This window comes from Serratia sp. K1WW1 (assembly GCF_055790865.1).
Genome location: NZ_CM147697.1, coordinates 2,418,900 through 3,341,645, shown reverse-complemented (window position 1 = coordinate 3,341,645; position 922,746 = coordinate 2,418,900). Strand labels below are relative to the sequence as shown.

General features: G+C 52.6%; 821 protein-coding genes, 6 tRNA genes, 1 other RNA gene, 8 pseudogenes, 2 riboswitches and 1 other annotated feature (2 of these 839 running past the window's edge). Of the genes and pseudogenes, 377 read left to right on the top strand and 459 right to left on the bottom strand.

The features are described 5' to 3' along the window. The 7 genes from ACX9GU_RS15095 to ppsR form a co-directional block, all read right to left on the bottom strand. Positions 1 to 813, bottom strand: partial view of a heme/hemin ABC transporter substrate-binding protein gene (locus tag ACX9GU_RS15095; RefSeq protein ID WP_473192080.1) — the 5' portion only. 18 nt of this gene lie to the left of the window's left edge; the window shows 813 of its 831 coding nt (coding positions 1–813); the start codon lies at positions 811 to 813; the stop codon falls past the left edge of the window. Beyond that, complete coding sequence (locus tag ACX9GU_RS15090; RefSeq protein ID WP_473192079.1) at positions 810 to 1,844, bottom strand: hemin-degrading factor; 1,035 nt, start codon at positions 1,842 to 1,844, stop codon at positions 810 to 812. The genes ACX9GU_RS15095 and ACX9GU_RS15090 overlap by 4 nt, the downstream gene beginning before the upstream one ends. A gap of 67 nt (positions 1,845 to 1,911) precedes the next feature. After that, entirely contained in the window at positions 1,912 to 3,984 is a 2,073-nt protein-coding gene (locus ACX9GU_RS15085) for a TonB-dependent hemoglobin/transferrin/lactoferrin family receptor (RefSeq protein WP_473192078.1), read from the bottom strand. A gap of 94 nt (positions 3,985 to 4,078) precedes the next feature. After that, on the bottom strand, positions 4,079 to 4,273 hold the full coding sequence (gene hemP, locus ACX9GU_RS15080) for a hemin uptake protein HemP (protein ID WP_473192077.1): 195 nt from the start codon (positions 4,271 to 4,273) through the stop codon (positions 4,079 to 4,081). Between the two features lie 155 nt (positions 4,274 to 4,428). Then, positions 4,429 to 4,914 (bottom strand): glutathione peroxidase, encoded by a 486-nt coding sequence (locus ACX9GU_RS15075; protein ID WP_473192076.1) that lies wholly within the window; start codon positions 4,912 to 4,914, stop codon positions 4,429 to 4,431. Positions 4,915 to 5,657: 743 nt separating this feature from the next. Further along, positions 5,658 to 6,704 carry a 3-deoxy-7-phosphoheptulonate synthase gene (locus tag ACX9GU_RS15070; protein ID WP_473192075.1) on the bottom strand — a complete coding sequence of 349 codons (1,047 nt, stop codon included), beginning with the start codon at positions 6,702 to 6,704 and terminating at the stop codon, positions 5,658 to 5,660. 169 nt (positions 6,705 to 6,873) lie between these two features. Further along, positions 6,874 to 7,695, bottom strand: coding sequence for a posphoenolpyruvate synthetase regulatory kinase/phosphorylase PpsR (gene ppsR, locus ACX9GU_RS15065; protein ID WP_021804571.1), 822 nt, complete (start codon positions 7,693 to 7,695; stop codon positions 6,874 to 6,876). Positions 7,696 to 8,168: 473 nt separating this feature from the next. On the opposite strand from ppsR, the gene ppsA reads away from it, so the two are divergent. After that, positions 8,169 to 10,547, top strand: a complete 2,379-nt coding sequence (gene ppsA, locus ACX9GU_RS15060) for a phosphoenolpyruvate synthase (protein ID WP_447870764.1) — start codon at positions 8,169 to 8,171, stop codon at positions 10,545 to 10,547. A 418-nt stretch (positions 10,548 to 10,965) separates the two neighbouring features. Here ppsA and ydiK read toward each other — a convergent pair whose 3' ends face one another. Next, positions 10,966 to 12,066 (bottom strand): AI-2E family transporter YdiK, encoded by a 1,101-nt coding sequence (gene ydiK, locus ACX9GU_RS15055; RefSeq protein WP_473192074.1) that lies wholly within the window; start codon positions 12,064 to 12,066, stop codon positions 10,966 to 10,968. A gap of 376 nt (positions 12,067 to 12,442) precedes the next feature. Between ydiK and ydiJ the strand changes: the two genes are divergently transcribed. Together ydiJ and menI are read left to right on the top strand one after the other, a co-directional pair. Next, positions 12,443 to 15,499, top strand: a complete 3,057-nt coding sequence (gene ydiJ / locus ACX9GU_RS15050; RefSeq protein WP_473192073.1) for a D-2-hydroxyglutarate dehydrogenase YdiJ — start codon at positions 12,443 to 12,445, stop codon at positions 15,497 to 15,499. After that, entirely contained in the window at positions 15,496 to 15,912 is a 417-nt protein-coding gene (gene menI / locus ACX9GU_RS15045; protein ID WP_021178115.1) for a 1,4-dihydroxy-2-naphthoyl-CoA hydrolase, read from the top strand. Before ydiJ ends, menI begins: the two co-directional genes overlap by 4 nt. Positions 15,913 to 15,948: 36 nt before the next feature. Here the strand turns inward: menI and ACX9GU_RS15040 are convergent, their stop codons facing one another. After that, positions 15,949 to 16,353 carry a hypothetical protein gene (locus tag ACX9GU_RS15040; RefSeq protein WP_473192072.1) on the bottom strand — a complete coding sequence of 135 codons (405 nt, stop codon included), beginning with the start codon at positions 16,351 to 16,353 and terminating at the stop codon, positions 15,949 to 15,951. 475 nt (positions 16,354 to 16,828) lie between these two features. On the opposite strand from ACX9GU_RS15040, the gene sufA reads away from it, so the two are divergent. From sufA to ACX9GU_RS15005, 7 genes are all read left to right on the top strand, one after another. Then, a complete protein-coding gene (sufA, locus tag ACX9GU_RS15035) occupies positions 16,829 to 17,200 on the top strand; it encodes a Fe-S cluster assembly scaffold SufA (protein WP_473192071.1) in 372 nt (123 codons plus the stop codon). Positions 17,201 to 17,214: 14 nt separating this feature from the next. After that, positions 17,215 to 18,714 (top strand): Fe-S cluster assembly protein SufB, encoded by a 1,500-nt coding sequence (gene sufB, locus ACX9GU_RS15030; protein ID WP_473192070.1) that lies wholly within the window; start codon positions 17,215 to 17,217, stop codon positions 18,712 to 18,714. A gap of 43 nt (positions 18,715 to 18,757) precedes the next feature. Continuing rightward, positions 18,758 to 19,504, top strand: a complete 747-nt coding sequence (sufC, locus tag ACX9GU_RS15025; protein WP_473192069.1) for a Fe-S cluster assembly ATPase SufC — start codon at positions 18,758 to 18,760, stop codon at positions 19,502 to 19,504. Beyond that, positions 19,479 to 20,765, top strand: coding sequence for a Fe-S cluster assembly protein SufD (sufD, locus tag ACX9GU_RS15020; protein WP_473192068.1), 1,287 nt, complete (start codon positions 19,479 to 19,481; stop codon positions 20,763 to 20,765). The genes sufC and sufD overlap by 26 nt, the downstream gene beginning before the upstream one ends. Then, the gene (gene sufS / locus ACX9GU_RS15015) at positions 20,762 to 21,982 is read left to right on the top strand and encodes a cysteine desulfurase SufS (RefSeq protein WP_473192067.1); all 1,221 of its coding nucleotides are present in this window, start codon (positions 20,762 to 20,764) and stop codon (positions 21,980 to 21,982) included. The genes sufD and sufS overlap by 4 nt, the downstream gene beginning before the upstream one ends. 17 nt (positions 21,983 to 21,999) lie before the next feature. Further along, a complete protein-coding gene (gene sufE / locus ACX9GU_RS15010; protein WP_179244788.1) occupies positions 22,000 to 22,416 on the top strand; it encodes a cysteine desulfuration protein SufE in 417 nt (138 codons plus the stop codon). A gap of 281 nt (positions 22,417 to 22,697) precedes the next feature. Next, the gene (locus ACX9GU_RS15005; RefSeq protein WP_473192066.1) at positions 22,698 to 23,717 is read left to right on the top strand and encodes a L,D-transpeptidase family protein; all 1,020 of its coding nucleotides are present in this window, start codon (positions 22,698 to 22,700) and stop codon (positions 23,715 to 23,717) included. A 152-nt stretch (positions 23,718 to 23,869) separates the two neighbouring features. On the opposite strand, the gene ACX9GU_RS15000 is transcribed toward ACX9GU_RS15005, so the two are convergent. From ACX9GU_RS15000 to ACX9GU_RS14975, 6 genes are all read right to left on the bottom strand, one after another. Continuing rightward, complete coding sequence (locus tag ACX9GU_RS15000; protein WP_005165631.1) at positions 23,870 to 24,106, bottom strand: major outer membrane lipoprotein; 237 nt, start codon at positions 24,104 to 24,106, stop codon at positions 23,870 to 23,872. Between the two features lie 307 nt (positions 24,107 to 24,413). After that, positions 24,414 to 25,826, bottom strand: a complete 1,413-nt coding sequence (gene pykF / locus ACX9GU_RS14995) for a pyruvate kinase PykF (RefSeq protein WP_065686104.1) — start codon at positions 25,824 to 25,826, stop codon at positions 24,414 to 24,416. Positions 25,827 to 26,254: 428 nt separating this feature from the next. Next, positions 26,255 to 26,560, bottom strand: coding sequence for a cupin domain-containing protein (locus ACX9GU_RS14990; RefSeq protein ID WP_473192065.1), 306 nt, complete (start codon positions 26,558 to 26,560; stop codon positions 26,255 to 26,257). Positions 26,561 to 26,682: 122 nt separating this feature from the next. Beyond that, positions 26,683 to 26,759, bottom strand: a tRNA-Val gene (locus tag ACX9GU_RS14985). A gap of 21 nt (positions 26,760 to 26,780) precedes the next feature. After that, positions 26,781 to 26,857: transfer RNA gene (locus ACX9GU_RS14980), tRNA-Val, on the bottom strand. Between the two features lie 192 nt (positions 26,858 to 27,049). After that, positions 27,050 to 28,426, bottom strand: a complete 1,377-nt coding sequence (locus ACX9GU_RS14975) for an MATE family efflux transporter (protein ID WP_473192064.1) — start codon at positions 28,424 to 28,426, stop codon at positions 27,050 to 27,052. Between the two features lie 277 nt (positions 28,427 to 28,703). On the opposite strand from ACX9GU_RS14975, the gene ACX9GU_RS14970 reads away from it, so the two are divergent. Together ACX9GU_RS14970 and ACX9GU_RS14965 are read left to right on the top strand one after the other, a co-directional pair. Further along, a complete protein-coding gene (locus tag ACX9GU_RS14970) occupies positions 28,704 to 29,354 on the top strand; it encodes a riboflavin synthase subunit alpha (protein WP_473192063.1) in 651 nt (216 codons plus the stop codon). A 36-nt stretch (positions 29,355 to 29,390) separates the two neighbouring features. Then, entirely contained in the window at positions 29,391 to 29,684 is a 294-nt protein-coding gene (locus ACX9GU_RS14965) for an I78 family peptidase inhibitor (RefSeq protein ID WP_473192062.1), read from the top strand. A gap of 317 nt (positions 29,685 to 30,001) precedes the next feature. On the opposite strand, the gene cfa is transcribed toward ACX9GU_RS14965, so the two are convergent. Both cfa and punC read right to left on the bottom strand, forming a co-directional pair. Next, entirely contained in the window at positions 30,002 to 31,153 is a 1,152-nt protein-coding gene (gene cfa / locus ACX9GU_RS14960) for a cyclopropane fatty acyl phospholipid synthase (RefSeq protein WP_059200714.1), read from the bottom strand. A 340-nt stretch (positions 31,154 to 31,493) separates the two neighbouring features. Then, positions 31,494 to 32,699 (bottom strand): purine nucleoside transporter PunC, encoded by a 1,206-nt coding sequence (punC, locus tag ACX9GU_RS14955; RefSeq protein ID WP_218519407.1) that lies wholly within the window; start codon positions 32,697 to 32,699, stop codon positions 31,494 to 31,496. 125 nt (positions 32,700 to 32,824) lie between these two features. On the opposite strand from punC, the gene punR reads away from it, so the two are divergent. Then, positions 32,825 to 33,745: a DNA-binding transcriptional activator PunR gene (gene punR, locus ACX9GU_RS14950; protein WP_179251493.1), complete on the top strand. Its 921-nt coding sequence runs from the start codon at positions 32,825 to 32,827 to the stop codon at positions 33,743 to 33,745. 32 nt (positions 33,746 to 33,777) lie between these two features. Here punR and purR read toward each other — a convergent pair whose 3' ends face one another. Next, complete coding sequence (purR, locus tag ACX9GU_RS14945; protein WP_021804552.1) at positions 33,778 to 34,803, bottom strand: HTH-type transcriptional repressor PurR; 1,026 nt, start codon at positions 34,801 to 34,803, stop codon at positions 33,778 to 33,780. A gap of 324 nt (positions 34,804 to 35,127) precedes the next feature. On the opposite strand from purR, the gene cydH reads away from it, so the two are divergent. Continuing rightward, a complete protein-coding gene (cydH, locus tag ACX9GU_RS14940; protein WP_158645289.1) occupies positions 35,128 to 35,217 on the top strand; it encodes a cytochrome bd-I oxidase subunit CydH in 90 nt (29 codons plus the stop codon). Positions 35,218 to 35,281: 64 nt separating this feature from the next. On the opposite strand, the gene sodB is transcribed toward cydH, so the two are convergent. After that, entirely contained in the window at positions 35,282 to 35,860 is a 579-nt protein-coding gene (gene sodB / locus ACX9GU_RS14935; RefSeq protein ID WP_021178097.1) for a superoxide dismutase [Fe], read from the bottom strand. Between the two features lie 229 nt (positions 35,861 to 36,089). Continuing rightward, positions 36,090 to 36,905, bottom strand: a complete 816-nt coding sequence (locus ACX9GU_RS14930) for a C40 family peptidase (protein WP_473192061.1) — start codon at positions 36,903 to 36,905, stop codon at positions 36,090 to 36,092. 409 nt (positions 36,906 to 37,314) lie between these two features. Between ACX9GU_RS14930 and ACX9GU_RS14925 the strand changes: the two genes are divergently transcribed. Next, positions 37,315 to 37,662 carry a Grx4 family monothiol glutaredoxin gene (locus ACX9GU_RS14925; protein ID WP_172413932.1) on the top strand — a complete coding sequence of 116 codons (348 nt, stop codon included), beginning with the start codon at positions 37,315 to 37,317 and terminating at the stop codon, positions 37,660 to 37,662. Between the two features lie 197 nt (positions 37,663 to 37,859). On the opposite strand, the gene rnt is transcribed toward ACX9GU_RS14925, so the two are convergent. The 6 genes from rnt to ACX9GU_RS14895 form a co-directional block, all read right to left on the bottom strand. After that, positions 37,860 to 38,549, bottom strand: a complete 690-nt coding sequence (gene rnt / locus ACX9GU_RS14920; RefSeq protein ID WP_473192060.1) for a ribonuclease T — start codon at positions 38,547 to 38,549, stop codon at positions 37,860 to 37,862. Between the two features lie 69 nt (positions 38,550 to 38,618). Further along, positions 38,619 to 39,026: a lactoylglutathione lyase gene (gene gloA, locus ACX9GU_RS14915; RefSeq protein WP_071683647.1), complete on the bottom strand. Its 408-nt coding sequence runs from the start codon at positions 39,024 to 39,026 to the stop codon at positions 38,619 to 38,621. Between the two features lie 331 nt (positions 39,027 to 39,357). After that, entirely contained in the window at positions 39,358 to 40,455 is a 1,098-nt protein-coding gene (gene nemA / locus ACX9GU_RS14910) for an N-ethylmaleimide reductase (protein WP_473192059.1), read from the bottom strand. Positions 40,456 to 40,536: 81 nt separating this feature from the next. After that, positions 40,537 to 41,142, bottom strand: a complete 606-nt coding sequence (locus ACX9GU_RS14905; protein WP_037413224.1) for a TetR/AcrR family transcriptional regulator — start codon at positions 41,140 to 41,142, stop codon at positions 40,537 to 40,539. Between the two features lie 160 nt (positions 41,143 to 41,302). Further along, a complete protein-coding gene (eptA, locus tag ACX9GU_RS14900; protein ID WP_473192058.1) occupies positions 41,303 to 42,934 on the bottom strand; it encodes a phosphoethanolamine transferase EptA in 1,632 nt (543 codons plus the stop codon). Positions 42,935 to 43,055: 121 nt separating this feature from the next. After that, positions 43,056 to 43,697 carry an NAD(P)-dependent oxidoreductase gene (locus ACX9GU_RS14895; protein WP_473192057.1) on the bottom strand — a complete coding sequence of 214 codons (642 nt, stop codon included), beginning with the start codon at positions 43,695 to 43,697 and terminating at the stop codon, positions 43,056 to 43,058. 138 nt (positions 43,698 to 43,835) lie between these two features. On the opposite strand from ACX9GU_RS14895, the gene ACX9GU_RS14890 reads away from it, so the two are divergent. The 4 genes from ACX9GU_RS14890 (at position 43,836) to sodC (ending at position 46,859) form a co-directional block, all read left to right on the top strand. Continuing rightward, the gene (locus ACX9GU_RS14890; protein WP_473192056.1) at positions 43,836 to 44,765 is read left to right on the top strand and encodes a LysR substrate-binding domain-containing protein; all 930 of its coding nucleotides are present in this window, start codon (positions 43,836 to 43,838) and stop codon (positions 44,763 to 44,765) included. 21 nt (positions 44,766 to 44,786) lie between these two features. Then, complete coding sequence (locus ACX9GU_RS14885; RefSeq protein ID WP_021804547.1) at positions 44,787 to 45,026, top strand: DUF1289 domain-containing protein; 240 nt, start codon at positions 44,787 to 44,789, stop codon at positions 45,024 to 45,026. A gap of 108 nt (positions 45,027 to 45,134) precedes the next feature. Then, complete coding sequence (locus ACX9GU_RS14880) at positions 45,135 to 46,031, top strand: aldo/keto reductase (protein WP_473192055.1); 897 nt, start codon at positions 45,135 to 45,137, stop codon at positions 46,029 to 46,031. A gap of 303 nt (positions 46,032 to 46,334) precedes the next feature. Next, positions 46,335 to 46,859, top strand: coding sequence for a superoxide dismutase family protein (sodC, locus tag ACX9GU_RS14875; RefSeq protein ID WP_121606733.1), 525 nt, complete (start codon positions 46,335 to 46,337; stop codon positions 46,857 to 46,859). Between the two features lie 14 nt (positions 46,860 to 46,873). On the opposite strand, the gene ACX9GU_RS14870 is transcribed toward sodC, so the two are convergent. Genes ACX9GU_RS14870 through ACX9GU_RS14860 form a run of 3 tightly spaced genes read right to left on the bottom strand, consistent with a single transcriptional unit; the run spans position 46,874 to position 50,008 of the window. Further along, positions 46,874 to 48,901 (bottom strand): FUSC family protein, encoded by a 2,028-nt coding sequence (locus tag ACX9GU_RS14870; protein WP_473192054.1) that lies wholly within the window; start codon positions 48,899 to 48,901, stop codon positions 46,874 to 46,876. A 3-nt stretch (positions 48,902 to 48,904) separates the two neighbouring features. Beyond that, positions 48,905 to 49,768 (bottom strand): efflux RND transporter periplasmic adaptor subunit, encoded by an 864-nt coding sequence (locus ACX9GU_RS14865; protein WP_473192053.1) that lies wholly within the window; start codon positions 49,766 to 49,768, stop codon positions 48,905 to 48,907. Positions 49,769 to 49,771: 3 nt separating this feature from the next. After that, on the bottom strand, positions 49,772 to 50,008 hold the full coding sequence (locus ACX9GU_RS14860) for a DUF1656 domain-containing protein (RefSeq protein ID WP_024486868.1): 237 nt from the start codon (positions 50,006 to 50,008) through the stop codon (positions 49,772 to 49,774). Between the two features lie 179 nt (positions 50,009 to 50,187). Here ACX9GU_RS14860 and slyA point away from each other — a divergent pair, with 179 nt between their 5' ends. Next, the gene (slyA, locus tag ACX9GU_RS14855; protein WP_473192052.1) at positions 50,188 to 50,622 is read left to right on the top strand and encodes a transcriptional regulator SlyA; all 435 of its coding nucleotides are present in this window, start codon (positions 50,188 to 50,190) and stop codon (positions 50,620 to 50,622) included. Between the two features lie 88 nt (positions 50,623 to 50,710). Here the strand turns inward: slyA and ACX9GU_RS14850 are convergent, their stop codons facing one another. Beyond that, positions 50,711 to 51,175, bottom strand: coding sequence for an outer membrane lipoprotein (locus tag ACX9GU_RS14850; protein ID WP_021178081.1), 465 nt, complete (start codon positions 51,173 to 51,175; stop codon positions 50,711 to 50,713). A gap of 367 nt (positions 51,176 to 51,542) precedes the next feature. On the opposite strand from ACX9GU_RS14850, the gene anmK reads away from it, so the two are divergent. The 4 genes from anmK (at position 51,543) to tyrS (ending at position 55,326) form a co-directional block, all read left to right on the top strand. Further along, on the top strand, positions 51,543 to 52,664 hold the full coding sequence (gene anmK, locus ACX9GU_RS14845) for an anhydro-N-acetylmuramic acid kinase (RefSeq protein WP_473192051.1): 1,122 nt from the start codon (positions 51,543 to 51,545) through the stop codon (positions 52,662 to 52,664). A gap of 44 nt (positions 52,665 to 52,708) precedes the next feature. Beyond that, on the top strand, positions 52,709 to 53,026 hold the full coding sequence (locus tag ACX9GU_RS14840) for an MliC family protein (RefSeq protein ID WP_473192050.1): 318 nt from the start codon (positions 52,709 to 52,711) through the stop codon (positions 53,024 to 53,026). A 230-nt stretch (positions 53,027 to 53,256) separates the two neighbouring features. Beyond that, a complete protein-coding gene (gene pdxH, locus ACX9GU_RS14835; RefSeq protein WP_021804541.1) occupies positions 53,257 to 53,910 on the top strand; it encodes a pyridoxamine 5'-phosphate oxidase in 654 nt (217 codons plus the stop codon). Between the two features lie 141 nt (positions 53,911 to 54,051). Beyond that, entirely contained in the window at positions 54,052 to 55,326 is a 1,275-nt protein-coding gene (gene tyrS / locus ACX9GU_RS14830) for a tyrosine--tRNA ligase (RefSeq protein WP_024529915.1), read from the top strand. Between the two features lie 55 nt (positions 55,327 to 55,381). Here tyrS and gstA read toward each other — a convergent pair whose 3' ends face one another. The 4 genes from gstA to ACX9GU_RS14810 form a co-directional block, all read right to left on the bottom strand. Next, the gene (gene gstA, locus ACX9GU_RS14825; RefSeq protein ID WP_021178076.1) at positions 55,382 to 55,984 is read right to left on the bottom strand and encodes a glutathione transferase GstA; all 603 of its coding nucleotides are present in this window, start codon (positions 55,982 to 55,984) and stop codon (positions 55,382 to 55,384) included. A 97-nt stretch (positions 55,985 to 56,081) separates the two neighbouring features. After that, positions 56,082 to 56,963 carry a 4-hydroxy-tetrahydrodipicolinate synthase gene (dapA, locus tag ACX9GU_RS14820; protein WP_473192049.1) on the bottom strand — a complete coding sequence of 294 codons (882 nt, stop codon included), beginning with the start codon at positions 56,961 to 56,963 and terminating at the stop codon, positions 56,082 to 56,084. Positions 56,964 to 57,320: 357 nt separating this feature from the next. Further along, positions 57,321 to 57,584, bottom strand: coding sequence for a YjbD family protein (locus ACX9GU_RS14815; RefSeq protein WP_021178074.1), 264 nt, complete (start codon positions 57,582 to 57,584; stop codon positions 57,321 to 57,323). 143 nt (positions 57,585 to 57,727) lie between these two features. Then, entirely contained in the window at positions 57,728 to 57,997 is a 270-nt protein-coding gene (locus tag ACX9GU_RS14810) for a hypothetical protein (protein ID WP_473192048.1), read from the bottom strand. 187 nt (positions 57,998 to 58,184) lie between these two features. Between ACX9GU_RS14810 and ACX9GU_RS14805 the strand changes: the two genes are divergently transcribed. Then, on the top strand, positions 58,185 to 58,496 hold the full coding sequence (locus tag ACX9GU_RS14805) for a hypothetical protein (protein WP_065686127.1): 312 nt from the start codon (positions 58,185 to 58,187) through the stop codon (positions 58,494 to 58,496). Between the two features lie 31 nt (positions 58,497 to 58,527). Next, positions 58,528 to 58,908, top strand: a complete 381-nt coding sequence (locus ACX9GU_RS14800; protein ID WP_473192047.1) for a nuclear transport factor 2 family protein — start codon at positions 58,528 to 58,530, stop codon at positions 58,906 to 58,908. An 11-nt stretch (positions 58,909 to 58,919) separates the two neighbouring features. On the opposite strand, the gene ACX9GU_RS14795 is transcribed toward ACX9GU_RS14800, so the two are convergent. Next, positions 58,920 to 59,297 (bottom strand): RidA family protein, encoded by a 378-nt coding sequence (locus tag ACX9GU_RS14795; RefSeq protein WP_098931222.1) that lies wholly within the window; start codon positions 59,295 to 59,297, stop codon positions 58,920 to 58,922. Positions 59,298 to 59,423: 126 nt separating this feature from the next. Here ACX9GU_RS14795 and ACX9GU_RS14790 point away from each other — a divergent pair, with 126 nt between their 5' ends. Then, positions 59,424 to 60,278 carry an aminoglycoside phosphotransferase family protein gene (locus ACX9GU_RS14790; protein WP_473195192.1) on the top strand — a complete coding sequence of 285 codons (855 nt, stop codon included), beginning with the start codon at positions 59,424 to 59,426 and terminating at the stop codon, positions 60,276 to 60,278. Positions 60,279 to 60,284: 6 nt separating this feature from the next. On the opposite strand, the gene ACX9GU_RS14785 is transcribed toward ACX9GU_RS14790, so the two are convergent. Further along, a complete protein-coding gene (locus ACX9GU_RS14785; RefSeq protein ID WP_473192046.1) occupies positions 60,285 to 61,469 on the bottom strand; it encodes a benzoate/H(+) symporter BenE family transporter in 1,185 nt (394 codons plus the stop codon). Between the two features lie 111 nt (positions 61,470 to 61,580). Here ACX9GU_RS14785 and ACX9GU_RS14780 point away from each other — a divergent pair, with 111 nt between their 5' ends. Next, the gene (locus ACX9GU_RS14780; protein WP_473192045.1) at positions 61,581 to 62,144 is read left to right on the top strand and encodes a helix-turn-helix domain-containing protein; all 564 of its coding nucleotides are present in this window, start codon (positions 61,581 to 61,583) and stop codon (positions 62,142 to 62,144) included. A gap of 93 nt (positions 62,145 to 62,237) precedes the next feature. Here ACX9GU_RS14780 and ACX9GU_RS14775 read toward each other — a convergent pair whose 3' ends face one another. The 7 genes from ACX9GU_RS14775 to rsxD all read right to left on the bottom strand — a co-directional run bounded on the left by ACX9GU_RS14775 (position 62,238) and on the right by rsxD (position 68,391). Then, a complete protein-coding gene (locus ACX9GU_RS14775; RefSeq protein WP_059200725.1) occupies positions 62,238 to 62,390 on the bottom strand; it encodes a Hok/Gef family protein in 153 nt (50 codons plus the stop codon). 391 nt (positions 62,391 to 62,781) lie between these two features. Further along, positions 62,782 to 62,934 (bottom strand): Hok/Gef family protein, encoded by a 153-nt coding sequence (locus tag ACX9GU_RS14770; protein ID WP_059200725.1) that lies wholly within the window; start codon positions 62,932 to 62,934, stop codon positions 62,782 to 62,784. Positions 62,935 to 63,227: 293 nt separating this feature from the next. Further along, positions 63,228 to 64,736, bottom strand: a complete 1,509-nt coding sequence (gene dtpA, locus ACX9GU_RS14765) for a dipeptide/tripeptide permease DtpA (RefSeq protein ID WP_074031407.1) — start codon at positions 64,734 to 64,736, stop codon at positions 63,228 to 63,230. 594 nt (positions 64,737 to 65,330) lie between these two features. Beyond that, a complete protein-coding gene (gene nth, locus ACX9GU_RS14760) occupies positions 65,331 to 65,972 on the bottom strand; it encodes an endonuclease III (protein ID WP_473192044.1) in 642 nt (213 codons plus the stop codon). Further along, complete coding sequence (locus tag ACX9GU_RS14755; protein WP_141132149.1) at positions 65,969 to 66,670, bottom strand: electron transport complex subunit E; 702 nt, start codon at positions 66,668 to 66,670, stop codon at positions 65,969 to 65,971. Before ACX9GU_RS14755 ends, nth begins: the two co-directional genes overlap by 4 nt. Next, the gene (rsxG, locus tag ACX9GU_RS14750) at positions 66,667 to 67,296 is read right to left on the bottom strand and encodes an electron transport complex subunit RsxG (RefSeq protein WP_473192043.1); all 630 of its coding nucleotides are present in this window, start codon (positions 67,294 to 67,296) and stop codon (positions 66,667 to 66,669) included. The genes ACX9GU_RS14755 and rsxG overlap by 4 nt, the downstream gene beginning before the upstream one ends. A 9-nt stretch (positions 67,297 to 67,305) precedes the next feature. Further along, positions 67,306 to 68,391: an electron transport complex subunit RsxD gene (gene rsxD / locus ACX9GU_RS14745; RefSeq protein ID WP_473192042.1), complete on the bottom strand. Its 1,086-nt coding sequence runs from the start codon at positions 68,389 to 68,391 to the stop codon at positions 67,306 to 67,308. A gap of 295 nt (positions 68,392 to 68,686) precedes the next feature. On the opposite strand from rsxD, the gene ACX9GU_RS14740 reads away from it, so the two are divergent. Further along, the gene (locus ACX9GU_RS14740; RefSeq protein WP_024486622.1) at positions 68,687 to 69,580 is read left to right on the top strand and encodes a helix-turn-helix domain-containing protein; all 894 of its coding nucleotides are present in this window, start codon (positions 68,687 to 68,689) and stop codon (positions 69,578 to 69,580) included. Between the two features lie 34 nt (positions 69,581 to 69,614). Here ACX9GU_RS14740 and rsxC read toward each other — a convergent pair whose 3' ends face one another. From rsxC to ACX9GU_RS14705, 7 genes are all read right to left on the bottom strand, one after another. Then, positions 69,615 to 71,714, bottom strand: a complete 2,100-nt coding sequence (gene rsxC / locus ACX9GU_RS14735; protein WP_473192041.1) for an electron transport complex subunit RsxC — start codon at positions 71,712 to 71,714, stop codon at positions 69,615 to 69,617. Next, positions 71,707 to 72,282 (bottom strand): electron transport complex subunit RsxB, encoded by a 576-nt coding sequence (gene rsxB, locus ACX9GU_RS14730; protein ID WP_021804523.1) that lies wholly within the window; start codon positions 72,280 to 72,282, stop codon positions 71,707 to 71,709. The genes rsxC and rsxB overlap by 8 nt, the downstream gene beginning before the upstream one ends. Then, complete coding sequence (gene rsxA / locus ACX9GU_RS14725) at positions 72,282 to 72,863, bottom strand: electron transport complex subunit RsxA (protein WP_021178056.1); 582 nt, start codon at positions 72,861 to 72,863, stop codon at positions 72,282 to 72,284. The genes rsxB and rsxA overlap by 1 nt, the downstream gene beginning before the upstream one ends. Positions 72,864 to 73,007: 144 nt before the next feature. Further along, complete coding sequence (locus tag ACX9GU_RS14720) at positions 73,008 to 73,448, bottom strand: DUF2569 domain-containing protein (RefSeq protein ID WP_021178055.1); 441 nt, start codon at positions 73,446 to 73,448, stop codon at positions 73,008 to 73,010. 295 nt (positions 73,449 to 73,743) lie between these two features. Beyond that, a complete protein-coding gene (locus ACX9GU_RS14715) occupies positions 73,744 to 75,156 on the bottom strand; it encodes a glycoside hydrolase family 1 protein (RefSeq protein WP_473192040.1) in 1,413 nt (470 codons plus the stop codon). Positions 75,157 to 75,257: 101 nt separating this feature from the next. Further along, positions 75,258 to 76,763, bottom strand: coding sequence for an L-arabinose isomerase (araA, locus tag ACX9GU_RS14710; protein WP_473192039.1), 1,506 nt, complete (start codon positions 76,761 to 76,763; stop codon positions 75,258 to 75,260). Positions 76,764 to 76,818: 55 nt separating this feature from the next. Beyond that, positions 76,819 to 78,498, bottom strand: coding sequence for a ribulokinase (locus ACX9GU_RS14705; protein WP_473192038.1), 1,680 nt, complete (start codon positions 78,496 to 78,498; stop codon positions 76,819 to 76,821). A 359-nt stretch (positions 78,499 to 78,857) separates the two neighbouring features. Here ACX9GU_RS14705 and ACX9GU_RS14700 point away from each other — a divergent pair, with 359 nt between their 5' ends. The 9 genes from ACX9GU_RS14700 to ACX9GU_RS14660 all read left to right on the top strand — a co-directional run bounded on the left by ACX9GU_RS14700 (position 78,858) and on the right by ACX9GU_RS14660 (position 88,841). Further along, the gene (locus ACX9GU_RS14700) at positions 78,858 to 79,841 is read left to right on the top strand and encodes an arabinose ABC transporter substrate-binding protein (RefSeq protein WP_473192037.1); all 984 of its coding nucleotides are present in this window, start codon (positions 78,858 to 78,860) and stop codon (positions 79,839 to 79,841) included. 60 nt (positions 79,842 to 79,901) lie between these two features. After that, positions 79,902 to 81,425 carry an L-arabinose ABC transporter ATP-binding protein AraG gene (gene araG, locus ACX9GU_RS14695; protein ID WP_065686138.1) on the top strand — a complete coding sequence of 508 codons (1,524 nt, stop codon included), beginning with the start codon at positions 79,902 to 79,904 and terminating at the stop codon, positions 81,423 to 81,425. A gap of 17 nt (positions 81,426 to 81,442) precedes the next feature. After that, positions 81,443 to 82,426, top strand: a complete 984-nt coding sequence (gene araH / locus ACX9GU_RS14690) for an L-arabinose ABC transporter permease AraH (protein ID WP_021178049.1) — start codon at positions 81,443 to 81,445, stop codon at positions 82,424 to 82,426. A gap of 219 nt (positions 82,427 to 82,645) precedes the next feature. Further along, a complete protein-coding gene (gene araC, locus ACX9GU_RS14685) occupies positions 82,646 to 83,563 on the top strand; it encodes an arabinose operon transcriptional regulator AraC (RefSeq protein WP_473192036.1) in 918 nt (305 codons plus the stop codon). 248 nt (positions 83,564 to 83,811) lie between these two features. Further along, on the top strand, positions 83,812 to 84,852 hold the full coding sequence (locus ACX9GU_RS14680; protein ID WP_065686140.1) for an oxidoreductase: 1,041 nt from the start codon (positions 83,812 to 83,814) through the stop codon (positions 84,850 to 84,852). Positions 84,853 to 84,926: 74 nt separating this feature from the next. Next, on the top strand, positions 84,927 to 85,922 hold the full coding sequence (locus ACX9GU_RS14675) for a bile acid:sodium symporter family protein (RefSeq protein WP_059200737.1): 996 nt from the start codon (positions 84,927 to 84,929) through the stop codon (positions 85,920 to 85,922). Positions 85,923 to 85,934: 12 nt separating this feature from the next. Continuing rightward, positions 85,935 to 86,240, top strand: coding sequence for an NIPSNAP family protein (locus ACX9GU_RS14670; protein ID WP_473192035.1), 306 nt, complete (start codon positions 85,935 to 85,937; stop codon positions 86,238 to 86,240). Between the two features lie 233 nt (positions 86,241 to 86,473). Next, complete coding sequence (locus ACX9GU_RS14665) at positions 86,474 to 87,607, top strand: thioester reductase domain-containing protein (RefSeq protein WP_473192034.1); 1,134 nt, start codon at positions 86,474 to 86,476, stop codon at positions 87,605 to 87,607. 100 nt (positions 87,608 to 87,707) lie between these two features. After that, entirely contained in the window at positions 87,708 to 88,841 is a 1,134-nt protein-coding gene (locus tag ACX9GU_RS14660; protein WP_473192033.1) for an MFS transporter, read from the top strand. Positions 88,842 to 88,855: 14 nt separating this feature from the next. On the opposite strand, the gene ACX9GU_RS14655 is transcribed toward ACX9GU_RS14660, so the two are convergent. The 4 genes from ACX9GU_RS14655 to malX all read right to left on the bottom strand — a co-directional run bounded on the left by ACX9GU_RS14655 (position 88,856) and on the right by malX (position 94,094). Then, positions 88,856 to 89,758, bottom strand: a complete 903-nt coding sequence (locus tag ACX9GU_RS14655) for a LysR family transcriptional regulator (RefSeq protein WP_473192032.1) — start codon at positions 89,756 to 89,758, stop codon at positions 88,856 to 88,858. 230 nt (positions 89,759 to 89,988) lie between these two features. Continuing rightward, positions 89,989 to 90,987, bottom strand: coding sequence for an adenosine deaminase (gene add, locus ACX9GU_RS14650; RefSeq protein WP_021804509.1), 999 nt, complete (start codon positions 90,985 to 90,987; stop codon positions 89,989 to 89,991). Between the two features lie 294 nt (positions 90,988 to 91,281). Continuing rightward, complete coding sequence (locus ACX9GU_RS14645; protein WP_021804506.1) at positions 91,282 to 92,463, bottom strand: MalY/PatB family protein; 1,182 nt, start codon at positions 92,461 to 92,463, stop codon at positions 91,282 to 91,284. A gap of 47 nt (positions 92,464 to 92,510) precedes the next feature. Then, the gene (gene malX, locus ACX9GU_RS14640) at positions 92,511 to 94,094 is read right to left on the bottom strand and encodes a maltose/glucose-specific PTS transporter subunit IIBC (protein WP_021178042.1); all 1,584 of its coding nucleotides are present in this window, start codon (positions 94,092 to 94,094) and stop codon (positions 92,511 to 92,513) included. A gap of 225 nt (positions 94,095 to 94,319) precedes the next feature. Between malX and ACX9GU_RS14635 the strand changes: the two genes are divergently transcribed. Continuing rightward, complete coding sequence (locus ACX9GU_RS14635) at positions 94,320 to 95,351, top strand: Mal regulon transcriptional regulator MalI (protein ID WP_037374777.1); 1,032 nt, start codon at positions 94,320 to 94,322, stop codon at positions 95,349 to 95,351. Here the strand turns inward: ACX9GU_RS14635 and ACX9GU_RS14630 are convergent. Then, a complete protein-coding gene (locus tag ACX9GU_RS14630) occupies positions 95,332 to 96,249 on the bottom strand; it encodes a LysR family transcriptional regulator (protein WP_473192031.1) in 918 nt (305 codons plus the stop codon). The genes ACX9GU_RS14635 and ACX9GU_RS14630 overlap by 20 nt on opposite strands. A gap of 100 nt (positions 96,250 to 96,349) precedes the next feature. On the opposite strand from ACX9GU_RS14630, the gene ACX9GU_RS14625 reads away from it, so the two are divergent. Next, the gene (locus ACX9GU_RS14625; protein WP_473192030.1) at positions 96,350 to 97,489 is read left to right on the top strand and encodes a serine hydrolase domain-containing protein; all 1,140 of its coding nucleotides are present in this window, start codon (positions 96,350 to 96,352) and stop codon (positions 97,487 to 97,489) included. 55 nt (positions 97,490 to 97,544) lie between these two features. Here ACX9GU_RS14625 and ACX9GU_RS14620 read toward each other — a convergent pair whose 3' ends face one another. The 3 genes from ACX9GU_RS14620 to manA form a co-directional block, all read right to left on the bottom strand. Further along, positions 97,545 to 99,011 (bottom strand): YdgA family protein, encoded by a 1,467-nt coding sequence (locus ACX9GU_RS14620; RefSeq protein WP_473192029.1) that lies wholly within the window; start codon positions 99,009 to 99,011, stop codon positions 97,545 to 97,547. Positions 99,012 to 99,194: 183 nt separating this feature from the next. After that, positions 99,195 to 100,754, bottom strand: coding sequence for a YdgA family protein (locus tag ACX9GU_RS14615; RefSeq protein WP_473192028.1), 1,560 nt, complete (start codon positions 100,752 to 100,754; stop codon positions 99,195 to 99,197). A gap of 135 nt (positions 100,755 to 100,889) precedes the next feature. Beyond that, a complete protein-coding gene (gene manA / locus ACX9GU_RS14610) occupies positions 100,890 to 102,068 on the bottom strand; it encodes a mannose-6-phosphate isomerase (protein ID WP_473192027.1) in 1,179 nt (392 codons plus the stop codon). A 205-nt stretch (positions 102,069 to 102,273) separates the two neighbouring features. Between manA and fumC the strand changes: the two genes are divergently transcribed. The 3 genes from fumC (at position 102,274) to ACX9GU_RS14595 (ending at position 104,936) form a co-directional block, all read left to right on the top strand. After that, positions 102,274 to 103,671 (top strand): class II fumarate hydratase, encoded by a 1,398-nt coding sequence (fumC, locus tag ACX9GU_RS14605; RefSeq protein WP_473192026.1) that lies wholly within the window; start codon positions 102,274 to 102,276, stop codon positions 103,669 to 103,671. 124 nt (positions 103,672 to 103,795) lie between these two features. Then, a complete protein-coding gene (locus ACX9GU_RS14600; protein WP_473192025.1) occupies positions 103,796 to 104,482 on the top strand; it encodes a helix-turn-helix transcriptional regulator in 687 nt (228 codons plus the stop codon). An 82-nt stretch (positions 104,483 to 104,564) separates the two neighbouring features. Continuing rightward, positions 104,565 to 104,936 carry a VOC family protein gene (locus ACX9GU_RS14595; protein ID WP_202673139.1) on the top strand — a complete coding sequence of 124 codons (372 nt, stop codon included), beginning with the start codon at positions 104,565 to 104,567 and terminating at the stop codon, positions 104,934 to 104,936. An 88-nt stretch (positions 104,937 to 105,024) separates the two neighbouring features. Here the strand turns inward: ACX9GU_RS14595 and tus are convergent, their stop codons facing one another. Together tus and ACX9GU_RS14585 are read right to left on the bottom strand one after the other, a co-directional pair. Continuing rightward, positions 105,025 to 105,960 (bottom strand): DNA replication terminus site-binding protein, encoded by a 936-nt coding sequence (gene tus, locus ACX9GU_RS14590; protein WP_473195191.1) that lies wholly within the window; start codon positions 105,958 to 105,960, stop codon positions 105,025 to 105,027. Positions 105,961 to 106,109: 149 nt separating this feature from the next. Beyond that, the gene (locus ACX9GU_RS14585) at positions 106,110 to 107,396 is read right to left on the bottom strand and encodes an MFS transporter (protein WP_071683602.1); all 1,287 of its coding nucleotides are present in this window, start codon (positions 107,394 to 107,396) and stop codon (positions 106,110 to 106,112) included. Positions 107,397 to 107,510: 114 nt separating this feature from the next. Here ACX9GU_RS14585 and ACX9GU_RS14580 point away from each other — a divergent pair, with 114 nt between their 5' ends. From ACX9GU_RS14580 to bioD, 3 genes are all read left to right on the top strand, one after another. Further along, a complete protein-coding gene (locus ACX9GU_RS14580; RefSeq protein ID WP_473192024.1) occupies positions 107,511 to 108,413 on the top strand; it encodes a LysR family transcriptional regulator in 903 nt (300 codons plus the stop codon). Between the two features lie 143 nt (positions 108,414 to 108,556). Further along, on the top strand, positions 108,557 to 109,774 hold the full coding sequence (mlc, locus tag ACX9GU_RS14575; RefSeq protein ID WP_473192023.1) for a sugar metabolism global transcriptional regulator Mlc: 1,218 nt from the start codon (positions 108,557 to 108,559) through the stop codon (positions 109,772 to 109,774). Positions 109,775 to 109,937: 163 nt separating this feature from the next. After that, a complete protein-coding gene (bioD, locus tag ACX9GU_RS14570) occupies positions 109,938 to 110,618 on the top strand; it encodes a dethiobiotin synthase (RefSeq protein WP_179245720.1) in 681 nt (226 codons plus the stop codon). On the opposite strand, the gene clcB is transcribed toward bioD, so the two are convergent. Continuing rightward, the gene (gene clcB / locus ACX9GU_RS14565; RefSeq protein WP_473192022.1) at positions 110,606 to 111,886 is read right to left on the bottom strand and encodes a voltage-gated ClC-type chloride channel ClcB; all 1,281 of its coding nucleotides are present in this window, start codon (positions 111,884 to 111,886) and stop codon (positions 110,606 to 110,608) included. The two genes, bioD and clcB, sit on opposite strands and share 13 nt — an antisense overlap. Before the next feature lie 107 nt (positions 111,887 to 111,993). Next, positions 111,994 to 113,364: a cytochrome-c peroxidase gene (locus ACX9GU_RS14560; RefSeq protein ID WP_473195190.1), complete on the bottom strand. Its 1,371-nt coding sequence runs from the start codon at positions 113,362 to 113,364 to the stop codon at positions 111,994 to 111,996. 368 nt (positions 113,365 to 113,732) lie between these two features. Here ACX9GU_RS14560 and ACX9GU_RS14555 point away from each other — a divergent pair, with 368 nt between their 5' ends. Continuing rightward, positions 113,733 to 115,226, top strand: coding sequence for an MDR family MFS transporter (locus tag ACX9GU_RS14555; RefSeq protein ID WP_473192021.1), 1,494 nt, complete (start codon positions 113,733 to 113,735; stop codon positions 115,224 to 115,226). A 42-nt stretch (positions 115,227 to 115,268) separates the two neighbouring features. Here ACX9GU_RS14555 and ACX9GU_RS14550 read toward each other — a convergent pair whose 3' ends face one another. Next, positions 115,269 to 115,568: a DUF1161 domain-containing protein gene (locus ACX9GU_RS14550; RefSeq protein WP_473195189.1), complete on the bottom strand. Its 300-nt coding sequence runs from the start codon at positions 115,566 to 115,568 to the stop codon at positions 115,269 to 115,271. A gap of 77 nt (positions 115,569 to 115,645) precedes the next feature. Beyond that, positions 115,646 to 115,978, bottom strand: coding sequence for a DUF1283 family protein (locus ACX9GU_RS14545; protein ID WP_223665655.1), 333 nt, complete (start codon positions 115,976 to 115,978; stop codon positions 115,646 to 115,648). A 160-nt stretch (positions 115,979 to 116,138) separates the two neighbouring features. Between ACX9GU_RS14545 and ACX9GU_RS14540 the strand changes: the two genes are divergently transcribed. Further along, entirely contained in the window at positions 116,139 to 116,465 is a 327-nt protein-coding gene (locus tag ACX9GU_RS14540) for a YnfA family protein (RefSeq protein ID WP_021804473.1), read from the top strand. A gap of 43 nt (positions 116,466 to 116,508) precedes the next feature. Here ACX9GU_RS14540 and ydfG read toward each other — a convergent pair whose 3' ends face one another. From ydfG to ACX9GU_RS14515, 5 genes are all read right to left on the bottom strand, one after another. Continuing rightward, positions 116,509 to 117,255: a bifunctional NADP-dependent 3-hydroxy acid dehydrogenase/3-hydroxypropionate dehydrogenase YdfG gene (gene ydfG, locus ACX9GU_RS14535; protein ID WP_021178016.1), complete on the bottom strand. Its 747-nt coding sequence runs from the start codon at positions 117,253 to 117,255 to the stop codon at positions 116,509 to 116,511. Positions 117,256 to 117,320: 65 nt separating this feature from the next. Continuing rightward, complete coding sequence (locus ACX9GU_RS14530) at positions 117,321 to 117,845, bottom strand: GNAT family N-acetyltransferase (protein ID WP_473192020.1); 525 nt, start codon at positions 117,843 to 117,845, stop codon at positions 117,321 to 117,323. Positions 117,846 to 117,943: 98 nt separating this feature from the next. Further along, entirely contained in the window at positions 117,944 to 119,002 is a 1,059-nt protein-coding gene (locus ACX9GU_RS14525) for an aldo/keto reductase (protein WP_473192019.1), read from the bottom strand. Between the two features lie 3 nt (positions 119,003 to 119,005). After that, the gene (locus ACX9GU_RS14520) at positions 119,006 to 120,448 is read right to left on the bottom strand and encodes an MFS transporter (RefSeq protein ID WP_473192018.1); all 1,443 of its coding nucleotides are present in this window, start codon (positions 120,446 to 120,448) and stop codon (positions 119,006 to 119,008) included. Positions 120,449 to 120,635: 187 nt separating this feature from the next. Continuing rightward, positions 120,636 to 121,277, bottom strand: coding sequence for an HAD-IA family hydrolase (locus tag ACX9GU_RS14515; RefSeq protein WP_473192017.1), 642 nt, complete (start codon positions 121,275 to 121,277; stop codon positions 120,636 to 120,638). Positions 121,278 to 122,022: 745 nt separating this feature from the next. Between ACX9GU_RS14515 and ompC the strand changes: the two genes are divergently transcribed. The 5 genes from ompC to ACX9GU_RS14490 all read left to right on the top strand — a co-directional run bounded on the left by ompC (position 122,023) and on the right by ACX9GU_RS14490 (position 129,332). Beyond that, entirely contained in the window at positions 122,023 to 123,150 is a 1,128-nt protein-coding gene (ompC, locus tag ACX9GU_RS14510) for a porin OmpC (RefSeq protein WP_473192016.1), read from the top strand. Between the two features lie 207 nt (positions 123,151 to 123,357). Further along, positions 123,358 to 125,520 (top strand): peptidyl-dipeptidase Dcp, encoded by a 2,163-nt coding sequence (gene dcp / locus ACX9GU_RS14505; protein WP_473192015.1) that lies wholly within the window; start codon positions 123,358 to 123,360, stop codon positions 125,518 to 125,520. 410 nt (positions 125,521 to 125,930) lie between these two features. Further along, on the top strand, positions 125,931 to 127,034 hold the full coding sequence (locus tag ACX9GU_RS14500) for a PfkB family carbohydrate kinase (protein ID WP_473192014.1): 1,104 nt from the start codon (positions 125,931 to 125,933) through the stop codon (positions 127,032 to 127,034). Beyond that, entirely contained in the window at positions 127,019 to 127,957 is a 939-nt protein-coding gene (locus tag ACX9GU_RS14495; protein ID WP_473192013.1) for a pseudouridine-5'-phosphate glycosidase, read from the top strand. Before ACX9GU_RS14500 ends, ACX9GU_RS14495 begins: the two co-directional genes overlap by 16 nt. 115 nt (positions 127,958 to 128,072) lie before the next feature. Further along, positions 128,073 to 129,332 carry a NupC/NupG family nucleoside CNT transporter gene (locus ACX9GU_RS14490; protein ID WP_218519384.1) on the top strand — a complete coding sequence of 420 codons (1,260 nt, stop codon included), beginning with the start codon at positions 128,073 to 128,075 and terminating at the stop codon, positions 129,330 to 129,332. Between the two features lie 311 nt (positions 129,333 to 129,643). Here ACX9GU_RS14490 and nudI read toward each other — a convergent pair whose 3' ends face one another. The 4 genes from nudI to ACX9GU_RS14470 form a co-directional block, all read right to left on the bottom strand. Beyond that, positions 129,644 to 130,072, bottom strand: a complete 429-nt coding sequence (gene nudI / locus ACX9GU_RS14485) for a nucleoside triphosphatase NudI (protein ID WP_473192012.1) — start codon at positions 130,070 to 130,072, stop codon at positions 129,644 to 129,646. A gap of 124 nt (positions 130,073 to 130,196) precedes the next feature. After that, on the bottom strand, positions 130,197 to 130,730 hold the full coding sequence (locus ACX9GU_RS14480) for an SRPBCC family protein (RefSeq protein ID WP_166734900.1): 534 nt from the start codon (positions 130,728 to 130,730) through the stop codon (positions 130,197 to 130,199). A gap of 4 nt (positions 130,731 to 130,734) precedes the next feature. Further along, entirely contained in the window at positions 130,735 to 131,082 is a 348-nt protein-coding gene (locus ACX9GU_RS14475; protein ID WP_021178010.1) for an ArsR/SmtB family transcription factor, read from the bottom strand. Positions 131,083 to 131,170: 88 nt separating this feature from the next. After that, positions 131,171 to 131,767, bottom strand: coding sequence for a TetR/AcrR family transcriptional regulator (locus ACX9GU_RS14470; RefSeq protein ID WP_473192011.1), 597 nt, complete (start codon positions 131,765 to 131,767; stop codon positions 131,171 to 131,173). A 138-nt stretch (positions 131,768 to 131,905) separates the two neighbouring features. On the opposite strand from ACX9GU_RS14470, the gene ACX9GU_RS14465 reads away from it, so the two are divergent. The 5 genes from ACX9GU_RS14465 (at position 131,906) to ACX9GU_RS14445 (ending at position 136,796) form a co-directional block, all read left to right on the top strand. Beyond that, complete coding sequence (locus tag ACX9GU_RS14465; RefSeq protein WP_473192010.1) at positions 131,906 to 132,961, top strand: sugar phosphate isomerase/epimerase family protein; 1,056 nt, start codon at positions 131,906 to 131,908, stop codon at positions 132,959 to 132,961. A 15-nt stretch (positions 132,962 to 132,976) separates the two neighbouring features. After that, on the top strand, positions 132,977 to 133,876 hold the full coding sequence (locus ACX9GU_RS14460; RefSeq protein ID WP_473192009.1) for an alpha/beta fold hydrolase: 900 nt from the start codon (positions 132,977 to 132,979) through the stop codon (positions 133,874 to 133,876). Then, entirely contained in the window at positions 133,863 to 134,780 is a 918-nt protein-coding gene (locus ACX9GU_RS14455) for an alpha/beta hydrolase (protein ID WP_473192008.1), read from the top strand. The genes ACX9GU_RS14460 and ACX9GU_RS14455 overlap by 14 nt, the downstream gene beginning before the upstream one ends. A gap of 118 nt (positions 134,781 to 134,898) precedes the next feature. After that, a complete protein-coding gene (locus ACX9GU_RS14450; RefSeq protein ID WP_473192007.1) occupies positions 134,899 to 135,723 on the top strand; it encodes an AraC family transcriptional regulator in 825 nt (274 codons plus the stop codon). A 107-nt stretch (positions 135,724 to 135,830) separates the two neighbouring features. After that, positions 135,831 to 136,796: a DMT family transporter gene (locus ACX9GU_RS14445; protein WP_473192006.1), complete on the top strand. Its 966-nt coding sequence runs from the start codon at positions 135,831 to 135,833 to the stop codon at positions 136,794 to 136,796. 51 nt (positions 136,797 to 136,847) lie between these two features. Here the strand turns inward: ACX9GU_RS14445 and fusA are convergent, their stop codons facing one another. After that, positions 136,848 to 138,953, bottom strand: a complete 2,106-nt coding sequence (gene fusA / locus ACX9GU_RS14440) for an elongation factor G (protein ID WP_473192005.1) — start codon at positions 138,951 to 138,953, stop codon at positions 136,848 to 136,850. A gap of 467 nt (positions 138,954 to 139,420) precedes the next feature. On the opposite strand from fusA, the gene ACX9GU_RS14435 reads away from it, so the two are divergent. Beyond that, positions 139,421 to 139,966, top strand: coding sequence for an Ail/Lom family outer membrane beta-barrel protein (locus ACX9GU_RS14435; protein ID WP_473192004.1), 546 nt, complete (start codon positions 139,421 to 139,423; stop codon positions 139,964 to 139,966). A gap of 261 nt (positions 139,967 to 140,227) precedes the next feature. Beyond that, a complete protein-coding gene (locus tag ACX9GU_RS14430) occupies positions 140,228 to 141,703 on the top strand; it encodes an alpha/beta hydrolase (RefSeq protein WP_473192003.1) in 1,476 nt (491 codons plus the stop codon). A gap of 949 nt (positions 141,704 to 142,652) precedes the next feature. On the opposite strand, the gene ACX9GU_RS14425 is transcribed toward ACX9GU_RS14430, so the two are convergent. The 3 genes from ACX9GU_RS14425 to ACX9GU_RS14415 form a co-directional block, all read right to left on the bottom strand. Then, positions 142,653 to 144,380 carry an ABC-F family ATP-binding cassette domain-containing protein gene (locus tag ACX9GU_RS14425; RefSeq protein ID WP_473192002.1) on the bottom strand — a complete coding sequence of 576 codons (1,728 nt, stop codon included), beginning with the start codon at positions 144,378 to 144,380 and terminating at the stop codon, positions 142,653 to 142,655. A 385-nt stretch (positions 144,381 to 144,765) separates the two neighbouring features. Then, entirely contained in the window at positions 144,766 to 144,996 is a 231-nt protein-coding gene (locus ACX9GU_RS14420; RefSeq protein ID WP_021804454.1) for a helix-turn-helix domain-containing protein, read from the bottom strand. 12 nt (positions 144,997 to 145,008) lie between these two features. Further along, positions 145,009 to 145,569, bottom strand: a complete 561-nt coding sequence (locus ACX9GU_RS14415) for a DUF2975 domain-containing protein (RefSeq protein ID WP_473192001.1) — start codon at positions 145,567 to 145,569, stop codon at positions 145,009 to 145,011. Between the two features lie 348 nt (positions 145,570 to 145,917). Here ACX9GU_RS14415 and ACX9GU_RS14410 point away from each other — a divergent pair, with 348 nt between their 5' ends. The 10 genes from ACX9GU_RS14410 to ACX9GU_RS14365 all read left to right on the top strand — a co-directional run bounded on the left by ACX9GU_RS14410 (position 145,918) and on the right by ACX9GU_RS14365 (position 160,512). Then, on the top strand, positions 145,918 to 148,344 hold the full coding sequence (locus tag ACX9GU_RS14410; protein ID WP_473192000.1) for a DUF3772 domain-containing protein: 2,427 nt from the start codon (positions 145,918 to 145,920) through the stop codon (positions 148,342 to 148,344). Between the two features lie 13 nt (positions 148,345 to 148,357). Continuing rightward, positions 148,358 to 148,963 (top strand): class I SAM-dependent DNA methyltransferase, encoded by a 606-nt coding sequence (locus ACX9GU_RS14405; RefSeq protein WP_473195188.1) that lies wholly within the window; start codon positions 148,358 to 148,360, stop codon positions 148,961 to 148,963. A 46-nt stretch (positions 148,964 to 149,009) separates the two neighbouring features. Next, on the top strand, positions 149,010 to 149,531 hold the full coding sequence (locus tag ACX9GU_RS14400; protein WP_473191999.1) for a hypothetical protein: 522 nt from the start codon (positions 149,010 to 149,012) through the stop codon (positions 149,529 to 149,531). A gap of 52 nt (positions 149,532 to 149,583) precedes the next feature. Beyond that, on the top strand, positions 149,584 to 150,756 hold the full coding sequence (gene kch / locus ACX9GU_RS14395; protein ID WP_473195187.1) for a voltage-gated potassium channel protein: 1,173 nt from the start codon (positions 149,584 to 149,586) through the stop codon (positions 150,754 to 150,756). 601 nt (positions 150,757 to 151,357) lie between these two features. Beyond that, on the top strand, positions 151,358 to 151,885 hold the full coding sequence (locus ACX9GU_RS14390; protein WP_473191998.1) for a fimbrial protein: 528 nt from the start codon (positions 151,358 to 151,360) through the stop codon (positions 151,883 to 151,885). 133 nt (positions 151,886 to 152,018) lie between these two features. Then, positions 152,019 to 154,628 carry a fimbria/pilus outer membrane usher protein gene (locus ACX9GU_RS14385; protein WP_473191997.1) on the top strand — a complete coding sequence of 870 codons (2,610 nt, stop codon included), beginning with the start codon at positions 152,019 to 152,021 and terminating at the stop codon, positions 154,626 to 154,628. A gap of 138 nt (positions 154,629 to 154,766) precedes the next feature. Continuing rightward, on the top strand, positions 154,767 to 155,504 hold the full coding sequence (locus tag ACX9GU_RS14380) for a fimbrial biogenesis chaperone (protein ID WP_473191996.1): 738 nt from the start codon (positions 154,767 to 154,769) through the stop codon (positions 155,502 to 155,504). Positions 155,505 to 155,574: 70 nt separating this feature from the next. Beyond that, entirely contained in the window at positions 155,575 to 156,693 is a 1,119-nt protein-coding gene (locus ACX9GU_RS14375; protein WP_473191995.1) for a fimbrial protein, read from the top strand. A gap of 547 nt (positions 156,694 to 157,240) precedes the next feature. Continuing rightward, positions 157,241 to 157,771, top strand: coding sequence for a fimbrial protein (locus ACX9GU_RS14370; protein ID WP_473191994.1), 531 nt, complete (start codon positions 157,241 to 157,243; stop codon positions 157,769 to 157,771). Between the two features lie 131 nt (positions 157,772 to 157,902). Next, positions 157,903 to 160,512 carry a fimbria/pilus outer membrane usher protein gene (locus ACX9GU_RS14365; protein WP_473191993.1) on the top strand — a complete coding sequence of 870 codons (2,610 nt, stop codon included), beginning with the start codon at positions 157,903 to 157,905 and terminating at the stop codon, positions 160,510 to 160,512. A gap of 56 nt (positions 160,513 to 160,568) precedes the next feature. Here ACX9GU_RS14365 and ACX9GU_RS14360 read toward each other — a convergent pair whose 3' ends face one another. From ACX9GU_RS14360 to ACX9GU_RS14330, 7 genes are all read right to left on the bottom strand, one after another. Then, positions 160,569 to 162,215 carry a UbiD family decarboxylase domain-containing protein gene (locus ACX9GU_RS14360; protein WP_473191992.1) on the bottom strand — a complete coding sequence of 549 codons (1,647 nt, stop codon included), beginning with the start codon at positions 162,213 to 162,215 and terminating at the stop codon, positions 160,569 to 160,571. Next, a complete protein-coding gene (locus ACX9GU_RS14355) occupies positions 162,212 to 163,786 on the bottom strand; it encodes a GMC oxidoreductase (RefSeq protein WP_473191991.1) in 1,575 nt (524 codons plus the stop codon). The genes ACX9GU_RS14360 and ACX9GU_RS14355 overlap by 4 nt, the downstream gene beginning before the upstream one ends. Before the next feature lie 66 nt (positions 163,787 to 163,852). Beyond that, a complete protein-coding gene (locus ACX9GU_RS14350) occupies positions 163,853 to 164,731 on the bottom strand; it encodes a hypothetical protein (RefSeq protein WP_473191990.1) in 879 nt (292 codons plus the stop codon). Positions 164,732 to 164,742: 11 nt separating this feature from the next. Then, positions 164,743 to 166,383 (bottom strand): ferritin-like domain-containing protein, encoded by a 1,641-nt coding sequence (locus ACX9GU_RS14345; RefSeq protein WP_473191989.1) that lies wholly within the window; start codon positions 166,381 to 166,383, stop codon positions 164,743 to 164,745. 1 nt (position 166,384) lies between these two features. Next, positions 166,385 to 168,169 (bottom strand): GMC family oxidoreductase, encoded by a 1,785-nt coding sequence (locus tag ACX9GU_RS14340; protein ID WP_473191988.1) that lies wholly within the window; start codon positions 168,167 to 168,169, stop codon positions 166,385 to 166,387. After that, positions 168,156 to 169,994: a GMC family oxidoreductase gene (locus tag ACX9GU_RS14335; RefSeq protein ID WP_473191987.1), complete on the bottom strand. Its 1,839-nt coding sequence runs from the start codon at positions 169,992 to 169,994 to the stop codon at positions 168,156 to 168,158. Before ACX9GU_RS14335 ends, ACX9GU_RS14340 begins: the two co-directional genes overlap by 14 nt. Then, complete coding sequence (locus ACX9GU_RS14330) at positions 169,991 to 170,449, bottom strand: sugar dehydrogenase complex small subunit (RefSeq protein WP_473191986.1); 459 nt, start codon at positions 170,447 to 170,449, stop codon at positions 169,991 to 169,993. Before ACX9GU_RS14330 ends, ACX9GU_RS14335 begins: the two co-directional genes overlap by 4 nt. A 1,293-nt stretch (positions 170,450 to 171,742) precedes the next feature. Here ACX9GU_RS14330 and ACX9GU_RS14325 point away from each other — a divergent pair. From ACX9GU_RS14325 to ACX9GU_RS14285, 9 genes are all read left to right on the top strand, one after another. Next, complete coding sequence (locus ACX9GU_RS14325; RefSeq protein WP_473191985.1) at positions 171,743 to 172,249, top strand: fimbrial protein; 507 nt, start codon at positions 171,743 to 171,745, stop codon at positions 172,247 to 172,249. A gap of 89 nt (positions 172,250 to 172,338) precedes the next feature. After that, a complete protein-coding gene (locus tag ACX9GU_RS14320; RefSeq protein WP_473191984.1) occupies positions 172,339 to 173,055 on the top strand; it encodes a fimbrial biogenesis chaperone in 717 nt (238 codons plus the stop codon). After that, positions 173,039 to 173,575 (top strand): fimbrial protein, encoded by a 537-nt coding sequence (locus ACX9GU_RS14315; RefSeq protein ID WP_473191983.1) that lies wholly within the window; start codon positions 173,039 to 173,041, stop codon positions 173,573 to 173,575. The genes ACX9GU_RS14320 and ACX9GU_RS14315 overlap by 17 nt, the downstream gene beginning before the upstream one ends. 22 nt (positions 173,576 to 173,597) lie before the next feature. Next, positions 173,598 to 174,161 carry a fimbrial protein gene (locus tag ACX9GU_RS14310; protein WP_473191982.1) on the top strand — a complete coding sequence of 188 codons (564 nt, stop codon included), beginning with the start codon at positions 173,598 to 173,600 and terminating at the stop codon, positions 174,159 to 174,161. Between the two features lie 10 nt (positions 174,162 to 174,171). Next, complete coding sequence (locus tag ACX9GU_RS14305) at positions 174,172 to 174,918, top strand: fimbrial biogenesis chaperone (RefSeq protein WP_473191981.1); 747 nt, start codon at positions 174,172 to 174,174, stop codon at positions 174,916 to 174,918. Further along, complete coding sequence (locus ACX9GU_RS14300; RefSeq protein ID WP_473191980.1) at positions 174,915 to 175,670, top strand: fimbrial biogenesis chaperone; 756 nt, start codon at positions 174,915 to 174,917, stop codon at positions 175,668 to 175,670. The genes ACX9GU_RS14305 and ACX9GU_RS14300 overlap by 4 nt, the downstream gene beginning before the upstream one ends. An 89-nt stretch (positions 175,671 to 175,759) precedes the next feature. Beyond that, entirely contained in the window at positions 175,760 to 178,309 is a 2,550-nt protein-coding gene (locus tag ACX9GU_RS14295) for a fimbria/pilus outer membrane usher protein (RefSeq protein WP_473191979.1), read from the top strand. 300 nt (positions 178,310 to 178,609) lie between these two features. Then, positions 178,610 to 179,584: a hypothetical protein gene (locus tag ACX9GU_RS14290; RefSeq protein WP_473191978.1), complete on the top strand. Its 975-nt coding sequence runs from the start codon at positions 178,610 to 178,612 to the stop codon at positions 179,582 to 179,584. 262 nt (positions 179,585 to 179,846) lie between these two features. After that, positions 179,847 to 181,163, top strand: a complete 1,317-nt coding sequence (locus ACX9GU_RS14285; RefSeq protein WP_473191977.1) for a ferredoxin reductase family protein — start codon at positions 179,847 to 179,849, stop codon at positions 181,161 to 181,163. A 153-nt stretch (positions 181,164 to 181,316) separates the two neighbouring features. Here the strand turns inward: ACX9GU_RS14285 and ACX9GU_RS14280 are convergent, their stop codons facing one another. Then, positions 181,317 to 182,393, bottom strand: a complete 1,077-nt coding sequence (locus ACX9GU_RS14280) for a multidrug export protein EmrA (RefSeq protein ID WP_473191976.1) — start codon at positions 182,391 to 182,393, stop codon at positions 181,317 to 181,319. A 477-nt stretch (positions 182,394 to 182,870) separates the two neighbouring features. Between ACX9GU_RS14280 and evgA (ACX9GU_RS14275) the strand changes: the two genes are divergently transcribed. The 8 genes from evgA (ACX9GU_RS14275) to ACX9GU_RS14240 all read left to right on the top strand — a co-directional run bounded on the left by evgA (ACX9GU_RS14275) (position 182,871) and on the right by ACX9GU_RS14240 (position 194,028). Continuing rightward, a complete protein-coding gene (evgA, locus tag ACX9GU_RS14275) occupies positions 182,871 to 183,503 on the top strand; it encodes an acid-sensing system DNA-binding response regulator EvgA (protein ID WP_473191975.1) in 633 nt (210 codons plus the stop codon). 4 nt (positions 183,504 to 183,507) lie between these two features. Next, the gene (locus tag ACX9GU_RS14270; protein ID WP_473191974.1) at positions 183,508 to 187,095 is read left to right on the top strand and encodes a response regulator; all 3,588 of its coding nucleotides are present in this window, start codon (positions 183,508 to 183,510) and stop codon (positions 187,093 to 187,095) included. A 937-nt stretch (positions 187,096 to 188,032) separates the two neighbouring features. Continuing rightward, on the top strand, positions 188,033 to 188,602 hold the full coding sequence (locus ACX9GU_RS14265; RefSeq protein WP_473191973.1) for a fimbrial protein: 570 nt from the start codon (positions 188,033 to 188,035) through the stop codon (positions 188,600 to 188,602). A 179-nt stretch (positions 188,603 to 188,781) separates the two neighbouring features. Then, positions 188,782 to 191,241 carry a fimbria/pilus outer membrane usher protein gene (locus ACX9GU_RS14260; RefSeq protein WP_473191972.1) on the top strand — a complete coding sequence of 820 codons (2,460 nt, stop codon included), beginning with the start codon at positions 188,782 to 188,784 and terminating at the stop codon, positions 191,239 to 191,241. Between the two features lie 24 nt (positions 191,242 to 191,265). Next, positions 191,266 to 192,006 carry a fimbrial biogenesis chaperone gene (locus ACX9GU_RS14255; RefSeq protein WP_473191971.1) on the top strand — a complete coding sequence of 247 codons (741 nt, stop codon included), beginning with the start codon at positions 191,266 to 191,268 and terminating at the stop codon, positions 192,004 to 192,006. Next, positions 192,003 to 192,986 carry a fimbrial protein gene (locus tag ACX9GU_RS14250; RefSeq protein WP_473191970.1) on the top strand — a complete coding sequence of 328 codons (984 nt, stop codon included), beginning with the start codon at positions 192,003 to 192,005 and terminating at the stop codon, positions 192,984 to 192,986. Before ACX9GU_RS14255 ends, ACX9GU_RS14250 begins: the two co-directional genes overlap by 4 nt. 14 nt (positions 192,987 to 193,000) lie before the next feature. Beyond that, positions 193,001 to 193,753, top strand: coding sequence for a helix-turn-helix transcriptional regulator (locus ACX9GU_RS14245; RefSeq protein WP_473191969.1), 753 nt, complete (start codon positions 193,001 to 193,003; stop codon positions 193,751 to 193,753). Then, on the top strand, positions 193,753 to 194,028 hold the full coding sequence (locus ACX9GU_RS14240) for a helix-turn-helix domain-containing protein (RefSeq protein ID WP_473191968.1): 276 nt from the start codon (positions 193,753 to 193,755) through the stop codon (positions 194,026 to 194,028). Before ACX9GU_RS14245 ends, ACX9GU_RS14240 begins: the two co-directional genes overlap by 1 nt. A 415-nt stretch (positions 194,029 to 194,443) precedes the next feature. On the opposite strand, the gene ACX9GU_RS14235 is transcribed toward ACX9GU_RS14240, so the two are convergent. Continuing rightward, positions 194,444 to 194,800 (bottom strand): winged helix-turn-helix transcriptional regulator, encoded by a 357-nt coding sequence (locus ACX9GU_RS14235; RefSeq protein WP_473191967.1) that lies wholly within the window; start codon positions 194,798 to 194,800, stop codon positions 194,444 to 194,446. A gap of 129 nt (positions 194,801 to 194,929) precedes the next feature. Between ACX9GU_RS14235 and ACX9GU_RS14230 the strand changes: the two genes are divergently transcribed. Further along, complete coding sequence (locus ACX9GU_RS14230) at positions 194,930 to 195,928, top strand: NADPH:quinone reductase (RefSeq protein ID WP_473191966.1); 999 nt, start codon at positions 194,930 to 194,932, stop codon at positions 195,926 to 195,928. A 444-nt stretch (positions 195,929 to 196,372) separates the two neighbouring features. Then, complete coding sequence (locus tag ACX9GU_RS14225; RefSeq protein WP_473191965.1) at positions 196,373 to 198,151, top strand: glycosyl hydrolase family 28 protein; 1,779 nt, start codon at positions 196,373 to 196,375, stop codon at positions 198,149 to 198,151. A 143-nt stretch (positions 198,152 to 198,294) separates the two neighbouring features. On the opposite strand, the gene ACX9GU_RS14220 is transcribed toward ACX9GU_RS14225, so the two are convergent. Next, complete coding sequence (locus ACX9GU_RS14220; RefSeq protein WP_473191964.1) at positions 198,295 to 198,516, bottom strand: GyrI-like domain-containing protein; 222 nt, start codon at positions 198,514 to 198,516, stop codon at positions 198,295 to 198,297. A 23-nt stretch (positions 198,517 to 198,539) separates the two neighbouring features. Here ACX9GU_RS14220 and ACX9GU_RS14215 point away from each other — a divergent pair. Beyond that, positions 198,540 to 199,381, top strand: a protein-coding gene (locus ACX9GU_RS14215) for an IS5 family transposase (RefSeq protein WP_473191963.1) whose coding sequence is annotated in 2 segments (ribosomal slippage) — positions 198,540 to 198,882 and positions 198,882 to 199,381 — 843 coding nt in all. Because the reading frame shifts where the segments join, the coding sequence is not laid out codon by codon here. A gap of 361 nt (positions 199,382 to 199,742) precedes the next feature. Here ACX9GU_RS14215 and ACX9GU_RS14210 read toward each other — a convergent pair. Both ACX9GU_RS14210 and ACX9GU_RS14205 read right to left on the bottom strand, forming a co-directional pair. Next, positions 199,743 to 200,285 carry a response regulator transcription factor gene (locus tag ACX9GU_RS14210; protein WP_473191962.1) on the bottom strand — a complete coding sequence of 181 codons (543 nt, stop codon included), beginning with the start codon at positions 200,283 to 200,285 and terminating at the stop codon, positions 199,743 to 199,745. 59 nt (positions 200,286 to 200,344) lie between these two features. Continuing rightward, entirely contained in the window at positions 200,345 to 200,659 is a 315-nt protein-coding gene (locus ACX9GU_RS14205) for a FaeA/PapI family transcriptional regulator (RefSeq protein WP_473191961.1), read from the bottom strand. A 515-nt stretch (positions 200,660 to 201,174) separates the two neighbouring features. Here ACX9GU_RS14205 and ACX9GU_RS14200 point away from each other — a divergent pair. The 13 genes and pseudogenes from ACX9GU_RS14200 to ACX9GU_RS14140 all read left to right on the top strand — a co-directional run. Further along, positions 201,175 to 201,708, top strand: coding sequence for a fimbrial protein (locus tag ACX9GU_RS14200; RefSeq protein ID WP_473191960.1), 534 nt, complete (start codon positions 201,175 to 201,177; stop codon positions 201,706 to 201,708). A 65-nt stretch (positions 201,709 to 201,773) separates the two neighbouring features. Beyond that, positions 201,774 to 202,301, top strand: a complete 528-nt coding sequence (locus ACX9GU_RS14195) for a fimbrial protein (RefSeq protein WP_473191959.1) — start codon at positions 201,774 to 201,776, stop codon at positions 202,299 to 202,301. Between the two features lie 85 nt (positions 202,302 to 202,386). Beyond that, positions 202,387 to 204,903: an outer membrane usher protein gene (locus tag ACX9GU_RS14190; RefSeq protein WP_473191958.1), complete on the top strand. Its 2,517-nt coding sequence runs from the start codon at positions 202,387 to 202,389 to the stop codon at positions 204,901 to 204,903. Between the two features lie 113 nt (positions 204,904 to 205,016). After that, complete coding sequence (locus tag ACX9GU_RS14185) at positions 205,017 to 205,802, top strand: fimbria/pilus periplasmic chaperone (RefSeq protein ID WP_437343662.1); 786 nt, start codon at positions 205,017 to 205,019, stop codon at positions 205,800 to 205,802. Positions 205,803 to 205,849: 47 nt separating this feature from the next. Continuing rightward, positions 205,850 to 206,431, top strand: coding sequence for a fimbrial protein (locus tag ACX9GU_RS14180; RefSeq protein ID WP_254612003.1), 582 nt, complete (start codon positions 205,850 to 205,852; stop codon positions 206,429 to 206,431). An 8-nt stretch (positions 206,432 to 206,439) separates the two neighbouring features. Then, the gene (locus ACX9GU_RS14175) at positions 206,440 to 206,952 is read left to right on the top strand and encodes a fimbrial protein (RefSeq protein WP_473191957.1); all 513 of its coding nucleotides are present in this window, start codon (positions 206,440 to 206,442) and stop codon (positions 206,950 to 206,952) included. 11 nt (positions 206,953 to 206,963) lie between these two features. Continuing rightward, positions 206,964 to 207,461 carry a fimbrial protein gene (locus ACX9GU_RS14170; RefSeq protein ID WP_473191956.1) on the top strand — a complete coding sequence of 166 codons (498 nt, stop codon included), beginning with the start codon at positions 206,964 to 206,966 and terminating at the stop codon, positions 207,459 to 207,461. Between the two features lie 13 nt (positions 207,462 to 207,474). Further along, positions 207,475 to 207,972 (top strand): fimbrial protein, encoded by a 498-nt coding sequence (locus ACX9GU_RS14165; protein ID WP_473191955.1) that lies wholly within the window; start codon positions 207,475 to 207,477, stop codon positions 207,970 to 207,972. Further along, the gene (locus tag ACX9GU_RS14160) at positions 207,969 to 208,487 is read left to right on the top strand and encodes a fimbrial protein (protein WP_473191954.1); all 519 of its coding nucleotides are present in this window, start codon (positions 207,969 to 207,971) and stop codon (positions 208,485 to 208,487) included. The genes ACX9GU_RS14165 and ACX9GU_RS14160 overlap by 4 nt, the downstream gene beginning before the upstream one ends. Positions 208,488 to 208,502: 15 nt before the next feature. Further along, positions 208,503 to 209,036, top strand: a complete 534-nt coding sequence (locus ACX9GU_RS14155; protein WP_473191953.1) for a fimbrial protein — start codon at positions 208,503 to 208,505, stop codon at positions 209,034 to 209,036. Between the two features lie 76 nt (positions 209,037 to 209,112). Then, a complete protein-coding gene (locus tag ACX9GU_RS14150) occupies positions 209,113 to 210,000 on the top strand; it encodes a reverse transcriptase domain-containing protein (RefSeq protein WP_473191952.1) in 888 nt (295 codons plus the stop codon). A gap of 103 nt (positions 210,001 to 210,103) precedes the next feature. Continuing rightward, positions 210,104 to 211,000: a hypothetical protein gene (locus ACX9GU_RS14145; protein ID WP_473191951.1), complete on the top strand. Its 897-nt coding sequence runs from the start codon at positions 210,104 to 210,106 to the stop codon at positions 210,998 to 211,000. 108 nt (positions 211,001 to 211,108) lie between these two features. Beyond that, positions 211,109 to 211,530, top strand: a pseudogene (locus ACX9GU_RS14140) (IS6 family transposase); the annotation flags it as partial. Positions 211,531 to 211,735: 205 nt separating this feature from the next. Here ACX9GU_RS14140 and ACX9GU_RS14135 read toward each other — a convergent pair. From ACX9GU_RS14135 to ACX9GU_RS14110, 6 genes and pseudogenes are all read right to left on the bottom strand, one after another. Next, positions 211,736 to 211,957: pseudogene (locus tag ACX9GU_RS14135) on the bottom strand (IS66 family transposase); the annotation flags it as partial. 19 nt (positions 211,958 to 211,976) lie between these two features. Beyond that, positions 211,977 to 212,323, bottom strand: a pseudogene (gene tnpB, locus ACX9GU_RS14130) (IS66 family insertion sequence element accessory protein TnpB). Beyond that, positions 212,320 to 212,964 (bottom strand): IS66-like element accessory protein TnpA, encoded by a 645-nt coding sequence (gene tnpA, locus ACX9GU_RS14125; protein ID WP_473195186.1) that lies wholly within the window; start codon positions 212,962 to 212,964, stop codon positions 212,320 to 212,322. Before tnpA ends, tnpB begins: the two are co-directional and overlap by 4 nt. Positions 212,965 to 213,066: 102 nt before the next feature. Beyond that, on the bottom strand, positions 213,067 to 213,903 hold the full coding sequence (locus tag ACX9GU_RS14120; RefSeq protein WP_024531423.1) for an IS3 family transposase: 837 nt from the start codon (positions 213,901 to 213,903) through the stop codon (positions 213,067 to 213,069). A gap of 2 nt (positions 213,904 to 213,905) precedes the next feature. Next, a complete protein-coding gene (locus ACX9GU_RS14115; protein WP_025384143.1) occupies positions 213,906 to 214,214 on the bottom strand; it encodes a transposase in 309 nt (102 codons plus the stop codon). Positions 214,215 to 214,585: 371 nt separating this feature from the next. Next, on the bottom strand, positions 214,586 to 214,723 hold the full coding sequence (locus ACX9GU_RS14110) for a hypothetical protein (RefSeq protein WP_473191950.1): 138 nt from the start codon (positions 214,721 to 214,723) through the stop codon (positions 214,586 to 214,588). Between the two features lie 446 nt (positions 214,724 to 215,169). Between ACX9GU_RS14110 and ACX9GU_RS14105 the strand changes: the two genes are divergently transcribed. From ACX9GU_RS14105 to ACX9GU_RS14085, 5 genes are all read left to right on the top strand, one after another. After that, a complete protein-coding gene (locus ACX9GU_RS14105) occupies positions 215,170 to 215,688 on the top strand; it encodes a fimbrial protein (RefSeq protein WP_473191949.1) in 519 nt (172 codons plus the stop codon). A gap of 73 nt (positions 215,689 to 215,761) precedes the next feature. Beyond that, positions 215,762 to 216,466, top strand: coding sequence for a fimbria/pilus periplasmic chaperone (locus ACX9GU_RS14100; RefSeq protein ID WP_473191948.1), 705 nt, complete (start codon positions 215,762 to 215,764; stop codon positions 216,464 to 216,466). Positions 216,467 to 216,554: 88 nt separating this feature from the next. After that, the gene (locus ACX9GU_RS14095) at positions 216,555 to 219,143 is read left to right on the top strand and encodes a fimbria/pilus outer membrane usher protein (RefSeq protein ID WP_473191947.1); all 2,589 of its coding nucleotides are present in this window, start codon (positions 216,555 to 216,557) and stop codon (positions 219,141 to 219,143) included. A gap of 31 nt (positions 219,144 to 219,174) precedes the next feature. Beyond that, the gene (locus ACX9GU_RS14090; RefSeq protein WP_473191946.1) at positions 219,175 to 219,696 is read left to right on the top strand and encodes a fimbrial protein; all 522 of its coding nucleotides are present in this window, start codon (positions 219,175 to 219,177) and stop codon (positions 219,694 to 219,696) included. 1,416 nt (positions 219,697 to 221,112) lie between these two features. Further along, positions 221,113 to 221,859, top strand: coding sequence for a reverse transcriptase domain-containing protein (locus tag ACX9GU_RS14085; protein ID WP_473191945.1), 747 nt, complete (start codon positions 221,113 to 221,115; stop codon positions 221,857 to 221,859). A gap of 1 nt (position 221,860) precedes the next feature. Here ACX9GU_RS14085 and ACX9GU_RS14080 read toward each other — a convergent pair whose 3' ends face one another. The 4 genes from ACX9GU_RS14080 to ACX9GU_RS14065 form a co-directional block, all read right to left on the bottom strand. Continuing rightward, a complete protein-coding gene (locus tag ACX9GU_RS14080) occupies positions 221,861 to 225,445 on the bottom strand; it encodes a response regulator (protein WP_473191944.1) in 3,585 nt (1,194 codons plus the stop codon). Positions 225,446 to 225,449: 4 nt separating this feature from the next. Then, positions 225,450 to 226,082, bottom strand: coding sequence for an acid-sensing system DNA-binding response regulator EvgA (evgA, locus tag ACX9GU_RS14075; RefSeq protein ID WP_473191943.1), 633 nt, complete (start codon positions 226,080 to 226,082; stop codon positions 225,450 to 225,452). A 426-nt stretch (positions 226,083 to 226,508) separates the two neighbouring features. Continuing rightward, positions 226,509 to 227,048: a helix-turn-helix transcriptional regulator gene (locus ACX9GU_RS14070; RefSeq protein ID WP_473191942.1), complete on the bottom strand. Its 540-nt coding sequence runs from the start codon at positions 227,046 to 227,048 to the stop codon at positions 226,509 to 226,511. Positions 227,049 to 227,152: 104 nt separating this feature from the next. After that, a complete protein-coding gene (locus ACX9GU_RS14065; protein WP_473191941.1) occupies positions 227,153 to 228,253 on the bottom strand; it encodes a tetratricopeptide repeat protein in 1,101 nt (366 codons plus the stop codon). Positions 228,254 to 229,161: 908 nt separating this feature from the next. On the opposite strand from ACX9GU_RS14065, the gene ACX9GU_RS14060 reads away from it, so the two are divergent. After that, entirely contained in the window at positions 229,162 to 229,794 is a 633-nt protein-coding gene (locus ACX9GU_RS14060; protein WP_473195185.1) for a DUF6904 family protein, read from the top strand. A gap of 32 nt (positions 229,795 to 229,826) precedes the next feature. On the opposite strand, the gene ACX9GU_RS14055 is transcribed toward ACX9GU_RS14060, so the two are convergent. The 4 genes from ACX9GU_RS14055 to ACX9GU_RS14040 form a co-directional block, all read right to left on the bottom strand. Then, complete coding sequence (locus ACX9GU_RS14055) at positions 229,827 to 231,230, bottom strand: ISNCY family transposase (RefSeq protein ID WP_473191940.1); 1,404 nt, start codon at positions 231,228 to 231,230, stop codon at positions 229,827 to 229,829. 602 nt (positions 231,231 to 231,832) lie between these two features. After that, positions 231,833 to 232,210: an Ltp family lipoprotein gene (locus tag ACX9GU_RS14050; RefSeq protein WP_473191939.1), complete on the bottom strand. Its 378-nt coding sequence runs from the start codon at positions 232,208 to 232,210 to the stop codon at positions 231,833 to 231,835. A 365-nt stretch (positions 232,211 to 232,575) separates the two neighbouring features. Beyond that, positions 232,576 to 234,039 (bottom strand): pyridoxal phosphate-dependent decarboxylase family protein, encoded by a 1,464-nt coding sequence (locus tag ACX9GU_RS14045; RefSeq protein ID WP_473191938.1) that lies wholly within the window; start codon positions 234,037 to 234,039, stop codon positions 232,576 to 232,578. 15 nt (positions 234,040 to 234,054) lie between these two features. Beyond that, complete coding sequence (locus tag ACX9GU_RS14040; RefSeq protein ID WP_473191937.1) at positions 234,055 to 235,440, bottom strand: diaminobutyrate--2-oxoglutarate transaminase; 1,386 nt, start codon at positions 235,438 to 235,440, stop codon at positions 234,055 to 234,057. Between the two features lie 602 nt (positions 235,441 to 236,042). Here ACX9GU_RS14040 and lysC (ACX9GU_RS14035) point away from each other — a divergent pair. Then, positions 236,043 to 237,404 carry a lysine-sensitive aspartokinase 3 gene (gene lysC / locus ACX9GU_RS14035; RefSeq protein WP_473191936.1) on the top strand — a complete coding sequence of 454 codons (1,362 nt, stop codon included), beginning with the start codon at positions 236,043 to 236,045 and terminating at the stop codon, positions 237,402 to 237,404. Between the two features lie 172 nt (positions 237,405 to 237,576). Here lysC (ACX9GU_RS14035) and ACX9GU_RS14030 read toward each other — a convergent pair whose 3' ends face one another. The 5 genes from ACX9GU_RS14030 to ACX9GU_RS14010 all read right to left on the bottom strand — a co-directional run bounded on the left by ACX9GU_RS14030 (position 237,577) and on the right by ACX9GU_RS14010 (position 245,369). After that, positions 237,577 to 240,243, bottom strand: a complete 2,667-nt coding sequence (locus ACX9GU_RS14030; protein ID WP_473191935.1) for a DEAD/DEAH box helicase — start codon at positions 240,241 to 240,243, stop codon at positions 237,577 to 237,579. Then, positions 240,233 to 242,131: a hypothetical protein gene (locus ACX9GU_RS14025; RefSeq protein ID WP_473191934.1), complete on the bottom strand. Its 1,899-nt coding sequence runs from the start codon at positions 242,129 to 242,131 to the stop codon at positions 240,233 to 240,235. Before ACX9GU_RS14025 ends, ACX9GU_RS14030 begins: the two co-directional genes overlap by 11 nt. Beyond that, positions 242,128 to 243,516, bottom strand: coding sequence for a hypothetical protein (locus tag ACX9GU_RS14020; RefSeq protein WP_473191933.1), 1,389 nt, complete (start codon positions 243,514 to 243,516; stop codon positions 242,128 to 242,130). The genes ACX9GU_RS14025 and ACX9GU_RS14020 overlap by 4 nt, the downstream gene beginning before the upstream one ends. Before the next feature lie 9 nt (positions 243,517 to 243,525). Beyond that, entirely contained in the window at positions 243,526 to 244,242 is a 717-nt protein-coding gene (locus tag ACX9GU_RS14015) for an alpha/beta hydrolase family protein (protein WP_473191932.1), read from the bottom strand. A 167-nt stretch (positions 244,243 to 244,409) separates the two neighbouring features. After that, positions 244,410 to 245,369 carry a LysR family transcriptional regulator gene (locus tag ACX9GU_RS14010; RefSeq protein ID WP_473195184.1) on the bottom strand — a complete coding sequence of 320 codons (960 nt, stop codon included), beginning with the start codon at positions 245,367 to 245,369 and terminating at the stop codon, positions 244,410 to 244,412. A gap of 363 nt (positions 245,370 to 245,732) precedes the next feature. Here ACX9GU_RS14010 and ACX9GU_RS14005 point away from each other — a divergent pair, with 363 nt between their 5' ends. Together ACX9GU_RS14005 and metC are read left to right on the top strand one after the other, a co-directional pair. After that, positions 245,733 to 247,019 (top strand): amino acid permease, encoded by a 1,287-nt coding sequence (locus tag ACX9GU_RS14005; RefSeq protein ID WP_473195183.1) that lies wholly within the window; start codon positions 245,733 to 245,735, stop codon positions 247,017 to 247,019. 15 nt (positions 247,020 to 247,034) lie between these two features. After that, entirely contained in the window at positions 247,035 to 248,216 is a 1,182-nt protein-coding gene (gene metC, locus ACX9GU_RS14000; protein ID WP_473191931.1) for a cystathionine beta-lyase, read from the top strand. Positions 248,217 to 248,271: 55 nt separating this feature from the next. Here metC and ACX9GU_RS13995 read toward each other — a convergent pair whose 3' ends face one another. The 6 genes from ACX9GU_RS13995 to ACX9GU_RS13970 all read right to left on the bottom strand — a co-directional run bounded on the left by ACX9GU_RS13995 (position 248,272) and on the right by ACX9GU_RS13970 (position 255,959). Further along, positions 248,272 to 249,507, bottom strand: a complete 1,236-nt coding sequence (locus ACX9GU_RS13995; protein WP_473191930.1) for an MFS transporter — start codon at positions 249,505 to 249,507, stop codon at positions 248,272 to 248,274. A 193-nt stretch (positions 249,508 to 249,700) separates the two neighbouring features. Continuing rightward, positions 249,701 to 250,714 carry an Ldh family oxidoreductase gene (locus ACX9GU_RS13990; RefSeq protein WP_473195182.1) on the bottom strand — a complete coding sequence of 338 codons (1,014 nt, stop codon included), beginning with the start codon at positions 250,712 to 250,714 and terminating at the stop codon, positions 249,701 to 249,703. A gap of 20 nt (positions 250,715 to 250,734) precedes the next feature. After that, positions 250,735 to 252,300 (bottom strand): APC family permease, encoded by a 1,566-nt coding sequence (locus tag ACX9GU_RS13985; RefSeq protein WP_021806383.1) that lies wholly within the window; start codon positions 252,298 to 252,300, stop codon positions 250,735 to 250,737. A gap of 16 nt (positions 252,301 to 252,316) precedes the next feature. After that, positions 252,317 to 253,936, bottom strand: coding sequence for an aldehyde dehydrogenase (NADP(+)) (locus ACX9GU_RS13980; RefSeq protein WP_473191929.1), 1,620 nt, complete (start codon positions 253,934 to 253,936; stop codon positions 252,317 to 252,319). 60 nt (positions 253,937 to 253,996) lie between these two features. Next, entirely contained in the window at positions 253,997 to 254,917 is a 921-nt protein-coding gene (locus tag ACX9GU_RS13975) for a dihydrodipicolinate synthase family protein (protein ID WP_473191928.1), read from the bottom strand. A gap of 196 nt (positions 254,918 to 255,113) precedes the next feature. Further along, complete coding sequence (locus tag ACX9GU_RS13970; RefSeq protein WP_473191927.1) at positions 255,114 to 255,959, bottom strand: helix-turn-helix domain-containing protein; 846 nt, start codon at positions 255,957 to 255,959, stop codon at positions 255,114 to 255,116. A gap of 342 nt (positions 255,960 to 256,301) precedes the next feature. Here ACX9GU_RS13970 and ACX9GU_RS13965 point away from each other — a divergent pair, with 342 nt between their 5' ends. Genes ACX9GU_RS13965 through ACX9GU_RS13950 form a run of 4 tightly spaced genes read left to right on the top strand, consistent with a single transcriptional unit; the run spans position 256,302 to position 259,958 of the window. Then, positions 256,302 to 257,252 carry a 4-hydroxyproline epimerase gene (locus ACX9GU_RS13965; RefSeq protein WP_473191926.1) on the top strand — a complete coding sequence of 317 codons (951 nt, stop codon included), beginning with the start codon at positions 256,302 to 256,304 and terminating at the stop codon, positions 257,250 to 257,252. Next, entirely contained in the window at positions 257,252 to 258,367 is a 1,116-nt protein-coding gene (locus ACX9GU_RS13960) for an NAD(P)/FAD-dependent oxidoreductase (protein ID WP_473191925.1), read from the top strand. The genes ACX9GU_RS13965 and ACX9GU_RS13960 overlap by 1 nt, the downstream gene beginning before the upstream one ends. Further along, positions 258,364 to 258,612, top strand: a complete 249-nt coding sequence (locus tag ACX9GU_RS13955; RefSeq protein WP_473191924.1) for a (2Fe-2S)-binding protein — start codon at positions 258,364 to 258,366, stop codon at positions 258,610 to 258,612. The genes ACX9GU_RS13960 and ACX9GU_RS13955 overlap by 4 nt, the downstream gene beginning before the upstream one ends. After that, entirely contained in the window at positions 258,609 to 259,958 is a 1,350-nt protein-coding gene (locus tag ACX9GU_RS13950; protein WP_473191923.1) for an FAD-dependent oxidoreductase, read from the top strand. Before ACX9GU_RS13955 ends, ACX9GU_RS13950 begins: the two co-directional genes overlap by 4 nt. Before the next feature lie 132 nt (positions 259,959 to 260,090). Here the strand turns inward: ACX9GU_RS13950 and ACX9GU_RS13945 are convergent, their stop codons facing one another. Both ACX9GU_RS13945 and ACX9GU_RS13940 read right to left on the bottom strand, forming a co-directional pair. Beyond that, positions 260,091 to 260,441 (bottom strand): hypothetical protein, encoded by a 351-nt coding sequence (locus ACX9GU_RS13945; RefSeq protein WP_039995080.1) that lies wholly within the window; start codon positions 260,439 to 260,441, stop codon positions 260,091 to 260,093. A 68-nt stretch (positions 260,442 to 260,509) separates the two neighbouring features. Continuing rightward, entirely contained in the window at positions 260,510 to 260,890 is a 381-nt protein-coding gene (locus tag ACX9GU_RS13940) for a DUF4354 family protein (RefSeq protein WP_473191922.1), read from the bottom strand. Positions 260,891 to 261,225: 335 nt separating this feature from the next. Between ACX9GU_RS13940 and ACX9GU_RS13935 the strand changes: the two genes are divergently transcribed. Next, positions 261,226 to 262,551: a glycoside hydrolase family 10-like protein gene (locus ACX9GU_RS13935; RefSeq protein ID WP_473195181.1), complete on the top strand. Its 1,326-nt coding sequence runs from the start codon at positions 261,226 to 261,228 to the stop codon at positions 262,549 to 262,551. A 46-nt stretch (positions 262,552 to 262,597) separates the two neighbouring features. Here the strand turns inward: ACX9GU_RS13935 and blaSFDC are convergent, their stop codons facing one another. Further along, positions 262,598 to 263,746 (bottom strand): SFDC family class C beta-lactamase, encoded by a 1,149-nt coding sequence (gene blaSFDC / locus ACX9GU_RS13930; RefSeq protein WP_473191921.1) that lies wholly within the window; start codon positions 263,744 to 263,746, stop codon positions 262,598 to 262,600. A gap of 236 nt (positions 263,747 to 263,982) precedes the next feature. Between blaSFDC and ACX9GU_RS13925 the strand changes: the two genes are divergently transcribed. Beyond that, on the top strand, positions 263,983 to 264,879 hold the full coding sequence (locus ACX9GU_RS13925; RefSeq protein WP_473191920.1) for a PhzF family phenazine biosynthesis protein: 897 nt from the start codon (positions 263,983 to 263,985) through the stop codon (positions 264,877 to 264,879). A 181-nt stretch (positions 264,880 to 265,060) separates the two neighbouring features. Next, complete coding sequence (locus ACX9GU_RS13920; protein ID WP_473191919.1) at positions 265,061 to 265,759, top strand: RluA family pseudouridine synthase; 699 nt, start codon at positions 265,061 to 265,063, stop codon at positions 265,757 to 265,759. A gap of 274 nt (positions 265,760 to 266,033) precedes the next feature. Here the strand turns inward: ACX9GU_RS13920 and ACX9GU_RS13915 are convergent, their stop codons facing one another. The 4 genes from ACX9GU_RS13915 to ACX9GU_RS13900 form a co-directional block, all read right to left on the bottom strand. After that, complete coding sequence (locus ACX9GU_RS13915; RefSeq protein WP_473191918.1) at positions 266,034 to 267,842, bottom strand: AAA family ATPase; 1,809 nt, start codon at positions 267,840 to 267,842, stop codon at positions 266,034 to 266,036. Further along, positions 267,839 to 268,315, bottom strand: a complete 477-nt coding sequence (locus ACX9GU_RS13910) for an ABC-three component system middle component 2 (RefSeq protein WP_473191917.1) — start codon at positions 268,313 to 268,315, stop codon at positions 267,839 to 267,841. Before ACX9GU_RS13910 ends, ACX9GU_RS13915 begins: the two co-directional genes overlap by 4 nt. Next, positions 268,308 to 269,357, bottom strand: coding sequence for an ABC-three component system protein (locus ACX9GU_RS13905; protein ID WP_473191916.1), 1,050 nt, complete (start codon positions 269,355 to 269,357; stop codon positions 268,308 to 268,310). The genes ACX9GU_RS13910 and ACX9GU_RS13905 overlap by 8 nt, the downstream gene beginning before the upstream one ends. A 319-nt stretch (positions 269,358 to 269,676) precedes the next feature. Continuing rightward, positions 269,677 to 270,060: a VOC family protein gene (locus tag ACX9GU_RS13900; protein WP_473191915.1), complete on the bottom strand. Its 384-nt coding sequence runs from the start codon at positions 270,058 to 270,060 to the stop codon at positions 269,677 to 269,679. A gap of 148 nt (positions 270,061 to 270,208) precedes the next feature. Between ACX9GU_RS13900 and ACX9GU_RS13895 the strand changes: the two genes are divergently transcribed. Beyond that, on the top strand, positions 270,209 to 270,613 hold the full coding sequence (locus tag ACX9GU_RS13895; RefSeq protein ID WP_473191914.1) for an NUDIX hydrolase: 405 nt from the start codon (positions 270,209 to 270,211) through the stop codon (positions 270,611 to 270,613). Positions 270,614 to 270,672: 59 nt separating this feature from the next. Continuing rightward, the gene (locus tag ACX9GU_RS13890; RefSeq protein ID WP_473191913.1) at positions 270,673 to 271,227 is read left to right on the top strand and encodes a GNAT family N-acetyltransferase; all 555 of its coding nucleotides are present in this window, start codon (positions 270,673 to 270,675) and stop codon (positions 271,225 to 271,227) included. A 93-nt stretch (positions 271,228 to 271,320) separates the two neighbouring features. Here ACX9GU_RS13890 and ACX9GU_RS13885 read toward each other — a convergent pair whose 3' ends face one another. Together ACX9GU_RS13885 and ACX9GU_RS13880 are read right to left on the bottom strand one after the other, a co-directional pair. After that, complete coding sequence (locus ACX9GU_RS13885; protein WP_473191912.1) at positions 271,321 to 272,148, bottom strand: HAD family hydrolase; 828 nt, start codon at positions 272,146 to 272,148, stop codon at positions 271,321 to 271,323. Positions 272,149 to 272,245: 97 nt separating this feature from the next. After that, positions 272,246 to 272,857: a DUF6630 family protein gene (locus ACX9GU_RS13880; protein WP_473191911.1), complete on the bottom strand. Its 612-nt coding sequence runs from the start codon at positions 272,855 to 272,857 to the stop codon at positions 272,246 to 272,248. 444 nt (positions 272,858 to 273,301) lie between these two features. On the opposite strand from ACX9GU_RS13880, the gene ACX9GU_RS13875 reads away from it, so the two are divergent. Beyond that, a complete protein-coding gene (locus ACX9GU_RS13875; protein ID WP_473191910.1) occupies positions 273,302 to 273,583 on the top strand; it encodes a DUF4240 domain-containing protein in 282 nt (93 codons plus the stop codon). Next, positions 273,555 to 273,812 (top strand): hypothetical protein, encoded by a 258-nt coding sequence (locus ACX9GU_RS13870; protein ID WP_473191909.1) that lies wholly within the window; start codon positions 273,555 to 273,557, stop codon positions 273,810 to 273,812. The genes ACX9GU_RS13875 and ACX9GU_RS13870 overlap by 29 nt, the downstream gene beginning before the upstream one ends. A gap of 71 nt (positions 273,813 to 273,883) precedes the next feature. Here the strand turns inward: ACX9GU_RS13870 and ACX9GU_RS13865 are convergent, their stop codons facing one another. Both ACX9GU_RS13865 and ACX9GU_RS13860 read right to left on the bottom strand, forming a co-directional pair. Continuing rightward, entirely contained in the window at positions 273,884 to 274,774 is an 891-nt protein-coding gene (locus ACX9GU_RS13865) for a hypothetical protein (RefSeq protein ID WP_473195180.1), read from the bottom strand. Between the two features lie 438 nt (positions 274,775 to 275,212). After that, the gene (locus ACX9GU_RS13860) at positions 275,213 to 277,822 is read right to left on the bottom strand and encodes an autotransporter outer membrane beta-barrel domain-containing protein (RefSeq protein WP_473191908.1); all 2,610 of its coding nucleotides are present in this window, start codon (positions 277,820 to 277,822) and stop codon (positions 275,213 to 275,215) included. Positions 277,823 to 278,421: 599 nt separating this feature from the next. Between ACX9GU_RS13860 and ACX9GU_RS13855 the strand changes: the two genes are divergently transcribed. From ACX9GU_RS13855 to ACX9GU_RS13845, 3 genes are all read left to right on the top strand, one after another. Further along, positions 278,422 to 279,330, top strand: a complete 909-nt coding sequence (locus ACX9GU_RS13855; RefSeq protein WP_473191907.1) for a LysR substrate-binding domain-containing protein — start codon at positions 278,422 to 278,424, stop codon at positions 279,328 to 279,330. A 152-nt stretch (positions 279,331 to 279,482) separates the two neighbouring features. Next, positions 279,483 to 280,661 (top strand): hypothetical protein, encoded by a 1,179-nt coding sequence (locus ACX9GU_RS13850; protein ID WP_473191906.1) that lies wholly within the window; start codon positions 279,483 to 279,485, stop codon positions 280,659 to 280,661. Positions 280,662 to 280,822: 161 nt separating this feature from the next. Continuing rightward, complete coding sequence (locus ACX9GU_RS13845) at positions 280,823 to 281,359, top strand: dihydrofolate reductase family protein (protein WP_473191905.1); 537 nt, start codon at positions 280,823 to 280,825, stop codon at positions 281,357 to 281,359. A gap of 32 nt (positions 281,360 to 281,391) precedes the next feature. Here the strand turns inward: ACX9GU_RS13845 and ACX9GU_RS13840 are convergent, their stop codons facing one another. The 10 genes from ACX9GU_RS13840 to ACX9GU_RS13795 form a co-directional block, all read right to left on the bottom strand. Beyond that, a complete protein-coding gene (locus tag ACX9GU_RS13840; RefSeq protein ID WP_473191904.1) occupies positions 281,392 to 281,613 on the bottom strand; it encodes a heavy-metal-associated domain-containing protein in 222 nt (73 codons plus the stop codon). Between the two features lie 56 nt (positions 281,614 to 281,669). Beyond that, on the bottom strand, positions 281,670 to 282,179 hold the full coding sequence (cueR, locus tag ACX9GU_RS13835; RefSeq protein ID WP_473195179.1) for a Cu(I)-responsive transcriptional regulator: 510 nt from the start codon (positions 282,177 to 282,179) through the stop codon (positions 281,670 to 281,672). A 301-nt stretch (positions 282,180 to 282,480) separates the two neighbouring features. Then, positions 282,481 to 285,036, bottom strand: coding sequence for a heavy metal translocating P-type ATPase (locus tag ACX9GU_RS13830; protein ID WP_473191903.1), 2,556 nt, complete (start codon positions 285,034 to 285,036; stop codon positions 282,481 to 282,483). Positions 285,037 to 285,179: 143 nt separating this feature from the next. Next, positions 285,180 to 286,196: a sodium:calcium antiporter gene (locus ACX9GU_RS13825; protein WP_473191902.1), complete on the bottom strand. Its 1,017-nt coding sequence runs from the start codon at positions 286,194 to 286,196 to the stop codon at positions 285,180 to 285,182. A 162-nt stretch (positions 286,197 to 286,358) separates the two neighbouring features. After that, positions 286,359 to 286,455: riboswitch (yybP-ykoY riboswitch) on the bottom strand. A gap of 33 nt (positions 286,456 to 286,488) precedes the next feature. Beyond that, positions 286,489 to 288,543: an SWIM zinc finger family protein gene (locus ACX9GU_RS13820; protein WP_473191901.1), complete on the bottom strand. Its 2,055-nt coding sequence runs from the start codon at positions 288,541 to 288,543 to the stop codon at positions 286,489 to 286,491. Next, positions 288,540 to 289,664, bottom strand: a complete 1,125-nt coding sequence (locus ACX9GU_RS13815) for a VWA domain-containing protein (protein WP_473191900.1) — start codon at positions 289,662 to 289,664, stop codon at positions 288,540 to 288,542. Before ACX9GU_RS13815 ends, ACX9GU_RS13820 begins: the two co-directional genes overlap by 4 nt. Next, positions 289,664 to 292,048 (bottom strand): DUF5682 family protein, encoded by a 2,385-nt coding sequence (locus ACX9GU_RS13810; RefSeq protein ID WP_473191899.1) that lies wholly within the window; start codon positions 292,046 to 292,048, stop codon positions 289,664 to 289,666. Before ACX9GU_RS13810 ends, ACX9GU_RS13815 begins: the two co-directional genes overlap by 1 nt. Positions 292,049 to 292,060: 12 nt before the next feature. Continuing rightward, positions 292,061 to 293,161, bottom strand: a complete 1,101-nt coding sequence (locus ACX9GU_RS13805) for an ATP-binding protein (protein ID WP_473191898.1) — start codon at positions 293,159 to 293,161, stop codon at positions 292,061 to 292,063. A 59-nt stretch (positions 293,162 to 293,220) separates the two neighbouring features. Beyond that, positions 293,221 to 297,096: a DUF4132 domain-containing protein gene (locus ACX9GU_RS13800; RefSeq protein WP_473191897.1), complete on the bottom strand. Its 3,876-nt coding sequence runs from the start codon at positions 297,094 to 297,096 to the stop codon at positions 293,221 to 293,223. Positions 297,097 to 297,253: 157 nt separating this feature from the next. Beyond that, complete coding sequence (locus ACX9GU_RS13795) at positions 297,254 to 298,267, bottom strand: zinc-dependent alcohol dehydrogenase family protein (protein WP_473191896.1); 1,014 nt, start codon at positions 298,265 to 298,267, stop codon at positions 297,254 to 297,256. Positions 298,268 to 298,431: 164 nt separating this feature from the next. Between ACX9GU_RS13795 and ACX9GU_RS13790 the strand changes: the two genes are divergently transcribed. After that, a complete protein-coding gene (locus tag ACX9GU_RS13790; RefSeq protein WP_473191895.1) occupies positions 298,432 to 299,337 on the top strand; it encodes a LysR family transcriptional regulator in 906 nt (301 codons plus the stop codon). A 13-nt stretch (positions 299,338 to 299,350) separates the two neighbouring features. Here the strand turns inward: ACX9GU_RS13790 and ACX9GU_RS13785 are convergent, their stop codons facing one another. Beyond that, a complete protein-coding gene (locus ACX9GU_RS13785) occupies positions 299,351 to 300,688 on the bottom strand; it encodes an aminotransferase-like domain-containing protein (protein ID WP_473191894.1) in 1,338 nt (445 codons plus the stop codon). A gap of 95 nt (positions 300,689 to 300,783) precedes the next feature. Here ACX9GU_RS13785 and ACX9GU_RS13780 point away from each other — a divergent pair, with 95 nt between their 5' ends. Next, positions 300,784 to 301,662 carry a DMT family transporter gene (locus ACX9GU_RS13780; RefSeq protein WP_473191893.1) on the top strand — a complete coding sequence of 293 codons (879 nt, stop codon included), beginning with the start codon at positions 300,784 to 300,786 and terminating at the stop codon, positions 301,660 to 301,662. Positions 301,663 to 301,667: 5 nt separating this feature from the next. Here ACX9GU_RS13780 and ACX9GU_RS13775 read toward each other — a convergent pair whose 3' ends face one another. Next, a complete protein-coding gene (locus ACX9GU_RS13775; RefSeq protein WP_473195178.1) occupies positions 301,668 to 302,246 on the bottom strand; it encodes a flavin reductase family protein in 579 nt (192 codons plus the stop codon). 100 nt (positions 302,247 to 302,346) lie between these two features. Further along, positions 302,347 to 303,756, bottom strand: a complete 1,410-nt coding sequence (locus tag ACX9GU_RS13770) for an MFS transporter (RefSeq protein WP_473191892.1) — start codon at positions 303,754 to 303,756, stop codon at positions 302,347 to 302,349. Positions 303,757 to 304,042: 286 nt separating this feature from the next. On the opposite strand from ACX9GU_RS13770, the gene ACX9GU_RS13765 reads away from it, so the two are divergent. The 4 genes and pseudogenes from ACX9GU_RS13765 to ACX9GU_RS13750 all read left to right on the top strand — a co-directional run bounded on the left by ACX9GU_RS13765 (position 304,043) and on the right by ACX9GU_RS13750 (position 310,563). Continuing rightward, positions 304,043 to 305,404 carry an MFS transporter gene (locus tag ACX9GU_RS13765; protein ID WP_473191891.1) on the top strand — a complete coding sequence of 454 codons (1,362 nt, stop codon included), beginning with the start codon at positions 304,043 to 304,045 and terminating at the stop codon, positions 305,402 to 305,404. 15 nt (positions 305,405 to 305,419) lie between these two features. Further along, positions 305,420 to 307,774 (top strand): annotated as a pseudogene (locus ACX9GU_RS13760) (beta-glucosidase). 197 nt (positions 307,775 to 307,971) lie between these two features. Beyond that, positions 307,972 to 308,946 carry a helix-turn-helix transcriptional regulator gene (locus ACX9GU_RS13755; RefSeq protein ID WP_473191890.1) on the top strand — a complete coding sequence of 325 codons (975 nt, stop codon included), beginning with the start codon at positions 307,972 to 307,974 and terminating at the stop codon, positions 308,944 to 308,946. 111 nt (positions 308,947 to 309,057) lie between these two features. Further along, positions 309,058 to 310,563, top strand: a complete 1,506-nt coding sequence (locus ACX9GU_RS13750; protein ID WP_473191889.1) for a Na+/H+ antiporter NhaC family protein — start codon at positions 309,058 to 309,060, stop codon at positions 310,561 to 310,563. Here the strand turns inward: ACX9GU_RS13750 and ACX9GU_RS13745 are convergent. Beyond that, complete coding sequence (locus ACX9GU_RS13745) at positions 310,525 to 311,493, bottom strand: acyltransferase family protein (RefSeq protein WP_473191888.1); 969 nt, start codon at positions 311,491 to 311,493, stop codon at positions 310,525 to 310,527. The two genes, ACX9GU_RS13750 and ACX9GU_RS13745, sit on opposite strands and share 39 nt — an antisense overlap. 562 nt (positions 311,494 to 312,055) lie before the next feature. Here ACX9GU_RS13745 and ACX9GU_RS13740 point away from each other — a divergent pair. After that, positions 312,056 to 313,576, top strand: a complete 1,521-nt coding sequence (locus ACX9GU_RS13740; RefSeq protein ID WP_473191887.1) for an amino acid permease — start codon at positions 312,056 to 312,058, stop codon at positions 313,574 to 313,576. A gap of 15 nt (positions 313,577 to 313,591) precedes the next feature. Continuing rightward, positions 313,592 to 314,866: an arginine deiminase gene (gene arcA, locus ACX9GU_RS13735; RefSeq protein WP_021177942.1), complete on the top strand. Its 1,275-nt coding sequence runs from the start codon at positions 313,592 to 313,594 to the stop codon at positions 314,864 to 314,866. An 89-nt stretch (positions 314,867 to 314,955) separates the two neighbouring features. Here arcA and blaFONA read toward each other — a convergent pair whose 3' ends face one another. Beyond that, positions 314,956 to 315,843, bottom strand: a complete 888-nt coding sequence (gene blaFONA / locus ACX9GU_RS13730) for an FONA family class A beta-lactamase (protein ID WP_473191886.1) — start codon at positions 315,841 to 315,843, stop codon at positions 314,956 to 314,958. Positions 315,844 to 315,975: 132 nt separating this feature from the next. Between blaFONA and ACX9GU_RS13725 the strand changes: the two genes are divergently transcribed. The 3 genes from ACX9GU_RS13725 (at position 315,976) to ACX9GU_RS13715 (ending at position 320,102) form a co-directional block, all read left to right on the top strand. Further along, positions 315,976 to 316,845, top strand: a complete 870-nt coding sequence (locus ACX9GU_RS13725) for a LysR family transcriptional regulator (protein ID WP_473191885.1) — start codon at positions 315,976 to 315,978, stop codon at positions 316,843 to 316,845. Between the two features lie 1,119 nt (positions 316,846 to 317,964). Further along, positions 317,965 to 318,588, top strand: coding sequence for a carbonic anhydrase (locus ACX9GU_RS13720; protein ID WP_473191884.1), 624 nt, complete (start codon positions 317,965 to 317,967; stop codon positions 318,586 to 318,588). Further along, on the top strand, positions 318,585 to 320,102 hold the full coding sequence (locus ACX9GU_RS13715) for a SulP family inorganic anion transporter (RefSeq protein WP_473191883.1): 1,518 nt from the start codon (positions 318,585 to 318,587) through the stop codon (positions 320,100 to 320,102). Before ACX9GU_RS13720 ends, ACX9GU_RS13715 begins: the two co-directional genes overlap by 4 nt. 229 nt (positions 320,103 to 320,331) lie before the next feature. Here ACX9GU_RS13715 and ACX9GU_RS13710 read toward each other — a convergent pair whose 3' ends face one another. Together ACX9GU_RS13710 and ACX9GU_RS13705 are read right to left on the bottom strand one after the other, a co-directional pair. Beyond that, positions 320,332 to 321,945 (bottom strand): FGGY-family carbohydrate kinase, encoded by a 1,614-nt coding sequence (locus tag ACX9GU_RS13710; RefSeq protein ID WP_473195177.1) that lies wholly within the window; start codon positions 321,943 to 321,945, stop codon positions 320,332 to 320,334. Positions 321,946 to 321,957: 12 nt separating this feature from the next. Further along, on the bottom strand, positions 321,958 to 322,704 hold the full coding sequence (locus ACX9GU_RS13705) for an SDR family oxidoreductase (RefSeq protein ID WP_473191882.1): 747 nt from the start codon (positions 322,702 to 322,704) through the stop codon (positions 321,958 to 321,960). Between the two features lie 462 nt (positions 322,705 to 323,166). On the opposite strand from ACX9GU_RS13705, the gene ACX9GU_RS13700 reads away from it, so the two are divergent. Continuing rightward, on the top strand, positions 323,167 to 324,183 hold the full coding sequence (locus ACX9GU_RS13700; protein WP_473191881.1) for a LacI family DNA-binding transcriptional regulator: 1,017 nt from the start codon (positions 323,167 to 323,169) through the stop codon (positions 324,181 to 324,183). A gap of 287 nt (positions 324,184 to 324,470) precedes the next feature. Continuing rightward, entirely contained in the window at positions 324,471 to 325,085 is a 615-nt protein-coding gene (locus ACX9GU_RS13695) for a dTMP kinase (protein ID WP_473191880.1), read from the top strand. Positions 325,086 to 325,242: 157 nt separating this feature from the next. Here ACX9GU_RS13695 and ACX9GU_RS13690 read toward each other — a convergent pair whose 3' ends face one another. Continuing rightward, a complete protein-coding gene (locus ACX9GU_RS13690; protein ID WP_473191879.1) occupies positions 325,243 to 326,241 on the bottom strand; it encodes a GGDEF domain-containing protein in 999 nt (332 codons plus the stop codon). Between the two features lie 164 nt (positions 326,242 to 326,405). Here ACX9GU_RS13690 and ACX9GU_RS13685 point away from each other — a divergent pair, with 164 nt between their 5' ends. The 3 genes from ACX9GU_RS13685 to ACX9GU_RS13675 are packed head-to-tail and all read left to right on the top strand — an operon-like array spanning position 326,406 to position 332,736. Then, the gene (locus ACX9GU_RS13685) at positions 326,406 to 327,587 is read left to right on the top strand and encodes an SrfA family protein (RefSeq protein WP_473191878.1); all 1,182 of its coding nucleotides are present in this window, start codon (positions 326,406 to 326,408) and stop codon (positions 327,585 to 327,587) included. After that, positions 327,587 to 330,517, top strand: coding sequence for a virulence factor SrfB (locus ACX9GU_RS13680; protein ID WP_473191877.1), 2,931 nt, complete (start codon positions 327,587 to 327,589; stop codon positions 330,515 to 330,517). Before ACX9GU_RS13685 ends, ACX9GU_RS13680 begins: the two co-directional genes overlap by 1 nt. Continuing rightward, the gene (locus ACX9GU_RS13675) at positions 330,514 to 332,736 is read left to right on the top strand and encodes a virulence factor SrfC family protein (protein ID WP_473191876.1); all 2,223 of its coding nucleotides are present in this window, start codon (positions 330,514 to 330,516) and stop codon (positions 332,734 to 332,736) included. The genes ACX9GU_RS13680 and ACX9GU_RS13675 overlap by 4 nt, the downstream gene beginning before the upstream one ends. A 40-nt stretch (positions 332,737 to 332,776) precedes the next feature. Here ACX9GU_RS13675 and ACX9GU_RS13670 read toward each other — a convergent pair whose 3' ends face one another. Then, positions 332,777 to 333,382: a nitroreductase family protein gene (locus tag ACX9GU_RS13670; RefSeq protein ID WP_024530294.1), complete on the bottom strand. Its 606-nt coding sequence runs from the start codon at positions 333,380 to 333,382 to the stop codon at positions 332,777 to 332,779. 308 nt (positions 333,383 to 333,690) lie between these two features. Between ACX9GU_RS13670 and ACX9GU_RS13665 the strand changes: the two genes are divergently transcribed. The 3 genes from ACX9GU_RS13665 to ACX9GU_RS13655 are packed head-to-tail and all read left to right on the top strand — an operon-like array spanning position 333,691 to position 334,755. Beyond that, on the top strand, positions 333,691 to 333,930 hold the full coding sequence (locus ACX9GU_RS13665) for a hypothetical protein (protein WP_473191875.1): 240 nt from the start codon (positions 333,691 to 333,693) through the stop codon (positions 333,928 to 333,930). Positions 333,931 to 333,967: 37 nt separating this feature from the next. Beyond that, positions 333,968 to 334,222: a hypothetical protein gene (locus tag ACX9GU_RS13660; protein ID WP_473191874.1), complete on the top strand. Its 255-nt coding sequence runs from the start codon at positions 333,968 to 333,970 to the stop codon at positions 334,220 to 334,222. Between the two features lie 53 nt (positions 334,223 to 334,275). Beyond that, a complete protein-coding gene (locus ACX9GU_RS13655; RefSeq protein WP_094981255.1) occupies positions 334,276 to 334,755 on the top strand; it encodes an Hcp family type VI secretion system effector in 480 nt (159 codons plus the stop codon). A gap of 44 nt (positions 334,756 to 334,799) precedes the next feature. On the opposite strand, the gene ACX9GU_RS13650 is transcribed toward ACX9GU_RS13655, so the two are convergent. The 3 genes from ACX9GU_RS13650 to ACX9GU_RS13640 form a co-directional block, all read right to left on the bottom strand. Continuing rightward, positions 334,800 to 335,198 carry a DUF1240 domain-containing protein gene (locus ACX9GU_RS13650; protein WP_473191873.1) on the bottom strand — a complete coding sequence of 133 codons (399 nt, stop codon included), beginning with the start codon at positions 335,196 to 335,198 and terminating at the stop codon, positions 334,800 to 334,802. A gap of 71 nt (positions 335,199 to 335,269) precedes the next feature. Next, complete coding sequence (locus tag ACX9GU_RS13645; RefSeq protein ID WP_473191872.1) at positions 335,270 to 335,671, bottom strand: DUF1240 domain-containing protein; 402 nt, start codon at positions 335,669 to 335,671, stop codon at positions 335,270 to 335,272. After that, on the bottom strand, positions 335,664 to 336,521 hold the full coding sequence (locus tag ACX9GU_RS13640) for a hypothetical protein (RefSeq protein WP_473191871.1): 858 nt from the start codon (positions 336,519 to 336,521) through the stop codon (positions 335,664 to 335,666). The genes ACX9GU_RS13645 and ACX9GU_RS13640 overlap by 8 nt, the downstream gene beginning before the upstream one ends. A 465-nt stretch (positions 336,522 to 336,986) precedes the next feature. On the opposite strand from ACX9GU_RS13640, the gene ACX9GU_RS13635 reads away from it, so the two are divergent. Genes ACX9GU_RS13635 through ACX9GU_RS13625 form a run of 3 tightly spaced genes read left to right on the top strand, consistent with a single transcriptional unit; the run spans position 336,987 to position 340,836 of the window. Continuing rightward, positions 336,987 to 339,368, top strand: coding sequence for a DMSO/selenate family reductase complex A subunit (locus ACX9GU_RS13635; RefSeq protein ID WP_473191870.1), 2,382 nt, complete (start codon positions 336,987 to 336,989; stop codon positions 339,366 to 339,368). Continuing rightward, positions 339,365 to 339,985 carry a DMSO/selenate family reductase complex B subunit gene (locus ACX9GU_RS13630; RefSeq protein WP_065685822.1) on the top strand — a complete coding sequence of 207 codons (621 nt, stop codon included), beginning with the start codon at positions 339,365 to 339,367 and terminating at the stop codon, positions 339,983 to 339,985. Before ACX9GU_RS13635 ends, ACX9GU_RS13630 begins: the two co-directional genes overlap by 4 nt. Positions 339,986 to 339,987: 2 nt before the next feature. After that, positions 339,988 to 340,836, top strand: a complete 849-nt coding sequence (locus ACX9GU_RS13625) for a dimethyl sulfoxide reductase anchor subunit family protein (protein ID WP_473191869.1) — start codon at positions 339,988 to 339,990, stop codon at positions 340,834 to 340,836. 48 nt (positions 340,837 to 340,884) lie between these two features. Here the strand turns inward: ACX9GU_RS13625 and ACX9GU_RS13620 are convergent, their stop codons facing one another. The 16 genes from ACX9GU_RS13620 to acpS all read right to left on the bottom strand — a co-directional run bounded on the left by ACX9GU_RS13620 (position 340,885) and on the right by acpS (position 356,827). After that, the gene (locus tag ACX9GU_RS13620; protein ID WP_473191868.1) at positions 340,885 to 341,931 is read right to left on the bottom strand and encodes a hypothetical protein; all 1,047 of its coding nucleotides are present in this window, start codon (positions 341,929 to 341,931) and stop codon (positions 340,885 to 340,887) included. Positions 341,932 to 341,938: 7 nt separating this feature from the next. Beyond that, entirely contained in the window at positions 341,939 to 342,922 is a 984-nt protein-coding gene (locus ACX9GU_RS13615; protein ID WP_473191867.1) for an ACP S-malonyltransferase, read from the bottom strand. Next, positions 342,897 to 344,303, bottom strand: coding sequence for a hypothetical protein (locus ACX9GU_RS13610; protein WP_473191866.1), 1,407 nt, complete (start codon positions 344,301 to 344,303; stop codon positions 342,897 to 342,899). The genes ACX9GU_RS13615 and ACX9GU_RS13610 overlap by 26 nt, the downstream gene beginning before the upstream one ends. Then, complete coding sequence (locus tag ACX9GU_RS13605) at positions 344,303 to 345,121, bottom strand: outer membrane lipoprotein-sorting protein (protein WP_473191865.1); 819 nt, start codon at positions 345,119 to 345,121, stop codon at positions 344,303 to 344,305. Before ACX9GU_RS13605 ends, ACX9GU_RS13610 begins: the two co-directional genes overlap by 1 nt. Before the next feature lie 23 nt (positions 345,122 to 345,144). Next, complete coding sequence (locus ACX9GU_RS13600; protein ID WP_473191864.1) at positions 345,145 to 345,897, bottom strand: SDR family oxidoreductase; 753 nt, start codon at positions 345,895 to 345,897, stop codon at positions 345,145 to 345,147. Positions 345,898 to 345,918: 21 nt separating this feature from the next. Next, entirely contained in the window at positions 345,919 to 347,244 is a 1,326-nt protein-coding gene (locus tag ACX9GU_RS13595) for an ABC transporter permease (RefSeq protein WP_473191863.1), read from the bottom strand. Next, positions 347,241 to 347,903 carry a hypothetical protein gene (locus ACX9GU_RS13590; RefSeq protein ID WP_473191862.1) on the bottom strand — a complete coding sequence of 221 codons (663 nt, stop codon included), beginning with the start codon at positions 347,901 to 347,903 and terminating at the stop codon, positions 347,241 to 347,243. The genes ACX9GU_RS13595 and ACX9GU_RS13590 overlap by 4 nt, the downstream gene beginning before the upstream one ends. Next, positions 347,884 to 348,597, bottom strand: a complete 714-nt coding sequence (locus ACX9GU_RS13585) for an ABC transporter ATP-binding protein (RefSeq protein WP_473191861.1) — start codon at positions 348,595 to 348,597, stop codon at positions 347,884 to 347,886. The genes ACX9GU_RS13590 and ACX9GU_RS13585 overlap by 20 nt, the downstream gene beginning before the upstream one ends. Next, positions 348,594 to 349,673: an ATP-binding protein gene (locus ACX9GU_RS13580; protein WP_473191860.1), complete on the bottom strand. Its 1,080-nt coding sequence runs from the start codon at positions 349,671 to 349,673 to the stop codon at positions 348,594 to 348,596. The genes ACX9GU_RS13585 and ACX9GU_RS13580 overlap by 4 nt, the downstream gene beginning before the upstream one ends. Next, a complete protein-coding gene (locus tag ACX9GU_RS13575) occupies positions 349,660 to 350,895 on the bottom strand; it encodes a beta-ketoacyl synthase N-terminal-like domain-containing protein (RefSeq protein ID WP_473191859.1) in 1,236 nt (411 codons plus the stop codon). Before ACX9GU_RS13575 ends, ACX9GU_RS13580 begins: the two co-directional genes overlap by 14 nt. Then, positions 350,892 to 353,450 (bottom strand): beta-ketoacyl synthase N-terminal-like domain-containing protein, encoded by a 2,559-nt coding sequence (locus ACX9GU_RS13570; RefSeq protein WP_473191858.1) that lies wholly within the window; start codon positions 353,448 to 353,450, stop codon positions 350,892 to 350,894. Before ACX9GU_RS13570 ends, ACX9GU_RS13575 begins: the two co-directional genes overlap by 4 nt. A gap of 92 nt (positions 353,451 to 353,542) precedes the next feature. Then, entirely contained in the window at positions 353,543 to 354,736 is a 1,194-nt protein-coding gene (locus ACX9GU_RS13565; RefSeq protein ID WP_473195099.1) for an aminomethyl transferase family protein, read from the bottom strand. After that, positions 354,733 to 355,056 carry an acyl carrier protein gene (locus ACX9GU_RS13560; protein WP_473195098.1) on the bottom strand — a complete coding sequence of 108 codons (324 nt, stop codon included), beginning with the start codon at positions 355,054 to 355,056 and terminating at the stop codon, positions 354,733 to 354,735. Before ACX9GU_RS13560 ends, ACX9GU_RS13565 begins: the two co-directional genes overlap by 4 nt. 21 nt (positions 355,057 to 355,077) lie before the next feature. Then, a complete protein-coding gene (locus tag ACX9GU_RS13555) occupies positions 355,078 to 355,665 on the bottom strand; it encodes a 3-hydroxyacyl-ACP dehydratase FabZ family protein (RefSeq protein ID WP_473195097.1) in 588 nt (195 codons plus the stop codon). A gap of 16 nt (positions 355,666 to 355,681) precedes the next feature. Next, the gene (locus ACX9GU_RS13550) at positions 355,682 to 356,437 is read right to left on the bottom strand and encodes an SDR family oxidoreductase (RefSeq protein WP_473195096.1); all 756 of its coding nucleotides are present in this window, start codon (positions 356,435 to 356,437) and stop codon (positions 355,682 to 355,684) included. Between the two features lie 21 nt (positions 356,438 to 356,458). After that, positions 356,459 to 356,827 carry a holo-ACP synthase gene (acpS, locus tag ACX9GU_RS13545; protein WP_473195095.1) on the bottom strand — a complete coding sequence of 123 codons (369 nt, stop codon included), beginning with the start codon at positions 356,825 to 356,827 and terminating at the stop codon, positions 356,459 to 356,461. A gap of 880 nt (positions 356,828 to 357,707) precedes the next feature. Here acpS and ACX9GU_RS13540 point away from each other — a divergent pair. Continuing rightward, the gene (locus ACX9GU_RS13540) at positions 357,708 to 358,826 is read left to right on the top strand and encodes an OmpA family protein (protein WP_473195094.1); all 1,119 of its coding nucleotides are present in this window, start codon (positions 357,708 to 357,710) and stop codon (positions 358,824 to 358,826) included. A 197-nt stretch (positions 358,827 to 359,023) separates the two neighbouring features. Here ACX9GU_RS13540 and ACX9GU_RS13535 read toward each other — a convergent pair whose 3' ends face one another. Both ACX9GU_RS13535 and mrdA read right to left on the bottom strand, forming a co-directional pair. Further along, positions 359,024 to 360,775 carry a penicillin-binding transpeptidase domain-containing protein gene (locus ACX9GU_RS13535; protein ID WP_473195093.1) on the bottom strand — a complete coding sequence of 584 codons (1,752 nt, stop codon included), beginning with the start codon at positions 360,773 to 360,775 and terminating at the stop codon, positions 359,024 to 359,026. A gap of 101 nt (positions 360,776 to 360,876) precedes the next feature. Next, positions 360,877 to 362,802 carry a penicillin-binding protein 2 gene (gene mrdA, locus ACX9GU_RS13530; protein WP_473195092.1) on the bottom strand — a complete coding sequence of 642 codons (1,926 nt, stop codon included), beginning with the start codon at positions 362,800 to 362,802 and terminating at the stop codon, positions 360,877 to 360,879. 292 nt (positions 362,803 to 363,094) lie between these two features. Here mrdA and ACX9GU_RS13525 point away from each other — a divergent pair, with 292 nt between their 5' ends. Then, the gene (locus ACX9GU_RS13525; RefSeq protein ID WP_473195091.1) at positions 363,095 to 363,376 is read left to right on the top strand and encodes a YjcB family protein; all 282 of its coding nucleotides are present in this window, start codon (positions 363,095 to 363,097) and stop codon (positions 363,374 to 363,376) included. Between the two features lie 151 nt (positions 363,377 to 363,527). On the opposite strand, the pseudogene ACX9GU_RS13520 reads toward ACX9GU_RS13525, so the two are convergent. After that, positions 363,528 to 363,721: pseudogene (locus ACX9GU_RS13520) on the bottom strand (Tn3 family transposase); the annotation flags it as partial. 704 nt (positions 363,722 to 364,425) lie between these two features. On the opposite strand from ACX9GU_RS13520, the gene ACX9GU_RS13515 reads away from it, so the two are divergent. Next, positions 364,426 to 374,481, top strand: a complete 10,056-nt coding sequence (locus ACX9GU_RS13515; RefSeq protein ID WP_473195090.1) for a non-ribosomal peptide synthetase — start codon at positions 364,426 to 364,428, stop codon at positions 374,479 to 374,481. Between the two features lie 164 nt (positions 374,482 to 374,645). On the opposite strand, the gene ACX9GU_RS13510 is transcribed toward ACX9GU_RS13515, so the two are convergent. Together ACX9GU_RS13510 and ACX9GU_RS13505 are read right to left on the bottom strand one after the other, a co-directional pair. Beyond that, positions 374,646 to 375,083 carry a VOC family protein gene (locus ACX9GU_RS13510; protein ID WP_473195089.1) on the bottom strand — a complete coding sequence of 146 codons (438 nt, stop codon included), beginning with the start codon at positions 375,081 to 375,083 and terminating at the stop codon, positions 374,646 to 374,648. Positions 375,084 to 375,101: 18 nt separating this feature from the next. Continuing rightward, positions 375,102 to 375,971 (bottom strand): helix-turn-helix domain-containing protein, encoded by an 870-nt coding sequence (locus tag ACX9GU_RS13505; RefSeq protein WP_161711576.1) that lies wholly within the window; start codon positions 375,969 to 375,971, stop codon positions 375,102 to 375,104. A 178-nt stretch (positions 375,972 to 376,149) separates the two neighbouring features. Here ACX9GU_RS13505 and ACX9GU_RS13500 point away from each other — a divergent pair, with 178 nt between their 5' ends. Beyond that, the gene (locus ACX9GU_RS13500) at positions 376,150 to 377,055 is read left to right on the top strand and encodes a DMT family transporter (protein WP_473195088.1); all 906 of its coding nucleotides are present in this window, start codon (positions 376,150 to 376,152) and stop codon (positions 377,053 to 377,055) included. A 118-nt stretch (positions 377,056 to 377,173) separates the two neighbouring features. On the opposite strand, the gene ACX9GU_RS13495 is transcribed toward ACX9GU_RS13500, so the two are convergent. Then, positions 377,174 to 377,494 carry a colicin V family bacteriocin gene (locus ACX9GU_RS13495; RefSeq protein WP_473195087.1) on the bottom strand — a complete coding sequence of 107 codons (321 nt, stop codon included), beginning with the start codon at positions 377,492 to 377,494 and terminating at the stop codon, positions 377,174 to 377,176. 528 nt (positions 377,495 to 378,022) lie between these two features. Between ACX9GU_RS13495 and ACX9GU_RS13490 the strand changes: the two genes are divergently transcribed. Beyond that, the gene (locus ACX9GU_RS13490) at positions 378,023 to 378,205 is read left to right on the top strand and encodes a hypothetical protein (RefSeq protein WP_473195086.1); all 183 of its coding nucleotides are present in this window, start codon (positions 378,023 to 378,025) and stop codon (positions 378,203 to 378,205) included. Positions 378,206 to 378,322: 117 nt separating this feature from the next. Further along, complete coding sequence (gene fdhF, locus ACX9GU_RS13485; RefSeq protein WP_473195085.1) at positions 378,323 to 380,494, top strand: formate dehydrogenase subunit alpha; 2,172 nt, start codon at positions 378,323 to 378,325, stop codon at positions 380,492 to 380,494. 201 nt (positions 380,495 to 380,695) lie between these two features. Here the strand turns inward: fdhF and ACX9GU_RS13480 are convergent, their stop codons facing one another. Continuing rightward, positions 380,696 to 381,292 carry a histidine phosphatase family protein gene (locus ACX9GU_RS13480; protein WP_473195084.1) on the bottom strand — a complete coding sequence of 199 codons (597 nt, stop codon included), beginning with the start codon at positions 381,290 to 381,292 and terminating at the stop codon, positions 380,696 to 380,698. Between the two features lie 222 nt (positions 381,293 to 381,514). Here ACX9GU_RS13480 and ACX9GU_RS13475 point away from each other — a divergent pair, with 222 nt between their 5' ends. After that, positions 381,515 to 381,922, top strand: coding sequence for a cupin domain-containing protein (locus ACX9GU_RS13475; RefSeq protein WP_024486661.1), 408 nt, complete (start codon positions 381,515 to 381,517; stop codon positions 381,920 to 381,922). Between the two features lie 83 nt (positions 381,923 to 382,005). Here ACX9GU_RS13475 and ACX9GU_RS13470 read toward each other — a convergent pair whose 3' ends face one another. Both ACX9GU_RS13470 and ACX9GU_RS13465 read right to left on the bottom strand, forming a co-directional pair. Then, positions 382,006 to 382,527, bottom strand: a complete 522-nt coding sequence (locus ACX9GU_RS13470; RefSeq protein ID WP_473195083.1) for a chromate transporter — start codon at positions 382,525 to 382,527, stop codon at positions 382,006 to 382,008. Beyond that, a complete protein-coding gene (locus tag ACX9GU_RS13465; RefSeq protein ID WP_473195082.1) occupies positions 382,524 to 383,093 on the bottom strand; it encodes a chromate transporter in 570 nt (189 codons plus the stop codon). Before ACX9GU_RS13465 ends, ACX9GU_RS13470 begins: the two co-directional genes overlap by 4 nt. 99 nt (positions 383,094 to 383,192) lie before the next feature. On the opposite strand from ACX9GU_RS13465, the gene ACX9GU_RS13460 reads away from it, so the two are divergent. Beyond that, positions 383,193 to 384,104, top strand: a complete 912-nt coding sequence (locus ACX9GU_RS13460; RefSeq protein WP_473195081.1) for a LysR family transcriptional regulator — start codon at positions 383,193 to 383,195, stop codon at positions 384,102 to 384,104. Between the two features lie 7 nt (positions 384,105 to 384,111). On the opposite strand, the gene licT is transcribed toward ACX9GU_RS13460, so the two are convergent. The 3 genes from licT to ACX9GU_RS13445 are packed head-to-tail and all read right to left on the bottom strand — an operon-like array spanning position 384,112 to position 388,244. After that, positions 384,112 to 384,951 carry a BglG family transcription antiterminator LicT gene (licT, locus tag ACX9GU_RS13455; protein WP_473195176.1) on the bottom strand — a complete coding sequence of 280 codons (840 nt, stop codon included), beginning with the start codon at positions 384,949 to 384,951 and terminating at the stop codon, positions 384,112 to 384,114. Between the two features lie 12 nt (positions 384,952 to 384,963). Further along, positions 384,964 to 386,379: a glycoside hydrolase family 1 protein gene (locus ACX9GU_RS13450; protein ID WP_473195080.1), complete on the bottom strand. Its 1,416-nt coding sequence runs from the start codon at positions 386,377 to 386,379 to the stop codon at positions 384,964 to 384,966. After that, entirely contained in the window at positions 386,376 to 388,244 is a 1,869-nt protein-coding gene (locus tag ACX9GU_RS13445; RefSeq protein ID WP_473195079.1) for a beta-glucoside-specific PTS transporter subunit IIABC, read from the bottom strand. Before ACX9GU_RS13445 ends, ACX9GU_RS13450 begins: the two co-directional genes overlap by 4 nt. A gap of 373 nt (positions 388,245 to 388,617) precedes the next feature. Here ACX9GU_RS13445 and ACX9GU_RS13440 point away from each other — a divergent pair, with 373 nt between their 5' ends. After that, positions 388,618 to 389,457: a PfkB family carbohydrate kinase gene (locus ACX9GU_RS13440; RefSeq protein ID WP_473195078.1), complete on the top strand. Its 840-nt coding sequence runs from the start codon at positions 388,618 to 388,620 to the stop codon at positions 389,455 to 389,457. Positions 389,458 to 390,458: 1,001 nt separating this feature from the next. Here ACX9GU_RS13440 and ACX9GU_RS13435 read toward each other — a convergent pair. From ACX9GU_RS13435 to ACX9GU_RS13420, 4 genes are all read right to left on the bottom strand, one after another. Continuing rightward, positions 390,459 to 391,169, bottom strand: coding sequence for a flagellar brake protein (locus ACX9GU_RS13435; protein ID WP_473195077.1), 711 nt, complete (start codon positions 391,167 to 391,169; stop codon positions 390,459 to 390,461). Between the two features lie 72 nt (positions 391,170 to 391,241). Then, positions 391,242 to 392,024 (bottom strand): N-formylglutamate amidohydrolase, encoded by a 783-nt coding sequence (locus ACX9GU_RS13430; RefSeq protein ID WP_473195076.1) that lies wholly within the window; start codon positions 392,022 to 392,024, stop codon positions 391,242 to 391,244. 161 nt (positions 392,025 to 392,185) lie between these two features. Continuing rightward, complete coding sequence (gene olsF / locus ACX9GU_RS13425; protein ID WP_473195075.1) at positions 392,186 to 393,886, bottom strand: bifunctional ornithine lipid synthase OlsF; 1,701 nt, start codon at positions 393,884 to 393,886, stop codon at positions 392,186 to 392,188. Between the two features lie 126 nt (positions 393,887 to 394,012). Beyond that, entirely contained in the window at positions 394,013 to 395,674 is a 1,662-nt protein-coding gene (locus ACX9GU_RS13420) for a DUF4091 domain-containing protein (protein WP_473195074.1), read from the bottom strand. Positions 395,675 to 395,826: 152 nt separating this feature from the next. Here ACX9GU_RS13420 and ACX9GU_RS13415 point away from each other — a divergent pair, with 152 nt between their 5' ends. From ACX9GU_RS13415 to ogt, 12 genes are all read left to right on the top strand, one after another. Beyond that, on the top strand, positions 395,827 to 396,084 hold the full coding sequence (locus tag ACX9GU_RS13415) for a hypothetical protein (protein WP_473195073.1): 258 nt from the start codon (positions 395,827 to 395,829) through the stop codon (positions 396,082 to 396,084). Positions 396,085 to 396,135: 51 nt separating this feature from the next. Then, complete coding sequence (locus tag ACX9GU_RS13410; RefSeq protein WP_473195072.1) at positions 396,136 to 397,389, top strand: ABC transporter substrate-binding protein; 1,254 nt, start codon at positions 396,136 to 396,138, stop codon at positions 397,387 to 397,389. A 78-nt stretch (positions 397,390 to 397,467) separates the two neighbouring features. Next, positions 397,468 to 398,409 (top strand): carbohydrate ABC transporter permease, encoded by a 942-nt coding sequence (locus tag ACX9GU_RS13405; RefSeq protein WP_115158918.1) that lies wholly within the window; start codon positions 397,468 to 397,470, stop codon positions 398,407 to 398,409. Positions 398,410 to 398,419: 10 nt separating this feature from the next. Further along, positions 398,420 to 399,238, top strand: a complete 819-nt coding sequence (locus ACX9GU_RS13400; protein WP_021806473.1) for a carbohydrate ABC transporter permease — start codon at positions 398,420 to 398,422, stop codon at positions 399,236 to 399,238. 24 nt (positions 399,239 to 399,262) lie between these two features. Then, on the top strand, positions 399,263 to 400,399 hold the full coding sequence (locus ACX9GU_RS13395; RefSeq protein ID WP_473195071.1) for an ABC transporter ATP-binding protein: 1,137 nt from the start codon (positions 399,263 to 399,265) through the stop codon (positions 400,397 to 400,399). Between the two features lie 17 nt (positions 400,400 to 400,416). Further along, entirely contained in the window at positions 400,417 to 401,688 is a 1,272-nt protein-coding gene (locus ACX9GU_RS13390; protein ID WP_473195070.1) for a Gfo/Idh/MocA family protein, read from the top strand. Between the two features lie 19 nt (positions 401,689 to 401,707). Further along, positions 401,708 to 402,616 carry an ROK family protein gene (locus ACX9GU_RS13385; protein ID WP_021806476.1) on the top strand — a complete coding sequence of 303 codons (909 nt, stop codon included), beginning with the start codon at positions 401,708 to 401,710 and terminating at the stop codon, positions 402,614 to 402,616. Between the two features lie 331 nt (positions 402,617 to 402,947). Then, positions 402,948 to 403,718, top strand: a complete 771-nt coding sequence (gene agaR, locus ACX9GU_RS13380; RefSeq protein WP_473195069.1) for a transcriptional repressor AgaR — start codon at positions 402,948 to 402,950, stop codon at positions 403,716 to 403,718. A gap of 551 nt (positions 403,719 to 404,269) precedes the next feature. Beyond that, positions 404,270 to 405,433, top strand: coding sequence for an SIS domain-containing protein (locus ACX9GU_RS13375; RefSeq protein ID WP_368436267.1), 1,164 nt, complete (start codon positions 404,270 to 404,272; stop codon positions 405,431 to 405,433). 9 nt (positions 405,434 to 405,442) lie between these two features. Next, on the top strand, positions 405,443 to 406,297 hold the full coding sequence (locus ACX9GU_RS13370) for a tagatose bisphosphate family class II aldolase (RefSeq protein ID WP_473195068.1): 855 nt from the start codon (positions 405,443 to 405,445) through the stop codon (positions 406,295 to 406,297). Positions 406,298 to 406,639: 342 nt separating this feature from the next. After that, positions 406,640 to 406,951, top strand: a complete 312-nt coding sequence (locus tag ACX9GU_RS13365; RefSeq protein WP_473195067.1) for a hypothetical protein — start codon at positions 406,640 to 406,642, stop codon at positions 406,949 to 406,951. A 212-nt stretch (positions 406,952 to 407,163) separates the two neighbouring features. Then, positions 407,164 to 407,688: a methylated-DNA--[protein]-cysteine S-methyltransferase gene (gene ogt / locus ACX9GU_RS13360; RefSeq protein WP_179245829.1), complete on the top strand. Its 525-nt coding sequence runs from the start codon at positions 407,164 to 407,166 to the stop codon at positions 407,686 to 407,688. Here ogt and ACX9GU_RS13355 read toward each other — a convergent pair. After that, on the bottom strand, positions 407,685 to 408,632 hold the full coding sequence (locus ACX9GU_RS13355) for a sugar-binding transcriptional regulator (RefSeq protein WP_473195066.1): 948 nt from the start codon (positions 408,630 to 408,632) through the stop codon (positions 407,685 to 407,687). The two genes, ogt and ACX9GU_RS13355, sit on opposite strands and share 4 nt — an antisense overlap. 187 nt (positions 408,633 to 408,819) lie before the next feature. Here ACX9GU_RS13355 and dalD point away from each other — a divergent pair, with 187 nt between their 5' ends. The 5 genes from dalD to uspE all read left to right on the top strand — a co-directional run bounded on the left by dalD (position 408,820) and on the right by uspE (position 415,289). Continuing rightward, the gene (dalD, locus tag ACX9GU_RS13350) at positions 408,820 to 410,205 is read left to right on the top strand and encodes a D-arabinitol 4-dehydrogenase (RefSeq protein ID WP_473195065.1); all 1,386 of its coding nucleotides are present in this window, start codon (positions 408,820 to 408,822) and stop codon (positions 410,203 to 410,205) included. A 12-nt stretch (positions 410,206 to 410,217) separates the two neighbouring features. Beyond that, positions 410,218 to 411,681 carry a xylulokinase gene (gene xylB / locus ACX9GU_RS13345; RefSeq protein WP_473195064.1) on the top strand — a complete coding sequence of 488 codons (1,464 nt, stop codon included), beginning with the start codon at positions 410,218 to 410,220 and terminating at the stop codon, positions 411,679 to 411,681. Positions 411,682 to 411,737: 56 nt separating this feature from the next. Further along, on the top strand, positions 411,738 to 413,027 hold the full coding sequence (locus tag ACX9GU_RS13340) for an MFS transporter (protein WP_473195063.1): 1,290 nt from the start codon (positions 411,738 to 411,740) through the stop codon (positions 413,025 to 413,027). A gap of 409 nt (positions 413,028 to 413,436) precedes the next feature. Next, on the top strand, positions 413,437 to 414,201 hold the full coding sequence (locus tag ACX9GU_RS13335) for an FNR family transcription factor (protein ID WP_473195062.1): 765 nt from the start codon (positions 413,437 to 413,439) through the stop codon (positions 414,199 to 414,201). A 125-nt stretch (positions 414,202 to 414,326) separates the two neighbouring features. Continuing rightward, positions 414,327 to 415,289, top strand: coding sequence for a universal stress protein UspE (uspE, locus tag ACX9GU_RS13330; protein WP_024486035.1), 963 nt, complete (start codon positions 414,327 to 414,329; stop codon positions 415,287 to 415,289). Between the two features lie 64 nt (positions 415,290 to 415,353). Here the strand turns inward: uspE and fabV are convergent, their stop codons facing one another. Together fabV and ACX9GU_RS13320 are read right to left on the bottom strand one after the other, a co-directional pair. Next, the gene (gene fabV, locus ACX9GU_RS13325) at positions 415,354 to 416,547 is read right to left on the bottom strand and encodes an enoyl-ACP reductase FabV (RefSeq protein ID WP_021177880.1); all 1,194 of its coding nucleotides are present in this window, start codon (positions 416,545 to 416,547) and stop codon (positions 415,354 to 415,356) included. A 156-nt stretch (positions 416,548 to 416,703) separates the two neighbouring features. Next, a complete protein-coding gene (locus ACX9GU_RS13320; protein WP_473195061.1) occupies positions 416,704 to 417,522 on the bottom strand; it encodes an IclR family transcriptional regulator in 819 nt (272 codons plus the stop codon). Positions 417,523 to 417,895: 373 nt separating this feature from the next. Here ACX9GU_RS13320 and ACX9GU_RS13315 point away from each other — a divergent pair, with 373 nt between their 5' ends. From ACX9GU_RS13315 to araD (ACX9GU_RS13260), 12 genes are all read left to right on the top strand, one after another. After that, the gene (locus ACX9GU_RS13315) at positions 417,896 to 419,437 is read left to right on the top strand and encodes a sugar ABC transporter ATP-binding protein (protein WP_418337510.1); all 1,542 of its coding nucleotides are present in this window, start codon (positions 417,896 to 417,898) and stop codon (positions 419,435 to 419,437) included. Further along, the gene (locus ACX9GU_RS13310) at positions 419,427 to 420,512 is read left to right on the top strand and encodes an ABC transporter permease (RefSeq protein WP_059200894.1); all 1,086 of its coding nucleotides are present in this window, start codon (positions 419,427 to 419,429) and stop codon (positions 420,510 to 420,512) included. The genes ACX9GU_RS13315 and ACX9GU_RS13310 overlap by 11 nt, the downstream gene beginning before the upstream one ends. 14 nt (positions 420,513 to 420,526) lie before the next feature. Beyond that, a complete protein-coding gene (locus ACX9GU_RS13305) occupies positions 420,527 to 421,627 on the top strand; it encodes an ABC transporter substrate-binding protein (protein ID WP_021806488.1) in 1,101 nt (366 codons plus the stop codon). A 13-nt stretch (positions 421,628 to 421,640) separates the two neighbouring features. Next, a complete protein-coding gene (locus tag ACX9GU_RS13300) occupies positions 421,641 to 422,489 on the top strand; it encodes an SMP-30/gluconolactonase/LRE family protein (protein WP_473195060.1) in 849 nt (282 codons plus the stop codon). Between the two features lie 256 nt (positions 422,490 to 422,745). Then, positions 422,746 to 423,744, top strand: a complete 999-nt coding sequence (gene yiaK / locus ACX9GU_RS13295) for a 3-dehydro-L-gulonate 2-dehydrogenase (RefSeq protein WP_473195059.1) — start codon at positions 422,746 to 422,748, stop codon at positions 423,742 to 423,744. 10 nt (positions 423,745 to 423,754) lie between these two features. After that, the gene (locus tag ACX9GU_RS13290; protein WP_473195058.1) at positions 423,755 to 424,234 is read left to right on the top strand and encodes a NanQ anomerase/TabA/YiaL family protein; all 480 of its coding nucleotides are present in this window, start codon (positions 423,755 to 423,757) and stop codon (positions 424,232 to 424,234) included. A 61-nt stretch (positions 424,235 to 424,295) separates the two neighbouring features. Then, on the top strand, positions 424,296 to 425,288 hold the full coding sequence (locus ACX9GU_RS13285) for a DUF4862 family protein (RefSeq protein WP_473195057.1): 993 nt from the start codon (positions 424,296 to 424,298) through the stop codon (positions 425,286 to 425,288). A gap of 82 nt (positions 425,289 to 425,370) precedes the next feature. Then, positions 425,371 to 426,669 (top strand): MFS transporter, encoded by a 1,299-nt coding sequence (locus ACX9GU_RS13280; RefSeq protein ID WP_218519305.1) that lies wholly within the window; start codon positions 425,371 to 425,373, stop codon positions 426,667 to 426,669. Next, entirely contained in the window at positions 426,666 to 428,159 is a 1,494-nt protein-coding gene (locus ACX9GU_RS13275) for an FGGY-family carbohydrate kinase (protein ID WP_473195056.1), read from the top strand. The genes ACX9GU_RS13280 and ACX9GU_RS13275 overlap by 4 nt, the downstream gene beginning before the upstream one ends. Then, complete coding sequence (gene ulaD / locus ACX9GU_RS13270) at positions 428,156 to 428,812, top strand: 3-keto-L-gulonate-6-phosphate decarboxylase UlaD (protein ID WP_473195055.1); 657 nt, start codon at positions 428,156 to 428,158, stop codon at positions 428,810 to 428,812. The genes ACX9GU_RS13275 and ulaD overlap by 4 nt, the downstream gene beginning before the upstream one ends. A 1-nt stretch (position 428,813) precedes the next feature. Next, positions 428,814 to 429,674, top strand: a complete 861-nt coding sequence (locus tag ACX9GU_RS13265) for an L-ribulose-5-phosphate 3-epimerase (RefSeq protein ID WP_414822331.1) — start codon at positions 428,814 to 428,816, stop codon at positions 429,672 to 429,674. Beyond that, the gene (gene araD, locus ACX9GU_RS13260; protein WP_074029148.1) at positions 429,668 to 430,369 is read left to right on the top strand and encodes an L-ribulose-5-phosphate 4-epimerase; all 702 of its coding nucleotides are present in this window, start codon (positions 429,668 to 429,670) and stop codon (positions 430,367 to 430,369) included. The genes ACX9GU_RS13265 and araD (ACX9GU_RS13260) overlap by 7 nt, the downstream gene beginning before the upstream one ends. 544 nt (positions 430,370 to 430,913) lie before the next feature. On the opposite strand, the gene ACX9GU_RS13255 is transcribed toward araD (ACX9GU_RS13260), so the two are convergent. The 3 genes from ACX9GU_RS13255 to pntA form a co-directional block, all read right to left on the bottom strand. Then, positions 430,914 to 431,873 (bottom strand): IS110 family RNA-guided transposase, encoded by a 960-nt coding sequence (locus ACX9GU_RS13255; RefSeq protein ID WP_473192326.1) that lies wholly within the window; start codon positions 431,871 to 431,873, stop codon positions 430,914 to 430,916. A 309-nt stretch (positions 431,874 to 432,182) separates the two neighbouring features. Further along, entirely contained in the window at positions 432,183 to 433,574 is a 1,392-nt protein-coding gene (pntB, locus tag ACX9GU_RS13250) for a Re/Si-specific NAD(P)(+) transhydrogenase subunit beta (RefSeq protein WP_021177867.1), read from the bottom strand. A gap of 12 nt (positions 433,575 to 433,586) precedes the next feature. Continuing rightward, positions 433,587 to 435,113: a Re/Si-specific NAD(P)(+) transhydrogenase subunit alpha gene (pntA, locus tag ACX9GU_RS13245; RefSeq protein WP_121606935.1), complete on the bottom strand. Its 1,527-nt coding sequence runs from the start codon at positions 435,111 to 435,113 to the stop codon at positions 433,587 to 433,589. 538 nt (positions 435,114 to 435,651) lie between these two features. On the opposite strand from pntA, the gene ydgH reads away from it, so the two are divergent. Both ydgH and ACX9GU_RS13235 read left to right on the top strand, forming a co-directional pair. Beyond that, positions 435,652 to 436,602 (top strand): DUF1471 family protein YdgH, encoded by a 951-nt coding sequence (gene ydgH / locus ACX9GU_RS13240; protein WP_473195054.1) that lies wholly within the window; start codon positions 435,652 to 435,654, stop codon positions 436,600 to 436,602. Positions 436,603 to 436,831: 229 nt separating this feature from the next. Then, positions 436,832 to 438,223 (top strand): amino acid permease, encoded by a 1,392-nt coding sequence (locus ACX9GU_RS13235; RefSeq protein ID WP_473195053.1) that lies wholly within the window; start codon positions 436,832 to 436,834, stop codon positions 438,221 to 438,223. A 31-nt stretch (positions 438,224 to 438,254) separates the two neighbouring features. Here ACX9GU_RS13235 and ACX9GU_RS13230 read toward each other — a convergent pair whose 3' ends face one another. Next, positions 438,255 to 438,671 carry a hypothetical protein gene (locus tag ACX9GU_RS13230; RefSeq protein WP_473195052.1) on the bottom strand — a complete coding sequence of 139 codons (417 nt, stop codon included), beginning with the start codon at positions 438,669 to 438,671 and terminating at the stop codon, positions 438,255 to 438,257. Between the two features lie 120 nt (positions 438,672 to 438,791). Here ACX9GU_RS13230 and folM point away from each other — a divergent pair, with 120 nt between their 5' ends. The 5 genes from folM to ACX9GU_RS13205 all read left to right on the top strand — a co-directional run bounded on the left by folM (position 438,792) and on the right by ACX9GU_RS13205 (position 444,029). Beyond that, on the top strand, positions 438,792 to 439,514 hold the full coding sequence (gene folM, locus ACX9GU_RS13225; RefSeq protein WP_473195051.1) for a dihydromonapterin reductase: 723 nt from the start codon (positions 438,792 to 438,794) through the stop codon (positions 439,512 to 439,514). 71 nt (positions 439,515 to 439,585) lie between these two features. Beyond that, complete coding sequence (gene rstA / locus ACX9GU_RS13220) at positions 439,586 to 440,314, top strand: two-component system response regulator RstA (RefSeq protein WP_473195050.1); 729 nt, start codon at positions 439,586 to 439,588, stop codon at positions 440,312 to 440,314. After that, on the top strand, positions 440,311 to 441,615 hold the full coding sequence (rstB, locus tag ACX9GU_RS13215) for a two-component system sensor histidine kinase RstB (RefSeq protein ID WP_473195049.1): 1,305 nt from the start codon (positions 440,311 to 440,313) through the stop codon (positions 441,613 to 441,615). Before rstA ends, rstB begins: the two co-directional genes overlap by 4 nt. Before the next feature lie 45 nt (positions 441,616 to 441,660). Continuing rightward, positions 441,661 to 443,157 carry a carboxypeptidase M32 gene (locus ACX9GU_RS13210; RefSeq protein ID WP_473195048.1) on the top strand — a complete coding sequence of 499 codons (1,497 nt, stop codon included), beginning with the start codon at positions 441,661 to 441,663 and terminating at the stop codon, positions 443,155 to 443,157. Between the two features lie 71 nt (positions 443,158 to 443,228). After that, on the top strand, positions 443,229 to 444,029 hold the full coding sequence (locus ACX9GU_RS13205) for an MBL fold metallo-hydrolase (protein ID WP_473195047.1): 801 nt from the start codon (positions 443,229 to 443,231) through the stop codon (positions 444,027 to 444,029). Positions 444,030 to 444,287: 258 nt separating this feature from the next. On the opposite strand, the gene ACX9GU_RS13200 is transcribed toward ACX9GU_RS13205, so the two are convergent. The 6 genes from ACX9GU_RS13200 to ACX9GU_RS13175 all read right to left on the bottom strand — a co-directional run bounded on the left by ACX9GU_RS13200 (position 444,288) and on the right by ACX9GU_RS13175 (position 455,784). Next, entirely contained in the window at positions 444,288 to 446,384 is a 2,097-nt protein-coding gene (locus ACX9GU_RS13200) for a peptidase domain-containing ABC transporter (protein ID WP_473195046.1), read from the bottom strand. Next, positions 446,377 to 447,651 carry an HlyD family secretion protein gene (locus ACX9GU_RS13195; RefSeq protein WP_473195045.1) on the bottom strand — a complete coding sequence of 425 codons (1,275 nt, stop codon included), beginning with the start codon at positions 447,649 to 447,651 and terminating at the stop codon, positions 446,377 to 446,379. The genes ACX9GU_RS13200 and ACX9GU_RS13195 overlap by 8 nt, the downstream gene beginning before the upstream one ends. Before the next feature lie 133 nt (positions 447,652 to 447,784). Beyond that, positions 447,785 to 448,216, bottom strand: a complete 432-nt coding sequence (locus ACX9GU_RS13190; protein ID WP_473195044.1) for a toxin-activating lysine-acyltransferase — start codon at positions 448,214 to 448,216, stop codon at positions 447,785 to 447,787. Positions 448,217 to 448,252: 36 nt separating this feature from the next. Further along, positions 448,253 to 449,782: an MchC protein gene (locus tag ACX9GU_RS13185; RefSeq protein ID WP_473195043.1), complete on the bottom strand. Its 1,530-nt coding sequence runs from the start codon at positions 449,780 to 449,782 to the stop codon at positions 448,253 to 448,255. 16 nt (positions 449,783 to 449,798) lie between these two features. Next, a complete protein-coding gene (locus tag ACX9GU_RS13180; protein ID WP_473195042.1) occupies positions 449,799 to 453,791 on the bottom strand; it encodes an amino acid adenylation domain-containing protein in 3,993 nt (1,330 codons plus the stop codon). A gap of 1,651 nt (positions 453,792 to 455,442) precedes the next feature. After that, positions 455,443 to 455,784 carry a hypothetical protein gene (locus ACX9GU_RS13175; RefSeq protein ID WP_473195041.1) on the bottom strand — a complete coding sequence of 114 codons (342 nt, stop codon included), beginning with the start codon at positions 455,782 to 455,784 and terminating at the stop codon, positions 455,443 to 455,445. Positions 455,785 to 456,601: 817 nt separating this feature from the next. Between ACX9GU_RS13175 and asr the strand changes: the two genes are divergently transcribed. The 3 genes from asr to ACX9GU_RS13160 all read left to right on the top strand — a co-directional run bounded on the left by asr (position 456,602) and on the right by ACX9GU_RS13160 (position 458,010). Next, positions 456,602 to 456,892, top strand: a complete 291-nt coding sequence (asr, locus tag ACX9GU_RS13170) for an acid resistance repetitive basic protein Asr (RefSeq protein ID WP_473195040.1) — start codon at positions 456,602 to 456,604, stop codon at positions 456,890 to 456,892. Between the two features lie 90 nt (positions 456,893 to 456,982). Further along, complete coding sequence (gene ydgU / locus ACX9GU_RS13165; protein ID WP_455567118.1) at positions 456,983 to 457,063, top strand: small membrane protein YdgU; 81 nt, start codon at positions 456,983 to 456,985, stop codon at positions 457,061 to 457,063. Positions 457,064 to 457,188: 125 nt separating this feature from the next. After that, positions 457,189 to 458,010, top strand: coding sequence for a trypsin-like serine peptidase (locus tag ACX9GU_RS13160; RefSeq protein WP_473195039.1), 822 nt, complete (start codon positions 457,189 to 457,191; stop codon positions 458,008 to 458,010). Positions 458,011 to 458,274: 264 nt separating this feature from the next. On the opposite strand, the gene hxsA is transcribed toward ACX9GU_RS13160, so the two are convergent. The 5 genes from hxsA to ACX9GU_RS13135 all read right to left on the bottom strand — a co-directional run bounded on the left by hxsA (position 458,275) and on the right by ACX9GU_RS13135 (position 462,685). Then, positions 458,275 to 458,868, bottom strand: a complete 594-nt coding sequence (gene hxsA / locus ACX9GU_RS13155; RefSeq protein WP_473195038.1) for a His-Xaa-Ser repeat protein HxsA — start codon at positions 458,866 to 458,868, stop codon at positions 458,275 to 458,277. Continuing rightward, on the bottom strand, positions 458,868 to 459,977 hold the full coding sequence (hxsC, locus tag ACX9GU_RS13150; RefSeq protein ID WP_473195037.1) for a His-Xaa-Ser system radical SAM maturase HxsC: 1,110 nt from the start codon (positions 459,975 to 459,977) through the stop codon (positions 458,868 to 458,870). The genes hxsA and hxsC overlap by 1 nt, the downstream gene beginning before the upstream one ends. Next, positions 459,970 to 461,364: a His-Xaa-Ser system radical SAM maturase HxsB gene (hxsB, locus tag ACX9GU_RS13145; protein WP_473195036.1), complete on the bottom strand. Its 1,395-nt coding sequence runs from the start codon at positions 461,362 to 461,364 to the stop codon at positions 459,970 to 459,972. Before hxsB ends, hxsC begins: the two co-directional genes overlap by 8 nt. Continuing rightward, entirely contained in the window at positions 461,361 to 461,612 is a 252-nt protein-coding gene (hxsD, locus tag ACX9GU_RS13140; RefSeq protein WP_473195035.1) for a His-Xaa-Ser system protein HxsD, read from the bottom strand. The genes hxsB and hxsD overlap by 4 nt, the downstream gene beginning before the upstream one ends. A 287-nt stretch (positions 461,613 to 461,899) precedes the next feature. Continuing rightward, positions 461,900 to 462,685 (bottom strand): AraC family transcriptional regulator, encoded by a 786-nt coding sequence (locus ACX9GU_RS13135; protein ID WP_473195034.1) that lies wholly within the window; start codon positions 462,683 to 462,685, stop codon positions 461,900 to 461,902. Positions 462,686 to 462,779: 94 nt separating this feature from the next. On the opposite strand from ACX9GU_RS13135, the gene ACX9GU_RS13130 reads away from it, so the two are divergent. Next, positions 462,780 to 463,916, top strand: coding sequence for an MFS transporter (locus ACX9GU_RS13130; protein ID WP_473195033.1), 1,137 nt, complete (start codon positions 462,780 to 462,782; stop codon positions 463,914 to 463,916). On the opposite strand, the gene hrpA is transcribed toward ACX9GU_RS13130, so the two are convergent. Next, complete coding sequence (gene hrpA, locus ACX9GU_RS13125) at positions 463,901 to 467,788, bottom strand: ATP-dependent RNA helicase HrpA (RefSeq protein WP_473195032.1); 3,888 nt, start codon at positions 467,786 to 467,788, stop codon at positions 463,901 to 463,903. The two genes, ACX9GU_RS13130 and hrpA, sit on opposite strands and share 16 nt — an antisense overlap. A 313-nt stretch (positions 467,789 to 468,101) precedes the next feature. On the opposite strand from hrpA, the gene ACX9GU_RS13120 reads away from it, so the two are divergent. Then, positions 468,102 to 468,707, top strand: a complete 606-nt coding sequence (locus tag ACX9GU_RS13120; RefSeq protein WP_037375971.1) for an FMN-dependent NADH-azoreductase — start codon at positions 468,102 to 468,104, stop codon at positions 468,705 to 468,707. Positions 468,708 to 468,827: 120 nt separating this feature from the next. Here ACX9GU_RS13120 and ACX9GU_RS13115 read toward each other — a convergent pair whose 3' ends face one another. Genes ACX9GU_RS13115 through ACX9GU_RS13105 form a run of 3 tightly spaced genes read right to left on the bottom strand, consistent with a single transcriptional unit; the run spans position 468,828 to position 471,966 of the window. After that, on the bottom strand, positions 468,828 to 469,151 hold the full coding sequence (locus ACX9GU_RS13115; RefSeq protein WP_473195031.1) for a YdbL family probable chaperone protein: 324 nt from the start codon (positions 469,149 to 469,151) through the stop codon (positions 468,828 to 468,830). 8 nt (positions 469,152 to 469,159) lie between these two features. Then, a complete protein-coding gene (locus tag ACX9GU_RS13110; protein ID WP_021177849.1) occupies positions 469,160 to 469,357 on the bottom strand; it encodes a YnbE family lipoprotein in 198 nt (65 codons plus the stop codon). Beyond that, positions 469,354 to 471,966 carry a YdbH family protein gene (locus ACX9GU_RS13105; RefSeq protein WP_473195030.1) on the bottom strand — a complete coding sequence of 871 codons (2,613 nt, stop codon included), beginning with the start codon at positions 471,964 to 471,966 and terminating at the stop codon, positions 469,354 to 469,356. Before ACX9GU_RS13105 ends, ACX9GU_RS13110 begins: the two co-directional genes overlap by 4 nt. A 267-nt stretch (positions 471,967 to 472,233) precedes the next feature. On the opposite strand from ACX9GU_RS13105, the gene ACX9GU_RS13100 reads away from it, so the two are divergent. Both ACX9GU_RS13100 and hslJ read left to right on the top strand, forming a co-directional pair. Next, on the top strand, positions 472,234 to 473,226 hold the full coding sequence (locus ACX9GU_RS13100; protein ID WP_473195029.1) for a 2-hydroxyacid dehydrogenase: 993 nt from the start codon (positions 472,234 to 472,236) through the stop codon (positions 473,224 to 473,226). Between the two features lie 61 nt (positions 473,227 to 473,287). Next, positions 473,288 to 473,719, top strand: coding sequence for a heat shock protein HslJ (gene hslJ, locus ACX9GU_RS13095; protein WP_473195028.1), 432 nt, complete (start codon positions 473,288 to 473,290; stop codon positions 473,717 to 473,719). Between the two features lie 108 nt (positions 473,720 to 473,827). Here the strand turns inward: hslJ and ACX9GU_RS13090 are convergent, their stop codons facing one another. Together ACX9GU_RS13090 and ACX9GU_RS13085 are read right to left on the bottom strand one after the other, a co-directional pair. Beyond that, on the bottom strand, positions 473,828 to 474,085 hold the full coding sequence (locus ACX9GU_RS13090) for a putative hemolysin (protein WP_021177845.1): 258 nt from the start codon (positions 474,083 to 474,085) through the stop codon (positions 473,828 to 473,830). A gap of 243 nt (positions 474,086 to 474,328) precedes the next feature. Then, entirely contained in the window at positions 474,329 to 474,661 is a 333-nt protein-coding gene (locus ACX9GU_RS13085) for an SMR family transporter (protein ID WP_024531198.1), read from the bottom strand. Between the two features lie 251 nt (positions 474,662 to 474,912). On the opposite strand from ACX9GU_RS13085, the gene nifJ reads away from it, so the two are divergent. Beyond that, a complete protein-coding gene (gene nifJ / locus ACX9GU_RS13080) occupies positions 474,913 to 478,446 on the top strand; it encodes a pyruvate:ferredoxin (flavodoxin) oxidoreductase (RefSeq protein WP_473195027.1) in 3,534 nt (1,177 codons plus the stop codon). 33 nt (positions 478,447 to 478,479) lie between these two features. Here the strand turns inward: nifJ and ACX9GU_RS13075 are convergent, their stop codons facing one another. Next, positions 478,480 to 478,863, bottom strand: a complete 384-nt coding sequence (locus tag ACX9GU_RS13075; RefSeq protein WP_059200916.1) for a hypothetical protein — start codon at positions 478,861 to 478,863, stop codon at positions 478,480 to 478,482. A gap of 326 nt (positions 478,864 to 479,189) precedes the next feature. On the opposite strand from ACX9GU_RS13075, the gene ttcA reads away from it, so the two are divergent. Both ttcA and ACX9GU_RS13065 read left to right on the top strand, forming a co-directional pair. Next, on the top strand, positions 479,190 to 480,131 hold the full coding sequence (ttcA, locus tag ACX9GU_RS13070) for a tRNA 2-thiocytidine(32) synthetase TtcA (RefSeq protein WP_473195026.1): 942 nt from the start codon (positions 479,190 to 479,192) through the stop codon (positions 480,129 to 480,131). A 140-nt stretch (positions 480,132 to 480,271) separates the two neighbouring features. After that, the gene (locus ACX9GU_RS13065; protein WP_411751637.1) at positions 480,272 to 480,670 is read left to right on the top strand and encodes a VOC family protein; all 399 of its coding nucleotides are present in this window, start codon (positions 480,272 to 480,274) and stop codon (positions 480,668 to 480,670) included. Positions 480,671 to 481,103: 433 nt separating this feature from the next. Here ACX9GU_RS13065 and zntB read toward each other — a convergent pair whose 3' ends face one another. The 3 genes from zntB to ACX9GU_RS13050 all read right to left on the bottom strand — a co-directional run bounded on the left by zntB (position 481,104) and on the right by ACX9GU_RS13050 (position 484,374). After that, positions 481,104 to 482,087, bottom strand: coding sequence for a zinc transporter ZntB (gene zntB / locus ACX9GU_RS13060; RefSeq protein ID WP_473195025.1), 984 nt, complete (start codon positions 482,085 to 482,087; stop codon positions 481,104 to 481,106). Positions 482,088 to 482,228: 141 nt separating this feature from the next. Further along, on the bottom strand, positions 482,229 to 483,863 hold the full coding sequence (locus ACX9GU_RS13055) for a peptide ABC transporter substrate-binding protein (RefSeq protein ID WP_473195024.1): 1,635 nt from the start codon (positions 483,861 to 483,863) through the stop codon (positions 482,229 to 482,231). A gap of 160 nt (positions 483,864 to 484,023) precedes the next feature. After that, positions 484,024 to 484,374: a hypothetical protein gene (locus ACX9GU_RS13050; RefSeq protein ID WP_021182239.1), complete on the bottom strand. Its 351-nt coding sequence runs from the start codon at positions 484,372 to 484,374 to the stop codon at positions 484,024 to 484,026. 147 nt (positions 484,375 to 484,521) lie between these two features. On the opposite strand from ACX9GU_RS13050, the gene mpaA reads away from it, so the two are divergent. Continuing rightward, the gene (gene mpaA, locus ACX9GU_RS13045) at positions 484,522 to 485,229 is read left to right on the top strand and encodes a murein tripeptide amidase MpaA (protein ID WP_473195023.1); all 708 of its coding nucleotides are present in this window, start codon (positions 484,522 to 484,524) and stop codon (positions 485,227 to 485,229) included. On the opposite strand, the gene ycjG is transcribed toward mpaA, so the two are convergent. Beyond that, complete coding sequence (ycjG, locus tag ACX9GU_RS13040; protein WP_473195022.1) at positions 485,226 to 486,197, bottom strand: L-Ala-D/L-Glu epimerase; 972 nt, start codon at positions 486,195 to 486,197, stop codon at positions 485,226 to 485,228. The two genes, mpaA and ycjG, sit on opposite strands and share 4 nt — an antisense overlap. 167 nt (positions 486,198 to 486,364) lie before the next feature. On the opposite strand from ycjG, the gene tpx reads away from it, so the two are divergent. Next, positions 486,365 to 486,868, top strand: coding sequence for a thiol peroxidase (tpx, locus tag ACX9GU_RS13035; protein ID WP_021182242.1), 504 nt, complete (start codon positions 486,365 to 486,367; stop codon positions 486,866 to 486,868). 64 nt (positions 486,869 to 486,932) lie between these two features. Here tpx and tyrR read toward each other — a convergent pair whose 3' ends face one another. Beyond that, positions 486,933 to 488,504 (bottom strand): transcriptional regulator TyrR, encoded by a 1,572-nt coding sequence (gene tyrR / locus ACX9GU_RS13030; RefSeq protein ID WP_024486019.1) that lies wholly within the window; start codon positions 488,502 to 488,504, stop codon positions 486,933 to 486,935. A gap of 354 nt (positions 488,505 to 488,858) precedes the next feature. Between tyrR and ACX9GU_RS13025 the strand changes: the two genes are divergently transcribed. Continuing rightward, positions 488,859 to 489,224: a hypothetical protein gene (locus tag ACX9GU_RS13025; protein ID WP_473195021.1), complete on the top strand. Its 366-nt coding sequence runs from the start codon at positions 488,859 to 488,861 to the stop codon at positions 489,222 to 489,224. Between the two features lie 122 nt (positions 489,225 to 489,346). Here ACX9GU_RS13025 and ACX9GU_RS13020 read toward each other — a convergent pair whose 3' ends face one another. From ACX9GU_RS13020 to pspA, 8 genes are all read right to left on the bottom strand, one after another. Continuing rightward, positions 489,347 to 490,621, bottom strand: coding sequence for an MFS transporter (locus tag ACX9GU_RS13020; RefSeq protein WP_473195020.1), 1,275 nt, complete (start codon positions 490,619 to 490,621; stop codon positions 489,347 to 489,349). A gap of 124 nt (positions 490,622 to 490,745) precedes the next feature. Next, positions 490,746 to 491,939, bottom strand: coding sequence for a M20 aminoacylase family protein (locus ACX9GU_RS13015; RefSeq protein ID WP_473195019.1), 1,194 nt, complete (start codon positions 491,937 to 491,939; stop codon positions 490,746 to 490,748). 277 nt (positions 491,940 to 492,216) lie between these two features. After that, complete coding sequence (locus tag ACX9GU_RS13010; protein ID WP_473195018.1) at positions 492,217 to 493,275, bottom strand: TIGR01620 family protein; 1,059 nt, start codon at positions 493,273 to 493,275, stop codon at positions 492,217 to 492,219. Beyond that, positions 493,272 to 494,669 (bottom strand): YcjX family GTP-binding protein, encoded by a 1,398-nt coding sequence (locus ACX9GU_RS13005; protein ID WP_473195017.1) that lies wholly within the window; start codon positions 494,667 to 494,669, stop codon positions 493,272 to 493,274. The genes ACX9GU_RS13010 and ACX9GU_RS13005 overlap by 4 nt, the downstream gene beginning before the upstream one ends. Continuing rightward, on the bottom strand, positions 494,650 to 494,916 hold the full coding sequence (pspD, locus tag ACX9GU_RS13000) for a phage shock protein PspD (RefSeq protein WP_021182062.1): 267 nt from the start codon (positions 494,914 to 494,916) through the stop codon (positions 494,650 to 494,652). Before pspD ends, ACX9GU_RS13005 begins: the two co-directional genes overlap by 20 nt. Before the next feature lie 88 nt (positions 494,917 to 495,004). After that, complete coding sequence (pspC, locus tag ACX9GU_RS12995; protein WP_473195175.1) at positions 495,005 to 495,313, bottom strand: envelope stress response membrane protein PspC; 309 nt, start codon at positions 495,311 to 495,313, stop codon at positions 495,005 to 495,007. A 128-nt stretch (positions 495,314 to 495,441) separates the two neighbouring features. Next, positions 495,442 to 495,669: an envelope stress response membrane protein PspB gene (gene pspB / locus ACX9GU_RS12990; RefSeq protein WP_021182064.1), complete on the bottom strand. Its 228-nt coding sequence runs from the start codon at positions 495,667 to 495,669 to the stop codon at positions 495,442 to 495,444. A 57-nt stretch (positions 495,670 to 495,726) separates the two neighbouring features. Further along, the gene (pspA, locus tag ACX9GU_RS12985) at positions 495,727 to 496,392 is read right to left on the bottom strand and encodes a phage shock protein PspA (RefSeq protein ID WP_021182065.1); all 666 of its coding nucleotides are present in this window, start codon (positions 496,390 to 496,392) and stop codon (positions 495,727 to 495,729) included. A 184-nt stretch (positions 496,393 to 496,576) separates the two neighbouring features. Here pspA and pspF point away from each other — a divergent pair, with 184 nt between their 5' ends. Then, complete coding sequence (gene pspF, locus ACX9GU_RS12980) at positions 496,577 to 497,584, top strand: phage shock protein operon transcriptional activator (RefSeq protein WP_473195016.1); 1,008 nt, start codon at positions 496,577 to 496,579, stop codon at positions 497,582 to 497,584. Here pspF and ACX9GU_RS12975 read toward each other — a convergent pair. Further along, positions 497,581 to 498,474 carry a LysR family transcriptional regulator gene (locus ACX9GU_RS12975; RefSeq protein ID WP_473195015.1) on the bottom strand — a complete coding sequence of 298 codons (894 nt, stop codon included), beginning with the start codon at positions 498,472 to 498,474 and terminating at the stop codon, positions 497,581 to 497,583. The genes pspF and ACX9GU_RS12975 overlap by 4 nt on opposite strands. An 88-nt stretch (positions 498,475 to 498,562) precedes the next feature. Between ACX9GU_RS12975 and ACX9GU_RS12970 the strand changes: the two genes are divergently transcribed. The 6 genes from ACX9GU_RS12970 (at position 498,563) to sapF (ending at position 504,987) form a co-directional block, all read left to right on the top strand. Then, positions 498,563 to 499,339, top strand: coding sequence for an NAD(P)H-dependent oxidoreductase (locus ACX9GU_RS12970; protein ID WP_473195174.1), 777 nt, complete (start codon positions 498,563 to 498,565; stop codon positions 499,337 to 499,339). Between the two features lie 350 nt (positions 499,340 to 499,689). Beyond that, positions 499,690 to 501,342 (top strand): ABC transporter substrate-binding protein SapA, encoded by a 1,653-nt coding sequence (sapA, locus tag ACX9GU_RS12965; RefSeq protein WP_473195014.1) that lies wholly within the window; start codon positions 499,690 to 499,692, stop codon positions 501,340 to 501,342. Further along, a complete protein-coding gene (gene sapB / locus ACX9GU_RS12960) occupies positions 501,339 to 502,304 on the top strand; it encodes a putrescine export ABC transporter permease SapB (protein WP_473195013.1) in 966 nt (321 codons plus the stop codon). Before sapA ends, sapB begins: the two co-directional genes overlap by 4 nt. Then, a complete protein-coding gene (sapC, locus tag ACX9GU_RS12955; RefSeq protein WP_473195012.1) occupies positions 502,291 to 503,181 on the top strand; it encodes a putrescine export ABC transporter permease SapC in 891 nt (296 codons plus the stop codon). Before sapB ends, sapC begins: the two co-directional genes overlap by 14 nt. Then, positions 503,181 to 504,173 carry a putrescine export ABC transporter ATP-binding protein SapD gene (gene sapD, locus ACX9GU_RS12950; RefSeq protein ID WP_021806551.1) on the top strand — a complete coding sequence of 331 codons (993 nt, stop codon included), beginning with the start codon at positions 503,181 to 503,183 and terminating at the stop codon, positions 504,171 to 504,173. The genes sapC and sapD overlap by 1 nt, the downstream gene beginning before the upstream one ends. Position 504,174: 1 nt before the next feature. Continuing rightward, positions 504,175 to 504,987, top strand: a complete 813-nt coding sequence (gene sapF, locus ACX9GU_RS12945) for a putrescine export ABC transporter ATP-binding protein SapF (protein WP_021182072.1) — start codon at positions 504,175 to 504,177, stop codon at positions 504,985 to 504,987. A 147-nt stretch (positions 504,988 to 505,134) separates the two neighbouring features. Here the strand turns inward: sapF and ACX9GU_RS12940 are convergent, their stop codons facing one another. Beyond that, positions 505,135 to 505,284, bottom strand: coding sequence for a hypothetical protein (locus ACX9GU_RS12940; protein ID WP_473195011.1), 150 nt, complete (start codon positions 505,282 to 505,284; stop codon positions 505,135 to 505,137). 101 nt (positions 505,285 to 505,385) lie between these two features. Between ACX9GU_RS12940 and ACX9GU_RS12935 the strand changes: the two genes are divergently transcribed. Beyond that, positions 505,386 to 506,564: a CMD domain-containing protein gene (locus ACX9GU_RS12935; protein WP_473195010.1), complete on the top strand. Its 1,179-nt coding sequence runs from the start codon at positions 505,386 to 505,388 to the stop codon at positions 506,562 to 506,564. On the opposite strand, the gene ACX9GU_RS12930 is transcribed toward ACX9GU_RS12935, so the two are convergent. Then, the gene (locus ACX9GU_RS12930; protein WP_473195009.1) at positions 506,553 to 507,449 is read right to left on the bottom strand and encodes a LysR family transcriptional regulator; all 897 of its coding nucleotides are present in this window, start codon (positions 507,447 to 507,449) and stop codon (positions 506,553 to 506,555) included. The two genes, ACX9GU_RS12935 and ACX9GU_RS12930, sit on opposite strands and share 12 nt — an antisense overlap. A gap of 204 nt (positions 507,450 to 507,653) precedes the next feature. Between ACX9GU_RS12930 and ACX9GU_RS12925 the strand changes: the two genes are divergently transcribed. The 3 genes from ACX9GU_RS12925 to ACX9GU_RS12915 all read left to right on the top strand — a co-directional run bounded on the left by ACX9GU_RS12925 (position 507,654) and on the right by ACX9GU_RS12915 (position 514,374). Continuing rightward, entirely contained in the window at positions 507,654 to 509,960 is a 2,307-nt protein-coding gene (locus ACX9GU_RS12925; protein ID WP_473195008.1) for an FdhF/YdeP family oxidoreductase, read from the top strand. Positions 509,961 to 510,131: 171 nt separating this feature from the next. Beyond that, complete coding sequence (locus ACX9GU_RS12920) at positions 510,132 to 512,066, top strand: exoribonuclease II (protein ID WP_473195007.1); 1,935 nt, start codon at positions 510,132 to 510,134, stop codon at positions 512,064 to 512,066. Positions 512,067 to 512,307: 241 nt separating this feature from the next. Beyond that, positions 512,308 to 514,374, top strand: a complete 2,067-nt coding sequence (locus ACX9GU_RS12915) for a carbon starvation CstA family protein (RefSeq protein ID WP_473195006.1) — start codon at positions 512,308 to 512,310, stop codon at positions 514,372 to 514,374. A gap of 89 nt (positions 514,375 to 514,463) precedes the next feature. Here ACX9GU_RS12915 and fsa read toward each other — a convergent pair whose 3' ends face one another. Beyond that, entirely contained in the window at positions 514,464 to 515,129 is a 666-nt protein-coding gene (gene fsa / locus ACX9GU_RS12910) for a fructose-6-phosphate aldolase (protein WP_021806558.1), read from the bottom strand. Positions 515,130 to 515,276: 147 nt separating this feature from the next. On the opposite strand from fsa, the gene ACX9GU_RS12905 reads away from it, so the two are divergent. Genes ACX9GU_RS12905 through ACX9GU_RS12895 form a run of 3 tightly spaced genes read left to right on the top strand, consistent with a single transcriptional unit; the run spans position 515,277 to position 519,411 of the window. Next, complete coding sequence (locus ACX9GU_RS12905) at positions 515,277 to 516,179, top strand: glycyl-radical enzyme activating protein (RefSeq protein ID WP_418348332.1); 903 nt, start codon at positions 515,277 to 515,279, stop codon at positions 516,177 to 516,179. 4 nt (positions 516,180 to 516,183) lie between these two features. Then, positions 516,184 to 518,616 carry a formate C-acetyltransferase/glycerol dehydratase family glycyl radical enzyme gene (locus tag ACX9GU_RS12900; RefSeq protein WP_473195005.1) on the top strand — a complete coding sequence of 811 codons (2,433 nt, stop codon included), beginning with the start codon at positions 516,184 to 516,186 and terminating at the stop codon, positions 518,614 to 518,616. A gap of 48 nt (positions 518,617 to 518,664) precedes the next feature. Continuing rightward, positions 518,665 to 519,411: a DeoR/GlpR family DNA-binding transcription regulator gene (locus tag ACX9GU_RS12895; RefSeq protein ID WP_037376111.1), complete on the top strand. Its 747-nt coding sequence runs from the start codon at positions 518,665 to 518,667 to the stop codon at positions 519,409 to 519,411. A gap of 32 nt (positions 519,412 to 519,443) precedes the next feature. Here ACX9GU_RS12895 and araD (ACX9GU_RS12890) read toward each other — a convergent pair whose 3' ends face one another. Continuing rightward, the gene (araD, locus tag ACX9GU_RS12890) at positions 519,444 to 520,139 is read right to left on the bottom strand and encodes an L-ribulose-5-phosphate 4-epimerase (RefSeq protein ID WP_473195004.1); all 696 of its coding nucleotides are present in this window, start codon (positions 520,137 to 520,139) and stop codon (positions 519,444 to 519,446) included. Positions 520,140 to 520,515: 376 nt separating this feature from the next. Here araD (ACX9GU_RS12890) and osmB (ACX9GU_RS12885) point away from each other — a divergent pair, with 376 nt between their 5' ends. Then, entirely contained in the window at positions 520,516 to 520,734 is a 219-nt protein-coding gene (gene osmB, locus ACX9GU_RS12885) for an osmotically-inducible lipoprotein OsmB (protein WP_037375983.1), read from the top strand. Positions 520,735 to 520,886: 152 nt separating this feature from the next. Here osmB (ACX9GU_RS12885) and yciH read toward each other — a convergent pair whose 3' ends face one another. Beyond that, on the bottom strand, positions 520,887 to 521,213 hold the full coding sequence (gene yciH / locus ACX9GU_RS12880; RefSeq protein ID WP_021806564.1) for a stress response translation initiation inhibitor YciH: 327 nt from the start codon (positions 521,211 to 521,213) through the stop codon (positions 520,887 to 520,889). A gap of 10 nt (positions 521,214 to 521,223) precedes the next feature. Continuing rightward, a complete protein-coding gene (gene pyrF, locus ACX9GU_RS12875) occupies positions 521,224 to 521,952 on the bottom strand; it encodes an orotidine-5'-phosphate decarboxylase (RefSeq protein WP_473195003.1) in 729 nt (242 codons plus the stop codon). 327 nt (positions 521,953 to 522,279) lie between these two features. On the opposite strand from pyrF, the gene bhsA reads away from it, so the two are divergent. After that, positions 522,280 to 522,540, top strand: coding sequence for a multiple stress resistance protein BhsA (bhsA, locus tag ACX9GU_RS12870; protein ID WP_473195002.1), 261 nt, complete (start codon positions 522,280 to 522,282; stop codon positions 522,538 to 522,540). A gap of 79 nt (positions 522,541 to 522,619) precedes the next feature. Here the strand turns inward: bhsA and ACX9GU_RS12865 are convergent, their stop codons facing one another. Beyond that, positions 522,620 to 523,549, bottom strand: coding sequence for a LysR family transcriptional regulator (locus tag ACX9GU_RS12865; protein WP_473195001.1), 930 nt, complete (start codon positions 523,547 to 523,549; stop codon positions 522,620 to 522,622). Positions 523,550 to 523,702: 153 nt separating this feature from the next. Between ACX9GU_RS12865 and ACX9GU_RS12860 the strand changes: the two genes are divergently transcribed. Further along, on the top strand, positions 523,703 to 523,990 hold the full coding sequence (locus ACX9GU_RS12860) for an Arc family DNA-binding protein (RefSeq protein WP_411751716.1): 288 nt from the start codon (positions 523,703 to 523,705) through the stop codon (positions 523,988 to 523,990). 367 nt (positions 523,991 to 524,357) lie between these two features. Here the strand turns inward: ACX9GU_RS12860 and lapB are convergent, their stop codons facing one another. From lapB to ACX9GU_RS12805, 11 genes are all read right to left on the bottom strand, one after another. After that, positions 524,358 to 525,530 (bottom strand): lipopolysaccharide assembly protein LapB, encoded by a 1,173-nt coding sequence (lapB, locus tag ACX9GU_RS12855; protein ID WP_121606975.1) that lies wholly within the window; start codon positions 525,528 to 525,530, stop codon positions 524,358 to 524,360. A 6-nt stretch (positions 525,531 to 525,536) separates the two neighbouring features. Further along, on the bottom strand, positions 525,537 to 525,839 hold the full coding sequence (locus ACX9GU_RS12850; protein ID WP_024486501.1) for a LapA family protein: 303 nt from the start codon (positions 525,837 to 525,839) through the stop codon (positions 525,537 to 525,539). Between the two features lie 345 nt (positions 525,840 to 526,184). Continuing rightward, positions 526,185 to 526,982, bottom strand: a complete 798-nt coding sequence (locus ACX9GU_RS12845) for a glucose 1-dehydrogenase (protein WP_098930965.1) — start codon at positions 526,980 to 526,982, stop codon at positions 526,185 to 526,187. Then, positions 526,979 to 528,502 (bottom strand): FGGY family carbohydrate kinase, encoded by a 1,524-nt coding sequence (locus tag ACX9GU_RS12840; protein ID WP_473195000.1) that lies wholly within the window; start codon positions 528,500 to 528,502, stop codon positions 526,979 to 526,981. The genes ACX9GU_RS12845 and ACX9GU_RS12840 overlap by 4 nt, the downstream gene beginning before the upstream one ends. Further along, entirely contained in the window at positions 528,495 to 529,559 is a 1,065-nt protein-coding gene (locus tag ACX9GU_RS12835) for an ABC transporter permease (protein ID WP_473194999.1), read from the bottom strand. Before ACX9GU_RS12835 ends, ACX9GU_RS12840 begins: the two co-directional genes overlap by 8 nt. Positions 529,560 to 529,569: 10 nt before the next feature. Then, positions 529,570 to 531,069: a sugar ABC transporter ATP-binding protein gene (locus ACX9GU_RS12830; RefSeq protein WP_473194998.1), complete on the bottom strand. Its 1,500-nt coding sequence runs from the start codon at positions 531,067 to 531,069 to the stop codon at positions 529,570 to 529,572. A 9-nt stretch (positions 531,070 to 531,078) separates the two neighbouring features. Then, positions 531,079 to 531,696 carry a DUF2291 family protein gene (locus ACX9GU_RS12825; RefSeq protein WP_473194997.1) on the bottom strand — a complete coding sequence of 206 codons (618 nt, stop codon included), beginning with the start codon at positions 531,694 to 531,696 and terminating at the stop codon, positions 531,079 to 531,081. A gap of 59 nt (positions 531,697 to 531,755) precedes the next feature. Beyond that, on the bottom strand, positions 531,756 to 532,688 hold the full coding sequence (locus tag ACX9GU_RS12820) for a substrate-binding domain-containing protein (protein WP_473194996.1): 933 nt from the start codon (positions 532,686 to 532,688) through the stop codon (positions 531,756 to 531,758). 62 nt (positions 532,689 to 532,750) lie between these two features. After that, on the bottom strand, positions 532,751 to 533,551 hold the full coding sequence (locus tag ACX9GU_RS12815; RefSeq protein WP_368438057.1) for a GolD/DthD family dehydrogenase: 801 nt from the start codon (positions 533,549 to 533,551) through the stop codon (positions 532,751 to 532,753). Between the two features lie 12 nt (positions 533,552 to 533,563). Further along, positions 533,564 to 534,472, bottom strand: a complete 909-nt coding sequence (locus ACX9GU_RS12810) for a transketolase family protein (RefSeq protein ID WP_473194995.1) — start codon at positions 534,470 to 534,472, stop codon at positions 533,564 to 533,566. A 2-nt stretch (positions 534,473 to 534,474) separates the two neighbouring features. Further along, complete coding sequence (locus tag ACX9GU_RS12805; protein ID WP_473195173.1) at positions 534,475 to 535,278, bottom strand: transketolase; 804 nt, start codon at positions 535,276 to 535,278, stop codon at positions 534,475 to 534,477. 379 nt (positions 535,279 to 535,657) lie between these two features. On the opposite strand from ACX9GU_RS12805, the gene ACX9GU_RS12800 reads away from it, so the two are divergent. Beyond that, the gene (locus ACX9GU_RS12800) at positions 535,658 to 536,452 is read left to right on the top strand and encodes a DeoR/GlpR family DNA-binding transcription regulator (protein WP_059200948.1); all 795 of its coding nucleotides are present in this window, start codon (positions 535,658 to 535,660) and stop codon (positions 536,450 to 536,452) included. A gap of 15 nt (positions 536,453 to 536,467) precedes the next feature. On the opposite strand, the gene pgpB is transcribed toward ACX9GU_RS12800, so the two are convergent. Then, positions 536,468 to 537,232, bottom strand: a complete 765-nt coding sequence (pgpB, locus tag ACX9GU_RS12795) for a phosphatidylglycerophosphatase B (RefSeq protein WP_473194994.1) — start codon at positions 537,230 to 537,232, stop codon at positions 536,468 to 536,470. A gap of 836 nt (positions 537,233 to 538,068) precedes the next feature. Between pgpB and ACX9GU_RS12790 the strand changes: the two genes are divergently transcribed. Further along, positions 538,069 to 538,596: a hypothetical protein gene (locus ACX9GU_RS12790; protein ID WP_473194993.1), complete on the top strand. Its 528-nt coding sequence runs from the start codon at positions 538,069 to 538,071 to the stop codon at positions 538,594 to 538,596. A gap of 53 nt (positions 538,597 to 538,649) precedes the next feature. On the opposite strand, the gene ACX9GU_RS12785 is transcribed toward ACX9GU_RS12790, so the two are convergent. From ACX9GU_RS12785 to ACX9GU_RS12775, 3 genes are all read right to left on the bottom strand, one after another. Further along, on the bottom strand, positions 538,650 to 539,420 hold the full coding sequence (locus ACX9GU_RS12785) for a hypothetical protein (RefSeq protein ID WP_473194992.1): 771 nt from the start codon (positions 539,418 to 539,420) through the stop codon (positions 538,650 to 538,652). A gap of 7 nt (positions 539,421 to 539,427) precedes the next feature. Continuing rightward, positions 539,428 to 541,662 carry a hypothetical protein gene (locus tag ACX9GU_RS12780; protein ID WP_473194991.1) on the bottom strand — a complete coding sequence of 745 codons (2,235 nt, stop codon included), beginning with the start codon at positions 541,660 to 541,662 and terminating at the stop codon, positions 539,428 to 539,430. Positions 541,663 to 541,835: 173 nt separating this feature from the next. Then, the gene (locus ACX9GU_RS12775) at positions 541,836 to 542,219 is read right to left on the bottom strand and encodes a hypothetical protein (protein WP_473194990.1); all 384 of its coding nucleotides are present in this window, start codon (positions 542,217 to 542,219) and stop codon (positions 541,836 to 541,838) included. A gap of 247 nt (positions 542,220 to 542,466) precedes the next feature. Between ACX9GU_RS12775 and ACX9GU_RS12770 the strand changes: the two genes are divergently transcribed. After that, positions 542,467 to 543,483: an acyltransferase family protein gene (locus ACX9GU_RS12770; protein WP_473194989.1), complete on the top strand. Its 1,017-nt coding sequence runs from the start codon at positions 542,467 to 542,469 to the stop codon at positions 543,481 to 543,483. A 25-nt stretch (positions 543,484 to 543,508) separates the two neighbouring features. Here ACX9GU_RS12770 and ACX9GU_RS12765 read toward each other — a convergent pair whose 3' ends face one another. The 23 genes from ACX9GU_RS12765 to ACX9GU_RS12655 form a co-directional block, all read right to left on the bottom strand. After that, positions 543,509 to 544,573 (bottom strand): glycine-rich domain-containing protein, encoded by a 1,065-nt coding sequence (locus ACX9GU_RS12765; protein ID WP_473194988.1) that lies wholly within the window; start codon positions 544,571 to 544,573, stop codon positions 543,509 to 543,511. After that, entirely contained in the window at positions 544,563 to 545,228 is a 666-nt protein-coding gene (locus tag ACX9GU_RS12760; protein ID WP_473194987.1) for a DUF2612 domain-containing protein, read from the bottom strand. Before ACX9GU_RS12760 ends, ACX9GU_RS12765 begins: the two co-directional genes overlap by 11 nt. Before the next feature lie 2 nt (positions 545,229 to 545,230). Further along, the gene (locus ACX9GU_RS12755; protein ID WP_473194986.1) at positions 545,231 to 546,445 is read right to left on the bottom strand and encodes a baseplate J/gp47 family protein; all 1,215 of its coding nucleotides are present in this window, start codon (positions 546,443 to 546,445) and stop codon (positions 545,231 to 545,233) included. Between the two features lie 9 nt (positions 546,446 to 546,454). Beyond that, entirely contained in the window at positions 546,455 to 546,805 is a 351-nt protein-coding gene (locus tag ACX9GU_RS12750) for a contractile injection system sheath initiator (protein WP_473194985.1), read from the bottom strand. A gap of 49 nt (positions 546,806 to 546,854) precedes the next feature. Then, positions 546,855 to 547,550: a hypothetical protein gene (locus tag ACX9GU_RS12745; RefSeq protein ID WP_473194984.1), complete on the bottom strand. Its 696-nt coding sequence runs from the start codon at positions 547,548 to 547,550 to the stop codon at positions 546,855 to 546,857. Next, positions 547,550 to 548,422, bottom strand: a complete 873-nt coding sequence (locus ACX9GU_RS12740; RefSeq protein ID WP_473194983.1) for a baseplate hub protein — start codon at positions 548,420 to 548,422, stop codon at positions 547,550 to 547,552. The genes ACX9GU_RS12745 and ACX9GU_RS12740 overlap by 1 nt, the downstream gene beginning before the upstream one ends. Then, on the bottom strand, positions 548,419 to 548,718 hold the full coding sequence (locus ACX9GU_RS12735) for a phage baseplate plug family protein (protein WP_447876941.1): 300 nt from the start codon (positions 548,716 to 548,718) through the stop codon (positions 548,419 to 548,421). Before ACX9GU_RS12735 ends, ACX9GU_RS12740 begins: the two co-directional genes overlap by 4 nt. Before the next feature lies 1 nt (position 548,719). Beyond that, positions 548,720 to 549,373: a phage baseplate protein gene (locus ACX9GU_RS12730; protein ID WP_473194982.1), complete on the bottom strand. Its 654-nt coding sequence runs from the start codon at positions 549,371 to 549,373 to the stop codon at positions 548,720 to 548,722. Then, positions 549,373 to 551,238 carry a lytic transglycosylase domain-containing protein gene (locus ACX9GU_RS12725; RefSeq protein ID WP_473194981.1) on the bottom strand — a complete coding sequence of 622 codons (1,866 nt, stop codon included), beginning with the start codon at positions 551,236 to 551,238 and terminating at the stop codon, positions 549,373 to 549,375. Before ACX9GU_RS12725 ends, ACX9GU_RS12730 begins: the two co-directional genes overlap by 1 nt. Positions 551,239 to 551,410: 172 nt before the next feature. Continuing rightward, the gene (locus ACX9GU_RS12720) at positions 551,411 to 551,857 is read right to left on the bottom strand and encodes a hypothetical protein (protein WP_473194980.1); all 447 of its coding nucleotides are present in this window, start codon (positions 551,855 to 551,857) and stop codon (positions 551,411 to 551,413) included. Further along, complete coding sequence (locus ACX9GU_RS12715) at positions 551,857 to 552,288, bottom strand: phage tail fiber protein (RefSeq protein WP_473194979.1); 432 nt, start codon at positions 552,286 to 552,288, stop codon at positions 551,857 to 551,859. The genes ACX9GU_RS12720 and ACX9GU_RS12715 overlap by 1 nt, the downstream gene beginning before the upstream one ends. A gap of 11 nt (positions 552,289 to 552,299) precedes the next feature. Beyond that, positions 552,300 to 553,769, bottom strand: a complete 1,470-nt coding sequence (locus ACX9GU_RS12710) for a DUF3383 domain-containing protein (RefSeq protein WP_473194978.1) — start codon at positions 553,767 to 553,769, stop codon at positions 552,300 to 552,302. After that, complete coding sequence (locus ACX9GU_RS12705) at positions 553,766 to 554,296, bottom strand: phage neck terminator protein (protein WP_473194977.1); 531 nt, start codon at positions 554,294 to 554,296, stop codon at positions 553,766 to 553,768. Before ACX9GU_RS12705 ends, ACX9GU_RS12710 begins: the two co-directional genes overlap by 4 nt. After that, positions 554,293 to 554,664, bottom strand: coding sequence for a hypothetical protein (locus tag ACX9GU_RS12700; RefSeq protein WP_473194976.1), 372 nt, complete (start codon positions 554,662 to 554,664; stop codon positions 554,293 to 554,295). Before ACX9GU_RS12700 ends, ACX9GU_RS12705 begins: the two co-directional genes overlap by 4 nt. Next, on the bottom strand, positions 554,661 to 555,119 hold the full coding sequence (locus tag ACX9GU_RS12695; protein ID WP_473194975.1) for a hypothetical protein: 459 nt from the start codon (positions 555,117 to 555,119) through the stop codon (positions 554,661 to 554,663). Before ACX9GU_RS12695 ends, ACX9GU_RS12700 begins: the two co-directional genes overlap by 4 nt. 2 nt (positions 555,120 to 555,121) lie before the next feature. Then, positions 555,122 to 555,559 (bottom strand): DUF4054 domain-containing protein, encoded by a 438-nt coding sequence (locus tag ACX9GU_RS12690; RefSeq protein ID WP_473194974.1) that lies wholly within the window; start codon positions 555,557 to 555,559, stop codon positions 555,122 to 555,124. A gap of 3 nt (positions 555,560 to 555,562) precedes the next feature. Continuing rightward, complete coding sequence (locus ACX9GU_RS12685) at positions 555,563 to 555,910, bottom strand: hypothetical protein (RefSeq protein WP_473194973.1); 348 nt, start codon at positions 555,908 to 555,910, stop codon at positions 555,563 to 555,565. 3 nt (positions 555,911 to 555,913) lie between these two features. After that, positions 555,914 to 556,948 (bottom strand): DUF2184 domain-containing protein, encoded by a 1,035-nt coding sequence (locus ACX9GU_RS12680; RefSeq protein WP_473194972.1) that lies wholly within the window; start codon positions 556,946 to 556,948, stop codon positions 555,914 to 555,916. Beyond that, entirely contained in the window at positions 556,948 to 557,427 is a 480-nt protein-coding gene (locus tag ACX9GU_RS12675) for a structural cement protein Gp24 (protein WP_473194971.1), read from the bottom strand. The genes ACX9GU_RS12680 and ACX9GU_RS12675 overlap by 1 nt, the downstream gene beginning before the upstream one ends. Positions 557,428 to 557,431: 4 nt before the next feature. Continuing rightward, the gene (locus ACX9GU_RS12670; RefSeq protein ID WP_473194970.1) at positions 557,432 to 558,745 is read right to left on the bottom strand and encodes a DUF2213 domain-containing protein; all 1,314 of its coding nucleotides are present in this window, start codon (positions 558,743 to 558,745) and stop codon (positions 557,432 to 557,434) included. A gap of 2 nt (positions 558,746 to 558,747) precedes the next feature. Continuing rightward, positions 558,748 to 559,452, bottom strand: coding sequence for a phage head morphogenesis protein (locus ACX9GU_RS12665; RefSeq protein WP_473195172.1), 705 nt, complete (start codon positions 559,450 to 559,452; stop codon positions 558,748 to 558,750). Positions 559,453 to 559,516: 64 nt separating this feature from the next. Then, on the bottom strand, positions 559,517 to 561,037 hold the full coding sequence (locus ACX9GU_RS12660) for a DUF1073 domain-containing protein (RefSeq protein WP_473194969.1): 1,521 nt from the start codon (positions 561,035 to 561,037) through the stop codon (positions 559,517 to 559,519). Continuing rightward, positions 561,037 to 562,656 (bottom strand): TerL protein, encoded by a 1,620-nt coding sequence (locus ACX9GU_RS12655; protein WP_473194968.1) that lies wholly within the window; start codon positions 562,654 to 562,656, stop codon positions 561,037 to 561,039. The genes ACX9GU_RS12660 and ACX9GU_RS12655 overlap by 1 nt, the downstream gene beginning before the upstream one ends. A 75-nt stretch (positions 562,657 to 562,731) precedes the next feature. On the opposite strand from ACX9GU_RS12655, the gene ACX9GU_RS12650 reads away from it, so the two are divergent. Then, positions 562,732 to 562,944, top strand: coding sequence for a HEAT repeat domain-containing protein (locus tag ACX9GU_RS12650; protein ID WP_473194967.1), 213 nt, complete (start codon positions 562,732 to 562,734; stop codon positions 562,942 to 562,944). 34 nt (positions 562,945 to 562,978) lie between these two features. Here the strand turns inward: ACX9GU_RS12650 and ACX9GU_RS12645 are convergent, their stop codons facing one another. The 22 genes from ACX9GU_RS12645 to ACX9GU_RS12540 all read right to left on the bottom strand — a co-directional run bounded on the left by ACX9GU_RS12645 (position 562,979) and on the right by ACX9GU_RS12540 (position 573,820). Then, positions 562,979 to 564,001: a terminase small subunit gene (locus ACX9GU_RS12645; RefSeq protein WP_473194966.1), complete on the bottom strand. Its 1,023-nt coding sequence runs from the start codon at positions 563,999 to 564,001 to the stop codon at positions 562,979 to 562,981. 159 nt (positions 564,002 to 564,160) lie between these two features. Then, positions 564,161 to 564,355 (bottom strand): hypothetical protein, encoded by a 195-nt coding sequence (locus tag ACX9GU_RS12640; RefSeq protein ID WP_473194965.1) that lies wholly within the window; start codon positions 564,353 to 564,355, stop codon positions 564,161 to 564,163. A 229-nt stretch (positions 564,356 to 564,584) separates the two neighbouring features. Beyond that, positions 564,585 to 564,854 carry a hypothetical protein gene (locus ACX9GU_RS12635; RefSeq protein ID WP_473194964.1) on the bottom strand — a complete coding sequence of 90 codons (270 nt, stop codon included), beginning with the start codon at positions 564,852 to 564,854 and terminating at the stop codon, positions 564,585 to 564,587. A gap of 109 nt (positions 564,855 to 564,963) precedes the next feature. Next, the gene (gene lysC, locus ACX9GU_RS12630) at positions 564,964 to 565,191 is read right to left on the bottom strand and encodes an Rz1-like lysis system protein LysC (RefSeq protein WP_473195171.1); all 228 of its coding nucleotides are present in this window, start codon (positions 565,189 to 565,191) and stop codon (positions 564,964 to 564,966) included. Beyond that, positions 565,139 to 565,498 (bottom strand): DUF2570 family protein, encoded by a 360-nt coding sequence (locus ACX9GU_RS12625; protein ID WP_473194963.1) that lies wholly within the window; start codon positions 565,496 to 565,498, stop codon positions 565,139 to 565,141. Before ACX9GU_RS12625 ends, lysC (ACX9GU_RS12630) begins: the two co-directional genes overlap by 53 nt. Next, positions 565,495 to 566,118 carry a glycoside hydrolase family 19 protein gene (locus ACX9GU_RS12620; protein WP_473194962.1) on the bottom strand — a complete coding sequence of 208 codons (624 nt, stop codon included), beginning with the start codon at positions 566,116 to 566,118 and terminating at the stop codon, positions 565,495 to 565,497. Before ACX9GU_RS12620 ends, ACX9GU_RS12625 begins: the two co-directional genes overlap by 4 nt. 4 nt (positions 566,119 to 566,122) lie before the next feature. After that, positions 566,123 to 566,398 carry a phage holin family protein gene (locus ACX9GU_RS12615; protein ID WP_473194961.1) on the bottom strand — a complete coding sequence of 92 codons (276 nt, stop codon included), beginning with the start codon at positions 566,396 to 566,398 and terminating at the stop codon, positions 566,123 to 566,125. Continuing rightward, complete coding sequence (locus ACX9GU_RS12610) at positions 566,395 to 566,787, bottom strand: putative holin (protein ID WP_473194960.1); 393 nt, start codon at positions 566,785 to 566,787, stop codon at positions 566,395 to 566,397. The genes ACX9GU_RS12615 and ACX9GU_RS12610 overlap by 4 nt, the downstream gene beginning before the upstream one ends. A 99-nt stretch (positions 566,788 to 566,886) precedes the next feature. Next, positions 566,887 to 567,225, bottom strand: a complete 339-nt coding sequence (locus ACX9GU_RS12605) for a hypothetical protein (RefSeq protein ID WP_473194959.1) — start codon at positions 567,223 to 567,225, stop codon at positions 566,887 to 566,889. Positions 567,226 to 567,455: 230 nt separating this feature from the next. Next, positions 567,456 to 568,016, bottom strand: a complete 561-nt coding sequence (locus ACX9GU_RS12600; protein WP_473194958.1) for a DUF1133 family protein — start codon at positions 568,014 to 568,016, stop codon at positions 567,456 to 567,458. Then, entirely contained in the window at positions 568,013 to 568,300 is a 288-nt protein-coding gene (locus tag ACX9GU_RS12595; RefSeq protein WP_473194957.1) for a DUF1364 domain-containing protein, read from the bottom strand. The genes ACX9GU_RS12600 and ACX9GU_RS12595 overlap by 4 nt, the downstream gene beginning before the upstream one ends. After that, positions 568,300 to 568,893: a DUF1367 family protein gene (locus ACX9GU_RS12590; protein WP_473194956.1), complete on the bottom strand. Its 594-nt coding sequence runs from the start codon at positions 568,891 to 568,893 to the stop codon at positions 568,300 to 568,302. The genes ACX9GU_RS12595 and ACX9GU_RS12590 overlap by 1 nt, the downstream gene beginning before the upstream one ends. A gap of 60 nt (positions 568,894 to 568,953) precedes the next feature. Further along, positions 568,954 to 569,130 carry a hypothetical protein gene (locus ACX9GU_RS12585; protein WP_473194955.1) on the bottom strand — a complete coding sequence of 59 codons (177 nt, stop codon included), beginning with the start codon at positions 569,128 to 569,130 and terminating at the stop codon, positions 568,954 to 568,956. Between the two features lie 234 nt (positions 569,131 to 569,364). Beyond that, positions 569,365 to 569,667, bottom strand: coding sequence for a hypothetical protein (locus tag ACX9GU_RS12580; RefSeq protein WP_473194954.1), 303 nt, complete (start codon positions 569,665 to 569,667; stop codon positions 569,365 to 569,367). Continuing rightward, a complete protein-coding gene (locus ACX9GU_RS12575; RefSeq protein ID WP_473194953.1) occupies positions 569,667 to 570,221 on the bottom strand; it encodes an ead/Ea22-like family protein in 555 nt (184 codons plus the stop codon). The genes ACX9GU_RS12580 and ACX9GU_RS12575 overlap by 1 nt, the downstream gene beginning before the upstream one ends. Then, entirely contained in the window at positions 570,218 to 570,841 is a 624-nt protein-coding gene (locus ACX9GU_RS12570; RefSeq protein ID WP_473194952.1) for an ASCH domain-containing protein, read from the bottom strand. The genes ACX9GU_RS12575 and ACX9GU_RS12570 overlap by 4 nt, the downstream gene beginning before the upstream one ends. Then, entirely contained in the window at positions 570,838 to 571,242 is a 405-nt protein-coding gene (locus ACX9GU_RS12565) for a hypothetical protein (RefSeq protein ID WP_473194951.1), read from the bottom strand. The genes ACX9GU_RS12570 and ACX9GU_RS12565 overlap by 4 nt, the downstream gene beginning before the upstream one ends. Positions 571,243 to 571,257: 15 nt before the next feature. Then, positions 571,258 to 571,701, bottom strand: coding sequence for a replication protein P (locus ACX9GU_RS12560; protein WP_473194950.1), 444 nt, complete (start codon positions 571,699 to 571,701; stop codon positions 571,258 to 571,260). 43 nt (positions 571,702 to 571,744) lie between these two features. Further along, complete coding sequence (locus ACX9GU_RS12555) at positions 571,745 to 572,854, bottom strand: DnaT-like ssDNA-binding domain-containing protein (protein WP_473194949.1); 1,110 nt, start codon at positions 572,852 to 572,854, stop codon at positions 571,745 to 571,747. Between the two features lie 5 nt (positions 572,855 to 572,859). Further along, positions 572,860 to 573,099: a hypothetical protein gene (locus ACX9GU_RS12550; protein WP_473194948.1), complete on the bottom strand. Its 240-nt coding sequence runs from the start codon at positions 573,097 to 573,099 to the stop codon at positions 572,860 to 572,862. 15 nt (positions 573,100 to 573,114) lie between these two features. After that, a complete protein-coding gene (locus ACX9GU_RS12545) occupies positions 573,115 to 573,576 on the bottom strand; it encodes a toxin YdaT family protein (protein WP_473194947.1) in 462 nt (153 codons plus the stop codon). 10 nt (positions 573,577 to 573,586) lie between these two features. Continuing rightward, positions 573,587 to 573,820, bottom strand: coding sequence for a transcriptional regulator (locus ACX9GU_RS12540; protein WP_253083479.1), 234 nt, complete (start codon positions 573,818 to 573,820; stop codon positions 573,587 to 573,589). Between the two features lie 92 nt (positions 573,821 to 573,912). Here ACX9GU_RS12540 and ACX9GU_RS12535 point away from each other — a divergent pair, with 92 nt between their 5' ends. The 9 genes from ACX9GU_RS12535 to ribA all read left to right on the top strand — a co-directional run bounded on the left by ACX9GU_RS12535 (position 573,913) and on the right by ribA (position 582,089). Further along, the gene (locus ACX9GU_RS12535) at positions 573,913 to 574,302 is read left to right on the top strand and encodes a helix-turn-helix domain-containing protein (protein WP_414825442.1); all 390 of its coding nucleotides are present in this window, start codon (positions 573,913 to 573,915) and stop codon (positions 574,300 to 574,302) included. Between the two features lie 223 nt (positions 574,303 to 574,525). Continuing rightward, complete coding sequence (locus ACX9GU_RS12530) at positions 574,526 to 575,017, top strand: hypothetical protein (RefSeq protein WP_473194946.1); 492 nt, start codon at positions 574,526 to 574,528, stop codon at positions 575,015 to 575,017. Between the two features lie 18 nt (positions 575,018 to 575,035). Continuing rightward, positions 575,036 to 575,230: a hypothetical protein gene (locus tag ACX9GU_RS12525; RefSeq protein ID WP_253083478.1), complete on the top strand. Its 195-nt coding sequence runs from the start codon at positions 575,036 to 575,038 to the stop codon at positions 575,228 to 575,230. Between the two features lie 199 nt (positions 575,231 to 575,429). Next, complete coding sequence (locus ACX9GU_RS12520) at positions 575,430 to 575,654, top strand: hypothetical protein (protein ID WP_173409103.1); 225 nt, start codon at positions 575,430 to 575,432, stop codon at positions 575,652 to 575,654. Between the two features lie 156 nt (positions 575,655 to 575,810). Further along, positions 575,811 to 578,807, top strand: coding sequence for a RecE family exodeoxyribonuclease (locus ACX9GU_RS12515; protein WP_473194945.1), 2,997 nt, complete (start codon positions 575,811 to 575,813; stop codon positions 578,805 to 578,807). Between the two features lie 13 nt (positions 578,808 to 578,820). Beyond that, positions 578,821 to 579,888, top strand: coding sequence for a RecT family recombinase (locus ACX9GU_RS12510; RefSeq protein ID WP_473194944.1), 1,068 nt, complete (start codon positions 578,821 to 578,823; stop codon positions 579,886 to 579,888). Between the two features lie 71 nt (positions 579,889 to 579,959). Then, positions 579,960 to 580,226: an excisionase gene (locus tag ACX9GU_RS12505; RefSeq protein ID WP_473194943.1), complete on the top strand. Its 267-nt coding sequence runs from the start codon at positions 579,960 to 579,962 to the stop codon at positions 580,224 to 580,226. Further along, positions 580,168 to 581,226, top strand: coding sequence for a tyrosine-type recombinase/integrase (locus ACX9GU_RS12500; RefSeq protein WP_473194942.1), 1,059 nt, complete (start codon positions 580,168 to 580,170; stop codon positions 581,224 to 581,226). Before ACX9GU_RS12505 ends, ACX9GU_RS12500 begins: the two co-directional genes overlap by 59 nt. Positions 581,227 to 581,498: 272 nt before the next feature. Continuing rightward, a complete protein-coding gene (gene ribA / locus ACX9GU_RS12495) occupies positions 581,499 to 582,089 on the top strand; it encodes a GTP cyclohydrolase II (protein WP_473194941.1) in 591 nt (196 codons plus the stop codon). Positions 582,090 to 582,147: 58 nt separating this feature from the next. Here the strand turns inward: ribA and acnA are convergent, their stop codons facing one another. From acnA to topA, 3 genes are all read right to left on the bottom strand, one after another. Next, entirely contained in the window at positions 582,148 to 584,820 is a 2,673-nt protein-coding gene (gene acnA / locus ACX9GU_RS12490; RefSeq protein ID WP_473194940.1) for an aconitate hydratase AcnA, read from the bottom strand. Between the two features lie 228 nt (positions 584,821 to 585,048). Beyond that, entirely contained in the window at positions 585,049 to 586,023 is a 975-nt protein-coding gene (cysB, locus tag ACX9GU_RS12485) for an HTH-type transcriptional regulator CysB (protein WP_021181263.1), read from the bottom strand. Between the two features lie 363 nt (positions 586,024 to 586,386). After that, positions 586,387 to 588,996: a type I DNA topoisomerase gene (gene topA, locus ACX9GU_RS12480; protein WP_021181262.1), complete on the bottom strand. Its 2,610-nt coding sequence runs from the start codon at positions 588,994 to 588,996 to the stop codon at positions 586,387 to 586,389. 426 nt (positions 588,997 to 589,422) lie between these two features. Between topA and ACX9GU_RS12475 the strand changes: the two genes are divergently transcribed. Continuing rightward, positions 589,423 to 589,674 (top strand): YciN family protein, encoded by a 252-nt coding sequence (locus tag ACX9GU_RS12475; RefSeq protein ID WP_021181261.1) that lies wholly within the window; start codon positions 589,423 to 589,425, stop codon positions 589,672 to 589,674. A 49-nt stretch (positions 589,675 to 589,723) separates the two neighbouring features. On the opposite strand, the gene sohB is transcribed toward ACX9GU_RS12475, so the two are convergent. After that, positions 589,724 to 590,770: a protease SohB gene (sohB, locus tag ACX9GU_RS12470; RefSeq protein ID WP_021806573.1), complete on the bottom strand. Its 1,047-nt coding sequence runs from the start codon at positions 590,768 to 590,770 to the stop codon at positions 589,724 to 589,726. 394 nt (positions 590,771 to 591,164) lie between these two features. Here sohB and ACX9GU_RS12465 point away from each other — a divergent pair, with 394 nt between their 5' ends. Together ACX9GU_RS12465 and cobO are read left to right on the top strand one after the other, a co-directional pair. Next, complete coding sequence (locus tag ACX9GU_RS12465; protein ID WP_473195170.1) at positions 591,165 to 591,926, top strand: YciK family oxidoreductase; 762 nt, start codon at positions 591,165 to 591,167, stop codon at positions 591,924 to 591,926. 13 nt (positions 591,927 to 591,939) lie between these two features. Next, positions 591,940 to 592,530: a cob(I)yrinic acid a,c-diamide adenosyltransferase gene (gene cobO / locus ACX9GU_RS12460; RefSeq protein ID WP_021806577.1), complete on the top strand. Its 591-nt coding sequence runs from the start codon at positions 591,940 to 591,942 to the stop codon at positions 592,528 to 592,530. Positions 592,531 to 592,577: 47 nt separating this feature from the next. Here cobO and rluB read toward each other — a convergent pair whose 3' ends face one another. From rluB to rnm, 3 genes are all read right to left on the bottom strand, one after another. Beyond that, entirely contained in the window at positions 592,578 to 593,486 is a 909-nt protein-coding gene (rluB, locus tag ACX9GU_RS12455) for a 23S rRNA pseudouridine(2605) synthase RluB (protein WP_473194939.1), read from the bottom strand. 153 nt (positions 593,487 to 593,639) lie between these two features. Then, the gene (locus ACX9GU_RS12450) at positions 593,640 to 594,260 is read right to left on the bottom strand and encodes an L-threonylcarbamoyladenylate synthase (protein WP_021181255.1); all 621 of its coding nucleotides are present in this window, start codon (positions 594,258 to 594,260) and stop codon (positions 593,640 to 593,642) included. A gap of 48 nt (positions 594,261 to 594,308) precedes the next feature. Next, positions 594,309 to 595,196 (bottom strand): RNase RNM, encoded by an 888-nt coding sequence (rnm, locus tag ACX9GU_RS12445; RefSeq protein WP_473194938.1) that lies wholly within the window; start codon positions 595,194 to 595,196, stop codon positions 594,309 to 594,311. A gap of 240 nt (positions 595,197 to 595,436) precedes the next feature. Next, positions 595,437 to 595,541 (top strand) — a sequence feature (Trp leader region). Between the two features lie 28 nt (positions 595,542 to 595,569). On the opposite strand from rnm, the gene ACX9GU_RS12440 reads away from it, so the two are divergent. From ACX9GU_RS12440 to ACX9GU_RS12410, 7 genes are all read left to right on the top strand, one after another. Continuing rightward, the gene (locus tag ACX9GU_RS12440) at positions 595,570 to 597,129 is read left to right on the top strand and encodes an anthranilate synthase component 1 (protein WP_473194937.1); all 1,560 of its coding nucleotides are present in this window, start codon (positions 595,570 to 595,572) and stop codon (positions 597,127 to 597,129) included. Beyond that, entirely contained in the window at positions 597,129 to 597,710 is a 582-nt protein-coding gene (locus tag ACX9GU_RS12435; RefSeq protein ID WP_021806581.1) for a glutamine amidotransferase-related protein, read from the top strand. Before ACX9GU_RS12440 ends, ACX9GU_RS12435 begins: the two co-directional genes overlap by 1 nt. 16 nt (positions 597,711 to 597,726) lie before the next feature. After that, on the top strand, positions 597,727 to 598,725 hold the full coding sequence (trpD, locus tag ACX9GU_RS12430) for an anthranilate phosphoribosyltransferase (RefSeq protein ID WP_473194936.1): 999 nt from the start codon (positions 597,727 to 597,729) through the stop codon (positions 598,723 to 598,725). 3 nt (positions 598,726 to 598,728) lie between these two features. Continuing rightward, the gene (gene trpCF, locus ACX9GU_RS12425; RefSeq protein ID WP_473195169.1) at positions 598,729 to 600,090 is read left to right on the top strand and encodes a bifunctional indole-3-glycerol-phosphate synthase TrpC/phosphoribosylanthranilate isomerase TrpF; all 1,362 of its coding nucleotides are present in this window, start codon (positions 598,729 to 598,731) and stop codon (positions 600,088 to 600,090) included. Between the two features lie 38 nt (positions 600,091 to 600,128). After that, on the top strand, positions 600,129 to 601,319 hold the full coding sequence (gene trpB / locus ACX9GU_RS12420; protein ID WP_021181249.1) for a tryptophan synthase subunit beta: 1,191 nt from the start codon (positions 600,129 to 600,131) through the stop codon (positions 601,317 to 601,319). After that, the gene (gene trpA / locus ACX9GU_RS12415; protein WP_021806584.1) at positions 601,319 to 602,125 is read left to right on the top strand and encodes a tryptophan synthase subunit alpha; all 807 of its coding nucleotides are present in this window, start codon (positions 601,319 to 601,321) and stop codon (positions 602,123 to 602,125) included. The genes trpB and trpA overlap by 1 nt, the downstream gene beginning before the upstream one ends. A 224-nt stretch (positions 602,126 to 602,349) precedes the next feature. Next, complete coding sequence (locus ACX9GU_RS12410) at positions 602,350 to 602,664, top strand: BON domain-containing protein (RefSeq protein ID WP_021806585.1); 315 nt, start codon at positions 602,350 to 602,352, stop codon at positions 602,662 to 602,664. A 45-nt stretch (positions 602,665 to 602,709) separates the two neighbouring features. Here ACX9GU_RS12410 and ompW read toward each other — a convergent pair whose 3' ends face one another. Next, entirely contained in the window at positions 602,710 to 603,342 is a 633-nt protein-coding gene (ompW, locus tag ACX9GU_RS12405) for an outer membrane protein OmpW (protein WP_024486833.1), read from the bottom strand. Between the two features lie 295 nt (positions 603,343 to 603,637). Here ompW and ACX9GU_RS12400 point away from each other — a divergent pair, with 295 nt between their 5' ends. Continuing rightward, positions 603,638 to 604,078: a YkgJ family cysteine cluster protein gene (locus ACX9GU_RS12400; RefSeq protein WP_473195168.1), complete on the top strand. Its 441-nt coding sequence runs from the start codon at positions 603,638 to 603,640 to the stop codon at positions 604,076 to 604,078. Between the two features lie 41 nt (positions 604,079 to 604,119). After that, positions 604,120 to 604,914 carry a YciC family protein gene (locus tag ACX9GU_RS12395; protein ID WP_024529248.1) on the top strand — a complete coding sequence of 265 codons (795 nt, stop codon included), beginning with the start codon at positions 604,120 to 604,122 and terminating at the stop codon, positions 604,912 to 604,914. 49 nt (positions 604,915 to 604,963) lie between these two features. On the opposite strand, the gene ACX9GU_RS12390 is transcribed toward ACX9GU_RS12395, so the two are convergent. Continuing rightward, positions 604,964 to 606,667 carry a SulP family inorganic anion transporter gene (locus tag ACX9GU_RS12390; RefSeq protein WP_473194935.1) on the bottom strand — a complete coding sequence of 568 codons (1,704 nt, stop codon included), beginning with the start codon at positions 606,665 to 606,667 and terminating at the stop codon, positions 604,964 to 604,966. Positions 606,668 to 606,889: 222 nt separating this feature from the next. On the opposite strand from ACX9GU_RS12390, the gene ACX9GU_RS12385 reads away from it, so the two are divergent. Together ACX9GU_RS12385 and yciA are read left to right on the top strand one after the other, a co-directional pair. After that, positions 606,890 to 607,429: a septation protein A gene (locus tag ACX9GU_RS12385; protein ID WP_021181242.1), complete on the top strand. Its 540-nt coding sequence runs from the start codon at positions 606,890 to 606,892 to the stop codon at positions 607,427 to 607,429. After that, positions 607,429 to 607,851 carry an acyl-CoA thioester hydrolase YciA gene (gene yciA / locus ACX9GU_RS12380; protein WP_473194934.1) on the top strand — a complete coding sequence of 141 codons (423 nt, stop codon included), beginning with the start codon at positions 607,429 to 607,431 and terminating at the stop codon, positions 607,849 to 607,851. The genes ACX9GU_RS12385 and yciA overlap by 1 nt, the downstream gene beginning before the upstream one ends. Before the next feature lie 48 nt (positions 607,852 to 607,899). Here the strand turns inward: yciA and tonB are convergent, their stop codons facing one another. After that, positions 607,900 to 608,646, bottom strand: a complete 747-nt coding sequence (tonB, locus tag ACX9GU_RS12375; RefSeq protein WP_024529245.1) for a TonB system transport protein TonB — start codon at positions 608,644 to 608,646, stop codon at positions 607,900 to 607,902. Between the two features lie 319 nt (positions 608,647 to 608,965). On the opposite strand from tonB, the gene ACX9GU_RS12370 reads away from it, so the two are divergent. Then, the gene (locus ACX9GU_RS12370) at positions 608,966 to 609,262 is read left to right on the top strand and encodes a YciI family protein (RefSeq protein ID WP_021806591.1); all 297 of its coding nucleotides are present in this window, start codon (positions 608,966 to 608,968) and stop codon (positions 609,260 to 609,262) included. 115 nt (positions 609,263 to 609,377) lie between these two features. Here the strand turns inward: ACX9GU_RS12370 and ACX9GU_RS12365 are convergent, their stop codons facing one another. Then, positions 609,378 to 609,935, bottom strand: a complete 558-nt coding sequence (locus ACX9GU_RS12365; RefSeq protein ID WP_065685693.1) for a TetR/AcrR family transcriptional regulator — start codon at positions 609,933 to 609,935, stop codon at positions 609,378 to 609,380. 121 nt (positions 609,936 to 610,056) lie between these two features. Between ACX9GU_RS12365 and ACX9GU_RS12360 the strand changes: the two genes are divergently transcribed. Then, positions 610,057 to 611,541: an MFS transporter gene (locus ACX9GU_RS12360; protein ID WP_368438070.1), complete on the top strand. Its 1,485-nt coding sequence runs from the start codon at positions 610,057 to 610,059 to the stop codon at positions 611,539 to 611,541. A gap of 215 nt (positions 611,542 to 611,756) precedes the next feature. Further along, positions 611,757 to 612,248 carry a Dps family protein gene (locus tag ACX9GU_RS12355; RefSeq protein WP_021181236.1) on the top strand — a complete coding sequence of 164 codons (492 nt, stop codon included), beginning with the start codon at positions 611,757 to 611,759 and terminating at the stop codon, positions 612,246 to 612,248. A gap of 48 nt (positions 612,249 to 612,296) precedes the next feature. Here the strand turns inward: ACX9GU_RS12355 and ACX9GU_RS12350 are convergent, their stop codons facing one another. Next, on the bottom strand, positions 612,297 to 612,473 hold the full coding sequence (locus ACX9GU_RS12350; protein WP_004945296.1) for a YciY family protein: 177 nt from the start codon (positions 612,471 to 612,473) through the stop codon (positions 612,297 to 612,299). A gap of 235 nt (positions 612,474 to 612,708) precedes the next feature. On the opposite strand from ACX9GU_RS12350, the gene cls reads away from it, so the two are divergent. Together cls and ACX9GU_RS12340 are read left to right on the top strand one after the other, a co-directional pair. Further along, a complete protein-coding gene (gene cls / locus ACX9GU_RS12345; protein ID WP_473194933.1) occupies positions 612,709 to 614,169 on the top strand; it encodes a cardiolipin synthase in 1,461 nt (486 codons plus the stop codon). A gap of 56 nt (positions 614,170 to 614,225) precedes the next feature. Continuing rightward, positions 614,226 to 614,549, top strand: a complete 324-nt coding sequence (locus tag ACX9GU_RS12340) for an HI1450 family dsDNA-mimic protein (protein WP_021181235.1) — start codon at positions 614,226 to 614,228, stop codon at positions 614,547 to 614,549. Between the two features lie 60 nt (positions 614,550 to 614,609). On the opposite strand, the gene oppF is transcribed toward ACX9GU_RS12340, so the two are convergent. From oppF to ACX9GU_RS12305, 7 genes are all read right to left on the bottom strand, one after another. After that, positions 614,610 to 615,608, bottom strand: a complete 999-nt coding sequence (gene oppF, locus ACX9GU_RS12335) for a murein tripeptide/oligopeptide ABC transporter ATP binding protein OppF (protein ID WP_473194932.1) — start codon at positions 615,606 to 615,608, stop codon at positions 614,610 to 614,612. Next, positions 615,605 to 616,597: an ABC transporter ATP-binding protein gene (gene oppD, locus ACX9GU_RS12330; protein WP_021806595.1), complete on the bottom strand. Its 993-nt coding sequence runs from the start codon at positions 616,595 to 616,597 to the stop codon at positions 615,605 to 615,607. The genes oppF and oppD overlap by 4 nt, the downstream gene beginning before the upstream one ends. 11 nt (positions 616,598 to 616,608) lie before the next feature. After that, the gene (oppC, locus tag ACX9GU_RS12325; RefSeq protein WP_021181232.1) at positions 616,609 to 617,514 is read right to left on the bottom strand and encodes an oligopeptide ABC transporter permease OppC; all 906 of its coding nucleotides are present in this window, start codon (positions 617,512 to 617,514) and stop codon (positions 616,609 to 616,611) included. A gap of 15 nt (positions 617,515 to 617,529) precedes the next feature. Next, positions 617,530 to 618,450, bottom strand: coding sequence for an oligopeptide ABC transporter permease OppB (oppB, locus tag ACX9GU_RS12320; protein WP_021181231.1), 921 nt, complete (start codon positions 618,448 to 618,450; stop codon positions 617,530 to 617,532). Between the two features lie 82 nt (positions 618,451 to 618,532). Then, entirely contained in the window at positions 618,533 to 620,170 is a 1,638-nt protein-coding gene (gene oppA / locus ACX9GU_RS12315) for an oligopeptide ABC transporter substrate-binding protein OppA (protein ID WP_473194931.1), read from the bottom strand. 152 nt (positions 620,171 to 620,322) lie between these two features. Next, on the bottom strand, positions 620,323 to 621,960 hold the full coding sequence (locus tag ACX9GU_RS12310; protein WP_473194930.1) for an ABC transporter substrate-binding protein: 1,638 nt from the start codon (positions 621,958 to 621,960) through the stop codon (positions 620,323 to 620,325). Positions 621,961 to 622,640: 680 nt separating this feature from the next. Next, positions 622,641 to 623,285 (bottom strand): YchE family NAAT transporter, encoded by a 645-nt coding sequence (locus ACX9GU_RS12305; RefSeq protein ID WP_021181228.1) that lies wholly within the window; start codon positions 623,283 to 623,285, stop codon positions 622,641 to 622,643. Positions 623,286 to 623,803: 518 nt separating this feature from the next. Here ACX9GU_RS12305 and adhE point away from each other — a divergent pair. Then, complete coding sequence (gene adhE, locus ACX9GU_RS12300) at positions 623,804 to 626,479, top strand: bifunctional acetaldehyde-CoA/alcohol dehydrogenase (protein WP_021806599.1); 2,676 nt, start codon at positions 623,804 to 623,806, stop codon at positions 626,477 to 626,479. Positions 626,480 to 626,643: 164 nt separating this feature from the next. On the opposite strand, the gene ACX9GU_RS12295 is transcribed toward adhE, so the two are convergent. Beyond that, on the bottom strand, positions 626,644 to 627,228 hold the full coding sequence (locus tag ACX9GU_RS12295; RefSeq protein ID WP_473194929.1) for a thymidine kinase: 585 nt from the start codon (positions 627,226 to 627,228) through the stop codon (positions 626,644 to 626,646). Between the two features lie 878 nt (positions 627,229 to 628,106). Here ACX9GU_RS12295 and hns point away from each other — a divergent pair. After that, positions 628,107 to 628,514, top strand: a complete 408-nt coding sequence (gene hns / locus ACX9GU_RS12290) for a histone-like nucleoid-structuring protein H-NS (RefSeq protein ID WP_024486694.1) — start codon at positions 628,107 to 628,109, stop codon at positions 628,512 to 628,514. Between the two features lie 169 nt (positions 628,515 to 628,683). Here hns and ACX9GU_RS12285 read toward each other — a convergent pair whose 3' ends face one another. From ACX9GU_RS12285 to rssA, 4 genes are all read right to left on the bottom strand, one after another. After that, on the bottom strand, positions 628,684 to 629,694 hold the full coding sequence (locus ACX9GU_RS12285) for an NAD-dependent epimerase (RefSeq protein ID WP_473194928.1): 1,011 nt from the start codon (positions 629,692 to 629,694) through the stop codon (positions 628,684 to 628,686). A 9-nt stretch (positions 629,695 to 629,703) separates the two neighbouring features. Beyond that, entirely contained in the window at positions 629,704 to 631,047 is a 1,344-nt protein-coding gene (locus ACX9GU_RS12280; RefSeq protein WP_473194927.1) for a UDP-glucose dehydrogenase family protein, read from the bottom strand. Positions 631,048 to 631,428: 381 nt separating this feature from the next. After that, the gene (rssB, locus tag ACX9GU_RS12275) at positions 631,429 to 632,442 is read right to left on the bottom strand and encodes a two-component system response regulator RssB (protein ID WP_473194926.1); all 1,014 of its coding nucleotides are present in this window, start codon (positions 632,440 to 632,442) and stop codon (positions 631,429 to 631,431) included. Between the two features lie 104 nt (positions 632,443 to 632,546). Next, complete coding sequence (gene rssA, locus ACX9GU_RS12270; RefSeq protein WP_473194925.1) at positions 632,547 to 633,458, bottom strand: patatin-like phospholipase RssA; 912 nt, start codon at positions 633,456 to 633,458, stop codon at positions 632,547 to 632,549. Positions 633,459 to 633,604: 146 nt separating this feature from the next. Between rssA and ACX9GU_RS12265 the strand changes: the two genes are divergently transcribed. From ACX9GU_RS12265 to ACX9GU_RS12235, 7 genes are all read left to right on the top strand, one after another. Next, a complete protein-coding gene (locus tag ACX9GU_RS12265; RefSeq protein WP_473194924.1) occupies positions 633,605 to 634,063 on the top strand; it encodes a YchJ family protein in 459 nt (152 codons plus the stop codon). Positions 634,064 to 634,100: 37 nt separating this feature from the next. Continuing rightward, positions 634,101 to 634,949, top strand: coding sequence for a formyltetrahydrofolate deformylase (gene purU, locus ACX9GU_RS12260; RefSeq protein WP_021181219.1), 849 nt, complete (start codon positions 634,101 to 634,103; stop codon positions 634,947 to 634,949). A gap of 223 nt (positions 634,950 to 635,172) precedes the next feature. Beyond that, positions 635,173 to 635,257: transfer RNA gene (locus ACX9GU_RS12255), tRNA-Tyr, on the top strand. A gap of 127 nt (positions 635,258 to 635,384) precedes the next feature. Then, positions 635,385 to 635,469 (top strand) — tRNA-Tyr (locus ACX9GU_RS12250). 482 nt (positions 635,470 to 635,951) lie between these two features. Then, complete coding sequence (locus ACX9GU_RS12245; RefSeq protein ID WP_473194923.1) at positions 635,952 to 636,524, top strand: LOG family protein; 573 nt, start codon at positions 635,952 to 635,954, stop codon at positions 636,522 to 636,524. Positions 636,525 to 636,626: 102 nt separating this feature from the next. Beyond that, positions 636,627 to 637,430 carry an exodeoxyribonuclease III gene (gene xthA, locus ACX9GU_RS12240; protein WP_473194922.1) on the top strand — a complete coding sequence of 268 codons (804 nt, stop codon included), beginning with the start codon at positions 636,627 to 636,629 and terminating at the stop codon, positions 637,428 to 637,430. 46 nt (positions 637,431 to 637,476) lie between these two features. Continuing rightward, positions 637,477 to 637,929, top strand: coding sequence for a pyrimidine (deoxy)nucleoside triphosphate diphosphatase (locus tag ACX9GU_RS12235; protein ID WP_473194921.1), 453 nt, complete (start codon positions 637,477 to 637,479; stop codon positions 637,927 to 637,929). 442 nt (positions 637,930 to 638,371) lie between these two features. Here the strand turns inward: ACX9GU_RS12235 and ACX9GU_RS12230 are convergent, their stop codons facing one another. The 5 genes from ACX9GU_RS12230 to ACX9GU_RS12210 all read right to left on the bottom strand — a co-directional run bounded on the left by ACX9GU_RS12230 (position 638,372) and on the right by ACX9GU_RS12210 (position 643,459). Further along, positions 638,372 to 638,653: a DUF1496 domain-containing protein gene (locus ACX9GU_RS12230; protein WP_024528782.1), complete on the bottom strand. Its 282-nt coding sequence runs from the start codon at positions 638,651 to 638,653 to the stop codon at positions 638,372 to 638,374. Further along, entirely contained in the window at positions 638,650 to 640,575 is a 1,926-nt protein-coding gene (locus tag ACX9GU_RS12225; protein ID WP_473194920.1) for a DNA topoisomerase III, read from the bottom strand. The genes ACX9GU_RS12230 and ACX9GU_RS12225 overlap by 4 nt, the downstream gene beginning before the upstream one ends. Beyond that, entirely contained in the window at positions 640,575 to 641,693 is a 1,119-nt protein-coding gene (gene mnmH / locus ACX9GU_RS12220; protein WP_115158853.1) for a tRNA 2-selenouridine(34) synthase MnmH, read from the bottom strand. The genes ACX9GU_RS12225 and mnmH overlap by 1 nt, the downstream gene beginning before the upstream one ends. Continuing rightward, on the bottom strand, positions 641,693 to 642,736 hold the full coding sequence (selD, locus tag ACX9GU_RS12215) for a selenide, water dikinase SelD (RefSeq protein ID WP_021806611.1): 1,044 nt from the start codon (positions 642,734 to 642,736) through the stop codon (positions 641,693 to 641,695). The genes mnmH and selD overlap by 1 nt, the downstream gene beginning before the upstream one ends. A gap of 171 nt (positions 642,737 to 642,907) precedes the next feature. After that, complete coding sequence (locus tag ACX9GU_RS12210; RefSeq protein WP_094981335.1) at positions 642,908 to 643,459, bottom strand: NAD(P)H nitroreductase; 552 nt, start codon at positions 643,457 to 643,459, stop codon at positions 642,908 to 642,910. Positions 643,460 to 643,652: 193 nt separating this feature from the next. Here ACX9GU_RS12210 and sppA point away from each other — a divergent pair, with 193 nt between their 5' ends. The 4 genes from sppA (at position 643,653) to chiD (ending at position 648,790) form a co-directional block, all read left to right on the top strand. After that, positions 643,653 to 645,506 (top strand): signal peptide peptidase SppA, encoded by a 1,854-nt coding sequence (gene sppA, locus ACX9GU_RS12205; protein ID WP_473194919.1) that lies wholly within the window; start codon positions 643,653 to 643,655, stop codon positions 645,504 to 645,506. A gap of 92 nt (positions 645,507 to 645,598) precedes the next feature. Then, positions 645,599 to 646,615, top strand: a complete 1,017-nt coding sequence (gene ansA, locus ACX9GU_RS12200; protein WP_021806614.1) for an asparaginase — start codon at positions 645,599 to 645,601, stop codon at positions 646,613 to 646,615. Positions 646,616 to 646,633: 18 nt separating this feature from the next. Then, positions 646,634 to 647,266 (top strand): bifunctional nicotinamidase/pyrazinamidase, encoded by a 633-nt coding sequence (gene pncA / locus ACX9GU_RS12195; RefSeq protein ID WP_473194918.1) that lies wholly within the window; start codon positions 646,634 to 646,636, stop codon positions 647,264 to 647,266. Between the two features lie 243 nt (positions 647,267 to 647,509). Then, complete coding sequence (chiD, locus tag ACX9GU_RS12190) at positions 647,510 to 648,790, top strand: chitinase ChiD (RefSeq protein WP_473194917.1); 1,281 nt, start codon at positions 647,510 to 647,512, stop codon at positions 648,788 to 648,790. 41 nt (positions 648,791 to 648,831) lie between these two features. On the opposite strand, the gene ACX9GU_RS12185 is transcribed toward chiD, so the two are convergent. Further along, on the bottom strand, positions 648,832 to 649,104 hold the full coding sequence (locus tag ACX9GU_RS12185) for a YeaC family protein (RefSeq protein ID WP_021181206.1): 273 nt from the start codon (positions 649,102 to 649,104) through the stop codon (positions 648,832 to 648,834). A 64-nt stretch (positions 649,105 to 649,168) separates the two neighbouring features. Beyond that, positions 649,169 to 649,582 carry a peptide-methionine (R)-S-oxide reductase MsrB gene (gene msrB, locus ACX9GU_RS12180; RefSeq protein ID WP_021181205.1) on the bottom strand — a complete coding sequence of 138 codons (414 nt, stop codon included), beginning with the start codon at positions 649,580 to 649,582 and terminating at the stop codon, positions 649,169 to 649,171. A 347-nt stretch (positions 649,583 to 649,929) separates the two neighbouring features. On the opposite strand from msrB, the gene gapA reads away from it, so the two are divergent. Both gapA and ACX9GU_RS12170 read left to right on the top strand, forming a co-directional pair. Beyond that, entirely contained in the window at positions 649,930 to 650,925 is a 996-nt protein-coding gene (gapA, locus tag ACX9GU_RS12175) for a glyceraldehyde-3-phosphate dehydrogenase (protein ID WP_021181204.1), read from the top strand. Between the two features lie 83 nt (positions 650,926 to 651,008). After that, positions 651,009 to 651,884 (top strand): D-hexose-6-phosphate mutarotase, encoded by an 876-nt coding sequence (locus tag ACX9GU_RS12170; protein ID WP_166732684.1) that lies wholly within the window; start codon positions 651,009 to 651,011, stop codon positions 651,882 to 651,884. Between the two features lie 120 nt (positions 651,885 to 652,004). On the opposite strand, the gene ACX9GU_RS12165 is transcribed toward ACX9GU_RS12170, so the two are convergent. Further along, a complete protein-coding gene (locus ACX9GU_RS12165; RefSeq protein WP_473195167.1) occupies positions 652,005 to 652,709 on the bottom strand; it encodes a MipA/OmpV family protein in 705 nt (234 codons plus the stop codon). Between the two features lie 493 nt (positions 652,710 to 653,202). Here ACX9GU_RS12165 and yeaG point away from each other — a divergent pair, with 493 nt between their 5' ends. Next, positions 653,203 to 655,137, top strand: coding sequence for a protein kinase YeaG (yeaG, locus tag ACX9GU_RS12160; protein ID WP_021806619.1), 1,935 nt, complete (start codon positions 653,203 to 653,205; stop codon positions 655,135 to 655,137). A gap of 117 nt (positions 655,138 to 655,254) precedes the next feature. After that, positions 655,255 to 656,523: a YeaH/YhbH family protein gene (locus ACX9GU_RS12155; RefSeq protein ID WP_473194916.1), complete on the top strand. Its 1,269-nt coding sequence runs from the start codon at positions 655,255 to 655,257 to the stop codon at positions 656,521 to 656,523. Between the two features lie 155 nt (positions 656,524 to 656,678). On the opposite strand, the gene ACX9GU_RS12150 is transcribed toward ACX9GU_RS12155, so the two are convergent. From ACX9GU_RS12150 to cspE (ACX9GU_RS12115), 8 genes are all read right to left on the bottom strand, one after another. Continuing rightward, entirely contained in the window at positions 656,679 to 656,966 is a 288-nt protein-coding gene (locus ACX9GU_RS12150; protein ID WP_094981339.1) for a hypothetical protein, read from the bottom strand. Between the two features lie 379 nt (positions 656,967 to 657,345). Continuing rightward, positions 657,346 to 657,582 carry an Rz1-like lysis system protein LysC gene (gene lysC, locus ACX9GU_RS12145; protein ID WP_473194915.1) on the bottom strand — a complete coding sequence of 79 codons (237 nt, stop codon included), beginning with the start codon at positions 657,580 to 657,582 and terminating at the stop codon, positions 657,346 to 657,348. Further along, positions 657,485 to 657,919: a DUF2570 family protein gene (locus ACX9GU_RS12140; protein ID WP_473194914.1), complete on the bottom strand. Its 435-nt coding sequence runs from the start codon at positions 657,917 to 657,919 to the stop codon at positions 657,485 to 657,487. The genes lysC (ACX9GU_RS12145) and ACX9GU_RS12140 overlap by 98 nt, the downstream gene beginning before the upstream one ends. Before the next feature lie 247 nt (positions 657,920 to 658,166). Next, positions 658,167 to 658,418 carry a hypothetical protein gene (locus ACX9GU_RS12135; protein ID WP_473194913.1) on the bottom strand — a complete coding sequence of 84 codons (252 nt, stop codon included), beginning with the start codon at positions 658,416 to 658,418 and terminating at the stop codon, positions 658,167 to 658,169. 97 nt (positions 658,419 to 658,515) lie between these two features. Then, positions 658,516 to 659,178 (bottom strand): anti-sigma factor, encoded by a 663-nt coding sequence (locus tag ACX9GU_RS12130; RefSeq protein ID WP_473194912.1) that lies wholly within the window; start codon positions 659,176 to 659,178, stop codon positions 658,516 to 658,518. Further along, positions 659,175 to 659,729, bottom strand: a complete 555-nt coding sequence (locus ACX9GU_RS12125; protein WP_166732687.1) for a sigma-70 family RNA polymerase sigma factor — start codon at positions 659,727 to 659,729, stop codon at positions 659,175 to 659,177. Before ACX9GU_RS12125 ends, ACX9GU_RS12130 begins: the two co-directional genes overlap by 4 nt. A 60-nt stretch (positions 659,730 to 659,789) precedes the next feature. Continuing rightward, on the bottom strand, positions 659,790 to 660,350 hold the full coding sequence (locus ACX9GU_RS12120) for a fasciclin domain-containing protein (protein ID WP_021181194.1): 561 nt from the start codon (positions 660,348 to 660,350) through the stop codon (positions 659,790 to 659,792). A 412-nt stretch (positions 660,351 to 660,762) separates the two neighbouring features. Next, on the bottom strand, positions 660,763 to 660,975 hold the full coding sequence (gene cspE / locus ACX9GU_RS12115) for a transcription antiterminator/RNA stability regulator CspE (RefSeq protein ID WP_024485401.1): 213 nt from the start codon (positions 660,973 to 660,975) through the stop codon (positions 660,763 to 660,765). A 358-nt stretch (positions 660,976 to 661,333) separates the two neighbouring features. On the opposite strand from cspE (ACX9GU_RS12115), the gene ACX9GU_RS12110 reads away from it, so the two are divergent. Then, a complete protein-coding gene (locus ACX9GU_RS12110) occupies positions 661,334 to 661,510 on the top strand; it encodes a GhoT/OrtT family toxin (protein WP_021181193.1) in 177 nt (58 codons plus the stop codon). Positions 661,511 to 661,555: 45 nt separating this feature from the next. Here ACX9GU_RS12110 and ACX9GU_RS12105 read toward each other — a convergent pair whose 3' ends face one another. Then, a complete protein-coding gene (locus ACX9GU_RS12105; RefSeq protein WP_473194911.1) occupies positions 661,556 to 663,673 on the bottom strand; it encodes a TonB-dependent siderophore receptor in 2,118 nt (705 codons plus the stop codon). Positions 663,674 to 663,997: 324 nt separating this feature from the next. Here ACX9GU_RS12105 and ACX9GU_RS12100 point away from each other — a divergent pair, with 324 nt between their 5' ends. The 3 genes from ACX9GU_RS12100 (at position 663,998) to ACX9GU_RS12090 (ending at position 666,652) form a co-directional block, all read left to right on the top strand. Next, positions 663,998 to 664,480: a hypothetical protein gene (locus ACX9GU_RS12100; RefSeq protein ID WP_473194910.1), complete on the top strand. Its 483-nt coding sequence runs from the start codon at positions 663,998 to 664,000 to the stop codon at positions 664,478 to 664,480. Between the two features lie 295 nt (positions 664,481 to 664,775). After that, positions 664,776 to 665,336 (top strand): 3'-5' exonuclease, encoded by a 561-nt coding sequence (locus ACX9GU_RS12095; RefSeq protein ID WP_473194909.1) that lies wholly within the window; start codon positions 664,776 to 664,778, stop codon positions 665,334 to 665,336. 122 nt (positions 665,337 to 665,458) lie between these two features. Then, positions 665,459 to 666,652: a multidrug effflux MFS transporter gene (locus tag ACX9GU_RS12090; RefSeq protein ID WP_473194908.1), complete on the top strand. Its 1,194-nt coding sequence runs from the start codon at positions 665,459 to 665,461 to the stop codon at positions 666,650 to 666,652. A gap of 2 nt (positions 666,653 to 666,654) precedes the next feature. Here the strand turns inward: ACX9GU_RS12090 and dadX are convergent, their stop codons facing one another. The 3 genes from dadX to ACX9GU_RS12075 form a co-directional block, all read right to left on the bottom strand. After that, positions 666,655 to 667,731, bottom strand: coding sequence for a catabolic alanine racemase DadX (dadX, locus tag ACX9GU_RS12085; protein WP_473194907.1), 1,077 nt, complete (start codon positions 667,729 to 667,731; stop codon positions 666,655 to 666,657). 22 nt (positions 667,732 to 667,753) lie between these two features. Next, positions 667,754 to 669,058, bottom strand: a complete 1,305-nt coding sequence (locus ACX9GU_RS12080; protein ID WP_473194906.1) for a D-amino acid dehydrogenase — start codon at positions 669,056 to 669,058, stop codon at positions 667,754 to 667,756. A 70-nt stretch (positions 669,059 to 669,128) separates the two neighbouring features. Further along, positions 669,129 to 669,383 (bottom strand): hypothetical protein, encoded by a 255-nt coding sequence (locus ACX9GU_RS12075; protein WP_473194905.1) that lies wholly within the window; start codon positions 669,381 to 669,383, stop codon positions 669,129 to 669,131. Positions 669,384 to 669,584: 201 nt separating this feature from the next. Here ACX9GU_RS12075 and ACX9GU_RS12070 point away from each other — a divergent pair, with 201 nt between their 5' ends. Beyond that, positions 669,585 to 671,120 carry a SpoVR family protein gene (locus ACX9GU_RS12070; RefSeq protein ID WP_065685847.1) on the top strand — a complete coding sequence of 512 codons (1,536 nt, stop codon included), beginning with the start codon at positions 669,585 to 669,587 and terminating at the stop codon, positions 671,118 to 671,120. 67 nt (positions 671,121 to 671,187) lie between these two features. Here the strand turns inward: ACX9GU_RS12070 and fadR are convergent, their stop codons facing one another. Next, positions 671,188 to 671,907, bottom strand: coding sequence for a fatty acid metabolism transcriptional regulator FadR (gene fadR / locus ACX9GU_RS12065; protein WP_021181184.1), 720 nt, complete (start codon positions 671,905 to 671,907; stop codon positions 671,188 to 671,190). 243 nt (positions 671,908 to 672,150) lie between these two features. On the opposite strand from fadR, the gene nhaB reads away from it, so the two are divergent. From nhaB to ACX9GU_RS12045, 4 genes are all read left to right on the top strand, one after another. Then, positions 672,151 to 673,725 carry a sodium/proton antiporter NhaB gene (gene nhaB / locus ACX9GU_RS12060; protein ID WP_473194904.1) on the top strand — a complete coding sequence of 525 codons (1,575 nt, stop codon included), beginning with the start codon at positions 672,151 to 672,153 and terminating at the stop codon, positions 673,723 to 673,725. 122 nt (positions 673,726 to 673,847) lie between these two features. After that, complete coding sequence (dsbB, locus tag ACX9GU_RS12055) at positions 673,848 to 674,378, top strand: disulfide bond formation protein DsbB (RefSeq protein ID WP_021181182.1); 531 nt, start codon at positions 673,848 to 673,850, stop codon at positions 674,376 to 674,378. A gap of 671 nt (positions 674,379 to 675,049) precedes the next feature. Next, positions 675,050 to 675,949, top strand: coding sequence for a Kdo hydroxylase family protein (locus tag ACX9GU_RS12050; protein WP_473194903.1), 900 nt, complete (start codon positions 675,050 to 675,052; stop codon positions 675,947 to 675,949). A gap of 140 nt (positions 675,950 to 676,089) precedes the next feature. Next, positions 676,090 to 676,527, top strand: a complete 438-nt coding sequence (locus tag ACX9GU_RS12045) for a universal stress protein (protein ID WP_473194902.1) — start codon at positions 676,090 to 676,092, stop codon at positions 676,525 to 676,527. A 232-nt stretch (positions 676,528 to 676,759) separates the two neighbouring features. Here the strand turns inward: ACX9GU_RS12045 and ACX9GU_RS12040 are convergent, their stop codons facing one another. From ACX9GU_RS12040 to ACX9GU_RS12025, 4 genes are all read right to left on the bottom strand, one after another. Beyond that, a complete protein-coding gene (locus tag ACX9GU_RS12040; RefSeq protein ID WP_021181179.1) occupies positions 676,760 to 677,206 on the bottom strand; it encodes a YcgN family cysteine cluster protein in 447 nt (148 codons plus the stop codon). A gap of 203 nt (positions 677,207 to 677,409) precedes the next feature. Beyond that, positions 677,410 to 678,066: a fumarylacetoacetate hydrolase family protein gene (locus ACX9GU_RS12035; protein WP_024486626.1), complete on the bottom strand. Its 657-nt coding sequence runs from the start codon at positions 678,064 to 678,066 to the stop codon at positions 677,410 to 677,412. A 90-nt stretch (positions 678,067 to 678,156) separates the two neighbouring features. Then, positions 678,157 to 679,176: a lytic murein transglycosylase gene (locus tag ACX9GU_RS12030; RefSeq protein ID WP_473195166.1), complete on the bottom strand. Its 1,020-nt coding sequence runs from the start codon at positions 679,174 to 679,176 to the stop codon at positions 678,157 to 678,159. A 96-nt stretch (positions 679,177 to 679,272) separates the two neighbouring features. After that, positions 679,273 to 679,545 (bottom strand): YcgL domain-containing protein, encoded by a 273-nt coding sequence (locus tag ACX9GU_RS12025; RefSeq protein WP_021181176.1) that lies wholly within the window; start codon positions 679,543 to 679,545, stop codon positions 679,273 to 679,275. 135 nt (positions 679,546 to 679,680) lie between these two features. On the opposite strand from ACX9GU_RS12025, the gene minC reads away from it, so the two are divergent. The 3 genes from minC to minE are packed head-to-tail and all read left to right on the top strand — an operon-like array spanning position 679,681 to position 681,484. Next, the gene (minC, locus tag ACX9GU_RS12020; protein ID WP_021806639.1) at positions 679,681 to 680,373 is read left to right on the top strand and encodes a septum site-determining protein MinC; all 693 of its coding nucleotides are present in this window, start codon (positions 679,681 to 679,683) and stop codon (positions 680,371 to 680,373) included. Between the two features lie 25 nt (positions 680,374 to 680,398). Further along, positions 680,399 to 681,211, top strand: coding sequence for a septum site-determining protein MinD (minD, locus tag ACX9GU_RS12015; protein WP_021806640.1), 813 nt, complete (start codon positions 680,399 to 680,401; stop codon positions 681,209 to 681,211). 3 nt (positions 681,212 to 681,214) lie between these two features. After that, a complete protein-coding gene (gene minE / locus ACX9GU_RS12010; protein WP_021181173.1) occupies positions 681,215 to 681,484 on the top strand; it encodes a cell division topological specificity factor MinE in 270 nt (89 codons plus the stop codon). Positions 681,485 to 681,718: 234 nt separating this feature from the next. Here minE and rnd read toward each other — a convergent pair whose 3' ends face one another. From rnd to ACX9GU_RS11985, 5 genes are all read right to left on the bottom strand, one after another. Next, positions 681,719 to 682,840: a ribonuclease D gene (gene rnd / locus ACX9GU_RS12005; RefSeq protein WP_473194901.1), complete on the bottom strand. Its 1,122-nt coding sequence runs from the start codon at positions 682,838 to 682,840 to the stop codon at positions 681,719 to 681,721. An 89-nt stretch (positions 682,841 to 682,929) separates the two neighbouring features. Further along, positions 682,930 to 684,618 (bottom strand): long-chain-fatty-acid--CoA ligase FadD, encoded by a 1,689-nt coding sequence (gene fadD, locus ACX9GU_RS12000; RefSeq protein ID WP_473194900.1) that lies wholly within the window; start codon positions 684,616 to 684,618, stop codon positions 682,930 to 682,932. Positions 684,619 to 684,848: 230 nt separating this feature from the next. After that, on the bottom strand, positions 684,849 to 685,439 hold the full coding sequence (locus ACX9GU_RS11995; RefSeq protein ID WP_473195165.1) for a Slp family lipoprotein: 591 nt from the start codon (positions 685,437 to 685,439) through the stop codon (positions 684,849 to 684,851). A 105-nt stretch (positions 685,440 to 685,544) separates the two neighbouring features. Continuing rightward, positions 685,545 to 686,246 carry a tRNA (adenosine(37)-N6)-threonylcarbamoyltransferase complex dimerization subunit type 1 TsaB gene (gene tsaB, locus ACX9GU_RS11990; RefSeq protein ID WP_473194899.1) on the bottom strand — a complete coding sequence of 234 codons (702 nt, stop codon included), beginning with the start codon at positions 686,244 to 686,246 and terminating at the stop codon, positions 685,545 to 685,547. A 72-nt stretch (positions 686,247 to 686,318) separates the two neighbouring features. Further along, the gene (locus ACX9GU_RS11985) at positions 686,319 to 688,220 is read right to left on the bottom strand and encodes an ATP-dependent DNA helicase (protein WP_473194898.1); all 1,902 of its coding nucleotides are present in this window, start codon (positions 688,218 to 688,220) and stop codon (positions 686,319 to 686,321) included. A 133-nt stretch (positions 688,221 to 688,353) separates the two neighbouring features. Between ACX9GU_RS11985 and ACX9GU_RS11980 the strand changes: the two genes are divergently transcribed. After that, positions 688,354 to 688,698 carry a RidA family protein gene (locus tag ACX9GU_RS11980; protein WP_021181167.1) on the top strand — a complete coding sequence of 115 codons (345 nt, stop codon included), beginning with the start codon at positions 688,354 to 688,356 and terminating at the stop codon, positions 688,696 to 688,698. Between the two features lie 768 nt (positions 688,699 to 689,466). Here the strand turns inward: ACX9GU_RS11980 and mdtI are convergent. The 11 genes from mdtI to zwf all read right to left on the bottom strand — a co-directional run bounded on the left by mdtI (position 689,467) and on the right by zwf (position 700,719). Beyond that, positions 689,467 to 689,796 (bottom strand): multidrug/spermidine efflux SMR transporter subunit MdtI, encoded by a 330-nt coding sequence (mdtI, locus tag ACX9GU_RS11975; protein ID WP_021181166.1) that lies wholly within the window; start codon positions 689,794 to 689,796, stop codon positions 689,467 to 689,469. Further along, positions 689,783 to 690,151, bottom strand: coding sequence for a multidrug/spermidine efflux SMR transporter subunit MdtJ (gene mdtJ / locus ACX9GU_RS11970; RefSeq protein ID WP_021181165.1), 369 nt, complete (start codon positions 690,149 to 690,151; stop codon positions 689,783 to 689,785). Before mdtJ ends, mdtI begins: the two co-directional genes overlap by 14 nt. A 553-nt stretch (positions 690,152 to 690,704) precedes the next feature. Further along, positions 690,705 to 691,451, bottom strand: coding sequence for a 2-dehydro-3-deoxy-phosphogluconate aldolase (gene dagF, locus ACX9GU_RS11965; protein ID WP_473194897.1), 747 nt, complete (start codon positions 691,449 to 691,451; stop codon positions 690,705 to 690,707). Continuing rightward, positions 691,438 to 692,562: a D-glucosaminate-6-phosphate ammonia lyase gene (gene dgaE, locus ACX9GU_RS11960; protein WP_473194896.1), complete on the bottom strand. Its 1,125-nt coding sequence runs from the start codon at positions 692,560 to 692,562 to the stop codon at positions 691,438 to 691,440. Before dgaE ends, dagF begins: the two co-directional genes overlap by 14 nt. Positions 692,563 to 692,572: 10 nt before the next feature. Further along, on the bottom strand, positions 692,573 to 693,433 hold the full coding sequence (locus ACX9GU_RS11955; RefSeq protein ID WP_161629439.1) for a PTS system mannose/fructose/sorbose family transporter subunit IID: 861 nt from the start codon (positions 693,431 to 693,433) through the stop codon (positions 692,573 to 692,575). Continuing rightward, positions 693,433 to 694,179: a PTS mannose/fructose/sorbose/N-acetylgalactosamine transporter subunit IIC gene (locus tag ACX9GU_RS11950; RefSeq protein ID WP_021806649.1), complete on the bottom strand. Its 747-nt coding sequence runs from the start codon at positions 694,177 to 694,179 to the stop codon at positions 693,433 to 693,435. The genes ACX9GU_RS11955 and ACX9GU_RS11950 overlap by 1 nt, the downstream gene beginning before the upstream one ends. 32 nt (positions 694,180 to 694,211) lie before the next feature. Then, the gene (locus tag ACX9GU_RS11945; RefSeq protein ID WP_473194895.1) at positions 694,212 to 694,697 is read right to left on the bottom strand and encodes a PTS sugar transporter subunit IIB; all 486 of its coding nucleotides are present in this window, start codon (positions 694,695 to 694,697) and stop codon (positions 694,212 to 694,214) included. Positions 694,698 to 694,702: 5 nt separating this feature from the next. Further along, on the bottom strand, positions 694,703 to 695,119 hold the full coding sequence (locus tag ACX9GU_RS11940) for a PTS sugar transporter subunit IIA (RefSeq protein ID WP_473194894.1): 417 nt from the start codon (positions 695,117 to 695,119) through the stop codon (positions 694,703 to 694,705). A 137-nt stretch (positions 695,120 to 695,256) separates the two neighbouring features. Then, positions 695,257 to 698,067, bottom strand: a complete 2,811-nt coding sequence (gene dagR, locus ACX9GU_RS11935) for a transcriptional regulator DagR (protein ID WP_473194893.1) — start codon at positions 698,065 to 698,067, stop codon at positions 695,257 to 695,259. 191 nt (positions 698,068 to 698,258) lie between these two features. Beyond that, the gene (locus ACX9GU_RS11930) at positions 698,259 to 698,900 is read right to left on the bottom strand and encodes a bifunctional 4-hydroxy-2-oxoglutarate aldolase/2-dehydro-3-deoxy-phosphogluconate aldolase (protein ID WP_021181159.1); all 642 of its coding nucleotides are present in this window, start codon (positions 698,898 to 698,900) and stop codon (positions 698,259 to 698,261) included. A gap of 343 nt (positions 698,901 to 699,243) precedes the next feature. Next, positions 699,244 to 700,719: a glucose-6-phosphate dehydrogenase gene (gene zwf / locus ACX9GU_RS11925; protein WP_021181158.1), complete on the bottom strand. Its 1,476-nt coding sequence runs from the start codon at positions 700,717 to 700,719 to the stop codon at positions 699,244 to 699,246. Positions 700,720 to 701,111: 392 nt separating this feature from the next. Between zwf and ACX9GU_RS11920 the strand changes: the two genes are divergently transcribed. The 4 genes from ACX9GU_RS11920 (at position 701,112) to ACX9GU_RS11905 (ending at position 705,013) form a co-directional block, all read left to right on the top strand. Next, positions 701,112 to 701,978: a MurR/RpiR family transcriptional regulator gene (locus tag ACX9GU_RS11920; protein ID WP_024486465.1), complete on the top strand. Its 867-nt coding sequence runs from the start codon at positions 701,112 to 701,114 to the stop codon at positions 701,976 to 701,978. 190 nt (positions 701,979 to 702,168) lie between these two features. After that, positions 702,169 to 703,611 carry a pyruvate kinase gene (gene pyk / locus ACX9GU_RS11915; protein WP_021181157.1) on the top strand — a complete coding sequence of 481 codons (1,443 nt, stop codon included), beginning with the start codon at positions 702,169 to 702,171 and terminating at the stop codon, positions 703,609 to 703,611. 75 nt (positions 703,612 to 703,686) lie between these two features. Then, positions 703,687 to 704,568 (top strand): leucine-rich repeat domain-containing protein, encoded by an 882-nt coding sequence (locus ACX9GU_RS11910; protein WP_473194892.1) that lies wholly within the window; start codon positions 703,687 to 703,689, stop codon positions 704,566 to 704,568. A gap of 292 nt (positions 704,569 to 704,860) precedes the next feature. Beyond that, positions 704,861 to 705,013 (top strand): Hok/Gef family protein, encoded by a 153-nt coding sequence (locus ACX9GU_RS11905; RefSeq protein WP_473194891.1) that lies wholly within the window; start codon positions 704,861 to 704,863, stop codon positions 705,011 to 705,013. Positions 705,014 to 705,234: 221 nt separating this feature from the next. Here the strand turns inward: ACX9GU_RS11905 and lpxM are convergent, their stop codons facing one another. The 3 genes from lpxM to znuA form a co-directional block, all read right to left on the bottom strand. Continuing rightward, the gene (lpxM, locus tag ACX9GU_RS11900) at positions 705,235 to 706,203 is read right to left on the bottom strand and encodes a lauroyl-Kdo(2)-lipid IV(A) myristoyltransferase (protein ID WP_039996032.1); all 969 of its coding nucleotides are present in this window, start codon (positions 706,201 to 706,203) and stop codon (positions 705,235 to 705,237) included. A 304-nt stretch (positions 706,204 to 706,507) separates the two neighbouring features. Further along, entirely contained in the window at positions 706,508 to 707,830 is a 1,323-nt protein-coding gene (gene mepM, locus ACX9GU_RS11895; protein WP_037376005.1) for a murein DD-endopeptidase MepM, read from the bottom strand. A 21-nt stretch (positions 707,831 to 707,851) separates the two neighbouring features. Then, the gene (gene znuA / locus ACX9GU_RS11890) at positions 707,852 to 708,799 is read right to left on the bottom strand and encodes a zinc ABC transporter substrate-binding protein ZnuA (protein WP_473195164.1); all 948 of its coding nucleotides are present in this window, start codon (positions 708,797 to 708,799) and stop codon (positions 707,852 to 707,854) included. Positions 708,800 to 708,877: 78 nt separating this feature from the next. Between znuA and znuC the strand changes: the two genes are divergently transcribed. Beyond that, positions 708,878 to 709,636 (top strand): zinc ABC transporter ATP-binding protein ZnuC, encoded by a 759-nt coding sequence (gene znuC / locus ACX9GU_RS11885; RefSeq protein ID WP_179246663.1) that lies wholly within the window; start codon positions 708,878 to 708,880, stop codon positions 709,634 to 709,636. Further along, positions 709,633 to 710,418 (top strand): zinc ABC transporter permease subunit ZnuB, encoded by a 786-nt coding sequence (gene znuB, locus ACX9GU_RS11880; protein ID WP_473194890.1) that lies wholly within the window; start codon positions 709,633 to 709,635, stop codon positions 710,416 to 710,418. Before znuC ends, znuB begins: the two co-directional genes overlap by 4 nt. A 42-nt stretch (positions 710,419 to 710,460) precedes the next feature. On the opposite strand, the gene ruvB is transcribed toward znuB, so the two are convergent. From ruvB to ACX9GU_RS11845, 7 genes are all read right to left on the bottom strand, one after another. Continuing rightward, positions 710,461 to 711,468, bottom strand: coding sequence for a Holliday junction branch migration DNA helicase RuvB (gene ruvB, locus ACX9GU_RS11875; RefSeq protein ID WP_024486543.1), 1,008 nt, complete (start codon positions 711,466 to 711,468; stop codon positions 710,461 to 710,463). 18 nt (positions 711,469 to 711,486) lie between these two features. After that, the gene (gene ruvA / locus ACX9GU_RS11870) at positions 711,487 to 712,101 is read right to left on the bottom strand and encodes a Holliday junction branch migration protein RuvA (RefSeq protein ID WP_025121073.1); all 615 of its coding nucleotides are present in this window, start codon (positions 712,099 to 712,101) and stop codon (positions 711,487 to 711,489) included. A gap of 157 nt (positions 712,102 to 712,258) precedes the next feature. After that, positions 712,259 to 712,780 (bottom strand): crossover junction endodeoxyribonuclease RuvC, encoded by a 522-nt coding sequence (gene ruvC, locus ACX9GU_RS11865; RefSeq protein WP_021181146.1) that lies wholly within the window; start codon positions 712,778 to 712,780, stop codon positions 712,259 to 712,261. A 67-nt stretch (positions 712,781 to 712,847) separates the two neighbouring features. Continuing rightward, positions 712,848 to 713,591 carry a YebC/PmpR family DNA-binding transcriptional regulator gene (locus ACX9GU_RS11860; protein ID WP_071683364.1) on the bottom strand — a complete coding sequence of 248 codons (744 nt, stop codon included), beginning with the start codon at positions 713,589 to 713,591 and terminating at the stop codon, positions 712,848 to 712,850. 21 nt (positions 713,592 to 713,612) lie between these two features. Then, the gene (gene nudB / locus ACX9GU_RS11855; protein ID WP_473194889.1) at positions 713,613 to 714,059 is read right to left on the bottom strand and encodes a dihydroneopterin triphosphate diphosphatase; all 447 of its coding nucleotides are present in this window, start codon (positions 714,057 to 714,059) and stop codon (positions 713,613 to 713,615) included. Next, positions 714,059 to 715,843 (bottom strand): aspartate--tRNA ligase, encoded by a 1,785-nt coding sequence (gene aspS / locus ACX9GU_RS11850; RefSeq protein ID WP_368438156.1) that lies wholly within the window; start codon positions 715,841 to 715,843, stop codon positions 714,059 to 714,061. Before aspS ends, nudB begins: the two co-directional genes overlap by 1 nt. A gap of 82 nt (positions 715,844 to 715,925) precedes the next feature. Beyond that, the gene (locus ACX9GU_RS11845) at positions 715,926 to 716,117 is read right to left on the bottom strand and encodes an FmdB family zinc ribbon protein (RefSeq protein ID WP_071683691.1); all 192 of its coding nucleotides are present in this window, start codon (positions 716,115 to 716,117) and stop codon (positions 715,926 to 715,928) included. Positions 716,118 to 716,355: 238 nt separating this feature from the next. Between ACX9GU_RS11845 and ACX9GU_RS11840 the strand changes: the two genes are divergently transcribed. The 5 genes from ACX9GU_RS11840 to cmoB all read left to right on the top strand — a co-directional run bounded on the left by ACX9GU_RS11840 (position 716,356) and on the right by cmoB (position 720,294). Then, on the top strand, positions 716,356 to 716,928 hold the full coding sequence (locus ACX9GU_RS11840; protein ID WP_411752617.1) for a hydrolase: 573 nt from the start codon (positions 716,356 to 716,358) through the stop codon (positions 716,926 to 716,928). A 246-nt stretch (positions 716,929 to 717,174) separates the two neighbouring features. Further along, the gene (locus tag ACX9GU_RS11835; RefSeq protein WP_473194888.1) at positions 717,175 to 717,990 is read left to right on the top strand and encodes a DUF72 domain-containing protein; all 816 of its coding nucleotides are present in this window, start codon (positions 717,175 to 717,177) and stop codon (positions 717,988 to 717,990) included. Positions 717,991 to 718,091: 101 nt separating this feature from the next. Then, a complete protein-coding gene (locus tag ACX9GU_RS11830) occupies positions 718,092 to 718,487 on the top strand; it encodes an MAPEG family protein (RefSeq protein WP_024486445.1) in 396 nt (131 codons plus the stop codon). Positions 718,488 to 718,582: 95 nt separating this feature from the next. Beyond that, complete coding sequence (gene cmoA, locus ACX9GU_RS11825; protein WP_021806664.1) at positions 718,583 to 719,326, top strand: carboxy-S-adenosyl-L-methionine synthase CmoA; 744 nt, start codon at positions 718,583 to 718,585, stop codon at positions 719,324 to 719,326. Next, entirely contained in the window at positions 719,323 to 720,294 is a 972-nt protein-coding gene (gene cmoB, locus ACX9GU_RS11820) for a tRNA 5-methoxyuridine(34)/uridine 5-oxyacetic acid(34) synthase CmoB (protein ID WP_021181137.1), read from the top strand. Before cmoA ends, cmoB begins: the two co-directional genes overlap by 4 nt. A gap of 59 nt (positions 720,295 to 720,353) precedes the next feature. Here cmoB and ACX9GU_RS11815 read toward each other — a convergent pair whose 3' ends face one another. The 3 genes from ACX9GU_RS11815 to ACX9GU_RS11805 form a co-directional block, all read right to left on the bottom strand. Further along, on the bottom strand, positions 720,354 to 720,848 hold the full coding sequence (locus ACX9GU_RS11815; RefSeq protein ID WP_473194887.1) for a hypothetical protein: 495 nt from the start codon (positions 720,846 to 720,848) through the stop codon (positions 720,354 to 720,356). A gap of 750 nt (positions 720,849 to 721,598) precedes the next feature. After that, positions 721,599 to 722,348, bottom strand: a complete 750-nt coding sequence (gene cutC, locus ACX9GU_RS11810; RefSeq protein ID WP_473195163.1) for a copper homeostasis protein CutC — start codon at positions 722,346 to 722,348, stop codon at positions 721,599 to 721,601. 233 nt (positions 722,349 to 722,581) lie between these two features. Continuing rightward, the gene (locus tag ACX9GU_RS11805) at positions 722,582 to 723,151 is read right to left on the bottom strand and encodes a VOC family protein (RefSeq protein ID WP_473194886.1); all 570 of its coding nucleotides are present in this window, start codon (positions 723,149 to 723,151) and stop codon (positions 722,582 to 722,584) included. Positions 723,152 to 724,008: 857 nt separating this feature from the next. Here ACX9GU_RS11805 and argS point away from each other — a divergent pair. After that, positions 724,009 to 725,739, top strand: a complete 1,731-nt coding sequence (argS, locus tag ACX9GU_RS11800) for an arginine--tRNA ligase (protein WP_473194885.1) — start codon at positions 724,009 to 724,011, stop codon at positions 725,737 to 725,739. A 65-nt stretch (positions 725,740 to 725,804) separates the two neighbouring features. On the opposite strand, the gene murJ is transcribed toward argS, so the two are convergent. From murJ to rimJ, 4 genes are all read right to left on the bottom strand, one after another. Then, the gene (murJ, locus tag ACX9GU_RS11795; protein WP_473194884.1) at positions 725,805 to 727,340 is read right to left on the bottom strand and encodes a murein biosynthesis integral membrane protein MurJ; all 1,536 of its coding nucleotides are present in this window, start codon (positions 727,338 to 727,340) and stop codon (positions 725,805 to 725,807) included. 119 nt (positions 727,341 to 727,459) lie between these two features. Further along, entirely contained in the window at positions 727,460 to 728,377 is a 918-nt protein-coding gene (locus ACX9GU_RS11790; RefSeq protein ID WP_473194883.1) for a Gfo/Idh/MocA family protein, read from the bottom strand. After that, positions 728,370 to 729,014 (bottom strand): YceH family protein, encoded by a 645-nt coding sequence (locus ACX9GU_RS11785; RefSeq protein WP_024530482.1) that lies wholly within the window; start codon positions 729,012 to 729,014, stop codon positions 728,370 to 728,372. The genes ACX9GU_RS11790 and ACX9GU_RS11785 overlap by 8 nt, the downstream gene beginning before the upstream one ends. 10 nt (positions 729,015 to 729,024) lie before the next feature. Beyond that, positions 729,025 to 729,609: a ribosomal protein S5-alanine N-acetyltransferase gene (gene rimJ / locus ACX9GU_RS11780; protein WP_024486700.1), complete on the bottom strand. Its 585-nt coding sequence runs from the start codon at positions 729,607 to 729,609 to the stop codon at positions 729,025 to 729,027. Between the two features lie 334 nt (positions 729,610 to 729,943). On the opposite strand from rimJ, the gene mdtH reads away from it, so the two are divergent. From mdtH to ACX9GU_RS11760, 4 genes are all read left to right on the top strand, one after another. Continuing rightward, positions 729,944 to 731,149 (top strand): multidrug efflux MFS transporter MdtH, encoded by a 1,206-nt coding sequence (mdtH, locus tag ACX9GU_RS11775; RefSeq protein WP_071683356.1) that lies wholly within the window; start codon positions 729,944 to 729,946, stop codon positions 731,147 to 731,149. Positions 731,150 to 731,318: 169 nt separating this feature from the next. Continuing rightward, positions 731,319 to 731,966: a glutaredoxin 2 gene (grxB, locus tag ACX9GU_RS11770; RefSeq protein WP_473194882.1), complete on the top strand. Its 648-nt coding sequence runs from the start codon at positions 731,319 to 731,321 to the stop codon at positions 731,964 to 731,966. Between the two features lie 31 nt (positions 731,967 to 731,997). After that, positions 731,998 to 733,638, top strand: coding sequence for an ABC1 kinase family protein (locus tag ACX9GU_RS11765; protein ID WP_473194881.1), 1,641 nt, complete (start codon positions 731,998 to 732,000; stop codon positions 733,636 to 733,638). A gap of 144 nt (positions 733,639 to 733,782) precedes the next feature. Beyond that, positions 733,783 to 734,346 (top strand): lipoprotein, encoded by a 564-nt coding sequence (locus ACX9GU_RS11760; RefSeq protein ID WP_024486936.1) that lies wholly within the window; start codon positions 733,783 to 733,785, stop codon positions 734,344 to 734,346. Between the two features lie 40 nt (positions 734,347 to 734,386). Here ACX9GU_RS11760 and ACX9GU_RS11755 read toward each other — a convergent pair whose 3' ends face one another. The 3 genes from ACX9GU_RS11755 to ghrA form a co-directional block, all read right to left on the bottom strand. Next, positions 734,387 to 734,965, bottom strand: coding sequence for a TorD/DmsD family molecular chaperone (locus tag ACX9GU_RS11755; RefSeq protein WP_024486937.1), 579 nt, complete (start codon positions 734,963 to 734,965; stop codon positions 734,387 to 734,389). A gap of 38 nt (positions 734,966 to 735,003) precedes the next feature. After that, entirely contained in the window at positions 735,004 to 735,741 is a 738-nt protein-coding gene (locus ACX9GU_RS11750; RefSeq protein WP_473194880.1) for a PHP domain-containing protein, read from the bottom strand. 106 nt (positions 735,742 to 735,847) lie between these two features. Beyond that, positions 735,848 to 736,789, bottom strand: a complete 942-nt coding sequence (ghrA, locus tag ACX9GU_RS11745) for a glyoxylate/hydroxypyruvate reductase GhrA (RefSeq protein ID WP_473194879.1) — start codon at positions 736,787 to 736,789, stop codon at positions 735,848 to 735,850. Positions 736,790 to 737,013: 224 nt separating this feature from the next. Between ghrA and ACX9GU_RS11740 the strand changes: the two genes are divergently transcribed. After that, a tRNA-Ser gene (locus ACX9GU_RS11740) sits at positions 737,014 to 737,103 on the top strand. A gap of 256 nt (positions 737,104 to 737,359) precedes the next feature. On the opposite strand, the gene ACX9GU_RS11735 is transcribed toward ACX9GU_RS11740, so the two are convergent. The 9 genes from ACX9GU_RS11735 to ACX9GU_RS11695 form a co-directional block, all read right to left on the bottom strand. After that, entirely contained in the window at positions 737,360 to 738,217 is an 858-nt protein-coding gene (locus tag ACX9GU_RS11735; protein ID WP_473194878.1) for a DUF4942 domain-containing protein, read from the bottom strand. Positions 738,218 to 738,294: 77 nt separating this feature from the next. Then, on the bottom strand, positions 738,295 to 738,654 hold the full coding sequence (locus ACX9GU_RS11730) for a type IV toxin-antitoxin system YeeU family antitoxin (RefSeq protein ID WP_473194877.1): 360 nt from the start codon (positions 738,652 to 738,654) through the stop codon (positions 738,295 to 738,297). A 69-nt stretch (positions 738,655 to 738,723) separates the two neighbouring features. Next, positions 738,724 to 739,059: a TA system toxin CbtA family protein gene (locus ACX9GU_RS11725; protein WP_473194876.1), complete on the bottom strand. Its 336-nt coding sequence runs from the start codon at positions 739,057 to 739,059 to the stop codon at positions 738,724 to 738,726. Between the two features lie 12 nt (positions 739,060 to 739,071). Next, positions 739,072 to 739,554, bottom strand: coding sequence for a hypothetical protein (locus ACX9GU_RS11720; protein ID WP_473194875.1), 483 nt, complete (start codon positions 739,552 to 739,554; stop codon positions 739,072 to 739,074). Positions 739,555 to 739,610: 56 nt separating this feature from the next. Further along, positions 739,611 to 739,931, bottom strand: coding sequence for a DUF5983 family protein (locus ACX9GU_RS11715; protein ID WP_473194874.1), 321 nt, complete (start codon positions 739,929 to 739,931; stop codon positions 739,611 to 739,613). Next, complete coding sequence (locus tag ACX9GU_RS11710; protein WP_473194873.1) at positions 739,928 to 740,305, bottom strand: hypothetical protein; 378 nt, start codon at positions 740,303 to 740,305, stop codon at positions 739,928 to 739,930. Before ACX9GU_RS11710 ends, ACX9GU_RS11715 begins: the two co-directional genes overlap by 4 nt. Positions 740,306 to 740,354: 49 nt before the next feature. Then, a complete protein-coding gene (radC, locus tag ACX9GU_RS11705; protein WP_473194872.1) occupies positions 740,355 to 740,843 on the bottom strand; it encodes a RadC family protein in 489 nt (162 codons plus the stop codon). A gap of 14 nt (positions 740,844 to 740,857) precedes the next feature. Then, complete coding sequence (locus ACX9GU_RS11700; protein WP_473195162.1) at positions 740,858 to 741,331, bottom strand: antirestriction protein; 474 nt, start codon at positions 741,329 to 741,331, stop codon at positions 740,858 to 740,860. Between the two features lie 490 nt (positions 741,332 to 741,821). Beyond that, entirely contained in the window at positions 741,822 to 742,640 is an 819-nt protein-coding gene (locus ACX9GU_RS11695) for a DUF932 domain-containing protein (protein ID WP_473195161.1), read from the bottom strand. Positions 742,641 to 743,348: 708 nt separating this feature from the next. Between ACX9GU_RS11695 and ACX9GU_RS11690 the strand changes: the two genes are divergently transcribed. The 3 genes and pseudogenes from ACX9GU_RS11690 (at position 743,349) to ACX9GU_RS11680 (ending at position 746,142) form a co-directional block, all read left to right on the top strand. Then, positions 743,349 to 743,984 carry an inovirus Gp2 family protein gene (locus ACX9GU_RS11690; protein WP_473194871.1) on the top strand — a complete coding sequence of 212 codons (636 nt, stop codon included), beginning with the start codon at positions 743,349 to 743,351 and terminating at the stop codon, positions 743,982 to 743,984. 105 nt (positions 743,985 to 744,089) lie between these two features. Beyond that, positions 744,090 to 744,320: pseudogene (locus tag ACX9GU_RS11685) on the top strand (helix-turn-helix transcriptional regulator). A gap of 397 nt (positions 744,321 to 744,717) precedes the next feature. Continuing rightward, positions 744,718 to 746,142: a YfjI family protein gene (locus tag ACX9GU_RS11680; RefSeq protein ID WP_473194870.1), complete on the top strand. Its 1,425-nt coding sequence runs from the start codon at positions 744,718 to 744,720 to the stop codon at positions 746,140 to 746,142. A gap of 242 nt (positions 746,143 to 746,384) precedes the next feature. Here ACX9GU_RS11680 and ACX9GU_RS11675 read toward each other — a convergent pair whose 3' ends face one another. Together ACX9GU_RS11675 and ACX9GU_RS11670 are read right to left on the bottom strand one after the other, a co-directional pair. Then, positions 746,385 to 747,299, bottom strand: coding sequence for an SIR2 family protein (locus tag ACX9GU_RS11675; RefSeq protein WP_368462863.1), 915 nt, complete (start codon positions 747,297 to 747,299; stop codon positions 746,385 to 746,387). A gap of 265 nt (positions 747,300 to 747,564) precedes the next feature. Next, complete coding sequence (locus ACX9GU_RS11670; RefSeq protein WP_473194869.1) at positions 747,565 to 751,413, bottom strand: hypothetical protein; 3,849 nt, start codon at positions 751,411 to 751,413, stop codon at positions 747,565 to 747,567. A 672-nt stretch (positions 751,414 to 752,085) separates the two neighbouring features. Here ACX9GU_RS11670 and ACX9GU_RS11665 point away from each other — a divergent pair. The 3 genes from ACX9GU_RS11665 to ACX9GU_RS11655 all read left to right on the top strand — a co-directional run bounded on the left by ACX9GU_RS11665 (position 752,086) and on the right by ACX9GU_RS11655 (position 758,411). Next, positions 752,086 to 752,373, top strand: coding sequence for a hypothetical protein (locus ACX9GU_RS11665; RefSeq protein ID WP_368462860.1), 288 nt, complete (start codon positions 752,086 to 752,088; stop codon positions 752,371 to 752,373). A 174-nt stretch (positions 752,374 to 752,547) separates the two neighbouring features. Continuing rightward, the gene (locus tag ACX9GU_RS11660; protein ID WP_473194868.1) at positions 752,548 to 756,972 is read left to right on the top strand and encodes an ATP-binding protein; all 4,425 of its coding nucleotides are present in this window, start codon (positions 752,548 to 752,550) and stop codon (positions 756,970 to 756,972) included. Beyond that, a complete protein-coding gene (locus ACX9GU_RS11655) occupies positions 756,969 to 758,411 on the top strand; it encodes a multidrug DMT transporter permease (protein ID WP_473194867.1) in 1,443 nt (480 codons plus the stop codon). Before ACX9GU_RS11660 ends, ACX9GU_RS11655 begins: the two co-directional genes overlap by 4 nt. A 288-nt stretch (positions 758,412 to 758,699) precedes the next feature. On the opposite strand, the gene ACX9GU_RS11650 is transcribed toward ACX9GU_RS11655, so the two are convergent. Both ACX9GU_RS11650 and ACX9GU_RS11645 read right to left on the bottom strand, forming a co-directional pair. Next, positions 758,700 to 759,623 carry a hypothetical protein gene (locus ACX9GU_RS11650; RefSeq protein ID WP_473194866.1) on the bottom strand — a complete coding sequence of 308 codons (924 nt, stop codon included), beginning with the start codon at positions 759,621 to 759,623 and terminating at the stop codon, positions 758,700 to 758,702. A 470-nt stretch (positions 759,624 to 760,093) separates the two neighbouring features. Further along, positions 760,094 to 760,543 carry a CI repressor protein gene (locus ACX9GU_RS11645; RefSeq protein ID WP_473194865.1) on the bottom strand — a complete coding sequence of 150 codons (450 nt, stop codon included), beginning with the start codon at positions 760,541 to 760,543 and terminating at the stop codon, positions 760,094 to 760,096. A gap of 370 nt (positions 760,544 to 760,913) precedes the next feature. Between ACX9GU_RS11645 and ACX9GU_RS11640 the strand changes: the two genes are divergently transcribed. From ACX9GU_RS11640 to ACX9GU_RS11610, 7 genes are all read left to right on the top strand, one after another. Continuing rightward, entirely contained in the window at positions 760,914 to 761,594 is a 681-nt protein-coding gene (locus tag ACX9GU_RS11640) for a DotU family type IV/VI secretion system protein (protein WP_473194864.1), read from the top strand. Positions 761,595 to 761,737: 143 nt separating this feature from the next. Next, positions 761,738 to 762,547, top strand: a complete 810-nt coding sequence (locus ACX9GU_RS11635) for a Hachiman antiphage defense system protein HamA (protein ID WP_473194863.1) — start codon at positions 761,738 to 761,740, stop codon at positions 762,545 to 762,547. A 53-nt stretch (positions 762,548 to 762,600) separates the two neighbouring features. Further along, positions 762,601 to 765,684, top strand: coding sequence for a DEAD/DEAH box helicase (locus ACX9GU_RS11630; protein WP_473194862.1), 3,084 nt, complete (start codon positions 762,601 to 762,603; stop codon positions 765,682 to 765,684). Positions 765,685 to 766,268: 584 nt separating this feature from the next. Next, a complete protein-coding gene (locus ACX9GU_RS11625; RefSeq protein ID WP_473194861.1) occupies positions 766,269 to 769,214 on the top strand; it encodes a DEAD/DEAH box helicase in 2,946 nt (981 codons plus the stop codon). 217 nt (positions 769,215 to 769,431) lie between these two features. Beyond that, complete coding sequence (locus tag ACX9GU_RS11620; protein WP_473194860.1) at positions 769,432 to 770,229, top strand: hypothetical protein; 798 nt, start codon at positions 769,432 to 769,434, stop codon at positions 770,227 to 770,229. Then, positions 770,220 to 771,197 (top strand): hypothetical protein, encoded by a 978-nt coding sequence (locus ACX9GU_RS11615; protein WP_473194859.1) that lies wholly within the window; start codon positions 770,220 to 770,222, stop codon positions 771,195 to 771,197. The genes ACX9GU_RS11620 and ACX9GU_RS11615 overlap by 10 nt, the downstream gene beginning before the upstream one ends. 489 nt (positions 771,198 to 771,686) lie before the next feature. Next, positions 771,687 to 772,772 (top strand): YecA family protein, encoded by a 1,086-nt coding sequence (locus ACX9GU_RS11610; protein ID WP_473194858.1) that lies wholly within the window; start codon positions 771,687 to 771,689, stop codon positions 772,770 to 772,772. A 298-nt stretch (positions 772,773 to 773,070) separates the two neighbouring features. Here the strand turns inward: ACX9GU_RS11610 and ACX9GU_RS11605 are convergent, their stop codons facing one another. The 6 genes from ACX9GU_RS11605 to ACX9GU_RS11580 form a co-directional block, all read right to left on the bottom strand. Continuing rightward, the gene (locus ACX9GU_RS11605; protein WP_473194857.1) at positions 773,071 to 773,808 is read right to left on the bottom strand and encodes a hypothetical protein; all 738 of its coding nucleotides are present in this window, start codon (positions 773,806 to 773,808) and stop codon (positions 773,071 to 773,073) included. 170 nt (positions 773,809 to 773,978) lie between these two features. Beyond that, on the bottom strand, positions 773,979 to 774,329 hold the full coding sequence (locus ACX9GU_RS11600; RefSeq protein ID WP_473194856.1) for a CI repressor protein: 351 nt from the start codon (positions 774,327 to 774,329) through the stop codon (positions 773,979 to 773,981). Between the two features lie 319 nt (positions 774,330 to 774,648). Then, positions 774,649 to 775,131 (bottom strand): hypothetical protein, encoded by a 483-nt coding sequence (locus tag ACX9GU_RS11595; protein WP_473194855.1) that lies wholly within the window; start codon positions 775,129 to 775,131, stop codon positions 774,649 to 774,651. A gap of 24 nt (positions 775,132 to 775,155) precedes the next feature. Then, a complete protein-coding gene (locus tag ACX9GU_RS11590; protein ID WP_473194854.1) occupies positions 775,156 to 776,046 on the bottom strand; it encodes a hypothetical protein in 891 nt (296 codons plus the stop codon). 53 nt (positions 776,047 to 776,099) lie between these two features. After that, a complete protein-coding gene (locus ACX9GU_RS11585) occupies positions 776,100 to 776,990 on the bottom strand; it encodes a GTPase family protein (RefSeq protein WP_473194853.1) in 891 nt (296 codons plus the stop codon). Positions 776,991 to 777,944: 954 nt separating this feature from the next. After that, entirely contained in the window at positions 777,945 to 778,157 is a 213-nt protein-coding gene (locus ACX9GU_RS11580; protein ID WP_473194852.1) for a helix-turn-helix transcriptional regulator, read from the bottom strand. A gap of 126 nt (positions 778,158 to 778,283) precedes the next feature. On the opposite strand from ACX9GU_RS11580, the gene ACX9GU_RS11575 reads away from it, so the two are divergent. After that, on the top strand, positions 778,284 to 779,042 hold the full coding sequence (locus tag ACX9GU_RS11575) for a hypothetical protein (RefSeq protein WP_473194851.1): 759 nt from the start codon (positions 778,284 to 778,286) through the stop codon (positions 779,040 to 779,042). Positions 779,043 to 779,068: 26 nt separating this feature from the next. Here the strand turns inward: ACX9GU_RS11575 and ACX9GU_RS11570 are convergent, their stop codons facing one another. Further along, positions 779,069 to 780,271 carry a tyrosine-type recombinase/integrase gene (locus ACX9GU_RS11570; protein WP_473194850.1) on the bottom strand — a complete coding sequence of 401 codons (1,203 nt, stop codon included), beginning with the start codon at positions 780,269 to 780,271 and terminating at the stop codon, positions 779,069 to 779,071. A 220-nt stretch (positions 780,272 to 780,491) separates the two neighbouring features. On the opposite strand from ACX9GU_RS11570, the gene ACX9GU_RS11565 reads away from it, so the two are divergent. Continuing rightward, a non-coding RNA gene (locus tag ACX9GU_RS11565) (RtT sRNA) lies at positions 780,492 to 780,624 on the top strand. A gap of 725 nt (positions 780,625 to 781,349) precedes the next feature. Continuing rightward, complete coding sequence (locus ACX9GU_RS11560; RefSeq protein WP_473194849.1) at positions 781,350 to 782,105, top strand: Crp/Fnr family transcriptional regulator; 756 nt, start codon at positions 781,350 to 781,352, stop codon at positions 782,103 to 782,105. Here the strand turns inward: ACX9GU_RS11560 and ACX9GU_RS11555 are convergent. Then, the gene (locus ACX9GU_RS11555) at positions 782,095 to 782,646 is read right to left on the bottom strand and encodes a lipid-binding SYLF domain-containing protein (protein WP_473194848.1); all 552 of its coding nucleotides are present in this window, start codon (positions 782,644 to 782,646) and stop codon (positions 782,095 to 782,097) included. The two genes, ACX9GU_RS11560 and ACX9GU_RS11555, sit on opposite strands and share 11 nt — an antisense overlap. Positions 782,647 to 782,929: 283 nt before the next feature. Between ACX9GU_RS11555 and osmB (ACX9GU_RS11550) the strand changes: the two genes are divergently transcribed. Continuing rightward, the gene (gene osmB / locus ACX9GU_RS11550; protein ID WP_473194847.1) at positions 782,930 to 783,148 is read left to right on the top strand and encodes an osmotically-inducible lipoprotein OsmB; all 219 of its coding nucleotides are present in this window, start codon (positions 782,930 to 782,932) and stop codon (positions 783,146 to 783,148) included. 742 nt (positions 783,149 to 783,890) lie between these two features. Here osmB (ACX9GU_RS11550) and ACX9GU_RS11545 read toward each other — a convergent pair. The 4 genes from ACX9GU_RS11545 to lsrR all read right to left on the bottom strand — a co-directional run bounded on the left by ACX9GU_RS11545 (position 783,891) and on the right by lsrR (position 788,006). Further along, positions 783,891 to 784,901 carry an AI-2E family transporter gene (locus ACX9GU_RS11545; protein ID WP_473194846.1) on the bottom strand — a complete coding sequence of 337 codons (1,011 nt, stop codon included), beginning with the start codon at positions 784,899 to 784,901 and terminating at the stop codon, positions 783,891 to 783,893. Between the two features lie 131 nt (positions 784,902 to 785,032). Then, positions 785,033 to 785,383 carry a cupin domain-containing protein gene (locus ACX9GU_RS11540; RefSeq protein ID WP_473194845.1) on the bottom strand — a complete coding sequence of 117 codons (351 nt, stop codon included), beginning with the start codon at positions 785,381 to 785,383 and terminating at the stop codon, positions 785,033 to 785,035. Positions 785,384 to 785,395: 12 nt separating this feature from the next. Beyond that, entirely contained in the window at positions 785,396 to 786,988 is a 1,593-nt protein-coding gene (lsrK, locus tag ACX9GU_RS11535) for an autoinducer-2 kinase (RefSeq protein WP_473194844.1), read from the bottom strand. Positions 786,989 to 787,040: 52 nt separating this feature from the next. Further along, a complete protein-coding gene (lsrR, locus tag ACX9GU_RS11530) occupies positions 787,041 to 788,006 on the bottom strand; it encodes a transcriptional regulator LsrR (protein ID WP_473194843.1) in 966 nt (321 codons plus the stop codon). Between the two features lie 249 nt (positions 788,007 to 788,255). Here lsrR and lsrA point away from each other — a divergent pair, with 249 nt between their 5' ends. The 6 genes from lsrA to lsrG are packed head-to-tail and all read left to right on the top strand — an operon-like array spanning position 788,256 to position 794,221. Beyond that, a complete protein-coding gene (gene lsrA / locus ACX9GU_RS11525; protein WP_473194842.1) occupies positions 788,256 to 789,824 on the top strand; it encodes an autoinducer 2 ABC transporter ATP-binding protein LsrA in 1,569 nt (522 codons plus the stop codon). After that, positions 789,818 to 790,867: an autoinducer 2 ABC transporter permease LsrC gene (lsrC, locus tag ACX9GU_RS11520; RefSeq protein ID WP_473194841.1), complete on the top strand. Its 1,050-nt coding sequence runs from the start codon at positions 789,818 to 789,820 to the stop codon at positions 790,865 to 790,867. The genes lsrA and lsrC overlap by 7 nt, the downstream gene beginning before the upstream one ends. Beyond that, entirely contained in the window at positions 790,864 to 791,865 is a 1,002-nt protein-coding gene (gene lsrD, locus ACX9GU_RS11515) for an autoinducer 2 ABC transporter permease LsrD (protein WP_473194840.1), read from the top strand. Before lsrC ends, lsrD begins: the two co-directional genes overlap by 4 nt. 44 nt (positions 791,866 to 791,909) lie before the next feature. Next, positions 791,910 to 792,932: an autoinducer 2 ABC transporter substrate-binding protein LsrB gene (lsrB, locus tag ACX9GU_RS11510; RefSeq protein ID WP_473194839.1), complete on the top strand. Its 1,023-nt coding sequence runs from the start codon at positions 791,910 to 791,912 to the stop codon at positions 792,930 to 792,932. Between the two features lie 34 nt (positions 792,933 to 792,966). Next, positions 792,967 to 793,842: a 3-hydroxy-5-phosphonooxypentane-2,4-dione thiolase gene (gene lsrF, locus ACX9GU_RS11505; protein WP_473194838.1), complete on the top strand. Its 876-nt coding sequence runs from the start codon at positions 792,967 to 792,969 to the stop codon at positions 793,840 to 793,842. 55 nt (positions 793,843 to 793,897) lie between these two features. Beyond that, positions 793,898 to 794,221 (top strand): (4S)-4-hydroxy-5-phosphonooxypentane-2,3-dione isomerase, encoded by a 324-nt coding sequence (gene lsrG, locus ACX9GU_RS11500; protein WP_473194837.1) that lies wholly within the window; start codon positions 793,898 to 793,900, stop codon positions 794,219 to 794,221. Positions 794,222 to 794,466: 245 nt separating this feature from the next. Here the strand turns inward: lsrG and bglB are convergent, their stop codons facing one another. From bglB to ttdR, 3 genes are all read right to left on the bottom strand, one after another. Continuing rightward, positions 794,467 to 795,606 carry a beta-galactosidase BglB gene (bglB, locus tag ACX9GU_RS11495; protein WP_473194836.1) on the bottom strand — a complete coding sequence of 380 codons (1,140 nt, stop codon included), beginning with the start codon at positions 795,604 to 795,606 and terminating at the stop codon, positions 794,467 to 794,469. 25 nt (positions 795,607 to 795,631) lie between these two features. Further along, entirely contained in the window at positions 795,632 to 797,215 is a 1,584-nt protein-coding gene (locus ACX9GU_RS11490; protein WP_473194835.1) for an MFS transporter, read from the bottom strand. A gap of 249 nt (positions 797,216 to 797,464) precedes the next feature. Beyond that, complete coding sequence (gene ttdR, locus ACX9GU_RS11485; RefSeq protein ID WP_141132396.1) at positions 797,465 to 798,373, bottom strand: L-tartrate utilization transcriptional activator TtdR; 909 nt, start codon at positions 798,371 to 798,373, stop codon at positions 797,465 to 797,467. Positions 798,374 to 798,672: 299 nt separating this feature from the next. Here ttdR and ttdA point away from each other — a divergent pair, with 299 nt between their 5' ends. The 4 genes from ttdA (at position 798,673) to ACX9GU_RS11465 (ending at position 801,933) form a co-directional block, all read left to right on the top strand. After that, entirely contained in the window at positions 798,673 to 799,581 is a 909-nt protein-coding gene (gene ttdA, locus ACX9GU_RS11480) for a L(+)-tartrate dehydratase subunit alpha (protein WP_071683341.1), read from the top strand. Beyond that, entirely contained in the window at positions 799,578 to 800,183 is a 606-nt protein-coding gene (ttdB, locus tag ACX9GU_RS11475) for a L(+)-tartrate dehydratase subunit beta (protein WP_473194834.1), read from the top strand. Before ttdA ends, ttdB begins: the two co-directional genes overlap by 4 nt. Before the next feature lie 56 nt (positions 800,184 to 800,239). Further along, positions 800,240 to 801,703: an anion permease gene (locus tag ACX9GU_RS11470; protein WP_174333536.1), complete on the top strand. Its 1,464-nt coding sequence runs from the start codon at positions 800,240 to 800,242 to the stop codon at positions 801,701 to 801,703. A 140-nt stretch (positions 801,704 to 801,843) separates the two neighbouring features. Next, positions 801,844 to 801,933 (top strand) — tRNA-Ser (locus ACX9GU_RS11465). Positions 801,934 to 802,502: 569 nt separating this feature from the next. Here the strand turns inward: ACX9GU_RS11465 and pcaF are convergent. Both pcaF and ACX9GU_RS11455 read right to left on the bottom strand, forming a co-directional pair. Then, complete coding sequence (pcaF, locus tag ACX9GU_RS11460) at positions 802,503 to 803,708, bottom strand: 3-oxoadipyl-CoA thiolase (protein WP_473194833.1); 1,206 nt, start codon at positions 803,706 to 803,708, stop codon at positions 802,503 to 802,505. Positions 803,709 to 804,076: 368 nt separating this feature from the next. After that, entirely contained in the window at positions 804,077 to 804,355 is a 279-nt protein-coding gene (locus tag ACX9GU_RS11455) for a hypothetical protein (protein ID WP_473194832.1), read from the bottom strand. On the opposite strand from ACX9GU_RS11455, the gene ACX9GU_RS11450 reads away from it, so the two are divergent. Genes ACX9GU_RS11450 through ACX9GU_RS11430 form a run of 5 tightly spaced genes read left to right on the top strand, consistent with a single transcriptional unit; the run spans position 804,282 to position 808,738 of the window. Next, complete coding sequence (locus ACX9GU_RS11450) at positions 804,282 to 805,454, top strand: ABC transporter substrate-binding protein (RefSeq protein WP_473194831.1); 1,173 nt, start codon at positions 804,282 to 804,284, stop codon at positions 805,452 to 805,454. The genes ACX9GU_RS11455 and ACX9GU_RS11450 overlap by 74 nt on opposite strands. Before the next feature lie 47 nt (positions 805,455 to 805,501). After that, entirely contained in the window at positions 805,502 to 806,374 is an 873-nt protein-coding gene (locus tag ACX9GU_RS11445) for a branched-chain amino acid ABC transporter permease (RefSeq protein WP_473194830.1), read from the top strand. Between the two features lie 7 nt (positions 806,375 to 806,381). After that, entirely contained in the window at positions 806,382 to 807,341 is a 960-nt protein-coding gene (locus tag ACX9GU_RS11440; RefSeq protein ID WP_473194829.1) for a branched-chain amino acid ABC transporter permease, read from the top strand. Continuing rightward, entirely contained in the window at positions 807,328 to 808,044 is a 717-nt protein-coding gene (locus ACX9GU_RS11435; RefSeq protein WP_473194828.1) for an ABC transporter ATP-binding protein, read from the top strand. The genes ACX9GU_RS11440 and ACX9GU_RS11435 overlap by 14 nt, the downstream gene beginning before the upstream one ends. After that, the gene (locus ACX9GU_RS11430; RefSeq protein ID WP_473194827.1) at positions 808,037 to 808,738 is read left to right on the top strand and encodes an ABC transporter ATP-binding protein; all 702 of its coding nucleotides are present in this window, start codon (positions 808,037 to 808,039) and stop codon (positions 808,736 to 808,738) included. Before ACX9GU_RS11435 ends, ACX9GU_RS11430 begins: the two co-directional genes overlap by 8 nt. 41 nt (positions 808,739 to 808,779) lie before the next feature. Here ACX9GU_RS11430 and ACX9GU_RS11425 read toward each other — a convergent pair whose 3' ends face one another. From ACX9GU_RS11425 to ACX9GU_RS11415, 3 genes are all read right to left on the bottom strand, one after another. After that, on the bottom strand, positions 808,780 to 810,894 hold the full coding sequence (locus tag ACX9GU_RS11425; protein WP_473194826.1) for a 3-hydroxyacyl-CoA dehydrogenase NAD-binding domain-containing protein: 2,115 nt from the start codon (positions 810,892 to 810,894) through the stop codon (positions 808,780 to 808,782). A 10-nt stretch (positions 810,895 to 810,904) separates the two neighbouring features. Beyond that, entirely contained in the window at positions 810,905 to 812,035 is a 1,131-nt protein-coding gene (locus tag ACX9GU_RS11420) for a CaiB/BaiF CoA transferase family protein (RefSeq protein ID WP_473194825.1), read from the bottom strand. An 87-nt stretch (positions 812,036 to 812,122) separates the two neighbouring features. Continuing rightward, positions 812,123 to 813,817 carry an acyl-CoA dehydrogenase family protein gene (locus ACX9GU_RS11415; RefSeq protein WP_473194824.1) on the bottom strand — a complete coding sequence of 565 codons (1,695 nt, stop codon included), beginning with the start codon at positions 813,815 to 813,817 and terminating at the stop codon, positions 812,123 to 812,125. Between the two features lie 237 nt (positions 813,818 to 814,054). Here ACX9GU_RS11415 and ACX9GU_RS11410 point away from each other — a divergent pair, with 237 nt between their 5' ends. Continuing rightward, positions 814,055 to 814,963 (top strand): LysR family transcriptional regulator, encoded by a 909-nt coding sequence (locus tag ACX9GU_RS11410; RefSeq protein ID WP_473194823.1) that lies wholly within the window; start codon positions 814,055 to 814,057, stop codon positions 814,961 to 814,963. A gap of 36 nt (positions 814,964 to 814,999) precedes the next feature. Here the strand turns inward: ACX9GU_RS11410 and csiR are convergent, their stop codons facing one another. The 3 genes from csiR to glaH all read right to left on the bottom strand — a co-directional run bounded on the left by csiR (position 815,000) and on the right by glaH (position 818,077). Beyond that, on the bottom strand, positions 815,000 to 815,695 hold the full coding sequence (gene csiR / locus ACX9GU_RS11405; protein WP_473194822.1) for a DNA-binding transcriptional regulator CsiR: 696 nt from the start codon (positions 815,693 to 815,695) through the stop codon (positions 815,000 to 815,002). Positions 815,696 to 815,812: 117 nt separating this feature from the next. Beyond that, a complete protein-coding gene (gene lhgO / locus ACX9GU_RS11400; protein ID WP_473194821.1) occupies positions 815,813 to 817,057 on the bottom strand; it encodes an L-2-hydroxyglutarate oxidase in 1,245 nt (414 codons plus the stop codon). Between the two features lie 48 nt (positions 817,058 to 817,105). Next, entirely contained in the window at positions 817,106 to 818,077 is a 972-nt protein-coding gene (gene glaH / locus ACX9GU_RS11395) for a glutarate dioxygenase GlaH (protein ID WP_473194820.1), read from the bottom strand. Between the two features lie 577 nt (positions 818,078 to 818,654). Here glaH and ACX9GU_RS11390 point away from each other — a divergent pair. Both ACX9GU_RS11390 and ACX9GU_RS11385 read left to right on the top strand, forming a co-directional pair. Next, positions 818,655 to 818,864, top strand: coding sequence for a hypothetical protein (locus ACX9GU_RS11390; RefSeq protein WP_473194819.1), 210 nt, complete (start codon positions 818,655 to 818,657; stop codon positions 818,862 to 818,864). Between the two features lie 101 nt (positions 818,865 to 818,965). Continuing rightward, the gene (locus tag ACX9GU_RS11385) at positions 818,966 to 819,346 is read left to right on the top strand and encodes a DUF1622 domain-containing protein (protein WP_473194818.1); all 381 of its coding nucleotides are present in this window, start codon (positions 818,966 to 818,968) and stop codon (positions 819,344 to 819,346) included. Between the two features lie 19 nt (positions 819,347 to 819,365). Here ACX9GU_RS11385 and ACX9GU_RS11380 read toward each other — a convergent pair whose 3' ends face one another. Then, positions 819,366 to 820,481 (bottom strand): GGDEF domain-containing protein, encoded by a 1,116-nt coding sequence (locus tag ACX9GU_RS11380; RefSeq protein ID WP_473194817.1) that lies wholly within the window; start codon positions 820,479 to 820,481, stop codon positions 819,366 to 819,368. Between the two features lie 195 nt (positions 820,482 to 820,676). Between ACX9GU_RS11380 and ACX9GU_RS11375 the strand changes: the two genes are divergently transcribed. Both ACX9GU_RS11375 and dauA read left to right on the top strand, forming a co-directional pair. Next, on the top strand, positions 820,677 to 821,162 hold the full coding sequence (locus tag ACX9GU_RS11375) for a heme-degrading domain-containing protein (protein ID WP_473194816.1): 486 nt from the start codon (positions 820,677 to 820,679) through the stop codon (positions 821,160 to 821,162). Between the two features lie 228 nt (positions 821,163 to 821,390). After that, positions 821,391 to 823,082, top strand: a complete 1,692-nt coding sequence (gene dauA, locus ACX9GU_RS11370) for a C4-dicarboxylic acid transporter DauA (protein ID WP_473194815.1) — start codon at positions 821,391 to 821,393, stop codon at positions 823,080 to 823,082. Positions 823,083 to 823,168: 86 nt separating this feature from the next. Here the strand turns inward: dauA and kdsA are convergent, their stop codons facing one another. Genes kdsA through hemA form a run of 6 tightly spaced genes read right to left on the bottom strand, consistent with a single transcriptional unit; the run spans position 823,169 to position 828,498 of the window. Then, positions 823,169 to 824,023, bottom strand: coding sequence for a 3-deoxy-8-phosphooctulonate synthase (gene kdsA, locus ACX9GU_RS11365; protein ID WP_021181107.1), 855 nt, complete (start codon positions 824,021 to 824,023; stop codon positions 823,169 to 823,171). A gap of 38 nt (positions 824,024 to 824,061) precedes the next feature. Continuing rightward, complete coding sequence (gene sirB1 / locus ACX9GU_RS11360) at positions 824,062 to 824,871, bottom strand: invasion regulator SirB1 (RefSeq protein WP_473194814.1); 810 nt, start codon at positions 824,869 to 824,871, stop codon at positions 824,062 to 824,064. Then, complete coding sequence (locus ACX9GU_RS11355) at positions 824,868 to 825,266, bottom strand: SirB2 family protein (protein ID WP_021181105.1); 399 nt, start codon at positions 825,264 to 825,266, stop codon at positions 824,868 to 824,870. The genes sirB1 and ACX9GU_RS11355 overlap by 4 nt, the downstream gene beginning before the upstream one ends. Before the next feature lie 18 nt (positions 825,267 to 825,284). Next, on the bottom strand, positions 825,285 to 826,118 hold the full coding sequence (prmC, locus tag ACX9GU_RS11350) for a peptide chain release factor N(5)-glutamine methyltransferase (protein WP_473194813.1): 834 nt from the start codon (positions 826,116 to 826,118) through the stop codon (positions 825,285 to 825,287). Then, complete coding sequence (gene prfA, locus ACX9GU_RS11345) at positions 826,118 to 827,203, bottom strand: peptide chain release factor 1 (RefSeq protein ID WP_473194812.1); 1,086 nt, start codon at positions 827,201 to 827,203, stop codon at positions 826,118 to 826,120. The genes prmC and prfA overlap by 1 nt, the downstream gene beginning before the upstream one ends. A gap of 32 nt (positions 827,204 to 827,235) precedes the next feature. After that, complete coding sequence (gene hemA / locus ACX9GU_RS11340; protein WP_024528845.1) at positions 827,236 to 828,498, bottom strand: glutamyl-tRNA reductase; 1,263 nt, start codon at positions 828,496 to 828,498, stop codon at positions 827,236 to 827,238. A gap of 522 nt (positions 828,499 to 829,020) precedes the next feature. Here hemA and ACX9GU_RS11335 point away from each other — a divergent pair. From ACX9GU_RS11335 to prs, 4 genes are all read left to right on the top strand, one after another. After that, positions 829,021 to 830,166: a porin gene (locus ACX9GU_RS11335; RefSeq protein ID WP_473194811.1), complete on the top strand. Its 1,146-nt coding sequence runs from the start codon at positions 829,021 to 829,023 to the stop codon at positions 830,164 to 830,166. A 251-nt stretch (positions 830,167 to 830,417) separates the two neighbouring features. Then, positions 830,418 to 831,038 (top strand): lipoprotein insertase outer membrane protein LolB, encoded by a 621-nt coding sequence (gene lolB, locus ACX9GU_RS11330; protein ID WP_021181100.1) that lies wholly within the window; start codon positions 830,418 to 830,420, stop codon positions 831,036 to 831,038. Next, positions 831,038 to 831,904, top strand: a complete 867-nt coding sequence (gene ispE / locus ACX9GU_RS11325; RefSeq protein WP_473195160.1) for a 4-(cytidine 5'-diphospho)-2-C-methyl-D-erythritol kinase — start codon at positions 831,038 to 831,040, stop codon at positions 831,902 to 831,904. The genes lolB and ispE overlap by 1 nt, the downstream gene beginning before the upstream one ends. 171 nt (positions 831,905 to 832,075) lie before the next feature. Next, positions 832,076 to 833,023, top strand: coding sequence for a ribose-phosphate diphosphokinase (gene prs, locus ACX9GU_RS11320; protein WP_002211240.1), 948 nt, complete (start codon positions 832,076 to 832,078; stop codon positions 833,021 to 833,023). A gap of 181 nt (positions 833,024 to 833,204) precedes the next feature. Here prs and ychH read toward each other — a convergent pair whose 3' ends face one another. After that, positions 833,205 to 833,483: a stress-induced protein YchH gene (ychH, locus tag ACX9GU_RS11315; protein WP_065685600.1), complete on the bottom strand. Its 279-nt coding sequence runs from the start codon at positions 833,481 to 833,483 to the stop codon at positions 833,205 to 833,207. Positions 833,484 to 833,848: 365 nt separating this feature from the next. On the opposite strand from ychH, the gene pth reads away from it, so the two are divergent. Beyond that, positions 833,849 to 834,439, top strand: a complete 591-nt coding sequence (pth, locus tag ACX9GU_RS11310) for an aminoacyl-tRNA hydrolase (protein ID WP_065685599.1) — start codon at positions 833,849 to 833,851, stop codon at positions 834,437 to 834,439. Positions 834,440 to 834,464: 25 nt separating this feature from the next. Here the strand turns inward: pth and ACX9GU_RS11305 are convergent, their stop codons facing one another. After that, positions 834,465 to 834,710 carry a hypothetical protein gene (locus tag ACX9GU_RS11305; protein WP_473194810.1) on the bottom strand — a complete coding sequence of 82 codons (246 nt, stop codon included), beginning with the start codon at positions 834,708 to 834,710 and terminating at the stop codon, positions 834,465 to 834,467. A 915-nt stretch (positions 834,711 to 835,625) separates the two neighbouring features. Between ACX9GU_RS11305 and ychF the strand changes: the two genes are divergently transcribed. Further along, positions 835,626 to 836,717: a redox-regulated ATPase YchF gene (gene ychF, locus ACX9GU_RS11300; RefSeq protein ID WP_473194809.1), complete on the top strand. Its 1,092-nt coding sequence runs from the start codon at positions 835,626 to 835,628 to the stop codon at positions 836,715 to 836,717. Positions 836,718 to 836,820: 103 nt separating this feature from the next. Here the strand turns inward: ychF and ACX9GU_RS11295 are convergent, their stop codons facing one another. Continuing rightward, a complete protein-coding gene (locus ACX9GU_RS11295) occupies positions 836,821 to 840,195 on the bottom strand; it encodes an autotransporter outer membrane beta-barrel domain-containing protein (RefSeq protein WP_473194808.1) in 3,375 nt (1,124 codons plus the stop codon). Between the two features lie 493 nt (positions 840,196 to 840,688). On the opposite strand from ACX9GU_RS11295, the gene ACX9GU_RS11290 reads away from it, so the two are divergent. Next, positions 840,689 to 841,321, top strand: a complete 633-nt coding sequence (locus ACX9GU_RS11290; RefSeq protein ID WP_473194807.1) for a LuxR C-terminal-related transcriptional regulator — start codon at positions 840,689 to 840,691, stop codon at positions 841,319 to 841,321. Beyond that, positions 841,318 to 843,099 carry a hybrid sensor histidine kinase/response regulator gene (locus ACX9GU_RS11285; protein ID WP_473194806.1) on the top strand — a complete coding sequence of 594 codons (1,782 nt, stop codon included), beginning with the start codon at positions 841,318 to 841,320 and terminating at the stop codon, positions 843,097 to 843,099. Before ACX9GU_RS11290 ends, ACX9GU_RS11285 begins: the two co-directional genes overlap by 4 nt. Positions 843,100 to 843,102: 3 nt before the next feature. Here the strand turns inward: ACX9GU_RS11285 and ACX9GU_RS11280 are convergent, their stop codons facing one another. From ACX9GU_RS11280 to ACX9GU_RS11265, 4 genes are all read right to left on the bottom strand, one after another. Then, positions 843,103 to 843,393: a heavy-metal-associated domain-containing protein gene (locus ACX9GU_RS11280; protein ID WP_202671369.1), complete on the bottom strand. Its 291-nt coding sequence runs from the start codon at positions 843,391 to 843,393 to the stop codon at positions 843,103 to 843,105. After that, entirely contained in the window at positions 843,390 to 843,752 is a 363-nt protein-coding gene (locus ACX9GU_RS11275; RefSeq protein ID WP_211135987.1) for a mercuric transporter MerT family protein, read from the bottom strand. The genes ACX9GU_RS11280 and ACX9GU_RS11275 overlap by 4 nt, the downstream gene beginning before the upstream one ends. Beyond that, entirely contained in the window at positions 843,724 to 844,869 is a 1,146-nt protein-coding gene (locus ACX9GU_RS11270) for a transglutaminase domain-containing protein (RefSeq protein WP_473194805.1), read from the bottom strand. The genes ACX9GU_RS11275 and ACX9GU_RS11270 overlap by 29 nt, the downstream gene beginning before the upstream one ends. Before the next feature lie 239 nt (positions 844,870 to 845,108). After that, the gene (locus ACX9GU_RS11265; protein ID WP_473194804.1) at positions 845,109 to 847,013 is read right to left on the bottom strand and encodes a methyl-accepting chemotaxis protein; all 1,905 of its coding nucleotides are present in this window, start codon (positions 847,011 to 847,013) and stop codon (positions 845,109 to 845,111) included. Between the two features lie 277 nt (positions 847,014 to 847,290). Between ACX9GU_RS11265 and ACX9GU_RS11260 the strand changes: the two genes are divergently transcribed. Then, entirely contained in the window at positions 847,291 to 847,869 is a 579-nt protein-coding gene (locus tag ACX9GU_RS11260; RefSeq protein ID WP_473195159.1) for a YiiX family permuted papain-like enzyme, read from the top strand. Positions 847,870 to 847,950: 81 nt separating this feature from the next. On the opposite strand, the gene ACX9GU_RS11255 is transcribed toward ACX9GU_RS11260, so the two are convergent. Genes ACX9GU_RS11255 through ACX9GU_RS11240 form a run of 4 tightly spaced genes read right to left on the bottom strand, consistent with a single transcriptional unit; the run spans position 847,951 to position 851,547 of the window. Beyond that, positions 847,951 to 849,066, bottom strand: coding sequence for an AAA family ATPase (locus ACX9GU_RS11255; protein ID WP_473194803.1), 1,116 nt, complete (start codon positions 849,064 to 849,066; stop codon positions 847,951 to 847,953). Beyond that, positions 849,054 to 849,767, bottom strand: a complete 714-nt coding sequence (locus ACX9GU_RS11250; RefSeq protein WP_473194802.1) for an RNA ligase family protein — start codon at positions 849,765 to 849,767, stop codon at positions 849,054 to 849,056. Before ACX9GU_RS11250 ends, ACX9GU_RS11255 begins: the two co-directional genes overlap by 13 nt. A 50-nt stretch (positions 849,768 to 849,817) precedes the next feature. Next, a complete protein-coding gene (gene prfH / locus ACX9GU_RS11245; RefSeq protein ID WP_473194801.1) occupies positions 849,818 to 850,435 on the bottom strand; it encodes a peptide chain release factor H in 618 nt (205 codons plus the stop codon). Further along, complete coding sequence (locus ACX9GU_RS11240) at positions 850,435 to 851,547, bottom strand: RNA ligase RtcB family protein (protein ID WP_473194800.1); 1,113 nt, start codon at positions 851,545 to 851,547, stop codon at positions 850,435 to 850,437. Before ACX9GU_RS11240 ends, prfH begins: the two co-directional genes overlap by 1 nt. Before the next feature lie 426 nt (positions 851,548 to 851,973). Between ACX9GU_RS11240 and hutW the strand changes: the two genes are divergently transcribed. From hutW to ACX9GU_RS11215, 5 genes are all read left to right on the top strand, one after another. Then, complete coding sequence (gene hutW / locus ACX9GU_RS11235) at positions 851,974 to 853,311, top strand: heme anaerobic degradation radical SAM methyltransferase ChuW/HutW (RefSeq protein WP_473194799.1); 1,338 nt, start codon at positions 851,974 to 851,976, stop codon at positions 853,309 to 853,311. 12 nt (positions 853,312 to 853,323) lie between these two features. Next, a complete protein-coding gene (chuY, locus tag ACX9GU_RS11230; protein WP_473194798.1) occupies positions 853,324 to 853,947 on the top strand; it encodes an anaerobilin reductase in 624 nt (207 codons plus the stop codon). 386 nt (positions 853,948 to 854,333) lie between these two features. Further along, positions 854,334 to 855,407 (top strand): HlyD family secretion protein, encoded by a 1,074-nt coding sequence (locus ACX9GU_RS11225; protein ID WP_473194797.1) that lies wholly within the window; start codon positions 854,334 to 854,336, stop codon positions 855,405 to 855,407. Further along, positions 855,404 to 858,145 carry a ribosome-associated ATPase/putative transporter RbbA gene (gene rbbA, locus ACX9GU_RS11220; RefSeq protein ID WP_473194796.1) on the top strand — a complete coding sequence of 914 codons (2,742 nt, stop codon included), beginning with the start codon at positions 855,404 to 855,406 and terminating at the stop codon, positions 858,143 to 858,145. The genes ACX9GU_RS11225 and rbbA overlap by 4 nt, the downstream gene beginning before the upstream one ends. Continuing rightward, entirely contained in the window at positions 858,145 to 859,269 is a 1,125-nt protein-coding gene (locus ACX9GU_RS11215; RefSeq protein ID WP_473194795.1) for an ABC transporter permease, read from the top strand. Before rbbA ends, ACX9GU_RS11215 begins: the two co-directional genes overlap by 1 nt. 43 nt (positions 859,270 to 859,312) lie before the next feature. Here ACX9GU_RS11215 and ACX9GU_RS11210 read toward each other — a convergent pair whose 3' ends face one another. Next, on the bottom strand, positions 859,313 to 860,476 hold the full coding sequence (locus ACX9GU_RS11210) for a mandelate racemase/muconate lactonizing enzyme family protein (RefSeq protein ID WP_473194794.1): 1,164 nt from the start codon (positions 860,474 to 860,476) through the stop codon (positions 859,313 to 859,315). A gap of 145 nt (positions 860,477 to 860,621) precedes the next feature. On the opposite strand from ACX9GU_RS11210, the gene ACX9GU_RS11205 reads away from it, so the two are divergent. Beyond that, complete coding sequence (locus ACX9GU_RS11205; protein WP_473194793.1) at positions 860,622 to 861,599, top strand: LysR family transcriptional regulator; 978 nt, start codon at positions 860,622 to 860,624, stop codon at positions 861,597 to 861,599. A 335-nt stretch (positions 861,600 to 861,934) separates the two neighbouring features. Here the strand turns inward: ACX9GU_RS11205 and ACX9GU_RS11200 are convergent, their stop codons facing one another. The 3 genes from ACX9GU_RS11200 to aegA all read right to left on the bottom strand — a co-directional run bounded on the left by ACX9GU_RS11200 (position 861,935) and on the right by aegA (position 866,331). After that, on the bottom strand, positions 861,935 to 863,572 hold the full coding sequence (locus tag ACX9GU_RS11200) for a DUF4139 domain-containing protein (protein WP_473194792.1): 1,638 nt from the start codon (positions 863,570 to 863,572) through the stop codon (positions 861,935 to 861,937). A gap of 200 nt (positions 863,573 to 863,772) precedes the next feature. Then, on the bottom strand, positions 863,773 to 864,300 hold the full coding sequence (locus ACX9GU_RS11195) for a 4Fe-4S dicluster domain-containing protein (RefSeq protein ID WP_473194791.1): 528 nt from the start codon (positions 864,298 to 864,300) through the stop codon (positions 863,773 to 863,775). A gap of 21 nt (positions 864,301 to 864,321) precedes the next feature. Continuing rightward, entirely contained in the window at positions 864,322 to 866,331 is a 2,010-nt protein-coding gene (gene aegA, locus ACX9GU_RS11190; RefSeq protein WP_473194790.1) for a formate-dependent uric acid utilization protein AegA, read from the bottom strand. A gap of 357 nt (positions 866,332 to 866,688) precedes the next feature. On the opposite strand from aegA, the gene ACX9GU_RS11185 reads away from it, so the two are divergent. The 6 genes from ACX9GU_RS11185 (at position 866,689) to ACX9GU_RS11160 (ending at position 874,272) form a co-directional block, all read left to right on the top strand. Next, the gene (locus ACX9GU_RS11185) at positions 866,689 to 868,713 is read left to right on the top strand and encodes a type VI secretion system Vgr family protein (protein ID WP_473194789.1); all 2,025 of its coding nucleotides are present in this window, start codon (positions 866,689 to 866,691) and stop codon (positions 868,711 to 868,713) included. Positions 868,714 to 868,743: 30 nt separating this feature from the next. After that, positions 868,744 to 868,947, top strand: a complete 204-nt coding sequence (locus tag ACX9GU_RS11180) for a DUF4123 domain-containing protein (protein WP_473194788.1) — start codon at positions 868,744 to 868,746, stop codon at positions 868,945 to 868,947. A gap of 19 nt (positions 868,948 to 868,966) precedes the next feature. Continuing rightward, entirely contained in the window at positions 868,967 to 870,010 is a 1,044-nt protein-coding gene (locus ACX9GU_RS11175; RefSeq protein ID WP_473194787.1) for a DUF4123 domain-containing protein, read from the top strand. Then, on the top strand, positions 870,010 to 870,696 hold the full coding sequence (locus ACX9GU_RS11170; protein WP_473194786.1) for a hypothetical protein: 687 nt from the start codon (positions 870,010 to 870,012) through the stop codon (positions 870,694 to 870,696). The genes ACX9GU_RS11175 and ACX9GU_RS11170 overlap by 1 nt, the downstream gene beginning before the upstream one ends. Further along, entirely contained in the window at positions 870,683 to 871,135 is a 453-nt protein-coding gene (locus ACX9GU_RS11165; protein ID WP_473194785.1) for a hypothetical protein, read from the top strand. Before ACX9GU_RS11170 ends, ACX9GU_RS11165 begins: the two co-directional genes overlap by 14 nt. 224 nt (positions 871,136 to 871,359) lie before the next feature. After that, the gene (locus ACX9GU_RS11160) at positions 871,360 to 874,272 is read left to right on the top strand and encodes an HD domain-containing phosphohydrolase (RefSeq protein ID WP_473194784.1); all 2,913 of its coding nucleotides are present in this window, start codon (positions 871,360 to 871,362) and stop codon (positions 874,270 to 874,272) included. Positions 874,273 to 874,498: 226 nt separating this feature from the next. Here the strand turns inward: ACX9GU_RS11160 and ACX9GU_RS11155 are convergent, their stop codons facing one another. The 8 genes and pseudogenes from ACX9GU_RS11155 to ACX9GU_RS11120 all read right to left on the bottom strand — a co-directional run bounded on the left by ACX9GU_RS11155 (position 874,499) and on the right by ACX9GU_RS11120 (position 883,607). Beyond that, a complete protein-coding gene (locus ACX9GU_RS11155) occupies positions 874,499 to 875,020 on the bottom strand; it encodes a hypothetical protein (protein WP_473194783.1) in 522 nt (173 codons plus the stop codon). Between the two features lie 93 nt (positions 875,021 to 875,113). Further along, positions 875,114 to 875,941, bottom strand: a complete 828-nt coding sequence (locus ACX9GU_RS11150) for a carbon-nitrogen hydrolase family protein (protein WP_473194782.1) — start codon at positions 875,939 to 875,941, stop codon at positions 875,114 to 875,116. A gap of 109 nt (positions 875,942 to 876,050) precedes the next feature. After that, positions 876,051 to 877,391 (bottom strand): annotated as a pseudogene (locus ACX9GU_RS11145) (nucleobase:cation symporter-2 family protein); the annotation flags it as partial. A gap of 405 nt (positions 877,392 to 877,796) precedes the next feature. Next, complete coding sequence (locus ACX9GU_RS11140; RefSeq protein WP_166732752.1) at positions 877,797 to 878,822, bottom strand: ABC transporter permease; 1,026 nt, start codon at positions 878,820 to 878,822, stop codon at positions 877,797 to 877,799. A gap of 17 nt (positions 878,823 to 878,839) precedes the next feature. Continuing rightward, positions 878,840 to 880,324, bottom strand: coding sequence for a sugar ABC transporter ATP-binding protein (locus ACX9GU_RS11135; protein ID WP_473194781.1), 1,485 nt, complete (start codon positions 880,322 to 880,324; stop codon positions 878,840 to 878,842). A 77-nt stretch (positions 880,325 to 880,401) separates the two neighbouring features. Further along, positions 880,402 to 881,331, bottom strand: a complete 930-nt coding sequence (locus ACX9GU_RS11130; RefSeq protein WP_021181075.1) for a sugar ABC transporter substrate-binding protein — start codon at positions 881,329 to 881,331, stop codon at positions 880,402 to 880,404. A gap of 519 nt (positions 881,332 to 881,850) precedes the next feature. Then, entirely contained in the window at positions 881,851 to 882,810 is a 960-nt protein-coding gene (locus ACX9GU_RS11125) for an IS110 family RNA-guided transposase (protein ID WP_473192326.1), read from the bottom strand. A gap of 248 nt (positions 882,811 to 883,058) precedes the next feature. Beyond that, on the bottom strand, positions 883,059 to 883,607 hold the full coding sequence (locus tag ACX9GU_RS11120) for a helix-turn-helix domain-containing protein (RefSeq protein ID WP_021181074.1): 549 nt from the start codon (positions 883,605 to 883,607) through the stop codon (positions 883,059 to 883,061). Between the two features lie 113 nt (positions 883,608 to 883,720). Here ACX9GU_RS11120 and ACX9GU_RS11115 point away from each other — a divergent pair, with 113 nt between their 5' ends. The 3 genes from ACX9GU_RS11115 to ACX9GU_RS11105 all read left to right on the top strand — a co-directional run bounded on the left by ACX9GU_RS11115 (position 883,721) and on the right by ACX9GU_RS11105 (position 885,757). Further along, a complete protein-coding gene (locus ACX9GU_RS11115) occupies positions 883,721 to 884,389 on the top strand; it encodes an AzlC family ABC transporter permease (protein ID WP_473194780.1) in 669 nt (222 codons plus the stop codon). Continuing rightward, positions 884,389 to 884,709: an AzlD domain-containing protein gene (locus tag ACX9GU_RS11110; protein ID WP_021806744.1), complete on the top strand. Its 321-nt coding sequence runs from the start codon at positions 884,389 to 884,391 to the stop codon at positions 884,707 to 884,709. Before ACX9GU_RS11115 ends, ACX9GU_RS11110 begins: the two co-directional genes overlap by 1 nt. Before the next feature lie 64 nt (positions 884,710 to 884,773). After that, a complete protein-coding gene (locus tag ACX9GU_RS11105; RefSeq protein ID WP_473194779.1) occupies positions 884,774 to 885,757 on the top strand; it encodes a hypothetical protein in 984 nt (327 codons plus the stop codon). A gap of 97 nt (positions 885,758 to 885,854) precedes the next feature. On the opposite strand, the gene ACX9GU_RS11100 is transcribed toward ACX9GU_RS11105, so the two are convergent. The 9 genes from ACX9GU_RS11100 to ftnA form a co-directional block, all read right to left on the bottom strand. Next, on the bottom strand, positions 885,855 to 886,397 hold the full coding sequence (locus tag ACX9GU_RS11100; protein ID WP_473194778.1) for a fimbrial protein: 543 nt from the start codon (positions 886,395 to 886,397) through the stop codon (positions 885,855 to 885,857). A gap of 426 nt (positions 886,398 to 886,823) precedes the next feature. After that, complete coding sequence (gene umuC / locus ACX9GU_RS11095; protein WP_473194777.1) at positions 886,824 to 888,095, bottom strand: translesion error-prone DNA polymerase V subunit UmuC; 1,272 nt, start codon at positions 888,093 to 888,095, stop codon at positions 886,824 to 886,826. Then, a complete protein-coding gene (umuD, locus tag ACX9GU_RS11090) occupies positions 888,095 to 888,517 on the bottom strand; it encodes a translesion error-prone DNA polymerase V autoproteolytic subunit (RefSeq protein ID WP_024528804.1) in 423 nt (140 codons plus the stop codon). The genes umuC and umuD overlap by 1 nt, the downstream gene beginning before the upstream one ends. 221 nt (positions 888,518 to 888,738) lie before the next feature. Continuing rightward, on the bottom strand, positions 888,739 to 889,218 hold the full coding sequence (locus tag ACX9GU_RS11085; protein ID WP_473194776.1) for an anti-virulence regulator CigR family protein: 480 nt from the start codon (positions 889,216 to 889,218) through the stop codon (positions 888,739 to 888,741). Positions 889,219 to 889,526: 308 nt separating this feature from the next. Then, entirely contained in the window at positions 889,527 to 890,399 is an 873-nt protein-coding gene (gene cho / locus ACX9GU_RS11080; protein WP_473194775.1) for an excinuclease Cho, read from the bottom strand. 521 nt (positions 890,400 to 890,920) lie between these two features. Then, complete coding sequence (locus tag ACX9GU_RS11075) at positions 890,921 to 891,262, bottom strand: YebY family protein (RefSeq protein WP_021806756.1); 342 nt, start codon at positions 891,260 to 891,262, stop codon at positions 890,921 to 890,923. A 69-nt stretch (positions 891,263 to 891,331) separates the two neighbouring features. Next, positions 891,332 to 892,213 (bottom strand): copper homeostasis membrane protein CopD, encoded by an 882-nt coding sequence (copD, locus tag ACX9GU_RS11070; protein WP_473194774.1) that lies wholly within the window; start codon positions 892,211 to 892,213, stop codon positions 891,332 to 891,334. Between the two features lie 3 nt (positions 892,214 to 892,216). Beyond that, a complete protein-coding gene (yobA, locus tag ACX9GU_RS11065; RefSeq protein WP_021181056.1) occupies positions 892,217 to 892,600 on the bottom strand; it encodes a CopC domain-containing protein YobA in 384 nt (127 codons plus the stop codon). Positions 892,601 to 892,922: 322 nt separating this feature from the next. Continuing rightward, entirely contained in the window at positions 892,923 to 893,441 is a 519-nt protein-coding gene (gene ftnA, locus ACX9GU_RS11060) for a non-heme ferritin (RefSeq protein ID WP_473194773.1), read from the bottom strand. Positions 893,442 to 893,828: 387 nt separating this feature from the next. Between ftnA and ACX9GU_RS11055 the strand changes: the two genes are divergently transcribed. Further along, a complete protein-coding gene (locus ACX9GU_RS11055) occupies positions 893,829 to 894,059 on the top strand; it encodes a DNA polymerase III subunit theta (RefSeq protein WP_021181054.1) in 231 nt (76 codons plus the stop codon). A 233-nt stretch (positions 894,060 to 894,292) separates the two neighbouring features. Here the strand turns inward: ACX9GU_RS11055 and pip are convergent, their stop codons facing one another. Together pip and ACX9GU_RS11045 are read right to left on the bottom strand one after the other, a co-directional pair. After that, the gene (gene pip, locus ACX9GU_RS11050) at positions 894,293 to 895,282 is read right to left on the bottom strand and encodes a prolyl aminopeptidase (RefSeq protein ID WP_071682956.1); all 990 of its coding nucleotides are present in this window, start codon (positions 895,280 to 895,282) and stop codon (positions 894,293 to 894,295) included. Positions 895,283 to 895,394: 112 nt separating this feature from the next. Next, the gene (locus tag ACX9GU_RS11045) at positions 895,395 to 895,832 is read right to left on the bottom strand and encodes a TraR/DksA C4-type zinc finger protein (protein WP_025120147.1); all 438 of its coding nucleotides are present in this window, start codon (positions 895,830 to 895,832) and stop codon (positions 895,395 to 895,397) included. Between the two features lie 423 nt (positions 895,833 to 896,255). Between ACX9GU_RS11045 and exoX the strand changes: the two are divergent. Further along, positions 896,256 to 896,924: pseudogene (gene exoX / locus ACX9GU_RS11040) on the top strand (exodeoxyribonuclease X). Between the two features lie 30 nt (positions 896,925 to 896,954). Here the strand turns inward: exoX and ACX9GU_RS11035 are convergent. From ACX9GU_RS11035 to dbpA, 4 genes are all read right to left on the bottom strand, one after another. Further along, on the bottom strand, positions 896,955 to 898,988 hold the full coding sequence (locus ACX9GU_RS11035) for a S9 family peptidase (RefSeq protein ID WP_473194772.1): 2,034 nt from the start codon (positions 898,986 to 898,988) through the stop codon (positions 896,955 to 896,957). A gap of 155 nt (positions 898,989 to 899,143) precedes the next feature. Further along, complete coding sequence (gene yqfB, locus ACX9GU_RS11030; RefSeq protein ID WP_021181048.1) at positions 899,144 to 899,452, bottom strand: N(4)-acetylcytidine aminohydrolase; 309 nt, start codon at positions 899,450 to 899,452, stop codon at positions 899,144 to 899,146. A 39-nt stretch (positions 899,453 to 899,491) separates the two neighbouring features. After that, positions 899,492 to 899,818, bottom strand: a complete 327-nt coding sequence (locus tag ACX9GU_RS11025) for a YebG family protein (RefSeq protein WP_021181047.1) — start codon at positions 899,816 to 899,818, stop codon at positions 899,492 to 899,494. Between the two features lie 85 nt (positions 899,819 to 899,903). Then, complete coding sequence (dbpA, locus tag ACX9GU_RS11020; RefSeq protein ID WP_473194771.1) at positions 899,904 to 901,286, bottom strand: ATP-dependent RNA helicase DbpA; 1,383 nt, start codon at positions 901,284 to 901,286, stop codon at positions 899,904 to 899,906. Positions 901,287 to 901,497: 211 nt separating this feature from the next. On the opposite strand from dbpA, the gene purT reads away from it, so the two are divergent. Continuing rightward, positions 901,498 to 902,676: a formate-dependent phosphoribosylglycinamide formyltransferase gene (purT, locus tag ACX9GU_RS11015; RefSeq protein ID WP_447876902.1), complete on the top strand. Its 1,179-nt coding sequence runs from the start codon at positions 901,498 to 901,500 to the stop codon at positions 902,674 to 902,676. Between the two features lie 37 nt (positions 902,677 to 902,713). On the opposite strand, the gene ACX9GU_RS11010 is transcribed toward purT, so the two are convergent. Beyond that, entirely contained in the window at positions 902,714 to 902,956 is a 243-nt protein-coding gene (locus tag ACX9GU_RS11010; RefSeq protein ID WP_021806766.1) for a YoaH family protein, read from the bottom strand. A 63-nt stretch (positions 902,957 to 903,019) separates the two neighbouring features. Then, positions 903,020 to 904,027 carry a glycosyltransferase gene (locus ACX9GU_RS11005; RefSeq protein WP_473194770.1) on the bottom strand — a complete coding sequence of 336 codons (1,008 nt, stop codon included), beginning with the start codon at positions 904,025 to 904,027 and terminating at the stop codon, positions 903,020 to 903,022. A 265-nt stretch (positions 904,028 to 904,292) separates the two neighbouring features. On the opposite strand from ACX9GU_RS11005, the gene pabB reads away from it, so the two are divergent. From pabB to ACX9GU_RS10985, 4 genes are all read left to right on the top strand, one after another. After that, positions 904,293 to 905,666, top strand: coding sequence for an aminodeoxychorismate synthase component 1 (gene pabB / locus ACX9GU_RS11000; protein WP_473194769.1), 1,374 nt, complete (start codon positions 904,293 to 904,295; stop codon positions 905,664 to 905,666). After that, a complete protein-coding gene (locus tag ACX9GU_RS10995; RefSeq protein ID WP_059201062.1) occupies positions 905,663 to 906,241 on the top strand; it encodes a CoA pyrophosphatase in 579 nt (192 codons plus the stop codon). Before pabB ends, ACX9GU_RS10995 begins: the two co-directional genes overlap by 4 nt. Positions 906,242 to 906,613: 372 nt before the next feature. Continuing rightward, on the top strand, positions 906,614 to 907,978 hold the full coding sequence (gene sdaA / locus ACX9GU_RS10990) for an L-serine ammonia-lyase (protein ID WP_166732767.1): 1,365 nt from the start codon (positions 906,614 to 906,616) through the stop codon (positions 907,976 to 907,978). 349 nt (positions 907,979 to 908,327) lie between these two features. Then, entirely contained in the window at positions 908,328 to 909,929 is a 1,602-nt protein-coding gene (locus ACX9GU_RS10985; protein ID WP_473194768.1) for an EAL domain-containing protein, read from the top strand. A 422-nt stretch (positions 909,930 to 910,351) separates the two neighbouring features. Here the strand turns inward: ACX9GU_RS10985 and ACX9GU_RS10980 are convergent, their stop codons facing one another. Next, positions 910,352 to 911,899: a TerC family protein gene (locus tag ACX9GU_RS10980; protein WP_473194767.1), complete on the bottom strand. Its 1,548-nt coding sequence runs from the start codon at positions 911,897 to 911,899 to the stop codon at positions 910,352 to 910,354. A gap of 586 nt (positions 911,900 to 912,485) precedes the next feature. On the opposite strand from ACX9GU_RS10980, the gene manX reads away from it, so the two are divergent. The 5 genes from manX (at position 912,486) to mntP (ending at position 916,661) form a co-directional block, all read left to right on the top strand. Then, complete coding sequence (gene manX / locus ACX9GU_RS10975; protein ID WP_024486722.1) at positions 912,486 to 913,457, top strand: PTS mannose transporter subunit IIAB; 972 nt, start codon at positions 912,486 to 912,488, stop codon at positions 913,455 to 913,457. A 55-nt stretch (positions 913,458 to 913,512) separates the two neighbouring features. Continuing rightward, the gene (locus ACX9GU_RS10970) at positions 913,513 to 914,313 is read left to right on the top strand and encodes a PTS mannose/fructose/sorbose transporter subunit IIC (protein WP_021181036.1); all 801 of its coding nucleotides are present in this window, start codon (positions 913,513 to 913,515) and stop codon (positions 914,311 to 914,313) included. A gap of 15 nt (positions 914,314 to 914,328) precedes the next feature. Continuing rightward, positions 914,329 to 915,171: a PTS mannose transporter subunit IID gene (locus tag ACX9GU_RS10965; protein WP_071682965.1), complete on the top strand. Its 843-nt coding sequence runs from the start codon at positions 914,329 to 914,331 to the stop codon at positions 915,169 to 915,171. A 55-nt stretch (positions 915,172 to 915,226) separates the two neighbouring features. Continuing rightward, positions 915,227 to 915,685: a DUF986 family protein gene (locus tag ACX9GU_RS10960; protein ID WP_021181034.1), complete on the top strand. Its 459-nt coding sequence runs from the start codon at positions 915,227 to 915,229 to the stop codon at positions 915,683 to 915,685. A gap of 218 nt (positions 915,686 to 915,903) precedes the next feature. Continuing rightward, positions 915,904 to 916,084: riboswitch (yybP-ykoY riboswitch) on the top strand. A gap of 10 nt (positions 916,085 to 916,094) precedes the next feature. Continuing rightward, on the top strand, positions 916,095 to 916,661 hold the full coding sequence (mntP, locus tag ACX9GU_RS10955) for a manganese efflux pump MntP (RefSeq protein WP_024487163.1): 567 nt from the start codon (positions 916,095 to 916,097) through the stop codon (positions 916,659 to 916,661). A gap of 387 nt (positions 916,662 to 917,048) precedes the next feature. Here the strand turns inward: mntP and rlmA are convergent, their stop codons facing one another. Next, on the bottom strand, positions 917,049 to 917,864 hold the full coding sequence (rlmA, locus tag ACX9GU_RS10950) for a 23S rRNA (guanine(745)-N(1))-methyltransferase (protein WP_473194766.1): 816 nt from the start codon (positions 917,862 to 917,864) through the stop codon (positions 917,049 to 917,051). A gap of 145 nt (positions 917,865 to 918,009) precedes the next feature. Between rlmA and pgeF the strand changes: the two genes are divergently transcribed. Beyond that, positions 918,010 to 918,723: a peptidoglycan editing factor PgeF gene (gene pgeF, locus ACX9GU_RS10945; RefSeq protein ID WP_473194765.1), complete on the top strand. Its 714-nt coding sequence runs from the start codon at positions 918,010 to 918,012 to the stop codon at positions 918,721 to 918,723. A 65-nt stretch (positions 918,724 to 918,788) separates the two neighbouring features. On the opposite strand, the gene cspE (ACX9GU_RS10940) is transcribed toward pgeF, so the two are convergent. The 3 genes from cspE (ACX9GU_RS10940) to ACX9GU_RS10930 form a co-directional block, all read right to left on the bottom strand. Continuing rightward, positions 918,789 to 918,998 carry a transcription antiterminator/RNA stability regulator CspE gene (cspE, locus tag ACX9GU_RS10940; protein WP_002221949.1) on the bottom strand — a complete coding sequence of 70 codons (210 nt, stop codon included), beginning with the start codon at positions 918,996 to 918,998 and terminating at the stop codon, positions 918,789 to 918,791. A 41-nt stretch (positions 918,999 to 919,039) separates the two neighbouring features. After that, a complete protein-coding gene (locus ACX9GU_RS10935) occupies positions 919,040 to 919,156 on the bottom strand; it encodes a DUF2627 domain-containing protein (protein WP_002211058.1) in 117 nt (38 codons plus the stop codon). Between the two features lie 748 nt (positions 919,157 to 919,904). Beyond that, entirely contained in the window at positions 919,905 to 920,903 is a 999-nt protein-coding gene (locus ACX9GU_RS10930) for an MBL fold metallo-hydrolase (protein WP_473194764.1), read from the bottom strand. Between the two features lie 213 nt (positions 920,904 to 921,116). On the opposite strand from ACX9GU_RS10930, the gene ACX9GU_RS10925 reads away from it, so the two are divergent. Beyond that, a complete protein-coding gene (locus tag ACX9GU_RS10925) occupies positions 921,117 to 921,401 on the top strand; it encodes a hypothetical protein (protein ID WP_021806780.1) in 285 nt (94 codons plus the stop codon). A 36-nt stretch (positions 921,402 to 921,437) separates the two neighbouring features. Here the strand turns inward: ACX9GU_RS10925 and ACX9GU_RS10920 are convergent, their stop codons facing one another. Beyond that, on the bottom strand, positions 921,438 to 922,746 hold the 3' portion of the coding sequence (locus ACX9GU_RS10920; protein WP_473194763.1) for an amino acid permease. Its footprint extends 62 nt past the window's final position; the window shows 1,309 of its 1,371 coding nt (coding positions 63–1,371); its start codon lies beyond the right edge, outside the window; it ends in the stop codon at positions 921,438 to 921,440.

Genomic DNA, 922,746 nt, shown 5'->3' with positions numbered 1-922,746 from the left:
TTTGCGCAACAGGCCCAGCGCCTGCGGCGTTTCCAGACCAAAACCGAGCAGCGCCATATCATCAACGATCAGCACGCGGCGATTTTTCCCCGCCGGTGTCAGAGCCATGCCGGGCAACAGCCACAGGTTTTCCTGGCCACCGATGGAGCGAACGCCATCGGTAGTCACCAACAGCAAGTCTGGTGCGCTGGCAATCACGCCCTCTTGCGAGAGCGGGCGGTAACGGTTGAAACCTTGCATTGCGTTTTTCAACCCAGCCGCTCTGATAATGGCATCTGCCGCGGTTTGCTGGCCCGCGGCCATGGGGGTGATACCTCCGTGACTCATCACGAACAGCACTTTCACCGATAGTGGCGTATTGGCTACCGCTGCCAACTGTTGCTGATAGCGTTCGGCCAACTGCTTGCCTTGGCTACTGCGATTGATGGCATCGGCTATCACGCTGATTTTTTCGGGCACCGCCTGCACGGTGGTATCTCCAGGGATACGAACCACCTTCACGCCACTGTCTTCCAATTGCTTGAGCACCAATGCTGGCTCAGCCAACTCGGTAGTCAGGATCAGGGTGGGTTTCAGCGCCAGAATACCTTCGGCATTCAGCTGGCGCATATAGCCTACGTCGGGCAATTTCTGCACCGCAGCAGGGTGCAAACTGGTACTGTCTCGTGCCACAACTTCATCGCCCGCGCCCAGCGCGAAGGCAATTTCGGTCACGTCACCACCTATCGAAACAATCCTCTCGGCCGCCACGGCGGCTAATGGAAACGCCAGCGCAATGCACAGCGCCAGGCGACGGGGCAATGAAGCTATCATGCGGCAACTTCCTTCGATTCAAGGGCTGCAACCTGCTCACGCCACTGGAGCTGCTCCGGTTGTCCTTCGGTACGCTGCCCGTAGAGTTGCGCGATCTGGGTGCCATCGGCGGCAAACAGCTCCAGGCTGGTAACCATGCCATCTTTGGTTGGCTTGCGTGTGATCCAGCTTTCGGCGATCGCCCCTTCAATCAGGTGCAGGGTAAAGTGGCGGTTGAAGATGTTGACCCAGCCGTCCTGCGGCATCAGGCGTTCGATCTGGCCGGTAAAAATTTGCACACAGCCCCGGTTGCCGACGAAGATCATGATTTCGTTCTGCGCAGACTTGGCGGCTTCCAGGATCTCCGTCAGCGCGCTGTTGTCCACGCGATAGGCCAGATCGTTACCCACGGCGCGGAAGGCCTGTTGGCGGGTCAGATTATTGCGGCTCAGCAGTTGGAAGAACTGGTGGACGTCGGTCATGGCCCGCCAGTCGGCATCGATTTTGGCGGCATCTGGCGCGCTGTTGCTCTCTTTAATTTCGGCCGGTTGCAGCTCCAGTGTCGGGTTTTCCGCACTTTGATGGCGTTCGACCAGGGCGAACCAGGCGGCGAGATCGGTTTCGTCTGTGGTGTAGACCTTATGCAGCGCGTCGCCTTGATGATCAAAGAACTGAATGCTGTGGCGCACGCCACGCTTGTTGGTTTCACTCAGGGCAAAAACGCTGGCCCATTGGTTGAGGAACAGGCGCAGATCCAGCTCGCGCGGATTGAGGATCAGCCCGGCATGGCCATTGAGGTGCTGATTCTGATAACACCCAACCTGCTCGTGTACCGCATAACTGTTACGCGTGATGGATTTGGTGACGCCAACCTGTTCCAGTTCGGTCAGCAGCGTACGGGCATCGGCCTGTAGGCGACGAGCATCGTGGCCGACGCGGGCGTGGGTCAGTTCGCCTTCGCTGATACCCAACAGCTCGGCCAGATCGCGGGCATATTTACCTGGGTGATCAATTTTCGCCTGCTCATAACGTTGGTATAGGGTCTCGCTCATTAATTTGTTTCCTGTGCTGGTGGGTGAGGAGCGGGCAAAAACGGTCTGCCCGCTGTGGTTCAAAGGGTTACCACTGATAGCTGACCAGCAGTTTGGCGTTACGACCATCCTGCGGAATGCCCTGTGGTGAGTAATATTCTTTATCGAAGGCGTTCCCCAGTACCACGGTAGTGGTGACGCCCTGCAGGTCTTCGCGGCCTTTATAGCTGAGGTAGAAATCGTTCACACCATACCCGGCTTGCTTGCTGTAGCCGGTTGCCACGTGGTGCGCACTCTGGGCAAAGGTTCCCACCCAGCCGGTGGATAAGCCGGTCTCGGCAATAGGAATATCCAACACGCTGGTGACCGTATCCGGATTGATACTGGAGAGCCAGTCACCCGTCGCTTCATCTTTACCACGTGTGCGGTTGTAGGACAGATCCAAACCGAACCACTGGGTTTTATAGTTCAGCGAGGCATCCCATCCCCAAATCTTGGCGCGATCGATGTTGGTTGAGAAGGTGGTACAGCTTATGCAGTACATACCGCGTGGGCCACGGCCTAACTCCATGGTGACACCGGTAGTAATATAATCTCTGGCTTTGGTATCGAAGTAGCTGGCCTTGAATTGCAGGGTGTCATCGGCCATTAACAGATCGTCAAAGCGCAAGCCGAAGCCGTATTCCTGCGTAGCGTTGGTTTCTGGCTTCAGATTCGGGTTAGGCACCCAATAGTTAGTGATGGTGGTTGGCCCCATCGGGATCGAGAAGTGCTTGGAGTCGTTGTACATCTCACCCATGGTCGGTGCGCGGAATGCCTGAGCATAAGAGGCGAACATCATCAACCAATCGGTAGGGGTGACGCTCATCGCACCACGGGATGACCACTTGTTGGCGTTGACGTCGTCATAACCGTCGCTAGAGCCTTTGTAGTTGTCATAACGCGTCCCGGCCAGGAAAGAGACCGGCAGGTCACGTAGAGTGATCTCATCCTGCAACCAGCCCGAAGCGAAGTTGATTTTGGCCTGCGGGAAGCTCTCTGTTGCGCCCCCCGGCGTCTGTTCCTGCCGGTAGGCTTCGCTACCATAGGTAAACAGGTGCGAAGCGAAGCTGTCGGCAAACAGGCGGGTACGGTTTTCCAGCTTGCCACCTTTGGTGGTTTGCTTGCGAGCTTCATCCGTGCTGCCATCGGTATGAGCATTGATCTCTACTTCGGAGTAATAGAGCTTGGCATCGGCATCCAGCCAATCCTGGCCTGTGGGCTTGAGCTTGTAGCCGAGCTGTGCGTCACGCTGAATGGTGGAACGGTCAGTTAACAAATTGCTGCTGGAAACATCAGGCGTTTGCGGATTCTTAGGTTCTTGCGCCCGGTTGTTGTAATAGCGCAGATTACCGCTCAGGGACTGGTTGTCATCGATGGCCCAGGTGCCTTTGGCCAGAACGTTGCCGATGGTCTCGTCGTTCGGTGCATTAAAGCCATCGCCCTGGCGAATATCGCCAATATCGCGGGTGCCGAAAGAGATCAGACCATCGAGAACGTCAGTTTTACCGTAAGCGCTGGCGCCCATGCCCAGGCTATGATCGCCGGTAGCCGCCGTGCCGAACACGCGGTAGCCGGTGTTATGGCCGGGCAACAGCAGATCGGCGGCATCCACCGTTTCATAGGAGATAACCCCACCTAATGCGCCACTGCCGTATAACAGTGCCGATGGGCCACGCACTACTTCAATACGTTTTACCAAGCCAGGATCCAGGAAGGTGCCATTGATATGGCCGGTATCGGTTCCCTGACGAATACCATCAACCAGGATCAGTACGCCACGGCGATCGTAACCCCGCATCATAATGTCTTGCCCATTGCTCCGGCCAGTACCGGTTACGGTAACCCCAGGCACGTGACGCAGCATATCGCCGGCGGTGGTGGCGGTTTGGCTCTGAGGGCTGTTGCCGTCGATCACCGTCACCATCATCGGCGCTTCAAAACTGCTGCGCTGATTACCGGTGGCGACCACGGTCATGGCCTCATCTTTGTTTTTTTCTTGTGCCTTGGTGGCAGCGGAAACACTGGTGTCGGTCTGGGCAAAAACCACCGTAGGCAAAGCGCAGGCAATGGCCAGGCTTAATGCGGATAAACGCAGCCGGGAGGTAAAAATGGCAGGCATGTGGCAACTCTCCGTATGACTCAACATATCAATAGATTTGCTGGCTGCCTGGATCGCAAGATCGGGGTGGCTGGCGTTAAAGGGAAGCAAGACGTTATTTGGTTAAGATCAATTTTCCCGCTTTGGTCTGACGCAGTTGATAGCGCTGTCCTTGATGGATGATCACCGCTAGTCCATCGCTGCCCAACAGCTCGACACTGTCGAAGCAGGGCGGTAAAGAGGCAGGTGCACTGCCTTCAGCAGTAACCAAAGCGTTGTTGGACTGTGGGGGATTATTGAGATTGTCCATAAAATCAGCCGGTAAATGGTAATTAATATCAAATTGATAATCATTATCATGTTAGCGAAAGGTTACATCAAGGGAAATTTTCTTATCGATGGCACCTTTTCGTCGTTACGCTTACCGGAACTGGATTGCTGCAGATCGATTTGCTGATGAAAAGGCTATTTCAACAGGGTTTCGATACGGCTGAACAGGCGCTCGGGTTTGGTGATGGGGGCGAAGCGTGTGATGCGCTCGCCATCAGCAGTGAGCAGGAATTTGGTGAAGTTCCACTTGATGCGTTGGCTGCCTAACAGGCCGGGTGCACGGCGCTTTAACTCGCTGAACAGGAGATGTGCCTGCGCACCGTTGACGTCGATCTTGCTGAACAGCGGAAAGCTGACGCCATAGTTAAGGGTGCAGAAGTTGGCAATCTCCAGCGGATTGCCCGGCTCTTGTCCGCCAAACTGATTGCAGGGGAAGCCCAGCACCATCAACCCGCGTGAGCGATAATACTGCCACAGTTTTTCCAAGCCTGCATACTGCGGGGTAAAGCCACACTTGCTGGCGGTATTGACCACCAGATACGCCCGCGCCGGAAAGTCGGCCAGCGTTTTAGGTTCCCCTTGCAGGGTGATACAGGGAATGGACAGCAGTGAATGGTTCACGGAAGAGGGCTCCAGATCGGTTTCGTTCAGATGTTTGGCAAGTATAGCGGAATGACGTAAGAATACTTCGTAGAATATGGTATCAATAACCTGATTTAGGTGATGAAGATCCGATAATGCAGTGTTTAAAATTCCCACTCACTCATTGAAAAGCAATAATTAAATTAAAGTCAGTATCACATGTAAATGCCATGTTATATTGAAAATGTTTAATTGAGTGAGTAATAATAGGTGTTCAGCTTTTATTTTACAGGGATTGACGCTTGGGTTTTTTAATGTGTAATATTATTTTTTGTGGTATCTACGTAAATAGGGAAAGTATGAGCTAGTTGTTGCATAGGGAGATGACATGAATGTGTTAATTGTTTGTTTTCTAATATTATCAGTCTATTGCCACTTCTTTGTGGGCTCGAGAGTATTTCCAGACGTTAAGAGAAGTACAATGATACTTGCCTCTTTGATGCTTTTGTTTGCAGGGGTATCTAGTGGCTATAAGATTTTCACTGCAAATTTTTGTATTATTCTCATGCTATTGGCTTGTGTAATACGGTGGGTTAAAGGAAAGAAACGTCTAAAAGAAATAGATAACATAGGTATGTTGTACGTAACTCTTTCTTTCATCCCTTTTTTGGTTTTTATGATTGAGTGGATGAATTATTGAGTTTTCAATCCCAGCATGAAAGTGATACTGCGTGAACGGATAAATGAGAACCAGCATGCCAAAAACATGCTGGCTAAAATAATCAGAAACGGGTATCCACCGCGTTGGCCAGCATGGCCAGTAACTGCTCGCTGTCCGACCAGCTCAGGCAAGGGTCGGTAATGGATTGGCCGTAGGTGAGCGATTGGCCAGCCACGATTTTCTGCGTGCCTTCCACCAGGAAGCTTTCAGCCATCACGCCAGCCACGGCCACCGAGCCTGCACGGATTTGTTGGCAGACGTTTTCCGCCACTTCCAACTGGCGGCGATGCAATTTCTGACAATTACCATGGCTGAAGTCGATCACCAGTTGTTCAGGTAAATCGAACTCGCGCAGGCTATCACAGGCGGCTACCACATCGGTCGCGTGATAGTTTGGCGTCTTGCCGCCGCGCATGATGATATGGCCATAAGGATTGCCGCTGGTCTGGTAAATGGTCATCTGGCCAGTTTTGTCTGGCGACAGGAACATATGGCCGGCGCGAGCGGCACGGATGGCATCAATGGCGATGCGGGTATTGCCGTCGGTACCATTTTTGAAACCGACCGGGCAGGAGAGCGCCGAGGCCATTTCACGGTGGATCTGGCTTTCGGTGGTGCGAGCGCCAATCGCGCCCCAGCTGATCAGGTCGGCAATATACTGGCCGATCACCATATCCAGAAACTCGGTCGCCGTTGGCAGGCCAAGCTGGTTCACCGACAATAGCAGCTTGCGCGCCATCTCAATACCACGGTTGACCTGATAGCTGCCGTCCAGATCGGGATCGGAAATCAAGCCTTTCCAGCCCACTACGGTGCGCGGTTTTTCAAAATAGGTGCGCATCACGATTTCCAGGCGATCCTGATAGCGCTCGCGCAGTACGTTAAGGCGGGTGGCATAGTCCATCGCCGCATCCAGATCGTGAATGGAGCAGGGGCCAATCACTACCAACAGGCGCTTATCTTCGCCTGTCAGGATTTTTTCAATACGCTTACGTGACGCTGTCACGTTATCGGCTACCGATGCTGAGATCGGCAACTTCTCTGCCAACGCCTGAGGCGTGACCAAGCTGTCGATGCGCGCGGTCCGCAGTTCATCTGTTTTGTGCATGATTGTCTCTAAAACTGTTCTTCGCGACGGCAGGAATACCGGGAAGTGATGGCGATCACAATAACGCAAAAACCGCTGAATTCAACCGTAGAGATTGTGATCGGCTGATTAAAACCGGTAAAAAAGCACAAAAAAGGGGGCATAGACGACTGTCCGCCAGCCCCTACTATCAGAACATCCGCCGGCTCATACCGAGGATATCGAGGATCTTGGTGGAGATCTCCTCCACCGAATAATTGGTGGTATTGAGATAGCGGATCTGGTTTTTGCGAAACAGCGCTTCCACTTCGGCAACTTCCATCCTGCATTGGCGCGGGGAAGAGTAACGGCTGTTTTCGCGGCGTTCTTCGCGGATCGCCGTTAACCGCTCTGGGTTAATGGTCAAGCCAAATAATTTATGTTGAAACGGTTTTAGCGCGGCGGGTAGCTGCAAATTATCCATATCATCGGCGGTAAACGGATAGTTGGCCGCGCGGATACCAAATTGCATCGCCAGATACAGGCTGGTGGGTGTTTTACCACAGCGGGATACGCCGAGCAGGATCACCTGCGCCTGATCGAGATTGCGCAGCGATATGCCGTCATCATGGGCCAGGGTGTATTCAATGGCTGCGATCCGGGCGTCATACTTGCCCAGATTGTTTTCGGTCAGCCCGTGGGTGCGATTAGGGACCGGCGTTGGATCCACCGCTAATTCCCCCTGTAGCGGGCCGACCAGGGCCTGCACGATATCCTGACAGAACCCTTCACTTTGGGTGATCACCTGGCGCACTTCCGGCGAGATAATCGAATAGAACACCAGTGGGCGCACCCCGGTCTGCTGGTAAATATCATTGATCTGCTGGCATACGCCCCGCGCACGCGCTTCGGTTTCCACAAAGGGCAGAGTGAAAGTGGTGGCCTTGACGGGAAACTGTGACAGCACCGCATGCCCCAATACTTCGGCGGTAATGGCCGTGCCATCCGAGATATAAAAAACGCTTCTTTCCACCCATAACTCCTTAATGCCTGAAACGACTGATAGCAACATCATGGTCTGCAGACCCACATACGGTAAAGAGGGGGACAGAAATTTTGTGACGCTGGGGATCTTTCGCAGCGATTGAATATATTTAATAAAACCTGATTTCATTTTTAATAAAATGAATGGTGCTATTTTAGCTACCTGCTCCGACGCAAATTGGCGCTATTTTCGCCAAATCAATCACTAAAATTACGGGTATTTAAGCAAAAGTTTAAATAATACATAATTTGTTGAATTGTAAGCTTTTAGCTAGTTAGGGAACGATCCCTAATTAAATTGTGCTCGCTGGAATTCTCTTAATTGTTATTTTCTTCATTGGCTTGATCGATTCACCTGTCCATTGTCTATGGATCATTGTGCTAGTGTGGGTGGGTGCCGTTTTTTGCGGTACCAGTCAAAAATCCGTCAATACCCTACTGATAGCAATAAGGATTGTCTCGATGTCTAACAATGGCCCAGACTTGCGTAATGTGCTTTGGTACAACCAGCTTGGCATGCACGACGTTGACCGTGTCGGTGGCAAAAATGCCTCCCTCGGTGAAATGATCACCAATCTCTCCGATTTGGGCGTGGCCGTACCCAACGGTTTTGCCACCACCGCCCAGGCATTTAACGATTTTCTTGAGCAAAGTGGGGTTAACCAGCGCATTTATCAGCTGCTGGATCAGACTGACGTTGACGATATTGCTCAACTGTCCAAGGCCGGTGCGCAAATTCGCCAATGGGTGATCGATACGCCTTTCCACGCGGAATTTGAACGTGAAATTACCCTGGCGTACCAACAACTGTCCGAGGGCGAAAGCGAAGCCTCCTTTGCCGTGCGTTCTTCCGCCACGGCCGAAGATATGCCAGACGCTTCGTTTGCTGGTCAGCAGGAAACCTTCCTCAACGTGCAGGGCATTGATGCGGTGATGGTGGCGATCAAACACGTCTTCGCCTCCCTGTTTAACGACCGGGCCATCTCTTACCGTGTGCATCAGGGTTACGATCACCGTGGCGTGGCGCTTTCCGCCGGTGTACAGCGCATGGTGCGCTCCGACCTGGCTTCCTCTGGGGTCATGTTTACCATTGATACCGAGTCCGGCTTTGATCAGGTGGTATTTATTACCTCGGCGTTCGGCCTGGGGGAAATGGTAGTGCAAGGGGCGGTCAACCCGGATGAGTTTTATGTCCATAAACCGACGCTGCTGAAGGGCAAACCGGCCATTGTGCGCCGCAACCTTGGCTCGAAAAAAATCCGCATGGTATACGCACCTTCACAGGATCACGGCAAGCAGGTCCGTATCGAAGATGTGCCAGAAGAGCAACGCAATCGTTTCTCTTTGACCGATGATGAAGTCCAGGCACTGGCGCATCAGGCGTTGTTGATCGAAAAACACTATGGCCGCCCGATGGATATCGAGTGGGCCAAAGACGGCCACACCGGCAAGCTGCTGATAGTCCAGGCGCGGCCAGAAACCGTGCGCTCCAATGAGCAGGTGATGGAGCGCTACCAACTGAACGGTAACAGCACCGTGCTGGTGGAAGGGCGAGCCATTGGCCATCGCATTGGGGCAGGCCCGGTGAAGGTCATCCACGACATCAGCGAAATGGATCGCATCGAACCGGGCGACGTGTTGGTCACCGATATGACCGACCCGGATTGGGAACCGATCATGAAGAAGGCGGCAGCGATCGTCACCAACCGTGGTGGGCGTACCTGCCATGCGGCGATCATTGCCCGCGAGCTGGGGATCCCAGCCGTTGTAGGGTGTGGCCACGCAACGGACCTGCTGAAAGAAGGGCAGAAAGTCACCGTCTCCTGCGCCGAAGGCGACACCGGCTTTGTATACAGCGACATGCTGGAATTCAGCGTACAAAGCTCGGAAGTCACTGAACTGCCGGAACTTCCGTTGAAGATTATGATGAACGTCGGTAACCCAGACCGTGCGTTCGACTTCGCTCGCTTGCCAAATGAAGGCGTAGGGCTGGCCCGGTTGGAGTTTATTATCAACCGCATGATCGGCGTACACCCGCGTGCCCTGTTGGAGTTCGACCAGCAAACCCCAGAGCTGCAGGCAGAAATAAAAACGCTGATGTTGGGCTATGACGATCCGGTCGAGTTCTATGTTGGTCGTTTGACTGAAGGGATCGCCACGTTGGGCGCGGCATTCTGGCCGAAGCGCGTGATCGTGCGCCTTTCCGATTTCAAATCTAACGAATACGCCAACCTGGTCGGCGGCGAAAAATATGAGCCGCACGAAGAAAACCCGATGTTAGGTTTCCGTGGCGCGGGTCGTTACGTGGCGGACAGCTTCCGCGACTGCTTCGCCATGGAATGTGCCGCGATGAAGCGGGTACGTAATGAGATGGGGCTGACCAACGTTGAGGTGATGGTGCCGTTTGTGCGTACCGTGGCTCAGGCGGAGGCCGTGGTGGCAGAGTTGGGGCGTCAAGGATTGAAGCGCGGCGAGAACGGCCTGAAAGTGATCATGATGTGTGAGATCCCTTCCAACGCCTTGCTGGCCGATCAGTTCCTTGAGCACTTTGATGGCTTCTCTATCGGTTCCAACGATATGACGCAGCTTACGCTGGGGCTGGATCGCGATTCCGGAGTGGTCTCTGAGCTGTTTGACGAGCGCAATGAGGCGGTCAAGGCGCTGCTTTCCATGGCGATCCAGGCGGCCAAGCGTCACGGTAAATATGTCGGCATCTGTGGACAAGGCCCGTCAGACCATGCGGACTTTGCCGAGTGGCTGATGGATCAGGGGATTGATAGCCTTTCGCTTAACCCGGATACCGTGGTGCAGACCTGGGTTAATTTGTCACAAAGAAAGTAAACCTGAATAACAACGTCTATTGAAAACATAAAACCGCCGGTTAAACCTGGCGGTTTTTTTATATTGGCGGGTTATTTTGCACAAAAAAAGCCCATCAAAAGACGGGCAAAGACTACACACAGCAATTCAGTGATTCGGGGTTACCTTGTTAGCTGACTTGACTGGAAAACAATGCATGGAAAGCAATGATTTTCAGCAAGATAGAGTTTCATACTAGGCAGTTATCTGGCGCGCGTCATTAAGAATCGTCCCAATAAAACAGCCTGGATTGTATTGGTTCATGGCAAGAGCAGGTATTTGAATGGCATCTATTTTGCACCAGGTGAGTCAGCCGAATAATTATCGGGGACGATGCCGGTGGGGAATGGGAATATTTGGATTAATCGCCTGCCCAATGAATGAGCAGGCGAGGTAGGGATCACAACTGTTCTAAATCTTTGGCGACTTCTTCCAGATCGGCGGTGGGCTCTGGAGCTTCGTTCACCCAGGCGCTAACCAACCGATAAGAGACCGCCAGCACGACCGGGCCGATAAACAGGCCAATCATCCCGAAGGCCAGCAGGCCACCGATAACGCCTGACAAGATCAGAATCAACGGCAGGTCTGCACCCATACGGATTAGCGCCGGGCGCAAGAAGTTATCCAGCGTTCCGACCACACAGCTCCACACCAATAGCACGGTGCCCCAGGTGGTATCACCGGTCCAGTACAGCCAGATAATGGCCGGGATCAAGACCAGCAATGGCCCCAGTTGGGCGAGGCAAAAGACGAACATCACTACGGTCAGCAAGGTGGCCGCTGGAATGCCAGAAACGGCCAGCCCAATACCGCCCAGGATCGACTGCACCAATGCGGTTACCACCACGCCTAATGCGACTGCACGGATCGCTTGCCCGGCCAGTAACACGGCCGCGTCGCCCCGAGTGGAAGCAAGGCGCACGGCAAAATGGCGGATCGCCATACCAACCTGCTCACCGCGGGCGTACAGCAAGGCGCTGAATAGTAACATTAGCGAACAGTGGATCAGGAAACGGCCAATATGTGCCGCCTGGGTGACAAACCAGGTGGCGGTCTGGCCGAAGTAAGGTTGAATCTTGGCCACCAGGGCGTTACCACCGGTGTTCACCAACAGATGATAGCTGTTAAAGATTTTGTGCCCGACCAGCGGAATGGAACGCAGCCACTCCAGCTGTGGAGCATGGATCTGGCCCGGCGAGTTCACCCAGGCCACGATTGGCGCGCTGTTATCCACCACGCTGCCGATCAGCAGGGCAACAGGCAGCACAAACAGCAAGAGCAGCAGGATGGTCATTACCAGCACGGCCAGCGAGCGGCGGCCCCACAGTAGGCTCTGTAGCTTAATCAATACCGGCCAGGTGGCGATCACCACCATCGATGCCCAGGCAAATCCCAGAATAAAGGGTTGAATGACCCAAAAACAGGCGACGATCATAATGGCGATAAACAGCACGCCAAAAATTATCGTCGGTAAATCGTAGCGGCGTTGCGGTTGTGTCATGAATGCGTTTTCATCCTAGTGAGTTGATTCCTTGGTACCCTTTAATCATGGAGCATTTTTGCCAACTTTCACAGCCAGACGCACATTTTGCCGCGAATTCTGGTCTTGGGTACAGCCTTTCACTATTAAGCGCAGTGGAATAACCGCCAGACTTTCCTCTTCCTAAAGCGCAGCCATCGGTTGCGCTATCATTTTCCGCGCCAAATAATGCCAAATTCAGGATGTACAAGCGGCAAAACACCCGCCATTATGAGGTAGATAGCGATGATGCAGGGGCGGGTTACGGCCCTTGCGGTTATCGTGATAATAAAAGACAGGGGAGGGCCAGTTCCGGGCCCGATTAAGCAATTAAGAGCAGACAGAGTCAAACAAGCGAATGATCCCACAAATTTCTCAGGCACCCGGCCTTGTGCAACGGGTGCTGGACTTTTTGGCCGCGTTAAAACAGAGCGGATTCAACGGCGATACCGCCACTAGCTATGCCGATCGGTTGACGATGGCGACGGATAACAGCATTTACCAGCTGTTGCCCGATGCGGTGGTGTTTCCTCGCTCAACCGCCGACGTGGCGCTTATCGCCCGTCTGGCCGACGAAGATCGCTTCAAGGCACTCACCTTCAGCCCGCGCGGTGGTGGCACCGGCACCAATGGGCAGGCACTTAACACCGGCATTGTGGTTGATATGTCGCGTTACATGAATCGCATTCTGGACATCAACGTCGAGCAGGGTTGGGTGCGGGTAGAAGCCGGGGTGATTAAAGACCAGCTCAACCAGTATCTGCGGCCGTTCGGCTATTTCTTCGCGCCGGAGCTTTCCACCAGCAACCGCGCTACCCTAGGCGGCATGATCAATACCGACGCGTCTGGCCAGGGCTCGCTGGTATACGGCAAAACCTCAGACCATGTGCTGGGGCTGCGGGCGGTGTTGCTGGGGGGCGAAATGATCGACACCCGCGTCATGCCGACGCCGCTGGCGGAAACGATTGCCCAGGAAGATACGCCAGAGGGGCGGATCTACCACACCGTGCTGAACCGTTGCCGCGAGCAACGGGCGCTGATCCTGGAAAAATTCCCCAAGCTCAACCGTTTCCTCACCGGCTACGATCTGCGCCACGTGCTGAGCGACGATCTGCAAACCTTCGATCTGACCCGCATTCTTACCGGTGCCGAAGGGACCTTGGCCTTTATCACCGAAGCGCGGCTGGATATCACACCGCTGCCTAAGGTGCGGCGGCTGGTAAACGTCAAATATGACTCTTTCGATTCAGCCCTGCGCAATGCGCCCTTTATGGTGGAAGCCAAGGCGCTGTCGGTGGAAACCATCGACTCTAAAGTGCTGAATCTGGCCCGCGAAGATATCGTCTGGCACTCGGTCAGCGAACTGATCACCAACGTGCCCGATAAAGAGATGCTCGGGTTGAACATCGTTGAGTTTGCCGGTGACGATAAGGAACTGATCGACGGCCAGATGGAAGCGTTGTGCGAGCGCCTGGATGACCTGATCTCCGAGCAGCAGGCTGGGGTGATCGGTTATCAGATTTGCGGCGATTTGACCGGCATTGAACGCATTTACAATATGCGCAAAAAGGCGGTTGGGCTGTTGGGCAACGCCAAAGGGCAGGCCAAGCCCATCCCGTTTGCTGAAGATACCTGCGTGCCGCCGCAGCACCTGGCCGACTATATCACCGAGTTCCGCCAACTGTTGGATAGCCATAACCTGAGCTACGGTATGTTCGGCCACGTTGATGCTGGGGTGTTGCATGTGCGCCCGGCGTTAGATATGTGTGATCCCCAGCAAGAAGTGCTGATGAAGCAAATATCTGACCAGGTGGTGGCGTTAACCGCGAAGTATGGCGGCCTGCTGTGGGGAGAACACGGGAAGGGCTTCCGGGCGGAGTATAGCCCGGCGTTCTTCGGCGAGGAGCTCTATGAAGAATTGCGCCGCATCAAGGCCGCGTTTGACCCGCTCAATCGCCTTAATCCGGGGAAAATCTGCCCGCCGCTGGGCGTGGATGCCGTGATGATGAAAGTCGATGCGGTGAAACGTGGTACGTTGGATCGCCGCATTCCCATCGATGTCCGCACCTCGTTCCGTGGCGCGATGGAGTGTAATGGCAACGGACTGTGTTTCAACTTTGATGTCCACAGTCCGATGTGCCCATCGATGAAGATCACCGCGAATCGGATCCACTCGCCGAAAGGCCGAGCGGCCCTGGTGCGCGAATGGCTACGGTTATTGGCAGAGCAGGGCGTGGACCCCGTCGCACTGGAAAAGCAGTTGCCTCAGCAGCGCCTCAGCTTCCGCACTCTGATTGAGAAAACCCGTAATAGCTGGCATGCAGGCAAGGGCGAATATGACTTCTCCCATGAAGTCAAAGAAGCGATGTCTGGCTGCCTGGCCTGTAAAGCCTGTTCGACCCAGTGCCCGATCAAGATCGACGTGCCGGGCTTCCGTTCGCGGTTCCTGCAGCTTTATCACACCCGTTATCTGCGCCCAATGCGTGACTACGTGGTCGCTGGCGTCGAGAGCTACACCCCGTTGATGGCCAAAGCGCCGAAGGTGTTCAACTTCTTCTTCAAGCAGCCATGGGTGCGCGAACTGAGCCGCAGCAGCATCGGTATGGTGGATTTACCGCTGTTATCCAGCCCAACGTTACGCCAACAATTGTCGGGCCATAGCGCGTTCAGCATGACGCTTGAACAGTTGGAAGCATTAAGCGAAAGCCAGCGCGAACAGCATGTGCTGGTGGTGCAGGATCCGTTTACCAGCTATTACGATGCCCAGGTCGTGGCAGACTTTGTACGGTTGGTGGAAAAGCTGGGCTACAAGCCGGTGCTGTTGCCATTCTCACCGAACGGCAAGGCACAGCATATCAAAGGGTTCCTGACGCGCTTTGCCAAAACGGCGCGCAAGACAGCGGACTTTCTTAACCGGGTAGCCAAACTGGGGATGCCGATGGTGGGTGTCGATCCGGCGCTGGTGCTGTGTTATCGCGACGAGTATCAAGAAATTCTCGGTGCTGAACGGGGCGATTTCCAGGTGCAACTGGTCCATGAATGGTTGCAAAAGTTGTTGGCAGAACGTGCGGAACAGCCTGCGACCGGTGAAGCCTGGTATCTGTTTGGCCACTGCACCGAAACCACCGCATTACCGGCGAGTACCCAGCAGTGGGCTGCCATCTTTGCCCGTTTTGGCGCCAAGTTGGAAAACGTCAGCGTGGGTTGCTGTGGCATGGCGGGCACTTACGGTCACGAAGCCAAGAATCTGCAAAATTCCCTGGGGATTTATGAGCTATCATGGCATCAGGCGCTACAGCGTTTGCCAAGGCAACGCTGTCTGGCGACCGGTTATTCTTGCCGCAGCCAGGTAAAACGCATTGAAGGCAATGGCGTGCGGCATCCATTACAGGCACTTCTGGAGATGATTGCGTGAAGCTGTGGAAACGTGAAACAACGCTGGAACAACTCAACCAAAGCGGCGAAGGATGCATGGTGGCCCATGTGGGCATTCAGTTTACCCGCTTGGAAGATGACTATTTAGAGGCGGTGATGCCCGTCGATCACCGCACTACCCAGCCGTTTGGCCTGTTACACGGTGGGGCTTCGGTGGTGCTGGCCGAGTCGATGGGCTCAATGGCGGGGTATCTGTGCACCGAAGGGGAGCAAAAGGTGGTGGGGTTGGAGATTAACGCCAACCACCTGCGTGCGGTATTTAAAGGGCAGGTGCGCGGGGTTTGTCGTGCGTTGCACGCCGGCCGCCGCAATCAGGTCTGGCAGATCGAGATCTTCGACGATCGCGATCGCCTCTGCTGTACCTCACGGCTGACCACGGCAGTATTGGAGTAACACCAACCCCGCAGGTTTTCGCCTGCGGGGCAAACGTTATAGCTGGAACGGCACCCGTTTCACAAAATCCTTCTGAAAAGCGGTAGCCTTGTCCCAGCCGCCTTCCATCGAATATTTCTGGCAAATCAGCGTTAGCGTATGCCGGGCAAAATGATAGCACTGCACGCGGAACAGCTGACAACGCTGGGGATTGTTGATCTCGACAATCAGCCGGTTATGCAGTTTGCTCAGCGCATTCAGGTAGCTCTCGTCATCGCCATTTTCCAGGCATAAATTCGCCATGCCAAGGCTGACGCCGTTGTAACGCTTCAGATGATTGATGTTGCATTCCGGCCGCTGTAGCGCCGCTTCCGCCATATAGAAATCCACCGTGGCATCACGGATGTTGAACTTGTATTCATCAATTTTGCTCAGCAGCCACGCATTCATCGAGATAGCCATAGGTCCACGCCCAATTAAAGCTTAATGATAATCATTATCATATTTGCAGCTGTGGCGATGATCAATGCTCCCCGCAGATTTTTTTCTGTTGTGGGTCTTTAGACCGCCACGGGCTAAAAACACGCGAGCGACTAGACTTAAAGCAGGGAAAGGCATTTTTCAGACAGACAAAATGCAGAAATAGGTATTTTCTATGAATGTTTAAAACAGACGACTTATCCGGCGCTATAACCTTGTCGGGACAGCGGGATAAGCCGTACGAGATATGATGAATTGCTATGAATTCAGAGGGATAAAAATTATCCCCATATCTATTTCGCTTGGATACGCCATCGATTAATCGTGTTGCCGAGCGTAAATCCGGGCGTTTGGTAAATACCCCCGCAAAACAAACGGTTGAAGTGATAATCATTATCACTAACATGGGCGGTAAGCCAGATCGGCTGTAGTAAAACACGAATGTGAGGTAGGCCATATGCATACGGAAGATGTTGGTACTTTTTCTTTGGCAGACAACGTCTGGCAAGGCATTTCGCTGAGCGACAGCGCGGTGAAGCAGATAATCAGACTCATGCAGCAGGATGTTCAGGTGAAAGGGCTGCAACTCGGCGTCAAACAATCCGGCTGTGCGGGCTTTGCCTACGTGCTGGATTTGACCCGCGAACCGGCTAGCGACGATCTGTTGTTCGAACGCGACGGGGCCAAGCTGTTCGTGCCGCTCAAAGCGATGCCGTTTATCGATGGCACCACGGTAGATTTTGTTCGGGAAGGGCTGAATCAGATGTTCAAATTTAATAACCCTAAAGCTCAGAACGCCTGCGGGTGCGGTGAGAGCTTTGGCGTTTAAGCGATGCAATCAACATGACACGAAGCAACGTAGAAACAGCGAAAGAGGTACCGGCTTGGGTCAGCGAAGGTCGCTACAAGGAAGGATTCTTTACCCAACTGGCCACCGATGAGTTGGCCAAAGGTATCAACGAAGAGGTGGTACGCGCCATCTCTGCCAAGCGTAACGAACCCGAGTGGATGCTGGAATTCCGCCTGGAGGCTTACCGTGCCTGGCTGCAAATGGAAGAGCCGCACTGGCTGAAAGCCAACTATGACAAGCTGAACTATCAGGATTACAGCTACTATTCAGCGCCGTCCTGCGGCAGCTGTGATGACTCCTGCGGTTCTCAGCCTGGAGCGGAGCAGCAGCCTGGCACCAGTACGGAAAACGGCTACCTGACCAGCGAGGTTGAACTGGCGTTTAATCAGTTGGGTGTACCGGTGCGTGAAGGTAGCGAAGTGGCGGTAGATGCCATTTTCGACTCGGTTTCCGTCGCGACCACCTACCGTGAAAAGCTGGCAGAGAGCGGGGTGATCTTCTGCTCGTTCGGTGAGGCCATTCACGACCATCCAGACTTGGTACGTAAGTATCTGGGCCGAGTGGTGCCGCATAACGACAACTTTTTTGCCGCACTTAACGCAGCGGTAGCTTCCGACGGCACCTTCGTCTACGTGCCGAAGGGCGTACGCTGCCCAATGGAGCTTTCCACCTATTTCCGCATTAACGCCGCGAAAACCGGCCAGTTTGAACGCACCATTCTGATTGCCGATGAAGGCAGTTATGTCAGCTACATCGAAGGCTGCTCAGCGCCGGTACGTGACAGCTATCAACTGCACGCTGCGGTGGTAGAAGTGATCCTGCATAAAGACGCCGAAGTGAAGTATTCCACGGTGCAAAACTGGTTCTCCGGCGGCGGCGAAAGCAAGGGCGGCATTCTTAACTTCGTCACCAAGCGGGCGCTGTGTGAAGGCGCAGGATCCAAGATGTCCTGGACACAGTCGGAAACCGGCTCGGCCATCACCTGGAAATACCCAAGCGTGATCTTGCAGGGCGACAACTCGATCGGTGAGTTTTTCTCGGTGGCGCTGACCAGTGGCTACCAACAAGCGGATACCGGCACCAAGATGATCCACATTGGTAAAAACACCAAGTCGACCATTATTGCCAAAGGGATCTCCGCCGGACACAGCCAAAATACCTATCGTGGGCTGGTGAAAATCCTGCCCGGGGCGGAAAACGCCCGTAACTTTACCCAGTGCGATTCGATGCTGATCGGGCCCAACAGCGGGGCACATACCTTCCCCTATGTGGAAACGCGCAATAACAGCGCCCAGCTTGAGCATGAGGCTACCACCTCGAAGATCGGTGACGACCAACTGTTCTACTGCCTGCAACGGGGCATCAGCGAAGATAATGCCATCTCGATGATCGTCAATGGTTTCTGTAAGGACGTGTTCTCCGAGCTGCCGCTGGAGTTTGCCGTAGAGGCACAGAAGTTACTGGCTATCAGCCTGGAACACAGCGTCGGTTAAGCACCCGTATTTATAGCGCAGCAGCGCGATCAGAGGACACAGCATGTTAAGTATCAAGAATTTGCACGTCAGCGCCGAAGGTAATGAGATCCTCAAGGGGCTGAACCTGGACATCAAACCGGGCGAAGTGCACGCCATTATGGGGCCCAACGGTTCCGGCAAAAGCACGCTTTCCGCCACGCTGGCCGGCCGGGAAGAGTATGAGGTCACCGCAGGGGAAGTGACGTTTAAAGGCAAAGATCTGCTGGAGCTGGCTCCTGAGGATCGGGCCGGTGAGGGCGTATTCCTGGCGTTTCAGTATCCAGTAGAGATCCCCGGCGTCAGCAACCATTTCTTCCTGCAGACCTCGGTGAATGCGGTGCGTAATTACCGCGGCCAAGAGGCGCTGGATCGCTTCGACTTCGCCGACTTTATCGAACAGAAGATCGAGTTGCTGAATATGCCAGCGGATTTGTTGACCCGCTCGGTCAACGTCGGTTTTTCCGGCGGTGAGAAGAAACGCAACGACATCCTGCAAATGGCCGCGCTGGAGCCGGAGCTGTGCATTCTGGATGAAACGGATTCCGGGCTGGATATCGATGCACTGAAGATCGTCGCCAACGGCGTCAATTCGCTGCGTGACGGCAAGCGCGCCTTTATTATTGTCACCCACTATCAGCGCATTCTCGATTATATCAAACCGGATTACGTTCACGTGCTTTCCCAGGGGCGCATCGTGAAGTCCGGTGATTTCTCATTGGTGAAACAGTTGGAGGAGCAGGGCTATGGCTGGCTTTCCGACCAACAGTAATTCACGGGCGTTACAGCAGATGTACAGCCTTTTCGAAGCCCGCGGCGGCGAGCAGTCTGCGCATGCGTTAGCTCATTGGCAGCAGGCTTTGCGCCAAGGCTGGCCGACCCGCAGGCAGGAAAACTGGAAATATACCCCGCTGGAGGGCTTGCTGGAGCAGCAGTTTCTGGAGCCTGCGGACAACGAGTTCAGCGCGGAGCAGCGTGACAAACTGGCGTTGAAGATCGATGCGTATCGCCTGGTGTTTGTCGATGGGCGCTTATGTCCACAACTGAGCGATGAGGATCTTGGCGACTACCAGTTGACCAGGGTGGCCTATGATGCGCCACTAACGCTGCCGGAGCCGATCCAGCCAGAAATCTTTCTGCATTTGACCGAAAGTCTGGCGCAGGAAACCAGCGTGATTAGCCTGGCGGCGGGCAAAGCCCCGGTTAAACCGCTCTATCTGTTGCATATCAGCACCGGCCGCGAGCAGCCCGGAGAAGTGAATACGCTGCATCACCGGCACCACCTGGAGATTGCAAGTGGTGCACGAGCTTCGGTCATCGAACACTATGCCAGTATCAGCGCTGCGGCCCACTTCACCGGTGCGCGCCTGACCGTGAAGGTGGGTGATAATGCCGAGCTGCATCATTGCAAACTGGCGTTTGAGAGCCAGGCCAGTTATCACTTTGCCCATAACGACCTGCTGGTTGGCCGCGACGCGCGGGTTAAAAGCGACAGCTTCCTGCTGGGGGCGGGGCTGACACGCCACCACACCAGTGCGCAGTTAAACGGTGAGGGGAGCAATCTGGTCATCAATAGCCTGGTGCTGCCGGTAGGTAAAGAGGTATGCGATACCCGCACCTATCTGGAACACAACAAAGGCTACTGCGAAAGCCGCCAACTGCACAAAACGGTGGTCAGCGATCGGGCCAAGGCGGTATTTAACGGCATGATCAAGGTCGCGCAGCACGCGATCAAAACCGACGGCCAAATGAACAACCACAATCTGCTGTTGGGCAAGGTGGCGGAAGTAGACACCAAACCGCAGCTGGAAATCTACGCCGATGATGTCAAATGCAGCCACGGTGCCACCGTGGGCCGTATCGATGAAGAACAGCTATTCTATCTGCAATCGCGCGGTATTGATAAGCACGCGGCGCAGCAGATGATCATCTTTGCCTTTGCCGCTGAACTGACGGAGGGCATTGCCGACCCGGTCATCCGGGAGTTGGTGCTGGCTCGTATCGCCGATCGTTTACCCCAGGAGGCGGCATGAGTTATCCCCTGGAACGGGTACGTAGTGATTTTCCCCTGCTGGCTCGGGAGGTCAATGGGCAACCGTTGGCTTATCTGGACAGTGCTGCCAGCGCGCAGAAACCGCAGAGCGTGATTGACCGCGAACTGGATTTCTACCGTCACGGTTATGCCGCGGTTCACCGCGGCATTCATACGTTGAGCGCCGAAGCTACCCAGCAGATGGAGGGCGTGCGTGAGAAAGTGGCGCGCTTTATCAATGCAGGTTCTGCAGAAGAAATCGTGTTCGTCAAAGGTACCACCGAGGGCATTAATCTGGTGGCTAACAGCTTTGGCCGCCATCTGCTGACGGCGGGCGACAGCATCATCATCACCGAGATGGAGCACCACGCAAACATTGTGCCGTGGCAAATGCTGGCGCAGGAGCGAGGCATCACGCTGCATGTCTGGCCATTGCAGCCAGACGGTACCCTGGATCTGGCACAACTGCCGGGCCTGATTGATGCCTCCACCAAGCTGTTGGCGATCACCCAGATATCGAACGTGTTGGGTACCGTCAACCCACTGCATGAGATCGTCCCTGTGGCCAAAGCGGCTGGGCTGAAGGTGCTGGTGGACGGCGCTCAGGCGGTAATGCATCAGCGTATCGATGTCCAGGCGTTAGACTGTGATTTCTATGTGTTCTCCGGCCACAAGCTGTACGGGCCTAGCGGTATCGGCATTCTGTATGGCAAGCAGTCGCTGCTGGAACAGATGCCACCGTGGGAAGGCGGCGGCGCGATGATCCAACGGGTCAGCCTGACGCAAGGTACTACCTTTGCAGCGCCGCCATGGCGTTTTGAGGCCGGTTCACCTAATACGGCGGGTATGATGGGGCTGGGGGCTGCCATCGACTATGTCGAGGCTCTGGGGCTGGAAAACATCCACGATCACGAGCAATCTCTAATTCGCTACGCATTGGATGGCTTGCAGCAGGTGCCAACGCTGAAGATTTATGGCCCTGCGCAGCGTGCCGGCGTGATTGCCTTTAACCTGGGTGAACATCATGCCTACGACGTGGGCAGTTTCCTGGATCAATACGGCATTGCGATCCGCACCGGGCACCACTGCGCCATGCCGCTGATGGAGTTCTACCGGGTGCCAAGTATGTGCCGTGCCTCGCTGGCGTTGTACAATACCCGGCAGGAGGTGGACCGGCTGGTCGCCGGTTTGCAGCGCATCCACAGCTTGTTAGGCTAATCATTAAAGGGAACCCCATGGCGCATTTGCCGGACAAAGATAAATTGGTGCGTAATTTTTCCCGCTGCCTGAACTGGGAAGAGAAGTACCTGTATGTGATCGAACTGGGTAGCCAGCTGCCACCGCTGGATGAAAGCGAGCGGCAGGCGGCCAACCTGATTTCCGGTTGTCAAAGCCAGGTCTGGATCGTGATGAGCAACAACGCGCAAGGGCAGGTTGAGTTTCATGGTGATAGCGATGCAGCTATCGTCAAGGGGCTGCTGGCGGTGGTGTTTATTGTTTATCATGAGCTTACGCCGCAGCAAATCCTCGATCTGGATGTACGCCCATTCTTCAGCGAACTGGCCTTGAGCCAACATCTGACGCCTTCTCGTTCTCAAGGTCTGGAGGCGATGATCCGCGCTATTCGCAGTAAAGCGGCACAGCTCGCCTGATCGGATATCCCAAGGCTTATTGATGGCACGCTATGTCAATGAGCCTTTACAATTCCTGCCAAACCCTGTCTTTTTCCCACAAATCATAATTATTTCAGCCGCTTACCCGTTGACGAGTCATTGACAATCCCTGCGTTTGATTACGTTATAACATGTTGATTTTTTGCAATTTATTGCCTTTAAATCGGATCTTGCTAATATCGAACGAGCATTTATCTTATTTACCTGCTGGCCAGCGATCGCTAGCCTTGCAATGAACCGTAATAACAATAGGGATCAGAATGAAACGTGCGTTGACTCTAATGGGCGTGCTATTCGCCACCGTACTGGCCGGCACCCAGGCGGCCAGTGCGAACGAATACCCATTGCCGCCGCCAGGCAGCCGTCTGATTGGTGAGAATACGATTTACAACGTGCCAAACGATGGCCGTTCGCTGGAAGCCATTGCGGCTGACTACAAGATTGGGCTATTGGGCATGCTGGAAGCCAACCCGGGTACCGATCCCTATCTGCCTAAACCGGGGTCGGCGCTGACGATCCCGACACAGATGCTGCTGCCGGATACCCCACGTGAAGGAATTGTGGTCAATCTGGCGGAACTGCGCTTGTACTATTACCCGAAAGGGGAAGATAAGGTGATCGTCTATCCGATCGGTATTGGCCAGACCGGTATGAATACGCCGCTGAAGGTGACCTCGGTCAGCCAGAAGATCCCGAATCCAACCTGGACGCCCACTGCCAACATCCGCAAGCGCTACCAGTCCCAGGGCGTGACTTTGCCTGCGGTAATACCGGCCGGGCCTGAGAATCCGATGGGGCTGTTTGCCATGCGTCTGGCCATGGGGCACGGTGAATACCTGATCCACGGCACCAATGCCAACTTTGGTATCGGGATGCGTGTGAGCTCAGGCTGTATCCGCCTGCGCCCGGACGATATCGAAGCGCTGTTCAACCAGGTGCCACAAGGCACCAGAGTGCAAATCGTCAATGAACCGCTGAAAGTCTCCGTTGAGCCAGATGGCAAACGCTATGTAGAAGTGCATCAGCCATTGTCCAGAGTGGCCAGTGACGATCCGCAGACCATGCCAATCGCGCTTTCTAAAAATCAGAAAGCCTTTACTGCCGATCCACAGACCGATAAGGCAATGCTCGACAGCGCCATCGTAAGACGTTCTGGCATGCCAGTGCTGGTCAGTGTAGGGCAAGACCCTTCCGAGGTCACTACACCGCCTACAGCGCTCCCTGGTGAGGGGGCTGACACCTCTGGTGAGTCTGGTGCACCGATTAGCTCGGTGAACTAAACCTTGATGGGCGAAAGTAATGGGGTCCGGCATTGAGCCTGGCCCTTTTTTTGTGCCTAAGGTATTGGATGGGGTGATGTGCAGGGGCTATTTATTTATAGGCAAAAAAAAACGGTGCACAATGTGCACCGTTTTCAATAACCGAAGCAAACTTACTTTTTGTAAGCGTGTGCTTGGTTGTCCAGACGCTGGTTAGCGCGCGCTGCGTCGTCTTTAGCTGCTTGAACGTCAGAACGGATTGCGTTCACGTCGTTGCTCAGCTGATCAACTTTAGCGTTCAGAGTCTGAACGTCAGAAGACAGTTGATCGATTTTAGCATTGCTTGAGCAACCAGCCAGCATAGTAGAAGCCAGGATTACCGCGCCCAGTACCAGTTTAGTACGATTCATTATAACACCCTCTAGATTGAGTTAATCTCCATGTAGCGTTACAAGTATTACACAAACTTTTTTCGAAAGAGAATAAATTTTTTGTATTAGGGCCCTTTATTTTGATCGTTCGCTCAAACTTGCATCTTGTTTTGCAAAATAGTTAAAAAATCGAAGGAAAACAGCCTGATTCTATGGGACAACTCTCAAATGAAATTGGCGAAATAAACCGCTTTAATGGTTGCGTTTTTCTGAAAGTGCGTTATTGCAGATAAAAAAAACGCCGCTAAGCGGCGTTTGGGTCACAGACTTGTTGTCACGTTTATTATTACAGCACGTGAACCGAGGCAGTATTGGTAGTGCCGCTTGGTACCAGAGCACCAGAAACCATCACCACGACGTCGCCTTTCTGTGCCAGGCCGCTCGCCAAAGCAACTTCTTTACCAATGCGGTAGAAGTCGTCGGTAGACGCGATTTCTTTGACCATCTGAGTGGTGATACCTTTGCTCAGGATCAGCTGACGGGCAGTGACTTCGTTGGTCGTCAGCGCCAGGATCACGGCGTTAGGGAAGTACTTACGCACGGATTTGGCTGATTTACCGCCGCTGGTGGCAACCACGATCAGTGGCGCGTCCAGTTTTTCGGCAGTTTCTACCGCACCGCGGCACACCGCTTCGGTGATACGCAGTTTACGATTGTCGTTCAGGGTGTCGATACGGCTAGGCATCACGCGATCGGTACGTTCGCAGATGGTTGCCATTATGGTAACGGCTTCCAGCGGGTATTTACCCTTGGCGCTTTCACCAGACAGCATCACCGCATCGGTACCGTCCAGGATGGCGTTGGCAACGTCACCGGCTTCTGCACGGGTAGGGCGCGGGTTCTTGATCATTGAATCCAGCATCTGGGTCGCGGTGATAACCACTTTACGTGCGCGGTTACACTTCTCGATCATCATCTTCTGCGCGAAGATCACTTCTTCGACCGGAATTTCAACACCCAGATCGCCACGAGCTACCATGATGCCGTCAGACGCTTCGAGGATCTCGTCGAAGTTGTTCAGGCCTTCCTGGTTTTCGATCTTGGAGATGATCTGAATGTTTTCGCCGCCGTGGGCTTTCAGGTGCTCACGGATTTCCAGCACGTCGGAACGCTTACGGATAAAGGAAGCCGCAACGAAGTCTACGCCTTGCTCACAACCGAAGATCAGGTCACGTTTGTCTTTTTCGGCCAGCGCTGGCAGCTGAATAGATACGCCCGGCAGGTTAACGCCTTTGTTTTCGCCCAGGTCGCCGCTGTTCAGTACCTTACAAACCACTTCGCTTTCGGTAACCGCGGTCACTTCCATACCGATCAGGCCATCATCCACCAGTACGGTGTTGCCAATCTTCAGGTCGGCAGCAAAGCCAGGGTAGGTCACAGCAACGCGCTCTTTGTTGCCGATAACGCTCTGGTCGGTGGTGAAGGTGAAGGTCTGGCCAGCAACCAGGGCTGCATCAACGCCGCCTTCCAGCTTCATGGTACGGATTTCCGGGCCTTTGGTATCGAGCAGGATGCCGGCGTTTTTACCGGTTTTGGCAATTACCGCACGCATGTTCTTGATGCGGTTACCGTGTTCTTCATAATCGCCGTGGGAGAAGTTAAGGCGCATTACGTTCATGCCCGCGTTCAGCAGGCTGGTCAGCATTTCTTCCGACTCGGTTTTCGGGCCGATAGTACAAACAATTTTGGTCTTTTTCATGACGATTTTTTCTGCAAGTTGTGATGGATTATAAAACTAACGGTACCGGCGGCTAGGCCATCGGTAAGGGATTTGGGCTGTGCCTGGCAATGCAAAACATAGTTAAGGATAGGTGACCTTGGTCGAAATGGGGTGGAAAAATTCGGCCGATGCCCAGGTGTGGGTAGGCTGCGCAAAAAGCGAGGATGAGAATTTGTTGTAATTGCGTTTTCGCAGATCAAGGGCTGAAACCATTCAACTGAAAGACGTTGCGCATTATAAGGCTATGCGGCTGGAAACAAAACAAAAAACCGCAGCCGCTGGCAGATTTGTTCATAAAATCAGCAAATGTGGCGCAAATAAGTCGCCTGCCAGCGGGTTTGTTGCGCAATTAGCATGACTGTAACGGATTATGTTTTCGAAAAAAATAAAGTGACGGTCTTCACGTTTTAAACATTTTGCTGGATTTCCAGCAGAACTCCGTCATCCAGACAGAAACACCCAAAAACGGTAGCGGCAGGGATCGCCAACGTTTCCTGGGCCATCAGAGTATGCACGTCGCTGCCGACGGTGAACTCGAAGATCCCAGAAAGGATGAGGATTTGCTGAGGATAGGGGCGTTTTTGCAGTTGGTCGAAGGTGCCTGCGGCAAATTTGACTTCCCAGGCGGTGCTCCCATCGCTCATTAGCCCTTGGCGGCGGGCGAGGCCATTGTCGAGTTGTTCGAACGGCAGCTGTGATTTAAAAACCGACATCAAAATTACCTCCATCAGGATACTGCGCTGATGATACGCGACGTGCTGACGCTCTGTCCGGTATTACTGTTAAATTGGGTTGCCGTTAGGCGAGAGATAATACTGGGAAGCGAAACAAGAAGTGGTGCGTCCGAATGGACTCGAACCATCGACCCCCACCATGTCAAGGTGGTGCTCTAACCAACTGAGCTACGGACGCACTGTGCTACTTTCAGGAATTTGGTGCGTCTGAATGGACTCGAACCATCGACCCCCACCATGTCAAGGTGGTGCTCTAACCAACTGAGCTACAGACGCATCTTTTTCCTCTCTGTCATGGCTGACAGCGGGGACGAATATTAACGAGCAACCTGGCCGCTGGCAAGGGGAAAAACGCAATTTTATTTGGTATTTCACGCGATTGCTGAGCTTATGTGCAGTAAGGCGGTTTTTTCTGCAATGGCTGGCGAGGAACTCGCCGGTTTGCCTGGGACAAACCGGCGAACGCTTTTAACGGGTGGAACGCTGCAAAATCAACGCCGGGGGTTGGCGCTGTAACCAACGCATCCGCAATACCATCATGATGGCGGCGAAGGTCAGGCCGATAATAAAGCCGAACCAGAATCCGCTTGGCCCCATCGCCGGCACGATGTAGTCCGTCAGCGCCAGCAGATAGCCGCTTGGCAATCCGAGAACCCAATAGGCCACAAAGGTGATGTAGAAGATCGCCCGGGTATCTTTATAACCCCGCAGAATACCGCTACCGATCACCTGGATGGAGTCGGATATCTGGTAAATCGCCGCCAGCAGCATCAGATGGGAGGCCATGGTCACGACCGCAGGGTTATCGTTATACAGTAGGGCGATAGACTCGCGGAACGCGGCGGTGAACAACGCCGAGCAACTGGCCATGGCGATGCCGACGGCAATTGCCGCATAGGCGGCAATCCGAGCGCCCTCGACCGAGCCTTCGCCCAGACGGTGTCCAACACGAATGGTGGCCCCAACGCCGAGCGACAGCGGCAGCACAAACATCAGTGAGCTGAAGTTCAGGGCAATCTGGTGTCCGGCAACCGCAACGATGCCTAGCGGTGAAACCAATAATGCCACCACGGCAAACAGTGTCACCTCAAAGAACAAGGCCAGGGCAACCGGCAGACCAATGCCGATCAGGCGTTTTAACGCCTGCCAGTCCGGGCCACGGCGTGCGCCTTCCTCCAGCTTGATATCCCGCAGCGAGGACGCATGTTTGGCATACCAGCGCATCATCAGGAACATCATCCAATACACGCTGGCGGTGGCGACACCACAACCGACGCCGCCCATTTCCGGCATGCCAAACTTGCCGAAAATCAAGATGTAGTTGATCGGGATGTTGATCAACAGACCCAAAAACCCTATTACCATGCCGGGCTTGGTTTTGGATAAGCCTTCACACTGGCCACGAACGACCTGGAAGAACAAATAGCCGGGAGCTCCCCACATAATGGCATGCAGGAAACCAACGGCCTTTTCAGCCAGCAGCGGATCGATGTTGTGCATCATGTCGATCACCAACTGGCTGTTATAAATCACGGCAATAATGAGGAGTGAAACCCCCGATGCCAGCCAAAAGCCCTGGCGCACCTGATACGCGATACGATCGCGGCGGCCTGCGCCGTTGAGCTGGGCGATCACTGGGGTCAAGGCCAGCAGTAAACCGTGGCCGAACAGGATGGTCGGCAGCCAGATAGAGGTCCCCACGGCAACGGCGGCCATATCCGTGGCGCTATAAGAGCCAGCCATGATGGTATCGACCACGCCCATTGCGGTTTGGGATATTTGCGCGATGATGACCGGAATTGCGAGGGCCAATAAACTACGCGCCTCAATAAAGTACTTCTGCACGTATACACCTTTCTAATTATTTATGGGAAGGGGTGTCGCTGCATCAGCAACAACTAAAAACTGCGGAATATGCCGAAAAGATTGTACCTGCTAGTCGGGGTTAAGCAAAGGTTGTAAAGAAATAGTTATCGCCTGGCGGTTTCAGGCGGCAACGTTAAATCCCCAGGATATAAACTAGGCAAGCACTGCTTTTTTGCCGCTGTGCGTTTGGTTTTCTGCCGTAACTGGGGCAAACTGCTTACAGCGCGTTGAACATAGTCATAAAGAAGAGGCCAACATGTTTACCGGTATCGTACAAGGCACCGCCCCGCTGGTTGCCATTGATGAAAAACCCAACTTCCGTACCCACGTTGTTGAAATGCCTGATGAGCTGTTACCAGGGCTGGAGTTGGGGGCCTCGGTAGCCCACAACGGCTGCTGTCTGACCGTCACGGAGATTGCAGGCAATCGCGTCAGCTTTGATTTGATCAAAGAGACACTGCGGTTGACCAATCTTGGCGATCTCAAATTGGGTGATGTGGTCAATCTGGAAAGAGCCGCCAAGTTTAACGATGAAATCGGTGGGCACCTGATGTCCGGGCATATTATCTGTACCGCGGAAGTCACCAAGATTTATACCTCGGAAAATAATCGCCAGATCTGGCTGCGCATGCCGAATATCGATTTGATGAAATATGTGCTGCATAAGGGGTTCATCGGCATCGATGGCATCAGCCTGACCATTGGTGAGGTGGTCAATAACCGTTTCTGTGTGCATTTGATCCCGGAAACCCTTGAGCGCACCACGCTGGGTAAAAAGCGCCTGGGCGATAAGGTCAATATCGAAATCGATCCGCAAACTCAGGCGGTGGTGGATACCGTCGAGCGCGTATTGGCTAATCGTGAGGCTGCGTTAGCTGTCACCAAGCCGCCAGTACCCAAAGTCTGAGAACCATGCACCAATAACCACACATAGGAGCCAAACGTGAAGTATTACGGGAAAACGATGATGTTTGCGGCGCTGTTGGCGCTGACCGCCTGTTCAAGCTCACCGGAACAGGCGAACTCACAGTCTGCCGAGGCTGAAGATGATACCTGTGGTGCATCGCAGTATCAGAATTATGTGGGTAAACCGCTGTCTGCGTTGGACGGGATCAATATTCCTCAGCAGGTACGTACTATTCCTTATAACTCTATGGTAACCATGGACTTCAATCTAAAGCGCTTGAACTTCCTGGGTGACAGTGAAGACAAAATCATTCGCGTTTATTGCGGTTAATTACCCCTCACCCCAACCCTCTCCCACAGGGAGAGGGAGCTGATGGCCCCCGCTCGTGTGAAAGTACAGAGGTCACCTCAGCAAACTCGATCGCCCCTCATTCAAGGTATATCACCGAATTCTTGGATTATCTTGATCACCCCTCATTCAAGGTATATCACCGAATTCTTGGATTATCTTGATCACCCCTCATTCAAGGTATATCACCGAATTCTTGGATTATCTTGATCGCCCCTCACTCAAGGTATCTCACCGAATTCTTAGGTTTTCTCGATCGGTTCCCTCTCCCTGTGGGAGAGGGTTAGGGTGAGGGGACCCTAGCGGGGAACTCGCAGACCGCCTTCGACGCCTTTAGGGCTGAATACCACCTGCCAAAGTTGAATATCGCGAGCGCGGAACGCTCCTGCGCAGGCATTAAGGTAATAACTGAACATCCTTTCAAAACGTTCGGAATAGCGCGATGCCAGCTGTGGCCAGCTCTGTTTGAAACGTTCATACCAGGCCATCAGAGTGCGATCGTAATCTGCGCCGATATTATGCCAATCTTCCATGACGAAACGGCCTTCGCTGGCCTGGGCAATATGTTTCACCGACGGCAGGCAACCGTTGGGGAAGATATATTTATTGATCCACGGATCAACGTTCATATCGGTCTCGTTGGAACCAATGGTATGCAACAGGAAAATGCCATCGGGTTTTAAATTACGTTCCACCACCTCGAAATAGGTTCGGTAGTTCTTCGGCCCAACGTGTTCGAACATGCCGACCGAGACGATGCGGTCAAACTGCTGGTAGAGATCGCGGTAATCCTGCAGCAGAATTTCCACGTCCAGCCCGGCACAGCGCTCTTGCGCCATTTTCTGCTGTTCGGCGGAGATGGTCACTCCTACCATGGAAACGCCGTAGTGCTTGGCCGCATAAGCAGACAGACCGCCCCAGCCACAGCCGATATCCAATACCCGCATGCCGGGCTGCAGGTGCAGTTTTTCGCAAATTAACCGTAGCTTGGCCTCTTGTGCTTCTTCCAACGTCGTGGCCTGTTGCCAATAGCCGCAGGAATATTGCATATAGGGATCCAGCATCTGGGTAAACAAATCGTTACCCAGATCGTAATGCTCTTTGCCAACAATCCAGGCACGTTTTTGGGATTGCAGATTGGTCAGGCGGGCGGCGGCAATACGCAAGATATCCTTCAGGTGGTGGGGCAGTTTCTTTTCCAGGCCGGCTGCGACAACCCGCTGAAAAAATATGTCCAGTCGTTCGCACTCCCACCAACCGTCCATATAGCTTTCGCCCAGCCCCAGAGAGCCGTCTTGCAGTACGCGTTTAAAGAAATTGGGATTATTGATCTGAATATCGAAAGGGCGTGAACCATTGATTTCAATGCCGGCCATGCTAAGCATTTCATGAGCGATACGATACCAATGGTTGTCCTGGATGCTCAGATCTTCTATACACGATGAACTCATAGCTTCTCCATCACCTTCTTCTGACTTATGATCCTGCAGAATTTAGCGTAGACAATTTCTACAGGGACATACGTATACCTACGGTAAAAATTCACCGTGGTGTCTGAAATTCGACTTGAACAGAGGAAATTTAAGAGACTCCCTGCGTCAAAGGACGCGGGTAAATGCAACCTTAAATAAAGTGTGATGCCATCCACGTACGCAGCAGTTGCTGCAATAAGAACTTAGTATAACTGTTATTCTAAAAGGTCGTTTTTGAGTATAGGCTTGCCGAGGCGTAGACTCAACTGCAAATCGCGCTCGGCAAGAATTTTCATTAAGTGACTATTTACAGAGATAATTATGACACGGAGTCGGCACGCTTCTGCCGTGTCATCTGCGTTTCATCCGTTCCTTTCCCACGCTGGATCAGATAACCCAAGGCCGCTAAAAATACGGTAGCCACCATTACGGTAGCCGTGGCTAACAGCGGTTGGGCGATAAATGCCGAAACCAACAGGCTGGCGATAAAACATAATCCCAGCTGTAGCGTGTTTTGCAGCGCAGCGGCTTTGCCACTGTTGTTGGGGAAGGGCATCAACGCATTGGCCACTAGAATAGGATAGCTGGCACCGTTTACTAACGCCATAAAGCAGAACGGGATCAGCAGAGTGGTCAACGTTGGTTCACTTAGTGTGGCGATCAGATACAACGCCACCATGCTGACACCGTAAGCTAACAGCAACCACGGCAGCAAGGTTTTGCCAGAGATGCGATTTAAGGCGCTACGGCAGCTATAACCCCCTAATAAGAAGGCCAGCGTTTGCGGCACATAGCTCAGGCCAATATCGTTGGGACTATACCCCATATCGCCGAGGATAAAGGGTGAACCCGTCAGCCAGGCGAAGAAGCCGGCAGAACAGGCGGCAAAAACCATCACGTTGCCGCTGAACACCGGGGATTTCAAGATCTGCATAAAGCCAAGGCTGGGCTTTTTATCGGCGGAAGGTACCAGTCTGCTGCGGTCTTTCAGTAGCAAGGTGGGGATCAGCAGCAGGGCGGTGATCCCCAACAGCACGGCGAAGATGGCCCGCCATCCCATATGGTTGAGCAACCAGGCACCCAGCAGTGGAGCCAGCGCCGGAGAGAGGGCGACTAGCGGCATAATGGAGGCGAAAACGCGGTTGGCTTTGCCATCGCGGTAGCGATCGACCACGATCGCCTGCCAGGTGACGGCGGCTGAACAGACGCCAATGGCTTGAATAAAGCGCAGTGACCACAGTTGTGCCACGTTCTCGACCCAAAGCATACCGAGGCAGCCGACGGCGAACAGCGCAAGGCCAATCAATAACACGGGCTTACGGCCAATACGGTCGGACAGCGGCCCCCACAGCAACTGGGCAAAGGCAAAGCCTGCCAGGAAGATACTCAGGCTGGCGCTGATCGCCCCAGCGGAGATTTGCAGATCCTGCTGCATTGCCCCAAAGGCGGGCAGGTACATATCGGTAGCCAGATAGCCCAACATACTCAGGCCGGCCAGGTAGAACATAAATCCAAAATTTCGCATTGCTATTTCTCGTTAAAATTATGTTGTCGCAGGTTTTGAAGCGCCGGCAAGTGTATACGGCTGGATCTCTGCTTGTGAAACGGTAATATTTGCAAGGTGCTGTTAAAAAATTTGAAGGCAAACATATGTGGTCTGAATATTCACTCGATGTAGTAGATGCGGTAGCGCGGACCGGCAGTTTCAGCGCGGCGGCACAGGAGTTGCACCGCGTTCCTTCTGCTGTGAGCTATACGGTGCGTCAACTGGAGCAATGGCTGGCAGTGCCTTTGTTTGAACGCCGTCACCGCGATGTGGAACTCACGCCAGCGGGGGCGCTGTTTATTAAGGAGGCGCGAGTTGTTATCAAAAAAATGCTCGATACCCGACGGCAGTGTCAGCAGGTGGCAAACGGTTGGCGCGGGCAACTGCGGATTGCGGTCGATCTGATCGTCAAACCCCAGCGCAGCCGCCAGCTGGTGCTGGATTTTTATCGCCATTTTCCCGACGTGGAACTGATGGTACAGCCGGAAGTCTTCAACGGCGTGTGGGATGCGCTGGTCGATGGCCGCGCTGAGATGGCCATTGGTGCAACACGTGCGGTGCCGGTGGGCGGCGGTTTTGCCTTTCGCGATATGGGCTTTATGAATTGGCTCTGCGTAGTCCATGCTAAACATCCGCTGGCCGCCTTGCAAGGAAAGCTGCGAGACGATCAGCTACGACCTTATCCCTCGTTGCTGTTGGAAGATACTTCGCGCAATTTACCCAAGCGGGTGACCTGGTCGCTGGACAACCAGCGGCGATTGACCGTGCCGGACTGGGTTTCGGCGGTAGATTGTTTGCGTGCCGGGCTGTGTGTGGGCATGGTACCCGCGCATCGGGTATTGCCGTTGGTACAAAGTGGCGAACTGGTGGTATTACCACTGCATGAGCCTTTCCCGCCTAGCGCCTGCTGCTTGACCTGGCAGCAAAACGCCCAGTCTCCGGCCATGGCCTGGCTGTTGGACTATCTGGGCGACAGCGAAACGCTCAATCAGGAATGGCTCAGTGAAGAGGAGCCGGGTGCTTAATCGGGCGCAGTATTGCAGCGCCCCAACAGGAGTTAACGGCGGTAATCGACAAAAGGACCATCGGCGACTGAGCGGCGCTCGATGAGTTTTGGATGCACTTCAATCACCTGCGATTCTTCACGCTTGCTGATAATGCGATCCAACAGCATGGTAAAGGCCATCTCGCCCAGGCGCTCTTTCGGCTGGTGAATGGTGGTCAGCGCCGGGGTGAAGTAGCGGGCATTACGCACGTTGTCGTAGCCAATCACCGAGATATCCTGCGGTACACGCAACCCCAGCTCATCGGCGGCGCAGATCGCCCCCATGGCCATAATATCGCCGCCACAGAAAACGGCGGTTGGACGATGCTTTTGCGACAGGATCTGATGCATGGCTTTATAGCCAGATTCAGGCTCGAAATCCCCCTGCACGATCCATTCTTCGCGCACTTCGATGTTGGCTTCCTTCATGGCTTTCAGAAAGCCCTGGTGGCGACCTCCACCGGTATTACGCGCCAGTTGACCAGGAATGGCACCGATGTCACGGTGGCCACGTTCGATCAGGTAGCGGCCTGCCAGGTAGCCGCCCTCGAAGGCATTGTCGATAATGGTATCGGTGAAGTCTCCGCGCGCGGTACCCCAATCCATCACCACCATGGGAATATTACGGTAATCTTCCAGCATGCCCAGTAGCTGATCTGGATATTCTGAGCACATCACCAGCAGGCCATCGACGCGTTTTTGCGCCAACATCGCCAGATAGGCTTGCTGTTTATCCAGATTATTGTGCGAGTTACACAAGATCAGGGTATAGCCTTTGCTGTAGCAGCTGTTTTCCACCGCTTCGATCACTTCGGCAAAATAGGGGGCCTCGCTCGAAGTGGCGAGCAAACCGATCGATTTGGTGTGGTTGACCTTGAGGCTGCGGGCCACGGCGCTGGGTGAATAGTGCAGCTCTTTGATGGCGGCCCAAACGGCCGTTTTGGTATCTTCGGCGACGAAACGCGTTTTATTGATAACGTGCGAAACGGTAGTGGTAGAAACGCCAGCGCGTTTGGCCACATCTTTAATCGTTGCCATGTAAAAAATGACTCCTAAACCCACATGTTACAGCATGTAAGTATGATGTTAATCGTTTGCCTGCGTAGATCCTTTCCCAGATAAGCGAAAACTGAGTTTTTAGTGCTGAAGTCGTAAATCGCTTGAACAGGGAGGGGCAGTTTATCGGTACGCAGTTGTGAACTGCGGATTTTGTCGCATATTGAAGAAAAGTGGAAGAGCTAATCGGTAATTATCAGCGGGGAAATCATAACAAGATTTTAATCACGAACTGTGGGAAAATGATTTGACGTATAAACTGTGTGGCTTATGCTCTGGAAAAGCCAATCTGAGAGGGAGTTGTATATGGATACCGATTTGAAGATGTCATTACTCACCACCGTGGGTGCCTTGGCAATGATTATTGCTTTCAGTTTTATTGCCGCATTGAACTGATCCGCAGCAGAAAAACAGAGGCGCAGCTTGATGCCGCGCCTTATTATTAGCTAGCCACCCGTCGTTAAGCCAGGTTTTCTGCCACGAACGCCCAGTTCACCAACGCCCAGAAGTTTTCCAGGTACTTTGGCCGCGCATTGCGGTAGTCGATGTAGTAAGCATGTTCCCACACGTCAACGGTCAATAGCGGAACGTCTGCGCCGGTCAGCGGGGTTGCCGCATTCGAGGTGCTGACAATCGCCAGACTGCCGTCCGCTTTTTTCACCAGCCAGGTCCAGCCAGCGCCGAAGTTTTTCACGGCGGCATCGGTGAACTGCTCTTTAAAGGCGGCGAAGGAGCCGAATGACTTATTGATCGCCTCTGCCACTGCGCCCGTTGGCTCGCCACCACCTTGCGGTGATAAACAGTGCCAATAGAAGGTGTGGTTCCAGACCTGGGCGGCGTTGTTGAACACGCCGCCGGTGGAGGTCTTGACGATCTCGACCAGGGATTTTCCTTCGAACTCGCTGCCTTTCACCAGATTGTTCAGGTTAACCACGTAGGTGTTATGGTGCTTGCCATAGTGGTATTCCAGCGTTTCTGCGGAAATGTGCGGTTCGAGAGCGTTTTTCTCATATGGTAATGCAGGTAATTCAAACGACATTGCTTTCTCCTTTTATAGACAATACGTCTCTCCGACGCTGTGGGCCTGGGTGGCCAAGGGCGGAAAAGCGCGATTGCACCACTTTTGTTATGGTTATTAATCTTAACAACTTTCCGGGGGAAAAGAACATCCAAACTGTGCCAAGTGGCTGATTGATTAAAGTCGCAGCGGCTTTTTATTTTTGGGGGGAAGGGAAGCACGGCCGAGCGGTTGGCTCAGCCGTGATAGGTTAACGGATGGTGGTTGGAGTCACTACGCGGCGGGCACCAATGTAATGGTTCTGCCAATAGTCGTTATCCAACTGACTGATGCGAATTTCTTCACCGGTGCGTGGTGACTGGATGAATTTACCGTTACCAAGATAGACGCCAACGTGATCGGCGGTGCCACGGTTGTTGATGCGGAAGAACACCAGATCGCCTTTCTCCAGCTCATTACGTTTGATCGGAGCTGCATCACGCAGGTGGTACATTTCGTTGGCGGTACGCGGCATTTTGATTTTCACCACGTCCTTGTACGCGTAATAAATCAGCCCGCTGCAGTCAAAGCCTGTACCAGGTGAAGATCCACCCCAGCGGTAGGGTTTGCCCATTTGCCCCATCAGCTTGGCCATGGCTGTTTGCTTGGCGTGCTGGTAGCGCTTTTTGTGAGCGGCGGAAAGTTTCAGTGGCTTATCGCGGCCAGCCAATTTTGCCGTAGCTTTACCTTCTTCACGATGGCGACCATAACCTTTTTTATAGCCTTTTTTAGGCGGAGTCACTTTGAGCTTGGCCGTTTTGGTTGCCTGGCTTTTGGTTTTAACGCGGGTGGTTTTTTTGGCGGTCTTTATAGTTGCTGGTTTGGTTTTTAGCGTTTTCGGAGGGGTGGCTGCCTTCACTTTTTTATTGGCTTTCTCCGCTTTCTTTTTCTTGCGGTCGTCTGGCCGGGCTTCATTAACGTGACTCTTGCGCTGCTCGGCAGAAACACGTGCCTGTGGCGCAGCGTGCGCCAAATTGAAGAAGAGCTGCGTAAATAGCAGCACAAAAAGTGTAATAATTAACCGCATATCGACGTTACCAACCTTGGCTCCGAAACAGAAATCGAATGAGTCACAGTATTCCCGAAATTCACCCTATAAAACAGCGTGGATCTCATAAATACTAATCCATATTGTGAGAAAACGTTAATGGCATTTTTATTGTTGCAAAATCAAACGTCTGCCGTCTAAAAAAACGACACGGATCATGTGGTTGGCTTAATGCTCGCCGGCATTGGGCAGCGCAAATATAATAGTGAAACGCCCCGATTAAAAATGTTATTCTGGGTCCATGTTTAACCGGTTCGGTGTGACCGCCGCTTTTGCTGAGGCAATCAGAGAATGTCCCTGCAAAAGATGGCGTTTTCTTGGTACCGGTCCTGCCGCTACAATAGCCAGTGTGATGCATGTTGTAGCCATGATGTGGCTTGAGGAAGCAATAATGACGACGATTGAAAAAATTCAGCAGCAAATTTCTGCCAACCCGATCCTGCTGTATATGAAAGGCTCACCGAAATTGCCAAGCTGCGGTTTCTCTGCTCAGGCCGTGCAGGCGCTTTCAGCCTGTGGCGAACGCTTTGCCTATGTTGATATTCTGCAAAACCCGGACATCCGCGCCGAGCTGCCAAAGTACGCCAACTGGCCAACCTTCCCGCAGCTGTGGGTCGATGGTGAACTGGTTGGCGGCTGCGATATCATCATCGAGATGTACCAGCGTGGTGAACTGCAGCCTTTGATCAAAGAAACGGCCGAAAAGTATAAAGATCAGGAAGACCAGCAGCCTTAATGGCGCAGGGTTTTACCAAATAAAATCGGGCGGCACTGTCAAAAGTGCCGCCCGATTTTTTTATCCCCGTCGTCTTTCAAACCGCAGCGTTGTTACCTGCACTTGCTCACCCCAGTCACTTACAAAAGTAAGCTCCTGGGGATGAGCAAGCTTGTCGCCTAGCTGCGGCTTGAAATCCATAGGGCATACGTTCTAAATTACTCCGCGCCGTCATTATGGCTGTTGGCAATCGGCCAGCCACCGAGACGTTTCCAGCGGTTGACCAGTTCACAGAACAGCTGGGCGGTTTGCTGGGTATCATAAAGTGCTGAGTGCGCCTGGCTGCTGTCAAACGGCATGCCGGCGGCAATACAGGCTTTGGCCAGCACCGTCTGCCCTAATACCAGCCCACTAAGCGCAGCGGTATCAAAGGTGGCGAAAGGGTGGAACGGGTTGCGCTTCAGGCTGGCGCGCTCGGCGGCGGCCATCAGGAAACTGTGATCAAAGTTGGCATTATGCGCCACGATGATTGCCCGGTTACAGCCCTGATCCTTAATGCCTTTACGCACGGCTTTGAAAATCGCATGCAGAGCATCATATTCACTCACTGCACCACGCAGTGGGTTATGTGGATCGATACCGTTGAAGGCCAGCGCTTCCGGTTGCAGGTTCGCCCCTTCAAACGGCTCTACATGAAAATGCAGCGTTTCATCTTGCTGCAACCAACCATTTTCATCCATTTTCAGCGTGACGGCGGCAATCTCTAGCAGCGCATCGGTCTGAGCATGAAACCCGGCGGTTTCCACATCAATAACAACGGGATAAAACCCACGGAAACGGCCACTCAGGGCGTTAAGATCACTTTTTTCGGCCATCAGTTTCTTATCTTTAGCGAATTCAGCGCGCATTATGACAAATTTCTTGTCTTGGTGCAGCGGAGATAGAAAGCAGGGCGCATGGCGCGCCCTGGAGAAACCTCAGTTACCGAGGCCGTGACCTGCGTGCTTGTTCTCGATCAGTTCGATCTTGTAGCCGTCCGGATCTTCGACGAAGGCAATCACAGTGGTACCGCCCTTGACTGGACCGGCTTCGCGGGTGACTTTGCCACCGGCCTGACGGATGGTGTCGCAGGTGGCTGCTACATCATCGACGCCCAGTGCCAGATGACCAAAGGCGGAGCCCATGTCGTAGCTGTCGACGCCCCAGTTATAGGTCAGTTCGATGACCGAGCCTTCACTTTCATCGCTATAACCCACGAAGGCCAGCGAGTATTTGTACTCGGTGTTTTCGCTGGTACGCAGTAAGCGCATGCCTAATACCTTGGTATAGAAGTCGATGGAGCGTTGCAGATCGCCGACACGGAGCATGGTATGGAGTAAGCGCATAATTTCCTCTGATTGGATATGCCGCGGCTGACGGCAGGTGACTTGAACAGCGTCAGACAGTATAGCCTTGTCGCATAAGGCAATTCAACGCGTGCGGTAGGTGATGGAGTCGGTTACGTTGTCACAAACAAAAAATAGCTGCGGATAATAGTGCAGCAGGCGGGAGCCATACAGAATGCCGACACGCCGGGGATCCATCCATGGAGGCTCGTATCGCGCGTCGATGCGCTCAGCGGTCGGCTAACCTGTATGGCTCCCACCCGCCTCAGCCTTGAGGCGTCGCGGTATTCAGCGCACCTGATTAGCTGAGTGCAAAGCCAATTTAATTCACTTACAGAGTTGGGTAATCGGTATAACCCTCGGCACCGCCGCCATAGAAGAAATCGGCACGTTGCTCGTTAAGTGGAGCCTGCTGTTTAAAGCGTTCCACCAGATCTGGGTTGGCAATATAGCTGCGGCCAAAGGCGACGGCATCAATAAAGCCTTGGGCGATCAGCTCTTCCGCTTTCTCCGCCGTATAGGCACCCGCGCCAATAATCACGCCTTGGAAGTGCGCTCTTACTGCATCGCGGAACGCGGTAGAGTAAGGCTTGCCACCGGCCCAATCCGGCTCGGAAATATGCAGGTAGGCGATACCGCGTTTGTTCAGCTCTTCGATCAGATATAGCGCGGCTTCTTCCTGATCTTCGCCGTTGTCCAGGCCATTGAACGGGCCCAACGGCGAGATACGGATACCAACGCGATCGGCACCGATTTCGGCAATGCTGGCATCGACCACTTCCAGAGTCAGACGGGTACGGTTTTCAATGCTGCCACCGTATTGGTCGGTACGTTGGTTGGACGCCGGAGACATAAACTGGTGCAGCAGGTAACCGTGCGCGGCGTGCAGTTCAATATAGTCAAAACCGGCTTCACGCGAGTTGGCCGCTGCCTGGCGGAAATCGTTGACGATCCCCGGGATTTCGTTGGTTGCCAAAGCGCGTGGGGTAGAGGTTGGCACACGCACCCAGGCACCGGTTTCATCACGAACCGTGGTGCGGGTTTCGGCATTGATCGCTGAAGGCGCGACGGGAGCCTGCTGGCCCGGCTGCAAGCTTGAGTGGGAGATGCGGCCTACGTGCCAAAGTTGCACAGCGATATGACCCTGTTTGTCATGTACCGCCTGGGTGATTTTTTTCCACGCGGCGATTTGTTCTGGGGTATGCAGACCGGGAGCTCCGGCATAACCTTTCGCCTGGAAAGAAATCTGGGTGGCTTCGGTGATCAGCAGGCCAGCGCTGGCACGCTGAGCATAATATTCCGCCATCAGCGGCGTAGGGATGTCACCTGGTTCGATGCTGCGCAGACGAGTCAGCGGGGCCATGAACACACGGTTGGGTAAGGTGGTGTGGCCAACTTTGAGCGGAGAGAACAATTTTTCAATCTTCATAGTGCATCCTATAGTATTAGACCAGTCGACTAGTGATGATAAACAATATCGCTACAATGTCTTTCGGGTAAAAAAGGGAGTTTATGGCTGCGCTGGGCGCAACAGCAATTCGATACTTTCCAGCGCACAGGTCAGTGGGGCGACAGAGTGGCGGATTTTAGCCCGCAACGATGCGCCCAACCACAGCGAATACAGCGTTTCCGCCGTGGCCGCCGGGCTCATGGTGACAGCCAGTGAACCTTCACGGATGCCGCGTTCGATCGCATCTTGCAGATGACCGATCACGCGGCTGGTGCCAGCTTCCAACGCATGGCGCATAGGCTCAGAAAGATCGCTGACCTCTGCGGAGAGTTTCACTGCCAGGCAAGCGTTATGGCACTCACTGCGGCAGTGGAAGCTGATGGCCTGGGCATAATAACTTAATAACTGATTACGCGCGTCGCTGCGAGAGTCGGCAAAAAGCGCCTGCATTTGAGCGTCGTAATGGGCAAAATAACGCTGCAACATTGCTTCGCCGAAGGCTTCCTTCGAGCGAAAATAGTGATAGAACGACCCTTTGGGCACGCCAGCGGTAGCGAGCAACTCACTGAGGCCCATGCCGGTAAAACCAAGGCGCAGGCTGAGCGTTTCGCCGGTAGCGAGCAGATGTTCTCGGGTATCCCCGTTGCAATTCGTCTGTTTTGTCATAATGAAAATGAGAATAATAGACCGATTGGTCTAGGTCAAGTCGCAGATAAAAAAAACCGGGAAAAAATTCCCGGCTCTGACGGTAAAAACGTCGACTAACTTACATTCTATCGAGTTGCTGCACAAGACTTCATACCGAGGCGCTGCATGCTTCGCCAGTCTAGTTGCGGCATCGCTGCAGAATATCCAGGTCGGGCTGATATTGCCTTGTCTGCACGTTTAACATGCCCAACAGGGTGTGGAACAGATTATCCTGTGAAACCTTATCGGCCTCCGCCAGGGATTGCAGGCATTGGCGGTTAATGCCGAAATTGCGTTCATAATCGGCCGACATCCACATCAGGAAAGGCACGTGGGTCTGCTGAGAAGGCGCGAACATATAAGGCGTACCGTGCAGATACATGCCATTCTCCCCGAGCGATTCACCGTGATCGGAAAGATAGACCATCGCCGTATTGAATTTGCCGCTGTATTGCTGCAACAGCTTGATGGTGCTGTCCAACATGGCGTCGGTGTACAGTAGCGAATTGTCGTAGGTATTCACCAATTGCTCGTGGGTACAGTCCTGGATCTGGTTGCTGTCACAGGTGGGTGAGAACTGGCGTAATTCGGGCGTACTGCGGCGATAGTAGGCCGGGCCGTGGCTTCCCATTTGATGCAGAACGATCACACCATCCCCTTGCAGGCTGTTGATATAATCGTCCAGTTTATGCAGCAGCACGTTATCCATGCAGACATCGCCGTCGCAATACTGTGAAAGCTTCAGCTTGGTCATGTCGATATGTGGGATACGATCGCAGGCCCCCTTACAACCGCCGTCATTTTCGCGCCACAGCAGGTTCACTCCGGCATGAGCCATCACGTCCAGCATGCCTTCCTGGTGTGCGGCCAAGGTGGCGTCGTAATCGCCGCGTGGCATGTTGGAGAACATGCAGGGCACGGAGATAGCCGTTTCGGTCCCACAGGAACTGGCATTCTTGAAATAAACCACATGGTCCTGCTTCAAGCGGGGATTGGTCTCCCGTGAGTAACCACCTAGCGAAAAATTTTCTGCCCGCGCGGTTTCGCCGACCACCAGTATCACCAGGGTCTTCTTGGCCTGGCTGCTAATCACCGGGCCTAAATGAGCATCTTCACCAATCTTGACCAGCGGCAGATTTTGGTGGAAATAGCGGTGTTGAGCGTACTTGATGGTGCCAGACACAAAATTGCTTGGGGTGAGCATTTTCACCACGCTTTTATTGTTGCGGATCAGCGAGGCGTAATCTTTGTAGAATAACGCCGCAACCAACAGGATCACCACCACGGAAAGCATCACATTGGCCGCGCGCAGGCCAATCATGTACCACCAAGGGCGGGTTTTATTGATGCGCACAAAACACACGAAAACGGCAGGCAAAATGCCCAGCAACAGCAGCCATAGCCCCATACGAGGGGTGAGCAATGCCGTCGCTTCCTGCGGGTTGGTCTCGAAGGCGTTCTGCATCATATTGCCATCAATCACCACGCCGTAGCTGAACATAAAATAGTTGGCCGCTGCGCTACCGAGCAGCAACAGAATAACCAAGGGTTTACGCAGGAACGGAATGGTTAATACGCTGAAGATAATATTCAGGGCACAGAAAATAACCACCGGCATAGTCGCCGCAAAAATGATGCTATGTACGCTATCAAAGGTGATGTATGACCAGGCTTGGTGAATAAATAGCAGGTTCTGGAAAACCGTGAAGAAAAGGGCGCAAGCCAGGATAAAACCCAAGCTGTTGCATTGTAATGATTGACGTAAGCGCATTGCCAAATCTGGATCCTGCCATGAGGTAATGCGCCGAAATTTACCAGATGAAACTTAAGATAACCTTAGACGAAGCAGCGGCTGCAACGATGCAGCCGCTTAATATTCTCTACCCGGACGATTAATAGGCAGCGGTAAACTGTGCCTTGATGAACTGCGGTTTTTCAACCTCATCGATGATGGCAACCGCGAGGTCTTCTACCGAAATATTGGCCGGCGCGTCACCCTTCATCAACAATTGTGTCGTGCCCAAACGGAACTGGCCGGTACGCTTGCCGGGTTCCAGCAACGCGGCAGGGGAAAGGTAGGTCCAATCCAACTGGGTTTCTGTTTTCAACGCATTACGTAAATCCCGTACCGCCTGGGCCCCTGGACGAATATTTTCCGGGAACTGCGGGGTATCAACCAGCTCAACTCCCGGAGCCACTTCCAGGCTACCGGCACCGCCAACGTACAGCAGGCGTTTAACCGCGGATTGTTTTACCGCCGCCAGGATTTGTTGGGCACCTTTAGCGGTTTTCTCATACAGATCCGTTTCCGCCCAACCTGGGTTATAGGCGCTGATCACGACATCATGACCAGCTAACTGTTGTGCCAACCACGGGCCGTCGGCCACGTCACCCAGGGCGACGGTGAGATTGGCATTATCCGGCAGATCTTTTTTCTGACGGGCGATGGCGGTTACTTGCAGGCCGCGGGCCAAAGCTTCATCGACTACGCGGCGGCCAACAAAACCGGTTGCTCCAATAATGGCGACTTTCATGAGGTCTCTCCTGTGAAATATTTTTTAGCGGGTTGCCGTACCACTCAGTGGCGGCGCAGTAGAAATACTATAAGCCTTAACAATGCGGCTGATTAGTGCCATATTTATGCTTTCTTGATTAAGTAAAACTTCATAATCATGGATAAACTGAATCGAATGGCGGTATTCGCCACCGTGGTGGCCGAGGGATCTTTTGTTGCGGCGGCCCGTCGGCTAGAGATGACGCCCTCTGCGGTCAGCCAGCATATGCGGTCGTTAGAAAAGTCGCTGGGGGTGCCGTTATTGCACCGCTCGACTCGCCGCTTGGCACTGACCGATGCGGGGGAAGCCTTTTATCCCGGTTGCGAAGCCATGTTGCAGGAAGCACAGCGCGCGGAGCAGCGGCTGGCGGAACTGCGGGATACGCTGGTGGGCGAACTACGTATTGCCACCACCGTCGGGATCGGTAGCGGCCCCTTGGCAGAGGCTCTGGCTCCCTTGCTGCTGGCGCACCCAAAGCTGACGCTGCGTATTCTGGCAGACGACCAGGTGGTGGATATGATCGAGCAGCGGGTAGATATCTCACTGCGCGTAAATCTACAACTGGCAGATACCAACCTGATAGCTCACTCGCTGACGGCCTGGCCCATGGTGCTCTGCGCCGCGCCGCGTTATCTCAGCCAGCATGGCGTGCCGGAAACGCCTCAGGAGCTGGTGCAACACCGCTGGATCACCGGTAGCGGTCACGGGCTGCATCTCGATCTACATCACCATGCGGGCGAAACATTCAAACTACGCCTGGCGGCGGGGCAGGTTGTCAGCGGTAGTATGAACGTGATCCGGGCCTTTACCCGCAATGGTCTGGGGATTTCCGGCCAACCGCTGTATGAAATTGGTGATGAACTGCGCCGGGGGGAATTAATCGCCCTGTTACCGCAGTGGCGTCCAGCGCCATATCGGCTGCATGCGTTGACTCTGGAGCGGGTTCTGCCGGAGAAAACGCGCCAGGCGTTGCACTATTTGCGAGAATATTTTCGCCGTCATGGGGAAAAGCCACTTGCCAATGGCCCCGATGACGTCTTCAATTAGCATGACAACGCAGGAGGACGTGTGGCGCAGCAACTCGAGTTCTTTGACATCCCAAGCCCGTGTCGTGGCATTTGCCAGGCCGATGAGCGCGGCTATTGTCGTGGTTGCCTGCGCAGCCGCGAGGAGCGCTTTGGCTGGATGCAAATGAACGATGTCCAGAAAAAGGACGTTCTGCGCCTGTGTCGCCAGCGTTACCTGCGCTCACTACGTACCGGCAAGCAGCCGGAAGAGATCCCGCCAGAGCAGCCCTCGCTGTTTTAACTTTAATGCTGATTTTCTCGATCTGCCGCACGTAAAGGCCACTTTTGCGTTTCCTGCGGCTTGGACGCTTGTGTATGCTGGCGTTAACTATTGTCATGAGGTTTAACAATGCTGAATCGTATTAAGCTGGCACCCCTTGGGCCAGAGTTCTCACGCATGATTTGCGGCTACTGGCGTTTGATGGAGTGGGGCATGTCACCGCAGCAGTTGCTGACGTTTATCAAGCAACACGTTGAGCTTGGGGTGACCACGGCGGACCACGCGGATATTTATGGTGGCTATGCCTGCGAGCAGGCCTTTGGCGAGGCTATCAAGTTACAGCCCTCGGTGCGCCAGGGGATGGAGTTAGTGTCGAAGTGCGGCATCGCGACCACCGCCAAGCCGGGTAACCCGATCGGGCATTACATCACCGATCGCGAGCATATCGTGCATAGCGCAGAGCAGTCCTTATCGCATCTGCATACGGACTACCTGGATTTATTGTTGATCCATCGCCCCGATCCGTTGATGGAGGCCGATGAGGTAGCAGAAGCCTTTGTGGCGCTGCATAAAAGCGGCAAGGTGCGCCATTTCGGCGTTTCGAACTTTACGCCAGCACAGTTTTCCTTATTGCAGTCGCGTCTGCCGTTCTCGCTGGTGACTAACCAGGTCGAAATTTCCCCGATCTATCAGCCTGCGATCCTCGACGGCACCTTGGATCAATGCCAGCAGTTGCGTATCAAACCGATGGCCTGGTCTTGTCTGGGTGGTGGGCGGTTGTTCAGCGATGCTGAGTTCCAGCCGTTACGCGATGAACTGCAAACGGTGGCACAAGAGATTGGTGCCGAAACCATTGAGCAGGTGGTGTATGCCTGGGTGATGTGTCTGCCTTCGGCACCGCTGCCAATCATCGGCTCCGGCAAGATCGAACGCGTACGTTCGGCCCTGAAGGCGCAAGAGCTAACCTTGAGCCGCCAGCAGTGGTTCCGCATTCGTAAAGCGGCACTGGGTTACGACGTACCTTAAGTTGAGCTGGTAAGGCTGGCATTGTGCCAGCCTTTGCCGATGTCCTTTGCCGCTACTTCACTTGCACCCCTTGGCTAAATATTATCAGTAAGCTTGCAGCCCAAAACATTAAGAATGCCAGTATCTTTATGTTAATGACACTTGCCGACGCAGGGGGGCAGAAAACCAAGGAATACGGGAGCAAGGTCACAAAATATTATAACCGGCTTAGTGGCTGCGCTGATTAACGACGGTTTCCCATGTGGCAAGGTTTAATCGGTATATACTGCCTAAGGACTATAACTATCGCATGGAGGTTGATTGATGAAACGTTATTGGTGTGCGGCATTGGGTTTGATGGCCTGTGGCGTTGCGCAGGCGGCAACGGTTGATGTCGAAATGAATCTGGTGACCGGCCAGGGAATTGGTCAGGACATTGGTAAAATCACAATTAGCGAAACGCCTTACGGCCTGTTGTTCACCCCGCAGCTGAAAGCCTTGCCTGCTGGTGTGCACGGTTTTCACGTTCATGAGAAAGGCAGCTGTGAGCCGGGTATGAAAGACGGCAAGGCGGTGGCCGCACTGGCTGCGGGTGGCCACTTTGATCCTGAGAAAACCGGCAAGCATCTCGGGCCTTATGATGCCAACGGGCATTTAGGCGATTTGCCAGCAATCTATGTCACGGCGGACGGTATGGCTGACACTCAGGTGCTGGCTCCGCGCTTGAAGAAAATCAGCGAAATCGAAGGCAAGGCGCTGATGGTACACGCCGGGGGGGATAACCACTCCGATCAACCCAAACCGCTGGGTGGTGGTGGCGATCGCTTCGCCTGTGGCGTAATCAAATAAATCAGCTGCCCGCGTCAGCCTGGCGTGGGCGCTGTTACCGCTTCCGGTGGAATGATCGCCTGCTGTAACTGCTGCAGTGAGCAGTACAGCCGCCAAATCAAGCCCGCCAAATCACGTGCTGCCTGTTCTGGATGTTGGGCAAGTGCGTTACTCATACGCTGCAACTCCTGCAAGGTGGCGTCCAACGACGCATGCTGCACTCCTTTCTCAGTCATGACTCCCTTCAAACAATGAATACAGACGTCACGTACGGCGGCCAGCGGATCTGAACGGGTTTGCCAATCACGGAGTTGCCAGACCACGTGGCTGCAGTTCAGCAGCACTACTCCCCAACGTAATAGCCAGGTGCGGGCCTCCTGATCCAGGCTTTGATTCAGTTGACTGATGCGGTGATAGATACGCGACTCAAACTGGCTTTCGCTTTGCTGCGGTTTCTTGCTCAACTGATCGATAAAATCACGGCGTAATGCGCGGATAATCCGTCGGCTTTTACGTTTGTCAGAACTGGGCCGCAGGATTTGGAACGCCAGCCCTGCCAACAGCACGCCGGCAATCTTGGCGAGACTGTCATTGATATAGCCCTGATAATCGTAGCTCGGCGGGTTGGTCACAGCGAGAAACGATCCCATAAACACGATCAACTGACCCCATAGTGGGGCATAGGGGGGATTTTGCAGTTTCATCATCTGCATCGTGACTAGGGTCGGAAACAGGAAGGCGCAGAACACCCAAAAGTCGTCGATCTGGATCATCAAGCCAAACTTCATCACAAAGCAGAAGGCAAACAGCAGGGAAACAGCCTTCAGTAAGGTGGTGATGGATTTGATCGGCGAAGGCGTAGAGGAATAGAGCACGCAACTGATAGCGATCAGTGTCAGCGCAGAGCTACCGGCGTCCCACTGGGTCGTGATCCAATAAGCGCAACCGATCAGGATGCACAAGAAGGTGCGTAGCCCATTGTAAGCGGCTTCAACGCTGTCGGTATGGCGCGCTAGTGAGGTAACCCGCGGTGGTTCGATATCGCTGAGCTGGGTCGCGCTTTCCAGCCGTTGCAACCAACGGGTGCAGCGCAGATAGAGCCAGCAAAAATGGCGCAGGCGCAGGAAGAAGGCCCGATGGCGATAATCTGCCGGATCCTGAGGGGCGATGGCGACCAGAATATGCGCCAGCCGGTATTTATCAGTGGTAGGGTCGCGTAATTCATTCAACAACTGCTCCAATACCGCCGCCAGATTCTCTGGACGGTCTGGCCAGTTTAACAACATGCGGCGCAGGCTGGAGATAACGCTGGTGATGCGCAACTGCTGGTGCAGCATGTAGTTGAGGATATTGTTTTGCCGCCGCAGCCGGTAATGGCTCCAGAAGGCCTGAATACGCAGCAGGTTCATGGTCAGGATCTGGCCGATAACGCCCTCGTGGGAGGTACGCATCCGCAGGCTGATTTCCGGTTGCCACAGCATGGCGGCGTGTTCCAGCAGGCGTAGGTGCATGCGACGCAGTGATACCAGCAGAGTTGCGCCATCCGAGGTGCTTGGCAGGATCATCATCATCAGGCCGCCGCACAGGATACCGGTGATCACCTCACAAACGCGTGCCTGGGTGATATCAAAAATTTGCTGGGTGTCGGTAATATTAACCGTGCCAAACACGATGATAGCGGCGGTATAGCCCGCCAGGGCAAAGGCGTAGGAGACATTGTTTTGGTAGTGGTTGGAAATGTAGGTACACAGCCCTAACCAACTGGCAATCGACAGGGTGAACAACCAGGGATCGTTCAGACAACCGGCAATCAGCAGTGAAGCCATGGCACCAAGCAGGCTGCCAAAAATGCGGCCAATGCTCTTGCTGATCACGCCGCCAACCGTCGGGAAGCTGACGACGGCGGCGGAGGTCAGCGCCCAATAGGGTTCATCCAACTGTAGAACGAAGGCGACCCATAACGCCAGGCACATTGCCAGAGTGTTGCGTAACGCATAGCGCCACTGCCCCGCGGTGGCTTTACCCCAGGGCGAGCGCTTCCATTCAAGAAAGGGCAGGTTCACACATTAGTCCTGCTGATGAATTGAAATGGTGCAGGTGGTACCGGCTACCAGAGTCAGGTCGGCCGGAATATCGATCAGCTTGATACGTACCGGCACCCGTTGTGCCAGACGCACCCAAGGTACGTTGGGCTTCACATCCATCAACAAATCACTGCTGCTGTCAGCGCTTTGGTCGTAAATGGCCCGGCCAATGCTTTCAACCACCCCTTGCAGCCGAATATTGCCGTTATACAACACGATATCCGCCTTGCGGCCCTCCCTGATATGCCTGAGCTTGGTCTCTTCGAAATAACCGAGCACATAGAACGAATGGGTGTCTACCAGCGCCACCAACGGCGTTCCTGCGGTGGCGTAGTTGCCGACTCGGGCCTGTAAGTTGGTAATGTAACCGTCGGTTGGGGCATAGATCCGCGTCTTACTGAGATTCCATTTGGCCTGTTCCAGATTGGCTTGAGCCGCCTTATACGAGGCTTTCATGGAGGCGGCGGCCAGGTTTGACTCATCCAGATCTTCAGAGGAGATGACGTTACGGGGCAGGCTGCGGCGGCGGGCCGCTTCATGATCGGCCTTGGCCATATCTGCCTGCGCTTTGGCCAGCGCCGCCTCGGCATTGTCCAACGCAATTTGGTAAGGCACTGGATCAATGCTGAAAATCAGGCTGCCCGCAGTAACGAACTGGTTATCATGAACTAGAATCTTCTCTAATCTGCCAGAGACTTCCGGGGTAATGTTGACGAGTTCCGCCCGCACCTTACCGTCGCGTGTCCAAGGGGATTGCATGTAGTAATTCCATAACCACCAGCCGGCACAAAGCGCGATGGCGCAAACTATAACCGTCGAAAAATACTTTAATGTCTTATGCTTCATGAGCTACCAACTCGCTAGGAGCCACAGGGAACCGCTGACGGTAATGACGAAGATGGACAGATCCATCAGCATAGGGTGCCAGATATCACCGGAGTACATCCAGTCGCGTAGCAAATGATGCACCAGCAGCCAGAAGACTAATCCGAGTAAGAAAGCTTTAAAGAGAGGAGGGAAATAAAGCGATGCACCCAGCACCAGATCGGGCAGTGGTGACGCAGTATGGAGCCAGGTCGTATTCACGTTAGTAATCCCGATGAGTGAATATGAAGGATGATTGCATAGAGGATAACCAATTGCCGATAAAAATGTGTCTATTTTTGCGATTTGGATTATATACATTTGTGTTTTTAATGTTAATTAACCAAAATGGGCTACACTTTGGGGAGTAATGTTAGCATGCTAACTATAAGGAGGGGGAAGTGGAATCAACGTTAGGTTCAGATTTAGCACGATTAGTTCGTGTTTGGCGTGCGCTGATCGATCATCGGCTAAAGCCGTTGGAGCTTACACAAACGCATTGGGTGACATTGCACAATATCAATCGATTACCGCCTGAACAGTCGCAAATCCAATTGGCAAAAGCGATCGGTATTGAGCAGCCTTCCTTGGTCCGTACCTTGGATCAACTGGAAGAAAAAGGGTTGATCACCCGGCACACCTGCGCTAACGATCGACGTGCCAAGCGCATCAAATTGACCGAGGCGGCAGAACCGATTATTCGTGAAGTGGATAGTGTGATCACGTTGACCAGAGGCGAAATTCTCAGCGGTATCTCGGCAGAAGAAGTAAGACTTTTAGTTGGTCTGATTAGCAAGCTGGAACAGAACATCATCGAACTGCAAGAAAAACAATAAATCCAGCGCCTTTATTATTCAGTTAAGCACAGCAACAAACAGAAACCGGAGGCCCAGGGGCCTCCGGTTTTGCATTCAGGCAAGGGCGTTACAGTGGAGAAACGGTAACGGTACTGCCATTTTGCGCCATACGAACGCGCTGGCCTGGGCTGAATTTAGTCGACCCGGCTTTCTGTACCACCACGATATTTTCTTTATTATCGGTTTTGATTTCCAGCTCCCAGGCGTTGCTACGGCTAGCAGCGCTACCGACGCTGTCGCCTACCACACCGCCGGCTACGGCACCCGCTGCGGTTGCCAGGCTACGGCCAGTGCCGCCACCAATAGTATTACCCAGGAATCCACCCAGGACTGCGCCGCCGATAGTGCCAAGCATGCTTGAGCCTTCACCGCCCTGAATTTGCACCGGGCGTACGGATACCAAGGTCCCAAAGGTCACTGTTTGTACCTGTTTGGCCTGAGAGGCGGAATAGACATCACCGGACGCGGTTTGGTTTGCACAGCCCGCCAGTGTGACGGAGGCGAGAGCGACAACAAGAAGACGCTTGATCATATAAAGCTCCTGCAGTTGGTAATCCAGATCTGGGAGATAGACCCAAACCAAGTTCTATAAATATTACAGCAATTATGGATGAATCGGTTTGATATCACCCATGTGTTGCCTTCTGTATACAGCTTAGCTTTTCTCTGTTCAACCAATAATAAACGGTGGTTTAACTTTGTGACAGAACAGAAAACAAATAACCGGCGCTTTACCCACCCCGAATTGTTGATTATCTAACCAATTCTCAGCATAAAATAAACAACTTCGCTCACAAGCCGTGAAAAAGGCATCATAATTCATGGCGTTAATCGCACAATTCTGGTCTATTTAAAGGGTGAAAACGGTTGCAACCTGGAAAGGGTAAAGGATAGTGCTGATGAAGTCAGGCCGCTATATTGGTGTTATGTCCGGCACCAGTCTGGATGGGATCGACGTGGTGCTTGCCGCGATCGATGAACGTATGGTGGCGCAACAGGCAAGCTATAGCCACCCAATGCCGATCCAACTGAAAAAAGATATTCTGGGGATGTGTCAAGGGCAGCAAACCACGCTTTCTGCCGTAGGACGGTTGGATGCCCAGTTGGGTACGCTGTTCGGTGAAGCGGTGCTGGGGTTGCTAAAACAGACCGGTATTCCGGCCCATGAAATCACCGCCATTGGCTGTCATGGCCAAACGGTGTGGCATGAACCGGAGGGTGAGACACGCTTTTCGATGCAGCTAGGGGACAATAACCGGGTGGCGGCATTGACCAATATCACTACCGTGGGGGATTTTCGCCGCCGTGATATGGCCTATGGTGGCCAAGGGGCGCCCTTGGTTCCCGCGTTTCATCAGGCTTTGTTAGCTCACCCGACAGAGCGCCGCATGGTGCTGAATATTGGCGGCATCGCTAACTTGTCACTGCTATTGCCCGGCGCGCCGGTGCGCGGTTTTGATACCGGGCCGGGGAATATGCTGTTGGATGCGTGGGTATGGCGCCACCGCTCGCAACCTTTTGATAAAGACGGCCTTTGGGCGATGGAAGGGCGCGTTTGCTTACCGCTATTGCAGCAGATGTTGGCCGATCCTTATTTCGCCTTACCGGCACCGAAAAGTACCGGTCGGGAATATTTCAATATCAGCTGGCTGGAAAAACAGCTGGCGACGTTGCCGGGGTTAACACCGGTGGATGTCATGAGCACGCTGGTGGAACTGACCGCCACCACCATCTGCGAGCAGGTTATGCTGGCTGGGGGTTGTGAGCGGCTGCTGGTCTGCGGTGGCGGTGCCCGTAATCCACTGCTGATGTCGCGAATGTCCGCCTTATTGCCGGGGACCGAGGTGGCTATCACCGATCACTTTGGCGTCAGTGGGGATGACATGGAGGCGTTGGCCTTCGCCTGGCTGGCATTCCGGACCATTTCCGGCCTGCCGGGAAATCTGCCTTCGGTTACCGGTGCCAGTTGTGAAACTCTGCTGGGTGGGATTTATCCGGTTTTGCCGTTGGGCCACCGCTAGCTCTGTTAGGATAAAGAAAGGGTTAATATCTTAAGGAGCACCTGATGAAAAAAATAGTGATGGTTGCCGGGGTTCTCGCGTTGGCGGGTTGCAGCTACGTGGTCCCACAAAAAAGCGAAACGCTGCATTATCAATGCGGAACGACGCCGCTCACCGTGGAGCTCAATGGTGAAGAGAGCACGGTCAGCTTCCTGATGGACGGCGAACAGCTGAAGCTGAAACAGGTGGTGGCGGCGTCCGGTGCCAAATACAGCGACGGTAAATACACCTTCTGGTCGAAAGGGCCAAACGCCTTTGTCGAGCGCAATGATAAAGTGATCATGAGCGACTGCGTGTTGGCTCAAGACGCGAACCACGCTTAATACAGCGCCACTGAAGCCTGAGGCAGGTGGGAGTTGTGCAGGTTAGCCGACCGTTGAGCGCAAGGATGCGCGATACGAGCCTCCATGGATGGATTTACGGCGTGTCGGCGTTCTGCATGACTCTCACCTGTTGCATTATCGGGGGAGCTATTTGCTAGCAGAATGATTGAGATCCTGCTGCTACAGGCGCAGAATATGACAACGAATTTACCGCTTGGTTGCTAATCCAGATGACTGATAATAATGAGTTTGATGTGGCGGATCTGCGCCGTGAATATACCCGTGGCGGGCTGCGCCGAAACGATCTGACCGCCAACCCCCTGGATTTGTTCGAACGCTGGCTCAAACAGGCCTGTGAGGCGCGTCTGGCGGATCCTACCGCCATGTGCGTCGCTACCGTGGACGAGCAGGGGCAGCCTTTCCAACGCATCGTGTTGCTAAAGCACTTCGATGACCAGGGCTTGGTGTTTTATACCAACCTTGGCAGCCGCAAAGCGCAACAGCTGGCGCAAAACCCGCATATCAGCCTGCTGTTCCCGTGGCATATGCTGGATCGCCAGGTGATCTTCCTAGGCAAGGCCGAGCGGCTATCGACGCTGGAAGTGATGAAGTATTTCAACAGTCGGCCCAAAGACAGCCAGATCGGCGCTTGGGTATCGCAACAGTCAACGCGCATTTCTGCCCGTGGCATCCTCGAAAGCAAGTTCCTTGAGCTGAAGCAAAAGTTCCAGCAAGGCGAGGTGCCATTGCCCAGTTTCTGGGGCGGTTTCCGCGTCAGATTCGACTCCGTTGAATTCTGGCAAGGGGGCGCGCACCGCTTGCACGACCGTTTCCTGTATCAACGCGAGGGAAATGACTGGAAAATTGACCGACTGGCACCCTGATAGACGGAAAATCCCCCTTAAGCGCTGGCACTGATGCCGCTGGCGCTTTATTCTATGCGCTACCCCGAATTTTGTAATTTTCGCCAATGGGCGAAGGCCGTGTACCGGCAAAGGTGCATTCGTTTATACATGGAGAAATTGATGGCTAGCATCAACCTGATTCAACAACTGCAAGAGCGGGGCCTGGTGGCTCAAGTGACGGACGAGGAAGCGTTAGCAGAGCGACTGGCGCAAGGGCCAATTGCACTGTATTGCGGCTTCGATCCGACCGCTGACAGCTTGCATTTGGGCCATCTGGTGCCTCTGCTGTGCCTGAAGCGTTTCCAACTGGCCGGCCATACGCCGGTAGCGTTGGTAGGTGGCGCGACCGGTATGATCGGCGACCCAAGCTTTAAAGCCGCCGAACGCAAACTCAACACCACGGAAACGGTCAACGAATGGGTCGAGAAAATCCGCAAGCAGGTTTCTCCGTTCCTCGATTTCGACTGTGGCAGCAACAGCGCCATTGCGGCCAATAACTACGATTGGTTTGGCGGCATGAACGTGCTGACCTTCCTGCGTGACATCGGTAAACACTTCTCGGTAAACCAGATGATCAACAAGGAAGCGGTCAAGCAGCGCCTCAACCGTGATGACTCCGGGATCTCCTTCACCGAGTTTTCCTACAACCTGCTGCAGGGGTTCGACTTCTCCGAGCTGTATAACCGCCATCAGGTGGAGCTGCAGATCGGCGGTTCCGACCAGTGGGGCAACATCACCTCGGGTATCGACCTGACTCGCCGCATGCACCAGAAACAGGTGTTCGGCCTGACGGTTCCGTTGATCACCAAGTCAGACGGAACCAAGTTTGGCAAAACCGAAGGCGGTGCAGTATGGCTGGCTCCGGAAAAAACCAGCCCGTACAAATTCTACCAGTTCTGGATCAACACCGCGGATGCGGACGTTTATCGCTTCCTGAAGTTCTTCACCTTCCTGAGCATTGAAGAGATTAATGCGCTGGAAGAAGAAGACAAGAACAGCGGCAAAGCGCCACGCGCCCAGTATGTGCTGGCAGAAGAAGTGACCGGTATGGTGCATGGCGCTGAGGGCTTGGCCGCGGCGAAACGCATCACCCAGAGCCTGTTCTCTGGCGCGCTGCACGAAATGACCGAGGCGGACTTTGCGCAGTTGGCGCAGGATGGCATGCCAACTATCAAGCTGGAGAACGATGCGGATCTGCAACAGGCGTTGGTGAATGCAGAGCTGGTTCCTTCTCGCGGGCAGGCTCGCACCATGATCGGTTCCAACGCGGTGACCATCAACGGTGAGAAGCAGTCTAATCCGGAATATCTGTTTACCGACAGCGATCGCCTGTTTGGCCGTTACACGCTGCTGCGTCGCGGCAAAAAGCATTACTGCCTGGTTGACTGGAAATAATCTGTTTTTGATACTGACAAGGGGCCCAATGTGGCCCCTTTCTTTTATTCAGGCTTTATAGACCTTCGGCACTCAACGTGGCTGCCACTGCCGGGCGAGCTGCTACGCGATCGAAATAAGCCGTCAGGTGCGCGTGCTTCGTGAGATCAAACTGTAACGCCTTCGCCCAACGCAACACGGTGAATAGATACGCGTCCGCCACGCTGAAACGTTGGCCCAACAGGTAATGCTGTTTTTCCAGCACCGAATCCAGGTAGCTGAACTGGCTAGCCAGCTTATCGCGGGCAATCGCTTTGTATTCGTCTGGCGTCTTCGGGTTAAACAGCGGGCTGAAGCCTTTGTGCAACTCGGTGGCCACGTAGTTCAGCCATTCGATCGCATGATAGCGGGAAAGCGTGCCAGCGGCCGGGATCAGGTTACGATCCGGTACGCGATCCGCCAGGTATTGCACAATCGCCACGCCCTCGGTCAGCAGGCTGCCATCGTCAAGTACCAACGCCGGGACTTGCCCCTTCGGGTTGATCGCCAGATAGTCGGCACCACTTTCGGTTTTCTTGTGAGCTAAATCGACTTTCTCTGCGGTGAAATCCAACCCGGCCTCACGTAATACGATGTGAGGGGACAGGGAACAGGCGCCAGCTTTATAGAACAATTTCATCGAAAACTCCTTGATGGTGATGAAGGACAGGCAGGTTTAACTTCCCATCCTAGTCCTAGGCCGGAAAAATTACAGCGGTTTTGCCAACAATATTTTATTACTCCACCAGAGTGAGAGGTTGCAACTGCGCCAGTAATTCGGCGATCTGCTGCTGCAATGCCTGTGGCGCGGTTTGCATTGGGGAGCGCAACTCGTTTTTTATCAGCCCCTGCTGCGACAGCGCCGCTTTAACCGGGCCTGGGTTCGGGTAGCTGAACATCTGTTGGATCATCGGCAGCAGGGTATAGAAATTGCTGCGAGCGGCGGCCAGATCCCCTTGCGCGACTTGTTCCACCAGAGCAACAAAGCGTTCCGGGTGCAGGTGTGCCGCAGCGGAAATCGCGCCACTGCCACCCAGACATAGCGTGGTCAGGATCAGATGGTCTTCGCCGGTCAGCACGTCGATCTCGCCGTCGTGGATCAGCGCCATGGTGGCCTCAGGGCAGCCGCCACAATCTTTGATCGCTTTGATTTGCGGGTGACGGGCGAGTTGCCGCAGCGTTGCCAGCTCAAAGGTTGCTCCGGTGCGATAAGGCACATTATACAAAATCACCGGTACGCGAGAGGCATCGGCAAGGCGGGTAAAATACTCCACCAGGCCCGCCTGCGAAGGGCGAATATAGTATGGGGCGGGGATCAGCACACCGGCGATATCGCGTTGGTTGATGGCCTGCTGCATCTGCAAGGTGCTAGCCATGTTATTCCCGGAAAGGCCCATGACCACCTGGCGGGCTGGCACCACCTCGAGAACGCCATCCAGCACCGCCAACTGTTCTTCTTTGCTCAGGGCCGCGGCTTCGCCGGTCGAACCGCAGACCACCACGCCAGCGACGCCTTTGGCGATCAGATGCTGAGCCAGCCTTTTGACTGCCGGGAAATCAACGACGTCCTGATTGAATGGGGTAACCAGTGCTACCCAAATACCGGAAAATGAAGCCATGTAAAACTCCTGCTGCGTGACCGACTAGGAGTCAGATGAACAAACCAGAGAGGGGTATCGCGTTGCACACCATCCAGTCAGCTCATCTGACGGGACAGCGCGCCCCGGTCAAATGAGCGGCTGTTTCTTCGAAGTAAGCGCCAAAGCTTCACCCACGGTCAACGCGGTTTGCTGCGGTGTGGCCTGTTGGATGAAAGGGGACATGGCGATCTCATAACCTGTGAATGTCACCCGATAGTGGACAGGTCACGGTTAACTGTCAATGGATAACCAGATGATAATAGGGATATTAATAATGGCAGGGCGTAGATGAATCTGGCTTATCAAACAGAGACCCCGCCGAAGCGGGGTCTGTGATCAACGATGTGGGCGCGTGCTGATGGAGGCAGTCCAACTGAAGGTGGCACCTGTTGGCTGTGCCCGGTTGGCTTTGCGTTCTGCGCGGGTCGCTTTGGCAATCTTTTCACGTGCGGCCATAATGCGATCGATGGCTTCGTCTTTAATTTTATTATGTTCGGAGTTGGTCAACTGGCGCTCGAGGTTTTTGCTTGCTCTGTCCAGATCGGTCTTTACTTCACGTTGTTCGCTTTCTGTCATTTCTTTCAGCGTTAGTCTCTTCATTTTGGCAACCTGTGTTGTGAAGTTGACTTTCAGTGTACAGCATTTATGGCAAAGATATTGTTCTGTAGTTATCAATGTGCCGATCAAACTACTTTCAGCAGCTCGCTGAGGAAACGGGCAAATCGAACTTTATCATCTGACGACTATTGGCTGCGAGAGTTGCCGTATTTGTCGTCGTACTCACGCCGATAGCCGCGTGCTTTATTGCGATCGCGGATCCACAGATAGCCGCAAACCAGGGCCACCAGGGTTGAAAATGAAACATTACGCAGATCCCGGTCATAATAAAACACCAACAATGCATCCAGCGCTGCCACCAGGGCAATCCACTTATACATGTGCGACTGCCGCCGTGTTGCGGCGTTAAGGCGTTTCAACTGTCTGGCTTCGTGCAAAACCGGCTTTTGCTGCATAGTCACTCATCATCAATCAGTCCAGTTGCTAAATTAGCAGATTATTCCCGGCAGCGTCATAGCGGATAAGGGCTGTTATGTCACTTTCTGCATCGGTTTAAAAATCATGCGTTGACGGATTGAAATCGGTCAAAAACGTGGTAGGTTATTTATTCACTATTTTCGATTTTATATTCAGTTGGTGGCGATGATTGTCAGAACCTGGCACGGCTGCGTGCCGCTACAACATCGGCAAGGATTTGCCGATCATTTACATGTCACAGGCGTCAAGCATGCTAAAGAGATTGCGGGCAACCGTGGTGCTTTTGTCAGGCAAGAGGTGCAGGGAGACTATGCGCATTTCTTTCTGGCAACTTATTGGACCTCGCTGGAGGCCATCAAATGTTTCGCCGGTGAAGCCTATCAAGTTGCGGTAACTTATCCGGATGATGAAGCCTTCGCGCTGATCTCCGATCCTTACGTGTTTCACCATCAGGTTGATAAAATCGTCGAGCTTTAACCTCGGATTCAACGTTATGCAGGGGATTACGATGAACAGCAAAACAGTACGCCCAGAAGAGATCGTGCAACAGCAGCTTGATGCCTACAATGCCCGTGATATCGACGCCTTTATAGCCTGCTGGGCCGACGATGCGCTGTATTATCAGCATCCGGATACGCTGCTTGCCCGTGGTAAAGGTGAAATTCGTGAGCGTCATCTTGCCCGCTTCCAAGAGCCTAGCCTTTACGGTGAGCGTATCAAACGTATGGTGGTGGAGAATTTGGTGATAGACCAAGAGGTGGTCACGCGCAATTTTCCACAGGGACGCGGGAAGATGGACATCATTGCCATCTATGAAATTGAGCAAGGGAAGATCGCCAAGGCCTGGTTTAAGATTGGGCCGTGTGAGCTGGATGAGGGCGCGTTATAGCGCCCCCTGACTTACAGTGCCAAAATGGCTTCGATCTCGACGTTGAGATCTGGCGAAAACAGCGCGCTGACGGCAACCAGAGAACTGGCAGGGAGCGCACCGTCCAGATAGTCGAAGAGGACGTCACGGATGGCGGCCAGGTCGGCTATTTCGGTCAGAAAAACGGTGATCTTGATCAGTGATTTAAGATTGGTGCCCTCGCTGGCAGCCACGGCAGCAAGTTGTTCCAGTATGGCGCGAGCCTGGTCTTGTACCGCTTGCCCCTGGGCTTCGGTGGCAAAGGCGGTCAGGCCAGAGACGTACAGCGTATCGGCGTGGCGTACCGCGTGCACATAGGGCCCGCCCGGCTTAGGTAATTTTGCATAGTTGGTACGTTTGAGTAATGACATGATGACCCCACGAGATGACCAAGAGCACGCACTCATCAGCGCGTGCAGCCGAAAGTTTTGCAGGATGCTGCCTGGTAATACTATCATCCAAGGCAATCGTTCACGCAATAAGGGTGCATAAGGGTGATCAACCAAGCATTTATTCCTTATCTGCAACGTTGGCAACTTGAACCAGACGGACCAGCGTTTGAAACCCACAGCAGCCTGCTGATGCCGGTACGCTATCAAATGATGCCCGCAATGCTGAAAATTGCCCGCGAACAGGAAGAAAAATTTGGCGGCCTGCTGATGTGCTGGTGGCGTGGGGAAGGTGCTGCGCGGGTGCTGGCCTGGCATGATGACGGCATTTTGCTGGAAAGGGCTATGGGGCCTTTGTCATTGGCACAGTTGGTACGCAATGGTGAAGACCAACGGGCAACCGCTATTCTGTGCCAGGTCATTGCCCGATTGCATGCGCCACGAGATGAGCCTTATCCCGAACTGATCCCCTTGCATCAGTGGTTTAACGCCTTATGGCCCGCAGCGCAGGCTCATGGAGGCATGTTGCGCTTGAGTGCCACCGCTGCGGCAGAACTGTTGACCAGCCCAAGGGATCAAGGGGTGTTGCATGGGGATATTCACCATGACAACGTGCTGGATTTTGCCGAACGCGGCTGGCTAGTGATTGATCCCAAGCGTCTGTATGGCGAGCGTGGATTTGATTACGCCAATATCTTCTGCAACCCCAATTACGGTGTCGCCACCGATCCCGATATCTTCCATCGTCGCGTTGAACAGGTTTGCTCGCTGGCTGGCTTGGAACGTTACCGTCTGCTGCAGTGGATCCTGGCTTGGGCGGGGCTTTCCGCTGCCTGGTTTTTGGAGGATGGTGAGCAAGCGGATATCGATTTTCGCGTAGCAGAACTGGCAGCGCGTGCCTTGGGTATCGCGCTGCCGCAGGGGGATAGCGGATTTATCCTGCCAATCGTTGAGAGCCAATAGCGTGATTCAAGGCATTTTGCGCCGTGGTAATGAGAAAATAGCGTAAGCCAGTACTCCGCCAATCAGCCCCCAGAACGCAGCCCCCACGTTTAACAAAGTCAATCCGGAAGCGGTGATCAGAAAAGTGATCACCGCAGCGTCCCGCTGTTTATCATCCTGGAGCGCGCGCTGCAAACTACCGGCAATGGTGCCTAATAACGCCAGCCCGGCGATGGTATGGATCAAGGTTACCGGCAGCGCGCTGAACAGCATGCCAATGGTACCGCCGAACACCCCAGCTAACAGATAAAAGCCACCGGCGGCCACGGCAGCCATATAACGGCGCTTGGGATCGGGATGTACGTCCGGCCCCATACAGATGGCGGCGGTGATGGCGGCAATACACACCGTAAAGCCGCCAAAAGGAGCCAGCACCAGAGCCGTCAGGGCGGTCCAACTAATTAGGGGAGAAGTGGGGACGTCATACCCGCCAGCCTTGAGAGTGGCGATGCCGGGTGCGTTCTGCGAGGCCATCGTCACGACGAAGAAAGGGATACCTATGCCCAGCAACGTCGATAGCGTGAAGTGCGGAGCGATAAATTCCGGCTTGGCGAAGGACAGCGTTTGTTGAGTGAAATGAATGTTACCCTGAAACGCCGCGATGATCAGCCCGGCAAGCAACGTCAGAACGATCCCGTAACGCGGCAGATAGCGGCGGGTGATCAGATACACCAGACACATACCGGCGCTGAGTGAAAAATTGATCTGCAAGGAAGCAAAGGCGTCCAACCCGAAGCGGAGCAATATGCCAGCCAGCATTGCTGCCGATATGGCCTGCGGGATATGGTTCATCAACCTGGCAAACAGGCCGGTGACACCACACAGCAGGATCAGCCCGCTGGCAAAAATAAATACCCCGATGGCCTCATTGAGCGGGGTACCGGGCAAGCTGGTGACCAGCAGCGCGGCACCGGGTGTCGACCAGGCGGTGAGGATTGGCGTACGGTAATAGAGCGAGAGCCCCAACGAAGTAATACCCATACCTAGACCAAGCATGCTCAGCCAGCCGCCAATTTGTATCGGGCTGGCCCCTGCGGCGGCAGCGGCCTGAAAGATAATCGCCGCAGAACTGGTATAGCCGACCAGCACGGCGACAAAACCGGCAACGATGGCAGAAAAGGAGATATCACGTAATGAGAGTGCAGGACGCATAGCCGCTCCCGAGTTTGTGTGCGTTATAACGTACGAGTTGACGGAGCATAGCATCGTGCGTTATAGCGCACAAGGGGCTATAATCGTCGCAGGTTTATCAGGAGAACCGCTATGCAGGATCTTGCCAGCCATTTGGCGCAAACGCTGAAGTCATTACGTACGCAACGCGGTTGGAGCCTTAATCAGGCTGCCGAAAATACGGGCGTCAGCAAGGCTATGCTGGGGCAGATCGAACGGGGTGAGTCCAGCCCAACGGTGGCGACCTTATGGAAAATTGCTACCGGGTTTAACGTGGCTTTCTCTGCCTTTCTGGAAACGGCGCCGCTGCAACCGGCGGCTATGCTGCATCGTTATGGCGAGTTGCCAATTTTCAATCAAGACAATGCCGACATGCGTGTGGTACCGCTGTTCCCATTCGACCGCCAACTGGGTTTTGATATGTTTGTGATCGACTTGGCTCCTGGCGCACTCAGTGAATCCTCGGCTCATGAGCCGGGCGTGATTGAACATATCATCGTCATCAGTGGCCAACTGGAACTGGCGATTAACGGCGAGTGGTACAGCCTTGCCAGCGGAGAAGCCATGCGTTTCCAGGCGGATTGCCCACATGCGTATCATAATGCCAGCGCAGAGCCGGTACGCATTCACGACTTGATCCATTACCCACGGATTTAATCGTAGCCGTGAATGTTGACGTGCAAAAAAGGGTGCTCACGGAACGTCTCCCAGCAAGTTACGGACGGGGCGAACCCCATCCGTGGGATCGCCTTACCGCTGTTTCAGGCAAGACAGAATGGCGGCAATTTCCGTTGTTCCTTGCCTGACGCGTAACTCACACAGTGAATCACGTGTTATCCAGGTGAATGCGATCAGCGTCACACAGATAACGATCAGGCATAAAACCAGCAGTTTTTGCGGCATTCTTAACCTCCTTGTCCCTTGATTTCGGGAATTTTAGAGGATAATCTCACCTTGTTAGGGAGTGAGATCGGCCTCGGATTGATGTATATCGGTCCGGGGCTTTTCTCTTTCCATCCTTTACCCAATGCTCCAGACGGAAAGATCCAGAGCACCCACCTGCAGTCTACTTAATACCCATGCTGTTGAATGCACTCGATTGTTTAGATAGGGAGGCGTTTCGCAATTTTTCTATGCACGTGCTGCAACACCGGATGCTGATGCTGGGATCGGGGGCGGTGATATGGAAAAGCGTGTGGGATGATTTGGCGGGTGTTGAAAGGTCAAAAAAGGGTGCTCACGGAACGTCTCCCAGCAAGTTACGGATGGGGCGAACCCCATCCGTGGGATCGCCTTACCGCTGTTTCAGGCAAGACAGAATGGCGGCAATTTCCGTTGTTCCTTGCCTGACGCGTAACTCACACAGCGAATCACGTGTTATCCAGGTGAATGCGATCAGCGTCACACAGATAACGATCAGGCATAAAACCAGCAGTTTTTGCGGCATTCTTAACCTCCTTGTCCCTTGATTTCGGGAATTTTAGAGGATAATCTCACCTTGTTTGGGAGTGAGATCGGCCTCGGATTGATGTAAATCGGTCCGGGGCTTTTCTCTTTCCATCCTTTATCCAATGCTCCAGACGGAAAGATCCAGAGCACCCACCTGCAGTCTACTTAATACCCATGCTGTTGAATGTAGTCGATTGTTCAGATAGCGAAGCGTTTCGCAATTTTTCTGTGCACCATAAAAAAACGCCGAAGCTAGGCTCCGGCGTTTTTGAGGTCAGGTTACAGCAGAGATTAGAGAGCTGCAGCTTTCGCTTTTGCTGCCGTATCTTCTGCGGTATCCAGCGTCATGCGGTACAGCTTCGGTGCGGTCAGCATCATCAGCACGGCGATCACCGCCGTAGCGATACCAATCTGCATAAACACGTGGCTATAGATAGCCAAAGAAGCATGCGCATCGTTAATGTCGCTTGGGACGGCGGTCAGACCCGCGACCTTACCGGCGATCAGCGCGGCGGCGGCGGTGGTCAGGAACCAGGAGCCCATGATGAAGCCCATCAGGCGCTGTGGTACCAACTGTGCGACCATGGCCAGACCCAGACCAGAGATCATCAACTCACCGATACTCTGCAGCGCATAGCTCAAGATTAGCCAGTTAACGGACACGATACCCTGATCGTTGGCGAAGCTTGCGCCCCACGGCAGCACCAGGAACGCCCCGGAACACAGGATCATGCCGAAGGCAAACTTGTGCGGCATCGGCAGACGATCACCCATCTTGTTATACAGCGCGGCGAGAATAGGGCTGGCCATCATGATCCAGAACGGGTTCAGTGCCTGATACTGCTCCGGCTCAAAAGCGATACCCAGAATATTGTGCTCAACGTTGTGGATAGCGAAGAAGTTCAGTGAGGTTGGCATCTGGCTGTACAACACGAAGAACACCACCGCTTCGAGCATCAGCAGGAAGGCCACGATCATTTTACGACGAGCGGCGCCGTGTAAGGCGAAGGTTTCCTTGGCGAACACGATGACGATACCCACAGAGATGATAGCCAGTGCCCAGCGCGCGATAATCTGGTTGTGCAGCAACCAGCTGGAAACCGCGATCAGTGCTACCACACCAACGATCACCATCAGCAGTTTTTTGACCTGCAGGGGCTTAAAGTCAGGTTTTGAACCGTATTGTTTAACCCAGCCGTGGCACATCATAAAGTTGACTAGGGTGATCAACATCCCCACCACACTCAGTGAGAAGGCGACGCTCCAGCCATACTTGGCCGCAAGCCACGGGGTTGCCAGCATGGAGAAGAATGAGCCGATGTTGACGGACATATAGTACATGGTAAATGCACCGTCCAAACGCGGATCGTCTTTCTCATAGCAGGTAGACAGCAGGGAGGAAGGGTTGGCTTTAAACAGACCGCTACCCACGGCGATGGTGGCCATCCCCAGGTAAACCCAGAAGATATCATGACCAGAATAGGCCACCATGGCGTAGCCGGCGGCCAGCACGATGGCCCCCAAGACGATCACCCGCTTGGAGCCAAGAACTTTATCCCCCAACCAGCCACCAATGGCCACGAAACCGTACACCAGCGCGCTGAATGAGGAGAACAGCGTAATCGAGTCGGCTTCACTCAGGCCAAGCATCTTGACCAGATAGACCGCCATGATGCCTTGCAGGCCGTAGTAGCCGAAACGTTCCCAGAGTTCAATCGAGAAGATCAGGTAGAAGGCCTTAGGTTGCTTAAACGCGTTAAGGCTAATGTTTTCCGAAGAATTGTTGTTTGCAGTTGACACTGGTACCTCTGGTTTTTTCACTACCCGTATTGTCAGGACGGGAAATAGCAGAATGTGATACAGGGCTGCACACTTCTGCATTGTTATAGGATGAATGCCGGCGGTTAATGTTCACTATCTTTGTCAACGTGGCAAGCTTTTTGACATGTTCTGTTACATATAACATAGGCAACGCTATGCAACTATGTTGCAAATGTTATGCAGTATTAACGTTTGCCATTTTTAAATTTGCCGAGTTTTTGTTTTGATTAAAAGCTATCCTGAATTAATTTAGTTATATCTTCTGCTATTTTAGCCATATCCAGTCCATACCAATGCTCATGATTGATTAGGCCTTGGTTTGTTGTGCATAAACTGGGTTATGCAAAATTTCTGAAAATGAACCAATCGGTGGTGAGGTTTGTAAATGAGATGTGATCGTCAAGACGTGAGGTTAACCACAATTTTTGACTAATTTTACGGTTGAAAATATCTGAAACAGCGAGTTTGTAGCGTAATCCCGGGTTCCACCAAGGTTAATGCTGCACGAAGTCACATTTTTGATAAAAAACCGGAGGGAAGAGTCGCAGACACGGATCGCCGTGCCCGGTACTCTCAATCAAGCGGATAGACCTTCTCTTTAAACTCGCACAGGTCTTCGATAATGCATGAACCACAGCGCGGTTTACGGGCGATACAGGTATAGCGGCCATGCAGGATAAACCAGTGATGGCAGTCGACTTTAAACTCGGCGGGAACCACTTTCAGCAGCTTTTCCTCTACCTGCTCCACGTTTTTCCCTGGGGCAAAGTGGGTGCGGTTACAGACGCGGAAGATATGGGTGTCAACGGCAATGGTCGGCCAACCGAAGGCCGTGTTCAACACCACATTAGCCGTTTTACGCCCCACGCCGGGCAGGGCTTCGAGTGCTGCGCGATCTTCCGGCACTTCACCGCCATGCTTTTCCAACAGGATACGGCAGGTTTTAATCACGTTCTCGGCTTTGCTGTTAAACAGGCCGATGGTTTTGATGTACTCTTTGACGCCGTCTACCCCTAGCGCCAGCAAGGCCGCTGGCGTGTTGGCAACCGGGTAGAGCTTGGCCGTGGCCTTGTTAACGCTGACGTCGGTTGCCTGAGCGGAGAGCAGCACGGAAATCAACAGCTCAAAAGGTGTGGTATACACCAGCTCGGTGGTCGGATGCGGGTCGTTGTCCCGCAAGCGGGTCAGGATCTCCAGGCGTTTCTCTTTATTCATAGCGCTTTCTCTACGTGTCCCTGTTCCATGTTAGGTTCAACTGCCAAGGCCTTGGCTTTACGCGCCTTCATTTTTTCGTCAATCAGATATTTGGTTGCCAGCATCAAGCCCAGACCGATAAAGGCACCTGGTGGCAGCATGGCCAGCAGGAAAGGGGTGTCGAAATGGACAATCTCAATGCGCAACACCTTGGCCCAACCGCCCAGCAGCAGGTCAGCGCCATCAAATAGCGTACCGTTACCAATCAGCTCGCGTAGCGAGCCCAGCACAAACATGGCACTGGTGGCGCCTAGCCCGATGGCCATACCATCGATCAATGCCAGTCCTACCGGTTTTCGCGCCGCTACTGCTTCAGCTCGGCCCACCACGATGCAGTTGGTGACGATCAGCGGGATAAAAATCCCCAATGATTGATACAGGCCGAAAGCGTAGGCGTTGATCAACATCTGCACGATACTCACCGCGGCGGCAATGATCATCACATAAATCGGAATGCGGACCTCGCTCGGGATCCAACGGCGCAGGGCGGAGATGGAACCGTTGGTAATGGTCAGCACCAGCGTGGTGGCCAGCCCAAGTCCTAAGGCGTTGGTGGCAGTTGACGTTACCGCCAACAGCGGACACAGCCCCAATAATTGCACTAACGCAGAGTTGTTTTTCCACAACCCCTGCACGATTAACTCTTTGGCTTCACTCATTCGCTGGCTCCGCAGGCAGGCAAGGTATCCAGTTTAGGCGGCAGCGTCTCCATAAACAACGCTGTACGACGCACGGCATTGACCACCGCTCGCGGGGTGATGGTGGCCCCAGTGAACTGATCAAACATGCCGCCGTCTTTCTTCACTGCCCAACGTTTATCATCCGGGCCGTCGATCTTTTTACCGCTGAAAAAGGTGATCCAGTCGGTAATACGTAGTTCAATTTTGTCGCCCAGCCCAGGCGTTTCGTGATGTTCTATTACGCGGGTTCCCAATACCGTGCCGTTAAAATCGGCCCCGACCAGCAGTTGGATCGCACCAGAATAACCGTCTGGCGCGGTTGTTTCCAACGCGGCTGCCACCAGTTGACCATTCTTGCGGGCCAGATACAGATGGTGCGGCGCGCCGTTGCCTAACGCCGGATCGCTGACCAGCAGGCACTCGCTCTGCATATCGTTGTCATAATGTTCCGGCGGGACGACCTGGTCCAGCAGCGCTTTTTGTTGCAGCGCCGCCTGGTGGGCAATGGTAGTTTTGGTTAACTGGTACACCACGGCGGTCAGGCCGGTGGTGACCGCGGCGAACATGGCCAGTGTGGTGCCATGCTTTCTCATGGAATTAAGCATATTGACTCCTCAACGGTGGCCATACACGCGTGGCTGCGTGTAGTGATCGATCAACGGTACGGTAATGTTGGCCAGCAGTACGGCAAAGGCTACCCCGTCGGGATAACCGCCATACACGCGTATCAGCCAGACCAGCAAGCCAACCAGGCCACCGTAAATCAGCCGACCTTTGGGCGTGGTAGAGGCACTGACTGGGTCGGTGGCTATAAAGAAAGCCCCTAGCATAGTGGCCCCGGAAAACAGGTGGATCAACGGGGAAGCCTGATGGGCAGGGTCTAACGTCCAGGCCAATCCTGAGCACAAGGCAATGACGGCCAACATGCTGAACGGGATTTGCCAGTGGATCAGCTTACGGCCCAGCATAAACAGGCCGCCGAGCAGGAAGCCCAGGTTAATCCACTGCCAGCCGATACCGGCCAGGGTGCCGCCGAACAACGGTTGCTGGAGCACTTGCTCGACCGAGTGACCGCTGCGTAGACCGGTTTTAAAGCCGTCTAATGGCGTGGCCTGGCTGATGCCATCGACGCCCATCTGCAATTCGTGCAGAGTGGCCCCCTGGGCGGTGTGGCCGCTGAAAATAGCTAGCAGGGTATCCGGCAGGGTCAGGGCGGTCGCACGTAGTTCTTCAGGCGGTAACCAACTGGTCATCTGTACCGGGAAGGAGATGAGCAATACCACATAACCCACCATGGCCGGGTTGAAAGGGTTTTGCCCCAGCCCGCCGTACAGCTGTTTGGCGATCACAATGGCGAAAAAGGTGCCGATAACGATCATCCACCAGGGAGCCAGCGGTGGCAGGCTAATGCCCAGCAACAGCGCAGTGAGCAGGGCGGAATTATCTGCCAGCCGAGCCTTGACCGGCTGTTTACGTAGCGCAAGAATGGCGGCTTCGGCCCCGAGGGCGGTTATCATGGCCAGCGCGGTCTGAATAAGGTTGCCATAGCCAAAGAACCACCACTGTGCGGCCATGCCGGGAATGCAGGCCAGCATCACCCAAAGCATGATGCGGCTGGTGCTTTGCTGGTTATGGGTAAACGGAGAGCTGGCGATGTGTAAGCCCTTGGGGGCTGCCTGTTGTACCGGCCTGAACTTCATAGAATAACTACCATTTCGTTGCCATGTTAATCAGTGCATTCACGGTGCGGGCACCGGGGGAAATTACAGCGCTGCATTCTACCTCAATCATATGCCGGGTAATACGTGCTAATCATAAGGATATTCAGCTTTTGCGGTGAGGAAAAGCCAGGCTGGATGTAAAACGTGCAGTATAGGTTGTCATACTGATGATCGAGCTGCTATTTTTGGACTGCTTTGCGCACGGAATAACAACTTTCATATAATTAACGTAGGTTACTATCCTGAGCATTTTTGAAGTAGCGAACATCTAATAATGACTAATGAAGATATTTTATTTATTGAAGAGCTGATTGAATGGGTCGAAATTCATCTGGAGACTCGGCCAAATCTGGATGAAGTTGCGCGTATCTCCGGCTACTCCAAGTGGCACCTGCAACGTAAGTTCAAGCGAATCACCGGTATCCAGCTCGCCACCTATATTCGCTCACGCATTCTTACCCGTGCGGCGGTCGCGCTGCGCATCAGCAACCGTACGATTATCGATATCTCCGATGAGTTGGGCTTTGATTCACAGCAGACCTTTACCCGGATGTTTAAGCAACGTTTTGGCATTACGCCAAACCGCTACCGTACCATGGAAAAATGGGACGTGAAGAGCCTGATGCCGCGCTTCGACTTTGAAGCCGTTTATGAGGCCGGTTTTTATCCGGAGATTCAACGGCTGACGTTGCCGGATACGCACCTGGTCGGTTTCACGCGTGAGATGGAATTTGATACTGCCCAAGAGATGGCAATTTCTTCCTGTATCGCCATGAAGGGGGAAATCTTTAATGACTTCTTCAAAGGGCTGAATATGGAGTGCCACAAGGTTTACAGCATCCACTCTGACAATGAGCGCGGCGAAGGCGAGTGTTCAGTCACACATACCATGGCGGTGGAGCCGGAATTCAAGAAGGACATCCTTTCTGGCCACAAGATTGAAGATATTCGCTTGCCAGCGCGCGAGTACATTGCGATTACCCATCAGGGGACGGCCAAAGAGTGCGTGAAATTTATCTCTTACCTGATCTCGCACGTGATGCCAGGGCTGCGCAATGAAGTACGCGGAAGTGTAGAGATGGAGATGATCGAAGCTAAGGCGTGGAACCAGGATGCCAAACTGCGGCAAATCGATGTCAATTACACCTACCTGATTTCTATCGATTAAGTGGGGCCTTGCGTTTGGCAAGACCCCATACCGCTTACTCTTTATCTACCGTAGCTAGCAGTTGTGCGGCCTTTTTAGCTTTGACCCGGGCCAACGCTGCGGCAACCGCAGCCTTGCGCGGATCTTCCGGTTCAGCCGTAGGGGTAGGTTCTTCGTCCACTTGCGGTTGTAAAAGCTCGGCTTGCTGTGCGGCCTTTTTAGCTTTGACTCGGGCCAATGCTGCAGCAACGGCAGCCTTGCGTGGATCTTCCGGCTGAGCTGTAGGGATAGCTTCCTCGTCCACTTGCGGTTGTGAAAGCTCGGCTTGCTGCGCCGCCTTTTTCGCCTTCACGCGGGCTAATGCTGCCGCTACTGCAGCCTTACGCGGATCCTCTGAAACTACAGTTTCCTCCACGCTCTCTGCGTCTTGCGCCTGCGCCGCTTTCTTGGCTTTGACGCGTGCCAACGCCGCAGCCACGGCCGCTTTACGTGGGTCTTCCTCTTGCACCGCTGCCGCCGCAGGCATTTCGCTTGCTTGCTCGCGCTTACGCTCTCTGGCCTGTGCCTTACGCGCTTCGCGGGCAGCTATGGCTGCGCTGTTATTCGGCTCCTGGCCACTGATAGCAACGCCAGCAGCCTCACTGTTTTTGCTGCGCACGCGAGCCAAAGCCGCCTGAACGGCATCTTGATCGCTGTCGGTCAGTTTCACCGCGGCCTTTTTATGACGCTCTTCGCGCGCCAGTTTCTCACGCTCTAAGCGGGCCAGCTTGGCTTCATAACGTGCCTTGGCTTCGGCGGTACGTGCCGCTTCCTGATCCAACGCGTTAATCTCGGCCTTCTCTTGGCGATAATATTGCACCAGCGGAATATTGCTGGGGCAAACGTAGGCACAGGCACCACATTCGATACAGTCGAACAGGTTGTGCTTACGCGCCTTCTCGTGCTCTTCGCCACGGCTGAACCAGTAAAGCTGCTGCGGCAACAGCCCGGCAGGGCAGGCATCAACGCACAGCCCACAGCGAATACAGGACTGCTCTGGTTCTTGTACGGCCATTTCGTCAACCGTCGGGGCCAGTAAGCAGTTGCTGATTTTGACGATCGGCACGTCTAACGTTGGCAACGTAAAGCCCATCAGCGGGCCGCCCATTACCACCATCTGTTGGGATTGAGGTTGATAGCCGCCAAAGGCCAGCAGGTGTTGCACCGGCGTGCCGAGGCGCGCCCAGACGTTGCCCGGTCGGCTCATGGCCTCACCGGTTAAGGTGACGACGCGTTCAATCAACGGCTCGCCATCGACAATCGCCCGCTTGATGGCAAAGGCGGTGCCCACGTTCTGCATCAGCACGCCGATGGTGGACGAACGCTTGCCGTGAGGCACTTCTTTGCCCGTCAGAATTTTGGTTAACTGCTTGGCACCACCGGAAGGGTATTTGGTGGGGATCACCCGCAGGGCGATGTCATCCTGCCCTCGCAAAGCGGCTTTTAGAGCGGCGATGGCTTCCGGCTTGTTATCTTCGATGCCGATCAGCGTCACTTTGGGTTGTAACAGGTGGCGCAGGATCTGGGTGCCTTCGATAATCTGAGCGGCCTGTTCCTGCATCAGCCGGTCGTCGGCGGTGATATAGGGCTCGCATTCGGCAGCGTTGAGGATCAGGGTTTCCACCTCTTCACGGCCACCTTGCAGCTTACTGGCCGTTGGGAAACCCGCGCCCCCCAGTCCGGCAACCCCGGCCTGATGAATACGTTGGATCAGCTCTGTCGCATCCCGTTGGCGGTAATCGGCGACCGGCATCAGTTCGCACCAGCGATCTTCACCGTCTGGATCGATAATCACGCACAGTTCCGCCAGCCCTGAAGGATGGGCGGTAACGTGAGGTTCAATGGCGCGGATGGTGCCTGAGGTTGGTGCATGTACTGGCAAGGTGCGGCCCCGGCCAAAGGTCAGCGGTTGGCCTTTCAGTACGTGGTCACCGGCTTTGACGCACAGCTCACCTTCTGGTCCCAGATGCTGTTGCAAGGGGACGATAAAAATGTCGGGCAGGGGAGCCACGCGCAGTGGCACACCGCTGGACTGGGTCTTCATTTCGGGTGGATGAATGCCACCGTCAAAATCCCAAATCCGATCTTTTTTCAAAGCGGCGAACAGATTAAACATGTTGCTCCACGGGGATCACTTGCACCGGAATGGTTTGCATATCCCACTTCCAGCTGGCGGTCGTGGTGGCGACCGGTTTCATTTCAATACAATCGGTTGGGCAGGGCGCAACGCACAGATCACAGCCGGTACAGAGATCGGTAATGACCGTGTGCATGGCGCGGGTGGCACCCACGATGGCGTCCACCGGGCAGGCCTGAATGCACTTGGTGCAGCCGATGCAGTTGGCTTCGTCAATAAAGGCGACCTTACGCACCGGCTCGGCCACGGCGGCACCGCCGTCCAGCGGTTGTGGCTCGACGTTGAGTAATTCGGCCAGCTTGAGCATCACCTGCTCGCCACCCGGGGCACATTTGTTGATCATCTCGCCATTGGCTACCGCTTCGGCATAGGGGCGGCAGCCGGGATACCCGCATTGGCCACATTGGCTCTGCGGCAGAATTTCGTCGATCTGTTCGGCAACCGGATCTTCTTCCACTTCAAAGCGGCGCGCGGCAAAGCCCAGCACCAGGCCAAACAGCAATCCCAAGGCGCTTAATGCCGCCACCGCAATCCACAACGCAGTCATTAGAATCTCACCAGCCCGGTAAAGCCCATAAAGGCCAGAGACATCAGGCCAGCGGTGATCAAGGCGATAGAGGAACCGCGAAACGGCGCAGGCACATCGGCGACCGCCAGGCGTTCACGGATGGCGGCAAACAGCACCATCACCAATGAGAAGCCTGCGGCGGCACTAAAGCCATAAACCGCAGACTGCAGGAAGTTGTAGCCAAGGTTGACGTTGAGCAACGCCACGCCTAACACGGCGCAGTTGGTGGTGATCAGCGGCAGGAAAATCCCCAACAGGCGATACAGCGCCGGGCTGGTTTTACGCACCACCATTTCGGTGAATTGCACCACGACGGCGATCACCAGAATAAAGGACAGCGTACGCAGATAAACCAGATCCAACGGGATCAGGATAAAGCTGTTGATTAGCCAGGCGCAGACCGAGGCCAGCGTCATCACGAATGTGGTAGCCATGCCCATGCCGATGGCACTTTCCAGTTTCTTGGAAACGCCCATAAAGGGGCACAGGCCCAGGAATTTCACCAGGACAAAGTTGTTCACCAGTACGGTGCCAACAAACAAGAGCAGGTATTCGGTCATTGCAATGCCTAAAAAAATAAAAGCCGCCTATTATCGGTAATCGGCGGCATAACGACAACATACTAATCGCAAGGGTATTGCGCTTTTTTGCCTGTTTTGTTGAAAATTTACACAGCAGGGCGATCAAATCGTGCCTTGCCGCGGTTACTTCTCGGTGAAGGTGCCTTTCACGCGCTGGGAACGCTTAAAATAGGGCACCAGCAGGGCGGCCATCACCAACGGCCATAAAAGGCTACGTACTGCCAGTTCATCGGGCACTGGGGCAAAGGCGAAAGCCTTGATCGCCAATAGCACGGTGATCAGCAGCCAGACCAGGAACAACTTCGGAAAACGTTGTGAACGCTGGCAGAACAGCCACAGCAGGTACAGCGTAAAGCACCACATGACCAGCGTGGTAAGCACCGACAAATACCACTGCGTGGAGAAGGCCTGAGCATTGGTGCTCAGATACTCGCGTGATTCCGGCATAAAAATGGCCATACCGTACAGGGCCAACATCAGGCTGGCGCTGAGCAGGGTAACGATCAGATAGGCCATCGGGGCTAGCAGCCAACCGCCAATGCGCGAGTATTCAGCTTGGGTCATACGAGATCCTGAGTGGTATTCCAACGAAGTAAGCGGCATAGCTTACTCAAATCTGCGCGATTGCGCGAGGAGAAGGCGATTTCGTTGGGCTAACCGATAAAAATGTTAGTCAGGTTGGGTCGCTGCAGGTAATGGTGCAACAGGTGAGAGTCATACAGAACGCCGACACGCCGTGAATCCATCCCTGGAGGCTCGAATCGCGCATCCCTGCGCTCAACGGTCGTAACCGCAATGACTCCCACCTGCCTGAAGCTCAGGTGTTACGGTATTATGTCCAGTAACAATGGGAATGTGATTAACGTTCCGCACCGTTGCTGGCGATCAGCTTCTGGTACCAGAAGAAGCTCTTCTTACGCTGACGCGCCAGATCTTTGTTGTGGTCAACGTAGATAAAGCCGTACTGCTTCTGGAAACCGTTGAGCCAGCTCAGCAGATCGATAAACGACCACGGATAATAACCGCGTACGTCGGCACCCTGTTTGATGGCGTCTTCAATGGCACCAATGTGCTGGCGCAGATAGTCGATACGATCGTCATCCACCACTTCACCGTCGATAATCGGATCTTTGGCTCCCAGACCGTTCTCGGTGATGTAGATAGGGATATCGCCGTAACGTGCCTTGATATTCATGATGCCTTCGGTGAGGCCCTGCGGATAAATCTCCCAGTCCCAATCGGTATACACGCCGTTCGGGTTGCGGACGAACTTGAACAACCCTTTGAAGCCGAATTCGTTACCCTGCTGGTGGCCGCTGCCTTTCTCACCGGTGGTGTTGATGGTCAGATGTGACTCTTGATTATTGGCCGCGATGGTTTCACGTTTGTAATAGTTCAGGCCAATAAAGTCACAGATATTGTCACGCAGCAGTTGTTCATCACCAGGTGCGAATTGCGGCACGCCCCACAGCGCCTGAGTTTGCGCCAGCAGTTCAGCCGGATATTCCCCTTTCAGCACTGGATCGTACAGCCAGTGGGTAAAGATCCCTTCGGCCAACTGATAGGCCGCCAGATCTTCCGCAGACTGGCTGAGCGGGGTATGGGTTTGCAACACGTTGACGAAGCCGATTTGGCCGGCAATGCCGCTGGTGCGGAATGCGGCCACCGCTTTAGCGTGGGCTACAAAGACGTGGTGGCAGGCCTGGATCGCACGTGCCGGGCTCTGTACGCCTGGTGGGTGGCCGCCGGTGATGTAACCGAAGCCGATAAAGCACACGGTTTCATTGAAGGTAGACCACAGTTTGACGCGATCGCCGTAGCGCTGGTAACACAGGCGGGCATACTCTTCAAAAGCCTCCGCAGTGCTGCGTGCTTCCCAACCGCCTTCATCTTGCAATGCCTGCGGCAGATCCCAGTGGTACAGGGTGATCATCGGTTCAATGTTGTGTTCCAACAGGGTATCAATCAGATCGCTATAGAATTTGACCCCGGCCTCATTGATGGTGCCCCGGCCCTGTGGTAGCAGGCGCGGCCAGGAGATAGAAAAGCGGTAGCTCTGCATCCCCATTTCGGCCATCAGCGCCACATCTTCACGGAAGCGGTGATAGTGATCGACGGCAACGTCGCCGTTAGTGCCTTGGTAAGTGGTACCTGGCAGATGGGAGAAGGTATCCCAGATGGATGGGCCTTTGCCGTCGGCATCGTGTGCGCCTTCAACCTGATACGCCGCGCTAGCCGCGCCCCAGAGGAACTCTTTCGGGAAAGCAGACATAACTATTCTCTCTATACGTTAAATATTGAGTCTAGTTTAGGTCGAGTTGAAATGAGTTTGCAACCGGTTTCTGAAACCGGTTGCAGTTTTTGCAGGCGCGTTTAACGGCGATTGATTTGGTAGTAGGTTTCATTCCAGCGGATTTCGTTCTTGAACGCTGGCAGGGTGGTGTCGTTATCGATCAGCAGGAATTCGATGTTGTGCATCTCGGCATACAGGCGCAGGTAGTCGGCGTTTAGTGACTGCGAGAACACCGTGTGGTGTGCGCCACCTGCAAGGATCCAGGCTTCCGCCGCCGTAGCCAGGGAAGGTTGAGCGCGCCAGATCGCTCGGGCCACCGGCAGCTTAGGTAATGGTTTAGGTTGCTCAATAGTATCAACCTGATTGACCAGCAGGCGGAAACGATCGCCCATATCGATCAGGCTGGCATTTACCGCCGGGCCTGCCGGGGTAGAGAAGATCAGGCGGGCCGGATCGGCCTTGCCACCGATGCCCAGATATTGAATATCCAGCAGTGGCTTCTGTTCTTTGGCGATGGAAGGGCAGACTTCCAGCATATGGGAACCCACCACCAGATCGTTGCCCGGCTGGAAGTTGTAGGTGTAATCCTCCATAAACGAGGTGCCGCCGTTTAAGCCGCTGCCCATCACTTTCATAATGCGCAGCAGGGCCGCGGTTTTCCAATCACCCTCACCGGCAAAACCGTAGCCTTGTTGCATCAGGCGCTGTACCGCTAAGCCTGGCAACTGCTTCATGCCGTGCAGCGTTTCAAAGTTGGTGGTGAAGGCGTGGAACTTGCCCTGTTCGAGGAAACGTTTCATACCCAGTTCGATAGCGGCTGCATCAATCAGGTTCTGCCGTTTGGCCCCGTTAACTTTAGCCACGTCGCTCAGCTCATAGCTGGCTTCGTACTCCTCGATCAGGGTATCGATATCGCCCTTGCTGACTTCATCGATCACGCTGACCAAATCGCCGATGCCATAAGCATCTACGGAATAACCAAACTGGATCTGCGCGGCCACTTTATCGCCATCGGTCACGGCGACCTGGCGCATGTTGTCACCAAAACGCGCCACTTTCAGCTGTTGGCTTTCCTGTTTGGCGCAGGCAACACGCATCCATTGAGCGATTCGCTCCTGGGCATTTTTGTCTTGCCAGTGGCCTGCAATCACGCTGTGCTGCTGGCGCATACGGGCACCGATAAACCCGAACTCGCGGCCACCGTGGGCGGTCTGGTTCAGGTTCATAAAGTCCATATCCATGCTGTCCCAGGGAACCTCGGCATTAAATTGGGTATGGAACTGGAGCAGCGGTTTATCGAGGATAGACAGGCCGGCAATCCACATTTTGGCCGGTGAGAAAGTGTGCAGCCAGGTGATGATGCCGACGCAGTCCTGGTGATAGTTGGCATCACGACAGACAGTGGTGATTTCGTCCGGCGTGGTGACCAGCGGTTTCAGCACCATCTTCACCGGTAAACCTGCGTCACGGTTCAGGCTGTTCACGACCTGCTCGGCATTTTCCATCACCTGTTGCAGGGTTTTGGGGCCATAGAGATGCTGGCTGCCAATCACGAACCACACTTCACGTTGCTTAAAGATGTTCATCAAAAACTCCTGGATCTAGAGGTTTTATTGAGCCGAGGGGATCTGCCCCGGCGTATTAATTTTTGGTGGTTGCGGCAAAGCGCGGTTCTGCGGCCTGGCACCACTGTTGATAGCGTTCATAAAGTTGTTGGTAGCGCGCGACGTTTGCGGGATCGGGCTGCAAAGTACGTTCAATACTGCAAGCCATATGCTGCTGAGCCTGCGGAACGTCGCTGAAATGCCCGGCGGCCACGGCGGCGAAGATGGCGGCACCCAACGCGCAGCACTGGTCGGAGGCGACAATCTGTAGCGGACGATCCATCACATCGGCGCAAACCTGCATAATCACCGGTGACTTGCGGGCAATACCGCCTAGAGCCAGCACGTTATCGACGGGAATGTCCTGCTGTTCGAAGCACTCCATGATGGCGCGGGCGCCAAATGCCGTTGCGGCGATAAAGCCACCAAACAGCGTGGGCGCATCGGTGCCGAGGTTGAGATCGGTGATCACCCCTTTCAGGCGCTGGTTGGCGTAGGGGGTGCGGCGGCCATTGAACCAGTCCAATACCACTGGCAGATGGTCAAGAGACGGGTTTTTGGCCCAGGCGGCGGTCAGGGCGGCCAGCATGTCATGCTCGATTTGTTGTAGCTGTGTCTGGAGTTGCGGTTGCGTCTTGGCGGCTTCACGCAGTGGCCAGCTCAGCAGGCGGCTGAACCAGGCGTACATATCGCCAAAAGCGGATTGCCCGGCCTCCATCCCGATGGTTTGCGGCACCACGCTGCCGTCCACCTGGCCGCAGATGCCGCTGATGGCACGATCGCCCACGCGCTCACGATCGGCGATCAGAATGTCGCAGGTCGACGTGCCAATCACCTTCACCAGCGTATAGGGCTGCGCACCGGCTCCCACGGCCCCCATATGACAGTCAAAGGCGCCACCGGACAGCACCACGCTTTCTGATAGCCCAAGCCGTGTGGCCCACTCTTTGCTCAGCGTCCCTACCGGCAAATCGGCAGTGTAGGAACCGTTGAACAGTGGATAGGGCAAATCTTCCACCAGCATCGGATCCAGGGCCGCAAAGAAGGCTTTAGGTGGCAAACCGTCCCAGTCCGGATGCCACAGCGTTTTATGCCCAACGCTGCAACGCCCGCGCTTTAACCGATCCGGTGCGGTAGTGCCAGAAAGCAATGCTGGTACCCAGTCGCATAGCTCAACCCAAGAGGCGGCTGCGTGGCGTACCTCTTCATCCTGGCGTGAAACGTGCAAGATTTTGGCCCAGAACCACTCAGAGGAGTAAACGCCGCCGATATAGCGCGAATAATCGGGGAAATCGCCACGGCGGCACAGTTGGTTAATTTCCTCCGCCTCCTCGATGGCGGTGTGGTCTTTCCACAGCACAAACATGGCATTGGGATTGCTGGCAAACTCTGGCCGCAACGCCAACACGTCGCCATGTTCATCAATCGGGGCGGGAGTGGAGCCGGTGGAATCAACCCCAATCCCGACCACGGCGTGCCGCTGTTCCTGGCTCATGCGCTGCACCACGGCGACGATGGCTTGCTCCATGGCTTCGATGTAGTCGAGTGGATGGTGGCGGAACTGGTTCTGCGCGGCATTACAGAAATCACCACGCTGCCAGCGAGGGTAGTAGACCACCTCGGTATCCAGTTCGTTACCGTTTTGACAGTCGACAGCCAGTACTCGCACTGAATCGCTGCCGAAGTCTAATCCCAGGGCAATAGCACCTGCCGTCATGATGCGGACTCCTTACTTGTTAGGTTGAGATTAACGATAGGAGCGGGACGGGGAGGCAGGTGAGGAAGCATTGGCTGGAAGTATGCACTTTTCTGCTTGCTACAGTGATTTTGTGATGGGGGTCAAAAGTTATCACTTGGTTAAATTTGCTAAATGTATGCACATATCTGCTGTTATCTCGGGATGTGATAGCGCTCTACATTTAACTAACAAATACCGGCTAAAACTGTTTGCGTCTTACCTGAGTCTACGGCAAGAAGCGAGATATAAGGCCATTGTCGTGACAGGATCTCATAATGATAACGCTTTCACGGCGGCCCGATTTTTCTGCCGATGAAAGCAAAACAGCGGAGAGTACCATGCATAAATTCACTAAGGCGTTGGCAGTGATCGGTCTGACGGCGGTTATGTCACATTCAGCTATCGCAGAGACCATGAAACTGGGTTTTTTGGTTAAACAGCCAGAAGAGCCCTGGTTCCAGACCGAATGGAAATTTGCCGACAAGGCGGGTAAAGACCTGGGGTTTGAAGTGATCAAGATTGCCGTGCCGGACGGCGAGAAAACCCTCAATGCCATCGATAGCCTGGCGGCCAGCGGGGCCAAGGGGTTTGTTATCTGCACTCCAGACCCAAAACTCGGCTCGGCGATTGTCGCCAAGGCACGCAGCTACGACCTGAAAGTGATCGCGGTTGACGACCAGTTTGTTAATGCCAAAGGCAAGCCGATGGAGAGCGTGCCGCTAGTGATGATGGCGGCCACCAAGATAGGTGAGCGCCAAGGTGCCGAGCTGTGGAAAGAGATGAACAAGCGTGGCTGGAAAGTGGCAGAGACCGGCGTAATGGCGATCACCTCCGATGAACTGGACACGGCACGCCGCCGTACCGGTGGCTCGATGGACGCATTGAAAACCGCGGGTTTCCCACAACAGCAAATCTACAAGGTACCGACCAAATCCAACGATATCCCAGGGGCGTTTGATGCCGCCAACTCGATGCTGGTGCAGCATCCGGAAGTGAAAAACTGGCTGATCGTCGGGATGAACGACAACACCGTGCTGGGCGGCGTGCGTGCCACAGAAGGCCAGGGCTTTAAAGCGCCTAACGTGATCGGCATTGGTATCAACGGCGTTGATGCGGTAAGCGAGCTTTCCAAGAAACAGGCAACCGGCTTCTACGGTTCACTGCTGCCAAGCCCGGATATTCATGGCTACAAGAGCATTCAGATGCTGCATGACTGGGTAGAGAAAGGCGTGGAACCAGAGAAGTTCACCGAAGTGACTGATGTGGTGCTGATCACCCGTGACAACTTCCAGGTGGAACTGCAGAAAAAAGGCCTGATGTAAGGAGCGTGCCGCCTGTACCAAGCGGGCGGCCATTTATCGCACAGCATTGAGGAAAGCACTATGACTGCCGTCACGCCCTATCTGGCTTTTAAAGGCATCGGTAAAAGCTTCCCTGGCGTCAAAGCGCTGGATGATATCAGTTTCAGCTGTCAGGCCGGGCAGATCCACGCCCTGATGGGGGAAAACGGCGCCGGGAAATCGACGCTGCTGAAAATCCTCAGCGGCAATTACGCCCCAAGCAAAGGGGAGATCCACCTCCAGGGGCAAGCCGTACAGTTTGCCAATACCACTGACGCGCTGAACGCCGGGGTGGCGATTATCTACCAGGAACTGCATCTGGTGCCGGAAATGACCGTGGCAGAGAACATTTACCTTGGCCAGTTGCCGACCAAACATGGCCTGGTGGATCGTAAACTGCTGCGTTATGAGTCCCGCTTACAGCTGGAACACCTCGGGTTGGACATCGATCCGGATACCCCGTTGAAGTACCTGTCGATTGGCCAGTGGCAGATGGTGGAGATTGCCAAGGCCCTGGCGCGTAACGCCAAAGTGATTGCGTTTGATGAGCCGACCAGTTCGCTGTCGGCACGTGAAATTGAGCAGCTGTTCCGGGTGATCCGCGAGCTGCGGGCCGAAGGGCGAGTGATCCTGTATGTCTCACACCGGATGGAGGAAATCTTTGCGCTGAGTGATGCCATTACCGTGTTTAAGGATGGCCGCTATGTGCGCACCTTCGACGATATGCAGCAGGTAAACAATGAAGTGCTGGTGCAGGCGATGGTGGGCCGCGATCTTGGCGATGTATATGGCTATCAGCCACGCGAGCTGGGAGAAGTGCGGTTGCAACTGACCGAACTGCAGGCCGTTGGGGTGAAAACGCCTATCAGCCTTAACGTACGTGCTGGAGAAATTGTTGGCCTGTTTGGTCTGGTGGGCGCAGGGCGCAGCGAATTGATGAAAGGGATTTTTGGCGCCACGCGGGTCACTGCGGGCCAATTGATGCTCGATGGCAAGCGGCTTGATGTCCGTTCACCGATCGATGCTATCCGTGCGGGAGTAATGCTTTGCCCGGAAGATCGTAAGGCCGACGGCATCATTCCGGTGCACTCGGTGCGCGACAATATCAACATCAGCGCACGCCGCAAAAGCATCAAGGCGGGCTGCCTGATCGATAACGCCTGGGAAACCAGCAATGCCGATCACCATATTCGCGCGCTGAATATCAAAACCCCCACCGCCGAACAGCTGATCATGAACCTCTCCGGTGGCAACCAACAGAAGGCGATCCTGGGCCGCTGGCTGTCGGAAGAGATGAAGGTGATCCTGCTGGATGAGCCGACACGCGGCATTGACGTTGGCGCAAAACACGAGATCTACCACGTGATTTATCAGCTGGCGCAGCAGGGCATTGCGGTGCTGTTCGCCTCCAGCGATTTACCCGAAGTGCTGGGGCTGGCGGATCGCATCATCGTGATGCGTGAAGGGGCGATTTCTGGCGAGTTGACCCATAGCGATGCCACTGAGGAAAAAGCCCTCAGCCTGGCGATGTTACGTACCCCCGATATTGCGGCGGCGATGGCCTGATTGTGAAGGAGCAAGAGATGTCGAGCATGACAACCAATTCTGTGAAAAACCGCGGCGGCCTTGGGTTGGCGCGTATCTGGGACAGCTATGGCATGCTGGTGGTATTCGCCGTGCTGTTTGTTGCCTGCGTCGCGTTTGTGCCGAATTTTGGCAGTTTTATCAATATGAAAGGCCTGGGGCTGGCGATCTCCATGTCCGGCATGGTGGCATGCGGCATGCTGTTCTGCCTGGCCTCGGGTGATTTTGACCTGTCGGTGGCGTCGGTTATTGCCTGTGCGGGTGTCACCGCGGCGGTGGTGATCAACATGACCGAGAGCCTGTGGATCGGCGTGGCTGCCGGTTTGCTCTTAGGTGTGCTCTCAGGGCTGATCAATGGTTTTGTGATCGCCCGGCTGAAGATTAACGCGCTGATCACCACGTTGGCCACCATGCAGATCTTCCGCGGCCTGGCCTATATCATTTCCGATGGGAAAGCGGTGGGGATCGAAGATGAGCGTTTCTTTGCGCTCGGCTATGCCAACTGGTGGGGGCTGCCTGCACCGATTTGGATCACCATTGGCTGCCTGATCCTGTTTGGTTTCCTGCTCAATAAAACCACCTTTGGCCGCAATACTCTGGCTATCGGCGGCAACGAGGAGGCGGCTCGGTTGGCCGGGGTGCCGGTGGTGCGTACCAAGATCATCATCTTTGTGCTTTCCGGGCTGGTATCTGCCGCTGCGGGCATCATTCTGGCTTCGCGAATGACCAGCGGCCAGCCGATGACCTCCATCGGCTATGAGCTGATCGTGATCTCTGCCTGCGTGCTGGGGGGCGTTTCGCTCAAAGGTGGCATCGGCAAAATTTCCTACGTTATCGCTGGGATCCTGATCCTGGGCACGGTGGAGAACGCCATGAACCTGCTGAATATCTCGCCGTTCTCGCAGTATGTGGTGCGCGGCGTGATCCTGCTGGCCGCGGTGATTTTTGACCGCTACAAGCAACAGGCGAAGAGCAGGGCGTGAAGACCCATCACAATTTTGCGATTGCTATGAGCAGCATTTTGCCGAATGGGTAAACTTGTTGTTGTATTGATATGAAACGCGGAAGCTAATCTGTAGCACGGACAGTCCCCTCTCCCTGTGGGAGAGGGTTAGGGTGAGGGGCCTTACTCCCTAGTCAGTTAAGCATTGCCCTGCAATTGCAAGGCGCAGGGATATAGGTAAGACACATTTGGAGGCCAGATGTATCATCGCATGGTTCAGGAACCCCAACCGAACCCGCTGTTGCCGGGTTACACCTTTAACGCTTACCTGGTTGCCGGGCTGACGCCGATTATGGCGGACGGGCCGCTGGATTTCTTTATCGACCGCCCTGGCGGCATGAAGGGCTATATCCTCAATCTGACCATTAAAGGCCAGGGAAAGGTGTTTGACGGTGAGGAAACGCTTTACTGTAACCCCGGCGATCTCCTGCTGTTTCCGCCCAAGGCGGCGCATAACTATGGCCGATCACCGGATAGTGACTGCTGGTATCACCGCTGGGTTTATTTCCGCCCGCGTGCTTATTGGGCCGACTGGTTGGAATGGCACAGCAAGGCGCATCAGGTGGGGCGCCTGACGTTGCCCAACAACCAGTTGCTGACCGAGTTTGACCGGCTGTTTGCCAACATTGAGCAGACACAACGTTCCGGCCGCCGTTTTGCCGAAGAAATTGGCATGAACCTGCTGGAACGGCTGCTGCTGCGAGCGATGGAGGAGGATCCCCTTAGCCCACAGAAGATTATGGACCCACGGGTAATTGAGGCCTGCCAGTTTATTACCGGCAATCTGGCAGGGGAGCTGCGTATCGATGAAGTGGCCCGCCACGTTTGTCTTTCACCTTCGCGGCTGGCGCATCTGTTTCGTGATCAGGTCGGGATAAATATCCTGCGCTGGCGTGAAGATCAGCGGGTGATCCGCGCCAAACTGCTGCTGCAAACCACCCAGGAATCGATTGCCACCATTGGTCGGGTGGTGGGTTATGACGATCAGCTCTATTTTTCCCGGGTGTTTCGTAAGCGAGTTGGCGTCAGCCCCAGCGATTTTCGCCGCCGTAGCCTGGAGATCAACTATCCGGTGAACCATTCCCAGGATCGGCCACTGATTGCCGCATCCCGTTAATCGGCCTGCAGATACGATCGTTGTTGGGGGCACCGCATGCAGCGCCCCTTTGTTGTATTGCCAGTTTATTATCGATCTGCATTTAGCTCTTGTTCCAGCCCGCACCATGGTGTCAAATCGAAGCAATCGCTACTTCATCTTTTTCTAGCGGCAACACTCAGGAGCGGGTTTCTCGCCGCAACTTACAAGGACGTAGCATTTCAACTGCCTGGAATTGATGCGTATATTGCCCTGTATGAGGAAACAAGATGTCTGAAACAATCCGCGTTGGCCTGGTGGGCTATGGTTACGCCAGCAAGACTTTTCATGCTCCGCTGATCGCAGGAACCCCTGGCATGGAGTTGGCCGCCGTTTCCAGCAGCGACGCCGGTAAAGTCCACGCCGACTGGCCGATGATGACGGTGGTGAGCGACCCGCAGGCGCTGTTTAACGATCCCTCGATTGACCTGATTGTCATTCCAACCCCGAACGATACCCACTTCCCATTGGCACAACAGGCGATGGCTGCGGGCAAGCATGTGGTGGTCGATAAACCGTTTACCGTGACACTGTCACAGGCGCAGCAGCTACAACAGCAGGCAGAGCAGAGTGGACAACTGCTTTCAGTGTTTCACAACCGCCGCTGGGACAGCGATTTCCTGACCTTAAAAGCCTTGCTGAAAGACGGCGCGTTAGGGGAAGTAGTCTATTTTGAATCCCATTTCGATCGTTTCCGCCCGGAAGTCCGCCAGCGCTGGCGTGAGCAAGGTGGGGCTGGCAGCGGTATTTGGTACGATCTGGGGCCGCATCTGATCGACCAGGCGTTGCAGCTGTTTGGCAAGCCACAAACGCTTTTTGTCGATCTCGGCGAGCTACGCCCGGGTTCACAATCGGTAGATTACTTCCATGCGGTGCTCAATTACGGCCATCGGCGTGTGGTGCTGCATGGTACGGTGCTGGCCGCGGCAGAAACTGCTCGTTACATTGTGCACGGCACGCAGGGCAGCTTTATCAAATATGGTCTGGATCCGCAGGAAGACCGCCTGAAAGCCGGTGAGCGTTTGCCGCAGGCCGACTGGGGTTACGACATGCGCGACGGAGTGGTGACGTTGTCACGTGACGGCATGCTGGCGGAACAGCCGCTGTTGACCATTCCGGGCAATTACCCGGCCTATTACGCCGCCATTCGCGACGCAATTTCCGGTGCCGGTACCAACCCGGTTCCGGCCAGCGAGGCGATACAGGTCATGGAAATGATCGAGCTGGGCATTGAGTCGGCCAAACAGCAAAAAGCGCTACCGGTCAGCTAATATCAATAATAACAGTAGGGTTCAGAGCGCTTCTGAACCCTTTTTACGGATTAAATAGCAAGGAATTTTGCGGGATGTCCTGGTTACAACGTCTACGTATCGACAAGTTTTTACTGGTACTGCTGATGGTGGTGCTATTGGCCTCATTGCTACCCTGTGAAGGGATTTGGCAGACCTTCTTCGAACATTTAACTACCGCCGCGATAGCCCTGTTGTTCTTCATGCATGGGGCGAAACTCTCCCGTGAGGCGATCGTTGCCGGCATGAGCCACTGGAAGCTGCACCTGGTGGTGTTTCTCAGTACCTTTGCGCTCTTCCCGCTTTTAGGGCTGTCGATGAACCTGTTGGTGCCGGGCTTGATGACGCCCACCGTTTATTTGGGGTTCCTCTATCTATGTGCTCTGCCTGCCACGGTACAATCGGCAATCGCTTTCACCTCCGCTGCCGGAGGGAACGTGGCAGCGGCGATCTGCAGCGCTTCGGCATCCAGCATTCTTGGGGTATTCCTGTCCCCGCTGCTGGTGGGGGCATTGATGCATACGCAAGGAGGCAATACTGACGTGTTGCATGCCATCGGCTCGATTATTCTGCAACTGATGGTGCCGTTTGTTATTGGCCATCTGGCGCGCCCGCTGATTGGCAAATGGATCGATCGCCATCGCAAACTGATTAACCTCACCGACCGTTCCTCGATCCTGCTGGTGGTCTATACCGCGTTCAGCGCGGCGGTGGTTGAGGGGATTTGGCACACCATTGACGGCTGGTCGCTGCTGACGATCCTGGTGATGTCGCTGGTGCTGTTGGCGGTAGTGCTGATTATCAACACCTATGCCGCACGTTGGCTGGGCTTTGATACCGCCGATGAGATCACTATCGTGTTTTGTGGTTCGAAAAAGAGCCTGGCCAACGGCATTCCGATGGCCAACGTGCTATTTCCTGCTGCCGCCGTTGGGGCGATGGTATTACCGTTGATGATTTTCCATCAGGTACAGTTGATGGTATGTGCGGTGCTGGCACAGCGCTATGCGCGTAAAACAGCCCAGCAGCGTGAAGTAGCCGTAACTAAATAACAAGGACGTAGCATGAACAAGGTAGTCGAGATTTTGCAATATCGTTTACAAGCGGGCAGTGGCGAGCGTTTTCACCACATCATGCAGCATGATAGCGTGCCGCTCCATAAGGCCGCAGGGATCACCGTGCTGGAGTACGGTGTCTCGCTACACGATCCCAATGCCTATTACCTGATGCGGCGGTTTGACGGCATGGTGGAAATGGAACAGGTATTGCAGGCCTTCTACCGCAGCCAAGCCTGGTTGGAGGGGCCACGTACGGAGATTGTGGCCTTGATTGAGGAGAGTCACCGGGTGGTACTGCCGTATCAGCCCTGACCTGCCGTGGGTTGTGGGCTAAACGGAATTGTCCGGTCGGGGGAGGTGGCACTGGTTGATATCGGATCGGTGCCATCTCCAACTGGCAAACGGATTTTAGACTTTGGATAAATCTCTTATTTTCTTGCATGAGCTTTGCGATACCTGCAAAGCCATTATCTGATTTAATGGTATTCCACTATCGTCACCAGTAAATAAAATAAAAACGGGTTATTTACTATTTGGGTGATAAAATGAAAAATAAAACTAATATATTAATCACAGGGGCAACTGGATTTGTCGGGGCCTACTTGCTTCATGATTTACTTGCCGATGTTTCCGTTGGTAAGATATATATATTATGTCGAAATATTCAGCCGAATAATGAAAGGCAGAGACTGATTGATGCATACCATAAGTTCTCAATTGATAGCTTGGATGTACTGGTCTATACCAAAAACATCCATATGATAGAAGGAGATATCACGCAACCATCTCTTGGTATCAACAAAGTGCATTATAAAGAACTCTGCAAAGAAGTTGATGTTATCTATCATATTGCTGCTCGTGTCAATCACATAAGATCTTATGAAACCCTCAAGAGTGCCAATGTTGATAGCCTCGCTGATATTATTTCGATGGCGCGGACAGGAAAAACAAAGATAGTCAACTTTGTATCAACATTGGGTTCTGCAGCTAAAAAAGACACACAGGGTTTTTATGTTGAGGAACTTCCTGATCGCACACCTTGGCATTCAGATATGGGGTATTTACTGTCAAAGTGGGAAGCTGAAAAGTTACTTTCTTGCTTCCAGAATGAAGGGGGCAAAGCCAACCTATTCCGCCTTGGTTACATCTCCGGCCACAGCAAAACTGGTGCTGCGCTATTTGCTAATAATCAATTTATGTTGTTTGTAAAAAGTTGTATTCAATTAGGATATGCACCTGAACTTGCACGAACAATTAATTTTACCCCAATCGACTATACGGCAGCCTTAATGAGCCAGCTAAAATATAGATGTCAGGGTGGAGAAGTGTTAAATCTTTTTAATTACAATGGGCTAATTCATTGGGATGGTATTGTAAACTGGCTGAATGCCAGAGGGTACAATATTAAAATCATACCTTTTTATGAATGGCAGAGTAAGCTGCTAGCGGATAATGATGAAAATGCATTGTACAAGTTCCTACCTCTTTATGGTTCTGAAGGCGCACACGACAAAATATTACGATTTGGCCGGGAAATTGAAAGGTTCCGCTACAAAAAAGTCAAGGAGGCCACCGAATCAGCCAGATATGTGTTGCCTTTACTGAAGTATGAACTTCTTGATCGTTATCTCGGTTACTTACAGGAACAAAAATTCTTGCCTGTTCCCCCAGGGAGGTAGGGCTCATTTTAATTCTACTGAAGCAGTTAATGACAATGGTGAATTTACTATGATAGATACAAGGGTTTACTTTTCGTTAGCCTGTTTGTGTGCCCTGTCTGTGGCGAATATTTATTATAACCAACCGTTACTGGAGTTATTTTCCAGGGAATTCAGCGCTGATGCGAAGACGGTCGGCTCAATTGCGATGGTTGTTCAGTTATCTTACGCTGCAGGATTGGTCTTTTTTGTCCCCTTGGGCGATCGCGTTGTGCGGCGAAGGCTGCTGGGTATTTTACTGGGGATTAATGCTGCTGCTTCACTGTGCGCTGCTATGGCTCAAGATATTGCACAACTACTGATAAGTCATATCGCCATTGGTATGACCGCAGTAGGTGCACAAATAATTATTCCAATGGCGACTTTGTTGGCGCCCCCAGAACAACGGGGGCGGGCTGTCGGAATAGTGATGAGTGGACTGATGGCTGGAGTGCTGTTTGCTCGTATCCTTTCAGGCGTTATTGGTGAGCACTGGGGATGGCGTGCTATGTACATCATAGCAGCGGCCATCAATGTGATAATGATAGTGATAATCTATCGTTTACTGCCTCATAACTGCCCATCAAAAAATCCGATGCCTTACCGACAGTTAATCGTATCGCTTTTAGCCTATTTCCGGCAAGAGAGCGAGTTACGCAAAGCCTGTCTGTCTGGAGCGTTAATGTTTGGTTCTTTCAGTGCATTATGGGGGGCCCTGGCTTTGCTTCTGTCTCGTCCTCCCTATCATTTCGGTAGTGATATTGTTGGTGCTTTCGGTTTTGCTGGGATCGCAGGGATCCTGATGACGCCGATTATCGGTAATTTGGCGGACAGGTATACTCCACAGGCGATTGTTTTATTAGGCAGCCTCTGCGCTATAGTCGGTTTTTTACTGCTGGCAATGTCAGGACACTATTTGACCGCACTCATCATCAGCGTCATTTTTCTAGATGTTGGGGGACGGGCAGGCCTAGTTGGCAATCAGTTACGCGCACTGGCTTTGTCGGAAGCCGCCCGCAGTCGGCTCAATACTGTTTTTATGTTTTGCTATTTTCTCGGCGGAGCCTTTGGCACACGTATAGGCGCAGAGCTAAGCCTGCGATTTGGATGGTTTGGCATTGCGTTGCTTGGCGTTATCACCTCCCTGATCGTCATGTTCTTCAACTTCAAAGGGATGCTGTCTTTGTTCCGGCGACCATCTCCCCCTTCGTTATAATATGAGAATTATTCCTAAGGTTTCCCCAATTCGTTGGCCAAGTGTTTATGTAGCGCCTGAAGAAACACTGTCAACCTAGGGGAAATTTTTGGTTCGGCACGTAAGATATGGATTTCCTGAGTCTGCCGCTGTGGATCATCAAAGACTTTTACGAGTCGCCCTGCGTTGATATCAGTACCGACCACCCAGTTAGGAAGGAATGCAATACCTAATCCATGGACAGCCGAATTGCGCAGTGCATCAAAATCATTGCAGCGTAGATAGATATGATGCTTCCTCTCGGGATCCTGATAGATCACTCTCCGCCAACATATCGAATGGGGATCCTGAAATTTATCTAGCAGATGATGCCCTTCAAGTTCATCAAGCCCGCTTGGATGACCATGGTTTTGCAGATAAAACGGGCTTGCACATGCGATCCAATACTGGTCTGCAATATGCGTGGCATACAGAGCGCTGTCTTTTAAGGGGCCAATTCTGATGACGGCATCAAGCCGTTCGATCGATGGATTGGTCAACCGTTCAGTCAAATCCAGCGCAAGATCAATATCAGGGAAATTTTTCTTGAACTCAGCTAGCCATGGGAATATATGAAGTTTGGCGAAGGTAGGCAAACAGCTAACACGTAAAATTCCTTTAAGCCCTGTATTCATTGAGCCAATTTCACTATACATATCACTGAGAGCATCAAGAATTTTTATTGATCGAAGATATAAGGCCTCTCCGGCATCGGTAAGCATTAGACCACGGGGCGAACGGATAAATAACTTTATCCCCATTACATCTTCAAGCCTGTTTATTTTTCGCATGATCGAGGATGGGTTCACCCCGTGCCTGCGTGCAACAGAAGAAAATGAACCATTTCTGGCAATATCAATAAATAGCGATAAGTTTTCCGTATATCTGTACAAATCCATATGCGCACCATTTATAACTTTCGTTTCTGACGTTTATACTGTTGAGGATAAATGACCAGTTCAAAAATCAACCATAGCACATTTTATTCTGGGGCTATAGTCTGATACTTATGGAGCGAAAACTCATGATTACTGAGTTTTGCGTTTTGCGATGGAAATATCCAGAACTGCCAAGACAAGATCCTGAGAGCAGACCCAACGGCCAGTGCCGCTGAGCCTGCAGCAAGGGATCAGCCAAGCACTTTCGCGCGTAGCGCCTGTTTTTCCTGCTCGCTGAGGAAGGCCATCTTCAGGCCGTTTTCCTGCGCGGTGCGGATTTCCTGCGGGGTTAATCCGGCCTGTGGTGCCGCTACGCGATATTCGTGCTCAATCTCAATGCCTTGCACAGCTGGATCGTCGGTATTGAGGGAAGCTACCACTCCATGGCGCAGGAAGGTGGCCAGCGGATGTTGTGCCAACGAAGCTACAGTGCTGGTTTGAATATTTGAAGTCAGGCACGACTCAATGCCGATCCCATGCTGCGCCAGATAATCCATCAGTGCTGGATCCTCCACCGCTTTAACCCCGTGCCCAATGCGCTCTGCACCCAACTCACGGATCGCCTGCCAGATGCTTTCCGGACCAGCGGCTTCACCGGCATGAACGGTAATGCGCAGGCCAGCGTCACGTGCACGGTTGAAATGGCTAAGGAACAGGCTGCCAGGGAAGCCTAGCTCATCGCCAGCTAGATCCAACGCGGTGATGCCGTCGCGATGGGTCAGTAGGGCGTCTAGCTCTTGCAGGCAGGCCGCTTCGCCGAAGGTACGGCTCATGATGCCAATCAGGCGTACGTCAATATCGCGGTCGCGGCAACCAGAGCGAATGCCGTCAATCACCGCTTCCACCACGCCAGCCACCGGTAACTGGTGCTTCATCGCCATGTAGTAGGGGGAGAAACGCAGCTCGGCGTAGTGCAACCCGGCATTTGCCGCATCTTCCACGTTTTCATAAGCCACGCGACGGCAGGCATCCAGATCGCCCAGCACCGCGACTCCCCAGTCAAGCTTTTGCAAAAAGCTCATCAGGTCGGGTTCGGTATGGGTGATTTGCACATGGGGAAGCAGGGCAGCCAGCTCGTTGGCTGGCAGGGCTAGGTTGAACTGGCGGCCGAGTTCAAGAATGGTTTGCGCGCGGATGTTACCGTCCAGATGACGGTGAATATCGGTAAGGGGCAAGCGGGAGTCAATCATGGCGGCACTCATTATTTTTGTATAGGTAAAGTGCAGAACAGTATAAAAACAAACGAATGAAAATAGCTATTGAGTTGCATAAAAAAGTGATGCTCATCACGTTAAATCGCAAATTCGCCGTTCAGGATAGGGGGAAGATGTATAAGGCGGGTAAGCAGAGGCATGCTCTCAGGTCATTAGTCGATGAAATCAGGTCAATCGCAATGGTTCGGGTTTTAACGGGTAGCATGACAATGCTGAGGGGAGTTGACGCTCAATGAAAAACCAGGGGCACTACGCCCCTGGCGATATAACCTATTTTGCGTCCAGGACAAATTGCAACGCGGCAATCAGCTTATCCATCCCAGCCTCAACCTTGCTGCGTGGGCAGCCGACGTTCAGGCGCAGGAATCCACGGCCCTCTTCGCCATAGGTAAAGCCTGGCATGATGGCGACTTTCTCTCGTTCGATCAGCACCTGCTGCAATTCGCGGTCGTCAATGCCTAACGGGCGTATATCAATCCACGCCAGATAGGTGGCCTGCGGTGGCTGCCAGTTTAGCTGCGGTAACGCCTGCTTGAGCCGTTCGGCCACGTAGGTCAGGTTATCTTGCAGATAGTCGCGCAGGGCGTCTAGCCAAGGCTCGCCGTGGCGGTAGGCGGCAATATGGGCTGCAACTGCCAGCACCGCAGGGGAGGATAATCCATCGCGGCTTTTTAGTGCCTGAACGTAGCTATCCCGCGCACTATCATCGCTGATAATGCCATAGGCCCCGGTGAGCGCCGGAATGTTGAAGGTTTTAGAGCCGGAAGTCAGCAACGCCCACGGGGTGGTGGCCACCTGGCTCCATGGAGTGTGACGATGTTCTCCCCAAACCATATCCATATGGATCTCATCGCTGATCACCTTCACGTCATGGCGTTCGCACAGCTCTGCCATCTGCTCCAGTTCATGCTGTGTCCACACCTTACCAGTGGGGTTTTGCGGGCTGCACAGCAGCAGGATCTTGGTTTGTGGACGGGCCAGCAGGGCTTCCAGATGGGCCATATCGCATTGCCAATCGTTATCCACTTTGTGCAGCGGGCAAGGTAACACCTGACGCTGATTACCCAAGATCACCTTATAGAACGCATCATAGGCTGGTGTATGGGTGACCACATATTCCCCCGGAGCCGACCAGATACGCACCAGCTGCGCCACCATGTAAATCACCGAGGGGCCATAGACCGCCTTGGTCGTATCGATGGGGGCATTGAAGCGTTGTTGATACCAATGCCGCACCGCGCCAAGAAAGTCTTCATGCTGCCAGCGGCTGTAGCCCAACACGCCGTGTTGCAGACGCTGTTGCAGAGCTTCAAGAATGCAGGGGGCGGTGGCGAAATCCATATCGGAGATGGTGAAAGGCAGCAGATCTGCGGTGCCAAAACGGTCGGCGATGTAGTCCCACTGGGTGCACCAGGTACCGTGACGATCTACCGGGGTAGAAAAATCAAACATGTGAAACTCCGAACAAGGGCGCAGCAGGCTGCGCCCGGGGGGGAAGGTTATGCGTTGGCCATCAGTGATTCTAACTCATCTTTCACCGATTGCACCTGCGGGCCAATCACCACTTGCAGGTTATGGTCATTAAGGTGTACCACGCCGATAGCCCGGTTGGCTTTCAGCACCGCATCATCCACCTTGCTCATATCGTTAACTGACATACGCAGGCGGGTAATGCAGTTATCCAGCGAAACGATATTCTCTTTACCGCCCAACGCCGCCAGGATAGCAGGCACGTTATAGCCGGATTTACCCACGGCACCGACAGGGGCGCTCTGTGTAGCGGTGGTTTCCGCCTCACGGCCCGGCGTTTTAATGTTCCAGCGCTGGATGGCGAAGCGGAAGATCGCATAGTAGGCAACAAACCAGATGGCGGCCACCAATGGCACCAGATACCACTTGGTTGCGGTGCCGTGCAGGATACCGAACACCACGAAGTCGATAATGTTGCCGTCGGTGTTACCGATAGTGACGCCCAGCAAGGCCATCACGGTGAAGCCCAGACCGGTCAGAATAGCGTGGATCAGATACAGGAACGGAGCCACAAACAGGAACAGGAACTCGATCGGTTCGGTGGTACCACCGACCACACAAGCCACTACACCGGAAATCAGCAGCCCTTTGATCTTGTGACGGTTCTCCGGTTTGGCACAGTGGTACATGGCTAACGCCGCACCCGGCAGGCCACCGAGGAAGGCAGGCATTTTACCCTGGGACAGGAAGCGGGTAGCGCTTTCGGCAAAGCCGTGGGTGGTTGGACAAGAGAGCTGTGCCTGGAAGATGGTCAATGCTCCGCTGACTTCACGGCCACAAACGTCCAGCGTACCGCCCGCTTCGGTAAAGCGGATCAGAGCTACCAGAATGTGGTGCAGCCCGAACGGCAGCAGCAGACGCTCGCCGGAGCCGAAAATCATCGGCCCAAACATGCCCGCGCCGTTAATCATACGGCCCAACCCATTAATACCGGCAGCGAACCAAGGCCAGATCAGCGGGATAATCAGGCCGCACAGGCCCAGTACCACAGTGGTGACGATTGGAACGAAGCGAGTACCGCCGAAGAACGCCAGCGCATCTGGCAGGCGGATGGTGTTGAAACGCTCGTGCAGCAGATAAACGATGATCCCGACGATCACCGCACCGAGGATACCGGTATCGATAGACTGAATGCCCAGAATGTTCTGGATGTTATTGGCTTTCAGCACCAGCGGATCGACGGTAGGCAGCACGCCTGATGTGGTCAGGTAGAAGTTGGTCGCCAGGTTCAGCACGGCAAAGCCGACAAAACCAGAGAAGGCGGCCACGCCTTTGTTCTCACGCGCCATGCCCAAAGGAATGGCAATGGCGAACATCACCGGCAGGAAGCTGAAAGCAAAGGAACCGATCTTGCTCATCCAGGTGAACAGCAACTGGAAAGCCGGATGACCAATGAAAGGCAGCAACGTGATCACGTCACGGCTGCTTAGTGAGCTACCGATCCCCAGCATGATGCCGCAGAATGAAAGCAGTGCGACGGGCAGCATAAATGTCTTGCCCAGGCTTTGGAAAAACTCCCAAAGCGTAATTTTTTGTTTTTTAGACGCTGGCATAACCGACGACTCCTGGCGAAAAAAGCATGCAATGTTGTGTGTACCCGATTAGGTAAAAATAAGATAAAACGTTTTACCTAGTAAAAATGCGTCCCTAATCACAATTATGAACGGTGCTTTGCGGTGACAATACTTATGTGGGTAAATCGTTTTACTGCATTGAGAGATTCGGTATACCATTTGCTATCAGGGTGAAACTCGCCCTGATAGGGCATTGCAGAGGTTATTACCATCAAAAAGATCACTATCACTGACGTCGCACAGTTGGCAGGCGTATCCGTGACCACCGTTTCTCTGGTGCTGAGCGGTAAAGGGCGTATTTCTCCCACCACCATGAGCCGAGTGAATCAGGCGATCGAGCAGCTTGGCTATGTTCGCAACCGTCAGGCCGCGACGCTGCGGGGTGGCGAATCGGGGGTGGTAGGGCTGATCCTGCGTGATATCTGTGAGCCGTTTTATGCCGAGATGACCGCCGGGGTGAGTGAGGTTCTGGAAGCCAATGGCAAAGTGCTGTTTCTGACCCAAAGCGGGCGCGAAGGCAAAGGGCTGATGCGCTGTTTTGATATGCTTCTGGAGCACGGCGTCGACGGCATGGTACTGGCGGGTGGGGTACGAACAGCGAAAGGGCTGAAAGAGAAAGCCGAAGCTCAGGGGGTGCCGCTGGTGTGTGCCGCGCGTTCCAATGGGCTGGAAGGTGTAGACGTGGTGCGGCCAGATAATATGCAGGCCGCGAAAATGGCCACCGAATTTCTGATCAAACGGGGTCATAGCCAGATCGCCTACCTTGGTGGACAAAGCGATTCACTCACCCGCGCCGAACGCCTGGGGGGATTCTGTGCCACCTTGGTGCAATACGGCCTGCCATTCCGCTCAGAGTGGATCGTCGAATGCGATTGTCATCAACGGGCAGCGGCTGAAGCTGCCGAAAACCTGTTGCGTCAGTATCCCAATATCAGTGCGTTGGTGTGCCATAAGGCCTCGGTGGCGTTGGGGGCCTATTTTGGTATCGTGCGCAGTGGCCGTAGCATTGGTTCGGAAGGGATGGACAGTTTTTATGGTCAACAGGTGGCGCTGATCGGTTTTGGCGATGTGCCGGAGGCCGAACTGACCGAACCCCCGCTGACCTTTATCTCTAGCTCGGCTCGTGAGGTTGGACGCAGTGCTGCTCTGCGTTTGTTGCAACGTATTGGCGATGATTCATTGGCGCCGCAGAATGTGATCCTGTCCCCAGAGCTGATCAAGCGCGGATCGGCCTGATCTGCTGCTCGCGTTTTTCCCGCATAAAATCGATAAAGACGCGCAGCTTGAGCGGCATATGGCGGCCCGCCGGAAAGTAGATAAAGAAGCCCGGTGCGACGTGGCTAAAATCCTGCAGAACCTCCCGCAACTTCCCGCTCTGCAACTCCTGGTGTACGGCGGCCCGAAAGCGTTGGGTGAGCCCTAATCCCGCTATCGCCGCGTCTTTAAGCAGCTGGTTTTCATTGAAGATCGGCCGCCCGTTGACCTCCAGCGTCAAATGCTCAGTGCCGTTGTTGAAATACCAGGGTTCCAGTTTGCCACTGCCGGGAAAGCGATAGCGCATGCAGTCATGCTGCTGCAACTCCTGCGGCGTTTCGGGCTGGCCGTGTTGTGCCAAATAACCTGGAGAAGCCACGACCACATGTTGTTGGCCGTGGTCGATAGGGACGGCCACCATGTCTTTTTGCAACATCCGCTGCATGCGGATGCCCGCATCAAAATTATCCAGCACCAGATCGGCAAAACGATCGTCGGTAAACAGCTCCAGCTTAAGTTCAGGATAGCGCGCATGGAACTCCGGCAGATAGGGCATGACCAGCATCGATGCGGCCAACTGCGGCAAGGTAATACGTAATAATCCGCTTGGCTCACCACGTTGGCTGCTGGCATCTTCTGCCGCGATCTCAATCTGGCCCATAGCGGGGGCGATTTTTTCATAAAATGCCAGCCCTTCATCGCTTAACCTGACAGAACGGCTGGTGCGATTGAACAGGCGTACTCCCAAAAGAGCCTCTAGCGCGCGGATATTTTGTGAAACCGCAGGCGGTGTGACGCCCAGATGATTGGCCGCCTGGGTAAAGCTGCCCAATTTGGCAACGGCATCGAAAAACGGCAGTAATTGTAGCAGTGAGCTCATCTATTGATAATCCCAGCTTAATGATTCATTAAATTTTAGCCTCTTTAATTTAATGATCAACACCGTAGACTGGCCTGATTACCTAAAGAGGATCACAGTTATGGCTCAGGCATTGACACAACGGATAGAGGCAGTCAATCAGCAGGCGATCGACGAAGGGCGGATCGTGGGTAGCGTGGTGCTGGTGGCTCAACAGGGGGCGGTGATTTACGCCGGTGCCAGCGGTTATGCCGATCGTGAGCAGCGGCGGCTGATGCAGCGTAACAGCCAATTCCGGCTATCTTCGGTCTCAAAACCTTACATCACGCTGGCGGCGCTGCGCATGATAGAACAGCAACGGCTGAGTCTGGATGATGCCGTTAGCCGTTGGCTACCGTGGTTTATCCCGGCGTTGCCCGATGGACGGCGGCCAGCGATCACCATTCGTCACCTGTTAACCCATACTGCCGGGCTGGATTACCGTTTCAAGCAACCAGCGGGCGGGATCTACCAGCGGTTAGGGATCCACGACGGCATGGAGAGGTCCTCGTTAACGCTGGAGCAAAATCTGCGGCGGTTGGCGCAGGCTCCGTTGCAGGCAGAGCCGGGGAGCGAATTCAGCTACTCACTGGCAATTGACGTATTGGGTGCGGTGTTGGAGCAGGTAGCGGATATGCCTTTGCCGCCGCTGTTCGAGCGCTGGGTTGGCCAACCGCTAGGGCTGGGGAATACCGGTTTTTATACGTTGAGCGCGGATAAGCTGGCTCCTGCCTATTACAATGCTGAACCGCAACCGGCAGCGATGTATGACGGCTTTCTACTGAGGCTTCCTGAGGAGTTTGGTTTTGACGTGGAGTTTGCGCCTTCGCGAGCGCTTGAGCGCCACGCTTATCCTTCGGCTGGCGCAGGAATGGTTGGCGACGCTGACGATGTGCTGCGCCTGGTGGAGACGCTGCGTAATGGTAGCGACGGAATTTTGCAGCCAGAAACCGCCGCATTGATGCGTCAACCCCATGTAGCAGCGCAGGCAGAAATTCAGGGGCCGGGTTGGGGCTTTGGTTTTGGTGGCGCAGTGCTGGTGGATGCGGCATTGGCAGCAACGCCGCAGAATAATGGCACTATGCAGTGGGGCGGCGTATATGGGCACAGCTGGTTTTACGACCCGCTCGCGCAGTTGAGCGTAGTCGCGTTGACCAACACCGCTATTGAGGGAATGAGTGGTTTATATCCTATGCAGATCCGCGATGCGGTTTATGGCTAGAGCAATGTAACCCAAGCGGGCCCCGCATGCGGCGCCCCTACGACCTTGGCATGGATTAATGGCATTGAGCCGGTTGTTCTGGTGCTGCCTCGATCACCGGAGCGCTCCCGGCAAAGCCGCCAATAAACGCCTGTAGCGACATTTTGTTGCCATTGAGCTCGACCTGATTATGGGCATAGTGGAAGTTGCCGCCAATCACTCCGTCTTGCTGCGTCACAAGGTTAAATTTTTGCGCCATGGCAACCAAGCCTTGCACTTGCTGCGGTGCCATCGCTTGCGCTTGTTGCGGAGTGGCGCCCTGTAACTGCGTTAGCTGAGCTGCGGTTTCTGTTGCCATCGCCTCAGGTATCGTCAGATGGGTTTCCAGCCTTTTGATCGCCTGTGTCAGTTGCTGATTCAGTGGGGTTGCCACCGTCCCCGTCTGGAGTAGCTCTTGCAGATCTAGATTAAAGGTGAAGGTGGCTTCGCCCTGGCTGTTTTTCCAACTCAGTGGCGCAATGCTGAGGGTTGGGTAACCTTTCAGCAACCGTGGCATGTTGTGTTCAACCAACTTGGCCAATTGCTGCTGACTGGCTTCATATTGCTGTAGCAGGTTGAGACTTTGTTGATTGTAGAAATCGATAAAGGCTTTCACTGCCTTGGCATCTACATTGTTAACTTTTAACTTCAGTTGGCCCGAGCCAAGGTCGTTGCCGTGGATTTTCAGCGTGCTTACGCCGTAATCGAATTGGCCATTCAGGTAATCATTTTTATCATCGGTCTGGCTGGCCATAGTAAAGCCCTCCACCAGGACATCTTGGGCATCTCCAACTACCTGTAGCTGCTTTACGCGTAAAAACTGGGTGCCTAGATTGAAATCCAAGGGGTTTTTCTTGGTGTCACTTTGACATGTCACCCCATGTAATATGATTTTTCCTCGGTTTTTGTCCACGATTTCCAGGTTATCGGTATTGAAATCCAACCTGACATTTTTCAGATCGTGGCTGATGTCAGCCGCCAGTTTAGCCCCGCTGAATGTCAGCCGGTATTCGTCTTGCTCGTGATCCAGCGGGAGTACATCCACAGCCGATGAAATATCCCCGTTGTAAGCAATACGCGTATCGGAGGTGATGGGTGATTTGCCTTTGCTGAGATCAAACAGCGTTTTGAGGGCCGCCGTATTTTCCAGTTCGGCGTGCAGCGAGGCCATTGCCGGCAGCAAATCCAATCGTGTCGCCTGGCTCAGTGGGAAGGGGCCGTGGTCGATCTTGACCAACGATGCCACTTTATCCCCGTAGATCTGCATGGCGGGATCTTCATTATGTAGCACATAGCGCACCTGGCTGGTAAAGATGCCACGTCGGTAATTTTCAACGCTAAGTTTTACCCCCGCATCGGGCAGGAACTCTTTCAACTGCTGGTTGGCGTTGGCGACCAACGTTTCCATCCGCTGCTTAATCAGTTTGCCGGTATACCAGGAAGCCCCACTCCAAGCTGCGCCAAGGACGGCAATAATGCTGACGGCGACTAATGATTTTTTCATACACGATGATCCCTTTCTACAGCTTGAGAGGTCCGGCAATACGGCCAATATTGGCAAGGATTGTGATGGCAGAATGATTGTCTTGGCAATCGATTTGCGCTAGATCGACGAGGTTTAAGAAAAAGCGGAGTTATTGCAGCGGGGAGGAGAAAAGGGGCCTGGTATCGCCAAGCCCCTGCAGTGTTACTGACCTTGAATCATCGGCTGCTCAGGTGCCGGAGCGGCATCCTGCTGATCGGGTTCTGGTGCACTGTCTTCTTCTGGTGCGGAAGCGCCGCCCAGCATCCCGAACATACCCACGAACTCCGGCAGCGACATTTTGGTGCCGTTCAGCTCAATCTGGTTATCGGCATATTTGAAGCTGCTGCCAATCACGTTATCTTTCAGCGTGGTGATCTTGAACATCTCGCCCATTGCCGCCAGGCTTTTCACCTGCTGCTCGGCCTGCTGCTGTGCTTGTTGTGCACTGGCACCTTGCAGCTGTGCCGCTTGAGCCATGGTTTCCTGCGCCATAGCGACCGGAATAGTCAACTGGGCGTCGATTTTCTTGACCGAACGGGCAAGCTGTTGGTCCGGTGATTCGGCCGCAGCGCCAGCCTGTGCGGGATCCAGCAGATCGAGGTTAAGGGTAAAGGCACTTTCACCCTTGGCATTTTTCCAGCTCAGCGGTGCGATGCTGACGGTTGGGTTGCCTTTCAGCAACAGCGGCAGGTTTTGCACCAGCATCTCGGCCGTTTGCTGCTGGTAGGCTTCTGGCGACAGCGTTTCGGCCTGTTGCAGCAAGGTCATGGCCTGCTGGTTGTAACGATCGGCAAACTCTTTCAGCCCTTTAGCATCCAGGTTATCGATTTTCAGCAGCAGTTTACCCGCGCCAAAATCGGTGCCCTGAATTTTCAACGCTGCCATGGTGTAATCCAGCTTGCCTGCGAGGCTGTTGCCTTTCTCGCCGAACTGGCTGGCCAGGTTGAAGCCTTCCATCGTCATGGCGTCTTTACCGTCGACAGCCATGGTAAGTTGCTTCATGCCCAGCGCTTGCTCACCCAGGCTCAGACCGTACTGGCCCAGATGCGTGTTGCTTTTGAGCGTCAGCCCTTGCATCGTCATCTGCTCGTTCTGGCCAGACTGATTCGGGCCACTGATCACCAGGCTGTCACTGCTGGCGTCCAGGAGCGCGGTTTGCATATCCTTGCCGATATCCGCGTCAATTTTGGCACCGCTGAATTTCAGTGAGGATTTGTCTTTCTGGTATTCCACCGGGATTACATCGATGGAACTGGCGACATCGCCGCTGTAGGCAATGCGTGAATCGGCGCTGAACAGCGACTTACCTTTGGTGATTTCAAACAGGGTTTTGACTTTTGGCGTGTTTTCCAGCTCGGTATGTACCGAAGCCATGCTTGGGATCAGGTTGAATTTTTTCAACTGGGCCAGCGGGAATGGGCCGTGATCGACGGTTTCAATAAAGGCCACTTCTTCGCCGGATTTCAGCAGGGCATCATCGGTGGTGATGCTACCATCGGCACGCAGCACAAAACGGGCTTGGCTGCTGAAAATCCCGCGCTGGTAGTTTTCATAGCTCATCTTGACCCCGGCCTTAGGCAGTAAGGTTTTCAACTGGCTATTGGCGGTGTCTACCATTTCCCCCATCCGTTGCTCGATAAGCTTGCCGGTGTACCAAGAGGCTCCAGTCCATGCTGCGCCGAGCACCACAATGACGCTGACAGCGACTAACGATTTTTTCATAGTTCTGTTATTCCTTTGTTAAGCCGGTAGAGGGCAGGGCGACCAATTGGGCCTGCGAAAAAACGCCCGTAGGCGTTTTATTGTGTAGGTAAACTAATCATCTTAGCAACTTATTTACCTATATTTTACCGTCAATTAGGACAACTGATTATAAACGCGGGCGATACGGCCGCTTCCGGTGACGTTAACCGGGGATTCAAAGGCGGCAATAAAGCAGGATTCACCTGGCTGCAAGATGACCTGTTGGCCCTGTTTCTCCAGCGTTGCTTCACCTTCTACGCAGAACACGATCGCCGCGCTGTTTTGCGCCAGTGGCTGCGGTGTGGCATCGAGATCGTGTAACGAGAAGGCAAAGTCCTCAACGGGGATCGGGAAGAACAGTTCTTTGCCACGTTGCTCTGGCTGAGTCAGCAGGCCAGATGCCGGTTGCGGGCGGAACTGCAGATTGGCCAGCAGTTCAGGAATATCGATGAATTTTGGCGTCAGACCCGCGCGCAGCACGTTATCCGAGTTTGCCATCACTTCCAGCGCGACGCCGTTCAGATAGGCATGTGGGGTCTCGGCATACAGGAACATGGCTTCACCCGGTGCCAGTTTGACCACGTTCAACAGCAGCGGAGAGAACAGGCCGCTGTCGTCGGCATAGAAACGAGCGATAAAGCGGATGGTGTCCCAGGGCTCACCCTGCTGGTTGTTCAAGGCGGCTTTCAGCACGCCAAGCGCCAGCGTTTTTTGCTCACCGCTCATCCCCAGCAGGCTGGCAAACAGGGTCGCCAGGTGGGCGGTATCCGGCTGCTGCAGGAAGGCGGCGATATCGTGATGTGCGCCGGAAAGGGGTTGTAACAACGCAACGATATCGTCCAGTTCGCGGAAGCCATTCATCGCCAGGAACGGCGTCAGGGCAAACACCAGCTCCGGCTTGTGATTCGGATCCTTATAGTTGCGCTCAGCGGCATCAAACGCAATTCCGGCGGCATTTTCTTTGGCAAAGCCCACCTCTGCGGCACTCTTGCTTGGGTGGACCTGGATGGAGAGCGGCTGGTCGGCACACAGCACCTTAAACAGGAACGGCAGTTCACCAAAGCGTTGTGCCACTTCGGCACCCAGCTGTTTAGGCTGGTCGGTATCAATCACCTCACGCAGAGAACGCAGGTTCCCCGCCTGATCGGCGACCTGTGAGCTGCTTTTAGGGTGGGCACCCATCCACAGTTCGGCCATCGGTTTGCCTGTCGGGTTGGCAATGCCATACAGCTTGGTTAACGCATCAACGCTGCCCCAGGCGTAGTTTTGGATGGCATTAGTCATTTTTTGCATGATCGTATCCCTGCTTTCTCAAGAAAATTGCGCTAAGTAAACAATGTGGCGCAGGCGCATGCAAGCCAAGATGGCTAAAAATGCTCTTTAGTCTGGGCGTTAATGCGAATAGTTATTATCTGGCTATACTGAGGAGGCTCGCCAACGGGCTATCACTCGTTGGCATTTCCCCTTCATTTTTAGGAATTGTGCTAAGGAGACCGTGATGGCAGGCGTTCGGATTGAAAAAGACTCAATGGGCCCCATCGAAGTACCCGCCGACCAACTATGGGGCGCGCAGACTCAGCGTTCGTTGGAACATTTCCGTATCTCGTCAGAAAAAATGCCCCCGGCGCTGATCCATGCGTTGGCGATGACCAAGCGTGCGGCAGCCAGCGTCAATATGGATCTGGGGTTGCTGCCTGCAGAGCGGGGCAAGGCGATTATCCAGGCTGCCGATGAAGTGCTGGCGGACAAGCACCCCAATGAATTCCCATTGTCGATCTGGCAAACCGGTTCCGGCACCCAGACCAACATGAATATGAACGAAGTGCTGGCCAACCGTGCCAGCGAGTTACTGGGGGGCGAACGCGGTGATGCGCGGCGGGTCCATCCCAACGACGACGTCAATAAAAGCCAGAGCTCCAACGACGTTTTCCCTACTGCAATGCATGTAGCGGCAGTGATCGCGGTGCGCGAGCATCTGATCCCTGAGTTGAAAGCGCTGCACCGCACGCTGCATGCCAAGGCCGAAGCTTTCCACGATATTGTTAAAATCGGCCGCACCCACCTACAAGATGCTACGCCGCTGACGCTGGGCCAGGAAATCTCCGGCTGGGCGGCGATGTTGGAATATAACCTCAAACATATCGAAGCCAGCATCCCGCATCTTAGTGAGTTGGCCTTGGGCGGCACGGCCGTGGGGACCGGGCTGAATACTCATCCCGAATACGCGGTCCGGGTGGCGAAGGCTTTGGCAGAACTGACCGGGCAACCTTTTGTCACCGCGCCGAACAAGTTCGAAGCCCTGGCAACCTGCGATGCGCTGGTGCATGGCCACGGTGCCTTGAAGGGCTTGGCCGCCTCGTTGATGAAGATCGCCAACGATGTGCGCTGGCTAGCCTCTGGCCCACGTTGCGGCATCGGTGAGATCGCTATTCCTGAAAATGAACCGGGCAGCTCAATCATGCCGGGGAAGGTCAACCCAACGCAGTGTGAATCCATGACCATGCTCTGTGCGCAGGTGATGGGCAACGACGTGGCGGTGAATATTGGCGGCGCGTCCGGTAACTTTGAGCTGAACGTATTCCGTCCGCTGGTTATTCACAACTATCTGCAATCTATTCGTTTGCTGGCAGACGGCATGAGCGGCTTCAATGAGCACTGTGCGGTGGGGATTGAACCGAACCGCGAACGCATCGGCCAGTTGCTTAACGAGTCGCTGATGTTGGTTACCGCCTTGAATACCCATATCGGTTATGACAAGGCGGCGGAAATCGCCAAACAGGCCCACAAGCAAGGATTAACCCTGAAAGCCTCGGCGCTGAAGTTGGGCTATCTGACCGAGCAGCAGTTTGACGAATGGGTACGGCCAGAGGATATGGTCGGCAGCATGAGGAAATAAACCCGCTGGCCTTGTAGGGACGCTGCATGCTGCGTCCGTTTGATGGCTCCTGAACTTTCGGGGGCCTATCTTCATCCGTGAAGATGTATAATCCCGTCTCGTATTCTTCTCGAATGAGTAACCCATGTCCCGCACTCAACGCCTGCTCGATCTGATGCAGATCCTGCGCCGCCATCGTTACCCGGTCGCCGGGCATTCCCTGGCCGAAGAACTGGGGATCAGCATGCGCACCTTGTACCGCGATATCGCTACCTTGCAGCAGCAGGGGGCGGATATTGTTGGCGAAGTGGGGATCGGTTATGTATTACGGCCGGGATTTATGCTGCCGCCGCTGATGTTCTCGCAAACTGAGATCGAGGCGCTGGTTCTGGGGATGCGCTGGGTGGAACGCCGGGGTGACAGCCAGCTTGCCGGGGCGGCGACCAATGCGTTGGCAAAAATTGCCGCCGTGTTGCCTGCGGAACTGCGTGAAGAGCTGGATGCCAATACGTTGCTGATCGGCCCGGTGCCTACCGCCTATGTGGCTGATGAGACCCTGGTGACAATCCGTGAAGCCATCCGTTTGGAGCGTAAGATCAAGGTGGAGTATCGGGATTATGCCGGTAATGGCAGCGAACGTATCTTGTGGCCGTTTGCCATGGGCTACTTTGAACAGGTGCAGATCCTGATGGCCTGGTGTGAATTGCGTGGCTCGATACGCCATTTCCGCCTTGACCGTATTAGCCGGTTAACGCTATTGGAGCTACGTTACCCGCGCGGCCGCCGGGTATTGATGAAGCTGTGGCGTGAAAGTGAGGGTATTGTCCAATGATCCTGCTGCCATAAACTGACAGTAGGGTGCACTAGAGTGACGTTATCAGGAGCCAGCCGGTTCCCACTCAGAGGATAACGTGATGACTACCCCAAGCATGACCATGATTTATGTCGATAGCCCAGAAAAAAGCGCCGAATTTTATCGCCAGCTGTTGGGAACCGAACCTGTCGAGCAGTCTCCCACCTTTGCCTTATTTATCTTGAATAACGGTTTCAAACTGGGCATGTGGTCAAAACATACCGTAGAGCCTGCGCCGGCGGCGACCGGTGGCGGTACAGAAATCTGCTTTATGTGTGAACAACCGCAACAGGTCGATGCGCTCTATCAACAGTGGCGGGATAAAGGATTAACTATCGTGCAATCCCCGGTCGAGCTGGACTTCGGCTACACCTTTGTTGCGGCCGATCTTGATGGCCATCGGCTGCGAGTTTACAAGCTTAACGACGAGTAATTCTTTCACTGCTAGATTCGCCATGCAGGGCACACATGCTGTGCCCGTTCAACCAAATACCCCGATAAGCTGATTTTATGCCCGTTAATCACCCCTCAATATCGGTATACAGATGCAGGCGTTTCACCATCAGGCGCAGGGGCTTAGCCTCCGGCTTATATTTGTGTTTTACCGCCGTCACGTCGTAATTGAGCAGTTCACCGATCTTCGGCACCTGTACACCCATCTCTGGTTGGCACAGGGCAATCAGCGGCAGCGGGCAGGGGTGCTGTACCTGTTTTTGCTGCGGTTGATACCATACGCGCGCGATTGGCTGCACCTTTACCGGCCGTTTGATTTTCAGCGTGGCGTTCTGCGGCAGGCGGCTGACGTCGTCAATTTCACGGCCCACCAACTCGGCCCACTGTTCGCGGTTGTAGGGCGGGACGGCGCGCCCGGCTTTCTGGCTTTTCTCTAATTGCGCCAGGATATCGTCGCGCTTCACCTTCTTGATGATGTGTTTGTTGGCCCAGCCAAAACGCACCGAGTCCGGGTTGGTGAGCAGGGTAATGGAGCGATAGGCGCTGAGGGTGATCAGACCGTGTAGGTGGGTGTGCACAAACTCAAAACGTTGCTCAGGTGCCAGGCCAGACTCGACGGTAATGATCTGTTCTAACTCCGCCTTCAGGCGGTTGATCAGGGCGATCTGCTGTTGTAGCGCCAGATACTCGGCTCTTTCGGTCTCAAGGCAAATGACACCGGGCAATCTTACCGCCGCCTTGCTGCTGATATGCTGGCGGTTGTGGTGGATAAACAGCCGTTGGTAGTGTTCCAGGGCAAGGTCACGGGCAGCCTGGCCCACATGCTGCTCCACGCTGATTTGTTCGATGGCGCTATGCTCCTTACCTTTCTCGATTTCTGGCAGGCTGAACACCCTTGCTGCCAGCAACCGCAACGGCTGGATTTGCTGGTGGAGCTGCGCCAATGCCTGTTCCAGCTCGCTAAAACGCGCATTCATTCTGCCGATCAGGCTGTACTTATCCATCATTACCTCGCATTTTAGTTACAACATACATTGTAGGGCAGTGTAACCAAGGTGGCAACTTCGGCCACATTATCGTCATTAACAACGAGTGATTCAGGCTTAACAGGGAGGTAAGATTGACCCTTCCCAGAGCGGAAAGGGTCTGGGGGTTAAATACGCGCGGCTTCCGGCAATTTCTTCAGGTAATGGCCAACCAACAGGGCCAGCAACAGCATCACGCTGATAAAGGCGACTACGCCGCCCCAGCCAAAGTTATGCCAGAACACGCCACCCAGCGTTCCGGCAACGCTGGAGCCCACGTAATAACAGAACAGATAGAGCGAAGAAGCCTGGCCTTTGGCCCGGCGTGCGCGGCGGCCAATCCAGCTGCTGGCAACCGAGTGGGCGGCAAAGAAACCGGCTGTGAACAGCATCATACCAATAAAGATCACAGTGACAGGGGCCAGGGCGGTGATCAGTATCCCGATCAGCATAATGATAATGGACGCCAGCAGCACCGGGCCGCGGCCAAATCTGGAGGTCAGGGCACCGGCCTTCGGTGAACTGTAAGAACCAGTGAGATACACCACCGATAACAGGCCCACAATTGCCTGGCTAAGATGATAAGGATCGCTCAGCAGGCGGTAGCCGATGTAGTTGAACATCGTCACAAAGCTGCCCATCAGCAGGAACCCTTCGGCAAACAGCAGCGGCAGCCCCTTATCGTGCCAATGCAGCTTAAAGTTAATCAGCAACGTCCTTGGCCGCAATGAACTGGCGCGGAAGTGTTTGGACGCGGGTAGAATGCGCCAGAACATGCAAGCCGCCGCCAGGGCGAACACCCCAATCACCGCCAGCGAGATCCGCCAGGAGAAGAAATCGGTGAGCACCCCGGTCACCAGGCGCCCACTCATCCCACCGATCGAGTTACCGCTGATATAGAGGCCCATAGAAAAGGCCACGAAGCTCGGGTGGATCTCTTCGCTCAGATAGGTCATACCGACTGCTGCAACCCCGCTCAGCGAAAGCCCAATCAGCGCCCGCATCAGCAAGATACCGTGCCAACTGGTCATAAAGGCACAGATCAGCGTACAAATCGCCGCCAACAGTAGGGCTACCACCATCACCGACTTGCGGCCAATAGCATCTGACAGCGGGCCGGTAAACATCAAGCCGATGGCCAACATCCCAGTGGAGAAGGAGAGGGAAAGGCTGCTCTCCGCTGGGGAGATGCCAAAATCTTGCGAAAGCACCGGCAAGATCGGTTGCACACAGTACAGCAACGCAAAGGTAGCCAGCCCGGCAGAGAACAGCGCCAAGGTCACGCGCATAAACTGCGGTGTACCGCGTTCGATGTAGGGGAGTTTATTCAGTGTGGTGCGTTTGGTTGTTGGGGCACTGTCAGGGGCAGGCAGCGTTTTTGGCGTACTGGCCGCAGAACGCGAAGCGGTTGTCACAGCTGTTCCTTACCGGGTTCGGGAGATAAAAAATACGTCTTGAGTCACAAAATCATAGGGAGCGGCCAGTTTTTTGTCTAATATATTAATCATCCTAATTAAGACGTTTAAAGTATGAATATCGAGCTCAGACATTTGCGTTACTTTGTGGCCGTCGCTGAAGAACTGCATTTTGGCCGGGCGGCGGAGCGGCTACGGATTTCCCAACCCCCCCTTAGCCAACAGATCCAGGCACTCGAGGATATGGTGGGTGCGCGTTTGCTGGCGCGCAATAACCGTAACGTCAGCCTGACCCAGGCGGGTGAGATGTTCTTGAAAGAAGCCTATCAGGTGCTTGCCCAGGTCAATCGGGCAGCAGAGAAGGCGGCGCGCCTGGAGCGTGGCGAACTGGGTGAACTGACGATTGGTTTTACCTCTTCGGCTCCGTTTATCAGCGTGGTTTCCCGTAGCTTGCGAGCCTTTCGCCAGTTATCACCGGATGTGCATATCAAAATGCGCGAGGTGAACACCAAGCAACAGCTTGAGCCGCTGCTCAACGGTGACCTTGATCTGGGCGTGATGCGCAATACCCGCCTGCCGGATGCGCTGCAGCATCAGTTGTTATTACGCGAGCCCTTGCTTGCCGTGGTGCCGAATGGCCACCCGTTAACCCTAAAGGCACCAGGCACGCTGCGTTTCAGCGATTTGGCCCAGGAACCCTTCGTGTTCTTTTCCCGCGAAGTGGGCACCGCGTTGTACGACGAAATTCTGGCTTTACTGGCGAATGCCGGGATCGCCCCTTACATCACGCAAGAAGTGGGGGAGGCGATGACTATTATCGGTCTGGTCGCGGCAGGGTTGGGGATTTCCATTTTGCCGATGTCATTTGGCAGAGTGAAGATCGATGGGGTGACCTATCTCCCCTTAGCCGAGCCGGAGGCGATGACAGAGGTCTGGTTGGTGCATCATCGCAGCAGGCCGTTAACGGCAGCGGCCAAGGCGTTAATGGTGCTGATGCTCGAGCCCAAAGCTGGGTAAATAAGAGGCGTTTTTGCCGGAAAGCTCGGTGAATTTGTGCTGTTAATCACATAACGAATCAAATAGTTGACGCTGTATTCCAAAAGCCCCACCATAGCCCCTAATCTTTATTTAGAAGCGCGAAAAATAGCAGGAGCGGGTGTGTGATTGCGGATGGGCAGCCTGGGCATATTGATCAGATCAAGCAAACCAATGCAGGGGCAGTTTACCGGCTGATAGATCGGCTGGGGCCGATTTCGCGCATCGAATTATCCAAGCGGGCACAGCTGGCGCCTGCCAGTATCACCAAGATAGTGCGTGAGCTGCTCGAAGCGCATCTGGTTAAAGAAACCGAATATCAGGAAGTGGGAAGCCGTGGCCGACCGGCCGTTGGCTTGGTGCTGGACACCGAAGCCTGGCATTACCTCTCTGCACGTATCAGCCGTGGCACCATTACCTTGGCGCTGCGCGATCTCAGTAGCAAGATGGTGGTTGAAGAACTGCTGCCGTTAAAAGCCGAACATCCCGAGTATTTATTACAGCGCATCGTTAGTGAAGTAGAGCAGTTCTTTATCCGCCACCAAAGCAAACTGGAACGTTTAACCGCCATCGCCATTACGCTGCCCGGCATGATTGATACCGCCGCGGGTATTGTTCACCGCATGCCGTTTTATGACGTCAACGAAATGGCGTTGGGACCAGCGCTAGAGGCACTGACGGGCCTGCCGGTTTATGTTCAGCATGATATCTGCGCCTGGACGATGGCAGAGGCGCTGTATGGCGCATCCCGTGGCAGCCATAACGTCATTCAGGTCGTCATCGATCATAACGTCGGCGCAGGGGTGATCACTAACGGACGCGTACTGCACGCGGGCAGCAGCAGCGTGGTGGAGATAGGTCACACACAGGTCGATCCGTACGGTAAACGCTGCTATTGCGGCAACCATGGTTGCCTGGAAACGGTCGCCAGTATTGAAAACATGCTAGAAATTGCCCAGCAACGTTTGGGTGGCTCGATGTCTTCCATGCTGCACGGCGCGCCATTGACCGTGGAATCGCTGTGCGATGCGGCTTTGGCTGGCGATCAGTTAGCCAAAGATATTATTCTTGGCGTCGGGCACAGCGTCGGGCGCATCGTGGCGATCATGGTCAACCTGTTCAACCCGGAAAAAATCCTGGTAGGTTCACCGTTGAACCGTGCCGCAGAAATCCTGCATCCGGCGATTGCTTCCTGCATCCGTCAGCAATCCTTGCCTGCGTACAGCGAGCATGTTCAAGTTGGATCCACCCAGTTCTTCAACCAAGGCACCATGCCGGGAGCCGCACTGGTGAAAGAAGCCATGTATAACGGTTCGTTGTTGGTGAAGTTGCTCCAAGGTTGACATAAGTTATTCTTATCAGAATTTCTTATTATTTACCGCCAAAAGATTGAGCTACCTCAAGCCCCCGTTGAGTTGCATCCCCTAGACTTTTCCCGTAGGACGACTCTCGTCGTGATTTACGGCGATTTTTTAGGTTAACGAGGCACTTCAAGGCAATCTATTCATGTTAAAGCGTTTATTTGTTACAGGCACGGATACCGACGTAGGTAAGACTGTGGTTTCCCGCGGTTTATTGCAGGCTTTCGCCGCGCAAGGTCGCTCAGTGGCGGGTTATAAGCCCATTGCGGCACGCTGCCAGGAAACCGGTGAAGGCATCCGCAATAGAGACGCTTTAGTTTTACAGGCCTCTTCCTCACTGCCGCTGTCGTATGACGAAATCAATCCGATCACCTGTCTGGATGAGGTGTTTCATGCCCATGCAACCCAGGATATTGATTACGGACTGATGAGCCGTGGTTTGCACCATCTCGCCGCCAAGGCCGATACGGTAGTGGTAGAGGGCAGCGGTGGCTGGCGGGTATTGATGAACGACCTCCGACCTTATGCCGAGTGGGTGGTACAGGAACAACTGCCGGTTATTCTGGTGGTCGGGATCAAACTGGGCTGTGTCAGCCATGCGTTATTGACCGCACAGGCAATTATTAACGATGGCTTACCATTGCTGGGCTGGGTGGCTAATCGTATCAACCCTGGTTTAGCTCACTATGCAGAAACTATCGATGCGATGCAGCAGCGTATTCCGGCTCCATTACTGGGTGAGATCCCGTATCTGCCGCGCGCAGAACAACGTGAGCTGGCACAATATCTGGATGTTTCGCAGTTGGTTGACCGCTACGCGTTGTGATAAACCGACTGTGGGCGTAGCCCGCGAGCAATGGTAGTGGCGATAACGCAAGCCAACAGAATGCCTGGCAGCAGGGTATATTCCCCGGTCATCTCAAACACCATTAATGCCGCCATAATTGGCGCATGAGTGGTGGCAGCCAGCAATGTCGCCATACCGGTCAGTGCCAGCAGAATCGGCACTGCAGTACCCAACTCTGGCCATAGGCCAAACATCTGGCCCACTACCGAGCCCAATGCGGCCCCCACGAATAATGTCGGCGTGAACACGCCTCCAGGTGCACCTGATCCACTACTGGCCAACAGGGCTAACAGTTTGCAAATCAGGATCGCACTGACCAGCAGCATCCCCGGTGGTGCCGAGAGTAGAGACTGCACCACGCTATAGCCATTTCCCCAGACTTCGGGATACAACAAGGAAAGCAACCCGACGATCAGCCCGCCAAGCGCCAGCTGTAATGGCGGTATGAGGTTGAGCGAGCGAAATGCCCGGCCGCTGGCCGCCATCGCCCACAGAAACAGCGGGCCACAAACTCCTGCCAGTATGCCCACCAAGGCCATTAACAGATACTGCACCGGCCAGGGAGCAGCAAGTGGCTCCACGATGTAGAGCGGAGCCTGGCCTCCGTTCAGCAGATTGGTCATCAGCAGCGCGCTCACGGCGGCGATCACTACCGGGCCAAGCGAGGCCAGCATCAGCGAACCAAACAGGATTTCCGCGATAAACAAGCTACCCGCCAACGGGGCATGATAGGCGCTAGCCATCCCGGCTGCGGCTGCGCAAGCCACCCACAATTTCCATTCTTTCGCCGGGGTAAAGCGCTGGGCGAATACTGAACCCACCAACGCCCCCAGCAGGATCATCGCCCCCTCGCGGCCAATGGTGCTACCGCTGGAAACCACCAACAGTGAGGCCAGGCATTTTATCAGGCTGGCGTTAACGGCCAACCGTCCGTCACCGGCTTCAATCGCTTCCATATAATCCGTTGGAGCGATGGGTTTTTGATGTTGGTAACGCTGGTAGATCCACAATAAAAAGCCAGCGGCCAATCCACCCAATGCTGGCGTCAACGCTCTCCGCCATCCGGGCAGTGCAGCGGCAGCGGCCACCAAACTGCCTTCCTCGTGATCCAGCAACAACCATTCGAGCCCGAACATGGCGCGGTGAAATAACCACACGGCCAGCGCAGCACCAATGCCGAGCAGGATGGCAATAAACAGATGGCGCAGCAGGGCGCGATAGTGGTGCAGAGGGACCAATTGATTCATGTGTTGGCAGATGATGAAGAATAAGAGGTTCAGGTGGGCATTGTGCTTGTCTACCCACCTGAAAACCAGAGAATCTTTATCAGAACCCTGGTGTTGTGGTTACAGTATTAACCGCCCGGAGGCGTGGCAGGCTGATATTTACCGCTCATGCCTTCCAGCAGCGCGACCAGATCCTTGATATCGCTTTCTGGTAGGGTAACGCCGACCTGATAGGTCAGCATATCCTTGACCGCCTGATGCAGCGAAGTCACGCTGCCGTCGTGGAAGTAAGGGGCGGTTTGGGCGATGTTTCGTAGCGTTGGGGTTTTGAAGCGGTGGCGATCGCTATCATTTTTAGTGACGTTGTAACGTCCAAGGTCGGCCTCAGTGGGATTACCGCGAAGGGCAAAGTAATCCGCTTTCAGCCCCATGACCTCATAGGACTGGCCTCCAAGGTTGACCCCGGTATGGCAGGTGCCACATTTGTTTTGCTGGAACAGTTGATACCCGTGTTTTTGCTGCGCCGTCAGGGCGTCGCTATCGCCTTTCAGGTAACGGTCAAACGGGCTATCTGGCGTGATCAGCGTCTTTTCGAACTCGGCAATCGCGTCGGTAATGTTATCGCCGGTGAAGCCGTTAGCATAGACGCGCCGGAAATCGGCCTTCAGCAAGGCGTCCTGATCCAGTTTAGCGATGATTTCATCCCAGGACTCAGAGGCCATCTCGATCGGGTTCATCGGCGGGCCACCGGCCTGGGCCTGTAAATCTGCCGCTCGGCCATCCCAGAACTGCGCCATATTGAAGGCCGCATTAAATACCGTCGGGGCGTTGATTGGCCCAACCTGATCGCCAACTCCCAATGATGAGACGCGGCCATCCACGCCACCTTCGCCCAGCTTATGGCAGTGGGCACATGAGATGCTGTCATCTTTCGATAGGCGCGGATCGTGGAACAGCCGGAAGCCCAGTGCCACTTTCTGCGGATCGGTAGGTAGCGAGGCTGGCACCGGCTGTAAAGCGGCACCGCGCAGTTCGGCTGGCGTATCCGGCAAAGTGTAGAACTGTTCGCGCTGTTGACGGACCCAGCTCAGTAATTCATTACGATCGCCGTCGCTGACGTTTCCGGCCCAGTGGACCATCTTGTACATTGGCGGTGGCATCTCCTGGTTTTGCAGCACGGCCTCCAGCTTGGCCAGATCGACTTCAGGTACTGCGGTTTTTTGTTGCAGAGCAGTGCGGGTAGCATCGAGGTTGAAATGCAGATTTCCACTGAGGATATCCTGCGCCATAATTTGTTTGGCGATCGGCAACTCGGCATAGAAGGGAAGCTTGGCCGAGTTTGAGTGGCAATAGTCGCAGCCATTGCGGGTTAACAGGGTATCGATTTGATTGCTGGCAACGACGGGGTTACGCTGTTGATCGTAATGGTAGACATAGCCGACGGTCCCCAAATAGCCGACGACGGCGGTAACGGCACATCCCAGAATAATTTTTTTAATCATGTTCTCGCTCCAATGAGTTGACTGCCAGATAACCCTACATATAAAGAGGTAATAAATTGGGCAATCGGATTGTCATGGCCAGGGGCGGTTGGCAACTTGATTAAAATCAATCACTATCATTGGTGTACGCTATCGTTCGGATAGGTTTTAACGATGAGGCAGGCGTGGCGAGGCTCACAGGCTGTTTCTAAGAAATACCTTATTATTCAATTAGGTGACGATTTATAGGTGACACCGTCACAATTTGTTCGATTGGTACGTTGTTGCGGGAAATTGGTGCACCACATCCCCAGACGAACTACATAATATCCCTTGGCTGTTATAATCCGGGGAAAATAAAAGACATAGGGACACATTTTAAACTGATGACCACTAACACTTCTGCGAGCATCGCCCAAGTAGCCCATCGGCCATTGATTCTGATTGCCTGCATGCTGGCGATGTTCATGTCTGCCATTGAAGCGACCATTGTCGCCACCGCGATGCCGACGATTATTGGCGATCTGGGTGGTTTTTCGTTGCTGGGCTGGGTGTTTTCAGTTTATTTGCTGGCACAGGCCATTACCATCCCGATCTACGGGCGTCTGGCAGATTTATACGGCCGGAAACCGATCTTTTTCTTTGGCGCCACGCTGTTCCTGTTGGGGTCGGTCCTGTGCGGTTTCTCATCGAATATGTATTGGCTGATTGCCTTCCGCCTGCTGCAAGGGCTGGGCGCCGGGGCGATCATGCCGATCGCCACCACCGTGATCGGTGATATTTACAGCGCCACCGAACGGCCAAAAGTGATGGGGTATCTTTCTAGCGTCTGGGGTGTTTCGGCTATTCTTGGCCCATTACTGGGTGCATTTATCGTGCAACACACGACTTGGGCTTTGGTATTTTGGGTCAACCTGCCCATTGGCCTGCTGGCGATGTATTTCCTGGGGCGCTACCTGCCAGACCTCAAACAGGGGCGCAAACATGCGTTGGATCTGGCGGGAACGGCTTGGCTGACGATCTTTGTCGCTGCATTACTGCTGTCACTCTTGCAGGCGGAAATGCTGGGATGGTGGGTCATACCGTTGCTGGCGTTGGCGTTAGTGGCGCTCAACCTGTTAATTCGTCAGGAGCGCCGTGCTCCTGAACCGTTGTTCCCATTGGCCCTATGGCAAAACCGCGTGATTGTGGCTGGCAATATTGGCGGCGTGGTGATCGGTGCTGCCATGATGGGCATCAGCGCCTTCCTGCCAACCTTTATTCAGGGCGTGAAGGGCGGAACCCCGCTGGAAGCCGGAACCACATTGGCCTTGATGTCGATTGGCTGGCCGTTGGCCAGTATGCTTAGCGGGCGTTTGATGCTGCTGACTTCTTATCGCACCACCGCACTGCTTGGTGCGCTGCTGTTGGCGGCCGGTGGCTTTATCCTGCTGCTGTTACAGCCTTCAGGTGGTTTACTGTGGGGGCGGGTTGCGGCGTTCATCATCGGGGTCGGCATGGGGTTGTGCAATACCACCTTCCTGGTCTCGGTACAGAATGCGGCACATTACAGTATTCGCGGTATCGCAACCGCCTGCACGGTATTCACCAGGATGGTCGGTTCGGCCATCGGCACCGCCATTCTGGGGGCCACGTTGAATATCAACCTGCATTTGCGTCTGCCACAAACGGTTGATCCGGTGCAGCAGTTGATGGAGCCAGAGGTTCGCAACACCATGCGGCCAGAGGCGCTGGCTGATCTCATTGGGCATGTTGCCGCATCAATGCATTGGGTATTCCTGGTCTCGGCGTTGATATCGCTGTTTGCCTTGGGCGCGGCTATGCTGATCCCGGCGCGTCATCGGCCACAGGGTGAAGGTGAAGAGGTTAAACAGGCGTAATAAAGAAGAGGGGCGCAGTAATGAACTGCGCCCTGGAGCCAGTTACTGCGGGGCTTGGGTATCCTGGCTGGTGCCAGTTTGCGCCGCGTCACCGCTGTCGTCGCCGTTGTTCAGGCGGGTATAGACGATTTTCTGCGTGTCTTGACCACAATGGCCAACCACCTGACCACCGGCAACGTTCGCCTGATCGTTAGGCACGATCTCCAGCTTGAAGCCGGATTCCGGCACGCCGTTATTGACAATCTTCTGGGCAATATCCGCCTTTATGCTCTCACATGAGGCAAAAGCGGCCAGCGGCGCGGTGGCTAACAGCAGTACACCTACTACAAGCGCTTTTTTCATCATTGGATCCTTATTTGAGACGAATGTTCTTTGTCAGGATAGCAGCATCTGGTTGAATAGTTTACCCTCATTGGCCATTACTGAGTGACGGGACGGCCAGTGGTGCGATCCAGACACTTACGGGTAGAAGGCTCCCAATAAGCATTGACGTTGTAGCTGTTATCACAACGATCTTCGTCATCAATGGCACGGTCAACCTTGTCAAACTCTTTCTCGACACGGGTGTTGACCTTGCTGCGCAGCGATTTGGTTTCGTTCCACTGCTCTTTGCTTTGGCGAGCCTGCTCATTGCTCATGGCTGCGCCGCCGCTGCCGTCAACCGTGACGCAGGTGCTGCCTTGGGTGCAAGTGGCTGCCAAGGCAGGGGCTTGCCAGGCACCGGCCAGCAATAACATGGCAACCGGTAACATCAGGCGCGGAAGGGAAAGTAATTTCATCGTTTCATCCTTATAAGTGAGTGTTGCATCCACCAGCAACACTGGCTCTAGCATGAGTTAAATATATCACTGTGCTGTTATATTGCACCAGCGCATCGCCTTGTTCGTTTAATTTACTGAGAGAATAGCGGTAATGTTAAAAACCACTTTACTGTTTTTTGCCACGGCATTGGCCGAAATCATTGGCTGTTTCTTGCCGTATCTGTGGCTAAAGAAAAACGCCAGCGCCTGGTTGTTGCTGCCTGCGGCCCTCAGCCTGATGCTGTTTGTCTGGTTGTTGACGCTGCATCCGGCGGCCAGTGGGCGAGTCTATGCCGCCTATGGTGGCGTTTATGTGGCAACGGCGCTGCTTTGGCTACGGGTGGTTGATGGCGTGAAGCTGTCGACTATGGACTGGTTGGGGGCCGGGGTGGCTCTGTTGGGGATGCTGATTATCGTTGCTGGCTGGCGAACTGCGTGAGCCAAAATGGCAGGGCTGGCTGCCCTGCCACAGAGAAAAACCATTAACCGCGATGAATGCTCAGCCCGGCAAAGGACTGGCTGACCGGCATCATTTCCAAGGTATTGATATTGACGCGGGCAGGTAGCGTAGCCACCCAGAATACCGCTTCGGCAACATCATCCGGCGTCAGGGCATCTACCCCTTGATAGGTTTTATCTACCTTGCCGTCATCCCCTTTGAAACGCACGTTGGAGAACTCGGTGCCGCCAACCATACCTGGCTCAATATCGGTAACGCGGATATGGGTGCCGTGCAGATCGGCGCGCAGACCCAGGCTGAACTGTTTAACGAAGGCCTTGGTAGCGCCGTAAACGTTACCACCGGCATAAGGCCAGTTGGCGGCGGTGGAGCCGATGTTGATCACGTGGCCAACGTTGCGTTCCACCATGGCTGGCAGCAGCGCGCGGGTCATGTTGACCAACCCTTTGGTGTTGGTATCGATCATGGTTTCCCAATCGTCCGCATTGGCTTTGTGTGCAGGCTCCAGGCCTAACGCCAGACCGGCGTTATTCACCAGCACGTCGACGTTGCGCAGCGCTGCGGGTAACTCTTCGATGGCTTGCTGGATCGCCGCACGGTTGCGGACATCCAAACGCACGATATGCAGTGCCTCACCTAATTCTGCCTGCAGCGCCTCGAGGCGCTCCACACGACGGCCAGTGGCAATCACCTGATGGCCTTCACCGATAAACTTGCGGGCAATAGCTTCACCAAAACCGGAGGTAGCGCCCGTGACAAAAATAATCATGCTGCTGTTCCTTAACTGTTTTTAGCCTGCATCCACTCTAACGCGGTTGCGTTAACCCTGCAATTTTAACCGGTAATGGCCGGCACGTGGTAAACCACACAGTCGTATTTGATATTTTCGCGGCGGCCTTGCACGGTGCCACCCAGCGATTCGGCAATGCGGCGGCTTGGCGTGTTCTGCTCGGCAACCGGGTAGATGAAGTACGGTGGGTGGTAGCGTTCGCTGGCCCAGGTAGCCATGGCGTGCACGATTTCGCGCCCATAACCCAGGCCATGCAGACTTTCTTTCACCCAGATGCCCAGTTCAGGTGTCTGGTTGTGCAGATTATGCACGCCGCCCAAGCCAACGAATTGCTTGCTGTCACGCAGCCGTGCCACAAAGATGACTTCTTCACCTTCGCGGATCAACGGCAGCCAGCCTTCCCAGACGTTGGCAAACGCCTCGGGAGACTCTTCTGGTTCAAAGGTTAAAAAACGCGTTAGCGTAGGGGTGATCGCCTGGTAAACATCGTCGGCGTCTGCTGCGGTAAAGGGGGCAATCAACAACCGATCGGTGTTCACACGGCACTGAGTAAGGTCACTGTGCATCATTATTATTACCTCGCTTTTCAGGCCTAAAACGGCAAAAATCCGCTCCCGTTAAAACGGGGCGGATCATCGATATTACGTTGATTAGCGGCAGATGCGACTTATTTTTTTACCAGGTGAGGGGCAAGGAGCAAAAGGTCGGCCGCAGAGAGACGATCCGGAGCGGTTGAAGCCTGGTGCCAGTACGGATAAATCAGCGGCGGACGGCTCACTTCTTCCAAGCGCTGCAGCTCTTCTTCGTTGAGGATCAGATTGGCGGCGTGCAGGTTATCTTTGAGCTGTTCCGCGTTACGGGCACCGATGACCACCGAGGTTATCGTTGGGCGTGCCAACAGCCAGGCCAGCGCGATTTGTGCCGCAGAGATACCACGTGAGTGGGCGATATCCACCAGCACCTCGACAATATCAAACAGCGCGTCTTGATCGCGCACCGGCGGCTCACCCCAGTTGGCCAGATGGCGCGTGCCTTCCGGTGTGGGTTGATTACGGCGGTATTTTCCCGAAAGCAGGCCACCGGCCAATGGGCTCCAGACCAACACCCCAAGCCCCTGATCCTGAGCAACAGGCAGCAGTTCATATTCCGCTTCGCGCGCCTGCAGGCTGTAATGGATCTGTTGGCTGACCGGGCGTACCAATCCCAACCGTTCGGCACTGCCCAGGTGTTTCATCAGGTGCCAGCCGGAGAAGTTGGACAAACCGGTGTAGCGCACCTTGCCGCTGCTCACCAGATCCTCCAGCGCCCGCAGCGTTTCCTCTACCGGGGTGATGCCGTCCCACTCGTGTAGCTGATAGAGATCGAGATAGTCGGTATTCAGGCGTTTCAGGCTGGCTTCACAGGCGCGGATCAGGTGGTGGCGTGACAGCCCGGCATCGTTCGGGCCGGTGCCCATGGGGAAACGGGCCTTGCTGGCGACCAGCACTTCGTGGCGTTTACTGCCCAATGCCTGGCCGAGGATCTCCTCCGATTGGCCTGCTGAATAGACGTCGGCGGTATCGAACAGGTTGATCCCGGCATCAATACACATGGCGATTTGATTGCGCGCCTCGTTAACGTCTGTCGCGCCGGTTTTGGCGAACTTGCCTTGTCCTCCAAAGGTCATGGTGCCTAAACTTAGAGCCGAAACTTTCAGGCCGGACCGGCCAAGTTGACGGTATTGCATCGTTTAACTCCTTACTTTGGTTGCCATAGATTTTTCAGACGTAGGGGCGCTTTTCCTCTGGCGGATTTCATTGCCCGCCTCTGCGCCCAGCGTAAAGCTATCTAGCACCGCCACCAGGGCGATCACGCCAATGACGATAAAGGCCAGTTGGAAGTCGGCCAGCAGCACTGCGCCCTGTTGCTGCGGCATCAGCATCTCCGCCAACCGCAGCGCCAACGCGCCGATGGCGATACCCAATCCGCTTCCCATCTGCTGGGCCATATTGAACAGCGTGTTGGCACCGCTCATGCGCGGTTGCGGCACTTCGGAAAACGCCAGCGTATTCAGCGCGGTGAACTGCATTGAACGCGTCAAGCCACTAACAAACAGCAGCGTCAGGATCAGCCAGGTGGGGGTCTGCGGGGTTAACAACGCGCAGGCAAAAATGGTGGCGGCATTGAGCAAGCCGTTGACTACCAGCGTGGTACGAAAGCGGAACCGGTAGAGGATGGGTGAGGTGAACGGTTTCATCAACAAGTTACCGGCAAACACCGCCAGTACCAGTAACCCCGCATCGAAGGCATTCAGCCCAAAGCCGATTTGGAACAGCAAGGGCAGCAGGAACGGCACGGCACCGATGGCGATGCGAAACAGTGTGCCGCCCTTAATGGTGACGGCGTAACTTTTTATCCGCATCGCCCAGAGATCCATTAATGGATAGGCGTGGCGTTTGGCGTGACGTATCGCCAGGCTTCCCAGCGCCAGGCTGGCAGCCAGACATAGCAGAGGTACCAGCCAGGAAAGTTGCGGACTGTTGATCAGATCCAACCCAAACATCAGCCCAAAGCAGGCGACTCCGGTGAGTGCAAAACCTAGCCCATCAAAGGGAATGCCTTTCTGCGCGGGTTCATGAGGGATCAAACGCCAGGCGAAAAACAGGGCCAACAGGCCAAGCGGCACGTTGAGGATAAAAATCCAGTGCCAGGAAGCGTAGGTGGTGATGAAGCCGCCAACCGGAGGCCCCAGCACCGGGGCGACTAACCCCGGCCAGGTGATAGTGGCAATGGCGTTGATCAGATCGGGTTTGGCGGTATTGCGCAGCACCACCAGGCGGCCAACCGGCACCATCAGCGCACCGCCAAAGCCTTGCAGGATACGGGCCGCGGTAAACTGCGGCAAGGTGGTACTGAGGGCGCATAGCACCGAGGCCAGGGTAAAAATAACGATGGCGGCGGTGAAAATATTGCGGGCACCAAAGCGGTTGGCGATCCAGCCGCTGGCGGGGATAAATACCGTCAGGGTGAGAATATAGGCCGAAACCCCGATGTTCATATCTACCGGCTGTACGCCAAAGGCCGCTGCCATTTGCGGCATCGCGGTAACGATCACCGTGCCATCCAGGTTCTCCATAAAGAATGTCCCGGCAACCAGCAGGGGGAGCGCGCTAGCGCGGGAGAACCAACTCATGGGCGACTCCGGCTGGAGCACGGTAAATACGCATGCATAACAGAAACCCCGTTTCAAAAATCGCTACGTCGGATTTTTGAGCATAACGCATCATAGGGAGGTTAAAAAGAAGTTAATGTAGTGATTATTAGCGGGCACAGCAAGTATGCCCATCTAGATGCATCGTGTATCCGCCAGCGTGCGGTCATTACCAGGATAAATGGATGATACCGTCGATAAACTCGGCTTTAAAACTACTCAGGTCGGCTACGGTGGCCTTGATTTGCGGGGAGGAAATCGGCACGCCGTTACCGATAACGATCACTTGCCCACCGGCGGCAATGGCGGAGTTCACGCCAGAAATCGTATCTTCAAAAATCACGCATTTCTGCACCGGCAGGCCAAATCCGGCTGCCGCCATCAGATAGGGTTCTGGATGGGGTTTGCCGTACACGATATCTTCCGAAGTGATCATCATGTGCGGGTGTGGGATGCCTGCGCTGATCATGCTTTGCATCGACACTTTCTTGGCGCCGGAGGTAACAATTGCCCAGCATTGCGGCGGCAACTGGCGCACCAGCTCAACGGCACCGGTAATGGCACCCACCTGGCTGAGAGCCTCAATGGCGAGCGTTTTGACTTCATCAACGCACTGTGGGTTGTCAAAGTAAGGGGAGACGAGCCGCAGCGTTTCCTCGATAGTGCGCCCGTGAATATTTGCCAGGACATAGTCCACATCCAGATGATGCCGGGTTGCCCATTCAGCCCACAATGTCTCAATACAGGCTCCTGAGTCCACCAGGGTGCCGTCCAGGTCAAACAGTACTGCCTTGCAAGCGATAGCGTTCATAAGTCCCTTGATTTAAAGCCTCGACTTCCCAATAACAACAGAGTGGCGGTAAGGCATTGTTGATGGAAATCAAGTGATGGCCTGAACCGCCGCATGAAAATGAAAAAATGCGGCCCTGGTGTGCCTTACCGAGTGAACCTCCTGCCTGCTCTGGGCGCCAACTTGCGTTGGCCATCTTGCCTGGCGGCTTTGTTACCGCCATAAGAAATCATTATTGGACGCATAATCGGTCGCTGGCTTTAATAGTGCAAGCATGGTTTTGTGAATTGCGAACCGTTGGCAGAGTATCAGCCTGATCCAAACAGCAGATTTATGACGCTTGTTTTGTCGTTGAAGCAGGGGCGGAATTCACGTATTAAATTTTATATCTTTATTAAAGAAATGATTGGCAATATTTTGAAATCGTTTTATTACATTCATGGAGTGAGTAGCATAAATTAATATAAAGTCAATGTTGGCTATTGGCTTTATTAATTGGTGTGTGGGTAATGAATTTTCAAAATTACAACCTGTTGCATCAATTATGTTTTTTATCCTGACATAACCCTCCTTTATCCATTGCGCCAGTTTACCCCGGTCTTAGACACTCATGCATAGTCAAAAAACAACCAGTCGACCTTGCATTCAAGGTATGGCGGTATAAATTAATATCATTACCGCCATCAAAACGGTAATAGACCCACGAGCTCATCATGCTCGTAACAGCAGTGGCTATAGCACGACATAATAATAGAGGATAATCACGATGAAACTTCGAGTACTCTCGCTGATGGTGCCTGCTTTGCTGATGGTTGGCAGCGCAGGCGCCGCTGAAATCTACAACAAAGACGGTAATAAACTGGATTTGTACGGTTTAGTCGATGGCCTGCACTATTTCTCTGATAACAATAGCGTTGATGGCGACCAGTCCTACATGCGTATGGGGCTGCGTGGTGAAACGCAGATTAACGATCAGCTCACCGGCTATGGCACGTGGGAATACCAGGTCAACGTCAATACCCCGGAAAGCGAAAACAATGCCTTCACCCGTTATGGTTTTGCAGGGCTGAAGGCCGTTGATTATGGCTCATTCGACTATGGCCGTAACAATGGTGTCTTGTATGACGTGGCGGCTTATACCGACATGCAGCCGGAATTTGACGGTTCCACCTATGGTGCCGACCAGTTCATGTTCCAACGCTCAAACGGTCTGGCAACCTATCGTAACAACGACTTCTTTGGCCTGGTTGATGGCCTGCATTTTGCTGTGCAATACCAGGGTAAAAACGGCAGCGCGGAAGAAACTAATAATGGTCGCGACGTTCTGGGTCAGAATGGTGATGGCTATGGTATGTCGGTGAATTATGATATTGGTTATGGCATTAGTGCCGCGGGTGCCTTCTTTAATTCCAAACGTACCAGCGAGCAAAATGGCGGTGGCGCATATAGCGGCATCATGGGGCGTGGTGACCATGCGGAAGGTTATTCAGGCGGCCTGAAATATGACGACAGCAATACCTATATAGCCGTCATGTTTACCCAGTCCTATAATGCAGCGCGCTTCGGTAGCTCAAACAGCGAGGCTTATGGCTACGCCAATAAAGCGCAAAGTTTTGAGGCTTATGCACACTATCTGTTTGATTTCGGCCTGCGTCCATTTGTGGGTTATAACCAAACCAACGGCAAGAACCTGGGGCAAGCGGCCAACGGCAATACCTACGGCAGTGAAAACCTGGTCAAGTTTGTTGACTTGGGTGCGACCTATTACCTCAACAAAAACATGTCCACCTATGTGGATTATAAAATCAACCTGTTGGATGAAAGCGACTTCACCAAATCGGCCGGTATTAATACCGACGACGTGGTTGCTGTCGGTCTGGTTTATCAGTTCTGATGACAGCGAAATAAGTCAGCTGACGATAACGCGGCCTTCTGGCCGCGTTTTTTCTTTATTCTTCCCCCGCTAGCCTGTTTAGCCATTTCCAGTTATTTTTGCTCAAATGGCCATCTGAGCCTAAGCTAGGCTATGTTGCTGAATTTGCAGCTTCTATCCAAGTGGACGCCGCGTCCCTAGATTAAGACATGGAGGAGTTTCAATTTGATGCGTTTATCAACCCTGGTACTGGCGATCGGCGTTGCGTTAAGCATGCCCGCGCTGGCAGAAACCCATACCCAGACAAAGGAGGCGAAAGTGGCCGGAGAAGTTAAACAGGATAAGCAGGGAGAAAACCCGTTCTTTGCCGCCAGTCAGTTGCCATTCCAAGCCCCTCGTTTTGATGTCATCAGCGAAAGTGATTATGCCCCGGCCATTACCGCCGGTATCCAGCAGAAACTGGCAGAAGTCGAAAAGATCGCCAATAACCCGGCTGAGCCTACGTTTGACAACACCTTTGTGGCGCTGGAAAAAAGTGGCGCACTGCTGACGCGCACCATGAACGTGTTCGGCGCGATGACCTCCGCCAACACCAGCGACGCATTGCAAAAGCTGGATGAAGAAACCTCACCGAAGCTGGCGGCGTTAGACGATGCCATCATGCTCAACAGCAAACTGTTTGCGCGCATCAAGGCGATTTACGATCGGCGTGATAGCCTCAACCTGGACCCCGAGTCCTTGCGGCTGGTAGAGGTTACCTACAAGAACTATGTGCTGGCCGGGGCCAATCTTTCTGACGCGGATAAAACCCAACTGAAAGCGTTGAACCAGGAAGCGGCGACGCTGAGTACGCAGTTCACCAATAAATTACTGGCTGCCAGCAAAAACGGCGCGTTGGCGATTGGTGATAAAAACCTGCTGGCCGGGCTTTCAGAGGGCGAGTTGGCAGCAGCCGCGCAGGCGGCCAGTGAACGCAAGCTGGATAAGCAATGGCTGTTGGTGTTGCAGAACACTACGCAACAGCCTGATTTGCAAAACCTGCAAGATCGCGATACTCGCCAAAAGTTGTTCGACGCTTCGATCAACCGCGCTGAAAAAAATGACGCCAACGATACTCGGCAAACTCTGGCAAGGTTAGCCAAAGTGCGTGCCGAGCAGGCCAAGTTGCTGGGCTTCCCGAACTATGCGGCCTGGAAGTTGCAAAATCAGATGGCGAAAACCCCGGATGCGGCGTTGGCGTTTATGCGTAATATCGTGCCTGCCGCCACGGCCCGGGCAGAGCGTGAGGCCAAAGACATTCAGGCAGTGATCGATCGGCAAAACGGCGGTTTTAAGCTGGCCACCTGGGATTGGCAGTTCTATGCCGAGCAGGTGCGTAAAGAGAAGTACGATCTGGATGAATCACAGATCAAGCCTTACTTTGAGATGAACAACGTGCTGCATAACGGCGTATTCTATGCCGCCAATTTGCTGTATGGCATCAGCTTTAAAGAACGGAAAGATATCCCGGTTTATCATCCTGACGTGCGGGTATACGAGGTATTTGATAAAGACGGCCAGTCTCTGGCGCTGTTCTACACCGATTTCTTTAAGCGTGACAACAAGGGCGGCGGCGCCTGGATGAGCAACTTCGTTGAGCAGTCCAAACTCAACGGTACCAAGCCGGTGATTTACAACGTCTCCAACTTCACCAAACCCGCAGCGGGCCAACCGGCGTTGCTGTCCTATGACGACGTGATCACCATGTTCCACGAGTTTGGCCATGCGCTGCACGGCATGTTTGCCGATCAGCAATATCCAAGCCTGTCCGGCACCAACACTGCCCGCGATTTTGTCGAGTTCCCGTCGCAGTTTAACGAGCACTGGGCCAGCGATCCGCAGGTATTTGCCCACTTTGCCAAGCACTACCAAACGGGTGAAGCGATGCCGCAGGCGTTGGTGGATAAAATCAACAAGGCCGACAAGTTCAACAAGGGCTACGCCATGACCGAACTGTTGGCCGCCGCGCTGCTGGATATGCATTGGCACATGCTGGGTGCCGACCAACCGCAGCAGGACGTGGACAAGTTCGAGGCCGCATCGCTGCGCCAGGACAAGATCAATCTCAGCTATGTGCCACCACGCTATCGCTCCAGCTATTTCCAGCATATCTGGGGCAACGGCTATGCCGCCGGTTATTACGCCTATCTGTGGACGGAGATGTTGGCAGATGACGCCTTCCAATGGTTCAGCGATAACGGCGGATTAACGCCAGAGAATGGCCAGCGTTTCCGCGAGCAGGTGTTGTCACAGGGCAACAGTCAGGATCTGGAAAAGCTGTACGTTAAATGGCGTGGGCAGGAGCCGAGTATTGAACCGATGCTGATCAACCGCGGGCTGAAGGATAAGTAACTACGTTTAACGCTCTCCGAGGGCAGGTGACTGCTCTCGGAGGGTTATAATCGATGCCATGAAAGAGAATTGTGTGAGGCCGATCGTTTTTCTATGTAATCGAAATCAACCGTGGTGAGATTAATCCTTGTAATTAACAGGGTTACCAACACGTGTTGGTTTAAATAACCGAAAAATCCATCCTGTTGTTTTAATGAGTTTATCTTCAGCACAAAATTTTTCCCTGGTATAAAAACCATAAGGAAAGGTGTTTAAAGCCTGGATTAATATGATTAACGTCACAGATTAACCGCTGAAAACGGTGTGGCGACAAGTTACGATCATAATCTCAACTCCGATAGTTGCCGCTTTACTGTTGTCGGCTTCCGATTTAAAACAAACACCTGTTCAAAAACAAACAAGTGTTAATCATGACCAACCGGGAAAAACAGATACTGCAACTCCTTCGGCGGGACCCGTTGATTCAACAACACGAAATCGCCGATATTCTAGGTATTAGCCGTTCTGGTGTGGCTGGCCACATCATGAATTTGATGAATAAAGGTTATATTAAGGGTAAAGGCTATATTCTTTCCGAACACCGCTATGTGGTCACCGTTGGCTCGGTAAATATGGACGTTTGCGGTTATGCCAATACGCAGTTGGTTTATGAAGACTCCAATCCAGGGAAAATAAAATGCACCCCAGGCGGGGTTGGGCGAAATATATCACAGAACATTGCGTTATTAGGGGCCGAATGCCACCTGATTTCCGTGGTCGGCGACGACTTCTACGGCACGACGCTACTGGAACAGGCAAAACTGGCGGGTGTCAACGTGGATAATTGCCACCGGTTGCATGGTGAAAATACCTCGACCTACGTTTCGTTGTTGGATGGCAGTGGTGAAATGCTGGTCGCTATCAACGATATGCGCATCCTGGAAAAATTGACCCCGGCGCTGTTATCCCATTCCAAGGATTTAATTCAGCACTGTGGCGTATTGGTGCTGGACTGCAACCTGACCGAAGACGCGCTGGCCTGGCTATTTACCAATGCCGGTAATGTGCCGGTATTTGTCGATACGGTTTCCGCTTTTAAAGCGCCTAAAATCAAAAACTGGCTATCGCATATCCATACGTTGAAGCCTAATCGGATTGAGGCGGAAATCCTCAGCGGGATGAAAATATCCCAGGCTAGCGATGCACCGGCGGTGGCCCAATGGTTCCACCAGCAAGGAGTACAGCGTTTGGCGCTGAGTATGGGTAGCCACGGCGTGTATTTCAGCGAGGTGGACGGCCAGCACGGTTGGTCGGCACCGCTGCCGACTCAGGTAGTCAACGTCACCGGAGCCGGGGATGCCATGATGGCGGGGCTGGTGAGCTGCTGGCTGGAGGATTTCCCACTCGATCACAGTATCCGTTTTGCCCAGGGCTGTTCGGCGATGACCCTGGCCTCTGAGTTCACCAATAACCCGAACCTGTCGCAAGGCAGCGTTCAAAAACTTTTGGAATTACAATCATGCAAAATAGCCTAATCACCCATCAATATCTGGATATCGCTCCTGAAGTGGCGCTTGCTCTGGCCGAAAATCGGCCGGTGGTGGCGTTGGAATCGACGATTATTTCCCACGGCATGCCTTACCCGCAAAACGTTGAAACTGCCTTGCAGGTAGAGGAAAAAATCCGTGCCAACGGGGCGGTGCCAGCGACCATTGCGGTGATCAATGGGCGCATGAAGGCGGGGCTATCCCATGATGAGATCGAAACGCTGGGCCGCGAAGGGCACCGGGTCGCCAAAGTGAGCCGCCGTGACTTGCCGTTTGTGATTGCCAGCGGCAAAAACGGCGCAACCACCGTGGCTTCTACCATGATCATTGCCGAACTGGCCGGGATCAGCGTATTCGCCACCGGCGGGATTGGCGGCGTGCACCGTGGCGCGCAGCAGACGTTTGATATTTCAGCCGATTTACAGGAGTTGGCACAAACCAACGTGGCGGTGATTTGCGCCGGTGCCAAATCGATTCTGGATCTTGGTTTGACCACCGAATACCTGGAAACCCACGGCGTGCCTTTGGTGGGATACGGCACCGATAGCCTGCCCGCATTTTTCAGCCGTACCAGCCCTTACTCCGTTAGCGTACGCCTGGATACGCCGCAGGAAATCGCCCGGGCAATGGCCGCCAAGTGGGCTGCTGGTTTGCAGGGCGGGATGGTGATTGCCAACCCAATCCCAGAGCAGTACGCCATGCCTGAAGAAAAGATCAACCAGGCCATTGAGCAGGCGGTTCAGGAGTCGGTGGAACAGGGGGTGTCCGGCAAGGAGAGTACGCCATTCCTGCTGGCCAGAGTCGCTGAATTGACCGGCGGCGACAGCCTGCAGGCCAATATTCAACTGGTGTTTAATAATGCCGAGCTGGCCGCCAAGATCGCGAGTCATTATCAGCTAAATTGCGCTTAACGCTTAAATTAGCACTCTACGTTTGTCCTTGATAAATCACTTCTGCCTCGGCAGGCGGCAGGCTATTGCCGTTTGCCGAGTAAAGAAGGAAGTAAACAAAATAGAAGGGGGCCTTATGGAGTTGTTGCGCAGTCTGGCAGGTATGTCGATCCTGTTATTCATCGGCTTTGTGTTTTCAGTCAATAAAAGAAAAATAAGCTTGCGCACGGTCGGTGCGGCATTGTTACTTCAGGTATTGCTTGGCGCTATTATGTTGTATGTCCCTGCAGGTAAATGGTTAATTAACGCCATTGCCAGCGGCGTCAATCGCGTGATTTCGTACAGCGATGCGGGGAGCGCATTTATTTTTGGCGGCCTGGTAGGGCCGAAAATGAATGAGCTTTTCGATGGGGCAGGTTTTGTGTTCGCTTTTCACGTACTACCCGCCATCATCTTTATCACCTCATTGATTTCTATTTTATATTACCTTGGAGTAATGAGATGGGTGATAAATATTCTTGGCTATGTCTTTCAGCGGCTTATGAATATCAGCAAGGTGGAGTCCTTTGCCGCCGTTACCACCATTTTTCTGGGGCAAAATGAGCTGCCTGCGGTATTGAAGCCGTTTGTTAAAAACATGAACCGCAATGAACTGTTCACGGTGATCTGTAGCGGTATGGCCTCGATTGCCGGTTCGATGCTGGTCGGTTATGCCGGTTTGGGCGTTCCCATCGAGTATCTGTTGGCGGCTTCCCTGATGGCTATCCCAGGGGGGATCCTGTTTGCCCGTTTGCTCAGCCCGGCGACGGAGCCTTCCCGTGTTGAGTTCAGCGAAATGTCATTCAGTGATAAACGGCCCGCCAGCATTATCGAAGCGGCAGCCAACGGCGCGATGTTGGGGCTGAAAATCGCGGTGGGTGTTGCCACGGTAGTGATGGCCTTCGTTGCGCTGATCGCGTTGATCAACGGCATCATCGGCGGCGTGGGCGGCCTGTTTGGCGTTGAAAGCGTCAGCCTGCAAAGTCTGCTGGGCTATCTGTTTGCTCCGTTAGCCTACATCATGGGCGTGAGCTGGGAACATGCCGATCTGGCTGGGGGGCTGATTGGCCAGAAGCTGGCGATTAACGAGTTTGTCGCCTATCTCAGCTTCTCTCCTTACCTGAAAGAAAGCGCGATGCTACTCGATCCGAAAACCATCGCGGTGATTTCGTTCGCACTGTGCGGTTTTGCCAATTTTGGTTCGATTGCCGTGGTAGTGGGGGCATTCAGTGCAGTGGTGCCGGAAAGGGCCTCGGAAATTGCCCAGTTAGGGTTCCGGGCCCTGTTGGCGGCGACGCTGTCCAACCTGATGAGTGCCACCATTGCCGGGTTGTTTATCGGGTTAGGGGGGATTTGAAGAACCGGGGCAATTGCAGGCTAATCCGTCCTCAATTGCCCCTCACCCCAACCCTCTCCCGTAGGGCGAGGGAGCTGCCCGGCTTTTTTGATGAGGTTGTGCTGCTTCGGAAAGTAGGGAATAAAAACAAGAAAGTAAGGCTTTACGCAAGACAATCAACGAACTCGATCGGTTCTCTCTCCCTTTAGGTATTACGCAAGACAATCAACGCACTCGATCGGTTCTCTCTCCCTTTAGGTATTACTCAAGACAATCAACGCACTCGATCGGTTCCCTCTCCCTTTGGGAGAGGGTTAGGGTGAGGGGCATCACTACTCCAGCAGCCCACGCTGGCGCAGCGTGAATAGGGTCGCTTCGTTCAGATCGTAGCTGGCCAGTTCTTCCTTCCGCACCCAGGCATACTCTTCAAACTCATCGTTAAGCGTGATGGTGCGGTTGGCCGCGTGGCAGTCAAAAATCAGGTAAATCATATAGATTTGCTCTTTGCTGCCGTCTTCATAGGTTTTCACCCGCATGTCGTCGCGGAACGTCCAGGGTTGAATGCGGTCCAGCACCAGATCGCTACCCAATTCTTCACTTACTTCACGACGCAACGCCTCCTCGATGGTTTCTCCTGGCTCGGTACCGCCGCCGGAGAGCGCCCACTGGCCAGGGAACACCCCTTTATGGGCCGCCATTTTGCATAGCAGATAGGCGTTATCGTTTTCAATTAACGGGCAAACAATAATACGTTGACGCATCGTAACTCCATGTTTCAAGGGCATCATATTGGTGCAACGCATTATACGCCAGTCAGCAGGTGGCAGTTGTTAATTTTCATGAGTGGGAACGGGGGATGAGAACCGCGACCCTCATCCCGCTGGCTTACAGTTTGGCCCGGTACTCGTCTTCCAACCGGCTCATTGAGGCCCAGAACGGGCTTGGTGTCCGCTCCAGCAGGCGATCGGCCAGCAGATCCAGATGGGTATGCCAGCCGCTGGCGACGCTGAGCAGGGTCTCGCGGTTGGCCAGGCGGCGATGGGTAAGGGTCAACAGCACCTTATCCTCTTGCTCGGTCAGTTCTATAGTGACTTCAGAAGGGCGGGCTTCCCCTGTTTCTGCCCAGGTAAAGCTCACCAGGCGCGGTGGCAGAATGCAGGTGATATGACCCATCTGGGCGATTTTACCGGCACAGGACTTGTATTTTGCCGGCGGTTTTTCATCCTCACCGGCCAAATCGGCATTGCAGAACAGTAGTTCGATCTTGGCCCCGACCTGCATGGGCATCTCACCGGCGGCCAGCCAGCTGGCACGTTTATCCGATTCGATCAGGTAGGCCCAGACGCGTTTGAGCGGGCCGGGCAGCAGCCGCTGGATCCGCAGCGTACCGGTTTCAATAATCATACCGTAGTCGTTCATGGGTTCACTCCGTCGGAGGATGCGAGTCGGCCTGCAGCAGCGCTTGTTCTAGCGCGTCCAGCCGCTCATTCCAGAAATGTTCGTAGGTTTGCAGCCACTGCATGGCCTGCACCATTGGCTCGGGAGCGAGCCGGCAGATATGGTTTCTTCCCTGCACGGTGCGTTGCACCAGCCCGGCAAGCTCCAGCGCTTTGATATGCTTGGAAGCTCCGGCAAACGACATCTCGAACGGCGCCGCCAGTTCACCGATGCTGTGTTCGCCTTCGGCCAATGTGCGCAAGATGGCGCGCCTTGTCGGGTCGGCCAGTGCGTGGAAAATGGCGTCCAGCGGTGAGGAAGATAATTTAACCATATGGTTAAATATAGAACGTCAGCGTCAATACTCAACCGGGTCGTTGAATATTTTTTAACCTTGTCACATTAAAAGTGTGGGTAAGGCTTTACGCCGGAGAACGATCGAGCATTGTAAGGGCGACATTTACCGCTTTTTCCAGCCGGGCACGGCTCACGCCATCCCGAGCCTGAACGGACAAGCCATGCAGGAATGCCGCAAAATAATCGCCAAGGCTCTCTGCATCGGTGTTGGCGGAGAGTTCACCAGCCTGAATCGCAGCCTGTAATCTGTCGATAATGCCTTGGGTGCGCTGTTGGCGGTGTTCCATCAACCAGCACCTGACGCCCTGATTTTCTTCACTGACGCTGGCCGCAGATGAAACCACCATGCATCCTTGGGGAAGTTCACCATGGCTGTAAAGGGCAACGGCGTCGTTCAGCATCTGTTTGATGGCTTCACGCACGCTGGCCTTTTCTTCGAAAGCGCGCTCGGCAAAGCCGCCTTCGTGGGCTTCGTAGTGTGCTATCGCTTCACGAAACAGTAGCTCTTTCGAACCAAAGGCCTTGTAGATCCGCGCCGAAGCAATGCCCAGTTCGGCCACCAGGTCGGACATCGAGGTGCCTTCAAATCCCTGCCGCCAAAACAGGTTCCGCGCTTGCAATAGGGCCTGTTCACGATCGAACTCTCTGGGTCTGCCTGCCATCGTCATCTTCTCCGGTGATTTTTCTACGGGCTACAGGATCGCTTAAATGGCGGATAACGCCAACGAATTTCAAAATCCTCTTGCCGATGATTCGATTTAAGCCTATTGTTTGTCAATCGACAAACAATAGGAAAGACGATGAAAACGATAAAAGGCCCCAGCCTGCACCTTGCTCAATTTAGTGATGCAGTTCCTCCGTTCAACAGCCTGCCAGCGATTGCCGACTGGGCAAAAGAGACCGGCTTTAAAGCTTTGCAGATCCCCGCGTGGGATAGCCGTTTGTTTGATGTGAAAACGGCGGCGGAAAGTCAAAGCTATTGCGATGACATCACTGGCATGCTGGCGCAGCACGGCCTGGTGATCAGCGAATTGACCACGCATATTTTCGGGCAACTGATGGCGGTACATCCTGCCTATGATGCGCTATGCGATAGCTTTGTACCGGAGGGGCTGCGTGGCGATCCGCAAGGGCGAACGCTTTGGGCCAAAGAAAACCTGCTGTTGGCGGCAAAAGCATCGGCCCGCTTAGGCCTGACTGAAATGGGCACCTTCTCCGGTTCGTTGGCTTGGCCCTACCTGTTTCCATTTCCGCAACGGCCAGCAGGGCTGATTGAAACGGCCTTCGATGAGTTGGCCAAGCGTTGGTTACCGGTGCTCGACGCCTGCGATGAGCAGGGCATCAACCTGTGTTATGAGATCCACCCCAGTGAAGATCTGCATGATGGCATTACCTTTGAAATGTTCCATCAGCGCGTTGCGGCTCATCCACGCTGCCAAATGCTGTTCGATCCCAGCCATTTCGTGCTGCAACAGCTCAACTATCTGGAATTTATTGATATCTATAAAGATCATATCCGTATGTTTCACGTCAAGGACGCAGAGTTCAATCCAAGTGGTCGGCAGGGGATTTACGGCGGCTATCAGTCTTGGGCGGATCGTGCAGGGCGGTTCCGTTCATTAGGGGATGGGCAAGTGGACTTTAAAGGCATCTTCTCCAAACTGACGCAGTACGATTATGCCGGTTGGGCCACGCTCGAATGGGAATGCTGCCTGAAGCATCCACAAACCGGGGCCGAAGAAGGCGCCGCGTTTATCCGCAATCATATTATTCCGGTCACGGATAAAGTGTTCGATGACTTTGCCGGTGCGCCGGTCAACCAACAACAAATCAACGCCTTGCTGGGCATTCGCTAACCTCTGGAGCACCTTATGACTATGCTGACTCACGGGCCATTATCCAATGGGCTCGAGGCCGAACACGTCTATATTAAAATCAACGGCCACCGTATTCACTGCGCCATCGCCGGTAGCGGGCAACCGGTGCTGCTGATCCCTGGCTGGCCACAAACCTGGTACACCTGGCGTTACGTCATGCAGGCGCTCGCCAATGCGGGCTTTCAGGTTATTGCTGTAGATCCTCCTGGTATAGGAGACTCGGACAAACCCCTCGGTGGTTATGACACCGGCAGCGTTGCCGAAAAACTCCATCAGGTCATGGCGCAACTGGGGCATCAGCGCTATGCGGTGATCGGCCATGATATTGGCATGTGGTTGGGCTATGCGTTGGCCAGCGATTACCCTCAGGCGGTTAGCAGGCTGGTGCTGACCGAAGCGGTGATCCCAGGTTTGGCAGAAGCCCCGCCGATCTTTGTTCCTGCCGAGGACAACATCTTCCTGTGGCATTTTATGTTTAACCAGCTAACCGACCTGCCCGAAGCCCTGACCACCGGCCGAGAGGCTGAGTATCTGGGGTACATTTTCAACCGCTGGTCTTACCGACGCGATCGAGTCGCCGCAGAAACCTACATCGCGGCTTACTCGGTGCCTGGTAGCTTGCGGGCCGGTTTTGATTATTATCGGGCTATTCCTGAGACCATTCGACAAAACCAACAACGGGCTAAAACGCCCCTAACGATGCCGGTGATGACGATTGGCGCAGAACATGCGACCCGCGATGCGCCATTCCTTACCTTGAAGGGCAAGGCTCATCAACTCCAAGGGGAAGTGGTGCCTGGCTGCGGGCATTTCATTACCGAGGAGTGCCACGAGGCCTTTATCGCCCTGATCCTGCCTTTTTTACAGGAGGCTAAAGCCCATGCCGCTGGATAAGCAGATCGCGCTATTTTTGCAGCAACAGGCCGATGCGCCCGTACCATCCTCACTGGAGGAGTTACGTGCGCAGACGGCAGTTGGGTTACAGCGCTTGCAAGGTGCACCCCAGCCCGTCCAGAAAATAATAGCGTTCCACATCCCGGTTGGCGGCGGGCATACTATTACCGTGCGCGCTTATACTCCTCTAAATGCACTGGAGGATATGCCGCTTCCGGCGATGGTGTTCGCTCACGGCGGCGGATGGTGTCTGGGCTCGCTTGATGTTTACGATGGGCCTTGCCGCGCGTTGGCCAATGCCACTGGGCGAGTGATCCTGTCTGTCGACTATCGCCTGGCACCGGAATATCCTTTCCCGACGCCGTTGCATGACGTTTACCAGGCGCTATGTTGGGCCTCGGAACAAGCCGCGCAAATCGGCATTGATCCACAGCGGATTGCGCTTGGCGGGGATAGTGCGGGGGGGAACCTGGCGGCTGCGGCAGCTTTGATGGCCAGAGATCGGTCAGGGCCAGCCATAGAACACCAATATCTGCTTTATCCTGCATTGGATAGCGAGATGGCGATGCCCAGCTTTGCAGCATATGGTGAAGGTTACTACCTGACACAGGAGATCATGGGTTGGTGCTGGGCCAATTACCTAGGGCAGGATACTGACCCTCGCGAGCCTTACGCTTCCCCAAGGTATGCGTCAACGCTGGCAGGCTTACCACCAGCGACGATCCTGGTATGCGAATACGATCCGCTGCGGGATGAAGGTGAACGCTATGCGCAGCGTTTGCAAGAAGCTGGCGTTAACGTGAATTGCCAGCGTTTACCCGGGATGGTGCATGCTTGCATGCATATGACGGGTTTGACCCCGGCTGCCCAGGTTTTATTTACTGTGCTGGAGAAATTGCCTTAGTTCTTGCTGACTGCCAGGGAAGGCGGGACAACGTGGTATTAAAATGATAAACCTAGTGTTGCCGAGTCATTATCAGCCCGGCGTATGCCAACCCTAAAACGTAACAGGAGCCAGGGAAGTGCAAGGTGTGCCAGAACAGTTTCCTTTTGAGAAAGATCGCGCCCAGTTTCGGCATTTGCCGCAGTTGCCAGGCGTGGAGCTTTATCAGGCCCATATCGATCGCTATGCGTTTGAGCCACACGCCCATGATGCGTTTGGCATCGGCACGGTGGAAACCGGGGCGGAGCGCTTTCGCTACCGTGGGGCACAACATTTAGCCGCTCCGGGTGCCTTGGTGCTGATGAATCCGGACGAGCTGCATACCGGTGAAGCGGAAACGGCAGGCGGTTGGAACTATCGGATGATCTATCTGGAGCCTGCGGCGCTGGAGCGGATTTCCGGTGAGAAGGGCTGTTGGTTCAACGACGTGATCCACCATGATGCGGCGGCGGCCAAGCGGCTTTCGCAAACGCTGGCGGCGTTATGGCAAACCCGGGACACGCTGGCGCTTGATAGCTTGCTGCTGTCCGTCGTTGATATTTTGCGCCCCCACGTGCGTATTGCTCAGCCGCAGCAGAATGAAGCCGCTCACCGTATGGTGATAGTTAAGGAGTATCTGCGGGATAACTTTGCTTTACCTATTACGTTGAGCGATCTGGCGGCGCTGGTCTCGCTCAGCCCGTATCATTTCCAGCGTAAATTCAAAGCGCAATTCCATGTCACCCCACATCAGATGCTGATGGCGACCCGGCTCGAAAAGGCCAAGCAGATGCTCGGGCGGGGAATACCTGCGGCCCAGGTGGCCGTCGCTGTGGGGTTAACCGATCAGGCACATCTTACCAAGGCGCTGGTTAATCGTTACGGTGTCACGCCTGCGCGCTACCAAAAGCAGGTGATGCGTTAACTTCCGCCGCGAAGGCGGGCGTAAAACAGCAACCTGGTACAATATTCTGCTCCCACCTCCCTCTATCCTGACGCCACTTGAGAACTGCTATTGATGATGGAGTCACTATGTTTGTCGGTGTGATGTTTGCCCTGATTGCCGGGTTGATGTGGGGTCTGATATTTATTGGCCCGGTATTGGTGCCAGACTATCCAGCCGCGTTGCAGTCCACCGGGCGCTATCTGGCTTTTGGGCTTGTCGTGCTGCCGTTGGCCTGGCTGGATCGCCGCCGCCTGCGTCAGTTGCTGGCTAAAGATTGGCTAGAGGCGTTAAAACTGACTGCGATCGGCAATCTACTGTATTACCTGTGCCTGGCCAGCGCGATCCAACGTACCGGAGCGCCGGTATCAACCATGATTATCGGCACGTTACCGGTGGTGATATCGGTCGCGGCCAATCTGTTTTATGGCCATCACGACGGCCGTCTCTCCTGGCGAAAATTGACTCCGGCCTTGCTGGTGATTGCCCTCGGGCTGGTGCTGGTCAACGTTGCGGAACTGCAGGGCAATAGCGAGCCTATTGATGTCTGGCGTTATACCAGCGGCTTGGGATTGGCACTGTTAGCGGTGGCGTGTTGGACCTGGTTCCCTCTGCGTAACGCGCGTTGGTTACGCGATAACCCGGATAAACGGCCCACGACCTGGGCCACTGCGCAGGGGATTGTGACCTTACCTTTGGCGTTGGTGGGCTATTTGCTGGTTTGCGGACAATTGGCGCTGACACAGCCGCAGTTCGCGCTGCCGTTCGGCCCGCGGCCGCAGGTGTTTATCCCGTTGATGATCGCTATTGGCGTATTGTGTTCCTGGCTAGGTACGTTGTGTTGGAACGAGGCGAGCCAGCGTTTACCGACGGTGCTGCTTGGGCCGCTGATCGTGTTCGAGATCCTGACAGGATTGGCCTATACCTTTATGCTGCGCCATAGCTGGCCACCACTGCTGACGCTATGCGGTATTGCCTGCCTGACGATTGGGGTGATTTACGCCATGCGCATCAAGCTGGAACCGATGGTGGTTGCGTTAGAGGAGACACGTTAAAGGCTTAGGGGCACAGTATGAGGCTACGGGTTTCCCCGTAGCCGATATCAATTAACGTTTACTGTGGTGGATAATTTCTTCGGCCACATTGCGCGGAGCCTCTGCGTAGTGGCTGAACTCCATGGTGTAGGTGGCACGGCCTTGCGACATGGAGCGCAGGGTGGTGGAATAACCGAACATCTCAGACAGCGGAACCTTGGCATGGATCTCTTTGCCTCCGCCACCGGGGATATCCTCCATCCCTTGCACCATACCGCGCCGTGACGACAGATCGCCCATCACGTTTCCCGCGTAATCCTCCGGCGTTTCCACTTCTACCGCCATGATTGGCTCCAGGATCACCGGGCTGGCCAGGCGACAGGCCTCCTTAAACCCAAAGATAGCCGCCATACGGAATGCCTGCTCGGAGGAATCGACATCGTGGTAGGAACCGAAGGTCAGATGCACTTTGACATCGACCATCTGATAACCCGCCAGCACGCCATTATTCAGCGCCTCCAGAATGCCTTTTTTTACCGCCGGAATATATTCACCGGGGATCACGCCGCCTTTGATCTCATCAAAGAACTCAAAGCCTTTACCGGATTCATTGGGTTCCACCGTCAACACCACGTGGCCATATTGGCCTTTACCGCCGGACTGACGCACAAATTTGCCTTCGACGTCGGTCACTTTCTGACGGATGGTTTCCCGGTAAGAGACCTGTGGTTTGCCGGTGTTGGTTTCAACGCCAAACTCGCGCCGCATCCGGTCGACTATGATCTCAAGGTGCAATTCACCCATGCCGTAGATAATGGTCTGGCCGGAGTCTTCATCGGTGCGTACGCGCAGCGAAGGATCTTCCGAAGTCAGGCGTTGCAGTGCAATCCCCATTTTCTCCTGGTCGGCCTTGGTTTTTGGCTCGATGGCCTGCGCGATAACCGGCTCCGGGAACACCATGCGTTCCAACGTGATAATGGCATTGGGATCGCATAGCGTATCGCCGGTGGTGACATCCTTCAGGCCCACACAGGCGGCAATATCCCCGGCGTGCAGCTCATCGACTTCTTTACGATCGTTGGCGTGCATCTGCACGATACGGCCAATACGCTCTTTTTTGCCTTTTACCGGGTTATAGACGCTATCGCCTTTGGCCACGATGCCGGAATAGACGCGCACGAAGGTCAACTGGCCAACGAACGGGTCGGTCATCAGCTTGAATGCCAGCGCCGAGAATTTTTCATTATCATCGGCCTTACGGGTGATAATGTTATCGCGTTCGTCATGGCCTTCCATCGGCGGTACATCCAGCGGAGAGGGCATAAGTTCGATCACCGCGTCCAGCATGCGCTGGATACCCTTGTTACGGAATGCAGAACCGCACAGCATTGGCTGGATCTCACCGGCAACGGTGCGGGCGCGCAACCCCTGAACGATCTCTTCATTGGTTAATGCGACCTGATTGAGGTATTTGTCCATCAGTGCTTCGGAGCCTTCCGCCGCAGCTTCAATCATCTTGTCGCGCCACTCTTGGGCCTGCTCGAGCATTTCTGCCGGGATCGCCTCGAAGCGGTAGGTCATCCCCTGAGTCGCTTCATCCCAGAAGATGGCCTGCATGCGGATCAAATCCACGACGCCAGCAAAATGGTCTTCGGCACCGATGGGGATCACCACCGGCACCGGATTGGCTTTCAGGCGCTCGATCATCATATTGCGCACGCGGAAAAAATCCGCGCCGGTGCGGTCCATTTTGTTGACGAAGGCCAACCGTGGCACCTTGTACTTATTAGCCTGGCGCCACACGGTTTCAGATTGTGGTTGCACGCCGCCAACCGAGTCGTACACCATCACGGCACCGTCCAGCACACGCATCGAACGTTCCACCTCAATGGTGAAATCGACGTGCCCGGGGGTATCGATGATATTGATCCGGTGCTGAGGATAATTATGCTCCATGCCGTTCCAGAAGCAGGTAGTGGCGGCGGAGGTAATGGTGATCCCGCGCTCCTGTTCCTGCGCCATCCAGTCCATGGTAGCGGCGCCGTCGTGGACTTCGCCCAGCTTGTGACTGACCCCGGTGTAAAACAGAATCCGCTCGGTCGTCGTGGTTTTGCCGGCATCAATGTGCGCCGAGATGCCGATATTGCGGTAGCGTTCGATGGGGGTAGTGCGTGCCATAATCAACCTTTCTTAGCCTTGTGGCGTACGGCTTTAACTGTTTAAGTAATAATGATATCCCTCAATGGGTTATCAGCCAGGCCATGATCAACCATGTTCTACGGCCTCAGAGTAATCGTAGCTGATGGTATTGACTTTATTAACCTATGACTGTGATAGGTCGTTTAAAAATCAAACATTATAGATCTCAAGGTTGTTCTGCGGATGGCACTTGCCAGGGTGTGAAAGGAGGCAAACTGAACTGCCTTACAAGAAATTTCCAGCAAGCCATATAAATAACGTTCAGATTGCCTGAAAAATAAGCTAATTTGCTTGTTGCTATAAGTTTTTCTGTGGAGTAATTGATATTTATGTGAAGTTGAGCGAGACATTCCACAAACTTCATGGTTAAATTCCGAATTCGCTCAATTAGCACATTATATTTATTGCAGAGCGAATTTTATTGACTCATGGATTAAGAGATTAACATGCAAAAAACATATTTATCAGTACTTCTGGCTGGCGCAATGGCGTTGTCTTTCGGCGTTCAGGCCGCGGGTGAAAGCACCATTTCTTTAGGTTACGCTCAGAGCCACGTGAAGGTTGATGGCAACAACCTGAATGAGCACCCAAAGGGGTTTAACCTCAAGTATCGCTATGAAATCGATAGCAATTTAGGTTTTATCACCTCATTCACCTACACCACGCAGTCGTATGATTTCTATTATGGCAGTAACAAAGTGGGCGATGGTGATTTAAAATATTACTCACTGACTGCAGGCCCAGCCTATCGCTTTAATGACTATATCAGCGCCTACGGTTTAATCGGTTTTGGCCACGGCAAGGCGACATCCAATATCTCTATGCGGGGTTACTCTTCTAACACCGACGAAAGCAAGACCAGCGTCGCTTACGGTGCTGGCTTACAGTTTAACGTAACCCCTAATATTGCTCTTGATGCTCATTACGAGTATTCAAAGCTGGGTGATTTTAAAGTCGGTACCTGGACCGTTGGTGCTGGCTATCGTTTCTGATAGAAATGTTCTAAAGGGTTTTAAGGGGGCAGTACTACGCCATTACTGTCGGTAAAAATGGTCTGGCCTTCTCGAAACCTCGGAGCCGCCGCTATCCGCGTCGGTTCCGGTTTTATCCTCCTTCAAAGGCGTTCTTTTTCAATGAACCTTTCCTGCCGTTTGCTATACGGTTCCCTCTATACCCCTTCCATGATCTGTTGGTGGGCGGTTTAATGTATCGACGTTAAAATCCAGAGTAACCGTTTGCTGAAAGGACTCGTCATGTCTGCGTTTCGTGTTCTGTTTTTGCTGGCCGTTGCAGTCCAACTGCCAGCCTATGCCAAGCCTTTGGTGAAACCCTCCGGCACTGCACCAGGCTCTATTCAATGGCAATCCTGCAACAGCAGCGCCTTTCAGCACTGGTTCAGCGATGGGCCGCCTCCGGCCGGGTTACAATGTGGCTATGTCGACGCGCCACTGAGTGACCAGAATGCAGCACAAACCGTTCGGCTAGCTCTCACGCGGTTACCTGCAGTAGGCCCAAAAAAAGGCAGCGTGGTGATCATCGCTGATGGGCCTGGCTCGCCAGGGCTCAATCCAAAAATTGCCGAGCAGGGTCCCGCCTGGCGGTTGCAAAAATCTTACGACATCATTGGCTATGATCCGCGTGGTGTGGGGCAATCGACACCCAAAATTTCCTGTCAACCAACAGCCAGTGAGGAAACACCGTCACCTGATGAAAACGATATTCCCGGCGCAGAGCAACAGGCACGGGACAGGGTGGCGGCCTGCGTCAAGCAGACAGGAGCCGACGTGGTGCAACATATGGGCACCCACGAAGCCGTTAACGATCTTGATATTCTTCGCCGGGCGTTGGGTGAACCCGCGTTGACTGCCGTGGCGTATTCTTACGGTACCAAGGTCGCGGAGTTGTATGCCGAGCGTTTCCCTAAGAAAATCCGCGCGTTGGTGCTCGATGGCGTAGTGAGCCTGAAAGAAGATGACTTTAGCCAACGCATCAATCAGGAGCGGGGTTTTCAGCAAAGTTTCCTGCGTTTTGCCGATGACTGCGAGAAAAGCGGCTCATGCCCATTAACCAGCGAACCCAACTGGGCGATCCAGCGGTACCATAGAATGCTGCGCAAATTGCACGATACTCCTTTCGTTACTCCGTCGGGCTATGAAATCTCTGCCGATGACGTGATCACGCTGACGCGTAACCTGTTGCCCTGGCGGGAACGTTGGCCGGAACTGGCCACGGCCTTGCGTAAAATTGATGAGGGTAAAGCCGACGATGCGGTGACCGATCTTATCGACGAAAGCTATACCCCAGACGCAGATGATGCGCGAATGGTGATCACCTGTGCAGATATGGCGAAGCCTGATGCTGACCAGCAGCTGTTACGCCGGCAGCGCCAACAAATCAATACCGCAGCCTCATTTCCCAACTACTTACCGTTGCATGAGTATCCACTCGAGGCCTGTGATTTCTGGCCATATCCTGGCCATGTGGAACCGCATGCTCCAGTGCTATCTACCGCACTCCCGCCGTTGTTGTTCATTTCCCAGCGCTATGACCCGGTTACGCCATATCGTAACGCCCGTGAAATGGCCTCGAGTTTTAAAAGCCCGCTGATTACCCGCGAAGGGGATGGCCATACGCTGACGTTGACGGGCGTAGACAGCTGTGTGGATGATGCAGTAGTAGATTATCTGTTGAGTCCCAAAAAGCCACGACGGGATAAAAGCTGCCGTTGAGCGGGGTTCTTTGGGTAATGATATGTGCCTTCACCATGCTGAAAGAAAACAGGCAGCTAGTGGTGCTTTAGAATCTATGGCTTTGGGCGGGGATCTTAAGTTTTGTCAGTAAGGGGCAGTCTTGGGATGTAAAATAAGAATATTCTGCCCCTTGATGATGTATAGGATCAAGCTGAGTGTCTGGTTGGGATACAGATTTTTCCATTAATGATGTGCGCATCCCGGCGGATCCACTCATTAACTTTGTAGACGCTGGTTCTGTGTAGTTGTGCGAAGGTCTTTATATCTCCGTCATGTTTTCTATATATAACCTCTCTGACACTGGTCAATGTGAAGTTCTCCATTAGATGTGGCTTCCTGGGTGAAGGGGTTTTACGCTTCTATTATGTTAGTGTGTTATTGGAGAAAGCGTAGCATAAAGTTTTAAATGCAGGAATGAAACTTTGCTGTTATATGCGATATTTTATCAATCTGTTTTTTTAATTAGATTAACTTAGGTTAATAAAAAATAACATCTAGCGTTAAAATACATTACTTTATTTTATTTCATTATAAATCAGTGTGTTGATTATCTTTTTTGATGGCGTTTTGCCATGGGCCTTGTGGTTTTCATGTTGGCATTGATTAATGTTCGGCATGGATCCGTTAGGGGGGAGTCAATTCATTTTGTTTGGAATGCAATAATTTACAAATGACAGTATTGCAAGAAAAATCTCATTTCACGAATTGATAAGTTTAATCTTAGATTGTGAAAAAATTATCAGAGAATAATCTTAAGGCAAGGTCAGGGGAGAACATGGCAGAATGTGGACTGTAAAATGGGGGGGGTGTTCAGCCTCATCGTGATTTTTTACCACGCCATGGCACGGAGAAAATGCTAATGGATGGGCGCAACCAGCAGATGACCGAATTCAATTGGGTTCATATGCTAGTCGCGCCTCTGGTTGGGTTAAATCAACCCAAGTTTACCATTAATTTCTGCGATCTCACGCCGCCACTGCTGTTGCAATTGCGGCTTTTGATGCTTGGGTTTACGCGTTAAATCCTCCTCAAGCTTGTGCTCCAGGGCAACCAGAGTCGCCAGCAGGCGATCTTCATTGGTGGATATCGCAGCTTCAGCGAGGGGAGCGCGTTCAGGGGATACCACCAGCTCAGCATTACCGCCACCACTCAGGATGGTATAGATGGGTAAAAGATCGTGCCATTCGCTCAGTTGGCGATCGTCTATCAACCAATAGCGATTACAGCTTTGCTCCATCAACGTCCGATCGTGGGTAACCAGCAGTACGGCTCCCGCAAACTGTTGCAACGTTGCGGCCAGCTCTTCCTTACCTTCCATATCTAGATGGTTGGTCGGTTCGTCAAGCAGCAACAATGAGTAGTTGGCCAGGGTAAGCGCAACAAACAGCAACCGTGAACGCTCGCCACCGCTCAGCGTAGACACTTTCTGCTGATGGCGCAGGTAAGGGAAACCGGCACCGATTAGCGCCATTTTGCGTTGGTCTTCGGTCAGGGACGCGAAGTGGCTCAGAGCATCGCTTAACGAGTCCTCATCGTTGAGCTGTTGCAGGCTCTGGTCGTAATAACCAATACGCACACGAGGGTGAAAAACCACCCCTTGGCAGCTTACTTGCTGGTATTGCTGCCAAAGGAAATGCAGCAATGATGACTTGCCGCAGCCGTTACGGCCTACTAGCGCGATGCGATCGCCACTTTTTACCTGGAGATGATCCAGACTGAACAGCACCGGCGCGGTAGGAGCAGGGCGAATGGCTAATTGCTCCAACGCCAGCAGTCGATCGGCGGGCAGTGCTTCACCACTGAGCCGGAGCCGCCACTGGTTGCCAGCGCTCAAGGTGGTTTGCTGGTCCTTTAATCGAACCACCTGTTTCTCCATCTGCTTGGCTTTACGCGAGAGGTCTTCGTTGTCATATACGTGACCCCAGACAGCCAGGCGTTTGGCACTTTTCTCTACGCGATCAATTTCCTTTTGTTCAGCCTGATGGCGGTGCTCATCAGCCAAGTCCTGCTCTTGGAGGGCGATGCGCGCCTGTGAACAAGGCAAACGGAAATACTGCAGCGTTTTGTCACGCAGGATCCAGGTACAGTTGGTTACGCTGTCCAATAACCGGCCGTCGTGGGAAACCAGCACGAAGCTACCGTTCCAGCCATTGAGGAATTGCTCCAGCCACAGCAGCGTCGGCAGATCCAGATGGTTGCTGGGTTCATCCAGCAGCAGCAAATCAGGTTGGCGGATCAGCGCGCGGGCTAACAACAACCGGGTATGCTGGCCACCGCTCAGGGTGCCGGCCGTCAGATCCCATGCTGCTCGGTCGAATCCCAGTTCGGCGAGTAACACTTCACCTTGCCAACGTTCAGGCTGGTGTTGGCCATCAGCCAGGCCTGTGAGCACTGCCTCCAACAAAGTGCAGTGATACAAGGCTTCGGGAAGGTGTTGTTCCACCCGAGCCATCAGGCATTGGTGTGATGGGGTGACGGTGCCCGTGCTGGCAGGCAGATCGCCACTGAGAATTTTAAGCAGGGTGCTTTTGCCACAGCCGTTATGGCCGATCAAACCGATGCGGTCGCCCTTTTTCAGGCTAAAGGAAACCTCAGCCAGCAGCGGGCCGAAAGCGGTATCAATACCAACAGATTGTGCAGAAAGTAATGTCGTCATGGTGCTTACTCAAGGTTACAGGCATGCAGATGCCTATCGTCAAAAAATTGCCGACGATAACCCGGTAAGCCGGAGGGAAGATCTTTGATGTGAGTAAACTTCGCTCAAGCTTAGGTTATCGGAGCACGATACCGGTAATGCTTGAGCAGCGACGATCGCCAAGGTGATGTGAAAGTATAAACAATTCACAAGACAGCATTGGGGACCTCCTTTTCATAGTTTTTGGTTGATAGGTGAACGGATTATAAAGGGGATTTGCGGTTTCTGCTACTGGCCTACCTGTTAGTTTGAGACTATTAACAGATCTCCACCGGCTCAGTAGGTAGGGGCACAGCATGCTGCGCCCGCTTGGTGAAACAATGGGTTGGGTTACGTTTTGGGCCGTTCACTCATCTTCCGCGTAGATTTCTGGGTCCTGAATATGTTCAAGCACGTCCCCTGGCTGGCAATCAAGATAGCGGCAGATAGCATCCAGCGTAGCAAAACGTATCCCTTTCACCTTGCCTTGCTTTAACAGCGAGAGGTTTTGTTCGGTGATGCCGGCTGCGGCGGCCAGGTCTTTGGATTTGACTTTGCGTGTGGCTAACAACACGTCTAGCCGGACGATGATCGACATAATGGGTTAACCTCACACGAACTGTTGATTTTCATAATGCAACTTGCTGGCCTGTTTCAGGATTTGTGCAATGACGGCAATACAGGCCGCGAGAAACAGGGCGACAATATTCCCTGTATCGATACCTAATGTCACCATCCGTTGGCCAACAGGCTCATGCATGGTTATCCAATAGCTGAGAACGGGTTGGCACAATAACTCTAAAATCGTCCAAATGGCGACGTATTGACCCATTTTTCCCAAATGATGCGCCGCAGTGCCTGAAAAATAAGCACGTTGAGCATAGGTTTGGAACAACTTGCGTAAATGATACAACCCAAGCGCCAGTGCCAGCAGCGGCACGCTCGATAAGATAATGCCCCCGGCAATTTGCCACCATGGGAAGCGGTATAAATCAACACCCATGGCGCTGATTAAATCGTTTGAGATGGAAACATGAAATCCGTAGCCATCGTTGGCGGCGAGGCTTGGGAATAACCAATAGGAAGCATTAAACAGCAGCATGGCGAGTAACAAGCACAATGTGATGGTGGCCATACGTTGGCTGAAGCGGGTAAGGCGTTCTAATGTCATAAAAACCTCAAGTCGTCGAGTGGAAATCGCAGTGACTTTAATCCTTTAATTATCGTAAAACAATAATAAATTATCGAAATGCGATCAGTTAATGATTTTTATGTTCATAAAGCGACCAGTTGTCGGTTTGTTTTTGGGCAGCAAACGGTCATGGAGAGGGCACTCTAGGGGGATAAATAAGGGCAAGTGAGGCGTTAGCTAAAATTTCTACTAACCTTCTAGGATTAATGCGCTTTTTCACTGAATAGCTTGTTATTATACTCACCGCTTATTGTTGATCAGGCGCAGTGATATTCATCGTTTCGCCTGTTGCGTTTATCGCCAACCCCATGCTGAGCATTCACCGTTATGATCAAGTCATTACAGATTTTCCTGTTCACCTTTTTGTTGTTCGGCTTACCGTTGGCTCCGTTGGCCAATACAACGCAGCAGGGTGCTGCTGCCGTAGAACTCAGCCCGCAGGAAATAGCGGCTTCACTGAAAAGTTATCAAAAACAGCTGGATACCATTAAACAGCAGGTCTCAAAGGCGAGCTCTGATGGCCAGTTGAACAAGCTGTTTGAAGCGACGCAGCTCTTGGCCACGGACGCAGAAAAGCTCACCACCGACCTGCAACCCATGCAGGTGAAGTTACAGGCACAGTTGGACGTGCTTGGCCCGCAGCCTGAACCTGGAGTAATGACCGAAAACGCTAGTGTGGTGCAACAACGCAACACGCTCAATAATGCCAAAAAACAGTTGGACGATGCCGTAAAACGCTCGCACGCCATCAGGACCGGGGCACTCGACTTAGGGCAACAAATTACCGATTTGCGCCGCGTGGCCTTCAAATCCCAGCTGGCGTTGAATAGCGGCAGTATCCTTAGTTCGCAATTCTGGTTACCAGAGTCCTCTTCACAGGTTGAGGATTTGGCTCGTCTTAATGACTTTAAGCAGCAACTGGAGCAAACCCTGGATGCCAGTTGGCAGGAGGAATGGCGCTACGGGACGATAGCTTTACTGATCCTGGCTGCGGCTTGCTGGTCCCTCGGGCGCTATTTCGTGGAGCAGTTTTTTGCCTGGGTGTGTATCCGCCATTTACCCGATGGCCGTTTGCGCCGCAGTTTTATGGCATTAATGACAGTGCTGATCACGTTGTTTGCCACCGCGCTGGCGCTAAATCTGCTTATTTCTGCGTTTACTCGTGTTCAGCCGCTGACGTCGCAGGTCCAGGATTTCGCCGATGGATTTATGCAGTTGGGGATTTTCTGCGCGCTGATCGCGGGATTAGGTAGGGCGTACCTGTCGCTGAGCCGTCCATCATGGCGTCTGGCGCAGATGGATGATGCCATTGCTAGCGGCATGCGTTTCCTGTCGCCGTTATTGGCCGGATTGGCGATGGCTTTTGGCACAGTAGAATTGGTTAATAACGTGATTGGTGCCAGTCTTGGCAGCACGGTGCTAGGTAATGGCCTGGCTACCGCACTGATGGCATTAATCTTGTTCGCAATACCGGTTCGGGCACGCCGCATCCGCTTTAAGCTAGAACAGCAGGGGATGCATCTGGAAAAACGCTCGGCGATTGCCGGGATAATCCATATCGTTATTGTGGTCTCGGCAACCGTGATCCTGTTATCACTGTTGATCGGCTATGTGGCCTTCGCTCGTTTCCTGACCTATCAGTTGATTTGGGCTGCGCTGGTACTGATGGCGTTCTATTTCCTGGTGATCTTTGCTACCGATTTCTGTACGGCCATCTTCTCTCCCCAAACTGCCAGCGGGCGGGCGCTGAAAAAATCGCTCCACTTTAAAGATCGTCATCTTGAGCAACTGACCGTCATCTTCACGGCGTTGTCCAAATGTTCCTTGATATTGTTGATGATTGTTGCCCTGATTAATGGCTCCTTTGGCACCACCACGCCAAACTCCTTGCTGCAAAAGATTGTTGCCATCCTGAGCGGCGAGGGCCTGAAGCGGCTGAATATCGTCCCAAGCAACCTGCTCAATGCGGTCGTTTGCCTGGCAATCGGTATCTATGTGCTGCGGGTCACACAACGTTGGTTAAGCCATGAGCTGCTGCCAAAAACCATCAGTGATATCGGTATCCGCGCCTCGCTGGTTACCTTGTTCAGCAACGTCGGCTATGTGCTACTGATCCTGATCACGCTGGCAACGTTAGGTATCCAATGGAACAACCTGGCCTGGATCGTGAGTGCGCTATCGGTAGGTATCGGTTTTGGCCTGCAGGAAATCGTGAAGAACTTTATCTCTGGCCTGATCCTGTTAACGGAGCGCCCGGTTAAAGTCGGAGATATGATCGGTATCGGCGGGGTTGAAGGGGATGTACGGCGCATCAATGTACGCGCCACCGAGATCCAGCTGAGCGATCGCTCGACCATGATTGTGCCTAACTCTCAGCTAATCTCGCAGAACGTGCGTAACGCCACCATGGGGAATGCTCAAGGGGTGGTCACCGTCGCGCTGACTTTCCCTACCGATATCGACCCAGAGCAGGTACGCAACGTGTTGCTGAGTGCCTACCATGAACACGAATCCATTCTGGAAACGCCAGCCCCATACGTTCGCTTCAGCCAGCTTGGCCCAGACGGGATTATCCTCAGCGTAACCGGCTATGTTGCCAGCCCACGCATGGTCGGCTCCACCAAGAGCGATCTGCTGTTCAATATTTTGAAGCTCCTGCGCGCCCATAATGTCAACCTTTCCAGCCCGAAAGAGGTAGTGTTTATGAAGCAACGGGCAAAAAGTCTGGTTGATGAAGAAGAACATTCATCTTGATGAGGGAACACGGATGAATAACTCAATGGCCGATAACATCATCGGCATCTATCAACGGCATGCCGGGGCGTTTGAGCAGAAGCGGTCAACCACTCTGTTTGAGCAACCCTGGTTGGATCGCTTCCTGAGCCTGTTACCCAACAACGGGCGGATCCTGGATATTGGCTGTGGCAACGGCATGCCGATCGCCGACTATTTTATCCCCCAGGGTTTTCAGGTGACGGGGGTGGACAGTTCGCAACCGATGATCGACCGTTGCCTCCAACGCTTCCCAGAACAGCGCTGGGCAGTGGCCGATATGAGAACCCTGGCGCTAGCAGACAAATTTGATGGGCTAATTGCCTGGGACAGTTTTTTCCATCTGACGCGCGAAGATCAGCGCCAGATGTTTAACATTTTCCGGCGACATGCCCGGAGCAAGGCTGCATTAATGTTTACCAGCGGCACCAGTAATGGCGAAGCTATCGGCACGTTCGAAGGCGAACCCCTGTATCATGCCAGCCTGGCCCCCGAAGAATATCGGCAGCTATTGCAGGAGCAGGGGTTTAGCGTGGTGAAAACGATAGTAGAAGATCCGGACTGTGGTGGCCGTACCGTCTGGCTGGCGCAACGCCGCTAGTGCGATTGGCTGAGATTGGGGATGAATTGCCAAAAGGAGAGCGTAGGTGATTGAATTTGTTTATGCCATTGTGACTAAAACCCCCGCGTGGGTTTACGTTCTTTTCATCTTCCTGCTCATCAGAGGGCTAAAAGCTCGCAAGCCCGCCATAGTTTCCCTCGAAAAACTGGCGATCATCCCGCTCGTTTTTCTGCTTTGGGACATTTATGATCTGGTGGCACGACATCAACTCACCGTTATCGCCCTATTGATGTGGTGCGGTGGGCTGGCCTTGGGAGCCTTCATCGGCTATAAGCTGGTAAACCCGGCGCGAATCGAAGCGAGCGGTGAGCCGCGCTCCATAAGCCGGCCTGCTGATTATTCGGTTTTACCTCTGATGATGATCGCGTTTGTCACCAAGTACATTCTTGGTGTCATCGCCTCTATCTCGCCTGACACATTGCTGCAACCCGGTTGGCTCGCTTTGGCGATCGTTTCTGGCGGACTCTTTGCAGGCATATTCGTCGGGAAGTTTATTCACTATTTAAGGTGCTATTTTTTGGTCACCAATCAGCACGCTAAGCCTTAGTCCGCTATAAGTATGCTATCAGCCGAGTTGTGGTGTTGAGATTATGAAGCTAATGAAAATCGTGAGAAAGATAGAAAGATACGTACCGGTATCCTTAATCCTGGCGTTGATGGTTGCACATATCGGGTACTTGATACTTAGCCCGATCTTGTGGCATGGCTTGAAACATGTTGCTGATTTTCAGGAAAAATTTAGCTCCTGGCAACAAGCGCTGGGATTTCTCGATGCGATGGATATTCCCCGTTTTATGATTGGCATCGTGCTGTTCTTTATGGCGGGAATGTTGCTGTTAAAGACGCGTATTGCCTGGTTTTTCTCGTTGCTATTGCTCAGTTGTATCATCATTGTTGATATCGTTATCTATAAGCAGATCACGGTGCTGGCGGGATATTGTCTGGTCACTATCGTGGGTTTGCTAATCTGCTGGCGCCGTTTTGACCAACGTAAACTGGCAAGTACCAGCTTTTTTGCCGTCACCAGCGTAGCTTCACTGATTGTCTACAGTATGTTAGGCACGCTGTATATGGGCGATCAATTTACCCCGGCAGTCACCGACCTGCCTACGGCGTTTTATTTTGCCGTGGTCTGCATGTCTACTGTCGGCTTTGGCGATATCATTCCGCATACCACTGCTGCGCGGATGTTTACACTCACGGTGATTATCTTTGGCATTACGGTTTTTGCCGCTTCTCTGGCATCGGTTGCTGGCGTGCTAATCAGTCAAAATCTTCAACGTATTATCAAAGGGCGGTTCTCTCACATGGTTCGCAAAAATCACTATATTATTGTTGGTACCTCTTCATTGGCTCAAAATGTCTATCAGGGATTGATTGAAAGCGGCGGTAACGTGACCATTGTTTGCGAGCCAGGCAATAAGCAACATTACCCTGATCATGCGGATGTGGTTGAAGGCGATCCTTCCGCCGTTGCGACGCTGGCATTAGCCGGGGCGGAAAAGGCGAAATACATTGTTGCCTTGACCGAAAGCGATGCGGTTAACGCTTTCATCATATTGGCTGCCAAAGAGGTGGGTGGGGCAGACACCAAAACCATCACGTTGGTTAACGAAAGCCAGAACATGAATAAGATCAAACGCGTCAAACCTGATGCGCTACTCTCACTGCAACTGTTAGGCAGTGAACTGCTGGTGCGTTCTTTGAATGGTGAGGTGATGAATCACGACCTGAATATTGATACGTTTTTCAGTAACAATGAGGGCAAGTAACCTGGTTTTCCTTGCTAATGGCCAAGCCAGGCAATAGCTCCGGGAGCCTATCACGCCTGCAAATGTGGGTAGGCTCAGGCGAAATGCGCCCTCTGATGTCTGCGTCTTGCCGTTTATAGCCTCACACGGCAAACACGCTGACTTTTTTAAATGGGCAAGCACAAAAAAACCACATTTTTACCATGCCTTTTGTTACATAAAGCTATTTTTTTATTAAAAAACATAACTAACTTCAATTAAGTCATCCCAATTCAATAATAAAAAATAATTATCCCCTCTGTTATTCGCTATCTTTTTATAATAATAGCCCTTTAGGATTACTCTTGATTTATTATTTGGACTTTATTTCAGCCCCCGTGTTAGGATTTTCCTGCGTTATCGGAATCGCAACTTACTACAGGGAGATAGTAAAGTGAAAATAAGGACATCCTTATTCATTAAAATGACTTTAGTGTCACCCCTCGATATAAGAAGCCAAGCCTGCCGCGATCTAATGGTTCAACAAAATCAACCATTATTTAATCCAGTTTAAAAAATGAAAAAGACACGGCAAATGATTTGCTGTGTTTATTTAACTATAGTGCAAACAAGGAATATACACATGAAAGCAATCTCCATCAAAACGACTCTGGCATCTCTGATCCTGGCAGGCCTGTCAAGCAACGCCTTTGCCTACGATGCGCAGATCAACATCACTGGCGAACTGACTGAAACCACCTGCGTCATCAACGGTAACACTACAGGCCCGGCAGTCCAGAACATCATTTTGCCAACCTTATCCAAATCCTCACTGGCCGGTGCAGACTCTTGGGCTGGACGCGTACCTGTTACTTTCACGTTTACTGATTGTGATGCCTCCACCGCCACAGCCACCTTTGAAAACGGCACTAACATCAGCGCTGATGGCAACATGGTGAACTTGGCTACCACCACCCCGGCAACCAAAGTCGAGGTTCAGTTGTTGAATGCTGCGGGTACCGTGCTCAACCTGGCGTCAGACACCGCAGCTACCCCAATCGTTAACGAAACCGGGACTCTGAAGTTCTTTGCCCAGTATTACTCTAAAGATGGTGCGGCTACTGCCGGTAAGGTGGTCTCACACGTTGAATTCTCAATGAATTACAACTAATTCCCCTGGGGGATACCCGCGTTTTTGGTATCCCCTCTTTTTTTAAGGGCATCCGCAATAGGGTGCCCTTAAAAAAATGGAATTTGGTCATTGCTGGTTATCCATGACCCCACCAATCTTTGGAGAAATATTCATGCTTGCAGGCTTCCTACACGTAGTGGCCCATCGTCAGACTCGGCGGATCTTTATGACCAGCCTGTTGGCGATGGCGGTAAGTTCGACTGTCCATGCTGCAAACAATGACGCTGCGGAACGGGCAGAATTCGACCCCGGCTTTTTCCGTGGGCTCAGCGGCCAAGCGGTCGATCTCTCTCGCTTCAGCAGAGGCAACACCTTGGCTCCCGGCCACTATCGCTTTGATGTGTACGTTAATGAGCTGTGGGTGGGGCGCCAGGAAATTGCCGTAACCCTGACCGTCCCAGAGGCGCGGGTGAGTTATTGCTTCACCCCTGAACAGGTACGGCAATGGGGTCTGGATGCCAGCAAACTCCCCGAAGCGGCGCTGGCCCAACAGGCGTTAAAGAGTGGAAAATGCTTTGATACCAATAAATTCATTCCTGGCTTTAAGCTCAGTGCCAACACCGGGGAACTGATGCTGGATATCACCGTGCCCCAGGCGTTTATCGGCTCACGCCGTGGCGTGGTCGCACCCGAGCTATGGGACCATGGCGTCACCGCCGGTTTTGTCGGCTATAACCTGAACACATTCCGTACCAATAACCGGGAAGCGGGCAATACCACCCAGTATTTTGGCGGTTTTAACAGCGGGGTTAACCTGGGGGCCTGGCGATTACGTCATAACAGCAGCTATACCCGTACTGACGGTAACGGCAGTTCCGGCCACTATCAATCCATCAGTACCTATGCTCAGCGATCTATTGCACCGCTCAAAGCACAACTCACGGTGGGTCAATACTTCACGCCGGGGGAGCAGTTTGACAGCGTGCCGTTCACCGGCGTGCAGTTGACCAGCGACACCCGCATGAACCCCGATACCGAGAACAGCTTTGCGCCGGTGATCCGTGGGATCGCCAATTCCAACGCCAAAGTCACCATCCGCCAGGGCAACAACGTGATCCACGAGACCAGCGTGCCGCCTGGCCCGTTTGCTATCGACGATCTCCACAGCACCGGCTATTCCGGCGATCTGCAGGTAACTGTAACCGAAGCCGACGGCCAGACCCGTATCTTTACCGTGGCTTATGCGGCGGTGCCGCAGATGTTGCGGCCAGGTGTTTCACGCTTCAGTCTGTCCGCGGGGAAATACCGCGACAGCACGCTCGACAGTGTCCCCAGTCTGTTGTTGGGCACCTGGCAGCACGGGGTATCCAACCTGGTGACCGTCTACACGGGCGGCATTGTGGCAGAGAAATATCAGTCGTTGCAGGGCGGGCTGGCATTGAACACCGGCGTGGGCGCGTTTGCGCTGGATCTTACCCAATCTTGGGCGACCGGCCTGAAGGGTAATAGCACCGGGATCGATGAGCATATGCAGGGGCAGAGTTACCGGGCAACCTACAGCAAGCTGCTGTACGAGACGCGCACCAACTTTACTCTGGCGGCCTACCGTTTTTCGAGTGAGGGCTACCTGAATTTCAGCGATTTTGCCCGGGCGCGCAGTAGCGAGACGCCCACGTTTAATGAAATGAGCAGTCTGCCCGGCCTGATAGGCAGCGTTGTCGAGTCTGCCCGGCCGCGCAACCGCTATCAACTGAACATCAATCAGCCTTTGGATGATGGTTATGGCAGTTTGTTCTTCAGCGGTTCGGCGCAGAACTACTGGCATAATCGTGGGGGCACCAGCACCACATTCCAGGCTGGTTATGGTAATAGCTACCGTTGGGGGAGCTTCAACGTAGGCATCAGCCGGACTATCGGCTCGGTTGGACAATCGGATACGCAGTACCTGTTCAGCATCAGCATTCCTCTCGGCAGCCGGGCACGTGCGCCGATGCTGACGACGTCGCTGAACTATAGCGACAGCAAGAACACCACGGCACAAACCACCCTGAGCGGTACGGTGGGCGAAAATAACCAACTGAGCTACAACGCGTTTGGCAGCAGCAGCCGGGCTGACAGCCACAGCGCCAATTCCCTGGGCGGCAACGTGCAGTACAGCTCACCGTATGCGGTGATGAGCGGCGGTGCCAGCAGCGGCAATAGCACCCGGCAGTTGAACCTGGGGCTGAGCGGCAGCGTGGTTGCCCATCCGGGCGGTGTCAACTTCACACAGTACCAAGGTGAGACCATGGCGGTGGTGCAGGCCAAAGGGGCAGAAGGGGCAACCATCAGCAGCAACGTCGGCGCAGCGGTTCAGGGTAACGGTTTCGGGGTGGTCTCTGGGCTGATGCCATACCGCCAGAACGAAATCGCGCTCGATCCAAAGGGGACTTCGCATAACGTGGAGATCCAGGGCAGTTCTCAGCAGGTGGCTCCCAGCGCCGGGGCCATCACGATGCTGCAATACCAGACCGAGAGCGGCACGCCGGTGATGTTGCAGGCTAGCCGTACCGATGGCAAACCGATCCCGTTGGGTTCAGAAGTGCTGGATGACAAGGGAAACTATCTGGCGATGGTGGGCCAGGGCGACCTGATCTTCGTGCGCGGTTTGGCACAGCAGGGGAAACTGGTGGTGAAATGGGGGCCGGAGGAAACCCAGCGCTGTTCGCTACAGTACCGTTTACCTGCTGACTTGGCCAACATGCAGGATTACCCGAAAGTCCCAGTGAAGTGCGTACTGTAATCAATATCCCAGCCCGGTGATAACCGGGCTGCATAATCAACGAGAACTGCGGTTCAAAGAACCAGCATAGTTGTTTATCTGACACTATGATTATGTAAACACGCAGGCATCTCACATTCTTTTAGGAAGATATCAATCATGAACAGATCGCGGATTATAGCCCTTCTTTTTGCTGTGCTGTGCAGTTGGGTGTTTCAGGTGCAGGCCAACGTGGTCATTTCCGGTACTCGGCTGATTTACCCGGCCAAAGATCGGGAAATCACCGTAAAAACCACCAATATGGGGAAAGAACCCTCAATGGTGCAGGTGTGGATTGACCGGGGCGACCCCAATAGCCGTGCCGATACCGCCAATGCCCCGTTCCTGGTAACGCCACCGCTGGTGCGTATTGACCCTAACAAGGGGCAGGCGTTCCGCGTGGTGTTTACCGGCGCAGCATTGCCAAAAGATCGGGAGTCTATCTTCTGGTTTAACCTGCTAGATGTGCCACCGCTGCCAAAAGATGCCGATGCCAACGTGATGCAGGTGGCTTACCGTTCGCGTATCAAACTGTTTTACCGCCCTGAAGGGCTGGCAGGCAACCCAGTTAAGGCCGCTGAATCTCTCACCTGGGCACGGGGAACGTCCGGTAAAAGCGGTGTAGAACTTCAGGTACGCAACAACAGCCCATTCTATGTTTCGTTGTCCACTGTCACTTTGAAAAGTGGCAGCGCGTCATTTAAAGATGCCGAGGGGAAAACCCTGGCTCCGTTCAGCAGCCAGAATATCATGCTGAAAGGCACGGGGGCGTTACCAGCAGGACAAGCCAACGTAACGTACAGCTGGATCAACGACTACGGCGCGGCCGTTGAGCAGACCACCCCATTGGCACCCTGAACCGAATACGCGTCGGGTTTTACGCACGGAGGCAGCATGCCATGACCAACACGAATAAGGCGGGATCCATATGATGAGTAGCAACATTCAGAAAACGATAAAAAAAGCGGTAACGCTGAAGACATCGCGCGCCAGACTGGCTGCGCTCTCGCTGGGCACCCTGGCGCTGGCGGTGCTGAGTATCTCTCAGGGGTATGCTACTACTAACATATGTAACACCCCGGCGCCGCTCTCCCTCACGTTTCCTGCGCTGGTGTTTGACGGCGGGGCGGACGGCCCCACCATCGGTCAGCCTATAGGCAACAGCTGGGGAGCAGTCACGACCAACCCCACTCTTTTTAACGGTGGTGCTGACTGTCTAATTAGCTTCGGTATTACATTATTGATGATCTCGCAGGGAGGGGCGCAGCTAATCCCGGGTATTACCTATACCGAGGGCGGACTCACCTACCCGGTATTTTCTACCAATGTACCGGGTATCGGTATCATTATCGGGATAAAGGCGACGTCGGCGGCGAACTACACGCCAGTAAACTCAGTAACCACCTTCTATCCAGAGCCCACTCCGTCACGGGGCATGGGGGTATCCCTGCAGGCCAAACTGATCGTGACCGGACGCCTGGCCACCGGTGTTTATCAAATCCCCAGTCAGAATCTGGTCCGTGTATATGCCAATGGTCCTCTGCCGGATACGGCCACCGGTATAAGCGTGATGACGCTTAACACCACGACAGTGACTATTACGGCCAGAACCTGCCAGATGACCAGCGCGACAACGCAGAATGTACCGCTACCGCGGGTCACCAAAAACCAGTTCTCCGGCCCGGGCTCATTGTCAGCCGTCGGGTATAATTTCACGCTGTCAACGCTATGCGACAGCGGGGTCAAGCTGTATGCCACCATGACCGATGCCAACGACCCGAGCAATACCGGCAATACGCTTTCGTTGGGTACGGGTAGCACGGCGTCAGGCGTGGGTGTGCAGATACTCAGGAATAACCAGGCGATTGCGTTTGGTCCGGACTCCGCGGCGTCGGGAAATACCAACCAGTGGTATATCGGGACCGCTGGCAGCGGCGGCAAAGAGACCATTAACATCCCGCTGGAGGCCAAATACGTTCAGACAGAGTCAAACATGGTGGCGGGAAACATCAGGAGCAGGGCCACCGTGACTTTCTCCTACCAGTAACAGCATCGTTGCCAATAAAAAAACCGGCGAATTGCCGGTTTTTTATTGGCTAAGGAAAAGATTCCCGCCTGACCACTAGACCCCATGAGTAGTAACAAACAAAAACAATAATCCCGCCTTAATAAGGTTTTCCTTATATCAATTTTCTTTATTTAAACAAACAGACTGATGCTGGCATTGTGTTAATAGATTAATATCCTTTTTTCTTTGGTTTTAATTTAATCAACCAATTGATTTTATTTGTATTTAAATTAAAAATTGATTTAAATCATATTAGGAATTTTCTGTTTAGTTTTTGTTTATAATTCTATTGTTATTATTTCCTGGCGTTAAGTGAACCGCCAGTCATCACTGAAGGGTAATGAAATAAGGATATCCTTATTTATTTGGAACGGCAATATGGCAATATATTTTTAATTGTGAAACATACGAGTTTAGAACTGTTTTTCAATCATGACCCAATGGCGTTAATTACCGCTAACTGAATTTGAATCAACAACAATTTGTTGTACTGAATACTCACTAGTTAAACCAAGGAATTGAAAACATGAAAGCAATCACTATCAAAACTGCCCTGGCAACTCTGATCCTGGCTGGTCTGGCAAGCAACGCTTTTGCCTACGATGCGCAGATCAACATCACCGGTGAACTGACTGAAAGCACCTGCCTGATCAATGGCGCCAGCAGCCCAGCGGTCAAGAACGTCACTTTGCCAACCCTGTCCAAGTCTGCCCTGACCGGTGCAGGCTCATGGGCTGGCCGCGTGCCTGTCACCTTCGAACTGTCCGGCTGTGATGTGGGTACCACCGGTGCAACCGCCACCTTCGAAAACGGCCCGAACATCAGTGCTGAAGGCAACATGAAAAACCTGGCCTCAACCAACGCTGCTACTAACGTAGAAGTTCAGTTGCTGGATGCAGCAGGTACTGCGCTCAACCTGGCGTCAGACACCGTAACCACCTCAATCGTAGGTGAAGAAGGGACCTTGAAGTTCTTTGCACAGTATTACTCCAAGGATGGCGGTGCGTCTGCTGGCCAGGTGGTCTCACACGTTGAACTCTCAATGAACTACAACTAATCCCCTTGGGGATATCCGTAGTCACGGTATCCCTGATTTTTTAAGGGCATCCACCATAGGGTGCCCTTAAAAAATGAATCTGCTCGCCGCTTGTTACCCCTTCAGAAATACTTAACTCCGGAGAAATAGTCATGTTTGCTGGATTCTTAAACGCATTTACTCCTCGCCAGACTCGTCAGATCTTTGTGACCAGCCTGTTGGCGATGGCGGTAAGTACGGCTGCCCATGCCACAGACCAGAATTCTTCGGAGTTGGCAGAGTTCGACCCCGGCTTTTTCCGTGGGCTCAGCGGCCAGGCGGCAGATCTCTCTCGCTTCAGCAAAGGCAATACCCTGACCCCCGGCCATTATCGCTTTGATGTGTACGTCAATGAACTGTGGGTGGGCCGCCAGGAGATTGCGGTGACCCATACCGTCCCCGAGGCTGGGGTGAACTATTGCTTTACCCCTGAGCAGGTACTGCAATGGGGTCTGGATGCCAGCAAACTCCCTGAGGCGGCGCTGGCCCAACAGGCGTTGAAGAACGAGAAATGCTTTGACGCCGGGAAATTCATTCCCGGTTTCAAGTTAAGCGCCAATACCGGTGAACTGATGCTGGAGATCACCGTACCCCAAGCTTTTATCGGTTCACGCCGTGGTGTGGTCGCGCCCGAGCTGTGGGATCATGGCGTCACCGCCGGTTTTGTCGGCTATAACCTCAACGCCTTTCACACAGACAACCGGGATGCGGGCAATACCACCCAGTATTTTGGCGGTTTTAACAGTGGGGTCAATCTGGGGGCTTGGCGGTTACGCCATAACAGCAGCTACACTCGGACAGATGGGGGCAACAATTCTGGGCACTATCAGGCTATCAGTAGCTACGCTCAGCGTTCGATCGCACCGCTCAGAGCGCAGTTTTCGGTGGGGCAATACTTCACGCCGGGCGATCAGTTTGACAGCGTGCCGTTCACCGGCGTGCAATTGACCAGCGATACCCGCATGAACCCCGATACTCAAAACGGTTTTGCGCCGGTGATCCGTGGGATCGCCAACTCCAACGCCAAGGTCACCGTCCGCCAGGGCAACAACGTGATCCACGAGACCAGCGTGCCGCCAGGCCCGTTTGCCATCGACGATCTCCACAGCACCGGCTACTCCGGCGATTTGCTGGTGACGATAACCGAAGCCGACGGCCAGACCCGCAGCTTTACCGTGGCCTATGCGGCGGTGCCGCAGATGTTGCGCCCGGGGATTTCACGTTTCAACCTGTCAGCGGGAAAATATCGTGACAGCGCGCTCGATACTACCCCCAGCTTCTTGCTGGGCACCTGGCAGCAGGGGATCTCCAACCTGGTGACCGCCTACACGGGGGGCATTGTGGCCGACAAGTATCAGTCGTTGCAGGGCGGGCTGGCTTTGAACACCGGTCTGGGCGCGGTGGCGGTAGATATCACCCAGTCCTGGGCTAGCGGTTTAAAGGGCAATACCGCCGGGATCGATGAGCATATGCAGGGGCAGAGCTACCGGGCGACCTACAGCAAGTTGCTGCCTGAAACGCGCACCAACTTTACCCTGGCAGCCTACCGTTTTTCGAGCGACGGCTACCTGAGCTTCGGTGATTTCGCCCGGGCGCGCAGTAGCGAGACGCCCACGTTTAACGAGGTGGGGAGCCTGCCCGGTCTGGCTGGTGATATTTCTGAGACCTCTCGGCCACGTAACCGTTATCAACTGAACGTCAACCAGCCGTTGGCCGACGGGTATGGCAGCCTGTTCTTCAGCGGTTCAGCGCAGAACTACTGGCATAACGGTGGGGGTACCAGCACCACGTTCCAGGCCGGTTACGGCAACAGCTACAATTGGGGGAGCTTCAACGTCGGTGTTAGCCGCACCCTCGGCTCGGCGGGCCAGTCGGATACGCAGTATCAGGCCAGCGTCAGCATTCCATTGGGCAGCCAGTCGCGGGCGCCGATGCTGACGACGTCGCTGAATTACAGCGACAGCAAGAACACCACCGCGCAAACTACCCTGAGCGGTACGGCGGGTGAGAATAACCAACTGAGCTATAACGCGTTTGGCAGCAGCAACCGGGCCGATGGTCACGGCACCAATTCGTTGGGCGGCAATGTGCAATACAATTCACCGTATGCGGTGATGAGCGGTGGGGCCAGCAGTGGTAATAGCACTCGGCAACTGAACCTGGGGCTGAGCGGCAGCGTCGTCGCCCACCCGGGTGGTGTCAACTTTACGCAGTACCAGGGGGAAACCATGGCGGTGGTAGAGGCCAAAGGCGCGCAAGGGGCAACCATCAGCAGCAACGTTGGCGCGGCAGTTCAGGGTAACGGTTTCGGAGTGGTCTCCGGGCTGATGCCGTATCGCCAGAACGAAATCGCGCTCGATCCGAAAGGGACTTCGCAGAACGTGGAGATCCAGGGCAGTTCTCAGCAGGTCGCTCCCAGCGCCGGGGCCATCACGATGCTGAAATACGAGACCGAAATCGGGGCACCGGTGATGTTGCAAGCCAGCCGTACTGATGGGAAACCGATCCCGTTGGGTGCCGAGGTGCTGGACGACAAGGGGCAATATCTGGCGATGGTTGGCCAGGGGGACCTGATCTTTGCGCGCGGTTTGGCACAGCAGGGGCGACTGACGGTGAAATGGGGGCAGGGAGCCAATCAGCGTTGTTCACTGCAGTACCGTTTACCGGCCAACGTAGCCACCATGCAGGACTATCCGAAAGTGTCTGCCAAGTGTGTGGTGTAATAAATCTATCTGCTACAGCGATCCCCGCACCACCTAAATGGTGCGGGGACGGTTTTTTAGCGATCAAATCCCCATTCAGACCATTTGCCTTTGATTTTCTCCTGCAGCGGCAGCGGATAATTGGTGGCAAAGCTCAATACCTGCTCCAACGGCTGGTTAACCTGCTGTTGGATCTGCAGGCAACTGTAGGCCACCAAGCCGCCACGCCCGCGTAGTTTGGTGGCTACATCCAGGTAAATCTGTAACCCGGTACCGTCGGAGTCATATTGCGGATAGTGAAACACGCCCTGCACCGGATTATTACGTGTCGCTAATGCCCAGGTCACTTTGTTGCTGTCATCAGGGGGAATATCTTCGCCCACGATGATCAGTTTGGCGGTGGTTTTACCGATATGGTTGGTCCAGAACACTTCGGCAATCTTGTCGATAAAGGCTTTGACCGTCATGCCGGTGATTTTATGCCAGTCGTCACGTACCCGGATCACCAGCCAATGGGAAGAGGCCTCCAGCGGGCTGAAACAGTCGATGATCGGCAGGCCGGACTTTTCAAAATACACTCTGGCGGTGGCGGATAAACAGAAGCAGCCGAGCATCAGCGTAGAGTCGATCGGAATCCCCGGAATGCAGATCGGCAAGATAGCCTCATCGCGGAAGGTGACACAGGTGATTTTCGCCAGTGGTTTCAGGCTGGACTGGTTGGAAAGGTAGCCGGGGAACTCGCCAAACGGGCCTTCAGCCACGGATTTATCCGCGCTGACATAGCCTTCGATGATGATTTCACATTCGGCAGGCACCAGCACATCGCAGGTTTCCGCTTTCACCATCTCTATGCCGTGCCCAAGAAACGCCGAAGCATAGTTGTATTCGTCATGCCAAGCTGGCGGAGCCGCAGAAAGCAGCATGGTGACCGCCGGGGGCACCCCAAGGGCGATGACAAACGGGCAGTCTTTCCCCTGGGCCGTCCACATATTGTAGATCATGCCGTTATGCTGGAAAGGTAGCCACAGGCCGACAATATTGTTCTTCGAATAATGCGGGCCATTACCGTGTGGTACGCCGACCGAACTGACGTGAGGCGGTTTTGGCGTTGGGTTATTCTGTGGCCGTGAGCCAGCGATCATCGCCCGGCTGAAGGACCAATTAGTCCAGGCGTCCTTATCGACCGTGTAAGTGTCCTCCGGCACCGGTTCCCCTGGCGGGGTGCGCACCATGATGGCACCGGCGGTCTGGAAATAGCGGCCACCGTCACCGTCGTGCAGGATAGGAGCCGGGATTTTGGTCATATCCACTTGTTCGCCCACCCATTTGTTTTGTTTGCACGGGGCGGTGGCCGGGTCGACCATCACTGGCGGATGCGGCTCCTGACCGATGGCATCCAGAAAGGCATCCTGGATCTCGAGCAACTGGGCATCGTCCGGCAAACCGAGCATCAGCGCCAGACGCTGCCAGCGTTTGCCCGGCACGCGGCTGACCGTCGGGCCCATTTCTGCCGCCCGAAAACCGGGTGCGCCCTTCACTTTGCTAAACAGCGGCATCGGGCTTTCCGTTTCGCAGGCGTGGCGCAGAATGGCGCCGATCTCCAGATACCAATCCACCTCGTCGGGGATCGCCACCACTTCGCCCTTGCTGGCCAACAGTTCCAGATAGGCGCGGTAGGATTTGGGGACTTTCTGCACATCAATTTTCAGTTTACGTCGCTTCATTGATTTTGATCCTGATGTGGGCCACTGAGTTCATCGGCCAGGGCGAAAGACTGGGCTACGCCGGTCAGCGTTGGGTTCCATGAGCCAGGGCGGGGGAACAACATGCTGCCCAGCCCATATACGTTCGGGTAACGGTGCATCTGACCGTCGAGGGCGGTGACCGAGGTGGCCGGATCATCCCCCATCCATAAGGTGCCAGCTTCATGCACCAACCCCTGATTGCGAATATTGTCTGGCGGTGAAGGTTCCCAGGTGAAGCTGCCGTCCGGGTTATTGTGCTGGTACTCCAGAGTGGCATCTCCGGCAAGAGCGTACATCACGTCATAGGTGGTTTTATCCATCGCATCCCAGAACTGACGGTCGGTTTCCTTCATCTGGATATAGACCTCGGCCTCGCCCTGCGGGTTGGTCGTGACGTAATTCCACGAATTTGCCGAGCGTTCCCCGAGGAATTCCCCCATCGAATGCAGCATGATCACTACGTAGTCAGGATCCTGATAGGTGGCAACGGCTTCCGGTGAAGAAGCATCTGGCAGAATGCGGTACAGCACGTCGTAGCTTTCTGCGGGTTGCGGGTTATGAACCACGCTGATGTGGGTGTGCATCAGGCGGTTGGTGGTTTTATCGATGCCGGGCAGGTAATAGGCCACGGTTTGCAACTGGTTGGTCAAAGCCGGCAGGCTGCTGGCGGGGATACGGGCGGCCAGCCAGGAACGGATATGACCACACAGGTTTTTCCCCACCAGTTTATCGTCAGGGAAAGATTTGGTGAGGATAAATCCGGCTTCCAGCGTGTTGCAGGCCAAAATCACTTTGGCGTTGCCGACGCTGAGTGACCCTTCTTTAGTGATGATTTCGGTGACAACGTCACCTTCTGCAATCAGTTTTTCCACTTCGGCATTAACCACTACCTTGAGTGAGGCGTAAGCCTGTACATCATTCACCAGTACCGAAATAGGCGAGAACTTGGCCCAATCCTCTGGTGCCACTCCCTGTCCAGTTGCCATGGCGGAGTCCAACGCGCTCGGGCTTGGCTGCGGCTTGGCTCCGCTGATATTGGCCAACTGCGAGAACAGGCGTTCACCCATAAAGCGATTCAGCGACTGGTTGCGATTGCCGGGGATGTCCAGGGAGTAGCGCCTCCCCATAAATTCGCCGGTGGGATACCACTGATTATCCAGACGCTCGATTGCCTGCGCTGGCCAGTCCGGCATTTCGCTGCTATCGGGTTGCGGGGTCCAGGCGTTCCAAAACAGCGCGCGGCCGCCCACATAAGGGATCTGCGGCATAAAGTTGAGGCTGAGTTTCATATCGGCAGAGCCATGATAGGTCCATGGCCGGATACCCACGCTGGTGTTGAGTTTGATGTAGGCCGGTGGAATGTTCTGAATATGGTCGGGGATCAGGTAATCGCCTTTCTCCAGCACCAGAATGCGGGCCTGGGGATTATGTTGCAGCACCCGGTGGGTAAAGCTGGTGCCATAGGCACCGCCACCAATCACGATATAGTCAAAAGACTGCCCCTTGATCTGGGCAAAGCGGGAAAAGTAGATATTGTCGACTTCACTCATAGTTGGCTCCCGGAACGTGACATGCGAAAAATCATCCCCGCCCCGAACCGGCGGCGGGGCAAACGGCTATGGGTAATAGGCGCGGCTTTGAATGGCCGCCGGGGCTGAGTTGAGGGTTTGTACCGCCACGGGTGCGCAACCACCGATCAACTGCTCCAGATCTTTACGCATGGGGTGGCTGCTGGTCCCCAGCACCAGTTTTACTGCCTCAGCGTGGCCGCTGTTGAGGAAATAGGTATCCATCGCCTGCAGGATGTTCCAGCGGCAACCGATCAGTTTGTTATCGTGAACGCCGTATTCGGTAATTGGCGAGATGTTGCCCGGGATCGCCTTGATGCCCAAGGTGTTGACGATGCAAGTGAAGATCGCGGTGTTGGCATCCTTTGGATCGTCCACCCGGAAGCCCCAGGTTTCCACCCACTCGGGCTGATAGACCGGAGAGTTGGTCCGCACCGGATTTTGTGAGGCCAAATTGACCTTGAAAGTGGTCTGGAATTTAGGCTCGCCAAACAGTTGCTCACCGGCGGCGATGGCGATGGGGGCATCGCAAGGCACCCAGACGCGATGGTTGCCGTACAGCTTGGTTTGATCGCCGTCCTGGATAAACTCCTGATAGCCAATCGGGGCCAACTGGTCTTTACGGTGCTCGGGATAGGCGACAATGTTGAGCTCCAGCTCCTGGGTGATCGCCGCACCGCTGCTGCCCCATTGCTCCGGCGGGGTATTGAGGCCAGAGGCAAATTGCCCGGCATACAATTGGAAGTTAAAGCTCACCATCGCCTTGTCGCCAAACCGCGCTGGGCTAAGCCCGGTTCCCTGCAAGTAAGGTTCCACGCGGCTCAACGGCACCAGATAATACACGCCAACGTTGGTCAATGAGGCGTAGTAGAACGGCATGGTGAACGGCGTCGGGATGCTGGGTAAATCATTTTGCTGATTAGACATGTGCGTGGTTCCTACTGTTGTTGGGATTGAGGTTTGGCCGAGTGTGGGCAAGCCGCCGGTACCGGATAAGGCGCGGCCTTCAGCGCCGAAAGAATGTTCAGTGGGTTGAAGTACTGACGCATCAGGGTGATTTGATGCTGTTGATTGAATTGATAACGGATCGCCCAGTCGTAGCGATAGGGCACGCGGCCACATTTGGTCGTGCCTTGTTCGCCACCGTAGGACATGGCCTGATCGCCGCTAAAGAAGGATTTCTCGACGCCCGCGCTGCCAAAATTCACCGTTGCCCCGAGCAGCGTCCAAAAACGGGTAAACCCCTCGTGGCCGTAAAACACGCCCAGATAGGGGCATTCGCTGGGGCCGGAGATATCCCAGATCACCTCGTCACTCATGCAGGAGAGTGCCAACTGCAGGTTACCGGTGGAATAGGCTTGCTGCAGTTGATCCAGAGTGGCCTCATTGCTGGCACTGGCACTGGCACTGGCATCAGCACTGTCGGTTATGGTTACGGCTGCGGTAGCCGGAGCAGCCATCAACACCTGTTTACCCAGCGGTTGGTGGTTAGCTACGCTGTACTCAAACGTGGGGGCGCAGTGAAATAACTCCTTGCCGGGGAACGGGTTGGCGGTTATGGCGCGGAAATCATCCCGCAGCGCACACATCGCCACCACGGCGGCCATCAACTTGTCTGGGGCACCGGTAAATGCAGTTTGCAGATCGCCGAGTAACTGACAATAACGCTGATTAAACCGGATGATGGCGTCACGAACTTCACCGGGTGGATAATCACTGACCTTGGCATTGCTGTCGATCAGTACGCTTTTGTTCCACGGCACCGGGAATGGGTCGCCGGTAGGGCCACTGGCCACGGTATCGCCTTTTTGATACAGCCGTTCATTGTAGATCTGGCTAAAACGGAAATAGTGGGCCAACTCATCTTCATCCACCACCCAGATATCGTTTTCTGTGCCTTCACCCTGATCGGTAATCAGTTTCATGGCGGCTACCGCGGATTTCAGATCGCTTACTTTCAGTACGTTGCCCCCGCCGCCGTAGTAGAAAACATCCGGCGGGATCTGGCGCTGCGGATCGCCGCAGAAAATCGCCCGTTCTCCATGGGTTTCCACCGCTGCCCGCAGCCGCGACTCGATGTAAAGATAAAACTCACCGATGGTCATATCGCTGGGGACTTCATTGGCGATGGCGCGCGGGCGGACATCTTTCGGATGCTCGATCACCATGCCCTGGAAGATGCCGTTTTTGGAGAAGCCGTACAGATTCACTTCAATATCATCAATATCGTAAGGCAGACGTGCGGGATAACTGGGCAGGAAGTCGGGCGAATCGACCGCGGGTGTCCCGCCGATGGCGTTGAGCAGGTTGGCCGTCAGGGTGAAGTGCAGCATTTCCTCCACTACCACCGAACGCAGGGTTTCGATGATGCGCCAGTCAACGTCGTCATCCAGGGTATAGAGCATCGTCAGATAGGGGGGAATGGTGGCATGTTCCAGCTGCATGGCGTTCTGCAGCAGATTGCGCAGTTCGGTCAAATCCTGCGCCAGGCTTTTTTCGTCGGCAAACTGCACATAGCCGAGTTGGGCAAACGAGGTTTCAGCAAGCTGGAAGGTCTTGGCTTTTGCGGTCATGTTCATATCAATGTTTCCGTCCGAGTATATGGTCGGCAGTGGCGAAGGTCAGGGCCGTCATGGTGAGCGTGGGGTTTGAGGTGCCCAGCGTTGGCATGCTGCCGCAGCCAATAACGTAAAGGTTGGGGTGATCCCAGCTTTGCTGGTGCCGGTTGACTACCGAATTCTCTGGCCGCGTTCCCATCCGGTGGGTGCCTGCAATATGGCCAACGCCCGCCCAGATGTAACCGTTACCTTGCCAGGTGAAATAACCGGGGTTGTCCGACTGGTAGTGGGTGAAATCCTTGATGCCCAGTTGGCTGAACAGGCTGCTGGCCACTTCGCGGCCAAACGCCATCCCGCCTTGGCTATAGTCGTCCACGTTGTAGTGGATCACTGGCCGGTAATTACCGAGCGGATCACGCCAGCGATCGTCGATGGTGACGCGATTGGCGGCATCCGGCAGCTGTTCGGTCATCATGTCCAGGCGGATTTGCCGGGGTAGTACTTGCCCAAGCCGCTGGCGTAACTCCTTGCCATATAATCGCTCGTCATCGATCATATCCACCGTGCTGTCCACCGGTTCGTTGCGTGGCCAGCTCCAGCCCCAGTTGCCGATCTCCAGCACAAATGCGGCGCGGTCGCGGCGGAATTCGCCACCCCGGTAGTTCACCAGCGTTGACGTCAAACCCGGCCCACGAAATGCGCCTATCGCTTCCGGCGCTAACCCCCAAGACAAGATGGCGGGGTGATCCATCAGGTTACGCCCCAGCTCTCCGCTGGACTGACAGGCCTGTGATGCCTGTAATAACACGGCATTTTCGATGGCGTTAGCGGCCAGAATAAACAGCTCGCTGTGTAAGGTGATCGGCTCAAAGTCATGGCTGCTGTCGTTCTTCCACACCTTGCAGTCCAACGCGCTGATTTGCCCCGTCTCTGGCGAGATATGCAGGCGAGAGGCAACCGCCTGGATCAGCAAATCGGCATCGGTTTCCACCAGGGTTTTTAACGCGTTGTAACGAGCCTGGATCGGGCAGATAGGAATACAGCTGGAGTTGCCCATACAGCGGCGACCCACGGCGGGATTACCCACTGCACCACGCGGGATATAACCTGCATTGGGCACACTGTTTCTGCCTTGCGGGATAGAGCGGATCTGGGCTTTGTCTGCCGTCCCGGGCAATTCGGCCTGGGCCAACCCGGCGATCATCCAGCGATCCAGATAGCTTTGGGGGATTTTTTGCATCGGGTACTGATAACCCTGCGCAAAATGGATGCCGTGATATTGCTGATCCTGCACGTCGGCGGAAACGCCAATTTCCAGCTCAGCGCGTTGATAATACGGCAGTAACTCTTCATAGCTCAGCGGCCAGTCCACGCCACGGCCAAACAGCGTGGCCATGGCAAAATCCTCTGGCAGCATCCGTGGACAACTGCCGAACCAGTGCAGCGAAGTGCCCCCCAGCCGGCGGGTATAGTTACTTTCAAAGGGATAGGGCCCCATCTGCACGAAATACCCTTTGTGCGAAGGCTTACCGGGCGTGATGGGTTCAACGTCGGTCACTTCCGGCTGTGGGGCGTTGGGCGAGTCGGGATAGGGCGCGTTAGGGGTTTTTGCTACCGCCTGCATAAAGGTTTGCACATGATCCAGGTGCTGGCTAAAGCTGTCGTTGCCCGTCCCGGCTTCGACGATCAGCACCCGACGGCCAGCGCGGGTCAACTGCTTGGCCATGATGCAACCGGCAAATCCTGAACCGACGATCACCGCATCATAGGGTTGGGCGGTGGCTTGCTGCCAATCAATCTGCCGCATGATGCCCCCCGTCCAGATCCTGCAGGATGTTATGCGCAGCCCAACAGGTGAGCGCCGACATGGTTAACGTTGGGTTTGAGGTACCCATGTTGATCATGTTGCCGCAGCCCACCAGATAGAGGTTGGGGTGCTCCCAGGTGCGCTGGTCCTTATTCACCACGGAGCTTTCTGGTGAATCGCCCATGCAGTGAGTTCCGGCAAAGTGCCCGGCACCGTTAAAGGTGAGGGTTCTGCCGTCTGGGCAGACGAAGGCTCCGGCATCCTTTTTCGAATAGGACGAGTGGTTCTCAATATCGGCCTGGTGGAAGATTTTCATCGACATATCGTAAGCGCTGGCAAAACCGGCTCGGGTATAGGGCGATAAATCGTAATAAATGACCGGGCGGTAGTTACCCATTATGTCTAGATACTTCGGATCGATGGTGACTCGGTTATCGCGCTCCGGCAGTTGTTCCACCAGGATGCCGAAGCGGAACTGACGTGAAACCTGGTTTTTGAGCCTTTCACGTAACTCTTTACCGTGCAGCTGTTCCTCGTCTACCAAAGTGATCACATCTTTCGACGGTGCTTGATCCGGCCACAGCCAACCGTCGTTGCCCATCTCGAACCGATACGGTGCGTGGTGTTTGCGGAAGCTGCCACCACCGCGCAGATCCTCGATGCCGGAAGTCGCCAATGGGCCACGTAACGGCCACAGTGGCGTTTCCTTGGTTAGCCCCCATGTCAGCAGTTCTGGGTGATCCATCAGATGGCGGCCAACCAGATCGTTGCCTTTACAGGCTCCGGAAGCCAGTAATAGCACCGCGTTGGCGACAGCGTGGGCGGCGAGCACATAGCGTTTGCCCTTCACCGTATGCAGGCTGTAGGAGTCATCGCCAGGATAGCGATAGTGTTTGAACTGAACGCCGTTGATCGCCTTGCTGTGCGGGTCGATATCCAGTTGGAAAGCCACGCTCTGCACCACGATATCGAGCTTTTCGTGGTTGGCGGTGTTCAGCGTTTTCAGCGCGTTGTATTTGGCCTGAATAGGGCAGATCGGCACGCAACTGGAATTACCCATGCAGCGGTGGCCCACTTTGTCGTTACCGACGGCGCCTTTTGGGGTATAGCCCCGGCCCTGATCGTAAGCACTATTGGGAACGCTATTGCGTGAGGCGGGCGTCCCACGCACTTTCAGGGTATACGTCTTGCCGTCATCTTCTACCTGCATGCCATCGATGCGGCTGGCCAGTTGCTTGTCACTCCAACTCGCAGGCAGACCGTGCATGGGGTAGACATAACCCGGTGGGAAGGTGACACCAAGATAGGACTGTTCTTCCACGTTGGCGGAAACCCCAAGCTCCAGCTCAGCCTTGCGATACCACGGCTCCAGCTCCTGGTAATCGATCGGCCAATCAATACCCACGCCATACAGCGACTTCAGGCGAAAATCCTCTGGCAGCATGCGCAGCGAGGTACCGAGCCAGTGCAGGGTGGTGCCTCCCAGATAGCGGGTGTAGGTCGAACTGAATGGCAGCTTTCCTCGCTGGACAAAGTAACCTTGGTCGCTCGGGGTTTTGCAGACATCGGTTTCCAGCGGTTCGCGGGCATTCGGGTTATCAGGGTAGGGAGCATTGGGGATTTTGATGGTGGCGGTATAAAAGGTGTTGAGGTAGTCCAGATAGCCTTGATAGTCCGTCCCCAATCCGGTACCGGCTTCGACGATCAGGCAGCGCTTTCCCGCCTGCGTCAGGGTTTTGGCAACGATAGCGCCAGAGATCCCTCCACCTACGATCACCACGTCGTACTCGGTTGTCTCTGCTTGTTCAGGAGTGATGATATTCATAGTTTCACCACTGTGGAGGTGGTTACTGGCGGTTCAGCCCAGGCACCAAAGCCTTGCTGCTTGGCTCCCTGCGGATGGGCGTGGATCGCATTCCACACCAGGCCCTGTTGATAGCTGTTAGCACTGGGGATCTGGGTCTCCTTCGGGTTGTCTGGTGAGTACCACTGGCCCAGGTACCACAGTTTGATAATGCTGCGCACCAGCGTTGACAACTTTTCTGAACCCAACAGGTGGGTTTTCACAAAGGATGAGTGTTGTGCAGTTTCTACCGGGAGTTCGCCATAGGCCGCCAACAAGGTAGCCAAACGTTCTGCCGCGTGCTTTTGTACCCAATCATAATAAAAAGCTGCCTGGCCCGTACCGAGTAGTTCAAAACGGTCGAAACCGGTTAATAAACTGGAAAGGTCGATAAATTGCTGTAGTGCCGCATCGGATGCAAGTTGTTCATCGCTCATAAGGTGCTGCCTGTATAGGTTTTTATTATGGTGGCATTATTGTTGCCACCGGGAATAATCAATAAAACAGGTTGCAATAGTCGCTTTATTTATCGCTATGGATTAATAGGCGTGTATTAATCCCTGAGCCTCCAGTCACGTGGATGTTCATGATTTTTTTGTTTTTTAGGTGCACCAAAAAGCACGCTATTGTAAAAACAACAACGGTGTTTTAACTCATGTTAACCTTTTGAATTAGAACGAATGGTGTGTGCCGAAACGCAAGCGATAACACCGATGGCGGCGAACGGTTGCGCGAGGCTCACAATGGTTTACTTCCCGGGCTAATGATATTAGCGGTGAACATTGCTATGCTAAATAAAATGAAACACACAGAGCGGGCCAGCATTGCGCAGGCACGTGGTATCTCATTAAAAAATAAAAGCTCGATCAGAATGTTACTGGTTAAAGTACGTGGTTAAGTTTTGTATTTTACTTAATCCACCACATTCTTCAGAGTGTTGTAAATATGGTATGAGAGACCATATTCCGCAAGCTTAAGCATTAATAAAGTATTTTATTGTCTATAGAACCCTGGAAGGCGAGATGTTTTGCTACCAAAGATTCAAGGTAAGCATAAAATCCTGATTGTTAACATTTCGCCCTCTAGGTAACCATGCTGTGTTGGGAAAGGGCTAGTACGCCGCCAGGTGGGCATGGCCGTCAATCAAGGTCACCTATTAGCAGCGGATACTGGCTTATTTGTATCGGGCCGATAGCATTCCGTAGCGGTATTCGTTGTGCATTATTGTCCTTCTACCTGCCTCACGCTGAACTGAGCTGACACCATCGTGATCCTTCAACCACGCCTTCAAAGGTGACGTCACTACCATACTGAGCGCCACTTTATGATCAACAAGAATATTGGACAGCTGGCCTCTTTCAAATTGGCGTGTATCCCTATCTGATCTGCGGGCACGATAGACATCACAATCTGCCCTGGAGTGATGACAGCACCAGCATGAACATTACGCTGCGCGACATAGACGGTCACGGGGCTACATACCCCGAGGTAATGTGAGAGACAGTTTTTTCTTGCAACATGTTTAATTTTATCAGCTTAGGTGCTAGTTTATTATAGCTGTCGAAGGACAAATAAGTTTGCCTACTCGCGTAGGTCCCATCCGTCATTAAAATAATCCCTGTCCTATATTTTATAACCTGCCTGCCAAGTATTATTTACCCATCAGCCGCGTAGGTTGATAAACAGTATTTAACCGTGTAATACACTCTATATCTATAAAGGATGTCGTAATGAAAAAGATTTTCACCCTTGCACCAGTTGCTTTGATTTTGGGTATTGTCGGTAACGTTCAGGCTGCAACTCAGGCTGATGTTACTTTGCAAGGGACTATTGTGGAAACCACTTGTGAAGTTACTGCAAATAACGGCGCAGCAACACTGAATGTGGGTTCTTTTGCCAAGACTGACTTTATTTCTGCTTTAGAGCAGGTTGGTGACGAGTCTCTGGTTGTTACCCTGAAAAACTGTGCCGAAGAAGAAGAGGGCGCACTGCAGGTATCTGGTATCGTAGCTAACAACACCAATCTGTTCATGAGTGATGTTGCTCAGACTGCTGGCTTCATGCTGAAAGCGCAAGATGGTACTCAAGTAACCAACAACACCAGCATCCCAGTTGTGGCGGGTGAAGATGGTTCGTTGACCTATACCCTCGACGCAGGCATGGGCGTAGTAACCACTTCTGGTATCCAGGCTGGTGCTTACAACGCTCCGATCAAAATTTCTTTCGTAAGCAACTAATAGTAAATAACGAATAGCCCGACGCTAATCGTGCAGAAAGAGAGGCACTTTGCGGCCTCTCTTTTTCAATTTAACTATCAGAGAATATTATGAAGTTTTATCACCAGTTAGGCGTTGTCTTAAGCCTGTGTACCCTATTGGTTCAGCCAGCGCTGGCGGGGATCAGCATTGGCGCATCCCGCGTTATTTTCAACGGCACGGACAGCAGCCAGAGCGTCGACATCATTAATCGCTCTCATAATCAGCCTTATCTTATTAATGTCGGCATTTCAGACAGCCTTGCGGCCAAATCAGCCAGCAACGCTTTTATGCCAGCGCCGGCATTATTCCGTATTGAATCAGACGCCACCAATAAAATCCGCGTCCTGAAGAAAGCAAGCTCGTTGCCAAGTGACCGGGAATCGATATTTTATTTGAATATTACAGCTATCCCGACCGGTAAAGCAGGCCAGGATAACAATGATAATAAGCTCGGCGGTACCCTACAGGTGGCAACAGGGAATACCATCAAGCTGTTCTATCGCCCAGATAATTTAGCCATGACCCAGAAAGAGGCTATGGGTAAATTACAGTTCTCCAAAGCGGGCAACGGTATCAAAGTGTCTAATCCGACACCTTATTTTATTTCAATGAAGACGCTGCAGATCGATGGCAAGAAAGTCAAACTGGATGTGATTAAAGGCACCAGCATGATTGCTCCTTTTGCCAGTAATGTCTATCCGGTGACCGCTGGGCAGGGTAAAGCCGAGTGGGCAGCGATTAACGATTTTGGTGGAGTGGAGACGTTCCGTGGCATCGTTAATTAAACTCTCGGGCATGTTGCTGGTTTTATCCGTTATGCCGTTCGGTCAGGCTTTTGCTGCGACTACTGACATTAAAGCCAGAATTGTGGATGGCAGTTGTCAGGTTTCGTTCGACAAGGCCAGCATCACCTTTGACAACAAAAATACGACCCAATTTTCTACCGGTACGGCTGAAGTGCTGCCGCTGGCCGTTAACCTGGACTGCGTTGAAATGCAGGGTAAAGCGCCGTCCATGAAAGTGACAGGCGAATCCGTGGGGCTAAGCGATACCCGGTTGTTCCGCGCAGGCAGTTCAACGGCCAGTTATGTCGGTTTTATGCTGAAAAAGGGCACGCTCACCAACCTGGCCGATTTCTATAACGCCGCAGATACTGTTGCGCCAGGAGATACAGTATCTATCAGCCAGGATGAAGGGAGCTCAGCTCAGCCTTTTTCTGTTGGCCTGGTGCGCAGTGCCGGTGATCCGATGCTGACCGGCGGAGCGGTTAACGCCAGGATAACGTTCTCCTTTATTTTCCCTTAACGCTTTCAACAGACAGACATTGATGAAAACTCACAACACGCTATCAAGGCAATTCATTGCCCTGAGGGTCCCTTTTTGCCTGTGCCTGCTGGCGATAACCGCCAGCGCTCAGGCAACTGATGTGACGTTCAGTGCGACTTTTCAGGCACCAACCTGCCAGGTGTCGGCACCTGCCTCCCTTGATTTCGATACGGTGCTGTCATCTGACATCCGCCAAGGCGTCAGTCTGGCAAACCCATTAACACTGGAAATTACCGTATCGCAGTGCGCCGGGTTTATCGGCTCGCTACAAAAGCCGGGCGTCAAAGTGACTGGATCGGGCAATACGGATTCCGGCGATTTCCTGTTCCGGCTACCCGCGACCACTGAGGCAGTGAACTACGGCGTGCGTATTGCTACCTCTACAGGGGACGTGGTGGCAGCTAACAGCTTCCTGCCACTTGCCCTGAGTTCAGCAGCCTTTGACGGTGGTAGCACCAGCATTCCGCTCAAAGTTGCCTTGTCCTGCGGTAACAAATGCAACGACGCCACCACCAAGTCCGGAATGCTGAACGCCACTGTGACCTTCGATTTTGCCTACCAGTAAGGAGGGCTACGTGCATTTTAACGCTTTGTTGTTACGCCGAATCCTGCTTATGGCAGGCGTCATGGTGGCGATGTGCCAGGGAGCGGCCGCTGCAGAAGGGGGGATCAGTCTCAGCCGTACGCGCGTCATTTTCCAATCCACAGACAACGCACAGACGTTGACCCTGCAAAATCACGGCTCGCGGCCCTATCTGGTGCAGTCGGCAGTGGTTGCTACCCCTGAAGGGCATGAGCAGGCACCTTTTCTTACCACGCCACCGTTATTTCGGTTGGAAGCAAACAGCAAGAACACCATTCGCATTTTGCGTAAGGGTGACGCTGTGCTGCCTACCGATCGTGAGTCGGTGTTTTATTTTACCGCGATCGCGGTGCCGGCAATGACACCACCGAAAGAGATGGATGACTCCGCACTGGCAGCACGCATTTCCGTGGGAATTCAAAACACTATCAAGCTGTTTTACCGCCCTGTCGGGCTGGCGATGGCACCGGCAGAAGCCGAAGGGCGTTTAACCTTTTATCAGCAGGGTGACAAGGTTCAGGCGCACAACCCCACTCCCTATTATCTGACCTTCTCACGTCTGGCGTTTGACGACACTGAACTCAAGGTACGCGATAGCGTAGCGATGATTGCTCCGTTTTCGCAAGTGAGTTACCCGGTTTCGGGTCACGTTCGACGGGCGCAATGGTCGGTAATCAATGACTATGGCGGTACCAGCCAGCAATACCAATCCGCCGTGCTGACTGGAGGAAAACCATGAAGTTTTCTCCGAAGATGCCACTGCTTATCGCCGTGCTTATCGGTGCGATGCCGTGCTTTGCCGAGTCAGAAAAACCAGCGGGTCTTTCGTTTAACCAATTTCGGCTGGTCTATCCGGCAGCTGAAAAAAAGGGCATCACCTGGTCACTGACCAATAACACCGACCGCCCGTATCTGATGCAGTCCTGGGTCCGACCTATGGACTTCACCACCGGGTTGCCGGTAGCGGAAGAGGACAACAAAGCCCCGGCAGCGGCTATTCCGCTGATGGTTACGCCGCCGTTAAAGCGCGTGGATCCGGGGGAACAGTTAACGCTGCGTATCCGCCTCACCGAAATGTCGCTGCCCCAGGATAGGGAGTCGGTGTTTTATCTGTCGGTGAAAGGCATTCCGTCAATACCGGAGAAGGCCAGCCAGACCGGTGGGCAACTGGTGATCGCTGTGGTGAACAACATGAAGTTGTTTTATCGCCCGGAAGGGTTACCAGAGGGCGGGGTGGCAAAAGCCTCCAGGCAGCTGCGTTTCAGTTTACAAAGTGATGGCCTGGTGGTCGACAACCCCACGCCTTTTTACATCAATTTCAGCCTGGTCACTGTGGGTGGCAAACCGCTTCCTGCAGGTGAACTGAGCAAACTGGTTCCCCCTAAAGGACAGCAGCGTTACCCCGTAGCCAGTGGCGTTCGTGGCGCGGTGGAATGGCAGGTGCTGGATGAAGACAGCCAAACAACGCCATTACAGCGACAGGCATTGTAGCGCCGGGGAAACCTGGGGCCGAAAAACCCATTACAGAGCAGGGAAAGATCTTGAGTAACAAATTGACATCCTGTTTAAGGACAAATGGCATGACTACCAGCATATGTAGCTTCCCACGTAAGACGCTGGCGCTTTTCGTGTTGATAAGCTGCCAGGGCGCATGGGCAGAGGACTACTTTGACCCAGGATTGCTTTCACTGGGCACAGGGACTTCAGATGTAGACTTGTCCACTTTTGCCCATGCGGGGGGAGTCGCTGCGGGAAATTACCCGGTGACCATTTTTGTTAACCAGCGCGAAGCGGTTTCCCGCGATCTGGTGTTCAGCAAGAATGCGCAGGGTAACGTGGTACCGGAACTGACTCCGGAGCTACTCGAGGCGATAGGCGTTAATGTTGATCGGTTGCCTGCACTGAAGGACTTGCCGAAAGGCCAGCCGGTTGCCAATCTTGCCAAACTGATCCCGCAATCCAGCGTGAAGTTTGACTTATCGCGTCTGCGCCTGGACATCAGTATCCCGCAGATAGCCATGCAGCCGGGCAAAGACAGCCAGGTCAACCCCGAGCAATGGGATGACGGGATCATGGCGATGTTGTTTAACTACAACCTTAGCGCCGGACGCAATGAGCAGACGCTGAACAATGACTCGCGTACGACCAATAACCTGTTTGCTAACGTACAGACCGGCGCCAATGCGGGCGCGTGGCGCCTACGCAGCACCGTCACATACAGCCATTCTGATGCAGAAGGTAGCAACAAAAATAACAGCACGCGTTTTTCCAGCACCTATTTGTCGCGCGATATTCGCGACTGGCGTTCCCGCCTGACGATGGGGGAATCCAATACCGGCAGCGAAGTGCTGGACGGTGTACCGTTCCGTGGTATCCAGCTGCGTTCAACCGATCAGATGATGCCTGCGCGCCTGCGTGGCTTTGCCCCGCAGATTAACGGCGTGGCCAACAGTAATGCCCGTGTCACCATACGGCAGAATGGCTTTGTGGTGTATGAGACTTACGTAGCTCCAGGCCCGTTTGAGATCAAAGATCTTTATCAAGCGGGCATGTCCGGCGACCTCGACGTGTCGGTGACTGAAGCCGACGGTAGCGTGCGCAGCTTTGTGGTGCCTTATTCAACTCTGCCGGTGATGGTACGCCCTGGGGCGTTCAAATATGAGGCCACTACCGGACGCTATGACGGTGGCTCGACACAAGGCTCTCGCCAGTCAGAGTTTGTTCTTGCCACCCTGATTTACGGTTTACCCAAAAACCTGACGCTCTACGGCGGGGCTCTGGCATCGCAAAACTACAGCACGCTGAGTATGGGGACCGGGATCTCGTTGGGTAGTCTGGGTGCCATGTCTGCAGACGGCACGTTTTCAAGCGCGAAGTTTGAAGATAAGTCACGCCAGACCGGTGGCTCATGGCGGGTACGGTATTCAAAAAGCATGCTGACCACAGGCACGTCGGTGGATCTGACGGCGCTGCGATATTCAACACGGGATTACTATAGCTTCTCAGAATACAACAGCATGGGCTATGCACCACGGGAAGACGTATCTCCCTGGACGTTGAGCCGCCGCCGCAGCAGTTTCCAGACCCAGGTGACTCAGCAACTCGCCAGCTATGGTTCGCTCAGCCTGCGTGCCAGTCGCGACGATTACTGGGGATCAACCAAAACCCTGACCAGCCTGTCTGCAGGTTATAACGGCAGTTATCACGGCGTCAGCTACGGGCTTTACTACACGGTTGACCGGATGAAAGGGAACGGTGACTGGCCGGAGAACCGCCAGGTTTCGTTTAACCTGAACGTGCCGTTCAGCGTCTTTAGCTATTCATCTGCGCTGCAAAACACCTACGCCAGCAGCCAGATCACCCATGACAACCAGGGGCGCACCCAGAATCAGGCAGGGATCACCGGCAGCAATGCTGACGGGGCGTTCTCTTACAGCATGATGCAGGGATGGGGAAACCAGGATCAGGTCAGTAACAGCACGCTCAATCTGGGTTATCAGGGCAGCAAAGGCAACGTTTCAGCCGGTTACGGTTACTCGAATGATATGCGTTCGATGAACCTGAATATGAGCGGTGGAATGATCGCGCACGCCGAAGGTGTTACGTTGTCACGTCCGTTAGGCAGTTCGGTGGCCCTGATCAGTGCGCCTGGTGCAGAAGGAGTAAGCCTGACTAACGGTGGTGGCAAGACCGACTCACGCGGCTTCGCCATAGTGCCTTATCTGTCGGATTACAGCCGCAACAGTATTGGGCTGGATCCAAGCACGTTGCCGGACAACGTTGACTTGCCGCAGAACCAACAAACGATTTATCCGACCAACGGGGCCGTGGTGAAGGCCAATTTTGCCACGCGCATCGGCTATCAGGTGCTGATGACCCTGACACGTACCGGTGGGGCCGTGCCTTTTGGTGCCACTGTCTCACTGCTAGAGAACGCCGACCGTGAAGAAGTCACCGGCATCGTGGGCGATAACGGCCAGGTTTATCTGGCTGGCCTGCCGGAGAAAGGCGCGCTGTCGGTGACATGGGGGAAAGGCAACGATAGGCAGTGCCGCGTTAGCTACAACCTCAGCGGTCAGAAACCGACGGCTCAGATGCCGGTTATCCAGTTGCATGGCGAGTGCCGCTAAAAGCTGTGCCCGGACATTAACCATGAATTCTGGTATCAGGGCAGCAAAGCCTGGCCTGATGCCAAAAAGGAGTAACAAATGACAACATTCAGAAAACCCCATGGAACCAATCAGCGTCAATTGACACGCTGGGTACGAGGCCTTTTAGGGGCAGCGATCCTCGCCTGGGGCGCGAACTGTTCTGCCCTGGAACTCAGATCTGGCTATCAGGTGATCAGTGAGGCCGTGAACAAAACCCTGCCATGGACAACCGGAGCCATCGTGCCCGGTAATAAGCCCGGCTGGTATTATTCAACCAACATGGTTCCTTTCCTAGGCTATGGCCAGGTCGGTACCGTGCTGGTTTCCGCCGCGCAGCTTGCCACCGGAGAATGTATAAATATGTACCCGATGGCAACCTACGACGGTTATCGCGGTTACGAAATTGCCTCCGGGATCCTGGTGATCCCTTTTGGCACCATGACAGGCAAGATGGTCGTCACGGCAGGGACGATGAACCCTTCAACCACTGGCGGCACGTTTACACCTAACTCCAACCCGGGTCTGGATATCACGTCGAGCGCCTCCTGGGATCAGTTCGGCACGGGCTCGGGCAGTCTGTCGACTCGCACCGACTGTGTCGGCGTAGGGACAACCTATACCGTGTCTAATGGCGTGGTCGAAATGAATACCGATGGGGGCACGCAGGCGGCGATTGGTTACGGGGTTTATGTCCGACCTGGTGCGGCAAAAATGGCGACAAAAACCGTTTATACGCAAGCCTCGCGCGGCTATCGTTGGAATGCCACGACCTCGACTTTTGATCTACGGACCTTTTCGCTTACCTGGAGTGGGATGGATTGTACCCTGAGCACGACACCATCGATTCCATTTGGTGATATCACTCCTGCTGATGTGGGTACCCCTGGCGGTATCAGCGTCGCGTCAACGCTGGATATGAACTGTAGCAATCCGTCGGGCACCGCGATCCCTGTATCCTATTCAGTGGTGCCGAAGACCCAGGCTGGCGACCATTACAGCGTACCGCTGATGTCGGAAACGCAAAATGGCACGGTGAATGGTGACGTTCGAGGTTTTCTGGGGGCTACAGCCTCCGCAGATGTAGGCTGTGCGGACAAGAGTAGCTCGATGCCTATGGATGGGACGAAAACCAGCCTACGCACAGTCACCACGGGAACGTCATGGTCTGATCCTCTGGTCTGGGTACTCTGCCCACGTGCGAACGCCGCTCCTGGTCCCGCTAAAGCAACGGTGACCCTTGATCTGAACTGGTAACCAAGGCTGTAAACATCAAGGTAATTAGGGGAAGACAATCCCCTAATTCTAGCATATTGGCAATGACCACCTGATATTAATTATTGCTGGGCTGCGGTTTGCTTTGTAACGATAAATAAGCAATTTCATTGTGTGTTGAATTTATTAAATTGCCCATGAACTCCCAGATTTCACCAAGCTAGACCAATAAAGCAGGGTTTTACCTGCTTTTACCCGATGCTGAATTATACTGATTCAATATGCTTAGTACGGGGGGGCCCCAATGAACTATCAGATTCGCACCGTGAGTTGGCTCCTGACTTACCTGTTTTTCATCCTGGCACCTCTATTTGCGTTATTGTTAGGGGCTATGCCTGTCGCACGCGATTTCTGGACTGAGTTTTCGATTGCATTAGGTTACGCCGGATTGGCCATTATGGGGTTACAGTTCGGGCTTACTGCCCGGTTTCGCTACGTGACTGAGCCATTGGGCGAAGACGTTATCTATCATTTCCACCGTCAGATATCGTTAATCGCTGTCGGATTGGTGATTGCCCATCCGATCATTCTGTTTGTTATCCGCCCCGAACTGCTGGCGCTACTCAATTTTATCGAGGCACCGTGGCGTGCTCGTTTTGCCGCACTTTCTACCTATTCACTGATTGCGCTAGTTATCATGGCTCTTTGGCGAGTGCCGTTGAAAATCCGTTACGAGACCTGGCATTTCACTCATATCATTCTGGCACTGGTTGCTCTGGCCGCTGGGATCTTGCACATGATTGGCTGGAGCTATTATCTGGGCGATCCTTTGAAACGTGGGTTGTGGATTGCACTTATCGTTTTCTGGCTTGGTCTGTTGCTCTACGTCCGGGTTATCAAGCCGCTATTTATGTTGAGAAAACCTTACCGGATTGCACAAGTGCGCCAGGAGCGGGGAGAGACCACCACTTTATTGATGAAACCGGAAGGGCATGCAGGCTTTCGTTTCTCACCCGGCCAGTTTGGCTGGTTGACCGTTTGGGGTAGCCCGTTCAGCATCACGGGCCACCCGTTCTCATTTTCCTCTAGTGCAGAGACGTCGGATGGACACGTCGAGATGTCCATTCGTAATCTAGGCGATTTCACCAGCAGCATAAGCACTCTGAAGGTGGGACAACGCGTGTACCTTGATGGCCCTTATGGAGCATTCACACTTGGCCAGCAATCTGATATGCGTGTGCTGATTGCTGGTGGAGTGGGGATCACGCCAATGATCAGCATGATCCGTACGCTTGCCGATCGCGGCGATCGCCAACCGGTGATCCTGATTTATGGCAGCAAAGATTGGGAATCGATTACCTTTCGTGAAGAACTGGACGCTTTGCAAAGCAGAGTGAATCTGACGGTTGTCCACGTGCTGACTCAGCCGCCGGAAGACTGGTCTGGCGAACGAGGATTTATCAACGCAGAGCTGTTTAAACGCCATTTGCCGCCGGTTTATGCTGACCATGAGTATTTTATTTGTGGGCCAAACGTGATGATGGATGCCATAGAGAAGACGCTGTCTGAACTGAATGTGCCGATGTCCCAGTATCATTCTGAACGCTATAGTTTTGCCTGAGGAGACACGCTATGCGCCGTCAGTATGCCGATCGTCTGGCGATTGCCACCGCAGTAATTATTATTTTGTTGGCCTTGCTGTTTGCCTATATGCGGGTGGGTTGACTGGCTATAGATATTCACCACCAGGCTGATAGCAGGAACGCTGTGCCCCCTACGGTCGAACATGTTCACCGTTGTAGTACGCCGCCAGGTGAGAACTGCCATTATGCAACGTAACATGGGTGTTTACCCCCCTGCGCAATGGGTACCGGCTCATTTGTATCGGATCAATGGCAATCCGAACGGGTATTCGTTGCATGTCATTGCTCGATTTATTCTGCGCTGGCAGGGCCGACGGCACCGTGTCGCTAGCCAAACTGATCCCTTCAACCAATCCCTCAAAGATCACTTTACTGCCATACTGCTTGGTAATTATCGTTGCTTTTTGTCCGATGAGAATATCGGAGCGCTGTGTCGCGTTAAAGTTGGCGGTAACCCATATTTGATCTGTTGGCACGATAGACATGATTATCTGCCCTGGATGGATGGCAACTCCTGCATGAATGTGCCGCTGGGCCACATAACCGGTCACGGGGCTACGCACTTCGGTATGGCCAAGTGCAATGTGAGCTTCACGCAGTTCTTCCGTAGCCTGCAATATCGCCTGTTGTTGTGCAATGCTGGCTGTTTGCAGTGATTGTTGTTGCCGCTGATACTTCAGAATAGCCGAGTCCAGTAAGGTTTTGGTGCTGTTCACCGTTTTGAATGCCTGTTGCAGGTCCGCAGGTGACATTGCGGATACCCCTGATTGCACTCGTCGGTTATAGTCGCTCAGGCCTTGCTGGTAGGCCATTTGCGCATTGAGGATGTGGGTATCATTTGGGCAAACGATTACATAGTGCTCTTTGATCGTTTTTAACGTTTGTGCGAGTTTGTTTTTGGCATTTTGATATCGGATCAGCGCTTCCGTATTAACTATATGGGCCAGAACATCCCCTTTTTTGACCAGCTCAGTGCGAGAAGGGCTGACGATAATCACCCGGCCGCTGACCTGCGAGGAAATAGAGACTTCATGTCCAAAGGTATAGGCATCGTTAGTCGTCGGCATCGTGAGTGAACTAAAACATCCTCCGAATAGAGCAACAATGCATAGTGTGAAAATAAACACCATGCTGATTAGTTGCGCTTTATTTCCCTTTTTGATGGGGGTTTTATCGATATTAGTTCCTGCAGGATGTTGTTCTTTCATGATAAATGTTAACTCTTCTATCCATAGAAATAGAAAACCACTACGTGCCCTCAACCATTAACATCGTACGGGACAATGTTGACGAGGCAGGGCGCAGTAATGGTATTCTTCGATTAAAGATGACTGGATATTTGTTACTGAATACCTCAGCACCCCCCAAACAGTCTATGTTTTGCATTGAACAAATTTTGATATCTAGCAAGATTAATGATTATTGCAACTAAAATAAATCGGACGTGTCGGAAGTTTTTGCAGGACATTTCCTACGCGTGAAGTCTGTAAACAATTTTGAATAAAAATGATGGCAAAGATAATCTGTAAGTGTTATTTTTTAACAAAATCGTTAATGAACGGTAATTTTTATACCAAAGGCCTTTATTGTATTAAGGGTACTACTTTTCTTGGTACTCATGCTAATGAAATTAAAGATAATGTAGACTTAATTCAGGCCATCCATTCAAGGTTGAAATCTGTATTATGAAGAAAATCAATACGTTAAAATCTATCGTCGTTGACGATCATCCATTGGCCCGCATGGCGATTAGAAATCTGCTAGAAAATGAGGGAATTACTATTCTCGCAGAGGCCGGGGATGGTGCGCAGGCATTACTTGCCGTCGAACAGCTAAATCCAGATTTAGTTATCGTTGATGTAGATATTCCGGTGATGAACGGTATCGACGTCGTTGAAAAACTCAGAAATCAGGCGGTTAGCAGCATCATTATTGTGGTGTCGGCCAAAAACGATCTGTTTTACGGTAAACGCAGCGCAGATGCTGGCGCTAATGCTTTCATCAGCAAACAACAGGGGATGACCGATATCATTGCCGCAGTTAATGCGGCGATGAATGGCTACAGCTATTTCCCGTCATCAACCGATGCTTTCATGAGGAAGGTTTCTTCTGAACAGCAAATGTTGGATTTACTTTCAAGCCAGGAAGTCAAAGTGATGCGCTATATCTTGAACGGGGCCGACAATATGAAAATTGCCGCGGAAATGTGCATCAGTAATAAAACCGTCAGTACCTATAAGAGTCGTTTAATGGAAAAGTTAAACTGTAAAACCTTGATGGATCTCTTCTCGTTTTCTCAGCGTAACAAAATTGGGTAACATTATGACAAATAGGATTATTCTATCCTTTTTCATGCTGTTTATGGCACACCGCACGGCGCAAGCGGCAACGCCTGAGCCGGTGACATTAGCGCTTACCAGCGATTATCAGGTTTTTACACCGGCACTACCGCTAAACCACTACGATATGTTGTGGTTGGCCGCAAAACAGACACTGACCGTGGCTGTTTATGGCACTGAATTACCACCACTCAGTCTGAGTGCTGCCACCGGTCGCTACCGCGGAATGAACGCAGACTATTTGTTTTTGCTGGAAGATGCACTGAAAATCAAAGTGGCTATCAAACATTACGTGGATAAGACACAGGCGTATGCCGCACTCAGTGCAGGAAATGTTGATCTCATTCTGACGACCCCCACTGGTGATGAAACGCTAGCTGCACCTTATGCCGCCTCGCTGCCGCTGGTTCGTTCCTATCCAACGTTGGTTACACGCCAAGCCGATCTAATGAAACCGCTTTCCAACGATCAGGACGAAGTGCGGGTGGCGATTAAACAAGGTTATCCGTCAGAACAGTTTATTAAAATGACCTTTCCCAAGGCGAAAATCGTTTCCTATACGGATAACTATTTAGCGCTGGCCTCGGTGGTTAACAAAGAAAATGATTACTTTTATGGTAATAATCTCACCTCCAGCTTTATCATTTCCCGTGATTTCTACCAGTCACTGGAAATGGTTAAGTTCTGGCGGGAACCCCAAATGGGCCATCATTTTGTTGTCATGAAAAGCCAGCAGCAACTGCTCGAGGTCATCAACACCTTTATCAGTTCTCTAAGTGAAGAAACGCATAAGCAAATTGCCCAGTCATGGGTGGATACCGGCAATATTTCCTTTTTAAACAAAACAATGAAACTTACGCCCAGAGAGGAGCGCTGGATAGCAAAAAACCCGGTGTTGCGCGTACTGATTAACCCATATTATCCCCCGTTGAGCATGGTAGATGACAACCAGGAGATCAGAGGGTTGCTTGGCGATATCCTGAATCTGATACAGTTACAAACCGGTTTGGCTTTCCAACCGGTGATTGCCAACTCCAACACCGATATGGTCAATATCATGCGTAAAGGGGGCTGGGATATTGTGCCGTCAGCAACCTACAGCCCCGAGCGTGAAGATGACATGTTGTTCACTCATCCGTTTATTGCCACGCCTTTTGTCTTGGTGACACGCACGGTGTCCGGGCAGGCGGATATGCTGATGCCGGGCTCAAAGGTAGCCATACCGGCCTACCATTCACTGACTGAAAAATTGCGCAAGACATACCCTGGCGTTCAATGGGTGATTGCTGAAAATACCAGTACGGCACTTAGTAAACTCACATTGGGTGAAGTCAATGCGGTGGTGTCAACCCAGCTTGCTTCGCGTTTTATTATCGATCACTACTATCCAGGCACCATGGCCTATACCCGGATCCCCGATGAACCTTCGGCGCAAATTACCTTTGCCATTCCGCGCAGTTCTCCGGAACTACAAAGCATCATGAACAAAGCGCTGGATGATATTCCGCCCAAGGAAATACTCAATCTGGCCGCTAAATGGGTCAAAGCGCCGGATGTCAAAATTCACACATGGAACCTCTATAACCGACCGTTCTATCTGGTGATCTGTCTTGCGGCGCTGTTGGTTATCAGCAGTTTACTGTGGGGAATTTACCTGCTGCGTGCGATACGCAGAGGTAAAGCTGCGCAGGCGGCACTCAGTTATCAACTGATGTTTCGCCAGACGTTATCCAACTCGATGCCGGTGCCGGTTTATGTCATCACGCTTAAAGGGGAACTGGAAAATTACAACCGGGCATTTGATGAATACTTTGCTCCTGAACTGCGTGAAGCGATGAGCCATTCTCTGTTTGACCGACGTCACCCGCTGGGTGGCATTTTCCCTGCCATTCAGCAGGAGATCCAGCAAGGGCTAACGCCGGATACGGTGATCACCCATCTGTTGGTGCTCAATAATGGCACGGAAGAACGTCAGATTTTGCACTGGTTGACGTTAGGTGTGATGCCGGAACGCATGCCCACCACGCTGATTTGTGGCTGGCAGGACATTACTGAATCCAGGCAACTGATGAAGGCACTGCAGATTGAGAAAGACAAGGCTATTGATGCCAGTCAGGCCAAAAGCCAGTTTCTTGCCAGCATGAGTCATGAGATCCGTACCCCTGTCAGCGCTATTATGGGGTTCCTGGAGCTGTTAACCACGAGAAAACAAAGCCCTGAAGAAGTGGCGGAATCCGTCCAGCAGGCATATAACACCGCCCAGTCGCTGGTTGGCCTGATTGGTGATGTCTTAGATATGGAGAAGATTGAGTCAGGCAATTTCACCCTTGCGCCAGAGTGGGTCAATCTTGAGTCGCTGATTAACGCCACGGTGGCTAATTTTGACGGGCTGGCCAACCAGAAGAACCTGAAGCTGACGGTCAGTTGCCGTCTGGAGCCGGGTAAATCGCTCTGGCTGGATCCGCAGGCAACCAGACAGGTACTCGCCAACCTGCTGAGTAATGCCATCAAGTTCACCAGTGTGGGCGGAATTGATGTGATTGCACATGCGCAGGCTTTAGGAGAGGAAAGGGTCAACCTGACGCTTAGCGTCAGAGATTCCGGTATCGGCGTCAGCGTTGAAGAGCAACAGCAACTGTTTAAACCTTTCAGCCAGGCCAGTGGCGGCAAAAGGCATATCGGTTCAGGGCTCGGTTTAGCGATTTGCCGCGAAATGGTGGGCCGTATGGCGGGGCAAATTAATATGTTCAGCCAGCCCGGCGTGGGTACAACGATAAACGTAACTCTCGAAACCCGCATCTCTGATACGCCACCAGCCGTACTGTTGATGACGGAAAACGCGTCAAGTATACCCGCAGCGCTCAGGATTGTGATCGCCGACGATCATCCGACCAATCGTCTGTTGCTCCGCCGCCAGTTGGACGTATTGGGCTACCACGTTGATGAAGCCGAGGATGGCCTTCAGGCACTCAATTTGATCAGACAGCAGGATTACGATTTGCTGATCACCGATCTGAATATGCCCAATATGGACGGGATGACGCTGACCAAACGGGTGCGTGAATTTAATCGGCAGATGATTATCTGGGGATTAACCGCCAATGCGCAGGCCGATGAAAAAGAGCGATGTCTGGCAATGGGGATGAATCTCTGTCTGTTTAAACCTATCAATCTGCAACAGCTCAAAGCCGCTTTAAGTAGCGTGAATACGGCGGCGCAGGGTCAATCATTAGGCGAGTTTATCGATATGCAAACCCTGGAGGCCTATAGCCTGGGGGACAAAAAATTAATGTGCCAGATGCTCAAGCAGTCACAATTGGAAAATGACAAAGATTTGGCGGCGGCCTTGCAAGCTGGGGCTCATCGGCAATGGGACGTATTAAAACGTCATTTGCACCGGATCAACGGCTCCATGCAACTGCTTGGCGCTACGGAGTTGTATAAGCTGGCAGAAAAGTTAGAAAACCAGTTACCTGCTGACCAGGCTAATCCCGATTTCGAGCAGGGAATGCAGCTACTTGAACAACAGCTCCGGGCATTCGGTGCGTCAATTGAGATGTTTTTAAAATAACTCGCTACTAACAGCATAATTATACTCAGGATCATCCGCCTGGATGGTTTCAGCCTGTTAACTAACCCTGCAGAAATGTGGGGTTATTCTTTCTAACCTGTTTTAATTCATCAGCTACGGTGTTAGCCAATTATCAACCTGGCATTAACATTACATACACGCGCAACTTACATCTGTAGCCTCTATCTTTCACAATAATAATCCTTATCTCATATTCTGAATTGCACCCACCCAGTATTATAACTCCATCGACCAGGACCGGCCGGTTAATGCCTGTCACGTGATATTCGCGACTGACGCTCACGTTTGACGGTGGGGGAATCGAACATTGGCACCTCGGTGGACCTGACCGCGCTGCGTTATTCGATCTGAATAGCTACAGTTTCGCGGAATACAACAGTATGGGCTTTTCTCCACGGAAAGATATGTCTCCGTGGACCACGAGCCGTCGACGCAGCAGTTTCCAGACCCAGGTAACTCATCTGCTCGACGATCGCCTATGCCCCCGCTTTTAAAATACCGACGCTAGCAGCCAGATGACGCATGATAATCATGGACGCCTATGAGGCCCCCTACGTAGGGGCTGCATGCCGTACCCCTTAATAGCATGATTTTTCCTTATCCTTGGGAATAGACACATTTTCTATAATGCTTTAAAAGTGAAATATAGTTTCAATATCTTTAACTCAGAGGTTAATAACGCTCATTCATATAACGCTCAGTAGCAAGCAACAAGAATTAAACACTTTATTCACACGGCGATAAAATTATTATTCCGAATCTAGAAAATTCTTAGTATATTGTTATGGCAAGAGAGAAGAGCTCTCTTCGGTAGAGCATGCAATCATTCGCAACTATTTTTGAACAGCGAGTGTTTATTGCAAGGTTAATTTCATCAAAATGGATTGCTTTACCGCAACAACCTCAAGGATAAATCATGTTTAATGTTAATAAGAATATTCTCGCAATGGCTATTTCAGCTTTGGTTTCTGTGCCTGCGCTGGCCGATGAACCAGTGGGAACTGATCAAGGCTCTGGCCGCATTCATTTTACGGGAACGGTCATTAATGCCCCTTGCTCCGTGGCACCAGGGGATGCAGATATCAATGTCGATATGGGGCAGGTAGCCAATAAGGTGCTTGAAACCGGCAATAAGTTCTCACAAAACGTAAACTACACCATTCATCTGCAAGATTGTAATTTAGCTGCTCAGACGGCAGGTAGTGTCGAATATCCTGCGATGTCGAAAGTGGCTGTTTCATTCGGCGGTACCGCTGACAGCAGCGTTGCCGAACTGGTCGCCAACACCGGCAGCGCCAAGGGGGCCGCTATCCGCCTGATCGATGCCAATGGGGATTTGCTTAAAATCGGTGATACCTCTAAAGATATCAATTTGGTAACGGGCAATAATGAACTGGTATTTGCCGCCCGCGTTGAAGCAAACAATCAGCCTGTGTCAACCGGGACTATCGTTTCCCAAGCGACATATGCACTGAACTATAAATAAAGTCATGCTGCGAGGCTTTATACTGGTTGGGAAGTAAATAGCAAATTATTAGGGGAGGGATCTCCCCTAATTTAGCGTATGCAAGAACACTGCTTGGCACGCATTTGAATAGAGTTCTCGTTTGCTTTTAAACATAAAAAAGTGATTTTATTATGTACTTTACATTGAAACGGACCTCAATGACTTTTGCTTTTCTGGTCATCACCAGTATCGGTGTCTCTGCCAATGACCAGACAGTCGAATTCAACCTGAATATCATTGATGCAAACGATCGTAAAAACATTGACCTATCACGTTTTGAAGTGACGAACTATATTCTACCAGGGGAATACTTACTGGATATTGTGGTTAATGGCCACACTCTGCCGGAGCGAAGTCTAATAAAATATATCGCAATGGACGGCAAAAACAACAGCCGCGTCTGCCTTACGCCAACGATGGTGGATCAATTCGATTTGATTGAGAGAATTCAGTCGTCATTGACGGCTTGGCATGAGAATCAATGTCTCTCCCTGGATAAAGAGCCAGAGGTGACCGCCCAATACGACCAGCAAAAGCAGAGCCTGGACATTACGATCCCTCAGGCGTGGCTAAATTATCGCGATCCGAGCTGGGTACCACCTGCACAATGGGACAATGGGGTACCGGGACTGTTACTGGACTACAACTTACTCGGTAGCAAATTTGCTCCCGAACAGGGTGCACGCTCGACCAACTTAAGCAGTTACGGCACCGCTGGCGTTAACGTTGGGGCGTGGCGTCTGCGAGGCGACTACCAATATAGCAAGACGCGTTCGTCTGATGGACCGGGAAATGAACAGTTCACCTGGTCACAATTCTATTTCTACCGGGCGATACCTGCTTTAAGCGCCAAGCTGAGCGGGGGGCAAATCTATTTAAACTCTGACATTTTCGATTCATTTCGTTTTGTCGGCATGACGATCAATAGTGACCAACGTATGTTGCCGCCTTCGTTGCGAGGTTACGCGCCTCAGGTTACCGGGATAGCCAAAACCAACGCCAGGGTCGTCATCAGCCAAAATAGCCGGATTATTTATCAGGCTAACGTGCCCCCAGGCCCGTTTGTTATTCAAGACCTGAGCGAGGCGGTACAAGGTGCGCTCAATGTGCGTATTGAGGAGGAGAATGGCAGCGTAACGGCGTATCAGGTCAGCACGGCAACCATTCCTTTCCTGACGCGGAAAGGGTCCATACGCTTTAAGACTGCCATGGGTAAACCAACCACGGGGCGAAGCAATCATGCCATCGATCCGGCGTTCTACAGCGGTGAGCTTTCATGGGGAGTCTTGAATAATCTGTCACTGTACGGTGGTGTGATTGCCACAGGCGGTGACTACCAGGCACAAGCGGTTGGCTTAGGGCAGAACCTGCAGGACTTTGGTGCCATCTCATTTGATGTTACACGTTCGTCGGCAACCTTGCCTCACCAGGATAAGCAAACAGGATTCAGCTATCGCGCCAATTACGCCAAGCGTTTTGACGCCACTGGCAGCCAGATTAATTTTGCCGGCTATCGCTTTTCACAGCAGGCGTTTATGTCCCTGAATCAGTATCTCGATAAAACCAGAGGCAACAGTTATTCAAGAGACGACAAGCAAACCTATACGGTTTCGGCAAATCAGTACCTGTCCTGGCCAGATATCACACTCTATTTATCTGCTACCCACAAAGTGTACTGGAATGAAGCCTCAACCAATAATTACAGCATGTCGGTCAGCAAGATATTCGATATTGGCCAGCTTAAAGGGATTTCTGCCACGTTGACCGCCAGCAAGTTGAGATATCACTATCAGGATGAGGACCAGATCTATCTCTCATTCACCTTGCCGTTAGCGGCGGGTCAACAGATTGGCTATGACGTACAAAGCAGTTCCGGCGGTGGCTTCGAACAGACGGCATCTTATTACAATAGCCAGGACGTTAATAACAGCTGGCGAGTCAGTGCCGGAGGAAACAGTCAGGATATACAGAAAGGCAAAGGGGTGTTTCGTGGCAATTATCAACATAACTCACCGCAAGGGCAGTTTGGCCTGAATGCCAGCGTCAAGAACAATGACTACCGTTCAGCCAGCGCGAACTGGTACGGCTCATTGACTGCCACACCTTACGGCGCGGCATTACACCAAAGCAGCGCTGGCAATGAGCCAAGAGTGATGGTGGCAACAGGCGTGAAAGGCATACCGGTTAACTATGGCTCTGGCATTACCAACGATTACGGCATTGCTGTGGTTAACGGCGTGTCAAGTTATCAAAAATCGGACGTTCGGATTGACGTCAATAATCTGCCCGAAGGTGTCGAGGTTTATAACTCTGTTATCAGTAAGACATTGACCGAGGGCGCAATTGGCTATCGTAAAGTCCGCGCCATAAAGGGACAACAATTGATAGCTATCATCAGACTACTGGACGGGAGTTATCCGCCCTTGGGGTCGACGGTGACGGATGACGGCACGGGGATCGAGTCTGGATTTGTGGGGGATGGTGGGTTGACCTATCTTGCCGGCATTTCTGAAGAGAGAAAACTGACCGTGCGCTGGGGAGACAATACGCAATGCCGTATCAGCGTTCCCGAGAAGCGTGCGCTTATAGCTGGCCAGGTTTTATTACCTTGCACCTGATAAACAGTGACTATGGAATTCACTATGACAATAAAAAGGTTATCTTTACTCGCAGCCATACTGATGCTTAACGTATTTGCCTGCAGTAAAACGTACTCTGCAATCAATTTAGACCGAACTCGGGTAATATTTGATAGCAAAAACAAATCAGTCAGCGTCATGCTGGAAAACCAAAGCAATAGCTTACCCTACTTGGCTCAGGTATGGCTTGAGGACGCGGCCGGTAAAAAAATATCCAGTCCATTGGTGGCTTTACCTCCAATGCAGCGTATTAACGCGGGGCAAAAAAGCCTGGTCAGGGTAATGCAACTGCCTGATTCGGTGGCGTTGCCAAAGGATCGTGAGTCACTCTTTTATTTTAACGTCAGGGAGGTTCCCCCTAAGAGTGAGTTGAGTAACGTAATGCAGATCGCCATCCAAAGTAGGGTGAAGCTATTTTTCCGCCCCACAGCAATCTCGCCTAAGCAAGGGGACGTTTGGCAGGAGAAGATAGGGCTAACTACACTCAATGAAGCGGTAAAAATCACTAACCCAACCCCTTTTTACATTACTATTGGTTATTTTGGGAAGGATAATCGCAGTAATTTTGCCGGTTTTGACAGCGTTATGATAGCTCCATTTTCCGCAGAGAACATTGTGACCAAAGGTTATAACGGCGAACAATATAACATTGGCTATATGGATGACTATGGCGGCCTGCAGGTCAATCAATATCGTTGCCAAAATAATCGGTGTGAAATCGTCCCGAGCCAAAATAAAGGATGAGCCTGATGTATATTAGAAGGAAAGGGAAGTTACCGCAAGCTGTCATACTATTTCTCAGCCTATGGTGGACCGCTTACTCTGCCCTGGCTTTAGACTGCGTTGAGAATGGGACTAACCTGGTCGATATGCCGCCAATCCCGATAGGACAAATTGCAATACCGGCAAATGTTCCTGCTGGAACCAAAATATGGGAATCCAATGATATTTCCATGATCGCCTATTGCGATAATGTCTTAGGGAACAGTAGCGATAGTGTGCACTTTTATTTCAACCCAAAATCCCAAAGTTTAGGAGGGGGACTAAAACTAGGCGTGACCTATAATGGACAAGATCTTGAGCAAAACGAGCAGCGCTTAAGTACTAATAGCCCTGGCATTAGGAGAGGTCAAAATGTCACAGTCCTTGTTACGTTCAGGCTTTATATAAGGCTGGATGGCAATCCGCCCTCTAGTGGTAATTATACTGGAGCAAACGAGTTCGTGGTGTTCCAACTGGATGGGAGTGGTGGTCTAAATAAAACATCCACAGCAAAAAATGTCAGATACTCATTATCTGGGCTACAGGGTATACGTTTCCTTGCCTGTGGTTCTGATATCAAAGTCTATCCGGAATCACAAATAGTTAATTTCGCCAACATTCAAAGCAAAACACTGTTGAAAGGTGAAAGCGTTAATTTACCTTTTGCTATTAAAGCCACCAAGCAAGGGTGTTTGGATAGTTTTTCCCTGCAAGCTGAGTTTTCCACCTCAAGTCCGTTGTTTGGAGATAATGCGATAGATTTGCAAAATGGGACAAAGCTAATGCTATACAACGAATTACAGCAGGCCATCAGGTTCAACTACTATGATGATTTTGCTGAGTTAAACAACATCAATGAAGTTAAAAAGGACTTCACTGCCACTGTCAGTGCCATTCCCGGAAGAGAGATATTGCTCGGTCAATTTGATGCATCAGTCATTGTTAAAGTTAATTATTATTAAGTTAAGGGTAAATTATGAATAAAACTATGCACAACGAACAAAGCATGGGGTATCAAACAAGTAAAATGGTATTTTTCAGTGACTTTGTTTCTGATGTGGCGCTGAAAAATTTAATCAAAAATGCATCCAGGCCTGACTATTTATTTTGTGATTGCGAATATTATAGCGATTCAATGGACTATTCTGGAGGGATAGATGAGAACTTGACGTCCATCAAGACTCAAAAGTTTACTTTGCCAGTCTATGAAATTATAAATAACTTATTGGAGAAAGACAAATGCTATTCTGAAAATAAAATAATTGTCTTTACTGAAAGCTATGACCCTATTATCTTAAAATTACTTGCATCTTTAAAGATGTTCTATTTACTCTCCAAAAAAGAGAGCCTGAAATTTATTTATCTTACGGTTGCTGAGTCAACCACCGTTTTAAGTCAGCGCGCAAGCCCAGATATAATTGATAAAATAGGAGGGGGGTGGGAAAATGAATATCTTACTCACCAACAATGGTTGATTTTAAGCCAGTTAGCAAAAACGCTATCACCGACAATTATTGGAGAGATTTGGGGGTTAAACGTAAAGACGATCAGTACGCATAAAAGGAATATCATCAAGAAACTTGGCCTCACATCCCTGCAATTTCTTCAATTACTAATGTGGCTAGGGGAGGTTAAAGAAGTAAGCATCATGGAGGTTAAAGTTCCCACTTATCAAAATATCATGTTGAATAAGCGACTCTCAGGCGAATTGTCATCGGTTGGGACATAATGAAAATTTTAAAAAACTCCAGATTGAAAGCGGAAGCATTAGCAGATCCCAAGATTTGTTATGATGCTGACCCTATCAAAGACGTTCAGTTAGAAGATATTCTGCGCAATATGCGTATCGAGGCCCAGCTAAGTCAGTCAGATGTGGCTAAGATATTAGGCGTAACGCCCCCCGCAGTAAATCGTCTTGAAAAGAGGCCTAACCACGCCAGTTTCAAGACATTGAAACGTTATGCTATGGCATGTGGCTTTGATTTATATGTTTATTATAAATGACATAGTTAGTCACCAGGTTTTGGGGGATAGGAGAGGTGTGCTATGTGCTCCATCTTTGATACTCGTCACAAACAAATAAAACAATGTACTTTTTATAATTAAGTACCGTTTATTTTATTTAATGTGAACGGTAAAAGGGGGAGTATTCAATGCGCTGTGTGCCTATTAGACTTTCAATCTGCGGGTGTTGTTTGCCTGCAACTTGCAATTCTTTGGGTACAGCGACCTTGAGTGTTCTTCCTGAGATTATGTTTCTGTTTTATGACAAGCAGTTTTATTGCCACCACTTAGAAATATCAAAATGTTAAAAAGGCCGCTGAGAAAATCTCCCGCAGCTGCCTCTTTAGCATACAGCCATTTTGCAAAGCTTTTCTTCACTATGCGAACAACTTTCATATCGAGATACAATAACCTCTTAATTAGCGCTCAATTTTTCTGTGCTAGCACAATCAATCCCGTTACGTTCAACGTATGTATCTCCCCATATCTTCATTGCATGCATAACCGGCTCTAGAGTTACTCCAAGTTGGGTCAATGAGTATTCCACCCTTGGGGGAACTTCTGCAAAAACCTGCCGATTTATGATGCCATGCAGCTCAAGTTCACGCAGTTGAAGAGTCAGCGAACGTTGAGATACATTCCCAGCGAGACGACGGAGTTCACCAAACCGCTTAGTGCCTGACATTAAGTGAAAAATAATCAATGGCTTCCATTTACCTCCTGCCACTGCGATCGTCACTTCTACCGGACAATTGAAGGTTCTATCTTTCATATAATTTCCATTAGTGTAAAAAGTAAACCTATGTATCAAATGTGTGCCTACTTGCGATTTTATACTCTTGGCTTGATTATGACATGGCTTTTTGATGAGTAATCAAATTTAATCCCTGGAGAGAATGAGATGAGAGCAGCCTTTTACGAAAAATGCGGTAGTGCGCGCAATGTACTACATGTAGTCAGTGATTTTCCCGATCCTTTCCCTGGACCGGGCGAAGTGCGTGTTCGCACCGTGTTCTCTGGACTCAACCCTACAGACATCAAGTCTCGTACTGGTTTTGCCGGGTCAGTACCGAAGTTCCCACAGATCATTCCGCACCAAGATGGTTCCGGTGTGATTGATAGGGTCGGTATTGGGATCTCGACAGACCGAATAGGGCAGAGAGTGTGGGTTTACGAGGCTCAGTCTGGCCGTGCATTTGGTACCGCAGCGCAATATGTCGTGATCCCTTCACTGAATGCCGTCGCATTACCAAAAAATGTCTCTTTTGAAACCGGTGCTTGCCTCGGTATCCCAGCAATGACCGCCCATCGTTGCTTGTTTGCTGATGGAGATATTCGTGGGAAATGGATACTGATTCAGGGAGGTGCCGGAGCCGTAGGCTCAGCAGCTATCCTTCTTAGCAAATGGGCAGGAGCGAGAGTTATAACCACGGTGAGTCGCCCAGAGCAAGAAGCCGTAGTTAGTAGACTTGGTGCTGATATTATAGTTAACAGATGTACTGAAGACGTAGCTGAGCGGGTTAGACAAGTAACCGATGGCGTAGGTGCAGATCGAATTGTCGATGTGGATTTAGCCAGTAATTTTAATACGGATGTCGCTTGCCTGAGAAAATCAGGTGTCATCAGCGCTTATGCCACCGATGACCCATCGACCCAACTCAATATTCCTTTTCTAAAAACGATGTTTGAAGGTTTTGTGTTTCGATTCGTATTTGTCTATACGATGCCAGAAGAAGCACGAATTGAAGCCATTCGTGACATAACAGCCTGTCTGAAAATGGGGGCATACGCACCTAAAATCGCACTTACATTTCCTCTTGCTGATATTGCCACTGCTCATGAGGCACTGGAGTTGGGGAGTACTATCGGCAAAGTGCTGCTCAGTTTGGAACCGTGTTGAAGATTCATCTTCGGAAAAATTGGAATTTCAAACAATAGAACTTCCCTCGGGTTCTCATGGATTGTGTCAGTCACTGGGTTTTTGGCGATCAGGGGACTCATGCTATGTGATCCATTTTTGATACCTGTCACAAATCAATAAACCACGATGTCTATTTTAATGAAACTATGTTTCTTTTATTTAAATCTAACAGTAAAAGGTTTAGTATTCAATGCGCTGTATACCTATTAGCCTTTCAATCTGCGGGTTTTGTTTGCCTTGCTCTAGTCGCTATAGACGCTATCTAAACTGAGCAAGCGGGGCGGTTTGCCGTTCAGCTGTTGTTTGCCCGCAACTTGCGATTCTTGGGTACAGCAACCTTGACTGTTCTTCCAGTGATAAGGGATCCCCATGAGAATACAGCTCTCTCCTTCCTCTATAACGATTAAGACTATGTTTCTGTGTATGGCAACCAGTTTGATTGCAACCACTCCGCAGGTATCTGCCGCTCCCCTGAATAAACAAGCACCGCAGCAATTGCATTCTCCAGCCCTGTCCGCTGACGACAGTAGCCTGATGTTGGTGTGGAAAGCGCCAGAAGATACCGGAGATATCGCTGACTATCTGGTTTATTCAGAAGGGAAACTGTTGGGTAAAGCCAGTGAAAACAACGATCGGTTTTCACCTGCCAAGCCTTACATCAATCATTTTTATGCGAATGACAAAGATAATTTTTCGCAGCGGATTGTGATCCAGAATTTCAAAGTAACGGATTTAAAGCCCGAGAGTCAGTATTCATTTACCGTTAAAGCGCTCTATGCCGATGGTACGCTATCAGACGCGAGTCAAAGCGTTACGGTAAAAACCACCCCGTTACCGACCGTGGTCAATATCGCGGATTTTGGCGCTAAAGGGGATAGCACCACGCTAAATACTAAAGCGATTCAACGGGCGATTGATGCTTGCCAACCTGGCTGCCGGCTTGATGTTCCTGAGGGAGTTTATAAAACCGGGGCGCTGTGGTTGAAAAGTGATATGACACTCAACCTGCAAGCGGGTTCTACCTTGCTGGGTTCTGATGACCTGGCAGATTATCCGCCAGCTTACCGGTTGTATAGCTATTCTACCGAAATGCGGCCAGCCTCTCTGCTTAATGCCATCGATTCAGAACACGTAGAGCCGGGAACTTTCCGCAATATACGCATTGTTGGGCCAGGAGTGATTGACGGCAATGGCTGGTTACGCCAGAAAACCGCAGAGATTGTCGATGAGGTGGGAAACCGTCTGCCACAGTATATTTCCAGTAGAAACAGTGAAGTCCATAAAGATGGCATCTTGGCTAAGCATCAGGTCGCCAAAGCGGTGGCCGAAGGCGTGCCGCTACAAGTCGCTTATGGGCAGCGCCGATCTAGCCTGGTGACATTGCGTGGCGTGGAGAATGTGTATCTGGCCGATTTCACCGCACGCAATCCGGCTTTCCACGGCATTATGCTGTTGGAGAATCACAATGTGACGGCCAATAACCTGATCCATCAAACCTTTGATGCTAACAATGGCGATGGCATTGAGTTTGGTAACAGCCAGAATGTGATAGTCATGAATAACTTCTTTGATACGGGTGATGACTGTATTAACTTCGCGGCAGGAACCGGGGAAAAAGCGCGTGAGCAACCTTCAATGAAAGGGGCTTGGTTATTCAACAACTATCTGCGCCGTGGGCATGGCGCTGTGGTGACGGGCAGCCACACTGGGGCCTGGATTGAGGATATTCTGGCCGAAAATAATGTCATCTACCTTACCGATGTAGGTTTACGCGCCAAGAGCACCACGGATATCGGCGGTGGTGCTCGTAACATCACATTCCGCAATAATGCCATGAAGGATATTCTCCGCCAGCCGGTGATCCTGACGTTGAATTATTCGGATCCTAACGCCAAGATTGATTACCCTGCGGCGAAAAAACCGGCTCAATTTTATAATTTCCTGGTGCAGAACGTCACGGTACAGGGAACGTTGGGGGATAAGCCAGCAATCGAAATCAAAGGGAATAGTGACAAGAATGCCTGGCACCGGCAGATTCGCTTCAACAATGTGCATTTCAATAATGTGCCCCCAACTGCCATCAGCGATTTAGAAGACAGCCAGTTTGACCACGTGACTTTTAGCCAATTACGTGGAGATACACCTTGGCATTTCAATGCGATCAGAAATGTGACCGTCGATGGTCAGCCTATAGCACCGTAATGAATTTCAGGAGGTTTTAATGAGGGCTAAGGCAGGGGTTTCCCTGCCTGTTATCAAACAATGACGAGGCAGATAGCCAGATCTTTGTGTACTGCTGGTACGCAAAGTTACTTTGTTGACGACATTGAATGTTTGTAACTCTGTCAAGCCTCGGCAAGTGGTACGCGGATTTCAGTTAATAGGTCAGGTGGTGAAGTGCTGGAAGGATCGTTGAGATAGACCTCGTAAGGAGGGGCATTTCCCATTGTACGCCCAGACTCCAGCAACCACGTCTCGAACAACCATTTATACGCATCATGCAGTCCAACATACGGCCCTTGGAAAACTAGGCTGTGTCCCTCAATTAAAAATGGTATGCTAACCACCTAATTTTCAGACAGTTATCACTATGGCTCGCTACGATTTTCCTGATGCTGCATGGGCACTCATCCTGCCATTATTACCTCCAGAACGCTCTCAGCGCCCTGGGCATCCCTATATTGAACACCGTAAAGTCATCAATGGCATGTTTTGGGTGCTGTGCTCTGGGGCTCCCTGGCGTGATTTACCCGAACGCTATGGGTCATGGAAAACCGTCTACAACCGTTTCAACCGGTGGGCAAAAAAAGGCATCATTAACTCTATATTCAATAAGTTACTTTCCATTCTTGATGAGCATAAGTTGCTCGACTGGTCTGCTATCTCTCTGGATGGCAGCAATATTCATGCAATGCGTTGTGCTGCCGGTGCCCAAAAAAACATCCCGATATCACCCGTGAGCATGGCCTGGGTCGCTCACGAGGCGGTTATGGCACCAAAATCCATCTGGCAACAGACGGAAACGGGTTCCCTTTAAATATCGTGCTGAGTGCGGGTCAAGCTCATGAAAGTCAGTTTGCGCTACGGCTTTTAGATGGCATTGGCGTTCTGAGAAAAAATGGGTTTATGAAGCGCAGAGGCAAGGCCGTTCTCGCTGATAAAGCCTATTCAAACAAGGCATTGCGTAGTGACTTAAAACTGAGTGGTATCAAGGCCGTCATTCCGCATAAGTCGAATGAAAGGGCCAGTACAGATGGACGAACCCGATTTGATAAAGAGACTTATCGTAAGCGCAATGTTGTAGAAAGAAGCTTTGGCCAACTGAAAGAAAACCGCCGCATAGCGACACGTTATGAAAAAACGGCAAGGAACTACCTGTCGATGGTTCAATTGGGCTGTATCCGGCTGTTTTTACAACGAATATGTAATTGAGGGACACAGCCTAGCACCGAGGTGGGGCTGGTAACGGTGACCGCCAAATCGGTTGTCAATATGAATGATACCGGTAAATCCCTTACTGTAGATTTCACCGTCAATACAGCCACAGCTGTGGTTAACAGCCTGACTGTGGATACCCCAACTGCTTTAGCCGATGGCAACTGGCAGATCAGGCCTGAGATAATACAGATTATGCATTCTTTGATCTGAAGTAGTGCCGCCATCGTGATTATTACCACAACAAATATCAAACATATTGACCATCCACGTATTAATCCAATACGTGGATGGTATATTCAGACGGCAAGGAGCCCACCGGTGTGCCTGTTCGTCCCCAAAAGATAAAAGTGCCTATTTAAAACCTTTTTAGCTTAAGCAGCCAGATATAGAGTTCCTGACTGTTTCTGAAACCCAATTTACGCATTGCTGAATGTTTATGTGCACTGACGGTTTTGATGCTGATCTGCAGTTTTTTGGCAATACGGACCGTCGGTAACTCCGTAACAAGTTCCCGCAGAACCTCTTTCTCCCGGCGGGTTATTCTGATGCAGGTACTTTCATTTAGGATGTTTTTTGATATCGATTCAGCATCCGAGGTGTTAAACAATTCATCCAACAGAAGGAAGATACTCTCAGGCTTTGCAAAATGACCAATCGATCTTTGATGATAATAATTTTCCCCAAAGAGATTTTTTTGCATGAGTGTTAATTTTAGTTGAGTAGGCCCACATGGCTTTGATACGGAGCAACTGTTTACCAGCAGATCCGCTCCCTGAGTTTCAGGGGCAAAAACCGCCTCCATACCTTTGTCATGAAAATACATCTTAAAGATATACTGTAAGCCTTGTAAAAAGAACAAATTGCTGTCATGCAGAGCAATAGTAATTGGATGCTTCATTTTATATTCCGCAGAGTATGGTTTTTTGAATGTCAGGACGTATTAACCCCTCCTGTATTTTAGGGGAATATAGTCAGATTTCCTGAAGAACTCTCATCAGAAATTAAAGTGTGGTCTGCAATATACCAACGTAGGCTGTTGTTTATCGAATGGGATGTTACATATGCCTTTTTATCTTTAACCAACTTTGTTAAGTAATAACGTGCGATATAAATATTGAGATTGCATAATTCTGCAATATGTCGAGTCTTGGGCCACAGTTCCTGGTTGCAAGCGGTGTTGGGGTAGCTTAAAACCTGTAGTGCCGCCTGCACACGATGAAGTTCATCCGCACTCTTTCTATAATCTGTCATGGTGTAAGTTCCTTTTTGCATGTCCATCTCCTTAGCCAGCCTTAGCCAGATTGCGCTGCTCTCTGGTGCACAAAATGTTGCTACGGCTTCTTGGATTCACTGCTCATATAACAATCTTATTGTTTTTATACACTATCAAATCGCTTTTTATCAGTCAAACAGATCGCATAGGCGCATTCTTGCGGAATTATATCCTGCTTGTTTTTTGGATATGGTTTTTAAGATCGTAAAGTTAAATTTAAATTAGTTGTTGCAGACTTTTATTGTGAAATGTAGTTTTACTGTTAAAAGTGCTTTTAAAAAAAATCATTAACGACAATAATTTCCTCGGCAAATGGAGGCGATGAAGCCGCTAGATTAACCAAGTTGTATAGGATTGTTGCTGTCGTTTTTAGCGGTCAGGTTGTTGTTGACTGCTGAATTCATAACAGTAAGTTTCATTTAAGCATTAAGTCGGCACTGATAAAGTCAGATTGTGTCTTTCATTGCCCATCTAATATTTTATTTATTGTAGTTAAATCATAGGAACGGATTTCATGAACGTAAAAGCGATTGCATTGTTTGTTGGCGCAACTCTGATGGCGGGTTCTGCTTTTGCTGCTGACCAGGGTCACGGTAAAGTCACCTTTAAAGGTTCTATCATTGACGCGCCATGTTCTATCTCCCCAGATAGCATTGACCAGACCGTTGAATTGGGCCAAATCTCTAATGTAGCGCTGGTAGAGGGCGGTAAATCAACGCCTCGTGTTTTCGATATCGCTCTGGAAAACTGCGATGTCTCTAACGTCACCAGCGGTGTGCAACTGACCTTCAGCGGCGCAGCAGCCTCTTTTGACCCTTCGAAGAAAACCCTGGGTATCGTGGGGACTGGTGCGGGTGCTGGCGTACAGATCACCAACGGTTCCGGCAACGTGATGACCCTGGGCACGGCAACGCCAGCCCAGCAGATCCAGGACGGTAACAACACCCTGCGTTTCTCTGCTTATCTGGTGGGTAATGGTGGCAAAATCGACACTATCACCGTGGGTGAATTCAGTTCAGTAGCAGACTTTACCCTGTCTTACCTGTAAGTCGACGTATACCTGGCGGACGTGACTGCGGCTGCCAGGTTTTTAAAGGGATTTAAGAGGTTAATATGGCTCGCAAATCAATATGGCTAGGGCTCGTGGTGGGCTTGGCATGGATGACGTTGTCCTTTTCAGCCAGTGCAGCGGTGACCTTTAAAGTACGTGGGAGCATCGTTGAAACGGCGTGCGCCATTGATCTTGGGAGTCGTGACCAAACGATTGATATGGGTAGCCTGTCAATCAGCCACATATTACGGGATGGGCAAGGTGCCGCCCGTCCTTTTACTATCCGTCTGGTTAACTGCTCATTAGAAAAACAACATGGCAACAGGCCGGATTGGCAATATTTCCGCATTACTTTTGATGGCCCGCACGAGCGGGGATTATTTAATGTGAGTGGACAGGCAAAAGGTATCGGGTTAGAAATACGTAATCAGGATAATGAGTTATCCGTCCCCGGCAGTGCCATGTCACCACAGCAGCTAACACCAGGGACTCGCGATTTAATTTACCAGCTGCGTCTGGTTGCCAACCAGCAACCCTTGGCGGCAGGTCAATATAACAGTCAGCTCGCTTTTAAACTGGATTATGAATAACCCGCGCTTAATGGGTTAGTTTACCTTTTTGCCTCGGGGTGAAGTATTCACTCCCGTATGGATACAACGAGAAAAGCCGGAAAACATGAACATTCATATCCGTTTACCTGCTCATATTCGCTTGAGCGTATTGAGAGTGCTGATTGGTCTTTCTCTTATTGGCAATGCCCAGGCAGCAGATCTGGAATTCAATACCGATATTCTTGATTTAAATGACAAGGCAAATATTGACCTGAGCCAGTTTTCGCGGCCGGGTCATCTGATGCCGGGGGAATACAGTTTTACGGTCTATGTGAATAAACAGACGCTGCCTGAGCAGACCGTATTTTTTTATGCCGACCCCGCCAACCCGAAAAGTAGCTTGGCGTGTTTGAGCCCGGCATTGCTCAATCAGCTGGGGCTGAAAAAAGCGCAGCTGTCTTCGCTCACCTGGTGGCATCAGGATCAGTGTTTGACGCTGGGCAGTTTGCCGGGCACGGAGGTGAAGGCGGATTTGGGTCAGTCTGCGGTGTATATCAACATCCCGCAGGCCTATCTGGAATACAGCGCAGAAAACTGGGATCCGCCGTCCCGCTGGGAAGAAGGGATCCCGGGGTTGCTGTTGGACTACAACATGAACGCGCAGGTCAGCCAGCAGAAAAGGAACGGTGCCGGTACCAGCTATACCGCTGGAGGCAACGGGGTGGCCGGGGCGAACGTATCCGCATGGCGCTTGCGGGGCGACTGGCAAATGCGCCAGGACAAACGCTCTGGTGCGGGGGCGACCAACGAGTTTACCTGGTCGCGATTCTATGCCTATCGCGCGATCAAGTCGCTGAACAGCAAGCTGACGATGGGGGAAGACTATTTAGCGTCCGATATCTTTGACAGTTTCCGCTTCACCGGCATGAGCCTGATCAGCGATACCAATATGCTTCCGCCGAATTTACGCGGTTATGCGCCAGAGGTGACCGGCGTGGCCAGAAGTAATGCCACCGTCATTATCAGCCAGCAAGGCCGGGTGATTTACCAGACCCAGGTGGCGGCCGGTCCTTTCCGTATTCAGGACTTGAGTGATGCGCTGGCTGGTGATTTGGATGTTCAGGTCAAGGAGCAGGACGGCTCTACGCAGTCCTTTACCGTGAGCACGGCCAGCGTTCCTTACCTGACGCGCCCCGGCATGGTACGTTACAAGCTGGCCACCGGGCGCCCAAGCGACTGGCGTCATCATGTCAATGGCGACCTGTTTGCCAGCGGCGAGTTCTCCTGGGGCGTCAGCAACGGCTGGTCGCTGTACGGGGGCGGGGTCGCGGAGCAAAACTATCTCGCGTCGGCACTGGGTGTCGGGCGTGATTTGCTGATGTTCGGCGCGATGTCGTTTGACGTGACGCGTTCCGTTGCGCATTTGCCAGGCGTGGCAGGGGTGACCGAAAGCGGGAAAAGTTACAGCGGAAACTCGTATCGCCTGAGCTATTCCAAACGCTTTGATGCTTATAACAGCCAGGTCTCCTTCGCCGGGTATCGTTTCTCGCAAGAAGGCTTTATGAGCATGTCCGAGTACCTGGATGCGATAACCACCGGGACGCGGCAATACAACAGCAAAGAGATGTATACCGTCTCTTATAACCAGCAATTTACCGATCTCGGGCTCAGTGCGTATGTGAACTACTATCATCAAACGTATTGGAATCAGCCGGATAACGATCGCTATAGCGTCTCGCTGGCGCGGTATTTTGACGTGGGCCGGGTGAAGAACGTCAGTGTCAACCTGACTGCGTATCGTAACCGGTTCAGTGGTAGCAACGACGATGGAATGTATGTATCGCTGTCGTTACCGTGGGGCAACAGCGGCACACTTAGCGCCAACAGCGACTGGAGCGGCGATCAAAACAACCAGCGCGTCAGCTATTACGACCGGATAGACGAACGCAGTAACTATCAGGTGAGCAGTGGCTGGGGACGTTCCGGTGGCCTGGTGAGTGGGTTTTATTCCCGTCAGGGAGATCTGGCGCAGGTTAACGCCAACGCCACCTATCAGCAGGATCGTTACACTGCTGCTGGCTTCTCCATGCAGGGCGGGGCGACCGCCACCGCGCAAGGGGCGGCGATCCACCGGGGTAACCAGATGGGCGGCACGCGCATTCTGGTCGATACGGACGGCGTGGGCGATATTCCGCTGCGCGGTAATGGTGCCATTGTTCGCACCAACCGTTGGGGACAGGCGGTGCTCACGGACGTCAACAGCTACTACCGTGGCATGGTCAGCGTGGACCTGAATGCGCTGCCAGACAATGCGGAAGTGGCGCAGTCCGTCAAGCAAGGCACGTTGACAGAAGGTGCGATTGGCTACCGGACGTTCGACGTGGTGGCCGGTAGCAAGGCAATGGCGATCATTCGTTTGGCAGATAACAGTTATCCGCCTTTCGGTGCGACGGTGATGAACCCGCGTAAACAACAGGTGGGTATCGTCAATGATGGCGGCAATGCGTATTTGTCCGGGTTAAACCCCGGAGAAAAATTGTCGGTCAATTGGGATAGCAAAACCCAGTGTGAGGTGATATTGCCCGCCTCGTTATCAGACAAACAGGACTTGATGGCGAACCTGTTATTGCCTTGTAAATAATTGAGTCAAATAGATAACCCGTTGTTCAGGTTATTAGGAAATCATGCATCAACGTCTGCTTATTATGCTCTGCATGCTGAGCAGGCGTTTTATATTGAAGAGATATTGCCGTAATGAAAAACATGAAATCAACCTTGCCCACGCGTTTGGGGTTTTATAACACGCTGTCCACGGTGCTGGTTGCCGGGGTATTGAGTCTCACCAGCCTCAGCGCTGCGCAGGCTGCCATTGCGCTTGACCGTACCCGTGCGATTATTTCCGGCGGTGAAAAGTCCATCAGCCTGAATGTCAGCAACGAAAATAAGCAACTGCCTTATTTGGCGCAAGGGTGGATTGAAAATGAAAAAGGGGAAAAAATCACCTCTCCCTTTACCGTATTACCGCCCGTACAGCGTATTGAGCCCGGTGCTAAAAGCCAGGTGAAAATCCAGGTGCTGCCGGATGTGGCTACTCTGCCCAAGGATCGGGAATCGGTGTTCTATTTTAACCTCAGAGAGATACCGCCAAAAAGCGACAAGCCGAACACCTTACAAATTGCGCTGCAAACCCGTATCAAGCTGTTTTATCGCCCAGACGCGATTGTGCCCACCCGGGAGCAGATGGATAACCCGTGGCAGGAGAAGCTGACTTTAACCAAGGAAGGGGACCAGTATAAGGTCACTAACCCGACGCCGTATAACGTCATCCTGGTGGATGCCTTGCCGAAGAAAGACGGCAAAACGGTGGCCGGTTTTGAGCCGTTCATGATCGCGCCGAAAAGCAGCCAGCCGCTGGGCGTGAGCGCCAGTGCATTGGGGAACAGCCCGGTCTTGACCTATATCAATGACTACGGTGGCCGCCCGAACCTGGCCTTCAACTGTCAGGGCAACGAGTGCAAGGTCGTGCCTGCGAAGAAGTGATGTCGCAGCCAAGATAATCGAACTTCCAGGGCAACACAGGGATGAACATGAACGGTAAATATGCGGTGGGGCTGATTTTACTCTCCTCTTTGGCACAGGCCACCGAGTTAGACAAGGTGGATAACTGGGATGTGGACGGTGCACACGGCGTGTTGCAGGTGCAGGGTGCGTTAACCGAAAGCGCCTGCCGCCTGGATATGTCCTCTGCCTGGCAGACGGTGGATATGGGTAACGTCGGTACGGGGATGCTACAGCATGTGGGCAAGCAGGGCACACCCGTGGCGGTTCAGTTGCGGTTGGAAGATTGCCTCGGTGGTGAGAGCCGTAACCGCAATAAGCTGGGCGATCTGCTGTGGAGCCCGGATATGCCAGCGATGAAGATCCGTTTTCTGGCCCCGACAGCGGCAGAAAATCCGCAGTTGATGGCGGTCTCCGGTGCCAAAGGGCTGGGGTTGCTGATGAGCGATCAGCGCAACGTTGCCATTACGCCGGGGGTATACAGCGCACCGACGCTGGTGTCACCGGGGCAAAACCAGTTGACCTATTACATTACGCCGGTACGGACTTCCGCCGGCCTGAGTGCGGGTGCTTATCAGGCGCAAATCCAGTTTCAACTGAGTTACGACTAGGAGCGGCCATGCGTTTACCAGTGAGTTCCCTACGCCAGGGCGGAGCGCTATGCCTGTTGATGGCGGTATTGGGCGTTACCCTGCCGCAGGCCCAGGCCGATACGGCGAACCTCAATTTGACGCTGACCATTATCACGCCACCACAGTGCACCATTCAGGGCGGTACGGCGATGAATGTCAGCTTTGGTGATGTGCAGCAGGGGTTGATCGACGGCAACTATAAAAAGACGCTGGTTGACTATGGCCTGGTCTGTACCAGCGTGGCGAACCCTTCGCTGAAAATGACGCTGGGCTGGACTAACGCCACCCTGGGCGGCGGGGCTGCTATCCAGACCAACCGCAGCAACCTGGGAATTGCGATTTACCGGGACAGCACGCGGCTGAGTAATAACGCGTCACTCAACTTTACCAACGGCAGTCCTCCGGTGCTGTATGCCGTGCCGGTGAAACCGAGCGGCGTGATGCTGACGGACGGCGGCAACTTCAGCGGAACCATGACGCTCACGCTGGATTATCAGTAAAACAGGAGTTAATGATGTCGTTAGTAACATCTCTCAAAGGACTGGTGCTGTTGGGCTGTTGCCTGGGGCCGGCGGTGGCTGCGCCTTTGACTATCACGTTGAGCGGCACGCTGATCGTCACGCCGCCGGAGTGTACGGTCAATGGCAATAGCATCACGGATATCCCGTTCGGTGACGTGCATGAAACGCTGATTGATGGCGTCAACTATAAACGGACGCAGATCACCTATGGTTTATCGTGCACCAACGTCTACAGCAATGCGCTGAAAATGACGCTGAGCTGGAACAACGTGACGCTTGGCGGAGGCAGTGCGGTGCAAACCAACCGGACCAATTTCGGTCTGGCGATTTACCAAAACACCACCCGGCTCAATAACAATGCGGTGATAAATTTCACCAACGGTACGCCGCCGGTGCTGTATGCCGTGCCGGTCAAACCGACGGGTACCGTATTAACCGACGGGGGCAACTTTACCGGCACCCTGACCATGCAGGTTGAATACCAATAAGGCGGGGCAACGGATGAAGACAACCTATTATCTCGGCGGCCTGGCCCTGTTGATGTTGTGGGGTAACCAGGCAGTCGCTGCCCCGCTGGCCGCGACCTTGTCCGGCACGTTGGTGGTGACACCGCCGGAATGTATTTTGAACAATGGTGGGCAGCAAAGCGTGCATTTTGGCGATATCTTGCTGACGCGTATCGATGGCAGCAATTACAAGCGACCGGTGCCATTGAGCCTGACCTGCACCAATCTGGCGAAAAATGGCCTGAGAATGACCCTGCAGGGCGATGCCACCACGTTCACCAGCAGCGGGGCATTGAAAACCAGCAATGGCAAATTGGGGGTGGCGTTTTACGTCAACAATACCCGGCAGGCGATTAATCAGCCGTTGAATATGAGTTACACCGCGTTGCCGACGCTGGAAGTGGCCCCGGTCAAGGATACGGCGGCCAGTTACCGTGATACGGACGGTGGGTATTTCAGCGCGTTGGCGACACTCAAGGTGGATTATCAATGACGAACAGTCTACGCAATTGGGGCAAGCAGACGCTGAGTGTGAGCGTACTGGCGGGTGTGTTGCTCAGCCCGGCCGCTCAGGCCAACTGGCAGATTGACGGCACGTTGATTATTCCCCCGGTGTGCCAATTGGGGCAACAAGACCCGATCAAAGTGTCTTTTGGCAAGGTCGGGGTGCGCAAGGTGGATGGGACGGCGTTTAAGAAGGACGTCCCCTACCAGCTGAATTGCCTGGGTGACATGAGCCAGCCGTGGGATGTCACGCTGACCTTTGGCGGTACCCTGGCAGGGACGGGTTTTGACAACGCCACCCTGCGTACGATAACGCCGCTCAATACCGGCAAGCTGGGGATCCAGATCCAGAAAAATGGTCAGCCGCTGGAGTTGAATAAGGCGTTTGCGATCGACGTGGGTACGCCGCCGATCCTGTCTGCCGTGCCGGTCAAACGGGCGGGCACCGACCTGGTGGGCGATGATTTTACCGCCACCGGCACGCTGACCATTGCGTTTCAGTAAACAGAGAGGGCTGTAATGACAGCAATTCAAAGCTATAGATGTGCGCTGTCGCTGCTGCTGGCCGGGCTGGTAGCCCCCAGCATGGCCGACACGGTGAATTTTGACGGTACGCTGATTGAGGATGCCTGTGAAATTTACCCGGGCGATGAGGCGGTGGAGCTGGATTTTGGTACGGTGATTGATAAATACCTGTACCTGAATACCCGTACCCACAGCCAGCCGTTTGCCATCCGGCTGATCAACTGTGACTTGGCGCTGGGGCGTGAAGTGAAAGTCACCTTTAGCGGCACGGCCAGCACGGCGCTGCCGGGGTACCTGGCGTTTGACAGTGGCAGCACGGCGAAAGGCGCCGCCATCGGGCTGGAGAACAGTGCGGGTGAGCTGCTGGCGATCAATACCGGCAACTACACTCAGCAGCTACAGGCAGGCAGCAACAATGCGCTGAACCTGAAGGCGTTTGTGCAGGGCGAGCCGCTGGCGTTACGGACCAAGACCCTCGGGCGGGGGGCCTTTGCGGCCACGGCGACCTTTACGCTGGAATATGAATAGCGCTGGTAAACCTGCGTTCGACAGCCTGTTGAGTCCGGTCACTGAACGTATTGCGATGTGGGTCGAGGCAGGGAGGATGATGAGTAAACATCAGCATCACCCTGTTATCGAGAGACTGGCGTGGGATCAGGCCTATCGTTGGCTTGTTCATCAACGCCGCCATGCGCCCGCGAATGCCGATATCTGGCACCTGCGGTTTCATTGGCAGACGCTGGATATGCCGTTATGGCAGGCAGTGACAAGCGGGCAATATCGCTTTACACCGATGCAGCGCATCGACACGCAACACGGGTCCCTGGTGATGTGGTCGGCCACTGACGCGCTGGTGTTGAAATGGTTGACACTGTGCGTCATGACACGTCTACCCAGGCATCCCGCGTGTCGACACTTGCGGGGGCATGGCGGGGTATCGGGTTCGTTGGCGAAAGTGCGTTCGGCTTTATTCTCGGGTGATTATCGGTTCGTATTTCGCACGGATATTCGGGGGTATTACGCGCATTTCTCGAAGGAACGGTTGCTGGCGTGGTTATTTACCCATATAGACCAGCCGGTCCATCGGGATTTACTGACCCAATATGTGCATTACAGTGTGGAATCGGGCGGGGAGTTTTTTACGCCGACGTCAGGCATATCCCGGGCCTGCTTATTGAGCCCAGTGATAGGGGGCAGTTATCTTTATCACCTCGATCAGGCTATGAGTCAGTTCCCGCATGTGATGTACGAGCGCTATATGGACGACTTTTTGTTGTTGTCGCCCACGCGTTGGCCGTTGAAGCGTGCCATTGCCCAACTGAACGGGTATCTCGCGGGTGACGGTTTTGAGAAGCACTCGGGCAAGACGCAGATTGGGCGGATAGCGAAGGGATTCAGCTGGTTGGGACGGTGGCTTACGGATGATGCTGAGTGCGTAATGAGCACATCGACAGTGGTAAAAGTACAGACATCATCGATGCTAGCGATTTAACGCGTTGGCATTTGGTGGACATTTAAATCAATCAACCTTTGGCTTTATGAGCAGCGAGAGCAATTAACAGCGGTGTGTTCCTCGTGAGGGTTGAAACTAAAATATGAGCGAAGAAACCATCATGAAACATGGAGTTGCTATTGTCGCGACGCTCCTTTCTGTGAACCCTTGCTTGGTACGGGGGACAACCTATATAGACGTCTCTAACGCCTATCCGTATATACTGGAAACAGACGACCATCGTGCGGAAACTATCGTGCCGGGGTCTTTGCAGCGCGGAACCTCTTCTGGACAAAAAACACCGAGAGAAATTGTTATTACCGGTAAACCCGTGAATAACCGTTCTGTGTATCAAGACAATTCTTCTGAATTGGCGTTCGGGTATTGTAGCGACGTATACAACCGGCTGGGGCAACCCGGATATGTGCCAGATATCTTAGATTATACAACGTTTGCGAACGGTTCGAGAATAATGGGTGGGGCCCACCGTATAAATCTTACGTCGAGCGACCAGAATCCGAACGTGACGTCCTTTGTTCCGGAATCATATCGTGTCTCCTGTAACGCCGGACAAAATCGCATCGTTTGGGGAGATCTGATTGTTTCATCAGTTGAGATTGTTGATCCTCCTCCGTGGATGGGAGGATCATCATGCTCTCTCGGGAATCAATCTCTCGCATTCAACTTTACTTCCAACACGGTTTCCACCACGGGAATGTCTCAGAATGAGAGTTTAACAATTACGTGTACTGCCGGGACTGCGCAAGATTACAATGTGAGATTAACAGGTAGCACCGTGTCAAACGGTCGATTATTATTTGGGAACGGGGTTTCTGCTCAAATATCTGTAAACGGGACACCACTGCCTGCCAACTCCTCTGGGATCGCGCTGAATGGATTAACCAGCAGAACTTTGCCAGTACAAGCCACTCTCTCGGGGACCGCTTCGGGTCCTGGAGTCACTAATGCAAATGGGGTTTTGGTGCTCGAAGCGCTGTAATTATGTTTGTGTCGGGGCTTTGTTGAATAAATCGAACTTTTGCTGAGTTGAAGGATCAGATGGCTCTGTCGCATTAAGGGATTGTCGGATAAAATGATGTTCTTTATGATGTTACCGGACCATTCCTTTGATCCGTATGCCGTACAGCGGCTGCTTTATCCCGTCGGTGTTGTCACTCTGCCATCGCTGGTACCGGGCTTATGCCCTGAGCCTGCGTAAACTGGAGGTCGTGATGGAGGAGCGCGGATTGCCGTTGACCATTTCTCACGCATCGCAGGGTTATCCGCATGGTGCCGTTACTGGATAAGGCTTTTCGCCGACATAAGCGCACAGTAGGACGGAGGTGGCGAATGGATGAAGCCTACATCAAAATCAAAGGTCAGTGGAAGTATCTGTACCGCGCAGTGGATACCGACGACCAGACCATAGACTTTCTGCTGACCGCCATACGGGACGCTGCAGCCGCGTTGCGCTTCTTTCGAAAGGCCATTCGTCATCACGGAGAACCCGAGGTTGTAACAATCGATAAAGTGGCGCCAATACTTAATACTTCAGTTCATGGTTAGGAGATTGGATCGTTTCTTTTTGAGGGCGACTGGCCATGAATAGTAGCGCGACGTCCCCCTTGATGGGGTGGTAGACGTTGGCACGATCTCCTTTCCCGATTGGGCGATCGGCGTTTCCGTTCTCTGTACTTCTCGGAAACGGGCGCAAAAGCAAATTTCGGCGGGTTGACACCTGACGTTCCGTTTTCTGGCGCAGTTTTTCAGAGCTTTTGCCGAACTGCATACGTTGCAGTTTGACGACCAGGGCTTTCAGCCGGTTTATTTCGCTGGCATAAGCCGCCACCCGCTGTGAGAGCAGCCGGTTATACTCCGCCATCTGGCGAAGGCTTTGCTGCTGAGCGTCCAGCAGTGCCCTAATTCGGGCATTTTCGTCGACGAGTGAACGAGCCATATTCCTACTTTACAGCAGGTTATATCCGTAGGCCAGGCCGTTCCACCGCAGCGGGTGCTTCCAGTTTATGCCTTCCAGCAGCATGGATAACTGGGCGGGTGTCAGATGAACTTTTCCGTCACGGGTCACTGGCCAGACGAAGCGCCCACGTTCCAGCCGTTTGATGAACAGGCACAGGCCGTCAGTATCAGCCCACAGGACTTTAATCATGTCACCTCGGCGGCCGCGGAAGATAAAAACCTGCCCGGAGAACGGATTATCTTTTAGCGTATTCTGCACTTTAGATGCCAGACCGTTGAACCCGTTGCGCATATCGGTGACCCCGGCAACGATCCAGATACGTGTTCCCGCTGGCAACATGCTCATTGTGCACCGGCCTTCATTTCACTGATCAGCATGTGCAGAAGCTCGGGGGTCAGATTCCCGCGGATACGCAGTATTCCAGAGGGAAGCTCCAGCTCGCAGCAGAGTTCTCCGACTGAAGGTGGTGATATAGCCGGTGTTGGTTGTTCAGCCGCTGTATTGGGTTCAGTCAGTGTGACGGGCAGGAGTAATGGGCCATCACCCTGTGGGCGCAGAAGCCCACGTATGTAAAGGTTACGCCAGTTGAACAACAGGTTGTCGTTGATACCGTGTTCACGCGCCAGTTGCGCCACATTGGCACCAGCCTGAAGCGACTTTTCTGCCAGGGTGATCTTAAAATCACGTGGAAAGTTTGGCCTGCGAGGCCGTTTGCGCACAACGGGTTCTTCCGGCGAAACAGGCCCAGGGGGGACAGATGCCCCAGACCTGACCGTTGTGGTACGCGCAGGATAAAGTAGGGCTTCGAGCTTTGCGGAAGTCATGGCATCAGGCAACGGCCAGCCAATCCCCTGTTTTCTGAAGCGAACAAAGAGATCGTAGAGGGTGCTTTTGGGGATGCCAAGCCGACGGCCGACTTCGGCTATGGGGATGTGCACATCAAGATGTAAGTGCAGTGCATCAAGGAGTAAGGTCCGGTATTTCACAGCGATAATGTCCATTATGAATGATGGACATTATTTTCCCTGAACCGGAGAGATATCGACAGACGGTCTAAATGAGCCGCTTACGTAAAACCGGACACCGATTTAGGCACATTGTTGTAGTCGTCGTTCGTATTCATCAGGCGAGATGTTTCCCAGCCGGTAATGCCGCCGCTTCAGATTATAAAAACTGTCGATATAATCGATAACGTCTGCAATACCCTGACTTCGGGTTTCATAGCGACGATAGTTAACTCTCTCTGCTTTCAGACTGCGGAAAAACCTCTCCGTAACCGCATTATCCAGGCAGTTACCCTTACGGCTCATGCTGCCCGTCACAGCAAGTTCCTGCTGGCAGGATTGGAACTGAGTACTGGTATATTGCGCCCCTTGATCGCTATGGAACACGACTGGACCTGTTGGCCGTCGTTTATTGATCGCCAGCCGTAATGCCCGCGTAGTCAGCGCGCTGTCCGGTTTGTCTGAGAAGGCCCAGCTCACTATTTTTCTTGAACATAAGTCCATGACAATAGCCAGATACAACCAGCCCTGAGCCGTGCGAAGATAGGTGATATCACCTGACCACCAGGTATTCAATGTCTCTGGATTAAATTGCCGATTCAGTAGGTTATCTGCCACTACAGCCGGTTTTCCACCACGGGGATAGCGGTGACGTCCGGGACGCTTCGCAACCAGCAACAGGGCTTTCATTACCTGACGGACGCGGTATCGGCCTACGTTAAAACCCTGTTCACGCAACTCAATACACATACGCCTACTGCCGTACGTCGCATCCATTTCAGCATGAACATGTTTAGCCGCTGCGTGAAGCATAAGAACATCGGCTTTGAGCGCTGGCCGCCTGCTCCGTGCGTAAAATACGCTGCGCGTAAGCGACAGGCAGCGACATACCTGCTGGATATTTGCACCAGCCTTCTTCAGCTTTACCGCGACTTTTTGTCGTTGTTCATTTCCATGGCGAAGAAGGCCGAAGCTTTTTTTAACAGGTCATTGTCGCTCTGTAGCTGACGTACCTGCTTTTCAAGTTCCTGTATTCGCCGTTGTTCAGGTGTAATGGCACTGGCTGCTGGCGTCTCGCCCCGTACTTCTCCGCGATACTGGCGTAGCCAGCGCTGCAATGTGGAAAGACCAATATTCATTGTTTCAGCAGCTTGTGTCACCGGGTAGTTGTGCTGAAGGACCAGATTGACACATTCCTGTTTGAACTCATGGGTAAACGTTTTTCTGCGCATTCTCACCTCGTTAGTGCTGCTTATTATATCTCTAACAAAGTGTCCGGGATCATTAGACCATTACACCTTATATGTGGGTGCTCATAGGCACAGGATACCGTTCGGTCTACAAGGCGACAGGGAAATAGACAGTTGGGGCACAATCTCTCCCACGGGCTCATAGGCACTAGGGTTAGGAGGAGCTCACCAACTATCTCCCGATGATCAGTCGGGGATCTTCTCCGCTAAGGCGGAGAAGATCAAGACATAAGGGTTGGGGTGAGGGGCTAGCTCTCTACAAAGCGAAACTCGTTTACGTCAAACATCCCTTTGCTGGTCAGCCATCCCCGGATCGCAGCATTTCACTTACGTGCACAGTAAAATGACGGCACCTATCCGGTAGAAAAAACGTCCCCTTCTTTGGTGGCAGGGTAAGCGGTGAAGTCGAACTTCAGCCCCGGTTCCAGGTAAAACAGACGGAGGTAACGAGCCAGATCTTTGCTGTCACTGTTGTTGGCCGGTGCGGTCACCCCTGAATTTTCACTACTTGGGTCCCCCCAGTTTCAGGTGCGGCAGAACAACGTAAAAGCGAAAATTACTCACTGTGGGTTTTAAAACATCGTCATTCCTTTATTGTTGATGACTTTATGGTATTGTAATTTTTTCTTGATATAAATGAAGTTTCCTTTTTGGCAAGCTTTCCTCAATTTATCTCTGATGCTGGTATTTATAATTGCCGAGAATCAGATTGACGCGGCAATGGGTTTTTACGAATGTAATCCATGGACTTCAAAAAGTTAATCTCAATCCCATATACCACCGCCACAGTCACGACTACAATGCGCTCACTGATTGCAGGAGGAGTGACTATTAAGCACTCTGGCTTATGTAGACTACATGAAATTCGCCATCAGTATCTCTTTTGTAAATTACCCATTATGCGTTGTGGGTTTATTCGTAAATAAAGGAAGTTTAAATGAAAGTTAAATTCGTAACCGCTATCGTTCCTGCCTTTCTGATGTTGTCTTCTTCTGCTTTCGCCATTGAAGGGGAAACCAGCACCGTGATCTTCAACGGTGAAATCGTAGAGTCTACTTGCGCACTGGCTACTGCTTCTAAAAATCAGGTTGTTAACCTGGGTTCTGTTTCTGCCAATGGTTTCGGTGGTGCTGGCGGCACTAGCATGGCTAAAGAATTCACCATCAACCTGACCGATTGCAGCCTGGACAATGCCACTGCGGCAACAGTCACTTTCAGCGGCGATACCGCAGCTGACAATGCGCTGAATGTGACCGGTGGGGCTGAAGGTGTTGGCCTGCAGATCCTGCAAAACGGTACGCCGCTGAACCTGGACGGTTCTGCCGCTTCCGTGGCGCAAGAACTGGAAGAAGGCAGTAACTCCCTGAGTTTTGCTGCGCGTTATGTGGCACTGGCTGCTGATGTGACTGCGGGTCAGGCTAATGCCACTGCCAGCTTCACCCTGAATTACGAGTAATCGCTCTTTCCCCCCGGGTTACATCTCCGGCCTGGGGGGATCAGCGGTAAATGGCTATTTCTAAGGTATCCCCATGCTTTTTACTTTATTGCAAAAACCCGTGGCAGCGCTGCTATTATTGGCAACCTGCCTGCTATCGTTATCCGCATTAGCTGATGGCGGTATTGTGCTGGGCGGGACACGCCTGGTTTATCCTGCAGGCCAGAAACAAATCAGCCTGTCGGTTCGCAACACCTCGCAACAGTCCGGTTTTTTGGTCCAATCCTGGGCCGAGAATGCGAGCGGCAAAAGATCCAACGACTTTGTGATAACTCCCCCTCTGTTTGTCAGCAATGCCGGGGATGAGAATGTCCTGCGTTTGATGTACGTAGGGCCAACATTACCCGCAGACCGCGAGACGCTGTATTATTTTAATGCCAAGGCTGTGCCTTCCATTGATAAAGAAAAAACTGAGGGCAGTAATACGTTGATCCTCGCAGCTGTCACCCGAATTAAAATATTTGTTCGCCCTGCAGGCTTGGCGGGCGATGTGGATAAAGCGTCATCCATGTTGACATTCAGTCGCAGCGGCGATCAAATTAAAATAAACAACCCGTCGCCCTATTATATTACTTTGGTTAAGGTGAGCAGCGGCAATAAAAAGCTCAAAGACGTTATGGTGGCCCCTTTCAGCCATGAGACGGTGACCCTGCCTAAAGGGAGTGCGCGCACCTTAGCTTACAGTACAATCAATGACTACGGTGCTATTTCGTCGCAAAAGACTATCGACCCGCATTGATTTTCTAACTTTTTAGAAAATATTAACTTATTTATTTCCACACTGCTCATGCGGTGGGGGAAGAATGTACTTTACCGGGTGTAAAAAGATGATGAGAAAAACACCGCTGACTCTGATCGTGGCCAATCTACTTTTTCCAATGGCGTATGCCGAGATGTACTTCCCCCCAGGGCTCATCTCAACAGAGGGAGAGGCAGTCGCGGATTTATCCCGTTTTCAGAACCAGGCGGGCGGCCGCCAACCCGAAGGTGAGTATCTGGTTGATGTTTATCTTAACCAAAAACTGATTGCCCCTAAAAAAATCCGATTTTCAGCCGTTGATGAGGCTGACATTAACGTGCGTGATGATGTGCGGGATAAAACAGGCTTGATTGCCTGTCTGACGCGCAAGGAACTGAATGATGCCGGCGTCAAGGTAGCGCTTTATCCGGCACTGATGGCCATGAACGAATATACCTGTGTTTCTCCGGGGAAATATATTCCACATGCTTTTACGGCGTTTAATTTCCAGAAGATGAGACTGGATATCAGCATTCCCCAGGCGGCCATGCGTAACACCAGTCGGGGGTATGTAGAACCAGAACAATGGGATGAGGGCATTAATGCGGCGCTGCTTAATTACACGTTCAGCGGCAACAACCGTTTTGCCAGCAACTATGACAGCAACAGCTATTTTCTTAACCTGAACGGGGGGCTGAATCTGGGGCCCTGGCGTTTACGTGACCAGCGAAGCTGGAATTACTATGACACCCAATATGGCCATCACCAACAGTGGCAACGGATCAACACCTATGTTGAGCGTACGGTTATTCCCCTGCGCAGTAATCTGGTGATGGGGGAAGGGACGACCGGCAGTGATATTTTTGATTCTATCGGTTTCCGGGGGATGCAATTATCGACGGATGACAACATGTATCCCGATACTCAGCGAGGGTTCGCCCCGCTGATCCGTGGGGTGGCTGAAAGTAATGCCGAAGTCACCATTAACCAGAATGGCTACAGCATCTACAAGACCACGGTGGCACCGGGGCCCTTTGAGATCACCGATCTGACACCGGTCTATTCCAGTGGTGACCTTGAAGTCACGGTACGTAATGCGTCTGGCAGGGTGCAGGTGTTTACGGTCCCTTATGCCTCGGTGCCGATGTTGCAGCGAGAAGGCCGGGTCAAATACAGCCTCACGGCGGGCCATTACCGGAGCAACAGCGAGCGTTACGATAACCCTGGGTTTGCCCAAGGTACTGTGCTGTGGGGGTTACCGCATAACGTGACCACCTACGGGGGGACGCAGTTCACGCAAAAATACCTGGCCGCCCAGTTTGGCGCTGGGGTGAACCTGGGCGAGTTTGGGGCATTGTCTGCGGATATTACCCATGCTAACAGCACGCTACCCGACGACAGCAAACACCGTGGGCAGTCGATGCGCTTTCTGTACGCCCATGCATTTAACCCGACAGGCACCACATTTCGCCTGACGGGCTACCGCTATTCAACCAAAGGTTTTCATACGCTGGATGAAACGGCGCTTAAGAGCATGAAAGGCCGCCTGTATGACTATGACGGGTTGGATAGCGACGGCAAGCCTGTCGCGGACAATTACGCTGACTATTACAATTTGAATAATACCCGCCGTGCCCGTTTCGAAGCCAATATTTCGCAACGACTGGGCGATGCCGGGTCACTGTATCTGACCGGTGTCAGACAAACCTACTGGAATACCGATCGCAGTAATAACTCTCTGCAGGCGGGCTTCAGCAGCATGCTGGGGCCGGTGAACTACTCGATGAACTACGGCTATACCCGGCAGAGTAATGATCGCGATGCGTCTTATACCGATCATAGCGTCAACCTGTCCCTGTCGGTACCGCTGGATCGGTTGTTCTCACCAGATAAAAACCGCAGATCGATGTACGCCACGTTCAATGGCAGCAGCGATGGCCACGGTAACCTGAGCCAGCAGGCTGGCCTGAGTGGTTCACTGCTGGAAGGCAATAACCTGGATTGGAACCTCTCGCAAGGCTATGCCCGCTCTCAGGGGAATACAGGAAATGCCAGCATGTTCTATCGCGGTGGGTCGGGTAACGCGAATGTGGGCTACAGTTACAGTAGTGATTATCAACAGGCCAGTTATGGCCTGTCCGGCGGAGCCATCATACACCGCGGTGGGGTAACGTTGGGGCAGCCGCTCGGCGATACCAATGTCCTGCTTTCTGCTTCCGGTGTACCGGGTGTGGGGATCCAGAACCAGCCGGGTGTACAGACGGACTGGCGGGGGTACGCCATCCAACCTTATGCCATCGGGTACCGTGAAAACCGGGTTGCACTGGATGTTGACACACTGGATGAACGTACAGAAGCCGACAGCAATGTCGCTCGTGTCGTGCCAACCAAAGGGGCGGTATCACGTGCTGAGTTTGCGCTGCGGCGTGGGTACCGGGTGCTGCTGTCGGTGATTTACCTGGGCAAACCGCTACCGTTTGGTGCCGTAGTCTCATCCGGCGATAACAGCGGGATTGTGGGGGATGCTGGCCAGGTGTTCTTATCCGGTATGCAGGAAAAAGGGCAGGTGAAAGCAAAATGGGGCAACGGAGTGAACCAGCAATGCACGGGGGAATACCGCCTGCAGAATGAACTGCACACAGCCCCCTTGGCCAAAGCCTCTGTGGTCTGCCGCTAACCCAGCACACAGTATAGGAAATAAAGGGATCATGATGTTGAGACAAAAGATACGTGCTGCCGGGGGCATTGGCCTGTTGTTATGTTTGCACGGTGCCGTGCCGAGCGCATATGCAGATAACCCCACTACCATCATACCGCTGACCGGGCGGGTGGTGGCTAACACCTGTACCTTTAATAATGCCAGCCAGACCGTCACCTTGAACAAGGTAAGCCCAGTGGATTTTCGAGATAGCAGCATCAAGGCAGCGCAGAATTTTACGGTGGAGATCACCTGTAGTGCGGGTATTTCAACGGTGCAGATTGTCCCTACGGGGCAGGCCGATGCCATAGAAGCAACGGCTTTTGCCAATAGCGGGGGGGCTGAAAATGTCGGGCTGCGTTTGTTGAGTAGTGACGGGCTAGTACTGACCCCCGACGGTAGCAAGGGAGTTTCTGTCACTCCCTCGGGCGGTAGCGGCAGCTATACGTTCCAGGCCGGGTATGTGGCCACAGGCAGCGTCAGCGGGGGCAGTTTTACCTCAATGGTGACAATGTCCTTTAACTATAGCTGATCCAGAGCAAGAACACGCAGAGTCTCAAAAGAGAGTGAGATGATTATGCCCAAAATATAACTCGATTCTTATCACTGACAAGCCATACGGACAGGAGGAAAAAGCCTGGGTTCGTTGGCTTGTCACTATAAACCATACAATCCATCGGCAGTGATACTTGCGGCTTTATGAGCAGCTTTGTACGGAGAGTCAATTAACGCTATCCGTGCTAGTGCGAGAGTAATCCGGTGGGAATGATAACACCTACTGCACGCTCCGAGCTCACGCCTCGGGGGGGACCCCACAATGAAAGCCTACTACGCCCTGATCCTCATCTCGATAACTGGCCACACCTCTACTCTCACGTGCTCCTTCGGGGGCGGCACCGGATTCCCGAGAGGCTCGACCTACACCTCCACTCCCGCGTTCAATATGTTGATCGGAACCACGGCCGGCTCCTTTCCAATGGTACGTGTATACGAAAACAAAGCGAATGGGTGGAGCTGCACTCCCGCGGACTGTACCGTCGTCACGATGTCAATAAAAGACACGGCAGGACGCGAATACGGTCCGCTCGTGTACCGACCAGACATCTCAGTCAGCGCATGGGTTTCGACGATCCCAGTGACAGCTGTCCCCACCACCCTCACCGCACAGGTACAGTATCGAGTTACACCCGCGGACGGTTCGACTCTTCTTACCAGTAGTCCGATCAGGACTTCCGTGGGCTACGCAAGGCCCGACAACACCATCGTATCTAACCCCGCATATGAAAACAAGGACCCTGCTACCATCCCCAGCTCCTCCGCGACTTATCAGGCGCCCGACCGACACGATTTTGGCGACCTCGTCATATCATCGAACGGGATCCCCCTCGTCCTTCCACCGGCTGCACAGGGATCCCTGCGTGCAAGTCTATTCTGGACAGGACCCACCGGGACTGCCATGACTGGGGTCGTAGGGTCAGGAACCCCTCTAGCTATTCTTCCTGGTGCGGCTACCCCCATTGATACTGCTGGTCAAAGCCTCCAAGTCGATCTCCGCACCGATGAAACCGCATCTCCCGGCCCTATATCTGGCAACCTCACTTTAACTCTTACTTGCCCGTAGGATGACAGTACCGGATTTTTAGCTGACTCAGTGTGCGGGAGATCAATAGTCGCTCTCGCATCCTTATGAATCCCATATCAAAGTAGACCTATAAATATTCTGAATCATAGCTTGCCACCCGATTGGGAAACGGCTTACCACTGGGTATGCCAGCGCCGCCAACACGCCCCCGCATCAGCAGATATCTGGCATCTACGCCATCATTGGCCAACCCTCTGCAAACCGTTGTTTAACACCGTCACTACGGGTAAGTACACACTCTCGCCGATGCAAGTATTTAGCAGCCTGGGGCGCAGTTGGGTGCAATGGAGTGCGCAGGATGCCTTGGTGCTGAAGTGGGTGACCTTACAAATAGCCGATCGGCTTCCCGTACATACCCATTGTACCCATCTTAAAGGGCACGGGGGGGGCCAGAAGTCGGTATCGGCTATCTGGCAGCAGTTGCAATCACGCCAATACCACTTTGTCTATCGCACGGATATTCGCGGCTATTATCAACACATACAAAAACCCCAGGTGCTCTCATTAGTGAAACAATGGGTCAAATGCCCTGTCCTGATCGACCTGATTACTCAATATCTTTACTACAGCGTCGAAGACGGCGGGGAATTCTATACGCCAGAAAAAGGAATATGCCGTGGATGTGCGTTGAGTCCGCTGATCGGTGGGAGTTTGCTTTATCATGTCGACTGTTTTTTTGCTGATGATAGCCAGCTGTTTTACACCCGGTATATGGACGATTTTTTGTTTCTGACGCCTAAACGTTGGCCGCTGCGCAGCGCCATCAAACGGTTGTATGGCTTTTTTGACCTTGGTGGTTTTGAACGTCACCCCGATAAAACCAGAATGGGGAAAATCGAACACGGCTTTGATTGGCTGGGTGTCTGGTTTACTCCCACAAAAACCACTATTGCGCCGCGCGCATTGGACAACCATGCAGAACGCTGTCGGCAAGTTTATCACCGTGCGATGCAAATCGGGCTATCCCATGAGGCTGCCGTACACAGGGTGAGTGAATATAAGCAACGATGGGAACGTTGGGCGGCCAGCATGTTACCCACCACCCAGGAATAATTTATAGCCTCGTGCTGATCATAAATCTGTCTATTGCATTGAAAAGTTGTTCCAGCTGTAGAGTAAGTTCATCCATTTCCGATTGAATCGATGAGCATTCAATCTCAGCCTGTAAATACTGTTTTAGCGTATCACAGCGTTGAACTATCGCTGTGGCACCTAAAATCTGCACGGTGCCGGTGAGCCGATGTAAAGAATGTTTGGCGGCAGTCGGATCATGTGATGCAACAGCATGCCGAATGCCCAAAAGATCATGTTCACTTTCATGTTTGGCATGCAACAATATCTGAGACATGAGTGCCGGATCACCCATTGTCAGTGAATAGAGCGTGTCCATATCAATAATGCTATCCAATGCATGGTTTATCGCCCGTGGTTCGACCGTTTGTAAAAGGTTGCCCAGTTTCTGTAGATTGATGGGCTTAAATAACAGCAAGTCCAGGCCAACCTCCAGGCAGCGGTCTCTCTCCTGCTGGCTGGCATTGGCGGTTAAACCCCAGATAACCATTTCGCTATCAAATGTGCGTATCTGCTGGGTAAGTTCGACACCATCCAGATGCGGCATATTGATATCCGTGATCAGCAGATCATAGGACTTGCGATTGATGGCTATCAGAGCCTGCATTCCGTCGGCGGCCTCATCCACCCGATAACCCAGATTGGCAAGTTGACGGCTGATCAATACCAGGTTCGTTGGGTTGTCATCAACTACCAACACATTTACTTTAGCCTCGTGGAGGACAGTAGCGATATCGGGGAGGGGATCGGCTCGGTTGCCAGCAGTCACCTCTGATAGCTGTGTGGGTACCTCGAGGGTGAACGTGGTGCCCTGACTCGTCGAGTTTGATATGAAAATACGGCCATCCATCAAGCTGATGATGTCATGGCATATCGATAAGCCAAGACCTGAGCCTATTTTAAGTTTACCTGATGATGTTTGGCTAAAGGGTTGGAATAATTTTTCTTGTTCATCGGCTGGAATGCCTGGCCCGCTATCCACAATGCTTATTACCAACAGGGGAGCATCGTTATCATTTGAGGCCAAGCTGGCCGTGACGCTGATGCCCCCGTGCTCAGTAAATTTAATCGCATTACCGATCAGATTGGCCAACACCTGACGCATCGCTTGGGGATCAAACCATAAATGATGTTTTTCGGTAACATCATTTCGTTGTAAAATATCCAACCCTTTTTTAAATGCCAAAGCATCAAACATGGTGACCGTGGCGGTTAATAATGAACCAAAATCTACCCATTCTGGATGAATATCAAAGTTACCGCTGTCAATTTTTTCTATATCCAGTATATCGCCAATAAGGCTCAGCAAAGACTTCCCTGTGGCGTAGGCTAATTCAACGTTATTGTTTTTATCCTCTGCATTTTTGTTTTCAAGCCGAATAAGTTCAAGAAACCCGATGATGGCACTCACTGGCGTACGGAGTTCGTGACTCATTCTTGCCAGAAACTCACCTTTTGCTTGCTTGGCTTCGTTTGACTTCGCTGATTCGATGAGCAGCGCATCCGTGAGTTTTTTTGATTCGGTAATGTCTTTCCAACCACAAATCAACAACGGAAGCGTACTTTCGCTGGTTTCGAAGAGTGTGAACCAATGGATGACATTGCGGTCCTCGCTGCCGTCATTAATTTGAGTGTTGTACGAAATAATGTTTCCTTTAGTCAAACCCGATTCAAGGTCTTGACGCATTGAATTAAAAAGAGGAAACAGGGGGTGCGTGCTTTCTGAAACAGAGCTGCCTGTCTCAAATTTCGTGTCAGTAACAAAAAAGGACGAGAATGCAGGGTTGAATCGGGTAAGTTCACCCTCCAGAGTAATGACATACAGGGGCAAAGGGATCGATGAGGACAGTGTAGAGCTAAAGTTAAGTTGTTGTTTAAGACTACGTTCTGAATTTTTTCTCATCCTGATTTGCTTGAGTAGATACACACCCCATAGAAGACTGCTTCCAATCAATAAAGCAGAAAAGAAAATGACCAGATAGAATTCATTTTTATAGAGATCCCAAGTATCGACCTGAATGTTTGGCATGGTTAGCCATTTGTTTGACAGCCTGCCAACCTGTTCTTTAGGAGTATCATCCAGCACTTTGTTCAACAAGTCCCTCAATTCATACGCGTGCCTGGGTACGGCAAAGGCGATGTTCGCATAGGGGACGTCGGGTATGATGTAATAATGAAGTTCACCTGGGTTATAATGCTCTATATAATATTTCGCAGAGAGTTTGGTTGATATCGCTGCGTCGACCTCGCCTTTAGCCAACTTGTTGATCGCTATACTGGTGTTTTCAACCTCAATGAATTTTACACCGGGATGCTTTTTTTCTAACATTGACATTATAATGTGATGTGATGGGATCGCTATTGTCATCCCCGGCGTAAATTCAGGGGGGGTGTCTTCTTTCACGACGATAACAAAAGGGGTCGACAAAAACGGGCGTGTGAAAAGTACTTTTGTATTCCTTTCGCTGCTGTATATGACTGCTGGGTGTAAATCCCAACGTCCTTTATTGACGACTTCAGCAATATCCTTGTTGGATTTTGCAACGACAGGCTCAAAACTGATCCCTGTTTTTATATGGACCAGATCAAGCATATCCCCCGTGACACCACGTATATCCAAGTTGGTATCGACCATGGTAAAGGGGAAATGGTAGGGATTTATGATGATACGTGCTTTCTTATTATTCTTTATCCAATTTTTTTCTTGCACAGTCAGTTGCAATGGGCCGCTATATAATGATATGTTGTCAGGGCCCACCCATGATGTTATTATTTCTCTGTGTATCTTAGGTGTTATGGAATCAATAAACAAGTTGATAACACGAAGGAGTTCGGCGTTATCGTTACTCATGATAAATGAAAGATTCAAACTATCATTATTCCAAATCTTTATCATATTCAATGATTGCTCAAAGTCCAAAAAGAGAAAATTACTGGCCTCAAGATTATTGCCTAAATAGAAGTCACTTTTGCCGTTGTCAACAGAGGCCAGTGCATGAAAAACATCATCAAATTCAACTATGGTCGCATTTTTAAATAATGAATGGATGAATTTTTTATCTGGATAGCCTCCTGAAACAGCCAGGGTAATACTGCTGTCGGTATGGAGCGGCCTCATTGAATCAATTTTTCTGGTAATTAATGATGGATAGGAATAGAGTAGTGGTTTTGAGGCGATGAGTGAAGGATCTGTTACATCTCGCGCCATTGAAGAAGGGAGTGCCAAATCCACTTCACCGCGTTTAATCGCTGAGGTTGCCATTGCTTTAGATGTGAAATATTTAATTTCCACATTTATTTTCAGATTGTTTTTTAATAAGGTAATATATTCTGAGCTTATTCCATTCAACACCCTTGATTCATCAACTGACGATATCGGTGGCCGTAATGGGCCATATAGGCCTACGGTCAATATTCCCTTTTTAACCAGCCACTGTTGGTCAGTATCGTTCAATTTTACTTCATTAGCAGCGTAATCGCTGTGTTCGGGAAGCAAAAATGTGCTGGATCGAGAGCCATGAGAGAAGAGTAAAATAAATATAAATGATAATAATAGGTATTTAGACATAGCGCTAGCCTATGCCATTGGCTTTTGAAAATGCATGTAGCTCTACCAGGTTGGAACAACCTAACTTAGCCAACAGTCGGCATTTGTACGTGATGACCGTTTTCTTGCTGAGGTTCATCTCGTCAGCAATTAATGCAAAATCGAGCCCTTTCAATAAGTAACGCATGACTATAATTTCTTGCTTTGAAAGAGAGTCAAGCATCTCTTGCTCTGATGACGTAGAGCCAATGAATTGGTTCAACGCGAATGGGAAGTAACTGAATCCCTGGGTTGCCGCATTGATGGCAGAAATGATATTTTTCATATCCTGGTTTTTTGGAACAAATGCATGTGCGCCGGCATTCGCGCTCCGCTTGTTGTTTAATAAACTATTCTCTGATGAAATAATAATAACAATGCAATGATAGGCCTTTTTTCTAATGATGTCAGTAACTTCAATGCCGCTTCGCAAGGGGAGGTCTACATCGATAATGGCAATGTCAGGCTTATGTGTCTCAAACAATTTTAACCCATCGATACCATTTTCTGCTTCGGCCAGTACATTGATATTATTAGCTTCCATCAATGCCTTGATTGCTATGCGAGCCATGGGGTGATCATCTATGATTACAACTGATAACTGATTGTTCTGGTTCATTAATTGAATTTCCTAAAGTGTTGTAAATAACGTTTTTTATCGATTTATTTTATTATGATGATGGACATGGGCAACTCGTTGAGTGAAGTAATAAAAAATTAATTATGTACCATTAAAAGTGATGGGCATGTTTAATATGTATATCGTTTATGATAGAAGAGTTGTCAAGTAAAAGGCATGGCGTTGAGATTATTTTTTCAATCCATGATCTACTCGCGTAGTCACTAGGCAATGCCAATCAAGGAAATTTATGTTAATTGTCTGATTTTAATAAAGATAGAGATGATGAGCCGCTATTGTGTTTCCGATGTTGTATGTCAGTACATGTCGAGCGATCTCCGCGCCCTAGGCATTTCTATAGTGTACACAGCGAAACTCTACTTGGGACCTGACGGAACCGAGGTCTTGTTTTACAAAACGTGATCCTTATAAAGGATACCCTTTAATCTGAAAGATATCATTAATTCTTCTAACGCCGAGTTTTTTATAAGCGTTGCTTCTTTGTGTGTAGACTGTTTTCACCGATATGTTGAGCACCCGTGCTATGACTTGAGGTTGTGTGGTGCGAACTGTTTCAGCTATAATGTAGTGTTCCCTTGTCGTTAACTCTGAGGCGCATCGCCCAGATATGGTCTTGCGCGCGAGGCTTTTCTTTATGGTTGATAATATTACGTCTACTGATGCATTTTCATCAATGACAGCGATGACGTTTTTCACTGCACTCATTATTAAGTGAGGTGAAGAGTTAAGCAAAATAACCCTTGCTTTATAACTGATAGCGAGGACGTCGGAAATCCACAGAGGATTTGTATTATCAACATGATAAATGACGGTGTCCGTGAGCAACAACTCCTTTCCCAAACTCGAGAGGGCGTTTGTTGACATCTCCATCGGGTATTCTGTTGATTCAAGGAGATGCAGTAAACCCAGTTTCAAGTAAGCATTTTTCGTTATGATATAAATCATCTGTAATTATCCAATAGTGTAAAGTTTACAATCATCCCGGTTGAAAAATAACAATGAGGATTTAGTTTAAAGGCGTTAATATGGATAATGAATTCGATACACTTTTAAAAGTGGGCCTCCTTGCTTACGACGTTCTCGTTATCGATTTCCTGCACTAAATCCCATAATGGGTCATGATAAGCTGTCGACGTAGATGTCGACACGTCATTAGATACTTCTTTGGTTTCCTCATTGGGCCGTGTAACGGTTTTGTCTTCTTTGTTGTGCTCATTGGGCTTGTTCATTGTCCCTGAGGAGGTGTCACAGGAAGCCATCGTGGTCACTTCTGTGATCTCAGTAGATTGTCTGCCTTTATCACTTTCCTCACTTGAAACATCGGTCGGTTCGACAGTTGTACCAACCGCTTTATCCCATAGGGAATTTGGATGTTCTTCTTCGTCATCATGACGCAAACGGTGTACATCTGTGGGGGGAGATACGATACTGGTTGTTGCTGAGGACGTCATTGGCCACCCAAGTCCTTTGCGCGCAACAATGGCTATCTCATCTACGGCAATATTATTCCCTTGCTGCGCGGATTTATGTAACCACTCCAGCGATTTTATGTAGTTCCGTTCCCCCCCCATGCCTTCGCCATACATATAACCCACTTCATATTGAGCCATCATATGTCCATGGAGAGCGGATCTTTCAAACCAAAATAATGCTTTTTTATCATCCCGTGGCAGTTTCGTGCCTTCTTTGTAAAGTATGGCCAACTCATATTGTTCTTCTGGCGATCCGTTCATGACGGACTGTTGAAACCATCTCTCTGCTTCCGCCTGATTGGGATTCACTCCCATCCCTTCGCTGTAGATGACACCTAAATTATATTGTGCATCTCTGTTACCCTTGTTGGCTGCCTTTTCAAACCAATAACGGGCCTGAGAGTAGTCTAATGAGTTTTTTTCGCTGTCTGAATATATTACGCCCAAGTTATATTCAGCCTCAGTGTTTCCACCCTGAGCCGCTTTAAGTAGCCATTTTTTGGCTTTTTCCACATCTATGCTTGTGTCATTCCCTGTCGCATAAATGACACCGAGTTGCGTTTGCGCCTGAACGTTGCCCATGTTGGCCGAGTCTATTACCCTGTCCAGCGGGGAGGCATCGACTTCAATGCACGCACTCAGCAATAATATCATCATCCATATAGAGTTACTGGTCATTTTCTTTTTCACGATAATTGAGTTTTAAAAATAATAGCAAGTCCTCTCAATGAAATATATAGGAACATATTGATGGATTGTGAAGTACTAGGATTACGTCTGTGGTCGCGTCTCGCCTCGTCTGTGCCATTGAAGACCTGACAACCATCGAGTTGATTTACTTGATAACCTGCCCTACAGCCTATTTCGATAGGTTAAGATACAGGTATCCGATCCAACTGCCAGGTATAAATCCGTAATCCAATGATGTGATTACGGAACGTAATAGGTACCTCAACGAGGTGCTGAATAATAATTCTAAACTTAACCCTGAATAATGTGCAATACTTCCTGGCTAACAGTCTTATCCAATAAAACTCTGATTTAGATGACAGCTTCAAGCTCGTCAGCAATTCGCATGATTTTTGACCAGTCCGAATCACTGTAACGGTGTCCTTCAATCTCAAAAGAGACCTTAGCATTGTTCATTGCGGACTCTGCGATTGAACGACGGCTTACGGAGCGGGAACCCGCATTAGGACCTCGAATGTACACAGTGACCTTGCCAGAAGAACTGCCACGTGGGGGCCGAGTACTCATTTTGTCTCTCCAGATAGCATGGATTAAAGTATGTCGATCAGTATATCCCTCGGCCAAGAAAGTTGGTAGGTGCAACAGTCACTATGACTAAAATGCAGGGATGACAGATGTGACCGTTGCTGTGCCTTCCGTAATCATTCCCGCACGACGGGTGATCCCAGAGAATAACGACGTCGACATGGTGCCCCTTCTTCCCGGGGCAGTTCAGGCGGCAGAGGTTGGTGTTTGGCCACCTGCAGTTTTTGTGCTTTAGGTTCAGGCAACAGGGTAGTCAACTGCTACGTTGTGGTAGACTTTTGTCATACTGAAAAATCAGGATGAGTAAAGCTATGCTCCGATATGAGTTGACACCAAATAATGCGGGATTTGTGCTATGGGGCGATTCTGAAGCCCTGGGCGAATTGTACGAATTAATACATTATATCGTGGATGAAAGCCCTCTGGTCAGAGTTAAAGATGGCTTTATGCTATCTCTGGCTTATGATATTCGTAAAGCACGTGAGGGTTGCCGTCGGGTCGAGCAATATCAGCATGAACATCACGATACGTATAAACTTTATGGCGTTGAGATTTTGTGGCCACTGGTATTACTTCAGTCAGCAATCCTCAGAAACTCAATGGGTTATGTTCAGATGGATAAAAATCAGCTATCCGTCATGTATGCCTTTGAATATCTTCTGCAAACGGCTTTAAAAGAGTTAAGCCCGACAACTTATGATGACATCATAAAAATAGCCAAATCTGCGTCAGGATCTGATTTTAATTTCATTGAGGATAACATTGACAATAGGTGCTGCTATTTTATTAACTTGCCTCCTGAGCGAAGAAAAAAGCAATTGGTAAACATTCTTCATTCCTTTGACTCCTTATGGGGTAAATATGTCAGTGAAAAGCAGGACATAAAAATGCTGAGTGAGATGAACAGTACAGAATGGCTCTGGCCGGACGATATCATCTGGTGAGCAGCAAAAATATTAGAGCCATCCTGTCGGTGTCAACGGGGCTTTTTACCAAAGATATCCTCTGAGCGTGTCTGTAACTGTTTCAGTGCCTCAAGCATGTCATCTTGATCTAGTGAACGCTGAGATTTTTTCCCCGCAATTTTGGGGCGTCGCCGGGAAGGTCCATCTCCCGCAGGAACGGATTGTGAACGGGTATTATCCCGCTTACTCTGCACCAGGCTGATGAATTCCAGCGTTCGGCCAAGGCGTTTGTTATCAACAATCGCACCCTGATCGATTTCTGAAAGCCGGTCGTAGGTGGAGTAGGGAAGTGCAGAGCCATTCAGACGCAGCTCTTTAGTATCATCAGGATAATGATAAACCTCAATGTACTTACCAATTGCTCGACGACTGAACTCACTATCCTCGATCAGATATAGCATTTTATCGTACTGTAATGTCAGTGATTTGGATACCCTACGGCCTTCACGAACAGAATAAATGAGGTTCAGATCTTCATCATGTTCAACTGCACGATGTACATCAAAGTCATGTCGCGGTACTTTGCCAAAACGGCGGTTATAGTCGGTCATATACGCTTCAGCAAAGTCATTTGCCTCGTCCATCGAACAGATATTCTTGAGCCGTAATTCCTTGACGAGTCGATCCTGAAGCGTCAAGTGTGCACGCTCAACACGGCCTTTGGCTTCACTGGTATTTGCACAGAGAGTCTGGATATTTAGCTCGTGCATAGCCCGACCAAACTGAGTGTGGCCGTCGCCGCCGGTGGCGTTCTTGTTATTAACACGAAAAATCCCGGCCTTGTCACTGTATAACGTCAGTGGTTTGCCGTGTTTTTCGATATAGCTTCGGGTTGCCTCGAAATAGCTGAAGGTGGATTCCGATTTTACGAACCGCAACTCCATGATTTTACTCGTTGCATCATCCACATACACCAGCGCGGTGCATTTCGGCCCGCGTCCTTCAAACCAGTCAAGGTCACAGCCGTCAATCTGAATCAGCTCGCCAGTGCAGGGTCGCCGGTATCTGGGCTGATGAATTTTCGGAGGACGCATTTTTCTGGGAACCCATAAACCAGCGTTGATCATCAGCCTTCGAACAGTCTCTTTCCCCAAGACCAGCCCGTGAATTTCTTCGAGTTTTTCTCGCGCCAGCGTTGGCCCAAAATCAGGGTAGTTTTTCCTTATGATCTCCAATACCTGATCAGTAAACCCCTTAGGAAGTAAGCGATTGCCGGGATTTCCTCGGCTACGATTGTTTATGCCAAGCGGACCGTGTTCACGGTAGCGTTTAAGTAATCTACTACAGTGACGGGGCGTGATCCCGAGATGCTCAGCGGCTCGGCCAGGCGTGAGCCAGCGGTCAATGACATCCTGTAGAGTTTTGATGCGATTAATCTCTTTCACAGTAAACAGTCCTGAGCTTTCTGCACTCATGGCCATTTCTCCAGGCAGTTTCTTTTTTTACCCCCACAGTAAAAAGAAAGTTAACCCCCGAAAGACAACCATAGCGCAGACATTTGGATTGAGCCAGAATTAGACATTAGCATTGAGCCTCTACAACCTCGGTGCGCATAATGTATATTATGTTAAATTGACTGCGGGGTTAGTAAGTCCATAAGCCACATCCATGCTCCGATAAATCAATACATCAGAGTTTCAGACTTCCCTCTCGTTTCTTGCGTAAGATACATACAGAGTACATTTTCTTCATACCCATGATTATTGTAAGGCCAATATCTTGTATTCACTGAGTCAGTTGGTTATCTCCGACTGTTCCTGATGGAGATGGGAACCTGTATACCATTGTTGAATCCCCTCAGATAACACAGACTGTGTGGACAATTTTACCATCCGGCTCATCATTCATTGTCCACACAGTCTGCTTCGCTACAGGCCGTGAAATTCTTTTACGAACTCTGGCAACAAAAGTGCCTGGTCACCGACGTCAGTGGATGTTAATGGATATTAATCCACTGATTGCCATTGAGGAAATGACAACATTTTTTCACTACCCATCGTTTGAACCACGCCGTTTTTTAGCAGCCACCTGCCTGTTTTGCCCCGTAGGTTGCTTGGTCAACTGTGTATTTGTCTCCGGCACTTGAGGAAAGTTGCTGAATGAGGCCTTTGCACGAGAAGCCCATCATACTGAGATACTGCTTCGCAGATTTCACCGCCTCCTGGTTCCAATCAATGTTCAGGCTGTCCACTGCTACCGTAGCGTCAGAAATCTTGTAACCATCCCCTGCATCCGATGAGAGTTGCTGAATAAGTCCGTTCCGTGAGAAGCCTGTCATACTGAGATACTGCTTCGCAGATCTAACGGCATTATTTTGTGGTCCAGTCAAATCTCCCGCCCATGTGGGCGTAGTGACAAACAAAGCGGCAGTCAGTACTATCTTCAAAAAGTTCATTGAAATATCTCCATAACCCATACGGCGCCTCTAACGCCCTCGAAACTCTTGCCTCGCGGGCCAATTCTACAGGGGCCGCGTGTAAAAGGGAAAATATCCTAAAGTTACGGGCATCTATAACCATCGTAGGATACCTCCGACGAGATTGGCATCGTTGCGCGTTGCCGAATGATGGAGTTGAACCTCTAGTGATTGGATTACTGGCAAAAGCTGTACAACATCGTTCAAAACGCCCTCCTTTTTTGATCGCGCTACGTGAAATCTGAGGACTAATGGCTGTCATTACCCAGCAGATTTCAACAGAGGAAGCCTTTCGGCTGCGCCGAATTGACTAGCAACTCGACGCAGATTTGGTTACTAAAGGATTACGCGTTGAGCAGTTTTTCAGCCGTCTCTTTCACGCTTGCCAGCAGGACTTTTACGTCCTCCAGGCAAACCGTTGGGTTCAGCAGCGTTAGCTTCAGACATGTTACGCCATCTGCTTCCGTTACCCCAACGTTGGCGCTACCTGATGCCAACAGAACATCGCCGATACGCTGGTTCAACAGCGCGATAAATGCACGATCGTCGCTTTTCGGGCAGAAACGGAACAGTACGCTTGCCAACTGTGGCTGCATAACCAGTTCCAGATGCGGTTGTGCAGAGACATATTCAGCCACTTTCTGTGACAACGTAACGCCGTTATCAATGATTTCGGCGTACTGCTTTTTACCCAACGCTTCAAGGCCCATCCACAGTTTCAGGGCATCAAAACGACGTGTGGTTTGCAGTGATTTTGATACCAGATTCGGTACGCCCTGCTCTTCGTCAAAATCAGAGTTCAGGTACGCCGCCTGATAACGCATCAGCTCGTAATGGCGTGCGTCTTTGAGCAGGAATGCACCACAGCTGATGGTCTGGAAGAACTGCTTGTGGAAATCCAGTGTCACGGAGTCTGCAGATTCCAGGCCGTTCAGGTAGTGGCGATACTTCTCAGAAAGCAGCAGCGCTCCGCCCCATGCGGCATCAACGTGAACCCAGATATTTTCCCGTGCTGCCAGCGCGGTGATATCCTCTAACGGATCAATCGCACCTGCATCGGTCGTACCGGCGGTGGCCACTATCGCCATCACCTGCTCACCGTTGGCTTTCGCCTGCGCCAGTTTGGTTTTCAGGTCAGCGATATCCATACGCGAGAACGCATCGGTTTTCACCTGAGTGACTGACTGGTAGCCCAGCCCCATCAACGCCATGTTTTTTTGCACGGAGAAGTGCGCGCTTTCGGAGCAGAACACTTTGATTTTGCTCAGATCGCCCGTTAAACCATGCTGCTGAACGGAGTGCCCCTGACGCGCGAAGAAAGCATCACGCGCCAGCATCAGCCCCATAAGGTTACTTTGGGTGCCGCCACTGGTGAACACGCCGGCATCACCGGCGCTGTAGCCTATCTGCTCGCGCAGCCACTCGATGAGTTTGATCTCAATGATGGTGGCTGACGGGCTTTGATCCCAGGAGTCCATGCTCTGGTTAGTGGCGTTGATCAGCACCTCTGCTGCCTGGCTAATCACCAGGCTCGGGCAGTGCAGATGTGCCACACATTGTGCGTGATGTACAGAGAGGCTGTCCTTGAGGAAATACTCAACCGCACGCTCAATGGCGGCCTGGTTACCCAGGCCCTGAGAGGTAAAGTTCAACTGGATGCGCTCACGCAACTGGTCGACGGTTTTCCCCTGATACATTTCAGGCTGCTTTAGCCATTCGATCACGGCTTTGCTGCTCTGCTCAATGGCATCCTGATAGGCGGCGATACTTTGCGCCGAACCGGAGAGAATTGGGTTGTTATCAGACACGATAGTTAACTCCGATTAAACCGGCTCCATGCCAGTGGCCAGCAAGGCGTTTTCAAATTTATCGAGGAAAATTTCCAGCTCAGCGTCGGTGATCAGCAGTGACGGCAACAGGCGCAGTACGCAACCATGACGGCCGCCTCGTTCCAGAATCAGACCGGATTCGAAGCATTTTTTCTGCAGCAGTGCCGAAAGCTCGCCATCCGCCGGATAGCACCCCATGTGATCCTGCGCTTCGTTAGGCTTCACGATTTCAATGCCGATCATCAGGCCCAGACCGCGTACGTGGCCGATAACCGGGTAACGTTTTTGCAGTTCGGCCAGTTTGCCTTTCAGCCACTCGCCCTGGGCGGCAACTTTATCCGCAATGGCGTTGTCTTTAAGGTGCTTAAGCGTGGTCAGACCGGTGGCCATTGCCAACTGGTTACCGCGGAATGTTCCGGTATGGTGGCCTGGCGCCCATGCGTCAAACTGTTTTTTGATGCCCAGTACGGCCAACGGCAAACCGCCACCGACAGCTTTAGACATAACGATGATGTCTGGCTCGATACCTGCGTGTTCAAATGCGAACAGCTTACCGGTGCGTGCGAAACCAGCCTGGACTTCGTCGATGATCAGCAGAATTCCATGGTCTTGCGTGACTTTACGGATGCGTTGCAGCCACTCGGCCGGAGCTGGGTTCACACCGCCTTCGCCCTGCACCGCTTCGAGGATCACCGCCGCTGGTTTGCGTACACCGCTTTCAACGTCGTTGATCAAGTTATCGAAGTAGTACGTCAGAGCTTTAACGCCAGCGTCACCACCGATACCCAGCGGGCAGCGGTACTGATTCGGATAAGGCATAAACTGCACTTCCGGCATCATGTTGCTGACGGCTTTTTTTGGTGACAGGTTACCGGTTACGGAGAGCGCGCCGTGTGTCATACCGTGGTAGCCGCCGGAGAAACTGATGATGCTTGAACGGCCAGTTACTTTTTTGGCCAGTTTGAGCGCGGCTTCAACCGCATCAGCGCCAGACGGACCGGTGAATTGCAGGCAATACTCTTTGCCCTGGCCCGGTAATAAAGAGAGTAAATAGGAGGAAAATTCGTCTTTCAGAGGTGTGGTAAGGTCCAGCGTATGTAACGGTAAGCCGCTGCTGATGACACTTTGAATGCTTTGAAGCACGTCAGGATGATTATGACCCAGCGCCAGAGTCCCGGCGCCTGCAAGACAATCAAGATATTGATTATTTTCAACATCAGTAATCCAAACACCCTGCGCTTTGGCAATTGCCAATGGCAGTTTTCGTGGATAGCTTCTGACGTTAGACTCAAACTCGGCCTGTCTTGCTAAAAAGGTATCATTGCTTTGTGGTAATGAACTAGCACTTAAAGTATCAATACGGACTTTATCCGTCATCATATCACTCCCACAACCTCGGGTATTATTAACGCCGGGTTGAATAAAAGGTTAAGGGGATTACCTGTAAAAACGCGGCCAATATATATTATTTTAATGGTGTACTCAATCATTTGTTTCAACATGCAATTATCCCATTAAAGTCAAGAAATAACAATAAGTTACCTTTCGTTGTGCATTGATTTTTGTTACCAATATCGAGCAAAGCGTTACGAATGCCCAGATTGCACACAACGTCACGAAAACCATCGTTTTGCTATGGTTTTATTCTTTTGTTACACGATTTTACCGTTAAGAATGTTAGGTATTGGCCTGTAAGGCATTCTTTTTCACTGATTTATTGCGAAATAAAATAAAAATGTCGATCCACTAAGATAAATCACTTACTATGGCGCGCTTATTTTACTCTCCGTAAATAAAGAATTAATGCGCATCACACCGGTAACGCGTAAGAGGCAATACACGTTATCGACAACAGGAGGCTTTCCTGGGTTGTCATCAGAAATGTTCGCGGGCGGACATTTCGTAAGGCGAAGCGTGCTTCCCTTATGCCGAGAATGAAAATTTTCTAGCCATTTTTTATGGCGCCCTGATATGAGATTGTTATGACACGCATTTATCCACAGTTCGTCGTTGCCAAATTTGGCGGTACCAGCGTTGCTGACTTTGACGCGATGAATCGCAGTGCCGGTATTGTTCTTGCAGATGACCACGTTCGTCTGGTCGTGTTGTCTGCCTCCGCTGGGGTCACAAATCTATTAGTCGAACTTTCTGAAGGGTTGGAAAGTCGTGATCGTATGGATAAAATTGATACCCTTCGCGCTATCCAGTACAACATTATTTCCCGCCTGAAAGCGCCGTTGGTCATAGGCAAGGAAATCGACCAACTCCTTGAAAATATTGCCCGCCTTGCCGAGACGGCATTTACAATGCCTTCCACGGCGCTGAGTGATGAACTGGTCAGTCATGGCGAGCTGATGTCGAGCCTGTTATTTGCTGAAGTGCTTCGTGAACGTGAAGCGCAAGCAGAATGGTTTGATGCCCGTAAAGTCATTCGAACCAACAACCTTTACGGCTGCGCCGAACCCAATATCAGCCTGGTGGAGGATCAGGCAGAAGCCCATCTGCGGCCGCGTATTGAGCAGGCGATTGTTATCACCCAGGGTTTTATCGGCAGTGATGACGCCGGGCATACCACCACGCTGGGCCGGGGCGGCAGCGACTACACCGCCTCCCTGCTTGGGGAAGCATTGCAGGCCGCACGTGTCGATATCTGGACTGATGTGGCCGGGATCTACACCACCGATCCGCGCATTGTGGCGCAGGCCCGGCGTATTGACCATATCTCCTTTTCAGAAGCCAGCGACATGGCTGCTTTTGGTGCGAAAGTGCTCCACCCGGCGACCCTGTTACCCGCGATGCGGAAAAATATCCCGGTCTTTGTAGGGTCCAGCAAAAATACCGCTGCCGGTGGAACGCTGGTTCGCCGTGAGACAGAGAATCCGCCACTTTATCGTGCGATTGCCATTCGCCGTAAACAGACGTTGTTGAGATTGCACGACCTGCATACGCAACCTGCATACAGATTCTTTGCCGAAATGTTCGCGATTCTGGCAGAACATCGGGTTGATGTGGACCTGGTTACCACCTCCGAGAGCTGTATAGCGCTAGCCCTGAATTCCACGGGATCCACTTCGGGAGAAGATCACACCCTGACCACCGCGCTGCTTACCGCCCTCTCTTCTCATTGCCGGGTCGAGATTGAAACCGGGCTGGCCTTGGTCACCTTGATTGGCAATCAACTCCATCGTGGCGCAGGCGTATGCCGGGATACATTTGTGGATCTGGATGAGTATGCCGTGCGTATGATTTTCCATGGCGCATCCAATGATAATCTTTGCTTCCTGCTACCAAGCGACGTCGCTGACAGCGCGGTCGTAGCGCTACACCGTAGGTTATTTGAGTAAGTTAAATCGGGGCGTTTGCACGCCCCTGGCTTCAATCCTCGATCGGCTCGCCGCTCTCTTGAGACGATTGCAGCCATGCCCCCCCAACCTATGTGGATCTGACCTTACGGCACCTATGACTCCATAAACATCCGTACATAACCACTTTTCAATTTAGACTACGCAGAGTTCTCTAATCGTTGTTCTTTCGTCTTTGTGAGTAATCCCTGAGCGCTGGATAGGGATCCTCTCTCACTGATCCTGTGCTGGGCTGGCGAAGCCATTTTTCCCAACCCGTTGTATCCTCTTTTTCGTTGATCTCACTAGTGAAATCCTCTATCTCACAGCTGTCGAGTTTCTCTTCCACTCTGTGTTTACGTCGGATAAAGGATGCCAACTGATCTTGGTCGAACGTGCCTTCAAGATACGGGTAGGTAATGGTCATCTCGGCATTATCCTGCTCCTGCAATAATGAATTTACCTGACCAAAGAGACGATCCACTCGTCCGTTGCGCTGTTCGTTATCACCAGGAGTCCATGCAATCCCATAGTGATGAATCTGATGACACTGCAGATGCAGATTAACCCCCTCCTGAAACACAGAGGTTGCGACCAGTACATTCGGATAAAATGGTGAGTTGAATCCGACAATAAGCCTTTCACGATTGGACGTCTCACCGCTGGCATACCAGGCAGGACTATTCAGACTCGACAGTTCACGCCAGCTATACTCCGCGTTTGCAAGTGGCTGACCTGCAATTTTTTCGCAAAGGGTTTCAAATGTTTCTATTGCCGCGATGAAATATCGCAGCATCAATGAATCTTCCAGTCTCCTTTCAACCCAGCGGGTGAACAGCCGATATCTTCTTTGAACATCACCATCCTGCTGCTTCTGACTGAATTCAGTGTACCAGCAATACAGTTCTGTCATGACAGGGCTGGCAAAGAGGTAACCGGTTCGTAAGTAAGTGGCAAAGTTTTCGAGTATTGCTGCTCCGTCCGCTCGCGAGAGCCAGTCTTCAAGTTTGTTACGGCAAGACGTTGGTAAATACTTGAACATCATTGCCCAGGCCGTAGTTAAAGGGACATCATACAGAATATGCTCTGGCGAACCAGGCAGTGGTCCCATCAGGCGAGCATCACGGGCTGCATCGGCATACGTATCGCGTTCACGCCCGCCAACAAGTCCACGGTAGTGGAAAAAATACCCCTCGGATTTTCCATCTAAGGCAGGCTCAAGGAATAAAGAAAACAGATTTTCCGGCCGGCGGAATCGCAGACTGACGTTGGTACAGTCAGTGCGCTTTTGCCCGGTTTTCTTTACGACAAAGAGTTCAGCTATTTTGCTGGAAAGCTTTAGCTCATTATCCGGGTCGTGATCCTCAATAAACGTATCATCAGGGATAAAATCATCTGCTTCAGCACGTTTAACCCTGCCATGCAGGAGGCGAGCAAATTCAGACCGCGACCACCCCGATTTACGCCATGCTGCAAGCGACTCATCAGGCAGCCCCCACGCAGACACAATACGCGCAGCAAATATTTCGTCATAACTGGCGTTGACCCGCTGGGTGATTTCACGCACAGAAGGGATGCGGCGTACAAATACCAAGTGTTTGAATGTATGTAACATTTCATCAGGGTCAAACAGCCTCGCCGGCGAGCAAGCATCGATCAGAGCATCATATTTTGGATGATCCGGAAACCTGTGATAGACATCATTAAACTGACGCGTCAATGCCCCGAGAAGTAATGTATCTGGCGCATGGTAAAAGGCGTCCCTTTCGCCATCGTCTGATATCGGCTCTTTGTCATAACCACCTGTTGATTCGAAACCCTCGAGGTAACCATACATGTATGCCCGGTTGCCACCCTTCTGTTGTTCCTGAAGATGTTGAACAAGTTTTTTCTGGTAGAGAGCAAAAAAAAGCTCAGCATCCTGCCTGCCATCAAAAGTTGCCGGTATAGCACGTTCCCGACGGTAATGATGCTTACTGTAACTTCCCCCTTTACCCCGCATTTTTCTCAGCCGTCTTATCGCATAAGTTTCCATCAGGCTTCGGACATCATCTGGACTAAAACGCTCATGCTTGTCAGTAAAGTAACTCAGAATGTCATACACATTACGCGTGGAGGAGTGATTAGGTGTTGCAGTCAGAAGCAACGTTTTTTTGGCAAGCGGTGTATCCTGTCCACCAAAAAAAGCGGCGGCAGCGGCGGCGCGTTGGGAATCCCCGTTTCGGTTACGAAAATAATGTGCTTCATCGACTATGATCAGATCAAAGCCACCTTTCATGGACTCCGTTATCTGTTTGCGGTATCCCGCACCAAGCTTTGCCGCTGATTTGCGTTTGTCTCGCGAGCTCTTGTCTTCAACCAACCCACTCAGGGCATGGATCGTGGTCAGATAAAGTCGTCCCGGACTCGCTGTGATATCGAGCGTAAGATCTTCAATCCGGCCGTGGAATGAGGGCTTGTAGAGGTGCTTACGCTCTTTAGAAAAGTCCGGTGCCTGCCCGGCACGATAGTGCTTATCCACAAAGGTTGTAAATTCTATTTCCCAGTTGTGACACAGCGTTTTATTTGGCGCCATTATAAGAATTCGGGCAGTTGGCTTTTGACGCCAGAGCATCAACATCAGACCGATCGCCTGATAGGTTTTCCCCATTCCCACTTCATCAGCGAGCAGCCCTACACGAGTTCTGGACAGAATATTCCATAAACCCGCAACACCTTCAGCCTGCTTTGCCGCCATACTCATGTCGCCCGAACGATACTGCCATAAAGGGTCCGCGGCATCGAAATTCATCACAGCACTGACATCTTCCGGGGATATTGTTTTATTCATTTTACCGGCCATAACAGCACTCCTCCCTGATAATATCGAGGTATACCATACTTGATGGCTTCCCCTTCAGCACCGGCGTCTGTACGTGCAACTTTGCCCACATATGTTTTGTAACCTGAACAGAGGCGTTTTTCTCAGCTTGACGAAGTTTATTCATATGTTTCTTCGCGGCTTTCACAAGGTTGTTCACCTCACAGGCAAGAAACCAACTGAAGACCGAATCTGGTTTCTGCTCTACCACCTCTGCAGTTTTTTCTACCAGTTCAAGCAAACAGTCAGGGTCGCTGAAAAGACTCCGATATAGCCGATTGGCATCCTTTACTTGTGATAGCCAGCTAAGTCTTTGCTGCATGGCATGAAACAACCGGAAATAACTAGTCGGGCTTATGGATTCGGGTATAGGCTCCCTAACCTCAGCGCTATCATGAGTAGAAGCATCCCGTGGAAGTAAATTATCGTGTGATGTTACTCCCGAGGCACTGACATAACTGCTCAGAAGATCGTCCAGTGAATTGAATCGCATACCACGGCGGTGTGCTGTTCCTGTCTCGGTGATAATCCCCTGCCAGTCAGGTTGATCTTTACACCGGATGGTGTAGAAATGGCTGCTGAGCAGCACATCTGAATGGGTCGGGAAAAGCGGGGGCATACGTTTGAGTTCTTTTGCTGCCACTGTCCACAAGAGTGTCTGTGGTTCGCGGACCCCAGGAAGAATAAGCTGGTAGCTCTCCGTGGGCTTATCACTAAACCACTGCCCGGTTATCGAGTACTGGCAGGTTGTCCAGTCGAAACTGACATCAAGATCAAAAGGTGGCAATAGCGGAGGAACGAAATCTTCTTCGCTCAGTAACTCATCACTGGCAAAATTATCGCTCGTAACCTCCTGGAAGTCTCCGCAAAGCGTAACCGAACGAGAAACTGGGTGGACGATACCGGCTTCAACATTCCAGAAGGTATCATCTAGACTGCTGAACCCCGGAACGGTGAAATTCCATGAACCCGTTGCGAGACGGCTGTCTTTTTGGGATTTTGCGAGCCAGAGTTTAGCATGAACCATGACAGTACGTTCATCCCTGAGAACTGGAGAAGAATAAAAACCTAAACGTCCATTCTCTATTAGTTCCTGTGTGCTCTCACTCCAGGGCGTTCGTATGCATCCCTGGAGAAGGTCCGGAACAAGTTCAATTTTTAACTCCGGGTCAGAGAATGCGTTGATGAAGCGAGCAAGATCGCCAGAAAGATAGGGAGACCAGACACTCAGCGTCTCGATCTTTCCTTCTTTTTCAAGAGCTTTCCTGAGTGTTTCGCCTCCGAGACTGTGAATAAACGACCAACTTGTATCTTTGCCGCAAAATGTACAACCTTTTTGAAACTTTTTTCTCAGCCCTTCATCAAGTTGAGTAAAAAACGTTTTAATTTGTTGATACTGTTCGTTAGAAGCAACACGACGAAAATCAACGGCCTCAACATTCCGCCCCCATCCGCTAAGAGTGAGATTAGCGCTCCCGGCACCGACTATAATCTCTCCCTTTTTGTTCTCTAGGTAAAATACCTTTGGATGAAAAAGGCTATCCGTGTCATGAAAGCGCTTGGCATTTGTTTTTTTGCTGCGAGCTAACCCTCTCACTGAGACTGGATATACGGCAATAGAGGTTCGCTTTGGTTTCTCTTTAGCGAGCATCCGTGGATCACAGTAAATGCGAAAATCGATACCACTGTCGGTTAGTGCCTGCTGAAGTCCCTCATAATCCATTCGACTTATTGGTGGATCTGTCTTAAGAATAGCCGGTAGCACCCAGTTTTCGACAAACGCAACGTCAAGATTAAATGTAGTTAGCCACACCCGTTTAAGTTCGCCAAGCTCCTTAATTTGCTGCCTGAAAGTTGACATCAGTTTCATGACACTTCTCCCCACAGCTTGCTAAGCATGTGTCTGAACTGAGGCAAATAATAATGATTAACCCAGTCATCGTTTTTCCTTTGCCCTGACAGACTGAATGGAGAAACCTGGAGTGACAGAACATTGTCATTCAGCGTCATCCAGGAAAACTGTCCTCGTACAGCCATAATGCTGCTATGGTATCCAAGAAGCTCAGCCACCTGACTCTCTAGTTTGGGTTCGGCGGCAACCTCAAGTAAGCGTTGAAACCTGTATTTAGGCGTGCCGGTAAGAGATTGAAGTAACGCACAATTTTCCTGTAGCTGTGACGCCATACGGGGCAGAGTATCATCACTCAAACCTCGTGACTGCCAAAATGCTCTGAACTCGGCCAGTGTTTGCTGACTTTGTCTCTGCAGGCCACGGAACATGAGATCAACCAGTGAAAGGAATGGCTCCGCCTGAATGATATGACTCAAGGTCAGACGTTCATCTTCATCAATATCCTGCTTATTATCCGTTTCACGCCATGCCAACTTAAAGATTTGAGCTGCCGTATATTCCTGCTTGGGTTCGAGTTTCCGCTCACGTTCAATCACCCGATAAAGAGCTCCAGCGGCATTCCGGTTAAGTCCGGTCATATTCAGCCAGAAATCACGGCTGTATTGTCCCACGTACTCAGGATGACCAAATGCCTTAACATACAATTTTCTCAGGACATCAAAACGTGAATCGAAACGTGGTGACAGGTCACCGGCGCGTGATGCCTGCATAAGGTTGCTTAGGTAGTCGTGAACTGCCTTATAGAGTTTTCTCAACTCAGGGACTTTTTTTATTAGCGACTCAGCGGCCTGCCATGGTTCTTTACTGCCCGGAACATCATAACGATAATGAGTGTCAAAAAACTGCATATCCATCATTGGCGATTTATAACGACCATTCGTTCCGAGGGCTATCTGATTTGTCAGGAGACAACATTCAGATTCGTGACCAAAGCGAATTTCAGGATGCTCCCCCTGAGACTCCATACGTCGTCGTGCTTTCAGGATACCCAGTACCCCGGTCAGAGTGACTCCCTGGCGTTCAGCCAGGAGCATCGACCAGATATAGATATTTTCAAGATGTATGAGGCAAGCAAACCTGAAATCACGATCTTGCTTACTGGCATACCGCTTTTTCATCGCACCCGATATCTGAAGCCTCTCATTGTACATAACGTCACGCATCACAGCATGATGCAACAGGTTGAGCGTGTACTGACGTACATCATTTGCAATGGAAGTTATGCGGCGGTGGAAAATACCTTGTCCCCAGGCAGACCAGATCACCAGTTGCCCCAGCGGGTCAATGTTCAGCTCACCCGTTAGTGATTCGTCGTACTCCGTCAGAAAATTATTTATATACATAATGTTGTATCAATTGTTTGTGCCTGAGGGGTAGCAACTCGCCATTCGTGCGCCGTCGGAACCCTTTCCTGTACCATGGCCCTTCGCTTCGCAGACTTGATGGTCGTTGGGGCGCTTCGCGCAGTACTCCACAAGGCGAGTAAGAGTCGGCTTGCTTCCTGCGAGTATCAAACCTGTTGTTCCACCGGCAGAAAACCCCAAAAATCCTATTTGATCTTTATCAATATGTGGTGCAAGCATCGAATCTTTGAGAGCAGCCGACAAAGCAGCAGATATCTGCAAGGGGCGTCCGTAGATCGCGCTAGTAGCCCCGACTCGACTCGAATTCTGAAAATTATCGCCCGGATGGGTCACGCTTACGACGATGTATCCTTGCTGAGCGAGGGTTGTGGCCAGATCATGATGTCCCCACATACTTCCCATGTTTCCATGCGAAAGCAGAATCAACGGATATAAATCGCTCCCAATTGAGACCGATTTGGACGCTGAAATCTGATAGGGACCGATGCTTGTAACCCCCGAGGGCCCAGAACTTGGAAAGAACACCACCGTTTCCATTGGGTGATGATCAATAGGGTCGACAACTGCAAGCTTTTTGATCCCAACGCCATTAAGGTTTGCGGCATTCGCACCTATAACATATAGCATTAGCAACAATATTACCGGCATGAATTTAACGAGAATATTGCTAAAATCCGGTATCCTGGCATAACCTAGTAACGCCATGTAAGTCTCACAAATCCTTTTTGATACATGAGAGTATCATAATGTACAGAATACGATTCCTGATACCTAATTGTCCGTTTTTTGCTCTTGCAGCGTGAATTCAGAGAAACAACGGCCGCAGAGAATGCCACTTGGGTTCTGTCTCCAACGTCGGATGACAAACACAACTACCCTGCCATCCAATCGTCCCAGGCAGGCGTCGATGAGATTTTTTCCACAATAAAATCAATAAAGCTTCTCACCTTGGGGTCTTGATAATGCCCTGGATGGTACAGTGCGAAAAGATGGTACTCATGCTCTTTAGCTTCGTGATCCAGCAAAATGGGGATCAACTCGCCTTTGGCGATATGGTCACCCAGCATGTAGGTTGGCAGATTGACGATCCCCTGATGATGGAGCGCTGCCTGTAGCAGCCCCAAGGTACTGTTCACCTCGACGATGTTATTGATTTTTAACGAATGGCCATCGCCACCAATAAATTGCCAATTATCAGAAACGTTTGGATTGATCAGGCAGTCGTGATCCTCCAGGTCTGCCAGGGTTTTTGGCAGGCCACGGCGTTCAAAGTAGCGCCGGCTGGCGCAATAAACCCAGTTGATCTTACAGATTTTGCGCAAAGCAAAATTACTCGGCGGGTGTGCGGTAATACGCAGCGCAATATCGATATTCTCTTCGTTAAGGTTGACGCTTTGGTCATTCAAATCGACTGACAATCTGACGTCGGGGTTGATCTCTCTATAGTCACTGTACAAACGCATCAGATGGGTAACGCCGAAGGCAATTGAACAGGTAATTTTGAGCTGGCCCTGTGGGTGGCTGCGGAAACTGGAGGTATTCACCAAGGAGTCATCCAGCTCTGCCAGCAGGTGCTGCGCCCGGAACAGCAGATATTTGCCTGGCTCGGTCAAAATCAGGTTACGCGTGGTCCTTTTCAGCAAAACGATGCCAAGATAGTCTTCCAACTGGGAAATGCTGCGGCTCACCGAAGACGGCGTCAGGTTCAACTTCAGCGCTGCGGCAGAAAAACTGTTACATTCAACGACCTTGATAAAGATCTCCAGCTGCCGGAAGATGGCGTAGTTGTCGATTTTTGCCTTGAATGAAACGGAACCCCTGGTTGACGACATCATCTGCCGGTACCCCTTTGTGGATTTATACGGTCGCATGGATCTGATATCAGACTAGCAAAAACACGCTAAATTAGTAAAATTCCTATACATTATAATTGACTATACTCACTAGATAGCGACGCTACCAACCCTTTCAGTCAGTTTTCATAAAAAGCACATAAAATAAGACAGCCATCAACTTTTGCGTTTCACGCACAAGTATTTTCATTTAATAACACCGCTAGCTGCTTTAAGTTTTACTTACCAGTACGTACTATGTTTCTATGTCAGATAAGGTTACCTCTGACAAAAGCGATGTTTTACATAACTTCTCATTTCGTGAGAACACGGCTGTGATCATCCTGCGACAGGAAGACAATGATGAATAGCATAATAAATACAGATATCAAGTCTAAAGACGCGTATAAAAGCATTCCGTTTACCCGATATGACTTCGGCTGGGTTATTCTCTGCATAGGTATGGCCATCGGTTCCGGCATTGTTTTTATGCCGGTTCAAGTGGGCATCAAAGGCATTTGGGTCTTTATCACCTCGGTTATCATTTCTTATCCAGCGATTTATTTGTTGCAAAGTCTTTACCTTAAAACATTATCAGAAAGTGAAGATTGCCAAGACTATACTAACGTTATTACACAATATCTCGGGAAAAACTGGGGGTTTTGGCTAGGTATTGCCTATTTCTTGATGCTACTACACGGCATGTTTTCTTACTCCCTGGCCGTTACCTTTGACAGCGCCTCCTATATTCAGACCTTTGGGCTGACGGAAGGCCTGCTGTCAGACTCCATCTGGTATGGGTTGGTGGTGCTGGTTGCCTTGGTCAGCATTGCCGCTCAAGGGGAACGGTTGTTGTTCAAAGTCTCCGGGCCGATGGTGTGCGTTAAATTTGGGATTATCGTTGTATTAGGGATCGTGATGGTTCCACATTGGAACTTGAATAATATTACCGCCTTCCCTGCGCTGCTGCCGTTTATGCGCGATGTGTTTTTGACGTTACCCTTTACCCTTTTCTCCATTCTGTTTGTTCAGATACTTAGCCCGATGAACATTGCTTATCGCAAAGTTGAATCGGATAAACGTATTGCCACCTATCGAGCTATCCGCGCCAACCGCGTTGCTTATATTATCCTGGCGGTTGCGGTATTGTTCTTTGCCTTCTCGTTCACTTTTGCTATCAGCCATGAGCAGGCCGTTTCCGCTTTTGAGCAGAATATCTCTGCATTAGCCATTGCAGCCCAGGTTATTCCCGGTTCTGTTGTGAGAGTAATGAGCGCCCTGCTGAATATATTTGCCATCTTAACGGCGTTTCTCGGGATTTATTTAGGGTTCCAGGAGGCGATCAAAGGGATTGTGACTAATATTATCTGCCGTTTTATTCCGGAAGAAAAAATCAATCAAAAAGTGCTTCACATTGCCATCAGCGTTGGCGTTGTGCTGGGGTTATGGGCGTGGATTTCAACCCGCTTCTCTATCCTGTTCTTTATGCAACTGGGGAGCCCTTTGTTCGGGTTGGTATCATGCTTGATCCCTTGCTATCTGGTGTATAAAGTCGAAGCACTTCATAAGTTTAAGGGGCCCGCCGTTTGGTTTATCACTTTCTTCGGTATTTTGCTTTGCCTGTCCCCCTTCTTTAAATTTTTCGAATAAACGATGAGGTTAGCAATGAGTAAATCACCAAGCTCGGATTTCAGCATCGGCACCCGGATTACACAGATCGGCCGAGATCCCGCCAAACAGGCCGGATTTGTCAACGCAGCGGTTTATCGGGGTTCAACGGTTATTTTCCCTACCGTCAGCGATATTGAGCATAACCGAGCCGAGTTTAACTACGGGACGATGGGCACACCCACGATCGCCAATCTTGAAAATGCGTGGAGCGAACTGGCTGGTGCGGCAGGGACGGTACTCTCACCCTCCGGGCTGGGCGCAATTGCGCTGGCATTGCTCACCACGTTGAAAGCAGGCGATCACCTGTTAATGCCTGACAGCGTGTACAAACCCACTCGCCTGTTTTGTGCAGGAATGTTGGGCAAAATGGGGATCGAAACCACCTACTATGATCCATTGATTGGCGCAGACATCGGCACCTTGTTCCGCCCTAACACTACCACCCTGTTCTTAGAATCTCCTGGCTCTCAAAGCTTTGAAATCCAGGATATTCCAACCATGACGGCGCTGGCAAAACAGCAAGGGATCGCCACCATTATTGATAATACCTGGGCAACGCCGGTATTTTTCCGCGCCCATGAACATGGTTGTGATATTTCCGTAGAGGCGGGTACCAAGTATTTGGGCGGGCATTCCGATTTACTGATGGGCGTGGTTTCAGCCAATGATGCCTGGTGGCCTAAATTACGCGAAACCTATGATCTGATGGCGATGCTGCCGGGTGCAGAAGACTGTTTTCTCGCCCTACGGGGTTTAAGGACCATGTACTTACGCTTGAAGGAGGCCGAAAAGCGCGGGCTGGAGCTGGCTCATTGGCTAAAATCCCGCCCGGAGGTATTGAAAGTGCTCCACCCGGCCTTCCCTGATTGCCCAGGGCATGAATTCTGGAAACGCGACTTTACAGGTTCTTCGGGCCTGTTCTCTATCATTTTACAGCCGGAATATACCAAGGCTGGCGTTGATAACATGTTGGATAACATGTCGATTTTCGCCATGGGTTACTCGTGGGGAGGTTTTGAAAGCCTGGTGATCCCGTTTAACTGTGCCGAATACCGCACCGTGACGCAGTGGCAACCCGGCGGCCGGGCGCTGCGCTTGCAGATTGGGCTGGAGGATATGGATGAACTGAAAGCCGATCTGGAGCAAGGCTTTGAAAGATTGAAGCAATTTGTCTGAGGCGCGATTGTTTCCAAGGTGACCGCATAAGCGGTCACCTGACCTTTCCTGCTGCTCACCACGCCGTGGTGAATTGCCGGTTTCCTTGCATGCGAACAAACAGCATCCCACCAGCGAACATAGTCACAATCTGCGAGGCCACCAGCACCGAAAAGCCTGAAGAGACGGTGCCAAACGACATCATTACCAGCCCCATCAGCAAGGGAATGAATGCCGAAAAGATATTCCCCACGCCATTGATCAGCCCGTAGGCAGAACCAACGCTTTCTGCTTTGGCATGGTGCTGGATCAGAGTGGGAATTGCCGCACCTTGCGCCCCCCAACAAGCGTTGGCCGATAGCAGGAACACGGCCAGCCAGCCACTTTGTGAGCTCAGCATCACGCCTAGCATGCAGATAGCCGTTGCTGCCCCGCCAAAGGCAAAAATCAATGGCATCTGTTGTGGCCGAACGCGATCCAGGATCACCCCGCCAAGATACTTGGATAAGATACTGATAATAAAGGGTAGCGATGCTAGCCAACCCATTTGCTTGATGGAAAAGCCACGTTCATTGGTCAGGTAAGCGGGCAGCCAGGAACTGGAACCCCACAGATAACTTAGCGTGGCTATCTCAACCAGCATGATCCAGCCGAGCATGGGCGTTTTCCAAGCCAGAATGAAGGTATGGCAGACACGTTGCATCATGGGTTCACTGCTCCGTTGCACCACTGCGGTTGTTCTAGGATGGATAAACACGCGTACCAAAAGCAAGCCGACCAGGAGATTGATTAACGCCAGGACATGAAAAGAAAGGGCCCAACCAAGATGGCTCATCAGGAAAGTCACCAGCGGAAAACCAATCACCAAACCTAAAGATACGCCTAATGCCGACACCGCATTGGGCTTTCCCCGCTCATTGGCGGCGAAATGGTCACTGATGTACATGGTTTTCAGCGAGAAAAGTGGCCCTTCACTGACACCGAGGAAGGCCCGGACGACCAGTAAAATGATGAACGATCCCACCAACGGAGAAGCCGCGGTAAAGAGCGCCCAGAGAACCACACTGAGGGTCAAACCTTTACGATAACCGAATAGCGTTTCCAGAAACGGCGTCAACAACATGGCTGAAAGGCCATAGCCTAGCAGAAAGGCGGTCATCAATGTGCCTTGATAGGCGCGATTGTCTGCCAGGCCAAAGTGATTGAGAAACTCGGGGTTAACCAGCATGACGGAGATATTTACCCGGTCAGCATAGGCGATCACGATGAGGAGCAATGTCGCGATGACTCCCCACCAGCGTTGTTGTCTCATGCCCTGCTCCTTGAAGAAATGTGTCAACCAAATATCCGGTAACGCCGTTTGCTCGTTAACCGTCACCACAATTTACCGTTGAATTAATTGTTTCAATACTGTTAACATATTGTTGCTCGTATATCTACACTACCGCGGCAAGAGAGGAATGGGAACACATCGGCCCATCGGTAAACGATGAGCCTGCTAGGGATTACTGACACAACGCCACAATCTCTTTATATAACGTCAGCGGTAATGTCACACCGAACTGCTCACTGTGCTGACGCGCCTTAAAACGCCGCTCCCCAGGAATACGGGCCCCTTGCTCTGCCATATCATTAAAAAGCCCTTCCGCTCTGGCGAAATGCTCTTCCTTATCTGCCCCCAGAAAACGTTCAGGATCCATCGCAATAATCAGTTCTCCGCCATAAGGTGAAGAACCTGTCGATTGGTCGTAAGCCAACGATTCTTTGCTGGTCATATCACCAATCAACGGCCCGGCAATCAATTCCACCATCGCCGCCAATGCTGAACCCTTATGGCCACCAAACGTCAACATCGCGCCTTGCAGTACGCTGGCGGCATCGGTGGAAGGTTTACCTTGCCGATCGATTCCCCAACCTTCTGGCAGCGGTTTATTCGCCCGGCGATGCAGCTCAATCTCACCGCGTGCAGCTGCGCTGGTCGCCATATCAAACACAAACGGAGCTTGTCCCTGACGTGGCCAACCAAAGGCTATCGGGTTGGTACCAAACAAGGGCTGACTCCCCCCGGCGGGCGTGACCCAGGCATGGCTTGGGGTGCAAGCCAACGCTACTAATCCCTGTTCGGTAAGCGGCTCGATATCCGCCCACAGCGCAGAGAAGTGGACGCAATGATTGATCGCCAGTGCGGCAATACCACAGTGACGCACCTTGGTGATAAAGGCAGGCAGTGCCGCTTGATAGGCGACCAACGAAAACGCACCCTGCGCGTCTACGCGTAAAATCGCCGGAGCGCTGTCGGTGAACGTCGGTTCGGCATCTGCCATCACTTTGCCGGCATGCAGCGATCGGACACAGCCCAGTACACGATACAAACCATGGGAATGGCAGCCATCGCGTTCACCGGCGGTGACGTTCTTTGCTACAGCATCGGCATGCTTGGCGCTGAAACCATTACTGTGCAAGGCTCGATACGCCAGTTGATAGGCCTCTGACAACGTGAGATTGACGGTGTTGGTCATGGTCGTTTCCTCCTTTAGCATTACTCTTCCTCGTCCCCGACAAAATTTGCCTGAGGTAAACAGGTGTAAGCTCCCCAGTAATAAATCAGCAGCGCGATGGCCGCCACCAGCAGGGTGTCCCACGGGTGGCCAATAGCATTGATGCCGCCAAAACTGCCGAGATAGGAAGCCACGATGATCAAGGCGTAGAAAGCGATCAGCCACAGCGAGGACCAAATCTGCTGCTTCAAGCTGACGGCGTGAGTCGGCACTTTGTTTTTAAACAGGATATAGACAAAGAACATCAGAATTTGCAGGCCAAGCAGCCAGGAGACGGTGTTCCAGCCTGACCAGTAAACGATCAATGCGGAAATGATGAATGACACCGGTCCTAACACGCTAAATCCCCAGACAAAGAACGGCCGCGGCAAATTCGGTGCATTGCGGCGTAGCCCGGCGGCGGTAACCGGGGCAATGGCATAGCTAAGTACCAGTGCGGCGGAGACCACTCCGATCAGCTTTTCCCAGGAAGGGAACGGCAACGTCCAGAAGATAGCCAGCCCGAAAGTCAGCCAAAGTGCAGGACGCGGGATCCCCGACTCACCATCGACGCGGGTAAAAATTTTGAAGAAAGTCCCTGCCCGTGCCCAACCATACACAACACGCGGCGTGGCATTCATATAGATATTGCCCGTGCCGCTCGGTGAAACGATCGCGTCGCTCACCACCAGAAAAGCCAACCACCCCATCCCCAGCGTAACGGCAATATCGCGGTACGGCAGTGAAAAGTGCTTGCTGATATCCTGCCAGCCGCCGCTCAGCATTTCGCTTGGAATACTGCCGAGGAAAGCCAGCTGCAGCAGCACATAGATAATGGTGGAAAGCACTACCGACAGGATCAGCGCGATCGGGATGGTACGCTGTGGCTTCTGTACTTCGCTGGCCACCGAGATAATTGGCGTCAGCCCCAGATAGGCAAAGATGATCCCACCGGCGGAAATCGCCGCTTCCACCCCGGCGGAACCAAAGGGCGCAAAGCCTTGGCTGTGCAGGTTTTCAGGTTTGAAGAAGGTGAACAGCACCACGATCACCAGCACCGGCACGATGAACTTGAGTATGCTGATCAGGTTGTTGGATTTGGCAAACGTCTTCACACTGTAGTAATTCAGCGTAAAGAACAGACACAGCAAGATAAATTGCGTCAGCCAACCGATCAACGTGGGATCGCCCGAGCCTGGCTGGCTGAGAGCTGGGAACCAGGCTGCTGCATATTGCCGGGCGGCGACGACCTCGATCGAGATCAGGCTGGAGAACGCAATCAGTGTGATGAACCCCAGCAGATAGCCCATCAGCTCCCCGTGGGAAAACACCGGGTAACGAATGATGCCACCGGCACGGGGAAGCGCGGCACCCAGCTCGCAATAAACAATGCCCAGCAGCAGTACAGCGAGCCCGCCGATCAGCCACGAATAGATCCCCGCAGGGCCCGCGATGGCAGCAACATGGCTGGCGGCGAACAGCCAGCCGGAACCAAAAATCGCGCCCAGGCCGATAAACGTCAGATCGGTTAACGTCAGTTGCTTTTTAAATTTTCCCTGTATGGTCATAGCATTACCTTTCGAATTATTTCATTGCCGCAGGTGAATGGAGGGCTGCGCGGGTGTATTCACCGTTGACCAGGCGCAACAGGTTCAGAGGATTGCTGTCTTGCAGCGCGGGGGGCAATAACGCTGCCGGGTAGTTTTGCAGGCAGACCGGGCGCAAAAACCGCTCGATAGCCAGCGTACCGACCGATGTGCCACGGGGATCGCTGGTCGCCGGATAAGGGCCGCCGTGCACCATGGCTTCGCAGACTTCCACACCGGTAGGGTAGCCGTTAAACAGTACACGCCCCGCTTTGTGGATCAGTAATTGCGCCAATTCGTTCGCCTCGCCAAGGTCTTCCTGTTCAGCCAGTAGCGTGGCGGTGAGTTGCCCTTGCAGGTTTTCCAGCGCGGCAAGCAGTTGCGCCCGGTCTGCGACCTCAACCACGATCGCCACGGGGCCAAAGACCTCTTCCTGCAACAGCGGATCGGCGTTAAGTAACAAACAACTGTCGGCCTGATAGAGCTGGGCTACCGCCAGATGGGGTTGTTCTGCCCTGCTTCCGGCCAGACGCCGTAGCTGAGGATGTTGATCCCATCTCTGCAAGCCACTCAGATAATGATCCCGCGTAGCGGCATTCAGCATGGTTTGTGGCGGACAGGCATTAACCTGTGCTTGTAAATCGGCGATCAGCTGGCTGAAGGCCGGGCTGCGCTGGCCGATAATCAGCCCCGGCTTGGTGCAGAATTGGCCGCAACCGAGCGTGAAAGAGGCAACCAACGCTTGCGCAATTTTTTCACCACGCTGAGCCAATGCCTGTGGCAAGACCACCACCGGGTTGATGCTCGACATTTCGGCAAACACCGGGATGGGGTGTGGACGTCGCATCGCCAAATCAAATAATGCCCGGCCACCTTGCAACGAGCCGGTAAACCCTACCGCCTGGATCGCTGGATGTTGCACCAAATCGGCACCGATGCTGCTGCCGAACACCATATTGAAGACACCCGCGGGCATCTGCTGTTTTTGCACCGCACGTTCAATAGCCTGCGCGGTCAATTCCGCCGTGATCATATGGCCACTATGTGCCTTGAACACCACCGGGCAACCGGCGGCCAGCGCGGCAGCGGTATCACCTCCGGCGGTAGAGAACGCCAGCGGGAAATTGCTGGCACCAAACACCGCGACAGGACCGATGGCGACGCGATACTGCCGTAAATCAGGTCTTGGCAGCGGTGTACGCGCTGGTAATGCGCAATCAATTCTCGCCCCGTGCACGCGGCCACTACGTAGCAGTTCGGCAAACAGTCGCATCTGCCCGCTGGTTCTGGCGCGTTCACCAATCAGACGAGGGATAGGCAGCGCGGTCTCTTGTGTGGCAAAGGCAAAAAAATCCTCCCCTAACGCGTCCAGTTCATCGGCTATGGCGGCGAGAAAATCCGCTCGCTGCTCGGCGCTGGTTTGGCAATAGACGCTAAAGGCTCGGGTAGCAGCCTGTGCTGCGGCATCAACCTCTGCAATGCTGGCCTGATGGAAGCGATAACCTGTTGGCTGATTATTATCGGCCCGCAGGCTAATGAGTTCGGCGTTACCGCTAGCTATCCGCTGCCCGCCAATAAACTGTTTGCCGCTAAGGGCGTATGTGTTGTGAGTTGGCATTGGTTTCCCCTGTGCGATTGCCTGTTATAGCCCGGCTAAATACCGGGCCTCCTTGAGAGATCACAGGCCGACATCTGGCAGAGTCGGACGGTTGGCCAGAGCTGTGTTGATAATCGTCGTCACCTCTTGCAGCGTTTCCCCCTGCAATGCCAAACGCGGTGGGCGGGTCACCGCGCTGCCACGGCCGACCAGTTCTTCACAGAGCTTGATGCTCTGCACCAGGTCTGGACGGGCATCCAGATGCAGCAACGGCATAAACCAGCTATACAGGGCCAGTGCTTCTTCGAAACGCTTTTGCTTCGCCAGCCGGAACAAGGTTTCCCCTTCACGTGGGAACGCGTTGGACATGCCAGAGATCCACCCTTCTGCGCCCACGGCGAGGCTTTCTAGCACCACGTCGTCCAACCCGGCGAACAACACGAAACGATCGCCGACCGCATTGCGTAAATCGATAAAGCGGCGGGTATCGCCAGAAGAGTCTTTGAAACAGACGATGTTGTCGCAGTCGACCAACGTGGTGAGAATGTCAGGTGTGACATCGTTTTTATAAATCGGCGGGTTGTTGTAGACCATGATCGGCAGATCGGTGGCGGTGGCCACGCTGCGAAAGTGTGCTGCAGTTTCGTGCGGTTTGGATGAATAAACCAGCGCAGGCATCACCATCACGCCGTCGATACCGGCTTTTTCCGCTTCGCGCGCCATATTCTGTGCAAAGGCGGTGGTGAATTCGGCAATCCCGGCGATCACCGGTATTTTGCCTTGTGCGGCGTCTTTCGCCACCTCGATCACCGCCAGTTTCTCCTGCATCGTCAGTGAGGTGTTTTCGCCCACGGTGCCGCAGACGACCAGGCCAGAGACACCGTCTTTGACCAGGTTTTTGATCACCGCATGGGTAGCATCAAGATCCAGAGAAAAATCGCTGCGAAATTGCGTACTGACTGCCGGAAATACCCCACTCCAGTTAATCGCTTTATTGCTCATCGTGTTGGTCCCTTTTGCTTGAAATGTTAATTGCCGGTTAATTTTTGGTGAAATTCAATAACAGATTGACCGGTATTCTCGGCAGCGGCTTGACGGTTTTCACCGAATGCGAGGACGAAATTGGCATAATGAGGAGGAATTGCGCGCAGCGGAGCCTGTGACGCAGTTGCATCATAAAAGTCATAATTTCAGCTAATTAGGGAACTAATGTGGCGCGAAAATCGCGGGGGCTAGCACCGGTCATGGCCTTGAACTGGCGGCTGAAAGCGCTGTGATCGGTATAACCGCATTGCAATGCGATATCGGTAATTGGCATATCACTGGCCAGGAGTTCTGTGGCCTTCTCTAGCCGGACTTTGTGGATCATCTGGCGCGGCGTCAGGTGAAAAATACGTTTACAGTAGCGCTCGATTTGCGCCACGGAAAGGCCGGTCAGCGCCCTCAACTCTTCCATCGCGATCGGCCTGCCGTAATGCTGACGGATATAAACATCCAGCGCCGCCAATCGCTGATAGGCCGGGTGGTTAGCCTTCGCCTCCTGCAAATCATGTGAGATCCCGGCCATGCCGATAATCTTGCCCTGCTGGTCATACAGTGCCAGCTTTTGCGTCAGGCACCAGCCCGTTTCGCGGCCGCTGTATAAGTGCATTTCAAGCTGATCCTGGATCTGTACCCCTTGGTGTAACACCCGCAGATCTTGCTCGGTATAGCCTGAACCCAACTGGGTTGGGAAAACGTCTGCCGAGGTTTTACCCAACAGCGGCGTCACCGTTTTAAAACCACAGCGTTTGGCCAAGGTGAGATTGGCCAGCAGATAGCGGGCCTGCGCATCCTTGATAAAAAACACCACATTGGGAATGGCATTAAGCAGCGGCGCAATCAATGCCAGCGAGTTCAATACGCTATGTAACGAATGGGGACGCTGTTGCACCAACCCATCACAGAACTGGGTGAGGTGTTCGACAGCAAAGCACTCTTGTGGTTGCTGCTCAATGATGCTGGGAGTGAGTGGAGGAGCCTGAAAGCTTGAGGTTAATCGCATAGCTTTACCCTTTTCAGCAAGTGGTCATGATTGGCTATTTTTAACTCACCCGGATCAGTATTAACTTTTTTGTAACTTATCAAGCCCGTTGTTGCCAATATGCGGATCACCGCAAACTTTTGGCAGGTTTCCGGCAACCTAATCAAATTCTGGCGCTGAGAAATAATTAATATTCTGATAAATAGATGCTTTTTATTATTCCCTTAATGTTGGGTTCGCTCAGGCAATTTAGCACTGTGCTGATTTCGGCATGGCCTTTGCCGAAACAGGTCAAGCCGCGAGGCTAGCTTTCGGTCAGTCTTGGGGTGGTTGATAACAATTAATTAACCTTGAGAGACACCGATGATCCCTGCATCCCCCTTCATCACCTTACGAGCGATCGATTCCCATACCGGCGGTGAACCCACTCGGTTGATTATCGACGGTTTTCCCGACCTGGGCCGTGGCAGCATGGCCGAGCGAAAGGCGCTTTTCGCACAACGCTATGACGACTGGCGCAGCGCCATCATTCTGGAACCCCGGGGCAACGATGTCTTGGTGGGAGCGTTGCTGTGCCAGCCCTGCTCGCCGCAAGCCGCAGCCGGGGTGATCTTTTTCAATAATGCGGGATATCTGGGCATGTGCGGCCACGGCACGATTGGGCTAATCACCTCCCTGGCTTACCTGGGGCGCATCAGCGCTGGCGAACACCTGATCGAAACCCCGGTTGGGACGGTGAACGCCACGCTACATGCCGATGGCAGCGTAACCATTGAGAATGTCCCCGCCTATCGTTACCGCCAGCAGGTAGCCGTGACCGTTGACGGTTATGGCGAGGTAACCGGCGATATCGCCTGGGGTGGCAACTGGTTCTTTCTCATCAGCGATCATCATTTGGCGATCAACACCCACAATCTGGAAGTGCTAACGGCCTTTAGCTGGGCGGTACGGCAGGCGCTCGAAAACGCGGGGATCTACGGTGAAGACGGAGGACTCATCGATCATATTGAGCTTTTCGCCGCCGATGAACGTGCCGATAGCCGCAATTTCGTGTTATGTCCCGGCAAGGCTTACGATCGCTCGCCGTGCGGCACCGGGACCAGTGCCAAACTCGCCTGCCTGGCATCAGACGGTAAATTGCAGCCAGGTGAAGTATGGCGGCAGGCCAGCGTGATCGGCAGTGAATTCAGCGGATATTACCAGCCTGGTGAAGGCAACCGCGTGACGCCGTTTATTCGCGGGGAGGCTTTTATCTGCGCCGACAGCCAACTGTTGCTGGATGAGCGTGACGCTTTCGCTTGGGGAATACGCTAATGGCAACCGCCGATGTGATTGTAATTGGCGCGGGCATTATCGGCGCTGCCTGCGCGTGGCAGTTAGCACAACAAGGGCTACGGGTATTACTGGTTGACGATCGCCGCCCTGGCGCCACTGCTGCGGGCATGGGCCATTTGGTTTGCATGGATGACAACCCCGCAGAGCTGACGCTGAGTGCCTATTCCCTGCATTTGTGGCGCAGCGTGCTGGACCGTATGCCGGATAGCTGTGCCTGGCGCAGCTGCGGCACGCTGTGGTTGGCGGAAAAACCGCAAGAAATGGCGATTGCCGAAGTGAAGCAGCAGCGGATGGCAGCACTTGGAGCCAACAGTGAACTCATGGACTCACGACAAGTCGCACTGCTTGAACCTATGTTGCGTAGCGGCTTGGCCGGAGGATTGCGCGTGCCGGGGGATGGCATTATTTATGCCCCTAATGCTGCGCGCTGGTTGGTTGAAGATGCGGGGGATGCGGTACGGCGGGTTTACGGTGAAGTGGTCGCGTTGGAACAACAGGCGGTGATACTGGCCAACGGGGAGCGACTGAGCGCACCGGTGATAACGTTAGCCTGTGGATTACACGCCGACAAGCTGTTGCCAGCCCCGCTGCTCAGAGCGAAAAAAGGCCAACTGGCGATCACCGATCGTTACCCGCAACGGGTTCGGCACCAATTGGTTGAGTTGGGCTACGGGGCTAGTGCGCATGCCTCTGATGGGACCTCGGTGGCCTTTAACGTGCAGGCTCGGCCAACCGGTCAGTTACTGATCGGTTCCTCGCGCCAGTTTGATTCGCTCGATCCGGCAATCGACATGCCGTTGCTCGCCACCATGCTCAAACGTGCCGCAGAGTTTCTTCCCGGATTGGCAACCATGAGCCTCATCCGCTGCTGGGCGGGGTTTCGGGCAGCATCGGCGGATGGTTTACCCCTGTTGGGCCCCCATCCAGCTTATCCATGGTTGTGGTTGGCGCTCGGCCATGAAGGGCTGGGCGTAACCACGGCAATGGGGAGCGCCGCCTTGATCGCCGCACAAATCCAACAGCAGCGCACAGCAATTGATGACTCCCCTTATCGAGCCGCGCGAATGTTCACTACAAACGAGGCCAACCAATGAAACTGATTGCCTTAACTATTGCCGGGCAGCCTTATCAGGTACAGGAAGGCATCACCGTGGCTGCCGCACTCAGCTTAAGCGGACAAGATCATTGCCGGATCTCCGTCAGCCAGCAACCACGCGCGCCCTTTTGTGGCATGGGTGTGTGCCAGGAATGCCGAGTCATCATCAATGGCGTACAGCGGCTGGCCTGCCAAACCTTGTGCCTGCCCGAGATGAGTATCGAAAGGAGCGGGGAGAAATGAACAACCTGCAATGCGAAGTGCTGATAATTGGTGCCGGCCCTGCCGGATTGGCCGCAGCGCTGGCCGTAGGCGAAAGCCGGCAACGCATAGTCATGCTTGATGATAACCCTCGGCCTGGTGGGCAAATCTGGCGTGATGGGCCAGCGGTCACCTTACCCGCGATCGCCCTACGCTATCGGCAATCCGTTGAGGCGTTGGATAACTTCACCCTGCTCAGTGCGGCAAAAGTCGTGGCGCAAAGCGGACCACAGCAACTGCTGTATGAAAATGCCCAAGGGGGTGGGACGATCGACTATCAGCGCTTAATTTTATGCTGCGGTGCGCGCGAGCTGTTATTGCCCTTCCCTGGCTGGACGCTACCGGGCGTAACAGGCGCTGGCGGCTTACAGGCGCAGCTCAAAAATGGCTTATCGCTGCAAGGCGAACGGATCGTCATTGCTGGCAGCGGACCGTTGCTACTGGCGGTTGCCGATAACGTCACTAAAGCGGGTGGTAAGGTCATACTGCTGGCCGAACAAGCCCCGATGAAAAGCTTGGCGAGATTCGCCAGCGGGTTGTGGCATTGGCCAGCGAAAGTACGGCAGTCATTACGCTTGATTAACCGCCGCTATCGCCCCAATAGCTATGTAGTGGAAGCGCTAGGCGAGCAGCGGCTGACCGCAGTTCGCGTCCAACAAGGGGATCAGGTTCGCACGATCGCCTGCGATCGACTTGCCTGTGGATTCGGGCTGGTGGCGAATATCGAATTAGCCATGCTATTGGGGTGCAGAATAGAGAATGCGGCCATTGCCGTTGATGCATTGCAACAAACCAGCGTGGCCAACCTGTATGCGGCGGGTGAATGTACCGGTGTGGGGGGAAGTGAACTGGCCTTGGCGGAAGGTGCGATTGCTGGGTATGCCGCCAGCGGTAATATCGCGCGAGCTCAAGCATTGTTGGCAAAACGTAGCGTATGGCAGCGTTTTGCCGCCGCAGTCAGCCAGACCTTTGTGCTAAACCCAACGCTGAAAACCCTCGGCGCTGCCGACACCTTTCTGTGCCGCTGTGAGGATGTCACGCTGGGAGATATTGATGCCGAAACGGGCTGGACAGCTACCAAACTGCATAGCCGCTGCGGTATGGGGGCTTGCCAGGGGAAAATTTGCGCTACAGCGGCCCGACATCTGTTTGACTGGCCCATACCGCAGCCAAGAGTCCCTTTGACCCCGGCACGGCTTGAGACACTGGCTTTACTGGCCCCTCACCCCAACCCTCTCCCACAGGGAGAGGGGGCTGGTAAGGTGTCGTTTTCTGGTGTAGAGGTGATCTGCGATAGAGTTGATACAGAAGAGGAGTGTACTAAATAAATTGTGGCATTTTCGGTCCCCACCAAAGATTTCGTTACCCGCAAAATCCCATTTTGTGCTCCGGGCGTTGTATCAGCCTGGAGCACAGCTCTTTGCATCAAAAATGCAGACTTCAGAAACGCGGCCTGTTATTTATAGCCAGCTGGTGTTTTTCCAACCCTTTTTTGCCATGCAGGCAGTAAATGCGGCTTTGCGGCTATTTATATTAACGTCCAAGGGGTAGCTTTCAACGCCTAATTTATTTTCATATTTATAACCACTACTGTTACAGCCATCGTCATCTTTATTGCATTTCAATGAAACCTGCTTTTCAACGCTTCTGGTAGCGACCTCATTTTTAACCGGGTACTGAGCTAATGACTCAGTTTCGCAAAGGTTATTCGCCTCTTGCAGGGTCATTGTTGGCGTACCTAACGGTTCCCATGTGGCAGCACAGCCTGAAAGAATAATGGCGGGAAAAACAGCAAATAGGCGTTTGTTCATAAAAGATTCTTTAGTTAAATTGAAGGCGTTATTTTATAAGTGCTCCTAGTCCTGTAGGAAATAAAATCCTATTGGCACTTATCACTCATTTTCACCAACGAGGCGTTATAAACACTTTCGTCATTCGACGCGAATACGGCTAATCCCTTTACCATCGCTTTAGGCTTTAAAATCCCGGACGTAAGGTTTTCATCGACGGTGTCTAGTTTAAACACTTTACCGTTAGCAGAGGACGCTTGTAAACATAACTTACTGAGATCGAGATCTTTATCGGACAGGTTAGTCACGGCAACGGTGAAATCCTTGGTATAAAAAACATGGCTGCCAATCGCGGCCGAACCCTGGCTTTGTTGTGTGGAATATACCGCGACAGCGTCTGAATCCCCTGCGACTGCGGGCAGACTAAAAACGCCAAATGCCAAGGCTACGGTCAGGTAAGGTGCTTTCATGATCTTTCCCTTTAAGTTATTAGCGATAATGTGAGTCACCAATAATAGTGTAGAGGATTTAAACGGCAGATTAACGGCCGAACTCCAACCCTTTGACTGGCAATGTTGTCCCAGATTGATTGGCCCCTAATCATGCGCTGATAGAGGTTTGTAGCCCCCGAAAGAGCGCCAATATGAATCTTCAAAACGTTGAGGAAACGATGCAGCAGGCCACGACAATAGGCCGGTATTCGATCAATCTGCCCTACCGGTATTGACTAAAATTCGAATAATAAGAGAATGATAAGATTGTGTTGGGGCTATCCCCAATGAGTAATCAATAGAAGCCGGAGCGAATCATCGCCTGTTCTCATAGCTTTACCAAAGTTAAACAGCTAGGCGTACTTCTTGCCGGTGTGCTTTCACTGGCCAGTTGCACCTCCGAACCTGCGAAATCCTTAGTCACTCCGTTGCCTTCGGTGGCAAAACAACCACTACCGGGTAAATCACAGCAAAGCCAGGAACCCGTGCGCGGCATCTGGCTGGCCACCGTTTCACGCTTAGACTGGCCGCCAGCGGCATCGATCAATGCCGACAGCGCTGCAATCCGCATTCGCCAACAGCAAGAAGCACTGAAAGGAAAGCTGGATAAACTGCAGACGCTGGGTATCAACACCGTTTTTTTTCAGGTTAAACCTGATGGCACAGCCCTCTGGGCATCAAAAATTTTGCCATGGTCAGATGTGCTGACGGGGAATATTGGCGACAACCCAGGCTATGATCCGCTGCAGTTTATGCTGGATGAAGCCCACAAACGTGGCATGAAAGTCCATGCCTGGTTTAACCCCTACCGGGTGTCCGTTAACACCAAGCCAGTAACCATTGATAAACTGAACCGCACATTGTCGCAGCAGCCAGCCAGCGTCTATGTGCTACACCCTGACTGGATCCGCACCGCAGGCGACCGATTTGTGCTCGACCCAGGTATCCCGGAGGTGCGGGACTGGATCACCAGCATCGTGGCGGAGGTGGTTGCCAACTATGATATTGATGGCGTGCAATTTGATGATTACTTCTATGCTGAGTCCCCTGGATCCGTGCTCAACGACAGCCAGACCTTCAAGAGGTATGGTCAACATTTTGGCGCCAAAGCGGACTGGCGGCGAGACAATACCAAGCAATTGGTTGGGCAAGTTTCTCGGACTATCAAGAAGTTGAAGCCCGACGTTGAATTTGGTGTCAGCCCTTCTGGCGTATGGCGTAACCACTCACACGACGCGGCAGGTTCTAATACGCGAGGGGCTGCAGCATATGATGAATCTTATGCCGACACCCGCAGTTGGGTACAGCTTGGGTTACTGGATTACATTGCCCCACAGCTGTATTGGCCCTTCGCGCGTGACGCGGCCCGTTATGATGTGCTCGCCAAATGGTGGGCGAATGTGGTGACCTCGACCAATACACGTCTTTATATCGGCGTTGCACTGTATAAAGTGGGGATCCCGTCAAAGAACGAGCCAGATTGGATGGTCAACGGTGGCGTGCTGGAGCTACAAAAGCAGCTGGATTTGAACGAGTCTGTATCGCAAATCAAAGGCACGATCCTGTTCCGAGAGAACTATCTCAATCAGCCACAGACCCAGCAGGCAGTCAATTACCTGAAAAGTCGCTGGGGTAGTTGAGAGATTTAGGGGGCAATATGCCCCCTGAGACTGCTGGGCTAAAAAATTACTTCTGTAACGCTTCAAGAATGCGGTAAGCCGTCTCAACCCGCACAGGATTAGGATAATTTTTGTTAGCCAGCATCACGATACCGAGATCCTGTTGAGGAATGAAGGCTACGTAGCTGCCAAATCCACCGGTTGAGCCGGTTTTATGTACCCAAGAGGCGCTTGATAGTGGTGCTGGCGGAGTGATTTTTGTGACGCTCAGTGCTGCCAGTGCGTTTTTATTATCGCTACCCTCGACCACTGTTTTCTCTTTAACCGGCCAGTTCAGCATTTCCCAACCCAGACCTTGATACATATCACCGGCATGCCAGTAGCGTGATTGGGCAAGCGTTATCCCCTTCTGCAGCGAGGCATCCTTCACTTTAGCAGGCGCCATGTTGACCTGCACCCAGCTTGCCATATCCTCTATCGACGACTTAACGCCGTAGGCTTCGGCATCAAACATGCCCGGAGAAACGCGAACCGCTTTCCCATCGCGATAGCCCCAGGCATAGTGCTTATCTTCCTGCTGCGGCACGTTTATCCAGGTTTGCGATAGCTTCAACGGTTGGAACACGCGTTTGGTCATCGCCTGTTCAAAACTCATGCCTGATGGTTTGACCATCAGTGCGCCAAACAGGCCAATACTGGCGTTCGAGTAAAGGCGCTTGGTGCCTGGAGCCCACTGCGGTTGCCAGGTTTGATAATAATTCTGCAGCGATGCTTCATCGGTAACATTTTCCGGTATCTGCAGCGGTAAGCCACCGGCGGTATAGGTTGCCAGCTGCAGCAAGGTGATCCCCTGCCATTGCTTGCCCGACAGCGCTGGCCAGTACTTGCTCGCCGGATCGCTTAGGTTGATTTCACCGCGAGCAATGGCATCACCGCCCAGCACTCCAGTGAACGTTTTACTGACCGAACCCAGCTCGAATAAGGTCTGCTGCGTGACTGGCTTTTTGCCGGCAACGTCTGCCAATCCCCAGGTGAAGTAGTAAGGTTGGCCCTGATAAATAACCGCGACGGCCATGCCGGGAATGCCCTGCTCTTGCATCAATGGCGCAACGGTGCGATTTACAATGTCGGCTATCTGTTTTTCCGTTTGCGGTGCTGCAAACACTGAACCTGAGGTGGCGAGTAACAGCACACAGGATAGGGATTTCTTCAACATTGCTATTTTCCGTAATTGAGGGTTAAGGGTTCTATCAGACGCGCTTAGTTTGTAGAACTTGATGATCGGCGGCAAACGGTAAAATTTAGCATCTGTTGAAAGTTTTTCTATTGGCTTGGGTGATAGCCACTGAGCGCCAACGTATCACAAAAGCTAGCCATTTTAAGGCATTAGCAATTGATGTCAGTCATTTAATAGCGCTATCATCAAGCCTTATATCTAGCGGATGACGGCAAATGCTCAGAAAAGATGATGTGAAACCTCGCGCCTACAAACAGGTGGATGTATTTACCACTTCGCCGTTGCAGGGTAATCCCTTGGCGGTGATCCTGGAGGCAGAGGGCTTAAATGAAATGCAGATGCTTTCGTTAGCTCGCTGGACCAATCTTTCGGAAACGACGTTTGTTTTCAAACCGACTAATCCGCTGGCCGATTATCAGGTACGCATTTTTACCCCCGAAAAAGAGTTACCCTTTGCCGGACATCCGACATTGGGTACGGCCCATGCATTACTGGAGGCTGGGCTGGTGACCAAACAGCCGGGGGTGGTGATGCAAGAATGCGGGGTTGGTCTGGTGGCGGTCAATATCTCACCTGAAGGAATGCTGGCGTTTGCTGCACCTGCGGTAACGCTTCGAACGCTTACTACTGAGGAAAGAGAACAGCTAATGGCCGCCTTTCTGCCTGCGGTTATTGAAGCCGATACGATGCCGGTTATTGCCAACATGGGTATTCGCTGGCTTATGGTACGTATGCCAAGCGCTCAATCCTGCCTAACGATGACGCCGAATCAAACCATGATTAAGAAGCTGCAAACCGATCATGATGTTGATGGCGTGGTGATTTATGGTGCCTATTCATCGGGTGAGCCAGCAGATTATGAAATGCGAGCGTTTCTGGTTGAAGGGGATAAGTTGGTTGAGGACCCAGTGACTGGCAGTGCCAATGCGTGCCTGGCCCGTTTGTTGAAGGCAAATAACTTCCCCGACGGTGGCTCGACAGCACAGGGATATCAGGTTCGACAAGGCACCCAACTACATCGCGATGGCCGGGTTAGCGTTCGTTTTATTGACGGTGATCCTTGGATTGGTGGGCAGAGCTGCACGCTGATTAATGGTCAGTTGCACATTTAGCTGTGGCGATAATTCACGGAGTATCGACATCGTGACCGGGTGCCCTTTCCCGGCCTTAATGATTGTCGTACAAGTATCACTTTCATCAAAAATTACCGTTGTTCCATTAGGCTAACGGCCAGATTCGCCAGCCTGCTGAAAATTCGTTATTATCCACATCCACTCTCTATCCGGCAGCCTGATGTCTACGATTTTCGATACTTTTATTGCCCCACCGTGCCATGACGAGATAGAGATCCTCTATCAGGACGATCACCTGGTGCTTATCAATAAGCCCGCCGGGCTGCTCAGTCTCTCGGGGAAGAATCCGCAAAATCTCGATTCGGTACATTATCGGCTGGTAAAAATATTCCCCGGCTGCACCCTGATTCACCGCCTTGATTTCGGTACTTCCGGGCTGATGGTGGTTGCACGCAATAAGACTATCAACGCCGCCCTCTGCCAGCAATTCAGCCAGCGCACCGTGACCAAAGTTTACAGCGCACTGCTCTGCGGACACCTGAACGACAACAACGGGGTGATAGACGCTGCGATTGCCAAAGACCCGGCGCTGTTCCCACTGATGTCGATTTGCTCAATCCACGGCAAGCCTGCTCGCTCCCGCTATCGTGTTGTTGAGCGCTTGTATCACGAGTTGGAAGACGGGACGTTACTGCCTTTGACGCGTGTAGAGCTAACCCCGGAGACCGGGCGCACCCATCAATTGCGTATTCACTGCCAGCAGTTGGGACACCCTATTTTGGGCTGTGATCTGTATGGCGGTCTCCTGATACCTGGCACCGAACGGACACCGCGGCTGATGCTGCATGCCAGCGAGCTGCATTTTGTTCATCCTATTGGTGAAGAGTTAATCAAAGCCAGTAATGCCTGCCCGTTCTGAAAGTGAAGGTATCTGTCAGAGTGTCGTGACCTGCACCCCGTTGATTAACTCGACGTAGTGCTTGCAAAGTCCGATGCTGGCATTGTCCTGTCCACTGGGCGGAATCGTGTCGGTTAAGAGCGAACAGCGGACGTTGCACTAACGGTTCATTGATTCCCTAAAAAAATTTAGAGTGATGCCAAAGTTCCGACTAAACTATGGTTATTCAACGCATTGTAAACGCTAGTAAATGATGACTCAATTTGTTTAAAATTGAGTCATCAATAATAGCCACTTACATAGGGAAGAAACCTTTTCTACCATTCGAACCAGCGACCCCAACGAATTCAGTGTATTTTAATTTTCTCTTTTGTAAGGGGGATGGCTCTTCATTTTCCAATATGATAATCTGACCTAATGTTCTTTTATTTCCCAGCCACGAATAGAAACTTTCTTTGACGCTTTCATCCAGAAGTTCTTCGTCATTATCGCTAGATGAATGCTTTGGATCTTTATATGTAACAACAGGTGAGTCAATAACCAGAAATCCCGAATGAGGATAACCATTTTTAATTGCTCGCTCCATAAGACATATCATGAAGGCAGTTAAGAATATACCTCTCTTTCCCTTGCCGAACGATACACGTTGGCGATGATTTATGACAATATCGGAGAGTTTATCATCGAAAGAAATAGTGTCCACTCCTGGCACCTGCCATTCAGACAATAAACTAAATATATCCTGACACAGAGAAGTACTACTTGCTGATAAATCCCGGACTATTTTATGCTTGGTTTTTTTTGTTTTCTTCGTCACTTCAGCAAGGCGCACATCCAAACTATCTATTTTTTCCAGAGTTTTAATAAACGAACTGAGTTCAGTTTTTCTTTCAGACAAAAGGTCAAACCCGAAATTGTCAATAGGTTCTACTGGTTTCATTAGGTTTTTTTTCTTCTCTAGAATATCTTTAACCATTTCTATTAAGATGGATTTTTCATTAACTAAAACATTCAATTCATCCTGAATTCCTCGAACAGCATCTAGAAGACCTGATTTAAGGCTCATGATTTTATTTATTTCAGACTCAGATGCCAAACAAAAAATTGAAAAATCGACATTATTGTTAGCGTGATTAACTTGCCTTTCTAATGGCGTTGAGCATAATGGACAAGGTTTCATTTCAAACTCGGGTACAATCTCGGCTGCTTTCTTTAACACCTCTAATCTGGATATGTCATTCGAATATTTTTTATCTAAAATATGAAAGCGGGATAATGATTCACTAAATGCAATTATTTCATTATCTATTCTATTTTTTTCTTTCTCTAGAAAAAGCTCCTGTGTTCTAATCTCAATTAACTCAACACCTAAATCATTGACAACTCCATTGACTCTCTTAATCTCAGAGTCAATTTTTTTTAACGAGTCTTCTAATTCGCTTTTAATCAAATTCTCAGGTATTTCATTTTTGAGAGTGTTAATCTGTTCTTCGATAGCAGTCGCGTGACCTTTTGCTTTATTTATTTCATCCATTGATAATGGTAAAATCATTTCTGAATCATCATTGCCGGATAGAACCAATGCCATACTTGCCGAATTTCTAGTCGTTACGTTTGAGTCTGAACCAATGAAAGCAACATTGTCCAATGTCCTTATCTCATCAAAAATTGAGAGAAAACGTATATCTCCGGCAGTAAAGTTACCCTTAACACCACGCTTAGTTAAAATTAACTTGCCAGCAGCATTACTCCATTTAACTAATAATGACGTAAAATCCTCTTTCAATTTACCATTTTCTGAATTCGGCAGGGTATCAACAAATCCATGATATACACTTTGTTCATTACTATCTAAACCTCTGAATATAGTGAAGTCTTGTTTATCATTTACTTTGATTTGCAATGAAATAATTGTATAACCTTCAGAAAAACCAATATCTTTTGGCTTATCTCTCCCTCCTAGACAATAACGAAAACACTCTACAATATACGACTTCCCTGTGTCAGTTGGCCCATATATTAAATGAGATTCGCCATTGAATAAAATAATGCCTTTTTCTTTATTTGCTCCAGAAACTGTGAGTTTGAATATTTTAATTGTCATAGTAGTTTCCTTTCAACTTCTAAAGAGGAGAATTCAGCCCCCCAAGTTAAACTCTTCTTATCGAATAGAGATAAGAGTTCATTAATGCCAAAATCTCCAAAATTTCTCGCCACCCATTCACACGATATGAGCAACTGTGATGCATAAGTGCCACCAATTAATCCCACTAGTGCAGGCCCATTTTCACCGGCAGAATAATAAATTCCGGTAGGGTCATAAGTAACATCAATAAAAGACCTTGCTGACATTAAATGAAGCCCACGCTCAATTACATCCCTTTTTGATATATGCTCACCGCCTCGCATTGGGACAGGAGTATGCAAGCTTGTTGGGCCACCTAAATCCTCAGAGTATACAGCCGCATATTCAAGATAAACTAATTTTTGTAAATCAACCTTTCTTGGGTAGAGTGAAAGCAGTAGGTACACCATTCGAACACCCATTTCAAATGGCGAATTAAAAATATTATTCATTCTCATCTTCCTCGACCCAATTTAACTTTCCATTGTTAGCTAGGTGATGACACGTGCCCTGAAGATCTCCGGCTTGTAACCGCATATGAAGAGGATTAGAAGTTACCTGAAGAGCATTGGCTACCTTTTGAACCTCTGTTATTTTATCAACACCATGAACATAAGGCAGCGATTCCACCGAACCTATTCCTGTATTTACTTGATCTAAAAGCTCATCAAAAGCCCCTGGGATCTTATCTCGGCTAAATCTATTTAGACCTTCAGCGGAATAAAAAATAATTCTTTGGTGCGCAAAATGCTTGCTATAATTTTTTGGTATTTGTTCGATCGAAAATATTTTTATTTGTTGCACACTCCCGTATGCTTTACATAATTTTTTTATATAGTTTTGCTCTTGAGTGCCAGGCTCAATAGGCACTTTCGGGTTATCTCCTCTCGGACCTAAGATACCAAACATCTCCCAATGCTTATCGGTTCTAGAATGTATATCAATCAGTTCACTTGGGGTTTTTATTTTTATAATTTCAAAGGGGAAGTTCTCTATGAAAGATTCTAACTCAGGACTTAAGTCTTTTTTAAATGTTTTAAAGTCTCCTTTTTTATTCTTCCACTCTTTTAATATCCAAGCCTTCAATGTTTCAGTATTTAATGAACTAGGATTAGTAACTAAATCGTAGAGCTTAGGGCCTATTCTTAGTGCACAAATAAAATAATTCCTTGGCTGTGAATATTGATTTGAAAAAACATAAAACAAAAATTTTGCCAAATCAGGAGCAAAAGCGCTTGGTGATAATGTATCTTCGTAATGTTTGGCCTGATAAAGATCCCAAGAACAGCATTCAGTTTTTTCTTGTGTGTTACCACAAACATCACGGCCCTTATCTCCAGCACCACCAATACGATGTACCTGTACATACTCCCCTTCTTTAGCAAGTTGGTAAACCGATTGAAGGATAAAATTCTCCCAATCATCCTCATTCATCAGTAACAATCTTTGCTCTGGAGTTGGAAGCGCTGGCCCTCTATGATAAGTAATGCTCATAATTATCCTTCTTCAACTGCTAATGCTCTGTTTTGTATGTTCTTTATCCCACACAGGGATAATGACCTCAAAAAACAACACTCATATCCGCTAACTTTTGATATTATTAGGTTATTTTCTACATTTGGTCAACTAATCCAACATTCCATACCTTTAGAAAAAGATACCTAGACAACTATTGTTAGTGAAGAACAGTGTTAGCAATGTCCGCTTCTGGCACTGAGCGGACGGTCAGATCTTATACGAACCAATGGAAAAAGTGTCAGATTAAGTATAAAACGCCCTGCTTCTTCCTAGGATCACAGCGGGTAAACACAGGCTAATCGAGATCCTGGCCAACCATCATTCTGTGCCCCTCGGGAGTCACTACGGTAAATTCACGCATGCCATGCGGTTTATCAACAGGGGGAGCCAGTATGATCGCCCCTTTGCTTACAAACTCTTCATAAAGTTTCTGGGCATCATCGACATACAGATAAGCAAAATAGTTGTGATCGCCGGTTTCCGCAGGTGACATAGCATCCGGCGAATGACCTAACATGATACGCACGCATCCCCTGATGGCTAGTTGCCAGCCCATCCCCTCCGGCCATGCCAAGTCAAATCCCAGGACATCGCTAAAATAAGCAGAGCTTGTTTTGAGATCGCGAACTGCAATCACAAACGAACTGGACTGAAAGCTGGCAGCAGGTTTAGTCATCATGTAGTTCCACTTCAAGATTTTGTAGACCAGAGCGTAGCACAGGTTAGAGGATCTGCTTTGCCTGACTAGGCTAGGAATCACCCTCCCCACTCTGGTACATTTGATGCCTTCACGCGGGGTACTTTTCTACCAAACAACAGGATTCAGAATGTCAGAGAGTAAGCAAATTCATATAGCTGCGGCCGTCATAACCGATCGGGCTGGCCGGATCCTTCTGGTCAGAAAACGCAACACGGAGTGGTTTATGCAACCGGGTGGAAAAATTGAATCCGGCGAGCGGCCAGAGGTGGCACTTGCGCGTGAACTGGAAGAGGAACTGAATGCCTCCTTCAATCCTGATGAGATGATCCCACTAGGTCGCTTTACGGATCTCGCAGCAAACGAGCCTGGGCACATGCTGATTGCTGATATGTTCAGAGTCAGCACAGAAGAGACCCACTTTCTGCCCGCTGCAGAAATCGAAGAAGTGATATGGTTTGAACCTTCTAGCAACCAGCAGGTGCAACTGGCCCCGCTAACCAAAAATCATATTCTTTCTATGCTGGAACGTTAACGGGTCATTGGTAGTATCGCCCCCTTCACCATAACAACACATTAGAAAAGGATAATTTCTTGCATTCGATTACCCTGCCATTCTCCACTGAGCGCCTGCGGCTACGCCGTTTTACCCCTGACGATCTCCACGCCTATGCGGCTTACCATCGCCTGCCTGAAGTCTACCGCTACTTGTATGCTCCACCGCCAGAGCAGGCGCAAATGGAAAAGCGGTTGGCAAAGGCAATAGCCTCTCGTTTTAGTGAAGATGGTGACACTTTTTATTGTGCCGTCACATTGAAAGATAGCGGCGAGCTCATTGGTGAAGTGTTACTGAAGCTGGCCAGCAGCGCTGCGCTGCAAGGAGAAATCGGTTATATCTTTAACCCGGTTTATGCGGGTAAAGGCTTTGCGGCAGAAGCGGTACGTTCGGTGCTGGAACGCGGCTTCACCGAAGTGGGTTTCCACCGCATTTTTGCCCGACTTGATGCAGCCAATCGCGGCTCTATCGGTGTGGTAGAACGCTTGGGTATGCGCAAAGAAGCACATTTACGACAGAACGATCGCTTTGATGGTCAATGGGGCGATGAACTGATTTATGCGTTACTGAATCAGGAATGGTTGAGGAAATAAATTGTAGAAATACCCTAACTCTCTACAACGCGGAACATCAAGTTGTGTCAGTCAACTTGATGTTTCTAATAAATATAGAGCCTTTCGAAGCTATTATGATATAGGCCTTGCCTTCCTTTTAAATAACTGCAGTAATCCTTTAACTGTCACATCTAGTTGACTACCCTCATCATATATGGCTGGCACCACATAATTGGCTCTCTCTTCAGCTATCAATTTTTCTACCTTTTCTTGTGTAGCGGCACTCTTCCACTTTTTCTGATCGAATACTGCTAAGGAGAAACCACCTTGGTATCTGACCATTTTCATAGATGGAATATCCGTATCACCGTCGCCGAAAAATATCATGTTCTGAAAAGGAATCTCGCGTAATTCTGGTTCTATAAACTTATTTACAGCAGCATTATCCCACGAGTTATCTATTCCCTTGTTTATCCTGAACAAAAACTGAGTTTTTGTCGTGTAATTTATTGCTTGCGCTGCCCATATCGCTTTTTTGCCGTCGGGAGAGTAATGATATTTGCAAGCGTAAATTTTACGAAATTTATCTCCAATAACTGTTCCTCTAATCATTGCATCCAATCCGCTGGAGATTATATAATGATTAAGTTCCAATCCATGTTGTTTTGCATACTTATTGATTCTATCGAACCACAGATCCACTCCAGAGAATAAAGGTATGGCCCCTCCATGCTTGATTAAGTTGCTTTCACTCAATTCATCAGAATTGAGTGCGTTTGCTTTTTCGGCCAGCAACCCTAGATAAGAGAGAATCTCATCACCATCATCACTCTTGGCGCGTTGTTTAACTTCGTCCCAGAAGTCGGCCATGTTAATATTTAGTGCGGGCATAAGCCCATGTTGTGCACAATCACCTTCAGCTAAGGTTCCATCAAAATCATAAACTAAAGCACACTTCATTTACTGTCCTTAAATGAATTTCTATGCAGAATTAATATCTAAACTTATTGGTGGAAATTAGTTAAAACTATAAGTTAACATGTTGTGGTATTAATTCTTAGCTAAGGAAATTTTGCACCGTCAGTAATGAGTTATCGATATTAGCAATCCGCTCGTAATCTTCTATCGTGGCAACAAACACATTATATGAATCTGTCCCAGTATTAAGATTGGCGATCTCAAAACCCTGCTCATTTAGCGCCTGCTGAACTCTCTCAAAGATCTCATCAAGATAACGGTCTCCCTCTTCACAGGCTTTCTCTATTTCGTCATATTTTGTCGAGTGTAAAAGCTGAGCTTCCAATGCTGCCGCTAAATCCTCATTCTTTGTTAACGATCTAACTCGCTTAGCTGCAAACCGTGCTAGTTGCCCTTCTTCGTCTTCACACTTCCAATCAACATATGCTGTGAGGTCTTCCCCTGAGAGAACACGGAGGAAAATTTCCATCAGGTTGCCATTTCTTAGCTCGCCGCCCTCATCTTCGATGATTTCAAAAATGCCATATGTATCAACCTCCTCATTTTCAAAACCAGCAGGATCCTCGCTGATCTTGGCTAATAAGTCAGGCCACAAAGAATACTTGTCTTTAAGTATGACCAGTGCCAGTTCATTAAGGAACTCAGCTTCTTCCTCATCCCATACGACGTTATACTCTATATCTTCGTCCATAATGCCTTCTCCATTGGTGTTACAAAAATCGAGTTTTTTGCTCTATTATTGGTCAAAAAGGTTACGCATTCGCCATAACCGTGGCGCATACCTCTCATCGCGCACGCTACCGCCCTCAGATCCCAGCACCCTGCATGCGGCTTCCAATCCAGCAATGTTACTAATATTTCAAGATTGCCATTAACGCATGGAAAATCAAGCATCAAGATTGAAAACAATGAGCTATCACAAATTTATAGTTTACGAAGGTTTTACAATCGCTCGATTCGTACATGATGCTTGGCCCGAAAACGAGTCCCTTCCCAGCCGCCCGCTAGCCGGGGAAATCTTAAAACAGCCTGAGGTATCCCAACTGCCGTGGATTTTGGTGGTTGCGCTAGATATCATCCCCCACTCGTCCCAAACCACCGCAACTTGCGGGGCACGTTATAAGGAAGATAACGAATGAATGATGAAGTCTTCTGGCAACTCATTGATCAGGCCAGAACAGCAATGATTGAAGATCTAGCAGAGAATATGCAGGCGCTGGATAGCGCACTGCGTCAGCTTTCGCCAGAAGAGCTCATTGCATTTAAAAAGCGCTTTACGGAACTGCATAATCAAGCCTACAGATGGGATTTATGGGCTGCGGCCTACATCATGGGTGGCGGATGCTCTGATGATGGGTTTATGGATTTCAGAGACTGGTTGATCTCGCGTGGCCAAAGCCGCACTGATACATCCTGACTCACTGGCCGATATTGTGGATGGCGAAGAGGAAGGACAACATGAAGGTTACTCGTACCTGGTAGGCCGAATCATTGAAGAGCTCCATCCTGAATACGAAGAAGCGTTATTTGAACAAACCTCTTATAAAACCATTAAGTTTCCGAGTGAACCATCCGGTGCTGCCTGGGAAGATGATGAGGATACACTGGCAAAACTTTGCCCACGCTTGTTTGCAATGTACTGGTAATCTTAATAACCTATTGATTATTCTGACGGGCGCAGCATGCAGCGCCCCTACGCTGTGATTCCGATGAGGGTTTATTTCTTCGCCAACCAAGGAGAAGTCGTGCTCCAGAAAATGATATCTGCACCGAGATAGTCTTCTGCGAATTGTACAAACTCATCCTTGCTAAATGGCTTACCCGTATTGGGGTTCCTGTAGGTCAAGGTCGGCTCCTGCACAGCCATGGCAACGAGTGCCAGCTTATTTTTGTATTGGTTGAAGAACGGATATGAGTTCTTCATTTGCGCCTTACGGTTGGGAACAATATCTGGACCGCCAAGTCCAATATTGTTGGCACTTGCGAACTCAAACAGTCGCCCCATGTAATTGTGGTCGTTGTTCCATTCGCACGGCCAGAAATTTACATATTGCACCACATGTGACTTGGTGAATACCTTGCGCGCAAAGGTGAGATTTTCCATTTCGCCTGCGAAATAATTATCGCAGGTAAATCCCTTGGGTGGCTTTTTCTCGTCAAGATCAATGGCTGTTTCGGGTAAGTTCACACCATAGACTCTGCCATCGAAACGCTCCGCAAGCGCTGCCAATAGAGCCTGATAACGTTGGCGTACAGCGGGATCCCACTGCTGTGCCACCCAACCCGAGCCAATCGGTTTTCCTTCGCCAGGATTATCAAACTGTGGCGATATCCCACCGCCGTACCTGGCATCATTCATCAGATAATCAGGAACGTATCGGGCATTCTGTTCGAAAAACCGATCCTGGATCTGAAAGAAGAGTTTTTTCTTTGCCCCTTTAAGACGAGCCAGATCCTGCTCAATCTGCGAAAAGTTGTATTTGTCCTTCTCGGGTTCGAGTGAGCGCCAATTGTAAACGATCTGCGCACCGCCAATGTCGCTACGCTCCATAATGGCTGACGCCGCTTCGAGATCGCCGGAGCTGGTATAGACAAAGTTTTCTGGCATTTTAGCTAATACGGGCAGTGTCACAGTAAGCAATGTTATTGCGACAGCGAGCCTAATGCGTATGGTCACAAGGTTATCCCTTTTTGATGGTTCGGTTTGCTGTGTGATGCCTAGTTCTTGGCACAGAGCACCGATGATAAGTTTGCATACCGATAGCCTATCACTGAAAACGACCTGAAACGCCATTAGTTAATGGTTTGGCTGCTCTCTAGCTCGCCAGAGGGACAGGTATCATCCACCACGATCAGCTAGCGTTAATCTTCACCGGTATGCTGGCTATCAAAACGAAATTTCCGCTCCAGACGCGTGCATTGATTTTCATCATCATTGTACTGCTGCGTCATTCCGTCACTGCTCTCATAAGGCGGATGGGCGCCCTTATGCTAACAGGGCGCTTAAAGAAGAGTTAAACTCTCGGCGGTAAGGTGCAAGTAAAAATTACCAGCGAACCCGCACCCCGATATTTCCGCCAACCCCGTAATTGTCCTGAGGTTTATGTGGGCTGGCCTGAACACCAACGTTGCCATAAACCTCATAGCGTCCATCAGACCAGTCCAACGTTCCGCCGGTGCTGAGAGCAATTTGCGTACGAGCGTCCCGTGAACTGAACTGAACATCGGCCACGTTTACCGCCGTACCTTTCGCCAATTCCTGGTAAACGTCCACGTTCACGTGCAGATTCGTGCGTGTTTTCGTGCCGTCCTGCGTTTGCGATTCGCTGCGTTTATCACCACGGATACCGGCGCGTGCCAGCAAACTTTCACCCTCATTGAGCGACACTTTTGTCCCGAATTTATCTTCAAAACTGTCAAAGTTAACCCGTGACCAGACGATCTGCGCTTGCGGCGTCAGTGAATATCCGTTACCAGCATCCAGACGCCAGCCGGTTTCCAGCGAGCCTGCATAGCCCTTCCCTTTGTTGCCGGAGGCCAGGGATTCACTGAGCGTATCGGAATGCAGACTGCTGTCGAAGTACATGGCGTGTGCCTGGCTGTCGATATAAAAACCATTGTCGCCATACCAGGTTAACGTCAGCCCTGGACCGTAGCCCGTGGTATTAATGTCACCGTTGCCGGAGTACGCATTGATATTGGCATTCGCTTTACCGTAACGGAAATTAATACCGCCGGTCAGCAGACCGCTATTGTTTTCCAGTAGCGCGCCGTCAACGCCGGTCTGTAACGTCCAGGTATTCATTTTGCGCTGTGCACTAGTTGTCGAGGCCACCGGCTGGTTTTTGCTGTAATTACCTTCCATGCGTCCCCAAGCACCGGTTCTGGTGTCAGCGCCGATATCGCTGATTCGCTCGTGTAATGTTGGCAGGCGGTTCAGTTCGGCAAGGATCTGCGGATATTGCTCGTAAAGTGCCGCGCCGGGATGATAACGCTTTGGCGCGTTTTCATCTGGCGTTTGCGGAATGACTGGGACACCCGGTGTTGGTGTACCTGGTTCAGGTGTTTCCGGCGTCGGCACGACTGGCGGTGTCACTTCCGGCGTTTGCGGAATGACTGGGACACTCGGCGTTGGCGTGCCTGGTTCAGGCGTTTCCGGGGTCGGTACGACCGGTGGCTTCGTTTCCGGAGTTTGCGGAATGACTGGGACACCCGGCGTTGGTGTACCTGGTTCAGGTGTTTCCGGCGTCGGCACGATTGGCGGTGTCACTTCCGGCGTTTGCGGAATGACTGGGACACTCGGTGTTGGTGTACCTGGTTCAGGCGTTTCCGGGGTCGGCACGACCGGTGGCGTCGTTTCCGGCGTTTGAGGATTGGTCAGATCGGAGGTTAGATACCACCAACGCCCTTCGCCAAACTTTATGGAACGCAATGCATAGGCGTAAGCGCCGCTGATCACTGCCTGCTCGCCTTCGCGCGTCATGTAATCACCACTCAGCGTAAACGCGTTACCGTCGGAGAGCTGCGCTGCGTAAATCAGCGGGATGCCGTTTTGGGTCAACGCACCTTCCCCGTTAAGATTAACCACTTTGACTTGGGTATCGCCTGTTGCGCTGCCGGTGATCACTAAGCGGTCGGTGGGGGAATTGTCATCACCCAACACGCTTTCCATCAGCAGCGTTCCTCCGTTGCCATGGTAATTACCGTCAACCGTCAGCGTGCCGATGGAGTTACCCGGCGCAATCGTACCGCCGTTGGTGGTGTTGCCCACGCGCCCTGTTCCCTCAAGCATGCCGCCCTCAAGCAGCATGACGTCGGCACCAGACATATTGCCGTTAACGTTCAGAATGCCGTTATCCCTCGCCTGCAAAGTGCCGGTGAAGTCGCCGTGGTCGCTGTTGAAAATCGTTCTGCCGTTTAAAGAGTCGATAAGGAAATTACCGACCAGACCGGTGCCGGAGCCCGCAGCGTTATCCGCTCCCCCGTTAAGCGTGCTGTCGAGCACATAATCTGAAGCGTTATGGTTAAGAATAATGCTGCCAGTTCCCTGACCTACGGCAATACTTTGCCCTACCAGCGCACCAGGAGCAGCCGAAGCATCTCCACCCACATTAAAAATGCCATTGGCCCCTGCATTCAGCCCCAGAGTCATATTCGTTGTATTGACCGTGCCTCCATTAGCAACGATTAAAGTGCCTGTGCCACTTGAACCGACCACCAGGCCATTTAAAGCGTTCCAGGTAGAGCCAGAGCCGGTGACTTCAGCAGTGCCGGATGCTGACGAGTTAAGCCCTATAATCCCTGTTGATATATTCGTGACCAGCCCACCTTCGCGAATAAGCAGGCTACCGTTACCAGTATGCCCGACGTAGAGGAAGCTGCTGTTATTCCACTGCGAGTCATTGCCTGTCACTACCACGCGGCCATCTGAGCCAGCAGCCTGTCCAATGAATCCGCTGAAATTATTCAACACACCGCCAGCCCCGTCGCTGACACCAATATTTAATGTGCCGTTAATGAGTAAATTCAACGCATTCTCGGGTGAATCCTGATTACCTGACAGAGTAACTGTTTCTCCTTCGCTAATATTATCAAAGGCCAGAGCATTTAATGACAGCGGAATAATAAATGGAAGGAGCATTTTTTTACTAGACATGATGTTTTCTCTAAAAAAAGACTTTGCTTCCACTCATGCTGTAAATTTGAGCTCAGAAGCCATAATAATGATAAGGTGCCTGGTGGTGGTTATATATAAATAATACATAGGGTCATTGTTTGACGGGTTGGATTATAATGAAACTGAGATTTTTCGCGTGCTACTTTTTTATGGTTTGTGATACCAAAAACTCATCACCCGTCAAAATATATTTAAAAACAACAACATAAAAAACCACCGATTTGTGTTGGGCGAAAAAATAATTTTTCCACCTATTGGGTGCCAATGCACTGCATGTAATAATTCACTTGGTTGAACATTGCCGTCATTTGTTGTTAACAGTTCATGTTATGGCGTTGGTATTATCCAAATCACTGTCACCGTTACTCATCAGGTAAACTGGTGAGTAATTTGAATTTGCATCATAAATAATCATCACGTGCATAGGGTGATCAGACTGTTTTTAAAAAATTATTTGACAGTTATCAAACATCTACTGCTACAATCAAGAGGATTGTTAATTGTTTTTATTCCACCTTTCATTCTCACCATTGAGTTGTAAGTGTTTGTATTTCTAAATTAATAAGAGAAGGTCGAACATGCGTGAGTTGCCGAAGATCCATCAGCTTAAAAACCTGCGGGCAATAATCCAATATGGTGGTATCAGGGCCGCCTCATTAGCCATGCATCAGACACAACCCGCAATGACACGAAGTATTCAGGAATTAGAAAAGATATTAGGTGTTTCACTGTTGCTGAGGGGGGTACGCGGTGCTGTGTTAACGGAGATGGGCAGAACGTTTGAACCCAGAATGAATCTGGTGCTTAACGAACTCGAGCGGGCACTTGACGAGTTAGAGCAAATCAAAACGGCATCTCAAGGGACGGTAGCTTTTGGCTGTTCTCACCTACTGGCGTTCGGTGTCGTCCCCAAGGTGATAAAAAACTTCCAGCAGCGCAACAACACTGCCCGTATCACCGTGTTTGAAGGGCAGCTTTCCGAGCTATTGGCCTCTTTACGTCTGGGACGTCTGGATTTTTTTATTGGTGTCATAACGCAGGATATCTTGCTGCACGAGTTTGTAGAGGAACATCTGGGTACAGCCCAATTCTGTGTTTTTGCCCGTAAGGGGCATCCGTTAGGTAACAGCACTTCGCTAAGAGAGCTGCGGGGGGCAAGCTGGCACCTTCCTGTGGCAACTGCAGGTTACTTTAGCGAGATGGAACAGCTGATCTTCCCTTATGGGAGGGAGGCGAGTTGTTCGGTCATTTGGGGAGATTCGACCACCATTGCGGAACAGCTGATTCTAAACGAGGACTATTTGTCTATTGGGCCGAAGACCATGACGATGATCCCTTACCTAAGGGACAGGGTTCAAATCATCCCCGTTGAAGAAAAAATGCCGAGCGGTAGCTATAGTCTGATTTATCGACAACATCAGACATTGTCCCCTTTAGCGAAGCAGCTCGTTAAAGACATTTGTGCTGCCTATTCGGAACTGCCCTAGTACTCAAATGAAATTTTACCCTTTAAAAAGTGCTGAATTTCGCCTCCCTGCAGCTCTTGGGAGTTAGGGGGAATGCCAGTCCCCCGTCTATTCACCACATCCCCGATCGGATAGTATTTCCCCATCGAAGGAATAATCAAAAGCAGCGCTCCATGGACATCTCAGACTTAAACCAAGCCCGCAGTAACACCGTCAGTAAACTCCTCAATGCGCCAGATTTTGCGGCCCTGCTGATTGAACACGGTTGGGCGGCGTTCCCGGATCGTTTTTTAAAAGCCGTCGCTAATGCGCAAGATACCGCCACTCAGGTTTTGCTCGATGTGCTGCCCGCATTGTCTCTGGATGTGAAAACTCAGGTGGCCCAGCAAAGCAAGCAGCCATTTATTGTCCCCTGCATGATCTGGCCAGAATTGGTCTGGCGTTGGCAGCCGTGGCAGTATGCCAGCGAAGCATTGGCGTGGGAGGCGTTGGGTTCACATTATCCAACACTGGTTGAGGGGCTTGCCAGCCGACCAATGGCCTCAAGATCAGACCATGAACGTGCTGCGGACAAAGTTTACTCAGAATATTTTCTAGACCCCGTTGGCCCCATTCTTGATAAGTTGGCTGCCAACCCGGCATGGCCAGCGTGCTGGGCAAATATTGCTATCCATCATCCGGATGAAACCGTGCGTGAAAGTATGATTTTCCGGCTGGTTAATCCCTCTCAAGCCCTGTTGCAGTCACTGACCAAAGATCCTTCTCATTTAGTTAGGTGCCGGCTGGTTTCTCGCTATCATGAAGATGAAGCGTTGATGATGGAGCTGCTGGACGACGCCAATGTCTGGGTTAGAGGTGAGCTGGCGGAACGCGCCATTTCCAGCCATATATTGACCCAGCTTAGCCAATCGATGGATCTGTTTGTCCTGAGCAGGCTGGCTCATAACCGGCAGTTTTTCCTTAATCCAAATCCGAGCACAGACGCCCGGCTCGTATGGCAAAAGCTAGCGCAGCATCCCTACGTGTTTACCGAGCAGTGCTTTGCCGGTATGGCAGCACTGGAGGAAGATAACATCATAGATTGGCCAATCTTTTCTCGTTGGGTGGAACAACTCGCGGTCAGGTGTCCTCAAGTGCGTGATAAAACGCCGCCGTTCCGCACCTTTGGCTGTTCTGAATTTCCGGCTTCTGAAACCAATTTGTACGACACTGCCAGCAGCCTGTTTCAGTTTAACCGTTCGCTGGCACTCAACCCTTTGACCCCGGTAGCGATCCTCAATTTATTCAGCCAGTGCCCGTTTGAGGCGTTGAGGCAAGAGGTTGCCCAGAATCCAGCCTTGCCTGCATCCTAATTCGCCTGATGAAATCTTGGCTCTGATGCTGGCGGACAAGGATGAAAAAGTGGTGAAATTCGCCGAAGAAGCGCAAGTAGCAAGACTGCTGACAACTCCCAACAGGCTCAAAAAGTAGGGGCGCTGCAAGCTGCGCCCGCTTAGCAAATTAAGGATATAGAATGTCGAAGTTAATTTATTATGTTGCAGCATCTATGGATGGCTACATTGCCACCCAGGATCATGGGCTTGACTGGCTGACTAATTTTATTTTAGGCGATGATGCTACACCCTATGATGACTTCTACCAGAGTATTGGCGCGGTGATTATGGGAGGCAAAACCTACAGCTGGATAATGGAAAATGCCCATGGTGACTGGCCTTATAAAGAGGTTCCGGCGTTCATTTTGACAAGTCAGGATCTGGTAATACCGCAAGGCACAGGCATAAGTAAAGTTTGTGGCAATGCTAATGATATTGCCAGGCATGCAAAACTGGCGGCAAAAGGTAAGGATGTTTGGGTCGTTGGAGGGGGTAAGTCCGCTGCATTTTTCGCCGATGCTGGTGAATTGGACCAATTACATATCACAACCATTCCTGTATTTCTGGGTGAAGGGATCAAGATCCTACCCGTCAACCGTAGTGTGGTTGTGACGCCAGTGACGAGCCGGTTTTTACAAAGCGGTGCGTTAGAAAGCGTGTTAACTATAAGAAAGTAGTGCCGATTAGTCGCCGTGAAATAGAAGCCGCATCACGCGGCTTCTCTAAGGGCAACACAGATATGTCGGGGCGGGTAACCCGCTTTGCCAAGTACCGCAAGTAACTCGCTTGCTGCCAAAGTGCTGTCGATCTTTACCTCACCTGCCGCAGGATTGGTTTCGATACGGGCCTGTGGGTCAACGCTCAGTAGCGCTTTGGTGACGGATTTAGCGCAGCCACCGCAGGTCATATTGGGAACAGTGAAATGATGCATATTGATCTCCATCGGGTTGGTGTCAGATCACTATGAGGTTTGCCAGCGTGGCAAGGTCAAAGGTTTTTCTGCAAAATTTTCTCTTTCGTTACAACAGCAAATCCCTTTTCCCCGCGTTTCAGTACACCTGACGCAACACCGAACTTTTGTGCCTTATTTGCCACTGTCGTCGCTGTGGTTGGCTCGGCTAAATCAGCCAGGATCGGGCAGTCTGGGCGGTCATTACCGTGGCAGTGATCGGCCAGGAACTCGAGGGTTTGCGCCATCGCCTGCAGTTCGGCAATCTTGGCTTTTAGCCGGGCGACATGTGTAAGCGCCATTTCTTTGACGTCGGCGCTGGCGCGGTCCCGGTCGTTCCACAGCACCAGCAGCGCAGAGATCTGCTCAACAGAAAACCCAAGGTCGCGTGAACGGCGGATAAAGCGCAGGCTATGTACGTCCGAAGAACTGTAATGGCGGTAGCCCGCATCCGAGCGTATGGCCTTGGGGATCAAACCGATCGGTTCGTAGTAGCGGATCATCTTGGCTGAAACGCCGGAGGACTTGGCTGCTTGACCGATATTCATCATTGTCTCCTTCAGAGGGATAGCACTGAAACTGTGGATTAGCGTCATTGTTACTGGTGAAGCTCGCTGGTCTCCCTCACCCCAACCCTCTCCCCAAGGAGAGGGAGCTGATACGGAGCTGCGGTCAGGTATGGTGATCCATTTCTGGCTCACTATCCTGCTCCCAAGAACAGGGAACAGATATGGGAATATCTTCACGTGTAGGCCAAGTGATCTTCTGTCATTGATAGCGAGCTCGAACGGTCCCCTCTCCCTGTGGGAGAGGGTTAGGGTGAGGGGTATCACCATGGCCCGACATCGGTCATTTACTTGCAATAACGGGGATAATCTCCGCCCCGCTTTCCGCCGTCCCGCTAGAAGCCTCAACCGTCATCGGAGCCTGGAAGCGCTTAAGCCGCAGCGCGTTGCCGAGTACAAAGACGCTGGAGAGCGCCATCGCCGCCGCCGCGAAGATCGGCGAAAGCAAAGTACCGTTCAACGGATAAAGCGCGCCCGCCGCCACCGGGATCAGCACCGCGTTGTAGGCAAAAGCCCAGAACAGGTTCTGTTTGATGTTGCGGATCGTCGCCTGGCTAAGCGCGATAGCGTTCGGCACTCCGCGCAGGTCGCCAGACATCAGCACCACATCGGCCGCCTCGATAGCCACATCCGTACCGGTACCGATAGCCAGCCCAACGTCCGCTTCCGCCAACGCCGGCGCGTCGTTGATGCCGTCCCCCACAAAGGCCACTCGCGCTCCATTGACCCGGAACTTTTTCAGCGCTGCAACCTTGCCGTCGGGCAACACCTCTGCCGCAACTTCATCAATACCCAGCTGTTTGGCGATCGCCGCCGCCGTTGCCGCATTATCTCCGGTAATCATCGCCACTTTGAGGCCCAACGCGTGCAGCGCCTTAATAGCCTCTGGCGTGGTTTCCTTGATCGGATCGGCAACCGCAATCACCGCCGCCAAGCGACCATCGATAGCGGCATAGAGCGGGCTCTTACCCTGTTCACCCAGGCGCTGGGCGGCAGATTTGAAGCTCGCTACATCAAGACCAAGCTGCGTCATGAACCGATCTGCACCAACTGAAACCACCCTGCCATCTACCTTGGCCGTTACGCCAAAGCCCGGCACGGAGTCGAAGCCTTCAACGGGGGCCAGCGTGATGCCTTGCTGTTTGGCGGCCAGCACAATCGCTTCGGCGATCGGGTGCTCAGAGCGGGTTTCGACCGCCGCAACCAGAGCCAGCACTTCGCTGTACTCAAAACCCTTGGCGGGAACCAGATCGGTGAGTTCTGGGCGTCCTTTGGTCAAGGTGCCGGTCTTGTCGAGGGCGATAACGCTCACGTCACGCAGCGCCTGCAAGGCTTCCCCTTTACGGAACAACACGCCAAGTTCAGCAGCACGCCCGGTACCGACCATAATTGACGTCGGCGTGGCCAGCCCCATGGCACATGGGCAAGCGATAATCAGCACCGCAACCGCATTCACCAACGCAAAGGTCAGCGCCGGTTCCGGGCCAAAGATCAGCCAAACCAGGAAGGTCAGCACGGCGGCGGCCATCACTGCCGGTACGAACCACATGGTCACCTTATCGACCAGCGCCTGGATCGGCAGCTTGGAGCCCTGCGCTTCCTCAACCAGACGGATGATTTGCGCCAGCACCGTATTGGCCCCGACCTTGGTGACGCGGAAGCTGAAAGCACCGGTCTTGTTGATGGTGCCACCCACAACGGCAGCGCCTACGCCCTTCGATACGGGCAACGGTTCGCCGGTGATCATGCTCTCATCCACATAAGATGCCCCCTCAACGACCTCGCCATCGACTGGGATCTTCTCCCCTGGACGCACGAACACCACGTCACCGGTGGTCACCTGATCGAGCGGGATCTCAACGGTATCGCCGTTACGTTCAACGCGCGCCGTCTTGGCCTGAAGCCCGACCAGCCGTTTGATGGCCTGCGACGTTCGCCCCTTGGCACGAGCCTCCAACGTGCGCCCAAGCAGGATCAAGGTCACGATGACCGCGGCGGCTTCGAAGTAGACGTTAGCGGTTCCCTGCGGCAGCACCTCGGGAATGAAAGTCGCCACCACCGAATAGCCGTAGGCCGCTGCCGTACCTACCGACACCAGTGAGTTCATATCGGGAGCCCCGCGCAACAACGCCGGGATACCTTTGCGGAAAAAGCGCAGGCCCGGGCCGAACAGCACCAGGGTGGCGAGTACAAACTGTATATACCAGCTCGCCTGTTCACCCAAAACGCCCTGCACCCAATGGTGCATCGGGGGAATAAGGTGTGAGCCCATCTCAAGGATAAAGACCGGCAAAGTGAGAATGCCCGCAATCAGCAAAGAGCGGCGTAAGCCGCGCGCTTCATTCTCGCGGCGTTCGGTATCCTGATCGTTTACATTCGCCGTTTCGGCAGACAACCGACGGGCCTTGTAACCCGCCTGCACAACCGCCGCTTCAAGATCAGCGGTGGAGACAACCCCGGCGAGGTGCCGTACCCGCGCACGCTCGGTCGCCAGGTTGACGCTGGCTGAGAGGACGCCTGGAAGTTGTGTTAGCGCTTTTTCAACCCGGCCGACGCAGGATGCGCAGGTCATCTCTTCGATCGCCAGCTCGGTAGTCTCTTCACGGACGGCGTAGCCGGCGCTCTCGATGGCACTAACGGCCGCTTGTGGATCGGCCACGCCGCTAAAGGTGACATCTGCCCGCTCGGTGGCAAGATTGACCGTGGCCGTTTGCACGCCGGGAACGGCTTTTAGTGCGCGTTCGACACGGCCAACGCACGATGCACAGGTCATTCCTTCGACCGGCAGGCTCAGACGAGCCGCTTGATTGGAACCTGATGGGACGGAAGCGGAAGCCATGGTTCTACTCCTGGGAAGTATCGGTAACAAAAGCTTAAACCTTCCCACCAGGGGAAGGTCAAGGCCTGTTAGCAATCAGTTCTGTGGGGGAGTGAGTAGGGTTATCGCTTTGACCTACATCGGATTGCAGGGACGGTAATTATTTAGCCGCTAAATGAGATTGAGGCGATAATATAAGCGAAATAGAAAGCCCCATTAATAAATAACATCCACACTTTCAGCTTTTTGTTTCTGGCATTGATCCATAGCCAATATGCCGATGAAAGCGTAATAAACACCCCAATCAACACTTCATGCCGGGGTTGCCATGGCGTCAATAATATCCCGATGGCGGGTAATATGGTGCCTTGGAAAACCATTGCGCCGGTAATATTGCCTAATGCCAGAGTATCCTTCCCTTTGCGTATCCATAGAATGCTGTTCACCTTCTCTGGCAATTCGGTAGCGATAGGAATGATAATCAATGACAGCAGCAACACCGAGATGCCAAGCTTTTCCGATACTGCGGCCACACCGTCTATAAAACCTAAAGCCCCCGCCACCAATACGCCCAAACCCATTATGGTTTGCAGGATGATGGTAAATAGCGTGGTGGGCAACCCCACTCGGGATAAGAACATGACGTTATCTGCCGCGGTTCCATTGCCTTCAGCCACTAATTTTTTCGACGCGTGTAAGGTTTTTACAATATAGGTGACATAAAGCAAGACTAACAAAACGCTGACGCCCATTCTGGCGATCTTCATCTCCACAGGAATGAACAAGGCGATTGCGGCTAACACAAAAGCCAGCAGGAAGTAATGCGTATCCCGTATAAACCCGGTGGGCTCTGGGGTGATAGACCCGTTAATGCCCCGCCGTCTTACCACGGCCAGCGCCATCAAAAAGATCGACAGCGTAGACAGCATCAGCGGCGCGCCCAATATCGCCCCCACGCCAATCTCTTCGTTAACATTAGCCGCCGACGTGCCGGCAACCAGAGCCAAAATGGGTACCATGGTTTCCGGTAAGGCGGTGCCAATAGCGGCAAAAAGCGAACCGGTTACCCCTTCAGAGATCTTCAACCTTTCGCCAAGGTGTTCCAGGGCATTGGTGAAAATTTCAGAGGCAATCAATATGATGATTAAGGATATCGCGAGCTGGAAAAATGACAGCGTCATCCTTTAGCCCTCAATTCGTAAGGCTTTTGGGCAGTTTTTTGGCCGAGGCTATGTGAAATTAAAGCAGAAAAAAGGGTCATTATGGAAATACCGACTGGACGTTGCAAACCATGGTGTAATATTCCTCGTCCAATCCAAAAGAAATATTACCCCTATGGTCTCGCCAATCTGATCGACGGATGTGCCACAGCAACTTGCTGAGTATGTTGACACATCCTCCTTCATGATGAAGGAAGGCTACTCCCCAAATGAGTGGGGCAAGCTTAGTCGAACTGTCATGGCGCTGTCAAAGTCAATTACTCTGCCTGTCTTTCACCAGGCGCAGCGTTTGATAAATCATCATCAACCGCTGGACTAATTCTGTGTGGTTATTGGAGCGAATACGCTCGGGTAACTCGTTTAACCATGCAGACAACTGCACCAGGCCATGACCATTTAGCGCCTCGGCCAACATTTCCACCCGTTCAATTCCACGCCCCCCTTGATGCCGGATCCCCTGCTGTAACCACTGAGCCAGCAACGTTTCGGTGTCTGCCAACGCTTGCTGCATACCTGAACGCTGTTGCAGATCGGCCTGGCGCTCCATCGGGAAAGGTTCAGCCTCATCGGCACACAGCGAGAATATCTGGGTGTCACTGGCTACGGCCAACGGCTCGATAAACAGCTTGCCTGACTCGATCTTCACCCTGCCTGAAATCAACCGTGGCGGGGTTGCTGGCGTGAGCATTGCCCTGGCCAATACCTCGATAGCCTGAGGGGCGGCACTATCGTAATCTAGTGACACTGTCACAAAATTATCATCACGATCCTCTCCGCTTAAGATATCAATCTGCAAGCACTGTAATGCCGGGTCCCAGCACCAGTCGAGCACTTCGCTAACCGGTAAGATATGCAACTGTTCGATCGGCTGTCTGGGGCGTACAAAGTCCGGCAATGCCAGCTGGAGATGACGTTTCAACGCTGCCGCATCAGGCTGCCTGAGCGGTTCCCCCAACAGCTCCCACGCACGGGCAGAGAGCGGCAACACGCTGGTATATTGCTTACCGCTGGCAATGTCTAACGCCCCGTTTGCCCGGCGCTTGGCGGCATTGGTGATCACCTGGCAGGCCGCCAGTTTTTTTACCGGGTGGCCGGCAATCCTGCGGCTGCCTATCGGCGTCGCCACGTCTTGTGGATCGCTATTTTTAGGCCACTGACGTTCAATGACCATCAGCGCTTGGGAGTCCGGGTCGGTGTAGATCAGATCCACCCCTTCCTGCTGCTCGTCGGCCCAATAACGCGCGCCGAGTGATACCAGTTTCAGATGTTCCAGTTGGATCTCACCTTTGACGCCCAGGCCAAGAATTTCAGCCGCAGGAAGGCGTGGTAAGTTCTGCTGCTGCGCCTGTTGATCCATGCACCTGGCCGCGACTAACCGGGCCGAAAGCCCGCTGATGCGCTGCAAAAATTCGACCGGATGATAGCGGCTTGAACGATTATGCTGATCGGCCATCTCTTGCTGAATATCCGCCAGGCTTTCGCTAACCCAGCGCCACTGAAGCTGCTGGGCATGGCGACTCACTTCCGCCATCAGCGGTTTGATGGCCGTCTCTGGCTGGCTGCTGCCGTCCGACCACAGTTTGAGCAGCAATTTATCCAATGACGTTTGTAATAGCACCGCTTCTGACTGGTCGAATAAGGCGTTTGCCTGCGCCTGTTCACCGTCGGGCAAACGGATTTGCAGCGTTAACTGCTCAAAGTCTGGCTGGCTGATCTCGGCCTGTTCAAAACCCCAGACCGCCATCACAATATGTTCGCAAATCGTCTCTTGAATACAGTCACAGCGTGCATGGGCCAGGCTGTTGCGGGAGAAAAATCGCACGTCACACATCGGTAAACGCGCAGAAGGAGTCGCTTGCGCCCCGCTGCCTTTGCTCAATTGCACCACTATGCTGCCCTGGATCAGCTTTTTAGCCCGGCTAATGACCGAGAGCGGGACATCACTAAGCTGTTCACTAAATCTGACCGGTGACCAACCCGGTGCAGGTTCTTGCGGCTGAGCATCGTCAGCTTCTGGGGGCACTCCAGTAGCATGTAACGCCTGATAGGCCAGGACCAGCGTGACCCGATGGCGGCAGATGCTGCTGGCCGGGCAGCTACAGGTCGCATCCCGCAAGGTTTTGCCAGGCGGAAAAGTGACTTGGTTACCGTCGCCGAACTTGGCCTCAATACAGCCGTCGTCACGCTCTGTCAGTTCAGGCAGTTTTCCTTCGGCGACCTCTTTCTGCGCGCGCTTGACGAAGCCCGCGTTGCTTAACACCATCAGGGCTTCCGGCGTGAGTTCGAGTAAATCGGAACGTTTAGTCATCCTTGTACCTTTTCAGCCAGCCAGGCCGCCAGTTCGCCGGGCGTCATGGCGCCAATCTGCGCGCCGACCGCGACCAGTCGGTTAGCCATATCACGATCGTATTGTGGGTTGGCCTGATGATCTAACGCTGCCAGCCCCAGCACTTTGGCTCCGGCCTGAATGCAGGTGCGCACCCGCCGTATCAGCTCGCTTTCGCTGCCGCCCTCAAAGAAATCGCTCAGCACCACCACGATCGTACGCTGGGGATTGGTGATGCAGGACTGGGCATAGCCCACCGCTTTGGCAATATCGGTGCCGCCACCTAGCTGCACCTTCATCAGTAGTTCGACCGGATCGCTGACGTCTGCGGTCAAGTCCACCACGGCGGTATCAAAGGCGACCAGCCGGGTTTGCATGCCCGGTAAATTCCACAGGCAGGCTGCCATCACTGCGGCATGGATCACAGAATCCACCATCGAGCCACTCTGGTCTACCAGCAGGATGATGTCCCAACGTTCACTATGGCGTTTAACGCGGCTCATAAACGCTGGGGTTTCGATAAACAGCTTGCCGTGCTGCGGACTCCAGCGGTGCAGGTTTTCGGCAACGGTGCGTTTAAAATCAAAGTTACGCGCCACCTTGACCTGCGAGGGACGGCGCCGGTCGCGGCTGCCGGAAAACGACTGACGTACGTCACGCGCCAGGCGTTCCATGATCCGCCGTACCACTTCCGCCACCAATCGGCGTGCGGCGGCCAACACCTGCGGGTTCATCAAGTGTTTGGTATGTAACACCGCTTTCAGTAACGCTTCCGAGGGTTCAATACGTTCCAGCACGTCAAGATTGGTGACCACATCGTCAATGCCGTAGCGCTCAACCGCGTCCACCTCCAGCCGTTCGATCACTTCTTTCGGGAACAGCTGATGAATTTCATTAATCCACTCAGGCGTAGTCAGGTTGGACTTACCCAGGCTGGCTCCGCGCTCACCGCGGGCCAAACGTTCCGGATCCCGGCCATACAGCCATTCCAGGGCGCTATCAACTGAGCGATAGTGATCGTCTAATTCACCCAGCGAGGCTTCGGCGGCTTCGCCTAACAGCAAGCGCCAACGCTGTAACTCTGGAGTTAATTGATTTGCCATTACACCAGCCCCCATTGGCCAAGGATTTCCAGTGCCCGCTTTTCGGCCTGTTGCATTGCAGCAATCTCTTGCGGCGTTGCGGCAGTAATTTCGCGATTTAACGACGAAACCGGCAAATGCCCCGCCTGATGCAGCTCAAGTATCTGGCGGGCAAACTCACCGCGCTCCCTTGGTGGCAGCCAGGCAAATGCCCCACGCATCGCGGGTAAGGCCAGCAGGAAGTCTTCGTCGTCCAGTGCGGTAACCAACTGGTTCAGGCCGTCAACAAAGGTTAAATCCTGGGTCAACTGGTGGCGCGCCAACGCAATCAATCCGCTGAGCGCATCGCCCATTTTATTGGCTGCCAGGGTGGCCAGCAGCGCTAGTGGTTGTGCGATCGGTGATGTGGTATCAGGCTGGGTGTCATTCAGGCTGAGTAATGCGCCCAATGCCGCACCACGGCTTAACGGATCGGCATCGGTAGACGCGGCTTTTCTTTGCCAAACGGTGAGCGCGCGATCGGCTTCCAGCGCGGGAAATAACGTATTGCGGTCGGCATCAGGCAGCGCGAGCAGATCCCGCGTCACCAAGCGGATCGCCTGAAATGCCGCAATGTGCCGATGACTGTCGGCGGGGTTCACGCTGCCATAGCTTTCACATAGCCATAGTGCGCGGTCGAAGGTTATCTGGATCACCGTCAACAAGATCGCTGATCCTTGCATCCCTACGCTTTCACCGTGGCGATACAGCGTGTGGGCCGCTTCCAGCGCGAAGCCGAGGTCCTCAAAGCTCCCTTCCTGGCTCACAGCCGCAGTGAGCTGTTCTACTACCCGGCTGCTGAAATCCGCCAGCCCGGCCAACGCCGCCTGATTCAGTAATTTAACCAGCGCCACCACCATCCCCTGGCTACCGTGCAGCTCCAGCAAGGCTTCTTCCAGCTTGGCCAGTGCGGCATCGGCAAGCGTAGCACCGTAGGAGGCCGCCTCAATCAGCGCAGCAACCTGCTCAAGCGGCGCACGAAGCTGCCAGTGTTCGCTCATTTCACCCGACATGGCTTGCCCTACGCCCTTCAGGCAGTGGATGCCCGGGATCGCCAATAGCGATAACTGATGTAGGGCTCTGCTGCGCTGGCGATCTTCAGGTTTAAGCAGGTCGAGTTTGACCTCCGAGGGGATCGTAATCGCCAACCGTTCAAGTTCGAGCTCCAGCGAAATCAACAGCGGCGGACGTGGCGTATTGGCCGCCAATTTACCGTGAGACTCCCCGGCCAATACCGCCATCATTTGTACCAGGATGGGCTCGGTTCCTGGCCGTAAAGGACCGCGATAGGTCCACGGCAGCGGGACATCCATCGCCTCTTTCACCAGCGAACCGGCCATGGCATCCAGCCAGTCATTGCGTAACGGCAACTGGTGGCCGCGCAGCCGCGCAAGTGCCTGAACCCGTAGAAAAACCGCGCCCATATCGGCGGTCGACGCCGGTAGGTTAAGCTTGCGCAGCCGTTCAAGTATGCGTTGGAAAGCGTATAGCCCGGCCTGCTCCAAGCCAAACTCCCACACCCACTGCTGGAACGCCGGTGACGGCATGCCGGAAGCATAGCCGGTAAAAGCATCCAGCCGCTTATAGCTGTACGGCACCAAATAAGAGCCGGTGGTGTATTGAGTGTCGCCTTGCCAATCGTCAAAACATTGGCTTATAGCGGGCAGTTCAGGCTCATGATCTTCACTGGGGAGGCTTTGCCACAGCTTCATCAAGGCGGGTGCATGATAGCCGCCACACACCACTAACACGGCCCCGTCCTGTTGATCCATGGCCCAGCGGATCCAACGGGCCATCATGGCTTCACGATCCTGGTTGCCCTGCGAGCCGGGAACATCTCCGCGTAACCGTTCGAAATAGTGGCTTAGACGTTGCTCCAACTCCTGCACATCGCACTGATCTTCAAATAACCGATCCCAAAGCGCATCGCGCCCCTGAATGCCCAGCTCCAGGCTCAGTGCCTGTTCGAAATCCTCTGCCCGTTGCTGCTGTTCGGCATCGGCTAAATCGGCGTAGCGGTTGGCAATATCGGCAAACGCAGCATGCCAGGCCGGCAGATCCATAAAGCGTATTTCAGCCTTGTTCGCCCGCGCTTGTTGCAGAGCCTGCCACTCTGGAGAATGCTCGGCAAACGGTGACCAGGAACCTCTGCGCACGCCCTGCCCAGGCTGTTGCGGCACGCCATAGCTATAGATAGCCAGCGGCAGCTTATGGGGCAAAAACAGCTCATCAAGCCGGGAGTTGAAGTCCATCGGCCCTTCTATCAGCACGTAGCGCGGTTTTAGCGTGTTAATTCTCGCCGCTACCAGCCGGGCACAGGCCGGGCTATGGTGGCGAATACCGATGATTTCCGGTGATTTATTCATTACGCAGCGCCTTTAAGGCAAACGGTGTCTGGCTTGGTAATAGGCTCGCCAGTGGTTGCCGGGCTTTTTCGCGACCTTCTGCTCAAAATAGCGCCTGAGTTTTGCCCGATCGTCCGCATTGTCTTTGACCACCGTCCCGGCGATACACTCCACCAGATCGGCAGGCTCACCGCTACGCTGTTCAAGAAACCACGCCCGCACTCCCACCGCATGGGCTACGTTCACCGCCTCCGCTGTCGACATCACGGCGGTTAACCGATCCATGGCGCTGTCGCCGCCTTTACCCGCTGATTTCTCACCGCCACGCAGATCGCGGAAGGTGGTGACCAGCAGTTCCAGCACCTCAACGGGGACGGTATGAGGAATGGCGCTCTTTTCCAACAGCCGGTTGGACGCCGTAGCCACCAAATCCAGTTCCTGTTGGAAATCCATAATCGGAAATACGGTCTCAAAATCAAAGCGGCGCTTCAGGGCGGCACTCATTTCGTTCACGCCGCGGTCACGGGTGTTGGCGGTACCGATAATGTTGAATCCTTCCTGCGCATACAGCAGGTTATGGTCATCATTCAGCTCGGGGATGGTCATCACGCGATCGGACAACATGCCCAGCAGGCAGTCCTGCACTTCCAACGGCGCGCGGGTGATCTCTTCAAAACGCACGATTTTGCCGTCGCGCATGCCTTGATAAAGCGGTGCCGGAACCAGCGCTTTCAGCGATGGCCCTTCGTTAATCAGCATGGCGTAGTTCCATGAATACTTGATCTGATCTTCGGTAATCGATGCCCCGCCCTGGATCGTCAGGCTGGAATTGCCAGAAATGGCGGTCGCCAGCAGTTCAGACAGCATGGATTTGGCGGTGCCCGGCTCACCGACCAACATCAGGCCGCGGCCAGTCGCCAGCGTCACCAGCATCCGCTCAATCGAGGCCACGTCGGCGACAATTTTGCGCTCAATGCCCAACTTTTCGTCACCCAGAATAAAGCGCCGGGCGGCATTCAGGCTCAGTGCCCAGCCCGGCGGGCGCGGTTGGTTATCCAATTCAGCCAACAGGGCAAGTTGCTCTGCGTATTGAATTTCCGCTGGTGGCCGCTGCATTTTTTGTTGTTCAGACATAGGGATGGATTCTCTTGGTAGGCGGTACGATCCCGACATACGTCGGGATCAAGGCAAGCTTAGGCGCGCAGGGCTTCCATATCGCGGATTAATTCGCTGATGACGATGTCATCCACAATAGTGAACGGTTTGCGTTCTTCGGTTCGCTGCCAGTAATACTGGCCGTCGTCAATCACCACCGTCTCCAGCGTCTGTTCAGGGTATTCATCGACCATGCCCACGATAATGCAGGGTTCAAAGGACAAACTAAACCCTAACCGGCGATCGATGGGTTTGATAAAGTCCATAATCGCGCCGCCGTCCTGGGCATCGCCACGGCGCCAGCCTTTGTTAGCCAGCCCAAGAATACGACCGGTGGGAACTACGGCCCCTTTCCAGCGCAGCAGCTCACGGCTTTCCCGCTCTTGTTCGGTCAGGCTGTAGGTATCGCGGCCTAACTGGACGAACGGTTGCAACAGTTCATAGTCGGCAAACAGTTGGCCGAAACCTGCCGCCTGATGTTCAGGCAACTCCAACGCGTGCGGAATACCAATGCGCACGTTATCGCCCTGCGGCAAGGTGTATTCGTCATCCTCTGCGGTGGTCAGGCTGCCGTCTTCGGCAACGCGGAAACAGTCCACCAATTTGCCGCCGTGTGTAGAATCATCGTCCACCAGATAGACGCCCCAAGCCAGGCGTTGCACCAAGTGGCGTACCAGCGGATGGCGCACCAAGAACAGTTCGAACAGCTCAGGGGTCCAGCGGCGGCGCTGGCACATGGCAATTTCCAGGCGCACCACTTGCTGGGCGGCCACGGTGCGGGCATCTTTTTTCAACAGCTTGAAGATGTTTACCGCTTCGTTGGCCAGTTCCTGATTGTCAGTCTTTTTCGGCTTCGGCAGATCTTTCAGGCGGGTGCCATCCATATCGCGCACGAACGGTTTCAGGGTTTCATCGAAACTGACGGTAAACTGGCGTTCGCCGAAATCCAGCCGCAGCGAGCCGTTTTCATCCAGCCCCAAATCCGGCGCTAAACGGTCTTCCAACTCCTCAATGGTTAACTCGCGGGCTTCGGCAATGGCCGCAATCTTTTCCCGCGCCCGATCCTGCAAACCTTTAAATTTGACCTTCTGCGCGATGCCGTTCAGCAGCATCAGCGCCACGTCGGAACCAATCTGATTCAGCACTTCCAGGCCGTTAACCGCCCGCTGGTGCTGAGCCTCTCCCGGCCAGGCGCGAATAAACGGCGTGAGCTTGCGTGCGGTGTCATCGGTACCAAACAGGCCGAGAGACATAAAGGCCCAGCCCTCTTTTGACGGCGCTGCAGCAAATAACCATGCCGAGAACATATCCCAGGCAAAGTCCGCCAGTGAGTCTGGATCGCAAGCCTGTTTTACCTGATCGATCCCTTCATACAGCCCCTCACTGACCGGGAAGCGCAGCATGGTTCCCAAGTGTTCCAGCGCGCTGTCCGGTAAGGCTTTTTTACTCGTTTTCAGTAACGGACGACGCCAGCCAGCGGGTTGATAAAAGTCAGGAGATTTGCTGATTTTACTCGGGAAGCGATCGAGCGGATCTTCATCCAGCATAGCGCGCAGTGCGTCGGTCACCTCTGGATCGCCGTAAGCTTCGCCGGTCTGCATAATTAACGCTTCGTGCCCCTGCGTGGCCAGCATCCGTAACGCCGAGGTGGCGCAATCTTTGGCTTCCCCTTTTTTGCCTAATGCCGCGGGGAGCAGGCCGATAACGCTGTGGTGCGGATATTTGCACAGCCACTGCAGGGCTTCGCTTCGCAGCGTTTTCAGCTTGAGGTAGGCACGGGCAATCAGCGGGGCCAATTCGCTGGCACCCACGTGGCTCCAGACATTGGTCAGTTCTGTTGGGCGAGAGCGCACTGCGTTGATCAGGCCAGGTAGCGCCGCTTCACCGAAATTGGCCACCATATACTCCTCACTGCTGCATTGGTGAGCTGACAAACTGTTCCATAAGGCGAGCGCCATCTCATCGGGCAGCAGCGAGGTAAAACGCATACTAAAGTTTGACCAACTGGTTTGTGCAAGCTGGGCCTTCCAGGCGTCGATCAGGCCCTGCGTATCCCGGTTTCTGATGGCAATGGCTGCCGTTTCGTTCTGGCTCTTCCGGTTACCTGATTGATAAATCTGGAAACCCAGCTCATTGGCCAGCGTATTCATATTTTTTGCGGCAGCCTGATAGCGTTTTTCTTCCCAGCCATTCAGCGCTAACCACCGTTTTTTCTCTTCATCGGTAAAATCGAGTACCGGTGCCAGCGCCTGTGGCTCAAGTGCCAGGACTGCCGCTTCGCGCTTTTTCTTTTTCTGTAGCCATGGCGGGCTGACCAGCACCAGGGGTAAATCAGCTCCATCGGCTAATTCAACCGGGCCAGATACGCGGGCAATCAAATCTTGCACCTGGGCTTGCGCTGCCCCGCTCATCCACGGCAGTAACTGGGCCACTTGCTCAGGATTGGCCAGCAGCAGATTGCTTAAGCAAGCGCTCAGCATGCCGCTGTCTTTGTTGTTAGAGGCCAACAGCTCGGCAAGCGCCGGGATCGATGCCAACGGCCAACGGTGCGCGGCGTCGATAAACCGCGCCAGAAACGCTTTACCCTGACCAGAAACCTGCGCCAGCGCGGTAATTGCTGCTGGCGTGCCAATACAGGCCAGAGCATCACCGGTAAGGGTAATTTCCGGCTGGTAGGCCAGGATTGGCACCGCGTTAACGCCGCGCTCCGCTATCAGCGTGGCGATACTAAATTCACAGTTAAGGAATGCAGCGTGACGATACACAGAACGGCTCATTGCCCCTAACGACTTCAGGACAGCTTCGTCGGTGGCGACCAACTGTAGCCATGGCGTGACGTCACTATCCCCCTGTTGGAGCAACTCACCGGCTAACCGGTTCGCGATATCTGGGCGTTCAGGCAGTAACAAGGCAATCAACGGCTGGCGGCTAACATGCAGCTGTGGCAAGCCTGCGAGCAGTTTATCCACGCAAATCTGCCATTCGGCCTCATCGGCACAAGCCAGGTACTTACGAAAATGTAGCTCAGCGCAGCTATAAGGGGACATCCACGAGCCGCTTAGCGGATCTGCGATATCTGTATTGAGGTAGTAACTGTGCTTTTGCGCATCACTATCCCAGTTTGATTCAACACACAGCCCTTGCGCCATTAGCAGCACATCAATCGCGTACGGCAATCCCTTTCTGGCCACTAAAAAGTCGGTAATATCCGTCTTGTTATCACCGTAATAACGGTTGCTACCGGCATTGCATGCCAGGGCAAACAACACCGCGTCTGACTCAATGGTGCCGTCCATCTGCTGATCGGCCAACCGTTGCCAGCTTGCAACATAAGTCTGGCGCAACTCCGCAGACGAGGAGTCAAAGTCAGTCTGAAAATCGTCACTTTTATATAGGTGGTTGCGAAGCTTGATCCAGCTCTGCTTATCGTTTAGCTCCGGCGTTTCGCCCGGATGGGCGCGGTTGGCCAATGCTTGAACGCTTAAATTCTTCGGTAAGGAAATCGGGTCACCATTGGCTAACCATGGGGGTGTTTCGCCAGCCGGTTGGGCGATGTCAGAAGAGACAACGGATTGCGAGAGTATGGTGGCAGCAGAAATCTGAGGCGTACTTTCTGCTGGCTTATCGCTTATGGGCTCAACGCGGGGTTTTTCTGCTGGTTCGACCTTCGGTTTTAGCGCTGTGGTGCCAATGGTGGCGTTTTCATCAACGGCAATTTCAACGTAGCCTTTGCCGGTTTTTTCCTTCACCAGCTTGGTCATGGCAGCCGAGGCCTTGGCTTCGTTATCAAAACTCTTGGTCTGGCTTTGCCCTTGCGTACCAATCTTGCCCCAGCGCAGGTTTAAATCACTGTCCGACTGCTCGATTTGCCAAAATTTGTTTGATTTATCATCTTTGAATTCGAAATGACGCACCGCTGTCTCCCTGGGGATCAATTATCCATAAAATAACGCGTGGGATTAAGTTATCAGATATTTAGGCTATGAATAGAGGGGCGGCATGGCATTTGGGAAAAACGCCATGCCGTTATGGGACGCAGAGAGATATTAAAGGAGGTGAGTAACTTTGCGATCAGTCACCAATCTTGATGACGATTTTACCGAATGCGCCACGGGAAAGGTGTTTGAACGCCTCAACCGCGTCGTTGAAGCTATAAACCTGCTCAATGACTGGCTTGATATTATGCTTATTGAGGAATGGGTTCATACGGTCAAAGGACGAACGAGGTGCGACAGCAATGCCACGGATGGTCGTCTGACGGAAAATCAACGGCATCAGGTCAAGCTGTGATGTCTGACCGGTCAGGAATCCTACCTGAGCGATAGTCCCGGCAACTTTTGTCGCGGCCACCGACTGATTAATGCCGTTGCCACCGGCAACTTCCACCGTAATGTCTGCCCCTTTACCACTGGTCAATTCAAGGACTTTGTTTTCCCAGTCAGGATTTTCTTTATAGTTGATACCCTCATCAGCCCCCAGTGACTTGATACGCTCAAGATTGGCATCGTTACTGGACGTTGCAATGACACGTGCACCGTAAGCATGTGCAATCTGTGCTGCAAAAACAGACACGCCACCGGTTCCTTGTACCAAAACGGTTTGTCCGGGTTGCAGATTGCCGATATCCATCAGGGAATACCAAGCCGTCAGTGCTGCAATAGGAAGTGTTGAGGCCTCCTCATCAGTCATGCTGTCTGGAGCTCTGACCGCGCTGTTCTCATGGATGATCATGTATTCTGCCAGCCCACCCGGCAGCGGCATACCCATACACCAGGCTGGCTCATCGGCAGCAGGCTCACCATCCAACCAGCGAGAATAGAGATGTGAGTTAACACGCTCACCCGTGCTGAAGCGGGTTACACCCTCACCCACAGCGACAATGGTTCCCGCCGCATCAGAGACAGGAATAAGTGATTTTGGCACCAAGTGAGGCTCGTAAAATCCCTCAATAATCGCTTTATCCCGGAAATTCAGTGAAACCGCCCCCACTTTAACCAGAAGTTCGCCTGGCCCCGGCGTCGGGGTCTCAACCTCTTCAAGCTGCAAATTTTCAAGGCCGAAATCTTTCAGTAACCATGCTTTCATTTTGTTGTGTCCATTTTGTATACGTAAGATGTGTCAATGATAAAGAGTGAGAGTTTGGGGAAAAAGTCACATAAAAGGACTTCAGTGTTATTGCAGGAGAAACAATCCGGGTGGGGGTATACTCCGCGCTATCAGTCATCAATGGGTTGCGGAGAGGGAAAAGAATGCGCTCTAACATGCTTGAGTTAATGAGTATTTTTGTTCAGGTTGTTGAACTCCGCAGTTTCACCAAAGCTGCCGATGCCTTGCAACTGCATCGTCCTGCAGTCAGTAAATCCATACAGCAACTGGAAGATGATTTGGGCGTAAAGTTGCTACACCGTACGACGCGTAGCCTGAGTATGACGGCTGAAGGGGATGAAATTTATCAGCGGGCCAAAACACTCCTGGCTGACGTCAACGACATGATGGCGTCTTTTTCCCCGAGTCAACCGCCTCGCGGATGTCTTCGTATTGATGCCCCGCTTGCACTGACGCACGCTATCCTGATCCCCTCTTTAGGTGAGTTTCAGGCTCTTTACCCTCAAATTGATATCGTCCTCACGGCGTCAGATCGCCTGACGAATTTGGTTTCAGAAGGGATCGACTGTGTGATCCGTTTGGGGGAGCTTGATGATTCAAGTTTTATCTCGCGCCGTGTGGGCAGCGTCGATATGGCTACCTGCGCTGCGCCGTCATACCTTGAAAAATACGGGATCCCCATGACGCCGGATGATCTTGTACATCACAAAGCCATTAATTTTTTCAGTGAACACAGCCGTGAAGTGATGGAGTGGAAGTTCGCTATGAATGGGGAAGTGATCTCACGACGTCCAGGAAGCAATATGCTGGTTAACAACTCAGACGTGCTTCTCTCGTGTGGGCTGGCGGGACTGGGTATGCTTCATGCGTTACGTGCGGCGCTGGAACCGCATATCCAGTCAGGCAAGCTGACGGAAGTATTAACCGGTTATACACCTGTCACTAAACCGGTATCTATTTTGTATCCTGACCGGCGCTACCTTTCACCTAAAGTCCGGGTATTTATAGACTGGTTCGCCGAAGTCTTTGCCAGGAAACACCCACTTTAGTGCTGGCAGATGGTTAAAGATAAGAGTGAAGTTGGATCACCCGGCTGACCACTTCTAATGCCTGCCGCAGGGTTGGCAGCGGCAGCGAACCTAACGCTAAACGCAGCGCATGTGGCACATGAACGGAGGTAGCAAAAGGTTCTGCGGTAGAGAGCGAAATGCGCTCTTTTAACAAGGCAGCGGCGATGCGATCCGCCCTGACCTCCTCAGGCAAGGGTAACCACAGAAAATACGAATCAGGGTGGCCAATATATTTCAGCTCGCTCAGTGCTTCCCGAGCTATTGACTGACGTAACTGGGCATCTTGGCGTTTTTCATCTTCGAGCCGCATAACCGTGCCGTCTTCGATCCACTCACACAGGATCGCGGTCATGATCGCCGGGGTATTCCAGGTGGTTGCCCTGATGGTTCGTTCCAAGGCAGGAAGCCATTTCACTGGGGCAGCCACTACGCCAACACGCAGCCCGGTCGCAACATTCTTGGAAAAACCGGAAATATATACCGTGGATTCTGGGGCGAGAGTCGCTAATGGTAATGGCGGTTTCTCTGCCAGATAGGCGTAGGCGGCATCCTCGATGATCAGCAGCCCATGTTCGCGAGCCAGCGCCACCAACCGGTGCCTCTGTGGCTCGCTCATCACCCAGCCAAGCGGATTATGCAGCGTTGGCATGCAGTAAACGGCCCTCACCGGACGACGCTGGCATAGCCGTTCAAGTTCAGACAAATCAGGGCCGTCGCTCAACGCAGGAATGGCGACCAGTTCAAGATGATAGCTCTCGGCCACGATTTTAAAGCCTGGGTAGGTCAAGGCATCAACCGCGACCACGTCGCCCGGTTGCAACAGCCCCATCACGGTGACGGCTAACCCTTGTTGAGCGCCATTAACCAGTAAAACGTTCTCTGCCGTCAGGTTTAACCCACGGTGGCTCAGATGTCTGGCTACGATCGCCCGCTCGTGTGGCCGGCCTGCATGGGGTTGATAGCGTAGCAATGCGTCCAGGTCGCCGGAGGAAGCCAACTGACGTAAAGCTGCCCTCAGCAGTTCACTTTGTGACGATAGCGTCGGGTAATTGAAGTTCAGGTCGAGCATGTCCGTGGCGACGGCCTGCTGATCGATGCCCAAACCCGGCGGCAGCGAAATCTCCCGCACAAAGGTCCCCCGGCCCGCTTCTCCGCTGACTAACCCCATCGCTTCAAGTTCCGCATACACCCGTGAGGCAGTGACCAACGACATGCGTTCCTGGGCGGCAAGTTGGCGATGGGTGGGTAAACGGGTCCCTGGAGTAAGACGCCCTGCGCGGATATCAGCGGCAAAGCTATCGACCAGCGATTTGTAACGGGCTCGTGCCATAGCAACTTGTATCCATGACAATTTTTTGATTGTCATTATTTTGCGGCATAACATGCCGATCCACAATCGTCCAACGTCGAAAATAAGGGTGTCCCATGCAGGTGAAGATCGAGGGAAATAGCGCCAGCGGCTGGCTCAACGGCTTTTTGGGCATGGTGATCTTCAGTGGTTCACTCCCCGCCACCAGAGTCGCCGTACTCAGTTTTGATCCTCTGTTTCTTACTGTCGCTCGTGCTTCTATCGCTGGTCTGTTCGCGCTCCTGCTGTTAGGGCTGTTTAAACAACAGCGGCCACGAGGCGATCAGGTATTCTCCCTGGGGATCGTTGCGTTGGGCGTGGTGGTAGGCTTCCCACTGTTAACCGCGTTGGCGTTGCAACATGTGACTTCGGCCCATTCCATCGTTTTTCTCGGCCTGCTGCCGTTGGCCACCGCGATATTTGGTGTGCTACGGGGTGGTGAGCGCCCTCGTCCGGCGTTCTGGCTGTTTTCCATTGTCGGCAGCCTGTTGGTGATGAGTTTTGCGTTTGCTCAGGGAGTTTCCGCTTCACTGACCGGGGATTCGTTAATGCTGGCTGCGGTGGTAGTTTGCGGGTTGGGCTATGCCGAAGGGGCAAAACTGTCGCGTGAGCTGGGAGGCTGGCAGGTGATCTGTTGGGCTCTGCTGTTGGCATTACCCGTAATGCTGGTGACCTCACTGCTGCTGTTACCCTCTTCTCTGGAGGCTATCCGCCTGCCAGCCTGGATAAGCCTGGCCTACGTTTCGCTGTTCAGCATGCTGATTGGTTTTATCTTTTGGTACCGGGGGCTGGCCCAGGGTGGTATTGCCAGCGTCGGCCAACTGCAATTGCTGCAGCCCTTTTTTGGCCTGGCGCTGGCAGCAGGCTTACTGCATGAACCCGTCAGCCTGCTGATGCTGGTAACCACTTTGGGGATTATCCTCTGCGTGGCGGGATCGCGCCGATTCGCCAAATGATCGGATCACTTCACCTTGGCCATCAGCGATTCACCGATGGCGTAGAACTGCCCACCGGCAATATAGTGCAGGCTTCGCAGTGCAGGTTCTGCGGTGTCAAAATGCCAGTGGCCATCTTTAAATACCCGCGTATCGGACCAGGCGCCGGTCACCTCGCCAATAAACAGATCGTGGGCCTGCTGATTATGGGGTTCCGGGAGCAGCCGACACGCCAGCCAGGCGGAGCATCCGGCCACAAAAGGCAGTGGCCGATCGTCAAAGCTGAACAGCTCGACGCCACAGTTTGCCAGTTTGTCGGGTTCGGTATGCAGGCTGCGGTTACCGACCTCATAGGTCAGCTGTAGCTGAGCCGCAGTGGGTACCTGGATCACAAAGCACCCACTTTGCTCGATCAGCTCACGGGTTTTGGTCATCTTGTCCAGCACAACCGTCAGCTTCGGTGGCGAGAAGTCCAGCGCACAGGCCCAGGCGGCGGCCATCACGTCATTAACACCGTCGTGGCCTGCGGATACCAACACCGTTGGGCCGTGGTTAAGCAAACGATAGGCCTTTTCCAAGGCCACGGTGGCAATAGGTTGGTTCATCATTTCTCTCTTAAAGTTAGGCTGGGCTGGATGCATTATCGTAGCGCGGCCGCGAGCCATTGTGAAAGCGATGTTGGTGGTAGTCGAATCTGTGACAACGTCACTCATTGGTGGCAGGCTGCCCTCTGTGATAAAACAGGCTCCACAGCGCCATCAACAACCCGAGCCCCGCTAAAACGGCTGCCACCAGATAGGTCAATTGTAAACCTACCGCGCTCCCCAGCCGTATATCGCTAGTTGCCGAGGCCAAGGCGAATATGCCCCCCATGGCGGAAGCCCCGATGATAAAGCCAAGGTTGCGCGCCAGATTTAACAGACCAGAAGCGACCCCACGCCGCTCAATGCCAACCTGTTTGATCACCGCCGTGTTGTTGGCCGCCTGGAATAAGGCATAGCCTGCGGTGATCAGGCAGATCGGCAAGATATAGCCCAAAACGCCCTGCGTGGGTGACATCATCGACAAAGCTAATGCCCCCAGGAAAACTCCCAGTAATCCCAGGCTAATCATCTGCGGTGCTCCGAAGCGGTCGACCAGATATCCCGATGGCACACCCGCCAATGCTGCGATCAGCGGCCCGGCGGACATTACCAAGCCAACCTGCTGTGGCGCTAACCCTAGCCCGTGTGCAAGATAGAACGGCCCTACCACGAAGGACGTCATGATCACCGCACTCACCAGCATATTAGTTAGCAGGCCGCTGCTCAGGATTGGCTGACGCAGCAGGGCCAGTTGGACCAGCGGGCTTGCCACTTTTCGCTCAACCCAGACGAACGCGCTGGCCGCAACGGCGGTTCCCAACAGCAGCAGGCTATTGAGCGAGCCGAAATGGCCGTGCCCTAAGGTCATGGCAAGCGAAAATAGCGCCAGGGTTAAACCAAGCAAGGCCATTCCAACGAAATCAAAACTCCCCGGTTTCGTTACCTGCTGCGGATCGGTTTGCGGGAGATAGCGATAAACACAAAACAGCGCGACGCCCCCCAACGGCAGGTTGATCAGGAAAATTGACTGCCAGCCGAACCCGGCAATCAAGACGCCACCCAGCGTAGGGCCAAGCGCGGTCCCCACTGCGGATAAAGTGCCGAGCAGCCCCATCGCCCGTCCGACCTTATCCTTGCTGATGGTTTCGCCAACTAGCGCCAGGGTGATAGCCATCATCACTGCGCCCCCTAGCCCTTGCGCAGCACGGGCCGCAATCAGCCACCAGATGGTGGGAGCGACAGCACAACCTAGCGAGGCGAGCATAAACAGGCTGAGCCCGGCCAGTAACAGCATGCGACGGCTGATGATATCCCCCAACCGTCCAACGCCCACAATCAGCGTGGTGATCGCCAGCAGATAAGCAATCACTACCCACTGCACATCTTGAAACGAAGCGGCAAACACCTGGGCTAAGGTGGGTAGGCTAACGTTGGTGATGCTGCTGCCCAGAGAGGAAAGCAGCGTAGGTAACGCAAGGCTGATTAGCCCGCCACGCAGGGTTGTTAGGTCATTTGATGCTGCGGATTTCATGGTTGGCTGACTCCTGAATTAACTTGTCAGTCAGCCTAAGGCAAACCATGACATGGCAGAAGACGCAGGGTATGCAGTTTATAAGTGCACCAAACGCCATATGTCAGAATCGGGCACAGCATGCAGCGCCCCTACGGTCGGACATGTAATACCTGTGAGCTTTCTCACAACTCCGTGACAAAGCCGGGGGCGAGCAAAAAATAGGAACTGTATAAACAACCGCTGGCAAGCCACCCTTGGCGCTCTCGGTATACTCAAGGCGAATCAACCTGAGTGAGTAAGCAGAATGAAAACAACAGAAATCGTCTCAGACAGTTACGTGAAGGTCGGCGTACGGGAAAAGATTGGCTATGGCTTCGGCGATCTGGCCTCTAACCTGTCGTTTGGCTTTGTCTCCCTGTTCTTACTGTTTTTTTATACCAATATTTATGGCATCAGCGCGGTACAGGCGAGCCTGATCTTTGTGATCGCCCGGGTGCTGGATGCGATTTTTAATATCTTTGTCGGTTACTTTATCGATAAGACTCAAACCCGGCACGGCAAGCTGCGCCCTTACCTGCTGTACGGCGCGGTGCCCTTGGGGATATTGACGGTCCTGTGTTTCAGCACCTTCGACAGTGACTATAAATTTTATTACGCGCTGATCACCTACACCCTCTATTGCCTGGCCTACACGGCGGTCAACACGCCCTATTCAGCCATGACCAATATGCTGACCCAGCACGAAGGCTCGCGGGCTTCGCTGTCGGTTTACCGCTTTGTGTTGGCCATTGTCGGTTACTTGATTGTCTCGACCACTGCCGACATGCTGATTTCACAGTTCACCGATCAGAAGATGGGCTATGTGTTTGCCGTCAGCTGCTTTAGCCTGTTGGCCACCTTCTTCTTCCTGGCCTGCTTTGGCATGACCAAAGAGCGGGTGAAAAGCCTGCCAGATCAACAGGCTCCCACGCTTAAAGAGATGATCACCGCCGTTTCCGGCAACCTGCCGTTAATCCATCTTTCCCTGTTCACGGTGTTTTTCTATATCGCCTATACGGTATGGATGGCCATTGCGATCTACTTCATCAAATACACCCTGGGGGATGAAAGCTTTACCGCCAAATTCTTCATCATCCAATCTGCGGCCTATGTGGCGGGTACGGTGATCTCAGAAAAGATCATCAGCCTGATGGGCAAAAAGAAAATGGTCCAGTTGGGGCTGCTGATCGGGATTGTCGGCTTGCTGTTCCAATACTTCCTGGCAGGAGATAACGCCTACCTGATTATGACCGGCGTGTGCCTGTACAGTATTACTCTGGGGATGGGCTTTGTCGCGATGTGGTCGATGATTGCCGATACCGTTGAGTATGCCGAATGGAAACACGGCGTACGTACCGAAGGGGCAATTTATGGCTTCTTTAATTTCATCACCAAAATTGCCATGGCGATTGGCGGCGGCTGTGCCGGCTTGATGCTCGATTACTTTGACTATTCGTCCGAGCATATCAGCGCCAACGCGCTCAACGGCATCAATATGATGATGACGCTGTTCCCCGGCCTGATGTTTGCCCTGGGTATGCTGTTTATCTTCTTCTACAAGCTGGATGAGCACACCTACCGAAATATCATCAAAGACATTGAATTGCGCAAAGCTAGCGCGCAGTAACCAGCAGGTATCCCTATGAAAAAAGATTTCCACGCCATCATTGCCGCCATGACTGCCGAAGAGAAAGTGGCCCTGCTCAGCGGTAGCGGCTTGTGGCGCACAGCCAGTTTCCCGCAGCATGGCATTAGCGACATTGTGATGACGGATGGCACCTACGGCGTCCGTTACAGCACCAGCCAAATCGAACAGGGGGAAAATTGGCACATCAGCGATTTTCTCGCCATTATTGGCCAAAGCGCAGGCGAGGTAGAGCAGGAAGAACAAAAAGGTGGCTCTGAGGCGCTGTTCAGCAAATCCAAACCGGCTACCTGCTTCCCAAATGGTTCAACGCTGGCCTGTAGCTGGGACGTAGACCTGGTGTACCAAATGGGCGAGGCATTGGCCAAAGAGTGCCAGGAGATGGGCGTCGGTATTTTGCTTGGCCCGGGTATCAATATTCGCCGCACGCCTTTGGCAGGCCGTGGCTATGAATATTACTCGGAAGATCCGGTGGTCAGCGGTGACGTGGCCGCAGCCCTGATCAACGGGCTGCAGGACGGTGGCGTGGGTGCCAGCTTGAAGCACTTTGCCGCCAACAACTCTGAATACCGCCGCACCGAGATGGATTCGGTGGTGGAAGAACGGGCGCTGCGCGAAATTTACCTCTCTGGATTCAAACGGTCGATCGACAAATCCAACCCCTGGACGGTGATGTCGTCCTATAACCGACTCAATGGCGTGCAAACGTCGCAACATCACTGGCTGCTCACCGAGGTACTACGCAATGAGTGGCGTTATGATGGGCTGGTGATGTCCGACTGGTACGGCATCAAAGACCGCCCCGCTTCTTTGCTGGCGGGTAACGATTTGGCCATGCCGGAAACCCAGCGTGATAAACAGGAGCTGTTGCAGGCGATCGAACGCGGAGAGATCCCTACAGAGGTTCTCGATACTGCCTGCTTGCGGATGTTAACCCTGATCGACAAGGTGCAGCGCCACCGCAAGCCGGGTACCAAGGCCGATTACCCGCAACATCATCGCTTGGCACAACAGTTGGCTGCCGAATCGATGGTGTTATTGAAAAACGAAGGGAATATCCTGCCGCTGCTAGCCGGCAAGAAAACCACCATCGCCGTATTGGGTAAACCGGCACAGGAGCCGGTGATCCAGGGCTCGGGTTGTGCTACCACCGTGCCTTACATGCTAGATCGTCCGCTGGATGAAATTTTCGAGGTGGCCGGTAACGACTTCCAGATCGATTATGCCATCGGCACACCCGATGATAATCACGTCGACCCGCAAGCACAGGCACATGCGGTTGAGCTAGCCAGCAAAGCGGACGTTGCCGTGGTGTTTGTCAGCACTGCCATTGGTGAAGATGGTGAAAACGGCGATCGACGGGATCTGAATATCTTGCCTAGCCATGAAGCGCTGATCCGTGCGGTAGCCAAACGACAGCCCAATGTGGTGGTCGTGTTGGCTAACAGCGATGCGGTAGTGATGCCTTGGCTATCAGACTGCAAAGCCCTGCTGGAGACCTTCTTTGCGGGCCAGGGTATGGGACGCGCTGTGGCGGATATTCTGTTTGGCCGGGCCAACCCCTGTGGCAAGCTGACGGTCACGGTGCCCAACACTCTGGAAGAAACTCCGGCCTGGCTCGATTACCCAGGGGAAAACCTGCGCCATCACTACAGCGAAGGATTGTATGTAGGTTATCGCTAGTACGACCGACGTAAGCTGACGCCGCAGTTCCCATTCGGTTTTGGTTTGAGCTATAGCGAGTTTAGCTATGCCAAGCTGGCGACTTCGGTTACAGAACTTGAGAAGGGCCAGCCCTTAACCGTCAGCGTTGAGGTGACCAACCGTGGTGATCGGGCCGGTAAAGAGGTCGTACAGCTTTACCTGACTGCACCGCAGGGAGATTTGGCACGTGAAGTCCTGGCGTTGAAAGCCTTTGCCAAAGTGCACCTTGAAGCGGGTGAAAGCAAAACGGTGACCATGACGCTGGAATGGCCGGATTTTGCCTGTTTCCATCCAGGCATGGCCGCTTGGGTGGTCGATCCTGGCGAGTACCAGCTTCACGTGGCGCGTTCTTCGCGGGATATCGCGCTGAGCACGGTGGTCAAGCTGTGCGCCAAGCCCTATTATTTACCGCTAAAGGTGGATAATTCGTTGCAGCAACTGATCGCTACCCCGCCGGCTTTTGACCGCGTGCTGAAGTTATTGGTCAGCAAAAACGGCTTGCCGGAGGCGCTGATGCGCGAAAAGCTCATCGCGATTGCTCCGGATCTGTTCTGCGGCCTGTTTATCGCCCTGACGGAGTTCCTGGCTATTGATATTACTCAGCAGGAGTTGCAGGCTGCATTAGCGGAGCCTGCTGGGAGCCATTGAGCCGCCAGCCCCTCACCCCAACCCTCTCCCACAGGGAGAGGGAGCTGGAACGGTGATAGGGTCACGGATTGGCGTCAATGGAGGTTAGGTAGATACCAAAAGCAGCAAGTAGCACGGACTATTCCCTCTCCTCGGGGAGAGGGTTAGGGTGAGGGGTAAATCGCCACGCCTATTTTCATAACCGAGGGATGTAGCCGATGTTTCCTTTCTCTGTCACCCGCCAAGCCAAGCCGCAATCCCATCGGCAGGCGCAAGCAGCGATCCATGAAGGTAGCGGCTATGAGCTGATCTCGTTTGACGCCGAAAAGCTCAACGTCTTCGCCGCCGAGGTTTACTACTGCGAACCCCATTGGCACTCGGCCCCTGAGCTGATCTGCATCTTGTCCGGAGAGTTTTCCGTGACACTAGGCCATGCCACCTCGGTGACCAGCGCGGGCAGCATGCTGTATATCAACCCGGAAGAAATTCATTCCCTTGAAGCTCGCGCCCCAAACAGCCAACTGCTGACCATCCAGTTTTCCCCCCATCTGTTTGATGAAACCCATCCGGCCCCGCTGATGTTTAATCAGCGCGATCGCGCAGCAGAGCAGCAGATTAGCAACGCCGTGATCGCCCTGCTCGATAACCTGGTCACCGCACAACCTTCGTTTACCCGCATAGCCCTGGTTTATCACCTGTTGGGCACGCTTGCCGCCGCAGCGCCAAACCAGGCCGACCAACAGCAGGTTGGCGTCAGGAAAAAAGACCAGCAACTGGTCAAATATGGCATTGAGTTTATCAACCTGCATTTTGACGATGAGCTCAACCTGGCCACCATTGCCGAGCACGCTGGCGTCAGCTACCACCACTTTTCCCGTATCTTCAAAAAGATCAGCGGCTACAACTTTAAAGAATATCTGACCATGATCAGAATTAATAAGGCCAAACTACTGCTGAAAGACACGACTATCCCGATCACCGACATCAGCTACACCTGCGGTTTCAGTGGCCACAAACAGCTGATTTTTGCCTTTAACAAATATTGCCGCATGACGCCAACCGAGTTCCGAAAAAGCTACCTTACCACCCTCAATTCGGCGGCAGAGCTGCAGATCATGACCGATTTCCGCTGTCTGCCACTGGATCGCCAGATCGTTGCACGTTTACGGAGCTTCAACGCTGACCCGCAATAGTGAAAATAATCATTGCCCTATACCGCCCATGGCTATACTTACCACAGTAGCTACCGCAGGTATCGCCGTTGCCTGACCCCTCCTGTCTTAACTGTCTGTGGAGCCGTGCCCATGAGCAAACCAGCTAAAACTCCCCGTCCTGTTAAAGCCCCAAGCTATCTGGATGCTCTACTGCCAATAGTCACGCTGATTTTGCTGGTTGGATCTTCCGTTGCTCTGTTTGGGCTTGAAGCGGTCAACGGCCCTTTGCAGGTGGCCATCATCCTAAGCACCATGATCACCGCGATGATCATCCTGAAGAATGGCCATAGCTGGGAGGAGGTTTCCGAGTCCGGCCGCAAAGGCATTGCCACCATCTCGGGGGCCATTTTTATCCTGTTTTCCGTCGGGGCGCTGATCGGCACCTGGAACATGTCCGGCACTATTCCTACCATGGTGTATTACGGCATTATCATGATCACCCCCAACTGGTTCTATCCGATCGCCTTTTTGGTCTGCGTTGGCGTTTCTTTGAGTATCGGCAGTTCCTGGACCACGGCGGGCACCTTGGGAGTCGGGTTGGTCGGGCTGGCCAATATGCTGGGGTTATCACCTGAAATTACGGCGGGGGCCGTGATTTCAGGGGCTTACGTCGGTGACAAGATCTCGCCGCTGTCTGAAAGCACCGTATTGGCCGCTCAGCTTAACGGCGTTGAATTGTATAAACATATCCGCACCCAACTTTGGACCACCGTTCCAGCGGCGGTCATTGCCCTGCTCGCTTTCATCCTGCTAGGACTCAATCAGCATAGTGCCTTTGATGCCACCGTCACCAACAACGAACTGACCCGCTTTAACGAACTGTTCCACATAACGCCGTGGAACCTGCTGCCACTGATTTTCCTGTTGGCGTTATCGGTCGCCAAGGTGCCTGCATCATTGGCTATCATGTGCTCGGCCCTAATGGCCGGGATCATGACGTCCTTCATGCAGCCGCAGGTGATCGATCGCTTTATTGTCGAACCCGATCTTGCCAGCCCACTGCTAGCCATCAAGGCGGTCTGGATTGCGATGGCGACCGGTTTCCAGGAGAACTCCGGTATCGAGCAGATCGACGCCCTGCTGTCACGCGGCGGTATGGACAGCATGTTGCTGACGATTTGGCTGATCATCGGCGCGGTGACGTTTGGCATTATGGTGGATGACTTCGGCCTGCTGAACAAACTGGTTACGCCACTGCTGCTACGGGCCAGAACCGTGGGCAAGCTGTTTACCTCGGTGGTTGCTACCGCGATTGGGCTGAATATTGCCGCGGGGGATCAGTATATTGCGCTGCTGCTCCCCACCCGGCTGTACCGTGCCGAATTTGCCAAGCGAGGGCTGGCGCCAGAGAACCTGTCGCGCATCGTTTCGGATGCCGGGATTGTCACCTCCCCACTGATCCCCTGGAATTCCTGCGGAGCCTATATGGCTGCGGTACTGGGTGTCTCGACCATGGCGTATATGCCGTTTGCCATCTTTAATATTGCCGCACCGCTGATCACTCTGGCGCTAGGCATCACTGGTTTTAATATTCGCCATATCCCGGTGGCTGCGCCATCAGAAGGAGATAATCCGAGCCGTAAAGCGGTTGAGTAGCAACAACCGTGAAATCAATACCGAGGCGACAAAAACCAGGACCAGTAAGGTAAATTTAAGCGTGGCGTCATTGAAGTCGTACAGCGTGGTAATGAAATAGAACACGCTGTAGTGAACGATATAGACGCCCACCATCGCCGGGCTGATGAACTCCACGACGCGGGTGATCAATCGGCTCTTGATGGCGATATTATCAAACAGAATAAACAGCGCCAGGCTCATACCAAGCAAGTGCAAGTGCTCCAACACGAACCAGCCGGCGACGCTGATCTGGGTATGGGTTGAAAGATAGAGTTCGTAGAAATACATGGAAATACCGAGAGGGATCACCAGCAGCCTGGCGGCCCACAGCACGCTGGTTTTCTTGGTAAACCGGCGGCCCGGAGCCTCCCCCAGCACATGACCAATAATGTAGTAGCCCCCCCAAATCCAGATGAACGAATAGCTGGAGATAAACAGCGGGTCGTCTTGGGTATCCAGCGGGCTGAAAATGTCCAACAGGGCTATCACGGCAACCAGCCCGGCAAACACGGCAGCGGTGATCCTTAAATGCTTAATGCCCTTAAGGATAATGGGATAAATTAAGTAGATGATACCCATATTCAATAAGATGCCGTTTTGTAGAATATACCCCTGATGAATGTATTGAGTTTTAATCAAGGATGAAACAATGTTCCAGAAAATCATGATCAGGATAATGGTTTTTACTTTAACCACGATCTCCAGCCTGGTGAGTTTCTCTACCTCATCCATGTAACCGATAATGATAAAAAACAACGGTTTGGCGATAATAGACACAAAGTACAATACCCCCATAGTATTGGCATGGAGGAAACACTCGGAGGCGCACATTTGGCTGGTCGAGAAGAAGGTGACGGCGGCAAAACAACTTAAACTCTTTAATGCCTGCTGGTTAACGCTGTTGATCATGGTTTTCCATCCATCACCGGGTTGATGTGATACACCCTACTGTTTTTTATAAAAATAATCTTAGTACATTAACACCCACTGCACAACGCGCATATTTAACCATGGTCCGAATTGCCATCTATTTAATGAGAATTATCTTAGAAACCAATGGACAGGTTTTGATATATTAACTATTTTTATACAACCTACGTTTTTATGCTTAAAGCACATTGACTCCCCTAGCCAGCAACAACCCATGAATTTTGTTATATCATTGATTTTAATTAAAAAATTAATCAATATGATTGTACATAAAAGTTACAACCCGCCAAAACAAAGCATTAACATTAATTTTGATATCTTTAAAGGATTGTTAATCAAGAATATTCTTATGTTTGGTTTTTTATTCCGTCCAGCAACAATATTTACCCCCGCCGGAATCAATAGTGCTGATGTTGAAGAAAAAGTTATTTGCGACAGGAAAATTTGCCGGTTATGACTATGATTTAATCGTAAGTCGGTTGGTAACGTTATCCATTAATTACGCAAAACTTTATTTGACTTGGTGTCAGTAAGGAAAACCATGACGAGCTCATCAACGAATAAATTGTCCCTATGGTCTCTCACCGCACTGGTAGTGGGCTCCATGATAGGGGCCGGTATATTTTCTTTACCGGCCACCTTTGGGCGCGCTACGGGAGGGTTTGGTGCCATTATCGCCTGGTGTATTGCGGGCGGTGGGATGTTAATGCTGGCCTTTGTGTTTCAAACGCTGGCGCAACGTAAACCCGATCTCGATTCCGGCGTGTTTATCTATGCTAAAGCCGGATTCGGTGATTATCTGGGATTTGCCTCTGCACTGGGCTTCTGGGCCGGGACCTGTATCGGTAACGTCTCTTACTTTGTGCTGATCAAATCCACCCTGGGGGCCTTCTTCCCGATATTTGGCGACGGCAATACTATTCCCGCGGTGTTGTTTGCCTCGGTCATTCTTTGGGGATTCCACATTCTGGTACTGCGCGGGGTTAAAAGCGCTGCGGCTATCAACACCATTGCCACCATCGCCAAAATCCTACCCATCCTGATCTTTGTCATTGTGCTGATCTTTGCCTTCAAAAGTGACGTGTTTGCACTCAACTTTTGGGGCACTCCAGAGTCCGCAGCCTCTTTGGCTAGCGTGGGGGATCTCTCTCATCTTGACGATTACGGCTATGTAGGTCATGCCGCCGCCGCCATCGTCCCGACCGCGGAACCCGAATCCCTGTTCAGCCAGGTGCGCAGCACCATGTTGGTAACGGTATTCGTCTTCCTGGGGATTGAAGGTGCCAGCGTCTATTCCCGCTATGCCAAAGAACGCAGCCACGTGGGGATTGCCACGGTGTTGGGGTTCATCGGGGTGCTGTGCCTGTTGGTGCTGATCACCATGCTGTCTTACGGCGTGCTGCTCCGTCCCGATCTGGCGGCGTTGCGCCAACCATCGATGGCGGGCGTGTTGGAAGCTATCGTGGGGCGCTGGGGGGCAATCTTCATCAGCGTGGGCCTGATTGTTTCGGTACTGGGCGCTTATCTCTCCTGGTCTTTGCTGGCGGCAGAAGTGCTGTTTTCCGCCGCGAAAAGCAAGAGTATGCCGAAGGTGTTCGCCACCGAAAACAGCAATGCGGTGCCCTCTTCTGCCGTCTGGCTGACCAACATCACCATTCAGGTGTTCTTAATCCTCACGCTGTTTAGCGATTACGCCTTCCAACTGGCGCTCGAACTGACCAGTTCCCTGACGCTGATCCCGTACCTGTTGGTGGGTGCCTATGGGCTGAAGCTGGCCATGACCGGCGAAACTTACGAAACCGATAAACGCGATCATAAAAAGGATCTGATCTTCGCGCTGATCGCTACCTTCTACGCACTGCTGATGCTGTACGCCGGTGGTATGAAGTATCTGCTGCTCTCCGCCATCATCTATGGCCCAGGCACGCTGCTATACATTATGGCCAAACGTGAACAGCACGCAAAAGTGTTCACCCCGGCCGAGATGGGGCTCTTTGTAATCGTTATGGTCGCCGCCGTTGTTGCAATCTACAGCATTGCCACTGGCGTTATCACAATCTGATCGAGGCAAGTCATTATGTCGACTAAAAAAAAGACGCAGTCCAAGTTTGGTGTTCATTCAGAAGTAGGGAAATTACATAAAGTCATGGTCTGCGCCCCTGGCAAGGCGCATAACCGGCTGACGCCGAGTAATTGTGATGAGCTGTTGTTTGATGACGTGCTGTGGGTTGAGCGCGCCAAGCGTGACCATTTTGATTTCATGACCAAGATGCGTGAACACGGCGTGGACGTGGTGGAAATGCACAACCTGTTGGCCGAAACCCTGGCGCTGCCCGAAGCCAGAAAGTGGATCCTGGATCAGCAGATTGTGCCTAATGAAGTGTCGCTGGGGATCTTGAATGAAACCCGCAGTTTCCTTGATGGCCTGGCACCACGGGCGTTGGCGGAGGTGCTGATCGGTGGCCTTTCCACTACCGAGCTGGCCAAAGAAGGCTATGCCGACCACGAAGAGCTGAAGCTGATCCGTGAAGCGGTAGGCATTACCGAATACCTGCTGCCACCGCTGCCGAATACCTTATATACCCGTGATACCACCTGCTGGATCTACGGCGGCGTGACCTTGAACCCACTGTATTGGCCTGCCCGTCACGAAGAAACTATTCTGACCACGGCGATCTACAAGTTCCACCCAGACTTTGGCGAAGCCAATGTTAACGTCTGGTGGGGGGACCCAACGGTGCACCACGGTACCGCCACGCTCGAAGGTGGGGACGTGATGCCGATCGGCAACAAAACGGTGCTGATTGGGATGAGTGAGCGTACTTCGCATCAGGCGATCACCCAACTGGCCGCCGCGCTGTTTGCCAACAAACATTCCGGCGTTGAACGGGTGATGATTGCCGCCATGCCGAAACTGCGTGCCGCCATGCACCTGGATACGGTGTTTACCTTCTGCGACCGCGATGTGGTGACGCTCTACCCGGCTATCGTCAATCAGATCAAAACCTTCTCACTGCGCCCGGATTCTGGCCCAACCGGCATGAAGCTGAGCCGCGATAAAGGCACCTTTGTTGAAGCCATTGCCGGAGCACTGAACCTGAAAAAACTGCGGGTGGTGGAAACCGAAGGCAACGACTACGACACCGAACGCCAACAGTGGGACAGCGGCAACAACATGGTGGCGCTCTCTCCTGGGGTGGTGCTGGCTTACGATCGTAATACCAAAACCAATACCCAGCTACGCAAAGAAGGGGTTGAGGTCATTGAGATTGTCGGTAGTGAGCTGGGCCGTGGCCGTGGCGGCGGCCACTGTATGACCTGCCCGATTATCCGCGATGCCATTGATTATTAATCGCTAAACGTGATCGGAAAAGGCCGGATTTTCCGGCCTTTTTTATGCTGACAGAATCACTGCGCGTCTACGCGGTGAACATCCCCGATTCAAAGTCCTTCGGTGACAATTTTAGCCGCCGCAGCCAACACGTCTTTACGGGCTTCGGCATTCTGCTGTGGCTGCGTGAAATAAGTTACCAATACCAACGGTGCGTGGTTCGCTGGCCAAATCACGGCGATATCGTTAGTGGTACCGTAATCACCGCTACCGGTTTTATCCCCAACCACCCATGTAGTTGGCAGACCTGCGCGAATGCTGGCTCCGCCGGTAGTGTTCCCCTTCATCCATTCAACCAGCTGAGCACGCTGTGGTTCGCCAAGCGCTTTGCCCAAGGTCAGGTTTTGCAGGCTTTTTGCCATCGCCAGCGGCGAGGTGGTGTCACGCTTATCACCTGGAATGGCGGTATTTAAAGTGGGTTCGGTACGATCGAGACGGAAGGTTTTATCGCCGATGGTACGCGCAAATTCTGTCACTTTTGCCGGGCCGCCAAGATGCTCAAGGATCTTGTTCATCGCCGTGTTGTCACTGTACTGGATAGTGGCGGCGCTGAACTCGGCCAGGGTCATCCCGGTATCCAGGTGTTTTTCGGCGATTGGGTTGTAGTTGACCAGATCGGATTTCTTGATCTCCATCCGCTTAGCCAAAAGATTTTTATCCGTCTCGCTCTGTTTTAACAACGCCGACACCGCCATCACCTTGCTGGTGCTGCACATGGGAAAACGTTCATCCGCGCGATACAGGGTCTGCGAATTATCGGCGGTATCGATCAGCGCCACGCCCAAACGGCCATCGGAGCTTTTCTCCAGTTCAGACAGTTGCTGCTGAATATTCTTCTGGGTATTAGCGGATTGCGCCCATAGCGGTGCGCTACCGAACAGCAACGGCATAACCGTAGCGACCATAAGGGTGGTTTGACGTAATGTATTTTTAACCATCTTTTGCCTCACATAAAATGGATTAACTCAGCGGAGTTCTCTTCAGATGGCGGGAAATATCCTCTGTTAGACCGTTATTGACAAGCGACAAGAATTTTCTCTAGCATAAAGAAAATCTTTTGGATAACACCCATGCGCTCTAATCTTCCCCTGAATGCCCTTCGTGCTTTTGAAGCCTCTGCGAGACATTTGAGTTTCACACGGGCAGCGCTGGAGCTCTATGTGACCCAAGCCGCCGTTAGCCAACAGGTTCGGCTGCTTGAAGAGCGCCTGGGCATGGTGCTGTTTAAACGCTTACCCCGTGGTTTAGAAATGACGGAGGAATCGCGGGCACTGTTTGCCGTGCTAACCGACGCCTTTGGCCATATTGAAAAAGCCTTCCGGCAGTTTGAAGGGGGACAATTCCAGGAGGTGCTCACCGTCGCCGCCGTCGGCACCTTTGCCGTGGGCTGGCTGTTGCCGCGTCTTGATCGGTTCAGACAAGAGCATCCTTTTGTCGAACTGCGGCTGCGCACCAACAATAACGTCGTCAATCTGGCCGCCGAAGGGCTGGATTTCGCCATCCGTTTTGGCACGGGTTTGTGGCCATCAACCCATAACGAAATGCTGTTTGATGCTCCGTTGACCGTGTTGTGTACCCCCGCTACGGCTAAACGGCTCGTCACCCCAGCCGATCTGCTGCAAGAGGATCTGCTGCGCTCTTACCGTGCTGAAGAATGGGAAAACTGGTTTGCTGCCGCTGGTCTGCAGGCGGTGAGAGTGAATGGCGCCATCTTTGACTCATCCCGTCTGATGATCGAGAGCGCCATCCATTCCGGTGGTGTGGCGTTAGCCCCAGCGAAAATGTTTGCCCGAGAACTCGCCACCGCGCAGCTGGTGCGCCCTTTTGCTACCGAAATCAACATGGGCAGTTACTGGTTAACCCATTTGAAATCGAAGGCAATGACCCCGGCGATGGAAATATTTAGCGAATGGTTACTGAAGGAAGCCCAAGACGCATAGCATGGGGTTCTACGCTGGAAACGCCGAATCACGCGTTTTTGTTATATTGAGTCTGAGCCTGGACGAGAAGGTTCAGCGATATTCATTATCGCCAGGGAGCGTTAATGAGAACAGATATTCAGCATTTTCAATCTGGCCTGATAATGAAAGTATATTATAACTTTGCATGCGGCATGTAAAATCACAGGTCGGCCAGTCATTAAAAATAATGACGCACCATAGCGGCGAGTGCCAATATAATTAAAGTGCCGATCCCGAAAATGAAAGAAACAACATATATTGACCTTTCCAATATTAAAGAAAGGTAGCCAGTGAAATTTTCAGATACCGATAACGCAAACGGTAACCATGCGTCAGGCCAGGTCTGTAGTACCAGACTAAAGTTAGGGGTAGTAGCCTGACACGCTTGGCACATGAGACCGGTTTCTTCTGTGGGCTATAGGACGTGTCGCTGCCTTGGCAGCCTGAACGCTGATGATTCAGCGGACCTGATAATTTGCTGAACATGTCCATAGTGCGTCTCCTCCCATCAAAAGATATAGACAGCATAAACCCTGGAGTCAACTCCAAGGCAACAGCGTTTTGGATCCATTTACAATTCATTACTTTCATAATTAGATCATTCAATGCTTGTGATATTTGAAATTGGCTAACGTAATTCTTATTTTAAATGATACGTTATTTTATTACAACGTATAATTAGTTACCCTGCTCGAATTTATATTTACATATCTTTGTGAAAATTGACACATTTGAAATTATGCTGATTTCGGTAGTTATGCCAAATGCAATTATCTGGAGCCCAACATGACCCAACGAAATGCATTTATTATTGCCCCAATACTTTTAGTTTTCTCGACGTTGACTTTTTCCGCAGCGAAAATAAATATGTAGACCTCCCATGGTGAAAAAATATTGTCAATTACACTGTCGCGCGATGTTGTTTCACCTGACGATGTCGAGGATCAGGCGAATGCTATCGCAGATAAAAAAAGGGGTCGATCATTACATGATCAACTCCATACTACCTGCTAGTCGCAACGGCAGCAGTTTGCGCGTAAACCCCGACTTGTATCGCTGTTAATCGTAACCCATGAATGCCCGCAAAAGGAACACTCTATGAACTCACTGGATCATCTGTTGGTAAAAAACCGGAGTTGGGCGACAGCACAACAATGGCGAGACCCCGATTTCTTTCCGCGACTTGCGCAGGCACAGCAACCAGAAATTTTGTGGATCGGCTGTTCTGATAGTCGTGTGCCGGTTGAAACCATTGTACGTGCGCAACCTGGTGAGCTGTTTGTGCACCGGAACATCGCCAATGTCATTGAAGAAAATGATGATAATTTGATGAGTGTGGTGCAATACGCCCTGGAACATCTTGGGGTAAGCAGCATCGTCGTTTGCGGGCATTACGGTTGCGGAGGGATCCAGTCTGCCCTTAATCATCATCCGATGCCTATTGAAAAGGATCCATTAACACGACGGTTATCCTCTTTACGCTTCTCACTGCGCCAACACTTGACCAACCCTGACAACGTCAAGGCTTCCTGTGTGGAACACTTGAAAATGGCGGTGCGAACTAACGTGCAGAACCAACTGAATACACTCAATGACACCTTACTGGTCCGGCGATTCTGGGAGCAGAATAAACCACTCACCCTGTTCGGCTGTGTTTACGATCTGCACACCGGATTCCTTGATGTCATAGCGCAGCGCAATACTGCCGGTAAAGCACTATGAAAAATATAGCCTGGCGTTTTGATCTCTCCGCCGGACTGGTGGTATTTCTGGTCGCACTGCCACTGTGCCTGGGAATTGCCCAGGCGAGCGGGGTTCCGCCGTTCGTGGGTCTACTGACCGGGGTTATCGGCGGCATAATTGTGACGCTGCTCAGCCCTTCTGCATTTTCCGTAAGTGGTCCGGCTGCCGGGTTAGTGACCATTGTCACCGGCGCCATTGTCACCTTGGGGGATTTCCCCTCCTTTCTGTTCGCGTTATTACTGGCCGGGATCTTACAGCTTGTTTTTGGTGTACTGCGCGGCGGTAAGTTAAGTGCGCTGATACCCAGTGCGGTGATCCATGGAATGTTGGCCGGTATTGGTATTTTGCTGATTTTGCAACAATTGCCGCTGGCGATGGGATATCCGTTTGGTCATGGGCTCGGTGAAAAACCCTCTTTTGAACAATTGCAGGCCGATATCACTCCGGCGGCTATACTGGTCACCGCCGGAGCGCTGCTGCTCATAAAATTATGGGGAAATTCATCCCTTAAGCAGCGACTGCACCTCACTGCACTGCCGGGACCTCTTATTGCTGTATTATGGGGATGTCTGTTCGTCTGGCTCGGCCAGCGGTGGTTACCCGAAATGACTAATCTTGCACGCATTGAACTGCCTGCGCTGACCAGCATTGAGATGCTGCAATCGCAATTCTCTCTGCCTAACTGGCAAGCATGGCGCAACCCGGCCGTGTATGTGATCGCGGTAACCCTTGCTATCGTCGGAAGTCTGGAAACACTACTATGCCAGGAGGCATTAAAGAAGATTGCCCCCGTCACACCCGAGCCTAGCGCGGATAAGGAGCTGCTGGCACAAGGGGTAGGCAATTTATTGAGTGGCCTTGTTGGCGGTTTACCGATCACCTCCGTGATCGTAAGAAGTTCTGCCAATGTTCAGGCGGGTGCACGCAGCCGACTTTCAATCCTGTTCCATGGGGTTTTACTGTTGCTCAGTGCTTTGTTGTTTACCGATTTACTCACTACCATCCCGTTAGCCAGCCTGGCGGCAATCCTGATTTATACCGGCTTTAAGCTGGCGCATCCTAAAATTTTCATGACGCTGTGGCGTCAGGGACTGACGCAATTTATTCCGTTCGCGGCCACGCTGCTCGGTATTATTATGTTTGGCATGTTAGCAGGGATCGCGCTCGGTTTAGCGGTACAGCTAACAAGCAGTTTGTATCAAAGCAACCGCCGTGCCTTGCAGTTGACGCATTACGGTGATCACTATCTGATCAAGTGCCAACAAAACCTGACATTCCTGAATAAAATGCAGCTAAAGCTTTTCCTTGGACAAATAAAGCCTGGGAGTGCACTGACTATCGATTGTGAAGGTATCGACTATATGGATGACGATATTCGTGAAATGCTCAATGAATTTCGTGATGCAGCAGGAACAAAAGGGGTACGGGTCGAGTTACATTCCTCGGTCAATGTCTGGTTGCAGGAGAACTATAAACACCCTAACGTTGAATAACGGCAGTTGCGAAAGATCATTAAAAATCACAGGCCGGAAATTTCGGCAGTTCCGGTGTAGAAACCTAACTTACGGGCTCATCCCCCTCACCTCAGCCCTCTCCCAATGCGTTGGCCGTATTCACTTGGGGAGAGGGAGCAAGTCCAGAGTCGCAGTCAGGTATAGAGGTCAATTTGTAGCACGTGAAGTCCCCTCTCCCTTTGGGTTTGGGTGAGGGGCGTCAACGTTCTTACAGCTCCTCACGTATCCGTTTGGCCGCACTTTGCAACAGCTTATAGGCCTCGTAGCGGTTAGCGTGCAACGGGTGGAAATCCGCATTCGGTTGATATTGGCTATCCAACTCGGAAAACTGCGCCATCGCCTGCTCCACCGAGGCGGCAACCTTCCCCGCCACAGCACCCAGAATAGCCGACCCCAGCAATACCGGCTCTTCCGCCTTGGTTGTCAGTACCGCGCAGCCACAGCTATCCGCCAGCAACTGCCGCACCAACGGATGACGGCCAGCCCCGCCGCTGATGACGATTTGCTCAACGGTTACGCCCATCTGGGACTGGGCATCGAGGATTTGCCTGAGCCCATAGCCAATCCCGCAAATACCGGCAATATACAGAGCCACCAGGTTATCGAGGTTGCTCTCCATACCCAAACCGGCGACTACGGCGCGGGAATGGGGATCGGCAAAGGGGGCGCGGTTGCCAAGGAACTCGGGAACCACATGCAGGCCATTGGCGAGTTTTACCGCTTCCGACGCAGCAACCATTTTGGTCAGTGCCAAATCGGCCAGCAAGGTTGGCAGTGAAATACCCAATGCCTTAGCCTGCTCCGCAGCCTCTGGTGCTGCGGGGTGGAACGAGACCAGCTGCTTGATCGCAGCCCCCGCCGCACTCTGCCCACCTTCATTTAACCAATATCCCGGCACCATCGCAGAGTAATATGGCCCCCAAACGCCTGGAACAAAGGCCGGGTTTTGCGTGGTGGTCATCGTGCAGGACGACGTGCCAAACACGTAAGCCAGGTTATTGGTGACGCCACCGCCGACACCGACAGTACCAATCCCGCCAGCATGAGCATCAATCAAACCCACGGCGACAGGCGTGCCCGCCACTAATCCCATTTCTTTGGCGGCTTCTGTCGTCAAGCCGTTGCCACAAGGGGTACCGGGCTCTTTGATACGATCCCCAATACGGCGGAACGCTTCGTCTGCCAACTCTTCAAGGCCGATGGTGCGGAAATAGTCCGGGTCCCAACGTTTCTCATGCGCCAGATAGGTCCATTTGCAGGTCACCGTACAGACGGAACGAGCCAGATCCCCAGTGGCGCGCCAGGTTAGGTAATCGGCCAGATCGAAGAACTGCCAGGCGCTATCGTAGACTGCACGCCGGTTCTCCTTCAGCCAAAGCAGCTTGGGCGTCTCCATTTCCGGGGAGATTTTTCCGCCAACGTAGTTAAGTACCGGATGCCCGGTGGCGTTGATCCGCTCGGCCTGCTCCGTGGCCCGATGGTCCATCCACACAATAATGTTGCGGTCGGGATCTTCAGACGGCCCTACCGCCAGGGGGTTGCCGTCTGCATCGAGTACCACCAGGGAACAGGTGGCATCAAAGCCGATGCCTGCCACATTGTCTGGGGCAATGCCGGATGCGGCAACCGCCTGCTTGATGCTGGCACACACCGCTTGCCATATCTCACGGCTGGATTGTTCAACATAATTTTCCGGGCCACGGAACAGGGTGATCTCTTGGCTGGCATGCGCCAACATGGTACCGGAGAGATCAAAAACCCCTGCCCGTGCGCTGCCTGAACCCACATCGACACCGATTACGACCTGCTGTTGATTGTTCATCATTTTCACCTATCAGAGATCGACGCTGTTTGGCAGGATCACCAGGTCACGCACGGTGATATGCTTCGAGCGCGTTACCATAAACAACACCGCTTCGGCCACTTCCCTTGGTTGCATCAGGCTGCCGTTGGCCAGAGCCTCATCCATCTTGGCTTTTGGCCAATCGTCCAGCAGCGCGGTAACCACCGGCCCTGGCAACACGGCGCCAACCCGCACGCCATATTGGGCCACCTGGCGGCGCGTGGAGTGCACAAACGCCTGAACGGCAAATTTGGAGGCGGTATAAATCGGCTCCCAGATCACCGGTACAACCCCGGCAATCGAGCTGGTAAACAGAATATCGCCAGATTTTTGCTCGATCAGATGCGGCAGCACCGCCTGTACCGAACGGAACGCGGCGTTAATATTGAGATTCAGCACGCGATCCCAAACGTCCGGATCCCCTTCCGCCACCGGGCCGCCAATATAGGCGCCAGCATTAGCGTGAAAAATATCGAGGCGCCCGGCCGCCGCTAAAATACCGGACAGCATGCCGGAAACCTGCTGCGGGTTGAGCAAATCGATGACCAGTGGATACGCGTTTTCGCCAAGTTCATCGGTGAGGCGCTGCAGCTTTTCCTGTTCACGGTCGATCAGTACCACTTTAGCCCCGGCCTGCAGGAAAATACGCGCGCACTCCAGACCGATACCTGAGGCCGCACCGGTGATCGCTGCGACCTTACCTTTGAGGGAGAAATTCAATTGGGTGAAATCTGTCATGGTTGGGTTCCTTTATTAAACAAGAGATCAAATTTTCACGACGAAGTCATTGCGTGAGAGTTCATCGAGTTAAGAATTTGGCTGTCAATATTGCCCCTCACCCTAGCCCTCTCCCAAAGGGAGAGGGAACCGAACGTGCCACAGATTAGCTACCGAGCCTAACTTCAGCACCGAAATAGCAAGGGCTAAAACGCACCTCTTTTCCTGACCCTGCTTTATATTTGCAAAAATTGGAAACGTACCTCTTTTCCCGACCCAGCCTTATATTTGCAAGAGTTGGAAACGTGCCACCGCCGCTGACCTTAACGCCGTACCAGCCCCCTCTCCCTGTGGGAGAGGGTTGGGGTGAGGGGACGTTTACGCACCCTGTCACACCCTTTGCTCACAACGCTCAATCGATTGAGCATCATTGCGACTTTTTATTTTTACTGTCAAGATATAGAAAATTGGGGAGCGAAATTTGTGACTGGGTTCAAAGCAAAAAAAACGACGATTTACGATCTGGCCGAATTGGCCGGAGCCTCCTCAAGCGCGGTAAGCGCCGTGCTCAATGGCAGTTGGAAAAAGCGCCGCATCGGCGCCCAACTAGCAGAAAAAATCCTGCGCCTCGCCGAAGAACAAGGCTATACCGTCAATCAGCAGGCCAGCCTGCTGCGCCGCCGCAAATCAACCATGATCGGCATGATCGTCCCCAAGTATGACAACCGTTATTTCGGTTCGATCGTCGAGCTATTCGAATCGATGGCCCGCGAACGCGGCCTATTCCCGGTGATCACCTGCACCAGCCGCGATCCTGAACTGGAAATCGAAGCGGCGCGCACCATGCTTTCCTATCAGGTTGACTGGATCATCTCCACCGGTGCCACCGCCCCCGACAATATCACCGAGATCTGCGCTGCTTCCGGTATTTCAACGTTAAATCTCGATCTGCCAGGCACCCTCGCCCCTTCGGTGATAACCGATAACTATGCCGGTGCCAAAGAGTTGACGTTACGAATTCTGGCCAACTGTGAAAAACGGCTAGGCTACCTCAAGCCTCTGATCTTCGTAGGGGGGCGCGGGGTTGACCATAACACCACGGAACGCCTGCGCGGCTTCAGAGATGCCCACCGGCAGTTAGGCGTGGAGATTATCGAAGAGAACCTGTTGGCCTGCGGCTATTCCCCAGACAAGGCCGAGCTGGCGATGAAAACCTTTATTGCTCAAGGCGGCGATCTACAAACCGGGCTGTTCGTCAATTCGACGATCTCGCTTGAAGGCGTGATGCGCTGGCTGGTGGCGTCTGGCTATCGCGGTGATAAACAGCCGGTGATGGGCTGCTTTGACTGGGACCCTTTCGTATTGCTGTTAGGCCATAACATCGTGATGGTGAAGCAGGACGTCAACAAGATGTTGCAGGCGGCGTTTGCGTTGATCGATGCCAACTCACAAGAAAAGCAACTGATTGAAATACCGCCGATCTTCCCAGAGATGATTTGAGGTAACTACGCTGGTATTTTTCGAACCGGGCTTCAGGTAAACATGCATTGAACAAAATAAACATCAACTCGAAATGGATGAAGATGAGTGGGTGAATGGAATTAAACCTTGCTCACATAAATGGCTAACCATTAATTCAAGCCGGACCGACTTCACGGGCCGGCTTAATTCAGGCGTTAATGGCCGCTCTTCGCTCATAGCGGCCCGTCAATTCATACGAAGGAAAGTAAGATGCTTTTGCCAGATTCAAGCTTTACAAGAACCGTATATCAATCGTCATTTGAAGAATGAGTCGTCAGCTATTTATTTCTCTGGATGGGCCCAAGGGAGCCGGTAAAACCACACTTTTGGAGGCCATTACGAAAGTACTAAGGGCAGACAACAAGAAGGTGATCCGACTTTGCGAGAAAAAAAGCGATCCCTACAGGAGGGAAACAATGGCCCTCGTTAACAAGCTCGCCAGAAATCCCACCCTGGATTTAGAATTGGAGGTTTGTGAGCGCTTTGCTGATAGCCGTGCCTGGATTTCCCAGCAAGTGCTGACTAAACAGCCACCGGACAGCATTATCTTGATGGATCGCTGGTACCCATCGGATGCTGCGTTTCGCCGGATGGTTCCATTTGCAGAGATTTTACAGCTTAACATTGAACGAAACGTGCGAATGCCAGACCTGCATGTCGGGGTTGTTACTGCGCCTGATATTTCATGGGCAAGGGCCGCGGCCCGACCGCGTGGGCTAAGTAGTACTGTGATTCATAAGCTGGAAGATCATGTTGCTTGTACCAAGGCGTTCGAGCGAGAAATTGCAGATAACGGCTGGGTTTTATGCCGAAATGAAGGAACGATCGAAGACGCAACGATGAAGGTGATTTCTGAGATCTACAGACTCCTGCCTTGCTAAGCATTTTGGCTGAACCTCAAGCAGCCCCTAACTAAACGGCGCATCATGCTGCGCTGTGAGTTGTACAGAGCTGGGCATCATGAACACTTGTCCTCGAACACCTATCTACCATGCCCCCGGTACATACATGAGTCTGGTGCGGCGAATAACCCGTCGATTACCCCTGCATGAACTTGGATTTCTTGATCCGGTACATGGTGGAGTCCCCTTCTGCCAGCAAGGTTTCCAGGCTATGGGGCGCGGTGGGATCAAACTCGACGATGCCATAAGAGAACGCCAGTTGGTAAGGGGTGATCTGTGAGGCATTATGTTCATCCACGTAGCGTTGCAGGGCTAAAATCCCCTGTTCGGCTTCGCTTTTGCTACGGCTGCCCATCAGCGCGACAAACTCGTCACCACCCAACCGGGCTATTACGTCAAAATAGCCAAACACCCGTTTCATCAGCTCGGAAAAGTAGACTAGCGCCCGGTCACCTTCCCCATGGCCGTAGGTGTCGTTAATCAATTTGAATTTGTCGAGGTCGATAAATATCAGGCTGGCCTTAACCCCTTTCATCTGACAATGATGCAGCATATGGCCTGCCAGGGAGATAAAACCACGGCGATTGGATATTTGCGTCAGCTCGTCAGAGGATGATGCCTGAAAGGCACGTAGCTCATCCTCTACCATCGAGGCCAGATCGCGCAGCGCCACTGCATCTTCGGCATCAAACAGCCGGGGTTTATCATCAATCAGGCACAGAGTGCCCATCTTGAGATTGCCGGAGAAACTCAGAGGACAACCAGCGTAGAATCGGACGTGTGGCGCATCTTTGACAAACGGGTTATCCGCAAAGCGCTCATCCTGCAACGTATCGGGTACCAGCAGGATATCGTTACCCAGGATCGCGTGACCGCACAATGAGAGATCCCTTGGCGTTTCGGTAGCCGCCCCCAATCCACAGCTGGATTTGAACCATTGGCGATTTTCATCGATCAGGCTCACCAAGGCAATGGGTACGCCGAACAGCCGCCGGGCCATACGTGTCACCCGATCGAAGCGCTCTTCTGGCAACGTATCCAACAGATGCAGGGAACGCAGAGCCTTCAATCGCTGTACTTCATTTGCAGGTATCTCTGGCGTTTTCATCGCTACATCTACTCCAATTAAACTCAAGGTCTTTCTCGGGAAAGCAAAACCGCAAGTTGCAGGATAATATCGTTCGCCACCGCTGGCAATCTGATGCACAAAACAGATACCACTTTGCCCCTGTTTTCAGCCGTTTGATTAGGATATAGCCACTTAAACTAGACATTTAGCTTAAAAGCAAGGCATCCGGTGTGGCAAAACCCTTTTTACGCAGTGGCAATCTAGATGACGTTCTTACCTTGGGCGAAAATGGGCAACCTGTTTATGCGTTGGCGTCGCAGTTACGTGAGGCGTTACGCCTCCAGCAACAGCCAGCCGTAGCAGATTGCCTGGCGATCCCGATCCCCAACGCGCAAGGTGACCGCATTGACTGGTATGCGCCCATTGCTGGACGGGCGATCTCCTGGCTGGCGGCTGATGACGAAGCCCGAGCGGCTGCCTTGCCGCTGCTGGAACATTTCCAGACCACCGCAGAAGCCATCAGTCTACGCGCTCGCCACAGCGGTAAAGCCAACCTGCAAATGTTTGCGACGCTGCTCAGCAAGGCCATGCAGTTCCCGGATCAGAACGCCGTTTTCCTGGTGGATGGCAAACCGGTGATCACCTTCTGGGGCTGCGTGAAGGCCGATGGCAAGATCCGTAACGCGCCTTTGGATTGCCTGTACCCGAAAGATCGCCCTGTGCCCTCCATCGCCCCACCCATTATTGAACCCATTGCTGAACCGCAACCGCCCGCACCTCTGCCACCCGTGGCGGATGACAAGCCTCATCACGCCTGGTGGCTACTGCTACTGCCTGCTGTTTTCATTCTAGCTGCCGCGATCTGGTTGTTGCTCCCTAAACCAACCCCTCAGCCAGCAATAAAAACGGTTGAGCCAGCCAAGGTACAACCCAAGCCGGTTATGACTCCCGCCGCTCTACGGTTGCCATTAGGCTATGCGGAGGTGCTGCCTCCGCCGGTCATCACGCCGGTAGTGGTCGATAAACTGGCGCTGACGTTACCCGCCGAAGCGGTAAAGGCGGGTTCTACCGCCTTCCTCAACGGCAAATGGCGCGTCACCTTGGCGATCAAGGATCCGCTGACCGGCAAACCGCCGAGCCTGCTATATCAGTTTAACCGCGGCAAGGGCACCGCCAGGATCGTACAGGGTGACAAAGTCACCTGCCGGGTCGAAGTCAACGCAGGCCTGATGCAGTCCGGCAATCTGGTGATCAACAGCCGTACCAAGGCCCGTTGCAGCGACGGCTCCCGTTATCAAATGCCGGAACTGGTGTGTAAGCAAGGTGAAGCTGGCACCGCCGCAGAATGCAGCGGGCGTTATGGCAACAACGAAACGGTATTCCCTATGACGATCAAGCGCGAGAGTAAATAATGTTGGCGACCCCCATCGTATATCCGCAGCGCGTTACGCTGATACCCAACAGCGGGATCCAATTTCTGGACTTCTCTCTTACGCCGATGTTGGACGCCGAGCGACCGGGCAAATTTGTCCGCCAGACTGCCAACGGCCCACTGCTGCGGCTGAACTATCATCCGGCCAAAGATCGCTATTTCCTGCCGGTAGCCCCAGGCGAACCGGCCGAAATGGTGCGCCCGGAATTCAGCTTTCCTTTGGAACAGTCATTGCGGCTGCTAGATCGCGTTTGGTTACCGCTGCCGTTCTTACGCTTCAACCCGCCAAACAGTTTTCTCAGCGGGCCGGACAACTGGGCGCGTATGCAAATCAGACGTTTGGAGCAGCCGGACCGGCAAGGCCATACGCTGCGCATCACGTTGGCATTTGACACCCAAACCTATCCTGCAGGGCATGAAAACCAACAGTTGGCGCCTAATCAGCAGGACATCGCTACTGGCCTGAGCTTTGCGCTAGCGCACCATAGCCAGGATCTGGGTGATTTCCTGGATGCCACCTGGGTTGACGGCTGGTTACGCGAGGTCTTTACCCAACAGGCCATCGCACTGGAACAGCGCCCGGAACGCAATATCAACGTTTCGCTGCGTGAATTTGAATATCAGGCGCACTACCTGAACTTGCTGGAACTGCTGGCCAGCCAGTTAAACGTACCTAATATCACCCTAGGCAGCTATGTGCAGCAACCCGCAGTGAATGTGGATTTGATCCTCGATGTCGGCAACTCCCATACCTGCGGCATCCTGGTAGAAGATCACCCGGCGGAACGCAACGGCTTGAAACACAGCTATGAACTGCAACTGCGCGATCTCGGCGAACCGCATTATCTACACCAAGGCCTGTTTTCCAGCCGCACGGAGTTCGCCCCCGCCAACTTTGGCAAGGCGAATTACTCGTTTGAAAGTGGCCGCGACGATGCTTTTCGCTGGCCCTCCCTGACCCGAGTCGGCCATGAAGCCTGCCGATTGGCTCTGCAGCGGCAAGGCGATACGGCATCTACCGGCCTGTCCAGCCCACGGCGCTATCTGTGGGATGAGGAAAGCTACGCTCCCGGCTGGCGCTTCAACCGTATGGCAGAGCACAGCCTGCAGGAGCCGCCTGCCATCGCGACGCCATTGGCTCAGTTGATCAATGACCAAGGCCAGCCGTTATCCAGCCTGCCAGCGGAAGAGCGCCTGCCGGTTTTCACCCCAAACTACAGCCGCAGTTCGCTGATGGCCCTGATGCTGAGCGAACTGTTGGCCCAGGCGCTGATGCAGATCAACAGTGTGGCCCAGCGCCTTTCTTTGCGTGACGGCGCAGCACCTCGCCGTTTGCGTAATATCATTCTGACCCTGCCTTCCGCTATGCCGGTACCGGAACGTGAAATCTTCCGCCAGCGGATGCATGAGGCGATCGCGCTTGTGTGGCAAGGCATGGGTTGGCATTCGGCAGATGAAGACTTGAACGGCATAGCCAGTTCGGTGCCGGTCCCCGCCGTGCAGATGGAGTGGGATGAGGCCACCTGCGGCCAGTTGGTCTATCTGTATAACGAAATCCAGGTCAATTTCGCGGGTCAGGCTGAGGCGTTCTTTAGCGCTATGGCACGTCCGGACTCCGCTGAACCGGGGAAAACGCTGCGTATTGCTTCGGTGGATATCGGCGGCGGCACCACCGATTTGGCAATCACCCAGTACCGTCTGGAAGAGACGGCTGGCAACAACGTCAAGGTGACTCCGCATCTGTTATTCCGTGAAGGGTTCAAGGTGGCAGGCGATGACATTCTGCTGGAAGTGATCCGCCTGTATCTGCTGCCCGCCCTACAGGCCGAATTCAAACTCGTCGGCGTGGCAGAACCGGCAGCGCTGATGGCCGAACTGTTTGGCCAGGACGAGAGCCCAGTGCTACAGCAACAAGTGACACTGCAACTTTTCATCCCGCTCGCTCAGGCGATCCTGGAACGCTATGAAAGCTTCACCCCGGTGCAGACTCGCAGCGAGATCGACGCCGTGCTAGGTGAACTGTTGACGCAAAGACCTACCGATAACGTATTGAAATATATCAATGCTGCGGTACAACGCGGTTTACCGGCAGAGGCGGAGCTTTTCGATGTTTTACAAACGCCGCTAATCCTGCGGCTGAACCACTTGCACGCCGAATTCCTGGCACCGCGCATGGCGCTTACCCGCAATCTGCGGTTGTTGACCGAGGTGATCGCCCTGCACAACTGCGACGTGCTGCTGCTCACTGGCCGCCCTTCCCGTTTCCCCGGCATTCAGGCCCTGTTCCGACAGCTACAGCCGGTGCCGATCAACCGCATTGTTTCGCTGGATGGTTATCACACCAGCGGCTGGTATCCTTTCAGCCAGCAAGGGCGGATCGACAATCCCAAATCCACTGCGGCGGTCGGTGCCATGCTGTGCCTGTTAGCGCTGGAATTGCGCTTGCCGGGCGTATACTTCAAAGCGGCCGATTTCCGCCCTTATTCAACGGTGCGTTATCTGGGGCGCCTGGACGCGGACAACCGCCTGCCTGCCAATCAGGTTTTCTATGCCGACCTCGATCTGGATACCCCAGATGGCGGTTTGGACAACAGCGTCAGCTTTGCCCTCAACGGTGCGTTGTGCCTGGGATTCCGCCAGTTAGATAACGAGCACTGGCCCGCTGCCCCGCTGTTTACCCTGACGATTATCGATCCGCAGTTGGCGCGTAACCTGGCTGGCGATAACCTGTTACGGGTTAAAATTGCCCCGCAGCCGGACTCCCCCGCTCGCTGGAGCATCACTAGCGCCGAACTGGAAGACGGTAGCCCGGTGCCCACCGAACATTTGCAACTCAAATTGAATACGCTGATCGACAGTGCCACCGGGGCTACCCACTATTGGATCGACAGCGGGAGCGTTTTTGCATGAAGTCAGCCATTTCCCCAATCTCCCCGCTTAGCCCGCGCTGGCCGTTATTAAATCAAGGTATCGCTCAGGCGCTGGTCTGGGCGGATAATGTCCGCCTGCAGACGCCGCGTTTTGCACTGGAAGCGCCAACCTTGATGCTTAACTTGCGCCGATGTCGCATCCGGCTTCAGCGGCTGGCGGCCGCCGCCACTCAACGCGGAGCACTGGGCTTTTATGGCCGTTCGCAAGCGGCAAAACATCATCTTATCACCTCGCTAGCTACGGCCGAGCCAGACTGCCTGGCGACTATCTTCGCCGGTAAAACGCTGGATTTCCTGACGCATATCCGCCCGGGGCACTCCACCGTAGGGATAGCGATCCGCTTTAGCCACGCCGTACCTCAACAAGATCCTGATTATCCGGTGCAGCTTCAGTTGCTGACGGCGGCGGAGTTAGTGTGGATGCTGGCGCGTAGCAGTCATACGCAACAGACAATAGAAAAAACAGAGGTCGAAGAGCTCATCGCCTCTTTGACAAAGCGTTGCCAACCTCAGGCAGTGCCAGGTATCGGTGCCGATGATATCGTCACCCTCTGGGATAGCTTGCGCAGCGACGACCCACAGTTACAACATCGTTGGGACAGCGAATACTGGCCAAACGCCTTGGCTATCGCTCCCTATCTGTCCGTTGACGACCGGGCGCAGCTGTTTGCCCCGCTATGGGGGCAAGAACCAGCATTAACCGCCTGTTATCGCCGTCTGGCTTATCGGTTGGATCAACTGGAGGGCGCAGCAAGCGTGCTGGCTCCGCTCAGCCTGCTGACGGATGAAAATCAGCAACCCAGCTACGGTATCCTGACGCCAGCAAGCCTGGAAGAGACCGATGACAAGGTTCTGCTCAAACTCGATAACGGCGTGATAACGATGCCCTTGGCAGAGCTGAGGTTATTGACCGCAGAGTTGCTGATCCCTTTACAAAGCCACCCGGCCCATAGCGGCTTTGCGTCAACCGACTATCTGGATCTTCCTGCCTATAGGGCAGATGACGAGAGTCTGCAGCAGGCCAAGAGCCTCACGCTGCTGCAACGTTATAGCGACCAACAGGCCATGCAAGCCTTGATCGTCTGCCATGCGGCGGCCTGCCGTGAAGAAGCAACAATGGTCGGCCAGGCGCTGGATCATTGGGTACAACAACATCAGGAAGCCGATAGCCGTGGCCATCCCGATTTGATCTGGGCATTTACCCCGTACGATCGGCGTTCGTCGGCCCATTTTGACCAAGCCGTACAACGTTACGTTGGCCAACCCGGCGAGGTTTGGGGAACGCTACTGGCGATGAATGAAGATGAAGTCCGGCGTATGACCGACTACCTGCTCACTTCGGTGAATGTCGCCGCCCGACATAACCGACTGCAACAACGTTTCGAAAGTCATGAGCAAGAGTTACGACACAACCTGCTTGGCCGCTGGTTCAACGTGGCAACCGAGGATAAAGCGCCCCTCGCCAAGGCTACGGTAAAAGCGTTGCAGGGCCGCACCACGCTGCATGGCGAACTGCTGGAGCACCTGTTGCCAGACCGCAACGCCCTACTGCCACTCTTTTGCCAGCAGCAGCAAAATCGCCCACATAACGACGATCCTTTGGCGATCGAGCTAGATCTGTTTGAGGAGCAACCTACAGCGGCATCTCCACTAGAGTCTGGTGCTAACGTGGTATTGCAGGTGCAACAGCTATGGATCACCCAACTGCGTAATCTGGCCGATCATCGTGCGTTAATCGACCTGCTGGCGGTTGAAACAGCCACCTTGACCACGCTGGCCGATGAGTTGATCACCGCCAGTTTCCGGCTGGATATCTGGCAACGCTTAGGGAATGCCTTGGCCGAACCGGGACACGTGGGCCACAGCAGGGAAAATCACGTCGAGCGGCAAATCGCCTGTACCTTGACGGTGCTGGGGGATTTTGTTGCCTGGCTTGGCTTCCAGCTGCGCCCGCAGGCACAACGACCAGAAAGCCGCATTAACCGCGGCCATAAGATCTTTACCAAACCCAGCCAGAGCGCCGAGCTACGCATGACCGCGTTACCAGCAGAACCGATCAACAACACGGCGCTGTATATCTACGATTGGCTGGTGGGGTTGTATCAATTAATCGCTGAGAATGCGGGCCACGGCGGTGCGCAAGCGCTGAGTGAACAGCAGCGTGAAAAGTTGGGGAGAATTATTCAGGGGATGGGTTAGTTCAACAACCTCTCTCCCAACGGGGAGAGAGGCTATTCAATTAAAAACGGTCGATCTGCACAATCTCATCAACCGGCAGCTTACCAATGCGCGGATAAGGTTGGCCGATGCCCTTGCCAATCGCCACCATCAGCGCAATCTGGTAGTGCTCTGGCTTATTGATGATCTTGCCCACGGCGTCAAAATCAAAGCCGTCCATTGGGCAAGAGTCATAACCTTGAGCCTTGGCCGCCAGCATCAACGTCTGAGCAAACAGGCCACTGCTGCGCATTACTTCATCACGCTGTACCTGAGCCTTACCACGGTAATATTGGTCGACAGCGGGCAGCATAAACTGTTGCACCGGTTCCGCCGCTTCACGCCAGATATTTTTCACCTGGGATTCCCAACTGGACAGATCGCCACACAGCACAACCAGCATCGAGGCATCGGTCACCTGCGCCTGGCCCCAGGCCACCTCGCGGATATGCTCACGCTGGGCACGATCTTCGATCAGCAGCGGACGCCAATGTTGCAGGTTGAAAGCACTAGGGGTGTTTTGCAGGGCAATATTGAGCAGCGCCTTCTTCTCATCCAGCGTCATCACATGCTGGGTATCGAACTGTTTGGTCGCGCGGCGTTGCTCAATAGCGTCAAGTGTATGCATTACTTCATGTCCTTTGATTAAGTTAACCCGCTTATTGTCGCTTTTTCGCAGCCTCTGTCCACCGGGATTTGTGCTCCATTTGGCTCAGGCATCCCCTGCCGCCGTCAAGTAAAATAGCAACGTCTATTTTCGCATTTTAACCTACCCCCTTCAGGCACAGATAAAAGCGTCAATAACATATATTTTTATAATGAAACAATGGGCCGACATTTTAATTTTGAATAACAGAAATTGCTTCGCATGCGTTTTTATAGACAACCCCAGTTATTTATAGTTAATCTGTATTACTGATGATAAGGGAGGTTAGTATGGAAAAAGAATCAAGGACGCTATTCGGTCATAAAACTCCGGCGATGGAGCAACTAGTCGAGCAGTTGGAACAGGCTCTACGCGATAGTCCCTTGGCACCCGAAGAAAAGCTGGCATTACTGATGCGGATTTGCATTTTATTATTCAGAGCCAATAAGACGGATAGCGCTGAGATGAAGGTTTCAGATGGCCGCATGCTCAAACTTAGCTTGGAAAAACTACCCACCACCTCACATTAATGCTTGCGGTGGCTGTTCTTATGAAAGAGGCATGGACATGACCAAGACAAGCAACATCATTAATGACCAAAATGAGTTGGTGGCCAAACTGGATCGACAACTCAATGAAAGTATTAACAATAGTCAACTGGAAACGGTAGAAGTATTATCGGTGGTTATGGAGCGTTTTTTCTCATTGTATGCTGAAAATGAAGGCCATATCGCCGAGGCGAAATTTACGGATTCAGGCGGCGAGCATTTTTGCTTTACGCTCGAACTTACGGTGCCCTCAGCGCCGCCACAGCGGCACTGATAATGATTCATAGCGTGTTTTTAATGAAGGTATGGACTACATAAGGAAGCGATATGTCTAATTTGATTTACGCAAGTATTAACGGCAAGAGACAGGGCCTAATCTCCGCCGGATGCTCATCGCTGGACTCTATTGGCAACCGGTGCCAGGCCGGCCATGAAAATCAGGTGCAGGTATTAGGTTTAAATCATAGCATCAGCCGCGAACAGAACGTCTCCCACCACCCGGTACATTTTATTAAGCCAATCGATAAGTCATCTCCGTTACTAGGTGTGGCAATAACGGAAAATGAACCGATAGACATCATTTTTTACTTTTATCGCGTCAATCCCGCTGGCCAGTTAGAGCTTTACTACGAAGTTAAATTGACCGACGCCACCCTTGTCGACATCACCTGCATCTACCCCCACTCCATCGATGAGGGTGACAAAATGCCGTTTGAAAAGGTGCAGGTAAAGTATAAGTCCATTAGCTGGAGCCATAAGAGCGCGGGCACTTCGGGTTATAGCATCTGGGATGACAGGGTTTACTGATTATCTAGGCCAGATACCCTCTTATGGGTGTCTGGTATTTTTTATTAACACAATTTCATATCTCTTACATATTCGGTCGGCGCATTCCAGGATTTTCTTGGGCAGGTTTTATAGCCGTTCGTTTTAAGGCTATAGCCCACATAGAATGAAAAAAACAAACTAATTACTGCCCCTACCATAGCAAGCAGGGCTAACCTACCAAATAGTTTATTGTTCACTTTTATCGGCATCCCTCTTAATTGAAAATAAAGCGGAACAGACAAAAAGTAAAGCAGAAGAGGAGTTGCAAACACAATCACCCCTACTCGCCACGAAAAAACGATGACATCACTTAATCTAAAGAAGTCTATATAGCCGCTTAAAGAAAGCCAACAAACCCAACATACAAGCAATAAAAGAAAACCCACAAAGACGCTATAAAGCGGTCTGGTTACATCATCCATGACTGAGTCTCCCTTGAGTGTTAAAAAAACCTTCTGCCAAACATACTTCTCCTCATGCACTAAATATTTTACTATTGGCATAATTTGATATCTTTCACATATTCATTAGGTGCAACCCAAGACGTTTTTGAACACACTTTATACCCTCTACCTTTCAGATCGTGACCGATATATATCGAAGAGAACAGACTAATTACAGCGCCAATTATAGCTAAAATAACCAATGAGTTGCCCAGTTTATTATTCGTTTTTATGGGTTTATTCATTATGGGGGGATAAAATACCACATATAAGAAATACAACATTAAAGGAGCGCCAAATATCATCAACCCAACTACCCAAGAAAAAATAACGATGTCGCTTAATCTAAAAAAAGCGACATACCCACTTAAAGAAAGCCAACCGAGCCAGCATGTAAGCAACAAAAGAATGGCTGCAAAAAGTCCATGAATCGGTTTGGTTACATCATCCATGACTGAGTCTCCCCCAAGCATTAAAGAATTGGTCGGCATGATACGGTGAATTATGTGATTTATATGACTTCATGTTTTTAATTATTGATTCGCTTATTTTATATTTATTATCTAACCAGAACAAAGCAAAAGTAATTCCAACCCCAAATAAAAATATGCCACCTGCAATAATTAAAACGCTAGATCCTGTAAGCATAGCAGCTGTCGCTGTCGTTTTTAACCACCATGTAGCCCCAATTGACACCGCCAACTTAGCCATATCCATAGTTAAATTCACAAAAAAATCGGTCAAACCATATTCGTCTTTTAGCAACAGCTCAACGGCGCGATAAGCGGCGGAAAATACAATACAGAATCTTGCCCCACCAATAATGCCATTTTCAATACCTCTGGTCCCGATACCTATATCTAATATTCTGTGGTTATCAATCAGGTAGCGGGTAGCATTTAAATACCTTCTGATGCCAGGGTATCCCGACAACCGGATGTAACGATTGCCATTTCTCCCCACGTATTCGGTTGCCGTGATGCCAAACCCTCTCAGCTCCATCGCGATCCTACCCACGGACAGTGACTCGGCGATATTGCCAGCAAAAGACGACATCGGGTCGGTACAGGAAAACATCGCATCCTTCCACGATTGGTTGGCATTGGGATCGCATAAGGTTTTTAAGAAATACTGCGCCTCCTCTACCGTGAGTAAGGCATACATGTTCTCATCTTTCATTTCGTTGAGCTGAGCATGCAGCTTTTGATAGTTGATATCCGCGTGCTGCCGTTTAAAATCAAGGTGATCTTGCAGGCGGTAGTCATCTTCAACAAAAGTTTGCGAAACCGGATCGTATCTCATAAGCCTTCAGTCCCTCGATTTAGCCTAAGTCAATACAGTATATGAGTTTGTCTGTCACAATCCCATAAATTTCTCTCACCAATGCGAGAGCCGTCAGGTTTTCTTAGCGTGGTGGAAACCATGCCACATACTTGCATATTAGCGGGTCACGTAACGGGGAATAGGGTTTTGCAGTAAATTTATCCCTTTCATTACATTCACAGAGCGAATGAATAGCACTGTTTTTGGCAGAAAATATCACTCATGTTAGGCGCTTTTTATTTTCAAGTTAACAACCCAAGAATATTCTTATTTATGTGCGATTACCTGCCACATAATACAAAAACAATGAAATTAAATGAGTAACATTATCATTACGGCCGTAAAATCATTAAATTACTCCTAAATAAGTAGATCCCTTTGATATTTCGCAATGAAGCGAGAGTGGCTAACCGCCGATAATATTTTTTCTTTTGAGCAAATATCATGACCGATAAATATAATAACGACTCCCCGCCAGGGATTAGCCGCCGTCACTTCGTTAAAGTGAGCAGCGCACTAGCCGCAGCCCCGCTGGTTGGCGTTCGATTTGCCTATGCCAACGAGGGTACCCACAACGATACCTCGGCTGGAGCTGTGCCACCAGAACGCATCATTCCGACCTGTAGCAGCTTTGACTGCGGCGGTAAATGCGATATCCGCGCCCATGTGCAAGACGGCATGGTTACCCGTATCACCACCCTACCCGATGCCGAGTTTGATCCGGAAATGCCGATTATGCGCGCCTGCGTGCGTGGCCGCGGCTACCGTAAATTCGTCTATCATCCCGACCGGCTTAAATACCCGATGAAACGCGTCGGTAAACGCGGCGAAGGTAAGTTTGTCCGCATCTCCTGGGATGAGGCGACCACGTTAATAGCCGATAACATGAAGCGGATCACCGAGAAATACGGCCCCGCCTCGCGCTTTGTGCATAACAATACCGCAGTTACTGGCGGCGCGTTCTCTGGCGATAAAATGGCTCGCCGTCTGCTCAGCCTGACCGGCGGCTACCTTGAGTATTATCACTCGGTCAGTATGGGTAACACCGGTGCGGCCACTCCGTATACCTACGGGGCCGCGGCCAGTGGCAACACCTTGGATACCCTGAGCGAGACGCCACTGGTGATCCTGTGGGGACATAACCCTACGGAAACCATCTTTGGCCATACCAACCACTATTTTCAGCAGATGAAGCAGAACGGCACCCGCTTTATCGTGGTTGATCCGCGTTACTCAGACACCTCGTCTTCGTTGGCGGATCAGTGGATCCCGTTGCGGCCCGCCACGGACAACGCGCTGATGGATGCGATGATGTACGTCATTATCAGTGAAAACCTGCATGATCAGGCGTTTATCACCCGCTATACCTTGGGCTTTGATGAGGGTTCGATGCCGGAAGGCGTGCCCGCCAACGAGTCGCTGGTCGCTTATCTGATGGGGGCTAAAGACGGCATCAAGAAAACCCCAGAGTGGGCTGAGGCTATCACCCATGTCCCGGCGCAAACTATTCGTCAGCTGGCGCGTGATTACGCCACGGCCAAACCGGCTGCGCTGATCCAAGGCTGGGGGCCGCAACGGCATAATTGTGGCGAGCGCACCGCCAGAGGTTCAACGCTGTTGGCAACCATCACCGGCAACGTGGGTATCAAAGGCGGTTGGGCTGGCGGCTATGGCGGCATTGGTAACCGTAAATTTACCACTGGTCCAGAAATGCCAGATAACCCGGTAAAAGAAAAAATCTCCATAATGAACTGGGTGCAGGCGGCGGATGATGCCAGCAAGGTCACGCCCGCAGATGGCTTGACCGGTGGTGACCAGCTCAATAGCAATATCCGCCTGCTGTTTTCCTTGGCGGGTAACTATCTGGCCAACCAAAACCCGGACATCAACCAGGCCGTCAAGGTGTTGGCCGATGAGTCCAAGATTGAATTTATTGTGCAAAGCGATCTCTATCTGACGCCCAGCGCAAAATATGCCGATGTGTTATTGCCCGAAACCAGCTTTATGGAACGTTGGAACATCGGCGAAACCTGGGGAACGGCGAACTATTTGATCTTGTCTGAAAAACTGATTGAACCTGAATTTGAACGCCGTTCCGATTACGACTGGATCCGTGAAGTGGCCCAGAAGCTGGGCGTGGAGCAGGAATTCAGCCTTGGTCGTAGCGAGAAAGAGTGGATCGTGCAGATCTGGGAAAACTCTCGCAAGGCCATGCCGGATGAACATTTGCCGACGTTTGATGAGCTGTTGGTACAGCGCCGCCACCTGTTCAAAGGCAAGCCGCATATTGCCTTTGCCGATAACATTCGTGACCCACAAAACCATCCGTTCCCGACGCCGTCAGGAAAAATCGAGATTTTCTCCAAACGTCTGTATGACATGCACCACCCGGAAATTCCTGCGTTGTCCCATTATGTTCCCGCTCATGAGGGACCTGAAGACCCACTGGCGGCTAAATACCCGCTGCAGTTGATCACCTGGAAAGGCAAGAATCGGGCTAACTCCACCCAATATGCCAACCCGTGGTTACAGGAGGTGCAGACGCAGAAACTGTGGATCAACCCGGCAGATGCCAGCCACCGGCACATTGCGCAAGGAGATTACGTTCGTATCCACAACGATCGCGGCGTGACGCTGGTTCCGGCAGAGGTTACCCAGCGTATTATGCCTGGCGTGGTGGCATTGCAAGCGGGATCATGGTGGCAGCCTGACGCCAACGGCGTCGATCATGGCGGCTGTGCCAACGTGCTTAGCTCTGCGCGGATCACCGCGTTGGCGAAAGGTAACTCTCACCAAACGATGCTTGTGGAGGTTGCCAAAGCATGAGTAAATTTATCGAATATGCCCCTGTCAGCGATCGCCAGCTTGGGTTCTATATTGACTCCTCGCGCTGTTCCGGCTGCAAAGCCTGCCAAGTCGCTTGTAAAGACAAGAATAATCTGGAAGTCGGGCGGCGCTTTCGTCGCATTTATGAGGTCAAGGGCGGCGGTTTTGTCTCTACCGGCCAGGGCGGTTTCCATAACAACGTATACGCCTACACCCTGTCGATATCCTGTAACCACTGCAAGGACCCGATCTGTACGGTTAACTGCCCAACCACCGCGATGCATAAGCGCCCCGGTGATGGCATCGTGCGCGTCGACACCGATAAGTGTATCGGTTGCGGCTATTGTGCCTGGTCGTGCCCGTACGGTGCACCACAGCTCAACGAGACTACCGGTCAGATGTCAAAGTGCGATTTTTGCATCGATTTACAAGCCGCTGGGGAACAACCCATCTGCGTGGCAACCTGTCCGTTAGGGGCCATCAAGTTTGGCCCTATTGATGAACTGCGGGCGAAATATGGTGACCTTTGTGATGTGCAGGGTCTGCCTGACTCCGCCATTACTCACCCTAATCTGGTCGTCAAACCGCATCAAGGTGCAGAACAGGGGAGTAAATAATCATGCATGAATGGCCTCTTATCATTTTCACCCTGCTGGTGCAGGCTTCCGTCGGTATCACCTTGTTCACCACCTTTAGCCTGGTGCTGGCCAAGCAAGGGCTGGGCAGCCAGGAAAAGCGTCGTTATGCGCTGCCTTTCATGCTGCTCGCCTTTATCTTCGGGGCACTGGGTCTGATGGTTTCAACTGCCCACCTGGGGTATCCGCTGAATGCGTTCCACGCCTTGCGGCATGTGGAAAGCTCCTGGCTGAGCCGTGAAATCATCTTTGCCAGCCTTTATCTGGCGTTTTTAGGACTGGGGACACTGATTGCTCTGCTCTCAAAACGGCTGCCGGTCGGTTTACTGCTGATTGCCTCGCTACTGGGGATCGTCGACGTCTTCTGTATGAGTGCCATCTATGTTCACAGCTCTGTAGTGACCTGGATGCATTTCAACACCTACCTGATGTTCTTTGGTTCGGTACTCAGCCTGGGCGCGGTTGCCAGTCTGTGGTCGCTGGCGATCCGCCCCGATCTGCCCTCACAGCTGATGAGAAAGCTGGCAGTGACGGCAGTGGTCTTGCTGATTGCCATCACGCTGTGCCGCCTGCTGGTACAACCCGTGTATATGGAGTACCTGACCTCGGTGTGGAATAGTGACGTTGTCACCTTCCCTCATCAACCGTTGGAAGCGTTTGCTCAGTTGGCCAGCCTGCGTTTCGCCTCGTGGGTCGTATTGATCGCTGGCGTGTGCGCACTGGCATTCTGCTGGCGTTCCCAACGCATCAACAAGCGGTTGCTTACCTTGGGCAGCGGGTTGATTGTGGTCGCTGAAGTGCTGTTGCGCGTTGGCTTCTTCAATATCCAATAACCGCAGACTTCTCTAGTCACATGGGGGGCGCCAGAAGCCCCCCATGAATTACTTCATCGTTTTGGCATCGTTATTGACATATACCTGATGGCGTTTGTGCATTTCCAGCGCGTCATTGTAGTTGTTATACAAGGTCTGATAGCGTTCCGCACAGTAGACGACCAGCAACGGCAACAATGCACAAAGGTTTAGCGGGATAAATTGCGCAGTGATCTGCAATGCCGCAAACACCAGGCAGATCGCAATAGCCCACAGCTGCGAAGCCAGCAGCCAGAGCAGACCACGCTGCCAACGCGTCAACTTGCCGGTGAACTCCCAGGGAGCAGCAGGCGCAGAGTTGGCGTCCAGCGTACCATTGAGTAACTCCCCAAACAGCACATAGCGTCGTGTCCGGCTGGCGAACGCCAGCATAAACAGCGTCACCGCCCCCATCAGGATCATAAACGCGACGATAAAGGCAGGATCGGCATAGCCGGGAGCCAGGCTAAATGCGGGCTTACGGGCAATCGGCAAGACCAGGGCGAAATTGGTTAGCAGATTCAATAGCAAATCTTCGGCCACCAATCTTGGCAAGCGGCGCTGCCGAGGGCGATAGCTTTCGGGCTCACTGTAGGACTTCAAGGCCAGCAGGATATTAAATGGAGTTGATTTGCCTAGCTGAACCACCATCAAGGCTGGCAGCACCAAGACACCAAGCAGCGCAATCAAGGGATAATGCCAGTCTGGGCCGCACAGCCATATCAGTCCGCTCAGCGCCGCCGCCAGGCACAGTATGACCAAAGAAGCCCAGCCAGGCTGGTACAGCAATTTCGCCATCCCTGCTGTTTTACGCTCTGTATACTGGCCCGCGATGGCTTGCGGATTTTTAAACACCCGCAAGGTGAATACGCTGTACGCCCAGTAACCTTGACCATCGCGCATCATGCTCCAGACAATCGACAGACAGATCGCCCCCAATCCGGCAATCATCTCCGGCAGAGTAATGTCAATGACGTTGCGGATCAGTGACGAGGTCAGAATAGCGGAGACCAACACCACGGGGATCACGGCTCCTCGCATGTATCTTTGGCTGAAAGTAGTCAATATTGGCATCATATCGCCCTTATCCCGCATGCTTAACACTGCTGCCAACGATATGGTAATAGTGTTGGATATGGTAATCCTCGTCAGCCCCGTAGTGCTCCGCCAACAGGTGGCTGAGGATTTTCTTGTTGCTGATCTCCAGATAGCGGCGATGTCCCATCTGGGCACACCGATCCATACTTTCACGCCAGCGCACGGTATGGATAAGGTGCAACGCCAAATTTTCCTTGATCTGCGCCACGTCGTATTCCGCTTTGCCACTGCTGTTCATGATCAGCGGGCAAACCGGCGAAGAGAATGGCAGGTCGGCCAATGCCTGGCGCATCTGTGCCACCCCATCATGCATCAACGGTGTATGCCAGGCACCATTGACGCCCAACTTGATGGTATTTACCCCATGGCGCGCCAGATGATTAACCAGGGTTTTAACGGCGGTCAGTTCCCCTCCTACCACTTGCTGTTGGTGCCCGTTGTCACAGCACACGTTGAGTACGGTTCCCAACCCAAGATTGTCGATCTGCTCGCGCAGCGCATCATGACCGTAGGGCTTGACCACATACATCGCCCCTTTGCGCTGTTCGGCCAGGTTTTGCATGATGGTCGCGCGCAGCCTGATGGCGCGGAACATCATTTCCAGATCCATCACCCCGGCGGCATACAGCGCGGTATATTCACCTGCGCTATGCCCGGCATAACCGCTTTCCAATACGGGAGCCCGTTCGCGTAACAACGTCAGCATGGCGGCGTTAACGGTGGTGACGGCCAACTGCTGATAAAGGGTTTTGGTCAGGCGTGTCATCGGCCCTTTCTGGCACAGTTTGCGTACATCCAGCCCGGAAACATCGCTGGCACAATCCCACACCGCCTTGGTGCCTGGTGAAACATCACAGACATCGCTGCCCATGCCGATCGCCGGGGATCCTTGTCCTGGGAAAATCATCATCCAACCGTCCGCGACGTTAGTTGCGGCCGGTGTATTACCAATTGATTCGCATGCCTGCATAGATATTTCCTTTTTCTCCGAAGGTGCCAAACTCACTCTCTTTACTGCCGAAGCTGGCGGCAACGCCGGTATAAGCCTCAATGTTGTGTTTGAGCGGCGTGCTCAGGTGTAAATTCAGCACGTTGCTGCCATCTACCAGGTTGACCATGCCGGAGACCGACCAGTCGACACTGCCAACCTGCTCTTTATTGGTGCGCGTATAGAGGGTGAGGTAGTGTTTGCCGAGCAGGTCGCCGCCCCGCCCAACGTTATCGGTTTCTGCCGCCATCATGCGGGAGTACTGCTGATAGCCGTCACGGAGATCCGCCATGAACGGTGGAGGTAGCGGTGGCAATGACTGACCGTAACCCCCATTGACGAAGCGAATGGTGTCGACGTTGTCCTGCCACTCACTGCGGCTGTAGCCCTGGCTCTGACCATAATATTCCGCGCCGTATTCGCTTTGATCGCCAGTGGTGTAACGCAGGCCAACGCCGATATCCGCTTGCACACCATTGGCGCGCATCTTGTACGGCTCCTGCACATTGGCAAGTTGGCGCATGGCACGTGCGCAAGCCATGTCCAGGTGACGCCAGGTCTGCCCATGGGAAATCGCCCCCTCAACACTGAGGATCAGCATATCCGTCAGGTTGCCACTGGTGCCTAACGCCACGGTTTTCCGATCGCCAGCCAGTAGCGAAAAAGTCGGGTTGAATGCCTGCAGACCGGTCGCGGTGTAACTGGCATAGTATCTGTCGGTACTGTTGGTGCGCAGGATCGCGTCCCATTCCGAGGCGGCTTCCTGACGCTGGTTGTTGCGCTTGAGGCGCGGAAAGGCCGCTAACGTGAAGGTCCCTTCGTTGCGGTACCATGAGCTGCTGATGCCATACGCCCCTTCATCGTAGAAGTTGCGCCCGCGATCCCCCAGGCCAAACACTCGCACGCTACGCATATTGCTGCTGATATTGCGCAGCAGGTCGAGCGGCGCAACCGAGAACAGATAACCACTGGTTTTACGTACCTTACCGGCATCGATATACCCACTGTCGCTGACCGCCCAACTGGCAGTAGCCTCGTTGAGTATGCCCAGCCCCTGGCGGCGTTGATCCTCCAGAACTCCCGGCTGACGTGCCTGGATAGCGTACTCACCACTGACCTGCGCCTTGACGCTAAGGGTCTCGGTCAACGTGCAGCGCGCCACGCCGGAAAGGTACAGATTGGCTATAGCGTTGTTACGAAATGCCGGGGCGTCAAACTGCCATAATGAGTCCGAGGAATGGGACGATATCCCCTCCATGCCTGCGTAACCGCGCTGGATAAGACAGTCAACCGCCCAACTGCTGCTACTATAGGCGCCCACCAGCAGCAGAACCCCGCTAATAGGGGATCGCCTGCTTGCCATCAACCGCCCAACCTCAGCAGATACTCTTTCTGGAAGTTGCTTTCCGGCAACGATTCCAACCGGATGTCGCTGTAACGCATGGTGGTGTAGTTATCCTTGCGCAGCGCGTCTTCCACCACGATGGTAGTTGGCCGCATCTGGCCCAACACCTGCTGATAATCGCGATAGTACGAACGCTTGATCGGCACACCGTCGGCGGAAAGGAAATCGGCCCGGCTAGGGAAACCGGTGTCTTTTTCCACCCAGTAACTGATCGCTGGATAAGTGACATAAGGCCAACGGCGTTGTAACGAAAGTTTGTAGCAGATCGTCTGGCCACAGGCCTCTTCACCCACCAGCTGGGAGATATAGGAGTAATCAAAGTCTGCGGCAACCACGTCACCGTTGGAGATCTGCCCCACCAGGCGTTGCTGGCGGGAAATGGGGATCGGGCGCCGCAGGTCTGGTGCGTAATACCACATTTTGTCCAAATCGGAGAGCAAGGCTTTGCCTTTGTCACGTACCGGGGAGATAAAGCGCACCAGCGCACGCGCATCCCCTTTCTCTATCTGCTCCGAAGGCTTATAGAAGCGCATGGAAATATCCAGCACCTGCTGGTTCTCCGTGACATCACGCCCTCCCTTATGCTCCAGCAGTGTCAGCGTATAGCGGAAAGGCCGGCCGGGTGCCCTCACGCGATCGGCACGACGGATAATCTCACGGGCCTGCTGATCTTCCTGGGTCAGGCTGTTCAGTTGATGACGATCCAACGGTTCTGCCGCCTGTACCACACCCGACAGACCCAGTAAAACCAGGCATCCAGCTAATTGATATTTCATGGGAACGGTCCTTGTTTATGGGGCTATATATCCAGCATCATGCCAAGATCGGCAATAAGGGTGCTGCCACGTATCGCACTCGACTGGTCAGAGACCAGAAACGCGGTAATGTTGGCCACCTCTTCCGGCTCCACCTTCCAGCGGCGCGGCGCGTTATTCCAACGTTCGAACATTGCTGACCACAGCTCGTCCAGATACGGCAGCATATCGGTATTCACCACCCCGGCGCAGATGCCATTGACCCGGATATTGCGGTCATACAGTTCCACCTCCAGGTAGCTAACCAGATTTTCCAGTGCCGATTTAGCGATGCCTAGCGGATATTTTTCCAATACGCGCTGGCTGCCTAGACTGGAAATCACGCAGATCGTACCGCCCTGAGGCATCATCGGTACTACTTCCTGTACGCAGGCGGTGTTGCCGATCAGGTTGGTATTGAGCAACAGCTTCCAGTCGCTGCGCGTCATGTCCATAAAGGCTTTGAACGGCGCGGCGGCGGCATTCAGCACCAGATGATCGATACGTTCGATCCCCTGCTGTCTGAGCTTTTTCACCATGTCACTGATATCGCGCGGTTCGGCGATATCCGCTTTGGCCAAGGTCACCTTCACGCGGGTTTCTGCTGCGACAAAGCGTTGCAGGTTGGCCGCACTTTTCCCCTGATCCTTGCGGTAGTTGAGGATCAGGTCATAGCCCTCTTGCGCCAGTTTTTCGGCGATCGCCATACCAATGCCACGGCCTGCGCCGGTAATGAGTACGGTTTGTCCCTTTGACATATCTCTTCTCTCCCTGAGGGTTTAAACAAAGCGGAATGCTTGCGCTATAACCAATTTCGATGCCCGGCGTGCCGGGATAATGGACGCTATCAATGCGGTCACCAGCGGCAACGCACAGGAGAACCAGAACAGATTGAAGTCCTGATCCCACAGCACAAAGGCCAGATAGCCCTGGGTATAACCAGGCGAAGGCGGCATCGGTATGCCGTTGATATTGATCAGTGCAGCGATAAGCATGCCGAAGCTGACGCTCAGCGCCGAGCCAATAATGCCAATGATGATCCCTTCCAACACAAACAGGCGGCCAATATAGGATTGGTTTAGGCCCAGTGCGCGCAGCGTGGCGATTTCCCGCGTACGCTCAATGACATTCATCATCAACGTGTTGCCGATCATGAACACCACGATGACGCTGACGATGGATTTGATAAACAGGAAGATCCCTTCAAACAGGTTCACCACCTGATGATAGAAAATGGCTAACTCATCCCAGGAGCGCGCTTCCAGCTTGAACTGATGCTGTTCAATCAGCTGATTGATCCGCGCCAGCACTTCCTCGGTTTGGTTGGTGTCCTGCAGCATGATGATGATTTTACTGACATCCTGGGTCTGCAACAGACGCTGGGCCGTGTGCAGCGGCATCTTGATCGCCGTATCGTCGTATTCTTTGATGCCGGACTGGAAGACGCCGCGTACCTGAGAAGACATGGCGTTTTGCCCACCTTGCGGGTTGACCACCAACATGTCGATCCAGTCGCCATAGCCCGCCGACAAGGCATTGGCGATACCAGAACCCATGGTGATGTCCTGCTGTTCAACCCGCGACAGGTCGCTACCAGAAATGATTTTATCCAGCGAGCCCAGCACCAACGAGGTTAGAGGTTCGATCCCCACGCCGGTAAAGAAGGTGGAAGCTCCCTTGTCATACTGGGAAATGATGCCGGTAAACGCCAGTTGCCCAGTAATGGTGGCGATCTTCGGGGCAATCACCGGATCGGCCTGCAGGAGCTGCTTCACCTCATCGTAGTTATCGATGGTGTACTGCAGTGAATTGTTGGCCCCGCTGCTGAGGTAGCCTTGCTGATAAAGTTGAATATGCCCCAGGTTGGTACGGATGGTTTGTTCACGCAGCGCCCAGAACGAGTAATCGACAACCCCGCCAAAGATAAACACCGCCACCCCGCCCAGGGTGATCGCCAGTAGCGTCACCCCGGAACGACGGCGCTGGCGAAACAGGTTGAGGAAGGTATAACGGATATCGGTAGGTTTACGGATCGCCGTCACGATCACCACCAACAAGGCGTAAATGATAATCATGTTGGCAACCCAGAACAGGATATTCATCATATTGGCACCTCCGTCAGCGGCTGGATGATGGCGTTCAGTTCAGCAGGCGTCCATTCAGGTGCCGTGCTGTGCTCGGACAGCCGTTTCCCCTCTGCGCCCTGCTGTGCCAACGACGCCCAGGCTGCCTTGGCATCGGCCACACGCTGGCAACTGGCCAGCGCATGCGCGGACATCAGCGTGATCATCGGTTTCAAATCAGCGGGCACCGCCGGGTTCTGCTGCAAATAATCCAGGTCTTTCAAGGCCACGACGCAACGGCCATGGCTGGCTGGAACAAATGCATCCATCCGCACACGCAGAAAGCGCATCTGCCAGTCGTTCTCTTCGCTTTCCGCCGCTTCATCAATGTAGAAAAAACCCAGTTTTGAAGTTTCTGCCGCACGCATATAATTCTTCTTGGCCAGAAAATCCGTGGCCATAAACAGTTGCGCATAGCCATAAAACATTTTGGCAATGCGACGATCCGGGTGCTGTTGATACAAGGCTTGTAACCGGCTGGCCGCACCGGTCAACGTGCTCATTGGCGCTTTAGAATTAACCGCCAGGATCGCCTGTAAGCTGGGGTTGTCCTGCGCTTCCTGCACACCAGCGGCCTGCGACAGCCCACTGACCAACACCAATAAAGTGACAGCGTAACGCTTAAGCGATAACAACATCATTTTCCAACTCCCCATCCCTGATTTCCAACACCCGTTTGGCCCGATCGCGCAGCGTCAATGAATGGGTGGAAATAACAAACGTGGTTTTCAGTTGCTGATTCATGGTAAGCAGCAGATCGACGACCTCCTGCCCGGTACGAGTATCCAGATTGCCCGTGGGTTCATCGGCAACGATCAAGCGTGGGCGTTTCACTAGCGCACGGGCGATCGCCACGCGCTGCTGCTGCCCGCCGGAAAGCTCACCGGGCGTGCGTTTGTAGTGCGCCGCCAACCCCACTTTTTCGATCATGTCCATCACCTGGTCTTGCGCCACGCGGCGGCTGAAGCCGTTAAGCATCAGTGGGTAATAAACGTTATCGAACACGCTCAGTACCGGCAGCAGGTTAAAGAACTGGAATACGAAGCCGATGGCATCAGCACGCAGGCAAGCGGCTTGTTGGTCATTGAGCGTGGAAAGGTCGTTACCCAGCAAATAGACATGGCCGCTGGTGGGATAATCGATACCGCCCATCAGATTGAGCAACGTGCTTTTACCACTGCCGGACGGCCCACATAACGCGATAAACTCGCCGTCATGGATTTCGGTGGTAATCGATCCCAGCGCCACAATGGCACCCGGCCCTTTACCAAAGCGTTTGCCTGCCTGTTGCATCGACACCACAGGCAGAGGTTGTGCAATATGTTGGCTGGTCATGATGTTCCCCGATGATTTGACGGTAATTGACAGGCTTGCGGTATCCAGTTCTCCAGCAACCAGGCTCCGCCCTCACCGTCGAGCACACTCAACAAGCTGTGCCCGGTGATATTGCTTTGCAGTAGATACTGCCAGGCCAAGGCCGGATTCATGCAGCCGCTGTCGCCGTAGAGTTCACTGAGCGAGACGCAAGCCAGATCGGCAGGCAACTGTTCAAACGCTTGCCGTTGCACGGCGCGAAATGACAGTGCCGGCGGTGTTACGCCCAACACGGCCTGGGTATCCCTAGCCAGATAACGCTTACAGTGGTCTGCCAGCTGCAGCGCGCGCCGCTGGGTAGACCCCGACAAGGCTTGATAATCACTCAAATGCAGAACAACGCCCTGGCCTGGTTGCTTCTTGAGGATCAGGCAACCGACCCGCTCAACGCTGAACTGACTGTTGGCGGGGATCGGCCCCCGTTTGCTGGATGAAGGAAAGTGTTCGGCCTCAGAGAAAACCAACACCGGGAAGCTGCGGAATTGGCCACAGATGATGACGTTATCGGCCATATTACTGTTCAGGCAGTCCTGCGCCATCCGCAACGCACTCAGCAAGCCGTTACGCTCACCGCGCAATTTGCAGGTGAAATCCTTGATGCCGTAATCCCGCACGATACCTTTGGGCAGAATATCGACGCTCAACGAGTCTCGCCAGCTGTTGACCCCTTCAAATACCGATGCTTCCCCCCAGGAATCACAATAAATCAACGCATTACGCTCATTGCGCAGGCGAAACTCACCCTTGCTCCCCAACTGTGCCACCGCCTGAGCACAGGCCGCACTCATGTCGTTCAGCCAGCCACGATAATTGGCTTTACGCAGCGCCTCTTCAGGCAGTATTTCACCGTCAATGCCGAAACGACGGAACAACCATTGGTCGCTGCCCGCTTTGGCATTGGCTTTTTTATGCAACCAGGCTTCCCACACGTTGTACCAGCTAGGAAAAAACCGTTGCATCGGCGTGCAGGGTTCCAGCAGGGAAAACCCCACCAGATTGATGGCCGCCGCCGGTATCACTTGTTTAACCGTGTTCATCAGCGTCCTCTCTGTTAGCGGAGATCACCATGGCGATGGCCGAACCATCGAGCCCGATGCCAGACTTGAGGATGTGCTGCCGTTTCAGTGCCAACGGTGGGCTATCAGCATGAACATGAATTTGCAGACTGTCGTTAATCGGGTAACGCGTGGTCAGCGCCAGCAGACGACGTTGTTGTAGTGCATCCGCCGCCAGCATCAGGTCCAGCAAACCACAGCAGCTCTCCATGTAACCGACCTGTCCCTTGTAACTGACCACCGGAACCCCGCATTTCCCCCAGACTTTTTGCAGCGCCATGTCTTCTGCCTTGTCGCTGGCGATCACCCCATTGGCATGAGGGAAAACGCAGGCGATATCTTGCGCGGTGAGCCCGGCTTCCAGCAGTGCACGCTCAAACGTCTGGGCAATGGTGCGGAAATCCGCCGTGAAGGAACTGCTGCCCCTGGCACCGCTGCTCTGGCAAAACACTGAGCTGCGCAAATTGACGGGCGCAGTAAAGCTGCGTTGACGAGCGTGTTGCTCGCTTTCAACGATCAACGCTACGACACCGTTGGTGGGTAGAATGCAGCTATTATGGCTGCTAAACGGTTGTGAACCCTCTTCCCCCAGCATGTCCTGGCCGCCCAGGAAGACAATGTCCTGCGTCAGCGTTTCAAACCAGCCAACGACCAGCACCAAATCAACCTCATTGGCAGCAATGGCCGAGTGGGCCAAATGGACCGCTGCTAAAGAAGAGTTACTGGCGCAATAAAGCGAAACCGGTGGCCAACTAAGCTGATAGCTCTGCGTCAGCTGTCGCGCCAGCCGATCCTGACCGTAACTCTTGGCATGCAGCCGTTTGATTTTTGGCAATAACCGCAGTTCTTCCTGATCGTTACGCTCTTGATACCCCATAAAATCAGCAATGTCGGGCCGTTCACCATGGCCTACCAGATAAACCCGAACCCGCTTGCCCTGCAATTGATCCGTTGTCATCCCAGCTCCGACAAGCGCCTGATTGATCACCGGCTGCAGGCGGGTCAATATCGTACCGGCCGGCTGAGGGTCAGCAACATGGTGCGGGTTGCAACTCAAACGCAGATCCTGCCATTCGCTTTCGGTGGCGAACCAGGGCTGTGTGCTGGACAACCTGCTTTCGCTCAGCCCCTTGATCAGCGCCGGAAAATCCGGCGCATAAGCACTGGTGACGCCCCAACCACTCAGGACGACATTCTGGATCACGCCATACTCCTCAGCACCACGGCATAGTGATTGCCGCCTTCCGTTGCACCGAGCACCAGAGCGTTACGGACGGTTTTCTTCAGCGGTTGGGTGACAAAGGCGATATCCTCCGCACAGAAGTTTTCGGTGTAAGGGATCGGCAGGATTTCACCCCGCTTCATAATCTCCGTGACCACCGCGATATTGAGGATACCGACGCAGGACTCCACCAGGCCAAACCAGGCGTTGTAGTTAACAAACGGCAGGTTACGGCGAGCTTCACCGAAGGCGCTACGGATCGCCCCAATCTCAACGGCATCACGGGCGGCGGTACCATCACTGGTGCCACAAATCAGATCCACCTCTTCCGGTTCCATGTCGGCTTCGTGCAATGCCTGACGAATGGCCACCGCCATGGACTCGATGCGGGCTGGCATATCATCCTTGGCAAAGTAACAGCCATCGCTGGATTTGCCATAGCCGACAATTTCGGCGTGAATGTGGGCCCCACGATCCTGTGCATGCTGTAAATCTTCAATCAGCAGCATGCCCGCACCTTCACCTGGGATATAGCCTGAGCCGCAGTTGCTGTAGATCTGGAAATCAGCCGGGTCGCGTGTCAGCAGCAGATCGCTGTTCAGTGCCTGCAGGCAGATGACGAAGGTGTTCATATTTTCATCCGCCCCCCCTACAATCATCTGCGTTTGCAGATCCTGGCGGACCAACTCGTAGCCGTAAGTCAATGCGCCCAATCCGGCATTGATACCTGTGGCCAGCGAGGTGTTATAGCCCTTGATCCCTTCGGAAATGGAACAGAAAGTTGAAATGGCATTCATCAGCGCACCTGGAAATTCAGAGGTCCGCACTTTGGTTGGGTCTGGGAACAGGCTTTGCAGGTAACGATCCACCGTCGAATGCGGCCCTTTGGACATGCCAAGGATCATGCCGATTGTCTGGCCATCCCGTTTGATCTTGCGCCCGGCGTCGTTCATGGCTTGGGTAAGAGCCAGTAACGCAAAGGTACTGATGGTATTGGCTTTACGCGGATCAAAGCGGCGTAGTGTCTTACGGGCATCCAACCCTTGCACCTGATGCACCCCGCCCGGTTTGTTCAGCTCATATTCCACATCCTGTGCACCGAAGCGGTTACTCATGTAGTTAGCCACACCCTGGTTTTTCAACATGACATTGAGTAATTCACGAAATCCATGGCGTGTATCGTCATCGAGCTCCGGTGAGAAAAGTTGTGACAGTAGCTCCTGCGCCCACATTTTTTCCAGCATGCTTTGCAAGGTGTGGCCCACGGAGCTGACCGCTCCCATGCCGGTGATCGCGACGCGTTTGGGTTGATAATGCGTTACCGGACTCTGCTCTGGCTTGACGCTGGCAATCACACAGCAGTTGTTACCGCCAAAGGCATAGTTGTTCTTCATGAACATCTTGACTTCGGCTTCCTGGAACTCGTTGGGCACGTAGTTGAGATCGCAGTTTGCGCGCGGCGTAGTGAAGTTGAGCGTTGGCAGGATCTTGTTTTCCGGCAAGGTCAGGAAGCAGGCGGTCAGCTCAATGATCCCGGCGGCGCCGATGTTGTGTCCCACATAAGCCTTGGTTGAACTCACCGGAATAGCCATGATATTCGGGAAGACCTTCTTCATGGCCAGCGTTTCGCAGCGATCGTTAGCGTCCGTGCCGGTACCGTGGGCGTTGATATAATCAATATCCTGCGGCCCGATCTCGGCATTCTGCATCGCATGGCGCATCACCTGTACCGCCCCTTCGGCCCGTGGATCTGGGGCTGTCTCGTGATAGGCATCGCAAGAGGTGGCGTAAGAGACCATCTCACCATAGATCGTCGCGCCACGAGCGACGGCATGTTCGTATTCCTCCAGCAACAAAGCGCCAGCACCTTCGCCAACCGACATCCCTGGGGCACCGGAGAACGGGCTGGACGGCGTACGTTTCATGGCATGGAGCGCGTAAAATCCGGCAAAGGTCGGCAGATAGACAGGCTCGGTGCCAACTACCAGCACCGTGGCATTCTTGCCATTCTGGATCAGGTCATAACCAATCCCCATCGCGTTGGTACTGGCCGTACAGGCGGTAGCGACCAGTTCAAAGCCCCCTTTCAGCCCCAGCAGTGAAGAGACAATGGCGCTACAGGAAGCAAAACTGCCGGAGATCATGGCCTTCTTCAACGAGAAGCGCTCCGTCTGGCGTTCGATCAGTGGCATAAAGGGCTCGGTACCGGCAGAGGAAACGCCGATGATCAGCCCGGTTTTATCCCTTAGTTCTCCGCGTGGTAACTGCCCTTGCTGCAAAGCCTCATGGCCAACCTTATAGGCCCACAAAGAAGCATTATCCAATGAGGCAACGATATCAGCAGGGAGATCGGGCCAACTCAGAGGCTGTAATACCTCGGAGGCGTTCGCATCCTCGAACCATTCCAGATACTTTTTGCTGGGCTTGATCCCACAGGTTTTATTCAGCAGTGCCTGTTTGAACTCGGCAACGTTAGTGGCAATGGAAGAGAGGTGACCCATACCGGTGATCACCACTCGTTTACGCGTGACTGTCATAGTGTCTTCCGTGTCAGCAAACCAGAAATCGAATGTGAGTGCGCCATGCTGCCATGGCGCAAAATAACGTGATGCTTTAGGGAGTGTTTGGCTTACTCGCTCTCTTCTCTCAGCTTTTGCCATTCAAGCTGTTGCAGCAAATCGCGTGGGCGCGAGCTGTCGACATAACTGTGTTCAGAAGGATTAATCAGGAAGCTGTAGTTACGTGCGAAAGGCACCGCCGACGTTGTCACCGCCACCGGGCCATTAGCCGTCACCACGTGATAGCCATCAATGTCTGCCCAAGCCCAGGCGTCGGTCAGGAACAAACGGCCCACACAGGCTTGCAGATCTGCCGAATAATCGCAGACGATCACTTCACCGATGCAGTTACCGTCATACATCACTTTGTCGCCACGCTGCGGGATGGCGTCCGGTTTACCGGCAATGCTCATCCCCACGATACGGTGGCTGATGCCCTGCTCTACGCGTTCGCTCACACTTGCCAGGCCGGTGAAAGCGTCTTTGTCGTAACGCACTGCCCACTGCATTTGTAATGCGATCGGGCAGCCGGTGTAGGCGTTGAACATGCCTGGTTCCCAGCAAGGGTTTTCCAGGCGCACTTTCCGGTGGTAGTTCAGCCCGCCGGTACGCATGTCGTACCTTTCGCCAGCCTCCAACATCTGGGTCCAAACATTGGCCAGCAGATCCTGTGGCCCCATCAGTTTGTAAGAGTACTCGCCATGTTTGCCGCTGCGCAGCAGGATCAGATCGTCCTCAACGTGCATGTGTTCCTGGTATGGCAGGCCAATCACGTCCATCCCATAAACTTCGGCCAACAGCTCCCAGGCGTACGGCCCTTCAAAGTGCAACATACCCCACTCTGGCGTCAGCGATTCGATCGAGTCGATATCCTCAAACTCGTCTTCATTGCCTAGCTTGGCACGCAGCATCTCGCACAGCGTTTCACCGCTGACCCACTCCGACAGCAACAGAAAACGTTCGTCATCACAGGCGATATACAGGTCGGTAATGATATTGCCTGCGTCATCGAGGATCAGGCTGTACATGGCTTGCTCATCCCGGATCGATGAAACATCTCCGGAAACCAGCTGGTTGAGCAACGACCAAGCGCTGTCGCCGCTGATGGCCGCGATGCCAAAATGGGAGTAGTCGGACAGCAGAATGTGTTGACGTACCGCCTTGTGCTCCTCCTCCTCAGCAAAATAACTCAGGGGAATGGCAACGCCGTTACGCTCCCCCATTACCGCCCCGTTCTGCTGATGAATGTCAGTGAGTTTGGTCATTCCTTGTCCGCCCCTGTTGCTGATCCGTTGGTGGTTTCCCCCAGCCTGGCGATAACAAACGAAGTCAGGGTGTTGACGCTACGCATGTAGGAAGGATCGTCACCTTCTGTCACACGGATGCCGAAAATTTCATCCAGCAACACCACGACCTCGGTGGCATCCACCGAATCCAGCTTCAAGCCGCTACCAAACAGCGGTGTGTCATCGTCAATCTGATTGACTCTCTGATAGAGGTTCAGGCGTTCTATTAGCCCCGTTTTGATTTTCTCCAGCACAGACTGGCGCTGTTCAATCCTTGCAATAAGCGCGATGTTGCTCATAGCGGCATTACTTCCTGTTAGTTAAACGTACATACCTTTGCCTGCAGCCAGAATGCGATCGGTGCGAAAATTGACGATCCGCCCGACGCACGCCACATTCCGGCCAACCCGCGCCTCCACTTCGTAGTGGTGGAATCCGTTCATATCGGCGAACGCCAGGCGGCTGTTGACTTCAATGGTGTCGCCCGGCGCGACCATGCTTTTGTACTTGACGTCCTGAGAGGCCAGCACGCCCAACACGCGCGCCCGCTCGGCTATCACTCGTGCCGTGCCCTCTGGCGTCTGCAGCGCCCGTGATACCTCATCAAATTTCTTCAACGGTTGCTGGGTTTCACGCTCATGCAACTGGCAGAAATCGTTCAGCAAACTCAGGTATTCACTAGACTGGCCGAAGATTTCGGCGATCATCACGCCAGGCATTACCGGGTTGTCTGGAAAATGCCCCGGAATATAGGATTCATTAAAGGTGACGTGCTTGATCACGGTAATCGAGCCCCTTTCTCCCGGTGAAAAGTCCACGATGCGGTCAACCATAAATATCGGTGCACGCCAGGACCCCATTTTCAGCAGCAGATTGGGCTGGACTAAGCTCTTGTTATAATTAGCCATACAACATTCCTGTCGGTTAACGCATCACCAGGCCGCCATCGGCCACCAAAGTCTGACCAACGATATAGCTGGATGCGTCTGAACTTAAGAAAGCCACCACGTTGGCGATCTCGTCGACACGACCAAGACGTTTCAACGCAATAGCGGACATGACGTTGCGCACTATCTGGCGCGGCACTTTTTTCACCATTCTGGATCCAATCATCCCTGGTGCCACGGCATTGACGCGGATCCCCTTCGAGGCCATTTCGCTGGCCAAGGTGCGGGTAAGGCCAATAATGCCAGCCTTGGCAGCGCTATAATTGCTCTGACCAAAGCTGGAGGTGATACCGGATATCGAAGATATATTCACCACCGTTGCATTGCGGGCATGGCGCAATAATGGCAGCAGCCGTTTGGTCATGGTAAAGGTGCCGTACAGATTGACCTTGATAACCTGATCAAACTCTTCATACGTCAGCGCAGAAAATACGTTGTCTTTGTAGATCCCGGCATTATTAATCAGCACATGCACCTCATGAGCCTGTTTCTCAAGCTCATCGGCCAGGCTGGAAACCTCACTGACATCGGCAACATTGCACTGCAGGATATGCAGATTATCACCTTGCGGATGAGAGGTTTTTAATTTTTCCAGACCGCTATTGTCATGATGGTAAATAGCGAAAACCTTAGCCTGTTGTTCAAGATATTTCTCACAAATAGCCAAGCCAATATCACCACTGGCGCCGGTGACAACCACATTCTTACCCCCGATATCGGGATAGTGAGACATAGATACTCCCTTACTTTACAATTAACCCAATGCCGCTGCGGCAATGGCATGTGACTGACAATGAGAAATGCTCAGCGTGGCATGAGTCAATTTTTTTTCCTGCATCAATTTCGCAAATTCACCGCTAAAAAAATAATAAGGGCAGCCCAACTCATCGTGTCTGATTTCGATGTTGTGGAATAGGATCCCCAAACGGAACCCGGTACCAAGAGCCTTCACGGCAGCTTCTTTGGCTGCCCAGAAACCAGCCAGTCGTTCGACGTTTTCGGCCAAATCCCCCAGTGCCTGCTGCTCTGCCGGGGTTAACAAAAGTTGTGCCAACCTATTGCCACTTCGCATTAATGCGGTGTTTACCCGTGCGATCTCAATAATATCCACACCAAGATTCATCCTTTCTGACTCCCATCGTCAAATCCATTGAAGCAGCTTCGTGTGAAAGCGACATAATACGCAAATACGATATGGCAATAATGGCAGTCCCTATAACACAATAAAATTGCAATAGGGAATTGTCTGCATTGCTTAACGAGAATGTTATCGCGAAATGTTTAAAACAATCAATAAAGCCTCAGTAAAAAATATCATCAACAAATAAAATGGAGCATTATTCCAATAATCAAGCATAAATGCAGAATAAAAAACCATAACGCCATTCTAGCTGGTCGGATATATCATTTTTTATTAATTAAACGGGGTTTGTTTTTGCAAGAATAATCCCGCCTATTGGGATTATTCAAAATAACGACAGATTAAATTCAGGTTAATTCAAGAAACAACCTAATTTAAAGTATTTTTACTTTTCATCCTATTTAAAAGATGGCCATTATTAAACTTTCACCCTCGCTGAGGTATCTTGGTGATCGATAAATGTCAGAGGGTTTCTCATCTTGTCCTGTATTGAGTTGGCGCATGATTTTTAAACAGGAAGCGTGTTCAAACAATAATGCTCCGCTGAAATTGAAATTCCGTCCCCAAAAGAGCCACGATCAAACGAACATCACCTTTGGCAAGCCATGGCTTCGGGAGGCGCAGCCTTCCCTTCCGCTTCGCTACTCATTTTTTAATCAATAATCTCTTCGGCTTAGCAGGCCAGTCTGTTACTCTGCACGACAGAGCTGGGGCCCTGGTTCACCAGCAGAATCGGCCACACTATGAAAACAGCCTAATCAGGCTGAAATATCAGACTTATCCATGTTAGTTTCGTAGTTTAACAAGTTGAACTGACCATACTCTGCGGTGCAGAATACGCGCAGATGAAATGGAGGTTCGAATGTACCAGATGGGAAATGTCATTAACCAGCAGATGGCGGCGATCTCGCCCCAGGTGCTGACGGTGTTGGAACAAAAGCTGGTAACGGCTAAAGAAAAGATCGCGCTGTGCCTTAACGGTATGGGTGCCCTGATCCTGCAAAAGACCCGCGACTATCTGCATCGCAATGACAGCTCCCTGCGTTTCCGTCAGTTGGTCGGGCGCACTCCCCCCTTCGAATTGCGCTTTCTGGATGAAGCACTGGGCAAATTCAGCCCAGCATTGCTGACGATGGTGCTTGGCCACAAAGTGAAGCGCCTCACCCAGCTGTTTGTGAGCTTTTATGTGCTGGAAAAACAGGTCGCCGAGCGGCTGTTTTCCGTGGCCTCCGCGGTGGTATTTGGCCTGTTGGGCGAATATCTGCGCCAACGTTCTCTACAATCACCGTCGTTAAAAGGCTGGCTCGAGTGGCAGTTGCCGCAGATTGCCGCAGCCCAACCAACGGCGGTGCTCAACCAGTTGCCCGCGCTTATCCCAGCCGATCCGGCCGTTTCCCGCACCGGATCGCTGGCGCCCCCCAAACGCCGTATCTGGCCGTGGCTAATGCTGGCGCTGCTATTGGTATCGCTGCTGTTCTCACTGCGCGGTTTTAGCGTGTTACAACCCATGCAGGCCAGCGGCCAGAGCGATGTGACCTACCGCCGGTTGGCCGATGGAAAGCAGCTTCTGTTGTCGCAGCGTAGCGTCGAGAACCTGCTGATCACCTATATCGAGAGCAATGCCCCCACTAGCGAAAAACGTTGGTTTACGCTGGATCGCCTGCAGTTTGACACCAACCGCACCGAGTTAACCCCTGCATCACAAGAACAGCTGAGGAACATCGTCGATATTCTGCGTGCTTATCCGGATGTGGAGATCCAACTGGGGGGGTATACCGATAAGTCGGCCAATGAACAGATGGACCGGCGTTTATCGCAGGATCGTGCCGATGCGGTACGCATGGCGTTGGTCAAAATGGGGATTGGGGAAAGCCGTATCAGCGCCGAAGGTTACGGCTCGGCTTACCCCTTGGTGCCTAACGATAGCGAAGCCAATCGAGTCAAAAACCGCAGGATCGATCTGCGGGTAGTTGAGAAGTAATGACCCCTCACCCTAACCCTCTCCCACAGGGAGAGGGGATCGACCGTGCGACATTTTAGCCACAGCATCCGTCCACTACATCAGTTACTGACTAACGCCCGCACCTGAAGCCACGGCCTCCCCAAACCAATGTTAATGATGACCCTGACTTTAATACATGCTACAGATCAACTCCTCTACCTGAGCTCAACTCCGTACTAGCTCCCTCTCCCTGTGGGAGAGGGTTGGGGTGAGGGCTTGGCTACTGCCACCACCTTCAACGGCTGAGCATCCGGCAATATATTCATATGCTCCAGCACCTGGGCCATAATCTTGCCAAATACCGGCCCCGCCACCGAGCCACCAAAGTGTTTGCCTGCCTTGGGGTTATTGACCATCACCACCAGGGCCACCTGCGGATCGCTGGCCGGTGCCACGCCTGCGGTGTAGTTGATATAGCCACCATCGTACTTGCCGTTTGGCCCCATCTTCTCAGCAGTACCCGTCTTGATCGCCAAGCGATAGCCAGGCACTGCGGCACTGAGGCCGCTCCCCCCAGGCAACGCATCGCTCTCCATCATGTGCACCACGGTTTTTACCACCTCGGCGGACATGACTTGCTGCCCCATAACCGGCGGCGTGACTTTAGTGATGGAAAGCGGACGATAAACACCGAATGAACCAATGGTGGCATATTCACGCACCATCTGCAGCGGCGTGACGCGTAAACCATAGCCAAAGGAAAAGGTAGCTCGTTCAATATCGGCCCAGCGCGCGCGGTGAGCGGGCAAATAGCCGCTACTTTCGTTACCAATCCCCAAGTCGGTTGGCCGCCCAAGGCCAAAACTATGATAAACGGCAGGCAACACTGTGGCAGGCAGCGCCAACGCAATATGCGAAACCGCAATATCGCTGGATTTTTGCAGCACGCCGGTAATGGTCAGTTTCGACCAATGGCCCACGTCTTTGATCAGATGACCGTTCACCGTATAAGGCGTAGTATCCAGCACGGTATCTGGCCGGATCAGCTTATGATCCAACCCCACCATCACCACTACCGGTTTAACCGTCGAGCCAGGTTCAAAGCTGTCGCTGCTGCAGACATTATGTATGTCTTTCACCGGCGTATTGGCGTAGTTATTGGGGTTGAAAGAGGGATAGCTGGCCATGCCGAGGATCTCACCGGTATTCACCTTCACCAGCACCGCACAGCCGGAGTCGGCCTGGTTGGCGATCACCCCATCGCGGATCTGGGAAAACAGCACATACTGAATAAATTTGTCGATGCTTAACGTCACGTTCGGTGGCGGCACTGGATCAACGCTTTTGATCACGCCTATAACCGCACCGCTGCCGTCTTTCTGATAGACTCGCAGGCCGTTTTTACCCTGCAACAACGGGTTGAAACCCAGCTCAATGCCTTCCAGCCCCTGGTTATCCTGCCCCACAATGCCAATCAGCCCGGCGGCGTCTTGCCCCATAGGATAGAAACGGCTGAAGTCCTGCTCGGTGCTAACGCCGGTCAGGTGCAGCTTGCTGATATAGGCCGCATTGTCATCCTCCACCTTACGTGCCAGATAGACAAAGCGCTTACGGGCGTTGGCCTGGATCAGGTGCTGAACATCAGCAAGCGGCATTTTCAACACGTTGGCCAAACTCTGCCAGCGCTCGGTGCTGGTATCGGTTTGGGTGGCGAGGATATGTTTGGGATCCAACACGATGTCTTTGGAAGAGACGCTGACCGCCAGCGCAGCATCGTTACGGTCGGTGATCATCGCACGGTTGGTGGGCACCACTTGGGTACGAATGGAACGCTGGTCAGCCTGATCGGCCAACTGTTGGTGTTCCAGCAGCTGTAAATAGCCGACCCGGAACATCAAGAGAAAAAAGCAGACCAAGATGCCCGCGCAAATCCAGCCAAAACGCGCCGTCGAGTAGTTTTTACCGTTTTTCTTGGTTGGAGGAGCCACTGTTAAGCCTACGTTTTTAAACTGATTATTTATCCGCTAAGTCTAACCTGAGTCAGATTGCCAGAAGGTTGCAGTTTGTAAGAAAGTAAAAACAAACGCTTTTAATGTTGCACATCGTCACTGTCGCCCAGCAACGTCTGGCTACCGTCGTTTTCCCCCGGCGCTGGCGCATTGGCCGGGTCGAAAATGTGGTCCAGGATTGCCCTGGCCGTCGGCCCTGCAACTACGCCATCCCCACCCCCGTTTTCCAGAATTAGTGCCATCGCCACCCGCGGGTTTTTATACGGCGCAAACAGGGTGTAGAAAATATGGTCACGCAGGCGTACCGGGATCATTTTGGCATTGTAAGTCTGGTTTTCTTTCAGGCTGAAAACCTGTGAGGTCCCCGATTTGGCCGCTATCTGGTAGGGCGCGGTATGGAACAGCTTATACCCGGTGCCGTTAGGCAGGTTCGCCATGCCATACATACCATTGCGCACGATCCCCCAATACGGCGATTTGGCCTCGCCAATCTGTACGGCCTGCTCTGGTGGCTGGTAGCGTTCGACTTCCCGGCCCCGTTTCATCGAATACAACAGATGCGGCGTTTTCACCCTGCCGCTGTTGATCAGCGTGGTCAGCGCTTTCACCATCTGGATCGGCGTAGCGATCCAATACCCCTGGCCAATACCCACCGAGACGGTATCACCTTGGTACCAGCCTTTCTTGTGTACCCGTTGCTTCCATTCCCTGCTCGGCAGCACGCCGCGATATTCCTCGTTCAGATCGATTCCCGTCGGCTGGCCATAGCCAAACTGGCTGAGCCACTGGTGGATCCGGTCGATCCCCATCTCATAGGCAACCTGATAGAAGAAAGTATCGGCCGATTCCTCGATCGCCTTGGTGACGTTCAGCAGGCCGTGCCCGGTTTTCAACCAGTCGCGATAGCGGCGCTGCGTTCCCGGCAAGGTCCAGGTGGGGGCGCCAAAGAAAGTGGTGGTTGGGGTGATGACACCCGCAAACAGTGCCGATACCGCCATATAAGGTTTTACCGTTGATGCAGGCGGGTATAACCCCTGCGTAACGCGGTTAATCAGCGGTAAATCCGGATTACTGAGCAGCAACTTATAGGCCTGATAGCCAATACCTTTGACGAACGGGTTGGGATCGTAGCTAGGGCTGGAGACCATCGCCAGAATACCTCCGTCGCGCGGATCGGCAACCACCACCGCCGCCCGTTGCCCTTTGAGCAAGCCTTCAATGTACTGTTGCAGGTGCAGATCCAGCGTCAGATAGATATCTTTGCCCGCCTGGGGCGGTTTTTCCTTCAGCAGGCGAACGATACGCCCGTGGTTATCCACCTCCACTTCCTGATAGCCGGTGGTGCCGTGTAACTCTTTCTCGTAATAGGCTTCCAGCCCCTGTTTGCCAATATTGTGGTCGGCCGCATAATTTTGCGCCAGGCCCTGCTGCTCCAGCTTTTTGACGTCGTTATCGTTAATGCGCGAGACATACCCCACCACGTGAGCCAACTGTGCCCCGTAAGGATATTGCCGCTGCTGGTAGGTCTCGATGGTCACACCGTCAAAGCGATACTGGTTTACCGCAAAACGAGCCACCTCGGTTTCACTAAGCCCTGCCTTGAGCGTAACAGGCTTATAACGGCTATTGTGGTGCATATCGTCGCGGAAGGCAGCGATGTCATCCGGCGTCAGATCTACAATGGGCGTCAGGTTTTGCAACAGCGTTGCCATATCGGTAATCTTGCTGGGGGTCACTTCAATCTGATACAGCTGTATGTTGCGCACCAGCGGGATGCCGTTGCGATCGAAGATCAGGCCACGATGGGGGGCAATGGGCAGCATCTTGATGTCGTTTTGATTGGAGCGCGTCTGGTAAAACGCATGCTGTTTAATCTGCAACTGATACAGGTTGAAAACCAGCAAGCCAAAACAGGCGACGACCAGCACCATCGCCACGCAGGCACGGCGAATGAACAACGTTTCTTCGGCGGGATGGTCACGGAATGGATCTTGTAATTGGGCCATGCGCAGAGTCTTACCTGTTTGACTGGGCGAAAAGCCGGCAAGCATAGCGTTAATAATCCAGGTACTACATTAAAAGGTTGCTAATGATTTGGCATAAATGTTTCAACATATTGGAATGTTGCCGGGATTTGTCAGACAGGCCATAACGACTATTGAGCCACCAATTACTCCAATGCTACAATGTGATGCAGATCACACTAATAACCTAAACCACCGTCTATCCAATACGTTTCAGCCCCAAGGTCTGATACCAGGAGCTGGCTGCGGCATTGGTAGCAAAGGATCACCTTCGATGAGTACCATAGCCACTGGCTTTATTATGATGCGCTGGGAATTACTGAGCGCAGTGATGATGTTTCTGGCCAGCCAACTGAATGTGGTGTGCCGCAAGGCCAGCCGTAACGGCATGGCGTTTATGTTCAGCAGCCTCGGGCTGTTCACTAGCTGCTGGTTTGTGATGGGGCTGATGGGCATGTCCTTCAACCTGGCAGGCATTATGCAATTCTGGGCGTCATTTAAGGACGTCTTCATCGATGTCATGAGCCAGAACCCGACCGCCTTCCCTCTGCCATAACCGTTTTTCCTGTCTAGATGGCGCAGTATACTGCGCCCCTACATTGCGGCACACTCGTCCTTTATAGGCTCTATTGTAAAATGGAAAATATTATACGTTACGATATTTTGTACTGAATGACATCAACTCGCCATTGAGGTCGATATTTTCCTTATGCCAGCTTGTTGTTGTTTCTCCAGATATAGCCCCCTCAAGTTAATATCCCCAACGGCGACAGTTTTGCTGGCAATGACTTATTGAGATGAATACCTTTTCGCTTCAGCAGGCTGATGGCTTTTCAATATATACTGTACTCCACAATGTGATCGCTGCGGTAATCAACGTACGTCCGTTGCCGCGGTAAGATTAATCTTTTATCTCGTGAGTCAACTTTCTTCTCACACCCCATTAATTTTCATGAAAAGTCATCGGCACTTTCATTGAAAATGAATGATCCCTCCATGAGTAATTATCACTATGGTTTAGGAAAAAACTTAAGAATTATACCCGAGAACATTCCAATAAATATTCACATGATGAATTTAAATACAAAAAACATTCAAAAAGACAATTGATAACCTTCATTTACTATATTTAAAATTGTAGAGTCACACAACATCATCACAATAAAATTCATAGATCAATGCCATAAAAAACTATTGACATTTAAATTACACAATAAAATCAATGGATAATTTTTTTAAAACTCTCTGTTAACCATCATTATTGATATTTGCATTTGTATTGTTAAAGTTTTAAACTAAAAATATAAAATGAATGATAAGAAAAACTAATGTCACCCTATTAATAATGACGCCACCTATCTACCTGATTTAAATAGGCATGCGATTCAACTTAATTCAATGAATACCTCCGGCTATTTATTATCTAGGAACATGATTTTTTCTTTTCTTTATAGGGAGAAGATTAGGCCGAACTGTCAGTCATCGAACCATTTTTAATTAAATGCTGGGGTCACATTTGCATTTTATGCGCAATGAATATTTTCTTAGCTTAGTGTTTACCAATACCTACATGTAAGTATTGACTTCAAAAAGAGGATGGAACCAATGGAGTTGATTTTGATCTCGCCGTATACCAGAATGTTCTGGAATGAGTATGTTCTTAAGCCTCAATCATCTGAGTACAATCTAGTAGTGGATCAGTCAATTGAAGGGCCGCTTGATATTAACAGGTTGCGATCAGCTGTAGAAGGACTGGTACGCGACAACGTTTTATTTCAGCATGTTTTAAGTGATAAAAATGAGCAACTTCAGTGGGTCAGGTCTGAAAAGGAAATAACGCTTGAAATACATGATGCCTCATGCGATATAGCCACTTTGGTCAACACTCCTTTTAACCTCATGGAAGGGCCTCTTTGTCGTTTTTATTTAATTGAACTGGGCTCACAGCGCTACAATTTCATCGGTATACTACACCATATACTGATCGATGGCTTATCTGGTCAAGAGTTTTACGACACTTTATCCCGCTACTATAATCAAGGGCCGCTGGTATCGCCAAATGCCCATACCCCGGTACACCTGCAACAACTCTATCAACAGTATGCAACTGATGTATCACGATTGAAACATGAGCTCAACTCTCCGTCTTTTTGGAGAGAGTTATTGGCGGACTGCCCTCCCCGTATCGACCTGCCCTACATTCATGGTCAATCAAATACAACTTGTACATCAGGTGAAGTAAGATTCAGTTTGCCGCTTTCCGAATGGAACAATCTGAAATTCGGGGTGAAGCATGCAAATTCATTCTTGATTTTCAAGACGTTATGGGCACTATTAATTGCCCGTCAGTCTGAACAGAAAACGGTATATATCGGTTATCCCGTTGCTGCTGAAGGAGGAGATGAACTCTATTATGGTGCCCAGGTAAACACAGCCGTCTTCCCACTCCGGCTGTCACCACAGGACACTTTTGCCAGCCAGTATCTGGCTACTCTTAACTACACCAAAGCGCTTAAAGCTTCAGGGAAGTTGCGACACTCCAAGCTGCCCATCGACGAGATATTAAGTCAGAGCCAGATCAAGCAGTTAAACGTTAATTTTACTCAAGCCTACCTCAAAGACTCACCGCTAACCTTCAAAGGGTGCCGGATGAGTATCAATCACCGTTTTAATATTGACTTGGCGGGTTCTGAGCTGTTGCTGGAGTATCAGCAATCAGAGAAGACATTTGATTTCAGGCTGAGATATAGACCAGATTTGTTCGATGAAACTCAAATGCATGAAATGGCGGAACAATATCTTCATTTGTTACGCTCAACATTGAATGAACCCAAGCGGCCAATTTCTACCTTCTCACACCTGACAACCCAGCAAGAACTAAGCCTGTGGGATCGCTTCAACAGTCATGACGTTCCGCCTTCAGGCTCCCAAAACACATTGCTCAGCGGGTTTGAGAAAACCGCCAATATTTATCCGGAACGTATTGCTCTCAAAAATGACAGTGAACAAATCAGCTATGGGGAACTTGAGCATCGCAGTAGTCGATTGGCTCAGCAACTACGTATGGAATACCGGCGCATTTGCGGTCAGGAAATGCCCACCGATACCTTGATCCCGCTCTATTTACACCGGGGTATGGATGCCGTGGTTGCCATACTGGCCATTATGAAGGCAGGGGCAGCCTATGTTCCGTTGGATCCTAACGCCCCCGCGCAACGACTGGCCTATATTTTACAGGACGTAAATAGTCCGTTAGTACTGACTGAGGGAGCGCTGCAGGATAACATCCTGCAAAATTCCCCCGCCAGTCACTGTCTGCTGATTGATAGGCCAGAGCCGACTCCTTTTGCTGAGAATATTGCGTTGCCGGATCTTGATAACCGGCAGTTGGCTTATGTGATTTATACATCCGGTACCACAGGGCGGCCCAAAGGGGTGCTGTGTGAACACCGTGGTGCCGCCAATATGATCCTGCGCCATACTCAGCGAATACTTGCTGGCGAGCGTAATATTCTTAACTGTCTACAATTTTCCTCATTAGCCTTTGATGCGCACGTGTTCGAGGTCTTTATAGCGCTGGGTAATGGACACTGTCTGTGTATTGCCAATGAAAATCAGCGTCTGGACCTGGCATCACTCATCGAGCAAATGGCTGCATGGCAGATCAACTTCTGTTTCCTCCCTCCCGCACTGCTCAGTACCAAACCGGTATTTCCAGCCTCGCTGTACTATCTGGGCGTAGGCGGCGAAGCCACTTCACAGGATGTACTTGATCACTATCTGGCAAGTGGTTTACGGGTTTCCAATCTGTATGGCCCTACTGAGGCATCGGTCAGCGCCAGCATCAACCTGTATCGAAACAATGGTGCACGTAATATTGGTAAGGCGATCGCTAATATGCAGTGTTACGTGATGGATGAACATTTCAACCTGTTGCCATTGGGCGTGGAAGGAGAACTTTATCTTTCAGGTATTGGTCTGGCTCGCGGTTATCTGGGCCAGCCTGAGCTGACTGCCAGCGCGTTTATTGATAACCCGTTTAACCATTCTGCAGAATATGGTCGTGTTTATCGTACTGGAGATCGGGTGCGCCGTTTAGCCGATGGCAGCCTGGAATACTGTGGCCGTAAAGATCAACAGGTGAAAATCCACGGTTATCGCATTGAGTTGGGCGAAATCGAATCGGTAATGCGCGGTCTGTCAGGCATCACAGAAGCAGTGGTCGTTGCGCGTAAACATCCATCACCGCAGCTCTTGGCCTGGTATGTGTTGGCTCCGGGCTGCGACCTCACGCCTAAAGAGATCGGCCAGCAGCTTGATGCTCAATTGCCACATTATATGGTACCTGGAGCGATGATGGCGATACCGTCGATCCCGCTCACGGTAAGTCAAAAGGTAGATTATCGCGCATTACCCGAGCCCAAGCTCATTGAGCAGAATACGCCTTTCCGGGCACCGACCAATCCGTTAGAGAGCCAATTATTAGTTCTAGTGAATGGCTTACTAAACAGCAATGCGGGCATAGATGACCACTTTTACCGCTTGGGCGGTAACTCTATTTTGGCGATTAAACTCTGTCATGAAATCAATAAGCAACTTGGTGTCAAAGTCTCAGCGCTGATACTCAACCAGCACCCGACGATCGCAGCGCTCAGCCACTATATTGCTCAACAAGAGCATGAGATGTGCGACAACGTAATCCTGGCGACAGGATGCCAAACCGCGCCGCTGTCTTTCCAGCAATCCCGCCTGTGGTTTATGGAGCAACTGTCAACGGGTGCCACGCATTACTTGTCGCCGATCCTGCTGCAGCTCGCTGCCAAAGTGGATTGTGGTGCCTTTATTAAAAGCCTGCAGGCGATTGTGGCTCGTCATCAGGTATTGCGCAGCCTGATACAACAGGATCAGAGAGGGGAAGCCTGTCAAATTGTCACAGACCGGGTACTGCCTGTACCGATCCACGTTGTGACGGCTGATGAATTCTCTTTTTACCTGCAAAAGGAATTAAATCAACCTATTGATTTAACATGTGAAATCCCACTGCGCGCCGCAATCTATCAGTATCAGGATGAAACGGGGAAAACTCACACAGCAAGCCTGTTGGTATTCCACCACATCGCCTTTGATGGTTGGTCGATGGATGTGCTGATGAAGGAGCTTGCTGAGTTTTACACTCACTTCCTACTGCGCACAGAACAGCAACCGGCAGAACTTGCCCTGCAGTATATCGATTATGCCCTCTGGCAGCATCAACAGGGTGAAGAAGCGGGCAAAGCGGATGACTTGGCATTTTGGCACCAGGCATTAGCGGATTGTCAGCAATTGGACATTCCACCCGACTATGTCCGCCCTGCCACGTTTGATACCCGTGGAGATAACTGCGATGTCATGCTGCCAGCACACTTGGTTGCATCACTCGGCCTGCTGGCCCGCGAAGAGGGAGTCAGTTTGCATGCCGTCATGTTGAGCGCATTCACATTGCTGTTGGCTCGTTTCACCGGCCAGGATGATGTCATGGTTGGGACGCCTCTGGCGAATCGTGGCCAGCCTGAACTGGAAGATTTGATCGGTTTCTTTGTTAACACCTTACCGCTGCGCAATCGTGTGGATAACGAGATTTCAGTTTCTGCATTTATCCAGCAGGTAGCCACCAACACGCTGCAAGTACAACAGCATCAGAGCCTCTCGCTGGAACAGTTGGTTGACAGTCTGGCACTGCAACGTGATTTTTCGCGCCATCCGCTGTTTCAGGTGATGTTTGCGCTGGAGGAAGGCGTCAAGAGCACTGATGACTCGTCCTGTTTCTGCGTGGTGGATCTGAGCGACTATGAGCAAACGGCTAAATTTGATTTAACACTGACCCTGACGCCAAATGAAAATCAGATGTGCGCACGATTCAACTTTGCCACTGCATTGTTTAAAAAAGCATCAATCAGTCAACTGGCCAACTACTTTGTTTCTATTCTGCAGCAGATGGTGGAAAAACGTCATCATCAACTAAAAGACATCAGTCTTTCCTATCAAGTAGATAGACAGCAGCTAATCTCTTCCCGCCTTGAACAGCAGTTTGAGTATTCATTCGAGCGTACGTTGCATCATGACTTTATGCTGAATGCCCGACAACATCCGCATGCCGTAGCCGTCATCGATCAATGGGGGGAAATGACCTACGGTGAGCTGTACCTTACAGCGCTAACTCTCGCGACCCAATTGCGTCTGCAAGGGGAAATACAGGGGGGATCCATCGGTATACTGGCGGACAAGGGGCGTCAGCAGCCCATTGCTATTTTGGCGGCTCTGATGTGTGGTAAAGCCTTTTTACCCATGGATAAAAGCTGGCCACGGCAACGACGCCTGGGCGTGATGGCACAGGCGGGCATCAATACCCTATTGAGTAATGAAGCCTGGGAAACGCCAGAGATTAACGTTGTAACGCTCGATAGCGCTGGCTTGGCACCAATGCTACCTAAGCCTGAACAGCTTTTATCCCCGGTTGATGTGGATGCGGATAGTCTGGCCTATATCATCTTCACCTCTGGTTCCACTGGCATGCCGAAGGGGGTAGCGATCGAACACCGCAGCGTCGTCAACATGATTGAAGGGACGAATCGTTACTTTTCCGTTGATAGAAACGATCGCAGTATCGCGCTTAGCGTGCTGAGTTTTGACCTCGCCATTTATGACATTTTTAGTGTGCTTTCAGCAGGTGGCGCGGTCGTTATGCCCGCCGAGTGCGATCGAAGCAATCCAGAAGCCTGGTATCGGTTGATCATCACCCATCGAGTGACCCTTTGGCTTAGCGCTCCAGCGTTGATGGAGCTGTTGCTGGACTACGTCAACAATATCGGTGTGGTCTCTGGACCCGTGCCAGCATTACGTGCCGTGATGGTCGGAGGAGATTGGATTGCTACCTCACTACCAGAGCGTTGCCGCCAATGGGCGCCGAACAGTCGATTCTGCAGTGCTGGTGGCGCCACAGAGTCTGCTATTTTCTCGATCCTTTATGAAGTGCCGCATGAGCCAGTGCTCTCAGTCAGTATCCCTTATGGCAAACCACTGCCACATCAGCGTTTCTATATTTTGGATACCTGGTTACGCCCCGTTTCTGAGGGGGTGAAAGGCGAAATCTACATCGCGGGTGAAGGGTTGGCGCGCGGTTATTACGGCGATAAAGAGAGAACCGCAAATAGTTTCTTCTGGCATGAGCTATTGCAGGAACGGGTTTATCGCACAGGTGATGCTGGCCGTTTCCTGAGTGACGGAAATATTGAATTTATGGGGCGAATTGATCAACAGGTCAAAATCAACGGTTACCGCATCGAGTTGGGTGAAATTGAAAATATTGCATTGTCATATCCAACTCTGACGGCCTGCTGCGTGATACTGCTCAAGCACCCTCAACCCTATCTGGCAGCTTATTTGGTTGCCAGCGAGCCGGTGGACGTCTCTGCATTGCGCCAATACCTGCGCAGCCAGTTGCCACCATACATGATGCCCAAAGCGTTTGTTCAGCTCGATAGTATGCCGCTGACGGAGAACGGTAAAATTGCCAGGAAGGCGTTACCAGAACCGCAGTATGAGCAACGCGATTTCGTCTCGGCTGAAAGTGGCTGGGAAAGTGAGTGCAGCGAGGTTTGGAGCGGGTTGTTAAATCTCCAACGTGTCAGCGTAGAAGATAACTTTTTCTCGCTGGGAGGAAACTCGATTCTGGCGATCCAGGCCTGTTATCAAATCAGTCGTCGACTGCAACGTGATGTCACCCTGAGCGAATTGGGACAACACCCGACGATCAGGGAGCTTTGCCAATACCTGAATAACAAACCTGATCGGGAAAAAAACCTGTCCATACCTGCATTGCACCGTGATACCTATCCTTTATCTTCCTCACAGATGCAACTCTGGTTTATCGAAAATATGAATGGCGGCAGTAACCTTTACCACATACCGATGTTGTTCCGCCTCAGTGAAGCGATTGACCAGATGGCATACTGTCAGAGTTTACAGACTATCGTTGCCCGTCATCACGTATTGCGTAGCACTATTTGCCAGCAACAGGCTCTAACGGCCGCCTCACAGTTATCGAATGATGAACTCCAGGTGGCATGTTTGACATTGAATGAGGACAATTGGCAGCGACAGTTGCTGCAAGATATCGACCGGCCATTCCGGCTTGAGGAAGAAATTCCGATTAGGGCCAGCATTTATCAGGTCCACCAGCAAGATAACTCCACAGAGCGTTACAGTCTGATTGTGGTGCATCACCTGGCTTTCGATGGCTGGTCACAGAACCTGTTCTTGCAAGAATTGCGGACCTTGTATGAGGCCTATCGAACCGGGCGGCAACTGGCGTTACCTGAAATGACCTTGCAGTATGGTGATTATGCCTGCTGGCAGCAGACGTATCTGGGATCTGAAAAGGTCGAGAGGTTGAAAACTTTCTGGCTGCAGCAACTTCAGGATTGGCAAGTGTTGGAAATGCCGCTTGATTATGTGCGCCCCACTCTGTTCGATCATCAAGGCGCCAATCACCGCGTTATATTGCCCACTACCCTGGCTGCGCAGGTGGAACGCTTTGTGCAGCATCAAGGGGTGACTCCTTTTGCCCTTTTCCTGTCGGCATTCAATCTATTGCTAAGTTGCTTTAGTGGTCAGCAGGATATCCTGGTGGGGACACCGGTTGCCAACCGGCCAACGGCGGAGACCCGCTCGGTGATCGGCTTCTTTGTCAACACACTACCGTTACGTACACAAATCGATGACAGCATGCTGTTGTCTGACTATGTGCATGAAGTCTTTAACATTTCACTGGAAGCACAGAAATACCAAAGCCTGCCGCTGGAACAGCTGATTGATATACTCCAGGTGCAGCGCGATCTCTCTCGTCATCCGTTATTCCAGGTGCTATTTGTGCTGGAGGATTCCACGCAAAATCCGCAGCAGCTAGATTGGCTGATACCACAAAACCTGATGGAACAGTATCAAGCTGCCAAGTTTGATCTGACACTGAGTATTCAAAAAGATGGCGAATGTACCCAGGCCGTATTCAACTATGCCACGGCACTGTTTTTACCGGAAACTATGGCCTGCCTGTCACAGTATTATTTGACGATCCTTGAACAGATCGTTGGGCAGAGTAACCTGCGAATTAATCAATTGGAGCTGGTCTCCACAACAGAGGTAACCCACCAGCGTGAAGCCTGGCAAGGCTGTTCGCCAGCTTATGATTTTGAGCGTGCGATCCATCATGATTTTATCCTGCAAGCACTGCAGCAACCCCAGGCTGTGGCAATTATCGACAGCTTGGGAGAGCTGAGTTATGGCGAGCTCTATCAGGCCGCATTGACTCTGTCGTTACAGCTACGTCAGAACATGGATATGAATACCGAAACCATTGCGGTGATGGTCGACAAAGGAAGAGCACAGATTATCGCGGTGCTGGCGATCGTCATGGCTGGTAAGGCTTACCTGCCGCTAGATGGTTCCTGGCCAGAGCGTAGACGGCTGGAGATTATCGCTCAATCACAAACCCGAGTGATCCTCAGCAGCGAACCCTGGCACAACATCGAGCAGGCAAGACTATTGCTGATTGATATCCATGGCGTGGTGGCAGAGTTGCCCCCAGCGCAGCCAGGGGAGCCGGTATTCTCCGCGCCTCATGAGCTGGCCTATGTCATCTTTACTTCGGGCTCGACCGGCATTCCTAAAGGGGTAGCTATTGAACATCGTGGTGCGGTAAACAGCATCATCGATACCGTCCGCCAACTTGGCCTTGACCGGCGAGATCGTGGGTTGGCGCTCAGTGCGCTGAGTTTTGATATCTCGGTGTTCGATATTTTTGGCATTCTATCGGTAGGCGGGACCATGGTGATGCCGTCGGAGTCAGAACGTTATCGCCCCGATTCCTGGCACCAATTGATGGTTAATCATGGGGTGACGTTCTGGAACTCTGCACCTTCGGTGATGACATTACTGGTTGAATATCTGGAGTCCGAGCAGGCTGGGGAGAAAGGCTGGCCGATGTTGCGTACCGCAGTGCTGGTTGGGGAAGTCATATCCAAACAGCTACCGACACGTATTCGGCAATGGAGCAGTGATTGTCGAGTGGTCAGCGCCGGTGGTGCAACGGAAAGCTCTATCTGGTCGATCCTCTATGATATTCCGGATACACCCATTCTTAGCCCCAGCGTACCCTACGGTAAGGCTATGGAACATCAGCGTTTTTACGTGCTGGATCGCCACATGCGCGTGCTCCCACCCTGCCTGCCGGGTGAGCAGTATATTGGTGGTGCGGGGGTTGCTCGAGGCTATTTCCGCAATGAATCGATTACCCAGGAGAGGTTTATCTACCATCCTGAACTGGGCGAGAAGCTGTATCGCACCGGAGATGCCGGACGCTACCTGCCAGATGGAAATCTTGAATTTATGGGGCGTATGGATTTTCAAGTCAAGATTAATGGCTATCGCATAGAACTGGGGGAAGTTGAGAGTAGTGCTCTGGCGTTTGGCCTCATCAAATCGTGTTGCGCGATCGTATGGAAAGATCATGATCAGGAGCGATTAGCCCTCTACTACGTTTGTGATGAACCGCTTGTTGAAGCTGAACTGCTGGAGTTCCTCAGCCAGCGTTTGCCACTTTATATGATCCCGACGGCGTTAATCGCACTAGAGGCTCTACCGTATAACTCAAGTGGTAAGCTGGATCGCAAAGCGCTGCCTGCTCCGCAGAAAAGTGAACAGAGCGGCTATGTTGCTCCGGGTAATGAACTCGAACAACAGCTTTGCTCGTTGTGGCAAACGTCCCTGAAACGCGATCGGGTAGGCATGACAGACGACTTCTTCAGTTTGGGGGGAACGTCGATTATCGCGATCTCGGTATGCATAAAACTGTCTGAATTGCTGAAAACGACCATACCTGTTGTCAGGCTGTTTCAGTGCCGTACGCTGAAAAACCTGCTTGCCGCTCATAAGGTAAGTTTGGTGACACCTTTAACACCGACGGTTAGTGGCCTGCCTGCTTTGTGGATGATCCACCCTGCTCTGGTTGGTGCAGAAGTATTCCATCCCTTCGCACAACATTTGCAGGATCGAATGAATAGCTTTGGCGTTGATAATTATAATCTTTATCACCGCCCGGTTATTTCGTCTCTGACAGTATTAGCCGATCTTTATCTGGCGGAAATGATCGCAAACGGCTTACTTGCGGGGCCGATACAGATATTGGGGTGGTCGTTGGGAGGACTCATCGCTCTGGAAATTGCGGCCAGATTGGAAGCTCGTGGTATTGAGGATGTGTCGCTCTATCTGCTTGATAGTTTTTATCAGCAAACGGCGAAGGAAGTTTCGCTTGCCACTCTGCTGCCCGCTATGGGGATTACCGGAGAGGCCGCCGAGCGTGCTCTGGCGGTGGCAGAAGTAGAGGATCAGCTTTCGTGCGCGAAACTCAGCCGCAAACTGCAAACTACCCAGGTCACGCTGTTTAAAGCGATGTTGGCAAACCCTGCTTTACCGGAGGAAGCGATGAAGCCGTTAATTGCCGTCCCTGACAACGGTCTGAAAGCAGCCTGCGAACATCTGAAGGTGATCCCGCTGGACTGCCATCATCATAATATTCTGGAATGTGGTGATGACATCCGTAAAGTGATCGGCTCTTCTCGAGGTTAAATATAGCCAAGGCAGCGGAGGAAATCCGCTGCCCTTGATTCTCTATATAACAATAAATTACCCTGCGAATGGACTCCCCCTTTCAACCTAAAAACTGACTCACAGTGAATCAAATTCCGGTACACTCGGCTATATAGGGAGTAACGTTGCCTGGTTGTCCGGTGTTATGCCCGCATCCAGGGCGTTAAGGTTACACCGACCAGCAAGCCTTCCGGGCTTATCAGACGGGTGACGCTCTGGCCCCAAGGCTCCAGACGGTTGGCTACCAGCAGTTGATAGCCCTGATCCAGCAGCGTTTGGGTGGCCTTCGCCATATCCGCCACGTCAAACTCCATCCACGCCTGCGGCACCGGCAAATCTTGTGGCCAATGATCCTGACCAAAACAGGATTGGGCGGCCTGCGCCAATGGCCACAGCGCAAAGTGCTTCACGCCGGCCAAGGCATCGTGCTCGGTCAGCAGATAGTCCTCATTCCCTTCCATTGGCTTTAGCGGCAACCCCAGCGCTTGCTGATAAAACGCAACACTTTGGCTGGTGTTTTGGGTGATCGGGCCAAAACCCGCGACAAAAAGTACCTCGACGCCACAAAATGGTTGTTCCATATCCTTTCTCCTCAGGAGTTAACGGTTTTGCTGCCGCAGCCGTATCGGCGTATAGCCATAGAATGCCTTGAAACGGTGGCTGAAATGGCTGGCCGAGCTAAAACCGCAGTCCAGCGCAATCTGGGTTAGCGGCATCAGCGTGTTGCGCAGTAATTTCTCCGCCTGCTGCAAACGCACCTGCATCACATACTGATGCGGCGCCTGCCCGGTGCTGTGTTTAAACATGCGGGCAAAATGAAACTCACTCAATTCCGCCTGAGCAGCCAAGTCTGCCAGCACCAATGGTTGATCGAGATGGTGATAGATAAACTCTTGCACCCGCTTCAGCACGGCCGGTGCCAGCCCACCACGCACGCTGGGCAGCCGCCATTGCAACTGTGTGTAGCGCTGAAGCATATGCGACATCAACAGCGTGGAGGCACTGCTCAGTGCCAGCTGGTTGGCGCTGTCTTGCCAATTGTGATTAAGTAAAAACTGGCGATACAGCAGCGTAATTTGCGGATCTTCCGCAAACGACAGCGGCTCTACGTTGATGGACGCCGGGCTGCGATCCCAGGTCTGCTCCACCAAATGGCGCAAATGCTGGTCGGTACAGTACAGATGCACAAAAGAGAGATTGCTGCGGACATCCCAGGTGGATTCGTAATGACGCGGCATGATGCAAAAACGATCCGGGCCGCCGCCGTTCTGCCACCCCCCAGGCACCTTCTGATAGCACTCATAGCCATCCGCCACGTACAGGCTGAGGGTGTGGTGATCGGCACTTTCCTGGGTGATACGATCGTTGCAGTTGGACCAGGCCGCCAGTTGCACGCCAGATCCCAGTTGCACGCTGTTGTGCAACCGGGCTTTATGTTGGTGCAGTGTTTCAAATGCCAGGTATGCCATAGCTGCCCTATTCCGGTGATCCAAGCCGTTTCAGTTTAAAGAGTGCTGGCGCGGGATACCAGTTGTCACCGGGCGCTTTTAACAAAAAAAGCGCAAGAATATGCAATTGGCCGCAAAAGGCTGAAAGCGTGACGGCGCTAAAAGATGAATACTCCCGTCATCATTCACAGGAGAATTTATGAATACGCTGTTGTATCTTGCCGTGGTGCTGATTTGGGGCACCACCTGGATTGCGATTACCCTGCAACAAGGCACGGTGGCGATCCCCGTTTCGATCGGTTACCGCTTCCTGCTGGCTGCCGCCGTGATGTGGCTGGCCATGCTGGCGCTACGCCGTCTGCGGGCCATTAGCCTGCGGGACCACCTGTTCTGCATGTTGCAGGGCTGCTGTGTGTTTGGCTTTAACTTTTACTGTTTCTACCTGGCCGCGGCCTATATCAGCAGCGGGCTGGAATCGGTGATTTTCTCGATGGCGGTGTTATTCAACGCGGTTAACAGCATGATTTTCTTCCGCCAACGCCCCAGCCCCAACCTGCTTCCTGCGGCGCTGTTAGGCATGATCGGCATCGTGGCGCTGTTTTGGCAGGATCTGATGGCGACCCAGATGGCGCCAGAATTGCTTAAAGGTATCGGGCTGAGCGCTCTGGGTACCTACGGTTTTTCGCTGGGGAACATGCTCAGCACACGCCACCAACGCCGTGGGCTGGATATGCTTTCCACCAATACCTACGCCATGAGCTACGGCACACTGCTGATGTTTGCCATCGCACTGGCACAGGGCGCATCATTGCAGCTCGAATTCACCACTCGCTATCTGGGTTCGCTGTTCTATCTGGCGATTTTTGGCACGGTGATCGCCTTTGCCGCCTATTTCACCCTGTTAGGCCGCATCGGTTCAGGGGCCGCCGCCTATAGCACCTTGCTGTTCCCGTTGGTGGCGCTGACGATCTCCACTCTGTATGAGGGTTACCAGTGGCATCTGAATGCGGTGATTAGCCTGTGCCTGATCCTGCTGGGCAACCTGGTGATGTTTTCCAAGCCGGGGATGTTCAATCTATATCGATGGAAACGTGGGGTTCAGTGACGGTATCCAAGATAAGCGTAGGGATACCGTTGCCCACTTAAGATAACCCATAAATTAACACAAAGATCATTGAGGTGTGATGTAAACCACCTCAATGATTACCCCCTATCACGAAAGATTACAGCCCATTGCAGTAGGTTTCGTATTGACCTTGTTTACTCATGCATATTAATGGCTTATTAGGTCGACAAATGCCATTCCAGGCAGGCCCAACTTCTGGTCCGCTGGCTTTTGGGTTTCCTGCAGCATCATATAATGCGCCCACGGCAACCCCTGCGGCTAACCCAATTGCCGGCCCTAATGGTCCAGCCAAACCCGTTCCAAATGCCGTACCAGCGATTGTGGCTCCGCCAACGGCAACCTCTCTACCTGCTTGTTCCCAGTTTACATTTCCTGCACCTGAAACCAAATTAATTTCATCAAAGCTTAAGACTTTCATTTAAAAACTCCTGTTACTTGATAGTAAATAAACATCACGATTGCTATGCCAGTAGAAATAGCCAAGGACTGAAATAACGGAGACGCGTTAAAGCTTCTCGCAATAGAACCTATGACAAGCCCAAGAAAAACACAAAAAAAGACAAATAGAATATTTTTCATTAACCCCCCTAAAATGTAAGTAATGAACCTATTTTTAAAATTAAGGCGTTGACTTTACTAAATAATAAAAGAGATTATTCAGGCATTATAAAAATGCCTGAAGGTGCTAAGACATGTGATACAGCCTACCTACTCATTTATCAAATGAGGTTATCACAAAGTAATCTTCCAGAAATTGATAATGGCTATCATTCTAAATTATTTTATCAAGGTCAAGTTATTTTTTATTCACCAGCAAATATCTATTAATCATTTCTATAATGAAAACCGTTAAAGCGATATACTAATTTTATTAGCAACAATCAAAGTTAGCAGCGAAAAATAAATCGATAGCCATGGTCTAAAGTAATACGCAAGAACCGTAATTGTGTTGGATTCCTCCCCTGCCTATGCCTATGCCTATGCCTATGCCTATGCCTATGCCTATGCCTATGCCTATGCCTATGCCTGTTTTACGATAAAGGGAGTGACGAAAATCCGGCACCGCATCGTCATTTATGTCGAAAAAGTGTCGAAACATCATCAATCTCCCTGCAACCTACTGTTATAAAAAATATTTCCTGGTTGGCATGTTTTATGTATTGCCCTAGACGGAGCATAAACCTTGCCATCCCCGAAGGCTTTTTAGCTGCGCTCAAAAGTTACAGGGGTAATCCGGGAGTTCACCATGAAAAAAATCACTACTGTCTGCCCTTACTGTGGCGCAGGCTGCAAACTGAAACTGGTAGTAGAAAATGGCAAAATCCTGCGCGCCGAAGCGGCAGACGGGGTAACCAATCAGGGGGAGCTTTGCCTGAAAGGCTACTACGGCTGGGACTTCCTCAATGATACCAAACTGCTGACTCCGCGCCTTAATCAGCCGCTGATCCGCCGTGTGAAGGGTGGCAAATTTGAAGCTGTCAGTTGGGAGGAGGCTATTCGCTACACGGCACAGCGTCTGAAAGAGATCAAACAGCAATATGGTGCGCGTGCCATCATGCATACCGGTTCATCGCGCGGGACGGGTAATGAAACCAACTACGTCATGCAGAAATTCGCCCGGGCGGTGATCGGTAATAACAATGTCGACTGTTGTGCCCGCGTTTGCCATGGCCCTTCCGTTGCAGGTTTGCAAGCGACTCTGGGTAACGGCGCGATGAGTAACTCTATCGGCGATATCGAAAACTCCAAGTGCCTGCTGATCATCGGCTACAACTGTGCAGATTCGCACCCTATCGTGGCTCGCCGAGTGTTGAAGGCCAAGGAGAAAGGTGCACAGATTATAGTATGCGACCCACGCCGCATCGAAACGGCGCGTATTGCCGATCTGCATTTACAAATCAACAACGGCTGTAATATGGCGCTGGTGAATGCATTCGCTCACGTTTTGATTGAAGAAAACCTGTATGACCGCGATTACGTCGCCAAATATACCGAAGGTTTCGACGCCTATCGCCAGCAAGTGGCAGACTATTCTCCAGAAGCGGTGGAGCACCTGACAGGGGTCACTGCCCAGCAGATCCGCCAGGCAATGCGTATCTACGCCAGTGCCCCTTCCGCCACCATTATGTGGGGCATGGGAGTAACCCAATTTGGCCAGGCTGTAGACGTGGTGAAAGGCATTGCCAGCCTGGCACTGCTCACGGGCAATTTGGGGCGCGCCAACGTGGGGGTTGGGCCGGTTCGTGGGCAAAATAACGTTCAGGGAGCCTGCGATATGGGGGTTCTGCCAAACGAATTCCCTGGTTACCAGGCAGTGACCGACGCCGCAGTACGAGCCAAATTTGCCGCAGCCTGGGGGATTGACGCTGCACAGATGGACGCCGAAGTAGGCTACCGTATCACCGAAATACCGCACCTGGCCCTTGAAGGCAAAGTCAAAGCCTACTACATCATGGGGGAGGACCCATTACAGACCGAGGCCGATCTGAGCCTGGTCCGTCGTGGGTTCGACGCGCTGGACTTTATCGTAGTGCAGGATATCTTTATGACCAAAACGGCCGAACAGGCCGATGTGATCTTGCCTGCCACCTCATGGGGGGAGCATGGCGGAGTGTTCTCCTGTGCCGACCGTGGTTTCCAACGTTTTGAGAAAGCTATCGAGCCGCAGTATAACGTCAAACGTGACTGGGAAATTATCAGCCTGTTGGCGACTGAAATGGGTTACCCAATGCACTACGAAGATAACCAACAGATCTGGGACGAGATGCGCGAGCTGTGCCCACTGTTTTACGGAGCCACTTACGAAAAAATGGGTGAGCTCGGCCATGTGCAGTGGCCTTGCACCACCTTGGACAGCCAGGGGACACCTTACCTGTATCAGGATAACCAATTCACGACCCCTTCCGGCAAAGGTCAATTGTTTGCTACAGCCTGGCGCGCTCCCGCAGAAATCCCTGATGAAAACTACCCTCTCGTGTTGTGTACCGTGCGCGAGGTCGGCCACTACTCATGCCGCTCAATGACCGGCAACTGTAAGGCACTACAAACGCTGGCGGATGAGCCTGGTTTTGTGCAGATCCATCCGCAAGACGCCGCTGCACTGGGCATTGCCGACCAACAACTGGTTTGGGTGGCCTCCCGCCGCGGCAAGGTGATTTCCCGAGCCAACTATAGCGAGAGGATTAATTTGGGCGCGGTTTATATGACCTACCAGTGGTGGATTGGCGCCTGTAATGAACTGACCCAGGATAACCTGGATCCGATCTCGAAAACGCCGGAAACCAAATACTGTGCGGTGAAGCTGGAAGCCATTGCCGATCAGCAATGGGCAGAAAACTACGCTCAGCAAAGTTACTGTACCATGAAGGCCCGCCTGCGCAGCGCCGTGGATGACTTGTTATTGCCGTTAGAAGCTTAGGTTAATTAACGGATTAACGCGGAAATCATTGAGGTGTGGTGTATAACCCCACCTCATTATTTACTTGGCCGCCATTGACCTTGTTGACTCATGCAAATTAATGGCTTATCAGGTCGACCAATCCACATTTCACGCACCCGAAAGCGATTTTAGTACCGCGCCCTTAGTGACTCCGATGACTGAATTTCTGCGCTGATATTGTCACTTCATTCCGGTTGGACAAGTATCCGCGACGTTGTTAAGCCCTTCGGTTTGACGTTCGAAGCGGATCTTGTTGGCGGGTGCATCGTGGTTAATGGTCAGCACATAGATACCGTCAAAATCACTCCCCGGCCATTTGGTAACCTGTTGTGGGTCACCTCCCTCGGCGGTGATGATATTTTTTACCACCTGCACCAGATTATGATGTTCCCAAGAGACAAACACCACGGCGTTGCGGAAACGTTCGTCCAACAGGGCCGTCTGCAAATCAGCAATGTCATCGGCGTGATACTGGATATTCACCGGCAGTGAGAGCCGAATGGCCGTTGGGGTGATGGTGGTCAATGCCCGCATGGAGTTGCCCAGCTTATTTTTCTTGGGGCCAGCGGCATAAATGGCCTCAGGCTTACCGAAGCGGGAGATCAAGACCTCCGGCAGTGCCAAGGCTCGGTTAAAGCCTTTGCAGGTCAGCTGACCACTATTGTTGTCTGGCTTCTCACCGTGGCGAACGAAAACCAGGGTTTGCTCACTCCAGGCGGCCCCTGCCACGCTGGACAACAGCAACGCCAACACGCCGTTTTTAAATGCTTGCTTCAAGGTTCTCTCCAACCATATTTGCCCTTAAGAGCGTCGCCAGGTAAGACCGCGAACCTGCAGGTCATGTCGTGACTAATGAATTATTTGCATAGGTGTATGCATATTTAGCTACTTTATCATTGAATCGGCCCTGTAATACACTCCCTCCTGTCGGCCATAAGCACATCGGCCACCCTTTTTGGTTGTTCCTGAAAGCAGGCGTAATTTGACGGCGGAGACAAAATGAACGAGAAATTTGACGGTAACGGTATTTTCCCCAAAGGGCCAAAAAATGACGCCTATGCGCAATATTTCACCGGCACCAGCTACCTGAACATGTTGACCACCGAAGGGGTAGCCATTGGCAATGTGGTGTTTGAACCAGGCTGTCGGAATAACTGGCATATTCACCATCAGGGCGGCCAGATCCTGCTGGTCACCGGGGGGCGCGGCTGGTATCAGGAGTGGAATAAACCGGCTCGCCAACTTACCGCCGGAGACGTAGTCAATATCCCGGCAGGAGCCAAACACTGGCACGGTGCAGCCCAGGATAGCTGGTTTGCGCATATTGCCGTGGCGGTCCCGGCCGAGGGTTCCTCCAATGAGTGGTTGGAACCGGTATCCGACGAGGATTACCGTCAACTGCCATGATAACAAAGCCACCTGCCAAAACGGGTGGCTTGAGATTAATGACCAAGGGCGCAGCATGCAGCGCTTTATAGATAATTAATCAGTTAACCTATCACTAATCCCAGCACTGCCCCGCCCGCCAGGATCCATAATGGATGAATACGTTTATTCATACTCAGCAGCGTAGCTAACACAATTAATATTGCTAACCGCCAATTGGTCGCTGAAGCCTGGGCAATCAGCACGCCGCTGGCGGCAACCAAACCGACCGTGACCGGCACCAGCCCAACCTGCACGATACGCCGCCAGGGCTTATCTTTAAAACGCCGCCATGCGCCCATCACCAAAATGGTAACGATGGACGACGGCCCAAACTTGGCCACAGAGGAAACCAACAGCCCGGCCCAGCCCGCGACGTGCCAACCAATCAGCGGCACGATCATCATATTCGGCCCCGGTGCCGCCTGTGCCATGGCGAACAGCGCGCTAAATTCCTGGGCGCTCATCCATTGATGCACCTCCACCACCTGGCGCTGCATTTCCGGCAGGATGGTATAGCCGCCGCCGAACGCCATCAGCGAAAGCTCGGTAAAAATAATCGCCAACGAGATTAACACCGCCATCATGAAGGTTTCCTCCAGGCCAGCAGAATGCTTAGCGGGGCCAGCACCAGCATGGTAGGCAGCAATGGCAAGCGTAACCAGGCAATCGCCACCAAAGCAATGGCGACAATCGCTAACGGCAACCATTTCCCCCACAGCGGCAGCAGCATTTTCAACGCGGTAGAGAGCAGTAAGCCCGCCGCCGCTGCGGCTAAACCGGCAAACACGTGCTGCACATGAGCATCGTCTTGGTAGCGGGCATAAATCACGCCTAGACCAACCACAATTGCCGTTGGGGCGCAGATCAGCCCGAGCAAGGCAGATAACGCACCACGCAATCCGCGAAACTCCATCCCCACCGCCACCGACAAGTTTATGACGTTGCCACCCGGCAGGAACTGGCACAACCCCAGCAGTTCGGTGAACTGCTCAGCGGTTAACCAGCGACGTTGTTCCACCAACATGCTGCGCGCCAGCGGCAGCACCCCGCCAAAGCCGATCAGGCCCAGCATCAGAAAGCCGGTAAACAGTTGACCATTGCTCGGTGGCTGATTGATTTCATGATCCTGTACCGCATTAGAGTCAGACATTGCATTTCCCACATCACCCAAGTTGTTATCTCGCATGATGCGCGCGGCCATGTCATGATGTCTAATGCATTTCAAAACCAGTTTCGATACCTATAAGGTATGAATATGATTGAGCTACGCCGCCTGCGGGCGTTCGTTACCGTGGTCGAAGAAGGGAATATCACCCGTGCCGCCGCTCGGTTGCACATTCAGCAGCCGCCACTGACCCGTTTGCTGCAAGGGCTGGAGGAAGAACTGGGCGTAAAATTGTTGCAACGATTACCGCGTGGAGTGCGCACCACAGAAGCAGGAAGCGTGCTGTTTAACGAGGCAAAAGCGTTGCTGACAAGAGCCGAGAAGTTGACCGAAGCGGTCCATCGCGCGGCACGGGGTGAGCAAGGTCATTTGGCGATCGGTTTTACCAGTTCGGCGGCGCTGCATCCGTTTGTGCCCAATCTGTTACGCCGTTACCGCGATATTCTGCCCGGGATCACCACATTGCTGGAAGAGGCTGGCAGCGGAGAGCTAATGGAGGCCTTGGTAGATGAACGCCTGGATGTGGCTTTTGTACGCTCGCCGGTGAGCGGGATACCAGGGTTGGTGATCGAGCCTGTACTGCTTGAACCCATGCTGATTGCCTTGCCTGTCGGCCATCGTTTGGCGATAGACAGCAGCGAAAAGGTCCCCCTGACCGAACTGATCCACGAACCGCTGATCCTGTATCGCCGCCCGGCGGGCCAAGGTTTGTATGATGCCATTCTGGCCGCCTGCCACCGAGCCGGTTTCAGCCCGCGCATTGTGCAAGAGGCACCACGCCTGCCCGCCACGCTGAATCTGGTCGGTGCTGGCCTGGGATTGTCTATCGTACCGGCATCCATGCGGCGTCTAGGCGGCGACGGGATCGTTTTTCGCAGCATTGCCGAGGAGGCTCAACTGAGCGCCCCGCTGTATCTGGCGCTGCGTGAAAACCGCCAGTCACCGCTGATTACCCGGTTGCGCCAGTTGGTGGCCGAAACGGTGAATTCACTGTAGACCGGGCTTATTCGTCCCGATCGACAATCCGCGTCAGGTGGATGACCAAGTACAGCAACTCGTCGTTGGACATCTCCATTTCCAGCAGATTTTTCACATAGTCACGGATCACCAGTGCACAACGATAGGCCTCTGGGTACTCTTTCGTCGCCTGCGAGAACAGGAAATCGTCTTTCGACTTCACCTGTTTGTTATCGATCATGCGTTGAATGAAAAACTGCATATGCAGCAGGAAACGCGAGTAGTTGAGTGAGTCTGTGGCGATATCGATGCGGAAATGGTATTTGATGATGTTGAAGATATCCTTCAGCATCTTCACCGCCAGCAGCGTGTGCTCCATGCTCTGCACGTCAGTTTGGCCATTGACCAGGTGAAAGGCAATGTTCCCCGCCTCTGCCTCCGGCAACAGGATATCCAAACGCTCGTTGATCTGCGCCAGCGCCTGCAATGCCACGGCAAACTCCTGCGGATAAAAGCGTTTTACCTCATGCAACAGCCGGTTCTGAATGATGATGCCTTTACGGCAGCGCTCAATCGCAAAACTGAGATGATCCACCAGGGTGAAAAAGATCTGTTCGTTGACCCGGCCACCAAGCTGGCTGTTAGCCAGCCTGAGGATCATCTGCACCAGTTCAATATGCTGCTCCGGCGTGGCTTCTATCAGGCGCAGATGGTCGTGGCCGGTTTGACCGTTCTGCACCACATAGACCTTTTCTATGCTGGCCGCAGCCAGCACATCGCCTACTTTGCTGTTAAACCCGATGCCCTTGCCCATCACGATAACTTCGCGGTTATCGCTGTCGGTGGACAGCACCAGGCTGTTATTGAGCACCTTGATGACTTTCATCATTAAACTGTGTTATCCACGTTGTTGGCCGTTCGAGGCAATCAGGCGCTGATACCAGGCGAAACTGTTCTTCTTGATACGCCGCAGATCGCGCAGATCCTGTTCACCACGGTTGACATAGATAAAACCGTAGCGCTTGGCGTAGCCCTGATGCGTGCTGACCAGATCGATCGCCGCCCACGGGCAGTAACCCAGCAGATCGACACCATCGTTAATCGCCAACTGCATTTGTTCGATATGCGCACGCATAAAATCGACGCGGTAATCATCATTGATGATATCCCCAGACAATAGCTGGTCCGGCGCGCCGATGCCATTCTCAGTAATTAAAATCGGCAGATGATAACGTTCATAAACCTTGCGCAGCGTCAGCCGCAGGCCCACGGGGTCGATCACCCAGCCATAGGGCGTTTTGTCGACATACGGGTTTTCCGCTGCCCGATATACGCCCGGCTCACCCAGCATGATTTGCTGATCCCCCGCACGAGCCGTAATATCCGAGGCATCGCCACGGCTGGCGGCGATGGTGGCGGTGGAATAGTAGTTAATCGCCACATAATCCGGCCGCCCTTGCAGCAGTAGCTCCGTATCTCCGGCTTCAATCACTGGGGCAAGGCCACGATCCTGCAAATATCGCCAGGCCAACGCATTGTATCGGCCATGTACCGCAACATCCAGAAAGCTCCAGCAGCGCAGCGTTTCCCAGTTATGGGCCGCGATGGCATCCAACGGATGGCTGGTTTCCTGATACATGGAAGTGGTATTGATCGCCGGGCCGATTTTCCCCTTGGGGCAACGCTGATGGCACAAAGCCATGACCTGCGCCTGCGCCACCAACATATGGTGGCTCTGTTGATAAAGTACCGGCTTGGTAGGTAGTTTGCCGCCCTTCGGCACACCGATGGCTCCAGGGTGCAGGATCATGGTGTTCTGTTCGTTGATGGTCAGCCAATATTTGACCTTATCGCCAAAGGCAGTGAACAGCACGTCCGCATACTCGACAAAGGCATCGATGGTCTGCCGATTGCTCCAACCGCCCTGTTGTTCCAGCACATAGGGCAGATCGAAATGGTAGAGCGTGACCACCGGTTCAATGCCGTGCTTGAGCAGTTCATCGATCAGGTCACGATAAAACGCCAGGCCAGGCTGATTCACCTCGCCCGTGCCGTTCGGCAAAATGCGCGTCCAGGCTACGGAGAAACGGTACGCCTTCAGCCCTAATTCGGCGAACAGCTTAACGTCCTCACGAAAACGGTGGTAATGATCGCTGGCCACCTTAAAATCTGCCGTCTCGGCAGGATGATCGAGCATATCGACAATGGAAGGGCTTTTGCCATCTTCGTCCCATGCCCCCTCAACCTGATAAGCCGAGGTTGAGGCCCCCCACAGGAAGCCTGGTGGAAAATCGTTCAGCTGTTGGTAAATCATGCGTTTTGCTCCCCACTATTCAGTGCGACAATTTGCTCACCAAAGTTCACCGGGCCAGGCTGCCGACAGCTCAGATGCGGATACTGCTCACTGTTGACCACCAGCACCGGGGTGATGATGTCGTAACCCAGCGCAGTAATAGCAGCAATATCAAAGCGTACCAACTCATCACCGGTTTTCACCCGATCGCCCACCTGCAGTTGAGAGCTGAAATGCTCACCGTTGAGATTGACGGTATCGATGCCGATATGCATCAGCACTTCCATACCGTTATCGGCCTTAATGCCTACGGCATGCTTTGAAGGCAGGAAGGTCACAATTTCCCCGTCCACGGGCGCGCGCAACACGCCTTGCTCAGGCACAATCGCCACGCCCTTGCCCAGCAACCCTTGCGAGAATACGTCGTCATTCACCTGTTCCAATGCCACCAGTTGGCCTGCCAACGGGCTGTGTAGCAACGCGGCGTCACCAGACGGTGCGCTGTCTGTCACCGTTGCCTCTTCTTCATCAACCGGATCCTCAAAGCCCAGGATCCAGGTCAAGGCAAAGGTCACGACGATGGCGATGACGCAGGTGATGAGGGCGTGCACGATATTCATCGGGTTTTCGCCGATAAAGGCCGGTAATGCCGCTAACCCCGGTGAAACAAAGGCATAGCGCACCAAACCGCTGACACCCGCGTAAACACCGGCACAGCCGCCGCCGATCATGGCCGCGATCAGCGGTTTACGCAGTTTCAGCGTGACGCCGTACAGTGAAGGCTCGGTGATCCCCAACAGCGCAGTGAAACCGGCGGATGAGGCCAACTGGCGCAAATTTTTATTCTTGGTGCGGAACGCTACGCACAGGGTTGCCGCGCCCTGGGCAATGTTGGAAGCCAACATGCCGGGGCCATTAATCATCTCAAAGCCGTTTTTACTCAACTGGCCAGTAGCGATAGGCGTCATTGCCCACGCCGTGCCGGTGATCACCAGGAACGGTTGCAGCCCGCCCATTAACATCGGGATCAGCCAACTGGCCTTGCCATCGATGATCGCCGCGCCGCTGGCTACCAGATCGTTGAGGAAAATACCGAACGGCCCCACTGCCACCAAGGCTAGCGGCGTGGTAACCAGCAGGATGATCATCGGCTTGGTGAAGAATTTAATCATGGTCGGCGAGACTTTTTCGGCAAAGCGCTCGATATAGGACATCAGCCACACCGTAAAGATGATCGGCAGCACCGAACCGGCATAATCGGCCAACCGCACCGGGATGCCAATAAAATCGATTGGCGATCCGGCGGCCAGCATCTGGGCAAGATTTGGGTGCAACAAGGCTCCCGCGATGGTCATGGCCAGAATAGGGTTACACTCAAACTTGATTGAGGCCCCATAGGCCAGCAGCACCGGCAGGAAAAAGAAGGCGGCATCGGCGATGGTATCCAGCAGATGGTAAGTTGGGCTGGCCGCGCTGATCGCCCCAGTTAACTTGAGGATCGCCAGCAGCGCCTTGATCATCCCCGCGCCGGTAATAGCCGGGATCACCGGCGTAAAGGTGGTAGAAATCACGCTGATAATCTGCGTAAAGACACCGCCCTTGGCCTTGTTTTTCGGCTGTCCGTCAGGTTTGCCCAACGGTTGGCCAATCGCTTTTTGCAACGCGCGGAAAGTCTGTTGCACGTTGTTGCCCACCACAATCTGGAACTGGCCACCGCGCTCGACTACGCTGATCACTCCGGGCAAAGCTTCGATCGCTTTCGCATCTACCCGACTATCGTCGTTAAACTCCATCCGCAGGCGGGTGGCGCAATGCGTCAGCTTACTGACGTTAGCCTTCCCCCCGACCAGTGCCAATATGTCCAAGCCCAACTTGTTATAATCCATAGGTTTTCCCCGGCAAAAAAAGCAAAAAAAAAGACCAAAATGAAAATGCTCCCCTTCGGCAGAAGAAGTGCATTTCTATTTTGGTCTTGCCTGCTTGCGCAGTAACACGCCATCATAAAAATGATTGAGTAGCTTATTAGGCTACGGCGCAAGTAATACCGCGGACGCGATCGCCAGGCAACCGGCAACGCTAAGCTTTGTGATTCGCATCACGATTAGCCGCAGGAAAAATCGCAAGCGATCCAACGAAAAATCATCAAACTCTCCCGCGACATACTGTAGCCATGCCCTTCAATAGGTTAAACTTCCCTACCTCGGCGAGTTACCTCTGCCGACCGTTGCGCTTGAATAACAATGAACCAAGGAAGTCTACATGCAACAAGGCTCTAAACTGCGGCCACCACCCATTGATGTGATCACCATTCAGTCGCAGGTGGTCTACGGTAGCGTGGGGAATGGCATTGCCTACCGCACGTTGTTGAAGAAGAACCTGGAGGTGTTGCAGGTACCGAGCGTGTTGTTTGGTTGCCCGCCCTATTACGGCGCGCCGCACGGGGGAGCGATCTCCAGCGAATGGTTCAGCGGTTTTCTGGAAGATCTGATCGCCCGTGAAGTCGTGTGCCGCGCGCGGGCCATCATTATCGGTTACCTGGGTGACGTGGCGCAGTGCCATATTCTGGCCGACTGGCTGCCACGGGTGATTGCCCTCAATCCGGATATCAAGATCTATATCGATCCGGTGATGGGAGACTACGGCGAAGGGGTTTACGTCGATAAACGTCTGGTTGAGCGTTATCGCTCCCCTTACCTCAATCTGGCCCATGGCCTGACGCCGAACGGTTTCGAGCTGGAACAGCTGTGCGGCATGGCGCTAAGCACGCGTGAGCAAACCGAACTGGCTGCACGGGCGCTACTCAAAGGCAATACGCAGTGGGTTCTGGTCACCAGCGCACCTGGCGTGGCAAACGGCGATCAAGAAGTTGGCCTGTTGCTGGTCACCGCCGACGAGGCGCAAAGCTTCACCCATGCCAAAATCGATTCGCCGGTGAAGGGAACGGGTGACATGTTCACCGCACTGTTGATTGCTCATTTGCTGCAGGGGGAACCTTTCAGCAAGGCAGTGCCGACGGCGATCCATGAGGTGTGTGCGGTATTGGAAGATGCGGCGCGTCACGGTTGGCAGGAGATCGGCCACCTGCGGGCGCTGAAGTAGTAATGACCCCTCACCCTAACCCTCTCCCACAGGGAGAGGGAACCGATCGAGTTGGGCTGAAAGTATAGTTTTTCGCCTTGAACATCGACTGACTCACCTTTGTAGGTGGGGCGAGTAAGGTTGCTGAGATTGCCTCTTTACTTCCAAATTAGCAGGGGCTATCAGCTCCCTCTCCCTATGGGAAAAGGTTTGGGTGAAGGGACCGATCGAGTTGGGCTGAAAGTATAGTTTTTCGCCTTGAACATCGACTGACTCACCTTTGTAGATGGGGCGAGTAAGGTTGCTGAGATTGCCTCTTTACTTCCAAATTAGCAGGGGCTATCAGCTCCCTCTCCCTGTGGGAAAAGGTTTGGGTGAAGGGACCGATCGAGTTGGGCTGAAAGTATAGTTTTTCGCCTTGAACATCGACCGACTCACCTTTGTAGGTGGGGCGAGTAAGGTTGCTGAGATTGCCTCTTTACTTCCAAATTAGCAGGGGCTATCAGCTCCCTCTCCCTGTGGGAAAAGGTTTGGGTGAAGGGACCGATCGAGTTGGGCTGAAAGTATAGTTTTTCGCCTTGAACATCGACTGACTCACCTTTGTAGGTGGGGCGAGTAAGGTTGCTGAGATTGCCTCTTTACTTCCAAATTAGCAGGGGCTATCAGCTCCCTCTCCCTATGGGAAAAGGTTTGGGTGAAGGGACCGATCGAGTTGGGCTGAAAGTATAGTTTTTCGCCTTGAACATCGACTGACTCACCTTTGTAGGTGGGGCGAGTAAGGTTGCTGAGATTGCCTCTTTACTTCCAAATTAGCAGGGGCTATCAGCTCCCTCTCCCTATGGGAAAAGGTTTGGGTGAAGGGACCGATCGAGTTGGGCTGAAAGTATAGTTTTTCGCCTTGAACATCGACTGACTCACCTTTGTAGATGGGGCGAGTAAGGTTGCTGAGATTGCCTCTTTACTTTCAAATTAGCAGGGGCTATCAGCTCCCTCTCCCTGTGGGAGAGGGTTGGGGTGAGGGTTCAACGTTTTTTCTTCTTGTTGAAATCCAACTCAAAAGCAAATACCGCGCTTTGAATTTTGCGTTCGGTCAGCATTCCCATCTTGAGAAAACGGCAGGACAGGCGCATGAAATGCTGCGTTTGGTCTTCATCAATATCGTGATCTTCATTCACGGCAATCAGTTCCATATTCACCTTGAACTTGCCGTAATCCCCCAAATCCAGCTGCGCCTTATTAAACACCAGCCCCGGCTGCATGTACTCGGGTACGACGCCATCAATACGCAAACCAACGCCACCCGGCGAAAGATCGTGGATACGCAGTTGATATGGGGTGCCATCACTGTGTTCCCCATTGCAGAAGAACTCACGCCAATAAGGCGTGGTGATACGTAACTGGCGGCGGCGCTGGATATAAACCAGCTGTTTCGGCAGGCACGCCTCGTAAACCGGCATGGCGTTATGCTCGGTCAGTTGCGCCTGGTCAACGGAGAATTCGATTTTTGCATCGTGGTTTTCAATCACTATGCTGAATTTCCCACCGGAGATCTGCTCTGGAGCATCGCAATCAAAGACGATGTTATCAGCGCCAACGCTCAATAATTGGCCAATAAATTCATGTTGTTGATTAACGACACGCAGCGGCGTTCTTTGCTTATAGATGTCGCGCAAGATTGCCAGAACTTCAAAACGCTCCTGCTTGATAAACCGTCCGTTATCAATATGTTCCACCCGTCACTCCCAGCATTGTCCATCGACGCTTACGCTTTCCTTACGCAATCATCACCGCCATCAATACTAAAGTCAAATTTCCCAGCGTTGCCATAATAATGGCAATAGTCGGGCAAAACGAGCGGCCCATGCTGCCTGGCCTGCACTATCCCCGATTAAATCCTGGCGGATCTCGATGCCAACATAGGGTAATTCATGGCGCTCCGCATGCACCGGCAGCGTGTAGTCGGTCGCATCGGTCATCGCATAAGGCTCATTGATACCGACCTGTAAATCCCCTTCTTCACGCAGCAACTCCGCCAACAGCAGGGCAAATTGTGGATGGCGGTTAAACAGCAGCCCAACCTGCCACGGCCGCGCATCGCCTTTAAACACCGGCGTAAAGCTGTGCATGGCGATCACCGCGCTGGGTTGGTTATTGGCGCGGCGAGCTGTCAGCGTGTGATTGATAGCCTGGTGATAAGGCTGAAAAATTTCCTGTTCACGGGCTCCCGCTTCGGCCGCGCTAATCCCTTGGTTGCCAGGTATTGGCGTAACTTCCGATAACGGTGGGATCGAACTGGCAATCCCCGGCGTACGGTTACAGTCGATCACCAATCGTGAATAGTGCTGATGGATCAGTGTCGCATCCAACTGCTGAGCCAGCAGACGGGAAACCGCCAGCGCACCGATATCCCAGCCGATATGCCGATCGATATCGCCGCTGACCAGACCAAGATCGCCCAGACGTTTTGGGATGGCCTGCCCCGCGTGATCGCACAGCAGCAAGAATGGCGAAGTCGCCTGTGGCAGCTCAACGCTCACGGCCGCAGGCTCATCGGCAGACAACAAGGTTGGGGTATAGGGGTGATACATAGGGCACTCCGGCGCGAGAAAGCGCTAATTCTAGGCGATCCTCTCACCGGCTACCAATATCCCATGGGAGAATTTGGCACGGCCGCACTTTCGGTCAAAACGGTGACCCATTGATTTTATGAATGGGCGCAGCATGTGCTGCCCTCATGTTGTTAGCCGATCTAAAGATGGGCGGCAATATAGCGCTGATAGCGGGCAGGCTTCAGCCGCGTCAGATCAACCAACACTAAACCATCGATACAGTGGTTAAACGCCGGATCGGTACCGAAGTCGATAAACTGCACGCCACCGGGCTCACACAGCTCGGTGTATTGCTTGTACAAGGTCGGGATCGAACAGCCGAGGTTGCTCAACAGGCTTTTCAGCAGCAGCAAATCTTGCTGATAATCATCACCGGCAAACTGGGCCAATACCTGCGGTAAAGAGGCCGGATAAGGCTGCCGTGACTGGGCCATGGCATGGTCTGGAGCGAAATAGAGGCGATAGAAGGCAATCAACAAATCGCGGGCGGCAACCGGCATGCCTCCTGAAATAGATACCGGGCCGAACAGATAGCGATACTGTGGATATTTGGCGAGATAGGCACCAATACCGAGCCACAGGTAATCCAGACCGCGCTTCCCCCAATAGGCGGGTTGAATAAAGCTGCGGCCCAACTCAATCCCCTGTTCAAGGATCGGTGTCATATCGCGATCGTAATGGAACAGGCTGTTGCTGTAGATGCCTTCCAGTCCTTTGCTGGCCAACTGCGGTGCCGTGGGGATAAAGCGGTAGGCACCAACAATCTCCAGTTCCTCCTCATCCCACAGCACCAGGTGATAATAGTCGTCGTCATAACTGTCCAAATCGCGCCGCCGCCCCGAGCCTTCGCCCACGGCACGGAAAGCGATCTCACGCAGGCGGCCAAGCTCCCGCAGGATCGGTGCTCTGGCATCCCCATGGCGACGATAAAGGAAAATGGTTTTTCCATCCGGCGTAACTCCCAGTCGCTCGCAGGCCGCCAATGCTTTTTTCAGCTCAAGGCGATCTTCCGCCAAGGCGATGGCCGATTCGCTGGTAAACAGCCCCGGCTTACCCTGACCAAGCCGATAGACATGGCGACGGAAACGCTCGGCGAGATCGCGTGCCTGAGTATGGCCATCGTGCCAATGGGCAAACGGAATGCGCCCGCCGATGCGGATTTTGATCCGTCCGCCCTGCTGTTTGAACATCTCTCGCACCAACAACAAGGTGGATAACGGGCGATAAATCACCGAGGTCAAATAGAACAGGCTGCTGTTTCTGGCGCTGATATGGATCGGTACGATCGGCGCCCGTGCCTTGGCGGCCAGCCGCAGAAATCCGGTATGCCAGTGACCATCGCGTATTCCTTTGGGACTCATGCGGGACACTTCCCCCGCTGGAAACAGGATCAGCACGCCCTGATTATCCAACTGGGCCTGCATGGCTGCGATTTGCTGGCGGTTGGTACGGTTGCCCAGGTTATCAACCGGTACAAACAGATTACGTAAGGGTTCGATACAGCTCAGTAGCTGGTTGGCCACTACCTTGACGTCTGGTCGTACCGCCGCCACCGTCCGCAACAGCACCAAGCCATCCAGCGAACCAATCGGATGGTTGGCAACCAACACCACCGGGCCTTGGCTGGGGATGTTTTCCAGATCCCCATCCACCAGTTCGCAGCTCAAATTAAAGTAGTCCACCACCTGCTCGATCAGATCCAACCCTTTCAGGTGCGGATAGTCGGCGGCAAACTGACTGAATTCTTTTTCACGCAGTAAGGTTCTTAGCAGGCTACGCTGCCAGGCAGGGGGAGAATGCTGTGGGAAGACATCTTGCAGCAGGCTATCCAAAGTAAACATCGGGTCATCTCCTGGCCTAGTCGCTGCAAACTTAAGCCAGCGTCATGACCTGAACATGACCGTTTGATGACGAAAAGATGAAATCAGGCGTCAGGGGCGAGAATGCTCGCCCCTCTATTCTCGGGTTTACAGAGCCGCCTCTATACGGGCGTTAACCTGCTCGCGCAGCCGCAGTAGCACAGAGGCTTGATGAGGGTAACGTTTGAAGGTGATGCGCATCCCCAGTTGTTGATCGATCAACTGCTCCACCGTGGCGCGATCGGTCAGGTTTTCCAACAGCTGCAAGGCCCGCAGATCCTGTAACCCCTGATGGAATACCCGCAAACGCAGCGACTCTATCGGCATGAAATTCGGCCCAGGGTAAACCACAAAAGGATCGCCAGAGGGGAAGGCGTTGCCGCTGTCGGTTACCGCATAGGGATTCAGTTTCTCCCGGGAATGGCTGCTGTTATAGAAGTTGTAGCCCCAGTGGAGGAAACCGCTGATGTTATAGAGGTAAAGCTGGATACCCAGAATGCGGTTGCGCGCCGAAGGCTGAGCAAAGAAGCGGTTGGCCACCTCGGTTCTTTGCACGCAACAGTAATAGGCCCACAGTTGCGGAGTTTGATGCTCGAGGAACGGCTCGATATGATCGGTCGCCACCACAGGGGTTTCCACCAACCCGCGCTGATAGAAGTCAAAGTCGGAGAGCGCATCAAAGGTGCGAAACCCCTCCAGCAACGGCCGCAGCGAATCGCTGGCACGTTGGTAGGCGGCGATATTTTCCAGTTTAGGTTCATCCGAGATGTGGAACCACACCTGCCGTTGCAGATCCCGTGCCCGGAACCAGCCGGTCAACGCTGGCATCAATGCCTGCAGAAACTGCTGATATTCGCTGCCGTGGGCATCGGTATGCCAACCAAACAGCGGCTGCATTTCCCCCGCGACCTCAACCATAATTTTTGGCGCATGCGCTGCGCCCCATTGGGTAAACAGGTGGGCAATTTCGAAGTGTTCGATCCCCTCCTCCTGCGCCAGCGCTACCCACTGCGCCAATCGTTCAAAATCAAATTGGTAACCTGCAACGGTGCGTTTCACCCCAACCAACTGCACTGTGGTGCGTTCGCCGCCGATGGCGGTATCCAGCGGCGGCGTAAAGATCGGCGTTAGCAGCATATTCACGCCATTTGCCACCGCGTTGCGTACCAAGTTACGCACCGCCTGCCAGTATTGCGGGCTGAACACTGCAATCTGATAATAGTCCGCCAAACAGTCGGTATGTAACCATTCGGTATGCAGCAGCCTCTGCTTTGGCAACGCGGCAGGCACCACATGCAGCGTCATACTGGCTGCGGCCAGCTCTTCCCCCGTCTCTTGATCAAACAGCCGCAGCGTTAGCGGATAGTCGCCACCGGCAATACCCTGCGCTGGCGGCGTAAAGGTCAGCCACAGGCTAGCGTAATAACGGCAGGCGGCAAAAAAACGCCGATCCTGGATGGGCATCAGCGGGTCGGGAAATAGGCCAGGCTCGGTTGTCAAATAGTTCTCATCGGCCTCGGCATAACAGGGAAAATGGCTGGGCACCGACTGTACATGGCGCACGCTGATATCATCGGCCAATTCCCCCTCAAGTTGATAACGTAATTCCCGGCGGGTTTCATTATCCTCGCGGTACAGACAATACACACCTTGCCATGAGAAGGTTTCATTATTCAGGCAGCTGAAATGGTTTTGCTGTTCTACCTGCGGTACGGCTTGGCGATGAAATACCTTCTCCAGGCAATGGGTAAATAGTAGCGTGAGACGCATAATAGCTGCCCTGTGTTATTTTACGGTGGGATTGAATTAATTTCAGGCTAGCGCGTTTTTTCACCACAGGCAATATAGGCCAACGAAAAAAGCCAGCGAACGCCCTCTCGCCCGGCAAAAAATTAATTTTTTTGTTTATTTGCATCACAAAAATGAAAGATGCCGCGGCCTGCACAATAAAAACGTTTTTAATCCCCATTATGGTGCAAGGGTTATCAGTTAATCCTATGACCCCAGCAAGCCATAACTGCCGCCCGACAACGGATTTTCGCCCTTCGACATTAACAATTAATCAACAAAAAAGCCTTTCGGTTGGTGGCTTTGACCTTTCGTTGTTAACAACAGTGAAAGATACGCGCCCCATTTTTGGGCAAAATGACCGCATTGACACATTGAAAGTTAAGGGATAGAAAGAAATCACGTTCACAAAAAATGTATTCGCCGACACCGAGGGAAAAGCAATGTCACCTAGAAAAAACGCCGGACGTTTTCTGTTGCATTCCGCTGTTGCAGCCGCTTTATTGTTGCCGACCATGTTATATGCCGCCGACCAGATAACATTACGTTATGCGGTTTGGGATCGAAACCAATTACCTGCCGAACAGGAAATTGCCAAGCGATTTGAGCAGGCCAACCCGAATATCAAAGTGGAAATAGAATTAACGCCCGCCGCACAATACTTTGTTAAATTAGACTCCGCCGCCGCGGGTGGTGTCGCACCGGATATATTCTGGATTAACATGCCCTATTTTGTGCAATATGCCAAAAACGGCATTATGCAACCGCTGGGCGATTATTTAAAAGACGGCACGGTCAATCTGGATAATATCGTCGCCAGCTCCGTTAAGGCTTATCAATACGACGGCCAGCAGATGGCCATCCCGCGCGACGTCGACTCCATCGCCGTGTGGTACAACAAAAAACTGTTCGATCAGGCTAGCGTCAGCTATCTCACCAGCGACTGGACCTGGGATGACATGAAGAAAAAGGCCGCCGAATTGCAAACCGGCCTGAAGGGCAGCGCCTTCCCGCTGGTGATGGATCTCAGCATCGACGGCCAGGACAGCTATATGAACCTGCTGTTCCAGAAAGGCAATCATATCGTGCCAAAAGATGGCCAACCGACCGATATCGCCAACGACAACGCCATCTGGGTCTACCAGCAGTTACAAGGGATGATGAAAGACGGCCTGATGCCGACCGCCCAGCAGATGAGCGAAGTGAAGACCGAGAACATCTTCCAGTCAAACCGCGCCGCCATGGTGTATGCCGGTTCCTGGCTGGCCGCACCGTTCGCCAATAATCCGCTGATCAACGACCATATCGGCGTGGTGATGATGCCGAAGATCGAGCGCCAGTCTGGCGTGGCTCACAGCCTGGCCTATGCCATGTCCGCCAAGAGTAACCACAAGCCAGAAGCCTGGAAGTACATCGAGTTTATGAGCAGCGAAGCCTCGCAAGCCACTTTAGCGAAAGTGGTGATCCCGGCCAACAAGGTCGCGGCTAAAGCCTGGGTGCAGGAAGTCAAAAAGGTTGACGTCAGCCCGTACATCCAAACGCTGGAAGTGACTGAGGCCTATCCAACCGCAGGCACCAACACGCCGAAATGGCAAAACATGTGGATCGGCAGCCTGAAGAAAATCTTTATGGGCGCGGATGCCCGTACGGAAATGGATAAATCGATCAAGAAGATCGAACGCATCATGGAGCAGTAATTCCCCCCGCTGCGGCCAGCCTACCCGAAGGCAGGTCGCAGCGGAAACACTGAGCAGTCAAAGGTGAGGAATGGCGACATGTCGCTGGCAGAAACGGCTACGGCCAACATAAAACAGGCAAAGAGCAGACCTCGTGCCGCATTAAGCCGCCTGGAGCGGGCCGAACGCTTCTGGGGCTGGGTGATGATCCTGCCGCTGGTGATCGGCCTGACGGTGTTTTACTTCATCCCGTTTTTACAGAACATTTTTTACAGCTTTACCGACCTCAACCAGTTTATGAGCTGGACGACCATCAGCTTTGATAACTACATCAACCTGTTTGAGGACGATGACTTCTATACCGCCGCCTTCAACACCCTGTTTTATGTGGTGGTGTGTGTGCCGGTGATCCTGCTGCTGTCGTTGCTGCTGGCGATTGGGCTGAACCAGAACATTCGTGGCAAAGCGTTGTTGCGCACCCTGCTGTTTCTACCGGCGGTGACCATGCCTGCCGCAGTGGCTATGGTGTGGCAGTGGTTGTTCAACAAGGATTTTGGCCTGATTAACCAGGGGCTAAACCTGCTGCACATTGCGCCGGTCGCCTGGCTCTCCGATCCGGACGTGGTACGCATCAGCGTGTCCATCATCATTATCTGGTCGTCGCTGGCGCTGAAAATCATCATCCTGTTGGCCGGTTTGCAAAGCATCCCCCGTCAGCTGTATGAGGCCGCCGATATCGACGGTATCAGCACCCTGCGCCGTTTCTTCTTTATCACGCTGCCGATGATGGTGCCGACGCTGTTCTTTGTGTCGGTGATGAGCTTTATCGAGATCCTGCAAATCTTCGACGTGGTGTTCCTGATGTTCGACCGCGCCTTGGTGGAAGGTGACGTGATGACCATCACCAACCTGTTCTACAAATACGCCTTCTATCTGCAAGAGAAAGGTTACGCCTCTGCCATTACCGTGGTGCTGTTCGCCGTGACGCTGGTGATCACACTGGTGCAGATGGCGATCGGCAAACGCCTGAGAGTGAGCTGAGGAGCCATTGATGACGATAAGCAAACGAGCCCTGGTCTATCTGTTTATGACGCTGGCGGCGCTGGCCTCGGTGGTGCCCTTTATCTGGATGCTGGTGACTTCGCTGAAAACCCAGGCCGAAAGCATTCAGATCCCGCTGACCCTGCTGCCGGAAAACCCAAGCTTGCAGGCCTACGGCAAGATCATGCGCGAGATCCCTTTCGCGGATTTTTATATCAACTCGCTGCTGGCCACCTTCTCCACCGTGACGCTGCAAATGGTGATCGCCACCATGGCCGCGTATGGCTTCTCCCGCCTGCACTTTCGTGGCCGTGACGCGGTGTTTCTGGTGTGCATCTCGATCCTGATGGTGCCGGGCCAGGCATTTCTGATCCCGCAGTTCCTGGTGGTGCAGAAGATGGGGCTGGTCAACAGCATTACCGGCCTGGTGCTGCCGGGGATCTTCAGCATTTACGCCACCTTCCTGCTGCGGCAGTTCTTCCTGGCGGTACCTAAGGAGATGGAAGAAGCGGCGCTGATCGACGGCTACAGCTACTTCGCCATCTTCTGGCGCATCATGCTGCCGCTGATCCGCCCCGGCATCATCGCCTGCATCATCATTAACGGCTTGTGGAGCTGGAATAACCTGATGTGGCCACTGATCGTCAACACCACCACCGAAAAATTGACGCTGCCGGTGGGGCTGGCTTCGCTGTCCAGCCGGGCCGGAGTGGAATACCCGCTGCTGATGGCCGGTGCCTTGATGGCGGTGATCCCGATGCTGATGCTGTTCATTCTTTTCCAACGATATTTCATCCAGGGCATCGCCAGCGCTGGCGTTAAAGGCTAAACGCGAACAATAAGGTAAACAGACATGGCCGGTATTCAATTAAACAGTGTGAAAAAGGTCTATCCCAACGGTTTCCGGGCGTTGCATGGCGTGGATCTGGATATCAAGGACGGTGAGTTTATGGTGTTTGTCGGCCCGTCCGGCTGTGCCAAATCCACCCTGCTGCGCATGATCGCCGGGCTGGAAAGCGTCAGCGAAGGCCAAATCATGATCCACGACCGCTGCGTTAACGACACCATGCCCAAAGATCGCGGCATCGCTATGGTGTTTCAGAACTATGCGCTCTACCCGCATATGACCGTCTACAAGAACATGGCTTTTGGACTGATTGGTAAAGAGAGCAAGGCAGAAATTGACCGGCGGGTGCAGGATGCCGCCGAGAAGTTGGAAATCACCAACCTGCTGCATCGCAAACCCGGTCAGCTCTCCGGTGGCCAGTGCCAGCGCGTGGCAGTTGGGCGTGCCATCGTGCGTAAACCCAAGGTGTTCTTGTTCGACGAGCCGCTCTCCAACCTGGATGCCAAACTGCGCGTTTCCATGCGCGTGCAGCTCATCGAACTGCATAACCGACTGAAACAGGAAGGTGCCGCCGCCACTATGGTGTATGTAACGCACGATCAGGTTGAGGCGATGACTATGGGCGACCGCATCTGCGTAATGAATCGGGGCACCATCATGCAGGTAGACAAGCCAATCAACCTGTACCACCACCCCGCCAACCGCTTTGTCGCCGAGTTTATCGGCAGCCCGTCGATGAACCTGCACGATCTGGACTTGCTGCGTCATGCTCAGGGAACACAGTTGCGTATTGACGATCGCCATCTGCTGACCCTGCCGCCCGCGCTGGAAAAACAGTTGGAAGACTATCCGCACCAGCGCGTTTGCCTGGGTATTCGCCCTGAAGCGCTGCGCCTGTGTGCTGCCGGTACCCAAAACTGTTTCCCGGCGCGTATCGCCACCATTGAACGCATGGGCAACGAAGAGTTGCTGCACTGTGAACTGGCCGGATTACGCTTTGTGCTGCGGATTGCGTCTCAGCCAGACTGGGAACCGAACATCGGCGAACAGATCCATTTGACGTTTGATTTGGCCCGCGCCCACCTGTTCGATCAGGCCAGCGGTGACAACCTGAATAATAACGCTACCCAGTCACTGGGATAATTTGGGAGTACTTTGCAATGTCTAATGACTTTACTGGCCGTCCGGTACGCGTGTTGGTGATTGGTGCCGGTGCTCGTGGGGAGATTTACTCTCGCTATGCATTGGCTCACCCAGAACTGATGCAGGTGGTGGCAGTCGCTGAACCGCGCGATACCTATCGCCAGCAGTTTGTAGCCCAGCACGGCATCTCGCCCGAAAACGTGTTTACCGACTGGCAGCAGGCCGTAGCGGCGGGCAAACTGGCCGATGCGGTGATGATTTGCACCCAAGATACCCTGCACTTGGCACCGGCTCTGGCTTTCGCCAAACAGGGCTATCACATGCTGCTGGAGAAACCGCTGTCACCTGATGCCAGTGAGTGCCGCACCATCGTTGAAGAAGTGGAGCGCCAGGGGATCATCTTCTCCGTCGGGCACGTGCTGCGTTATACCCGCTATACCCAGAAACTCAAGCAACTGCTGCGCGATAAGGTCATTGGCGACATCGTTAGCCTGCAACATCTGGAGCCGGTGGGCTATTGGCATCAGGCCCACTCTTTCGTGCGCGGCAACTGGCGCAATGACCAGCAAGCGGCCTTTATGCTGTTGCAAAAATCCTGTCACGATATCGACTGGATCCGTTACGTGATGGATACGCCTTGCGAGCAGGTCAGCTCATTTGGTGGGTTACGCCACTTCCGCCAGGAAAACCAGCCTCAGGGCGCAGCGGATAACTGCCTGGACTGCGGCGTTGAGGCCGAATGCCCCTATTCCGCCAAACGTATCTACCTTGGCGAAAACCACAAGGCAACGCCGGGCTTCCTGCGGGTGCTGACGCCAGAAGTCGATCAGGAACATCTGGTCGCCGCGCTGCGCAACGGCCCGTATGGCCGCTGTGTCTACCGCTGTGATAACAACGTGGTGGATCATCAGGTGGTGAATATGCAGTTTAGCGGTGGCCGCACCGCCGCCTTCACCATGACCGCCTTTACCAAGATGGAAGATCGCAAAACGCGCATTTTTGGCAGCCAGGGATGCCTGGAGGGCGATGGCCGCTATATCCGCATCACCTCCTTCCTTGACGACAACGAAACGCTGTATGACGTGGACGAAGCCGAAGACCTGCACACCATGTCTGGCCACGGCGGCGGCGATTACTATCTGATGCAGCACTTTATCGCTGCCGTGCGCGCCAACGATCCTTCGCAGGTGCTGTCTGGCCCGCAGGAAACGTTGCAGAGCCACCTGATGGTCTTTGCCGCCGAACGCGCCCGCCGGGAAAACGCCGTCATCACCTTGGGCGAGGAGTAAAGCCGTGGCTACTCATGCTATGCGTTACGGTTTTGATATTGGCGGCACCAAAATCGAAATGGCCGCCTATGACGCCCAGTTGAATCAGGTGCTGTGCCAGCGCGTCAGTACGCCCACCGGTGACTATCGCGAGTTTCTCGCCTGCATCGCGCAGTTGGTCAGCCAGGCCGATCGCAGCCTGCACACCCAAGGCAGCATCGGCATTGGCTTGCCGGGGATCACCGACCCACGCAGCCGCAAACAGTTGGCGGTAAACGTGCCCTGCCTGACGGGCCACTGCCTGGCGGACGATCTCACTCAAGAGCTGTCGCGACCGGTAGAGATTGAAAACGATTGCCGCTGTTTTGCTCTTTCGGAGGCCAGCACGCCCCAGACCGAACGGTTGGAAGTGGTGTTTGGTGCCATCATCGGTACCGGCGCTGGCGGTGGGCTGGTGATGAACAAACGGCTCCACAAGGGCCGCAATGGGCTGGCGGGCGAATGGGGGCATACACCTATCTCGGCCCAGTTGGCGCAGCGTTACGATCTGCCGCTGTTTGTCTGCAACTGCGGCCTGACCGGCTGCTTTGAGCGTTATGTCTCCGGCAGCGGTCTGCTGGCCCTGAGCCAACACTTTGGCCATAGCGCCGCCAACGTTCCGGCGCTGATCGCCAGTTACCGTCAGGGCGATCCGTTAGCGCAACACCTGATGGGGATCTACATCGATATCCTGGCCAGCGCGTTGGCCAGCCTGCAACTGCTGCTGGATGTGGATGCTTTCGTGTTAGGGGGCGGGCTTTCTAACGTGAGTGAACTCTATGCACAGTTGCCCGCCGCCATGTGCCGCTGGCTACTGCCAGGGACAGAACCGGCGATGGTTTATCCCCCGGTGTATGGCGACAGCAGCGGCGTACGCGGTGCGGCACTGTTGCGCCAAAGCTGGCAATAAAAAATTTAAGGAAAGTTCACCCGCATTATTCATCGTGGGTAGCTTTCATCCACGGCGGAATTAATTGACGCGGCAAAAGGGATATTAGCCGAATAAATAAGGCATTACCGGTTTTCAGTTTATTTCATGCGGCTTTCGGTTGATGACCAACCGAAAGATGGAGCAGTAATAACCGGTTGAAATATAAGATTATATTTAAAGTTTTCGATTGCGTTGCGCGGTTTCGTTTGCTGTAATTTGCAACGAAAGACTGAAAATACGCCTGTAACGATTGCTGTGGCCCTATGCCACGGCCGGGGTTTGCTACGGGTAAATCAGGAGTCAGCTATTCATGATCAATACCGTTAAACGGCGAGAGTTAATTATCGACCAGCTGTGTCGTGAAGGCACGGTGCGCGTGGAACAGTTGAGCAGCCAATTTGCCGTCTCTACCGTCACCATTCGCAGCGATCTGCGCCATCTGGAAAAAAGTGGCTGTGCGGTACGGGCCTACGGCGGTGCGATGCTCAATAAACAGTTCGCCTTCGATCGCCCGCTCCAGGACAAGGGACGCATCAACCGCGATGTGAAATTCGCCATTGCCTGTGCCGCGAGCGCGTTGGTGAACGACGGTGACGCGATCATTCTCGACTCGGGTTCCACCACTAGCCAGATGGCTACCCAGTTGGCAGGCAAGAAAGACCTGGTGGTGATGACCAACGCCTTGAATATCGCCTTCGAATTGGCCAGTAACGAACACGTGGATTTGATGGTGGTCGGCGGCAGCGTGCGGCGCAAGTCCTGGTCGCTGTATGGTCCCGCTGCCGAGCAGCACATCCGCCAATATCGCTTTGATAAATTTTTCCTCGGCGTTGACGGCTTTGATTTGGTGGGTGGTATCACCACGCCAGATCCCGGTGAGGCCCAGCTCAACCGCGCCATGTGTGAAGTGGCTCGCGAAGTGATTGCGGTGGTTGACGCCAGCAAGTTTGGCCGCAGCAGCTTCTGCATGATCCGCGAGATCGGCCAGATCCACCGATTGGTTACCGACAGCCGCATTCCGGCCAATTATCTGCATGCGCTGCAAAATCTGGGGGTCCAGGTGATTATCGCCGACCGTTGAGAATTGGTGATTGCCCCCTCACCCCAACCCTCTCCCACAGGGAGAGGGAGCTGGTACAGAGCAACAGTCAGGTACAGAGGCTACTTCGAAAGCAGGCAGTAAACGGAACGGCGGTCAGGTTCAGGTGTATCAGGCATCCTCGATCGCCCCCTCACCCCAACCCTCTCCCTCAAGGGAGAGGGAGCTGGTGCAGAGCAGCAGTCAGGTACAGAGGCTACTTCGAAAGCAGGCAGTAAACGGAACGGCGGTCAGGTTCAGGTGTATCAGGCATCCTCGATCGCCCCCTCACCCCAACCCTCTCCCTCAAGGGAGAGGGAGCTGGTGCAGAGCAGCAGTCAGATACGGGGACCACTCCGAAGGAAGTTGGTATGGAGTAACAATCAGGTACAGGAACTGGTTTGTGGCGAACGCAGGAGTTGGCCGGTGGCACGGTTCGATCCCCTCTCCCTGTGGGAGAGGGTTAGGGTGAGGGGCAATTACAGCACCGGACCATCCGCATCCACAGGTATTTATTAGGTATTAACCGTTTTATTTTTTAAGGAGTTACCATCATGACAGGTTATTTTTCTTACGATGCGGACTGGCTGGAGCAACATCATGCGCTGCATACCGCCCGTGAGATTTGGCAGCAGCCGGACCTTTGGGCTGCCTTGCACCAGCAGTTGGTCGCCCAACAGGAGCAATGCTCCGCTTTCCTGACGCCGCTGCTGCAAAACCCGCGCCTGCAAATTGTGCTGTGCGGTGCTGGCAGTTCAGCCTTTGCCGGTCGGGCCTTGGCCCCATGGCTGAGGGAAAAAACCGGCCGGGATGTTGCGGCCTATGGCACCACCGATATCGTCGCCAATCCGCAGCAGTTTCTCGACCCATCACGCCCGACGCTATTGGTCTCTTTCGCCCGTTCCGGCAACAGCCCGGAAAGCGTCGCCTCGGTAGCGCTGGCAGATCAACTGCTCCCCCAGTGCTATCACCTGATGCTGGTGTGCAACCCGGACAGCCAGTTGGCCAACTATGCGCACGGCCGTAAGAACGTCTGTGCCCTGGTGATGCCACAGGGATCAAACGACCAGAGCTTTGCCATGACCTCCAGCTTCAGCTGCATGATGCTCAGCACCGCGCTGCTGTTAGGCCCCTATTCCCTGGATGCAGCCCAGCAACCGCTGGCGCAGATGATCGAGCGCTGTAGAGAACTGCGTGAAACGCTGCAATCCCAAGTAAAAACCCTGGCCAGCAGCGGCTTTAGCCGTTACATCGTGCTCGGCAGTAGCTGTTTCACCGGCCTGGCGGAGGAAGCCTCGCTGAAAATGCTGGAACTGACCGCCGGACAGATCGTCACCCGCTATGACTCGCCGCTGGGCCTGCGTCACGGTCCTAAATTTATGGTCGATCCACAGACGTTGGTGCTGCTGATGCTCTCCAGCAACCGCTATACCGAGCGTTATGAACAGGATCTATGGGACGAACTCCAGCGCGACGGTTTGGCCAAGCAAATGGTTGGCCTTGGTAATTCGCCAACGGAGAAAACGGGCCAGTCCGATTTGCATCATGCCGACGACGATATCTGGCTGTTGTTCCCTTACCTACTCTTCGCCCAAATGCTGGCGTTTGAAACCTCGCTGGCGCGCGGCCTGACGCCGGATAACCCTTGCCCAACCGGGGAAGTCAACCGCGTGGTAAAAGGCGTGACCATTTATCCCTACTCTGCTACCGAGCTGTAAGGAGCCGTTATGTACCTGATATCCAACCGTGAAATGCTGTTGAAAGCGCAAAGACAGGGCTATGCCGTGCCGGCGTTCAACGTCCACAATCTTGAAACGGTGCAGGTAGTGGCAGAAACCGCTGCCGAACTGCAATCCCCGGTGATCATGGCCGGGACACCAGGCACTTTCAGCTATGCGGGTACCGACTATCTGGTGGGAATTTGCCGCTCTGCAGCCCAGCGCCATGACCTGCCGCTGGCACTGCATCTGGACCATCACGAAGAACTCGAGGATATCGCCACCAAGGTCAGAGCCGGGATCCGCTCGGTGATGATCGATGGCTCGCACCTGCCTTTTGAGCAGAACATCACGCTGGTTGCGCAGGCCGTTGCGTTATGCCATCGCTATGGGGCTAGCGTAGAAGCGGAGCTGGGCCGCCTGGGTGGCCAGGAAGACGATCTGATTGTCGATGCCGCAGACGGCTTTTATACCGATCCAAAAGCCGCCCGCGAGTTTGTCGCGGCTACCGGGATCGACTCGCTTGCCGTCGCCATCGGTTCGGCTCATGGGCTGTACCACGGGGAGCCCAAGCTGGATTTTGACCGCCTGGCGCTGATCCGCGAACAACTGGAGATCCCGTTGGTGCTGCACGGTGCCTCCGGTATCCCGGAAGCGATGGTCAAGCGAGCCATCTCGCTGGGGGTGTGTAAGGTGAACGTGGCTACCGAACTCAAAATCGCCTTTGCCGATGCGGTGAAGAGCTATTTCTCGCAGCATCCCGAGGCCAACGATCCGCGTAAATACATCGTGCCGGGTAAATTGGCGATGAAAGAAGTGGTAGCAGAAAAGATCCGTATCTGTGGCAGCGCAGGGATGCTGTAACTCCAAAGCGTTAGATTAAGGGCCGCAGAATAACGATGAATATGCGGCCTTAATATTAATATCGCTATTTAAAGTCACCCCCGTTATTATAAGCAGCATCAAAAGTAATAATCCTCACATCGCCCTCTAAATTCCCCCCACTATGATCTAAATCATGGTTTTACTGCCTGGCCATCCCTACTATTAAATTCAATTAACGAACGATTGCTGTTATTATTATTTACTCAATACATTATAGTAACGTTGGAAATTAAATCATCAGGCAATGGAAGTTTGTTTTTTAGACAATAATCGACTTTTTTGTTAATGGATGGTTTTACTTTATGCTAATAGGAATAGCTTATGAAATCTATTATTACGGCTTTGGCCATACTGGCAGCCTTACCATTTTCAGCTCATTCAAAACAAGAAGTTATCCACAACGCCATCTCAGGAAGCATCCAGTTTTCCGGCAAAATCAGCGCCCCAACCTGCGAAATTGCGCGCAATAATGGTCAATATATATCCAGTTGCTATCGTGAAACCGCCTTCAACACCAATGAATTTATCCAAATGCCATTGGATAATATGGGTTCGGAATTAATGGGCAAACCCATTCGTGAATCGGTGGTTAATGACCCTTCTCTACAACGAATTACGTTAATTTACAATTAATCCTAATCGACGTAATTATGTCATACAATTAGCCATCGAAAATGACTTTGTGGTTTTATTAACATATTGGCGTTTCACCTCTCGGGGTATACCTACTTGGGTGTACCCTGTTTTTTCCTATAGCCCCCGCCCCATCAGCATGTCCGAAATCCGCCATCACATCCGGCTGTTTCATGTAATAATCGCCCTATCAAACGCAAGGAGTGAACAACATGCTGACCTTTTTTATTGATCGTATGCCGACGCCGGTCGGTGAACTGGTGCTGATCGGAGATGAGCAAGGACGGATGCGCGCGCTGGACTGGACCGATCATGAGGCTCGCCTGATGAAGCTGCTCAACAGCCATTATCGTGCCTCTCCCTTCGTGATAAAGGAGCAAGCCAACCCAGGCGGCCTGACGGAAGTGATGCAGCGCTATTTTGCTGGCGAGTTGGCAGCCATCGACACTGTGCCGGTGATGACTGCGGGCACCGAGTTCCAGCGCACGGTTTGGCAGCAACTGCGGCAAATTCCCTGTGGGGAGATCATCACCTACGGGGAATTAGCCAAGCGCATTGGCAGGCCAACCGCTTCGCGCGCAGTTGGCATGGCTAACGGCACTAACCCGATCAGTATCGTAGTGCCCTGCCACCGAGTGATTGGCTCACAGGGAGCGCTGACCGGTTACGCCGGAGGGGTGCAGCGCAAACAATGGCTGCTGAAACATGAAGGTTTCCTGCCCCAGGATCTGATTTAATCGGCCAGCAGCGCCAACGCGCTTTCCTCATCCGTCACCAGGCCGTTGATCCAGCGGCCTAGTAATGCCGCACGAATGGCCTGATGTTTTTCCGCACCACCTGCCAGAGCAATCACCGGTTTTTCCGGCCGTTGGTGCAGATTAACGCTGGTTAGCCGCCGATCGAGTTCGCTGGCCACCCGCTGGCCCTGCGGATCGATAAAATGGCCCAGCATTTCTGCCACCGCGTTAGATTCGCACAGGCGATCAACATCTTCTGCGGTGATAAATCCATCCTTGTGCAGTGGGCAGTGGTATTCGATGGTGCCAATGCCGATAAAGGTCACATCGGCCTGGCTCGCCTTGTCGTTCACCGTGCGGTAAATGCGGTGGTTACACCACAGTGCGCGATCCTGCTCGCTATCCGCAAACAGCGGCGCGGGCAGGATAAAGTAGCGGCCCTGGGTTTTCTCTGCCATCCACAGCGGTACGTCATAACGGGTACAGGAGCCATCAGCCGCGATCGCCCCGATCAGCGAGACGCAGCTATGCTGTGGCCGCTCCAATTCCGGCAGCTCATCAATCGCCGCCTTCAGGCTGCGCCCTGAACCAACCCCAATGTTCAATGGCTGTTCACTGCGCAAAAACTGCGCCATCACTTCAGCCCCGGCTACCGCCACCGCGCGGTTTATCCCGGCGCTCTCCATTCCCTGGCTCGGCACCACCTGGCACAGCGTTAAGCCATAGCGTGCGCTAAGACGGGCCGATAATTCCATGCAGCGCCCTACCGGGTGGGAAATGTTGACGCTGATCAGACCGCGGTCGATCGCCAATGCCACCAGCCGCTGCGCAACCTGGCGCGATACGCCCAACGCCTCGGCAATTTCATTTTGAGTCTGTCCGGCCACGTAATACATCCAGGCGGCACGCGCCGCCTGATCCAGCTTCTTATCGTGTTTGACCATGTTGTTCACCCGCTACCCCTGATGGCGCCATTTTACCGGCATTCCACCTGCCCGCAGAGGCCGATTTGCACATTTGTGAGCTAAAGCCCATTTAAAGGGCAAAAGTTTATTTACTCTATCGCCATTAATGGAGCAAATGCCCAATATAAGGGCGAATGCCCTAAAATAACCTTTAGTGGAGAACGTTATGAGCAAACCAGTGAACTCTTCTCAGGCCATTTGGCTGCATATCGGCGCCGGATCTTTCCATCGTGCTCATCAGGCCTGGTATTTACATCGCCTGATTGCAGCGGGCGATAGCCGCTGGTCGATTGCGCTTGCCAACATTCGCGATGACGCCACGCCGTTACTGGATACGCTGGCTGAGCAACAAGGCCAATACGTGCTGGAGACCGTCACCCCACAGGGCGTTCGCCAGTACGAAACCATTACCTCCATCAGCAAGGTCATTCCCTGGGATAACGAACTGGCTGCGTTGACCGCGCAGGGGGCCAAACCAGAAACCCGCGTCATTTCCTTCACCGTCACCGAAGGTGGCTATTATCTGGATAACCAGTTCAACCTGGATCGCGCTAACGCCGATATTCAGGCCGATCTGCTGGGCGCCTGTCGCACCATTTACGGCACCATGGCACAGCTGCTGGCACGCAGAAAGCAGCTAAATGGTGACCCTGTCACGTTATTGAACTGCGATAACCTGCGCCACAACGGTGAACGCTTCCGTCACGGCCTGATGCAGTTCCTACAGCTGCGTAAAGAGCCAGAGCTGATCGCCTGGATCGATAGCCACACCCGCTGCCCCAACACCATGGTTGACCGCATCACGCCACGGCCAGCGCCAGAAGTTGCCGAGCGCGTTGCCGAAGCCACCGGCTTCCAGGACCGTGCGCCAGTAATGGGGGAAGCCTTTATCCAATGGGTGATCGAAGATGATTTCATCAATGGGCGGCCAGCGTTGGAAAACGTCGGCGTCGAAATGGTTGAATCAGTGCTGCCCTATGAAGAAGCCAAGATCCGCATCCTCAACGCCAGCCATAGCTGCATTGCCTGGGCCGGTACGCTGATTGGCCAAAGCTTTATTCATGAAAGCACCGGCACCCCGGGCATCCACCAGTTGGCTTATAATTATGTGACCCAGGACGTGATTCCTTCCCTGACGCCTAGCCCGCTCGACTTGGCCGCCTACCGTGACGTGGTTCTGGAACGCTTTAGCAACCCCTATATTCGCGATACCAACCAGCGCGTCGCCGCCGACGGTTTTTCCAAAATCCCCGGTTTCATTACCCCAACGCTGCAAGAGTGTTATCAGCGCGGTCAGGAGCCGAAAGCCACGGCCATGCTGCCTGCTCTGTTCTTTGTCTTTATGCAGCGCTGGCACCAAGGCCAACTGCCTTATGAATATCAGGACGGCATTCTGGACGCCGCCGCAGTCCACCAGATGTTCGAAGCGGCCGATCCGGTGGCAGTATTTGCCTCAGATGAGAAATTATTCAGCACCTTGGCTCACAGCAGTGCCTTTAGCCAACTGCTGCGCCAATCCATCGATCGGGTTAACCACTGGCTGGCGCAATAAAGGGAGCGAACCATGTATCTAGGACTCGATTTAGGCACCTCAGAAATCAAAGCCGTGGTGATTGATGACCACGGCACTCTGATCGCCAGCGCCGGTGAACCGCTGGAAGTACAACGCCCGCATCCTCACTGGGCAGAGCAGGATCCGGCCGATTGGTGGCGAGCAACGCAGGCAGTGGTGAGCCGTTTACGCGCCAAAATTCCACAACAATGGCCGCAGATCCGCTCGCTTGGGCTTTCCGGCCAGATGCACGGTGCGGTTCTGCTCAACCGTGATAATCAGGTTTTGCGCCCGGCGATTTTATGGAATGACACTCGCAGCGCCGAACAATGCAAACAGTTGACGCAGAACGCACCAGAGTTGCATGACATTGCCGGTAACCTGGCGATGCCGGGTTTCACCGCACCCAAGCTGTTATGGGTTGCCAAGCATGAACCAGATATCTTCGCGCAAATCGCCACCGTGCTGCTGCCCAAGGACTTCCTACGCTGGATGATGAGTGGCGACAAGGTTTCGGATATGTCGGACGCGGCGGGTACGCTGTGGCTCGACGTCGGCAAGCGGGACTGGTCAGATTCCTTGCTTGCCGCCTGTGGCCTCAACCGCGATCAGATGCCTCGTCTGGTAGAAGGCAGCGAAGTCTCCGGCCAGTTGAAAGGCGATATTGCCCGCTCCTGGGGCCTTGCTGACAATATTATCATTGCCGGTGGCGGTGGAGATAACGCAGCCAGCGCGGTGGGCATTGGCGCGGTTAATCCAGGCGATGCATTTATCTCGCTGGGGACCTCCGGCGTGCTGTTCGCCGTTAACGATCGCTTCCGCCCCAATCCACAATCCGCCGTCCATGCGTTTTGCCATGCCTTGCCTGAGCGCTGGCATCAGATGAGCGTGATGCTTACCGCCGCCAGTGCCCTGCGCTGGTTCTGCCAATTGGTGGGCAGCAATGAACCCACGCTGTTGGCCGAAATCGCCCAGATGAACCTGGCGGAACAGCGCCTGGCCCCGGTCTTTTTGCCCTACCTGTCCGGCGAACGGACGCCGCACAACGATCCGTTGGCGACCGGTGCGTTCCACGGCCTGACCCACAGCCATCAGCGTGCGGCAATGGGCTATGCGGTACTGGAAGGCGTGGCATTCGGCATGGCGGACGGCCTTGAGGTGCTTTCGCAGGCGGGGACCCGACTGGAGCAATGCTCACTGATTGGCGGCGGCGCCCGTAGCGAACATTGGGCGCAACTGATGGCCGACGTGCTCAATCTGCCGGTGGTCACCCATCTTGGCGGCGAAGCCGGTGGCGCTTTGGGCGCGGCGCGGTTGGGATGGCTGGCGGCGGGTGGAACGGTGGAGCAGGTTTGCCACAAACCCGCCATCGATCGGCGCTTCCTACCGGACGGCGAACGCCAACCTCTGCTCGCGGAACGTCTGGCTACCTACCGTCAGCTCTATCAACAACAATTGGCCCTGCGCCGGGCATGATCCCGGCGCGGTAAAAAATAATAAGACTGTACCCTACACTTATCCTGGAGTTTGCTATGCCACAAACACATAAACACTGGTTCGGCCTGCCGATGAACCTGTTCTGGGGCTACATCGCCATCGCCATTTTCATGAGCGGCGACGGCTTTGAGATGGCTTTTCTGTCTAAACACATCACCGATATGGGGTTCACACCGGCACAGTCGGCGCTGGTGTTTACCGTGTATGGCCTGGCAGCGGCGCTGGCGGCCTGGAGCTCCGGCGTGGTGGCCGAAATCATCACGCCACAAAAAGCCATGCGCATCGGCTTTATCCTGTGGCTGGTGATGCACGTGCTGTTTATGCTGTTTGGCCTGGGGATGCGTAACTACCCGTTGATGTTGCTGTTTTACGGCATTCGTGGCCTGGCCTATCCGCTGTTTATCTATTCGTTTGTGATGTTGGTGGTACAGAACGTCCCTAAACAGCAGCTCTCTTCCGCGATGGGCTGGTTCTGGGCAATGTACTCGATCGGCATCGGCTGTGTCGGCAGTTATCTGCCCAGCTTTACCATTCCGTTGATGGGCGAAACCGGCACCCTGTGGTTTGCCATTGTGTGGGTGGCTGCCGGTGGTTTGATGGCGATGTTCCTGCTGCGCAACGTGGGTGAGGCCAGTTCCAAGGCCGATCTGTCACCGCAGGAGAAACTCAAAGAGCTTTCTCGCGCGGTGACGATCCTGTTCACCAACCGCAATATCTTCCTCTCCTGCCTGATCCGCATCATCAACACGCTGTCGCTGTTTGGCTTTGCGGTGATTATGCCGATGCTGTACGTAGGCCGGCTGGGCTTTAGCATGTCCGAGTGGCTGCAAATTTGGGCGGTGTTCTTCTTTGTCACCATCTTCACCAACATCATGTGGGGCATTCTGGGGGAGAAAATCGGTTGGCTGCGCCAGGTGCGCTGGTTTGGCTGCATCGGTTGCGCCATCTCCAGCCTGGCGTTTTACTACCTGCCGGTATATTTTGGCCATAACTTCTGGATCGCGCTGGTGCCAGCAGTCATGCTTGGGATCACCGTTGCGGCCTTCGTCCCCATGACCGCCGTGTTCCCGGTACTGGAACCCAACCACAAAGGCGCAGCTATCTCGATCTATAACCTTTCCGCTGGCCTGAGCAACTTCGCGGCCCCGGCCATCGCCTCTATAGTGCTGCCCTTCTTTGATATTGAAGGCGTGGTGTGGGTGTATACCGGTTTGTATCTGGTGGCGGCGGTGTTGACGCTGATCGTCAAAGTCGACCAGCCAGGACATAACAACGTCCCGCGCTATGTTCCGGCTAATGACGCTTTGGCTAAAAATAGTGCCTGATTTTAAAGGTAGGCGCAGCATGCTGCGCCTATTCGCTGCTGCACAGTACCACAATAACTGGCGGGCTTATTCACCGCACAGCTTGGTATAGAAATATTTACTCGTTAACCTACGTGACCATCACGGATGAAAGCTATCCGCCCATTAATCCCCCTGCAAACACTAAGACTAATCGCAAAAAGCCGATGATAATGCGAGATTTATTCGTTTTTCATATGGTTTTAATCAATATCAGCCAGGCTTTTCCGAAGTCAATAAATCACTAAACATCAGTATGCTACGGAATGATGAGCAAGAGACCTGTTTAAAAATAACACAAAATGTCGCCATTGTTGTTCTTGCTGTACTTATCACCTGCCGCAAAAGATGTTAAAATTGACTCATATCAATTATTGCGTGAGCTTAATCTATGATCCCGGAAAAACGCGTGATTCGTCGTATCCAGTCTGGTGGTTGTGCGATCCATTGCCAAGACTGTAGCATCAGCCAATTGTGTATTCCTTTTACGCTGAATACGCATGAGCTGGACCAACTCGACAACATCATCGAGAGGAAAAAGCCGATCCAGAAAGGCCAAACGCTGTTTAAAGCCGGTGACGAACTGAAATCACTGTACGCCATCCGCTCCGGGACCATCAAAAGCTACACCATCACCGAACAGGGTGACGAACAAATTACCGGCTTCCACCTGGCGGGCGATCTGGTGGGCTTTGACGCCATCGGTGGCCTGAAGCACCCAAGCTTCGCTCAGGCGCTGGAAACCTCCATGGTCTGTGAAATCCCGTTTGAAACGCTGGACGATCTCTCGGGCAAAATGCCTAATCTGCGCCAGCAAATCATGCGTTTGATGAGCGGTGAGATCAAAGGCGACCAGGATATGATCCTGCTGCTGTCGAAGAAGAACGCCGAAGAGCGCCTGGCCGCTTTCGTCTATAACCTGTCGCACCGCTTTGCCGAACGTGGCTTCTCACCGCGTGAGTTCCGTTTGACCATGACCCGTGGCGATATCGGCAACTATCTGGGTCTGACGGTGGAAACCATCAGCCGCCTGTTGGGGCGTTTCCAGAAAAGCGAAATCCTCAGCGTGAAAGGCAAATACATCACCATCGAAAACGCTGAAGCCCTGTCACAACTGGCAGGTGCCGCACGCATCAACGTCTCCGTAAGTGCCTGATCCCCTACTGGGCCAATAATTCGCTGAAATTGTTGGCCCAGCCCCCTCTGCCGCTGTTCTGTTTTTCAATGTTGGGTTACTCTGTATGTGAACAGACTGTTGATCTACAGCTGTAAGGAGGCCCTATGGCGAAGTATCAGAATCTACTGGTGGCTATTGACCCCAATCAGGACGATCAACCGGCGCTGCGCCGGGCAGTTTACCTGATCAAGCGGAACGGCGGGCGGATTAAGGCCTTCCTTCCTATCTATGATTTCTCTTACGAAATGACCACCCTGCTTTCCCCTGACGAAAGAACGGCGATGCGGCAAGGGGTGATTAGCCAACGGGCGGCGTGGATTAAAGAGCAATGCCGCTTCTATCTTGAAGATGGCGTCCCCATTGAAATCAAAGTGGTGTGGCACAATCGCCCCTATGAGGCGATCATTCAGGAAGTGCTGAGCGGCAAGCACGATTTGCTGTTGAAAATGGCCCATCAGCACGACAGGCTGGAATCGGTGATCTTCACCCCGACAGACTGGCATCTGCTGCGCAAATGCCCTTGCCCGGTGTGGATGGTGAAAGACCAACCCTGGCCTGAAGGGGGTAAAGCGTTGGTGGCGGTTAATCTCTCCAGCGAAGAGCCTTATCATGACCCACTCAATATCCGGCTGGTGAAAGAAACGCTCGAACTGGCGCAAAACGTCGATCAAACCGAAGTGCACCTGGTGGGTGCCTACCCGGTTACCCCGATCAATATCGCCATCGAACTGCCCGATTTTGACCCCAGCATCTATAACGATGCGATCCGCGGGCAGCACCTGATCGCCATGAAGGCGTTAAGACAAAAATTCCACATCAACGAAGAATTCACCCACGTGGAGAAAGGCCTGCCGGAGGAAGTGATCCCGGATTTGGCCGAGCATTTGCAAGCGGGCGTGGTGGTGTTAGGTAGCTTGGGCCGCACCGGTATTTCTGCCGCGTTTATCGGCAATACCGCGGAACAGGTGATCGACCATCTGAAATGTGACCTGCTGGTGCTCAAGCCGGATGACTTCGACTGCCCGATCGTGATGGATGAAGACGACGAGCACGACGATGAGGATTGATTTCGGTGCGTTATAAAACAAACAGGGCCCAATTGGGCCCTGTTTGACATTCTGGGGTAGGAAATTAAAGCTCTACCACATCGAAACGTACGTCTGGATTAACGTCCGCGTCATAATCCACTTCTTCCAGACCAAAACCGAACAGGCGCAGGAACTCCTGCTTGTAGCCGGTGTAATCGGTCAGTTCACTCAGATTTTCCGAAGTGATTGACGGCCACAGATCGCGGCAGGCCTGCTGCACATCATCACGCAGTTCCCAGTCATCCATACGGATACGGGCATGATCGTCCAGCGGCATCTCTTCGCCGTACAGACGGGTGTGCATCAAACGGGAAACCTGTTCCATGCAGCCTTCGTGAATGCCCTTCTCTTTCATGATCTTGAAAGCCATGGAGATATACAGCGGCATTACCGGAATGGCCGAAGAAGCCTGGGTGACCACGGACTTCAGCACGGCAACGTGAGCGGTGCCGCCCTTGGCAGCCAGATCGCCACGGATAGCGGTAGCTGCGCGATCCAAATCTTCTTTGGCGCGGCCCAGCGTACCGTGCCAGTAGATTGGCCAGGTCAGGTCGGTACCGATATAGGAGTAAGCAACGGACTTGGCACCTTCGGCCAGCACGCCCGCTTCTTCCAACGCCGACATCCACAGTTCCCAATCCTGGCCGCCCATCACGGTGATGGTGTTCTGGATCTCTTCTTCGCTCGCCGGTTCAACCGTAGCGGTGATGATTTGGTCTTTGTTGGTGTCGATAGCGGTGGTGGTGTAAACCTCACCGATTGGCTTCAGCGCGGAACGCACTACTTCGCCGGTATCTGGCATTTTACGCACCGGCGAAGCCAGCGAGTAAACCACCAAATCGATCTGGCCCAGGTCGGCTTTGATCAGCTCAATTACCTTGGCGCGGCATTCGTTGGAGAAGGCATCACCGTTGACGCTTTTCGCGTACAGGCCAGCTTCTTTAGCGGCTTTGTCGAAAGCGGCCGAGTTGTACCAGCCAGCGGTGGCGGTTTTGCTTTCGCTGCCCGCTTTCTCGAAGAATACGCCGATGGTGGCGGCGTCGCTGCCAAAGGCGGTGGCAATACGGGAAGCCAGACCATAACCGGTAGATGCACCGATCACCAGCACACGTTTAGGGCCATTGGCAATCTTGCCCTGCGCCTTGGTGTAGGCAATCTGACGACGAACATTGGCTTCACAACCGACCGGATGAGTGGTGGTGCAGATAAAGCCGCGAACCTTAGGTTTGATAATCATATGGGTCTAGGATCCGTTAAAGGGATGAAATCGGGACATAAGATAACTCATTGTGTCCCTTTTTTGTGATCTGATGTGTTAGATTGCACAAATGTTGCGCAAAACTTGTTAAATTAAGCACAAACTACGTCAGGGGATCTGCCTTGTTAAGCAAAATCACCCCTGCGTCACAAACCCCAATTCCTGAGAGATGCGCCGCGTGGTCTCCAGCAGCGGTTTCATCAACGACTCCACGCCAACCTGTTGCAGCTTGGCCGTAGGCAGCGAAACCGAAACGGAATAAGGCACCCGTTGCTGAATATCGAATACCGGGGCAGCAATGCAGGACACGCCGAGCTCGTTTTCTTCGCGATCCATCGCCACGCCCTGCTTGCGGATATCCGCCAACTCCTCATACATCTTCGGCAATTCGGTAATGGTATTACGCGTCAGCACCTGGATCTCCTGCTGGTGGGTTTGCCAGTAGTGATCCGGATAGTCGCTCTTGCCATAGGCCATGAAAATTTTACCCATCGCCGAACAGTACAGCGGCATATGCTGGCCGATATAAGCGCGGGTGCGCATCATGCCGGTGGTCGGTTCCAATTTGTAGATCAGGATCACGTGATCGTCTTCCCGGCTGGAGAAGTTGACCGTTTCCCCCACTTCCAGGTTCAACTGCTCCAAATGCGGCGCAGCCACGTGGATGATGTTCAATGAGGAAAGCGCCTTTTGACCAATAGAAATAAATTTGGTGGTCAGGCGGTAACTGCCTGGGGAAGGCGCCTGCGTGACATAGCCACTGGTATGCAGCCCTTGTAACAGGCGGTGCACGGTGCTTTTGTTCATCTCGGCCAGTTCGGACAGGTGCGCCAGCGGGCAGCCATTAGGGAAATTGCTCAATATTTCAATCAGCTGCAAACCACGAAACAGGCTTTGGCTGCCCAGGGGTTTGTCTTTTTTGTCATCTTTTTCGTCAACAGCTTTCAGGCTCATAGCGAAATCTCTCCATTGTTGAGCCGCCAGCCGTTGCCACGGCGTAAGAAGCGGACCTACTAGGAGAGAATGTTACTCCAAGGGCCGCATCAGGTGAAGTTGGAACGCCGTATCATTTTCAGTAGCGAGGTTAAAACCCGCAACATTCCGGCAACCTTATAAGTGAGTTGTGCGTCACAAATTGACAAAATTAAAAATAATCCATTGTTTATTAAGGAGAATTAAAACCGCCCCGGCTTTGCTTTAGCTCGACGTTAGGCATATCATTTTTGAAATCTGATTTCGCATGTTGAAATTTAAGGTTGATTTAAACAGCAGAAGTTCACTTATTGGCATCGCGCTGATGGCGCGAACCGACACAGGGGCGCATCACATGACTCAAGGCAATGCGGATCAACCCATTCTTACGCTCAGCCATATCGTCAAGCGTTTTGGCGGCAACATCGCGGTTAACGACGTCAGCCTGCAGGTGATGCCCGGAGAAGTGCTGGCGCTACTAGGAGAAAACGGCGCGGGTAAATCCACGTTGATCAAAGTCCTGGCAGGAGTGTATCCCCGCGATGGCGGCGACATCCACTTTCAAGGTAACAGCATTGCCTCGGCGGCGGCGATTAAAAGTGATAGCCGCCAGCCGATTGCCTTTATCCATCAGGATCTGGGCCTGATTGAATGGATGACGGTAGCGGAAAACATGGCGCTGGTGATGGGGTTTCCCCGCCGTTTCGGGCTGATCGACTGGCGTGCCATTCGTCGCCGTGCGCTGGAAGCCTTGCAGGATGTGGGAATTGCCCTGGACCCAGACGCGCGCGTATTTGAGCTTTCCCGCACGGAGAAGTCGTTGCTGGCCATTGCCAGAGCGGTGGCGGTGAATGCCGAACTGCTGGTGCTGGATGAACCTACCGCTTCCCTACCCGCCAACGATGTACGCCACCTGTTCGCGGTGATCAACCGGCTGCGCGCCAAAAAGGTCGGCATGATTTACGTCACCCATCGCCTGGATGAGGTGATTGAAATTGCCGATCGGGTTTGTGTGATGCGTGACGGGCGCTACGTTGCCGGGGGCAATACCGCCGATTATTCCCTGCGCGATCTGGTGCAGATGATCGTGGGTGAAGCGATGGCGGAAGATCAGCGTGAACCGCTGCCGCAGCACCAGCCACCGGTGTTGCAACTGCATAACGTCAGCGTCGGGGATATCGGCCCGGTCAGCTTTGAATTGCAGCCGGGTGAAATGCTCGCTCTTGCCGGGCTGCGCGGCGCTGGCCAGGAGGAGATTGGCCGCCTGCTGTTTGGCCTGCGCCAACGAGACAGCGGAGAAATCCAGTTCCGCGATAAACCTTACTCAGCCACCACGCCGCAGCAGGCTATGGCCTGTGGAGTGTCGCTTGTCGCTGGCGATCGCACCGGCGAAAGCCTGGTGATGTCGATGAGCGTACGGGAAAATCTGTTTATCAACCCCTGCGCCAGCGGCCATAAGCTGTTCTCGCGCTATAGCCGCCGAGCCGAAATCGGTGCCAGTTGGTGGAAGGTGCAGCTGTTCGACGTGCGGCCCAAGGACGTCAATATCGATATCAGCGCCCTGTCCGGGGGGAATCAGCAAAAAGTGGTGATGGCCCGCTGGATGCACCTTGCTGCACCGTTGCTGATCCTGGAAGACCCCACTGCCGGGGTCGACGTGGGCGCCCGCGCCGAAATCTATCATCTGTTAAATAAATCCCTGGCAGCCGGCGTGGCGGTATTGGTGATCTCAAACGATTTCGAGGAGATCGCGCATATCTGTAACCGCGCCCTGGTGTTTAACCGGGGGAAAGTGGTGGGCGAGTTGAAGAACCAGCAGGTCTCGTTCGCCAATTTATTGGAGTTGGCCTCGGCCAGCACCGGGGAAGCCGTTGTGGAGGAATACCATGTCGAATAAAACGTCCGTCAAATCAACGGCGCTGGAACAGCGCGTCAGCCTGGGGCAGGACGGCGTTGGCCCATGGCTGATGCAAATCATCACCCGCTACGGCCTGCTGCTGCTGTGCATTGCGCTGGTGATCGTCTTCTCGCTCACCACGCCGTCGTTCGCCTCGATGCTGACGGTACAGGCGATCCTCTCCAGCAAGGCCAAGATCGCCCTGCTGGCACTGGCGGCCACCATTCCGATGATCGTCGGCAAGATCGACCTGAACGTCGGTTTCGGTATCGTGCTGTGGCACATCCTGGCGATCACCTTGCAGGTGGAATACGGCTTCTCCTGGCAGATGGCGGTGCTGACCGTGCTTGTCATTTCCGCGCTGTACGGCCTGCTTAATGGCATCCTGGTGGCGCTGGCGGATATCGACAGCTTCGTGGCAACCCTGGGTTCAGGCACCGTGCTTTATGCGTTGGCACTGTGGCACTCCGGCGGGCGGCAGATTGTCGGCGACCTGCCCGACGCCTTTATCGCCCTGCATCACACCGAGATTGCCGGGATCCCGATTGTGGCCTTCTACGTGCTGATCGTCGCCGTCATCCTGTGGCTGATCACCGAACATACCCCGCTGGGCCGGTGCATGTATGCGGTAGGCGGCAATCCGGCTGCGGCGCGGCTCAACGGTATTTCGGTCAATCGATTCACCATTGGTGCCTTTATCGCCTCGAGCGTGCTCACCGGTTTTAGCGGCGTGCTGATCGCTGCCGAACAGGGCGTAGGCCAGGCCAGCGTAGGGATGGATTACCTGTTACCCGCCCTGGTGGGCGCATTTCTTGGCAGTACCACCATTCGCCCAGGGCGGGTGAACGTCTGGGGCACCGTGGTAGGCATTGCCATTCTGGCGATCGGCATCGCGGGGATCCAGCAGTTTGGTGGGGAGTTCTGGGTCGAACCGTTATTCAACGGCGCGACGCTGCTACTGTCCATCACTCTGGCGGGCTATGCCCAACGCCGTCGGTTACTCAATCAGAAAGCAGTACAACGCAGTCAGGCGGCATCTGCCGATAACAACAACCAAAAAGCGATCAATCCTTAATCAGGAGCACAGCCATGAAACATTGTTGGATTTTGCCCGGGATCACCACTCTGCTGTTGGCCACCTCACCGGCCTGGGCAGATGCCTATCTCGATCAGGCCACGGCAGCGGTAGCCAAAGCCACGGCCAGCAGTACCCAATGGGATGGCCCTACCAGTGGGCCGCAGTTGCAGGCGAACAAGAAAATTATCTTTATTGCCTCCGACATGAAAAACGGCGGCGTGCAAGGAGTGCAACAAGGGCTTAGCGAAGCGGCCAAGGTGGCGGGCTGGCAGTTGGAAACGCTGGACGGTGGCGGTTCGGTGAAAGACCAACTGTCGTCGCTGAATCAGGCCATTGCCCAAAAGCCGGACGGGATCGTGATCGGCGGCTGGAACCCTAACGTGGCTAAAATCCCGCTGAAAAAGGCGGTGGCTCAGGGGATCGTTCTGACGGCCTGGCACGCGGTGCCGGAGCCCGGCCCCATCGCCAAATACGATGTGTTTTATAACGTCACTTCCGATTCCAATGAGGTAGCACGCATCGCCGCACAGTACGCGGTCGTGAAATCCGGTGGGCAGGCCAGCGTGCTGATCTTTACCGATTCGCTGTACCAAATCGCTCTGGACAAGGCCAACGTGATGAAAGAAGAAGTGGCCAAATGCAGCGGCTGTAAGCTGGTGGAGTTTATCGACACCCCGTTGGCAGACACAGCCAGCCGCATGCCAGCCATGACCTTCAGCCTGTTGCAGAAATACGGTGACAAGTTCCAGTACGCGCTGGCGATCAACGATCTGTATTTCGATTTTATGGCCCCAGCGCTGAAAACTGCTGGTAAAGGCGGCAGCAATGCGCCGTTTAATATCTCGGCCGGTGACGGCTCTATTTCTGCCTATCAACGCATTCGTTCCGGTGACAGCCAGTCTGCCACCGTGCCCGAGCCGCTGAAGCTGCACGGCTGGCAGTTGCTGGATGAGTTTAACCGTGCCTTCGCCAAGCAGGCACCTTCCGGTTACGTGACTCCGGCCCATCTGGTCACCCGCGAGAACATCGCCAATGACGGTGGCCCAAATAACATGTATGACCCACAAAATGACTATCAGGGGCATTACAAAACGATTTGGGGTGTGAAGTAATCAGGAGGCTGAGATGATCGAACAACGACTGGAACGTTTGTGTTCCCCCGCCGTTTGGGCCGAAGGCCCGGTATGGCTACCACAGCAGGATGCGGTGGTATTCAGCGATGTGAAAGGCAACCGCATGTTCCGCTGGGCCCGTAATGGCGAGCTCAGCGTATGGCGAGCTGCATCCAACTATGCCAACGGTAACGCCCGTGATGCCGAGGGGCGTGTCATCAGCTGTGAACATGGGCGGCGGGGTATCAGCCGCACCGAGCACGACGGCAGTGTCCAACTGCTGGTCGACCGGGTGGACGGCAAACGCTTCAACTCACCGAACGACATCGTGGTGCGCTCTGACGGCACATTATGGTTTACCGATCCGCCGTACGGCATCATCGGCGATGAAGAGGGCTACAAGTCGGAAAGCCAGGTGGTCGGCTGCTATCTGTATTGCTTCGATCCCCGTGATGGCTCATTGAACATTGCCGCCAGCGATCTGCAACGGCCCAACGGCCTGGCCTTTTCGCCGGATGAAAGCCAGCTGTACGTGGCGGATATGTCGATTATCGACTTCCCTACCCTTGGGCGTCGCGAACTGCGGATCTATCAGGTGGAAGGACGTGAGTTGAAGGCTGGCAGGCATTTTGCGCAGGTCACTCCGGGGATCCCGGACGGCTTCTGCCTGGATAGTGCCGGTAATCTGTTTTGCAGCTGTGCCGACGGCGTGATTATCTTTAATCCGCGTGGGGAACAGATTGGCAAAATCCCGGTACCGGAGTGTGTGTCCAACTGCACCTTCGGCGGGCCAGAGGGCAATGAACTGTACATTACCGCCACCACATCGTTGTACCGCATTGTCCTGAATACCCGCGGGTAATCATGGGCTGGTCATCACGCAGGGGGAGTTCACCTCTCCCTGCTTTGTCACGTCTGTAGCACGCCAAACCCCTCAAACTGTGTTGCCGATCACATAATCGCCGGATTAATTTAACCAACTGTTTTAACAGAATAATTTCCTGCTCTCCGGCTTTGACTTCGTCCCAACAGGGGTATAGCATTTATTTGAAATGCAATTTCGTATATTGAAATTAAAAGAACACAAAACATGCGGTTCACCATGAGGGAGAAGCAATATGAGAGTGAGCTATACCGAGTTAAAGCAGCAATTCAAACGCGTGTTGCTGGCACGGGGAGTGGCGGAACCCACGGCGGATGAGTGTGCCACTCTGTTTGCCGATACCACCGAAAGCGGCGTCTATTCCCATGGGGTCAACCGCTTCCCACGCTTCATTCAGCAGTTGGACGCAGGTGATATCGTGCCTGATGCCGAACCGAGCAAGCTGCTGTCGTTAGGCGCGATCGAACAGTGGGATGCCCATCAGGGCATTGGCAACCTGACCGCCCGCAAGATGATGGATCGTGCTATGCAGTTGGCGGATCAACACGGGATTGGCCTGGTGGCGTTACGTAATGCCAACCACTGGATGCGTGGCGGAGGTTACGGCTGGCAAGCTGCAGAGCAAGGCTATATCGGCATTTGCTGGACCAATTCGATCGCCGTCATGCCGCCTTGGGGGGCTAAAGAGTGCCGTATCGGCACTAATCCGCTGATCGTCGCCGTGCCAAGTAACCCGATCACCATGGTAGATATGTCGATGTCGATGTTCTCCTACGGCGCACTGGAAATGAATCGCCTGGCGGGCAAAAAACTGGCGGTAGACGGCGGTTTCGATAACGACGGCAACCTGACGCGCGATCCGGCCACCATCGAGGAAAATCGGCGTATCTTGCCGATGGGCTATTGGAAGGGGTCTGCGCTGTCGATCGTGCTGGATATGATCGCTACCCTGCTCTCTGGCGGTTCATCGGTCGCTGAAGTTACCGAAGATAACCGTGATGAATACGGCATTTCGCAGGTGTTTATCGCCATTGAGATCGACCGCCTGATCGACGGCAAAACCCGTGATGAAAAACTGCAGCGCATTATGGATTACGTTACCAGCGCCGAGCGTGATAACCCAGAAGTCGCCATCCGCTTGCCTGGCCACCGCTTCCCGCACGTCCGCGCCGAAAATCAACGCGATGGCATCCCGGTAGATGACCGCGTCTGGGCCCGCATTCAGGCACTTTAAGGAGCTGTTTATGATCTTCGGCCATATTGCCCATACGGCAGCAGAACACTATCCCCCGGCGATTGCCAAAGCCGTGGCCTATTTGCAGAACACCGACTTTACCGCCCTGTCTGCCGGGCGTTATGAGGATCCGCAAACCGGTTATGTGGTGCAGGTGCTGGATCTTCACACGCAACATAAAGATGAATTGCGCCCTGAAGTACACCGTAAAAATATCGACGTGCAGTTCCTGGTAAGCGGCACTGAATTAATAGGCGTTGCGGCAGACAGAGGAAATAACGTTATTCATCAGGAATTATTAGCGCAGCGTGACATTATTTTCTATCAGGACGTAGAAGACGAATCCTGGTTAACCATGCAGCCCGGTAATTTTGCGGTATTTTACCCGCAGGATGTCCATCGTCCTGCCTGTATTAATCAAACACCCTGCAATATCAGAAAGGTGGTAGTGAAAATACCGATAACATTACTTTCCAGCACGATGAAATAAAGACTGTCTCATAACGTGAATTTAGCCGTTTCATTGATTGCGATAATATCAGGTGAAAAATATGGAAAACACAACGCCGGGCTTTATTATTGGTGCTTATCCTTGCGCCCCTTCATTTCATCAGCTCGAACGTGAGAAGGAAGTTCAATTCTGGGACCGGCTGGCTGAACTGCCGCTGATCCGTGGGCTGGAGCAGCCTTGCCTGGACGAACTGCATCCTTATGGTGACGATTTCTTGCTTAAGCAGATCCCCAGCCACTGGCAACTGGTGCTTACAGCAGTAATGGGGACCATGCAACGACGCGGCAGCGGGCGGGATTTTGGCCTCGCCGCCCGTAATGAGGAGGAGCGCCAGGCAGCGGTGGATTATATCCGTTCAATACATGACAAAGTTAAGCGCACCAACGATCGCGCCGGTCGCCAACAGGTGGTAGCCCTGGAGCTTCAATCGGCCCCCAACCGGCAGGAAAAAGACAGTGCCGCGGCGCGGCAGGCCTTCATTGCCTCGTTGGAAGACATTGCCGGTTGGCACTGGGAATGTGATTTGGTGATTGAGCACTGCGATGCACTGACCGGGCCCATGCCACGCAAAGCCTTCCTGACGCTGGAAGATGAGATCATCGCGGCACAGGCGATTAACCGCCACTTTGGCGATACGCTAACCCTGGCCATCAACTGGGGCCGCTCTGCTATTGAGGGGCATAATGACCTCCTGCCTTTACAACAGGTGAAACAGTGTCAACAGGCAGGGTTATTGAGCGCCCTGATGTTCTCCGGCACTGCCAGCCACGGTGCTTATGGCGAATGGGAGGATACGCATGCACCCTTTGCCCCATTCGATGGGAGTCATTATGTTTGCCATGAATCATTAATGACGCTGGACAGTGCGCGGCAATTATTTAATCAGGCTCCGCTGGCAGAATTAAACTATGCAGGTATCAAATTACTGTCCACCTCGGCACAAGAGAGTGTTGAACAACGGATCGCTATTATCAAGGATGGTATCAACGCCTTGGCGTTAAGCAGCGGCCTAATTACGACACCAATAAGATAGAACATCACATAATACCCATAAAACGGTAAACAATAATACGGATTTATTCCGAGCACCCTACTTATGCGAAGGTATCAATAACATGAATACTGCTTCTGTTGCTGTTAGCCAAAGTCAGGCCATACCCAAATTACGCTGGCTGAGAATTGTGCCGCCTATTCTGATTACCTGCATTATTTCTTATATGGACCGCGTTAATATCGCCTTCGCCATGCCTGGCGGCATGGACGCCGAATTGGGGATCACCGCCTCCATGGCCGGCTTGGCGGGCGGCATCTTCTTTATCGGTTATCTGTTCCTGCAAGTGCCCGGCGGCAAGCTGGCGGTTAACGGTAACGGCAAAAAGTTTATTGGCTGGTCGCTGCTGGCCTGGGCGGTGATCTCGGTGCTGACCGGTTTGGTGACCAATCAATACCAACTGCTGTTCCTGCGCTTTGCCCTCGGCGTTTCTGAAGGCGGTATGCTGCCGGTGGTGCTGACCATGATCAGCAACTGGTTCCCGGACAAGGAACGTGGGCGCGCCAATGCCATCGTGATCATGTTCGTGCCGATCGCCGGTATCCTCACCGCCCCGCTCTCCGGCTGGATCATCACCGCCTGGGACTGGCGCATGCTGTTCCTGGTGGAAGGTGGCCTGTCACTGGTGGTGATGGCGTTGTGGTGTTTCACCATCAGCAACCGCCCGCAGGAAGCCAAGTGGATTTCACAGGCTGAAAAAGACTACCTGATCAAAACCCTGCATGACGAACAACTGCTGATCAAAGGCAAAACGGTGCGCAATGCTTCGCTGCGGCGCGTGCTGGGCGACCGGATCATGTGGCAACTGATCCTGGTTAACTTCTTCTACCAAACCGGGATCTACGGCTACACCCTGTGGCTGCCCACCATTCTGAAGGGCCTGACCAACGGCAATATGGAACAGGTGGGCTGGCTTGCCGTGCTGCCCTACATTGGTGCCATTTTTGGCATGCTGATCGTTTCCACCTTGTCCGATCGTACCGGTAAACGCAAAGTGTTCGTTGCCCTGCCGCTGGCCTGCTTTGCGATTTGCATGGCGCTTTCCGTACTGCTGAAAGATCACATCTGGTGGTCTTATGCCGCGTTAGTCGGTTGCGGCGTGTTTATTCAGGCGGCCGCAGGCGTGTTCTGGACTATTCCTCCCAAATTATTCAACGCCGAAGTGGCCGGTGGCGCACGTGGTGTGATCAATGCCTTGGGCAACCTCGGCGGTTTCTGCGGCCCTTATATGGTCGGTGTGCTGATCACTCTGTTCAACAAGGACGTTGGCGTCTATAGCCTGGCAGCCTCACTGGCGATCGCCGCAATGCTGGCGCTGATGTTACCCAACAGATGCGACCAGGTCGCCGGGAGTGAGCAATGAAATACTGGCTCGGGCTCGATTGCGGCGGCACCTTTATCAAGGCCGGATTGTATGATGCCGAGGGTAAAGAACTGGGCATTGCCCGCCGTAATCTGGCAATTGTTGCCCCACAGCCTGGTTGGGCGGAGCGGGATATGCCCGCGCTATGGCAAACCGCCGCCAGCGTGATCCGTGAGGTGTTGGAACACAACGGTATCACCGCGGCAGCCGTTCAGGGGCTGGGAATTTCGGCCCAGGGCAAAGGCGTGTTCCTGTTGGATAAACAGGGGAAACCGCTGGGCAACGCCATTCTGTCTTCCGATCAACGGGCACTGGCCCAGGTGATGGCCTGGCAACAAGCGGGCATGCCGCAAGCCCTGTACGAGCAAACTCGCCAGACGTTATGGACCGGCCATCCGGTTTCGCTGCTGCGCTGGATCAAGCAGCATCAACCCGAGCGCTACGCCCAGATTGGCAGCGTGCTGATGGCGCATGACTACCTGCGCTACTGCCTGACGGGCGAACTGGCCTGTGAAGAAACCAATATCTCCGAATCCAACCTGTATCAGATGGAGCGCGGCTGTTATGACCCGGCGCTGGCACAGTTGCTTGGCATCGACGAGATCGTGCCAGCCCTACCGCCGATTGTCGGTTCTGCCGAGATCGCCGGGCGCGTTAGTGCTGAAGCCGCAGCGTTGACCGGCTTGCAAGTCGGCACCCCGGTGGTGGGCGGTTTGTTTGACGTGGTATCCACCGCACTCTGTGCCGGGCTGCAGGATGAAACCCGACTCAATGCGGTGATGGGCACATGGTCGGTCACCAGCGGGATCACCGCAACGATCGCTTCCGACTCCGGCTATCCGTTCGTTTATGGCCGCCATGCCGAGCAAGGCAAATACATCGTCCACGAAGCCAGCCCTACCTCCGCTGCTAATCTGGAGTGGTTTTGCCAGCAATGGGACCTGCACGACTACGCGCAGCTCAACCGTTGGGTGGCTGAGCTACCCAAGGCTGGCAGCCAGTTGCTGTTTGCCCCCTTCCTTTATGGCTCCAACGCCGGGCTGGGATTGAGTGCCAACTTCTACGGCATCCAGGCCTTCCATCAACGAGAACACCTGGTACAGGCGATTTTCGAGGGCGTGGTGTTCTGCCATATGACTCACCTGAACCGTATGCGGCAACGTTTCCCCCAGACCACAGCACTGCGTGTCACCGGGGGGCCTGCTAAATCGGCACCCTGGATGCAAATGTTTGCCGACGTCAGTGGCTTACCGGTCGAGCTGCCGCAGGTGGAGGAAACCGGCTGTTTAGGTGCAGCGATGGCTGCCATGGTGGGCACCGGTGCTTTCAGCGGCTTTGCCGCCGCGCAGCGGGCATTGGCTCCACGCATCGAAACCGTTCTGCCCGATCCCGCCGCTCAGGATGCTTACCACCGCAAATACCAACGTTATCAGGCGCTGGTTGCCACGCTACAAACGCTGCAACACGGCGACTTTCAGGAGGCTTTATGACCATCAAACCGCGCCTGCAACTGGCGCTCGATCACACCCGGCTGGATGCCGCTCTGCAAACGGTCGACCGTCTGCATCCGTACGTCGACATCATCGAGGCTGGCACCATTTTATGCATCAGCGCCGGGATCCAGGCAGTGAGCGCCCTGCGTGAACGTTGCCCGCAACATACGCTGGTCGCCGATCTGAAGGTGGCCGATGCCGGAGCGACCCTGGCCGAACAGGCTTTTTCGCAGGGAGCCAACTGGATGACCGTGATATGCGCAGCTCCCCTGGCCACCATGGCTAGCGCGTTGGAGGTGGCGGAGCGCTACCGGGGTGAAATCCAGATCGAACTGTTTGGCCGCTGGACGCTGGAAGATGCCAAAGCCTGGCGCAATCTGGGCATCAAACAGGCGATTTACCACCGTGGCCGCGATGCTCAGGCCAGTGGGCAAACCTGGGGCCAACAGGATCTGGACACCATGAAGGCGCTGTCCGATCTGGGGATTGAGCTTTCGGTTACCGGCGGGATCGTCCCGGCCGATTTGCCGCTGTTTAAAGACATCGCCGTGACGGCGTTTATTGCCGGGCGTGCGCTGGCCGAGGCTGCCGATCCGGTGGTGGCCGCACGTCAGTTTCATACCGCCATTGATGACATTTGGAGATCTTGATATGCGCCAGCATCCGTTGGGAATTTACGAAAAAGCGCTGCCGAAACACCTGAGCTGGCCGGAGCGGCTGGCATTGGCCAAGGCCTGCGGCTTTGATTTTGTCGAGATGTCGGTCGATGAAAGTGATGAGCGGCTGGCACGTCTGAGCTGGAGCAAAGAGCAGCGTCTTTCGCTGGTCAGCGCCATGTTGGAAACCGGTATCAGCATCCCCTCGATGTGCCTTTCTGGCCATCGCCGTTTCCCGTTCGGCAGCCATGACGAGGCCACGCGGCAACAGGCTTATCTGATCATGGAACAGGCGATCCAGCTGGCCAAGGACGTTGGCATTCGCACCATTCAGTTGGCGGGTTATGACGTGTATTACGAGCAGCAGGACGAAGGAACTCTCGCCCGCTTTACCGAGGGTATGCAATGGGCGGTGGAACGTGCCGCTGCCGCACAGGTGATGCTGGCGGTCGAAATTATGGATACCGAATTCATGAGTTCCATCAGCAAGTGGAAAAGCTGGGACTCCCTACTGGCTTCCCCTTGGTTCACGGTATATCCAGACGTTGGCAACCTTAGCGCCTGGGGTAACGACGTAGCGCAAGAATTGCAGCTTGGCATTGACCGTATCGCGGCCATTCACCTCAAAGACACCTTCCCGGTCACTGAGACGTCACCGGGCCAGTTCCGCGATGTGCCATTCGGTGAAGGCTGTGTGGATTTTGTCGCCCTGTTCCGCACGCTGAAGCAGCTCAACTATCGCGGCGCTTTCCTGATTGAGATGTGGACCGAAAAGGCCGACGAACCAGTTGCCGAGATCGTGCAAGCCCGCCGTTGGATTGAACAACAAATGCAGCAAGGAGGAATGACATGCTAACTCTGTCACAGCTTAAACAGCAGGTTTTGGAGGCCAACCTCGACCTCCCTCGCCACAAGCTGGTGACCTTTACCTGGGGGAACGTCAGCGCCGTTGACCGTGAACGTGGGTTGGTGGTGATCAAGCCTTCCGGCGTGGAATATGCGCATATGCAGGTGGAGGATATGGTGGTAGTCAATCTGGCCGATGGCCAACGAGTTGAGGGCAGCAAGAAGCCCTCTTCAGACACCGCTACTCATCTGGCCCTGTACCGGGAGTTTGCCGACATCGGCGGCATCGTGCATACCCATTCACGCCATGCCACTATCTGGGCACAGGCCGGGCTGGATATCCCTGCCTGGGGCACCACTCATGCCGACTATTTCTACGGCGCGATCCCTTGTACCCGGTTGATGACCGCAGATGAAATCGAGCACGATTATGAACTGGATACCGGCAAAGTGATTATTGAAACCTTCCGCCAGCGCGGCATCAGCCCAAGCGCCATCCCAGCGGTGCTGGTCAACGCCCACGGGCCGTTTGCCTGGGGCAAAGATGCGCATGACGCGGTTCACAATGCGGTCGTACTGGAAGAAATTGCTTATATGGGGATTTTTTCACGGCAGTTGACGCCGGGGATTGGCAACATGCAGCAGGTGCTGTTGGATAAGCATTACCTGCGTAAGCACGGCAAGAACGCCTATTACGGCCAATAGCATCCCCTCACCCCAACCCTCTCCCACAGGGAGAGGGAGCTGTTAGCCCCTACTCTTTTGCAAGTAAAGTGGTTATCTCGGCAAACTCGATCGCTCCTCCTTCAAAGTGAGTCACCACAATTTCAAACACACTCGATCGGTCCTCATTCAAAGTGAGTTACCACAATTTCAAACACTCTCGAACGGTCCTCCTTCAAAGTGAGTCACCACAATTTCAAACACACTCGATCGGTCCTCATTCAAAGTGAGTTGCCACAATTTCAAACACTCTCGAACGGTCCTCCTTCAAAGTGAGTCACCACAATTTCAAACACACTCGATCGGTCCTCATTCAAAGTGAGTTGCCACAATTTCAAACACTCTCGAACGGTCCTCATTCAAAGTGAGTTACCACAATTTCAAACACACTGGATCGGTCCTCATTCAAAGTGAGTTACTACAATTTCAAACACACTCAATCGTCACTCATTCAAAGTGAGTTACTACACTTTCAGCCCAACTCGATCGGTCCCCTCTCCCTGTGGGAGAGATACCGTCTTGTCGGCTATCCGGCAAGCGGTATTTCCGCATTAAATACCTTTCCTGATTTCACCACACCATAGGCCAGTTGCAGCAGTTTTCGCATCGCCGCACACACTCTCTCTTTGCCCGACTTCCCACGCAACTTCAGCCTTTCTGTCAAGTCCTTAACCACAACATTGTATTGGCCTGCTACTACCGCTGGCATGTATAACGCGCTTCGTAGCTCACTGTGTCCCACTTTCGATAACCGGCTTTTCCCTTTAAACATCCCCGACTCACATCGCTGTGGATTCAGTCCTGCGTACGCCACCAGGGCCTTGCTGCTGGTGAACCGACGCAGGTTTCCAGCAAAGGCCAGCAGGCTGGAGCTCAGCATCTCTCCCACCCCTGGGATGCTTTTTAGCAACTCGCTGTCCCGTTTCAGGTCAGGGTTATCATCGATGTGCTGACTGATTCTCTTCTTCGTTTCTCGTATCAGTTCATCCAACGTGGCGATGTGTTCATTGAGTGAAGGGACGATGACCGCTTCTGCCACCTCCAGGCGATTTTCTTCCATCTGACGCATCTCTTCCAGGTTCTTAAGATGCCTGACCAACGCGGTCAACTGGCGTTCGCTCAATGGGGCTGGGAACCACGGGTCAGGCTGATGCAGTGCGCAGTAGCGGGCTATCATCGCTGCATCGCTTTTGTCCGTTTTGTTCCGGGTCAGTTCTGTATTGCCGAAGGAATGGATACACGCCGGGTTCATCAGACTGACGTGGTAGTTGTTGTCTGCCAGATAAGTGGCCAGTTCCGTGCTGTAGCTCCCAGTGGCTTCCATGCAGACATGACAGTCGCCAAAGCGGCTCAACCAGGCCGCGAACTCGCGGCATCCAGAAGGGGTATTGGCAAACTTTTTGGTTTTATACTTCTGATTTTCCAGCAGTACGGCGACATCAAACTTGAGTTTGGCGATATCAACGCCGACAGGGGTTCTGCGCATTATGGCACTCCATAACCATGTCTGTAATTTATCGCCGGACCATCCTTATATGTGGGTGCTCATAGGCACAGGATACCGTTCGGTCTACAAGGCGACAGGGAAATAGACAGTTGGGGCACAATCTCTCCCACGGGCTCATAGGCACTAGGGTTAGGAGGAGCTCACCAACTATCTCCCGATGATCAGTCGGGGATCTTCTCCGCTAAGGCGGAGAAGATCAAGACATAAGGGTTAGGGTGAGGGGTCAGTTCGATAAAAAAATGCCAGCCGCTGTGAAGTGGCTGGCATTGTGTTTTTCCTACAGAGATATTACAGCGCGCGCAGGATCGCTTCCACGCTGGCCTTGGCATCGCCAAACAGCATCTGGGTGTTCTCTTTAAAGAACAGCGGGTTCTGCACACCGGCATAGCCGGTATTCATCGAGCGTTTGAACGCGATAACGTTTTGCGCTTTCCACACTTCCAGCACAGGCATACCAGCGATTGGGCTGCGCGGATCTTCCAACGCCGCCGGGTTCACCGTGTCGTTGGCACCAATGACCAGGACGGTATCAGTGTCCGGGAAATCATCGTTGATCTCGTCCATTTCCAGCACCACATCGTACGGCACACGGGCTTCCGCCAGCAGCACGTTCATGTGGCCCGGTAAACGACCCGCCACCGGGTGAATACCAAAGCGCACCTTGATACCGCGCGCACGCAGCTTCTCGGTGATTTCCGCAACCGGATACTGCGCCTGCGCCACCGCCATGCCGTAGCCTGGGGTGATGATCACCGAAGTGGAGTTACGCAGCTGTTCGGCCACTTCTTCCGCCGTGGTTTCGCGGTATTCGCCCATTTCTTCTGCGTCGCCGGTTGAGGAACCATCGGTACCAAAACCACCGGCAATCACGCTGATAAACGAACGGTTCATCGCCTTACACATGATGTACGACAGGATCGCACCGGAAGAACCGACCAGCGCACCGGTCACGATCAGCAGATCGTTGCTCAGCATAAAGCCTGCCGCCGCTGCTGCCCAACCGGAGTAGGAGTTCAGCATCGACACTACCACCGGCATGTCTGCCCCACCGATTGACGCAACCAGATGCCAGCCGAAGCCAAGAGCAATCACGGTCATGATCAACAGTGCGAACACTTCCCAACCAACGCTGTTGGTACGCACGAACAGCACCATCAGCAGGAAGGAAACCACCAGGGCAGCCAGGTTCAGCTTGTGACGGTTAGGCAACATCAGCGGCTTGGAAGAGATAATGCCGCGCAGTTTGCCAAAGGCCACGATAGAGCCGGTAAAGGTCACCGCACCGATAAAGATGCCGAGGAACACTTCGGTAAGATGGATATTTTCCATCACCGGCTCCATGGCGACCGTGCCGTGATCCAGGTAGCTGTTGAAGCCGACCAGCACCGCAGCCAGACCCACGAAGCTGTGCAGCACCGCCACCAGTTCCGGCATTTCGGTCATTTCGACCTTCTTGGCCAGATACACGCCGATGGAACCACCGATGATCATCGCGATAATGATCCAACCCACGTTACCGGAATCCGGCCCGAGGATGGTGGCGATCAGCGCGATCGCCATCCCAGCCACGCCGAACAGGTTGCCCTGCTTGGACGTTTCATGGCGCGAAAGACCGGCCAGGCTGAAAATAAACAGAATAGCGGCAACAATGTATGCAGCTGTAACTAATCCACCAGACATTTTTGCTACCCCTTAGTTTTTGCGGAACATCTTCAGCATGCGCTGAGTGACGGTGAATCCACCAAAAATGTTGATGCTGGCGATCAGTACCGCGACAAAGGAGAGGAAACTCACCCAGCCGCCATGACCAATCTGCAACAACGCACCGACCACGATAATCCCTGAGATCGCGTTAGTGACCGACATCAACGGGGTATGCAATGCATGGCTGACGTTCCAGACCACGTAGTAACCCACCACGCAGGCCAGCGCAAACACGGTAAAGTGAGACAGGAACTCTTTCGGCGCCGAATTGGCAAACCAGCCAAACAGGATGATCGCCAGTGCGATCAGGCCGTATTTCACCATTGGTGAGGTTGGTTTCTTTTCAACTTTCTCGATTGGTGCGGCGGCAGCCTGCTTCGGCTGGGCGGATACCTGGATCGGTGGTGCTGGCCAGGTAACTTCGCCATCGCGAACTACGGTCACGCCGCGGATGACGGTGTCTTCAAAATCGATATCGATTTCGCCGTTTTTCTCTTTCGACAACAGCTTCAGCAGGTTCACCAGGTTGGTGCCGTATAGCTGTGAGGACTGCGTCGGCAAGCGGCTTGGCAGATCGGTATAACCGATAATCTTCACGCCGTTTTCGGTAACGGTCACCTGATCGGCCACGGTCAGCTCACAGTTGCCACCGGTTTGCGCGGCCAGATCGACAATCACGCTGCCCGGCTTCATGGAAGCCACCATCTCTTTGGTAATAAGCTTTGGTGCCGGGCGGCCAGGGATCAGCGCCGTGGTCACGATAATGTCCACTTCCTCTGCCTGAGCGGCAAACAACGCCATTTCCGCTTTGATAAAGGCTTCAGACATCACTTTGGCATAGCCATCGCCGCTGCCTGCTTCTTCCTCAAAGTCCAGCTCGAGGAATTCTGCGCCCATACTCTGCACTTGCTCTTTCACTTCCGGGCGGGTGTCGAAGGCGCGAACGATCGCCCCCAGGCTACCAGCCGCACCGATAGCGGCCAAGCCAGCAACCCCAGCACCAATGATCATCACTTTGGCCGGGGGAACTTTACCGGCGGCGGTGATCTGGCCGGTGAAGAAACGCCCGAATTCGTGCGCCGCCTCAACGATAGCGCGATAACCGGCGATATTGGCCATTGAGCTCAGCGCATCCAGGGACTGCGCACGTGAAATACGTGGCACGGAATCCATGGCCATAGCGGTCACGTTGCGGGCCGCCAGCTTCGCCATCAATTCTGGGTTTTGTGCAGGCCAGATAAAGCTGACTAACGTACTGCCTTCACGCATTAACGCAATTTCTTCCTCAAGAGGTGCGTTAACCTTCAGGATCAGATCCGATTGCCACACATCGGCTGTATCGGTAATTGTCGCCCCTGCGGCTTGATAAGCTGCATCTTCAAAGCTTGCCAGTTTTCCCGCCGCGCTTTCGATCGCGACGGTAAAGCCCAGTTTCAGCAGTTGTTCTACCGTTTTCGGCGTTGCTGCAACTCGGGCTTCATTGGCCAACCGTTCTCTTGGTACACCAATACGCATAATGTTCCCTTCTCACCTGTTCTGATGATGTTTATTATCGTGTTACCCATAGCGATAGCACCGGCTGGCAAGTTTTTTATCAGCCTTGCCTGTCAGCAAATTAAGGTGCCACCTATAACCTACTGAAAATGTGATCGATGATCCATAATTGCTTACGTTTACCCGTCAGTTTTTACATAAAAATGCAGCTAAGGCTATGACAAATCTCAAATCTGGATGCAAAAACTGCCCGGAAGGCCCTTTTCAACGCACTATTGTGCAGAACCAGCCCTAAGCCATTTCCTGTCAGCCGCGGACGGCGAGCATAAAAGTTATAAAATTGTGAATAATTAACATTAATGAGATTAAACGCTTTATTATTGAAACTTATAACCTGTTGGCTCAATGTGGCTCATCTAGTGTGGCTCGGCTTTGTCGCATCGCATCACATAAAATGCTGAGACACCTGCCAAGGTTACATGGCATAATCTGCGGCTGAATTACACCTAAACTGTTCAGCACGTTATAAACGTTACTGCGCTTGGCGAAAGGATTTTTTATGAAGCTGAAGACCACGATCATCGCATCAGCCTTGTTATCACTTACTGCGCTGTCTGTGCATGCCGCGCAAGAGTTAACTCCTGAGAAAGCAGCGGCCATCAAGCCGTTTGATCGCATCACCATTACCGGCCGTTTTATTGCCATCAACGAAGCTGCCGATGCCGTATCCCGCCGTGCAGATAAAATGGGGGCCGACGCCTTCTATATCCAGGACATCAACAACAGCAACAATGGCGGCAACTGGCGCGTTACCGCAGACGTCTATCATAAAGATGCCCCAGAAGTCAGCAAAGAGACCAAATACCGCGTGATTAACGGCGTGAAAGAGCTGCCGAAAGACGAAGCCTTCCTGCTTGAACCTTACGATACCGTGACCGTCAGCGGCTTCTACCGCAGCCAGCCAGACATCAACGACGCCATCTCCAAAGCCGCACAGAAGAAAGGCGCTGCCTCGTTCTTTATCGTGCGTCAGGTGGATGCCAACCAGGGCGGCAACCAGTTCATCACCGCTTACGTCTATAAAGCCGATGCGCCGAAACGTGTGGTGCAGAGCCCGGATGCCGTGCCTGCCGATTCTGAAGCCGGTAAAGCCATGTTGGCAGCCGGTGGTGCAGAAGCCGCCAAGGTCGAGATCCCTGGCGTTGCCTCTTCCGGCTCACCAGCCCGCGACGTTGGCCGCTTCTTCGAAACTCAAACCTCTACCGGCCAGCGTTACACTGTAACTCTGCCGAACGGCACCAAGATCCAGGAAGTGAACAACGTCACCGCCGCGCAGATGGTGCCGTTTGATTCCGTGACCTTTACCGGCCACTTCAACAGCATGACCGACGTCTCTACCGAAGTGGCGAAACGTGCCGCAGAGAAAGGCGCCAAGTACTACCATGTGACCCGCCAGTGGCAGAACAAGAGCGGCGGCAACCTGACCGTCAGCGCCGATCTGTTCAAATAATCCCCGCTGTCACCTTGATCGAAGGGCTGCCACCGTGCAGCCTTTTTTTATGCCGCTGCTGAATAAGTTTTTATCCATTGCGCATAACCAATCATTGCATCCGCAAGCATCTCCCCTTAGAATTTGCGCCAATTTTTAGCTTCATTACCTGCCCTTGCGGTAATTGCCATGACGTTATGGCTGGCCTGCACGGAACGCATAGTTGTTTATTCTGTCTCGGGATCCATCATTGGAAAGAAAACTTGGTCTTACCGCGTTAACCGCCTTGGTGCTCAGCTCAATGCTGGGCGCAGGCGTCTTTAGCCTGCCGCAGAATATGGCCGAGGTTGCCAGCCCGGCGGCCTTGCTGATTGGTTGGGCCATCACCGGCGTCGGCATTCTGTTCCTGGCGTTTGCCATGTTGTTACTGACCCGCCTGCGCCCCGACCTGGATGGTGGCATCTTCACCTACGCCAAAGAAGGCTTTGGCGAACTGGTGGGTTTCTGCTCTGCGTGGGGTTACTGGCTGTGTGCGGTGATCGCCAACGTTTCTTATCTGGTGATCGTGTTTGCTGCACTAAGCCTGTTTACAGACCGCAGCGGCACGGTGATCCTGGGCGATGGCAACACCTGGCAGGCGTTGATCGCCGAATCCTTGTTGCTGTGGATCGTCCACGCCTTGGTATTGCGCGGCGTGCAAACGGCGGCCAGCATCAATCTGGTGGCCACCCTCGCCAAGTTGCTGCCGCTCGGCCTGTTTGCCGTGCTGGCCGCTATCGCGTTCCGCATGGATACCTTCACGCTGGATTTCCACGGCGTTGCTCTTGGTACGCCAGTTTGGCAGCAGGTTAAAGACACCATGCTGATCACCCTGTGGGTGTTTATCGGTGTTGAAGGTGCTGTGGTAGTTTCCGCCCGTGCCCGGCAGAAAAAGGACGTTGGCCGCGCCACCATGCTGGCCGTGATTTCCGCTTTGGCGGTGTATCTGGTGATCACCCTGCTGTCGCTCGGCGTGGTGCCACGCAGTGAGCTGGCTGAAATGCGTAACCCGTCAATGGCGGTGCTGATGGTTGACCTGATCGGCCCTTGGGGTGATGTGATCATCGCCACTGGCCTGATCGTTTCGGTTTGCGGGGCCTACCTGAGCTGGACCATCATGGCGGCCGAAGTGCCTCTGCTGGCCGCTCAACACGGCGCATTCCCCAAAATTTTCCGCAAGCAAAACCAGAACCACGCCCCATCCGCCTCTTTGTGGTTGACCAATGGTGCGGTGCAAATTGCGCTGGTGATTATCTGGCTGACCGGCAGCAACTACAACTCGCTGCTGACCATTGCTTCCGAGATGATCCTGGTGCCGTATTTCCTGGTGGGAGCATTCCTGTTCAAGGTGGCCCGTCAGCGGCAAGACAAGCGGCTGATTTTCGCAGCCAGCGGTGCCTGCCTGTATGGGCTGTGGCTACTCTATGCTTCAGGTCTGATGCATCTGTTGATGTCGGTGCTGCTGTATGCACCTGGCTTGCTGGTGTTTATGTATGCCCGCAGTGGACATCAGAATGTGAAATTGCTCAACCGGCTAGAGAAAAGCACCGTTATGCTGCTGTTGGCCGCAACCCTCCCGGCCGGATGGTTTATGTTGCATTGATCGACTCAATTAACCGGGTGGCCTCACCCGGTTAATTGCCAGGCACCGGTTGGGCGTTAATGGTGATCCTCTCACCCACCTGCGTCACTACCACCGATTCACCGCACTCTTTCTCAATGGCGACCAACTGCTCCGCCGCCAGCGCATACGGCAGTTGAATATCAAACACCACCAACTGCTGCTGCCGGGCCAGATCGATCAGGCGAATAATGTTGACCTCATCGCTGACCTGCGTCGAAACCACCTGTAACGCCAACTCTTTCAACTGATCCTGACGTGAGCGTGAGTCTGCCACGCGCGATTTCACTACCATGCCAAAAATGGGCATCACGCCATAGATTGCATCGATAAAGCGCCACTGCTTCTTGCAGGAGGCGGATAAAAAATGGGTGTAGTCAAAACAGACTCTCTCACTGCGCGCGACGAATGCAAGATGATCGTTGTTCATCTTCGTTACCCTTCTGGTGGCCAGTGCTGAAATGTCATCGATGGCAAGCGTTATCCGCTTTCTGACGTATAATGGCATAATTACCTTAATGTTTGCCAGTTTGCTCAGGAGCTTTACTCGATGGTCTCTCACAATTCGGCCCCTGTGTTGATCACCGGCGGTGCCCGCAGAATTGGGCTGGCTCTGGCCAAGTCGTTCTTACAACGGGGCGTTCCGGTCATTATTGCCTATCGCAGTGAATACCCGGCGTTAGCCGAACTCCAAGACCTTGGTGCGATCTGCCTGCAGGGCGACTTCTCTGCCCACGAAGGGATCTATCGTTTTGCCGATCAGGTGAAACAGGTCGCCCCAAAGCTGCGTGCCGTGATCCATAACGCCAGTGCCTGGTTGGCAGAATCGGCCGATACTCCGCCGGAACAGGTGATGGCTTCGATGCTCCAGATCCACGTTTACACGCCCTACCTGCTAAACCAACTGCTGGAACCCTGCCTGCTTGGCCAAGGGCAAGCCGGTGCCGATATCATCCACCTGACGGATTATGTGGTGGAGAAAGGCAGCGACAAGCACATTGCCTATGCCGCCAGCAAGGCCGCGCTGGATAATATGACCCGTTCCTTTGCCCGCAAGCTGGCCCCCGAAGTCAAAGTGAATGCTATCGCCCCGGCGCTGATCATGTTCAACACCGGTGATGATGAAGCCTATCGTCAGCAGGCATTGAGAAAATCCCTGATGCAGATTGCCCCAGGGGAAAGCGAAGTGGTCAATCTGGTGGATTATCTGATGAGCAGCCGCTACGTCACCGGGCGTACTCACAGCGTGGATGGCGGGCGACCGCTGCGCTGAATAATCGGCATGGCGCAACACCGAGCAGCGCGCTATGCTGGATGCCGTTTTTCCTATAAAACCACCCTATTATGACTAAAATTGTTTTTGTAGAAGACGATCCTGAGGTTGGCAAACTGATTGCCGCCTATCTGGGCAAACATGACATCGACGTCATCATCGAACCCCGCGGCGATACGGCACAGGCCTGTATTGAGCGGGAACAGCCAGACCTGGTGCTGTTGGATATCATGCTACCCGGCAAGGACGGCATGACGCTGTGCCGCGATCTGCGCCCGGTTTATCCAGGCCCGATCGTGTTGCTCACCTCGCTGGATAGCGATATGAATCACATCCTGTCATTGGAAATGGGTGCGCATGACTACATCCTGAAAACCACGCCACCTGCGGTGCTGCTGGCTCGCCTGCGTTTGCACCTGCGTCAACACAGTGGCAACCAGCCCAAAGAAGAGCAAACGCAGAACATCACCCAACATAATGCCGTGCATTTTGGTTTGCTGTGCATCGATCCGGTCAACCGCCAGGTGACACTCGGGGAAGAGATCGTCACCCTTTCCACCTCGGATTTCGATCTGCTGTGGGAGCTGGCGACCCATGCCGGGCAGATCATGGCCCGTGAAGCGTTGCTGCAAAACCTGCGCGGCGTCAGCTACGACGGTATGGATCGCAGCATCGATGTGGCCATCTCACGCCTGCGCCGCAAGCTGTATGACAATGCCCTGGAGCCGTTTCGCATCAAGACCGTGCGCAACAAAGGCTATCTGTTTGCCCCCAACGCCTGGGCATCGGTGCAACAATGAGAAAACTGTTCGTGCAGTTCTTTTTACTGCTGTTCGTCTGCTTTCTAGTAATGGCGATGCTGGTTGGCCTGGTTTACAAGGTCACCGCCGAACGTGCCGGGCGCCAATCGATGGACGACCTGATGAAGAGTTCGCTGTATCTGATGCGCAGCGAGCTGCGGGAGATCCCGCTAAAGGACTGGAACAAAACCATCGCCACCCTGGATTTAAACCTGTCGTTCAAACTGCATATCGAGCCGCTCGGTAAGCAGAACCTGAATGAAGATCTCACCAAGCGTCTGCACATGGGAGAGATTATTGCGCTGGACGATCGCTACACCTTTATGCAGCGCATTCCCCGTAGCCACTACGTGCTGGTCGTTGGCCCCATCCCTTATCTGTTTTATCTGCACCAGATGCGCATCCTGGATTTGGTGCTGCTGATTTTTATCGGCTTGTCGCTGGCCCTACCGGTGTTCCTGTGGATGCGCCCGCATTGGCAAGACTTGCTGAAACTGGAAAATGCCGCCCAACGTCTGGGAGCCGGGCATCTCGATGAACGTACACACTTTGTGCCCACCTCGAGCCTTTACCGGCTTGGCGTTGCCTTTAATCAGATGGCCGATAACGTCAACACGCTGATCGTCAGTAAAAAACAGCTGATTGACGGTATTGCCCATGAGCTACGGACTCCGCTGGTACGCCTGCGCTACCGGTTGGCCATGAGCGATAACCTCACCGACGGCGAGCAGCAGGCGTTGAATCGGGATATCGGCCAGCTAGAATCCCTGATCGACGAGCTATTGACCTATGCGCGTCTGGATCGGCCTCAGGTAGCCTTGAATATTGAGCCTATCGATTTACCCGGCTGGCTACAGGATAAGGTGGCCGATATCCAGTTGATCCACCCAGAGCGCGACATTGAGCTGAACATCCCGCATGTCGGTGACTTTGGCGGTGTCGATCTGCGGCTGATGGAACGCGTGTTAGACAACCTGGTCAACAATGGCCTGCGCTATAGCGAACGGCGTTTACGCGTCGGCCTGTGGTTTGACGGTGACGCCGCATGCTTGCAGGTGGAAGACGATGGCCCTGGCATTCCGCCAGAAGAGCGCGAACGGATATTCGAGCCCTTCGTCCGCCTCGATCCCAGCCGCGATCGCGCTACCGGCGGCTGCGGACTTGGATTGGCGATCGTGCATTCCATCGCCGTGGCCTATCAAGGCCAGGTCTTTGTGGAGGCCAGCTCTTTGGGCGGCGCCAGTTTCCGCTTCTGCTGGCCGATTAAACCCCCTTTAGATACCAAAACAGAGCCGGCATAACGATCCGGCCCCGTTGGCTCAACGGATCCACTATGGAGTTGAAAAATGACATCTGCATCATCCTCTACGGCCTACGGCCAACTTCGCGCCCTATTCACCCGCCTTTCGCGTTTTGACCACCTCTCGGCCATCAGCGGCTGGGATATGCAAACCATGATGCCGCCGGGTGGTAATAAGGCGCGCTCCGAAGCCCTAGCGGAATTGAGCGTGTTGAAGCATCAAATCCTGACGGCACAGAAAACGGGTGAACTGCTCGACCGCGCGCAACAAGAAGCGCTAGATGAATTTGACCGGGCCAACCTGCTCGAGATGCGCCGCCAGTATGACAATGCCGTGCTGGTGCCAGAAGCGCTAGTCGAAGCCAAATCCCTTGCCGGTGCGCGCTGCGAACATGCCTGGCGAGCACAACGCCCGGCCAACGACTGGGAAGGTTTTAGCGATAACCTACGCCAAGTGGTCAAGCTGAGCCGTGAAGAAGCACAGATCCGCGCACAGGCAGCGGGCGTCAGCCGTTATGATGCGTTGCTCAATCTGTATGAGCCTGGCATGCGCAGCAGCGATCTGGACCGTATCTTTGGCGATCTGAAAACCTGGCTGCCCGATCTATTGCAAAAGGTGGTCGCCAAACAGCAGCAAGAACCTTGCCTGATCCCGCAAGGTCCGTTCGATGTCGACACCCAGCGTAAGCTGAGCCTGAGCGTGATGAAGCTGCTCGGTTTTGACTTCGACGGCGGCCGCGTTGACGTTAGTGCTCATCCGTTCTGCGGCGGCGTGCCGGAAGATGTGCGTATCACTACACGCTACAACGAGAAAGAGTTCCTTACCGCGCTGCTTGGCATCGTGCATGAAACCGGCCACGCCCGTTACGAACAAAACCTGCCGCGTGAGTGGCTAGGCCAGCCCGTGGCGCAAGCTCGGTCGACGGCTATACACGAATCACAAAGCCTGTTCTTTGAAATGCAGCTGGCTCGCGGGAGTGACTTCCTGAAAGTTCTGCGGCCGCTGATCGTCAATCAGTTTGGTGAACAACCAGCCCTGGAAGAGAGCAACTTTATTCGCCTTAATCAGCGGGTGAAGCCTGGCCTGATCCGCGTCGATGCCGACGAGGTCAGCTACCCTGCCCATGTGATATTACGCTATGAAATCGAGCGTGCGTTGATTGAGGGCGAGATCGAGGTAGAAGATATTCCGGCGCTGTGGAATGAGAAGATGTACAGCTACCTTGGCCTGGATACCGTGGGCGATTATCGCAACGGCTGCATGCAGGACATCCACTGGACGGACGGTGCCTTTGGTTACTTCCCAACTTACACCTTGGGTGCCATGTATGCGGCCCAACTGTTTGACAGTGCACGTAGCGCAATGCCCAAGCTGAGCGAAGATATTGCTGCCGGTAATTTAACCGAGCTATTCCATTGGTTACAGCAAAATATCTGGCGTCACGCCAGCCGTTACCCTACCGATACGCTGATCACCAACGCCACGGGTAAGACGTTAGACCCAAGCTATTTCCGCCGGCATCTGGAAAGCCGTTACCTGTAATCTCCGCCCCCTCCGTACGTTAAGGTGTTGCTGGTATAACTTAACGTACGGATTTGCAAAATAGAGTCCACATGACCTTAACCATCAATGTGTTACTTGAAAATCGCCTGGCTGCCGGGGCGGATCAAGCGTTAATTGCCAAAGCCGGGTTGAGCCTGTTAGTGCAGGATGAATCGGACAGCGTGCTTTTTGATACCGGGCCGGACGGCAGTTTTTTAAAAAATGCGGCTCAAATGGGGATCAGCCTCGATAACCTGACCGCTACCGTGCTCTCTCATGGCCATTACGATCACAGCGGTGGTGTCCCCTGGTTGCCCGATAACAGCAGAATAATTTGCCACCCCGGCGTGCAAGACGTGCGCTATGCCGCCGTTAATCTTCTGGGCCGCATTAAGAAAATCAAACGGTTATCGCCGGAAGTGGATTACTCGCGCCACGCCATGGAGCTGACCAGAACCCCGGTGCAAATCAGTGAGCGGTTCCTTTGGTCCGGTGAAATCGAGGTGCCTACCCCCAAAGCCTACGGCATTATTGAAAATGCCCAACAATCCCCTGATTACATCGCCGATGAAGGTGTGCTGATTTATAAATCCGATCGAGGCCTGATCATCATCACTGGCTGCGGCCACCGGGGAATAATCAATATTGTGCGGCACTGCCAGAAGATCACCGGTATCGATAAGATCCACGCGCTGATTGGCGGCTTTCACCTGAGATATGCCTCGCCGCTGCACTTATTGCAGGTACAGCGTTTTCTCAAACAAATCAAACCCGAGAAAGTGATGGGCTGCCATTGCACCGGCCCTTGGGGCCAGTTGTGGTTGCCTAATACGATGAGCCCGGCTACGGGGGATAGGATTACGTTGTTGTAAATCTTCCGGGGCATTGCGCCCCGACACGCCTGCCGTAATAGCGTCCCGCCTTATTCTTACCTGTTAGGCTTAATGATGCCACATAGTGCACACCCTATCCTCGAGCGCAGGTGTTGCAGGCTCGTGGTTTTTACGACTACTTATGTATGTTGTAACTAATGATACCAAACATAATTACGCTATACAGCATTGACGGAAAGGACGGCCGTCATGCGATAGAATTTTAGCGCAATTTCAATTGGCTCAATCCACATTTTCTTATAGATAAATCATTCGGTCCACGGTTCGTAACGTTGTTTCCCTATGTGCGATTATCACTCTGGTGATATTCAACCTCTTTATTGCCACATTTACGAAACGTTCGCTTTCGCTATCGAGAGAACTCGTTGCTTCATCCATGAATAAAATCCCCGGTTTCCGGTATAGTGCACGCGCAATGAATATACGTTGTTTCTGCCCGCCGGAAAGCCCCTCACCGAGCTCACCTATCAACGTTTCGTAACCCATGGGCATTTTCATTATCACATCGTGGATATAGCTAGCCTTGGTGCACTCCACCATCCAAGCTTCGTCCATCTCTTCGGCAAATCCGCATATATTTTCCCGTATTGAACCAGAGAACAATCTATCGTCCTGCATCACGCAAGCGATTATCTTGTGGTAATTGTTTATACCTAATTGGCCAATATCGGTGCCATCAACCATGACCCGACCTGAACTGGGCTCAAACAACCCGCACAATACTTTCATCAGTGTCGTTTTCCCAGCTCCAGAAGCGCCGACGATGGCCACGCTTTCCCCAGGAGCAATGGCGATGGTCAGATCGCTGAATACTGGCGCAGATTGGCTGTCGTAGCAATAATTGAGATCATGCGTTTCCAGAGCCACCGGACGCATGGCCGCGACAATGTGGCGATCAGGTTTTTGGTGTTCACGTTCGTGTAGTGCGATGTCAGCAATACGCTCATTGTGCAGGCTCATCATTCTTAACTGCAGTAGAAAATTCGTCAGTGAGGCGACCCGATCGGAGAATTGTGCTCGAAATGCCCCAAACGCCACGAACATGCCCAAAGTCATTTGATTGTCGATCACTAGGCTGGTACCCAACCATAAAACTACCACCTGATCGCAAGCCGTAACAAAGGTATTGATACCTCCAAATAACAGCTCCATTTTGGTTAACTTGATACTCGAATTGATGGCGTCAATTTTCAGGTTAAGCCAGTGCATACTCCGCCGCTCGTCCATGCCCTGCATTTTGATCGTAGCTATTCCGTACAGCGTCTCCATAAAATATGAGCTGGCTCTGGCCCCCCGGATCAACGTTTCCTCCGATAACTGCCGGTAATATCCGTAGGTGAGCAGGCGGATGATTACATACACTGCAGTGAACACCAGTACGATGCCGCTCAAATATCCCCCATATAGCACCATCATCACCAGTACACCGACAACCATGATGCTGTCCATGATCGCTCCGACGACACTTGTGGTAAAAGTCGCGCGTAGCGTATCTAAGGAACTGAAACGAGACTGGATATCTCCCAGTTTGCGCCGCTCAAAATAACCGAGCGGCAGTTTCAGCAGGTGGTTAAATAGACCTGATTGCCATTGCACATTGATGAGCGTTCCCATCACCAGCGATGACCAAGCGCGAATCATGCCTACATTCGCACGCAGCAGGATAAAAAACATCAATCCAACGCAAATGAGAATTAATAGTCCGAGATCACCTGCCGGGATCGCATGATCCATCACCAGTTGAGTCCCTATTGGCATCACCAGACTGATGGTTTCGATAACGATCGACATGCAAAAAATTTTGGTTAGCGCGCGTTTTATCCCATAGATGCTGCCAATCAACGTTCTCAGGCTCACGCGATTTTTCATCGTTGTTGCGGTAAATTCGCTTCCTGGCCAAAGTTCAAGTACTACCCCGGTAAAAAATTGAGATATTTCCGAAACACCAACCACTCTGCGGCCACAAGCGGGATCATGTAGTACAAAACGGTTACGTTTCACTTTGACCAACACGACAAAGTGATTGAAGTCCCAATGGAGAATACAAGGGGTTTTCAGAACACTAATTTGCGCTAAATCCAGCGATAGTGCGCGTGAAACCATTCCCAACTGCGTGGCGATCTGTTTGATACCAGCTAATGTGGTACCCCGAGAAGACAGGTTGAATTGCTGACGTAGTGATATCAGATCAATATTCTTGCCGAAGTGCCCGCAGACCATCGCCAGACAGGCCAGCCCGCACTCCGAGGATTCGGTCTGGTGAACGAAGGGAACGCGCTGACGCAAGCGCATGTCGAGTTGGTTGACGAGGGATTTAAATCTGTCGTTATTCATTTACCGGTCCTATGGCGCTGTACTTCATATCGTAGAGCGGCGAAAGCATCCATTGATAAATTTTTCTTTTTTCTAGAAATAATGTGCTCTGCGCTTTCATACCATTTTCCAAAGAAAACGATTTTCCATCATAAACGATGGCTTGTTTCTCTGGTTTCACGATCACCTTATAATAAGGAATAGATGCGCCTTGCAGATTTTTAGGTGCCCCTTGGTAAGTCATCATTTCCTGCGGTGAGGCCGGCGTTTTGGATAAGGTCGTCACCACAGCTGAAAATTGACCAAACTTTTCGGCAGGAAAAGCCTCATAGCGCACGTTGACCTTATCACCTACAGCAATATAAGGGATTGCGTCATTTGGTACCCAGATAATCAGATAATAATTTTTTATATTTTTGGGGATAACCTGTAGCAGGCTATCGCCAGCACTCACCATTTGCCCTATGGTGACACTCATAGAGTCAATCCTTCCGTCAGACAGTGCACGGACAATAATTTCCCCACTTACATCCGTATTCACCAACTCTTTTTGTAACTCGTACCTTTGCAACTCCATTTGATAAATACGGTTATCGAACTCGGCTGCCTGAGTTTGAATTTGACTTTCCAGACTGGTTATCTGCAAGGCATTTTGTTCATTTTGTCCGCTCAGGTTAAGTAAATTATTTTGCTGTTGGTAATACAATGCTACCTGATTGGTCAACTGATCTTTATTGATAAGTCCTTTTGACTGATAGCTACGATATTTATCCATATTTTCTTTCATTATTTTCACTCCTTCCTCTGCACGTTTTATTATATCCGATGAGCGTTTGAAGGCATCGCTGAAGTGCGAGCGTTGTTTCTCTAAGGTGTTCAATGTGGTTTTTTTGTTATCTACCAGTCGCGAGATGATGTTATCCACGCGAACCAATTGATTTTCAATACCCCTACGTTGATTCTCACTGACGACCCCGCTAAGCGTGCTTTTACTGACGTCGAGTTGATAAATTGGGTCGCCTTTTTTAATTATTTGTCCTTCGAGGACAAACTGTTTAACCACAACCCCCTGCACCCCAGAATAAATATTAACCACCCGTGGCCAAGTGGAAATCTCCCCACTGACGTTCACGCGGCGGGTATAACTGCCTACAATGACGAATGCAAAAAAAGTCACGATAAAAAAAGTGCAACTCAGTATATTTAGCCACAGAGGAATGCCCGGGAGTAAAACTGCACGCCCTCGCCACTTCTTTTTCCTATTTTCTACAGCATCCTTACGAAACAAAATTAACTCCCTTCATCTGCTACTCTTCCACCACTCCGCACAACCCACTGTCTAACTCTTTAGCCACCGATAATTGTTCAGATCTGTGCTATTACCACTTTTGGCGGATATGCCCAAAGCACCGAGTATCGGGCTATAGGGTCATGATTTTTTTCCTGCGATTCAACCAGCGTACCCTCCCTTGTCCCCACGGTCTGACTTGGATGAAACGCTCAATAGCCTTACGCCCAAAACCGGGTTTGCAGCAGAAATCAAGGATCCAGATATTGTCACCTTCATTCCATTCGGAAGGGTGCAGGTGAAACTTTGTTTCATGAAGCATTCGTGCTTCAGTATCTAACGCCAAATATGCCCAGGTGACATATGCCAGCGGTTGGCCGCGTGTATCGAAGAGGAATTTGATCTGCTTATGCTGGATGGCGAACTCTGTCCAGAGTTGAATACTCAAAACTGGATAGAGACAGTAATTACGGTTTTGAAGCATACAGCTTATGGCAAAACCAATTTGCTCATAGGCAGACCACTCTTCTCGACCATTGGAAGTTTCTCTTATGTATAATGTCATGCATTTTCGTCTCTTTTTGATTCGTGACAGGTTGGTTTAACAGCTCCCGAACACTGCTTTGGCGAACACCAGCATCCTCGCTGCCTTTGCGGATAACGCCTGTCGCAGAAGTTGCTCGTCATCTCTATGATCTTCAAGCAGGTCGGCAATCTCCTTGAGCATCCGCACTTTCCCCAAACATCTTCTGGGTTGCAGTCTTTGCCGCGCTTGCCACTCCATATCTTTAAGAATAGCTGATGCATTGAGCCCTAGCGCATGGCAGGTTTCAACCAACCAATGATTGGCTTCGGTTAAGGCTCGTAGTGTTTCCCTAAAGCGACCGTCACGCTCCAGATCATCACAGTCAGCGACAGATTGACCCTGGCTGCGACGGATCAACGCCACCACCATCCGTTCTAACGGCGACTCGCTTTTCTCGTCGTTGAGCGGGCAGTACAATAGTTCGTGACGGCTGCCGAGCAAAACCATGAAACTATTGACCAATAACTCCAGCGTTTTAGGCATGGCTTGTAGAGATAAAAGATTAATGGGGATCCCTAATAGTGATAGATAACCGCGGCAGCATGCATCCTTAAAGTCTTGCCTGAAGCAATCCTCCAACTGCTGCTGCGCAAACAATGTGAAAGCAGAATCAAACATGTACTTGCCGAGATACAGGCTAAGATCCGACAAACCCTGTTGTAGGATCCTTGGTTCTTTCATCAACTGAGTAAGCTTAAGCCGGTATTCGAAATCATCGCGATGATCACTGGGGAATAAACAGGTGAGCCCGTTGAAGTCCAATAGCCTGCCATCCATTGCGATGTTGGACGGTGACGTGGTCAACATCAGGAATCGCGTACGACAAAACGCCATCTGCCGCGCTTCGCGCCGAGCTAATTCACATAATCCTTCGAGGCAGTGATGTTGTGGATCTTGTGCGGCCTCCTTACTGAAACCTGCCTCTGGTATCGGCAAACAGGCCGGTAACAGGCGAAGTACAGATCTGACACGTTGAGCATCATGTATCAGTTGCGCAGCATATTGGGCCTGTGGTCGGAAATAAGGTGCTCGTTCGAAATGTGCTGGGCGAACTACTGGTTCACGTACCAGTAGCGCGCGACGGGCGCGCCCTCTAGAGCGCTCAAATTCAATATCGATGTACTTATCAGTGAGTAATATGGCCTGTGTGCGAACTGCACCATAAGGTGATGCTTGTGCCAGCACTTCGCCCCATAACGCTTCATAAATTGCCTGGCTGGCGCTGAGAGCACCATTGGAGTGATGCCAGTCCGAACCTTGTCCAACCAAAGGGTTAGCACCGATCCCCTTGACTTGGTAGCGGCCTTCAAAACCACATCGAGCCCCCCCACCATTGCGCTGAATGCCGCTCCCGCCATAGCGTTCCGCCTGGAATACCTTGGTGGTGGCTGAGCTGACGGGATCGATCAGATAACTGCAAGCGCTGCGCAACACTTCACCATCGTCAAGATTCGCAGTGATCCAGATTAAAGAAGACGGGACCTGATGGGCTGTGAACGACACCAGGTTTTCTGTAAGATCCGCAAGTGTAGGGTAATAGCTCATTTGACTATATGCTCCACTAATATTTTCGGTTTGAATCGTGCTGACTTACCGACGAACTTTGCGCGAAACGCGCAAATACTGCATCCAGATGCGCGGCGATTTCACGCAGTGCTTCGGCTCTGGCCATGCCAGGATGGTCGCAATTAATGTTGATGTTATATATCTGCCCTTGTACATAAGGACGCCATGCCTCCAGATCCAACCAATCCTCTTCTCGTGGTGCGGCGGCAGTGAAAAACAGCACATCTCCGCGATAATTATCATGACTAGAACCGCCAACCAGACGACGACTGTTGATGATGACGTCGATAAGCCGATCGAGCGTGTTATCGTCAAGACTAGCCAGAGCATTGCCGTTTTTTCGCAGTAATCCGATCGTTTGTGAACGTTCCAGCACCTCACCTTTCGGCACAATCAACGAAGGCAACTCCCGGTCAAAGGGTAACGCAATACCCGCGATGAAGAGCAAAGCTGCCAAGGCCATACTTTCTTCTTCTCTAGCATTTAACTCTTCAAAAGCGAAGCGCCGCCACAAGTCGCTTGGATAAGCGTCCATCATCGCCAACAACTCAACTTTCTGGTTCTGCTGTTCAAGTCGAACGGCCACACTGTGGGCTATCATGCCGCCAACCGACCAACCGATCAGCCAATAAGGTCCCTCAGGCTGATGGGCGCGTATTCGGTTGGCGTATTCGTTGGCTATATCATCCGCCGATTGAGTGATGTCGCTGCTCGGAGTCAAGCCTTGCGCTTGCAAGCCGACGATTTCGCAAGGTGTCTTCAGAAAACGCGCCAGACCGCTGTAACACCAGGCGATGCCGCCAGCCGGGTGGACACAGAATAGAGTCGGTAACCTAGTTCGAAAAGCATAGGGGACAGGTCTCAGCAACAGAGTCGTATCGAGCATATTCAACTCGTTGCGCTGCCCATCCCTTGCTAGTGAGCGCGCGGTGGGATGAGCAAAAATACTGGCTATAGTTATCTGCCAACCTAGGCTGGCGTTTATTCTTGCCGCAGCATCGACGGCGCTCAATGAGTTGCCTCCAAGCTCGAAGAAGTTCGCTTCGGGAGTCACTGCAGGTAACTGTAAGGCATCAGCAAAAAATTCACAAAGCCGCTGCTCGATCAGACTTGATGGCACACTGCCTTCCTCTTGATGGAAAATTGGCGGTGCCGGCAATGCTTTCCGATCCAGCTTACCGTTACGATTTAGGGGTAGTTCAGCGAGAAACAACCAGCACTGCGGTAGCATATATACGGGAAGGTATTCTCGGCAAAGAGCCAGTAATGCGTTTTCGTCCGGTTCAGAACCATTAGCCACGATATAGGCGATAATACAACCTTCATAAATGTTGGCGCAGGCCTGATGAACTTGCGGATGTTTGCCGAGCACCGCAGCAATTTCCTCCAGCTCGATTCGCTGCCCATGTATTTTTATCTGATGATCCATACGCCCAAGATAATCAATCTCGCCATCCAGACGCCAGCGAGCAAGATCGCCAGTTCGGTAGAGGCGCTTGCCATCAGCCATGGTGACAAAACGTTCAGAGGTCAGGGTGGGTTGGCCAGCATAACCGTCTGCGAGGCAAATGCCCTCAATATGCAATTCACCTTCGATGCCGATCGGCGTAGCGCTACCGTATTTATTCAGCACGTGGATACATGTATTCCAGATTGGGCGGCCAATCGGCACGCTACGCTCTTCTCCACCCAGATCTAGAGCGTGGTAAGTAACATCAATGGCGGCTTCAGTTGGGCCGTAAAGATTATGCAACGGTACTGTTAGTAAACCGCGATAGCGCTTTACCAACTCCGGAGACAAAACTTCACCACTCGCGAATACCCTACGTAGCGGCAATGGCCCTGGGCAACGCTCCACAGAGTCAAGAAAGAGCGCCAGCATCGACGGGACAAAATGCAAAGTGGTGATTTCATGTCGGGTGATACAATCCAGCAGATAAGCCGGATCGGTATGTCCACCCGGTCGCGCCATAACCAATGTTGCACCACTGATCAGGGGCCAGAAAAATTCCCAAACCGATACATCGAAGGTTGCAGGCGTTTTCTGTAACACGCGGTCCATCGGCTGTAAACGATACTCGGCCTGCATCCACTGAAGGCGATTGGCCAACGCCAGATGACCGACCATTACCCCTTTTGGTTCACCACTGGAACCAGAGGTGAACAGAATGTAAGCCAACTTGGTGTCACACTGCTTTGTACATATCGGTAACGCAATCTCCCCTTGATCTTCCGCGAGGCAACTCAGTGATTCAATATCCAGCATAGGATACTCGACTGGCAGCCTATTTCGGTTAGAACGATGGGATATCGTTAAAGAAGCGCCCGCTTGTTCAAGCATCTTTTGTAACCGAAGTGAGGGAAGCTCCAGAGACAACGGTAAAATAACGGCACCGGCGCGAAGGATCGCCAATAGAACCACTTCCAATGTTACGCTGCGTTCCAGAGCGACACCGATTACCTTGCCATGCGCGCCTTGCAGTTGGTGGCTGATAACGTGCGCGAACCGCCGCGAGCGCAATTCCAGTTCGGAGTATGTTAATTTGCAGGATTCGTCGATCACGGCAAACTGCTGTGGTGCGGCTTTAACCTGCTCGTCGAACAAGGCGAGAATATTGTGTCTGGGCAACGTATGAGTGGTGTCGTTCCACTGTGCGATCGACGCCAATTCAGTTGGCATCGCCAGTGGTAGTTCCTGTATTGGTATCGTGGGAGCCTCAACTACTCGCGCGATCCAGTGCAACAGTCGCTGTGCGTGCACTTGCAACTCCGCCTGAGTATATCGCGCAGCGTTGGCGATCAAACGAAGGCGATAAGGTCGCTGATCCCCCCCTAGCTCCAAATGGATATTGAGATCCCGTACCGGACCAGTGGCGATATGTTTGACGGTCGTCTGCAAGTCTGCAAAATCGAGCGTGTCGGAACAGGGCAATATATTCAGTTCAATTCCATAAAGAGGTAACGTATCGCCAACTCTGCCAATGACCCTGCCAATCCATTCGCCACGATAGCGCTGATGTTTTAGTAAATTACGTCTGTTTTTTGCTACCACCTTACAAACATCCAAAAAGCTGGCGTTCTGAGGCAATTCCAGAAGTAGCGGCAGGATATTGCTACGTGTTATCGCAGCCTTCGCGCCAAAAGCATCCAATCGTCCCATGCAAGGCAGTCCGAAAAGCAGTCTCTGAGCGCCAGCAAGGCACGATGAGAAATAGCTGGCAAACACGCCGAGCAACACATCGGACAGTGCTATTCTGCTCTGTTGATAAAAAGTATTCAGGGCCAAAGACAGTTTGGCATCAATGGCAACTTCGGACTCCAGAGTGCCTGCTGCCATATCTTGCGTTGGTGCTCCCAGGAAGGTCGGTGTTGGCATTTGCGCACAGTGGTACGTCCAGTATTGATGATCATCTTCAAATTGCGCGCTCTCCCTATATGCTAAATCGTCCATACACAATGTAGTAAGTTCAGCATAGTGGTTCGGTGCAGCAGTTGTTCCTTGTAACAGTGCATGATAATGCTCACCTGCTCGACGATGCAGTAAAGTGTAAGTGTAAGCATCAAAAGCTATATGGTGTATGCGGGAAAACCATATTGCCTTGTGTTTACCCAGTAGAAACAGGTAATGTTTATGGTGATGCAAGCAATCGGGTCCCGACTCTTGGCGGATTATTTGTTGTATTGAATGCTGCGCAATAGCCTCAGGTTCATCTTGAAGGCTGAGATCGCGAAATATTACGCACACGTTGGAAGTTCGTGGACCGAAAGATGGTCTACCATCCACATCAATGAAGCTATGGTTGAGTACCTCAAATTCCAGCAAGGCCTGTTCGATAGCCTGTCGCAATTTAGTTTGATCAATCTCGCCGCGCAGGTGCAGGGCCTGCCCTGTCGCATAGAGCGTTGAGCAATGACTGGCTTGAGATGCATACCATATTCCCTGTTGTGCATCAGTCAGGGGACTGTTTTCGGCAGAAATAAAATCCATTGTACATATACACCTATCGTTAATTGAGGAGACTATCAACTTCACATAGAACTTTCATACTTTCTCTCTCAGATTGGTCGGGACGGCATAGCTGTTTAGCGAAACATTATCAGCATTTTCATTACATGGAGACACTGCAAAGACATACTGGGGATAGCACTTTCCCCAAGTGCAAAGCAATAGATAAAAGCCTAGCAGAAGCTAAATTCAAGTACGATCTATCGCTACAAGGTGTATCTATCGCCCCTCAAAAGAGCAAGCGAAAGTGTTAAAGAGGAATAATGAACCCTTTGTGGAAGCAGTTATTGCCCTCTCCCTTAATTAGCCATAAATCTGACCTGAACAAGGTAATTCATTTAAAAACATGCTGGAAAACCATTGAGATAGACACAAAGATTCAGTGGTAGTTGCGCTTGCCAGAAGACTATGCAATCAAAAAAGAAAAGCTGCCCCCCCAGTTTTTACATATACTTAATTCATAGCAACTCCTATTGCGCACCCACTATAGTGCGATTCTTATTGAATCTTTATTCTAAAAACTGCCACAGCAACCACAACAAGTCAAACGTTAATGAATCTCATTAAGAATTAAAATATAACGCATTGAAAAAAAAGAAATATACAGTCTCTTTAATTCACCTGTATTACTGTAAAAGTAACCACGCGAAAATATTTGTATAGAGTAATATTGAGCGCATTAACTATATTAAATTGAATGACACGAAATTACATATTGATATGTAAAATTTAATGTGTTTTTTTTTGATATTGAACAAATTAATTACCATATGAAAATAATTCCATCAGATACTAATAATACCGAATGGTATTTATCGAGAGAGTATGAGTGAGCAGCAATATTACAGCGATTCGGTGCTGGTTGATGAAGCAGATAATTTAAACGTATATAATTCCTCCGGAATTAACTATAGCTTTGCAATCAAAGATATAGCCATCCAGAACGGATGGCTATTATTGCTTCTACAGGCTGATCTTTGCTGCAACCGGAAGGTTAACTACCACTAGTGGCACTTGATGTAGCCCCCCCACCGAAGCCGCCACCGGAGCTTCCACCACCACCCCCACCCATGCCCCCAAGGGAGCCACCAACAACTAAAAGGTTAGGATTATAGTTAGGATTGAAGGATCCAAGTCCTTCAGTAACTCCAGGTGCTGTTTGATAGCCATTTTGCACGCCATTGTATATTTCGCCGCCTGCATATGCTCCGGCCAAGCCAGCGTAGGGGTTCCCACCTGATAACCATGTACCGGCAGCGCCTCCAACTAATTGGGCTACATCTTTTCCATCAGCCCCGCAAACTGCGAACAACTCTATATCTCTAATTTCTCTCATCTTCTACTCCCTCCTTTTTTGAAAAAAAACGAATACAAAGCCCACAAAAAAACAACCAAATAGTACAGTTAAAAGATTAACAATGTTATTTGAATTAAGATTACTCCCTAGAAAGTTCCCTCCAGAGAAAATAAGGAATACATATGTTGAGCTTCTCATCCAGTTATTAATGAAGCGGTGAGTGAAGTTTTTTATCTTCATAAAATCTCCCTTTACGCATAAAATAAAAATTTAAAATCACATCAAGGTTTTTGTTTATATGAAAAGAAGCCGCACTAGCCATACTGGGCCTAAAAATTATCGCACAATATCTCGAGCCAGGTCATTTACCAAGACTTGACGCGTGACGTCAGTTAATACCTGGAGTAACAAGGTTTCAGCAATATCCCATGAAACATGCTCTATTACTGAAACTAGTTGGATAGCTTCCTTGAGAACAAACTGTTTGACTTCATCGACCTTCCTCTGCTCCAAAAACGTATGCAGTAAGATGTCACCAAACACAACACTTTTCAAATCTTCGGATGTCTTGCATGACATCAGACGATCGAATCCGTGATCATAATCATATGGGCCAGCACAAAAAAATGCCGTCCCCATTGCAGTCCGCTTAATGGCTATTAACTGTAGCCTCTCCATAATTATTCCTCATATAAAGAGTGTCCAATTTTCAGTCGCCGATTGCAGGTCAGGCTACAACATTTTCCATCAGCAGCTTATTGCCTTACCAGCTTTAACCACAAGATTGAGCCCTCTGGCTTTGTATTAAATAGACCAAGGTCAAAAACTGGACGACCCCACCGTCTGATCATTTATTATACAGTAAAACATTGATGGGATTATGTAAATTATTTTTTTACAATATTTTTCCGCCACCCAACCCACTGATTTTATTTAAATAAATATTATATTACGCTCATTTTAGTCTACGCAGCATGAGCTGATACGCGATATGCCTCGCCTGGTAAAAACGGATTGGAATCTGGAACTGCAACAAAAAAACGGAATAAGCTTTTTCATTTCGGAATACCTATCCCCTTTAATACTGTTCCATACTCCCTCAGCTCAGCTTACTTATACTATTATCTCAAAGCGTATAACAGCAGTTGCTATCGAAGGGATTATGTAGTTATGACCGTTGAGCATATGGACGCACGAATCGAGCCCTCATGGACGAATTCACAGCGTGTCAGCGTTCTACATCATCGCCACAGACGGCGCGGTTATGAGCAGCGATTACGGCTACGCCTACTACGCTATCACTTCGACTTTACACCTAGCTTAGCCCCTCCTCCCTGACCGATCACATATACTAGAGATAACCCGCCCAGGCACTCGTACATTAGGTTACACGCCGAAACCAATCACTCACGGAAAGTACTCCTCGGTTTGCATAAGATTATTTCAACGGCCCCGCAGTGGGGTTACAAACCAACAGATAGTTGAGGATCTACCGATGAAAAAAGTATTAGCTCTGGTTGTTGCCGCTGCAATGGGCTTGTCATCTATCGCTTTCGCCGCTGAGGCCGCCGCTCCTGCTGCTGCACCAGCCTCCACTACCCAAGCCGCACCAGCGAAAACCACCCACGTGAAAAAACATCACGCCAAGAAAACGACCGAGCAAAAAGCTCAGGCAGCCAAGAAGCATCACAATGCCAACGGAAAAAAAGCCCCGGCCCAGAAGGCACAGGCCGCTAAAAAGCATCACAAAAAATCCAGCAACAAAGCAGCAACTCCGGCTGCCTGATAGCCAACCGGCGTGAGGCTCCCCTCACCTGTTCTGAATAGATTTGTCCAACACCCGGTTCGCCGGGTGTTTTTTCATCGGGGGTTGTCTATGCTGCGTCGCTATCGGTTCGAAATCATCCTTGGCACCCTGATCGTTTGCGGGCTCATCGCCAGCTTTTTTTATCTGTAATCTCCGATTTTTCTCAGGAAATTATCGGAAAATCAATCACCGACCATCTACACAGCGGCTAAATCAGTCTATAGTTAGCATTCAGTGTGTCTATGGATGATCCGAATTTGTCAGGCAAGAAACCTATGCGCATCTCTGTTTTACTGTTGTTGTGCTCATTTCCTTTGGCTTTATCCCATTCTGCGCATGCTGATAGCCCTTCCGAGGCGTCTGCGGCCGATCAAACCCGTCTGTTTTTTGGCAAAGACAACCGTATTAAAGTCACCGAAACCAGCGGCTGGCCGTGGCAGGCCATTGGTCAGGTAGAAACCGCCAGTGGTAACCTGTGTACCGCTACGCTGATCTCTCCCCATCTGGCGCTAACCGCAGGCCACTGCGTACTGGCCCCTCCTGGCAATCTTGATAAGGCCGTGGCGCTGCGCTTTATTTCCGGTAACAAAGGCTGGCAATACCAGACGGAAAATATCGAAACGCTGGTCGATAAGTCATTAGGTAAAAAGCTGAAGGCGGATGGCGACGGCTGGATCGTGCCACCAGCGGCGGCAGCGTATGATTTTGCGTTGATCAGGCTAAAAGATAACAAACCGCTGGCGATTAAACCGTTGCCATTATGGCAAGGTGACGGAAAAGCGTTAACGCAAACCTTAAAGCTGGCAAAACGCTTGGTCACCCAAGCCGGTTATCCAGAAGATCATCTGGACGATCTGTACAGCCATCAAAATTGTAAAGTCACCGGTTGGGCACAACAAGGCGTGTTATCACACCAGTGCGACACCTTACCCGGTGACAGCGGCTCCCCATTGATATTGAAGACCGCCGAAGGCTGGCGACTTATCGCTATCCAGAGTTCTGCACCCGCAGCACAAGACCGCTACCGGGCCGATAACCGCGCACTGTCAGTTACCGGCATTCGCGATGCTTTGGATCTCTTAGCCGCCGGTAAGTAACTCCTCCGAACAGCGCAGGCCACCGTTATCCCACCGGAGGGTAATGGTGGCGGGCAAACTGTGCTGCAATACCCTATCCTGCTCCAGTGATAAACCGCCACGCATTTTACGCTCGATCAGCCGCGCCCGCAGTTGCTGTGCTGGTGCCTGATTACATCCTACCCGCCCCCGACTTTGACATGTTGGCAACCTTCAGGTCTTCAATGACGATCATCGCGTGGTTTTTGCTGATTGTCGTGCTGACTTTATGAAATTTGTTCATAATTAACGTGCCAAAATGCCCAGGGAGTTAAGCAATTGGCTATCCAAGCTATCGGTTGCTGGAAGACGATAATCTACACGGTAAGATCTCAAGGCACTTCTGGTTGAAGGCCCCATAATACCGTCGATCACACCATCGTAGTAACCTTTATCGAACAAGGCGAACTGAACCCTCATGATCAATCTGCGCCTTTTTTCTTTATCCGCCGTCAATGTCCCCATCCCAGAATTTGAACCGGTCACTTTTGCAGATCCCGTTGTAGGCGCTTCATTACTGGAGCTAAGCGAACGAACTGATGAGCTTGTACCCGAACTCGATCTAGGTACAGGCGTACTCGCCGCCTTTGGATAGTAAGGAGTGCGGTAACCGCCACCAGAAGAAGAACGGTGCGAACTATGGCTTCGATGCGAGCTATGGCTGCGGTGGCCCGCTATATAAAACGGAACATCCGTGTTCAATGGGGCCAGAACCAAATCATGCTCATTGAGAGACATATTTGAGATATTCCCGATTTCAGTCGCTGAATCACTTGCCCATACAGAATTATTTAATGCCAAAAATCCCGGAAGCAATGCTGCAAAGTTGAATTTTTTCATTATATAGGTCTCGGTAATTGATGGAAACGCCCTTTTGACGAGCTGAAATATCCCGCACAAAGAGACTTTTTGTCACATAAGTCACATTCTTCTGGGTAATAATTTTTCCAGTCAGAAATTGACTGGACAGAATAACTCCATAGCTCGCTAGGTAGATGGCATAAGGGATAATTAAAAATGACTACATTAAGCCCCGAACGAGATGCCGTCTCAACAGACTCCACCAGCTGGCTTGAGTAATCTTCAGATGGTGTGAACAGATCATCCCAATTCTTTCTTGCCCACCCCACTGATTCCAACCCCATAATTGAGAACTGGTTGATGTTTGAAAACACACGCCTAACATATTCAACAACATGAGGTAAATCGCGATAATTCTCTTTGGTAGGTATAAATCTCAATTCAATATTTATACCCAGGTTCCCTGCGTTAATTAACCCCCGAACGGTTTCATCAAAGGCTCCGCTGCTTCCAACAAGATGGTCATGAATAGCTTGACGAGATGAATATAAAGGGATCCCAAATGTTATACTTAGACGTTCACATCTTTGCTTAATCTGTTTAGCGAAACGACTATCAGAAAGCTGCCGACCGTTAGTTAACACATGCAATGACGTTTCAGTAGTGTTTTCGATAATAAAATCGAGGAAAGCCAAGAATTCATCACCATATAATAAAGGCTCTCCCCCGCTGACCCCGATTACACCATTATGATTGAAGGCAGCGATAGCCAATGCAGATTGTATCAGTAACCCATCATCGTTTGCTCGCTTAGGGGGCTGCGAACAAAATAAACACAGGTTATTGCAGCGTTCGGTAACTAAAACCGTGTTGTGATTGGCTCGCCGAGATAAAATGACACGCAACATATTACCATTATTAACGATCGCGATATCGCCGTCTTCAATTGATTGATATAGATTTTTGCTGGTAATGCAAGCTGAGTAATAAGGCTCCGGTCGGCACGCCAGACTCTCACAACTAACCATCAAGTTAGGTAGGTAAAACTGAGGATTTTCTGGCTTAGCCTTACATAGCCGGTAAAAGCCTGGCGCCACCGACTCTATACTTTGGTAGCTAAAAATATCGTTCCTGATAACCTCAGGCATACACCCATCCCTTCAATACGCGAGCTACTTCCCCATTTTCCGCAAGTGCGTTCATTAAAAAACGGAACATGCCTTTATGATAGTGACAAAACGTGGATCGGCTTCGATCCCCAACGGGTTCACCCTGCACACTGATGTTCTGGCATGGGTCTGAACCACAAAAAGGTTGATAGGCACAGGTGTCGCAACCGGGTAGCGCAAAGTTGAATGACGATGCCAATACGGAACGGTAATAATCACTTTTTGCAAATGACATATTCGCGACTTGTCCTGCGCTGAAATCAACTGCCTGATTAACTTTCTGCAGCATGCGGCTTTCATCGCTTCCATACACACGGCCATCATAGTTAAAAAGTATGCAGTTCAAAACCACCCCACTGGGCGATTTCAGATCGGCGTAGCCGCTAAATCCTGGATTAAAGATACGTTTTAGGTGTATTGCTGCTGAATGTTCTACAAGCGGAATACCTTTTTTATTATGCTCGACAATCTGCTCAATGAGTGCCTGGTAGAATGAATAATACTCACTCATAGAAAACGAAAAGTTATCATGATGAGCAAATCCATACGGGCTAACTGGCCTTACAAAAATATCGGTCAAACCTAGTGATAAGTGAGCATCAATGATTGACGAAGGTTTTTTAATCAAATCCCTTGTTACGGTAGTGACCGTTGAAACCCTCTCTTTTCCTAACTCAGTTTTAATACCAAGAATTCCATCTGCGGCTTTGGCATGAGAAACATTTCCGGCAAGAATACGACTTTTATTATGAACACTTTCCTCGCCGTCAAGAGAAACTGAAAATGAAATATTACGATCTTTAACCCATGAGATAACTGATGGACTCAACAGTGATAAGCTTGTAGCAATCACCATTTCAAAAGTTTCATCCCCAAGGCTCTCCTTACACTGCTCATAGATTAGCTGTATAAGATCAAAACGAAGCAGAGGCTCCCCACCTTGCACTTCAATTTTGTAGGGTGGCGAAGCGAGTTTTTTAATCTGCTTGACAATCAACGGGATTAATTTTGGTTCAAGATCATAGGATTTAGCCCCTATCGCTGCACGGCTGACTTGGCAATACTTGCAGGTATGGTCACATCTTAATGTAGGCACAATCATGAAAATTGGATTGACGGTCAGATCGCTCATCAGCCGTTTGGCGAAGCCAGAACTTAAAACGGAGGCCGTAAGCGACTGATTATTCTCCTCTGTAATGAATAATTTATTTTCTAGAACATCATTGATAACTTGGTCGCCTGTAGATGCATTATCTACCAGATCAGCCAAGCTTGTTTCAGAGATGAAATGATGAAAACCAGCCAGGTTACTGATGAAGATATCGCCATTGCTTAACCTGTCAAAGTTAAAAGGCATAAGCTTCATTCAGCCAGCCTCGCATCAATGTTACTCAATACCCTATCGATGATAGATGCCCTGACATGGCCGGTTTGTTTGCGTAGTATCTCTCGCAGCTGATAGTCATTTAGCAGCCGCGCGAACTCGAACTGGCATTCTTCGGTAAAGGTATCGAACGTGATAACCCAGTCAAACTCGCTTTCAACGATTTCCCATCGCGTGTGGGCCGTTAACCAATACAAGGCATTTCTAACAACCCACTCAGAATGCTGCATTTTCCTTATCCTTTTTTCCAATTTCACAACTCCATTGCCTCACAAAAAGAATAACAACCATCAATGTATTATTTAGTATTTTTTGATTATATACCTGCTGCCATATTACTTACAAATGATTCCAATAATCGTGAGTTACCTCATAAAAAATCCCAAACCGACCCAATAAATGATGGCCATGAAATAATTTCATTTGATAAATATTATTTTTGCAAGTTTTGGCGTTATTATTTAACCATAGTCCTTAAAAACCAAGTGTTCAACCTGTCTTAGAAATAGACTAGTATTTAAACCCCTCGCTCCTCACCCGCCATAAACCGCTTTGGCGTGGTGCCGGTATACTGGCGGAAAAAGGCGATAAATGCGCTGTCGCTAGAGAAGGCCAACCGCTGTGCAACCGCGCTTACGGAAGGCAATTGCGCCAGTAACTCAATGGCGTGCATCAAACGCCATTGCTGGCACCACTGCTGATAGCTCAGCCCGGTTTCACGCAGGAAAATTCGCGTTAGCGTTTTAGGATGCAGATTGATCGCCTTGGCTAATACCACCAGCCCGGGGAGCTGATCAACGCCGTTTAAGCCCGCAATCCAGGCCGCTATGCGCGGATCGCTCGGCAGTATCAAGCTGGTATTTTCTTGCTCCGCCACCCTCAGTTCATTGCGCAAAACTCGCAACAGATCTTCCGCCTGGGGATGCTGCTGCGCGTAGTCAAACGGCCAATGTGCGATGCGTTCTATCACCGCTGCCAGTAACGGATTGGCGGCCAACACCGCACTGTGTGGCATTGCGAGCATCGCGGCATCCGCAAAATAGAGCGAACGGTAAGCCACCTGCCCGCGCAGTTGCACGCGATGCCTCACGCCGCTCGGTATCCAGATAATGCGCGTTGGCGGCAGGATCAGCCAGCGTTCGGCTAACGTCACCGTCATACAACCACGTGGAGCATAGAGGATCTGGGCCCGTTGATGCTGATGTACGCCAGAATCATGTTCCGCCAGTTCGGCACTAATTCCCACCACCGGAGCGAAGTAACTATCCGGATCAAAAACCTGATGTTGCAGAATCAGTGCCATGCCGCAGTCCCATTTTCATTGTTTTTTGTCCTGATGATTGTAATCGAACAATCGCCATCTCCCTATACTGCTGTCACTTATTTGGGAGAATGCTATGTCCGTCAAAAATCTGCCTCTGCCACTGATCATCGTGATGATTATGGCACCACAAATCCTGGAAACGCTCTATAGCCCGGCGTTAACCGCTATCCGCTTTGATTACCATATCGATGCCACGCAGGCCAGCCACACGCTATCGATCTATTTTTTTGCCTTCGCTTTCGGCGTGGCGTTTTGGGGAACGATCAGCGACAAATATGGCCGTAGAGCCGCCATGCTCGCCGGTTTGCTGCTGTATACGGCAGGAGCCTTGCTGGCGTTGCTGAGCAACGCTTTCACGTTGCTCATCGTCTCGCGCGCCGTTATCGCCTTTGGTGCCGCCGTTGGTTCTGTAGTGACGCAGACCATGCTGCGCGATGTCTATCAGGGGCAGGCGTTAGGCAAGATGTTTGCGATAATTGGTATGGCATTGTCGATAAGTCCGGTGTTGGGGATGTTCAGCGGCGGAATGCTGGTGTTTTGGGGCGGCCGCATGGCCATTTTCTCCGCGCAAGCAGGATTGGCACTGTTGCTGCTGATCTGGTGCTGGCGAGCGTTGCCAGAAACCCGCCAGCAAACCACCGGTATCGCTTTACTCCCCTGTTTGCAGGAGATGCTGCGCGATAGGCAAATCTGGTGCTCGGCGTTGCTGGTTGCCAGTTTCAACATCATGGCGTTCAGCTACTTCAGTCTGGCCCCGTTTATTTTTGAGACCTTGGGGCTGACCAGCGAACAGTTTGGTTATTCGGGGATTGTTTTGGCCTTTGGCAGCCTGTGCGGCGCAGCGGCAAACCGCTATCTTCTGCAAAAAGGATTATGCGCTTACCGGCAGATCCAAATGGCCAGTCTGTTAGCCCTATTGGCCGCAGTGGGTGCGTGGTATTGGCAGGCAAGTCTGATGATCCTGCTGCCCTGCATGGCGGTGACCGTGGCCTTTGGCTTGGCCATTCCCAATATTCTCAGCCAGGCGCTGAAGCATTACCGCAACCGGCTGGGTGCTGCCGGAGCGGTATTGGGATTACTCTATTATCTGCTGATCGCTGGCGGCCTGGCACTGGCCGCTATGGGCCAGCACCTGCCGTTAACGCTGCTGGGATGTAGCCTGTTCAGCCTCGCCTGTTCAGCAAGGCTTAAAGGTTACGCAGAAAGCTGATCGATGGTCTGCAAGATACGCTTCTCAGAAATCGGGTAAGGCGTACCCAACTGCTGAGCGAACAGGCTGACGCGCAGCTCCTCAATCATCCAGCGTACCGCCTTCACCTCTTCATCCTGCTGGCGTTTTGGCGGCAGCTTGTTCAGCCACTGCTGCCAAGCCTGTTGAACCTGTTCCACCCGGATCATCTGAGCGCGATCGCGGTGCGGATCGATCGCCAGCTTTTCCAGGCGGCGCTCAATCGCTTGCAGATAACGCAAGGTGTCCGGCAGGCGGCTCCAACCGTTATTGGTGACAAAGCCACGGTAAACCAGGCCATTAAGCTGGGCCTTGATATCGGACAGTGCCAACGCCAACGAGATATCAACGCGCCCTTTCAGGCGTTTGTTAATGTTGAAGACCGTCGTCAGGATCTGTTCCACCTGTTTGGCCACGCCCACCACGGTTTCGTTCAGCTCGGCCCGCACCAACTCTTGCAACCGGGCAAAGTTCTCTTCCGCCCACACCGGCCCACCGTGTTCGGCAATCAGCTTGTCGATGCCGCAGGAGATACAGTCGTCGATCAGATCCAGCACTTTGCCATACGGGTTGAAATACAGCCCAAGCTTGGCCTTGTTCGGCAACTTCTCATGCAGATATTTGATCGGCGACGGGATGTTCAACAGCAACAATCGGCGCGTACCTTGCCACATGGCCTGCTGCTGCTCCTGTTCGCTGTCAAACAGACGGATGGCTACGCTGTCTTTTTCATCCACTAGCGCCGGGTAAGCCTTGACCGAGTAACCGCCACGCTTCTGCTCATAAAACTCAGGGAGTTTGCCAAAGCTCCAGATATGCAGATTGCTCTGCTCCAGGCCATCATCAGCCACGGCCGACAGCGTCTCTTGCACCTTGTCTTTGAGCTGGGCCCTCAGCGCGGCCAGATCTTTACCTTCGCGCAGGGTTTTGTGTTTCTCACCCACCACGCGGAAGGTCATTTTCAGATGATCGGGCACCTGATCCCACTGCCAATCCTCACGTGACACTGTCACACCAGTCATACGGCGTAGCTCGCGCTCCAGCGAATCCAGCAGCGGCATTTCCAATGGCGTTGCCCGGCCAAGGAAAGCTTCAGCGTAGTTCGGTGCTGGCACAAAATTGCGGCGCATCGGCTTAGGCAACGATTTGATCAGCGCGATCACCAGTTCACGGCGGATACCGGGGATTTGCCACTCAAAACCGGCCTCTTCCACCTGATTGAGGATCGGTAACGGGATGTGCACGGTAACGCCATCGGCGTCAGTACCCGGCTCAAACTGGTAGGTCAGCCGCAACTTGAGGTTGCCCTGATACCAGTAGTTCGGATAATCCAGCGCGCTGACCTTGTTGGCTCCGTCCTTGATCAACATCTCTTTTTCGAAGTTGAGCAGCTCAGGGTTCTGCTTCCCGGCAGTTTTCCACCACTGGTCAAAATGACGCCCGGACACCACATCGCTCGGAATGCGCTGATCGTAGAAACTGAACAGCGTTTCGTCATCCACCAGAATGTCGCGGCGGCGCGATTTGTGTTCCAGCTCTTCCACTTCGGCACGCAGCTTCAGGTTGGCAGCGAAGAACGGGTGCCGCGTTTGCCAGTCACCTTCCACCAGCGCATGGCGGATAAACAGCTCACGGCACAGCAGCGGATCGATGGTGCTGTAATTCACCGGGCGAGCTGCGACGATCGGCAGACCAAACAGCGTGACCTTTTCGCTGGCCATCACCGCGCCCTGAGATTTGGACCAGTGCGGTTCGCTGTAATGATGCTTGACCAGGTGCTGAGCCATCGGCTCAATCCATTCTGGCTCGATACGCGCGGCAATGCGGCCCCACAGGCGGCTGGTTTCCACCAGTTCTGCCACCATCGTCCACTTAGGCGGCTTCTTGAACAGCCCGGAGCCCGGGAAGATGGAGAAACGGGCGTTGCGCGCACCGGTAAACTCTTGCTTATCCGCATCCTTCTGGCCAATGTGCGAAAGCAGGCCGCTCAGCAGCGCGGTATGTACGCTGCGGTAGTCCGAAGGCACGCTGTTGACCGGCAGGCCCAACTCTTTCACCACCTGGCGCAGTTGGGTGTAGATATCCTGCCATTCACGCACCCGCAGATAGTTAAGGAAATCGTTGCGGCACAGGCGGCGGAACTGGCTGGAAGAGTTTTCTTTCTGCTGTTCCTTCAGATAATCCCACAGGTTGACGAACGCCATAAAATCGGAGTCTTTGTCGGCGAAGCGGCGGTGTTTTTCATCGGAGGCCTGTTGCTTATCCGTAGGCCGCTCACGCGGATCCTGGATCGACAACGCCGAAGTGATGATCATCATCTCTCGCACGCTGCCACTCTTCTGGGCTTCCAACACCATCCGCGCCAAACGTGGGTCGATCGGCAACTGCGCCAACTGACGGCCCTGCGGTGTCAGCTGATAGTGGCCGTTTTCTGCGGTTTTGATCGCTCCCAACTCTTCCAGCAGGCGCACACCGTCCTGGATATTGCGGTTATCCGGCGCTTCGACAAACGGGAAGGCGGCAATATCGCCCAATCCCAGCGAGGTCATCTGCAATATGACCGAGGCCAGGTTGGTTCGCAGAATTTCCGGATCGGTAAACGCCGGGCGCGACAGGAAATCCTGTTCCGAGAACAGGCGGATACAGATACCGTCCGAAACACGCCCACAGCGGCCCTTACGCTGGTTAGCAGAAGCTTGCGACACCGGCTCGATCGGCAAACGCTGCACTTTGGTACGGAAGCTGTAGCGGCTGATGCGCGCCGTACCTGGGTCGATAACGTACTTGATGCCCGGCACGGTCAGCGAGGTTTCTGCCACGTTGGTCGCCAACACGATGCGGCGACCGTGGTGCGACTGAAACACCCGATTCTGTTCACTGTTGGACAGGCGGGCATACAGCGGTAGCACCTCGGTATGCGGCAGGTTGAGCTTGGTCAGCGCATCGGCGGTGTCACGGATTTCACGTTCACCGCTCATAAAGATCAGGATATCGCCTGGCCCTTCACGCCCTAGTTCGTCCACCGCGTCGAAGATGGCCTGAAGCTGATCGCGTTCAGTATCATCGGCGTCGTCCACCACCGGCCGATAACGCACCTCGACCGGATAGGTACGGCCAGAAACTTCAATGATCGGCGCATTGTTGAAGTGGCGAGAAAAGCGCTGCGGATCGATGGTGGCCGAGGTGATGATCACCTTCAGATCCGGACGTTTTGGCAACAGCTCCCGCAGGTAACCCAGGATGAAATCGATGTTCAGGCTGCGCTCGTGCGCCTCATCGATGATCAGGGTGTCGTACTGCATCAGCAGGCGATCCTGCTGAATTTCGGCCAGCAAGATCCCGTCGGTCATCAGTTTGACCAGCGTATTTTCACCCACCTGATCGTTGAATCGCACCTTGTAACCGACGCTGCCACCCAGCGGGGTTTCCAGCTCATCGGCAATGCGGTTGGCAACAGTGCGTGCAGCCAGGCGGCGCGGTTGCGTGTGGCCAATCAGGCCTTTGACGCCGCGCCCTAACTCCAGGCAGATTTTCGGTAGCTGCGTGGTCTTCCCTGAGCCGGTTTCACCCGCCACGATCACCACTTGATGATCGCGGATGGCGGCAAGAATGTCCTGCTTCTTCTGGCTGACGGGCAAGCTTTCCGGGTAAGTGATTTTCGGGCACGATGCCGCGCGTGAGCGCACCTTCAGCATGGCTTGCTCGATATCACCCGCTATTTCTGCGGCAACCGCCTGTTGAGCTTCGGGGCTTTTGACTTTGCGCGCACCTTGCAACCGGCGTTGCAGGCGCTGCTGATCACGGAGCATCAAGTCACCCAGTTGGGATGACAATGCCGCGAGCGTAGATTTCACGTTCGGTGTTCCTTGTTTCTTCGCAGCTACTGGTTAACGTCAGGGACTAGGTTTGATGTTATAGCTGACGTGTAGGTGTCAATAATTGCGTTTATTAAATTAGGTTTATCGATTTTTTGACTTAGCGCAGCAGGATACCACAATGGCATTTCTCCCCATAATCCATCCGTTTAGCCCGGTTTTTCTTGTTCAATAAAATCGAACGTAGATCTCGAAATATTCCGCTATCCCTGTTGGAACAATGTGAATAGAGTGTACCTCATGCAACGGGCAACCAGCCCTGATGTCACAGTCAACACGAAAGGAATTATCGATGAGCAACGTATTGGTTCTAAAATCCAGCATCCTGGCAACTTATTCTCAGTCTAACCAATTGGCTGATTTCTTCGTTGAGCAGTGGGCCAATGCTCACAGCAACGATACCATCACCGTGCGTGACCTGGCTGCACAGCCGATCCCGGTGCTGGATGGCGAACTGGTTGGCGCAATGCGTCCTTCTGATGCCCCGCTGACTCCACGCCAGAAAGAAGCACTGGCCCTGTCAGACGAACTGATCGCCGAGCTGCAAGCCAACGACACTATCGTTATCGCCGCGCCGATGTACAACTTCAACATCCCAACTCAGTTGAAGAATTATTTTGACCTGATTGCCCGTGCCGGCGTCACCTTCCGTTACACCGAGAACGGCCCGGAAGGCCTGGTTAAGAACAAACGCGCCATCATTCTGACCAGCCGTGGCGGTATCCATAAAGGCACCCCTACCGACCTGGTAGAACCTTACCTGCGTCTGTTCCTGGGCTTTATCGGTATTACCGAGGTTGAGTTCGTCTTTGCCGAAGGGATTGCCTACGGTCCAGACGTTGCGACCAAAGCCCAGGCCGATGCCAAAGCGTTACTGGCCGAAGTGATCGCCGCTTAAATAGCGATGCCAGGGCGCAGAGATTGCGCTCTGGTAAGTCACACACACCTGCAAAATCCGTTTTACCCTCATAACAATAAGTCGTTTAAATTCCGTTGCGCGCCTAGAGGCGCGCTTTTTTTATTTCTGCAACCACTGGCCGTTAATGCCCCGCACATATTCCCCTACGGGGGCTCGTGTCACCAGCTTCTGCCCGGCCATCCGCGCGACTTCATCGATGGCGATATGATTGCTGGCTGCCACCTGTTGGTATTTCTCTGCACGCCCGGCATTGATTTTTTTCACCAACGCCTGAGTCTCCGCGTCCTGCTTCACCGGAGCGATATAACCACTGAGCGTTTCACCAACCCGCCCCTGCTGCTTGGCTTCATCCAGCGTCAGCGCCTGAGCCATCCCACTGAATAACCAACCGGCGGCAATCAACCACAGATAATGCTTTTTCATGCTGGCTCCTAGAACAGACCGCTTTGGTCTTTCAGCAGGTTCTCAACGTCCTTATCCACTTTGATACGGATCTCATGTTCAATTTTGACGTTCATATTGATGGTGATGGGATCTTTAGGCGTCGCCACCTCAATGCGCGGTACGCAACCGCTCAGCAAGGATGCGCCCAACACGGCTGCCAGCAATGGCCCTGTCGCGTTCTTCATTGTTGTTCCTCGGGTTTAGAGAGCGCCTGCTCCAGCCACTCTTGTAAATTGTCGCCGAAGCGCAGGCTGCGCCACAGCTGAAACACATTTTCCTGATGGCTATAGTTAAGGATAACCTCACGCTTGGCATTTTTCTGCGGATTTACACCATCGATATGCGCCTTTAGCGTCAGCTCGCCCAGGTTATCGAGATCGACCCGTGCCTTTGAACGATTGATTTCCATATAGCGTAGCCAGTCGATGGCGGCACCGGTGGCCAGGTTATTGCTGCCAATGGCATCGGCCATATCTTTATCCAGCCGCAGCGTCATGACCCCCGCATTGGCGATCCAGCCATTTTGCACCAGCCATTTGGGGTGGCTCAGGTAGAGCGGCAACTCGCCGTTGATGCGGCCAGACATGGCGAACTGCTTCGGTTTGAGCGCGGTAAACAGTGCGCTGAGGTCGATTTCTTCCAGTTTGAGCACCGCCGCATCATGCTGCGGCATCCGTAATGCCGAAAGGCTGATATGACCGTTCAGCATATCCACACCGATGTTGCTCAACGTCAACGGATACGCTTCGCTGTAGGGATAGGTACCTTGCAGATCGGCGGTAATATTCTGCATCTCAAACAGCGTCTTGATGGATTTGATGCGCAGCATGATCGGCCGTTTGGCGCCAAGCTGCCACAGGTGGTTCTTAAACCGATAGGGCAAGACAAAGTCCAGCCCGCTCAATTCGCCATCTTGCAGCCACATGCCGCCGTTGCGCACCACCCAGTGGCCACCGGCTTCAAACCCCTGCACTCGCGCCGCCGAGAATGCCGACTGTGCATAGAATTCACCTTCGCGCAGCTTGATGTTCAGATCGGGTGAAATCAGCGGTTGGAATACCGTTAACGACTGTTTTGGCCACCAGCCTTCACCCCGCAGGCGTTCACCATCCCAGCGGCCACGCAACTTGATTGGCCCAATCTGCTCGGCCTGCAAAGCGCCTTGCCATTGGAAACTGTCTGGCCCCGTACCTTGTAACTGCAAATCCAGTACCGAAGGCGGCAAATAACGGCCTGCACCAAAACTGGTTTTGTCAGCCACCAGTTGCACACCGCCGGTAAGGCTCGGTGCTTTGATATCTCGCTGCCACTGGATCGGCTGGCTGAGCGTCATGCGCGGCGTCGCGACCGTGACCATGCCGTATTTCAACCGATCAAAACCGGTAGAAAGACGATCCAGGGTAATGCTGGTGTCCTGCCAACGCCCACTGCCTGCGACATCCCAGGCGGCCTGTAGCGGGGGTAACTTGCCGTTACCCCAAGAGCGCCATTGCCACTGACCATGGTCAGGCCAGAAATCTTGTGCCTGGCCGTCCAGATGCAGCTTGAAGCGCCCCCAATAACTTTCGCTGGCGCTGATAATCGCCTGCAAACGGCCAGTGATCCCAAGAGCTGTGACTTTTACCCCAGCCAGCGGCAGCCGAGCCTCTTCCAGCTTCATGTCCGGTGCCGGACTGCCCCAGGCGCGCAGTAAAGATCCCGGCTGTAGCACCAGCGTTGGGTTGAGGATCGAGCCGCTGATAATGCCGGGGATTGACGCCGTAAGCGAGAGATTGGCCAGGTTTGCCTGCCCGGTAAGCTGGAATCCCAGATCGCTGTTGGTCAGGCTCAGGCTACCCGGCCCCAACGTCAGCACCGCGTTGCCCTTGCCGTTGTGCCCGGCGGTGATCACATTCAGACGGGCGGTAATTTGGGTTTCGTCAAACCCCTGGCTCCAGTCATGCAACGCCACATTCAAACCGCCGCTGAGCGGTTGCTCCAGGTAAGGCCAGCGCCATTCGCCTTTTTCGATGCTGATCTGTTTTGGCGTTAATGCCCAAGGGAGCGTAGCCAACGGTTGGTCGCTGCCCTTTTCCGTCAGGGTCAAGACGCCCTGCTGCTGTTGCCAGTGCAAATCCAGCAGCAAGGGTTTTTCCAGATAGGCGGTTTGTATCTCACCTTGCAACGCCCCTTGGGTCGGCAAACTGTCCATATCCAGCGGTACGGTGACTTTGCCTGTCAGTTGAACAGGAACCGTGCTGTTGGGTGGCGTAATGCTAAGCTTGCTTAACGTCAGTTGCTGATGTTCATCCAACTGCGCCTCGGCGGTGACGTTCTTACCTTGATAATGCAACCGTTGGCCAGTGGCCGCAGACGACAGCTGCAATTTACCGGCGTAGGCTTGCCATGGGGTGAGCGTCAGAAGATTGATGTTCAGGTCAAACGGCGGCAGCATCGCTTGCAATTGGTCTAGCGCCAATGGCGTGCTGTCCCCCTCGGAGGCGGGCAATTTTGACAGGCAGGCGGTATCTACGTCCGCTCGTTCACCCTTTAAATGCCAACTTCCCATTTGGTAGGCGAGTTGCAGTTCACTGACATTGGCGATGGCGCAGCCTTGGGCGCTGAACTTCAGCCCATCAAGATGCAAAGCCCCCTGCTGCCAACGCAAGGGCCCTTGCAAAACCAGCTGGCTACCCTGCGGTAACCAAGGCGCTATCGCACGCGGCAACCAACGAGGCAAGGTTTGCCACAGCGCGATGATCAACAGGATGATGCCCGCCACGATCGCTACGAATACTTTTAATCTCTTGGTCATTAAGCGCAGGTTTAGTTCCTGATAAACATCGATTAGCCAGGTGCAATGATGACACGGATCCCCTGGCAGGTGAAGGTGAACCCATCTCATCATTTATAGAGCAGGTTTCGCAATTTTGATATTTACCCAGTGAATATAGAAAATGGCTAATACACTGATTATCAGCATAAAACCCTAAAAGACCTGCGCCACCACAGGGTGCTAAACCATTGTCGTATTTGGCAAAATATGTTAATTTGATCACATAATCACGCGGGAGAAACCACGATGAAAATGGCGATTTACAGCACCAAACAGTATGACCGTAAGTATCTTGAATTGGTAAATCAGCAGTTTGGTTATGAGCTGGAGTTTTTCGACTTTCTGCTAAGCAAGAAAACCGCCAAAACGGCTATCGGCTGTAAGGCCGTATGCATCTTCGTCAATGACGACGGTAGCCGGGAAGTGCTGGAAGAGCTGGCCGCGCTTGGGGTCGAGATCCTCGCCCTGCGTTGTGCCGGGTTCAATAACGTCGATCTGGATGCGGCGAAAGAGTTGGGTATCAAGGTGGTGCGCGTTCCGGCTTATTCACCTGAAGCCGTAGCCGAACACGCCGTGGGCATGATGATGTGCCTGAACCGCCGCATTCATCGTGCTTATCAGCGCACCCGCGATGCCAACTTCTCGCTGGAAGGGCTGATCGGTTTCAATATGCATAACCGCACCGCCGGCGTGATTGGCACCGGTAAGATCGGCGTAGCCACCATGCGTATTCTGAAAGGCTTTGGCATGAAGCTCTTGGCCTACGATCCCTACCCAAGCGCGCAGGCGTTAGAACTGGGTGCCGAATATGTCGATCTTAAAACGCTGTATGCCCAGGCGGACGTGATCACCCTGCACTGCCCGTTGACGCCGGAAAACCATCACCTGCTGAATGCGGACGCGTTTTCCATGATGAAGGACGGCGTGATGGTGATTAACACCAGCCGCGGTGCCTTGATCGACTCTTCCGCCGCTATCGATGCCCTCAAACAGCAGAAGATTGGTGCGTTGGGGATGGACGTATACGAAAACGAACGCGACCTGTTCTTTGAAGACAAATCCAACGACGTGATCCAGGACGACGTTTTCCGCCGCCTGTCCGCCTGCCATAACGTGCTGTTTACCGGCCACCAGGCGTTCCTCACGGAAGAGGCGTTGACCAGTATCTCGCAAACCACGTTGAAAAATATTGAACAGCTTGCGCAGGGTGAAGCCTGCCCTAATCAGCTTAATGCCTAATACTTTGGGGCGCGCTTAGCGCCCCTGATTCTTCCGACAAAACCTGAACAGGTTCACAATAATGAAAAAACTGATCCCTTTAGCAATGGCCTGTGCGCTATTGGCTGGCTGCAGTTCCGCGCAAACCAAACAACAAACCGTAGTAGAAAGCGATCTGCTGCATCATAACTTTGTGTTGCAAAGCGTGGATGGTGTAGCGGTTGAGGTGAAACAAGGCAGCGGCCCGAGCATTGAGTTCGGCGAGAAAATGAATATTTCCGGATCTATGTGCAACCGTTTCTTCGGCCAGGGCCAGTTAGAGAACGGCGTGCTGACGGTGAAAAACCTCGCTACGACCCGCATGATGTGCGCGGATCCGCAACGTAACCAATGGGATCAAACTATCGGCACGCTGCTGGCTAACGGTGCAAAAGTCTCGCTCAATGGCCAACAGCTGACCCTGAGCGGCAGCGATCACCAACTGGTGTATACCCTGAAAGACTGGGTCAATTAATTTTCCCCCTCACCCCAACCCTCTCCCAAAGGGAGAGGGAGCTGGTACGGTGATGTAGGTAACAACGGTTGCCAACCTGTAGCACGCTACGTCCGGGATAAAATGGACTTACCGGGAACAGGCTCCACGGCCCAGCGCCGACTCTTCGCACTGTTTGCCGTTCGGCATCTGACACATTCTGAGCGTATCGCCGTTGAGCGAATGGGCAATGGTGGTTACCCCGCCCACGCTGGCACAGCTTTCGCTGGTAGGTATCGCACCAATATTGGCACTGGTGGCGATCTGCTGTGGTTCTTGGTCGTTATTGCTGCTGCAGGCAGCCAAAGAGAGTATGGCGCCAGCAAGCAGCCATTTTGCTGTGATCATTATTCGTACCCCTGAACCGAAACGATGCTGTGTAATTTTGCCATTGCTGATAACCCGAGCCACTGGAACGATGGGCCCGTTTGGTTATCTTTGATGTCCACCCGTTGAGCTTCAAGTTGCCGCCTGCTCATCAAGCGGCAACCGGAAAGACAACTTTAGTAATCTAGCTTGTTAGCTTAATAATAGAAATATGATTAGCCATTAATTTGGCTTTTTTTTGACCTGAAAGCATTTCGCTCCCGATCAGTGCCCTGCCGACTTGGACAGCAGATTAATCACCAACACCCCGGCAATAATCAGCCCCATACCAACCACCGCAGGCAAATCCAGCTTCTGCTGGTAAAAAAACACCGCGGCAATCGACACCAGCACGATCCCCAACCCGGACCAGATGGCATAGACAATCCCCAGCGGCATGGTTTTTACCACCATCGAAAGCCCCCAAAATGCTACCGCGTAGCCCAACACTACAAACACCGAGGGCCACAAGCGGGTAAAACCTTCGGAGGCTTTCAGCAAGGTGGTGGCGATCACTTCGGCGATAATCGCCATGGCTAAATAGATAAATGCGGTCATTTTCAACTTCTTCTTTCTGTTTCGCGTTACATCAATATTAGGACGCGGAGATTAAATTAGCGTTACATCGCGGCAACGCTTTACCATTACGCTGCAAATAGTAATTATTTTTTAACGAAATATCACCTTACATCCAGATTTTGTGCGCCACACAAATGCGATAAAGCACAAATAACCCCCTCTGTTAGACTTTACTGATGATTATAAGAAGCTGACTTTTGCAGCTTTGTGAGCATAGAAAGGTACTGCAGATGATTACTACAGATGGTAATAACGCTGTCGCTTCCGTGGCTTACCGCACCAGTGAAGTGATTGCCATTTACCCGATCACCCCGAGTTCGACCATGGCGGAACAAACCGCTGCCTGGTCCAGTGACGGCAGGAAAAACATTTGGGGCGACGTCCCCAACGTGGTGGAAATGCAGTCCGAAGGCGGAGCCATTGCTACCGTGCACGGTGCGTTGCAAACCGGCGCACTTTCCACCTCCTTCACCTCGTCCCAGGGATTGCTGTTGATGATCCCTTCGCTGTATAAGCTGGCCGGGGAGCTGACGCCATTTGTCCTACACGTTGCCGCTCGCACCGTCGCCACTCATGCATTATCCATCTTTGGCGATCACTCCGACGTGATGGCCGTACGCCAGACCGGTTGCGCCATGCTGTGCGCCAGCAACGTGCAAGAAGCGCAGGATTTCGCGTTGATCGCCCAGACGGCCACGCTAAATAGCCGCCTGCCGTTCATCCATTTCTTCGATGGTTTCCGCACCTCGCATGAAATCAACAAGATCGCCCCGCTGAGCGACGAAACGCTACAGCAGATGATGCCGCAGGACGCCATCGACGCCCACCGCAGCCGGGCTCTCTCACCGGATCATCCCGTCATACGCGGCACGTCAGCCAACCCGGACACCTACTTCCAATCGCGGGAAGCGACCAATCCGTGGTACGACAATACCTACCAGCATGTGCAACAGGCGATGGACAAGTTTGCTGCCATCACCGGCCGCAGCTATCAGCCGTTTGAGTATTACGGCCACCCGCAGGCCGAACGCGTGGTGATCCTGATGGGGTCCGCCATCGGCACCTGTGAAGAAGCGATCGACCACCTGCTGACGCGCGGTGAAAAAGTGGGCGTTGTTAAAGTCCGGCTTTACCGTCCTTTCTCCGCCAAACATCTGCTCGCCGTACTGCCGGAAAGCGCACAAAAAATTGCGGTGCTTGACCGCACCAAAGAGCCGGGTGCTCTGGCCGAGCCTTTATATCTGGATGTGATGACCGCGCTGGCAGAAGCCTTTAGCCGTGGTGAACGTGCCAGCATGCCGATGGTGATTGGCGGGCGCTATGGGCTGTCTTCCAAGGAGTTTGGCCCAGACTGCGCGTTAGCCATCTTCCGCGAACTGATGCTGGATAAGCCCCGCCCCCGTTTTACCGTGGGTATTTTCGACGATATTACCGGCCTGTCACTACCGCTCCACGAAGAAACGCTCCCTCAGCGGGCCTCGTTGGAGGCGCTGTTCTATGGTTTGGGCAGCGATGGCTCGGTTTCTGCCACCAAGAACAATATCAAAATTATCGGCAACAGCACGCCGATGTTTGCTCAAGGCTACTTTGTCTACGACTCGAAAAAGGCCGGCGGCCTGACCGTGTCACACCTGCGGGTTAGCGATAAGCCGATCAATTCGGCGTACCTTATCGACCGCGCCGACTTTGTCGGTTGCCACCAGTGGCAGTTTATCGACAAGTATCAAATGGTGGAGCGGCTAAAACCTGGCGGCATTTTCCTGCTTAATACCCCTTATAGCGCAGATGAAGTCTGGTCGCGCCTACCGCAGGAGGTCCAGGCGATACTGCATCAGCGCCAGGCAAAGCTTTACATCATCAATGCGGCCAAGCTGGCGCGCGAATGTCATCTGGGTGCCCGTATCAATACCGTTATGCAGATGGCCTTCTTCCATCTGACAAAGATCCTGCCGGGTGAGGTGGCGTTGCAGGAGCTACAGGGAGCGATCGCCCGTAGCTACAGCAACAAGGGCCAAGAGGTGGTCGAACGTAACTGGCAGGCCTTGGGGGCAACGCTGAGTGAGCTGACGGAAATCCCGCTGCGCCCACTCGACAGCAACAGCCCGATACGTCCACCGGTGGTTTCCGACGCCGCACCGTATTTTGTCAAAACCGTTACCGCCGTGATGCTAGCCGGGCTGGGTGATACCCTGCCGGTTTCTGCATTCCCACCGGACGGCACCTGGCCTGTAGGCACCACGCAGTGGGAAAAACGTAATATCGCCGAAGAAGTGCCGATCTGGCAGCCGGACCTGTGTACCCAGTGTAACCACTGCGTCGCCGCCTGCCCGCATTCTGCCATTCGTGCCAAAGTGGTTCCACCGCAAGCTTTGGAGTATGCCCCTGCCACGCTGCAATCGCTGGATGTAAAATCCCGTGATATGCGCGGCCAGAAATACGTATTGCAGGTCGCCCCTGAAGATTGCACCGGCTGTAACCTGTGCGTAGAGGTTTGCCCGGCGAAAGATCGCCAGAACCCGGAAATCAAGGCGATCAATATGGCATCCCGCCTCGATCATCTGGCAGAGGAAAAGGCTCATTATGACTTCTTCCTACAACTGCCAGAGATCGACGCCTCGCAGTTGGAACGTATCGATATCCGCACCTCGCAGCTGATCTCTCCGCTGTTTGAATATTCGGGTGCCTGTTCCGGCTGTGGCGAAACGCCGTATATCAAGCTGCTGACCCAGCTGTATGGCGACCGGTTGCTGATTGCCAACGCCACTGGCTGTTCTTCTATCTATGGCGGTAACCTGCCCACCACGCCTTACACCACCAACGCCGACGGCCGTGGCCCAGCCTGGGCAAACTCGCTGTTTGAGGATAATGCCGAATTTGGTCTGGGCTTCCGCCTGACGGTAGATCAGCACCGCCGCCGCGTATTGCGCCTGCTCGACACGTTGGCACCGCAATTACCTGCCCAGTTGGTGGCCTCATTGCAGGCAGACGAAATCGCCACTGGCCCACGTCGCCAGCAGATTGCCGAATTACGCAGCCTGCTGGCTAACGTGGCAGGTAATGACGCTCGGCAGTTGGCTACCGATGCCGACTATCTGGTGGATAAGTCTATCTGGCTGATCGGCGGTGACGGCTGGGCCTACGATATCGGCTTCGGCGGTCTGGATCATGTGCTAAGCCTGACGGAAAACGTCAACGTGCTGGTGCTGGATACGCAGTGCTACTCCAATACCGGCGGGCAACAATCCAAGGCCACTCCGCTGGGGGCCGTAACCAAGTTTGGTGAGCACGGCAAGCGCAAGGCCCGTAAGGATCTTGGCGTCAGCATGATGATGTACGGCCATGTGTATGTTGCGCAGATCTCGTTGGGTGCGCAGCTTAACCAGACGGTGAAAGCGATTCAGGAGGCAGAAGCCTACCCTGGCCCTTCCCTGATCATCGCCTACAGCCCTTGCGAGGAGCACGGTTACGATCTGGCACTGAGCCACGACCAGATGCGGCAGCTCACCGCGACCGGCTTCTGGCCGCTGTATCGCTTCGATCCGCGTCGTACTGCGGAAGGCAAAGCCGCGTTGGCGCTGGACTCCCGGCCACCGAACAGTGAGCTGACGGCAACCTTGAACAAGGAACAGCGTTTCCGCCGCCTCAACACGCAGCAGCCTGAGATTGCCGCCGCGTTGTATGAAGCAGCAGAAAAAGAGCTGAAAGAGAAATATGATTTCCTTAGCCTGCTGGCTGGGAAGTCGGAGAAGGCAGCTTCGGAGTAGGTATGTTGAGGGCGCGGGAACGCGCCCTTTTATTTACAACGCGCTAGCATAACCAGAGCTAAACTTAAGAGTGGCATCTACCATTACTCCATCGATGAACATATACTGTCTGGTTTTAAACCCAGTGTATGCTCCATAGCTGTTTTTCGCATTCACCGATACTGGAACTACCCACCCATAGTACATTTTGAAGTTTTCAACCAAACCACCCTGAAGGTATGCCTTTTTGGGGGCGCCAAATTTATAACTTGCTGAAAATGGATCTTTCAATTCTGCGCTAATATTATTTTGAATATCTTCTTTATAAGAGGCCGGTAACTCTCCATAGTTAGCACTACTCAACTGTGTAGGCGACGGTGTAGCCATACAGCCAGTCAAAAACAGTGAAGCAATCACAAGAAACAACACCTTTCCCATTTCATCCATTTCCTACAGTAAATAATAGTCAAGTGCATTGTATCAGATAAAAAATCTCAGCAAAATCATACCATCATGACCTCTCGCTGAATAACGCCTAATCGCACTCGGCAAACCTATGCATATTGGCGATTAACTGCCAGCGTGATCCCATTTTTTATTGCAAACCACATGGGCCATACTAATGAGCAAATGGCCTTTGAAACCTATGGCGCATGGATGAACGAAATGAATCCTGATCAAATCCACCCAGAGAATGCTAAAATTGCCCGCTAAAAGTGTCATACCGCCAATACGCACCCAATTTGAGAACGAGCACGATTTAAATGTCAGAAAATCAAACAATTAGCCATAAAGAGCAGTACAACCTCAACAAACTGCAAAAACGCCTGCGCCGCAACGTGGGTGAAGCTATCGCCGCCTACAACATGATTGAGGAAGGCGATCGCATCATGGTTTGCCTGTCCGGCGGGAAAGACAGCTACACCATGCTGGAGATCCTGCGCAATCTGCAAAAAAGCGCTCCGGTGAATTTCTCACTGGTCGCGGTGAATCTCGATCAGAAACAGCCCGGCTTCCCCGAGCACATCCTGCCAGCCTATCTGGAAAGTCTGGGGGTGGAATATAAGATCGTTGAAGAGAACACCTACAGCATCGTGAAGGATAAGATCCCGGAAGGCAAAACCACCTGCTCCCTGTGTTCACGCCTGCGCCGCGGTATCCTTTACCGTACCGCCACCGAGCTGGGTGCCACCAAGATTGCCCTTGGCCACCACCGTGACGACATCCTGCAAACGCTGTTCCTCAACATGTTCTACGGCGGCAAGCTGAAAGGAATGCCACCCAAGTTGATGAGCGACGATGGTCAACACGTGGTGATCCGCCCGCTGGCCTATTGCCGCGAGAAAGACATCGAGCGTTTCTCGGTAGCGAAAGAATTCCCGATTATCCCGTGCAACCTGTGTGGTTCACAGCCAAACCTGCAACGCCAGGTGATTGGCGATATGCTGCGCGATTGGGACAAACGCTACCCAGGCCGCATCGAAACCATGTTCAGCGCCATGCAGAACGTGGTGCCTTCTCACCTGTGCGATACCGAACTGTTTGATTTCAAAGGTATTCACCACGGCAGCGAAGTGGTCGATGGCGGTGATTTGGCGTTTGACCGTGAAGATATTCCACTGCAACCGGTGGGTTGGCAGCCGGAAGACTCGGATGACAACGGCTCGCCCGCGTTTGAACGCCTGAACGTGCTGGAAATCAAATAGTCCCTCTCTCCGCCTGTGCCCGCAGGCGGAGGTTTTTTCCCCGCTTAATGTTAGATCCTGTTCACAATTCACGCATAAAATGCCTGACAGTGCGGTTTTTACCTTATACTGTTTATTTATACAGTCAAAGGAGACCAACGATGAATATCACCCCCTGCCTTTCCCACGTCTCGCTGGGAACCAACAATTTCGATGCCGCCGCGCAGTTTTACGACCAGGTTCTCGGTGCGTTAGGATGCCGACGCGTGCTGGAACACCCTGGCGCTATCGGCTATGGCCGTGACTATCCTGAATTTTGGTTGCAACTGCCGATAGACGGCAAACCCGCAGGCACCGCGAACGGCGTGCATATTGGTTTCTTCGCCACCAGCAAGCAGCAGGTTGATGAATTTTATCAGCAGGCGGTCGCCGCTGGGGCACAAGGAGACGGTGCACCGGGCTCACGGCCACATTACGGTGCCGCCTATTACGGCTGTTTCGTCCGCGATCTGGATGGCCACAAGATAGAGGCCAGTTTCTGGGACGAAAGCGCGGCTTAACGCAGCTGTGCAGAAGCCGGAAGCAGGTGGGGATCTTGCAGGTTAGCCGACCGTTGAGCGCATGGACGCGCGATACGAGCCCCCAGGGACGGGTTCACGGCGTGTCGGCGTTCTGCACGATCCCCGCCTGTAAGCACTATTCGGTGAAGCGACTTAGTCCGAACGTGAATACAAACCTTCACTTTATCGGTTGAATGCAAGAAGGATTCGCCGAAGGCGAAAAAAGCATAAAAAAATGCCGGTGATTAAACCGGCATCGTATTGAATTAAATGTGCTATGCAATAATTCTAAAAATAAGAAAGTAAAACAATTATGGAGCGCAACGCCCATCGCTTGACGTTGCATTCACCTGCGAGAGTAAGAATGCCGTAGTTCGCGTAAGCAAATGTTGATACTGCTCAACTTTACTCGCGTTTTCACCACTATTTGTCGTTACAACCAGCGGCTACGCCTCAGCCACCAGGCAACGCCCCCGACCAATGCCACTAACATAAAGCAGAAAGAGGCAAACGCCAGCGGGCTACCGCTGCCCGGGATACCCCCCAGGTTGACCCCGAACAGCCCGGTCAGGAAGGTAGTGGGTAGAAATACCATCGCCATCAGCGACATGGTGTAAGTACGGCGGTTCATGGCATCGGCCATCACGGTAGTGATCTCATCGGACAAGATCGCCGTACGGGCAATGCTGCCGTCCAGGTCGTCTAATCCGCGCCCCAGGCGATCGGCAATGTCCTGCATGCGGCGGCGCTCATCGTCATTCATCCACGGCAGGCGGTCACTTGCTAAACGCGAAAACACATCACGCTGCGGAGCCATGTAGCGGCGTAATACAATCAACTGTTTGCGGATCAGCGCCAACTGCCCACGTTCCGGGGTTTGCTGCTCCAACAGTGCATCCTCCAGATCGATGATCTTGTCGTGCAGATCCTCTATGAATTCACTGGTGTGGTCGGTGAGCGCATCAGCGATTTCTACCAGCCAGTTACCGCTATTAATCGGCCCCTGGCCATTGTGCAATTCATTGACCACCTCATCGATCGAGTAGACCTTGCGATGGCGGGTGGAAATAATCATTTTATCGTTGATATAGACGCGAAACGTCACCAATTGATCGGGCCGTGAGTCCGTATTGAAATTGATGCCTCGCAGCGTGATCAGCGTTCCGTCGCCCAACCGGGTGACGCGTGGCCGGGTGCTTTCCCCCGCCAGCGCTTGTCTCACCAGATCTGGCAGCAGCGGCGTGTTGGCAAGCCACTCGGCGCTGGCCGGATGGGCATAGTCCAGATGCAGCCAGCATGGCTCCTCGCTGGTGATCTTATCGTCATCCTCAATTGGCGTAGTGCCACCCTTGCCGTCGAGTTGATAGGCATAGACCGCGTCGGGCACCTGCAGTTCGCGCCCCTCAATGACATCCATTCAAAACCCTCATTATTTTGCCGTTGATACAGAGTCTAGCGTTATTGCCTTAGGGATCAAAGTGGCAACGCCATAACGGGATCTTAAAGTAAAAAGCCCCCGCGTTGGCGAGGGCTTGGGCAGGCGTCAGGACTCTGAACATCAATGTTTCAGAATATACATTTCCTGGCTGTAGGCGACATCTTCTGGGTTAGTGATTGGATAACCTTTAACCCAAGGCTTGATCAGACGCCCGTTGGTATATTGATAGATCGGGGCGATCGGGGCCTCCGCCGCAATCATCTGCTCGGCTTTGTTATAATCCGCGGTTAACGCCGTTGGGTCAGTCTCGCGACTGGCGTCGGCCAACAGGCGGTCGTATTGCGGGCTGTTAAATTTGGCGATATTCCCGCTGTGTGAAGAGGTCAGCAGCGACAGGAAGGTCGAGGCCTCGTTGTAATCCCCCACCCAGGAGGCGCGAACCACGTCGAAATTGCCGGTGTTACGGCTGTCGATATAGGTTTTCCACTCCTGATTTTGCAGTTTAACGTCTACGCCCAAGGTTTGCTTCCACATTGACGCCACGGCAATGGCAATCTTTTGGTGGCTCTCTGAGGTGTTATACAGCAGGGTCAATTTCAGGGGATGGTTAGGGCCATAACCCGCTGCCTGCATCAGCGCCTTGGCTTGCTCGTTCAACTCTTCCTGGGACTGTTGCTGCAGCAGGCTGGTTTCCGGCTTAAAGCCCGCAGTGACATCCGGGGTGAAGTGGTAGGCCGGTTTCTCACCGGTACCCAGCACTTTTTCGGCAATGATCTTGCGATCGATAGCGTAAGACAAGGCTTTGCGTACCCGTACGTCATTGGTTGGCGCACGTTGGGTATTGAACGCGTAGTAATAAGTGCCGAGTTGATCCGGCGTGTAAACCTGGTCTGGGATATCCTTCAACAGCTTCTGGTACATGTTTTTCGGGAAGGATTCGGTAATATCGATATCACCAGCCTGATAACGCTTGGTGGCGTTAGATTCCTGGTTGATCGGTACAAAGGTCACCTTGGTCAACACGGTGTGTTCATGATCCCAATAATGGTTGTTCGGCACCAATACCAGTTTCTCGTTAACCACTCGCTCTTGCAGTTTGAATGCACCGTTGCCTACCAGATTACCCACTTTGGTCCAATCGTTGCCATATTGCTCAACCACGGCTTTGGGTACCGGGAACAGGCTGAAGTTCGCCGTCAGACTGACAAAATAAGGCACAGGCTTGTTCAACTGCACTTTTAGCGTATGGTCATCCACCGCCACCACGCCAAGCTTATCGATGGGCAGCTTACCGGCGATAATCTCTTCGGCATTCTGGATCCCGGCTAGCTGAGCAAACCAGGCAAACGGCGACAGGCTTTTCGGATCGACCAGCCGTTGCCAGCTATAAACGAAGTCTTTCGCCGTGACAGGGTCACCGTTGGACCAGCGGGCATCTTTGCGCAGCGTGAAGATATAGGTCTGGTTATCCGAGGTCTGCCAGCGCGTGGCGACACCGGGGATCACTTTGCCATGCGCGTCCTGATTCACCAGCCCTTCAAACAGATCGCGTGCCACCTGCGCTTCTGGCAGGCCCACGGCTTTAATCGGATCGAGCGACGCTGGCTCATCTTTAATGTGCCGCACGATCTCCTGTTTTTCCGCCAGAGCGGTACCTGGGGGAACCTGAGCTGCCATAGCGCCACTAATACCCGCGCTAATGGTGACAGCGCAAAGCGTTAAACGAAAACTCGCCAGAATTTTTCTTCTCGTCATGTTAGATATGCCCCAGTTAACCCCATGAATTTTTTATCATATAGCACAAAGATGCCCGCCACCTATAGCCTGACGTAACAAGAATGTAAAAAGTGGATGTTTGATCCAAAAAAAAGCCCGCAGCCATTATCGGCAATGCGGGCTGATTGCTTAGGCAGGATCAGTCGTAAAGATGAATACTGGCGATCTTATAGCTGAACTCTTCCCCTTCTTCTTCATCGAAGATGGTGAAATAGCCTTTCTCTACCAGCGGGTTGAGATGGATATCGGTTTTTTGCAGCTGGCGTGATTCGGCGTCGTCAAAACCATAGTCCAGGAAGAACTCCCCTTTCTGATGATCCACGTGCAAGGTGAACGGATAGTTGGACTCGTCACCACGCCCATCGTCATTTTTCACTACGCCAAACCATTCACCCTGACGGATCTGGTTTTCTGCATCCACGCCGCACAGTAGGGTGATGGTGTCTTTTTCGTTTTCGCTGTAACGCGCGACTATTCTGGCAACTGGCATGTTAAATCCTCTTTATCGTTAGCACTCTGCCGATAGTATAACAATAGACATCACTTTATTCGCTTAACAGACTGGGAAAGATGAGCGAAAGCGTAATACACTCAATAACATCGCATTTCTTTCTGACTTTGGCTTAAGGGAAACCCCATGACCCAACATAGACCGCGCAGTGAACGTGGCCAACTGGCAGTTGCAGGTGAAAGTTACGGTAAATCGATGTTAGGCGCCCCGCTGCTGTATTTCCCGGCAGCCAAATGTGGCCCGGATACCGGGTTGGTGATTGCAGGCACCCACGGGGACGAAACTGCCGCAGTGGTGACGTTATCCTGCGCATTACGCAGTATCACCCCCGCCCAACTGCGCCACCATGTGATCCTGGCGGTCAATCCGGATGGTTGCCAGCTTGGGTTGCGCTCCAATGCCAACGGCGTCGATCTGAACCGCAATTTCCCCGCGGCCAACTGGCGCTCTGGCGATACGGTCTACCGTTGGAACAGTGCGGCGGAGGCTCGTGACGTGCGGCTCTCCACCGGTGGCAGGCCTGGTTCCGAACCGGAAACCCAGGGATTGTGTCATTTGATCCATCGCCTGAAGCCACGCTGGGTGGTGTCCTTCCATGAGCCATTGGCCTGTATAGAAGATCCGGATAGCTCCGCGCTGGGCGTTTGGCTGGCGCATAAGTTTGCCCTGCCGCTGGTGACCAGCGTCGGCTATGAAACGCCGGGTTCATTCGGCAGCTGGTGTGCAGACTTGTCCTTGTCCTGCATCACCGCCGAGTTCCCGCCTATCTCAGCCGACGCCGCTAGTGAAAACTACCTTGCCGCCATGGTCGAGTTGCTGACCTACGCTGACTAGCGTGAGAGCTCAATAGCACCGCACTCAAAGGCCAAACCTGGCACTACGTCTTTTGCCAGCCAGGTTGGGCCATCGAGATCCACAAAACGGGCACCAGGCACCAACGGCAACGCCGCAGTAATGGCTCTTGAGGTGCAGAGCATACAGCCGAGCATGATCTCGAAGCCCTGCGCGCGCGCCTGTGCGGCAAGCTGTAATCCCTCGGTCAGCCCACCGGTTTTATCCAGCTTGATATTGACCATCTGATAACGCCCCGCCAACCGAGGCAGATCGCCGCTGGTGTGGCAGCTCTCGTCGGCGCAAATCGGTAATGGATGGATGAAGTTTTCCAGGGCGCTGTCGTCGCTGGCCGGTAAGGGTTGCTCCAGCATCGCCACGCCTAAATCCGCCAGCAGTTGGCAACGTGATGCCAAGCCTTCCGCCTGCCAGGATTCATTGGCATCGACGATCAACGTCATCTGCGGCACCGCCGTGCGGATCGCCACCAGCCTTTCGCTGATCAGGTGATCGTCGAGCTTGATTTTCAGCAGCGTCGCGCCCTGTTGTTCCAGCTCTTTAGCGGCAAACGCCATCGCTTCCGGCGAGCCGATGCTGAGCGTTTGCGCCATCACTACTCGCTCCGGCGCGGTAACTCCGCTCAATTGCCACAAATCTTTACCAGCAAGGCGGCATTCCATATCCCATAATGCCGAATCGACCGCGTTACGAGCCGCCCCTGCGGGCATCAGGCGTTGCAACTCCTGCCGGGTCACCCCTTGTGCGATGGCCGCGGACACTTCGGCCAACTGCTCCATCACTGAGGTTTCGCTCTCACCATAGCGCGGATAAGGGGTGCATTCACCGACACCGCGCATCCCCTGCTGTTCAATCTCTACCACCACGACTTTGGCTTCGGTCCGGCTACCGCGTGCGATCACAAAGGCGGTGTGCAATGGCCAGGCTTCAGGGTAAAAACGCATGCTTCTCATAACGGCTCCCGAGCGAAAAAAGCACATAAAGTCAGTCCACTATACCTGCAGTTTATAAACTTTATCTATCCAAGGTGCGATTGTTGCCTTAAACTGCTTCGAGATTGTGAACCCGTTGTTAATCGGCTTCACATCTTTGTATAAACATCGTTGAAAGGAACCGAGCAATGACTCAGACCGTACATTTTCAAGGCAACCCTGTCACTGTAGCAGGCAAACTGCCACAGCAGGGCGAGCAGGCAAAAAGCTTTACCCTGGTTGCCAAAGACCTGTCAGACGTTGCCCTGAGCAGCTTCGTGGGTAAACGCAAAGTCCTGAACATCTTCCCAAGCATTGATACCGGCGTCTGTGCCGCATCGGTGCGTAAATTCAACCAGTTGGCGAGTGGCCTGGATAACACCGTGGTCCTGTGTATCTCTTCCGACCTGCCGTTCGCCCAGTCACGCTTCTGTGGTGCTGAAGGCCTGAACAACGTGGTAACCCTGTCTACCCTGCGCGGCGGTGATTTCAAGCAGGCGTATGGTGTAGAGATTGCCGAAGGCCCGTTGGCCGGTCTGACCGCACGCGCCGTGGTGGTGCTGGATGGCCAGGACAACGTGCTGTATAGCGAGCTGGTAAACGAAATTACCACCGAGCCAGACTATGATGCCGCGCTTGCCGCGCTGAAATAAGCCTGTAAATACCAAAAAGCCCGGTTTTTAAGCCGGGCTTTTTTATACCTGAAATAAAGTAGCGCTATTCTTCGCTGTCGTCGGTCAGCTTGCGATTGCTCAGCCCGTACTCCCGCAGCTTATTGGCAATTGCCGTATGCGAGACGCCCAAGCGCTTGGCCAGTTTGCGGGTGCTGGGATAAGTGCGATACAGACGAGTCAGCACCGAGCGTTCAAAACGCTTGCTGATATCATCCAGCGAGCCTTCCATCACTTCATCCCCTAGTGCTATCTCCACCTCAAAATCCGGCAGAATGATGTCTTGCGGGCGGAGTTCGTAGCCGTCCGTTTGGGTCAAGGCACGATAGATAGCGTTCTTCAGCTGTCGCACGTTGCCCGGCCAGCCGTACTTGCAAAGGAAGCTACTGAGATCGTTGGCCAGTTTCGGCCTGGCGACCCCTTGTTCATCAGCAAAGCGCGCCACAAACAGCTCGGTGAGCGGCATGATATCCTGCGGGCGTTCGCGCAGCGGCGGGATGGTGATGGTCAGCACGTTCAAGCGGTAATAGAGATCTTCACGGAATTCACCGCGCTGCACGAGTTCGGTGAGATTTTTCTGCGTGGCGCAGATCACCCGGACATCCACATGCACCTCATGCTCTTCCCCTACTCGTCGGAAAGTACCGTCGTTGAGGAAACGCAGCAGTTTGGTTTGCATGCGTGGCGACATTTCGCCAATCTCATCGAGCAGCACCGAACCACCGTTGGCCTGCTCAAAGAAGCCCTTCTTGCCTTCCAACGCATTCGGATAAGCGCCCGGCGCATGGCCAAACAGTTCGCTCTCCACCACATCGTCCGGCAAGGCGGCACAGTTCAGCGCCAGGAACGGTTGTTTTCCACGTGGGCTACGCAGGTGGCAGGCCCGTGCCAGAATATCTTTCCCCGTACCGGTATCGCCCACAATCAGCAATGGGGCATCCAGCATGGCCAGTTTGCGCGCCTGCTCCAGCACGTGGCGCATCTTCGGGCTGACGGCGACAATATGGTCAAACTCGGTATCGTCATTCACCGACAGGTTCTGCAGCTGGCGGCCCATGCGGGCGGTGGATTTGAGCATGACCACGGCGCCCACGGGAGCATTCTGCTGTTGCTCATCTTCCAGATAGATCGGGGTGATATCCATCAGGAAATCCTGGCTGCGGATCACCACCCGCTCGGAATGTGGCTTCGTATCTTCACTCTCCAGCCAGCGGCTGAAGTTATAGCCGCCAATCAGCTGGCTCGCCGTTTGATTGCGGATCTTGTCTTCGCTGAAGTTGAACAGCGTCTGAGCCGCCGGGTTAGTCAGCTCTACCTTGCCTTTCATATCGATGGAAAACACCGGTTCCGGCATTGACTCCAGCAACGCACGTAACGCACGGTGTTCACGTTCAGAAGGCATAAAGTTAACGGTGCGCACATCGGTCACACCGCTGATGCGCCGGATCTCCGCCATCAGTGCGCGGAAGGTATCAAAATCCAGTTGGGAAAAATTGAGGTAAATACGGCCGATAGGATCTATTTCGATGCCGCGCAGGTCGATACCGCGCGATACCAAAAGATCGAGTAATTCTCGAGTGAGACCGAGACGGTCTTCGCAAAATACTTCCAAACGCATCAGTATTGGCCTTATCTCTGCAGGTGCGGGGATGTCTGGTGATGATGATAACCTCTCCCCCCGGAAGGAAGAAGCGATCTGTCAGCAAAAGTTGACAGAGCTCCAGTTTATCACTGCTATTAGCGGTTTTAAACGCCACCCAATAACACCATCGGCGTAATTTTAGCTTATTTCTAGAGAGTTATCACAATCAGCATTATTTTGGCAGCGGATTATCATGCGGTAACAGGGGGATGTTCTTTCGTCAATCTGTGGTTACAAACTGGTGAAATGGCCCTCGTTGGTTACAAATGATAGTAATTCTCGTCTGAGTATTTTATAGTTGCGCTGCGTAACTATAAAGAGAGATTAACCATGCTTAGAAAGCATACACTGGCGGCATTCTGCTGCACCACGCTGTTGTTGAGCGCCCCAACCCTGGCGCTGGACCTATCCTACAAGGCGCCGGAGCCCAGCATTAAAGCCGCCCCCGCCCCCAAGGCGACACCTGGGCCCGCGGCAAAAACCGCCAAGGCACCAATGGTTTGGTCAGAATCAAAAGATGAAACCGGCTTCAGTGCCAATCTTGAATGCGACCATCCCAGCTGCAGCCGCCCACGCGACAAATCGTATTCGAGGCTTCATGGCCCGGTGAAAAAAACCGATCGCCTTCGCCAGTCCGATCCCTACTCCACCAATCAGGATCCTGACTACAGCGTGAACATGGGCTACAAATGGTAATGACGCTTTAAGCGTTTCTGCTAGAAGACCTGTTCAGCCGCAAGATCGTGGGTGACGAAGTGACCTGGCTTACCCAAAAGAGCAACCCCTCTCACTAACTGAGAGGGTTGCATGGGAAGTAATTAATTGAGCGGTGCCTGGCTGGTTTCCTTGATGTACAGGAAGGCAAACAGCGATAAAACACAACCGGCAATCACGTAAAACGCCGGGGCCGTAGTATTACCGGTTAGCTTGATCAGATAGGAAGCCACCGATAATGAGAAACCGCCAAAGATCCCCACGGCAACGCTATAAACCAGCGATAACCCGGTGGTTCTTACCCGCCTTGGGAATATTTCCGGCAAAATGGTGATGGAAGGCGAAGCACCGATAATATTGATAATGCTCAGCACAATCATCACCGCAAACAGCATTTCAACACTGGGGTGACTGCTGAGTAAATAAAAGGCAGGATAAATCAGCACCGTAATCGCTATTCTCGCCCAGGCAATCAACCGGACTCTGCCGACCTTATCTGACCACATCCCGGCCAGCGGCCCACCAATCAACGTAATCAAACCGGCGATGGCACCAATTAACATGCTATAGCTGGTATCCAACTTTAAGATGCTGATGGCGTAGTTGGGAATATAAAACATGATGATCATATGCGGGATGGTTCCCCCCATCGTCAGCAAAATGCCCGCCAAGGTTTCTTTATAGTAGGTAGTTATTACTTCCAAAAGGGGTATTTTGCTGACGCTTTCGCTGGCCGTTGGTAAAGTGTGAGTGGCGGTTTCTTCCAGCTTAAAGCGAATATACAGCCCCACCGGAACAATCACGATGCCAAACAGAAACGGAATACGCCAACCCCAGGCTTCCACACTCGCCTCTGGCATGCAATTGACCAGGATCACCAACGTCATGGCGGCAAATACGTTGCCCGCACCTTGGCTCGCGACCTGCCATCCCCCGTAAAACCCGCGATTATGGGGTTTAGCATACTCCACCAGCAGGGTGGTTGATGCGCCTAACTCACCGCCTGCGGAGAAGCCTTGCATCAGCCTGGCCAGGGTAATAATGATCGGGGCCGCAGTCCCGATGCTTTCATATGACGGGGTGATACCAATTGTCAGGGTACTGAGCCCCATCAGCAGGAACGTCAGCGTCATGGCGGGCTTGCGCCCTTTTTTATCGGCATAATGGCCGATGACCAGCGCCCCCAGCGGCCTGGCAAGATAACCCATCCCAAAGGTCATCGTCATGCTCACCAAAGGGTCCGTCGCGGGGAAATAAGCTTTTGCAATGTAGGTCGCAAAAAATGCGTAAAGCACCAAATCAAAAAACTCTAAGCCATTGCCTAACGTGGTAGCCACAATGGCCCTAGCCGGGGACTTTCTTTCCTTGACGCTATCCATGGCCTGTCCTTTTATGTAGGAACGCCACATGCGGCGTCCGTCCAGATAATCGATGTTATGCCAGGATCGAACATGTTCGACCCCGACAAATTAGCAGCATCAGCAATTTATTAAAGGCCGAGGTTTATTCCTTCAGGAATTCCTGCGTCAACTCGGACCAATAGGCGATCCCTCTGAGTATAATTGCATCATTAAAATCATAGCCGGGGTTATGTACCATGCAGCTGTTTTCACCCTGGCCGTTACCTAATAGTAAATAACTGCCTGGGCACTGGTTCAGCATAAAGGCAAAGTCTTCGCTGCCCATCAACGGTTCCGGAATATCAATTACCTGCTGCGGATGGCTTTCACCCATTAAATTTTGCGCCACCTTCTTGGCAAAGCGGGTCATCTCCGGCTGGTTAACCAACACGGGATAGGTGTGATCATAGTCAATATCGATCCTGGCACCATATGAGGCCGCCTGGGCCGCCACTAACGTCTTGATGCGCTCTTCCAACAGCTCCCTGACTTGCGGATCCAACGCGCGCACGCTTAGTTTTAATACCGCAGAGTCGGCGATGACATTACTGGCCATGCCTGACTGGAATGAACCTACGGTGATCACACCCGGCTCTTGCGCCCCCAGATTACGCGCGACGATCGTCTGCAATGCCATCACAATACTGGCCCCGACGACCACGGCATCAACGGTGCCCTTCGGCATCGCGCCATGGCCCCCTTTGCCATGAATGGTGAGGGTGACCGTATCACTGGAAGCCATAAACGCCCCCTCACCAAAGACAAACTGCCCCTGCGGGAAGCCCGGCATGTTGTGCATGGCAAAAATGGCGTCACAGGGGAAGCGTTTAAACAGGCCATCGTCGATCATCTTCTGGGCACCGGCCAACCCCTCTTCTGCGGGTTGAAAAATGAGATGCAAGGTGCCATCGAAACCGGCGTGATCGGCCAGATAATGTGCCGCGCCAAGCAGCATCGCGGTGTGGCCGTCATGCCCACAGGCATGCATGATGCCTTCGTGCTGGCTGCTGTAAGGGAGTTGCGTATTTTCCAGGATCGGCAAGGCATCCATATCTGCCCGAATACCTAACGTGCGGGGGCTGGTGCCTCTTTTCAACGTCCCAACCAGGCCGGTGATACCGAGCCCACGTGTCACCTGATACCCCCACTCCTCAAGCTTTCCCGCCACCAGATCGGCGGTTTGTCGTTCCTCGAATCCCAGTTCAGGGTACTGATGAATATGTCGACGGAGGGTTTGGCTTTCATCGGCATAGGGTTGGAAAGTCTCTAAGTTCGGCTCACGGTGCGGCATGTTCATTACCTCCTGTCCTTGGGATTGATGTCTTGGTGCTGAAGCAGCAAGTGAATACGGCGGGATTCACCCGCTGGCGCAGTCAGATATTCAGATTAATAGTTAGTCAAATATACCGTCTTCTTTGCCGCTGTCCGTGGTATTTTTCGTGACCAAGACCGCAAAACAAACACTTTATTAACTTATTATTAACAATTAATGGGTATTGCAGAGGTGTACAAAAAGAAGGGTTTTTTGGCGGTTCAGCTATAAGGCTGCGTCTGATTGACGCAGCCTGGTGGAGTCAGACTTTGCTTTGACCTTTTTTCATGGTGTCTTTCAACTGGTTAATCAATTGACCACGGAAATCACCCAGTTTTGGCTTATCGCCTTCTAACCAAGGTAACGGGCGGCACAGTTCCATGGCCTTGATGCCCAACCGCGCCGTCAACAAACCTGCCCCAATACCCTGCGCAGCCCGCCCAGACAACCGCGCCGCAATATCCTGCGACATCCAATCCATGCCCACTTCCCGCACCAGTTCAGAAGCACCAGCGAAGGCGATATTCAGCAACACCAGACGGAACAGACGGATACGGCTGAAATAGCCCAGTTCAATGCCATACAGGGCCGCAATGCGGTTAATCAGGCGGATATTGCGCCAGGCGATAAAGGCCATGTCCACCAAGGCCAAAGGGCTGACGGCGATCATCAGCGTCGACTCTGCCGCCGAACGGCTGATTTCGCGCCTCGCCTGATTATCCAACACCGGCTGCACCAGCTTGGCATACAGCGCAACCACTTCGCGGTCGTTCTGGGTTTCATGTAATGAAGCCTGCCAGCGTTGCAAAGCGGGGTGCCCTTGATCCAACCCGGCCTGACGCGCCAGCTTTTCACAAAACTCGCGCCCTCTCCCCAGGCCGTGGCTATGCAGCAATTCCCGAGCTTCGTCACGCTCTTCTGCCCGTTGGCGTAGGCGGTATAGCCTGCGCCATTCCCCAACCACCGAACCGATACCGGCGAAGACGATCAACCCACCGGCGATCCCGCCTCCCAGCGCGATCCAATCCTGCTGCACCCAGGAGGTATGCACCCACTGGACACCTTGAGCCACCACGCTGACGCCAAACAGCATCAACCCGGCGTTAACCATCTTGCGCCACAGGCTGCGCTTGGGTTTCAACGCGGCGTTAACAATACCTTCCGCGCGCCCTTCCTCCTCTTCCTGCTCCATCTCTGGCGCTGCCGGATAGAATTTCTCGGCCTGCTGTTCGTCAAACTCCAAGCCTGCACGCAATATCGGTTCCTGTGGTGGCTGCAACGGCTCGGCAAAATCGATACGCGGTTTTAACGGCTCGCTCATCGTAATTTATCTCCCAATAAAAACTCCATCACCGCATCCAGACGGATATGCGGCAGCGGACTATCAACGCTCATCATGCGCGGGCGGAACTGGTCAAAATGGAACCCTTGTTGCTGCCAGAACGCCGGGCCAGGCAGGCGCGCAGGCACTTCGCCGGGGAAGACCGTCAGCGGTGCGCCATCGTCCAGACGGTGGCCTTTCAATGCCGGGATCGGCTGCCCATGATGATCGACAATGCCGCTTTCGGTCGCCTGTACCGAAGCCAGGCCGACGCAGTCCATACTGATGCCTTCAAACGCGGCGTTCTGCCAGGCCTCCTGCACCAGTTGCTGTAACAGCGAAACCAGATTGGCGTGCTGATCGGCGGTGATATGATCCGCCTTGGTCGCCGCGAACATCAGTTTGTCGATGGTCGGCGAAAACAGGCGGCGGAACAGCGTACGCTTGCCGTAGTGGAAGCTTTGCATCAGTTGGGTCAGCGCCAGACGCATATCATTAAACGCCTGCGGCCCGCTGTTGAGCGGTTGCAGGCAATCCACCAGCACGATCTGGCGGTCGAAACGCACAAAGTGCTCCTTATAAAACGCCTTGACGATCGACTGACAGTAATAGTTAAAGCGGGCGCGCAGCATACCCGCATTAGTATGTTTGTCTGCCTGCGCCAGGCGCGATTCCCCTGCCGCATCGACGTTCGGCCACGGGAAGAACTGCAACGCAGGCGCACCGGCCATATCGCCAGGCAGCACAAAGCGCCCAGGCTGAATAAAGTGCAATCCTTCGGCCTTACAGCGCAGCAGGTAGTCGGTATAAGCCTGGGCGATCGCCGCCAGCTTGTTTTCATCCGCCGGGGCCAACGGATCGAGATCTTTGCACAATGCCAGCCAAGGCTCGGCCCAGCGCGCGCGGTCGCCCTGCAACAACCCAGCCATTTGACGTGACCACGCCAGGTAGTCCTGTTCCAGCATCGGCAAATCCAGCAGCCATTCGCCCGGATAGTCGACGATCTCCAGATACAGCGTGGAGGTTTCTTTAAAATGGCGCAGCAGTGAATCATTGGAACGGTAGCGCAGTGCCAGGCGGATTTCGCTGACGCCACGGGTTGGCGTTGGCCAACTTGGCGGATTGCCATACAGCTGCGCCAGGCCTTCGTCGTAGGTGAAACGTTGGATACCGAGGTCGCGTTGAGGAATGCGTTTCACCCCCAACAGCCTTTCTTCCCGCACAGGGGAAAACAGCGGCATACGCGCGCCGCTGTGAACATGGAGTAACTGATTGACCAATCCGGTGATAAACGCCGTCTTACCGCTGCGGCTCAAGCCGGTGACTGCCAACCGCAGATGACGATCCATCCCTCGATTGACCAGCGAAGATAATTCATTTTGCAGTCGTTTCATTGTTCTCCTTGGCATAGCGCCCGAACGCCTTGTTCAGCCCTTTGCGAACCAGCGGTTCCAGCAACAGGGCCAACACGTAACGCAGCGGTTTGCGGCTGACGGTTTTCAGCAACCACGCGGTTGCCCCCGCCGGGCCATAACTCATTAGCGCTATGATGATGACTTTCGACAAGGTCTTCAACAATGCACCTACTCCCCATTTTGGTGAAGCGGTTTTTGGGGCATTAATCGCATAGGTTTTGCTCATGGTTGCTGCCCTCTGGCAAATGTTGGGGAAAAAGTCGGTGCAATGCCTGACCTGCGGCGTACGCAGGCCCGTGCATCGCTAAGAGTGGTTACAGTTGGCGAAAGCGGCTCTGCACGCCAAAGGTGTCAGACGTGACGTAGCGCTCGACCTTGCGCAACTGCTGCTCCCCGCTGCTCAATTCATATTGCAGCTTATCGAGCAACTGGCGAGGTGTGGCCTGATGCTCATCCTGATAACGGCTGGCTGGAGCCTCCTCAAGCACGAAGACCAAGGCGATATAGGCGACCACCGTAATGAAAAACAGCCCGAAGAACAGCGACAGCACGGCAATCACCCGGATCAAACGCACGGGCACGTCAAAATAGTGAGCAAGGCCAGCGCAAACGCCCTTCAGCATGCCTTCTTCAGGCACACGGTACAGTTTTTTACTGCCTAACGTGTTGCCCTTGTATGAACCGCTGTTGTCGTTGTAGTAAGAACGATCGTGACGATCGCCATACTTTCCTCTGTCCTGGTCTCTACGCATTACGACTGCCTCCAATTCGGGTGTTCCGCATCAAGAATATCTTCCAACGCCTGAATGCGATCGCGCATGCGTGAGGCCTGCTCCGCCAGCTGCGTCAGACGTTGCATCTCCTGATGACTCAGTTGAACGCCGCTCTGTTGCCGGTTGCTGTAATGCAACCAAAGCCAAATCGGTGCGACAAACAACACAAAGATTGTCAACGGGATGGCAAGTAATAGAGCACTCATCTCAATTCCTTCTTATTGGCCGTAGTGTGGCGGCCACGCTGGGTGGCCGCTTAAGCATTATTCCGGGCGGTTCATCTTGGCTTTCATTGCCGCCAGTTGCTCACTGATGGCATCGTCCGCCTGCAGTTCGGCAAACTCCTGATGCAGGCTTTTCTTTTTGCCAATGCTGACGCTTTCCGCTTCGGCTTCCATATGGTCGATACGGCGCTCAAACTGTTCAAAACGCGCCATCGCCTCATCCAGTTTACCGCTGTCCAGTTGGCGACGCACATCCCGTGAAGAAGAAGCCGCCTGATGGCGCAGCGTTAATGCCTGCTGGCGCGCGCGAGTTTCGGTCAGCTTGTTTTCCAGCTCGCCAATTTCACTCTTCATGCGGGCCAGCGTCTCTTCTACGGTAGCCACTTCCTGGCTCAGTGTAGCAAGCAGATCGGCCACTTTCTGTTTTTCGATCAGCGCCGCACGGGCCAGATCTTCTTTATCTTTACGCAGCGCCAGTTCGGCTTTGTCCTGCCAGTCATTGATTTGGTTTTCACCCTGCTCAATGCGGCGCAGCAGCTGTTTTTTCTCCGCCAGGGCACGCGCTGAGGTGGAGCGCACTTCAACCAGCGTGTCTTCCATTTCCTGGATCATCAAACGCACCAGCTTTTGCGGGTCTTCTGCTTTATCGAGCAGAGTATTGATGTTGGCGTTCACGATGTCGGCAAAACGAGAAAAGATACCCATAATTTACTTCCTCTTGGTTCTGAAGGCGTCTGAAGCGCCGAGTTAAGTTATACAACTTGCCCAAAGAGTTAATCAAGAAGCGTGCCAACTTTTATTTAATTGAAATACATAGATTATTTGTTTTTGACTCTCGCCACGCTTGCTGTAGAGTGAGTGTTTTCACCAAACATTGGCGAATTTCATCATGAGCGAACCGTTAGAAAATCTGTTGGGCGAGGCCAACGCCTTTGTGGAGGTGCTGGAGCAAGTTTCACAGTTGGCCAAGCTCAACAAACCGGTGCTGGTGATCGGTGAGCGCGGCACAGGTAAAGAGCTGATTGCCCACCGGTTACACTATCTTTCCAACCGTTGGCAAGGGCCGTTTATCTCCCTCAACTGTGCGGCACTGAATGAAAACCTGCTGGATTCGGAGCTGTTTGGCCATGAGGCTGGCGCGTTTACCGGCGCACAAAAACGCCATCTTGGCCGCTTTGAACGTGCCGATGGCGGCACCCTGTTTCTGGATGAATTGGCAACCGCGCCAATGCTGGTGCAAGAAAAGCTGCTGCGGGTGATTGAATATGGCCATCTGGAGCGCGTGGGTGGCAGCCAACCGCTGCGGGTGGATGTCCGACTAGTGTGCGCCACCAATGACGATTTGCCCGCGCTGGCCACCGCCGGAAAATTCCGTGCCGATCTGCTGGACCGCCTGGCGTTCGACGTGGTGCAACTGCCGCCGCTGCGCCAACGCCAGCAAGACATCATGCTGTTGGCCGAGCATTTCGCCATTCAGATGTGCCGCGAGCTGTCACTGCCGTTGTTCCCCGGCTTCAGTGAACATGCCCGGGCAACGCTGCTCGGCTACTCCTGGCCGGGTAACGTCCGTGAGCTGAAAAACGTGGTTGAGCGCTCCGTTTACCGCCATGGTTCAGACCAGGATGAACTGGATGAGATCATCATTAACCCCTTTGCCAAGCGTTCAGCGCCGCTTGATGATGAGGCAACCGCGCGGACCAGTGATTTACCTGCATTGCCGCTGGATTTTAAAAGCTGGCAACATCAGCAGGAGAAAACCCTGCTGGAAATGGCATTGAAACAGGGCCGTTTCAATCAGCGCAAAGCCGCCGATTTGCTGGGGCTGACCTATCATCAGCTACGCGGCATGTTGAAAAAACATGCGCTGCTGCAAGGCAGCGACCCTGAGGGAAGTTAAACCGACTGGGCAATCAATTCGCGTAACCATTGATGGGCGGGATCGCGATGCGAACGCTCATCCCACAGCATTGCCAGCTCATAGCCTGGGATCTCCACTGGTGGCTCGGCAATCTGTACTCCGGGGCTGTCGCGTACCAGGCGTTCGGGCAACATCGCCACCAGATCCGTCTTGGCGATCACCGATTTCACAAACAGAAAATGCGGGACGGAAAGGACCACCCGGCGCGAAAGCCCAACCTGCTCCAGCGTGTGATCGGTGATGCCGCTAAATCCCCCGCCGTTTGGCGAAACCACTACGTGCTCCAGTTGGCTAAATTGCGCCAGCGTGGGGCGAGCCATCAACGCAGGATGACCGATGCGGCCCACCAACACATACTTCTCCTTGAATAACACGCGTTGACGCATCCCCACCGGTGCACTGTCCGGAGTGTGAAAGGCCAGATCGATCTCCCCCAACTCCGCCTGCCGGGCAATCCTGGTCGGTGCCAGTTCCAACACCGCCAATCGGCTGTTGGGGGCAGCTTGACGAAGCCGTGCCAAGGCGGGTAACAGCACCGTGGATTCGCCATAATCGGATGCGGCAACGCGCCAGGTGATATTTGCGCTGGCCGCCTCAAAAGGGCTGATGGGTGAAACGGTGTGTTCAAGCACTTCCAACGCCTGCCGCAAAGGTTCACGTAAAGCCTCCGCTCTGGCCGTTGGCCGCATTCCTCTTGGGCCAGGCAGCAGCAGCGGATCGTCGAAAAACGCTCTCAGCTTGGCCAGATGAGCGCTTACCGAAGGTTGCGATAGCGACAACCGCTCCGCCGCGCGCGTAACATTCAATTCCATCAGCAACACATCCAACGTCACCAATAGATTGAGATCCAGCCTGCCGAAATTACTCATACAAATACCTGTAATCATCTAAATCAATTTTAACTATACCTGGCGCTAACCTACTCTGTTGCTCTCTTTACAGCAATGGTACTTAATGATGAATATTCTGCTGGTCTACGCTCACCCGGAAGCCCAATCGCTTAATGGCTCACTAAAAAACTTTGCGGTCAAACATCTGCAGGACGCTGGGCATCAGGTACAGGTTTCCGATCTGTACGCCATGAAATGGAAAGCCTCTTTGGATGGCGAAGACCGTACGGATCGGGATAGCGCTGCCCGGTTTAATCCGGCGATGGATTCCCGGATCGCTCTGGAACAAGGAACGCAAAGCGCAGATATTGCGCTGGAGCAGGAGAAGTTACTCTGGGCGGATACCGTGATCCTGCAGTTTCCACTGTGGTGGTTCTCCATGCCTGCCATCCTCAAGGGGTGGGTAGAGCGCGTGTATGCCTATGGCTTCGCATACGGCGTTGGCGAGCATTCCGATACGCATTGGGGGGATCGTTATGGCGAAGGTACGCTGGCAGGGAAACGGGCTATGCTGCTGGTCACTACGGGCGGTTGGGAGTCTCATTACAGCCAGCGCGGTATCAACGGCCCGATAGAGGATATTCTCTTCCCTATCCACCATGGCATTCTGTATTACCCCGGCTTTGACGTGCTGCCACCGTTTGTGGCGTACCGCACCGATCGCTTCGACGAAGCGAAATTTCCAGAGCTTTGTGCGGCGCTGGGGGAACGACTGGACACGCTGGCAAGCACCGAGCCTTTGCCATTCCGTAAGCAAAACTTTGGCGATTATGCGATCCCACAGTTAACGCTGCGAGAAGACATTGCCCCTGGCCGCTCCGGTTTTGCCGTTCACCTGAAATAAAGGCAAAAAAAAAGCCAGCACCCGAGCTGGCTAAGTAAACACTGGAAGCAATGTGAGCAATGTCGTGCCTTCCACAAAGGGCCACAAGGTGTGGCCTTCCGTGAACTGCCAAATGATGATAATGGTTCTCAGTATCATCTGTAAAGCACTTTGTTGAGAATTTTTCTCATTACCACACTAAGCTTGGGTAATTATCCACCAGCACGGATTTCGGGCGGAGGCCGACACGCCAGAAAACAGCGGCAAGCTTAACCAAACCGCCGAAATTTCAGCCATTTTGCTCAAGGAATTGGGCTGTTGGTCAGAGTGCGATACACTAACGTTATTGCTTAATAACCCATGAAGCGTCTATGCGTGGTTTACCTCTTTGGATAATGTCGCTCGGCTGCCTGGCAACGTCTGCCCTGGCCGCGACACCGGCTGTGCCCAGCGCAGCACCACCGCCAGCAGACATCCGCCAGAGCGGTTTTGTCTATTGCGTCAGCGGCATTCTGAACACCTTCAATCCGCAGATGGCTAGCAGCGGTCTGACGGTCGATACCCTGGCCGCCCAGCTTTACGATCGGCTGCTGGACGTCGACCCTTACACTTACCGTCTGATCCCGGAATTGGCGGAAAGCTGGGAAGTGCTGGACAACGGCGCCACCTACCGCTTCCACCTGCGCCGGGATGTGCCTTTCCAGACCACCGCCTGGTTCCAGCCCACCCGCAAAATGAACGCCGACGATGTGGTGTTCAGCTTTCAGCGAGTGTTTGACCAGAAGCATCCGTTCCACAACGTCAACGGCGGTGAATACCCGTATTTCGACAGTTTGCAGTTTGCCGACTCCGTGCAAAGCGTGAAAAAGCTGGACCAATACACCGTCGAGTTCCGCTTGCAGGCGCCGGATGCATCCTTCCTGTGGCATCTGGCGACCCATTATGCACCGGTGCTATCGGCAGAATATGCCGACAACCTGACGCTGGATGGCACCCAGGAAATGATCGATCGTGAACCGGTCGGCACCGGTCCATTCTTGTTGAACGAATACCGTTCCGGGCAATATATCCGTCTGGCACGCAATGACGTTTACTGGAAAGGGAAACCGCGCATGCCGCAGGTGGTGATCGATATGGGCGCCGGAGGTACGGGCCGCCTGTCCAAATTGCTGACCGGCGAGTGCGATGTGTTGGCCTACCCCGCCGCCAGCCAGCTTTCGATCCTCCGCGACGATCCGCGTTTACGCTTGACGCTGCGCCCTGGGATGAATATCGCCTATCTGGCCTTCAACACCCGCAAGCCACCGCTGGATAACCTGAAGGTGCGCCAGGCCATTGCGTTAGCCATTAACAATCAGCGCCTGATGCAATCGATCTATTACGGCACGGCAGAGACCGCCGCCTCGATCCTGCCACGCGCTTCCTGGGCCTATGATAATGATGCCCACGTCACCGAATACGATCCGGCCAAGGCACGAGAAATGCTGCGTGAAGCCGGTGTGGGGCCACTGGATCTGAAGCTCTGGGTGCCTACAGCATCGCAATCCTATAACCCCAGCCCGTTGAAAACGGCGGAACTGCTACAGGCGGATTTGGCTCAGGTCGGCATTAATGTCACCATCGTGCCGGTAGAAGGCCGCTTCCAGGAAGCCCGGCTGATGGAAATGAACCACGATCTGACGCTCACCGGTTGGTCAACCGACAGTAACGATCCGGACAGCTTCTTCCGCCCGCTGCTGAGCTGTGCGGCAATCCGTTCGCAAACCAACTATGCTCACTGGTGTGATCCCGCTTTTGATGAACAGTTGCAGGACGCCCTGTTGTCACAGCAGTTATCACAGCGTATCGAGCATTATCAGCAGGCACAGAAGATCCTCGAACAGCAGTTGCCGGTATTGCCGCTGGCCTCCTCTTTGCGTTTGCAGGCCTACCGTTATGATATTAAAGGACTGGTGTTGAGCCCGTTCGGCAACTCATCATTTGCCGGGGTATACCGTGAACCGACGGAGGCCGCGAAAAAGTGATTATCTTTACCTTACGCCGCATGCTGTTGCTGCTGATCACGCTGTTCTTCCTGACGCTGGTCAGCTTCAGCCTGAGCTACTTTACCCCGCGCGCGCCGTTAAACGGTGCTGCCCTGCTGGATGCCTACCAGTTCTATTTCGTCAGCCTGTTGCACTGGGACTTTGGCGTTTCCAGCATCAATGGCCAGGCGATCAGCGAACAGCTGCGCGAAGTGTTCCCGGCCACCATGGAACTGTGCATTTTAGCCTTTACGCTGGCCCTGTTTATCGGCATTCCGCTGGGCATTATTGCCGGTGTGATGCGCGGCAAATGGCAGGATACCGCCATCAGTACCTTTGCCCTGCTGGGCTTTTCCATTCCGGTGTTCTGGCTGGCACTGCTGCTGATGCTCTATTTTTCACTGCATCTTGGCTGGCTGCCGGTGTCGGGCCGTTTCGATCTGCTGTATCAGGTCAAGCAGGTCACCGGTCTGGCGCTGGTTGACGCCTGGCTATCTGACTCGCCTTATCGCAATGAGATGATTGCCAGTGCACTGCGCCATATGGTGCTGCCGATTGCCGCTCTGGCGGTGGCCCCAATCACTGAGGTGATCCGCTTGATGCGCATCAGCACCGACGATGTCCTCAGCCAGAACTACATCAAGGCTGCCGCAACCCGTGGCCTGTCGCGCTTTACCATTATCCGCCGTCACGTGTTGCACAACGCGTTACCGCCGATCATCCCAAAACTCGGTCTGCAATTTTCTACCATGCTCACGCTGGCCATGATCACCGAGGTGGTATTCAGTTGGCCAGGGCTGGGGCGCTGGCTGATTAACGCCATCCGCCAACAGGACTACGCGGCCATCTCCGCAGGCGTGATGGTGATCGGCACGCTGGTGATCACCATTAACGTGCTGGCCGACATTCTGGGCGCGGCAACCAACCCGCTGAAACATAAGGAATGGTATGCCCTTCGATAACGTATACCGCGAAAAGAAAATGCCTAGCCCGCTGCTGTATACCTGGCGGATTTTCTACGGCGATACTTTGGCGATGATTGGTTTTTATGGGGTACTCGGCCTGCTGTTTCTTTCCCTGTTCGGCAGCTTGCTGGCACCTTATGCCCTCGATCAGCAGTTCCTGGGATATCAGTTGCTCCCGCCGTCCTGGTCACGGTACGGTAATGTGTCGTTCTTCCTGGGCACCGACGATCTGGGCCGCGATATCCTCAGCCGCTTGCTGACCGGCGCCGCAGCCACCTATGGATCGGCACTGATTGTTACCCTTGCCGCCGCCGTCTGTGGCGTGATCCTGGGCGTGTTTGCGGGGGTCACCCATGGCCTGCTGTCTGCGATGCTCAACCATATTCTTGATACCCTGCTCTCGATACCTTCACTGCTGCTGGCGATTATCGTGGTGGCCTTCCTCGGGCCGAAGCTGGAGCACGCCATGCTTGCCGTTTGGCTGGCACTGTTGCCACGGATGGTGCGTACCATCTACAGCGCAGTGCACGATGAGCTGGAAAAAGAGTACGTGGTCGCAGCCCGTCTGGATGGGGCTTCGACGATGCAGATCCTGTGGTACGCCGTGGTGCCGAACATTGCCGCCGTACTGATCACCGAATTCACCCGTGCGTTGTCGATGGCCATTCTCGACATCGCGGCGTTGGGTTTCCTCGATCTGGGGGCGCAGTTGCCTTCCCCGGAATGGGGAGCCATGTTAGGCGACTCGTTGGAGTTGGTCTATGTGGCACCTTGGACCGTGATGCTGCCCGGTGCCGCTATTCTGATCAGCGTATTGCTGGTTAACCTGTTGGGCGACGGAATACGCCGCGCGATCAATGCGGGAGTGGAATAATGCCGTTACTCGATATCCGCAATCTGACGATTGAATTTATGACCGCCGAAGGGCCGGTGAAAGCCGTCGATCGCGTCAGCATGACGCTGACCGAAGGTGAAGTGCGCGGCCTGGTAGGCGAATCCGGCTCAGGAAAAAGCCTGATCGCCAAAGCCATATGCGGCGTGACCAAAGATAACTGGCGCGTCACCGCCGACCGTTTCCGCTTTGACGATATCGACCTGTTACAGCTCAGCCCGCGTGAACGGCGCAAACTGGTGGGCCACAACGTTTCGATGATCTTCCAGGAGCCGCAATCCTGTCTTGATCCTTCCGAAAGTATTGGCCGCCAGTTGGCCCAGGCCATTCCCGGCTGGACTTACAAGGGCCGCTGGTGGCAGCGCTTTAACTGGCGCAAACGGCGGGCGATTGAGCTGTTGCACCGCGTCGGTATCAAGGATCACCTCGATATCATGGGCAGCTTCCCTTACGAGCTCACCGAAGGGGAATGTCAGAAAGTGATGATCGCCATTGCGTTGGCCAATCAGCCAAGATTGCTGATTGCCGATGAGCCAACCAACGCCATGGAACCCACCACGCAGGCGCAGATCTTCCGCCTGCTGGCGCGCCTGAACCAAAACAATAACACCACCATCCTGCTGATCAGCCACGATTTGCAGATGATGAGCAAATGGGCTGACAGGGTTAACGTGCTGTACTGTGGCCAGACGGTGGAGAGTGCGCAATGTGAAGATCTGCTTGCCGCCCCTCATCATCCTTATACCCAGGCGCTGATCCGCGCCATGCCGGACTTTGGCCGTTCACTGCCGCATAAGAGCCGCCTGAATACGCTGCCGGGAGCGATCCCCTCATTGGAGCATCTGCCGATCGGCTGCCGCCTGGGGCCACGCTGCCCGTATGCGCAAAAGCAATGTATTGAAACCCCACGCCTGCGCCCGGTGAAGAATCACCTGTTCGCCTGCCACTTCCCGCTGAACATGGAGGAGCAATAACATGGAAACGCTATTGGAAGTGCGCAACCTGACCAAAACCTACCGCTATCGCACCGGGCTGTTCCGCCGCCAGCATGTGGAGGCGGTCAAGTCAGTCAGCTTTACCCTGCGTGAGGGTCAGACACTGGCAATCATCGGTGAGAACGGCTCGGGTAAATCGACCTTGGCGAAGATGCTTTCCGGTATGGTGGAACCCTCATCAGGTGAAGTGCTGATCGACGACCATGCGTTGGCCTATGGCGATTACCGCTACCGCAGCCAGCGCATTCGTATGATTTTCCAGGATCCGAGCACCTCGCTCAACCCACGCCAGCGCATCGGTCAGTTGCTGGATGCACCGCTACGTTTGAACACCGATCTGGAAGCCGCAGAACGCGAGGTGCGGATCAACCAGACCCTGCGTCAGGTGGGAATGCTGCCGGACCACGCTTATTATTATCCGCATATGCTCGCCTCTGGGCAGAAACAGCGCGTGGCGCTGGCGCGAGCGTTGATCCTGCAACCCAAGGTGATTGTTGCCGACGAGGCGCTGGCTTCGCTGGATATGTCGATGCGTTCGCAGATCATCAACCTGATGCTGGAGCTCCAGGAAAAGCACGGTATCGCCTATATTTATGTGACGCAGCATCTGGGGATGATGAAGCATATCAGCGACCAGGTGATGGTGATGCATGAAGGGGAAATTGTGGAGCGTGGCAGCACCGCCGAAGTGCTGGCCGCACCGCTGCACGATCTCACCAAGCGGCTGATTGCCAGCCACTTTGGCGAAGCCCTTACTGCCGATGCCTGGCGACGTGACGGCGGCAGGTTTTAGATCTAGCCCTCTCTCTTTTTGGGATGAGGACTGTTGGGAGGAGAAGTCGCAAATGGCTTCCTTTCCCCGCTAAACGCAAATGCATATCACATTCTTGCAATATGAAAGCATATTTTATTCCATCCAGTTATTAATTAGCACTTAACATTATTTTATCTCGCCAATCGAATCGGTGAGGATATCCGCTACGTTGAGCCATGCAAACAACAGGATATCGCGCTGATGAACAACGCCCACCACCAACGTTTCTCGCAACTGATGCTGATCCTTGCCGCCGGCTTCGCTATTTATGGTCATGGTCTATGCAGCCATGACTGACGCCTGCTCCGTGGTTTTTTACCCTGCCGCCGTTGACAACTGCAACGGTGGCTTGTTGTATTGATGAAGGATTTTATCCGATGGAACATCGCCTAACCCCTTTCCAGTGGTACCACGAAACCCAGCGTAGCTCAGGCGACAGTTCGCCACTCGAGCCTGCCGCTGCAAGCTTGCGGGAGCGTTTTTTGTTAGGCCTGGGTACGTTTACCGACGAGGGATTGAATGCCGCCCTCAGCCATCGCATTGACGTTTTTACTGCGTCCTCGGCCTGTTATTCAGTGCTGTTCCCCGATCGGGTCGGCATTTCGCGAGAGGTGACGTTGTCACCTTACGATCGTCTGTCGACGGCCCTGACGGTGGCGCAGGTCACCGGCGTGCAATCGCTTTGTAGCCATTACGCCGCTCGCCTCGCCCCTCTGGACAGCCCGGATGCTACGCGGCAAAGCAATGTCCGCCTGGCACAAATTACCCAATATGCCCGCCAACTCGCCAGCCAACCGACCCTGATTTGCTCCAAGGCGTTACAACAGCTCGGCGAAGTTGGCCTGAGCTCGCAAGATATTGTGACCTTTTCACAAATCATCGGTTTCGTTAGCTATCAGGCACGGGTGGTCGCCGGTATTGCCGCGCTGGCAGGCAGACCTGCCGTGGTGTTACCCGGTTTTCCCCAAATCGAAGATGCCACTCCGGCAGGATTTTCCTGTACGGAACGGTCATGGCAAGCTCGCCTGCCGGAGATCGTTGTCGAGCTGGCCCAGGCTCGTCAGCTCGACATTCTCGACCAAAGCCACCCGGACGCCCGCAGCGAGTCTTATTACCTGCTGTTGGCCCACGACGCGCCTGCCCTGCATGAGCGCAATGCGGTATTTAACAGCATTACTCGCCACGCTGACGGGCTATCTACAGGCCTGAAGGCTTTGGTTGCGCTGGTAACGTCACGCATCAATGGCAGCCATTACTGCGTCGCTACGCTAGCCAATAACTTTGCCAATCGGGAGTTGGCACTGGCATTAGTGGCTGGGATTGATAACGCGCTTGAGGTGGCCGACGATCCGGTGACCGCTGCCGTGATAGGCGTAACGGCCGAACTGGCGCGAACACCTGAGAAATTCACGTCACAAAGCGTGCAGCCGCTGTTAAACAGCGGGCTGGATCGGTCGCAGGCATTGGACGTAATTTTAACCGGCGCGCTGTACGCCTGGGAAAACCGGATGCGTTACAGTCTTGGCGATGCAGTAGAAGTCGAGCTAGCGCAATAACCACGCCTGAGCCGCATCAAAAAAGTGCTGTGCCAGCGGCGTGGCCCTTGCTGGCTCGGCGATCACCAAGGCGGCATGACGTGACATCGGCGCAATGGCAACGCTGCGCCGTTGCAGTTGCGGCATCATTTCCATCTGCAAATTACCTCCGGGGAACAACCCGCATCCCAAGCCAACAAAAATCCCCTGTAGCAGTTGGAAGATCGAGGTGGTTTCCATTCGGGTATGCAACGTTAAGCCCTCATCACGAAACTGCTGATCCAGGTAACGACGGAAGTAACGCGTCGGCTCAGCAAGGCATAATGGCAGCTCGGCCACGGTTGCCAGCGTGAGTGGGCTTTCCCCCACCAGCTCGGGAAAATGCTGAGGATGAAACACCAGGTCAATGCCGCTGTCGGCCAAAGACTGGGACTGGAAATGCAGCTCCTTGAGCGTTGGTAGCTCAAAGAAACCGATGCCGATATCCACCGTGTGCGCGGTCAGCGCTTCCAGCAACTGATCGGCGCTCAATACCGCTACGCGATAGTCCAACTGCGGGTAACGCTCGCTGACCGCCTTCAACATCTGCGCTAACGAAATGCTGCACTGCGGCACGGTGCCGATGCGCAACGTGCCGTTCAGCCCGTGTTTCAGTGACTCCACTTCCAGCTTCAGCCCCTGGTAAACGGAAACAATTTCCCGCGCCCAAGCCAAGACCCTCTCGCCTTCGGCAGTGAAGCCTTCAAAGTTGTTACCACGGTTGATCAACGAGACACCGAGCTCTTTTTCCAGATTTTTCAGCCGCATGGATAAGGTCGGCTGGCTGACAAAGCTGGCCTCTGCGGCCCGGCCGAAGTGGCGTTCCCGCTCAAGATTACACAGGTAGATCAGTTGCTTAATATCCATGTATTGGCCCGGAAAATGGTTTCTGCATGAAGTATATCATTTGCTACTGCCTTGCTGGCAGCGGCGATAAGTGTCGTCTATCCCATCATTGCTCTATTCGATTAGACGCCAAGGCCTCACGCCCCTAGACTTGCCACATAAATACTCAAAATGCTTAAAAAGGCATTTACCTTTTAGCTACATTAATCACCTGCGAAGAAAATCATGAAATTTAAACCGTCAATCAAGCCTTATCGCGGCGCGGCGGGCGGCTGGGGCTCATTGGAAGCCACCACCCGCTATGTGTTCGACAGCAAACAGGCGCTGAAAAATCTGCGCAACCTGATGCGCGTTAACAAAGCGCGCGGTTTCGATTGCCCCGGCTGTGCCTGGGGTGATGACAACCACAGCACCTTCAGCTTCTGCGAGAATGGGGCCAAGGCGGTCAGTTGGGAAGCGACACGTAATGCGGTTGAACCAGCATTCTTTGCGGCCCACAGCGTCAGCACCCTACGCGAGCAGAGCGACTACTTCCTGGAGTATCAAGGCCGGTTGACGCACCCAATGCGCTACGACGCCAAGACCGATCGCTATCAGCCCATCACCTGGCCGGATGCCTTCAAACTTATCGCCAGCCATATCCAGGCAATGGATAATCCCAACCAGATTGAGCTGTACACCTCAGGCCGTGCCAGCAATGAAGCCTCCTACCTTTATCAGCTGTTTGGCCGGATGCTGGGCACCAGCAACTTCCCGGACTGTTCCAATATGTGCCACGAAGCCAGCGGTGTCGGCCTCAAGCAGAGCATCGGCGTCGGCAAAGGCACCATCCGTATGGATGACTTCGAGCAGGCCGACGCGATTTTTGTGTTTGGCCAGAACCCCGGCACCAACCATCCACGCATGCTGCACAGCCTGAAACACGCGGCCAGTCGCGGCGCGCGCATCGTCAGTTTCAATACCCTGCGCGAACGCGGGCTGGAAAGGTTTGCCGATCCGCAAAACCCGATCCAGATGCTGACGCCCAAATCCTCCCCCATCAGTTCGGCCTACTTCCAGCCCAACCTGGGTGGCGATATGGCGGCGGTGCGCGGCATGGTGAAGGCGCTGCTGGAAACCCACCGCCAGCGGATAGCCGCCAACAAACCAGGGCTGTTCGACCAACCGTTTATCGATCGGCATTGTGTCGGCATCGAAGATTATCTGGCTCAGGTGGATGCCACCTCATGGCAACAGATCACCACGCAATCCGGGTTGAGCGAAACCCAACTGCGCCATGCGGCTGCGATTTACCAAGGCGCAGAGCGTGTTATCTGCACCTGGGCGATGGGCGTCACGCAGCATAAGCACTCAGTACCGACGGTGCGCGAGATCACCAACCTGCAATTGCTGTGCGGCCAGTTGGGCAAGCCAGGCGCGGGCCTATGCCCAGTACGCGGCCACAGCAACGTGCAAGGCAACCGCACCATGGGCATCGATGAGAAAGCGCCCAAGGCGCTGCTGGATAGCCTGGAGCAGCACTTTGGCTTTAGCCCCCGCCGCGAGATCGGCCACAATACGGTCGAAGCCATTGAAGCGATGCTGCGTGGTGAGGTCAAGGTGCTGATTGCGCTCGGGGGCAACCTGGCAGCAGCAGCACCGGATACCGAGCGTACCGCCCAGGCTCTGCGCCGTTGTGATTTGACGGTGCATATCAGCACCAAGCTGAACCGCAGCCATCTGATCACCGGTAAAGAAGCGTTGATCCTGCCAACGCTGGGGCGTACCGAGTTGGATATGCAGGCCAGCGGCCCGCAATACATCACGGTGGAAGATTCCTTCAGCATGGTGCACGCCTCCGAAGGCATCGGCAAACCGCTGGCAGACACCCAGCGTTCTGAAACCGCGATTGTCTGCGGTATTGCCGACGCAGTGCTGGGCAACCAAAAGCTGGACTGGCTGGAGCTGGCCGACGATTATTCACTGATCCGCCAGCATATCCAGGCCACCATTCCCGGCTTTGACGATTTTAACCAGCGCTGTGAGCAACCAGGAGGGTTCTATCTGGGCAACGCCGCTGCCGAATTGCGCTTTGCAACTCAGAGCGGTAAAGCTGAGTTCAGTGCCGCTCCACTACCCGAGACGCTGTTCCCGCAAATCGGGGCAGAAAAAGCGCCGTTCGTGTTGCAAACCCTGCGTTCACACGATCAGTACAACACCACCATCTATGGACTGGACGATCGCTATCGCGGTGTTTACGGCCAGCGCGAGGTGCTGTTTATTCATCCTGAAGATTTGGCCGATCTTGGTCTGCAGGATGGGGAATTGGTGGAAATCGAAACCTTATGGAACGATGGCGTAACCAGAAAGGTCAGCGGCTTCAAGCTGGTCAGCTACGATATCCCACGCGGTAATCTGGCAGCCTACTATCCCGAAACCAACCCGCTGGTGCCGCTGGCCAGTTTTGGTGATGGCACCGGCACGCCGACCTCCAAATCGGTTCCCGTCGCCATCCGCCGCTGCGCTCAAGCCCCTACGTTGCGTATTGTTTAGTTTGAACGGGCGTGGCATGCAGCTAAGCAGGCGGCGCCCCTAGAGCAGTATTGCCTCAATTATCGCGAGCCATCGTCGGAAAAGCGTGACGTTTGGCTTGCCCGCAAGGAGTGATTCGCGTAAAACTGTCAGCCGCAAATCTTGCCACTCACAACCCATTCACTGGACGATATGTTTCAAGATAACCCGCTGCTGGCGCAGCTTAAACAGCAACTTCACTCTCAAACCCCGCGTGTTGAAGGCGTAGTAAAAGGGACTGAGAAAGGTTTTGGCTTTTTAGAAGTCGACGGGCAGAAAAGTTACTTTATTCCGCCGCCGTACATGAAAAAAGTCATGCATGGGGATCGTATCGTCGCCACCCTGCATACCGAAAAAGAGCGCGAAATCGCTGAACCGGAAACCCTGGTTGAGCCTTTCCTGTCGCGCTTTGTTGGCCGGGTGCAGAAAAAAGACGATCGCCTGTCGATTATCCCCGATCATCCGTTGCTGAAAGACGCGATCCCATGCCGTCCGGCGCGTGAAGTCACCCATAACTTCCAGGCCGGTGATTGGGCCGTTGCCGAAATGCGCCGTCATCCGCTGAAAGGCGATCGCACTTTCAATGCCGATCTGACTCAGTTCATCACCGACGGTGAAGATCACTTCGCGCCGTGGTGGGTCACGCTGGCTCGTCATAATCTTGAAAAAGAAGCACCAGACATGGTCGAGATCTCCGAACAAGAGACCGCTCTGGTCCGTGAGGACCTGACCGCGCTGGACTTCGTCACCATCGATAGCGCCAGCACCGAAGATATGGACGATGCGCTGCACGTGCAAGACAACGGTGACGGCTCGCTGCTGTTGACCATCGCCATTGCCGATCCTACCGCCTATGTCGAGCAAGGCAGCAATCTGGATGATATCGCCCGCAAGCGCGCGTTCACCAACTACCTGCCGGGCTTCAATATTCCGATGTTGCCGCGCGATCTGTCCGACAACCTGTGCTCGCTGCGCCCGAATGAGCAACGCTCGGTGCTGGCTTGCCGCGTGACTATCGCCGCAGACGGTGCGCTGGGTAACGATATCCATTTCTTCGCCGCCGAAATCGAGTCCAAAGCCAAACTGGTTTATGACGAGGTTTCTGACTGGCTGGACGGCGTCGCAGGCTGGCAGCCACCGAGCGAGAGCATCGCACAGCAGATCACTTTACTTAAACAGGTTTGCGATGCACGCAGCGCCTGGCGCCATCAGCATGCGCTGGTATTCAAGGATCGCCCTGACTACCGCTTTGTCCTCGGCGAGAAAGGCGAAGTGCTGGACATCGTTACCGAACAGCGCCGCACCGCCAACCGAATCGTTGAAGAGTGCATGATCGCCGCCAACGTCTGTGCCGCCCTGGTGCTGCGCGATCGTCTGGGCTTTGGCATCTATAACGTGCATAACGGCTTTGATCCGGCCCTGGTTGAACAAGCGGTCGCCGTATTGCAGGCCAACGGCGTTGAAGCCGATGCCGAGAAGCTGCTGACCCTGGAAGGATTCTGCGAACTGCGCCGTCACCTCGACTCGCAGCCAACCCAGTTCCTGGACAGCCGCATCCGCCGCTTCCAGACCTTTGCCGAGATCAGCACCACGCCTGGCCCGCACTTTGGTCTGGGGTTGGAGGCGTACGCCACCTGGACCTCTCCGATCCGTAAGTATGGCGATATGGTCAACCATCGTCTGCTGAAAGCCATTATCAGCGAGCAGGCGGCGGAAAAACCGCAGGACGACGTCACCGTGCAACTGGCCGAGCGTCGCCGTTTGAACCGCATGGCAGAGCGTGACGTTGGTGACTGGTTGTATGCCCGTTTCCTCAAGGATAAGGCCGGCACCGATGAGCGTTTCAATGCCGAGATCATCGACGTAACCCGTGGTGGCCTGCGCGTACGCCTGCTGGACAACGGCGCGGTGGCCTTTATCCCTGCCCCGTTCATCCACGCGGTTCGCGACGAGATGGTATGTAGCCAGGAGACCGGCACAGTACAGGTGAAGGGCGAAGTCATCTATCGCCAAAGCGATAGTCTGCAGGTGAACATTGCCGAAGTACGTATGGAAACCCGCAGCGTTATCGCCAGACCGGTGGCCTAACGTTATCCGTGTTCGATCAAGGCGATACTTCGGTATCGCCTTTTTTTATATCCGCAACAACTTATTCTTCCCCCGCATGGCACGCTTCTTTCAGCAAACTCCAACTGAGTTCACATTTCTGATCCGACCAGCCACCGTCCGCGTTTAAACCTCCTACGTTTAATGAGTCGTTAACTTTTTGACGTACTCACAAACTAAAAAAATCACCTTTCTACCTCTGCACAACAAGGAGTTGCGGAACATGAAAAACGTCAAGTCAGCCATAATCTGGCTCGCGGTGGCGCTGGTCGGTGCCTTCGCTTTCGGCATGCTGGCTTTGAGCCGTGGGGAGCACGTCAACGCTGTCTGGCTGGTGGTGGCTTCCGTCGCCTGCTACAGCATTGCCTACCGCTTCTATAGCCGGTTTATTGCCAAGAACGTCTTTGAACTCGATGACCGTCGGTTAACGCCAGCGGAACGCCATAACGATGGCCTGGACTATGTACCCACCAACAAATGGGTGCTGTTTGGTCACCACTTTGCCGCGATTGCCGGTGCTGGCCCGCTGGTTGGGCCGATCCTGGCAGCGCAGATGGGCTTCCTGCCTGGTACCATCTGGATATTGGTTGGGGTGATGTTGGCTGGGGCGGTGCAAGATTTCCTGATCCTGTTTATCTCCACCCGCCGCGACGGACGCTCGCTGGGGGAAATGGCCAAGCAGGAGTTAGGCGCCTTTGCCGGTGTGGTAACCATGCTGGGCGCACTTGGGGTGATGATCATCATCCTCTCGGCGCTGGCGTTGGTGGTCGTTAAGGCCCTGGCAGACAGCCCTTGGGGTCTGTTCACCATTGCTGCCACCATCCCGATTGCGCTGTTTATGGGCGTTTACATGCGCTTTATCCGCCCAGGCAAGATTGCCGAGGTTTCGCTGATCGGCTTTGTGCTGATGATGATGGCGATCATCTACGGTGGCAACATCGCCATGCATCCATACTGGGGGCCATTCTTTACCCTGCACGGCACCACCCTGACCTGGGTGCTGGTGATTTATGGATTTGTCGCCTCGGTGCTGCCGGTGTGGTTGTTGCTGGCTCCGCGTGACTATCTTTCTACCTTCCTGAAAATCGGTGTGATCGTGGGGCTGGCGGTAGGCATTGTGTTCGCGATGCCGGAAATGAGAATGCCGGCGGTGTCACGCTTTATCGATGGCAGCGGCCCGGTGTTTGCCGGTTCACTGTTCCCGTTCCTGTTTATCACCATTGCCTGTGGCGCGATTTCCGGGTTCCACGCCCTGGTCTCCAGTGGCACCACGCCGAAGCTGGTTGAGCGTGAGAGCCATATCCGCTTTATCGGCTACGGCGGCATGCTGATGGAGTCCTTCGTGGCCATCATGGCGCTGATTTGCGCTTCGGTGATCGACCCAGGCGTCTACTTTGCCATGAACTCACCGGCGGCGCTGATCGGCACCACGGTGGAGAGTGCTTCGCAGGCGATTAACAGCTGGGGCTTTATGGTCACCCCAGAAACGCTGACGCAGATTGCCCATGATGTGGGCGAGAAGTCGGTGCTGTCCAGGGCGGGTGGCGCGCCAACCTTTGCCGTTGGCATGGCTCATATCATCAGCGAGGTGTTTAACAGCCGGGCGATGATGGCCTTCTGGTATCACTTTGCCATCCTGTTTGAAGCCCTGTTTATCCTCACTGCGGTGGATGCGGGCACTCGCGCCTGTCGCTTTATGGTGCAGGACCTGGTTGGCGTGGCCATTCCGCGCTTGGCGAACAACCGCTCCTGGTTCGGCAACCTGGCCGGTACCACCGTGGCCGTGGCCGGTTGGGGCTTCTTTGTTTATCAGGGCGTCGTGGATCCGTTAGGTGGGATCAATACGCTGTGGCCGCTGTTCGGCATTGGTAACCAGATGCTGGCTTCAATGGCGCTGATCCTGGGCACCGTGGTGCTGTTCAAGATGAAGAAACAGCGTTACGCCTGGGTGACCATTTTGCCGACCATCTGGCTGTTTATCACCTCAATGACGGCGGGCTGGCAGAAGATTTTCCATGAGAAACCGAGCATCGGCTTCCTGGCGCAGGCGAAGAAATTCTCTGCCGGGATTGAATCGAACACGGTTATCGCCCCGGCCAAATCCATTGCGGATATGCAGACCATCGTGTTTGCCAATCAGATTAACGCCGCGTTGTGCGCTTTCTTTATGCTGGTTGCGGTGACGATGCTGGTTTCGGCCTTCTTCGTGGTGCGCCGCGCGTTGAGTTCCAAAACGCCTACGGCACGTGAAAGCACTATTGTACTGCGTGAGGAAACCGGGCGTGTCTAACTGAACGGGCGCCCTAGAGGATGAGCCGGTTGAAACTGGCTCATCGAATGCCTACAAGGGCGGCCAGGTGCCGCCCTTTTCAATGCACTTTAGCTTATCAGCGTCGTGCCGAAAGCCCCCTGCCAATCCTGTTCAAACTTCTCTACCGCCGCCTGAACCGCAGGGGTGGAAATAAACTGTTCTGCCACATCCACCGGTAAAGTGATCGACTGACAGCCTGCCAACAGACACTCCAATGCCTGACGTGGCGTTTTGAAGCTGGCCGCCAGCACCTTGGCGTGAGGAGCATGCAGCGACAACAGCTGTTGCAGCTCGTGCACCATTTCAACGCCGTCGCCACCCTGTGCGTCCAGACGGTTAACGTAAGGTGCCACATACTCTGCCCCGGCCAACGCCGCCAGCAGCCCCTGACCAGCGCCGTAAACGGCGGTACCCAAGGTAGGTATCGACATGGATTTCAGCTTCTTGATTGCCGCCAGCCCTTCTGCGGTGGTGGGGATCTTCACTACCAGGCCCGGCACGCGTTGACTCAGCAGGACGGCTTCGGCAACCATACGTTCCGCGTCGTTGGCCATCACCTGGGCAAACAGCTTGCCGGTACCGCCTAACGCATCACGCAAGGCCGGCAGAACCTCCCAGATCGGCTTGCCTTCTTTGGCAACGATGCTTGGGTTGGTGGTCACGCCGTGCAGCGGCAAGACGCGCGCCAAACGTTTCACTGCGCTGACGTCGGCAGTATCGAGATACAGTTCCATAACCTTCTCCTGATTCTTTTGTGGGCAGATTCAAACTCTGAACATAATAAGCGAAAAAAGCCGCCATCATTTGATTAAAATCAAATCAACTTTCATTCGAAACCTATTTAATTTACGTAAGAAGATTTTAGACTTCACAGGTGACGAATGCTTTTCAATCTACAGCGCTACTCAACACATGACGGCCCAGGCATCCGCAGCGTGGTGTTCCTTAAGGGCTGCTCACTTGGCTGCCGCTGGTGCCAGAACCCGGAAAGCCGTTCGCGCCAGCAGGAGCTGCTATTTGATGAGCGCCTGTGTCTGGCGGCCTGTACCCTGTGCAGTGAGAGTTGCCCGCATGCTATCACCCGCGTTGACGACAACACCCTAACCCTGCAACGTTCGTTACTGACTGCCGCCGATTATGACGCATTAAACGGCTGTTGCCCAACTGGCGCGCTGAGCGTCTGCGGCACGGCGCTCGACCTTGATGCGGTGATGGCCGAAGTGTTGCGCGATAAACCTTACTATCTGCGTACCGGCGGTGGCCTGACGCTATCCGGCGGCGAGCCGTTTATGCAACCAGAGGTTGCGGCTGAACTGCTCAAACGCGGGCGCGAGGCCGGTATCCATACCGCCGTAGAATCTTGCCTGCATACGCCTTGGTCCTATATCGAGCCATCTTTGCCCTGGCTAGACCTGATGCTGGCAGATCTGAAACACGTCGACCAAGTTCGCTTCAAGCAATGGACCGAAGGCTCCGCCAAACGGGTGATGGATAACTTCCGCCGCTTGGCCGCCGCTGGCACTCAGATCACCGTGCGGGTGCCGTTAATCCCCGAATTTAACGCCGATCGCGACTCAATCCGCGCCATTACCGACTTTGCCGCCGATGAGATCGGCGTCAAAGAGATCCATTTTTTACCGTACCACACGCTGGGGATGAATAAATACCATCTGCTCGGCGCGCCTTATTACGCTTCCCGTACTCCACTAGACGACCCCGAACTGCTGGCCTATGCCGAAGATTACGCCAGCGTCAAAGGTCTGACCGCCATTTTGCGAGGATAACACCATGACAACGCTGGATCTGACTACCCTGACCGAACGCACGCTAGCGCACAAGAACGCGCTGATCCATATCGTCAAGCCACCGGTCTGTACCGAACGCGCACAGCACTACACCGAAACGTACCAGCAGCATCAGGATAAGCCGCTGCCGGTAAGGCGTGCCATGGCGTTGGCCAACCATCTGGCCAAACGGAGCATCTGGATCAAGAATGATGAGCTGATTATCGGTAACCAGGCTAGCCAGCTACGTGCCGCGCCGATTTTCCCGGAATACACCGTCAGTTGGATCGAAAGCGAAATTGACGAGTTGGCCGATCGCCCCGGCGCTGGCTTCTCCGTCAGCGAACAGGACAAAAAGGTATTGCATACCCTGTGCCCATGGTGGCGTGGTCAGACCGTGCAGGATCGCTGCTACGGCATGTTCACCGATGAGCAAAAAGCCCTGCTGGCTACCGGTATCATCAAGGCGGAAGGCAACATGACGTCTGGCGATGCGCACCTGGCGGTCAACTTCCCACTGTTGCTGGAAAAAGGTCTGGATGGCCTGCGTGAGAAGGTGGCTGAGCGCCGTGAGCGCCTGCACCTGACCGACTGGGACGACCTGCATAAAGAACAGTTCCTCAAGGCCGTCGACATCTCGCTGGACGCTCTCAGCGAACATATCCAGCGCTTTGCCCTGTTGGCCCGTGAAATGGCCCAGGCAGAGCAACGCATCTGGCGGCGTGAAGAGCTGTTGACCATGGCAGCCAACTGCGAGCTGATCGCCCATCAACCGCCGCAGACCTTCTGGCAGGCGCTGCAACTGTGTTACTTCATTCAGCTGTTCCTGCAGATCGAATCCAACGGCCACTCCGTATCCTTCGGCCGCCTCGACCAATATCTGTATCCTTGGTATCGCCGTGACGTGGAGCTGGAGCAAAACCTGCCGCGCGAAAAAGCCATCGAGATGCTGCACAGCTGCTGGTTGAAACTGCTGGAAGTGAACAAGATCCGTTCCGGCTCGCACTCAAAAGCCTCCGCCGGTAGCCCGCTGTATCAGAACGTCACCATCGGCGGCCAGAAACTGGTCAATGGCCAGCCTTGTGACGCGGTCAACCCGCTCTCTTACACCATTCTGGAATCCTGTGGCCGTCTGCGTTCAACGCAGCCTAACCTCAGCGTGCGCTATCACGCCGGGATCAGTAATGATTTCCTCGACGCCTGCGTGCAGGTGATCCGCTGCGGCTTCGGCATGCCGGCGTTTAACAACGATGAGATCGTGATCCCCGAGTTTATCAAGCTGGGCGTCGAACCACAGGATGCCTACGATTATGCCGCTATCGGTTGCATCGAGACCGCCGTTGGCGGCAAATGGGGCTACCGCTGCACCGGGATGAGCTTTATCAACTTTGCCCGCGTGATGTTGGCAGCACTGGAGCAAGGGCGCGACGCCACCTCCGGCAAGATTTTCCTACCGCAGGAGCTGGGGCTGTCTCAGGGCAACTTTAGCCAGTTTGACCAGGTGCTGGATGCCTGGGATACGCAGATCCGCTATTACACCCGAAAATCGATAGAGATTGAGTGCGTAGTCGATACCGTACTGGAAGAAAATGCCCACGACATTGTGTGCTCGGCCCTGGTGGATGATTGCATCGAGCGCGGTAAGAGTGTCAAACAAGGCGGTGCGAAATATGACTGGGTATCCGGTCTGCAGGTCGGGATCGCCAACCTGGGTAACAGCCTGGAAGCGGTACGCAAGCTGGTGTTCGATCAGGGGATTATTGGTCAGCAACAGCTGGCTCAGGCTCTTGCTAACGATTTTGCTGGCTTGGACGGCGAACAGCTGCGCCAACGCTTGATCAATGCGGCGCCAAAATACGGCAATGACGTGGATGATGTCGATCAGCTGCTGGTACGTGCCTATCAGACCTATATCGACGAATTGAAGCAGTATCACAACACCCGCTTTGGCCGTGGCCCGATCGGCGGTACTTACTATGCAGGCACCTCCTCCATTTCGGCCAACGTCCCATTTGGTGCTGCCACCATGGCTACTCCAGACGGCCGTAAAGCGCATACGCCATTGGCGGAAGGGGCTAGCCCGGCTTCCGGCACCGACCATCTAGGCCCAACGGCGGTGTTCAACTCGCTGAGCAAACTGCCCACCGAGTCGATTCTGGGTGGCGTGTTGCTGAACCAGAAGCTGAACCCGTCCACGCTGGAGAACCCGCGTGACCGCGAAAAACTGATGCTGATGCTGCGCACTTTCTTCGAGGCTTACCATGGCTGGCACGTGCAGTATAATATCGTGTCGCGGGAAACGCTGTTGGCCGCGAAGCAACATCCTGACCAATATCGTGATTTAGTGGTACGCGTAGCTGGATATTCTGCCTTCTTTACCGCATTATCCCCAGATGCGCAGGATGACATTATCGCGCGTACCGAACATACTCTTTAATCAGTGAATCGTTGCGGTCACCCTTTGGTGGCCGCCTATCAGGCCGCTATGAATTCAAGACAACAAACCATTTTGCAGTTGGTGAATGACCGCAGGCGCATCAGCGTTGGCGAACTGGCGCGCGCCTCTGGCGTTTCTGAGGTGACGATCCGTCAGGATCTCAATCTGTTAGAAAAACGCAGCTATCTGAAACGCGTTCACGGTTCTGCCGTTGCGCTGGAAAGCGACGACGTTGATGCCCGCATGATGTCCAACTTCACGCTTAAGCAGAAGCTGGCACAATATGCTGCATCGCTGGTCAACGATGGCGAAACCATCTTTATCGAGAGCGGTAGTGCCAACGCCCTACTGGCCCGCTATCTGGCCGAGCGCAAGCGCGTCACGCTGATCACCGTCAGCCATTACATCGCCCATCTGCTGAAAGAGACCGACTGCGATGTGATCGTACTCGGCGGCATGTTCCAGAAGAAAAGTGAAACCGTGGTTGGCCCGTTAACCCGCATGTGTATCCAGCAGGTGCACTTCAGCAAGGCGTTTATCGGGGTGGATGGCTATCACGCGGAAACTGGCTTCACCGGCCGCGATATGATGCGTGCCGACGTGGTCAATGCGGTATTAGCCAAAGGCGTAGAGAACATTGTGCTGACCGACTCGTCAAAATTTGGCCAGATCCAACCTAATCCATTGGAGCCAATGAGCCAGATTGGGCGGGTGATCACCGATTCACGCATCGCCAACGACTACCAGCAATTGCTCAAACGCCAGGGTATCAAGTTGGATCTGGTTAACGAATAACGGCTGCGGGGCCGTTCGGCCCCGTGGTGAGGCTACTGCCCGTAATAGGCGTGCGCGCCGTGCTTGCGCAGATAGTGCTTGTCCAGCAGAGTCTGCTGCATATTGCCCAGCCCTGGCGCTAGCTGACGCGAGAAGATCCCCATATAGGCCAACTCTTCCAACACGACGGCATTATGCACCGCGCCGTCAGCGTCTTTACCCCAGGCAAATGGCCCGTGGGAATGCACCAGCACCGCAGGTATCTGGGCAGCATCCAACCCGCGCTCTTTGAAGGTTTCGACGATCACCTGCCCGGTTTCCCATTCATAACGGCCATTGATCTCTTCGTCCCGCATTAGCCGAGTACAGGGAATATCACCATAGAAGTAGTCCGCATGTGTCGTTCCCCACGCGGGGATGGCTAATCCGGCCTGTGCCCAAATGGTGGCATGGCGCGAGTGGGTGTGAACTATCCCACCCGCTGCAGCAAAGTTCAGGTACAGCACCCGGTGGGTATCCGTATCGGAAGAAGGCTTTTTACTCCCCTCCACCACCTTGCCGCTCTCCAGTTCCACCACCACCATATCCTCACGGGTCATGGCATCATACTCAACGCCGGAAGGTTTGATCACCATCAGCCCCTGCTGGCGGTCTACGGCGCTGACATTGCCCCAGGTGAAGGTCACCAGATGGTGGCGAGGAAGTTGAAGGTTAGCTTCCAGCACCTGTTGTTTTAGTTCGTTGAGCATGATCTTGTCCTTGTGGCTTGGTCTGCGACTATTGTCAGCAGGCATGCCACTGGGCGGTATGGGATAGATCGCTAAAGACCACGTAGAGTTCTGCTGGATACACCAAGATGTGTGGCGGATGATTCGGAATAATCGCCTGCCGACCCGGGCTAAATTAAGACTATTTCCCTATTTATCCCTAGTCAGAGATTTATACTGAAACAAGGCGAAAAAACCGCCCTGATTTTTTATTTGCCCTGTTTTGTGCAATAAATGCCATTTTTTATTTCAAGGTCGTCTGGAAGACAGTCTCAGGCCAGTTTGCTGATTACTGCCTATACTAAAGCTGTGCTATGCCAGTAAAGTAGTTCCATATAGCCGATGCTAAGGAGAATTAATTATGATCATTAATCAACGTTTGGCCACTGCCGCAGTGGTGATCACCCTGGCCCTGTCGCTGAGTGCCTGTTCGAATATGTCTAAACGTGACCGCAACACGGCGATTGGTGCTGGTGCCGGTGCGGTAGGCGGTGCGGTGCTGACTAACGGCAGCGCGTTGGGGACCGTCGGCGGTGCCGCTGTTGGTGGCATCATCGGTCACCAGGTGAGTAAATAAGCCACGGCTTGCTGATACCTCTGCCGATAGGCTGACAAAAGCGTTCACGCTTTGACGTCTAATTAAAAAAAATCTTTCAGGTCTATTTTTACGTTTATCATTTCGATGAATGCAGCCGCAGTGACACACTGCGGCATATTTCAATTAGCTGCTCAACCGCCTGCCAGCTTAACCTTCATGCCCTTGGCTTCCAGCAATTGCTTTAGCAGGTCGCGTTTGTCGCCCTGGATCTCGATCACGCCATCCTTCACCGAGCCACCACAGCCGCATTTCTTTTTCAGTTCAGCGGCCAGTTTATCCAGTGCCGCATCATCCAGATCGACACCGGTGATCAGGCAAACCCCTTTTCCTTTTCTGCCGCTGGTCTGACGTTGAATACGCACGATGCCATCGCCTTTGACACGCTCTGGCTTGGCTTCTTCCTGCTTGATACGCCCGCTGTCGGTGGAGTACACCAGGCGGCTGTTATCATCATTCATGCTGGGTTCCTTAAGCCAGTGAGGCTCGAATAGCGCTGAGCGCTGCCGCGGGATCGGCGGATTGCGTAATCGGACGGCCGATCACCATATAATCAACTCCGGCGGCCAGAGCCTGCACCGGCGTCATTACGCGGCGCTGATCGCCTGCGGCACTGCCTTCCGGGCGAATACCTGGGGTAACCAGTTGGAACTGGTTGCCACAGGCAGCTTTCAGGCGTGAAGCTTCCTGCGCAGAACAGACCACGCCGTCCAGGCCACAGTCTCGCGTCAGGCGAGCCAGTCTTTCCGCCTGCTCTGCCGGGCTGAGTTCGATACCAATGGCGCGCAGATCTTCCGCCTCCATGCTGGTGAGCACGGTGACGGCAATCAATAGAGGTGCATCCGCGCCATAAGGCAGCAGCGCCTCTTTGGCTGCGTTCATCATGCGAGCACCACCGCTGGCATGTACGTTCACCATCCATACGCCCAACTCCGCCGCAGCGGCTACGGCATGCGCCGTGGTGTTAGGAATATCGTGGAATTTCAAATCGAGGAACACCTCAAATCCACGTTGATGCAGATCGCGCACGATCTCAGGCCCGAACAGGGTGAACATCTCTTTACCCACTTTTAGCCGGCAATCTTGCGGATTGATACGGTCGGCAAAGGCCAAAGCGGCGGAACGGTCGGCGTAATCCAATGCCACGATGATGGGCGATGTTTTTAAGTCATTGTTATTTGAGTTATTTTCAGACTTCATAGCTGCTACCTTGTGTGAAATGGACATGATGAGTGAGCCGCCAGCAACACTGACCGCCGCATTCTACATGCCAGACAGCGGAAATCCCAGTCACGCAACCCGTTGCCGTTACGTAATGTTAACGCAGCGTTGGTCATCGACTGTCAATAACGCCTTGCGCCCTTAACCTAGGGTAAGTAAAACGCGGTAAAGAAGCGTAAATTGTCAATCAAATAATTTGATTAACATGCTCAAGCCTATCCGATTTCATCTGCTTATAAATGCTTTATCATTCAATGCATCGAAAGCGGAAACACTTTCATCCTTAAAACAAAATTGGAGATACTTATGAAAGGCATCAAATATTTTGCAGCAGCTACCGTTCTGGCCCTAACCTCATTTGCCAGCGTTGCCGCGGAGCCAGTCAGCCAGCAACAGGCACAGAAACTGACCAAAGTTGGCGTAGTTTCTGCCGGTGGTGTTACCACGCTGAGCAGCCTGGAAGCCAAGCTAGCGGCCAAAGCCGAAGCCCAAGGCGCTAGCAGCTACCGCATTGTCGCCGCCGGTGGCAACAACATGCTGCATGGTAACGCGATCATCTATAAATAAGTTCGAGTCACCCTCTAGATTATCTGAACGGGCGCTGCATAAGGCGCCCATTCCCTATGACACCACAGCCCACCTGTTTTTATTCTGGTACCAACTTGCGACAGACATTCAGTACCAATTGCCGCAGCCAGCGATGAACCGGATCCGCCTCGGCACGTGGGTGCCACAGCTGCGATATCGTAATCGGCGTGGTGGTAACCGGCAGTTCAAAAGCCCAGAGTGTCCCTACGCCCCCACCAATATTGGCCACCGGTTGATTGATCAGGAATGAGGCAGGCACCAACGCCACCAGATCGGACTCCTGAGCGACGGCCAAGGCTGCCGGGAAACTCGGCACCACGGCGGCAATGTTGCGCCGTAAACCTAATTCAGCTAATGCTTCGTCTACCGGCCCGTAGGTGCGCTCCCGTCGGGAAGCGACAACATGGCCCAACGCGGCATACTGGCTGGCCGTCACCTCTGGTCCCCGCGTCAACGGATGACCCGCTCGTACCACACCAACGAAGCGATCCCTAAACAGCGCCTGTAGGCGTATTTCCGGCCCCATGGTCCCCAAAACACCAATCTCAAGATCGACCAGACCTTCACGCAGATGCTTTGAGGTTTTCTCTGGCTTGGGCGAAAAACGCAGGCGCACCAAAGGCGCGGTCTTCGCCGCAGCCGCAATCAGTGAAGCTCCAAAAGCCTCCACAAACCCCTCATTGGCACGAATATTAAAGGTGCGTTCCAGCGTGGCGAGGTTCAATTCTGTGGCCGATGGGCGTAGCACCGAGCGTGCCGCAAATACGGCATTTTGCGTACGTTCCCGCAGCTCCTCGGCATAAGGCGTCAACACCATGTGCCTCCCTGCGCGCACCAGCAAGGGATCTTCGGTAACGGTGCGTAGCCGGGTGAGCGTGCGGCTCATGGCCGAAGCGCTTAAACCAAGACGACGCGCAGCACCAACCACGCTGACTTCAGCAAGCAGCGCATCAAGGGCGATAAGTAAATTGAGATCGGGTTCAGTCATGGCTCATAGTATCTCGGCCAGAAAAATGAGGAAAGCGTAGCGCGTTGGTATAGCCCACTTATGTTACAAAATTATTAAATTTTTATTACACACTAGACAGATCTGCACGGCTGACTTAGCTTGATGGTAACCTCCCGCGTAAAAGGCAGCAAAATGAGCGAGATATCGACACTTACCATCAAGATCCCTCTGGCACTGAAAGAGCAAATCAAGGCGATTGCCTTGGAGAACCAGCTTTCATTGAGTGCAGAGGTTTGCCAACGGCTGGAAAACAGCTTTGAAGTACCTGTCAAAGCCAGCAAGAAAGCGGCTCCGCTGCATCATGACGATATCGATAATCAGGGTACCGAAGAGGAGATTGAACAACCTCTTAGCCAGAAAGAGCTGAAGAAGCTGCGTCAACTGCTGAAAGGCGGCGCGAAAAGCAGCAAGAAGAAATAGGGCTAGATGAATTTGTGGGCGATGAGCATTAGCTCAGTGCATACCCCTCACCCTAACCCTCTCCCACAGGGAGAGGGAACCGACCGAGTTGGCATGTAAGTATAACGATTCTTCATTAGCTCCGGGTGAATCACCTTGGTTCCGAAGTGGCACGAACCAATCACAAGCTCCGGATAACGCCTTCTTCCAGTGAGGTGGACGATCGAGTTGGCTGAGACTATCTCCCTACTTCCAAAAAAGCAGGGGCTAATAGCTCCCTCTCCCTGTGGGACATCGCTAGAGTTGGCTGAGATTACCGCCTTACTTCCAAAAAAGCAGGGGCTAATAGCTCCCTCTCCCTGTGGGAGAGGGTTGGGGTGAGGGGAAATTATTGTCCGTCCAGCCCGCGTATCGGTTTAACCGAAGACCAGGCCCGGCATGAAGGGCAATGCCAGTAAAGTGAATGGGCGGTAAAGCCGCATTTGTGGCAGCGGTAACGCGGTTTGGTGCGGATCTGCTCGCCCACCATATCCCGTAGCAACAGCAGGCTTTCTTTGGCACGACCGTCTTCTGCATCTGCCAGATGATAATCCATCAGGCGATAAAACACGCGCATGGTCGGATGGCGCTGCAACTGGCGATTGATGTATACCTGCACCACATCGCTTCCTTCCCGCTGCTCGATCACCTCCGCCAGCATCAGTTCCGCCGTGGCACCGGTATTCTCCGCCACACAACGTTTGAGGAAGTCTGCCCAGTCTTGCTGTTGTTGAGGCAAATGTTGGTAGCATTCCTGCAGCATCGGCAACGCTTCGCTGACCAGCTCCTTGTCTTGATCCAATACGCGCGTCAGGGTTTCTACCGCCTTGGCATACTCCTCTTGCGCCATGAAGATACGCCCAACCATGATCGACACACGGGCGCACTGTTTATCCGCCGAAGCCGCGCGCTTGAGTAGGCCCATCGCCTTGTCCAGATCGTCGCTGCCCATCGCCTGCAGGGCCAGCTCACAATAAAAATGCGCGATCTCGACGCGCTGCTTTTCCTTACCCAGCTTGACCAGCTTTTCTGCCACTTCAATGGCTTTCTGCCAGTCGCTGGTGGCCTGGTGGATCACCAGTAATTGCTGCAGCGCGGAAACACGGAAGTCTTCTTCATTGATTAACTGGCTGAACATGTCTTCGGCGCGGTCATACAACCCGGCGGCCATATAGTCACGCCCCAGTTGCTGTATCGCCAGCAGACGCTGTTCGAAAGTTAGAGAAGCGCTTTCCATCAAGGCCTGATGGATGCGGATGGCGCGATCGACTTCACCACGAGAGCGGAACAGATTGCCCAACGTCAGATGAGCTTCAACGGTATTACTGTCCTCTTTCAACATGTCGAGAAACAGATCGACCGCTTTATCCTGTTGGTTGGAAAGCAGGAAGTTAACCCCAGCCACGTATTCACGCGACAGGCGGTTGGCTTCCTGTTGTTTATCCTGCTGAGCACTTCTGCGCCCCATGTACCAACCGTACGCGGCAGCTACAGGCAGCAACAGAAACAGCAGCTCTAACATAACAGATTATTCCTTGCTGACTGCGGGCAACGGTGCCGGCTCGACAGGTGCTTCGAGCTGCAGTTCCAGCCTTTTGATTTTCCGCTCTGCACGCCCAAGAGCGATACGTGTGCGCAGATAAAATAACCCACAAATAATCCAACCCAGTACAAAGCCAGCACCAAACAGGGTGGCCAACAGGGTTGATACCGGATATTCGCCCTGAGCAACCAAATAGTTAAACGTCACCACCTGGTCGTTATGCGCGCCCAGCGTGACTGAAGCCACGAAAATCACCAGAACCAGTAAAAAAATCAGTAAATATTTCACATTCTTTCCCGCAATGCCGAGTGAATCGGATGAACTCTACCCTCAAGGCCACAAACTAGAACCCAATACAGGGTTTGCAGCCCACGGGTAATTGCCGCTAAGTGGCGTCCCTATGACTTAAGTTAGCATTTCCCATCGTAGCAGGGAAACCCTGGCAGACGATAAAACCGTAGATCTGCTGGGATATTCAGCAAGAAATGCAGCGCCTGGGCAAATTAATGAGAAAGCTTCTCAAAATCACGGGTTTGATAAGATATGGGGGCGAAAGGACAGATTGCAATGCAGGGTAAATACCAGCGTTGATGCGGCCCCGGGTTGGAGCCGCCAAAATGTGACAACGTCACGCTAAGACATAATCAAGCCACCATCCACGTTGATGGTCTGACCGGTAATATAGCAGGCATCGTCAGAGGCCAGAAACGCCACCAGCCCGGCCACATCTTCAGGTTGCCCAGCACGCTTGAGGGGAATACCTTCCACCCACTCCGCCATCAATTCCCCTTTGCCGTAACGTTTTTCCGGCGTACTGAGAATTTCGCCCCACACGCGATCATTATATTCCCACATCTCGCTTTCAATAATCCCCGGGCAGAACGCATTGACGGTGATGTTATGGCAAGCTAGTTCCAGCGCCAGGCTCTGGGTGATGCCAATCACCCCCATTTTGCTGGCGGCGTAATGCGGCGTGTAAATGAATCCGTTACGCCCCTGACCGGAAGAGGTGTTGATCAACCTTCCACTGCCCTGCTTCACCATATATTTAGCGGCTTCGCGGCAGCATAGCCACACGGCGGTAGTATTGACCGCCAACACCTTTTCAAAATCGCTTTTGGGCATTTCATCAAAGCGATCGATGGTGATCACCCCGGCATTTTGGATTGATACGTCAATACGGCCAAAGGTCTCCCAGGCTTGCCGATACATATCGCTAACCTGTGCCTCATCGGTGACGTCCAGTTTTACCGCAACAATCTGCACCGGATACCGCTGACGTAGCTGTTCGGCCGTTTCAAAAATGCGATCGCTGTTCGATGCCACCACCAGGTTGGCCCCACGCGCAGCAAAGCGTTCTGCTATGCCAGCACCGATTCCCCGGCAAGCGCCGGTCACTACTACCGATTTACCGCTAAATTGCTGTTTCATGCTGCTCCCTCGGTTATGCAAGTTTTCAATTCTGGTTGCCATAGCGTGCGTTGCACCGCCTGCTGCCAGCCCAGATAACTTTCTTTCAGCAACAGGTGCCGCTGCATATCAGGTTGGAATTCGTCATGTTCGGGCAGTAACGCCAGCAACTGCCGGTCTGACAACGCAAAGCGTTGCCGCATGGCCAACAGTGCGGCCCCGATGGCCGAAAGCTCCGGCGTATTGCTGCGCGCGACCGGGCAACCCAGCAAATCGGCCTGGAATTGCATCAGCCAGTCGTTACGGCTTGGCCCCCCATCGGCCATCAGGCATTGCAGTTGGAACCCCGGATGCTGACGGAGTGCCCCAATCACATCGGCGATCTGATAGGCCACCGCTTCCAACGAGGCACGGATCACATGAGCACGCTGAGTCCCCCGACTTAGGCCGCAGATCACTCCACGAGCACGGTCATCCCACCAGGGAGCGCCGGTGCCGGTCAGGGCAGGAACAAAATAGACCCCTTCGGTACTTACAACGCTGGCTGGCAGCTCACTGAGTAAACGCTGATCGGTGATTTCCATGTGAGTAATGCCCAACATCCAGGCAACGGCGTCACCGGTATGGGGAATGTTGCCCTCAAGCGCATATTGCGAGCGGTTTCCATCGTGCCAGGCGATAGTCGTAGCCAGTTGGGTGATGCCATGACAGAGATCGTCTACCGGGGCCATCACCGAAGAACCGGTGCCGTAGGTCGCCTTGACCCTGCCCGCCAACCCTAAGCCATGCCCATACAGCGCGGCATGGGAGTCGCCAATCATGGCGCAGATGGGAATACCGTCGGCGATCCCTGCCACCCCGTGTGTAACGCCAAAATTATGGCTTGAAGGGCATACCTGCGGCAGCGCCATTTCAGGAATGCCGAATAACTTCAGCATGCCTTGGTCCCAATGCCCGGTAGACAGATTGAGTAATTGCGTGCGGGCCGCATTGGAACGATCGCAACAAAACTGCTGGCCGCTGGTCAGATGCCACAGTAACCAAGCATCTACTGTGCCCAGACACACCTCCCCCTTTTCTGCCTGCCGTTGCCCTTGCGGCGTATTGTCCAGCAGCCAACGCATTTTAGAGGCAGAAAATAGCGGGGCTACGGGTAACCCGGTAACCTGACGGATAAAATCGTCTTGTTTATCGCGGCGTAATTGATCGCAAAACGCGGCACTGCGTGAACACTGCCAAGTGATGGCCGGGCCGATCGGCTGGCCATTATGGCGATACCAGCCCATTGCCGTTTCGCGTTGGTTGCTGATGGCGATGGCAGCAACGCGGTTTTCACCGACCTGGGCAATCGCCTCGCGTAGCACCGTCAACGAGGCTTCCAGCAGGGCTTCCCCGCGCTGTTCCACCCAGCCCGCCTGTGGCGTTAGTAACGATAGAGGTCTGCTGCTGGTGGCAATCACCTTGCCTGCTGAATTCACTACTATCGCTTTGGCATTGCTGGTTCCCTCATCCAATGCCACCACACAATCGCGCTTATCCATGGCTCACCTCGGCCAGCGGCTGTGCCGCTTTCTTTTCATGGCGCTGCATCAGGGTCACTTTGCTCTGCAACCGCTGCTGGAACTGATCAATGACCACGGCGGTCACGATCACCAGCCCTTTGATCACCATCTGCCAGAATTCGCTGACGCCCAGCATCACCAGACCATCCGCCAGGAACACGATGACAAACGCACCAATGATCGAACCAAACACCCGCCCGCGACCGCCGCTGAGCGCGGTACCTCCTAGCACCGTTGCCCCGATGGCGTCCATTTCAAACATGTTGCCGGTCATCGGGTGCGCCGTTTGCAACTGCGAAGCGATTACCAGCCCAACCAAAGCGGCACACATACCGGAAAAGGCATACACAAACATCTTCACTTTGACGATGGGCACACCGGAAAGCCGCGCCGCTGACTCATTGCCACCAATGGCATAGATATAGCGGCCCAGTGGCGTTTTCTTGGTGATATAAATCCCCAATAACACCACGACCACCATCAGCCAGATCGGATTGTAAATGCCCAGGAAGGTGCCAGAGCCCAACGTGGCAAATCCAGTATTCCCCAGCGCTTCCATCCCCACCAGATTAGGGTAGGTTTTGCCGTCAGCAGTCAACAACGCCGCACCACGGGCCACATACATTGCCCCCAGAGTGCAGATAAATGGTGCCACACCCAGTTTGGTGATCAGGGTGCCGTTAACCAGGCCGATGGCGATCCCGGCGATGGCTACCACGATAAATACTTCGTACACATTGAGAAATAACAGGTTGCCGCCACCAATCGGGATGCCCACGGTCAGCAGTGCGCCAGCGATCATGCCGCAAACACCCGCCACCGCCCCCACCGAAAGATCAATGCCGCCGGTCAGGATCACCAGCGTCATCCCCACGGCCAGCAAACCGGTGATGGCCACGTGCTGGGTCATGATCAACAGGTTGGACACCGTCAGGAAATTGGGCACCATGCTGCTGAAAAACAGCACCACCAGCAGCAAGGCGATAAAGGTGCGCGCCTGCAGCAAATACATGTACAACCGGTATTTGGTTTGCATCTTGTTATCCTTAAGCATGAGGGGTTGAGGCACGGATCAGTAGTTCTCGGTCGGCCTGTTCACGGGGAAGATCCGCCGTGAGCTTGCCATCGGCCATGACCATCACCCGATCGGCCAGCGACATCACCTCATCCAGTTCAGAGGACGAAAACATCACCGCCAACCCCTGGCGTGCCATAGCCCCGATCAGGTGATAAACGTCGGTTTTCGCTCCTACATCGATCCCGCGCGTCGGTTCGTCAAGAAACACCACCTGCGGGTCAGTCAACAGCGCCTTGCCCAGCACCACCTTCTGCTGATTGCCGCCGCTCAGTGAGGTGACGGGCAATCCCGCATCGCTGACCTTGATTGCCAGCTTTTCGATCATCCCGTTGACGATAGCGGTTTCACGTTGATCGCCGATCGGCTTGATGGCATTGCGCCCCAGGCTGGACAGCGTCATATTGGCCTGGATAGACATCATCTGCACCAGACCTTCTGCTTGCCGGTCTTCCGGCACCAGTGCCATACCGCCGCGCATCCGATCGCCAAAGCTGGTGCGCTCCACATTTTTGCCGTTGAGCAGGATCTGGCCGGAGGTTTGGCGCATCACACCGTTGATCACTTTGAACAGTTCGGTTCGTCCCGCCCCCAGCAAACCATAAATGCCAATAACCTCCCCCCGACGCACCGAGAAACTCACGTCGTTCAAGCGGTAGCCGCCATTCTCATGCGGCAGCGTCAGGCCGTTCACCCGCAGCACTTCTTCGCCCTTTTCTGCCGGGACATAATCAAAGTGTTTTTTCTTCTCACCGACCATTTTTTCAATGATCCAGGGAATGCTGACGTTGGCGATTTCCTCGGCCGCCACAAAGCGGCCATCGCGGAATACCGTAACCCGATCACCAATCTCCATCAGTTCTTCCAACCGATGAGAAATGTAGATCAGCGTCACCCCGCGTTTTTTCAGATCGGCAATCACCTTGAACAAGGTGCGAACCTCCACCTGACTGAGTGCCGAGGTTGGCTCGTCCATGATCAGTACTTGCGTATCCTTCGCCAGCGCACGGGCGATTTCGACCAGTTGCTGATGGCCAATCGCCAAACTGCCCAGCAAGGTATGAGGATCGACATTCAATTCCAGCCGCTCCAGCAGGGTTTTGGCCAACTGGTACTGATAGTCCACGTTGATCCGGCCACGCTGGAAAAACTCGTTGCCCATAAAGATGTTGTCCATTACGGACATGTTGGGGAACAGGTTCAACTCCTGAAAGATGATGCTGATACCGTGCTTTTCCGCCTGATGCGTGGAGTGCAGGTCGATCTCCTGCCCCTCCAGCTCAATGCTGCCGGAAGAAGGTCGCTCCACTCCCGCCAGCAGTTTCATCATGGTGGATTTACCGGCACCGTTTTCACCAATCAGCACGTTGACCTTATTGCGAAACACCTGGTAGTTGACGCTGTCGAGCGCCGTGACGCCGGGATAGCGCCGCGAAACGTTATGGGTCTGGATAATGACAGGGTTACTCATAACCGCTCCTCAGGGTTGGATGCGTACCGGCGTGATCAGCAAGGGGGGCGCAGGCAGTTGCCAACTGGTGAACACGCCATACACGGTGATCTTATCGCCCACCTTGGGGGTAAAACCGGCCAGTTCGGCCATCGACGCCTGGTTAATGGCTTTGGCGAAATCCCCAAACAGGGTCTGATCGTTAAAATCGCCATAGCCCAGGCTACGATAGCTGTCGCGCAATACCGTGCCGCGGTACACGGGGCCAATCTGCACGTCCACACTTTCGATCGGGCCAGTGGCCAGTTTTAGCGTCAGGCGACCACTGCGAGATTGCGTATTGATGGCCGTAATTTCCCCACTGACCTGGGTGCTGAAATGGCAAGGGAACTCCGGTTGCGCGCGGTAACCCAATTGCTGGCAGGCAGTGTCAAAATCCTTGGCCTGCTCAATCTGGGCGATCAAGTTTGCCAGCGGCACGGCACTTTTCATTACCTGCGGTACCATCTGCTCGTGGTAAATCGCCCCGGCCTGCGCCAGATGCGGATTTACAGGGCTTTGTAGCGCCGCCAACTCCTTTTGTGAAACAATGCGGCAACCGCTCAGAACCATCACAGCAGCCATTGCCAGCGCAATACGCTTGGACATAAAAACCTCCAGTTACACCCCGCCGTAACGGGGTGTAAAAATTGCCATGACCCTGTTGGTTACTGCTTATAGTTGAACTCGTTGACCTTGCTGGCATTTTTTTGGTCGATCAGAATGCCGCGGAACATGATACGTTCCTTGCCGGTGTAGCTACCGGACTTGAAGTAGCCATCGAGGATCTCGACGCCCTGGCTGGCAATCGCCTGGGCTTGCAGCATCACGCTGGCATACAGGCTGCCATTGAGGATCGCATCACGCTCATCGTTGCTACCGTCGATACCCACTACGGTCACATCCGTACGTCCTGCCGCTTTCAGCGCGGCCACCGCACCCAGCGCCACTGGCCCGTTACCACAAATGACACCTTTAACATCAGGATGAGCCTGTAAGATGCTGTCCATGATGCGTTTGCCTTCCAGCAGGTTACCTTTGGCGTCCTGGCGAGCTACGCTGACCATTTCAGGGTACTGATCGATGACGTTGTGGAAAGATTGTGAGCGCGTCACGCAGTTGTTGTCGGCCAGGTTGCAGGTCAGCTCGGCGTATTTGCCGGTTTCCCCCATTTTCTCAACGAACTGGTTGGCCACATCGGAACCGGCTTGGAAGTTGTTATGGGTGATCTGCGCCAGTGCCACGCCGTCAACCGGGATTTCGCGGTTGATCAGCACCACCGGGATGCCCGCATTCTTGGCCTGCTGCACCGCCGCAACGCTGGCCTGAGAATCGGCATTGTCCAGCACAATGCCCTGCACTTTGCGGCCAATAACCAGGCTGATCAGTTCTCCCTGGCGTTTTACATCTTCGCCATGGGAGAGCACCAGCGTGCTGTAGCCCAGCGCTTTAGCCTTGTTTTCGGCCCCTTTGGCTTCGGCAGAGTAATAAGGGTTATCCAGTGAGTTAACCAAAATGGCAATGGTGCCTTTTTCCGCGGCCTGAACGGGCATCAGGGTACAGCCAGCAAGTAGTGTCAGGTAAGCTGCTATCTTTTTCATGATGTTGTTCTCTTATCGTTGTGTTGAACATCGTCTGGTGTTGGCGTACGGATCGGTGCCGGTTACCAAATGGTAAAGCCGCCGTCGATCATCAGGTCCGCACCGGTGATCATGTCGCTGCCGTTACTGGCGAAGAACAGGATCGCCGCTGCAATTTCATCGGTATAAGCAAAGCGTCCCAGCGGGATCAGTTTTTTCATTTCCTCGCCCTTCTCTCCCCGCCAGGCTTTCTCACCCATTGGCGTCAGCACCACGGTTGGCGATAGGGTGTTGACCGTGATCCCATGAGCGGCCCACTCTTTGGCCATCACCTTGGTCATGCCCAACAGCCCTGCCTTGGCCGAGGTATAGGCACAGTGGTTATCAATGGCGATAGAAGCGGCCTGAGAGGCGATGTTGATGATCTTGCCGCCGTGCCTGGCCGCGATCAGACGTTGAGCGAAGGCCTGTGAACATAAGAATGGCCCGGTCAGGTTGACGGCAAGATGCTGTTGCCATTCGCTGAAAGCAATCTCGGTGGCGGGCTGCAAATTAACGTATCCGGCACAGTTCACCAGAATATCCAGCCGCCCCCAGCATTGCTGTGCCGCGCTAAAGGCCGTGGCCACCGACTGAGGATCGGCGACATCACAGACCTGATAGGCGACCTTCTCCTCCCCCAGTTGCTGCTTTATCGCCGCCACTCTTTCCTGCTCAAAGGCCGGATACAGTAAGACCAACCTGGCGCCTTTCTCCAGCAGCATCTGGTTGGCCGCCATGGCAATCCCACCAAGCCCACCGGTCACCACCGCCACTTTGCCAGCCAAGGACATCTGCGTATCGACACCGTAGCGTAAGTTGACGTCGTATTCGTTTTGGCTCATCGCACTCTCCTGTTATTTATTCAACTGCTGATGCAAACCTGCGGCGTCGATCGCATATTGCTGGCGCAATGCGGCACGGCTGCTGCTGTGGGTAAACTCATACGCCGGTACGCCCAATGGAACGAATGTCTGGCGCAGTTGATGTTTGAGTAGCAGTTCGCTGATGATGGTGGCCAGCCCACCGCTGAGAACATGTTCTTCTATGGTGATCACGCGCTGGTGTTCGCGCATTAACGCCACCACCGCCAATTCATCCAATGGCCACAGCGAAGGTAGCGAGACCACGGTAGGATCGTCTCCCATCGCCAGCACTTTCATCGCCTCATGTGCCAGAGTTCCCAGGCAGAACACCACGCTGCCCGTTCCTTCGTGCAACACTTCTGGCTGCCCTGGGCGCAAACGGTAGTCATCCCCATGCAGCAGTGGCAATTTGTCGCTATCCATGCGGATGTAAGCCGGCCCTGGATGGGCGATCACGTGGCGCACAATCTCCGCCGCCTGCCGCCCGTCGGCCGGGGCATAAACCGCCAGATTGCCTAATGTGCGTGCAATGGCAATGTCATTCATACAATGGTGAGTGGCACCCAGTGGGCCGTAACCAAAACCGGCGTTCAACCCCAGCATTTTTACGTTGGTTGCCGAATAGCAGATATCGTTCTTCATCTGTTCGTTAGAGCGGGCAAACAGGAACGGTGCGGCGTTGGCGGTAAACACGGTTCGGCCACTGAGCGCGATACCGGCCGCCATGCCTACCATGTTCTGTTCGGCAATACCGACGTTAACCACCCGCTCAGGATAGGCTTGTTCGAATGGGCCAATTTTTGAGGTTGACGTCGAGTCTGCTACCATCACAGTCAGATCGGCACCTGCCTGTTGTTGTTCAATCAGCGTGGCGATCACTGCATCACGTAAGTCCTGCATGATTAATCCTCCAGTTCTGCCAGCGCCTGCGCCAGCTGTTGAGCGTCAGGGACGCAATGGTGCCAGGCTGGAACATTGGTCATAAATGACACGCCATGCCCCTTCTCGGTGTTGGCCAGGATCACCCGAGGTTTATCCTGTCCAGGACGAGTGATGGCTTCGATCAGCGCTTGCGGATCGTGTCCGTTACACTCGATCACTTCAAAACCAAAGGCTTGCCATTTATCGACCAGTGGCTCCAGCGGCATGATATCTTCGGTTTTGCCAGCCAATTGCAGCCGGTTGCGATCGACAATGGCAATCAGGTTATCCAGTTTGAATTTGCTTGCGGACATGGCTGCCTCCCAGTTAGAACCCTCCGCCAGTTCACCATCCCCAAGCAGTACAAAGGCACGGCGGTGCGCTCGGCCCGCCAGCTTGTTACCCAATGCCAATCCGACGGCAATCGGCAGGCCATGCCCCAAACCACCGGAGTTGATCTCCACCAGTTCAGGCAGTTTTTGATGGATGGGATGCCCGGCCAGCAGGGTGTCGTCCCCCATGTACTGATCGAGTACTGCGGGATCCAACAGCCCCATGGCGGCACAGCTGCAATAAAAGCCCCCGGCTCCGTGGCCTTTCGACAGGATAAAACGATCCTGATCGGGGCGAGCCTGGGAGCGATCCATCACCGCCATATACAGCGTGCAGATGATGTCGATTTCTGACAGATCGGCACCGGTGTGGCCCTTGCCCGCTTTATGGTTCATGGTCACAACGTAACGACGAGCCTGCCGCGCCGTTTGGTTAATCGTCTGAATGTCCATCATCACCTCATGTTGGCTTTTCGTTTCATCGCTCTGACACCATGAACAGCCGATAAAAACGAATCATTGATTTTCGAACGAAATCATATATCGCCAATTCGATAATTGTTGTGCAGTAGATCAAATTACAAACAAAAATGAATCGATAATTAAAAGCCAATAAAAACAGCTAAATGGTGTTGCCATGTCCATTAACATCAGTTAAAACCGGCTTCATCCTCTAGTTTATTCACTTTTATTGCACTATCATTTTCGAATAAAAGCCAATGACGTATCCCTAGTTATCAATGGCTTTATCACTGCAAGCGGGCTAAAATCCGGCGCATCAGCGGTGATATCCGGCACCGGGCAGCCCACGGCACGCGAGGGAGTATTTCGATTGAAAAGCAAAAGTGAACAGCTGGCGGAAATGCAACACCGGCGGGAGAAGATCCTCGACATGATCCGTGAGGACGGCTCAGCCACGGTAAAAATGTTGACGGAAACCTTCAATCTTACCGAGGCCACCATCCGTACCGATTTACGCGTGTTACAACAGCAAGGATATGTGCAGCGTTTTCATGGGGGAGCCACGCTGGTTGATGGCAAACAAAATACCCATGCGCTGCTGTTGGAGCGGCAGATCAATCTGACGGAAAAGGATCGTATTGGGGAGTTGGCGGCAAGCTTTATCGAACCGGGCGATACCATCATTCTGGACTCGGGCACCACTACCACGGCGATTGCCAACCACCTTAGCCATATCAAAAAGCTTTCGGTGATCACCACAGGGGTCAATATCGCCTTACAACTCGGCGGCGAGCCAGGCGTCAACATTCTGCTGACTGGTGGTACGTTCAAATTCCCGACGCTGTCGACCTCTGGGGACAAGGCCGCCAGCTTCTTCGAAAATGTTTTGGCGCAGAAACTGTTTCTGGCTACAGCCTGCATTTCACCGCGCCTGGGGCTGAGTTTTCCCAGTGAAACCGATATCAAGGTCAAGATGGCGATGATCAACGCGGCCACGACGGTGTATGTGGTGGCGGACTCCAGCAAAATCGATAAGGTTTCGATGTTTGCACTGCCCTGTGACTGGAGCCATATCAACTACTTGATCACCGATGCAGGGATCAGTCCTACGGCGGTGCAGGCATTTGAAAAGCTGGGTGTGAAAGTGCTGATTGCAGGTGCCTGAACAGGCACCTGAAAATTACTGCTCGCGTTCCCGCTCGCTGATTTCCTGCTGCTCCTGCGGTGGAATGGTGAGTGGCCCAAACCAACGCTGAGTCAGCCAACTGGCCAGGGTAACCAGCAGCCAGCTAATGGCAATCGCCATCGCCAGATCCCGCGGCCAATGCATGCCGAGCATCAGGCGGCTCGCCATCACGCCAAACGCCCAAATCATCAACACCGCTACGGTTTTATAATGCCGCCGCGGCCACAACAGCCCGACCCCCAGCAATGCCCACATAGCGGCAAACATCGTGTGGCCTGAAGGGAACGAGAAGCCGGTTTCAAACTGCCAGTGTTTACTCAACCATTCAGGCACCAGTGCCTGGTCCAGTAACTGCTCTTTGACCAGGGAGCTTCTCTGCTTCCTGTCCAACGAGTAGAAGTATTTTTCATCAATCTGATGGGTTGATTCCAGCCACACGACAAACGGCCGCGGTGCCTGTACCTGCTGTTTGATGGAAGATTTGATCGCCTGCCCAATGCCGATAGCCACAGACAACAGTATGAACAGCCCTACTGCCGCTTTCAGCCGAAAGCGCAGACACCACAGAAACCAGGCCGACAGGATCAGGCTGGTGAGAATACCCCAGGGCGCAGTGACGGTTTCCGTCACCCAGAACAGCGCCTTTAACAGGCCGCCATTACCACCGGGTTGCCAGCGCCAGCCAAAAAGCCAGACCGCCAGCGGCATCAACATCAGCACAATCGCTCCGCCCGCCGTGCGTTTTGCTATCTTTAACATCCCATTATCCTTCCACTGTGGTTAACCCGCAGTGTAACAATCTTGCGAACTCAGCAAAACAAGAGAAATTAGGTAGATAACTAACCTATTGTAGCAATAGCTAACGGATAGGAATAAAATACATTTATAATCAATATGTTATGCTTTATTTGGTTTAAAAAACACACAACAATCAGCGACAACCAACGACAATACACAACAATTAAATCAAGTGGTTACAAATAATAGTGACCTGATTATTACTTCTAATATCGACCTCAATATACCCGCATAAACCTATCCTAATTCCATGCATCTTTGACATTGCCGCTACACTTTGCAGATTGATAACGATCGAGATCCTCGCATGCGCAAGTTGACAGTTATGGGACATGCCATTTTCTTTATGAACGAAAACGAGTCCTACCCAGATCCCGATCGTGATGCCGGTGAGTCGTTCGCGGTTTGGCATGATGAGGAGGGACAATACTGGCTAGACGTCCATCACCATAGAGAGTGGCGTCGGGCTTTCCTAGAACCGTTCGCCACCTTTGAAGGTGTTTATGTAGCCGTAAGGGACTACGGTTATGAGGAGCCGCCGAAAAGGTGAATGATAGAACGCTGATCGGGAAGGAAAGAAAATGACTGGAAGAAACCTTAGTCGTGCCGTAACCCATTACGCTCATCGATACCTGCCGCCGCTTCTGGTTCTGGTTCTGGTTATTTCATCTTTGATTAATATAGGTTCTACTGTTCAAATCTAACTACCAAATTCTGATTGGTATTGATATCATCATTATAATTTCGAGAATAGTGCTATGGCGTAACAAGAATCATCTCACAGAGGGAGTGTAAAATTGAAATCTGATGGTGCAATTGAGAGGAGGATACATTCATCCTTAATACACTTTAGCAAAGGTGAATATGAGGATTGCTTAATTCACCTGTTCCCTGCAATGGACAGAACTGCGAAAAAATTAAATCCCAATTTAAAAGTAGGCCAAAGGATAAAAAAATTCATTTGCGACTACCAAGACATAATGACATGTTTTTCTTTAAGAGCTATTTTTTCTGAAATAATTTGCGATGAAGTAACACTACCAGATGCAATATATAAACTAGCTAGGAATTCATTGGCACATGAAGGAGAGCTAGATTCAAGATTGAAAATAAATAAATCTGGCGAACTTCTAATGGGAAATGACGAATGGAGCATACCAAGTACTTATGTACTTTCAATGATAATTGCAGTAATGAGTTGCAAAGTTAATACAGGGTGTAAATTCCACCCAGGTGGTAACATTACCATTAATGGTAATGAATTTGAAATTAACAGCCTTTGGGGTGCAGAGACTGCCTTGCGCGGAATGATGCCTAAAACTTAATAAGATGAATCCTCGACCAATCAATAAGGCCGGAAATCCCCGGCCTTGATAAACTAAATTACCTTCCCTGCATTGACCGCATAGTAGTTCTTGTATGTCCGGTAGATCGTAGCCATTTCATCGTTTGTAATGGCTCTGTTGAATGCAAGCACGGCCATCACTTGGCCAGTGGTCGTGGTGCCATGATCAAGACTCCCACCTATCAAAATGTTACCAGTCATGCTTTGGTATGGAGTGGCGGCACCGTTTACCAGGGCATGCTGTGAGGTGGCAAGAACATCGACATGAATACCGATATTTCCTGATCCGCTGTTCATCACCGTTCTTGCAGCAGAAAATATCCCATCAAGGTTTAAAGCATCAACTGGCGCAGTATCTAAGATTGCAGTCACCGCCGTTCCGTTTGCATTCAACCAGCGAGCGCCGATACGAAATTCGCTATCGTATAGGTGTGATCGGCTACGTTGAGGTGATCCAACTTGCAAGACGCCAACAATGTTGAATTTACCTCCTGGTCTTTTTGATATCCCGATATATGTCATATCAGAGTTATTATAAGGAGTTATACTAATTCCAGTATCAATATAATTTGTTTCATTTAGAGAAACTTTGAACCCATCGACAACTGGAGACCCGATAACTGTCATTGCAGCTCCTACTCGGTTTCGCGTCAGCGCTCCTACCGAAGCATCGACATCGAATTGCAGGATCATCCCTGGAATTTGTGATGGCAAAGCAGTTATATCGTTTGGATAAGGAATAGTGCCTAGTGACCGTGTGGCAACAACAGTACGGTCAATGTAAATGCGGGTAGTTGATGTCATCTGAACCTCAAAGTGTTTTACGGAATGCGACCAAATCGTTATAAATAGGGAGCAATGAAACAGGGGAAACATCAGTGGCTGAATCACGAACGCAGCCGCGGGATCCTGTTGTTACACCTGGATTAGCCCCTCGAATGCCCACATAGGCATAGCTTACTGCTGTTGCAGTGCCAGTCTTTGCGATATGGACTACATTGCTGGCATCTATAGTGACACTTGATATTGTCGCGCCTTCAATTCTGAAACCGTAGTTACCAGGATCAGTAACTCGCGCCGTATCAATAACCGCAGCCCCAATGCCACCTACCAGCGGAATTGTTACCTCTGTTGTCGTTTGCGTAATATTAGATTCATCGGGCCTTAGCGCAAGAACAGATTGTGTTTTGAAGTATTCGGCAATTGAGACTCCCGCCACCTCTCCATCCGTTCTGTACCCGTTATTTGACAGATGGTCTTTATCAACATACGGCCTAGCATACTGCGTTCCAGTTATAATAAAGCCAGGATCATCACGGCAAATCTCGTACTGGGCATTGCCGATAATAAGATTAACCTCCGCCCCAGCAGTACCAGCCTGCACGTTAGCGTTGCTAAATTGCTGTACGAACATTGGCAGAGTGGAACCCTGATCAAATGTCAGCGTTCTATAATAACTTTCATAGTCATCCCTTAGCTTAATCATTCCATCTTTGTAAACGGATCCGCTTGTCCCTGCGACAGCATTAGCATTACCATGAATAAACAACAGGGCCGGGGTATATACCATCCCTAAGCTTGTCGCTATCTCATGCGCCCGCCTCATAACAAACTGAGTTGCCTTGAATGAGTCGGTTCCAACAGAAATTTCTGCCAACGTCTTACCACTGGAGCCAGTTGCGGAAGCCATACAAGTAACGCCGTTTTTCTCAAACAATCGCTCAGCTAAGCCACTGCAATCCGATTCATGCCCACCAGATTTTCCTATATTTTCAACCATTGATACCAAATATTGCAAATCCGATTCTTCTACAGATTCAGTTGGTAACGAACTATCGTATTTAGGTCCGCCATTGAATGTCACCGCGCCATATGGGTAACGCGGTGTTACTGTCACAGCAGGTTGAACGATTGATGCTCTACCTACAGAAAGTGATTGTCCTACTAACATTATGTGAATTAACTTACCACTACCTTGTTTAATTCTTGATAATCCATTAGCAGCAATACGGTGAAGCTTATAGTTCCCAGACCCACCTTCTTTCGAGGCAAACTTTATAAAATAGTCATCATCAGTCGCCTTGAATGTTACTGGGTTTATGTTTCCCCCATCAGTTGTTAAAGCTGTATTATCTCCATCTACAGTTACAAAATAAATATTTCCACTTTCCTCTATACCAAGTCCACCATCAGCGGAAACTATCGGGTCGGTTAAAGCGCTACCATCACGAATGTCTGTAACTTTACCGGTTCGGTCTACAATCTTAAAAATATTGCCAAACTGGTCTGCATAAATCTCTGCATAGTCAGGATAAGCGGTTGACAGAAACGCCTCATAACTAAGCATGTTTATGCCGCCAGTTTCGGTCATGCTTAATATTTGATCTCCTGTATTTCTTGATTGAAACACTGAGCCATTGGTACTTTGCACTTGCTCTATTTTATGACCAACCATCAATGCCGGGAACTGTGTCGTACCATCAGCTAGGCGGCGCATAGTCATATTACCTACAGAGTCAATGGCAACTTCTGCAACATTAGCTAACCCTTCAATTGAGCTAGCATTATTATATTGAACAATGTCAATCTGTTTAGCTACTGCAGTCACTGATTCTGCGCTTGGATACATTACCCCGGTCGAAGTGGCCACTCCCGCGACATTTTGATACTGATCTGCAAATCTTGGTGGCATGGAGCCAGCAGGAACGGCGACGTTGAACAATGCGCCGCTTGGGATGATACCGTCAGCAATCGCGGCTTGGGCGGCAGTCAGTGTCGGATAAACGTTCGCGGTGATCGTTGCGTTCTGCGCCGCGAGTGCAGCCGCCGCGGCCGCCTCCGCTGAGCTGGTTTCTGATGCTGCCGCTGATGTGGCTGCATCAATAGACGAAGACTGCGCCGCAGCTGCGGCCTCAGCGGCAGCCTGAGCCTGGTTGGAGAAGTCTTCCGCTTGGCTTGCCTTATTGGCATAGCTTTTTGCTACAGCCGCAGACTCTTTCGATTCAGATGCGGCTTGACGTGCACGGCCCTCACTCGTTGAACTCATGATTTTCTCTCTTAAGGGATGTTTTTTTGGTTGGTTACAGCGATTGTGTTTTCTATGGGCATAAAAAAACCCCGCAGAGGCGAGGTTGGTCTTTGTCTTGCTTTGTGTTGAGTTACTCTATATTAGCGCCGCGGACAAGATGATGCAGCGCCCCTATCCGCGGGAATTACTGGCTATCTTCCTATTGCGTTTTTTCCACCAAACTCAGAAAAGTGAGTCATGCAATAATCGTGAAATCTGTTAGCGTAGCTTAGTGACAGAGAGTTAATGTAACTCGCATCTGTCGGTCGTCGAGGATCGGTGATAACAGGGTCATCATATGCTTGATCTGCAACGTGCAGTGTCCATTTTACAGCTCGGTCTTTATAGTAATCCGTATAATTGATCTCTTTAGCTATCCGCCGCTTCATGGACTCTTTTTCGACACCGATAATCGCAGCGCTAACGACTTGAGAAACAATCATGCTTCTACGATGACATTCTCCGAAATTATTCAAATCAGCAAAAGCCAATTGAGGGAGAAGCAAAAAAACAAGTAATCCCTTAATGATCTTCATCCCACCTCCACGATTAACTATTCATCACATCGTAGCAGAGAGGCATAACAAGGTAACGAAAAACCTGAACGTTCTCTGCTCAATCATGGGACCGGATCACGCTTCACACCCGCAACGCATAAGGCTCTCAATGGAAACATATCCCTACCCATAAAATTTGATGATAGTATCTAAGCGTTAGCACATGTGCGCGGCGGCTCCGGGCAACATCCGGGACAGGAAGTGATTAGGCAGAGATTGGGTAATTATGGGCTACTTTAGGTTTGTACTGTCGGTGCTGGTCTGCGCCAATCATCTATGGGTTATTGGTGGTGTTGGCCGATATGCAGTTTTTTCGTTTTATATACTCAGCGGCTATCTTATGACCACAATTATTTGTGAACGTTATGGCACAAGCCTGGCTGGCGTGAGGAAGTACGCAGCGAACAGATTGCTGAGAATATACCCTACATATCTTGTGGTGTTTTCTTTTGCAATAGTAGCTCTAACTATTTTTGGGAGTGATGGCGCGAGGGCAATTGATCCAAATTTATCCATCCCGACAACAGTCAAAAGCTGGCTTATGAATGCAACATTAGTTGGGCTTGATTTTAGCATTCAAGATAGAACCATCCCTCCAAGCTGGACTCTATTTGTAGAGCTGTTTTTTTATGCAGCGATCCCTTTATTGGTTCGATTCGGAGCTAAAGCAGTTATTATATGGTTGTTTTTATCTATAGCATACCACGCATATTTTCTGCTTACTGCAACTGACGCAGGCCTTGATTGGAATTCCAGGTATGGCGACATTTTGGCAGGTTCGCTCGGATTTTCTCTCGGCTGTGCCGCTAGGTTCTTCCCTTGCAATGCGCTGCGGTTTAATGGCGCGACCGCCACATCTGTTTTAGGCCTGACTACTTGTTACTCAATAACAGCATATTTTATGCTTGTTGGTTACAACAACTCGGATTGGCGATACATATCAACCCTTGGGTTCTATTTGACAATGGCTTTTTCTATTTTGTTTATAGTTAACTCAATAAATATCACTCAGTCTAAACTTGGCAAGTTTCTCGGCGATCTATCATATCCTCTTTACTTGTCACATATACCCATTGGATTTGTTGTGATAAGCGCATTTGGAATGCAACCAAGAACTCCTTTAACTTTCGTCGTGTGTTTTTTATTCTCAATCATTGGCTCTATCGCGCTTTATACTTTCGACAAAAGAGTAAATAAAATCAGAGACAGAATAAGGCCAAAGCCAACTAAGTCGCCCGTGTAAGGGCGATTTAGTTTTGAGTCGTTTCTTACGTGTATTCCCACACAATCACAACCCCTGGAGCGCCAGCCCCCCCATTCTTTCCGCTTGCCAGAGACCCGGCGAAAGCTCCGCTCCCTCCAGAGCCAAAACCCGTGCCATTATTACCTACCACAGAGGTGCCCCCTGTGGAACCAGCAGGCGCACCACCTGACCCTAGTGGGTTTCCGCCACCTTTTCCTGATATGCCTGTTGTCAACGCAAAACCATTACCACCTGATTCTCCATCAATTGACGAAATATTAGCGCCTGTTGCTGGGTTGCTTTTCGGCGGGATTGATTGGCATATATTTGGGATAGTGAATGAGTTTGCTGCTAATCCAGAAAGGCCGCCGGGACATATCATAAATGTGCCGAATTCAGTGTCTCCACCAGGGCTGCCAACAGTGGCCCCAGTAGGCGTTGTTGATAAGTTGCCACCTGCACCACCACTACCGATCACCACCGGCACGCTTCCAGAGATAGCGAACATTCCACGGCCATAAGACCCTGCGTTACCGCCAGCGGCGGCTGATACCATTCCGGTACTGGGAGTTGAACAACCTCCACCCCCGCCACCACCGCCCACGGCCTCAACGATGACATAGCGAGTTCCCTTGCTTGGTGTGTATGTGCCGCTTGCTGTAAATACCTTCGGCTCCCCAATAAGCCGCCCACCGGTCATATCCACCCAGCCAGCGCCGCCCGTATCTGGGTTGCTTGTGTTGCTCTCAACGGTATTTAGCCATATGCCGTCGTTCGTTGATTTAGTCAGTTGAGCGCCTTTCGGATAGCCGCCAACACTGGTAGAAAACGCAGCATCATAGGTGTAGCCCATGCCAGCATTGGCCCAGCGGATCGCCGCACTGATTTCATTAAGCACGCCGTTGAAATCAGTTCCGTATGGCGGGATACCACCGGCAGATAGAGGGGTTCGAGTGAGCGGCGGGAAACCGTCCGTGTATGATGCCCGCCCTGGCGTAACACTGACTTGTGACGCAACTGGGATGTCTTGTTTGGCTCCGCTTGTGGCAAATGCCACTGGGATGAGTTTTGGTTTTTGGCTAGATAACATCGTATATCCCCGATTCGTCAAAGAACGCGCCGTTGTCGAACGGCTGCATTTGTGATTCTGCAAACCCAAATATGGGCCCTGGAACAATAAGAGCATTTGCCTTCACTCCAGCCGGGCGCGATATGGCCCCGGAGTTGAAAACAATGGCTCGCTCAGAAGGTGTAAGGTCAAACAGAAAAACGTACCGAAGCGCCATGCCTCCCGTATCGGCAACAAACGCCTTGCCGCGGTCAGCGAATAGGTAACGGATCAACTTGTTGAGATTTGGCGCGGTGGCATCCGTGATGTTTGCCAACGCCTTTACCATGATAAGTCGGCGGTAAGCGTCGTCAGTAAGAGCAAAAGTGGTTGTTGCCAGAGGTCCGTTATAGAACGTGGCCTGGTCAAATGGCTGGGGGGTATCAACCGATGATTGCGCCTCTACAAACCCCAGGTTCTGCTCAAGCGTTTCCACTTGCAGTAGCCGAGAAATGTTAACTATCTTCCCCCATATGTCTAAGCCAAACCCCACGGCTGTCTCGACGTTCCAGATCACCCGGTAAAAGTTATCCAGATCTACTGAGGGGTCTACTGCATCATTGAACGTTGAGATCAGCCCGGTGATGGTTGGGCTATTGGCGTACTGGCTGAGTAATGTATCTTTGTAGTTTTCCATAGCTACACCAGCGTGACAGTGATGTCGTTCGCGTCCAGCGTTGGGCGTTGGTCGATACCCAATGTAATGGATGTGTCGAGGCCTGGTATCGTGAACCCGAGAGTGATGGTTTGTATGTTGGCACCTGGGCTGGCGGCTGCAACTGGTGAGTAATAACGCCCGGCAAATATCGATGAGCCGATCCGTGCCCTAGCGCCGCCATCGCCCCCATTGAACGCATCAACGATCGCAACACGAACCAAATCGATAATGTTGGCCGGTAATCGTGGATTAGATACGATTTCAACGTTAAAGAATATCGGCGTTGCCGATGGCGTCACCCATCTAACCTCATAAGACGGCTCTGGATATTCGTACCCACTATCGTCAATAACAGTCGCTGTTGTCGTGCCGTTATAATTGCACCCCGCAGGCTTCTTACTCCAGATTGCCTTGGCAACGTTGGCTGGGGTGCCACCAGCAACTGATACAAAAACCGAATGCGCAGCAACCGGGTAATTCGTTGCTCCCTTCGATACGATGACCCCTTCCGGGTTGTCGATCACGTAAGCATCCAACACATCAGGAACAGCCAGCACAACCGCATAGATAGCCTGTGGCGTGTTGAGAGCATTCACAGCAACTGAATTACGGCGACGGAATTCAAAGTCTGCACGGCTCTCTACATCGACTCCAGGCGTCCCCGCACTTTCGTTGGTTACGCTTTCCCAACCGATGATAGACCGGTAAATAGTATTCATGGCACCAACAGGACAGGTTATCGGCCCCGGTGTTGCCCCTTGGAAGTCCACTTTTACCGAACCGTCAGCCCCGATCGTTCCGCTGCTTATACTGAAATAGAGATACCCGTTTTGATCACGCGTCACGGCTCCGACTGGAATGACGGTACCGACAAGCCCTCTGCAGGTACCGGTCACCACCGTTCCGCTGGCCGCGATTCGGTCCATGAAGTAAATCCGGCCAATCGCATCCTGCCAGCGACCATCCGAATAATCAGGGTTTACCTGATTCGCGACTTCAGCAATTTGATCATTCTTATTGCCGATGATCGCCGCATCGCTTTGCGCTATCTGGCCCTGCGGCGTATTCAGCCCTGGATTAACCCCGCCGCCGAATGCGGTGTTAATGTCCGCCTGTCGGCCCGCGAGCACATCAGCTTCGCTGGGTAGTTGCACCCCGTGCTCAGTAAACTGAATGCTTGGGACGTTAGTTGTCATTGCAGATCCTTAAAAAGTGGCCAGTGAAGTAATACCGTTTTCATCAACAACCTGGATTTGCCCGGTAAGTTTTCGCTGTGAAAAATTAACGATCACGCACTCGGCAGATACAACGCCCGGCACAGTGAGAGCAGCCCCAACGAGCTTTGCCTTGACCAATGCTATTGGCGGCCACTGGCCTAATATCTGCTGCCAATACGGCAACCCGAGGTTGGTGTCATACCAACACTCGCCGATAAACGTACGGACCGCGCTGGCAACGTCCTGAGCAATTGCGTAAGGTTCATCAGCCAGGGCTATATTTCCAGCAGCGTCCAACACCAGATCCCAGGCAGTCCGATCGAGTAAAAGTGTTTTCATGTTTCTCCGGGCGTAAAAAGGCCCCGCATTGGCGAGGCTCATTATTCGGTTATTGAACTGGCGGACCTGAAGTTCCGGATCCCGACTTAACACCGCTGGTCGTGTGCGCTTTCAGACTAACGGTACCCGCGACGACATCGTCATCAGATGTGACTTTATTTTTGAAGTGAGCATCACCGGCATTCTCGCCGGTTCCTTGGGATAGCGGTCCATCCAAAATGATACTTTGGCTGCTGACTTCAACGATTGGAGCCTGCAGCGCAATCTTCGTTGGTGACACCAGTTCTATGCCGGCGGCGCTAAATCGGATGTATTGTGACGGTGAGCCATTCAGCACCACACCAATATAAATGGCATCTGACGCACTGAATTTTCTCGCAGAACCTGGCGCGGATTCCCTTTTCTCGTTTTTCACTACCGAAATATCCCGGCTTGCGAAAAGCGCTACGCCGATATCGCCGACCTTTGGATCTAAGATAACGGCATCAGATCCGCCTGCTAGCCTAAAATAAGGGGCGTCATGAACCGTGCCATGCGCCAGCAGTTTACCTGTGCTGTCGATCTGGTTAACCAGCGGCTGGATGCTGACTCTCCCCACCGGGCTAACCCCGCCATCGTTGGTGACTGACATCACTTTCACGATAGTAGATGTCCAGACTTTGTTCAGGAATTGGGTTAGGTAAAACTCCAGCGAATTGACGTCTGATGCCGATGATACGGGCCTGCTTTGGATTGGGTTTGTCATTAATTAAGCACCCCGACGGTTTCTTCCACTGTTAATGTGGAAATTGTAAACCAAGGTCCGTTAGGCACCTGGCTGGTCAAGTAATGACGCACTTCTTGAAAGAAGAAATCGCCCTTTGCCCGCGGGATCCCCCCATCCAATCTACATCTGCGGCCGCGCACTATATCGGCTGAGAACGTCGTGGTGATTGTGTACCCGTACCCAATATAGGTCGGATACCCAACCAGGCCTTTTGCCGCCGACACCTCAACCATCTGATTGTCTTTGGTTCCTCCATATGGCCATATGGATATTGTGCCGTTGGAGATATCCAGATCAATCGATGCGGCGCGAGCGATATCCCGAATTTGCTCGATCGGCGATCCCCAAGAATAATGATTCTGCAGGGACTTATTCACGCCGTTGTTGGTGAATGTGAAATCAATGCTCTGGGCAAGCACTTTAATCCTCTCTGCAACATCCATCGGGCCTGGAGTGCTATTCGGTGCTGCCGGTAGTGATTGCTCAACATACCCAGCCCTTGCCTGAATCACCAAAGGGACATTTGGCATTTCGTTATAATCGATCATCCCATAAAAAATCGTTCCCTGGAAAATCTGAGACATACCACTTTTTTTGTCCCCTGCCATGACGGTGACCGTTACATCCTTAACGGTACCTATGCTAAGAGCGAAGGTGCAGCACTTGGTCATGTCAGACTCTTTCATGCCGTAGACCTTCATGAGTAAGTCGCTTCCGAGGACACCACCAGCGTTGTTAACTTCGCACTCAATACGTAACCCGGAGATCGTTAAACTGTTCTGCCCTGTCTCGCCAAAATCGCCCTTGGCAAGTAGGAAATTGACGACTATTTCACGCTCAAGGTAGCTCATGATTGATCCGGCTCCAGGTAGCAGAAGATGTAGCGCTCGCCAAATCCTGAGTATTCTGGATCTTCCCGCCCCTGGGTATCTATGAATGTGAAATCCCCGGAGAACTTGAGATAGGGCTGACGCGATAGCTTTACTCGATCGCGACAGATAACAGATGTGAATACCGGGTCCGTGCCAACAAGCAGATCGCAATAAACATTTCCGCCACGCTGCTGGAGTTTTATTGTGCAGCTTTGCCCGCTGAGATTAACGTTCATTATCTGCGAGGCTGTTTTCACAAGGGGGATAACTAGCATATTACTGGATCCTGTACTTTAGGCCGAAAGCCTCTTGCTCTTTCGTCGGCTGGTTTGGAACCACATTACAGGTGCCGATTGGCTCAACAGCGCTATCAGATTTGACGTTTTTATATTCCGCCTCGGCGGTTTCCCTTATCTCACGGAAATACGCCTCTACTACAAGCATTGTTGCGCCTTTAGAGCTGGTTTTCGACAAGTCGTAATGCACCAAGTTAACGTCAGCGTAAACCTTGTCTGGCGTCACAATATCCAATAACTCAAATGAAATACGCATCTCATCCAATACATTGAGAAAGGACTCCTTGGTCATTCCAGCGGCAGCCAGCGAACCGCTACAGGACATGCTTATCCGCATATCAAACGGTTGTATTACTTTGTTATAAGAGGCGAATGCACCAGGCTGAACCGGATAATCTGATACTCGCGCTTCAGCTCGATACTCAAACGAGATAAACGAATCAGGCCGGATCGCATTGCTGCCATCCTTTTTGTGAATGCCATACTTTGGCGTTACCACAGAATCGATAATCGACAGAATATCGCCACTGTAGATGGCGCTCAGTACGGCGTCTTCGTCCAGGCTCAGCCCTGACCGGGCCACATTCGGCACACCCAGCACATTAGGCACGTTGGGGAAGTTGATTAATGGCATCAGCTAACACCTCCATTGGCGGCCCCAATAAGGGTATTGCGTCGTAGCGCCCCGCCCATATCCCTGGCGATACCATTTGCATCTGTGGCCTGGGTGTAGACATTCACTTGCCCGATCTGGGTATCGGTCGTGGTTGAGCTATTGCCGCCGCGGTTGTAAGTGTTGCCATATCGTTCAGCGCTGACACCGGCCCCCACACGCATCTCGCCTAAAACTTTATCTTGGTAGTCCCTTGTTTCCTTCGGTGCGGCCCCAAGCCCTTTTTCCTGAACGTTACCCATGCCCCAGTTATAAGCAGCTAAAACCTTGTTCAGGTCACCATTAAACATTTTCATCAACTGGCTTAGATACTTTGCGGCAGCAACTGCAGATTTCTCAGGATCAAAGACATCATTCCCCTTTAACCCCATGTCTGCAGCCGTACCTGGCATAAACTGGAATAATCCCTTAGCACCTGCAGATGATACGGCGTGTGGATTCCCAGCTGATTCTGTTATGGCCACACTTTCCAGAAGCTTCTGCGGTAAATTAAAAGCCTTTTCCAATCCAACCAGCAGCGGTCTTAAGTTATCCAAAAGCGCCGCACCTTTTTCTCCGACCTTTGTCCGGTTCGCTGATTTAGCACGCTGTTCTGCCTCCATGCCTCCCAAGGCCTGATCTGCAGTGCTGCGATAATCACCAGATAAATACGCAGGCAAAGGCTTACCTGGATTCTCTGCCATCCAACGCTGTCGGTTAGCCTCTAGGTTTTGCTCTGCTAAGGACTTTTTACTCGCATCCTCTTCTGTTTGATTTGGGGTGTCATTGGCAGGCACAAACATCAACAGCCAGGGGTTTTTAATGGCCACGCTGGCCAACTTGGCTATAAGCCCTGCCAGCGAAGCTGAAACGCTGCCAATGGCCCCAATCATCCCAAGAACCCACTTCCCAGCGACAAAGGCCAAGAGGATTTTTAACGCATTCTCCACGCCGCCCACGGCCTCAACTACAGTACCGATAGTGTCTGCAGTTGAGGTGAAGAACCCATTAATTTCTGTCTGGTGGGACGATACCCATTTTGCGAACCGGTCAAGCAGTACAAGCAGCTTTTCGATATAGGGGATCAGCGCTGTAAATAGCCGTTCTCTTACCGCCTGGAATGTTTGGTCTATCTTTGCCCAGGTAACTTGAAACTGCTGCGATCGACGAACCGCATCATCCGTTACGCCGGAGTTTTGATACATCTCCCCAAAGACTTTTTTTACCTTCTCCGGACCTTCAAGCAGCATGTTGATGGTGCTGGCATCCATGCCAAGGGCCATGCCAAATTGCCGGGCCTGGCCTGCTGAGAGATTTCGCTTCTTGAACTCCTCCGATACCTCAAGGTAAATCTGCCCCATGCTCTTGGCTTTACCAGAGGCATCTTTTGCAGAAATGCCCAGGGATCGAAGTGTTGCTATCGCCTGCTCACCGCCCTTACCCATCGAGAACGCATAGATGCTGTCACTCAGCGACTGCATGGAAGACGTCAAGCCTTCAGCGGTTCCGCCGAACGCCATGGCCGAATGCTGCCATGCATCCAGTTCACGGGCTGACATGTTGAGCGGTGCTGAAGCTCGCCCCAGCGCAGCAAAACTGTTTGCGGTATTGACGATCAGGTTTTTGAAACTATTTATCGACAGTCCAATGCCTACCAAGGCGATCAGCTCTGTACGGATATTGCCAAAGAATTCACCGGCCTTTTTACCCTGCTCCTGCATAACCTTGGCTGTGGCAGCGGCATCATCTTTGACCTTATCCATCCCCTCCCGGGTTTCTTTAGCCCCCTTCTTGAACCCGCTATTATCCAGGCCAAGGGTGACCACCAGCGCATCAATAATTTTCACTGCTGCTCCTTGGCCTGCTGGTTGTAGACAGACTGGTTATGATTGTCGACGTTGATAATTTCGAGGTAGTCCCAGAGGTCCTCAAGACCATAGACAGTGCTCAGTTCGTGGAGGCTGGCATGCTTTGAAGAAATAACTGTGCCGATGGTCCGAGGGACGTTGGTGTAGTCAACTAGGCCGCAGGGCTGGAAGCCGGGGAAGCGGACACCGTAGTCAATTGCCCGGCGGCCGTTGAGAAATCCACGTGAAGATTGAACACCGCCATTCGCAGTTTCACGCGAGTGCTGATTTCTTCGATGTCGTCCTCAACCAGAGATCGGGTAATCTCAAGGTTACTTGGATTTGGCGCTATCGTTATGCACGAGAACATCTCATCCAGCAGGGCCTCGGCCTCCGCATAAGGCAACTTACCTATCATCTGCAGGCCCAGCCTGCCGATCCCCGCCATTCCAGAATCCATGACGTTATCAGGAATGTCGATCCCATCGCGGATCATGGCCAGGAGTGCGCGCATTGCCCACTTTTCAGCCTTAGCCGCTGGCATCTCAGTCAGGACAAACGTCTTCCCCTTGTCTCGCCCGTCTTCCTTGACGGTGTAGCTCATCGTTTTACGTGCCATCAGTAATTCTCCACGGTAATGCTCTGCCAGCGTGTCATGTACGTAATCGGCTGCAGCGTTTTCTTAACGCCAGGCACCGGCGGCATGCTGATAAGGAAACCTTTCGTCAGCGTGTACTTTTTTCTCGTCGCCGGGAGCTGAATAGTGGCGTTGGCTGTCAGCGTTTCACGCAGCGTTCGCATCGTCGTGCGCCAAGTGTCGAAGATCTCAACGGCGGGTGAATCAGGCATCAGGATGATCGGGATGTTGGTCGGCGTGAAAATGAAACCGCCAGACAGGTTGCCATCGATACCCATCACCGTTTCCGTGAGATCGTGCGCTTCTGCAGTGAAAGCATCGTCCGCACCGTACCCCTCGAGGCGCTGTGGAGTCGGGTACAAATTGGTTATGGCCAACATGAAAACCGAGTTGGCCGTGGTAATTGTTGACATGGAAGCTCCTTTTATTCGATTTCGATTGAAGCCAATTCGATCTGCTGAATACTGCCACCATCGGTGTAGTAGAAAGTCACCGGTGGGCTTGTGCGTGCTGCTCGAGTTTGAGCCGTGGCAGGCTTAACGAAGTAGTAGTAGCCCTTCGCAGTAATCGAACCGGAAACATCAATGCCGATCGCATTACGTACCTGTGCGATTTGCGACTCGGATAGTGTTACGCCGGTGCGAATTGCGCCGAAATCCAACGCGGCATTAATGGGATCTGCAGCTGTGGCCTCCATCAACGCATAACCATCGGCGTTATATGGAATGGATCCGACGGACATGAGCAGTTGCAGGTTAGCCGCCTGGAGGTTGGCGTTGAGCCAGATCTGGTTGATGTACGCATCCGCCCACTTGAAAATCCCGCTTATCGAGCCTGGATAGAAGAAGTTCCAATCGTTGTTTGCTGTCGCATAATTGCCGTAGTAGTTATAGCCATTTGCGATCAGGTTTTGCGCTACCGTTTCATCTGCGACCGTCGGCAGCAGTCCGCCCTGCGCTTTGAATGCAAACGTGATGCGGCCATTTGTGCGGTTAAAATCGATGGAGGCACCAGTACCCATCACAAACGCTGCGATCGTCGCGTCGCCATAAATTGGGATAGTCCCTTCGTATTTCGCCAAGTTGACAGCATGCATCCACGTCAGTTCGCTGCCATCGATTTCAGCATTTGGATCCGTATCCCAGCCAACGTAGGCATAGCGAAACTTAGTGCCGCTCGTCCACGCAGAGAAAGCTACCTTGTCATCCAACTCAGGCTCCCACGTCGTCGAGAACGTGCCCCAATTTTGTTGCCGATTAACAATGGCTGACATCACATCGCCAGGAATACCGGCGGCGGCCCCTTGGGAAACAACCGCTGCTTTTGCTGCCGTCAGCTTTAGGGATTCGGCCAACGTACCGGTAGCGGCAGTGATTGTTGAGTCCACACCTTCTGTCTCGGAACTGATGCGGAATGCTTTTAGTGTCCCGTCATAGGTAACAGGCAGACTTAACGCAGTCCCGATGATAGTTGCTGCACTAGTGAAGCTTGTGGCAGCGGTCAAGCTGATGGTTGCCGCGGTCACCAGATCACCATCAACGGTGAGCGTGATCGACCCAGACAGCGCTTTAAGTTGCGCCAATGTCATCCCATCGAGTGATGCACTACGAAGCCACGCAGAAACATCCTCCTCAGGGTACTGAACGAAGTAGAGCAAACCAGGGGATGCAGTAGCGTTCGTATAACCTGAAAAATACACAGTGGCTAACGCTGCCTCGGTCGAACTGGCACCGAAAAACTTCTCGGCAGCGGTTGGACTTGGAATTGGCATAACTGCACCAATTGGCACCGTATCGTTATGCGTGAGAAGTAGCCCATTAATATCAATCGCATTTCCACCGGCTGACAATACGCCAGGGTTTACTCCTACGATATTCGAAGCGGGGATCGTCATAAAATACTCCCTGGGGGATATGTCGCATCGACAGATACGAGTTCGGTATTAAGTTGGTCGGCAAACTCCATTGGCGTGCTGACTGTTGGGTTAAATTGGAAATGGACATCCACCGTCCAGCGGCTCTCGTACAACTGTTCGCCGTTAACCATGGTGGTGTTATGGGGTTCGCCTGCATAGAGCGGCTGAATGGGGGTTTCTGCAAGCGCAGTACAGGCGTAGTCGCTTCGCATCAGTGCAACCAACGTGTTGGTTATGTCTTTGGCTTTTTCACCGTAGCAGTCGATCTGCACATCCCATCGCACCGAACGCGAAAAATTCTGCGTGCCAGTTCCCGGTGCATCGGTAAACGTGATCCGGTTGGTTGATAGCGCCACATCATTGATGCTGGTCATCGTAATGAAATCGCGCTTTGGCATCGACACATCATTCGCCTGGGATTGCACCACCTCCCAACCGGATACGGACGTTAAAAAACCGCCCAAGGCGGTCATGAGGTCGTCTTCTGTTACGCTTGTGGTGATCATGTCGGCACCTGCAGGTTAATCACAAACTTGCACCAGTCTGGCCACTCCTCAACGACTTTCACTATTTTCCACGTTTCACCCGACAGCAGCAGGTAATCGCCCCCCTGCTGCCGGGGACGGTTCACGCCGTTAAAGTTGCCTTGAACATAAGCAGATTTCACGATCCCCTGAATGTTCAGTCCGTCGATGTGCTGCAGGTCTGAATAGGTGAGCGCCTGTAGCTGGATAGAAACGTCGAAGGGTTCGAGGAAGGCGGGAACCTGTTTGAAGGCCGCATCCTTGGTGTAGCCGTTGCTGACCTTCATCTGCCCAGGAACAAAGGGGTTCACCGCACCAATCACGCCAGAAACAATGCCGTGCAGATTCACTCAGCACCGTCCTTAACGTCATAATCGACGCTGTTCAGCATATGCTTGGTGTGACGCAGCGGCGCATCGTAGCCTTTGGCCTTGATGGTAGACTCTGCGTTACCGGGATCGGTAAAATCGCGAATGGATTGCTGAATTTGACCGACAATAACCTCACCGGCAAAACTCAATGCTCTCGTACCATCCATGTTGTTTGCCTGTAGCCCTGCGGTAACCAACGCCCCCCATCCGTGTGAATTCTCCGCAATGGTTTTGCGAAAGAACGGTCGGGGTGGCTGATTATTTGCCGGGTTCCCTACTTCGTTATTCAGGGCAATCGCGGCAACCGGTGTACCATCTGGATAGGTTGCCGTCTCCAAAAAACCGACACGAAGCGTTTCACCGTTGCCGGTTCGCTCGGCCAGATCCTCAAGATAACGCAACAGCCCATCACCGCCGCTAATATCGCTCGTCATAATTACCTCCTGTAGCGTCGGTAGTAATGCCCGGGATACCGTGACGGCGAACCGCCTGGAATGTACTGCATGGTCCGGTAAGGAGCAGTGGCCTGCCAATACTCGGCACCATACTTCGTCTGCAGGTACCACCAGGAGCTGTCATTGCTCCCACTGGAGTCCACAGAAACGGAAACCGAGCCTTCGGAAGCGCTGGTGATCTTGCCAACCAGCCCTGCCTCTTTGTTTCCGCCTCCCTGGCCTCGCAGGTAGGCAATATGGGCCACCAGCATATCGAGAAGGAGAGCCCGTTGATCCACATCGGTCACCGGGCTGCTTTCGGTATTATCGAGATAGAGCGTCGCCTCAGTGAAGTAACGTTGCAGTAACGTATTGCTGACCGCGCTAAATTCCGGGTATACCTCCTTGAACACGGCAGGATCAAAAGTAACGACGCCCATCAGTTACCCCTTCTTCTTCATGGCCTCGGCATCTTTCTCAATACCAGGCATTGGGTTGTCCTGCTGGAGTCCTTCCAAACCAGATTTGAGCTCGGCTTGCTCTTTCGCTTGTGACTGAGCGCTGTTCTCTTTCTCCTGGGCGAACACCAGGTGTTTTTTCACATACGGCTGTTCTTTGTGGATCGTCAGCCATTTATCGAACAGCTCCTTATCGACATCATGGGTTAGCCCATAACCTCCGATAATCCGTGCCTCTGCATTACGAGAACCCAGGAGTGTAACGGTCACACCATCAACCTCGATCACCATGCCGCATGGCAATTTGCATCCTACTGTTACTGTCGCACCCATCGCTTACACCCCCAACATTGCTGAAATGCCCAGAGGCTGGCGAATGATCGCGCCCCATGTGCCACCTGATTTTTTCTGTTTCCACGCGGATGGCTCAGGGATCACCGCATGCGCACGCATTTTCTCAGTGAAAGCGGCGTACGCCGTGTCGGTATCACCGAGATTTTCGATAATCAACTGCACCATATTCCCGGCTCCCGTTTCATACTCCACCGCTGTTTCGACGGTCATGTTCGGGAAGTTCTTTTGCAACTGGTCTGAAACGTTGACGTTGTACATGTTGGTTTTGGTGAAGTTCGCCTCACAATCAGGAGTGAGGGCTAGTTTCATCTTGGTTTTGCGGTTCACATAGCCGCGGCCCTGTGCAACAGCGCGCTTGTAGAGTTTGACAATGTCGTTATAAATTTCCTGACCGCCCTTGTCATTCCACAGCAGACTACCTCCCGCGCCGGAAGCGTCTGGGGTGATTGGTGCTGTTAAATCAGGGTCATTAAGCAATCCATAGTTGACCAGACCTTCAATCCCAAAGAAGTAGGATTTATTCTGGAACTTGTTCAGCGTCAGGGCGCTGCCTACGTTCAGCTCTGCCGCGTATCCGATCCGTGCAGCACCATACATATCCAGTTCGCGCTCCCCCCACCGGGTAAAGGTCTGGTAGTGGTAACTTTGGCGCGGTACCCAGTTGACGTTCGCAGTGGTCGAACCGTTGTTGTTGTAGTCGCCGTAAGAGCTGACTTCCCCAGTGGACTCAACAATCGGGAATTGCGCGGTCAGGGTGGTCCAATCGCCTTTTTTCACTTCACCGATGATTTCCGCGGCCACCATCGGGGTCACCAGCACGCGGATGAGGTCAGGATCAACCCAGTTTGTGAAATACGCTGGAATACCCGAGTTAGGCGTGGTGACCATCGTCGGTTGGGCGTCCATGGCCAGTTGGAAATCGCTGGCGTACTCAACGGGCAGGTATTCTTGCGCACCCGGCAGGATAATCCCGTAATCACGGTTTACCTTCGGATAATGCCGTTTGAACTTATTCATTATTTGCTCCAGGTGCTGATTTTGATAACTTCGCCAGCGGCAGCTGCGCTACCGACAGAGAAGGCTGTTTCGACATAACCGGCAATGGTCGCGCCCGCGGCACCGGTTTGCACTTGACCGGTGGTCAATGAGGCAAACACCTTTTGGCCACGGGTTGCCGCAGTCAACGTGCGCGCCCAGAAGTCACCGGCTGACATGAGGGTGACTTCGCGGCCCGGCTGAATGAGGTTTGATGCAGCGCCAAGCCAGTCAACGATAGAGGCCTGCCCATCACGATGAACGAACCCCGATGGCGCGCCGGCACCGGCATTTGATGCCACACCACTCACATCCCAGGCGAAGCGCCCGATCATGAGTCCGTCATCACCGGCAACAAGGGCCCCCTCACCGGCCAGGTAGTTTGCATGCGGGTTGTTACTCGCGAAGGCACCTTCTACACCCGGCGCCAGATACTGATTAATCTTTGTTTGAAAGCCCATGGCCTTAACCTCGTTTTAATTTTCCAGCGGTTGGGAAATCTTCGGCGAAAGAGGTTTCAACAGAAGAGTCCATGGCAATGCGCGGCGTGATCGTTGCCGCATTACTTTTTTGGGCAATGGTGAACTGCACCATCGAGCGATACGCTGACGGGTGAACGTCGGTCAGATCGACGCCGTTCTGCTCCAGCGCCGTGCGATAAACCTCCTCAGCGGAGTCCATTGCAATCACGTCGCCGATCAGTGGACGAACCTCTGTTTCAGCGGTGCGGATCGCATTGAAATTCGCCGTCGCTTTTTTCGTTGCGCTGTCGGCCGCCAATTTGATAGCGGCATCCATTGCAGGCTTGTCCACCAAATCCTCCTTGGTTGTTTTTGGGTCGGTGTCATTGGCTGCTGGGGTCAGCGCCGCCTTGATGGTGGCCAGAACAGCCTCTGGCACCTTGCCCTCAAGCAGGGCCATCACACTGGCGCAGGCATCAGCATCATCGAAAGCGGCTTCGACTTCCTCAGGCTCAACCACTGCCTCTGCAGATTCGAGTAACTGGGCCAGCTCTGTCGGTTCGATTTCCATGTCAGCGGCCAGCTTGCCGGTATATTTCGTGACGACAGCGCTCGCAATGGCCAACGGCCGCTTGCTGGTACTGACGATCGATGTCAGGTCTTTTATGGCGGCATCCTGAGCCAGTCGCGGCTTCAGATAAACCCCCAACGCAGCGCGGATGGCCACGGCTTTACGGTCTAACTTCATGTGTTTTAACTCCTGTGGGAGAGAATCGCCGACAACAACGTCGGCACCTGCGCGGCCAGTTCCGACCAGGCAAACGTGGTTCCCGACAATATCTCGGATGACGCCATCAAAATGGACGCCATCGGGGGTGGTGCCGGGGGTCATATCCGCTCGGTATTGGTAGGAGGATGACAGTTGTTCCTGTTCCTCTGTCTCAATACCGGCGATTGCTGAGTTGTCCCAAATGGACAGCCCGTTAATGAGGTAGGTACCGTCAAACGTGCAATTTGAATGCGTCACGCCAACGCGGTTATTGCGTGGCGGATCATTCGGAAAGTCGGGTTTATGAACGATTTCATGAACGGGGATGTTGTTAAAAGTTGATGCCGCTTTCTTTAATTCTTCGGGATCGCGGTAGAGCTGGTAAAGCTTGTCAGGGTCCAGGCCTAATTCTTCAGCTTTCGGGATTTCTCTCCCGTAGTAGCCACAGACGTTAGCCTTGCTGATGTTGCTCACTTCAATTTGGAGCCTGCCAACCTTATCCAGTTTTCTCACCGATCCCCTGTCAAATGCCAGAAGCTCAGTTGTCATTGTTACTCCGTATTATTGGCGTCAAAGGTGGGGATCACCGCTTGCCAGCCACAACCACACCGCGGCTTTTCACCAGGCATAATCCACTCGCCATCGATGAGCATGCCCTTATCCAGATCGAACTCTTTCCCGTCGGCTTTGACGTGGGATTTGCGCGGCACTTTGGCAGCATTGCTGTGTCGCCATATTCCCCGCTTGAAACCGAGCGAACGCTGGCGGGCGGCCTGCATAACGCTGGTCGCCTTGTTGTTCTGGTCCAAGGCAATAAACGCGGCACGCCTCCGGGTTATCCCGTACCGTTCCTGCAGCTCGTCAGTGAGCGTACTGAGATCCCGCCCGCGGCTGACAGACTGCATGACCAGTGTTTCCACCTGGCTGAGGTACTGCTGGGGAATACTGCGGATCAGGCCAACGTTTTCGCCAATAACAGCCTGCAGCGCGTTATTCATTTCGGATGTCATGGTAAACGGCACGGAAATATTCACCGCATTCAGCGCGCTGGTCAGGGTTATGTCGGTATTGGCCATCACCCCGGTGGCGAAGCGCTTTGCGATCTGCTCTGCCACGTCGTCAAATCGCTTTGCCCAACGCCTGGCGAGTTTTCGCATTGCAGCTCGCATAAGCATTGCGGGACTGGCGTCCATCGCCATGGCAGCCCCGCTGCTTTTGTAATTGGCCGATAGCCAGTAAGTAACTGAATCGCTCATCTCTTTGATGATTTTATCCAGGCGCTTCTGGTAATCGGCCCGTATACCGGCGTTGGGCTTCACCTCACGTAGCGTTTGCGGTTTCTGCTTCCGGTTCGGTACCAGAATCCTCTTCGTCGTCTTCGATTTCGATTTCACCGGTCAACTCCAACGAGTGGTAAGGGCTGTCGGGGTCGCTGGCTATTTTCTCGCGAACCTCGTTATTACTGATCGCCTGAATATCGACGGCATAAATCTTGTCGGTTTCGGCGTTTGTCCGGCGGATAGAAGCCTTTTGCTCATCCGTCATTTCGTCGAGTGATTCGAACTCAAAGGTGATATCTGGGTCGATGTCGCCAAACTCGGACAGTTGAATGACGTCCATACAGCGCTTCAGGTTGTCTTTGAAGATTGCTGTCTGCGCTGCCTTGGCGCTGTCATAGAACACCTTGATTTCACCATCGCTGGACGCATTGAGCCCAGCGGGGCTAAGCCCGGCAAACTTGACCGAGGGGATCCGACTGACGAAGAACATGTGTTCTTGCGATTGCGCCTGCAGGGTATCCAGCCCGCTTAATGGCGTGTTGAACTGGAAGAACTCTTCGCTCGTTTTGTCCAGCATCATCAAGCCACGAATATCCCGAGTTCTGTTGAACAGCTCGGCGCGCTTTCTAATGTTGGGGTCATTTTTGCCCTGAAGCACCGTAGACATATTTGTCTTTATGCCGCTGACAGAAAATGAGTGAACCATATCGCTCACACTGTCACGGGTTCTCAGCCAGTTGTTGACGTAGGGCTCAGCCATCTGGCTCATTGATAAGCCGCCAAAGTTATAGGCAGCTTTCAAGATGTCGGGAACTTCGCGTGATACAAAATTAAGCATCCGGCTGTCATGCACCGTTTTTCCCATCACATACCACATTGCAGGTTTGTAAAAGTCGGGGCTTAACGGGTTGTCAGCGTTATACATTCCCGGGTAGGTCCAGATGGGTTCAATAACGCGAAACCCTACCAGGCTCCCCTTCGTGATCTTCTTGTTCGACAGGAAAAGTTTTGACTGCAACTCCTCCGGATCGGTCCATGCAGAAACACCTTTAGGCGATCGCACGTCTATGTAGATTTGCCCACGACCAAAAAAGCCGTCATGCTCCGCAGCCTCTTTAAACAGTTCACAGATGCGATACCGCTCCATGGCATCCTGTAGGGCCTTCATGCGATCGGCCTTGTCGTCGTCACCCACGCATTTCAGCTTTATCCATTTGCGCGTCATTTCCTCAGCCATCACACCAACCATGGTCCGATATTCCGGGAGTTGAGCGAGCTGAGAAAGGTATGGGTAACCAGGGAACCCGCCATACTCTCCTTCCGAGTAACCGAAATCAGCATATGCGGCGTTCAGGGCGTCATAAGGTGTCGAGTCCATGGCTAAAATTGCGCCGCGGATCTGCTCTGGCAAGACACCCTTTGGTGGCTCGTAACGCCGGTATTCGTAACGACGTTTCCCCCCCATATCTGCCAATGCCTGATCGTTGATCTCTATCGGCGGCGCAGTGACCGGGACCGGCTCAGGTGCGCTGGCTTTTTGCTTTTTCTTAAACCACCACATTAAATGTTCCTCAGCATGTCATCGGAAATGACTATTGGTGCTTCCATTGGCGCGTAAGCGATCATTGCGGCATCGGCCAGGTTAGGTGACTTGGTGCCATCTGGCTTTTTATCCACCAAGATTTTCCCTACACCGCTTTTTGAATAAGTCGGTTGAGAAAGCTCAACGATCAGCTTGTCTTTTTTCTTCATCTTGCTGGAAATGGAAATGATCTCGTCTGGGTCGTAGTCCATCCCCATCACGACGGCGCGATAGGTTTTCAGGAAGCGCATTCTTAACGCCCACCAGCTCTGCGCCTTGTGGTTTGCAAAGAAATCCTTGTTCAAGCGAGCTGGCCGCCCGTTGTCGCCGGGAACCGCTTCACCCTCAGGATCGAACACTGCGCCGCTGCCACGGAAAGGAACAGCGACAATCGTAGGTATGCCCTCTGCATCACGGCTTTCGTTTATCACCCTGGCATCACCGCGTGCACCTGCCCCGAGACCGTCGGTATCAAACCGGAAGTGATCGAGCTGTTGCTCATCGCAGAAATCGAAGGCCTTCTGAACGGTACCGAAGATGTCATCGCCCTTGCCTGACCACTCGTCTATGTCCTCCAGAAGGAAGCCGTAACGCGAAGCGAATGCGTTGGTGTCTTTGCCCTCGTCTGCAATATCGAGCGCGCCAGTGCGCTGCCCTGTTGGCTCGATGCCCAGCTTGATGTGAGCATCGATAGCCGCCTGTACCCACGCCGATGGAATCAGCACACCTTCAACAGACGCGCTGTAGTTGATATCGATTTCCTGCGCGATAGTTACCGCGTCAAGCTCTTCGACCTGCTTGTCGTACCACGCCTGATCCTTGCGAGGGTCATCACGCCAATGGAATGTGAAAACGTCAATTTTCCCGCTATGACGGCGCTCGGCGAATGAGTTGGCCATGCCGTTTGGCGTGGAAATGTCTTGGCGGCAGTTTGTGGTTGCCGATAACGAGGCGTCTACCAGGTATGGACGTTCAAGGAACGCGGACTCGTCCACGATGTAGAAACTGGTGCGGTCACCACGGCCTATCCCGTCCCCCGCCTCGCCGGTCATGGCTGATTCGGTCTCAGGGAACAGGATCCGCATGTGCGGTGCGTGCTGTTTTGAGCTCCACCCTCCGCGAAACTCTACCGGCAGCAAGCCGATAAAATTGCGGGCCTTATCGAACAGGGATTTCGGGGAGCCGATTTTATCGACGTACTCCTCTTTACGGGATCCGAAGCCGGCGAATACGCCTTTGTTGAACAGGCACAGTGAGGAGGCCATGCCAACGGTCAGCCAGGACATCCCCATATCACGCGTTTTTTCGGTAATGCCGGGCCGTGACGTGCGCCAATGCTCTACGAACCAGCCTATCCACTCCTCCTGTTTTGGGAACAGCAGGAATGGGATCCGTGCTGGCAGCCCACGCTCAACATTTCGGGGGTCAACTGTCATCCCCCAGTCGATAATGAACTGGGCCGGGTTGTCCTTGTAGAAGGCTTTCAGTGCTGGAACTGCTGCCGGGTTCTCCCTGATGCGCTGCAGGCGTTCCATCCGCCATTCGAACACCTGGGTGTAGTCCGGGTTTTTGAAGTCGAACGGGAATGGGATCGGCATAACGTGACCTGTACGTCTTGTACTTCACCGATTAAAGCCACATATTAATTGCGCTTACTAATCAATGGAGGATGTATGAGAAGTGATGTTACCGAAAGACTTTTGAACTTAACCAACTCAACCAAGACGATTAAAATCACAGCTATTAGCGCACTTGGAGAAGCAGGGAGCGCTTCATCATCTGTGCTTTATCGGCTACTGGAATTAAGCAACGACTCAGACCTCGATGTGCAGTTGGCTGCTATTAAGGCGTTAGGGCGAGTATCGCGCCCCCGAATGAAAACGTAATTTACGTTTGGCTAACCGCCATATCCTTGGCGGTTTACCCCATCATTTTCCGATAAAACTCCGCAGCCTCTTCCGTCGTCATGTTGACGCTCTCAGTTTTAACCGGTCCGCCGTCCGGGCCACTCAATTCAGTCTTGGTTTTTATCATGCCAAGATGCTGGGCAACCATTTTCAGTGCGTCGTCCTGATTGCGGGTGATCACCTCGATACCAAACTTCCCTTCTTTGATGCCAGCGAACAGGCGGCGGGCTGCCCCTTTTAAATCACGCGTATCGTGAAAGTGGGCGCGCCCCTCACCGGCACCATTACAGCGTGGGCAGTCAGGGTTCGGATCCAGTGTGGCGTCGAAGCCGTAACCGCCGGTGTCTAAAGGTTCCCGCCGTTTTTTTTCAAGAGCCTCCAGGCGCTTCTCCTCGAACTCCACCATGTCGCGCCACTGATGCTGGAACCCAAAGCCCCAGCAGTGACGACAGCACAACCGGCGATATTCGGTGATCTGGTTAGCGTCGGCGGTGGCGATGTCCCACCACAGTTTCAAGACTTCATCCTGGGTGATCTGCGTTCTGCGTTCCCTGGCTTCCAGTGCGTCGCCTATGGCACGGCTGACCTTAGCATTTCTGTACATCCTGCTTGCGCTTACGTATGCCGTGTTACCTTCACCTTTGCCGCCTGCTCGCTTGTATGCTGCAGTTCGGTTCATGTCGATGAGGTATTCGTTTACGAAGCGCCACTGCAAATCGTTGAGCCCGTACTTGTGCGGATCTAACGCTAGTTCCTCACCATCCACACATTCTGCAATCGGTGGTATTTCGCTATCTGGGACCAGGTGCTTATCGCTCGATTTGGTGCTGGTACGCACCTTGCCCTTTTGCGTACCGCTTTTGCGTACCTGCGTACCTTTTTGCGTACCTGATTTCTCAGCGCGTACCCAGTTGTTTTTTTTGGCGCGCTTTCTTATCGCCCCCTCACTGATACCGTATATCTCTGCCATGTCGCGGAGAGAAAGTTGACCAGCACAGTAGTCGCGCTTGAGGCCTCCCTCATCCGGCTTTGTCATAGCGTTCTCCGTAAAATAAAAAAGCCATTACCAACCGTGGCCAGGGTAGCCGGTAGGTGTTGCTGATGGCTTTGCTTGCGCATTACGCAGCGCCTGGATAGACGCTCTGTGATGGACAACAAAAAACCGCCCGGAGGCGGCTTAGTAAAGTGTATTCAATCAATTTTTAATAAACCGAATTTCGTCAGGATTAACAGTAACAACTCTCCCGTTATCCAATTCTACAATCGCCCTTTCTGGTGTGTGTAATTGGTTGGCTTCATCATAAGCTGCAACTGGAGCAAATTTTATGAACGTTCCTTCAGCTACTGTACCCATCGAGGTAACTTTACATCTGCGATTTTCTTCCGACATTAACATAATCTCCATTTATTAAACCTGCCAACATGGCAGGCAACAAATCATAAATGGGGATTAACAATAATTTTTCAATGGTTATCGTGAACAAAGGTGACTTTTGTGGTGATGAAGCGGCGGATCAGCCTGGCGACGTCGCTCATGCAGGCCTCTTGGTTGTTGTGCATTGTCGATGACACTCTCTGTGAATGCCACCTGTAATGCTACTCTTCAACCAAACAGCCTTCTATTTGCACTTTTTACACATAAATATACTTATCAATTTTTTACGCAGAAGATATCTATCAATTTTAGACATGGCCCTCTTTCTCACATAGGCCAATGCGTTGATGAACCCATCCCCTGGGCGAGGGAATACTTTCTTAATCTGAGGGAACACATTAACCATAACATCACCTTTTAACTCTTTAACATCAGCAAAGGCAATCCATACTCCTGGCTCCTCTTCGGCATCCATTTCAATTATGAAACCTTTGTACTCGTTCTTAAGGGACATAAGAGGCTCGCATAACATGTTTTCGATTGGGCTAATAATGCACTAGGCAATAAATAGATTACTAGCATTATCGAGCCCCCATCGTGTATAGATGCTCTGGAATGTCGACTTACTGACTGTTTCCCCGTTGCCACTTAATCAGCCCTTCAACACGAGAGGCGCACACGTCCAGCTCGTTCTGGGCAACCTGCAGCGCCAGCACAGCATCGCCAAAAGTCGAACCAGTAAACGGGGTCTGTTTGCATTGTTGAAGCAGTACAGCGGGCGGGTACACGTAGATCAGCTTAGGGGGCGCTGGCGGGGGCCGTATCCTCTCGGCGCAGGATACGCTTAACATCATCAGGCAAAGGCTGATTGCCAGCGTCACTATGCTCCAGGGCCTCGCGTAACTTTCTGTTTTCAGCATCGCCCTTGGCCCTCTTCTGCTGTTCTATCCGTAATTGTTCTTCGGTCGCCCGCCGGTCAACGTCGATGGACTTTTTCAGTACAGCGATTGTTTCGTCCCTGCTTTCCACGCCCTTCACCAGCTGCTCGTTAGCCTTGTTGGCTTTATCGAGTTTGCTGGTCAGCACCGAGTTAGCCCAAGAGAACAAGATGGCCCCCAAAATCGCGGCGATTAACCCGTATTTCGTCAGCCAGCTCATGCCAGCGCCTTGCTGGCGATTTCGAAACGAGCCTTTCGGTCATCGATGCCGTTCAGGCCGCCGTTGATCACCTTCGTGACTGCCGCGACGTCTGCACCGAACCGGCCGCATTTATTAGCAGTCCAGAACCACCCGGCGGCGCGCATTGCATATTCGTCACGCTCAAGCAGCTCGGGCACCTGCACAAAGTCAGCTTTCAATGCGGTGCTGCAAGCGCGGTAGTTATTCAGCCCGGTAATCTGCGGAATTCCACGCCCGCGGTATTTCCAGCCATCCCCAGCAGCTTTGTTACCCATCCGGCCTGAGTAAACGAGATTGGCGATCGCCGCCTGCCGGTTGACCGGTACCACACTTTCACCACGCTGGCGGCCCAGCATCGCGCACTGGTCTTTTGACAGGTATTTACCGAACGTGGATTGCAGTCCGGCAACGCCGTAGTTGAACGACTCCACCACCCGGGTGAAACCGCCAGACTCGTGGCCGAACTGGGCGATAAACATCGCCTGGTCTACAGCTGATGTGATGCCGAATTCTTTAAAAGTGGCATCAATGTGCGGAAACCAGCGCGCAGCTAACCCGGCGCCAATGTTGGCCGCCGATTGGAATTGGTCTTTTGTCATTTTGTTATCTCGATTCAGGGTTCACTATGCGCATGACGTTTCCGCGCGCGCGGACCACAGCGATGCATAAAGCAACGTTGATGAGGGTTTCCGACCAGTTCGCTACGTGATAATCACCCGTCAGCGTGCGGATCGTTACTGATGCGCTGGCCACTATCAGCATCCAGGCGAAGACCGTAACCATGGGCCGATGCGTTGCCCCGTTTCGGCGATAGGCCATCAGGCGGAAGGCTGTTGCACCACAGGCAATAGCGTTAATCGTCAGCAGGTATTCATTCACGGTCTCCCCCCTCGCCTGGTAATTTCGTCCAGTGCAGTTGGATCAGAAGATTTAGCGATGAGGTACATCAGCAGGCGAACTGCAACGGCACCGCCCACTAGCGCTCCGATCGTGTCCCCTACTTCAATGTGTTTTCCTGGCAGCACGGAAAGGAAGGCCTCGATCACGTCTGCGAAGAATTCAGCAGAGAACATCCCAGCCAGGAACGAAGCAACGAACATCCACACTTTTTTGAAGTTGGAAAGGTCACTCGAAGACAGAACGAAAACCGCCGCCCCTGCAAATGCGCCGACGACGACAGCAGGATCAAGGTTGGAGAACACCCCGACTATTGTCACGCCAGTTACCGCAGCTGCCGCCGCCCCGGTGCCGGAAATCGGCTCGCTCATATTTGCTCCTTAACGTTTGCTGTGTCGCTCAGCAAAACGCCGGGCGCTAGATATAAAAAGCCTCAGACTATGCCGAGGCTTATGGATACTATTCTGGTTTTATTCGTCGCCGATCATGACGATACAACCTTTAGGAGTATGCCCACCGTCTGACCCCCACGCTTCAGCCTGAATCGTAATGGTTTGATTCGGCTCAATATAACCAACCCAACTACTACAGCGTGTCTGCGTAAACATGCTTTGTACGGGATTTTGAGAGGCTTCGGCATAAGCCTCGGTAACAACGGCACCGTTAACTTTCAACTTTTGCGATGCCTTTGATCTATATTCGGGCGCAGTCGCAAGCAACAGCGGAACACTGAACAGGCGACGATGTGAGACGGGAGGAACAGTAAACACGTAGCCATTGTCTAAATAGTGAGTTTCTTTAACGAACATAGTTCTTTCCTCTTTAGATGCTTAACCCAAACCACTGTTTGGATGAACAGTATCTCAAGAAGAAAGGTTTAGTGATATTCGGGACGGTTGTACCGTTCATGGTACAACCGCTCAGTTTCCTGAACCCCAGAAACGCAAAAACCCGCACTATTGGCGGGTTTCTTTTGGATTTGTCGCTGCGGATATAACTTCGCGAAGCATATACATATTTAATCGATTTCCGCGCAAAGTCAACGCTTATATCGGTCAGCATCGAAATTAAATGCATCGCTCATCGGCAGGTACATCATGAACTCTGCCGTTTTCAGCCATACGTCGATCCGCGTTTCGCACGTCCGCAGGCACCAGTCAGGCCGTATGTCATGCAGGTCGGCGGCCATTGCCTTCTTGCTTTTCCCCTTGCCGGTATAGCGTTCATGGATGATGTGCATCAGCCCAGGGTGCGCCAGCAGCGTCTTGCCGATCACCCCGTCTATCGTGGCCGCCTCCTGGTCGGTGCAGAATGCCAGGCTGCTTTTCTGCTTCCCCTCCAGTAGGTCGAGCAGATACGCGTGCATCTCCCCTTCTTCCATCCCGGCCAGCTTGAGCTCCCGCAGCGCCTTGGCTATTGCGGTTTTTGTCACCGCATTGCTGGCCAATAGCATGTTGAACATGTTCCCGGCGCTGCCGAACTTGGCCATGCCCGACCACCGGCCCCACATTTTCAGCTTACCCTGGATAAACACACGTTCCAGCGCACGCAAGTGCAGCTCTTTGCCGTCGCCGCGGCCTTTATGCTCGGGATAAATCATAATTTTCCTTCCTTTCTCAGAATTGCTTGCGTGCGAAATACGCCCTCGGCGTGGTACAGACGCAGGGTTTCACGGTCATATTCGGTTTTGATGCGGCCATCGATCGCGTCGTGGCAGCTGCTGCAGGACCAAGCGCCCTGGGCATCATCGGGTTTTATTCCGGTTCCGCAGGTGCCAGCCAGACGGTAATGCGCCAGCACGGTGGTGTAGGGATTGAAATTACATACTCCAGGGATCCGGATCTGGCAGTCTCGGCCCTCGGCCGCTTTTCGTAGATTTGCCATTATGCGAAATTCATCAGCTGTGCCGCGGCGTTCTCTACTTCGTGCTGCGCGCGGAAAGGTTTATGCAGGATCCAGCGCCATAGAACATCAAGCGCGGCTTTGTAGAGGTAACAAAATTCCGTTTCGTCCATGTTGGCGAACGAAATACTGCGGGGGTGCTTACGTAAGGTACCGTCTGGAAGCTGGATCGCGTCATAATGCCCGGCTTCAATGGTCACCCATGCCCGGTAAGCATCGAAGGATTTACACGCGCTGATACTGCCAGTCCGTCGATCTGCGATGCGATCCAGGTACTGATCAGCTGCATCTAATAACGCGGACTCATTGCCACCGAAAGTAGCGAGGAATTTTGCATAGCCGGTCACCAGCTTGCGCTCATTACTCGATATCGCGCCGCCGGTAGGTTCCCAGTATTCAAAACCCAGATTGAGAAGCGCGAAGAAGCGGCGATGAAATGCCGGATTACGCACCTGCTTGAAGTCGGCAACCAGCACGGCGCCGAGCTTGCATTTCGTTTGCAGGAATTCGCTGGTCTCCGGGCTGGCCGGGATCAGTATTCCAGATGATTGCTTGATAAGTTGTAACTGCGCCATGGTGTTCACTCCAAGACGCAGCAGGTGATCAGCTGTTCAGGCTGACGTGTGTAGTGTAGCTCACTTTTTACGGACGTCGTAGCCCGCGCGTTTGACTAACTCGATCATTAACGACAGATCGGCCATGACTTGCCCATCAGTGAGAACTAACACTGATTGCGCTTCGCCACGATCCATATAAACCACTGCTCTCCCGGTGAATGGTAATAACTTCAAAAATTGTTCCACTGTAAACATATTCCACCTCATCGATCGTTTCACTGATCGCTAAAGGAATTACTGTATATAAACACAGTATCAGCAGAAATAAAATTGATCAAATACTTGCTATTAAAATACTGATTTAAATCACAATTATCTGATTTATAAGAAACTATCATCCCTGAGAGTTTCTTTTTACTTACCTCACCACACAACAGAACCAGGTTGACTTCCCGAGATTTCTCTTATCTAAACTCGGTGACCGGCTTATCACTCCCCCTCAACTTTGGCTCTTGGCGATAACCTGCGTACCTTGATTAAGTGCGGATTCTTCATCTTGCAAAGCTGTGTCGTCGCCTCATCTATTGTGCTGAACGTGTGGGCGTTGTTGATATCTTTCGTCCAGTATTTGGCTTTGTATTCGCCAAGGTCGCATTCAAAATATAGGCGACCAACTCCGATCCATTTCGGCTTCCCGTTCATCATCACGATGCCACGCTCGTCATAAAGAATATCCTCTCCTTCGAGCGTCATCAGAACGAATGGGCCATCAGGTTTAATTGCACTAATCATCACTCCCCCTCGACCTTAGCCGCTGCACGGTCTAGGCGCTCAATCTCTGCCAAGATTAGCGCTCCTGCCTTCACCAGATTCTTACGACGATTGCTAAATTTTGGCTTCCAGCCAGCAGGTAGGAATATTTCGCCCAACGTTCCTCCACCCCTAACGAAAATTTTACGCATGTATGTTGGCATTGCATAAAGCACAGCAAAGGCTGCTATCTCCCCGAAGTCATGCTTGTCATCATGATCGGGTGTCCATCCCTCGGCGCTAATCTGCCGCTGGCGTTCTGCAATGACATCTGCAAGCGCTGGCTGCTGTAGTAGCTGCTCAAGCTCTGTGTTGGTACGGAGTTCGTTATCGCGTTGATCGCGAACCAGCGCCAGCGTTTTGTCTTTCTCCTCCAGCGCTGCTGTCGCTTCGCCTAATATCGAAAGCAGCTCGTCATGGCTATTGAGCAGAGCCTTGACCGCTGGGGCGTAACTCCAATGCTCGCTACGTGGGCCAGTGGCTGCGTCCCGAAGCTCTGCTTTTGCATCTTCAAGTGTGATTTTAATTTTGCTCATACCTGACTCTCCACGCGCTTGAAGGTGATCACCCACACCCAGGGATTTTCTAACAAGCTTTTCTGCCCATATAATTTTTGCCACGTATCGGAAAAACGATCGCTGGCATATAGCCCGGTGTAATCATCACCCGACTCGGTAACTGTCGCGTCACTGGCGAATCCTTCAGCCAGCGCATCCTTCTCGCTGATGTCGTCCAGGCGTTCTATTCGCACGCCGGTGATTTCGAGTACCAGACGGCAGGCACTGCGCGGCATGTGGATTGATGGCGTCCATTTATCCTCGGAATCGTTGTGTGATGCTCGGTAAATCGGGGTGCCATGCGATGGACAGTTGCACGGAAAATCTGAGCAGCCGCATTCCTGATACTTGTCGAATAACCGGAACGTCTCGCGCACCCACAGCCGATCGCCTACCTGGCCGAAGGGGCAATGGATCGTGATGTCCTGTAAACGTGGCAATATTAGGCCATCGAGTGGCATGGACAGCCAGTCGCCCTTGAGATTACCTTGCTCACTTACATCAGGTTGCGGCTTTATCACACGCCGCGTCTGCGTCTTGCGACCGTCGAGAATTGCGCGAACCATTTCGCCGTTGAAAAGCATAGGGCGCCCTTTCATGCTGACGCCCTCCCCTGGACCGATGCCAGCGCCTGATCGAACATTTTGTGCAGATGGCAAAAACGCAGTTCAACAGAGTTGAAGTGCCAGAGCCGTTTATCGACAGGGGTGTATTGGGAATTAGAGCGATGATTTATCTCGGCTCGAGCCATAAACCGCTCGCTGGCATGGATCAAGGTGTATCGCGCCTGATTACCCTGGCCTACTACGACGATCTCGGCATTCGGTGATCTGACCATATTCCGCAGCCGGGTTACGATTGAGGCGCGCGTTAAGTCATTGCCGGGATAAGCCTGGTGCGCCAGCTTGTAAATTTCGCTGGTGCTCAGTTCTTTGCACTGGATCAGATCGACAAACTGCTTGGTTGTAATTCTGTATTTTTGGCTTGTTTTATTGGTCATTGGTTTATGTCTCGGTTATTTAACGATTTTACTTTTTGCGTCGGCGCGAATTTTCGCCAACAGTTCCATGCCTTTTTTCTTGTAAGCCCCGTCGGCGTCGGCGATCTGTGATTCGCCTGGTGGCCGATGCTCCAGCGCCTTGGTTTTGCGGATCGGCGGGATTGAAAAGCCCATTTCGACCTGCTTGGCCCATTTCGCCAACTGACGCCCGGCCAGCGCCGCCAGCTCGGCCTGTCCTAGTTTTCGGTCAACACCAGCCCTACGCAGTTCGGTGCAGATCTGGAACAACACGGGGTGTTTCCAGGGGAAACTTTCCGACGATTCATAGCGCCATGACTCGTTGCGCCAACGCTTGTATTCCGCCATGACCTCCTCGGCGGTGAGCCCGAATGGGTTGGCCGTGCACTCGCCGACAATCGCCGTGAACTCGGCAAGGTCTGGTGGCCAGTGGTTGCCCACACTGCAGCGTTCCATGCACCGCTTGGCAGCGAACGCCAGTTGCTCATTCGAGAACCGCGAAATCGTTTGGACCCAAATCATGGAAGGCTGTACCCCGTTCTTGCTCACCCAGCGGTTCGCATAAATCCCCGCCATCGTCTCCCAAAGGAGCCAGCCCCTGTCTTTCCCGCTCTGCGTTTCGTGCAGCCCTGACCTGCTGCTGAGCGGTAACGCCTGCTGTTGCTCTTGTCGCATTTGAACCTCCCGTTGATGCTGGTTTTCTTACCGCCGCCCGTTGCCGTTCGTACAGCACGTGATCGGCAAATTTCTGTTCCCACTGGGTTTGATTTAATACCCTTCCCTCGGCCTGCCAGAATGAAATAAAACTGGCCAGCTCTGTGGCTTCGTACCCTGGTGCTGGGCCTGTGATAATCCGGCCCCACAGTGCCGCCTGCCGTTGGAACTGTTCCGACGGTACCCAAGTACCAGCCATGGCGAATTTACCGAATGGCGTTTGCAGGTCGTCGCCCCATGGTTCCTGTAGTTCCCCTGGTTTTTCATCAGGAGGAAAATCACCCGGCGCGCTCGCGCCAGAGAGAGATGGTTTTAAGATCTGTTTACTGCTTACTGCTTTCTGGAAAGGGCTTGGCAAAGGCTTAGGCATATCCTTAGGCAAAGGTTTTGCCATGGTGAATGCCGTATCAAAAGCCAAGCCCATAGCCTTGGAAACGCCGTGTGATGCGGCTTTCATGGATTCCAGAGCCTCGTATTTCAGGTCACATTCAGGCAATAATTCGAACGCCCTCACCCATGATTTGATGACGTTCACCGATGTTGGCGGGTTATGCTTCGCCGCGTTCGGAAGCCAAAACACTCTGGCTTGGGTGTCGGCTTTTACCATCCCTAGGGATAAGGCTTCGCCTAAGGCTAAGTCGAAGGCTTCGACATCCCACCCCAATTCCTCGGCCAGAGCTGCCCGCCCGGCCTTGAACAGGCCAGGTATAATCCCGGTGAAAGGGCCAGTGAGCAGATAAACAAACAAGCTCTGCCCGCTAGGTGGCAATGGGGATAACGCCCGGAATTTAGGGTCATCCCACATCGTGATTTTTACTTTGCGGTAAGGCTCATTGCTTGCCTTACTCTTAGGCAAAGTTTTTGGCATGCTATTAGCCATACTTGTTACCGCCGACCCATGCGACGCCCAGGAACATGCGGGCGATCTGGCTTGTCTTTTATCCGCCTGCTGTGCTTCGCGTGGATTTTCGCCCATGCCAGCAGCTCAGGCAGCTTTATGCGCGGGTTGCTGCGCTGGTGATCGACAGCAGCCATGGCTGACGACATGGCGACAGCCTCCTCGTATTTCGCCTCACGCAGCTGCGCGGCGATCTGCTTTTGCAGGAAATCATCATGTGTGGTCATTGGTTTATGTCTCGGTCAGTGCAGTGCGCAATATGCGCGCCGTAGTTCGTGGAAGCTCCGTTCGGCCTCGTCACACTCTCGTTCGAAGTCAGCCGGTGATGCGTTAAGCAAAGCCGCGGCGATCGCCTCCTGGTGCTCTTTCAGCGAACGGATGGCCAAATACTCAATGCTCTTGCCTGCAACCAGTCGGGCGCGCAGTTCTGCCGGTAAAGCGGCTAGGATCGCAGGCTGCAGCATTTCGATTTTCCGATGGGCGCCAGCTGTGTCGCTGTCCAGCCAACGGAAGATCTGCTGCTTGTTGTTGTGCCATGCAGCAAAATCCACAGTGCCGTCGGCACGTTCGATCTGGTCCAGGTGTGGCAGGTCCAGATTCATGTCGAAGTAAGCCCGAGTGATTTCGGCTGCTACCGTGCGCTGAGTGGCCTCCGTGGCCCATCCGCGCAGCGCGTCGCGGATCAACTCGTGTTTGATTTCCATATATCAGTCCTTAAGGGGCGACGCAGGTATCCTGCTGCTGCGGTAATCCATCAGATGGATTGGGATAAAGGTCAGGACGCAACTCGTGAGGAGTTACTCCGGTTGTGTTATAGATCGGCAGTACACGATCAGCGGGGACACCGTTTTTTTTCCAAAGGCAAACGGCCATACGACTGAGGCCAAAAGCCTGTCCCAGCTTTCTAGCATTGCCAGCAATTTCTATTGCTCGATTAAGACCAGTCATTAAAACCTCCGTTAGAATCAAGCAAAGTAAAGCATCTATTTACCAATCGGTCAATAACCTCTTTCTTTTGCACCGTAAAGTAAAGGTTTACAATGCAAGGTATGACTATAAAAAAGGCAAATCCCAACCTCATAGCCAGGTTGAATGAACTGAACGAAAAAGGGCTCTCCAAGTCAGAGATGGCTCGAATTGCTGGCGTAAGTAAGCAAGCAGTTACTGGATGGTTCAGAACTGGCACCATGAGTAAGAACTCTGCATTAGCCATAGCTGAGGCAACAGGTATTTCCGTTGCATGGCTATTGGGAGAAAATGTTGAAGAGAGTAGCGGACTAACCCCTAACGAAGCAGAAATGCTCCAGCTATACCGACAACTGCCAGAGCAAGACCAAAAAAACATGATCGCTGCATTCGGCGCGCGATTAAAAGAGCTGGATGCGTTTGTAGACTCATACGTTCGCAAGAGATTTAAAGATATCGAATAGCAGCTTAAGTGCCATAAAACCCCATCAAACCGCCCATCTGTGGCGGTTTTTTTATGCCCGCACATCAAGAGTAAATCCACGCTTTACCATTTAGACAATATTTTCTTGACCACTCGGTAAAGTTGTTGTTTACTTACTCACATCAAGCAGCAGGTGAAAACGTTCTGACAGCCGGAAAGACGGCAGAGACATAACCAATGACCACTATCGCAGGGAGTACAAAATGGAAATCGCTATCAACATGATCAAGGCCTCCATCCACACATCGGCCAACAGCTTCGGCCACGTTGTCGGTGAGTTTGAGGAATTGGTTGAGCAGCTGGCAGCGGCGGGCTTCCCTCAGGCATCTGAGAAAGTGGATTCCATTTTCGAAGAGCTTGGCGGCGCAAACCACATCGAGATCCGCGCTTGCTATATCTCCAAGCTAAAGCAGGTTGTCGCTGAGCTGGAGTCCATGCCTCCGCTGCCGGTAAAGGCTTACGAATGCACGAACCCGCTGTTCGCCGATGTCGATCTGGGCTCAGCAGGCAATGTTCTGATGTGCCTTGAAGGTGAGAAGCAAGCAACGCATGAGCTGGCAAAATTGATTGTTGAGCTTTTCAGCTCCGCTGGCTACGAGGAAGACGGCAAGAAACCGGGCGATACCGTGATGTTCTTCGTTGTGGGCAAGGAGCGGATCCCAGAGTTCTACAACGCTGTTAATTCACTGCAGTAATAACCGAGACATAAACCAATGAATACCATCGTTCCTAATAGCGGCAAAGCGGTAACCCTCCGCAATAAGCGCACCGGCGCGCCTTGGGTTGCCTCGTTCGACCACACACGCAGCGTCTACCGGTTCGAACCGACAGGTAACCTGCGGGCCATCAAGGCACCATTCGAAGCCCCCGGCATACCGGCGGATTTCGAACCTGCTGGCACCCATTGAGGGTATAAACCATGACCATTCGGCGACATGTTTGGAAGGACATAATCATCGGTTGTTCTTTGTTCTGGGCGTTTGTGTTCTTTCTAATTTTTGCACTTTCTAATTAAAAAATAACCGGCACCTGACGGGCAATTACTTTGCCCACGGGATCCCCACGCCTGAAAGGCACCAAATCGCAATTATTTAACGAGGTGTAGATGTGAAAACTTTTAACTCGGAAGTGGCCCGGCAAGCGCAGGCCAAATATTGCAAAGAAAAGCAATATCCACATTTCGCGCCACTTGATGGAATTTGTTATCGCTGCAAGCGGGACATTTATCAGCAACAAACCGCATCCGCGCGCCCTACTGGCATTTCAGTTCAAGAGGCTGGCAGCAAGCTGATCTGCTTCTGCCCTCACTGCAACCGGAGCTATGACGATTAGACGTAAAAAAGCCCGCGCTAGGCGGGCCATCTTACCCATTTTACATCTGGGGGATGGGTAGCCGGGGAACCACCCCCAGCAACCGAGACATAACCAATGACCACTATCGCAGTCAATGATCGACTGCATTCTACCTAAATTCAGGAGAATTGCATAATGCAAAACATGTATGCCTATTATCTCAAGGCAAAACAAAAATCCGGCAAACCTTCCCTGTTCATTTATTTTGAAGCGAAGAACGACGCCCGGGCGCTGCGCGATCTGGAAAACAAAATTGAAGATGCCGAGCTGGATCCGAAAGAGTATTTCAAACCAGTTCGCACAAACTTCCCGGTGGTCGACGACCTGCCTATCGAAGGTGTATTCAGTGAACCTTGGTGTGACCGTTATTGCTTAGGTGATGATGGTTTGACGTGGGAGCTGATCGTTACCGAACCCGCGCAACAGCTGCCGCAGGTAACCGCAAAACCGCCAGCAAAAGACGAGACAACATATTCAGCAATAGACCTCGACAAGCATACTGTGATTGCCGCCGCGTGGCTGTTTGGCCGTGACTGCATGAAAATGACAGGGGAACAGTTGAAAGCAGCAACCAGGCTTATGATGGATGACTCGCAGCGGTACCCGCAAAACGTCATCATGGCCCTCTCCAATCTTAAGGGGTTCGATTACGTTTACCCGGACATGCCGATAGTGGCCATTGCAGCCATGAAGGCCATCTGGCCGCCATTCGATAAAGCGCCAGAACTAGGCAAAATTAGTCAGTTTGCAACTGAATACCTGAATGCAAAGGTAGATGATCGCCAGTCTGTCATTTCTAAATGGCAGACAACACCCAATGCCACACAAACCCCAGAGCCAGAACTGCCACGCACGACAACTGTCGTCGATGCCGAAAGCAAAGTCGTTTTCAAACGCGGCTACCAGCAGACCTACGAACTCCTAGATCGCGAAATCGCCTCAGCTCTGTGGGTGGGTGATGTTGATTTCGAAAATATCGCAGGTGAGATCGACCGCTGGGCGAAGAAAAAAATCGAAAACAATGACGAAGATTTCAAACGCTGGTCAATGGCGCTCCGTATCGTTCCAAACATCCTGAAATACAGCCGTGAGTCTATTTTCGGTGTGGTTCGCAATGCGCCATCTGCTGACCTATACCACTTCCCTGGTTCGCTTTCGACGTGGATTAAAGCCTATCTTGCCGATCATGGCGTCTACGAATTCGGGCCGGTACCTGAGCAGGAAGAACAGGAAATCACTGAGGGGTTGGAGCAGCCAGAAATTGAAGAGCCGCAGCCTGAACCAGAAGTCGTCAGCATGGGGGGCGGCCAATTCGACGTATCCGCACTCTTTGAGGCTTCCCCGCTTAAAGATGCATCAGCAGAACCTGCGCCGGAAATCTCCTCAAATGAAGGCGAAAAAGAAGAAGTGGACGCAGTTGCGGATCTCGAACCAACAACACGCAGCGCGTGGCTACGCCGCGAAATCATGACTGCCCTTGAAGGTAAAACGTCAGTGATGAGTGTGATTGATGTCGAGGAGCTTCTCACAAAAGCTGGCGATTTTAATCACGTATATCTCGCCAGGCTGCTGGCCAAAGAGATAGAGCCTTGTGATCCCTTCAAGCAACTGGTCGAGGATGATATTTATCACCTCACCTGCGATATACTCGAGGGTTGGCTTGATGATAAATCCCAGCGGATTGATCTGATCAACGAACGCATTGAATCTTATCTGCGCGAAGGTAGCGCAGAGCCTCAAAGCGTCACCCACGAAAACAAAAAAGTTGCGGAGGTATCCTCTCAAGTGAGCGAAACCGCTCCAGAGGAGATCGCCAGCGAAGCGGCAGAACCTGCCGTAACTTTCCCGGCCTATTTCGAGCCTGGCCGGTACCACGATATCCCGAACGACGTTTACCACGCAGCGAACGGCATCAGCAGCACTATGCTGAAAGATGCCCGCGTTTCATTGATGTATTTCAATGCTCGTCACGTCGAAAAAACCATCAAGAAAGTGCACTCAAAAGTTCTCGACTTGGGCAACCTGGTGCACACCATGGCGCTGGAGCCTGAAAAGCTGGAGCAAGAATTTAGCATCGAACCAATTATCCCCAAAGGGGCGTTTACCACCACCGCATCGATGCGCGAATTTATCGATAAGCACAATGCCAGTCTGCCAAAAATGACAGATTCTGACACGCTGCTCTCGATCATTGATGCACATAACGCCACGCTGCAGACACCTTATGCCTTGGGCGGAAATGCTGACGAAATCGGACAGTTCTATACCCTGCTACCAGCCGAGTTTCAGCGCATTGGGGAGGATCAAAAACCAACTGCAACAGCGATGAAAGCTTGCATCAAGGAATATAACGCCACGCTGCCGACTCCACTGAAAACAAGCGGCGGCCGCGAAGCATTGCTCGAACAATTGGCAATCATCGATCCTGAGTTCGTAAAACTTGAACTGGCTATTCCTTCCCCGCTAGCGGTCAGCGGCAGCAAAGAGGATATGGCCGCCCGCATTAAGACAATTTTACCGAACGCTGTTTTTGCCGACGAACTAATCGAGCAGTGGCGCAACACTGACGACGATCGCGTGCTGGTGACCCAACAGCAAATGCTGGAGGCCAAGGCCATTCAACACGCCTTATTCAACCATCCATCATCCGGTCCAATGCTGCAACACCCACAGCGCACCGTTGAAGCCAGCTATTTCGGGTATGACGAGGATACCGGTATGGAGATCCGCGTGCGCCCTGACCTTGAAATTGACCTTGATGGCATACGCATTGGGTTTGACCTTAAGACTATCAGCATGTGGAACGTCAAGCAGGGAGCCATAAGAGCGAGGCTGCACAGAGAAATCATTGAACGCGACTACCACCTCAGCGCAGCGATGTATTCCGATGTGGCAGCTTTCGATCAGTTCTTTTGGATTTTCGTGAACAAGGACGAGGGCTACAACTGGGTGGCGATCGTTGAAGCATCAGCCGACCTGCTAGAACTCGGCCGCCTTGAGTACAAAGAGGTGTTGCGCGAAATCAAGCAAGCGTACGACACCAACATATGGCCAGCGCCGATCACTGAAGAGATTGTGGACGACCTGAACGATTTTGACCGCCGCCGCCTTGAAGCGCTGCGTATTGCATAAGGGGAACGAAAAAATGAGCAATATCACTTTGGCAGAAGAAAAAACGAACTCGGTTACCGACTCCAACATTGCCCTGTTCAATCCTCAATACCTGACAGCCATCAGCAACTTTGCGCAGATGATGGCCAGCGGCGTGGCCACGGTTCCCAAGCATCTACAGGGCAACCCAGCTGACTGTATGGCAATCGCGATGCAGGCCGCGCAGTGGCAAATGAACCCCTTTGCCGTGGCGCAGAAAACCTACACGGTGAGCGGGATCCTCGGCTATGAGGCACAGCTCGTCAACGCGGTGATTTCAACGCGAGGTCCGTTGGTTGACCGCATCAACTACGACTGGTTTGGGCCATGGGACAAGGTCATCGGGAAGTTTGAAGTCAAGAGAAGTGAAAAAGGTGAATACCGCGTTCCTGGCTGGCGGATGGCGGACGAAGAAGGGATCGGCATAAAGGTATGGGCCACGCTCAAGGGGGAGGCAGAGCCTCGCGAACTTACCCTGTTGCTGGCTCAGGCCAGAACCCGCAACTCCACGCTGTGGGCTGATGATCCACGCCAGCAGTTGGCCTACCTGGCCGTTAAACGTTGGGCGCGCCTGTATTGCCCTGAGGTCATCCTCGGCGTGTACACAATTGACGAACTCGAGCAGCGGAACGAGAAAGAAATCAATCCGGGAGCCCCTGCAGCGCGGGTGAGTGTCAGCCAGTTGACTGAACCAGCTGCGGCAGCGCAGCAGCAAAGCAGCGCTCCACCGGTGGACAGCGACGGCATTGCGGCAGATATCCGGGCAGCGATCGAGCAGGCGAAGGCTCCCGAACAGACCACGGCGATCCGCGCGCAGGTTGAGGAGTTGAAACAGAAGCTGGGCATCACGGATTACACCGAGCTGAAAAATAAAGTGGTCAAGCGTCACCGGCAGATCACCACGGCCACAACCGTAAATGCGCAGCTTAAAGCTTGCAAAACGCAAGAGGAATTTACCGCAGCGGAAGCTTTGGTTCGCCGTTCTGAGCGTGACCTCAGTGCAGATGATCTGGAGCGTTTCCAGATTGCACTGGATGACATGCGTCCGGAGTTTACAAACTGATTTCCAAAAACCAAACCACTCCGGCTATCGCGTTTACCATGATGGCCGGTTGTGTGCTCGAGGCATAACCAATGACCAAAATAACTCTCAAAGAATGGAACAGCCGCCAGCCACGCCCCAAGAGCGCGGAAACTGTTCGCCGCTGGGTTCGTGCTGGAAAAATCTATCCAGCACCAGAACTCGATGGGCGGGAATACCTTTTTGATGACCGGGCCATAAAAATAAACCCGAGTAATCCACCGAAGCAATCAGCAAAACAACTGCTGGACAGGATCCGTGATGGCCAGAATACGAAGCCGCGCCCGGCGCGATCTACCTCCAAACCTATACGTCCGTAATGATGGATATTACAGCTACCGGGACCCACGGACGGGTAAGGAGTTTGGGCTAGGTCGGATTAAGCGCGACGCCATCAATCAGGCTATCCAGGCAAATTTTCAGTTGATGGAAACCTCGATCAGTCTGGTTGATCGGATAAACGGTAGTAGTTGCATAACGTTTCACTCCTGGCTTGAAAAGTACGAGGAGATCATTAAGGCCCGAGGCCTCAAGAAAGCATCATTGGACGACTATATCAATCGGGTTAGCGCAATTCGTACAGGGATCGCTGATTCAGAAATCAGCACATTAACGACAAAAGATATCGCTGAATTTCTCAACGATTACGTGAGCCAGGGGAAAAACATGCGTGCAAAATTACTACGCTCAACGCTTAACGATATTTTCAAAGAGGCGGTTGCAGACGGGCATATTCAGTTCAACCCTGTTGATGCTACACGCAACCCAAAGGCACCAGTGCAGCGCGAACGTCTGAGCATAGAGGATTACTTCAAGATCCGCGCCGCAGCCGACAGCATGGCCGCTTGGGTTGGATTAAGCATGGAATTGGCATTGGTAACGGGTCAGCGGTTGGGGGATATCAGCAGATTAAAATGGGAGGATGTACACGATGGCAGGATGTGGATTGTTCAGGAAAAAACCGGGGCGCATGTATCGATCTCAACAGATATTGAACTCACCCAGGCTCAGTTGCGCTTGAGCGATGTCCTTACGCGCTGTCAACAGCATTACGCAGATTGCTCAAACATCATCGCTGGCCAATCAGGAGGCACTTTAGCAACGAAGACGATCTCCAAGGCATTCAAAGACAGTAGGGATGCTTCTGGGCTTGAATGGAAAACCTCCCCCCCTTCTTTTCACGAACTGCGCAGTTTATCCGCAAGGCTGCACAAAAATGAAAATGGCGAGGAGTTTTCTCAGCACATGCTTGGTCACAAATCCGCCGAAATGACCGCCAGATATCATGATGAACGCAGCGAAAAATGGGTGATGGTTTAATTTTTTTATGACTGAATAGTGAGTAATAGTGACCTATTACATGTAGTTATATGATATGTAAGGGTTTAAATTTACATTACCTATTGTAGCAATAGGGGCGGTAAAACACCGGATGCTGCTTTGCTGAGCACCGTTTGGCCACAAGTTATGGCAAAATAGCCGGTAATGAATGAAATAGCGATCGTCGCCGTCTGTTTTAATGCTGGTCAGTCCCCTGTTCCAGTCGTAGGATGCACGCAGCGATTTGACAGGTAGTGTTTTTGGAGAGTGACATGCAGCTTAAACGTGTGGCGGAAGCCAAACTGCCAACACCATGGGGCGATTTTCTGATGGTGGGGTTCGAAGAACTGGCCACCGGGCAGGATCATCTGGCACTGGTTTTCGGCGATATTACCGGCGAAACACCGGTCCTCTCACGGGTTCATTCCGAATGTCTGACCGGTGATGCGCTGTTCAGCCTGCGCTGTGACTGCGGTTTTCAACTGGAAGCCGCGTTGGAACAGATCGCCGAGGAAGGCCGTGGCATTCTGCTGTATCACCGCCAGGAAGGCCGTAATATCGGTCTGTTGAACAAGATACGCGCCTATGCCTTGCAGGATAAAGGGGCGGACACGGTGGAAGCCAACCATCAGCTAGGCTTTGCCGCCGATGAGCGAGACTTCACCCTGTGCGCCGATATGTTCAAACTGCTGGGGGTGGATGCGGTGCGCCTGTTGACCAATAACCCGAAGAAGGTCGAGATCCTGAGCGAAGCGGGCATTAATATCTCCGAGCGCGTGCCATTGATCGTTGGCCGTAACCCGAAGAACGAGCGTTATCTGTCCACCAAAGCCGCTAAAATGGGCCACTTGCTGGACAGATAGCCCCCTCACCCTAACCCTCTCCCACAGGGAGAGGGGACTGTCCTTGCTACAAATTAACTTAGAGCATTTTACGGATAACGTAGTGCAGGATGCCGTCGTTCTGGTAATAAGTCAGCTCATTGCCGGTATCAATGCGGCAACGGGTATTCACCACCACCTGCCGACCATCGGCATAGGTGATATTGACCGGTACCGTCTGGCCGGGTTGCAACGCCTGCAAACCACTCACGTCGATCAGTTCCTCCCCCGTCAAACCCAGCGTTTTGCGCGTTATACCCTGCGGGAATTCCAACGGCAAGATGCCCATACCGATCAGGTTGGAACGGTGGATGCGCTCAAAGGATTCCGCGATCACTACTCGCACCCCCAATAAACGTGGGCCTTTGGCTGCCCAGTCACGGCTGGAGCCGGAGCCATACTCTTTACCAGCAATCACCGCCAGTGGCACCTGCTCCTGCTGATACTGCATGGCGGCATCATAGATCGCCATCTGATTCTGCGAAGGCAGATGGCGGGTATAGCCGCCCTCCACGCCCGGAACCATTTCGTTACGGATACGGATGTTGGCGAAAGTGCCCCGCATCATCACTTCATGGTTACCGCGGCGCGAACCGTAAGAGTTGAACTCTTTCACCTCGACACCACGTTCACTCAGGTAGCGCCCCGCCGGGCTATCACGCTTGATGTTGCCCGCAGGCGAGATATGGTCAGTGGTCACCGAGTCTGCCAGGATTGCCAGAATACGCGCGCCGTGAATATCCTGCACCGGATCCGGTTGCGCCTTCATGGTACTGAAAAATGGCGGATGGCGAATATAGGTAGAATCGGCTTGCCATTCGTAGGTCGCGGAACCGGTCACCTGGATCGCTTGCCAACTGGCGTCGCCATCAAACACTGCACCATATTCCTTATGGAACATTTCGGTGCTGACCTCGGCCACAGCCTGGGCAATCTCCTGGCTGGTAGGCCAGATATCCTTCAGGTAAACCGGTTTCCCGTCGCGACCTACGCCCAACGCATCTTTGGTCAGATCAACCTTCATGTTACCTGCCAGCGCATAGGCAACCACCAGCGGCGGCGAAGCCAACCAGTTGGTTTTTACCAGCGGATGGATGCGCCCTTCAAAGTTACGGTTACCGGACAGCACGGCCCCTACGGTGAGATCCCCTTCCTTGATCGCCTGCTCTATTGGCTCAGGCAACGGGCCAGAGTTACCAATACAGGTCGTACAACCGTAGCCAACCAGGTTAAAGCCCAATTGTTCCAGGTACGGCGTCAGTTTGGCGCGGTCGAAGTATTCGGTCACCACTTTGGAACCCGGTGCCAGTGAGGTTTTCACCCAAGGCTTGGTCTTCAAGCCCTTTTCAACGGCCTTTTTGGCCAACAGGCCAGCGGCCATCATCACGCTCGGGTTGGAGGTGTTGGTACAAGAGGTAATGGCTGCGATCACCACCGCGCCAGTATTTAGCTCCAGGCTTTTGCCACCCAACGTGAAGCTTTTCACTTCCTGCTTATCTTTCTGACCGCCAATTTCCAGCTCGGTCGCGGCGGTGAATGCTGTTGGCACCTGCGGCAGCGCGACGCGATCCTGCGGGCGTTTTGGCCCTGCCAGGCTAGCCTCAACCGTCGACATATCCAGCGACAGCGTGCTGGTAAACACCGGTTCATCGCCTGGATTACGCCACATCCCCTGAGCCTTGGCATAGGCTTCCACCAATGCTATCTGCTCAGCGCTACGACCACTTAACTGCAGGTAGCTCAGCGTCACGTCATCCACCGGGAAGAAGCCACAGGTTGCCCCAAACTCTGGCGACATGTTGGCAATGGTTGCCCGGTCCGCCAGCGGTAAATCGGCCAGCCCATCACCATAAAACTCAACAAACTTGCCGACGACACCGTGCTTACGCAGCATTTGGGTGACCGTCAGCACCAGGTCGGTGGCCGTAATACCCTCAGGTAACTTACCGCTGAGTTTAAAGCCCACCACATCCGGGATCAGCATCGAGACCGGCTGGCCCAACATGGCAGCTTCAGCCTCAATACCGCCAACGCCCCAACCGAGGATACCAAGGCCGTTAATCATGGTGGTGTGGGAGTCGGTCCCCACCAGGGTATCGGGGTAAGCAATGCGTTGGCCATTCTCTTCGGTATGCCAAACGGTTTGCCCCAGATACTCCAGGTTCACCTGATGGCATATGCCGGTGCCGGGCGGCACCACGCGGAAGCGATTGAAGGCCTTTTGCCCCCAGCGCAGGAAGGTGTAGCGTTCGTGGTTGCGCTCCATTTCGATACGCACGTTTTCGCCAAAGGCGTCATCGTCGCCAAACTCATCGACAGTGACCGAGTGGTCAATAACCAGATCGACCGGTGATAGCGGATTCACCTGATCGACTTTCCCGCCCAGGCGCAGAACGGCCTCACGCATTGCCGCCAAATCCACCACGGCAGGCACGCCGGTGAAGTCCTGCATCAGCACCCGCGCCGGGCGATAAGCAATTTCGCGATCGGCATGGCCGGTTTGCAACCAGCCTACGATCGCCTTCAGATCGTCAACCTGTACCGTATCACCATCCACATGGCGCAACAGGTTTTCCAGTAACACTTTCATCGATTTCGGCAGCCGGTCAATATCCCCTAACTGTCTGGCCGCCATTGGCAAACTGTAATAGTGATACTCACTACCCAGTGCTACCAGCTTATCCATACTCGTTTTACGAAGATCGGACGACATAGCTCCTCCATTTTTTATTATGTCAAACCAGGGTGATTTCTGAGGTGTTATTTAAAGATAACACAAACGCCATGTAACGTTTTGATAACAACACGTTTTGATCATAACGATAGGCAAGAGCAATCAAAGGCGGGAAGCTACTGGTAGGTCAATGAGTTAGCAGGTATCAGACAATGAAAAACCGCCCTTCGGCGGTTTAAATGGTGTAATGCGGCTCAAGTTAACGGCCTATTTGGTCGGCAGTTTGATGTCCTTGAACATCGCTTCGATCTCATCATTGGTGCGTAAAGCCACGGCAGTATCGACCACGTCGCGCGTCAGATGCGGTGCGAAACGCTGGATAAAGTCGTACATATAGCTGCGCAGGAAGGTACTACGACGGAAACCGATCTTGGTGGTGCTATAGGTGAAGATATCGCGGGCATCCACCATCACCAAATCCGGATCCTGCACCGGATCGACCGCCATGCTGGCGATCACGCCAACCCCCAGCCCCAGGCGTACATAAGTCTTGATCACATCGGCATCGGTAGCGGTAAACACGATGCGCGGCGTCAACCCCGCCCGGTTAAACGCGGTATCCAGCTCTGAGCGCCCGGTAAAGCCGAAGGTATAGGTAACGATAGGATACTCGGCCAGCTCTTCAATGGTGATGTGGCTCTTGCCCGCTAAAGGATGATCGGGCTTCACTACTACCGCCCGGTTCCAGTGGTAGCACGGCAGCATGATTAAATCGTCATACAGATGCAGCGCTTCGGTAGCGATGGCAAAGTCTGCCGAGCCTTTGGAAACCGCTTCGGCAATCTGCGTTGGCGAGCCCTGGTGCATATGCAGCGACACGCGCGGGTAACGCTCGATAAAGCCTTTGATCACATTGGGCAAGGCATAACGTGCCTGGGTATGGGTGGTTGCCACATACAGCGAACCTTTGTCCGGGTAAGTATGTTCCCCGGCAACGGCCTTGATGGCCTCCACTTTGGACAGCACTTCGCGAGCAATGCGGATAATTTCCTGGCCAGCAGGCGTCACCTGGGTAAGGTGCTTGCCGCTACGGGCGAAAATCTGGATGCCGAGCTCATCCTCCAGCATCCTCACCTGCTTGCTGATACCCGGTTGCGAGGTATAGAGACCCTCAGCCGTGGAAGAGACGTTGAGGTTATGATTCACCACTTCTACGATGTAACGAAGCTGCTGCAATTTCATATTTGAATACCATCCTAGGTTAAAACACTGCGGCCTGCCGCAGCCAGGTATCTCGGTGTTGCCCCGGTATGCTTAATTCTCACAAGCCTTAAACACAGTGATTTCGCCCAGATGCTGATGAAAACGCCGTTGCTAATAAGCTTTAATCATAAAAAACGTTTTTATATAACCATTATATCATGTCGCGCCACCAAGTATAGAGCCGCTTCACAAGATGATAACGATCTTTTCGCATGATTATCAACGCCGAGCCTTGCCGATAAAAATAAGAAAAAGCAGAGAAGAATAGATCCGCCAGCCGATTTTCGCCAATAAAAAAACCAGCTCACCGAGCTGGTTTTTTGCTGTTGCCTTGCGTCCGGGTTACTTCTTGCCTTCAACCCATTTGCCATCAACGAAGAATGCGGACCAGCCGGTGGCCTTACCGTCTTTCTCTGATGAGACATACTGTTGCTTGGTTTTACGGCTGAAGCGCACCATCGTCTTGTTGCCTTCGGGATCGGCCACTGGCGCATCGGCCAGATAGCGCAATTTCTCAGGCAAACGATCTTTGAAGCGCAGCAACTCTTCCACTAACGGCGCACGGGTTTCGCGCGATTTAGGGAAGGTGTTGGCCGCCAGGAACACGCCTGCGGCCCCATCACGCAACACAAAATAGGCGTCCGATTTCTCGCACGGCAACTCTGGCAGCGGGACCGGATCCTCTTTCGGCGGCGCAACTTCACCGCTGCGCAGGATCTTACGGGTGTTCTTGCAATTTTCGTTGGTGCAGCCCATGTACTTGCCAAAGCGCCCCATTTTCAGGTGCATTTCGGAACCACATTTCTCACACTCCACGATCGGGCCGTCGTAACCTTTCAGGCGGAATTCGCCCTGCTCGATCTCGTAGCCGTCACAGGCCGGGTTGTTACCGCACACGTGCAGCTTACGCTGGTTGTCGATCAGGTAGCTGTCCATCGCGGTGCCGCACTTCTGGCAACGCTTACGGGCACGCAGGGCGTTGGTTTCTGCATCATCCCCTTCCAGGATGTTCAGCACTTCCGCTTCCGGCACCAGGTTGATGGTGGTTTTGCAGCGCTCTTTCGGCGTCAACGCATAACCGGAGCAACCAAGGAACACGCCGGTACTGGCGGTGCGGATGCCCATTTTGCGGCCACAGGTCGGGCAGTCAATGCTGGTCATCACCATCTGGTTCGGGCGCATACCGCCCTCTTCAGGGTCCTTCTCGGCGGTTTCCAACTGCTCGCTGAATTCGGCAAAGAATTCGTCCAGCACCGCTTTCCATTCCGCCTGGTTGTTGGCGACCTGGTCCAGGCCATTTTCCATGCGCGCGGTGAAGTCGTAATTCATCAGCTCACGGAAGTTTTCTTCCAGGCGGTCGGTGACGATCTCACCCATTTTTTCCGCGTAGAACCGGCGGCTCTCTACCCGCACATAGCCACGATCCTGAATGGTCGAGATGATCGAGGCGTAGGTAGATGGACGGCCAATTCCGCGTTTTTCCAACTCTTTAACCAGTGAAGCTTCACTGTAACGTGCCGGTGGCTTGGTAAAGTGCTGGCTCGGGATCAGCTTTTGCAGATCCAGCTCGCTGCCCACCTCCACAAACGGCAAGGTGCGATCTTCATCGCCCTTACGCAGCGCAGGCATCACCTTGGTCCAACCATCGAAACGCAGCGTACGGCCTTTGGCACGCAGCAGGAAGTCGTCCGCTTTCACCGTCAGCGTGGTGGAGTCGTATTGCGCTGGTGTCATCTGACAGGCGACAAACTGACGCCAGATCAGTTGATACAGTTTCTGCGCATCCGCTTCCATATCTTTCAGCTGTTCAGCCAATACGCTGACATCGGAAGGACGGATCGCTTCGTGCGCTTCCTGGGAGTTTTCTTTGCTGCTGTATTGGTTAGGCGCCTTCGGCAGGTATTTGTCGCCGAAGTTGTCACCGATATAACCACGCACCATGTTGACCGCATCCTGACTCAGGTTGGTGGAGTCGGTACGCATGTAGGTGATATGACCGGCTTCATACAGACGCTGCGCCATCATCATGGTTTTCTTCACGCCGAAACTCAGGCGGGTACTGGCAGCCTGTTGCAACGTGGAGGTGATGAACGGTGCACCCGGTTTGCTGCTGGTTGGCTTGTCTTCACGATCCAGCACCGTATAACGGGCTTTTTCCAGCAGGTTAAGCGCGGCATGGGTCTGCTCACGGTTAACCGGTTTGAACGGCTTATCGTGGGCGTGGGTCACTTCCATCTGCAGTGCGATTTCGCCTTTCGCCAGCAGATCAGCATGCAGTTCCCAGTATTCTTCGGGTACGAACGCCTTGATGTCGCGCTCACGCTCCACCACCAGCCGTACCGCAACGGACTGCACCCGGCCAGCGGACAGGCCACGGGCAATTTTTTTCCACAGCAGTGGCGACACCATGTAGCCCACCACGCGGTCCATAAAGCGACGCGCCTGCTGTGCGTTGACACGATCGATATTCAGCTCGCCTGGCGCTTGGAACGCCTGCTGGATCGCGTTTTTGGTGATTTCGTTAAACACCACGCGGCTAAAGCGCTTGTCGTCCCCACCGATCACTTCCCGCAGGTGCCAGGCGATGGCTTCCCCTTCGCGGTCAAGGTCGGTTGCGAGGTAAATGTGGTCAGCATTTTCGGCTAACGACTTTAACTCGGCGACCACTTTTTCCTTACCGGGCAAAATCTCATATTGCGCTTCCCACCCGTGGTAAGGATCGACGCCCATGCGATTGACCAGCGCGGTCTTTTCATCTTTCTTGACTTTCTTTTTGGCTTTGTCTTTGGTTTTGTCTTCGGTTGACTCAGCGCTCTTTTTGCTAGCTGAGCCACTGGTCGGCAAATCACGGATATGACCGACGCTGGACTTCACCACGTAGTCATTACCTAAATATTTATTAATAGTTTTGGCTTTTGCCGGGGACTCAACTATTACGAGAGCTTTGCCCATAATTACCTTTACCTGAATTTAATACTTCTAAAAAGAAGCCATTTGTCTCGCCGTACCGCGGCAATTCGTATCTCTTATTTATATTGCGGTACTCTGGCAAGAGATCAACCTGTTTTTTTCTAATGGTTGCCTAACTGGTCAACCTGAACGCATTTCACCAGCCTAACCTGTTCACGCCGAACCCCAGAAGCCAGGCCAGCTATGACCTGCGTTGAGCGTAAACAAATCCTTCCACCGGAAGCCGCAAAATCCCACACTCTACCTGATAACAAACGCGACGCAACTTAATTAGCGCGGAAAACTTCATTTCGCCATGGAGGGCCAAATCACTGGCCGTCCAGACGGCAATTAAACCTTAGCTGGTTTGCGGACAAACGCGAACCCGCGCTAGAATACGTTCAGAATTTTCGCTAGCAGGAGAAATAAATGCGTAACAACACTCAACCCATCGAACGAGCAGATCTGCTTACTGAAGCAAATAACATCATCCGCCAACATGAAGATTATATGCACGGCATGGTGGCCACCGACGTTGAGCAGAAAGGCAGCGTGTTGGTTTTCCGCGGCGAGTTCTTTTTAGATCCCGAGGGGCTGCCAACGGCAAAAACCACCGCCGTATTTAATATGTTTAAGCACCTGGCCCATGTGCTTTCCGAGAAATATCATCTGGTGGATTAACCATTAAAAACGGGGCCATCAGGCCCCGTGCAATCACCGGTTTACTGTCTTACAACAGCGGTTTCTCACCGCGCTGCCACCAGCGCAACAGCAGACGATCGACACTCTCTGCCGCACTGCCGGTAAAGCGATCGATCAGGCGTTTACGGCGGGCATAGCGCACCCCCACCACTTCATGGTTTTCCATCTCGGCAATCAGCAGATCGTCACTGGTGCCGACCGCGTCAACCAGCCCTTTATCTTTCGCCTGAGTGCCATACCAATGCTCACCGGTCGCGACCTCTTCGATAGCCAATGAAGGGCGTTGCTGATGAACAAACTGTTTGAACAACTCGTGGGTTTCGTTCAGATCTTCACGGAACTTCTCCCGCCCTTGTTCAGTATTCTCACCGAACAGGGTCAGGGTGCGTTTGAACTGACCCGCGGTGTGCAATTCCACATCGATATTGCTCTTTTGCAGCAAGCGATGGAAGTTGGGGATCTGCGCAACCACGCCGATAGAACCAATGATGGCGAACGGGGCTGCCACAATGCGGTCGGCCACACAGGCCATCATGTAACCGCCGCTAGCCGCGACCTTATCCACCGCCACCGTCAGGCGGATACCGCCCTTGCGCAGACGCTCCAGCTGCGACGCTGCCAGACCATAGCCGTGCACCACTCCACCTGGGCTCTCCAAACGCAGCAACACCTCGTCCTTGGCCGTAGCTACCGCCAACACTGCAGAGATCTCTTCACGCAGTGAGCTGACCTCATGGGCATCCATGCTGCCCTTGAAATCCAGCACATACAGGCAAGGTTTGACCGCCTCTACCGCACCGGCCTTGGCACGCTGTTTTTTCAGTTTGTCGTCGGCCTTGTTCTGCTTTTTGAACTGCTTGCTCCAGGCCTTCTGCTCTGCCGCCCCCATACGGGCAAGACGCATTTCCCGCTGCATTTCACGATATTGCTCACCCAGGTCGGTAAGCTGTAGTTCCCCTTTCTGCTGGCTCTTGCGCTGCCCGAGGCTTACCGCCAGCAACGCCAGCGCGGCAATAGCAATCACCACCGTGGCAACTTTGGCCAGGAAAAGGCCATAAACAGATATAAACTCCACAGATACCGCCTTTATTTACAGTTTGTTAGTTGAGCGGGCGCAGCATGCAGCGCCCCTACGTACTTTTTAGCAAATGGCACCACGGCTGTCGCGCCTAAATGAAAATTCAGATTGATGAGCATGCGGCACACCTCCGTGCTATGGGGTTGCCCGCAGCGATAACCAAGCCGCTATTGTACCGTTTTTGTTACAAAAGAATGCCGTTTCTGTAGGTTACTCATTGAAAATGCGATCCATTTCAGGCATATAACAGACATTATTCATTAAATTACTGACAAAAATTCGCAGCGGATCGCCATTGTGGTTGAGCAACCCTGCTCCTGCCAGCGATCCGCAATCCACCCAAGCTCCCAGCCATAGCGCAGGAGCCGCCAACCAGGCGCGAGGAAATATTGTGCATTACCAACCTAAGCAGGATCTGCTCGAACAACGAATTATTCTGGTCACCGGGGCGGGCGACGGCATTGGTCGTGAAGCGGCGCTGACTTATGCCCGTTACGGCGCACAGCTAGTGCTTCTTGGCCGCACGGAAAGCAAACTGCAGGCCGTCCAAGCCGAAATTGCCGCTATCTCCCGCGCCCCGACGCATATCGTTACGCTGGATTTGTTACACACCACGCCAGAGCAGTGCCAAACCCTGGCGGAAGACTTGGCCACCAAGGTGCCACGTCTGGACGGCGTATTGCAAAACGCTGGTCTGTTGGGCGACATCGCCCCAATGGCCGAGCTTTCGATGACCATGTGGAACGAAGTGATGCAGGTCAACGTGAATGCCACCTTCATGCTTACCCAGGCGCTGCTGCCGTTGCTGCTGAAATCAAATGCGGGATCGTTGGTGTTCACCAGCTCCAGCGTCGGCCGCACCGGCCGTGCTGGCTGGGGGGCCTATGCCGTTTCCAAGTTTGCTACCGAAGGGATGATGCAGGTATTGGCCGATGAGTATAAAAACCGTAACTTGCGGGTAAATTGCATCAATCCTGGCGGAACTCGCACTAAAATGCGTGCATCTGCATTCCCGCAGGAAGACAAAAACAAGCTGAAAACACCGGCCGATATCATGCCGTTGTATCTGTATTTGATGGGCGATGACAGCCGCCGTAAAACCGGCATGAGCTTCGATGCTCAGCCCAACCGTAAACCCGGCGCTGCCGAATAAGGAAGCTTTTAATATGGCTGAAGATCGTCACCAACAACGCCAGCAACGGCTGAAAGAACAGGTGGATGCCCGCATTGCCGCCGCGCAGGAAACCCGCGGTCTGTTGCTGGTCTTTACCGGCAATGGCAAAGGCAAGACCACTGCCGCCTTTGGCACCGTCACCCGCGCTGTCGGCCACGGGATGAAGGCCGGAGTGATCCAGTTTATCAAAGGCCAATGGCCCAACGGTGAGAAAAACCTGCTGCAACAGCACGGCGTGGAGTTTCAGGTAATGGCAACCGGCTTTACCTGGGAAACCCAGGATAGGGAAAGCGATACCGCCGCCTGTCAGGCCGTCTGGCAACACGGTAAACGAATGCTGGCCGACAGCAGCCTGGATCTAGTGCTGATGGACGAGTTGACCTATATGGTCACCTACGGCTATTTAGAGCTGTCAGAGGTGCTGGAAGCCCTTGAGCAGCGTCCTGCACACCAGACGGTGATTATCACCGGGCGTGGCTGTCATCGCGATTTACTGGAGCTGGCGGATACCGTGACGGAGATGAGGCCGGTGAAACACGCGTTTGAAGCGGGGATCAAGGCTCAGCAGGGAATTGACTGGTAAATGAATAATCCGTGGCCAAGCCAGAAGGCAAGGCCACGGTGATAAATTTAGCTACGCTTGGAAGACTTGGCCGGTTTACCCGGTTTGCTGCTACCTGGAGTACCACGACGGCTGCCGGGAGCAACCTGGCTGTGACGTTTTACCGCACGGCGGATCTGGTTGGCCTTCACACGGCGGCGATCGCGTTCCACCGGCAGTTTGCTGACAGTTTCCGGTTGCAGTTCCACCAGCTCACGCAGATAGTTGATCGCCTTCAGATCCAGCTCGGTATAGCCGCCACGAGGCAGGCCTTTTGGCAGATCGATATCGCCGTAACGCACGCGGATCAAGCGGCTTACCTGCACGCCTACGGCTTCCCACAGGCGACGCACCTCACGGTTACGGCCTTCGGTCAGCGTGACGTTGTACCACTGGTTGATCCCTTCACCACCCTGGAAGGTGATGGTGCGGAATGCCGCTGGGCCATCTTCCAGTTGGACACCTTTGCTCAGTTGCTTGAGCTTTTCGTCGTCGATCTGGCCGAACACGCGCACGGCGTATTCGCGTTCAACTTCGCGGCTTGGGTGCATCAGGCGGTTAGCCAGTTCACCGTCAGTGGTAAACAGCAGCAAGCCTGAGGTATTCACGTCCAAACGCCCTACCGCTACCCAGCGAGAGCCGCGTAGCTTTGGCAGGCGGTCGAAGACCGTTGGGCGACCTTCTGGATCGCTACGGGTGCAGAGTTCGCCTTCCGGCTTGTAATAAGCCAGCACGCGGCAAACCGCTTCTTCGGATTCTTTGATCGAGACAACGTGACCGTCCAGACGAATTTTCATCCCAGCGACCACTTCAACGCGGTCGCCCAGTTTGGCGATCTTGCCGTCGACGCTGATGCGACCTGCCTCAATCATGGTTTCTATTTCACGACGCGAGCCATGGCCAGCATTCGCTAATACTTTCTGTAACTTTTCGCTCATTGAGCAACCTCTAATGTCGCCTTCACAGGCGTCGGGGGGACTTTGCCGCCACTCTCAGCAAGGAGAGACGGCCGCAAAGATTAGCACTTGGTCAAAACCAACCGCTTATTATACAGGCTTTATCCCTCCTTGGCACTGACTTCGTCCGGCAGTTTAGCGGAAAGGCGCTGGATCGCCCGCCCCTTCACGGATCACTTCCGGGGAGGATTCGGTCAGGTCGATAACCGTGGTTGGCTGCTGGCCCAGGAAACCGCCGTGGATCACCAGATCCACCTGCTTGCCAAGGTGTTCGCTGATCTCTTCCGGATCGGATTCGGCAAAGTCATTGCCTGGCAGCATCAGCGTGGTCGACATCATTGGCTCATTGAGCACTTCCAGCAATGCCAGAGCAATCGGGTTGGACGGCACACGCAGGCCGATGGTTTTACGCTTGTCATTCATCAGGCGGCGAGGGACTTCTTTGGTCGCTTTCAGGATGAAGGTGTAATTGCCCGGCGTATTGTTCTTAATCAGGCGAAACGACGAATTGTCCACATAGGCATAGGTCGACAGCTCGGACAGATCGCGGCACATCAGCGTAAAGTTGTGGTTGCCGTCCAACTGGCGAATACGGCAGATACGCTCCAAGGCCGTCTTCTCTTCAAGTTTGCAGCCCAGCGCGTAGCCAGAGTCTGTTGGATAGACGATCACGCCGCCCTTGCGCAGCACCTCTACGGCCTGATTGACCAGGCGCGGTTGCGGGTTGTCCGGGTGAATATAAAATAGCTGGCTCATCTCTAACTCCTGAAAATGATGCACGCGCAAAACAACGCCCGCGTTAAATCAATCTACTAAGTTCTGTTGGGGCTGTGGCCAATCGCGCCAAACCGGTTCAACACCGCCGGGTAACCACAGTTTGCGCCCCAACTCAATCCACGAACAGGGCTGATGGAAATCCGAACCCTGAGACGCCAATAATTGATAGTCCTGCGCATATTTAGCCAACACCGTACGCTCATGGGGGGCTTGCTGACACTGCGCCACCTCCATCGCATCACCGCCGTGTTCGGCAAAATAGGCCAGCAGGCGTTTCAGCCATTTTGCCGTCAGATCGTAACGGCCCGGATGCGCCATCACCGCTTGGCCACCGGATTGATGAATGACATCAATGGCTTGTTCTATTGTACACCACTGTGGCGGAACATAGCCGATTTTCCCTTTGGCGAGATACTTCTTGAACACCTGCGCCATATTGTCGGCCACGCCCTGCTGCACCAGAAAACGGGCAAAATGCCCTCTGGTAACCGCCCCATCCCCCGCCAGCAGTTGTGCTCCGGCATAGGTATCGGGAATGCGCGCTTTCGCTAACCGAACGCCGATTTCTTGCGCCCGCAGATTACGGCGCTCGGTTTGTTCGACCAGCAGCTTTAACAGCGCCGGATGGGTGATATCGAGCCCCAGCCCAACAATGTGGATCTCATGGTTTTCCCATAGCGTAGAAATCTCCACGCCGTTAACCAACTGCAAGGGCAAGGCAAGATCGGCTATCGCGGCCGCAGCCTCTGCCAATCCATTAGTGGTGTCGTGATCGGTAATAGCCAGCACACCTACGCGCATCTCAACGGCTCGCTGCACCAGTTGAGTCGGCGTTAAGTAACCGTCCGAAGCGGTGGTGTGGCTGTGGAGATCGTACAGGGTAAAAGCGGAGGATTGTGGGCTGCTGTCTGTCAAAAGGGATATCCTGCGATGGCTTGGCTTTCTATCATACCCGCTATGGTTGGCCGGACGGAAATCTATTCTGCCGATGGCGCTCCCATCAGATTAACAATTTCATGCTAGCCGCTAACATATTGTGCAAAAAGAGAGTTGACATTGCCCCTTTGTTCCAGTTAACTAGTACACAAGTTCACGGCAATAACCGTGTTGGATGAAAATACAGAGAGCAACATGATGACTAAGCACACTTCTCTTCTTCGCTGGTGGCGTACTTCCCAATCAAGGGTCGAGTAATCACGCATACCTGTCATCTGACACTGCAGATTCCCTAGGCCCGCTCATTACAGCGGGCTTTTTTATGGACAAGATTTGACTGGAACTACCGAAGATGAACATCAAACCACAGCTCACACTACTCACGGCACAGGCCGGTTACCGCAGCGATCCGACGGCGATTTTTCATCAGCTGTGCGGCGCGCGCCCTGCCACCCTGTTGCTGGACTCGGCGGAAATCAACAGCAAGCAAAACCTGAAAAGCCTGCTGATTGTCGACAGTGCCCTGCGCATTACCGCCTTGGGCCGTAAGGTCAGCCTTCAGGCGTTGACCGCCAACGGCGCAGCCCTGCTGCCACTGTTGGATGAAGCCTTGCCTGCCGACGTTCAAATCCAGGCTCGCCCTAATGGCCGTGAGCTGACCTTCCCGGCAATTGATACGGTACAAGACGAAGATGCCCGCCTGCGTTCATTGTCGGTGTTTGATGCATTGCGCACGATGCTGACGCTGGTCGATGCGCCAGCCGATGAACGTGAAGCGATGTTGCTCGGCGGCCTGTTCGCCTATGACCTGGTGGCCGGGTTTGAAGACCTACCGGAGCTGCGCCAAGACCAACGTTGCCCAGACTTCTGTTTCTATCTGGCGGAAACGCTGCTGGTGCTGGATCACCAACGCGGTGTGGCCCGTTTGCAAGCCAGCGTATTTACCGGTGACCACGCTGAAACTCAGCGTTTGCAGCAGCGTCTCCAACAGCTTCAGGTGCAATTGCAACAAACTCCGATCGCCATTCCTCATCAGAAACTGGAAGACATGCAGCTAAGCTGCAATCAGAGCGATGAAGAGTACGGCGCGGTGGTCAGCCAGTTGCAGCAGGCGATCCGCCACGGTGAAATTTTCCAGGTAGTTCCTTCTCGTCGCTTCTCTCTGCCTTGCCCTAACCCGCTGGCGGCTTACCAGACGCTGAAGGAAAACAATCCAAGCCCTTACATGTTCTTTATGCAGGACGACGAGTTCACGCTGTTCGGCGCCTCGCCGGAAAGCGCGCTGAAATATGAAGCCACCAGCCGCCAAATTGAAATCTACCCGATCGCCGGTACTCGTCCTCGCGGACGCCGCGCCGACGGTTCGCTGGATCTGGATCTCGACAGCCGCATCGAGCTGGAAATGCGTACCGACCATAAAGAGCTGGCGGAACACCTGATGCTGGTCGACCTGGCCCGCAACGATCTTGCCCGCATCTGTGAAGCTGGCAGCCGCTATGTTGCCGACCTGACCAAGGTAGACCGTTACTCATTCGTGATGCACCTGGTCTCCCGCGTGGTCGGCAAGCTGCGTGGCGATCTCGACGTGCTGCATGCCTATCAGGCCTGTATGAATATGGGCACGCTGAGCGGCGCGCCGAAAGTACGCGCCATGCAGCTGATTGCCGCCTCTGAAGGCACCCGTCGTGGCAGCTACGGCGGCGCAGTGGGCTACTTTACCGCTCACGGCGATCTCGATACCTGTATTGTCATTCGTTCCGCGTATGTTGAGGACGGTGTTGCCACCGTGCAGGCCGGTGCCGGTGTGGTGCTGGACTCCGTTCCGCAGGCAGAAGCCGATGAAACCCGTAACAAGGCACGTGCCGTGCTGCGTGCCATCGCCAGCGCGCACCAGGCCAAGGAGATTTTCTAATGGCCGATATCTTACTGCTCGACAACGTCGACTCCTTTACTTACAACCTGGTCGATCAACTGCGTGCCAGCGGTCATCAGGTAGTCATTTACCGTAACCAGATTGCCGCCGAGATCATCATCGCTCGCCTGCAACAGATGGAGCAGCCTATTTTAATGCTGTCCCCAGGCCCTGGTACTCCAGCCGACGCTGGTTGTATGCCAGAGCTGTTGCAACGCCTGCGCGGCCAGATGCCAATCATCGGGATCTGTCTCGGCCATCAGGCAATTGTGGAAGCCTATGGCGGCCACGTTGGCCAGGCCGGTGAGATCTTGCACGGCAAGGCTTCTTCCATTACTCACGATAACCAGGGGATGTTTGCCGGTATGGCCAACCCGCTGCCGGTCGCCCGCTATCATTCGCTGGTCGGCAGCAATATCCCTGAAGGGCTGACCGTCAATGCTCGCTTCGGCGACATGGTGATGGCAGTGCGTCACGATGAACACCGCGTATGTGGTTTCCAATTCCATCCAGAATCCATTCTGACCACCCAAGGCGCGCGTTTGCTTGAGCAGACGTTGGCCTGGGCGCTGGCGAAATAATCAAGGGGAACCGACTATGCAACCTATTCTTGAAAAACTGTATCGCTCTGAGTCGATGAGCCAGGAAGAAAGCCAGCAGCTGTTCAGCTCTATCGTGCGCGGTGAGCTGGAACCTAGCCAACTGGCGGCGGCCTTGATCAGCATGAAGATCCGCGGTGAGCACCCGGAAGAAATCGCCGGAGCAGCCAAGGCGCTCTTGGCCGATGCTCTACCGTTCCCCCGCCCGGACTATGCCTTCGCAGATATCGTCGGCACCGGCGGTGACGGCACCAACAGTATCAATATTTCCACGGCCAGCGCCTTTGTCGCCGCAGCCTGTGGGGTAAAGGTGGCCAAGCACGGCAACCGCAGCGTCTCCAGCCGTTCCGGTTCATCCGATCTGTTGGCCGCCTTCGGGATCCGTCTGGATCTGCCTGCGGAAGAATCCCGCAAGGCTTTGGATGAACTAGGCGTATGTTTCCTGTTTGCACCGCAGTATCACACCGGTTTTCGCCATGCGATGCCGGTACGCCAACAGCTGAAGACCCGCACGGTGTTCAACGTCCTCGGGCCGTTGATTAACCCGGCTCGCCCACCGTTGGCGTTGATTGGGGTCTACAGCCCGGAGCTGGTGCTGCCAATCGCCCAAACCCTGCGCGTATTGGGTTATCAACGCGCCGCCGTCGTACACGGTGGCGGTATGGATGAAGTGGCGATCCACACCACCACTCACGTAGCCGAGCTGAATGACGGCGAAATTGAAAGTTATCAGCTGACGCCTAAATCTTTTGGGTTGGAAAGCCATCCGCTGGGCTCCCTGCTGGGTGGGTCGCCGGAAGAAAACCGTGACATTCTGGCAAGGTTGTTACAAGGTAAAGGTGAGCCAGCGCACGCCGCGGCGGTCGCCGCCAACGTCGCACTGTTGCTGAAACTATTCGGACAGGAAGACCTGCGCCAGAACGCACAGCAGGCATTGGAAATGATCCACAGTGGGCAGGCTTACCAGCGTGTCACTGCTTTGGCAGCAAGAGGATAAATGATGCAGGAAACCGTGCTCAACAAGATTGTTCGTGACAAGGCGCAGTGGGTCGCGGCACGTAAGCAACAACAGCCATTAGCCAGCTTTCAAAACGACATCGTGCCAAGCGAGCGTAGCTTTTATCATGCGCTACAAGGCGCCAGAACGGCATTTATTCTCGAGTGCAAAAAAGCCTCTCCTTCCAAGGGGCTGATCCGCGAGAATTTTGACCCGGTGGAAATTGCCTCGGTGTATAAGGACTTCGCCTCGGCGATCTCGGTGCTGACCGATGAACAATACTTCCAGGGCAGCTTCGATTTTCTGCCGCTGGTGAGTAAAACCGTGACCCAGCCGGTGCTGTGTAAGGACTTTATGATCGATCCTTACCAAATCTATCTGGCACGTCACTACCAGGCCGACGCCATTCTGTTGATGCTGTCGGTGCTCGATGACGAACAGTACCGCCAACTTGCCGCGGTGGCACACAGCCTGAATATGGGCGTGCTGACCGAGGTGATAAGCGAAGAAGAATTACAGCGTGCAGTACAGCTGGAAGCCAAAGTGATTGGCATCAACAACCGCGATCTGCGCGATCTGTCTATCGATCTGGATCGCACCCGCACCCTGGCTCCTAAAGTGCCACATGGCGTAACGGTGATCAGCGAGTCCGGCATCAATAACTATCGCCAGATCCGTGAACTCAGCCGCTATGCCAACGGTTTTCTGATCGGCAGCGCGTTGATGTCGGAAACCAACCTGCGCAGCGCGGTACGCCGCGTGATCCTCGGTGACAACAAAGTCTGTGGCCTGACCCGGCCGCAAGATGCCGCCGCCGCTTATCAGGCAGGTGCCAACTACGGCGGTCTGATCTTCGTTGGCCGTTCCCCGCGTAACGTGGACATTGCCCGCGCCAGGGAAGTGATCGCTGGAGCGCCGTTGAAATACGTGGGCGTTTTCTGTGATGCGCCGATCGCTACGGTAGCGCAAACTGCCGAGCGCCTTGGTCTGCATGCGGTGCAACTGCACGGCGCGGAAGACCAGGCTTATATCACCGCCCTGCGCGCCGAGCTGCCAGCCACCTGTCAGATCTGGAAAGCCTTGAGCGTGAAAGACAGCCTGCCCGCTCGCGAGCTGCAACAGGTCGATCGTTATCTGCTGGATAACGGCGCTGGCGGTACCGGGGTTCGCTTTGACTGGTCGGTGTTGCAGGGCCAAACGCTGGACAACGTGATGCTGGCTGGCGGCCTGAGTGCAGACAACTGCGTAGATGCGGCCCAACTGGGCTGTGCGGGCCTTGATTTCAACTCTGGCGTAGAGAGCCAACCCGGCATCAAAGATGCCGAGCGTCTGGCGGCGGTGTTCCAAACCCTGCGCGCCTACTGATTGCGAACCTCATTTAACGGATAATAACGGGAAAAATAATGACGCTGCTTAACCCTTACTTCGGCGAATTTGGCGGTCAGTACGTGCCGCAAATTTTGATGCCAGCCTTGAAACAACTGGAAGAAGCCTTCGTCAGCGCCCAGCGTGACCCTGAGTTCCAGGCAGAGTTTATCGATCTGCTAAAAAACTATGCGGGCCGCCCAACGGCACTGACGCTGTGCAAAAACCTGACTGCCGGTAGCAAAACCAAACTCTACCTGAAGCGTGAAGATCTGCTGCACGGCGGTGCCCATAAGACCAACCAGGTATTGGGCCAGGCGCTGCTTGCCAAACGCATGGGCAAAACCGAGATCATCGCGGAAACCGGCGCTGGCCAACACGGTGTAGCCTCTGCACTGGCCTGCGCCCTGCTCGGTCTGAAATGCCGTATCTACATGGGTGCCAAGGACATTGAACGCCAGTCACCTAACGTATTCCGTATGCGCCTGATGGGGGCTGAAGTGATCCCGGTGCACAGCGGTTCTTCCACGCTGAAAGATGCCTGTAACGAAGCCCTGCGCGACTGGTCTGGCTCTTACGATAAGGCCCACTACATGCTGGGCACTGCCGCAGGCCCACACCCGTTCCCGACCATCGTACGTGAATTCCAACGCATGATCGGTGAAGAAACCAAAGCTCAGGTGCTGGAACGTGAAGGCCGTCTGCCGGATGCCGTATTGGCCTGCGTTGGCGGTGGTTCCAACGCCATCGGTATGTTTGCCGACTTTATTGATGATGCCAGCGTTGGGCTGATCGGCGTTGAACCCGCCGGTCTGGGGATCGAAACCGGCCAGCATGGTGCGCCGCTGAAACATGGCAAGGTGGGGATCTACTTCGGTATGAAATCACCGATGATGCAAACCTCTGAAGGCCAGATCGAGGAGTCTTACTCGATTTCCGCCGGTTTGGACTTCCCTTCCGTTGGCCCGCAGCACGCCTATCTGAACAGCATCGGCCGCGCAGAATACGTGTCGATCACCGATGATGAAGCGCTGGAGGCTTTCAAAGCGCTTTCCCGCCACGAAGGGATTATCCCGGCGTTGGAGTCTTCCCATGCCCTCGCACACGCGCTGAAAATGATCCGTGAAGAGCCGCAGAAAGAACAGATCCTGGTGGTTAACCTGTCCGGCCGCGGCGACAAAGACATATTTACCGTTCACGACATTCTGAAAGCACGGGGAGAAATCTGATGGAACGTTATCAGCAACTGTTCAAACGGTTGGAAAATAATAAAGAAGGCGCCTTCGTGCCGTTTGTCACCCTCGGCGACCCAAACCCGACGCTATCGTTACAGATTATCGATACGCTGGTGGAGAACGGTGCTGATGCCTTGGAGTTGGGGATCCCCTTCTCGGATCCGTTGGCCGATGGCCCAACCATTCAAAGTGCAGCACTGCGTGCTTTCGCTTCTGGCGTTACGCCAACGCACTGTTTTGAAATGCTGGCGGCAATCCGCCAGAAGCACCCTGATATTCCGATTGGCCTGCTGATGTACGCCAACCTGGTGTTCCACGGCGGCATTGACGCATTTTATCAGCGCTGTGCGCAGGCCGGTGTAGATTCAGTGTTGATCGCGGACGTGCCTTTTGAGGAGTCCGCGCCTTTCCGCGCGGCAGCAACTCGCCACGGCATCGCGCCAATCTATATCTGCCCACCAAATGCGGATGAGGATTTACTGCGCGAAATCTCGTCCCACGGCCGGGGTTACACTTACCTGCTGTCACGCGCCGGAGTAACAGGCACGGAAAGCCGGGCGCAGTTACCGCTGCACCACCTAGTCAATAAGCTGCGCGAGTATCATGCGGCGCCACCGCTGCAAGGCTTTGGCATCTCTGAACCCTCACAGGTCAAGGATGCGTTGCAAGCCGGGGCCGCCGGGGCAATCTCCGGTTCGGCTATTGTTAAAATCATCGAACAGAATCTGGCTCAACCGGCAGAAATGTTGGCAAAGCTAGGCAAGTTTGTACGTGAAATGAAAGCCGCTACCCGCGTTTAATCTCGCCCCTTAATCACCGGATATTGCAAAGGTATCCGGTGATAACACTTTGTTTACCCTCAGTCTTGCTACAGATATTTTTTGCAAACAGTTTGAACAAACCAGCATCCTGCCCCACAATCATACTTACCGCTATTTATTCGGTGGTTCAGTGCATACGTTCCCGTTAGCTGATTGAAATCAGCCTGTAGTTTCAACAATAACATTTGCAAGGAGAGTCACTTATGAAGCTATTTAAAACCCTTTCAGCGCTGTGCATGGCGGCAATTTTGGCTATGGCAGTTTCTGCCTGCGCTCCAACGGCAAAATCTGAAGGGACTGGCGGCTATATCGACGATACGGTCATCACTACCAAGGTGAAGTCAGCTCTGCTGGCGGATAAAACCATCAAATCAACCGAAATCAGCGTCGAGACCTTTAAAGGCAAGGTTCAGTTAAGCGGTTTCGTCAGCTCTAGCGCCGATGCCAATCGCGCCGTTCAGGTGACTCGCGGCGTGGCAGGGGTTAAATCTGTCGAAAATGATATGCGCATTAAATAACTAAAGAGGGAGGCGCCGAACAGCGCCTCCTTATTGCGGCGTAGCTTAGAAGCGGTAGCCCGCACCAAACATAAACACAAATGGGTCCAGCCGCGTATCAATGCTCTGACTTGGGCCACCAGCAACATCAAATCGGGTCTTGGTTTCGATATTCATCCACCAGACCGACATGTTCAGCATCCAGTGCTCATCCAGGTTGTAATCCATCCCCGCCTGGGCAGCAACACCCCAAGAATCTTTCAGATCCAGGTTGCTTAAACCCGCGCTTTTACCGTAGTCGTTGAACTTCTCATCGAAGAACGTGGTGTAGTTTACGCCAACACCCAGATAAGGGCGTAGTTTGTCCTGCTTGTCACCAAAGTAGTACTGTGCCATCAGCGTTGGCGGCAGTTGGTGAACTGTTGCAATATCCTGACCCGCCAAGGTAACTTTATGACGGAATGGGGTAGCTGCCAGCAGTTCAACACCGATATTGTCGGTCACCATATAACCGAACGTCAGGCCGAGCTGAGTGTTGTTTTTAGCATCGAGCGTCCCCAGCCCTAAGACGTTATCCGAGCCCGCATTCGGACGAACTGTTGCAGTCCCTGCACGGAACAGGAAATCACCCGCTTGATGCGCGCTTGCTACCATAGGAGCCATCAGAGCCCCTAACACCACCAGAGTTGTCTTTTTCATTATCCATTCCATTTGTGTGGTTTACAGTCCCGATGAATATACCTATTAACAGGTATTTATGATCCCATCGAGATCACATCTTAAGTGTAAAAATTTAAATTCCCACCAAAAACAAAGCCACCTAAGGTGTTAATAAATCGATAATTGATCTGAATCAATAAATGAGATTTATTGCAAAATATATGCATGTTTACATTTCTGTTACCAAAAAAAGTTGCTAAAAAAAATGCCTCTGCGTAATTTCATCATTCCTGTTGGTTTTGGTTGGGCCGGTAAGGAGTCGGTGGCAATCAAGATGAGCGAAATTGAAAATCCCTGCACCAGCTGCGGCGCCTGCTGCGGTTATTTCCGAGTTTCATTCTATTGGGCCGAAGCGGAAGATGGCGGCGGCTTGGTACCTATATCCTTAACAGAACCCTTGAGCCCCTTTCTGCGCTGTATGCAGGGAACCAACAGCAAGTCCCCACGCTGTACCTCGCTGGTGGGTGAGATTGGTCAGGCGGTATCCTGTTCGATCTACTCCAGCCGCCCTAGCCCCTGCCGCGAATTCGATCAATCCGGGGAAAACGGCCTGCGCAATGAAGCCTGCGATCGGGCGCGTGAGCGCTACGGCCTGCCGCCCTTGCCGGTTCCCCTGCCTTTATCAATGTCAGAGACCATAATCGCCCAAGAAATCAGCACAGTGCCATTCGCGGGGTGCCACAGCGGCGCGGAACAAGGTACAATCGTCCACTGATTTAACTACGTTCCCGACGCCAAGGAGTCTGCATGCCAAGCATGCCAATTACGGCCAACACGTTGTACCGTGACAGTTTTAACTTTTTCCGTAATCAGGTTGCCAGCATTGTGCTGTTGGCACTGCTGACCGCATTCATTTCTGTGCTGCTTAATCAGGCGTTTAGCCCCGATATCGAGCAGTTGAAGATCCTGACCGCGACGGAAAGTGATTTGGCCTCCAACGCCGGTGCCGGCATGGGGATCCAGGAAATCATTCAGCAAATGACGCCTGAACAGCAGATGGTGCTGTTGAAAGTGTCCGCCGCCGCCACGATTTCCGCTTTAGTGGGTAACGTGCTGCTGGTAGGGGGCATGTTGACGCTGATCCGCCTGGTTTCTGAAGGCCAGCGTACCAGTGCGCTGCGGGCTATCGGGATATCTGCCCCGCTGTTGCCGCGTTTACTGTTGCTGCTGTTTGTCTGCACCTTGCTGACCCAGCTGGGCCTGACGCTGTTCGTCGTGCCCGGTGTGATCATGGCGATCTCGTTCTCGTTGGCCCCGGTGATTTCCGTGGCCGATGGGAAAGGCATGTTTGCCTCACTGAAACTGAGCTGCAAGCTGGCCTTTGCCAACGCGCGGGTGATCGTTCCGGCGATGATGCTATGGTTGGCGGCCAAACTGCTGGTGCTGTTTATGGTCAGCCACTTGTCGGTGTTGACGCCACACGTAGCCAGCATAGTTCTGACAGCATTGAGCAACCTGGTTTCTGCCCTGCTGCTGATTTATTTGTTCCGTCTGTATATGTTACTGCGTGACACGGCGCCCGCTTCTGGCGTTTCATTAGATAAAAGATAAACCGAATCAGTTGAAGTTTAAGGGCACGCTTTAGGCGTGCCCTTTTTATTTACTGCACGGTGCCCGGTTCAGCCTGTTCCTTGCTTTGTATCAGCTTGAGTGCCAGATAAAGGTCGGGCACCAGGATCAAATCCTTATCGCGCCCCACCCGATTGATACGGAACCAGCGCGTTAACTCGGTGCGCCGTCCGGCCAACACCAGCTTAACGTTACGCTGTAACAAATCACGTTTTAGCTCGTCAATGGCCGCCAGCACGCTGATATCCGCATGGGTAAAACTGGCCACCGCATCCACCACCACCCAACGCGGTTGGAACGGCGTGCTGTCGACCAGATTGAGGATGCGCCGCTTGAAGTAGGCCACGTTGAAATAGGTCAGCGGGGAGTTAAAGCGGTACATCATCACGCCCTGCACCGCTTTCACCCCGTTGTTGTTGCCCATTGAGTGGATCATGCCTTCCTCATTGACGCCCAGCAGTTGCTCCGTGGGGCGGAACACGGTGCGCAGAAACTGCATCAGGCCAAGCAATACCGCCAAGCCAATGCCGCTGATCACCCCCACCAGCAGCACGCTGACGAAGGTGAAGGCTGCCAGCCGGAACGCCTGGGTATTGCGCTTGCGCAGGATCCAGATGCCGCGAATGTCGATCAACGACCAGGCGGCGTACATCAGCACCACGCCTAATCCGGCTACCGGAATAAATTGCAGCGGAGAAGTCAGGAACAGCAGCACAATGCCAATGACGATGGCGGCAATAATTGATACCAGTTGGCTCTTGCCGCCGTTGGCATCGTTTACCGCCGTACGCGAATCGGCCCCGCTGATGGCAAACCCTTGCGACAGCGCAGAAACAATGTTGACCAGCCCCAGCGCACGGAACTCCGCATCGGCATTAACCTCGTAGCCATTTTTCGCCGCAAAGCTGCGCGCCGTGAGCATCATGCTGACAAAGCTGACCACCGCCAGGTTGAGCGCCGGTATCACCATGTCACGCAGTAAGCCCGGCTGAAAATCCGGCCACTGTACGATAGGCAGCATGCCGCTGAAGCCCCCTACGGTAATAATACCGTGCTGCTGCAAATTACCCGCCCAGGTGATGAAGGCGACCAGCACGATGGCAAACAACGGCGCAGGCCAGTTAGGCCGCAATTTTTTAACCCCCACCAGCATTGTCAGCGTAAGCAATGAAATGCCCATCGTCGGCCAATCGCTGTGCAGAATGTTACCGGGCAAGGCATAAATACGTTCAATCAGCTGCGCCGGTGGCGTACCGAACCCCAGCACTTTGCCGATCTGATCGACGATGATGGTCACCGCTACGCCGTTCAGCAATCCGCTGAGGATCGGGCGCGAAAGCAGGTCTGCCAAGGCCCCGAGCCGGAAGCGGCTAGCCAGCAAACACCAAGCCCCCGTCATTGCGGTCATCATGATGGTGAGCTGCCAGTGCAGCTCCATACTTCCTGCGGCCAGCGGAGTCACCACGGCGGCGATCACCGCACAGGTTGCCGCATCCGGCCCAACAATCAGCTGCCGCGACGAGCCAAAAATGGCATAGGCGATCATCGGTAAAATACAGGAGTAAAGCCCGACCACCGGGCTGACACCGGCCAGTTCGGCATAGGCGATCGCCACCGGCAAAGCTACCGCTGCGACCGATAACCCCGCACGAATATCCGGCTTCAACCAACTGCGTTCATATCCTAACAAATGCGTCAAACCGGGCGTCCACGCCCGCAGAGACTTCCACTGCATAGCTATTTTCCATGGTAAATTATGCGGCTATTATTATGCTTAATATGCGTCGTACACCCAGCGCTTGCAAATAACCGAGGGTAACAATCGTAAGTTTATGCAAATTCTGGCGTTTACAGCAGCAATCTACCGGACGAACACCGATAATCTGCCCTTTAGTGCGATACACAGAGCGCGCCAAATCCGGTATAGTCGCCCGATGAACCTATGATGGATTGATTTATGAAGCAGTTTCTTGATTTTCTACCCCTGATTGTCTTTTTTGCCTTTTATAAGCTTTACGATATCTACGTCGCCTCGGGTGCCTTGATCGTCGCCACCGCCCTGGCACTGGTCTTTACCTGGCTGAAATACCGCAAGGTTGAGAAGATGACGCTGATCACCTTTGCCATGGTCGCCGTATTCGGTACCTTGACCCTGGTGTTCCACAATGACCTGTTTATCAAATGGAAGGTCACCGTCATCTACACCCTGTTCGCCCTGGCGTTGCTGATCAGCCAGTTGATACTGAAAAAGCCGCTGATCCAACGCATGTTGGGTAAAGAGCTGACCCTGCCGGACAGCGTCTGGAACCACCTTAACATTGCCTGGGCCCTGTTCTTCCTGGCCTGCGGCTTGGCCAATATCTATGTGGCATTCTGGATGCCGCAGGACGTTTGGGTTAATTTCAAGGTATTTGGCCTGACCGTGCTGACGCTGGTCTTCACCCTGTTGAGCGGTATCTATATTTACCGTCATATGCCAGAAGAGCAGAAGAAATAATGACCGAACAACGACCTTTGCCTAGCGGTGAGCTGGTGCTGCGCACGCTGGCCATGCCGGCAGATACCAATGCCAACGGCGATATTTTTGGCGGCTGGCTGATGTCGCAAATGGACATCGGCGGCGCGATCCTGGCCAAAGAGATTGCCGAAGGGCGCGTGGTGACCGTGCGGGTTGACGGCATGACCTTTCTCAAGCCGGTCGCGGTGGGTGACGTGGTGTGCTGCTATGCCAACTGTATCCGCAGTGGCCGCAGCTCCATTACCATCAATGTGGAAGTTTGGGTCAAGAAGGTGTCTTCTGCCCCGATCGGCCAGCGCTACCGTGCCACGGAAGCGGTCTTTACCTATGTAGCGGTAGATGACGCTGGCAGCCCTCGCGCCCTGCCAGACGGTAAGATGAGCTTCCGCGTTGGCGAATAAGCCTACGCCAGATAGCAAAAAGGTCGCAAACGCGACCTTTTTTATTGCTTACTCAACCGTCGAACCTTCCATTTTGAAGACGATGGTCTTCGTCAGGTTCTGCGCGGTTTTGGCTTCATAGCGCCATTTACGCATTGCCTGCTTCACTTCACGTTCGAACATATTACGTGGTTCCGCAGACAGAATACGCACGTTAGTAACCCGCCCGTCGCTATCGACATCGAACTGAACCTTGACCTTGCCTTCGATCTGCAATGCCTGGGCGCGCGGTGGATACATCGGCTTGCCGATACTCAGAGCTTTCGGCCCCAACTCACGGGAAGTTCCCGGCGCGGGTGCAGATGGTGCCTGTTTAACCGGTGCCTTGTCGATCGGCTTGGCTTCGGATTGATTGTCGAACGGCGAAGGTTCACGCGGTTCGGTCTTCTTCACTTCACGCTTGACCGGCTTCTCTACCTTCGGCTTCGGTTTTGGCTTCGGCTTGGGTTTCTCCGGCTCCGGTTTAGGGATGGCTACCGGTACCGGCGGTGGCGGCTCTGGCTCCGGGATTGGTTCTGGCTCAGGCTCAGGTTCTACCTGTGGCTCCGGTTCCGCCGCAGCCGGCGGTGGCGGTTCTGCCAGCGCGGTCATATTCACCATCATGACGCTGATAGGGGCATCCTCCTGCTTCGGCAACTCCAACACTTCGTTGACGGAAGCGTAGAGCAAGGCGGCCACCAGGGCACTGTGCAAACCAACGGAGAGGACAATTGGCACGGAAATTCGGCGAATAAGGAACATTTTGTTTAGCGGCATAATGATTCTGTTTCCTCTGGTGCGCCAAGTTTAAATGCAAATAGCAATCATATTCAATAACGAAAGACAAACTATCGCTTTAATCGGCATCATTAGGCGCTAAAACCAGCAAACTCATAGGGATATTAACGTTTAATTAGCCTTTTATTGCGCTTTGCATACGGATTGTTAACCAATGTGTTCCCTCACTCGTCAATCGCAGCACGCGCAGCTATCCTCAGCACGGTAATGAATTTTTATCTGGATTGGCATTCCCTTGTCACAGGTTTTGCGCTACTTTGTGATTACCGTTGTATGGCAATGATTTTAAAGGTGAAATATGCTTTATCTGATCTACGCACAAGACGTACCTGGCACGCTGGAACAGCGCATGGCCGTTCGCCCCGCCCATCTGGCTCGCCTGCAGGCGCTGCGTGATGAAGGCCGGTTGGTGGTCGCTGGCCCTAACCCGGCTATCGATAGCAACGATCCAGGCCAGGCTGGATTTACCGGTTCTACCGTGATCGCCGAGTTCCCTTCGCTGGAGGCGGCAAAATCCTGGGCAGCACAAGACCCGTACGTGGACGCAGGCGTATACGGCGAAGTCACGGTGAAACCCTTCAAGCAGGTATTTTAAGCAAAAAAAAGCCAGCACGGAGGTGGCTGGCTAAAAGTGGGTTCTTCGAGGGAATATCTTTATTCGTTAAACATACTCGCCGCGGGGAGCGATCGCCATCTATCAGTGTGATAGGTCAACCATTGCGAGCCGTATCGGTAAGAACCCACTTTTGCAGGTCGGCAAACATCGCTTCCCATTCCTGCTGAGTGATATCCATAAAGCCGAAGAACCGCAGCATGAAGGCTCCCTCGGTAGCCAGGAAGGCCAATCGCGCCTTTCTCCCCGCCTCGGTAGTCAGATCCAGACCTGCTATGCGGCTGCGATACCATTCTCGCGTACTGTCCAGGTGTTCTGGCGTCTGAATTAACGTCGCCATCAACCCGGCGGCCTTGGCGCTGGAAGCCTGATCGGAACTGCGGGTAGCCTGCATATGCGCCTGGACGATGGTTAACGGGTCCGGATCGCTGCCCGCAATATCGTCAAAAACCTGCTCATAAACCTTGCCCCAACGGTCAAACATCGCATCGATGAGCGCATCTTTGCTACCAAAGCAATATTGCACTCCCCCCTTGGAGATCCCCATGGCTTTAGCCACCGAATCGATGGTCAACCCTGCCGCACCTTGGGTCGCCACAATCTCTTCTGCGGTATCCAGCACCTTGTCACGATCGATACTCCGTTGACGCCCCATTGAGAAAGCCCCTTTTCAATACGTACGTATGGATTTATATTATAGCAGTATACCACCGGTACTACCGGGTGGTTACCGTAAGGTGACGCAGCCGCGTCATCGGTTTACTAGGATACTCTTTATGCACGCCCAAAACCGCTGGCTGATCCTGGCAATGATCTCCAGTGCGCTATTTTTAATCATTACCGATATGACGGTGCTTTACACCGCGTTGCCGCGCCTGACCCAGGCATTGGATGCCACAGCCTCACAAAAGCTGTGGATCGTTAACGCCTACCCGTTGGTGGTTGCTGGCCTGCTGCCCGGCGCTGGCATGTTAAGCGACCGTCTTGGCCACAAGAAAATGTTTATCGCCGGTTTGCCGGTCTTTGCCTTGGCCTCACTGTGCGCCGCGTTCTCCCCCAGTGCCGAGTGGCTGATTGCATCACGGGCTTTCCTGGCCATCGGGGCTGCGATGATGATGCCAGCCACGCTATCCATTGTGCGCCACGTCTTTACCGATGAGCGTGAACGTGCGCTGGCGATTGGCATCTGGGCCGCCGTGGCCTCCGGTGCCGCAGCGCTTGGCCCGGTGGTAGGCGGCGTTCTGCTGTCCTATTTCTGGTGGGGCTCGGTATTTCTGATCAACGTGCCGGTGGTGATGCTGGTCCTGCCGCTGGCGGTATATCTGATCCCTCGTTGCGGTGGAGACAGTCAACGCCCCTGCGACTTTATCAGCTCGCTACAGATCATGTTCGGCCTGGTGGCGTCGATCTATGCGCTGAAAGAGCTGAGTAAACCCGCGTTCTCCCTGAGTGACTTCGCCATTGCGGCGGCGCTCGGGACGCTGTTCCTGACGCTGTTTGTCCGCCGTCAGCAGCGGGCGCAATACCCCATGATTGATTTCTCACTGTTCCGCAATCGGCTGTTTGCCAGCGGTGTCGGTGTGGCGATCGTTTCAATGATCGCGCTGATCGGGGTCGAACTGGTGTTAAGCCAGCGGTTACAGTTGGTGCTAGGCATGACGCCGCTGCTGGCCGCGTTGTTTATTTTACCCATTCCGGTCGCCTCGGCTCTGGCTGGCCCGCTGGCCGGGGCCTTGCTACCGCGTTATGGCGAGCGCGCCATGTTGGTGGGCGGCTTTATTCTCACCGCCTTAGGCATTGCGGGTGTCGCCCTGTGGTATCAAGGCAACGTCATTATGCAGTTGGTCTGCCTGTTTGTGGTGGGCTTTGGCCTCGGCGGTGCCATCACAGCCGCCTCAACGGCCATTATGCTCAACGCCCCAGAAGACAAGGCGGGCATGGTCGCCGCCATTGAAGATGTCTCGTGGGAGTTGGGTGGCGTGTTAGGCGTCACGCTGCTGGGCGGGTTGATGACGGCGGTCTATAGCCACAGCCTAATATTGCCTGCCAATCTGCCTGCAGGCGATCTCGCTTATGACAGCATTGATGAGGCGTTACGGTTAGCCGGAAATATGGGCGCGGACAGCGCAGAAAGGCTGATCCAGCTGGCTAGAGGCGCCTTTGATCAGGCCTTTATTGCCGTGCTGATCGCCGCCGCATTGCTCACCAGCCTGAGCGCCGGTGTGCTAAAATTTGCTTTGCGCAAAAGAGCGCAGGTGTAATTTAATCGATAAGGTTAAGTGGGCGCAGCAATGCAGCGCCCCTACCCGATTAGCCAATTGATGAATGTAAGCAGCTTGAAAGATGACGGGTAAATTGGTTTGAACGATTGAATTGATGTTTAGTAGCAACTTTAACCTTATGATAGATCCGGTTAACCTGTTTTGTATGGATATCAATCTAGATAATCGAAACAAATAATCAGGAGAAGATTATTATGGCAACGGCAAAGAAAGCGACCAAGACTCATATCGGCCTGGACACCAAACAATCAGCAAAACTCTCTGAAGCACTGAACGCCCTCCTGGCTAACTACCAGGTGCTGTACATGAACGTGCGCGGCTACCATTGGAATATTTCCGGCCCGCATTTCTTTGAACTGCACGTCAAGTTTGAAGAAACCTACAATGACCTGCTGACCAAGGTGGATGAACTGGCAGAGCGTATTCTGACTCTGGGTTCACAGCCTCGCCATGCCTTCAGTGACTATCTGAAAACGGCGGATATCAAGGAAGATACCAATGTCACCGACGATAAAGGCACCCTGCGCGGCTTGCTGGAAGGCTACGCCATTTTGTTGCAACAGCAGCGCGAACTGCTGACGCTGGCCGCAGAGGCCGGTGACGAGGGTACCTCTTCGCTGATGAGTGATTACATTAAAGAGCAGGAAAAACAGGTGTGGATGTTGAACGCCTATCTGGGTAAATAACCCAGGTCCAGCCAATAGCAGAACAGCCCATAACGGGCTGTTCTTGTTTTACCACTCGTAAGCCACAACGAACAATAAGGCTCTGCGGTGTTGATCGTCCAAACGACGGCGAACACGAATGATATGCCGGTTGCTGCACGACTGGCGCTCCAGCCAACGGTGCCTGCGCCGCTGGCTCTGCCGTAACATCCTCCAGCGGCCCACTTCATTTCTACTGCGTCTCATTTTACGTTACCCATCAATGCCAACCGCGGGCATTATAGCCCTTTCAACGCGCGATCCAAGTCGCCCGTTTATCGCTGTATTGACGCCTACAATAGAGAAAGCATGATTTTTGTTTTCGGCAAGTCCCTTTGGTCAATCATTTTTATGTAACTTAACTTCCGAGAAAAGGTTTCACCTTTGTTGTTCTGTGCGTACACTCATTATTAGTGGCTTACCAACGGAAATTTTTGCCTTTATGACAACCTTTTATACCGTAATTAGTTGGCTTTTGGTGTTTGGCTACTGGCTGCTTATCGCCGGGGTCACATTGCGTATTCTGATGAAACGACGCACCGTGCCTTCGGCCATGGCCTGGCTGCTGGTGATCTATATTCTGCCCTTGGTCGGTATCGTCGCTTATTTATCCTTTGGCGAACTGCACCTGGGCAAACGCCGCGCAGAGCGAGCCAAGGCCATGTGGCCCTCAACCGCTCGCTGGTTGAATGAGCTTAAAGGAAGCAGCCGGATTTTTGCTACCGAGTACAGTGAAGTGGCCCGTCCGCTGTTCCAGCTTTGCCACCACCGCCAAGGAATTGATGGCGTCAAAGGCAACCAGCTACAGTTGCTGACGACCACCGATTCAACCCTGAATGCGCTAGTGCGGGATATAGAGCTGGCTCGCCATAATATCGAGATGGTGTTTTATATCTGGCAGCCCGGTGGGCAGGTTGATCAGGTCGCCGAATCATTGATGGCCGCCGCGCGCCGTGGCGTGCACTGCCGTTTGATGCTGGACTCGGCTGGCAGCGTACAGTTCTTCCGCAGTCCTTACCCCAGCATGATGCGTAATGCCGGTATTGAAGTGGTTGAGTCACTCAAGGTTAACCTGTTCCGCGTCTTCCTGCGCCGCATGGACCTCAGGCAACATCGCAAAGTGGTGCTGATCGACAATTACATCGCCTACACCGGCAGTATGAACATGGTCGATCCGCGCTTCTTCAAGCAGGATGCCGGGGTTGGTCAATGGATCGACCTGATGGCACGCATGGAAGGCCCGGTGGCAACCACGATGGGTATCGTTTACGCCTGTGACTGGGAGATTGAGACCGGCAAACGCATTTTGCCACCGCCGCCAGACGTGAATATCATGCCGTTTGAGCAGGAAAGCGGCCACACCATCCAGGTTATTGCCTCCGGCCCGGGGTTCCCGGAAGAAATGATCCATCAGGCGCTGTTGACGGCGGTCTATTCCGCGCGTGAGCAGTTGATCATGACCACTCCCTACCTGGTACCAAGCGACGATCTGCTGCATGCCATTTGCACGGCAGCGCTGCGTGGCGTTGACGTCAGCATTATCGTTCCGCGCGACAACGACTCAATGATGGTGCGCTGGGCCAGCCGTGCTTTCTTCTCGGAGCTGCTGGAAGCGGGCGTGAAGATTTATCAGTTTGAAGGCGGGCTGTTGCACACCAAGAGCGTGTTGGTCGATGGCCAGCTCAGCCTGGTCGGCACGGTCAATCTGGATATGCGTAGCCTGTGGCTGAACTTTGAGATCACCCTGGTGATTGACGACAGCGGCTTTGGTGCCGATCTGGCCTGTGTGCAAGATGATTACATCGCCCGCTCGCAGCTATTGGATGCCGAGCAATGGTTGAAGCGCCCGTACTGGCACCGCCTGGTCGAACGCCTGTTTTACTTTTTCAGCCCGTTGCTGTAAAAGCGGCAACGAGCATGGTTTAATAACCTCAAATCATTTGTTATCAGGATTTTTATATGGACTTGAATAATCGCCTTACCGAAGATGAAACGCTGGAACAAGCCTACGACATCTTCCTGGAGCTGGCCGGCGACAATCTGGATCCCGCGGATATTCTGCTGTTCAATTTACAGTTTGAAGAGCGCGGCGGTGCCGAGCTGTACGATCCGGCAGAAGACTGGCAGGAGCACGTGGATTACGATCTGAATCCGGACTTCTTTGCCGAGGTGGTGATCGGCCTGGCGGACAGCGATGGCGAGCCTATCAACGATGTCTTTGCCCGCGTGCTGATCTGCCGCGAGAAAGATAACAAGCTGTGCCACATTTTGTGGAAAGAATAAGCCGGTTAACGGAATAAAAAAACCTGCCAGATGGCAGGTTTTTTATTATTAATCAACCCATTATAACGAATCAACTTTCAGGCACGATACCGCATGACGGAAGCTGCCTTCCAGCAATGGGCGAGTTTTAGCGCACTCCGGCCCGGCAATCGGGCAGCGGGTGCGGAACACACAGCCCGAAGGCGGATTGATCGGTGATGGCAGTTCCCCTTCCAGCAGTTGGATCTGCTTTTCCTTTTCCTTGTCAGGATCCGGCACCGGAACCGCCGACATCAGCGCCTTGGTGTAAGGATGCTGCGGGTTATGATAGACCTCGTCATAGGTTCCCAGCTCCACCGCATGGCCCAGATACATCACCAGCACCCGATCGGAAATGTGTTTAACCACCGCCAGATCGTGGGCGATAAAGATTAGCGATAACCCCATCTCACGCTGCAACTGCTGCAGCAGATTCACCACCTGCGCCTGGATAGACACGTCCAGGGCGGAGACCGGCTCATCACAAATCACCAGTTTCGGCTCCAGGATCAAGGCGCGGGCGATGCCAATACGCTGACACTGCCCGCCGGAGAATTCATGCGGATAACGGTTGATCAGGTTCGGCAACAGGCCCACCTTCAACATCATCGCTTTGACCTTATCCTTCACTTCCTGACGCGGCATTTTCGGATTATAGGTACGCAGCGGTTCGGCGATGATCTCACCGATGGTCATACGCGGGTTCAGCGAGGCCAGCGGATCCTGGAAAATCATCTGAATATCGCTGCGCGTCTTGCGCCAGTCGGCATCGCTCATGCCCAGCAGATCTTTGCCCAACCAGGCAACGCGGCCACTGGTCGCCTTCACCAGGCCGATAATTGCCCGTGCGAAGGTGGATTTACCGCAGCCTGACTCCCCTACCACCCCTAGCGTTTCGCCTTCAAACAGGCGCACGGTGACACCGTCCACCGCCTTCAGGGTTTTAGGTGCCTGCCAGAACCACTGCTTGTCATCATGAATATCGAAGTGAACTTTCAGGTCTGCGACTTCCAGCAGCACTCTTTTATCGGTTGCGGTCATACCAACGCCTCCACCGGCTTGAAACAGGCGCGCAGGCGCCCCTCACCAAACTGCTCCAATGGCGGAGCACTCGCGCACTGCTCCATCGCATGCGGACAACGCGGCTGGAACGGACAGCCCTTCGGCAAACGCAGCAGGTTTGGCGGGTTACCAGGGATGGTCATCAACGCTTCACCTTCGGCATCCAGACGCGGCACCGCATTGAGCAGCCCGATAGAATATGGGTGGCTCGGATGATAAAACACATCGCGGGCGCTGCCGTATTCCATGGTGCGGCCAGCGTACATCACCAAGACCTTGTTACAAATCCCGGCAACCACGCCCAAATCATGGGTGATCATGATGATCGCCGTATTGAATTCACGCTTCAGTTCGTTAAGCAGCGTCATGATCTGTGCCTGCACGGTAACGTCCAGCGCGGTGGTTGGCTCATCGGCAATCAGTAGTTTTGGCCGGCACAGTAACGCCATGGCGATCATCACGCGCTGGCGCATCCCGCCGGAAAACTCATGCGGATACATCCGCATACGCTTACGGGCTTCCGGCATTTTGACCGCATCCAGCATCCGGACCGACTCTTCAAACGCCTCGCTTTTGCTCATTTTTTTATGCAGCATCAGCACTTCCATCAACTGCTCGCCAACCCGCATATAAGGATTCAACGAGGTCATGGGGTCCTGGAAGATCATCGAGATCTCTTCAGCCCGCAGCTTGTTGAGCTGGCTTTCTGGCAGGTTGAGAATTTCACGGCCATTGAATTTTGCCGAGCCACCGATGCGGCCATTGCTGGCCAGTAGGCCCATCAACGCAAATGCCGTCTGTGACTTGCCGGAACCCGACTCCCCGACGATACCCAGGGTTTCACCCGCGCGCAGATCGAAATTGAGATCGTTCACCGCAGTCACATCGCCGTCTGGTGTACCGAACGTCACACGCAGATCTTTGACGTCCAGCAGCAGTCCGTCTTGTGGTTGAGAATTAATGCTCATGGTTGCACTCCTTAACGATCTTTCGGGTCGAGGGCATCACGCAGGCCATCGCCGATAAAGTTGAAACAAAACAGAGTGATAACCAGGAAACAGGCTGGGAACAGCAGCAACCACGGTGATACTTCCATTGAGTTGGCACCATCGCTCAACAATGCGCCCCAACTGCTCAGTGGCTCCTGAGTACCCAGCCCCAGGAAGCTGAGGAAGGATTCAAACAGGATCATGCTCGGCACCAGCAGCGAGGCATATACCACCACCACGCCCAGTACGTTCGGCACGATATGCCGCAGGACGATATTGCGAGTCGATACACCGCACACCAGCGCCGCTTCGATAAACTCTTTACGTTTAAGGCTGAGTGTCTGCCCGCGCACGATACGCGCCATATCCAGCCAGGACACCATACCGATCGCCACAAAGATCAGCAGGATATTTTGCCCAAAGAAGGTCACCAGCAGGATCACAAAGAACATGAACGGGAAGGAGTTCAGGATCTCCAGCAAACGCATCATCACCGAGTCGGTCTTGCCGCCCAGATAGCCAGAAAGTGAACCGTACAAGGTGCCTAATACCACGGCTACCAGCGCCGCAGCGACCCCCACCATCAGCGAGATACGCCCACCAATGGCCACGCGCACCAGCAGGTCACGCCCTGAGGAGTCGGTACCGAAATAGTGCCCGGACTCCAGGTTAGGCGCGGCAGACATCATGGCCCAATCGGTGTCATCATAAGCAAACTGCGACAGCCAGGGGGCACAGATCACAAACAGGGTGATCAGCGCTAACACAAACAGGCTGGTCACCGCCGCACGGTTGTGCATAAAGCGGCGGCGAGCATCCTGCCACAGACTGCGCCCTTCAACTTCCAGCTGTTCGCTGAAGTTTTCCAGAGCTTCGCTGTTCTTTTTCGTCAACATCTTGCGTGCTCCAGCTTAGTAACGGATTTTCGGATCGATCACGGCATACAGCACGTCGACGATCGCGTTAAACAGGATGGTCAAGCCACCGACCAGAATGGTCAGACTTAACACCAGCGAATAGTCACGGTTCAGCGCTCCGTTAACGAATAGCTGGCCAATTCCTGGCAGGCCGTAGATGGTTTCAATCACCATCGAACCGGTGATAATCCCAACAAACGCTGGCCCCATATACGACAGCACCGGCAGCAGCGCAGGTTTTAATGCGTGGCGCAGAATAATGCGGCGCATTGGCAAACCTTTGGCACGGGCGGTACGGATAAAGTTGGAGTGCAACACTTCAATCATCGAGCCACGGGTGATACGGGCGATGCTGGCGATATAAGCCAAAGACAGCGCCACCATCGGCAGGATCATGAACTTCAGCGCCCCACCGTTCCAGCCCCCACCGGGCAACCACTTCAAGGTAATGGCGAAAATCAGCACCAGTAAGGGGGCGACAACAAAGCTGGGGATCACCACACCGGTCATGGCGAACCCCATCACCGTATAGTCCCACTTGGTGTTCTGATTCAACGCGGCAATAACCCCTGCGCTCACTCCCAGCACCACCGCCAGCACAAAAGCGGCAAAACCCAGTTTGGCTGAAACGGGGAACGAGGCCTTGACCAGGTCATTAACCGAATAATCTTTGTATTTGAATGAAGGGCCAAAATCGCCCTGCGACAGCTGTACCAAATAGTGCCCGTACTGTTTCCAGATCGGATCGTTAAGGTGATATTTGGCTTCAATGTTGGCCAACACTTCGGGTGGCAGCGCACGCTCACCGGTAAACGGGCTGCCGGGTGCGAGGCGCATCATAAAGAAAGAGATGGTGATAAGGATAAATAGTGTCGGGATCGCCTCTAACAAGCGACGAAAGATAAATTTAAGCATTGCCCTAGCCCTGTGCTTCAGCCTGATAACGGCTTATTGTCTTGAAATGGGCCGGCGACCTGTGCCGCCAGCCCTTGCCGCATCAATGTTTGATGATGTACAGGTTTTTGTCGTAAACGTTATCAAGTGGATCTTTGCCTGAGTAACCACCCACATAAGGTTTCACCAGGCGAGCATTCACATAGTAATAAAGCGGAACGATGGCAGAGTCTTTATCCAGCTGAACTTCGGCTTTCTGATACAGATCGGCACGTTCTTCTTTGGTTTTCGCCGTCAAGACGTTGCCCATCAGCTTGTCGAATTCTGCGCTCTTATAGTGCGGGGTGTTACTGCTGCTGTCGGACAGCATCATGTTCAGGAAGGAGCTTGGTTCGTTGTAGTCCGCACACCAGCCAGCACGTGACACGTCATAGGTGCCCTGATGGCGGGTATCCAGGAAGGTTTTCCACTCCTGGTTCACCAGCTTCACGTCCACACCCAGGTTTTTCTTCCAGATAGACGCCGCGGCAATGGCCAGCTTCTTGTGTAGATCGGAAGTGTTGTACAGCAGCGAGAAGGTCAGCGGTTTACCCGGGCCATAACCCGCTTCGGCCAGCAGTTTCTTGGCTTCTTCGTTACGCTTTTCCTGCGTCCAGCCAAACCATTCTGGCGGGGTCAACTTGGCACCGTCGGTGTAAGGAGGAGTAAAGCTGTACGCTGGCAGATCGCCCTGGTTCTTCACCTTGTTGACGATGATATCGCGATCCATCCCCAGCTTCAGCGCTTCACGTACGCGAGCATCAGTGAACGGTGCTTTCTGGTTGTTGATTTCGTAGTAATAAGTACACAGGTATGGATCGACGTGTACTTCGTTCGGGATCTCTTTTTTCAGCTTCTGGAACAGTTCGATCGGCATGTTGTTATAGGTCATGTCGATTTCACCGGTGCGGTAGCGGTTAACGTCGGTGACTTCTGAAGCGATCGGCAGGAAGGTGACTTTGTTAATGATGGTTTTGGCGTTATCCCAGTATTGCGGGTTACGTTCCAGCACGATACGTTCGTTAACCACCCAGTCTTTCAGCTTGTATGCGCCGTTGCTCACGTAGTTCTCTGGCAGGGTCCACTTCTCACCAAACTTCTCTACCGCTTCTTTATTCACCGGCTTCATGGCGTAGTGCGGAGTCATTTCTACCAGATACGGCACCGGCTCGGTCAGCGTCACCTGGAAGGTATGATCGTCGATGGCCTTCACGCCCAACGTCGATTTGTCTTTTTTACCCGCGATGATGTCATCCACGTTTTCTACGTGGGCATACTGCAGATAGCTGGCATAAGGAGAGGCCGTTTTCGGGTCGACCAAACGCTGCCAGCTATACACGAAGTCTTGTGCCGTTACCGGCTCACCGTTCGACCATTTGGCATCTTTACGCAGGTGGAAGGTCCACACTTTGAAATCTTGGTTATCCCAGCTTTCTGCTGCACCCGGCACCACTGAACCGTCCGGGCTGTTGTTGGCCAACCCTTCCATCAGATCGCGAGTGACGTTGTTTTCAGGCACGCCTTCGATCTTGTGCGGATCCAGGGATTGTACTTCGGAACCATTGTTCTTAACGATTTCCTGCTTGTCTGCCAGCTGAACGCCCGCTGGCACATCGGCCGCAAAAGCAGTTCCTGCCGCCGTCAAGCCTAGCGCCGCAATAATGCCTGCTGCCAGCAGGGACTTCTTCGTGATGTTGGTCATGTGGTTAAACTCCAGTTTTTATTATCACAACTCCGTCGTGGGAGCTGCGTTGCCCGTTAACCGGGGGTTGCTATGGCTGGACGCCGTGGAACGAAACGACGCTGCCTTTCCTGTGTATTACCGGCTGCTATCACCGCCGGTAACACCCTTCATTACGGTTTGATGATGTAAAAGTTTTTCAGATCGATATAGTCTTGCGGATCTTTGCCGGTGAAACCGCCAACCGTAGGTTTGACCAGGCGCGCACTGACCCGATAATAAACCGGGACCAGCGCAGAATCTTTATCCAGCAAGGCCTCCGCCTGCTGATAAATCGCCCCGCGTGCAGCGGCGTCCGGCGCTTGCAGGGTGCTGGCCATCAGCGCATCGAACGCCGGGCTTTTATAGAAGAAAGTGTTATTGCTGCTGTTGGAAAGCAGCATATTCAGAAACGCGCTCGGTTCGTTGTAATCGCCGCACCAGGTGGCACGGGCCACATCAAACTGCCCTTCATGGCGGCTCTGCAGCGAGGTTTTCCATTCCTGATTTTGCAATGTGACCTGTGCGCCAAGGTTCTTCTTCCACATTGAGGCAGCAGCGATGGCCTGCTGCTTATTTTGATCGGAGGTGTTGTACAACAAGGTAAACTTGAGCGGTTTCTCAGCGGTGAACCCGGCCTGCGCCAGCAGTTTCTTCGCTTCTTCGTTGCGTTTTTCCTGCGTCCACCCTGCCCATTCAGGCTGGCTGAAGTTGCCCCCCTCGGTAAAGGTTGGCGTAAAGCTGTAGGCCGGAATTTGGCCCTGGCCCATGATCTTGTTGGCAATAATGTCGCGGTCCAGCGTCAACTTGACTGCCGCACGCACGCGCTCGTCGGTAAACGGCGCACGCTGATTGTTGATCTCGTAATAGAAGGTGCACAGGTAAGGGTTAACGTGCAACTGTTCCGGGATCTCGCGTTTCATTTTGGCGTACAGGTTCGGTGGGATGGCACTATTAGTAATATCGATTTCACCGCTGCGGTAACGGTTAATGTCGCTGACTTCGGAAGACAACGGCAGGAACGTGGCCTGCTCGATCACCGTGTTGCTGTTATTCCAGTAGCTCGGGCTGCGTTCGAGCACGATACGTTCATTGACGACCCACTCGGATAAGCGATATGCCCCGTTGCCCACGTAGTTTTGTGGCAGTGTCCACTTATCGCCAAATTTCTCAACCACGGACTGTTTCACCGGTTTCATTGAGGTATGGGACAGCATGCTGACAAAATAGGGCACCGGCTCGCTGAGCGTCACCTTCAACGTTTTATCATCAATGGCGCTGACACCAAGCGATTCAGGCGGTTTCTTACCGGCAAGAATAGCGTCAATATTCTCAATTCGGGCGTATTGCAGATAGCTGGCATAAGGGGAACCGGTCTTGGGATCCGCCAGCCGCTGCCAGCTGTAAACGAAATCCTGCGCGGTCACCGGAGAGCCATCACTCCATACCGCCCCTGGACGCAGGTGGAAGGTCCACGTCTGGTAATCGGTATTTTCCCAGCGTTCCGCCACTGCAGGAGCCAGATGACCATTGGCATCGGTGCTGACCACCCCTTCTAGCAGGTTGAGGATAATATTGCTCTCAGGCGTTCCTTCGACCTTATGCGGATCCAACGAAGCGACTTCTGAACCGTTGTTGATCACCATGCGCTGAAGTGGTGCCAATTGCACACCGTCCGGTACCTCTACGGCCTGCAGGTTTTGGCTGGCGATCATCCCCAACACGGCGGCGATGATAACGGCCAACGGTTGATGCTTCGTGGTTTGCGGCATACTACAGGCTCCTTTTCACGGCTAAGCAATAATTGTGAAATAGTTATCAAGCGGGCTAAATATACGGATACCAGCAAAAATCATTCCTACCTGGCGCGTCAAAGATAAGATTTTTCCTTCTGACAAGTTGCTCGGAAATTAGCAGAAGCAAAAATTCATAGCCAATATTTTTTACAGAAATGTTAAGCATTTCTCTTTTATTATCCCATAGCCCTACAGACACCTAGCCTTCCCACCGGCCCATAAATGGATTAATCTTATGATTTTATTGGATAAATTTAGGATTAATTTTTAACCTTTTCATCCCGGATGAAAAAAACCACTCAAAAGAAACATTCAGTTAACAAAAACGCCGTTCAGAGAATAAACACCTGCCTATGCGTGGTTAATCACTAATAACACCTGTGTGAAACGGAGACAAGCCCTACAGAATGATGTGATTAAATTAACAACAGTTTTCCCCACAGGGAGACAAAAACCCCGGTCACGCGGATTTTAAAAGTGGAGAAAATAACATCTTGATGCTTTATCAACCGATAAAGTGAGATTTGTGCCACAGGGTGGGGCAATAGAATAAAAAGCAGGCAGGTTATGCACTTTAATAATGCATCGCCTGAGATAATTTGAAAAATTAAAAATAACTTAAGCCGCAAACGGGGTTGTCCGCGGCTTTATTAAGGTTATAACAACCCAGGGAAAATGGCTTTGATCCCGGTAACAATAAATTCGATCCCCAGCGCCATCAACAATAACCCCATGATACGGGTAATGACGTTGATGCCAGTTTGCCCCAGCAGACGCACCAGCAGCGGAGCTGCCCGGAACAATAGCCAGCAACAGAAAGCGAACAAGGCGATCGCCACGGTAAAACCTAACAGGTTCTGCCAGCTGTGGTAACGAGAGCTCCAGACAATGGTGGAACTGATGGCACCCGGCCCGGCCATCAGCGGCAGCGCCAAGGGAACAACCCCGATGCTTTCACGGATCGCGCTCTCTGACTTTTCCTGCTTGTTCTGTTTGTCTTCACCCAGCTTGCCGCTGATCATCGACATGGCGATGGTCACCACCAGAATGCCGCCGGCAATACGGAAAGAATCGATGGAGATACCAAACATACGCAATATGCCCTCGCCCAGGAACAGCGAGGTCCACAAAATAATCGCCACCGACAGGTTAGCCGTCAGGTTGGTTTTGTTACGCCCGACCTCGGCCTGATAGCTGGTCATGCTGATAAACACCGGCAGAATACCTACCGGGTTGACCAGCGCAAACAGGCCGACAAAGAACTTGATGTAGCCGGAAAAATCCAACAGAGATTGGCCCACGAAAAACTCCGCATAAATAGCTGTATAAAGAGACACTGCCGATGCGCGCTAATGTAATGGAATTGCGCCAGCTAATCCATCCACTCGGCCAGCATTTTTCCCTACTCCAACAGAATGTTACAAAACAATTCGCCATTGTTAATGCTTTGTGTGCGGTATGCTGTTATCAAGTATCATCGCGTCATCATCAAACACTTTGTTGATAATCACTCTCAACAACCGCAAGCTGAAAGGTGTCAGCTTGCAATTTTTATGATGTACATCACAAAATATCTACTCAGGAATAGTTAAGCTCTTAGTCGTAGTCAAAAGGGAGTACGAGGTATGGATACCGTTTCTGTCTCGCTTGCCTACTACCAACTTGCACTTGGTAAAGCTCTTTAAGTAAATCAGCAGTATGGGTCGCTAACTGCGGGAAAAGTCTCATGATCTCACAGACGCCTTCCTGACAGATGTCTATACTAGTTCCTCGAACGGCTTATTTACTGAAAGAGTTTAACATTTATCAGGAGAGCATCATGGCTGTAACGAATGTCGCTGAATTGAACGAGCTAGTTGCACGTGTCAAAAAAGCCCAGCGCGAGTATGCCAACTTCTCACAAGAGCAAGTTGATAAGATCTTCCGCGCCGCTGCCCTCGCCGCCGCAGATGCCCGTATTCCTCTGGCTAAAATGGCCGTTGAAGAATCTGGCATGGGTATCGTTGAAGACAAAGTCATCAAAAACCACTTCGCTTCCGAATACATCTATAACGCCTATAAAGACGAAAAAACCTGCGGGATCCTCTCCGAAGACGACACTTTCGGTACCATCACCATTGCAGAGCCAATTGGCCTGATTTGCGGTATCGTACCAACCACCAACCCAACTTCTACCGCGATCTTCAAAGCGCTGATCAGCCTGAAAACCCGTAACGGCATTATCTTCTCTCCGCACCCACGTGCCAAGAACGCCACCAACAAAGCCGCAGACATCGTGCTGCAGGCTGCCATTGCGGCTGGCGCGCCAAAAGACATCGTCGGTTGGATCGACCAGCCAACGGTGGAACTGTCCAATCAGCTGATGCATCACCCAGACATCAACCTGATCCTGGCAACCGGTGGCCCAGGCATGGTTAAAGCTGCTTACAGCTCTGGTAAACCCGCTATCGGTGTTGGTGCCGGTAACACTCCAGTTGTCGTCGATGAAACTGCCGATATCAAACGCGTTGTTGCTTCTATCCTGATGTCAAAAACCTTCGACAGCGGTGTGATCTGTGCGTCTGAACAGTCCGTGATTGTGGTGGATTCCGCATACGATGCAGTGCGCGCACGCTTCGCTTCCCACGGCGGCTACATGCTGCAGGGCAAAGAGCTGAAAGCCGTTCAGGACATCATCCTGAAAAACGGTGGCCTCAACGCCGCTATCGTTGGCCAGTCTGCACCAAAAATCGCTGAAATGGCCGGTATCAAAGTGCCAGCCAACACCAAAATCCTGATCGGTGAAGTGAAACTGGTTGACGAATCTGAGCCGTTTGCTCATGAAAAACTGTCACCAACCCTGGCGATGTACCGGGCCAAAGACTTTGAAGACGCCGTCAGCAAAGCCGAGAAACTGGTCGCCATGGGCGGTATCGGTCACACCTCTTGTCTGTACACCGATCAAGATAACCAGACTGCACGCGTGGAATATTTTGGCGACAAAATGAAAACCGCACGTATTCTGATCAACACCCCGGCTTCTCAAGGGGGTATCGGTGACCTGTACAACTTTAAACTCGCTCCGTCACTGACGTTGGGCTGCGGTTCCTGGGGTGGTAACTCCATCTCTGAAAACGTCGGTCCAAAACATTTGATCAACAAGAAAACTGTAGCGAAGCGAGCAGAAAACATGTTGTGGCACAAACTTCCTAAATCAATCTACTTCCGCCGTGGCTCACTGCCAATCGCGCTGGAAGAAGTGGCTACCGACGGGGCAAAACGCGCCTTCATCGTTACCGACCGCTACCTGTTCAATAACGGCTATGCCGATCAGATCACCAAGGTTCTGAAATCGCACGGTATTGAAACTGAAGTGTTCTTTGAGGTTGAAGCTGACCCAACGCTGAGCATCGTACGTAAAGGTGCCGAGCAGATGAATTCCTTCAAACCAGACGTGATCATCGCGCTAGGTGGTGGTTCACCAATGGACGCCGCGAAAATCATGTGGGTGCTGTACGAACATCCTGAAACCCACTTTGAAGATCTGGCGCTGCGCTTTATGGACATCCGTAAGCGTATCTACAAGTTCCCGAAAATGGGCGTGAAAGCGAAAATGATCGCCGTCACCACCACTTCAGGTACCGGTTCAGAAGTCACACCGTTTGCGGTAGTAACCGATGACGCTACCGGCCAGAAATACCCACTGGCTGACTATGCTCTGACCCCGGACATGGCGATTGTCGATGCCAACCTGGTGATGAACATGCCTAAATCCCTGTGCGCCTTCGGCGGCCTGGATGCGGTCACTCACGCTCTGGAAGCCTATGTTTCCGTACTGGCCAACGAATATTCCGACGGTCAGGCGCTGCAAGCGCTGAAACTGCTGAAAGAATATCTGCCAGCCAGCTATCACGAAGGGGCGAAAAACCCGGTTGCTCGTGAGCGTGTACACAACGCCGCTACCATCGCCGGTATCGCGTTTGCCAACGCCTTCCTGGGTGTCTGTCACTCAATGGCCCACAAACTGGGTTCTGAGTTCCACATCCCGCACGGTCTGGCTAACGCCATGTTGATCTCTAACGTTATCCGTTATAACGCCAACGACAACCCGACCAAGCAGACCGCCTTCAGCCAGTATGACCGCCCTCAGGCACGTCGTCGCTACGCGGAAATCGCAGACCACCTCGGCCTGAGCGCTGCCGGTGACCGTACCGCGCAGAAGATCGAAAAACTGCTGAAATGGCTGGACGAAATCAAGGCAGAGCTGGGCATTCCAACCTCGATCCGCGAAGCTGGCGTACAGGAAGCCGACTTCCTGGCCAAGGTCGACAAGCTGTCTGAAGATGCGTTTGATGACCAATGCACCGGAGCTAACCCTCGTTATCCGCTGATTGCCGAACTCAAGCAAATCTTGATGGATACCTTCTACGGTCGCGAATTCAGCGAAGCGACTGAAGAAGAGGCGGTAGTTGCGGCACCAGTTGCAGCCAAAGCGGAAAAAAAGTCCAAGAAATAACCGTTCTCTGAATGGTCAAAACCCGCCGAAAGGCGGGTTTTTTTATGCGTGAGATAAACTGTGCCCAATGAACGCCACGCGATTTTGACAACGGCACTACCCTACCCCCCAGGGCGGCATTCAAAAACGCCGCATAGGCCTTTTGCGGCGCTTCTGGTGCAATATCACTCTGGGGCCTTGATCGCTTCCTTGTAGTGCTTGCGGCATACCGAAACATAGCTTTCGTTACCCCCGATCACCACCTGCTCCCCCATGTGCATCGCCTTGCCATCGTCCCCCAGGCGCAGCACCATATTGGCCTTACGCCCGCAATGACAAATGGTCTTCAGTTCGACCAGTTTGTCTGCCCAAGCCAGCAGATGATGGCTGCCAACAAACAGTTCCCCAAGAAAATCCGTGCGTAAGCCATAACACAGCACTGGAATATCCAGTTGGTCGACCACCTCGCAAAGTTCTTCAACCTGCTCTTTGGTCAGAAACTGGCTCTCATCCACCAGCACGCAATGCACGGGCTGCTGCTGATGCTCCTGATTAATCATGTCGTACAGTTGAGTGGCGTTATTATAAAGCTGTGCTTGCGACGACAGCCCAATCCGCGAACTCACTTTGCCCACGCCGAAGCGGTGGTCGACCTCCGCGGTAAACACCAACGTGCGCATACCACGTTCTTGATAATTATATGAAGATTGTAACAGCGCCGTCGATTTCCCCGCATTCATAGCGGAATAATAAAAATAAAGCTGAGCCATGTGGCCGCGACTCCAATGGTTTAAAATATATACCCTAAGACTTTCTGGTTGTAGCGTAGCCCGCCGCAGACTCATCCTCTGGTCTTGCTGGCGCGCTACACTGCGCCCTTGTCAATCAGGGCAAATATATTCGCCCCCGGTTGATGAGTCTGTTGCGGTTAACAACGCTGCGGCCTGAGAGACGACGGGTATATACTGTCGGAAGGTGCAGGTTGACAGTGTAGCATAGACCGTGGTCAGACTCAGCAAGCGGGCTGACATTATCTTGGCCTAAGAAAATAGCCATAAGCCAAGTTGCATGTGAAACATTTTACACCCGCAACGGACACTTTTACATCTATTTACAGATTACTGTGGTTTATCAAGCACAATTAATTATTGTTAATGATTAACTAAACTCATTAATGCTCAAATGGATATGTCCTACCAGCGAGCAAACAGCCTACCCTGCCCCCTCCCGCCAGCAATGCAATTAAATGTGTTTTAGCGATGACTACCCGGTTAATTGGAACGCTTAACAACTTACTCGCTCCTGACAGGCTGTTTACCGCTATACCCCCATTCTTTACAGTACTAGTCCTTTTGGGGAAGTGATTATGGACACAAATCCTTCCCGATACTGTTATAGAGCATAATTATGACGAGCGGACCAAAATGACTTTAAGCTCGGCGATTATGCCTTCCGGTTGGACAATTTGGCATAAAAACCAGGGGGGATTAAAGCCTGATCCCCCTATGTTATTAGTCGGACAGTTCTCAATATCGGTTTTTTAAAGATAAATTTAGTCACTCTTTCAATTTGGCTATTGCAGAAAAGAAAGGAGCACTCTATTATTATCGTCACGCCCCCCCACCAATATAATTTGAGAGCTAGAACAATGAGCGAAGCATTGAAGATTTTGAACAACATCCGTACTCTACGTGCACAGGCAAGAGAATGCAGCCTGGAAACACTGGAAGAGATGCTGGAGAAGCTGGAAGTTGTTGTTAACGAACGCCGCGAAGAAGACAGCCAGGCTCAAGCAGAAATTGAAGAGCGCACTCGTAAACTGCAACAATACCGCGAAATGCTGATTGCAGACGGTATTGATCCAAACGAACTGCTGCAAACTATGGCTGCTACCAAAGCCGCTGGTAAAGCAAAGCGTGCTGCACGCCCAGCTAAATACCACTATAAAGACGAAAACGGCGAAATGAAAACCTGGACTGGCCAGGGCCGTACTCCAGCCGTGATTAAAAAAGCTATCGAAGAGCAAGGCAAATCTCTGGACGATTTCCTGCTGTAATAGCATTTTAGTTACCTTCAAAAGGCTCCCTATGGGAGCCTTTTTGCTTTGCAGCCACGGTAATCACCCTGACCTTCACACGCGTTATTCCGGTTGACTAGCAAAATTCTCATGTAAAGGAAAAGAAAAAGGGGCCAAAGCCCCTTTATTCTACCCTTCTATCGTTCGGTTACTGAACGTTATAAAACGCCCGATACCAATCAACAAACCGTTTAACCCCTTCAACAACGCTGGTCTCAGGTTTAAACCCGATAGTCTGGTACAGCTCCTCGGTATCCGCGCTGGTATCCAAAACGTCACCAGGCTGCATCGGCAGCATATTTTTGTGCGCCTTGATACCTAACGCAGCCTCCAGGGCATGAATATATTCCATTAACTTAATAGGGCTACTATTGCCGATATTATAGACATGATAAGGCGCAGAACTGCTGGCTGGGGACCCTTGCTCCACCGTCCAATTGGCATTGGGTTGAGGAACAATGGCCTGCAAGCGCACTACCGCCTCGGCAATATCATCAATGTAAGTAAAATCACGATGCATCTCACCGTGGTTATATACATCAATGCTCTCACCGGCCAATATCGCCTTGGTGAATTTAAACAGCGCCATGTCAGGACGCCCCCAAGGGCCATATACGGTGAAAAAGCGCAGGCCGGTGGTTGGCAGACCATATAAATGCGAATAGCTGTGCGACATAAGCTCATTGGCTTTCTTCGTCGCCGCATACAGGGATATTGGGTGATCGACCGAGTCATCCGTCGAAAACGGTAGCTTGCGATTCAGGCCATAAACCGAACTGGAGGACGCGTACAGCAAATGCCCAACCTTATTATGCCGACACCCTTCAAGAATGTTCAAATGGCCAATCAGGTTGGAATCCGCATAAGCCAAGGGGTGATCCAGCGAATAACGCACCCCGGCCTGGGCGCCGAGGTGAATGACCCGCTCAAACTGATGTTCAGCGAACAGCTCGGCAATTCCATTGCGATCGGCCAAATCCAGTTTGATAAACTGAAATGCTGGCTGATTAGCCAGCATGTCGAGCCGTGCCTGTTTCAGGCTGACAGCGTAATAATCATTCAGGTTGTCGATACCGACAACCTGATGCCCCATGGCTAGCAGGCGCTCCGTTACGTGATAACCAATAAATCCTGCAGCGCCTGTAACCAGGAATTTCATGCTCACCTCTTAGATGACCGGCTTAATCGATGCGCCACGACCAATACCATAGTAAGTAAAGCCGCGGGCTTGCAGACGTTCTGGATCAAACAGGTTACGGCCATCAAAAATAACGGGTTGCTTCAAAGCAGTCTTAATCGCATCAAAATCCGGAGCGCGGAAATTCTGCCATTCGGTACAGATCACCAACGCATCGGCTCCCTGCAACGCCGCTTCTTTGGTACCCATCAGTTTCAGATCGGCACGTTGCCCATAGATACGCTGCGCTTCTGCCATGGCTTCCGGGTCATAGGCTTGCACGCTGGCGCCTAACTCCCACAGGGTTTCCATCAGCACGCGGCTGGAAGCTTCACGCATATCGTCGGTATTAGGTTTAAACGCCAGGCCCCACAACGCGAAGGTTTTACCTTTTACATCATTAGCAAAATGGTGCTTGATGAACTGGGTCAGCTTATATTTCTGCTGGTTGTTGACCTGCTCTACCGCCTGCAACAGTTTCGGTTGATAACCGATATGCTCTGCGGTGCGGATTAGCGCCTGAACGTCTTTCGGGAAGCAGGAGCCACCGTAGCCACAGCCTGGATAAATGAAGTGATAGCCAATACGTGAATCCGAACCGATCCCCTGACGCACTTTTTCAATGTCCGCACCCAGCATCTCTGCCAGATTGGAGATTTCGTTCATAAAGCTGATTTTGGTCGCCAGCATGCAGTTGGCGGCATATTTGGTCAGCTCTGCGCTGCGGATATCCATCAGGATCATGCGGTCGTGATTGCGGTTGAACGGCTCATACAGCTCACGCAGCGGCTCGATGACGTCTTTGTTGTCGGTGCCCAGCACGATACGCTCAGGGCGCATACAATCGGCAACAGCTGCCCCTTCCTTGAGAAACTCTGGGTTGGAGACGACATCAAACGCCAAGTCGCTGCCGCGCTTGCGCAGCGTTTCGGTCATCACTTCACGAACTTTATCAGCGGTACCTACCGGTACGGTTGACTTATCGATCACCACTTTGCGGTCTGTCATATGTTCGGCGATGGTGCGTGCCACGGCGGTGACATATTTCAGATCGGCAGAACCATCTTCGTCCGGTGGCGTTCCCACGGCGATAAACTGGATCGCGCCATGGGCAACACCGGCTTTCGCATCGGTAGTGAAATGTAGGCGACCGGCTTCATAATTTTGCTGTACCAGTGAAGTCAGGCCCGGTTCAAAGATCGGAATATTGCCTTTTTTGAGGTTTTCGACCTTCTGTTCATCGATGTCGATACACATGACATCATGACCCACGTCAGCCAATACGGCTGCCTGTACCAGGCCAACATAGCCAATACCGAAAACGGTTACTTTCATCGGGAAGTCCTAATTTTCAAATTTAACAAAAAGTTATCAAGCTACTTCTGTTTGTCCGCCGCCCTAGGCCGCAGCCAAACCAACAATTCTTTACCCGTATTGGGTGGCCTTTTCGTCTCGACACGCTAGAGGTCAAAGAGCTCACCAACGGGCTTATCACCCGCAAATGGCTACTGAGGCCCTGACTCTCTATCTAAGTAGCTCTATTTTCGCTCTCAAATTGCGCACTGACTCCGCCATACGAAAAACCCGCAAAGTATACCAGCTTAAATCCGCTGAGTATTACCCCAAGCTCAAATAGCAATAAATTAAGACAACTACCTATGGAAACGACGTTAATGGAGAATAGGCAGAGGCAATTGCTGGAGTTCCATTGATGATTTATTCAGCACTCAGCATCAGACGTAACCGGCCGCCGCTACCCCAGACCTGGCACTGCCAGGCATCACAGCGTTGGCTTATTTGATTCATATAAGTGGTGCCAAGCGTCCCCAAAGGTACGCCATTACTTAATTGAATCAGGTTATCCCCTGTATTTACATTGGCATGCAAACCGGCAGAGGCCAGCACCAGATTCTTGTATTCGGCATGATAATAACCTACCAACAGCGGAAATTGGCCTTCCAACTTGCCTTGGCGCAATAATTGGTTAACTTGTTTTAACAATGCAGACATTTGCGGCAGGCGATGCTGTTGATTGGCTAAATGATCTTGTAGCAAGCCGTTGAATAAAGCACGCAATAGCAAGGCAGCCATCACGCCATTATCTCCCGCACGGGTGACATCCAGGCAATAAAACGCCAGGTCTTTATCCGATAGCGCCGCGATATCCAGCACCAACCCCGGATTTTCGCTGGTGGTTAATTGCCGATAATTAATACGGCAACCGGCAATAGACTGCTGCACGGGTGGCTGTAACTGCTTGAGTAATCTCACGGCCTCGGAGGGGTTTTGGCTTAATGCCTGCCAATCCTGGAACAGCTCGGCTTCTTCGATCGCCTGCGAAGTAAACATATTAGGATAGAGGCAAGCCAGTACCGCTTCGCGCAGCCGATTGAGATCGCTTAACGGTTTCAGCAGCACATCCTGTACGCCGAGCCGCAGCACCTTGGCGATATCCGCCATCTTATCGGTCGCCGAGATCACCAATACCGGGATCTTTATCCCTTGCAAGCGCAGATGCTCAACAAACTCGATGCCGTCCATTTCCGGCATGGCGAGATCGCACAGGATCAGATCGGGAGCGAACTCTTCGACCGCACTCAACGCCACAAGGCCATTGGCCGCCTCGCTGGTTTGTGCTCCCAAGGATGCAAGATAACCCACAAGCACAGAACGGAAAACCTGCTCGTCCTCAACGATTAAGATGCGCTTGTTTATCAGTGGTAATGCCATCGACCCAGCCTCTTCCCTTTTGATGTTGTAATAGTGGCTCATAATGAGCACTTGTGCTTGTCGAAAACACGCCCATAGCATCATTCCACCCTAACAAATGGTAATCATTTATTTTTTATCAATGGCGCCAAAACTTCTATCTGTTTTTCGACCGCCAATCGGCCTGCTTCTATCGCCTCGCTGGCGCGATGGAAATCCAGAGTGGAAATTTGTGGGCAGTACGGCTGGATCAGCACGTCCGGCGGGTCGCTGGCCATACGAGTTCGCTTCACCCGATTCTCCAGCATCTGAATCGAGGTGCTCATGATTTCCATTGCAGTGGGGGTAAAGGTGGTTTTCTTCAGCATCATTTTATTCATGCGTTCCCGCAGGCGGTCGCGCCAGTTATTGGCATCGCTAATGCTTGTTTCACTCTGCTCGCCAGCGTCATTGCGTACCGAAAACAGATCCTGCTGCATCAGGTGCGCGTCATGTTGCAAATCCACGGCAATCACGATGTCTGCCCCCATCGCCCTGGCCAATGAAATAGGAACCGGGTTGACCAAAGCGCCATCCACCAACCAATATCCGTCAAACCAGACCGGTGCCAACAAGCCCGGCATGCTGCATGAAGCTCGAATGGCCTGGTGGATATCCCCTTTGGTCATCCACAGCTCACGGCCGGTACTGAGGTTGGTGGTCACCGCACCGAATTTGAGTGAGCAGTCGGTAAAGTCGTTAATTTTCAGTATTTGACCAACGACGTTAAATACGCGTTCGCCGCGTAATAATCCACCGCGCTGCCAGGAGAGATCCATCAGCCTGATCACGTCCCAGTAGCTGAATGAGCGTACCCACTTCTCCATTGCTGGCAACCGATGGCTGGCAAACGCCGCCCCAACCAGTGCTCCCACGGAACATCCTGCAACAATATCGGCTTCGATACCCAGCTTACGCAGTGCGTTAATCACGCCGATATGTGCCCACCCCTTGGCGGCACCGGCCCCTAATGCCAACCCGATTTTAACTTTCCGCATGCTTTGCCTATCCTTTGCACGGTGAATTCACTCAACCCAATTGCAGGGTACATTGTCATCAACGAATGATGTTAGGTAACATATGCGTTAAATTCATTTTAGCCGCGGCTATACATCGTGCGAGCTAACCACTGAGAGGCGTTATTTTGACTGAGCTATGCCCCTGCGGCAGCGGGCAGGACTACAGCGCTTGCTGTGCGCCCTATATAACAGGTACTCAATACGCTATGTCGCCGGGCATATTAATGCGTTCGAGATATTCCGCCTATGTAAAACGGGATGTGGATTATCTTATTGCGACCTGGCACCCAGACTGCAACCCCGAAGAGTGGCGCAGCGCCATCAGCAGCAGCTTTGGCGATACCGAATGGCTTGGGCTGACGGTGGTAGCGGAAAACGCTGGCAATAGCGCCGATGAGGGGTTCGTGGAGTTCATCGCCCGTTCGCGCGATGGAGAAAGCGAGAGTGCCATGCATGAGCGTTCCCGCTTCCTTCGTCTTGAACAACGCTGGTACTATATCGACGGAACCAAACCTCAACCGGGCAGAAATGCCGTTTGCCCCTGCGGTTCAGGCAAAAAATATAAAAAGTGCTGCGGGCGATAAGCCTGCGGGTTCAGAATCAGACGGAATCGACACACTCATGCCACAGCAAAACGTACAAAGAAAAATTTTACGCACCATCTGCCCCGATGCCAAAGGGCTGATCGCCAAGATCACCAACATTTGTTACAAGCACGAATTGAACATTGTGCAGAACAATGAGTTTGTCGATCACCTCACCGGTCGTTTCTTTATGCGTACCGAGCTGGAAGGGATCTTCAATGATACGACGTTGTTGGCCGATCTGGACGGCGCGTTACCAGAGGGTTCGGAGCGCGAACTGCACAGCGCAGGCCGTCGCCGTATTGTGGTGCTGGTCACCAAAGAAGCCCACTGCCTGGGCGATCTGCTGATGAAAAGCGCCTATGGCGGCCTGGACGTTGAGATTGCCGCCGTCATTGGCAACCACACCACGTTGCAGACGCTGGTTGAACGCTTTGACATTCCGTTCCATCTGGTCAGCCACGAAGGGCTGACGCGTGAGCAGCATGATCAACAGATGATCGCGCAGATCGACCAATACCAGCCGGATTACGTCGTCTTGGCCAAGTATATGCGTGTGCTGACCCCGGCTTTCGTTCAGCATTACCCGAACCAGGTGATCAATATTCACCATTCGTTCCTGCCAGCCTTTATCGGTGCACGCCCTTATCACCAGGCTTATGAGCGTGGCGTGAAGATCATCGGGGCAACGGCGCACTACGTGAACGACAGCCTGGATGAAGGCCCAATCATTATGCAGGACGTTATTCATGTCGATCACACCTATTCGGCAGAAGATATGATGCGTGCCGGACGTGACGTGGAGAAAAACGTGCTTAGCCGCGCACTGTATCGTGTACTGGCTCAACGCGTGTTCGTCTACGGTAACCGCACGGTGATCTTGTAATTGGTTAACAAAGCGGTGTCTTTCGTTCACGGAAGCACCGCTGAGAATAAAAAAGCGACAAACAATTCATTTTCTGCATTTCAATGCTTTACACAAGCGCTTCATTTGATATGATGCGCCCCGCTTACCGAGACAGACGTTTCGCAAGCAAAGGAAAAAGTTTCAGTACCACAAGAAAGGGTTTGCCAACTTTCTGTTCAAAATTAGTAACCATGAATATCATGGTGGGGTTCCCGAGCGGCCAAAGGGAGCAGACTGTAAATCTGCCGTCACAGACTTCGAAGGTTCGAATCCTTCCCCCACCACCATTATTTTATGGCAATGAGCAAACAGAGAAATCTGAAGCCTCATGAATCACTCAAAATAAAGTTGTTTCAGTAGTACCAGAGAGAATTTGCCAACTTTCTGTTCAAAATTAGCAACCATGAATACCATGGTGGGGTTCCCGAGCGGCCAAAGGGAGCAGACTGTAAATCTGCCGTCACAGACTTCGAAGGTTCGAATCCTTCCCCCACCACCATCTTCTTATAGACCTCCCGAACTTTTAAATTATCATCTCATTCCCATGCAATACTGAGCAGGGAAGGATTAGAAGCTTCGACCAAGGTTCGAGCCCACACAGTGGACAACGCGCTTGCGCGGTCATCCTCCCCACCACCATCTTCTTATAAGCCTCCCAGTTTTAAATCATCATCTCATTCTCATGTACCACCGAACCAAATAGCTGCTCCTTATTGTGCTACAGGTGGAAGTCATGCAGAACGCCGACACGCCGTAAACCCGTCCCTGGGGGCTCGCAATCGCGCATCCATGCGCTCAACGGTCGGCTAACCTGCAATGACTCCCACCTGTCTCAAGCTTGGGTGTAGCGGTGTAAAACACTACCTGGTTTCATCCTTACGAACCCATCCTTCCCACCACCATCGCAATACCAATTCCCCTTGAACTAAACCCTACAATTCGCTATACCACTGGCTTCGTTAAAAGCAGCAAGGGAAAGTCATGCGTAACAACATTTGTATCTTTTGTGGTGCCAGCGAGGGCAATAACCCAGCCTATGTCGAATATGCCCGCCAACTCGGTCACCTGCTTGCCACTCAAGGGCGGCGTCTGGTGTATGGCGGTGGTAAAAAAGGATTAATGGGTGTGGTAGCGGACGCGGTCTTGGAGGCCGGTGGCGAAGCGATAGGCATCATTCCCCAGCGATTGGTCGAGGCCGAAACTGCGCACCGTGGCCTGACCGAGTTGGAAATCGTCCCCGACATGCACACCCGTAAAGCGCGGATGGCCGAAATGGCCGACGGCTTTATTGCCCTACCTGGCGGTATCGGTACGTTGGAAGAGCTGTTCGAAATCTGGACCTGGGGGCAGATCGGTTACCACAGCAAGCCGGTCGGGCTGCTGGATGTTAACGGTTTTTACCACCCGCTAAGCCAGTTTTTACAGCACGTCGCCGATCAAGGCTTTATGCGACATGATTATCTCAAGACCCTGCATATCAGCGATTCTCCGGCAGCCTTAATCAAGCTGTTTGATGACTATCAGCCGCAGAATTACGACCGCTGGGCAAAATAATCCCTGTCTACCAGCGGCATACCGCCGCTGGTCCGCGTTACATTTTCGGCCAAACTCTGCTACTATCTGAACACATTTTTTCGGATAAAAACGGCAGCGCTCATGAAGTTTGTTTCTTTTAATATCAATGGACTGCGTGCACGTCCGCATCAGCTGGCAGCAATTATTGAACAGCATCAGCCGGATGTGATCGGCCTGCAGGAAACCAAAGTCCACGACGATATGTTCCCGCTGGAAGAAGTCAGCCAACACGGCTATCACGTGTTCTATCATGGGCAGAAAGGCCATTACGGCGTGGCGTTGCTGACTAAAGAGGAACCTCTTGCCGTACGCCGCGGTTTTCCTACTGATGAAGAAGATGCGCAGCGTCGTATCATCATGGCCGATCTGGCGACGCCACAAGGCACATTGACGGTGATTAATGGTTACTTCCCGCAAGGAGAAAGCCGCGACCACCCTATCAAATTCCCAGCCAAAACCCGCTTTTATCAAGATCTGCAAAATTATCTGCAACAACTGCCGGCAGAGTCGCAGGTGTTGATCATGGGCGATATGAACATCAGTCCAAGCGATCTGGACATCGGTATTGGTGAAGAGAGTCGCAAACGTTGGTTGCGCACCGGCAAATGCTCCTTCCTGCCGGAAGAGCGTGAGTGGATGGGCCGCCTGCTGGACTGGGGTCTGGTAGATACCTACCGTCATGCCAACCCTGAGCGTAACGATGAGTTCTCGTGGTTTGACTATCGTTCGCGCGGTTTTGATGAAAACCGTGGTCTGCGCATCGATCTGCTGCTGGCTAACACCTCATTGGCTGCGCGCTGTACCGCCACCGGCATTGATTATCAGATCCGTGGTATGGAGAAACCTTCAGACCATGCTCCTGTCTGGGCCGAGTTCACACTGTAATCTCCCTGCCCCGATGCATATGTCGGGGCAATATCGAATCCAAGCTATGAAAATCATTGATGTCGTTGCCGCCATTATCGAACAAGATGGCAAGATCCTGCTCGCCCAACGCGATAGCAGCAGCGATCAGACTGGCCTATGGGAGTTTCCCGGCGGTAAGGTCGAAATGGCTGAGAGCCAGCCCCAGGCGCTCGCCCGTGAACTGAGAGAAGAGCTGGGCATTATCGCCAAAGTAGGGAGTTTTGTGGCCAGCAATCAGTGGCCGCAAAAGGAGAGGATTATTCGGTTACATGCTTGGCAGGTTAACTCCTTCAGCGGGGAGTTACAGCTACATTGCCACAGCGCATTTGCTTGGGTTACGCCCGAACAGGCCAGAGATTACCCGCTAGCCCCCGCCGATATTCCCCTGCTGGAAAGTTATATTCGCTTCCTATTCCCCTCACCCCAACCCTCTCCCACAGGGAGAGGGAGCTGTAATAGTGCCGTTGTCAGGAAGTGAAATCAATTTGTGGCACGGCTACGGTGAGCACAAAGGTAGTTATGTAACACGTTCAGTCCCCTCTCATCCAAACCCACAGGGAGAGGGAGCTGCAGCGGTGCCGTTGTCAGGAAGTGAAATCAATTTGTGGCACGGCTACGGTGAGCACAAGGGTAGATATGTAACACGTTCAGTCCCCTCTCATCCCAACCCACAGGGAGAGGGAGCTGTAATAGTGCCGTTGTCAGGAAGTGAAATCAATTTGTGGCACGGCTACGGTGAGCACAAAGGTAGATATGTAGCACGTTCAGTCCCCTCTCATCCCAACCCACAGGGTGCCGTCGTCGGGAATTGAAGTCGATTTGTGGCCCGGTCAAGGTGATCACAAGGAGTAGATATGTAGCACGTTCAGTCCCCTCTCCCTGTGGGAGAGGGTTAGGGTGAGGGGCGTATTCTGCTGCTATCACCGCTTGAGGCGGATCCAGATTAACGGATTGGTGCCCGTGACGTTAGGGTCGCGCGCGCACTGCATCATCTCGTCGCCCACTTTCAGCAACGCACCTTCAGAATAGTTTTGATTCTGATAAATGCAGCAACGGTTGCAGGGCGGCGGCGTTGTCGTGGTACGAGCGGTACCCCATATTTCAGGGGAAACCGGCACGACGACATCGACGTTACCGCGATTGGCCAATACGCCGGTGGAAAACAATGCCAAACAACCGATCAACAAGGGTATGCGGCTCATTCACTTTTCTCCCGTGCCTTTCCGGCACTTTTTTTACGCTTTTTCGCCCCGGCTAACGGTGCAGGCGACAAGCCACGAAACGCTATACTGGCCCGGCTCTGCTTAGCCTGATAGATCAACTGTTGCAGCGTGCCCTCCAGCGGTTGCATAAAGTCCTGATAACGGCAGGATTTTTCGCTGATTTGCGTCAACGTAGACTCCCACTGCGCCGTCATATCAGGGCGTGCCGCCAGGTCTGGCAATGAATGGATCAGTGCCCGCCCGGTTTCGCTGGAATGAATATAGCGCCCTTTCTTATAGAGGAACGCCCGCTTGAAGAGCAGCTCGATAATGCCTGCGCGCGTTGCCTCTGTCCCTAAACCATCGGTCGCTCGCAGGATTTTCTTTAGCGCTTTATCCTGCACAAAACGCGCAATCCCGGTCATGGCCGACAACAGGCTGGCATCGGTAAAGGGCCGTGGCGGTTGAGTCTGGCGTTCTACCACTTCGCCGCGCTCGCACAGCAACTCATCGTCTTTGGCGACAACAGGCAGCGGTGCCCCTTCGTTTTCCTCATCACGCTCTTTACTGCCCAGCAGGGTACGCCAGCCCGCTTCGGCCAGGAAACGCGCCTTGGCGATAAACTTGCCGCCAGCGATATCCAGCTCGATGACGCACTTACGGAACATCGCATCCGGGCAGAACTGCATCAGATATTGCCGGGCCACCAAACTGTAAACGTTCAGTTCATCCTGGCTCAGGCTGGCCTTGCTGGCACGCGCCGTGGGAATAATCGCATGGTGAGCATCGACCTTCTTATCGTCCCAACAGCGGTTACGGCGCTCGCTATCGATGATCGGCTGTGGATAAAGATCCGGCTGATGTACGCTGATGGCATTCAACACCGCATGGCGTCCGGCAAAGTGTTCCTCTGGCAGATAACGGCAGTCAGAACGCGGGTAAGTGATCAGCTTGTGGGTTTCATACAGCCGTTGGCATACGTCCAACACCTGCTGGGCGCTGAGGTTAAAGCGTTTCGACGCTTCAATCTGCAGCGTTGAAAGGGAAAACGGCAGCGGAGCGGTATCTGATTCCCGTTTATCATTATACGAGGTGACCAGCGCCGGTGCGCCTTCGATGCGTTTAACCACATGTTCGGCCAACGGCCGGTGCAGTAAACGCCCCTCCTCATCCTGGTAAGGCTCACAAGATTCACTCGGCTGCCACAGAGCGACAAAGCGTTCTTCCTTCGGCGTAACGATATGCGCTTTCACCTCAAAGAAGTCTTTCGAGACGAAATTTTCGATCTCTTCATCGCGCCGCACCACCAGCCCCAGTACCGGCGTCTGTACCCGCCCAACCGACAGCACGCCATCGTAGCCCGCGTTACGCCCTAGCAGCGTATAAGCCCGGGTCATGTTGATGCCGTAAAGCCAGTCGGCACGCGCACGCGCCAACGCGGAAACGCACAGCGGGATAAAGTCACGGTTATCACGCAGACGCTGTACCGCACGCTCCACCGCCTGTGGGTTAAGATCGTTGATCAGGCAACGCCGCACGTTCTGGCGCTTTTCCTGCGTCAGTGCCAGATAATCCAGCACCTCATCCACCAGCAACTGCCCTTCCCGATCCGGGTCACCCGCGTGGATCACTTCGTCGGCCTCTGCCAGCAGCTTTTTGATCGCGTTCAGTTGCTTGCTGACCGAAGGGCGCGGCTGCAACAGCCACTTCTGCGGAATTATCGGTAAGTCGGCCAACGACCAGCGCGCGTAACGGCTGTCGTAAGCATCCGGCTGGGCCTGTTCTAACAGGTGCCCAACGCACCAGGTCACCACATCGTTGCTGCCACAGGCAATAAAGCCGTCACCCCGACGATGGGGCTTGGGTAATACATCAGCAATGGCGCGGGCCAAACTCGGTTTTTCGGCTATAAACAGTCGCATTATTCACCGTTATTCTGGCTATACGTCATCAGGAACTCTCTGACTTGCGCGTAATTACCGCGAAAGATCACACGTTGGGTTTTCTTTTCTAATTGGTAGCGATACATCGGGTCGTAATAGTGTTGCAGCAGCGGCACCAGCCATTGTTGATGCGCTTCGCTTTGGCCTGTGAGCCGTTGTACCTGCAGCGCCGATTCGAGACGCAGCGTCAACTGCTGGAACAGTTCCAGCCCCAGGCGGCGGCGGATGGCAAACAGGCCATGGTGTAGATATTCATCATATTGCCGCCAGCCGTCTTGCTCGCCATAAGCTTGCTCAAAGGCAATGCGCATCCGGTCGATATACTCATCTTGCAGGCGTGCCACTCTCACATCAAACGGATCGTCAATCACCACCAGGGCAGCCTGTTGCATACCATTGAACAGCCCTAATGGGAGATTATTCGAACCGATGATCCGGCTTTCATCTTCCAGCACCCAATGGCGGCAGCCACCGTGCTGTTTCTTCAACATGCACGTAGCCAGCTGATTCTCAAAATTGATTTGGGTGGGCTGTTTCACCAGCGTACGGCCAAAAGACGAACCGCGATGATGAGCGATCCCTTCCAGATCGATACCGGCCGCCAATTCATTAATCAGCAGCGTCTTGCCACAACCGGTGTTACCGCCAACGATCAGCATAGGCAGCGCAGCTGCGGCCTCAAGCGCACCAAGCAAAAAATTGCGCAGCGCCTTGTAGCCGCCTACCACGCGTGGATAGTCAACACCCGCTTCTCGCAGCCACTGTTGCACCAATTGCGAACGTAGACCACCGCGGAAACAGTAGATATAACCCTCTGGCTGCCGGGCACACTGTTCGATCCAGGCCTGCGTGCGCTGCTCACGCAGTTTACCGTTGACCAGGCTGTGCCCAAGAGCGATCGCAGCTTGTTGACCATGCTGCTTGTAGCAGGTGCCCACCGCCTGACGTTCACTGTCGCTCATCAGCGGCAGGTTAACTGAACAGGGGAATGCCCCCTGCGTAAACTCTATCGGCGCGCGCACGTCAATCAGCGGCACATCCTGTAGAAAAAGGCGCTGGTAGTCTTGCGTATCCTGTCGAGTCTGCACCGTTGACACTAGACAACCTCGATCAGTGGTTTGCCCGCCTGTGCGGCCTGCAATTCACCAATCGCGTTCAGCGTGATGCCATGACGAGCCGCTATCGCCTGCACTTCGGCTTCGGCTTCCGGTAATACCGCCAGCAGCAAACCGCCGGAGGTTTGCGGATCGCACAGCAATTGACGTTGCAGATCGCTCATGGCGCCAACCAGGTGACCATAGCTTTCAAAGTTACGCCCGGTACCGCCCGGTACGCAGCCTTCGCTGATATAACGTTCAACATCCGGTAGTTTCGGCACGCATTCGAACCATACGGTTGCCTGCAGATCGGACCCCTGGCACATCTCGCTAAGGTGGCCAAGCAGGCCAAAGCCGGTAACATCGGTCATCGCCGTTACGCCTGCCACTTCGGCAAAGTCTGCCCCAGGCTTGTTCAACTGGCACATGACCTCAGTAGCCAAGCCTTGGTGCTCTGCCAGCAGTTTGCTTTTCTTCTCTGCGGTGGTCAGTACGCCAATGCCCAGCGGTTTGGTCAGGAATAGCTTGGTGCCTGCCTGCGCCGCACTGTTTTTCTTCACCAGCTCGGTTTTGACGATGCCGGTCACGGCCAAGCCAAAAATCGGCTCTGGCGCATCAATAGAATGGCCACCCGCCAATGCAATCCCCGCCTGCTGGCAAGCATAGCGGCCACCGTCGATCACCTGTTGGGCAACCTCTGCGGGCAACTTGGCAATCGGCCAGCCAAGAATAGCGATGGCCATGATCGGTTTACCGCCCATCGCATACACGTCGCTGATGGCGTTGGCTGCCGCAATACGGCCAAAATCAAACGGATCGTCGACGATCGGCATAAAGAAATCAGTGGTGCTGATAATGCCCACGCCGTTACCGATGTCATACACTGCGGCATCATCACGCGTTTCATTACCCACCAGCAGATGGGGATCGATAAACTTTTCCTGCTCGCTGTGCAGTATCGTTTCAAGCACTTTGGGTGAGATTTTACAGCCGCAGCCAGCGCCGTGGCTGTACTGGGTCAAACGAATGGCCGGCGATGTCATAGTCCACTCCCTCTGGGTAACAAACGAACGTAAGGATATCACAATGGGATATAGGGTAGCGCTTGCCGAGGGGATTGATAAGAGCAGGTTGGCATTATGCGTGCGACCTGCTCAGAAACAGTACAAAACTGCGGGTTATCGCGCATTCTCGGCGAGCTCCCGCATGGCGGATCAGAAGTAGCGGACGAAAGGCGTACTGTCCGGAGCGACCACTTTAGTGGCACCTTTTAACTGCGGCGTGCCTAGATAGAGGAAACCGACGATCTCGTCCTGCTCGCGGCAGGCGAAGGCTTCGCGCACCAACGGATGCTCTGTCCAGGCACCGCTGCGCCAGATGCCATTAAAGCCCTGCGCCAAGGCGGCCATTTGCATCGCCTGCACCGCGCAACCGGCAGAGACGACCTGCTCCCAGCGCGGCACTTTCGGATTTTCACTGCAATGAGCAACCACCGTGATAATCAATGGCGCACGAAAAGGTGCCTGTTTGGCTTTTTCTACCGCACTCTCATCCAGTTCATCTTGTCTGGCGGCAGCTTGCAGCAATTCACTGAAACGTTGCAGACCCTGATCCTCGATCAGGATAAAACGCCAAGGCTGTAACGTCCCGTGATCCGGCGCGCGCAGCCCGGCGTTGATGATATTCTGACGCACTTCACCTGCGGGTGCCGGGGCGGTCAGGCGTGACGCAGAACGGCGATTCAGTAAAAGATCCAGTGCATCCATCATTAACTCCTGATAACAATTTTCGTTTAAATCACGTTAACATAGCTCTACATAGAGTTACAGCCTCTGTAATACTGTCTATACCCGTTGCCATTCAAGCTGCATGGGGATAAATGGCAGGTGATTTAAAGCTGACATTTCTTCGGCCGCTCATTAGGATAGCGGAACATTCTAGACTCTTGTTGGAGAGCACATGCGCACATTGGGGCGAATTATTGCTGGTCTTTTCAGATGGACATGGCGTCTGCTGAATTTTGTCAGGGAACTTATCCTGAACTTGTTCCTGATTTTCTTGATCCTGGTCGGGGTCGGTATTTATCTTTCACTCCAAGGCAATTCTTCGGCAGTAACACCGCATGGCGCACTGCTGGTCGATCTCAGCGGAGTGGTGGTCGATCAACCTTCGGTAAACAACCGGGTTCGTCAGTGGGGCCGCGAACTGTTGGGCGCCTCCAGCAATCGTCTGCAGGAAAACTCACTGTTTGACGTGGTGGATACCATTCGCAAGGCCAAAGAGGATAAAAACATCACTGGCATGGTGTTGCAGCTGAATGATTTTGCCGGGGCGGATCAGCCTTCCCTGCAATACATCGGTAAGGCACTGCGTGAATTCCGCGACAGCGGTAAACCGATCTATGCCATTGGCGACAGCTATAACCAGACGCAATACTACCTGGCCAGCTATGCCAACAAGATCTACCTGTCACCTCAAGGTGCCGTCGATCTGCATGGTTTCGCCACCAACAACCTTTACTACAAATCCCTGTTGGAGAAGCTGAAGGTCACTACCAATATTTTCCGTGTGGGTACCTATAAATCTGCCGTAGAACCGCTGATCCGTGACGATATGTCACCGGCAGCACGCGAAGCCGATAGCCGCTGGGTCGGCGGGCTGTGGCAAAACTATCTGGATACGGTGGCGGCTAACCGTCAGCTCACGCCAGATCAGCTGTTCCCTGGCGCAGCAGATATTCTCAGTGGCTTGAAGGCAGCGGGTGGCGACACCGCGCAGTTCGCCCTGAATAGCAAACTGGTCGATGAACTGGCCTCTCGCACTGCAATAGAAACACAGTTGGTGAAAACCTTCGGTTGGGACAAGCAGAGCAATGACTTCAATGCGGTCAGCATCTACGATTACCAGCCGCAGCCGTCACCGGATCAGGGCGGTGAGATCGCCGTTATCTTCGTCAATGGCGCGATCATGGATGGCCCACAGACGCCAGGATCGGTCGGTGGCGATACCACGGCCTCACAGCTGCGTCAGGCACGTCTGGATCCGAAAATCAAAGCCGTCATCCTGCGCGTCAATAGCCCTGGCGGTAGCGTCAGCGCTTCAGAAGTGATCCGTTCCGAGCTGGCAGCAGTTCGCGCCGCAGGTAAACCAGTGGTGGTTTCTATGGGCGGGATGGCCGCGTCTGGCGGTTACTGGGTGTCGACCCCGGCAGATTACATTATTGCCAGCCCGAGCACCCTCACCGGTTCCATCGGTATCTTCGGCGTGATCAACACTTATGAGAACACGCTGGATAGCGTTGGGGTTCATACCGACGGCGTCGCGACATCACCACTGGCCGATCTGGCAGTGACGAAAGCATTGCCGCCAGAGTTCTCGCAGATGATGCAGTTGAACATCGAGAATGGTTACAAGAACTTCATCAACCTGGTGGCAACCGCCCGGAAAATGACGCCAGAGCAGGTCGATCAAATTGCTCAGGGTCATGTCTGGATCGGTAGCGACGCCAAGAAAAATGGCCTGATCGACCAACTGGGTGACTTTGACGACGCCGTGAAGAAAGCGGCAGAGCTGGCCAAGCTGCCACAGTGGCAACTCAACTGGTTTATCGATGCCCCTAGCATGACGGATATGCTGCTCAGCCAGTTTGGCGTCTCTATCCACGCCATGCTGCCTGCGGCGATCCAGTCAATGCTGCCAGCCCCGTTGGCATCGGTGGCGCTGGCGGTGAAAGAACAGCCTGGCCTGTTTAATAACCTGAACGATCCGCAACATCGTTATGCCATATGCCTGACTTGCGGAGAGGTCCGTTAACAAATAAATCTCTAGCCCGGCACCCGCCGGGCTTTTTTTCTCCTGCTATCTCCCTATAATTCAGCCTATCTGACAGCTACAAGATCGAAGCCATGCAAAAGAAATCCATTTACGTCGCCTATACCGGTGGCACTATCGGTATGCAGCGTTCCGAACAGGGGTACATCCCGGTTTCCGGCCACCTACAGCGCCAGCTGGCACTGATGCCCGAGTTCCATCGCCCAGAGATGCCGGATTTCACCATTCATGAATATGCCCCGTTGATCGACTCTTCGGATATGACCCCCGAAGACTGGCAGCATATCGCCGACGACATCAAACAGAATTACTCCCGCTATGACGGCTTTGTTATTCTGCACGGCACCGACACCATGGCGTTTACCGCTTCCGCCCTGTCCTTCATGCTGGAGAACCTGGATAAGCCGGTGATCGTCACCGGGTCGCAAATTCCGCTGGCAGAATTGCGCTCCGACGGCCAAACCAATCTGTTGAATGCCCTCTATCTGGCCGCCAATCACCCGGTGAACGAGGTCAGCCTGTTTTTCAACAACAAGCTGTTTCGTGGCAACCGTACGACCAAGGCACATGCCGACGGCTTTGATGCTTTTGCCTCCCCCAATCTGCCACCCTTGCTGGAAGCAGGTATCCACATACGCCGCCAGACCGGCATCGCCTCTCCGGTATGCAACGGGGAATTGATCGTGCATAACATCACGCCACAGCCCATCGGCGTGGTGACGATTTATCCGGGGATTTCCGGTGCCGTGGTGCGTAACTTCCTGCTGCAACCGGTTAAAGCCCTGATCCTGCGCTCTTACGGCGTAGGTAACGCGCCGCAAAAGGCCGAACTGGTGGATGAATTGCGTGATGCCTCCGAGCGTGGCATCGTAGTGGTCAACCTGACACAATGTATCTCTGGCCGGGTCAATATGGAGGGCTATGCGACCGGTAATGCCCTGGCTCATGCCGGCGTCATCAGCGGTTTTGATATGACGGTGGAAGCCGCGCTGACCAAGCTGCATTACCTGTTGAGCCAGCCGTTAACCCCAGAAGAGATCCGCAGCCTGATGCAACAAGACCTGCGTGGCGAATTAAGCGCTGCGGGCTAACCCAAAGTGGGAACTCTGATGAAAACTGCTCTGTTGCTGATTGATTTACAAAACGACTTTTGCCCCGGCGGCGCTTTAGGCGTGTCAGAAGGTGATGCCACCATTAACGTCGCCAATCAGGCTATCGCAGCCAGCCTGGCCCGTAACGAAACGGTGATTGCCAGCCAGGACTGGCACCCGGCGGATCATCGCAGCTTCGCCATTAACTCCAACGCACAGATTGGTACGCTTGGGGAACTGGAAGGCCTGCCTCAGGTTTGGTGGCCGGAGCACTGCATTCAGGGTACCCCTGGCGCAGAACTTCATCCTCAGCTTGATAAGCAATCCATCGTAGCGATATTCCGTAAGGGCGAGAACCCGGATATCGATAGCTATAGTGCTTTCTTTGATAACGGGCACCGGGCGCAAACGGCGCTCGATGGCTGGCTGAAGGAACGAGGCATCACTCATCTCGCCGTGATGGGGCTGGCCACCGATTATTGCGTCAAGTTCAGCGTGTTAGATGCCTTGCGTTTGGGTTATCAGACCCAGGTCATCATCGATGGCTGCCGCGGTGTCAATTTAAGCCCCGATGACAGCGAGCAGGCGTTGGCAGAAATGCAGTCGGCTGGCGCACAGTTAGTTACACTGTCACAGTTTACTCAGCGCTAACGGTTTTTGGGGCTGCTTGACCACAGCGCCCCATATCCCCCCGCCAACCGCTTTATTTTCGACGCTGCTCACATTCTCACCATTCTTCTGCGCGCTCACCTTGTCCCCTCCCGTCTCTTTTGCTGTTATGGCTGCTGATGCATAGGCATCAATAAGTTATACGCATCCGGGGCCTACCGAGCCCGGCTTTATTGATACCGCCCCAGGCGGTTCAGGTCGGCCTTGCTGACCAAAGGAGACAACATGGCTTTAACCCGTAAACTGCTGCCCTTGCTGGTAGCGGTGCAACTCGGCGTGGCTGGCGTGGGCATGGCTCACGCGGCACCTTATCTCTCTGTCGGCTACTTCAACGGCGGTGGCGACGTGACCGCCGGGCCAGGCGGTGATATCAACCAACTGGACGTCAGCCAGATCACCCACCTAAACTACTCTTTTGGCCTGATTTATAACGCTGAAAAAGAGGAAACCAACCCGGCACTGAAAGATCCCTCTCGCCTGCACCAAATCTATCTCTCCCCTAAAGTCGAAGCAGACTTAAAGCTATTACCCGTATTGCGCCAGCAAAATCCGGCGCTGAAGGTTTTGCTGTCCGTTGGCGGATGGGGAGCTCGTGGGTTCTCCGGCGCGGCAGCCACACCGGAAAGCCGGGCGGTGTTTATTCGTTCGGTGCAGGAGGTGATTGCCAAGTATCAGCTAGATGGTATCGATCTGGATTGGGAATACCCGGTTAACGGTGCCTGGGGATTGGTAGAAAGCGAACCCACTGACCGAGCCAACTTCACCGCCTTGCTGAGCGAACTGCATCAGGCGTTGGGTAAAGAAAAACTGCTGACCATTGCCGTGGGAGCCAACGTCAAAAGTCCGCAGGAATGGGTGGACGTTAAGGCTATCGCGCCCTATCTGGACTACATCAATCTGATGACCTACGACATGGCGTACGGTACCCAGTATTTCAACTCCAATCTCTATGACTCCAAACAATGGCCAACCGTGGCCGCCGCCGACAAGTACAGCGCCGACTTTGTGGTCAACAACTATCTGGCCGCCGGGCTGAAGCCAGCTCAGCTCAATCTGGGGATCGGTTTCTATGGCCGGGTACCTAAACGCGCCACCGAGCCGGGTATTGATTGGGATGTGGCAGATGCGGCCAAGCATCCCGTCACCCAGCCCTATTTCACCACACGTGAAAAAGACGTCTTCAAGTCGCTGGGCGTGGATTTGGATAAAGACAGTTACATCAAGTACAACGATATCGTGAACAAGATGCTGAAAGACCCACAACGGCGCTTCAACGCGCATTGGGATAACGAGGCCAAGGTGCCCTATCTGATGATGAAGTCATCCGCAGGAAAGCCGCTGTTCGCGATTAGCTATGAAAACCCGCGCTCGGTAGCCATCAAGGCCGAGTACATTAAGAGCAAAGGATTGGGAGGGGCGATGTTCTGGGAGTATGGCGCGGACGATAACAACCGCCTGGCCCACCAGCTAGCCGAAAGCTTAGGCTTGAGCCCACAGAAGCAGTAAAACCTTCAGGGCGATGGCAACATCGCCCTGCCAGCAACAGGTTACTGCGGCTTCAGCTTGGCCAACGGCTCGGCCATAAACTGCTGCTTCAGCTCCTGTTTGCTTTTCATCACGATTTGCCCGTCGGTGCCAATGCTCATATGTTGTGGGTCCGCATTGTTCATCGACTGCCACAGCATCACCGCCTGCAGGCTGTGTTCTTTCTGCTCTGGCGTCAGTGCCACCCCATCAGGCCATTTGCCCAGTTCCACGGCCAGCACCAGCCGCTGGTAGATTTCCGGCGTCATGGCCGCAATCAGATCTTTTACTTCCATCAGAGCATTTCCTCACCCACGGATGAATAATTAGCTGAATCGATTTTGTTGGTTTAGTTACAGCTTAACCTGCCGTCTGCTCGCCATTCTCGTCGTCGGTGAAATTCAGTGACGCGGAGTTGACACAGTAGCGTTCGCCAGTCGGCTGCGGACCATCGGGGAATACGTGCCCCAAATGCGCGTCGCAGTTACCACAGCGGATCTCGACTCGATGCATATTATGTGAATTATCATCAAGATAACGAATAGCATCGTCTGAAACCGGCTGATAGAAGCTGGGCCAGCCGCAGCCGGAATCAAACTTGCTGGCGGAGAAGAACAGCGGCGCGTTACAGCACAGGCAGTGGTAGACGCCCTCACGCTGGTTATGCAGTAATTTACCGCTATAGGGGGCTTCGGTGCCACGCTCCTGCGTCACATAACGTTGGATTTCATTCAGTTCCGTGAGCGGTGTCTTAGGGGTTGTCTCTTTAGCCATTTGTGCTATTCCCGCAATGTGGATAATGTCAACGAAAACAATGAGTAATAATAACAAAAAATTAACAACGCTGCAGGCCTTTTTAGCCTAAACTGTACGGCATAAAGGTTACGCTGCCGCCATATGTGACTTCGATCACATATCTTGCACGTGCTGACTTTATACTTGGCGGTTTGCCCCCATATCGATGGGAGGACAAACGTAAATGGAATGTGCGATTTGTGTGCAAAACCTGGCCTCTGGTTTGACTTGCAGCAAGAATTGACACGATTCCGCTTGACGCTCGGTAAGGTTTTTGTAATTTTACAACCAACCTTTTATTCACTAACAAATAGCTGGTGGAATATATGACTATCAAAGTAGGTATCAACGGTTTTGGCCGTATCGGTCGCATTGTTTTCCGTGCTGCTCAGGAACGTTCTGACATCGAAATCGTAGCAATCAACGACCTGTTAGACGCAGAGTACATGGCTTACATGCTGAAGTATGACTCTACTCACGGCCGTTTCGACGGTACTGTAGAAGTTAAAGACGGCCACCTGGTTGTTAACGGCAAAACCATCCGTTGTACCTCAGAAAGAGATCCGGCTAACCTGAAGTGGAACGAAGTCAACGTTGACGTCGTTGCTGAAGCAACTGGCCTGTTCCTGACTGACGAAACTGCACGTAAACACATCGCTGCAGGTGCTAAGAAAGTTGTTCTGACTGGCCCATCTAAAGATGACACCCCAATGTTCGTTATGGGCGTGAACCACAAGTCTTACGCTGGCCAAGAAATCGTTTCCAACGCTTCTTGTACCACCAACTGCCTGGCACCACTGGCTAAAGTAATCAACGACAAGTTCGGCATCGTTGAAGCTCTGATGACCACCGTGCATGCGACTACCGCAACTCAGAAAACCGTTGATGGCCCGTCTCACAAAGACTGGCGCGGCGGCCGCGGCGCATCCCAGAACATCATCCCTTCTTCTACCGGTGCTGCTAAAGCTGTAGGTAAAGTCATCCCAGAACTGAACGGCAAACTGACCGGTATGGCGTTCCGCGTTCCTACTCCGAACGTGTCTGTGGTTGACCTGACTGCCCGTCTGGCAAAACCAGCTTCTTACAAAGAAATCTGTGCTGCTATCAAAGCCGCTTCAGAAGGCGAGCTGAAAGGCGTGCTGGGCTACACCGAAGACGAAGTGGTTTCTACCGATTTCAACGGCGAGAAACTGACTTCTGTATTCGATGCTAAAGCCGGTATCGCGCTGAGCGACACCTTTGTGAAACTGGTTTCTTGGTACGATAACGAAACTGGCTACTCAAACAAAGTACTGGACCTGATCGCTCACATCTCCAAGTAATGGCTTGATGCGCAGTTGATTATAGAGGGCGACATTAGTGTCGCCCTTTTTATTTGTTTTTGCGGCGAAAAGAAGGCAACAACATGAATGAAAAAATCTTCACCCTACCCGTTAGCGAACAAATCACCCCTTTTATCAGCCAACGCCAACTGGACGAACTGCCAGTGGTGGTGGTTTCTCACCCCAAAGTCCGTGCGGCCATTACTCTGCAAGGGGCCCATCTGCTGGCCTGGCAGCCAAGTGGTGATAAACCGGTGCTTTGGCTGAGCAACAATACGCCATTCAAAAACGGCGTGGCGATCCGCGGCGGCGTACCGATCTGCTGGCCTTGGTTTGGCCCGGCAGGTAGCCCATCCCACGGCTTTGCCCGTAATCAGCCGTGGCAGCTTACCGCGCACGATGAAGATGAAAACGGCGTGATCCTGACCTTCACGCTGCAAGACAACGAACAAACCCGCAAATTGTGGCCACATGCTTTCACCCTGATCGCCCGTTTCAAGCTGGGTGAAGAGTGCGAGATGGAACTGGAATCACACGGTGACTACCAGGCTACCGCCGCTCTGCACAGCTATTTCCAGATCGGCGACATCGACAAGGTGAAAGTTGCCGGTTTGGGCGAGCATTATATCGATAAGGTGGCGAAGGGGATCGAGGCTCGTCAGGTTGGCGAGCTGGAGTTTACCGGGCAAACCGATCGCATCTACACCCAGGCCACGCCTTGCAGCCTGATCAAGGACCCGGTATTGCAACGCACGATTGAGGTCAATCATCACTATATGAGTGATGTGATCGCCTGGAACCCAGGCGTCGAGCTTTCCTGCAGCATGGCCGACATGCCAAACGACGGTTACAAAACTATGGTGTGTGTTGAAACCGGGCGCGTAAGCAAGCCGCTGATAGCCTCTGGGGAGCAACCAGCCCGCTTGGCGATGAAAATCCGCAGCATTAAAAATAGCTGATCAAACTGGGGCGGATCATTTCGCCCCTCTTCTGATCATCCACCGCACTATAGATGTGCAAAAGGAGCGTTTCCGCCCCTTTTCAATGCACTCACTGCACCAAGATAATGCGCCGTACGCTTAGAAGGTGTAAGTCACACCCGTCCACAGCATGCCGGTATAAGATTTATCCACCATTGGGCTGTTTTTAACCTCGCTGTCCAGGCGCAAATAACGGCCCGAGAAGAAGGCATTCCAGTTAGCGTTGATATTATAGTTGCTGGTCAATTCGACGTATGGCGACCAGCTATCGCTCGGCTTATAGGTGTTGAAGGTACTACGGCGGGACTCATCACCATTGATACCATAGTAATATTGGTTCTGGTTTGAGCTGTTCCAGTTTACCCCGATGCCAGGAGCAAAGCTCCAGGAGTCCACCTGGAACTTATAGAGATAGGCAATATCGCCCACCAGGCCGTTACTGTTGTCCAGCATATCGCCAGAGAAGGCCGTACGGATCGAGCCCCACTCGGCATTATGTGTAAAGGCAACACCGGCCATCATGGTGCTACGGCGCTTGTCCAACTGCTTCATGCGGTCGTCGTCACTGTCGCCTGGCTTATAGTGCAACGGTGAATAATAGGCGATCAGGCTCAGCTGATTTTGCTGATCTTTCCACAGGTTGTAACCGGCCAACAGCGTATGGAAGTAAAAATCATCGCCATCGTAATTGATGATAGGAACGGGATAGACACGATCCTGATAACCACGATAAGGATCTGGGCTGACCAGCGCTGAAGCACCGAGTGACCAGCTTCCTGCCTGAGCACTGTGCGCACAAACCATTGCGGAAGCGATAATTGCTAGCGTTTTGAGTTTAGATATCTTCACTGGCTTTTTCCATAGATAACAAGATGTAATTAACGGCTATAGTTTATGTGAAAACCGACCAGCCTGCCGGATCTTTACAATAGAAAACAACCAAGATCGAATAACTTAGAACCCAAAGATGAATTATTGATGGCAAAAAGATGACGTTTTTTGCCGCAACCCGCGCCAGACAAGGCATTTGCCGCCCCTCGCCCTAACTGAGTCATTGAAATGACTTAAAAAAGACCCTTTCTCTTGCAGGAAATTTTCCAGTATGCAACTAAGCTTAAAATCAGAAGGTGAATTTAGGCTGAGCCCAGTGGCAATACAGCGCAACTCGCGAGAATAAGCGCACCAAGTTGGCATACGGGTTGCTGTACTCAGTCATAGCTTCACGCTTTCGGGAGCCAGAATACCAACACCAGCTCCTTTTTTAACCTGTGCTAATAACGAAAGGACGGGCATCGCCATGAACATATTTGACCACTATCGCCAGCGCTACGAAGCTGCCAAGGACGAAGAGTTCACACTGCAGGAATTTCTTTCCATCTGCCGGCAAGATCGCAGTGCCTATGCCAATGCGGCAGAACGTCTACTCATGGCTATCGGTGAACCAGTGATGGTCGATACCGCGCTTGAGTCGCGTATGTCTCGCCTGTTCTCCAACCGCGTGATCGCACGCTATCCGGCATTCGAGGAGTTCTACGGCATGGAAGAAGCTATCGAACAGATAGTTTCTTACCTGAAACACGCAGCCCAGGGCCTCGAAGAGAAGAAACAAATCCTTTATCTGTTGGGCCCGGTGGGTGGCGGTAAATCCTCGCTGGCAGAACGGCTGAAAGCCTTGATGCAGCGCGTGCCGATTTACACCCTGAGCGCCAACGGCGAGCGCAGCCCGGTCAATGACCATCCGCTGTGCCTGTTCAACCCGCAGGAGGATGCCACTATTCTGGAAAAAGAATACAACATCCCGACGCGCTATCTTGGCACCATTATGTCGCCGTGGGCCGCTAAACGCCTGCATGAGTTCGGCGGTGACATTACCAAATTCAAAGTGGTGAAGGTTCGCCCTTCAATCCTTGAACAAATTGCCATCGCCAAAACCGAACCGGGCGATGAGAACAACCAGGATATTTCTGCGTTGGTCGGTAAAGTGGATATCCGTAAGTTGGAAAACCATGCGCAGAACGATCCGGATGCCTATGGCTACTCCGGCGCACTGTGCCGCGCCAACCAGGGGATTATGGAGTTCGTGGAGATGTTCAAAGCGCCAATCAAGGTGCTGCATCCTCTGTTGACCGCCACCCAGGAAGGTAACTACAACGGTACCGAGGGGATCTCTGCCCTGCCGTTCAGCGGGATTATCCTGGCGCACTCTAACGAATCGGAATGGGTGACCTTCCGCAACAACAAAAATAACGAGGCCTTCCTCGACCGTGTTTACATCGTCAAGGTGCCTTACTGCTTGCGGGTGTCGGAAGAGATAAAAATCTACGACAAACTGCTGGATAACAGCGAACTGACCCATGCGCCTTGCGCCCCTGGCACGTTGGAAACGCTGGCTCGATTTACCGTGCTGTCGCGAATGAAAGAGCCAGACAACTCCAGCATCTATTCGAAGATGCGTGTCTACGATGGTGAAAGCCTGAAAGACACCGATCCGAAGGCCAAGTCGTATCAGGAGTATCGTGACTATGCCGGGGTGGATGAAGGTATGAACGGCCTTTCGACCCGTTTCGCCTTCAAAATTCTGTCTCGGGTGTTCAACTTTGACCATGCCGAAGTCGCGGCTAACCCGGTACACCTGTTCTATATCCTGGAACAGCAGATCGAGCGTGAGCAGTTCCCGCAGGATCTGGCGGAGAAATACCTGGAGCACCTGAAAGGCTACCTGATCCCGAAATACGCCGAGTTTATCGGCAAAGAGATCCAGACCGCCTATCTGGAATCCTACTCCGAATACGGTCAGAACATTTTTGACCGCTACGTGACCTATGCAGACTTCTGGATCCAGGATCAGGAGTACCGTGATCCGGATACCGGCCAGCTGTTTGACCGTGAGTCCTTGAACGCTGAACTGGAGAAAATCGAGAAGCCAGCGGGTATCAGCAACCCGAAAGATTTCCGCAACGAAATCGTCAACTTTGTCCTGCGTGCCCGTGCCAATAACAGCGGCCGGAACCCGAACTGGACCAGTTACGAGAAGCTGCGTACGGTTATCGAGAAGAAAATGTTCTCGAACACCGAAGAGCTGCTGCCAGTCATTTCCTTTAATGCTAAAACCTCAACGGATGAGCAGAAAAAACACGATGACTTCGTCGACCGGATGATGGAGAAAGGCTACACCCGCAAGCAGGTTCGTCTACTGTGCGAATGGTATCTGCGGGTGAGAAAATCTTCATAAACCGACGACCGCTGACGTCATAGATAGCCTATACCTGAGGATTTCGGGTTGTAGCCTAACGGCTACAGCCTGAAACACCCAAGGTAGAGAAAGTTGGCAACGTTGTTTGGGGGATGTATGGCGTATTTCATTGACCGACGGCTGAATGGCAAAAACAAGAGCATGGTGAACCGCCAGCGCTTCTTGCGTCGCTATAAGTCGCAAATCAAACAGTCGATTGCCGAAGCCATCAACAAGCGTTCGGTTACCGACGTGGACAGCGGGGAATCGGTATCGATCCCCGGTGGCGATATCAACGAGCCAATGTTCCATCAAGGGCGCGGCGGTAAACGCCATCGCGTTCATCCCGGTAACGATCACTTCGTACAAAATGACCGCGTTGAACGCCCACAAGGCGGCGGCGGTGGTGGTGGCGGCCAGGGCAATGCCAGCCAGGATGGGGATGGCCAGGATGAATTTGTCTTCCAGATCTCCAAAGATGAGTATCTCGACCTGTTGTTCGAGGATCTGGCGCTGCCCAACCTGAAGAAAAATCAGTACAAACAGCTGACCGAATACAAAACCCACCGTGCAGGCTACACCGCCAACGGCGTACCGGCCAATATCAGCGTGGTGCGTTCGCTGCAAAACTCGCTGGCGCGTCGAACCGCCATGACAGCCGGTAAGCGACGTGCTCTGCATGAGCTTGAAGACAGCCTTGCCCAGTTGGAAAACACCGAACCGGTGCAACTGCTGGAAGAAGAGCGGATGCGTAAGGAGATAGCCGAGTTGCGCAAAAAAATCGACAGCGTGCCGTTTATCGACACCTTCGACCTGCGCTACAAGAACTACGAACGTCGGCCTGAACCCTCCAGCCAGGCGGTCATGTTCTGCCTGATGGACGTATCAGGCTCGATGGATCAGGCAACCAAAGACATGGCCAAACGCTTTTATATTCTGCTGTATCTGTTCCTCAGCCGAACCTATAAGAACGTTGAGGTGGTCTATATTCGTCACCATACCCAGGCTAAAGAAGTGGATGAGCAGGAGTTCTTCTACTCACAGGAAACCGGCGGCACCATCGTTTCCAGCGCCCTCAAGCTGATGAACGAAGTGGTCGAGGAGCGTTACGATCCTGCACAGTGGAATATCTATGCCGCTCAGGCTTCGGACGGAGACAACTGGGCTGATGATTCGCCACTGTGCCATGAACTGTTGTCAAAAAACATTCTGCCGATGGTGCGTTACTACAGCTATATCGAAATTACCCGCCGAGCTCACCAGACGCTGTGGCGTGAATATGAACATCTGCAGGCGACGTTTGAAAACTTTGCCATGCAGCATATCCGCGAGCCGGATGATATCTATCCGGTATTCAGGGAACTGTTTCAAAAGCAAACGGCGTGATCTAATAGAAAACGGCCAGCAACGAAAGTTAGCTGGCCGTTTTTTTATGGTATTGAATGAAGATAACCAACATCACAGTACATTTATATTCTGACGGACCACGTTTATCATAATGTTGATGAATGATTGGATAAATGCATAAAACGAATGGCTATTTAGTTCCCCATTCCTACTGAGCTTGATGCACTACCGTTAAATGCCCCACCTCCCAGCATCCCCCCAAGAACTGCACCACCAATGGTTCCCATTGGTCCAAGCAAGGAGCCAGCCCCTGCTATAAGAGCCCCACCAATAGTATTGGACAGAGGGTCTTTCCCCAAGCCCATCCCATTATCACCTGCTGATATATTAGGTTGGAATCCATTGGCTTGTGCCCCATATCCTGGCTCTGGATTTAATCCACCTGAAACCACATTAAGTTGTTCTATTGTTAATGCCCTCATAACCGTTCCTTTTTAATAGAAATAGAGATCACCAATCCAGTTTGAAAATTTTCCTTATGACAAACCTGACAACCACACAGAGACCAATAATAAAAAATAGCAAGACAATAAAACTAGGGACGTCTGTAACTGCAAAGCGGCCCTTATACTTGCTGGAAAGGAAATAAGACAAGGCATAGATCAAGATGCCAACACATATTGATATAGTGAATTTTTTATTCTTAATCATAACCACTCCCTATGGTTAAGACCCGACGGGTTGTCAAATCATCCTACGCTATATCAAGAATCATCAATAGGTAATGATAGGCATTATCATTAACGTCAAGTTAATTTAAGTCAAGCTTTTTCTCTGAGGCAGGAATACCAAACCAGCACATTATCCACCGACCGATAATCGCTCGGCCTGCCATGTGATCAACGCTTCGATCCGTGAGGCGCAGATATCAAGCTCACTCTGGCTCACTTGTAAGGCCATGACGGCATCCCCGAAAGTCTCCCCGGTAAACGGTGTCTTCTCACACTGCTGTAGCAATACCGCTGGCGGATATACGTAGATCAGTTGCGGAGCCGGTGGCACCGGTTTTGGTTGCTCCGCGCAGGATATCGAGAGCATCAGCAGGCAACCGCTGATGACCGCAGTCGTTATCCTCCAGCGCTTTGCGTAACGTTCTATTTTCAGCATCGGCCTTTACTCTCTTTTGCTGTTCAATCTTGAGCTGCTGTTCGGTAGCACGACGATCGGCATCCGCCGCACCTTTCAGCGCAGTGATGGTTTCATCTCTTCCATTTAAGGCTCTGCTCAACTCCTGGTTATCTTTCTGGTACTGGCCTATGTCGGCTTTCAACGCATCAATACGCTGACTCATGCCAAACAATAGGGCTGCGAAACCTAAGATCATCAGTAGCGGCCAATGGCCTTTGGAAAACTGGATTAACCCTGCCAGGCTCATGACAGCAACACCTCGCGATCGGTAACGCCTGGTCTATTTGTCTGCATTTGAATTCCTCCGTTGAAGCCAAAACACGGCTTTAGATAAGCAGTATCTCAAAGCTGAAGGATGAGGAGTATTCGCGAGGGTTGTACTAGCCATGCCACAACTAAACGTTAGGATTCAAATGACAAAAATCTCACCGAAGCGAGATTTTTGGTGATTCACAAAATGGTTCAGGCAGCCATAAGGCGAAAATGTTTTGAAGTCACAACAGATATCTAAAATCGTGGATATCAGGGTACAGGCCCACTGTCCTAAGATGGCGGTTGCAGATAAACCAGATCTCATCCCGGTCGTTCGAGAGGATGAAATAAGCATCGGCGGTTTCCGAAGGATTATACATCCCCAATGCACGATAGGCCGTATGCGGGCTGAATCCGCTATCCAACGGATAAGGCTTGGGTGCATTTTCCATCTGCACCACTCTCAAGTACAACCCTTGCTCGATCCATATCATAAAGTCACCTGTAACGATGGTTGATAACTTTAGTATGGTCGTAAATAGGAATATCGTCGCCATCAGCGAAAAATCATCAGCAATAATATCAATCAGATCACAGTGAAGTTAACTGGCCGCTGTAAAGCACCGGGCCGGTAGGGAGCCCTGTAGGCGAGCCACCCGCTGGCTCCAGGCTGATGGCAATGGTCATGCCTTGCGCCAGCGTCATCGAGTTCAAGGCCAGCTCGGTCGGCTTCTCTGCAGCAACCAACCCTAAGGAACGCGGCTTTTCACCCGGCGAGATCGCCCACAGTTGCAGGCTATTGGCTACGGCTAACGTTTGCGGGTTAAGCGGGGTCAGTCTCAGATGGCGTTTGCCACTGTCCATGCTGACAATCCATTGCCCACTGCCCTGCTGACCCGCATTGAGCACCACTGCCGGAGCAAAATCCTGCGGCTGAGTGATAAAACGCGGCACCAGCAACAACGCGGCCAAACCGGCAGCCAGTGCCCAGCCAAGGTAGTCCCAGCGTTTACGTCGTGGCATGGCCTCGATGGGCAAAGCAAGCTGGATCTTTTTCCACACGCGTTCCGGTGGCAACACCGGAGTCAATGCCAGATCCAACGGAGCCAGCAGCGTTTGCCAACGTGCCACCAAGGCGGCTAACGTTGGTTCCCGCTGGATACGCCGTTCAAAGTGCAACCGTGCGGGCCCGCGCAACGTGCCCAAGGCATATTCTGCGGCTAACGCCGAGTCATACTCACCTTTGCTTTTCATAGGCCCACACAGTTTTTCAAATGATCCAGCGCCCGGCGGATCCAGCTTTTGATCGTGCCAAGCGGTTGTTGCAGATGTGCCGAAACCTCGCCATGAGACATGCCTTGGTAGTAAGCCAACACAATGCTCTGACGTTGTTCAACGTTCAGATGATTCAGACATTCGGCCAGCTTTCCAGCCTCCTCACCCAGCAGCAACTGACGCACTGGTTCTTCAGTATTCGCCCCCAGATCATCCTGCCACTCCTCTTCCGTTTGCCCCGCCCGGCCACCGGCACCACGCAACCAATCAATAGCCTTGTTGCGCACAATGTGCGTCAGCCAGGTCAAAGGGGAGCTGAGATTGGGGTCATAGCTGGCAGCGCGATTCCACACGCTGATAAAGCTTTCGTGCAGCACCTCTTCAGCCCAGGATTGGCGGCGCAGTAAACGCAGAGCGACGGCAAACAAGCGAGGTGAGGTCTGCCGATAGAGTTGCTCAAACGCGTTGCGGTCGCCAAGCGCAACGGCCTGCATCAATTCGACATGCTGTTCGGGAAGTGCTTTGGTCATGTCCTGTCCTATCAAGGTGCGGGCAGCCTTTTGGCAGCCTGCACCTAGTATAGACGGGATTTATTTTGGCAACAGAACGCTATCGATAACGTTGATCACGCCATTTTTCTGATAGACATCATAGGTGCTGATGTTGGCAATATGACCTTGGCCATCCTTGAGCTGAATATTGTGGGGGCCATTATTCATAATCCACAGCGGTTGGCCATTGACCGTTTTCAGCTCGGCCGTGCCGTGCCCTTCCTTGATTTTCTTCTCCAGCTGTTTCATATCATAGCGGCCGGCAACCACATGGTAGGTCAACACGCCGGTCAGCGCCGCCTTATTCTCAGGTTTGAGCAAGGTATCGACCGTCCCGGCAGGCAGTTTGGCAAAGGCTTCATTAGTCGGAGCAAACACCGTAAACGGGCCTGCACCTTGCAGAGTGTCAACCAGGCCAGCAGCCTTCACTGCAGCAACCAGCGTGGTGTGATCTTTGGAATTGAGGGCATTCTCGACAATATTTTTGCTGGGATACATGGCGGCACCGCCCACCATTACCGTATCGGACATCATGGCAGCCATTGAGACGCTACTGAACAACAGTGATGAACACAGGGCAGTACAGAGAAGCTTTTTCATGGTCATATCCTCGAAGGGTGATGTGGGAAGATGTCCTCACATAGCCATATACGTAGTGAGCGAGAATATTGGATGCAGTAATCTGAAAATATTTTTCGAGCGGGGAAATTGGATGTAAAAAACCCCGGCGTAAACGCCAGGGTTAAAAGTAGTGCCGGTCGCTTTCCCGGCTGTCATGATGCGGCGCAAGCGTCCATCGAACACTCCAGCATTGCACAGCCTAAGCACGGCCTTTTCACAACAGAAAAGCAAACTTTGGTGAAATTGGCTTTTCTGTCTACCCTCATGGCTAGGAGGATATATTCAACCCCGGCACCAGGCCGGGATTGATGTGGTAGTGTCGATATCGCTTGTCTGCTCCGGTCTACACCATCATCGCTATTGCAAGTTTCAACCACACTACCCAGTCACATTACATTGCTGTAACGTTAACTGCTGATGGGCCTTTGGCGCCATTTTCGATGCTGAATTCAACCTGCTGGCCTTCATCAAGCGTCTTGTAATCATTACCCTGGATTGCAGAGAAGTGTACGAACACGTCTTTGCTGCCATCAGCAGGAGAAATGAAACCAAAACCTTTACCAGCGTCAAACCATTTTACTAAACCAGTCATTTTATTAGACATAGATACTTCCTTCATTATTTTTTAGGCCGCCATAATGGCGAATGAGGTCTGCAATTCAGTGGAAACTTATGGGGGCACTAGAAGGAAATTCGCGGAAGAAGAGGTATCTGTCGGATATCGCTAATACTGAGAACTACTTTACTAAAACTGCTTTCATAAGGTCTGTACTTCAAACCGATGACGCTATTTACTCATAACCCAGAGTTATTAGCAAGGGCTATTTATAATTAATTTCGATAAGGCGCTCTTTCAGCCGTGCGACAAGCCGCCCTTTCCGCCCCTTTACACCGCATTAACACATTGATTACTTGCGGGGAGCCGCCTAGAATGAGCGGTAAAAATTACCAGGATGGTTTTCATGTTATCGCTGTGGGAAGTCACGCAATACGTTTATTTTATTGGCCTGTTGGTTTCGATGATTGTCACTTTTCTGGTCAGCCGCGATACCCTCCCCATCCGCCTGCTCAGTGCGCTGATTATCGGCCTGACCTGGCCACTCAGCCTGCCCGTGGTGCTGTTGTTTTCGCTGTTTTAGCACCCCATCCCGCTCACGTTCAGCGGGATGAGTACGGTTTAGCCGTTAAAAGTCATACCCCACGGTAGCGATAACTGAACGCCCCGCTCCCCAATAGCAGTAGCCAGTGCCATAGCAGCCAGCAACATATTCCCGGTCCGTCAGGTTATTGGCGTTAAGCTGCACATAAGCCCCTTTCAACGACGGTTTTACGCTGTCCAGATCCATGCGCACTGAAGCATCCAGCAGCGTGACCGAAGGAATACGCAGAGTATTCTCATTATCCGCCCACTGTTTGCCAATATAACGCACGCCAGCCCCCAGATTGATACCCAGCCCAGCCTTGTACTGCCCCCATAAAGAAGCCATCTGATTAGGCGCCAGGTATGGCGTATTGCCATCGTTACCGTCAACGGCGTCTTTGAATTTCACTTTGTTGTAGCTGTAACCAGCAATGACATTCAGGCGCTCACTCACCTGACTACGGGCCTCCAGTTCAATCCCTTGCGAATGTACCTTACCGGCAGGCACATAGTAGCTGTCCTTCACCACGCGGTTGGCTACGTCATTCTGCGTCAGATCGTAGAGGGCAATGCTGTAGATCGAGCTGCTACCAGGAGGCTGATACTTCAGCCCGGCCTCATATTGCTCGCTGGTGGTCGGTTTGAGCAGATGCCCCTCTTTATCGGCCAAGACCGCAGGTGTCACCGCGGAGCTGTAACTCATATACGGCGAGAAACCGCTGTCAAAGTGGTACAGTAAAGAGGCTCGGCCCGTAAAGTGGTCGTCAGTACGGGCATCGGTAGAATCGGTATTCAGTACGGTATTCTTGGTTTCCAAACGGTCAACGCGCCCGGAAAGATTGAGATACCAGTTATAGAGGCTGACTTCGTCCTGCAGATAGATGCCGGTCTGCTCATAACGCCGTTTAGAGTCGGTATGGCTGAGAATAGTGATATCTGGCCCGCCGGAAACGCCGGTGAACGGGTTCAACGGCGTGGCCGAACCAGACTCTTCCCACAGGTTATTGGTAAAACGTTGATAATCCAGCCCCAGCATCACCTTGTGTTCCAACGCACCAGTCGCGAACTCCGCCGCCAGTTGGTTATCCACGGCATAAGCATCCAACGAGGTGTTGGAGCCGCTGTACCAACGGTTCAACTCGCTGCGGTCGGCATTCCAGCCAATCTGGTAAACCTGCTCCAGCTCTACGTTGGAGTGGGTGTAGCTGGCGTTTTGACGGAATGACCAGACGTCGTTAAAACTATGCGAGAAGTCATAACTGTAGATTTGCTGCCAACGTTTGAACACATTGCGGCTGCTTTCGCCGTCAAAAAATCCCCGGCCCAGCTTGTCCCCACTGGTGGTATAAATGCTGCCGTCTGACGGCACCGCGCTGTGGTAGCCACCGGAAGGATCTTTTTGCAGATTGGCCTGCAACAGCAAAGAGGTATTTTCATCCGGTTGCCACAGCAACGAAGGCGAAATCGCATAGCGTTCTTCACGCTGATGGTCATACATGGTGTCACTAGTACGGGTAATGCCGGTCAAACGGTATGCCCACTGATCGTTCAGTGCCCCCGTCGAATCAAATGCACCGCCTTTGGTATTGTTGTTACCGGCCATCACATTGACGTGGTTTTCACTGGCAAACTGCGGCCGTTTGCTAGTCATCGCCACCAACCCACCAGGGATGCTTTGCCCATACATCACGGAAGACGGGCCCTTAATCACGTCAATACGTTCCAGGAACCAAGGGTCGATCTGCAAAGCGTTATAACTGCCGCCGTCGCTAAGCAATCGTAGGCCGTTCAGGAAGGTGTTATTGACGTCGCCCCCGTGGAAACCGCGCAGAGCGATAGTATCGTAACGCGTCGCGCCACCGGAGAAGTTGGTGAATACGCCTGGGGTATATTTCAGCGCATCGTTAACCGTCAAAGCCCCTTGGTCGCTCATCTGCTGACGGGTTACCACGGAGACGGATTGCGCGGTGAGCACCAGTGGCCGATCCGTTTTAGTGGCCCCCTGGCTGGTGCTGGCCTCATAGCCATGCGTTGCCGTTTCCGCCGTATCGGCGGGTTTGGCTGTTACCACGAGGGTATCTTCAGCCAAGGAGGTCAGTGGCAGAAAAATCGCTAACGAGCAGTAAAGATAAGAACGACTGGCAGGAAAAAACGCAGGCATACCTGTATTCCCCATGGGATCTATTGAAATTGCACCGAAAACTTACCGCGCCGGCAACGCTGGCCAGTTTGGCGTACAGAGGTCACGGTGCTCTGATGTTGTTAGATAACAAATACTAATAACAATGATAATTATTATCTTTACCATCAATGAATTCAAGTAGCAAAATACACTCTGGCACTCGGCGTTTCAGGCGGGTTTATTGGCTTATGATTGGTGCGTCATCATGAAAAAAACCGTTTTCTCAGCAGGTTATGCTCTTGAGCTGTTTAGTTTTCATTTAATCGTTAAGTGCTATAAACCTGGATAACTCAAGGAGTGTGCATGACTCAAACAGCAAATCCCATCTCAGCCCCCTCCAGAAGACTGAAAGTGGTCTATGGCTGGTATGTTTATACGGTGTATGCGTTACTGGTCTTTAATCTCTATCTGGCGGTATACAACACTTGCGTTCGCCACCCCTTTGAATCACCGTTAATCTCCATGGCTCATAGCCTGTTTATCGCTTTTCTGCTCAGCCAGATCCTGAAAAAACGCAGAGGGTTCAGTTGGGTATTGCTGATCTACTTTATGACCATGCGCCTGTATTACGCCAGTATTTTGCATACTGAGTTCTCAGCCACCAGCCTGAGCCTGGTTTGGGTCGTCATGACAATGTTACTGGCTGGTACTCTAACCGTTAGGCAATTCAACGCTAACAAGGTGCAACAGGAATGGTTGGCGCGCTTTGGTTGGCGCCAATGGGCCGTGGTAATCGGGATAGCGGCGATATTGACGCTATTAGTCACCCGCGACTATCTGGGGTGACGGGTGACTGCGGGATGTGAGGTTCAGAGATATCCACCATGCGGCAGATTTTACTTAAGTTTTGCGCGTTTTCGCAGATTTTATCGGTAACGTAAACGCCAAAATAGCCTAATACCAGCAGATAGCCGATCATACATAGAATAAAAATAAGTGTTCTCAACGCTAGCTACCAACTCTGCAACATGACTATAGTCATCATACCGTGATCAGACCGTTTTCGCCTATTTCAAAGTCACTGGATATTCTGCCAGACTGTATGCAGTACCATCACTAGCTTGTTCAGCCTGGAGACCCCATGAACCATTTGATGCTAGATATTGAAACGCTGGATATTACCCCGAGCGCGGTGATCCTGGTGGTTGCCGGCGTATTTTTTAACCCCAAGACCGGTGAGCTAGGGGCAGAATTTGAAGCGGCAGTGAACTGCCAGCAGGAACAACCGGGCCGGACAATCAGCCTTGATACCGTGGCCTGGTGGGCAAAACAGTCAGACGAAGCTCGTAAAATGGCCTTCGGTGGCAGCGAAAGCCTCAAGCGGGTTTTGACCAACCTGAGCCGCTTTATTCATATGCACAGCACCGATACGGTGAAAGTCTGGGGCAATGGCAAAGAGTTTGACTGCTCGATCCTGGAACATGCCTACCACCAGTTGGCAATGTCCTGCCCCTGGAAGTTCTGGGATACCCAAGACGCCCGCACTATCATTACGCTGGCAGAGTTGCATGGTTTCAACCCCAAGAAACAGCGTCCGTTTGAAGGCACACCACACCGGGCGCTGGATGATGCCAAACACCAGGCGCGTTACGTTGCAGATACCATTTCAGCACTTTATTACCGCCAGCCCGCGGCAAAATGATCGCGCCAGGTAAAATCAAGCGCAAACGGTTTCCTGTCTGTCATCAATACGTTATCGCTTCCCATTTGCGGTTGGGATCTCTACTCTAGTTCTCTTTGTCATTCGGATGTGCCATTTTTGTTATGCAAAAATTTCTTTTTCTCCTGCTTAGCCTGGTGTTGCTCGGCCCTCTGGGAATCGATCTCTATCTGCCTACCATTCCTGCCATTGCCCTGGGCCTTAACAGCAGCGAAGCCTTGATCCAATCCACCATTTCGCTGTTTATTCTGGTGTTGGGTCTTGGCCAGGTGATCGCCGGTCCACTGGTGGATAATTACGGTCGTAAGCCTGTGGCTATCGCCGGGATCCTGATTTATATGGTGGGTGCAGCCATGGCCGCGCTGGCGACAACGGCGGAAATCTTTGTCACTTCGCGCCTGATGCAAGGCGTAGCCGTTTGCTGTACCGCCGTTGTAGCATTCAGTGGCGTGCGCGATCGGATGAATGGCGATGACGCCGCACGCGCTTTCGGTTTCCTCAACGGCACGCTGAATATCATTCCTGCACTGGCACCGCTGCTCGGTGGCTTGCTGGCAGAAGCCTTCGGCTGGCGCGCCCCATTCTGGTTCCTGGTCGGTTACGCCGCAGTGGTGTTATTGCTGGTCATCTTCTTCCTGCCGGAAACCCGCCCCGCTACCACCGTAGCCGTCAAAGGGCTGCCGGTACGACAGTATCTGCGCATTGTTGGCGATCGCCGGTTTATCTCCTTTGCGGTGGTCAATGCCGGGGCGATGGGGATGGCGCTAACTTACGTTTCATTGGCACCTAACGTGCTGATGGGCACCGCCGGGCTATCACCGCTGCAGTTCTCTTTGGTATTTGGTGCCAACGGTTTCTGGATCATGCTGGTCAGCTTTGTCGCCAACCGCATCATTCACAAGATTGGCCGCCCTTTCTGCCTGGCGACCGGCGGCGTACTGATGGGGTTAGGCTGTCTCGCTTTAGTGTTGGGGGTGGCACTGCTGGGTGAAGCTGCGCAAAGCCATTGGTTGGCTTATATCCTGCCCGTGGCCTGCGCCTGCGCCGGATTGGCTTTTGTCATGGGGCCGTCAACCAGCTATGCGTTGGAGCCTTACTCTAACGAAGCGGGCGTGGCTTCAGCACTGGTAGGCTTTATTCAGATGGCCGGAGGTGCCGCGCTTGGCCTGATCGCGATGGCGTTGCCGCTGCAGCCGAAACTGTCGCTGGCGTTGGTGATGTTGGTAGGTTGCCTGCTTGCGCTACACGCACGGCAGCGCAGCAAGCAAATCAAAGGGCAGTTGAAAAAAATCGGCTGAGCTTATTTCTCAATAACAATAGGCACCCGTGCCGCCAAGGCTGTCAGCAGCTCGTAACCCAAGGTTCCGGCTGCGGCAGCCACATCATCGACGTGCAGATTCCTTCCCCACAGTTCGACGTCAGTACCAATGGTTGCCTGCGGGCACGGCGTCAGATCCACCGTCATCATATCCATGGAAACCGAACCTACCGTATGTGTCAGCACGCCATCCACCCAGACTGGGGTGCCGGTAGGCGCATGGCGAGGATAACCATCCGCATAACCACAGGCCACCACGCCGATACGCTGCGCCCCACCAGCAGCATAACGCCAGCCATACCCCACACGGTCTCCCGCTTGCAGCTGTTGGATACCAATGATCTTGCTGCTCAGCGTCATCGCCGGTTGCAAACCGGTGGCGGCAATGTCCTGCCAGTTGCCGCTGGGTGATGCACCATAAAGTATAACCCCCGGCCTCACCCACTCCCCCTGCGTATGAGGGTGCCACAGGGTGGCCGCCGAGTTGGCCAGACAACGAGGCAGATCAATAGCAGCAGTAGCGCGTTCAATCACGGCCATTTGCTCCGTTACGCCTTCAGCACCGTCGGCGGTGGCGAAGTGGCTCATTAGCGTTATCGAACCAATATTGTGCAGCTCCTTTGCGGTCAGCCAAGCGCTGTGCAACCTCTCCGGGGCAAACCCTAGGCGATTCATCCCACTGTTCAACTTGAGATAAACATCCAGCGGCGCCTGTAAACGCGCTTCGGCAATCGCCTGTAGTTGCCAGTCGCTGTTCACCGCCGTGGTTAAGTGATAACGATCGATCAGCATCAGGTCTGCGGGTTGGAAAAACCCCTCCAGTAGCAAGATGGGCCCCTGCCAACCAGATTCACGTAGTAACACTGCCTCGTTCAGATCGAGCAAGGCAAAACCATCGCTATTCTCGGCCAGGCTGCGCCAGACGTGCTGCAAACCATGGCCATAAGCGTTGGCCTTGACAACGGCCCAGATTTTAGCCGAAGGCGCAAAACGACGAACTACCTGCAGGTTATTGGTCAACGCGGCCAAATGCAGCGTAGCGGTAATCGGGCGAGGCATGGTTTCTCCTATCAGATTGGGTTCAGCGTGCCGGGTGCACGTCATTCAATGGCACAACAGGTCCCTGCCGAAAGTCTGCGCGGTAACGCGCCACCGCCAGATCGTCTGAGGCAATGGCCGGGGTGACCCCAGAGATCAAGTCGGCAAGCAACTGCCCGGAGCCGCAGGCCATCGTCCAACCCAAGGTGCCATGGCCGGTATTCAAATAGAGATTTTTCAGCGGGGTGCGCCCCACAATCGGCGTACCATCTGGCGTCATCGGGCGCAGCCCCGTCCAGAATGTGGCCTCTTCAACCCGCCCACCGTTCGGATACAGATCGCGTACCACCATTTCCAGCGTCTCACGCCGCTTCTGCTCCAACTGGGTATTGAAACCAACAATCTCCGCCATACCGCCCACGCGGATGCGTTTATCGAAGCGAGTAATAGCAATTTTATAGGTTTCGTCCAGCACGGTAGAGAATGGCGCAGCCGCTTCATCGGTTATCGGGATGGTTAATGAGTAACCTTTCAACGGATAAACCGGAATGGACACCAGATCGTGCAATAGCGCGGTAGAATAGGCGCCGAACGCCACAACATAGCTATCGGCAGTCATGATTTCACCATCACACTGCACGCCGGTAATTTTATCTCCTTCCACCAGCAAGCGTTCAACGTTGCGGTTAAACAGGAAGTTGACTCCGGCCTGCTGCGCCAGCTTGGCCAACTGCTGAGTGAACAGTTGGCAGTCCCCGGTTTCATCATTCGGCAGCTGTAAACCGCCGGTCAGCTTGTGGGCAACCTGCGACAACGCCGGTTCGACCGTCGCCAACTGGCTGGCCTCCAGCAGTTTGTAAGGCACTCCCGCGTCCTCCAGCACGGCAATGTCCTTGGCAGCGCTGTCAAACTGCTGCTGGGTGCGGAACAGTTGCAGCGTGCCGCCTTGACGGCCTTCGTACTGGATGCCGGTTTCCTGACGCAGGGCTTTAATGCAGTCACGGCTGTACTCCGCCAGACGCACCATACGGCCTTTGTTGGTCATATAGTGGGCGGTATCGCAGTTTTTCAGCATCTGCCACATCCAGCGCAGTTGAAAACTGCTGCCGTCTAGGCGGACTGCCAACGGCGCGTGACGCTGGAACATCCATTTAATCGCCTTCAACGGTACACCAGGTGCTGCCCAAGGTGCGGCGTAACCCGGAGATATTTGCCCGGCATTGGCCGCACTGGTTTCCAAAGCTGGCCCGGGTTGACGATCGATCACCGTCACCTCATGGCCCGCTTTTGCCAAGTACCAGGCACTGGCAACCCCTACCACTCCGCTACCTAAAATAACCACTCTCATCGCTGACTCCAGCCCAAGGATCGATAAAGCACAATCTACCAATAACAGGAAATTAACTCAGTGGAAAAAACTACTCAACAATTCGTTTATTAATCGTGACAATATTCACAATTATTTTATCGTTGATGCGCCCGGCTTTAGCAATAGCGGACAAAAAATAACGATAAGATACTGTTAAAGCGCATTTTGCCGATAAAACAGACTCTTCATCTCCCAAACACATCAGCGAAAGCCTCCAGTGGCACCGGGAATGACAACCTACGCCTTCCGGAGTATAAATCTGTTTAATTAAATATTTTAGGCGAATAATTCTAAATACACCCATTGCGCATCAGTTTCCTCTACCTCACGGTTCGAATGCCAGGTTGAGTGCCGCCACAGGCTGCAAAGCCAGTTTAAGCGTAGCTACCCCAAATGGTTATCAAAGCTCAGCACAGATGATTTCAAACGATTTATTACGACTTGGACTATCATTGTTAAAGGGTCTGCCAAAAGAGCCGACGCCGTTCATAACGAGGGTGCGCTGATGACTACTTCGACACAGAAAAAGGTTAAGGAAGATAAACGTCTGAGCGATGGACCGGACTGGACATTCGACCTGTTGCAAGTGTATCTGGAACAGATCGACCGGGTTGCCAAGCATTACCGGCTCGACACCTATCCGCATCAGATCGAGGTCATTACCTCCGAGCAGATGATGGATGCCTATTCCAGCGTCGGGATGCCGATCAACTATACCCACTGGTCATTCGGTAAAAAGTTCATCGAAACCGAGCAGCGTTATAAGCATGGCCAGCAGGGGTTGGCCTATGAGATCGTGATCAACTCCAACCCGTGTATTGCCTATCTGATGGAAGAAAACACCATCACCATGCAGGCACTGGTTATGGCTCATGCCTGCTATGGGCACAACTCGTTTTTCAAAAATAACTATCTGTTCCGCAGTTGGACCGACGCCAGTTCGATTGTCGATTATCTGCTGTTTGCCCGCCATTACATCAGCGAGTGTGAAGAGCGCTATGGCGTGGAAGAGGTAGAAAAGCTGCTGGACTCCTGCCATGCGCTAATGAATTACGGGGTCGATCGCTACAAACGGCCACAAAAAATCTCGCTGGTGGAAGAAAAAGCCCGCCAAAAGAGCCGTGAGGAGTATCTGCAAAGCCAGGTCAACTCGCTGTGGAAAACCTTGCCGCGAGTCGATCGCGAAGCCCTGCCGGAACAGGCCGTGCGTTTTCCACGGGAGCCGCAGGAAAACATTCTCTACTTTATGGAGAAAAACGCCCCGTTGCTGGAATCCTGGCAGCGTGAAGTGCTGCGCATCGTGCGTAAGGTAAGCCAGTATTTCTACCCGCAAAAACAGACACAGGTGATGAACGAGGGCTGGGCCACCTTCTGGCACTACAGCATCCTTAACCACCTGTACGACGAAGGGCGCGTGACGGATCGCTTTATGCTCGAGTTCTTGCACAGCCATACCAATGTGGTCTACCAGCCACCGTACAACAGCCAATACTACAATGGCATCAACCCGTACGCGCTTGGCTTTGCCATGTTCCAGGACATCAAACGGATCTGTCAGTCGCCGACCGAGGAAGATCGCTACTGGTTCCCGGACTTCGCCGGCAAAGACTGGTTGGATACCCTGCACTTCGCCATGCGTGACTTCAAGGATGAGAGCTTTATCAGCCAGTTCCTGTCACCGAAGGTGATGCGTGATTTCCGCTTGTTCACCGTGCTGGATGACGATCGCAACAATTACCTGGAGATTTCAGCCATCCATAACGAAGCGGGCTACCGGGCGATACGTCAGGAGCTGTCGGCTCAGTACAACCTGAGTAACCACGAGCCCAATATTCAGGTCTGGAATGTGGATCTGCGTGGCGACCGTTCATTAACGCTGCGCTATATTCCACAGGACCGGGCTCCATTGGATAAAAGCCGCCGAGAGGTGATGAAGCATCTGCATCGTCTGTGGGGGTTCGACATTATTCTGGAGCAGCAAAACGAAGATGGCAGCGTTGAGTTGCTGGATCGCTGCCCACCACGACCCAACGCGTTATAAAGCTGCAATATGACAAAGGGGCGCATACAGCGCCCCTTCAACTAACTGATTACGGTGATGACGCGAATTAACGACGCGCTTCGGTCAGATCGCTTGGCATAGTGCCCTGCATACTCTGCCAAATAGCCCCGCTCTCTTTACCGTAGTTACGTACGCAATCCATCACCTGATCGTACATCTTCTCATGACACAGGCTAGACAGCTTGTTGTAGAAGGTTAGTGCGAGTTTGCGCGCTTCCGGGTTGGAGAAGTAATAACGGCCAACGCGGGTATACAGCCCTTTCAACCCATTGAGGATCAGGCCGTAAATCGGGTTGCCTGAGGCAAAGGCCAAGCCACGGAAAATTTCATAGTCGAGCTGGTTGAAAGCATCCGCCTGATCGTCAACCAGCGCCGCTTTCGCCAACACTTCCTGCGCCTGTTCCGGGTGGTTACGCACCGCCGCACGGATAAAGATGGAGGCAATATTGGTCCGCACCGACAGCAGATTATCGATCAGCTGCGGTACGCTGTTGTGATCGAGCCGGGCCAGGGTTTCCAGAATATTAAGGCCGGAAGTTTCCCAAAAATTGTTCACTTTGGTCGGTTTGCCGTGCTGAATTGTCAGCCAGCCATCACGGGCCAATCGCTGCAGAACCTCACGTAATGTGGTGCGCGTGACGCCAATCAGTTCTGAAAGCTCACGTTCCGCGGGCAAAATAGAGCCGGGAGGGAAGCGGTTATTCCAAATACTTTCAATAATATACTCTTCCGCGAAACCGGCAGGACTCTGCGCCTTTATAACCATGTGTTTGATGTTCCGTAACGACGATAATCAGTAATTGTAATCGGCTGATCATACCAGATCGCCGGGGCATCACATAGCGCGAGCCAAAAACATTAAACGAAAGTGTGCATAAGCTGGCAAAAAGGTGAAAAAAACCACTTCGCCGAAATTTCAGTCTATTAGGGCTTCCTGGTTTGCATCAGGCCCACTGCCGTTGTTAGGGTATGACGAGCCAACTCACTTTAAGGTTTCGCAAAAACAAGCATGGATATGACAATACGCTCGGCATTGGTAAAGAACTTTCTCGGGGCGTCCCCTGAGTGGTACAAACTGGCCATCATCAGTTTTCTGGTGATCAATCCCTTGGTGTTTTTCCTGGTCAGCCCTTTCGTGGCGGGCTGGTTACTGGTCATCGAGTTCATCTTTACGCTGGCGATGGCGCTGAAATGCTATCCGTTGCAGCCCGGCGGGCTACTGGCTATTGAGGCAGTATTAATCGGCATGACCAGCCCCGCACACGTCAGCGCGGAAATTGCCAGTAATCTTGAGGTGTTATTGCTGCTGGTGTTTATGGTGGCAGGCATCTACTTTATGAAGCAGTTGCTGCTGTTTGTGTTTACCAAACTGTTGCTGAACATCCGCTCAAAGATGCTGCTATCGCTGTCCTTCTGCGTTGCTGCTGCACTGCTCTCTGCCTTCCTGGATGCCCTGACCGTGGTGGCGGTTGTGATCAGCGTCGGCACCGGTTTTTATTCGATCTACCATAACGTTGCCTCCAATCAGAAAATCGACATTAGTGATGATAGCCGCCTGGAAGATACCGACCATAAACAGACGCTGGAACAGTTTCGCGGCTTTCTGCGTAGCCTGCTGATGCACGCAGGCGTAGGCACCGCTCTAGGTGGTGTAATGACCATGGTGGGCGAGCCGCAAAACCTGATCATCGCCAAAAGCGCCGGCTGGGGCTTTAGTGAATTTTTCCTGCGCATGACCCCCGTCACGCTGCCGGTATTCGTTTGTGGTTTGTTGGTTTGCCTGCTGGTTGAACGTTTTGCGTTATTTGGCTACGGCACCAAACTGCCGGAACAGGTGCGTAGCGTACTCAAAGAGTTCGATCGCCAGGCAACGGCCAAACGTAGCCGCCAGGAAAAGATGAAGTTGGTGGTACAGGCGTTAATCGGCCTCTGGTTAGTCATTGCCTTGGCCTTCCACCTGGCGGAAGTGGGCCTGATTGGCCTCTCGGTGATCATTTTGGCGACCTCGCTGTGCGGCGTAACCGATGAGCATGCTATCGGCAAGGCTTTCCAGGAAGCCCTGCCCTTTACCGCGCTGCTGACGGTGTTCTTCACCGTCGTGGCGGTGATCATTGAACAGCAGCTGTTTACTCCGGTGATCCACTATGTGTTACAGGCACCGCCGAGCTCACAGCTTTCCCTGTTTTATCTGTTTAACGGCCTGCTCTCTTCCGTTTCTGATAACGTTTTTGTCGGTACGGTCTACATTAACGAAGCTCGGGCGGCATTGGCGGACGGCGCAATTTCACTGCAACAGTTCGAACTGTTGGCGGTCGCGATTAACACCGGCACCAATCTGCCTTCGGTGGCCACACCCAACGGGCAGGCCGCTTTCCTGTTCTTGCTGACCTCTGCCCTGGCGCCGTTGGTACGTCTGTCTTATGGCCGCATGGTCTGGATGGCGTTGCCTTACACGGTGGTGCTGACGCTGGTTGGCCTGCTGTGTGTGCAGCATACTCTGGCACCGGTAACGGACCTGTTTACCCAATGGCAGTGGTTAATGCCGCTACCACTTGACGCGACGGCCCCAATCGCTGCACAGTAGCCGCCATAACCGTCCCTGCAAACGACGATATTTTTCACTGAATCGTCGTTAGATAGCTGGCAGCGGGGATGAATTGGTTTACACTGCCGGTTCAATTGCTTACTGCATGGAAGAATATAGATATGTTGCAATTCTTTAACCGCTGCTCGCAGGGGCGCGGTGCTTGGCTGTTGTTGGCTCTGACTGCATTGGTACTGGAGTTGGCGGCCCTCTATTTTCAGCACGTGATGCTGTTACAGCCTTGCGTAATGTGTATCTACGAACGTGTCGCGCTGTTCGGGATTTTGGGAGCGTCGCTGCTTGGTGCATTGGCACCGAAGTCGCCGCTACGCTATGTGGCGATCCTGCTGTGGATTTACAGCGCCTGGGAAGGCCTGCAGTTAGCCTGGAAACACACGATGATCCAGCTGCATCCGTCGCCGTTTAATACCTGTGATTTCTTTGTCAGCTTCCCTTCCTGGCTGCCGCTAGACAAATGGGCGCCAGCGGTGTTCCACGCTTCTGGTGACTGCTCGGTGCGTCAGTGGCAGTTCCTGTCGTTGGAAATGCCACAATGGTTGGTGGGGATTTTTGCTGCCTATTTGCTGATCGGGATTGTGGTTCTGCTCAGCCAATTTGTCCGCCAACGTAAACGCGATCTGTTTGGCCGCTAAGGGTCATACATCGCAAAAACGGCGCCTGAGGGCGCCGTTTTTTATTGCTACTGACAACCTACAACCAGGTTTACCAAGCAAGGCCGCTGCATGCCGCGACCGTTTGGGTAATCAATGGCATCGTGTGTAGCAGGCAAACAACATCAAGTATGGGTAAAGTAATACACGAGCACGATCAATACTCCGGCCACGGCAAACAGGCGTATCATCTTCATCATCACATTCTCATCACAGGGCGGAGGTGCCGACAAACTACCTAAGATTTAGTTTAAAAAGAAGCGTCCACCAGGCGATTACGACGTAATTTACATAACATTAAGTTTTGTTGCGGCTCCCCACCAATATACCGCCCAATCTTTGGCAATGTCCCCCCTTTCAAGTACAGATATATTGGCTACACTTAATCACTGATTGGCCGTTTTTCATTCACCGTATTAATACTTTAGCGGGGATATTAATAAAATGATGACGTATATAAGCCACTCCCCTCATCCGCCTTGATTTATTTACCCTCTTGTTTAACTTTTGTTTAACCTGACCACCCGGTTAGCACGCTATTTCGGCTATGCTCTGCATGATAAAACGCCTACGTCTACCAAGGCCGCAGGCGCTCAACCAATGAACAGTCGCAGCCAATAAGATAGACAGAGTATTTTGAGCAAGGGATCACTATGTCAGAAAATAAAATCAATCTGCAATCGGCCATCACGACGCTGCCCTATTTAGACTGGAATGCCACCTCTTCTGCTACTTTGGATGCCGTAGCCGAGTTGGAAAGCGGCAAGGTTCTCTATTTCCCTCATCTGGCCTTTAATCTGACCGACGCGGAAAAAACCTTACTCACCACGGAGTTGGTCGATCCCAAACGCAAGAATATTAGCTATCAGCCAGAACAGCAAAAGCTGACGGGGGTTGCCCTTGAGGCCAAACGCGAAGCGGTACATAAATTAATGGCTCGGCACTATCAAGCCTGCCAGCATTTAATCAATTCCGTTCTGCCCGAATATCGGCACGCAGTGCAAATGCCCACCAATAGCCTGCGTCTGCACCCGATCTCTGCATGGACAGCCTCGACTTCATGGCGCAAGGACGACCGCCGCCTGCATGTCGATGCGTTCCCTTCGCGCCCCAATTATGGCAACCGTATTTTACGCATCTTCACCAATATCAATCCTCATGGTGAAAGCCGCCAGTGGCGCGTCGGGGAGCCGTTCCCTCAGTTGGCGCAACGTTTTCTGCCACGCCTGAAGCGTTATTCGCCCTTTGCCAGTTGGTTGCAGGATAAAGTGGGGATTACCAAAACGCGCCGTAGTCACTACGATCATCTGATGCTGCAAATGCACGATGCGATGAAGGCAGATAAAGACTACCAGGAAAGCGGCCCCCAGCAGGCGGTTGAATTCCCTCCAGGAAGCAGTTGGATCTGTTTTTCCGATCAAACTCCCCATGCCGCCATGTCCGGGCAGTATATGCTGGAACAGACCTTTATTTTACCGGTGAGCGCCATGAAAACCCCGCAGCATGCGCCGCTGAACGTCTTGCAAGAGTTGTTACACAAGCCATTGATATAGAAAGCCTGGCTTTTCAGCCGATCCGCGGGTTAATCGCTGGATCGGCCATAACTTCGATCTGTGTCACCCCATTGGGGCAGCAAATTTGGTATATTAATCACGCAGTAGTATGCACATCACCTACTCATTATGGAGGTTGTATGTACAAGACTATATTAGCGCCCATTGATTTGGCTGAAATCGAGTTAACACAAAAAGTCATTCCCACGATTAATTCACTGGCAAAAATCGATTACCCGCATATCCATTTCTTCGCGGTCCTCTCCCCTATGCTCTCTTATTATGAATATGGGCTATCGCACCCCGAGCGGTTGCTGCCCAGCGATGATGAGAGGATACAGATTGCACTGGCGGAGTTAAAGAAAGCCGTTACGGCGTTTGATATTCCGGAAGGCCGAGTGCACTGTTCGGTAGAGATCGGCGCGCCACGGGATCGGATTTTGAATTTTGCCGATGAGATCAACGCCGATCTGATCGTTGTCGGTTCGCGTAGGCCAAGTATCACCACCTACTTGCTTGGCACAACGGCATCATCGGTCGTCAGGTATGCCAAAACCTCGGTCCTGGTGGTGCGATAAGGCCGCAGACTACGTTCTAAAAAGCGCTAGTAATACGTAGCTGTACGTAATAGTGCTACAGGAGGGAGCCATGCAGAACGCCGACACGCCGTGAATCCATCCCTGGAGGCTCGTATCGCGCGTCCATGCGCTCAACGGTCGGCTAACCTGCATGGCTCCCTCCTGACTTAGCTTACGGTGTTGCGGTGACAAGCGTAATTATTTGGCCACAGTTTCTGGTTATAGCAGCCACTCATCTAGCCCAGCTAGGTTTGTTGAGGATGTGGTCCTGCCAATCCACGACTTCGCTTTCGCGTACCGCGATATGGCGTACGGTAATGCGCTCACCGTGCATTGCCGCTTTTGATCCGCTGACCAACGGGTGCCAGTCGAACAAGGGTTTGCCCTCGCCGATCAGGCGATAGGCGCAGGTTGGCGGCAGCCAGTCGAACGTGGTGAGGTTTTCGCGCGTCAGCTTGATGCAGTCTTCTTCCAGCTCAAAGCGGCGCTCGTAGTTGCGGCACTGGCAAGATTTGATATTGAGCTGATCGCAGGCCACGTTGGTGAAGTAAATCTCATCGGTATCTTCATCGATCAGCTTGTTCAGACAGCATTGCCCACATCCGTCGCACAGCGATTCCCACTCTGCCTCAGACATTTCGTCCAGCGTCTTCTGTTGCCAAAAAGGGAGTTGTGACATATCGACTTCCGAAAATAGGTAAATGAACAAACCACCTGCAAGCAGGTTCAAGGGGGCACACTATATAGACACTCAGCGCAAAAGGAAACGTTTCCCCGGCTACCCGAGCCTGCCGCAACGCCATCCAACGTGGATAATAACAGTGTAAGGCACCAAAGAGGTTTCTGCCTGCAACACGCAGCAGGCAGAAAGACAGAGCGGGATTAAATCACTCGGGTACTGAGGGTCTTACCATTAAGTGAGATTTTCAGCATATCGCCGGAAACCATTGGCCCGACCCCTTGAGGAGTACCGGTCAGAATGATGTCGCCCGCACGCAGCGTAAAGAAACGGCTCATATAGGCAATCAGCGGCAAGATGGGGTTGATCATATCGCGGGTATTGCCCTGCTGGCGCAGTTCGTCATTGATCGACAAAGACAGCTCGGCATTTTGCGGATCGCCAAATTCAGCCACCGGAATAAAGCCGGAGATCGGGCAAGAGCCATCAAATGCCTTGGCTTTTTCCCAAGGTTGACCCGCCTTCTTGAACCCGGCCTGCAGATCGCGCAAGGTCAAGTCCAGCGCCACGCCATAGCCCGCAATGGCACGGGCCACGCGATCTTCATTGGCCTGCTTTAACGGGGTACCAATCAGCACCGCCAACTCGACTTCATGATGGATCGACCCCAGCCCCTTGGGGATCGCTACCGGTTGACGAATATCACACAATGCTGTTTCAGGTTTGATAAACAACACCGGCTCAGGCGGGGTGACACTCCCCATCTCCTTGATGTGATCGCTGTAGTTGCTGCCTACGCAAACCACTTTGCTTACCGGGAAATCAAGCAACGCTCCTTGCCAGTCTCTATGTTGATACATACCGCCTCTCCCAACCACAGTGTAGGGGCCAGATAACCTCAGCCCATGATACGTACGGGGTGCCATTCCAGACACCTGGTAGTTACCGACCTATTGACCGATACCATCGGCCATCATTCCCACGCTGATCGCGAAATAATACGAACGATTCCAGTGCATGAGAGTACGGAAGTTATCATAAACCAAGAAGGCGCGTCCTTGCATATCATCTGGAGCGATCACCCAACTACGCAAGCCAGATGCTGCCAAGGGTGAACCATCTGCTAACACCACCCCTTTGGCAGCCCACTGCTCTTCGCTATGCCCCTGGGAGTCTTTCAACCCTAGTTGTTCAGCGTTGAATTGCGCGGGCAGTTTGACTTCACGACCCCAACCAACCCCAGGTTGCCAGCCTTCGGTAGCCAGGTAGTTGGCGGTAGAGGCAAACACATCGTCGAGATTATTCCAGATATCGATTTTACCGTCGTCATCCCCATCTGCGGCATAGGTCAAAAACGAGGTTGGCATAAACTGGCTCTGCCCCATCGCTCCCGCCCAGGATCCCTTCAGGTTGCCCGCATCAACGTGGCCCTGGTCAATAATCTTTAAGGCCGCCATCAGCTGTTTGGTAAAGAACGCTTCGCGTCGGCCTTCAAACGCCAGCGTCGCCAGGGCAGAAACAACATCTTCCTTACCCTGTATCTTGCCAAAGGCGCTTTCCATACCCCATAGCGCGACAATATAGTGTTCCGGAACGCCATAACGCGCCGTCACTCGCGCCAGCCGTGGCTGATATTGCTGGCGCATCTCGCGGCCCCGCTGGATCTTCCACGCAGGCAGCACCCGGCTGAGGTAATCATCCAGCGTGATTTTCTTTTCCAACTGATTGCGATCGGCATTAATCACCCGATCGACAAAATGCGCGTTGGCAAAGGCGGCCTCAACGGTAACCGCAGGGATACCCTGCTTGATGGCCCGCCGCTTCAGTTGTTCCACATAGGCCGGGAACTCCGCCGGATCACGCCCGGTTTCTGCCAGCGTACTCCCGGTTGGCTGCGTAGCAGGCGCGGGAGCCGCCCCCACCTGTTTCACGCAGCCAGCTAAAAGGAGCAGCGTTAGCATCATCGACATCTTCTTCATGATTTTCCCTACCTGTGACGACCTGCCGCCAGATGCTGATGATGCTTAAAAGCTGGCGTTAACACAGGGTTGAAAATCGACGCCCGGTTATTTTTTGGCGTCAGACAAATGAAGGTTTAATAGGTTTTCCACCGGCGGTGGGAACTGCAGATAAAACCCTTCCTGTTTTAGGGCCTCTTTCACCTTCTCGATATCCGCTGAAGCCAATTTCTTACGCCCGTCGAGCGACAGCATCATGGCATACTGCGGAGTGCCAAAACTTTTCATCAGATCTTCCGGCACCCGAGAGAAATCGTCTTTTTTTTCGACATAAAGATAAGTTTGGTCGCGCTTGGCACTTCTATAGATGACACAAAACATTTTTAAAACTCTATTTAATTGAGGCAGCGTCTTGCCTGGATATAACTCTGACTATAACATGCTTATAGTACTTCGGAATATCGCACCCCGAGTGGTATTCCGGGGATTTAAGTTGCTGAGACTGAGTCAGGATAGATGTCACAATCGCCAATTGAGCTAAAAGGCAGCAGTTTTACCCTATCGGTGGTTCATTTACATAATTGCGAACCCGAGGTAATACGCCAGGCACTACAAGAAAAGGTGGAACAAGCGCCCGCTTTTCTCAAAAATGCCCCTGTTGTTATTAATGTTGCTACGCTGAACGGCGACGCAGACTGGAAAGAAATTCAACGGGCTGTCACTGCGGCTGGACTGCGCGTGGTCGGCATCAGCGGTTGCAAAGATGAGCGGCAGAAACGGTCCATTGCCCGCGCCGGTTTGCCACTGCTCAATGAAGGCAAAGGCCAGAAGGCAGCCCCGCAGGCTCCGGTGATCGCGCCAGTACCTGATAATGCCCCAGCTAAAACGCGCATCATCAGTACCCCTGTCCGTTCAGGCCAACAGATTTACGCCCGTAACAGCGATTTGATCGTCACCAGCAGCGTCAGCGCCGGTGCCGAACTGATTGCCGACGGCAATATTCATATTTACGGTAGCATGCGTGGCCGCGCACTGGCTGGCGCCTCTGGCGATACCCAGTGTCAGATTTTTTGCACGCACCTGGGTGCTGAGCTAGTCTCTATCGCAGGGCAGTACTGGTTGAGCGATCAGATCCCGTCCGAGTATCTCGGGCAGGCAGCAAGGCTCAGCCTGTTGGATAATGCTTTAACCATACAACCTTTAAATTAAGCCCTTTTGACAAGGAATCCATTTCATGGCACGCATTATTGTTGTTACATCGGGTAAAGGGGGCGTTGGCAAGACCACATCAAGTGCGGCCATTGCGACCGGCTTGGCCCAGAAAGGCAAGAAAACCGTGGTGATCGACTTTGATATCGGTCTGCGTAATCTTGACCTCATCATGGGGTGTGAACGCCGGGTCGTTTACGATTTCGTGAACGTTATCCAAGGTGACGCCACGCTGAACCAGGCGTTAATCAAAGACAAGCGCACCGACAACCTCTACATTCTGCCCGCTTCGCAAACCCGTGACAAAGACGCCCTGACCCGTGAAGGCGTGGAAAAAATCCTCAGCGATCTCGACGAGATGGCCTTCGAATTTGTGGTTTGCGACTCACCTGCAGGGATCGAATCCGGTGCCTTGATGGCGCTGTACTTTGCCGATGAAGCCATCATCACCACCAACCCGGAAGTGTCTTCAGTACGTGACTCCGACCGTATCCTGGGCATTCTGGCTTCCAAATCGCGCCGTGCCGAGAGAGGGGAATCCCCGATCAAGGAACATCTGCTGCTAACCCGTTACAACCCGGGCCGCGTCAGCCGTGGCGACATGTTGAGCATGGAAGACGTGCTGGAAATCCTGCGTATCCCGCTGCTTGGCGTGATCCCGGAAGATCAGTCGGTATTACGTGCCTCTAACCAGGGTGAACCTGTTATTCTTGATAGTGAGTCCGATGCCGGTAAGGCCTATGACGATACCGTTCACCGCCTGTTAGGGGAAGAACGCCCGTTCCGCTTCATCGAAGAAGAGAAAAAGGGCTTCCTGAAACGCCTTTTTGGGGGATAAACCATGGCTCTGTTAGACTTCTTTCTGTCCCGCAAAAAATCGACAGCCAGTGTAGCCAAGGAACGGCTGCAGATTATCGTCGCAGAACGTCGTCGTGGGGACAGCGAACCCCACTATCTGCCCGATTTAAAACGCGATATTCTAGCGGTAATTTGTAAATACATTCAGATCGACCCCGAGATGCTGCACGTGCAATTCGAGCAGAAAGGGGATGATATTTCGGTACTTGAACTTAACGTGACGCTACCGGAATCGGAAGAAACACCTAAATGATTGCGATGCAATGAGTGCCCCCTGTATATTTTTATACAGGGGGTAACTGTATATTCATCCAGTCATTAACGCACCTGCAATAATAAAAACCCCGCCCTATTGAGACAACTCTCAGTTCTTTTTGCCGCAAATGTCTTTATGGTGCAGGCTGGTAGTAAAGATTTTCCTAATCTTATTTTTGGCGAGATAAAACGGAACAGTTTGATTTAAACTGCCCCGCCCGATTTTCAACGATTAATAATCCTGTAGGATCGCCTGCAACGGCGCGGCTAATAGCTCACCACGCCAACCACTGATTAACTCCGGTAGCGACTCGCTCTCTTTCAATTTCCAGTGCCAATTCAACAACTGGTTAATCTGACGCCGCGAAGCCAGCAGCTCACCGCTAAGGCCACTCTGCTCACTTACCAGCGTAATGGCAGCCTTAATATCCTTGAACACTTTCTTGTAGCCAGGATGATCGACCAGGTTGCTTAACGGTGCCGGCAAGGCTGATTCGTCCAAAGCATTCGCTTGTGCCACCAGTGCCACCAAGGTTTTGCCATGATAGCGGATCTCTGGACCACTCAGCCCCAGCGCCTCCAGCTCACCGAGCGAGCCCGGCATGTAGCGCGCTACAGCCCACAGGTTCTCTTCACGCACCACAAAGTTCACCGCCAGATCGCGTTCACGCGCCTGACGCAAGCGCCATTCGGCCAGTTTTTGCAGGCAAGCCAACTGGCGCGGACGTAGCTGCCAGGCATTGGTGATTTCGCGATAGGCCAATTCCGGCGCCAGCGCCTCACTGCGCCGTTGGCAAAGCAAGCGGCACTCGTTATCGGCTGCGGCGGTCCAACCCGCCTCCTCGGTCTCCTGCACCAGTTGCTTGGCCATCGGCAACAGATAGAACACGTCAGCCGCGGCATAAACGCATTGGCGCTCGGTCAACGGCCTTGCCAACCAGTCGGTACGCGATTCACTCTTATCGAGATCGACCTGCATGTACTCCGTCACCAGCTTGGCAAAACCACAGGACAGCGTATGGCCGCTGAAGGCCGCCAGGATTTGGGTGTCGACCATCGGTGTCGGCAGCGTCTTGAAGGCATTCAGAAACACCTCCAGATCTTCGCTACCCGCGTGCAGGAATTTCACGACGGCGGTATCGGCCAGCAGGTCGATAAAGGATTGCCACTGCTTGATGGGGAGCGGATCGATCAGGGAGAGTTGTTCACCATCATAGAGCTGGATCAGGCCTAACTGCGGATAATAGGTGCGCGTGCGGACGAACTCGGTATCCAGCGCCACCTGGGCGTAGTTTCTTGCCTGCTCGCAGACCTGCTGCAATCCGGCGTCGGTAGTGATCAACTGATAATTCAAAACATCATTCTCTTGGTCGTTTTCATGATTCAAACACAACAACGCCGGCTATTCACCGGCGCTGTTGAAAAGGAGCAGTAACGATTGGCCTAGGCGGCATCCGCAGCCTTGGGCTTTTTCTGTTCGTCACGCAGTTCCCGTCGTAAGATCTTGCCGACGTTCGACTTCGGCAGCTCGTCACGGAACTCAACAATTTTTGGCACTTTATACCCTGTCAGGTGCCGACGGCAATGGGTTAGCAGCTCTTCTTTGGTGAGTGTCTGGTCTTTCTTCACCACACAAATCTTCACCGCTTCACCCGAAGCATCACTGGGTACCCCGATGGCCGCACATTCCAGCACTTTCGGATGCTGGCTAACGATCTCTTCGATCTCGTTCGGGTAGACGTTAAAACCAGAAACCAGGATCATATCTTTCTTACGGTCAACGATGCGGATAAAGCCCTCATCATCCACGGTAACGACATCCCCGGTCGCCAGCCAGCCATCGCGCAACACTTCGTCCGTCGCTTCAGGGCGTTGCCAATAGCCTAACATAACTTGCGGCCCTTTAACCCAAAGTTCACCGGGTTGACCAACCGGCACATCTTTGCCTTCATCATCCACCAGCCGGATATCGGTAGACGGCACCGGCAGGCCGATGCTGCCGCTGTAGTGTTTCAAATCATGCGGGTTGCCAGAGACCAGTGGAGAGCACTCCGTCAGCCCATAGCCTTCCAGCAAATGATGGCCGGTCAGCTTTTCCCACTTTTCCGCCACCGATCTCTGCACCGACATCCCTCCGCCAACGGAAAGCCGCAGCGTGGAGAAGTCCAGCTTCTGGAAATCTTCATTGTTCAATAACGCATTAAACAGGGTATTTACCCCGGTCATGGCGCTGAACGGGTATTTTGCCAGCTCCTTCACCAGGCCCGGGATATCACGTGGGTTGGTGATCAGCAGGCTACGGCCGCCCAACTCGATAAACAGTAGACAGTTCACCGTCAACGCAAAGATGTGATACAGCGGCAAGGCGGTAACCACCAACTCCTGCCCTTCACGCAGTAACGGCACATAAGCCGCCTTGGCCTGTACCAGATTGGCCTGCATGTTGCGGTGGGTCAGCATCGCCCCTTTCGCCACGCCGGTAGTGCCGCCGGTATACTGCAGGAACGCCAGATCGGTATTGATAATATCTGGCTTCACGTACTGCAGGCGGCGGCCACGCTGCAACGCACTGCGAAACGAGATGGCATCCGGCAGGTCGTACTTCGGCACCAGCCGCTTGATGTACTTCACCACAAAGTTGACCAACGTGCCTTTGGCTGCGGAGAGCTGGTCGCCCATACGGGTCAGAATAACGTGTTTAACCTGCGTCTTGAACACCACCTTTTCCAAGGTGTGGGCAAAGTTGGAAACGATGACAATCGCGCTGGCACCGCTGTCGTTCAGTTGATGTTCCAACTCACGGGGGGTATACAGCGGGTTGACGTTAACCACCACCATCCCCGCCCGCAAAATACCGAACAGAGCGATTGGGTATTGCAACAGGTTGGGCATCATCAGCGCCACACGGTCGCCCTTCTTCAGCCCCAACTCGTTTTGCAGGTAGGCGGCAAACGCTCGGCTGCGCTCTTCCAGCTTGCGGAAGGTCATCACCTCACCCATGTTGATAAAGGCGGGTTGATCCGCGTAACGGGCAACCGCATTCTCAAACATTTCGATCAGGGATGAGTATTGATCGGCATCGATTTCTGCCGGAACATCCGCCGGGTAACGTTTTAACCAGACCTTTTCCAAGCTATTACTCCTGAAATCATTACTAATTATCATCATAGCCCCCAAAATTGCAGCCAAACTTTAACAATATTTTAACTCAGCGTACCAGTTTGGGTTTTAAACAATATTCAGGTTGCGATGTGCGTCACTAATTGCCGACGCAACCGCACAACAAAAAAAGTTAAGGCGGCCATTAAGCCGCCCTAAAGTATAAAAACTATCCTACTTGCCGAAGCCTCAGATCTGCGTCATTACTCCGTAACGAAAGTTTGCACCTGCGCCGGACCTGGATTATACCAGCCATAACTCCCGCCCCAACCTGGGCCCCATGGGCCATTATGCCAGCCCCACGGCCCCATCGGCTGTGGCGGCATCACAATCTGCTGAGCGATGCGCCAACGCTTGAAACCGGTCGCATCCATGGTGACAAAGCGGTAAGGCGTCATGCCAATCTTACCGTCCCGTAAGCCGGTGATCGGCCCAACCACGGTGACCAGCTGCCCTCTGAAGTCGACCGGATCGAGGAAGCCGTTAACCGAAGCCAGCAAACGGCCTTGCGAAGGTTCCCCCAATATCGGGCGAGCGCCAGAATCCAGCGGCACCGCCGCAATCTCCAGAATGGTACGCCCACGTTCATTAGCCACCGCAACCACGGTACCGCCGAAGCGTGCCTCCGCGCCGGTAAACTGTTTCGGTGCGTTTTGCACCACCGACAGTCGATCGACCGGCGTGGGGCTGGTGCCTTGGATGGCATCCGGAATGGTCACACAGCCAGAGAGCGCCAACACGCTGCTTGCGATTGCCAGCGTTAACAGCTTTTTACTCACAGTACGGGTTAAGATCATCGCAATCTCCTGAATTAGCTGTAACTTCGACAACGTTCATCAGTGCAAGTTGCAGGCGTAGCTGTTTTCTATCGGCGGCAACTTTAGATTAACTATAGGAAACTATTCGCGTCCCGGTAGCTTCTTCCAGGTGACTTCGTTACGCAAATAGGTCGGTTCAGCATTTTCCACGCTAACCGCCAGACCTTGTTGCCAGGCCTGTAGCGCCAGAGGCAGCATATCTTCGGCCTGCGGCAACAGCATTTTCCCGTCGGTAACGTTCAGCGAGGAACCTGCAACCAAATCTGGGTAGGTTTGCCAACCGGTACCCACATGGGCCCAATCGCCTTGCAAATGTTGCGCTCGCTCCAGAGCCTGCTGTGGAGACAGCACCGCTTCCCCTGCGCTTTCCAGCCACTGGCCATCAAGCTGGCGTTCAAACTGGCCCCAATAGACTTCGCCCATACGGGCATCGATCGCCGCCAACACTCGTTGCGCGCCAGTCATGCGCCAGGCACCTTGCGCCATGGTTTGCAACGTGGAAATCCCGAGCATCGGCAGTTCGGCGCCGAGCGCCAACCCTTGGGCAATACCAATGCCGATACGCACGCCGGTAAAGCTCCCAGGGCCACGACCAAAGGCCAAGGCATCGAGTTGTGAAAGGGATAATCCGGTTTCGGCCAGCACCTGCTGCACCAGCGGCAAAATGCGCTGGGTATGCTCGCGTGGGCACAGTTCAAACAGGGCGTGAACTTCGCCTTGATTCCAGATAGCGACAGAACATGCTTCCGTCGCCGTATCGATCGCTAAAATTCGCGTGGACATGCCAAACCTCAGGCGGGAAATATCAGTGGTTTCATACAGGGCGCGCATTGTAGCACACCCCAGAAGTCGCGCCTATTCACCCTTGAGGAAGGCAATAGCCTGTGCCAGATCGCGGGTACGTGGCGTTGGTGGCAGGCTGTTGAGAAACACTTCACCATAAGGACGCATCACCAGACGGTTATCACAAATCACCAGCACGCCCCGATCGTCGGTATCGCGGATCAGACGGCCAACGCCCTGCTTGAGGGTGATCACCGCATCGGGCAGTTGCACATCATTGAACGGGTCACCGCCGCGTAAACGGCAATCTTCAATGCGCGCCTTCAGCAACGGATCGTCCGGCGAGGTAAACGGCAGCTTATCGATAATCACGCAAGAGAGCGCATCACCGCGCACGTCAACCCCTTCCCAGAAGCTGCTGGTTGCCACCAGTAACGCATTGCCCGCTTCGACAAACTGCGCCAACAGTTGACCCTTGCTGGTTTCCCCTTGCAACAGCACCGGCAGCGTCAAGGTGGCGCGGAACTCTTCGGCCAGCTCACGCATCATCTGATGCGAAGTGCACAGGAAGAAACAGCGGCCCTGGTTAGCCTCAATCATTGGCCGCAGCATTCGGGCCAACTGACGTGCGCCACCGGGTTGATTCGGCGAGGGCAAGAAACGTGGCACACAGAGCAACGCCTGATTGGCATAGTCAAACGGGCTGGGTAGCAGTAGGGTTTTGGCCTTATTCAGCCCCAAGCGATCGGTAAAGTGACCCATTTGCTCATTCACCGACAGCGTTGCCGAGGTGAAAATCCAACTGCCCGGTTTTTCATCCAGCATTTCGCGGAAGCGGTCTGATACCGTCAATGGCGTGAGCGCCAATACAAAACTGCGTGAGTTGCATTCATACCAATAGCTGAAGCCGGGTTCGTTGACCTCTTTAAGCCGTTTAAGGCGAGCGCGGAACTGCGTAGCACGTTCAAAGGCAGCATCCAGCAACGCCGAACGGCCCAGGGAAAGCTTGACCACGTCGTAACACAGCTCCAACGCATCATCGAGCAGCAGCAAGGCGCGCTGGACGTTAGGCTGAGTTAGCACCTCACGAAGGTTACCGCGAAAACCCGGTTCCCCCAGCGCTAAACGGAAATCCTGCGTGCTCTGGCTGAGGCGATCGGCGCTCTTTTGCAACTGTGCGCTATCGCGCACCTCGGTACGGTAGGCAATAGTGATATCTTTGGCCAGATCCATCAGTTGGCGGCTGGTGAGCTGCTTGCCGAAATATTGGCTGGCGATATCAGGGATCTGATGCGCTTCGTCGAAGATCATCACGTCCGCTTCCGGGATCAGTTCGGCAAAGCCGCCCTCCTTGACCACCATATCCGCCAGAAACAGATGATGGTTAACCACCACCACGTCGGCATCCATTGCCCGGCGCCGTGCCTTGACCACGAAGCACTCTTTATACAGCGGGCAATCGCTTCCCAGACAGTTATCGTTGGTGCTGGTCACCAATGGCCAGACAAAGCTGTCTTCCGCCACATCGCTGCAGGAGCTGATATCCCCTTCTTCCGTCAGGGTTGACCAGCTGCGCAGCCGCACCAGATCGATCAGCGTCTGGCCAGCCAGTTCGCCACCAGCCATGGATTGCTGCTCCAGGCGTTCCAGGCACAGATAGTTGGAACGCCCTTTCAGCAGCGCGAGCTTGCCTTTATATTTTAATGCCTTGGCCACGGTGGGCAGATCGCGAGCGTAAAGCTGATCCTGCAAGGCCTTGGAGCCGGTGGAAATAATCACCTTGCGCTTTGAACGCAGCGCCGGTGCCAGATAGGCGTAGGTTTTACCGGTGCCGGTTCCTGCCTCGACGACCAGTTCCTGTTTGAAATTGATGGCTTCCGTTACCGCCTCTGCCATCAATCTTTGCGGTTCACGGGGTTTGAACCCTTTAATTGCCTGCGCCAATGCGCCAACTGGTGCGAAATCGTCTGCCACGCTATCTCTCTGCCGGTATCATTCAGCGGTGATTATGCCAAGCCTGCCACGCCGCTACCACCGACTTTATCCGCACACACATCCGTTCCCGGCTGTGATACGCTTATGACGTTGATGATAAGGAGATAATTGCATGAATATCGAACGAATTGATCCGGCACAGCGCTGGTCAGAAGCGGTGATCCACAATGACACCGTTTATTACACCAGCGTCCCGGAAAATCTGGATGATGACGCTACGGCGCAAACCGCCAACACCTTGGCCGCTATCGATGTGCTGTTGGAGCGAGTGGGTTCGGACAAGAGCCGGATTTTAGACGCCACCATTTTCCTGGCCAACGGCGATGATTTTGCCGCCATGAATGCCGCCTGGGATGCCTGGGTAGTTGCAGGCAGCGCGCCGGTACGTTGTACCGTAGAAGCTCGCCTGATGAATCCTAAATACAAAGTTGAAATCAAGATCATCGCGGCGCTGTAAAACAAAAAACGGCCCCTCACCCCAACCCTCTCCCACAGGGAGAGGGAGTTGATAGCCCGAGATCTGTTGGGAGAAAGGGGATAATCTCAGCAACCTCGCTTATTCCGTCATTCAACGTGAGTCAGCCAAAGCTCATGATGAATACTGTACTTTCAGGTTAACTCGATCGGTTCCCTCTCCCTGTAGGAGCAGGTAGCTCAGCGATGTTGGGAGAAAGGGGATAATCTCAGCAACCTCGCTTATTCCGTCATTCAACGTGAGTTAGCCAAAGCTCATGATGAATACTGTACTTTCAGGTTAACTCGATCGGTTCCCTCTCCCTGTAGGAGCTGGTAGCTCAGCGATGTTGGGAGAAAGGGGATAATCTCAGCAACCTCGCTTATTCCGTCATTCAACGTGAGTTAGCCAAAGCTCATGATGAATACTGTACTTTCAGGTTAACTCGATCGGTTCCCTCTCCCTGTAGGAGCTGGTAGCTCAGCGATGTTGGGAGAAAGGGGATAATCTCAGCAACCTCGCTTATTCCGTCATTCAAAGTGAGTTAGCCAAAGCTCATGATGAATACTGTACTTTCAGGTTAACTCGATCGGTTCCCTCTCCCTGTAGGAGCTGGTAGCTCAGCGATGTTGGGAGAAAGGGGATAATCTCAGCAACCTCGCTTATTCCGTCATTCAACGTGAGTTAGCCAAAGCTCATGATGAATACTGTATTTCAGGTTAACTCGATCGGTTCCCTCTCCCTGTGGGAGAGGGTTAGGGTGAGGGGGCATTAAGCCAGTTTGATGATGACCATACCCGTCAATAACAGGGCCAGCCCCATCCAGCCTTTGGCATTGAGCCGTTGACCGAACAGGATCCAACCGGCAGCGATAGTGGCAGCAATACCGAAACCGCCCCACAACGCATAAGCGACCGAAAGATCGATCCCCTTCACCGCCTGCGCCAGCGCGCTGAACGCCCCTAATACCGACACCAGAGACAACAGCCCCAGCCAAACCCGGCTAAAACCGTTCGACATCTTCAGAAAGATGTTGGCCACAATCTCCAGTACGATGGCCAAGGCCAGAAACCCAATGTGGTACAACTCAAGCTGTTGCATGGTTGTTACCTCGCGGGCTGACCTGTTTTCGTGGCTTGCGGGTGCCGGATTTCACCAGCAGGATCCCGGCAATCAACGCCACCAGACCCAGCACTTTCAGCGCCGAGATTGGCTCATCAAACAGCATCACGCTAAACAGGGTAATAAACAGGATACCGATCCCTTCCCATAAGGCGTAAGCAACGCCCAAGGCCACGCGTTTTACCGCTAATGACAGCATGATGTAAGACAGGGTGATCATCACGTACATGACGATGTGTCCGGTCATACCGCCGCTGACGCTAGCATATTTCATGGACAGGGTGCCGATAATTTCGGCGGTAATGGCAAAGCCTAAAAAGATCCAATAAATCATAATTTTTCTCCCAAACGGCGAATCACGCACGCTAAGGCGTATTTATCCCAATCTATCTCATCAAACAGGCGCACGGCGGCGCTTGAGATATAGAAATCTCTGGGGATAAACCTACCCAAACGTATTAAAGAAGTTTGCCCGGCAACGCCAAAGGACGGGAAGTGAACCCAGTCATCAGCACCGGTTAAGGGAGAAAGACGCTATAGCTCGCTGCACCAGTGATGCTCACTGGCAAGAATGGCAGAAAGGAAAAGTTGGCAACAAGATGTTCTGAGAGGCGTTCCATTAAGTTTCATCATAATTATTCTCTATCTTCAGCCGCACACCGTGCGATTTGCCCAATATCCTCATGAATGTAAAATTTTCAACTGCATTAGTTTTACCATAGCGAAAATCAGAAAGCAAACCGCCGTTTTCACATTTAGCGAAAAAAAATGAGTTATAAATAAGAGCCTTAATGTTTTTAAAAATTAAAAAAAGGCTCGGATTTACACCTGAGCCTTGTGAGAATTTCGCTAGCCGGTAAGTGCGGAAGATTCAGGCGCCACGCGCCTTAGCGCAGGATCTGTTTGATGCCTTCCAGCAGCAACGCGACCTCTTCGGCACGGGTCTCTCCGCTGTGTGGATCGATGATGGAACTGTAAACATGTGGCATCACCTTTGTGACTCCGGCGTCAAGGCAGGTTTCCAGTATGGGCAGGAAGTTTCGCGTATCGATCCCGCCGGTGGGTTCGATCATGGTCATGCCATTGCGCACGCAACTTTCCGCCAATGCGCGCAGTTCTGCCAGCGACGATAACCCCCCCATCGGGAAGAATTTGGCCGCATGCCCCCCCAGATCGAGGATCATACGTACCGCGCTGTCACAGCTCACCACGGCAGGCTCGCCCTGGCTGCTGTGAACTCCGGTGGAAATGATCACCTTCCCTGGCGTGCCAGTGGGCGAGATCAAGGCATTGATGCAGGTATTGCTGATGCCACGGGCCGCCAATGCACCCGCGGCAAAACCACAGCCTGTGAAGGTTTGGTTGACGTGTGCAGGCGCGGTGGCCGCCGCAATCATTGCCGCCTTATAAAACTGTGCCGCCGACCCAGCCCCCAAGCCAACGGAAATAGCCGGGATGTGCTCCATCCAGCGTTTCACCTCGGCCACGCCCTGCTCAACGTTGCTGAACTGCGCCGAGATCACGCCAATAGCGGCATGTCCTTCAGCGGCATGGTGTACCTGTAATGCGTTAGGGATATCTTTGGCCAGCACGTTGATAGCCACTCGCCCCTGGTAAAAATCAAGCTGTTGCATGTGGCCCCCTGGCCTGTTGCACAATTTCCGTCAACCTCTCCACAATCAACGCAAAATCGTCGTCGCGCAGCGCCCGTGGATCGAAACTGAAGACGCCCTGGTTCAGCCAGTAATGGCGGGTGTAAATCGCCACCTCGCCAGTGCGCAGTTGCTCTTCCACCTGATAGGCGGTTAATCCTAGCCTGGAGACGTCCACGCTTACCCGCACTCGATAAATCGCTCGCCCGGCTTCATCCTGTTCGATCTCCGCCTGTAGGCCCGGCAGCGCGGAAATCTGCTGTGCCAATTCGCGCAATGCCGGTAATTGGCGGCTCCAGTCCGGCTGATGTTGCTGATAATGATCCAGCGCCATCACCAGCCCCACCATGTTCTCTTTGCCGATCTTCATCGCGCGCGCAATGCCGTTATGCTGGGCCTTGCAACAGGCGATCCAATGCTGGTCGCCGGTGACAAAACCGGAGGTCGGTGCGTCCAGCGCTTTGGCCCCGCTATACACCACCATGTTGGCCCCGGCTGCCACATAGGCCCGCAAATCCTCTTCTGCAGCCGCATCCACAATCAGCGGCAAGCCGGCGTCACGGGCCACGGCGACAAAATCGCTCAGCGCAACCATGCCCTTTTGCACACAGTGATGTGACTTAACGTAAAACAGTGCCGCCGTCTGCGCCGTGATGGCCTTTGCCAGTTGCCAGCGGGCCGCCAGATTGCTTTGCCCCACCTCAACCACCTTACCGCCCCCCAGCCGGATAGCGGTGGTGATCGGCGCACCGTAGTCAATGTTGTGGCCACGCAGCATGACGATTTCATTCGCCAAACCTTCACTGCATGGCATCTGTGCCACCCGCTCCGGCTCCCCTCGGGTAATGGCTGCCGCGACCGCAATAGTCACCCCGGCGGAGGCGCAGGAGGTCACATAGCTGTCTTGCGCACCGGTATGCTGAGAGATGAGTTCGCCAACGCGATCCACCAGCGCATCAATTTCCACAAAGGCCGACGCCGCCTCGGCCGTGGCCGCCATCACTTCTTTCGGCACCGAAGAAACACCAAGGATGGTCATCTTGCCGCTGGCGTTGATCACCCGTTTCAATCCGAGCCGTTGATAAATATTCATCGCTGCTCCGTTACAAAATACCCAACAGGGAACACACCACGCTCAGTACCACTACCGAAAGCAGAATGGTGGTATAGCGCGGCCCTTTTTTGACCAGATAGAAGTAGATCGAGAACACCGCAGCCAGCGGCAACAGGCCGGGGGCGATGGAGTCCAGGATCTGTTGCACCACCACCTCGGAACCTTCCAACGCGCTGATTTTCAGCGGCGAGGTGATCTTGACGTAGCTGGCAGACAGCGCCCCCATCATGATCAGCCCGAGCACGTTGGCCCCGTAGATCAGCTCTTTTATCTTGCCCCCTTGCAGCAACCCGATGATCGATTCCCGCCCTAGCGTGTAGCCTTTGTGGGCCAAGCCGTAGCTGATGGCCATAGTAATCACGGTATACAACACCACCGGCATGATGCCGCCCATGGCGCTGCCGTTAGCCGCGAAGGGTATGAAGATGGCGATCAACAGCGGCATGATCGCCGCCCAGACCACCGAGTCACCAATTCCGGCCAGCGGCCCCATCAGGCCGGTTTTAATCCCGGTGATAGACGAATCGGAAATCGGCTCGCCACGGGTCTTCTGCTCTTCCATGGCGATAGCAACGCCCTGGATCACCGCACCAAAGGTCTGTTCGCTGTTGAAGAAGTTCAGGTGGCGCTTCAGCGCCTCAACCTGCTCTTCTTTCTGCGGATAGAGCTTTTTAATAATCGGCGTCATTGAGGCGCAGAAAATCAGGCTCTGTAAACGTTCATAAGAGTTGGAGACTTCGGCTCCCAGCCAGTAAATAAACCAGGCTTTGGTGATGTCCCGCTTGGTCAGCACGTTGGTTTGGCGTGCTCTTTCCACCAGCTCGTGTTGCATGATGTCGCTGCTCATGATCAGGCTCCCTCACCTTTGGCCATGTTTTTAACCAGGAATGCCGCGCAGGTACCGAAGATGGCCATCGCCATGATGTCGACCTTGAGATACAACACCGCGAAGAACCCGGCAATGAAGTAAGGCAGCAGGCTTTTCTTGCCGATAACCATGATGGTGATCGCAAAGCCCAACGCAGGCAGGATGCCGCCCATAATTTCGAACGAGTGGGTCAGCCAATGTGGCATCAACGCCAGGAACTTCTCGACCACGCCCTGGCCGAAATAGTTGGCGGCAAACACCACCGGGAAGCGGATCACCAGGCCAAGCAGTGCTGGATACAGGAAGGCACAGCGCATGATCCCGCTGATATTGGCCTCTTCCGCGTGCTTATCGGCCATATGTACCCAGACGGCGTTCACGGTACGGCGTAACTGGTCAACGAACACGCCAATCACCCCAAACGGGATTGCCAACGCGATCGCCAGGTTAGGATCCATCCCCGCTTTCACGGCGATCGGCAGCGCGATACAGGCCGCCAGTGCCGGATCTGAAGGGACGTTCCCACCCGGCGTAGAGGTGACGCCCAGATACACCAACTGCATCCCGGCGCCGATAATCATCGCCGTCTTCATATCCCCCAGCAGGAAGCCGACGAATACCGCGATGGCGATGGGTTGCACCAACATCCCCGAGAGGGTGTAGCCCAAGCGCAGGCGGGCAAACCAGTAATACAGTCCCATACAAATGGCAACGGTCAAGTTATCCATGGTATTGCTCCTAATCGATCAGATGCCGAATATCAGAACTTCTTCAAAATATCTGCCAGTGCCTGCGGCTTGTCTTCCGGGATGGTCTGGAAGAACACCGTCACACCGCGTTGCTGTAGGTCACGCAGGATCGCCACATCAGCCTCATCCAGCGTAATGTTCTGGAATACCGCTTTACGGTTCGGCCCACCGCCCAGGCCACCCACCTGGATATTTTTGACGTCAAACCCGTCGACCACCGCCTGTTGCACCGTAAGCAGGTTCGGGAACAAGACCAATACGTTGCCCTCTCCCAGTTGATTCTCCCGCCAAGCCGCCGCAAAACTCTGGTTGCCATAGCAATCCACTTTCACATTCGGCGGAGCGGCCATCAGATAGATGCTTTTCATAAACGGATCGGCTTCCAGCTCATCACTCACTACCGCGATACGGTTGGCCTGCGACTGCCCAACCCACTTGGTAACGACCTGGCCGTGGATCAAACGGCTGTCAATGCGGCATAAAACGATGTTGGCCATAATGATTATCCCCCTGATGTTATTGATTTAATTTGTTTAACTACGTCGAGGCAGCTGTTGCGCCCCAGTTCAACCAACTCGTCGAGATGGTTGAGAAAATTGCCCTGCTCACGTAAATCGATGGCAGCCAGCAGCAAGGTGGCATTCAGGCCGGAAATCACACCGATGGCGTAGTCACGGCTCAAGCGTGCCGCCACGTTAGAGGTGGTGCCGCCGATAAAGTCGGTGAGGATCAATGAACCCTCCGGCATGGTTTTCACCTGTTGTTCAACGCGTTCATGGAACTCCGCCAGCGTGTCGACCGGCATCAGCGCGATATCGAATATCCCGCTGGTTTCGCCAATCACCATGCGGACGCTTTCACGCAGTTGTTGGCCCCAGCCGCCGTGGGTCAGCAGTAAAATCTGTGGTAATGCAGCCAAAATGGCCTCCTGGCAATCTATTGAAAGTCATTGAAAATTTCCGTTCCCTAGAGATATAGCAATGCCTGTGCCAATTTTGTGGCACACCGGAGGGAGGTCAGTGGTGAGCGGGCCGTCAAGGCCCGCTATGGCAGGGTCTAGCGGTAGAGAAGCTCGTAGATATAAAAATATTCCGCATCGGACAGGCGGATAGAATAGGCACGCTCAATCGGCGAAAACGCGTCTTTGATGACAGAAAACGCCTGTTGGTCGATATCCTGCTGGGCATCCAGGGCAATCTGTAACGGTTTGTGGCTTAAAACGATACGCTCCACCATGCAACAGCAGTGGATCAGGAAGCGAAGTGTCACTTGCCTTGAGGGCTGTAAATCCAGCGTGCGACAAATCTGATGCAACACCGCTTCGATCTCTTGCAGGATACGTTGAGGATTGAGCACGGAAATATGGTTGATGATGCTCTCCAACGTCAGCGCGCTGATAAAGCGCATTGAACAGCGCTCCACCTGCAACTGGCGTTCGGCGCTGCCAAGGTCCGGGTTCAACAGGCTGAGCACCAGTTCCGGCCCCTGTTCGGAGAACAGCTCTTCCAACGCGATAAACGGGATATCCGGCAAGCCTGGCTGGAAGGTGCCCACGATCCCCACCAGGCGTTCGTTACCGCCTATCGCCTGACGCAACCGCTCCAGGCTGCGCACTTCGTTGTAATCCACCAATACCATGCGGGTGTCTTCCGCCATCAGCTCACCGAAGCTTTCCTCCAGCACTTTCTTGATCTTCACCGCCGTGCCCATCCCGGTGATACAGGAGATTGCCAACACCTTGCCGATCTCATCTTCACGCTGGTCGTAAAGTTGATGGGCAATCCCTTTGCTGACCATCAGTTCCATCAAGGGGGCGAAATCACTGGTTTCATAGGTCAGATCCAGCCCAATCTCCAGCAACGCCCCCATGGTGATGTTCTGGATCAGCAGCACATCGATGTGGAACAGTTTGCTGACGGTACTGGCAAAGTGCACCAACGAGCCGATATCCACAATCAGGATCAGTCGCTGATAGCGCTTTTCCCGCAGTGTGGCGATCAGTAATTCCAATGTGTCATGCACCGACTGCTCGAACGGCATATCGATGGCGGTAAACAGCTCACATTCCAGCACCCGATTGACATAGTGCGCCATGCTGCTGGCCGTGGTGGTGCCGTGGCCGATCAACATGGCACCGCAGTCAGGGCTAACCTCCTTGCGCTGGCGGAAACTGCGGCACTCCTTCAAAAACAGGCACAGGTAGACGATTTCCGTCGACGGACATTGGATGTGGAAGATTTCATTGATTTTGCGGCATAGCTGGTTGGCGTTATCGTACTCATCCTTGCAGTAATCCAGGATCAGGCTGGAGGAGTACAGGTTGGGGATCAGGCCTTTCTGCACATAGGAAAGCAGCGCCAGCAGGTGTTTACGCAGATGGCCGGCCATATTCTGTGGCAGCGGGAAACCCAACACCTGTTCAATGCAGCCAATCAACAACGTAATGCGTTGCTCGACCTGGCCGCCATAATAGCGCTCCTCACTTTCCCCTCCGTTGCGGCTGTATAGCCCATATTCAAAAATGGTGCGTAGCTTGTTCTTCAGGATCGACAGGGTTTCCTGCGGCGGCACGTTGCTGTTGCGCAGGTTGACGTATTCGCGCGTCAGATAGGTGTAAAACAGATCGCTGTCCTGCTCGCTGCTCAAGGCGCTCAGATGCTGCTTGAGCTGTTCGAGAGGCTGTGAGCTGATATCCAGATACTCCTGCTGACCAAATATCGCGTCCACCAGCAGGCGACTGCTTGCGCTGGCAGAGTGCGGGACATCCATCAGCCGCTTATCCAGCAACAGCCTCGGGCTACTGTGCCCCATACCGCTGGCCCAGGCCTGGGCACAGAGAAACTGGATATCGCTTTTGAGTTGGCCGATATTGCCGCTCAGCGGCTTCTCCAGCAGATAGAGCAGCAGCCCCTTATCCAAACGGATAATGCGGCCAATCTTGCGGCTCTCGAGCTGTAAGAAACCGGTAATGATTTCTACCTGCTCCTCCAATGAGCGCTCCCGCAACGCCGGTATGGCAATCGATACCTGAATACGCCGCAGGAAAGTACGTAGCAGCGTTGAGTCTGGGCTTTCGGTGGTAGCGCAGATCAGTCGTACGCTGATGGGTCGGGCTTTCTCGCTTGAACCCAGTGGCCGATATTCACCTTTATCCAGGATCGAAAACAGTTTCTCCTGCCCTTCGTAGGGCAAGCGGTGGACTTCATCGAGTAACAGAAAGCCACCGTCCGCCTGTTCGATCAGGCCACGTTTGCTTTCAATCGCGCCGGTAAACGCGCCCTGTTTGTGACCAAACAGATGGGATGAAAGCAGCTCCGGGTTATGGGCATACTCGGCACAGTTGAAATACACCAACGGGATTTGGCGCTGTGGCTGTTGCGCTACGGCGAATTGGTGCATCACCTCGGCAAAGAAGGTTTTCCCCACCCCGGAAGGCCCGGTAAGCAACACATGCAATCCACCGGGATAAAGCACCGCCGCCTTACCCTTCTCTACCGACAACCGCAGGCTGCGGTCATAGCCAATCACCGTATGAAAAGGATCATCACTGGCTGGCTGCGGCAAGGCTTTGGCGGGTAATAGCGCCAGTAAATCTTTGGCTTCCAGCCTGTCATCTGGCAACGATTGCTCAATCAGCTGCTCACAGACTGCCCGGTGCAAAAACAGCACCGGACGAGATTTAATCTTGATGACCAATCGCTCAGCTTGCAGCTCGTTAAGTTCTTTACTGACAGAGTTACGTGCCAATCCCAGGTTAAAAGCGATGGTTTCCGCGGCGAAACCGCCAGCGCTTTGTTCAAGCGTTTCCCGGTTAAGCGTAAGGGTAAGACGTTCCAGCTCCTGGCGAACCGCATCTTTACGTTTCATTTTAACCTGTTGTTATTATTAGTTATAAAGAAGAAATAGACGGTAATTGGCAAGCAGGTAGCCAATCCAACCAAAAGTCATCCTAATACAGGGTTAGGGAAAACAACCACCGCAAAATGTGAAGTTGTGGTATTTACAGGCAAAAAAATGCCAATCACAGAGGATTGGCATCAGCAGGAGCGAACGCGGGTTTAGGCGGTAGCACCCTTGACGGCTTCACGCGCCAATTCGGTGATACGTGCATAGTCGCCGCTTTCCAGCGCATCCGCAGGCACTAACCAGGAACCGCCGATGCACAGCACGCTTTTCAGTGCCAGATAGTCACGGTAGTTGTTCGGCGTGATGCCACCCGTTGGACAGAAGCGCACCTGTGAGAACGGCCCGGCAATGGCTTGCAGCGCCTTGACGCCGCCGTTGGCTTCCGCTGGGAAGAATTTAAACTCGCGCAGGCCATAATCCATCCCCAACATCAGCTCGGAAACGGTGCTGATACCCGGGATCAACGGAATGCTGCCTGCGGTGGCAGCTTTCAGCAGATCGGCGGTCAGGCCAGGGCTGATGGCAAACTGAGCGCCAGCCTCGGTCACTTCCTGCAGCTGTTGTGGATTGATCACCGTGCCAGCACCAATGATGGCATCAGGCACTTCTTTGGCGATCGCACGAATCGCGTCCATCGCACAGGCGGTACGCAGCGTCACTTCCAGCACGCGCACGCCACCCGCAACCAGTGCTTTAGCCAACGGCACTGCGTGTTCCAGTTTGTTAATCACAATCACCGGAACTACGGGGCCTGCCGTCAGGATCTGTTCTGCACTGGTTTTCCAGTTTTTCATCGTCATTCTCTCCATTACTTTCGGTTGGTGTATGGCACGCCCCTGCCACAGGGCTCCGCATCGCTGCAGATTCCGATCGCACCGCTAAAAGCCAGCAGACAGGCTGACGCCGGTCACCTAGGCTAATTCTGTTGACGAGTTACCAGCCCCTCACCCCAGCCCTCTCCCCAAGGAGAGGGAGCTGAACGGTGCTCTCAATAAGCCCCCTACCGCTCCAATAATAAATCGGTCTCAATCTACCTCTGACCTCAGAAAGAATACCTAGGCAGCGGCGAGCTCGATCGGTTCCCTCTCCTTTTGGGAGAGGGTTAGGGTGAGGGAGAGGGAACTGGTTAACTGCTGCTTATTCGAATTCGTTCCACGAACGGCCATCGCGCGTGATCATCGCGACGGAAGCCACCGGCCCCCAAGTCCCAGACTGGTAAGGCTTAGGCGCTTCATTGTCCGCTTTCCAGGCATCCATGATTGAGTCAACCCACTTCCAGGCCTCTTCCACTTCGTCACGGCGCACGAACAGCGCCTGGATGCCACGCATGGTTTCCAGCAGCAGACGCTCATAGGCATCGGCCACGTGTTCCTGGTTAAAGGTTTCCGAGAAGCTCAGATCCAACTTGGTGGTTTGCAAACGATGTTTGTGATCCAGCCCCGGCACCTTGTTCAGTACCTGGATTTCGATCCCTTCGTCCGGCTGCAGGCGAATGGTCAGTTTGTTCTGTGGCAGTTGTTGATAGGAGTCACGGAACAGGTTCAGCGGTGGGTTTTTAAAGTACACCACCACTTCTGAACATTTGGTCGGCAAACGCTTACCGGTACGCAGATAGAACGGCACCCCGGCCCATTGCCAGTTGTCGATATCGACGCGGATGGACACAAAAGTCTCGGTGTTGCTGCTCTTGTTTGCCCCTTCCTCTTCCAGGTAGCCCGGCACTTTTTTACCTTGCACGAAGCCTGCGGTGTACTGGCCACGCACGGTGGTTTCCCGGACATTGGTCTGATCGATACGGCGCAGCGAGCGCAGCACTTTCACTTTCTCATCACGGATACGGTCAGTGGTCAGGTCTGCCGGTGGCGACATGGCGATCATGGTCAGGATCTGCAACAGGTGGTTCTGGATCATGTCGCGCATCTGCCCGGCCTGATCGAAGTAACCCCAGCGCCCTTCAATACCCACCTCTTCCGCCACGGTGATCTGCACGTGATCGATAGTGCGGTTATCCCAGTTGGAAGCAAACAGGGAGTTGGCAAAGCGCAGCGCCAGCAGGTTCAGTACCGTCTCTTTACCCAGATAGTGGTCGATACGGTAAACCTGGGATTCGTTAAAGTACTCAGCAACCTGATCGTTGATCACCCGTGAGGATGCCAGGTCAGTACCAAGTGGCTTTTCCATCACCACACGCGCCGGCTCTTTATTCAGCTTGGCCTCGCCCAGACCCTTGCAGATGGCGCCAAAGGTGCTTGGCGGCATGGCGAAATAGTTGATGGTGGTACGATGTTTCTGGTCCAGCATCTTGCCCAACTCGGCGAAGTGCTTGCTGTCGTTAACGTCCAGATTGCAGAAGTCCAGGCGTGCGCTCAGCGTGGCCCAAAGCTCATCGTCCAGCTTTTCTTTCATAAAGGTGCCCAGGGCTTCCTTGACCACCTTGGTATAAGCTTCTTTATCCCACTCGGCACGGCCTACCCCGATGATACGGGTATCCGGGTGGATGTGACCGGCTTTCTCTAACTGGTACAGGGAAGGCAGCAGTTTACGACGCGCCAGATCGCCTTTCGCGCCGAAAATAACCAGGTCACAGGCCTGGGCTGTAGAGGTTACCGCCATGTTCATCTCCTCGATGCAGGATATTTGTAATTTTCTTACATTACTAATGTACTCTCTTTCGCTACGGCCAGTAAACCCGGATCAAAAGCAGAAAAAAAGCCCCAGAAACTACGGCGTTATCCCTGGTGCAGCGCGAACGCTGCTGGCAACAGGGAAAACTGTAATTTTCTGTCTTTTTTGACACTCTTTTACCATTATGAAAGTTAGACACAGGTCATGTTCTGGTGAAAAAAGCCAGCTTATCCCTTGTCGACACTGCCAACGCTTACCAGCACGTAGTATATTTTCATTAAACCGGATTGATTTCTCCTTTGATTGAAATCGACATACCCGATGGATCACCAGTGACAGCCGGTGTCCGGCAGGTATAAACCATGAGTGACTCTCGTTATATGAATACGCTGGAAAAAATCCAGAGCCATCTGGAGCTCCTGAGCAAATCGGAAAGGAAAGTCGCCGAGGTGATCCTGGCCTCCCCACAAACCGCGATTCACTCCAGCATCGCCCGGCTGGCCAAACTGGCCGATGTCAGTGAGCCGACCGTTAACCGCTTTTGCCGCCGCCTGGAAACCAAAGGGTTCCCCGACTTCAAACTGCATCTGGCACAAAGCCTGGCTAACGGTACGCCCTATGTAAACCGCAATGTCGAAGAAAACGACACCGTTGCCGCTTACACCAGTAAGATCTTTGAATCGGTGATGGCCAACCTGGATACAGTAAAGGCAAATCTCGACATTACCGCAATCAATCGTGCGGTTGATCTGCTTACCCAGGCCAAAAAAATCTCGTTCTTTGGGCTCGGGGCCTCTGCCGCCGTGGCGCACGATGCCATGAACAAATTTTTCCGCTTCAATATTCCGGTGGTCTATTTTGATGATATCGTCATGCAGCGCATGAGCTGTATGAACTCCGTCGAGGGGGATGTCGTGGTACTGATCTCCCATACCGGGCGCACCAAGAATCTGGTCGAGATGGCGCATCTGGCACGAGAGAATGACGCCACGGTCATCGCCATCACCTCGAAAGATACTCCACTAGCCCAGGCTGCGACCCTCCCCCTACTGCTGGACGTGCCGGAAGATACCGATGTTTATATGCCAATGGTGTCCCGAATTGCGCAGTTAACCCTGATTGACGTGCTGGCCACCGGATTTACCTTGCGTCGAGGGGCTAAATTCAGAGATAACTTGAAGCGGGTCAAGGAAGCGTTGAAAGAATCGCGCTTTGATAAAGGGATCGTCCCCAACAGTTTCGACTGAAAACGGTTTTAAAAACCGCCGGTCAGATCACAAGTTGACCCGCGGGATTATAGTTGTACCCTGATAGCTCGTTCATACAGATAACCCAGATGAAAATTGGGTAGGCGAAAAGCGTCTGCCCCCTCATCCGGTTTCGTTATCTGACGTTCAGCAACACCAATACTTGCGTCACAAGTCAACGGAGTAATACATGACCAGACGGCTCAGAAGAACCAAAATCGTTACCACACTGGGTCCGGCTACCGACCGCGACAATAATCTGGAAAAGATTATTGCTGCTGGTGCGAACGTAGTTCGGCTTAACTTTTCCCACGGCAATGCAGAAGACCATCAGGCACGGGCAGATAAAGTGCGTGAGATTGCGGCCAAGCTGGGGCGTCATGTCGCTATCCTGGGCGATCTTCAGGGGCCAAAAATCCGCGTTTCCACCTTTAAGGAAGGCAAGATTTTCCTTAACATCGGCGACAAATTCCTGCTGGATGCCAACCTGACCAAGGGTGAAGGCGATAAAGAAAAAGTCGGTATCGACTATAAAGGCCTGCCTGCGGACGTGGTGCCTGGCGATGTGCTGCTGCTGGACGATGGCCGCGTACAGCTGAAAGTGCTGGAAGTTCAGGGCATGAAAGTGTTCACCGAAGTCACCGTGGGTGGCCCGCTGTCGAACAATAAAGGCATCAACAAACTGGGCGGTGGCCTCTCTGCCGAAGCCCTGACCGAGAAAGACAAAGCCGATATTCTGATCGCCGCCAAAATTGGCGTCGACTATCTGGCTGTCTCCTTCCCACGCACCGGCGAAGACCTGAACTATGCTCGCCGCTTGGCACGTGACGCAGGCTGCAACGCCAAAATCGTGTCGAAAGTAGAACGTGCCGAAGCCGTATGCAGCGACGAAGCGATGGATGACATCATCCTGGCTTCCGACGTGGTCATGGTTGCCCGTGGCGATCTGGGCGTCGAAATCGGCGATCCGGAGCTGGTGGGCATCCAGAAGAAACTGATCCGTCGCGCCCGTACGCTGAACCGTGCGGTGATCACCGCCACGCAGATGATGGAATCGATGATCACCAACCCGATGCCAACCCGCGCCGAAGTGATGGACGTGGCGAACGCCGTGCTGGATGGTACCGATGCAGTCATGCTGTCTGCCGAAACCGCTGCGGGCCAATATCCAGCCGAAACGGTAGCCGCCATGGCGCGTGTTTGCCTTGGTGCAGAAAAAATCCCAAGCATCAACGTATCCAAGCACCGTCTGGACGTGCAGTTCGACAATATCGAAGAAGCCATCGCCATGTCGACCATGTATGCCGCTAACCACCTAAAAGGGGTTACCGCCATTATCGCCATGACCGAATCTGGCCGCACCGCGCTGATGATGTCACGTATCAGCTCCGGCTTGCCGATCTTCGCCATGTCTCGCCATGAGCACACGCTGAACCTGACGGCGCTGTATCGCGGTGTCACCCCGGTCTACTTCGGCAGCCACAGCGATGGCGTTGCCGCCGCTAATGACGCTATCGCCCGTCTGCGTGATAAAGGTTACCTGGTGTCTGGCGATCTGGTGCTGGTTACCCAAGGTGACGTTATGAGCACCGTGGGCACCACCAATACCAGCCGTATCCTGCGCGTAGACTGATTAACGCGCATTTAATGTTAAGGCCGGTCGGTTTACGCTGACTGGCTTTTTTATTGCTATTTGGGGAAGCTCTTCATGCTGCATCAACATCATCAGCAATATACTTATGGCTCGCTGGATCTTGATGGGCGACAATTGGCCAATCTGGATAGTGAAGATCTCAGCGGCACCTCCCTGCAAAAAATCAGCCTGTACAATAATTGCCTGACCCGCTTCCCCGAGCAGATTTTTCACCATCGTAACCTGAGAGTGCTCAATATCTCCTGCAACCAGATTGTCAAACTGCCGACGGAAATCGGTTTGCTCCGCCAGTTGCAGATGTTTGATTTTGGTCACAACCAGGCAGCATCAATTCCCGCCGAAATCGGGGAATTACGTGAATTAAAGTATCTGTATTTAAGTGATAACGGCTTCAGCCAGCTACCCGATTCGCTGCGCCAGCTGCAGGCGTTGTGTTATCTGAATCTGACGGATAATCAGCTAGTGGAACTCCCCACGCCGCTATGCGCCATGGCGGCGCTACAAGAGCTACGTCTCTACAATAACGCCATCACCGCATTACCCTCCGAGATCGGTTTGTTGGGCCAGTTACGTGAATTACACCTGATGAAAAACCGTCTCACTACCCTGCCCAGCGAGATCGCTCAACTGTCGGAGTTACAGGTGATGGATTTGGAAAACAACGCCATTGCGTACTTACCCGATCAATTCTGCCAATTGCCCAAGCTGAGCACCCTCAATCTGCGTTTCAACCAGTTATCCCGGCTGCCAGAGAATTTTGGTACGTTAAGTTCACTGGTTTCATTAGACTTGCGTGCCAACCGATTAAGTCAATTACCGACCAGCATGGCGCAAATGAAAAACCTACGGCGACTGGACCTGCGTTGGAATGACTTCCACCATTATCCAGCGGTGCTTGAACCGCTGATCCAGCAGGGCTGCATGGTGCATTGCTAACTATCTGGTTAAAACGACAGCGATGAACACTGGATTTTTCAAGCCGTTGCAGAGCATTGCGTAACGCTGCGCAAAGTTGATAGTTGGGGTTAAAACAGACACGAGCCAGACGGGTGTGATGAATATACTACGCGTGGGTGCTCTGGATCTTTGTATCTGGAGCCAAAAGCCAAGGTAATGGATACAAAGAGAAAAGCCCCGAGTCGATAACATCAACCCGAGGCCAACTCTAACGCCTACACAACGTTAGGTTAGCTTCTTACCTGCCGAGAGGCAAGGAGAAGGAAACGCAATGTTGAATCAAGGAAACATCGTCAAACTGATCGTTATCTGTACCACCGTTATTTTGCTGGTATGGCTAACGCGCAGCAAACTTTGTAAGCTGCGTATTCGATCGGGCAACACGGAGGTTGCGGCCATTTTGGCCTACGAATCCGAACGGTAAGGCAACCCAACGGCGGGGGCCTGCTCCCGCCCGTTGGTTGTTGGCGTGTAGATCCAGGAGCACCCTTCTCCTACCAACCAAAAGGACAGGTTATAGCCCGTCGTTACAGTTTGCCAAAAGCTGCTGAAATTGTAGGAAACGAACAGGTTAGAGCGTAGGGGCGCCGCATACTGCGCTTATTTAGCAGAGTGTAACGCCCGGTAGAGAGTTGATAAGCGACATTAACGATATAAATCGTCCCGCGAGTAAGGTTCAATCTCACCTTCCTTGCGCGTTTTCAGCAGCTTCAAAATCCAGGTATATTGCTCTGGATTAGGGCCCACCAGGTTTTCCACTTCTTCGTTCATGCGGCGCGCAATGCGAACATCGTCGGCTTCGGCCAGATCATCCATCGGCTCACGGATATAAATGTCCAGCATGCTGGTTTTACCGTCATATACCGGGAATAGCGGCACGATCGCCGCTTTGCAGACTTTCATCAAGCGGCCGACCGCAGGCAATGTGGCTTTATAGGTCGCAAAGAAATCCACGAATTCACTGTGCTCGGCACCGTGATCCTGGTCAGGCAGATAATAGCCCCAATAACCATGGCGCACCGAACTGATAAAAGGCTTGATGCCATCGTTGCGGGCATGCATGCGGCCACCAAACTTGCGGCGCACGCTATTCCACAAATAGTCGACCAATGGGTTGCTCTGGTTATGGAACATCGCTGCCATGGGTTGCCCGCGCGCAGCCATCAGCATCGCTGGCACATCAACGGCCCAGCCGTGCGGCACCAGGAAAATCACGTTACGCCCTTCCTCACGGATTTTATCCAGCACGTCTTCACCGTGCCAACGTACGCGCTTGAGTACTTTCTCCGGTTTGGTACAGGCCAGTTCCGCCATCAGGATCATCGATTGTGGCGCAGTGGCGAACATCTCATCAATAATTTGTTCGCGTTGCTGTTCTGGCAGTTCCGGCATGCAATAAAGCAGATTGATACGGGCGCGGCGTCGTGCCCCCTTCGCAACCTTGCCAGCCAGTTTACCAATCGCACCCAGTAATGGGTCTCGCATTCGAGCAGGGACCAGAGAAATACCGGCCATCAGCCCGGTTCCCAACCAAACGCCCCAGTAGCGCGGATGATAGAAAGCTTTATCAAATTGCGGGATGAACTCTACGTTCGATTTTTTCTCGTTTTGCATGACCTGCTCTCATTCAACGCGTCTGCTCGCAAAATATATACCCGTCGTCTTTCAAGCTGCAGCGTTGTTACCTGCGCTTGTTCACCCCAGTCACTTACTAAAAGGGATGAACAAGCTTGTCGCCTAGCTGCAACTTGAAATCCATAGGGTATAAAACTATACACCTAATTACTGTCAAGCAACGGGCCAGGTTAGAACCGCAACCGTACGCTGACAACATAAGGTATTTGTGGCCTCGAGCAGGCACTAATAAAAACATCGGCCCGAAATCAGGCCGATGGGAAATCAAAAGGGATAGCGACGGTTAATCCAGCTGCAGCTGTGGCACCACTTCCTTCACCTGTGCCAGGTAATCGCTGCGATCTTTACCCATCAGCCCTTCAGAGCGAGGCAACTTAGCCGTCAATGGGTTTACCGCTTGCTGGTTAGTCCACATTTCATAATGCAAATGTGGGCCGGTAGAGCGGCCGGTGTTACCGGAAAGCGCAATGCGATCGCCACGTTTCACCTTCTGCCCTGGCTTGACCAACAGCTTTTTCAAGTGCATATAGCGCGTGGTGTATTGGCGGCCATGGCGGATCGCCACATAGTTACCTGCCGCGCCACTGCGCTTGGCGATCACCACTTCACCGTCACCCACCGCCAACACTGGCGTACCGACCGGCATGGCGAAGTCGACGCCTTTATGCGGTGCAATGCGCCCGGTCACCGGATTTACGCGGCGTGGATTAAAGTTGGAAGAAATACGGAACTGCTTCATGGTCGGGAAGCGCATAAAGCCACGTGCCAGCCCGGAACCCTGACGATCGTAGAACTTGCCGTCATCGGCGCGGATGGCGAAATAGTCTTTGCCGCTGCTGCGCATACGCACGCCCAACAGTTGGCTTTGCTCGCTCTTGCCGTCAAACTCTTCGCGCGACATCAACACCGCGAACTGATCGCCTTTGCGCAGCTTGCGAAAATCAAGCTGCCATTGCAGGGCTTTAATCACCGCATTGATCTCGGCACGGCTCAGGCCAGCCGCCGAGGCGCTGCTGACAAAGCTTCCGTTCAGCTTGCCGGTCAGCACGCTGTTGCGCCATTCGCCCTTTTGGGTTTCCTTGGTTTCTTTGAAGGAATTGCCCACACGGTCATAGGTGCGGGTTTCACGACGTGAAACTTCCCAGGTCAGGCGCTTGAGATCGCCATCTTCGGTAAGTGTCCAGGAGAGTTGCTGGCCGATTTTCAGGTTACGCAAATCGCGGTTCTGCGAAGCCAGCAGCGAAACATCCGACATTTCGATGCCGTACTGGGTCAGAATACTGCCGAGCGTGTCACCGGTAGAAACCACATATTCATGCACACCTTCCTCTCCGGCGACCTTCTGGTCCAGCTCATCCTCAGGGATGTCATCATCGGGGGTGGGTTGGTCGGCATCAATAGGTTCACTGGCTTCGGGCTGCAATGCCCTTAACTGGTTGGCTTCCAACTCGACGCTTTTAACGATAGGGTTATGTTCTGGGTGATAAACGGAAGGCCGCCAAACAGCGACGGCCAACGTAACGACTGTCAACGACCCTAGCATTACGCGATGGGGCCGAGGCAGGTTGTTATACGCCAGAGTGATAGTTCGGACTATCTTCTGCACTCAATAATATCCTCATAATCTTTACTTCAGGCAGCTCACGTACTGGTTGGACAGCGCTGTCAGGAAGTTCCCGTAGCTGTCTTTCCCCAGTGCGATGCCGATACCCAGCGGGTCCAGCGTTCCAGAACGCACATTGGTACCCTTGGCAACGGCATTAATGACGGCCGGTCTGAATTGTGGCTCAGCAAAAACGCAGACTGCTTTCTGCTCAACCAGCTGTGTTCGAATTTGGTGTAAACGCTGTGCGCCAGGTTGAATTTCGGGGTTAACGGTAAAATGGCCCAATGGGCTCAAGCCGAAGTGTTTTTCAAAGTAGCCATAAGCGTCATGAAAAACAAAATATCCCTTACCTTGCACAGGCGTTAGCATCTTAACAAGATTTTTATCAGTTTGCGCTAGCTGATCCTCGAACTGGCGCAGGTTTGCGTCTAATTTGTCCTTCTTTTGCGGCATAAGTTCCAATAATCTGTCGTGGATCGCGATCGCGGTCACTTTTGCCACCTCTGGCGACAGCCAAACGTGCATATTATAGTCACCGTGATGATGGTCATGCCCATCATCACCATCCGCATGACTATGCGCTTCGGCTGCATGATCATGATCATGGTCATGATCGTCATCGCCTTTCATCAACAGCGGCTGTACCGCAGGCAGTTCACCAATCGCCAATTGCTTGTTGGCGGGCAGCTGCGTCAGGGACTTGGTCAGAAAAGCCTCCATATCTGGCCCTACCCACAGCACCAGGTCGGCGCTACGCAGCCGCTGAATGTCCGATGGGCGCAAGGCGAAGTCGTGGGGCGAGGCACCGTCCGGTAATAAAATCTCGGTAGGCGTGACCCCATCTGCGATAGCGGATGCGATAAAGCCCAGCGGGCGGATAGAGGTCACTACGGCGGCCGTCGCATTGCCAGCCATTACCAAAGCCGTCGCCAGCAGAGTGCGTTGCAGCCATTTATTTTTCTGTACCATCATCAGTAATCCCGTCGTTTTCAGCAAAGAAGCGTGATATTATAACATTCGGTTAGTTCTGCAAAATGTAATCACAACATGTCTACACTGGCAACGCTAAAAAATATCTCTGTTTCTTTTGGTACCCGGCGGGTACTGACAAATATCTCTCTTAACCTGCAGCCGGGTCGTATTCTGACGCTCCTCGGGCCTAACGGGGCTGGCAAGTCAACGCTGGTTCGCGTAGTGCTTGGCCTGATTGCCCCAACGGAAGGCACGCTGGAACGTCTGCCTGGGCTGCGCATTGGCTATGTGCCGCAAAAGCTGCATCTCGATGCCACCCTGCCCCTGACCGTCAACCGCTTTATGCGGCTCAAACCTGGGGTGAAAAAGGCCGATATCTTGCCCGCGCTCAAACGCGTGCATGCCGCGCACCTGTTGGATCAGCCCATGCAAAAGCTGTCCGGCGGCGAAAACCAGCGGGTGTTGCTGGCACGAGCGCTGTTGAACCAGCCGCAGTTGCTGGTGCTGGATGAGCCCACGCAAGGGGTGGACGTTAACGGCCAGTTGGCGTTATACGACCTGATCGACCAATTGCGCAAAGAGTTGGGCTGCGCCGTGCTAATGGTTTCCCATGACCTGCACCTGGTGATGGCCAAAACCGACGACGTCCTGTGCCTGAACCAACATATCTGCTGCTCTGGCACGCCGGAAGTGGTGTCAATGCACCCGGAGTTTATCGCCATGTTCGGTAATCGGGGTGCTGAGCAGTTGGCGATCTATCGCCATCACCATAATCACCGTCACGACCTGCAAGGCAGAATTGTGCTGAAAAAAACCGGGAGCCGTGAGGCATGATTGAACTGTTATTGCCCGGCTGGCTGGCCGGTGTGCTGCTGGCTGCGGCGGCGGGTCCGTTGGGTTCCTTTGTGGTCTGGCGCCGGATGTCATACTTTGGCGATACGCTGGCACATGCATCGCTGCTTGGCGTTGCCTTCGGCTTATTGCTGGACGTCAATCCGTTTTACGCCGTGATTGCCGTCACGCTGCTGTTAGCCTTAGTACTGGTTTGGCTGGAGCGCCGCCCGCAGTTGTCGATAGATACGCTGCTCGGCATTATGGCGCATAGTGCACTATCGCTGGGTCTGGTGGTGGTCGCGCTGATGTCCAACGTGCGCGTAGATCTGATGGCTTATCTGTTTGGGGATTTGCTGTCGGTGACGATTGGCGATATCTGGATGATCGGTACTGGCGTGGTGATTGTGCTGCTGGTGCTCTGGTGGCAATGGCGCGATCTGCTGTCGATGACCATCAGCCCGGAGATGGCTCATGTCGACGGCGTTAACCTGCCACGCGCACGCACCATTTTAATGCTGGTCACCGCCTTGACCATCGGGCTGGCCATGAAATTTGTCGGCGCGCTGATTATTACGTCGCTACTGATTATCCCAGCCGCAACCGCACGGCGTTTTGCCCGCACTCCTGAACAAATGGCCGGTTATGCGGTATTGATAGGGATAATTGCGGTCACCGGTGGGCTAACCTTCTCGGCGTTTTACGATACGCCTGCCGGGCCTTCGGTAGTGTTATGCGCTGCGGTGCTGTTTGTACTGAGCCTGTCGAAAAAGCAGCAGGCTTGATCTCATTACGCCAGGGTCTCCCCTGGCGTAACTCCTGGATTGCTACTTCTCTTCCCGTTCGATGCCAAAGTGCTTATAGGCATGATTGGTCGCCATTCGCCCACGCGGAGTACGCTGAATAAACCCCTGTTGGATCAGGAAGGGTTCGATCACGTCTTCTATCGTTTCACGCTCTTCACCGATTGCCGCCGCCAGGTTATCCAACCCCACCGGGCCACCGGTAAACTTGTCGATGATCGCCAACAACAGCTTGCGGTCCATATAGTCGAAACCTTCCGCATCGACGTTCAGCATATCCAGTGCCTGCATGGCCACTTCGCCATTGATCACACCATTGGCGCGCACTTCGGCAAAATCACGCACGCGGCGTAACAGACGGTTGGCAATACGCGGTGTACCGCGAGCACGACGTGCCACTTCATGCGCCCCATCGGTAGACAGATCCAGCCCCAGGCAGTTGGCACTGCGGGAAACGATATGCTCCAGATCGGCCACCTGATAGAACTCCAGACGCTGCACGATGCCAAAGCGATCGCGTAATGGAGAGGTCAAGGAACCGGCCCGCGTGGTGGCTCCAACCAGGGTGAACGGTGGCAGGTCGAGCTTGATTGAGCGCGCCGCCGGGCCTTCACCGATCATGATATCCAGCTGATAGTCTTCCATCGCTGGATACAGGATCTCTTCCACTACCGGCGAAAGACGGTGGATTTCGTCGATAAACAGCACGTCATGGGGTTCCAGGTTGGTCAGCATTGCCGCCAGATCCCCAGCCTTTTCCAGCACCGGACCAGAAGTGGTACGCAGGTTAACGCCCATCTCATTGGCCACGATGTTGGCCAAGGTGGTTTTGCCCAACCCAGGCGGCCCGAAGATCAACAGGTGGTCCAGTGCATCGCCGCGCTGTTTGGCAGCCTGAATAAAGATTTCCATCTGCTCACGCACGTGCGGCTGGCCAACGTACTCCGTCAGCAGCTTGGGGCGGATCGCACGATCCAGCACCTCTTCTTCATTGAACGGCTCGGCAGAGATCAGGCGGTCGGCTTCAATCATGGTCTACCCCTTTGCGTGCTACAGCGCGGCGCGTAATGCGTCGCGGATTAGTGCCTCGCAATCCGCGCCCGGTTTGGCAACCTTGCTGACCATACGGCTGGCTTCCTGTGGCTTATAACCCAGGGCCACCAGTGCAGAGGCGGCTTCGGCTTCAATATCCATCTCCGCCGCTTTGGCCACGTTGGCAGGCAGGGTGATTTCGCTGTTGTTGTTGAACAGATCGCCGTTCAAGCCTTTGAAGCGGTCTTTCATTTCTACTACCAGACGCTCGGCCGTTTTCTTGCCCACGCCTGGCAGTTTGATCAACGTGGTGATCTCTTCACGCTCTACCGCACTGACAAACTGCTGGGCAGACATGCCGGAGAGGATCGCCAGCGCCAGCTTTGGCCCCACGCCATTCACTTTGACCAGCTCACGGAACAGCGCACGCTCTTGTTTATCATTGAACCCATACAGCAGTTGCGCATCTTCACGCACCACGAATTGGGTAAACACGATAGCCTCTTGCCCCAGCTCCGGCAGCTCGTAAAAGCAGGTCATCGGCATATGCACTTCATACCCGACGCCATTGGTTTCAAGTAACACCAGCGGTGGCTGCTTTTCCAGAATAATTCCTCTGAGACGACCTATCATTACCCCTCCTGAATGGATCCCTGTACGTGGCGCACTGCCACGCAGTATTGATACAGCTTATACCATAAAAAAGGCTGGATGAATATCCAGCCTCCGAACGATAACAAAATGGCCATGCCTCGGCGGGCCAGCATGCAGCCCCCTACGTTACAGACCCCTAACGTAAACGCCCACGCGCCAGATTCAACCGCCCTTCACTCATACGCAGCACGTTCTGGCTGAGATGGCAGTGGGTAATGGCGATAGCCAACGCATCCGCGGCATCCGCCTGAGGATTGGCAGACAGCTTCAGCAGCGAGCGAACCATATGCTGCACCTGAGACTTTTCCGCCGCACCGGTACCGACCACCGTCTGTTTCACCTGGCGCGCCGCGTACTCAAACACTTCCAGGTTTTGATTGACGGCGGCAACGATCGCCACTCCCCGCGCCTGCCCCAGCTTCAGCGCCGAGTCCGGGTTCTTGGCCATAAACACCTGTTCGATGGCGAAGAAGTCCGGTTGAAACTGGGTGATGATTTCGCTCACGCCAGCATAAATCAGCTTCAGGCGCGTTGGCATATCATCCACCACGGTACGAATACAACCGCTGGCAACATAGGTCAGTTGGCGGCCCTGCTGGCGGATCAGGCCATAGCCGGTGACGCGCGAGCCGGGATCGATACCCAGTATGATCGCCATTGCTACCACCACCCTGCATTGATTGTTGCCTGGCGTTGCCGGTTGGCAACGCCATCATTTACCTGCATTACAGCGTTGCAGCGATCTCGTCGGAGATCTCACCGTTATGGTAAACCTCCTGCACGTCGTCACAGTCTTCCAGCATGTCGATCAAGCGCAGCAACTTAGGTGCAGTTTCCTCATCCATGTCCGCTTTGGTGGACGGGATCATGGAAACCTCGGCCGAGTCTGCCTCAAAGCCTGCGGCGGTCAACGCGTCTTTCACTTCACCCAGATTTTCCCAGGCGGTGAAGACGTCAATGGCACCGTCGTCATAGGTCTGGATATCTTCGGCACCCGCTTCCAGCGCAGCTTCCATCACCGTGTCTTCATCCAGACCCGGTGCATAGGTGATCACGCCTTTTTTGGTGAACAGATAGGCCACGGAACCGTCGGTACCCAGGTTGCCACCACACTTGGTGAAGGCATGGCGCACTTCTGCCACGGTACGGTTACGGTTGTCACTCAGGCACTCGATCATTACCGCGGTGCCGCCAGGGCCGTAACCTTCATAGATGATGGTTTCCATATTGGTATCATCATCGCCGCCTACGCCACGGGCGATAGCACGGTTCAGGGTATCGCGCGTCATGTTGTTGGACAGCGCTTTATCAATAGCCGCACGCAGACGCGGGTTCGAACCCGGATCGCCGCCGCCCAATTTGGCGGCAGTCACCAGCTCACGAATAATTTTAGTGAAAATCTTACCGCGTTTGGAATCTTGTGCAGCTTTGCGGTGTTTGGTGTTGGCCCATTTACTATGACCTGCCATAAAAAATATCTCCAAAAAGAACTACTGGACAGAATGGATCACAAACTCTTCAATCGCCTGCTGATTACTCCAGGACTTGGTCAGTTTGACCGCCTCGGACGCCTCAAGCCATTGGTAAGCATGATGTTCGGTCAAGACCGGATCGCGCTCATCAGGTAACGCCAGACAGAACCAGTGCTCTTTATTACGCGTGGTTCCCGGCGCATAGCGGTGTCGCAAATGGACAAAGAGTTCAAATTCCACGCAGCGCTGGCAATCGAACAACGGCAGCCCCTCTGCCGCGATATCGATGCCAATCTCTTCCATGACTTCGCGCTGTGCGGCATGCGGCGGCGATTCGGCGTTTTCAAGGCTGCCGGTGACCGACTGCCAGAACTCCGTATCGTCACGCCGCTGTAACATCAGCACCCGGCCACTGGATTTAGCATAAATCACTACCAGAATAGACTCGGGCCGCTTGTAATTCATCACTCGCTCTCTTGTTCGGCTGAGGCTTTCTTCACTACGCTGATCGCCAGTTCCTGCAACGAAGCCGGGTTGGCGAAGCTTGGTGCATCGGTCATCAGACAGGCTGCCGCGGTAGTTTTCGGGAAGGCGATAACGTCACGGATGTTCTCGGTACCGGTTACCAACATCACCAGACGATCCAGACCGAAGGCCAAACCGGCGTGCGGAGGAGTGCCGTACTTCAGCGCATCCAGCAGGAAGCCGAACTTCTCACGTTGTTCTTGCTCATTGATGCCAAGAATACCGAAGACGGTTTGCTGCATTTCACTGCGGTGAATACGCACGGAACCACCACCCACTTCATAGCCGTTCAGCACCATATCGTAGGCATTGGCGATAGCTGAGGTAGGATCTTTTTGCAGCTCTTCCGGGCTCATATCGCGCGGTGCGGTAAACGGATGGTGCATCGCCGCCAGGCCACCTTCGCCGTCCTCTTCGAACATTGGGAAATCGACCACCCACAGCGGTGCCCAGCTGTCGAGCTTGGTCAGGCCCAGATCGCGGCCGATTTTCAAGCGCAGCGCGCCCATGGCGTCGGTAACGATTTTAAAGCTGTCGGCACCGAAGAACAGAATGTCGCCGGTTTGCGCATTGGTGCGCGCCAGGATCGCTTCCAGCACTTCGGCACTGAGGAATTTGGCAATCGGGCTTTGCACGCCTTCCATACCCGCAGCACGATCGTTAACCTTCAGCCATGCCAAACCTTTGGCACCGTAGATATTAACGAAAGCGCCGTATTCGTCGATCTGCTTACGAGTCAGCTGTGCGCCACCCGGAACACAAATCGCGGCCACGCGGCCTTTGGCATCGTTCGCCGGGCCAGAGAACACTTTAAACTCAACGTCTTTGACCAGGTCGGCAACGTCCACCAGCTCCAGCGGGTTACGCAGGTCTGGCTTGTCGGAACCGTAACGGCGCATCGCTTCGGCAAAGGTCATGATCGGGAATTTACCCAGATCTACGCCCTTCACGTCCAACCACAGTTCATGCACCAGTTGCTCCATCACTTCTCGCACCTGCTCGGCGCTCATGAAAGAGGTTTCCACGTCGATCTGGGTGAATTCCGGCTGGCGATCCGCACGCAGGTCTTCGTCACGGAAGCACTTGACGATCTGGTAGTAACGGTCGAAGCCAGACATCATCAGCAGCTGTTTGAACAACTGTGGGGACTGTGGCAACGCGTAGAATTTACCTTTATGTACGCGGCTTGGTACCAGATAGTCACGGGCACCTTCCGGCGTGGCTTTGGTCAGCATTGGGGTTTCGATATCCAGGAAACCGTGGCTGTCCATAAAGCGGCGCACAAAGCTGGTGATCTTGGCACGGGTTTTCAGGCGGTCGGCCATTTCCGGGCGACGCAGATCCAGGTAGCGATATTTCAGACGCGCTTCTTCGCTGTTGGTCTGGTTCGAGTCCAACGGCAGTGGTTCGGAGCGGTTGATGATCTCAAGCTGATGAGCAAACACCTCAACTTCGCCAGTCGCCATATCCTTGTTGACCTGGCTTTCCGGGCGCGCACGCACGGTACCGACGATCTGGATGCAGAACTCATTACGCAGTTCAAAGGCTTTGTCGAAGGCCGCTTTCTGATCCGGATCGAAGAACACCTGCACGATGCCTTCGCGGTCACGCATATCAATAAAGATCAGGCCACCCAGATCGCGGCGGCGGTTGACCCAACCACACAAAGTGACTTCCTGGCCGACGTGGGCCAGATTCAACTGCCCGCAATATTCAGTACGCATACGCTATCCTTTTGACTTAAGCCGATTCGGCCGGAGGTTGGCAGCAGTTGCTGTTTCCGCACGGCTATTATCTGACGAATTGTTATTTATCACCCGGTTTGAAGTCTGTTGCATACCAGCCGGTGCCCTTTAACTGGAAACCGCTGGCAGAGATCAACTTGGTCAGTGCGGGCTGCCCACACGCCGGACATTGAGTCAAAGGCGCGTCGGAAAATTTTTGTAGTTTCTCTAATCGATGTTGGCATGAGCCACATGCATATTCATAAATCGGCATAGATCGCTGGATTAAAGATTGGTGAAAAAAGGCGGCCATTATAAAGGAAATTCATGCGCCAGATAAGAGCGAACACGGCATTGTTGCAATGCTAAATCGCATCTATCAGTAGCAAACAACACATCGGTTAACAAATTTCCCATTAACCAGCAGCAGTTTTATCACGTAGCCTGTATACCCGTCGTCTTTCAAATGCTAGTGACGCAACCTAATCCACTTTAACCCAGAGACGCACCCAATGTTGAAACTTGATGCCCAAACCACCGCCTTGGTCCTGATCGATCTGCAAAACGGCATTTTACCTTACGCCGCTGGCCCGCACAGTGCCAGCCAAGTCGTCACCCATGCGGCCCATCTGGCAGGGCGTTTCCGCGCGCTGAATGCCCCGGTGTTTCTGGTGCGCGTCGGCTGGTCTGATTCCTTTGCCGAAGCGCTCAAGCAACCGGTAGATAAGCCTTCACCGTCTCCGGTCGGCGGGTTGCCAGCGTCCTGGTGGGAATTCCCCGAAGAACTGGCGGTACAAGACAGCGATGTGCTGATCACCAAACGTCAATGGGGTGCATTCTATGGCACCGATCTGGACCTGCAACTTCGCCGTCGGGGCATCAAATCGGTGGTATTGGGCGGTATCGCCACCAATATTGGCGTGGAGTCTACCGCTCGCGCGGCCTGGGAACATGGCTACGAGTTGGTGATCGCCGAAGACATGTGCAGCACCTACAGCGCCGAGATGCACCAATTCGCCTTCGATAATATCTTCCCGCGTATCGCCCGTGTGCGTAGCACCAGTGAGATCCTGGCTGCGCTGTAAAAGCTCATCTAGCTGTTGATAAAGAGTAACAGGTGGAAGTCATGCAGAACGCCGACACACCGTAAATCCGTCCATGGTGGCTCGTATCGCGCATCCCTGCGCTCAACGGTCGGCTAACCTGCATTGACCTCCACCCGCTTCATGCTCCGGTGTTGCGGTAGTAAACACCGTTTTAGGCACTTGAAAGCAAGGCAGGATGACGCTACCGTTGTTGCCAAAATGTAAAACAGGGAAGATGAGCGTTTGATGTACATCGGACTACCGCAATGGCAACATCCGGCCTGGAACCGCATCGGCCTGCGCGATCTGGCGGACTACAGCCGCTACTTCAACTGCGTAGAAGGTAACACCACCTTCTACGCTTTGCCGAAGGCGGAAATTGTGCATCGCTGGCGCGATATGACCGGCGATGATTTCCGTTTTTGCTTTAAATTCCCTTCAGCGATCAGCCATAAAGCGGCACTGCGCGGCTGTGAAGCCGATATCAAGGCATTTTATGACTGCCTGCGCCCCCTTGAAGGACGTATTGGACAGCTGTGGTTGCAGTTGCCCGCCGCCTTTGCTCCCGAACATCTGGGCATTTTATGGGCATTTCTTGATGCCTTACCGCCGGAGTTCACCTACGGAGTCGAGGTCCGTCATCTGGAATTTTTCGCCAAGGGTGACGCAGAACGCCAACTGAATCAGGGTTTGCACCAACGCGGCATTAACCGGACCATCCTCGATAGCCGCCCGCTGCACCATGCCAAGCCGCACAACCCAGCGATTCGCGATGCACAGCAGAAAAAGCCCAAGCTGCCGGTACATGCGGTGGTAACGGCCAACAACCCGTTGATCCGCTTTATCGGCGGTGATGTGCTGGCGGACAATCAGCGCTGGTTTGAGTCATGGCAACAGAGGCTGCCTGACTGGGCGCAACAACATCAGCCTTATCTGTTTATTCATACGCCAGATAACAGCGATTCACCGCAGCAGGCTCAGAAAATCTGGCAAGGGCTACACGGCATTATTCCGAATTTAGCCATGCCTCCTGACTGGCCAGAGCAAGAAGCCTTGTTTTAACCTATTAATCTGATGGGTCCTATCGGATATTTCCTCGCGACAGTCGCGAGGATGGCAGTTATGATGCTCGTTGCCAGATTTGGTTACGAATGGAGTTAAGAATGGTAAGCGCGCTCTATGTGGTGCTTGGCGCATTGTTGTTGATCAAACTCTCTTATGACGTGGTCAGGTTGAGAATGCAGTACCGGGTCGCCTACGGTGACGGTGGGTTCTACGAGCTGCAAACCGCGATCCGCGTACACGGTAACGCCGTAGAGTACATCCCGATCGCCGCCATCCTGTTGGTGATCATGGAGATGAACGGTGCCGAAGTCTGGATGGTGCATCTGTGTGGTTTGCTGCTGATGGCAGGCCGGCTGGTTCACTACTACGGTTTACGTAACCGTGAAGTCCGCTGGCGCCGTTCGGGGATGGCGGCTACCTATCTTTCTTTGATACTGATGGTGATAGCCAATATCGTTTATCTGCCGTGGGACATTATCTTCAGTTTGCACTGATATCCCCTCTGCTCAGGCGGCCACGCCGCCTGCTTCTGCCTGCGCCGCTTTTCTGTTAGTATACGCCCCTTCGAATTCTGACCTGATTTGCCGCTATGCCAAACCGCGATACTCTTTTTTCCGCCCCGATCGCCAAACTGGGCGACTGGACCTTCGACGAGCGCGTTGCTGAAGTCTTCCCAGACATGATCCAGCGTTCCGTTCCGGGCTACTCCAATATCATTTCGATGATTGGCATGCTGGCCGAACGTTTTGTCCAGCCACACAGCCGGGTGTATGACCTGGGGTGTTCGCTCGGTGCGGCCACGCTATCGATGCGCAGGAACATCAGCGTCGAAGGTTGTCAGATTATTGCGGTCGATAATTCCCCCGCGATGGTAGAGCGCTGCCGCCGCCATCTTGATGCGTTTCGCGCTGATACGCCGGTCGACGTCATTGAGGCGGACATTTTAGACATTACCATCGAAAACGCCTCGATGGTGGTGCTGAACTTCACCCTACAGTTTCTTGAACCGGCCGACCGGCTGCGCCTGCTTGAACAGGTTTATCGTGGGCTACGCCCGGGCGGCGCCTTGGTGCTGTCAGAGAAATTCAGCTTTGAGGATGCGGACGTCGGTGAACTGTTGTTCAACATGCACCACGACTTCAAACGAGCCAACGGCTACAGCGAATTGGAAATCAGCCAAAAGCGCAGCATGTTGGAAAACGTAATGCTGACCGACTCGGTCGAAGCGCATAAAGCGCGCCTCCGGCAAGCCGGTTTTGAACATGCAGAAGTCTGGTTCCAATGTTTCAACTTCGGCTCGTTGATCGCCCTGAAATCAGGAGAAACCGCATGATCGAGTTTGGAGACTTCTACCAACGCATCGCCAAAAGCCCGCTGAGCCACTGGCTGGATACGCTGCCGGCACAAATCACCGCCTGGCAGCGCGAATCGCTGCATGGCAAGTTCAAGCAGTGGTTTAATTCGGTAGAGCACCTGCCTTCCCTGACGCCGACCCAGTTGGATTTATTGCATGGCGTACGTGCCGAGATGGAACAACCGCTGTCACCTGGCCAGCTCGAAGGCATCGAGAAAATGCTGCGTACGCTGATGCCGTGGCGCAAAGGGCCATTCTCGCTTTACGGTATCGATATCGATACCGAATGGCATTCCGACTGGAAGTGGGATCGAGTGCTACCGCATATTTCCCCGCTGGCTGGCCGTACCATCCTAGATGTGGGTTGCGGCAGCGGTTACCATCTGTGGCGTATGGTCGGTGCTGGAGCACATCTGGCGGTCGGTATCGATCCGATGCAGCTGTTCCTGTGCCAGTTCGAAGCGGTGCGAAAACTGCTGGGTGGCGATCAACGCGCCCATGTGTTGCCGCTAGGTATCGAACAACTGCCCGAGCTGGCCGCTTTCGACACAGTTTTCTCGATGGGCGTGCTCTATCACCGCCGTTCCCCGCTGGATCACCTGTATCAGTTGAAGAACCAGCTGGTTTCCGAGGGCGAGCTAGTGTTGGAAACGCTGGTAGTGCCAGGCGATCGCCATCAGGTATTGGTGCCGGGCGACCGCTACGCGCAGATGCGTAACGTCTACTTTATTCCGTCTGCCGAAGCGCTGAAGTGCTGGCTGGAAAAATGCGGATTTGTCGACGTCAGCATTGCCGATATCTGCCCAACCAGCACCGAAGAGCAGCGCCGCACCGACTGGATGACCAGCGAGTCACTGGCCGAGTTCCTCGATCCCCAAGATCCAACCAAAACGATTGAAGGCTACCCGGCACCGATCCGCGCCGTGCTGATCGCCAAAAAACCGTAAGCCTTAACCAACTCACTATGTAAGGGTGTAGCAATGCTACGCCCTTTCAGTTGCCACTGTTATTTTCTCAAAGCCTGTAGCAGATCCTTTTCAAACACCCCGCTGGATGAACATTCGAAGGGCTTGACCTTATCGTTACCATCCGCAGCCACCAGCCCCGCAACGCCATTGACTTGCACCATCACGTTAGTCCCTTCTCCGGCGCTAAAAATCTGCACCAGGATCCGGTAGGTAACATTCAGATTAGATGGCCCAGGCTGGTCTGAACAAGTCAGATACAGGCTGGCCAGTTCAGCGTCATTGCCCGTCGTGCCAACGATCCCCAGATGCGGGTCAACAAGCGTGGCCTCTAACCCTTTCTGCGCAAAAATTGCCTCAGTACGGGTTAACAGCTCATCCGGCTTACGGTTGCCTATCAAGGTAGGCTTCGCAGCAGCAGTCGACTCACCAGCGGCTGTTTCAGCCTCACTGCCGGGCTGGTTACCGGTTTTAGTTGGCCCATAGACCGAGACGCAACCACTCAATGCCAAGGCCAGCAAAATAAAATGTCTCATCACTCACCTGTAATACAGCGTGGCGCAGGCCGTTAACGACATAACAAGGCCGACAATCAGTAAATAACGCATCTCCCCTCCTTTAACGATAATAGGCCGCAACACAGCCCGATAATGAACAACAAATCAACATTAACCACACAACATAAACTCTCATGATCCCTCCTGACTGAAACCGGTTGATTCTGTTTAGTAACAGCACCATCAAACGGTATCGTCTGCACATCAACGTGTCGCTTCCTGTCATGTGTGTCAGCGCTGGCAATACAATCGAGGGGAAAACCAATCGGGGCTCAGCGTTGAGGATTGAACGCTTTCTCTGGCATGCTAGACTGGACAAAATCCAATAAATTCATAAGGGTGGTTAATGCGAGGTGTTGACAGGCTGTTGATGGTATTGCTTACCATCATGACCGGCATATGGATATCCGTCCTCTTCAATATTGGTGGTACTGCTCAAACGCTGTCGGCCATTTTTCACTGGATGGAGAGCCTGCGATAAGCCACGGCTGCCGGTTACATTTTATCAATATTTAAACTTAAGGCAGTGGTTCATCGTTAACTAGAGTTAAAGTGTTGGTATCGCGCCAACACCAGAGAAGTATGAACCTGTTTGCCCTGAGCACCTCTACCCTGTTCAGGGCTTTTTTTGCGCACAGATGCAAAAAGCCCCGAATATTCGGGGCTTCAAACCAGGCTCACAACGTTGGGCCATTGCTAAACGGTCTCAGCATACGGCTCCCTACGATCTCATTCGACAGGAGTCAGCATGGCCAACGCGTTCTTCATCGCCTCGACCGTTTCCCCGTCTACGCAGTAGTGGCTGAATTCGTCAAACTCATTGTCGGCACACATGGTGACACCCGCCTTGCGGTAACGCATGGTGGAAGGCACCGTATGTCCAGCCGAGCTATGCAACTCCTGAATACCGATATCCACAAACTTATGCATATTGCTCAAACGGACACCTGCACCGGCCATGATCACCGGGCCCTTGCTGGCATGCACCAAGTCGCGTAACAGCGGTAAGCCCAACTCGGCATTCTGCTGCTGCCCAGAGGTCAGAATACGCGCCACGCCGAGCTGCGTCAGTTGTTCCAGCTCCACCATCGGGTTTTGACACATATCGAACGCGCGATGGAAGGTCACCGCCATATTACCGCTTAGTTTCATCACCTCGCGCATCCGCGCAAGATCGATATGCCCTTCGTCGTCCAACATGCCGATGACCACACCGGCAAAACCCATCTCGCGGATCTGCGCCACGTCGTTCTTCATAATCTCGAAATCAACGGCGCTGTAACAGAAATCGCCCCCACGCGGGCGTACTATTGGATGAACGGGTATCGTTACCTGCTCCCGAGCCAGCCGCAACGATCCAAAGCTCGGCGTCAACCCACCCTCGCTCTGGCTAGCACACAATTCTATGCGGTCAGCGCCCGCATGCTCTGCTGTCATGGCACAGTCGACGCTATAGCAACAAACTTCCAGCTTCATTATTGTTACCCCCAGATAACGGTCAAAAATGCTACAGCAAACGTTCACCCGTTGCCCTATAGGCCACAGGATGACAATCTGATAAAAGTCTTAATGGCACGAAGTGCTAACTATGGCACTCAATTTTGATTAATGGATCGATCGCAGTCACAGTGGCAGCGTTAAGTCGGATAAATAACGCGAACGCATCATTTTTCTCCCTAAAACCCCATTCGAAATCGGCAACAAGCGACACGCTACGGTTTCACCCGTTCACTGGCCACGATGTCCCGAATATGATGCGGATGGAATTTGATGGTGACATTGCCATCGGTGATCGCCAAGGTCGGATTGGCCAGGCGTTCGCCCTCACCTTTAGGTGAGCTCTGCTTGAGTTTGATGCCAGGCAGCAACAGGGCTTCGTCAGGCAGATGTTCCAGGGCGCGGGCATACAGGGTAGCGGGATCGCCGCTTAGCACCAGCTCTACATGTTCCCATCCTTCATGCGGATAGCGCTTCTCACCTGGGTACGGCAGCTCGATACAGTCAATCTGCCAAGGGCCAACCTTCAGCGGCTCATGGAGATCAAACAGGCAAATCGGCCTGCCGTTAATCATCGTTTCCGAAAGCAGCGATCCGCATTGCAGTAACCCTTGCCGCCAACGATCGGCGGTGCTGTTCTGATGGCAACGCAGCGAGATATGGTCTGCGCTGAATGTTGCCAGCTCAAGATGGAGACGTTGTGCAAACTGTTCCAACGCCAGTTCAAAGCGAGGTAAATCCAGCGTCAGGTCGTTAAGTTCGGCGATCGATGACAAGGTAGTCATAAGTTTCTCAGGCTCTCCAGGATCTTTGGCAGGCCAATAATCTACACGTCGAATCGCCTGGAGGCTATGGATAAGAGAATAAAAACCTGACAGATGAACATAACGCTGCCTCTTTTGCGCCGAGGCCTATTTTAGACCGAACTATCCTTCATGAAACATGAAATAATCGAGAATCTTCTTATATCATACTTAATTAACCCACCATTAAAACCCTTAAGATTTTCTAACGATTTATCGATTTACTTTATCAATACTAATGTATGAAACTCGCTTGAAATGAAATTTAAACACCATCAAAAATGGATTGTAACATCATGTTTTAACTATCAAAAAACAAGGATAATGCGAACAATCCTAAACAGCATTCTTGTAATTGATTAGGTGACGTTAATAAGTTAGGTTAGGAGAGCATTTGATTTTGGATAAATAAACATGACCCTGTTAGGTATATCCCTTGTTTTAATAGCCATTGCCGGCTACGCGATTTATCGCCATTTCAAAACTCGTCAGAATAGTGTGTTACGTTCTGGCCGAGGCAATAAAAAGCGTTAAAACGTCCATTAATCCGCTCCCATCAAACCAATGACAGCGGACGGTTTGATTCACCTTCTTACCTTTTTGGTCTTCACTTTTCCCTATCTTTCACCATGCCAGCCCGCGTCAACTACTGACGCGGTGCCGTCAATCGGTTACAATTGCAGGCTGTTTTGTGGTTGAGCGTCGCCTGCGATATGCGGCGGCGTCCCTGCTGGGCTGCAAGTTGTGCGCCAAGGCGTTTTGCAGACCAATAGAGTAAAACCACCTTTTGATCCGGAGGGCGTACTGCACGGCCCTCGTTTGTCATTTAAGGTAACCCGGTGAATATTCAGGCTCTTCTATCAGATAAGGTCAGCCAGGCGCTGATTGCCGCAGGTGCGCCTGCCGATTGCGAAGCTCAGGTTCGTCAGTCCGCAAAAGCGCAGTTTGGTGACTATCAGGCCAACGGCGTGATGTCCGTTGCCAAAAATCTTGGTATGCCGCCACGACAACTGGCAGAGAAAGTCGTGCAACTGCTTGACCTGGGTGACATCAGCAGCAAAGTGGAAATTGCCGGCCCGGGCTTTATCAATATCTTCCTGAACAGCGAATGGGTTGCCCGCCAGGCCGATGCCACTCTGAGCGCTGAGAAGCTGGGCATTGCCCCCGTTAAGCCGCAAACCATCGTGATCGACTATTCTGCGCCCAACGTGGCGAAAGAAATGCACGTGGGTCACCTGCGCTCCACCATTATTGGCGATGCCGCTGCCCGTACTCAGGAATTCCTGGGCCATAAAGTGATACGCGCCAACCATGTGGGCGACTGGGGTACCCAGTTCGGCATGCTGATCGCCTACCTGGAAAAGATGCAAAACGAGCACGCCAGCGATATGGGGCTGTCGGATCTGGAACAATTTTACCGCGAAGCCAAGAAAAACTACGACGAAGACGAAGATTTCGCTCTGCGCGCCCGTGGTTACGTGGTCAAACTGCAAGGCGGCGACCAATACTGCCTGAAGATGTGGCGCAAGCTGGTGGATATCACCATGGCGCAGAACCAACTGACCTATAACCGTCTGAATGTCACCCTGACCGAAGATGACGTGATGGGCGAAAGCCTGTACAACGCCATGCTGCCGGGCATCGTTGCCGATCTCAAGGCAAAGGGGTTGGCGGTAGAAAGCGAAGGCGCCACTGTGGTGTTCCTGGACGAGTATAAAAATAAAGACGGCGATCCGATGGGTGTCATCATCCAGAAGAAAGATGGCGGTTACCTGTATACCACTACCGATATCGCCTGCGCCAAATACCGTTTCGAGACCCTGGGGGCCGATCGTGTTCTCTATTACATCGATTCGCGCCAGCATCAGCACCTGATGCAAGCCTGGACTATCGTGCGCAAAGCAGGTTACGTGCCAGACTCCGTCTCGCTGGAACACCACATGTTCGGCATGATGCTGGGTAAAGACGGCAAGCCGTTCAAAACCCGTTCAGGCGGCACCATCAAACTCTCCGATCTGCTGGATGAAGCCGTTGAACGCGCCAGCAAACTGATTGCCGAGAAGAACCCGGACATGCCTGCCGATGAAATGAAGAACGTGGCTAACGCGGTTGGCATCGGTGCGGTGAAATATGCCGATCTGTCGAAAAGCCGTACCACGGATTACATCTTCGATTGGGATAACATGCTGACCTTCGAGGGCAACACCGCGCCGTATATGCAGTATGCCTATACCCGCGTTGCCTCGGTGTTCAAGCGTGCTGGCGTGGATGAAAGCAACCTGACGCTGCCGTTGGTGATGACCGAAGAGCGTGAAGTCGCGCTGGCAACTCGCCTGCTACAGTTCGAAGAAACCCTTACCGTAGTCGCACGTGAAGGTACACCGCACGTGATGTGTACCTATCTGTACGACCTGGCGGGGCTGTTCTCTGGTTTCTACGAGCATTGCCAGATCCTCAACGCCGAAAGCGAAGAGGCCCGTCAGAGCCGCCTGAAGTTGGCTCTGTTAACCGCCAAAACGTTGAAAACCGGTCTGGATACGCTCGGGATCGAAACCGTCGAACGTATGTAATCCATTCCATAGCCGAAAGGTCGCGTTAGCGACCTTTTTGTTATCTGATGATTAGCGGTGGGGTATCAATCTACCCGCCGGGCGAAGTCTCTAGGACGGAAACCAAGGATCCCCAACACCGCGAAGTAGGCAACAATCCCCGCAGCCACCACGACCGAAAGACGTAGTAAGCGAGCCAGCATATTGCCCTGATCCCATTCCGGCATCAGCCACATCACGCCAAGCAGTACCGCAGCCATCACCAGCACGGCGACTACCAGCTTGAACAGGAACATCGCCCAACCGGGCTGCGGTTGGAAAATATCCTGCTTGCGCAGTTGCCAATACAGCAGCGAAGCATTCAGACAGGCCCCCAGACCAATCGACAGCGAAAGCCCGGCATGCTTCAGTGGGCCAATAAATATCAGGTTCATCACCTGGGTCAGGATCAGCGTAATGATAGCAATCTTCACCGGGGTTTTGATGTCCTGGCGCGAGTAGAAACCCGGTGCCAGCACTTTCACCACGATCAGCCCCATCAAACCAACCGAATAGGCCACCAGCGCACGCTGGGTCATCGCCGCATCAAAGGCGGAGAACTTGCCGTACTGGAACAGCGAAACGGTTAGCGGCTTGGCCAGGATGCCTAACGCAATCGCACTCGGTAAAGCCAGCACAAAGCACAGACGCAGGCCCCAGTCCATCAGGCGGTTATATTGGTCATGGTTTCCGCTGGAGAAACTCTTCGCCAAGGACGGTAGCAGAATGGTTCCCAATGCCACGCCCAATACTCCAGACGGGAACTCCATCAGGCGGTCGGCATAATACATCCACGAAACCGAGCCGGAGACCAGGAACGAGGCGAAGATGGTATTGATGATCAGCGAGATCTGGCTGACCGAAACCCCCAGGATCGCTGGCCCCATCTGGCGCATCACACGCCATACGCCCGCGTCATTCAGCTTCAGGCGCGGCAATACCAGCATGCCGATTTTCTTGAGGTGCGGTAATTGATAACCCAGTTGCAGCACGCCCCCCACTACTACCGCCCAGGCCAAAGACAGCACCGGTGGATTGAAGTAAGGCGCGGCAAACAGCGCAAAGCCGATCATGCTGACGTTCAACAGCGTTGGCGCAAAGGCCGGAATGGAGAAACGGTTCCAGGTATTGAGGATCGCCCCCACCAGCGAGGCCAGCGAAATCAACAGGATATACGGGAAGGTGATACGTAACAGCGATGAGGTCAGGGCAAACTTATCCGGCGTATCGGTAAACCCCGGAGCCGTAATAAAGATCACCCAGGGCGCGGCCAGCATGCCAAGCACGGTCACTACCGCCAGCACCAGCGTCAACAGGCCGGAAACGTAGGCAACAAAGGTGCGCGTCGCCTCTTCACCCTGCTGGCTTTTGTATTCCGCCAGGATCGGTACAAACGCCTGGGAGAAAGCCCCTTCCGCAAAGATGCGGCGTAAAAGGTTTGGCAGCTTGAACGCTACAAAGAAAGCATCCGTAGCCATCCCTGCCCCAAAAACGCGTGCCACGATGGCATCACGCGCAAAGCCCAGCACCCGTGAAAACATGGTCATCGAGCTAACGGCTGCCAGTGATTTAAGTAGATTCATGTGGTTTTTCTGATGAGTACGACGGGTAAATATCAACGCCTGCATCGGCAGGCGTCAGTTGAGTGGCGTTAGTCTACGGCTCCACGCCGTTAATAGCTACCGCCATATGTTACATGGGGTTAACTGGCATCACGCAGCATTTTCTCGATCAATCGCTGGGCGTAAATGGCCTGTTCTCCGGCAGTTTCCGGCGCGGTCTGGTTGCTGATGGACTGAATAAAATGGTGCACCGCACCGGCAAAACCGCGTTGTTCCAGCGTGGTTTGCCAGCCTGGGGCTGGTTTCTCGAGCACGCCTTGCGGGTCTTCCCGCAGCCATTGGCGCATATCGTTCAGTTGATAGACTGCACCGTTGGTAACGGCCTGCACGCTCTCCCGTTGGCTGCCAGCACGCCGGTGCATACTGGTCGTAACGATGGTGTCACCGCAGGTAAAGTGGTGTTCCGCGTAAAGCATCTCGCCCGCTTCGTTTGCGCGCAGTTGGCCACTCTGCAAGCTGGCGCTACCGCCGCCCAACCACAGCGCGGTATCCACCACGTGCAGATAATCATCCAGCAGGGTGAATCGCAGATCCTTTGGCCCGACGCTATCGGCGCGGTGTTTATCCATACGGATCGAGGCCGGTAGGTGCATTTGCTGTTTCAACTGACGATACAGCGGCGCAAAACGGCGGTTGAAGCCCACCATCAGTGCCACGCCCTGCTTTGCGGCCAGTTCGATCAACTGTTCGCCCTGCTCCAACGTTTCCGCCAGCGGTTTATCCACATAGACGTGTACGCCCTGCGCCAACAGTTCACCCACTACCTGAAAATGGCTGGCAGTGCTGCTGTGTACGAACACCGCATCACACTGTTGCGCCAGGCTATCAAGACGAGAGAAATAAGGCATACGATAGCTGTCGCATACCGGCTGGGCTTTTTGCTGATTCGGTGAAAAGCCGCCAACAAGCTGCCAGTCCACCGCTTGAGAAAGAATGGGCAGGTAAGCCTTTTGCGCGATACCGCCTAAACCCACTACTCCGATACGCAGTTTACTCATGTGAACCCCGCGCCAGTAGTTGCTGTACCTGCTGTTTCAATTCGGCGACTTCGGCCTCCAGACGCACTACGCGTTCGGTCAATTCACCCGCATTGGCCTCCTCAGCTTCAGCCGGAGCCGCATCGATCTGGCCGCTGAACAGGTGCATAAACCGGCTCTCCCGCTTGCCTGGCTCACGCGGCAAACGCACCACGAACGGCCCATCCTCACGGGTCGTCAACTGTTGCAACACTTCTTCCACTTCGCTGACGTCGCTAAATTCATGCATCCGGTTGGTGCGGGTACGCAGTTCACCCGGCGTCTGCGCGCCGCGTAGTAACAGGGTCGCAATCACCGCCACTTCGGCCGGTGACAGTTTCAGTTGGCCGAACTCGGAGTTGCAAAAACGCTGCTCATACTTGACTACCCGATTACCAAAACCACTTAAGGTGCGCAGGAAGTGCCTTCTTAACAGTAAATCAAGCTGCTGCTGGACTTCGCTTTCCGATAGGTCCATCACCGGCTCGCGGTTGGTTTTTTGATTGCAGGCCAGCGTTATGGCATTGAGGGAAAGGGGATATTGGTCAGGGGTGGTCACCTGCTTTTCCATCATGCAGCCGATCACTCGGGCTTCTTTGGCATTTAATTCATATTTCATTGGTACGGCCTCAGCGTGGTGGTTGCCACTCTTTATTGGTCAATGCGGTCAGCACATGATCCTGCCACTGTCCGTCGATCAGCAGGTAATCCTTGGCATAGCCTTCGCGTTCAAAACCGAGCCGGGTCAGCAACGCTCCGCTGCGTTGGTTATGCGGCATATAGTTGGCCATAATGCGATGCATCCGCTGTTGGCGCTGCATATAACGGATGGCCGTTTGCAACGCTTCGTACATCAGCCCCTGCCCTTGCCACTTCTCACCCAGGGAATACCCCAGGAAGCAGGCATGGAACGAACCGCGCAGCACATTGCTGAAGTTGGCGACTCCGCACACATGGAGTTCTTCCGGATCGAGCAGGATAAAATAATAGGCGCTGCCCTGTTTTTGCATTTCCGTGATCATAGCCAGGCGGGCTTGCCAGCCAGAGGGATAACAGTGGCTATCATCGCGCACCGGCTCCCAGGGCTTCAGGAACGCCCGGTTTTCGGCATAGTATTCGGCCAGACGGTAGGCATCACGTTCGTGAACTAAACGGACAACCAGCCGGTCGGTGGTAAGGCGTATTTTCGGTGATGCAGAGCGATAGCCAAACATCATTTCCCCCGCGGTCAGAACGGTTCGATAAGAAGTATTGATTGGGTCAACGTCTACAGGCTCAGGCGTTATCTCGCATGACTCATGACAGACCATCGGCGTAAAACCGCGTATTCCCCCGGTAATATAACCGTAGCCCGCCCGACAGGTAAGCCCCTGAGCGCTCAGTAAATAGCCAGTTAGCCGTTTTGCCCATTTTTAAGTGTAGTTTTGCCACTCAGGTAACGTATTGACGATTAAAAAATATTATCTATCGCCCCCCTATCAGCCTTTACGTATTGGGTACAGAATAACCGGGTAGTCTTTCTCTCCTTTTAACTGCTCGTGGTGAAGCATGTCTCTGGTATCGCAAGCTCGGAGCTTGGGTAAGTATTTTTTATTGTTCGATAACCTGTTGGTGGTTTTAGGCTTTTTCGTCGTCTTCCCACTTATTTCTATTCGCTTTGTCGATCAACTTGGCTGGGCGGCCGTGGTCGTGGGGCTGGCTCTGGGATTACGCCAGCTCATTCAGCAGGGATTGGGGATCTTCGGCGGGGCAATTGCCGACCGTTTTGGCGCCAAACCGATGATCGTCACCGGCATGCTGCTGCGTGCGGCGGGCTTTGCCACCATGGCGATGGCCGATCAACCCTGGATACTGTGGTTTTCCTGCGCGCTGTCCGCTATTGGCGGCACCCTGTTCGATCCCCCCCGTACCGCGCTGGTGATCAAGCTGACCCGCCCGCATGAACGCAGCCGTTTCTATTCGCTGCTGATGATGCAAGACAGCGCCGGTGCCGTGATCGGTGCGTTAATCGGCAGTTGGCTGCTGCAGTACGATTTTCATTTCGTCTGCTGGGTGGGTGCGGGTATTTTCGTGCTGGCCGCCGGTTGGAATGCCTGGCTGTTACCCAACTACCGGATCTCTACCATACGCGCACCGATGAAAGATGGCATGATGCGCGTGCTGCGCGATCGCCGCTTCCTGACCTATGTATTGACGTTGACCGGCTATTACATGTTATCGGTGCAGGTGATGTTGATGCTGCCAATCATGGTCAACGAGATCGCCGGTTCGCCGTCGGCGGTCAAATGGATGTACGCCATCGAAGCCGCGCTGTCGCTCTCATTGCTATATCCACTGGCCCGTTGGAGCGAAAAGCACTTCCGGCTGGAACAACGCCTGATGGCCGGTTTGCTGCTGATGACCCTCAGCCTGCTGCCCGTCGGCTTTGCCACCAGCCTGCAAGCGGTGTTTACGCTGATCTGCTGCTTCTACCTGGGATCGATCATCGCCGAACCGGCACGCGAGACCCTGAGCGCCTCGCTGGCCGATTCTCGGGCACGCGGCAGCTACATGGGCTTTAGCCGCCTGGGGTTGGCACTCGGTGGCGCATTGGGCTATACCGGCGGTGGCTGGATGTATGACACTGGCAATGCGATGGGCATGCCGGAGTTGCCCTGGTTCCTGCTGGGGCTGGTGGGCTTTATCACGCTGTTTGCCTTGTACTGGCAATTTAATCCGCGTACTGCGGCCCCCGCCATCCTCCGTGGTGGCTGATTTTTGCCCGGGCGCATCCCTTGCGCCCAGTCTCTGGCGACCTAATCTGCCAAAGTTGCTATCCTGATAGTACGAAAAACGGCGCAGAAAGGCTTATGATGGAGCATCATCCCACAACAAGCTGCGCAGCGGCCCAGACTGGCTGCTAAACCCGACCACAGGAGCATGCATGAAACTGTTTATCTACGATCACTGCCCATTCTGCGTAAAGGCCCGCATGATATTCGGCCTCAAGAATTTACCGGTGCGTTTGGTGACCCTGCTAAGCGATGACGAAATCACCCCCACCAGCATGATCGGCAAGAAAATGGCGCCAATCCTGCAAAAAGACGACGGTAGCTATCTGCCCGAAAGCATGGATATCGTGCATTACGTCGATAACCTGGACGGTAAACCGCTACTGACAGGGAAAACCAATCCGGCCATCGCCGCGTGGTTGCAACACACTGCCACCTACGTCAACAAACTGCTGTTACCGCGCTTTGCCAATGCCGATTTCGAAGAGTTCGCCACTGACAACGCACGCCGCTATTTCAGCGACAAAAAACAGGCTGCCAGCGGTGATTTTTCGGTGTTACTGGCCGACAGTGCCGACCTGATCGCCCAGTTGGAAGAGGATCTGGCCACGCTCTCTCCGCTGATCCAGTCTTCGGAAGCGGTCAACGGCGCTCTCAGTGAAGATGATATCCATCTGTTCCCGCTGTTACGCTCACTGTCGATCGTGGCCGGTGTCGCCCTGCCGGACAACGTGGAGGCTTACCGCAACCGCATGGCGCAGCGCGTTGATATTCCATTGTTGTTCGATATGGAGCAATGATCCGCAACGGCGATAAGGGAGTCACGCGCAGATGTTAAAAATGTTTTTTGTCACCGCTCGTGACCGCGCCAGGCTGCAAGAAATCTCATCCGTACTGATCCGTTACGGTTTGCAGGACGTGATCAGGCTGCTCGGGTTAGGCAAGTTGCTTGGTGGCCTGAGCAGCGGCGGCGTGGAGGTCGATAATCAGACATTGCCAGAACGTCTGCGCGTGGCCCTGGAAGCCCTGGGGCCAACCTTTGTTAAATTCGGCCAGATCCTGGCCACCCGCACCGACCTGCTGGAACAGCGCTGGACCGACGAGCTGGAGCGCCTGCATAGCCAGGCGACAACCCTGCCCTGGGAAAAGCTGGCCGCGCAGATCACCGCCGATCTGGGCGGTGACCCTCAGCAGGTCTTTGCCCAATTCGATCCGATCCCGCTAGCCGCCGCCTCTATGGCGCAAATCTACCGCGCCCGCCTGCACAGTGGCGAGTCGGTGGTGGTAAAAGTATTGCGCCCCGGATTAGCCAAAACCATTCATGCCGATCTGCGGCTGTTGGCCTATCTGGCAGAAAGCGTGGAGCAACAAAGCCCGGCGCTGGCACGATATCGCCCACATCAGATGGTGCAAACGCTGGCTACCGCGCTCAATCACGAGCTGGATCTGACGCATGAAGGTAATAATTGCGATCGGGTTGCGGAACACTTTGCCAAACAGCCCGACGTGGTGATCCCGAAAATTTATTGGCAGCACTCGTCAAAACGCCTGCTGGTACAACAGTATCTGCCCGGCATCGCGCCCGAAAATCCGCAACAATTAGCCGCCGCCGGGTTCGATGGCCCGTTGCTGGCACAGCGTGGCGCGCAGGCTTTTATGGCCATGGTGCTGGAACATCGGCTTTATCACGCCGATCCTCATCCCGGTAACGTGATGGCCCTGGGTGACAACCACGTAGGGTTTATCGATTTTGGCATGGTTGGCCAACTGTCGGAACGGCGGCGTAACCAGCTGCTGCTGTTGCTGCAGGCCATTGCGGAGCGCCAGAGCGACGGCATCGTCAATACGCTGATCGCCTGGTCTGACAGCCAGGAGCTGGATCTGATCGATCTGGAACAAGCTGCGCAAAACTTTCTCGATAAGCAGGCTTCGAGCACCCTGACGCTAGGCAAGGCACTCACCGACCTGTTAGTGATGGCCCGCGAGCACCAACTACCATTGCCCCCCGATCTGGTGCTGTTGTTCAAGGCTCTGATCACCGCGGATGGCGTTTTGCATCGCTTGGATCCCGCCTTTGATATCGTTGCCACCCTCAAACCGATGCTGCGCCAGGTGATGCTCCAGCGCTATACACCCGAAGCGCTGCGCCGTCGTGCTCTATTGCTGGGTGGTGAGGCGCTGGATGCCGGAGAGGAACTGCCGCAGGCCATTCGTTTGCTGATGCGCCGTTTAAAGCAGGGCAAGATCGATGCCGAAATCAACGTTAAAAACCTCAACCAGCTCAGCAAGGCTCTGGAACGCGCGGCGGTCACGCTGGCCATTGCGATCGTCACGGCAGCATTTGCACTGGGGCTGGCTCCTTATCTGATGCGTTCCACCAGCCACCTGTGGGGCATTCCTCTGTTCCCCGCGCTCGGCGGGCTAACCTGTCTGGGAGGCGTGGTGCTGTTGGTATGGCGGCTGCGGCGATAGGTAATTTCATCCTTATCCGACCAGGTAAAAAACCCTTTGCGCCGCATCATCTGTTATCCTGCGAGCTGAAATTTTTGTTTGCTGGCAGTCACCTTTGGTTTGCAATAGCCAAAGTCTGCCGCATTTTCGTTTTACGAGGTTTGAATGAAGAAAATCCTGATGGGCATGGCTGCCCTGGTCGTTGCCGGTACGCTTGTCGGCTGTAACCAGCTTACCCAATACAGCGTCAGCGAGCAGGAAGTGAATAATTACCTGCAAAAACACAACGACTACCAAAAGCAGATCGGCGTGCCGGGGTTGGTTGATGCCAATATCGTGTTAACCCAGTTGCAGAGCCAGATTGGCCGCACTGAACCTAACAAGGTGACACTGTCTGGTAATGCCAAGGTCAATATTACTTCGATCCTCGGGCCACAGGCTGCCGATTTGCAGCTAACGTTGAAGGCGCAACCGGTCTATGACCGCGAAAAGGGAGCGATCTTCCTCAAGGACATGGAGTTGGTCGATTACCAGGTACAGCCGGAGAAGATGGATACGGTGATGAAGGCTCTGTCGCCTTACCTGAACCAGTCGTTGAAATCATATTTCGATCAGAAACCGGTATATGTTCTCAATGCGGATAAGAGCAAAACGGAAGCCATGGCACTCAAACTGGCTAAAGGGTTGGAAGTGAAGCCCGGTCAGTTGGTGATCCCGTTTACCGACTAATCGTTCTCAGGGGCGCAGTGCTTACTGCGCCCACGTTCATTTACTCTTGTTCGTCCTTCCCTTCTTCATCCTGCTCATATTCTGCTAGCTCATCACACATTGCAGCGATGGCATGGCGAGCGATCTCTGACAAAGTACGGTAAAAACCGCTGGTGGCGTGTGCCTCGACCTTACCCAGGAAGCGGCCACACCAAGGCAGCAAGAACTCGTTAAACAGCGTGATTTGCGCCTGGACTTCATCTTCCTGCGACTGATCTTCCAGCCAGGAGGCGGCCAGCAGCAGCGAACCGAAATGATCGGCTGGCGCTTCGCCTAATGGCATCCCACGCTGCTGGAGAAATACCCGCACGTCCGCTTCGCTGGCACCTTCAACGTAAGATGAACGCAGTGGTGAGACGCTGCACTCGCTGCCGACAAACAGAGCGTTAAAATCGGCGGCCAACTGCGGATCGGTACAATGCTGTTGCAAACGAGTCAGCAGTTCGTCCTGCTCGAGCGGCCAGTGTTGTTGCAGTTTGCCCTCTTTGATCAAGGTAAACAGCGGCTCCAACAACGGATCCTGCGGCTGGCGGTAAAACAGCGTGCCCAACACCCGGCAGACAACGGAAAACTCATTCATGATAACACCCTATAAAACTAAAATTTGCCGTGACGATGTCACAGATCGGCTAATTCCGCAATTGCCGGTCTGCCACGCTGCTCAAGAAAGTTCAGGATCCGGCGCGGTGACACATTTAAAATGCGCTCCTGCGGGAAATTCACTTCTTCAATGATACGTTCGCAGTGTTCAAAACCACCGAGAGCAAAAGCCACGTGCGAGTCTGAGCCTAATGCCAGCCAGCCGCCCGCGTCACGCACTGCGGCCGCTATCGCACGGCAATTTGATTCACTGCCCTTGCGGGAATGAATAAACGAAGAGTTATTCAGTTCCAGCGCTACCTGATATTTGGCTGCCGCTGCGGCTATCGCCGGGATATCGACCGGATATTTGGGGTTGCCCGGATGGCTGATGATATGGACATCGCCCTGCGCCATGGCGGCAATCATCGCCTCGGTGTTGGCGGCCCGATCCTGCGGTGCAAATACCGGCTCATGGAACCCGGCAATAATCAGATCGATTTCGTTGAGCATGGGTCCGGTGCAGTCGATATCACCGTCCAGGTTTTTGATATTGGCTTCAATGCCGCGCAGAATGCCAATGCCATCCACCAGGCGTGGCCACACACGCATGTTCATAAAGTGCCAGTAGTGTGGCGCATCGGCCATATCCGGCCCGTGGTCAGTGATGGCGAACAGTTTGATGCCTTTTTGTTTCGCTTCGGCGATATAGTCGTGCAGGGTGCTATAGGCATGGGTACTGGCTACGGTATGCATATGTAAATCAACGGGGTACATTCTTTCTCCTTCTTAGGCCCTCGCCAGGGTCAGCGGATGGCGGGCCGATCCTTGTTCATGATAGCAGTTAACGCAGCTATCGACATGTTAGCGGGTTGTGAAAGCATCAATAGCCACGCTGAATATCAACCAGGCCTGAAGGCTGTTCACCCGCCTCAAGCCGCAGAAGGTTGGCGCTAACCTGATCCATCGCCTGTTCCGGCAGGGTAACAGCAGCAATATGCGGCGTAATCGTGACACGAGGATGACGCCAGAAGGCATGAGCGGACGGTAACGGTTCGTTGACAAAGACATCAAGCATGGCGGCCGTCAGTTGCCCTTGTGCCAACATCGCCAGCAGATCGTCTTCCACCAGATGGGCACCGCGCGCAATGTTGATCAGGTAAGCGCCCGGCACCAAACGGTTAAACAACTGGCGGTTGAGGATACCCGCCGTTTCAGGCGTATTGGGCAACAGGTTGATCAGCAACCGCGTGCCATCAAGAAACGCCGCTAGCTGAGGTTGCCCGGCAAAACTCTGTACGTGCTCAATCTGCTTGGGGCTGCGGCTCCAGCAGCGGACGTTAAAACCGAATGCAGCCAGCTTTTGCGCCACGCTTTTCCCCAACACCCCAGCACCCAAAACGCCGATAGTGAAATCGCTCTGCTGATGAGGTTCAAGCGGCAACCAGTTCTGCTGCTGTTGCTGCAACTGATACTCATCAAAACGGCGAAAATAGCGCAACACGCCAGCCAGCGCGTATTCGTCCATCTGTTGCGCCATGCCGGTATCCTCCAGCCGGATCACTGGCACTCCCGCCGGTAGGCTGCCGGGATGCTGGCGCTCCTGTTCAAGGATGGCGTCTACGCCAGCCCCCAGAGCAAAGATCCCTTTCAGATCGCGGCGGTTGGCCAGCATCTCATAAGGTGGCCGCCATACCAGCGCGTAGTCCGCCGGACGATCGTCCCCCGGCTGCCATGCCCGGATATTCGCCTGTGGTAAGCGCTTCGCCATGCCTGCCAGCCAATCTTGCGCATCAAAAAACGGGTGATAGAAAATGATATTCACTGCCAGCTCCCTTGTTGGGTGGATTTTTAGCTATCCTTTCGCGCTTTGCCGCACGATGCAAGAATAAACTGACACTAAGAAGGCGGAATTATCGTGCGACAAATCAGCAGATTGCTGGAAGTTTGGCTAAACGCACGCGGTAATGTCACAAGGCTATTGACGCTGGGATCAGATTCTCCTACATTAGCGCCCGTCGACAGCGTAAACGTTGCCGATGACAAAACGGTGAGGTGTCTGAGTGGCTGAAGGAGCACGCCTGGAAAGTGTGTATACGCGTAAGTGTATCGAGGGTTCGAACCCCTCCCTCACCGCCATATATGAACCCCAAGCTTTTAATAAGCTTGGGGTTTTTGCTTTTTACAGTTTTCGCGTATGCCATTCAGTATGCCATTAGCTTTTGTCTTCAGTTGCTTTGCTTTGATCCATGTTGGACTCATGCAGAGTAAACACAGGTTATTCATCAGCTAACGTCTCCCCCACCATACTTACCTGATTTTTAACGTCCCCTGACATGACCACTATACGAGAGGCCAGTTTGTCTGCCCATCAAGCTTGCAAACAGTGATTGGCTTATACACGTTCTGGCAGTACGCCGGGGTAATGCTTGGCGATGATGTCGTTCATCTTGTCCATCAACACCGGCTTCTTAAATGTCAGGTGCGCTGAGCCTTTCATAAAGTATTTTATCGAAAAATACTCATCTTCATACACCTTCGCCATTTGCGGATTGGCACGAATATGCTCATACAGCCGTGTGGTGATATCGCTACGGTTATCAGGCAACGGTTTACCATCCAGTAAATGCAGCATCCTCTCCAGATCGGCCAGTTGGTCACGCCGATAACTGTGGTTCAGCGTAAACCCCCATTGGTTGTAACTCACTAGATTGGTCACGATGATCTTTTTGCCAAAATGGCATGGGCTGTTGGTTTTGTAATGCCAGGACAGCCCTTTGAACACGTTGATCACCCCTCGCTCAAACACCTCACCCTTGCTCTGATGCAGTTGCTCAAAGGTACTGAGAATATTTGCTTCGCTGATGGCAGGAATATTATCGCCTTCCAGGTTTCTGTACCACTGGTCACGCGCCTGAGCATCCATCACGCTCAGCATTCCTGACTTCTTCATCAGATCCCGCCATATATCGCGATCAAGATTGCGGGTGATCACGGGTATGGCCGTTTCGGCTTTCTCCATCAACCAGCAGCCGCAGCGGAAGTCTTGTTTCATTGCCCAGTCTCTTGCCACTCCACCGCCAATGCTGTTGGTGATGGTTGAGATGTCCGCAATCTGGTGGATAAGAGCTTCAATTTGCGTAAGCGCGGCGTTACGCCCGGTGACGATACGTTCGATACTGGTAGAGCAAATGACTTCGGTATGGTCGGTGAGCACATCGGGTTCAATCACGGTATTCAATGTTGTCGACATGGCAGGGTTCCTTAAAAGCAAAATGCCTGCGTCATGGCAGGCAGGTATAACAATAGGGAGATGAGTGTGTTACGGCTTTATGTCGGTGTTTGGTAGACCGCCAGATAGACGTGGCCAAAGCTACCCAAGGTATCGGCTTCGCAGGTAAAATCAGCGTGCTGCACCTTGACGCAATGCTGACGGCGCGGATCTAATGCCCCCGACTGTAATTGTGCTTCCAGTTTTGTCAGCAGTGCTGAAAATGTCACCTCAAGCGCCTGTACCGTGTCGGGTGAGAACGTACCGACAAAACCGGCACGGTCAGACAGAAAATGCAGGTGGTTGCCCTGTTGGACCAGTCGGGCTCCCAGACGCGGCGTGATGTCTCGCTGCAATCCCCAGACAGGTGACGGAATGCTATCTTCATGAGTGGGGGCGTGGTTATCGGTATCTTTCATGGCTGAATATCCTTATTAATGTACAACGCCAGCACAGAGGCTGGCGTGTTGAGGGTAAGCAGGAGATTGTCAGGCGAGGCGGCAAATTGCGGGACTTCGCAATCCCAGCGCACTGCGGGCACGTAGCATATCCCCACCGCTCAACAGCGGGTCTTGTGCCATCAGGCTGAATCCAGGGCGATCAATGCGTACCAGATCGAATTTCTCCACCAGTTCATTGACGGTTTCTCGTACCGTAACGCCATGCTCAATCTGTTGGGCAATCGCCTGTTCGTCGTGATACTGGGTATCGTTAAGCTCCAGGCCGTAACAGTGAGCCAGCAGCCAGGACAACAGCTGCTGGTATTCAGTTCGTGCTTGATTGGCGTTGGGCGTGATGCGGGGTATTTTGTCGAAAGTCTTCATGCAGGTAGCTCCTTAACACAGCGGGGAAACCGGGAGTTGGCAATGGTGGGTAAGCCAATGGGCTACCTTGCGCCATTGCTTCAGCGGTACGTCAGATTCAATCGTCCAGATATTGGGGCACTGCGTATTGGCCAGCAATAAGGTGCTCATCACCAACCACTGGTACGGATAGCCCCGCGTGTCGCAGCGGATCAGGGCATAGGGTGTCTGACGTTGATATAGGATGAATGGGTCACCCGCCAGGTGCGTCAGTCGTTCACCGTTAAAACCGATCATGCCTAATCCCATCAGGTTGTTGTCGAACCGGTATCGGCGGTTGCCAGCGTGTTCACAGATAACCGGCGCGGTGTCTAAATCCAGCGAATCGGGTTGCCAATGCAGCTTCTGATAAGCAGTGGTGAACGCCTGGCATAAGGCTTGCCAGTCTTGTGATGACACGCTGCCATGTTGCAGAAAATGGAATATGCCAGGCACGAGTGATGTGCTCGTGTTCATGAGTAAATATACTTTTAAATTAAATGGATAATGCGAAGGTGAAATTTGGAGGAGTATTACCAATCGAAGGTGGTAAAGCCGGGCAAAACGTCACCTAGGGCATCGATATGCAGGTAGGTGAGTTGGTGTCGCTTTATCAGCGTGGTGACCAGATGGCGGCAGGTCTTGGAAAGCCCCAGCCGTTTGAGTTGCAATACCGGGTGGGTCCACGCATCTAATCGCAACAGATACCCTGTACCCGAAAACGAGATCCATTCACCATCGCTAAACTCATCCTGACAGGGTGAGATCCGGTACAGCACCGCATTATCATCTTCACTGATATGGGCCGTACTGCATTGCAGGCCAAAACGTAAAAGCGGTGTTGTTGCCATCATCGGCTCTTCTCCTCTATCACACCCGTTCGTGGATAACGGCGTTGATGATGTGCCAATACCTTCTCACGCCATTCTGGACAGATCTCAGGGGCCATCGCCAGATAACGTTTTGGGCAGGAGTAATAGTAGGGATGCACAGACTCATCCATCGCCTTATAACCCCAACTACCGCCTGAACCCTGCATCAGGGTGCAATGGATCGCAGTTTTGAGTGCTTTAGCTGGATCTTTGGGGGTACTTTGAACAACAGACCACAGAACATTGCCCCGTAGCGCATGCGCCAACGTAACATGTTGATAGTTTTCGGTATCGTCAGTTTGGATCAGTGCCGCGATCAGCTCACGGCGAGATCGGTGTAAAAATAGCCAACCCATAGAAAATGCTCCTTGAAAATGAGGTTGAGAAAATGAGGGGGGATTACTATCAGCAAAGCAACCAGCCACGTTCAGCCAGCGAGAGCGGCTCACCATCGCCAATGATAAGATGATCCAGCACGCGGATGCCCACCAGGTCCAGTGCATTAACCAGACGATCCGTAAGGGTACGGTCGGCTTCGCTGGGGGTCGGATCTCCTGCGGGATGATTATGGGCCAGTGCCACCGCAGCGGCCTGGTGGTGTAATGCCCGGATCACGACTTCGCGGGGATAGATGATGGTGGCATTGAACGTACCTACCGAGAGCGTTTCACTGGCGATTAGCCGGTGGCGATTATCTAAAAACAGCACCATAAAACATTCACGGCTTTGGGGTTGCAGATGGAGTTTGAGCCAGGCTTTAACTGCATCAGGTGAAGTCAGGCTGTAAGGCCGTTGTTTAAGCTGGGTTTCGAGGATCGCCAATGCCTGGCTGACAATCTGCTGCTGGTGGGCGGTGAATGTTGGGGACTGTGTGAGCGATTGGGTGTGTTGCATGGGAATACCTCGTTTCAGTCAATCAGAGCAAAAATGGCACGGCTGTCGAGATGGTGTAATGCATATTCACGCAGGCGATAGAAATGTTCAGTCATAGCCTCGCTTTCGGTTCGACAAGCGTGGTGACTGAAGGCCATCAGGCAGGCGGTAATCCCCGCCGCTTCAGGATTCATTTCTGCCCCGTTACCGTTCATTGTATTGAACAACCGCCATTTATTATTGGTATCGTTGTCAACTTCTGGAGCCATAAAGGCTCCACCGTTACTGAGCGTGTAAAACGCCCACTGCCCACCATGGTAATCGGCACACAGGCGATCCAGCCAACCAAAGACGTGAGCCTCCAGAATGAGCCATTGCGGTATGCCGCCGAAATGCTGCAGCCAGAAGCGAGAGCGCTGGTTGCCAGGCACAACAATGGCGGTCAGAGTTGTTGATTGAGAGGGGGGATTAGACAGTTCAAAATGCATGTTCATAGATAATATCCTCATTGATGAGACAAATAACAAAACAGGCCCCTCCGGAAAACCGGGGAGCCTGTGCTTTGAGGTAGGTAATAAAATAATGTATCGATTTAATAGAGGCTTATCGAGGAGCTGGTGGTCATTGACGGCCTCTCCCTTGCCTTCTTGAAAACCGTTATCACAGTGATAACGGACAAGGTGTTTCCCTGGATGTTGACGTAATAAAAGCGTTGCTGGAGTGTTATCGATATACCGACAACCACACTCATCTTATCGGCCCATAAACGGCAAAGATAATGGGTTGTGCAGATCAATAACCAAAAACCGATCGTTAAAACCGATCGTCTACATATGATGGGGAAATTGCAGACAACGCCCATCAACAGTCCGGCAACGAGAAGGAGTGAGAATGAGGTGTAACTGGGAGTGGGGTCAGATATCGAACAACAACCAGGTTCATTGTCCAGTAGTAGTTGATGTTCGTTTACTTGCTGAACACCGGCGGGGACATGCTGCATCAGGCAACCGCCTGCTTAAGTTGCTCCGCCATCACCCATAATGCCCGGTTCAACTTGATATCGCTATCAATCCCATTTATCGCACGGGTTCTCGCCTGTTTACCCTGGGCACTACGTCCATTCAATCCTCCTTTGGTGAGATTTTCTTGCACCCGTTGAAATGTGCTCCACAAATCGTCTTTCTTGTCTTCCCAGCGGCGGGGCATCAGAATTTGAGATTCGGTGACCGGATGATATTCCTCGCCGTAACGGTAGGTCAGTGCGGCATGTGCTAGCGCATGTTGATGTTCCGGCGTCAACGTTAACGCCAGCATGCTTTCTCGGCTTTCTTCTATGCGATCAAATATCCCCAGTACCTCGTAAGCTCCCTCAATAACCTTTTCCACCGCATCGCCATGGTGTGGCACGCGAATTTCACCAAAACTCTGACCACAGACCAACCCATTACTGCAAATTTGACGAAACCAGCCTGGCAGCATCTGGTAGCTGCTGGAGCCATCGTGACTGTTGAGCAAGACAATCTCCTGGACTTCCTTCTGGGTGATCTGCCCTGAACGACGTAATCTGACCATATGCTTCGTATGTTCACGTTTATCAAGATCACGTACACGAGTCTGGCAGGCGAAGAAAGGTTCGAAGCCTTCTTCGCGTAATCGATCCAGTAAAGTGATAGTAGGAATATAGGCGTACCGGGCACTGCGGGAGGCGTGTTTATCCTCTCCCAATACGCTAGGCACGTAATGTGCCAGTTCATCAACAGTTAATGGGCGGTCGCGGCGAACGGAATTCACCCGACCAAAACGGCTGGCTAATCTCATGTTTAATTCCTTGTTAAACTGAATATAAGAAAAATACCATGTTCCTGTCAGAGGCATGGTCTGTAAGTAAGCGCTGGTGGTATGAAGTTTGGGTATACTGTAGCTGGCCATATCGCGATTCAGCATAATCTTGGGTTCAGAGGGAAAAGATCCAGTCAGCCAGTAATTGATCACTGCTGATGGGAAGTGAAAGGCTGACATGTATCCCCTACCCTATTTATTCAATAGTGATATATTCCATGTGAAGAATTATGCCATTAGCATTAGATGAATAAAGAATACTTCACACCATTCCTCTTGATGATATAGCTCCATATTCGTATGCATGTAACACACGTTAAGAATCAACAACACTGTCAGCATGAGAACAATTAACTTCAGAGTGAATACTATGTATAATTACACTTTAAACCGCCTGTTGTTGATACTTTCTTCTTCTATTGCAATTTCAAGAATTTACTAATTTAGTATGTCGGGTTGGTATTATAATAATATAGTACAACTAATAATACAGTAAGTGAATTACCTTAAATATTCATAACAATAATTCGCTAGTAATGTGAAAGTATATTTCAAATAAAAAACAGTATGAATATATTTTGAGAAATAACGTTACTAAACAATCTTCGTGAGTTACCTTATTCAGTATGTTACTGTGCAGCATATCCATGCTACGCCATGAAATCTAACCTAAGGAGTAAACAAACCATGAATCAGAAGATAGCTATTAACCCGCATACCTCAGGACCAATTAATCTACAAACCTACAAGAGGATAGAGGAAACACTGGATAAAGCCCTTAAAGAGCATCCCAGAACATTGGTACTCAGAATAGACCTCTATATCCCGGATACAACCTTCAATGCAGACTCTAAGCAGATGACCCGGTTTATCGCATCTCTCAATGCTCAGATAGACGCAGATATACAGAAACGCAGTAATACAGGGGCAAGGGTTCATCCGTGTACATTACGATTTGTATGGGCAAGGGAGTTTCATCAGGATGGTCGAAAACATTACCATGTGTGTTTATTCCTCAACAAGGACACTTACGCTTTTCCCGGTACATACCACCCAGATGAAAACGGTGAATACACTCATAACCTCTCCCTGATGATTATGGAGGCTTGGGTGAGAACACTAAAACTCAACAAAGAAAAAGAGTACCAAAAGCATTATAACCTCATCAATTTTTCGGATAACGGTTACTACCACCTGAATAAAAACCAGATAGGCTTCATTATAGGCTATCCGTTAATGCTCAACAGGCTGCGTTATCTTGCTAAAGAGTACAGCAAAGACTCGTCAGACGGTCAACGTAACTTTGGGTGCAGTCAGTATTAATCGGTAAATTATTTTATTACTGACATGTGGATTTTGAGAAGGAAAAGTGTCACCGGTGAACCCTCACCCATAACGACGTTTCTTCATACCCCTTCAGAATTACCTATGGAGACAGTCATCTTGACAACTCGGAATACCAATACCAGCCTGCTTAACGATAAAATAGTTGATATGGTTTTTATCACCAGCTTTACTGGTCTAACTGACAAATGGTTCTATAAGCTGATTTAAGACGGTGCATTCCCCAAACCGATTAAGCTTGGTCGTAGTTCCCGCTGGATGCAGAGTGAGACTGAGAACTGGGTACAAAATCGTATTAACCAATCCAGACAATAAGTTAATCACAGTCATTACAAACAGTTAAGTGGGAATGGTTCATTAAGCAACCTGTAATACTCTTGAAGACTATCACACCACAAAGCCAGTAGATTCATCATCTTAGCTGTTAAAACCTCTCAGAATGCGTTACAGAACGTTTTACAACGTATATATGCTCTGACTAGCAAAGTTACAACACGTTTAAACAGGACTATCGGAAAAGATGGCATACCGACTCCCTTTAATACTCCCCCCAGTCACAGTGAAAAAATCAATAAATATACTAATACAGTCCAACACAAAAATACTTTCGTCCGATGCAAGCTAATTACCTAATCGGGTATTAACAACATAGAATTATAGTAGTACGTTGCTCTCGTTGCTTCTCACTCATGTATCTCAACTGGAGCTATTTATGTATCATATGCCCGAAAAAAACATGTTCCCACAACAGCACTTCCCACCACAACTCAATTGTGTGACTCAAGTCATCTCTGGCAGGACTCAGGCTCCTGTCGAGTTGATTATGGGGACATGCTTGAGTGCGATGTCACTGGCATCTCAGGCACTGGTTATGTTCCAGTATAGCGATGGAAGAACGAGTCCAGTCTCGCTGTACAGTGTTGTCATAGCCGAGTCAGGGGAACGAAAAACGGCTGTTTTTAATCAGGTAATGAAGCCTATACTTGAATTTGAAAGAGAGGCTTTGAAAGCGTATTCAGAACAGCTCAAAGTGTATGAAGCAGATTCACAGGCATGGAAGGCTATCAATAAATCAATCATTAGGCAAATCACAAAAAATGAACAACAGGAAGAAGATAACACATCAGAGCAAGAAAGGTTAAGAGAGCATTATGCAGAAAAGCCAGAGCCGCCAAAGTTGCCTAAACTGCTTTACAATGACGCGACATACGAAGCTATCGTAAAAGGACTATCTGAAAATATAGGTTCTGCTGGATTGGTTTCAGATGAAGGTGGAGGGGTATTAAACGGACGGGCAATGAATAACTCCCCTCTATTTAATCAATTGTGGGATGGAGGTTCTTTTGATATTGAACGTAAAGACCACCGTCTAATCATTGACAACAGTCGGTTTATTATATTAATTCTGACACAATTGAATGAGTTTAACAATTTCATTAAAAAAAGAGGGGAACGTACTTTAGGCAATGGTTTCTTTGCAAGATGCTTATGGTCAGTCACAACATCAACACAAGGTAAGCGAACTCTACCTTCAGGAATCAAAAATGATGATGAATCTCTTGAAAAGTTTCACAGGCGTATTAATGAGCTATTAACATTAACAGCCCAAAATACACCACCACGGATCTTACATTTTTCATCTGAGGCGGAAGAGATATTCTCTCAGTTTCGCATTCATATTGAAAATCTAATTCTTAGAGATGGCAACAAACATAGCGCCTTACCTGGAATATTATCTAAAATCCCGGAAAATGCGGTTAGACTGGCAACGCTTATTCATTTCTTTTATGAGTTTAAAGGTAATGAAATTAGTAAAAATACATTGGGAAATATCATTACTGCAATTGAATACTATTACAATCAGGTTGTTGATTTGTTAACTCAGGGAGCAAGTAAAGAAGAGAAGGATGCAAAATTACTTCACCAGTGGCTACTACATGGCCCAATTAACCAATCTGGTGTCTGCGCGAGGGTTGTTAAAACACACATCAGGCGTTATGCACCTTATCAGCTCAGGGACGGTACTCGTCTAAACAGGGCTCTAAAGATACTTGAGGAGTATGGATATATTACTATCAGAAAAGATAGAAATACCAATGGAAGTATTACTCAATATGTGCATATAAATAGAAGTTAGTTTTACCTCATATTACACCCTGCTATTTGCTGCTATTCACAGCAGCAAATAGCAGGGTTCTTACTAGGTGGGCACTTGAAAATCAGTCTAGTAATTAAAAATCAGCCACAAGATTGAACGAGGTAATCACATTAATTAATCGCTGACATACCCTACTGTCATCCAAGAGCTAGAACGCTTGATATATATAGGTCCAATGGTCGGAGACAAGTAATCCATGACCATTTTTGATAAATGCAGCGTTAATTTGAAAACTGTGCATGAATATGTTCAATTACAGAAAGATAATACTCTTTTTCTTCCTCTATAAATTTAGAACCAAAGCTAGAGTTAACTATAACCCCAACACTTCTTAAAAGCTCAATTTTTGGTTTGGAAACGGAATCATCATAGTAGTGCTTAGGAATATAGTATGTTATCGTATTGGAAATATTAAAATCTGTTTTTTTCATCAGCCGACATCTTTCTCTGAATGTAAGTAACCACCACAGATCAATCTCAACAAAATCTAAATTCAAACCAACAATACAAACATCCTTAGTAAAAAAATCATCGATCCAACTGTAACCTGTATCACCTGTCTTCAAGCGTTCAATAAGTGGTTTATCAAATAATTTATTTGAATAATTACTTCCAGTAGTTGTATAACCTCTCATACTTTGTAAATATCCGCTATAATGCTCATAGCCAAGAATTATTGAATTTGGGTTACTCAAGGAACCATGTATATGCCAAATTTTTTTGTTATTTATCTCATGATGTCTAAAAACATTGTATTTACTTTCGTTTATCTCCCCTTCATTTTTTAAACTCTCTGCGTTAACACTGCCATCCAAGTAATACTCAAAAGCCAAGTCATAATTTGTTGTCATGATGTTATTGCATTTTAGATTCATTATTTTATCATGAATTACATTAGGTTTTATCATATTTATTTTATTTGCAATAGATCTTTTTATTTCACTTTCCGTAAACTCATCACCCTGTAACTTCAAAATACTTAAATAAATCTCCTCATACGCAAGCGGAAATGGTTTGTCTTTTGTGTTTGTTTTTATTTTATATTTACTCTCTAAGTCATTCAATACATCAAGCCAAGAGTTTCCTGCGGAAATATTATTGATGCCATTACCAATAAGAAGTGAATATTCGCGCATTTCAATTCCTTTTATGTCATAAAAATTTTCAAAAAATCAACCGCCATTGATGCTACCCCACCAAGCGTTAATCCTACAGCATCAACACATACTTCGGAACGAGAAAAAACAACAATATCAACAACACTATTCCCGTCGCCACTAGGTTGGTGGTGATCATACGCCTTGCCTAGTGTTAGGTATCAGCTACTGATGCGACGCATCTTTCCACTATGACACTCATACAAGCATAGGTTGTATCTGCGGAAATTCGATTGAGTTTTCCTCATTCAAACCGCTGTTCACGTTCCATATCCTCCCGTTGTTCACACGCTCTTTCGCGTTCTATCCTCTTAATCAGTTTTGCACATACCGATCTCGCAGCTTCAGAGAGATCTGCGCGCTCGTGTTTGACCAATGTGCCGATAGCTTCCATTCTAGGTTGCATCACGTTCACTCGGCTATCTGATAGGGACGACTGTGTGACACGCTCAGCGAATACTTCCAGCACGGCTTCTGGTTCAGGCGAAGCCTCCAAGAACATAATCGCTGACTCCAGCATTGTAATAATCTCTAGTTCTTCATCCTTTGACCAAAGGCTTATAGCAGTAGCAACCGAAGGCCATACGCTGGAATCATTTTTGGCCCGGCACCACTCAATTAAAAATCCCACTCCGATTTTCTTGATAGGAGATTGATGCAAACCATGGCTGCAAATAAAATACAGTCGTTGATGTTGTTCTTCAGTACCTTTAAAAACGCGGTTGAGAAATGCTTCTGGCATTAATACGGCTGTAGTTTCAATGGAATTTTCAAACGAATATATGCAATCATGGTAATCATCAAAAACAGAAAAAATCGTGTCCACCCATTCAATCTTTTCGATCTCATTGCCATCGAAACGTAACGCGGCGTCGATAACGCGGCTCATACTATAATCCGTAGATCCGCCGGGGTCACTTTGATTTCTTTGAAGCCTCTGGATAGCTGCTCTCAGTCCTATAAGTCTAAGGTTAGAGCCAAGCGTATCCACTGACTCCTCTTGATCATGTAGTTCCATACTTAGAGCATCCAAAACCACGTCATCACCCTTTGGTTTACTCAGGAGACGCTGAGCGAGTTCAAGTACACGGCCTCCGGGTAAGTTAGTATACTCTCTCCCCCACAGAATTCGTCCATACATCCCAGGGCGAATATCAGGATCATCCAAAATCGCCATACAGCGATCCAAGTCGATTTCTGTGAATTCTCGCCGGGGATGCAAACCGACCAATACATGTCGAAGTTCAGGATGCTGGGAGCACTGATCAAGTAACTTTTGTGCTACAATTGAATCAATATAATCCGTCTCTTCGATGAAGCCGCCAAAGACTGTAAAATCTTTGTAGACCTCAGGATGCTCATCTAGTTGTTCGATGAGTTGTTGCCAAGCAATTTGCAAGTCAGTTGCACCTTTTGCTAACCCTTTCCCAAACGCGGCGCGATAGGGCATCCATTCATTAGTGAACAAATTGGTACCTAGATCGCCGAGTTCATGGACCGATGCCGCAAAATCCTCACCCAATCGGAACGCTTTGGCTTCAAGTAGCTCCCTAACTTTACCAAACATATTAGGGCCGTCATGATCATAATCGGCATTTAGCGCCCAATAATCGTGCCCCTTACTTAGCACATAAACCATGATTGTCGGAACTAAGTCATTAGGCTCCAACTCCCTCTCCAATGCGGCAAGGTTGTCCGGCAGTGACTCTAAGCCATCTTCATCTTTGCGCCTTTTGTAATCGAAATAGATCGTTGAACAGATGGCTTTCCAGCCTTCTCCCCAAGGGTGATAAGTATGCAACTCGCGAGCCGCTTCGACAAGTTTGTTCCTTATCGTTTTCTGGCACCACATGCCTCGAAATTGGTTCGCAAGGGTGAGTCGTGCTGGCTCTTCAAGGTCTGGAATGCCTGAGGTACCTAACCGCATAGCAACGTCTATGAAAGCGCTACGCCATTCCACAAGTTCATCGTCGTTGGGTTGAAATCCAAAATCCCTTGGACGAGCACCAAACTCACTTATCCCAAACCCTGTCCATGGGGGGCCTCCTAATGCACTCGAGAGCATATTGATCCCCAACGACCTGCGTCTAGCCACGTCTGATGAAAAGCACTCATTCATAAATTTAATGCGCTGATCCAAAGAAGCATGTGTGCCAGAAAGGTATGCTTGGTAAAATCTCGTGATCTTATCTCGAGCGGTGTCGTGGTTGTTGCTATTGTCTTCATAGTCCGCCACACAGATTAGGAGCCTGACGCATCGCTCAAAGGCGCTCGATTCGTAGGCCAACGATTGCAATAAGTTGAGAATGGTCTTCCGCCGTGGGTTATAACGTGGTTTTATGCCTTTAAAATCCGGTGCGGTAAGTTCTGCTTCGAGCCGGTCAAGCAAAGCTTCAGGTACGACCGGGCCTATATAGTCCAACATTCGTGCCTGCATATCGTCCAACTCTAATATCTGTCCCAGCAGGCCTCCCGGCTGAAGCCAAGTTTCAACGATCTCTTTCGCCACAGAGTGGTCATGCAACAGACCTAGCCTGTGTGCGAACGACATTAATAAGCGTTGACGACCCGAGGCTTCAAAGGTTGCCCTGAGCTGATCCACCGGAATACTATCAAGTGCCGATGCGGCCAATTTGTTTGCGATAGCATGGGGCAAGATGGCCCTCCAATGAGACCTTTGCTGGACAACGTGGCGGTCCAACAGCTTCCTGACGGATCGAAACAATTGATTTTGGGAATACCCCGAGAGCGAGCCCAGTACTTCCAACTCGTTTTGCCCCACATCAGGGTTTGAGACCGAAAACGAATATACCAAAGACAGTATTTCAGCCTGTTCTCGCAAACCGTCATCTGGGTGGTTACGCTGCTCAAACAGGCGGTTAAATAACTGCGCGTCAGAAAGCTGACCTAAACTCTCGCCCTCCTCTACCCTCTCGGCGATTGCCAAGGATACCCTTGCATTCCCATCAGCAAACTCAGCAATCCGGCGAGCATTGTTCTGACCGATACCAGGAAAACGACGGTTCAGAAGCTGCTCGGCCACCTCCGGCCCGACTGCCTCAATGTGTATTACCTCGGTTGTCTGAGGTTTGTCGTCTCTGATGTCGTACTCAATGGTGATGAGACTTACCTTGCCGCCTGAGGTTGATACTCTGCTGGCTAGCGAGGAGTGCAATTCAGATGGACAATTATCGAGGATCATAATGGCACGTCGGCTCTCCACGATAAACCTATCGAGCATCACCGATGCCGAAGGATCTGGTTCAGCACCAGTGTCCACATAGACAGCTACTGTCCGGTCAAGAGCATCTTTCCCAGCTGTTTCATCGAAGAGAGCCTGCACGATCCTGGTTTTTCCGACGCCGGACAACCCCGTGATACGAACCGCCTTACGAGTAGAGCGAATAAGGTTCCGCATCGGTTCTATGGCATCTGCGATGTTGAGCTTTTGCCCCTTTGCTGACGGTAAAGTGACAGTTACTCCTGGGGCAGAAATTAACGTGTCCGCAACACCTTGTGGAGGGTTGCTCCAAGCGCCGTACGGTTGCCAACCTGAATATCCCTGGCCGAGTTTTCTTTTTACCCACAGCATGACTGATGGGTGCTGGCGCAACCATTGAGCTAACTTCGAGCGGTCGTAGAAGTCAAGGTGAATACTTTTACTATTAGGGTCATCCTTCACGGCATCCCGCATTGCTTTGAGGCGATCCCTCTTCATAAGAGGAGAACAGTCATCATCCAAGCTGACGATGATGTAGCAACCTTTCTTTACGGCTTGGGCAGAGATTGTCGGTGATAATCTTCTATCGGTAACCATTTCCTTGGTGATCGCGGCCATCGGCATCGAATGTTTTTTGGCCTGTAGGATCGTATCAGGCCTTTCAAGAAACCCGGTGCTCAACTTATCGACAGGAACCTGAACGTGGATGTCAACTCCTCCGTCTGGAGCATTGATTGAACCTGACCAACTTACCCACGCAGGGCTATGGCCATGGGCCGCCACTTCGGCCTCGGCGAGACGAGCAATCAACTCCTCTAGTTGAGTATCGGACAGCCGGAGTAATTCATCTTTCCCAATGTCGAAAATTGCCACGCCTTCACCTTAATAAAAATCTTGCTTCTATAGCCAAAAGTAGCCCATAGTCTAGCCAAGATGTAGACGAATGTCCGCTCTAACGTTTGCAGTGAAAGCTTCCACCTGCGATTTTTAAAAAAGCAAATATCGCCTCTAGACGTTAAAGAACGATTTGCTCGATGATGTTACAAGTCAAACATCTTGATGTTCAATTAGTATATTAGGAACGTTAAGTTAAGAAGTGTGTCTGCTCTGAAAGGGCCACGATAACGCAGTGATGGTGGCAAATGATTTGGCAACCCTCATTAGCTTGCCCAGCACACTGGAAGTGATGTGTAAAGACAGCCAGTATTTCACAATAGCGCACTGGCAACAATCTCTGCGAAGAGACGTATCTAAGTATACCAAGCCATATCTCACTTAACATGGGACTTAGCGTGCTAAAACACACTAATTATAACTTATAGGTTGTGCTGCTTTTTCATATGCATTAATCTTTTTTATGCATGCATGCATGCGTTTTTATTTCTTATTGTACGCGACATATTCACGCCATAAATAAGGGAAACGCATGACAGCATGAGCATGGAAAGGTTGCCCTGATGGTTGCACGTTGGTGGTATTGGTATAGAGTTAACTCCTTTCTGAAAAATGTATGGCATAATAATGATACTTAAAAAGGGAAGTGCAATGAAAAAAATCATTTTATCTCTAGCTGTTATCTCATCATCTGCATTTGGTGATGCCAATATAGCAAACGACAAGCCTTTAGCTGCATTATTGTTAGCCTGTACTGAGTATCGAATGAGCCAATACAAGGCAACAGATCAGGACATCATCGACCAACTTAAGCACGTTTATCTTATGGACGAGGATATGGCTGTTGAGGCAGTATCTCGACTCAATGCTATTCCTACTGCTAAAATTCCTGGCTACGACTGTCGTAACACAACGAAAGATTGGAAGAAAAGCCAGTAGTATATGATCGGTCACGTTTCACGCGAACGGTTGTTCAAATCAGCTCGACTTTAATGTACGGCGAACGGTCGTTATGTACGATGAACGGACACAACTACCTTGTTCTGACTAAGTTTTTCCGAATGAACACTCTGGGTATATTGATAAAAACAGGGCTAATTACGTAGAACAACCATGTCTGAAAATATTAAGAACACAGCAATCACCGCAGCTGGTTATATTTACCAAAATCGCCAAGGCCTCAAGGTGCTGTGCGATTGGCTTGATGCGCCAATACGTTATAATCGTGTGAAATTCGAGTGCGACCATGAGAACGAAGCGCCACAAGGATTGGATGACATCGTCATTGAGCGAACTGATGGCCTTGTAGACCTCCTGCAGATCAAGTTCACCCCAAATCCTGACAAGCACCTGCTGTCTTGGAAATGGATGTTGGAGAAAACTGGCAAGACGGAACGGTCGAGGTCAATGCTTCGCAAGTGGTTCGACGCTTTCAAGCAACTCGACCCAGCGCGTATTGGCGATATCTCGCTCACAACAAACCGCCGACCTGATGCTGCCCTTGAAGCCTGTCTTGAGGCAGGTAGAATTTCTTTTGCCAAGATCCCTGAACTTCAGCGCTCAGCAGTGAACTCTGAACTTGGCAGCGTTGAGGACTGTGAGGCGTTCTTTAATCAATTACGCATTCAACACAGCGATAAGGGCTACATCGCATTGGAGCATGATGTTGATGCACGCCTTCGACTGCATGGCACACCTGAGGGTATCGCTACCCTCAAAAACATCGCCCTGAACTGGGCGACACAAAAGAACTCCCCGGCTCCGAACGGTTGGATCACACTGACAGAACTCCGCACTATCCTGCGAGCATTACCTCCTGCACCGCTACCAGAGGACTTTGTCGTTCCAAAAGGGTATGAGGTTCCTGACGAAACGTTCCACCAAGAATTTGTCCAGGACACAATTAACGCCACAGGGAAGGCAATTGTGCTGACAGGCCCGCCAGGCCGAGGAAAGAGTACCTATCTGAGCGCACTGTGCGACACGCTCGTAGAACAGGACATTCCAACGGTTCGTCATCACTACTTTCTGTCAACAACAGAGCGTGGCCGCGACCGAGTCAATTGCTACGTTGTCGAACAATCCATCCTGGCGCAAATCCAACAGTTTCACGAGGATGTTCCGAAGACTACTGGAGGCTTACATACACAGTTGGAGGCATGCGCTGCCCACTATAAAGCACTGGGTAAGCCGTTCGTGCTTATTCTCGATGGCTTGGATCATGTCTGGCGTATCAACGCTGAAGACAAACGACCGCTTGACGACCTTTTCTCTCAGGTAATTCCCTGCCCGGATAATATGGTGCTGCTCGTCGGTACTCAGCCGGTAAATGACGCCCAGTTGCCAACGGACCTGCTTGCCTTTGCGCCAAAGGCCGAATGGCGCACCTTACCGGCAATGTCCGAGAATGCAGTTCTTTCCTACCTTCGTAGAGCACTCCAAGAAGGCAAACTTACATGTCGCTTCGAGGATGAGCGGCAAGCCGAAGAACAACTGCAAGATGCAGCATCTGCACTCCGCAACAGAACAAACGGCCACCCTCTTCACGTTATATACGCGACAGCGGAACTGAAACATGCCGGTCACAAATTATCCCGCTGGGATGTTGAGCAGTTGAAGGGAGACTTGAGCCAGGACGCCAAATTCTACTATGCATCGTTGTGGGAGCATCTGCCTCCAAGCCAGAAGGATACACTAAGGCTCATCTGCGCCTTTCCGTTTTTTTGGCCAAAAACTGCCTTCTCAGAGATCACAACGATCATCAAGCTGGCAGATCCTGAAGTCGGCAAAGTGGAACATTTACTTCACTCGTCAGCCGCTGGTTTGAAGGTCTTTCATGAGAGTCTGGCAGTTTTCGTGCGCGCAACCGCAGGCTACGAGGCTCGGATCAATGAACTGATGCCTGCAGTCACAGATTGGCTTGAGCGCTTGGCTCCCACTTCACTACGTGTGAACTGGTTATGGACGGTTCAAGCGAAGATGGGCAAACCTACAAATCTCATCACGGGTCTTACCCGTGACTGGATCATGCGCCGCTTAGAAGAAGGTTATCCAGAATCGCTATTTGACACACTGCTATCAGACGCCCTGGTTGCTGCGCTTGAAACAGCAAAATTTGCAGATGCCTATCGCCTTGCACACTTAAAGGCTCGTATGGTCGATGGTAGCCGATTCCAGATGCAAGACGATGACTTGGCCAGGCTCATCTCATTTACGTTAACGCTGACGGCAGAGGAAAGCGTGATACTCGAGGCTGTGGCGTCCAGGCACGAAACGGACATCCTGAATGTTGCAGCGCTTGGTCTGGCCTTGCACTCGCGAGGAGATCAAGTTCTGGCAGAAACCTGTGGTGAAGAAGTGCTGCACCGGTTTAAGGGCTTGAACCAGTTCTCCCGCAAATATAACTCAAGAATGGGCTCCGGTGAGTTTAAATTTCTGGCCAGAGCGTTCGCGCAACTCGACGTTGTCGGGACCACATCAGAGGAACTCGCTTGGTTGGTAGAGCGAAATAGGCCAGCTGCATGGCTGCCTCGTGTTCAAATGCTGGTTGATGAAGGCAATTTGGACGACTTAATGGCTGTTGCTGCTTCACTCTCCAATAGTCATAAAAAGCGTATCATCAGCGATGCTTGTATTCGCGCAGCAGCAAACGCGGGGGTATATATTACCGAGCGTGAAGACTTCAACGCACTGGTCAGAACGCCATTTGTGGCTGCGATAGAGGCTGTTCTTACAAAAACCTCAACTCCTTTGAACGAGCCAATTCCCCTGAACTGGCTAAAGGGAGACTATTACGAACAAAAAGAAAATCTCGCAGTGCTCGTACATCAATGGTTCTTTGGCGCAGTGCACCTAAGTCTCTGCATGGCAGTCGAGAACCAGGCCGCCTTCGAGTTTGTCCAAGCCCCTGTCTACGAAGGTAGAGAAAACATTACCGACCTTCTCAATACACTGTCCATCATTGGTGAACAAATTGCTCATAGCTGGTGGTACGGTAAGTTCGTAGATTTTCATCAGTTTTATGAACTACTCGAACCAATAGAGTACCAGCGATTCAGGCAGAGCCATAACAAGACTTCTGCTGCCGAAGACTTTCGAGCAGCCCTACATCGGATTGCTTGCGACATTCGCCTTGGTAGCGTCCTCTTGAAAAACATTGACGATGTGACAATCCCGCCAGAGACCATGAAGGCGACCTTGCAATGCACCTGGTTCGACAGTGCATCTTTCCGTGCTCAATACGCAGCCGGATCACTGACAAGAATGACAAACGAAGCGGCTATGACATTCATTAGCGCTCAACGTTCGTTGTTTGATGCAGACGTTCAGAGTGAGACCAGTGTGCATCTTCAAACACCTTTGCAACTCTGCGCGATTGCGATCGCTCATCATTTGACGTCGGCAGCTCGTGAACTTTGTACGCAGACGTGGGAACTGACTACCGGCTATGGGCATCGCAAAGATCCAACTCTGAGTAATACGGTAGATGCTATCGCTTATCTAGCCGATGTAGCTGCAGAAGATGCTAGTCGATTACTTGGCCAGATTTCGCCGCAGATCCACCATGTTCTGAATTACACCGATGGCAAAGGCACGAGACATGTCCTTGCTGAAGCTGATCGGTTGCTGGCAAAGCTCAAGCCTTCAGCACTGGTGATCAAATATGAAGAACATACATATGCAGGCGACTGGTCGCTGGCAGAGAGCAGCCTGAAAGCCTATGTCAAACAGGGAATAGCAGAGGGGTGGCCTCTCGACGCCCTGATGCGCACAGGCCTCCATCCTGAAATACGCGATACCCTGCAACAACTTGCGCAGGACGGTATAGCAAACGCAGCCGAAAGGCTTTGCATTCTTGAGGAACACAATGGATGGGCCGTTGGTTGGTTGCAGCGCCAAGATCCTTCAGGGGATAGCACTAACAGCAAACCCTATGAAGGTAATGTCACGATCTTTGAGCCTGAACAACTGGACGACCTACTTGAAAGTCTGGAATCACACTACGAGGAGCGATCAAAACTTCTTCGTACCTGGTATCAATACTGGATGTCTCAAAAACAGGACAAGAGGTTGCTTACCGAACTTGATAGGGTTCTTTTTTCAGAAAATAGATGGATGAGGGATGCCCTCCCCTTGTGTGAGCTCGCCTTTCAAACGAAACGCAGAATGAGTGGCTTGCCAGCAGCTTGGAAGTATCTTGTTCATGCTCAGATCCGTAAAGGTGGGTGGATTGGGTACATGGAGAGCGAGGCAAAGATTCACAGCAGGCTTGCTCTGGTTGCCGAAAACTATCCGCAGCGCTGTGATGAATTTGTGACCGAAACAACTTATGGCATGTTCGATGACCCAGCGCCGTCACGCCTCGCCCCATCGGAGCTAATGGTCTATTTCTACATCAAGCAAAACCGCATAGAAGAAGCTGTGAACTTTGCGGAAACGATGGTCAATTGCGTAATTGAGGATACTCGTACCCTGCCTCTAGATCCCCCTCGCTGGATGGTGGAGCTAGTCTCACATATCCCCTTGGAGGCTCAATGAAGGACCTTCGCATACTTATTGCTCGTCTTGGCTGGCCTTCCACATCTGCACGGTGGTGGACCATACAGGAGCTCGCAGCTCGACTGGGAGAACCTGCGACGAAGGCTGAAACCGAATCCTCACTGCTTCACTTCCTGCGTTCACGCAAACTTGAAGCCGAGATTATTGAGGTGCTATGTATTTTCTGGATGGCAAAGAAAGCGTTTGGCTACTCCGCCACTTTAACGCTGGCAGAGAGCATTCATCTGCCCTCACTACTCTCCGATCTTCTGGTGAAGAGCTGTGGGCTCTCGATTCAAGCCAAATATACGGGCCAAGAAGAAGTCCCGGAAGACTTCGAAATTCCTGATGACTTTAATGGGGTGCAAGGTGTGGACTTGCCTAGGATATTCCGGACGTCCATGAGTAGGCTTGAGACTTATTCTAAGCTTCCGTTTGTTCGACAAATGGCTTTTGAATGGGCAAAGAACCGAGCAGTTTACCCGGATGCACCATATCAAGCCGACCCAGGTTACTTCATTCGGCCGATGGGGGATGGCTGCATTGGTCAACTTTCCGCCCGTGTCGCCCTTCGCGCTATTTCTGCTTACCTTCGCACACTGACTGTGGCCACACATATTTGGAAGATGCCATCGGAGTTGGCAGATCAGAAATCTCTTTTAGCACTTCCGATTCATCCGACACTGGCTTTACTTAGACCAAAGCGTCCGGACTGGTTCCCAACACCAGCAGGCTTCGACGGCAATGCCCAGACGATGGAGACTTCATTACGCGCACTCCTTTCCAGTGCAGAGACAGCACACCCAGGTGACGAACTGATCGCTTTTAGCTCACCTGTAGTAATGTCGATGGAGCGATGCGTGGAGGTGTCTCTGGTGCGGTGGTCACAAATTGCAAACAGCAATATAGAAGATACTGATCTTGCAGACCATCTCAAATCTTTTTGGACAGGATGGCCGCAGCTTTCAAGCAAAGCTCCGGATCTACTAGACACAACTACTGTCGTCACTCCACCAACTCTCGAGCACCTGTTGGACGAAGACTCAACGGCCTGGCCCTTGGCTGGTACACTAGATCTCGACAGAATAGGCTATCTCCAGCACGATCTGTATCCATCTAGACTTTTCCTGCCAACGATACCTAGTGTGGGCGAGATTGAAATGATGCCTCATGAAGGGCAGCTACAGATCAAAGTGGAGGACCAAGTCACTGCTAACCTTAGCTATTGGAATGCTGGATGGGGGCCGGTACGGCCAAGACAATTCTATGGAAATTGTGGAACTGCACTCATTTCCCGCGGTACGACGTACCGTAAAAATGCTGACGCAGGTGGCAAGCCACTGCGCGCATTTTACCTTTGGCAAGTGCGTACCTTGTATCGAAGTAACAGCTTTGACAAGTTCAGTGAAACACTTACTACAGGTGTTATATTTGTTTAGATCTATCTATTCTGGTTGCGATAGTCTCCGAATGACCAATTTGCAGATTGATGACAATGGGAGAACAGCTAAATTGATTCCATAATCTCCCACATCCATATTTTCCAGGTTCCGTGGGGTGTCCACCATTTGCAAGAGTAAGTGGACACCTAAACTACAGAGCCTGACGAGTTAAGCCAGACGGTGCTGAGTTGACGCTTACTAACGTCTGTGCTCAGAGCGAACAGAAATCTATCTGTCCCCCCAACAAAACAAGAACCCGCCTTTAGGCGAGTTCTTTATATCCAATTAGGCACTAGAAACCATTTGGTAGTATGAAAAGTAGATGTTGCCTGTTTGGGCTGCATGGCGCTTTTTTCTTAGCAGCAAACTCACGAAATCAATGCGCTCCTCAAACACGGCCATAAGGTCGCCACCATCCATGAGAAGAATAGATGCACCACCTGCTTGATGAGCCGATACACCATCTTGAGAGAATCCATTGATTGAAAGAAAGATGCCTAAGGTGTTTTCTAACTTTGTACGTACTTTATCAGTGAACGCAGCTAGGGATGCTTTGTTAACAAGTTCTTTATGCCATTTCGCTTCAAACAAGTATTCTGTACCGTCGAGGGTAAACGCCCCATCTAGCTGTTCGCCAAGGTTTTTGAAGGAAGACTTAGGGTCCAGGTCGAAAAGCTCAAAAAGTTCATACATAATCCGTTCAAGTTCAAATCCTCTCCCTTGTGGATCACTTGAGCTGATTAGCGCCATATATTTGTTTTTGATCGATTCAAGTTTCTGACGAACAGCTGCATTTTTACGCAGTTTTTGTGCTGCTATTTCTTGTCGCTTCTTGATTTCATCTTGTTCGCGCTTGATCTCTTGATGTGTACCCACAAGTTGCTTCAACTGATTGACTGCATTACGCGCTTTCTCAACCTTAGCGGAACCATCATCAAGAGGCTTAAGATGAGAAAAATCTGTCAATTTACACAGTTCATAGCAAATTTTGGTGAGATCACCGAGGTGGTTGGTAGGATTGGCCACAAGGAAATCGACAACATCAGATGCGATCTGTCGTTTGTAGTTCTCCCAATTAAAGGAATTGAGGGCCGCAGGGTTTGAAAGGCAAAGACCTAGAAAACCGCGCAAATCAGATTTGTACCAATATACTGAACACAGCGCTTCTTTAAGCGCAACTACGCCAGCCGGTGAAAGTTGCTTTGCCATGGATACTCCTGAACTTATTGGGCATCTAGCTTAAGAATCAAATTTTCGCCATAGAACACCGGTTTAGCGGAAGGGCCCATTGACTTAGCCAGATATAACGCACACATACTAACTGCTTCAAATAGTAGAATACTTTAGCTGAACTCAGTCCAGATTGTGTAATGTGCGCCATCGCCAACCAGCACCACTGTCGACACAGAAAATGAACAGCCATCTATTTATTAACACCTTTTTATCTTTGAAAGGTCTGCATAGGCTTTGTGAGAATTCAGACCAAAACTGAAGTATGAGGCGATGAAAAATCTGAAATCGAACGGCTGGTTAGCAGAGTAAAATTTTACGTCAAGACACGGTTTTCAGCTCTGTTTTAGCCGCTTCTACGATCAAAAACGTTTTCACACTGTCTGGGCACTTGGACTGACTTTCAGATCTGATTGCCCTCGAAGTAGCAACAATGGTACACAGGTAAACTAGCGCCCATTTGGTTTATTTACCGTGCTGGTAATGAGATCTGGCTTAAACAAAGCGTTAAGACCTCCCAGCTTAAAAGCAGCAATAATACGAGTTTTATCTTCAACCGCCAGTGCATCGGCGATACAGCCCCACCACATTGCAATGTCCTCATCTGACAGATTGTTTGCATCTTGACTCAGTTTATCCTTGTACTCCTCCCCTCCTCCAGTAATGAGCCAGGTCAGAGAGCGGCCGGTACATGCTGAGATAGCAGCCACGCGGTCAATGCCAGGCATCGTACCTGACTTCAGATACTTCCTCAGCGAAGCCTCACAAAGCCCGCACTTTTTGGCAAAGGACGCGACAGACTGATCTCCAATCACGCTTTGTAGTCGTTGACCAAAATGCTCAACGCCTGTTGGTTCGCTGTTCGAACGCCATTGTGGGAAGCTGGCATTACTTTTCATAGTCATTCCTGGGCGAATACTAAAGTTTTATTGATGGCACCATAATCAGATAAAATAGTACGTATAACTCTCGAAAAAAGCAATTAGGCATCTTTTTATCGTACTATTGTAAAGATTAGGCGTATCAGTGTTAAATAGAAATGTTCGCCCTCTACAGGCTAAGTTGAAATGACCTTACTGCGTTGCCTACAGGCATTGCTTGCATACTGATGATCCAGCCCCATCACTAAAATTTATGACCTCAGTATCACTTCCCTGTTCTAAGATGACCGGCATCAATTATTTGAGATTAAGGTTAATGCTGCTTATGTTATCCTCTCTGCTCACATGGTAATCTCTTGGTTTTACTCTGGTATGGTCAGGTTTATTCATGGATAGCATTGCTGACAATTCCGTTACCCTCATTGATACCCTACTGCAGGACGCATGGCTGTTTGTGTTAAGGGTAAAAAATGATCCCTCTACGTTTGTCAGTGACGCGTTTCATCCTCAGGCAATAACGCTGGTGGAGAATGTACGTGCTGCACTCACTGAACGTGGTGCCTCAGAACGCCATATTGATACCATCACCTACGCGCAACCCACCTTACTGGATGAAACAGTCCTCACCCGCCTGAGTCCTGGGATACACGCCAAAGACAGTACTATCAATCTCGCCAGGCATACATTGCCACTTCAAGCCCATTTATTTTCCACACTGGATGTATGCAACCATTTCGTAGAGCGCATTAATGCCCTGCTGCACGAGCAAATTCCTGATAGGGGTGTGCCGACCTGTAACCAGCGTGTATTGAGCCTGGGGTTTCATGGGCAGTTTAACGAGAACTTGCCAGAGCGCCAGACATTGCTGGATTATCTCAATGTGTTGGGGCCTGCCTTTGAACACCCGGTGCCGCCCCCCATCATTGTGCATTATCGCCCACGCGCTAGGGATACGTTGCTACATTACCGCATGCTCTGGATAGCACTCTCCGTGATGGTGTCCATGGGGTTAATCATTGGATTACAGCTTTCACTTCAACAATTATTGCAATCCGCTCTGCCGGGGTAAATGTAGCCTTCAACAACATCCGGCTTCGCAGGTTTGGCATTCCGGGTGACACTGATGACCTGATGCGCCTGCGGGGTTAACGGCGATGGGCGGTAGCGTGCTGCTTTTCTTTGAAGTATGAATGCTCAACAAAAGGAGGCGCTATGCTGCCCGGCCATTTACTTGGTTTAAAGATGCGGTCATCGGGACTGACAACCTTAGAAGGGCGGACTATTAATGTTTGGGAGTTTGCCCCCCCAACAGATTCGGCGACTCTGGACAACTGGGCAATGCATTTTCGCCGGCAATACTGTTCTGACGAAGAGCTTCCCTTTCTCATGGATGGCACGGGAATGACAATCGAGCAGTATCTGAATGCACATGTCTTTCCTGATAAAACTAGGGCACCTGGTCCTTCAATTCGCTCAGGTGATTTCGCCGAATTTCTCATTTCCGACTATCTAGAGTTCATGCTCAACCTCTGGGTACCCAGAGGCAAATATTCCGACAAAGCAAGCAATAATGAATCGGTTAAGGGAGTGGATATTCTAGGTTTTTATCAGGTGGACAATACATCATCCAATCCGAATGATGCCCTTTTCGCGTTTGAGGTTAAAGCGTCACTTTCAGGAAGCGTGTATGACGGTCAGCTCCAGAGCGCAGTGGACGATGGCTCTAAAGATGAGCACCTCAGGCAAGGTGTTACATTAAACGCCACGAAACGTAGGCTTCTTCGTGAAGGTAAGACACTAGACGCTAGCAAAATCTCACGATTCCAGAACCCCAGCGATAACCCATATTCTTACCACTCGGGTGCAGTTGCAGTGCTCTGCGAAACCGCTTTCAATGAAGATGAGCTTGCAAAAACTCTAGCTGCTGGTCACTCAAATCAGTCTGCTCTAAGTCTGATAGTTGTGCGTTCTAACCTGCAGATGAAACTGGTCCATGAACTCTACGCGAGGGCATGCAAATGAGAGCCGGATTCAATAGCAAGCGCCTTTTTGGTATAACGCGATCAAAAGGAAAGATGTACGAATTTGGACTTGAGGAGTCTCAGCACCTTAGGGTGCCCGAAGGCACTGATCCCCTGCAGTTGTTTGTTATGACTATCGCTACTCTTGGCGACGTTAGTGGGCTCCTTGCTGACCTATCGCATCCCTTAATCCCTCTTCCCCCTGAACACCAGGCAGAACTGAATTTCTGTGCCAGTTTCTTCGACGCAATCATTGACTCAAAATTTGCACAAGGGCTTGAAAGAACAACATTACTTTTAGCTTCTGCCGCCTACTATGTAGCTCGTCGACCAGGCAGTAGCTTAGTCCTTGCTCGTCGCCTTGAGCCTAAAGAAGGAGGCAATAAGGTTGAACACTTTCTTCAGTGGCTTCTCAAGGCGGACTGGAGGACCTACTGGATCCTGGATGATGAACGTTATGGACCTCTGTTGACGTCGGTCTCATTCGCTATTGCCAGCCATTTCGCAGATGGTTCACGGCTGGAAGAAATAGACCAATTATTGAAGCATCTTCGAAGTATGGTTTATAAAATCGGCACTCCCGAGGAAGTACTTTACGCAGATGTCGCGCTGTCGGTTTGCCGTATGAGACTCGCTGCGTCGGCGTGGGTGACGCTCCCCTCGTATTCAGGCCTATCAGTCGAGCACTGGCGAGCGGTGATCCAGAGAGGCCGTTTCCCTAAAGAACTCTGGCCTTCTCAACTTCTTTTAGGTGCTCGGGGGATATACAGCGGAGCATCGGGCTTAGTTCAGATGCCCACAAGTGCTGGAAAAACGAGATCGATAGAAATAGTCCTGCGAAGTGCGTTCATGTCCGGACGCACGAAACTTGCAGTGGTTGTCGCGCCATTTCGGGCACTTTGCCACGAAATCGCCTTATCTCTGCGTCAGGATCTGGCAGGCAATGACATCAAAGTTAATGAATTAACGGATGCCTTGCAAATTGACTTCATTGCGCAGATTGCAGAACTGCTCGGGAGCGTTCCTCCATCAACATCGAATGTATTAGCCCTTACACCAGAGAAGTTCCTCTATGTTTTGCGCCAGTCACCTCAGGTGTTGAAGCATGTTGGGCTTGTTATATATGACGAAGGACATCAGTTCGATACCGGTGGAAGAGGTATTACATATGAATTGCTGCTTACTGAAATAAAGGGGTTACTACCAGACGCTGCTCAAACGCTACTGATTTCTGCTGTGATGAAAAACCCAACAGATATTGCCAACTGGCTGATGGGGTCCGATAAGGCACAGGTAATTGACGGCGCAACACTATTACCCACAAGTCGGTCAGTTGCTTTTGCAAGCTGGGCAGAGTCGCTTGGGCAGTTAATGTTTTATGAAAATAGCTATGACAGAGAGGATTATTTCGTTCCGAGAGTGATCGAAGCAGCCAAACTGGCGGGCATTAAAGCTGATGAAGCAACATTTCCGACCCGGGAAAAATCGAGCGACATATCGCTTTATCTGGGACTGCGTGTGGTCAGTAATGGAGCCGTTGCCATTTTCTGCGGGACAAAGGTGATTGCAAACGGGATAGCAAAAAGGGCAGTACAAATTGCACAAGCGGGGTACAACACCGTCTGGCCGGTAGCCTACGCTGATTCTAAAGAAGTCCAAGCACTGAAAAGCCTTATTGAGGGTAACTTCGGGAGCGATACCCTCCCATCAAAGGCTGCCGACCTTGGCATCTACACACACCACAGTAATACCCCGCAGGGTATTCGACTGGCCCTTGAACATGGGATGCAGCAGGGCCTCATAAAATTTATTGCATGCACATCCACACTCGCTCAAGGTGTCAACTTGCCCATTCGTTACCTCATCGTACAGGGTGTGTATCAGGGGACCGGCCGTGTAAAAGTTCGGGACTTCCAGAATCTGATAGGCCGTGCTGGCCGCGCTGGGATGCATACTGAAGGTGTTGTTCTCTTTGCGGACTCTAAGATATGGGATAACCGGAAAAGTTATCGGGATTCATGGAGGTTTAAAAGTGCCGTTGAGCTGTTATCGCCAGATCAAGCGGAAGGGGTCACCAGCTCGCTGCTCTTGCTGTTAAAACCTTTTGCACTTCCCCAAAATCTGCAATGGCGATTTTCACCAAGCGATCTATTGGACTTAATGGATGATGAGTCAGTCTGGGAAACTTGGGCCCGTGATTTAGCTGGTCAGGTGCCACGACTCGAGCCGAAGAAAATGGATGGACTGGTTAAAGAGTTACTGAAAGCTATGGCTGAGCGGAAAAAGATGACGCAAACACTTGAAAGCTACCTCATGGCAAATTGTGCAAATTCAGATGTTGGCGGCTTCGAGCTGAGGGCTGGCGAACTTGCCCGCGAAACTTTGGCGTACTTTTTGGCAGCAGCAGAGGAATCAGACAATCTGGAAGAGTACTTTAAGCTGGTTGCGAGGCGTATTGAATCTGTTGAGAACTCCCCTGTAAAACAGGCATCATTTGGCAAGACATTGCTTGGTGCAAAACAGGCCAAATACATTGAAAGTTGGGTGAGCGAACACAGAGAGATTCTCCTTGCACTGAACTCCAATGAAAGCTGGCTTACTGCCGTCTGGCCATTGCTTAACGAACTCTGTGACAGCCGTTTTTTCCGCACCGTAGAGCCAGCAGATGCAGGTTCCCAACTCACACTTTCCTGGATGTGCGGAACTAGTTACGGAGAAATATTCAGAAAAGCAATGCAGATTCAGGTTAAAAAGAAAGCTGGCAAGCGTAAACAGAAGGTGAGCGACGACGATATACTCCACTTTCTTGAAAACACGCTGGGATTTGATTGTGCGCTCATTCTGGCGGCTCTCGCGCAATTCCTCTTTACTCCCGAAGAAATTATAGGGGAGAAAGGTGCACCGCTCGCGAGTTTCCAGAAGAGCCTGAAAAATGGTCTTCCTGACACGCTTTCCCTAAGTATTTATGGGGCGGGATTTGCTGACCGCTTCATTTCACAGGCTATTCGCGATGCACTCCGGCAGAATGGGTATGAGGGGCATTCGTTTGAAGAGGCTAGGAAAACTCATCTTAGTGCGATTGAGCAAGTCGTCAGGACTACTCCTGCATATTTCAGCCTCGTTTTGAACACAGACTAACTCCTGGTGTAGTCACAACAGGGTGCCTCTGACCTGCTCCCTGTTGATCAATACACCGCGATGTAGATAATGCCTTGCGAAATTTCGTTCGTCGTTCATAGCGGACCCTATACCTGCCTTAGTTCGCTTCGTGCCAATAATAGTCATTCGCATTCTGACAATTATACTTTGAAGTAATTTAGATCACACTCTTTATTAGTGACTTTAATTAAATATTAGTAATTTGATATTTACTGCAATAACGACGTAAATATATCTCATTTAAATTAAGGATATTGGGAAGAGAATATGGGGAATCTTCTTCCACTGATTTCAGAAAGCAGTGCTGTACCCGCTCAAAATAAAGTAGCGGATGAATATGATTTTTAATTCTCGCGCACACTCTTTTAGGTAAAGTTATTTCGTCGTTAAAAAATACATATTGTAAACTTGAAAGCTCATTTCAGGTAAAAAGATGTTAGCCAGATTTAACAATACTTCAACTAATTTATTGACCTAAACGCTTATACATCTAGAAAAAGTTATTCTGTTCATGTTCCAGACAACCAAATGTCACCTGACTTCATTTGCTTGAGGAAAATTATATGGATGAGGTTATAGCAAAATACTCGGATGTACTTCGAAGTTGGCAAGATCATCATTTTAATTTCAATATCGCCGTCTCCAAGACAAACACACCAGGGCTTCGAAAGCCCCAACTAGCTGCTATTTATGCGACTTTAGGGCATTTGGTGATAGACCCTTCTACACCGGCAACGGTGGTTATGCCAACGGGTACTGGCAAAACTGACACCATGCTCGCACTACTCATCTCTGGAAAAATGGAAAGAACCTTGATTCTTGTTCCATCAGATGCCCTCAGAAGTCAATTAGTCGGCAAATGTGCAAACTTTAAAACACTGCGCAGCGTAGGCGCGGTATCCGACGTTGCGCTGAATCCTGTCGTTGCGGCAATCAGTTCTGGAATGTCTGAGAACGAAGTTCTACAGCTTTCTAAAGCAAATGTTATTGTTGCTACTCCGCAAGCACTACGATTATTCGACGGGGAAGCAGTTAAAGCCCTAGGGAATATGTGTAGTCACCTATTTGTTGACGAGGCTCATCACGTTCCGGCGAACAGTTGGGGTAGAGTCAAAAATATTTTCAAAGGTAAACCGTGCATCCAGTTTACAGCAACGCCATTTCGGGAAGATGGTTTAGCCTTAGAAGGAAAAATTATATATAACTATCCTCTTAAGGATGCACAAAATGATGGTTACTTCAAAAACATCGAATTTCACCCGGTACGGGAATATAATTTAGACCTTTCTGATCAAGCTATAGCGGATAAAGCCGTAGAACTTCTGAGGAAAGATATTGCAGCTGGTTACAATCATCTAATGTTAGTTCGGGCAAAATCACAAAAGCGTGCAGAATCTCTTTTTGACATTTACAGCGCGTATAAAGGCCTGAGCTCCATCTTAATGCACAGCAAAGTACATAATCAGGCAAGAATTTTTGAAGAAATCGTCCAGAAAAAATATCGTATTATTGTTTGTGTTGACATGCTCGGAGAAGGTTTTGATTTGCCCGAACTTAAAATCGCGGCAATTCATGATCAACATAAAAGCCCAGCGGTAACACTGCAGTTTATTGGCCGGCTAACAAGAGTGGATAACACTCTTGGAGATGCCAAGTTCGTTGCCAATATTGCTAATCAAAAAACTGATCACCAGATGTCAGCTCTCTACAAAGAAAGCGCTGACTGGGGAAAAGTCATCCGCGACGTTAGTCAGGAAAAGGTCAGTTTCGAAATTGAAAAAGAAGTTTTTAATGAGCAGTTCTCTGATGACACCGAATCGGACTCTATATTTGGTCTGAACCCAAATCCAAAAGTCAGTGCATTGGCTTATCGTTTATCGCCAAAAAATTGGCAGCCCGCAAAGGCTCGAGACTTCGATGGCCGCAGAGAGAAACTGCAGCATATTTCCATCAATGATGATGCTGATACAATCATCATGATAACAAGGCGCGAGACATCAGTAGGATGGGCGCAAACTGAGACTATCGTTGACACCAACTGGGTCTTGTATTTGGCGTTTTATAACGAACCTGAGAACATGCTTTTCGTTCATACTTCAGGAGATGATACGCAAGCGACCCATTTCCTGAAATTAATTGCTCAAGATGCTGTGCGTATCAATGGTGAACCGACCTTCCGCTCACTTCACAATATCAAATTGATGAAATTGCAAAACGTAGGTTTATCTCGAGCCCGAAAGGACCTCCGATTTACAATGCATGTTGGGCACGACATCAATCAAGTCATTAGTGACATCGAAAAAGGTAACGCGAAGAAATCCAATATATTTGCAACTGGTTTCGAACTGGGTGAACGCACTACAGTAGGATGCTCGCACAAAGGTAAAATCTGGGAGATGAATTCATCACCCATCAACTATTGGATTCAATGGTGCAAACGTATCTCTACAAAACTCAATGACCAGTCAATCGACCCAGGCGATGTTTTGAAGAACGTCATGCGAGCAGAGAAAATTGAGAATAAATGGCCTGTTGGTCTGTTTTACTGTGATTGGCCCGAAACAATCGCGATTGAAGCTGAGCAAAAAATCTCACTCATTTTTCAAGGCGAGAGATTCAATCTACTTGATATAGTACTGGGTAGACCAAACCACAATGATGACCTAACCCTGAGTATCCCTGTACTCACTGTTGATAACGATGGATCAGGGTACTCCAAACACCTTACAAACATCTATATCAAGCTTTTAGCAGATAGTTACAAAACTCACTGTCCCGATCTTAAAATTGTTTTCTCTCAGGAAATGCCACTGGATGAATATCTGGATGGTGAAGCCCTTGTATTGCTTAGTATTGACGGGTCAATGATCCACGGAAATTATCGTTACTTTTCACCCAACAGCTTGAATGTAAAACTCCCCAAAGCTTTGCTCGAAACATGGGACTGGGGAACAACAAAAATTTATCAGGAGTCAATGCGCGCAGAAAAGCGTTCAGATAGCGTACAAGGATTCACCTACCAAAAAATTGCTGATGACTTCGGAATTGTCTTCAATGACGATGGAGCAGGTGAAATCGCTGATCTCGTTGCAATCCGCGCAGATAAAGACAGGATCTACATTAGTTTATTCCATTGTAAATACTGTCCTTTGACTGATGGAGTCGCAATGCCAGGTGCCCGCTTGAGCGATGTTTACGAGGTGTGTGGCCAGGCCTCTAGGTCAGTAAAGTGGCTTTATACTGGTGAGAAATTTTTTGACCGTCTGCTGGATCGCTACCAAAAATCTCTTTCAACAGGTTTTGACAGAATACTTAAAGGAACACCACAGCAGCTTGAAATATTACGCAATAAGTGCCATGACCATGAACTTATATTTAATTTTGTCATCGTCCAGCCTGCTGTCTCAGCTAAGAAAGTTTCCGACGAACAGTTGACAGTTTTTGGTACAAGCTATTCATACATTAAAAGCATTTCCGGTACAGATATAAAGGTCATCGTCAGCCCTTAAAATAAAACCTTATTGAGCACAATGCTCTGTAACGAAAGGATTTATATCGTAAAAGCAAAAATAAATGCTTCTTTTAAATTCGTGAACTTATGAGTACGCCCCCACTCTTATCGTATATCACGGTACACTCTGAAGTTCACCATACTAATATCTATTGTATATTAATGACACTTTTGCATTACATCCTTCTTAATGCAATATATATATTGAGATGAAAATGACAATGAAAGAATCGATTCTCATTGATGTAAACCTACCACTGAATGAGTTACTGAAAACTGCATCCCATCAAGAATTGGATATGCTTGCAGATATTATTACCGATGCAGGCAAGGGTAGAATATCGTTAAGTGATGAGAAAAAAAAACTGTTCCTCAATCACAAAGAACGTCAGACACTGCATCTAGTAACGCAAGAACTTACCTTAGTGATTTGTGCTTTCGGCAGTAACACACTAATGAATTTGGTTCGATCCAACAACACGGAATACCAAGAGGTTGCCCGCGACGCAGCTGAAAAACTTGGAGTGAAAGTACCAAAAACAGCTAGTATTATTGAAATAGAAGAAATGGCCATTCAGAAAGCACTGGAGAAAGCGTTAAAAGATAAAACTAGCGCAGATACTATTGAACAACTGTGCATGTCGGATAATATAAAATTCGATCATGCCATGTTGAAAAAACTAAAGAAAAAAGGGAACAAAGCCGATTTAGCTTTATTTATTCTGACTGCTGCTGGGCCATATACCATCTCTCGCTTGCTTACGCTTACCTTAGTGTCAGGGCTCGGGATCGCAGGTGGCGCGGCGATGGGAGCAGCACTTATTGGTGGCAGAGGAGTTGCCTTACTACATCCCGTTTTCGCTGTACTCTCCACAGCTTGGATGACCTACGATCTAAGTGGGCCAGCATACCGGGTGACGGTTCCTGCTGTAATTTGTATCGCAGCGATTCGCCAAGCGTGGATAAAAAGCATGACTGACTTTTACTGTATGGAGTTAAAAAAATGTCTATAACTGCGGAGATTCTGATTCGTACCTTTGAACAATCGCCAGAAATTCTTGCTGGTATTAAGTCAGGACTCTATAAGATTTGGGGCGGTGTCATTCGCGTCACGGCAGGCAACGATAATGCCGGGAGTATCGTTGCACACCTTAAGTTTCCAAATGATATGTCACATGCTCAAAAAAGCATCGAAGCACTGCAGGCGGTGCTTACCTCTCAGATGGGTGGGTTACAAAGTGGAATGGATGTATTGCAAAGCTCAATGGGAGTGCTGCAAAACCTACAGTACGCTAACCTAGCGATGTCAGGTCTGAATCTGGCAGTCTCAATAGTTGGTTTTGCCATCGTTTGCCATAAGCTAAATCATATTGAAGGTACTCTTCAGCAACAAGGCCAGCAACTTGAGGCCTTATTGCATTTGGCTGTTGACGCCCGCCAGCGAGAGATGTTCCGAGACGAGGCTCGGTTTATTGCTAGTGTAGATTGTGCATACCAATTTGCTGAGTCTGGCGATATCCAACAGTTGAAATACCTTATCCCAACCTTTAAAGAACAGTATGAATTTACGCGACTGGTACTAACCAACTCCGCCCAAAAAGCCGCATCTCCAGTGTTCGCCCAATCTCTAACGGAACTGGCTACACTCCAGGAGCGCTTCTTGTATTTGGGATTGTTTCTCGGTTATCTACAGCAGAGGATTGGTTGTGCGAAATATGCTGTTGAGGCTATACAGAAATTGCAACAAGACTGGTTGGTTATTGATGACAAGATTGTATCTACACTCACCTGCGACAGAAAGGCCATTTGTAATCTTAAGAAAAGTGAGATGGAAAGCTTGGTCTCATTCCTGAATTTCAGAAAAGAACGACAGCCAGCGCTGGAATATCAGAGTAACCTACTAAGACTTGCATGCGAACATCCTGAAATGTTAGAGGTTGTAAACACTGAATCTCAGGATATTTTATTGCTGGTGGCCTAACTAAAGTATCTTTTACCACACTGGTGCGCCTTCTTGCCGAACAGGTAAGGAGAGCAGTCACAGCAGCATCTTCGTCACTATTATGGTGTGCTACAGGCTGAAGCCTACGATGTAAGCGCCCTTAAATCAGTATTCACCTTCTATGAACGTGCTGGCTATATTCCGCTAGCAGATGCCGATACAGTTACCCACAGTCTGTATCTTGAAGACTAATAACGTTGATCCTATGACCTACTGCCAATTGATTGAAACTCAATGATGTGAATAACATCCGCTTTGGCTCAAAGCTGTCCACGGCTACGACCAAGGGCGGCTATGAGTGAGGAGCGGACGTTTACTTAAAATCATCGAGCAACAGTTAATAATGGTGGAGCGCAATATACTCTCTCTGATATATGTGATATTTTTATTCAATTATTGTAAAATAATTACTAACTTTTACAATGTGTGCATTAGAGCTTTTAAACATCACGTGTTAGGGGTTTTAAAATGAGTAAAATAGGTAGAAATACAGTGTGTTGGTGTGGTTCTGGGAAAAAATATAAAAAATGTCACTCAGGTCGTGATAAGCAAGTACCTTTGTCCCGCGGAGATGCTCAAGGTGTGATCAGTTTATTTTCGAATGTGAGCAAATGTAGCGTTCCCGAAAGAGTCAAGCACGAATGTCGGACTAGAATAGTTAAGGCTCATACTTTATCTAAGGGGAATAGTTTGAAGGCTATAGCTCATGAGGGGCATGTTCTGGGGCTAAAGCATGGTTTAAGCAGTTTAGAGAGAAACAATGGGCGATTAACTTTAGAAAGGATAGGTATCAATCAAGCATCTACTTTCACAGGTTTTTGCTCATATCATGACAAAGAACTTTTTTCTTGTGTGGAAGACGAATTTTTTAAAGAAACTAAAAAACAATGCACTATGTTGGCATATAGACCACTTATGAGAGAGGTCTACGTTAAAGAAGCAAATTATAAAGTAATGCAAGAGTTGAGAGATTTTGATAGAGGGTTTTCATTTCCGGAGCAATTAGCATGGGCTAACATTTCCAATGTTAATATAAATGGTGCAAAACTAAGTTTGGCCGATCTAAACCATATAAAGAATAGAGTCGAAATCTCCATTGAAGATCATTCATTCGATGCCCTTAATCATTTAATATTACATCTAGAACATGCTCCAAAAATTATGGCATGTGGAATTCACGGACCGATTGTTGATATATTTGGTAATGAACTGCAAGAAATCACATCTTCAGAAGACAAACGGCCTGCATACATGACTGTTAATCTTTTGGCATTAGATGATAATGGTTATATGATATTCTCATGGCTACCAGAGGATGGTGAGGTTGCCATGAGGTTTGTAGAATCAATTAAAAAATGTAGTCTTGATGTTTTAGGTGACAGGCTAACAAATTACATATTCACATTTTTCGAAAATGTATTTGTCTCTTCATTGTGGTGGGAAGCATTAGGGGAAAAACAAGAGCGTATAAATGAACTCATGATGCAGGGTGTTATTATGCATATTTATGACCTTTCCATGATTGAGAATGAGAGCGAACATTATATGCTATAAATGTAAGAGATATTGTTGAGCTTTATTAAAAATCATCACGTTGTTTTTTAAATGATGTTTTCATATCTAATAATGCAATAAAACTAGAAACTTATTGCCATAAGAACCAACTATACGTTAGTGATTCAAAGTATGCATGACCTGTTCCCAATACTTTGACATGCTAAGATGTTAGCAACGGTTGCTTCTGGCACGATACAGCCCTTCATGACAGCCCAAAACGGTCCAAAATGAGTATTAATGAAGAACGCTTTCAGCTTCAAATAAAATCGATTGATGCGGCAAATAAAAAATTCGGTCAGAGGACTTGCTCCTCAGCTACCGTTTGGCGACGATGCGCGCGGTAACGTTCTTCAAACACTATTACTACACCAGGATAGTACTTTCCATTCAGCGAATAATGCTGATTACCTAATTGCGGGAATATGAAGGCGAAATCGGTACACTTCATGGATGTACCAAAAAAACTAGACTGATCGGTTAACCAATCCTTAATCACTCGCTCCACTTTTCTCGGACACACTTTCCCCTCGCCATCCTCTTTGAGCAGCACTTCGCTCGTTGGTATATAGGGAACGACGAAAGTGACAGCGAATCGACGATACGCCTCCCTGCTACTCAAGTCCCCAGAGTCTGCCCAGGCTTTTCGCATTGCACGATCAGCAAAAGTGTAACCATCGGAACGAGCACCGATCGACTGCACCGTTTGCTTCGCCTCAATTGCAAAGCTAGTATTCGGGGACTGCACAAATAGATCGCAACGACCGTTTCGCAGCGAGCCACTATCGACACCTGGCTCAAGGGTGCGGTGACGCTTCAATGTCGAAAATTCTTCCAAGGCGAGCCAATTTTTGAGAGTCCATGCAGCTCCAGCCAATACGCTTAGCGAAGCCCTTTCGTTGTACCACCAAGGGTTATCATACTCATTGGCAGTGGTATAACGTAAAATTGCTTTGACCCAGGCGCTTAGGAGGTTTTCAAGTTCCTTATCATTTCTCTGAACCTCAATCCCTTTAATGAATTTCACTTTGCTCACTATCCTGCACCTAATGGAAAAGACACAATGCCATCATTCGCGAAAAAAAACACAATCGTATCGGCCTGCTCTCTAATAATTAATGCAGTGCGAACTTAGCAACTTCTGCTTCTGGCACATAGTTGACTATCAGAGCTGATTGGGACCTAAGCCGCAACAGTACGGATAAATTAGCGGCTCTTTAGCTTGCTCTGTGTACTAGTGATAAGGTCCGACTTAAATAAAGCGTTAAGCCCCCCTAGCTTAAACACTTTGATAATGCTGGTTTTATCATCGACAGTCAGAGCATCAAAGATGCAACCCCACCATTTCGCGATCTCTTCATCGGTTAAACGCTCTGAAAGTGAAAACGGCATTGCACTGACGTTCGTTTCCTCAACACCGGTTATGAGCCATGACAATGACTTACCCGTGTACGTTGAAATAGCCACAGCGTTTTCAATGCCCGGCAACGTGTTTGTCTTCAGGTACTTTCTGATCATCGCTTCTGAAATGTTGCACTCTCGGGCAAATGACGCCATAGACTCCTAAATGTTGTTACTCAACCGTTGGCGGGATAGTTTTGCATTGGCAATGCAACAGCAGGGATATAAAGAGTTGCTCGCCTGGATAACATGGTAGTGTAGCCGTCGCCATGTTCAAGTCAACAAACAAACGATGAATAATTTCCATACCCGAATACGAACTGATGAGTCTAAAGGTTAAATATACAAGACAAGGTTTTCTACAGGTACAGGGGAGCTTGGTCAGTAAATCTCATGATGGGCTTATTTAAAGAAAATATTAAATTTAATCATAAAGCCACCCGCCTTATTGGCGGATGGCTTAAAGTAAATTATATCAGGTGTTTTGTTGACTAAAAATTATTTTGTGTTTTTTCAGTTCAGATTCCATATCGTTGATGCAATAGACAATGTAGTAAACATTAAAAATGAATGTGTAGAATGGGTTCATTTTTAACTCGAATTTAAACTCATTCAAAGCATAAGCCTGTAATGCTGCCTTTGCTTTAAATGCCCAGACGATCAGCATAACAGCAGAAGCGACCGACAACAGGGTTGCAATATGATCTAGAGCAGTCTCAGTATCGCTTATGGAATAGCTGATATCAACTAGCAACCAGCCCAAACCCGTGACAACAGCAAGCCATAGCGGAAAGTCCTTAGCAACAAAGCTATTCTTCAGTTCTTCCGTCATTTTTTGTTGATTCAGATACAACCACATCATAGGGTAGATGCCACCTGTAGCTACAGTCAGAAGCACAAAGTTAATAACCTTAATATTGATGCTATCTTTGAGTATATTTACATTTTTCTCATTCATGATCATTTCCATTGTTTAAAGAAATTATAAATCCCAAGTGAATGTTGAGCTACCCTGATTGGTTTCAATCACAACTTCCTGAGGTTTGCACTTACCGTAATCACTATCTGTGGATACAGTGAAATAATAAACATCACTGTAGTTCAGATCCCAACTGGTTCTTGGAACCTCATTATCCTCAAGTATCTGTTTGGCTTTGCTACCATTATGAACACGATTAAGCATATTCTGTTCTTGCACTTTTGTCATGTATGTTATTTTACTCTCATTGATTGAACAACGTTCTCGGTTAACAGTGATTTTTTCTATTTTAAGATTATCCATATTACTTATCAGTTGGTACTTCCAGAAATAATACCTCCCAGGCGCAATGTCACGATATTTCCCGGAAACAGACAATTTAAATAAATCTTTAACATTGCTATTGCTATTGCTATTGCTATTGCTATTGCTATTGCTATTGCTATTGCTATTGCTATTGCTATTCGATTCAACATCAGGATTGACGTAATGACTAATATTGTTTTCGAGAACCTTTCCACTTAACTCAATCTCGGCAATGAGCTTTTCGTTTTTCCACACCTGAATAAATGGACCACCTCTGAGATACTCACCTACCGTATAGCTATAGGCTCCATTTGGAATAGTAACGCTCTCGTCGCCATTCCCCGAGAGAGTGAACTCAACTTTGTCTTTCGGAACGTTTAATAAAATATCTGGTTTAGCACCATCTTTACCGAATACATAGCGAACTTTATCATTGACGTAGCATACAGCGACGTATTTATTTCCTTTAACGGTATAATCAGAAAAGATAGACTGCTCACCATCACATGAGTTTTCTGGATTTGCAAAAGTAAAAGTTGAGAACATAATAATATTTAGCATGGCTATACTAATAATTAATTTTTTCATGTATTTACCCTTTAGATAATGAAAGCCCCTTAAATAAAAGGGGCGAGTAAGTGTTAACCGAAGAAAAAATCCCAGGCTTTCTTTAGTGTTTCCACAACGACTTTTTTAGCAGCCTTCGCCAAAGTGGCTATAGGCTTGGGGATAGGAGCCATATCAATGATTTCATCGATGACCCGATCTACGGTGTCGCCGAAACCGCTTGTGGCGTCTTCGATGACCTTTTCTGTTTTGTGCTCCTTTTTTACCTGCGCTGTGAAAGGGCTTTTTGCTTGCTTTGGCAGAGCCCTCACCATCTCCTCAACCAAATGAGTGACGTTATAGCCTTCACTGGCCGCTACGGCGACAATCGGAAACTCAGTAAAACCAAAGCACTGGCTGATGTAGTCTTTCTTCGCAAAAATGTTTTCGATCTGCCGGGGAGATGGGCAGCCGTTCTGTCCATCCCATTCGCGGAATGGTTCAATTTTGTCTACCTGATTCAAAACAAACAGCGTTTTTCCTTTACCTCCTGCGGGTATGAGAACATCTTTGTAAAAATGCTCATCGGCTGAAAATGCACGATCATCACCCTTGATGACCCAGAGGACCAGATCGAGTTTTGGCATAAGCTCCCTGTAGAGTTTTTCGTACTCGCTGTCACGTTCGGCACTTTCCCCCACGCCAGGTATATCGACGAGGTAAATGGAACGCCTCCCAAACCGGATGCGTATTTCCTTTATTTCTCGCGTGCAAGCACCCACATCACTGACCGGGCATTCTTCCCCTTTAAAAATGGCGTTGCACAGGCTGGATTTGCCTGCGCCAGTTTTCCCCATGATGCCAATCCTAGGCTCATAGCCGACAATCTCGTTAAGCTTGCTGAAAACGAGTCTTCTGATCCCCTCAGGCAAAATATCCACTGCATCCTTGACCGGGTTGTAACCGGCTTTTATTTTGTCTTCCATACACTCCCTCTCTTCGCTAGCCAGCCAAACTGGCCTCTCGCTGTAAAATCCCTGAGTAGTCTTTTTGTTATTTGCTGCTCAAAGCCCTCTTCATGTGTCAGATGCACTTTCTTCAACACGAAGTAACTCACTGACAGCACAACTGAAATCAGGCTGCGGATAATGCCCTACCAAACGGTATGGATTTAATGATCTTTTCAGGAAGACAAGGGGGAGTAAAATTGTTAATACCGATCGAATTAGCGAAACTGATCTGTAAAACCTATCGTCATAACCGATCGTTTTTTATGTTTTGATCATTAAAACCTATCAAAAAAAGCAAACCGATCGTTTTGGCAGATCAATCAACAAAGAGAGGATGTGTCGAATTTAACGGGGAATTTGTGAACTGAAGGTTATACGTGCTGATAGCGTGTTTCTACTTTAGTACCAATCCAGTTAGTCGAAGGTATGTTCGCAGTTCCGACAGACAAACCGGTCAAACAGAACCCCATCCATTGCAGAGCCCGTGGCAGCGCCCGCTGTAGCACCAGCAACAAACCTCCCCAGTAATGTACCAATAACCGCCCCCGCTGCCATTCCCACTACTGGGACGACAGATCCCATTGCGGCTCCGGCTCCAGCACCACTGAGAGCCCCCGCGACACCCCCAGCTATACCTCCCGCCGTTCTGCCAATATGGCGCTCACTAATACGTTCAGAACCACATTCTGGGCATATCGTTGTCATTTCTGTATTACTCCTTATTTTCAGTACGTTATAAAAACAAAAAGGCATCCGAACGTTGATGATCGGATTTTGCTCCACCATCTCCAGGGAGATGGCTCTATGCATCACAGATACACCCACACCTTAAAATCAAAGAACAGGGTATTGTTGGCAGTAAAGCTTAGGCTTATAGTTCATATGGGATCTGTAACTCCCGGAGGTTATCCCTCCGGGGAGGATTTTGATTTAGTGTTCAGAAGTACGGCGATCTGATAACCACTGCTCTAGGTCTGATTCCAACCAGCCAACAGATTTTTTTCCTAACGGGATCTGCCGAGGAAATGTTGAGTCGTACCGGGGTGATTTCGGGTTGACCCAGTCGTAAATGGTGGCTCGTGCAATACCTACTTTTTTCACGACAGCAGGTAAGCGTAAAATCTTCATTGATTGTGTAGACATAATGTTTTCTCACAGTTGTTTAAGGGAACGGTCTGGAGATTACATCAGCACAAAACCCCTTAGAATCCGCCTGCTAAGAGTACATTTTCACTACAAGCACTTCACTTTCACTTTTTAGGTAACCACATGGAAAATAATGAATTTTTATTTATGGAACTCAGCAAAAAACTAGAAGAAAGCGTGAGTGCGTTGAAAGACTCTAGCTATATTAGCGAGTTAAACATTAACAGGTACCATAGATATGCCGAGTTACTTGTCAAAAGATATGCAGGTGGGTATTACATAAATGACAAAGGTAAGCTTGTAAATATTGACGGGGAGTTCATAAAGGAAAAAGACAAACTAAATGCTAAGAAAAACTCATCAGTTTACGTCTTAACAAACACAATAGAGTGTTATGTAAGCGATAAAGAAGGTAGAGTCGAATCTTGCGGCGAAATTCGTAATTACCTTAAGCTTTTCTTCGTGTGCCACCAATGGGCTAACCATTTAAATAATATAAAAAAACATCACGATGCATGTGAGTATTTAATGAACTCCTTGAAATTTGTAAATATGTGGTCTGGAGCAATGGTTGCTCACATGCTAAAAGATAGATATGATGAAGCCATAAAAAATAGAATCAATACAGCCAGAGAAGGTGGTAAGGGAAGAGCTAAATCCTACGAACCGCTAAAAGCAAAAGTTGTAGAGTTGCTTAATAAACATGTGCCAGAAGGTAGGTGGAAAACAAAGGCTGCTGCTATTGATGCTTTGCAAAATGATATCACTCAATTTATTGAAAATGAAAATATTAAAATATCCTGGCATCGAGCAATCACTGACTGGTCCAGAAATGACAAGGTAATTAAAGCGACGTTCGATAAAGTAGTGAAGAGAAAATAAGCGCCCCAAAAGGCGCTAAGTAAAGGTTAACCTACTGTCGAAAGCACATAATCCGCCCAAGCCTGCATCATTGGGCGGCGTTGTTCCATCAAGTCGGTTCGATGATAAGCCGCCTCAACTTTGTTTTGTATGGTGTGTGCCAATGCCCGTTCAGCCAGGTCACGAGGGTATCCCTGCTCGCTACACCAATCACGAAAACTAGACCGGAATCCGTGAGCAGTTGCCACCCTACCTAGAGTATCACTGGGCGCGTTTGTTTTACGCAGAAATGCAGTAAGCACCATATCTGATAATACTATTTGCTTCCTGGGAGAAGGAAAGACCAACTCGTCATGCAGTCCCCTCACCTTTTCAAGCACAGCAACGGCCTGCAAAGATAAAGGAACCCGGTGAAGTACCCCTGCTTTCATTCGCTCGCCGGGTAATGTCCAGAGACGATTTTTCAAATCCACTTCATCCCATCGCATGGCTCGTGCCTCACCGGAACGTGAGGCGGTCAAGATGACAAACAACAGTAGAGCACGGGTGACGCTATATCGTTCATCGCTATAAACGTGTTTGCTGACATACAAAGGAAGCTTCCGCCACGACATAGCAGGCTGATGTTCAGTACGTAAATTGGCGCTAATTTGTTGTGGCAACAAATGGGTGACCACATCAACCGGGTTGGCATTGCAGTAGCCATGGGCCCATCCCCACTGCATCACAGCATGGATACGCTGTTTAACCCTGCCAGCAGTCTGGGCCAAACTTAGCCAGATAGGACGTAAGGCTCCGGCAACATCAGCAACGGTTATAGTATCCAATGGTTTAGGCCCCAAAGATGGGAAGACGTTGCGTTCCAAACTTGAGAGCCATTGCTTGCCGTGCTTTTTGTTCTTCCAACCAAGCAGTAACTCACTGTGAACCTTTCGTGCTGCCTCTTCAAACGTAGGAATAACAACTTTTTCTGCTTCCGTCTTTTTGACTTCTAGTGGGTCAGTGTTGTTTGCCAACTGCTCGCGCATGGTTTGTGCCAGACGAGCAGCATCAGCGATACTAATTTCTGGGTAGCTACCTAAACCGGCATTACGCCGCTTTTGTGTCACCGGACTGACATAGCGAAATACCCATTTCCCTCGGCCTTTGCTGGACGAGGGATGAAGTGTCAACCCGGTAATGCCTCCATGTGGCAAAGGCTTGTCATCAGGCTTGATGTGCCGAGCTTTGGTGTCGGTAAGTAATGCCATTGTTGTTTTATCCTGAGCAATGGGTATGCCATCCAGTATGCCATTAGTTACTAGATACTCTGGTACTTGCTTAGTTGGCATTGGAAGTTGAAATCTGTAACATACAGATAATTATATAATTTTCAGACAAAATTAGCTTGCATTGGTTTTGAATATGGCGGTCTCCCTCACCGCCATATTTAAAGAAGAAGTCTGAGCTAACGTTCAGACTTTTTTTTGCATATTCCCCAGTCTGGGAGGGGTGAGAAGCCTCGACAGGGTTCGACAAAATGGCTCGCATCGCAGAGACATTTTGGACGGCCGACCGGCCGCCCGCAGGGTGAGCTTGCGAATCAAGCCCTCCCTCACCGCCATATTTAAAGAAGAAGTCTGAGCTAACGTTCAGACTTTTTTTTGCATATCCCCCAATCTGGGAGGGGTGAGAAGCCTCGACAGGGTTCGACAAAATGGCTCGCATCGCAGGAGACATTTTGGACGGCCGACTGGCCGCCCGCAGGGTGAGCTTGCGAATCAAGCCCTCCCTCACCGCCATATTTAAAGAAGAAGTCTGAGCTAACGTTCAGACTTTTTTTGCATGTACCACACTCTGGGAGGGGTGAGAAGCCTCGACAGGGTTCGACAAAATGGCTCGCATCGCAGAGACATTTTGGACGGCCGACTGGCCGCCCGCAGGGTGAGCTTGCGAATCAAGCCCGACCTCACCGCCATATTAAATGAGAAAGCCTGAATTCACGTTCAGGCTTTTTTATTGCATATTCCCCACGCCAGGAGGGATTTGATGAGAAAACGACAGTCTCAGGTTGGCTGAAAGTGAACGATCAGTGTAATAAATGAAAGCCAGGCGCGTTAGGAATTAACTCGTTCACGCTCCTCTAAAACGACAATTAATCATCGCCAGAATACGCAGAAGCGATCGATTATGGCCTGGTATCAAAATACATTGAGAGCATAAAAGAAATCAGCTGAGTGCTGGCGGGAAATCGTATTGGTGTTTTGATCAAGAGAAATAGATAAATTCAGCAACCGCGATGCATTTTAGGTTATGGTAACGCTGTCCCCACATCGGAAACCGCCCGAAATGACCGATTACTCTGCTACAAATGCAAACGGCCTACTCGCTGCTTTGCCACCGCCGGTATGGCAACGTTTGAAGCCCTTGCTCACACGGGTTGAACTACCACTTGGCAAAGTGTTGTATGAGTCGGGTGATACTATGACTCATGTCTACTTTCCTGCCACGGCTATCGTCTCGCTGCTTTATGTTATGGAAGACGGCGCCTCCGCAGAGATTGCCGTGGTAGGACATGAGGGAATTGTCGGTGTTTCGTTATTTATGGGCGGAGGATCCTCCCCTATTCGTGCCGTGGTACAAAGTGCCGGATATGCTTTCCGTTTGCCGAGCCTGGCGTTAAAACATGAATTCCAGCAAGGGGGAGAGCTCCAACGCCTGTTCTTACTCTATACACAAGCTCTGCTGACTCAGATGGCGCAAACGGCCGTTTGTAACCGGCATCACAGCATCGATCAACAGTTGTGCCGCTGGTTATTACTCAGTCTGGATCGTCTCTCTGGTAATGAACTGGTTATGACTCAAGAACTGATTGCCAATATGTTAGGCGTTCGGCGCAGCAGCGTCACCGAAGCTGCACTCAAGCTTCAACAGGCAGGATTAATCAGCTACACCAGGGGGCATATAACCGTTTTAGACCGCCGAGGTCTTGAGCACCGCACCTGTGAGTGTTATGCCGTAGTGAAAAAAGAATATGACCGGCTATTAGCTTACGTACCGAATAGGCAAAGCCAATCTTCTGTAGATGGGCTTATCAGCGATTAATAACGGATATTTTAGTGCCTTCGATGCTTAGGCCGGCCATGAGCCCTTGTTGATCAAAGATAAATGCATAAGCTGCATCTTTTAGCGTTGATGATGACAGATTCTTGGCCACTCCCTCATTCACCACTACCACGGTAGGGCCAACGCCAATTTCCCAACCTTTCGATTTTTCAAGGTAGTTTACGGAGCTGTCATTCATCAGGAAAACAACATAGCCATAAGACTGAGCCCCTGCTTGCAATCCCCAAGATGCGGACACCGAATTATAATAATTTGCAGGCTGGTCATTTTTTAACAGCACGCCCTCACCGTAGCTGCCGCCGAACACCAATCCGGCTTTTATAACTTTAGGAAAAACCAGTATGGCACGTGACTGTTTTGCTATTTTCTTGGCTATAGGATTATGTTTGTAAAGGATATTGAGTGCCTGCTTAGCATCTCTATCTAACTCATCAGCAGATGCGGCAGAAGCAACTACGGGGCTCATACCAATTATTAGCGCAGCCATAATTGGCAGCGTGTATGCTTTTATCATTTTCATTTTCATACCCTAGGTTTTATTGCTGTGTTTTTATTTGAACTTAATCATAAGTGAACAATGAAAAAATATCTGTACGCTTGCGTACATAGCATCAAATTAATGTTTCCCCCAACAAATCAACTTTTATAAAATCATTGGCCGCATGCCATTTAAAAAATAATAACGGGCTATCACCCCCATATTGGAGTATACTGAGTTACCTTACATTTAATAGGTGAAATATTTACCTCTCTTAATTGAAACAAGTTTTACTTCCAACGAACCAAAACCAAGGGGATATATTATGATGATATTCAATAAACGTATTGGAACTGCCACTCTGGCAATTATGCTGATTTTGTCAGTCAGTGCCTGCTCCAACATGTCAAAACGTGACCGTAACACGGCCATCGGTGCAGGTGCGGGTGCCGCAGGTGGTGCCGTATTAACTGATGGCAATGCAGTAGGTACCATCGGAGGTGCTGCCGTCGGTGGGCTTATTGGTAATCAGATAAGTAAATAAATTCAGTTATGGTGGGGTATCATACAGATCGATCTGCGTGGGGTTTATTGCTGATATGTTAGGCGCCGTAACGAGTTTCGCTATTGGCCATTCTTCCGTTTCAACGCCCGCGTTATGGTAGCTGTCTGATAAGAATAAAGGGATTTATATGAAAAAGAAGATGTCGTGTATCTCTTTAAATTACAGGAAAGTCCTGGGAGCCTCATCCCCGGTATTGAGCATCGATTTCGTTAATACAAAAAATGAGCATTTTACGATACGTTATAATTTTCCGCCGGATACCCCAAAACGCACAGAACGGCGAGTCTCCATACTTTTAAACCTTCTGCAGAGACAACAAAAATTTAATTTTAAGGGTTTCCGTGAGGGAAATATTCACAAACAAGTGAAATGAAAATTTGAACTTAACCCGTGAATGGGCTGAAAAAGGATGTTCCCCTCAGTATATAACAGCGCGCAAAACGCAGCCCCTTAGCTGAACTATTTAGTGTAAAGAGCTGAGTCACACTGCCCGTTAAGACTACTAATCTCCCCTCACCCCAACGCTCTGCCACAATACAGATCGAGTGCCACATTAACACTGCATTGGGGAGAGGGAGCGGGTCCGGAGTTGCGGTCAGATACAGTAGACAATTTGTAGCACGTTCAGTCCCCTCTCCTTTGGGAGAGGGGCATCACTGCACGTACTGCTACTTAACTGACAAGCATTAGCACGAATGTTCCCCATTTTCATGGCACACACTCATATCAGCTTGGCTTCCCTGAGTTCACTTTTCAGATAGGCGTAATAGATAGGAGCGGCAACCACGCCAGCCAGGCCAAATGCCGCCTCAAAGACCAACATCGCCAGCAAGATCTCCCAGGAGTTGGCCCTGATTTTGGTGCCAACAATACGGGCATTGAGGAAATACTCAAACTTGTGGATCACGATCAGGTAGAGCAGCGCAATCAGCGCCACCCCGAGGGATACCGACAGGCCAGAGATGAAAACAATGGTATTGGAGATCAGATTGCCGATCACCGGCAGCAGGCCAAAGATAAAGGTAAACACCACCAGCGTTTTCGCCAGCGGGATATGGATCCCGCACAGCGGTAGCACACCAAGGATAAAGATAGCCGAGAAGAAGGTATTGATTGCCGATATTTTAACCTGAGCAAACACAATATTGCGGAACGCCTGCGATAGCAGCGAAATCCTTTTCATCAGCTCACTTTTCAGTAATGGCCGATCCTCGCTTTTATCAATGTTATACAGTGAGACTATGGCACCGAGCACCATCCCGATCAGCATGGTCACCAGGCCATGCAGCACGCTCTTGCCCATAGTCTGCAGCAGCGCTATGTGCTGTTGCATCCGGCTCAGGATCTCGTTCTTCAGTTCTGCCACACTCAACGGCAGATAGCCCGGCATATATTTTGCCACCTCTTGCTGGACATCCTGCAGGATGAACGCAATACGGGTGTTGATGCCAGAGATATTCTTCATATCCTGCATCAGATAGCCGACGATACTCCCCACAATGGTGATCAACAGGCCGACCACCAAGGTGCTGATTACCGCCACAACCAGCCATCTGGCCCGATGGCCGCCGATCACCTTCTGAAAATGTGGCGTAAGGATATTCACGATCTCGTAAACCAGAAAACCCGCCATAAAGCAGGTAAGAAGATGCAACGGCAACAGCAGCAGGATCCCCCCCATCACAAAGATGAAACTGATTATCCTGGCCTGTTTGACATTCATTATCTGCATTGTTACTCGCTTGTCCTTGAGAGGATAGGATTTTTAAGTACCTGTTTTGGTATTATGTTTTATTTAACATGCAAAACAGAACACGACAACTTAAATCACCTGGCTTCAAGGCTGGAGTTCTGGCTTTCGTCCTAATAGCTCTCAGGCTCTGCGGGATGGCTATCCCCTAAAATATGCGGCGATTTCACGAATACTCCTTTCCACGGCACCGAGCCAGTATTGACCAGGAAATGCGCCTCGCCAGGATCACACTGCAACACATCCCCTTCACGCAGCAATTGCCTCTCCCCTTCCAGATACAGGCACACTTCTCCACTGACAGTGTAAAAGACTTCGCAAACCTCCTTGTGGCGGTGATTTCTGAACGACTGTCCTGGCTGCAACACCACGACGCCCATATCGCACATCGGCCCACGGATCAGGTATTTGGGGCCATTGTCGCCGAAGCGATAGTCGTGATCCATTTCATTGGTCTTGATCATGATACCCTCCTCTTAAAGGCCAGGAGCCTTCCACATTGACGTCGTCAACCCGTGATCAACCAAACCAAGTTGATCCAGATACACCTCCAGCCATTTTTGACGTGCCTGTTGATAAACCTCACGGTTATCCGGGTTCGGGATATGTTCCCTATCCCAACGCACCAGGCTCTCCCCCGCATCTGCCAACGACGAATAGACCCCTACCCCCACACCAGCCGCAATAGCACATCCCAGCGCGGTAGCTTCCTTAACCACCGGGACTCGTACGGTCAGCCCGGTGACATCGGCCAGGATCTGGCTCCAGAGCGTGCCTTTTGAACCACCGCCGGCAAACACCAGCGAATCGGCTTTGACACCTGAAAACTCGGCGATTTGTTGTAGATTACAGGCCGACACGATGGCCGCGTTCTCTTCAAGGGCGCGGAACAACGTAGCTTTGTTGCACTTTTCCGGATCGATCGACAGGTTGATAAATGAGGGGGCGGCGTGATACCAGTTCTTAAAGCGCATGACATCGGAGAAGATGGGCATCACGCCATGAGCACCTGATGGTACCCGCCTGGCCATATCTTCCAGCAAGGCATAGGTATCCACGCCCAGACGTTCACCAATCAGCTTCTCCTCGGCGCAGAAGGCATCACGGAACCAGCGCATGGTCAGGCCGGTAAAAAAGCTGATGGATTCAGCCTGAGCCATTCCCGGGATCACATGCGGGTTAATGCGCACATTCATATTGGGATCGGTAACCGGCGCAGGAAGGTTCACCACCTGCTGCCAGAACGTTCCGCCCAATACGGCGGTCTGTGCTGGTCTGACAATGCCAAGACCCACGCATCCCAGTTGGACATCACCTCCCCCGACAATCACCGGTGTGCCTGCCCGCAGGCCTGAAAGTGCAGCAGCGTTGGCCGTCACCGCCCCCAACGGTGTTCCCGTCTCTTTTACCGGTGAAAGGATGTCAGAGCGCAGGCCCGCCATTTCCAACAGGCCTTTTCTCCAGTCTCGTGTGACCAGATCAAGCAACCCGGTAGTCCCGGCATTTGATGGGTCGACCGCAAGTTCACCGCTAAGCATATAAGCCAGCCAGTCACTGATCATGGTGACCGCGGCTGCCTGGCGATAGATATCAGGGCGGTAATGCGCCAACCACAGCAGCCGGGGCATGGCGCTGAGTGCCAGAGTCTGCCCTGAACAACGGTAAACCTCATCTTCAAAAGTATGGTTGTGGATCTCTTTTAACTCGCTGACCTCACGCGTTGCCCGTGCATCTACGTTGGCACATGCCCAGATCGGCTGACCTTCTGCATCATAGATCACAATTCCTTCACGCATTGAACACGCAGCCACGGACGCAATCGCCTCCGGCGCAATGGCCGCCATCTTTAACGCCTGATGGATGCATTGGCAGGTGAGGTGCCAGTTTTTGGCAAGATCGAATTCCATGGAGCCCGGTACATCAGGGACCGCCAAATGTTGCCATTCGGCTTGCCCTACGGAGACTTGATTGCCTTGCAAATCAAAAATTACCGCTCTGATGCTGCCGGTACCGGCATCCAGAGCCATCAGGTATTGGCCTGATGTGGCAGGAGTACAGAGTCGAGCCATGAGTTTGTCCTCGGCTGGTGTTTGAGACAGTCTGTTACATCGCTATTAACCTTTACTTTCCAATAAGTTTGAGCATTTCTGCCGCCGTGTCCTGATCGGTGACCAACGCGTTGATATAGCCGCCCTTCAATGCCGCCACTATCGCTTCGGCTTTTGGTACTCCCCCCGCAACCCCGACAACGGTAGGTATGGTGGCAAGCGCGCTCAAGCTCAGCCCTATCAATTCTTGATGAATTTGCATGTCGGGAATAATTGCGCCGGTGGCGTCAAAAAAGTAGCCAAGAATATCGCCAACGGCGCCTTTGCGGCCAATCATCAGTTGCTCGCCTTCGGTGATATAGCCAGCGCGTAAAATGGTGGCGGCATCTTTTTGGCTCACCGCACCGATCCCAACGACGGCGACATCGGCAGCCTGGGCCGCCAGCAGCACGTCCCTGACGCTATTCTCATCCCGCAGGGTACGGGCAATATCGGCAGAGGAAGCGCGCAACGGCGCTGGGATCATGCTGACGCTGCAGGCGGCATCCAACTGACCAATCCCGGTCATATAAGGCCCCACACCACCGGAAAGCGTGACCAGGCGAATTTGCTGCGAAGAAATGAAGCCGCTGAGCCTTTTCAAGGTGCTCATGGTGGCCTCACCAAATCCGGCCGCCAACAGCTGCTGCGGCTCCAGGGACTCCATCAACATGTGTGCCGCACCGATCCCCAACCTCGCGCTGTCATCAGCCTCGGCCAAGGCGGGCAATACGCGAATGTTTTTCAGGTCAAAGTGTTTTTTCAATGCATCTTCATACTGTAGGCAACCTTCAAAGCGGGAGTTAATCTGCACCCGAATGATCCCAGACTGATGCCCTTTCTCCAGCAAACGCGAAACTTTAAGGCGCGTCAGCCCAAGCCGGGCGCTGATCTCGCTTTGCGTCAGCCCATCGTGGTAGTAGAACCAGGCGATGCGGGCAACCTGCTCCTCCTCACACATGCCATGTTCGCTAATCAATGCACTGTCATTTATCGTCATAAATCCGCTTCTCTTTGAACATTTTTAAATCTTGAACACAATTGTTCCGCTATCGCTCAACAATAGCTGTGAGTCATGCCACAAATATACACCAAATTTGAACATCGGTTTTACTAGCACACAATTATTCAAAAAACGTGATCGCAGTGATGGTTTTATCGCCAAACCATGACTAAGGTTATGAACAATTAGTTTTCTAAAAAATATTTGTTCAACTCAGTCACTCATCTTCGAGTGAACGGAGGCAAGATGCAAACCGGTGAATACTCAGATCCACCTCTGCTCTGTGTACAAAATATCAATAAGCACTATTCCGGTGTTGCGGTGCTGAAAGGCATCGACTTTACCCTGCATGCCGGCGAGGTACATGCCCTGCTCGGTGGCAATGGCGCAGGGAAGTCCACGCTGATGAAGATCATTGCTGGCGTAGTACCACCAGACGGCGGCGCTATCGAGATCAATGGCCAGCGTTGTGCCAACCTGACCCCGGTCAAAGCGCATCAACTGGGGATCTATCTGGTGCCGCAGGAACCGCTGTTGTTCCCCAGCCTGTCGGTTAAAGAGAATATTCTGTTTGGCTTGCCTGCCAAGCGGGCTGCTGTTGAAAAAATGCAGCAGTTACTCGCACTGTTGGGATGCAAACTTGAGCCCAACAGTATGGCAGGGTCGCTGGATGTGGCTGACCGCCAGATCGTTGAGATCATGCGGGGATTAATGCGTGATTCCCAGATCCTGATCCTGGACGAACCCACGGCGTCGCTGACGCCTGCCGAAACGGACCGATTATTTGCCCGCCTGCATGAATTGCTTGGCAAAGGTGTCGGTATCGTCTTTATTTCCCATAAGCTGCCGGAAATCCGCCAGATTGCCGACCGCGTTAGCGTAATGCGTGACGGCAAAATCGCCCTGACGGGGAAAACCACCTCGCTGACCACGGATGAGATTATTCAGGCAATCACCCCAGCGGCCCGTAATGTGGATCTCTCCGCCAGCCAGAAACTGTGGCTCGAACTGCCTGGCAATCGGCCAGCCAACCCTCAGGGCAAAGCCGTATTGCAGTTGAGGGAACTCACTGGCGAAGGCTTCCGGCAGGTGACACTCAACGTCCACGCTGGCGAAATCCTGGGTCTGGCTGGCTTGGTCGGCTCCGGGCGCACCGAGTTGGCTGAAACGCTGTATGGATTACGCCCAGCCAGTGCGGGCAGCATCATGCTCAATGGTGAAGAGATCGCGGAACTGAGCACCCGCCAGCGGTTGCAACGCGGGTTGATCTATTTACCGGAAGACCGGCAGTCTTCCGGGCTGTATCTGGATTCATCGTTATCCTGGAACGTCTGTGCCCTCACCCACAATACCGGCGGGTTCTGGGCCCATCCACAGCGTGATAACGCTACGCTTGAACGTTATCGCCGGGCGCTGAATATCAAATTCAACCACCCGGAACAACCGGCCCGCACCCTGTCTGGCGGTAATCAACAAAAAATACTGATCGCCAAATGCCTGGAAGCATCGCCACAGTTGCTGATCGTCGATGAACCGACCCGTGGCGTCGACGTCGGTGCACGCAACGATATCTATCAGCTCATTCGGAGCATTGCCCAACAGCATGTCGCTATCCTGTTTATTTCATCCGATCTCGAAGAGATAGCCATGATGTCCGATCGCGTCTGCATCATGCACCAGGGCGAGGTGGCAAGCAGCGCTCTGTGTGGCGACGAGATTACTGTCGATACCATCATGCATATGGCCTTTGGCGAACAACACGTCGTATCTCCCTCCTCCTATCAACCTCATACCAACGGGGAGACCTCATGCTAAAGATGATACAAAACAACCGAGAGCTGACGGCACTGCTGGCCATCATCGCTCTGTTTGCACTACTGGGGAGCATTGATAGCAGCTATTTCAGTTTTCAGACGCTGACCATGATCTTCAGCAGTTCGCAAATCCTGATGCTGCTGGCCATCGGCGCGGCGCTGGTTATGCTGACCCGTAACATTGATGTCTCCGTCGGTTCCATCACCGGGATGTGTGCGGTGCTGCTTGGGATAACGCTCAATGCGGGATATAGCTTGCCCGTCGCCTTTAGCGTCACGCTGCTACTCGGTTTGCTGGCGGGCTTTTTTAATGGCGTGCTGGTCGCCTGGTTTAAAATTCCTGCCATAGTCGCCACCCTGGGCACCCTTGGTCTTTATCGTGGCATCATGCTGCTATGGACTGGGGGTAAATGGATCGAAGGGTTACCAAACTCGCTCAAGCAACTTTCTTCACCGGTGCTGCTGGGCATCTCACCGATTGGCTGGCTAACCTTACTGCTGGTGGCGTTAATGGCCTGGCTACTGCTGAAAACCTCATTCGGCCGCAGCTTCTATGCCACCGGTGACAACCTGCAGGGTGCACGTCAACTCGGGATCCGCACCGAGGCCATCCGCATCATCGCTTTCTCACTTAATGGGCTAATGGCGGCGCTCGCCGGGATCGTGTTTGCCGCACAGATTGGCTTTATTCCCAATCAAACCGGCACCGGCCTGGAAATGAAGGCTATTGCCGCCTGCGTGCTGGGAGGCATCAGCCTGCTTGGTGGCTCTGGCACGGTGGTGGGGGCCATTCTGGGTGCCTATTTCCTGACGCAGATCGACAGCGTGCTGGTACTGTTGCGCATTCCTGCCTGGTGGAACGACTTTATCGCTGGCCTGGTTTTGTTGGGGGTTCTGGTGTTTGATGGCCGCCTGCGCTGCGCCCTGCAAAAGAATATCCGCCGCCAGAAATATGCCCGGTTTATCGATCCTCCTCCCTCGTCCCCAACATCCCCTCACTCCACCCAACTCCCTGCCCAGGGAAAAAAACGGGAGATCGCATGATGGCACAATGGCGACGTTTCGGCTGGGAACTGGCGCTGGCCGCCCTGCTGCTGATTGAAATCCTGGCGTTCGGGGTCGTAAACCCACGCATGCTGGATATTAATGTCCTGCTGTTCAGCACCAGCGATTTTATCTGTATTGGCATTGTGGCACTGCCGCTAACCATGGTGATCGTCAGTGGCGGCATTGATATTTCATTTGGTTCCACCATTGGCCTGTGCGCCATTGCGCTAGGGGTGATGTTCCAGGCGGGCCTGCCCTTGCCGTTGGCAATAGCGATAACGCTGGCCTTGGGCGCCCTGTGCGGTTTGATCAACGCCGGATTGATCATCTACACCGGTATCAATCCTCTAGTGATCACCCTCGGCACCATGTACCTGTTTGGCGGTAGCGCCCTGCTGCTTTCGGGCATCTCTGGTGCCACCGGCTATGAAGGCATCGGCGGATTCCCGATGGCCTTTACCGATTTCGCCAACCTGACGGTATTTGGCCTGCCAGTACCGCTGACGTTCTTTATGGTCTGTGTTCTGCTGTGCTGGCTGCTGATGCACCGGACACACGCCGGGCGCAACATCTTCCTGATTGGCCAAAGCCAACGCGTGGCGCAATACAGTGCGATCCCGGTTAACCGAACGCTGTGTGCGCTCTATGCAATGACCGGCTTTGCTTCAGCCATTGCTGCAGTGCTGCTGGTTTCCTACTTTGGTTCGGCACGTTCCGACCTCGGCGCCTCCTTCCTGATGCCTGCCATCACGGCGGTAGTGCTTGGCGGGGCAAATATTTACGGCGGCTCAGGTTCCATTCTCGGTACCGCCGTAGCCGTCTTGCTGGTCGGTTATCTGCAACAAGGATTACAAATGGCTGGCGTGCCTAATCAGATCTCCAGCGCACTTTCCGGAGCGCTGCTGATTATTGTCGTCGTTGGCCGCTCCATCAGCCTGCATCGGCATCAAATCAGAGAGTGGATCCAGCGACGCAGCAGCATCAATCAGGTTTGAGCAATGACATACATCTTCTGACAACGCGATATACGGAGAACAACATGACCCTACAACGTATCAAAAAAGTCGCGCTTTTAAGCGTACTCGGCATGGCTTCGCTAAGCATTGGCGTACAGGCAGCAGAGCGCATTGCCTTTATCCCCAAACTGGTGGGCGTCGGCTTTTTCACCAGCGGCGGTAATGGAGCATTAGAGGCGGGGAAAGAGCTGGGCGTTGACGTGACCTACGATGGCCCAACCGAGCCCAGTGTGTCCGGCCAGGTTCAGTTGATCAATAACTTCGTTAACCAGGGCTATAACGCCATTATCGTCTCTGCCGTCTCCCCGGAAGGACTCTGCCCGGTATTAAAACGTGCCATGCAGCGTGGCGTGAAGGTATTGACCTGGGACTCAGACACCAAGCCCGAATGCCGCTCTTACTACATCAATCAGGGTACGCCAGCCCAACTCGGGGGCATGTTGGTCGATATGGCAGCCAATCAGGTGAAGAAAGATAAGGCCAAGGTCGCCTTCTTCTATTCCAGCCCGACGGTGACCGACCAAAACCAGTGGGTGAATGAAGCCAAGCGTAAAATCGAGAAAGACCATCCGGGCTGGGAAGTGGTCACCACGCAGTTTGGTTACAACGATGCCACCAAGTCACTGCAAACCGCCGAAGGGATCCTGAAAGCCTACGGCGATCTGGACGCCATCATAGCCCCGGATGCCAATGCCTTGCCCGCAGCGGCCCAAGCGGCAGAAAACCTCAAGCGTGACAACGTGGCGATTGTGGGGTTCAGCACCCCGAACGTCATGCGCCCTTATATTCAGCGCGGCACGGTTAAAGAGTTCGGCCTGTGGGACGTGGTCGAACAAGGGAAAATTTCGGTTTACGTGGCCAACGCCCTGCTGAAACACGGTGAATTGAAGGTTGGCGACAAGCTCGATATTCCTGGTGTGGGCCAGGTAGAGGTTTCACCAAACAGCGTACAAGGCTACGACTACCAGGCAAAAGGCAATGGCATCGTGCTGCTACCTGAGCGCGTGGTGTTCAATAAAGACAATATCGACAAATACAACTTCTAACCTATCGCCCCGATTATTTGGAGGGAGTAAAACAATGGCTGATTTAGATGACATCAAAGATGGCAAAGACTTCCATATTGACCGGCCGCAGCAAAATGCCCTGTTTAGTTTAAAAGGGTGTGGTGCGCTGGATTGGGGTATGCAGTCCCGCCTGGCACGCATTTTCAACCCCCGCACTAACCGAACCGTGATGCTGGCCTTTGACCACGGCTATTTCCAGGGGCCAACGACCGGGCTGGAGCGGATTGATATCAATATTGCACCGCTGTTTCAGCATGCAGACGTGCTGATGTGCACCCGGGGTATTCTGCGTAGCGTGATCCCGCCAGCCACTAACAAACCCATCGTCCTGCGCGCTTCAGGAGCAAACTCCATTCTGACCGAATTGAGCAATGAGGCGGTGGCGGTCGCCATGGACGACGCGGTGCGTCTGAATAGCTGTGCCGTCGCTGCGCAGGTTTATATCGGCACGGAACATGAGCATCAGTCGATTAAAAACATCATCCAACTGATCGATGCAGGTCTGAAAGTCGGCATGCCTACCATGGCGGTGACCGGCGTAGGGAAAGATATGGCGCGCGATCAGCGTTATTTTTCACTGGCCACGCGTATTGCCGCCGAGATGGGGGCGCAAATCATCAAGACTTACTACGTGGATAAAGGGTTCGAACGCATTGTGGCTGGCTGCCCAGTCCCCATCGTCATCGCCGGTGGGAAAAAGCTGCCAGAGCGCGAGGCGCTGGAGATGTGCTTCCAGGCCATCGATCAAGGGGCGTCCGGGGTAGATATGGGGCGGAATATTTTCCAGTCAGAAAGCCCGGTTGCCATGATCAAGGCGGTACACGCCATCGTTCATCAGAACGAAACGGTAGAACACGCCTACGAACTATTCCTCAGCGAAAAAGGCTGATACGGCTGAAATGCGGGCCGGTTTTCCAGGCCCGCCCCATTCAAGGAGGCAGATTATGCACGTTACCCTGGTCGAAATTAACGTTCATGACGACAAGGTTGAACGGTTTATCGAGGTGTTTCGGCAAAACCATCTGGGCGCGATCCAGGAAAAGGGCAACCTGCGCTTCGATGTGTTACAGGACCCTGACATCGCCACGCGCTTTTATATTTACGAGGCCTACGCCGATGAGCAAGCCGTGGCTTTCCATAAAACGACTCCGCACTACCAGGCCTGCGTCAAAGAGCTGGAGTCTTTGATGACCGGCCCACGCAAAAAGACGGCCTTTATTGGTTTGATGCCCTCACCCCAACCCTCTCCCACAGGGAGAGGGAGCTGATAGCCCCTGCTCTGTTGCTGTCTCTTATACACATCTCAAATTGCGGTCAAATAGCCGTAATTTGAGAAACATAGCAGGCTGATTTTAAAGAGAATTTTTTCGAGCGAGGAAATGATAAGCTTAAAATAATTCCCATATAAAACAGCAAGATGCCAAGTTGTGTATAAGAGACAGGCTCTGTTGAGGGGAAGAGAGATTGTCTCAGTAATCTCTCTCTTACGGGCCACGGCAGCAGCCCGTTGCTGTTACAGGTAAACGTTCAGGTATTCCACCAGGCACAGAATCGCCATTGCCTGACCATAAGGCATCGAAGTGAGCGGAACCTGGCGATAGTAGTCCAGGTTTTTGCCCATGGCGGTACCGAACGAGACCTGCATCAGTTCGCCATCGGTGTTGATTTGTTTCACCACCCCTTGCAGCGCTTTTTCGGCGATCTGCAGATACTTGCCGTCGATATAGCGTTTGCGCACCGACTTCAGGATCCCGAACGCGAAACCGGCGGTTGCGGATGATTCCAGATAGGAGTCCGGATCATCCAGCAGCGTATGCCACAGACCACTTTCGTGCTGGCACGCTGCCAGAGCCGCCACCTGGCATTCCAATACCTTTACCAGGAAACGGCGGGTAGCATCGTATTGCGGCAGATCCAACAGTTCGAGGAATTCCGGGATCACGATGGTCAGCCAACTGTTACCGCGAGCCCAGCGGGCTTTGGCGAAGTTGTGCTTACCGTCGAAGGTCCAACCGTGGAACCACAGACCGCTTTCGCGCTCCATCAGGTGCTGGATGTGGACCAGAAACTGATATTTGGCCTCTTCCACATACTCTGGGCGGTTCAGCAGCTTGCCAATTTTGGCCAGTGGCAACACGCTCATCATCAGAGTATCGTCCCACAGTTGCTGATGGTTTTCCTCCGCCAGCGTGACGTGCTGCATACCTCCGCGCTCGGTGCGTGGCATTTCATGCATCAACCATTCCGCCCATCGCTCCAGATACGGTAGCCAGCGTGAATCACCCGTTTCCTCATAGCGGTAGGCCAGGGTGAGAAACGGACAGGCGGTATTCACATTCTTGGTTGGCGTGCCTTCGGCAAAGCGCGCGGTAAACCAATCATCAACGATCGTACACATCTTGCTGTCGCCAGTCTGGCGATAATACTGGTTGATGCCATACAGACCGATGCCGTGCGTCCATTCCCAACCGGCCCAGCCTTTGGTATCGATGACGCGGCCATCGTCGAGACGCAGCAGGAATTCGCCGGTTTCATCAGTGATATTGACCAGGTTGTCCACCAGGCTATCAATCAACTGCTGCAGTTCCTGGCGGCTGATAAAGCGCTCCGGTTGGCGCAGTAACGGGCTGTGTTTTACGGGATATACCAACATAGTAATGTCCTTTTATGCCTTTAGATCAAGGTGTTATGCTGCCTGCCGCTTTCTGGCCTTGAGTGGCCTTGGGCAATGGCGGAGCAGCAGGTTTTTTGCGGTTGAGGTAACCAATATTGTTGTTACCCCAAAGAGATTCATAAGGCATACCTGCCAGCATTTCGACGGTAGCGCGCGCTTGCGGTGTGATGTTCTCCGGTACCACTCGGCCCGCAATGCGCATCTTCTCAGTTTCCTGGCGCAGTACACCGTGTGTGGTCAAGTTGAGTTTGAAGCGCAGCGAGACGGTGAAGCCGATAGCCAGCACAACCAAAGTACCGACGCTCAGGATCATCAGAATGGCGTGACTCACCTCGGGTAATTGATGATTTTGGCCTGAAACAAAGCCTGACAGTTGCAGAATGATGCCAACCAGCATCACCGCACCGGCCTGGGAGGCCTTACGGGTCAAGGTCATGATGCCGGCAAAAATGCCTTCACGGCGTTGCCCGGTGATCACTTCATCCACATCGGCAATATAGGTGTAGATATTCCAGGGTACGTAGTTGATACCACCCCGGCCCAAACCGGCGAGAGCGGAGACCAGCAGCAACAATGAGAAAACGTCACTGAGGTTGGCATAATACAGTACGGCGTAGGAGATCGCCCCTATACCGAACAGCACGACCACCATACGGTAGGACGGCGCGGGCCCGAACCGAATGCACAGCGGGATCATGGCGATCACCGCGACAAATTGCATGATGGCCATGGTGCCCATCAGGTTGGAGGCCGTGGCAGCACTCTGCATCAGCACAAACACCACGTAATAGGTGAACACCGCATTGAAGACGTCCTGGGCGATATACCCCCCAAGATACATCCCCAAGTGCTGGCGGAAAATACGGACGCGCAGCGTAGAAGACAGCTCGACGTTCAAGCGCTTCAAGCTCTGGAACAGCGTGAGCTTTTGTTTTTCAGCTTCCAGCGCGGCAGCAGATTTTTGTTCTGCTGGCCTCTCCCAGGTGAAGAAATAGACCAGCGTCAATACGCAGGCGCAGATGATCGAGAACACCAGACTTGAATAGAAGAAGGAAACGGCACTGTCTTTACCCAGGTAGTTGAGCAGAATGCCTGGCAGGAATGCCGCCAGAATGGCAGACAACTGCGCTAGCCCAATGCGGGCACCAGAGAACTTGGTTTTTTGTTTGAAATCATCCGTCATCTCCGGCACCAGCGTTTCATACGGTACCAGGATCATGGTGTAGACCACGTCAAAGAACAGATAGGTCAGCAAATAGTACCAATAGTCCATATGGCCAACCCACATCAGGCTGTAGCTAAAGACCAATGGAATACCGAGCAGGATAAAGAACTTGCGGCGGCCAAAGCGTTTGCCCAGCCAGGTGGAGCCAAAATTGTCGGTCAGATAGCCCATTAACGGGCTGACAACCGCATCCAGTACCCTTGCCATCGCAAAGATAAAGGTGGCTTCAATCGGGCTAAGCCCACAGAACGTGGTATAAAAATAGAGTAACCAGGCGGCGGTGAGTGCCGTGGTTCCCGCACCGAGAAAATCTCCAGAGCCGTAAGCAAGATAGTTAAACAGACCGATTTTACGTGTCTTCATTGTTGCCATCTCCGTAGCCACATCACGTGTTATCTTCCCGGCGATATGCAGGGAATTTTCGTAACATACGGTTATGGCTATGGGAAAACCTTTGTGTTTTTGCCAGTGATGGCGAGTCTATGGCAAACAAAAGAAGAAAGAGCCGATCAATCTCTATCTTTTAAAACTATGTTTTATTTTTACGATAACAGCGTTCCTTTTTTTTCATTACAGCCTGATACCGCCAGTGATGTAGCGGATTGATGAGACCTAATTGCCCATATTGCGGCAGTACTGGCTCAAAAACTCAACGCAAACCTTCAGCTTGGTCGATGAGTAAAGCGGCATCTGATAAACCGCCCAGATGTTGGCGCTCTGCGCGTAGTCGGGCAAAACCCGCACCAGCACGCCATCGCGCAGAAACGGCGAGACATCCCATTCGGAACGCAGCATGATCCCTTTGCCATTCAGAGCCCAATGCAAGACGATCTCCCCGCTGTTGGACGACAGATGCCCGGATATTTTTACCGACTTTTTACCTTGCTGGTTTTCCAACTCCCATACGCCGATAGTTTGATCACGTTCCTTGGTCACCAGGCAATCATGATGCTGCAAATCTGCCAGCGTCTCGGGCATCCCCCGCTGTTTTAGGTACGCGGGAGACGCACAAAGGATGCGCTGGTTCTTGGCCAACAGCTTGGCAATGTAATTATCCGGAATGTCATCGTTGATCCTGATATCCAGATCGACATTATCCCGGTTGAGGTCAATTTGCCGATCAAACAGCTCAAAGTTGATCTGCAATTGCGGATAGATCTCCATGATCTCCATGATGGCTGGCGCAATATAAGCCCGGCCAAAACCGAAGCTGGAGCCAATGCGGATCATCCCCACCGGTTGTTCCTTGATATGCGTCACCTCATCCACCATCTTTTGCAGGCGATCCATAATCTCCAGCGAGTGGGCGTAAGCCGTCTGCCCGCTTTCCGTGAGCGCCATGCCACGAGAGGACCGATTCAGTAACTTCACACCCAGTAATGCCTCCATCTGTTGGATACGTTTAGTGACAAATGCCGGTGTCTGCCCCAATATTTCGGCGGCAGCACTGAAACTGCCGGTATTAACCACCGCAATTAGCACCTGTAAATCTTTAGGTTGAGGATAATGAATTAACGACATAATTTTCTAGCCTCACTGAAATACTCACTAAATAGTTATCAATGAATGACGCTATCGTTATTTAACTGTTTTATTTTGCTGCACAGGTGTTAAATGCATTTCCTGCCACATTGCAATTTAAATTCCATCTACATGAATTTAAACAAATAATTATGATTAACATTCTGTGAATTAACGGTTCACGAACCGGTTGCGGCTCGTCCCTCTCCGCTATGGTAGCGTTTATTCAGGCCAAGAAAACGCTTTTTATAACTATTAACAGTGAGCATGTTCATTTCAGCCTGACGGGAGTCACACTTATGAACGTAATTGAAAAAAACGCTAAGGTTGAGCAACTCACCCGCATTGTCGCTAATTTCACAGCCATGATCTCAACGCGCATGCCGGATGATGTCGTCGATAAATTAAAACAGCTACGAGAGTTAGAAACCGAAGGCATGGGCAAGATTATCTACCATACGATGTTTGACAATATGGAGAAAGCCATCGCCCTCAACCGCCCCGCCTGCCAGGATACCGGCGAAATCATGTTTTTTGTCAAAGTGGGCACGTGTTTTCCCCTGCTGGCCGAACTCCAGGCCGCACTGAAACAGGCGGTAGAGGATGCCACCGTGGCAGCACCACTGCGCCATAACGCGGTAGAGATCTTTGATGAGGTCAACACCGGTAAAAATACCGGCTCTGGCGTGCCGTGGGTAACCTGGGATCTGGTGCCCAACGGGAGCGATGCAGAAATTGAAGTGTATATGGCCGGCGGTGGCTGTACTTTGCCCGGCCGCGCCAAAGTGCTGATGCCTTCCGAAGGTTATGAAGGCGTAGTGAAGTTCGTTTTTGAAAACATTTCCACGCTGGCGGTCAACGCCTGCCCGCCGGTGCTGGTCGGCGTTGGTATTGCAACCTCGGTTGAAACAGCAGCCGTACTCTCTCGCAAAGCCATCTTGCGCCCTATCGGCACCCGCCATCCCAATCCAATCGCCGCCGATCTGGAGCTACGCCTGGAAGCTGGCCTCAACCAACTGGGTATTGGCCCGCAAGGGTTGATGGGGAACAGTTCCGTGATGGGGGTACATATCGAATCCGCAGCTCGTCACCCTTCGACCATTGGCGTCGCCGTCTCGACCGGTTGCTGGGCACACCGCCGTGGCACATTGCTGGTTCACCAAGATCTGTCGTTTGAAAGTATTTCCCACACTCGGGAGGCATTATGAAAAAGATCCTTACCACCCCAATTAAAGCGGAAGACTTGGCCGATATCCGCGTGGGCGACGTTATCTATCTCAATGGCACTCTGGTTACCTGCCGCGACGTTTGCCATCGCCGGCTGATCGAGCTCAAACGTGAGATCCCTTACAACCTGCGCGGCAAAGCGATTTTCCATGCGGGGCCAATCGTACGCAAGAACGGTGAAAAATGGGAGATGGTGTCAATTGGCCCGACGACCAGTATGCGAATGGAAAGCTTCGAGAAAGAGTTCATTGAACAGACTGGCGTACGGCTGATCGTCGGCAAAGGCGGTATGGGGCCAAATACCGTGGCTGGCTGTAAGGAATTCAAGGCGCTGCACGTGATATTCCCCGCGGGCTGTGCCGTAGTGGCGGCAACGCAGGTGGAGGAAATTGAAGAGGTGCACTGGACCGAATTGGGCATGCCGGAATCGTTATGGGTGTGCCGGGTTAAAGAGTTCGGCCCATTGATTGTCTCTATCGACACCCACGGCAATAACCTGATCGATGAAAACAAGAAGGTGTTTGCTCAGCGCTGCGAACCGATCGTGGAAGAGATCTGTCAGCACGTCCATTACATCAAGTGAACCGCCAGGAGGGGTAAGCGCCCCTCTTACCCAATAATTAGAAAGAGGTTCCTGCTATGGCAAAGTTTAATTTGTCATGGAGATGGTTTGCCCCAGTTATTGTGGCGCTAACCCTCGCCTTGTGCCCGGCTCCTGCGGGGTTGCAACCCCATGCCTGGCTCTATTTCTCTGTATTCCTTGGTGTTATCGTCGGCTTAATTCTGGAACCGGCCCCCGGTGCGGTAGTCGCCATGACCGGCTTGGCCATTATTGCCATTTTCTCGCCCTGGTTGTTATATAGCCCGGAACAGCTTGCCACGCCCGGCTTTAAATATACTTCCAGTTCGCTGTCGTGGATGGTCTCCGGCTTTTCCAACTCGGTGATCTGGTTGATTTTTGCCGCTTTTATGTTTGGGACCGGCTATGAAAAAACCGGACTGGGGAGGCGTATTGCGCTAATCCTGGTAAAAAAAATGGGGCATAAGACCCTGCTGCTCGGTTATGCCATTATGTTTTCCGAACTGTTATTGGCCCCGGTAACCCCTTCTAACTCGGCACGCGGCGCGGGGATTATCTATCCCATCGTGCGCAACTTACCACCGCTGTATAATTCCCAGCCCAATACGCCGAGCGCACGCAGCATTGGCTCATATATTATGTGGATGGGTATCAGCGCCAACTGTGTGACCAGTGCCATTTTCCTCACCGCCATGGCCCCCAACCTGCTGTTGGTTGGATTACTGAAAACGTCGTCCCATTTGTCGCTATCCTGGGGCGATTGGTTTCTTGGCATGCTGCCACTCAGTCTGCTGTTGATCGCTCTGGTTCCCTGGTTAAGCTATGTCCTTTATCCGCCAACCATCAAGGCCGGTGAGCAGGTCCCCAAGTGGGCCTCTGCCGAACTTGCAGCAATGGGGCCACTCAGCCTGCGTGAGACGAAAATGCTGGGGCTGATGATCATTGCCCTGCTGCTGTGGATCTTTGCGGGGCAGTATATTGATGCGGCGCTGGTCGGTTATTCGGTGGTAGCGTTGATGTTGCTGGGCAAAATTATCACCTGGGATGACATCATCAGTAATAAAGCGGCTTGGAGCGTGTTTTTCTGGTTGGCTTCGCTGATTGCGTTGGCGACCGGATTGAACAACGTCGGTTTTATTACCTGGTTCGGCAAGCTGATAGCCCAAGGTTTGCAGGGATTCTCGACCACGGTGGTGATGGTGCTGTTGGTCATAGTGTTCTATCTGCTGCGCTACTTCTTTGCCAGCGCGACAGCTTACACCTCGGCGTTAGCGCCAATGATGATTGCCGCCGCACTCATGCTGCCCGCTATCCCATTGCCGACCTTCAGCCTGATGATTGGTGCTGCCATTGGCCTGGGAAGTATTGTTACCCCTTATGCCACCGGCCCCAGCCCGATTTACTATGGTAGCGGTTATCTTCCCACCAACGACTATTGGCGGCTTGGAGCCATCTTTGGTCTGATCTTCCTGGGGTTGTTAATTGTTACCGGATTGGTGTGGATGCCGATGGTGATGGGCTAGTAAAACCGGTTTTCCGGTCTTGATTTACGGCAAAGCGGCGACGGCTTAACCACCTGAGCTAAAACCGTAAAAATATTCTTGACCGGTTAACCGACTCTCCCTATAGTAGCGCCCCGTTGCACTGAGTAAGCGCAACGTACGGTGAGGTGTCTGAGTGGCTGAAGGAGCACGCCTGGAAAGTGTGTATACGCGAAAGTGTATCGAGGGTTCGAACCCCTCTCTCACCGCCATATTAAATGAGAAAGCCTGGACTAACGTTCAGGCTTTTTTATTGCATGTAACACAATCAGAGAGGGGTGAGAAGCCTCGACAGGGTTCGACAAAATGGCTCGCAGCGCAGAGACATTTTGGACGGCCGACGGGCCGCCCGCAGGGTGAGCTTGCGAATCAAGCCCTCTCTCACCGCCATATTAAATGAGAAAGCCTGGACTAACGTTCAGGCTTTTTTATTGCATGTAACACAGTCAGAGAGGGGGTGAGAAGCCTCGACAGGGTTCGACAAAATGGCTCGCAGCGCAGAGACATTTTGGACGGCCGACGGGCCGCCCGCAGGGTGAGCTTGCGAATCAAGCCCTCTCTCACCGCCATATTAAATGAGAAAGCCTGGACTAACGTTCAGGCTTTTTTTATTGCATGTAACACAGTCAGAGAGGGGTGAGAAGCCTCGACAGGCGCGCACTGCTGTGTCTCTTGGGCATCAGTGAAAAGTTATTTAGACTTACAGCCTAAGCAACACGTATTGCGTCAATACTAAACAGCCAATTTTTCAATTAGCTGTTTTTTGTAATTTGTTAAACCGCTAGACACGTTCAAGGATCATCGCAATGCCCTGTCCAACACCAATGCACATGGTACACAATGCATAGCGCCCCTTTCTTCGTTCCAGTTCTAACGTGGCGGCCAGCGCCAAACGCGCCCCGCTCATCCCCAAAGGATGCCCCAGCGCGATGGCACCGCCATTGGGGTTCACCTGTTCGGCATCATCGGCTAGCCCCAATTGACGTAACACGGCCAAAGCCTGGGCGGCAAAGGCTTCATTAAGTTCGATAACGTCCATTTGCGCTAAATGTAACCCAGCTATCGCCAACACTTTGCGTACGGCGGGCACTGGCCCGATCCCCATAAGTCTGGGCTCGACTCCGCAAACGGCGGTAGCCACAATCCGCGCACGAGGCGTTAAGCCAAATGATGACGCCACGGCTTCTGAAGCGACGATCAATGCTGCCGCCCCATCATTGATACCTGATGCATTGCCTGCGGTGACCGTACCTGGAGTATGGAAAAGAGGTTTCAGCTGTTGTAATTGCTCAAGGGTGGTCGCGGCACGTGGATGCTCATCCTCGGTGATAGACGTTTCAGCCCCCCGCTTACTTTGTATCACCACCGGCGTGATTTCTTCAGCCAGTAAGCCCTGCTGCTGCGCACGCGCAGTACGCTGTTGGCTACGATAGGCAAAAGCATCCTGAGCCGCTCTCTCGATGGCGAACTTGCTGGCGACATTTTCTGCCGTTTCCGGCATGGTGTCAGTACCATACAGTTGGTGCATCAGCGGATTGACAAAGCGCCAGCCCAGCGTGGTATCAAACATCTGCGCCTGGCGGCTGAAGGGCGTATCGGCTTTCCCCATCACCCACGGTGCTCGTGTCATCGACTCAGCCCCTCCGGCCAGCAGTAGGTTAGCTTCACCTGCTTTTATACTGCGGGCAGCAATCGCCAGAGCATCCAGGCCGGACCCACACAGGCGATTGATCGTCGCACCGGTGATTTCGCAAGGTAAACCGGCCAACAAGGCGGCCATACGGGCCAGATTACGGTTATCCTCCCCAGCCTGGTTGGCACAGCCAAGAATAACATCATCAATTCGCTGTAAGTCTAACGCCGGATAACGCGCCAGCAAGGCCCGTATCGGTATGGCTGCTAAATCATCGGCGCGCACGCTGGCCAGCGCCCCTGCGTAACGGCCTATCGGTGTTCGCACACCATCACAGATAAATGCGTGTTGCATACTATTTTCCTCAATAAAAACCCTATGTTAACAAAGTGCTAACCGCTTTATGGCAACGATAAATCCACGGAAAAGCGCCACTCTCTCTGCGCATCGGCAACCAAAAACCCCATATTTGTAACAAACATCTAACTTTTGACCATTTTTAGTAACATTATTTTGTATAAATTATCTCAATATGTCTATATTAATCGATAATGAACATTGTTATTAACCCGCACAGTCCAGTTCAGAGGCTGGATAAGGGATGCCGTCTGTGGAGAAAGGGAACGGTAAACGTTACCGGGCGCTCATCCGCCATTCTTTGGTTTATCCGCATCAGCAGACTGGTCTTGTAGTTAGCCAACACCAGAGAAACAGGGACGCCTCTACGCCGCTTTTTGGCCATGAACGTTGTTCCTATCACTGTAAACGGGTCGCTGTTGCAGCGACTCAACAGACTTCAAGATGTAATCCGGGTAACAACTAAAGCAACCCACGACGGCCCGTTCATGCAGCGAACAGTCAACATCTTGATTTCCGCCTGCAGCTTGAAAAAGCAAAGGCATAAAAAAGACAATTATCCTGGGAGGAATGATGAAATTAGCAAGATGGTTAGCGTTGTGCTTGTCATGTACTACCGCACTGGCAACGCTATCAACCGCCAATGCGGCTGAATATGAGGTTGGTGAAGTGATCTCGCTGACCGGGGTAAATGCCCGGGGTGGCACAGGAATGCATGAAGGCATGAAGGTCGCCGAATCGGTGTTCAATCAACGATCTGGAACAATACAGATAAAAATCAGGACTATCGACGACGAGTCATCACCGGCCAAAGCGGTGGCGGCGGTAGAGAGATTAGCCGCTAATAACGTCGTCGCCATCACCGGAGGAGCAACTTCAGATATTGTGGGGCCAGCCGCCACTGCGGCAGATAAACTGGGCCTGCCCTTTATGACCTCTGGGGGAACCAGCAGCGAGTTTCTGACCCAAGGGTTCCACTCTTTCTTTCGTATCAACAATACCAACGGTTATGTCAAAGCTATGGCTGGCCTGCTTGAAACCATGCAGACCAAAAAGCTGGCTATCGTTTACTCCACCAAAAAATCGACCAGTGAAATGGCACGCATGATGCAACAGCTAATGGCCGAGAAAGGAGTGACGGTCACCATGCACCCCTTTGAAGCCACTACCGTCGATTTCAAACCGATTATCAATAAGATCAGGCTGAAAGACCGCCCGGACGCGATCAATATGATCGGCTACGAAAACGATTATGTGGGGATTTTGCGGGCAGCCAGAGTCCTCAAACCCCAGGTTAACGCCATGGTCGGGGCCTGGCAGATCGCTACCTCCAAGATGTATCAGGACTTCCCCGATCTGGTTGAAAAAACCTATGGCACAGAAATGTTGCCGGTGCCGGTGACCTTCAACAGGCCGGATGGCCAGGCATTTGAAGCCGCTTTCCGCGAACTCTATCCGCACGAGCCAGATTATCTTTCACAGTATGGTTATGTTCAGGCCATGTTGCTGTTCGAAGCTATCGAGCGGGCTGCGGCAACTGGAACGCTGGATAAAGGCGGTATTGCACAACAACTGCGTTCCACCGAGGTGGATACCATCATTGGCCAGGTACGCTTTAACCAGCAAGGCGACAATGAAGAGTTTATGCAGAACATCGGCCAGCATCAGAAAGGAAAAATTGCCATTGTGTGGCCTGCAAGCGCAGAGACAGGTCCGATGCAGTATCCCGGGACGCCTTGGTAACTCCGCGAGCTATTTGGATACCTGTTCCACCTGAAAAAGAGGTGTGCATGACTGAATTATTGCTTCAATCGTTATATTCCGGCCTGCTGGCGGGGAGTATCTATGCTCTGGCGGCATTGGGGCTGGCATTGGTGTTTGGCATTATGCGGCTGGTCAATCTGGCCCACGGTGAATTGGTGCTGCTGGCGGGATATATCGCCTACACGTTCGAGTCGTCTACCGGTCTCGGGCCATTATGGTCAATTCCGTTAGCCTTCGTGGTGGTCAGTGCGACAGCTATCGGCATCTATATGCTACTCAGCCGCATCAAGATTGACCGTGAACTTAACTCACTGCTGTTAACCTATGGCGTGGCTATCATTCTGACCAACCTGATCCTGCTGATATGGAACGCCAATATCCGCTCCAGCAACTCAGCCTGGTTACAGGAGCCCATTGATTTCGCTGACTTGTATGCGATGCAAGGTGAGTTGGTGACATTCCTTCTCAGCCTGGTGTTGCTGTTTGCATTATGGAAATGGTTGGCACGCAGTTGGTATGGCCGTGCCGTGCGTGCCGTTTCCAGCAATCGCGAAGCCGCCATGCTGATGGGGATCAACCCTAAGCAGACAGAGATGATCTCATTCCTGCTTGCGGGCATGATGGCGTCCGTTGCCGGTGTTGCTATTTACTGCACGCGGGTTCTGCAACCTTCGTTAGGGGAAGCGCTAACCATCAAAGCCTTTATTATCACGGTGCTGGCCGGGATCGGTTCTATCCCTGGCGTTCTGGTGGGGGCGATTGTGATCGGTATTGCCGAAGCCATGACGGCAACACTATTCAATCCGGCCTGGCAAGATCTGGTCAGTATGGGGCTATTCCTGCTGGTCTTGTTCCTGCGTCCTAATGGTTTGTTCGGCGCAGTTCGGCGCCAGGGATAACACGATCATGATGAAATCATTTATTAAGCTCGTATGGTTGCCACTGCTTTTGGCCACGGTGGTACCTGCAATCTGGTATCAACAACCTTATGTGATCAGCATGTTTACCGATGCGCTGACCATTGGCGCCTTGGCGCTGGCCTGGGCCATGCTGGGTAATCTGGGGGGAATGGTCAGTTTTGGTCACTCCGCTTTCTTTGGCACCGGTGCTTATCTGTCTTCCATGCTGGCGATGAACAGCGGTATGCCAGTGTTGCTGTCGATGCTCTGCGGCGGCCTGGCCGCAGCGGTAACCACATTACTTATGTTGCCAACGTTGCGTTTGAAAGGAACCTATTTTGCACTGGCGATTCTGGCTTACTCACAAATATTTCGCGTGCTCGCCGTGCAATTGGAAGGGATCACCGGAGGCTCTGCGGGGCTATCCGGTATCCCGCCTTTGCCGGATATCATGGGATTTTCGTTGAGCAGTAAACTCGGCGTTTATTATGTGATTTGTGCCTTGGTCACCCTGTTCTTGCTGATCTATACCGCATTGGCCCGCAGTGATTATGGCCTGGCGCTGAAGGCAATGCACGAATCCGAGGCAGCAACGCAGGTGGTCGGGGTTAACAGCCTGTTGCTCAAGGCGATGGTCCTGCTACTGTCCGCTTTTATGACCGGGTTGGTCGGCGCGTTCAACGCCCATCATATGAACTTCCTCGAACCCGACTACGCCTTCAACGTTTCCTGGGTCATTGTGCCGATTATCGCGGCGATTTTCGGTGGCTTCCGTTCGTTGAATGGCCCGCTGTTCGGTGCCTTGGTGGTGTATTTAACCGACCAGTTGCTGTTCAAAGTGCTATTCCCCACCGGGCACCAGATGATCCTGGGGGGACTGCTGGTCATGATGATCCTGATTAGCCCACGTGGGCTGTTACCGCTGTTACGTTCGGCTCACAGGAGGTTTTATCGTGCTAAAGCTTGAGGGCGTCTCCGTGTCATTCGGCGCAGTCACCGCCATAGATAATGTTTCTTTAGCGGTGGGGCAAAATGAGATCGTCGGTTTGGTCGGCCCGAACGGCGCGGGCAAAACCACCTTGTTCAATGCTATTTCTGGCTTGGTACAGCCCACAGCCGGAACGCTCAGTTTCAATGGTACTCCGTTCGGTCATCGCAGTGGTATATATCGCCGTGCCCGCTTGGGTATTGGCCGCACCTTTCAGGTTCCACAACCGATGCATGAGCTGAACGTGATGGAAAATGTGCGTGTCGCACAGCGCTTTGCTACCGGGAAGGTCGATCTTGCGCGGCTGGGGGAGATCCTGGAGCTGGTCGGTCTGAATGGTAAGGCCGAACGCGATGCCGCTACCGAGCTGTCACTCAGTGAGTTAAAAGCGCTGGAGGTTGCCAAAGCACTGGCCACCGAACCAAAACTGCTGCTGCTTGACGAGGTGTTGGCCGGGTTGGAAACCAGCGGTAAAAAACGTTTTCAACAAATGCTTGGACGTATTCACGCCGAGTACGGTTTAAGCATTCTGTTGATTGAGCACGATCTGGAAACCATCACGGCTTTATGCCAACGCGTATGGATACTCAACTTCGGCCGTCTGATTGCGGATGGTACACCCACCGAAGTATTCAACGATCCTGTGGTGATCCGCAGTTATACTGGGGAGACTTATGCTTAATATTCAATCGGTTCGCGGCGGTTATGGTGCCATCAATATTCTGTGGGACATTTCTCTCCAGATTCAGCCAGGGACCGTGACCGCCATCGTCGGGCCAAATGGCGCGGGCAAGACCACCCTGCTGAAAACCATTGCCGGGTTACTCCCGTTGAAACATGGGCAGATTACCTATCAAAATATAAACGTCGGCAAGCTTTCTCCCTGGCACGCCAACCGGAATGGGTTGGCGCTGATCCCGGAGGGGCGCATGATTTTTCGCGATATGACGGTAGAAGATAATCTGATCATGGGGGCTTTCCCCAAAGACAGCCGGCCTCATGTCAAACAGCGCCTGCAAGAGGTCTATGCCATGTTTCCTCGACTGGCAGAACGTCAGAAGCAGCTGGCGGGCGTTCTTTCCGGCGGTGAAGCGCAAATGCTGGCAGTAGGCCGCTGCCTAATGTCCGACCCTGAGATGATCCTGATCGATGAGCCTTCGCTGGGGTTAGCCCCTGTAGTGGTCAATGAACTGTTCGCCTGTTTTGCCCGGCTACGTGAAAGCGGCAAGACGATCTTACTGGTTGAGCAAAATACCCAGTTGTCGATCAACCTGGCAGATCGCGTCTGCCTGATGCGCAGCGGCAAGATTGTGTTCACTAAAATGGCGGATGAAATTGATATGGAGGAGTTACACCGGGCCTACTTTGGTCACTGAGTTACATCAGGGCGGGGAGAGCCCGCCCTGATGGTTTTTAGTCAATCTTTATTAAGGCTGGCAAATGTCTGCCCTCGTTTAACCAGGCGGATTAACAAGGGTGAAGGTTGCCAGAACTGCGGGTCTTCAGCAGCAAAAGTCTCAATATCCGCCAGTACCTTGGCTAAACCGAGGCTATCGGCATAATACAACGGCCCGCCGCGATAACGCGGGAACCCGTAACCGGATAACAGCACCACGTCGATATCCCCTGGGCGCAGAGCAATCCCTTCCTCAAGCAGATTGGCCCCTTCGTTGATCATGGCTGCCAAATAGCGATTCATAATCTCCTGGTTGCTGAATGAGCGTACTGTTACCCCCGCCCGCTCACGCTCATGGGCAACAATCTCCAGCACGGCCGGATCCTGCTGTCCACGGTTTGAACCGGGCTCATAACGATACCAGCCACGCCCGGTTTTTTGCCCGAACCAACCTTGTTCACATATGCGATCGGCAATCTGCACATAGCGCTCCTGCGGATGCCGATTCGCTGCCCGGCGCTTACGGGTCGCCCAGGCAATATCGCCCCCAGCAACATCACTGATCTGAAAAGGCCCCATGGCAAAGCCGAACTCACGCACAGCATCGTCGATCTGATAAGGAGAAGCGCCATCCTCTAACATCGCCTCCGCCGCTCGGCGATATACCGACATCATGCGGTTACCAATAAAACCATCACAGATCCCGGTGCGCACAGGGATTTTGCCCAGTTGACGCGCCAGCGCGAACGCATGGGTGATCACCTCTGCTGGCGTCTTTGGCGGGATCACGATTTCCAGCAGGCGCATTACCGGAGCTGGCGAGAAAAAGTGCAGACCGATCACCGCTTGTGGCCTGCCGGTGACCGCCGCAATAGCGGTAATATCAAGATAAGAGGTATTACTGGCCAAGATTGCACCGGGTTTACAATAGCGGTCTAGCTCGCGGAACACCGCCTGCTTAGCGGCCAAGTCCTCATACACCGCTTCCACCACCAGATCGGCTATTGCCAGCGCCTGAAACTGCACCGTTCCCTGCAACTTTTCCAGCCGGATTGCCGCATCCGCCGCTGAGATCCGTTGTTTGCTCACCCGTTGACGATAATATGTTTCGATTCGGCTAATCCCTGCCGCCAGAGAGGGCTCATCACGCTCCAGCAGGGTAACGTGCAAACCCGCCTCCAGCATCACTATCGCAATGCCTACCCCCATGGTGCCGCCGCCAATGACACCCGCCTGGATGAAGGTGCGTTTCGCCACGCCGTGGGTCTCTGGCTGTTTGCTAACCGCGCGCTCAGCCTGGAAAGCATATAACAGTGCCAGATGTTGGGGACTTGCCTGACAACGTTGGAATTGCGCAGCTTCATTGCGGCAAGCATCAGCAAAGGGTTGTTCGCAGGCTGCCGCCACACAATCGATTATTAATGCTGGGGAAAACAGGCCGTAAAATTGTGTGGGTAGCTTCATGCGGGCAGCCGAGATCGCTGCCTGCTGGGCCTGTGGATCATCTGGCTCCACGGCGATCTCACTGGTACGGCGTACTCCACAGCCTTCTTCCAGTATCTCGTGAGCATAGATCAAACCATCAATACGGGCATCCTGTCCGAGACGATCGACTAACCCCTGCTCCATCGCCTGCTCGGCACTTAATGGGCGACCACTGAGCATCAACTCCAGTGCCGCTGCAACCCCAATCAGCCGAACGCTGCGCTGAGTCCCTCCGGCACCGGGCAGTAACCCTAACTTGACCTCTGGCAATCCCAGATGGCTGTCCTTTATCGCCAACCGATAATGCGCAGCCATGGCGATCTCCAGCCCACCGCCCAGAGTGTTACCTGCAATAGCCGCGATCACCGGTTTATTGCAGGCTTCTATTTGCTGGCAAACATCACGCAGCAAAGGTGGCTGACGTGGTTGATTAAATTCACGTATATCGGCACCCGCGGCAAAATGGTTGCCTGCCCCGACCAATAGCAGTGCCTGGATCTCCGCATCGGTTTGTACCAGTTGCAACGCCGCCAACAGTCCGGCCCGAACGCCAATCCCCACCGCATTGACCGGCGGATTATCGATCGTGGCGATCAGGATGTTTCCGCAGCGCTCAAGATGCAGATCGTGAGGTAGATTATCGCTGTCCATCTTCTGCCCCTCAGGAAGGTTGTGTGGCGGATTCAGGTGCCCCAACCGGGGGAAGCAACCGATAGCTGGCCGGCGTGCGGCTAAGTTTGATCGGCGAAGCAATGCCCGTATAGCTGTCACCAATCTTGACCACCATGCCGCGGTGGCGGGTGTGTGGATGTTGTAAAGCTGCCTCAATATTCAGCAACGGTGCACTGGGCACCCCCATCCGGAGCAACTGCTCGGCACATTGCGCACCTTCGCGGCTGGCAAGTTGGGAGACAAGTGCAGCACGCAGTTCAACCCGGTTCAGTGAGCGCAACTTGGGCGTCGTGAAGCGTGGATCTTCACTCAGCGAAGGGGCATCCAGGCACTGGCACAGCAGGTCAAACTGTTTATCGTTGCCCACACCGAGGAAGATAGGCACACTGGCCGTAGGGAAAATATCGTAAGGATAAATATTAGCATGCGCGTTACCAAAGCGTTTGGGCGGCTGCTGGTTGGCAAACCAGTTGGTAGAGTAAGGGTGCAGCAAAGACAGGCCGGTATCAAACAGGCTGGCTTCGACAAATTGCCCCAGGCCGCTGCGAGTGCGTTCATATAACGCCATCAGAATCCCCATCGCTGCGTTCATCCCGGTAGCCTGATCGACCAGCGGGACACCAACGCGTAACGGTTCACCCTCGGGTTCACCATTAACACTCATGATCCCGGTTAATGCCTGAATGGATGCATCATAGCCCACCAGTCCGCCTAATGGGCCATCGGCCCCAAATCCGCTGACCCGGCAATGGATCAACTTGGGGAAGTGTTGCGCCAAAACGTCATAGCCGATGCCCCATTTTTCCATGGTGCCAGTCTTGAAGTTTTCAATTAAAACATCCGCATCCGCCAACAATTCAAACAGCGTTTGGCGCGCGCTTGGTTGTGACAAATCAAGGTACATGCCACGTTTGTTGCGGTTCAGGCCAATATAATAGGCCGCAACGCCCTCCTGAAAAGGTGGCCCCCAGGTGCGGGTTTCATCACCTTGTGGGGGTTCAATCTTCAGGACATCGGCACCATGATCGCCCAAGACCTGACCACAGTACGGCCCGCCCAGTACGCGGGATAAATCGATAACACGGATACCGGCTAATGCGCCAGTGGCGGGGATTGCCATAACTGTCTCTCCTGCAGGTGGAAATAGTGTTGTTTGTTATATAAGGAAAGGAAACCCGGCCATCGCCTGGCCGGGTCTTAAAGCTGGTTATTGGTAGGCGCTCGCCAGCAGTAGCGCTTCAACCTCTGCGGGTAATGGGGCTTCTACGGTTAAGGGATCGCTGGGCAGGAGCTTATGCAACAGAATCTGTTCGGCCAGATGCAAGCGGGCTGGCGCATCGGCATGATGGCTTTCCCAAGCCATTGCCGCCGCGCTGACCAGATTATATAACCCACTGGCCGCACGGCGAGTCAACTCGCTGCCTTCTGGGGTAGCGGCCGCCTGCGCCAGGGCAAACACCCGTTGTTGCGCGCTATGGAAGCGCGCCTGCATCGTCTGATCCAAATTCGCTTGCGCTAATAGTTGTTGCAAGTAGCCTTGCAGTGCCTCTAACGATTGTTCACGCAGGATGGCGCGCCTGACATCCAGTGCAACAATATTGCTGGTTCCTTCCCAGATCGACCCTAGCTGCGCATCCCTGACCAAACGGGGATCGCCCCACTCTTCTATATAACCGCACCCACCCCGGATCTCCATGGCATCTGCGGTTACCTTACGAGCATCACGACAGGCACGGAACTTGATAAGCGGAGTCAGAAGACGCAGCAGCGCATAGGCTTGCTTATCACCGCCATCAGAACGACGCAGGACTTGTGCCGTTTGGAACACCATGCTACGGGCCTGTTCGCTGGGGAGTAATAGCTTCAGCAATTGCCGCCGCATCAATGGCAATTCGATCAGGGTTTTACCAAACGCCTGGCGATGGCGGGCAATATAAAAGGCCTCACTCACCGCCCGGCGCATCAATCCGGCAGAACGAACGCCGTTGGAAAGCCGTGAGTTGTTCACCATATCGGCCATTTGTACAAACCCACGCCCGGCTTCCCCCACCAGATAAGCGGTCGCCCCTTCCAGACGGATCTCACCGCTGGCCATTGAGCGGGTGCCCAGCTTGTCCTTCAGGCGTAAAATGCGGTAGGCGTTGGTGGAACCATCATCCAAGGTGCGTGGCAACAGGAACAGGGAAACCCCTTTCATCCCTTCAGGCGCTCCTTCGATACGCGCCAAGACCATGGCCAGCCCGGCATCAGGATTGGAGCAGAACCATTTATCGCCGTATAACCGATAATGATTATCCACAGGCACCGCCTGGGTGGTGGTGGCGGCAATATCGGAACCCGCGCCCTGCTCGGTCATAAACATCGCCCCCTGCGTCAACGTGGCGGAGTCCAGTGACGTAAGCCGTGGGAGGTATTTGGCCACCAGCTCCGGTGTACCGTATTTTTTCAGGGTGCGGGTTAAGGAATCCGTCATGGAAACCGGGCACATCAAACCAAATTCGGCCTGCACAAAAAGATAGGTAAACAGATACTTAGCCAGTGGAGGAAGTTGCCCCTGCCAACCCAGCACATCTTGCCGGTGAGAGATGGCGGCCAAGGCAAACTCACCAAACGCATAACGCTCCAGTTCGATATACGCCGGGTGTTTCAAGATACTCTGTTCATCGGTGCCGGTACGGGTACGCACTTGCAGCTGCGGCGGATTTTTATCTGCCTGATCGGCCAATTCACTCAACCTTCCGCCTGCCAGGCCCCCCAGTTTTTGCAGGTACGGGCGCAGATGCGTGCGTAATTCTGGTGGTAAGTAGGCAACCAGTAAAGCCTCCAACGCAGGATCGGTAAGATAGAGATTGGCACCGAATTGGTCCGGTATATACTCCTGCTGATTGATAGCGCTAGACATACTCATCTCCATTTGTTGTATTTATGTTTATTTTTTGTTACTGCTGATAAATTGTCTAATACTGTTTCCCTATTGGCCGATAGGCTAAAAACATCGCACCGTAGTAATGAGCATTTTGCAGGCTCCTGACGAGAATCATTTTTTCGGCCATGCTAGGGTAGATTTTCCAGGCTTAAGGCAGGACGGTTAAGCTCTGATGAGGATTGTTTTTTTCGATTGATAAGGCATTGATAGATTATGGATATTCGCCGTCTGCGCTATTTTCTGGTGTTGGCTGATGAACTGCATTTTGGCCGTGCCGCCAGCCGCCTGGCTATCTCCCAACCGCCGCTGAGCGTGAGCATTCGTCAGTTGGAAGAAACCATTGGGGCGCAGCTGTTTGAACGCAGCCATCAGAAAGTGCGGCTGACCGCCGCCGGGGAAGCCTTGGTGCCTGCCGCAAAGGCGTTGCTTGATCGTATGAGCAGCACCATGCATCAGATACGCGACATCGACCAAGGGGCGACCGGCCATCTGCGTATCGGTTTCGTTGGCGCATTGTTATACCAAGGGTTACCCACTTTGTTGCAGCAATTCCAGCAGTCGCGAAGCGGTTTGCAGTTAAACATGCTGGAATTAAATACCAAAGATCAGCTGCGCGAACTGGCGCACGGCAGCTTGGATGTGGGGTTTATCCATACATCACGTTTACCGGACGGAGTATCTTCTCTGCTGTTTTCCTGCGAGGAATTAGTGGTCTGTTTACCAGAGGATCACCCCTTAACCCGTCTGCAGGCCATCAATCTGCGCCAATTACGGGATGACAAATTTATTGTTTTTTCGCGCCAGGTCTCCCCTTATTACTACGATCGTATTCAGTCCCTTTGCCTGGCCGCTGGCATCGACCCGGATATTCGCTGCGAAGCGCGGCATTGGCTAAGCGTGATCTCTTTGGTGACACAAGGGTTTGGCATCGCCATCGTGCCTGCCAGCCTACAGCGCTCCGCCATGGCTGGAGTCCGTTTTACCGCCTTGGAGTTGGAAGGTGTGGCATCACTTTCGCAGTCTTATTGCATCTGGCAAACGGACGATCGGCGCCCGTTGTTGTCTGCATTTATCGCTGCGGTGCGCCAGGCGGCGGAACAAATGCCACTTACCGCTAGCTAGCCTGGGCCCTTCAATTGAGGGACTCAGCCTAAACCTTTATTCATTTTCACTGCTCAGCAGGCTATTTTGGGCCATAGCCTGCTGAATGATGGGAATTGGCGTCAGGAGATGCTCACGCATCATTTCACTGGCCCGGCGGCTGTCGCGCGCTAAAACAAGTTTCACCAGTTGCTGATGTTCCTCATGCTTGTTCTCCATCACGCTAACGGAAAATACGGTTTTCTTTAACCATAAAAAGCGATAGCGAGCGGCCAGATCGAATAACCGGGCGCGCATTTGCAACAGGTACTGGGAACCACAGCCGGCAACAATCGCGCTGTGAAAAGCCTGGTGGCGTAGATCCCACTCATCGAGTAGAGCCTCGCTGGTCACCACATTACTCATCTTGGCCAGCATATGTGTCTGCGCCAGAATGTTCGCTTCCCAATCGTCGTTACCACGCTCAATCGCCAGTGTGACCAGCATGGCTTCCATATTGGCGCGGGCATCGAAAATATCCAGCAACTCGGCCTGTGACATTGGGGCTACGCGATACCCTTTCTGGCTGATGGCCGTCACCAGATGCTCAGCAACCAATTGGGACAGCGCTTCACGCAGTGGGCCCACACCCAGATTATAACGGCTGGTCAACAAACTCATTCGCAGCTTTTCGTTGGGTTGAAAAACGCCCCGAATAATATCTTTTTTTAGATAATCGTAACCATCAAATACCGCATTTTGCTGGAGAGTCATTATAATCCCGTCTCTTTAAGCATAAGACCTTTAATTATAATGAAATATTGGCAGATGACCAGTTCCACCAGAGGCCTGGAAGGCAGCACCGACCAAAGAGAGGGAGCCGCCTGAGCTTTAAGACGCAACGGCGGCCACAGCACTCAACCTTACCCCCACCGAGGGCTGTTTCGCCAACAGGGTTTGCACTTGGTTGACAATATGCTGACCAATCGGGATCGCCGATGTCGCTGCCGGTGAAGGGGCGTTGCAGACGTGGATCGTGCGCGATGTGGTCACAAACAAGAAATCATCGATCAATTTACCTTCTGGTGATACCGCTTGAGCACGAACGCCAGCTGGGTAAGGCAACAGATCCTGCGCCGTCAGGCTGGGGCAATATTTTTGTACCAGTTTGAGATAGCTGCTTTTGAATAAGGAATTTTTCATCTCCCCCATCCCTAAAGACAGATTTTGCGACATCAGTTTGCGAATGCCTGGGTAACTGGCCATTTCCAGCGTATCACGCCAGGAAATATCCCTTTTATTATACCCCTCACGCTTCCAGGCCAATACCGCATTAGGCCCGACGGTAACGCTACCGTCGATCATACGCGTTAAATGGACGCCCAGGAAAGGAACGGCCGGATCGGGGATCGGGTAAATCAGGTGGTTAACAATGGCATTATGCTGACTTGCCAAGCGGAAATATTCGCCACGGAACGGGCAGATCATAAAACCAGGATCGATACCCAACAGCTTGACCAGCCGATCGGCCATTAACCCTGAGCATGCCACCAGATAGCGTGCGCTAAATTCCGCCTTCGGCGTACTGACGAGCACCCCTTGCTGATGCTCATGCAATGCCTGCACTTCAGCATGGTAAAAGATTTCTCCGCCCGCCTGCTTGAACACCTTGGCCATCGTCATGGTGACCTGTTTGTAATTCACAATGCTGCTGGAAGGAACAAAAATCCCACCAAGCCCAACAATGTTAGGTTCTCTTTGCTGTAATTGTTCGGCATTTAGCCATTCCCGTTCAAGCCCATTAGCCGCCGTGCGTTCCCATAAGGCCTGCATACGTTCCATTTCCAGCGGCGTGGTGGCGACCAGCATTTTTCCGCAGTCGTCAAAAGGGATCTCATGTTGGGTACAAAACAGCTTGGTGGCTTGATTGCCTGCCAGACAAAAGCGGGCTTTCAGGCTACCGGGGGTGTAATACACCCCCGCATGGATCACCCCACTGTTATGCCCGGTTTGGTGCTGTCCCAACTCGGGTTCTTTTTCCAGCACGGCAATACGGGCATCTGGGTAGGTTGAAATTAACTGCATGGCTGTAGACATGCCGATAATACCGCCACCGATTATCACAAAGTCATACATCTTGCGGCATCCTCTTCTATGCGATTAACAGAGGTTAGGCGACTTGGCCTAAGACATCCGATTTTGTGGTGCATTGAAGTAACCGCGCTGGCGCATCAGTTCACGCCGCAGTTCTGGATGAGAGGTGAATCTGTCACGCCCATGTAACCAGAACAGATTGTTAATCAACAAAATACTGCCTACTGGCACCGGGATAAACAGTTTGCGCTTGCTGTTTTCCAACGCATCAGACAGTTCACTTAACCAGTTACCTTCAGTGAAATCTTTCGGCTGAACAAACTGATCGATATAGCGCATCACAGGCTGGCCATGATGATCAACGTCAAACACCGAATGGAAAACGTCCTGTCTGGTGTTCTTGCTGGGTGGCGCAGCCCAACGCATGGTCCGGCGGGCTAACGGATGTCGGAAATAGGTATCCAACTGCTCCCAGTCATCCAGGTGCAGCAGAATAGAGTCGCCACCTTGCATATTCTGCTCGTCGATTTTCATCATCATCACATAATCGGTGGTCTCGTCGACATAGGTCCCATCATTATGAAGCTCGAGCACCCGATGCGGCTGGCGTAAATAACTGTCCGAGTTATCAACATCTTTCACCACAAAGCGTGCGTAATACTGACCACTCATGGAGTCAAAATTGGAGCGCCCAATCAGATGTGCAATTGCTGTTGCCAGTTTGACCATTTCGTCACTCTGTTCAACACGGTCAATGCCTTCCGCCTGGATCAGCAACGCGCCTTGAGCCCGCGCCAACATGGTTTTTAACAAGAATGACTGCAATTGATTGGCACATAAGTCATCCAATATCTTGGCGATGCGAAACCTCAGTAGCGACTTATACTCCAGTGCCTGAACCGGCCACTGCTCCGTCTGTTGCAAGAAACGCTGAGTGATTTCGGCGCTGAAATTGAGCGTTAACAACCGTGGCGATTGGGGAGAGGTTGATATGCTAACGCCATGTATAACCGGGATTTTTACATCTTCCAGCGCGTGCTTTTCCGTCATTAAAGTATGCATGTAATGAGTCTCCTGAACCAGTCAATGTTTCTGCTAATACATTTTTATATTCATAATTAGATTACATCTACATTTTTACTAAAAAAATACATTACTGTAAAAAATAGTCATTTATGTGATCAATATTGCACATTTTGGTTAAATTTATGTGAAACTCAATAAGAAAGATGCTCAGGGGAGAGGTTACAGGGGCCTTACAATAGTGCGCGATGAACTGATTGTTTTAATCGGCGTGCCCGCGTAGGGCAGGACGCCCTTGCTGCAAGGGCTTATGTAGTCTCCCCCTTGGCAACTATTATTGTGCGCCAATCTGTTGTGTTTTTAATGAGGACTACAGGGAGGGTGCGTGTCCAGAGCTGCGGTCAGATGCAGTAGATAAGTTGTAGCACATTTGGTCCCCTCTCCTTTTGGGAAAGGGCTAGAGTGAAGGGCGCGGCGTCAAGGTAGTTGTCTGCGTAACAACGATAAAATCGGACAATTTATCGTCACACTCTGTTTAAACAAAAGTTAGAAAGTATTTGCTACAATACTGATAGCGCTATAATTTAGTTACTTTACTCAGGATACAGGTATCATCATGACTAATCAGCACAACAACAACGAATTGACTGAAGAACAAAAAAAAGAAATTGACTTAATAGCGTTACAACGAGTTCAGGCAATGAATAGCGATGAATTCCTTTGCCAGCGCATTGACGAGAAAGTTCACGCGATGGAAGATCACGTCAAAGCTTATTTCAACAGGTGTTTTTCACTCCACTTAAACAACAAGCGAAGCGAAAAGTAAAATCCTTTACGGGCCTGAGCTAAAACGCCCTATTCCAAGCCATTCACTAAGCACGGTTTGTTGGTAAGAGGCTGAGAGACCTGGGAAACGGAGCTATCTAATTGGAAAGTATCAAAGAAATAATTATCTATTTCTCTCTAATGCTACAGGTTTTTTTAGAGTTTCTATCCGTTATTTGCGTTTTTATCGGGCTGGTAAAGGCACTTTATACCACAATAACCAAAGTTAAAAGTCAGTCCATACTCTATTTGATCAGGGCGCGCTTTGGAACCTGGCTTGCTTTGGCGTTAGAGTTTCAATTAGCGGCTGATATCTTGGCAACGACAATCAACCCTAGCATGGAAGAGTTGATTAAACTGGCAATCATCGCCGTGATACGTACATTTCTTAATTACTTTTTATCTAAAGAGTTGGATTATGCCGAAAACAATGTTGCTGCCGTTGATAAAACCGACGCAACAACGCTGGAGGGGAAAAAGTAAAGGCTGCTCCAGGGGTAGGCTAAGACTTCTTAGCCGCCATAGGGCTAACCCTCTCGCCCAACTGGGATAGCGACATCAACCGGCTGCTGACCACGCGGTTTTTACCCTCGCGTTTAGCGTCATACAGCGCTTCATCCGTCATCTCTATCGCTTTCTCCACCGACATTCCGGCCAGATACAACGAGGTCCCGATGGAGATGGTCATGCGGATCCTATACCCGTTATCGGTAATAAAATCAAATCCTTCCACCCGGCTGCGAATGCGTTCCGCCACGGCCGCAATCTGCTGCGGTTCATAACTGGAAGTGATGACCATAAACTCCTCGCCGCCGTAGCGCCCGACAAAGTCTCCATCGCGAACGCATTCTTGCAAAATGGCCCCCACGCTGGCCAACACGCCATCACCGGCCAAATGACCATAGGTGTCATTGACCTGTTTGAAATTGTCTAAATCCAGGATCATCAGGCCACAAGACTCCCGTTGGGCATGCTGCAGCATCATTTTGTAGTCCACGCTGGCGCGGTTGTTGATGTGGGTCAGGCTGTCGATCGTCGCCTTGTTGCGCATGGAGAAAAAGGCGTGAATATGGCGCTCTTTAAAGCTCAGGGCATGATAGCAAATCGCCAGGCAAAGCGCCGATGCGGCCTGATACAACAAAATATCCAGCCACAGTTCACGGAAGTTGACGAACAAACCGACCACGGCTACCCGGTAGAGCGCAATGATACCGATGGTAAGGTAAAACACCCGGTTCGATTTTTTCCGCCAGACCCCTGATAGCAGCAGCGGCAAGATGATCGAACCGATAAACAGATTATCCAGCGTAAAGCCGCCGTTAAAAACAAAGCTGACCAAATAGCACACTGCCCCACTGACTGCGCCACCGAAAAACACCACCAGAATCATCGGGACCATGGCAAGGCTGTAATAAATATTGCCGGCCAGCAACAACCGATCCTGGCTCAGATACAGCACCGCCAGCCCTGCCAGTACGCCAAACAGCAACCGTTTCCACACAGCCGACTGGTAGGAAAAAGGGGAGTTTTTGCTAAGGGCAAAGTAGGAAACCGACAGCGTGGCATAGGTGATGCACGCATCACTGTAAAAAGACGAGATCGACGCAATATATGTCATAACTATTCGGCATACTCCAGGATGCGGCAATTTTGCTTTTGAGGTTACTACTTATTATTCAGAGGGACGCAGCATGTACGCTCCTCGTTGCTCAAGATAATAATGGCCAGGCGGGAATATGTTATTGCCAGGCAATCTATGTCCTATCCTCAGTTCAGGATAGTCTGTTATCCATCACACCACGGGGAAAATCTGATGAATATCGATGATGAATTGCAAGCGCTGGCGACACAAGAAACGGACCTTACCTTCCATCATTTCGACCATGCCACCGCGTGGGAGCTGGGTGTAGCGCTAAAGAATGCCGCCGAACAACGCCAATTACCCATCGCTATCGAAATTCAGCTAAGCGGACAAACGCTGTTTTATTACGCCATGCCAGGGGCAACGCCAGACATTGCCGACTGGGTGCGGCGCAAGCGCAACGTGGTCAACCATTTCCATAAAAGCTCTTATGCCGTGGGTTTACGTCTGCAACAGCGGCAAGTCACGCTGGAGGAGAGATATGGCCTCAGCGTACGTGACTATGCCGCCCATGGCGGCGCATTCCCCATCAACCTGCTCAATGTAGGTTGTGTCGGTTCCATCTCTCTTTCTGGCTCCCCGCAGCTCGAAGACCATCATCTGTTGGTCAGCACTCTTGCTCAGTTTCTAGGCTTACCCTTGCCCGCAGTACACTAAGCGATAAAAGCTGCGCTTTTCCCCCCATCCACAGCGGACGATCTGCACAGGCTGGCGCTTGGCGCACATAGTCCGCTGAACAAATATAAATTAATCACAACCCTGATGCTTTGATACAAATCTAGGTATCGGCGGGCAGAAAGGGGTATGGTATCTACCAGCTATTCCGAGACGGACCTCCATGGCCCGCCATTCCGTTCTCTTTTATAGACTTGGTTTGCAACTTAGATGAAAACGCACGAAATCAACGGTATCCGCCCTTTTAGCGCCCTGATAGATGCCTGCTGGCGCGAGCCCTATTCCCTTCAACGTCTGCTGAAAGATGCCATTGCCGGGGTTACCGTCGGCATCATTGCCATACCTCTGGCGATGGCGCTGGCCATTGCCAGCGGCGTTCCCCCACAGTATGGGCTGTATACCGCCGCGATTGCTGGCATCGTGATCGCCGTCAGCGGCGGTTCGCGCTACAGCGTTTCCGGCCCAACAGCGGCGTTTGTGGTGATCCTGTTCCCCGTTTCACAGCAGTTTGGGCTCTCTGGCTTATTGATTGCCACCATGCTGTCCGGCGTATTCCTGCTGATTATGGGGTTAGCGCGGCTTGGCCGCCTGATCGAGTACATTCCGCTTTCGGTCACGCTTGGGTTTACCTCCGGGATTGCCATCACCATCGCCACCATGCAGGTGAAGGATTTCTTTGGCTTACGGCTGGCAGAAGTGCCGGAAAACTACATCGGTAAGGTGAATGCGCTGTTGCATGCTTTACCCACCCTGGACTATGGCGATACGCTGATTGGTGCGGTCACTCTGGTAGTCCTGCTGCTCTGGCCAAAGCTGGGGCTGCGTATTCCCGGCCACCTGCCAGCCTTGTTGGCTGGCACCGCGGTGATGGCTATCCTGGCTCAGTTCGATCATCAGGTTGCGACCATTGGCTCTCGTTTCAGTTTCGAACTGGCCGACGGCAGCCAAGGCCAAGGTATCCCGCCGATCCTGCCGCAGTGGCTGTTGCCCTGGCATCTGCCCGCTGGCGACGGTAAACCGACGGAACTAAGCTGGCAGCTGCTTTCCGCTCTGTTACCGGCAGCATTTTCCATGGCGATGCTTGGGGCGATCGAATCGCTGCTGTGCGCGGTAGTGCTGGATGGCATGACGGGCAAAAAGCACCACTCCAACGCCGAACTGATTGGCCAGGGCGCGGGTAACATCATCGCCCCGTTCTTCGGGGGGATCACCGCAACCGCCGCCATTGCCCGCTCGGCAGCCAACGTGCGCGCAGGGGCAACCTCTCCGGTTTCGGCAATCATCCACTCGTTAATGGTGCTGCTGGCCTTGCTGGTGCTGGCACCGTGGCTGTCCTACTTACCGCTGGCGGCGATGGCTTCGCTGTTGCTATTGGTCGCCTGGAACATGAGCGAGGCGCATAAAGTGGTTTATCTGCTGCGCCGGGCACCGAAAGACGACATTTTGGTGATGTTACTGTGTATGTCGCTGACGGTACTGTTTGATATGGTGATTGCCATTACCGTTGGCATCGTGCTGGCCTCACTGCTGTTTATGCGCCGAATCGCACGCATGACCCGCCTGAGCGAGTTGAGCGCCGAGGATGGCCAACTGGTGCTGCGTGTCAACGGGCCGCTGTTCTTCGCTGCTGCCGAACGCGTGTTCAACGATCTGCTGGTACGCGGTGAAAACTATCACACCATCGTACTGCAATGGGATGCCGTACCGGTGCTGGATGCCGGAGGGCTCAACGCGTTGCAACGTTATATCGACGCCCTGCCCGTCGAAAAACAGCTGGTGATCACCGATATTCCATTCCAGCCGCTAAAAACCCTGGCTCGTGCGCGCATGAAGCCAATCGATGGCAAGCTGCATTTCTACCCCACCCTGCCAGAAGCGCTCACCGCGCTGAACGCTCAATAAAGCAAAAGGCCCGACAGCTTAATGTCGGGCCTTCAGATTGGCGGGCGCAACATGCGCGCCCCCACTGAGCGATTTGTCAGCAGTCGTTAGTTGCTGGTATCCAACTCAGCAAAGCTTTTCACCAGATCGTCGATGGCTTTCATCTGTACCAGGAACGGTTCCAGCTTATCCAACGGCAACGCCGAAGGACCATCACATTTGGCATTGCTTGGATCTGGGTGCGCCTCGATAAACAGGCCAGCCAAACCAACCGCCATACCGGCACGAGCCAGCTCGGCAACCTGCGCACGGCGGCCGCCAGAAGCCGCACCAAACGGATCGCGGGTTTGCAGGGCGTGGGTCACGTCGAAGATCACCGGATGGCCACCGGTCACATTCTTCATCACGTTGATACCCAACATGTCGACCACCAGGTTGTCATAGCCAAAGTTGCTGCCGCGATCGCACAGAATAACCTGATCGTTGCCGCCTTCTTTGAATTTATCGACGATATTCCCCATCTGGCCCGGGCTGACGAACTGCGGTTTCTTGACGTTGATCACCGCGCCGGTTTTCGCCATGGCTTCAACCAGGTCGGTCTGGCGTGCCAGGAAGGCGGGCAACTGGATCACATCAACCACTTCGGAAACTGGCTGCGCCTGTGCGGCTTCGTGCACATCGGTGATAATTTTCACGCCGAAGGTGCTTTTGATTTCCTGGAAAATCTTCATCCCTTCTTCCAGGCCTGGGCCACGGTAAGAATGGATAGATGAACGGTTGGCTTTATCAAAAGAGGCTTTGAAAACGTAAGGGATGCCCAGTTTTTGCGTCACGGTGACGTAGTGTTCGCAGATGCGCATCGCCAAATCGCGTGATTCCAGTACGTTCATACCGCCGAACAGTACAAACGGCAGATCGTTCGCTACCTTGATGTCGCCAATGCTGACTACTTTCTGTTCCATGCTTGCACCTTATTGATTAATAAATCGGAATCAGTGAATTAATGCAGCGTGACCTGCTTGAGCTCGATGGAGTGGATTTGAATTTTTATCACTTCACTCACCGGATCTTCAGGACACTGCTCGACAAAATAGTTGAGATCGGAAATGGCGATATGGTTGCATTCCAGCTGGGCATAAATCAAACCACGGTCACGGATCTCGTAAGGGTCGTCCGGGTCAAAACTCAGCACCGCCTCGCTGGCTCGCAACGCAATTTCCATCTGCTTTTCATCCATCAGCGCGGCTTTCAGCGTATCGAGCATCTTACGCACCACCAGAATGTTTTCCGATTCGTCCAGATCGTCATCTTCCAGTTCAGCCCCCAGGCCCAGATTACCCTTGAGCCAAACCTGCAACTGATGTTCGTTAAGCGTTTCCCCGTTCAGCGGATTAACCAGCCACATCTCCTCATCCAGCCAGTCAGCACGCATGATCAACTGAGTGGGGAAAATCACCGGCATCAGCGGCAGATCCAACTGGTGGGCAATATGCAGGAAAATGGTTCCCAGAGAGACTGGCGTACCTTGGCGGGCTTCCAACACCTTATCCAGCCAGATGGCGTCAGAAAGCCGATAAACACCACTGGCACCACCGAATCCCCAGGTTTTAAAGAATAGTTCGATAAGCGCTTCCAACTGCTGATCCTGGTCGAGATCGTCCGGGATGATTGCGCGCGCTTCTTCACTCAACTGCTGTAACTTGCGTTCAACTTCCGCCACCGGAAAGTCCCGCCGGATGATCTTTGATACCAGGATCACCCCCTCACTCAGTGAGGAAGCATTAAATTCGAAATCGGCAATGCTGCTCATAGGTATCCCATCAAGAACGGTATTTTGGTCGTGGCAAGTTTAACGATCAGATACAGACAGCCCAGTGCCAGAACGAATGCCAAGGTGCGGATATTCCAGCTTTGCGTCTTCTTGCCCAATGCGACATAGCCCAACAGGATATAGATAATAACGCCAAACAACTTCTCGGTCAGCCACGAGTCCATGCCAAGCAGTGGATAAAGTTTGAACATCACCACCAGGGCAATACCGGTGGCAAACAGCACCGTATCATTGATATGCGGCGTGATCTTTACCCAGCGTTTATTGCTCATCGGCGATGCACGCCACTTCCAGAAGAAACGCAGTACAAACAACGTAATGCTGATGGCTACCGTTAATAAATGCAGATGTTTTAGCGCCATGTAAGCGGCCATAGTGGTTTCCTTGGTTTCTTATAGTGGTTTTTGGCCCAGAGTCACGCGATCGTTGCCGCCATAGTCGCGATGCGTTGCCACCGCGATAAATCCCTCAGCATTCAACAGCGTACGTACATTTTCACCCTGTTGCCAACCGTGCTCAAGCAACAGCCAACCCTGCGGCTCTAAATAATCTGCGGCCTGCTGCACGATCGCCGTCAGATCGGCCAGACCCTGTTCGGCGGCCACCAAGGCACTGCCAGGTTCAAAACGGACATCGCCCTGCGCAAGGTGAGGATCGGCTTCATCAATATAGGGAGGATTGCTGGCGATCAGCGAAAACTGTTGCCCGGCGACCGGCGTAAACCAGCTCCCTTGCAAAAAGCGCACATTGTTAATCGCCAGTTTTTGCGCGTTATGCTGCGCCAGCGCCACGGCTTCAGGTTGCAGATCGATGCCGGTAAGCTGGCAGTCTGGCCGTTCGCTGGCTAATGCAAGAGCAATCGCGCCGGTGCCAGTACCAAGATCCAGAATGGCGCACGGCGTTGCGGGCAGTCGCTCCAGGGCCAACTCCACCAAACATTCGGTATCCGGGCGCGGGATTAGCGTAGCGGGTGAAACCGACAGCGGAAGCGACCAGAACTCACGTTCGCCAACCAGATATGCCACCGGTTCCCCGCGTTCACGGCGAGCCAGCAGCACCGTTAACTGCTCAGCCTGCTCTGCCGTCAGCGGAGTTTCGCCAAATGCCAACAGGTAGGTTCTGGCCCGACCGGTCACGAAACCCAACAGGATCTCCGCATCACGTTTGGCGCTATCACTGTGCGTCAGGCGTAAGGTCGCGGTTTTCAGCCAGGTTTGATAATCCATTACTCAGGCTCGGCAGAGAGTGCTGCCAACTGATCGGCTTGGTATTCCTGCACGATCGGCTGGATTAGCATATCCAGCTTGCCTTCCATCACCTCATCCAGACGATACAGCGTCAGGTTGATGCGGTGGTCGGTCACGCGCCCCTGCGGGAAGTTATAGGTGCGGTTACGATCGGAACGGTCGCCGGTGCCCAGCAGGTTGCGGCGGGTAGAAGCCTCTGCCAACTGGCGTTTCGCCATCTCTGCCGCGCGGATACGTGCCCCAAGCACCGACATCGCCTTGGCTTTGTTCTTGTGCTGTGAACGTTCGTCCTGGCATTCAACCACAATGCCGGTTGGCAAGTGGGTAATACGGATCGCCGAGTCGGTGGTGTTAACGTGCTGGCCGCCAGCCCCGGAGGAACGGAAGGTATCGATTTTCAGATCGCCCGCATTGATTTCTGGCAGCTCCGCCTCTGGCACCGCTGGCATCACCGCCACCGTGCAAGCCGAGGTATGAATACGGCCCTGGGATTCGGTTTCCGGCACACGTTGAACGCGGTGACCGCCAGATTCAAACTTCAGCTGACCGTAAACGCCGTCGCCAGACACTTTGGCAATCACCTCTTTGTAACCGCCGTGCTCGCCCACGTTTTCGCTCATGATCTCAACCCGCCAGCGGCGAGTTTCAGCGTAACGGCTGTACATACGGAACAGATCGCCAGCAAAGATAGCCGCTTCGTCGCCACCGGTTCCGGCGCGCACTTCGAGGAAGCAGTCACGCTCATCGTCCGGATCCTTCGGCAGCAGTAACACCTGCAGCTGTTGTTCCAGCTCTTCCGTCGCCGCTTTGGCCTGTTTCAGCTCTTCCTGCGCCATTTCACGCATTTCCGGATCGTCCAGCATCATTTCTGCCGTGGCGAGATCCTCCTGCACCTGACGCCATTCCAGAAAACAACGGCTGACGTCGGTCAACTGCGCATATTCGCGCGACAGGCCACGGAACCGATCCTGATCGGCAATGACACCGGCATCGCCGAGCAGCGCCTGAACTTCTTCATGGCGCTCTTGTAACGCTTCCAGTTTGGCAACAATAGAAGGCTTCATGCGTGGTTTTAAACCCTGTTAATAAAAGAGAACTAATGCTGATCCAGCCCGAGGCTGTCGCGTAAAATGTGCAACCGCTCCATGTCGCCGTCGCCGGCAGCCTGCTGGAGGGATTTGGTAGGGGCATGAATAAGACGATTGGTTAATCTGTGGGCCAGCTCATGGATCACCTGCTCCACGTTAGCGCCTTGAGCAATCGCTGCCAGCGCTTTTGACTCCATTTCCGCACGGATTTGATCGGCCTGCGAACGGTAGTCTCTGATGGTATCTGTCGCGCCCTGTGAGCGCAGCCAGGTCATGAAATTGCTGCTTTCCTGCTGCACGATGGTCTCGGCCTGTACGGCCGCCGCCTGCCGTTGCGCCATATTGCTCTGGATAATGGCCTGCAGGTCGTCCACGGTGTAGAGATAGGCGTTCGCCAGTTTACCTACTTCCGGCTCGATATCGCGCGGAACGGCAATATCCACCAGCAACATCGGCTGGTTGCGGCGCGCTTTCAGTGCCCGCTCAACCATGCCCTTACCGATGATGGGCAACGGGCTGGCGGTGGAGCTGATAATGATATCGGCATCTGCCAGGCGTGCATCAATCTCCGGCAATGAGATCACCTCTGCCCCCACCTCTTGCGCCAATACCTGGGCGCGTTCACGGGTGCGGTTAGCGATGATCATATGCTGCACTTTATGCTCACGCAGATGGCGGGCAACCAGCTCGATCGTCTCCCCCGCACCGACCAACAGCACATTCAGTTCGGCAAGGGATTCGAAGATTTGACGCGCCAGCGCACAGGCGGCGAAGGCAACGGATACCGCGCTGGCACCAATTTCGGTTTCAGTGCGTACACGTTTGGCAACGGAGAAAGATTTCTGGAACAGGCGCTCCAGCTCACCGGAAAGTGACTGGCCACGCTGGGATTCGGCAAAGGCTTTCTTTACCTGCCCGAGGATCTGGGGTTCACCCAGTACCAAAGAGTCAAGCCCGCTGGCAACGCGCATCAGGTGGCTGACGGCCTCGTCGCCGTGATGCCAATACAGGCTCTTGCGCACGTCTTCAGGACGTAGATGGTGATAATCACACAGCCAGGCTACCAGCTGTTCATGCAGATGATCCTGCTGCTCTACGCTGAGGTACAGCTCGGTACGGTTACAGGTAGACAGCACAACGCCGCCCTGCACCAATGGCTGTTGCAGCAAGCTATTCAGCGCCTTGTCGATCGACTCTGGGGAGAAGGTCACCCGTTCTCGCAGAGAAACCGGAGCGGTTTTGTGATTAATACCTAACGCCAGAAGGGTCATTGCTTCGAGTAATACTTCTCTTGGTACGGGTTCTCGTTGTCCGGCATTCTACTTGATGCGCGACATCAATTAAAGTGACAACCGCATCTTCCGGCCAATCGCTGGTATTGCTGGGACAAATCAGTCAGCACGACAAAACTCGGTAGGTTTCAAACCCATCAGAAACCGAAGAGGAAAAACGCCGAAACGGCGGTTGAATGCGACCTCGATCCCTATCGGCCCCCTACCAGCTTGCTTTCTTTCATCGTCAAACACGCCCTTAATATTCGATTTGTTAAACGATCCACCTAAATGACAATCGCGCTGAGTGATAGTTCTTATTGTTTTAATTGCAATTTTCGCGACACGTTCTCATACTCACGCCAATTAGTTAGCTTGCAAATAATTTATAAAGAAATTGTTTCAGAATTTCACTTTCCGTTACAAGAGAGTGAGCAACCAGAAAACCCCAGGTGTTTTTCAACCAATGGATTGGTTTTCGTATCTTGTCGTAACAGCACGCACGTAGGAAGGGACATATCCATGAAATTACGTAGATTAAGCCAAGCGGTTACCTTTGGCCTGATAGCAGGTTGTAGCGCATTCGCAGCACATGCTGAAATCACCCTATTAAAGCAGGACCCGCAAGCGGGCGATCCCCTTAGCCGCCTCAACTTTACCGTTGGCGGCAGTATTCGTCCTCAGTTTAATATGATGACTGGCGATGGCGATAAAGGCTCTTATAAACGCAACGGTTTTGACGGCGGCACACGCTTTCGCTTCGCCACCGATTACTACCTGTTCGACGACATCAGCTGGATCAACTATTACGAGTTAGGCGTCAACATCCCGGCGCTGTTCAGTTGGGACAATCACTACGCCGAGGGTGCCAACAACACCTCACGGCGCATGCTGTATACCGGTTTGAAAAGCAAAACCTGGGGCCAATTGACCTACGGTAAGCAAAACAGCGTTTACTATGACGTAGTCGGGGCAAAAACCGACATCTGGGATTACGATATGCTGGCCCAGGCGCCGGGTAACGGCATTAACGGCGACTATGACGGTTCCTATCGTTCACGCAGCATGCTGAAATATAAAAACACCTTTGGCGACGCCGACCTTTATGCCGCTTACCTGTTCAACGATGACGAATACCTGCCTGGTAACGGCCTGCGCTACAAGCGCAAGGGCGGCGGTTCACTCGGTGTGGATTATCACCTGACCAAAGACCTCACCTGGGGCACCGCCTGGAACTACACCAGTGCCGAGATGCGTAACCCCAATAATAACGACAACAAAGACTACAATCAGAACATCATCGGTACCGCATTGAGCTGGAAGCCGGATAACTGGACACTCAGCTTCGGCGGCGGCTGGTATGACAACTACCTGACTACCAAGAAGAAGGATGTTAACAACTACTTCGCTGGGGATGCCTGGGGGATTGAATATTTCGCCGGTTATAGCTTCCCGGTAGGCGAATACGCGGTGAAATCCATCATGCCTTACTTTATGGGCGACCGCCTGCAGTACACCACTGGCCGCGATTACCAGCGTATTGATAATGGCTTGGGTGTCTCCTTCCAGTTTGACTACGGTTTCCGCGCCGACGTTGAACACGTGCTGACGTCCAGCACCGATAATCTGGGCGATATGACGGTTGTTCGTTTGCGTTACGATTTCTGATCCACCAAAGCGCGCCATTATACGGCGCGCTTAGAGGATAGACTCGCTCTGAAGGGGCACGCATGCTGCCCCACAGATTTCCAACCCCAAAAGCTCCGCCATCGTTTACAATCCTCCCCACGCCAGACGCCACCCTTGCAGCAAGGCTTTTGCGCCATTGTATTATTGACGTTACGCCACTCGCCCGTTAGCGTGGTGGCAGAAATGCTAACCCGCACTGCCCCGCAAGGACAAAAGGACAACAAAACGTTATGCCTATCCGCAAAGTCAGTTTGCTTCGCCTGATCCCATTAGCCAGCCTGGTGCTGACGGCCTGTACCCTCACCAAGCCAGGCCCGGCCACCAGCCCGACGTCTCCGCAGTGGCTCGCTCATGAGCAAGCGGTGCAACAGCTTGAGCAGTATCAGACCCGGGGCGCTTTCGCTTACCTGACCGATCAGAAGAAAGTCTATGCCCGCTTCTTCTGGCAACAATACACGCCCGACCGCTACCGCCTGCTGCTGACCAACCCGCTTGGTAGCACCGAGCTGGAGCTGAACGTGCAAAAAAGCGTAGTACAACTGACGGATAATCAGGGCAAACGCTATGTCAGCGACAACCCGGAAGAGATGATCCGCAAGCTGACCGGCATGCAGATCCCGCTGGATAACCTGCGCCAGTGGATGCTTGGCCTGCCAGGGCAAGCCACCGATTTCAGCCTGGACTCCCAGTACCGCCTGAACAAGCTGACCTACAAACAGGGCGATCTGACCTGGGTTGTCACCTATCAGGACTACAACACCGATCTGAAAATCCCGTTACCGAGCCGCCTTGAACTGCAACAGGGCGATCAACGCATCAAGCTGAAAATGGATAACTGGACGCTCAAGTGATGAACCGCCAATGGCCCTCCCCGGCAAAGCTGAACCTGTTTCTCTATATCACCGGCCGTCGTGCAGACGGCTACCATCAGTTGCAAACGCTGTTCCAGTTCCTGGATTACGGCGATACGCTAACCATCGTTCCCCGCCAGGATGACCAGATCCAGCTACTAACGCCCGTAGAAGGGGTGCCAGATGAGCAGAACCTGATTGTCCGGGCCGCTCGTCTGTTACAGCAACATTGCACAACCCATTCCATTGCCCCCCTTCCCCGTGGGGCAGACATCAGCATCGACAAGCGTTTGCCGATGGGTGGCGGCCTTGGCGGCGGATCCTCCAACGCGGCGACGGTACTGGTCGCACTGAATGAACTTTGGCAATGTGGCCTGAGCGACGACCAGTTGGCAGATATGGGGCTAACCCTCGGTGCCGATGTCCCGGTATTTGTGCGCGGCCATGCGGCATTTGCCGAAGGGATTGGTGAGCAGCTACAACCGGCAAATCCGGCAGAAAAGTGGTATTTGGTCGCTCATCCCGGTGTCAGCATCCCCACACCGGTGATTTTTGCCGATGCCGAATTAAAAAGAGACACCCCGGTTCGCCCGCTGAGCGCCCTATTACAGGCACCTTACGCAAATGATTGCGAACCGATCGCAAGAAAACGTTTTCGCGAGGTTGAACAGCTTCTTTCATGGCTGTTACAATACGCGCCGTCACGCCTGACTGGCACAGGTGCTTGTGTGTTTGCAGAATTCGACTCCGAGCCCGCCGCTCTTCAGGTGTTAAATCAAGCCCCGGCCTGGTTGCGTGGATTTGTAGCGCGTGGCGTTAACGTCTCACCACTACATCGCATCCGTTCCGGGCAGTTTGAGCCGTAGCTCAACGTGTCGTTGCGCAGGGTCGTCTACCTGGCCCTGTCATCTCTGCGCTGCTCTGCAGTTCAAGTTAGTTTTACACACCCGTATGTATATTGCGTCGGCGTCGCCAACTGCCCCTTGGCGAAGACCGTATGACAATATCTTCTCTGGACGCATGCTGAGGTTCTTCTCGTGCCTGATATGAAGCTTTTTGCTGGTAACGCCACCCCGGAACTAGCACAACGTATTGCCAACCGTTTGTACACCAGCCTTGGTGACGCCGCTGTAGGTCGTTTTAGCGACGGCGAAGTGAGCGTGCAAATCAACGAAAATGTACGCGGCGGTGATATTTTCATCATCCAGTCCACCTGTGCCCCCACCAACGACAACCTGATGGAACTGGTTGTTATGGTTGATGCCCTGCGTCGCGCCTCCGCAGGTCGTATTACTGCTGTAATTCCTTACTTCGGCTATGCCCGCCAGGATCGCCGCGTGCGTTCTGCGCGTGTGCCAATCACTGCCAAAGTTGTTGCCGACTTCCTCTCCAGCGTAGGGGTTGACCGCGTATTGACAGTCGATCTGCATGCCGAGCAGATCCAGGGTTTCTTCGATGTCCCGGTAGATAACGTATTCGGAAGCCCGATCCTGCTGGAAGACATGTTGCAACAGAACCTGGAAAACCCGATCGTGGTTTCCCCAGATATCGGTGGTGTCGTGCGCGCCCGCGCGATCGCCAAACTGCTTAACGATACCGACATGGCCATCATTGATAAACGTCGCCCTCGCGCAAACGTTTCTCAGGTGATGCATATTATCGGGGACGTGGCAGGCCGTGACTGCGTACTGGTCGATGACATGATCGATACCGGTGGTACCTTGTGTAAAGCAGCCGAAGCGTTGAAAGAACGCGGTGCCAAGCGCGTATTTGCCTACGCCACGCACCCGATCTTCTCCGGTAACGCCGTGGATAACATCAGGAACTCGGTGATTGATGAAGTGATCGTCTGTGACACTATTCCGCTGTCAGCAGAAATCAAGGCGTTGAAAAACGTCCGTACTCTGACCTTGTCCGGTATGTTGGCTGAAGCTATCCGCCGTATCAGCAATGAAGAGTCAATTTCCGCGATGTTCGAACATTAATCCCTTCTCTGGCGCAGTTTACCTCTACTGCGCCAGGTTGTTCGGGTGAACATCTCAGAAAACGAAAAACCCGTTGAAGCGTGAGCAACAACGGGTTTTTTACGGGATGTGGGACATAACCTTAAACCTTATACGGCCAGTCTCCCTTGCCTTTGTGCGCCAGATCCTTGGTTGTGGTTAATCAATGTGACGGGCGGCGTGGGTTGTTTTGGCAGCGTTTGTCAAAGTGTTTTACCCACCAATAACGATCTGCTACCCGCTCGCGCCCACCAATACGTGCACCGGCCAGCCACAACAAGGCGCCGATAAAGATACTCATGATGGCGCCGTGGGCAAAGAACTGCGGCAAATTGAACTGTGATACTTCAGCCAGGATGGAGTATCCCACCCCGCCAACCATTACCACCATACCCATTCCCATTAAAACGTTGCCAATGACCTCAGCGTTTTTACGTTTCATATGCCACCTCCAGAGTGCCATGTGCCAATAGCGGGAAAACCCTAACTCTTTATCCCACTTTGATTAGTTAAGTATAGTCATTATTTCAGCATGGGTATTGCGTGACCGATCACAAATGGCAACTAAAGGCTGACAATTCTTTACTTTATGTTAAAAGTTAGCGAGATAACTGAATTATTTTACTAATGTATTATTCAACTTTCAGTTATTCACTGGGGGGACACCAGATTTTTGTCATTCTGCACGCAGGCAGGTACACTAACGGCCTATAAATTTCGAGCTGTGCCGCTGTAAAACCTCAGGCGATTGCAACCTGGAAGGCAACGGGCACGCCCTTTCCATTTTTCTAGCATAGTGAATCTCTTGTGAGCAGTATCAAACTGATAGTTGGCCTGGCCAACCCGGGCGCAGAGTATGCCCAGACACGGCACAATGCCGGCGCATGGTATGTTGACCTACTGGCGCAACGCCACAACCAGCCGTTGAAGGAAGAGAGTAAGTTCTTCGGTTACACCGCACGCCTGAATTTGGCCGGTAACGACGTTCGGCTGCTGGTTCCTACCACCTTTATGAACCTGAGTGGCAAAGCCGTTGGCGCCTTGGCTACCTTCTACCGCATTCTGCCGGAAGAGATCCTGGTAGCCCACGACGAGTTGGATCTGCCACCAGGGGTGGCGAAACTCAAATTAGGTGGCAGCAACGGTGGCCACAATGGCCTGAAGGATATCCAGAGCAAGCTGGGCAATAACCCAAACTTTTATCGCTTGCGTATTGGCATCGGCCACCCAGGTGATAAAAACAAGGTGGTAGGCTTTGTGCTGGGTAAGCCGCCAGCTGCAGAGCAAACGCTGATTGATGATGCCATCGATGAGTCGTTACGTTGCACAGAGATCTTGCTGAAGGAAGGTATGACTAAAGCCATGAATCGTTTACATGCATTTAAAGCGACTAGCTAAGCGGTAAGGCCAAGTAATGTGACTATCACTTGCTTGGCCTGCTACTTATCGGGCAATAGCGGCAGAGCTTACGGGTACAGCACGGCTCCACACTGCTTTGCATGGCAACATCAACCTCATCCGGCATGGTTTTCTTTTTTGAATCCGCACTTCCAGCGAAAAAAGGCCGCTCAATCAGGCTCTTCTTCCGCTCGTTGCGGAAATGAATAATAAAAGAAATAACTGAAAGTAATAATAAAATCGGTGCAGAAAGCACATCAATTCCATTCATGGAATAAATCCCTCCTTGAATTCAAATAGCACAGCGAATATTACGCGGATAATATCTTAAAAAAATACGCGCAACAATACTTGCAGCTAAATTTATCGTTACCTATCTCGACATACCTCAATATAATTAAGACATTACTTAGGTATTACTGGTAATATCCTAGTTTATGCATAGGATAATTCTTTTAAATAAAGCAGATAAGTCTTATGCAATCAAAATCAATCACAACCATGCATTAAATACATTAACTATTTAGGCTTAATACAAAGAAAAATCCTAGAAAATAACAAACGCCAATAAAAACATAATGATAAAACAATTAGCCATTTAAAAACCCGGCTATAGGCCGATAAACAGATCAAATAATAATCATATTTAAAACATAATTCAGCTTAAAACTAATGAATTTCCCAGCCTATATAGATAACCCACCATAAGACAAGTTACGTCTTGAGCTTTAACGTTCTGTAACTCTTTACCCGCTGTGATCCGCCAGCTTTTATTATGATATGTTGTCAGGTCGTACATTGGATGGGGAACAGCAAAGCCCAGAATAACCCTAGGCAAAAAGTGCCTTTATAATTAAACATGTATTTAAAAAGAAACATTACCTCAGCTATATTGCTAAATATCTGATAACAAATACCCTGAATAATCTCCGCTATTAGCGTTCTATGGCCTATTGCCGGATGTGCTCAACTTGGGTCTGTACCGTGCCCGCTGAACACCTCTACCAGCGTTTAATTGAGCCGACCCGGGCATAAGCAGCGTAAGGAAGGCCTCGGGTAGTACCGCCAGCAACGGGCAGATCGAGATAACTGCCCATTACGTGTATAATGGCGGGATAATTTCGTCCTTTATGCAGCAGGCTAATGTTAACCTGTTGATAGTCAAGATATTTAAGGTGATATAAACATGGGATTCAAATGCGGTATCGTCGGTCTGCCTAACGTTGGCAAATCCACCCTGTTCAATGCGTTGACCAAAGCGGGTATTGAAGCGGCCAACTTCCCGTTCTGTACCATTGAACCCAATACCGGCGTGGTACCGATGCCCGATGCACGTCTGGATCAATTGGCCGAGATCGTCAAACCACAACGCATTCTGCCTACCACCATGGAATTCGTTGATATCGCAGGGCTGGTAAAAGGGGCTTCCAAAGGTGAAGGCCTGGGTAACCAGTTCCTGACCAACATCCGTGAAACCGAAGCCATCGGCCACGTGGTACGTTGCTTTGAGAACGACAACATCATTCACGTGAATAACAAAGTGGACCCGGCAGACGATATCGACGTCATCAACACCGAGTTGGCGCTGTCCGATCTTGATACCTGCGAACGCGCCATTCACCGTGTGCAGAAGAAAGCCAAAGGCGGCGATAAAGACGCAAAAGCCGAATTGGCTGCACTGGAAAAATGCCTGCCACAGTTGGAAAACGCCGGTATGCTGCGTGCGCTGGATCTGACTGTTGAAGATAAAGCCGCGATCCGCTACCTGAGCTTCCTGACCCTGAAGCCAACCATGTACATCGCCAACGTCAACGAAGACGGTTTTGAGAACAACCCGTATCTGGATGTTGTACGCAAGATTGCTGCCGAAGAAGGTTCCGTAGTGGTCGCGGTTTGCGCCGCTGTTGAATCCGACATCGCAGAGCTGGAAGATGAAGACCGCGCTGAATTTATGGCTGAGTTGGGTCTGGAAGAACCAGGTCTGAACCGCGTGATCCGCGCAGGTTATGAATTGCTCAATCTGCAAACCTACTTCACCGCTGGCGTGAAGGAAGTGCGTGCCTGGACTATTCCGGTTGGTGCTACTGCCCCGCAAGCGGCCGGTAAAATCCACACCGACTTTGAAAAAGGCTTTATCCGTGCGCAGACCATCGCCTTTGAAGACTTTATCACCTACAAGGGTGAGCAAGGTGCCAAAGAAGCCGGCAAGATGCGTTCAGAAGGGAAAGACTACGTCGTTAAAGATGGCGATGTGATGAACTTCTTGTTTAACGTCTAAATCATTTTACTCGTCGCATGACATCTCACAATGAGTCATGCCGCTGGTGAACAAACTTCAAACCCACGCAATTGCGTGGGTTTTCATTTTCAACTGATTGAATCTAGAAATTGTACCTCAACCCCAGTTGGCCATTAACGTCGCGGAAGTCATCTTTGCCCCCCTGGACGCCAATATTACCGGAGGTACTCCAGCCCTTGCCCAGTTCAACCTGGACGCCAGCCTTAGCCTCGTAAACATTATCAGCCAGTTTGTGATTCACCCTGGTTCCGTTCATCTCGATCGCAGCGTCATTACCACCCGACCACCAGTTCAGTTGCAGGAACGGTTGGATCTGATTGGCCGCAGGATCCACTGAGTTACTAAACAACCGGACACCAAGACGAGTCGTGGTCTGATTTTTACGCTGCGCCGCAATTTGGGTGCCGTTATCTTCAGTGTGGGCATCGCCACTATAACGGGTAAAGATCACCTGGCCCTGAGGCTCCAGATACAGGCCGCGGCTTGCACCTTCATACAGCGCTAATGCATAACCCAATTCCAACGATCCGCTCCAGGTATTGGACTTATACTCTTCTTGCGCCAATCCACTGCCGTTGACCTCGTTATCGTAGCGACCATATTGCAGCCAACTGTCCAGATAGAGCCCGCTTGGTGCTTGCGCATTCTGATACCAGGTCCCGTAAATGCCAACGCTGGTTCCCGTGACTTTACCTTTGGCATCACGCCCGCTGAGATCGGAAGTCGCCCTGGTGTCGGCGCTGCCATAGCCCAGCATCAAGCCAGTATGCAATCGGCCTTCACCAACGGCATGTTGTAATTCCCCACCAATCTGCATGACGTCGAGGTCCGTCTTGACCGACAACTGCTCGCCAACCACGCCAGCATCCAGATTATTACGCTGGGCACGTATCCAGACCGCGCCCTGCCCGTCCTTGCCTCTGGCGCCAAATCCAGGCTCCCCAAGACGATCAGTGCGGCTATGGTCGAACATATGCACGGCGGCATTCTGGTTATTCAGATAGGCGGCAGCATCAACACGTAGCAGAGAAGGTTTACCGCTGGTCGGCGGTGTGACCGGTCCTGGCTTTTCAGGCTCAGGGATCTCTGGCTTAGGTGTTTCTGGATTTGGGGTTTCTGGAGTCGGTATTTCAGGTTCAGGCGTCTCCGGCTTCGGCTTTTCTGGTGTCGGTTTTTCAGGCTCAGGAGTCTCTGGCACAGGGATTTCGGGCACGCTAACCGCCTCAGAACGTAAGTACCAGTTGCCGTCGGCAGGATCCTGTTTCCCCCCTTTATGCAGCAGATATTCGTATGCACCTGCGACAACCGGTTTTTGCAGGTTAAACACACCGTCAGATTCTTTGGCAACGCTGATCACCTCAATACCTTCAACCGTTGCCGCGCCCTGCCCGCCAACGTTGTTGACCTGTAACCACGACTGACCACTGCTGCTGCCGGTGATCACCAGGCGATCGGTCACCGAATCATCCCCCTCGAGTACCGTATTCAGCTGCAGCGTACCGCCTTCGCCTGTATAGCTGCCGTCGCCGCCGCCAAAGATAGAGTAAACCAATGACAGTGTCGTCCCTGCCTGGCCATTACCGCCTAGACTTACTGTTCCCGCATTACTCAGCCCGCTAAAGATAGAACTGAAACCCGCCAGATCCAGCTTTCCTGCGTTGCCTACGTTAAACACGGCAGGGCTTAAGAGATTAGCCCCAAATCCAGTGGCTACCCCAGCCTGTAGGGTGCCTGCAACAACGTTGACGGTGCCACTGAAAATATTATCCGTGGTCATCATGCGGGTGACCCCAGTTCCCAGATGATTGATCACCCCAGCACCATTGAGGTTGGCAGAGAAATCCTGATTATCGGTGTAATTGAGATTTAAAATGCCGCGGCTATGCACGTAGACTCCTGGCGTATCCAGAATACCTGCTTTACCGCCAGTACCGATATTCAGCACCGCCTGTTTAACCGAGCTACTACCGGAAAAGGTACTGTTACCGACCCGCAGTACGCCTTCGCTGCCCACTTTGACCACTGCACCATCAGTGACCGTCAGGATGCCATCGCCGTTATCCCCACTGATATTGATATATCCGGCCGATAGCAGCGTGCCTTCATCCTTGACCAGAACCGTACCGCTTGCAGGTGCAGTACCGGTATAAAGCTCACGCTCACCGATAGCCAGACCGTCAAATTTTCCACCCGTGCTCGTCACCTGCGCACCGTTGGCGATGGTCAGGCTGCCGACGCCATCCACACCAACGTCAAGCCCGGTCACTTTGATTGAGGAACCCGCCCCGCTGATCAGCACGTTGCCCTGACTATTAACACGCGCACCGATACGCATAAGGCTTGCCTCGACGCTGCCGCCGTCGATGATGTCCATCTGTCCTTCGCCGCTGTTGCCTACGGTCAGCGTTGCAGCCTTCCAGGTTGATCCATTCCCCGAAACCAGCGCGGTCCCTTTCCCACCGAAACTATCGCCAATATAACTGCCAGAGCCACGGCCATTGAGTAGTGCGCCGTCGGTGATACTGACCTTTCCTTCGCCTTTTTCACCAACCCGCACAATGACACCGCCGGAGGTCACTATCGAACCGGCTCCTGAAAGATTAAGCTCGCCATAGGCACCGGCCATTGTGCCAATGCTGAGTTGCTGTGCTCCAGCCTTGCCACCATTGGTCACGTTCATTACGCCTTTACCGGCGTAGCCCACATAGATATTTGAAGAACCGTACATGTCGTAATACAGTTCGCTCCCGGCGCCGTCGACATTGATGGTCCCTTCGCCACTGGCATCATGGCCCACGCTCACCTTATCGAAGGTATCCAGGCGGAATTTGCCGCCGTCAGAAAAGGTTAATTCACCCACGCCCTGCTTACCAACAATCACCTGATGGCCTAATAATTGCGAACCTGCGCCCGCGATCGTCAACGCCCCTTTAGCACCGTTCTTCACGCCTAGTTCAATAAATGAAACGTCCAGCGTTCCACCGTCAAGTACGGAAACGTCACCCTCGCCACCTACTCCCACCTTCAGATCCTGGCCATAGAGGGGATCGTAGTTGTAGAGTTTCCAACGCGAGTCGATACCTGATATTGAAGCACTGCCGACAGAGCCAGCTTCTCTACCCAGATAGCCAGCCCCCACAGTCGTTGCCTTGGCGCCATCGCTGACGGTTAACTTGCCTGAACCGGTGTCTCCAATCACCAGATCAACGCGGTTACCCGTTTTCCAACCATCAGGCTTGGTGCCCGGTACGGTCTCTTCTGTACCACCATCAATCACGATTTCAGCCGCGCCTACGTTTCCAACGGCTCCAACCAGACCTGCCATCGCTAGAAGCAAACTGGGAGTCACTCCGACTTTACGGTTTTGGGCGGATTTGCCACCAGCGCGGGTAAATTCAGCAACGGGGATCAAAGTGCCAGTATGCCGTTGGCGTACCAGACGATAAATTTTATTCATACGAAAAACTCCTCCAATGAGTTTAATCAGCGCTCAGGGGTTATTAGGAAAGTGATGTTTGAATGAAAATAGGGAAAAATCGTCTTAATTATTTATTGAAATAAAAACCCTAGTGGTGTTAGTTATTCTGAAAAATCGAAGTATTCCATCTCTATGGTAAATTGCGTTCAAGAGCCCACTGAAGATTAAATATTGCAATATGTGGGAAATAACGTGAGCATTGTCAATATACTCACTGCTCTCAATAGTCTGTTATTCATGCTTTCAAATAGTATTTAGCAAATGAAACAACTACAACCCTACCCAAGTAGGGTTAGATGGTTACCAAAGTGGCAATGGTGAGCATGCAGCCCAACGTGGTGAGGTGCTTGGCGAACGAACCCTACCAAAGTAGGGTTTACTTAAGAAAGGCGTGTTGCTAGTTTAGGTAAGCAACAAACTCTGGCATGCTAGGACAATGCAGGCGTTACATTGGTGACAAAAGGAAAGTGACGTGAGTAAGCCCTATGCTTTGGTCGTTGACGATCACCCAATGGTAGCGAATGGCATTGCCGTTTTTTTAAACACGCACTGCGGTTACAAGCGGGTGTATGTTGCTGCCAGCCGCAAAGAGTGCAATAGCCACATCGCAGAGTACGGCTACCCCCACCTGTTGGTGCTGGACTTCTGGCTGTCTGATGGTACGGCACTCCACCTCATTAAAGAGTTGCTACAGCAGGACGCCAATATTCGCCTGCTGGCCATCAGCGGGGATGAAAATAACCAGGTGCAACATAAAGCTCGGGAGGCAGGGGCGCACGGTTTCGTTCACAAGCACGACTCACCACAAACCTTCCATCTTGCCGTTACCGCGCTACAGAATGGGCAACTCTGGTTTCCAGGTAGCTCAGAATTGGCCTGTTGCCCCTCATCAACCACTCACGAGCAGCAATTCGGGCTAACCCAACGCCAGACAGAAGTGCTGGCGATGATGCTGCGCGGCTTCTCAAATAAACGTATCGCCCTCGCGCTGGCCGTGTCTGAGCCGACCATCAAAGAGCATATTACCAGTATCCTTAGCAAGCTGGGCGTCACCAACCGCATCGAAGCCATTACGTTGCTACAGGGGCGTCGTTTCACGCCATGATTAACCCAATCAGTGATAAAACCACGCAAGACATCAACCCACACTCGCAGCTCCGGTTATTGAACGATGTGTTGGCACGGTTGGTATTCAGCATCTATGCGGTCCCTTTCGTCGGGATCGTATTTGCCATCTGGCTCTATCAGTTGAGCTTACCGTTAACCCCGATCGTCTGTTGGATTGCGCTGTACTTTTTAGCCTCCCTGATTGTCTTGTTATGCCATCGCCACTATCGCCGCAAGCTGAGTATGGCAACGGAAACCGCCATGCTGGCCCAGTGGCTGCCTTGGGTCAATCGGCTGGCATTGCTGCATGGCATCGGCTTGTCATCACTGATGGCAGTGACGGCCATAAACCCCTCCTTTGATTTCATTCTGCTGCTCAATATCAGCATAGCCGCAATCGTTGCAGCCAACGCCACACACCTGACCCCGCTGCTGGGCGCATTCCAACGGTTTTTCATCAGTTGCTGGGGGATCTTGTTGCTATTAATCCCCTGGCGATACGGTGAGATCTGGCCAATCATTGTGATGCTGAACCTATTGTATGGCTTTGCTATTTATCGCCACGCTTTAACCTCCCATGCTTTCTACCTTCAGCAGGTCAAATTGGAAGAGGACAGCATCCTGCTGGCTGAGCAATTTCGCTTGGCGAAAGAGGAGGCTGAACAGGCATTGCAGGATAAAAATCTGTTCCTGACTACCGCCAGCCATGACCTTCGTCAACCTATCCACGCGATGGGATTTTTGATTGAGGCGATCATCCATCAGAATCGCGATACCCTGTTACATCCACAACTTCATGATTTGCAACAAAGCGTGCGTTCTTTGCATTTAATGTTCAACTCGCTGCTGGACCTGACCATCATTGAAAATAAAGCCGTCAATGTTCCCCAGACCGAAGTGGATTTAGCACCGTTAGTCGAGTCAATCGTCACGCTATTTCGTGAAGATGCGAATAACCGAGGTTTGACCCTGCGCTCAAGGCTTCCTCGGCAACGCTGCGTGGCATTGGGCGATCTCTCATTGATCAAGCAGGCGTTAATCAACCTGACGCACAACGCACTACGTTATACCCAACAAGGTGGGGTGTTGATCGCGGTTCGTCTACGCGGCAAGGATTGGTTATTGGAAGTATGGGATACGGGGATTGGTGTTGCCGATGCCGAAACATCCCAGATTTTCTCACCCTTCTATCGCTCTGATCTTGCCTGGCGAATAGACAGCGCCGGACATGGGTTGGGCCTGTCTGTGGTGGCAAGATGTGCGAAGCTGATGAAAGTAGAGTGTGCGATGAGTTCGATCGAAGGCAAAGGCTCACGTTTTTGGCTGCGTCTGCCAGCCAGCAACACGGTTACCGCCATGGTTCCACTAGCCCCGGAGCAAAAGCCCTTCCTGGTTGCGCATCGGGCGCTGTCCGGTACCTGTCTGGTGGTCGATGACGATCCCTTGGTCACCTCCGCCTGGATCAGCCTGATGCAGGCCTGGGGCGTAACGGTTCGCTGTGTAGCCTCAGCACAAGAGGCGTTTGCCGTGCTTGAGAGTGGTTTTTCTCCCCAGGCGATTTTGTGCGATCAGCGCCTGCGTTCGGGTGAGAGTGGCTTCGACATTTTGCAGGAGTTATTCCACCGGCTCCCGCAGGCCAGTGGTGCGATGGTAAGCGGTGAGTTTAATTCAGCGATATTGCAGCAGGCGGAAAGCGAGGGTTATATGGTGCTGTATAAACCACTGGAACCCTCACAGCTTCATGCATTGCTTTCACAATGGCTAAATGCTGAGTAAAAACTACGGGGCTGGCGCCACGCTCTGGATTTCGCCGCTATACCCGGTACGGGTAATCGCCGTCAGCAATAGCTGATTATCAAAACCCTCGGGCACAATCACCTCTGCCTGGTGCGTTTTCAGCGAGGCTTTGGCCTTAATTACCCCGTCAGTCGAGCGCAATGCTTTATTGATGGAGATGACGCAAAGCGAACAGGTCATGGCTTTGATATCAATAGTGACTTTCTGGTTTTCAGCCCATAGACGCGGCGCCATCAGCACCAGAGCCAACAGCAGAAAAATGCGCTTCTTCATTCCATCATTTCCCAAATCCAAGGTAATACGTAGGGGTAGGTCATCAACGCCAACAGCAAAGGTACCGACAACCAGTAAAGCCAAATCAGTACCCGACGGCTGACGACGTTCACGCAGACCGGGCGTGGCGACAGGTAAAGCCGCCAAAATCCTCGCAGCATCAATCCGATAGCCACAATAATCATGGGCCACTGCAGCCAGGATAGCGCCGGGATCCCAGTGAGCCCGGCGGCAGAGATACCAAACACCAGATACAACAACGGCCCGAGACAGCAGAGCGTCGATGCTGCGGCGGCAAGCAGAGCCGCCAGCAGCGTCACTACGCTGCCCTTAACGCTGTTCGACAGAGACATAGTCATAGCTAAATTCGGCCGGATCGTAGAAGTTTAACGGGTCGCCATCCACTTCAGCATAGGGGTAACCAAAGTTATTGAGGTCACCCTGCTCTGCCTCTGGCGAAAGCGCGAAATCACGGGCGTAGTTAAAACCAACCCAGTTCATTTCCCAGTTGCCGAACAGGTAATCGTTGACGGCTTCAACGGCGGCATCGCCGTTTTCTTTTTTCTCTGCCAGACGCATTTTAGTGACGTCGGCCGGATCGGCCGGCAACCAGCCGAAACCTGCCAGCCAGAACATCGCCCGGCAATGCTGCCCGCCGCTGACTTTTGCCACGCCTTGCTCATCAGCGCTGCCAAATGCCTTCTTCGAATAGCTCCCCAGCTTGCGGGATGCGCCCAGACGAATACCAAACATCTCACGCGCGGGGATCCCGCTGGCACGGCACAACGCGACGAACACGGAGTTGATATCGGTACATTTCCCGCCCAGCTTGCCGGCCTTAAGGATTTGCCCCACATCACCGGTCCCGCAGCCAATCACCGCATCGTCGCGATGCATATGGGTTCTTACCCATTCATGAATTAGCCTCGCCTGCTGCAGAGGGGATTTCTCACTGCCTATAATTTTCAACGCCGTTTCTTTCACCAGTCCATCCACCGGGATATGTGGGGTCGCGTTAAGATAGGGTTGTATCTCTGCAGGGAACACCAGATCGGTTTGCGGGAGGTGCCATTCGGCCAGTTGGTTGCTCTTCAGCTGTTCCCAGTCCAAGGTTTCAATCAGCATTTCCACTTTCAGTTCCATCGGGCCTTTGGAATCCGGCCAGGAAGCAAACAACGTTTTGGCTGCGTAGGTATTATTCGCCGTGAGGTAGGCCTGCTGATAGTTGCCAGAAAAAGAAATGTGCTTCAGTTGCTGGAAGGCGGTGTCCACGGGGACCGGGATCCACAGATTGGCCTTACCTTCTGAGCCTGCTGGCGCTTTCAGTTGATACGTTTGTGTCATCACAAAACGTCTTCTGTTGTCCACGCAGGTTGACGCCGGGATATCCGTTTTACGCGACTCAGACCAGACCGGGCTTATCAGCCCAAAAGAAGATAACGCTGCCGCACCCTTGAGAAATTTACGCCTTTCCATCACCGTTCCTTTTTTTATTATCAGATAGCGCCAAAGCCTTGCCCACCGCCTTTGGGAGGGCAATAGTATGCACCCAGGCAGCACAAAACGACATACCGCTTACGCAAAAAGACATCAGGGAATATACGGTAAACGGCATGCGGGAAAGTGGAGACGTCTCAAGAATAATAAAAATACGCTAAGAAGCGAACGTTCGAGTCGGAGGCGGGATTACTCCCACCGCCCTTGCAACGAGAAGATTATACGATAAACCGATTCACTAATTGGGTCATCGCTGCCGCTTGGTTATCCAGTACCTGACTGGCACTGGCCGCTTGGGAAACCAAAGCCGCATTTTGCTGTGTGACTTGTTCAAGTTGATTTAAAGCCAGATGAACCTGCCCCACCCCCAATGATTGTTCATTGGCAGCCTGAGCAATATCGCTAACATATTGTTTCATCAGTCCTGAATTATCTGCTGCCGCTTTTAGTGCGACCCCCGAAGCCGAAACCCGGGCGACGCCTTGCGCAATTTTTTCCATATTTTGATTAATCAGCTCCCGGATCTGGCTTGCCTCTTTAGCACAGCGTTGGGATAAGTTACGCACCTCACTCGCTACCACCGCAAATCCCCTTCCAGACTCGCCAGCTCGAGCGGCTTCTACCGCAGCATTGAGCGCCAACAAATTGGTCTGAAAAGAAATATCGTCAATAGAGGCCACGATACGCGCAATCTGCTCGCTAGAATTACGGATCTCCGACATGCTCTGGCTGGCTTCATTCGCCACACGATTCGCCTGCATGACATCGCGTTCCATCGCCAGCGTGAGTTGTTCAGCTTCGCGGGCGTTATCTGCAGTCTGGGAGATCGCCGTGGACATTTGTTCCATACTGGCCGCAGTTTCAACGATAGATGCCGCCTGCTCATCGGTACGTTGCGCCAAATCCTGATTGCCAGCGGCGATATCACTGCTAGCATGGTGAAGGATCTCCGAGCCGGATTTAATCTCTTTAACAATATGCTGAATATTTTCAATGGATTGATTATAGGCATGATTCAGTGCTGACAACTCATCACTACCCGGCACGCTAAGGCGTTGGGTCAAATCCCCCTCCATTTCACCAATCGTTTTCAGCGTTCCTTGCAGTTGCAGATGGATACTCCGCGCAACGACGATGGCTATCGCCAAGGCTACTGCCAGGGAAAGAAAGCTGATACACAGGAAAGTTATCCATTCGCTACGTGCCGTGCGTGACAACTCTGCAGCATGCTTTTGTAACGTGTCAGCGGTTTGATTCTCTATTTGACGCAGCACTTCAATGCGCAAAGTCTGAGCCTTGAACCAATCGGTAGGATTAACCTTGAATCCACCGGTTGCGACTTTATCGAGCGCAATCTCACGAAACTTAAGGGCATCAGTTGCCGACGTAGAACGTAATGCGCCATCAAGCGCCGCCGCCTGCTCCGCGGTGCTGAAACGACGAGTCGCAGAAAGCCAGGCCTCTTGTTTTCCCACCACATCGCTCAACTGGCGGAATTGCCCATTACCAAAACGATCGCTAGAGAAAACCCCGGAGAGTAATGCTCGCTCTATTCCCGACTGTTCTTTCAGGTTAAGCAGGCTGTAATACGCTGACAATTCTTGGCCGATTTTGCCCGATGTCGTCAAATGCCCAATACCGCCGACAAAATCCAGCACTTGGGCGATGGTCTTAGTATAGAAACCAATGGCTTGTGGCGCCGCGGTGTGTAAATTGCTGACGTTATTACGCACCTCACCAAGTAACTGGGTTTGGTCGTTAAATAACTGAATCGCCGATGTATCAATCCCTTCCAATGCGCTGCGATCGGTTTTAGATAACAGTTGGCTAAATTTCGCCATAGCCGCATCGGTCAGTTTACGTTGATCCGCTAGTTCAGCGCGAAACTGCCCACCGCCAGAGCCCAGGTAACCTGCGCTCATACCACGCTCTTTTTGCAGTTCATGCACGACATCCCCTGCACCACGCGCAATTGCCGTTAGCTGAACGATGACATCCATCTGACGTTCGGTATTGATACGGGTTTTCATACCCGACCCGGCAAACCAGCATAAAGCCAGTAGCAGTGGAAACAGAGCAATGAAAAGCTTCATTCTCATCGATATACGGTAGATCCCTAACATCCGGTTTCGTCCTGTTTAGGTGACAACATCAATAGAACAGCTATCGGCCTGCTTGAAGCACCCTTTAACCACAATGATAGGGTTGTTATTATTGCATTGATAAATAACATTATTTTTATTAAAGCATCAGGACTGCCAATGCAACTCCCTCCTTTGCTCTACCACTTCATCCTCACTTCACACAGCCCCGATAAACTCGCCAGATTCTAACTTCGAGGAATTGAACGTGATTTTTACCAAACGCCTGTTGGCTATTCTGTTTCTCACCATCGGCCTGATGACCGTGCTGGTCAGCCAAGCTCGCGAGCTACCTGCGGTGCAGGATGGTGACATCATTTTCCACACCTCCCGCTCGGCACAGAGCCTGGCGATACAGCAGGCCACCGGCTCTCGTTACAGCCATATGGGCATTATTGTGCTGCGTGATGGCAAGCCTTACGTATTCGAAGCGGTATCGACGGTAAAATATACCCCGCTGGCCGCCTGGATCGAGCGGGGAGAGAAAAAGCATTTTGTCGTTAAACGCCTGAAGAACGCCAAGCAAATGATGACGCCGTCCGCGCAGCTAAAAATCCGCCAGCAGGTTAAAAGCTTTGCCGGGAAGCCCTACGACATGCAGTTTTCCTGGTCAGATGAGAAGCTATATTGTTCGGAATTGGTGTGGAAGATTTACGATCGCGCACTAGGGATACAAATCGGCAAGCTGCAAAAAGTGCGTGAATTTAACTTTGGTGCTCCTGCCGTACAGCAGAAACTGAAAGAGCGCTACGGAACGCAAATCCCGTGGGAGGGGTCGGTTATTTCGCCGAAGGCGATGTTTGAATCACCGCTGTTGGTCACGGTGATCGCGAATTAATCTACGGTGACGTCCCCCATCCACATGGATAGGGGACTGTATGTGCTACATAGTAGGTCCGCATCTGACAACAGCTCCGGGTTAACTTGCGTCCTGTACACGCAACTCCACCTCGTGCGCCTCGTCCGCCTGAGGGATCTCCAGTTTGCTCAGCATCCGCGCCATCGCCTCAGCAGGTACGCTGTATTCCCGCTCGGCATTCTGCCGCTGCCATTGGGCGTAAGGTACTTCCAGGTAAACAATCTTCACCCTTGCGCCATAGGCGATAAACAACTCAACCAACTGGCTACGCAACTGCCGGGTAATATTGGTGGCATTCCAGACAAAAGGTTCGCCCCGCCGTAGCAGCGTTTTTGCCTGCAGCTTGGCCTGCTGCACAACCCAGCCGGTCGCGTTTTTGTCGGTAGGAGACAACCGGTGTTGGCGGCGAATATTGTCCAGGCTGATAACCTCAAGCCCAGCGGCATGCTGCGCGATATAGCGATCTTTACCCATTCCCGGCAGCGCACAAAGTAACGTCACTTCGCTCTGAAATTGCTCGTAGGGAACAAAATCTACACTAGCCTGCGGATGCGTCAAATAATGGTAACGTTGGTTATCGTTCGCAAAAGGACGCGCTTGCCCCCAGCATTGCTGTTCCTGACAGAACAGTTCGAACAGCTCGATATTATCCAGCAGGCCGTTTTGGTCTTCACACTCACGCCCCAACACATCTGCCCGTGCCAACATCGCCAGCAACCGTGTATCTAACCGGAGGGCCGCTAATAACAGCGCCCGTTCCGGCGATGGTCGCCCCATGATCCATAACGGCAAACCATGAAAGCGCACCAAGGCCGCAACCTGTTCACGCAGTTGAAACGGCGTAACGATATCCCGATAGAGGATCGAGCGCGTGGTCAGCTCACCGCGTTTAGCGTGGTTGGGTGAGGTCACCGAACCATCGTCGGCAACCCGTGTGGTGCTGCGCTTTTCTACATCGTGCAGCAATGCGGCAGCCCAAACCAGCTCCTGCTGTTGCTCTGGCAATGCCAAAAACTGCGCAGACTCGGTCAGTGCCGCCAGTACGAGCTGGGTATGGATTGCCACATCGCCTTCCGCATGATGGCGAGGATCTTGTGGCACCTGATGCATGTCGGCCACCCAGCGGAATTTATCCACCAGCCTGCCCCACTGCTTGTCTTCACTTAAGCACCACATGGTTTATCCTCCTGCTGAAACTCATACGCCATACGCGCTCGTTGCCAATTCACTCTCCAGTGGCGATCGGTTTTCACATGGTTTTTACGCACGTACTTAAATACGTTATGGGAAAACTGATCCACCGGGAATTCAGCCGCATTGCGGGTGACAACCCCTTCCATGGTGCATGGCAAGCCGGTATGCACGTCGTGCGGCGCAAAACTCCCCACTCCCCCCACCAGCTCCAGTATTGCCGAACGGTATTCTTGTTCCGTCTGGCGCGGCACTTCCTTCACCACTTCTGGCACACAGGCAAAATCAAATAATGCCGCGTAGAACTGCACTTCTTGCCAACTCAGCCACATGTCTTTACAGCGCACGGCGAATAGATAAAAGTCCTGTTGCAGGCCACGATATTCGATCGAATGCGTGGCATACAGGTTCTCCCCAAACAGTTCGATATCGCCCAGGTCACTTTTAATCAATTGCCAACGCTGGCGGATCTGGCGCGTCCAGGCAGAAACCGTTGGTGCCGCATGGGAGCGCGCAAATACGCCATACCGATTCAGGCAGTTATTCTCACCATCGAGCTTTTCCGTATGGATCAGTGAGGGGATTAACCCTATGTCTTGCCAATAGTGTTTATTAATCCGATCGTCACTGGTGGTTCCCGGTGAGAACGGATAATGGTACGTCCGACCATATTTTTGTGTTTCCATTTCTTTTCTTCTTATTGGGTTATCGGCCTGCCCCATCAGGCCGATATTTATTAAGCGAGCGGCGTAAAGCTTTCGCCTTTAAACACCCGAACCGGTGAACCACGCACTATTTGATGGTGAAACATCCGTCGCTCAGCACGCTGTTCGTCCAGTTGCTGTTGCTCAAGCTGTTGCAAACGGTGAGCGATCAGCAAATACGCCAAACGTTTATTGGCATGTTGGCTGCGCTCGGTCTGCACTTTGACGCTAATGCCGCTAGCGATATGGGTGGCGCGAATAGCCGATTCCGTTTTATTTACGTGCTGCCCACCTGGCCCGGAGGACTTCAAAGTCTCAAAGCGGATCTCGCTCTCTTTTGGCACCGCTGCCGGAGAGAAACGCGCTGCACCAATAAACCAGTTCTTTCTGGAGCGTCCAGAGCGCCACGGGCTTTCGCAAATCCACTGCAATGTCCCGCACCACTTGGCGGCCAATGGCTCCGCCGCTTCGCCGTTAAGCGTCAATAACACCGAACGCAACGTGCCCGGCAGGCGGCCCTCTTCCCGCTCAACCTCATGCAGTTCCACCTGCATGGCCTGAGCCTCTTTGTGAAACTGGCGCAGTGCCAAACTCACCGCCAGGCAACATTCATCCGGCCCCTGGGCGGCAGAAATCTGTAATAAGATCATCACTGCCCCCCGCTGGTTTTGTAGGTCAACACCGGCTGCATACGCGCCACCAACGTGACCAATCCGGCCTGCTGCAAGGCTCCCACTACGCTATCAATCGGCTTGTAGGCTTCTGGCGCTTCCTGATAAATCAGCTGGCGATCACGGCAAATCACCCGGCTGCCGAAGCGGGTTCTGGCCAACTGCTCGGTGCTGAAACGCGCCGATAAACGGTCTTTACACTCGGAACGCATCCATTTACGCCCCGCGCCGTGCGCCAGCGAATACAAACTGCTGGCGGCAGGTAGCGGTTGGACGATATAGCTGTAATCGCCACGCGAGCCAGGGATCACCACCAGACCTTCATCCGACGGCGTAGCCCCTTTACGATGCAGCCAACCAGGCACGCCCTCGATAGTGGCCGCCTCCAGCAGGTTATGATGGATATCCAGCAGGCAATCGCCAGCAGCGCGTAACCGCTGCAATATCCGCTGGGCAATCAGTTGCCGGTTTAAGCCTGCAAAATCCAGTGCCTGTTGATGCTGTTGCAGATAATCGTCGGCCGCATCGGTATTTTCCAGCAGGCCATGATGCCCATGAGCGCGTACATGCTGTTCCAGTATTAGCTGGCCCAAGCCACGCGAACCGCTGTGCACCAACAACATCAGCCGTTTTTTATCGAGACCGGCCTGCGGCTGATATATTTCGTCGATGCGTAACAGTTCAGCAAAATGATTACCGCCGCCAATGGTGCCCAATGCCCGAGAATAATCGCCAAGCGCGGGAGGAATATCCCCCAACTCTTCTTGCTCTAACGGACCGTCAATATTGCCCAGCTTTTTTTCCAATTTATCCAGCGACTGTTTCATCGCCAACAAATCTGTTTTCCATAGCGACATACCGCAACCGATATCATTACCGATTAACGCCGGGTAGAAGCGATGTTGAGAAAAGAAAGCGGCACCGACCGGGTAGCCACGGCCAGGATGCAAATCTGGCATCCCGACCACGCGCACCATATCTGGCAGCTTGGCGGTAATTTCTAATTGTTGGATTGCATTTCCTTCAATCCAGGTGTGTTCCGACGCGATCAATGAAACTCGCGGCGTAACCGAGCCAATAGTATTGCTCATAACCAATCCTGATTAATATTTTATCTAATTTTTTGGATTTGGCGGGCGGTAGCCCTAGCAATACCTGGAGAACAGGAAATTATGCCTGAGGATACGACCCGCAAAGGGTAAACAGTGCTTGATAATTCATGATGTACCTCCTTTGCAAAGTGAATGAATGGGAAAACGCGGCGATAGTACATATAAACTCCAGCGTTAGCAATGGTTGTTCGCGTCGGCCACCAAAATTTAATTCGGGGTGCCGAAAAGTTTGACCCAAGTCAACGTTGCATTTAATTGGTCGCTGGCTGGATAGACTCTGCTGACGATTGTCAGTATATAAATGCAAATGGTAATCATTTTCAGTTAAACTATGACAGGTCTGGATGGCTACGTTGCCACGCGTCCCTACCTCCATCAGTTCTGCCCCATTGAAGGAACTTGCTGTTGAAACATGACACTGAGCTGGATTTAACCCCGCATTTTGCACTGGCAGGCAATCAGCCGTTTAAAGATCGTCGAGCCATGATGCCGCTGCGCGGCGCGATCCCCGTAGAAAAACCGCTGCTGGCACCAACCTGGCAAACTGTCATCGGCCAGACCGCGCCCAGCCGCAAGCGGCTGGTGTATCTACACATTCCGTTTTGTGCCACCCACTGCACCTTCTGCGGCTTTTACCAAAACCGTTTCGAGGAGGACAGCTGCGCCCGCTACACCAATGCGCTGCTACGGGAGATCGAAATGGAGGCAGACAGCCCTCTGCATCAGTCTGCGCCAATCCATGCCGTCTATTTTGGCGGTGGAACACCTTCGGCGCTTGCCGCACGGGATCTGGCACGTATTATCACCACACTACGCGAACGCCTGCCGTTAGCCCCAGACTGTGAAATCACCATCGAGGGCCGGGTGCTAAACTTTGACGATCAGCGGATAGACGCCTGTCTGGATGCCGGAGCCAATCGCTTTTCGATTGGTATTCAGTCGTTTAATAGCAAAATCCGCAAAAAAATGGCCCGAACCTCCGACGGCGCAAGCGCCATTGCGTTTATGGAAGGGCTAGTTCGTCGCGACCGCGCTGCCGTAGTCTGCGATTTACTATTCGGCTTACCTGGCCAAGATGCGAAACTTTGGGGCGAAGATCTATCGATTGCCCGCGATATCGGGCTGGACGGTGTCGATCTCTACGCCCTCAATCTGCTGCCCAATACGCCTCTGGGTAAGGCAGTTGAAACTGGCCGCACCTCGGTTCCCTCACCTGCCGAGCGGCGCGATCTCTATTTGCAGGGCTGCGACTTCATGGACCAGGCAGGCTGGCGCTGTATCAGCAATAGCCACTGGGCGCGCACCACGCGAGAGCGCAATTTGTACAACCTACTGATTAAGCAAGGCGCAGACTGCCTGGCCTTTGGCTCTGGCGCAGGAGGCTCGGTCAACGGCTATTCCTGGATGATTGAGCGCAACCTCACTAGCTGGCACGACGCTATCGCTGCGGGTCGCAAACCGCTGATGATGATGATGCGTACCTCAGGTAACCGAAGCCAGTGGCGTCAGCCGCTACAGGCTGGCGTGGAAACCGCGCGCATCCCGCTGGATGAACTGACGCCTCATGCGGAAAAGCTGAAGCCGCTACTCGCACAGTGGCATCAGGCGGGGTTAACCCGCGACGCCTCAACCTGCCTGCGCCTGACCAACGAAGGGCGCTTCTGGGCAAGCAATATTCTGCAGTCTCTTGATGAGCTGCTCCAACAACTGGATCTGCCGCGTATTGCGGTAGCCACCCTCTAACAGGAGTGAACGATGAAACCATGGCTGATTTTTGGCGCTGGCGGCAAAGGGGTCGGCGCGCTGACTCTGGAACTTGCGCTTGCGGAACAGCGTCCGGTGGTTGCGGTGGTGCGTAATCCTGATGCCGCCGCTCGCCTGCGGGAGAAAGGCGTACAGGTTTATCTCGGTGACGCTTGTGATGCTATTGCGGTCACTCGTGCTTGCGAAGCTGCTGGTGCCAACGCAACAATCATCTCTTCAATGGGAGGCGCACAGGATTATCTGGCCCACCGGACAGTGATAGATACGGCGGAAAAGTGTGGGATATCGCGCATGATCCTCGTCACCTCTCTGGGCTGTGGCGACGGTTGGCCGTTTCTGTCACCACGCGCCAAAGCGGGGTTTGGCCAGGCGGTACGTGAAAAATCGCTGGCGGAAAGCTGGTTACAGACCAGCACGTTGGATCACGCCATCTTGCGCCCCGGCGGGCTGCTGAACGGCAATGCTACCGGCAAGGCGCAACGGTTCCAGGGGCAGGAAGTTCATGGCTTAGTGATGCGTGCGGACGTTGCTGCACATGTCCAGCAACTGGCAAATGCCCCCGCACTCAATCAACAGGTCTATAGCCTGATTGAACCCGGTCTTAAACCCGCTTAATCCCTACATGGCGCTGATTGACGGCGCCATGCCTAATTTTTCTCCTTGTTTCTATTCATTTTTTTCGGTTGTCGCACGTCGAAAAAGGCACAATAACCCAATAGAGTTAGGAACTTTCATATTAGTATGAGGACCAGTATTAGCTATTAGTGCGCTTGTTTCATTCATACAACGATGGGATATCTTGAAGACACGTATTCATGGCCTTGCCTTCTTTCTCTTTTCCCTCTGCCTTAGCGGCAGAACCTCCCCTGTTTTGTTATCGATTCATCATTTTTTATCCCTGTCTGCCATGACTGAAATTCCGTTTAACAGAGCAGCCTAGCTGAGTTTGTTAGACCTCGTAGCGCCTTTCTTTTTTCTTGTATGGACTACAGCGAGTCTTTATGAATATCAAAAACAGAAAACGCCTCACTTTCTATTCACTGCTTCTCCTGGTCATCGTGGCCGCTTGTGCTGCATGGTGGCATCTACGCGATCCTGGTATCCCCGCAGGATTCGCCCGCAGTAATGGCCGGATTGAAGCGACAGAAATTGATATTTCGACCAAGGTAGCGGGCCGTATTGAAAAGATTGAGGTGCGCGAGGGGGATTTTGTCAAACAAGGCCAGGTACTCGCCCACATGGATACCCGCGTGTTGGATGAGCAGCGGCTTGAAGCACAGGCCCAGATCCGTGAAACCGAGAGTGCAATTGCCACAGCCAAGGCGTTGTTAGCCCAACGCCAAAGTGAAAAATTAGCGGCACAGGCGGTGGTTCGGCAGCGAGAGGCGGAATTGCACTCGGCCAACAAACGTTTTTTACGTTCAAAAGCGCTGGTCAAAAACAATGCCGTATCCGCCCAACAGTTGGATGATGATACCGCCGTAGCGCAGAGCACGCTTGCATCACTAGAGTCGGCAAAGGCACAGGTTTCTGCGGCTCAGGCAGCGATAGAATCCGCACAGGCGGGCATTATTCAAGCCTATACCCGCGTCGAAGCGGCTAAAGCGACTGAACGCCGGATCGTTGCCGACATCGAAGACAGTGCGTTAAAAGCCCCCCGCAATGGCCGCATTCAGTATCGCGTCGCCGAGCAGGGTGAAGTCTTGGCCGCTGGCGGACGCGTGTTGAACATGGTCGATCTTAGCGACGTGTATATGACCTTCTTCCTCCCTACCGAGCAAGCGGGTCAAGTCGCAATCGGCAGCGAAGTACATGTGATCCTGGATGCAGCACCAACGCTGAGAATTCCCGCCAAAATCACCTATGTCGCCAGCGTGGCCCAATTCACGCCGAAAACCGTTGAAACCGATAATGAGCGCCTCAAACTGATGTTCCGTGTGAAAGCGCGTATCTCGCCGGAGTTGTTGGAAAAACACCTTGAGTACGTCAAAACCGGTTTACCGGGGATGGCCTATGTCCGGCTAGATAGCGCCCAAAGCTGGCCGGAAGATCTGGCTGTGAGGCTACCGCAATGATGAATCGCACCGGCACATCTGTGGTCGAACTGAGCCAGGTTAGCCAACATTATGGCGGTACCGCCGCGTTACATGAGGTCAGCATTGAGATCCCTGCACGTCAGATGGTCGGGTTAATCGGGCCGGATGGCGTGGGTAAATCCAGCCTGCTGTCCCTGATTGCCGGAGCCAGGGTCATTCAGTCTGGCAAGATTGCGGTGCTCGGTGGGGATATGGCCGATGCCGACCACCGGCGCAGCGTTTGCCCACGCGTTGCTTATATGCCTCAGGGATTGGGGAAAAACCTCTATCACACCCTGTCTGTCTATGAAAACGTCGATTTCTTCGGCCGCCTGTTTGGCCAGGCGAAAGCAGAACGAGAACAACGGATAACCGATTTACTGCACAGTACCGGGCTGACAAAATTCCGCGACCGCCCTGCCGGCAAACTTTCCGGCGGGATGAAGCAAAAGCTGGGGCTATGCTGCGCGTTGATACACGATCCCGAACTGCTGATCCTGGATGAACCCACAACCGGAGTAGATCCTCTTTCTCGTGCCCAGTTCTGGGAACTGATCGAGCGCATCCGTGAACGCCAGACCAACATGAGCGTACTGGTCGCCACGGCCTATATGGAAGAAGCCGAACGCTTCGATTGGCTGGTAGCCATGGACGCCGGGCGGGTATTGGCAACCGGTAGCGGGCGTGAACTCCGCCAGCAAACCCACAGCGCGACGTTGGAAGAAGCCTTTATCGCTTTGCTGCCTGAAGAGAAGCGCAATAATCATCAACAGGTCATTATTCCACCGCGTGATAAATCCAATGATGACGTCGTGGCGATTGAAGCTGAGGGGCTGACGATGCGCTTTGGGGATTTTGTCGCAGTGGATAACGTGAATTTCCGCATTCCACGCGGTGAAATCTTCGGTTTTCTGGGCTCCAACGGCTGTGGTAAATCCACCACCATGAAGATGCTGACCGGGCTGCTGCCCGCCAGCGAAGGTAAAGCCTGGCTGTTTGGTCAGGAAGTCGATCCTAAAGATATCGAAACCCGCCGCCGGGTTGGCTATATGTCGCAGGCATTTTCGCTTTACAGCGAATTGACGGTACGTCAAAACCTCGAGCTTCACGCCCGGCTGTTCCATATCCCCGAAGAACAAATCGCCGCTCGGGTAGAGGAAATGAATCAGCGCTTCATGCTCGCTGAAGTGGCAGATGCGCTGCCTGAATCCCTGCCGCTGGGCATTCGCCAGCGTTTATCCCTGGCCGTCGCGGTGATCCACAAACCTGAAATGTTGATCCTGGACGAACCCACTTCCGGTGTCGATCCGGTGGCTCGCGATATGTTTTGGAATTTGATGGTGGACCTCTCGCGGCAAGACGGCGTGACCATCTTTATCTCCACGCACTTTATGAACGAGGCGGAACGCTGTGACCGTATTTCGCTGATGCATGCCGGTAAAGTGTTAGCCAGCGATACACCGCGGGCTTTAGTGGCACAGCGCGGCCTGAACACGCTGGAGGAAACATTTATTACCTACCTGCGTGAAGCTTCTGGCGACGACGGTATGCCACCAGAATCTCTGGCAGAAAACCCTGCTCTCCAGGCATCGCCACATGGGGTGAGTAACCGTTTCAGCCTCGTACGCATGTTTAGCTATAGCCAGCGAGAATCGTTGGAGCTGCGACGCGATCCTGTGCGTTCTACGCTGGCGTTGGTCGGCAGCGTAATCCTGATGTTTATCATGGGCTACGGTATCAGCATGGACGTAGAAAACCTGCGGTTCGCCGTGATGGATCGTGATCAAACCGGCACCAGCCAAGCCTACGTGTTAAATCTTGCGGGTTCACGCTACTTTATCGAGCAGCAACCGATCACCGATTATGACCAGTTGGAACACCGGATGCGCAGCGGCGAGCTGGCGGTTGCCATCGAAATTCCACCGAATTTTGGCCGTGATATCGCCCGTGGGCACAAGGTGAAAATCGCTGTCTGGGTGGACGGAGCGATGCCTAACCGTGCGGAAACGGTGCGGGGCTACGTACAGGCGATGCATTTGAACTGGTTAGGCAGCATGGCGGCGCAACAGCCTATCGTGGCAAAGAGCAACGTGCTGATGGACATCGAAACGCGCTATCGCTACAACCCGGATGTGAAAAGCCTGCCTGCCATCGTCCCGGCGGTGATCCCGCTGTTGCTGATGATGATCCCGGCTATGCTCACCGCGCTAAGTGTGGTGCGGGAAAAAGAGCTTGGCTCCATCATCAACCTGTATGTTACGCCAGTGACCAAGGCCGAGTTTTTGCTGGGTAAACAGCTGCCCTATATCGTATTGGGCATGCTTAACTTCTTGCTGCTGTGCGCGCTGTCGGTGTTCCTGTTTGGTGTGGAGCACAAAGGCAGTTTTCTTACTCTGTTGCTGGCGGCATTGTTGTACATCATAATCGCTACCGGCCTTGGGCTGTTGATCTCCACCTTTATGAAGAGCCAGATAGCGGCGATCTTTGGTACGGCAATCATCACTCTGATCCCGGCGACCCAGTTCTCCGGCATGATTGACCCGGTTTCGTCGCTAGAGGGCATTGGCCGTTGGATCGGCAATATTTACCCGACCTCGCATTTCCTGACCATCACGCGCGGCACCTTCTCCAAAGCACTGAACCTGTTCGACCTACAGGCTTCGTTTATTCCTCTGGCGATCGCCATTCCGGTGATTATCGGGCTAAGCGTGCTTCTTTTGAAAAAACAGGAGGCTTAATGCGCAGCTTACGTAACATCTTCAACCTCGGGATTAAAGAGCTACGCACTCTGCTGGGTGATAAAGCCATGCTGGCGTTGATCGTCTTTTCGTTTACGCTGTCTATCTACTCATCAGCAACGGTGACGCCAGGCTCTTTGCATCTGGCTCCGTTGGCCATCGCGGATCAAGACCAATCTCAGCTCTCCACTCGCCTGATAAACAGTTTTTATGCGCCCTACTTCCTGCCACCGGCCATGATTGACTCCCATCAGATAGACACGTTGCTGGATGCGGGCAGCTATACTTTTGCGATAGATATCCCACCCAACTTCCAGCGCGACGTACTGGCTGGCCGGCAACCCGCCATCCAGCTTAACGTGGACGCCACCCGCATGAGCCAGGCTTTTCTGGGTAACAGCTACATACAAAATATCGTCACTGGCGAAGTGAACGAGTTTATGGCGCGTTATCGGGCGGGTAACGCGCTGCCGGTCGATCTGGAAATACGCACCCGCTTTAACCCCAACCTGGAGCAATCGTGGTTTGGATCGGTCATGGCGATTATCAATAACATCACCATGTTGGCGATTATCCTCACCGGTTCGGCGCTGATCCGCGAACGCGAGCACGGTACCATCGAACATCTGCTGGTAATGCCAATCACGCCGTTTGAGATCATGCTGGCCAAGGTGTGGTCAATGGGGTTAGTGGTACTGCTGGCTTCCGGACTCTCGCTGGTGTTTATGGTGCAAGGCGTACTGAATGTACCTATCGAAGGCTCCATTTTGCTGTTTATGCTGGGCGTGGCGCTGAGCCTGTTTGCCACTACCTCCATCGGCATCTTTATGGGAACTATCGCGCGTTCGATGCCGCAACTGGGGCTGCTGATGATCCTGGTGCTCTTGCCACTACAGATGTTGTCTGGCGGCTCTACCCCACGTGAGAGCATGCCGTGGTTAGTGCAGAATATTATGCAAACCATGCCAACCACTCACTTTGTCAGTCTGGCGCAGGCCATACTTTATCGTGGAGCGGATTTCAGTATCGTGTGGCCACAGTTTGCTATCCTGCTGGTGATTGGTTTCGCGTTCTTTGGCTTTGCGCTTAGCCGCTTCCGTAAGACGATAAGCTCTATGGCGTAAGGATCAGAACAGGCAGGGTTCTTCTCCTGCCTGTTGCCTTATATCACTCCGCCAATGCACGCATCACCTTGATCAGCTCCGATTTACCTTCAAAGCCAATCCCCGGCAGTTCCGGCATAACAATATGGCCATCTTCCACCTTCACCGAGTCCGGGAATCCGCCGTAAGGCTGGAACAGATCTGGGTAGCTTTCATTGCCCCCTAGCCCCAGGCCCGCAGCAATATTCAATGACATCTGGTGGCCACCATGTGGAATACAGCGGGAGGAAGACCAGCCGAACTGCTCAAGCACTTCCAAGGTGCGGAGATATTCCACCAGCCCATAGGAGAGTGCGCAGTCAAACTGCAGATAATCACGGTCTGGGCGCATACCGCCGTAGCGCAACAGATTACGGGCATCCTGGTGTGAAAACAGGTTTTCCCCGGTAGCCATTGGCCCCGGATAAAACTCGGACAACGCAGCCTGTAAGGCGTAATCCAACGGGTCGCCCACCTCTTCGTACCAGAACAGCGGATATTCCCGCAGCATCTTGGCGTAGGCAATCCCGGTTTCTAAATCAAAGCGACCGTTGGCATCCACCGCAAGCCGCGCCTCGTGCCCAATCTCTTGCAATACGGCCTCGATACGACGGCGATCTTCCTCCAGCGGCGCACCACCAATCTTCATTTTCACCACGTTGTAACCACGATCCAGATAGCTACGCATCTCCTGACGCAGCGCGGTAAGATCTTTGCCTGGATAGTAATAACCACCAGCGGCATAGACAAACACCCGTGGATTAGCCACCGTGCCTTTCATGTCCGCCAGCATACGGAATAACGGCTGACCGGCTATTTTGGCGGTGGCATCCCAGATCGCCATATCCAGCGTGCCCACGGCTACCGAGCGTTCGCCATGGCCGCCAGGCTTTTCATTGACCATCATCGCCTGCCAGACGCGGTGCGGATCGAGGTTGTCGCCATGCTGGTTGAGCAAACTGTCAGGCTCAGCCTGCAAGATGCGATCGCGGAAACGCTCGCGGATCAGCCCCCCTTGCCCATAGCGTCCGTTGGAGTTGAAGCCGTAGCCCACCACCCGGCGGCCATCAACCACCACATCGGTCACTACCGCAACAAGGCTGGTGGTCATCTTGCTGAAATCGATATAGGCATTCCTGATCGGCGAGGCAATCGGTTTGGTGATTTCCACCACGTCTGTGATACGCATTTTTCTCTCCAACGGTCGTGATTCGCAGGGATGTTATTGATGCATTTTTTGCATCCTAGGTTGTCAGGGATTGGCACCCTGCCGGTTTCTTGCCATAGTAAGCGGCTAAAACATCACCGGCCAATGCGAAAAAAGGATAGCTGTCATGCAGAATCGGCATCACTTGGAACTGACCTGGCTTGAGGATTGCGTGGCGCTGGCTGGGACCCTCAATTTCTCCAAAGCCGCCGAGGCACGCTATGTCACTCAACCGGCATTCAGCCGCCGTATTCAATCACTTGAAGAGTGGGTTGGCGCGCCACTTTTCGAGCGTAATCGGCGGGGAGTTCATCTCACCAAGGCCGGTGAAGTTTTTTGCAAACAGGCCCCCGACTTGATCAGAACGCTCTACGCGCTGAGGAGCGACACCCTGGATGCCACCGGGCAATATCAGCCGGACGTAGTATTTTCAGCCACCCACGCTCTCTCATTCTCTTTCTTTCCGGCGTTGCTCAGGCGTAATGAAAAAATGGCCAGATTAGGCTCTTTCCGCCTGCTGTCCGATACGTTAAAAGCCTGTGAGAACCTGTTGGCACGTGGGGAGGCACAATTTTTACTCTGCCATTATCATCCGCATATGCAGATGACTCTCGACGCGGAAAAGTTTGTTAGCCTGCGCCTGGGGGAGGATCGATTGCTGCCTTACAGCTTGGCTCTGCCGGGTTCCTCGACGCCGGTGTGGAAAGTCGGGGAGCAGAAATTCCCTTATCTGTCGTTTAGCAATGACTCAGGGCTGGGCCGAATTATTGCTAACAGTGCAGCAATCAGCCGGGCCAAACGGGGTATGGAAGTCGCTTTTACTTCGGATCTGGCCGCCACGTTGCTCGCCATGGTGGCGGCTGGAGAAGGTGTCGCCTGGCTGCCGCAGTCGCTGGCAGAGGCTGATGTTGATAGCGGCAAGATCGTGGTCGCCACCGATCGCCCCGACGATTTGTGGCTGCCCATTGAGATACGCCTCTACCGGCCCGTGACCAAGATGGCCAAATCCGTTGAGGCGTTGTGGCAACTATTTACTGAGGAAGCTGAATTGGCCCCTCACCCCAACCCTCTCCCACAGGGAGAGGGAGCTGTCCGGCGTCTTTGATAAGGTTGTGCTGCTTCGGAAAGTAAGGGGCAAGAACAAAAAAGTAAGGTATTACATAGAACAATCAACGAGCTCAATCGGTCCCCTCTCCCTGTGGGCTGAGGAATCCCCAGAAAAATTGAGACGAGAAATAGGCTGTTTTTTACCCATAAACGGACTAAAAAACAGCCTCAAGCAGACGAAAAGAAGTGGTTCGTCATTCTCTCACTGCCAATTTACGAACAAAATGGAACAGATTGATCGTAAAACACTCGCTCTAATTCTCTGAAACCACTAAGAAAAAATTAGTGGGGATACCTCAGCCCTGTGGGAGAGGGCTAGGGTGAGGGGTGAAGTTATAAATTGCTAACGCGCTTATCCTTGGGATACTTCACCGTATAAGACAGGGTGAACTTCTCAGACTGATTCGCAGGTAAATCCAGTGCCCACTGCACGTTACCGGTGTCTTTATCGTAGCTGGCACCGTCGTACTTCAGCCCGTCGATAGTAATCGCCGAATCACGGCTCAGCGGCATCTGTTCCATCACCACCAGCTTAATCGGCTCTTTACGGGTATTTTTCACGCTGGTGACAAAGGAGTACTGTTGGCTTACCGAATTGCCAAAAAACTCCGCCTTCGAGGTCAGCTGCTTGGCATTTTCACGGTTAACGATAATCTTTTTGTCCCGACCCAATGACAGATCCAGCGTTTCTTTAGCCTCGGCGATATTGATATACCCCTGGCCGACAAATGACCCTTCGAAGAAAATACTGGACTTGCCCGGCAACAAATTAAGCGGTTCCCAGTCTTTTAACTGTACCTGCAAGAAGGCATCAGGTTCGATTTTCGGCACCACCACGTAGCGATAGTCGCCCTGAACGTCCACATCCTTGATGGTGACCGAATGCCCTTTGCCATCGGAGGCAATGTTATAAGGCAGGGAAATGCTAAAGCGGGTATTCACACCGCCAGCGTCGGTGACCACATAGTCAGAGAGGGAGCTTTTAGCTCTGGAGGCCATTGCGCCATCAAGCTCTTGGGCATCCGCGCCAGCGGCCATCTCCGCAACGGGAGCCGGTGCCGGTCTGGGTATCGACATTGCCATCTTGGAACTTGAATAGTCCTGATAAAAATCGAGATACCAAGGTTGCAACTTCGGTGCCTGCGCCCCTTCGCTTGGGTTGCCGCTGGAAAGCGTCAGGTTGACCTTATCCCAGTTGATACCGCTGTTCTGAAACACATTGGCCTTGTAGCTCAGCTTGACCGGCTGGGTAATGCTGTCGACCCGCACATCGTAAGTCGGCACCCAGCCGGCATCCGGGATCACATAAGACAGCTTAACGTTGCTGGTCACGGCTTTCGCAGTGTAAAACTTCACCACCACCTGATTCACCGTTTGGCCAGTCTTCTGCTGGGCCTCGTCCAACTGGCTCTTCAGCTTTTCGATGTTTTTGTCAATCGCGGCGATCTTCTCTTTAAGCTCGATATCTGCCAGCAGCACCTCACTCATTCGGCGGCTGACCAGTTCAAGCATCTGATTAACCTGCTCAACGGAAGCGCCCTCTTTCTCCGAACCCAGCGCCCGGTTACTTTCCAGCACCGCCAGCTGCGCCTGGATCACTTCCCGCTGCACGTTCAGTTTGCTTTGCTCACGCACCTCATCATCAATCTGCTTGGTTAATTGCTCCACTTCAGGCGACACATGTTCGGTGAGAAAATCGCGTTTTATGCTGAAAGATTGCACGACCACGCCGTTATCGGCATCAAGCATCAGGCTCTGTTCGTTCAGCCCGCTGGCAATATTGGTAAAGACGACTTCGCTTTCCCCCGCCGGTAGCGTCACTTTGCTGCTGTTGAATAACTCGGCACCGCGAATAAAGACCGTCACGTCGTTGAGCGTGACGTTTTGCGCCTGAGCCAGGCCGGTATAGGCCAACAGCACCGAGGCCGCCAACAGCGTGGTTTTAAATCCTGGGAAGAGGGTCATCGTCATTTATCCTTAACAAAGAGGTTCCGTGCAGAATATCGACGAATTATAGCATGCAGCCTGGTGGTAAGATTTCTGAAAGATCATCGCGTTCAAAGATAAAGCAGCGATATTCGTTTCATTTAGCCACGTCGCGCGGATCATTAAAGAAAACCCATTCCACGCGGTTATCACGCAGAATGGGTTGTAGTGAGGTAAGGAATAATTTACCGCAGGTTCGGCGCAGAGCCACGCGCCGCACGCCGTTGCTTTTCCAACTGCATGGCTTGCAAGTCTGCTGGCCGGATCAGGGTTAACGCCGCCGTTGGGCACACCTCGACACAGGCTGGCCCCGCTTCGCGCCCCTGACACAGATCGCATTTATTCGCCTGAGCCCGTTGATGCGCTACACCATTACTGCCATAACCCTGATTGACCACCACCTCCATTGCGCCATAAGGGCAAGCCACCATGCAGCTCTTGCAGCCAATACAGCGTGACTGGAGCACCTGTACGCTGCCATCCTGGTTATAGATGGCCTCGTTCGGGCAGGCATTCAGGCAAGGGGCATTCTCACACTGGCGGCACAGCATCGGTACGCTGACGCTAAGGGTTTTCATCACCCGTAAGCGAGGATTGAAGTTTTCCGCCGTCATCGGCAACGGATGATCCCCCAGATGCGCTATCACGCAGGCAATCTCGCAGGTGCGGCAGCCAATGCACTGTTTCATATCGGCAATGACAAACTGATTCATACTGTCTCTCCTTGAGCCGCGTTAGAGCACATTGAGGTAATAACCGATGCTTTCCGCCGCCTTGCGCCCTTCGGCAATGGCGGTCACGATCAGATCGGCGCCGCGCACGATGTCACCACCGGCGAAAATCTTGCGGTTACTGGTTTGGTACGGATAACCCGCCACCGTTGGCGCCACCACTCGTCCTTGCCTGTCCAGCATGACGTTATGTTCTGCCAACCAGCCCATACGATGCGGGCTAAAACCAAAGGCCATGATCACCGCATCCGCCGGTACGATATGTTCGGAACCCTCTACGGGTACCGCCTGCCGCCTACCCTGGCTGTCTGGAACCCCCATTTCGGTTCGCCGCATCTGAATGCCGCTGACCTTACCTTCCTCATCGATCACGATGCTTAGCGGTTGCAGGTTGAACATGAATTCTGCGCCCTCTTCCCGCGCATTTTTCACTTCCTTTTTCGAACCCGGCATACTCTTTTCATCACGCCGATAGGCACAAATCACCTGCTCAGCACCGTGACGTAATGAGGTACGGACGCAGTCCATAGCGGTATCACCGCCCCCCAGTACGATCACCCGCTTGCCCGCCATATTGATGTAAGGGCTTTGTGGATTCTCGGCATAGCCCATCAGCTGTTGGGTGTTGGCAATCAAGAATGGCAAGGCGTCATACACTCCTGGCGCACCTTCATTTTCCAGGCCGGAACGCATCGATTTATAGGTCCCCACGCCAAGGAACAACGCATCGTAATCATTGAGCAGGGTTTCCATCGAGATGTCTTTGCCAATCTCGGTATTCAAACGGAATTCCACCCCCATATCGCTGAAGATCTCACGCCTTCTGGCCATCACGTCTTTTTTCAGCTTGAACGCCGGAATGCCGAAGGTCAGCAACCCGCCAATTTCCGGATAACGATCGAACACCACCGGTTTGATGCCATGGCGCACCAGGATATCGGCACAGCCCAACCCCGCCGGACCCGCGCCAATAATGGCAACGCGCTTGCCACTGTCTTTCACCGCCGACATATCAGGCCGCCAGCCCATCTCAAAGGCCGTTTCGGTGATGTAGCGTTCAATGTTACCGATGGTGACGGCTCCCCCGTGCTCATTGAGCGTGCAGGATTGCTCGCACAGTCGGTCCTGTGGGCATACCCGGCCGCATACTTCCGGCAGGCTGCTGGTTTGGTGCGATAGCTCCGCCGCTTCCCAGATGCGCCCCTGGCTGGCCAGCTTGATCCACTGTGGGATCTGATTATGCAGCGGGCAGGTCCAGGAGCAGATACTCTGCTTGCCGCAGCTCAGGCAGCGTTCGGCCTGTTGCTGGATCTGTTGCTCATTAAAGGGTTGGTAGATTTCGGCAAAGCTGGTTTTGCGCAACTCGAGCGGGATTTTGCTGGCTTCCAGGCGAGGTGCCCGAGGCTGTTGCAGCAGATTACGGATCGGCGTTGATTTTTTCGGGGCTTTCGCTTCCGGGCTCTGATTAGCCGCACTGCCAAACAGTTGGCTATGGTGATCGCGCGCCGCTGCACGTAGCCGCTTTTCTCGCTGCTGGTCCAGCAACGTTTGGTTGTCAACCAGGCTGAGTGCATGGGTTGGGCAGGCACGTACACAAGCAGGCTCATGGTTCAGCTCGCTGCACAGGTCGCATTTCTGGGCCTCGACCTTCTGATAGCTGTCTGCCAGGCGATGATTGGCGGGCTGCACCGTTTCGGTCACTACCGTCATCATGCCAAACGGACAAGCGACCGCACAGGCTTTGCAGCCGATACATTTCTCCTGGCTGACCTGGATGCTGGTATCACTCTGTTCAATGGCCCCGGTAGGACAAACATTGGCACAGGGCGCATCTTCGCAATGGTGGCAGAACACGGCCGTATTACCATGGATGCCCTGAATAACCTTGACTCTTGGGGTGAAATATTCGCGCTTGCTTGGGTATGCCCCTTGATGATGCGCAGTCACGCAGGCGACCTCGCAACTCCGGCAGCCAATGCAGGCTTCTGATTCCGCAACGATAAATTGATTCATAGGTATCCTTTCCGAACAGGCTGGCTGAAAAAACACGCTTTCGTTGACGTTATCTCCTTATCTTGGCTGGCGTAGGCAGGTGTCAGTAAGGTTATAACCATGTAAATATAGTGGTTATATTTGATCCATTTCCATGACATTTCGCATGAAAATGGCGTAATGCACCCATCCGCTTTAAAGCCAGGCAGGACAACTCTTCGGTTTAATCACCCATTGTCGTATTGGATCATATTTACACAGCATCCTTGGTTGTTATTTCGCCATCAATACATTAATATTATTTATATATCTATGGATTTTTTGTTGTAATTGAGTGGAATATATTCATGTAATAAATGGGGGAAGTGCATGCTAGGGATGAGCAAACAAGCCAGCGGGCTGAGGTTTACGGTAAGTGTTGGCAACCTGCCAGCAGACGCGTTTGTGGTGGTGGGATTTACGCTGCATGAGCAATTCTCCAGCCCGTTCGCGCTAGAGCTTGAGGTGGCTAGCGCCAAGCCCAGCGTGGAGTTCCGTTCAATCCTGGATAGTAACGCGACCCTGACGATTTGGCGTGAAACCGAGGTACAGCGAGTCGTTAATGGCATTGTCACCTCCATCGAACAAGGGGATGCCGGACTTCATCAAACGCGTTATCGATTTAGCATTCGTCCCTCACTCTGGCGAGCCGGGTTGGGACACCGTTCACGTATTTTCCAGCAACAAAACTTTCTGGAAATCCTGGAAACCCTGTTAAAAGAAAACAAGATCAGCGACTACGCCCACGCGTTGCGCTATCCCCATGCAGTACGTGAGTTTTGCGTCCAATATAATGAAAGCGATCTCGATTTTATTAACCGCCTGGCCGCAGAAGAAGGGATTTACTATTTCTTTGAGCACCAAAATGGCAAACATACGTTGGTGTTTTCCGATGATTGCGCCGCACTGCATGACGGGCCAACGCTCCCCTATTATCCCGACCAGTCATCTACCTCGTTGGATGAACCCTGCGTCACCACCTTTAAGCGCCGGGAAAGTTTACGCCTCTCCGAAGTACTGTTGAAAGATTACACCTTTAAAGATCCCTTATGGTTGGCAGAGTTCGGCGATGATGCCCGCGATACTGAGCATCAGCCCGGTAAGTACTTTCATTACGATTTCCCAGGGCGTTTCAAAACCACCGAGGTGGGTAAATCTTTTGCCCGCTGGCGCATCCAGGCGCTGCGTAACGATGCTCATCAGGGCGAAGGGGCAAGCAACTGCCCGGCGCTGCAACCCGGCGTACGCTTTACCTTGGAAAACCATCCTCTGGAGGCGCTCAATACGCGTTGGCAAATCACCCAGGCTAACCATTCAGGGCAGCAACCCCAAGCGCTTGAAAGTAACACAGGCGGGACGGGAACTATCGTAACCAGCCAGTTTGCGTTTATTCCCTACGATCAGACCTGGCGCCCTGCTTTACTCCCCAAGCCACGGATTGATGGCGCACAAATCGCCATTGTCACGGGGCCAGCCACTGAAGAAATCTTTTGTGATGAGTTCGGTCGGGTGAAAGTCCGTTTTCTCTGGGATCGCTCGGGCAGAACCGACGACAGCAGTTCCTGTTGGATCCGGGTATCACACCCCTGGGCAGGGCCACGTTGGGGCATGTCGGCCGTGCCACGCGTTGGCCATGAGGTGATCGTCGAGTTTCTGAATGGCGATCCCGATCAACCCGTAATTATCGGCCGCACCTATCACGCCAGCAACCTGCCCCCGGGCAAGCTGCCGGGCACCAAAACCCAGATGTCGATCCGTTCGCAAACCCATAAGGGCGAAGGTTTTAACGAACTGCGTTTTGAAGATGAAAAAGGCCAGGAAGAGCTCTATCTGCATGCGCAAAAGAACATGACAACCGAAGTGCTGCATGACAGTTCCACGCGTATCGATCACGACGAGCACCAGCGGATAGGCAACGATCGCAGACAACAGGTTGTCCACAATGATTTTCTGCAGGTTAATGGCGAAAAGCGTGACCGGGTAGAAAGCGATTATTCCCTGACCGTGAATAGCAATTTCCACATTAACGCCAGCAACGCCTTATTGACGGAGGTTGGGCAGGAAATTCACCTGAAGTCCGGCACTAAAATAGTGATTGAAACCGGCACGGAAATCACCTTAAAGGCCGGCTCCAGCTTTATAAAAATCGATCCCAGCGGCGTCACGATCGGCCCCACGCTCAATGTGGGCACCGGCAGCCCGGGCTCAGGCCGAGGATGGGGCGGCAGAATGCCCGATGTTATTCCCATCCCAGCCAGCGTCCCTGCCTTTGCGCTAAATCCTGCACAGGTTAGTGCGTTTAAACAACCGCGAGCATTTTGCGAAGAGTGTGAGCGATGTAAACAACAGGGTTGCGCGATTTAATCGGGACAGCTTGCCGGAGGAAACGAAGATATGGAGAGTCAACTACAGCAATGGCTGGCCAATTGCGCATCAGAACAACGGCTGTATGCGGTGTTGTCCAGCGTTAGCAATGCGCAGCCATTGAAACACTACTATCAACTAGATGGTTCCCGCGTTGCAGAAGGGATTTATCACTATACGGCCTACAAAGATTGGCACGAAGTGATGCCCTATCTGGTAGAAACTGTCGGTTAATAGCCCGTTTTTAGCGTGGGTGAGTGAAGCATCCTCAACGGACTGGGGATGGCTGGCAGTCAGTGAACAGCCGCGTCAGCGCATTCTCGACCATTTACGGGGCCTGACGCAGATTAATTTGCCAGATGGGAAGACGGTATTTTTCCGCTATTGGGACGCCCAGTTTCTACCGTTAATCCTGGCGGCCTCCACCGAGTCCCAGCAAAATCAGCTGATGGGGGTATTCAGCTCGCTTTGGGTCCGGCAACAGATGATTGAATTACCCGCCCAGGCAGCCCCAATTCTGACAGGGAAAGTGACGCTGGAAGAAGCGCAACTCGCCAAGTTAAAGCAGCAAAACCAGAGCGAGCAGGTTAGCCAGCTACAGCGCTACTTTACCGACAAATATCCGAAGCGCACCCGCCTGTTGGGCGATGAACAGGTCCAGCGGTTCATTACGCTTATCGCGGAAAAATGCCAAACTCACCGGCTGGAGCGTTTTAACGATCGTTGCCAATTCCTTGATTTAGCCTGCAGTTTAGGTAGCCATTTTGATACCGATCTCCAGCTTGAGCATATCGTCGCGCCCTATTTGACAACCGCAGCAGAGGAGCCAGGGCAGTTGGCCGTGTTAAATCAGCAGTTGGGGCTGGTTTTTGTACGAAGCATGGGCGAGCGGTTAGAGCTCTACCTGGCAGCGCTGGAAAGGCTAAAAACCCTGCAACTTAACCAGTTGCCCTATATGTATGAAGAACAGCACGTGGTGGATTATGTACGCTCACTTTACCCTGAGCGTGCGCAGTACGTCCCCATACATCAGATGTTCGGCCTATTAGCTCAAGATCAAAATTGGTTTCAGGAGCATGGGGTCACCACGTTCCACGGACAGGCGGTTATCCTGGCATTACAGTTCTTCCTCGGCCATAAAGTCTTTGATGACCCGCTCTACCCTTGGGTTAAGGTGCATTTTGCTGATAATCACGTTAGTCAGGAAGATCTACGGCTCGCTGAGTTGGTAGCCTACACTCAGCGACGCATCAGAAAGGAACTATTGATGTTACGTAAGCATTTGGAGGCAAGATAATGTGCGCATCAGATGGAATTATTTTTCCGGGTTTTGATTATAAATACGAAAATAATGATCCAGGTGACTTTGTTATCTTGCCTAGCGTAAAGGAACAGCAAGGTAAGATCACCGCCAGCTGTTTAAAGACCTTGGTAGTATTTGTTGGCGGTGCGATGGATGCCAGCTACCAACCGCTGCTAAGGGGTGTTTTCGTTCCTTATGAAGAAAAAAATGGCAGGGACACTAAGGATAACACCGGCAAGGTGATCACTCAGCGCAAACAGGATGTGGCCTATTCCGAACATGGCGGTGGCAAAGTTCCGCCGCTAATGAAAGAGTGGCATGCTGCCGGGCAGAAAATCGTGCTAGTCGGCCATAGTTGGGGTGGGGACCGAGTGATTTTATTGGCGCAAGAAAACCCCGATATTCCGATTGAGTTACTGGTAACCCTTGATCCTGTATCAAGAAAAGGAAAAGGCCCAAAACCCAAAAATGTTAACCGTTGGGATAATATCTATATTGATTACTCGATTGCTGACAGGAGTTCCGCCAATATGATTGCTCGAACCGGTGGCCCTTGGGAGAATTGCCCGGGCGCAGATGAAAACAAAGCACTAAATACTTTAGCCAGTATGGCTAATCGCGGTCATGCCGATGCAGACTTGATGTTTCAACAGGAGAGCGTTAAAGTTGAAAAAATTTAAGATCATTACATTAAGTTCTATTTTATTGACTTCGGGGTGTAAAAACTACGTACCGTATTCATATGTAGACCATATAGTAAGCATGACTGGAATTTACTGCACACAAAGTGGATTTCCAAAGTGTGATGATTATCTCTCTTGTGTTTCTGAAAATTACGAACGGGTAAAGTCAAAAGCTCCGATGCAATTAGGAACGGCTAGAATTATAATTATACAAGGATCTCCAAATATCATGGATAAAAACGATTACACTCATTTAATAAAAAATTCCTACAACTTATTGGACCACAAACAAACCAACATTAAGGTTTCAAGCCTCAACATGGGCGTCAGTTATTTTATTTACGCCCATAACGCCTGCGCCAACATCACCGGGGATAAAACTTATAACATCGATAGCTACATGCCACTATTGAGGGAGAAGCTTGGTGTTAAGTAACAGCCTCAAGGGTTTCAGGAACAACGCCCCCGCGACAAAAGTGCTATCTTTGTCGCCGTTGTTTCATAAAGCTTTATTTTTTAATAATGTATTGGTTTATTTAGCTACGAAACAAAAAATTTCACCTTAAAATCAACTCAATAGCCCTGCTACTACGCCAATCAGATTACCCCTGCTTCGTCTATAATTTAAAAAGCTAAAAATTGGCATCCAAGGTGGGCACCATGGCAGGAAAGATCACAGGTTTAAGAAGCCGCTATCCGCTACATATCCAGATTGCCGTGCTGTTTACCTTGCTGATTGTCTCCATCGGCAGCGTGATCGTGCTTTTTAGCTACAGCCAACTCACCAAACTGACCGAGGCCAGCACCAACCGACAGTATCAAAAAACCGGCGAAACCATTGCTGCGGAGCTGGACTCCGTGACCCGCAGCATGAAAATGTCGGCGAAGATGTTGGCACGCATGCCAATAATAGAAGCCACCACGCTCGAACAACGCATGGCATTTATCGGCCCACTGATCGAGATACTCAAGCAAAATGATTATGCCAATGCGGTATACAGCGCTTACCCCAACGGCGATTTCTTTATACTACGCCTCCTCACCCCAGCCAACCGAGCTTTATTTAATGCGCCGGAAGATGCCGAATGGCTGGCACAAAGCTACCGCTTTTTAGAGACCTCGCCCCAGGCTCAGAATATCTTTTTGGACGGTAAACAGCAGGTTATGGCGGTAAAAACCGTACCGTATAACAATTATGATCCCCGGGAGCGTACCTGGTATCAATTGGCGGTAAAAACTCAGCAACTGATTACCTCCCCGCTCTATACCTTCAAAGGCACCGGTGAAACCGGCTTCACCTACAGCATCCAGGCTCCAGATGGCCATGCCGTGATCGGTTTGGACGTTTCACTGGCTTCACTTTCATGGTTTCTTCAACAAAGCCTACCGCCGGATAGCCAGGCGGCAATTATCAACGCTGGCAACGAAACCATCGCCAGCCTGCCTGCACAAAACCCCAAAGGCCAGGATGGGCTCAACAGCATTGCGCACATCCCGGTGCTGCAAGCGTTGCTAGATCCCCATCACGGCGCAAGCGGCGTATTTACGGCACAAGGGCAGAGCTGGTTTGGAGCCGTTGTGGATCTTAAAGGGCAAAGCCAAGGCTACCAGTTGGTGATTGCCACGCCCTCGGCCTATCTGACCGCTGATGCCAACGCCATTCGCAACCGCTCGACCCTGATCGCCTTTGCGTTGCTGCTGCTCGGCCTGCCGCTGGTCTGGTATTTCTCCCTACGTATTTCCCGGCCGCTGATCCGCCTGCGCCAGGATGCTGACGCCATCAGCAATCTGCATTTTGATGAGCGGGCGGAGGAACGCTCGGTGATTGAAGAGGTGGACGACCTGCACAAAGCCATGTCCAAAATGAAGCTGACGCTCAAGCAGTTTATCTCGATGGGCAGCCTGTTATCCGCCAAGGATAATTTCCCGCAGCAGATGCAGGGCTTGCTCAATGAAACCAGTAAAATCGCGACCATGAGCGGCGGCATTATTTTCCTGTCAGACAAAACGCCCGGCTGCTTTTCACCCATAGCCTGCAACTGGGCTGGAAAAGAGGTGGCTAGTTCGGAGGTGGCAGCGTTGCAGTTTGATCCACAGCAATCCAGCACGTTTTGGCAGATTCTGGAGGGTAAAACCGTTGCCGGAGTCTTTACCAGCGAGAATATCCCCAGCCAACTGCACACGATCTTTGGTTCCCATTTGCCGCTGCACTATGTGGCCGTCCCGATGCAAACGCATGATCGGGAACTGATGGGGTTCTTACTACTGCTTAATCCTGCCGAAGCTGGCCCGGAACATGGGCAAGCCAAAGTACAGCTGATTAATGCTCTGGTGGGCAGCTTATCGGTAGCGATAGAGACGCAATATCTGCTGCAAGAGCAGAAGCATCTGATGGGAGCCTTTATTCAGTTAATCGCCGGAGCTATCGACGCCAAGAGCGCCTATACCGGCGGCCATTGCCAGCGCGTACCGGTCATTACCAAGATGCTGGCCAAGGCAGCGGTTGAGGCCAAACAAGGGCCGTTCGCCGATTTTACCCTTTCCGCCAATGAGTGGGAGGAACTGCACACCGCCTGCTGGCTGCACGACTGCGGGAAAATCACCACGCCGGAGGCCATAGTGGATAAGGCCACCAAGCTGGAGATGATTTACGACCGTATTCACGAGGTGCGGATGCGCTTTGAGGTGCTGAAGCGGGAAAAAGAGGTTAGCTTCCTGCGCAAGCACGCTACGAACCCTGCTACCGAGCAGGAAGAACAACAGCTACGCGATGAGCTGCAGCAGTTGGATGAGGATTTCTATTTTATTGCCCAGTGTAATATCGGTGGCGAATTCCTGTCTGACAGCGCGCTCGCACGCATTCAACAAATCGCACAATATCAATGGACCCGTACTCTGGATGACACCGCAGGCGTGGCACGGGAAGAATTGGCGCGCAAAAACCGCCGCCCTGCCGTCCCCTTACCTACCCAGGAACCACTGCTGGCGGATAAAGAAGAACATATCATCTACCGCGACGAGAAAAGCCATCTGCCCGAAAGCTATCACTTCAAACTCAAGGAGCCGACCTTGCTCTATAACCACGGGGAGATTTACAACCTGGGCATCCGCAGAGGCACCCTGAGTGAGGAGGAGCGCTATAAAATCAACGAGCACATTATGCAGACTATCATCATGCTGGAAAAACTGCCGTTCCCACGCACCATGGCCAATGTGGCGGTAATTGCCGGTGGCCATCATGAACGCATGGATGGTAAAGGCTATCCTTACCAGCTAACCCACCAACAGATGAGCATTCCGGTGCGTATGATGGCGATCGCCGACGTGTTTGAAGCCCTGACGGCCGCCGATCGGCCTTATAAACCGGGCAAGCTGTTATCTGAGGCACTCAATATTCTGGTCAGCATGGCGAATGAAAATCATCTGGACCGCGAATTGATGATCCTGTTCCTGGAGTCTGGTATTTGGTATGACTACGCGCAGAGCTATTTGCAAGCCGATAAAATAGACACCGTCGATATCCCCGCGCTGTTACGCAAACTCGAAATGCCCGATTGCCAACCGACGAACTGATATCCAACAGTTTTGCAGCCCCTCACCCCAGCCCTCTCCCAAAGGGAGAGGGGGCCAAACGTGCCACAAATTAACATCCGCGCCTGACTTCAGCTCCGTATAAGCTGGGGTTTGAAGGGGAACTCATCATGCCGCAAATTAGATCCGATACCTGACCACGGCGCCCTGCCAGCCCCCTCTCCTTTTTGGGGAGAGGGTTGGGGTGAGGGGAAAATATCAGAAGCCGTTATTTTTTCTGCCGTTGCGCCTCAAACCACACGCCGCATTGGGAGAAGAGCAACGTATTACGATCTTTCACTAACACGTTATCACCGGGAACCCCTTCAGTCCCCTGATCGGTGATCCCCGGTACTGTGACATCCTGATGCTGAATGATGACTCGCTGCACCGAAGGCGTACTGATACCCAAAATCGGGAAATCGACGTACCAATTATCGCCCGAGTTGTCTTCCACAAACTCTTGCGCCTCTACCGTGGTGGTGATCGCCCCCTGATTGATCAGTTGCTGTTCATGCCAGGTAAAGCCGTCTGCTTTATAGTTGATACTATTACCGACCAACTGCTGCGCCTGCTTTTCATCCCAGCAGCCCACGGTCTGGGTGGGAATGATCTTGGTCACGCTCCAGTTGCCGATTAACGCCGGTGGGATCGGGGCTGGGGCGTTTTGTGCTGCCCAAGCGGTGGGCAACGACAGCACCAGCAGCGCAGCCAGTGGCAAGATTCTTTTACTCAGGGCGAGGTATTGCATGGTACGGCTCCTTAGAGTGCTGCAAGTCTATCAATTACAGTGACCAATCTGGCTATGACTTTACCTAAGCCATTGGCCTTTCAGCAAGCGGTGTTAACGTGGAATTAGCGGCCACCAGCGTTGTTCATCATCCCGCTGCTGCCACTGCGTCTCCCCACTGAGTGTCAAACGCCGATCTTCCAGGTAACGATATTCGCTGCGAGCCGCTTCCAGCAGGCTGAAATCCAGCTCCGCCTGCACTATTCCCGGCTCACGGCCCATGCTGGCCACCTCACGCCCCAAGGGATCAGCAACCAGGCTTTCGCCAGCAAACTGCATCCCACATCCATGCCCGGCGCGGTTGGCCATCGCCACAAACATCTGATTATCCTGAGCGCGAGCCAGCAAAGCGTTACGATGCACGTGACCATAGGGATCCATATTGCCATCGGTAACCAGCAACAGATCGCACTCCATCAGGGCCAAGGCTCGTGATGCCTCTGGGAATTCGATGTCGTAGCAGATCAGTAAACCAATTCGCCGCCCACGCCACAGCCCGCAGACCAGGCGATCGCCCGCTTGCGCTTCGGCGCGTTCATTGGTCCATAAATGGCTTTTGCGATAATGCAGATAGATGCCCTGCTCCGGTGTGATCAGTACCGAGCTGTTGAACAGTTGCGTGCCATCCTGCTCAAGAAAACCCACGGCGACGGCAATCCCCGTACGCTGGCTTGCCGCCACCACTTGCGCGAGCTCCGGGCCTTGCAGTTGCAACGCGTAGCCCGTATTGCCGTCAGGATGGGTAAAGCCGGTAAGCTGCGTTTCTGGCAACACCAACAGGTCGGTTTGGCCGCTGCAACGTTCAATCTGCGCCAGCACGGCGGCCAGGTTATGGGCAATGTCCCCTTCACGGCAGGTAAATTGGGCCAAGGTTATCCGCATTGATTACTCCTTTTAAGTCGAACAGTGTTTTTACCTGTTATAGCCACTGGCTGGCAAGTCACTGTTAACGGAGATCATCAATAAAACGGCAGCGTTATTCCTCCGGATGATAGCCATTGAAGTAGAGATTCAGCAGCACCGCCGCCACCGAAGAAAGCAAAATGCCGCTGTGCAGCAACGGTTGCAGGCTCGCTGGCATCTGGGTAAAGAAATCAGCCGCTACGATTGGGATCATACCAAGCCCCAGGCTGATGGCGACAATATAGGCGTTATAGCGATTGGTATTGAAGTTGACCCTGGTCAGGATCTTGATGCCGGTAGACAGCACCATGCCAAACATCACGATACCTGCGCCCCCCAAGACAAACTGCGGGATCGAGGCCACCAGAATAGACATTTTGGGGATCAGGCCGAACAGCACCAGAATCAAACCTGCCATCACGCATACCCAGCGGCTGGACACCTGAGTAACGCTGACCAAGCCAATATTCTGTGAGAACGAGGTATGCGGGAACGTATTGAAAATACCGCCGATAATGGTTCCCAGGCCGTCAACCCGCAACCCGCGTACCACATCCTGCTTGGTGGTTGGGCGGCCGACAATTTCCCCCAGCGCCATAAACATGCCCATCGACTCAATAAATACGATCAGCATGACGATCGTCAGGGTGATAATCGAAGCCGGATCAAAGGTGGGCCAACCGAAGGCAAAGGGGCGCACGATGGCAAACCAGGCGGCTTCATCCAGGCCAGCAAAGCTGACTTCTCCCATCAGCAGCGCCACCACAAAACCGAAGCCAATCCCCAACAGCACGGAAATATTAGAGATAAAGCCTTTGCTAAACCGGGTGATTAGCAAAATAAAAATCAGCACCAGCAGCGAGACGCCAATATAGGCCGGGTTACCGTAGTTGGCATTGCCCCTGCCCCCGGCGGCCCAATCTATCCCGACCCGCACGATGCTTAGGCCGATGGAGGTGATCACAATCCCCGTCACCAGAGTTGGGAACAGCGGTATCAAACGGCCAACCAACGGCACCAGCAACGTGGTGATAATTCCGGCTGCAATAGTGGCGCCAAAGATACCGGTCAGGCCGATTTCGGGGTTGGCACCGATGGCCAACATCGGCGTGACGGCTGCGAAGGTGACGGACATAATGACGGGCAACCGAATACCAGCAAAGCGACCAATCCCGATGCATTGCAATAGCGTCACCAAGCCACAACAGAACAGATCGGAGCTGATCAGATAGGCAATCTGCAATTTATCCAACCCCAGGCTGCCGCCGATCATCAATGGGACGGCAACCGCCCCTGCATACATCACCAGAACATGCTGAAGCCCCAGGGTAAAAAGATGGGCAATGGGTAATATCTCTTCAACTTTATCAATCGTTTTTTCAGTCGCCTGCGCCTTTTCGCCGGGCAAAATAGTATTCAAGTTGGTCATGGAACCTCACTCCTGTACGGCCTTGATCAGGTTGTCATTCCTGATGGCTACGATTCGAGGGCACAGCCTGATAACCCCCCTGATAATGGATGTACGGCACGAGTTCGGGGCATGCATATTGTGTGCAGAATGGGCAGATTTCGGGTGATATTGCGAAAGGGAGTGTTTTAAATGCGAAAACCATCACAGATGAGGCTTAATTTATTGCGATTTTATTAACATGATATTGGGTAAAAAATAACACTCACCCTCGGCGAAAGTGTCGCGATTGATAAAATTACCAATATGATTCGTCTCAATTTGAGATTTCATTATCCTACCCAGTCGCAAACTGACGGCAGCGACATGCTCAAGGTCGCCGTGTCCCTGGGCAAACCGCCGGTTATTACACCGGCGGCCTGAGGCTCACAGCTTCTTGCGGTTACGGCGCATATCGATAGCCACGGCGGCCACGATGATCATGCCTTTGATAATGTCCTGAATGTAGGAATCCACGCCAATAAAGGTAAAGCCACTTTTGATCAGGCCGAGGATCACCGCGCCGATCAGCGTGCCGGTAATGCGCCCCACTCCGCCCATCAGGCTACTGCCACCGATGACCGCTGCGGCAATGGCGTCCAACTCATAAGACACTCCCATACTAGACTGCCCGCTACTGACCCGCGCCGCCAGCACTACTCCCGCTAATCCTGCCAACCCACCCGCAATGGTGTAGACCGTCACCAGGTATTTATTGACGTTGATCCCAGAGACCCTGGCCGAGGTCATATTGCCGCCGATGGCATACACGTATTTGCCATAACGGGTGTGCTTCAGGGCGATATGGAAAATCACCGCCACCACCAGGAAGATAATCACCGGCATGGCACCTTGGCCAATCGAGGTGAAGCCATCCGACAGGAAACTGACCGGGTTACCTTTGGTGTAATACTGTGCCAAACCACGGGCAGAAACCATCATCCCCAAGGTAGCGATAAACGGCGGAATACCGGTGCGGGTGATCAAGAACCCGTTGATAAACCCGCAAATAATACCCACCCCAATCCCCGCCCCGATGGGGATCGCGGCGGGCAGATCCAGCAGGCCCGGATACATTGGCGAAATGCTTTCGGAGGTTTGCGCCAAGCTGGCCGCCACCACCGCCGTCAGGGCAATCAGCGAGCCAGATGAGAGATCGATACCGGTGGTAATAATAACCTGAGTTACACCAACGGCGATGATGCCGATAATCGCCACCTGCAAAACGATCAGCAGCAGGCGGTTCGGGTTAAGCAGGAATGACTGATCTCGCACGTACCAGCCCAGCATTTCAAAAATCAGCGCGATACCGATCATGACGATAAAGATGCCGGTATCTTTCGGCAGCTTGCCGCTGAAACCGGCAAACGGCGAGGCTTTGACTGGCTGAGTTTCCACTTTGACGTTATTCATTGTGTTTTACCTTTGCGTTATTCCGAGGCCAACGCCATGATTTTTTCCTGGTCTGCTTCATCTTTATCCAGGATCCCCGTAATGCGTCCGGCGTGCATCACCATGACGCGATCGCTCATGCCGAGTATTTCCGGCAGTTCAGACGAAACCAAAATAATGGCGACACCACGGTGCGCCAATTCGCTGATCAGGCGATAAATTTCTGCCTTGGCCCCCACGTCGATACCGCGCGTGGGCTCATCCAGGATCAGGACCTTCGGCTGCGCCAATAGCCAGCGGGCAATCAAGACCTTCTGCTGATTGCCGCCGCTGAGGTTATTGATAATCTGATCCATCGTCGGGGTTTTAATATTGAGTTTGCTGATTTGCTCCATGCAGTCTTTGGCCATTTGCGTCTGGCTGACAAACCCGTTTTTGCTGGTATAGGCGGAAAGGTTGACGATGCTCATGTTCTCCACCACCGACAGCACCAGAAACAGCCCAGACTTTTTACGGTCTTCGGTCAGGAATGCCAGCCCCTGCTCGATGGCCTTGGAGGGTGAGTCTATTTTTACCGGTAAGCCTTCAATATAAATCTCGCCCCCCTCAGCCGGATGCATGCCAAACAGGCTCTCCATCACTTCGCTGCGCCCAGCTCCCACCAGCCCGGCAACCCCGAGGATTTCCCCACGCTTAAGCGCAAAGGAGATATCCTGGAACCAGCCGCTGCGCCGCAACCCGGCCACACGCAACACCTCTTCACCGATATTGTTATTGAACTTGGGGAACATCTGGGTCAGCTCGCGGCCCACCATCATGGTGATCAGTGACTGTTTGGTCAGGTTTTCGGTTTTATCACTGGCGATCGAGGTGCCATCGCGGAAGATGCTGACCTCGTCGGTAATGGCAAAGATCTCATCCATTTTGTGGCTGATATAGATAATGCCTTTGCCCTGCTGCTTCAGTTCACGAATGATCGCAAACAGATGCACCACTTCCCCTTCCGTTAATGCCGAGGTCGGCTCATCCATGATCAATACGTCGGCGTTATAAGACACCGCCTTGGCAATCTCGACCATCTGTTGGTTGGCGATGCTCAGCGTGCCTAGTTGGGTTTCCGGGTCTAATTTAATCTTGAGATGCGCCAACAGTTCGCGGGTTTTACGGTTTAATTCCTCGTGGTTTACAAAACCCAACTTGGCGGGTTCACGCCCCAGCCAGATATTTTCTGCCACCGTCATATGCGGCACCAGGTTCAGCTCCTGGTGGATCATGGAGATGCCCGAGTGCAAGGCCGCCTGCGTATCGTTAAACGTCATCGGCTGCCCTTTGACCTTGATGGTGCCGGCATCGGGCCGATAAATACCGATTAAGCACTTCATCAGCGTCGATTTACCGGCTCCGTTTTCCCCCATTAACGCATGCACGCTGCCCGGTTTGATCTTGAGCGACACGTTATCCAACGCCTTAACGCCCGGGAACTGTTTGCTGATGCCTTCCGCTTCCAGCACATAAGGATACATACTGATAACCTCCGCCGTTATCCTGCCGATCGCTGTGAACGATGCCCCGTACCGTTGGGCAAAGGGCCGGGTGATAATTACTTTTTATTCTTGTCGGCAAAGTCTTGGTAATTGGCTTTGGTGATCAGTTGGTAAGGGATCATGACGCTGCTTTCAACCTTCTCGCCCTTAACCAGTTGAATGGCGGTTTGCACGGCGCCCTCCCCCTGGCCTTTAGCATCCTGGAAGATGCTGAGGCTCAAATCCCCCTTTTTGATAAACTCCAGGGCATCTGGCGTACCGTCGACACCCGCTACCAGCACGCCGGTTTTCTTCGCCTGTTTCAGCGCCAGAATGGCACCGATCGCCATCTCATCATTGTTGGAAGCGATGGCATCAATCTGCTGGCCGGAGAGGATCCAGTCGGTCGTCACGTCAACCGCCTCTTTGCGGAAAAACTTGGCGGTTTGCTTATCGATGATGTGAATATTCGGATATTGGGCCACCACTTCCTCAACGCCGCGGGTCCGATCACGGGTGGCTTCACTGGAAAGCTCGCCGAGCAGGATCATCACGTTGCCCTTGCCGTTCATCAGCTTGGCCAGCTCTTCCATCTGCAGCTTGCCCGCCAGTTTGGAATCTGAACCTACGTAGGCCATACCGGCTGGCAGTGTGGCCTCTGGGCGACGGTTGACGAACACCAGTGGAATATGGGCGTTCTCCGCCAGCTTGATCATTGGCTTGACGCCCTGGGTATCCACCGGGTTAAGGATGATGGCGTCGACCCCTTGGCTGACAAAATTCTCTATCTGCTGGATCTGCTGTGCGATATCGCCTTTGGCATCTTCAAACTGGCCGCTGACGTTACCTTCCTGCTTCATTTTGTTTTGCATGGATTGGCGCAGGATGGTCAGGAAGTTGTCATCAAAGTAGGCCATCGACACGCCGATCTTGATATCTTTGGCTAACACCGAGGCTGGCAGCATGCACATCAGTAGCGAGGTGACGATCAATTTCTTCAGCTTCATGTTCTGTACCCTTTAATTGTTAGAATGAAGAGGCCTGTTGATTTGACGGCTAATGAAAAATATTTTTTACATTCAAACAACAACCCGCTCGTTATTATCGTCTTAAAAACCTGTTCCACGTGGTATCTCATCAGTTAACACTGGTTATGAGATGCTTGGGGATAATTAAAAATAATCATTAAAACAATGCATTGAAATTAATCCCTGATGTGATTGTTAAACACCTCACACAGACATCAAACGTTTGTTTCAAAAATGAGACTAATGAAATTTTTTAACCCAAACAAGCGAAACGTGTGTTTTGGAATGAGCAAATAACAAAAACATGACAGGGATCTAACAAATGGACGCAAAGTGACCGCCCCCCCCTCACCCCATTGTAAAATCGGGGAGCCCATAAGAGTGGGAGCGGGTACGGTGTTGTAGGTAAGAACGGAAGTCAGTCTGGAGGTATAAGGCAGAACGCCGTAGTCAACATTCGGTTCCCTCTCCCTTCTGGGAGAGATACCGTCTTGTCGGCTATCCGGCAAGCGGTATTTCCGCATTAAATACCTTTCCTGATTTCACCACACCATAGGCCAGTTGCAGCAGTTTTCGCATCGCCGCACACACTCTCTCTTTGCCCGACTTCCCACGCAACTTCAGCCTTTCTGTCAAGTCCTTAACCACAACATTGTATTGGCCTGCTACTACCGCTGGCATGTATAACGCGCTTCGTAGCTCACTGTGTCCCACTTTCGATAACCGGCTTTTCCCTTTAAACATCCCCGACTCACATCGCTGTGGATTCAGTCCTGCGTACGCCACCAGGGCCTTGCTGCTGGTGAACCGACGCAGGTTTCCAGCAAAGGCCAGCAGGCTGGAGCTCAGCATCTCTCCCACCCCTGGGATGCTTTTTAGCAACTCGCTGTCCCGTTTCAGGTCAGGGTTATCATCGATGTGCTGACTGATTCTCTTCTTCGTTTCTCGTATCAGTTCATCCAACGTGGCGATGTGTTCATTGAGTGAAGGGACGATGACCGCTTCTGCCACCTCCAGGCGATTTTCTTCCATCTGACGCATCTCTTCCAGGTTCTTAAGATGCCTGACCAACGCGGTCAACTGGCGTTCGCTCAATGGGGCTGGGAACCACGGGTCAGGCTGATGCAGTGCGCAGTAGCGGGCTATCATCGCTGCATCGCTTTTGTCCGTTTTGTTCCGGGTCAGTTCTGTATTGCCGAAGGAATGGATACACGCCGGGTTCATCAGACTGACGTGGTAGTTGTTGTCTGCCAGATAAGTGGCCAGTTCCGTGCTGTAGCTCCCAGTGGCTTCCATGCAGACATGACAGTCGCCAAAGCGGCTCAACCAGGCCGCGAACTCGCGGCATCCAGAAGGGGTATTGGCAAACTTTTTGGTTTTATACTTCTGATTTTCCAGCAGTACGGCGACATCAAACTTGAGTTTGGCGATATCAACGCCGACAGGGGTTCTGCGCATTATGGCACTCCATAACCATGTCTGTAATTTATCGCCGGACCATCCTTATATGTGGGTGCTCATAGGCACAGGATACCGTTCGGTCTACAAGGCGACAGGGAAATAGACAGTTGGGGCACAATCTCTCCCACGGGCTCATAGGCACTAGGGTTAGGAGGAGCTCACCAACTATCTCCCGATGATCAGTCGGGGATCTTCTCCGCTAAGGCGGAGAAGATCAAGACATAAGAGTTAGAGTGATGGGGATGTTAGTTTTGTTCTGAGACCAGCACGGCCAGCGTATCCGGCTCCAGGGCGCGGAAGATGTGCGGCCGGTCGGCTGGGTAGCAAATATAATCCCCGGCATTCAGCTCGGCAGGCTCTTCCACCAGCCCGACCAAGGCGCGCCCCTGGGTGATGACGATGTGTTCCACCGAGCCTAACGGATGCGGATGAGAAAGACGGTCAGCTCCCGGCTGGGTCGTCAGCAGATAGATATCTCGCCGTGCGCCAGGCGGACAGGTTGCCAACAGCACCGCCGTATAGTTAGCCACTTCCGACACCACCGCCGCCCCTTCCCCACGCCGGATCACCTGCGTTTTACTCTGCTGCGGCTCCATCAAACGCGCAAAGGGGATATCCAGCGCAACGCAGAGTGCCCACAGCGTTTCGAGGCTCGGATTACCATTCCCCGCTTCCAGTTGAGACAGCGTTGATTTGGCAATTCCTGCCCGGCGAGCAATTTCTGCCAACGAGAGGCCTGTACGCTGGCGTTCGCGCACCAGAGCTTCCGCAATGATATTGATGGGTTGTTTCATAGGCCGCGTAACTCACCTTATAACGAACGATCGTTCGACTTGTAAATCGAGATTGAAGTGTTCATTATAATAGAACAACCGTTCGTTTTGAGAAAGGCAGTGAGAAAAATAGTATGGCTAAAAACTTTTTCCCCTCGCTCGATAAGGGCGTGATCAAAGGGATCGCGCTGGTCTGCCTGGCGGATGGCATCGTGGGGATCTCCTATGGCTCGCTGGCGACCGGCCTGGGTTTCGAGCTCTGGGTCCCGCTGATGCTGTCGTTGCTGGTGTTGGCGGGCGCCTCTGAATTTCTGTTTATCGGCATCGTCGCCAGCGGTGGTAGCCCCTTCGCTGCGGCGGCAGCCGGGCTGCTGGTAAATGCACGCCACCTGCCGTTCGGTATGGCAGTGAAAGAGGTGATCGAGCGCAGCCGCTTTAAGTTATTGGGTTGCCATATCATGAATGATGAAAGCGTGGTGTTCGGCATTTCCCAACCGACGTTGGCCAAAAAACGGGCGGCCTACTGGCTCTGTGGGCTGGGGATCGCCGCCTGCTGGCCGTTGGGCGTGTTGATTGGCGGCACCATCGGCAGCTTTATTCCCGATATCAATGTCATCGGGCTGGACGCCGTGTTCCCCACCATTTTGCTGGCCTTGATTGTCGGTTCGCTGAAAAAACTGCGCACCTTTATTTCCGCCTGCTCCGGCACCCTGATTGCCCTGGCTAGCGTGCCCTTGGTACCGATTGGCATGCCAGTGCTGTTTTCACTGTTGGGTTTACTGATCAGAACACGAGAAAAATAATGGATAACCAAACACTCATCATCGGCATTCTGCTCCTGGCCAGCGGCACCTTTGCGTTTCGCTTTGCCGGGTTCCTGCTGGGCCGCAGCCTGAGCTTTTCTGACCGGGTTCAGGCCTTACTCGCCGACTCTGCCACCACGTTGCTGCTCGCCGTAGCGGTGATCGCGACGCTGTTCGAAGGGCAACACTTTGCTGGTTATGCCCGTTTAGGCGGTGTGGCCGTGGGAGCATTATTAGCCTGGCGGAAAACGCCGTTAATCGTGGTGTTGCTGGCTGCGGCGGCAGTGACGGCGCTGTTGCGGGTAGCCGGTGTGGCATAACTCACTGCTGGCCGGGTATGATAGCGGCCGGCAGGTATGCTGCCTCACCGGAGATGGGATAGGAATGGAGAAGCTCGCCACATTAGCCGTAGTTGGAATCTTGCTGCTTGCGCCCTGGACAGCGCTACAGGCCGTGACGCCAATGGGCCCAGGTTTTACCCCTGACCGGCCTGCTTCGCTGTTTGACTGTCAGGCTCCGTTGATCAAGCTGTTAGCCAGCAGCAATCAGGCTCTGATCCGGGCGGAGAAAGTGCCAGCGAACAAGCTGGAAATCAATATTGAACCACGGGCCAACGGCATACAGGCCATTCAACTGTTCGACCGCCGCAAGCCAGCCTCGCCCGATTCGCCAGGGGCCGGACATCTTGGTTGGGTCATGTACGATCCGCAAACCGGCCAGCTACTGGATAACAGCGCCGACGAACAGCATCCGCTGCGGCTCACCTTTAATCCACAGTACGGCAAACATTACCAGCAATGCCTACAGAAGGAGCAGCGCTGCGCGGCCATTCTGGACCAGATGAAATTAGGCCCAATCATTGCCGATTCCCCTAAATATGTGGTGCGTGGTAAAGGCCGGGCTTATTTCCACGCCGCCCCCACCGAGCAGTGCATCAATGAATCTCAATTTGTGATCCCGGATGACAAGGTGCAAGTGGTGGGTTATGCCGCACTTGAACCCGTCGAAGGTGAGAAAAATGGCTATCTGTTAGTCGGTTATGGCAATGCCTCCGGCTGGATCAACATTGATCGTCTGGCCCCGCTCGACGAGATTTGCCACGATGCGCAGGCAAGCGCCGAAGCTGCATTAAGCAAAGCGTCCTCACCTGCGGCGAAGTATCTGGTGAAGAGTAAAAAACTCTATTTTTACGACTCGCCGGATAAGCTCTGCCAGGATGAAGGCGGGAAGTTTGTCGTCAATGGCGATAGCGTTACCGCCACGCACGGGCAGCCTTATAAGGAATTTTTGTTTGTGAGCTATCTTCATCCCAAAACCGGCGATAAAACCACGGGCTGGGTGAAGGCTGATGGTTTGGTTGGGCAATAAATACAAGCTAATCAAGAGCACGGACTGGCTCTCTCGCCCTTTGGGATGATTGGGCTAAAACCCACCGAGCGGTGGGTTAGATATCGCTATTGATCAATCAGGCAGCCAGCTCAAATAAATAGAGCGTGTAATCAACCTTGCTCGCCACATTACCCGGCGTTGCGCGGCCGGTACTGCAGAAGTTTGCGGCAAAGGAGGCATAAACCTCACCATCCATCACCGGGACAAACGCCGAACTGACCAGTTGAGAGTTACTCCCTGCCTGGACAATATCGCCTTGCTGGTTACGCAGTTGGATCTGCACGTTACCCGCTTCCGCCATATTAATCAGGCCGCCGGTGGCAGCATCAACCGTGGCACCCCCCTCAAAAAACACCAAGGCGTGAGTATATTGCTCCGGGATACCTGCAACGCGGATATCAAAGCGGGTTGCCTGTGCCTGAGCACCTGGGTTTGCCAGCTGCGCTTCGCTTACTGCACCAAGCTGCACGTAGCCATTTTGGGTTTCGCTGCCGTTAACGCTGACGGTGAGGCCAGCACTGCGTGGCCGCTGTACAATAATGCCACCATCTTCAATACCCATAGTTTGGGCAACGATCTGTCCAGCAAAATTGATGGTTCCATTGACGGTATTATTCATGGTAAATATCCTTATTCAAATAAGAGAGCAGAATGGTTCAGATGTTCCACCTGATTTAATTCGCAGTGTTTGTTCTGCTTAACTAAATATTATCCACTTAATGATAAGGGTTCCTTCTGTTACCGTTGTGCTATCAATGGCAGGACGCTGATGCCGACGGATAAATCGATGGGCTTTTGGGTAGATATGGTATTTCACCGTGCGAGGGGCCGAACACAGCAGCTCACCTTCCAACTGGTGCTCCGCAACGTTAAACACCAGCTGAAAACTATCCTGAGTCGGGTTATGCAGCACCAGATCGATATAGTTGTAGAAAATGGCGGCTCCCGAGTCACAAGGCAGGATCCCCCTTCGTCCGGGAAAGGATCAAACCTGTGAATATATTAACCACCACGTTATGGCATAGTGGTCAGGGAAAAACGCCGCTCAGTATACCCGAGCACGGGGCAAATCACTCAGCCTGGTGGTATAAGCCGGTGACAGCAGTTCACGCTTCATCGACCACACCTGCTGCGTTCCCTGGCCAGCAAACCACAACTTGGCCCGGCCCGAGTTATTGATGAAGTCCATCACCTTCATTAACTCTTCACTGCCATGCCGAGGCTGATACTCATCGAACATGTCGAGCTGTGCAACGCCCTGGCTGAAAAAATCCTGCAGCATCACCCCGCCCTTATCGAAACGATGACCGGGTTGCCAAATGGCATCCAGGCAGCGCATGGCGGCGGCAATAATATCGCGGGTGTCTTGCGTTGGCGTGTTCAATTTTATGCTGGCCGAATTACCGTAATAGGCCTCGTGAGTGGCGAACGGGCTGGTTTTGATCCAGGCGCTGACGTGCCGACAATACTGCCGTTCTGCCCTCAACTTTTCTGCCGCTCGAGTGGCATATAAACAAATCGCCTGATGCATATGTTCATACTCGGTGATACGTTCGCCAAAGCTGCGGCTGCTGATAATCTGCTGCTTGGTTGGCGCAAACTCTTCCAGCTCAAGACAAGGCTCACCACACAGTTCCCGCACCGTACGTTCGACCACCACGCTGAAGCGTTTTCGTATCATGGTGGTACTGGCATCAGCCAGTTGCAGTGCGCTTTCTATGCCCATCGCGTTCAGCTTTTTTGCTATCCGCCGCCCAACGCCCCAGACTTCCTCTACCGGCACCTTATTCATCAGCTTACGCTGCCGCTCCAGGCTGGAAAGGTCGACCACGCCGTTGGTTTGTTTCACCCATCTTTTGGCGGCAAAATTTGCCAGCTTGGCCAGCGTTTTGGTTTGCGCAATCCCGACCCCGATCTTTAGCCTCGTCTCGCTCCGCACTTTGTCCCGGATCTGCCGCCCAAACAGTTCCAGATTGCCGCAATTAGGCACCGAGGAGAGATCGAGAAAGCTTTCATCGATAGAATAGAGCTCAACGCGGGGGACCAACGCTTCCAATGCCGTCATCACCCGAGCTGACATATCGGCATACAGCTCGTAGTTGCTGCTAAAAGCGACGCCTCCCGCCCGTTCCAACTGCTGCTTGACCTTGAAATACGGCCCGGTCATCGCCATCCCCAATTTTTTGGCCTCTTGGTTACGGGCCACCACGCAGCCATCATTGTTTGATAACACCACCACCGGGCGGCCACGCAGATCGGGCCGCCACAGCATTTCACAGCTGGCATAAAAGTTGTTCACATCGGCCAGCGCGTACATTACTTCAGCCTCGTAATAGTCGACACCACAACGCCGACGATATCTAAATCTTCAGCGCCATCATGTAGCGGAATGGGCTGGTAGTTGGGGTTCATCGGTTCGAGCTGCACGACTGGCCGCAGACATAACCGCTTTACCGTGAACTCCCCGCCAACGCTGGCGATCACGATATCGCCATGTTCGGCCCCAATGCTGCAATCGACCACCAGCATCGAGCCATCAGTAATGCCCGCCTCCAACATGCTTTCACCGGAGGCGTAGAGAAAGTAAGTGGCATTCGGGTGGCTGATGCAATATTCGTTGAGATCGATCCTGGCATGGACGTAATCCTGCGCCGGGCTTGGGAAGCCAGCAGGCACCCGATCGGAAAACAGTGGCAGGTACAATTTCTCTGGGGTTGGTGTTGGAACAAAGTGTTTCATGGGGTATGTCTCTATACTGTGTTTTTATACAGTATAGATATACCGAATGGTGGGAGGAAGAGAGATTTTCACCGTGAATGATATGGCTATGATCGATAAGGAAAGAAAGTTGGCCTCTCTTGCCAATACCCATCATCGGCTAAGATAGGGGCCGCAGACATGGAACCCATTGATTTATTGGGTAACTATCGTTGAAATAATTACCCAGGGCTGGCCAGTAGCTAGTCAAATACCCCATTGATGACAGAGGCAACAATAGCCGTGCTTAAGGCCACCAGGACTAAATCATTCCCGGCGATACGCCATTCATAGCCAGGATAAGATGGCAGTTGTCCCAGCATTGAAGCAGGCACCCTTTTCTTGGCGATCCCCGGCGGCAATGGCTTGCCCCGTGCCAGGTTCTTGGCAATGCCGGGAGGTAAAGATTGATACCCGGTTAATCCATAGTTTACCGCCAGAGGTCGTACACGGTCATAATTGATATTCACGGTAACCAGATCGTCATTACCACCCTTGGATTTTTTTCCTTTGTCTGAATGGTCTTTGCCTGAATTACCCTTCCCGTGATTGTCGCCATGGTTAGCGGAATTACCGTGCCCACCTCCGTTACCGTTACCATTCCCTGGATTGGCCATAACGGAGGCTGAGGATGTGAACACGATCAACGCAAGTGCGAGGGCAGAACAGCGATGCTTGAGCATTTTAACTAACCTCAATGAGGGGATACCCGATCAATCTAGCCCTCCCCTGACTACCGAGCAATATGGATTCATCTTAGAGTTGGTTTTGTGCTAAGTTGATTCATGTGTTGCAGGGCTAACCAGGCGGCTTTATGAAAATTATTGCAGGTACCCTTTTAGTCATCCTGCTGGCAGGATGCACTTCAGTCAGTGTTTCTGGCTCTGGCGGTAGTTCGGGGCGTTCAACGGCCACTATTGGTATCGGTTCTGGCGTGCGCCTTTGATGCAGACACCCGCGCAGGTCTACTGGCTGGCGTGAATACGTTAACTCAGGTTTTTTCGTAGAGATCGATAATCTCGTACTCTCCGCCGATCACGGGTTTGCATAAAATTTTATAGCCATCGCTATCAAAGCCCGGCGCAGCAATCATTAACTCCCTCGCTTCATCCAGGCTATCTACTGCACCCAACCACAGCCAGTGGTGGATAATATGGTACTGCGCCATATCAGCCCCCTGCTCTCGCAAGGCTATCGGACCACGCCACGGCCAGCACACCACGCGGCTTTGCTCGAGCGCGGAAACCAAGCGCTGCCGATGGTCGGCCAGGCTTTCTTTACCACAGCAGGCTCCGGCACAACGCTTCAGTGCAGAACGAAAACAAGGGCGGCCTTTGCTTAATGGCTCAAGCCCCAACAGCCCATAGCACAGCTGATGCTGATCGGCGATAGACTGCAGCGCTTGTAGTGCCGCCCGCCGGTTGGCAAAAAGGCCAAACAACCCAGCGTGCCGAGCAAAATCCACCTCTTTGGCATACACCACCGTGGGTTTGCCATCATTGAGTTGCAATGCGCAGAGCTGCCTGTTGCGGCGCAGGCGTTTATTGAACAGCGGTTGCTGCTGTTTAATCAGTTGCGCTTCCAGCAACAACGCCCCTATTTCACCCGCCGTCCTGATAAAGGTGATACGCCTGGCCTGGCGCAGCATGGCCGCTTCATCTGGGGTGCGTAAATGTGAGAGCACCCGGCTGCGAAGGTTCACGCTTTTACCGATGTAGAGCGGCATGGTTTCGCACTCGCCGTGGAACAGGTACACCCCAGGTAAAGCGGGCAAGCCTTCAAGCCATTGGCGTAGGTGTTCCGGGTATTGGTAGATAGCTTCTGCTTCAAACTCAAGCCTTGGTGCGGCAGAACGTCTGGTCAATCGTACTCTCCATACTGATTTTTTATACAGTATAGCGGGGTTAGGTGGGGGTTTGAAAGGGATTGTGGTCAATACAGCATCAATGATCGTCCCCCTAGCCCTCTCCCTTTACCGACCAGGAACAGTACGTGCTACATGTTAATACAGTTCCAGACCGCAGCTGCGGACTAGCTCCCTCTCCCTGTGGAAACGTTCATGTTGCCTAAGATTTGTTCGGGGAGAGGGTTGGGGTGAGGGGTGGCGGTTTTCGCGATGCAGTTAAAAGATGTTATAAATCAAAAAAATAAAAAAAGACCGAGTACGATTCCTATACTCGGTCTAGGGAAAGGGCTCTTGGGAGAGAGCCGTGCGCTAAAAGTTGGCATTTATGCAAGGTTTGTTCAACCGTGCATTCTAAGAATAGTCCATGGTGCCAGTTTTGCCAGCCCAGCGCACACAAGTGATAGTTACAAACAGAAATTAATTACGTACATCTCGTCACCACCCGTAAACTTTTGCATAAGTATCGAGTGGTTAGCTGATTAGTCCGCACACAATTTTTCTGCTCTTTCGCGGAAAGGTTGCACGCTCATTTTCTGGCCGGGGTGGTTGGCGTCATCCAGCAGGATCACATCCAGCGATTGGGCACGCTGCTGCCCCGCTTTCACCTGTGCTTCTGCGGCTTCATTGAGCGGATATTGCATCAGGGTGCTGTTGTTGAGCACGAACAAGGCGGCCCCTTTGCGACATTGCAGCGTGACTTCCTCTTTGGTGAACGCCCACTGTTTGCCGTACTCCAGCTTAGTGACGTTAACCAGCTTATCTGCCGCCAGCGCGCTCGACGCCGTTGCCAGCAGCGCAATACCAAGAATTACAGATTTCATGTTTTTGGCCTTAAGTTGCGATTTAAATCGATTTTCCCGCAGTTTGGGGGCATCCGGCAAGGCGCAATGTCATACCGGCGCATAGGTTGCAAATAAACTCACCAACAGCAGCACCGCAGCGCCCAACGTCACCTCAAGCCAACAGGCGATCACCAACCCGCGCTGTGCCAGATTGGGGGAGGTGCGCATTGCGGGGACGATAACGTAACGGTTTGCCAATGCCACCATCACCATCAATGCCACCAGCCCGGCTTTAACTAACAACAAGCGTTGATAGGCGGAATCGAGATCGACTGGCCAGCGGCCAAGGATGATCAGGCTGTTGATTATGCCCGTGACGATCACCAGCACCACGGCAACATGGCCCCAGCGGGAGAAACGGATCAGGGTGGCGATAGCATCACTACGCCACTGCGGTTGTGGCAAGTAGCGCAGGCAAAGCAACAACGGTAATAGGCTGCCGAACCAGTAGCCTACCGCTAACAGGTGCAAGGCGTGGTTAACTCGGTGTGCAATTCCCAATATGCCCGCATGCATCGCCGCATGGCCGATAAACGCCATATTGATCAGTAACAGTGCCGAGCACATCGCTAGCGCTTGCCCCCGCTTTGCCGCAGGCAACAGCAAGGCTAACAAGGCCAGCAGGGAAAAACCCAGATGCCAGCGCCAGGCCTCACCAAAGGTGGTGCCCAACACCGCCCACCAAATGCTCAATTGCCAGGTATCCGCCCAGCCATCGCCCATCAATCCAGCCTGAATGGCCAGCATCAGCAAGGCGGTTAATGCGGAGATCCAGGTCGAGGCGAGCAGCAGCGGGCGCAAATCGCGGGTGATTATCGGGGAGAGGCGCTGTGGCGACAGGACGGCGGTGAACAGGCTGACGCCAAACATCAGCATCACCGCCGTAAAGTGCACAAAGCGACACAGCACAAACAGGGTCGCCAGAGTCATAGCTTAGTTAACGGTAAAGCTGTACTGACCTTTGGTTTTATGACCGTCAACGGAAACCACGTGCCAGCTGACCTGGTATTTCCCCGCAGCCAGTTCACTTTCAATCGGTACGTTAACCTGGGTGTTGTTGCTTGGATCCAGATCCAGCTTGCCGGTTTTAACCACAGCGTTATCTGGGCCGGTCACTTTGACACCGCTGAAGTTAGGCTCAATGCCTTCAGAGAAATTCAGCGTCAGCACTTTTGGCGCGGAGCTGACGGTGGCGTCTGCCGCCGGAGTCTGTACTTTCAGGTGGGCATGCGCCAACGCCTGCTGAGAAGACAAGCCGACAAACAGGACAAAAATGGTGGAAAGCAGGCGATAGGATGAACGAATTTTAGCGATCACGGAGGAGTCCTTTATCAATTATGTAGGTGATAAGGGCCAAGACCGGTTACGCGGAGCGATGTTTCCGCAGCCTCAACCCACCACTGTGATTGCGCCACGGGTAAACAGCAGAAGGAGTGGGTAACTCACTGTTATAACTCTCTACCTCCCGGTAGCGTATCGCGTTAAATCATAACGACGGTGAATCGGCAAGTCGAGCACATCACTGATATTTTGCGATCTGGCAGCACGTATCGCTATAGCAGTTCGATAAACGCAGGGCAAAAAAAACCGCGTACGGTGAAAAGTACGCGGTTTTCAGATTGATGACAAAAGCGGGTTATCAGGCCTGGCCGTTACCACTTACTGCCTCAGCACCCATTCTCTTCAGATCTTTATCAATGAAGAACAGTGCCTTGCCGCTGCTGCCTACCAGCGCCAACTTGTCCAGCACGGATTTGAACAGCTTCTCTTCTTCGTGCTGCTCGGCAACGTACCATTGCAGGAAGTTGAAGGTTGAGTAGTCTTGTGTGGTCATAGCCACGTGCGCCAGTTCATTGATTTGACGAGTGATCAGTTGCTCATGCTCGTAAGTCTGCTGGAAAACGTCCGCCAGTGATCCAAACTCTACCGGTGGTGCAGAAATGCTGCCGATCAGCGGCAAAGCCCCGGTATCACTGAGGTAGTCGAACAGACGCTGCATGTGCTGCATCTCTTCGCGTGAATGTTCTTTAAGGAATGCGGCGGCACCTTCGAAGCCTTTATCGCTGCACCAGGCGCTCATTTGCAAATACAAATTGGCGGAATAGAATTCCAGATTCAGTTGCTCATTCAGTTTCGTGGTCATTGCTTGCGTTAGCATGAGGATCCCTATTATTTTTGCAGGTCATAAACTTAATTGACCGCATTATGCCTTGATTAACACAAAATAAAAACACTTGATTTACATTCATTTATTTTAAAGTTAATTTACCTATAAATTCAATGCGTTATAAAAAACACAATTTAACATTAAATTATTATGATAATCATTTTCATCTTTATATTTACAGGAAGACGAATCATTCTTATTTAACAAAATAAACCAATAACGTTAGACTTAAACATTATATCACCCTGCTTTTTGTAATGACTCTACGCCCAGAGTCTGAAGATGGCAGGGATATGTTGGCTTGAGAAGCTTGCCAAGCGCGGCACGGTAGATTACCTTCTGCGCTGAGTTGCCGTTACACACTAGAAGGAGGATCCCATGGGTTACAATCTGGCAGAACTTTCCAAAGACGAGATGGACAAGGTGAACGTTGATCTGGCCGCGTCTGGAGTGGCATTCAAGGAACGCTACAATATGCCGGTGATCCCTGAGATGGTGGAACGCGAGCAGCCAAAGCATCTGCAGGACTACTTCCGCGAGCGAGTGATGCACTATCGCGTCGAATCACACAAATTCTCTCGCCTGCCTTACGAACCTAAAATGAAGTAATGGCCCCTCACCCTAACCCTCTCCCACAGGGAGAGGGAACCGATCGAGTGTGTTTGAAATTTCTCGCGACTCACCTTGGATGAGGAGATGACCGATTTTACTAGAGTTACCGATTTACCTCCAATAACGGCTCCCTCTCCCAGTGGGAAAGGGTTGTGCAAAACGGTCGGTAGCCAGCAGAGGAGGCGATCGATTTTGCTAAAGCTACCGATTTACTTCCAAATGAGCAGGGGCTAACAGCTCCCTCTCCCTGTGGGAGAGGGTTGGGGTGAGGGGCCAGCGAAACGGTCGGTAGCCAGCATCAACTGGTGCAAAATACCCGGTTCATCCGTGGAGTGCCCTGCCCCTTCGACAATATGCAGTTCAGCCTCTGGCCAGGCCTTGGCCAGATCCCAGGCGTTTTGTACCTGACAGGCCATATCGTAACGGCCATGGACGATCACCGCCGGAATATGACGGATCAGCGGGACGTTGCTCAACAGCTGGTCATCGCTGTCGAGAAAACCCTGATGGCTAAAGTAGTGGTTCTCAATACGGGCAAAGGCCAGCGCGAAATCATCTTCGCCAAAGGAGGCGGAAGCACCGCTTGGCAACAGCGTTACCGTTTCCCCTTCCCACACGCTCCACAGTTTGGCAGCCTCAAGCTGCACTTGCAGATCCGGTGAAGTCAGGCGTTGACGGTAGGCTGTAATCACGTCCTTGCGTTCTTCCTCCGAAAGGATAGACAGCACTCGCTCCCATTTATCCGGGAAGAAGCGGGAAGCGCCGTCTTGATAATACCAACTCAGTTCCTGCTTACGCAGCGTGAAGATGCCCCGCAGCACCATCTCGCTGACGCGTTGCGGATGCGTCTGTGCATAGGCCAGCGCCAGCGTGGAACCCCAGGAGCCACCAAAGACCAGCCACTGGTCCACTCCGGCCATGACACGCAGTCTTTCGAGATCGTCGACCAGGTGCCAGGTAGTGTTATTGTCCAGGCTGGCATGCGGTTTGGAACGGCCACAGCCGCGCTGATCGAACAGCAAAACCTTATAGCGCTGCGGGTCGAACAGCTGGCGATGATAAGGTGCGCTACCACCGCCAGGCCCGCCGTGGATAAATACCGCAGGCTTACCGTTTGGATTGCCGCTCAGCTCCCAGTAGATCCGGTGCCCATCTCCAGTATCCAGCCAACCGCTGTCATAGGCGGATAATGGCGGGTACAAACCTCGTAATTGTTCCATGGCGCGTACGTCTCTCTGTGAGTGATACCTTCATCAAAGCCGAAGCCGCTCATCAGGTCAACGGTAAAACGCTAAAACCTCCACCTATACCAACATGTTAGTGTGCGTTTGCTCAAAATGAAGTCGACTTGCTTTTACGCATATGGGGTTCGCGCATTTCTTGTGCGGTTTTGGCTTCAATACTCAGCTCTGCCGTGGGGCGCAATAACAGGCGTGGCAGGCCGATAGGCTCACCCGTTTCAAGGCAATAACCAAAATCACCGGTTTCCAGGCGCTGCAGGGCGGCGGCCATCTTGGGCAGCAGGCGGGTTTCCCGATCCAATTGGCGGAACAGCAGGCGCAGATCTTCTTCGCGCGCGGCTTTATCCGCTTCGTCACCGCTTATATCGCCGCTGTCGATATCACGTTTCAGCACCTCGATGTGCTGCCAGAGTTTTTGTTGCTCGTCCAATAGGCGTTGGCGGAAAAACGCCCGCTGCTCCGTATTCATGTAATCAGATTCTGGCATCGCCAGCAGTTGTTGCTCGCTTAATAATGTCATGACTGTCATGGCACACTCCGTGTACATAGGTTTGTTACATTATAACATTTTTAACACATGAAAGGTTAATAATAAATAATCATTGGATAAACAAGGCGTTGACGTTTCCATACCCTTTGCTGCTTGCATATGATGGCCGCTAGGGGGTTAATGGTTCGGCAAGCCACCCAACCATAGGTTAACCAAGAGGCCATCATGAGTAAGGGAATGGACAGCAAGAAAAATGCGAAGAAGAAACCGTTGAAAACCCCAGCCGAGAAAAAAGCGGAGAAACGTTCCAAAAAAGGACAGGCGTCTACATCTGGTGAGTAAATCAGTTTCTGACCGTAGTTAAACCCGCCGAGGCGGGTTTTTTGTTGCCTGCGAAAAGACAGGTTGGCATCGCAACCCCATATCGTTAAGCTAGGGAGTATAACTTTAGCTGGGAACATCATGATGTTACGTGTAATCGATACTGAAACCTGTGGGCTAGACGGCGGCGTAGTGGAAGTCGCTTCCGTTGACGTGATCGACGGGCAAATCACTAATCCGATGAGCGACCTGATCAGCCCAGACCGGCCCATCGGCCTGGACGCCATGGCCATTCACCACATCACCGAACAAATGGTTGAGGGCAAGCCGCGTATCGCCGTCGCCATTGGGCGTTACCAAGGCAGCTAATATTATGTCGCGCACAACGCTGCCTTTGATCGGGCCATGCTGCCGGAAATGAACGGTGCCTGGATTTGTACCCTCAAGCTGGCACGTACGCTGTACCCAGACATTAAATATGGTAATCAATACCTGCGCTATGCGCTGAATCTGGATGTGCAATTGCCGCAGGACACCGCACTTTATCCACACCGAGCACTGTACGACTGCTACGTCACCGCCGCACTGCTGCAACGCATTGTGCAGGACTCCGGTTGGACGGCAGAACAGATGCTGGAAATCACCGAGCAGCCGGTGTTGTTGAAAAAATTCAAGTTCGGCAAATACCGTGGGCAATCTATTGAGCAGGTAGCGCTGGAAGATCCGGGCTATCTGCGTTGGATGCTGAAATCCATCGACGATCTCAGCCCGGATATGAAACACACGTTGAAATACTATCTGCTGGGTTAATCAAGCGGGCAGTCTCATTCCCGCGATGATTTATTCCGCCAACGCCAGAATAAACGCATATTCCAGCGCAATATCTTCGTAAGCCTTAAAGCGCCCAGACTTACCGCCGTGGCCGGCATCCATATCGGTATACAGCAGCAGTTGGCGATCGTCGGTTTTCAACTCACGCAGTTTCGCTACCCACTTGGCAGGCTCCCAGTATTGCACCTGCGAATCATGCAACCCGGTGGTGACCAGCATATGCGGATAATCCTGCGCTTTCACCTGGTCGTATGGGCTGTACTGCAAGATGTAATCGTAATACGCCTTGTCGTTTGGGTTGCCCCACTCGTCATATTCACCAGTGGTTAGCGGGATGGACTCATCCAGCATGGTGGTGACCACGTCCACAAACGGCACCTGAGCCACTACGCCATTGAACAGCTCAGGAGCCTGGTTGACTACCGCGCCCATCAGCAAGCCACCGGCACTGCCGCCCATTGCAAACACCCGGTCAGCATCGCCATAGCCCTGCTCTACCAATGCCTTGGTGACGTCGATAAAGTCGTTAAAGGTATTTTGTTTGTTGAACAGCTTGCCGTCTTCATACCAGAGTTGCCCGAGCTCGGCACCGCCGCGAATATGCGCCAGCGCGAAGACAAAACCACGATCCAGCAGGCTGAGGCGGCTGGCACTGAATGCCGGATCCATGCTGCTGCCATAGGAGCCGTAGGCATAGACCATCAGCGGGTTCGCCCCATGTGCGAAGCGGTCAGCACGGTAAACCAAAGATACCGGCACCTCGACGCCGTCACGGGCCTTCACCCACACGCGCTCGCTACGATAATCTTCTGCCGTGAAGTTTTTCACTTCCTGCTGCTTGAGCAACTCCCTCTCGCCGCTGTCCAGATTCAGCTCATACAGCGTAGTTGGCGTGGTCATGGAGGAATAGCCGTAACGCAGCAGCTCGGTTTCCGGATCTGGATTGTAGGCCAGCCAGGTGACATAGGTCGGATCGTCGAAAGCGATGCTCTTGTCTTCACCGCTCTGCCAGTGGATTTGGCGCAGCTGGGTCAGCCCGGCGATGCGTTCCTCCACCACCAGCCAGTCACGGAACAGGTTGAACCCTTCGAGCATGACATCGGTGCGCGGGGCAATCAGTTCCTGCCATTGGCTTTCCTCAGCCTGCTCACTCTGATACAGGCCAAAGTTCTTGCCGTTTCTGTTAGAGCGAATGTAGAAATGCTCACGGTAGTGATCGATGGCATATTCGTGATCTTTGCGGCGCGGCGCAAACATCTGCGGCTTACTGTCTGCACTGTTCGCATCCAGCAACAGGATCTCTGAGGTGGTGGTACTGCTGAGGTGGATCAGAATAAAGCGCTCGGAGGTGGTTTTTTCCAGGCTGACGTAGAAAGTGTCATCCTGTTCCTCGTAGATCAGCACGTCCTGCTGCGGATCGCTACCCACCACGTGGCGATAGACCTGATACGGCAGCAATGTCTTGGCGTGTTTACGCACGTAGTAGACGGTGGCGGAGTCATTCGCCCACTCGAAGTTGCCAGAGGTGTTTTCCAGCACCTCTTCGGCCCAGCTATCGTCGCCTAGGTCCTTGAAACGGATATCGTATTGGCGGCGTGACAGGAAGTCCTCCGCCACGGCCAGGCGCTGGTTGTCCGGGCTGACGTCCAGCCCGCCCAGCGTATAGAATTCGTGCCCTTCCGCACGCTGGTTGCCATCGAGCAAGGTGTCCCAAAGCTCGGTGACCGCTGCAGGCTGGCGCACATACAGCGCATATTCATTACCCGGCTCATAGCGGGTCTGATAGCGGAAACCACGCCTGACGTAAGGCACGGAATGTTCCTGCTGTGGGATACGCGCGACCATCTCCTGATACAGAGTTTCACGCAGCGCCTGTTGCGGCTTTAGCTGAGCGTCGGTGTAGGCATTTTCTGCCCGCAAATACTCCAATACCTGGGGATCGGTACGTTCGTCATCGCGCAGCCAGTAGTAGTCATCCACACGCGTGTCGCCATGGATGGTGATTGGGTAAGGACGTTTTTCTGCCTTGGGAGGTGTCATCATTGCTAAATCATCCGCTTACTTTGATTAAGGCAAGAATGACACGAATTTCACAAGGTTAACAAGCCGCGTAAGTAAATGGGCGCAGCAGCGCCCCTACGCAGTGAACCGGTTAGGTTTTGTCAGCATCTCATCGCAATGTGAGATGGCGTACGGCATCAGCGCTTGGTAAACGCGATGACAAACAGCTCATCCAGCCCTGGGTAGATATCCTGGATCACCTGCTTGAGTTCGCTGAGGGTCATATTCTCCTGCTGCGCATGTTCATGCGTCAGCTCATCCAGACGCACCGGCGTTACCGACTTTACCTCGATATAACAGAAAAATACGCCGTCTTCGTTGCGGCTGACGCGCAGCACCTCATTCGGTTGGAAGTCAGCTTCGCTGGCATCCCGAATGGTGATGGTTTTGCGCCCTGCCAGAATATCTTGCTCAAAACGGCTGAAGAAGGTTATCTCACGGGACATGCTGGATCCTTGGTTATCATCATGTTGCTGTACCACTGCTTAGGCGGCCTGCTGCTCTTCTGACGCAGCGCCTTCTTCCGGGGCGGCGGCAGGTTTCTCACCTTTGGTTTTGGCCGGCTTTTTGGCGGCCTCTTGCGGGGCACCACCACGCAGGATCTGCGCCAGCACATCTTTGTGCTCCGCCAGGAAGAAGCTCAACCCTTCACGCTGTTCTTCTTCCAGCGAGACTGGCGCTTGCTGCAACCATTCACCGAGGCTATCGGCCAGATCCAACATTTTGTCGTAGGCATCGGCTTCTTTCTTGTTTGCGAAAGTCATTTTTTCCTCACCGTTTCTCACTACTACATATTTCACTTCAACAGCCATGAGCATCTTCCTCAAAGGTTATGATACTGTATTTTTATACAGTATAGAGTGATTTCGGGCAGGGCTGCAAGCGCCCTGCCGTTTATTATTTCAACAGCCGCACTTTGCAGCTCTTGCCTTTGATCTTACCTTGCTGAAGCTGTTGCAGTGCCTTACGGGCGCTGGCCTTACGGATAGCCACATAGGCATGCACCGGGAACATGTCGATCTTGCCGACTTCTGCCGCCGTTAGCCCGGCGTCACCGGTCAATGCCCCCAGAATATCGCCAGGGCGGATTTTAGCCTTGCGGCCGCCGTCGATGCACAGGGTGACCATTTCCGCTTCCAGCGGCGCGTTAGACGCCCCGCTCAGCTCAGACACCGGTGACCATTTTGCGCGCATGGACAGATACTCTTCGAGAGCATGAACACGCACCATTTCCTGCGGCGTACACAGGCTGATTGCCAACCCACTCAGACCGGCACGGCCAGTACGGCCAATTCGGTGGACGTGAACCTCGGGGTCAAACGATAACTCGTAGTTGACAACCAGTTCCAATTCTTTGATATCCAAGCCACGTGCGGCCACGTCGGTCGCCACCAGTACACGGCAGCTGCGGTTGGCAAAGCGAACCAGCACCTGGTCACGATCGCGTTGTTCAAGATCGCCATGCAGCGCCATACAGCTGATATCACGGGCTTCCAGCGCTTCATACACGCTCTGGCAATCACGCTTGGTGTTACAGAACACCACGCAGGACGCTGGCTGATAATGGCGGATGGCGCTCACCAGCACCGCAGGGCGTTGATCGCGGGTGGTTTCATAGAAACGTTGTTCGATAGAGGCTTGCTCATCGCCATCTTCGACTTCCACATTCAGTGGCTGGCGTTGCACACGGGCGCTAATGCGCTCAATGCCCGCCGGATAGGTGGCAGAAAATAGCAGGGTCTGGCGCTGCGGCGGCGTATAGCTGATCACATCATCGATATCATCGGCAAAGCCCATGTCCAGCATGCGGTCGGCCTCATCCAGCACCAGCACGGTCATCTCGTCCAGCACCAGGGTTTTCTTGCGCAGATGCTCCTGCACACGGCCCGGCGTACCCACCACAATGTGCGGCGCATGCACCAGGGAGTCGAGCTGTGGCCCCACCGGCTGGCCACCACACAGGGTCAGTATCTTGATGTTCTGGGTAAAGCGGGCCAGGCGACGCAGCTCTTTGCTCACCTGATCGGCCAGCTCACGCGTCGGGCAGAGAATAAGCGCCTGGGTTGCCACTTTGGCAACGTTGATTTTATCCAGCAGGCCGATGCCAAATGCCGCCGTTTTACCGCTACCGGTTTTCGCTTTGGCACGTACGTCCTGCCCGTTCAGGATGGCAGGCAGCGCTGCGGCCTGTACCGGCGTCATTTCGGCATACCCCAGTTCGTTGAGGTTGGCCAACTGTTCAGTTGGCAGCGGCAGGGAAGAAAAAGAAACTGTGCTCACGGCAATAACTCTTATATAGCAAGTGGAAAGGCGGCGCTGCGCTTGGCTGGCACCGGATCAGGCGCAGATGATAACAGAGTTGGTGGGGTTTCCGGATTTCGGCGTTAAAAAAAGCGGTTAATAGGCGCTACTGGCCGCACGCAATCGTTTTCGTATATACTGCGCGCTCAGTGTCAGACCCGTGAATTCATTCATATCCAGGTATCAGACTATGTTAACTATTGGAACCGCCCTGCGCCCTGCCGCCACCCGCGTTATGCTGCTCGGCTCAGGCGAGCTGGGCAAAGAAGTGGCCATCGAATGCCAGCGTTTAGGCTTGGAAGTGATTGCCGTCGACCGTTACGCCGATGCCCCGGCCATGCATGTGGCACACCGCAGCCACGTCATCAACATGCTGGATGGCGCGGCGCTAAAAGCGTTGATCGAACAGGAACGCCCCGATTTTATCGTGCCGGAAATAGAGGCTATCGCCACCAGCATGCTGGTTGAGTTGGAGCAACAGGGCCATAATGTCGTCCCCTGCGCAGAAGCCACTCGTCTGACCATGAACCGTGAAGGTATTCGCCGTCTGGCCGCTGAAACGCTGGAGCTGCCAACGTCCAGCTACCGCTTTGCCGATAACGAGCAAAGCTTCCGCCAAGCGGTGGCCGAAATTGGTTACCCTTGTATCGTCAAGCCGGTGATGAGCTCATCCGGCAAAGGGCAAAGCCTGATCCGTGAAGAGCAGCAACTGGGCGCAGCCTGGGATTACGCACAGCTCGGTGGGCGCGCTGGCGGAGGCCGGGTCATTGTTGAAGGGCTGGTCAAATTTGATTTCGAGATCACTCTGCTGACCATCAACGCCATCGATGGCGTACATTTCTGTGAGCCTATTGGCCACCGTCAGGAAGATGGGGATTACCGCGAGTCCTGGCAGCCGCAGCGGATGTCTGAGCTGGCATTAAGCCGTGCTCAGGCGATCGCAGCCAAGGTGGTTAACGCACTGGGTGGATTTGGCCTGTTCGGCGTAGAGCTGTTCGTCTGCGGTGATGAAGTGATTTTCAGCGAGGTCTCACCACGCCCGCACGACACCGGCATGGTTACGCTGATTTCGCAGGATCTGTCCGAGTTCGCACTGCACGTGCGCGCTTTCCTTGGGCTGCCGATTAACGCGATACGCCAGTTCGGGCCTGCCGCCTCTGCGGTGATCCTGCCGGAGCTAAGCAGCGACAACGTGCGCTTCAGCGGGTTGGAGACGGCACTAAGTGGTTATAACCAGGTGCGGTTATTCGGTAAACCGAACATCGAGGGCAAACGCCGGATGGGTGTTGCACTGGCCGTTGCACCAGAAGTAGAGCAAGCGGTAGAGCTGGCCAAACAGGCCGCTGCTGCGGTGACGGTGCAAGGGTAAACCGGTTGGGGGTTCGGGACGCCGACCCCCGCTAACGTCAGTAGTTTTCGTCGTCTTCGCTATCTTCGTCCAGATACTCGGTCGGTTCTTCCTGCTGCTGTTCTTCTTCTTCATCGTCGAACATCACGCTAACCTGATCGCCCTGATGTTTTTCGCGGATTTCTTGCGCCACAGTCGCGATGGCCTCTCCGCTGCTCATGCCCTGCCCCATCAGCAGATGGATACGTTCAGCAGCTTCCTGCTGTTCTTGGTGACTCAGTGACGGCATACCTGCAAGCATGTATTTCTCCCCGGTAAAATAGGCGTGAATTATACGCGCTAACGACGCAGATCCCTACACCTGTTATTCGCTGGCCCGCAAGGGGGTCGCGTTATCAATGCGCCACTGTTTTAAGCGATGCAGCCACAACATCACATGCCATGTCTGCTTGATCCCCCGCATATTGTCGATCATCATCCGCTGAATGCCGCGCCGGTAGAAATCTTCAGCGATCTGTTGTTGCGCCTGCAGTTCGGGCTCACGGCGAATACTATGGCAAATCCCCAGCGCCTCACGCGCGATTTGCCAATGGAAGGCCGCACAAATCGAGATCTTGCTGCTGTAACGCTGATTCAGTGCCACCAGCATCTCGACGATTTTCATATAGTGGCGCTGGTACTCGACGTTCGCCTGCCCGGTACGCCGACGGTTGCTGATCGAGCGGTCGTGTACCCGTTGGCGATATAGCGGTTTGCTCAGGTATTTAACTCGCTGAGCATTGAACATCACCTCGGTGGTCCAGGGGATATCCTGGTGGTGTAAACCAGGTTCGAAATAGAGCTGGTGCTGCTTGATAAAATCCAGGCGATACACGGCTAACCACACCACATGAATAAAGCGTCTTGATTTCAACGCTTTTTCCAACCACTGCGCACCAGAAATAACCGCCGTATCTTTCAAGCGCGAAGCAGGAATTATGAGTTGCAAATCACCATTGCTTGCAAAATAGCGTTCGCCGTTACATTGCATCACGTCTAATTGATGTTCTTCGGCTAATGCAAGCAGCGTTGAATACATTTTTGGATCCAATAAATCATCGGCATCGGGGAAGGCGACATATTTGCCACGGGCCACGGCCAGCCCGGCATTACGGGCATTGGAAACCCCTGAGTTGGGCTGATCGATGACCTTGATATGCAGATGCTGCGCGGCGTAGCGGTGCGCGATCTCTCCTGAGCCGTCGGTGGAACCATCGTTAACGATGATCACCTCCAACTGCTGTTCATGTTGCGCCAGCAATGAATTCAAGAAAGGAATAAATAGCTCCCCTACATTATGCAAAGGAACAATAACGCTTAATTTTAATGACATTGCCGCCTCACCTGCAGAATGATTTTCGGGTGAAAAAGATAATTTTGAATTTATTTTTACTTATTAGAACATCCATCGCGGAAATTTATTCCGGTGAATTTAGGCGGGATTTTTACATGTTATAATATGGCAGACGTGGCAAAAAATGCTCCATTTACGCATGGTTTACTTTTCATGCGGCTAATCTGTAAGCAGCACCCTATGGCGTAATGTGGCAGAATGGCTGCCAACACCGCTGTTTACGTGAGTCAGGTTGATTGATCCTATGAATGTCTCCGCCCCAAACCTTAAATCGTTACCCTATACGCGCGAAGCCGTATTAACGCTGTTCGCTCCATTGGCACAACGGCCTTGGGCTATGCTGCTGCATTCAGGCTTTGCCGATCACCCGCATAACCGGTTTGACATTCTGGTGGCAGAACCGCGCACCACGCTGACGACTTGCGGTGCCAGCACCGAGATCCAGCAGGGAGAGACTCGCAGTCACTCACCGGAAGATCCCTTTGTGCTGTTGCAGCAACAGCTAGATGCTCTCAACCTGCATCCGCCACTGAACGGCGAACTGCCCTTTCAAGGGGGAGCACTGGGGCTATTTGGCTACGATTTGGGGCGACGTATCGAAGCGTTGCCGCAGTTGGCGCAGGCCGACATCAAGCTGCCGGATATGGCGGTGGGTATTTATGACTGGGCACTGATCGCCGATCATCATCAGCAAAAACTGACCCTGCTCAGCTATGGGGATGTAGAACAGCGCTGGCAATGGCTTAACCAACAGCATATTGTGCCGCGGCCCCCCTTCGCCCTGACCGGCAACTGGCAGGCCAACATGACGCGCCAACAATATGGCGAAAAATTCCGGCGGATCCAGAGCTATCTGCGCAGTGGCGATTGCTATCAGATCAATTTGGCGCAGCGTTTTTCCGCCCCTTATCAAGGGGACGAATGGCAGGCATTCCAGCAGCTAAGCGCCAGCAACCGTGCGCCGTTCTCCGCTTTCCTGCGCCTGCCCGCCAACGCGGTGTTGAGCGTTTCACCAGAACGTTTCCTGTGGTTGGCCGATCGGCAGATCCAGACCAGGCCCATCAAAGGTACGCTACCCCGCCTTGCCGATGCCGCGCTGGATGCAGAACAGGCGCAAAAGTTGGCCAACTCACCCAAGGACCGGGCCGAAAATCTGATGATTGTCGATCTGCTGCGTAATGACATTGGCCGTGTGGCAGAGCCTGGCAGCGTGAAGGTGCCGGAACTGTTCGTGGTTGAGCCGTTCCCGGCGGTACATCATCTGGTCAGTACCATTACGGCCACCCTGCCCGCCAACCGCTCGGCTAGCGAGCTGTTGCGCGCCTGTTTTCCCGGCGGATCGATTACCGGCGCGCCCAAAGTGCGGGCAATGGAAATCATCGAAGAACTGGAGCCGCAGCGCCGTAATGCCTATTGTGGCAGCATTGGCTATCTCAGCGTTTGCGGTACCATGGACACCAATATCACCATCCGCACCCTGATTGCCGAAAACGGGCGCATCAGCTGTTCTGCCGGTGGTGGCATCGTTGCAGATAGTCAGGAACAGGCGGAGTATCAGGAAACCTTTGATAAGGTAGGCCGCATCTTGCCACAGCTGGGGGAGTTTACCGTTTCGTGAGCCATCAGGACTATCCGGCCTCATTGGCCGATTTTATCAGCCGCTTTCAGCTGCAACAGCCGCAGGCGATGCAGATCTCCCACAACTCGCGCCCAGCCGCCGTGCTGATCCCGATCGTTTGTCGGCCAGAACCGACCCTGCTGCTCACCCGCCGCGCCGACTCACTGCGTAAACACGCAGGTCAAGTGGCCTTCCCCGGCGGTAAAACCGATGCTGAAGACGGTTCTCCCATCATTACCGCACTGCGTGAAGCGCAGGAAGAAGTGGCGATCCCGCCGCAACGGGTGCACATCCTCGGCCAGTTGGCCCCGCTCGACAGCAGCACCGGTTTTCAGGTAACGCCGGTGGTGGGCCTGATCCCGGCAGATGTGGCGTTTCATGCCAACGAAGATGAGGTCGCCGAGGTGTTCGAAATCCCGCTGCAAGAAGCACTGCGGCTATCGCGCTATTATCCGCTGGACATTCATCGTGGTGGCCACGCACATCGAGTCTACCTTTCCTGGTATCAGAGCCAGTTCGTCTGGGGTCTGACGGCCGCGATTATTCGCCGCCTGGCACAGCAAGTCAGCATTTGAATCTGGCATTTTTTGCGACATACGTCACGTTAAAGCCGGGATTACCTGTCGTTTTGAGTATAAAGCGATCGCTATCACTCCAGCAGCCTGTTTTATCAACTACCGTTACCGCTATCGATGTTTTAAAAAAACTGTAAACTCTCTCTTCAACCTTACGAAATACCTGTAAAATAGTTACCACCGGAATAAACCACTAATATTATAAGGATTACCCCGGTAGTATTTTAAGGCGTTAACAGCACTACCAAGGATTATTTTATTTCATGCGAAAAGGGCCACAAAACCCGTACGGCCCTTTTACACTATCGCCGTTCCCTGCGCGGTTTTTAACCGCAGCAGCCATAACAATATGCCTCTTTAAGGAGTTTTAGCGTGATTAGCGTTTTCGACATGTTTAAGATCGGCATCGGCCCGTCCAGCTCTCATACGGTTGGACCGATGAAAGCCGGCAAACAGTTTGTCGACGATCTGGTAAACGAAGGCTTGATGCCTTCCGTCACGCGTGTTGCCGTCGATGTTTACGGCTCACTCTCATTGACCGGTAAAGGTCACCATACTGATATCGCCATCATTCTCGGCCTGGCGGGCAATATGCCTGATACCGTCGATATCGATGGCATTCCAGGCTTTATTCGCGATGTTGAGCAACGTCAACGCCTGATGCTGGCCAGCGGCCTGCACGAAGTCGATTTCCCCCGCGACGGCGGCATGGTATTCCGTAGCGACAATATGCCGCTGCACGAAAACGCCATGCAGATCCATGCCTTCGCTGGCGACAAGCAGGTTTACAGTAAAACCTATTACTCCATCGGGGGTGGGTTTATCGTTGATGAAGAACATTTCGGCAAAGCCGAAAGTAACGAAATCTCGGTTCCCTATCCGTTCCACTCGGCAAGCGAAATGTTGGCCCACTGCCACGCCACTGGCCTGTCCCTCTCCGGGATGGTCATGCAAAACGAACTGGCACTGCATAGCAAGCAGGAGATCGAGGCCTATTTCGGTAACGTTTGGCAAACCATGCGCGCCTGTATCGATCGCGGTCTGAACACCGAAGGCGTACTGCCTGGCCCGCTGCGGGTTCCGCGCCGCGCCTCCGCCCTGCGCCGCTTGCTGGTTTCCTCAGACAAACTGTCCAGCGACCCAATGAACGTGATCGACTGGGTCAACATGTTTGCGCTGGCGGTGAACGAAGAGAACGCCGCCGGTGGCCGCGTGGTGACCGCCCCAACCAACGGAGCCTGCGGGATCGTCCCTGCGGTGCTGGCTTACTACGATCATTTCATCGAGTCCGTCAGCCCGGAAACCTATGTCCGCTACTTTATGGCGTCCGGTGCGATTGGCACGCTGTATAAAATGAACGCCTCGATTTCCGGTGCCGAAGTGGGCTGCCAGGGCGAAGTTGGTGTGGCCTGTTCGATGGCCGCTGCGGGCCTGGCCGAGTTGCTTGGCGGCAGCCCTGAGCAGGTTTGCATCGCCGCCGAAATCGGCATGGAGCATAACCTGGGCTTGACCTGCGATCCTGTAGCCGGCCAGGTACAGGTCCCATGCATCGAGCGCAACGCCATTGCCTCAGTGAAGGCGATCAACTCGGCGCGTATGGCACTGCGTCGCACCAGCGAGCCGCGCGTGTCGCTGGATAAGGTGATCGAAACCATGTACGAAACCGGTAAAGACATGAACGCCAAGTATCGTGAGACCTCCCGTGGTGGTCTGGCGATCAAGGTTCAGTGTGACTGATTAAGTCTGTTCCCCCTCGTCATCACCGGCGAGGGGGAACGGCTGAAAAAACCTGAACTGGCTACGCAACACCCAGGGGCGCCGCATGCTGCGCCCACTTAGAGAATCAATAGATTAGCCAGGGAAAAACCTCGTTGCCCCTTACAAACTCAGCAATACTGCTAATCTGACCACCTCGCCCATCCGCCGGTTAACCCCCAAATTACCCCGTTGATCGCGCCAACCGAAATAATTTGTTGAGTTACCATCAATTTTCCATGCGAACAGGCTAGAATTAGCCAAGCATAGTATTACTGAAATTGCGCCTGGAAGTGGCGTCAGGCAGTTAGACTGAACAAGGACTTACCGGATGTTGATGACCCAACTTGCCGCATCGAAATACCGCTATTACCGTTGGCTTCTCGCCGGCGCGGTTGGGTTGGCTATTTTGTTGATTTCGCTGTATACCCGCTACTATCAGGAAGTCCGTAATACCGAACAAAACCAGCGCGTCCTGGCCAGCCGGGTGATCACCAAACTGAATGAATTACTGCTACCTGCACAGCAACAGGCGCTCCGTACCATGTCGCTGGTCGGGCAACCCTGTGATTCGGTGATGCCGACGCTACGCTTTCGTGCCGCACAGAATCAGGCGCTGCGCTCGTTGCTGTTGGTTCAGGACGGAACGATTTATTGCTCCAGCCTGTTTGGCCAACGCCACTATGTGTTTACCACCATTTTCCCGACCATGAACAAAGGCGGCATGCAGCTGGCACTTCGCCCTTCCATCACGGTAGCCAAAGGAACGCCTACGCTGGTGCTGTGGACGCCATTGCCCACCAAAAGCGACAGTGGTGTCCTGCACGTTTTCAATATCGATCTGCTGTCCAATTTCCTGCTGGAACCCCAAGAGCCTTATGCACACCGGGTAGCTCTGAACGTGGGTGATTACAGCCTGGAGTATGGCCAACGGGAAATCACCTTGAGCGATGTCAAAGCCGAAGGTCTGCAATACACCGCCAAATCCGCCAAATATCCTTTCTCCATCTCGCTATTTGGCCCCAATGCCCGCACTCTGGCGTTGGCCGCGTTACCCCGCCATATTCCTCTGGCGCTGATGCTGAGCCTGCTGGCGGCCTACGTGGTCTATCTGATCACCGCCAACCGCATGAGCCTGTCTTACCATATTGGCCACGCCATTACGCATCGCGAATTTCGTGTCTACTGTCAGCCGATTATCAACAGCGATAATGGGCGCTGTGTCGGCGTTGAAACCTTGATGCGCTGGAAGAACAAGCGGCAAGGCTGGATTTCGCCAGACGTGTTTATCCCGCTGGCCGAACAACACGCACTGATCATTCCCCTGACGCGTTATCTGATGACCACTGTGGTGGAAAACCTCAACCTGTTTCCCCCTCGCCCCTCTTTCTATATCAGCATCAACGTCGCAGCAGAGCATTTCAATACCGTCAGCATTATCGATGACATCCGCCGCATCTGGCTGCCTGCCCATCCGATGCCTTCATTGATGCTGGAACTGACGGAGCGAACCGCCCTGTCAGAAATTCAGTATGAGCAGATTAAAACGCTCAAAGAGATGGGCATCATGCTGGCGATAGACGACTTCGGCACCGGTCACAGCTCGCTCAGTTACCTGAAAAAGCTCAGCCCGGACGTGTTGAAGATCGATCGTGGCTTTACCGCAGCCATTGGCACCGACGCGGTCAATGCCACCGTGACAGACACCATTATTACGTTGGCACAGCGCCTGAAATTAAAACTGGTAGCCGAAGGGGTTGAGACAGAGGAGCAGGCAGAGTATTTACGCTCGCAGGGGGTAAATGCCTTACAGGGGTATTATTTTGCCAAGCCGATGCCGATCAACGTGTTTCCACTGTGGCTGCAACAGTATGAAACCCGCCAACGCGTGCTGCATCAACAGTCACAAACAAAAGAAAAGCGAGATAATTAGTACCCCTCACCCTAACCCTCTCCCACAGGGAGAGGGAACCGATCGAGTTAATCTGGAAATACGGTATTCAGCATGAGTTTTGGCTGACTCACTTTGGATGACAGGATGACCGAGGTTGCTGAGATTATCCCCTTTGTCCCAACAGAGCTGATCGAGTTAGCCTGAAAGTACAGTATTCAGCATGAGCTTTAGCTGACTCACTTTGGATGACAGGATGACCGAGGTTGCTGAGATTATCCCCTTTGTCCCAACAGAGCTGATCGAGTTAGCCTGAAAGTACAGTATTCAGCATGGGCTTTGGCTAACTCACTTTGGATGATGGAATGACCGAAGTTGCTGAGATGATCTCCTCTCTCCCAACAGAGCTGGGGCTATCAACTCCCTCTCCCTGTGGGAGAGGGTTGGGGTGAGGGGACGACTACTTACTCGTCTTGTTCGTGCAGCGGCTTCACCTTGGTGATACTGACCAGCTCGATGCGATAATCCGAGATTTCAAGGATTTCAAAGCGCAGGTCGTGAAGTTCGACCACGTCTCCCACCGTTGGCATCTGGCCAGAATATGAGAGCAGGAAGCCCGCCAGCGAGGCGTAATCCTCGGTGGGGCTAACCAGATCGTCACAGTCCAACGCCTGCTCCAACGAGTGGAGATCCGCCCCGCCTTTCACCAGCCAGCGGTCGCCATCCTCGATAATATCCGGCGTTTCGTCTTCGTCCGGGAACTCACCGGCAATCGCTTCCAGCACGTCTAACGGCGTGACCAGCCCCTGCACCACGCCAAACTCATTGGTCACCATCACCAGGCGGCCCTTGGCCCGGCGCAATACCGCCAACAGCTTGATCACATCCATGGTTTCCGGCACCACGATCGGTGGAGTACGAGCGGCAAACTCGGCGATATCCACGCCCTGATCCAACGCGACCAGCAGATCCTTGGCACGCACCACGCCGATAAACTCATCCAGCTCATAGCGGCAAACCGGGAACAGGCTGTGCGGGGTATCCAGCAACTGTTCGCGCACCTCGTCGCGGGAGCGTTCGCAATCTACCCACGAAATCTCGGTGCGCGGCGTCATTACGCTGCGCAAGGTACGGGAGGCCAACGTCAGCACGCCGCTGATCATATAGCGTTCCTCCTGCGCAAAGGTTTCTTTCACCTTATGCAGGCTGTCTTCATCCACCTGCTGCTGGGTACGCTGTTGCCCCATCAGGCGCATAATCGCTTCAGCCGTGCGTTCGCGCATCGGGCGACGAGACTCGTGCTTGATGAAGTTGCGCCGTGCAATCTGGTTAAACATCTCGATCAGGATCGAGAAGCCAATCGCCGCATACAGATAGCCTTTCGGAATGTGCACGCCAAGGCCTTCAGCAATCAGGCTCAGGCCGATCATCAGCAGGAAGCTCAAACAGAGCACCACGATGGTCGGATGGGCGTTCACGAAGTTGGTCAAAGGTTTCGAGGCCAGCAACATCACCGCCATCGCAATCACTACCGCTGCCATCATGACCGGCAGATCGTTGACCATCCCCACCGCCGTGATCACCGCGTCGAGCGAGAACACCGCATCAAGGATGACAATCTGCACCACCACCGCCCAGAATTTGGCGTAGCCACGGTTGGCACCTTCCTGATGAGTGCTGCCCTCCAGCCGTTCATGCAACTCCATCGTGGCTTTGAACAACAGGAATACCCCACCAAACAGCAGGATCAGGTCGCGGCCAGAGAAAGCGAACTCCCCCACGCTGAACAGCGGTTTGGTCAGCGTCACCATCCACGAAATCACCGACAGCAACCCAAGACGCATCACCAAGGCTAATGAAAGGCCGATAATGCGCGCTTTATCACGCTGCCTGGGCGGTAGTTTGTCGGCAAGAATGGCGATGAATACCAGGTTGTCGATACCCAGCACGATTTCCAAGACCACCAGGGTCAATAACCCGGCCCAAATCGAGGGGTCCATTAATATTTCCATATCAGACTCCAGAAGAAAGACAGGTTGGCAGAGCTGTGCTCAGACGTAGGGAGGCAAACGCAGACGTGGCGTTGGCGATGAAAGAGAGAAAACAGGATGACACTAACAGGAAGCAGCCATAAGGCCGAGCGAACGTTGTGGCGCCAACAGGTGGCGGGTGAAACCTTTTAAAACAGTAACTTCGGTGACAGTCCATAGGGAGGGCTGAGGCCCTTCACTCCTTGGTTATGAAAGAAGAATGCACTCTAACAGGAAATTTTTCGCCAGAAAAGTGGCTTTGTTCAGTTTGCGTCTCATTTTGTAACAGCTTTGCTGTTTAATTCCGCAAACTAACTATTCGGCTTAATCGATCCACTAATAGCAGAGCAATGTCACAAAATTTATTTTTTCACGCACTAAAATAAATGGCGTTAACGGGAATTAACGGCCACAGGTTTTTGAAACTGCGTGATAAATGTTAAGTGTGAGTTTCTTTTTTTCTACCATAATGTATTTGAACCAACGTATCTGAACCGCGGAAGTGACTGCCAGGATGGTGATGAGTCAAGACACGATCCGTGCCTTAAGTTCAACGAGGAGGTAGCGAGTGGCAATAGCTATTATCATCGGCACACACGGGACTGCAGCGGAACAACTGCTGAAAACAGCAGAAATGCTATTGGGTGAGCAAGCCAACGTCGCCTACATAGATTTCGTTCCCGGTGAGAATGCTGAAACGTTAATTGAGAAATACAATGGGAAAATCAGTGAGCTCGATACCAGCGATGGCGTCCTGTTTCTGGTTGATACCTGGGGCGGCAGCCCGTTTAACGCGGCCAGCCGTATCGCAGTAGACAAACCACACTATGAGGTTATCACCGGGGTTAACATTCCCATGCTGGTGGAAACATTCATGGCCCGTGATGACAACCCAAGCTTTGACGAACTGGTCGCGCTGGCGTTGGAAACCGGCCGTGAAGGCGTGAAAGCGCTGAAGAAACCGGTGGAAGAGAGTGTTAAGCCCGTCGCGCCACAAAGTGCCCCTGCTCCAAAAGCCGCTGCGCCCCAAGCGCCTCTCGGCCCCAATGACCATATGAAAATCTGCCTGGCGCGTATTGACGATCGTCTGATCCACGGCCAGGTTGCTACCCGCTGGACCAAAGAGACCAACGTCAGCCGCATCATCGTAGTCAGTGATGAAGTGGCCGCCGACCACGTCCGTAAAACCTTGCTGACTCAGGTTGCTCCCCCAGGCGTTACCGCTCACGTTGTTGACGTGGCAAAGGCGATCCGCGTCTGGAACAACCCGAAATATGCGGGTGAGCGCGTGATGCTGCTGTTCACCAACCCAACCGACGTTTGGCGTCTGGTTGAGGAAGGGGTGAATATCACATCGGTGAATATCGGTGGTATGGCGTTCCGCCAGGGCAAAACCCAGGTGAATAACGCGGTGTCCGTCGATGAGAAAGACATCGAGGCGTTTAAGAAGTTAAACGAACGCGGGATTGAACTTGAAGTCCGTAAGGTCTCTTCCGACAGTCAGCTAAAAATGATGGACCTGATTAACAAACTCAATTAACGACAACGTCGTTAATTTTTTACTCAGAGCTGTTTGGTCATATAGGAGAAGTGCAATGGAGATCACCACTCTTCAGATTGTACTGATATTTATCGTTGCCTGTATCGCCGGGATGGGTTCCGTCCTGGATGAGTTTCAATTCCACCGCCCGTTAGTGGCCTGTACGCTGATTGGCTTCGTTCTCGGTGACATCAAAACCGGTATCATCATCGGCGGTACGCTGGAAATGATCGCACTGGGTTGGATGAACATCGGGGCTGCGGTTGCACCCGATGCGGCGTTAGCGTCGATTATTTCCACCATTCTGGTTATCGCCGGTGGGCAAAACATCGGTGCCGGTATTGCCCTGGCGATCCCACTGGCAGCAGCAGGCCAGGTACTGACCATTATCGTACGTACCATCACCGTGGCCTTCCAGCATGCGGCGGACAAAGCGGCAGAACGGGGTAACCTGAACGGTATTACCGTGATCCACATCGCGGCCCTGTTGGTTCAGGCAATGCGTGTCGCTATTCCTGCGGTGATCGTGGCGGTCTCTGTCGGCACAGCTGGCGTCCATGCCCTGCTTAACTCAATTCCGGAAGTGGTCACAGGCGGTCTAAACATCGCCGGTGGCATGATCGTGGTAGTCGGTTACGCGATGGTCATCAACATGATGCGTGCCGGTTATCTGATGCCATTCTTCTACCTGGGCTTCGTTACCGCAGCCTTCACCAACTTTAACCTGGTCGCACTCGGTGTGATCGGTGTGGTGATGGCGGTGCTCTACATCCAGCTCAGCCCTAAATACAACAAGTCTCAGGTGGTTCAGGCCAACCCTGCCGGTGCCAACGACCTCGATAACGAATTGGACTAGGAATAGGTGAAAGAAATGGTTGATACAACGACTCAAAAGAAACTGACACCTGCCGATATTCGAGGCGTATTCGTACGCTCCAACCTGTTCCAGGGTTCATGGAACTTCGAACGTATGCAGGCGCTAGGTTTTTGTTTCTCCATGGTACCGGTGATCCGTCGCCTGTATCCGGACAACAACGACGAACGCAAGCAGGCAATCAAACGCCATCTTGAGTTCTTCAATACGCAACCGTTCGTCGCAGCGCCAATACTTGGCGTTACCATGGCGATGGAAGAACAGCGTGCCAACGGCGCACCGATCGACGATGCGGCCATCAACGGCATCAAAGTAGGTTTGATGGGGCCACTGGCCGGCGTCGGTGACCCGATATTCTGGGGTACCGTTCGCCCGGTATTTGCCGCATTGGGTGCCGGTATTGCCATGAGTGGCAGCCTGCTCGGCCCGCTGTTGTTCTTCGTGATGTTTAACCTGGTACGCCTGTTGGTTCGTTACTACGGTGTCGCCTACGGTTATCAAAAAGGGGTCGATATCGTTAGCGATATGGGCGGTGGTTTCCTGCAAAAACTGACGGAAGGGGCGTCCATCCTCGGCCTGTTTGTCATGGGGGCCCTGGTTAACAAGTGGACGCACGTGAATATCCCGCTGGTGGTGTCAAAAATTACCGACCAGACCGGGCAAACCCACGTCACCACGGTACAAACCATCCTTGACCAGTTGATGCCTGGCTTGGTACCGCTACTGCTGACCTTCGGCTGTATGTGGCTACTGCGCAAGAAGGTCAACGCGCTGTGGATCATTATCGGCTTCTTCGCCATCGGTATCTTCGGTTACTGGATTGGTCTGTTAGGTCTGTAATAGCAATTGATGGCCGGGGGGCAACCCCCGGTTTTTTTATTTATGGAGTGGTGAGATGTCGCTGACCGATGGCGTAATACTGATTTTTATTCTGCTGATGCTGGCGTATGCGCTGTATGACGAGTTCGGCATGAACCTGCTGAAAGGAAAAACGCTGTTAAAGGTGCAGCTCAAGCGGGGTAACCGCCTGGACTGCCTGATCTTCGTCGGTCTGATCGCCATCCTGATCTACCGCAACCTGGTCGAGCAGGGAGCGCCGATAACTACCTACCTGCTAATTTCCCTGGCGTTGATGGCGGTATATATCTCCTATATCCGCAAGCCCAAAATGTTGTTTAAAACTACGGGCTTCTTCTATGCAAATGCGTTTATTGACTATCGACGCATCAAAGCCATGAATTTATCCGAAGACGGCATTCTGGTTATCGACTTAGAACAGCGCCGGTTATTAATCCAGGTGACGCACTTGGATGACCTGGAAAAAATCTATCATTTTTTCCTTGAAAATAAATGAGTTAAAAACCACCCTCCCCATACTGATTAATTAACAGTGCTTTGTTTGGGTAATTAATCAGCATGGCTGGTGTTTTTTCTGCTTATTATTTCCACACCATTGATGCAACTATCGCCATTACTTCCCTCAACAAACACGCTAATGAAAATAAGTCTCAATTTCACCCAATACCCCGGTGAAATTAAACGTTGTCCGCAGCAAAAATATTATGGTATGGTTGCGCCGTCATTGGGGAGTAGCCGGTTTCTGGGGAGTCATAACCAGAAACGCCCGTATCAACATACTCGTTTCGTCAGCGAAACGTGGTGCGGGCAGCCAGGTAGGTTGGCGAGACCATAGGCACGTAACTCCGTCGTATGGTTGGGGGTGGGTTACGTGTATATGGAGCCACCCGGCCGAGACTATTTCAATGAACCTTTCCGCAACTCTTATCCTGGCTTTTGGCATGTCTATGGACGCGTTTGCCGCGTCGATCGGCAAAGGTGCCACTCTGCATCAACCGCGTTTTCGCGAAGCTATCCGTACCGGTCTGATCTTTGGCATCATTGAAGCCATTACCCCGCTTATCGGCTGGGGTATCGGGCTGTTTGCCAGCCAATACATCATGGAGTGGGACCACTGGGTCGCCTTTAGCCTGCTGTTTATCCTTGGCGCACGCATGATCGTTGAAGGGGTGAAAAACAAGCCGGAAGAAGAGAAAGTCAATCGTCATGGCTTCTGGGTGCTGGTCGCTACGGCCATTGCCACCAGTCTGGATGCGATGGCCATCGGTGTGGGCCTGGCATTCCTGCAGGTTAATATCCTGCATACCGCGATGGCGATAGGTATGGCAACCATGATCATGGCGACGCTGGGGATGATGGTTGGCCGGTTTATCGGCCCGCTGCTGGGCAAGCGCGCAGAAATTCTTGGCGGCGTGGTGCTGATCGGGATTGGCTTTAATATCCTGCTGGAACACTTGGGCTACCTGGCTTAATCCTTGGCTGCGAAGAAGACTCCCTCACCCTAACCCTCTCCCCAAGGAGAGGGAACCGATCGAGTTCGTTGATCTTTCTGCGTAATATCCCAACTTTCTTGCTTTTACACCCTAGTTTCCGAAGCTACACGGGCCAATTACCTCTCCCCAAAGAGCCGATCGAGTTCGTTGATCTTTCGGCGTAATACCTTAACTTTCTTGCTTTTACTCCCTACTTTCCGAAGCTACACGGGCCAATTACCTACTCCAGGCAGCTCCCTCACCTTGGATAAGATGGGTGTTCGAGTTGCTCAGGTGATCTCTTTACCTCCAAAAAAGCAGGGGCTATCAGCTCCCTCTCCCTGTGGGAGAGGGTTGGGGTGAGGGGAAGGTTAACATTGATGCCACTCAGCCCCGGCGGTACAAGCGGATGGCGAAATCCGTCTCGCAGGCAAAGGTGGCCATGTCGAGCAAACCTTGCTGCACCTCCGGTGAAGCGCGCCAGGCAAACGGCGTCATCTGCAACAGATTGGCAGCCTGCTCACCCGGCAGCGCCATCGGATACGCCAATGGCTCGGCCAATTCACAGCTAAAGCCCTCAAGCTGCTCATCATGCTCCGCATGCAATTGAACCTCCTGATAAACCTGCTGTTTTAGCTGATAAAGGTGCCGAGGCCCCGGTGACACTGTCACAACCACCCCACCCGGCTTGACTACCCGCGCCAATTCCTCGGCTTTACAGGGGGCATAGATACGTAACACAGCATCGAGCGACGCGTCAGCAAACGGCAGGCGATGGCTGGAAGCCACACAGAAAGAGACCGCCGGGTAGCGTTTGGCCGCCGAGCGGATAGCCACCTTGGCAACATCCAGGCCATACACCATTACGGTCCGTTCCTGAGACAAGCGTGCCGCCACGGCGGCCGTGTAATAGCCTTCACCACAGCCAATATCCAGCAGTGTCTGCGGCTCAATAGGCAAGGAGCTGGCTAACAGCTCGGCCACCCGCTGTTGCAACGGCTGGTAGTAGCCGCCGTCAAGAAATGCGCGGCGGGCCTGCATCATCTCGGCACTGTCACCCGGCTGTTTAGAACGCTTGTGTTGCACCGGCATTAAGTTGACGTACCCTTCTTTGGCACGGTCGAATTGATGGTTATTTTCGCAACGCCACTGTTGGTTTGCGAAATCAAGCGGTTGGAAGCACAGGGGGCACTGATAAGACATGGATGAGATCCCGAAGAGAGATGGCGCAGGTAGTCTAAAGAAGGCTGGTGTACGATGCAAGGCGGATGCCCATCTGCCACTAGCCAAGTAATCCAAAAGCTGGCTACACTGGATATCTCCTCTCAGCCACAGGCAAAGACGTTCTATGACCGACTATTCCCCGCTGCTCAGCGGCGTTCCTGGCATCGCTCATGGCTTTGGCAATAAAGGTGCCCTGCTGCCAACGCCGTTACAGCCCTTTCGCAATACGCTGCCTGAGAAAAAACAGGTACACGGTACTCGCATAGTCGATATCCATCAGGCGGGCCAGCAATGCGGTGAGGCCGATGGCTTCTTTACCCGTGAGCCAGGGATCCTGATCAGCGTATTAACCGCAGACTGCCTGCCGGTGATTTTCAGCCGTAAAGACGGTAGCGCCATTGCTGCGGTACATGCGGGCTGGCGCGGCCTGCTGGATGGCATTCTGGAGCAGATGGCCAAACGCATCGGCCAGGATGACGATACCGCCAATTGGGTGGCCTCCATCGGCCCCGCTGCGGGCGCTTGCTGCTATCAGGTTAACCAGGAGCTGGTCGAAAAGTTTCAGCAGGCGCTGCCCTTGCCAGCAGAGCTGATCAGCCCGACCCACCGCCATCTGGATCTGGCCGCCATCGCCGTAAACAAGCTCAAAGCCCTGGGATTCGCCGCGGTCGATCACGCAGGCTCTTGCACCATCTGCACGCTCAACAGCGACCCACGGCAGCCCCAGCGCTTTAAATACACCAGCTATCGCCGCAACAGCCATCGCCGCGCACAAGATCCCAACCATCCGGGGATTAAAGGCCGCAATCAGTATTCCGGCATCATCATCACAGGGTGATATTCATCGACGCCAGAAACGAAAAAACCCGCACTAAGGCGGGTTTTTTGTTCAGCTGACGCTGATTAGATTGCAGTAACGTTTACTGCAGATGGGCCTTTCTGGCCATCTTGAATTTCGAACTCAACGTTCTGGCCTTCAGCCAGGGTTTTGAAGCCGTTACCCTGGATTGCAGAGAAGTGTACGAACACGTCTTTGCTGCCGTCAGCCGGGGTGATGAAACCGAAACCTTTAGACTCGTTGAACCACTTAACTTGACCTTTGATCTTTGCCATCTTGAGTATTTCCTTTGGATTGTTTAAACCGCCCGTAGGCGTTACATAGACAAACTAGAGTCGTTACTGCTTGAGGCACTAAGATAAGGATCGGCAGAGAAGCGGTATTCAACGCTAACGTCTTTACTCAGAACTTCTTTACTGAAAATGCCACACATATACAGAACTGTACCTCGTTTTACCCAAGTGCGTTATCACATACTCTGGAATCGTTGGCAAGCCATTTTTAATCACTCATGGACGTGTCGCACATATTTGAAACGGTCAGCCGCAAGAATAGCTTAAATAGGGCAAAAGAGGTTGAAGCCTTGGCTATTTTCTGCTTTGTAAAGAAGCCGCGCTGTACTCCGCGTGGCGCCTCAGTTTTAACAATTCTTTCAACTCGGCAGCGAGCGATTTTGACCACATATAAGCCGCAGGCAGGCCAAAGAACGTAAAAAAATTTGAATCTTTATGGAATTTTATATGCAACTATTGAATATCGATGTTCAGGGGCCAAACGACCAACTGATCCGACCTTTGGCTAGCAAAGCCTGTCATAGCAGGATAGTTATGCTTTGGGCCCCCGCAACAGAACCGTTCACTCGGGCCAAAACGCTCACACAGGCCAGTGCATAATCATGCAGCGAGCCAAATTTTGCACCAAGAATGTGCAAGTGGACGAAATAGCCACCCCGCCCTGCGGGTTTATATCCGTAGCTAAGTTAGTAAGGATAAAAAAAATAATAAAAATACCACCTACCCACTCAGCGGCTATTTCCGCCGAAGATTAACGAAATCGCCAAGGCATTTTTTTTCGCTAATCTTGGCGTGACGGTTTTATCCATTACCCGCCGTAAACCCCGCAAAGCCGCACCACGCCCAGCGCCATCCGATGCAGGGTACGCCGCAACCCCATGATACTCATTAGGAGTTAGGGCTAACCTCCAGATGTTCACCAATCTTCAGCGGATAAAAACTGTGCTGCTCAACCCCTGCCTCGCGAAGTGCCAGGCTGAGTTGCACAGGTGGTTCATCCAACGATTCATCGGCCAATTCAAACACGCCCCAATGGATAGGGATCACTCTGGGTTCGTTCAATTGCTGATACAGCCTCACCGACTGCTGCGGATCCATATGCTGCTCTTGCATGAACCATCTTGGGGCGTAAGCACCAATGGGCAACGCCGCGATATCGAACGGCCCAAGGCGGGTGCCGATATCGACCAACCGTTCGCTGTAACCGCTGTCACCAGAGAAATAAAAACGCAGCGCCGGGTGATGGATCACCCAGCCACACCATAGAGAACGATTACGATCCCACGGTGTACGCATGCTCCAGTGGCGTGCTGGCGTGGCGTAGAACGTCATCTCATCCAGCGTCAGGCTCTCCCACCAATCCAGTTCAACCACCCGTTTGGCCGGGTAATGGCTGAACCAGCGTTTGAGGCCCAGCGGTACAACAAAGGTGGCATTGCGAAAGCGTTTGGTCAGTTCCCTGATGGTTTGACGATCCAGATGGTCGTAGTGATTGTGGGAAATCAGCACCACATCTACCGCTGGCAGCTGTTTTACCGTTAGCGGGGGCGGCGTCTTGCGATGTGGGCCGTAGAAGCTCACAGGTGATGCCCTGGGCGACAGTACCGGATCGATCAGCACGTGCCGGCCCCCCAGGCGCAACAGGAGAGAAGCATGGCCCAACCACCATACACGGTCCTCATCGCCGCTCAGATCGGCGGCTTGCCACCAGTTGGCGATAAACTGCTCGTAGCCTGCCTGAGGAGGTTTGGGCAGGCCGAGCTTCTTGCGTTCGTCTTGCCAGCGCTTCAGATCCCCGGCCTGGTGTAACGACGGCTCCGGGTTGCAGAATCCCTGTGGCGTATGATGCGCTTTGCTGGCGTCGTAATATTTGTTGGTTATTTTCAACCCATTCTCTCCCTGTAGTACCATAGTGGTGCCGCAATCGTTACAAGATTGCCTACCCAATAGCTTATAGTATCGCAATGACAAACAACTGACCTTTTTGTGGATGTTGTTGTCATAGCCAGAGTAAGAAGGCCAAGGTCGCCAAGAACCTGTTAAGCCTTTCTTAAGAACCTTGTGATTTACTTACTAGGACATTCTGAAAAAGGAGGAGTTATGAGCCGGACTGCATCAGGCAAGTCACGCGTTCGTATGGGCCGCTATCGCCGAGCGCTGGCGACGCAAGGGCAATACTGGAAAATGTATCTGGCAATGAAGCTGCGCCGGCTACGCGTACCGTCACCGCTGCTGTTACTGGCAAGCACCCTGGCAGGGTTTTTTATGCTGGGCCTGCTGATGCTTAGCGTGGTGGTGATTGATGTTATCAGCACCCTGTTCCTGCTGTGCAGAAAGCTGCTGCGGCTGGGGCGCCACCCTCAGGGCAATGCCGTCGCCCGTTAACCGTTCGGAGGCGCTGCGGCGCCTCCAACGTGAATACTACCTCTTGTTACCACCCGCCTTTTTACGCCGAGTCAGCAAAAATCCAACCCACAACAACAGTACCCAAACCGGCATCAACACTACGGAGATGCGGATCCCTGGGCTGAAGTACATGATCACCAGGATCAACGACAGGAACACCAGGCACAGATAGTTGCCAAACGGATACCATAGCGACCTAAAGCTGGTGATCACCCCTTGGCGATCCTTGGCCGCGCGGAATTTCAGGTGCGCCAGGCAAATCATCACCCAGTTAATCACCAACGTCGAGACCACCAGCGCCATCAGCAAGCCAAACGCCTCGCCGGGCATGACGTAGTTAATCAATACGCCTACCGATGTAGCCAGCGCCGATAAGGCGATAGACAGCACCGGTACGCCACGTTTGTTAACCTTGGTCAGCGCCTTTGGCGCATTGCCTTGTGTCGCCAGGCCAAACAGCATCCGGCTATTGCAATACACGCCGCTGTTGTAGACCGACAGCGCTGCCGTCAGTACCACTACGTTGAGCATGGTCGCCACCAGGTTGCTGTTGAGCGCATGGAAGATCATCACAAACGGACTGCCCCCTTCCACAACCTTGCCCCACGGATAAAGTGACAATAACACCGTCAACGAGCCGATATAGAAAATCAGGATACGATACACCACCTGGTTGGTGGCTTTAGGAATGCTACGGCGCGGATCGGCGGCTTCTGCTGCGGTAATACCCACCATTTCCAGCCCACCGAACGAGAACATGATCACCGCCATCGCCATCACCAGGCCGCTAATGCCGTGTGGCATGAAACCGCCCTGATCCCACAGGTTGCTAATGCTGGCTTCCGGGCCACCGTTGCCGCTGGCCAACAGGTAGGCACCAAATACGATCATCCCCAGGATCGCCGCCACCTTGATGATGGCAAACCAGAACTCGGTTTCCCCATACAGGCGTACGTTCACCAGATTGACCAGGTTAATCACGACGAAGAAAACCGCCGCCGATGCCCAGGTTGGGATTTCCGGCCACCAGTATTGAATATAAATCCCTACGGCGGTCAGTTCCGCCATACCGACCAGGATAAACATCGCCCAGTAGTTCCAACCGGATAAGAAACCGGCAAAGTCCCCCCAATATTTATAGGCAAAATGGCTAAAGGAACCGGCCACCGGCTCTTCCACTACCATCTCCCCCAGCTGGCGCATAATCAAAAAGGCAATAAAACCACCTATGGCATAGCCTAGCAGCACGGAAGGCCCGGCCATCTGAATGGTTTGTGCAATACCCAGGAACAGGCCGGTACCGATGGCACCTCCCAGGGCAATA

Bases quoted from the DNA above. Each gene is read 5' to 3' on its own strand.
- dagF (WP_473194897.1), bottom strand. From the start codon at position 691,451: ATGCAACAGCTTGATTTTTACCAGGGGCGAGTGGCTATCAACGTGCTG.
- ACX9GU_RS11195 (WP_473194791.1), bottom strand. From the start codon at position 864,300: ATGAATCAGTTTGTCATTGCCGATATGAAACAGTGCATTGGCTGCCGC.
- malX (WP_021178042.1), bottom strand. From the start codon at position 94,094: ATGCCAGCGTCTAAAAAACAAAAAATTACGCTTTGGGAGTTTTTCCAA.
- ACX9GU_RS14460 (WP_473192009.1), top strand. From the start codon at position 132,977: ATGACTATGCTGACTCACGGGCCATTATCCAATGGGCTCGAGGCCGAA.
- ruvB (WP_024486543.1), bottom strand. From the start codon at position 711,468: ATGATTGAAGCCGACCGCCTGATCTCTGCCGAGCCGTTCAATGAAGAA.
- ACX9GU_RS13580 (WP_473191860.1), bottom strand. From the start codon at position 349,673: ATGAACACGGTTAAACAAGTGATACCGGCGGCGGCCATCAATCTGGTG.
- ACX9GU_RS13845 (WP_473191905.1), top strand. From the start codon at position 280,823: ATGTCGAAGTTAATTTATTATGTTGCAGCATCTATGGATGGCTACATT.
- ACX9GU_RS11720 (WP_473194875.1), bottom strand. From the start codon at position 739,554: ATGAACACGAGCACATCACTCGTGCCTGGCATATTCCATTTTCTGCAA.
- zntB (WP_473195025.1), bottom strand. From the start codon at position 482,087: ATGGATGTCATTGAGGGGCGCGAACTGCAGGTGCCCGACGCGGTCTAT.
- ACX9GU_RS14425 (WP_473192002.1), bottom strand. From the start codon at position 144,380: ATGACGACATTACTTTCTGCACAATCTGTTGGTATTGATACCGCTTTC.
- ACX9GU_RS14810 (WP_473192048.1), bottom strand. From the start codon at position 57,997: ATGCAGCAAAAGCCGGTTTTGCACGAAGCCAGACAGTTGAAACGCCTT.
- ACX9GU_RS11430 (WP_473194827.1), top strand. From the start codon at position 808,037: ATGCTTAATATTCAATCGGTTCGCGGCGGTTATGGTGCCATCAATATT.
- ACX9GU_RS14015 (WP_473191932.1), bottom strand. From the start codon at position 244,242: ATGGCGTTACTAGGTTATGCCAGGATACCGGATTTTAGCAATATTCTC.
- ACX9GU_RS12895 (WP_037376111.1), top strand. From the start codon at position 518,665: ATGAATTCAAGACAACAAACCATTTTGCAGTTGGTGAATGACCGCAGG.
- ACX9GU_RS14540 (WP_021804473.1), top strand. From the start codon at position 116,139: ATGTTAAAAACCACTTTACTGTTTTTTGCCACGGCATTGGCCGAAATC.
- ACX9GU_RS11620 (WP_473194860.1), top strand. From the start codon at position 769,432: ATGACAATGAAAGAATCGATTCTCATTGATGTAAACCTACCACTGAAT.
- ACX9GU_RS14815 (WP_021178074.1), bottom strand. From the start codon at position 57,584: ATGAAGAGACTAACGCTGAAAGAAATGACAGAAAGCGAACAACGTGAA.
- ACX9GU_RS11110 (WP_021806744.1), top strand. From the start codon at position 884,389: ATGGATAACCAAACACTCATCATCGGCATTCTGCTCCTGGCCAGCGGC.
- ACX9GU_RS12370 (WP_021806591.1), top strand. From the start codon at position 608,966: ATGCTTTATCTGATCTACGCACAAGACGTACCTGGCACGCTGGAACAG.
- ACX9GU_RS13615 (WP_473191867.1), bottom strand. From the start codon at position 342,922: ATGCAGGCATGCGAATCAATTGGTAATACACCGGCCGCAACTAACGTC.
- ACX9GU_RS11200 (WP_473194792.1), bottom strand. From the start codon at position 863,572: ATGACGATGACCCTCTTCCCAGGATTTAAAACCACGCTGTTGGCGGCC.
- ACX9GU_RS13840 (WP_473191904.1), bottom strand. From the start codon at position 281,613: ATGCATCATTTCACTGTTCCCAATATGACCTGCGGTGGCTGCGCTAAA.
- ACX9GU_RS13395 (WP_473195071.1), top strand. From the start codon at position 399,263: ATGGCCGGTATTCAATTAAACAGTGTGAAAAAGGTCTATCCCAACGGT.
- trpCF (WP_473195169.1), top strand. From the start codon at position 598,729: ATGCAGGAAACCGTGCTCAACAAGATTGTTCGTGACAAGGCGCAGTGG.
- ACX9GU_RS14225 (WP_473191965.1), top strand. From the start codon at position 196,373: ATGGCAACCAGTTTGATTGCAACCACTCCGCAGGTATCTGCCGCTCCC.
- evgA (WP_473191943.1), bottom strand. From the start codon at position 226,082: ATGAACCAGAACAATCAGTTATCAGTTGTAATCATAGATGATCACCCC.
- ACX9GU_RS11150 (WP_473194782.1), bottom strand. From the start codon at position 875,941: ATGCGGATAACCTTGGCCCAATTTACCTGCCGTGAAGGGGACATTGCC.
- tyrS (WP_024529915.1), top strand. From the start codon at position 54,052: ATGGCTAGCATCAACCTGATTCAACAACTGCAAGAGCGGGGCCTGGTG.
- gapA (WP_021181204.1), top strand. From the start codon at position 649,930: ATGACTATCAAAGTAGGTATCAACGGTTTTGGCCGTATCGGTCGCATT.
- ACX9GU_RS13185 (WP_473195043.1), bottom strand. From the start codon at position 449,782: ATGAGCTATTACCCTACACTTGCGGATCTTACAGAAAACCTGGTGTCG.
- anmK (WP_473192051.1), top strand. From the start codon at position 51,543: ATGAAGTCAGGCCGCTATATTGGTGTTATGTCCGGCACCAGTCTGGAT.
- ACX9GU_RS14495 (WP_473192013.1), top strand. From the start codon at position 127,019: ATGCAAAATAGCCTAATCACCCATCAATATCTGGATATCGCTCCTGAA.
- ACX9GU_RS13335 (WP_473195062.1), top strand. From the start codon at position 413,437: ATGATCCCGGAAAAACGCGTGATTCGTCGTATCCAGTCTGGTGGTTGT.
- ACX9GU_RS13405 (WP_115158918.1), top strand. From the start codon at position 397,468: ATGTCGCTGGCAGAAACGGCTACGGCCAACATAAAACAGGCAAAGAGC.
- ACX9GU_RS12920 (WP_473195007.1), top strand. From the start codon at position 510,132: ATGTTTCAAGATAACCCGCTGCTGGCGCAGCTTAAACAGCAACTTCAC.
- chiD (WP_473194917.1), top strand. From the start codon at position 647,510: ATGGCTTTAACCCGTAAACTGCTGCCCTTGCTGGTAGCGGTGCAACTC.
- ACX9GU_RS11215 (WP_473194795.1), top strand. From the start codon at position 858,145: ATGCGCAGCTTACGTAACATCTTCAACCTCGGGATTAAAGAGCTACGC.
- ACX9GU_RS13275 (WP_473195056.1), top strand. From the start codon at position 426,666: ATGAAATACTGGCTCGGGCTCGATTGCGGCGGCACCTTTATCAAGGCC.
- ulaD (WP_473195055.1), top strand. From the start codon at position 428,156: ATGACCATCAAACCGCGCCTGCAACTGGCGCTCGATCACACCCGGCTG.
- hslJ (WP_473195028.1), top strand. From the start codon at position 473,288: ATGAAAAAACTGATCCCTTTAGCAATGGCCTGTGCGCTATTGGCTGGC.
- ACX9GU_RS14270 (WP_473191974.1), top strand. From the start codon at position 183,508: ATGACAAATAGGATTATTCTATCCTTTTTCATGCTGTTTATGGCACAC.
- ACX9GU_RS12590 (WP_473194956.1), bottom strand. From the start codon at position 568,893: ATGGCGCAGTTACAACTTATCAAGCAATCATCTGGAATACTGATCCCG.
- ACX9GU_RS11440 (WP_473194829.1), top strand. From the start codon at position 806,382: ATGATGAAATCATTTATTAAGCTCGTATGGTTGCCACTGCTTTTGGCC.
- ACX9GU_RS11115 (WP_473194780.1), top strand. From the start codon at position 883,721: ATGGCTAAAAACTTTTTCCCCTCGCTCGATAAGGGCGTGATCAAAGGG.
- fsa (WP_021806558.1), bottom strand. From the start codon at position 515,129: ATGGAACTGTATCTCGATACTGCCGACGTCAGCGCAGTGAAACGTTTG.
- ACX9GU_RS14930 (WP_473192061.1), bottom strand. From the start codon at position 36,905: ATGCGGTTAATTATTACACTTTTTGTGCTGCTATTTACGCAGCTCTTC.
- ACX9GU_RS12685 (WP_473194973.1), bottom strand. From the start codon at position 555,910: ATGGGTGCGACAGTAACAGTAGGATGCAAATTGCCATGCGGCATGGTG.
- ACX9GU_RS12720 (WP_473194980.1), bottom strand. From the start codon at position 551,857: ATGGCACGTAAAACGATGAGCTACACCGTCAAGGAAGACGGGCGAGAC.
- lsrA (WP_473194842.1), top strand. From the start codon at position 788,256: ATGCAAACCGGTGAATACTCAGATCCACCTCTGCTCTGTGTACAAAAT.
- ACX9GU_RS13585 (WP_473191861.1), bottom strand. From the start codon at position 348,597: ATGACCAGCCAACATATTGCACAACCTCTGCCTGTGGTGTCGATGCAA.
- tpx (WP_021182242.1), top strand. From the start codon at position 486,365: ATGACTCAGACCGTACATTTTCAAGGCAACCCTGTCACTGTAGCAGGC.
- ACX9GU_RS12340 (WP_021181235.1), top strand. From the start codon at position 614,226: ATGGACTTGAATAATCGCCTTACCGAAGATGAAACGCTGGAACAAGCC.
- ACX9GU_RS14205 (WP_473191961.1), bottom strand. From the start codon at position 200,659: ATGCAAAAAGGAACTTACACCATGACAGATTATAGAAAGAGTGCGGAT.
- ACX9GU_RS13120 (WP_037375971.1), top strand. From the start codon at position 468,102: ATGAGCAACGTATTGGTTCTAAAATCCAGCATCCTGGCAACTTATTCT.
- ACX9GU_RS12820 (WP_473194996.1), bottom strand. From the start codon at position 532,688: ATGAAAAAGATAGCAGCTTACCTGACACTACTTGCTGGCTGTACCCTG.
- ACX9GU_RS11240 (WP_473194800.1), bottom strand. From the start codon at position 851,547: ATGAGCAATACTATTGGCTCGGTTACGCCGCGAGTTTCATTGATCGCG.
- ychH (WP_065685600.1), bottom strand. From the start codon at position 833,483: ATGAAACGTAAAAACGCTGAGGTCATTGGCAACGTTTTAATGGGAATG.
- rssB (WP_473194926.1), bottom strand. From the start codon at position 632,442: ATGGCATTACCACTGATAAACAAGCGCATCTTAATCGTTGAGGACGAG.
- ACX9GU_RS14080 (WP_473191944.1), bottom strand. From the start codon at position 225,445: ATGTCTAAATACCTATTATTATCATTTATATTTATTTTACTCTTCTCT.
- ttcA (WP_473195026.1), top strand. From the start codon at position 479,190: ATGTCAGAAAATCAAACAATTAGCCATAAAGAGCAGTACAACCTCAAC.
- ACX9GU_RS12025 (WP_021181176.1), bottom strand. From the start codon at position 679,545: ATGTTTTGTGTCATCTATAGAAGTGCCAAGCGCGACCAAACTTATCTT.
- ACX9GU_RS15090 (WP_473192079.1), bottom strand. From the start codon at position 1,844: ATGAGCGAGACCCTATACCAACGTTATGAGCAGGCGAAAATTGATCAC.
- ACX9GU_RS12695 (WP_473194975.1), bottom strand. From the start codon at position 555,119: ATGACGAGCGATATTAGCGGCGGTGATGGGCTGTTGCGTTATCTTGAG.
- ACX9GU_RS12210 (WP_094981335.1), bottom strand. From the start codon at position 643,459: ATGGATGCACTGGATCTTTTACTGAATCGCCGTTCTGCGTCACGCCTG.
- ACX9GU_RS11260 (WP_473195159.1), top strand. From the start codon at position 847,291: ATGACCGTGCTGGTCAGCCAAGCTCGCGAGCTACCTGCGGTGCAGGAT.
- ACX9GU_RS11945 (WP_473194895.1), bottom strand. From the start codon at position 694,697: ATGGCCAACATCGTTTTATGCCGCATTGACAGCCGTTTGATCCACGGC.
- ACX9GU_RS14410 (WP_473192000.1), top strand. From the start codon at position 145,918: ATGATCAAGTCATTACAGATTTTCCTGTTCACCTTTTTGTTGTTCGGC.
- ACX9GU_RS13655 (WP_094981255.1), top strand. From the start codon at position 334,276: ATGTCTAATTTGATTTACGCAAGTATTAACGGCAAGAGACAGGGCCTA.
- ACX9GU_RS14050 (WP_473191939.1), bottom strand. From the start codon at position 232,210: ATGAACTTTTTGAAGATAGTACTGACTGCCGCTTTGTTTGTCACTACG.
- ACX9GU_RS14295 (WP_473191979.1), top strand. From the start codon at position 175,760: ATGACTACCAGCATATGTAGCTTCCCACGTAAGACGCTGGCGCTTTTC.
- ACX9GU_RS12185 (WP_021181206.1), bottom strand. From the start codon at position 649,104: ATGGAAGTAAAAGATCTGATTGCGGCCATGACGCCGGAAATCTACCAG.
- punC (WP_218519407.1), bottom strand. From the start codon at position 32,699: ATGCGAAATTTTGGATTTATGTTCTACCTGGCCGGCCTGAGTATGTTG.
- ACX9GU_RS12100 (WP_473194910.1), top strand. From the start codon at position 663,998: ATGACTCAAACAGCAAATCCCATCTCAGCCCCCTCCAGAAGACTGAAA.
- ACX9GU_RS14390 (WP_473191998.1), top strand. From the start codon at position 151,358: ATGAAAGCAATCTCCATCAAAACGACTCTGGCATCTCTGATCCTGGCA.
- ACX9GU_RS12660 (WP_473194969.1), bottom strand. From the start codon at position 561,037: ATGTGGTGGTTTAAGAAAAAGCAAAAAGCCAGCGCACCTGAGCCGGTC.
- cspE (WP_002221949.1), bottom strand. From the start codon at position 918,998: ATGGCAAAGATCAAAGGTCAAGTTAAGTGGTTCAACGAGTCTAAAGGT.
- ACX9GU_RS12310 (WP_473194930.1), bottom strand. From the start codon at position 621,960: ATGCCGCAAACCACGAAGCATCAACCGTTGGCCGTTATCATCGCCGCC.
- rlmA (WP_473194766.1), bottom strand. From the start codon at position 917,864: ATGTCTTATCAGTGCCCCCTGTGCTTCCAACCGCTTGATTTCGCAAAC.
- ACX9GU_RS12230 (WP_024528782.1), bottom strand. From the start codon at position 638,653: ATGAGCCGCATACCCTTGTTGATCGGTTGTTTGGCATTGTTTTCCACC.
- lsrG (WP_473194837.1), top strand. From the start codon at position 793,898: ATGCACGTTACCCTGGTCGAAATTAACGTTCATGACGACAAGGTTGAA.
- ACX9GU_RS11750 (WP_473194880.1), bottom strand. From the start codon at position 735,741: ATGTACCCCGTTGATTTACATATGCATACCGTAGCCAGTACCCATGCC.
- xylB (WP_473195064.1), top strand. From the start codon at position 410,218: ATGTATCTAGGACTCGATTTAGGCACCTCAGAAATCAAAGCCGTGGTG.
- ACX9GU_RS11695 (WP_473195161.1), bottom strand. From the start codon at position 742,640: ATGAGATTAGCCAGCCGTTTTGGTCGGGTGAATTCCGTTCGCCGCGAC.
- ACX9GU_RS12530 (WP_473194946.1), top strand. From the start codon at position 574,526: ATGGAAATCGCTATCAACATGATCAAGGCCTCCATCCACACATCGGCC.
- ACX9GU_RS13770 (WP_473191892.1), bottom strand. From the start codon at position 303,756: ATGAAATCCGCAGCATCAAATGACCTAACAACCCTGCGTGGCGGGCTA.
- araA (WP_473192039.1), bottom strand. From the start codon at position 76,763: ATGAACATCTTTAAGCAACGTGAAGTGTGGTTCGTGATTGGCAGCCAG.
- ACX9GU_RS11805 (WP_473194886.1), bottom strand. From the start codon at position 723,151: ATGACTACCTTGTCATCGATCGCCGAACTTAACGACCTGACGCTGGAT.
- dadX (WP_473194907.1), bottom strand. From the start codon at position 667,731: ATGCCTCGCCCGATTACCGCTACGCTGCATTTGGCCGCGTTGACCAAT.
- ACX9GU_RS14345 (WP_473191989.1), bottom strand. From the start codon at position 166,383: ATGAACATGACCGCAAAAGCCAAGACCTTCCAGCTTGCTGAAACCTCG.
- ACX9GU_RS14185 (WP_437343662.1), top strand. From the start codon at position 205,017: ATGAAAAACATGAAATCAACCTTGCCCACGCGTTTGGGGTTTTATAAC.
- ACX9GU_RS13470 (WP_473195083.1), bottom strand. From the start codon at position 382,527: ATGATGGCGGTGTTAATCTCGTTGGCGATTATTTTTACCGAGCTTTCG.
- ACX9GU_RS11155 (WP_473194783.1), bottom strand. From the start codon at position 875,020: ATGCAATACCTCGCCCTGAGTAAAAGAATCTTGCCACTGGCTGCGCTG.
- chuY (WP_473194798.1), top strand. From the start codon at position 853,324: ATGAAACCATGGCTGATTTTTGGCGCTGGCGGCAAAGGGGTCGGCGCG.
- ACX9GU_RS12140 (WP_473194914.1), bottom strand. From the start codon at position 657,919: ATGAGCCTGGCAGGGTTAATCCAGTTTTCCAAAGGCCATTGGCCGCTA.
- ACX9GU_RS13025 (WP_473195021.1), top strand. From the start codon at position 488,859: ATGCTTAGAAAGCATACACTGGCGGCATTCTGCTGCACCACGCTGTTG.
- ACX9GU_RS11450 (WP_473194831.1), top strand. From the start codon at position 804,282: ATGATGAAATTAGCAAGATGGTTAGCGTTGTGCTTGTCATGTACTACC.
- ACX9GU_RS14515 (WP_473192017.1), bottom strand. From the start codon at position 121,277: ATGAACGCTATCGCTTGCAAGGCAGTACTGTTTGACCTGGACGGCACC.
- ogt (WP_179245829.1), top strand. From the start codon at position 407,164: ATGCTGACCTTTTTTATTGATCGTATGCCGACGCCGGTCGGTGAACTG.
- ACX9GU_RS11980 (WP_021181167.1), top strand. From the start codon at position 688,354: ATGAATATCGAACGAATTGATCCGGCACAGCGCTGGTCAGAAGCGGTG.
- ACX9GU_RS14805 (WP_065686127.1), top strand. From the start codon at position 58,185: ATGATTGTCAGAACCTGGCACGGCTGCGTGCCGCTACAACATCGGCAA.
- ACX9GU_RS12515 (WP_473194945.1), top strand. From the start codon at position 575,811: ATGCAAAACATGTATGCCTATTATCTCAAGGCAAAACAAAAATCCGGC.
- ACX9GU_RS11905 (WP_473194891.1), top strand. From the start codon at position 704,861: ATGTTGAATCAAGGAAACATCGTCAAACTGATCGTTATCTGTACCACC.
- ACX9GU_RS11600 (WP_473194856.1), bottom strand. From the start codon at position 774,329: ATGGCGTCATTTGCCCGAGAGTGCAACATTTCAGAAGCGATGATCAGA.
- sodB (WP_021178097.1), bottom strand. From the start codon at position 35,860: ATGTCGTTTGAATTACCTGCATTACCATATGAGAAAAACGCTCTCGAA.
- nth (WP_473192044.1), bottom strand. From the start codon at position 65,972: ATGAATAAAGAGAAACGCCTGGAGATCCTGACCCGCTTGCGGGACAAC.
- ACX9GU_RS12355 (WP_021181236.1), top strand. From the start codon at position 611,757: ATGGCAACGGCAAAGAAAGCGACCAAGACTCATATCGGCCTGGACACC.
- ACX9GU_RS13895 (WP_473191914.1), top strand. From the start codon at position 270,209: ATGTCAGAGAGTAAGCAAATTCATATAGCTGCGGCCGTCATAACCGAT.
- ACX9GU_RS11700 (WP_473195162.1), bottom strand. From the start codon at position 741,331: ATGAGGATATTATCTATGAACATGCATTTTGAACTGTCTAATCCCCCC.
- bhsA (WP_473195002.1), top strand. From the start codon at position 522,280: ATGAAAGGCATCAAATATTTTGCAGCAGCTACCGTTCTGGCCCTAACC.
- oppD (WP_021806595.1), bottom strand. From the start codon at position 616,597: ATGAGCATTAATTCTCAACCACAAGACGGACTGCTGCTGGACGTCAAA.
- ACX9GU_RS11100 (WP_473194778.1), bottom strand. From the start codon at position 886,397: ATGAATAATACCGTCAATGGAACCATCAATTTTGCTGGACAGATCGTT.
- ACX9GU_RS11585 (WP_473194853.1), bottom strand. From the start codon at position 776,990: ATGGAAGACAAAATAAAAGCCGGTTACAACCCGGTCAAGGATGCAGTG.
- ACX9GU_RS11950 (WP_021806649.1), bottom strand. From the start codon at position 694,179: ATGGATAACTTGACCGTTGCCATTTGTATGGGACTGTATTACTGGTTT.
- ACX9GU_RS14755 (WP_141132149.1), bottom strand. From the start codon at position 66,670: ATGAGTGAAGCCAAAGAGTTAATCGTGCAGGGGTTGTGGAAAAACAAC.
- ACX9GU_RS12360 (WP_368438070.1), top strand. From the start codon at position 610,057: ATGCACGCCCAAAACCGCTGGCTGATCCTGGCAATGATCTCCAGTGCG.
- ACX9GU_RS14350 (WP_473191990.1), bottom strand. From the start codon at position 164,731: ATGTCTAATCAGCAAAATGATTTACCCAGCATCCCGACGCCGTTCACC.
- ACX9GU_RS12915 (WP_473195006.1), top strand. From the start codon at position 512,308: ATGAAAAACGTCAAGTCAGCCATAATCTGGCTCGCGGTGGCGCTGGTC.
- ACX9GU_RS12435 (WP_021806581.1), top strand. From the start codon at position 597,129: ATGGCCGATATCTTACTGCTCGACAACGTCGACTCCTTTACTTACAAC.
- ACX9GU_RS14040 (WP_473191937.1), bottom strand. From the start codon at position 235,440: ATGATGACGGATAAAGTCCGTATTGATACTTTAAGTGCTAGTTCATTA.
- mntP (WP_024487163.1), top strand. From the start codon at position 916,095: ATGAACCTTTCCGCAACTCTTATCCTGGCTTTTGGCATGTCTATGGAC.
- ACX9GU_RS13830 (WP_473191903.1), bottom strand. From the start codon at position 285,036: ATGGCTTCCGCTTCCGTCCCATCAGGTTCCAATCAAGCGGCTCGTCTG.
- araG (WP_065686138.1), top strand. From the start codon at position 79,902: ATGACTGCCGTCACGCCCTATCTGGCTTTTAAAGGCATCGGTAAAAGC.
- umuC (WP_473194777.1), bottom strand. From the start codon at position 888,095: ATGTACGCGCTGGCCGATGTGAACAACTTTTATGCCAGCTGTGAAATG.
- ACX9GU_RS13855 (WP_473191907.1), top strand. From the start codon at position 278,422: ATGCGTGAGTTGCCGAAGATCCATCAGCTTAAAAACCTGCGGGCAATA.
- fumC (WP_473192026.1), top strand. From the start codon at position 102,274: ATGGCAGGCGTTCGGATTGAAAAAGACTCAATGGGCCCCATCGAAGTA.
- ACX9GU_RS13965 (WP_473191926.1), top strand. From the start codon at position 256,302: ATGATCCCTGCATCCCCCTTCATCACCTTACGAGCGATCGATTCCCAT.
- ACX9GU_RS13985 (WP_021806383.1), bottom strand. From the start codon at position 252,300: ATGACCATACAGGGAAAATTTAAAAAGCAACTGACGTTAACCGATCTG.
- ACX9GU_RS12385 (WP_021181242.1), top strand. From the start codon at position 606,890: ATGAAGCAGTTTCTTGATTTTCTACCCCTGATTGTCTTTTTTGCCTTT.
- ACX9GU_RS11765 (WP_473194881.1), top strand. From the start codon at position 731,998: ATGTTAAAAATGTTTTTTGTCACCGCTCGTGACCGCGCCAGGCTGCAA.
- ACX9GU_RS13660 (WP_473191874.1), top strand. From the start codon at position 333,968: ATGACCAAGACAAGCAACATCATTAATGACCAAAATGAGTTGGTGGCC.
- hxsB (WP_473195036.1), bottom strand. From the start codon at position 461,364: ATGAAGCTTATGCCTTTTAACTTTGACAGGTTAAGCAATGGCGATATC.
- ACX9GU_RS14490 (WP_218519384.1), top strand. From the start codon at position 128,073: ATGGAGTTGTTGCGCAGTCTGGCAGGTATGTCGATCCTGTTATTCATC.
- ACX9GU_RS12245 (WP_473194923.1), top strand. From the start codon at position 635,952: ATGCGTAACAACATTTGTATCTTTTGTGGTGCCAGCGAGGGCAATAAC.
- acnA (WP_473194940.1), bottom strand. From the start codon at position 584,820: ATGTCGTCCGATCTTCGTAAAACGAGTATGGATAAGCTGGTAGCACTG.
- ACX9GU_RS12705 (WP_473194977.1), bottom strand. From the start codon at position 554,296: ATGATCACCACAAGCGTAACAGAAGACGACCTCATGACCGCCTTGGGC.
- prmC (WP_473194813.1), bottom strand. From the start codon at position 826,118: ATGGATTATCAAACCTGGCTGAAAACCGCGACCTTACGCCTGACGCAC.
- radC (WP_473194872.1), bottom strand. From the start codon at position 740,843: ATGCAACACACCCAATCGCTCACACAGTCCCCAACATTCACCGCCCAC.
- rsxB (WP_021804523.1), bottom strand. From the start codon at position 72,282: ATGACTGCGTTGTGGATTGCGGTGGCGGCATTAAGCGCCTTGGGATTG.
- ACX9GU_RS13110 (WP_021177849.1), bottom strand. From the start codon at position 469,357: ATGAAGAACGCGACAGGGCCATTGCTGGCAGCCGTGTTGGGCGCATCC.
- pgeF (WP_473194765.1), top strand. From the start codon at position 918,010: ATGACCGACTATTCCCCGCTGCTCAGCGGCGTTCCTGGCATCGCTCAT.
- ACX9GU_RS14800 (WP_473192047.1), top strand. From the start codon at position 58,528: ATGAACAGCAAAACAGTACGCCCAGAAGAGATCGTGCAACAGCAGCTT.
- ACX9GU_RS12350 (WP_004945296.1), bottom strand. From the start codon at position 612,473: ATGAGACGCAGTAGAAATGAAGTGGGCCGCTGGAGGATGTTACGGCAG.
- ACX9GU_RS14325 (WP_473191985.1), top strand. From the start codon at position 171,743: ATGAAAAAGATTTTCACCCTTGCACCAGTTGCTTTGATTTTGGGTATT.
- ACX9GU_RS13500 (WP_473195088.1), top strand. From the start codon at position 376,150: ATGAATACGCTGTTGTATCTTGCCGTGGTGCTGATTTGGGGCACCACC.
- lsrK (WP_473194844.1), bottom strand. From the start codon at position 786,988: ATGGCTCGACTCTGTACTCCTGCCACATCAGGCCAATACCTGATGGCT.
- ACX9GU_RS14430 (WP_473192003.1), top strand. From the start codon at position 140,228: ATGTCTGCGTTTCGTGTTCTGTTTTTGCTGGCCGTTGCAGTCCAACTG.
- ACX9GU_RS14865 (WP_473192053.1), bottom strand. From the start codon at position 49,768: ATGAAGCATAAGACATTAAAGTATTTTTCGACGGTTATAGTTTGCGCC.
- ACX9GU_RS11295 (WP_473194808.1), bottom strand. From the start codon at position 840,195: ATGAATAAAATTTATCGTCTGGTACGCCAACGGCATACTGGCACTTTG.
- ACX9GU_RS12475 (WP_021181261.1), top strand. From the start codon at position 589,423: ATGCGTAACAACACTCAACCCATCGAACGAGCAGATCTGCTTACTGAA.
- ACX9GU_RS13200 (WP_473195046.1), bottom strand. From the start codon at position 446,384: ATGAATAACGACAGATTTAAATCCCTCGTCAACCAACTCGACATGCGC.
- cls (WP_473194933.1), top strand. From the start codon at position 612,709: ATGACAACCTTTTATACCGTAATTAGTTGGCTTTTGGTGTTTGGCTAC.
- ACX9GU_RS13775 (WP_473195178.1), bottom strand. From the start codon at position 302,246: ATGAACCAACCTATTGCCACCGTGGCCTTGGAAAAGGCCTATCGTTTG.
- ACX9GU_RS14380 (WP_473191996.1), top strand. From the start codon at position 154,767: ATGAACAGATCGCGGATTATAGCCCTTCTTTTTGCTGTGCTGTGCAGT.
- minD (WP_021806640.1), top strand. From the start codon at position 680,399: ATGGCACGCATTATTGTTGTTACATCGGGTAAAGGGGGCGTTGGCAAG.
- ACX9GU_RS13400 (WP_021806473.1), top strand. From the start codon at position 398,420: ATGACGATAAGCAAACGAGCCCTGGTCTATCTGTTTATGACGCTGGCG.
- ACX9GU_RS11225 (WP_473194797.1), top strand. From the start codon at position 854,334: ATGAATATCAAAAACAGAAAACGCCTCACTTTCTATTCACTGCTTCTC.
- ACX9GU_RS14705 (WP_473192038.1), bottom strand. From the start codon at position 78,498: ATGACGGCAGGTGCTATTGCCCTGGGATTAGACTTCGGCAGCGATTCA.
- ACX9GU_RS11410 (WP_473194823.1), top strand. From the start codon at position 814,055: ATGGATATTCGCCGTCTGCGCTATTTTCTGGTGTTGGCTGATGAACTG.
- ACX9GU_RS12080 (WP_473194906.1), bottom strand. From the start codon at position 669,058: ATGAGAGTGGTTATTTTAGGTAGCGGAGTGGTAGGGGTTGCCAGTGCC.
- ACX9GU_RS11210 (WP_473194794.1), bottom strand. From the start codon at position 860,476: ATGCGTATCACAGACGTGGTGGAAATCACCAAACCGATTGCCTCGCCG.
- ACX9GU_RS14465 (WP_473192010.1), top strand. From the start codon at position 131,906: ATGAAAACGATAAAAGGCCCCAGCCTGCACCTTGCTCAATTTAGTGAT.
- ACX9GU_RS13745 (WP_473191888.1), bottom strand. From the start codon at position 311,493: ATGATCAACAGCGTTAACCAGCAGGCATTAAAGAGTTTAAGTTGTTTT.
- ACX9GU_RS13495 (WP_473195087.1), bottom strand. From the start codon at position 377,494: ATGAAAGTCTTAAGCTTTGATGAAATTAATTTGGTTTCAGGTGCAGGA.
- ACX9GU_RS12670 (WP_473194970.1), bottom strand. From the start codon at position 558,745: ATGACAACTGAGCTTCTGGCATTTGACAGGGGATCGGTGAGAAAACTG.
- ACX9GU_RS13670 (WP_024530294.1), bottom strand. From the start codon at position 333,382: ATGCATACACTTGACGCTATTGAGCAACGCCGCGCGACCAAACAGTTC.
- ACX9GU_RS13160 (WP_473195039.1), top strand. From the start codon at position 457,189: ATGCGCATCTCTGTTTTACTGTTGTTGTGCTCATTTCCTTTGGCTTTA.
- ACX9GU_RS12170 (WP_166732684.1), top strand. From the start codon at position 651,009: ATGAATGAAAAAATCTTCACCCTACCCGTTAGCGAACAAATCACCCCT.
- ACX9GU_RS12135 (WP_473194913.1), bottom strand. From the start codon at position 658,418: ATGATATGGATCGAGCAAGGGTTGTACTTGAGAGTGGTGCAGATGGAA.
- ACX9GU_RS14595 (WP_202673139.1), top strand. From the start codon at position 104,565: ATGACTACCCCAAGCATGACCATGATTTATGTCGATAGCCCAGAAAAA.
- trpB (WP_021181249.1), top strand. From the start codon at position 600,129: ATGACGCTGCTTAACCCTTACTTCGGCGAATTTGGCGGTCAGTACGTG.
- ACX9GU_RS12450 (WP_021181255.1), bottom strand. From the start codon at position 594,260: ATGAGCCAGCTATTTTATATTCACCCGGACAACCCGCAACCGCGCCTG.
- ACX9GU_RS13255 (WP_473192326.1), bottom strand. From the start codon at position 431,873: ATGCGCAGAACCCCTGTCGGCGTTGATATCGCCAAACTCAAGTTTGAT.
- ansA (WP_021806614.1), top strand. From the start codon at position 645,599: ATGCAAAAGAAATCCATTTACGTCGCCTATACCGGTGGCACTATCGGT.
- ACX9GU_RS14520 (WP_473192018.1), bottom strand. From the start codon at position 120,448: ATGAGTTGGTTCTCCCGCGCTAGCGCGCTCCCCCTGCTGGTTGCCGGG.
- ACX9GU_RS13320 (WP_473195061.1), bottom strand. From the start codon at position 417,522: ATGAGCCTGAAAGCTGTTGACGAAAAAGATGACAAAAAAGACAAACCC.
- ACX9GU_RS12690 (WP_473194974.1), bottom strand. From the start codon at position 555,559: ATGGGCGTCGTTACTTTTGATCCTGCCGTGTTCAAGGAGGTATACCCG.
- ACX9GU_RS14890 (WP_473192056.1), top strand. From the start codon at position 43,836: ATGGATAAACTGAATCGAATGGCGGTATTCGCCACCGTGGTGGCCGAG.
- ACX9GU_RS11755 (WP_024486937.1), bottom strand. From the start codon at position 734,965: ATGAATGAGTTTTCCGTTGTCTGCCGGGTGTTGGGCACGCTGTTTTAC.
- mdtJ (WP_021181165.1), bottom strand. From the start codon at position 690,151: ATGATTTATTGGATCTTTTTAGGCTTTGCCATTACCGCCGAAATTATC.
- ACX9GU_RS13740 (WP_473191887.1), top strand. From the start codon at position 312,056: ATGACGAGCTCATCAACGAATAAATTGTCCCTATGGTCTCTCACCGCA.
- ACX9GU_RS14895 (WP_473192057.1), bottom strand. From the start codon at position 43,697: ATGAAAGTCGCCATTATTGGAGCAACCGGTTTTGTTGGCCGCCGCGTA.
- pspA (WP_021182065.1), bottom strand. From the start codon at position 496,392: ATGGGTATCTTTTCTCGTTTTGCCGACATCGTGAACGCCAACATCAAT.
- ACX9GU_RS13695 (WP_473191880.1), top strand. From the start codon at position 324,471: ATGAGTCGTCAGCTATTTATTTCTCTGGATGGGCCCAAGGGAGCCGGT.
- sufC (WP_473192069.1), top strand. From the start codon at position 18,758: ATGTTAAGTATCAAGAATTTGCACGTCAGCGCCGAAGGTAATGAGATC.
- ACX9GU_RS13645 (WP_473191872.1), bottom strand. From the start codon at position 335,671: ATGGATGATGTAACCAAACCGATTCATGGACTTTTTGCAGCCATTCTT.
- ACX9GU_RS11575 (WP_473194851.1), top strand. From the start codon at position 778,284: ATGGAAAATAATGAATTTTTATTTATGGAACTCAGCAAAAAACTAGAA.
- ACX9GU_RS14670 (WP_473192035.1), top strand. From the start codon at position 85,935: ATGAACAAGGTAGTCGAGATTTTGCAATATCGTTTACAAGCGGGCAGT.
- ACX9GU_RS13610 (WP_473191866.1), bottom strand. From the start codon at position 344,303: ATGGCAAGCAGGCGATCCCCTATTAGCGGGGTTCTGCTGCTGGTGGGC.
- ACX9GU_RS12810 (WP_473194995.1), bottom strand. From the start codon at position 534,472: ATGCAGGACTTACGTGATGCAGTGATCGCCACGCTGATTGAACAACAA.
- ACX9GU_RS12535 (WP_414825442.1), top strand. From the start codon at position 573,913: ATGCAAGGTATGACTATAAAAAAGGCAAATCCCAACCTCATAGCCAGG.
- ACX9GU_RS14160 (WP_473191954.1), top strand. From the start codon at position 207,969: ATGACGAACAGTCTACGCAATTGGGGCAAGCAGACGCTGAGTGTGAGC.
- ACX9GU_RS12390 (WP_473194935.1), bottom strand. From the start codon at position 606,667: ATGCAGTGGAAGTCTCTGCGGGCGTGGACGCCCGGTTTGACGCATTTG.
- ACX9GU_RS11170 (WP_473194786.1), top strand. From the start codon at position 870,010: ATGTGCGCATCAGATGGAATTATTTTTCCGGGTTTTGATTATAAATAC.
- ACX9GU_RS13340 (WP_473195063.1), top strand. From the start codon at position 411,738: ATGCCACAAACACATAAACACTGGTTCGGCCTGCCGATGAACCTGTTC.
- ACX9GU_RS13390 (WP_473195070.1), top strand. From the start codon at position 400,417: ATGTCTAATGACTTTACTGGCCGTCCGGTACGCGTGTTGGTGATTGGT.
- mdtI (WP_021181166.1), bottom strand. From the start codon at position 689,796: ATGCAACAGCTTGAGTTGTACCACATTGGGTTTCTGGCCTTGGCCATC.
- ACX9GU_RS10965 (WP_071682965.1), top strand. From the start codon at position 914,329: ATGGTTGATACAACGACTCAAAAGAAACTGACACCTGCCGATATTCGA.
- tonB (WP_024529245.1), bottom strand. From the start codon at position 608,646: ATGCCGCTAAACAAAATGTTCCTTATTCGCCGAATTTCCGTGCCAATT.
- ACX9GU_RS12070 (WP_065685847.1), top strand. From the start codon at position 669,585: ATGACTACTTCGACACAGAAAAAGGTTAAGGAAGATAAACGTCTGAGC.
- ACX9GU_RS11815 (WP_473194887.1), bottom strand. From the start codon at position 720,848: ATGAGACATTTTATTTTGCTGGCCTTGGCATTGAGTGGTTGCGTCTCG.
- cmoA (WP_021806664.1), top strand. From the start codon at position 718,583: ATGCCAAACCGCGATACTCTTTTTTCCGCCCCGATCGCCAAACTGGGC.
- ACX9GU_RS11205 (WP_473194793.1), top strand. From the start codon at position 860,622: ATGCAGAATCGGCATCACTTGGAACTGACCTGGCTTGAGGATTGCGTG.
- ACX9GU_RS12565 (WP_473194951.1), bottom strand. From the start codon at position 571,242: ATGACCAATAAAACAAGCCAAAAATACAGAATTACAACCAAGCAGTTT.
- ACX9GU_RS14480 (WP_166734900.1), bottom strand. From the start codon at position 130,730: ATGAACGACTACGGTATGATTATTGAAACCGGTACGCTGCGGATCCAG.
- pabB (WP_473194769.1), top strand. From the start codon at position 904,293: ATGAATGTCTCCGCCCCAAACCTTAAATCGTTACCCTATACGCGCGAA.
- nudB (WP_473194889.1), bottom strand. From the start codon at position 714,059: ATGAATTACAAGCGGCCCGAGTCTATTCTGGTAGTGATTTATGCTAAA.
- ACX9GU_RS14175 (WP_473191957.1), top strand. From the start codon at position 206,440: ATGCGTTTACCAGTGAGTTCCCTACGCCAGGGCGGAGCGCTATGCCTG.
- ACX9GU_RS13090 (WP_021177845.1), bottom strand. From the start codon at position 474,085: ATGATCACAGCAAAATGGCTGCTTGCTGGCGCCATACTCTCTTTGGCT.
- rsxA (WP_021178056.1), bottom strand. From the start codon at position 72,863: ATGACCGAATACCTGCTCTTGTTTGTTGGCACCGTACTGGTGAACAAC.
- ACX9GU_RS11010 (WP_021806766.1), bottom strand. From the start codon at position 902,956: ATGCTTGCAGGTATGCCGTCACTGAGTCACCAAGAACAGCAGGAAGCT.
- ACX9GU_RS14780 (WP_473192045.1), top strand. From the start codon at position 61,581: ATGCAGGATCTTGCCAGCCATTTGGCGCAAACGCTGAAGTCATTACGT.
- ACX9GU_RS11595 (WP_473194855.1), bottom strand. From the start codon at position 775,131: ATGAATGAGAAAAATGTAAATATACTCAAAGATAGCATCAATATTAAG.
- sapD (WP_021806551.1), top strand. From the start codon at position 503,181: ATGCCGTTACTCGATATCCGCAATCTGACGATTGAATTTATGACCGCC.
- ACX9GU_RS13790 (WP_473191895.1), top strand. From the start codon at position 298,432: ATGCGCTCTAACATGCTTGAGTTAATGAGTATTTTTGTTCAGGTTGTT.
- ACX9GU_RS14320 (WP_473191984.1), top strand. From the start codon at position 172,339: ATGAAGTTTTATCACCAGTTAGGCGTTGTCTTAAGCCTGTGTACCCTA.
- ACX9GU_RS12540 (WP_253083479.1), bottom strand. From the start codon at position 573,820: ATGACTGGTCTTAATCGAGCAATAGAAATTGCTGGCAATGCTAGAAAG.
- znuB (WP_473194890.1), top strand. From the start codon at position 709,633: ATGATTGAACTGTTATTGCCCGGCTGGCTGGCCGGTGTGCTGCTGGCT.
- ACX9GU_RS14195 (WP_473191959.1), top strand. From the start codon at position 201,774: ATGGCTCGCAAATCAATATGGCTAGGGCTCGTGGTGGGCTTGGCATGG.
- ACX9GU_RS13415 (WP_473195073.1), top strand. From the start codon at position 395,827: ATGAAAGATGCCGCGGCCTGCACAATAAAAACGTTTTTAATCCCCATT.
- ACX9GU_RS12575 (WP_473194953.1), bottom strand. From the start codon at position 570,221: ATGAGCAAAATTAAAATCACACTTGAAGATGCAAAAGCAGAGCTTCGG.
- ACX9GU_RS14850 (WP_021178081.1), bottom strand. From the start codon at position 51,175: ATGATCAAGCGTCTTCTTGTTGTCGCTCTCGCCTCCGTCACACTGGCG.
- ACX9GU_RS12500 (WP_473194942.1), top strand. From the start codon at position 580,168: ATGGCCAGAATACGAAGCCGCGCCCGGCGCGATCTACCTCCAAACCTA.
- ACX9GU_RS11375 (WP_473194816.1), top strand. From the start codon at position 820,677: ATGAATATCGATGATGAATTGCAAGCGCTGGCGACACAAGAAACGGAC.
- ACX9GU_RS13420 (WP_473195074.1), bottom strand. From the start codon at position 395,674: ATGCGTCTCACGCTACTATTTACCCATTGCCTGGAGAAGGTATTTCAT.
- ACX9GU_RS11045 (WP_025120147.1), bottom strand. From the start codon at position 895,832: ATGACAGTCATGACATTATTAAGCGAGCAACAACTGCTGGCGATGCCA.
- lsrC (WP_473194841.1), top strand. From the start codon at position 789,818: ATGCTAAAGATGATACAAAACAACCGAGAGCTGACGGCACTGCTGGCC.
- ACX9GU_RS13410 (WP_473195072.1), top strand. From the start codon at position 396,136: ATGTCACCTAGAAAAAACGCCGGACGTTTTCTGTTGCATTCCGCTGTT.
- arcA (WP_021177942.1), top strand. From the start codon at position 313,592: ATGTCGACTAAAAAAAAGACGCAGTCCAAGTTTGGTGTTCATTCAGAA.
- ACX9GU_RS12610 (WP_473194960.1), bottom strand. From the start codon at position 566,787: ATGAGCGAGCCGATTTCCGGCACCGGGGCGGCGGCAGCTGCGGTAACT.
- ACX9GU_RS11180 (WP_473194788.1), top strand. From the start codon at position 868,744: ATGGAGAGTCAACTACAGCAATGGCTGGCCAATTGCGCATCAGAACAA.
- ACX9GU_RS13990 (WP_473195182.1), bottom strand. From the start codon at position 250,714: ATGACCAACACCGTCAATCTCACGTTGTCAGAGGCCTATCAACTGGCG.
- ACX9GU_RS11640 (WP_473194864.1), top strand. From the start codon at position 760,914: ATGGATAGCATTGCTGACAATTCCGTTACCCTCATTGATACCCTACTG.
- ACX9GU_RS11580 (WP_473194852.1), bottom strand. From the start codon at position 778,157: ATGTCTACACAATCAATGAAGATTTTACGCTTACCTGCTGTCGTGAAA.
- ACX9GU_RS12925 (WP_473195008.1), top strand. From the start codon at position 507,654: ATGAAATTTAAACCGTCAATCAAGCCTTATCGCGGCGCGGCGGGCGGC.
- blaSFDC (WP_473191921.1), bottom strand. From the start codon at position 263,746: ATGTTGAAGAAATCCCTATCCTGTGTGCTGTTACTCGCCACCTCAGGT.
- ACX9GU_RS14200 (WP_473191960.1), top strand. From the start codon at position 201,175: ATGAACGTAAAAGCGATTGCATTGTTTGTTGGCGCAACTCTGATGGCG.
- hemA (WP_024528845.1), bottom strand. From the start codon at position 828,498: ATGACCCTTCTGGCGTTAGGTATTAATCACAAAACCGCTCCGGTTTCT.
- pyk (WP_021181157.1), top strand. From the start codon at position 702,169: ATGACCAGACGGCTCAGAAGAACCAAAATCGTTACCACACTGGGTCCG.
- ACX9GU_RS13825 (WP_473191902.1), bottom strand. From the start codon at position 286,196: ATGACGCTGTCATTTTTCCAGCTCGCGATATCCTTAATCATCATATTG.
- ftnA (WP_473194773.1), bottom strand. From the start codon at position 893,441: ATGCTAACGCAAGCAATGACCACGAAACTGAATGAGCAACTGAATCTG.
- ACX9GU_RS14370 (WP_473191994.1), top strand. From the start codon at position 157,241: ATGAAAGCAATCACTATCAAAACTGCCCTGGCAACTCTGATCCTGGCT.
- ACX9GU_RS14615 (WP_473192028.1), bottom strand. From the start codon at position 100,754: ATGAAAAAATCGTTAGTCGCTGTCAGCGTCATTGTGGTGCTCGGCGCA.
- zwf (WP_021181158.1), bottom strand. From the start codon at position 700,719: ATGGCGGTAACCTCTACAGCCCAGGCCTGTGACCTGGTTATTTTCGGC.
- sufD (WP_473192068.1), top strand. From the start codon at position 19,479: ATGGCTGGCTTTCCGACCAACAGTAATTCACGGGCGTTACAGCAGATG.
- ACX9GU_RS11120 (WP_021181074.1), bottom strand. From the start codon at position 883,607: ATGAAACAACCCATCAATATCATTGCGGAAGCTCTGGTGCGCGAACGC.
- ACX9GU_RS14555 (WP_473192021.1), top strand. From the start codon at position 113,733: ATGACCACTAACACTTCTGCGAGCATCGCCCAAGTAGCCCATCGGCCA.
- bglB (WP_473194836.1), bottom strand. From the start codon at position 795,606: ATGTTGGTATATCCCGTAAAACACAGCCCGTTACTGCGCCAACCGGAG.
- ACX9GU_RS11760 (WP_024486936.1), top strand. From the start codon at position 733,783: ATGAAGAAAATCCTGATGGGCATGGCTGCCCTGGTCGTTGCCGGTACG.
- ACX9GU_RS11130 (WP_021181075.1), bottom strand. From the start codon at position 881,331: ATGAAGCTGAAGAAATTGATCGTCACCTCGCTACTGATGTGCATGCTG.
- rssA (WP_473194925.1), bottom strand. From the start codon at position 633,458: ATGCGGAAAGTTAAAATCGGGTTGGCATTAGGGGCCGGTGCCGCCAAG.
- ACX9GU_RS12105 (WP_473194911.1), bottom strand. From the start codon at position 663,673: ATGCCTGCGTTTTTTCCTGCCAGTCGTTCTTATCTTTACTGCTCGTTA.
- ACX9GU_RS13950 (WP_473191923.1), top strand. From the start codon at position 258,609: ATGAACAACCTGCAATGCGAAGTGCTGATAATTGGTGCCGGCCCTGCC.
- ACX9GU_RS12570 (WP_473194952.1), bottom strand. From the start codon at position 570,841: ATGAAAGGGCGCCCTATGCTTTTCAACGGCGAAATGGTTCGCGCAATT.
- ACX9GU_RS13130 (WP_473195033.1), top strand. From the start codon at position 462,780: ATGTCCGTCAAAAATCTGCCTCTGCCACTGATCATCGTGATGATTATG.
- ACX9GU_RS13750 (WP_473191889.1), top strand. From the start codon at position 309,058: ATGAGCAAACCAGCTAAAACTCCCCGTCCTGTTAAAGCCCCAAGCTAT.
- ACX9GU_RS11735 (WP_473194878.1), bottom strand. From the start codon at position 738,217: ATGTCGACAACATTGAATACCGTGATTGAACCCGATGTGCTCACCGAC.
- ACX9GU_RS11420 (WP_473194825.1), bottom strand. From the start codon at position 812,035: ATGGCAATCCCCGCCACTGGCGCATTAGCCGGTATCCGTGTTATCGAT.
- pntA (WP_121606935.1), bottom strand. From the start codon at position 435,113: ATGCGTATTGGTGTACCAAGAGAACGGTTGGCCAATGAAGCCCGAGTT.
- ACX9GU_RS13765 (WP_473191891.1), top strand. From the start codon at position 304,043: ATGAAAACAACAGAAATCGTCTCAGACAGTTACGTGAAGGTCGGCGTA.
- ACX9GU_RS13365 (WP_473195067.1), top strand. From the start codon at position 406,640: ATGAAATCTATTATTACGGCTTTGGCCATACTGGCAGCCTTACCATTT.
- ACX9GU_RS12675 (WP_473194971.1), bottom strand. From the start codon at position 557,427: ATGGGCTTTCAAACAAAGATTAATCAGTATCTGGCGCCGGGTGTAGAA.
- ACX9GU_RS12735 (WP_447876941.1), bottom strand. From the start codon at position 548,718: ATGCTAGTTATCCCCCTTGTGAAAACAGCCTCGCAGATAATGAACGTT.
- cueR (WP_473195179.1), bottom strand. From the start codon at position 282,179: ATGAATATCGGTCAAGCAGCCAAGTCCTCCGGCGTTTCAGCCAAGATG.
- ACX9GU_RS13205 (WP_473195047.1), top strand. From the start codon at position 443,229: ATGACCTTAACCATCAATGTGTTACTTGAAAATCGCCTGGCTGCCGGG.
- ACX9GU_RS12665 (WP_473195172.1), bottom strand. From the start codon at position 559,452: ATGAGCGATTCAGTTACTTACTGGCTATCGGCCAATTACAAAAGCAGC.
- ACX9GU_RS12775 (WP_473194990.1), bottom strand. From the start codon at position 542,219: ATGAAGATCATTAAGGGATTACTTGTTTTTTTGCTTCTCCCTCAATTG.
- ACX9GU_RS11025 (WP_021181047.1), bottom strand. From the start codon at position 899,818: ATGGCTGTTGAAGTGAAATATGTAGTAGTGAGAAACGGTGAGGAAAAA.
- ACX9GU_RS12235 (WP_473194921.1), top strand. From the start codon at position 637,477: ATGAAAATCATTGATGTCGTTGCCGCCATTATCGAACAAGATGGCAAG.
- ACX9GU_RS13885 (WP_473191912.1), bottom strand. From the start codon at position 272,148: ATGAAGTGTGCTTTAGTTTATGATTTTGATGGAACCTTAGCTGAAGGT.
- ttdR (WP_141132396.1), bottom strand. From the start codon at position 798,373: ATGTCGTTAATTCATTATCCTCAACCTAAAGATTTACAGGTGCTAATT.
- ACX9GU_RS11555 (WP_473194848.1), bottom strand. From the start codon at position 782,646: ATGAAAATGATAAAAGCATACACGCTGCCAATTATGGCTGCGCTAATA.
- ACX9GU_RS13055 (WP_473195024.1), bottom strand. From the start codon at position 483,863: ATGACGAGAAGAAAAATTCTGGCGAGTTTTCGTTTAACGCTTTGCGCT.
- ACX9GU_RS14025 (WP_473191934.1), bottom strand. From the start codon at position 242,131: ATGAAACTGATGTCAACTTTCAGGCAGCAAATTAAGGAGCTTGGCGAA.
- ACX9GU_RS14970 (WP_473192063.1), top strand. From the start codon at position 28,704: ATGTTTACCGGTATCGTACAAGGCACCGCCCCGCTGGTTGCCATTGAT.
- blaFONA (WP_473191886.1), bottom strand. From the start codon at position 315,843: ATGGTTAAAAATACATTACGTCAAACCACCCTTATGGTCGCTACGGTT.
- clcB (WP_473192022.1), bottom strand. From the start codon at position 111,886: ATGAATCAATTGGTCCCTCTGCACCACTATCGCGCCCTGCTGCGCCAT.
- ACX9GU_RS11265 (WP_473194804.1), bottom strand. From the start codon at position 847,013: ATGTTAGGGATCTACCGTATATCGATGAGAATGAAGCTTTTCATTGCT.
- ACX9GU_RS13635 (WP_473191870.1), top strand. From the start codon at position 336,987: ATGACCGATAAATATAATAACGACTCCCCGCCAGGGATTAGCCGCCGT.
- ACX9GU_RS14785 (WP_473192046.1), bottom strand. From the start codon at position 61,469: ATGCGTCCTGCACTCTCATTACGTGATATCTCCTTTTCTGCCATCGTT.
- ACX9GU_RS14385 (WP_473191997.1), top strand. From the start codon at position 152,019: ATGCTTGCAGGCTTCCTACACGTAGTGGCCCATCGTCAGACTCGGCGG.
- ACX9GU_RS12975 (WP_473195015.1), bottom strand. From the start codon at position 498,474: ATGAGTAATTTCGGCAGGCTGGATCTCAATCTATTGGTGACGTTGGAT.
- aegA (WP_473194790.1), bottom strand. From the start codon at position 866,331: ATGAATCAATTTATCGTTGCGGAATCAGAAGCCTGCATTGGCTGCCGG.
- rimJ (WP_024486700.1), bottom strand. From the start codon at position 729,609: ATGTTTGGCTATCGCTCTGCATCACCGAAAATACGCCTTACCACCGAC.
- ACX9GU_RS14545 (WP_223665655.1), bottom strand. From the start codon at position 115,978: ATGTTACCGGTTGCCATGTTATTGCTGGCCGGTGCCTGGCAAGCCCCT.
- hemP (WP_473192077.1), bottom strand. From the start codon at position 4,273: ATGGACAATCTCAATAATCCCCCACAGTCCAACAACGCTTTGGTTACT.
- umuD (WP_024528804.1), bottom strand. From the start codon at position 888,517: ATGAAACACTTTGTTCCAACACCAACCCCAGAGAAATTGTACCTGCCA.
- ACX9GU_RS11830 (WP_024486445.1), top strand. From the start codon at position 718,092: ATGGTAAGCGCGCTCTATGTGGTGCTTGGCGCATTGTTGTTGATCAAA.
- ACX9GU_RS12050 (WP_473194903.1), top strand. From the start codon at position 675,050: ATGTCAGAAAATAAAATCAATCTGCAATCGGCCATCACGACGCTGCCC.
- trpD (WP_473194936.1), top strand. From the start codon at position 597,727: ATGCAACCTATTCTTGAAAAACTGTATCGCTCTGAGTCGATGAGCCAG.
- ACX9GU_RS13925 (WP_473191920.1), top strand. From the start codon at position 263,983: ATGCTCAGAAAAGATGATGTGAAACCTCGCGCCTACAAACAGGTGGAT.
- ACX9GU_RS14260 (WP_473191972.1), top strand. From the start codon at position 188,782: ATGACTTTTGCTTTTCTGGTCATCACCAGTATCGGTGTCTCTGCCAAT.
- ACX9GU_RS12940 (WP_473195011.1), bottom strand. From the start codon at position 505,284: ATGACCATAAATAGCGAAGCCGGCGGCAAGGATCAGCATCAGTTGCGA.
- ACX9GU_RS13460 (WP_473195081.1), top strand. From the start codon at position 383,193: ATGAATATGATTGAGCTACGCCGCCTGCGGGCGTTCGTTACCGTGGTC.
- ACX9GU_RS14420 (WP_021804454.1), bottom strand. From the start codon at position 144,996: ATGTCGATCATCGTCCGGCTAGACGTGTTGTTAGCCACACGCAAAGTC.
- pykF (WP_065686104.1), bottom strand. From the start codon at position 25,826: ATGAAAAAGACCAAAATTGTTTGTACTATCGGCCCGAAAACCGAGTCG.
- pcaF (WP_473194833.1), bottom strand. From the start codon at position 803,708: ATGCAACACGCATTTATCTGTGATGGTGTGCGAACACCGATAGGCCGT.
- sufE (WP_179244788.1), top strand. From the start codon at position 22,000: ATGGCGCATTTGCCGGACAAAGATAAATTGGTGCGTAATTTTTCCCGC.
- ttdB (WP_473194834.1), top strand. From the start codon at position 799,578: ATGAAAAAGATCCTTACCACCCCAATTAAAGCGGAAGACTTGGCCGAT.
- ACX9GU_RS13710 (WP_473195177.1), bottom strand. From the start codon at position 321,945: ATGAACAATCAACAGCAGGTCGTAATCGGTGTCGATGTGGGTTCAGGC.
- ACX9GU_RS12045 (WP_473194902.1), top strand. From the start codon at position 676,090: ATGTACAAGACTATATTAGCGCCCATTGATTTGGCTGAAATCGAGTTA.
- ACX9GU_RS14550 (WP_473195189.1), bottom strand. From the start codon at position 115,568: ATGAAAAAAGCGCTTGTAGTAGGTGTACTGCTGTTAGCCACCGCGCCG.
- rsxC (WP_473192041.1), bottom strand. From the start codon at position 71,714: ATGTTTAATCTGTTCGCCGCTTTGAAAAAAGATCGGATTTGGGATTTT.
- ACX9GU_RS11690 (WP_473194871.1), top strand. From the start codon at position 743,349: ATGAATCAGAAGATAGCTATTAACCCGCATACCTCAGGACCAATTAAT.
- ydiJ (WP_473192073.1), top strand. From the start codon at position 12,443: ATGATCCCACAAATTTCTCAGGCACCCGGCCTTGTGCAACGGGTGCTG.
- ACX9GU_RS13525 (WP_473195091.1), top strand. From the start codon at position 363,095: ATGAGTACCATAGCCACTGGCTTTATTATGATGCGCTGGGAATTACTG.
- mrdA (WP_473195092.1), bottom strand. From the start codon at position 362,802: ATGGCCCAATTACAAGATCCATTCCGTGACCATCCCGCCGAAGAAACG.
- ACX9GU_RS12750 (WP_473194985.1), bottom strand. From the start codon at position 546,805: ATGAAAACACTTTTACTCGATCGGACTGCCTGGGATCTGGTGTTGGAC.
- ACX9GU_RS13505 (WP_161711576.1), bottom strand. From the start codon at position 375,971: ATGGCATACCTGGCATTTGAAACACTGCACCAACATAAAGCCCGGTTG.
- ACX9GU_RS13590 (WP_473191862.1), bottom strand. From the start codon at position 347,903: ATGATGTTGTTATCGCTTAAGCGTTACGCTGTCACTTTATTGGTGTTG.
- ydiK (WP_473192074.1), bottom strand. From the start codon at position 12,066: ATGACACAACCGCAACGCCGCTACGATTTACCGACGATAATTTTTGGC.
- ACX9GU_RS13570 (WP_473191858.1), bottom strand. From the start codon at position 353,450: ATGACAGTCACGCGTAAACGAGTGGTGATCACCGGTATGGGTCACCTC.
- grxB (WP_473194882.1), top strand. From the start codon at position 731,319: ATGAAACTGTTTATCTACGATCACTGCCCATTCTGCGTAAAGGCCCGC.
- ACX9GU_RS12580 (WP_473194954.1), bottom strand. From the start codon at position 569,667: ATGATTAGTGCAATTAAACCTGATGGCCCATTCGTTCTGATGACGCTC.
- ACX9GU_RS11715 (WP_473194874.1), bottom strand. From the start codon at position 739,931: ATGATGGCAACAACACCGCTTTTACGTTTTGGCCTGCAATGCAGTACG.
- ACX9GU_RS13355 (WP_473195066.1), bottom strand. From the start codon at position 408,632: ATGGTCAAACACGATAAGAAGCTGGATCAGGCGGCGCGTGCCGCCTGG.
- ACX9GU_RS11645 (WP_473194865.1), bottom strand. From the start codon at position 760,543: ATGAAAAGTAATGCCAGCTTCCCACAATGGCGTTCGAACAGCGAACCA.
- ACX9GU_RS11470 (WP_174333536.1), top strand. From the start codon at position 800,240: ATGGCAAAGTTTAATTTGTCATGGAGATGGTTTGCCCCAGTTATTGTG.
- ACX9GU_RS14405 (WP_473195188.1), top strand. From the start codon at position 148,358: ATGAATAACTCAATGGCCGATAACATCATCGGCATCTATCAACGGCAT.
- ACX9GU_RS14665 (WP_473192034.1), top strand. From the start codon at position 86,474: ATGAAAAATAAAACTAATATATTAATCACAGGGGCAACTGGATTTGTC.
- sodC (WP_121606733.1), top strand. From the start codon at position 46,335: ATGAAACGTTATTGGTGTGCGGCATTGGGTTTGATGGCCTGTGGCGTT.
- rsxD (WP_473192042.1), bottom strand. From the start codon at position 68,391: ATGAAGTTCAGGCCGGTACAACAGGCAGCCCCCAAGGGCTTACACATC.
- ACX9GU_RS12125 (WP_166732687.1), bottom strand. From the start codon at position 659,729: ATGACCAAAGCACTTCCCGAACAGCATGTCGAATTGATGCAGGCCGTT.
- ACX9GU_RS14070 (WP_473191942.1), bottom strand. From the start codon at position 227,048: ATGATTTATATCATAACGAAAAATGCTTACTTGAAACTGGGTTTACTG.
- nifJ (WP_473195027.1), top strand. From the start codon at position 474,913: ATGATTACTACAGATGGTAATAACGCTGTCGCTTCCGTGGCTTACCGC.
- ACX9GU_RS14655 (WP_473192032.1), bottom strand. From the start codon at position 89,758: ATGGATTTGTACAGATATACGGAAAACTTATCGCTATTTATTGATATT.
- yqfB (WP_021181048.1), bottom strand. From the start codon at position 899,452: ATGTCCCGTGAGATAACCTTCTTCAGCCGTTTTGAGCAAGATATTCTG.
- ACX9GU_RS14715 (WP_473192040.1), bottom strand. From the start codon at position 75,156: ATGTCTGCTTTCCCGAAAGAGTTCCTCTGGGGCGCGGCTAGCGCGGCG.
- ACX9GU_RS12860 (WP_411751716.1), top strand. From the start codon at position 523,703: ATGAGCGAGATATCGACACTTACCATCAAGATCCCTCTGGCACTGAAA.
- topA (WP_021181262.1), bottom strand. From the start codon at position 588,996: ATGGGCAAAGCTCTCGTAATAGTTGAGTCCCCGGCAAAAGCCAAAACT.
- ACX9GU_RS13100 (WP_473195029.1), top strand. From the start codon at position 472,234: ATGAAAATGGCGATTTACAGCACCAAACAGTATGACCGTAAGTATCTT.
- csiR (WP_473194822.1), bottom strand. From the start codon at position 815,695: ATGACTCTCCAGCAAAATGCGGTATTTGATGGTTACGATTATCTAAAA.
- ACX9GU_RS11105 (WP_473194779.1), top strand. From the start codon at position 884,774: ATGGAGAAGCTCGCCACATTAGCCGTAGTTGGAATCTTGCTGCTTGCG.
- ACX9GU_RS12400 (WP_473195168.1), top strand. From the start codon at position 603,638: ATGAGCGAAATTGAAAATCCCTGCACCAGCTGCGGCGCCTGCTGCGGT.
- sufB (WP_473192070.1), top strand. From the start codon at position 17,215: ATGACACGAAGCAACGTAGAAACAGCGAAAGAGGTACCGGCTTGGGTC.
- copD (WP_473194774.1), bottom strand. From the start codon at position 892,213: ATGACTCTGGCGACCCTGTTTGTGCTGTGTCGCTTTGTGCACTTTACG.
- ACX9GU_RS11355 (WP_021181105.1), bottom strand. From the start codon at position 825,266: ATGGCCGCTTACATGGCGCTAAAACATCTGCATTTATTAACGGTAGCC.
- ACX9GU_RS11255 (WP_473194803.1), bottom strand. From the start codon at position 849,066: ATGTGGTGCTTAAGTGAAGACAAGCAGTGGGGCAGGCTGGTGGATAAA.
- ACX9GU_RS14525 (WP_473192019.1), bottom strand. From the start codon at position 119,002: ATGCAATACCGTCAACTTGGCCGGTCCGGCCTGAAAGTTTCGGCTCTA.
- ispE (WP_473195160.1), top strand. From the start codon at position 831,038: ATGAACCGCCAATGGCCCTCCCCGGCAAAGCTGAACCTGTTTCTCTAT.
- ACX9GU_RS13865 (WP_473195180.1), bottom strand. From the start codon at position 274,774: ATGCCAGAAAACTTTGTCTATACCAGCTCCGGCGATCTCGAAGCGGCG.
- ACX9GU_RS10935 (WP_002211058.1), bottom strand. From the start codon at position 919,156: ATGTGTGGCATTTTCAGTAAAGAAGTTCTGAGTAAAGACGTTAGCGTT.
- ACX9GU_RS14090 (WP_473191946.1), top strand. From the start codon at position 219,175: ATGATGTTGAGACAAAAGATACGTGCTGCCGGGGGCATTGGCCTGTTG.
- yciA (WP_473194934.1), top strand. From the start codon at position 607,429: ATGACCGAACAACGACCTTTGCCTAGCGGTGAGCTGGTGCTGCGCACG.
- ACX9GU_RS13940 (WP_473191922.1), bottom strand. From the start codon at position 260,890: ATGAAAGCACCTTACCTGACCGTAGCCTTGGCATTTGGCGTTTTTAGT.
- ompW (WP_024486833.1), bottom strand. From the start codon at position 603,342: ATGAAAAAGACAACTCTGGTGGTGTTAGGGGCTCTGATGGCTCCTATG.
- ACX9GU_RS14435 (WP_473192004.1), top strand. From the start codon at position 139,421: ATGCAAAAAACATATTTATCAGTACTTCTGGCTGGCGCAATGGCGTTG.
- ACX9GU_RS13430 (WP_473195076.1), bottom strand. From the start codon at position 392,024: ATGTATCACCCCTATACCCCAACCTTGTTGTCTGCCGATGAGCCTGCG.
- lsrR (WP_473194843.1), bottom strand. From the start codon at position 788,006: ATGACGATAAATGACAGTGCATTGATTAGCGAACATGGCATGTGTGAG.
- sapF (WP_021182072.1), top strand. From the start codon at position 504,175: ATGGAAACGCTATTGGAAGTGCGCAACCTGACCAAAACCTACCGCTAT.
- rluB (WP_473194939.1), bottom strand. From the start codon at position 593,486: ATGAGCGAAAAGTTACAGAAAGTATTAGCGAATGCTGGCCATGGCTCG.
- ACX9GU_RS14720 (WP_021178055.1), bottom strand. From the start codon at position 73,448: ATGACCCAAGCTGAATACTCGCGCATTGGCGGTTGGCTGCTAGCCCCG.
- ACX9GU_RS11790 (WP_473194883.1), bottom strand. From the start codon at position 728,377: ATGAGTAAACTGCGTATCGGAGTAGTGGGTTTAGGCGGTATCGCGCAA.
- ACX9GU_RS13305 (WP_021806488.1), top strand. From the start codon at position 420,527: ATGAAACATTGTTGGATTTTGCCCGGGATCACCACTCTGCTGTTGGCC.
- ACX9GU_RS11545 (WP_473194846.1), bottom strand. From the start codon at position 784,901: ATGCAGATAATGAATGTCAAACAGGCCAGGATAATCAGTTTCATCTTT.
- ydfG (WP_021178016.1), bottom strand. From the start codon at position 117,255: ATGATTATTTTTGTCACGGGCGCTACCTCCGGTTTTGGTGAAGCTATT.
- ACX9GU_RS14095 (WP_473191947.1), top strand. From the start codon at position 216,555: ATGATGAGAAAAACACCGCTGACTCTGATCGTGGCCAATCTACTTTTT.
- ACX9GU_RS14280 (WP_473191976.1), bottom strand. From the start codon at position 182,393: ATGAAAGAACAACATCCTGCAGGAACTAATATCGATAAAACCCCCATC.
- ACX9GU_RS12730 (WP_473194982.1), bottom strand. From the start codon at position 549,373: ATGCCATTAATCAACTTCCCCAACGTGCCTAATGTGCTGGGTGTGCCG.
- ACX9GU_RS12900 (WP_473195005.1), top strand. From the start codon at position 516,184: ATGACAACGCTGGATCTGACTACCCTGACCGAACGCACGCTAGCGCAC.
- ACX9GU_RS14065 (WP_473191941.1), bottom strand. From the start codon at position 228,253: ATGACCAGTAACTCTATATGGATGATGATATTATTGCTGAGTGCGTGC.
- prfH (WP_473194801.1), bottom strand. From the start codon at position 850,435: ATGATCTTATTACAGATTTCTGCCGCCCAGGGGCCGGATGAATGTTGC.
- ACX9GU_RS14645 (WP_021804506.1), bottom strand. From the start codon at position 92,463: ATGTTTGATTTTTCTACCCCGGTAGATCGTCACGGTACCTGGTGCACC.
- araH (WP_021178049.1), top strand. From the start codon at position 81,443: ATGTCGAGCATGACAACCAATTCTGTGAAAAACCGCGGCGGCCTTGGG.
- ACX9GU_RS12555 (WP_473194949.1), bottom strand. From the start codon at position 572,854: ATGGCTAATAGCATGCCAAAAACTTTGCCTAAGAGTAAGGCAAGCAAT.
- ACX9GU_RS14030 (WP_473191935.1), bottom strand. From the start codon at position 240,243: ATGGCCGGTAAAATGAATAAAACAATATCCCCGGAAGATGTCAGTGCT.
- kdsA (WP_021181107.1), bottom strand. From the start codon at position 824,023: ATGGAACAGAAAGTAGTCAGCATTGGCGACATCAAGGTAGCGAACGAT.
- ribA (WP_473194941.1), top strand. From the start codon at position 581,499: ATGCAGCTTAAACGTGTGGCGGAAGCCAAACTGCCAACACCATGGGGC.
- ACX9GU_RS13980 (WP_473191929.1), bottom strand. From the start codon at position 253,936: ATGCCAACTCACAACACATACGCCCTTAGCGGCAAACAGTTTATTGGC.
- ACX9GU_RS15040 (WP_473192072.1), bottom strand. From the start codon at position 16,353: ATGGCTATCTCGATGAATGCGTGGCTGCTGAGCAAAATTGATGAATAC.
- ACX9GU_RS14005 (WP_473195183.1), top strand. From the start codon at position 245,733: ATGAATAGCATAATAAATACAGATATCAAGTCTAAAGACGCGTATAAA.
- ACX9GU_RS10925 (WP_021806780.1), top strand. From the start codon at position 921,117: ATGAGCCGGACTGCATCAGGCAAGTCACGCGTTCGTATGGGCCGCTAT.
- ACX9GU_RS10970 (WP_021181036.1), top strand. From the start codon at position 913,513: ATGGAGATCACCACTCTTCAGATTGTACTGATATTTATCGTTGCCTGT.
- ACX9GU_RS13385 (WP_021806476.1), top strand. From the start codon at position 401,708: ATGCGTTACGGTTTTGATATTGGCGGCACCAAAATCGAAATGGCCGCC.
- ACX9GU_RS11390 (WP_473194819.1), top strand. From the start codon at position 818,655: ATGACTAATCAGCACAACAACAACGAATTGACTGAAGAACAAAAAAAA.
- ACX9GU_RS12780 (WP_473194991.1), bottom strand. From the start codon at position 541,662: ATGAGTTCAACGAGTGAGGGCCGTGCACGTCAAGCCGCATCTGAATCG.
- ACX9GU_RS14675 (WP_059200737.1), top strand. From the start codon at position 84,927: ATGTCCTGGTTACAACGTCTACGTATCGACAAGTTTTTACTGGTACTG.
- znuC (WP_179246663.1), top strand. From the start codon at position 708,878: ATGTCTACACTGGCAACGCTAAAAAATATCTCTGTTTCTTTTGGTACC.
- ACX9GU_RS10960 (WP_021181034.1), top strand. From the start codon at position 915,227: ATGTCGCTGACCGATGGCGTAATACTGATTTTTATTCTGCTGATGCTG.
- purU (WP_021181219.1), top strand. From the start codon at position 634,101: ATGCCACAGCAAAACGTACAAAGAAAAATTTTACGCACCATCTGCCCC.
- hns (WP_024486694.1), top strand. From the start codon at position 628,107: ATGAGCGAAGCATTGAAGATTTTGAACAACATCCGTACTCTACGTGCA.
- ACX9GU_RS11445 (WP_473194830.1), top strand. From the start codon at position 805,502: ATGACTGAATTATTGCTTCAATCGTTATATTCCGGCCTGCTGGCGGGG.
- ACX9GU_RS13445 (WP_473195079.1), bottom strand. From the start codon at position 388,244: ATGGATTATAACAAGTTGGGCTTGGACATATTGGCACTGGTCGGGGGG.
- ACX9GU_RS14255 (WP_473191971.1), top strand. From the start codon at position 191,266: ATGACAATAAAAAGGTTATCTTTACTCGCAGCCATACTGATGCTTAAC.
- ACX9GU_RS14905 (WP_037413224.1), bottom strand. From the start codon at position 41,142: ATGACAAAACAGACGAATTGCAACGGGGATACCCGAGAACATCTGCTC.
- ACX9GU_RS12785 (WP_473194992.1), bottom strand. From the start codon at position 539,420: ATGACATCAACTACCCGCATTTACATTGACCGTACTGTTGTTGCCACA.
- ACX9GU_RS12505 (WP_473194943.1), top strand. From the start codon at position 579,960: ATGACCAAAATAACTCTCAAAGAATGGAACAGCCGCCAGCCACGCCCC.
- ACX9GU_RS13620 (WP_473191868.1), bottom strand. From the start codon at position 341,931: ATGATGCCAATATTGACTACTTTCAGCCAAAGATACATGCGAGGAGCC.
- ACX9GU_RS13720 (WP_473191884.1), top strand. From the start codon at position 317,965: ATGAACTCACTGGATCATCTGTTGGTAAAAAACCGGAGTTGGGCGACA.
- ACX9GU_RS14145 (WP_473191951.1), top strand. From the start codon at position 210,104: ATGAGCGAAGAAACCATCATGAAACATGGAGTTGCTATTGTCGCGACG.
- ACX9GU_RS12765 (WP_473194988.1), bottom strand. From the start codon at position 544,573: ATGTTATCTAGCCAAAAACCAAAACTCATCCCAGTGGCATTTGCCACA.
- ACX9GU_RS14880 (WP_473192055.1), top strand. From the start codon at position 45,135: ATGCTGAATCGTATTAAGCTGGCACCCCTTGGGCCAGAGTTCTCACGC.
- ACX9GU_RS11570 (WP_473194850.1), bottom strand. From the start codon at position 780,271: ATGGCATTACTTACCGACACCAAAGCTCGGCACATCAAGCCTGATGAC.
- sppA (WP_473194919.1), top strand. From the start codon at position 643,653: ATGCGCACATTGGGGCGAATTATTGCTGGTCTTTTCAGATGGACATGG.
- oppA (WP_473194931.1), bottom strand. From the start codon at position 620,170: ATGACCAACATCACGAAGAAGTCCCTGCTGGCAGCAGGCATTATTGCG.
- ACX9GU_RS11380 (WP_473194817.1), bottom strand. From the start codon at position 820,481: ATGACATATATTGCGTCGATCTCGTCTTTTTACAGTGATGCGTGCATC.
- ACX9GU_RS13860 (WP_473191908.1), bottom strand. From the start codon at position 277,822: ATGTCTAGTAAAAAAATGCTCCTTCCATTTATTATTCCGCTGTCATTA.
- ACX9GU_RS14840 (WP_473192050.1), top strand. From the start codon at position 52,709: ATGAAAAAAATAGTGATGGTTGCCGGGGTTCTCGCGTTGGCGGGTTGC.
- rsxG (WP_473192043.1), bottom strand. From the start codon at position 67,296: ATGCTTAATTCCATGAGAAAGCATGGCACCACACTGGCCATGTTCGCC.
- ACX9GU_RS12365 (WP_065685693.1), bottom strand. From the start codon at position 609,935: ATGGGGCGTCAACGGAGTATCGATCGTGACAAGGTGCTGGATACCGCA.
- sufS (WP_473192067.1), top strand. From the start codon at position 20,762: ATGAGTTATCCCCTGGAACGGGTACGTAGTGATTTTCCCCTGCTGGCT.
- ACX9GU_RS10980 (WP_473194767.1), bottom strand. From the start codon at position 911,899: ATGGAAATATTAATGGACCCCTCGATTTGGGCCGGGTTATTGACCCTG.
- ACX9GU_RS11425 (WP_473194826.1), bottom strand. From the start codon at position 810,894: ATGGACAGCGATAATCTACCTCACGATCTGCATCTTGAGCGCTGCGGA.
- ACX9GU_RS14245 (WP_473191969.1), top strand. From the start codon at position 193,001: ATGAATAAAACTATGCACAACGAACAAAGCATGGGGTATCAAACAAGT.
- ychF (WP_473194809.1), top strand. From the start codon at position 835,626: ATGGGATTCAAATGCGGTATCGTCGGTCTGCCTAACGTTGGCAAATCC.
- ACX9GU_RS11630 (WP_473194862.1), top strand. From the start codon at position 762,601: ATGTACGAATTTGGACTTGAGGAGTCTCAGCACCTTAGGGTGCCCGAA.
- ACX9GU_RS12710 (WP_473194978.1), bottom strand. From the start codon at position 553,769: ATGACGATCCCCGCTTCGAATATCGTAGGAGTAAACCCTGGCGTATTG.
- ACX9GU_RS11860 (WP_071683364.1), bottom strand. From the start codon at position 713,591: ATGGCAGGTCATAGTAAATGGGCCAACACCAAACACCGCAAAGCTGCA.
- pyrF (WP_473195003.1), bottom strand. From the start codon at position 521,952: ATGAAGTCTGAAAATAACTCAAATAACAATGACTTAAAAACATCGCCC.
- ACX9GU_RS11785 (WP_024530482.1), bottom strand. From the start codon at position 729,014: ATGAAATATGAATTAAATGCCAAAGAAGCCCGAGTGATCGGCTGCATG.
- ACX9GU_RS11135 (WP_473194781.1), bottom strand. From the start codon at position 880,324: ATGTATCCTTATGTGCTGGAAGCGGAAGGCATCAGCAAACAGTTCCCG.
- ACX9GU_RS13815 (WP_473191900.1), bottom strand. From the start codon at position 289,664: ATGGCAAATCAATTAACTCCAGAGTTACAGCGTTGGCGCTTGCTGTTA.
- ACX9GU_RS11655 (WP_473194867.1), top strand. From the start codon at position 756,969: ATGAAGGACCTTCGCATACTTATTGCTCGTCTTGGCTGGCCTTCCACA.
- ACX9GU_RS14775 (WP_059200725.1), bottom strand. From the start codon at position 62,390: ATGCCGCAAAAACTGCTGGTTTTATGCCTGATCGTTATCTGTGTGACG.
- pntB (WP_021177867.1), bottom strand. From the start codon at position 433,574: ATGTCTGGTGGATTAGTTACAGCTGCATACATTGTTGCCGCTATTCTG.
- ACX9GU_RS13875 (WP_473191910.1), top strand. From the start codon at position 273,302: ATGAATGATGAAGTCTTCTGGCAACTCATTGATCAGGCCAGAACAGCA.
- ACX9GU_RS12770 (WP_473194989.1), top strand. From the start codon at position 542,467: ATGGGCTACTTTAGGTTTGTACTGTCGGTGCTGGTCTGCGCCAATCAT.
- ACX9GU_RS11305 (WP_473194810.1), bottom strand. From the start codon at position 834,710: ATGAATGGAATTGATGTGCTTTCTGCACCGATTTTATTATTACTTTCA.
- bioD (WP_179245720.1), top strand. From the start codon at position 109,938: ATGTTAAAGCGTTTATTTGTTACAGGCACGGATACCGACGTAGGTAAG.
- ACX9GU_RS13440 (WP_473195078.1), top strand. From the start codon at position 388,618: ATGCAACAAGGCTCTAAACTGCGGCCACCACCCATTGATGTGATCACC.
- ACX9GU_RS12865 (WP_473195001.1), bottom strand. From the start codon at position 523,549: ATGACTGAACCCGATCTCAATTTACTTATCGCCCTTGATGCGCTGCTT.
- ACX9GU_RS13600 (WP_473191864.1), bottom strand. From the start codon at position 345,897: ATGTCAAAGGGACAAACCGTACTCATTACCGGCGCAGGCCGTGGCATT.
- fabV (WP_021177880.1), bottom strand. From the start codon at position 416,547: ATGATTATCAAACCTAAGGTTCGCGGCTTTATCTGCACCACCACTCAT.
- ACX9GU_RS11665 (WP_368462860.1), top strand. From the start codon at position 752,086: ATGAAAAAAATCATTTTATCTCTAGCTGTTATCTCATCATCTGCATTT.
- ACX9GU_RS13905 (WP_473191916.1), bottom strand. From the start codon at position 269,357: ATGAGCATTACTTATCATAGAGGGCCAGCGCTTCCAACTCCAGAGCAA.
- ACX9GU_RS11005 (WP_473194770.1), bottom strand. From the start codon at position 904,027: ATGTCATTAAAATTAAGCGTTATTGTTCCTTTGCATAATGTAGGGGAG.
- cfa (WP_059200714.1), bottom strand. From the start codon at position 31,153: ATGAGTTCATCGTGTATAGAAGATCTGAGCATCCAGGACAACCATTGG.
- ACX9GU_RS14100 (WP_473191948.1), top strand. From the start codon at position 215,762: ATGCTTTTTACTTTATTGCAAAAACCCGTGGCAGCGCTGCTATTATTG.
- ACX9GU_RS14355 (WP_473191991.1), bottom strand. From the start codon at position 163,786: ATGAGTGAAGTCGACAATATCTACTTTTCCCGCTTTGCCCAGATCAAG.
- ACX9GU_RS14620 (WP_473192029.1), bottom strand. From the start codon at position 99,011: ATGAAAAAATCATTAGTCGCCGTCAGCATTATTGCCGTCCTTGGCGCA.
- ACX9GU_RS13005 (WP_473195017.1), bottom strand. From the start codon at position 494,669: ATGAAACGACTGCAAAATGAATTATCTTCGCTGGTCAATCGAGGGATG.
- ACX9GU_RS13920 (WP_473191919.1), top strand. From the start codon at position 265,061: ATGTCTACGATTTTCGATACTTTTATTGCCCCACCGTGCCATGACGAG.
- ACX9GU_RS11845 (WP_071683691.1), bottom strand. From the start codon at position 716,117: ATGCCGATTTATGAATATGCATGTGGCTCATGCCAACATCGATTAGAG.
- tus (WP_473195191.1), bottom strand. From the start codon at position 105,960: ATGGATAAGTACAGCCTGATCGGCAGAATGAATGCGCGTTTTAGCGAG.
- ACX9GU_RS12840 (WP_473195000.1), bottom strand. From the start codon at position 528,502: ATGGATAAGCGCGATTGTGTGGTGGCATTGGATGAGGGAACCAGCAAT.
- ACX9GU_RS13010 (WP_473195018.1), bottom strand. From the start codon at position 493,275: ATGAGCGAGCCGTTAAAACCGCGTATCGATTTTGCCGAGCCGTTGCAG.
- gloA (WP_071683647.1), bottom strand. From the start codon at position 39,026: ATGCGCTTACTCCATACCATGCTCCGTGTCGGCGATCTGCAACGCTCC.
- ACX9GU_RS13995 (WP_473191930.1), bottom strand. From the start codon at position 249,507: ATGAGACAACAACGCTGGTGGGGAGTCATCGCGACATTGCTCCTCATC.
- hxsC (WP_473195037.1), bottom strand. From the start codon at position 459,977: ATGCCTGAGGTTATCAGGAACGATATTTTTAGCTACCAAAGTATAGAG.
- ACX9GU_RS13285 (WP_473195057.1), top strand. From the start codon at position 424,296: ATGGAAAACACAACGCCGGGCTTTATTATTGGTGCTTATCCTTGCGCC.
- ACX9GU_RS14230 (WP_473191966.1), top strand. From the start codon at position 194,930: ATGAGAGCAGCCTTTTACGAAAAATGCGGTAGTGCGCGCAATGTACTA.
- ACX9GU_RS11270 (WP_473194805.1), bottom strand. From the start codon at position 844,869: ATGGAAAGGCGTAAATTTCTCAAGGGTGCGGCAGCGTTATCTTCTTTT.
- add (WP_021804509.1), bottom strand. From the start codon at position 90,987: ATGATTGACTCCCGCTTGCCCCTTACCGATATTCACCGTCATCTGGAC.
- ACX9GU_RS13880 (WP_473191911.1), bottom strand. From the start codon at position 272,857: ATGGACGAAGATATAGAGTATAACGTCGTATGGGATGAGGAAGAAGCT.
- ACX9GU_RS12030 (WP_473195166.1), bottom strand. From the start codon at position 679,176: ATGTCGATGATGCTAACGCTGCTCCTTTTAGCTGGCTGCGTGAAACAG.
- ACX9GU_RS13680 (WP_473191877.1), top strand. From the start codon at position 327,587: ATGTTGGCGACCCCCATCGTATATCCGCAGCGCGTTACGCTGATACCC.
- licT (WP_473195176.1), bottom strand. From the start codon at position 384,951: ATGAAAGTCATCAAGGTGCTCAATAACAGCCTGGTGCTGTCCACCGAC.
- ACX9GU_RS14055 (WP_473191940.1), bottom strand. From the start codon at position 231,230: ATGAGTGCAGAAAGCTCAGGACTGTTTACTGTGAAAGAGATTAATCGC.
- lsrF (WP_473194838.1), top strand. From the start codon at position 792,967: ATGGCTGATTTAGATGACATCAAAGATGGCAAAGACTTCCATATTGAC.
- prfA (WP_473194812.1), bottom strand. From the start codon at position 827,203: ATGAAGCCTTCTATTGTTGCCAAACTGGAAGCGTTACAAGAGCGCCAT.
- sirB1 (WP_473194814.1), bottom strand. From the start codon at position 824,871: ATGAGCAGCATTGCCGATTTCGAATTTAATGCTTCCTCACTGAGTGAG.
- ACX9GU_RS13560 (WP_473195098.1), bottom strand. From the start codon at position 355,056: ATGAGCAACATCGCGCTTATTGCAAGGATTGAACAGCGCCAGTCTGTG.
- ACX9GU_RS12150 (WP_094981339.1), bottom strand. From the start codon at position 656,966: ATGAGGGCATTAACAATAGAACAACTTAATGTGGTTTCAGGTGGATTA.
- ACX9GU_RS12600 (WP_473194958.1), bottom strand. From the start codon at position 568,016: ATGATTTATCCCGAGCATAAAGGCCGCGGCGACGGCAAAGAGCTGCAC.
- ACX9GU_RS13510 (WP_473195089.1), bottom strand. From the start codon at position 375,083: ATGGAACAACCATTTTGTGGCGTCGAGGTACTTTTTGTCGCGGGTTTT.
- hxsD (WP_473195035.1), bottom strand. From the start codon at position 461,612: ATGCAGCATTCTGAGTGGGTTGTTAGAAATGCCTTGTATTGGTTAACG.
- ACX9GU_RS13805 (WP_473191898.1), bottom strand. From the start codon at position 293,161: ATGTCTGAACAACAAAAAATGCAGCGGCCACCAGCGGAAATTCAATAC.
- ACX9GU_RS12815 (WP_368438057.1), bottom strand. From the start codon at position 533,551: ATGAGCCAAAACGAATACGACGTCAACTTACGCTACGGTGTCGATACG.
- ACX9GU_RS12740 (WP_473194983.1), bottom strand. From the start codon at position 548,422: ATGAGCTACCTTGAGCGTGAAATAGTCGTCAATTTCCTACTTGCCAAG.
- ACX9GU_RS12280 (WP_473194927.1), bottom strand. From the start codon at position 631,047: ATGAAAGTAACCGTTTTCGGTATTGGCTATGTTGGCCTGGTACAGGCA.
- folM (WP_473195051.1), top strand. From the start codon at position 438,792: ATGGTCTCTCACAATTCGGCCCCTGTGTTGATCACCGGCGGTGCCCGC.
- glaH (WP_473194820.1), bottom strand. From the start codon at position 818,077: ATGCATACTTTAATGACGGAAAAGCACGCGCTGGAAGATGTAAAAATC.
- ACX9GU_RS11840 (WP_411752617.1), top strand. From the start codon at position 716,356: ATGTTGAAACTTGATGCCCAAACCACCGCCTTGGTCCTGATCGATCTG.
- ACX9GU_RS12410 (WP_021806585.1), top strand. From the start codon at position 602,350: ATGAAGCTATTTAAAACCCTTTCAGCGCTGTGCATGGCGGCAATTTTG.
- ACX9GU_RS12605 (WP_473194959.1), bottom strand. From the start codon at position 567,225: ATGTTCGTTAAAGAAACTCACTATTTAGACAATGGCTACGTGTTTACT.
- adhE (WP_021806599.1), top strand. From the start codon at position 623,804: ATGGCTGTAACGAATGTCGCTGAATTGAACGAGCTAGTTGCACGTGTC.
- ACX9GU_RS13630 (WP_065685822.1), top strand. From the start codon at position 339,365: ATGAGTAAATTTATCGAATATGCCCCTGTCAGCGATCGCCAGCTTGGG.
- ACX9GU_RS11335 (WP_473194811.1), top strand. From the start codon at position 829,021: ATGAAATTACGTAGATTAAGCCAAGCGGTTACCTTTGGCCTGATAGCA.
- ACX9GU_RS12835 (WP_473194999.1), bottom strand. From the start codon at position 529,559: ATGCAAACCAAATACCGGTTGTACATGTATTTGCTGCAGGCGCGCACC.
- ACX9GU_RS12075 (WP_473194905.1), bottom strand. From the start codon at position 669,383: ATGGGTGTATTTAGAATTATTCGCCTAAAATATTTAATTAAACAGATT.
- tsaB (WP_473194899.1), bottom strand. From the start codon at position 686,246: ATGTCCACGCGAATTTTAGCGATCGATACGGCGACGGAAGCATGTTCT.
- ACX9GU_RS12760 (WP_473194987.1), bottom strand. From the start codon at position 545,228: ATGGAAAACTACAAAGATACATTACTCAGCCAGTACGCCAATAGCCCA.
- ACX9GU_RS13515 (WP_473195090.1), top strand. From the start codon at position 364,426: ATGGAGTTGATTTTGATCTCGCCGTATACCAGAATGTTCTGGAATGAG.
- ACX9GU_RS11160 (WP_473194784.1), top strand. From the start codon at position 871,360: ATGGCAGGAAAGATCACAGGTTTAAGAAGCCGCTATCCGCTACATATC.
- ACX9GU_RS11250 (WP_473194802.1), bottom strand. From the start codon at position 849,767: ATGGAAACACAAAAATATGGTCGGACGTACCATTATCCGTTCTCACCG.
- ACX9GU_RS11035 (WP_473194772.1), bottom strand. From the start codon at position 898,988: ATGATGACACCTCCCAAGGCAGAAAAACGTCCTTACCCAATCACCATC.
- ACX9GU_RS14770 (WP_059200725.1), bottom strand. From the start codon at position 62,934: ATGCCGCAAAAACTGCTGGTTTTATGCCTGATCGTTATCTGTGTGACG.
- ACX9GU_RS11710 (WP_473194873.1), bottom strand. From the start codon at position 740,305: ATGGGTTGGCTATTTTTACACCGATCTCGCCGTGAGCTGATCGCGGCA.
- ACX9GU_RS13475 (WP_024486661.1), top strand. From the start codon at position 381,515: ATGAACGAGAAATTTGACGGTAACGGTATTTTCCCCAAAGGGCCAAAA.
- ACX9GU_RS14240 (WP_473191968.1), top strand. From the start codon at position 193,753: ATGAAAATTTTAAAAAACTCCAGATTGAAAGCGGAAGCATTAGCAGAT.
- ACX9GU_RS13105 (WP_473195030.1), bottom strand. From the start codon at position 471,966: ATGACCAAGAGATTAAAAGTATTCGTAGCGATCGTGGCGGGCATCATC.
- ACX9GU_RS13715 (WP_473191883.1), top strand. From the start codon at position 318,585: ATGAAAAATATAGCCTGGCGTTTTGATCTCTCCGCCGGACTGGTGGTA.
- ACX9GU_RS14235 (WP_473191967.1), bottom strand. From the start codon at position 194,800: ATGAAAGATAGAACCTTCAATTGTCCGGTAGAAGTGACGATCGCAGTG.
- ACX9GU_RS12040 (WP_021181179.1), bottom strand. From the start codon at position 677,206: ATGTCACAACTCCCTTTTTGGCAACAGAAGACGCTGGACGAAATGTCT.
- ACX9GU_RS13785 (WP_473191894.1), bottom strand. From the start codon at position 300,688: ATGGCACGAGCCCGTTACAAATCGCTGGTCGATAGCTTTGCCGCTGAT.
- ACX9GU_RS13115 (WP_473195031.1), bottom strand. From the start codon at position 469,151: ATGAAAAAGCATTATCTGTGGTTGATTGCCGCCGGTTGGTTATTCAGT.
- ACX9GU_RS11660 (WP_473194868.1), top strand. From the start codon at position 752,548: ATGTCTGAAAATATTAAGAACACAGCAATCACCGCAGCTGGTTATATT.
- ACX9GU_RS14580 (WP_473192024.1), top strand. From the start codon at position 107,511: ATGAATATCGAGCTCAGACATTTGCGTTACTTTGTGGCCGTCGCTGAA.
- cobO (WP_021806577.1), top strand. From the start codon at position 591,940: ATGGCTGAAGATCGTCACCAACAACGCCAGCAACGGCTGAAAGAACAG.
- ACX9GU_RS11275 (WP_211135987.1), bottom strand. From the start codon at position 843,752: ATGACTATGTCTCTGTCGAACAGCGTTAAGGGCAGCGTAGTGACGCTG.
- ydgH (WP_473195054.1), top strand. From the start codon at position 435,652: ATGAAGCTGAAGACCACGATCATCGCATCAGCCTTGTTATCACTTACT.
- ACX9GU_RS12755 (WP_473194986.1), bottom strand. From the start codon at position 546,445: ATGACAACTAACGTCCCAAGCATTCAGTTTACTGAGCACGGGGTGCAA.
- dauA (WP_473194815.1), top strand. From the start codon at position 821,391: ATGAAAACGCACGAAATCAACGGTATCCGCCCTTTTAGCGCCCTGATA.
- yciH (WP_021806564.1), bottom strand. From the start codon at position 521,213: ATGAATGATGATAACAGCCGCCTGGTGTACTCCACCGACAGCGGGCGT.
- ttdA (WP_071683341.1), top strand. From the start codon at position 798,673: ATGAACGTAATTGAAAAAAACGCTAAGGTTGAGCAACTCACCCGCATT.
- ACX9GU_RS12510 (WP_473194944.1), top strand. From the start codon at position 578,821: ATGAGCAATATCACTTTGGCAGAAGAAAAAACGAACTCGGTTACCGAC.
- ACX9GU_RS14150 (WP_473191952.1), top strand. From the start codon at position 209,113: ATGATGAGTAAACATCAGCATCACCCTGTTATCGAGAGACTGGCGTGG.
- ACX9GU_RS11285 (WP_473194806.1), top strand. From the start codon at position 841,318: ATGATTAACCCAATCAGTGATAAAACCACGCAAGACATCAACCCACAC.
- ACX9GU_RS13310 (WP_059200894.1), top strand. From the start codon at position 419,427: ATGTCGAATAAAACGTCCGTCAAATCAACGGCGCTGGAACAGCGCGTC.
- ACX9GU_RS14625 (WP_473192030.1), top strand. From the start codon at position 96,350: ATGGCTCAGGCATTGACACAACGGATAGAGGCAGTCAATCAGCAGGCG.
- ycjG (WP_473195022.1), bottom strand. From the start codon at position 486,197: ATGAGAAGCATGCGTTTTTACCCTGAAGCCTGGCCATTGCACACCGCC.
- ACX9GU_RS14300 (WP_473191980.1), top strand. From the start codon at position 174,915: ATGAAGTTTTCTCCGAAGATGCCACTGCTTATCGCCGTGCTTATCGGT.
- ACX9GU_RS13955 (WP_473191924.1), top strand. From the start codon at position 258,364: ATGAAACTGATTGCCTTAACTATTGCCGGGCAGCCTTATCAGGTACAG.
- ACX9GU_RS12905 (WP_418348332.1), top strand. From the start codon at position 515,277: ATGCTTTTCAATCTACAGCGCTACTCAACACATGACGGCCCAGGCATC.
- ACX9GU_RS13085 (WP_024531198.1), bottom strand. From the start codon at position 474,661: ATGACCGCATTTATCTATTTAGCCATGGCGATTATCGCCGAAGTGATC.
- ACX9GU_RS14310 (WP_473191982.1), top strand. From the start codon at position 173,598: ATGAAAACTCACAACACGCTATCAAGGCAATTCATTGCCCTGAGGGTC.
- ACX9GU_RS12120 (WP_021181194.1), bottom strand. From the start codon at position 660,350: ATGAAAAAGCTTCTCTGTACTGCCCTGTGTTCATCACTGTTGTTCAGT.
- ACX9GU_RS13795 (WP_473191896.1), bottom strand. From the start codon at position 298,267: ATGAAAGCATGGTTACTGAAAGATTTCGGCCTTGAAAATTTGCAGCTT.
- ACX9GU_RS11540 (WP_473194845.1), bottom strand. From the start codon at position 785,383: ATGATCAAGACCAATGAAATGGATCACGACTATCGCTTCGGCGACAAT.
- ACX9GU_RS11415 (WP_473194824.1), bottom strand. From the start codon at position 813,817: ATGTCTAGCGCTATCAATCAGCAGGAGTATATACCGGACCAATTCGGT.
- ACX9GU_RS13970 (WP_473191927.1), bottom strand. From the start codon at position 255,959: ATGCGATTAACCTCAAGCTTTCAGGCTCCTCCACTCACTCCCAGCATC.
- ACX9GU_RS12110 (WP_021181193.1), top strand. From the start codon at position 661,334: ATGTTATCGCTGTGGGAAGTCACGCAATACGTTTATTTTATTGGCCTG.
- metC (WP_473191931.1), top strand. From the start codon at position 247,035: ATGAGTAAATCACCAAGCTCGGATTTCAGCATCGGCACCCGGATTACA.
- ACX9GU_RS12155 (WP_473194916.1), top strand. From the start codon at position 655,255: ATGGCGTATTTCATTGACCGACGGCTGAATGGCAAAAACAAGAGCATG.
- ACX9GU_RS13705 (WP_473191882.1), bottom strand. From the start codon at position 322,704: ATGACAGATTTCACCCAATTGAATTTCTCCCTCAAAGGTAAGGTCGCA.
- ACX9GU_RS13075 (WP_059200916.1), bottom strand. From the start codon at position 478,863: ATGGGAAAGGTGTTGTTTCTTGTGATTGCTTCACTGTTTTTGACTGGC.
- ACX9GU_RS14060 (WP_473195185.1), top strand. From the start codon at position 229,162: ATGCTCCGATATGAGTTGACACCAAATAATGCGGGATTTGTGCTATGG.
- lhgO (WP_473194821.1), bottom strand. From the start codon at position 817,057: ATGTATGACTTTGTGATAATCGGTGGCGGTATTATCGGCATGTCTACA.
- dcp (WP_473192015.1), top strand. From the start codon at position 123,358: ATGCGTTTATCAACCCTGGTACTGGCGATCGGCGTTGCGTTAAGCATG.
- ruvC (WP_021181146.1), bottom strand. From the start codon at position 712,780: ATGGCGATCATACTGGGTATCGATCCCGGCTCGCGCGTCACCGGCTAT.
- ACX9GU_RS12620 (WP_473194962.1), bottom strand. From the start codon at position 566,118: ATGACAAAAGACCAATTCCAATCGGCGGCCAACATTGGCGCCGGGTTA.
- selD (WP_021806611.1), bottom strand. From the start codon at position 642,736: ATGACATCGCCGGCCATTCGTTTGACCCAGTACAGCCACGGCGCTGGC.
- xthA (WP_473194922.1), top strand. From the start codon at position 636,627: ATGAAGTTTGTTTCTTTTAATATCAATGGACTGCGTGCACGTCCGCAT.
- ACX9GU_RS12930 (WP_473195009.1), bottom strand. From the start codon at position 507,449: ATGGATATTAAGCAACTGATCTACCTGTGTAATCTTGAGCGGGAACGC.
- ACX9GU_RS13820 (WP_473191901.1), bottom strand. From the start codon at position 288,543: ATGACTAAACGTTCCGATTTACTCGAACTCACGCCGGAAGCCCTGATG.
- ACX9GU_RS12745 (WP_473194984.1), bottom strand. From the start codon at position 547,550: ATGACAAACCCAATCCAAAGCAGGCCCGTATCATCGGCATCAGACGTC.
- yiaK (WP_473195059.1), top strand. From the start codon at position 422,746: ATGAGAGTGAGCTATACCGAGTTAAAGCAGCAATTCAAACGCGTGTTG.
- ACX9GU_RS14445 (WP_473192006.1), top strand. From the start codon at position 135,831: ATGTTTGTCGGTGTGATGTTTGCCCTGATTGCCGGGTTGATGTGGGGT.
- ACX9GU_RS13065 (WP_411751637.1), top strand. From the start codon at position 480,272: ATGAATATCACCCCCTGCCTTTCCCACGTCTCGCTGGGAACCAACAAT.
- ruvA (WP_025121073.1), bottom strand. From the start codon at position 712,101: ATGATAGGTCGTCTCAGAGGAATTATTCTGGAAAAGCAGCCACCGCTG.
- ACX9GU_RS11730 (WP_473194877.1), bottom strand. From the start codon at position 738,654: ATGAAAGATACCGATAACCACGCCCCCACTCATGAAGATAGCATTCCG.
- ACX9GU_RS11930 (WP_021181159.1), bottom strand. From the start codon at position 698,900: ATGAAAAACTGGAAAACCAGTGCAGAACAGATCCTGACGGCAGGCCCC.
- ACX9GU_RS13915 (WP_473191918.1), bottom strand. From the start codon at position 267,842: ATGACAATTAAAATATTCAAACTCACAGTTTCTGGAGCAAATAAAGAA.
- ACX9GU_RS14020 (WP_473191933.1), bottom strand. From the start codon at position 243,516: ATGTATATAAATAATTTTCTGACGGAGTACGACGAATCACTAACGGGT.
- ACX9GU_RS12585 (WP_473194955.1), bottom strand. From the start codon at position 569,130: ATGTTTACAGTGGAACAATTTTTGAAGTTATTACCATTCACCGGGAGA.
- oppC (WP_021181232.1), bottom strand. From the start codon at position 617,514: ATGTTGACGAAAAAGAACAGCGAAGCTCTGGAAAACTTCAGCGAACAG.
- ACX9GU_RS13015 (WP_473195019.1), bottom strand. From the start codon at position 491,939: ATGAACATGCCGCACCGTGAGCCGAACTTAGAGACTTTCCAACCCTAT.
- ACX9GU_RS14600 (WP_473192025.1), top strand. From the start codon at position 103,796: ATGTCCCGCACTCAACGCCTGCTCGATCTGATGCAGATCCTGCGCCGC.
- ACX9GU_RS15085 (WP_473192078.1), bottom strand. From the start codon at position 3,984: ATGCCTGCCATTTTTACCTCCCGGCTGCGTTTATCCGCATTAAGCCTG.
- ACX9GU_RS12935 (WP_473195010.1), top strand. From the start codon at position 505,386: ATGGAACATCGCCTAACCCCTTTCCAGTGGTACCACGAAACCCAGCGT.
- ACX9GU_RS12545 (WP_473194947.1), bottom strand. From the start codon at position 573,576: ATGGAAATCAAACACGAGTTGATCCGCGACGCGCTGCGCGGATGGGCC.
- sufA (WP_473192071.1), top strand. From the start codon at position 16,829: ATGCATACGGAAGATGTTGGTACTTTTTCTTTGGCAGACAACGTCTGG.
- ACX9GU_RS11910 (WP_473194892.1), top strand. From the start codon at position 703,687: ATGCTGCATCAACATCATCAGCAATATACTTATGGCTCGCTGGATCTT.
- ACX9GU_RS13230 (WP_473195052.1), bottom strand. From the start codon at position 438,671: ATGAACAACGATCATCTTGCATTCGTCGCGCGCAGTGAGAGAGTCTGT.
- ACX9GU_RS12295 (WP_473194929.1), bottom strand. From the start codon at position 627,228: ATGGCTCAGCTTTATTTTTATTATTCCGCTATGAATGCGGGGAAATCG.
- ACX9GU_RS14500 (WP_473192014.1), top strand. From the start codon at position 125,931: ATGACCAACCGGGAAAAACAGATACTGCAACTCCTTCGGCGGGACCCG.
- ACX9GU_RS14455 (WP_473192008.1), top strand. From the start codon at position 133,863: ATGCCGCTGGATAAGCAGATCGCGCTATTTTTGCAGCAACAGGCCGAT.
- ACX9GU_RS11610 (WP_473194858.1), top strand. From the start codon at position 771,687: ATGAGTAAAATAGGTAGAAATACAGTGTGTTGGTGTGGTTCTGGGAAA.
- rstB (WP_473195049.1), top strand. From the start codon at position 440,311: ATGAGAAAACTGTTCGTGCAGTTCTTTTTACTGCTGTTCGTCTGCTTT.
- ACX9GU_RS13605 (WP_473191865.1), bottom strand. From the start codon at position 345,121: ATGAAATATCAATTAGCTGGATGCCTGGTTTTACTGGGTCTGTCGGGT.
- ACX9GU_RS12640 (WP_473194965.1), bottom strand. From the start codon at position 564,355: ATGTCGGAAGAAAATCGCAGATGTAAAGTTACCTCGATGGGTACAGTA.
- ACX9GU_RS15005 (WP_473192066.1), top strand. From the start codon at position 22,698: ATGAAACGTGCGTTGACTCTAATGGGCGTGCTATTCGCCACCGTACTG.
- ACX9GU_RS14470 (WP_473192011.1), bottom strand. From the start codon at position 131,767: ATGGCAGGCAGACCCAGAGAGTTCGATCGTGAACAGGCCCTATTGCAA.
- yeaG (WP_021806619.1), top strand. From the start codon at position 653,203: ATGAACATATTTGACCACTATCGCCAGCGCTACGAAGCTGCCAAGGAC.
- ACX9GU_RS14290 (WP_473191978.1), top strand. From the start codon at position 178,610: ATGGTTCCTTTCCTAGGCTATGGCCAGGTCGGTACCGTGCTGGTTTCC.
- ACX9GU_RS14155 (WP_473191953.1), top strand. From the start codon at position 208,503: ATGACAGCAATTCAAAGCTATAGATGTGCGCTGTCGCTGCTGCTGGCC.
- ppsA (WP_447870764.1), top strand. From the start codon at position 8,169: ATGTCTAACAATGGCCCAGACTTGCGTAATGTGCTTTGGTACAACCAG.
- acpS (WP_473195095.1), bottom strand. From the start codon at position 356,827: ATGAATCTTGGTGTGGATATTATTGAGATCGCACGGGTAAACACCGCA.
- ACX9GU_RS11185 (WP_473194789.1), top strand. From the start codon at position 866,689: ATGAGCAAACAAGCCAGCGGGCTGAGGTTTACGGTAAGTGTTGGCAAC.
- dagR (WP_473194893.1), bottom strand. From the start codon at position 698,067: ATGAAACGTAAAGATGCGGTTCGCCAGGAGCTGGAACGTCTTACCCTT.
- fdhF (WP_473195085.1), top strand. From the start codon at position 378,323: ATGAAAAAAATCACTACTGTCTGCCCTTACTGTGGCGCAGGCTGCAAA.
- ACX9GU_RS14630 (WP_473192031.1), bottom strand. From the start codon at position 96,249: ATGAGCTCACTGCTACAATTACTGCCGTTTTTCGATGCCGTTGCCAAA.
- ACX9GU_RS15000 (WP_005165631.1), bottom strand. From the start codon at position 24,106: ATGAATCGTACTAAACTGGTACTGGGCGCGGTAATCCTGGCTTCTACT.
- araC (WP_473192036.1), top strand. From the start codon at position 82,646: ATGTATCATCGCATGGTTCAGGAACCCCAACCGAACCCGCTGTTGCCG.
- pspB (WP_021182064.1), bottom strand. From the start codon at position 495,669: ATGAGTGCTCTATTACTTGCCATCCCGTTGACAATCTTTGTGTTGTTT.
- ACX9GU_RS14365 (WP_473191993.1), top strand. From the start codon at position 157,903: ATGTTTGCTGGATTCTTAAACGCATTTACTCCTCGCCAGACTCGTCAG.
- araD (WP_074029148.1), top strand. From the start codon at position 429,668: ATGCTAACTCTGTCACAGCTTAAACAGCAGGTTTTGGAGGCCAACCTC.
- lysC (WP_473195171.1), bottom strand. From the start codon at position 565,191: ATGTTAAGCGTATCCTGCGCCGAGAGGATACGGCCCCCGCCAGCGCCC.
- dalD (WP_473195065.1), top strand. From the start codon at position 408,820: ATGAGCAAACCAGTGAACTCTTCTCAGGCCATTTGGCTGCATATCGGC.
- ACX9GU_RS11725 (WP_473194876.1), bottom strand. From the start codon at position 739,059: ATGAAGACTTTCGACAAAATACCCCGCATCACGCCCAACGCCAATCAA.
- rstA (WP_473195050.1), top strand. From the start codon at position 439,586: ATGACTAAAATTGTTTTTGTAGAAGACGATCCTGAGGTTGGCAAACTG.
- pspF (WP_473195016.1), top strand. From the start codon at position 496,577: ATGAGCGAACCGTTAGAAAATCTGTTGGGCGAGGCCAACGCCTTTGTG.
- ACX9GU_RS14740 (WP_024486622.1), top strand. From the start codon at position 68,687: ATGACTAATGAAGATATTTTATTTATTGAAGAGCTGATTGAATGGGTC.
- nudI (WP_473192012.1), bottom strand. From the start codon at position 130,072: ATGCGTCAACGTATTATTGTTTGCCCGTTAATTGAAAACGATAACGCC.
- ACX9GU_RS14795 (WP_098931222.1), bottom strand. From the start codon at position 59,297: ATGTCATTACTCAAACGTACCAACTATGCAAAATTACCTAAGCCGGGC.
- ACX9GU_RS13565 (WP_473195099.1), bottom strand. From the start codon at position 354,736: ATGACCAAACTCACTGACATTCATCAGCAGAACGGGGCGGTAATGGGG.
- ACX9GU_RS13180 (WP_473195042.1), bottom strand. From the start codon at position 453,791: ATGGATTTTATTTCTGCCGAAAACAGTCCCCTGACTGATGCACAACAG.
- oppB (WP_021181231.1), bottom strand. From the start codon at position 618,450: ATGCTTAAATTTATCTTTCGTCGCTTGTTAGAGGCGATCCCGACACTA.
- sapA (WP_473195014.1), top strand. From the start codon at position 499,690: ATGCGTGGTTTACCTCTTTGGATAATGTCGCTCGGCTGCCTGGCAACG.
- ACX9GU_RS11635 (WP_473194863.1), top strand. From the start codon at position 761,738: ATGCTGCCCGGCCATTTACTTGGTTTAAAGATGCGGTCATCGGGACTG.
- rbbA (WP_473194796.1), top strand. From the start codon at position 855,404: ATGATGAATCGCACCGGCACATCTGTGGTCGAACTGAGCCAGGTTAGC.
- ACX9GU_RS13210 (WP_473195048.1), top strand. From the start codon at position 441,661: ATGACATCTGCATCATCCTCTACGGCCTACGGCCAACTTCGCGCCCTA.
- ACX9GU_RS12845 (WP_098930965.1), bottom strand. From the start codon at position 526,982: ATGAAACAGCAATTTAGCGGTAAATCGGTAGTAGTGACCGGCGCTTGC.
- ACX9GU_RS11650 (WP_473194866.1), bottom strand. From the start codon at position 759,623: ATGGCAAAGCAACTTTCACCGGCTGGCGTAGTTGCGCTTAAAGAAGCG.
- pspD (WP_021182062.1), bottom strand. From the start codon at position 494,916: ATGAGCAAAACCTATGCGATTAATGCCCCAAAAACCGCTTCACCAAAA.
- uspE (WP_024486035.1), top strand. From the start codon at position 414,327: ATGGCGAAGTATCAGAATCTACTGGTGGCTATTGACCCCAATCAGGAC.
- mpaA (WP_473195023.1), top strand. From the start codon at position 484,522: ATGACCCAACATAGACCGCGCAGTGAACGTGGCCAACTGGCAGTTGCA.
- ACX9GU_RS12165 (WP_473195167.1), bottom strand. From the start codon at position 652,709: ATGGTTTGTGCGCACAGTGCTCAGGCAGGAAGCTGGTCACTCGGTGCT.
- ACX9GU_RS12680 (WP_473194972.1), bottom strand. From the start codon at position 556,948: ATGAATAAGTTCAAACGGCATTATCCGAAGGTAAACCGTGATTACGGG.
- ACX9GU_RS14250 (WP_473191970.1), top strand. From the start codon at position 192,003: ATGAGCCTGATGTATATTAGAAGGAAAGGGAAGTTACCGCAAGCTGTC.
- ACX9GU_RS12525 (WP_253083478.1), top strand. From the start codon at position 575,036: ATGAATACCATCGTTCCTAATAGCGGCAAAGCGGTAACCCTCCGCAAT.
- ACX9GU_RS11920 (WP_024486465.1), top strand. From the start codon at position 701,112: ATGAATACGCTGGAAAAAATCCAGAGCCATCTGGAGCTCCTGAGCAAA.
- ACX9GU_RS13135 (WP_473195034.1), bottom strand. From the start codon at position 462,685: ATGGCACTGATTCTGCAACATCAGGTTTTTGATCCGGATAGTTACTTC.
- minC (WP_021806639.1), top strand. From the start codon at position 679,681: ATGTCACAATCGCCAATTGAGCTAAAAGGCAGCAGTTTTACCCTATCG.
- ACX9GU_RS12090 (WP_473194908.1), top strand. From the start codon at position 665,459: ATGCAAAAATTTCTTTTTCTCCTGCTTAGCCTGGTGTTGCTCGGCCCT.
- pip (WP_071682956.1), bottom strand. From the start codon at position 895,282: ATGGAACAATTACGAGGTTTGTACCCGCCATTATCCGCCTATGACAGC.
- ydgU (WP_455567118.1), top strand. From the start codon at position 456,983: ATGCTGCGTCGCTATCGGTTCGAAATCATCCTTGGCACCCTGATCGTT.
- ACX9GU_RS13280 (WP_218519305.1), top strand. From the start codon at position 425,371: ATGAATACTGCTTCTGTTGCTGTTAGCCAAAGTCAGGCCATACCCAAA.
- lpxM (WP_039996032.1), bottom strand. From the start codon at position 706,203: ATGCAAAACGAGAAAAAATCGAACGTAGAGTTCATCCCGCAATTTGAT.
- ACX9GU_RS11560 (WP_473194849.1), top strand. From the start codon at position 781,350: ATGACCGATTACTCTGCTACAAATGCAAACGGCCTACTCGCTGCTTTG.
- purR (WP_021804552.1), bottom strand. From the start codon at position 34,803: ATGGCAACGATTAAAGATGTGGCCAAACGCGCTGGCGTTTCTACCACT.
- ACX9GU_RS14700 (WP_473192037.1), top strand. From the start codon at position 78,858: ATGCATAAATTCACTAAGGCGTTGGCAGTGATCGGTCTGACGGCGGTT.
- ACX9GU_RS14335 (WP_473191987.1), bottom strand. From the start codon at position 169,994: ATGAATATCATCACTCCTGAACAAGCAGAGACAACCGAGTACGACGTG.
- ACX9GU_RS13595 (WP_473191863.1), bottom strand. From the start codon at position 347,244: ATGATGAATATCCTGTTCTGGGTTGCCAACATGATTATCATTTACGCC.
- ACX9GU_RS14190 (WP_473191958.1), top strand. From the start codon at position 202,387: ATGAACATTCATATCCGTTTACCTGCTCATATTCGCTTGAGCGTATTG.
- dgaE (WP_473194896.1), bottom strand. From the start codon at position 692,562: ATGAATATTTATCAACGGCTCGGATTGAAACGGGTGATCAACGCCAGC.
- pdxH (WP_021804541.1), top strand. From the start codon at position 53,257: ATGACTGATAATAATGAGTTTGATGTGGCGGATCTGCGCCGTGAATAT.
- ACX9GU_RS11075 (WP_021806756.1), bottom strand. From the start codon at position 891,262: ATGAAATCTGTAATTCTTGGTATTGCGCTGCTGGCAACGGCGTCGAGC.
- ACX9GU_RS14530 (WP_473192020.1), bottom strand. From the start codon at position 117,845: ATGATGCACAGTGACCTTACTCAGTGCCGTGTGAACACCGATCGGTTG.
- cydH (WP_158645289.1), top strand. From the start codon at position 35,128: ATGGATACCGATTTGAAGATGTCATTACTCACCACCGTGGGTGCCTTG.
- ACX9GU_RS13665 (WP_473191875.1), top strand. From the start codon at position 333,691: ATGGAAAAAGAATCAAGGACGCTATTCGGTCATAAAACTCCGGCGATG.
- ACX9GU_RS14115 (WP_025384143.1), bottom strand. From the start codon at position 214,214: ATGCGCAGAAAAACGTTTACCCATGAGTTCAAACAGGAATGTGTCAAT.
- ACX9GU_RS11490 (WP_473194835.1), bottom strand. From the start codon at position 797,215: ATGAAGACACGTAAAATCGGTCTGTTTAACTATCTTGCTTACGGCTCT.
- hxsA (WP_473195038.1), bottom strand. From the start codon at position 458,868: ATGAAAAAATTCAACTTTGCAGCATTGCTTCCGGGATTTTTGGCATTA.
- ACX9GU_RS13370 (WP_473195068.1), top strand. From the start codon at position 405,443: ATGTACCTGATATCCAACCGTGAAATGCTGTTGAAAGCGCAAAGACAG.
- lysC (WP_473194915.1), bottom strand. From the start codon at position 657,582: ATGCTCTCGATATCCTGCGCGGAGCAACCAAAACCGGTGCCACCGGCT.
- rnt (WP_473192060.1), bottom strand. From the start codon at position 38,549: ATGCGCGCTGAATTCGCTAAAGATAAGAAACTGATGGCCGAAAAAAGT.
- ACX9GU_RS13540 (WP_473195094.1), top strand. From the start codon at position 357,708: ATGTACCAGATGGGAAATGTCATTAACCAGCAGATGGCGGCGATCTCG.
- mdtH (WP_071683356.1), top strand. From the start codon at position 729,944: ATGTCTCTGGTATCGCAAGCTCGGAGCTTGGGTAAGTATTTTTTATTG.
- ACX9GU_RS12440 (WP_473194937.1), top strand. From the start codon at position 595,570: ATGAACATCAAACCACAGCTCACACTACTCACGGCACAGGCCGGTTAC.
- ACX9GU_RS12825 (WP_473194997.1), bottom strand. From the start codon at position 531,696: ATGTCCAAGCGTATTGCGCTGGCAATGGCTGCTGTGATGGTTCTGAGC.
- ACX9GU_RS12395 (WP_024529248.1), top strand. From the start codon at position 604,120: ATGCCAATTACGGCCAACACGTTGTACCGTGACAGTTTTAACTTTTTC.
- ACX9GU_RS11085 (WP_473194776.1), bottom strand. From the start codon at position 889,218: ATGCTCAAGCATCGCTGTTCTGCCCTCGCACTTGCGTTGATCGTGTTC.
- msrB (WP_021181205.1), bottom strand. From the start codon at position 649,582: ATGGCTAAAGAGACAACCCCTAAGACACCGCTCACGGAACTGAATGAA.
- ACX9GU_RS14375 (WP_473191995.1), top strand. From the start codon at position 155,575: ATGATGAGTAGCAACATTCAGAAAACGATAAAAAAAGCGGTAACGCTG.
- ACX9GU_RS12130 (WP_473194912.1), bottom strand. From the start codon at position 659,178: ATGAAAAGCAAAGGTGAGTATGACTCGGCGTTAGCCGCAGAATATGCC.
- ACX9GU_RS13900 (WP_473191915.1), bottom strand. From the start codon at position 270,060: ATGATGACTAAACCTGCTGCCAGCTTTCAGTCCAGTTCGTTTGTGATT.
- cmoB (WP_021181137.1), top strand. From the start codon at position 719,323: ATGATCGAGTTTGGAGACTTCTACCAACGCATCGCCAAAAGCCCGCTG.
- asr (WP_473195040.1), top strand. From the start codon at position 456,602: ATGAAAAAAGTATTAGCTCTGGTTGTTGCCGCTGCAATGGGCTTGTCA.
- aspS (WP_368438156.1), bottom strand. From the start codon at position 715,843: ATGCGTACTGAATATTGCGGGCAGTTGAATCTGGCCCACGTCGGCCAG.
- ACX9GU_RS13640 (WP_473191871.1), bottom strand. From the start codon at position 336,521: ATGAGATACGATCCGGTTTCGCAAACTTTTGTTGAAGATGACTACCGC.
- cspE (WP_024485401.1), bottom strand. From the start codon at position 660,975: ATGTCTAATAAAATGACTGGTTTAGTAAAATGGTTTGACGCTGGTAAA.
- evgA (WP_473191975.1), top strand. From the start codon at position 182,871: ATGAAGAAAATCAATACGTTAAAATCTATCGTCGTTGACGATCATCCA.
- ACX9GU_RS14680 (WP_065686140.1), top strand. From the start codon at position 83,812: ATGTCTGAAACAATCCGCGTTGGCCTGGTGGGCTATGGTTACGCCAGC.
- fadR (WP_021181184.1), bottom strand. From the start codon at position 671,907: ATGGTTATAAAGGCGCAGAGTCCTGCCGGTTTCGCGGAAGAGTATATT.
- ACX9GU_RS13650 (WP_473191873.1), bottom strand. From the start codon at position 335,198: ATGGATGATGTAACCAGACCGCTTTATAGCGTCTTTGTGGGTTTTCTT.
- ACX9GU_RS14475 (WP_021178010.1), bottom strand. From the start codon at position 131,082: ATGGTTAAATTATCTTCCTCACCGCTGGACGCCATTTTCCACGCACTG.
- purT (WP_447876902.1), top strand. From the start codon at position 901,498: ATGTTAACTATTGGAACCGCCCTGCGCCCTGCCGCCACCCGCGTTATG.
- ACX9GU_RS12970 (WP_473195174.1), top strand. From the start codon at position 498,563: ATGAATATTCTGCTGGTCTACGCTCACCCGGAAGCCCAATCGCTTAAT.
- ACX9GU_RS14415 (WP_473192001.1), bottom strand. From the start codon at position 145,569: ATGACATTAGAACGCCTTACCCGCTTCAGCCAACGTATGGCCACCATC.
- ACX9GU_RS15070 (WP_473192075.1), bottom strand. From the start codon at position 6,704: ATGCACAAAACAGATGAACTGCGGACCGCGCGCATCGACAGCTTGGTC.
- dsbB (WP_021181182.1), top strand. From the start codon at position 673,848: ATGTTGCAATTCTTTAACCGCTGCTCGCAGGGGCGCGGTGCTTGGCTG.
- ACX9GU_RS13290 (WP_473195058.1), top strand. From the start codon at position 423,755: ATGATCTTCGGCCATATTGCCCATACGGCAGCAGAACACTATCCCCCG.
- lapB (WP_121606975.1), bottom strand. From the start codon at position 525,530: ATGTTAGAGCTGCTGTTTCTGTTGCTGCCTGTAGCTGCCGCGTACGGT.
- nemA (WP_473192059.1), bottom strand. From the start codon at position 40,455: ATGAAGATTGAAAAATTGTTCTCTCCGCTCAAAGTTGGCCACACCACC.
- ACX9GU_RS11055 (WP_021181054.1), top strand. From the start codon at position 893,829: ATGGGTTACAATCTGGCAGAACTTTCCAAAGACGAGATGGACAAGGTG.
- ACX9GU_RS14360 (WP_473191992.1), bottom strand. From the start codon at position 162,215: ATGAAGCGACGTAAACTGAAAATTGATGTGCAGAAAGTCCCCAAATCC.
- ACX9GU_RS11125 (WP_473192326.1), bottom strand. From the start codon at position 882,810: ATGCGCAGAACCCCTGTCGGCGTTGATATCGCCAAACTCAAGTTTGAT.
- pgpB (WP_473194994.1), bottom strand. From the start codon at position 537,232: ATGTTAAAGATAGCAAAACGCACGGCGGGCGGAGCGATTGTGCTGATG.
- ACX9GU_RS12285 (WP_473194928.1), bottom strand. From the start codon at position 629,694: ATGAAATTCCTGGTTACAGGCGCTGCAGGATTTATTGGTTATCACGTA.
- ACX9GU_RS13555 (WP_473195097.1), bottom strand. From the start codon at position 355,665: ATGGCTAATTATAACAAGAGCTTAGTCCAGCCCAATCTGCTGCTGAAA.
- oppF (WP_473194932.1), bottom strand. From the start codon at position 615,608: ATGACCGCAACCGATAAAAGAGTGCTGCTGGAAGTCGCAGACCTGAAA.
- ACX9GU_RS14210 (WP_473191962.1), bottom strand. From the start codon at position 200,285: ATGAAGCATCCAATTACTATTGCTCTGCATGACAGCAATTTGTTCTTT.
- ACX9GU_RS13050 (WP_021182239.1), bottom strand. From the start codon at position 484,374: ATGCCAGTTGCCAGAATAGTCGCGCGTTACAGCGAAAACGAAAAAGAC.
- ACX9GU_RS13265 (WP_414822331.1), top strand. From the start codon at position 428,814: ATGCGCCAGCATCCGTTGGGAATTTACGAAAAAGCGCTGCCGAAACAC.
- ACX9GU_RS11675 (WP_368462863.1), bottom strand. From the start codon at position 747,299: ATGCGCGAATATTCACTTCTTATTGGTAATGGCATCAATAATATTTCC.
- ACX9GU_RS14285 (WP_473191977.1), top strand. From the start codon at position 179,847: ATGAACTATCAGATTCGCACCGTGAGTTGGCTCCTGACTTACCTGTTT.
- murJ (WP_473194884.1), bottom strand. From the start codon at position 727,340: ATGAATCTACTTAAATCACTGGCAGCCGTTAGCTCGATGACCATGTTT.
- ACX9GU_RS12225 (WP_473194920.1), bottom strand. From the start codon at position 640,575: ATGCGACTGTTTATAGCCGAAAAACCGAGTTTGGCCCGCGCCATTGCT.
- ACX9GU_RS12550 (WP_473194948.1), bottom strand. From the start codon at position 573,099: ATGACCACACATGATGATTTCCTGCAAAAGCAGATCGCCGCGCAGCTG.
- ACX9GU_RS12655 (WP_473194968.1), bottom strand. From the start codon at position 562,656: ATGCCGATCCCATTCCCGTTCGACTTCAAAAACCCGGACTACACCCAG.
- ACX9GU_RS13850 (WP_473191906.1), top strand. From the start codon at position 279,483: ATGGACATCTCAGACTTAAACCAAGCCCGCAGTAACACCGTCAGTAAA.
- ompC (WP_473192016.1), top strand. From the start codon at position 122,023: ATGAAACTTCGAGTACTCTCGCTGATGGTGCCTGCTTTGCTGATGGTT.
- gstA (WP_021178076.1), bottom strand. From the start codon at position 55,984: ATGAAATTGTTCTATAAAGCTGGCGCCTGTTCCCTGTCCCCTCACATC.
- ACX9GU_RS11140 (WP_166732752.1), bottom strand. From the start codon at position 878,822: ATGAATAACGTCAAAGTGGAAACTCAGCCAGTCAAAGCCTCGCCGTTT.
- ACX9GU_RS14105 (WP_473191949.1), top strand. From the start codon at position 215,170: ATGAAAGTTAAATTCGTAACCGCTATCGTTCCTGCCTTTCTGATGTTG.
- pspC (WP_473195175.1), bottom strand. From the start codon at position 495,313: ATGCTGAAGGGCGTTTGCGCTGGCCTTGCTCACTATTTTGACGTGCCC.
- ACX9GU_RS13755 (WP_473191890.1), top strand. From the start codon at position 307,972: ATGTTTCCTTTCTCTGTCACCCGCCAAGCCAAGCCGCAATCCCATCGG.
- ACX9GU_RS12805 (WP_473195173.1), bottom strand. From the start codon at position 535,278: ATGGACATTCAGACGATTAACCAAACGGCGCGGCAGGCTCGTCGTTAC.
- ACX9GU_RS12625 (WP_473194963.1), bottom strand. From the start codon at position 565,498: ATGAGCTGGCTGACGAAATACGGGTTAATCGCCGCGATTTTGGGGGCC.
- ACX9GU_RS13375 (WP_368436267.1), top strand. From the start codon at position 404,270: ATGACAGGTTATTTTTCTTACGATGCGGACTGGCTGGAGCAACATCAT.
- ACX9GU_RS12715 (WP_473194979.1), bottom strand. From the start codon at position 552,288: ATGTCAACAATTACCACGGCCAACTCGGTTTTCATGTTGGCCATAACC.
- ACX9GU_RS13910 (WP_473191917.1), bottom strand. From the start codon at position 268,315: ATGAATAATATTTTTAATTCGCCATTTGAAATGGGTGTTCGAATGGTG.
- ACX9GU_RS13975 (WP_473191928.1), bottom strand. From the start codon at position 254,917: ATGAGCAATAAAGCGATTAACTGGAGTGGGGTATTTCCGGCAGTCAGT.
- ACX9GU_RS14265 (WP_473191973.1), top strand. From the start codon at position 188,033: ATGTTTAATGTTAATAAGAATATTCTCGCAATGGCTATTTCAGCTTTG.
- ACX9GU_RS12035 (WP_024486626.1), bottom strand. From the start codon at position 678,066: ATGTATCAACATAGAGACTGGCAAGGAGCGTTGCTTGATTTCCCGGTA.
- sapC (WP_473195012.1), top strand. From the start codon at position 502,291: ATGCCCTTCGATAACGTATACCGCGAAAAGAAAATGCCTAGCCCGCTG.
- ACX9GU_RS13675 (WP_473191876.1), top strand. From the start codon at position 330,514: ATGAAGTCAGCCATTTCCCCAATCTCCCCGCTTAGCCCGCGCTGGCCG.
- ACX9GU_RS11625 (WP_473194861.1), top strand. From the start codon at position 766,269: ATGGATGAGGTTATAGCAAAATACTCGGATGTACTTCGAAGTTGGCAA.
- pncA (WP_473194918.1), top strand. From the start codon at position 646,634: ATGAAAACTGCTCTGTTGCTGATTGATTTACAAAACGACTTTTGCCCC.
- lysC (WP_473191936.1), top strand. From the start codon at position 236,043: ATGACACGCATTTATCCACAGTTCGTCGTTGCCAAATTTGGCGGTACC.
- ACX9GU_RS14990 (WP_473192065.1), bottom strand. From the start codon at position 26,560: ATGTCGGTTTTTAAATCACAGCTGCCGTTCGAACAACTCGACAATGGC.
- ACX9GU_RS12830 (WP_473194998.1), bottom strand. From the start codon at position 531,069: ATGAGTAACCCTGTCATTATCCAGACCCATAACGTTTCGCGGCGCTAT.
- ACX9GU_RS12095 (WP_473194909.1), top strand. From the start codon at position 664,776: ATGAACCATTTGATGCTAGATATTGAAACGCTGGATATTACCCCGAGC.
- ACX9GU_RS13465 (WP_473195082.1), bottom strand. From the start codon at position 383,093: ATGTCTGACTCTAATGCGGTACAGGATCATGAAATCAATCAGCCACCG.
- olsF (WP_473195075.1), bottom strand. From the start codon at position 393,886: ATGTTTACTTTGGATAGCCTGCTGCAAGATGTCTTCCCACAGCATTCT.
- ACX9GU_RS10985 (WP_473194768.1), top strand. From the start codon at position 908,328: ATGTTGATGACCCAACTTGCCGCATCGAAATACCGCTATTACCGTTGG.
- osmB (WP_473194847.1), top strand. From the start codon at position 782,930: ATGATGATATTCAATAAACGTATTGGAACTGCCACTCTGGCAATTATG.
- ACX9GU_RS13945 (WP_039995080.1), bottom strand. From the start codon at position 260,441: ATGAACAAACGCCTATTTGCTGTTTTTCCCGCCATTATTCTTTCAGGC.
- ACX9GU_RS11590 (WP_473194854.1), bottom strand. From the start codon at position 776,046: ATGAAAAAATTAATTATTAGTATAGCCATGCTAAATATTATTATGTTC.
- ACX9GU_RS14330 (WP_473191986.1), bottom strand. From the start codon at position 170,449: ATGAGCGATGAACAACTTGCATCCGATGCGGCACTACAGCAATTTATC.
- trpA (WP_021806584.1), top strand. From the start codon at position 601,319: ATGGAACGTTATCAGCAACTGTTCAAACGGTTGGAAAATAATAAAGAA.
- ACX9GU_RS14340 (WP_473191988.1), bottom strand. From the start codon at position 168,169: ATGCGGCAGATTGATTGGCAGCAAGCCACCGCCCAACCCTATGATGCG.
- eptA (WP_473192058.1), bottom strand. From the start codon at position 42,934: ATGCGCTTACGTCAATCATTACAATGCAACAGCTTGGGTTTTATCCTG.
- ACX9GU_RS13175 (WP_473195041.1), bottom strand. From the start codon at position 455,784: ATGGAGAGGCTACAGTTAATAGCCATTAAGCGGACTGCAATGGGGACG.
- ACX9GU_RS13625 (WP_473191869.1), top strand. From the start codon at position 339,988: ATGCATGAATGGCCTCTTATCATTTTCACCCTGCTGGTGCAGGCTTCC.
- dapA (WP_473192049.1), bottom strand. From the start codon at position 56,963: ATGGCTTCATTTTCCGGTATTTGGGTAGCACTGGTTACCCCATTCAAT.
- cysB (WP_021181263.1), bottom strand. From the start codon at position 586,023: ATGAAATTGCAGCAGCTTCGTTACATCGTAGAAGTGGTGAATCATAAC.
- ACX9GU_RS13300 (WP_473195060.1), top strand. From the start codon at position 421,641: ATGATCGAACAACGACTGGAACGTTTGTGTTCCCCCGCCGTTTGGGCC.
- ACX9GU_RS14180 (WP_254612003.1), top strand. From the start codon at position 205,850: ATGAACGGTAAATATGCGGTGGGGCTGATTTTACTCTCCTCTTTGGCA.
- znuA (WP_473195164.1), bottom strand. From the start codon at position 708,799: ATGGTACAGAAAAATAAATGGCTGCAACGCACTCTGCTGGCGACGGCT.
- araD (WP_473195004.1), bottom strand. From the start codon at position 520,139: ATGCTCAACGAACTAAAACAACAGGTGCTGGAAGCTAACCTTCAACTT.
- agaR (WP_473195069.1), top strand. From the start codon at position 402,948: ATGATCAATACCGTTAAACGGCGAGAGTTAATTATCGACCAGCTGTGT.
- ACX9GU_RS14165 (WP_473191955.1), top strand. From the start codon at position 207,475: ATGAAGACAACCTATTATCTCGGCGGCCTGGCCCTGTTGATGTTGTGG.
- ACX9GU_RS13550 (WP_473195096.1), bottom strand. From the start codon at position 356,437: ATGTCTCACTATCCCGATATCGGGGGTAAGAATGTGGTTGTCACCGGC.
- ACX9GU_RS11835 (WP_473194888.1), top strand. From the start codon at position 717,175: ATGTACATCGGACTACCGCAATGGCAACATCCGGCCTGGAACCGCATC.
- lsrD (WP_473194840.1), top strand. From the start codon at position 790,864: ATGATGGCACAATGGCGACGTTTCGGCTGGGAACTGGCGCTGGCCGCC.
- tyrR (WP_024486019.1), bottom strand. From the start codon at position 488,504: ATGCGTTTGGAAGTATTTTGCGAAGACCGTCTCGGTCTCACTCGAGAA.
- ACX9GU_RS13190 (WP_473195044.1), bottom strand. From the start codon at position 448,216: ATGACATTATACATAAGAGAAACTTCCAATGGTCGAGAAGAGTGGTCT.
- ACX9GU_RS12635 (WP_473194964.1), bottom strand. From the start codon at position 564,854: ATGTCCCTTAAGAACGAGTACAAAGGTTTCATAATTGAAATGGATGCC.
- ACX9GU_RS13780 (WP_473191893.1), top strand. From the start codon at position 300,784: ATGCAGGTGAAGATCGAGGGAAATAGCGCCAGCGGCTGGCTCAACGGC.
- ACX9GU_RS14010 (WP_473195184.1), bottom strand. From the start codon at position 245,369: ATGTCGTCAACCAGGGGTTCCGTTTCATTCAAGGCAAAAATCGACAAC.
- ACX9GU_RS14170 (WP_473191956.1), top strand. From the start codon at position 206,964: ATGATGTCGTTAGTAACATCTCTCAAAGGACTGGTGCTGTTGGGCTGT.
- manA (WP_473192027.1), bottom strand. From the start codon at position 102,068: ATGCAAAAAATGACTAATGCCATCCAAAACTACGCCTGGGGCAGCGTT.
- ACX9GU_RS12645 (WP_473194966.1), bottom strand. From the start codon at position 564,001: ATGACAAAGCCGGATGAGGGAGGCCTCAAGCGCGACTACTGTGCTGGT.
- ACX9GU_RS13810 (WP_473191899.1), bottom strand. From the start codon at position 292,048: ATGAATAAATCACCGGAAATCATCGGTATTCGCCACCATAGCCCGGCC.
- lsrB (WP_473194839.1), top strand. From the start codon at position 791,910: ATGACCCTACAACGTATCAAAAAAGTCGCGCTTTTAAGCGTACTCGGC.
- lolB (WP_021181100.1), top strand. From the start codon at position 830,418: ATGCCTATCCGCAAAGTCAGTTTGCTTCGCCTGATCCCATTAGCCAGC.
- fusA (WP_473192005.1), bottom strand. From the start codon at position 138,953: ATGGCACGCACTACCCCCATCGAACGCTACCGCAATATCGGCATCTCG.
- ACX9GU_RS13960 (WP_473191925.1), top strand. From the start codon at position 257,252: ATGGCAACCGCCGATGTGATTGTAATTGGCGCGGGCATTATCGGCGCT.
- ACX9GU_RS13315 (WP_418337510.1), top strand. From the start codon at position 417,896: ATGACTCAAGGCAATGCGGATCAACCCATTCTTACGCTCAGCCATATC.
- ACX9GU_RS11680 (WP_473194870.1), top strand. From the start codon at position 744,718: ATGTATCATATGCCCGAAAAAAACATGTTCCCACAACAGCACTTCCCA.
- punR (WP_179251493.1), top strand. From the start codon at position 32,825: ATGTGGTCTGAATATTCACTCGATGTAGTAGATGCGGTAGCGCGGACC.
- ACX9GU_RS11280 (WP_202671369.1), bottom strand. From the start codon at position 843,393: ATGAAGAAGCGCATTTTTCTGCTGTTGGCTCTGGTGCTGATGGCGCCG.
- ACX9GU_RS11615 (WP_473194859.1), top strand. From the start codon at position 770,220: ATGTCTATAACTGCGGAGATTCTGATTCGTACCTTTGAACAATCGCCA.
- minE (WP_021181173.1), top strand. From the start codon at position 681,215: ATGGCTCTGTTAGACTTCTTTCTGTCCCGCAAAAAATCGACAGCCAGT.
- ACX9GU_RS12595 (WP_473194957.1), bottom strand. From the start codon at position 568,300: ATGGCAAATCTACGAAAAGCGGCCGAGGGCCGAGACTGCCAGATCCGG.
- nhaB (WP_473194904.1), top strand. From the start codon at position 672,151: ATGGATATGACAATACGCTCGGCATTGGTAAAGAACTTTCTCGGGGCG.
- ACX9GU_RS13450 (WP_473195080.1), bottom strand. From the start codon at position 386,379: ATGATTTACCAACAGCTGAACGATTTTCCACCAGGCTTCCTGTGGGGG.
- ACX9GU_RS13020 (WP_473195020.1), bottom strand. From the start codon at position 490,621: ATGGATAGCGTCAAGGAAAGAAAGTCCCCGGCTAGGGCCATTGTGGCT.
- kch (WP_473195187.1), top strand. From the start codon at position 149,584: ATGAAAATCGTGAGAAAGATAGAAAGATACGTACCGGTATCCTTAATC.
- ACX9GU_RS13725 (WP_473191885.1), top strand. From the start codon at position 315,976: ATGCGCTCTAATCTTCCCCTGAATGCCCTTCGTGCTTTTGAAGCCTCT.
- ACX9GU_RS12650 (WP_473194967.1), top strand. From the start codon at position 562,732: ATGAGAAGTGATGTTACCGAAAGACTTTTGAACTTAACCAACTCAACC.